A 922,746-nucleotide genomic window follows, 5' to 3' on the forward strand; every position below is an offset into this window, starting at 1 on the left:
TCTCCATCAATGATGATCCTTTTATCTACCCCATTCGCGGTGGACAATTCTTTACAGAGCTTACGCGCATCAGGATTGATATCAAAAGCATATACGATTGTTCCAGGTTGCCGTAACGCGAGTCCAATGGCATAATAACCTTCTCCGCAGCCTATATTGATGATTCTGTCATAGTCTGTCTTAAAAACATGACGATTCAAAATATCGTGCAACTCTTCCTCATAACATCCGATAATTTTGGGCATAAATGCGCTGCCGCTTGATTGTTCTACGTACCGCATTCCTGCAAATGGTCCATTTCGCACAACGAGACCATTGTGATCAAGAATGATTTTCGTCACGCGCTCGATGTTACGCGCCAATTCTTCTGACATAATCGAATCTCCTTTTTACTTCACATATTCTCGATGTTCCATATACCAGGCGATTGTTTTTTCCAGTCCTTCAGGCAAACGGGTTTTCGCCTCGAATCCAAAGAGCTCTTTTGCTTTCGTGACATCCAAACATCTTCTGGGTTGACCATCCGGTTTGCTGACATCCCAGAAAATCTTCCCTGTATAACCGGTCTTCTCCGCAATCAATTTCACCAAGGACTGAATGGAAATCTCTTCTCCCGTTCCGATGTTGACCGGATCCTCCCCGTTATATCTAACCGCTGCCAGAAGGATGGCATCTGCTGCATCCTCAACGTATAAAAATTCCCTCGTCGCTTTCCCGCTTCCCCAGACGGTGATATGATCTTTTCCATGTTCTCTCGCTTCCAGACATTTGCGGATCAAAGCGGGTATCACATGGGAGGTTTCCAGGTCAAAATTGTCTCTGGGTCCATACAGATTGACGGGAAGCAAAAAAATCGAGTTAAAGCCGTATTGCTTTCGATACGCTTGCGACTGAACGAGCAACATTTTTTTGGCCAAACCGTAAGGGGCATTTGTTTCTTCAGGATATCCCTCCCATAAATCTTCTTCCTTAAAAGGAATAGGAGCAAATTTGGGATAGGAACAGATGGTGCCGAGAGCTACGAATTTTTCCACATTCGCTAAGCGGGCAGACTCGATTAAATGGAGCCCCATAGACAAGTTGTCATAAAAGAAACTCCCCGGATTTTTTCGGTTTGCTTCGATTCCCCCTACAGAAGCGGCAAGATGTAGAATCAAATCCGGCTTTGTACTCCTTACTAAAGAAAAGCAAGTCGACTGGTTACGTAGATCATACTGACTGCTACGTGGGATGATGATATCCTTGCAACCGCAATTCTTTAATTTATCGACAACGTGGGAACCAAGAAAACCGGATCCCCCTGTGACCATGATTCTTTTCCCTTTCAACTGATCCATGTCGTTCCTCCAAACGAGTTGAGATGAATCCTTTGAACTCGATATAGACTATGGGAGGCAAACAAAAAATGAAACCAGTAAAGAGTGTGAATAAACCGAAGTAGCAAAAAGATTTGCGGACTCATACGAATGAAGGGGGAGAACTCAACCGGAAGGTGTGGAGCGATCATGGATGCTGAAAAGGGCAAGTTAAACAAAGTCGTCGGCGTAATCTTCAGCAAGGATAGAGCCATGCAATTGGATGCCACCATCAGATCCCTTATGCTTCACTGCCGGGATCACCAACAGCTCGTTCTGAAGGTTCTTTATACCACTTCTAATCCTTACATGGAAAATCAATATCATGAACTCATCCGTACTTATGACACAGTGGAATTCATAAAGGAACATGAATTTAAGAGCGAACTCCTTTCAAGCGTGGCAGATTACCCCTATGTTCTTTTTCTCGTTGATGACAATCTATTTGTCCGAGATTTTTCCGTGATGGATCTGATCCACAGTTTAGAAACCCATCATGATGTCTTGGGTTTTTCCTTGCGACTTGGAAATAACACCGATTATTGCTATCCGCTTGCTCGCAAGCAAAAGCTGCCTGCATTTCTTGCGGTTGATCACGGGTTTTTAAAATATAATTGGACACAAGCGGAATATGATTTCGCATATCCACTGGAAGTATCCAGTTCTCTCTACAGGGTGGATGACATATTACCTTTACTCATTCAAACGGAGTTTTCCAATCCAAATACGTTGGAAAGCGGACTTGCCGCTTATGCGAACCGATTTGTGAGTCAAAAAAATTTCATCATGTGTAATCAACAATCTATTACATTCTGTAACCCGTTAAACGTGGTGCAGAATGTTTTTCACAACCGGGCGGGAAACAGAAGTCATTATTCCGTCCATGAATTACGCAAGATGTTTGATCAAGGGTTTCGTATCGATGTGGAGCGCTATTCGGGGTTTGTTCCCAATGCATGCCACCAGGAAATTGACTTGTACTTCAAGCGCATGTTGTAAGGATTTCGAAAAAGGGCGCCTGTCGATGGGAGAAAGTCGTGCCGTCACTCTTTCCCTGTTTCATACCCTGTTAAGGATATGACTTTACAAAAGTTGCAAGTTCAGGCGGGAGAGGATTTGCGTGAAAGGTCTGATTTTATGTGGCGGAAAGGGGACGCGTTTGCGGCCTTACAGTTACTCGCAACCTAAGCATCTGCTTCCGATTGCCAATCAACCGGTGATACAATATGCGATCGATAAGATGAAGAAGGCGGGGATCCGGGAAATCGGAATCGTGGTTCCTCCTCACTTCCGACCCCACTTTGAATCGGTTTTGGGCGATGGACATGTGGAATTATCCTTGAATTACATTGAACAGAAAGAAGCGAAAGGATTAGCGGACGCGGTTCGTGCAGCCCGCTCTTTTATTCAAGATGACCCTTTTTTGTTGTTTTTGGGGGATAATTTCTATGATGGAGAGTTGGAAGGACTGGTTCAACGATTTTATGTAGAGAAACCAGAGTCTTTACTCGTAGTGAGTCGCGTATCCAATCCTCAACAATTTGGCGTCGTCCAGTTTGAAGGAAATCAAATCATTCGTTTGGTAGAGAAACCTCAAAATCCTCCGAGTTCATTTGCGATTGTAGGTGTATATCTTTTCACGTCTACCATTTTTTCGATGATCGATCGATTGACGCCTTCTTCCAGAGGGGAATATGAATTAACCGATGCGATTCAACATTTGATCGATAGAGAATATAAAGTGACCTTCATGATAACGAACGATTGGTGGAAAGACACGGGGCAGCCCAAAGATTTGCTCTCATGCAACCGACGTGTACTTCAACAACTTCACGAACAGATCTACGAAAATCAAGTGAACATTGAATCTTCTTCCATTGAAGGCCCCGTTGTCATCGGAAAGGATACACAAGTGATCGATTCGGTCATTCGGGGACCTGTAAAGATCGGTAATGGTGTGAAGATTATCCGTTCATATATAGGGCCATACACATCAATAAGTAACGATGTCCTTATAGAGGAAAGTGAGATTGAAAATAGCATCGTGCTTGATCGGGCGCATATCATGAACATTCCGCAGCGTATCGATGAGAGTATTATCGGAACAGAGGTGATTATGCAGGGGGTGCATATCCTCGCTCTTTGCAAGTGAACCTGGGTGATCATTCAAAAATTTATATAGGTGACGCGTTATAGAACAAAAAATTTCGCGTAACCAAGGGGTGAATTTGCAGCCCTTTGCTATCATCATAACAAACGAGAGTATCGTTGGAAGGGAGGGGGGCGAAACATGAAGATCGCGGTGATCGGTTCCGGGTATGTGGGAACAACAACGGCAGCTGTGTTGACCTCCTTGCATCATCATGTGACAGCTGCAGATATCGATATCACAAAAGTGAAGAAGTTAAAACAAGGAATTCTTCCGTTTGTCGAACCGGGACTCGACAAGTTTCTGATTTCTATGTTAGAAACCGGGCGGTTGAATTTCACAGCCGATATCTACCAAGCCGTTAAAGACAACCAGGTACTTTTAATCGCGGTTGGTACGCCATCGCGCGCAGATGGAACGGCTGATCTGCGCTTTCTGCAATCGGTAGCTGATACCATTGCATGTTCGATTCATGAATATAAAGTCATCGTTATAAAAAGTACTGTACCTGTGGGCACGAACCGGTGGTTTTCCGATTATTTGGGAAACAAGATTGGCAATCCTCACATGTTTGATGTGATTTCCAATCCGGAATTTTTGCGTGAAGGAAATGCTCTCCAAGATATGTTGCACCCGGATCGTACAGTTATCGGAGGGAAGAGTCAAAAGGCCATCCAAATCGTGAAGGAAATCTATGAATCTATGCAGAGTAACCTACTCGTTACAGATTGGGAAACGGCTGAGTTGATAAAGTATGCATCCAATTCATTTTTGGCAACAAAAATTTCGTTTATCAACGAAATTGCACGCATTGCAGAACATGCGGGGGCTGATGTGGTTGAAATCGCGCGGGGAATGGGGATGGATTCGCGGATCGGAAGCGAGTTTTTACGAGCGGGAATCGGTTTTGGCGGTTCATGTTTTCCGAAAGACCTCAAAGCGCTGATCGCCACGGCGAAAGAGTTAGGTGCTGATTCGAAGATATTGGAAGCGGTCGAATATATAAACCGAACACAACCGAACTTCTATACGGAAAAATTGAATCGTCTTCTTCAGAAAATTGCAAAAAGACCGTGGAAGATTGCAATTCTGGGATTGACGTTTAAACCCGATACGGATGACCAAAGGGAATCACCGGCCATACAGGTCGTGAATCACTTATTAGAAGAATGCGAGGAGATTCGCATTATTGACCCGACGATTCAAACACGGAACCAAACTCCTTGGCCGCATGAACAAAAAGTTACGATTTGTCGGACGACTACAGAATCCCTTTCAGGAGCAGACGCGGTGATCTTATGTACCGATTGGGAACAATTTTCAAACATTGACTGGAAAGAAGCGGCCAGCCACATGCGTCATCCCGTCTTATTGGATGGACGCAATATGTTTGATCCGGATGATATCAGGTCAGCGGGCATGCGATACCTCGCTTTGGGAAGAGGGGAATTTGAATAAAATTGAACATTTGCCCGCACAACCGGGCGATCCTTACATACATGGATCGATATCACGAAGGCCCGAACGAAATTGGGCTATGATACAAGCTACATCCATCGATTGAACCGATTTCTTCGAATCGTTATAATGAGGGCAAGATGAGTCGGACGGGGGATTTTACTATATGCTGACAAAACATGAGCAAATCTTAAAATATATTGAAGAATTAGAAGTCGGATCAAAAATTTCGGTTCGCCAGATTGCCAAAGAACTGGACGTTTCTGAAGGAACGGCTTATCGTGCCATCAAGGAGGCGGAAACTAGAGGGATTGTTTCGACAATCGAACGTGTGGGAACTGTTCGTATCGAAAAACAACAAAAGAAAGACATCGATCGTCTGACGTTTGCGGAAGTGGTAAATATCGTAGACGGAACCGTCCTTGGTGGATCTGCAGGGTTGCATAAGACCCTGCATAAATTTGTGATCGGCGCCATGGAAGTGGATGCGATGATCCGCTACATCGACCGCGACTCCTTATTAATTGTAGGCAATCGCAATGAAGTCCATAAAGTTTCCTTAGAACACGGCGCCGCCGTGCTCATTTCGGGCGGATTCGACGCCACTCCGGAAGTCAAAGAGTTGGCGGACAAGTTGGAATTGCCTTTGATCTCTTCCGCATACGATACATTTACGATCGCCTCCATGATCAACCGGGCGATCTATGACCGTTTGATCAAGAAAGATATTTTGTTGGTGGAAGATATTTTGCGCAAAGACAATCAGCCTGTGATCATGCGGGTTGGCCAGCAAGTTGCCGATTGGCAGGAACTCGTGGAGCAAACGGGACATTCCCGTTTTCCGGTATTGGATGCGAACGACCGAATCGTCGGTATCGTTACCACGAAAGACGTATCCGGCGAAACGAATGACGTAGCCATCGAGAAGGTGATGACGAAGAATCCGATTACCGTTTCCCCAAAATCATCCGTTGCTTCTACCGCTCACATGATGATTTGGGAAGGGATCGAACTATTGCCCGTCGTTGACGGAAGGAAACTGGTCGGCGTGATCTCCCGCCAAGATGTGATTAAAGCACTCCAATATATTCAGAAACAGCCGCAAGTGGGACAAACGATCCAGGATATCGTCTTGACCCATTTTTCACTCGATCGTTCGGAAGACAAGGCAGTTTCACTCGTCGGGGAAGTGACCCCTCAGATGACGAATCAACTGGGGGGCGTTTCTACAGGAGTTTTGATGATATTGATCAGTGAAGCGGGCAGTCAAGCGATTCGCCGGATAAAAAATGTTGACCTCGTGGTCGAGAACGTATCGGTCTATTTCCTGAAGCCGATTCAGATCGAGAGCACCATCCAAGTGCGTGCAGAGGTCATCGATATCGGGCGCAAATCGGGAAAAGCGGATGTGCAAATTTATCATCGCGGTGAACTCATGGGCAAGGCGCTTTTTACCGCGCAGGTGTTAGATCGTTAAGGATGGAAATGTGAGCTATGTCTTGCTTTTATAGAATCGGATATAATAGAGAGCGAACATACGCTCTCTTTTTCGTTGGTTGAAACCAACTAGAAAAATGTGTAGTTTGGCGGGCGTATGCTTTGCGTTCGCGCTCCGTGGAGGTCGTCTCAGTGGGTATATGCTTTGCGCTCATGCTCCGTGAAGGTCGTCTCGCATGGAATCTTAATCAAATGTTGCGAGACGACCTTCACGGAGCATGAGCGCAAAGCATATACCCCCTCACGACCATAAAGGAAGCGATACGACCTCCAAAGTCGCTGTCTCACGCAAAGCATTACACCCACCCAAAAGCCACTCCGTTTCTTGTGGCAGCTTTAAACTTCTGTTTCAAAACAAGAACTTTTCATCCTCTGATGGCGCCGCTCAAGCGACATGGGGGATTAGAAAGGAACTGTTCTCATGCAAACATCATTTGTCCATTTGCATGTACATACAGAATACAGCCTTCTTGAAAGCGCCTGCCGGATTGAAGCGCTCATGCGGTTGGCTCAGGACTACGGGATGAACGCTATCGCCATCACCGATCACATGGCGATGTATGGCGTGATTCCTTTTTATAAAGAAGCGATCAAACGAGGGATCAAGCCGATCATCGGTTGTGTCGTTCACGTAACGAATGAGGCAACGACCGATCATCGTGCCAACGTGACCCCTTATCATGTAGTTCTCTTGGCAGAAACGGTCACCGGCTATCGGAATCTTGTGCAGCTCGTATCGAAAGCCCATCTCCAGTCCCGTTTCATGCGTCCGCTTGTCGATAAGGCGATGCTCGCTGCACATGCGGAAGGATTGATCGCGTTAACAGGAGGAACGGAAGGAGAAGTGGCTGCCCGCGTCGCTGCGGGTGATCTAGAAGGTGCACGCGCCGCGCTTCATGAGCTCGTTGCCATATTCGGAAAGAACCATCTGTTTATCGAACTGCAAGATCACGGACTGCTTATGCAACGCCAGATCAATCAACACCTCATCCATCTTGCCCGCGAAACGGGTCTAGGTCTTGTGGCTACAAACGATGTGCATTATTTGAAGCGAGAAGATGCGCCCGTTTATGATATTCTGCTTGCCATCGGCCAAGGCAAAACGCTGGATGATCCGTCGCGGAGACGTGCAGAAACGGACGGACAGTATCTTACAAGCGAACGGGAAATGATTGAACGTTTCCGTTATATACCTGAAGCGATCGAAAATACGGTCAAAATTGCAGAACGTTGTCAGGTTGATCTGGAACTGGGCAGAACCCACCTACCTGTTTTCGATCTGCCGGCAGGGTTTGACGAGAACGAATACCTTGCCCATCTGTGCAAACAGGGGATCCGCGAAAGATACGGCGCGCCCACACCGGAGATCGTCAGTCGTCTCGAACATGAGCTGCGTGTCATTCAACACCTCGGGTTCGCGGGCTATTTTCTCATCGTATGGGATTTTATGCGGTTTGCTCATGAGAACGGAATCACGACAGGGCCGGGCAGAGGTTCCGCTGCCGGAAGCCTTGTGGCCTATCTGCTGCGGATTACGGATGTCGATCCGTTGCGTTATGGACTTCTGTTTGAACGCTTTTTGAATCCGGAGCGGGTCTCGTGGCCGGATATCGATATCGATTTCTTGGATGAACGCCGCAGTGAAATGATCGCGTATGTCACCCACAAATACGGTCATGACCGTGTCGCACAGATTATCACGTACGGAACGATGGCTGCGCGGGCGGCCGTCAGAGATGTCGGTCGGGTCATGGGCCTTACCCCACAGGAAATCGACCGGATCGCCAAGTTGATTCCCCATAAGGTCGGCACGACGATTGACAAAGCGCTTGCGTCCGTACAGGAATTGAGCGATTTGTATGAGACGAACGAGAAGGTTCGTCTAGTTATAGACAGGGCGAAAGCGATTGAAGGTCTCCCGCGTCACACGTCGATCCATGCGGCAGGTGTCGTGATCGCCAAAGAGCCGTTGACGAACTATGTGCCTTTACAAAAGGGGGCGGATGGCGGGGTTGTCACCCAATACGCTATGGAGGATCTCGAAGCGGTCGGCCTTTTAAAGATGGACTTTCTGGGATTGCGGACGCTCTCTATCATCAATCACGCATGCGAGGAGATCGAACGGAGTGAAGGGATCAAGCTCGATTTTTCCAAGATGGAGATGGATGATCCAAAGACATTCGCCTTATTGTCACGAGGGGATACGGATGGCTGTTTCCAATTGGAATCGGCCGGCGTGAAACTCGTCTTGAGGGAACTGCGTCCGACTCACTTTGAAGATATCTTTGCCGTGATCTCCTTGTACCGCCCTGGTCCAATGGAAAATATCCCAGCCTTTATCAAAGCGAAACATGGGGAAACGCAAGTCAAGTATCCTCATCCAAGTCTGGCTTCCATCTTGAAAGATACATACGGCGTAATCGTTTACCAAGAGCAAATCATGCAGATCGCTTCCGAAATGGCGGGCTTTACTCTGGGTCAAGCCGATCTGTTGCGCCGTGCGGTAGGCAAGAAGAAACGCGAGATTCTCGATGAACAACGGGAGATTTTTGTTAAGGGCTGTATAAAAAAGGGGCATGATGAAAAGGTTGCCCATATGGTTTATGATTGGATCGTAAAATTTGCCGATTACGGATTTAACAAATCTCACGGTGTTGCCTACGGGATCCTTGCGTATCGCACCGCCTACCTGAAAGCGAACTACCCGGCTGCATTCATGGCCGCATTGCTTACTTCCTGGCTTTTCTCTTCCGCGAAGGTAGCGCAATATGTGGAAGAATGCAAGAGAATGGGGATTTCCGTGTTACCGCCGGACGTAAACAAGAGCAGTCATCGTTTTACCGTTGAAGAGGGTCAAATCCGCTTCTCTCTTGCGGCGATTAAAAATGTGGGGACGGCTGCCATTCAGTCCATTCTCGATGCTAGGCGCAAGGGGGAATTCAGGGATCTGTTGGACTTCTGCCGTCGTGTGGACTTGAGAGTCTGTAACAAACGGGTGGTGGAAAACCTCGTTCGCGCGGGTACGTTCGATTGGACAGGGCAATCGCGGAAGGGCATGTTGCTCGCGCTTGACGATGCGTTCGATAAGGGAACTCGTTTAAGAAGGGAGTTGGATAATTCGCAAATCAGTCTGTTTGGTCTCATGGAGGATATGCATGAGACACCTGATTTACGAGTTCCGCCCGTCCAAGATTTTTCGGATCAGGAACGACTGGAGATGGAAAAAGAGTTACTCGGTGTTTATGTGAGCGCCCATCCTTTGGAAAAATTCAGGAATATTCTTGATCGCTTCGCCGTTCGTCTATCCGAACTTTCCGAGTATGAGGACGGCCAATCGATTCGGGTGGGAGGTATCATCCGCAATCTCAAGGTGATTCAAACCAAAAAAGGGCAGACGATGGCGTTTATCCTCTTGGAAGATCTGACGGCCGCGTGTGAGGTGGTTGTCTTCCCTTCCGTCTATGCCAAGCATTCGCCAATTCTGCAAGAAGAAGCGATGATCGACATGAGATGCCGCTTGCAAATACAAGACGAAGGATGTAAGTTGGTTGCCTTCGACATCCGCCCGCTCAGCCTGGAGACGGAGGATGACAAACCGGAAGCTGGCGGTCGAACGCCGTCTCGGAATCAAAACCCTCATTCGGAAGAGCACCCGATGATTTTTATTCGCGTGACCCCGGATGATGAAAGGGACGGGAAGTTGCAGGCGCTGAAAGGTTGGTTCGCGAAGAATCCCGGTACGCTGCCCGTCACTCTTTTTTATACGCGGAACCGTACGGCACGAGAGATATCCGACCGTGTCTCCGGGACACAGGAGTTTCTCTCGGGAGTCGAACGAATTCTTGGCCCGGACAGTGTTGTCAAGAAAAAAACAGTCAAACATCGGGACATTCATTCATAGCATGGAAGTATCCTCAAGGGCAAGGAGGGCTACCCATGCACATGAATGTTGTGCAATTGTTAGAGAGCCGCGGAGTCAAAGTGGACGATATTGTCGATATCGTCTACACGCTGCAGAAACCGTATCATCCCGATCTGAAACAAGAAGAGTGCCAAATCAGTGTCATGCGCGTCTTGGCGAAGCGGGAAGTACAACATGCGCTCTACACGGGAATTGCATTGGATGAATTGGCGGAAAAGAATCTCCTCCCCGAGCCTTTGCAATCGATAATGAATTCGGATGAACCGCTATACGGAGTGGACGAGATTCTTGCTCTTGGCATCACCAATGTATATGGTTCGATTGGTCTTACTTCATTCGGTTATCTCGATAAAGAAAAACTTGGAATTCTTAAACGATTGAACGTTAAAGGATCGGGCATCCACGTGTTTCTCGATGATTTGGTGGCGGGAATCGCCGCGGCCGCATCGGCGAGAATTGCACATCGGAACGGACAAAGTTAATATCTTCGATATGTATGCTAGTACTGGTTTTATACGGCGTGCTATAATGGTTGATAGAGCGGCTGCGCTTTCTTGCACCCCTTGTCTTACCTGTGATATGATGAATGAAAATTTGGGGGATGGTTTTTTGGAAGGAGTTCTTGTATGTGGACGGTAATCTATATTGCTCCCAACGCCAAAACGGCTGAACGCATTCAAGAAAAGCTGACACAAGAAGGTTTCCTTGTGAAACTCCGGCAAACCAACATCGCGAAACAACAATATGAAATTCTTGTACCCGAATCGGAGCTCGATGAAGTACAAGAAGTGTTGAAGGATATATTGCATTCCTCACACAGGTAAGGTATGAGAGGTGGAAGTGTGCTTAAAGACCTATTTCAAAAGAAAGTAAAATATGCGACATTGTCCACTCAGGATGTGGCGCCTCGCAAAGAGTCAATCCCTGAAGGGATTATGACCAAATGCAAGAAGTGTGGAGAATTGTTGCTCACAAAAGAGTTGGATAAGCATTTGAAGACTTGTCCTCGTTGTGGGTATCATTTTCCATTATCCGCTCCTGAGCGTATACAATGGACGTTGGATGAAGGACATTTTTTCGAATATGATGCGGGAATGACATCGGTCGACCCGTTGCGCTTTCCCGATTATCCTGCAAAGCTCGAAGCGGTGAAAGAGAGTACGGGACTCCAAGAAGCGGTAGTAACAGGGGAAGGTACATTGGAAGGCTTCCCGGTGGTCATCGGTGTAATGGATTCGCGCTTTATCATGGGATCCATGGGTTCGGTAGTGGGCGAGAAGATCACGCGTGCGGTCGAGCGGGCAGTTGAGAAGAAGTATCCTTTGATTCTGTTCACGGCTTCCGGCGGGGCCAGAATGCAGGAAGGTACGTTTTCGTTGATGCAGATGGCGAAGATTTCCGCCGCCCTGCGCAAATTGGGGGATGCGCGGTTGCCTTATATTGCGGTACTTACTCATCCGACGACAGGCGGTGTCACCGCTTCGTTCGCGATGCTCGGAGATTTGAATATCGCTGAACCGGGAGCTTTGATCGGATTTGCAGGTCGGCGTGTGATCGAACAGACGATTCGTCAAAAACTGCCCGACGATTTTCAAACGGCGGAGTTCCTCTTGAAACACGGAATGCTGGACAAAGTGGTTCACCGCAAGGAGATGAAACATACGTTGGCGAAAATATTGGAAATGCATCGTATAGGGGGGGCACCTAATGCCCGCTGAATTGCAATTTGAAAAGCCCCTGCTGGAACTTCGTGACAAGATTGAGGAGTTGAAGCGTTTCACGGAAGAGAAAGGGATTGATTTCTCCGAAGAAGTGGCAAAGCTTGAACAAAAAGCGGCCGAATTGGAGCGGACGATCTACGGAGGGTTGACCCCATGGCAAAGAATTCAGATCGCCAGACATCCGGAGCGCCCCACAACGCTCGATTACATAAAGAGTTTATGCACCGATTTTATCGAATTGCATGGTGACCGTACATTTGGCGATGACCCTGCAATTGTGGGCGGCATTGCCAAATTTGAGGACATGCCGATCACCGTCATCGGTCACCAAAAAGGTGGCGGCAATACGAAAGAGAATATTTATCGCAACTTCGGTATGGCTCATCCAGAAGGCTATCGCAAAGCGTTGCGATTGATGAAACAGGCGGAAAAGTTTCGTCGGCCGGTGTTATGCTTCATTGATACAGCCGGCGCGTATGCCGGGATGACTGCCGAGGAGCGCGGAATCGGTGAAGCGATTGCGCGAAACTTGCTGGAGATGGCGGGATTGAAAACGCCAATCGTCTCAATCGTCACTGGGGAAGGAGGTTCCGGAGGGGCTCTCGGTCTTGGTGTAGCCGACCGAGTATATATGCTGCAAAACGCGTATTATTCGGTGATTTCTCCCGAATCGGCGGCTGCACTCTTATGGAAAGATGCCACGCAAGCGGAACGGGCGGCGAATACAATGAGAATCCTCGCACCTGATTTGTATGAATTCGGTCTCATCGATGGCATCATCGAGGAACCCCTCGGCGGTGTTCAGAAAGCGCCCGAACAGGTGATACGGAACATGCGTGAAACGTTGCATTCCGCTTTCCGTGAACTTCTTCAATTGTCGGATGAAGAACTTTTAGAACAGAGGTATCAGAAATTCAAAGCGATGGGGCAGTTTACGGAAGTGTAAGAGCATATGCGAAAAAAGACGAAAAGGACTTTTTGAAAAACCTTCATACACATAGAGTTTTGTAAGGCGGAATACCCTATACCTGATTTCAGGAATAGGGACCGCCACCTTTTAGATCTTACATGGACAATATTTGTCCCGGCGGGACAAATATTGTCTCATAGCTTGAGACGATCTCCACAAGGTATGATCGCTAAGCATTACGCATGCACATAGATTTTTGAGTAGGGAGATGGAGAGGATATGAAAAAAATCGCTGTACTGACAAGCGGAGGAGACGCACCTGGAATGAATGCGGCGATTCGTGCCGTGGTTCGAAGTGCGATTTATCGAGGACTCGAAGTGATAGGGATCAAACGCGGGTACACGGGTTTGATTTCTGGAGACCTTGTTCCAATGGATCTCGGGTCAGTTGCCGATATCATCCATCGGGGAGGCACGATTCTGTATACTGCAAGATGTGAAGAGTTTAAAACTAAAGAAGGACAACAAAAAGGGCTGAAAGTGCTTCGGGAACAGGGAATCGAAGGATTGGTCGTGATCGGGGGCGACGGATCTTTTCGAGGAGCCAAAGCATTGGCTGAGCTTGGGGTGCAGACGATCGGGATTCCGGGGACGATCGATAATGACATACCGTGCACAGATTTTACAATAGGGTTTGACACTGCAGTCAACACGGTGATCCAAGCAGTCGACAAAATCCGTGATACCGCTACATCGCACGAAAGGACGTATGTTGTAGAAGTAATGGGGCGTCACGCCGGGGATATTGCCTTGTGGGCTGGATTGGCTGCAGGTGCCGAATCGATCTTGATACCGGAAGAACCGTTCGATCTGCAAGCAATCATTGACAAGCTGAAAAGAGGTGTTTCACGTGGAAAGCGCCATTCGATCATTATCGTGGCGGAAGGGGCAGGAAAAGGGTTTGAAATTGGCGAAGAAATTCATAGAGCGACTGGCTGGGAAACACGCGTAACCGTTCTTGGTCATATCCAGCGTGGAGGTTCACCGACCGCATTCGACCGTACACTGGCTTCACGCATGGGTGACATGGCGGTTGAGTTACTCCTGAAAGGGGAAGGAAAAAAGATGATCGGGATTCAGGGGGGAGTCTTGAAAGCTGTTGATATTGAAGAAGCTCTTTCTACTCCTCATAAGCCCGAATTGTCATTATATAACCTGGCAAGTATTCTTTCGATCTAGCTTGGAGGTTTAGACAATGAGAAAAACGAAAATCGTTTGTACAATTGGCCCAGCAAGTGAATCCTTGGAAGTTCTCAAAGAATTGATTCGCGCCGGTATGGATGTCGCACGCTTGAATTTCTCCCATGGAACTTATGAGGAACATAAAGCGCGCATCGATAATATTCGTGAAGCTGCACGCGAAGTCGGAAAGACGGTAGCGATTCTTTTGGACATAAAAGGACCGAAAATTCGCACTGGATTGATCGAAAATGGCGAAGCAGAACTGAAAGAAGGAGATAAGATCACTCTGACCACGGAAGAAATCCTGGGCACGTCGGAAAAAGTATCGATCTCTTATAAGGGATTGCCGGAGGACGTCAGACCAGGTTCACGCTTGTTGATTGATGACGGTTTGATCGGTCTCACTGTCGAATCTGTGGAAGGAAACGAGATTCATTGCCGCGTCATCAACGGTGGCATGCTCAAGAATCGAAAGGGGATCAATGCCCCGGGAGTACGTCTGCGCATCGAATCGGTAACGGAAAAAGATATCGCAGATATTCGGTTTGGTATCGAGCAAGGTGTCGATATCATAGCCGCTTCGTTTGTTCGCAGTGCGGAGGATGTTCTCACAGTTAGGCGTATCCTAGAAGAAAGCGGCGCGGAAATGGATATCATTGCGAAGATCGAGGCCGAGGAAGCGTTGGAAAAACTGGATGAGATCATTCAAGTGGCCGATGGCCTCATGGTGGCTCGGGGAGATCTGGGTGTTGAGATTCCTACGGAAGAGGTACCCTTGTGGCAAAAAATAATGATTGAAAAGTGCAACAAAGCGGGTAAACCTGTTATCACGGCAACCCAAATGTTGGATTCGATGCAGCGAAACCCGAGGCCAACGCGTGCGGAAGCGAGCGACGTAGCAAACGCTATTTTTGATGGAACGGATGCAATCATGTTATCTGGCGAAACGGCAGCGGGTAAATATCCTGTCGAAGCCGTCAAAACGATGGCGCGGATTGCGGAGCGGACCGAAGAAGCGATACGCGACAACCTGATTGGTTCACGCGCAACCCGCATGACAGACAGGCATACGGTTACGGATGCGTTATCCCATGCGGTTGCAACGATCGCACATGAACTGGAAGCGAAAGCGATCATAACTTCGACGACGAGCGGTTATACTGCACGCATGGTATCCAAACAGCGCGCCGATTCTCCGATTATCGCGGTCACGCCGCGTGAGGATGTGGCACGCCGACTCTGCTTGCTCTATGGCGTATACCCAGTCGTTACGAAGGAAACGTCGTCAACGGATGAAATGCTGGAGGTGGCAGTGGAAGGCGCTCTCACTACCGATCTCGTGCGAATGGGTGATCTTGTTGTCATTACCGCCGGAGTGCCCGTGGGGCAACCCGGTACGACCAACCTTTTAAAAGTACACACGATTGGTAAAATAGTAGCGCGGGGACAGGGAATCGGCGAGCGCGCTGCAACCGGTCGCATCGTTGTGGGTACAACATACGAAGATCTAAAAGGTAAAATGCGCGACGGTGACGTGATCGTAGCTTTGGCCACCGATCGCGATATCGTCCCCCTTATGGAAAAAGCCTCTGCGATCATTACGGAAGAAGGAGGCATTACTTCTCACGCGGCAATCGTGGGACTCCATCTGGGGATTCCAGTGATAGTTGGCGTGACAGATGCGACACGCATTTTCCGTGATGGAGAGGTTGTCACCGTCGATCCGAAACAAGGGATCATTTATAAAGGACGCGCTCAAGTCCTATAGTGACCAGACGGTAGAGACCCTGGTTTGGGATGCGGGATTCTTACGGACATCCTGATCCAGGGTTAAGGTGCATTTTCCTGTCCCGTCCGTACTGAGTTCTAAGTCGTCCCTCAAGGCGTCGTAGGCGCCAACAAATGATGAAAATTGCTTTGGCCGGGTGTCGTGCTTTGCGTGAAAGAGCGATTTTGCAAAGCGTATGCCCGCGAAAACGACCTCCAGGGAGCACAAACGCAAATTCCAGCGTCCGCTACACTATAGATATTCAAGGTTGAAAAGGGGAATACCCAATGAAACGTCTTCTCATGCTCATATGTATTTTTGTACCCCTGCTTGAAGTCATTGTAATCATAAAAATGGGAGATCTTATTGGGGGATGGATGACGTTCTTGCTTTTGGTCGGGATCGGTTTGCTTGGCGCATATTTAGTAAAAGTACAGGGGGCCCGCATTTGGCGGAGGCTTAGAATAGAGCTTGAGATGGGGCGGATGCCTGCTGAAACGTTATGGGATGGCCTTTGTACTCTTGTAGCGGGATGTCTGTTTCTTATTCCCGGATTCCTCACGGATATAATAGGAATACTGTTTTTGCTTCCCCCGATCCGAGAGATCATCAAGCGATTGTTAAAGACGTGGGTTGCTGAACGATTGATGCAAGGTACCTGGCATTTCTTTTGGCGAAGATAAGATAGATGTTTTACTGTGTGAAATGAAGGTTCAAGTGCTGGAAGATTTTCTTGTTGTATCTTTTTCATCTGTGTTAGAATATTTGCTAGATATGCAAAGGAGGAACCAGACACATGGCACAGTTTGAGAAGTTTCCTCAACCAACTGAGGGAGAAAAGGTCACGCTTGTTAATGGAAAATTGCAAGTGCCGGACAACCCGATCATCCCGTTTATCGAAGGTGACGGAACAGGTCCGGACATTTGGCGTGCATCCCGGCGCGTATTCGACGCGGCAGTGGAAAAGGCATATGGCGGTCGCCGCAAGATTGCCTGGTATGAAGTTTTTGCTGGTGAGAAAGCGTTTAATACATATGGCGAGTGGCTCCCTGCGGATACCTTAACCGCGATCAAAGAATATATTATCGCGATTAAAGGACCGCTTACAACTCCTGTGGGAGGCGGGATTCGCTCTTTGAACGTTGCCTTGCGGCAAGAACTGGATCTCTATGTATGTCAACGCCCTGTGCGCTATTTTAATGGCGTGCCGAGTCCCGTGAAACATCCGGAGCTTGTAGATATGGTCATTTTCCGTGAGAATTCGGAGGATATCTATGCGGGCATCGAATGGGCGGAAGGGTCGCCTGAAGTGAAGAAAGTGATCCAATTTCTTCGCGAAGAAATGGGTGTCAAGAAAATCCGATTCCCTGAAACATCCGGAATCGGAATCAAACCGGTTTCGAAAGAAGGAACGGAACGCCTTGTTCGCGCTGCGATCGAGTACGCTTTGAAACAGAAGCGCAAAAGTGTAACGCTCGTCCACAAAGGAAATATCATGAAGTTCACAGAAGGCGCATTCAAAAACTGGGGATATGAGCTGGCTGAGCGGGAATATTCCGATAAGGTATTTACCTGGCAGCAATATGACCGCATTAAAGAACAACACGGCCAGCGCGCTGCTGACGATGCGCAGAAAGAAGCGGAAGCCAATGGCAAGATCATCATCAAAGATGTCATCGCTGATGCTTTCCTGCAACAGATCCTCACCCGTCCGAAAGAGTATGACGTCATTGCGACGCTCAACTTGAATGGTGATTACATCTCTGACGCATTGGCTGCACAAGTGGGTGGCATTGGTATCGCTCCGGGTGCCAATATTAACTATGAGACCGGCCATGCCGTGTTCGAAGCCACACACGGTACCGCACCGAAGTATGCAAACTTGGACAAAGTAAATCCGGGATCTGTGATTCTGTCCGGCGTTATGATGCTCGAATACATGGGCTGGCAGGAAGCGGCTGACGCGATCGTGAATGCGATGGAGAAAACGATCGAGCAGAAAACGGTTACTTACGATTTCGCGCGTTTGATGGAAGGTGCGACCGAAGTGAAGTGTTCCGAATTTGCATCAAAAATCATTGAAAACCTCTAATTTTTCCACAAGGAGGAGCAAATCGTGACAACGATTAAGCGCAAAAAAATCACTGTGGTTGGCGCGGGCTTCACAGGTGCTACGACTGCACTCTTCCTCGCTCAAAAGGAACTGGGAGATGTCGTTTTGCTCGACATTCCGCAACTGGAAAATCCGACAAAAGGTAAGGCGCTCGATATGCTTGAAGCAACGCCTGTTCTCGGCGTTGACGCGAATATTATCGGTACCGCCAACTATGAGGATACGAAAGATTCGGATCTCGTCATCATCACCGCAGGAATCGCTCGCAAACCGGGCATGAGCCGTGATGATCTGGTAAGCACCAACGCGGGAATCGTAAAATCGGTCACTGAGCATATCGTGAAATATTCCCCGAACTGCTATATCATCGTGTTGTCCAATCCTGTAGATGCGATGACTTACGTGGCTTACAAAACATCAGGTTTTCCGAAGAATCGCGTGATCGGTCAATCGGGTGTGCTTGACACAGCACGCTTCCGTACTTTCTTGGCGCAAGAGCTGAATGTGTCTGTCGAAGACGTTCAAGGTTTCGTACTTGGCGGTCACGGGGACGACATGGTACCTCTTGTTCGCTACACCACTGCCGGCGGTATCCCTGTAGAAAACCTCATTTCTAAAGAGCGCATCGAAGCGATCGTGAAACGCACCCGTACAGGCGGCGGCGAAATTGTGAATCTGCTCGGTACCGGAAGCGCTTATTACGCACCGGCAGCATCCCTCGCACAGATGGCAGAAGCGATTTTGAAAGACAAGAAGCGCATCCTTCCGGCGATCGCTTATTTGGAAGGCGAATATGGATATAACGATCTCTTCCTCGGTGTTCCTACCCTTCTTGGCGGAAACGGGCTCGAGAAGATATTCGAGCTTGAACTGACCGCGGAAGAAAAAGCGGCTCTCGATAAATCGGCCGATTCTGTTCGCAATGTGATTAAAATCGTATCTCAATAATTACAAGCATAGTATGCTCTCTGACTGAAAGAGTCAGAGGGCTTTTTTTAAGGTTTGAACTCTGAACCACAGATTTTCAAGTGGTGATGCATATAGAGATAAGAAAAGTTAATATTAATTCGCGATTTAACTATTGAAAAATTATAGATTCAAAGCTGAAAATGCTGAAAATACTCTCGCAAGTTATGAGCGAATATGCTATAGTATTAAAGGGTATAGGGGAATTAAATCTATATTTATATTTAACTGATGGTTGCTTGAATTAAATATTACCACACTTGTGGGAAGAATTAATGAACATTCTCATTTCGATTGAATTATCTGTATTTTTTGAGAAGGTCATATGTTTGACTTTTCCATCTATCAACCGTCAGGTAGAAAGTGGGTATAGTTCGCCGGCACTATACTCTAACTTTTGCCAATATATTAAAAAGCCTGTGAGATATGGGCTAACTTTGTGGGAGGTGTTGTTGTTGCTGCGTTTTATTTTACGTCGTTTTATCTACATGGTTGTGACTTTATGGTTGATCGTAACAGTCACTTTCGTCCTGATGCATAACTTGCCCGGCGACCCGTTAACCAATTCAGAAAAACTCACTCCTGAACAGAAAGCGATCATTATGAAGCAATACGGGTTGGATAAGCCGCTGGTGGTACAATACGGGGAATATTTGCTGAAAGTGGCTCAAGGAGATTTGGGCGTATCTTTTGCATACCCAACACGGAAGGTTACAGAGATCATCAGCCAGTCTTTTCCCGCTTCTGCAGAGCTGGGAGTAGAGTCGATCATCCTGTCCGTGATCGTAGGGCTCGGCCTTGGGATCACAGCCGCGCTGAAACACAACAAATCGTGGGACTATGTCGCCATGTTTATCGCGATCGTAGGCGTTTCTGTTCCTTCGTTCGTACTAGGGCCGATTTTGCAATATTACATAGGTGTGAAAGCAGGGTGGTTACCGGCCGCTCTGTGGGATGGACCGGAAAACCGTATCCTCCCGACAATCGCGCTTTCGTTTATGACAATCGCGATCGTGGCGCGGATGATGCGTACATCCATGCTTGATGTGCTGAATACGGATTATATTAAAACCGCGCGTGCGAAAGGTCTCTCAAAACCATCGATCATAGTAAAACATACGCTGCGCAATGCAATTATGCCGGTTATCACCATTCTAGGTCCGATATTCGTCAATGTGATTACAGGAACGCTTGTGGTCGAACAGGTATTTGCCGTGCCTGGTCTCGGTAAATATTTCGTGCAATCCGTCTATTCCAACGATTACACACTGATTATGGGTCTGACGATCTTTTATAGTGTCATACTCGTCGTTATCATGTTCTTGACGGATGTCGCCTATGGTTTGATCGACCCTCGAATCCGCTTGGCGAAAGGGAGGAACTAGCAGATGGAATTAATGACAAACGATAGCTTTACCCCTGTACCTAGAGCCTCTTTCGAAAAAGAGAGAATCGTTCGCCCTTCATTAACATATTGGCAAGATGCGTGGAGGCGTCTTAAGAAGAATAAGTTGGCGATGCTGGGGCTCGTTATGTTGATCTTTTTAACAGTCATGGCTATCATAGGCCCCTTCCTGCAAAAATACGGTTACGACGTTCAAGATTTGAGCGTTCGGAATCAGGCTCCGAGCGCACAACACTGGTTTGGTACCGATGATTTCGGACGGGATCTCTGGGTGCGCGTTTGGTGGGGGACACGGATTTCCCTGTTTATCGGGATCATGGCCGCTCTGATGGACTTCTTCATCGGAGTGCTGTATGGCGGCATTTCTGCGTATTACGGGGGAAAAGTGGATGATGTCATGCAGCGTTTTATCGAAATCGTGTACGCAATCCCCTATTTATTGATCACCGTGTTGTTGATCATGGTGATGGGATCTGGTATTTGGACGATTGTGCTTGCATACGGGGTGACCGGCTGGATCGCGATGGCACGTCTTGTGCGCGGACAAGTTCTCTCGCTTAAAGAGCAGGAGTACGTATTGGCTGCGAGAACGTTGGGTGCCAGTCCTTGGCGGATTATCACCCGCCATTTAATACCGAATGCGCTCGGATTTATCGTCGTTCAAGTGACTTTCACCATTCCGCAAGCGATCTTTACAGAAGCGTTTCTCTCATTCTTGGGACTGGGTGTAAAAGTTCCGCTTGCTTCACTAGGGATGTTGCTTTCCGACGGTGTGGGTTCGATGCGCTCATTCCCATGGCGCTTGATTTTCCCGTCGATCGTATTCTCATTGATGATGTTAAGCTTCAACCTGCTCGGGGATGGTCTTCGTGACGCACTTGATCCGAAACTGAGAAAGTAAGGAGGGGAGCGCTTTGGAAAACATTTTGGAAGTCAAAGATCTTAAAGTATCCTTTCAAACGTATGCCGGAGAAGTACAAGCGGTTCGGGGCGTCTCCTTTCACTTGAGAAAAGGGGAAGCTTTGGCGATTGTGGGAGAGTCGGGCTGCGGGAAGTCCGTAACGGCCCAGACGATCATGCGTTTGATCCCATCTCCGCCGTCGATTATCAAAGGTGGTTCCATCATTTTTGACGGTAAGGTGGATGTCGTTACGTTAAGCGGTAAACAAATGGAGTCGATTCGCGGTTCAGAGATGGGAATGATTTTCCAGGATCCGATGACCTCTTTGAACCCTACGATGACGATCGGTAAACAAATCACAGAAGGTTTAGTGAAGCATCAGGGCTTAAGTAAAGATGAAGCGCGTAAACGGGCAATTGAAATGCTTCGGCTTGTGGGAATTCCGAACCCGGAAGCGCGTATCCAACAATATCCTCATCAGTTTTCAGGGGGAATGCGACAACGCGTGATGATCGCGATCGCTCTCGCATGCAATCCTAAACTGTTGATTGCCGATGAACCGACAACGGCACTGGATGTGACCGTACAGGCACAGATCATCGATCTTATGCGGGAATTACAGGAGAAAACGGGTGCTTCGATTATCATCATTACACACGATCTGGGAGTCGTCGCCGATTTGGCACAGCGTGTGGTCGTTATGTATGCGGGCAAAGTGGTTGAACAAGGATCGGTTGATGATATTTTCTATAACCCGCAGCATCCGTATACGTGGGGACTCTTGCGCTCGGTACCCCGTCTGGACGATATGAAGAAGGCTGACCTGATACCCATCGACGGGACTCCACCCGATTTGTTCGCCCCCCCCAAAGGCTGTGCATTTGCTGCGCGTTGTCCCTACGCGATGAACATCTGTTTGGAAGAAGATCCGGAACACCAGAAAGTAGATGAAGGGCATAGCGCTGCTTGTTGGCTGTTACACGAGAAAGCACCGCGTGTGGAACGTCCTGTACGAGTGGGGGATTAAATCGTGGCTGATCATATTCTTGAAGTGCGAAATTTAAAGAAATATTTTAATGTGGGTCATGGAAACGTCTTAAAAGCGGTCGATAACGTGAGTTTCTCAATTAAACGCGGAGAAACGTTTGGATTGGTTGGCGAATCCGGATGCGGCAAGTCGACGACGGGACGGACGATCATTCGTTTATATGAAGCGACCGATGGACAAGTTCTCTTTAACGGGGAAGACGTACATGCATTAAGAGGAAGTAAATTGAGAGATTTCAATCGGAATATGCAGATGGTGTTCCAAGATCCTTATGCGTCCTTGAACCCGCGGATGACCGTAGGCGATATCATAGCTGAAGGTATCGATATTCACGGATTGTTCACTGGTCGGAAACGGCGGGAACGTGTCGTCGAATTGTTGCGTACCGTCGGACTTAATGAAGAGCATGCTTCCCGCTTTCCTCATGAATTTTCGGGAGGACAACGCCAACGGATCGGTATCGCCCGCGCGCTGGCGATTGAACCGCAATTTATCATTGCCGATGAGCCGATCTCCGCGCTCGATGTATCCATCCAGGCACAGGTCGTGAACTTGTTCAAGCGGTTGCAGAAAGAGAGAGGACTTACCTATTTATTTATCGCGCACGACCTTGCCATGGTGAAACATATTTCCGACAGGATCGGAGTCATGTATCTGGGAGCGCTTGTTGAAACGGCAGAAGCGAACGAACTCTACCGTAAACCATTACATCCGTATACGCAAGCGTTGTTATCTGCCATTCCGATTCCGGACCCAGAAGTGGAACGGAAACGAGAACGTATCATTTTACAAGGAGATGTCCCTTCTCCCATCAATCCGCCGAGCGGTTGTCGTTTCCGTACCCGTTGTCCAAAGGCAATGCCCGAGTGTGCAACACATGTGCCCGAGTGGAAAGAAGTAGAGAACGATCATTTTGTGGCGTGTCACCTATATAGCTAATATGGGGTTACCGATTACGGCGTCTCTTAGGAGGCGCCTTTTTGCTCTCTTGGAAAATGTGTAGTTTGGTATGCGTATGCTTTGCGTTCGTGCTCCGTGGAGGTCGTATCAGCGGGCATATGGTTTCTTGGATATCAAATGATTGTGCGTTTTCTCGTAACTGTTTGTCCGTTACTTTTGTAGATCAATGAACATTTAATATTAATGAAAAGGAGTTGATTAAAGTGAATAAAAAATGTGCAAATCGATATTGTCCTCCTACAGATCCTATTATTACGGATCCGCAGAGAATTGTTCGAGACTTCTATCACCCTCGAGTAGTTAGAGTCATTCATCCTATCGAAATCGTCAATCGACATCATTGCGTCCCCATTTACAAGCATGAGTTTATCATCAAAGAAAGAGATGAAAACTGTAAATAGAAACGCATATCACAAATGTTTACGCGATTTCTGCTGATATGTTCAGCAAATAATATCCCGTTTCCAATTTCGCCGGTTTAACATTGACACACACCGGCGATATTATTTTGTCAATGTGTGTGGTATACCAAATGAACGAGCGCTCCTCTCAAGTACTCCATCCCTTTTTTCAGTTATATAATGAAAAATATACTCGAAAAACTAATTATATTAGTTATAATACTAATACAATTATCTTTTTGTGGAGGAATCTTCATGCGTATCCGTCAACACGGATTCATTTATCAATTAACGTTTTTACCGTCTCTTTTCCCGGTGAATTGTTATCTCGTTGAGGAAGAAACTGAACTAACGCTCATTGATACAGCACTTCCTTACAGTCACAAGGGAATCTTACAAGCAGCGAAAAAAATAGGAAAGCCCATCACCCGCATCGTATTAACACATGCTCATGAGGATCATGTCGGTTCATTGGACCATTTGAAGAATGCTCTGCCTAAAGCAATGGTAATGATATCAAAACGGGATGCCAAAATTTTGGAAGGAGACCGAGCACTTGAACCTGGTGAACCCCAAACACCGATTCGCGGAGGTGTACCTAAGTGGGTTCAAACAAGACCTGACTATTTACTTAATGATGGTGACAGGGTTGGATCCCTTAAAGCTGTTTTTTCCCCGGGACATACTCCTGGTTCAATGGCGTTCATCGATATGAGAAACCAAGCATTAATTGCTGGGGATGCATTTCAGACACGCGGAGGTATCGCAGTTGCCGGAACAGTAAAACCATTATTTCCGTTTCCTGCGTTCGGAACTTGGAATAAGGAACTGGCATGGGAAAGCGCGCGAAGATTGAGAGATTTACACCCTTCTTTGTTGGCTGTGGGTCATGGATCTATGATTATGGATCCTGTCGAGGCAATGAGCAGGGCTTTAAAAGACGCAGAGAAAACATTGAAAAGAAGGGGTAATTATGCGGAAAGGTCTTGATAAAATGACGGTTCTAGAGGCAACTGCGGAACTTGCTGATCAGGAAGGTTATGAACAGATTACACTTGCCTCCGTGGCCAACAGATTACAAATACGGACTCCTTCGTTGTACAATCATGTGCAAGGGTTGCCTGGTTTGAAAAAAGAACTCGCTTGTTATGCCCTTCGCAAATTAAAGGAAGAACTGGTAGAAGCGGCTATTGGTAAAACCGGTGAAGAAGCTTTGTATTCAATCGGAGTCGCTTATGTATCATTCGTTCGGCAGCATCCCGGACTTTATGAAGCAACCATGGGGGCTCCCGATCCTTTGGACTCGGATATTCAAGAGGCTGGAAACGAAATTATCGCTCTTTTATTACGTGTTTTAGAAACATACAGACTTGATCATGAAGATGCACTTCATACTGTACGGGGTCTTCGAAGTCTTGTCCATGGATTCGCTTCTCTGGAATTAAGAAAAGGGTTCAATATGGATGTAAATACAGATGAAACTTTGAGGCACATTTTAAACACGTATGTAACTGGACTACGTACAAAATCTAGTTAATTCCGGATTTCTATACTTTGATTCGAAGCGGCCATAATGTCACGTTACCTTCTTTCATTCTTTGTTATTACCGATTACTGTCCAAGAATCCTGTAATTGAATGATCTTTTCATCGATACTTTCAATTATTTTTTTATATTGAGAACGCTCTTGTAGTACGGGTACCATTGTTTCAAGATCATTCTGATGAAAAATTTCATCTGTCCATAATGTTGCCACTAAGTACCGATTTGGTATTCCTAGTACCTTATTTAAAACACCGGCTAACATTCCGTTGGCATTAGACATTCCAGGGTTCCAGAAGTCCTTTTGGGCTTCAATAAAGTGTTTTATGCGATCTTTATAAAGGGTACAGTCAGCAATTCTTAGTACTGTACCTTTTCCAAGAGACGTGAGAATGTGACCATAAGTCCCCGGAATATCTAAAATGCTTTCACATAAAGCGATAGTAATGGAATTATATGTTTGTTTTTGATTGCTTTTATAAAATATTTGATCATGAATACGACTCATGAAGTTTTGATAAGAGGCATGATCTTTCCAGAAAGAAATAATACATGCTTCTAATGGTTGCCTAAGATTACATCCTCCTATTTGCCCCAGGAAACCTTGTACTTCATACAATGCAGCCCATTGTTCTTGAGCTTGTGAAAATTCTTCTTTCGAATCTCTATTCACCTTACATACAATCCATTTCATAATCATATGGTTCATTCACCTTCTTTGATATCCTACATTTACCATATTACCAGGTAACACTTATTGATGAAATAACAATATAATGCCCTCGGAGGCCCTCATTTCTTCTTTCTTTCATCTTAGAATTATAATCTTATGATATAATTTCCACGATAATTCAAGTTGGAGTTTTTTAGGGATTATTATAATTTTTATGTAATATCTTATTGTCTTGGTATATGTTGGTATTATTTAATTGGAAGTTTTTGGTGGATATCAATTGATGTGAGAACATTTCTTAATTAAGAGAGGGACTGATTCATATGAGCGAGATAACGGAGAAGAGGCGGAAAATTTGAAGGGGAACCCGTCAATAAATAAGATGACGGGGTGTTATTTAGGACTATTCAACTTCTAAAAATCTTACTGGTTTGATGACAAATTCCTGCTTCATTGGGACTGCACTTAATAACGAACATAAAGCAGAATAATCATCGGTTTCAACAAGCAAGTAGAAAACGTGATCAGAAGCACCAGTGACAGCGAAATGGATTTTTACACCCAGTTCCTTATACATACTTGGGATAGATGGAAGAAATTCCTGTACGCCTGTTTGACCTCTGTGTTATAAATATTGCAGTCATTCACACTATGTTTTGCAGTCACATGAAATAGCACTACATACAACTCCTTTGACCGATTTTAGTCCATCCGGTAAATGAAAGCGGATAATACCATTGTAACGTGAAGATGGCCCTCCTCTAAACCCCTGTAATGACTCCATCAATGATCTCTAAGCCCTGATCCTCAGATTTCAAATCAGGTAGTCCACCATGCCGCAAGTGGCGCATCAGTGGATGAAAAGTGTCTTTAGGTGGGCGTAATGCTTTGCGTGAAACAGTGACTTTGGAGGTCGTCTCGCAACAACTAAGCATATTCCAAGCGAGACGACCTCCACGGAGTGTGAACGCAAAGCATACGCCCACCGAACTACACATTTTCAAGGTATTAATACCTTTTAGTCTCTATAGTTAAACACCTGTCCCCGAAAGTTTCCGCGAGTGCGTGTTCGGGCCGGTCATATTTAAGGAGAAATGGTTATCGAGGAAGTTTAAAAAGCACAAAAGAAAAACGGCAGCCATAGCCGCCGTTTTTCTTTTGAATGTTAGTACGCGTAAGGAGCTGCTGTTACAGGAGCCGCACCTTAGTAACCTGGAACGAGCAAGAAGAATAAGACGAAGATGATCAGAAACACAACAGCCCAACGGGTGAAGGGTCCGAAACAACCGTCCATGTAGTCTACCTTCTTTCAAATTTAAATTTCTGAATAGAACAAAATAATAATTGAATTTTCCTAGAGATCTACCACCAGAAAGCAAGTGGCCATAACAACGAAATCGCTAAGAATGGTAAGAAGAAAAATGGCCAAAACGCCTTTTCACAATCGATCCCTGACTGAGGAAGATTTTGCAGGACATCTACTTTGATCGTATCGTCACCGTCGATGGTGCGAGCGCCCTGTAGTGGGCGAAAGTGAATTCCAGTATCAGTGACGGAATGTAAGATACCACGATGAACACTGCCATCCCTCAATCGTACACCCACTGGACGTCCGATAAATTGTTTGCAATAAACAGGCGATATCACAGAGTTCCCCCCCTTCCTCTCACTGATTTACGTTATGTAATGGAATTGATCGATGAAACGGCATCTATCCTATGGGGAAGGTCGTAATGATCTTGCCTAAATGTTTCTTTGTTTCCTATGTTTTTTAAGAAAAGTGTGGGGTGTAGATCCGTCGTCCTAAACCTAACCATTGAAGCAGATGCGACTTGTTATGTTACAATAGACATATTGATTTTTTCTGGATAATGAGGTGTAAATCGGATGGCCGATGGAAACAAACTGATACTGATTGACGGGAATAGCATCGCCTATCGGGCTTTTTTCGCTTTGCCGCTTTTAAGCACGGCGGATGGCAAATACACGAATGCCGTTTACGGATTTACAATGATGCTTCTTCGCTTGCTCGAAGATGAAAAGCCCACACATATTCTGGTTGCTTTCGATGCGGGCAAAGAGAACTTTCGTCATGAGCAATATGCAGAATATAAAGGTACGCGCGATAAAACGCCGGGCGAACTATCCGAACAGTTTCCACTCATACGTGATGTATTGAATGCCTTCGGGATTCGTTATGTCGAACAACCCGGGTATGAAGCGGATGATATCATCGGTACCTTAACAAAGAAGGCGGAAGAAGAAGGATATGACTGCCTTGTTGTATCGGGTGACAAAGATCTCTTGCAGCTCGTATCGGATCATGTACAAGCGATGTTGACACGTAAGGGAATCACCGAAGTTGAACGCTTCGGAATCCGGGAGATTCATGAGAAATACGGACTTACTCCCGCACAGATTATCGATCTTAAAGGATTGATGGGGGATACATCTGATAACATTCCGGGAATTCCTGGAGTCGGTGAGAAAACAGCATTGAAACTATTGCATCAATTCGGATCGGTAGAAAACGTTTTGGATCGGGTGGACGAAGTTTCGGGTAAGAAACTGCAGGAGAGAATTCGAGAACACCGGGAGCAAGCTCTCCTTTCCAAACAATTGGCGACGATCCATCGCGATGTTCCGCTCGACCTGGCCATTGATTCATTCGCATATCAAGGATTCGATACGGCGAGTGTGAAAGACATTTTTCAAAAACTGGCATTTAAATCATTGTTAGACCGCCTCCCTGAAGAGGAACACGAGAAAGAGGAGCCGATCCATCAAGATTTTGATATTCGCTTTGTGGACGAATCTGAGCTTGAATCGGTTATCGCTTCCTTTCCGCCGACAGTAGGTGTTTATCTGGATCTTGAAGGAAACTATCATCAGGGAATCTTACATGGCGTGATGGTTGGAAGCGATTCTTGTGCATGGTATATTGAAACACCTGACGGCAAGATTCCCTCTCCGCTTCAATCTGTCTTCTTGGAGAACAAGTATAAAAAGGTTATGTATGATATAAAAGCTGCGGCTTATGTTTTGCGCAAACAAGGGCTGGAAATGGACCGGAATGTGTTTGACGTGCTGCTTGTCACGTATCTGTTAAACCCGTCAGAGGGCACACCGGATCTGATTGATCTCTTGAATCGTGAGTTAAAATGGGGACTCTTGCCGCTTGCAAAAGAGGAAAAACGGTCGCAAATGCCGTCGAGGGAAGAACGCGTGCAATGGATGGGGAAGGTTGCGATCGCTTTATCCAAAGTGGAAAGTTCCTTGAGTAAGGAGCTCGCGGACAAGGAACTGGATACTTTATATCATGAACTGGAGTTACCGTTATCCTATGTTCTGGCCGAAATGGAGTTCGTCGGGATTCGTGTGGATGTCGATCGTTTACGGGAGATGGGGGAAGAATTCAAACAAAGTGTAGAGCGATTGACAAAGGAAATTTATGAAATGGCAGGAACGGAATTTAATATTAATTCTCCGAAGCAATTGGGAGAGATTCTGTTCGATAAAATGGGTCTTCCTGTCCAGAAGAAAACGAAAACCGGTTATTCCACAAGCGCCGATGTGCTGGAGAAGCTTGCACCTTTTGCACCGATCGTGCAGAAGATCCTCGATTATCGCCAATTGGTCAAGCTGGAATCGACATATGTCGAAGGTTTATTAAAAGTGGTTCGTCCAGAGACGTGTCGGGTGCATACATCTTTCAATCAGGCGTTAACAGCTACAGGCAGACTGTCTTCCACCGATCCAAATCTGCAAAACATCCCCATACGTATGGAGGAAGGCAGACGATTGCGCCAGGTGTTTATCCCGACGAAACCGGATTGGAAGATCGTCTCTGCCGATTATTCGCAAATTGAATTGAGGATCTTGGCGCATATTTCTCAAGACGAAAACATGAGGGATGCTTTTATTCACGATTTGGACATTCATACGCGCACCGCTGCTGACGTGTTTGAAGTAACTCTGGACAAAGTAACGGCGGAAATGAGACGCGCGGCAAAAGCGGTGAACTTTGGGATCGTTTACGGGATTTCCGACTATGGACTCTCGCAGAACTTAAACATCACCAGGAAACAGGCAGCCGAATTTATCGAAAATTATTTTTCAAAGTTTCCGGGTGTCAAGCGATTCATGACGGAAATCGTTGAGCAAGCACGGAAGAACGGTTATGTAACGACACTGCTCAACCGTCGTCGCTATTTGCCGGATATCAACAGCCGCAATTTTAATCTGCGTTCATTCGCTGAGCGGACAGCCATGAATACGCCCATCCAAGGTACAGCTGCCGATATCATCAAGAAAGCGATGGTCGATATTCATCGGGAGATTATAGAACGAGGTTTGACAACCCGCATGCTGTTACAAGTCCATGACGAACTGATCTTTGAAGTTCCGCCAGAGGAACTTGCTGAAGTCATAGAACTGGTTCGCAAGCGGATGGAGGAGGCGGTCGAACTTTCCGTTCCATTAAAAGTAGATATCCATGCGGGAAACAACTGGTATGAGGCGAAGTAGATCCTTGGAGCACCGTACACTGCCAGCGGCACCAACTGTGAACTGAAGGAACCGATAGAAATCAAAGTCCCCCTGAAGAACTATGAGGGGGACCTTTTTGTTCTCTTTACGCTTAACTGATCTCTTTCCGTACATGCTGGCTGGCAGATGGGACAAAAGTGAGTTCCCCGTCCTCCGATAACGATTCTTTCGATCGGATGATGGCATCGCGGACAAGGTTCACCTTTTTTTCCGTATACCTGAATCTGGAGCTGAAAAGAACCCCTCGATTCGGGAGATGAATAGGTACGTACCGACGCACCACCGGCGGCGATTCCTTCGAGCAACACTTCTTTACACGCGCTAGCGAGCCGATCATACTCTTCCTGCTGTAGTGTGTGCACAGGTCTTTCCGGATGAATCCCGGAACGGAAGAGCGATTCATCCACGTAAATATTTCCTAGACCTGCAACCCGGTCTTGCCGCAATAATGCTGATTTGATTGTAGTATTTCGCGAGCGTTCCAATCTTTCTTGTAATAATGCGCCGTTAAACTGTTCATCAATCGGCTCAGGGCCAAGCGTAGCCAGCCCTTTGATGGTGCTGTAATCCCCTTGCGGTACCAAATCCATCGTTCCAAATTGACGTACATCGTTATAACGAAGAGCGGTACCATCAGTAAAGCGAAATTCCACATGATCATGCTTTTTCCAAGGTTCTCCCGTTTTGACCATACGATATTTGCCTTCCATGCGAAGGTGGGAGACAAGTGTATATGGGGGTATGTGAATCAACAGGTACTTGCCTCGCCGTCCGATGGACTCGATCGATAATCCCTGTAAGCGATGCGTAAACACTTCGGGAGGGATCTTCTGAATGATGCGGGCCAAACGTACGGTTACCTGTTGAATCTTCTTCCCTGTGATCAAATGGACGAGTGATCGGCGAATGGTCTCGATTTCCGGCAACTCTGGCATGCTGGTGCTCCTTTCGTTACATCGACAGACTTCGTGTTTATCTCTATAACGCTCGAGCGGTGCTACCCGATTAGACCCTTTTAATCGTTACTATGGTAGCAATCATCTGTAAGGGGTGCAAGTGTTCGATCTTGGGAAAGAGACTCGTTTGTTGTACAATGTTAACAAGCAGTAGGTTCGAGGTGGACTTCATGGTGATTGGATTAACAGGAGGCATTGCTTCCGGAAAAAGCACCGTAAGCAACATGTTACGCGATCTGGGCGGGTTCATCGTCGATGCGGATCTCATCGCGAGGAAGGTTGTTGAGCCTGATCAATTGGCGTGGCGTGAAATTGTAGAGCATTTTGGCGAACAGATCCTTCTTGAGGATCGAAGCATCAACCGTACGCTTCTCGGTTCGATCGTTTTTCAGAATGCGAGGGAGAGGGAAGTGTTGAATCGGATCGTCCACCCGCGGGTTCGCGAGGAAATGATCAGACAAACGGAGGAAATTCGTGAACGTAAACCGCGAGGGATTGTCATTTGGGATGTTCCGTTACTGATCGAAGGTGGTCTGTATCAATGGGTTGAAAAGATTATCGTCGTTTACGTCGATCCTGCCACTCAGCTCAGACGTTTAATGAAGCGTGATTCATTAAGCGAAACAGAGGCGAAACGTCGGATCGCAGCACAAATGCCGCTGGCCGAAAAAGTGAAATTTGCCGATTTTCTCATTCATAATGAGGGAACGTTAGAAGATACGCGAAAGCAGGTGAACAGGATCTGGAACGAAATCAAAGCTTCTTTAGATTAAAATTAACCCCTTATCGCAAGAAGTTTATACGAAGAGCTTCTTTAATCTTTCTCCTTCTCGGATTGATCGTAGGCATCTTGAATTCCAATGCGTTTTGGAAATGGTTGTACCCTATCCCTTATTTTGATGATATTCGGGAAATCGCTTTTGAGAATCGCGTCGATCCATTCCTCATTGCCGCAGTCATCAGAACGGAAAGTAAATTTAACGAAACGAATGTTTCTCATGCCGGGGCGATAGGATTGATGCAACTGATGCCGCAAACGGCCCAATGGATTGCGGACAAGAGCGGTGTTCCATACAAAGAGCCAACGGAACTGGCTGAGCCTGTTACCAATATTCGTTTGGGTTCCTGGTATCTTGCCTATTTACAACAACGGTACAACGGAAACCTTGCAGCTGCAGTTGCCGCTTACAATGCAGGACCAAACCGGGTGGATGCGTGGTTGAAGGCCGGAGTTTGGAGCGGAAAGTTGGAAGAAAGCGATCGGATTCCGGTCGGGGAAACGCGCCATTTTGTCGGAAGAGTGTTCTATAATTATCAGAAGTACAGCGAAATCTATCGAAAATCATAAGGCTTCCATCGAGGCGATTGATGGGTGTCCATCTGTATTCTGAGGAAGCCTTTTTAAACGAATAGGAAAGTAATGTGGTAAGTCGAACATAATAAGAATTTGGACTTTTCTAGATGTTAACCAAACGAGCCGTACAAATAGTTTCGGCTCGTTTGGTTCCTCTGTTAAGCTTTTACTCCTCGAACGGTTCGGTCCTATTTGTCTTTCCATTTACATTTCCTCTGTGATGTCGTCCCCGGTGTATGCGGTAAGCGAAACGGTTGATTCCTAAAAAAAAGATGAAAGCCCAACCATACGCTGAAAGAAAAAGAACCCATAATGGAATGACGAGTCCACGTTTTTTATAACTGATCGCGGCAACGATGCCTAGGATCGCGCTCAGACAGGAGAGTATGGTGATCCATCGCCGGTAGCCCTGATTGGATTGGTTGATCTTATTTGCCGTTGCTTCCTCTTTTTCTTGCGTCTTTTTCAATGGTAAGTCCGCTCCGAGAGATTTCCTTTCTAGGGGGACTGCAGCTGTGGCATCATTTTTTATGAGTACGAATGGAGTATCTCTTTCATTAGATTCTTGTTGTAGAGAGAACGCTTCCTCTACCGCAAAGTCGAAGTCGGAAACGTCAAAGACCTGAATGGGAATTTCAAACTCGATAATTCGATTTTGCAGGGATACATCTTCAATTAAAAGAGGTATATTTTGCCATTCCGCCAACAGAATCAGTTCCGTTTCAATCGGATCGAACACTTCACCATAATCCTCCTGTTCGATCGCATAGACCACGGTGAAAGTGACCGACTCATTCCAGATCATTGGGGAACTGGTACGCCATGGGGTATGTGTGATCCGTTTGATTTTTTTAGCCATAAAAGGAGATTCAAAAAAAGAAATGAGCCGCTCGATCCCCTGTGAAATCTGATCATGATCGGTATCGTTGACGAGGAACTTTTCTCTTCGGAACAAATAAAGCTCTTCAATAGTCGAGTACGGGATGACATATTCAACAGGCGCGGGCGGCCTGAGTAATTCCGGAAACATGGCCAGGACGACCGGTTCTACCACAAAACGGCGCATTTTTTCCACTCCTTCAGGCTCATCGTAGCGAAGAAATGGTGCTTTACGAAAGTATGAGAATTCGGAAGGCCGTCCCGCTCGAATTCCATATACAAGCACATAAACGATCAGTTATCGGAACAGGTCGGAAGTGATTGCTCTTTCATGAGAGAAGACAACTTCTTCCGTTGCTGATCCGAGAGCGGTACGGGGCGTTCGGTAGAGAAGTCATAGTGCACCAAAACGGCAGTACCCGTAGCGATGATCGATTCATCTTTTGCATCACGAATCTCGTGATACAGGGTAAAGCTCGTGTTACCGATTTTTGTCACCTCCGTGGTTACATATAACTCTTGACCAAAACGGGCTTGTTTTTTGTAGTCACAGGAGGTGGAGGCAAGAATGAGATTCCATTTACTTGTATCCAAATCGTCAACAAAATAGCGAAAGAGATCCGTTCGCGCCTCTTCAAAATAAATGAAGTAGCTTGTGTTATTCACATGCCCTAAGGCGTCAGTCTCAGAGAAGCGAACGCGAATATTTGTTCTGGGTAACATGATGGCCTCCTTACAAATCATCTACTGTATGATTACTATTACTATAACATACCTATGAAGGATTTTCTTGTTGATCACTTCCCATTCTTGTCCAGAACACTTGTACTTGAATAATTATTCAAAAATTATTATAATGATACTGAGGTGCAACAATCAGTACACACCTACCCATATCGGTTGTGACGGCAAACAGGTGCGTTTGTCGGTCGGTTCAACCATCCGGATCAGGAAGCTCCCTCTGCATTCCCCCTCAATGGGGAGCGGGATTTGATCCGGAGTTTTTTATGATTATTTTTGAATCTCTTCTTCCTTAAGTTCTAGTCCCTGTCCCAACATTCCAATTTGACGTATATTGACTTTTATATGCAAAGTAACTTCCGTTTTAGGAAATTCTTCTCCCCATCTGTATCTCAGAGTTTCCCATTCATTAGGGAGCTTCTTGTAGACAATTTGCCCGAATTTGAAAATATCCGCTTGAAGTTGTTTTTGCGCGAAACCGATGGTTTGACCAATGCATGCACGGATTTGGTCTGCCGTCTGCTGTTCAATCTTCTCAATATTTTTTGGATTGAAGAGATTGAGATTGGAATTATTCTCCGAAATGTTACCTTCTGTTAAGATGTACACATCCATGTGTACATGTCCATTTTGAATCGACGGTTTTAGTTTGGTTTTTGAGCGTAAGATATTCACACTGATCTTTTTGTTCGTCCCCGGTGAATCAATCGTAACGACTCCTTTTTTCATTTCATCGCGCAACCACATAAGGGCTCTCGTTTGTTCATCGTTTAGATAACCGATCAATTTATAGTCACGGAATACGGCAGTGCCCGATAATTCGAATCCTTTGCGCGTTGCTCGAATCGTTGCGGCAACAGGTGCAGTCCCTTCCGTTGCGCACATCAAAAGAAAATCTTTCATATCAATGGCTAGCCCCGTGTTCGAATGTTCGATCTCACGCACGGCTTCCGAAGGCATTTTTTCCAAATAATCAGGAGTGCTCAACAGTCGGCTTGCCTCCATGTGGTCAGCAACAAGGATAAATGTATCTAACCGTGTACCCGGATCGCGGCTAAGATGATCCAAAACGTTTTGAATACCTGAACGAGCCAGTTTATCTCCGATGATCACCACACGACGATGTGCAACAATAAACTGACGAGAAAGTTTTTCTTGTAATTTGGAGGAGCATTCCGACGGGTTGCTCCCTTCCTGTGTGAGGACGAAATATGCCTGTCCCGTTTCACGATCCCTTGGGTCTCCCGGAGAACTGTCCGTCAACAACGGTGGATTCACAATTTGAGCGATGATACGGATTTGCCTTCTGTCGGCGAGATCAACCCCTAGCATGCTTTCGATGGCAAGATCATTGATTTCGACTCGATTCCAACATCCTGTTAGATAAACCAAAATCAAGATGAAAAGTGGAAGAGAAAGGGATCTCATACGTGAATTCCTTTCTAACGACATGGTTGAGAGTGTTCCCCATGATTTATGAAGTATTATTTCCTCATGCATAAAATCATTTGCACTATCCCCCAAGAATCACCTTCATGCGTATGCTCTCCCCATTCTCTACAAATAATGGTATCAACGATTCCGGAGCAAAGAGGGGAGATCATTGAAATCATTCTGGAGAGAATCGAAAACAGGTACCTCTCGAAAAGAACAATGTCACAAGATACCTTATCCAACGCTGCAAGGTACAGATTATATATTCACAAATCTCCTGCAGACAAAACAAAAGTTAGTAGACTACTTTCGAAATTGCTCAGATATCGTATTTCGTGATTTCGAAATATTCAATGGGAAAAAAGCGCTCGCTGTTTTCATCGATGGATTAGTGGATACGAAACATTTTGAAGAAGCGGTCATTAAACCGCTCATGCTGGGTAATACCAGCGAGATTCGTGCCGACTCCGTATCCTCGACGGGATGGATCGAACAATTCGTCATCGCTACACAGACGAAGAGAGTGCGAATCATACAGGAATTCATTAATCATGTCCTCAAAGGGGATGTGGGAATTCTTATTGATGGAGAAACGGAAGCGATCATCACAAGCATCAAAGGGTGGCAACACCGTTCCATCGAAGAACCAGCTTCAGAGACGGTGGTACGTGGCCCGCGAGAAGGTTTTGTTGAAAACTTGCGGACAAATACCGCTCTCTTGCGTAGGAAAATACGTTCGCCCAATTTTAAGCTGGAATCGTTAACGCTTGGGAAAGTGACACAGACCAAAGTGGTTATCGCGTACATTGAAGGTATTGTCACTCCGTATGTGGTCGATGAGGTAAGGAAACGTCTCCAAAGAATCGTAATCGACGGAATACTCGAAAGCGGTTATATCGAGGAGTTAATCGAAGATCATCCGTATTCTCCTTTTCCCCAAGTGTTGCATACGGAACGTCCGGACGTCGTCGTTGCACATCTTCTAGAAGGTCGAGTTGGAATTCTGGTCAATGGTACACCATTTGTTTTGATTGTCCCTATGACGTTTTGGGCGGCGATGCAGGTGAGTGAGGATCATTACGATCGCTTCATGATTGCAACCGCTCTACGCTGGTTGCGTATTCTATTCATGGTCATGGCACTTCTTTTTCCCTCTTTATATGTAGCCATTACAACGTTCCATCAGGAAATGTTGCCGACAAACTTATTGTTGAGTGTTGCTGCAGCGCGGGAAGCCAGTCCTTTCCCAGCGTTTGTCGAAGCCCTCATCATGGAGGTGACATTTGAAGCATTGAGGGAAGCAGGTGTGCGTCTTCCGCGACAGGTGGGACAAGCGGTGAGTATTGTGGGTGCGTTAGTGATCGGGCAAGCTGCCGTACAAGCGGGCATAGTTTCCGCACCGATGGTCATCGTCGTTTCGATCACAGGGATTGCTTCTTTCACCATCGCCCATTTTAATCTGGCCATTGCGATACGCATGTTGCGCTTCCCCATGATTTTCTTGGCAGGTACGCTCGGATTGTACGGGGTCGTGATCGGTACGCTTGCAATCATGATTCATCTTGTCCAATTACGTTCACTGGGCATTCCTTATTTCGACCCATTGGCTCCTTTGTCCATCGGTGGTTTGAAAGATACTCTCGTACGTGTGCCTCGATGGATGATGCAACTGCGTCCCCGATTGACCGGCTATATTATCCGAGACGCATGGTCAGCGGTTTAAAACCGGATCCAAAACGGAGAGGCAAGCCCTGAGTCATTCTCTCATGACGGGATGAAGGATCAAGATGTAACATGTTCCGAAAAAACGGGGGATGTAGATGACTCGGTGGAGACTGATTGGTTTGATACTGATTTCCTTATCACTTACCGGTTGCTGGGATCGTATTGAAACGAGTGACCTTGCGCTTGTAATGGCAACAGCAATTGACGAAGGGGCGGATGGAAGGGTTGAGGTTAGCACGCAGCTCGCCTTGCCTGCTAAGATGGGAGGTCTGACGGGACAGGGGGGAGCCGCGTCAGGAGTGGGAAAGGATGCTTTCACAGTAGTTAGTGCACAAGGGAGAGACATTGTAGATGCGAATCAAAAGATGCAAAAAAAACTTTCACGCCGTCTTTTTCAATCGCATCGTCGCGTGATTATTTTTGGTGAGCGTCTAGCGCGAAAAGGAGTAAAAGAGGTATTAGATGGATTAACGCGTGATCCCGAAAACAGGCTGCGTACATTTGTCTTGGTCGCGAAGGGAATTGAGGGGAAAGAATTATTAAAAGTCAGTTATCCTTTTGAATTCGTTCCGTCTGAAGCGATCCGGGAAATGGAAAGATCCAATGTGGGATTGAACGTAACGTTAAGAGATTTCCTTATTATGAATGAAACAGGTTCTGACTCTTATATGGGAGTGATTGAAGATCAAGAAAAAGAAAAAACAAATCATTCTACCGGTGATAAAAAATATTTTCGTGTCAATGGTTCAGCCCTCTTTCATGATCAGAAACTGGTGGATTTTCTGAGTGATGAAGAAACTCGTGGATTAAAAGCCATTACCGGAAGGTATAAGCACGGTTTTATCACGCTCTCTTTTCCAGGGGGAACAGAAAACGTCACGATATCCGTACTCAGTATGAAAACGAAGCTAGAACCCGTGATAAGAGGGGATCGCTTGGTCATGCGAGTTCGGGTAAAGTCGGAGGGAGATATTCATGAAAATGATACGCGGTATGATATGGCAGATCCTAAAGTAATCAAGATTGTGGAACAAATGGTGGAAAAAGAGATCGAACAACGATTCATGAGAACGGTCAGACATGTACAAAATAAACATCTGGATGTACTTGGATTCGGTGAAGCGATCCACCGAAAAGACCCTGAACGATGGAAGTCTTTAAAAAAGGATTGGAATCAACGGTTCTCCCAAATGGAAGTCAAAATCGATGTAAGCAGCAAGATTTGGAGAACCGGACAGTCCGGACCGCCCGTACATTATAAAAAACAAGAGGTGAATAAGAAATAATGGTTTTATCGTTGATTTTTTATCTTCTGTTTATTATCGGCGTTACGATCTTGCAAATAACAAAAATAAGGAAAGAGAACCAAATGAGAGATATTATCGTCTATAGCGTGTTGATGGGGATGGCGGCCTTTCTCGGTTCATTGATGATTCTGGGAATCCCGATTCCGAGTCCGACAAAACCATTAAAATACGTTTTTGAACCCATAGGTAAGCTTATATTGGGAAGTTAGGAGGGATTTTGATGAAAAACACCCCTTTTATGCAGGTTCTTACCGGTCCTCTAAACCTGGCCGTTCATGCGGTTATTCATACAACGATCTTTCAGGCGCTGAACAATGCTGGGACAATGAAAAGCAACGCTCAGAAGATCATTCAATCGATTCCCACTTTCTCCATCTCTCCTATGGAATACAATGAGGTGAAAAATTCGCAGGGAATGTTGGAACTGGAAGCCGGTTACGGCACGGGGACATTTTATGTCGTCGATGCACAAAAAAACCAGGAAGTGTACGTTTTTCATCAGGAAGATGTGGCCCAATATGCGAGTAATCTGTTAGGCGGTAATCGCAAACAGCAACAGAACAATCAGCAGCAAAACAACCAAGGGGATCAGAATGAGCAAGGGAACACGGCCAATCAGAATCAAAAACGAAATGACGCGAATGACCAAGTGCTCGTCAAGTTACAGCAAATCCTTGAAGCATTGACCAAGAATAATAATTAACAGAAATGCTTGACAGACATAAAAAAGGGATACCCCCATGAGGACTGACAGTCAAAGCAACGGAACTCCTCGCGGGGATATCCTTTTTTCGTTGGCGATGAATCATGTGACGAATCTTCGTTGCTTTCGTCATTTTAGGTATTACAATGAAAGTGAGTGAATCGACTAAGGATAGAAAAGGAAGTGCATGCTTCTTTATGGATGAACAGCGTACATTCTTGATCACTTTCAAAACCGAATGGGGAGAAATACAAATGGTCGTAGAAGCCTCCAATTTACGCGAGGCTCAGGAGAGGTCAGAAAAACTTCTAAATAAACATGAGGAACTATTGGAAATCAAGAAGATTCGTGATTTTGCGCATACGTGATCGTGGAGGGAGGAGGTCGAAAGACCTCCTCCTTTTTGGGGAAAACGTACTATTGTCTTGCGGAAGATTGAATTTGTTGCATCGTTTGTTGAGCCTGTTGCAATTGCTGTTGTGCTTGTTGCAATTGCTGTTGTTCAGCAGCAGACATTTGTTGTGCGCCAGATTGCTGCTGTTGCTGTAATTGCTGTAATTGTTGCTGCGCCTGTTGCAATTGCTGTTGTGCTTGCTGCAACTGTTGCGGATTTGCATTGTTTTGCGCCTGTTGAACCGCTTGTTGAGCAGCTTGTGCAGCTTGCATGGCTTGTTGGATTTGTTGTTGAAGTTGTTGTTGTGCCATCGAAAATCCTCCTATGATCTAACGAATTCATGGCAGTAACACCACGATGATTATTTTGTTCAATGTTTCCCGATCTATTCATGGAGTGTGCTTGATTTCGCTTTTCGATGGCACTGTAATGTTATGACCACTTGATCCACGAGGCTTGAGGTTTTACATCCAGTGTAAGAATACCGATTGAATACTGTGTTTCCCTTCTTCTGTCAGTCGGTGATCCAGCATTAAACAACAGGATACCGTTCCTTTCTTCCAAATAAGGTTTATGGCTGTGCCCAAATACGATGACATCCACCTGATCGTTCGCAAACATTTCGAACGCACAGTCGGGAGTCGAGGAAGCTTTGCCGATATGTCCGTGGGTCATCCCGATTTTCCAAGGGCCTATTTCAAGAATACGTTTCCAACCGAATCGTTGTATGACCGTTAAAGGATCATTGTTACCGGCAACAGCCTCCACGGGTGCAAGAGCGGAGAGATCGTCGAGAACCACTTCGTCCACCAAGTCACCCGTGTGTATGATCAAATCGACTCCTTGAAATTGTTCGAAAATTATGGAGGGAAGTGAACGAGAGCGTCTAGGAATGTGTGTGTCCGAGATGACACCGATTCGATAACTGTGGAATTTCTCCTTCTTCATGTAGCGAGCTCCTTTAAATCAAAATATTTCCTGAATGAATGTAAGTATTGAAAATATAGCGGCTGCCTATACAGTTGTCAAGCAAGTTCATAATCATATCTTTCAGTGAATGTTTACAAAAGTTTGATAACCGCTTTTAAGCAGTATGTTACTATTAAGAGGTGGTGGTTGATAGGGAGACTAAGGGAGCCACTCTCCCCGATCGCTTAACTCAATTTCGATGGCATACATCATCTCGGAGATGGTCAGTACATCTTTCCATGGGTAGGAGGAAAGTTCCAACTGATTCAGGTGATTCCAAACGGCACGCAATGTCCGGGAGTCAGCATTCTCTACGAAGCGGCAGAAGGATTCGGATAACTCATCATAATGCATTTGCTATCCCTTCTTTCTCATATCAGACCCAATACCCTTAAAATTTAACACTCGCATCGAATTTTGTAACAGTGTATGCTTAAAGAATGTGAAACACTACGGAGATGGGGGACCAGGAATGATTGAGAAAATTCTAGGTCAACGATATAAATTAACCGAACGTATACATGTGTCCGATGTTGCCGAATCGTATCACGCGTTGGATACTGCATTGCCGCGTATGGTAACTGTAAAAATCTATAAATTAAAAGGTATTGGAAATTCTATTGAATCCTGGAAGAAAGCAGCGCAAATCACTGCGAGTTTATCACATCCAAATGTCGTTTCGCTTTTTGATATGGGCTTTGATGGAGACCATTGTTATTTGGTGATGGAACACTTGGAAGGACGAACTTTACAACAAATCATTCGTGAACGAAGACGATTTACTCTTGAAGAAGTGATTTCCTATTGTCATAGTTTGGCGGACGCACTTGTTTATGCACATAAAATGGGAGTTTTACACGGATCCCTATCGACCGCGAATGTTTGGTGGAACGGGGCGACGGTCAAGATCGCCGATTTCTGTGTGGACGGTATCATCAAGAACGACGTGAATCAAACTCGGGAGTCTGATCTCGTTCAATTAGGAAAACTCATCGACGAATGGTTAGTGGGGACGGTTCCTTTGACGAATGAGCCGCTACGGCAAATGTTTGAACGGATCATCGATCGAGCGATCGGCCGAAAGCCACCTGTATACCAAGATGTACAACAAATGGCCAATGATCTATTGACATTGAAACAATCATTCACCCAAGTGTCTTCTGCTAAAGACACACGGGAGGATAAGAATGTGTTTGTCAAAAAATCTTCACACCAATCCCATGAAAAAAAATCATTGGCATCCCAAGTGAATGTTTTCACGAGAGCCGGTCGATCGGAAAAGAAAGCATATTCTCCAGCCGAACCCAAAAAACGGAACCGTCTTTTGAACGGATTACATTTGTTCAAGCGCAACACGAAGAGGAAGAGAACGTTCCAAGCGCCAACAACCGTCTCGGATAAAGCGAAATCGGTCATCGTGAGCCTGTTAGGGGCAGGAGCTGGGGTAGCGGCGGTAGTTGTCGTCACTTTAGTGGCTTTATCCTACGGATTTTTTTCGGGCCATACAACGAAGACCACAGCGGGTAAAAATGATCAACAACCGCCGGCGACCCAGGTACAAGCTGCGGGAAATACGAACAATGGCAATACAACGAATCAAAGTAGCGATCAGCAAAAAGATACACAAGACAATACCGAAAACAATACGCCTGACGGAACGGCCCCCAATGTTGTCGGCTTAACACAACAGGAAGCGCAGAACCGTCTGATCGCTGCAGGATATCGTTACTATTATGAGATTCAACCATCCAATCAGCCTTCGGGAACCGTATTCAAACAAGAGCCGGCGGCAGGTACCACTTTGCCCAAAGGTTCGCGTGTACAATTTTGGGTAAGTCAGTAAATGTTGCTTAAAACAAGCGCCCGGACGAATGAACCTATGTCCGGGCGCGAGATACATGTTCAAAAAGTTAATGGATACGCAGTCCTTTTGGGTAATGATTCTTCAACAGAGATCCTGTCTGTTTACCAAAGCCTAGAGGGAAACCGTCTACTGTGACGAGCGTCCATCCATCTTCCCCTTGTCTTGGGATCGTTTCCCCCCGCAAGTAGGCAAACACTTCTGCTGAATCCGGGGAGAAATCGATCGTCCGGAGTGCGTGTTTTGCCTCCAGTGCGAGTGCAAGGCTATGACTTGGCTCAAACCGGTTTTTCTTGCGTGTTCCAAGATGCAGTCCTGGACGTATCACTTTGATTCCTGAGAGATCGGGTAATTGATCCATCGTGAGATAAAGATGATCGCCGAATAGCATGTAGGTTCCCGTTATGGGTTCCTTTAGATTCTCTTGCGTGAATGATAGATAAGCTTGTATCACATCTGAGGGGACACGGGGTGTGACGGATTTGATTTTCCGATCTTCTCCGTCGATTTTCTCCAAAAGAGCGATAAAATGTCCTTCTCCACGTATCTTGTGCGGCCATAGCCGAATCGTTTGTGAAAGTTTGAACTTGTTATTTTGAGCCCACTCTTCGTGGCCCGGGGAAAACCCATTCAAATCTGGAATCGTAAGCAAACGAAAATCAGGGTGTCGCTCCAAAAAATCTGCGATCGTCTGTTCGTTCTCTTCAGGAGCGAATGTACATGTCGAGTAGACGAGTTTTCCTCCTACACGCAGCATCTTTGCCGCTGCATCAAGGATTTCCGCTTGGCGGATTGCGCATTGCTCGATTGTTTCCATACTCCACATGGCACAAGCTTCCGGATCCTTGCGAAACATACCTTCTCCTGAACAGGGAGCGTCAACGAGCACCCGATCAAAGAATGAAGGGAAACGTTTCGCCAACTGATTGGGCATTTCGTTCGTGATGAGTGCGTTTTTTACACCGAAACGCTCCAGGTTTTCCGCGAGGGCCTTGACGCGGACGGGATGGGGTTCGTTGGCGACAAGCAAGCCTCTTCCTTGCAAATAGGTAGCGATCTGTGTGGCTTTGCCTCCCGGAGCGGCGCAGAGATCGAGGACTCGTTCACCGGGGATAGGGGACAAAACGGAAGCCACCGCCATAGCGCTCGGTTCTTGAATATAATACAGCCCTGCCGCGTGATAGACATGCTTACCGGGTTGATCCGTTTCCTCGTAATAAAAACCTTCATTTGTCCATGGAACGGGAGTAAGATGAAAAGGGTTGAAGTGCAAAAAGTCTTCTACCGTAACTTTGAGCGTATTCACGCGCAAACCATGAACGCGAGGTTTGCTATAAATTTGCAAAAACGGATCAAATTCAACTTCCAATAACTGTTTCATCCGTTTGAGAAAGAGTTCTGGCAATTCGATCATCAGGAAACCTCCATTTACGATCGCAGGGATTTCTTCCCCCTTTGTAGAATTTTCTTTCAGAAGGCTATTATACGCGGAAAGGAAACTGTTGCAAATATGTATGTATCGACTTCATATCTCGACCAGCAACCGTCTACTCCACCGAAACGAAGCAAGTGGAAAGCCGTTGTATTAGTCATGCTATTTTTTCTGATCGTATTGACTGTCTTGTTCATACAGTCTCCTTTCTCCAAAGTGCGTTCGATTGAGGTCGTCGGAACGGATGATCTGAAACCGGAGCGCATACTGGCCGATTCCGGTTTATCGAAAGGGATGAGCATTTGGAAAATTCGTCCTTCTGCAGTTTCTGAATCCATCCTTGAGAAAAATCCAATTGTCAATAAAGCGGATATCAGTTTGAATATTTGGTCTGGCAAGGTCATCATTGCTCTTTCGGAAAAAAAAGTAGTAGGTCTTTTTTTGTATAAAGGGAAGTTCTATCGTTTATTGAGTGATGGGATCGTGTTTGACGAGTCGGCTACCGATTTCCCCGATATTCCGATCCTGACGACATCGAAAAATCTTGTGATCACCCCTGGCCAGAAGATCGGTTCGCCGGAATTTCTGATGATTGCTGATCAGTTAGCGAAAGTAGATGATACAATTCTCAAGCAAATTTCTGAAGTCCATCAAACAAATGGTGACTTTTGGTATAGTTGGGTGATCTATACGAAGGATAAATATGAAATTCGTTTGGATGGGAAGAATCTGCAAGGGGCATTGGAAACTTATGTGAAATTCCGGCAGCAGTTGAATGAATCAGGAAAACCACCGGGAATTATTAATTTTTGGGGAGATAAATCATGGTATGATCCCTATTCTGGTGACAGCAGCGATAACTCCAATAACCATCAATAGTTTAAAGAAAAGTTAGGAGAGAAGGGAATGCGGATTGGTACAGACCTTGTGGAAATCAAAAGAATCGACCGACTCATGCACGAAGAGAGTTTTCTTATGCGCGTCTACACGAAGGCAGAAAGGGAATTGGCTGATCGAATGGGGCCGAAACGAAGGGCGGAGTTTTTTGCTGGTCGGTTTGCCGTAAAAGAATCAGTCGCCAAAGCCATTGGAACGGGAATTGGTCAAGGTATTAACTGGAGAGATATTGAAACCCTGCAACAAGAAAACGGGGAACCTTTTACACGGATTACGGGACAGGCGTTCGCCCGTATGCACGAGCGTGGCTTGTCCCGCGTACATGTGAGTATCAGTCATGCAGGGGGACTCGCACTTGCGTTTGTCGTTCTCACATAAAATCTTTGATGTACTTGGAAGCGGGGCTAAGAAGGACAATGTTCAGGACGCTTTTAACGCATCGATATTGATGCCGCGACTTTGAATTTCTTCCAGAAGGAGGTTAATGAAGTGAGCATCTAACTTCTGCTCGATCGCTTGCAGATAGGCTTCAATTAAGATTTCATCACTCAACTGATGCATGCCGCACTCACCTCTTTGCATAAGCTTTGCTCTAACTATAACATGAGTAAAAAATGAGAACAATCGTTCTTATTATCCACACCATACTGTGGATGACATGTGTGAAACTTGTGGATCAATTGTGGAAATATGTTACGATCATGATACCCATGCCATCTAATAACGTGAATAACGATATCCACAAAATGTTCCAAGTTGTCGCAAATTGTCAAAAAATTTTTGGGTAAAGTAACAATGCATAGGATGTAGCTTTTCTCGTATCCTATATGTATCGCTTGAATTCTTGCTGTTATCATCAATATTTTTTATTACTTAAGTCGACAAATCTCGCGCTATCTATCAATATTATGTATAATAGAGCAAGAAATATGAACCATTGCCTTTGTACTGACAAGGGTTTTGGAAATGAAATTTCGAAGTTTGGAGGGAATGTGAATGTCAAACCAAACATATAAAGCCGGCTTGGAAGATGTAATCGCCGGTGTTTCCGAGATTTGTTTTATCGATGGGGACGAAGGGCGTCTCGTTTATCGTGGATATGATATTCACGATTTAGTCAATCATCAGGCGACATTCGAAGAGGTTGTTTACCTTCTTTGGCATGGTGAACTCCCGAACAAAGAACAGTTGGATGCAATCACAAAAGATTTGAAGGAAAACAGAGAACTTCATCCGGAACTGGTGAATCTCTTGAAATCGCTTCCGAAAGATTCTACGCCGATGGAAGTGTTACGTACGGTCGTTTCTACCGCTTCCATGTATGATCCCGATAATAAAGACAATTCACGCGAAGCGAATATTCGCAAAGCCACCCGCCTGGTAGCACAAATTCCGACGATCGTTGCGTATAATGAACGTTTACGCAAAGGTCTCGACGTGATTCCCCCGAAGAAGGACAATTCCCTTGCCGAGAACTTTCTTTACATGCTGACCGGTAAACAACCGAATCCGCTCGAAGCGCGCGCATTTAATATTGCGTTGATTCTGCATGCCGATCATGAATGGAACGCATCGACGTTTGCGGCACGCGTAACGGCAGCGACACTTTCTGATATGTATTCTGCGATCACCTCGGCAATCGGTACGCTGAAAGGACCATTGCACGGAGGTGCAAACGAACAAGTGATGCGCATGTTGCTTGAAATCGGCGAACCTGAGAAGGCGGAAGAATGGGTAAAAAATGCGCTTGCCAATAAACAGAAGATAATGGGATTCGGACATCGCGTATACCATACGGAAGACCCCCGCGCTACCCATCTCAGACAAATGTCAAAAGAACTCGGTGAGCGTGAAGGCCAAACTAAATGGTTTGAGATGTCTCAAATCATCGAAAAAGTTGTTCACGAGCAGAAAGGGCTCTATCCAAATGTAGATTTCTACTCGGCATCCACATACTATGTAATGGGCATTGATGTTGAGATTTATACACCGATCTTTGCTTGTTCACGCATTTCCGGATGGACGGCACATGTTTTAGAACAATACAGCAATAACCGTTTGATTCGTCCACGTGCTGATTATGTGGGGGTCAAGCGTCGTACTTACGTTCCGATTGAACAGCGATAAAATAACGTGTTCAACTGGGAAGAAAAACGGAGCATTGCCTCTCGTATGGACGTTGAGAGCAGCCCGCATATCATATGAAACCGTACCTGATCCACTTAGGTGCGGTTTTTTTGCCCTTTTGGAAAGAATCATTTGTGGTCAGTCGTCCAAAGCCAATTCCAAAATAACCATAATGTTACAGAGTATCAATCGTGTTTACGGAAATAATAAAGTCAACAAGGAGGTGATACACATGGCACTTGGACAAAAACGAAACGAACTCGTAGTCAAAGGTGCAGCAAAAGCTCTTGATCAACTCAAATACGAAGTAGCACAAGAGCTGGGTATCCAAACTCCGCAAGATGGCTACTGGGGAACGATGTTGACCCGTGATACCGGAGCGATCGGGGGGAACATCACCCGTAAGTTGGTCGCTTTGGCAGAAGCCCAACTTGCTGGTCGTCAATAATCGCATAGTATGTTATAACCCTGAGCCTTCAGAGAGATCTGAAGGCTCTTACTGTTACGTCCTTGCATGATTAACGAACGATATATGCACACTTCTCGGCATATGTATATATGCTAAGTAAAAAAGTATCCATCTACATATAATCTTGTCCCCTAAAATGGATCTGTTTATGCATCTTATCTGCATCATCAGTTAAAGGGGAGTTTATAATTTTCTGAAAGGAGATAAGTGAATCCCGTGAACAGTTTTTGGATTGAGATCTTGAATCAAGGTTTGAACATTCTCTTGCAGGCATCCGTTCTTGTACTCTTGTATTTGTTTCGACAACTCGTTCAAAAAATCTCTGCATATTATGAAAGTCATACCTCATTGAGACAACGGGAACTGCTTACGATGTTAGGCCATGAAGCTTTCACGTTTGCAGAGACGGTATACAGGAACATGGATAGGGACGCGAAGTTAAATGAAGCGTTACGCTATCTCTTATCAAAAGCGGAACAACACGGACTTTCTATTTCGATGAAAGACGCACGTGCGGTTATCGAAAAGGATTGGCTTGAAGACAGGCGTAGATCAGGAATACCCTTACCAAGTTAGGGAAACGTGATTCATTTTGAAGAAAGATAAGAGGACAAGGGGGTGCCTTGTCCCGTTTCTCTACACCGATCAGTGCGCTTGAGGCTGACTCGGTTCGGAGATTTCAGAGAGCGCGTAGCCAGCCTCGTCTTCGTGGATGGAGACGGTGGCCAAGTCCCCGATTGAAACGATGCCGACCAAACGGCCTCCTTCTACGACCGGGAGACGGCGGATCTGATGGTCGGCCATCAAGTCAGCCGCTTCGTGAGCATCCATGTCAGGAGTACCCGTTACCACGGAACTAGTCATGCAATCGCGTACGCGCGTTGTGTTCACGTCTTTCCCTAAAGCGACAACGTTGAGTACGATATCGCGGTCGGTGATAACACCAGTGAGCTTGTCTCCTTCGCACACAGGGATAATACCAACGTTGACTGATTGCATGGCTTTAGCGGCATCCATAACACTATCATCAGGTCGACAAACTTTGACGTCGTCAGTCATCAATTCTCTCAGTTTCATTTCGATCGCCTCCTTCAGATGTGAAAAACAAAAAGATTGCAGGGTTCTCCTGCAACTGTATGATTTGCAATCTGGGCTTTACATATGCGCATAGAAGCTATTCCTGTATGGGCTTCACTTCCCCTAATGCTATATACACCCCCCATGTACCGAGAATGAGGTGAATGAGATTTTCAACGATTTCCAAGTGAATGTTCATGATCTGTGTAAACAAAAAGCCGCTGATCCCCAATATCACGAGTAGAATTCCCATGATATACGCGTATGGCTTTGTGTATTTGCTATGTCCGACAGCAATTCCAATAAAGCCGAAAATAAAGTGAAGAACCGTGTGGACACGATCGAATTGAATGAGTCCCCACAGATCATGTGTGAACAGTCCGGTTACACCCAACAACAAAAAAACCCATCCTGTCGAGCGCGCGAATATGACACTCACCCGCATCCCCCTCTTTGCCCCTCAAGCTCTTCTATAACGATATGAAGAGAACGGTTTACATATGAGAAAAAAGAGATGAAGCAGTTATTCGCTCCATCTCTTTAACGGGATGAAAGATCGATGAGACGCCATGCGGTTTTATCAACTTGTTGATTTCGCACAAAAGAATCGGCATTGAGATACAAGCTTTTTGCTCCATTCACGAGGGAGCGGGGGAGTTTCACCCAGAGCCGGTTGCCATCGACGGAGAATGAAGCATCTTTCGGCAAGGATAGGCTGTTTTTTGCATAGGTGCGGGCTTCAATGATCCCGTCAGTGATGAGCAGATCCATTCGATCGATGGAAGAATCACGGAACACTCGAAAACGAAAAGAATATTCTACATTCTTGTGTATGTTGCGCCTCGTTTCTAATGCCAGAAACAGATTGTCTTTAGTAAGAACGGCAGCGACACCGCGAATATCCGCTTCTCCTTCCAACTCTCTCGTAACCGTATCGGAAACCGCATCATCGATCACTCGATAGGGCAAACCCCCCGCTTGGCGGAAGTCAGGTTCCTGATCCGATTGAGGCAAGGAAATTTTTGGCCACCTTTCAATGAGATCATTTTTGCGGACAAACGCAGCTAAAAATTCCCCCATCACTGCAACCTGTGTTGAATATTGTTTCAGCGCATGATATTTGCGTGTGGCTTCGTCTCGGCTTAAAGGCAGTACAAACCATTGTGCACCGACATTCTCCAATGATTTTGGGGGTTCCAGCGATTTGTTGGGATCATAAGCCCAAGGCTGGGGCCAATCTCCCCGGTGTACGAGGTATTCCCATTCATTACAGACATAACTTAATTTTGTCAGTGTGTATTTCACAAATGCGTTTGTGGCCCAGTGGTCGTGATGTTGATCTTCCGGATCCGGATATACGATATCTGTAGGTTTATATTGAAGGATAATCTCTTCTAAGTTTTTGCAAACATTGGCACCACAATAGGGGGCGTTTTTTTCATACACGAAGGGGTAAGGCGCATGCTCCGCACCGTTAAGTCCTCTATGTAAGTGATCGTAATCCCAGTCCCGAACCCACAGGCTGTTCATTCCGCCATCCGGGTAACCGAGAAAATAGATATGGTTCTCCGTAACACCGAAACTGCGCATGGCGCGAACGGTTTCCTCATGTCTTAACTCACCTAGTTTCCGGAAGAGTTCGGAGGTGGGGTGTTCTACGGAAAATGCTTTTTGTGCCGCTCTGCGGTAACCATCTCCTGTGGTAACGACAACAACGCGAACATCTTTCTTCTCTTGCAACGCTTTCATGATGACCCCTCCTCCACCCAGTGTTTCATCATCGGGGTGAGGAGCGATAATCAATGTCCTTTCACCCGGGGAGAACGGGGCCTGAGGGAGCGGTTTACTTGACGTCAAAAACTCGCGAAGATAAGGTTTATAAAACAGGGTCACGATACCTCCTATGAAGATGAAAAGAAAAAGAAAAATCCACCATTTGCGTTGTCGTTTCCGTGTAACCACGGTAGTTCCACCTCCCGTGAGTTCCATGTTAGTATACCTGTTGCCATAAAGCCGTATTCCTGTGGATCTTTTCTATCTTCACATCGATTTCTCTCATAGGCGATCGCACAAAGTGAATGCATCAAAGAGAAACCGGGCGTTTGGCTTGGCACAGCCGTCCCTGACGCTTCGTATTCTGGAGTAGGTGTTTGAAGCAAAATAAAGGGGGAAACTATATGTGCCGTCACTACCATGCGTATGAAATCTGCCCTCGTTGCAAAAAACATCATCATGAATGTAAACACAAGCATCATAAAAAGTGTAAACATCGGAAACGTCATAAAAGGGAAAGAGCTTTTATCACACCACCCATGATGTACTACTTCTATTAAAAGAGTTTTGCCGCCTTTCTTTTTTCAGATGAAGAATCAATGATTGAAAAGCCGGGAGTTGCTTGATACTCGCGGCTTTTTTGTTCGCATGGGATAGATCCTCATGGGAAAAATAATGGAAGGAGGTGAGTGACATGGCGGAGAAGACCCCACCGTTACGCGAGCAGAATGCTCCCTGGAGAAATACCCCCTTGGATCATTGGAGTACAGATATCGATCCGTTTGTCATGTCGGGGGATCAATGGGTCGATAATGAATACGACCCAGGGACGGAACGATATGAAAATCAGAAGTTAATGCGGGGGGATGTATCCCCGATCATGGCACCTTTCATGCATCCGACGCATGATGTGACATACGGGAATGATGACAGAATCTCCGAATGGTAAACTTGCCTTCTGAAAGAAAGCCCCATTCCTTGAGGAATGGGGCTTCTTGAAAATATTCACATAGACAGGTTTTCTGAAACACATCGTGGAATGAGAGGAATAATTTATTAACCTCCGATCCGCGGTTGCGCTTGTTGTTCCCAACGACGTAAGTAGGGGTAAGGGTCAAACGCCCACTCATTTCGTCCCGTGTCCCGGTACATACCATAATGAAGATGAGGGGGAAATTTTCCGGAAGTGCCTGGCTTACCATATCCGCTCGAACCAACATAGCCGATGATTTGTCCTGGTTTGACCAGAGTGCCTCTTTGAATTCCCTTTTGAAATGAAGATAAATGAGCATAATAATGGTAAATATTATCTAGATCGCGGATACCGATGCGCCATCCGCCGTACTTGTTCCATCCCATCATTTCCACATATCCGTAGGAGGTAGCGAGAACGGGCGTTCCATAGCCGGCGAAGATATCGGTTCCTTCGTGAGTACGCCTTCCTCCCCACGCTCTCTTTGCTCCCCATGAATCTTTGTAACTGTAATCCGCCCGTTTTGGAAGAGGAAACGAATGTTTAGACATATCGACGATCCCGCATTCATTAAATAATCTCGCAAATGCACATATGCGCTCGACGATCATTTGATCCTGGTAATAATCCCAAATGGCAATGCGGATGTCATCTTCACTGGTGCCGTTACGGGACAGGTATATCCCCAAAGTATAGATGGAATCGAGTGCATTTTTGGGATCGGCGATACCGTCTCCTGATCCGTCTCTTCCTATCCCGCCATAAAGACGAATGGTTCCATTGTTATGATCCGCTTGATTGGGATTTAAGAGACCACACCAGACTTCCGGTTTCCACTCGATTTCTGCTTCCGCCGGATGATGTTTCTTTTTCTTCCAATGGAGAGCGGTTTCGTATTGATTGACTGCGGCGAGATAAAACCAAGGGATATTTGTAATTTTGGACACCCGTCGATATATCATCAGCAAAGCGTCATGCTTTTGTTTCGTCTCTTCGGCATGTACTTGTGCGGGCCATACAGTAGAGACAAGTCCCAGCAGAATCGTAATAAGTAGCACAATCGCTTTCATTCGGATTTCACCTCAAGGTGATGGCAAAATTAATATTCATCGATCTTTGTAATTTGTGCGAGAGAACCGAGGGGGTTTATTTTTCTGGTTTGTTCCAGTAATTTTTGATGACTTGTATCTGATACATTAAAATAGAAATAACCGATATCTTTTTTGGGATGACGAACGACTCGATATCGTCCCATGCGAACTCAACTCCTTCTCGTTCTTCTTTCATGTAGTTTGTACTGAAACATGCGATTTTGGTCAGGAAATTTTGGGTAGTGACCGATTTTCAAGATTGAAAAAGAAAGGAGTTCACTCATGGAATACATAAAAGAGGCGAAGGACTTGTTGGAAGAACTCATTTCACCGATTCCAGTTTTTGTACGCCCTACGGCGAAAAAAGCGATCGAAAAGAAAATCATGGAAGTGGCGAAGGAAAACGGCCATGCACAGATTGAAGTATCGGATGTTTTGCGTGGATATATTCTCGCGGGATCCGGCAAAGACAAGGAGCGGATGAAAGAGTTCCTGTCCAAAAAAGGTATTGATCTTACGCCATATGCCGATATTCTTGGGTAAGCATTCGATGTCCGACACATGGACAGAGGAAATGAAAAAAGGCCTCGGGCATCATATTCCCAAGGCCTTTTTTGTACTTCTCTATATTAAAACTGGAGTTGACGCAAGCGGCGAACACGCTCTTCGATCGGGGGGTGAGTCGAGAAAAGGCGTGCGATGGATAGTCCTTTGAACGGATTCACGATAAACAGATGTGAGGCAGCGGGTGAAACTCCATAAGCTGGAATATGATGTGACGCCTGCTCCAATCGTAACAGAGCGTTCGCTAAGCCATGCGGAGAACCGGCAATCCTTGCGCCAGTTGCGTCCGCTTTAAATTCACGCGAACGAGAGATGGCAAGCTGGATGATCATTGCTGCGATCGGTCCCAAAATGGCCATAAAGATTCCGGCAACAGCACCGCCGATTCCCTCGTTATCCTCATCACGGTTCCCGAACCCCGCAAACATGAAAGACCATTGGATCATATCGGCGATCCAGGTGATTGCGCCCGCCAACATCGCTGCAATAGTGGAAATGAGCACATCACGATTTTTGATATGAGCCAGTTCGTGTGCGATCACCCCTTCCAGCTCATCGCGGTCGAGAATCTGCAAAATGCCCTCGGTAACAGCTACCGCGGAATGATGAGGATCGCGTCCTGTGGCAAAAGCGTTAGGTTGCGGCGAAGGGGTCAAATATACGCGTGGCATAGGGATTCCTGCGCGGGCAGATAGACGGCGAATCATCTCATGCAATTCCGGTGCTTCATGTTCGGGCAATTCGCGGGAGTGGGTCATTGCGATCGCCATCTTATCGCTGTAGAAATAACCGATAAGGTTCATCGCAACAGAAATGAGCAGAAAGATGAATGCTCCCGTTCTGCCGCCAAAAAGAGATCCCATCAACACGAGAAGAATCGTAAGGGCTCCCATGAGTATCCACGTTTTCAGTGTGTTCATCGTGTATCCTCCTTCAAGAGGTTGTTCGAAAAGGATTCGTGCACTTCATGATCAAGTGAAAAAATTTGCGTCAAAAAGCAACAGCAGTGTTTGCGCTAGTGACAAACCTTGCGCCATCGCTTTCTGCCAGATCGCTTTCATTTCGGGAGAGCGGGAATTTTTTAGCCGCTCCTGCAAAGCGGGACGCAATGCTACAATTTCTTTCTCGATGGATGATAATGTGTCGCGAAGGAACTCAACTTTTTCCAACAATTGATCTTCTTGTTTGCCTCGTTCAAGAAGATCCAACTGCTCACGGATTTCTTCCAGAGTATATTTCTTTTTCTTCATTTCAGTTATATAGCGTAGCCGTTCCAGACTATCTGCCTTGTACAGTCGATAGTTCCCGTTCGAGCGCTCCTCAGGTTGCAGTAGCCCTATACGCGTGTAAAAATCGATAGTTCGGCGGCTTACGTTGGCGAGGCGCGCAAGTTCGCCGATTCGATATAAGGTTACATCCCCATTTGAGATCACTCCTTTTCATTGCTATCATTTTTCATTCTACGTACACTAAACCGTTCAGTCAAACGTTATATTTGTTACAGTTCGGTAAATGGTTATATCCTGAGTCATATGAAGTGTTCAATGAATGAAACAGATGGTGGAATGAAAGGAGGTGATCCTTCAGTATATAAGCAGTATCTTTAAAAAAAAAAAGACAGTGGGTGATTTGGGATAAGTGGGTTTACTGTAAAGTTGATCTATTCTTATATTGAAAATAAGTGCTTGGGTGGATGTATCGCTTTGCGCTTGGGTTCGATGAAGGTCTAGCGGGCATATGCTTCGCGCTCATGCTCCGTGGAGGTCGTCTCCGTGGGTAAATGCTTTGCGCTCATGCTCCGTGAAGGTCGTCTCGCATGGAATCTTAATCATATGTTGCGAGACGACCTTCAAAGTCGCTATTACGCGCAAAGCATTTACCCCTTACCAGACAAAAAGGAAACGAGACGACCTCCAAAGTCGCTGTTTCACGCCAAGCATATGTCCTATTAATGGTTTAAAGGAAGCGGAACGACCTTCAACTCACCTCTGCGCTGCAAAGCAATACAATCCACCCAAAAGCCACTCCGTTATTTAAGGAAGACTTAAACTTCTCTTTCTGCACAAGAAACTGTTCATTCTCTGATGGTGCCACTTGCGAGATAAGTGGCTCGTGCTTTTTTGGGCAACATCATCCGAATAGATTGCTTTCTTTTAAACGCTGTGCCACTTCCTTGAGTTTCTCTTCGTTCTGTACGAGTGCCATGCGCACATATCCTTCTCCTTCCGCGCCGAACCCTACGCCGGGTACGACGACAACACCTGTGCGCAGGAGAAGTTCTTTTGCAAATGTACGGGAAGGAATACCATTTGGAATCGGCGCCCAGACGAACATGGTGGCTTGAGGTTTAGGAATCGTCCATCCTGCTTCTTGCAAACCGTCTAACAGTATGTCACGCCGCTTTTGGTAGATGGATGCCATTCGTTGCGTATGGCCGCGATCATCTTTCAACGCTGTGATCGCCGCCTCTTGAATCGGCAGGAATACGCCATAATCAATGTTGGATTTTACCACATGAAGCGCTTCAATGATATCAGCTCTTCCAACAACGAAGCCAATCCGGCAACCGGCCAGATTAAAACTTTTGGAAGTAGAATGGAATTCGACACCGATCTCTTTCGCTCCCGGTACTTCAAGAAAGCTGATGGGGCTGTATCCGTCAAATGAGAGCTCCGAGTAGGCGGCGTCATGGGCGATTAGGATCTCGTGACGTTTGGCAAATGCGACTGCGAGTTCATAGAAAGCGGCATCCGCCGTGGCGGTCACCGGGTTATTCGGATAGTTCAAGATCATCAGCTTCGCCTTGGCGGCCACGTCACGAGGAATGGCATCGAAATCGGGGAGAAATCCGTTCTCGGCCCGCAACGGCATCGGATACAGTTTTCCGCCTGCCAGATGAATGCTTACCGCATAGATCGGATATCCAGGATCGGGAACAAGGACATAGTCACCTGGATCGATCAAAGCCAGAGCAAGATGAGCCAGTCCATCCTGTGAACCCATCAAGGCGTGCACTTCTGTCTGCGGATCCAGCGAGACACCAAAGCGGCGATCGTACCAATCCGCGACCGCCTGACGAAAAGCAAACGTTCCCTCGGATGTGGGATACCCGTATGCGGCCGGGTTGCCCGCCGCTTGGATCAGCGCTTCCCGCACATGATCGGGAGGCGGCAGATCGGGTGAGCCGATGCCAAGGTCAATGATTTCAATCCCTTGTGCTTGCAATTTCTGGCGAACAGAGTTCAACTCGAAGAAAACAGCTGAGGAGAAATGGCTTAGTCTTTGCGAAACCTTCATATGACCTACCTACTTCCACATGGATTTTAATTGTCCGTATTCTTGCATCAATCGGGCGAAAAGTTCCGGATTATCTTTTTTCAGGCGAAGCCTTACTTTTTTCCAGGCGATCGCTTCCGGACCGTAGAGTTCTTTGGCCAGATCCCATAATTCCGGGTCATATTCGCGTACTTGTTCCCACATCATATTGACAACTTCAAATGTATCGGGTTGTGCACCTGGTTCCCAAATACGTTGCGGAAAGACCGCTTCCATTAAAGTAAGAAAGTTGAATTGCAAAATGTAATGTAACTCGACGCTCATGGGTGCAACGGCACGGGCAGCTTGCAGTCGTTTCCTTTCGATCGGGTCGTTCGTCTCCGGATCGATCCCGTGCACGAGTTTCTGATACGTTTCAAGGTGTTGCTGTCCAATTTCATAAAGTTCGGGTGCTTCGATGGGCGGAATGAAATGTTTCGCTTCATTAGCGCGCAGTCCGCCACATGCCCTCATCTCGAGTGTTGTATATGTAACGAGGTGATCATAGACCACTTTCGAAGTCCAGAATTCAAATTTTACATGTTCTCCGCGAAAGATAGAAGTATGCCCCATACGCAGCATGTTCAAGGGGCGTTTTATGTTGTCCTCATCCGCTTTTCCCAAAAAAATCGCCCCGTTCTTCGCAAGCGATAAGCGGTCCGGATCTGTATAGCGAAGGATTCTGACTCGAGGTTTGATACGTTCCATTTTTCTTAGCCCCACTTTTCATTTGGTTTTATCTTTGACAGTGCTTCTACAATTGTAACACTATTTATCGAACGTTTTGATACTTTCCGGCCATCAAAATGCTTCCACGAAAATTCGCTCGTTACGTTTGTTGAACTCGTTCTGTTTGAAGTGATACAAGGCATTGCTAAGACGGTTTCGACATCTTTCGCATATTCCCTTCTGTTACTTTGCTTCTATTTACTGCTAGTAATAGACTATAGGAACTCCTATCATGCTGTGTTACCATAATAGAAAAAAGGTGAATGGACACATTATGACGGTCGATCTCTCGTTGCAACAGTATTTGCGATCATGGAATGAGTCTTTACGAAAAGAAAAGTACTCTTGGCCTAGCAGGAGGGAGTTGCGCGCAGAGCTTGAGAATACGGTCGGACACTTGATCCCGCTTCGCAAACTGGATGAACAAGAAATAAACACTCTCTCGGGAGGAAGGCCTCTCGTGGGTGTCGATGGGTCGGTCTATACACTCGGGGGAAATTACCCATTTACCGTTACCGCCTTTCAAGCGGTTGCCAAATCGACAGTTGCTTTCGACCGGACGGACAAAGTTGTGCGATCGTCGTTGTATAGTCCACTGGATCGTGAAGACCGCGATGCACTTCGATCTTTTATGGAGGAAAACGAAGAGGGGCTGACGGAAGAAGCGGCTTTTTCCCGTTATAAAGACAGACAGATGGCTCTGCTCGAGATCGAAGCGGCAACGATAGCGTTGGAAAGGTTTCGACCGTTTCTGATCCTTCTTGATGGCCAATTCAGCCGTTATCAGAAAGATGAAGAGTTATTCGACAAGTGGCATGTATTCTGTAAAAGGGCACAAGACTGTGAGGCACTCGTGGTGGGGGTCGTTGAAGAGGTTGGTACGATGAAACTCAAGAAGTTTCTTTCCCAACCCGTGCAAGATCGGCTCATAACCGGTCATGACCGAGAGATTTTGTTCGGTTTATTCGAAACGGGTGAGGCGCTTTTGCCGCATGAGGAGATTGAGATCAAACATGACGCTTATGTTGCATTCGCACGCTTATCTGACCAACCGCAAGCGATCGCTTGCAATTTCCTCTATGACCAGGTAGATCATGTACAAGATCTCTTGTGTTTGCTTTATACCCTCACCCCGAAACAGGGAAGGGGCATTCCTTTATGGCTCGATCTCGTGGATGTCGAGGCAAGGATTACGAAGAAAGAATGGGAAATGTTGGTGCAATCGACTCTCGACAAAGACATATATGAACGTTTTTTGCGTCCTCAGAGGGAGCGAAGGGACTACTGACGGGGAAGATACTTGGTCGTCAAAATCAATAGAAATACAAAGATGGTGATACATGCATGCAAATCGTTGGAACGACTACACAGATGGAAGCCTGGGCAGCATCGCGCAACCGCAAGTTTCATATCAACGAAATCTTAATTATCGAAGATACGGATCACGGTGATTTGCAAGCGGAAGTCGTTCAGACCAGCAGCTTTAACCGATACATTCCCCTTGCCAATGAACAATCGGGCCTTGTTGATCCGGATGTGCTCAACAGCATGCGCTCTCTAGGCTTTGATCTCAAGAATGAAACGATCTATGTGGCCAAATTGCGTTTGTTAGAAGAAATTAACAAACCGATAACGGTGGGTTCGCATGTGCGCGTACCCATTTTTTCTGAAGTAGAGAAGCTGTTGGTGAAAAAACGGCCTGCCGAGGGATTAACGCTCGGTGTGATCATGGGTACGGGAGATGTGGCAAAAGGGATGCCGGAAGATCTGCTAGACGTCGCTCTCCTCTATAACAAGGAGGAGGGAATCATCCCGCAAAACGGAGTTCCATTCGTTTTTGACTATCGATCCATGGATAACTACCCGCATATCGGTATTTTCGGCGGTTCGGGTTCAGGAAAATCATTTGGGCTGCGGGTACTGCTTGAAGAACTGATGGGGAAGAAAGTGCCTGCCGTTGTTTTCGATCCGCATTATGAATTGCAGTTTAATGATCCTTTTCCTGGATTGCCCGATTTCTACAAAGAGGATTACAAGCGGCGCTTTGTCATTCTGGCTGCGGGAACTGATGTGGGAATCGAATTCTCCGAATTGACGAGTGACGATATCGTTTCCCTTTTGCGTTCTTCTTCAGGATCACTTACGGATGCGATGGAAAATGCGATTAAAACCTTACATAAAAAAGGGGACAGTTATCATTCATTTGCCAGCCGGATTGCCAATATGGCCGAAGCCCTCGATGACGAGGAATCCGTGAAAAAGCAAGCGAGAGAAGAGGAACTTCTCGATGGCGCGGAACGTGAGAGAGTCAAAGAGATGGCGAAGCTCCTGAGGACGTATAAAGATAAAATCGGGGGATCGGCCCATACGTTACGGGCGATCACCCGCCGGTTACATCGTTTGGATATGGAAGGCGTCTTTGTCCCCCTCGGAACTCATGCGATCGAAGAAGCGCTCATGCGCAGGCAGTTGGTCGTGATCCGGGGATCCATCTGGTTCTTGCAAGTGTTCGCATCTTATCTGGTACGGAAGCTTTACCAGAAGAGAAGAGCGTATCGTGATTCGATTCAAAAAGGGAAGCCGATTGAAGAAAAATTTCCGCCATTTGTCATCATTACGGATGAAGCCCATAATTTCGCGCCGACGGGTGCACTTGAATCACCCACCAAAGCGATCCTCAAAGAAATTGCCCAGGAAGGCAGGAAATACGGGGTTTTTCTGGTACTGGCCACCCAGAGACCGGCTTTGCTCGATGACACGATCACAGCACAATTAAGTACCAAAATTGTGTTTCGTACCGTGCGTGCTACCGACATACAGGTGATTCGCGAGGAGACCGACCTCACGTCGGAGGAAGCGAGCCGCTTGCCTTACCTCCCTTCGGGAACCGCTTTTCTCTCGTCAGCAATTACGGGAAGGACGGTAGCTATACGCATCCGTGTATCGAAAACGACCTCTCCACATGCTAGCAATCCGTTTGAAGAACTGGACGAATCATTTGCAGAACTGGATGCGAAACTTTGGGAGGCACTCACAGATTTGTTGCCGATTGACGCTTTCAATCTCACTGCCTATTTACCGGAGATTTCACGGAAAATGCGCCGCACGATTTCCCACGACGAACTGGCACATGCACTGCAATCCTTTGCCGAAGACGGTCGTCTTCTCGCAGAAAGGACGCCGTTCGGTTTGAGGTACAGGCGGCGGTAAGCACTGGCTTTATACGTTACTCCATACCGTGAGTATCGATATCATTAGATGTTAAGTTTCTTGTGCGGGAAGAGAAGTTTAGATCGACTACAAGCAGGGGAGTGGCTTGTGGTGGGTGTATCGCTTTGCGGCGCAGAGGTGAGTTGAAGGTCGTTCCGCAACCTCTAATAAGAATCCAGGCGGGACGACCTACATCGAACCCAAGCGCAAAGCGATACACCCACTCAAGCACTAAGTTTTAAGATCGATTGGGGGTGAGCGAGCGATGAAATTACTCTATATCACAGATACCCATATCCGCGCAACATCACCGGCAAATCGAACCGATGATTTCATCGAAACATTGAAAGCGAAATTCAGGGAAGTGGGCCATCTGGCACAGATGCACGAAGTGGATGCCATATTGCATGGAGGGGATTTTTTTGATATTCCCAATCCCTCATTAGCAATTTGCGGAGATTTCGTTGCCCTAATGAAAGAATGGGGAAAACCCATCTATGGAATCGCGGGAAATCACGACCTATTTGGTCATAACCCGGATACCTTGTCACGCACGATGCTCGGCTTTATCAACCGCCTCGGTATCGTGCGGCTGATCCATCCTGGTGAGCGCGTCTTTTTGGAAAAAGGAGGCGTGCGCGTACAACTGAGCGGACAACATTATCATTATGAGCTGGATCGCCGCGATCCCCGATTGGACTATTGCATTCAAGAGAAAGAGGCGGATGTGGCGATCCACTTGGTTCATGGCATGCTTCTCGATCGCAAATTCATGGACGGGGTGGCCCATACGGTCGTCGACCAGATCGTAGAAACGGCCGCCGACATGACATTATGCGGCCACAATCACCTCGGGTTTCCCCCGGTTGAAACGAACGGCAAGGTGTTTTATAACCCAGGAGGCTTTGTGCGTCTGTCCAATCACCCCGTAGACGTTCAACGCATACCTCAAGCGCTGCTTATCGACGTGACTGACGGTTCCCTGACGTACCGTGCGATTCCGCTTGAGAGTGCACCGAATGGCGAAGAGGTCATCGATTGTTCGAAGAAAGAAGAGGCGGCATTCATGGAGCAGCGACTTGCACAGTTTGTGCAAGGAATCAAAGCGGCGGGGGATTATAAGGCGGTCGATATCGGAGCGATTCTCAATGAAATTGCTGATCGAGACGGGTTGCCCGCCGATGTGCGCGAGGAAGCGATGAGGCGGATCGCCGCCGCGGAAGAGAGACTGGCGGCAGGGAGTGCGAATCGATGAAGACAATCAAGAAGATCATCATTGAAAATTTCCAGTCACATGAATATAGTGAACTGGAGTTTGATAACGGATTGAATGTGATTATCGGTGCATCCGACCAAGGAAAGTCATCTGTCATCCGTGCGCTTCGATGGGTATTGTACAACGAACCCCGCGGCGCCGATTTTATACGCGTCGGCGCCAATCATGTGCGAGTGACGATTTACATGAATGACGGCTTTATCGTAACGCGTGAGAGAACCCCGTCCAAGAACCGATATATTGTCACAAGTCCGGATGGGGATGAACAGATCTATGAGGGATTTGGGAACAGTGTTCCGCAAGAGGTGATCACTGCTCACGGCGTGGAGAAAATCATGCTGGATGAAGGGGAAGAGAAGATGTTGCATCTCGGCATGCAACTCGATGGCCCTTTTCTCCTTTCAGAATCAGGAGCGGTCAAGGCCAAGGCGATCGGTCGATTGAACGGCGTGCATATTATTGACGCGGCACATCGTGATACTTCCCGTGATCTTGCGCGTTTGCAACAGGATGAGAAAACATACCGCGAACAATTGCATGCTTTGCAAGAAGAACTCGAACAGTTTCAAGACCTCGCCTACCTGGAAAATATACTGTTTCTCGTTGAAGAAAAACAGAATCGTGTGCAGCAGCTTTCCACGAGGCTAGCCAAGCTAAAGCAGTTGCGTGATGCCATGCAGGAAAATCATAGGCAGTTGGAAATCGCCGAACGGGTGTTGCAACAAACGGAAAAGTTAACGGATATTGTTGGACTATGGGAATGCGCGGTGCAAGTGAACGAGAGGGTAAAACGGCTGCGGTTCTTACGTGAGAAACTGCAAAGTATTCGACGTGAACTCGCATATTGTGCAAAAATCGAACAGGAGACAAGAGAACTCGAACGCGCTTCTCAGAAAGTAACGAGTTTACAACAAGTATTAAATAAACATCGACTGCTTCAACAAATGTCAGGGAAGTGGAAGGAAGTGAATCGATCCCTGGCTCTTGTTGAACGTGTCTTGGAACGAACAAAAGATGTGGAAAAGGGGATCCATCTCTATGAACGTTTGATCCGCCTTGGCATGAAACAAAAGACGCTTCGGACTTCTTATGAAAAACTGCGTCTGATTGAGCGAGACACGCAAGTGGTTGAACGCTATTTGACACGCTTGGCGGAAATCGATCGCGCCGAGGAGAAACTTGCTCATTTAACTAAGTTCATCGATCGTCTCCAAAGGCTCGCTTCCTTGCGAAACCAGAAAGCAGAGATTGAAGAACGTCTATTCAGGGCCGATCAATTTCTTAAGGAACATGCACGTGAAATGGAGAAACAATTAAACGCTTACCAGATTTTATTGAAGCGCTCCGGTACATGCCCGGTTTGCTTCTCACCGATCGATGAACATACAACCGAACGGATTTTAGAGGAGTTTACAGGGGGAGTGGAAGATGGAAGAGAAACTCGCGGAACTTAAAGAAGGGCTCACAAAAGCACGTGACTTGCGTTTGCGAGCCGAGACGAAAAAAGAAAATCTGCTCAAGCAGAAGGAAGATATTCTCACGCAGATACAAGCGGAAGATGTTGACCCGGAACAGCTCGATGCGGAAATCAGCAAGTTGGAGAATGAAATCGCAACACTTACGGAGGAGATCCATGCGTTGATTCCCTGGGATTTGATCAAGAGAGGGGAATGATGATGGACATTACAGTCGCAGTCCGCGAACTGCGTGCCGCTTATCATCGCCGACTTGGAGAGCGGGACGCGATCTTGCGGAAAATTGAGCAAACGGAAGCGAAATTGACCCAGTTGCAGAAGGAAATGGAGATCTTGGTGCAGGTGAAAATTTTACTGCAACAATCGTCCCATTTTGCCCGTGAACAGGCGCGCAAGCAGATTGAAGGGATGGTCACGCAAGCGCTTCAATATATATTTGGCGATGAAAACATGGAATTCCGAGTCGAGATTGAAGAAGTGCGCGGTCGCGCGGAAGGCGAATTTTATGTTGTCTCGTTATACGGCGGAGAGATTCCTGTGCAGACGCGTCCTCAAGATGCCAGAGGAGGAGGAGTCGTCGATGTGATCTCACTCGCTTTACGCGCTGCGCTGCTTCAGGCCACACGGATGGAAGGGCCGATCATTCTCGATGAACCGGGCAAGCATGTATCTGCGGAGTACAGTCGGAATGTAGCCCAGTTTCTTAAAGAACTGTCGGCGGCATTCGGACGGCAAATCATCTTAGTCACACATAACGCGGAACTCGCTTCGATGGGGGACGTATCCTATCTGGTAGAACTGCGCGAAGGGCGAAGTCATGTCACGCCTTTTCATGCGACGATGTTGGCGTGATGACGTGGGATTGCGAATGCGAACCCGCACGAATCAAAAAAAGGGGCTTGGTGAACCAGGCCCCACTTTTACATGCGTATCGTACAGAATCACAACTGACGATGCATGGATTTCGGAAAAATGTTTAATTGCACCATATTACCTCTTGAAACATTCTATATATGAATGTATAATGGATGTTGTCAGTCGGGGTCGTAGCTCAATTGGTAGAGCACTGCGCTGGCAGCGCAGGGGTTGAGGGTTCGAGTCCCTTCGATTCCACCATCGACTGGCTCGGTAGCTCAGTCGGTAGAGCAGAGGACTGAAAATCCTCGTGTCGGCGGTTCGATTCCGTCCCGAGCCACCATTTTGATTGATTGGCGCCATAGCCAAGTGGTAAGGCAGAGGTCTGCAAAACCTTTATTCCCCGGTTCGAATCCGGGTGGCGCCTCCAAGTAAACTGCGGGTATGGCGGAATCGGCAGACGCAACAGACTTAAAATCTGTCGGGAATTATTCCCGTGCCAGTTCAAGTCTGGCTACCCGCACCAATCGTATGCGGCTATAGCTCAGAGGGAGAGCACCACCTTGACACGGTGGGGGCCATAGGTTCGATTCCTATTAGCCGCACCAGATCTTATCAATGAGCGCCTTTCACTCAGTGGATTCTGAGTGGAAGGCGTTTTTCTTTTGAACATAAAGGGGTTTTTGACATATTTATTCCTTGATAGTAGCCATTCATGCCGTATGCGGCGGTGCCATATGATCTCCACGAGGCACGAACGGAAAGCATACTCCCTCCAAACTACACTTTTTAGATAGTCCCCAATGCCGCAAGCGGCGCTATCAGAGGATGAAAAGTTTCTTGTGCGGGAATAGAGATTTAAGCTGCCTAATGCAACGGAGTATCTTTTGGGTGGGTTGTATCGCTTTGCAGCGCAGAGGTGAGTTGAAGGTCGTTCCGCTTCCTATTGCTCTCGTAAAGGGGGTATATGCTTTGCGCGTAATAGCGACTTTGAAGGTCGTCTCGCAACATTTGAATAATATTCCATGCGAGACGACCTTCACGGAGCATGAGCGCAAAACATATACCCCAAAGACGACCTTCATCGAACCCAAGCGCAAAGCGATACACCCACCCAAGCACTCATTTTCAAGGTAGGTCTTATTTGAAGAATTCGGACATACATATAGGAAACAAAAGGACAAGCCAAGAAAGTGGAGGTTTTCGATATGGATGTTCTTGTTGTCATGCTTCTGTTGATAATCGCTATGTTATCCGGAGGGGCTTTTGCTACAGGAAATTATTATATTGGATTTTGCGCACTTTCCTTTTCCATGATCTTAATGATTCCCATGTTGACAATGAAGTCAGAACATAAAAAGAGATTGCGGCGAGGAATGATCCGATAAAAAACCATATACGAAATTAAAGAATAAAGATATCAAATGGCCTTTAGCGTTAGATGCTAATGGCCATTCTTGTTGCAGGAGAAGTTCGTTTTGAGTAAGGAAACTTAGATTGGTATATCCTGTTCGTAAAAGAGACGGTTTCTTAGTGTTGTCAATCCGCGATTTGTTCGAGATACTCATAAGCATACGGATTTGAATGATGGGAGGTCTATCATGGAGGATCATATATCGATCACTTCATTAATGTTGGTCGTTGGCATCGCATTTTTAGTCCCTATTCTTCTTCATCGTTTTCGTTTAGGGATGATACCTGTTGTGGTTGCAGAAATCGTTATGGGAATCATCATCGGAAAAAGCGGATTGAATCTGATTACCGAAGATCCCTGGTTAAAGCTTTTATCATTGCTTGGTTTTATTTTTCTCATGTTTCTCAGTGGAGTAGAAATCGATTTTGACCTTTTGAAAAATAAGACCGGCAGAAAGAATCAAAATGTTGCAAATCCATTTGTGATTGCAACATTGGTTTTCATAGGAATTCTCGTCACTTCACTGTTGCTCTCTTATGGGATGGTTTGGGGAAATTTTATTAAAGAACCTTTTCTCATGACGTTGATCATAGCAACGATCTCGTTGAGAGTCGTTGTACCGGTCCTCAAAGAACGGAGGGCTACGGAAACTCCCTTAGGACAGACCATTCTCATCATCGCCGTGTTATCTGATTTTGTAACCATGATTTTATTGTCTGTTTATATTTCGCTTCTTGCACATGATGTCAACAAAGTCATCATGCTTTTAGCCTTTTTTGCTGTTGTCGTCGCTTCGTATTATGTATTTCGCTATTATTCAAGGAGGCAATTGTTCTCCCGTCTGAGAAAAGGGACGATTCAATTAGGCACACGAGCTGTTTTTGCTCTTATCCTCTTGTTTGTGGTATTATCCGAATCCTTCGGCGCGCAAAATATTCTTGGTGCTTTTCTTGCCGGTGTGATTGTCTCTTTGCTATCTCCAAGAAAAGAGTTTCTCCATCAACTGGATTCTTTCGGGTATGGATTTCTGATCCCTATTTTTTTCGTTATGGTTGGCGTAAAGCTAGATATCAGGCAAATTTTCGCGCAACCATCCATGATTATGTTAATCCCTGTCTTGTTAATCGTATTATTGATCTCCAAAATGCTTCCGATTCTCATCTTACGTCGGTGGTATCCCTGGCGAGAAACGATCGGCGCCGGGGTCTTGCTAACATCAACGCTCAGTCTGGTCATTGCAGCCGCCACCGTTGCACACGACCTTGGCTTAATAAAAGACGAGTTAAAAAATGCACTCATTCTGGTCGCGGTGATCACCAGTTTTATTTCTCCTATCCTTTTTAATCGAATCTACCCAAAGAAAGAAGGAAGGAAGAAGAAGATATCCATTATTGGAGCCAACACGATTACATTACCTGTCGCTCTTCGTTTACAAACGGAGGGATTTCAGGTCACTGTCTTTTCCGAATGTGATCAAGGAATAATAAAGGAACGCAGGGAAATATTTAAAAAAATCCCTTTCGTTGAACTTCCGTCCTTAGATCCATCAATTTTACACGATCATGATGTTTTTCAAGCGGATGTAATTGTTGTTGCATCAGAGGATGATCGCCGTAATGTAGAGATCGGTCATCATGCCTTACAAGAAGGAACGGAGCAGGTTGTTGTGCGCGTTGAGAATCCGGAATTGCAAGAGTCCGTGACTGGAGAAAAGATAACGATATTTTCAACCATGTATTCCGTTTGGACATTGTTAAAAGCGATGGTGGAGCATCCAAGTGCAGTCAGGTTGTTTTCCCAGCCAGACGGTTCCATTCAAGAAGTGGTTGTCAAAAATTATAAATATCATCATGTTCCGCTTCATCAGCTGTCGTTCCTGGGGGATGCTCTCATCCTGCGGATTTACCGAATGGATTCCTTCATGATCCCTCATGGTGATACCCGGTTGCACTTAGGCGATCGTCTTTTAATCAGTGGAAGTTTGGAAAATATCGTTGAGATAAAACAGGAATTGGAATGAAACTTTTCAGTCTAAACAAAGGGACAGCCATCAGCTCGCGGCTGTCTCTTGTTACAGGTATAGAGATTCTAACATCGACATATACTGGGTAACAATACGAGAGGTACGGGATGTGCAAAGTGAACGTGTCTGCGAAAAAGGAGTGAGAACGTGTACGCTGTTTCGATTGGTACCATGAAATATATCGATGTATTGGCGGATTATCTTGAAGAATCATTGGATAAACTCCGGGAACGCGGCGGATCTGTTATTAAAGGGTTTCATGTTCGCGGCAAATTTCCGTACCTTACATATCGCATCGAAAAAGTGGAACGAGAAGACGAAACGGTTCCCCTTTTCTTGGCACAATCCCTCACCCGTTTTCTGACGGAAGTTTGGGAACGTGATCTGTTACAACATATCATCGAAAAGGAATATGATTATTACACGGCGGATGAAGTCGCCTTCCTGGCGGATCGTGGCATTCAATTCTTACGCAATCACCCTCGTGATGGAAAAGAAATATTACGTAATCAAGAGCTTGAAGCGTGTATAGCCGACTATTTGATACATAATCGGACATTTCTTGTCGAAGGATTTGTTCGTTTCCGTCTGCGAGAGTTTGAAAAAGACAGATATCGCGCGATCGAACAAGCGATTGATGAATACTTGATGGATCAGGAATATCGGGAATTTATCCAGTTAATCCGTTATTTTCTTGATATGCAGACATCGTGCCTTCCCTTGATCCACCTTCTCTATGGACAAAAAGGTGTCCAGTTCATCGACTCGGATGGAAATCCTATACGAGAATTTGAATGGCAATCCTATTCCCTAGGTAACTGGGAACATGAGCTTCATTTTGATGATCTGGTGATTTCCTCATTGATTCAGTTGGCTCCCTTAAAGGTAAGAGTACATTCGAAACAGGGTGTTCGCCTTCCATTGATCGTTGATACGGTGTTTGACATATTTGAGAACCGAGCGCAACTTTGTCCGGGCTGTACACTTTGCCATGCAGACGAAGAGGTGGATTTTGAGTCTTTCCCCTTGACTTTTCCGGAATGAATTTTTTATAATCTCGTTGAAAAGTAAGAGTAAAAGCTATGAAGAGGACAGCGTCTATTCGAAACATATCTCAGAGAGAGAGCACCTTGGCTGGAAGTGCTCTTGATATCAGGCGAATAGAAGACCACCTCTGAGCTGCTTGAAGGAAATGTCAAGCCGGAGCCTCTCCGTTATGGGAACGAGGGTCTGTTCATCGAACAGACTGAATCGGGGTGGAACCACGGAGTCAAGCACTTTCGTCCCTGCAAGATCGGGGATGAGAGTGTTTTTTATTTTGTTAGTCATCGAACCCAAGCGCAAAGCGATACACCCACCCAAGCACTAGTTTTCAAGGCAGTCTATTTCAAGAAGGAGGAACGATCATGTCTGTGGATGTACAAAAAGAAGTGCAGATTGAACTGAAAGATGGTTCAAAACGAACCATTCCAGCAGGAACAACCTTGCTTGATGTTGCAGGGATGATTTCCAATCGTTTAAAGAAAGAGGCGGTCGTCGGATCGCTGAACGGCAAATTAGTCGATCTGAACACTCCGATCGAGCAAGACGCAAAGATCGAACTTTTTACACTCAATGACCCGGAAGGTTTGGAGACGATGCGGCACTCGACCGCTCATGTCATGGCACAAGCGGTCAGCCGTCTCTGGCCGGAAGTGAAATTTGCCATCGGACCCGTGATTGAAGACGGATTTTATTACGATTTTTCCGGAAGAACGTTCACCCCGGACGATCTCCCGCTGATTGAAAAAGAAATGGAAAAGATCGTGAAGGAAGATCTTGCGATCCGGAGAGAAGAGGTCACCCGGCAACAAGCGCTAGAGATGTTTAAAGAGCGCGAAGATCGCTTTAAAGTCGAGATCATCCATGAACTCCCGGATGATGCTGTAATCACTGTTTATCATCAAGGAGAATTTACCGATCTCTGCAGGGGCCCGCACCTCCCTTCAACAGGCCGAATCAAAGCATTCAAACTTCTGTCGATCGCGGGGGCTTATTGGCGCGGCGACGCGGAAAATGAGATGTTGACCCGGATCTACGCGACCGCTTTTCCTAAAAAATCGGAGCTTGACGAATACTTAGAGCGTATCGAAGAAGCGAAAAAACGTGACCATCGCCGACTGGGACGCGAGTTGGACTTGTTCTTCATTCCGGATGAGGCACCTGGGATGCCTATTTATCTCCCGAAGGGGATGGCGTTACGAAACGAACTGGAGAAATTTTTACGTGAGTTCCTGAATGAATACGAATATGATGAAGTGCGCACACCGATCATTATGGATCGCGTCTTATGGGAACGTTCCGGTCACTGGGATCACTACAAAGAAAATATGTATTTCACTCATGTGGACGAACGAGATTTCGCTCTGAAACCGATGAACTGCCCGGGACATTGCATTACATTCAAACATCAACTCCGCTCATATCGCGATCTCCCCATCCGAATGGGTGAATTCGGGCTTGTACATCGCCATGAATTATCGGGAGCGCTGCACGGATTGTTGCGCGTGCGTGCATTTACACAAGATGATGCACATATCTTCGTGCGTCCCGATCAAATCGAGCAAGAAGTATTCCAGTGCATGGATTTTATCGATCGGGTGTACAAGACATTCGGATTTGAGTATAGCGTGGAATTGTCGACACGTCCCGAAAAGTCGACGGGCTCGGATGAGCTGTGGGAATTAGCTACAAACGCATTGCGCGACACATTGGAGAAGCGGGGCATGGAATATCAAGTGAATGAAGGGGATGGCGCCTTCTATGGTCCGAAGATCGACTTTCATGTGCGCGATTCGCTCAAGCGTTCCCATCAATGCGGCACGATCCAGCTGGATTTCCAAATGCCTGAGAAATTTGATCTCTCCTATATCGGTGAGGATAATCAGAAACACCGTCCCGTGATGATTCACCGTGCGATCTTCGGTTCGTTTGAACGGTTTATGGCCCTGTTGATTGAACATTACGGCGGTGCGTTTCCGTTCTGGCTCGCTCCCGTACAGGCACGGATTATCGCCGTGAACCCCTTGTATCTCGATTATGCGAACGAAGTCTTAAAACTGTTGAAAAAAGCTGGTATCCGTGCGGAAATCGATACGCGCAATGAAAAGATGGGGTACAAGATCAGGGAAGCACAAATTCAGAAAATCCCATATACCCTCGTAGTCGGGGAACAGGAAACAAATACACGCTCAGTGGCGGTGCGCAAGTACGGAGAAAAAGAGCAGGTCTCCAAACCGTTGGATGAACTGATTCGCGAATGGGTACAAATCGTCAAGGAACGCAGCGCATAATCGCTGCGTTCTGCTATTTTTTTGGTGTTCGTCCAGTTGTTACAATGATGAAAAATGGGTAATCTACTAAAAAAGGATTGACCGTCGCCTAAAAAGAGGGAAGTAGTATGGGTAATTATGGGTTTCTCAAGGAAATGGGTGTTCCCTATATCGTCGTGAAGGCGGAGAACGAATTGAACGGGAAAGTCTTGTCGAGGATCGGCGCCGACTAAGTGGTTTATCCGGAGAGGGATATGGGAATCCGTGTAGCGCACAATCTGATTTCAGCCAATGTACTCGATTTCATTGAATTGTCACCGGAATACAGTATTTTGGAGATTGTGGCTACAAGAAAAATGATCGGCAGGAGTCTCGCCGAACTCGATATTCGCAAAAAATTTGGTTGCAATGTATTGGCGATTCGAAACGGGCAAAAATTTAATATTTTCCAAAAGAGAAAGATGTGATCCGGGAAGGGGATGTCCTTGTGGTTATAGGTGCGAACGCAGATTTGGTAGAGCTTGAGGAACAAGCGTGAGGAGAGACATATGACATGGAGCGAATCACATCAACGAAAAATCCACGTGTTAAGGAATGGGCATCACTGAAACACAAAAAATACCGGGAGCAAAAAGGACTCTTTTTCATTGAAGGAACGCGCCTTGTGGAAGACGCCTTACGTTCCAATGCGCCTGTCGAGACATTATTGTTGAGCGAAGGCAAACGTGAAACTGGGAAGATCGAGGAAATCATCCACACGGCGAATGCTCTCGGGATAGAATTGATTGAAGTCAATGACGCGGTGATCTCCCATGTGACGGACACCCAATCCCCTCAGGGAGTCGTCGCGATCGTCAGACATTATGAGCATAAGTTGGAAGAATCCATTCAGGGGCAGAGAGATGCTCTGTATCTGGCTCTTGAACAGATTCAGGATCCGGGAAATTTGGGGACGATGATTCGAACAGCCGACGCCGTCGGTGCAACAGGAGTTTTGATCGGATCGGGGAGCGTCGATCTTTATAATCCCAAAGTGGTACGCGCCACAATGGGGTCGTTATTCCATCTCCCGGTGTTTGAAGTCGAGCTAATGAATGTTTTGCCTGCCCTGAAAGAGAGAGGAATCCAGTTAATCGGCACGAGCGTGCAGGCGGATCAAACCGTTTATGATATCGATCTTACAGGCAATGTTGTGTTCGTGATCGGTTCAGAGGCACATGGATTATCCGAAGAGGTGCGTAAGTTATTGGATACTGAAGTGAATATTCCCATGCCGGGTTCTGCCGAATCGCTCAATGCGGCGATTGCGTCTGCCGTCATTCTTTATGAGGCAGTTCGACAGAGAATGAGATCGCTTGCCTAAAGCCGTACAAGCGGCAGGACTTGATGGGGATTGAAATGGAAAGAAGCGTTTGGTCTTAAAATAACAAGGCCGGAGCCCAGTAGGGCTCTGGTTTTCGTTTATAACAGGATCACATGCATGAGCCATCTTCCGGAGCGGGAAACTACTTTCAGGAGGTGGAGCGTATGCAAAAGTACTCGTTTCTGATTAAACTTATCGTAACGATTGCAGCTATCTGGGTCGTGGCATTCGCATATCGCCCCTGGGGGTATATGAGGTTCTCTCATGCTGTGGTTCTGGGGGTTATTGTGGCGATTATCGGTTATTTCACGGACCGGGCGATCGTTTACAGAAGCAACAATTATGTGGCTACCGCCGTCGATTTTCTTGTGGCATTTACCGTCGTCTGCGTTGGCGATTGGTTATTTTGGGGCATGCGCGTAAGTCTTTTGTTTGCCGTTTTCGTAGGAATCCTCGTGGCTGCAGTTGAATTTTTTTATCACTATCAATTTGTGCGCGAGACGAAGAAAGCCTGAATGGAAACCGACTTGCCTTTTTCTTTCATCACAGGTATACTCAAATTTAAAATGAAGAAAGTGATCGGTGATGATAGAGAGAGTAAGCACATTGCGACCTTACAGGGAGGAGATGCCGTGGATTGAGAGCATCTCTATGTGTCCGTGTTGCTGAAGTTCACTCTGGAGCTACCTGTCTGAACGATCCAGTAGGACAGGTCGGGAGACTGCTTCCGTTAACGCAATGAAGTGAGACGGATGGGTGTGTTTTCGAGTCCGTCTAATAAGGGTGGTACCACGAGACCTTTCGTCCCTTAGGGAGAAGGGTCTTTTTATTTTTCATATGGCATATAAGAACCCATTTTAATTTTATAGAAAGGCAGTTGAAGCAGATGAAAGAAAAATTGGAGGAACTTCGACAAAGGGCTCTATCTGAATTGGCCACCAGAGAAGGTAAAGAGGCACTGAATGAATGGAGAGTGCAATTTTTAGGAAAGAAAGGAGAATTGACCGCCATCCTGCGCGGGATGGGACAATTATCTCCTGAAGAAAGACCGGTGATCGGTCAATTCGTCAACGAAGTCCGTTCGCAATTAGAAGAAGCGTTCGCAGAAAAAGAAAATCTCGTTAAGAAAGAAGAGCGTGAACGCAAATTGCGTGAACAAGCGGTCGATGTCACTCTGCCGGGACGGAAGTTGCCTTTTGGCCACGAACATCCGCTGATGCGCACGATTCGTGAAATGGAAGATATTTTTATCGGACTCGGGTTTGAAATTGCAGAGGGACCGGTTGTCGAGCTCGATTATTATAATTTTGAAGCGTTGAATCTCCCCAAAAATCACCCGGCACGTGATATGCAAGATACGTTTTATGTCACGGATGAAATTTTATTGCGTACACATACCTCTCCTGTGCAAGTGCGTACGATGGAGAAGAAAAAAGGGGATGTACCTCTGCGGATCGTTTGCCCAGGAAGGGTATTTCGCCGCGACGATGATGATGCCACACATTCGCATGAGTTTACTCAATTGGAAGGGCTCGTGGTTGACCGGAATATTCGTATGAGCGATCTGAAAGGCATTTTGCTTGCGTTTGCTAAACAGATGTTCGGCCAAGACCGCGAGATTCGCTTGCGTCCAAGCTATTTCCCTTTTACAGAGCCGTCGGCAGAGGTGGATCTTTCATGCGGATCCTGTGGGGGCAGTGGATGCCGTGTATGTAAACACACAGGCTGGATTGAGATCCTAGGAGCTGGCATGGTTCACCCGCGGGTTCTTGAAATGGCGGGTTATGACCCTGAAATATATAGAGGATTTGCTTTTGGAATGGGGATCGAAAGAATTGCCATGATGAAATATGGTGTGGACGATATTCGTCAATTTTATGTAAACGATGTGCGTTTCATTCATCAATTCAAGACTTGGTCGTAAAAGGGGGAAATGCTCATGCGTATATCTTATCAATGGTTGCAAGAGTATATCGATCTCGGTTCAGACATGACACCGGAACGTTTAGCTGAATTGTTGACCGCACACGGTATTCCCGTAGAAGTCATAGAACCGATGAACAAAGGGATTTCCGGAGTTGTCGTGGGCCATGTGTTAGAAGTGCACCCACATCCGAATGCCGACCGATTGCGCGTATGCATCGTGGACATTGGTGAAGCGGAGAAACTGCAGATCGTTTGCGGCGCCGCGAATGTTGCTTCGGGGCAAAAAGTTCCCTGTGCCACAATCGGTGCACATGTGTTCGATCGCCATACCGGTGAGTCGATGAAGATTAAACGTTCCAAACTGCGCGGTGTCGAGTCTCAAGGGATGTTATGTTCGGCTGATGAAATCGGTCTCGATACGAAACTCCTGCCGAAGGCGCAGACGGAAGGGCTTTATCTGTTGCCTGAAGATTCTCCTGTCGGTGAAGACATAACAACGCTTTTAGGGTTATCCGATGTATCGCTGGAACTGGAGTTAACCCCCAACCGTGCGGATTGCCTGTCATTCCGCGGTGTAGCCTATGAAGTGGCAGCGATTTTAGGAAAGAAATTAAAATTTAACGAAGAGGATGATACGATTTCTTTCACAGACGAGAAGAGTCCTGTGACGGTGCGTATCGAATCGGATCAATGCACGCATTATGCGGCTCAGGTGGTACGGGGAGTGAAAATTGGACCTTCCCCGCTCTGGTTGCAGATGAGATTGTTGGCAGTCGGTGTACGGCCGATCAACAACGTTGTGGATGTGACCAACTACGTGATGTTCGAATACGGGCAACCGCTTCACGCATTCGATCTCTCGCAAGTGTCTGAGCAAACGATTATCGTACGTCAAGCGCGAGAAGGAGAAACATTGATCACGCTCGACGGACAGGAAAGACATCTTGATCCATCCATGTTGGTGATCGCCGATACAAAGAGGGCGATCGGGCTGGCGGGCGTCATGGGCGGCGAAAACTCAGAGGTCCGCGAGAACACCGTAGATATCGTTCTCGAATCTGCGTATTTTGATCCCGCTTCAACACGAAATACGGGAAAACGCCTGGGGCTTCGCTCAGAAGCACAAATGCGATTCGAAAAGGGAGTGGATCGTGCCGTTATTCGTCCCGCACTCATTCGTGCCGCACAAATGATCGCCGAACTGTGTGGAGGCGAACGGGTCGGTTCACCCGTTGAGGTGATTCAAGAAGAAGTGCATCCGCTGACAGTAACTTTGCGGCTTTCCCGTATCAACGACATGCTTGGAACCTCTTTAGATGAGCAAAAAGTAGAAAGTGTGTTAGAGCGTCTCCATTTTACTTACAATCAATTGGATAACGCTCGTTGGGAAGTGAACGTACCGACTCGCAGAGGGGATATCTCCCGGGAAATCGATCTAATCGAAGAAGTGGCTCGCCTTTACGGATATGACAAGATTCCGACAACGATGCCTGAAGGGGTCATCACACAAGGACTTTTGACAGAAGAACAAAAATTGCGTAGAATGATTCGCAGTCTGCTGATCGGCGCAGGACTTACAGAAGTGTATACGTATACCTTAACAAATCCTTCATGGCTGGAAGCTTTGCGATTGGATTCGGACTCATCTCTGCTCCGCCAGGTACCACTGATGATGCCGATGTCGGAGGAACGGAAAGTTTTACGAACGACAATGTTGCCTGCATTAGCTGAGGTTGCTTTGTACAACGTGAAAAGGAAAAATACGAACGTAGCCTTGTTTGAAATCGGGAAAATCTACGTACCGAAGAGTTTGCCGATTCGAGAACTTCCTGAAGAACGATACGTTGTTGCCGGATTTCTTTCAGGCGCTTACGGAATCGAAAGTGTGGGTGAAAAAACACGCTCGGTTGATTTCTTTACGGTCAAAGGGATCGTTGAACACCTGCTTCAAGGCATCGGTGTCGAAAATCCACGCTATGAACAAGTTCATCGTCCAGGGATGCATCCCGGTAGAACCGCTGTGATCAAAGTGAATGATTATGAAGTAGGTATGATCGGTGGACTTCATCCCGATGTGGAAGAGGCTTGGGATCTGCCTGAATCATACTACTTCGAATTGGATTTTCTTTCCCTTGTTCAGTCTCGTGACCCACAAGTAACGGTTAAACCGTTGCCCAAGTTCCCGGCGGTCGAACGGGACGTAGCGATTCTCGTCAAAGATGAGGTTCCGGCAGGTGCGTTAGTTGACACGATCTGGCGGGAAGGTTCAGGACTGATCGAAGAAGTCAAATTATTTGATGTGTATCGTGGCGAGCAGGTGCCGGCAGGAATGAAGTCGATTGCTTATTCAATCGTTTATCGTTCCGACGAGCGGACGCTTACCGATGAAGAAGTCAATGAACGCCATGAGGCTGTCATTGCGGCATTAGAGAAGGAGCACGGGGCAGAGTTGAGGTAATCCCGTGTCTATTCTGCCGTTCTTATAGAGATCATAGCAGGAGATCATTCCCTTATCCGCGAATAATGTGGGTATGAGGAAGGGGGCATGACCCTTGCGGAAAGAAGAAACGAATCGTATACGTGTTATCATTTATGGCCAGGAATATCAGATACGCGGAGAAGCTTCAGTTGATCACATTCGACAAGTAGCTGCACTTGTGGACAACAAGATGCGAGACATCGCAAGCATCAATCCGCGGCTGGATCTGCATAGGCTTGCCGTATTGGCAGCAGTCAATATCGCCGATGAATTTTTTCGCCTTCGTCAAGAATACGAAGATTTGCTGCGTGCACTCGAAGCGGAAGCCAAACTGCAAGGAGATAAATAAGGAAAACAATCGAATTACCCCGGTAAAGATGGAATAAAAGCTCAGGCTTATACCTGAGCTTTTCCAAATCTATCTGGTGGAACCAAGGGTAAATCATGTTATATATTAGTCGCGGGTCCGATTGTCACCGGTACCCCGAATTTCTGTGGGTACAAAGAGATCGATAATACCGATGATCAGGGATGCCAGCAAGGCTCCAAATATCGTTACTCTCATGCCGGGGACGAAGAGTTGTGTAAGATAAATGACGACAGCCCCAGAGATGAATCCGATAATGCCGCGGCCGTAAGGGGAAATTCTGCGGCCAAAAATCATTTCGACAACCCATCCGATCACAGCGATGATAATTGCGGCGAGGAGGGCGGACGCAAAGCTCAAGCGGCTAAATCCGGGTACGATGAGACCGACGAACATCAAGACAAGTGCAGAAACAATGAAGCGGACAATCGCGCCGAGAATATTCACGTTGACAAACCTCCTTAGAAAAAGGTGTAATGTTTTTCGTTCATAGTATACCCAGAAGAACAGTGAGTATGGTGTGCAGTATCAGGGTTTAAAGGGATAATCTGTATATATTGCTGTGATTTTCGTTGTAAATATTGAAAGCAGGAGGATATCTGCATGAACGAACGAGTCCTGCGGATACTCGAATTTGATAAAATCAAGCATCGGTTAATGCAACATGCAAGTACAACAATGGGTAGAGAGAAGGCGGAAGCTTTGAAACCGTCTTCTCATTTTGAAGAAGTACAGACCTGGCAACAAGCGACCGAAGAAGGGAGAACGGTATACCGTTTAAAAGGATTGATCCCACTCGGAGGTATCCGTGATATTCGCGAAGCGGTCAAGCGAGCATCGATCGGGGCATCATTGAATGCCAAGGAGCTTCTCGATATTGCAGACACTGTGATGGCAGGTCGTCGTTTGAAAAAGTTCCTTTTCACAATCGATGAAGAGTATGATCAGGGTGTTCCCATCCTGACCGGATATGCGGCGATGATTTCCGACCTAAAAGAGCTTGAAGACGAGATACGTGAATGTATCGATCAGAATGGCGAAATTGTCGATCACGCCAGCCCCGATCTGCGGCGCATTCGTTCGGAACTGCGAGATGCACATGCGCGAGTGAAAGAAAAGTTGGAAAGTATGATTCGTTCTTCCTTCTATCAAAAGATGCTGCAGGAACCGATTATCACGATACGCAATGACCGTTATTGCATTCCTGTGAAAGCCGAATACCGCGGCACTTTTGGCGGTATCGTGCACGATCAGTCAGCATCGGGTGCGACTCTTTTTATAGAACCGGAAGAGGTTGTGGCGATCAATAATCGCGTCCAGGAATTGGAAATCAAGGAACAGCGTGAAATTGAGCGGATCCTCGCAAAGCTTTCGGCAAGTGTTGGGAAATACACGGAAGAACTGCAAGCAGGGTTAGAAGCGCTTGCGGAGATCGATTTTATCCATGCGAAAGCAGTACTCGCGAATGAAATGCGAGCAGCGAAACCGATTTTAAATGCTCAAGGAAAAATCCGCTTGAAACATGCAAGACACCCTTTGCTTGATCCCGAAACGGCAGTGCCGATTGATGTGCGCCTTGGAGACGATTTTAGTTTGCTCGTAATCACAGGTCCAAATACAGGGGGTAAAACGGTTACATTAAAAACGGTGGGTTTGCTCACGTTGATGGCTATGTCTGGATTACAAATTCCTGCTCTCGACGGTAGTGAACTCTCTGTGTTTGACAAAGTGTTCGCTGACATTGGGGACGAACAAAGTATCGAGCAAAATTTGTCAACCTTCTCTTCGCACATGACCAATATTATTGATATTCTTGAACAGGTGGATTTTCGATCACTCGTTTTGTTTGACGAATTGGGGGCGGGAACCGATCCGACGGAAGGAGCCGCTCTTGCCATGGCCATCTTGGATTTTCTTGTATCGCGCGGTGCGAAAACGATCGCTACCACACACTACAGCGAGTTGAAAGCGTATGCATATAATAATGAAGAAGCGATCAATGCTTCCATGGAATTTGACGTGGAAAGCCTTCGTCCCACATACCGTCTGTTGATCGGTGTCCCCGGCCGTTCGAACGCGTTTGCTATTTCCGAACGCTTGGGCTTGCGTCAAGACGTGATTGAACGGGCGAAAACAAAACTGAATGCGGAAGATGTGCAAGTCGATGATCTGATTCGTCAATTGGAAAAAAATCAACTCATCGCAGAAAAAGAACGGCGAGAAGCGGAACGGTTGCGCAGAGAGCTCGAGGAAGAGCGAGCGAAATTCGAAGCAGAACGCGAAAAGTTTCTACAACAACGTGAACGCATCATCGAGCTTGCTGAAGAAAAAGCGCGTACAGTCATAAGCAAAGCGGAGAGGGAAGCGGCGGAAATCCTTGAGGAATTGCGTCGGATGCGGCGTGAAGCGGAGCTGAGTTATAAAGAGCATGAACTCATTGAACTCAAAAAGAAATTGGAAAATGCCGCACCGACGAGACGTGAACGAAGACGATTACGCAAAGCGTCTGCCGCGAAAGAAATTCATCCGGGAGATACGGTCGTCGTTCTCACTTTCAATCAAAAAGGTACAGTTCTCGAAGTGAATGAGCGGGATGTTCTCGTGCAGATCGGTGCGATGAAAACAAAAGTAAAAAAGGATGACTTGCAACCGACCGATCAGCCGAAACAAGAAACACGGCCTGTCGTAACGAGAAGCCACCAGACTGCACCAACGCGTGTGCAAATGGATTTGGACCTCCGTGGTGAAACTGTAGAAGAAGCGATTCTGGAAATTGACAAATTTCTCGATAACGCCGTTTTGCACGGCTTCTCTGAGGTTTCCATCATCCATGGTAAAGGTACTGGCGCATTGCGTGCTGGTGTGCAACAGTTTTTACGGAAACATCCGCAAGTGAAATCGTTCCGACCGGGCGTACATGGAGAAGGCGGCACAGGGGTTACTATCGTAACGCTTAAATAAGGAAATCACCATGGAAAGTTGGAGTGGATTTATGGCTTTCACACATCTGCATGAATTAATCAAGTTGGCTGAAGACAGAAAGACTTCCATTGGAAGGTTAATGCTGGAAGTGGAAAAGGAACAGACAGGCCGTTCTGAAAGTGAGATTCTCGCACAGATGGAACAGCAGTTTGAAGTGATGGAAGAGGCCGTGCGAAAGGGAATTAAGGAGCCGATCAAGTCTCGCAGCGGTATCACCGGCGGAGATGCGTATCGAGTTTACGAGTATGTCAATCAAGGGAGCACATTTATCGATCCACAGACGCTTCGCGCAATGGCTTATGCACTTTCCGTTTCGGAAGTGAATGCCGGGATGGGACGTATCGTCGCAACTCCGACAGCCGGTTCCGCTGGGATCTTGCCGGGGGTATTGGTGTATGCGTTGGATACCGGACGTTTCTCTCGCGATGCGATCATTTTGTCGATGATGACAGCTGCCGCTCTCGGATTGGTCATCGCAAATTCTGCTTCGATTTCAGGAGCCTCAGGAGGGTGTCAGGCAGAAGTGGGTTCCGCAACAGCGATGGCGGCAGGAGCTTTGGTGGAAATCGGTGGAGGTACACCCGAACAGGTAGGACACGCTGTTGGTTTAGCATTAAAAAATTCGTTAGGACTCGTTTGTGATCCCGTAGGTGGTCTAGTAGAAGTGCCTTGTATCATTCGCAACGGTTTGCACGCGATCACCGCTCTAGCAGCCGCAGATATGGCTCTGGCAGGAGTGAAGAGCATAATCCCGCCGGATGAAGTCATCCAGGCCATGTACGAAATCGGGAAAGAAATGCCGGAGTCCCTGCGCGAAACGGGAATTGGCGGATTGGCGGGAACGCCGACAGGAAAAGCACTTAGAGAGCAAATCTTCGGGAAACAACAGTAGATGTTTGTCCCGTTCTTTGTGAGGCGGAAGATAAGGCAAGAAGAGTTTTGGAAAAGTTCTCGAGGGAGACACGAGGTGAAAATTGCTTGAAATACACGAGCGCATTTGAGATTATCGGACCGGTCATGGTAGGGCCATCCAGCTCACATACCGCAGGAGCTGTTCGCATTGGAAACATCGCCCGGCAGATTCTAGCCGAACAGCCTACACAAGTCGTGTTTCAACTCATGGGTTCCTTCGCGGAAACATATAAGGGCCACGGAACTGATTTGGCTTTATTGGCCGGGATTTTAGGAATGACGACTGCCAGTGATGACGTGCCGCGAGCGGATCAATTGGCTTCCGAGCAGGGAGTTGATTATGTTTTTACAAAAGGAAGTCTGGGCGTGTTTCATCCCAACACGGTTTTAATCCAGGCGAAAGGGCCGACTCGCAGCGTGAAGTTGATCGCAAGCTCCTTGGGGGGGGGTAAAGTCGAAGTGCAGGAACTCGATAATCTGCCCGTGAAATTTACGGGAGACAAGCCGACGTTGATTCTTTACCATACCGATCAAAAAGGATTTTTGGCAAAAGTCTCACATATTCTCGATTCTAATGGTTATAACATCGCACGCTTGGCATTGGAAAGATGGAAAAAAGGCGGTCCGGCGATTACTGTCTGCGAAGTGGATGAAACATTACGCGATGAAATCTTAGAAACGATGAAGAAATCGATCCCTTTGTTAAGAGATATTCGCGTGGTTCACACAAATTAGGGAAAAAGAGAAGGGCGGTGTATCGATTGACGGGACACCGCCTCATGTCATTTCTAGATGGCGAATTGTTTGAGAGGTGGGGCAGAGTTTTCCGTTTGTGGAAGGTGTTTTTCCTCTTCAAAAGGATGCATGTAATCAAACGTTTGTGTTTCAATTTCTTTCATGACGATGTTTTGTCTGCGGTTTATTACCATCCATTTCATCTTCATTTACGGCTTCAAAGCATAAAATAAAGATTTCATCAAAATGAGCGAAAGACACGATCAACACCTTCCTTCTCAACAAGATAATTGCCTTTACATTCTGAAAGCTGTCAAGGAATTATCTAAGTTGCTTGCTTTTGCGGGTACACAAATCATTCATACGCCAGAAACATTAAAATCATTCGATTATTATCCTATATCTAAATATTATAAATAGAACCCTCGATCTCCTTCTTGCTTTTTGATTAAATTTTCATTCTTTTTATCCTTGCATGATACAATGAAAAGAACAAAGAGTACCTGTTTGTCGGTACTCTTTGTTCGGTGATTCAATAATTTCCGGCGGTGATCGATACGGCTTGTGATGGAGGAGACTCACCGCTTGTGGTGATCGTTGTAAGTTTATAAAAATAAGTAACGCCCGGTAATGCAGATATATCACTGTAAGCTGAAGATTTGACGGTCGCAAGCGGTACGTACGTGACACCGTCTGTGCTGCGATAGACGGTATATCCCTTCGCATGAGGAAGCTCTACCCAATGTAACGACACACCGATCACACTTTGATTGACATGTATTCCTGAAGGGGAAACGGAAACGTTCTTTTTCCGTTTCACGTTATCTTTATCCGATGAGAAGGGAGAAAGTTCATTGGGAAGATGGTTTTCATCGAACTGCAGTCGTTCCTTCGGAATTTCCATGTTCGCATCGAGCGGTTTGTAACGGGTTTCATTGTTTGGCAGGACGTAAGGTGCTCGTTTAATAAAGATTCCCTCTTTGCTAATTCCAAGTGGAATCTTACGATCCACTACATATTTTTTCCCCCCGATTTCCACATAATTGAGTTTCGTGAGTACATCGTCGAATTCTGTCGGTTCGGTGCCTCGTACAAACAGATCGCTCGTCACGGCTCCCAACTCTCGAACCCATGCGGTAGGTAGCTTACCGGAAAAACGGGAGATTTCCACACGCACGATCCCTTCCGGCGGGCCTGCAAAGTGCAAGTGATCTTCGGATATCCGCTTGACGACCCGATCCATGATCGCATTCCATAAGATTTGCGGTCGCTTGCTTTCATTTTTCTTTAGTGGATAAGGGATATCATATCCGACCCAAATTCCCAACGTGATATCCGGCGTATAGCCAATAAACCACGCATCTTTATCATCGTTGGTCGTCCCGGTTTTGCCGGCAATCGAACGTCCGGGAAAATGGCTGCCGACGAAACTGGCTGTCCCCTTATTGACAACATCTTTCATCATATCCGTGAGTATATATGCGGTTTGCGGGGAGAAAACCCGTTGTTCCCGTCGTTTATGTTCATAGACCACATGGTTGTTGCGGTCGACGATCTTGTCGATCAGAAAGGAGTCTCGCCATACCCCTTGATTGGGAAAAGTCGTATATGCGCTTGTTGCTTCCTCAACAGTGAGGCCCAAGGACATCCCTCCGATTCCGGAAGCGAGATGATAATCCTCTGGTTGGATTGTCGTAATGCCCATTCTTTTCACGTAGGTGAGCCCAACAGCTGGTGTTATTTTATCGAATACTTTCAGTGCAGGGATGTTATAGGATTGCCTGAATGCTTCACGTACAGTAACGAGTCCATGAAATTTTCTGTCCCAATTAAACGGAAAGTATTTGCCGCTTGAGACGGAAGGATCATTCCACACAGTAGGAACGTCGTCAATCACCGTTCCGGGAAAAAAAAGTCGCTTTTCGACAGCGGGGCCATAAACGGCGAGCGGTTTCATCAAAGATCCCGGCTGACGAGGGAGAAGCGTATGATTGTTTTGGTTGCTTTTGTAATCTCGTCCTGCGCCTACCGCTAGAATCCCGCCCGTCCGATTATCGATCAATACAGCCCCCACTTGTTCCTTGGCACGTTCGGCGAAGATCTCTTTCCCTTCGTTCGTATGTACACGGTAAGAGATGTCTGCAGGAAACAACGCGGGATTTTCAATGATGTTTTGTATTGTTCGCTGCAATTCGCAGTCGATCGTCGTGTATACCCTATATCCTCCCCGAGAAAGCTCTTTAGCCACTTCATCAAATGATTGGTAGTGACCTGCATTTTGCAAAGCTTCGATTGCCCTTTGTTTGATTTCCGCTAAAAGATAGGGTTGATCCGTTGAATGGTGCACATGTTCTTTTATAATTGAGGCGCGGATATCAAAACGATTCGCTTCTTTCAGTTCGGCGTCAGAAATGAAACCGTCTGCTTTCATTTGATTTAATATATAACGTTGACGTGTCATTGTATTTTCGAGATGTGTTGTTACATTGTATAAACTGGGGTTATTCGGAAGCGCGGCAAGAAAAGCGGCTTGTGCCAGATTGAGGTCTTTCGGCTGTTTCCCAAAAACAGCTTGAGAAGCGGCACGAATGCCATATAGATTTGTACTTCCTGATTTACCGAAGTAAATCCAATTTAGGTAGTTTTTCAAGATTTCATCTTTGGTCATCTTCTTCTCAAGACGAAGCGCTAAAATAATTTCCTGGATTTTTCGATCGATCGTCCGGTTTTGATTTGGAAAATAAACGTTTTTAATCACTTGTTGTGTGATGGTGCTGGCTCCGGAGATGATTTTTAAACCAAAGATATTTTGGATGCCCGCACGAATCATGGAAAACGGGTTGATTCCCGAGTGTGTGAAAAAGTTTTTGTCTTCCGCTGCAATAAACGCTTTCGGAATATACGGAGACAGTTCCGAAAGACTCTTGATCGGTTCGCGAAAACCATCCTCCTGAATTTGTCCGATCCTTTTGTTGTTACGGTCATAAATGTTGGTGGTCGCGGCTACATTGATGATGGATTGTATATCCAAAGGAGGCGTCTCGTTTACCTGTTTGACCGTATACCCAAAAGCGGTGGCACATCCGATCACGATCAAAAATAACACAGGGATCCCTATCCATTTGATGAATCTTGTACAGGATTTTGCAGAAGCTCTTTTTTTTGATACACTTCTTGATAAAAGGGACGATGACTCATGGTGGGAAGCCTTTTTTGTACGTTTTGTCATAAGATGCCCTCCCCTTAAAAGGTTTCCCGTTGTTGTTTCTCGGCGATTTGGCTTTGACTTTTGCTGCTAAATGTGATAATGTACTTACGACTTAGGTTAAGTAAGGGAAGGAACTTTCATACGGGAAACTGCGATGAAGGAACGAGTAAGACAGTCTCTTTGCCCAGAGAGCCGGTGGTTGCTGCAAACCGGACAAAGAGTCGTCTGAAGTACATTCCGGAGCTGCACAGATGAACAGGTTCATCTCAGTAGTCTGTTGCCGGGTCAACCGTTACCAAAAATTAAGGGGAAGACGTGTGGGCGTGTTACGGCCGCTGTCTTCAACTAGGGTGGTACCGCGAGCGAACCTCGTCCCTAGCTTTTGCTAGTGGCGGGGTTTTTTTGATATGTCTCACATGGACGGTTTGTAAGGAGGAAATTTCATCATGATAAACGAACGAGAAGAACAAACACTCGATCCCGCTCTTGAAGCGGAAGTAGAACGTCAACTCGCGATCATTCGAAGGGGTGTGGCGGAAATCGTTCCCGAGGACGAGCTTGCAAAAAAACTGCGTCGCAGTTTGAAAGAAGGAAAACCCCTCATTGTCAAGCTCGGTATTGATCCTACCGGGGCGGATTTAACATTGGGGCATACGGTGGTCTTACAGAAACTGCGCCATTTTCAACAACTGGGACATCGTGCCCAACTGTTGATCGGAGATTTTACAGGGCAAGTCGGTGATCCCACCGGAAAGAGCGAGACGAGAAAGCAACTCACACATGAACAAGTCCGCGAAAACGCGAAGACGTATGCGGAACAAGCGTTTAAAATTCTCGATCCCGAAAAAACGGAAATTCTCTATAATTCCACATGGCTGGCTCCGCTTACCTTCAGCGATGTGATTCGTTTGGCTTCCAAAATTACGGTGGCACGTATGTTAGAGAGGGAAGATTTTCATAAGCGCTATACGAATAATCAGCCGATCTCTATGCATGAATTTTTCTACCCATTAATGCAGGGATATGACTCAGTTGCGATGCGTGCCGATATCGAGCTTGGCGGAACAGACCAGAAATTCAACCTTTTAATGGGGCGCATGTTACAGGAGGAAGACGGGCAGGAGCCGCAAGTTTGCATTATGATGCCTATCTTAGAAGGTACGGATGGCGTGCAGAAGATGTCAAAATCATTAGGAAACTATATCGGCATCAATGAAGATCCGGCCAATATGTACGGCAAAACGATGTCCATTCCCGATGAATTGATGGTGAGATACTTTGAATTGGTCACCGACGTTTCGATCGATGACCTGAACAGGATCCGTGCGGGGTTGGCGGATGGCTCTTTGCATCCGCGGGATACCAAAATGCGGCTTGCGCGTGAAATCGTGAAAAAATACCATGGAGAACAAGCGGCACTTCAAGCGGAAGAACATTTCAAGACCGTTTTTCAACAGAGAGCGTTGCCTGAAGAGATGTCCGAAGCAGCTTTCCCGCCTGGACAAGTCTGGATTGTGAAATTGCTCGCAGATACGGGGCTCGTGCCTTCAAACGGTGAAGCGCGTCGTATGATACAAGGCGGTGCGGTGAAAATTAACGGTGAAAAAGTTAGCGATACCAATGCACAGATCCAATTGACAGACGGTATGGTTTTGCAAGCGGGTAAACGAAAATTTGTCCGTATACGTGTGTCGGAGTAGTCCTGTAATACACAAGCGGATCGATAAGAGAAGAGGATGTGCCTTTTAGTGGGCATATGTCCACGTACACTGATTTTCAAAAGATTGATGCTGATGTACTGCCCCCTTGACGAACCACATACAATGTTCGGTGAGGAAAGGGGGTCGGTATATGCGAATGCGATTCCGGTTTCGCAGAAGACGTATGCGGATACGTCCGGCACGAAAACCTGTAAACCGATGGCGCATGATTCTTTCAGTTACCCTGATCACTGTTTTTTTTCTCGCTTGGCAAACTTTTTATTTTGTTGAAAACAATCTTCGCCCTACGTTCTTGAACCTGGCGGAAAGTACGTCTCAACGCATTGCGACGGAAGCGATCAATGATGCGATCATCGGAAAGATTTCAAAAGTGGCCGATTACGATAAGCTCATTGATCTCACACAGGATCGTGACGGACATGTGGTAGCCGCACGGCTCAATTTCGCCGAAACGGCCAAAATTCAAGGAGAAGCGACAAGTATTGTTCAGGGCGTATTGCGTGATTTGCAGGAAAACAAGATTGAGATCCCGCTCGGACAGGCGTTTCATTCAACCGTTTTTTCCACTGTCGGACCGAAGATCACACTTACGATGATTCCGTACGGGTCAGCACGTTCCTGGGTGGAGACTGAGTTTAAACAGGCAGGAATCAATCAGACATTAAGTATAATTTATCTGAATATCGAAACACAAGTGGGTGCGATCGTTCCGTTAGCCTCGAAGCAGGTTCAGGTTCAGACGAAGATCCCGATCGCATATACAGTTCTGGTTGGTGATGTGCCGCAATATTTTTATGATGCGACCGGAAGCCCCTATATTCCCAAAGGTTTTCCTTCTTATCAAGGAACACCGCCGGAATTGTCACATATTCCCGGAATTTCCTCGCCGTCAATTGAGAGATGATCTTGACGAATCTGTATCCTGGAAACACATCGCAGGAAACCTTTGTTATGACAAGACGTCAGACCTGTAGTATAATCACAGAAGACTGTCGATTTTGTGCGATTTGTGGAGGAACGAAGAGATGTTAGATATCCATTTTATACGCAACCATCCGGACAAAGTACAGAAAGCTGCGGAAGACAAGGGGATCGATATTTCGATCGAAGAACTTCTCGATCTCGATCGCAAACGCAGGCAATATATCGTCGAAATCGAGGAATTGCGTGCAGAACGTAATAAGAAGTCGAAGTTGACGCCGACGTTGCAGGGAGAAGAGCGTGAGGCGAATATTCAATCCGTCAAACAGTTAAACGAGCGTCTCAAATCATTGGAGAGCGAACTTGAACGGGTAAAACAACAATTTGATGAAATGATGCTTGTCGTTCCGGCCGTACCTTTTGATGATGTACCGGTAGGAAAGGACGACTCGGAAAATGTGGAATTATATACTTGGGGGACACTTCCCGTTTTTGATTTTACACCACGCGATCATGTGACTTTAGGCGAAATGCATGATATGTTCGACATTCCACGCGGCGTGAAAATCGCGGGGAGCCGCATGTTTTTCCTCAAAAACGACGCAGTTTTGCTTCAGCGCGCGATTCAACAGATGGCGCTCGATTTTATCATGGACAAGGGTTACGAAGTGTTCAGCGTGCCTGTCTTGGTACGGGAAGACGCCATGAGGGGAACCGGTTATTTGCCTCTCGGACGGGAACAAGCGTACGTATTAGAAAGAGATGAACTGTTCCTCGTCGGAACGTCTGAAGTGGCATTGGTTTCTTACCATGCGGATGAAATTCTCGATGGAAGCGAATTACCGAAGCGTATGGCTGGCATTTCCGATTGTTTCCGTCGTGAAGTCGGTGCCGCAGGGAAAGATACGCGCGGATTGTATCGTGTTCACCAATTCCAAAAGATTGAGCAAGTGGCTCTTGTGAAAAACGATATTGAAGAGTCAAACCGCTTCCATAAGGAATTGTTGGAAAATGCAGAGACGATATTACGAATGTTGGAACTTCCCTATCGTGTTGTAGAAGTCTGCACAGGAGATATGGGACAGGGACAGGTGAAAAAGCATGACATTGAAACTTGGATGCCAAGTCGCGAGTCATACAGTGAAACTCATTCCTGTTCCAGTTTTTTGGATTTTCAGGCGAGACGTTCCAATATCCGTTATCGCGATGAGAACGGCAATATTCAATATGTGTATACATTGAACAACACACTCGTGGCAACGCCCCGTTTGCTCATTCCGTTGCTTGAAGTCCATCAACAGGAGGACGGCAGTATCCGCATTCCGGAAGCGTTGCGTAAATATATGGGGGGGCGTGAGAAACTCATCCCCAAATATCCGGAACAAAAATAAGTCTCTAAAAAAGGGATGGACCCGTTATCAGCGGGTCCTTATTTCATGCGTAGCTTCGTTCCGCATGGGTGGACTCCCGCAGATGAACAGTCTCTCGGGCGAACCGCTTTTGAAGGAATTCTCGCCCAACCACGGATAGATTTACACGCTTCCCCCAAAACCGAAGCGAGTCGTAAGGGAGCAACGATCGGGTCATACTAATGCAAGTGAACAACAAGCGACAAAGGAGAGATGTCGGATGCTTGTGACGCTTAAACCGGAATTACGGACAGCTGGCGGGGAGACAGTCAGCATTTTCCTGGACGGTCAATGGGCCGGCGATATATATCTGATTTATCGGGAGAACGACATGTTAAGCGGTACCGTACAAATCGACACGGGTAAAGTGCCGGAACATCAGCTTGATCGCGTATTGGACGAAGTACGCACATACATCCAGCATCTCACATCAGCTTTACGGATCGAAAACGGCTCGGTCGTCCTCATGTACGGTGATATTGAGCGGGTACTTGAAATGGAGCCGCAAGATATCTTTGATGGTACGGCGGAAGATGCGCCCGATTTGACATATGATCCGGATTATCGGTATGAAACGGAGGACACCGATTATTACCTCACCGTCCTTTCTGATGAAGGGGAACATGTCAAATACCATTTGCATAATGAACATGATAACGTGATCGGTGTAGTGGCTGTCGACGAAATCGAGGACACCGTTTCCGGACGTGTCGATTTTTGGGTCAAACCGGACAAGGAAGAGACGAACGAAGTCGTTCAACTCCTAGCGCGTGAATTTGCAAATGACACAGTCGAAAATGTGTCATTTACGATGAACTATGAGGACAAGCATGTAGGCGACATGCATTTGGAGCGGCATGATATGATTTAAATTCTGCCATTCATTGACGAATTTTCTTGTCTTGTCTATAATGAGTCCAAGCTATACTTACTACATGTGCGCAAACATATAAAGAATCGCTCAAATATTTCGGTGACCGGGCGACCCTTTGTATGATGATGCGCATAGACAAAAGCCTTCTCTACTATACAGGGATGATGATCCTTCTAACCGTTCCCTGGAGGATCGCCATCTCTGTCGGAGAAGGTTTTTTGTTTTTTGTTTGAAAAATCTATTGCCAAATAAGAAGATGCGTTTTATAATGTCTCCTAATAAAAGACATAAGTCTCATGAATGGAGACAAAGGAGTGGAGAGATATGAAACAAGTTTTTAATATCGGTTTATTGGGACTTGGAACGGTAGGTTCCGGAGTATATAAGATTTTAACCACGAACGCGGAAGATTTGGCACAACGGGCGGGAGCGGCGTTGCGTGTGGCGGCAGTCGCCGTGCGTGATAAAGAAAAAAAACGTTTGGTTGATGTGCCTGAAGAATTGCTGACCACCGACGCGTTTAAGGTGGCAACAGATCCTGGTATCGATATCCTCGTTGAAGTCATGGGAGGAATCGAAGGAACAAAAGACCTCCTTTTGACTGCATTGAAAAGTGGGAAAAGTGTGGTAACAGCTAACAAAGATTTGATTGCGGAACATGGGGAAGAACTGTTCGCGGTTGCCAAAGAGAATGGTTGTGATCTATTATTTGAAGCAAGTGTAGGTGGAGGGATTCCGATTATCCGGCCACTCAAACAGTGTCTGGCGGGGAACCGGATCACACAAGTCATGGGGATCATCAACGGCACGACGAACTTCATGCTCACGCGAATGACCCAAACGGGTGCAACTTTCGAAGAAGCATTGAAAGAAGCGCAGGAGCTTGGCTATGCTGAGGCCGATCCCACATCCGATGTGAAAGGGTATGATGCCGCGCGTAAGATGGCGATTCTTGCAAGTCTTGCATTCAACTCTCGCGTCACATTTTCCGATGTGGATGTTGAGGGAATCGATCACATAAGCGACCGCGATATCGCATATGCTCGAGATCTGGGATATACGATCAAGCTATTAGGTGTGGCGGAAGAAGAAACAGACGGGGAAATCGGCGTATGTGTTTATCCTGCACTCGTCCCCAACGAACACCCTCTCGCATCTGTGAATGGCGCGTACAATGCGATTTTCGTGCGGGGAGATGCGATCGGAGAAGCCATGTTCCTCGGCCTCGGAGCCGGTCAGATGCCGACAGCATCAGCTGTAACCGGAGATATTGTGGAAGCAGTACGGAACTTATTGTCCGGGGCAAATGGATCATTGATTTCCACATGTTATCATAACAAGAAGATCAAGGACACCTTGGAGGCCAAACGACAATTCTATTTGCGTCTGGAGGTCAGCGATTTGCCCGGGGTACTGAGCGTAATCACCGGCATATTGGGGCGTCACGGCGTGAGTATTCAGTCCCTGCTGCAAAAGCGTGCAGACAGTTCTGAGGCGGAAATCGTCATCATTACACACGAGGGAAGAGAGCATTCCGTATATGACTCGCTTGCCGAATTGCGGGAACTAAAAGAAGTGAAGGCGGTACAACAGGTCTTGCGTGTCATCGAATGAAAAATTCCGCCCTGTTTTCCGGAGTTTATGAACAGCCTCCGGAAACGCAGGAAAAGGGAGTGGTGTCTTAGACATGGGAAGAATGAAAGTCGGGTTCCTGGGGCCTGAGGGTACTTTCACGGAAGAGGCGCTGTATCATCATTTTTCGCGGGAAGAAGTAGAGGCACAGCCATTTTCGACGATTGCCGATGTGTTGGAGGCAGTCGATTGCGGGCTCGTGGATCACGGTATTGTACCGATTGAGAATTCGTTGGAAGGATCTGTTAATTTAACATTGGATTGGTTAGCGCATCAAGGGGATCTTTGGATCGGAGCGGAAGTAGTTCTACCGATCTTACAGAACCTGTTGGCATTACCGGGGACGCAAATTTCCGATGTGCGGGAAATAGGATCTCATCCCCATGCGATCGCGCAATGTCGTAATTTTTTGCGCACCTTGCCGAACGTCACAGTACAAACATGGGAGAGTACGGCACGAGCCGCACAAGAAGTCGCCAAGAGAGAGAGCAGAGACTTCGCTGCGATCGGAACCGCATGGGCGGCAAAAAAATATGGATTATCCATACTCAAGGCCAATATTGGCGATTCGGATGATAACCATACCCGTTTTATCGTTGTTGAAAGACGTCCTGAACATCCTCCGGCGATTGCCAATAAAACGATGCTTCTGGTTTATTTGGCGGAAGATCGCGCGGGGGCATTAGTTCATATCCTTAACGTGTTTGTCGCATTGGGGATCAATTTGACCAAAATTGAATCAAGGCCTACCAGAAAAGGGCTCGGGTCTTACCATTTCCTGATCGACTTGGACGGAGGCCTACAGGATGAAGCGGTACAAAAAGCGATTACGATTATTGGTACATACGGACATAGGATCCGTGTTCTCGGCAGTTTTCTTCGAGCCGAAAAAATTTAAAAAATAGGTGTTGACAAGAACCTGCTAACATTTCTATAATGAGCATCAAGATTATTTACTGAAATCTTTAAGAAATCGAATCTATGTTTTTAAGTTAAAAATTTATGATAATCGTAAATACTCAGGTAGGCAAAGACGAGGACAAGTAGAAATAAGAGCTCTATTGACAGAGATCCGGGCTAGTATTGCTGAGAAGCCGGACAATATCTCTTATTTTGAACTCACCTCTGAGCCACTGCCCGAACGAATGGTAATGAAGCTTGTTCGAACCATTCCAAGTAGGCGCAGTCGTTTTGCCCGCGTTATCGGGCATAGTCAGTCCCTTGACTAGCTGAGGCTGTTTTCCGTGAGGAAACAGCGAATCTGGGTGGTACCGCGAACATCTTTCGCCCCAGCGACACCACGTGACAAGAGCGTGAAAAGTGTGTCGCAGGAGCAGAAGATGTTTTCTTTTTTTTAAATGATTCGGGAGGGAAAAACGATGACGGAACAATGGATTTATATGAATGGGGATTTTGTTACTCGCGAGCAAGCGACCGTTTCCGTCTTTGACCACGGATATCTGTACGGAGACGGAATTTTTGAAGGGATTCGAGCGTATGACGGTTGCGTATTCAAATTGAAAGAACATTTGGTGCGTTTGTATGAATCAGCCAAATCAATCATGCTCCATATTCCGTTAAGTATAGAGGAAATGGAAAACGCCGTCGTGGAAACCTTGAAGCGCAATCATTTGCAGAGCGCATATATCCGATTGGTAGTTTCCCGGGGAGCCGGAGACTTGGGGTTGGATCCGAATCTTTGCCATGAGGCAAATGTGATTATCATCGCGGAAAGATTGAAACTGTTCCCGGCGGAACTGTACGAGAAAGGACTTAAGGTCGTAACGGTAGCAACCCGCCGTAATCCTGCAGATACACTGAATCCCAAAATTAAATCGTTGAACTATTTGAACAGCATTCTCGCAAGATTGGAAGCCGAACAGGCAGGAGCTTCCGAAGCATTGATTCTCAATCACGAAGGATATGTATGTGAGGGTTCCGGTGACAATGTATTTATTGTCAAAAACGGTACGGTTATCACACCCCCGACGTATCTCGGTGCATTAGAAGGAATCACGCGGAATACAATTATTGAGATTTGTCATCATCTAGGAATCCCGTGTGAAGAAAAGCCGTTTACACGTCATGATGTATATGTTGCGGATGAAGTTTTCCTCACGGGGACAGCCGCCGAGGTGATCCCGGTGATCGAAGTAGACCGCCGGGTCATCGGTCAAGGCGTACCGGGCGGCATGACGAAACGTCTCACGGAAGAATTTAGAAAGCTGACAACTGTTACAGGGACATTTATAGATGAAAGTGTTTCATCTTTGGCTGGCAACTAAACATAATAAGTGTAATATTCACAATAGAGGAAAAACAGGAGGGAGAGAACATGCCGCGTACGAATGTCGCCACACCCGTTGCGACAGAATCAATGAGTGAACCCGCGATGATGACCGGCGCTCAGATGCTGGTTGAATGCTTAAAGCAAGAGGGGGTTGATCTCATTTTCGGATATCCGGGCGGGGCGGTGCTCCCCATCTATGATGTACTGTATGACGCAGGTATCGAACATGTCCTGACTCGCCACGAGCAAGGAGCCATTCATGCCGCGCAGGGATATGCTCGAGCCACCGGACGGGTGGGTGTCGTACTTGCTACATCCGGTCCCGGTGCAACAAACCTGGTAACGGGAATTACAGATGCATACATGGATTCAACACCGCTCGTGGTTCTGACGGGCCAGGTTCCGACGACGATGATTGGAAGGGATGCCTTTCAGGAAGCGGATGTGATCGGTATTACCATGCCGATCACGAAACACAATTATCAAGTTCGGAATGCTGCTGACATTCCTCGGATTGTGCGGGAAGCGTTTCATATCGCTTCAACGGGTCGCCCTGGTCCGGTTCTGATTGACATTCCGAAAGATGTCTCTACTCAAACCGCACCTTATGTGCGTCAAGATTCTGTTTCGATCCGCGGTTATAACCCGACAACGGAGCCGCATCCGATGGGGATCGAACGGCTCGCCGAAGCGATCTCCAGAGCGAAAAAACCGGTGCTCTATGTGGGTGGGGGAATCATTCTTGCGGAAGCGTCCGAGTATCTGGTCACTTTTGCCCGTCAGGCAAGAATTCCGGTCGTTTCTACACTGATGGGATTAGGTTCATTCCCTCAGGATGATGAACTGTTTTTGGGAATGCTCGGGATGCACGGTACGTATGCGGCGAATAAAGCGGTTTTCGAATGTGATTTGCTGATCGCATGCGGAGTTCGCTTCGATGATCGGGTGACTGGAAAATTGGAACGCTTTTCACCCAAATCCAAGAAAGCGCATATCGATATCGATCCGGCGGAGATCGGCAAGAACGTGGCGGTGGATATCCCGATTGTTGGTGATGTCGGGCGTGCCTTGCAAGCATTGATCGAGAAGGCACCTGTCCCGGACAGCGCGAATTGGCTGCAAACGGTTCGCCAATGGGTGAAAGATTACCCGCTCGAATACAAAAGCGAAGAGGGCGTGCTGAAGCCGCAACAGGTGATTGATCTGATCCAAGAAGCAACACAAGGTAAAGCGATTGTGACAACAGAAGTTGGTCAGCATCAGATGTGGGCCGCTCATTTTTATAAACCGGCAGCTCCCCGCTCTTTCATTACATCCGGAGGGCTGGGTACGATGGGGTTCGGTTTCCCGGCCGCGATGGGAGCACAACTTGCAAGGCCGAATGAAACGGTCATTTGTATCGCCGGTGATGCGTCTTTCCAAATGAACATTCAAGAATTACAGACGGTCGCAGAACGTAACATTCCCGTCAAGGTCATGATCATCAATAATTATTACCTGGGAATGGTCCGCCAGTGGCAAGAGTTGTTTTATGAGAAACGCTATTCGGAATCGGCGATCGGTCAACCGGACTTTGTGAAAGTGGCGGAAGCGTTTGGCGTAAAGGGGATGCGTGCCACTACGCCAGAAGAGGCAAAAGAGGCCATCCAAATAGCGCTCGCTCATCCAGGACCTGTTCTGGTTGATTTTTCGGTGGCTGAAGAAGAGAACGTATTTCCAATGGTGCCGCCTGGAGCAGGTAATGATGAGATGGTCGGCGGGAGGTGGGAAGATTGAGACATACGTTATCCGTCCTCGTGAATGACCAACCGGGTGTATTGGCGCGAATCGCCGGGCTCTTTTCACGCCGTGGATTCAACATTGAGAGTCTAACCGTGGGAAGTTCGGAGGAACCGGGCTTGTCACGTATGACCATAACGACGACCGGCGATGAAGCGACGCTCGAACAAGTCATGAAACAATTGCACAAACTGGTGGATGTTATTAAGGTGCAAGATATCACAAGCGATCCAATGGTCGCCCGCGAACTCTTGCTTGTCAAAGTTGCTTCCAACGCGCAAACGCGCACAGAAATCAATGGGATCATCGAACCGTTTCGCGCATCCGTCGTCGATGTGGGTCGCACATCGTTGATTATTCAGGTTACTGGTGACCGGGATAAGAACGATGCGTTAATCGAGTTACTCAAACCATACGGTGTAAAGGAAATTGCCCGCACTGGTATTACCGCTCTCGTTCGGGGGCAAGTGGTGCGGATGAAATAAACCATTCTACACAGAATTAATCGTTGGAACATTCATGCTTCATTTTAAGGAAATGTAATATGCAACATTTTGATTCATACAATTCATGGAAAGGTGATGGAAGATGGCTAAAATGTACTATGATCACGATGCTGAATTGGGAGTATTGCAAGGGAAAACAGTTGCTGTAATCGGTTATGGTTCACAAGGGCACGCGCAAGCACAAAATTTGCGGGATTCCGGTATTAAAGTCGTAATCGGAATTCGCCCAGGGCGTTCCGCAGAGCAGGCGGAACAAGACGGATTTACCGTTCTAGGCGTCGCTGAAGCTGTGCAAGCGTCAGATTTAATCATGATCTTGATTCCGGATGAAAGGCAGGCACAAACGTACCGTGAGGAGATCGCACCTCATCTGCGTGCAGGACAAATGCTGATGTTCTCACACGGGTTCAACATCCATTACGGTCAGATCACACCTCCAGCCGATGTTGACGTTGCCATGGTTGCTCCGAAAAGCCCCGGTCACTTGGTTCGCCGCGTGTTTACACAAGGATTCGGCACACCTGGACTGTTAGCGGTACACCAGGATGCAACCGGCAACGCCAAGGAGATCGCACTCGCATATGCGAAAGGGATAGGTTGTACGCGTGCGGGAGTGATTGAAACAACATTTAAAGAAGAGACGGAAACAGATCTGTTTGGCGAACAGACCGTTCTTTGCGGAGGTGTTTCAGCGCTTGTCAAAGCCGGTTTTGAAACACTGGTGGAAGCAGGGTATCAACCGGAAGCCGCGTATTTTGAATGTTTGCATGAGTTGAAATTAATCGTCGATCTGATGTATGAAGGCGGATTGGCACGTATGCGATACTCAATCAGCGACACTGCCGAGTTTGGAGATTATGTAACAGGACCCCGTATCATCGGACCTGAAGTCAAAGAACGCATGAAAGAAGTGCTTGCTGAGATTCAAAACGGTGAATTTGCTAAAAAATGGATTCTTGAGAATCAGGCCAATCGTCCGTTTTTCAATGCGACGCGCAGAAAGGAAGCGGAACACCCGATCGAGGAAGTTGGAGCTCGTCTGCGTGAGATGATGAACTGGATTCAAAAATAAGTAAACGGTAAAAGGGGAGACGAGGATGCGCAAAATTGAAATCTTCGACACGACTCTGCGCGATGGTGAACAATCACCTGGAGTAAATCTGAGTCAAGAAGAAAAATTGGAGATTGCTCGTCAATTGCGCCGACTTGGGGTGGACGTGATCGAAGCAGGCTTTGCTGCCGCATCGCCAGGTGACTTTCAAGCGGTGAAACGGATAGCCGACGAAGTGAGAGGGGTGACGATCTGTTCGCTCGCTCGCAGTCTACCGAACGATATTGAAAGTGCTTATGAAGCGATTAAAGGTGCGGAACATGCACGCATTCACGTCTTCCTCGCCACCTCCGATATTCATATGCGTTACAAATTGCGCATGACACCCGACCAGGTGATAGAACAGATCGATCAAGCGGTTCGTTATGCGAAAAAATTTGTCGATAACGTTCAATTTTCTGCGGAAGACGCAGGTCGAACCGATCTCGAATTTCTCGCCAAGGTGGCAGAGACGGCCATCCGTGCCGGTGCAGTTGTATTCAATGTCCCTGATACGGTAGGTTATATGACACCTGCTGAATATGCTGCCCGCTTCCAGTACCTCCGCGAACATGTGCCGAACATCGATAAAGTCAAACTGTCCTGCCACTGCCATGATGACCTGGGTATGGCTGTAGCCAACACATTGGCGGCTATTCAGGGAGGTTGCGATCAGGTGGAGGTTGCGGTAAACGGAATTGGCGAACGGGCGGGGAACGCAGCTTTGGAAGAAGTTGTGATGGCTTTGGCAACCCGTGCAGATGCGTATCAAGCGGAAACTTCCATCGAATTCGCGCAGATCGCACGAACCAGTCGTCTCGTATCCAAACTCACTGGTATGGTGGTACCACCGAACAAAGCGATCGTCGGTGCGAACGCGTTTGCGCACGAATCGGGTATTCACCAAGATGGAGTATTGAAAGAAAAAACGACTTATGAAATCATCCGTCCCGAGACGGTCGGTTTCCAGGAGTCCCGTTTGGTGCTTGGGAAACATTCAGGGCGTCACGCATTCCAGGAGAAACTGGCGGAGTTGGGTTACGAGCTTGATACGGAAGCATTGTCGGCAGTCTTTCAGAAGTTTAAAGAACTTTGTGATAAGAAGAAAACAGTCACTGACGAGGATATTCTCTCCTTGCTTGATGACCAATCGGTGGCGCATCATGAGGACTACTATTCTTTGGAATACCTTCATATTTCCTGTGGAACCGCTGGTGTTCCCACAGCAACTTTGCGGGTGCGCAGCAAGGATCATGAGGTGATCGAAGAAGCTGCGGTTGGCAACGGAGCGGTTGACGCCATCTATCGGGCGATTGACCGTATCACGGGAGAGACTGCGGAATTGGTGCAATATCAGATTTCTTCGGTCACCGGCGGGGGTGACGCACTTGGTGAAGTTCGCGTGCAACTGAAGCAAAATGAAGTGGTGTCCAACGGGAGAGCGGTATCAACTGACGTTCTGGTGGCGAGCGCCAAAGCATACCTTGATGCGGTCAATCGCATTATTAAGAAACGTGTTGATGTGCAGGGTGCAGGATATCGCCACAAAACGATGAGTGTCTCGCAAGGCTAGTCATATTCGGGAACATCGACGGGATATCTCTTGGCAGGGATAATATTTCGGAAGGTTGTATGACTTTCTGAAAGCCCCGCAAAGAGTATCCTTGTCTCAAACGAGTATTTTCTAAATATTCATAAAATAATAAAGGAAAGGTGGAAGAACAGCATGCCAAAGATTGCACTGCTGCCAGGTGACGGTATTGGTCCGGAAATCATGAAAGAAGCGGTTAAAGTCCTGGAAGCGGTGTCCGAACGGTTTCAACGTACATGCACCTATGAGGTTCTGCCGATTGGTGGTGAAGCGATTGACCGCTATGGAGACCCGCTTCCTGAGGAAACTCTTCTTGGAGTCAAATGTGTGGATGCGGTGTTACTAGGAGCTGTAGGAGGGCCAAAGTGGGATAAAGAGCCAGCCCATAGGCGACCGGAGTCTGGCTTACTCAGACTTCGCAAGGGACTCGGTGTATACGCGAATTTACGTCCAATCGTGGCATGCGACTCTTTGTTAAATGTTTCCACATTGAAGCCTGAAATTTTGCGTGGTGTCGATATTTTAATCGTACGAGAACTTACTGGCGGGATCTATTTCGGCGCAAAAGAACGACACGCAGTTGAAGACGGGGAACAGGCAACCGATATGCTTGTCTATGAAACAAAAGAGATCGAGCGTGTCGTGCGCACGGCTTTCCATCTGGCGAGTCAAAGGCGTGGCCGTCTGGCTTCTGTGGATAAAGCGAATGTACTTGAATCTTCACGTCTTTGGAGGGAGACGGTCAATCGGATCGCCCCCGAGTATCCCGATGTTAAAGTGGAACATGTGCTCGTTGATAACTGTGCGATGCAACTGATTCGTAATCCGCGGCAATTTGATGTGATCGTTACGGAAAATATGTTTGGTGACATTCTATCCGATGAGGCTGCTATGTTAACCGGTTCGATCGGTATGTTACCATCCGCTTCGTTAGGGGCTGAAGTTGATTTGTATGAGCCGATCCACGGTTCGGCTCCAGACATCGCAGGAAAGGGGATTGCGAACCCGGTAGGCATCATTCTTTCGGTCGCCATGATGCTTCGCCATTCTTTCGGCTGGGAAGATGAAGCACAGGCGATCGAGCACGCTGTGAATCATGTGTTTCAAGAAGGATATAGAACGAAAGATCTTGCATCTGATAGCAGCTATTTCTTGCATACAGAAGAGTTTGGTAATAAGGTTGTAGAGGAAATTGTAAACTTCGAGATGGATTTCCTCTTCAGGCGGTATGCGACGATTTGAATAAGGTGAAAGTCCCTTCATAACGATGTTCGTCTTCATATTTATAAGTGTAAAGATCAAATCAAGGGCAGCATGGGAGAATTCCTGTGCTGCCCTTGTCTTTCGGAAACTATCCTCTTGGTTTCTTTTGTTTACCAAAAAAGACAAGCCCAATGATCAAAAGCATAAATGCAGCAAGATTTACCGCAAAAAAGAGAAAGAACACATCGATAATCATATCTTTCCCTCACTTACAGGAAGAGTTGACTTTATGATAACCGTAATCGTATGATCTCACTCGTAAAGTGAAAAAATTTTATTGACCCATACTTGAACTCGTGATATACTCCTACCGATAATAAAACACGTCGATGTGTGGTCACAACTTGATATGGATGGAGTTTCTCTTATCCAGAGAGGCGGAGGGACTGGCCCAATGAAGCCCGGCAACCCGTTTTGTGTGGATAACACAAAACATGGTGCCAATTCCTGCGGATGTGAATCCGGCAGATGAGAGCGAACGTAGGATAGTTACGCCCTTTTCCATGCCGGAAAAGGGTTTTTTCTTGTTCAATATGAAGGGTAAGGGGAGGTACAGGATTGTATTGATAGAGCTCATCAATCTTACGAAGGAATATCGATCGGGAAAACAATCGATTACCGCTTTGAAACATATCAATCTGCAAATTCACGAGGGGGAAATCTTCGGAATCATTGGTCACTCGGGTGCGGGTAAGAGTACGTTGATCCGTTGTATCAACCTGCTTGAACGGCCAACATCCGGAGAAGTGGTTGTCGATGGCGTTAATTTGACGGCACTCTCTCCATCTGAGTTACAAGCGAAACGCCGTTCGATCGGAATGATTTTTCAACATTTTAACTTGCTTTCATCGGCAACTGTGTTCGACAATGTTGCTTTTCCATTAAGACTCGCAAAAAGGCCGAAATCTGAGATTAAAGAAAAAGTGGATCGTTTGCTGCAACTCGTAGGTCTAGAAGCGCATAGCCACAAGTATCCGGCACAGCTTTCCGGAGGGCAAAAGCAAAGGGTCGGTATCGCGCGGGCGCTCGCTAACGACCCGAAGGTTTTGCTGTGTGATGAGGCGACTTCTGCGCTCGATCCGCAGACGACACAATCTATTCTCGATCTTCTGGTTGATATTAACCGAAAACTTGGTATTACAATCGTTTTGATCACACATGAAATGCATGTCATCCGCGCGATCTGCGACCGCGTTGCGGTGATCGATGGCGGAAATATCGTTGAATTGGGTAAAGTGGCCGAAGTATTCTTGAACCCGCGTCAGGATGTGACACGCGAATTTATTGCTCAGATCATTGAAAGCGAATTTGACCGTACGATCCTGCAAGAAACCCAAAAGGCTCATCATGAAACAAATGGAAATCGTCGGGTGGTTCAAGTCTCGTTTCTTGGCGCTTCCACATATGAGCCCATTTTATCGCGTGTGACCCAAACGCACGGTGTACACTTTAATATTTTACACGGAACGATTTCCCGGATGAAAGATGTACCTTATGGCCGACTGGTTCTTGAGTTGATCGGTTCACCGGAGTTGCTCGATGTTACGATTCGAGATTTGATCGCTAATCACTTGGAGGTGGAGGTGATCGGATGATGGAAAACGTGGTTTGGAGCGAAATTCTGCAAGCTTCCTATGAGACGTTGTACATGGTCGCATTATCGACAATATTTACAGTCATCATAGGGCTACCACTAGGTATTATCTTAGTTTTGACATCGAAAGGACATCTGCTTGAGAACAGGACAGTTTACCAATTATTAGCTCTCATCGTAAACATCTTTCGTTCCATACCGTTTATCATCTTGCTGATTCTGCTGATCCCATTTACCAAATTGATCGTCGGTACATCGATTGGTGTGGATGCAGCCATTCCGCCGCTTGTTATCGGAGCGGCTCCGTTCTTCGCCCGGCTGGTGGAAACAGCGTTGAGAGAGGTGGATCGCGGGGTGATTGAAGCGGCCCAATCGATGGGGGCAACTACTTGGCAGATCATTTGGAAAGTTCTGCTCCCGGAAGCGCGTCCAGGTCTTATTGCCGGTATCACGATAACAACCGTTTCTCTCGTCGGTTACTCGGCCATGTCGGGCGTGATTGGAGGTGGCGGTCTTGGAGATCTCGCTGTGCGTTATGGTTATCAAATGTTCCAGACAGATGTCATGTTGATAACGACCGCCATCATGATTGTCATGGTACAAGTCTTTCAAACGATGGGCGATAAGCTCGTCTTAAAATATACGCGCAAATAACTTAAAAAAAGAAAGGGAGTTGTTATGTATGTTGAAGAAAAAATGGTTATTACCCGCAGCATCTCTCGTACTCGCGATGTCATTGACGGCTTGTGGCCAAGCGAAGAAAGATGAAGCCGCTCCCACAAAAGACAGCGGCAAAGAAGTGACCTTGAAGGTCGGAGCAAGCGCTGTGCCACACGCGGAAATTCTCAATTACATCAAGCCTAAATTGAAGCAAGAAGGCGTCGAATTGGATGTAAAAGTATTTAATGACTACGTACAGCCGAATATTCAGTTGAATGAAAAACAATTGGATGCAAACTTCTTCCAACACATTCCTTATCTTGAGCAATTCAATAAAGATCACAATATGAATCTTGTTGATGTTGCGAAGGTTCACATTGAACCGATGGGTGTCTACACGAAAAAGGGTGAAGATATCAAAAAGGTGAAAGATGGCGCGACGATCAGCGTGCCCAACGATGCGACAAACGAAGGACGTGCGCTGAAGTTATTGGAAAAAGCAGGAGTATTTCAGTTGGATGATACCAAAGGATACAAAGTGACGCCGAGCGATATTAAAGAGAATCCGCATCACGTTCAGATCAAGCCTTTGGAAGCTGCCATGCTGCCGCGCACAATCGACGATGTAGATTTTGCGGTGATCAACACCAATTACGCGCTTCAAGCGAATTTGAACCCAACGAAAGATGCTGTATTCATTGAAGGGAAAGATTCGCCATTCGCGAACGTTTTAGTCACGCGTCAAGACAATAAAGATTCGGAAGCTATCAAGAAGCTGGTTCAAGAATTGAACAGCCCTGACGTGAAGAAATACATTGAAGACCATTACAAAGGTGCGATTGTACCTGCATTCTAAGATCCTGATCTTTTAAGCGCTTATTTTTTGACCAAAATAAAAAAGGAGTATACAACAATAAAAAGACTCTTACGTTGGATTATGAATACAAACGTAAGAGTCTTTTTTGTAACGGTCAGTCTCAGATACGAATGCGAGATCTCTTACTTCCAAGAAATCTTGTATTTTTTCAGCTTGTAATTCAAATTTTGTCGTGAGATTCCTAAAAGCTCACTGGCTTTCGTAATATTACCTTTTGCTTCTTTTAGAGATTGTTCAATCATTAAGCGTTCCAGCTTTTCTATTTGTTCCGGCAAGTTCCATCCAGATCGAAGGTGACCCTCAGGAGTCGACAAAGGATGAGACTGTTGCATCCTCTTGCATTTGAATGTTGGAGGCAGTTGTTCAAAGGAGATGGTTCTTTCATCATAAATCAAATTAAGAGCACCCTCAATGGTATGTTCCAGTTGCCTTACGTTTCCTGGCCAATGATAGTCGAGAAAAAAATGGTAAACATCATCGTCGAGTCCGTCCACCCGTACTCCCAAAGCATCCGAATGCTTTTTTATAAAATGATCGATCAAAATGGGAATGTCTTCTTTTCTCGAACGTAAAGGCGGGATGACAAGATTGACAACCCCTAAACGATAATAGAGATCTTCCCGAAGCTTTCCATTCGCTATAGCCTCAAGTGGATCTTCGTTCACAGTTGCGATCACGCGCACGTCGATCTCTATGATTTTCGAGGATCCTAGTCTTTGGATTTTCTTCTCTTGTAAGGCGCGAAGCAGTTTCGCCTGCAAATTCGTGCCAATGGAGTTGATTTCATCGAGCAGTAAAGTTCCTCCGTTTGCCTGCTCAAACAATCCAGCACGATCCTGAGCTCCCGTGAAACTTCCGACGCTTGTCCCAAACAACAATCCTTCCAACAAAGATTCAGGTAGAGCCGCGCAATTTTGCGCGATAAAAGGTTTATGTTTACGAGGACTCTCATTATGAATACTTTGAGCAAACAGTTCCTTTCCCGTACCTGTTTCACCATAAATGAGAATATTGGAATTGGAGCGTGCCGCTCTTCTGGCCTGTTCCACTGTTTTTGCCATGGAACGGCTTGCAAAAATAATACTCTCAAATGTAAACCGCGTATTGTTAGATTTAGCGGATGTTGCAATGGGAGCGTTCGATCCGTTTTTTCCGTCTCTTTGTTGCAATTGCAGGATGGTTTCTTTTAACTGTTTTTGTTCAGTGATGTCCTTCGCGACTTCCAATGCTCCTACTTTTTTATTACCTAAGTAGAGAGGAACCGTCTTGTAAAGTGTAGTTACCGCTTTTCCGTTTGTGGAGAAGTGGGTCTCACGGTGACTGAGAGTTCGCCCCGTTTTGAATGCGGTGAGCAGTGTGCTCGAGTTTTCGTCAATGTTCCAGACGTCCACAACCCTTTTGTTGCGTACCGATTCAGGCTCCAACGTGTCGATTTCTCCCATTTTTTTATTGTAAAACAGAACGGTTCCTTGTTGGTCGATGGCGCAGATCCCCTCTTCCAGATAGTCTAAGATCGTGTCGTACAATTGACGGATCATGTTCATTTGCTGTAGTTGTTGCTGCAATTGTTGAGTATCTGTGATGTTTTTAATAGTTATCAGATATCCCGGATAATCGGAACTCGACCGTATCACCGTAAGGTTTGCAATGAGCTGTTGAGTTCCTAGAGAGATGGAGATCCCCGTCTTGTCTTGACGCGTTTGGAATACTTTTTTAAATTCTTGTGACGGGATGAGTTCAAAAATGGAAACGCCAATCAGACGGCTTGGACTTGAGGAAAACAAACGTGCAGCTGTCCGATTGAGAGAAAGAATCTCCCCCTCCGAGTCGGTGAGAACCATACAATCAAAATTTGAGTTCCACACTTGTTGCAAAGAAAGAGCGGGGAAATTGTCCATTCCTGATCACCTCCGATCGAAAAATATTTTGCGAAAATAATTTTGTAAATTTTTCTACGATCATCAACCCAAACCCTTTCGATTTTGAATATTTTTATTCTTACAAGTCATTGATGATCCAACGAAAAAAAATATTTCGAAAAATATTTTTCAATCGCAAAATATTTTTCTGTTTCTCTAACAAAGACATCTTTGTTTTCAAGGAAAAAGATAAACATAAGAAATTTTGAATAGTGGCATGATTATTGCTTTTTATTTTCAGTGAAAATTCCGTCGGAGGTGTTCTTATGAGCGGTGTCTCATTACGAGATGTTCAAGCGATTGATGTTCACTGTCACCCTTACGTTGCAAATCCGAATCCCTATACGCCGGAGGAATTTGTAAAAAAACTATCGTTATCCGTTATCCCATCCAGCGGTTTAAAAACGAATGAGCGAAACAAGAAACATCCTTACCCTGGTACCAACATGTGGGTTCAGATTCTGATCAACCGATTGGCCAAATATTACTCGTGTGCGCCTGAACTTGAAGAAGTCGTCAAGCAAAGGAATGTACGAACCGCTGATTTTCGCGAATATACCAGAGAACTGTTTCGTGATGCGAACATCATCGGTTTAGTGATGGATTTTGGGTATCCCTCTCCACCGTTGGACAAGAAAGAATATACCGATCTTTGCGGAGTACGTATATGGGAAATCTATAGGATCGAACCTGTTATGGCCCGGTTACGAGGGGAATGTAATAGCTTTGGAGAGTTCGTCGAAAAATACAGAGCGGATCTGCGGGGGGCATTAAAAAAAGAGGAAATTGTCGGGTTAAAGTCGATTATTGCTTACCGGAGTGGCTTGCAAATATCTGAAAAGAACGAAGCTGCGGCAAACGAGCAATGGGAGGAATTTTTGGCAAACGAACGGGCAGAAGTAAAAGCTATAAGGGATTATTGTCTGCATGTTGCAATGGAGGAATGTACCGAGGCTGAAAAAGTTATGCATATTCATACGGGTATAGGGGATGGAGATGTGATCCTTGATAAAGCGAGCCCCAGCTTTCTGTTTCCGCTATTAAGGAAATACTCGGATACCCAAGTACACCTTGTGCACGGAGGATACCCATGGATGGAGGAAGCTGCTTTTATCGTGAGCGTTTTGCCGAATGTTTACATGGATATATCTTTGCAAAACCCGTTTGCAGGACATGGAGTAGAAAGAATTCTCTCGCAAGTATTCGAATTCGCTCCGTTTGACAAAGTCATGTACGGATCGGACGCTTTTACGGTGCCGGAAATGAATTGGATGGGTGTACACCTTTTTAAGGAGTGCTTTGAAAAAGTGTTAAATTCCTGGATCGCTTCGGATTATATGGATGTCGAAACAGCACAGGCCATTGGTGAGATGGTACTGTATCGCAACTTCGAAAATGTATATCGGCCATTCTTTTAAGAAAGAAGGGATAAAGGATGTCCATTGAACAATTTGGTTATAAGCAAGAGTTGAAGCGAGCTTTGACATTTGGAGATCTATTGATTTACGGCCTGATTTATCTTGTTCCTATCGCTCCGTTTGGCGTTTTCGGGTATGTTTCTGACGCTTCCAAAGGGATGGTCGCTTTAGCTTATACCATAGGTATGATAGGAATGATTTTTACAGCGCTCAGTTACGCGTGTATGTCCGAGGCATTCCCGATTGCAGGATCCGTCTATTCCTATGCCCAGAGAGGGATTCATGAGTACGTTGGATTTATCGCAGGTTGGGCCATTCTTCTCGATTACATTTTGATACCCGCTCTGATTTATCTGGTCAGTGCGGTTTCCTTAACCGCATTCATCCCCGGATTGCCCTTATGGTTCTGGTTGGTTTTCTTTATATTGCTCAATACGGCGATTAATACCCGCGGCGTGGAATTTACGGCAAAAGCCAATAAGATTACGCTTGTGCTTGAATTGATTGTTTTGGCCATATTCATTGTCTTTGGAGTCATTGCTTTACAAAAAGGTGTCAATAACACAAGCTTTTCCATGAAACCATTGTATGATGCCAACCAGTTTAACTTCTCGACGCTGATGGGAGCGGTATCGATTGCAGTTTTATCCTTTTTAGGGTTCGATGCAATCTCTACCCTGTCGGAAGAAGTGCAAGGGGGTAAAAAAGCTGTTGGCCGGGCAACCATTCTTTCCCTTCTCATTGTAGGAATCCTCTTCATCATTCAAACCTGGATTGCCAGTGACCTAGCGAAGGGCATCAAAATCGAAAGCCTTGATACGGCTTTCTATCAAGTGGCGGAATTAGCCGGTGGAAGTTGGCTCAAGACATTGACCAGTTTGGCAACGGCTTTTTCTTGGGGAATTGCCAGTGCATTGGCCTCACAAGCGGCGATTTCTCGTTTGTTGTTTTCCATGGGGCGAGACCGCAAGCTGCCAGCCGTACTTGGAAGGATTCATCCAAAATACCGAACTCCTTATATCAGTACGTATTGTGTGGCGGTTATCTCTTTCATTATTGGGATTATTTTTCAAAATCATATTGATATTCTGACCAATATAGTAAACTTTGGAGCGTTGACTGGATTTTTCTTGCTGCACATTTCTGTGATTTGTCACTACGTAATTCGCAAAAGGTCGAAGCATTATTTTAAACATCTGATTTCCCCGCTTCTCGGACTGACAGTCATCGGATACGTGCTATATGGAATGGATGCTTTGGCAATAAAAGTCGGGATATGCTGGCTCCTCATCGGAGGTATCTATCTATTCTTTAGGAGCAAGGTGAAGCATGATAAGCCGATTTCGTTTGATTTTTAGGAGGAAAGTAAGATGGAATCAGTAGAATTGCAGGAATCGCTTGTTCAGCAACTTTATCAGATCAGAAGACATCTCCACCAATATCCTGAGCTTTCCTTTCAGGAATTTGCGACATGCGACTTTCTTTGTTCCCGTTTAAATGAATGGGGGATACCTTATAAAAGAGTAGGGGATACAGGGGTGGTGGTCGATATCGTCGGAGAAAATGGGAAAGGTCTACATATTGGACTGCGGGCCGATATGGATGCACTCCCTATCCAGGAAAAAACCGGTCTCCCTTTTTCCTCACTGAACAATGGAGTCATGCATGCCTGCGGGCATGACGGGCACATGACGATTTTGCTTGGAACGGTATATCAACTCTATCAGCGCAAAAACATGTTTCGTGGTAGGGTACGTTGTATATTTCAGCCAGGAGAAGAAGCGGATGGAGCGGCTGAAAAGATGATTGAACAAGGTGTACTCAGTCATCCTCCAATCGATGAAATGCTGGCTCTGCATCTATGGCCGCACCTTCCATTTGGGACAGTAGGTGTGAGATACGGAGCTATGACTGCCTCTTGTGATACATTCGCGATTGAAATTGAGGGAAAAGGAGGGCATAGTGCCAGACCGCATCAAGCGATTGATGCGATCGCAGTCAGCGGGAATGTTTTGCAAGGAATTTCTTACCTCGTCATGAAAGAAACGAACCCTGTTGATCCGGTTGTTGTACATGTTGGAAAAATACTGGGAGGTACAGCTACAAATATCGTAGCCGATCGAGTCATAATGGAGGGAACCACAAGAGCGGTTTCCAAGGAGACGAGAGAGAAGGTGAAAGAACGTCTCGTTGAACTCGTAGAACAGATGGTTACTTCTTTTGGTGCGAAAGCCAAGGTGACTTATTCAGAGGGCCACCCTCCGGTCATCAACGATCGAGAAGTTACAAGGGCATTCGTGGAATCTGTAGAAGAGTTGTTGGGGGCCGAAGCCGTACACATATTGACGGAGCCGTCGATGGGAGCGGATGATTTTGGCGCTTTCGCCGAAAGGGTTCCTAGTACTTATTTTCGTTTGGGGATCTGTCGAGAAGGTGTGCCATGCCATGATTTGCATCACCCAGCTTTTCAATTTGATGAAAAGATCATTCCGCTCGGTGTAAAGATTTTGACCCATAGCGTATTCAAACGTCTAACAGAAGGAGTGTAGATGGCGGTATGACGTCAATGGAAAAGGTATTAGAAATCGTAGAAAAAGAGAAAATCGAATTCATACGCATCGAATTTTTAGATTATGCCGGGATAACCAGAGGCAGAACGATCCGTCCAGCTGAACTAAGAAGTGCAATGGAGAAGGGGATCAACTTCAGTACGGCTATCATGAGTTTTGATTCCATGGATGAATATATTCCAAATCCAACTTACGGCCCGAATGACGGTGACTTTTTTGCAGTTCCTGACCCCGAAACCTTTGCCATTGTACCCTATCGAAAAAATACGGCGCGAATGATTTGCGACCTGGTGGATGAAAACGGAGAACCTTGGGAAGGATGCCCGAGACAGGCTTTGAAGCGTCTTCTCAACGAAGTGGAATCACTTCTTGGCGGGAAAATGTATCTAGCATTTGAACAAGAAGCGTATTTGCTGAAAGAAGTGAACGGGAATCTGCAGCCTGCCGATCAGAGTCATTGTTTCTCAATTGACGGGGTGGATGTACAGGAAGATTTTCTTCAGGAGGTCGTATATTCACTCGAAGCGATGGGAGTAAAAACCGAGCAGATCTCAAGTGAATACGGCCCGGGACAGTTGGAAATCAATTTGAAATATGCTCCGGCTTTAAAAGCCACTGACGACCAGGTGACGTTTGCGCAGGTATTTAAGCAGGTTGCGAGAAACAAAGGGATGATAGGTACTCTGATGCCGAAGCCATTTCAGCATTTGGCAGGCAGTGGATTGCATGTCCATATCAGTCTGTTTGACCCATCAGGGGAAAATCTGTTTGAAGATATTACGGATCAACGGGGATTGGACATGTCTGACAAAGCTTATCATTTTATCGGCGGAATTCTCAAGCACGGCCCTTCATTAATTGCGATCGGGGCACCTAGCGTGAATTCGTACAAAAGGATGCAGCCCGGTTCATGGGCTCCCGCCCACATCTGTTATGGTGCAGGAAACCGGTCGGTTCTGGTGAGAATTCCGGAGAAGCGTAGGACAAGACGTTTTGAATATCGAGGTGCGGATGGGACTTGCAATCCTTATCTGCTTGCCGCATGTTTGGTAGCGGCTGGACTCCATGGAATCCAAAATCGGATGGATCCGGGTGATCCGATCGATATTGATGTAAGCAAGATGAGCGAGATGGAATTAAAAGAAAAGGGAATTACGTGGGTTCCGCGAAATCTTAGTCAGGCCATCGATCATCTAGCGGAAGACACGATATTGGCGGAAACGATTGGCCGTTCCATTTGGGAAGAGTTCATCAAGATAAAAAGGACGGAATGGGACAAATTTAACAGACATGTTAGTGATTGGGAACTCCGGCTGTTATCTTCGAGATTTTAGAGAGGTTCCTAAGCTCCCGTTGTTTCGACGGGGGCTTTATCTTTTCCATGTTGCCGGCGCATGCGAGAGTTTCGAACCCCCCATGATTCGCGTAAACGATTACTGTGTTAAAGGCATTTATTACATATCTCACGCATACATCAGGGCTGTCGTTGCTATAGCAGATTAATCCACATTTTTATTACTATAAAAATTTTTAGTCATCGGCTATAATAAAAGTGTTGGAACGACCGTTTGTTTTGGATGGGGAGGTTACCTATGAATCATTTGTATTTGCGAGATGAACATCGGATATTCCGCGATACGTTGCGTAAATTTCTCGAAAAAGAAGCCGTTCCTTATTTTGACCGTTGGGAGGAAGAACGGATCGTACCGCGTTCTTTCTGGAAGAAGATGGCCGAGCAAGGATATCTGTGTCCTGATATAGATGAAAAATATGGAGGGGCAGGGGCTGATTGGGTGTACAACGTGGTCATCAATGAGGAATTGGAACGGGTCGGTTCCGGTATGTTGGGGATAACGTTGCACAACGACATTGTTGTCCCATACATTAAAGAATACGCTACGGAAGAACAGAAGGAGCGCTGGCTTCCTGGATGTGTGAGCGGCGATCTGATCACCGCGATCGCGATGACGGAGCCCGGGGCAGGATCCGACCTGGCAAGCATCCGTACGACAGCGGTGAGAGACGGGGATCATTACATTCTCAATGGACAAAAGACGTTCATAACCAACGGGATTCAGTCCGATTTGATTATCGTCGCATGCAAGACGGATCCGAAAGCGGTTCCGGCACATAAAGGAATCAGTCTTATCGTTGTCGAACGTGACACGCCGGGATTCTCACGTGGTCGCAAACTGGACAAAATTGGACTTCACAGCCAGGACACGGCAGAGTTGATCTTTGAAGACTGCCGCGTGCCAGCCGAAAACCTGCTTGGCGAAGAAGGAAAAGGTTTCATCTACATGATGGAGAAATTACAGCAGGAACGGCTCGTCGTGACGATTTCTGCTCAAGTTTCGGCGGAAGAGATGCTGAAAATGACGATCGATTATGTGAAAAGTAGGGAAGCTTTCGGCCAACCGATCAGCAAATTCCAAAATACACAGTTCAAAATCGCGGAAATGGCAACCGAAATCGAAGTCAGCCGGGCGTTCCTCGATCAGTTAATTGCCGACCATATCAACGGGAAAGAAATCGTTACAAAAGTATCCATGGCGAAATGGTGGGTCACCGAAATGGCTAAACGTGTGGCTTCCCAATGTTTGCAACTACATGGCGGTTACGGTTATATGGAAGAATATAAAATCGCCCGGCGATATCGCGATATCCCGGTAACAGCCATCTACGCGGGCAGCAACGAAATCATGAAGCGGATCATCGCCAAAAAACTTGGGCTCTAAAAAGCCCAAGTTTTTATTTTTCCATGGCAAATGACGATAGGGCGCATATACTGCAAGTGATATACGGCCAGAGGAGGGGAATGGGTTGATTGTACACACCGTACAAAAAGGGGATACCCTCTGGAAATTAGCAAAAAAGTACGGGGTTCCACTTGAATCGATCATCGCTGCCAATCCGCAGTTAACCGATCCAGATAAGATCGATGTTGGACAGAAAATCAACATACCGCGTCCAGGAGAGTCGATATCCGGACAACCGACCGTGGAACCACATGCCGGGCATCAACCGCCTTTCGATGCACATCAACAGGGGCATGTGGAGGCGAAGGAAGAATTTCCGGGGGAGACGGTTCCCGAAATGCCTTCCGTATTACCGGGCGCTCCGGCAGAAGAACCGAAGATGCCCATACCAGCAACACCGATGCATACGGCGCCACCATTTACCGGAACAGTTCCGAAGTGGGGACACTTATGGAAATATGTCGTCAAACATGGCGATACCATGTGGAAAATCGCAAAACAGGTTGGGGTAACACTTGACCAATTAAAGTCTGCGAACCCACAAGTGATGAATCCGGATCACATTATGCCGGGACAGGTGATCAATATTCCCTCGCACGGCATGATGGATGGGGCGTCTCATCATCTCTCCATAAAGGAGGAGATGATGCCGAAGGAGAAACTGACGGCGCCAAAACCGTATGTTTCTTCTGTTCCTAAGGAGAAACTTACCGCGCCGAAAGAAATTGTTCCTCCTTCGATACCTAAGGAGGTGCCATCAATCATGGAGACAAAACCTTTTAAAATGGAAATTCCAAAAATGGAGGTACCGAAAATGGAAATGCCAAAAATGGAAGTTCCGAAAATGCCGCCTGTTGTGCACCATGCTGCTCCACATACGGATATTGTTCAACAACAACTGTTATATGCGCCTCATTACCATCCCGTATATCACCCCATGATGGTCATGCCTATTCACATGGTTCCGCATCATGTGTACGAACCTCACAAGAAATGCGGCTGCAAAAAACGGCATCGTAAACACAGATATTCACATTATGTAACTTATTATCATCCCCATCTCATGCCCTACTATCCTCATCACGTCCATATGCCCCATCCTCCGATGACGGTACCTCATCCGGTATACCCGAGTTCGATGACATTTCCGGGACGGGAATTCGAAGGGAAAAATTAGAAAAAAAGGAGTCGGGTAACCGGCTCCTCTGTCCTGTTATAGGGGTGATCATGTGGAGTTGAACGAATTTCTCAATAAGATATTGGAACATGAATATCACATCACCGTCTCAGGAACAGTACGCATGCGCAGTGTCGTCGGGATTCTTAGCGAGCAAGGCGCGTTTGTCCTAAAGAAAATAGAAGGATATCCTTCCATGAACAGAATCACTCAGTTAGCGGAAGTACTGGAGAAACTGCAGGAGAAAGATGTTCCTGTTGCTCCTCTTTTACGTACGCGCAAAGGGAAAGCGTTTGTCCGAATCGGAGATCTGTTTTGGATCGTGCAACCGTGGATCAAAGGACATCACTGTGATTTTAGTAACAAGGAAGAACGTTTAGCTTCCGTTCGATCCATTGCAAGAATGCATCAAACCCCTGTCGCTTTACCTGCTCCATCGCAAAATTATCTATGGACCCCACCACTCGATGAAAAATATGGTGCACGATTAGAACGATGCAAGCGGATCTTGCATGCAGAACGTTTGCCGATCAAGATTTCCTCACTGTGGATCAAAGAAGCGGAAAGCGCGATCGTTCGTTTGCAGGGAAATGATTATAAGCAGGCGCTCAAAAAAGATCGCGAGAGAGGAACGGTTTGTCACCGCGATCTGGCCCCTCATAATCTCATCTATAAGGATCGAACTGCTTATTTGATTGACTTTGATATCGCCGGAATTGATGTGCGTGCGCACGACCTTTACCAGGTGATCAACCATGCTCTTTTCCTGAATGGATGGTGTGAACGTACCGTAGCTGACATCTTGCGTACATACCAGAAAGTCGCACCATTATGTGAAGCCAACCACAAGTTGTTACGGACTCTCTTCACGTATCCTGCCTTATTGCTAAGGGAGGTGTATGAATACAGAAAAGAGAAGGAACGGGATTCGGATAAGTGGCGTACTCGTCTCGAGTGGACATTAGCGATTGAGGAGCAACGCCGTGAATGGATCCACAAAGGAGGATTTTAAGGCGTTTCTTTCCACTTCTCAGGGTGAAACGCCAAGGTTCACATGGTATAATCTTCGTAGGTTAGAAACACCAAAGGATGTGTATTTATAGATGAAGAGTATCAAAGCGGTGATCGGGCAGATTTATCCGACCCTTGGAAATGTAGAGAGAAACGTATCCATGCATCTGGAGAAAATAGGAGAAGCGGTTCGGGAACAGGCTGATTTAATTGTGTTTCCCGAACTTGGGCTAACAGGTTACCAATTGCGTGATATGGCGTTCGAAATCGCCATGACATTATCAGACGAGCCGGTCCGGCGCTTGGTTGAAGCGAGCAAAGAGATTGATATCGTCTTTTCATTCGTTGAAGAGAGCCGTGAACATATTTTCTATATTACGGCCGTCTATGCTTCTCAAGGCAAGATTCTTCATGTTCACCGGAAGGTATATCTCCCCACATACGGAATGTTTGAAGAGATGAGGCACTTTGGCCGAGGAGACCGTTTTCGCGCTTTCGAAACACGCTTCGGTCGAACGGGCCTCTTGATTTGCGAAGATGCATGGCATCCTTCCGCGCCTTTTCTTTTGTCACAAGACGGAGCCGAGATGCTCATCGTTATCGCTTCCGGACCAGCCCGTGGGGCATCCGCTGAACCGATGATCGGCTCAGAACGTTCATGGTACAGTATGCTTGGCACATATGCCCAGTTCTTCACCTCGTTCATTCTGTTTGCGAACCGCGTGGGGTTCGAGGATGGGGTGACGTTCTTTGGACGTTCTGCATTATTTGATCCTTTTGGCCGCGTTCAAGCACAGGCGAAGGCACTTGAGCCTGATATGTTAACTGTGCATATCGAGAACAAAAGGATTCGTCGCGCCCGTTATATGATGCCGCTTCTGCGAGACGAAAATCTCGATGTAACCATCCGCGAATTGTCGCGTATACGTGAGAGCAGGTTGAGTGCCGATTGGCTGGATATGACGAATAGGTGGGATTCAAGTGAAGAATAGACTCGAAATTCATCCCGAGTTAGTCACGGAGATGTTAACGCGTTTCATCAAAGAAGAAACGGAGAAAGTCGGGATTCAAAAAGTCGTCTTTGGCCTCTCCGGTGGGATCGATTCCGCATTGGTGGCTTTTTTGGCAGTTCGTTCCTTAGGGCCGGAGCGAGTACATGCCGTTATGATGCCTTATAAGACGTCGTCCCCGTCGAGTCTTGCGGATGCACAAGCTTGCGTGGATGCTTTAGGTATCGAATCTTCCGTGATTGACATCACTCCACAGATCGATGCATATTTCGAGAGATTTTCCGATGCTTCACCTTTGCGCAGAGGAAATAAGATGGCAAGGGAACGCATGAGCATACTCTATGATTTCTCCGCCCAGTTGAATGCGTTGGTTCTCGGGACTTCCAATAAGACTGAACTTCTGCTCGGTTATGGAACACAACACGGAGATCTGGCTAGTGGAATCAACCCGATCGGTGATCTGTATAAAACACAAGTGCGGCAGTTAGCCCGTTATCTAGGAGTACCTAAACAGATTATTGAGAAGCCTCCTTCCGCCGATCTTTGGGAAAATCAGACGGATGAGAAGGAATTAGGTTTTACATACGAAGACGTGGACAGGCTTCTGATTCTCTTGGTGGACAGGCGATATACGAAGGAAGAACTGCGAAACGAAGGTTTCAGCGAAGAATTCATCGACACTGTCATCCGTCGAATCACCCGAAACCAATACAAAAGACGCATTCCTCTGATCGCCAAGGTTTCCAACCGCACGATCGGGATCGATTTTCGCTATCCGCGTGATTGGGGTGTGTGAGATAACGGGTTGCCACTAGGGGGGATAGGGGTGTCTCTGGGCGCTTATGTGAAAGCCCTGCGAAGGCAAAAACACTGGACACAGTCTGAACTTGCCAAAGATATTACGACAAAAAGCATGGTCTCTCAGTTGGAGCTCGGTAAGGCAAGGCCTTCCATGCGTGTGATCATTCAGCTTCTCGCTCGCTTGGAAGCTGATATGGTTACCGCCGTAGAACAGGATGCGACGACCATTGATGAATGGAAACAATGGGCTACCGCGTTGCTAGAAGAGCATCAACATGACGAGGCCATGCGTGTGATTGAACGGTTGTTGCAAAAAGATATCACGCACGAGGAACGTATCGAATGGCTGCTCAAATTCTCTCTAGCCGCTTTGAGACAACGCAAGGGGGATCTCGTGATCAGAGTTCTTTCACCGCTTGAAGGGGAATTGGAAGAAAAAAGGTTCTCTGATCCCATCCTGACACTCTATCATTATCTTGGTTACGCATATATATACCAAGGGGACACGATGATGTCCTATCATTATTTTGATCGTTGTGAGCAAGGACTGCAAACGGTGGGCAATCATTCCGATCCTTTGATTCAACTTCGCACATGCATCAATCTCGGATATGTTTTGATGCAATTGCAAAGGTACGAAGAAGCAAAACAACGGTTTCTAAGGGCGGATTTGGCATGGAATCAGCAGATCCCTATTAAATGGAAGGGATTTCTCTATCATCATCTGGCGATTTGTGCCAGGCGTCTCGGTGAGCAGGAAGAGGCGAAGAAGTACTTGGATGAAGCATCAAGATGGTATCTGCTGGATCCGGAAGAAAATCGTGATGCAATCATCATTTTGAATGGGGAAAGAGCGAAGCTAATGGCTGATAATGGGAAGTACGAGGAAGCGATCGCTTTCTTTACTCATTCGTTTTCGCAAAGGGATTTATTGGCGGATACGAACATGAAGATTGACGTAAGTGCGAAGATGGCGGAGTTTTATTATAAAGCGGGGCGTTTGGAAGAAGCCTTGGGGTTGCTAAACGGAATTCTTGGGGAGAAACACCGGCCATCTCCTTCACTTGCTTATGCCTTTCACGTACGCGGTCAAATTTACCGAGCATTGGACAGGAATAAAGAGTCGGTCGAAGATATCAGCTGCGCTGCCGATATCTATCAAAAAGTTAAATATCATAAAGATATGGCACAAGCGCTAGAAGATTTGGATGAGGTTCTGCATGATTTGTTCGATGAGGAGTTGGTTTCATGCATGCGTTAGATAAACGCATACCTGTAACGATCGTAACGGGGTTTCTGGGAAGCGGCAAGACGACCTTGTTAAATCGCATTTTGCAAGAGAATCAGGGGCTTCGCATCGCGGTGATCGTAAATGAGTTCGGAGAGATCTCTATCGATCATGAACTCGTCATCGGCGCGAAGGAGGAAATTGTCGAACTTGCCAACGGTTGCGTCTGTTGTTCCGTACGCGGGGATTTGGAAGATGCGGTGAAGAATGTGCTTGAACGTACTCCTGTTCCCGAATATATCATCGTGGAGACAACCGGTTTGGCAGATCCCCGTCCAGTCGCACAGACTTTTCTTTTAGATGATATCAGTGAACAGGTCAAATTGGACGCGATCGTGACGGTTGTAGATGCGGAACAATTTGGGAGACATCTACAGACGAGCGGGACGACGATCGATCAGATCATAGCCGCAGATATTTTGCTATTGAATAAGACCGATCTAGTAAATGATACGCAGCTTGATAAAATAGAACGAGAGATTCTTGATCTCAATCCCGCTTCCCGAATTTTGCGCACATCACATGCGAAAGCGGATTTGCGTTTGCTGCTCGACGTCGGTGTGTTTCAATTGGAACGCATGCAAACCCAACATCATCATGACGGGAAATGTCATGATCCGCATTGTACACATGAAAACCATCATTCCCGCCTGCAGGATGAGGAGATTTCCTCCGTGTCTTTTCGTGCGGCTCGTCCGTTTGATTATGAAAAGTTGAGCGGATTTATGGAAAATCTGCCCACCACGATCTTTCGCGGCAAAGGAATCCTCTGGATCGACGGGTACGATGAAAAATTAATTTTTCATCTCGTAGGGGATAGAAGCCAGGCGGTTGCAGCCGATCCTTGGAAAGAAGATGAAGTTCGTGAAAATCGTCTGGTTTTTATAGGTAAGCGATTGGATTCCGAACGGATTCGGGAGCAGTTGGAATCCTGTCTGGTTTAACGGACAGGAGGATTTGTGATGCGTATTTTAGGAATTGATCCGGGTTACGGGCGAACGGGATATGGTGTAATTGATGTCTATGGGAATCGTTTGCAAGCGGCTGAATATGGATTGATTGAGACAGACGCCGCGCTACCGATGGAAAGACGCTTACAACAAATCTATGATGCTTTGCGGGATATCATTGCGAGAACAAGTCCGGAACGATTGGCTCTAGAGCAACTTTTTTTTAATCGCAATGTGACGACTGCCATCGCCGTAGGACAGGCGAGAGGCGTGATTTTGCTGGCAGGGGTACAGGCCGGACTTTCATGTGCCGAGTATACCCCGATGCAAGTGAAACAGTCGATTGTCGGTTATGGAAAAGCAGAGAAGCAACAGATACAGGAAATGGTAAAGATTTTTCTTAACCTTGCCCAGGTACCGAAACCTGATGACGTGGCGGATGCATTGGCGATCGCGATCACCGATGCGCATATGTTTTCGTTTCAGACGAGTTTGGAAATGCGTGCTAAAAAAAGAGGGACAACCTCTTAAAGGGAAGGTGCGACGATGATCGCTTTTCTGGAAGGAACGGTTGCGTATACCGAACTTGATCAAATCATCGTAAACGTGGGCGGAGTAGGATATCGTGTCTATGTCACAACCCCATTCGCATGCCGCCTACAGGAAGGTGAGCATGTTCGCGTTCATACGCACCAACATGTACGGGAAGACGCGATTGTACTTTACGGATTTGCAACCCATGAAGAACGTGAGTTGTTTGTGCGTTTACAAAGTGTCTCCGGAGTGGGTCCTAAAGCAGCCCTGTCGATTATTGGAGCCGGATCGCTCCCGATGGTGTGTGCGGCCATACAAGGGGAAGATGTTCAGTTTCTTATGAAAGTGCCAGGCATTGGAAAGAAGACGGCGCAACGTCTGATTATCGATTTAAAAGATAAGCTTGATGATATACATAGACATGAACCTGTTTATCATCCGCATTCGCGAGATAATAACTCTCCTTCTCTATCAGGTGAAGGAGAGTTGTTTGCCGCACTAGTAGCATTAGGCTATACTGAGAAAGAAGCGCAAGGGGCCGTTCGCTCTCTTGCCCATGAGATCGAGCAAGGGGTGCCTGTTGAATCGTTGATAAAACTTGCTCTTCGAGTCTTAGCTCGAACATAAGGGAGAGGACGATGTGCACGATCGAATCATTTCAGCGCAATTTTTAGGGGAGGACGGAGGTTTGGAGACCTTACGCCCCCGTTATTTGGATGAATATATAGGACAGCAGCAGGTAAAAGAGAACCTGCGGGTGTTTATAGAAGCAGCGAAGATGCGAAATGAGGCGCTCGACCACGTTCTTTTATACGGTCCTCCGGGACTTGGTAAAACGACATTGTCAAACATCATCGCCAATGAGCTCGGAGTCAACATTCGCACAACTTCCGGCCCGGCGATCGAAAGAGCGGGCGATCTTGCCGCGATTTTGACGAATTTGCAAGAAGGAGATGTCCTTTTTATCGATGAGATCCACCGCTTGAACCGAACGGTTGAAGAAGTCTTGTATCCTGCGATGGAAGATTTTGCGTTGGATATTGTAATCGGCAAGGGCCCCGGTGCCCGCTCTGTACGTTTAGACTTGCCTCCATTCACACTGATTGGTGCAACTACACGTGCCGGGCTCTTATCGGCGCCGTTGCGCGATCGTTTCGGTGTGATGAGCCATCTCGACTATTACTCGGTTGAAGATCTGGTGAAAATCGTGTTGCGTGCGGCGGATATCCTTTCTGTCCGCATCTTGCCGGAGGGAGCGGAAGAGATCGCTAGAAGGTCAAGGGGGACTCCGCGTATTGCAAACCGTCTTTTGAAGCGAGTGCGTGACTTTGCTCAGGTCAAGGGGGATGGGGTGATTTCGCGCGAAGTTGCCGATCAGGCTTTACAATTGATTCAGGTGGATCCGTTGGGGCTTGATCAAGTCGATCATCGCTTACTGCTTACGATCATCGAAAAATTTCAGGGAGGACCCGTAGGTCTGGATACGATTGCGGCGACGATCGGTGAAGAACCGGATACGATTGAGGATGTGTACGAACCTTACCTTTTGCAAATCGGTTTTTTGCAAAGAACGCCGCGAGGTCGTATCGTTACACCCAGAGGGTACATACATCTTGGAATGACGCCGCCTGAGAAATAAGAGTTGGTAGGTTCTTTCTCTGTTACCCTCAAAATAACAGAGTGCAACGAAATATGTAATAAGCGAGGTGGAATGGGTGGGATTCATACCGTTCCGTCGCAAACAGGATGACGAGATATGCGACCTGCAAAAAAAGTTGGAACGCATTCGGGCAGGAGACACCAAAGTGCGTAACCAACTTTTGCAAGAATATATTCCTTTTATCGCAAAAAGCGCATCTCAGGCGACAGGACGTTATATTCGCCGTGGTGAAGATGATGAATTTAGTGTAGCATTGTCGGCTTTCAATGAAGCGATCGATCACTTTGATCTCAAGCGCGGCACCAGTTTTCTCAGTTTCGCGGACACCGTGATCAAAAGACGATTGATCGATTTTTACCGTTCAAAATCGGCGAAAGATCGAGATGTTCCTTTCACGGAGTTTGAAGTGGAAGATGATGAAGACAACATTATTAATTATGTAGAAGTGCAAAAATCGATGGAAGCGCATGCCGTAAAGCTTGAAGAAGAGCAAAGGCGCGAAGAAATCGAGAGATATATGGAGTTGCTTTCCGCATTCAATATCACTTTGGAGGAACTGGTGGAACTTTCGCCGAAACACGTCGATGCGCGGCAGAACGCCATGGAAGTCGCACGAATCATTGCGGAACGTGAAGAGTTACGAACCTATCTTTATGAAAAGAAATCTCTTCCCCTTAAACAACTGATGCAATATGTATCGGTTTCGCGAAAGACAATCGAGCGCCAACGAAAATATATCATCGCGATTACTTTGATATTGACAAACGATTTGAATATGTTACAAGAATACATTCTGTGAAGGAAGGTCTAGGCATGGAGCGCAAGGGGATCATCATGAAAATAGCCGGTCAACAGGTGATCGTTCTGACATCCGATCGACAATTTATAACACTACCTTACGAAGCTCATATGAGAGTCGGAAAAGAAGTGATCATCCCCATTGTCACACAAACGGAGAAACGCAGTTTTTTTCGATCCCCTATAAAAATAATTGGGGTGTTCGTTGCCTCTGTTCTTATGGTGCTGGAATTTTGGCAAGGAATACCCAAGCATCAAGGAAATCACGCGTATGCGTATATTACGATCGACGTGAATCCTAGTGTAGAATTGGCGATTGACCGGCAGGAGCTTGTTCTCTTCGCCAATCCGCTGAACGATGATGCGAAAAAGTTGCTGGAAAATACGCAGTTGACCGGTAAACAAGTCGATCAAGCGGTTGCTGTGCTCGCCGACGAGTCAGTCCGACAAGGATATTTAAAAGCTCAAAGCGAGGTACTTATTTCAGCGTCTCGCGTACAGGGAGAAGATGAGCGCACAATTGATTTGACGCAACTGGAAGATAAGCTCATGAACGCCTTTCACCATGCAGTTTCGCAGAATATCCCCGTCGATGTGGAAGGCGTGATCGTATCGGATGAGTTGCGACATGAAGCGATGAGCCAAGGGTTGTCGGCGGGTAAATACTATTTATATGAAACCGCACGTTCGCTTGGTGTTCCTGTGACGATTGATGAGTTAAGACATGAATCCATCACGGAAGTGGCGAATCGGTACGGATTGGATTTGTCACGGATTTTGCACCAACTGCGGGATGTTAACCATACATCCCGCGTAACGAATCATGAAGAACATGTCCTCGATGATACAGTTAGCGAATCCGGTAATCTTAAAGGTAATAAGTCGAAACAAATTCTCGACGACGGGCAGCCAGCTTCGTCCGCTCAGCCTTCATCCCAACTGCCCTTTATTGGAAAAATAGAACGGGAAGAACGGCAAGTTCAAGGCCGGGAGGAGAGCAAAAAATCTCTCGATATGGATCCTCCCCATTCATTTCAGGTGCATCCCCCTTTCCATCGGAATCGTGAAAACGACGAGGATAAGGTAAAGAAACACGATGAAGAGAAGAAGAATGATAAAGGAGATGAAGGGGATCGGGAGAAGAGGCATGACAAGAAACATTAAAGTATAAACTTCAAATTTTATTGTGACACTAGAGTACGACGGAATTTGTTGCTAGAGAGGATCGAGATAGTCAGATGCATATAAACGATTTTGATTTTGACCTGCCTAAAGAATTGATCGCACAACATCCGCTCCCGGAGCGAACCGCTTCTCGCCTGATGACATTGAATAAAAAAACGGGTGAGATCGGTCATCACGTATTTCGCGATTTCATCTCTTTTGTCAACGAGGGTGATTGTTTGATTCTTAATGACACGCGTGTCATTCCCGCACGGTTATATGGGATCAAACGAGGAACGGGAGCGAAAGTTGAGTTTTTATTATTGAAAGAGACGGATCGAGATACTTGGGAATGTCTCGTGAGGCCGGGCAAGCGATTGCAACCGGGCGCTGTCGTCGATTTCGGCGACGGGATGTTAACCGCTGAAGTATTGGATAAAACGGATGATGGCGGACGGAAGGTCCGCTTTTCCTATGAGGGAGTTTTTTACGAGATACTCGATCGGTTAGGAACCATGCCCTTGCCTCCTTATATTAGCGAGCAGTTGAACGATCAGGAACGTTATCAGACGGTTTTTGCACGAGAGCGCGGGTCTGCTGCTGCTCCCACCGCTGGGCTTCATTTTACAGAAGAGTACTTGCAAGAAATCGAGCGAAAGGGTATCCGCATTGGGTATTTGACATTGCATGTCGGGCTCGGTACATTCCGACCCGTTTCCAGCGAGACGATTGAGGAACATCAGATGCATGCCGAATATTATCGTCTGCCGGGCGAGACCGCTTCACTCATTCAGAAAACGAAAGAAGAAGGCGGGCGAGTGATAGCGGTGGGCACCACGGTATGTCGTACATTGGAGACGGTGGGAATGAATGGGGAGATGAGGGAATCGAGCGGTTGGACCGATATTTTTATTTATCCTGGCTACAAGTTCCGTGTAGTAGATGCACTATTGACGAATTTCCATCTGCCCAAGTCTACGCTGATCATGCTCGTATCGGCACTTGCCGGGCGTGAGGCGGTTCTTCACGCATACAGGGAAGCAGTAAAAGATAGATATCGCTTTTTTAGTTTCGGAGATGCGATGTTTATATATTGATGTGTTGCATTCATTTGGTATAATAAGATGTGATTTTCCATTAAAAGTGTGTTCAAAAAGGAGAACCTTGATTGAGGGAGGAACTTCAAGAATGGCCGTGCGTTTCGAACTGTTGAAGCGGGACAAGCATACGGGCGCGAGGAGAGGACGGGTGTATACACCGCACGGTACGATCGAGACACCCGTGTTTATGCCCGTCGGTACACAAGCGACGGTCAAAACGATGAGCCCTGAAGAGTTGAAAGAGATCGGGGCGGAGATTATCCTCTCGAATACATATCATTTATTCCTGCGTCCCGGACATGATATTGTAAAAGAAGCGGGCGGTTTGCATTCGTTTATGAATTGGGATCGTTCCATTCTTACTGATTCCGGTGGTTTTCAGGTGTTTTCCCTGTCCAGTTTAAGGAAGATCACGGAAGAAGGGGTGGAGTTTCGTTCCCATCTGTCCGGAGAGAAGTTGTTCTTATCTCCGGAAAAAGCGATCGAAGTCGAAAACGCACTCGGTGCCGATATCATCATGGCTTTTGACGAATGCCCTCCGTATCCGGCGACTCGCGATTATCTGAAAGAGTCACTGGAACGTACCACGCGATGGGCCAAACGATGTAAGCAAGCGCATCGCAGACCTCACGATCAAGCGCTTTTCGGCATCGTGCAAGGCGGGATGGAAAGGGATTTACGGAAACAGAGCGCGGAGGAATTGATAGAACTCGATTTTCCGGGATATGCGGTTGGCGGCCTGTCTGTCGGTGAACCAAAGCCGATGATGTATGAGGTTCTTGAGTTTACGACACCTCTTCTCCCACAAGATAAACCGCGTTACTTAATGGGAGTAGGATCGCCTGACGATTTGTTTGAAGGGGTAGAGCGTGGCATCGATATGTTCGATTGCGTGCTGCCCACACGTATCGCTCGAAACGGAACCTGCATGACATCTGTTGGAAAAGTGGTGATCCGCAATGCCACTTACGTTAGAGATTGGGAAAAACTTGATCCCAACTGTGATTGTTATACATGCCGGAACTATTCGCGCGCCTATATCCGACATTTGATTAAAGCGGATGAAATCTTCGGATTGCGTCTGACAACGTATCACAATCTTTATTTTCTTGTACAAACAATGAAGAAAATTCGAGAATCTATCGAACAAGACCGTTTTCTAGCATTTAAGAAGGATTTTTACGAGGCATACGGGTATAATGTAGGTACATAAGCTTCCTATAGGAAGCAACTGAAAGGAGATACATAGATAATGATGGCAGTCCTTCAAAATTTGCTCCCTTTTCTTCTGATTTTTGTTATCTTTTATTTTCTTTTGATTCGTCCGCAACAGAAAAGACAGCGTGAACGGAACAACATGCTTTCGGCCCTGCAGAAAGGTGATCAAGTGATCACGATCGGTGGTATTCACGGTACGATTACGGATCTGACCGAGAGCACGGTGACATTGCGCGTTTCCGCCACGACTCAGATTACGTTTGAACGTTCTGCGATTTCGAGCGTGAAGAGCACAAAAGAAGAGACGCCGGCAAAATCTTAACCGGCGCATATTGCATGAGGGCGTATGCTTTGTTAAGAGAGCGACTCCAGAAGTCTTGTCGCCTGAGATATAACTCAAGCGAGATGACATCCATGGAGCATGAATACAAAGCGTATGCCCGTTTTCGTTAATATTTACTTTTTCCACCCGTGTTTACCCCGATCATGCCTCCGAACATTCCGATCAACGACATGAGAGCAATCTGTACGACATTATATAGAGTGAACGAAACGCTTGCCACTAACAATCCTATCACTGTGATGATTACAGAATAAGCGAGCGCTGTGATTCCCCCATAATACCATCCTTTTTCTCCCGCTATCCGCGCTGAGACGAATGCGCCGATGAGAGAAGCCAACATATTGATGATGTAGGTGATCGTTGGAAGACGGGCTTCAGCCATAGAAGTCCATGTGACGATCATGCTCGTTAAAAGAATACAGATAAAAGCGAATACGAGTGCTGTGAGAAGTCCCCGCAAGATCGGGGCACCGCCGAGCCGGGGTGTGATATCAGAAAGGGGTTTACCATTCATCGAACATTCTCCTTCCCGTCAGGTTCGCTACATGTATATTCGCGGTAAACAAGCGTTATGTGTGGGGAAAAACGATTAGAAGTAACAGAATGGAAAAACGTGTAGCACATGACCCAGACACAATTGACGTATCCTAGGTTTGGACATTGGGTACAGGAGGAGCGCTAATGGTTATCGGATTACTCTTGCGAACCATTCTCGTCTACTTATATGTTCTGATCGCCATGCGTTTGATGGGAAAACGCGAGATCGGAAAATTATCTATTTTTGATTTGGTTGTCTCCATCATGATTGCGGAAGTTTCTGCTGTAGCCCTCGAAGATCCTTCCGCTCCGTTATCACGCGGGATGTTGATTATTGCCGCTTTGGTCTCCTTACAGATCCTCGTTTCTTATATCACGTTGAAGAGCCAACGATTGCGAAATCTTGTTGAAGGGCAACCGACTGTTTTAATTGCGAACGGGAAAATCAACGATGCGGAAATGAGGCGCACTCGGTATTCCATGAGTGACTTAATGACTCAACTGCGCGAGAAAAATATCGCCAACGTGGCAGATGTGGAATTCGCGATTCTCGAAACATCGGGTAAATTGTCGGTGTTTCCGAAAGCACAGAAGCGGCCGCTTACGGCTGGAGACTTGAACTTGACAGTTCCCCGTACCGGTTTGCCGCTTCCGTTAATTATTGATGGACAACCGATCGATAAGAATATCGAAAAGATCGGGAAGACACGGTACTGGCTGAAGTACGAATTAAAAAAATTTGGGTATGAAGATTTTAAAGAAATTTTCTATTGTTGTGTGGATAACCAGGGACAATTGTATGTCGATCAAAAAGAGGATGGTTAATAACGAATGAACGGTATCCAGCGTAGACATAGGGACAAGACGGGCCCAATCTTGGGAATCCGTTCAATCGAACGCAACGACACGATGCGGAACAAAAGCAAAAGTATGCAATAAACGCTGGAGGACAGAAGGATCGCGATGCTGATCATAGCAGGCTGCGACCAATGTGTGAGCGCCATTTTCGTCTGAATCACGATGAGAGCCATGATGCTTGCTGAGAAAGCGATTTTTAGCGTATCATGTAAATGAATTGTAATACCGACATATTTGGCGACTGTCGCTCCGTAAAAGAATGTGATGACCATGTACGTTAGACACAGTGAGATGGCGACACCACGAATTCCCAGATCGGGACGGGATGCGAGAAAGTAGATCAATGTCAGCTTGATGGCGGAGCCGATCAGGCTGATAGTTGTTTGTAATCCTGCACGATTTAACCCTTTCAGAACACCGGATAAAGGTCCATGCAAGTAAAGAAAGATACCGAATGGCGCCAAAATGGCCAAAAGAGGGCCGGCCATCGGTTCGTTGTAAATCGTGATGGCCAAATCTTTAGCCAACAGGGAAAATATGACGCTTGCGGGAAGCCCGATCAAGATTGTGACGCGGATCGCTTGATACAGTCTCCTTTGCACGAGATGGTACGCTTTGACGGCGATCGCTTCCGAAACGGCCGGAATGATCGTCGTTTCCAGTGACCATGTGATAACCGTAGGCCATACAAACAGAGTGATCGCCATCCCAAGTGCACCATACTGAGCGGTTGCCGTTTGTTTCAAAATTCCGGCCGCTTGCAACGCATTCATCACGATCATCGGCTCCAAAGCAAATGCGATCGATGATAAGATCCGTTGAAACGTGATAGGCAGTGCGATTTCTCCAAGAGAATAAAGCGTACGGACAAACCGTTCTGTTTTTAACGGTACTTGGGTGATTTTTGTGATTCGATATTTATTGAGATATAAATATCCGAGATAGAGAAATCCAACCAATTCTCCGGCAACGACTCCGATCATTGATCCTGCTGCAGCATAACCAAGACCATACGGCAACAAAATGTAGATCATCGGAATGCCTACAGCAACCCGAGCGATCGTTTCCAAGATGGAGGAGACAGCCCGAGGCGTTTGATTTTGTATCCCCTGGAAATATCCGTGTATGACCCAAGCGATTGTAATGATCGGGATGGCGGGCGCCATGGCGATCATTGGATAGTATGTTCGAGGGTCGTTATTCTCGTGAGCTGATAACCAAGGAGCCATGTAGATAAAGATTGCCGTAATCATGCAGGAAAGCAGGGTCACTGTTATAAAGGAAAATTTCATGATACGTTTGACACGGCGCTGGTCATGAACGGCCAATGCTTCCGCGACGACTTTGGAGATGGCGATAGGAAAACCGACGGAAGACAGCGTAATGAGCAGTGACAAGATGGGCCAAACCAAGCGGAATAGACCGACACCTTCAGCCTGCATCAAACGTGAAGTATACACTTGCATGATGACTCCAAGGAAGCGCGTGATCAGGCTCGCGACGATGAGGACGAGCGCTCCTTTGAGAAACGATTGTTTACTCAAGATGAATTCCCCCAGATACAGACTCACTAGAGAATATGCGGACAGGGGGAGAGTTAGTCCCTCTCCGTAAGAGAAGAAGGATTTTATGAGCTCGGGGCGAATTTTTGATGAAAGGATCAATGGCATTGGGGAGGAACATAAGGATGAACGGTTCAGATGACAAAGTGACCATCGGTTCATCAGATGATACGAATGAATTCGTTGAGAGTCAAAAAACAGAAGAATCATCTGCAAAATCCTTACTTTCCGCCGATGAACTCTCATTGATGATCGAGGAACTTTGTCATTCCAAGGCAGAAGAGTTCTCCTTTTTCGGGTATAAAAACATCACAGGACAAGAAATATGGGAATGTGTATCGTCCCGTTACAAGAAAGGAATGCCGCCTCTCTATAAGATCGTCGATGATATTTTATCATTACGTGTGAACGCTTTTATGGATTGGGCCTTGATGTCGGTGTATAAACGGTAAATTTTTGAGACAAAATTCATGAGCGATGGAGCCTGTATCATGTAGGGCTCTTTTTCCTGTTTTATCCGCTCCATTGACGATGATTACATGTTAATCGTATACTTGACGCATTGGAGTATGCAAGGAGGAGAAATATGGTTAAGTGGAGCAAGATCATCTCGTTACTGCTCGTTTTGGTCCTCTTCTTTGCATTAGCGGGTACAACTGCGAAGAAGTTGTGGACAGGCATTCCCCTTGGTCTTGATTTGCAAGGGGGTTTTGACGTGCTTTATCAGGTTCAACCTACCAAAGACCAACCCGTAACTAGAGAAGGTGTATTGGCTACACGCAATGCGATTGAAAACCGTGTCAACGCTCTCGGCGTGAAAGAGCCGGATATCAGTATAGAGGGGAATGATCGCATTCGTGTTCAGTTGGCCGGTGTGAAAGATCAACAGGAAGCCAAAGAAATCATCGGTAAGCCGGCGAAATTGGAGTTTCGTGCACCGGATGGAAAAACAGTCTTACTTACAGGTAAAGATCTGAAATCGAATGCAAAAGCGGTGTTGGATCAACAAACAGGTGCTCCAGTCGTAACGGTGGAATTTAAAGATCCCCAAGCTTTTGCGAATGTCACACAAAAGTACTTAGGACAGCCGGTAGGAATCTGGCTGGATAATCAATTGATTTCCAATCCTGTTATCCAGCAGGTCATCGGGGGAGGTCAGGCGCAAATCACCGGCGAGAAAACGTTAAAAGATGCGCAGACATTAGCCAATCTGCTGAATGCGGGTGCATTGCCTTACCCGATTAAAGAACTTTCCTCGATGGCTGTAGGGGCGACGCTCGGTCAAGCAGCCTTGAAAGATACATTAAAGGCCGGTTATATCGCCTTCGCGCTCATTTTTATTTTCATGCTGGTTTTCTACCGCATTCCTGGGCTCGTGGCGAACATCGCGTTGCTCATGTATGTTTATTTAATCATAGCGGTCTTCAAGGGATTGGGTATCGTTTTGACATTGCCCGGTCTAGCCGCATTGATTCTTGGTGTGGGTATTGCAGTCGATGTGAACATCATTGCGTATGAGCGAATCAAAGACGAATTCGCGAATGGAAAGACTTTGTTATCGTCTGTGATCATGGGTCAAAAACGCTCGTTACCTACCATTATCGATGCGAACATCACATCGTTGATTGCAGCGGCTCTTTTGTTCTGGTTCGGTTCCGGACAAGTACGTGGTTTCGCAGTCGCAGAAGTGATTTCAATTCTCGCCAGCTTCCTGACCGCCGTGTTGCTTTCCCGCTGGATGTTGATGCTGGTCGTCCGTTCGAATCTGATTAAAAATCCTTGGTGGTTTGGAGCGGATCGCCTGAAAGGAGGAGATGCCAAGTGAAGCGCTTCGATATTGTGCGCAGACGCAGAATTTGGTTCTCTCTCTCCCTCTTGATTTCCTTGGCGGGCATCATTGCCATGTTCGTGATGGGCTTGAATTTGGGAACCGATTTTAAAGCGGGTACAAGGGTGCAAGTCGAACTCGGAAGCGGGTTTGACACACAAGCGGTTCGTAACGCATTTGCATCGATTCACTTGCAACCGGATCGCGTCACGGTTGCCGGTGCTACAGGAGATACGGCTGTGGTGCGGTTAGCCGAGAAGATTACGCCGCAACAAGAGGCGGAGATCAATAAAGTGATAAAAGAAAAGTTCCCGCAGGCAAAGGGTCTGCAAGTTACTTCTGTTGACCCGATTGTCGCGAAGGAGCTTTCCCAGAAAGCGGTTTATGCGGTGCTTGCCGCTGCCGTTGGGATTATCCTCTATATGTCGATTCGCTTTGAATATCGTTTTGCCATTTCGGGCGTGATCTCGCTTTTGCAGGTGGTCTTGTTTGTCGTCTCGGTGTTCGCACTCTTGCAGGTGGAAATCGACTTGACGTTTATCGCGGCATTATTAACCATCGTGGGGTACTCGATCCATGATACGATCGTGATATTCGACCGCATCCGCGAGAATCTGAAACATCGCAAGATCAAAACGGTTAAGGATCTGGAAGACCTTGTGAACGATTCATTATGGCAAACGATGAGGCGTTCAATCAACACGGTGGTAACCGTCGTAATTTCAGCTGGACTTCTGTATATCCTTGGGGGCCCCTCGATTCGTAATTTCTCGTTTGCCCTCTTGATTGGACTGGTTTTTGGTGCGTGGTCTTCCATCTTCATTGCTTCACAGATTTGGGTAAGCTGGAGAAAACGAGGATTAAAAGCATAGTGTGTGAAGAGCAAGCCGTTGAATGCAAATTCAACGGCATTTTTTAACCCCATTGTGCTCTATTTTTCGGACGGAAAACGACATATTGCGACACGATAACGAAATCTATATAATAAAAATTATTCAATGATGGAAGGACCTTTTCACAAATGCAAGAGAAGAGAAACATGCGCTGGGTCATGAAAGATGCCGACGAGACTCGTTCACAAGCCTTGGCGGAAGAGCTCGGCGTCCCCGTCGCAGTGGGGCGTCTGCTTGTGCAACGGAACAAGGTAACGGTTGAAGAGGCTCAGCGTTTTCTTTATCCGGACAAACATGCATTCTATGATCCTTTCATAATGAAGGATATGGGTAAAGCGGTCGAGCGCATCCGTCGTGCGATTAAAGAACGTGAGCACATTATGGTGTACGGTGATTATGACGCGGACGGTGCAACAGCGACCAGTATGCTTTACCTTGCACTCAAGGAACTTGGAGCTCATGTGGAATATTATATTCCCGACCGTTTTGCTGAAGGATACGGACTGAATGAAGCGGCGATCCGTATGGCAAAGGATCAGGGGTTTTCCCTTGTGATTACCGTAGATAACGGGATATCCGCTAACGATGAGGTTCGTATCGCAAGTGAAATCGGGCTGGATCTGATTATCACGGACCATCATACACCACCTGAACAATTGCCGGAAGCTTACGCGATTTTAAATCCCAAACAGCCCGGATGTCCGTATCCTGACAAAATGTTGGCAGGGGTTGGGGTGGTGTTTAAATTAGTTCATGCTCTTTTTGACAGAGTGCCTGAAGAGTACTTCGAGTTAGCAGCGATCGGAACGGTTGCAGACCTCGCGCCGCTCGACGATGAGAACCGTCTGCTTACCGTATTCGGTTTGGAGCAGTTGAACCAACATCCACGGGCGGGAATTCAAGCGTTGATCGACGTATCAGGGCTGGCGGGTAGAAAGCTCACCGCCGGACACATCGGATTTTCCCTCGGTCCGCGAATCAATGCGGCAGGACGTCTAGACTCCGCTACGAATGCGGTTGAACTGTTGATTACGGAAGATCCCCTGCGTGCCAAGGAATTAGCATTGTTTCTTGAGGAACAAAACCGTGAACGCAGGGAGATCGGCGACGTGATTTTTGAGGAAGCGGTTCAAGAAGTGGAAGCGCATCCCGAATGGTTGGAAGCTCGTATTCTTGTCCTCGCGAGCGGTCATTGGAACGCGGGAGTGATCGGGATCGTCGCCTCCCGTTTGGTGGAGAGATACTATCGTCCCGTTTTGATGATCTCTGTGACGGACGGAATGGGGAAAGGTTCCGCGAGAAGCATTCAAGGCTTTCACTTGTATGAAGCGTTGCATGCCTGCGAAGATCTTTTGGAACATTACGGCGGTCACAAGATGGCGGCCGGATTTTCGGTTCGAGAAGAAAAAATTCCCTTGTTACGTAATCGTCTCCAAGCGCTCGCGCAAGAATGGCTTACTGAAGAAGATCTGATTCCACAACTGTCGATTGACGCGCAGATAAACCTCCCGGACATCGATATATCGCTCGTCGAACAGATTGCCGCTTTAGGCCCTTTCGGCTTCGGAAATCCGAGCCCTCGTTTTCTCATGCAAGCGCTCGATTTACGAGGTTACAGGGCTGTGGGCAAAGAGCAAGAGCATCTTCAAATGACGTTGGGTCAGGGAGTTGCACAGATCGGTTGCGTTGCTTTTCAGCGCGGAACAGAAGTGGAACAAGTGAAAGAATGTTCCCAGCTCGATGTCGTTGGAGAACTTGCGATTAACGAATGGAATGGGCAGAAGCGCTTACAGCTGATCGTCCATGATTGGCGACCAAGCAGCGTACAAGTGTTTGACTTGCGTGATCGGAAAGATCGGGTGCAATGGGTCGAGCAAATGCAGAGAAAGCGACCCTTGTTGCTGGCATGTTTTTCGGAAGCGGCTTACCATGAGGCGAAACGAACATTCTGCTTGTATCCTTGGGAAGAGCAGGTTCCATCCCTCATTGTGAGAGTGAATGAAAATGGAACGATAGAAGGGGCGCCCGAGGGTCATCCGGCGGATGTGGTTGTGTATGATTTGCCTTATAGTTTGGAGCAATTCCAGGCGTTTGTAAGCCATCTGCATAACGGTGTGCGTCTTTATATGCTGCAAGGGGAGAAGGAATATCAACAAGCGTTGCGTGAAGCGAATGACTGGATACCTGACCGCGATGCGTTTGCCCATGTGTTTCGTACTCTTAAACGGTTGGAGAAAGCGACGAAGGAAGAACTGTTAAGCGCGATTCACCGCACGTATGCGGAACATCTTGAATGGATGATGCAAGTCTTCATCGAACTGGGATTTGCTTATAACCACAAGAACACGTATTATGTGGTAAAGGATGCTGAAAAACGGTCGTTGACGGAAGCAAAGAGCTATCGTGAACGCTTGATCCGTACGGAAAGAAGAAAACGTGTGATTGAAGTCATTGGTCATGCTTCTCGGGAAGAAATGTTGGCATGGCTGCAGGAGTTTTGTCTTAGATATAGGGAGGATTTCGTATCATGAACCTTAAGGAAAAAATTCGTGTCATTCCTGATTTTCCGGAAAAGGGAATCCGTTTTAAAGATATCACGACATTATTGCAAGATGCCGGTTCTTTTCACCATGCGATCGACGAGTTGGCCGATTATGTCCGTGGGCGGCAAGCCGACGTGATCGTCGGTCCGGAAGCGCGCGGTTTTGTCATTGCCGCACCACTCGCATACGCGTTGGGAAAAGGATTCGTGCCCGTGCGCAAAAAGGGCAAATTGCCCGCAGAAACGGTTTCGATGGGATATGAACTGGAATATGGAAAAGATATCTTAGAGATGCACAAAGACGCCATCCGTCCCGGTCAGCGAGTGGTCATTGCCGATGATCTTCTGGCAACCGGAGGAACTACTCTCACTGCTATCAAACTCGTTGAAAAATTAGGGGGAATTGTTGTGGGAGTCGCATTTTTAATCGAGCTCACTTATTTAAACGGACGGGAGAAGTTGAGCGGCTATGATGTCCTCTCGCTTGTCCAGTACTAAGCCTGAGTCGGATGAAAAGAAGGTGGCCGTGGTGGGAGTCGAGCGCCTGAGTCAAAAGGTAGCGGAATACGGTTCACCGGATGATGTCGTACTTGTAAAACGTGCTTACGAGTATGCTTATAAAGCCCATCAAGGACAAGTGCGCAAATCGGGAGAACCTTATATCAATCATCCGGTTGCGGTCGCTGAGATCTTGGCGGGGATGGAGTTGGATGGAGTGACGCTCGCAGCCGCTCTCTTGCATGACGTCGTTGAGGACACGGAGGTATCAGATGAAGACCTGGTCAAAGAATTCGGTCCTGAAGTCGGGGCGTTGGTCGACGGCGTAACCAAACTCGGGCGCATCAAATACATGTCGAAAGAACAGCAGCAAGCGGAGAATCTGCGGAAAATGTTTTTGGCAATGGCCAAAGATATCCGCGTCATTCTCATTAAATTGGCTGACCGTTTGCACAATATGCGGACTCTCAAGCATCTTCCACCGGAAAAACAGGCGCGTATCGCGCGTGAGACTCTGGAAATCTTTGCGCCTCTCGCGCATCGCTTAGGGATTTCTACGATCAAATGGGAGTTGGAAGATACCGCGCTCCGTTATCTGAACCCTCAGCAATATTATCGTATCGTCAATTTGATGGCGAAAAAGCGGCGAGAGCGGGAAAGCTATGTGACTGAGGTCATCGAAACGTTAAAGAGCAAATTTAAAGATCTTAATATCAAAGCGGATTTGTCGGGACGCCCCAAGCATATTTACAGCATTTACCGCAAAATGGTCAATCAAAATAAACAATTTAATGAAATCTATGACCTTTTGGCTGTACGTGTGATCGTGGATAATATAAAGGACTGTTATGCAATCCTGGGGATCGTGCATACCCTTTGGAAGCCCATGCCCGGACGTTTCAAGGATTATATCGCCATGCCCAAGGCGAATATGTATCAGAGTTTGCACACGACGGTTGTGGGCCCGCACGGTCAACCTTTGGAGATTCAGATCCGTACTTGGGAAATGCATCGTACGGCGGAATACGGGATCGCCGCCCATTGGCTTTACAAAGAAGGAAAAAGTGCCAGTTCGAACGATACGGCGTTCTTGCAGAAATTGGCGTGGTTCCGTGAAATTCTTGAGTGGCAACAGGATTTTAAAGACGCACAAGAATTCATGGAAACATTAAAAATCGATCTGTTTTCCGACGAAGTCTTCGTGTTTACGCCGAAAGGGGACGTGATCTCCCTGCCTGCGGGTTCCGTTCCGATCGATTTTGCTTATCGTATCCATACAGATATCGGAAACCGCTGTATTGGTGCAAAGATTAACGGCAAAATCGTTCCGCTTGATTATAAATTGCACACAGGTGACATCGTCGAGATCCTCACGTCGAAGCATACGTTCGGCCCGAGCCGCGATTGGTTAAAAATCGTCAAATCCTCGCAGGCGAAAAGCAAGATCCGCCAATGGTTTAAAAAGGAAAAGCGTGAAGAAAACATTGTTAAAGGCAAAGAGATACTAACGAACGAGTTCCGCAAAAATAACCTTGATCCGGCCCTGTACATGTCGGACAAGTATCTCATGGATATTGCCGCGAAATTCAATTTTACGAAGGAAGAAGATCTGATCGCGGCCATCGGTTACGGGGCTGTTTCCGCGCAGCAGGTCGTTACCCGTCTGCTGGATAAATTGCGTAAAGAGGCTCCGCCGACGGAAGTCCCGCCGTTACCCGAGATCAAAGAACCGATCCGTAAACCTCGCAGACAACATGATGTAGGTGTTCGGGTTAAAGGTGTGGATAATCTTCTCATACGTTTTTCGCGATGCTGCAATCCTGTTCCTGGAGATGAAATCATCGGGTATGTGACACGCGGCCGCGGCGTTTCCATCCATCGCACGGACTGCCCGAACATCATAAACGCCAAGAAAGATGGGGAAAATCGCTTCCTTGAAGTCCTATGGGAATCCAGCCCCGAGAACTGCTATAACGTGGATATCGAGGTCACCGGGCTTGACCGGCGTGGCTTGATGAACGAAGTGATGAATGTGATCGCCGAAACGAAAACCGATATCACAGCAATGACCGGACGAACAGATAAACGAAGAATGGCGGTTATGCATTTCTCTATCAATATACGAAACGTAGACCATCTTCATTCGGTTGTGGAGAAGATCAAACGGATCAAGGATATTTACACGGTTCGACGGATCATGCAATAGAACGGAGGAATCGCGCATGCGCATCGTTGTACAGCGTGCAAAATCTGGGCGCGTGCTTGTCGAAGGAAATGTGGTCGGTGAAATCGGTCATGGTGTCGTCTTGCTCGTCGGAGTCACTCACGACGACACCATGGATGATGTGAACTGGCTAGCTGAGAAAGTCGTAGGTTTACGTATATTTGAAGATGAAAACGGGAAAATGAACCATTCTCTTTTGGATGTGGGCGGGTCTATTCTCTCCGTATCCCAATTCACCTTATACGGGGATTGTCGAAAAGGGAAGAGGCCTAATTTTATGGCAGCCGCCAAACCGGAACAGGCAAAGGAGTTATACACACAATTGAATGAGAAGATGCGCTCGTACGGTTGTCGTGTGGAAACGGGCATTTTTGGAGCGATGATGGAAGTGGAAATCGTCAATGACGGGCCGGTAACGCTTATATTGGATAGCCACTAATGCTTCGAATTCTCATTGCAGAGAGCTTCGCCAGTTCCCTTGAAAAATTGGGCTCGTCTATGGGTGACCGCTTACACTCTTTCCGCGTAATCTGTGCAGTGTAATGACAATGTGGAAAGGGGAACACAAACGTGTCACACAAAACTAGGATCAAAAAGTTCCGTATAGAATTATGCCTCGACGATGAATTGCGTTGTAAGCTGGCGGAATTGGTCAACGGACATACGGACACCGTTCATATCGACGATGTCTTTTTCAGACACTTGAGAATCGAAGAAGTGAAGGCGGATTGCCTTAAAGTAGAAGATATCAAGATGAAAAAAGGCTGCATTGAATGCCTGAAGATTTCTGCTTTCCCACCAGGATCCTGAGCACGCTTTTCATCAATCGAAAACTTTATACATCATGATCGTCAGATCCCTCTCTCATACAGGAGAGGGGTTATTTTTGTTTAAAAGACCCGAAAAAGAGGAAAGGCTAATCTTTTGCCGAATGGTATATATTAGTAGAGAGTATAAAAACAAAGGAGTGAATCTCAATTGGCTGAACAGACAACTCGTACGCTACCGAAACGAAGTGAAATCGCAGATGAATATAAATGGGCATTAGAAGACATGTATCCAAACGATCAGGTTTGGGAAGAAGACGCCCGTCAAGCGAAAGAATGGATTGAGAAGATTCGCACGTATAAAGGCACACTGGGATCTTCCGGCAAGCGTTTGCTGGAAGTTTTGCAACTTCAGGATGACATTCACCGCATCGTTCAAAAGCTGTATGTCTATGCACATATGAGAAGAGATGAGGACACGGCCAATCCGCATTACCAAGCACTAAGTGATCGTTCGAGCAGTTTGAGTGTCACGGCATCGGAAGCTTCTTCTTATATCGTTCCGGAGATCCTCTCTCTTGATGCGGAAACTTTGAATCGTTTCATCAATGAAGAAGAAGGTCTTGAGCTCTATCGTTTTCAATTGGAAGAGATCACGCGACAACGAGAACATTTCCTGTCCCCGGCGGAAGAACAGATTCTCGCCCAAGCGGGTGAGATCGCGCATGGTCCGCAAACCGTGTTCGGAATGTTAAACAATGCGGACATCACGTTCCCCACCATCCGTGATGAAAATGGACAAGAGGTAGAATTGACAAAGGGGAATTTTATCCATTTTCTTGAAAGCCGTGATCGCCGTGTAAGAAAAGATGCGTACAACGCACTTTACAGTTCTTACCGGAAACATAAGAATACGCTTGCCGCATTGTTCCATGCGAGCGTCAAGAAAGATGTCTTCTACGCTCGTGTCCGCAAATATAATTCGGCGTTAGAGGCATCGCTTGATGTCGATAACATCCCGACCGAAGTTTATGACAACCTGATTGCAACCATACACGAACATTTACCCTTAATGTATCGATATGTATCCTTGCGCAAGAAAGTGTTGGGGATTGACGACTTGCATTTTTATGATCTGTATGTACCGATCGTGCAAGAAGTAGATATTAAAGTCCCTTATGAGAAAGCAAAAGAGCTTGTTGCGGAAGGACTCAAACCTTTGGGAGAAGAGTACATCAAGATTCTGAAGGAAGGATTTTCATCGAAGTGGATCGACGTCTATGAAAACCAAGGGAAGAGAAGCGGTGCGTACTCATGGGGAGCGTATGATGTCCACCCTTATGTGTTGTTGAACTACCAGGAAACGTTGGACAATGCGTTCACGCTGGCACATGAAATGGGGCATGCCATCCATTCCTATTATACCAACAAGAATCAGCCGTTTACGTATGCGGATTATACGATTTTCGTCGCAGAAGTGGCATCGACGGTGAATGAATCCCTCTTGATTGATTACATGTTGAAAAAGACGACGGATCCAAGAGAGAAGCTGTATCTTCTGAATCATTATTTGGAACAATTCCGCGGTACGGTTTTCAGACAAACGATGTTCGCCGAATTTGAGAAAATCACTCACGAGAAGGTAGAGGCGGGCGAAGCGTTAACGCCGGAACAACTCTGTGCAATATATCGAGAATTAAACGAGAAATATTACGGTCCCGAACTCGTGTTGGATGAAAATATCGAGATAGAATGGGCGAGAATCCCACATTTTTATAACGCGTTTTATGTCTACAAATACGCTACCGGGTTCTCGGCGGCTACTTCATTGGCCACACAGATTCTCGAAGAAGGGCAACCCGCTGTTGAACGCTATCTCGGTTTTCTTAAAGCGGGAAGCTCAGATTATTCGATCAACCTGCTCAAAAAAGCGGGTGTGGATATGACAACGCCGCAGCCCATTCGTGACGCTCTGGGGAAATTTAAACAACTTCTGGATGAGTTGGAGCAACTGATTGGATAGAAACGAAAACGTCTCCTTATTGGGGACGTTTTTTTACACATCGAGCCTCTGCCTTGCATAGAGTCTTCCTATTTGTGGTGGACGATGATTTTCAGGTCGATTATACTAGTAACAAGAAGTGAGTGAGTTTCATTTCACTTGATGGGGGAAGGACAATAGGAGGAATTTGTTTGCTACGGACTTGGAAATGGATGAGTATTGCCGCGTTCGTTCCGGTGATACTCGGATTGACGGGTTGTAATGTGATCTCTACTGCCACGGAGAAGGTATCGTCGGGTTTCGCGGAAACAGTTGCGAAATCGAATGAACACAGTGAGACATCTACCACCAAAAATTCTACGGATACATCGAACGGAACGAAGACAGCTCATGATAAAGGGGTACCGACATCGGGCCCTGAACATGCAAGTATGCTGACAAACGAGCAATTGCTTGAGCAAATCAGAAAAACGCATTATATGGGCCCGACAGATGGGCCTTATCCCGTGTTGCATAAAGGGATGAATCTGTGGATTGATGTAAACCTCACGCAACAGAGGGTTTACATTAAAGATGGCGATAAAACCATATACACCATGCTCACGTCATCGGGGCTCGATGATATTCCGGACAATACGACACCAAGGGGAACTTTTTATACGCAAAAGGAAAAAGGTATTTCTTTTTATGCGCCTAACTATAAGGAAGGGGCTGAATACTGGACTTCATGGAAAGATCATGGCGTCTTCCTCTTTCACTCCGTTGTCACGGATGAAAAAGGGAATATAAAGGTCGACGAAGCGGAGAAACTGGGGAAAAAGGCATCACATGGTTGTTTCCGTCTCCCTGTTCTTGACGCGAAATGGATCTATGATAATATTCCCGAGAACACGAAAGTGGTTGTTCACGATTGATCTACGATTTGAACATATTCTCTTGAACAAAAATGGATCCCCCTTGTGCAAGGGGGTTTTTGGTGTTTCAACCGGAAGGAAGAAGTTTTTGCGAGAGTAAATCGGTGTGCTAGAATTAAAGTATCATTTTCACAAGAGGCAGGTTTTACCATGAAAATCGGTTATGATGAACTGGAATCAGAGATCGGTTTGATTCGCGTGATCGCAGATGAACAAGGAGTGCGGAAAGTGGCGATGTCAGACGAGGAATGGCAGGAATATCACGCAGAACTCGGGGATGTACCGAGGGATCCCGCGTTATGCAGGGAAGCGATACGCCAACTGGACGAATACTTCAAAGGAAAACGCCGCCAATTTAACCTCTCCTTATCCATTGAAGGGACGGAATTCCGCAAGCGAGTATGGAAGGCATTGTGCACGATTCCTTACGGTGAGACCCGCAGCTACGCGGAGATCGCGGCAGCAATCGGAAAACCAAAGGCGCCGCGTGCCATCGGACAAGCAAACCGCGCGAACCCGTTGCCTATTATCATTCCTTGCCATCGCGTAATTGGAAAGAATGGAGATCTTGTAGGTTACGCGGGAACAAGAACGGATATCAAAAAGGCTTTGCTGCAATTAGAAGAGCGTGTTCAGAAAGAAGGATATTGGGTCGAACCTTAAGGAGACACTTATATGGGACAGAGGTGTTATGTTTGATTCGCTTGATCGCCATCGATTTAGATGATACGTTGCTCGGCAACAACCTGACGATCTCCGTGGCCAACCACACGGCTGTTAAGAAAGCGATGGAACGTGGAATCCATGTAGTGCTTGCGACCGCACGCGGCTGGTATTCTACCAGCCAGTTTTATCGTAAGCTTCATCTAAATAGTTTCGCTGTATGCGGTTCGGGAACGAAAATCTATAATCACATGGGGCAATGTGTGAAAACTTGGACCATTCCGCTGGAAACCGCGAAAACGATCCTGAAGATAGCCGAGCAAGAAGACATTATGGTGATGTGCAGTGTCCCTGAGAAAAATTATTTTAACTTCGTACGGGAAGATTGGCGTTCACGCATTCGTCCGAAAGTGGATATTGAGGTTCCCGGACTTGCGGATCAGTTGAACGAAGCACCGACACAGCTTTTTGTTAAAGGAGAGAGGGAGATCAATCGGTTGCTGGAACTACTCCCGAAAGAAACGCCTGAGTATCGTATTCATACGTTGTTATATCGCGACGGGATTCCTGAAATGATGATCATTCATCCGGATGCCAATAAAGCGACAGGACTTTCCTGGGTATGTGAGAATCTGGGCGTGAAGCGAGAGGAAGTCATGGCGCTTGGCGATAGTTCAAACGACATACCCATGCTTCGTTTTGCGGGGATCGGTGTGGCCATGGGCTGGGCGACAGAACCCGTAAAAGAAGCGGCAGATTTTGTTACAGAAAGAAATGACCTTGATGGGGTAGCCACAGCCATTCATCGCTTTGTTTTCGATTCATGATTCATGAGCGTGCGCCGTACACCTTTAAACAATCTCTTACAAAGGGACGGCGCTTTTTCATATACATCTTCCCTGTCAATGAGACGAATGGTGCATCATTTGAGAATGATCGCCAACACTTGTCATGTTTCCGCCACAGCCGGTGAAAGTCGTTGAGACGACAATCAGTAATGCGGCTAAAAAGATTTTTCTCATGCATGTAACCTCCCTGGCGGTTGATGGACAAACATCCTCTTTTATCATCCCCAAAAATTCTCGGCAAATCAAGTGGGTTGTCTCTCTTGTCATTTTGTAAAAAATTCAGTATTCTAAGTCAGGAAACATATGGATTTTCACTTTTGGGAGGTGCTTCATTCATGAAACATTCAACTCTTTTATTGGTTTTCGGAGCGACTGTATTTATGGTTCAGAACGCTTATGCTAACGGTCAAGCGGACCCTGTGATCTCTCAACAGAAGGAAGTTGTACGGGATGACGTATGGGTGCATCATTATAGCTACATGTCGGCACAAGAACTTTGTCAATCAGGCATCTGGGATGCAATCACGGGACACGGACCGGATGAAACTATAAAACGAGGGGAATTTGTCGATCTACTTCTCAAAGTCACAGGTCAGGAACCTCCCGAGGCCCTTTTTAACAAAGAAGAAGAGTTAACACGCGCGGAGGCGGCAAAATGGGTCGCCGAACTCACACAATTGAATACAGGCATTGCCGGTCAATTGAAACCTTCGTTTCAAGATCTGGAAAACGGGGATGCTTACAACGATGCAATCGCATATGTGTATCATACCGGGATCATGGGAGGAGACGGAACCCGTTTTTATCCCAATCATCGTTTGACCCGCGGGCAGGCGGCAGTCATCCTCGATCATGTGCTCATGCGCATGCCGCAAATGGCGAGAGAGATTTCCTTTGAGAAGGTAGAACAAGATCTCCCGGCATCTGTGCAGTCACTCATAGAAGCACATAAGAAAGAAGCAGGCATTTACAGCGTTTCGGAAAGAGGATTCCGTTACGTGGTGGTTACAGCCGGCGAAAAACCGACAGGAGGATATTCGGTTACCATCGATCGTATGTACGAAACAAAACATGCCATCTATGTTGAGGCAAGTACAAAATCTCCTGAACCGGGCACTTTCGTCCCGATGATCATTACCTACCCTTTCGCTGTTGCAAAAATTAAAGAAACAAACAAACCCGTATATTTACTCCGCAATCATGTGATACACCCCATTACGAAGTGATGACATATGTAGGCCTCCTCCCAGATAAAGAGGCCTTTTTCTTTTGGCCTTCTGCAAACTTGTCATTGCAGATTTCAAAGCGTACACACACGAGCCAACCGATTTTCAATGAACAATGAATTGTTTTACCGGTCTACTCTTGCTATATTGAATGCAAACTGACATGTGGAGGAGAATGGTAAAGTGTCTGCGGATAACCGTTTCGTACTGACTATTTTGGAGACGAGCGATGTGCACGGCAATATACTTCCACTCAATTACGCGAATAACAAGCCGATGGATGTCGGATTGGCGAAAATAGCGACGCTTCTTCAAAAGGAACGACACAAGAATCCATACATGATCGTGATCGACAACGGCGATTTGATACAAGGAACACCGCTCACTTATTACCATGCTCGTATCGATCAACAACCGCATAACCCGATGGTGCTGGTTCTGAACGAACTCGCGTACGACGCTGCCGTTTTGGGGAATCATGATTTTAATTATGGACTCGACGTGCTCGGAAAAGCGATTCGAGAATCGAACTTCCCTTGGCTATCCGCCAATGTCGTCAAAAAAGGAACGGGCGAACCTTTTTTCGGTAAACCGTATCTTGTTAAACATTTCCCCGGTGACCTCAAAGTAGGCGTTCTCGGATTGACGACACAATATATCCCTATTTGGGAACATCCTCGTCATATCGAGGGAATGGATTTTCTTGATGCCGTTGAAGCGGCCAAACGATGGGTCAAGCTCTTGCGTGAGAAAGAAAGAGTAGATGTAGTGATCGTTTCATACCATGGCGGATTTGAAAGGGATCTTGAAACGGGAGAGCCTATCGAAGAATTGACGGGAGAAAATCAAGCGTATCAATTATGCCAAGAAGTAGAAGGCATCGATGTGTTGTTAACCGGCCATCAGCATCGTTCGATAGCAGGGAAATCGATCCATGGAGTTACCGTTGTCCAACCAAGCAGTCAAGGGAGAATGATTGGAAAGGTAACCGTGGAGTTGCGTAAGCAACCGGACGGCTGGCAAATCGTTAGAAAGGATTCCGAACTTCTTTCCGTCAAACATGTTGTTCCTGACCCCCATATCGTACACATGGTTCAACCTTATGAAGAAAAGACACAGTTATGGCTTGACAAACCGATCGGTAAAGTACGCGGGGATATGCGAATCCATGATCCGATGCTCGTACGTTTGAGAGATCATGCAGTCATCGAATTCTTTAATAAAGTGCAAATGGAATATGCGCATGTGGATATTTCCGCTACTGCATTATTTGATAATGCGTCCCCGGGATTTTCGGAGAACATTTCGATGCGGGATATCGTCACGAACTACATGTACCCGAACACGTTGAGGGTCATTCGTATCAAAGGGAAGGATATCAAGGCCGCTCTGGAAAAATGCGCCTCTTATTTCGCTGCTTATTCGGGTGGTAAAATTGAGATGAATCCCGAGTTCACGACACCGAAACCGCAACATTACAACTACGACATGTGGGAAGGAATCGAATATAAAATTAACATTTCCCGTCCGTTAGGGGAACGGGTGGTTCTACTGAACTACAAGGGAAAGCCGATCGAAATGGAACAGGAATATGACGTCGTCATGAACAGCTACCGTGCGGGGGGAGGCGGGAATTATCGAATGTTTAAAGGAAAACCGATCGTTCGCGATATTCCCGTCGATGTTGTGGAACTCATCGCGGAGTATATCATGGAACGCGGGACGATCGAAGCTACTGTCGATCACAATTGGGAAGTGATCCATGATTGAGTCAGCATTCCTCCCACCCAAAGACACCATTCACTCGTCTGATGGCTCCGTTTGAGGCCCGGGTGACTACAATTTAAAAAGGAGAGGAGGAAGGTGAATGATACGATTCTTGCTGGTGGCAATGATTCTTGTAATTTTCGTGTTTCGGCAACCTCTGGAACCCCTCGCGAAACAGTCGATCGCTTCCCTGGAAAATCAATGGATCATGATGCAACAAAACCTGAATGGGAATCAGGGATTTCTCGCATTGGAAGAGAAGATTGTCTCTCTCATGAAAATGTTAGGGTTGGATCATCTGGATGGAAATTCGTTGAATCAACAATTGGATCAAGTGATGGAAGCAATCGGCCAGCAGGTCGGTGATCAAAGGCTTCTTCACGGCTTGCATATCCGCCGCTTGCCGTTCAAAGAAGGGCAGGGGAATCATGTTACGGCCGGGTCGGAATCGATTCAAGTTTCATCCGGGGATCCCGGTGTTTCCCAAAAAGAGGTACAAACGGCTGCTCACATGATCCAAACCATCTCCCTTCCTATTTTGAGGGAAAATGTATCAGCGCCTGTTCAACCGTCCCACGTTGTGCTTTTTTCTTCGAAAGCGGCTTATGCAAAAGCATTGGAAGACGCGGGCATTCAAAACGATTTGGTGAAACACATCGTCGAAAAGACAGGGGGAATCACCGTTGGTTCCGATGTCTGGATTCCGCTTTACGCGTTGCAATCCAACGGCGATCTCGCCAATGTCTTAACACATGAGCTCACACACGTGGTTCTCAATCAAAAAGGGATCGGCGATCATATTCCCGATTGGTTGAATGAAGGGATCGCTTGGCATGATGGAATGCTCGCTCTGCAGAACATTCAACCTCGTACCGCAAAACAGGAAACTGCACTTATGAACAGACAGATTCGACTCGTTGCACAACAAGGTGAACTGTTGCCGTTAACCGTTGACGAGCAAGGAATCCTGCAAGCCCATTATAACGTGGAATGGGAGGACTTCCTCGCAGTTGAGAATCTGATTCAACAAGGGGGAATTGAAAAATTTCGCGCGTTTCTCGAAGATACCGTCAAGGATGGTGTTGACCAGAGTTTTTTAAATCAGTATCAGATGTCGATCAAAACATACGAGAATCAGTTTTATCAGACATTGAACAAAGGATAAATGATCATTTCGAGTACGATGACCAACAGGGAACTGACAGCGATGAGAGAGACATTGCGTAAGATTTTGTTTTCTTCTGTACGAATCTCGCAAACGGTGGCCCCCAATAACACGCGTGAAGGAGAAGCCATTGTCATGTGAGAAGCGCTGGTGCATTGTGCTGCCGCCAATAATTGCGGAGACATGCCCAATTGGTGCGCCGCTTCGATCTGCAATTGAATAAACATTGCGTTTGCTCCCGTGTTGCTACCGGTAAGCAATCCGCCCAATCCGCCGATCAACGGCGAGAACAATATGAATGCGGGGCCTAAGGTTGACGCAGCCGCATGGGCAAGTATCGCATTCATTCCGGATGAAGACATGATATCTGACATGGCAACGAAGCTGATCGTTGACAAGGTCACAGGAATCCACTGTTTGCATGTGGACTGCCATGACTTTTTTATGACATCAATGCGCATGCGAAAGAGGCAGATTGTAAACAAAGAGGTAAGCAACAAAGCAAAGCCGGGCGAATACAACAAGGGCAAAGAAAATGAGTACCGTGGCAGATCGATCTTCAGGGATGATTGAAACATCTGTTCAACACCGGGGAGCAAACGCGTGATAAATAGAAACCCTGTCAAGAACAAGTAAGGACTCATCGCCTTGATGATGCTCATTTCACTTTCAGCTTCTGAACACGATACTTGGGAAAAAACATGTCCGTTCCCCGCTTTTCGTTTTGCTGAAATGCGGATCCATAAAAATTCTGTTCCGATCGCTGCCATAGATGCCAAGACTCCCGCGAGTTCGACACTCACATATTTGCTGAATAACCATATGGAAGCCGCCAATATCCCTGTAATGACACTCAATTCTCCCCACCTTTGTGCAAGACCTTTCCAGCCAGCCGCTATGAGGACAGAGGCGAAAGCGAATAAGTAGAATGTGGGAACACTCATGAGCGCAATCTCCGATCCCAATGTCTGAAGTGGAATCTTCCCCAGATTGGCACCGATGACTGTTCCGGTTGCCAGTGCCCCCCAAGGAACGGCACTTAAACTGACCAGTGATAAGAATGCGGCTTTATAACGAGGAAACCCGAGTGCGATCAAGATCGGTGCGATCACAATGATTGCGATACCGAACCCACTGGATGATTCTACCAAAGGGGAGAAAGCAACCACCAGGAGAATCACTTGGCGGACAGGATCATCTGTCGCATGAGATATGAAAGAAGCGATCGTACGAATCAATCCGGCTTCGTTCATCAGATGAAAGAGTAGGATGCCAAAAAACAACACGTACGCGACTACGGAAGAAATGAGGATTCCATGAATACTGGAATCGAAAATCTCCACCGTTCTCAAATGAAATGTCGGCACGAAAATCGCAAGTAAAACGGCAGTTCCGTACGCAGCGAATCCCGAGCGCACAGAAGACTGTTTAAAGACAAAAAGCATCAGGAAGATCATAAGAAATGGAAGGAAAGCGATACCGATTTCCCGCATGAAGGATCAACTCCTCAGAGTTAGGATTTTGTCTAGGAATATACTATAATGGATTTATGTTCATCATAGTACCATACTGATGAATCGTCAATCATTTTTCCACTATAGTGGACAAACGGTAAAGGGGTTTTATGAGTGAGTTTCGGTCTTAATGTAAAAAAAGCCAGAAAAGCGATGGGACTCTCGTTGCAAGAACTTTCGAAGCGTTCGGGAGTCAGCCGTTCGATGTTATCACAGATTGAACGGGAAGAAAAAAACCCGACCATTCAAGTTGCGTGTCAGATAGCAGAAGGTTTGGACATGACACTGTCACAGCTACTGGGAGAAGAAGAAAAACAAGAAGTGATCGTCATTCGCAAGGAGCAGAGGCTCGTCTTTCGTGATGAACGATCCGGTTTTGAACGTTATCTTTTATCTCCGTCATTTCCTTCGAGGGGGATTGAGTTCATTTTAAATATGATTCCTCCAGGGAAAGAATCGGGAATTTTTCCTCCACATAAAAAAGGTGTGAAAGAATATGTAACGGTCTTAAGAGGACAGTTGCAGGTTGTGTTAGGGGAGACGAGCTATGAGTTGCACGAAGGGGACTCTATGTATTTTGAAGTGCATGTGGAGCATCGCTTTATCAACTGTGGAGACGGAGAATGTCGTTATTACCTTGTGATTGATTCGCGTGGTTAATTCGGAATCCACTTTGAGAGAGAACCACTTTTCACCTATGTGAACGAGTCTGTGAACTATCGTTGATCGACTTTGAAATTGGTGTTCGGATGGGGGTATCTCTTGTGCTTATGTGAGAAGAAGGTCGTCCCGCATCGGAATTCTAAACCGAGGTTCGGAACGACCTTCCGCTCATCTCTTATTGTAAAGCGAGACATCACACTTAAAAGCTGGTTTTTCTTCTTGTGTGACGTTTACAACCGCTTCATCGATGGTATATCCCAAGAAACCATTCATCTTCCGATGACGAAAGCTATGGTATGGGAAACAATGCAACCTACGCTTTTCTCCGGAATAAGCTGATCAGGGAAAGCAGGATGGCAACGCCGGAGAGTACATACGACCATGTGTTGCTACCAGAGGTCGAGACGTTTTTCTCGGGTGCCGGTTCTGTCTTTGCATCCGTTGGACTCTTCTCATCGTGTCCGTCCCCTTCAGCGGTGCCTTGTTTAATGGTTGTCACAGAAGCAGGGGTTTTTGAGCTCGGATCTCCCGTCCATTCCACAACAGAGCCATCCGCATATGTCTGATAGGCTTTCCATGCGATCTGGCCAGGTTGTTTCGGATTCGCTGCGACAAACGGGAATTCCATGAATTCGTGTGGTTTGATCCCGCCAGCCGTAGCCGTCCATGTGATCGCTTTGATGCGTCCGTCCGCATCTTTCTCGAACGTATAGTTCCATCCGGGGACGGGCTCTACAGAACTGACTTTAATGTCTGCCGGGAACTCGACACGCACTTTCGTGGTGTTCACATCTTTTTCAACAGGGACTCTGACGGTGTATTTTTCGTATGCAGAGGTGGTCGATTCTTTCGGCCAGACGGTCACGTGCGCGCTTGCAGTGCCCGCACATGCGATCAATGTCCCTGCCACGATGAGTGTTTTCAAACCGTTCATCTTCATGGTTATTCTCCTCCAGGTATAAATACTTTGTCGCTCCATCTCACATGGGTTCCTTCCCGAAACTCGGCATCAATGGAAAATTCCCATGTGCCGGCCATGGTAAACGGCAAGTCCGCTTGATATTCAGCCGACCCGATTTTTTGCGCGGGCGACGGATCGAACTCGATGTTGTGTGCTGGTACATTCATTTCCACTGTCACTTTTTGCGGTTCTTTGCCATCGGCTGTTTGTAAATGAATGGTCATTTTCTGCTTGCCGACATAAAGATTGGAAATCTCAACATAAGCTTGCCCATTTTCCGCTTGCAACATTTTCGCATAATGTTTGAGCGGCAGGGGATAGTCGATTTGGCTCATCAAGACACCTGCCAAAATAACCATGACACCGATCGCCCATTCCCAGAGCAGCAGACGGCCGGAGATGGTTTGGCCTGTTTTTCGCCAACGAAGCGTCTGGCGCAAGGCGAGAATCAACATGAGAACAAAAAGGGCGATTTTCAAGAACAGCAGGCTCCCCCATGTGCTTCCATTTTGCACAAGGGATCGCCAGCCAGTCTGAAGGAAAACCATAACGATCCCAGTGAGTGCGACCATGGTGGACGCAACCAAGGCGATCCGCACAAAGAATGGGCGAAAAGCAGCAAGGTCGATCGTTTCGGTAATGAGACGCCCTCCTTGTAGACTGAGGAGCAGGTACGTCAGACCACCGAGCCACAGGGAGATCGACAACAGGTGAATGGTACGAACCGCCAATGCCAACCAAACAGGTTCAATTCCCCAAACATGCCCGCCGATCGCAAGGGTACATGCGAGTAAAGTCCAGCAGAGCAAATACCAGCCTTCCACCATGTTTGGAAGGGCAAGAAGTAGGGCCAGAAGTAATTGTATGATGATCATACGGGAGAATGGGGGTTGCCAGATCAGTTTCCATTCTCCAGCGCGCATTGCATTGATGAAAGCATGATCAGGCAGAGTGGCAAAATAGGCGATCCATTCCGTGATCAAGCCTGCGAACAGTGCGATCCCGATGGTGTGCCATCGCCCCGTTATTTGCGACAGGGAGGGAAAACCGCGTCGTTTTGCCAACCAGGATATCCAAAAGAGACCTGTGCCAAGCATCAGTATCCCTTCTATAAAGTAGCGCAGAATGAAGAGAACCGTTTGGAACAAGCTCTCGTATGGAGAAAAGGAAATTCCGCTGTTGCCAGTCGTCACTTTTCCCACAGAAAATGTAATCGAGCCGCTAACCGGATGTCCGTCCTCCGATACCACGTTCCATACCGCAGTGTATCTTCCGTCGTTAAGAGAGGGTATGTTCACATACATCTGGGACGCATCTCCCGGTGTCAATTGCGGTCGGGGAAGCGGAATCGTGTGCGCTTGCCAGTCATACAAGTGGAGATCTACCAGTTCAAGATCTAGCGGTTCACTGAATTTCAGTGTGATCTCTTTCGGCGATGTCTGCAACACTTCGTTATTCTTTGGGGTCGAGTCCAAAAGGTTTGCATGCGCATAGGCGGTTGAAGCGCCCATATAGACAAAGAGGCAAATGCTGATCCACCACATGACGAATCGTTGCATGTGTTTCACCTGGCTTCTCGTAGAAGTCACACGTTTAAAAAGTTGTTACACGCACTTTTAATCTATAAAAAAAAGGGACCATGGGAAATGGCCCATCTGAGCTATTTTCCGCTTAAGCCGTGTCGTGCTGCATAAGCGGCCAGTTGCACGCGGTTTTCCAGCAACAGTTTTTCCAAAATATTTTTAATATGATTCTTGACGGTATTCTCGGAAATAAACAATCGTTCGGCGATTTGCCGGTTTGTTTCACCGGTTGCGACGTACATAAGGATTTCCTGTTCCCGTGGTGTCAATACATCAAGGCTCGGTTCGTCCATGCGGATTTCTTGATGGAAATGGTGAAACAGTTGACCGGCAAGTTGGCGCGAGACATTTTCGTCTTCACCGAGCAAAGCATGAAGATATGTCAACCACACTTCCGGTTCCAGGTTTTTTAATAGATATCCTTGTGCTCCAAATTGAATGGCAGCAATGAGATCGCCTACATCATCGGACACGCTTAACATGACGATGCGGATATGAGGATACGTTTTTTTGATCTGGCGTGTCGCTTCGAGACCGTTCATATGGGGCATCTTGATGTCCATCAATACAACATCGGGTTGCAATTGATGACAGAGTTGAACCGCTTCTTGTCCATCCTTGGCTTCACCCACCAATTGGAACGAGGAATCATTTTCCAGGAGACTGCTGATGGCAGCCCTCGCCAACGGATGATCATCAGCCACGAGAACGCGATATGACTTCATGTACAGAGTCTCCTTTCCCGGCTGTGAGTACGAGTTCCGTCCCGCCTGTTGCAATGGTGTGAATATCGAAGGTTGCCCCCAATTGGGCGGCACGTTCACGCATGATCGACAAGCCGTATTTTTTTGTCTCCATGGTTTGGATATCCAATCCATGTCCGTCATCGGCAATCAATAATTGCCAGCCACCGTTTTTCATACCATGCAATCGGATCTCCACATGTTGCGCGTTCGCGTGTTTCCGTATGTTGGCCAACGCTTCTTGAATAATCGCGAAAACGTGCACTTCCTCTGCAGGACTGAAATGATCTTCAGGCAATAGGATCTCCTGCGAGACTTCGAGACCGGTGATATCGCTCCACTGCGTCAGTAAGCGCTGTAGACGAAGGGAAAAAGATTCCCCTTTTTCCGGCTGGGAACGTAAATTGAAAATCGCGTGACGTACATGATTGTCGATTTCGGATACTGCCTTGCGCGCTTCTTCAATTTTTCCCTGTTGGAGTTTGACATTCAAATAAAAGAGTGTCTGTGCGATTCCGTCATGCAGTTCTCGGGCAAGACGCTCCCTTTCTTCGTAAACAGCTCGTCTCGCCTGCTCTTCTGCCAAACGCTCGTTGATCCGACGGATGGTTCGGAACATCCATGATGCATAAATAAAGGAAAGAAGGAAGGAGAGCAGCGTGATATAAAAATTTCCGGTTTCCATCGACATATAAGGGAGAAGGAAGGTATGGCGGATATATTCGAATCCCCCGATTAATAAAGGAGGGAGTAGAACCGTGAACCATTGAAGAGATTTGTAAGACATTACAATTTTCTTCCTTTCCTATAATGCAGGATATTTTTACATTCATTCTAAGTATATAAAATCGTGAGAGCAAATACAGCCAACCATTGTTCTTTCGGATAAGGAGTAAAAAAGGGAGAGATCATTGTTTGGATGCTGCTAGTAGGCATGTGAATTAATGGAATTGGGGAATCGGCAAGAGATGAAAGCGAAAGCCAAAGGAAAGATTGAATGATAGGGGACACCTGACGAGGATGGACCTCATCAGGTGTTCATTTTAATGTACAGGTACTTCGACAGCATTTTGTAATACATCTTGTGGGATGGAAATCGGGGGAACTTGATCAAAGTTCGAAAGCGTACCGTCAACGGTGATGTTCATTGAGCCCGCATCGGGGATTGCCATCTCCATGTTGATTGAAAATCCTTTTTGCAGAGAAGAAGCTTTATCGATCGTCTGTATGATATGGAAGGTTTTGAAGAATTGCAATTCTTCATCCGTTGGTATTGAAGGCACCGCTCCGTTTGAACCGGGTACTGGTGAATTCATAATGAGCTTTTTGAGCGCGCTCTTTGTGAGCGAGAAGTGAATTTCATAGGTGTTACCGTTATCTTTCAATGTTGCCATAGGCAGCAACATATTTATTTGTTCTTCCTGTTGCGGCGTCATGGTTGTTGAGGTGCTCATCTGAATGAGCTGGTTCCATTCTGCTTGAGACATAATCGTTATTTTTTCCCATTTGTGAGTTTCAGGATTCAGATAATAGATTTTGCCATCAATCAAGTACATTTCGATGTCAAAGTGTTGCGCCTGCGGTTGGATCGGGACATCTATACTGCCTTTTCCATGTAACGCAAACGGGTTTTTGTTGTAGTCAAACTGCATGTTACCTGTGAGATTCGCTTTTACAATCCCTGTAGGCAACGATGCTTTCAGTCCGAAATTCATCTGATAACTATTCTTTGCATTGGTCGCTTCTTGGGATTTGCGCAACAGATCTTTAATCACTTCGCGTTTCTTGAGTACATCTTGCGAAGGAACAATGTTGACGGTATTTGTGCTTGCGTTGTAAAAGACCTGATAGCCAAACGATTCGGCGAAGTAACGAAGAGGCACCATCGTGCGTCCATTCATGATGCGCGGTGGGGGATCCATCGCGATCTGTTCACCGTTTTCCTTGACTACCCCTTGAAGAACGTCGATGGTAAATGTGATCTCGTCTTTTGTACATGTAACGGTATGCGTGCTTGCATCATACTCCACTCCAGCACCGACCCAATCGGCAAGAGTGTATAAAGGGATGAATGTTCTGTCTTTAACAAGGATTGGTTGGACGTCTGTTTGTTTCTGGTTTTCAAGAGAGATCGTCAAACCATTCTCAGCTGCGTATGCCTGTGTGGTACAGAAACTGAGAGAACCGACGATCAATCCCGCTGCGAGGAAATTGACCTTTCTTCTTTTGGACACTATGTATCCCTCCTAGAAACATGATTGGAGATAATTCTATTATATACCAATCTATCCAAAAATGATATATTTTTTTGCAAGAATCGATTGATTTACATAGAATTTTTTCTTAAAAGAATTCGAATGAACGTAAAAAATACGACAGATGAAGTACCTGCCGTATTTAACAGAGAGCGCGTGCGGGGAAATCCACTACGGAAAACGGGTCATTTAGAAAACCCGATCATTTGGACTGTTTGTAATTCATCGTAGAAACAGGTTCATGAGCAATATAACAGACACTATACCGTTCAAAAAAAAACTAAGGTTAGGATGCTCTCCTAACCTTAAGCCCATATCCCTTCATTGATAGTGCCCCTGTTCGCCTTTCTGTTTTTCCGCCCAATCCAAGAAGTCTTTCCCGTTTACGTAGAGTTCCCCGTCCGTATAATGGGAATCCAGTTGGCCTCTTTCTACTAAACGGCGTATTTCTTCAACAGACATTCTTGCATGTTGGGCGAGCGACCAAAGAGTATAGGATTGGTCACGTTGTACATGTTTGATCTGCATAACCATTCTCCCCAGTTTATAAAATTGTCACAACTGTAGTGTAACCGAGGCGAATTTACGTTATGAAACATCCTTTACAATTTCTCAGTTTGGTATATGATGGATGTAACAAGATGTGAGAAAGAAGGGGAATCAATATGGCGAGAACGTTTCTTTTTTTGGGAAGTACATTGGCATTTTTATCGGTCGCCCTGGGAGCTTTTGGAGCGCATGCTTTAAAATCGCGCATATCATCGGACATGCTTTCCGTTTATGAAACGGGCGTCCATTATCACATGGTGCATGCGCTAGCTCTGATCCTGATCGCCATTTTGTCGGACAAAATGAGGTACTCTTCATTGGTTCCTTGGTCAGGTTGGTTATTGCTGATTGGTATCGTTCTATTTTCAGGAAGTTTATACGCCCTGAGTATCACGGGCATTCGCACACTCGGAATCATCACGCCTTTTGGCGGTATGGCTTTCCTGATCGGTTGGGCGTTACTGGCGCTAGCAGCTCTTCGTTCATTGTGAAAAAGTTGTTTGTTGTATCTCTAGCGATCGTTCGGCTGCGCTTTTACCGGCTGTATATCCAGAGCTGAAGGCAACTGTTATGTTATAACCCCCTGTAAACCCATGCACATCAAGGATCTCTCCGCAGAAAAACAGACCCGGCATAAGTTTCGATTGCATGGTTCTCGGGTCGATTTCTTTGAGATGTACCCCTCCGCCTGTGACAAACGCTTCTTCGATCGATAACGTGCCATGCACGTAAAGAGGGAATTGTTTGAGCAGGCGGGCCATCTCCGCCCAGGGTGCTTTCGGTATATGCGAGAATGTAGTCTCACCGCTTAGCCCTGCTTTCCGTAAAACCAGGTGTACCATCCGTTCGGGAATATACCCTTTCAGTACGTTTTTGATCGCTTTCTTCGGTTCATTCTCCGCAAGCGTAAATGTCTCGTTGCGAATGTCTTCAACCGATTTTTCGGGAAACAGGTCGATGGTCATGAGAACCTCTTGTGTTTGCGATTGTTTCAATGCTTTGACGACAAATTGGCTGCAACGGAGTGCTGCGGGCCCTGAAATGCCAAAATGGGTGAAAATCATATCTCCTTCTTGTTCGGTCACCTTCTTCCCCTTCGCGTTCCATACGCTCAATTGGACATTGCGCAATGATAATCCTTGCAATTCGCGATTTTGGATCCATTCTTCGTTTGAAACGATCGGCACTTCCGTGGGATACAACTCCGTAATCGTATGACCGGCCTCTTGCGCCCATTTATAACCGTCCCCGGTTGAACCTGTATGCGGAACCGATTTTCCACCCGTCGCTACAATGACGCATGGAGCGTCAATTTTTTCGCCAGATGATAGCGTGATACCGATCACTTGCCCATTGTCATAGCGTACGTGTTTCACCGGTGAATACAAACGAATGTGCGTCCCGACTTCCTTGACTTTCCGGATCAATGCGTTCACAACGTCCTTGGCTTTATCGGAGACAGGGAACATTCTGCCTCTGTCCTCTTCTTTGAGTTTGATACCCATACCCTCAAAAAAGTTGATAATATCCCGGTTATTAAAGACGGAAAAGGAACTGTACATAAAACGTCCATTGCCTGGGATATTTTTTATCAGCTCATCGATATCTTTATTGTTGGTTACATTGCAGCGGCCTCCGCCTGAAATAGCAAGTTTGCGTCCGAGTTTGTTTCCTTTCTCTACAAGCAAGACGCGCGCACCGTGCATTCCCGCTGATACGCACGCCATCAAGCCGGAAGGTCCGCCGCCGATCACAATGACATCATAATTCATGAGAAGCAATCATCCTTTACAATCTTGAAGAAATAATTTTTTTCTAGTTAGTCCCCCATGCCGCAAGCGGCACCATCAGAGGATGAAAAGTGTCTTCATCGAGTGGGCGTAATGCTTTGCGTGAGACAGCGACTTTGGAGGTTGTCTCGCTTCCTTTCGGATGTAAAAGGGTATATGCATTGCGCGTAACAGCGACTTTGAAGGTCGTCTCGCAACATATGATTATGATTCCATGCGAGACGACCTTCACGGAGCATAAGCGCAATGCATATACCCGCTGAAACGACCTCCACGGAGCGCGAACGCAAAGCATACGCCCGCCAAACTACACATTTTCAAAGTAGTGTCTCCATCCGGTTCGGTTACTACACGGTGTTGAAAATTGTCTATAACGTGATTTTTACTGCTCGGTTTCGGTCATCCCATGTCACCTGAGCACCCAGTGCTTCGCTGACAAAGCGTGCCGGCACCATCATTCTCCCGTTCTTCACTTGCGGATTTGCTTCGAGATGAATGGTAAGTCCGTTGATCGACGCAACATTGGAGTCAAGCTGCAAGCGGATGCTGATATTACCTTTTGTTGCAATCGCCGTCCTTGTTTTTTCGTCCCATTCCACTTTAGCTCCCAAAGTTTCGAAGATCGCTCTCATGGGGACGAGTGTTCGCCCGTTTACAACGATCGGTGCAGGATCATAGGACTGTTTTTTCCCATTGACAAAAACAGTGATTGAGGAAGATTGTTCCTCGGAGGGGGAAGCACCGTTCGACGGAATATCGTTGCCATGATCGGAATGATCCATTGTTTGTACGAAGTCCCCATATACCCAACCGGTGCGGTCATTCACTTTCACCTGATACCAGTTATCCGCTCCTTTTGACAGAAGCAACAGTTGTGTTCCTGGCTGAAGTACCCCAAATGTATTCGCATTTGTGGATGGTTGTGCGCGGAAATTGACAACATCAGTCGTGATCCCTTTCGTGTTCGGCGGAAACGGTGTCCGCTGCTGACCGTTGTCCGATCTGGGACGTTCTTGCCCGTCTGTTAATTCGTTGCCGTTATGCGAGGATGATGATCCTTCGTTCCCGTCATCCGATTTGATTTTGAGATAATCGCCGTAGATCCATCCGGTACGATTATTGACAGTTACTTTGTACCAGTTATTCGAACCTAGTCCTACGACCGTAACCTTTGTTCCCCCCGGTAGCGTTCCATATAGATTAGCTGAAGTGGTGGGGAGTGTCCGGAAATTCACGTCATCAGTTGTCACTCCCCAAGTGCCAGGCGGGAATGTGGTTTTGAGAGTCGTATCGACAGTTGAAGATACAGGACCCTGCGGACGAGGACTCGACACTTGCAAGGGTGATTTGTTTATGTATTCATTCTCGTTATACGGATGTATTCGCTCCATAATCCCGCTGATCTTTTCCGCCCAATATGGGTCTGATGCGTAATGTACATTCATACCGTCCAGAGTGGGAGATCCGCCGTACCAAACACCATTAGCATTCAGATATTGCGTTGCGACAAAATAAGCCTGAAAGAAAATGGCGTCTTTATAAGACGGAAAAGAAGCAGCGTGGCCGTACGGATCGTCGTCAAATGCCATATAGCCGAACAGATTATGTTTGTCCTTTGCGATCGAAGAAAATCCCCACCCGCTCTCAAGAATCGCATGGGATGCCAGGTAATGTGCGTTGACCCCGTATTTCGTTTGCGCATCTACAAATGTTTGTCCGAGTCCTATCAACGGGCTAGATGGGTAGTTCTGTTGGATAAAACGGTCGATATCCTCCGCTCGGATGGAGGAAGGCAAACGTAGGTCGAGTGCTTCATAAGGCGGTGTATAAGATCCCAGAGGATGGTCTCCGTCAGGGTCGCGCTCATAAAATAGGTGGTTAGCGTCACGAACGTATACCGCTCCCGGTTTAAGAAAAGAGGGGGCTTCACTCACGTAAAAGGAAGCTTCGCGATGATCGGGGGTTCCGATTACATGATAGAGATTGCCGTTCACAACTTCATAAAAATTCGGCTCGCTTGGGTAGGTAGTAATTCGAGATACGTACGAGACTCCCGAGTTGAAAGCGTATGCACTGCTTGAAGAGGATATTTGTGAAATGGTAATCGCAGCGAACAGTGTACCCATCATCAAAAGATAAGGCACTTTTCGTTTCTTTCGGACGGGAAATCGATGCGATGTGATGTACATAGGCAGCCTATCACTCCTCTGCGAATCTAACAACCTATTACAAGATTCGCTAAAGGATGATAACTTCCTGTCTAATCGTGCCATAAAATCTTATATTTTTGGAAAATGGAGCTTACGTTGCTATTGCTCATTTATAGATGGAATAATAAACTAATGATGATAAATAGAGGTTTTTCTACTATCTATGAAATGTCCTTGACTTTCTGGATCATAAACAGCTTCAACCATCTTCTTAGATTTAAATTTATTGGAAAAACCAAGAAAAGAGGTTGTTTCGATGAAAAGAACAAAAGCAGGAACCATTTTATTTTCGATGTTAGCCTCTCTCGTTTTTCTCCTTCCTTCCCAAGCGATGGCGGCTTATCCGGCGTCGACGATTGAAGGAAGCGACAATATTTTTTTGGCGTATACGGGTTATCAAGCGGATTCGGACGGCTTGGTTCACCAACAGGATTGGGAAGAGAACGATTTTCAACCGATTGTCACGCACATCAATCGTTCCGAGAGAAAAGCGGATGGAGAAATGTTTACAAACTTTCTGTTTGTGGGAACGGCTGTCAAACAATCATCGGGCACATTGAAGTACATAGGAGTCAATGACGATGCCCCTGCGGATTTCACTGATTGGCAGACCTATAAGGATGAACTGTTCGCACCGGGCAAAAATATCAACGCACTGGCTCATGTTGCGACGAATAACGGACTAGGTAAAGAGATTAAAATTCACGTATGGATTGGACTTCCTTATCCCAATGCAAAAGTTTTTAAGACTGATACGGCCCGCATTACCGCCGTGAAGAAATGGATCGACTCTTTCTTAACGACCTGGAATGAAAATGGTTACGGAAACCATTTGAGTCTCGCAGGATTCTACTGGGCGGGTGAAAGTGAGTACGTAAGCGGCGGTCTTATCAATGACGGGTATGTGATGTCAACGGTCAATGCGTTTATTCATCAGAAAATGGTGGACGGTCATCCATTGCATTCGCTTTGGATCCCTTATCAAGGGGCTGCAAGTTGGGACCGTTGGAAAACATTCGGATTTGATTTGTCCATTCTGCAAAATAATTACTATTTCCGAAAAGCGAGTTTCGAAACGGCCGCCGCAAATGCTTTCGAGAACGGACAAGGAATGGAAATGGAGCTGGATTTGGGAGTCACCTGGGATCCGGTCTCGCGTGCGAAGTTCAAAAAGTATCTGGATTCTGGTGTTACAGGCGGCTATGACAGTTCCAAACGTTACTATGGCCCGTATATGTCAAACGTGCCGCTGGCCTGGTATGTCGGTGGTTGGTACTGGCACGATGGTGTGCGCGACCATGTGATCCTGAGGTTATATAACACAGGCAACCCGTTGTATGATCACATTTGGGAGTTTCTCAAGGGCACATATCATGACGATTCAAAAAAAACGGAATAAGTGGGCTACCGAACCGCTGGAAAATCAAGCCGGCGGTTTTGTTATGTATATCGACCTTGCTATAGAACAGCGTTTTCTTTTTGGTTTTGTTTGAAACAATAATGTAACAGTGATTATAACAACTGAAAAATTGACTATAATATTAGGATGAACAGCATGAAACAGATAACTTATAACCAATATAACAGGCATTCAATTTCGAAGAAAATCCGCTTTTAGGTACAAGATTCGGGCTCCTTTATGCAATATCTCACGTTTTCAAGTTTGCAAGTTGAAAGAATCAAAACCTATAATTGAAGCAATAAATCACAGAAACAGGATCTGTGGGAATCACGAGAGGTGAGAACATGGCAAACGAGGCTTTTTCAACGATACAGATTTTATCGCCGGAAGGAAAAGTCGTAAATCCGGATCTGATGCCTCAACTGACTGATGAGCAATTGCGTGAATTGATGCGGAAAATGGTCTTCACGCGTATATGGGACCAAAGAGCCATCGCTTTGAACCGTCAAGGCCGTTTGGGCTTCTACGCTCCAGTTGCCGGTCAGGAAGCGTCGATGATCGGCAGTCAGAGCGCTTTGAGCAAAGAAGATTTTATATTACCGAGTTATCGTGACATTCCTCAGGCTGTATGGCACGGTCTGCCGTTGTATCAGGCGTTCCACTATTCACGCGGTCATTACCATGGGGGACAGATTCCAGAGGGCGTCAATGTCCTTATGCCGCAAATCATCATCGGTGCTCAGATCACACAATGTGCGGGCGTCGGTTTCGGGTTCCGTTTGAAGAACGAATCACGCGTAGCGATCACTTACATAGGTGATGGCGGTACATCGCAAGGTGATTTCTATGAAGGGATCAACTTCGCGGGTGCTTATAACGCGCAATCGATTTTCGTCGTTCAAAACAACCGTTATGCGATTTCCGTGCCGATTGAGAAACAAACCAAAGCACAAACGTTGGCACAAAAAGCGGTCGCTGCGGGAATTCATGGTGTACAAGTGGACGGTATGGACGTACTCGCCGTTTATTACGCCGTAGCGGAAGCACGTAAACGCGCTCTGGCGGGAGAAGGACCGACATTGATCGAAGCATTGACCTACCGATACGGTCCGCATACGATGGCCGGTGACGATCCGACCCGCTATCGTACAAACGAGGAAAAATCCGAATGGGAGAAAAAGGATCCCCTCATTCGTTTCCGGACATACCTCGAAGAAAAAGGCTTGTGGAGCCAAGCGGACGAAGAACGTGTGATTGAAGAAGCAAAAGCGGCTGTAGCCGATGCGATCAAGATGGCGGATGCAACGCCTAAACAAAAAGTATCGGATCTGATCGGTTTCATGTTCGAAACTCTGCCGCCTTCGCTTGAACAGCAACGTGCAGAATTCCTGGCACGGGAGGGAAAGTAAAATGGCACAAATGACGATGATACAAGCGATTACAGACGCCATGCGCGTTGAATTGAAGCGCGATCCGAGTGTCCTTGTATTTGGTGAGGACGTAGGTAAAAACGGCGGGGTATTCCGGGCAACGGACGGTTTACAGAAAGAGTTTGGCGAGAATCGTGTATTCGATACTCCGCTCGCTGAGTCGGGGATCGGCGGATTGGCCGTTGGTCTCTGCCTGACAGGATTTCGCCCGGTTGCCGAGATCCAATTTTTCGGCTTCGTTTTTGAAACGTTCGATGCGATCGCCTCTCAAGCAGCAAGAATGCGTTATCGTTCAGGGGGACGTTATCATTGCCCGATCGTTTTCCGTTCACCGTTCGGCGGCGGCGTGAAAACACCGGAATTGCATGCAGATTCGCTTGAAGGTCTGATGGCGCAAACCCCGGGTGTGAAGGTGGTGATCCCATCGAATCCGTACGATGCGAAAGGTCTCTTAATCTCTGCGATTCGTGACAACGATCCCGTGATTTTCCTTGAGCATATGAAACTGTACCGTTCTTTCCGCGGTGAAGTTCCGGAAGGAGAATACACGGTTCCGCTCGGTAAGGCGAACGTGGTGAAAGAAGGTAGTGATGTGACTGTCATCACTTACGGTGCGATGGTACACACGTCTCTCAAGGCAGCAGAACAAATCGAGAAAGAGCGCGGCGTTAAAGTCGAAGTGATCGACTTGCGCACCATCAGTCCGTTGGACACGGAAACGATCATCAAGTCTGTCGAGAAGACCAACCGGGCGGTTGTGGTACAAGAAGCTCAACGCCAAGCGGGTATTGCCGCAGAAGTGATCGCGCAAATTAACGAACATGCGATCCTTTCTCTCGAAGCGCCTGTTGTGCGCGTGACCGCACCGGATACTGTGTACCCGTTTGCGCAAGTGGAAGATGAATGGTTGCCAGACCCGGCTCGTGTCATCGAAGGCATCAACAAAGTTCTGGACTTCTAGGAGGTGGCAAAGGACGTGGCTTCAACATTTGCATTTAAATTGCCGGATATCGGCGAAGGTATTCATGAAGGTGAAATCGTCAAATGGTTGGTCAAGCCGGGAGATGTCGTTGAAGAAGACCAAGTGATTCTCGAAGTACAAAACGATAAAGCGGTCGTAGAGATCCCGTCTCCCGTATCGGGTAAGGTTTTGGAATTAAAAGTGAGCGAGGGTACGGTCGCTGTTGTCGGAGATGAATTGATCGTTTTCGAAACGGAAGGCGAAGTTCCGGAGCAAAATGCGCACGGCCAAACATCCTCCTCAGAGGAAGCGTCTCAAGAAGGATGTGCGGTAGGAAGTTCTGTGGCGGCAAATGTGGCTGCGGCGACAGTGGATACACCGATGGCTGCACCATCCGCGGGTACGCAAGCATCGGCTGCGGTAGATCCGAACCGTCGCATTCTTGCATTCCCCTCCGTTCGTAAATTTGCGCGCGAACAGGGTGTAGATATTCGTCTCGTACCTGGAACGGGTAAACACGGCCGTATCACGAAGGAAGATATCATCAACTTCAAGAATGGCGGACAGGTTGTTGCACAAGCTCCGACACAAACACAAGATACGGTCGACAAGAGTGCCGCTGTGGCTTCAGCGAGTGTCACTGCCGCTCCTGCAGGCGAACGTCTTGAAGAACGGGTACCGCTCAAAGGGATCCGTAAAGTCATTGCTCAAGCGATGGCGAAGTCGGTATATACCGCACCTCATGTGACTGTCATGGACGAAGTGGACGTCACCAAACTTGTCGCATTGCGCGAAAAAGCGAAACCTCTCGCTGAGAAGAAGGGTGTCAAGCTGACGTACTTGCCGTTTATCGTTAAAGCGGTCGTGGCCGGTTTGCGTCAATTTCCCGCACTCAACGCATCCATTGACGATGAACGAGGCGAGATCGTTTACAAAAAGTATTACAATATAGGTATTGCTACGGATACGGACAACGGTCTCTTAGTACCGGTTGTTTCTGACGCGGATCGCAAGAACATCTGGACGATAGCAGGGGAAATTGCCGATCTGGCCAAGCGTGGACGAGAAGGAAAATTGGCTCCCAATGAGTTAAAAGGCAGCACCTTCACGATCACCAATATCGGTTCGGCGGGCGGCATGCTCTTTACACCTGTGATTAACTGGCCGGAAGTTGCGATCCTGGGAACCGGGCGCATCACCAAGAAACCGGTCGTTCGCAATGACGAGATCGTGATCGCTCCCGTACTGTCCCTCTCACTATCATTCGACCATCGGATCATCGATGGGGCTACGGCACAACATTTTGTCAACTATGTGAAAGCACTGCTGGAAGATCCACAGTTGCTCGTTATGGAGGTGTAAGGCATGGTCGTAGGCGAATTTACAACGGAGGTAGATGTCCTCGTTATCGGCAGCGGTCCCGGCGGTTATGTGGCTGCGATCCGTGCCGCACAGCTCGGTAAAAATGTAACGCTCGTTGAACGTGAAGATCTTGGCGGTGTTTGTTTGAACCGCGGGTGCATTCCTTCCAAAGCTTTGATTTCTGTCGCTCATCAATATGAGACGGCGAAGCATGGCATGGAGAAAATGGGCGTCTTCGCAGAAGGAGTAAAACTTGATTTTACAAGAGCCCAAGCGTATAAAAACGAAGTTGTCAAAAAGTTGACCGGCGGCGTTGCGGGCCTGTTAAAAGGGAACAACGTGACGGTGCTCAAGGGTGAAGCGCTTTTTGTAAACGAAAACGAAGTCCGCGTGTTCGATAACTATGAAGTGAATCGCTATCGTTTCAATCATTGTATCATTGCAACCGGTTCTCGACCGATCGAACTCAAATCCCTTCCTTTCAGCAAACGTGTGCTTTCATCTACTGAAGCGCTGGAGTTGCCGGAAGTTCCGAAGAAGCTGATCGTGATCGGCGGCGGGTATATCGGTGTGGAATTAGGAACTGCGTATGCGAAGCTGGGCGCGGAAGTGACCATTCTTGAAGGTACCGATTCGATTCTCCCCGGATTCGAGGCTTCACTCGTACAACCTGTCAAGAAAGGGCTCAAAGCGAACCATGTGACCGTACACACAAACGCTTTGGCGAAGTCTGTTGAAGAAACGGATTCCGACGTGACGGTTATCGCCGATATCAAAGGCGTCGAACAGAGATTGACGGCTGATTATGTACTCGTAACAGTCGGGCGTCGTCCGAATACGGACAACCTTGGTTTGGATGCGATCGGGGTGAAACTCAATGAGCGCGGATATGTTGTTGTTGACAAACAAGGCCGCACGAACATCCCGAACATTTATGCGATCGGGGATATCGTAGCAGGACCCGCTCTGGCGCATAAAGCATCCTACGAAGGAAAAGTGGCTGCGGAAGCGATCGCGGGACTTCCGAGCGAAGTCGATTATCGTGCGATTCCCGCTGTGGTCTTCTGTGATCCTGAAATCGCGAGCGTAGGTCTGACCGAAGAAGAGGCGAAAAAGCAAGGATTGAAAGTGAAGACGGGTAAATTCCCGTTTGCTGCAAACGGCCGTGCACTTTCGATCAATCAGGCGGACGGATTCGTGAAAGTGGTCGCGGAAGAAGGCACCGATGTAGTTCTCGGTGTTCAGATCGTTGGTCCGGCAGCTTCCAACCTTATCGCAGAAGCGGGACTTGCGATCGAGATGGGGGCAACATTGGAAGATATCGCACTGACCATTCACGCTCATCCAACACTTGGAGAAGTCACCATGGAAGCGGCAGAAGTGGCATTGGGTCATGGGATCCATATTCTTTCCAAATAAAACTGGAAATTGAAACGTGATTCAAAACGGTCTCGTTTTTGGCGAGACCGTTTTTGCGTAAGGTCATGACTTTTCGGGAGGATGCATAAAGGAAAATATTCCTACGCATAATTAAACATCAAAGGGGGAATTTGATGTTTAGGCGAATATTTAATACATCATCACCGCTGGGGATTGCGCTGACAGTCGCCGGAGTCGTTCTTGCTTTGTCCCCGGAAGCTCGTCAAGCGGCCCGGCGTATGTTGGTCAAGGGAACGGCCGCTATCTTGGGGGTCGTGGATCAGGTGAAGGAGGTCTCCGCAAATATGAGTCCGGAAGTTCAGAGATCTGCCGATTTTCTCGACGATGCAAAATCATCCGTTACTCATAGTGGTGAAGCCAGTGAACATTTGCACGGGAATGAGAACCATACGCAGCTTCACTAGGTGTTTGACGAAGGAGCCTGGTAAATCGGGACTCCTTCTTTCATTTGCCGATACATGACAGGCAATCCCTCTGAGAGCGTAGAGAAAGACCTCTTCGAGTTTGTTAGGAGGATTTCCGTTCAGTGACCGATGATGATGAGAAAAACCCCCTGAACGAGCCCGATCCCAAGGCCCATATAAAACCCCAACCATTCGATGAAAGTCAGCTCTTGTCGAGCCACTTTGCGCACCAATTGTTCCAACTCGACAAAGTCCAGTTGAATCAGTCGGTCATGGACGATTTGGCGAATGGGAATCATGTTTTGCAGGCGTTCAATATCATCGTATAAGTTATGGATCAGATGATTGAGCTCTTTAGAAACTATGTCGGATATGTATTCGAGCGCGGGTATGCGAATCGCCGTTGGCATCCACCGAGGAAATTGTACTTCTACTCGTTCCATGATTCGTTCGTGAATCATTTTCGTGGCCTGTTGCAACAATTCCGCGTCCTTAATGAATTTTTTTATGTCTTCCTGGGAGAGAAGATCTGTTTCTACAACTTCCGCTAGACTATTGGCTATATTTTCTTTTCGTTTGGGTAGAACACCTTGAATTTGCCATCGTGTACCCCATACGCGGTAAGGGTTTTTTGGATTAAACAACAACCAGATGGCCAATTTGTTTGTTATCCAGCCGTGCAGAGCGCCGATCAATGGAAGGATAAGGAAATCGACAACATAACGGTTCATGTTTGGGCTCCTTTTTCATACATGTCACATCAATGTTATGAAAGTGTATCATACATGTATTATACCCGCTTTTTTTCTCATCTTCACAAGCCTATTTTGTTTGACTAGAGATGCGAAAAATCTGTGCTTGGGTGGATGATATCGCTTTGCGCTTGGGTTCTTTGGGGCATATGCTTTGCGCTCATGCTCCGTGGAGGTCGTTTCAGCGGGTATATGCATTGCGCTTATGCTCCGTGAAGGTCGTCTCGCATGGAATTATAATCATATGTTGCGAGACGACCTTCAAAGTCGCTATTACGCGCAATGCATATACCCTTTTACATCCGAAAGGAAGCGAGACGACCTCCAAGGTCGCTATTACGCCCAAAGCATATGCCCTCTTCTCGTTTAAAGGAAGCGGAACGACCTTCCACTCACCTCTGCGCTGCAAAGCGCTATCATCCACCCAAAAGCCACTCTGTTACTAGTGGCAGACTTAAGCTTCTCTTTCGCATAAGAAACTCTTCATTCTCTAATGGTTCCATTTGTTACCGATGAGAAAGAGTAGCATTGGAGTCACAAGATAAAAACGACCGCCTCTTCATCTTTCAGGGCGGTCGTTGTCTTTTTTAGGGATGTAGGGGACACTTGAGAAGAGATCGGCAAATGTCTGCTGATCCTCGTGCAGATGGTTGCTTTTATCAGGAAGTCCCATGAGATGGAGCAATTCCTCGTTCATTTCTTCCATTTGTTTTTGCGCGAGTTGTTCCAGAGTATCTTTTTTTATTTGAAAATATTTTTCGTTTCGCATGCTGTGTCTCCTTCGCGTGCGATTTTATATCCATCGTTTCTTGGGACGAGGAAACGAACCGCGTCCCAAGAAACTCCTTACATTCATCTTTCAATCGGATTTCCATTATCGTCTTCTCGTTTGTAACCATCATAAGCGACAAGGATCACGCCTAACTGTGATTCCAAATCATTGATCATTTTCTTTTGCTCTTCCGTGAGGCTTGCCAGATGATACGTCAAGGTAGCCACCCCCTTGTCACGTGTTCGCGGATAGTTTTACCGAAAGGGGGGAGCTTCAAACAGCCTTTACGTTCCATCGTCACCAATTGGCGCATGAATAAGAAGAGGGGCGTGAAATGTAGAGCTCCTCTTTTTGCGTCCATAAGAAGAGCATAACGGGACTGTGAAAGTATGCTAGAATAATAGAGAACTGGCATCAAAATAGGATTGTAGGAAGTGTATTGAAGGTATGGCGATTTTGAAAAACGATTGGGCACCTTTGTTAGAACAAGAATTTGAAAAACCGTATTATTTACGGTTGAGACGTTTTTTAATTGAAGAGTATAGTACCCGCGTGATTTATCCTGACAAATATGAAATTTATACGGCTTTACATTTAACATCATTTGAAAACACGAAGGTCGTGATCATCGGACAGGATCCTTACCACGGTCCAGGGCAAGCTCATGGGCTAAGTTTCTCCGTCAAACCGGGAGTAAGTATTCCTCCTTCCTTACAAAACATTTTTAAAGAGTTGCATGATGACCTGGGATGCTACATCCCCAATAATGGATATCTTGTGAAATGGGCGGAACAAGGGGTACTGATGTTAAATTCGGTTTTAACCGTACGCGCAGGTATTCCCAATTCTCATAAAGGGATGGGGTGGGAGACGTTCACAGACAAGGTGATCACGACGCTTAATCAAAGAGAGAAACCGGTGGTTTTCATCCTTTGGGGGAAACATGCGCAGGAAAAGAAAAAACTGATCACATCCGCTAAACATTTTATCATTCAATCTCCGCATCCGAGTCCCTTTTCGGCAAATCGAGGCTTTTTGGGCAGCCGTCCGTTCTCAAGAACCAATGAATTTTTGAAAAAAATTGGGGAAGAAGAGATCGATTGGCAGATACCGAATCTAACCTAAATATGTTCCTTGAGCGGGCGCACCCGCTCAAAGGTGATTTCTTATCTGTGACTATTCCGTCATGATACGAATTGACATAAATACTAAAGTGATGGCTAAAGACCGAAGGAGGGTTTTTGCAGGTAATTTTGCTGCGATCCTTGCACCTGCTTGTCCACCCAAAAATGCACCAATCGCCAAAAAGAACACCAAATGCCAAACGACGTTGCCGAGAATGATGTGAGTGATTGTACCTATACAGGAAGAAATCAAGATAATAAACATGGAAGTCGCCGTGGCAATATGAGCGGGAAAGCTCATCAGTAAAACCATTGCCGGCACTAAAATCGATCCGCCGCCAATGCCTAAAAGAGAAGATAGAAATCCTGTCATGAAACTGACGATGAGTCCAAACCCGCGATGATACGAGAACACGACTGTCTCACCGTCATTTGTCATCTTCCGTGTGACGGTCGCAGGGAGAATATTCTTTGCCGGAATTCTGGGTTTCATAAGCAGGAAAACGGAAACCGACAAAACGATCAAACCGAAGATCGTATAAAAAAGATGGCGGGATAATGCTTTGGAAAAAATGGCTCCCATGATCGAACCAGGGATCATAGCGGCACCAAACCAGAAACCGCTTGCAAAGTCGATTTTCTTCTGCCTTGCATAAGCGATCGTACTCGAAATCGAATTGATACATAAAACAGCCATCGAAGTTCCAGCAAGTAATCTTGGTTCAACGTGATACAAGAAAATAAGAAAGGGAATAATGATAAATCCGCCGCCTAACCCGACGATTGAACCTGCCAACCCGGCCAGTGTTCCAATCAAAAAAAGCGAAACAGCTTCCATTTCGAATCACTCCACAATTTTGCGATGTTTACAACATGAATCTTCGGGCGTGTTTCATCTCCGCGTTCATTACATGTCTCGACATTTATGTCTATTATAAAACAACTTCCTGCACATAAGAAGAAGATTAACGCTCCAACGCAACATTTGGAAGTAGCCACCCATGCACTAATTTTCATGCCATGTATTATCATTCCTTACGAAGCATTTCAAAATGAAGATTTTTTATATTTGACGAATAGGAATTATAAGGGTAAAATGGTAATGTAATCGTTTGGGCATTCTTTTGCCCACACACCTGCCTTTTTCACTTTGGATCTCTTCCGGAATATGGGGGAGATCATTTTTTCTAAAAGGGAAAGAGACCATGCCAGGTCTCTTTTGATTTATGTTCATTCCATGTTTTTATTCTCGATTTCTGTGTAGAAAAATCCACTCCCGATTAATAAGACCAGGCTGCTTAACAAGAGAAAGAGAAGGACTGCAAAAAACTTGATGGTCGTGAGTTCATCCACCATGCACCACATCCTTTGAATTTTCTGCTCTATAGAAATATTACGTCATTATTCCGGCTCAATCATCTCTCTCTTCATCGTATTGAAAAGGTAGAGACAATGGATCAACTGGTGACAGCCTATTATAAAAGTAATGGGTGTTTAGCCCTTTCAAATTCGTTCTTTATCGCATCAAATGTATCATGTGAATATCGCCTATTCTAGACAAAGGGAGTGTAAACATGCCTGGGCCAGTCGAGGAACGACTCATTGAAGAAATTTATGGATTGTTCAAACATCGAATCATAAAAGAAAATGACCGATTACTTAATGAAATGATGTCAGAAACGAAAAGATTAGAAAAGAAATTAGATGATTTGCTCTGGGAATTGAAACATTTAGGAAGAGCGAAGTCTTATAAAGCAAAGAAGCGTCCGCGGGAGAAACATGGGAAACCGAAACTTTGGATATAGATTCAACCATCATTTAGACCCATTTTCATCCGAAAGGGGCATGTAAGGTCATTTACCCATCCTATATGAGAATGTAAGGAGTCTATAACACGAATCCCCTGGTGGAATGCCAGGGGATTCCGAGCTTTATAATAATTCTTTTACAAATTGAGGGACTTTGAAACATTGTTCCAGAATGTCTCGGTTGACATATCGGGTTTGCTTGTCAAAAGAGCGGATGTTGGCCGGTTGTTCGTGTATTTTGGAGCCGAGTGTGTAACTCCACAGTCCCCCCGGATAGGTAGGTACGACGGCCGTATAAAGGAGAGTGGTTGGAAATAACCGTTGGATGCTCTTATAGGTCTCAACCATCACTTCGGCATGGAAAATCGGAGATTGGCTTTGGCAAACCATTATGCCGTCAGCTTTTAAAGCGCGATGCAGGTTGCGGTAAAAATCAAATTCGAACAACTGTTTGGCAGGGCCAACCGGATCGGAAGAATCTACGATGATGACGTCATATGTATCAACTGCTTCGCGGACGAAAGCTACTCCGTCACTATAAACGAAACGTACACGCGGATCTGAAAGGTTTCCCGATACTTCCTGTAAATGATCCTTGCATACTTGGACAACCAATTGATCAATTTCTACAAGATCAATTTGTTCCACATTTTCATATTTAGCGATTTCACGGGCAGCCCCACAATCACCTCCGCCGATCACCAGGACGCGCTTTGGATTCGGATGGAACGTCAGCGGAACGTGAGAAATCATTTCATTATAAATAAAACCGTCAATCGAAGTGGTTTGCACAACCCCGTCTAATACCAGCATTCGGCCGAAATCGTAGGAATCCAAAATCATCACATGCTGGTACGGAGATTGTTCTGCATATATAATGTCACGGATACGGTAACTGATCTTCAAGTTATCCCGTTCGTTTTCCGTTAGCCATAATTCGCCGTTTTGGTACTGAATAAAATTCGGCAATCCCTTCATTTTCAACCTCCAGTTGGAATCGATGACATTGAAGTATGTAGGCGTTCTTATTATACACTTCATCCTTTCTTATAAGCAAACTTATTGGTCAACACTAGACGGAGCGGTAACGACTATAGGATTGATCACGGGTAAGTGAGTGATCGAAGCGAGCAGTTCCGTCATTCCATCCCGATAAAGAACCGTGTTCCGCTCAAACATACCGGAACCACACGCGGGGCAGGCCCTGTGATACTGGGGCAAATCTTTACGGAACAATTTTACGAATAGATGGGTCAATGGTGCCAATAGTGAAACACCGCCAATGAAAGCGAGAGGCATCGTGGCACAACCGAGACAGCCACAACCATCAAGCACTTCTGCACAGGCAAACCCTTCTAAGAAAAGGCAGCCCGGGCTCGCACAGCCACATCCCGATGAGCGTGGATAATCGGAGTGATGACGTCCCCCCCATCTTCCATGATCCCTGTATCCTCCATAACGAAGGATTTCCGCACGGATCAGGCGTACTTCTTCAAAAGGAAGATAAAACCATTTATATTGACATTTTGCGCATTGACATTCAATCTGGATGACGTTCATAGTTCACCTCGTTATGGATAATCGATCTTTGAACCGTGATAATATCGATTGCAGCGAGCAAGACGTTTGGCAGTCTTCGCTATTCCTTTCCATATGCCATACTTGAGTAGAGCCAAGCGGGCATATTCTGAACATGTGGGTTCGAAGCGGCACCGTCGTCCAAATTTGGGTGAGATTTTACGTTGATACCATGCGATCAAACGAAGACAGAGACGGATGAACATAACATACCTCCATCTTCATTATAAGTTTGTCGATCATCACATACAATTGAATGATCTTCATTTTTCAGTCTTCAATCAATCAAAGGACGGCAGTCTTGTTCGTTTTTTAGGGGTTATCACGTAAAACATACTCTCTTCACACCTCATACAATATAGGAAGCAGGTGATGAAGATGTGGCTATGGGTTCTAATAGGAATGGGGATCATAATGGTTCTTCGGCTGATCGATTTTTATGATACAAAATAAAGGGGAAGAAATTCCGTCCATCCGACTCTCAACGGGTATCCCATTCTTAATAATCATGTAAACGCTTAAGTGAACGGGATCAGTTCTCCTAAGCGTTTTTTGTTAAGTGGGGAGGGAAGATTGGAGGAGCCCAAATGAAAGGGGATTCGTCAGTTTGGTCGTAAGCGTAAAATAATCCCCACCTTTTGAAGAGATGGGGATTTTCGTATGATTTACGTATTCTTTTTTATAGCCCGGCAGGTAAGCGGTAGGCTTTCTGACCAAGGGAGAAGCTGATCTAAGGAATCTTTGTCTTTCATATCTAGGTTAGGTAGTTTCTCAAAGAGATAGGTAAGATAGAAATAGGGATGTAATCCATTTTCTTTCGCTGTCTCTATGATACTGTAAATGATCGCACTCGCCTTTGCACCACGCGGGGTATTGGAGAACAACCAGTTTTGCGACCGATCACAAACGGTTTGATCGAGCGTTCACTTCGGTTGTTATCGATCTCCAATCGCCCATCCTGTAAAACGCCTCTAATTTTTCCCACTGGTTCAGACAATACAAGATTGCCTGACCGAACGCACTTTGGGCAACACTTTCGGTTTCTGGGTACGTAGCCATGCCAAAAAGCATCCAACACAGGGCGGCTGCGTTCTTGACGGATTTGGTAACGTTCCTCAGGCGTGCACTCCTTTAAGTCCCGTTCAATCGCAAAGAGTTGATTGCAGAAATTGAGTCCCTCTTTGGCTGCTACCGGTGACGAGCGCTTCGATTCAGGCAGCGCCTTGAGTGCCTCATCGAATTTGCGCCGGGCGTGAGCCCAACAACCGACCAGGGTCACATCCGGTATCCCATGGTAACCCGCATAGCCATCGACGTGCAGGTACCCTTTGAAACCGGAAAGAAACTGACGCGGGTGTTTGCTCGCCCGTGTCGTCTGGTAGTCATAGAGGATGATGGCCGGACCTTCTCTCCCGGTGCGGTACAGCCATAGATAAGAAGTCGTCTGTGCGGCCCGACCCGGTTCGCGGAGCACTTGTAAGGTCGTCTCGTCTGCGTGCAGAATGTCCTGCTTGAGTAAGTGCTCGCGCATGCGATCATAGAGCAGACTCAACCAGGTATTCGCCGTAGAGGATCCAGTTGGCCAGGGTCTGACGAGACAACTCAATCCCCAGGCTTGCAAACTGTTGCTCTTGTCGGTAGAGAGGCATGCTCTCCACATATTTTTGACTCATGATATAGGCCATACTGGAAGCAGAAGCCAAACTCCCCGGAAAGACGGGGGCAGGCATAGAGGCTGTGACTATCGGCGTACTTGTCTCCTCACGCTCACAACGGCGGCAGGAGTAGACGTAACGGACATGCTTGACCACTTTGACTTCGGCCGGAATAATCTTCAGCTCTTGCCGTATCTCCGTGCTCATTTCATGCAAAGAATCACCGCAACACGAACAAACCTGCTCCTCAGATGGCAGGCGATACTCGATCGTCTCCACTGGCAGGTTTTCAAGCAGGGTTTCCCGGTGGCCGCGTTTTTTGGAGCGGCGGTACGTAATGGTTTCGAGGGTAGGCTCCTCTACAGTGGGATCTGCCTCCACCTCGGCTTCGTTAAAAAGCTCAAGCTGATCGGCATTCGTTCGTTCGCTCGAAGAGCCAAACCGGCGCTGTTGGCTGAGGCGAAACTGCTCCTCATACCACTTCAGTTTGGCGGTCAGTTCCGCATTTTGCTTTTTCAGCCAATCGCATTCTTTTGGAGATCTTCTATTGTAGTAGGGGTCGGGTTCAATGTATGATTTTTCATAATACTATTGATTTCGACAATGTACAGCCAATTCCTTTTCCATTCAAAAAAAATAGGTGGATGTGTGGAATCATACGATTGTGCGCGCGGTCACCGCAGGGTGAGCTTGTCGCTGTTCGAGAGATAAACCATCGAGTAGCCAACGCAACTCCCGACGACTGATTTTCAACGGTACGGAGCTCGCTTCCGCTGGCCACTGAAATTTTCCTTTCTCTAACCGGCGGTAATAGAGCCAGAAACCGTTGTGTTCCCAGCGAAGAATCTTCAGTTTATCTCGCTTTCGATTGCAGAAAACGAAGAGACAGGGCGAGAAAGGGTCGAGTTCAAACTCTTCCTTGACGAGTACGGCTAACCCGTCAATCGATTTCCGTAGATCGGTGCTTCCGCTGGCCAGATATACCCGCTCTACGCTAGCTTCGCTTAGCATAACGTTTGGAGTGTTCGCACGACGTCGGCCAACAGTGCAGGATCAAAGCCAGACTGGATTTCTACGGTTGCTTGCCCTACTCTAACGAGCAAGGTGTTTCTAGACTCGCCAGTCTGCCCGTCCACTTCTACCGATATCCATTTGGATGATGGGGTCACAGCGGCTTCTTTGTGTTCCATCTTCCGGAGCCAATACCGGAACTGATGAAGCTTCAACTGATGAGCTCTACACCATGCTGATGCACTCTGTCCGCTAGCCCGAAAAGCAGCGATCCGTACCTCCCACTCTTTTCTCAATTCTACATGGGACATTGAAAATTCTCCTCTCCGAATATCTTGAGGAGATTATCTCAAATACAAAACGAGGTTAGTAGGTGGGGAGTATTTGACGCTTACGTTTGGTCAGTCCATTTGCAAGCCTTGCGGTAAAAAAGGATGTACATTTGCTAAAATTTAAGTAATGATTCCTTTGGAATTGTATCACAAACGACAGGGGGTGACAGCCATGGAATTAGAAAAAGAAACGGGATTCGTGGATTGGGATGATTGGTTGATACTCGAGGTGGAAGACGAGAAATATCCGATACTCGCCCATCAGGAAGGGAAATCGCGATAAATATACGAATAGAATGAGAGGTTCTTTGCAGAAAGCAGAGGGAACCGTTCAATAATCTGAAAAGCAACAAGCAACTGAAGCCGTTAATGAAGCGGCTTTTTGTAATTGTTAGGACTCGTAATTGGGGCTAATCTTTCAAGATTCATGGAGGTTGCATAGAAACATTATCCAATTTAAAATTGAGTTTAGGTTTATATTAGGAGGATTAAAGAGTGAAGAAGTTACAGTTCGTCGCTCCTCTTTTGGTTATCTCGCTTTTGACAGGCTGTAGTGTAGAGAAAAGTGCCGGGGTCAGCGAAAACGCAACGAAACCATCTGAAAAACCAAACGTGGAGTGGGCATTCACGCAAGCGGAACAACATCCTGAGAAAAAACTCATCGAGGTGATCGATGGAACAAAATCGAGTCTCGATATTGCAATCTACAGCCTGACTAAACCTGATATCGTTCAAGCTATTGAGAAGGCTCACGAACGCGGAGTACAAGTGAGGATCATAACAGATCATCAAGAGGCACAGAACAAAACGCAGCAGCAAGCGTTGAAGCGTTTGCGTGAAAAGGGGATTCCGATCAAAGAGAACACCCATAAGGGTCTCATGCATCTGAAGGTCACTATTGCGGATAAATCCGTGGTGACGACGGGCTCTTTTAACTATACGACAGCAGCGAGCACTACGAATGACGAAGTATTTGTTGTCATACATGACCCGATCATGGCAAAAGATTGGGAAGCACAGTTTGAACATATGTGGAACGATCGTAGTAAGTTCACGGATTTACAAATATGATATCCAATATCATTTTCTCTCGTCCCGGTTGCATACCGGGTTTTTTTCTTCCATAAACAGGTTCCATAGCTCTTCAGCCGCTTGTTCCTTTGTTTCCACGTGTACTTCCATTCTCACACCGTTGTCCAATTCACATTTCCATGGAGCATTAGGACTTTCTTTAATTATTAATCCTAAATTTCCTTCGTATGCGAATATCCGATATACTTGTGTACCAGGAGAAGAATGTCTTTTAATAAAGAAAAATGGCTCATGAAGGCTCATACTGCACCTCGAAAAGATTGATATTACCAGTATTCCCGTTTTTGATCGTGAATCGAACCATAATGTTTCCACAACACTTGATGAGATTCATGGTGTTCCACAGTTAACACAGTAAAGAGGCCCTTTCTTGGGCCTCTTGCATTTTGTACAGTACAGGCCTGGCCTTACCATCAAAGTATCTTGACCAGTGGTTGTCGATTTGTCACAATAAGAACTGAGAGGAAAGAGAAGAAGTTGTCTGAAGACTCCGAGTTGTTTTATGCAACATTAATGATGTTTTATAGGTAAAATTATATTTACAGTAGTGCCTTCATTTATTTTACTTTCGATCGTTATTTTTCCGTTATGCGCTTCAATAATTTTATAGCATACCATTAATCCTAAGCCTGTTCCTTTTTCTTTTGTAGTATAGAAGGGTTCAAACAATTTTATTTGTCTCTCTTCTGGAATACCGCATCCCTGATCAATACAACGGATGAGGATTCTATCATTCTGATATTTCATTGCTTGGACTCTGATTTCTCCACCGTTCGCCATCGCCTCAATTGCATTTTTCAGAATATTTATAAATAATTGTTTTATAAGGTTTTCTTCACACTCTATCAAGGGAATAGAAGGATCAAAATCAACATGGATTTGTACATTGTTTATGATCGCTTGGGTATTCAGCAAGATCGTGATGTTTTGCAATATCTTTAAAAGATCTTTCTTTTGAAAATTTATGATTTGTGGTTTAGCAAGTACTAAAAACTCATTAACAATAAAATTTATTCGATCTAATTCAGATAACATGATATCGAAATATATCTTATTATCGTTTGTTTTTGATTGCAACAATTGGAGAAAACCTTTTAAAGAAGTAAGGGGATTCCTAATCTCATGAGCGACACCTGCAGCTAACTCGCCTACAACAGAAAGTTTATCGGATTTTCGTATGATTTCTTCAGTTTTTACACGTTCAGTAATGTCAAGATACATGCCTATAATCGCTGGTTTTCCTTCGTAGGTTGTAGTTGAACCGTGTATTTCCAGGTATATTAAGCTTTGATCTTTTTTTATTCCTCGTGCTTGATAACTAATCGAACTCAGTTGGTTATTCAATTGTTTTGAAATATTTTTTTCAATCAACGGTCGATCTTCTGTCACGAATAAATTCTTTATTTCCATATTGAGAAGTTCTTCTACTGTATAACCAAATATTTCGGACATTCGGGGATTGACATACACGAATCGAGCCTCTTGGATAATGTATACACCTACTGGTGCTTTCTCAACTAAACTGCGGTATTTCGACTCAGCTTCTTTTAGAGCTTCTTCTGCGACTTTACGCGTGGTGATATCAGTCGCAACGCAAAGCATTTGTTTACCGGTTGAAGTATGAAAAGGGATCTTAATACTTTGTAACCAACGAGTACGTCCCTGCGAATCAATAAATGACTCCTCAGACTTTGATATAGTTTTATTAAATAAAATGACTAATTTTTCATCAAACAGTCTTTCTGTCATTTCTTTATTTAAACAAAAATCTTCCTCTTTTTTTCCCACAAGATCCTTAACTGTAGTACCATATGCTGACGCAAATGTAACATTTGCAAGAGTAATATCACCATCTAAATTTTTGGCATATATAAAGGTAGGACTCATATCGATAATTTGTCGAAGAAAATCCTTTTGTTCTTTCAGGGATACGTTTATTTTTCTTATTGTTAGTGCTTGCATTCTTATAAACGCTACAAATATAGCAAGAGAATGAATCATGACGGAAATTCCGCTGGAAATCACTATAATGTTTTTCGACAAATTAAGTATTCCAACTCCATAAGTAATAGCCATGGCCGTTATAAAAAGTATCAGGAAGGTTCGTATGATAGAGTTATAAATTTTTATACTTATTATAAAGCTTATTCCGATAATTACAGCAAATGCCATAAGATGTAATTTAAACGCCCAATTCCATTCACCATATAACGGATATAGTATAGTAGTATTCATTGTATGAATAGAGTAGAGATTCACTATGCCTTTATGGCTCCAATTAACGGCATATACAAATAGGCTCCACAAGTATAAAAATACAATCAAATGTTTATTTATTAAGCGACTCCAAATACTTTTTCTGATATGCGGTAATGTCAAATCATTTAGCGCGACGTATGCGATATAGAGTAATGCAGGTGCTTGCATGATTGTTCCAAAGCGAAACAAACGAAATAAAAAATCTATTGTTTTCACTTGAAAGAATCTTTCGGAAAATAAGACAGACATGTCAATTTGCCATGAACATATTAATAACATATAAATAAACAAGGCAAACGTTAATCTGTTTTTTTCAAACAAACAGATCATAGTGATCCCAAGTGTTAATGGAACTGCACTGATCGCCAGCATTAATATAAAGGACATATATTGGCACCCCAATTTTAATATTTTGATAATAATACGCAAGCATTATTCCCACCGTACCCGTGTGAAGTTATAGCTACGTGGGAAACTTCACAATAGCGCGTTTGGAATACGATTGGCAAATGTGAGTATCCCTCTCCGGATGATTTAATTGTTGGTGGTATAAATCCATGTTCGATACTTAAAAGCGATGAGATGATCTGCAAAGCACCAGAAGCACCAAAAGCATGTCCAATCATCCCTTTTATTGAAGTAATAGGGATGGATGTTCCAAATAACGTTTGATGTGCGATACTGTCGATTCTATCGTTATCTTTTAGACCCAACGCCTGACTGTTTAAATAAGTTGGTGTAATGTCTCCAATTGCATTTTTCAGTGCGGAAATCATGGTTTTTCCCGTTCTGTCCATTCCATTAATGGAAACTCCATCATTGTTCGTACTTACAGGATGGATAACCCCTAGTATCGGTGCCTTTCTAGAGACAGCATCAACTTCACGTTCTAATATTAATACTCCTGCTCCCTCAGATATGACAAATCCATTATGTTTACTGGAAAAGGGGACACCAGACTGATTGACATCCTTATCGATTGGCAGTAAGTTTAGCCTTGCTAAAGAGTAAATGACAATACGAGATAATGGAGTTTCCGCTCCACCAACAATACAAACGTCCGCCTTGTTACTTTCCAGTAATAATTGCCCCATAAGTACAGCGTCCGTACTAGCTGTACAGCCTGTGCTAAGAGTAAATGCTTGAGGTTTAATACCTAGATGTGCGGCAACAGCGGAAGAGACGCTGTGCATGTTCACTAATCCGGCAGTCCAATAGGGAAAGTTATCATATGTATCGTTCGTTGTATATGTAATAGACGATTCGAATTCTCGGTACCCACCGGTAGATGTACCGATAATGACTGCGATACGGCAATCATTTAAATTGTGTAAACCAGCCATCTCTACGGCATCTACAGTTGCCGCGATCGCCAATTGGCTCACTCTCGGATATCTATTATATTTTTTTCCAGAAATAATTTCAAAGTTTTCATGTATGACACCACAAACAATGCTCGAATTTTTCGGTCCTATCCCCTGAAGCACTTCTTGTGTACATATTCCTTTCTCCAATACCTTTCTGAATTCATCCCTGTTGCTTACTCCGGGTGCTTTCACACCATAACCTGTTATGACTATCCGAGTCAATACATATCCCTCCGAACAGGAATTAAACTGTAAGGTAATATATACATAGAATTAATACAGAGCCAGTAAATTAAATTTATGAGGCAATTTTGAATAACAAAAATCCGCCACTCATAGGTAAGATGTAAGTACGAACAAACATCACCACGAAAGACGGATATGGATTGATTTTACCACTAAGTTCCACCAAAGAGAATCCTTTTATTGTATGATTTTCTCGTATTGGATATTTCATCTTATTGAAAAACTCCCATACACTTTCATGAACCGAAGTGGGTTTTCTTCCAATCAGTATTTGTGATGATAGGGAGATTCGTGCCGAAACTTTCTTATCCTTAGTAAATGAAGTCTTGACTTTCGCGAAATTTTTCCATCGCTTTTTCGCCAATTTTTCATGAGCGTCTGTTCAGAAGGCGAACTTTTCTTTTGCTCAGGTTATTAGCCGTTTCAAGAAATGACATCCCCCGATAACATATAATATCTTGATTTTGAGGGGTGAAGACAATGTTTGGATCTTTTACTCGTTGGGCTATTGTATTTCTTATCATCTTCGTCTTGTTCATCTTACTCGTTCCTGGTTATGGCGGTGCAGGCTATGGAGCTGCAGGTGCAGGAGGTTATTGATAAGAGCAGTCAACACAGCCCGTCGTTTAAGACCGTCTGATTTATCAGGCGGTTTTTTTTATGGATCACGAATACAAAGTGAGGTCAGGTTCGTCAAATCACGGTCGGTATTCACAGCCGGTAAAGAGCCGTGCATGCGTGTAGGGGAGAAGGGATGGGGGAAAGCAAAACTGTAGTAGGATGATTTTACAAAAATACATAGGACTGAATTTGACGATTGGATCCCCTTGCGAAATCACTGCTAGATTTGGGGATCCAATATATGCTCCAACATTCCGATCGCCTCCGCTTCAAGCATCGGCAACATGTAAGGTACCTCTTTGATCAAACCTTTCTCTTTAAACTTCACGACTACATCCCAGTTGCGCCATTCCTTTTCAATGATGAAGATCGCGTTGCTATGTAATTGCCGCCTGACTGTAACCATCTCTTCTGAGATCCTCTTATGCAACGTCTCGAACATACTGCTCGCCCAGGATTGAGACGCTTTGATCTCTCGCTCAATCAATTTCAACATAAGCTCACGAAGCAACAGCTCGCGTATCAATGCAGTCGCACGTGCTTTGTTCATCATATCACCTACAACGAGAACGTATGTTCCTATTGTACTCATCATACGAGCAGGATTACATAGAAATTTTTACCAATTTAATAATGGTACGAAAACAAGAAACCGCCTCGTCACTCAGGGCGGTTTCTTATTCCTCAACCAATTGTTCATCATACATATTATTTAACCGATCTGATGCACTCACTGAATCATTCTTCGTCCACACATTGGAATCACCAAATTCATTATAGCGGGTTTTATTTGCGAGTTCGAATGGATATAATAAATACGAACATGAGTTCGCATTTGAGGTGGTATCATGCTGAAGGACTTGGAGCGCTATCTTGATACCGGGGCTCTCGTTGACATCATCTACATGGATCGTAACGAGCAATTTACCAAACGGACTGTTAAACTGAAGGAGATCAGTGGGGAACACGTGAAGGCATACTGTTATCAGAGACATGCGAACCGGATGTTTAAGATCGACAAAATCCTTGCGGCCATTCCGGCAAGAAAAAATAAGCCCCGGTTCTGAGCCACTGGGAGCAGATTCTGCGGAATCTGAGCGAGATCATCAAAGCGGCCGTTCCGCACGGTCATCTGTATGCCGGCAGTAAAAAGGCGAACCGGGGCATGGCGGGAAGAGATCGTACTTTTTTAGTTGCTTATAATGACATTTTATAAATCTCCAAGATGTCTTCCTTGTTCAATCGCTTAAACCTTCCGACTTCTCCTCTCGCCAACGCTTTCTCAGCCAGTACTTCGAGTTGTGAATCATCAATGTTATAATCAGCTAAGCGGGATGGAGCCCCGAGGCTGTTCCAGAATGCACGAAGCTTTTCGATCCCTTCTAATGCAATCTCATGATCCGATTTTCTTTCGGGGTTCACATCAAAGACGCGAATCGCTAACTGCTTAAACCGATCAACATTTTCCTCCAAACAATATTTCATCCAGTTCGGAAATAAGATAGCCAGTCCTCCCCCATGTGGGATGTCATAAACAGCGGAAACCGCATGTTCAATCTGATGAGTCCCCCAGTCGCCATCGAATCCCATGTCGAGTATTCCGTTCAATGCCATGGTACCGCAGTACAATATGGTTTCCCGATGTTCATAATGATCAAAATCCTCTATAAGCTTCGGAGCGGTTTCGATCACCGTTTTCAAAATCGATTCACACATCCGGTCTTGCAGCGGTGTATTGGGGACATGATGAAAATACTGCTCAAACACGTGTGACATGATATCAACGATTCCATAAACCGTATGATCTTTAGGTACGGTAAACGTATGAACCGGATCGAGAATCGAAAACTTGGGGTAAACCAGAGGACTTCCCCAACCATATTTCTCCTTTGTTTCCCAATTGGTAATCACGGATCCTGAATTCATCTCGGAACCGGTTGCAGCTAAGGTCAGAACCGTTCCAAAAGGCAATGCATCTGTTGGCGTTACTTTTCGAGTGATAATATCCCATACATCGCCCTCATACTTTGCACCAATAGTAATCGCCTTGGTGCAGTCAATAACGCTACCACCACCTACAGCGAGCAAAAACTCAATTCCTTCCGCTTTACATATGTCAACTCCTTTATGTACGGTGGATAAGCGGGGATTCGGCTCCACACCAGGCAATTCATAAACAGTTGCATCGATATCCTGTAATATTCTCATGACATTGTCATAAATTCCATTGCGTTTGATGCTTCCGCCACCATAAACAAGTAAAATTTTCTTCCCAAAAGGAGGAATTTCTGTGCGAAGCTGCTCAAGTTGCCCTTCTCCAAAAATAAGTTTTGTTGGATTGTGAAAAGTAAAAGGATTCATCAGGATCTCTCCTTCTTAGTATTTCTTACGCTGATTACCGCTCATTTAGGATGCGGTTACAGTCATTGCTCTAATAAACATATAATAATGTTATGACACATAAAAGAGGCACTATTTCTTCGCAAATTACCTGAAGGAAATATTAGAATGGTAAAATGCTGGCAAATCGCTCGCAGGCAACTCTCATAGGACAACTGGAAACAGGCGGATTTTCACTTTTAATATTGGATAAAAGCCGTTTCACAAATCCACATCTTTCGATAACATATAACATCTTGATTTTAAGGGGTGAAGACAATGGACGGCACATTCGGATACTTTACACGTTGGGCGATTGTTTTTCTTATCATCTTCGTCTTGTTCTTCTTACTTGTTCCTGGTTATGGCGGTGCAGGCTATGGAGCTGGCGCAGGAGCCTGCGGTTGTTAAGGATCATTGACTCGAGGTAACAAATGACCGTCTGATTACCAGGCGGTCTTTTCATTTACTTTCCACTTAATTCATATTGATTACTCTGGATCTTCGCAGGATTGACAGAATTTTTTATTATTCAGCAAGCCCTAACTTAAACAGAGAGTATTGAACATGAAACATTGCAAGCATAAAATTTTGTTAAAACTCGTGGAGGTGGTATGTAAGAGTATGGAAGAATCCATTTTTGAAATTTTGGGAATTGGATTACGGGAAGATTCCTTTACGAATCTACTTAGTTATACTTTTGAAACCCTACCTGAATTTAGAATAAACTTAATTCATTTTCTCCTTAATGCGAAAGGGCAACATTCAATTCATTGGAAATCGATGACTCGTAAGACTGTCTCGCAAAAGAATCGAAGAGATATTCCTGATCTCATTCTTTATAGTCATGATGAAAAGATAATCATTGTTATTGAGAATAAGATTCTTGCACACGAAGGAAAAGACCAAACAAAAAATTATTCATCGAAGGAATTCAAAAATAAAATAGAGGAACTGTTAGAAATTGAGGAAGCAACATTCCATTACTACTATTTAACCATTGACGGAGAGAAGCCTAAGTCAAAGAATTTTAAAAAATTGACTTACTCACAAATCGTATCTTTGATACCTACGGATTTACCCGACAGAAAATTGTCTTTACTCCTAGAGGAATTAAGAGAAAAAGTAATGGAGTATAATAATTGGCCGGCTCCTAAAGATAATGACATTGTCTTGGAGTATCTGAATCGAACAAAAGGCTTTATCACTCCCGAACGAACATTTTCATGTCTCATTGAACAATTGGATATGAATGATTTAATTCTGAAGGATATTGGAATAACAGGGAACCGAGGAAGTGCATTCATCCCTTTCGCAAAGTGGCATTTGCCTCATTGGGAAGGTATTAGAAACGATACAAAGGGTGGAGATGGGCTCACCTGTTACGATATTCATTTGGAGATGCAATGGGATACCAAGAAGGATCAAGAACATCTTTCACTCCAACTCCACTATCAATCATTACCATACTACACACAGAAAGAATTAAAGAAGTGTTCAGAATGGTTCCGTGAAACGTATCTGTTAGGAAAGGGTGCTTTTTTTAGAGAATTAGAGAAACAAGAGTTTTGGATGAGGGAAGAGGGGTGGAAATTAACTAATGGTTTTCTACGACTGGCATCTTACCGCTTTGACAAAGATGTCACGATGGGGGAATTCAAACGTAAAATTACTGATTTAGTAAGATCTATGATCCCGATCATTGACCAAGCTTTGTGTGAAGCAACGATAACATATGAGATCGCAAATACCTATAAGGAGCAAGTTTTTGAGGGGATTTGGCTTGTGTTTTTGGAATGTCAGAGACAAAGAAATCATTTACTTTTGGAGCAGCAGGATGATCAACTAATCGTTGTCGTTGGAGCCAATGACCCATCCGATCTAGAGAACGAAATAATCGTGCATTTTGCAGCCAAGGAAGCAGAAAAAATCCTTAAAGAAAAAAGAGTAAATATGAGGTTTACATACGAGAAAGCAGGACCGATCCTAATCAATGGACAAAACCAACTAGCTACAAGAGAGTACTATTTTAGAATTGAAAACAACAAACTTTAAAGAAAACAGTTTTAAAAATGTTGCGCGACTTATTCCATTACGTTCAACCAAACTCTTTGGCGATACTTTGAAGAGTCGCGTTATCGTCAAAGTATCGCGAACGGGCAATATCGCTCAGAAAAGTATTCAGGGTTTTCTTCTGTATTCTAAACGATATTCATTTGTGTTATATTGAAGGATAATTCATGTCGGGAGTGAAATTGAATGGAAAATGTTTATCTCTTTGTCCTCATGTCAATTTTGCTTATTATTTTGCCTGGGCCTGATACTGGATTAACCACGCAAAACACCATTACTTACGGAAGAGAAGGTGGGTTTAAAACGGTTTTAGGTATTTCTTCAGGGCTTATTATCCATACCTTAGCAGCGGTTTTCGGGCTTTCGACTATTATTGTTAAATCCGCTTTGTTGTTTTCCGTTTTTAAATATGTTGGTGCAGTTTATCTTATTTATCTTGGTGTGACATCGTTGCGGTCTTTAAAGAAGGGAAATGAAGTTTCCTCAGATGGTGATGTGCAAACTAAATATCAAAACAAATCTACCTTTCGTCAAGGGTTTCTTACGAACCTTCTTAATCCTAAAGTAGCTGTCTTTTTCCTTACATTTCTTCCACAATTTTTGAGTCCAGGGAGCAAGCCCTTCTTGCAATTTCTTTTCATGGGAATGACTTATACAGTTCTAACAGCCATCTGGCTTTTACTGTATGTGTACTTAATTGATAATATTTGTACGTGGATGAAAAAACCATCTACGCAGCGTGCCATTCAAGGAATATCGGGATTGGTTCTTGTGACATTTGGAATTAAGCTTGCTCTTGAAAAAAGACCGTAGTTATATTCACATGCTATCTCGATAACCTAGTCCTAACCACTTTATTGGGTTGGGATTTTTTATTTAATAACCTCTTAAAAACCACTGGTTAACATCCAAGCCTTTTTCACTAACGGGATCGAATGTTGAATAACAGAGCACTTATGCTGAGGAGATAAAACGATGAATTTGCGCCGAGTTGATGTTGTATACGCACTTTTATTTGATGAAGAAACCAATAGCATATTATAAAAGTAGAAGAATCCCCGGAAAATCCCCGGGGATTTTTACATACCATCAATTTGAATTTGACCCACTCATCAACTGTGATATTGTTTGGGCATCAGGATCTAACGTAAATCCCGTTACCTGCCATGTAGAATCTTTTCGTAAAGAAATTAGTAAGGAATGTCCATTAGCACGATATAGATAATCCGCATGATCGTTATTTTCGGCTATTGTTTGCATGGAGATGATATCGGCTTGATCATCTTTAACAAACGATAGAGACGGTCGTAGTCTTTCATAATTTGAAGTAGCAGACTGTGACCAAAAAGCCGGATAGTCATTTTGAGTACCACTTAAGAGAAATTTAATATACCTAACTGAGAAAGATGCATCTACTCGAGAGTTCGATTGCATGTTCCACAAATAAAATACACCGGTTCGATATTTATCGATCTGATCAAAAGTTAGAGAACTGTCATCGAATTGATAAAGGTCATTTATGGAGCTATCATCTTTTCGACCATCTGAAGTCACCAAATCCCATTTATATGTACGATTACTAACATGAACATGAAGTACTCCATCCTGTAGCCATGTAAATACTCCGTTATTACCCATAAATTCTTTTAAGAGAGAAGGCTGATCATTTTCTAAATAAAAGATGGAATCAAAACTTGTGTGCGCTCCAGCGTTTCCGTATACACTAATCAAATTTCCGTTCTTTTGCGGAATCGTCTCAATCGCCACGGGATATTCAATTTTTGAAGGAAACTCACTTATTTTAAGATCTGAAGATACGAAAAATATTGATGCCATCATATGATTTGTCCAGTTTGGCTTTGTTGCAACAACAAGATAAGGCTTATTATCATCAAACCAGACTGTTTTAGCTAGACCAATAGTTTCGTTTGGATGAATGCTTGCAAAATATTTTAATAGAGAGTCACCGGGCGGTTTCGCCCAATTTATACATATGTTTTGTGTATAACCATTATCATACCAGCTAACAACGGAACCTAAATTCTCAGCCACGAATCTTAAAGGAACATAAATTCGATCATTATAGTTTATAGCTACGTAGTCGTTTCCTAATTTTTTTTCCACTCCATTGAATATGAATTTAATATTCTGGGTGACCGCTGTAATTTGGGTTGATTTATTTTCACCTTCATTGTTTTTATAAGGAGAAGAGTGATTTGATTGATATGACCCGCTCGTAAAAATAATGGTTTGTTTACTAGCATCCCATACTACATTAGCCCCCATGTTTTCAGCCACAAATCTCGCGGGTACATAGATTCGACCATTATAATTTATTGCCGTATAATCACTACCAAGACTTACCCATTGACCATTAAATTGGAAAACAATCGGTTGAGTGGTGGCTGTTATCACTCTTGTGTCAGCTGCATAAGTATGTTCACTTACTGATGAAACTCCAGTGGTTAAGAGTGAAGAAATACTTAATACAGCTAATAATTTTCGAACCCGTTGATTTCGTCTTGCCCCCATTGCATTCTTTTCTCCTTCCATAAAATACATGCTCTATCAACAATATTACTAGAAGATAACAATTTTTTGAATAGCTGCTAATGAATGATCAATAATCAATCACGATGAGAAAGACTTTTTATTTACTAATGACTATTTTGAACGAGCTCAAAATACGTTCAGATCAGACACAGGATTTGAAAGACTCATTTCTTGCTCGATCGTCTTCAACATCAACTCATAACGCAATAGCTCACGGATCAATGCTGATTTACGTAAATTGTCCATATTATCACCTGCGATAAGAACATATGTTCTTATCATAATACGATTCTCGTTGTATCGTACAACTGGGCAGTATGTCCAAGTTTAATCCCTGGTACAGATGTCCGTTTCCTTATTTTAATAACATGCATTCATTAAAACGAGAGCCAAAAAGGGGATACGCGCAGTCCAAAACGATAAAGGGGTTTGAACGAGTGTGAAAAAAATAAATACAAGTTCGATGTCTTTACCTCGTAGAAGGATTAAGAAAAACGTTTCTAAAAAAGTTCCTCAGGGTCCCTTCAATTTGTTTGTACGTTTTATCAGCCCAAATCCAAGGACATCGTTTAATCCCACCAATCATTTTCCAAAAATAAACAGAACAGCCTTTCTTAGTCCATTTTCTAGTGTTATAGGGGATGTGACAATTAAGAAAAACGTTTTTATTGCGCCTAGCGCTACCATTCGAGCGGATGAAGGAACGCCATTTTTTATTGGTTCGAATACGAATATTCAAGATGGAGTCATTTTACATGGTTTGCTTCATCAACAAATTCCTGTAGGTAACAAAAAATATTCAATATATATTGGAAACGGTGTAACGATCGCCCATGGTGCTCTTGTTCATGGCCCTTGTTTTATTGGAAATAGAGTGTTTGTTGGATTTAAATCCATTGTCTTTAATGCCTTTGTTGGGGAAGGAACGTTTATTTCAACAAACGCTGTCGTTACAAACGGTGTACGTATTCCTCCGAATCGGTTCGTTCCTCCGGGAGCGAATATTGATACTCAAGCAAAAGCCAATTCTTTGCGTCGTGTACCAAAAAATAGGAGGGAATTTGCGCGTGAAGTGCAACGTGTAAACAGAGAATTCCCACCTTCTTATCATTTACTATTTGGTAAACATCGTTGTTCATGTGGTATCGCTTGTAATCGTTTGCTGAAAATAACGAAGTGACGTTTATCTTTAAATGAGCCCGGTGTAGTTTAGGTCTTTTACGGTCTAATACCGGGTTTAAACTTTAATTATATGGGTATCAGGGATATTGCGGACATTTCACAAGTTCTGGCCCGATGCGGAAGGTCACTGGAAGATGGAGCGACCGCATGACACCTTGGTTATTGTCGAAGGCACGGGGCATTGCCTGCACGCAGACCTACCGCGATCTGGTAGAGGAGATCGCACCGTTTGAGATAGAGATAGCACTGCGTACACCACGTTTTTACGCCAGAGCCTCAACGACCTACAGAGCGAAATGAACAACGGTTTGACAAGAAAGAGGAAAAGCTGGATAAGTGTAGAAGGAATAATTGATAACATACGAGGATCCCTGCGAGTGAGGGACTACCGTCTCTCGGTTCTCTATCCGTCTTTTCTGCGTTCTCTAGGTCGAAGGTTCTGTTAAAGTTTCATTATATTTAAATTATTGAGGGAGGGTCTAAAAATGAAAAATCAATCTTCCATAAATGAGCATTTATGTCAATTAGAGAAACGGTTGTTAGAACCTGAAATTCGTACAGCTCCAGCAGAACTAGAAAAGTTACTCGCGGATGATTTCTTTGAGTTTGGAAGTTCAGGGAATATTCGGTATAAAAAGGATTGTATTGGTGAGGGTGGACTTAGTGTGCGGGAAATGACCCTTTATGATTTTGACATACATCCTTTGTCAGAAGATGTGGTGTTAACAACATATCGTGTAATGGATGAAACAAGAATGCAATATACTTTGCGTAGTTCAATTTGGAAATTTAGGGATGGTAGGTGGCAAATGTTTTTTCATCAAGGAACGCCAACTAAATCATAGAATTTGCCTCATTCCACTATCGGGAATCTATAAACCGCTCTTATCATGGGCCTATCAGTTGATTTTTTCAAGTATCGGTCGATAATCAGGATTTACCGATACATAATACGGATACTTAAGAATAAGACTTAAGACCGATTACCTTGGTTATTACATAACCTCGGTTACGCATCGGGTATATAGAAGATTATTAACGCAGAAGGAAAACGATAGTTAGAAATGAACTACGCCGCCATGCAGCCAAGCCCCGAGCCAAGAGTGTAACCTGAGCGAGGCGATTATTCGCCGCCTCGTGCTTATCCTTCTGCGGAGATTAGCTCCAAGAAATTCGATAAACGGAGGCGACCGATGAATGGCGTGGATGAATAACGGAAGGATGTTTAAAGACCGTAAAGAAGCACTTTGCAAATTTTACGGAGGCAGACGGATGCCTCGTTGTAGGAACGTACTTTTATTATCGAAAACTAGTGTGTGGGCAGGAGACGTATCGATGCAAATGGGGAGGATGAGGTACTCGCTAACAAGCCGCAAGTCGAGGCGGTGTAATCGAAAAGCTCCATCGTTACCTTTGAATCGAAGACGACGAGAAAACTACGAAACGTTCGTGTAAGGAAGTTCCAGCGTATAGAAAAAGTACTGATGGTACAAGGTTTACACTTAGTCGAATAGACGAATAGACACCGCAGCTAAGAGGTGGGATATGCTTAGCACGCAAACAGATCGTTCAATTACACAACCGCAGCCAGCACAAAAAATGATGAAGTGCTTGTCGTGATCCAACCAATAAACCGCCTCGACAATCGGGATGGCTTGTTTTTCCTAATCAATAGTTCAAAATACCTGTTATTTAACCTCTTATACACTCCAGCGAATCATTCTTCACATTCCTCACCATCGGCGATACAGGATAAGTACCCTTCTCTTCAGCTGGGAAAGTCACAAGACTCGACTGAAGCAACTCCATGTCCTACTTCTCCCTATCCAACTTGATCACCTTATCTTCCGGCCGAAGATCACCGGCATACGGTCGTGGATCTCGCTAACAAGCTCGTTCGGCAGTGTGGCTATGATCGTGTACGTGTGTACCTTTGAATCATCTGAAGTAGCCCGATATCGTATAGGGCATCCAGAAAAGAGTTGGGACACTCTGAAAGGTATTTCACGAGATGTTTACGAGTGATTAAATTTTATAAAATGTAAACTAAGTATTATAAAAATCTAACAAAAGGCCCATTTTGTTAGATTTACGTAGAATAAAAATATATTGATCTTATACCCTGAAATCATAAGGATTATTTATTGTTATTGAATAATATAGTAGGATTGTTAATATAACATATTGAATTTTATTATTGATTTAATCTAACATTTTGAGGTGGAGTCAGTGTCTAACAAACATGGAGTAAACGCGGTTGAACCAATTCGAGATATGGAAAAAATTATGGAAATAAAAAATTATTTACTCCGACGATCCTATCGTGATTACTTTTTGTTTGTTTTTGGAATTAATTCTGGGCTTAGAATAAGCGATATTTTGCCCTTACGAGTCATGGATGTTAAATACACCAAGTATTTAATAATCAAAGAAAAAAAGACCGGAAACATTAGAAAAACTATCATAACTCCGGCTTTAAAAAGTGAAATTGAGAAATACACGTACAGAATGGCTGATTCTGAGTATTTATTTCCATCACAAAAAGGAAATAAGCCAATTAGCAGGGTTCAAGCGTGGCAAATCATTCACAATGCGGCAAAAGCTTGTGGAGTTGAAGGAGCAATCGGTACACATACTCTTCGCAAAACTTTTGGGTATCATTTTTACCAACAAACGAAGGATGTTGCTATGTTGCAATATATTTTTGGTCATTCTAGTCCTTCAATAACTTTGAGATATATAGGAATCAATGATGACATGGTAGATAAAGCACTAGAGAAATTTTCGTTGTAAAAAAGTGACGAAATATGTCGATTTTTGGAGTCAGAAGCTTTATAATTAGTATAGGTATTTTTGTAAAATTACATAACACAATGGGCCTTCTGTTTAATTTTTTTCCTAAATTATAGAATCTGTTTTCGGTCAATAGGAGGGATTATAATTGTTTTCTATATTTAGGAAGAAGAGGGATATAAATAAAAAAAGCGAAATTACTTCTATATCGGAGAACTTGGAGAATAGAAGGGAATACTTCCGAGTAGCCATTAATGAAAAGGTTTTATTTAGATTAGATATAGCGGGAAATTTAACAAGCTGGGGCGAATGTATTCTTGTCAATATTTCAGCCGGTGGAGCTAAAGTTTTAACAAATTTAGATTTTCCGGAGAATGTAAGAGTTATTGTTTCTTTTTCATTAGAAAATCAATATACGCTAGTTGCAGAGGTTGTATGGAAAAATAAAATTCACACCATTTACCAATATGGGTTAAAATGGTGCAATATTAGTGAGCCAGTACGTGAAAAACTACTTCGAGAATTGATTCGTTATTACAGTCAAGTTGAATTGGGCAAAAAGAAAATTAAGTGACAATAATTTTATCGTAAACTGCACTTGATCCTAACACAGTGCATTTCGAGACGTCATGAGTATCAATAGATTACTTGGATTCGGTAGTTCGAATCCTTAAATGAGCATTCATGCAATGCTGTATGTCGCACCAGGATACGTGAGAAAATCTGCTTGTTTGCACATCTGAACGAATCGTGCCATATCCGCGCTAGTAGCCGCGTGATAAACCTGTCCGGTTGGTGTAATTCGGCTTGCCAATCTTCTTGTACGAGGAAACCGAAGCATTGAAATCTACAGCAACGTCCCACCCATCGTGCTCTTACATAAGGAATTACATATTAACTTCATCCAAGCTTAATGAAATGTGTTTTACATTGGGAGTGGAGGGGTTATATGCATAATACAAATCTGATTATTCCTCTTTTGGCTATCTCGCTTTTAACAGCTCATAGTACAGCATAAAGTGTCGGTGCAGGCGAAAATAACGCGAAAGCATCCGAAAAATCAGAAGTGGAATGGGCCTTCACGCAAGCTCAACATCCGGAGAAAAAACTCATTGAAGTGATCAATGGAGCCAAATCGTGCCTTGATATTGCGATCTACAGTTTGACCCAGCCTGACATTGTGAAAGCGATCGAGAAGGCGCATGAGATTGGAGTACATGTACGTATCATCACGGATCAACAAGAGGTACAGAATAAATTCAAAGAGCAGGAATTGAAGATGCTCCGCGAGAAGGGGATCCCGATCAATGAAAACACACTCAAAGGTTTAATGCATCTGAAAGTCACCATTGCAGAGAAGCCAAGTCAGTCGTGACCACCAGATCGTTCAACTACACAACCGCTGCCAGCACAACAAATGACGAAGTGCTTATTGTAAACCATGATACTGATATGGCTAAGCAGTGAGAAGATCAATTTGAATGCATGTGGAATGATCACTCGAATTTTGTGGACTTGAAATAGAAACAATGAACCGCCTCAACATCAAGGGCGGTTTATTCGATTTTTTGGTGGATATTGCTTGATACGAAACAGACAGAGAAGAAAGTCGAGATTCTTCCTTGAGACATGAAAGGAGAAGGAATATGATCCTGCGACATGTGCGTGAATTCGATTATGTACCCGTAATATCGATGATTGACGACTGGCGGGGCGGTCGGCATATGGCTGACATGTTACCAAAACTGTTTTTTCAGCACTTCCAAGATACAAGTTTTGTTGCTGAAAGGGACGATCAAATTATCGGCTTTTTAATTGGATTTGTGTCGCAAACCTATCCCAACCAAGCGTATATTCATTTTATTGGTGTACATTCAGAATACAGAAAAGTGGGAATCGAAAAGCGATTATATGAATAAATTGAACGATAGGAGGATTGATGAATGCCCGACAAATGACCAGTCTTTTGTTAATACTCTAATGAGGAAAAGAATTATGGAGATTCAATAGGGAACTCTCATCTTTCAAATTATTGCTTTTATTATCATACTTTTATTATTATTCTCAGTAGTATATGGAGTTTATTTGATGATACGGAAATTTCCCAAAAATAAAGTTAATTAAGAAAATGGCTCACTCATATTCGCTAGGCTACATATGATCGAAAGATTTTACACACAAATATGGACTTGATCGTGTGAAGGAAGGAGCAAGTAAAGAGGAAATCATAGAAGCAATTAAAGTGGGAGTTATTGCAGGTGGATCGATTACATACCCAAATGCTCGGTTTGCCTTTGAGATGCTTAAAGAAATAGGTGTTATTTTACCTCTATCTTGTTAAATCCAATATCCCTTATTTAATTATCGGGAATCGTGAGTGGAGAAGAGGGTATTTTGCTCTTCTGTTTGCGAGACTACACTAACGGACAGTTTAACGCAATAATCGATAATTTTACTGAAAATATCTTCACGTGATAAAATTTCTTTAAAAAGGAAAAGGAAGGGAGAAAATGGGCAATATCCCGACTTTATGGAAAAGAGATGAATTTTCGATCTCTACTGAAAAGAATTACTTGGATATAGATGTAATATTTAATTTCTTGAATAAGGAATCATATTGGGCGAATGGAATCCCCAGAGAAGTTGTTATTGAATCAATTAAAAATACTCCTCTATGTTTTGGAATTTATAAAGGAGACCCAACAATTGGACAAGCACATCTCATCGGTTTTGGAAGAGTGATTTCAGATTTATCTAGATTTGCATATTTAGCTGATGTATTCGTTCTAAAGCCTTTTCGTGGGTTAGGTTTATCAAAATGGTTAATGAGTATAATTATAGAACATCCCCAACTTCAGACTGTCCGTAGATTTATGTTGGCAACAAACGATGCACATTCTTTGTATGCACAATATGGTTTTGAACCACTGGATAATCCATCTATTTTTATGCAGCTTGTTCGTAATAATATTTATCAGAATCGGGAGTAATCACTGTGGAGGGGCAAAACAGCTCCCCCACTAAGGATCACTCATGGGGCGGTTCTTAGTTTACCCTTACATTGAGGTGGGATTTATATGGAGAATGTATTTTTTTCTGATGTTAAGTTTTTTTATGATAAAGTTGAAATTCTTTTCAAACAACAAAAAGAACGAATTAAAGAGTTATTACCTGATGCAGATGTTCAACATGTCGGAAGCACAGCAATTCCGGGTACTATAACAAAAGGAGATTTGGATATTCAGGTTCGCGTAACTGCTGATGTGTTTCCTGATGCTGTAAAAACATTGACTAAGTTATATGAACTTAATGACGGTAGCATACAAACGGATTGTTTCAGAGCCTTTAAGGATGACACTTTTGACCCACCATTAGGAGTTCAATTGACTGTAATCGGTTCTGAACACGATATATTTTATAAAATTAGGGATGTTTTATTAAACAACCCAATGTATAGAAAACAGTACAATGAGCTGAAAAGGCAATATGAAGGTAAAGATATGGATGATTATAGATCGGCGAAAAGACTGTTTTTTGAAAGGTTAATGGAAACCCCTGAATATATAGAACTGAATAAAAAAGAAATATAATAAAACATTGATTTTGCTCGATTACTTGTTCAACTAACGGAAATCGAGAGCTAAATATACACAAATTAAATAGATATTGTCAGCCTGTTGTGCTAACGGGCAGTAATGCTGAACAAAACAGTTACGATTATAGTCGACGCAAAATTTTAAAAATTTTGTTATGATATTTGATAATAGAAATTAATCTGGAGGTGTTCTTGTGAAAGCAAAAAATGTTTATCATTACGACGCTTTCAGTAGTATTCCTAATATGAGGAATCCAGCGGGAGCAGTTTTTGATGGAGAAGACCTTACCGAAAAATAAATAGGGAGTCTGATTCTTCATTAAACCTTTTGATTGAACAAGGTCAGGAAATTGGAGGGGATGGCAGAATCGGAGTAACAGTAAAAAGAAGTAATGGACAGTACGAGATCGAGATTACAGGTAATGCTGTTTATGTTAAAGAATTTGATGTTTCAATATAAATCATCCTTATTACTCTCGAGAGCAAAATATATACAAAATTAAACAGGCTGTTGGGCAGTAGGAGGGTCTAGAAATGGAGGATCAATCTTCATTTAAAGAGCATTTATGTCAATTAGAGAAGCAGTTGTTAGAACCTGAAATTCGTACATCTCCAGCAGAACTAGAAAAGTTACTCGCAGACGATTTCTTCGAATTTGGAATTTCTGGTAATATTTGGTATAAAAAGGATTGTATTGGTGAGGGTAGACTAAGTGTGCGGGAAATGACCCTTTATGATTTTGACATACATCCTTTATCAGCAGATGTGGTGTTAACAACATATCGTGTAACGGCTCCCGAAATTACCAACAAAATTACCGCCAGTGGCATTCACACACCAATTTGGAAAGTTTAGTGATTTGGAAGGTGAGATAAACGATCGTTTTGAAATTGAATACTTAAATGAGTATCAGCCCGAAAATCATTTTATGGTTAAGATTAATCCTTCAAAGTATGGACTAACAATAAGAAAAGAAGCTATTGACTATACATACCAATTAAAAGATGGAAACAAAGCCATATATAGTAAGGAAATAGTCAAAGGATTTAAACCGAATAATCCTTGGTGAGAACGAGAAAGTGTGAGCATTCATGCGGATGGGTTGCCTTCTCCTTCAACATTCGGTGAATACGATAGGTATGAAGGCTTTATTCAAGTTCCAGGTGAAATAAGTTGGAGGTTCAAACTGTCTCCTGTTTACGACCCGCAAAGATTCATTAAGGGAACGACCTGGTGTGACAAACCATTCCGTAACTGTAGACACTATATGATATTGAGTAGATTTAAACGACTGCTTTGACTGGAATATTCTACCTAATGTCCAATCCACTTGGTCCGTCCTATACTAGTATTTAAGTGAAAGGAGCATTCCTGTAACGAAAAAAGATTTACTTTGGAAAAGAAAAGTACCTCCTGTTAACATACTGGGTGTCAAGCTGCAGCGATGACCCCTAAATAACAGAGGAGGTACTCCATATGAAGTATAAAACGAATCAACGAATTCTGCAAATCACAGAATCAACGTTAGTTGTTGGGGCAGATATCGCTAAGAAAACGCATATTGCCCGTGCCATGGATTTACGTGGGGTTGAGCTTGGTAAGCCTTGCACTTTTGAAAACACACGGCATGGACTTATGAGTCTCCTGCATTGGCTGAATACGCTCAAGGATCTCCACGACAAATAAAACGTCCTCTTTGGCTTAGAGCCGACAGGCCATTACTGGATGCCCTTAGCCCAGTTTCTGCGTAAGCACGGGATCAAAGTCGTTCTGGTCAATCCTCATCACGTGAAGAAGAGCAAAGAGCTCGACGATAATTCTCCGACCAAGAACGATAAAAAAGATGCTGCCGTCATCGCCAGACTCATCAAGGACGGGCGATACACGGAGCCCCATCTTCCGACGGATATCTACGCAGAACTCCGTGTGGCCATGGTTCAACGGAATCGATTGATTGGAGATCTCAATCGTGTGAAGGGGAGGATTCATAACTGGTTGGATCGCTTCTTCCCAGAGTATATCCAGGTCTTTAAAGATTGGGAAGGGAAAGCGTCTCTGTTAACTCTGAAAAAATTCCCCTTTCCACAAGATGTGGTGAATATGAGCCCAGATGAGATTGTTGCTGTTTGGAAGACGGCAGTGAAACGGGCCGTAGGCCGGAAAAGAGCAGACTGTCTCATTCATCATGCCAAGCAATCGATTGGTCTCACGGAAGGGATTGAATCCGGCCGATTCGAGTTAAAGATTCTCCTGGAGCAATACGAAATGCTCTGTAGGCAAATGGAAGATCTGATGCAGAGAATTCAGCAACTTCTTGAACAGATCCCCGGTACCAAGGAAATGATGACCGTACCTGGGGTGGGATGGGTAACTGTAGCAGGCTTTTTAGCGGAAGTAGGGGATCTTTCTTCCTATGAGGATGGGCGACAAATCATTCGGTTCGCAGGGCTGAATCTCAAAGAAAACAGTTCGGGCAAACATAAAGGGAAAACGAGGATCACCAAAAGAGGCCGGCCTCGCCTGCGATCCTTGCTTTTTAAGTGCGCTATGGTACTCGTCGCCAAAAACGAACAATTGAAAACCCTGCATCAATATTTAACCACTCGCCCACAAAATCCGTTAAAAAAGAAACAGTCCATCATCGCCATATGCGGAAAAATCGTCCGAATCCTCTTTTGTTTAGGACGTAAAAGGTTGTCTTACGATGCACAGGAAGTATTAAGTTCTATACGGAAAAACATGTTACAGAATGCAGCTTAACTTCTTGCAGATCGTCTGCGTCTGACTCTTTAAGCGAACGATTTCAAATGAAAAACAAGGAAGCACGGAGAAGCTGGGATTGAATTATACCATCAGGGCAAAGACCCAGTAAAGGAGCATACCTGGCCTCCACCCCTTGATAGGTAGAACGAAGGAATGTAAGGGCCGAGAGAATGGACCCAGTGAGACATGGGAGGGTAAACCACAAGGGTACATGTGGAGATCCAATGTGCGATCATACATTTTTTAACAAAAAGGGATCACCCCTCTGTTCCGCTACATTCTCAATGACCATTTTCCTACATTTATTCAAAAACATAGATAAACACAAACTACCTTCGAATTTGAAATCGTAAGAAATCAAGAGGAAACGCGCGAAATATTTAAATTATTGAGGGAAGTATTATTTATAAAAACAATGAATCTTATTGGTGAACGAAATGAATCTAATTAAATAAAAAAAGAGGAGTTAAAAAATTACTCCCCGTGAAAATGATTCAATTAACTAAAAAAATCGTCGTCTAAGAGCGAAGAGTAGGAAGAAGGGTATAAAGAAGAATGGGTTGAAAAAGGGGCTAAAAAATTGGACAGTCTCGTAATCCGGTTTTAACGAATGATCCGTGTATTTTACTTTCAGGTCTTCTGATTCACCAACGACTCCTGTCATTCTTCCACGAGGCATTGCAAGAACAATTCCGTCCGGACGAACTTCATGCAAGATACCATAATGTACTCCGTATGCCGAATGACATTCTACCCACTGTCCGAGAAGGCTTCTGCAATATGCTGGACTCACACTCATAGACTCACCTCCCAGAAACTAAATAGCCCACAATCATGCTCCTGGTTTGAGCAAACACCAAAAAAAGGGGACGAATTATATACAGTCACACCGCCTCTGTAGACGAATCTACAGAGGCGTTCAGAAGGAATTTTTTATTTCTGTATTTATGGAGATTAGTAGGTTCCAGGAATGAGCAGGATAAACAGCACGAAAATGATTAGGAATACTACTGCCCAACGAGTAAAACCACCGAATGTTCCGTACATGATACTGTCTCCTTTCTTTAAAAAAACTTCTTTAATACGGTACTCCAGTGAGAGAAACACCAAGGACATTACAATTTAGCACGAGTAAGGGGCTGCTGCTGCAGGAGCAGCACCAGAGTAACCTGGAACGAGCAAGAAGAATAAAACAAAGATGATCAGAAACACAACAGCCCAACGTGTGAATGGTCCGAAACATCCATCCATTGTTTTTCCCCCTTTCCACCGAAATACTGATCTAGACCTTTTTAGTTACTAGTAAACTGGAACTGTCCTACAAACGGTGGTGTAAGTGGGAATTAAAAGAATGAACAATACAAAGATGATCAAGAAAACGACTGCCCAACGAGTGAAACCACCAAATACTCCATCCATTTTGAATCCCTCCTTTACCTTTTCAGCTATAACAGTTAATGCATGCAAAATGGCTCCCGAAACAGACAAGTATCATTGGCATCAAGTCTATTTTTGATAAATTACTTGAAAAATCAGCAGTAGCGGAAAGCTTGACCGCACGTTTTTGAAGTAGATTCATATAATTTAGTAATCCGGAAGGAATACCACTGCCCAACGGGTATAACCTCCACCTCCAATAAAAAGGCGCCTCCTAAGCTACCAAGAGGCGTCTTTTTATGCATATGATCTCACTCTATTTGTTGATTTGTTTTATACAAAATACACAAATACCCCAAATGTACTTTTTTATCCCTGGAGAATAAATACATTTTTTCCTGTCTTTATCATGAGCTAGTGACTACCCATTAGGCTACCTATTTATAAATCTGTTTGACTATCCGTTTGTATATCCATTCAGCTACCCTAATACCTTTAATAATCCCTTATCCTACATAGCTCTGCTAAATTGACTTAGTTGCTCTATAGCAACCCTACCTTTTTCAAAGATGCTCCGCTGACTCCTCATTTGTTTCCAGTTGCGATGGCTGGGTGCAATGGAGATCAGTGCTGTTTGCATGGCCCGTACAACAACGTTGCAACAGGTATCCCGGACTCCCTTTCCCTCAGACCACTCTCTCCGTAGGTTCCCCCGCCCTCATAACAATGCCAAAATGATCTTTTATTCGTTGCGTTGTTCAACGTTCCAAGTACAGCTATAAACTTTAACATGAACTATGGATATGACTGCAGTCATTACAGGCATTGCAGGAGCTGTGGTTGGTTTTAGCGGAGCGATCGAGCGTATCGAGGCAAAAGTTATACCATTGTTACATAGTGCGAAGGAGCTTTTTGAACTCATCCCCCCGCGTAATGCCGGGGTTTTACAATGTGTTGTAGTCGTATTTGGGAATTACTCATAACGGATACCTTTATAAATGACAAATCCAACGGGATGGTGTGTAAAATGGATTACAGGATCACCAGGATTACCAATTGACTCATATACGTGATTTTTGTCGATATATTCACCTTGTAGTTCAATTTCTTGGCCCTCTTCTAGGCCTTCGATGGGTCCACTTAAACCCATATTGTCTCCGTAACGTATTGCAACGAATGCTTCGTCAGAAACATTGGACTCATCTTCACCATGAATGGTAATGACCTCGATATTATTGATGAGCAAGTGGTGGTGGGCAACTCCGTGAATAATAACATCATCTTCAACTGCTTGGATTAACGCTTTGACATGAACAACTGGTGCGTTCAGTAATAATGGATGAGGAAACATTTTATCGTTCGCTAACGTGTGACCAAAAATCGGATGAAATTTCATGTTTTCACCTCACTCTTCACATATGTATCGATTCTATGATCGATACTCGTAGACAGTATACTTGAGAATGTTAATGATAATACACTTGTTTTTGTTAAAAGGATGTGAATATTGATAATAATTTTGCTGTAACATTGCAATCAAATGTTTTTTTGGGAAGATGGCAACCTCACGTGATAATTGAAGAATCGGTCGACCAAGACGTAAATAGCCGCATTGTATTCAACTTAAAGCGCATAGACTGTTCAAGAAAGAGACAGCGGCCAGCGTGAAGCAGGTGGCCGTGTGTAGGATGTACTCGCCAACCTAGGGCCACTCAAAGAGAAGGCAGTCGGTTCGATCGGACAGTTTGAGCAGATCGTGGAGCAAGCGATTGAGAAGCATGTTGTGATGGAGAAAACGAAGACCCCGGCCTAGAGCCAGGGTTTCGTTTGGTTAATAAGATCCTGAATCCCAATCTCCTTTCTGAATGTCGAACTTCTCATCTAAAGTTTCAGAGAGATGATGACCTTTGTCTTCGGCTTCATCAGGTCTCATACTTTTGAACATTTGATCTTTGTATTTGAGAAGTTCTTTACGTTGTTGCTCTAATACCTCTTGTTTATCCTCTCTCAACAAAATCCCTCCTCAGAATTTTATTGTGGACATAGCTATCAATTCCATTCACATAAAGACATTGACTCAGGTTCAACCGACAATCTCTAGATATCAAGTGGTGCAGGATGTACTGGCCAACCTGAGCCAACTCAGGGAGAAGGCGATTGAGAAGTAGATGGTGTTGGCGAAAACAAAATTCCAGGCGTGAACCAGTTTGTGTATGACAAGCACAGAGAGTTGCTGAACTTGAAACGCAATGAACAAGTACTGGGAATAAAGTAAGAGGATGTGGATGTAAGTGCCTGCATCCTCTTACTTTATAAGAAGTCTAGTTTTTTACTGTTATTGTATCTCTTCCAGGAGGCGGAGCTTCTTCGCGACGGCTGGTGTGGTGCTCGCCTGCAGTAGCAAGGTCGACAGGTTCGCTACAAGGACGATCGCGGACATTAAACCGCCTTCCGATAAGCCGGAACTTGCTACGATGCCAACCAGAGCCGCAGCATCTCTCCCGTCTCACGAGTCCAGAACATAAATAAAACTTAATTCTTCTGCCATTCGCATTTCGATCCGGTAAGAGGCAAGACAGTACGGTGAGCGGGCGGGCGAGAAAAATGTTTATAAGTGCGATCAAGAGGCTTTACAAGAACTTTAAAATCAACTTGACTCCCCAGGAGGATAAAAATTAGCTTCCGTAGTTTCAAGGCGCGTGTCAATGAAGTCATATGCCGTATGCTCCTGCTTCGGCAGAATGGTCAAATTGAACCATGAGTCGTTATCGATCATTAGCCCGGTCACGAAAACACTCATGAAGCCACTGGCATGAATCCGTTTCAGCGATGAGATAGGCGGCCTGGGCTAATGGAAGGGCTATCTTTACTTTTACAGATACTATCCGTTCAATTGTTTTTTACGACTGACGGTATTCATTTAAAATCATAAAAAACAATAATTAACTCGACAGTTTGGGGTGCCTGCAGGTTTATAATGCTGCACTACTGCTGTGACTCTTCTGCTCCCAAAGTGTAACGACCAGTTTTCCACCCTGAAGTGAACTTTTAATGATAACAGGTTCTGTCGTTGTATTCTTAAACTGAAAATCGTAACCCTCTTCTATATACACCATTGCGTCCTTTCCCCTTGGCACGTAGCTAACTGGAAGACTGTGGGGATACCGTTCAACTACTTCAAGGTTGGCGTTCAATACACTGTCGTATAACGTGGTGGAAACTTGGCAGATACCTCCTCCCAGCATTTGTACCACCTGACCGTTAGAGATGCCTGGGCCAGGTTGGTAACCCTTATCAGCCGTAGGAAACCCGGTCACTTTGTTAAATGAAAATGTTTCACCAGGTTGCACTACTTGATTGTTAATGGCATTGCTCGCAATTTGAATGTTTGTCACGTAGCTCTTTGAAGCCGGAAGTTGCGTAGATGCTTGTCCTATCATCACCTCTTCATGGGGAAAAGAACGAAGCACTTCTTCACTGGTAGGGTTGCTTTTCACCACTGTCGTGCGTTGGGCAGGATGAGTTTGGGCATTCGCTTGGGCTTTTGTTTTATCTATCGCCATATATCCACCTGAGAGCATGATCACTAAACCCATTCCTGCAATCAGGATCCTCATGTATTTTCGCATTATGTTAACCTCCTTTACGATGCCAGTATATCGAACAAGAATTGCTAGGTTCAAATCCATATTTTGTACAATGTCGGATAAAAACGAAGAACGGGTTAACAATACTGTCAAGGAGGGATCATTGTGTCAAGAATCAATTGGTCTGTCCTTTTCCTGACAGGAATTTGTTTGATCGGTTGTTCGTCGTCTCACTCTTATCTGTCGCCAGGTTCTGTCGGCCAGAATACGCAGAGAGAAACTACAAACCCAAACACTGCTCGTGTCGCACACGTCCAAGTCGGTGTAACCCTGAACGGAAAGGATCTGTCGGGCCTAACGGCTGAAGAAGTTAGCAGCATCATCAACCAGATGGCTCGGGCATCCGAGATCCCTGCAGTAGATGCTCATAAAATCCCTGAACAAAAAGAACTGGTCCACGACCGTGAGGGATTTAAAATTAATGTTGTCGAAACGGTGCGGCGCGTGCTTGAGGCCAAGCCGAACGAGAAAGTGGAAGCCGTGGTGATGCCGATGAAACCGCTTATTCGCTATGATGATGTGGTTGCAAACCCACCTAACCATTCACGTTTGCTTGCGACCTCGTCGACACCAATTCTCGATATAAAACCCGGTCGTGTGCGAAATATCGAGATCACGGCAGAATATGTCAATAATACTGTCGTAAAGCCAGGTCAAGATTGGTCTTTTAACAAATTTATAGGTCAACCCACGAAGGACAAAGGATTTAAGGAGGGGATCGTTTATGGAGACGGAGGTATCCTTACCCAGGAGCTAGGAGGAGGGATGTGTCAAGTGTCATCCACACTGTACAGCAGCCTTCTTGACGCCGGGTTGCAGGTCACAGAGAGACATGCCCACAGCAAACCGGTGGCTTACATCGCACCGGGGCGTGATGCCACGATCTATACGGACAAAGATTTGCGATTCGTGAATAACCGCAGCAAGCCTGTTGTTATAAAAGCTTGGGTTGCTCAGAGAAAAATGCATGTGACCCTTTACGAAATGGAATAGTTCACTTCAAAATTCACCATCTTTTTAGTAACCGATCGGGTATTTCGCCCATAAATTTTAGATGAGAATAGGAGGGAGAGTGGGCAGGTACCATGTCAGCTTTAACGTTGAGCTTGCAGGAACTGTTGGAAGGCATACAAAATAAAAGCTTTACTTTTTCGGGAATCACTCATAATTCAAGAAAGGTGCAGGATAATTTTATCTTCGTTGCCCTGCGCGGCAAAAAAACGGATGGGCACAGGTATATCGAAGATGCTATCAAACGCGGGGCGTCGCTTGTGGTTACCGAAGAACCTGTACAGAGTTTCGTACCTTGCGTAATCGTCCCGAACACACGTAGAATTTTACCAAAACTATCTGATGTGGTATATGATAAAGCCGCAGAAAAACTATTTGTTATAGGTATTACAGGAAGCAATGGAAAGACGACGATCGCCCACATGCTTGATTCCATTTATCAACACAGCGCGATTTCATCCGGTCTTATAGGTACCGTCTACAACAGGATAGGCAATGAGATCGTCCCGTCTTCACTGACGACGCCGGAATCATGCGATTTGCACCGAATGTTCAAACAGATGATTGACTGTGGTTCCACAGTGGCTGTGATAGAAGTGTCAGCGCAAGGTTTCGCCATGAACAGGGTGGATTGTGTCCCGTTTCGGGTTGCCATTTTCACAAACATCACTGCCGATCATCTTGACTTTCATCGTTCCATGAAAAACTACATTGCAACCAAATATCGTTTTTTCGAAACACTTCCGCCGTTTTGTTGGAGAATCATTAACATAGATGATGTGCATGGGAGGCACCTGTGCTCTTTAAATCCTGCCATGAGCCTGACGACGTCTTCTAAAAATCCTCAGGCTGATGTTTTTGCCAGTAATCCCTTTTGGACGGGGGAAAGGTTACGGTTCAACGTTTTATACAGTTCGCGAATGAGGCAGTTGATCTCCGCATCATTGCCAGATGTGATTGAGCTGCCCATTCCCGGAGAACATAATGTGAACAATGCCGTGAGTGTACTTGCGGCAGCATTACTGACCAACATACCTGGGGAAATTATCGTTCAAGGATTGAGAAACTACAGCACTCCTGCGAGACGAATGGAGTTTTTCGAACGCCAAGGTGTTCAAATTGTGGATGACACAGCCATGAATCCGGGGAGCATCCATTCCGTTTTAAAAACTTTTGACATGAATCATTGCGGCAAAGTTATCATTGTCTTTGCGATACGTGGGAATCGAAGTGTCGAGGTCAATCGTCAGAATGGGCAGGTACTCGCCGAGTGGTGTGAAGAAAATCAATTGAGACGGTCTATCCATGTAGTCGTTACTACGAGTGAGGAGGTTGTCGGTGAGAATGACAAAGTCAGTTTTGCTGAAAAGGTAGCTTTTTTACATGAGCTGCAGTTGCGGAACATTCCTTTTGTTTTTAGACCGTTTCTCCAGGAAAGCATAGAGTATGCATGGTCGCAAGCCAATGACGGTGATCTAATGTTTTTGCTCGGTGCACAGGGGATGGATCTTGGTCGAAACATTATCGAAGATATCGTGTGTTGGCAAAGTAAGGGGCTGCATAGATTGTCTCCATTATGATGATCCGATTGATGTGGAAACACCGTTTGACAGGATATACCCAAATTCCTAGATGGGTATCAAAATCACTTGAAAAAATTTTTCCCTCGGAAAGGTTCGAAAAATTCGGTAGGACCGCATTGGGTGGCAGGGAGCATACACGCGTTGCCTGTTACCTTCGCCAGATGCCCCCGTGTCCTCTTCGTCTAATTCCTCCAACATTTTTTGATAGGGAAGCCAGGCTATCCTCATTTTAGTTTTAATGTTACTTTACCGGCGTTGCTGTTTTTATGTAGCCCACACATAGTTACTCAATTTAACGATGGTGTTCACGCATCTCGGATGAACATAAATCTTAAACTTCTGTAGAAATTGAATCCCGTTATTGAAGATCCTTGTGATTTGCAGTTTGCTATAAGATCATACACTTTTCAGAAAAGCTGTTTCGTCATGAGTGTATCTGTGAGAGAACTTGATATCGGAAAGTCGATCAAAGAAATCGAATCCCTCATGATTATAGCATACGATAGCGGAGCGGGCATAGGTCCATTACTGATTGGACATGAGTGCTTTGAATCTCCCTAGGATGTGCTAGCTAGGAACGATCGTATTCCCACGCTTTAACACTGGTGAATAAAGAAGGTATGATAAACGCAAGATGACGGTAAGAGGGCATACGCCCTCGACTCTGCTTTGGGATTCTTGACCTCTTCCGTGTGGTATTGGGAGGATTTTTTCCGGTGGTTAATGATCGCGGCTATAGCATCGCCAGCTATTACATATACGATTGCATAGTAACTTCATCCAATTCTAAAATGAAATGTGTTTATATTGGAAGTGGAGGGTTTAACATGCATAAGACAAAGCTACTTATTCCTTTTTTGGCTATCTCGCTTTTGACAGGTTGTAGTGCAACAAAAAGTGTCGGCGTGAGTGAAAACACCGCGATAACGTCCGAGAAATCACAAGTGGAATGGGCATTTACGCAAGCTCAACAACATCCGGAGAAAAAACTCATTGAAGTGATCAATGGAGCAAAGTCTAACCTTGATATTGCAATCTACAGTCTGACCCAGCCAGACATCGTGAAAGCGATCGAGAAGGCGCATGAGCGCGGCGTACAAGTACGTATCATCACGGATCAACAAGAGGCACAGAATAAATTCCAAGCACAGGAATTGAAGATGCTCCGCGAGAAGGGGATCCCAATCAAAGAAAATACGCACAAAGGATTAATGCACCTGAAAGTAACCATTGCAGATAAGTCAGTCGTGACCACAGGATCGTTCAACTACACAACCGCTGCCAGCACAACAAATGATGAAGTGCTAGTCGTTATCCACGATCCTGAGATGGCTAAACAGTGGGAGGATCAATTTGAACGCATGTGGAACGATCATTCGAATTTTACGGACTTGAAATAAAAACAATGAACCGCCTCGTCACTCGGGGCGGTTTATTGTTTTTTCTCCCAATCGAGCCACAGTGACTCGCGATTTCTCACTGTTCGAAACGCGCTGTGTTGGTGAAAACGAAAACCCAAGCGTGATAACAGGGGTGATCAAGATTTTTCTCTGATTTTTACATCTTTTATTAATGTTATAAAAATTGCGAATAATTTTCCTTATCCAAGATAATGATTGTGCATATGCAGGTAATGCTTCAAGATCATAAATATTGTATACAAACTTTATTTCAGGGAATATCACATAATCCTTTGCGGCTAATAAGCGATGGTACAGCTAACTTTTTTACAGCTTAGAAGAACATACGGCCGCCACCAAAGCCTGGTCCCACCATACCTGGTCCCACCATACCTGGCCCCACCATACCTGGTCCCATCATACCTGGTCCCATCATACCTGGTCCCACCATACCTGGTCCCATCATACCTGGTCCCATCATACCTGGTCCCATCATACCTGGTCCCACCATACCTGGTCCCACCATACCTAGCCCCATCATACCTGGTCCCACCATACCTAGCCCCATCATACCTGGCCTCATCAAGCCTGGTCTAAACATACCTGGTCCCATAGGTGCAAAAACAAGTTCTGCGTTTTCGTCTTTCGCTATTGCATTTGATTTCCTATTCACGCCTTGTTTTTGCATTTTATGCTTCACCATTATCGTCACCTCACAGATCGTTTCAAACATACTTTTTATCTTATGAACCGAAACGATTTGTGGTATAGACAAAATACTCTAGACATCAATAGATTTGTGTGATCTGCTGGTCAGAACTTACGTGATACGCGCCGGCGGCCAGACAGTGACGCCGTTTATGGCGAAGTTGGCGCCGCCGCCGAGTATGATGAAAAACTCTTGAAACGTACTTGGTCACACGAGTGGTCACAACTACTTATAACTCGATATCAAATGTGTCGCAAAAGATGCCCGAAAAATCTTATTTTATCAGATTTTTCTGAACCAAAAACCGTTCGATGGTATTATGAATCAAATAATTTTTTGGGTTTCCTTAACCGTGAGCAAGGTAATACAGCAGAACATAGCGTAAACCCCTAGCACAGTCTGCGTTTTACATTAGTTCCCTTGAAGCTTTACTTACTTGCTAGGGTACGACTGAAAAACCAGATTTTATAAGGCATTTGAGACTTTACGATACATTCTTTGCAGGAAGGTTTTTTCCTTCCTTAAAACGATCAAGAAAAAATTGTTTTATGAACTATATAATTTGTACCATTCCATTTGATTGTCTCTTGAATTTTCTATTATCAAGGAGTGAGTTTAGATGGCGCGAAGAACTACCGAACGTCGCACAACGGGCCGTCGCACGACGAGTCGTCGACGACAAGACATCGCACAACAGTTCATTAGGACCATAGTCGACGGACTACTAGACATCGCAGAACAATTCTTTAGAACCACAGGGCGTCGCACAACGGGTCGTCGCCGTACAACAGGTCGCCGACGCACAACAGGTCGCCGACGCACAACAGGTCGCCGACGCACAACGGGTCGTCGCCGTACAACAGGTCGCCGACGCACAACAGGTCGCCGACGCACAACAGGTCGCCGACGCACAACGGGTCGTCGCCGTACAACGGGTCGCCGTCGTACAACGGGTCGCCGACGCACAACGGGTCGTCGCCGTACAACGGGTCGTCGCCGTACAACGGGTCGCCGTCGTACAACGGGTCGTCGTCGTACAACGGGTCGTCGTCGTACAACGGGTCGTAGTTCAAAGAGTCACGTATGAAAAAGCCCCGTATACCCTTTTTAGGGCCGGGGCCCGACGTACCGTGATCTTGCTGAGGATATCGCACCGTTTGAAGTGGAGGAGGCAATGCGCACACCACGTTTTCACGTCACGCCATTAACGTGTTACGCGCTGCGGCCAGACGGTGACGCCGTTTATGGCGAAGATGGCACCGCCGCCGAGTATGATGAAAAACACTTTAGCATAGTAAAGGTTAGAAATTTGTTAGAAGTTTTATGGATTCACTCTCAATTCGAGCGGTTTCAAACACGATATCGGAATCAACAAAAAAGCCCTGAGCCCTTACGGCTCAAAGCTTTTCAGATTTGGCGGGAACGTGTGGGAATCGAACCCACCTGCGACACCCCGTGCCGCACACTCGGTTTTGAAGACCGGGAGGGAAGACCACACACGTTTCACCACGTCACACAAGACATTCCACAGTCGCTATAACACCTATATTAGCTCGTTTTTGGACGAGTCTGAGTGCGTTCCTAAAGCCTTATTTTATACTAATCTAGGTGTTTTTTGAAGTTGAATTTTTTGCGTATACTAGGAAATAGCCAGAAATTATCCATCTTTCCAGTATTTACGAATGAAAACTCATTGTTCCTATTATTACAAATGCTCTTTATATTTATCTAACAAATATGTTAAAATTGATTACGACTTTTAGTATTAGGAGGTTAACATGAAAATAAATTCGCGAGAAATGGAGTTGCTTTTGGAAGAGATTGAGAAAATTAGAAGAAGAAAGATTATGGATATGGATGAGAGCGACATTCATTATATAGACCCTAGAAATCATCTTGCAAAAATAAAAATACATAATAATAATATCATTAGTGGTAGAAGAGGCTGTGGAAAGACTACTCTTTTACTAGCTGCTAAAAAGGAACTTAACTCAAGTGACCTTTGTATTGCTATAGATTGTCAATCAATTAGAAAACAAGACCAGAATAATATTATTATTTATATATTAAATAAAATCTTAGAAGCAGCTCACCAGTATATTGAATCAGAATGTTATGAACCTCTTTTAATAAGAAAACGTTTTACATTTGGCAAAAAGAAAAACGATGAAGAACAAAGGAAGATTAACAGATGTGAGCTTTTTTTACATACTGTACGCGAAATGCTGTCAATTTTAGATGAGATTAAAAATCATCCTAATGAAATAACATATAAGGTTAACTATAAGCAAAGTAACAGCAATAAATCGGAATCAAAAAAAGAGACTGGTTCTAAATTAGAAAGTAAAAACCAATTAGAAGGACATTTAGACTTCAAGTACCAAAAAATCGGAATAAAACTTAATAGTATTAATAGTATTTTGCTAAATGTTTCAAATTCATCTTCGAAACTACTTACTGATGAGGAAAAAACTGAAGTTACATCAGAAGATATACGAACGATAAAAAAGGATTTGATACTTAATGATATAGTTGATAATCTTTCTCAATTGTTTACTGAATATAGAGAAATATCTAATAAAAATATAACATTATTTCTAGATGATTTTTATCAAATTCCCATTGAAAAACATCCAAGAATAATTCATTTCCTCCATGATGTTTATAAGAACTGTAAGGGCTCTGCATTCTCATTTAAGATTTGTACTCTACCAAATAGATTAAAGCTAAATTATGAAGGAGATGAGATATTATCTCCCAAAGATGACTTTTCTACTATAAATCTAGATAGAAACTTATCTGAACTAGATAGTCTTAAGCAATATTTATTGGAGATTATATGTTCTATAAAACAAGAACTACACTTGCAAACTAGAGAAATTGAACAATTATTTAGTTCTGATGAGACTTTATTGTACCTGATAGTGGCATCTGGCGGAGTACCTAGAGATTTTTTACTGATGTTTAGAGATGTTATTGAAATCGCAAAAATTAACTCAAAAGAAACTGTTGGTAAAGTAGAAATTTACTCTGTAGTAAACGAATTTAGAAAGGATAAAGACGAAAATATCGAAGTAGATACCGATATTACTCCCGAATTGATAGAAGAGGCAAAAAGTAAAATTAAATCCGAGATAGTTGATAAATTGAATACCAATGTTTTCTTATATCCACATTCGCTATTAGAACATGATGAAGCACTTCTAAGAAACCTAGTTAATTCAAGATACCTACATATAATCAAGGACTCTGTATCATCAGAAAATAGAAAAAAAGAAATGTTTACTGCTTATCTAGTGGATATGAGCTTTTATATAAATGGAAAGCAATTAAAGAGGAATTTTAAGTTTAGAGAGTTTTGGAAAAAGGATAATGAATCAAGATTTAAAGATATTGATTCTGCTCCTATTTGGGCATTTTCAAAAAGTTCGTCATCAAATACCTAAATTCGTGTAAAAAATAGTTCGTTTAAACATCGTGATTAATATGCGAAATAGGAACAAATCGGATTGATTTTTTATGCCGAAACTTTGCGTTGAGCCAATTGGTATTGGGAAGAGCATTGTAGGCGTGCGTACCACCGAATGAAGCGTTCGAAAACGTCACTATCGGAAAACCCCGACCGCTGACAGTATTTCCTTTAGTACAGTATTATGATTTATTAGAGCTTCTCCTTTTAGGGGGGGGATTTTGACAGTTTTTTTGCTTACGGGTGCGACATGTGATCGGCGAGGCGTCCCCACTCCTCAAATGAAAATCCCCCCATCCTTTCTTTCTGATGATGTTTTTGCTTGACCATTGTATTTAGTGAAATAAAGTATTAAATACGTTCGGATATTTGTATTTTTGAAAACACAAAATGTTTGGTTGATCATGTTTCAATTAATCTTACACAATGTACTTTTGTCAGATTCGTAAAAAGCCCGAGAAGCCTTATGTATCAAGGGATTACAGGGATATACCCACATGGATCCTTTTTTCGTAAGCGTCAAATACTTCCCACCTACTAACCTCGTATTGTATTTGAGATAATCTCCTCAAGATATTCGGAGAGGAGAACTTTCAATGTCCCATGCAGAATTAAGAAAAGAGTGGGAGGTACGGATCGCTGCTTTTCGGGCTAGCGGACAGAGCGCATCAGCATGGTGTAGAGCTCATCAGTTGAAGCTTCATCAGTTCCGGTACTGGCTCCGGAAGATTGAACACAAAGAAGCCGTTGTGACCCCATCATCCAAATGGATATCGGTAGAAGTGGACGGGCAGCCTGACGAGTCTAGAAACACCTTGCTCGTTAGAGTAGGGCAAGCAACCGTAGAGATCCAGCCTGGCTTTGATCCCGCGCTGCTGGCAGACGTCGTGCGAACACTCCAAACGTTATGCTAAGCGAAGCTAGCGTAGAGCGAGTGTATCTGGCCTGCGGAAGCACCGATCTACGGAAATCGATTGACGGGTTAGCTGTGCTCGTCAAGGAAGAGTTTGAACTCGACCCTTTCTCGCCCTGTCTCTTCGTTTTCTGCAATCGAAAGCGAGATAAACTGAAGATTCTTCATTGGGAACACAACGGTTTCTGGCTCTATTACCGCCGATTAGAGAAAGGAAAATTTCAGTGGCCGGAAGAAGCGAGCGCCGTACCGTTGAAAATTAGTCGTCGGGAGTTGCGTTGGCTACTCGATGGTCTATCTCTCGAACAGCGACAAGCTCACCCTGCCGTCACTGCGCGTACGATTCTATGATATGTACACCCAATTAGACTTTGGGATTAAAAAAAGGAATTCGCGGTATGTTGTCGAAATCAATAGTATTATGAAAAATCATACGCCGAACCCGACCCCTACTACAATTGAAGATCTCCAAAAAGAACGCGATCTGCTGAAAAATCAAATTGCTGAACTCACTGCCAAACTGAAGTGGTATGAGGAGCAGTTTCGTCTTAGCCAACAGCGCCGGTTTGGCTCTTCGAGCGAACGAACGAATGCCGATCAGCTTGAGCTTTTTAATGAAGCCGAGGTGGAGGCCGATCCCACTGTAGAGGAGCCTACCCTCGAAACCATTACGTATCGCCGTTCGAAAAAACGCGGCCACCGGGAAACCCAGCTTGAAAACCTGCCTGTGGAGACGATCGAGTATCGCCTGCCATCTGAGGAGCAGGTTTGTTCGTGTTGCGGTGGTTCTTTGCATGAAATGAGCACGGAGATACGGCAAGAGCTGAAGATTATTCCGGCCGAAGTCAAAGTGGTCAAGCATGTCCGTTACGTCTACTCCTGCCGCCGTTGTGAGCGTGAGGAGACAAGTACGCCGATAGTCACAGCCTCTATGCCTGCCCCCGTCTTTCCGGGGAGTTTGGCTTCTTCTTCCAGTATGGCCTATATCATGAGTCAAAAATATGTGGAGAGCATGCCTCTCTACCGACAAGAGCAACAGTTTGCAAGCCTGGGGATTGAGTTGTCTCGTCAGACCCTGGCCAACTGGATCCTCTACGGAGCGAATACCTGGTTGAGTCTGCTCTATGATCGCATGCGCGAGCACTTACTCAAGCAGGACATTCTGCACGCAGACGAGACGACCTTACAAGTGCTCCGCGAACCGGGTCGGGCCGCACAGACGACTTCTTATCTATGGCTGTACCGCACCGGGAGAGAAGGTCCGGCCATCATCCTCTATGACTACCAGACGACACGGGCGAGCAAACACCCGCGTCAGTTTCTTTCCGGTTTCAAAGGGTACCTGCACGTCGATGGCTATGCGGGTTACCATGGGATACCGGATGTGACCCTGGTCGGTTGTTGGGCTCACGCCCGGCGCAAATTCGATGAGGCACTCAAGGCGCTGCCTGAATCGAAGCGCTCGTCACCGGTAGCAGCCAAAGAGGGACTCAATTTCTGCAATCAACTCTTTGCGATTGAACGGGACTTAAAGGAGTGCACGCCTGAGGAACGTTACCAAATCCGTCAAGAACGCAGCCGCCCTGTGTTGGATGCTTTTTTGGCATGGCTACGTACCCAGAAACCGAAAGTGTTGCCCAAAAGTGCGTTCGGTCAGGCAATCTTGTATTGTCTGAACCAGTGGGAAAAATTAGAGGCGTTTTTACAAGATGGGCGATTGGAGATCGATAACAACCGAAGTGAACGCGCGATCAAACCGTTTGTGATCGGTCGCAAAAACTGGTTGTTCTCCAATACCCCGCGTGGTGCAAAGGCGAGTGCGATCATTTACAGTATCATAGAGACAGCGAAAGAAAATGGATTACATCCCTATTTCTATCTTACCTATCTCTTTGAGAAACTACCTAACCTAGATATGAAAGACAAAGATTCCTTAGATCAGCTTCTCCCTTGGTCAGAAAGCCTACCGCTTACCTGCCGGGCTATAAAAAAGAATACGTAAATCATACGAAAATCCCCATCTCTTCAAATGGTGGGGATTATTTTACGCTTACTTACGCTTACTTATAGAATAAATTGAACGATAGGAGGATTGATGAATGCCCGAAAAATGACCGGTCTTTTATTAATACTCTAATGAGAAAAAAATTATGGAGATTCAATGGGGAACTCTCATCTTTCAAATTATTGCTTTTATTATCATACTATTATTTTAATTCTCAGTAGTATATGGAGTTCATTTGATGATACAGAAATTTTTTTAAAAAAGAAATAAATTTAAATAAATAAATGGATCACTCATATTCGCTAGGCTACATATGATCGAAAGATTTTACACACAAATATGGACTTGATCTTGAAATTCTTTTCAAACAACAAAAAGAACGAATCAAAGAGTTATTACCTGATGCAGATGTTCAACATGTCGGAAGTACAGCAATTCCGGGTACTATAACAAAAGGAGATTTGGATATTCAGGTTCGCGTAACTGCTGATTGTTTTCCTGATGCTGTAAAAACATTGACTAAGTTATATGAACTTAATGACGGTAGCATACAAACTGATTGTTTCAGAGCCTTTAAGGATGACACTCTTGACCCACCATTAGGAGTTCAATTGACTGTAATCGGTTCTGAACACGATATATTTTATAAAATTAGGGATGTTTTATTAAACAACCCAATGTATAGGAAACCACTAGTGTTGCATTAATTAATTCAGAATATTCTTCTATTATTTTTTTCATCTCTTAAATAAAAAAATCCTTTACAATGGAGAGGTCAGGTAGTCCTGTCCAAATCCATTGAAAGGAAATACACTTATGGACAAGGATAAGGATACCCTACTTTCGGCATTTGGTAAATGGGTTGAACCACTTTTTCAGTGTAATTTTCAAGAAAAAGTAGATCAAAACCAACAAGATAAATACGCTAAGAAGCTTACTACGAAATCTTACGTCCTGTTATTTCTGCACGCCATCTTGCAAAAACGTGAAAGTTTACGTGCCGTTGCGGCAGATATCTTGAATCCTCATATGCAAGAATTCTTGCAATTAGATTCCATCAGCTATTCGCAACTTTCACGGAAACACCGTCAGGTGGATACCGATCTACTCGCTCATCTGTTTTTTTCTTTAGTTGGAAAAATCCAATGCATGGCTGCTAACCCTGCCGGGCGGAAGCCATACAAAATCATAGACTCAACTACGATCAGTTTATGTTTATCAAAATACCGCTGGGCGAGCTTTCGGAAAACCAAAGCGGGAATAAAAATCCACGTGAGCTTGGCATTTGTCGATCATGATGAAGTCTATCCTGAACAGATTCGTCTAACGACGGCGAAGCCTAATGACATCACACAAATGGATTCCTTGATTGATGATTCGGAAGCCATCTATGTGTTTGATCGTGGTTATGTCGATTACAAGAAATTTGATGATTATTGCCGTAGGGGAATAGGCTTTGTTACCCGTTTGAAGGACAATGCAACGTTCTACCTTCTGGAATCTCAAGTGCTTCATGAGAGTCCTGTCCTTGCGGACACAAAAGTGTTGCTAGGATCCCCTCAAAAGCCCATGGATCACGTACTTCGACTGGTCGAGGCAAAGGATTCACAGGGCAATGACATAAGAATTATTACCAACTGTTTTGATTTGTCAGCAGAAGAGATCAGTGACATATATCGTACACGATGGGCAATCGAATTGTTTTTTAAATGGATGAAACAACATTTGAGAATCAAAACGTTTTATGGTCTCTCCGAAACGGCGGTTTGGAACCAAGTGTATCTTGCTTTGATCACCTATTGTCTGATGATTCTAATGAAGATGCAAATTCAAACTACCAAAAGCTTATTGGAGTTGCTTCGAAGTCTAAAGGCCTTCTTATGGTGCGATTACATAGAATGGTTCAAGTACAATAGATCATCGAAAAAAAGGCGAAGGTAAGAGATCTCAGCAATGAATCGGCATGCCAGAATACAGGACAGTAACGGAACCCTTTCTTTTTAGAATATACATATTATACCAAATGGGCGGGGCTACCTTTAACGTGCTCTGTCCTTATTTTGTTAAAATAGCATTAGATTAAAACGCAGAAAATTCAGTTATAATTTATGCAACACTAGTGATAGGAAACAGTAAAATGAGCTGAAAAGGCAATATGAAGGTAAAGATATGGACGATTATAGATCGGCGAAAAGACTGTTTTTTGAAAGGTTAATGGAAACCCCTGAATATATAGAACTGAATAAAAAAGAAATATAATAAAACATTGATTTTGCTCGGTTACTTGTTCAACAAACAGAGATCGAGAGCTAAAAATACACAAATTAAACAGATGTTGGGCAGCCTGTTGTGCTAACGGGCAGTAATGCTGAAGAAAACAGTTACGAATTTAGTGGATGGAAAATTTTTAAAATTTTGTTGTGGTATATGATAATTAGAAATTAAGCTGGAGGTGTACTTGTGAAAGCAGAAACGGTTTATCATTACGACGCTTTCAGTAGTATTCCTAATATGGGGAACCCAGCGGAAGTAGTTTTAGATGGAGCAGACCTTACCGAAAAACAGATGCAAGAGGTAGCAGAAAAAGTAGGTTTTAATGAAACGGCTTTTGTACTCAAATCCGAAAATGCTGATTTAAGAATTCGTTTTGGATGCAGAAATCACAGAACGACAGAGGCGAAATCTGGAGGTCCGAACGAAACTGGCTCATCTTCCTTACAGGAAAACAATTGAAGAGTTTGACTTTGCTTTCCAACCCAGTATCAATGAGCGTCTCATCCGTGAACGGGCCACCATGGCATTTGTCACTCGAAATGAGAACGTTTTGTTCTTGGGGCCTCCCGAGGTTGGAAAGAGTCATTTGGCGGTGGCGTTAGCAATAGAAGCCATAAGACTTGGGATTTCTGTCTATTTTGTGAGCTTGACTTATATGATTGAAGATCTAAGGAAGGACTATGCGGAAAACTGACTGGACAAGCGATTACGTGTGTATATAAGGCCAAAAATTCTTATCATTGATTAAGTTGGGTATCTTCCTCTTGACAGTTTGGCTACGAATCTCTTCTTTCAAGTAGTGAGTGTTCGTTACGAGCGAGGGAGTATCTTGATGAACAGTAACAAAAGTTTTGGTGAATGGGGAGAGCTTATGGGAGATCCGGTATTGGCGACAACCGTCCTTGATCGTCTCCTTCACCATAGCTGGGTAGTCCTTGAAAACAATTGACCATCTTTGTTATACTATACCCTGTCATTGAATTTGGGAACGGATGGGGTACTGGTGTCCCTCCCGGTCTTCAAAACCGAGTGTGAGGCATGGGATGTCTCAGGTGGGTTCGATTCCCACACGTTCCCGCCAAAAATGTTGATATGATACGGATTTTAAACATTAGGATTCCTCGGGGATTCACATGGATTTTTGCAGGGAATCGTCGATAATTCAGGTGAAAAACGTATGTTATTGTAACCTCCTAACTACTCGTTAGGAGGTTTTTATTATGATTAAAACGAAGAAAATGCGTAAGTACGGCTAAGGTGAGCGTAACCCTGTTATCTACACGAAATTTACTTTAATTGAAGCGTTTCAACGATTCATTGACGCTAAAGTTGCGGAAGGATTAGCTTCAACAATCGTATCCCCAGTTGCCCATACGAGAAACCTCAAAGTTGCCAATAACACCTAATGCTTCAAGCAGAATATCCATGCTTTTTTGCAAGATGACTTACTGATCGGTATATCCGTTAACGATCAGATCGAGCTTGCCCGTCTCGGGATCGATGACCAGCCCGTGCACGGGAATGCCCGAGATCAACAGCGGGTGGTTTTTGATTACATCGACGCTGTGACGTACACTGTCCTCAACGCAGTCGAAGCCGCGAAGCCATGCGTGTAGGTCAATCCCTGAGCGCTGAATCGTTTGTATAGTCGTTGCGGAAACCCCTCGACTTACCATGTTATCCAAAGTTCTGCTCGGATCGATATTGCCCATGCCGCACCCGTGATGACCGATGACGCAAACCTCTTCCGCTCCCAACTCGTAAATCGCGACCAAAATGCTTCGCATCACGCTTCCGAAGGGATGCACGACGGTAGCACCCGCGTCCTTTATGATTTTCGCATCCCCGTTTCTCAGCCCCATCGCCCGCGGGAGAAGCTCCGTCAGTCTCGTGTCCATGCATGAAAGGACGACCAGCTTCTTGTCGGGATATTTTGTCGTCTCATATTTCTCGAACTCCCTGTCCTCGACGAACCGGTGATTGTGCTCCAAAATCCTTTCCAAAAGCTTCATCCAAAACCCTCCTGTCTTCGTTCGTGTTTCAATCCCTCATATGTAATCTACAAACCTAAATTTCGCCTTTCCGATATCGATTTCTACGCAGGTAATTAAGTATCATCTGCTGGATTCTAAGCGATACTTGTTTCACCTCGAACTAAACATTCTCAATTATAAATTCGACATCGTTCTCTGTCGATCCTCTAACCGATTTGAAACAATGACGGTTAGATTCCCACACGTTCCCTCCAAAAATGTTGATATTTTGCTGTTAAAGAAACAATAAACGCTGGCTGATTTGATAACCGCCAGCGATATGAAACGCTTTCTCTCCTAACGATTTCGTATGGATACAAACGTTAGTAAAGCTTTCTCAAGTTGGTCGTATGCCGCCGCGATCTCTTCCCGTCGTGCGCCTTGAAAAAACTGTAGAGCCAAACCGTCTAAAGCGGCCAGAACTAATCTTGCCATCCCGGTATCTTGGATTCCTATTTGCATATCCTCTGCGAGAATCACTTGCACAAGTTCTTCTTGCCGTTGTTTCATAGCTTTAGCCATATTTGGATTCCAAATCGATATGACCAAAAGATCAAAGTACACTTTTTGCCAGTCGGATCCGAGTACATGATTCGATCGCAAATAATGACTAGCCTTTTTGATTCTTTCATCTACAGAGGTAGCGTTGCTCAATTCCTCGCGCAACCCTTCTACCCCTTTACGAATCGCATATGATGCCGCTTCGATCAGAAGGCTTTCCTTATTCTCGAAGTAATAGTGAATTTGGCTCAAAGCCACGTTCGCAAGCTTCGCGATGTCACGCAGACTGACAGCATTCGATCCCGTTTCGGCTAAACAACGAATAGTAGCCTCCAATATCTTTTCATATACACCCGATGTTTTTCGTTCCTTCAAAACCGTCACCTCCTCCATTGTTGGACGGACGATGATTCTCCTTCAGTTAGCAGGAAGTACCGAATTACAAAAGGGGATGCCTTGAGAATAGCATCCCTTTTACTATTCAAGTTAACAATCGTTTGAGTACACGCATTCGTAACCCTTTTGGAACCAGTGTGATTAACGGTTCCGGTTCTACGACTGCTCCTTCTGCCAATTCCAGTTTAAATTGTTGACCAATCGTTGCCAATAAAAGTGTTGCTTCCATTAAGGCAAAGTTGTTTCCGATACACACGCGCGGTCCCCCACCAAATGGGAAGTATGCATAAGTCGGTATTGTCTTCAAAAAATCGCCTGTAAATCGCTCCGGTATGAACTCATCAGGATTCTTATACCATTTGGGGTCTCGATGTACCGCATATTGACTCATCATAAACCATTCGCCTTTTTTGAATTCATACTCCCCGATGACGACGTCTTCCTTTGCGATACGACCGATGGACCATGCTGCCGGGTACAACCGCATAGACTCTTGAATAATCATTCGAGTATAAGTGAGATCCGTTAGGCTTTCATAGGTAGGAGCTTGACAGTTAAGGACGCGTCGGAGTTCTTCATGGAATTTCTTTTCGACTTCCGGATGTTGGGATAACAAGTACCACGTCCATGCTAAAGTATTCGCGGTTGTCTCATGGCCTGCCAAGAAAATCGTAATCACTTGATCGCGCAGTTGTTTGTCGGTCATACCTGTACGCAATAAACTGGATAACAAATCGTGGCGCTTGTTTTCCGGTTGATTCCGGCGTTCTTCAATAATGGCGTAAATAATCTGATTGAGCCTTTCAAGCCCTTGTTGTAAAGCGAGGTTGCGCTTTTGTGTTTCCTCCGGTGGTTCGTGACCTTCCATGCGAATTTTCTCTGTGATCAGTCTGTGCCCTTCATCGATCAGTTCACGAAGGCCGTTCTCATTTTTGTCGATAACCGATGTTCCGAACATGGTATCTGTAATAATTTCTAATGTTACATCCATCATCTCTTTCGTGATATCTCGAATCTCGCCGTCTTGCCAACGAGTCAACATCTTTTCGGTAAACTTCACCATTGTCGGTGCATAAGCGCTAATATGTTTCATGTTGAAAAAAGGTTGCATGACCTGACGATCTTTTCGGTGTCTTTCCCCTTCGCTGGTGAGAATTCCTTCTCCTACCCACAATTTTAACACTTGTAGATTTTTGGATTTTATAAAGCTATCATGCTTTGTAATCAGGACTTCATGAATCATATCAGGATTTGAAACAAGATAGGGATATTCGATCTCAGCGGAAACAAGTTTAACTACATCACCGACATCTCTGGCTTTTACCAGGAGAGTGAGAGGATCTCTCACAAACTCTTCGAAGCTGCCAACGACTGGAGCGTTTTTGGCAAGTTGAACCATATATAAACCCCCTTATTCATAAAAACCGAACAATTATCAAGAAGATGAGAGGTTGGAACGAAATTACAGAACATTTACTTGGGATTTGTGATCAGTTTATTTTCACAAAAATCTCTCCAGATTAGACTGTTCTGCTGAACCTGACAATATGCTTATTTCGCATCACACCGAATCGGCTATAGTTCGGACGTCCGTCCGAAAATATAATATCATAGATAATATGAAATGTTAACTATACGATATCCTAAAAAGTTTTCAAAGGAGATTCGAAATCCAATTCGAAGGCTCAACGTAATATGATCGAAATTTGAGGGATAACCGTTTTTTCCGTTGCGGAAGATAGAAAGGAGGAGGTGTTTTGATGAGCCGAATGACAACGTACTTGTATTCCCCGGAAGGCGTCGTCGATCGTACAGATAACTGGGAAATATGTGTTTGTAATGAAGGGGATCGGTATCTTGTCAGAGCTGAAAATAGCGGAACCAATTTAACTTATGATTGGCAAGAATTCGATGCTCATTCGGAAGGGGAGGCATTTGCAGAGATGGTGAGTCTCATCAATGCCAATCAAAATCATCAAGTCGCGAAGCAGCCGCCATATGTCGGGCAAACGCCAACGTAAATTGCCCGATTTGAGTCGAACCTTCTTCGGTTCCAGGATGGCATATTCCACATCTTGAACGGAAAAGATATTTTTCTTTCGGAGAAGCATGCTTAAATCGTCCATATTCAATCGAACAGAAGAGAGTGCCTTTTCGGAAATTTGTCCTTTTTTGATGATAATCGTTGGCTCTCCATCCAGGATGACCCTTGCTCTTGAGGATTTTAGACTTAAATATTCAACAAAGAAAGTTAATAGTGTCCAAACAATTAAGCTAGTGATACCGTGGATCAATTGAATATCTCTATGTACAACCATATCTCCAGCAATATTGCCGAGTGCTATTCCTGTTATGTATGTAAAATTTGTAATTTGATTTAATTGTTTTTTACCAAGTATGCGTGTTAAAAGCAACAAAATAGAAAACCTATCAAAGCTCGCAGTGAAGTAGAAAGAATCGTATCCATGTTTCTCCTCCAGAAAAGCATCTTACTGCATTTTAATATCACCAGATTGTTAGAGGATAAACTGGATGAATTTAGAAAGGGTTCCTTACAAAAAAAGACCGGCAATGCCGAATGAACAGGCCTGCCGGTCTTTACATTTCTGTGGATCTTCCCTGAGTATTACTATATTGTTTTCCGCGTGCCGGGATACCAAATGGGTGTCCGTCCAGGCAAGCATGAATATCATGCACACAATCCGAACAGACAACCATCTCGCATTTCGAACACCATGTAAACCAATAAGCCGTTGCATTCATACAGGATGGGCAATCTTTCATCGCGTGCAAAGAATGATGTCTCATAGAACATTCCTCCCTAAATTTTTTCTTATTATACCCTAAACCGATTTGTCGAATGTTAGGAACCTTTGTCATATAACATCCATTAGTAAATTTTTTAATTTTTACACCGAAGAACGGCAAGGGTTGAAAACGGGTGAGGAAAATTGAGTGAGAACAGAAACAGATGAGGCGGTGTCATCATATGATGATCAATAGGGAGCGATCGGAACCAAGGGGGATCAACTTTATGAAAAAGCTGTACAAACTGATGAATGACTGTTATCTGAAACATGTGACAGTGAATCGTTATTTATCGGATCTCGGGGAAAAAAAGAATGAACTCATGAAGAAAATATCGGATCTGAATGCCCGTTACGAGTCTGATATCGAAAAAGTGTCGACTGCTAATGTGTTGACAGAGGACCAACTGGAAATCAAACATGCGCTTGATAGTAAGCGTCAAATACTTCCCACCTACTAACCTCGTATTGTATTTGAGATAATCTCCTCAAGATATTCGGAGAGGAGAACTTTCAATGTCCCATGCAGAATTAAGAAAAGAGTGGGAGGTACGGATCGCTGCTTTTCGGGCTAGCGGACAGAGTGCATCAGCTTGGTGTAGAGCTCATCAGTTGAAGCTTCATCAGTTCCGGTATTGGCTCCGGAAGTTTGAACACAAAGAAGCCGCTGTGACCCCATCATCCAAGTGGATATCGGTAGAAGTGGACGGGCAGACTGACGAGTCTAGAAACACCTTGCTCGTTAGAGTAGGGCAAGTAACCGTAGAGATCCAGCCTGGCTTTGATCCTGCCCTGCTGGCCGACGTCGTGCGAACACTCCAAACGTTATGCTAAGCGAAGCTAGTGTAGAGCGAGTATATCTGGCCTACGGAAGCACCGATCTACGGAAATCGATTGACGGGTTAGCTGTGCTCGTCAAGGAAGAGTTTGAACTCGACCCTTTCTCGCCCTGTCTCTTCGTTTTCTGCAATCGAAAGCGAGATAAACTGAAGATTCTTCATTGGGAACACAACGGTTTCTGGCTCTATTACCGCCGATTAGAGAAAGGAAAATTTCAGTGGCCGGAAGAAGCGAGCGCCGTACCGTTGAAAATTAGTCGTCGGGAGTTGCGTTGGCTACTCGATGGTCTATCTCTCGAACAGCGACAAGCTCACCCTGCCGTCACTGCGCGTACGATTCTATGATATGTACACCCAATTAGACTTTGGGATTAAAAAAAGGAATTCGCGGTATGTTGTCGAAATCAATAGTATTATGAAAAATCATACGCCGAACCCGACCCCTACTACAATTGAAGATCTCCAAAAAGAACGCGATTTGCTGAAAAATCAAATTGCTGAACTCACTGCCAAACTGAAGTGGTATGAGGAGCAGTTTCGTCTTAGCCAACAGCGCCGGTTTAGCTCTTCGAGCGAACGAACGAATGCCGATCAGCTTGAGCTTTTTAACGAAGCCGAGGTGGAGGCAGATCCCACTGTAGAGGAGCCTACCCTCGAAACCATTACGTACCGCCGCTCCAAAAACGCGGCCACCGGGAAACCAGCTTGAAAACCTGCCTGTGGAGACGATCGAGTATCGCCTGCCATCTGAGGAGCAGGTTTGTTCGTGTTGCGGTGGTTCTTTGCATGAAATGAGCACGGAGATACGGCAAGAGCTGAAGATCATTCCGGCCGAAGTCAAAGTGGTCAAGCATGTCCGTTACGTCTACTCCTGCCGCCGTTGTGAGCGTGAGGAGACAAGTACGCCGACAGTCACAGCTTCTATGCCTGCCCCCGTCTTTCCGGGGAGTTTGGCTTCTGCTTCCAGTATGGCCTATATCATGAGTCAAAAATATGTGGAGAGCATGCCTCTCTACCGACAAGAGCAACAGTTTGCAAGCCTGGGGATTGAGTTGTCTCGTCAGACCCTGGCCAACTGGATCCTCTACGGAGCGAATACCTGGTTGAGTCTGCTCTATGATCGCATGCGCGAGCACTTACTCAAGCAGGACATCTTGCACGCAGACGAGACGACCTTACAAGTGCTCCGTGAACCGGGCCGGGCCGCACAGACAACTTCTTATCTATGGCTGTACCGTACCGGGAGAGAAGATCCGCCCATCATCCTCTATGACTACCAGACGACACGGGCGAGCAAACACCCGCGTCAGTTTCTTTCCGGTTTCAAAGGATACCTGCACGTCGATGGCTATGCGGGTTACCATGGGATACCGGATGTGACCCTGGTCGGTTGTTGGGCTCACGCCCGGCGCAAATTCGATGAGGCACTCAAGGCGCTGCCTGAATCGAAGCGCTCGTCACCGGTAGCAGCCAAAGAGGGACTTACTTTCTGCAATCAACTCTTTGCGATTGAACGTGACTTAAAGGAGTGCACGCCTGAGGAACGTTACCATATCCGTCAAGAACGCAGCCGCCCTGTGTTGGATGCTTTTTTGGCATGGCTTCGTACTCAGAAACCGAAAGTGCTGCCCAAAAGTGCGTTCGGTCAGGCCATCTTGTATTGTCTGAACCAGTGGGAAAAATTAGAGGCGTTTTACAAGATGGGCGATTGGAGATCGATAACAACCGAAGTGAACGCGCGATCAAACCGTTTGTGATCGGTCGCAAAACTGGTTGTTCTCCAATACCCCGCGTGGTGCAAAGGCGAGTGCGATCATTTACAGTATCATAGAGACAGCGAAAGAAAATGGATTACATCCCTATTTCTATCTTACCTATCTCTTTGAGAAACTACCTAACCTAGATATGAAAGACAAAGATTCCTTAGATCAGCTTCTCCCTTGGTCAGAAAGCCTACCGCTTACCTGCCGGGCTATAAAAAAGAATACGTAAATCATACGAAAATCCCCATCTCTTCGAAAGGTGGGGATTATTTTACGCTTACGTCGACTGCTAATGTGTTGACAGAGGACCAACTGGAAATCAAACATGCGCTTGATAAAGCGAAGAAAGAATTTCAAGATATAGAAAAGTTACATGAAGCGATCGAGAAGGCAAGAGACCTGGAACTTCAACAACTTGAAGAAGAAATTGGGGAGGAGTTTGAGAATTATATATCTCATGTTTATGAAGCGTTTGAAGAAAGTTGCACGGACTTACTGGAAATCAAATTCACATATTTGGCGAGGCTTTATGAATTCCGCAAGCAATTTGACGAACTTGCAGAGCTGGTACAAGAAGTCGAAAAAATTCGCAAAAGATCGGGTATTACCTTTGGATCTGAGCGTTTGAATCACTTATCCACGCTTGCGCTAATCTCAGCGAGCTCGCGAGATGAACAACCCATGTACCGTATTCATGACAACGAAATCAATGATATCTTTATCGATGGGAGAATTCATAAGTATCCGCAAGTTTACGCGTTCTATAAATATGGAAAAGTATATCGATCCGAGGAAGAAGCGATGACATACATCAAGGAAAAAGAGACAGAATGCTAGGGGAACATCCACTTCCGTTTGTAAACATACTCCAATAAGACTCAGCCGATTTCGCTGAGATTTTTTTGTAACATAATTATAACATTTTAACTAGAGGATTATTTGTACTTCTGTAGAATATTTTTCTACATCATTCTACAAAAAAGTTTGTCGATGAGACAGAAATCTGCCGAATCTGACATGATGTCAGTACGGGGGATATTTTTCGGGGTGAATCGCTTCAAGGCGTAGGGTACCTCTACCCGAATCCGTCAACTAACCTCGGAGGCATAGGAGGAGAGAAATGAAAAAGGTAAGTATGGGCTTTATCTTCACAGGCATGGTGTGCCTTGCAGCGAGTCTGGCACCGCAAGCGCATGCCGCTGCGGATTCACTGGAAATTATGGTCGATAATCAGATCGTGCAATTTCCAGATGCCAAACCATTCATCGATGAGAATGGCCGAACGCAAGTTCCTGTTCGTTTTGTAGCCGATCAGTTGGGCTTCAAAGTCAATTGGAAGCTGGAAAACGGCTCAGTGAAAGTCATGCTGGCAAAAGACGCAAAGTCGATCGTATTGAAGGAAGGTGAAACAGTAGCGACCATTAATGGACAACCTGTCTCTCTGGATTCGAGTGTAATGATTAAAAACGACCGGACTTTTGTACCGCTTCGCTTTATCGCCGAATCTGTCGGCAAATACGTCAACTGGGACGAGAACCGAAACGCTGTTTCCATCTCATCGGACAAGCCGGTGATGATGATGGCCGATGTATCACCTACTCCCTTGAAACCGGCCACACGTTCTTTGAATGACGAGAATAAACCTTCTATTACATCCCAATCTTCAAGCATGATTGCGTATGCTGAGAAATATATCGGGGTTCCGTATGTTTGGGGCGGGACAAGCCCTGACGGATTTGATTGCTCCGGATTTGTGCAATATGTGTTCAATCACTTTGGGGTGCAGTTACCGAGGACAGCTTCCGACATGTATTCTGCCGGCACTCCTGTGAGCTCTTTGCAACCCGGAGATCTGGTATTTTTCTCAACATATGCATCTGGTGCATCCCACGTGGGTATTTACATAGGGAATAATGAGTTTATTTCGGCCACTTCCTCCCATGGCGTGAAAATCTGTAATCTCAATGACCCTTATTACTGGGGACCACGTTATATTGGAGCGAGACGATTCTAAAGGCACGGAAAAGAGCACCGTATGAGAACGTTTGGTCGTTCTTTTGGGTGCTCTTTTCTTTTCGAGGATTGTGAATTTCGGTCATACTATAAAGGAAGAGAGATTCGACCATGTTTGAGAAATGTTGAACGATCGTAGGAAGGCGAATTGTTCATGTGAGGTGAGTAGTCATGAAAGTCGTTAGTGCTTGTTTAATGGGGTGTGAATGCCGCTATGATAAAAAATCAAATTGGCATCAAGAAATTGAACAACTTGTTAAAGAAGGGAAAGCGATACCGGTCTGTCCGGAACAGTTAGGAGGACTTCCAACCCCACGCAATCCTGCCGAAATCGTCGGAGGAGACGGTTTTGATGTCTTGGATGGTAACGCGAGAGTCATAGATAATCAAGGAAATGATGTGACGCAAATGTTCATTGATGGTGCTTATCAAGCACTAAGAATCGCTAAGATAGTGGGTGCCACAGAGGCGATTTTAAAGGAAAGGAGTCCATCGTGCGGCAGTCGTCAGATATATAATGGAACTTTCTCCAAAATGAAGAAGGAGGGGGTCGGTGTGACAGCGGCATTGCTAATCAGAAATGGAATTCGTGTACAGTCGGAAGAAAGCTTGGAGTAGTATTTCCATCCCTTGTGAAAATGTAGATATCGAAGTATATGAGGATATTCATCCTGAATGAACGGGTGGGGGTATTAGAGAGGGTGAGTGCAGGGGGGCATCTTTTTTGTCCCTGCACGATCAGAATCGATAGCCATACTTGTTACGGCTTGTACTTCCTGGGCGTCAGAATCAGATTGACTACCGCATTTGCAAAATTGACCAAAGCGGTCAAGATTGCGAGTATGGCCACCCATACACCCCCTTGGCGGGAGCTTGAAACACTCCCTTTATGATAATAAGATGCAGGAATGAAAAGAAAAGGTGAACGTCTGGTGGAATTTCTCAAGGAGGTTTTGTGCCGGTATCTTACAAAAAGCTGCGGATGTCATGTATGATAGAGAAAAAGGAGGGAGCGAACTCATGTCTTTTGACATTTTATCCTACGTAATCGAAGCAAAAGAGGAATTTGATCGAACAGTCGCTTGCAAGCATACGAAGTTTGACGACTTATATCCGTATATGTTGGAACATCAATCGTTTTTCTGGTTTAAACGTCATGCGGCATGGGCGAGTCTTCTCACAACCATTCACATTGCGGAAGGTGCTGGAGCTGATTGGCGGCGACTGTTTACGGAGCGTCAGTTATCCATGATTGAAGGAAAAGTTTTAGACAAAGAAGTTCTCGATTGCTGGCTGGAAACCAGTCAGGAGCCCGACATGGAAAAGATCTGATCGCTGCATTCGATTCGCTTCTTAAATCTGAATGTTTTAAAAGTAGTTGCGCGAAGACGATGTAATTATTAACGGCAAAGAGGATACCGAATGGGCCTCATTGCATGCGAAAGACGGATGGAGATTTTCCATCCGTCTTTTTGCGGAAAGCAAGGTATACAAGACTCAATGAACCATTGTGAACGCGTTTTTAGAAGAATGGTATTTCATCAGTGATGAGAAGAATGGGAAGAAGTACGAGTGTTCCGATAACTAAGAACGACATCAACAGCCCCCAGGCAAACTGGCGCAGACAAGTCACTTCTTTCTCCTCACCTTCTTGTGATATTTATAATAATTTTCTTATAATTTTTATGTTATGTCAATTGGAGAAATCTTGGTTTCGATATAAGACTTCTTATAAGTTGAATATAGTTAAATTTTAGAAAAATAACACTAAACATATTGTAAAATATGTAAAAAGTATGTAGAATATGGTCAAGTAGTTAAATTATAAAAATTGCAATTCTTCGGTTGGGGGAGGTCGTGATTATGGGGATCACACTTGGAGAATTAGTTCGCGAGAAGCGTTTGGAAAAAGGCTTCTCACAAACGGAATTAGGCCGGGGAATCGTGACGCCCAGTATGATCAGCCAAATTGAATTAGGCCGTGTTCAACCTTCTTACGGAGTCTTGCAAGCTCTCGCGGAGCGTTTAGAGTCACCGATTGAGATGTTTCTGGAACTATTGAAAGAAAGCACAGAATGGAAATCGCGGCTCACGTTTGCACTGTGGTTGAAAGATTCTCATAATTACAGTCAGGCGATTCCTATTCTTGAAGAGCTCATCGGAGATCCCGAATGTTCACGCGATGATGTAATTTGGCACTTGATACAATGTTATATGGAAGAAAAACAGTACGAGAAGGCGGAATTGATTCTTGAATCGCAATTGATCGAATATCGAGAGAAAAAGAACAAGAAAAGGTACATACAAACGCTCGAATCAATTGCTCAAATCAAGATGTCCAATCATGAATATGAAGTGGCCCGAACATATTTAAAACAGGCGTTGAAATCTCTCGGTCCCTCCGACTCATTGAGAGAAGGGAAGATTCTCTTCAAAATGGCTCAATGTTGCGCACATTTGGGTATGCACGAAGAAGCGATTCAACACTACCAAACGGCGTATCAATTGATGGCAGACAGATGTAAATCCACAGAACTCGCGGATCTCTGTTATGAAATGGCCGTATCCTATCGCAACATGTTCGTTTTTGAAAAAGCAGAAGCCTATACTGTGAAGGCGATTGAGTTGTATCAGGAAATGCAACGGGAAGAAGAGAGGATTCGATCAGTCTTGCATTATGGCCTGTTACTTGCCGAGTGGGGACGTTTGGAAGAAGCGAGAGAGAAGGTTGAATCGTGTGTCGAAGAGGCCAGAACGATACAGTTACAGACTCTCGAAATCAAGGCTACAAGGATTCTTGCGGAAATCGCTTTGCAAAAAGGAAATGATCATGAAGCGCAAAGTTTCGCGCAAAGCGTTCTGCGGAATGCGGAGGAAGCAGTCATTGAACAGGGACACGCACATTATATACTGGGTAAGCTTGCACAAAAGAGTGAGCGTTGGATGGAGGCGATGGAGCATTTACAAAAGGCCGCACATCTCTTCTCAACATGTAAATCCGTTCATCGTTTTATACAAGCTGCTTCAAGTTGGGCGGAATGTTCTAAACGAACGGGAGATATGGTGAGTGCTGTCGAAATTTTGACGAACATGCATGAGACCGCCTCACAAATCCTCAAAGACAGAGGAATCATTTTATAAGAACGTTTGGAATTTCTTTATAATAACGGAGAGCCCAGACGTATCTCAAGGGCTCTCCTTATACGAGTTACTCATGAAACCCTCTTATGTTTCCGGGAACCATTTCCTCAATTCCTGCGGAACTTCCCGGCTTTTTCTCGTTTCGATATCCATGGTTACGGAAGTTACCAGGGCATCTGCGACGACCTGTCCCTGCGCGTTACGGATTTCCTGGGAAAGAATATAGCTTGTGCGTCCAACTTGTTTCGGACGAGTGATAATGGTGAGATGTTCTCCTTGACGGCATTCCTTTCGATAGTTGATATTAATATTCACAGTTACGGTTTGAATCCCCATCTGGGTAAACACATCATAGGCCAAGCCAGCACGTTCATACCATTCCTCGCGCCCCCACTCAAGGTATTCCAAGTACTTAGCATTGTTTACATGTCCGTTAACGTCAATCTCAGTTGAGCGAACGACAATATCAAGCGAAACTTCCATAGTAGCCTCCCGATAATTAGAAATAGCATAAGTATATTGTACAATGGGATGGATGGGGAATCTATCATCTTCATAACAAAGGAGGAAACCATGAACAAATATGAAATCGCGCTTATTCCGGGAGATGGGATCGGAAAAGAAGTGGTACCTGCCGCTGTAAAGGTGCTGGAAGCCGCAGCGGAGATCGACGGGGGTTTTTCGTGGTCTTTTACAGAATTTCCGTGGAGCTGTGAATATTACTTGAAACACGGGGTCATGATGCCTGAGGACGGGCTTGAAACGTTGAAAAACTTTCAACATATTTTCCTTGGAGCGGTAGGTATGCCAAGCCTCGTACCCGACCATGTTTCCTTATGGGGATTGCTCATTAAGATCCGCCGCTCTTTCGAGCAAGCGGTTAACATCCGACCGGCGAAACTTCTGCGGGGGCTTGAATCTCCGCTCAGAGATCCCAAGCCTTTCGATCTGATTGTCGTCCGTGAAAACTCCGAGGGGGAGTACTCGGAAATCGGCGGAAGCATCCATAAGGGAATGGATGAAGTTGTCATTCAAAACAACGTTTTCACGAGAAAAGGGACAGAGCGGGCGATACGATACGGTTTTGAACTGGCGAAGTCGAGACGGAAACACGTGACCAGCGCGACGAAATCGAATGGTATCGTATATTCCATGCCTTTCTGGGATCGAGTCTTTAACGAAGTGAAGACCGATTATCCAGACATTGAAACGACTTCCACTCATATTGATGCTCTGGCCGCTTATTTTGTGATGAAACCGCATCTATTCGATGTCATTGTATCTTCAAATCTCTTCGGCGACATTTTGACGGATCTTGGCGGAGCGATCATGGGAAGCATTGGGATCGCTCCGGCGGCCAATATTAATGTAGAAGGAAAGTATCCTTCGATGTTTGAACCTGTGCATGGATCCGCCCCGGATATCGCTGGGAAAGGAATCGCCAACCCGATCGGTCAGATTTGGACAGGGAAGATGCTGTTAGACCATCTGGGGCATCAAGAAGTGGGGAATTTGATCCTCGAAGCGATTGAAGATACTTTAGAAGCGGGAATCAAAACACCCGATCTCAAAGGCAATGCAACAACGGAAGAAGTGACGTCAGCGATCATTGCGAACATGAAAAAACGAGTGTAGCATGTATACGAATCAAGCCCTTGGTCTTACCAGCCGACAAGACCAAGGGCTTTCTTGTGATCGCCCCTTTCACTAAGGATTGCAATGTAACGCTTGCATGTTGTAGGTTCGTTTTCACCTCCATTGTTGCTTATACCAAAGTGTATTCTGCTGGAGATGGTGGACAACACTATTTTTTTGAGAATTCACTCACTTTTTCTTTGATGTGGGAAATAAAAGCATCGAGAAAAGGTTGATTGCGTCTCGTACGTTCGTAAATCAGATAGAAAGAGCGTTCGATCGGCAATTCGAGGAGTATCGCAATCTGATTGTTTTCTGCCGCTTGTCTGGCGGCCATTTCGGAAATAAAAGCGATTCCAAGACCGGCCTGCACCATAGAAAGGATCGCTTCCGTACTGTCGACCAAAGCAACACAAGTGAGGTCTTCCACGGAAAGCCCCATACGTGACAACCCTTCGATCGCTGTTTGCCAAGTTCCCGATCCGGGTTTACGAAAAATAAAAGGGCGGTCGGTGATTTCGGAAATACTCCGAATCGGCGGATGTCCGGGTGGTCCGATTATGGCAAGGCGGTCTTTTGCCAATTTGAGTGTATCCAACAAGTTCGATTTTGGCGGCAGGCCGATGATTCCCACATCGAGATATCTTTCCTTGACAAGATTTTCTACTTCTGTAGAATCATTTGTCGTCAACTGTACTTCAATCCCGGGATATTGTTCCCTAAACGAGCGCAAAAGAGAAGGAAGAATGTAGGAAGTAGGGATGGTGCTCGCTCCGATGCGCAAGATTCCTGTCAAAATATTTTGATACGCATGGCAAACGCGAGTTAATTCCCCCCACATCTCAAGTAATTTTTTTCCTTTTTTGTAGACGAGTCTCCCCACTTCCGTCAACGTCGGCGGCATTGTATCACGGTGAAAAAGTTCTACGCCCAATTCTTCTTCTAATGTTTTGATTTGCTTGCTGATTGCGGGCTGACTCAACCCCAACATTTCCGCTACGGTGGAAAAATTTTTGTGGTCAGCCGCCAAGAGAAATGTTTGTAAACGCTTTAAATTCATGGTATCACTTCCCTGGACGCACGTATTGTCATAGGTCATTATACCTTCTATGATGAGTCACATGGAAACCCATTCTTCATATTGACGCTCCTTTTCTGTGTGATTGTTGATCAAAAAACTAGCGGAAGATAGAGGTGATCTTATGTTTTCAAGAGAAGAGATCCAGCGATATATTACTCCTCATGCCCTGCGGACGCTCAATCGGGTGTCACAGTCGAAGGGAAACCGATTTACGGAGGATATGTTGAAACAGGCCGGCTTGTCGGATGAAGCTATACGGGCTATGATTCAAACACGGCGGATCGTTCCGATCGAGGGGGATTTTTATAAACAGAATTGGGTGTAGCTAACCATATGGAGGATCGTTATGACAATGGATGTAAGTGAAATCGTCAAAGGATTGAATCCTCAGCAAAAGGAAGCGGTCGAAACAACGGAAGGTCCCTTGCTTATCATTGCTGGGGCGGGCTCGGGAAAAACGAGCGTATTGACAAGGAGAATTGCTTACCTCATTGGCGTGCGTCAAGTACAGCCATGGAATATTTTAGCCATCACGTTCACCAACAAAGCGGCTAAGGAAATGAATGAACGGGTAGAAAAAATAGTGGGGATTCGCGCACGCGATTTATGGATGAGTACATTTCATTCGATGTGTGTCAAGATTCTTCGTCGGGAAGCAGAACACATCGGTTATGAGAGTAATTTCACCATCCTTGACAGTGATGAACAGCTTTCTTGTATCAAACAAGCGATGCTGGATATGAACTATGATATAAAGAAGTTTGACCCTCAAGTGATTCACTGGAAGATTTCTGTCGCGAAAAATGAGTTGATCGGACCGGATGAATTTCGCAAACGCAATGTAAAGAAAGTGATGGATGCGGTCGCGGCCGATGTGTACCGGTTGTACCAAAGGAAGTTGGTTGAGAATAACGCGTTTGATTTTGATGATTTGATCATGAAGACCGTTCACTTGTTTGCGGAGCACCCGAAGATCCTCGAGACGTACCAGGACAAGTTTCACTATATTCACGTGGATGAATACCAGGATACGAATCGGGCGCAGTACAAACTTGTGCGCATGTTGGCTGCCAAACGGCGCAATATTTGTGTCGTCGGGGATTCTGATCAGGCGATCTATCGTTGGCGAGGCGCCGATATCTCGAATATATTAAATTTCGAAAAAGATTACCCGGAAGCGACCGTGATCAAACTCGAACAAAATTACCGTTCCACGAGTACGATCCTGGAAGCGGCAAACCACGTGATCGCCCATAATACATCACGCAAAGAAAAAAGTCTTTGGTCGACGAAGGGGCCGGGGGAAAAGATCACGATCTACTCAGCGTTGGACCAGGAAGACGAAGCCCTTTATGTTGTGCAGAAAGTCAAAGAACATATTGAAAACGGCGGGGAATACCGAGATTGTACCGTACTGTATCGTGCGAATGCACAATCACGGACGATCGAAGAAGCGTTTTTGCAGGCATCCATTCCATATAAGATCATCGGAGGCATGACGTTTTATGATCGCCGCGAGATTAAAGATATCATGGCGTATTTGAAAGTCTTGTCGAATCCGCAGGATGAGATTTCTTTACTCAGAATTATCAACACGCCAAAGCGATCCATCGGCGATACCACCGTCAAGAAGTTGCTCGACTATGCGCACGATCACGACATGACATTATTGGAAGCGACAGGATACGCTGAAGAAGCCGGCTTGACGGGTAAAACCGCACAAGCCGTACAGGCATTTCATGACATGATGAAAGACCTGTACACCGCACAAGAAGGGTATACGGTAACGGAATTCGTCAATGAGGTACTAAACAAAACGGGATACCGGCAAATGTATGCTCATAGCGGAAGGGAGGAAGATCAAAATCGTTTGGAAAATATTAACGAATTTCTCTCTGTCACGCGCGCATATGACCGCAGACATCACAACACCGGGAATCTGGCCGGTTTTTTGGCAGAAACCTCACTGTTAAGTGATATCGACAAAGAACAAGGAAAGGCGCAGAATGCGGTACATATGATGACGTTGCACGCTTCCAAGGGGCTAGAGTTTCCTATTGTTTTTATCATCGGTATGGAAGAAACGATTTTTCCCCATGTTCGCTCGATGGATGATATCGCGGGAATTGAAGAGGAGCGGAATCTCGCTTATGTCGGGATCACACGCGCACAGAACAAACTTCACCTGATTCATGCGGTTGAACGTACCCTCTTCGGACAAAACCAGTTGAACCAGCCCTCCCGCTTTTTGGAAGAGATTCCGGAGCACCTCGTCGAACGTCATGTGGCAGACAATCATACGGAACAAGACTGGCAGATTGGAGAAAAGATCTCTCATCCGCAATGGGGGCAAGGAATCATCATGGATAAAAAAGGAGAAGGCGAATCTCTGGAATTGGAAATCATGTTTCATCCGAGCATCGGACTCAAACATGTCGCCGTTCGATTGACAAGATTGAAGAAAATAGGATAGATTCTCATCCCCCCGTTCATATATATGGACGAGGGGGAGATATTATGGAGCAAACATGGGTATTGTTGCAGATCCTTCTGATTAATGTAGTTCTTTCCGCCGATAATGCCTTGGTTATTTCATTGGCGACACGTAACTTGCGGCCTTCTCTACAGAAGCGGGCGACAATGTGGGGAGCTCTGGGGGCCGTCTTGATCCGTTTCGCATTGACGGGAACGGCCGTGTATTTTCTCCGAGTCCCTTACTTACAGGTGATCGGAGGTATCTTTCTCCTCATATTGGCTTATAAACTGTTGCGCGAAAATAAAGAAGAACAGCACGTGATTGAGGCAAGGGGAGTTCGGCAAGCGATCCGAGCGATCATTCTGGCCGATTTGATCATGAGTTTTGACAACGTGATCGCCATCGCCGGTATCGCCCGGGGAGACCTTCTGCTCTTATTGACAGGCATTTCGATCAGCGTGCCGATTATCGTTTACGGTAGCAAACTTGTATCTTATTTATTAAACAAATATCCTGTTTTACTCTATGCGGGAGTCGCCGTTTTGGGGTGGACAGGAGGTCTGATGATTTTGGAAGATCAAGCGATGATCCGATGGACAGAGCAAATGCAAGTATTAAAATCGGCCATGCCTTGGATTTCCGTGATCGCTACATCGTTGGCCGTCTTTCGCGGGAGGTTTATATAGATTCTCGTTGAATCTTTTTCTAAAAAACTCTTGCCAAAGCGATCATATTTGCGTATATTAATAATCATGTTCCTTACTCCATTTTTAAATGGGGTCAAAGTCCAAAAGGAGGATTTAGGATGCGTCAATACGAAACGATGTACATTCTTCAGCCAGAGCTGGATGAAGAAGAACGCAAAGCTCTCATGGAAAGATTCCAGTCGGTAATTACAGAACAGGGCGGTACAGTAGACAAGCAGACTGAAATGGGTAAACGACGTCTCGCTTATGAAATCGCCGGAAATCGAGAAGGGTTCTATGTAGTTGTGAACTACTCGGCACCTGCCACGGCTCCGCAAGAGTTGGAACGCGTGCTCCGCATTTCCGATCATGTTCTGCGTTACTTGACTGTTTTGAATCCTGTACATGGAGGTAAATAAGATGACATTCAAAAAGCGTGGTAAAAGAAAAAAAGTCTGCATGCTTTGCATTGAAAAAGTAGAACATGTAGATTACAAAGATGTCAATCGTTTGAAGCGGTATATCACTGAACGTGGAAAAATCCTGCCGCGCCGTATCTCCGGTAACTGTGCCGGTCATCAACGCCAGGTAACTACGGCGATCAAGAATGCTCGAATGGTTGCATTGCTGCCCTACACGGTTGAAGGGTAAGCAAGAAAAGAGACGCCTTTCGAGAGCTTTGCATGATCAGAGCTCGCGAACAGGCGTCTCTTTTTGTAGTGCCGACCACCGCATGAGTGTTGTCATCTGGAGCCAGCTGTTTGCTTGTTGATCCAACGCATGACGATAGCCTGTAATTGTTTTGTGAAAGAAGGAGACTCAAACGAATGGTCTGCACCGGAAATGTTGACGATCTCCTTATCAGATGAACCGATGCGGTCGTAGAGCGCTTGCGATTGCTCCGGAGGAACAACGGTATCCGCATCGCTGTAAATGACAAGGCAGGGGCAGACAATTTCCCTCACGCGTTCATACGGAATGGCAATCGCGTCTTCGTAAAAGGAGAAACGGAGCGGATAATAACGGTCATGTGCCTCTTTATATATGGGAACCGTCCCTTGTTCCCTCCATTTTGCAACTGCAGTATCCACATCTTCCTCTGCGAAGCTAATAATCACTTCCGCAATGTTGTACGCGGGTGCTGCAAGGATGATCCCATCGATGGGCGTTTCAATGGCGAACTGAGTGACAACTGTACATCCCATGCTATGACCGAGGAGATAGATATGATCGTATGTGTCACGATAATGTGTGTATACATCCCGCAAATCTTCGATTTCGAGGGAGATAGTATGATTTTCAAATTCTCCCTCCGATTCATTCAAATTGTTTGTGAAGTCGACCGATACATTATCCATCCGGTTTTGGGTCAATACGTCACGAAGGGAGGCGATCACATGACTGTCACTGCTTCCCGTAAATCCGTGGCATAATATAAAAAGTGAATCCTTACCAAATGTGTTCTCGATGAGATGAATGCGTTGACCGCGCGAATTTATGAGGAATTTTTTCAATTGGCAACAGCTCCTTATCGAGTCTTCTGTCATTAGCATAACGTACCGGGGATTCCTAAACAAATAAAATCTGGTGTTATGTTACACTATACGATGAATGCTGAGACAAGGAGATGAAGGTTCAACGTGATCCAAGCGCCGCAAACCCCTTTTTCTTTTATGTATCGTTGTTTTCGCAATGTTTTTCCGCTGACGAAACGGGAGCTTCATAAATGGAGAGATCACGCCTTGAAAATACCTGACCCTGAACTTCGAAAACAGGCGCTTGCAAGCCTCTCTTCCAAACGTTTTCACGCAGATGGCGGATGTGTATATGCTGCGGCCGTTTTACCAAGAGCGAAGGAATTGGTCACTTTGATCGTTGCACTGCAAACGATTAGCGATTATTTGGACAATCTCTGTGATCGCAGTACTTCATTGGATCCAGACGATTTTCGCCTTCTTCATCAGTCTATGATTGATGCGGTGTCTCCTGGGAACCTTTTACAAGATTACTATCGTTTCCGGGAGGAACGGGAAGACGGGGGCTATCTGCATGCTTTGGTTACCGTTTGCCAAGAAATGACGGCGGCATTACCGAGTTACCGTTTGATCCAACCCTATGTTTTACACTGGGTAAGACTCTATGGGGACCTGCAGACATATAAGCATGTAAAGCTCGAAGACAGAGAACCATTATTGCTCGCTTGGTGGAACGAATATCGCGCACAATACCCAGAACTCGCTTGGTGGGAATTTGCTGCGGCTACAGGATCAACACTTGGTATGTTTGTGCTCTTTCTCGCAGCACTTGAGGACAATCTGACAGTGTCGGAAACCGCCCAGTTGGCGGAAGCATACTTTCCTTGGGTGTGCGGATTACATATCTTACTGGATTATTTTATTGATCAAGAGGAAGATCGACAAGGGGGGGATTTGAATTTTGTGGCGTATTACCCTTCAGTGGACGAAGCATACAGACGGATCGATTACTTTGTGAATCGTGCGGTCGAAGCCGTACGACCATTGCCTCATCGTGCGTTTCATGAAATGGTCATCCACGGCCTGCTCGGTTTGTATCTTTCCGATCCTAAGGTTGGTCATCCGTCACATGCGGCATTTGTTCATGAGATAATAGGAAGGCACGGGGCAGAGACGAGGTTTTTCCACAGAGCGAGTCAATTGTATCGCCTTTTAAAAAAGACGGAAGGAAACAAGAGTTGAAGCGAAAAACAGTCTTGTGAACGGGGGAAGGAAGGATGTCCCCCGTTCAATGTTCAACCTATCTTTTCAAGTGACCGTATGGAACATATTCTTAAATCGAATAAGCTCGATCATACGGTTTGGGTGTTTGCGGACCTTTTTTCAACAGAATGCTCGCTTCGTTTGCCCAATAAGGGTTGCGAAGCATCCCACGGGCGACTGCAACCAGATCGGTCTGACCGTTTTGCAGAATCGACTCGGCGAGCAGCGGATCTTCCAACCGTCCCACGGCGATCACAGGTACGTTGAGTTCTTTTTTGATTCGTTCGGCAAATGGCACTTGGTAACCGGGATGAGAACCAGGTCTTCCTCCAGAGCCGATGGGACCTTCTCCGCCGGATGAGACGTGGAAGATATCGACTCCAGCCTCTTTGTATTTTGCACATAGGTTGAGGATATGGTCGATTCCATATCCGCCTTCCACATATTCGATGGCGGAGACGCGCATGATCAATGGCATGTCTTCCGGCATGACCCTTTTCGCTGCTTGAATGATTTCTACGCCAAAACGGGAAAGATCTTTTCCGTATTCGTCATCCCGCTTATTGGTTAACGGGGAATGAAACTGATGAATGAGATACCCGTGTGCACCATGGATTTCGATCGTGTCCACACCTGCCTCTATCGCACGGCGAAATGCACCTTCGAACTTGTAAACCATTTCTTTGACCTCTTGCGTGGTCAATGCGCGGGGTGTCTTATATTTCTCGGAAAAGGGGATCGCCGATGCGGATACGGGGACATCAGCATCTTCCGCTTTGCGTCCGGCGTGACCGATTTGAATCCCCACTTTCGCTCCATACGACTGACAAGCTGTGATGATTCTTTTAAATGCAGGGATATGATCATCTGACCAAATGCCGAGGTCATAATCGGTGATACGTCCATCCGGTTCAACGTCAGTCATTTCGATAATGATCAGTCCGGCTCCCCCGATCGCGCGGCTGGTATAGTGGACAAAATGCCAGTCGTTTGGTTTCCCGTCTTTGGCGGTTACCGAGTATTGGCACATCGGCGGCATAACGACACGATTTTTTAGTTTCAACGACTTGAGTGTAAATGGATCAAAGAGTCCAGGCATGAAAAAACCACCTCCCTAAAACTTATGGACAGTGATATTATGCCATATCGGTTTTCGTTCGCATGTAATACATCTCACATTCGGAAAAAGAAGGATATGTTTTTTAAATGTCGAAGTTAATAATTATGAAAAGTATAAATCAATCCGAGTACCGACCCGAATAAAAATTGTGCCGGGTTGGGAAAATGGGGAGGGATATAGGATTGTGTTACGTTTTACAAGGCGAGAACAGATCCTTTTGATCGCATTGTTAGTCGCGGTTCTCTTTTCAATCGGAATTTATGTTACACTGAAACCTTCACGTGAAGCGGCTGAACTTCCTTTTCAAAAGACAGAACCTTCAGAACAGACGAAACAAGTAGAAGGAAAAAGAGGGAACACACAGACACAATCTGTTAAAGTAGACGTGAAAGGAAGCGTTCACCATCCTGGGGTCGTTTCTTTGCCCGCCGATTCCCGCGTGGCCGACGCGATCGCGGCTGCCGGAGGAGCTTTGGAAAACGCAGATTTGAGCAAGGTGAATCTCGCCGCGAAATTGGTGGACGGCGGTCAAGTGACGATTCCCTCTGTTCAACAAAATGACGCTCATGCGGCGGTCACTCAACAAACGGGTGGTATGACCGCAGACGGTAAAGTGGATTTGAACCATGCAACGGAAGCGGATTTCGACAAATTGCCCGGGTTGGGAAGCAGCCGTATCAAGGCGATCATCGAGTACAGAAATACACACGGGCCCTTTCAATCGGTGGACGATCTGAAAAAAGTAAAAGGTTTTGGGGATAAACTGATTGAAAGTTTACGCGATAAAGTCGTTGTGCAGTAAAATTTTTGGGGTAATTATTTCTTGTCATGAGCTCGGCCTCTTCTGTCCATAGTAGTGAAGGGGACAGCCCCAAAACATCTATGGAGGAGGAGATCGAATGACAGTAGGAACGAAACTGCACCAAACTCTCGCATCTTGCGAATCTGCAGCGGCAAGCTTTAAATCGTTCGCATTAGATACCGAAAACCAACAAGCGAAACAAATGTTCTCTCAGTTGGCGCAAACGATGGAACAACAAATCGTAACTCCTCTTCGTAACCGCATCAACCAAATGGAACAACAAGAGCCGCAATACAAAATGAATCAACAAGCACAAGGGACGCAACAACAGTTTCAACAAAAGAAATAATCGCTCCCTGGAGGCCCCGAAGCTAAGGGGTCTCCCTTATCATCCGCGTTTAAACAGCCTTCACGATCAAACGATGTCGATCCACGACTGGATGGAAAGATCACATCACAGTCTCTTTAGTGAAAATGTTTTTGTGAAAGGATAGATGCCTTTGCGCAGACTTCTCTTTCAAACTTCGATTCTTTTTGCGGTAGGTGCCGTATGGCCTCCTCTCATCCCCAGACATTTTTCCCCACTGATCTTTCTTCTCCTTAGCCTGTTCTTTTTATCTCTCAGTTGGTTCTGCCGGGAGCAAAAAAATGTCCTTTCTTCCTTGTTTCTTTCGCTTGCATTACTTTGCAGCGGGTCAACGACTGTCATCGCGTATCTTGAACATCATCCTCCTGCCGTTGGCCCATGGTTGGAAAAAGAGGTGAGGATCCGGGGGATTGTTCAAGAGATTCCAATCAGGCAAGGGGAGATGTGGGTGTTTCCCCTCGAGTTCGAACAACCTTTTATCGATCGCGTGTGGGTCAGAACGGGCAAGATGATTAAGATACAAGCAGGGGATTGCATGCAAGTGGAAGGCACTTTACGGGCGCCCTCTCTTCCGCGTAACCCAGGGGCTTTTAATGAAAAAGAATATTTATTTCGCAGAGGGATTCATGCCGTCTTGGTGCCTGCAGAAGGGGAAAAGAGCATTCAACGACTGAAAACAGTCGATTCCTGGTGGAGATCCTTATTGGCGACTGTGCGCGAGCGCGTGGAGGTGACTTTGCGAACATTATTTTCGCCAGGAGAAGCCGGGTTTCTCGGTGGATTGCTATGCGGTTGGACCGATCAACTGGATCATCAGATGGAAGAATCGTTTTCAGTACTGGGTATTACCCATATCCTCGCTGCATCAGGCATGAATGTGGCGTTGCTCGTCATGCCTGTGTGGTGGCTTCTTGCGAGGCTGAGTGTACAACCTTGGATACGACTCATGATTATACTGCCATTCATTGCGTTTTATGTAGGACTGGCCGGAGCGACGCCATCTGTGTTGAGGGCAGGAATCATGGCTTCTTTGTTACTTATTGGGAAAGTGATGGATCGACCTGTCGATTTATTGACGCTTGTCGGTGTAAGTGCATGGGTATCGATTTTCATCGACCCACTCATTCTCTGGGATCTTGGATTTCAATTATCGTACGGTGTTACGATCGGGTTAATTGTACTGACTCCCCGTTTAACAACCTTCTTCTCTTTTCTTCCCTCTATCCTCAAGAATGCTTTGGCAGCAACGCTTGCAGCGGAACTTGTTTCGGTTCCCTTACTCATTCATACATTTCATATCTATACACCGGTATCCATCTTGGCGAATCTCTATGTCGCACCATTTGTTGCCGTTCTTGTCCCCTTGGGTTTTTTGCTGCTTTTCATGGGTCTGCTATCTCCCTTAGTTACCGCGTGGCTTGTTCCACTGGGGAACGCCCTACTTTATCTGATGTTGAAGCCTGTTCTCTTCATCGGAAAAAAAGAGTGGTTGTTGATGTCGTTCGCTTCACCGTCACCAGTCTTTCTCGCTTCTTACTATGGAGGGCTGTTGCTTCTCGTCGTCGAGCGATTGAAGCGTATTCAAGTCGTCCGCAAGTTGTCGCTCTTGATGATCGGCGTTTACCTGGTCGCTTTATGGTGTCCAGTATCACCCGGTAAACAACTCCTCGTGACGTTTCTCGATGTCGGACAAGGGGACTCGATTTTTATTCGTACACCGTCAAACCGGGTGATACTCGTCGACGGGGGAGGAGCCTACAAAAGTGCACATGGTGAATATAATGTGGGCGAAAAAATCGTCGTGCCTTATTTGCGGAACGAAGGTGTCCGGCAAATCGACATGCTGATTTTGTCACATCCCGATCAGGATCACATGATGGGGCTGTTTTCTGTGCTGCACGAAGTACCCGTGAAGAGCGTTCTTATCCCCGGCTTTCCTGATGAAAGTGAATCCTATAAAGAGTTTCTAGCTCTGGTTCAAGAGAAAGAAATACCATTATATCTCGCGCACAAAGGAGATCGGTGGGATGTCGATCAAGGGCTCTCTCTGCAAATCATCAATCCCCCCTCTCCTTATATCCGAGGAACGAGAAGGGATGTAAATGCGAACTGTATCGTCTTTGAACTGGATTACGGAAATCGCTCATTTCTCTTTACCGGTGATGTGGAGGGGGAAGTCGAACCTTTGATGCAGTCATCTCTCCATCCTGTTGATGCGTTGAAAGTCGCTCATCACGGGAGCAAATATTCGACATCTTCCGCTTTTTTGCAAACGGTTCACCCACGTTACGCGATCATTTCGGTAGGAAAAAACAACCGCTACGGTCATCCGGATCAGGAAGTATTGGAACGTTTAGAGCAGGAAGGCGCACGCATGATCCGTACGGACGAAGCGGGTGCTGTGCTTTGCCGTACGGACGGTGAGAACTTGACGATTGAAGTCACAAAGGGGATGCATAAGTGAACCTGTTCGGTAAATCCTAGAAACAGAGAAGGAGGATACACAATGTATGAAACGTTCATCAAACAGTTTATCGATATAATGGACGAACAGGCTCCCGTTACAATCGTACGAAATCGTATGGAGATGCCCCTTGGTTCAGTCTGTGCAGAACAAAGCACGTGGATTCATGCGAGGCTCGACTTACTTGATGATGCGAGTCCATATGTCGATGTGGTCATGACACCGCAAAACGAACAGGTTCAAGTGGGATATATCGTTCATCTTCCGTCAAACGATGAAATGACAGATGAACAACTGGTAAGAAATACACAACAGATGGATCATATCGATTCCATTTCTGTTGTGCAACCGATAAAAGGATCCAAAACAGACTGGTATGTAATCAAAGGGCATATGGATGTTCAACTGGCGGATGAGCAAAACAACATGAATTCGTTGACCCATGAACTTTCAAACCAAATCGTCTCGGTCATGCGCTCAACGGGTTACGATCATCTGAATGCCGACCCGGATCCTGAAGAAGATGAGATCGTCACTTGGAACACCGAAAAAACGGTATAACAGGGAGGAAGCGAGATGGCTACCGCACAGTGCTCAAGGTGTGATACACGCATGGAATTGGACGGCACCTGTTTGTATGGAGACATCGTTCAGGGTGTGATGTATTTTGTTTGCCCACTTTGCAGCCATTCGGAGCCCCTTCTCGCCAGTAATATTGATATCTTGGGCGATCACTGGATGGATGAGCGGGAATAGGGGGTCTTACGTTTGAAAAAATGGGTTATGATCGGTAGCATATACGTATGCTTGACGATCCTTGCACTTTCTGTCAGTGCGGAAGAGAAAGGAAAATCACACCCTGCCGGACAAAATCAGTGGAATAATTGGGTGCAATTGAAACGACTCTTCAGTTGAAAAGTATACTGAAAATAAACGAGGATGGAGCCGTTTGCTACAAAGCAGCGGCTTTTCTTTGTGAAAATAGTCTCTAGCGAATCGAACATTTTTCTGCCTTTAGAAATATAATATAGTAAGTGCATAATTTCACAATCTAGCCAATAAATATTACACGATGCAATCGAATGTTGTATGTAACGGAATGAGACACTAAAACAAAAAACCGTCGCTGGAAACGCCTATACCATCAAAAGGAAGGGTGTTTTATACATGACCAAGATTGTCGTGTTGGGAGCAGGATATGCAGGTATAGCCTGTGGGGTTCGCTTGCAAAAACTCGACATTCCATTTACTCTCATAAACAAACATCGGTATCATTATTTTACAACATTATTGCATGAATTGGCCGGTGGACGAAATGATGCGGAAGAGTATTATGTCGACTTAGAGGATGTCTTGAATGAAGATCAGGCGACGATTATTCAAGATGTTGTGACTGCTCTTCGTCCCCAAGAGAATAAGATCATCACCGAAAAAAGTGAATATGAATACGATTATTTGGTCTTTGCGCTCGGGAATGCTCCGGAATTCTTCGGGATTCCCGGATTAAAGGAACACGCCTTGTTACTGCGCAGTTTGGATACCGCCAAGGAAATCAGAGAACATGTCGAAGAGCAATTTCTTCTTTATAATCAAGATCAAGATTCAACACGTTTGCGTATCATCGTTGGCGGGGCAGGACTCACAGGAATCGAATTGGTCGGGGAATTGGCCGAATGGCTACCACAATTAACAGCCGCTTATCGTGTACCTTCTCATCAAGTGGAAGTGATTAATATTGAAGCCGCACCTGTCATACTTCCGATGCTTGATAAGAGTTTGCAAGAAACGGCGATGAACGTTTTGACGAAGAAAGGGATAAAAATCCGTACAGGAGAAAAGATTACGCGCGTTGGTGAACATGTCGTGGAACTTGCGAGCGGGGAAACCATCGAAGCGAAAACGATTATCTGGACGGGAGGAGTACGGGCGAATCCTTTGCTTGCGGAAGCCGGTTTTGAGACAGATCCGAGAGGACGGGCAAAGGTTAACGAATATCTACAATCAGTTGATTATGAGAACGTATTTGTTTTAGGGGATTCCTCCTGTTTCATCGGCCCAGATGGAAAACCCTTGCCTCCCACCGGTCAATTGGCTTCACAAATGGGGGAGCATTGTGCCAAAAATCTCAATGCTCTTTTGCGTCATCAAGAGCTGAGACCTTTCGAATTTCATTATATGGGTACATTGGCTTCTCTCGGTTCAGAAGTGGGGGTAGGGAACATCAAAGGATTTAAGACGAGCGGGGTGCCTGCCGGTTTTCTCAAGGAAATGACCAAAGTGAAATATCTCTATAATCTTGGCGGACTGCGAATGGTAGCTAAGAAGAGAGGTCAGTTTATGCACAGATAGTCTAAACATAGGGAGTCCGCTGCCGTGAGAAAAGCCTTGTCCGTCAAGGCTTTTCATTTTTGGCGCGGCTGGCAGCTTACAAATTGTGTGATAGACTGTAAGTAATACTTGCTTGGGGGGAAATACCCTTTTTGTTATTGAGCGATACGAAATGATCCAAAATAAGGATATGCTTGATCATGGATGAACGAATATCTGCTTCCATTGAAGTATTTTTTGAAGAGAAGATCTTTACAAGGAGAGAGTCGGGTGCTGAAACATTATCGGGAATTGATGAGCAGCATTCAAAATGGGGATATTCTTCCCTTGTATTTGTTTTACGGGAGCGAACAGGTTTTGATGCAAGAGGTTGTCGAAGAATTGATCAAGCGGTTGGTGCCAGCCGATTCTTTCAATTGCTTACGCTTCCACTGTGATGAAACGCCTATTCAGGCAGTTGTACAGGAAGCGGATTCGATGCCCTTTATGGCTGAAAGGCGCCTGATCATCGTAGAGAATGCGTTTCTTTTTACAGGGACGAAAGGAACACGTGTTGAGCATGATTTAACCTCATTGGAAAAGTATTTGGAACAACCTGCCCCCTTTTCGACCGTCGTTTTTCTTGTCTATGCGGATAAACTGGATGAGCGTAAAAAAATTACAAAGTTAGCGATGAAACGGGCGAAAGTAGTAAGCTTCCACACGCTGAAAGAACATGAATGCCGCGATTGGATCGAAAAACAGGTGAAAAAACGGAGAGGTCGTATCACACCAGACGCGATCAATCGCTTGATTCTCTATGTAGGAACAAATTTGCAACTCCTGCAGACAGAAATCGATAAACTCTGTCTTTACACGGATGAATCGGAAGTGATCGATGAAGATGTGGTCGATCTACTCGCTGCGCGCACCATCGAACAAGATATTTTCGTTTTTATCGACGAAGTCGTACGTGGACGTATGGAACGGGCTATACGCCTTTTCTATGATTTGCTCAAGCAGAAGGAAGCACCTGTGAAACTGCTTTTCATGATTACGCGCCAAGTTCGCATGATGCTTCAGGTGAAGCTGTATTCGCAGCGGGGCTTTGCCGTCCAACATATTGCCGGAATGATCGGTGCTCATCCGTTTGTCTGCAAAAGAGCCTACGAACAGGCGAGAAGCTATTCGCTTCAACAGCTTGAATCAATGCTTTGCGAGTTGGCGGAAATGGATTACAAAATCAAGTCCGGTCAAATCGGAGATACGGAAGGGGTCGAAACGTTTTTGCTGCGCCTTCCTCAATTTCTTGGTAGTCCCCCATGCCACATGGGCGGCGCCATCAGAGGGTGAAAAATTTCTTGTACAGGATGAGAGATTTAAAGCTGCCAAATACAACGGAGTGGCTTTTGGGTGGGTGTTATCACTTTGCGGCGCAGAGGTGAGTTGAAGGTCGTTCCGCAACCTCTGTTAAGAATCCGGGCGGAACGACCTTCATCGAACCCAAGCGCAAAGCGATACACCCACCCAAGCACTTGTTTCCAAGAAAGCGATTATGTCATTTGGGTACAATAAGTGTGGGAGGTGTTTCAATGGCGAGAAGACGCAATCGCATTCTCGTTCCCGAGGCTCGACAAGTGCTGGATCGTCTCAAATGCGAGTTGGTGCGTGAAGAACAGGGGTTAACGAATACAGTCACCTGTTCGACCAATCCCAATGACATCAAATATGAAGTAGCGGAGCAATTAGGCGTTCCCCTTCTGCAAGGGGATAACGGTGATTTGACGACGCGTCAAGCAGGAAAAGTAGGCGGACAACTTGGCGGCTCCATGGTACGTAAATTGGTTGAGATCGCCCAGCAGAAGTTAGCTGAAGAAAACGGAAAAGAACCTATATAGAGTAGACAAGACGAGAATGCGACGAGACAAATAAATGAAGAGTCATTTAGGGTGATTCTCCCGTAAAAAGTATCATGAGGTGGGAACTAGAGATACAATAGAAAAACGACCTTTGACAGGTCGTTTTCTTTGTCATTATGCACTCGCGTTTAACTGATTGAATTTACGCATCAAACGCGACTTTTTGCGAGCAGCTTTGTTTTTATGAATAATCCCTTTGGTTACCGCTTTATCGAGTGAGCGTGTAGCCTGGCGAAGAAGAACTTGTGCGTTCTCCTTGTCGTTATTTGCAAGCGCTGCCTCAAACTTTTTAATCGCTGTACGGAGGGCGGATTTCGCCGCAGCGTTACGAAGAGTACGAGCGCGGGAAATTTTCACACGCTTAATGGCAGATTTAATATTCGGCATCCTTTTCACCTCCTTAAAAAAACCTTTTACGATCCATCAAGAGGACATTGGCTATTTTATCACGTGAAAACTGGAAAAGCAACTCATCGATTTGTATAGTGACGATTGTTTTTAAATATCCTAAAGGCTAAGAGTGTAGCTACCAGAAAGGGGATCCTTCCGTATGGATTGGAACAGTTACTCGATTCGCACAGACCTTGCACTGGAAGCCCATCAGTTAGCCGGAGTCGAACAAGGGGGTACCGAAATCCCGGGAGTTGATGTGGAGCAGACAGACGAGAGTGGGATCCATATCTCGCGAATGCATATCAAAGATATGAACGGATCGCGGATCATGAACAAAATGATGGGCCACTATTTGACATTTGATGTACCGGAGCTTCGTTATAAAGATCCCGAGTTGCAACACAAGGTAGCGGAAGTATTCGCTCGGGAATTAAAAGGATTTTTGCGACTGAGAGAAAAAGATTCGGTACTTGTCGTGGGCCTCGGAAACTGGAATGTAACTCCCGACGCACTGGGGCCGCTCGTTGTTGAAAAGCTATTTGTGACAAGACACTTGTTTTTACATATGCCTGATGTGGTGAAAGAAGGATTTCGTCCGGTTGCAGCCGTTGCTCCAGGTGTTCTGGGAATCACAGGTGTAGAGACCAGCGAGATCGTTAAAGGGATCGTCGAACATATTCAACCGGATCTGGTTATCGCAATTGATGCACTCGCATCCCGATCGCTTGAGAGAGTCAATACAACGATTCAGATAACAGATACAGGAATCACGCCGGGTGCAGGAGTTGGCAATCGCCGCAAAGGACTGAATATCCAGACGCTTGGGGTTCCGGTTGTTGCCATAGGAGTTCCTACAGTTGTGGACGCGGTGACGATCGCACACGATACGATCGATTTGTTAATTCAACGAATTGAAAGGGATGTCCCGGGAAACACTTGCGCCCAGCTTTTTGAGAATTTTACCGAACAAGAAAAGAAACAGTTAATTCATGAACTCTTGCAACCATTAGGACAAAACCTCATGGTCACACCAAAGGAAATCGATACGTTTATAGAAGATATCGCCTCGGTGGTAGCCAATGGCTTAAACGTAGCTTTACACGATGCGATTACCATGGAGGATGCGGCGATGTATTTGCAGTGAAGGCGGCTCATAACGAGCCGCTTTTTTCAATACACTTGATCATTAGATGATTCGCGTTTCTTCAAATCTAGCATACGTTCTCTTCTTCTATCATATCTTTTGATAAGAGATTCTGAGAGAGGATGAGAATCGCCATGAACGGGAAAAACGTGAGAAGAAGAGGATTTCGTTCGTTCACTTTCCACATCGGAACGAAAAAGGCGCGAACGGCAATCGTGACGATGGGGCTGGCACTCTCCGTGATGTTTATTCTTCTTGGAACGGTCGCGGTACAGTTATTGATACCGAATCATCAAAACAGTTTAGCCGGGCGCGTTCTACATTCGGTAAGCAGCCGATCATTGCTTTCCGTTTTTCATCACGAAATCCCTCTTTACGCATCAGCCGATCCGAATATACTTGATCCATCGAAAAATCAGCATGCAAGCTTCAAGTCACTGTTCGTCTATTTATTTACAAATATCGACATCGAGAATCCGATTACGATGTTGGGAGAACAAATTCCTGCATTAGCAGTGACAAAATTTGAGCCGTTAAGCAAAGACTTTCAGGAGCCGCCGGGTGAAGATCATCTGCCTCCGCGACCGTCTGATCAAACGGAACCATCGGCGCCGCAACAAGAACAGCCTGTAGAATCGGATGGTAAGCCGATCGTCTATATTTATCATACGCATAACCGTGAATCTTTTTTGCCGGAGCTTCATGGGGTTACGGATCCTAATCAGGCGTATGACAAGGATAAGAATATCACATTGGTCGGCGAACGTCTGCTCCAATCGTTAAAAGCAAAACATATCTATGCTGTCCAGACGAAAAACGACTATTGGTTCAAAGGCGATGTGGAAAATGAATATGATTTGTCGAGAAAAACCGTACAAGAAGTATTAAAAAAATATGACAGCATCAAAATGGTATTTGACATCCATCGGGATTCTATGCCGCGCGATAAAACAACGGTCAAGATCAATGGGCAGGATGTAGCAAGAGTGTATTTTATCATCGGAGGATCAAACAAAAATAAGGAGAAAAACGAAGAATTCGCCTTGAAGCTTCACAATAAACTGAATCAAATGTATCCGGGGGTCTCCAAAGGTGCACATGTGGCGATTCCCAATCCAGCATTTGACACCAGATACAACCAGGATCTTTTTTCAAATGCGGTACTTATCGAGATCGGCGGCCCGGAAAATACGTTAGAAGAAGAATATCGGGCGGCTGACATCCTCGCTGATGTCATAGCAAATGTGGGCAAAGACGAGCAAAAGGGTGGAAAATAAGGGACAATGTTACCAGGGGAATAGCATTTGAATCCCGGAAACTTGAGCAGGTGAGCTTACGATGTGTCAAATCCTTGTGCGGGCGTTACGGTTGAGTGTTTACTCGATCCTATTGATCACGTTGACGATCATCGGTTTCACTCTTGCGGAGAGGGGAATGGAAACCCTTATAGGAACGAACCATGTCCAACTTAACACTGCAGCGGGCATATCGGAGGACCAAGAGAAGAAACCGGTTATTCTTGGCAAAATTGGACAGCAACCAGGCCGACCCATGGGACAACGGATGAGCCGTAAACTGGATGCTTTACATAGTCGGGTTACCGATTCGATCGATACAGCAAGTATACGAATCGGGAGGGGCATACAGGAATGTACCAGAGGGTTGATGCGATCGTTTGCGCAAGAGGGCCTCACCTCAGCGCGATGATTGAGCGCAAAGCATATAACCAATGAACGACCTTCATCGAATCCAAGCGCAAAGCGAAACACCCACCCAAACAATAGTTTTCAAAGTAGCCCACCATGCCGCAAGCGGCGCCATCAGAGGATGAAAAGTGTCTTCGAGTGGGCGTAATGCTTTGCGTGAGACAGCGACTTTGGAGGTCGTCTCGCGACATTTGATCATTGTTCCATGCGAGACGACCTCCACGGAGCGCGAACGCAAAGCATACGCCTACCAAACTACACTTTTTTCAAGGTAGCCACCCATTCCGCCACCGCAATGGATATGTCCATCCTCCAATATATGAAGAAGGCGTCAATTAAATCGTGACGCCTTCTTAGTTGTCGTTTTGTTGCCGCAAATGTATAATGTACAATAGCATTCTTTTGGCATTTTAAAGGAGGATGGCGCCCATGGACGCCAGAGAACGGCAGCAGTTCATTCGCAACTTTTCAATCATTGCACACATCGACCATGGCAAATCCACACTGGCAGACCGAATTTTGGAATTTACAGGTGCACTCTCTTCCAGAGAGATGCAAGACCAAGTTTTGGATCAAATGGATCTCGAACGTGAACGCGGCATCACGATTAAGCTACAAGCGGTTCGCTTGAAATACAAAGCGAAAGATGGACAGACGTATATTCTCAATCTGATCGACACGCCGGGGCATGTGGACTTCACCTATGAAGTGTCGCGCAGTCTTGCCGCGTGTGAAGGAGCATTGCTCGTAGTAGATGCGGCACAGGGGATCGAGGCGCAGACACTGGCAAACGTGTACTTGGCACTCGAAAATAACTTGGAGATTCTTCCGGTGGTCAATAAGATCGATCTTCCTTCCGCCGAGCCGGAACGGGTCAAACAGGAAATTGAAGATATTATTGGATTGGATGCTTCCGAAGCAGTCTTGGCTTCTGCAAAAGCGGGTATCGGGATCGAAGAGATACTGGAACAGATCGTCACGAAAGTGCCTGCACCGCAAGGGGATCCCGATGAACCCCTGCAAGCGTTGATTTTTGATTCCCATTACGACACGTATAAGGGCGTAATCGTTTACGTGCGTGTTGTCAACGGTTCGATCAAACCCGGAATGAAAATACGGATGATGGCGACAGGTGCCGAGCATGAAGTGATTGAAGTGGGAGCATTTACTCCGCGCATGACAATCGTTGACGAATTGTCGGTAGGCGATGTCGGTTTTGTAGTTGCTGGTATCAAAAATGTCCGCGACACGCGCGTAGGGGATACGATTACAGATGCGAAACGTCCTGCGGCTGAGCCTTTGCCTGGCTATCGCAAGATCAACCCCATGGTGTTCTGCGGTCTCTATCCCGTAGATACAGCCGATTATAACGATCTACGGGAAGCGCTTGAGAAATTGGAGTTAAACGACGCTTCTCTAAAATATGAGCCTGAGACTTCCAATGCGCTTGGTTTCGGCTTTCGTTGTGGGTTCCTCGGATTGCTGCACATGGAGATCATTCAGGAGCGACTGGAGCGGGAATACGGTTTAACATTGATTACCACGGCGCCTTCGGTCGTCTATCATGTGTATACGACCTCAGGCGAAAAGCTCGAAATCGATAACCCAAGCAAGATGCCGGAAGCAGGCAAGATCGATCACGTGGAAGAACCGTTTGTCAAAGCGTCAATCATCGTACCCAAAGACTTCGTGGGTCCTGTGATGGAACTCTGTCAGGAAAAACGCGGTGTATTTGGGGACATGCAGTATCTTGATGCGAACCGTGTCACATTGATCTATGAGCTTCCGTTAACGGAGATCGTGTACGATTTCTTCGATCGGCTGAAATCAAGCACAAGAGGCTATGCTTCATTCGATTACGAGCTGGCAGGTTATCGCGAGTCGAATTTGGTCAAGATGGATATTCTCCTCAACGGGGAGCCTGTGGACGCACTCTCTTTCATCGTGCATCGTGACAAGGCATACGAACGCGGTAAGGCTCTTTGCGAAAAATTAAAAGAACTGATCCCGAGACAGATGTTTGAAGTGCCCATTCAAGCGGCGATTGGTCATAAAGTTGTGGCTCGTGAAACGATCAAAGCGATGCGTAAGAACGTCTTGGCCAAGTGTTACGGGGGAGACATTTCTAGGAAACGCAAGTTGCTTGAAAAACAAAAAGAAGGCAAGAAGCGCATGAAACAAGTGGGGTCAGTCGAAATTCCGCAAGAAGCGTTTATGGCTGTATTAAAAATGGATTGATCATCGGGATGCCCAGTCGGGTGTCCCTTTTCAACATTCGAGCGATTTCAATTTCGTTTTACGTTGAAGTTGCGGTACACTCTTTGTTTCATTGAATATGCTTCGATTACAGCTTTTTTTATCAATGAAAGGAACTAGAACAATGACTGATTCTGTTGAAGCAATACTTAAAGAAGTGGAACAGAAATTCGCTTCCGAACGATATAATGAGGGAATCCGCTTGTTAAATCGTGCGTTGCGTTTTCCCGAATACCGTCGTGAAGTGTATGAACGATACGCGTTCGCCCTTAGAATGTTAGGCAGACACCAAAGTGCAGATCTGTTTGAACAAGTGTTGCTCCAGCCGCGACGAGCAGACGCTTTTTTTCAATTGGGGAACCGATTTATTGATGAGGGGATGTTCGGGCTGGCGTTGGCACCTTTATACCGGTGTTATCAACTTGCCCCCAAAGAAGCGGTGGTAAACTATACCCTCGCTTACGCCCTCATGAAAGAATTTCAAATAGAAGCCGCTTTATCGTTCATGCGCAGAGCTTATGAAATAGAGCCCCTTATCCATGTGATTTATTCTATGGCTTATCTCCATCTTCTCTTGGGAAATCCTGAACAAGCAGATCCTTATTTGCTTGAATTGGATCATAAAGTTCGTCAGGAAGAAGAGGGAATGGAACGACTGAAATATTTGCGGGAATTTCGAAAACGTTTGCTCGCGCATCCTCCCAAGGATATTCGCGATTTCCATTTCGCCCAGTACGGAACGGTTCTGTTGCGTGTGTTTAAGGATGATTTTCCACACGTGCAGGAAGACCCTGCTCATGGCCGTTATGCGGTCGCATCGTTTAATTACTATCAAGTAGCATCCGTTTTGAGGGCATTTCAATTATTGATTGAAACAGTTGTTACAAAACCCGCTTACTCCTATGTTGTATCTGTTTCGCAACAAGGAACACCTTTGGCCCTCGCGCTTTCACGGATGTTGGCGATACCTATGATTGCTTTTTCCGATTCCCCCGAAAGAAGCCCGGGAATCATCGTGGCTGTTAATTCTGATGAAATCAATGAGATCGCACGCTTTTATATCGATCGGCCAGAACATCTCATCTTCGCTTTTTCTGTTGATTGGACTCGGGAAACCGCAATGTTGCCCGATGTGATCGGATATCTGGCGCAACTGGCATTTTTACCTTGGCAAGAGCGTCTCGAAATCGGAGAGAACGGGGAAGCAGTACGTCTGCCCGCAGATGAGCGAAGCCCTGTACAACTCGCCGATGAGATTATGAAACAGTTGGACCAAGTCGAGCAGTCGTATGTCTCAGCGTTGGCTCGATATTTCAAAGAACGCCAAGAGCTATGGAAGCTCGGGTTGAACACCGACCGTCCGCGCAAACGGTTCCTCGTGGAATCTCCGCTCGGTGGTGCCAGGTTTATGTAAAAACGCTGAGCCAATCCAGGCCTGAACATGAGGAATGATTGCCGTCTGAGCAGGTGTCATTCATACGACCGCACAGAACCAATATTCACCATAGAAAGAAGGTGGTTCACATGGATCTTATTCCTACGTCCCTTTATATACACATTCCTTTTTGTGCAAGCAAATGTTATTACTGCGATTTTAACTCGTATGTTTCCACGAGCGATGTGATGGACCGCTACTTGGATGCTCTCGATAAAGAATTGTCGCTTTTAGCGAATGAATATAACTGGAAACCGCTGCGCACCGTCTTTTTCGGTGGAGGAACTCCGACGATTTTCAATGCGAAACAAACGGAGCGCATGTTAACCATCCTGCACCGCTCATTCAAACTGCATGAAGATGCGGAAGTCACCGTTGAGGCAAATCCGGGGACGGTAGATCTTGAAAAATTGCGTATTTTGCGCGAAGGAGGAGTGAACCGTCTTTCTTTCGGTGTACAGAGTTTCGACGATCAGCTTTTGAAGCGTTTGGGCCGCTTGCATGATCGCGAACAAGTCTATCAGTCTTATGAGTGGGCACGGAAGGCTGGTTTTTCTTCTATTAATTTAGATTTGATGTTCGGACTTCCCGGTCAGACGGTTGAGTTATTTCATGAAAGCCTGCAGCGTTTCCTGACGCTTGATCCTGAACACCTTTCCGCTTATTCGTTGAAAATTGAAGAAGGAACCCCTTTTGCCAATTGGTACGATCGTGGACAGTTGACCCTGCCGCCGGAAGAGGATGAAATAGAGATGTATACGTTACTGAGGGAAAAGACAATGCAACATGGATACGAAATGTATGAGATTTCTAATTTCGCTAAAGAAGGGTTTGCCTGTGAGCATAACCAAGTGTATTGGCGCAATGAACCGTATCTGGCTGCCGGCTCCGGCGCGCATGGATATGTAGAGGGAACTCGCTACGTGATCGAAAAATCGGTACCCGATTATATTGATAAGACATTGCAGGGACGGCGGCCCGTAGTGGAAAGCGAGCGAATCAATGAGCGCATACAACAAGAAGATACGATGATTCTCGGTCTCCGTATGCGAGAAGGGGTTACGTATGATCGTTTTCGTGAGCGTCATCAAATCGACATGCTCACCGTGTTTGGCGAGGAAATCAAGAAACTTCAGGATGCAGGATTGCTTGAAGCGGATCATCGGGGGGTACGCCTAACGGAACAAGCTCTTCTACTTGCAAATGAAGTTTTCGCCGCCTTTTTGGACACTTAGGATATATTGACAAGGACAAGAAAGCTCTGGTATCCTTCAACTGAAGATTAGCACTCAAGTGTATGGAGTGCTAACAACGGAGGCGACGATTCGATGTTGACAGAGCGCCAACAATTGATCTTGCGTATCATTGTTGATGATTATGTACAATCGGCCGAGCCAGTAGGTTCCCGTTTGATTTCAAAACATATAGAAGTCTCTCTGTCTCCGGCGTCTATTCGGAATGTGATGGCTGATCTTGAAGAAATGGGTTATTTGGAACAGCCTCATATCTCATCCGGTCGTGTTCCTTCCGAAAAAGGATATCGATTCTATGTCGATCATCTTTTGCCACCCGTTTCTGTCAGTGAGGAAGAGGTCAGGGCCATCCGCAGACTGTTAATGGAGAGAATCGATGAGATGGAGCAGGTCGTCCAGCAGACAGCCCAGATTCTCTCATCATTGACGAACTATACGTCGATCGTTTTAGGACCTCAAATCTACGAACAAACCTTAAAACATTTGCAATTGATCCCTCTTCATGAGCGGTCGGCCGTGGCGATCATGGTCACGAATACAGGAAGAGTTGAAAACAAAAAGGTTACTGTTCCCGAAGGAATCTCGTTGGATGAAATTCGTAAACTCGTTGCGATTCTAAACGAGAAGTTGACAGGGACACCGATTTATCAGATCAAGAAGCGCTTATATGATGAGATCGCTCACGAGTTGCGTCGATATATGGAACAGTTCGAAGGCGCGATGGATCTGTTCAATCAAATCGTGAAGACAGATGCGAATGAGCGCATATACCTGGGAGGTACAGCGAAGATTCTGGATCAGCCAGAATTTCGCGATGTGGAAAAACTTCGTCCTCTGCTCGACATTCTAGAACAAAGCAAAACGGTCGTTCAGCTGTTGGGAGCCAATGAGGAACCAGGGATTCGCGTGCGCATCGGACAAGAAAACGATGTTGATGAGTTTAAAAATTGTTCCGTGATTTCTGCATCCTATGCGATTGACGGCAAACATGTCGGAGCTATCGGTGTGATTGGTCCTACGCGCATGGATTACGCCCGTGTGATCAAGATCATCAACCATCTCGCGGCAGGACTGTCTGCCGCATTAACCCGTTTGCATAAATAAGATCAGGTTGTTCATAATGCTTTGTGTACATGGTAATGGAAACTTGTTACAAGGATTCGATGTACATGTCGAACAATAAACAAAAGTGGAGTGAACAAGAGGATCGCCACTCGACACTGCTGTCGAATGCTCAAGCGGTCCGTGCAGTGACTGCCGCCGTCGAAGGGACGTTGGGTCCCAAAGGGCTTGATACCATGCTGGTCAGTCGTAACGGCGATGTGATCGTCACAAACGATGGGGTCACCATATTAGATTTAATGGAGATCACCCATCCCGCAGCGAAGATGCTGATCAACATTGCACGCGCGCAGCAGGATGAAATCGGTGACGGCACGACGACCGCCACCTTGCTGGCGGGGGCTCTCGTGCAAGAAGCCTGTGCCCATGTGCAGACGGGTGTCCCCGTCACAAGGGTCATCGAAGGTATCCAGCAAGGAATTTCGCGCGCTTTGGAAGAAATACAAGCGCGCAGCCGCCCGCTAGAGCAAGTGGATGACCCTCGGCTTTTACAGGTGGCAAGAATCGCCGGAAGGGAACATGGGGATATCGCTTCACTTGTCGTCAAAGCTGCACAACTGATGGGCTTGGAAAAATTGAGAGACCCATCTTTTCGTCTCTCCGAGATGATCGTGTCGTCCGTCGGTGCGACGAGCGAAGTGTTTCACGGTCTTCTGCTGAATAAGCAACGAATGAGCCCGCATATGCCGGAGAAAGTCGAAAAGACATGGGTCTTCTTGCTTGACGATGCGTTGGAAGCGGAAGGAATCGATGAAGAAGCATTGCGTACGGAAACTGGCTTTCAAACCTATTTGCAGTACAAAGAGGAATTTCGCCAATCGGTACGGCGTTTGATTGATCTTGGTGTTCGCTTCATTTGTACGGGTCGTGGAGTATCTCCGGTTGCAGAGGAAATGCTCACGGAAGCCGGTGTATTTGTGGTACAGCGTGTTTCTTCACGCGATATGAGGCGACTTGCCGATTATACGGGTGCCCGACCTGTGAAACGCACAGGTTTGCACAAGTCTCCCGATGAACTGAAAAAAATGTTGGGCTGGTGTGCACACGTTTATCAAGATAAACGCATGGATATGATTCGGTTGGAAGGCGGTCATGGTAAACCCATGGCCACCATTTTGGTAGGAGCGACTACGGCCGAAGTTGTTGGCGAGAGGGCTCGCATTGCAAAAGATGCAGCGTCTTCAGTACAGGCGGCCGTACGCGGAGGTATTGTACCCGGCGGTGGCGCTCTGGAATTGTATATCAGCCGCGTCATTGAGAAATATCGCGAGAAGGTTCGCGGTATGGCGGCTTACGGTGTTGACGCCGTTGCTAAGGCTTTGCGTCGCCCGATTACACAAATCGTGTTGAATGCGGGCTTCAATCCGCTGGAAAAAATCGAAGATGCAAACGCCGGACAGATTCATACGAACTGCGATTCGCTCGCGATCGATTGTGAAAGTGGCGAAGTTGTTGATATGATGAAGCGAGGGGTCTTAGATCCGACACTTGTGAAATATCACGCCCTCAAGGCTGCAGGCGAGGTTGCCGTTGCCGTTTTGCGAATTCAAACGATCGTTCGCATGCGGAGCGACGGGATGGAAGACCAAGGCGGATTCTAAGATCAAGGAGGGATCTTATATGAAACAAGAACAGGAACACGAGAAAAGTGAAAAGGAAACACCGGTAACCGAGGAAACGGCAGAAGCCACTGTCGAACAAAAGCCAGAGGAGACAGAAGATCAGGAACTGACGCAGGAAAACAATCCTGCAGAAGCGGAAATCGAACGATTACACGCGGAATTGCAGGATCTTCAGAACCGTTACCTGCGTGTGCAGGCCGATTTTGATAACTTCCGCAAACGTTCGCGGCAAGAGAAGGAAGAATTGAGCCAATACGCCACCATGCGTCTGGTACAGGAGTTGCTCCCTGTAATTGATAATTTCCAATTGGCAATGAATGCACAAACAGATGATGTGGATACACTCAAAAAAGGCATTGACATGGTTTGGCGACAACTGCAACAGATATTGGAGAAAGAAGGCTTGTTTCGGATGGAAACCGTCGGTCAGCGATTTGATCCGAATGTGCACGAAGCGGTCATGCAAGTGGAAGCGACGGAAGAATTTCCATCAGGGACTATTGTCGAAGAGCTTCGTTCCGGTTACAAATTGAAGGAGAAAGTTATTCGTGCAGCCATGGTAAAAGTTGCACAGTAACACGATACGTACTTACAAACATATTTGTAATCTAATGGGAGGTTAACATATATGGGCAAAGTGATTGGAATCGACTTGGGAACAACCAACTCTTGTGTTGCTGTCATGGAAGGCGGAGAACCGGTGGTGATTCCGAACGCGGAAGGGGGACGTACGACGCCTTCTGTCGTTGCGATTAAAAATGGTGAGCGTTTGGTGGGGGATGTCGCGAAGCGCCAAGCGGTTACAAACCCTGATAATACGGTGATTTCGATCAAGCGGCACATGGGAACCGATTATAAAGTGACCATTGAAGACAAGCAATATACACCTCAAGAGATATCCGCGATGATCCTGCAAAAATTGAAAGCCGATGCGGAAGCGTACTTGGGCGAACCGGTCACGCAAGCGGTGATTACCGTTCCTGCTTACTTTAACGATTCCCAACGTCAAGCGACAAAAGATGCCGGAAAAATTGCGGGTCTTGAAGTGCTGCGTATCGTTAACGAGCCGACGGCGGCAGCACTTGCGTACGGTTTGGATAAAGAAGACGATCAAACGATCCTCATTTACGACCTCGGCGGGGGTACGTTTGACGTCTCGATCCTAGAGCTCGGTGACGGTGTATTTGAAGTAAAGGCAACCTCAGGTAATAACCGTTTGGGTGGGGACGATTTCGATGAGCGTATCATTCAATATCTGATTGAAACGTTCAAAAAGGATACCGGTATCGATCTTTCGAAAGACCGTATGGCGATGCAGCGTCTCAAAGATGCGGCGGAGAAAGCGAAGAAAGAGTTGTCTGGCGTCTTGACGACAACGATCTCCTTACCCTTTATCTCAGCCGACGCTACCGGCCCTAAACACTTGGAAGTGAATTTGACACGCGCGAAGTTCGAAGAGTTGACGCGAGATCTTGTTGAAGCGACACTCGGCCCGACACGCCAAGCGTTAAGCGACGCGGGATTGACCCCTGAACAGATCGACAGAGTGATTCTCGTGGGCGGTTCTACACGCATTCCTGCCGTGCAAGAAGCGATTAAGAAGCTCATTGGAAAAGAGCCTTCTAAAGGTGTAAACCCAGATGAAGTGGTCGCAGTAGGTGCTGCCATCCAAGGCGGTGTTTTAACCGGTGAAGTAAAGGATGTCGTACTCCTTGATGTTACGCCTCTCTCCCTCGGTATCGAAACACTGGGAGGCGTCTTTACGAAACTGATCGAGCGTAACACGACCATTCCGACATCGAAATCCCAGATCTTCTCCACGGCAGCCGATAACCAGACATCGGTGGAAATCCATGTGTTACAAGGGGAACGTGAGCTTGCTCGCGACAACAAAACATTGGGACGCTTCATTCTTTCCGATATTCCGCCGGCACCGCGTGGCGTACCTCAGATCGAAGTGACATTCGATATTGACGCAAACGGAATTGTGAATGTCAAAGCGAAAGATCTTGGAACGGGACGCGAACAGAAGATCACGATCACATCTTCTTCCGGGCTGTCGAAAGAAGAGATCGAACGCATGGTGAAAGAAGCGGAGATGAATGCCGAAGCTGACCGTAAGAAACGGGAAGAAATCGACATTCGAAACACCGCCGACTCTCTCGTATATCAGACAGAGAAAACGATGAAAGATCTGGAAGGCAAGATCGATCAATCGGAATTGGATAAAGCGAAAGCGGCGAAAGACAAAGTGAAAGAGGCGTTGGCAGGTACAGATATCGAAGCGATTAAGCGCGCTTCCGACGAACTCGCTCAGGTCGTCCAACAACTCGGTGCGAAACTGTATGAGCAAGCGGCTCAACAACAAGCGGGAAACACGGCAGCGGGTGCAACAGAAAATAAGGATAACGTTGTAGATGCCGATTACACGGTCGTCGACGAAGACAAAAAGTAAGTCGGTGATCCCTTGTGAGTAAACGAGACTATTACGAAGTGCTGGGCGTCAGTCGAACGGCCAGCACAGACGAGATTAAAAAGGCGTACCGGAAGCTTGCGAGAAAATATCACCCGGATGTCAACAAAGATGACCCGCAAGCGGAAGAAAAGTTCAAAGAGATAACGGAAGCATATGAAGTGCTCTCCGACAACGAGAAGAGAGCTCGTTATGATCAGTTTGGTCACGAAGATCCCGGTGCCGCCGGATTCGGTGGGCAAGGGTTCAGTGGATTCGGAGACTTCGGCGGGTTCGGTGACATTTTTGATATGTTCTTTGGCGGGGGCGGGAGACCGCGCGGGCCTCGTCAGGGAGCGGATTTGCAGTATAATTTACAATTGGATTTCAAAGAAGCGGCTTTCGGTGTGGAGAAAGAATTGGAAGTTCCGCGGATGGAGGAATGTCAAACCTGTCACGGAACGGGTTCTAAACCGGGCTTCTCTCCAGAGACTTGTAAGATCTGCCGAGGAACCGGGGTTCAAGAACAGATCATCAACACGCCGCTCGGGCGGATGGTGAATCGCCGAACCTGCCAAGCATGCGGCGGGGACGGGAAACGAATCACGCATCCATGCAGCGAATGTCACGGCGCTGGGCAAGTGCGCGTTCGTCGCAAAATCCATGTGAAAATCCCGGCTGGGGTGGACACAGGGAATCGCATACGCATCCCGGGTGCAGGCGAAGCGGGTGAGAAAGGAGCTAAGCCCGGCGATCTGTATGTGATCGTTCATGTGCGTGAGCATGAATTCTTCCGGCGCGAGGGACAGGATGTATATTGTGAAGTCCCGATTTCTTTTGTGCAAGCGGCTCTCGGCGATGAGATCGAGGTGGAGACGCTTGATGGCCGGGCGAGACTTCGGATTCCTGAGGGGACGCAAAGCGGTACGTTATTTCGCCTGCGCGGACGCGGCATTCCTTTTGTCCACAGCGACCGACGAGGCGATCAACACGTTCGCGTGAATGTCATTACCCCTCGTCAGTTGACAGAGAAACAAAAAGAATTGTTGCGTCAATTAGGGAAAGAATTAGGAGTGAATCCTCAGGAACAAACGCGTTCCTTCTTTGAAAGAGTGCGCGATGGTGTAAAAGACGCTTTTAACTGGGATTGATCGTTTTGCAGGTGAGCCCACGGATTCATACCGTGGGCCTCTTATTTCATTCGTGAAGGGAATGGATCCTATGAAATGGATGGAAGTCTCCATCTTGACGACACATGAAGCACAAGAAGCAGTTTCTGAGATTTTACACCGGGCGGGAGCCGTGGGAGTTGTTATTGAAGATTCAAATGAGACAGAGATCGTGCATGAAGATCGTTATGGCGAAATCTATGCGTTAGATGAGGCAGACTTCCCTGAAGAAGGAATCCGTGTGAAAGGGTATTTTCCGCTAGAATCGAGCGATCCGGACATGATCCTTTCGATCCGTGATGAAGTATTGGGGCTCATTGAATTCGGACTGGATCCGGGTGCAGGGGAAATCCTTATGGAGGAACGGGACGAAGAAGAATGGGCGAATGCCTGGAAACAATATTATCATCCCGTTCGAATTTCCGAACGGATTACCGTCTGTCCGACTTGGGAAGCTTATGAACCGGGTCCCGGTGAAGAAATCATCCGCTTGGATCCGGGGATGGCGTTCGGCACAGGAACACATGCTACTACCGCACTTTGTCTTCGGTTATTGGAAAAACATTTGACAAAAGGTTGTGACGTAATTGATGTCGGTTGTGGGAGCGGGATTCTTTCGATCGCGGCAGCGAAGCTAGGTGCCAGAAGCGTGTTGGCTCTCGATCTCGACCCTGTAGCTATCGAAGTTTCACGAGAAAACGTGTTGACAAATCAAGTGGCAGAGCAAGTAGAAGTTCGCCAAAACGATTTATTGCAAGGGGTTATGGGCTCTTATGATTTGATCGTTTCCAATATATTGGCTGAAGTCATCCTCATGTTTGTGGGTGACGCTTATCGATTGTTAAAAACGAACGGCAAATTCATCGTCTCCGGAATCATTCAAGAGAAAGCGTCACAGGTACGTGAGGAACTGGTTGCGCAAGGGTTTTCCATCCTCGACGAATGGGATGAACAGGACTGGAAAGCATTTGCTGCCATCAAGAAATGAGGGAGTTGTATGCAACGATATTTTGTCCCCGTTGATCAAATACAGGAGAGAACAATAATGGTGATCGGTGAGGATGCCAAACATATCGCGCGCGTGATGCGCATGCGGGAAGGAGATGAAGTGATCTGTTGTGATGGGCAGGGACGTTCCTGGCTCGTTCGTCTGGTGGAGTTAGAGACGGATCGGGTGGTCGGTACGATCCTGAGGGAGTTGGACGAAAACGTCGAACCAACGGTAAAACTTACACTTGCACAGTCCCTTCCTAAAGGTGATAAAATGGATTTGATTGTCCAGAAGGGAACGGAAGTGGGCATTACCGTTTTTCAGCCATTAGAAACAGCGAGGACAATCGTGGAATATGATGCAAAAAAACAAGCCAAAAGGCGCGAAAGATGGCAGAGAATCGCGAAGGAAGCGGCGGAACAGGCGCATCGTACGTTCATCCCGGAGATTCGTACAAGCCAATCGTTAGGCTTTTGGCTCTCTTCCATACAAGAATATGATCTTGTCTTGATGCCTTATGAAGGAGAAGAGCAGCGAGGAATTCGTGAAGTATTAACGCGGTTCCCGCAAGTGACTACGATAGCGATCGTTATTGGACCCGAAGGCGGTTTTGATAAGGAAGAAGTGGAACGCGCGAAAGCAGCGGGGGTTCAGACGGTAAGTCTGGGTCCGCGCATCTTACGCACGGAAACGGCAGGGCTTGTAACGGCTTCTGCGATTTTATATCATTATGGAGAATTGGGAGGTGGAAAATGATGAGCACTGTGGCATTTCATACGTTGGGATGTAAAGTGAATGCGTATGATACCGAAGCGATTTGGAATTTGTTTAAACAACGCGGATATACGCAAGTCGATTTTAACGACATTGCGGATATCTATGTGATCAATACATGCACGGTAACAGATACGGGTGATAAGAAATCCAGACAGATGATCCGCAGGGCGATCCGTCGTCACCCGGAGGCAACGGTAGTGGTAACCGGTTGTTATGCGCAGATGGCTCCTGATGAGATCCTGGAGATACCGGGTGTGGATCTGGTGATCGGAACGCAAAAACGCGATCAGATCGTCGACCTGACGGAGAAGGTCATGGAAGAGCAAAAACCGATGAAATTCGTCTCCAGCGTGCGCAGACAGCGTGAATTTGAGGAACTGGATGTGCCGGAATTTCAAGACCGGACACGCGCATCGTTAAAAATCCAGGAAGGCTGCAACAATTTTTGCACGTTCTGTATCATCCCATATTCCCGCGGCTTCATTCGCAGCCGCAAGCCCGAAAACGTGATCCGTCAAGCGGAGAAACTCGTTAAAGCAGGTTATTATGAAATCGTGTTGACAGGGATTCATACGGGCGGATATGGCGATGATCTCGATGGTTACGGTCTTGCCGATCTGCTTGTTGATCTCGAAAAAGTGGAAGGACTCGAGCGCATCCGCATTTCATCGATTGAAGCATCCGAGATCGATGAGAAGATGATCGACGTGTTAACACGCTCGGAAAAAGTTTGCCATCACCTGCATATCCCGTTGCAGTCAGGTTCCAACGCGATTCTGGATCGCATGAACCGTAAGTACACCGTTGAAGACTTTGCGAAAAAACTGGAAGAATTACGAGTCGCTCTGCCTGAGCTTGCGATCACCTCAGATGTGATCGTCGGTTTTCCGGGAGAAACGGAAGAACTCTTCATGGAAACGTATAACTTTGTAAAAGAGCAACATTTTGCCGACTTGCATGTCTTCCCGTATTCGAAACGCAAAGGAACTCCAGCGGCGAAATACCGTGATCAAGTACCCGAAGATGTGAAACACGAACGTGTCAATCGCTTGATCCAATTATCGAACGTGTTACAAAAAGAGTATGCGAAACAATTTGAAGGGCGCTCCCTGGAAGTAATTCCGGAAGAGATTAATGAAGAAGGCTTGCTTGTTGGCTATTCGGATAACTATATTAAAATTGCATTCCGGGGCCATCCGGATCTGATCGGTGAAATTTGTCAAGTTCGCTTGACAGAACCGGGCATAACAGTATCCAAAGGATCATTTGAAAAGCAATTGACATTCGGGAAAAAGAACGCTACTCCATTTCCCGAAGAGATACCTTTACAATTGGTGTAGTTCGGCGAGAAACAGATCTCGCGTATGTTTTCGGCTTAAGCCGGTTTTCTCCCGCAGAAAGCCGGCTTTGTTTATTTCTCGCGTTTTGGCAGCGATCATTCATTGTTGTTGCTCGTGTCGCTATCGTCACGTTCAAGCAGGAATGGGATGGGATTGTCTCTGCATTCCATTCAAATTTCGATTGGTGTAGAATATGTTGAGAGGTGATGAATATGGAGCAAACGGCGGGAGGCGTCGTTTACAGGATACAGAATGGACGACTTGAAGTCTTGTTGATTCATGACCGTTTCGGGTATATTTCTATACCAAAAGGACATTTAGAAGACGATGAAACGGTTGAAGAAGCCGCATTACGAGAAATAGAAGAAGAAACAGGTATACGCGGAAGGATCGTTGGGGAACCGTTGGGTGTCATTGAGTATGATTACCGCTTGGGAGGGCGGTCCGGTAGAAAACATGTAACATACTTTCTCGTAGAGGCCGTCTCTGGAGAAACGGCCGCACAGCTTGAAGAGATTCGTGACGTGATGTGGTATCCTTTGGATACCGTAAGTGAGTTACATAAAAAACGAGGGTATGAAAATAACCAAGCGATTATTGAAGAAGCAGTGAATCGATTGAAAGGAATGATATCATGAAACAGTTGATTGAGAAAGTCAGAAAAGAAGTAGAAGCGGAGATTGGAACGATTCCCACGGAACAAGGCGTGTTTCTTTCATACTCCATGGACGCCCTCGCGGGATTAATCGATCATACTTTGTTAAAACCGGAAGCTACCCCGGAAGCGATCCGCAAACTCTGTGCGGAGGCAAGAGAATACCAATTTTTCTCTGTCTGTGTAAATCCTTTATTTGTGCCGCTCGCCGCGGAAGAACTGAAGGATTCGAACGTGAAAGTCTGTACGGTTATAGGTTTTCCGCTCGGGGCGACGAGTACAGAAGTCAAAGTGTTCGAAACCCGAAAAGCAATTGAACATGGTGCGGATGAAGTCGATATGGTCATTTCAATCGGTCTTTTAAAGGCTGGAAAGTTGCAAGCCGTACATGATGATATCAAGGCTGTTGTCGAAGCGGCCAAAGGCCAAGCTTTGGTTAAGGTGATCATCGAGAATTCTTTGTTGACAGATGAGGAGAAGATCAAGGCTTGTCTGCTGGCAAAAGCGGCTGGAGCCGATTTTGTAAAAACGTCTACAGGTTTTTCAAGCAGCGGAGCGAAAAAAGAAGATGTTGCGCTCATGCGGGAAACGGTTGGACCCAATATGGGGGTCAAGGCATCCGGTGGCGTTCGCTCGCGTGAAGATGCTGCGGCGATGCTGCAAGCGGGGGCTACACGAATTGGCGCGAGCGCTTCGATCGCGATCGTGGAAGGCGGTGCGACAAGGGAAACGTACTAGGAATCATCCCTTCATGAATACGACCATGTAAATCGTTTACCTCTTTTCGGGAATCAGACGTTCGATACATGTTGCGAACGGTTTGGATATCGGCCAGACGGCCAGAGAGGAGATCACATTAAATAACGTATGCGCAGTGGCTACTTGCATCGGAAGCGAATCTGAAAACCATCGCACGAACGTGGCGAAAGGAATGATCAAAGGCAAAAAAACGATCACTCCAGCTACGTTCAGAAACACGTGAGCGGCGGCTACCTGTTTCGCCGGTAACGAATTTCCGATACTTGCGATGACCGAGGTGATACAGGAACCGATATTGTTTCCCAGCACGATGGCGATCGCCCCTGGGAGATCGATCAAACCATCAGCCGCCAGAGCGATCGTCAACGTTGTTGTTGCTGTCGAACTCTGGATAAGCGATGTCAGTAATGTACCTGCCAGTACTCCAAAAAAAGGACTTTGGGAGGAGAGGGTCAAAATGTGTCGGAACCATTGTGACTCTCCCAACGGCGTGAGAGCATAGGTCATCACTTCCAACGCGAACAGCATGACCCCGAAGCCAAAGACAGCTAATCCTATATACCGTTTGGAATCGCGTAAGACGATGCTCAACAATACCCCAAGCAAGATGGCGGGAATAATCAATTGATCTAATTGTAATGCGAGCAGTTGTACAGTCACGCTCGTTCCTACGTTGCTTCCCAGAATCACGCCGATACTGTCGGCGAACGACAGTTGTTTTGCTGCCACGAGACCGATCGTAATGAGCATGACCGCTGCGCTTGACTGTAACAGCATCGTTACGATGATACCGGTGATCATCCCCCGCGTAGGTGTCTTGACAAATCGTTTCAAGATGAGCGGCAGACGGCCGATCGCGAGATTTTCCAAACCGGTTCGCATCGTCCACATCCCAACGAGAAAACAGGTCATACCGATCGTCAAGAGAAGGAATGAATACATAGATACTCACCTCATTCGGGGAACTACTATACATATATGCGGACAAGATAGGAGTCGATGCCATGGTACGTATTTTCCTGCAACGTAAGCGAAAGAAACGATTGGAGCAAGGCCATCCTTGGGTCTTTCAAAGTGAAATCGATCATATAGAAGGTGAAGTCATACCGGGCGAAATCGCCGAAATTTGCAACCATAACGGTCATTTTCTTGCCAAAGGTTATATCAACCCAAACTCGCAAATATTCGCTCGGATACTCACATATAACCCGAAGGAAGAAATTGATACCGATTTCTTTATACGCCGTGTACAAGAAGCATGGGATTATCGCCGGAGATTTCTGGAGGATACGAACGCTTGCCGGGTGATCTATGGAGAGGCCGACTTCCTTCCGGGACTGATCGTTGATAAATTCGCCGATTTTCTTGTGATTCAGGTGCTCTCTTTGGGAATGGAAGTTCGAAAGCAAGAGATCATCGCTGCATTGCAAACCTGTCTGCAACCAAAGGGCATTTACGAACGCAGTGACGTACCTGTGCGCGAATTGGAAGGATTGGAACAGACGAAGGGCCTGTTGTGGGGAGAGGTTCCTCGGGAAGTCGAGATTCGTGAAAACGGTTTGAAGATGATCGTCGATCTGGAGGAAGGGCAGAAAACCGGTTATTTCTTTGACCAACGCGAAAACAGAGCAGCGATCGCACCTTTGATGAAAGGCTGGGGAGAGAAACACGGGATAACCCTTCAGCCAGTCGGTGAGGACGGTGAGCCTTTGCAGGACAGAGACGGACGGGAACGTACGGGTGTACGCCCGCTTCTGGATGAACAAGGGGAACCTGTACTCCGTCCGGTCGATAAACGGCATAAAATTGTGAAGAACCCTTTCTGGGACGGTGCCGAAGTTCTCGAATGCTTCAGCCACACCGGTTCCTTTACATTACACGCATGCAAATACGGAGCGAAGAAAGTCACCTGTCTGGATATCAGTGAACATGCGATTGAGACAGCCAAAAAAAACGTTACCCTGAATGGCTTCCTTCACCGCGTGGAGTTCGTGGTTGCCAATGCGTTCGATTACCTGCGTGAGCAAGTGCAAGCGGGACGATTATGGGATGTCGTGATTCTGGATCCCCCGGCTTTCGCCAAAACGAAAAGCGCTCTTCTAGGAGCCTACAGAGGATATAAAGATATCAATTTGAACGGGATGAAACTGATACGAGAAGGAGGATTCTTGGTTACTGCTTCCTGTTCGTATCATATGAGGCCGGAAATGTTCATGGAAGTGATCGCCGACGCAGCACTGGATGCAAAAAAGATTCTGCGGTTGGTGGAATACCGAACAGCGGGGAAAGACCATCCGGTGATTCACGGGGCGGTTGAGAGCGAATACTTGAAGTTTGCCATCTTTGAGGTACGGAGTCGAAAGTAATCGACACACGATGAACCTTGGGTCAAATAACTATTTTGGCCCAAGGTTCATGTGTTCGTGACTGACTAAGAACCTGTGGCAAAGTCGTAACGTGCTGCCATTCAATCTCTCTGAACACGATTTCCTTCGATCGATTTACCTCTTTGCATTTGTTCCCATTCCTCGCGAGCACGTTTCTTGATCGTGCGATAATACTCTTCATCATTGATACCGCGATCGTACCATTCAGGATCGTCGCGGTACCGCTGTTCCATCCACGGGTCTGCGTACAAGTGGTACCCGCGTTCTTCCCAGAACCCCGGCTTGTCCTCAGCAAGAAACTCGATTCCTCTCACCCATTTCGCGCTTTTCCAGAAATATAAATGAGGTACGACTAAACGCAGCGGCCATCCGTGATTTTTCGTCAAGGGTTTTCCGTCATGGCTGTGTGCAAAAATCACGTTGTCACGCATGAGATCTTCCAAGGGTACATTCGTGGTCCAACCTTCTTCCGCATGAACGAGGACGAATTTTGCTTCCGGTTGAATCTTGACAAGTTTGGCAACATCCTTGAACAGAACGCCATCCCACGTATTGTCAAGGCGGGACCATGTGGTCACGCAATGAATATCACATACCACGCGGCTTTGCGGAAGGGCGTTGAATTCATCCCACGTCAGTGTTTTTTCTTCTTCCACCAAACCAAAAATGCGAAAATTCCAACGGGACAGATCGATATTGGGCACAGTTCCTGCGTGAAGTACCGGAAAACGGTCTGTGACAAATTGCCCAGGTGGAATACGATCCTTATGTACCATGGTTATTCCGTTCCCCCTTCATCTTTCTTCAATTCCAGGATACATGAACCATTTCGCGAATGCAAAGTGTTCGACGTAATGCTTATGGGGGTCATGTCCCCTGTTCTAGGAGCGGTATTTGACCGCTATGGTATACGTCCACTTGCCATCGTCGGTTTTACGACCACAACCATCGCCACATGGATGTTTACAAAATTGAATTTGAACACATCTTAAGGATAGATCTATACTTACGAATGATCATATGGATCAATATGGAAAGAAGCGATCGTATACGAACCCCAATCTTTATCACATCATACAAAGTATGGGGCCGGTTTAGAGATACACCTTGGGCAACCTTTTCAGGCAGGTTCCAAAATCATGAATCAGAGGTGCAACAACGATGCAAATCTATGTCGTGTATGACAGTGAAAACGGCCACACAGAAGCGTTGGCGAAAGCAGTGGCCGAAGGGGCGCGAGATGTGGATCAAGCGAATGTGCTCCTTCGTCATGTGAAAGAAGCGAAAGTGCATGAGCTGGAAGATGTGGATGCGATCATTTGGGGGTGTCCCGGACACTTTGGCACGATCAGCTCAGGTTTGAAAGAGTGGATCGATAAATTAGGATATTTATGGGCGGCAGGTAAATTGATCGGTAAGGTCGGAGCTGCTTTTTGTACGACGGCAACGATTCATGGCGGTGCGGAAATGACCCTATGGAACTTGATTACTCCTATGCTGCACAACGGTATGATCATTGTCGGCTTGCCGAGCAACATCCCCGAAAATGTTCTCTACGGTTCGTATTACGGGGCGGCCGTAACCTGTCCGGTGGAACTTGATGAAGATGCACCGATAAACTTACCGTCCGAAGATGATCTCGCTTTGGGAAGAGCTCTCGGTCGCAGAGTCTCCGAAGTCACTTATAGACTCATTAAGGGCAGTCAATGAAAAGGAAGGACTTTGACTGCTATGTGTATACTTTTCGGATATCAAAAAAACTTCCTCTAAACATGCAATGAGGTGCTTCTAACGGTGTTTTTTCATACGGGGTGAGCATTCATGACTTTTATCATTATTTTTATTGTCGTCGGATTACTTGCAGGCGCCATTCTGATTCCATTGAATGTCTACCTGTTGAGAAATTCAAAGGAAAATCCTGAGGAAACACAACCGAAGAAAATGACTCAGGAGACGGATTTTCTTTTGAAGGATCAGTCTCCTTCTTCAAACCGTTTCACGCCTCCTTCTGTTTCAGAATCCAGGGATATCGGGTATGAAGATGTTCCCAGACAAACAGATGAAGAGTATAGAGAAGCTCTGCGCCGAGGACTTTACCCCCGAGCCCATTCTATTAAAGCAACAGTAGGTAAATACAAGGATGAACAGTATCGTTCCGCCCTCCGTTCGATGTACAAACAAGAGAAAAAAACGAATGATTCCGATCAAGGATAATCATCCTCACTTGCAATGCAAATAACCGGTTCCTTCACCTTGGAAGAACCGGTTATTTTTGTTTTTCGTATCCCTCTACTCATCTATATATCCTGTAAATCCTCCGGAGAGTCTTCATTGATCGTCACAAATGTCTATGGAATATCCCGATGAACGGGCATACCATACAATGAAGATATAGGGAGGGGTCATCATGAATTATCATGATGCACTGGCACAATTGGGAATTGGAAGTGCGCACCCGGGAGGATTTGCCGCTACCGTGGAACTGGTCGAAAAGATACCGCTCAATCGTAAAATGAAAGTTTTAGAAATCGGTTGCGGTTCGGGCCGAACCGCCTGTTATCTCGCTAAAGAACGGCAATGTGAAGTGATTGGCATCGACATTCGTCCCTTGATGATTGAAAAAGCGGAAAGACGTGCGGCAAAAGAAGGAGTGCAAGTGAAGTTTCTCTGTGCAGATGCGTGTCGTCTCCCTTTTTCCGATCAAACTTTCGACGTTGTTTTCGCGGAGTCGGTCACTGTCTTTCTTCCGATACGAGAGGCGCTGTCAGAATATTACCGCGTTTTGGCTCCTGGCGGTGTGCTCTATGATCGGGAAATGGTGGAGCTGAAACCGCATTCCCAGGACTTGCGAAAAAAAATCGCGCGGTTATACGGTGCGAAACTCGTGCCATCGTTTCATGGTTGGATCCGTGAATTGCAAAAGGCGGGATTCAAACAATGTGGGGTGCGCGATCCTTGCACCGTCGCGGCGGGACTGCATTCAATGGAAGACATGAATTATCCGGATTTTCATCAGGAAATATCGCCTGAAGTTTTTGCGAGCATGGACATTCAAAAGATCGTACAGGAAAACACGGAGATGATGACAATGTACGCCGAATACCTCGGTTATGGTGTCTTCCATGGAACGAAACAGTAGGAATCCGGTAATATTACGGGGATATGGCACATACGGTAGGGAAGGAGAGGTGAGGTGACGGTCATATGATTTATCAACTCATCATAGCCGCATTGCTGTTTTTGATCGTTTCATTCGGTATCGGCTTTATTTTGAATCTGCTGGCGAAGACCTGGTGGGTCAGTCTTGGCGCTTACATGGTACTGGCAGGAATCGTGTTTTTCAAAACGACGAACGTCTCTTATCCGGTAGCGGAGATCTTATTGTACTATGTCACGCCAGGAATCGGTGCGATGGCTGCAGGATGGTCGTCATATGTCTTGAAACGAGTGGGTTACACGATGTTTCGATAAGAAGAGATTCCCTCCGGTCACTTTTGGGTTGAGGGAATCTCTGACTCGGGTTATTTCGCAGCGCGTGCTCTCGCTTCCTCAAGAAGGCGAGAAGCGGTGTCAAGACCTTCCCAACCATCGATCGTAACTTTCTTTTTCTCCAGGTCTTTGTAAACGCTGAAGAAATGAGCGATTTCATCCAGAATATGCGGAGCAACATCTTCCAAGGTATGGACGTGACGGAAACGCGGATCTTCGGTAGGAACACCGAGCAGTTTTTCATCTTTACCTTTATCGTCGGTCATGATCAATACTCCGATCACCCGCGTTTCAATGACACATCCCGGGAAGGTAGGAAAAGAGGTAAGAACGAGAATATCGAGAGGATCTCCATCTTCCGCTAATGTATTCTCAATATACCCGTATTCTGTCGGATAATGAAAAGGAGAGAATAACACCCGATCCAGTTTAAATTTGCCTGTTTCTTTATCAAACTCGTATTTGTTTTGGCTCCCTGTAGGAATTTCGATAAAAGCGTCGACTACCAACTTCTCTGCAGCCATGCGTCTCATTGCCTCCTTAAGCGATTAGATCGTACAAGCGTTATTATAGCAAGAAAGGAATCATGTGACAAACAAACCATTCATCGCAACTGTCCCTCAGACATATATATAAAGACACGTAGAAGGTTTCTAGTAAATATGCTATACTATTCATATGTATAAATAGGTTTACGGGAGGTGTATTCCTGTCTCACCCGTGTGTGAGGGTACAGGAGCCCAGAGTTGACAGACGACCCATTCAGTTTAGGGACAGGATTGTTTATCATCTTTCTTTTGATTTTCTTAAACGGTTTCTTTGTAGCAGCCGAATTTGCTATCGTTCGCGTACGACCGACTCGTATTGAACAATTGGTTCAAGAAGGGAACGCAAGAGCGCGATTGACGCAGCGAGTTATTGACGACTTGTATTCCTTTTTACCGGTTACCCAACTCGGTGTTACATTGGCTTCACTGGCATTAGGATGGGTTGGGGAACGAACGATGGCTTTACTTATGCATCGCATATTCGATCCTTTCCTAAATCTTCATGCTGCTACGATCAATGTTGTAGCATCAGCCGCAGCATTCATCGCGATCACGTTTCTTCATATCGTACTTGGTGAGTTAGCTCCGAAGGCGTTCGCGATTCAAAAAGCGGAGCGGACGGCTCTCTTTTCTTCTTGGCCTTTGATCGTCTTCTCCAAGGTCATGTATCCGGCCATTTGGGTGCTTAATCTGGGAGCCAATCTGTTCCTTAAAGTGTTAGGGGTGAAAAATTCAACTCCTGAAGCGTTGGCACACAATGAAGACGAGTTGCGTATGGTCGTATCGCAGAGCCACCAGAACGGTATTATTGACGAAACCGAACGTACGCTTTTCGATAATATCTTTGATTTCACTACGCGAGTGGCAAGGGAAATCATGGTTCCGCGTACAGATATGGCATGTTTGTATGCGAATCGCTCCTTTCAGGAAAATCTCGAGAAAGCGGAACGAGAGAAACATACCCGTTACCCTCTGTGTATGGAAGACAAAGATCATATTATCGGGATCTTGCATATCAAGGATTTGTATTCGGTTGCATTATCGGGTCGGACCGATATCGACCTTGTGAAATTGGCTCGCAAACCGGTGACCGTCCCGGAGGCAATGCCGATTAAGGATGTGCTGCATATTCTTCAGAAGAGTCGCTCCGAAATCGCAATCGTGATCGACGAATACGGAGGTACAGCAGGGATCGTAACCACGGAAGATATACTTGAAGAACTTGTTGGTGAAATCCAGGACGAGTTCGACGAAGAACGGCCGTTCATCGAGAAAATTAATGAAGAAACTTTTTCTATAGATGCCCGTATGCTGATTGATGAGGTGAACGATTATTTCAATCTCGATATCCGTACGGAGGAATTGGATACGATTGGAGGATGGGTGTTCACTCAATTTCAGAATCCGCCCAAAGTTGGCGCGTATGTTCAGGTGGGAACCTATAGCTTCCAAGTTGCTGAAATGGACAGTTTACGGATTACCCGCTTACACGTTACTAAAATTTCCGATGTAGAAGCGGAAACCGTGACCGCCTAGCACTCTGAGTACTGAATGACGAAGGCTCGCTTCTCCTCGAGAGGCGAGCCTCTATCTATTCCGAGACAAGAATTTTCGCTCCGAATGCAGATTGACTGGGACACATGGTGAGGCATATAATCCTGATAGACCCCGTATGCCGGGGGACGGCTAAATTGAATGAGCAATCAATGATTGGATCGGTAGTGAGGGACGATCAATGATAAAAACGTATATGTACAATGATGCCGATCAGAAGATGTATCATGACGTCGATTTGACCCGAAAATCCGAACTCCTGGAGAACGAGAAGAATTTGCTGTGGATCGACCTCTACAACTGTACATTGGACGAGTTGAAATATATCGGTGCAGTCTTTAATTTCCACCCTTTGGCTATTGAGGATTGTTTGCAGGATTCCCCCCGCTCTAAAGTGGATAAGTATGATGGCTATTATTTTTTTGTGTTTCACGCGCTGCGTTATGACGAAGAGAGTGAAAGAGAAATCGCGACGGAAGAACTCAATGTATTTCTCGGGAAAAATTACATCGTAACCGTACACAAACATGCGTTGCAGTCGATCGGTCGTGTTGCCGCTTGTTCGTTACGGGACAGTTACTATATGAACAAGGGTCCGGATTTTCTTCTTTATTCACTCGTCGATGGGATTACTGATGAGTATTTTCCGATTATGGATCGATTGGGCACTCGGATTGATGAACTAGAAGAAGAAATGTACGAGCACCCCGCCCAGGAGATCACAGAAGAATTTCTCGCTTTAAAACGGACGATCGTCTTTATTCGGCGGGTCATCCAGCCGCAAAAACGGATTTTCGCCAATGTGAACGGTAGATATTCTTTTGAGATCAATGAGAAAAATATTCCTTACTACAGTGACTTGGTGGATCACTTGGAACGTATTTCGGATACACTCGAAGTCTACCGCGACTTGGTTTCCAGCGCTCTTGAAACGTACTATTCGTTGGTGAGTGCACGGACAAACGATACGATGCGCGTTTTGACGATCATTTCTACAATCATGATGCCTTTGACGTTCGTTACTGGATTTTTCGGTATGAATGTTCCGTTGCCATTTCAAAACAATTATGCAACCACCGTGGCTGTGACGATCGGCTTATTTATCATGACGTGGTGGATGCTGAAATTATTTAAAAATAAAAAATGGATATGATGAGACTTGATAAGGCTTCCTTGTTTACGCTCTTGTTTTGCGGGTGTGCTTCGATGGAGGCCTTTTTTGTATTCGGGAAAAGTTCGTTTTCATTGGAAAAGGGGAGTATGAAGTGGAGATTCGAATAGGATATAAAGGTACGATAAAAGAAAGGAAGATATCGATTGAAGTCGAACATTCACTTTGAACCACATGGGAAAACGATCGAAGTCAAAAATGGCACCTCATTTTTGGCGGCTGCCTTACTCGCTGAAATTTCCATTCCTCATAAATGCGGGGGCAAAGGGACATGTGGTACTTGTAAAGTAAGGATTCAAAGTGAATCCCCGCTTGCTCCTGCGGGAAGGGCGGAAAAATGGAGACTTTCAACAAATATGCTAAAAGAAGGGTATCGCTTATCGTGTCAATGTAAAGTAACAGGAAACGCGATCGTAGAGGTGCCTGAAGACCCCCTCATGCGAGTCATCCGTTTACAGTTAGAAGCGAAAAGAAAAGAGAAAAGATCGTAGATCTCGTTATGGTTATGTGGGTTCACCTACATACTTCTCAGGGTTATGAGATACAGTAGTTACTACAGGCAAGAAAGGAGGATCTTTACATGCATCGGTTCATGTTGATTTTGTTAGCATTGGCTTTGCCCTTAACGATAGCCGGAAGTGTGTTTCACTGGAATGAGATCCTGCTTTTTGCACTGGCATGTCTGACGATTATCCCACTTGCGGGGATTATGGGGAGAGCCACGGAAAGCATCGCGATCCACAGCGGACCCCGGGTTGGAGGATTGTTGAATGCGACATTCGGAAACGCCGTCGAATTGATTATCGGGATTCTCGCTTTAAAGAAAGGGTTGCATGAAGTGGTTCAAGCTTCCATAACCGGTTCCATTATCGGCAACCTTCTGCTTGTTCTGGGTTTAAGCTTTCTCGTGGGAGGGATCCGCCACCCTGTGCAACAGTTTAGCAGAATGATCGCGAGCACGAACGCTTCGATGATGATGCTTGGCGTGGTGATCGCTCTTGTAATCCCGGCGATTTTTACGTTAAATAAACCAGGTATTGCCGGACCATTATCGGTAGGTGTGGCGTCAATCACACTGCTTTTGTATATCCTTGGCCTTTATTTCTCTCTTTTTACTCATCGGAAAATTTTTTCCTATACAGAAAGTATGGAAGAGGAAGAGGCTGAATGGACATTGGGTAAGGCGATCGGGATACTGGCAGTCTCTTCGCTCATTGTCGGTTACGTTTCTGAAATTCTGGTACGGACAATCGAAACTGTATCGGTGACACTCGGTTGGTCAGAAATCTTTATCGGGGTCATCATCGTTGCGATTATCGGGAATGCGGCGGAACACAGTTCTGCGATCTTGATGGCGTGGAACAACAGGATGGATCTGTCATTGGAAATTGCTTTAGGGAGTTCTTTGCAGATTGCCATGTTTGTAGCGCCGGTCTTGGTGTTTGCGGGACTGGCGATGGGGCATCCGTTACAATTGATCTTCTCATGGCCGGAATTAGCCGCGATGACGTTAGCAGTGATTTTGGTCACTCTTTTGGCCGGCGATGGCGAATCCAACTGGTTAGAGGGAGCGATGGCCCTAGGAGCGTATTTGATCTTGGGGATCGGATTTTATTTTTTGTGAATGGTTGTCAAAGACAATATGCAGTTTCTTTGTAAAAGTCAAGACTAGACAAAGTTTCCTTTAACCCTGTATGCTGAAATTACAATTGCATAGTGAACAACAGCAAGGTGCCCTAGCTTGCTAGGGGTAACAGGGAATCGGGTGAAAATCCCGAGCGGTCCCGCCACTGTAACCGGGGAATTTTCTTTCGAGGATGCCACTCGTCACACGGGGAAGGTGAAAGAGAGTGATGATCCGGAAGCCAGGAGACCTACCTTGTTGTGTACACATGAAACCCTCGAGGATAGGGAATTGTGTAGAATTGATCTTGACAATGGGAAGGAGATCCTGACTCCTTACTGTCATGTATCATGTACACAAAACCTCCTGTATCGTTGAAGCATGGAGGTTTTCTTCGTTTCGCATGAAACGTCGTACTGACCTCTGCCACTCTGTCCGTCGCGGGCAGGGTTTTTTTATTCCGCAGGTGCGGACCATCAGAGGATGTAAAGTTTCTTGGGGCAGGTGAGAATCATGAAACGAGGGAAATTACTGATCGTGGGTTTCGGCCCCGGTGATTTTGCCCATATCACGGAGCGTGCGCGTGAAGCGATTCAAGAAAGTGATGTAATTATAGGCTACAATACCTATGTCGATCTGATTCGCGGTCTTTTGACCGATCAGGAAATCGTACGTACGGGAATGACAGAAGAAGTCAGCCGTGCTCAGGAAGCGGTTCGCCAAGCGGAAATGGGGAAAACGGTAGCCGTGATTTCGAGCGGGGATGCCGGAGTATACGGCATGGCGGGCCTGATCTATGAAGTGTTAATCGAAAAGGGATGGAAGGAAGAAGAGGGCGTATCCGTTGAAGTGATTCCGGGCATTTCCGCCATCAACTCTTGTGCGAGCTTACTGGGTGCACCAGTCATGCATGACGCATGTACGATCTCATTGAGCGATCACCTTACGCCTTGGGAGTTAATCGCACACAGGATTGAAGCGGCAGCAAGCGCCGATTTTGTGATCGCTCTCTATAATCCCAGAAGTGGGCGTAGAACGAGACAAATCGTGGAAGCTCAAAGAATTTTGCTCAAATATCGTTCCAAAGATACGCCGGTTGGGATCGTAAAGAGTGCATACCGTGAACGGCAAAAGGTAGTCATCACGACGCTGGATCGCATGCTGGAACATGAGATCGGCATGTTAACCACCGTGATCATCGGTAATTCTTCGACGTTTATCTATGACGGGAAGATGATTACACCAAGAGGATATCAAAGGAAATATACGTTGGGGGAAAGCCACCAGCGGCTGAAACCGGGTGACCGTTTACGTCCGGAGAATGAACCGTGGGCCTTACATGACGAGACAAACGACAAAACAAATGATATCCCGGCTACGAATCAAGTATCTGCTCCGCCCAGTCCGTTGGAACTGGCAGAAGAGGCACTGCTCTTACTCGGGAAGGCGTCCCAATCACCTGAAGCGGTTTCACAATCATTTCCAAAAGCTGTTTTCGAAGTGGCGCTCTCACCGGGTGTCGCCAATAAAAAATTCACTTCTGCACAAATGCGTTACCTTGCAGACATTGTGGAAGATGACGGGGAATTGGAATACACGCCCAATCATTACATCATTCTGCGCAAACCGACCACAGACCCTTCACAGATGATTGAAAGGTTGCGTGCCAACGGGTTCTTGCTGAATCCTGTCGGTGCCGTTGTCAATGTCAAGGCTTGTGATTTTTGTGATGGTGAGAAAACGGAAGCGCTTCCCTATGCGGAAACGCTTGCGAAAAAGTTGTCCGGTCTTGCCGTTCCCAAAGAATTGCACATTGCAATCAATGGATGTGGTATGGCTTGTTATGGTGCAGCGCTTGAAGATATTGGGATTATCTATCGCCGCGGAAAATTTGACCTCATGCTTGGAGGAAAACGAACCGGGCGGAATGCGCATGCGGCCGAGATGGCAGCAGAAGGGATCGAACCGGAACGGATCATCGAGACAATCGAAGCGATCGTGGCTGCATACAAAGAAAAGGCGTTTCCGAATGAAGCGTTTCACAAATTTTTTAAAAGGATCGGGAATATCGAAGGATTTGTATATAAAGAAGAGCAAAAAGCGTTTGCTATCGACTCGGTCTGTGGGGATTAGCGTGAAGGGGGGATGCAGATGGAAGCGATTCTGTTTATAGGTCACGGGAGCCGGGATCCCGAAGGAAATCAGCAATTGCTCCAATTTACGAATCAGGTGGCCAAACGTTTGACGGAACCGGTCATCGAAACATGTTTTCTGGAGTTGGCTTTGCCTGATATTCGTGACGGGATTCGTTCGTGTGTGAAGAGAGGTGCGACCCATATCACCGTTGTTCCATTGATGCTTTTTCCTGCAGGCCATTTCAAGACACATATTCCGCATGAACTTTTTCATGCGATGGAAGCGTACCCACATGTAACGTTTAGGTATGCGCAAGCACTGGGGGTCAATGCGTACACGCGATCCATTCTCGAAGATCGACTGTTCCAGGCGGGGTTTAAGCATGATGGAGAGGGCCGCAGCGAATCTGCCGTCCTCGTTGTAGGGCGGGGCAGTTCCGATGCGGATGCGAACAGCGAGTTGTATAAAATGAGCCGATTGCTCTATGAGCGTGCACCGGTTGCCATGGTGGAAACCGCTTTTATGGGAGTGACAGATCCGTTATTTGCGCAAGGAATCGAAAGATGTGTGCGTTTAGGGGCTCGAGAGATTTATGTTCTGCCCTATTTTCTCTTTACCGGTATCTTGATCAAGCGAATGGAACAGGCAATCCCTTCTCTTGAAGAAATTTACGGCATCCGTATCGTTCTGGGGGAGTACTTCGGGTATCATTCACTGTTGGCCGACCTCGTCTTGGAACGAATCTCGGAAGCGAAGCAAGGGATTGGTGCGCCTCTTGATGAATTGATCATCCTGGCCAAGCATCACCATCATGAACATCATCATGAACATCATCATGAACATCATCATGAACATCATCATGAACATCATCATGAACATGCGTTTGCGGTTAAGGAGGAAAGGCCATGAAGCTCGTGTTAGCGGGAACGAGCGATGCGCGGGAATTATGTGTGAAACTGAAGGAAGCGGGACACCTGCTAACGGCGACAGTGGTGACAGAAAGCGCGAAAGAAAGTCTGGAACAGAGTGGTATCCCTGTGCGTGTTGGGCGCTTGCCGGTTGAAGGTTTTGTTTCCTTAATCAAGGAGATCGACGCGAAGTGCATCATCGATGCGAGTCATCCGTTCGCGGAGGAAGCACACCGCACAGCAATGGAAGCGGCAAAACGAGTGAATATTCCTTATATTCGTTTTGAACGTCCCGGCCTCGTTTATGATAACCATCCTCTCATTACGATCGTTAACAGCTATGAAGAAGCGGCACGCATTGCGAAAGAAAGAAAAGGAAACATCATGTTGACGACCGGTTCGAAGACACTAGAGGTGTTTGCCAAGTATCTTCTCGATGATCCGGAGATCAATGTATGTTGCCGCATGTTACCGAGAAAAGACAATATGGAAAAATGTGAAGCGTTAGGTTTTCCGCAAAAAAACATCATCGCAATGCAAGGACCCTTCATCAAAGAACTGAATGTGGCTTTGTATCGGCAATACCGTACGACCCTGATGATCACAAAGGAATCGGGAAAAGTCGGAGCGGTCGATGAAAAAGTGACAGCTGCGATTGAACTGGGAATCGAAGTAATCATCATCAGCCGTCCGCAAATCGAATTTGGCGAGGTGTATACCGATTTTGAAGGGATCCTTGCAAGGATAGAAAGTGAGTGATTCAATCGTGACTGCGAAAATCGGTACATTGTACGGTCTCGGGGTAGGTCCTGGAGACCCGGAACTCATCACTGTGAAAGCGTACCGCATCATCCGTGACACACCTGTCATCGCTTACCCGCGTAAACGAATGGGGGATAAGAGTTACGCTTTGGCGATCGTCGAAACATTTATCGACACATCGCGGAAAGAGATGGTCGGTCTCACCTTTCCGATGACTCGTGATGCGGAAACGCTCGCCCGCGAATGGAATAAGACGATAGCAACCGTCTACGAGTATCTGAAAACGGGAAGGGATGTCGCTTTTGTAACGGAAGGCGACCCTATGCTTTACAGCACATTTATTCACATGAAACGTCTGATGGAGTCATTGCATCCGGAAGTGCGAGTGGAAAGCGTGCCCGGAATTTCCAGCATCAATGCGAGTGCATCTCGTTTGGGGATTCCTTTGGCGGACGGTGACGAAATCGTTGCGATCGTCCCCGCTACGGATGATCGGGAGCAAATGCGCAAAGCACTGATCGAGCATGATGCCGTTATTTTTATCAAAGTTGCAAAAGTGATCGATTTGATGATCGATGTATTGTTTGAACTCGATTTGATAAGCAAAGCGGCCGTCGTGCACAAAGTCACCGGACAGGAAGAAAGGATCTATACCGATGTTGCAAGCCTGCGCGGAAGTGATCTCGGATATTTGACATTGATGGTGGTGAGAAAATGACGAAACCGAAGGTGTATATCGTAGGGGCAGGTCCCGGAGACCCAGATTTGATAACTGTCAAAGGGTTAAAGATTTTGCAAGAAGCCGATGTGATTCTCTATACAGATTCTCTCGTTTCCGACCAATTGATCGCGCGTGCCGGGAAACATGCGGAAATTCTTAAAAGCTCGGGCATGGTGCTCGAAGAGATGGTCGAAATCATGTCACAACATGTTCGTCAAGGAAAGGTTGTCGCTCGCGTACATACGGGTGATCCTGCCGTTTATGGGGCCATACTTGAGCAAATGGTGCTCTTGAAGCGGGAAGGGATTCCCTTTGAAATCGTCCCTGGAGTCTCGAGCGTGTTTGCCGCGGCCGCCGCGTTGGAAGCGGAATTGACCGTACCAGAATTGACGCAAACCGTAATCCTAACGCGTGCAGAAGGAAGAACGCCTGTTCCTCCAAGAGAACAGCTTAGGGATCTCGCGCAACACCACTCGACGATCGCGTTATATCTATCAGCTACCTTGATAAAAAAAGTGGTTCATGAACTCAAGGAAGCCGGATGGGAAGATGATGTACCGATTGCCGTCGTCCAACGGGTCACATGGCCTGAGCAGCGCATCGTTCGCTCTACGCTTGGCAAAGTCCTTGACGATCTTAAAGACGATCCCATAACCAGTCATGCCATCATTCTTTGCGGATGGGCGCTAGATCCTACTCTAGTCGATAAGTCAGAACACCGCTCAAAACTGTATGACAAATCGTTTACTCATCGCTACCGTAAGGGGGTTAGCGTATGAAGCCCTACGCGCTCGTAGCGATCACCAAGCACGGGGTAGAAGTGGCACGCACTCTTCATGAGAAACTGCCGTGCGATCTTTACTATATGGAAAAATTTTCTTATGGAGATGAAAGCGAAAGGGAGATTCGTCTTTTTTCCGGATCACCGCGGGAACATATGCCACATTTGTTTCACACGTATAAAGGGCTGGTCCTGTTTTTCTCATTGGGCGCCGTCGTGCGATTAATCGCGCCCTTGTTGAAAAGCAAACACACCGATCCCGCAGTCGTGGTCGTGGATGACCATGGGAAATACGCCATCTCCGTTCTTTCGGGACATTTGGGCGGGGCGAACATGTTGACGCGTGAGGTGGCAAGAATCCTGAATGCGGAACCTGTCATTACCACCGCTTCGGAAGTCAATCAAACGATCCCCGTCGATTTACTGGGCAGAGAATTCGGTTGGGTGATCGAAGATTTTGCACACGTCACACCTGTTTCTGCTGCGGTAGTCAATGAGGAACCTGTAGCCATCATCCAAGAGGCGGGCGAAAAAAATTGGTGGACGTAAGACAAACCATTACCGGAAAACCTGTTCGTTTATTCGTCCGCACAAGATGCTACCGTTAGAGAGCATCACGCTGTTTTGTATATCACGGACCGGCTGTTATCGGAAGAGGAAAAGAAACAATGGCTTTCCAACGGTGTCTTGTACCGGCCCAAAACGATCATTCTCGGTATCGGTTGCAATCGCGGAACCAGTGAAGAAGAAGTGGAACAGGTCATTCGCGAAACATTGGATGAATTGTCATTATCCTTTTTAAGCGTTCGGGGGATCGCGACGATCGATCTCAAGAAAGATGAAGAAGCGCTCGTTTCGCTCACCCAAAAATACGGCTGGACATTTCAGTATTACTCTCCTGAACAATTAAATCGCGTACCGATCGCTCATCCCTCGGAAACGGTCTTTAAGTACACGGGCGCATACGGTGTCAGTGAACCGGCAGCAAAACTTGCGGCAGGGACCGATTCGCTTTTGCTCACAAAGAAGAAAGACGGCAATGTGACGATCTCGGTTGCACGTGTAGGTGATGCGTCATGACAGCAAGAATTGTAATTAGCGGCACCAGTTCTGGAGTCGGCAAAACGACGGTAACGATCGGCCTCATGCGTGCACTCGCAAGGCGAGGACTTCGGGTTCAGGGCTTCAAAGCGGGTCCCGATTACATTGATCCCAGTTATCACTTCGCGGCAACAGGACGTAAATCGCGCAATCTTGACAGTTGGATGCTACAGGAATCTGTCATGCGTGAAGTGCTGATACGAGGCTGCCATGATGCGGATATAGCTGTCATCGAAGGGGTCATGGGGCTCTATGACGGGAAGGATGCGACAACGGACAAGGGGAGTACAGCGGAGATCGCACGTGTTCTGAAAACACCCGTAATCCTCTTAGTCAATGCAAAAGCGATGGCGCGTTCCGCTGCCGCTGTTGTTCTCGGTTTTCAAAAATTACACCCTGAAACGCCGATCGCCGGAGTCATTGTGAACCAAGTGGGAAGCGTACGCCACTATGAAATGGTGAAACAGGCGATCGAAAGCGCGTGTGGAATTCCCGTACTCGGTTATCTTCTTGTCAACAAGGAACTTCAAATTCCCGAGCGGCATCTGGGGCTTGTTCCCGCGATTGAAAGAGGAGAATTGAACCCCATGATCGAACGTGCGGCCGATGTGATTGAAGAAGGGGTGGATCTCGATCGCCTCTTGTCGATTGCACAAACGGCGGGCGAACTGCCTCCCGTTGAAGTTCCGCTTTTCAATTTCTCAGATACCTGTACACGAAGTGGCATTTCATTGCAGTCAACCATGTTCCATGCGACGATTGCAGTGGCGATGGATCGCTCGTTTAATTTTTATTATCCGGAGAATTTGGAGCTATTGGAAACTTACGGTGCAAAGATCGTCACATTCTCTCCTACAAACGGGGAATGTGTCCCTGATGAAGCAGACGCCCTTTATATAGGAGGGGGTTTTCCGGAAGAGTATGCGCAACTTCTCGCAGAACATGAACGAGTGCGTACAAACATCAGGCGCCTCATTGAGAAAGGCATGCCAACGTACGCGGAGTGCGGAGGTTATATGTTTTTGACGGAATCGATTACCGATCGTTCCGGTCGAACATTGCCGATGGTCGGAGTGATACCGGGACGCGTGGAAATGCAGGATCGTTTGGCCGCTCTCGGCTATCGTGAAGTGACAGCAAAAGAGGATACTCTTCTTCTGAAAAAAGGGGAGTCTGCACGCGGACATGAATTTCACTATTCGAGGATCACGACCACGGAGAACTTTCCGTATGCGTATGATGCAAAAGGGTTAAGAGGGACACACCCGGAAGGGTATGCCAAAGGAAACCTGCTCGCCGGTTATTGTCATCTTCATTTTGCCTCGAATCCTGCGATGGCCAAACGATTTGTGGAGGCGGCCGTTCGTTTTAAGGAGGATCGTCATGCAGACAAAAGCGCCAAGTAGGGAACGGGGGCTTCTGCTCGTTTATACGGGGAAGGAAAAGGAAAAACGACGGCAGCTCTCGGGCTTGTGATGCGCGCACTGGGCCGTGGGCTGCGACCGCTCGTCTTGCAATTTATCAAATCCCCAGAGCGTTCATATGGGGAAAGAGTCACGCTCGACCGCTTGGGAGTGGAGAATCATCAATTGGGAATCGGTTTCACCTGGACAAAGACGCCTGAAGAGCATCGTCGTTCGCTCGAAGCGGCTCTTCACTTTACAAAAGAAAAAGTGGCTTCAGAGGAGTACGACCTCATCGTCTTGGATGAGTTGAACAATGCCCTTGCGATCACGAGCTTTCCTATCGAGGATGTCTTTCCGCTGGAAGAGGTTCTTTCCATCATCGACAAGAGACCTTTCGGTCAACACATGGTGATCACAGGACGTCATGCTCATCCTTTGATCATCGAACGAGCCGATTTGGTGACGCAGATGGAAGCGGTAAAACATTATTATGACAAGGGCATTCCTGCGGTTAAGGGGTTGGAAGTATAATGCGTGCGATCATGATACAAGGCACGGCTTCCGATGTCGGAAAAAGTGTATTATGTACGGCGCTCTGTCGCATTTTCTACGAAGATGGGATTCGCGTAGCCCCGTTTAAAAGCCAAAACATGGCGCTCAATTCCTACGTGACACAAGATGGCAGGGAGATTGGGCGTGCGCAGGGGGTGCAAGCGGAGGCGGCCGGGGTCATCGCTACCGTGGATATGAATCCGATCCTCTTAAAACCCAAAGGGAGCGGTCTCTCCGAGGTGATTGTTCACGGAAAGCGATTGAAAGATGTCAATTACCATTCCTATCGCGGTTCGTTTCATGAAGTCGCTCTTCGCTCGATTCAAGAGTCGATCGACCGATTGAAGCAACAGTTTGATCTGTTGGTGGTCGAAGGCGCCGGGAGTCCGGCGGAAGTGAATTTAAATGATCGCGAGGTCGTCAATATGCGCATCGCCCGCATGCTTGATGCTCCCGTACTGCTTGTGACTGATATCGATCGCGGGGGAGCGTTCGCTTCTCTCGTCGGCACGCTGGAGCTGCTGGAACCGGAAGACCGCAGGCGTGTCAAAGGCATGATCATTAACAAATTCCGTGGGGCGTATGATCTGCTTGAACCTGGGATTCGCTGGTTGGAAGAAAAAACGGGGATTCCCGTTGTGGGGGTAATCCCTTTTGTCGAACATTCCATTGAGGCGGAAGATTCATTGGCTCTCGGTTCACTCGAGTTAAAAAAAGGGGATGTTTCCCCGTGGGACCTTGATATCGCCGTCATTGAGATCCCTTTTATCTCGAATTTCACAGATTTGGATCCATTGCGGCAGGAACCGGGTGTTCATTTGCGTTTCGTTCGTTCGAGAAAAGAGTTTGGGCGGCCTCATCTTGTCATCCTTCCAGGTTCGAAAAATTCGATCGAAGATTTAAAATGGCTCTACCAGACGGGAATCGGAGAACAGATTCTTCATGCCTATCAAAATGGTGCATGGGTTGTGGGAATTTGTGGCGGTTATCAAATGCTCGGCAGGGAATTGATCGATCCATTGCATGTAGAATCGAACGAGGATCGACTTCAAGGATTAGGATTACTTGATACTACGACGACATATATACCGACCAAAACCACTGTCCGCCGTACAGCGATGGTCGTACACGGACCTTGTGCCGGGGAGGACGTCGAAGGTTTCGAGATCCATTTGGGGCAGACGGAACGCGGAAAAGATGTTGCGCCATTCCTTCAATATGATAATGTGTACGATGGGGCGGTTTCACCATGCGGAAGAGTGACGGGAACGTACCTGCACCATATTTTTCATAACCGCAGATTTACAAGGAGATTTTTGAATCATATCCGCCAGACATTCGGCTTGTCTCCGGTCGATGAACAACTGATCAGCGATCAGGAATTGCGCGAACGGGAGTATACACGGATTGCGGCGCATGTACGAAAACATCTCGATATGGACGCTATCTATCAATTGATCGTTACAGACAAATTTTCATCTCAGGAGTGAACGAACATGTTGGAAGTGAAAAATTGGACAGCGAAAATCCCCCCAGTCAGTGACGAAGCCCGCAGTCAAGCGGCGAAGAGGATGAACCAATTAACAAAACCGCCCGGAAGTTTGGGAAGGCTCGAATCATTGGCGATCGAACTTGCGGCTGTGACGGGAGAACCGCTTCCTCAATGTGACCCGGCAGCAGTTCTCATCATGGCTGCAGATCATGGAGTGACAGAAGAGGGTATTTCCGCTTACCCGCCTGATGTCACGGCACAGATGGTCTATAATTTCCTGCGAGGCGGGGCGGCGATTAACGCGCTAGCCAGACAGGCCAATGCGGCCGTCCGCGTGGTGGACATCGGGGTAGCTTCCGAATTAGAGGCGGAATCTTTGCGAAAACGGAAAGTACGTCCAGGTACCGGAAATTTTGCGCAAACGGAAGCCATGACGCGAGATGAAGTGTTAACCGCGCTACAAGTAGGCTGGGAAGAAGCGGCAGATCTCGCACGATCGGGAACCCGTTTGTTGGCGATCGGTGAGATGGGAATTGGCAACACAACGACGAGCGCTGCATTGGTTGCCGCCTTCACCGGTCGCTCACCGATGGAAGTGGTTGGACGCGGAACAGGCCTTGATGATGAACGCCTCCTACATAAGGCTCGCGTGATTGAAAAAGCGTTGTCGTTTCACAGCATCGATCCGTCAGATCCGATCGATGTGCTTTCGAAAGTAGGAGGCCTTGAAGTGGCCGGGTTGGCAGGCGCCGTACTGGGAGCGGCAAGTCATCGCGTGCCGGTAATTATGGACGGGTATATCTCCACAGTAGCCGCTTGGATTGCAGCTAAGATTGAGCCTGCGGTACATCCTTATCTTTTTGCTTCTCACCTTTCTGTGGAACCCGGTCATCGTGTGGTATTAAACGATTTGGGCAAAACACCGCTATTTTCGCTGGACATGCGTCTCGGTGAAGGTTCCGGTGCCGCACTTGCCATCCCGATTTTCCAGGCGGCGTGCCGTATTTTGCGAGAAATGGCCACGTTCGCAGAGGCGGGTGTATCTGGTGCAACCCACGAGTGAAACGTGGATACCGAGTCTTACTTGGGAGTGGTTTGACAATCGCTTTATCATTCATTCCTCACGCCCTTTGCATACGATATCATCCGCCGTTTATGGCGGGGGGATCCGCCGCGATGCTCGATTTATCATGAACATGACGGTGGATAAGCATTATTGTTCCGATGATCCGTGCTCCGATCTGCGTGAAGCGATCAAACGTTCGGGATTGTCCGATACCATGGAAGGGATTGGCTTGTTGACAGCCGTTGATGTAAAAAAGGTTCAAAATGCGTATGAAACGGTGGGGAATGCGTGTGTCATGGCGGCCGTAACAGCGGGGACGAGCAATGCCCTTCGAGCAGGTATGAACATCAACGCTTCAAACATGGGTACAGTAAACATCATCGTTTTCGTTTCCGGTTCCATGCCGGACAGTGCGATGGTGAACGCGATGATCACGGTCACCGAAGCGAAAGCGACGATTTTTCAGGAGTACAACATTTTGTGTACATCCAGTGGCCTTGTCGCTACTGGAACCACAACGGACGCAGTTGTGATCGCCGCTTGTGGAGAAGGGCCCTATTTCCCCTATGCGGGACCGGGAACCGACGTTGGGATGGCGATCGCCCGGGCGGTTCGTCGTGCTCTCGCTGCCGCCATACGTGAGGAAATGAAAGGGGAACGTTTGTGATGACATCGTTTTACCATGCGCATTTGACGCTTGTGATCGGCGGTACAAGGAGCGGAAAGAGCCGTTTCGCCGAGACCCTATGTTCTCGATTGCAGGAGCAAACGGGATTGGCAGTGACCTATCTTGCGACAGCGCCAGAACTTGATGAGGAGATGAAAGCGCGCATCCACATTCACAGAGAGAGGCGTCCCGGCCATTGGATCACTGTGGAGGAAACTTCCCGTGTCGCCGAAACGATTCGTTCCCATCCGAATGTTCAAGGGATTCTCCTGATCGATTGTTTGACACTGTTGGTAGGCAACTGGTTATATGAGGAACAAACTGTCGGTCAGGAATCTTCACTCGAAGAACGGATTCAGAAAAGGGCGGATGATTTGCTGGCAGCCTGTCAGGAATATCCGCATCCTGTCGTGATCGTATCGAGTGAAGTGGGTCTCGGGATCGTACCTGCGAGCAAAGAGGTAAGGGACTATCGGGACGCCCTCGGCCTTATGAATCAGCGTGTCGCTCGATGTGCGGACGCGGTGTATGCGGTCATCAGCGGTATCCCGATTGATCTTAAACAATGGGAGGTGCGTCTGTGATTCTCGTCGCCTCTTGTGCCTTCCTTGTCGACCTGCTCGTCGGCGATCCGCGATGGCTGCCTCATCCGGTGATCGCTATCGGTCGGATGATACAAGCATTGGAAAAACGGTTGCGTTCTTCCCCGCTTACCCCTTCACAGGAACGCTTGCGCGGAGCCGTATTGGCATTGGCAGTGATTGCTGTCAGCGCAGGACTTACGGCGATGATTCTCAAGCTGCTGTACATGGTTCACCCGTGGGTCGGCAAGGCTGCCGAAGTATGGCTGATTTCTACGACGATCGCGACCCGGGGGCTCGCCGCCGCAGGTTATCAAGTAGCGAAACAATTACGGGAAGAAAAAATCGAACAAGCCCGTTATGAAGTAGGCATGATCGTGAGCCGCGATACGAGCAAACTTTCACAAAAAGAGATCATTCGTGCCGCTGTAGAAAGTGTGGCGGAAAACATCGTCGATGCGGTCATAGCGCCTCTCTTTTATGCATGTATCGGCGGGGCACCACTGGCGATGGCGTATCGCGCGGCCAACACGCTCGATTCTATGGTTGGCTATAAGGACGAGCGTTATCTGCATTTCGGTTATGTTTCTGCCAAGTTGGATGATTGGTTAAACTGGGTTCCTGCGAGGATAACGGCGATTCTTATCGTACTCGCTTCCTGGCTCACAGGCGCATCGGGTGCGGGAGCATGGAAGATCATCCTTCGCGACGCGAAAAAACATCCGAGTCCGAACAGCGGTATTCCGGAAGCTGGTGTTGCCGGTGCGTTGGGGATTCGTTTAGGCGGCTATAATGTGTATCATAACCGAGTATCTTTTCGCGAGTATATGGGGGATGCAAAACAAGAGTTGAACATCGAACATATTGACCGGACGATACGGATTCTCTTTTTTTCTCCCTTTCTATTCTTGGTGGGTATATGGTTGATTTTTCTCACTTGGAAAGGGTGTTTTCAATGAAACCGTTTCTACTGGCTGTACAATTCTTGACACGGATTCCCGTCCGGATAACGATAGTCAATGAGAGGGATCTTGTCAGAAGCGTTGCCTTTTATCCCTATGTAGGCCTTATGCTGGGGATTATTTATGCTTGCCTTTCATTTTTGATGTTTACATGGTTTCAGGGACACATCGCTGCTCTTTTCATGGTGATCGTATCGATCATCCTCACGGGCGGGCTTCATTTGGATGGCCTGATGGACACGGCGGACGGGTTGCTTTCGGGGCGTTCGCGCGAACGGATGTTAGAGATTATGAAGGACAGCCGTATCGGGGCGATGGGTGCCATTGCGCTCTTGATCGTGTTTTCCCTCAAATGGGCGTTTTTCGAACAATTGGGGGCGAATACTCATTGGATCTGGATTCTGATGCCAGCGTTTGGCCGATATGCGATGGTTCTCTTAATCGCCTGGTTTCCCTATGCGAGGGAAGAAGGGATGGGAAAAGTATTCGCCGGAAAGGTCGGAACCTTTCACATCATCGGTGGCGGCTTGTTTCTGATCTTGCCGATATACGTATGGAAAGGGCTTGGGGCGGCTATGATCCCGCTTTTTTTTGTGACCGTATATGGAATCGGACGTTTATGGGTGAAGAAATTAGGCGGGCTGACGGGAGACACGTACGGAGCGATGTGTGAAATCCAAGAATTGGTTGTACTCATAGCGATGGAGGTGATTCGAAGGTGGATGTGATGAAACACGGCGGAGATGTGTTTCGCTATTGCAAGGAATCCGGCTTGAAGCGAGAGGAAATAGTTGATTTCAGCGCGAATATTAATCCTCTTGGCCCGCCGCCTCTTGTGATGCGTGTGTTGCAAGAAAGACTGTTTAGCATTTATGATTATCCTGATCCACATTGCCGAGAATTGCGCCATATCATATCCCGCCGCTGGGAGATTTCGGACGAATGTATCTGTATAGGTAACGGTGCGGCTGAACTGATCTTTCTCGTGATGCGTGTGTTGCAACCAAAACGGCTCTTAACGGTGGCTCCAACGTTTCGTGAATACGAGCAGGCGGCGCGACTGGAAGGTGCGGTGATTGAGAAGGTTCATTTGCTCATGGAAGAAGGAGCAGACTTCCCTCTCGATGAATTTGTGCAAAAGATCGCCGATGTACATATGGTCGTTCTCGCGAATCCCAATAACCCTACAGGACAATGTATCAAGAAAGAGGCCCTGGATGCGATTTTGGAAACAGCGGCGGTGCACGGCGTCTATGTGCTGCTTGATGAAGCTTTTCTCGATTTCGTAGCGGATGAGTCGGAACGCACACAGATTCGCCATGTGGAATCGTATCCCAATCTCATTGTGATCCGTTCAATGACCAAGTTCTATGCGATTCCCGGGCTCCGTGTCGGTTATGCCTGTGCGACTCGAGAAATGATTCGCAAGATGAGGGAACACCAAGTCCCCTGGTCGGTCAATTCGTTGGCGCAGATTGCTGCAATCTCGGCGTTTTCCGATGAAAGCTTTCATGAGAAGACTCTGAGATGGCTGCAAGAGGAAAGAGAATTAATGCAATCTGAATTGAGTGTGCGCGGATATGATGTATTTCCCAGCGATACAAACTTTTTGCTCGTTCGTCATTCATGCTTCGACATTGAAAAAGAATGGAAACGACTGGCAGAAAAAGGGATATTCATTCGCGATTGTCGATCCTTTACTGGACTCGATTCTCGATATTTTCGCATCGCCATCCGTACACGTGAGGAAAATCTGCAACTATTGCGTTACTTGCCTGTTTTTCGTTCCTCATGCTGTATGGGCGGCACGATCAGAGGATGAATGTGTATATCCATAAAATTGTACAAGGGGGTTCAGCTTCCATGAAGAATAAAAAACGGTTGACTGCCTGGATGGCATCAACTGCCATTGTCATGAGTGTTCTCTTAACCGCATGCGGACAAGTGAATCAGAACACCGATTCCGCTCCGAAGAAAGATGCCGATACACAGAAACCGGCTGCTACTGTTTATCCATTGACAATCACGGATGCCACGGGCAAGAAAATCACGATTCAAGAAGAACCAAAACGCATCGTTTCATTGATTCCCAGCAATACAGAGATTCTTTATGCTCTCGGCCTCGGTGACAAGGTGGTCGGCGTGACCAAGTGGGATGATTATCCGCCGGAGGTTAAGAAAAAACCGGTGATCGGCGATCTGAAACCGAATGCGGAGGCGATTGTCGCCCAGAAACCTGATCTCGTCTTGGCTGGCGCTTCTGCAAATGGGAAGGATCTCGATGCATTGCGCTCGCTCGGATTGAACGTGGTAGCATTTGAGCCGAAGACGATCAAAGATGTGGAAGAGACGATCCGCGAAGTAGGCAAAATCACAAACACGGAAGCCAAAGCGGAGGAAGTCGTGAATGGGATGGAAGCGAAAATCAAGACAGTCACCGACAAAACCCAAGGGCTGAGTGATGACAAAAAGCCGCGCGTCTATGTGGAGGTTTCCCCGGCGCCCGATATATTCACAGCCGGAGAAGGTACTTTTATGGACGAAATGGTGACACTCGCCGGCGGCAAAAATATTGCGGGTGATCTGAAAGGCTGGGCGAAGATTTCAGGAGAACAGGTGATCGCCAAAAACCCGCAAGTGATCATTGCCACATATGGTCTTACGCCCGATGCGGAAAAAAGTGTAGTTGAGCGTTCCGGCTGGTCGGGACTTGATGCTGTAAAAAATCATCGGATTGTCTCGGTCGATACGAATCTGGTTTCTCGTCCGGGACCACGGATTGTGGATGGGCTCGCTGAATTTGCCAAAGCGATCCATCCGGAATTGTTCAAATGAAAACGAAAGGGTTTCTCGTGCTGCTTACAGCAGCACTCTTCTTTTTCGTCTTATTGCTCGCAATTGCTGTCGGCAGTATATCCATTCCGTTCTCGCATGTCGTCTCTTATCTCCTCTATCATGTACCTTTTGGTGATCGTTTCGTGACACCGAACTGGAGCCAGACGGAAGAGGTTATTTTGTCTCATATTCGTATTCCGCGCACCTTCTTGGGATTAATCGTCGGTGCTTCTCTTTCGGTAGCCGGTGTGGGATATCAAGGAGTCTTGCGCAATCCGCTTGCGGATCCTTATATATTGGGGGTTTCTGCAGGAGCTTCGGTTGGAGCCGCGAGCGTGATCGGTTTGGGGATCGAAGGGAATGCTCTTGGGTTGTTTGCCGTTCCTGTCGCGGCTTTTCTCGGTGCATGTGCCGCGTTGTGGCTCGTGTTGACGCTAGGCCGTATCGGACCTACTCTCCGCATGGAAACATTGATTCTCGCCGGTGTTGTGGTCAACGCCCTTTTTGGAGCTGTCCTTACGTTGATCCTTTGGTTGACACCCGGGAATGCCGCACAACAGATCATCTGGTGGATGATTGGGAGTTTGTCTCTGCGTGATTGGCATTATACGTGGATCTCCTTGCCTCTTCTCCTTGTCGCGTGGATGTGGATCGCATCCTATTCACGTGACCTGAATGCATTGGCTTTGGGGGATTTACAGGCGGAATCGCTGGGAATTCGTGTGGAACGGACAAAGTGGACGTTGTTGATCATCAGTTCGTTACTTGCTGCCAGCGCCGTCGCAGTCTCTGGGATCATCGGTTTCGTCGGACTGGTGGTTCCCCATATGATCCGCCTGATTTTCGGGGCAGATCACCGCATGCTCGTCATTTTAGCGGGGATCGGAGGGGGAATCTTTCTCGTGTTATGTGATCTAGTTGCGCGGGTGATTTTTTCTCCCGTTGAACTATCCATCGGTGTCGTTACTGCTCTGCTCGGCGCCCCTTTCTTTGCGTATCTGCTCCGTGCACGAAAACAAGGGGGTATTCTGTGATATCGGCCGAACATATCTCTTCATATGTAGACGAACGACAGATTTTGCGTGATATTTCTTTTACCGTGCAGAAAGGGGAAGCTGTTGCCATTCTGGGTCCGAACGGAGCGGGAAAATCGACGCTGCTCCGTCATCTTGCAGGGCTTAAAAAACCGGACGCAGGAGTCGTCTACTATAACGGAGAGCCTGTACATCTGCTTGCAAATAAAGAGCGCGCGCGAAAGATGGCTTTGCTTGTACAGAATCCGGAGGTCGCTTTTCAATTTACGGCGCTCGAAATCGTGCGTATGGCGCGATATCCTTATCTGCGCCGTTTTCAAACCGAAAATCAAAAGGATCATGCAATTGTTCGGGAAATGATGGAAAAGACATGTACATGGCATCTGCGTGACCGCACTTTGGATGAAATGAGCGGAGGAGAGAGGCAACGCGTGTTTTTGGCACGTGCCTTGGCACAAGAACCGGAGATCCTCTTGCTTGATGAACCGACTACATATTTGGATGTTTTCCATCAGCATGAATTACTGGACTTGTTGCAAAGGGCCAAACAGCAAATGGGTTTGACTTGGGTGGCCGTTTTGCATGATCTGAACCTTGCCGTGCAATATTGCGACCGTATTCTCCTTCTTGCGAAAGGGCAACTTGTCTCTTATGGGAAGCCCAGTGAAGTACTGCGACCGGACATGTTGGCGGACGTATATGGGGTGGATGTGATGGTCATGAAAGTGAAGGAAATCCCATTTCCGCAATTTGTATTTCTTCCGCGAAATAATATGCAGGGTGAACAAAATTAACCACTCGCCTTCAGGGGGAGTGGTTACATATTTTTTGTTTGGTATTGCTTTGCATAAGCTTCCACTTTACGCACATAATCCTGTGTTTCTTTGAAAGGGGGGATCCCGTTAAACTTTTCAACGTTTCCGGGACCTGCGTTGTATGCAGAAAGCGCAAGAGATGTGACACCATGGAAACGATCGAGTAAACTCCTGAGATAACGAGTACCCGCGTCAATATTTTCGGCAGGGTCGTACGCGTTTTGTACACCGAGTGATCGGGCTGTGGACGGCAGAAGCTGCATCAGTCCCATCGCTCCTGCGGGCGAAGTGGCGTAAGGATTAAAGTTCGATTCTTGACGGATGACCGCTCGAATCAAGGCAGCATCGATCCCGTACCGACGCGATGCCTGTTCGATGATAGGATCAATCGACTGACTCTGATCATGATCCAGCATTGGTTCATTCGGGGGTATACTTGCCGAAAGCGGCATCGTCTGTGATTGGACGGAGGAAGGATTCCTTTCGGTCTGTTTTTCCTCAAGCAAACTGAGGAGGAGAGTTGCGAAATCGAAATCGGTAGTTGGAGAGCTTGAATCTGAATTCCCGTCCATATCAGGAAATAAACGACTTACCTGCATTTGTGTGTAAGCTGATAAAAGCCGCACATCCAATTGAAACACCTCTAATCATGGTTAAACATTCCCTTCTAAAGTTTACTAAAAATATAGGGCCGGGTAAACTGAAAAACAAGGGAGTAGTTTTTGAGGAAAGGTGAGATCCGGGATTGAAGCGATTGGTTAAATATTTTGTGAACGGAATTATCACGATTGTGCCGATTGGACTTGTCATTTACGTGATCGTACAAGTCTTTCAATTTCTCGACAATCTGCTAGGGCGCTTCTTGCGGCAAGAAATGAAAAGTTACATACCGGGGCTCGGCCTGCTTCTATCGATCATTCTGATTACATGTATTGGAATTTTGGCCACAAACTACGTATCGCGCAGGATTTTTGATTTGGCTGACCAAATTCTCAAGAAAATTCCCTTTGTCAAGAGCCTCTACGCGATCGTGAAAGAAACGATTGAATCACTGATCGGTAAGAAACGTTCCTTCTCTCAAGTTGCTTTAATTACCATTCCAGGAACTTCTATGAAAATGGTCGGTTTCTTGACTTCGGATGACGCTGGCGCACTTACAGATTCTTTATCCGGATATGTCACTGTCTATGTTCCCCAGTCGTTTCAGATGGCGGGTCTGACCTTGCTTGTTCCGCGAGAAGATGTGGAATTGCTTCCGATCACAGCGGAAGAGGCAATGCGCTTTATCTTGTCGGCGGGTGTGGCAGGATACCGGAAAGAGAGTGTGAGCACGGACTAATCGGTGTTCGCTAACATCCCTGTGATTGACGATCAGACTTATAGCATTTAAAATAATGATAATATCATGTCATCCATTAATGGAGGTTTCGCTTTCACTTTGTGAAAAGCAAGCATAGGGAAGTACCGGGTGGTGTTAACCATGCAAAGCGCGAGTTATGAGGAAGCGCTGGAGACACTGAGGGCGAAGGGGATTCGTTTGACCTCACAGCGCCAATTGATCCTCAAATATTTGAAGAATACGCACAAACATCCGACAGCGGAAGACATTCACCGGGAGATCTCGCAAACGTTGAGCGGGATTTCGTTAGCCACCGTTTATAATACATTAAATACTCTTAAGGAATATGGTGTCATCCGTGAACTTTCTTACGGAGATATGGCCAGCCGCTATGACGGGAACGAAACACTGCACGCTCATCTTGTATGCGAGAAGTGCGGCGACGTCTACGATATCCCCAGTCCGCCGGTTAATGAAATCTATCCGTCGGCTGCGCGGGAGAGTGGTTTCATCGTCTCATCCTATCGATTGGAATATTATGGACTTTGTAAGAAATGTCAGTCACCCGCCTGAACAGGCGGGTTTTTTGGTGAAAACGGGAGTGAATCATAAAGACTCTCTAAATCTTTAGGTTTTCGTGTATTGTCAGGAAAAGGGGTCTGTAGTACAATACGAGCAATATAGTTATAAAGCTCGTGAAGCGTAAAAGAGATCACGGGATATCAGTTCGACAACAATCCATGCAGAAAATTTGATGATCAGGAGTGTCGGGAATGTCACAGGAGATTCTGAAGAACGTCCGAGGAACGCTTGAACGAATCAAACCATACTCTCCAGGCAAGCCGATCGCGGAAGTTCAACGCGAGTATGCATTAACCGATGTGATCAAGCTTGCTTCCAATGAGAACCCTATCGGCGCTTCGCATAAAGCACAGGAGGCGATCCGAGAAGCACTCTCGGAATTGCATTTGTATCCTGATGGGGGACAGACGCTGTTAAAACAAGCGTTGGCGAAACGATTTTCTGTTTCTGAAGATATGATCGTTATCGGGAATGGTTCTGATGAAGTGATCACATTTATCTGCCAGACGTTTTTGGAACCAGGCGACGAAGTAGTTGTCCCTACACCGTCCTTTTCGGAGTATGACTTTGGTACCATTCTTATGGGAGCGAATGTTGTTCCAGTACCCTTGAATTCTGATTTTTCGTATGATCTAAACTCATTTTTGGATGCGATTACGGAAAAGACGAAAATCGTCTTTCTCTGTTCACCCAATAACCCAACGGGAACCTATATACGAAAGCAGGAATTCCGGCAGTTTATCGAAAATCTTCCGCCTCACGTACTGGTTATCGTTGATGAGGCCTATAACGAGTATGTAGAGGCTTCTGACTATGCGCAAGGGCTCGATTTTCTGAAAGAAGGATTCAATATCGTTGTCATGCGCACATTTTCGAAGCTGTTCGGTTTGGCCGCTCTCCGTGTGGGATATGCAATCGGCCCGGCTGATATCATCGGCTACATTAGCCGTACGCGTGAACCATTTAATGTCAACCATCTGGCGCAAGTGGCAGCTTTAGCCGCTCTGGAAGATGTGGAACATATGAAAGAGAGCCTTCGTGTGAACCGGGAAGGAAAGCAGCAAATTTACGAAGGGCTCGCCGCACTCAATCTTTCCTATATTCCTACTGAAACAAACTTCATCTTATTTGATACAAAGGTAGATGCGAAGCAGGTTTTCCAATCGTTGCTGAAAAAAGGTGTCATCGTTCGCGATGGAGGGATCTTCGGACTCCCCACGTATATTCGCGTTTCCATCGGAACCGCAGAGCAAAACGAACGCTTTTTGCGTGAGCTGGCAGAAGTTTTGGCTGAACTCAAGACAAATGCGACCGTGTGATGGAACGTTATTGTTTTGATGGAAGGAGAGAGTGTGTTGAGTGCGGATAAGATGCAGGAATTGCGCAATCAATTGGATGAAATCAACCTGGAGATCCTGGAGCTATTAAATAAACGCGCTGATCTCGTTCAACAGATCGGTGAATTGAAAAATCAAAGGGACTGATCGTTTCGATCCGATTCGTGAAAAAGAGATGCTCGATAAGCTGGTGGCAGCGAATCCCGGCCCGTTTGATGACAATACGATCCGTCACTTGTTTAAACAGATTTTCCAAGCATCTCTGGGATTGATGGAAGAGAAGAAAAAAGAATTGCTGGTCTCGCGGAAACGACGGGCGGAAGATACGGTCATCGAACTTGGAAATGTGCGCATCGGTGGCGGTCAACCTGTTGTCGTAGCCGGCCCTTGTTCGGTGGAAACACGCGCGCAGATGGATACGGTCGCCAAAGGTTTGCAGCAGCAAGGAATCGTTCTGCTGCGCGGAGGTGCTTATAAACCGCGGACTTCCCCTTATGATTTTCAGGGATTAGGAGTTCGAGGGCTTGAGATCTTACGTGAAACGGCTGATAAATACGGAATGGTGGCTATTTCCGAGATCGTGACTCCAGCCGATATCGAATTGGCGCTCGATTATGTGGATGTGATCCAAATCGGTGCCCGTAACATGCAGAATTTTGAATTGTTGAAAGCAGCCGGCTCCGTCAACAAACCCATTCTTCTGAAACGCGGTTTGTCTGCAACGATTGAAGAATTGTTATTTGCTGCCGAATATATTATGTCTCGAGGTAATGAGCAAATCATTCTCTGTGAACGCGGCATTCGTACGTATGAGAAAGCGACAAGAAATACACTGGATATCTCTGCCGTTCCGATTTTGAAACAAGAAAGCCATCTTCCCGTTATGGTGGATATTTCTCATTCAACAGGGCGTAAGGACATTCTGCTTCCAGTTGCGAAAGCAGCTCTCGCGGTCGGAGCGGATGGTATCATGGTCGAGGTTCATCCGGAGCCGAGTGTTGCTTTGTCGGATGCGAAACAACAAATCGATCTGCAACAGTTTGCCGATTTGATGAAAGGCTTGCTGGAATCAGGATTTCTTCCCAAGAACCATACGGTTTCTGTGAAATAGAGATGGAAACGTATGCGCATGCAGGAGGTTCAACTCCTGCTTTTCTTGTGTAGGAGGTATCTGTATGCCGGTAATCACGTGGCTATTGGTTCTCGAAGTGGCCTATTTTTTTCTCCTGCTGAGTGTTGGCTATATTGTGGGTCGCATGATGAAAAAAAGGATGAACAAACGGACGGATGATGCGCCGAGTGCCCGTGATGAGAAAATCTACGGGCTCCTTTCGGTTCTGTTTATCCTCGTATCGCTTTTTTATATGATTTTTGGATATATTCCGGGATGGATCGGAAGAAACATCATTTTTTTCGGGGGTTACTATTGGGGAATGACGAGAAGGTTGCATCGCTGAAACCGTTGCACCGGTCAATCGACAACAAAAACCCCGCAGTGATTTCACACTGTGGGGTTTTTGAATTAAGCAAGCTTCGCTTTTGCTTGTTCACATAAGTGAGCGAAAGCTTGTTTATCGTTGACGGCAAGATCAGCAAGCATCTTGCGATTGATTTCCACACCTGCAAGTTTCAAACCATGCATGAGCTTATTGTAGGACAACCCGTTCGCACGAGCTTGTGCATTGATACGAGTGATCCAGAGTTTACGGAAGTCGCGTTTGCGTTGGCGACGATCCCGGAATGCATAAAGCAGGGATTTCATCACTTGGGCATTCGCAGTCTTAAACAGACGATGTTTGGAACCGCGATAGCCACGAGCGAGTTTCAAAATTTTCTTATGACGACGACGTGTAACGATACCACCTTTAACACGCGGCATGTTGTTTCACTCCTTAGAGGTAAGTAACAAGTTGTTTGATTCGTTTCTGATCGCCTTTGGAAACCAAAGCAGGTTTGTTTAAATGACGTTTTACTTTTTCAGATTTGTTCGCAAAAAGGTGACTGGTGTAGGCGTGTGAACGTTTCAGCTTACCGGAACCGGTGCGAGAAAAGCGTTTTGCAGCACCGCGGTGAGTTTTCATCTTTGGCATGCTGTTCAACCCTTTCTTGGTGAGAGAATCATGATCATTTGACGCCCCTCGAGGAGCGGGGCACGTTCGATGGTAGCGAGTTCACCACAATGTTCAGCTAAGCGATCAAGTACTTGCTTGCCGATTTCGGTATGAGTGATCTGGCGACCCCTGAAGCGAACACTCACTTTCACCTTATCACCGCTTTGGAGGAACTTGACCACATTGCGGAGCTTTGTTTGGAAATCGTGCTCATCAATGGTGGGGGACAAGCGTATCTCCTTGATGCTGACCACCTTTTGATTCTTGCGAGCCTCTTTTTCCTTCTTTTGTTGCTCGTACTTGTATTTCCCGTAATTCATGATCTTGCATACGGGGGGCTTAGCGTTAGGTGCGACGTTGACAAGATCGAGTTTGCGCTCCTCGGCAATTTCAAGCGCCTTTTGAAGCGGAACAATTCCAAGCTGATCGCCGTTGGAGTCAATCAATCGCACTTCACGCGCTCGAATCTTCTCGTTGATCTGCGTTTCGTGTTCGCGGCTAATCGTGAGTCACCTCCAGGTAAAATAAAAAGCGGACGTAGAATGACGTCCGCAATGATCACGCAGTTTGACATGAACCATCATGAACCCGTTCGCTACCTCGCTAGGGGTGAGAGACGGACGCCTCTGCTTACTCTGTAAATATATCAGACGGTCAAAAGTTTGTCAAACACCATTTGAAAATTACTTAGAAAATCTGTGGGGGCGGGCGTATGCTTTGTGCTTATACTTCGTGAAGGTCGTCTCGCATGGAATCATAATCAAATGTTGCGAGACGACCTTCAAAGTCGCTATTACGCGCAAAAGCATTACGCCCACCTAAAGGCACTTTTCACCCTTTGATTACACTATAGCTAGCGGCAAGAGTGGCTATCTTGAAAATGAGTGCTTGGGTGGGTGTATCGCTTTGCGCTTGGGTTCGATGAAGGTCGTCCCGCCCGGATTCTTAATAGAGGTTGCGGAACGACCTTCAACTCACCTCTGCGCCGCAAAGCGATACACCCCACCCAAAAGCCACTCCTTTGCTTGTAGTAGACTTATCCTTTCTCCCGGACAAGAAACTTTTCATTCTCTATCGGAAGCAATCTGTTTATGTTAATGGAGAAAAGGTGTTTCCTTTAAAGCTTTGTGCAAGGTCATTCTGTTTTTCTCCTCAATTTCTTTGCGCCTCGGAATCGGTTGAAAAAGTTCGTCGGGATCGATAAAGCGCTCGGGAAGAGAAAATGGAGAATCGCTTTTCCACTTTTCCCGCCATTTAGAAGGGAGCATGTCCGGTAAAGGCTGCTCTGACAACTCTGCCCATAAAAGCGTCCATGCACGGGGAACTACTCTCCATATATCGTAACCGCCTCCACCGACAGCAACCAGGCGCTTCCATAAAATTTCAGGATGAAGCGGTTTCTGCTTGTCTCCGTTTCATGCCTGACTGCTCAAATAGTCTTGCATCATGGAATCAAGCTTCGGTTTGAGACGTTCGAATCCTTTATCTCCCGCTGCGCGAAAATACAAGTTTCCGTTGTGGTCGAAAAGGAAGAACGCCGGTACATATTCGTTTTGGAACGCACTCGCTACGGTGTGACGGTTGTCTACACCTACGAGATGCGTAATCCCGTATGTGTTAATATCCTGTTTTACTTTCTCTATGTCCGTATCCGATTCCTGACGCGGCATATGAACGCCTACGATCTTCAGTCCTTGACCGATCCATTCATCGCGATAGCGAATGAGATCCGGCATGGTCTCGTGACAGATATGGCAGGAAACCGCCCAGAAATGAACGAGTGTGGGAGCTCCCTTGAACTCCTCAGGCTGCAAGGAACCGTTAAGCCATTCCGTAGCGCCTGATAGGTCAGGCATGGGAGTTCCTAAGCGCATAGGCATGGGAGAAACCTCCCTTCAATTAAGGTTGGAGCAAAGCTTCACCGGGCTTCCAGTTTGCCGGGCACATGCCACCCGCTTGAAGTGCTTCCAGGATACGCAGGGTTTCATCAACACTGCGACCAACGTTCAGTTCATGTACAGTTTGGTAACGAATGATACCTTCCGGATCGATGATAAAGAGTCCGCGAAGAGCGATACCTTTTTCTTCAATGAGAACATCGTATGCGCGAGCAACTTCTTTCGTAATGTCAGAAGCGAGCGGATATTCGAGATGACCGAGACCGTTTTGCTCGCGAGGAGTTTTGATCCATGCGCGATGGCTATGAACGCTGTCAACACTCACACCGAGTACTTCTGCATCAAGGTCACGGAACTCGGAAATACGCTCGTTCATCGCCAGGATTTCTGTCGGACATACAAACGTGAAGTCGAGCGGATAGAAGAAGAGTACGAGCCATTTGCCTTTGTAATCGGACAGCTTCACATTTTCGGCGAGCGTCTCAAGATTCTTGGTACTTGGCATGTTAAAATCTGGAGCTGGTTTACCAACCAACGGCATGATTGATCTCTCCTTTTTTTAGATAGATTTGTGGCATTTCCAACTTCACATGGGAATGCTCACCAAGTTCTATTATATCGCTCCTTCCCAATAAATAAAAGCATCTCTAATTTAAAAATGCTTCTAAAAGTATCCTTATACAAACTCAGGAACAGCATTATTATCACCCGTTTACCCTCTCTTATGAAAGGAAAGAATAACAACGATCAGATACAGATACGAGGAGGACTCATGATGTTTACATTGATTCAGGGGGCGGATATCTATTCCCCTAAACATTTGGGAGTGAAAGACGTAATCTTGTGCTTTGACCGCATCCTGGCGGTTGGTGATGATTTATCCCATTTTTTACATCTTCCGGATGTCACACACATCGATGCACGCGGCATGTATCTGTTCCCGGGTTTGATCGATCAGCATGTCCATATCACAGGGGGAGGCGGGGAAGGGGGATTTCATTATCGCACGCCGGAGATTTCGTTGTCCCACATTACGGCCGCCGGAGTCACCACGGTTGTCGGTGTTTTGGGGACGGACGGAGTGACGCGCAGCACATCCGAATTGCTCGCCAAAGCGAAAGCGTTGGATAATGAAGGAATCACCGCATATATTTATTGTGGGGCATATCAAGTGCCTACGCGAACGATCACAGGGTCTCCTCGTTCCGACCTTGTGTTTATCGACAAAGTGATCGGTGTGGGGGAAATTGCGATTGCGGACACGCGATCGAGCCACCCAAGCGAACAGCAGCTCGTCCAATTGGCGAGTGAGGCGCGTGTAGGCGGTTTGTTGGCAGGAAAAGCGGGAGTTCTTCATATCCATGTGGGAGACGACGACTCGAAATTAAGCAAGTTGTTTGACGTCATCAATAAAACGGAATTACCCAAATCTGTATTTGTTCCAACACATTTGAACCGAAACCCCGATCTTCTGCAAGATGCGATCCGTTATGCACAGGAAGGGGGATTTGTCGATATCACTTCCGGCATTCGACCGGATGAACATGATCATATCTCCGTGAAACCTTCGAAGGCGATCCGTCAACTACTCGATGGGGGCGTCGATCCCTGGCAGATCACGATGAGCTCAGACAGCAACGGGAGCTCCCCTATATTTGACGATCAAGGGAAATTGGTGGCAATGGGGATCGGATCGATTGCCACGTTATGGGAAGAAACGCGGGATGCCATTGTTGAAGAAGGGGTTCCGATTGAAACGGCGGTTGGAATCGTGACCCGCCATGTCGCGCGTGTGTTGAAACTGAATGACAAAGGAATCATACAAGCCGGAGCTGCGGGGGACGTCATATTGACCGACAAAGAGTTTCGCATCGTGCACGTTTTCGCGAAAGGAAGGCATATGGTAGAGAACGGGGTACCGATCGTATTCGGTATGTATGAAGATCGCATCATTCCGGGTTCACCGGAAGCGAGTGCACATACGGGCCGTAAAGACCTTAAGCGCGGACGCGCAATGATTGAACATGATCCTCGCGATCCAGATGATTTTCCCAAGCCTCCGAACAATGGAAGAAGATATTGCTGTTAAAACGGACGATTTATGAATATGGGAGGATGTCTCCCTCTTTTTTTCTTTTTAAAAACGAAATATTATTAATGGTGAATAATTGTCAGATAAAGGGGTTCGTTTATGAAAATTTTACAAGCTTTATTTTTTCCTCCGGAACAACCAGGGGGGGTATCGAGCATGATACCCAATGTTTGGAACCGTATGGTTCAGGAACGATGGGACATGGATTTATTCTATCTGCCAAAACGCGTCCGCAATAAAGGAAAAGAACCTGTACCCTTTGAGACGATGGATGTCGATCGTTTTGGCGAAAGTAAGGTCATTTCGAAATATATCCAGACATTGCAAGATTACGTTTGGTGGATTTCCTTGCAGATCAAACAAACGTACGACTTGATACACTGCCATCATCCATTGGTCGCTCTAGCGTTTAAACATTGTTATCCTCAAATACCAGTGATTTTGACGATCCATTCGTCTTATGAAACGGAACTGATGTTGAATGATCAGATTACACGATCAGGTCCTGAAAAGGAGTTTTTGACATCCATTTATCGCGAGGTTGAGAAAAAAGTCGAGGTGATCACGACTGTTTCCCATTCATTCAAACGATATTTGAGCCAATTCGTGATGAATCCTGAGCGGATTCGCGTGATTTATAACGGGTTTGACCAAACGATATTTCGCCCGAGTGAGCATAAAAACGGAGTTCCTCAGTTAGTCTCTTTATCCCGGCTGGTACCCGCGAAGGGGATCGATGTATTGATTCGGGCCTGTGCCGAACTCAAACGACGAGGAAAAAATTTTGTTCTTCACGTCATTGGCGACGGGATGGCACGGGAAGAATTACACCAGTTGTGCAAGCAATTGAATGTGCAAGAAGAAACGATCTTTTACGGTTATGTTCTTCATCCCCATGAATTCATGTCCTTTTTTGATATTTTCGTACTACCGTCACGGGCAGAGGCGTTCGGATCCGTTTTTGCCGAAGCAGCATTGTCAGGTTTGGCCTGTGTGGGTACGCAAGTTGGCGGGATTGCGGAACAGATCGTTCACGGGGAGACGGGACTGCTCGTTCCTGTAGATGATGCGATCGCATTGAGTGACGCGTTGCAAAAGTTGATCGATGATGAAGAATATCGGCAAAAACTTGCCAACGCGGGACGTGAATATGCGTTGAAACATTTCTCTTTGGACCGTGTGGTCAAGGAGTACGGTGAATTGTATAGATCGGTTCTTGAGGGAAATAAAACACGGCAGTCGAATTGACTGTCTTTTTTTTTATGATTCAATATGATTCCTTCAGTCTATCATTGATAGATTACAGCTTGGTTGCTATAATGTTACCATTGTGTAACGAAAGAGGTGTACTATGCTGCGGCGTTTCTATCTCGGATTATTGGCCATTGTCGTCGTTGCAATTGTCATTGCCATATCGAGAGTAGAAGCTTGGGTTTGGTACAATTGGCTGTTTCTTGCCATTCTCATGCTTGATTATAAAAAAGATCAACGAGAAATCGACTGGAGTCAGTTTCTTCCCAAGGGGATTTTGCTTTTGGGGATTCCTTATCTTGTATATAAATATGCCCCAGCTTTCTGGTACATGGTAGCGAAATGGGAGTTTCATAACGTTCATCATCTATGGAACTGGAACGGAGTATTCCGAAAAATTCCATTCAATAATGGCGCGATCTTTCGCGTGTACCACCCTGAATGGCTAACAGCATTTCTTCGCTGGGTTTACCGTTATGGATTTGCTCTCGCTTTATGGGTTGCGGTCATCCGCAGTTTTTTGGCGAAGGACGGGAGGAAGATGTTGCGCTATGTGCTTTCCGGACATACGCTCCAGCTTCCCCTAATTATTCCTTTCTATATGACGATCATGCTGCAGGAAGTCTGGTACGTTTCAGGCGATCCTGATGGAATGGCGAGGAACTTTACACCTGAACAAGCAGACTATTACACACAAAATTGTTTCCCAAGCATGCATACTTCGATTTCTGTAGCCGTCTTGCTCCTCGCTCTGAGGGAGAAGGGAAAACTGTTCAAATGGACGATGGTGACCTACTGCAGCTTGATCGTCTATTCGACCCTCTATCTCGAGATCCATTGGGTGCTCGACGTCATCGGAGGAATCATTCTGGGTTACGTCACTGTTAAGCTTAGCGATCTCTTGTTGGGCAAGATCTGGCCGGAGGCGGAGCAAGTGTCCGGAAAAAGTGCTCCCGTGGTTCTTCAATCAAAACCGCAAACGCAACAAATGCCCTCTTAGCTCGAGGCATAGTCATGCCAACCATAGAAAATGGTTGGCTTTTTCAATGTATAGGGAAAATGCCTTTTTTATAGGTTGTAGTTACCCGTCTATACGAATTGGGAGACTTTTGCATTCAATAAGAGTGTGGATGATTCCACCGCAGAAAGGAGTGCCTGCCATGTACGATATCTTTGGAGGATATACTCGTTGGGCGGTTGTTTTTCTGATTATCTTTGTACTTTTCATCTTGCTGGTACCCGGAAACTATTAATCGTATGAAGGGTCCGCCTTCACAGGCGGATTTTTTATTTTCCGCATTTTCCCGATAATCAAGCGCTTAAACGGGGGAAGATCATGTATAATATACAAATCCATATGCAAACAAGTATACATCTGGAGGAAAACGTATGGGACAATGGATACGGATCATCAATCTCCCTCAAAATCTGATCCTGCTGATGATCATAAACGCTCTGGGCACCCTATACGGGTATTATTGGTATGCGGACCAGCTCAAGGCAACGCCCCTGATTTTCTGGCCTGTCGTTCCGGACAGTCCCACATCAAGTCTCTTCTTTACTTGGGCATTGATCGTATTCTTACGAAAGAAACATTCGCCTTACATCGAATCGTTCGGTGCATTGCTATCCGTTAAATACGGCGTCTGGGCGGTTGCCATTATTCTTTTTTTCGACAGTCAATCAGGTATGATCAATTCCGCTGATTGGATGCTCATGGTCTCTCATTTTAGTATGGCGGTCGAATCGTTTTTGTTTCTTCCTCGTTACTCTTTCCGCGGGAGACATATCGCGGCAGCTGGTTGCTGGCTCTTGTTTAACGATCTCATTGATTACACGTTTGATGTTCATCCGTGGTTACCCAGTGATACATATGATACGACGATCGGATGGTTGACCGCATGCTTGTCCGGGGCCGTCATTCTTGTGTTCCTTTGGTTGAAAGGTTCGAAACAAAAAAGAGCAACGTCCATCCTCGAGTGAGGATAGGCGTTGCTCTTACATCTTGTGAAACCAGAACAAGCTGACACTGAGAATCAGGGAAACAATGAGAGAAATCACATCCATTCGCCGCAAAGATCGTCGATAATATTGGGTTCGTCCGATGTCACCGCGGTACGCGCGTGCATCCATGGCAATTGACAATTCTTCCGCACGCTCAAACGTATGAATCAACAAGGGGATGACGAGTGAAGCCAAATGGCGCGTGCGACGGATGAATGATCCGTGTTCCAAGTTCGCCCCCCGTGCCATTTGTGCAAGTTTGATTCGCTGCCATTCCCGCATAAGGATCGGAAAAAATCGATAGGCGAGCGCGATGGTCATGGCGATCGCATGGACAGGAATTCCGAATCGTTTTAAGGGGGCGAACATTCGTTCAAGGCCATTTGCCAGTTCCGTGGGAACGGTTGTCCAACCGAGCAAAGCTGCGGCCAAAAAGAGAAGAGCAAATTGCAAGGAAGTAAGCCCTGCCGTATAGAGCCCTTCCCGTGTCACTTGTATAGGTCCCGCAATATAAATCGCATGCCCCTGATCAAAACATATATGAATGACTGCCAGAAGTATCATCAGGGGAAAAATGGGACGCAATGCATTCCACACCTCATGCATTCGGGTTTGCGCAAGTATGATTCCGAGAATAATCATAAACGCGACGGGAACCAGTGAAGGGAACGATTTCACACGATAAAGGTCGACTGCGAGCAAAAGTGTTATGATCCATTTTGTGCGCGGGTCAAGGCGATGCAAGAAAGAATTACGCTGGATATAAGTACCGATGGACAAGCGGTATTGGGTCATCACCGTGCTTCCTCCATTGTGCGTTTCTTCCACTCATTCAGTATCTCATCTTTAATCGAGGACAACTGGAACTGTTTCGCATCAAGCTTCCATCCCCTTTTCTTTAGATCGTAGACCACTCGGGCAAGTGAAGGCAGGTCGAGGCCCGCTTCGAAGAGAGGGGCAGGTGACGCGAGCAATGAGGATAGGTCTCCATCGTACGTAAGACATCCCTCATTCAACACCAGCGCCCTCTTTGCAAAAGGTGCGAATTCTCCAATGTCATGCGTTACGCTGATGATCGTGACACCGCGTTCTCGCTGCCAAGCGGCAAGCAGATGCAATAATTCCTTTCGTTGTCCAGGATCCAGTCCGGCTGTCGGTTCATCAAGAATAAGGATAGCGGGTTCGTACACGAGCGTGCATGCGATAGCGACACGTCTTTTCTCTCCGCCCGATAATTGGAAGGGATTGCGTTCCCGGTATTGGGAGGGGGAAAGACCAACTGCCGAGAGAGAACGATTGACCCGCTCGTCATATTCACAAGGGGGAACAATTCCTTGTGCTTCGAGTGCGAACGATACATCTCTTGCTACTTGATCGGCAAAGAGTTGGTGTTCCGGATACTGAAAGACAAGTCCGATATGCCTTCGCCATTTCGTCCACCCATGCTTGCTTTGCGAAGGATCGATGCCGTCGATCCGAATATGCCCCTTTGTCGGATACAACAGACCATTCAAAAGTTGAACTAGTGTGGACTTGCCCGAGCCTGTGCGACCGAGCAAACAAACCCATTCCCCTTCCTCGATCGTGAAAGAGATGTCTTTAAGGATGGGGGATGGGTTTCCCGGATAGGAGTATGTCACATGTTCCATTACAAGCTGCATAGAGCATTCACCAGATCCTCTTCTGTCATGATCGGAAAAGACAAGGGGACGCCATTTTTTCTCAGTTCATGTGCCAAATGAACCACGGGAGGAAGAGATAAGCCATATTTATACAATTCGTTCTCTGGTGAAAAGATATCTGCGGGTGTTCCGTCCAGAACGACTTCTCCATGGTGAAATACGAGAACGCGATCGCAGTGTACCGTTTCTTCCAGATGGTGTGTAATCGTTAGCAAAGTTATATGATGTTCCTGATGTAGGGTCTGGATGAGTCTCAGAAGATCACGCCTTGCCCGCAGGTCCAGCATGGCAGTCGCTTCGTCGAGAATGAGAATTTGAGGCTTCATCGCCAATGCCGCTGCGATGGCGAGACGTTGTTTTTGCCCGCCGGAAAGATGTTCCGTCATTTCGTGTTGATACGCGCTCAATCCCGTTTGCACGAGCGCCCATTCGATCCTTTGATCGATTTCCTCCCGCGATAATCCCAGATTTTCTAGCCCGAAAATCAAATCTTCTCGTACGGTTGCACCGACGATCTGATTTTCCGGGTTTTGAAAGACCATTTGCACTTTTTGCCGGACTTGCCAAACCTCGCAGTCATCTGCCGGATTCAGACCAAAGACGCGAATCGTCCCTTTCTTCGGTTTTAACAAACCATTGACCAGACGCGCAAACGTCGATTTTCCTGACCCGTTGCTTCCTACAATTGCCACCCATTCACCTTTACGAATAGTCAAGTCTAAACCTTCAAAAACCGGCGTCACGTTTCTCTTATAATCCGGATATCGAAACAAGAGATCCTTGCATTCGATCATTCGTTTCCCCTCACACTTCTGCTTTTCAACATCCTTTTTTATATGTTAACATTAACTAGAATTCATGTTAACATTTTTTGTTGTTGACAGGGGGATAGCAAATGAGACAGTGGAAGACGAGGCAATTGGCTTTTGCCGCACTATTTGCCGCACTTACTGGCGTTTTTTCTTATGTGTTCATTCCGATTGGCACGGTTCCGATCACTTTGCAGACATTGGCCGTCATGTTAGCGGGGTGTGTTTTGGGGGCGCGCCTTGGATTTTTAGTCAATTGATCTTCGTGCTTCTGATCGGTATCGGTATCATGATCCTACCTGGGGGACGCACGGGATTGGGCGCACTACTCGGACCGACAGGCGGTTACATCGTTTCTTGGCCGTTTGCCGCATGGCTCATTGGCTGGTTTGCGGAGAAAGCCCAGCAGCGCGATAAACCGGTCATCCTTTTGCTCCTTGGAAATCTGATCGGAGGAATCCTGCTCGTATATGTTGTGGGCGTTGCATGGCTTTCTCATGCGGCACACCTAACACTGAAACAAGCATTGGCAACGGGAGCTTTCCCGTTTCTTCCGGGTGATCTTTTGAAGGCGGTGGCTGCCGCTGTGATCGCCGCGGGAGTTGCGAAAGTATACCCCATCGATCGCGTTCTTGGACGCGAATATGATACGAACGAAACGCTGTAATTGACGCTTGCGCTTTACTCCTGACTTGAACAACGGGGGTTTGCGGGTGCGCGTGGTTCGTTCGTGAGCCATGAGGTCGTCTTGCACGGTATCATGTCAATCGTTGCGAGACGACCTTTACAATTGTCTCATGAAAAGTATTACGCCCGCGCACAGCTCTTTTCCATTCATCTGTTGCCTTCATGCGGCGGACGACCACCGCCTTCTGTCATTTCTGATCTTTTAATGAGGCGATAAAGGAAGCCACTTCTTTTTCTTTACCTTTAACGAGCCCCGCAGGCATCTGCCCCTTATCCCCACGCTTACCGTCTATCAATATCTTTTCGATTTCTTCTGGCTTATACTTCTTTGCCGCTTCATAGAGGGATGGACCTACCTGTCCTTTCAAATCGGATCCATGACATCCCGCACAAGTGGTCATCACGATGTTTTTTGCGTCATCATTTGCACCGCCCGAGTTTGTGCTTTTTGTATCAGAGACGGCATCTTTTTTCCCATCGTTCGTCTGCACCGCTTTCTGGTTCTTGATACCTGTCGTGATAACTCCCGCTGCAAATGCCAGCCCTATCAAGAAGGGGATACCGGCGACGAGAAGTGCTTTGACATTTCGATTCATACCCTCGCTCATCCTCCCTTAATTGCATCTAACGTATCATATAATTCTTTTGATTCTTACATGCGTATAAATGACATCGTCGGGGTAACAGGGAAACAAGTTCGTCTTTTTGCTAGATGAGTTGAATACAGTAAAAGCAGACAGATTGTAAAGGATGAAGGGGACTGCCTATGACCCAACACACGCTCACGTTTACACTCAAGAAAATGGGGGAAAAACCTGCCGAACCTTTAACCGCAAAAGCCGTCCGACAAACGCTGCCGGAACGGAGTTATGAAGGGGTCTTGCGTGAAATCGATGCGCTGATTGGCTTGGAACCCGTTAAAGGTGCCATTCGGGAGCTTGCCCATTATACGGCGGTACAACAATATCGTCGCAAGGCAGGGTGGAAAACGCCCTCGATGTCGTTGCATATGGCGTTTCTCGGCAATCCTGGTACCGGTAAGACAACGATTGCGCGCCTATTAGCGAAACTTTTTCACCGCCTCGGGGTGATCAAGGAAGAGAAGTTTCGCGAAGTCAGTCGCGTGAATTTGGTCGGTAATTATGTGGGGCATACGGCAAAAGACACCTATGCGGTTCTTGAGGAATCGAAAGGAGGGGTGTTGTTTATCGATGAAGCGTATGCACTTGTGAAAGAAAACCCGAATGATTTTGGGATTGAAGCGGTAGAAACCATTCTCAAATATATGGAAGACCATCGCAATGAGATCATCATCATTTTTGCCGGTTATCAAGATCAAATGAAGAAGTTTCTCAAAAGCAACCCGGGGCTCGCTTCTCGTATCCCGTATCAGTTGCTTTTTCCCGATTATGAGACGAACGAATTGATAAGGATCGCGAGACAAATGGCACAAGAGTACGATTACAGACTCCATGAATTATATGAAAAGGAATTGGAGCGGATCTGTTTTCGTGAACGACAAAAGGAAAATTTTTCAAACGCCCGATTTGTCCGCAATAAACTGGAAGCCAGCATCCGTAAACAAAATGCTCGAATCACACGACAAGGATTTACGGAGGCGGAATTAAATCTATTGTTGAAAGAAGATCTGTAGAGTACGGTTCCACATAAAAGATCCTCCTCCTAACCATGCTAAGCGAAAAGGAGGAGGATTCTGTCATATGTGGCGGTTCGTCATTTCAATCATTGCGTTTCTTCAGATACTCGCGTCAAGTCCGGCGCTTCCCGTTTCCGCCGAAAAAGTGCAATCATACGCAGGAAAAAGCGATATGAAAGAAGAAAACAGTCTATTGCGTTACGAAGATGTGGATATTCAATTGCCAGTTAAGCATGTTGCGAAGAATGGCGACTATTTGTCCGATATCGTTTCTTTTGTGCCATTATTCGATTTACATGTTGAAAGACAACAAGATAAAATATTGATTTACAAAGGGTCTCATCTCTTGGTTGCCAGGGTTGGCCAGAGGGGGGCTCTTCTCGACGGGCGATTCGTTCTACTGCATGCTTCACCGGAATTACGAGGGGAACATATACTGCTTCCAATCAAGCAAACGATGGCCCTTTTGCAGATCCCTTGCCGTGAAGAACGTGGACAAATCGTTATTACATGTTCCTTGCACCTGATCAACGATTTGCACAAAGCGATCAGTTCCATTGATGATACGAAACAGCGCATCGGTTTTGTGGGAATACTCGGGCCTGAGCGTTTCGTTGTGGCGGTTCGCCCAATAATTCACGGAACGTATCATGGCTTTAGCGGCATGTATGAATTGCGCAAAGAACATACATGGAAAGCAAGTAAATTACGCATGATATCGGATACGTCTGCAAGCGTTTACTTGGAATGGATGCCAAACGGAACCGTCTTGGAAAATGTGGCGGTTGATCAGAGACCTGAATTCGTATTCGTTGAGTCTTGTTCGTGTGCGGGAAGGTATCATTATGCGACGATGTTTACAGTTACGGAAATGGGGATCCAGTCCATCTGGTATTCTTCCGCCATCTTTTCTCATGTAGTGAAGAACGGCTCCCGTTATGAACTCGTAACGATCAAGAAAGAAAATATTCCTGAAAAAAATTCAGGTTTGCTTCCGTATTGGATCATTCATGAAACCTGGAACGGTCAATCGTTTGTTGTCACCAAAGAGGAGTACCATGATCCCTCGAAAGACAAAAGATAAAAGCAGCCGAAAAAAAGCTTTCCTAGAATTAAGAATATGTTACAATAGTTAGGTGAAATTTTCCGGGGGTGTACATAATGAGCGATAACAAATTTTATGTGACTGAAGAAGGATTGCGAAAACTCGAAGAAGAATTAGAATATTTAAAGACTACAAAACGTGCAGAAGTAAAAGAACGTTTGAAAATCGCTCGCTCCTATGGCGATTTGAGCGAGAACAGCGAATATGAGGCTGCCAAAGATGAGCAAGGGATGGTTGAGTCTCGTATCATGATGTTGGAGAACCAACTTCGCAACGCAGTCATCATTCGCGAAGAGGATAAAGTACAGGGTGTCGTCTCGGTGGGTTCGACCGTTTCCATTCGTGAATTGCCGGATGGAGAACTCGAGACGTATACGATCGTCGGTACGGCTGAGACGGATCCGCTCGCGGGACGTATTTCCAATGAATCGCCATTAGGCAAAAGCTTGCTCGGACGCCAGGTTGGTGACCATGTCCTTGTACCCGCTCCAGGCGGCGAAATCGAATTTGAAATCGTAGAAGTGAAATAACGAATCCATTTACGATACAGACCGTTCTTCTTCCGGGAAGAGCGGTTTTTTTGTTAAAAGTTGCTCATTTGTTCATTCGCATGCTAACGATTCAATCGGAATCATACATCATATGAATGAAATGAAGCAAAAAGTAGTGTCATACTTTGGTTAATATGTTATACTATTTACTGAGAGGAGGGATTCGCAGTGACACAATATTTGGAGTCTCGCTTGATGGAGATGAAGACGTTTGTGGAACAATGCGAACGACGTTACGGAATGAAGAGCCATGAATTTGTAAAATACTATCGTGAGTTAGAGAGCCACGGTACGGAAGAGCAATATCAGTGGTGGGTCTACCTTTCATTCTTGGGTATGAGATGAAAGCGATTTCGATTCGTGTATAAGGGTAACGTATGGAAAAGTTCCATACGTTTTTTTGTTTTTTGGGAAAAGATAGAAGGGAGGAGGGAGACCTGACGTGCATGCGTTGCGAAGAGCGTTTTTCATTTTCGTGGTTCATAAAATCTGGGTGACTGCAGCCAGTTTTTATTTTGTTTCTCACTTACATCGAACGCACACATGGAAAGCGTTCGTCAAAGCATCGCTGATCAGCAATTTTGCAAAATGGGATTCTGTCTGGTACATCGGTATTGCCGCACACGGTTATACTAAAGTATCAGCCGCGTTCTTCCCGCTTTACCCGTTGACGATACGGGTCGGATCCGAGTGGTTAGGGATCAGTTATCGATCCTCCGGTTTACTGATCACGAACATCAGTCTTTTGCTCGCACTTTTTTTCTTGGTACGTTTGATCGATCTCGATTATGAAGAACCTGTTTCTTGGCGGGCGGGACTTCTCTTGGTCCTCTTTCCGACCGGGTTCTATCTGAGCTCTGTCTACACGGAAGCGATGTTTCTTATGTGGACGATCGGTTGCATGTATTATGCGCGAATGAATCAATGGTGGATGGCCGGCCTCTTCGGAATGTTCGCATCACTGACACGCAACACGGGGATCCTGATGCTGCTCCCCGTCGCGTATGAATATATGCGGCAAGCAGGCTGGAAACTCCGCAATATTCGTTTTCAAGCATGCGCTATGGCGCTTATACCACTCGGACTTGGCCTGTATATGTTGCATCTTCTAAAACGCCTAGGTGATCCGCTTGCATTCGTCCATGCGCAACAGTACTGGCACCGGGAGTTCCGATTTCCGTTGTCCACATGGTTTGAAGGGACTTATCACTTAACAGTTACGAAACGAAAAGGGTGGAGACTCATTTATCGATGGATGAGTTGGCTGGCGGCCACTCTTGAACTCGCGGGAACGATCTTTTCCGTTGTACTGAAGATGCGTGGAAGCTATCTCGTTTATCTGATTCCTGCCGTCTTGATTCCTTTGATGTCTCCCAATGTGGCGGGGGAGGATTATTTCTATAGCATACCTAGATTTTTCTTGACCGTTTTCCCTTTATTCTTGACAGCGGCGATCCTGCTTGCTCGCAAGCTTTGCTTCATCGTCATACTCGTGTTGAGTGCATTGGGACAAGTGTATCTCATGTATCACATCACAGCAGGGCACTTCGTGTCCTGAATGAAAGCGAGGGAGCGATTTGCTGAGTATCATCATCCCGACGTTTAATGAATCACAAAATGTGCCTGTCATTATCCAACGTATCGATCAAACCCTCTCGGAGATCGTTCCCTATGAAGTCATCTTTGTGGATGACAGTACGGATGAAACTCCTCGTATCCTCGCGGACATGGCAAAAAAGAACCCGCATGTGCGCTTTTTTCATAGAAGCGGCGAACGGGGACTGGCGACTGCCGTAATGAAAGGGCTGGCAGAAGCGAGAGGAGACGTTCTCGCGGTGCTCGATGCCGATTTGCAACATCCTCCTGAATTATTACCTGTTATGTTGAAAAAGATTGACTGCGGTTATGATCTTGTCATTCCCAGTCGGTTTGTTCCCGGTGGGAATGATGGGGGGCTATCCCCGTTTCGCAAACTCGTTTCCTGGGGGGCGCGTATGATCGGACGGGCGATGCTTTCGCGAGTACGCTCTTGCACAGACCCCACTGGCGGATACTTCATGTTGCGACGGTCTGTGATAGAAAATGTAGACTTGCATCCTCTTGGCTGGAAAATCCTCATGGAGATTCTCGTAAGGGGAAACTATAAGAAATTGGTGGAAATTCCCTATCAATTTCATCGAAGGCTAGGCGACCGTTCAAAAATGAACATACGTGAACAGGTGAATTACATAAGGCACGTCGCACGCTTGGTCAAAGCGAGCCCCGATGATTGGCGACTTCTTAAGTTTCTCATTGTAGGTTTGTCAGGTGTAGGCGTAAATCTGACGGTGTTTACATTTCTGTTGCATGTGCTGGATCAAAGTGAAGTGACTTCGGCGACTGTAGCTGCTACTATCAGCATGCTGTCGAATTTTCTATTGCATGATCATTTCACGTGGAAAGGTATGGGGAAAGGGATCAAGTTTGTTCGTTTGATCAAATTTGGGCTTGTGTCCAGTATCGGCATCATGATCCAAGTTGGAATCGTTTTTTTATGTATGGAATGGTGGGATTGGTATTCCTTCATGGCGAATTTGGCGGGAATCGCAGGGGGGACCGTTTGGAATTATGTCGGAAACAATCGTTGGACATGGACCAACCATGAAAGATGGGCGGTTCTTGCAAAAATAAGAAAATAGATTGACAAACGTTTTGTTGTATCCTATACTTTTTTCAACAATAAATGAAATGTCAGTAGATCGCATGACTGGCGGAAGTGGATTCAACCACAAGGGAGTGCGATTGAATAGATTGGCCGACCGCCTGGGCCCCATGAGAGATTCATTATGGGCTCAGGCGGTTTTTCGTATTGTGAATGCTTGTTCCCTCTATCATTCTTTACTTGCAATTGAAGGTTAATCGTGCAAATATTTAATCTATACAGGAGGTATAAAACTATGTTCAGAATTCTCGTAAGCGATCCAATTTCCGAACAAGGTCTTGCAGCATTATACGCTGCAGAGAACATGCAAATCGACATCAAGATGGGCTTGAAGGAAGAAGAGTTGTGCGCAGTGATTGGAGAGTATGACGCACTGCTCGTTCGCTCTCAAACGAAAGTGACTGCAAAAGTGCTTGAAAGCGCGAAAAGACTTCGCGTCATAGGCCGCGCGGGTGTAGGGGTCGATAATATCGACGTGGAAACGGCAACCCGCTGCGGTATCGTAGTGATCAACGCTCCAGACGGGAATACGATCTCAACGGCTGAGCATACGTTCGCGATGATGATGGCGATGGCGCGAAAGATCCCTCAGGCAGATGCTTCCTTGCGCAGAGGAGAGTGGGATCGCAAATCTTTCGTCGGTGTCGAACTCAATAATAAAATTTTGGGAATCTTGGGTCTTGGGCGAATCGGTACAGAAGTGGCGAAACGGGCGATGGCTTTTGGAATGCGGGTTCTCGCATATGACCCGTTTTTGACGGAATCACGGGCGGAGAGCCTTGGTGTACGCAAAGCAACAGTTGACGAAATCGTCACACAAGCGGATTTTATAACCGTGCATACGCCATTGACGAAAGAAACGAAACATTTACTCTCAGAACGGGAATTTGAGATGATGAAACAAGGCGTTCGTATCTTGAACTGCGCGAGAGGCGGTATCATTAAAGAGTCGGCGCTGATAGAAGCGTTGAAATCAGGTAAGGTTGCAGGTGCGGCTCTTGACGTTTACGAAGAAGAACCATTGGCGGCAGAACATCCTTTACGTGATTTTCAAAATGTTGTCTTGACCCCTCATCTTGGAGCGTCAACGAAAGAAGCACAAATCAATGTGGCGATCGACGTTGCCGATGAAGTCGCGAAGTTTCTACGCAACGAACCGTTCAAAAATGCGGTCAATCTGCCTTCACTCCCTGCAGAACGAATGCAGCAGGTTCAACCTTTCTTGACATTGGGAGAAAAGCTAGGAAAACTTGCTGCACAACTATTGAAAGGAAACGTTTCAAAGTTACAAATTACGTACGGCGGTGAAGTGGCCACCTACGAAGTCGGTCCGATTACGCGTACGATCTTGAAAGGCTTCCTCGCATACCATCACGGGGATGAGGTCAATTACGTGAACGCACCGTTTATTGCGGAACAAAACGGGATTATCGTGAATGAAACAAAGACGAGCAAAGCGAAAGTGTTCACAAACATGATCACGCTTGAGGTGGAATCGAATGGCGAGACCAAAACGGTGACGGGAACGCTCTACAACGGTTTTGGGCCGCGGATTGTGCAAATTAACGGATACACGGTAGATGCGGCTCCGGAAGGACAAATGTTGATCACACTGCACGAAGATATTCCGGGTATCATCGGACGGATCGGAACGATCCTCGGCAATGACGGCGTGAACATTGCGACGATGCAAGTTGGACGGAGAGAAGCGGGAGGAACCGCACTCATGGTCATGGGGGTAGACGCTCGCGTTTCCGGCCAGGCGTTGAATGAAATCGCGCGCATGGAACCCATTCATTCGGTATACCTTGTTGAACTTTAAAATATGGACGGATGGCACACAGGAAGTACTCCTGTGTGTTTTTCTTTTTGGGGATTTGAATAGCGATTCTATTTTCAGCGCAAGTTATCCAAATGTAGTTTCAGTTAATTGGATATAAAATCCATTCATAAACAAGAAGGAGAATATGAAAGTTTAGCGAATATTATATGAAAAATACGTGAAGAGAGGGAGGGCCCTCATGTCGAATCGCCAAGATGATTTGAGAAAGAAAATGGTCCCGAAAAACGAAGAGGAGTTACTTGCCTGGCTTCGATCTCATTTCACGAATGGAAAAGACCCGTTAATGGAACTGTCGGAAAGGTTCTCGTCACCGAAAAGGAAAACGCAACACCGTAGAAATTGGTATGATGAGGAAGCCTGAAAGGCTTTTTCATCGGGTCGAGCGAGAAAGCGATTACATACGAAAGACGGAAGGCGCTAAGCGAGCGGCTTTTTTTATTTGCAAAAAAATAGCACACAAAGACACAGCTTTGCATGCGTTAGTTTCCAATGTATCTTGTGTATCAAGAGCGGGCAAGAACAGGGGCGTTCGTTCCTTGGACGAGAACCCTCCCGTCGGGGAAGATCACCAGACGGTACGAATCGACATAAAAACGCAACAGGAATCGATTTCGTTCAATCCTTCCTAGAGGTGAAAGCCGTTTGGCAAATGATTCAAGATCCAGTGTCACTTGACGTTGGAGCGAGATTTGAATCGTGTCAAAAATAATAACATAGGTAGGAGATGCATTCCATTCCCTGTGATATAATGAAACAAAACTCTCAGACGGATAACACGGCTTGAGGATCCGGAGAAAGGAGAACAAAAGTTCTGTGGAGAAAGTTCTTACACATTTTAATGAACAGGGTAGGGCTCGCATGGTCGACATATCTGCGAAAGAAAGTACGAAGAGATCGGCAACCGCGTATGCACGTATCCTGATGCGGCCTGAGACGTTACAATTGATTCGTGAAGGTAAAATGAAAAAAGGGGACGTACTTGCTGTGTCACAAGTGGCTGGCGTGATGGGCGCGAAGAAAACGTGGGATTTAATCCCCATGTGCCATCCTCTTCCATTGACAGGCGTTGATATTCGTTTTAAGGATGTACCTGAGGAGAATGCTCTTGAAATTTTTTGCACCGTTAATACCGTAGGCCCAACCGGCGTGGAGATGGAGGCATTGACAGCCGTAACGATCACGGCATTAACCGTTTACGACATGTGTAAAGCGGTTGATAAAGGAATGGAGATCGTCAGCATTTGTCTGCTAGAAAAGTCTGGTGGCAAAAGTGGCGATTACAAACGGGGAGAGGAAGTTGTTCATGTGGAAAGTCGGCATTCTGACAGCCAGTGATAAAGGGGCAAGAGGAGAGCGGGAAGATCTGTCCGCTCAAGTGATCCGGGAAATGGTTCAAGATATCGGCGGACAAGTCGTCGAATATGTCGTGGTTCCCGATGAATATTCTCTCATTAGTGAACATCTCACACGCCTGGTGGATGAACTTGGCCTCGACCTCATTCTTACGACCGGAGGAACCGGGCTTGGCCCAAGGGACGTGACTCCGGAAGCCACTCGTTCAGTGATCGACCGTGAAGTCCCAGGTTTGGCGGAAGCGATGCGGGCCATAACCATGAAGAAGACCCCCCGGGCAATGCTATCCCGTTCATTGGCGGGAACGCGCGGACAATCCCTCATCATCAATCTGCCGGGCAGTCCGAAGGGCGTGCGTGAGTGCTTGGAAGCAGTTATCGATGTATTGCCGCATGCACTCGAAATTCTTCGAGGGGGTGGAGACCATCAGTAGTGAACAAACGTTCAGGAAATATGAGTTTATAAAAGATGAACGGTTGGGTATTTCATTGCCCAAATTGTACAGTGAATGGAGTGAGCTCACAGAAGAGGAGCGACATGATATGATTCTGACGTGGGAAGCAATCCGCGGGCATATCCCCGACCGTATCAAAGAATTAGAGTCTCTTATTGACGAAAAGCAGGAGGAAGTCTTCCGGGAAGAAGACTGGGAGAGGATCTGTTCGTTATTTGCCGAGATCAACGACTATGCGGGCCGCATCAATGATTTAAATATATGGTCGCGCGTTCAACAGGATTTCGATACGGCCGATTTGGCAGATGAGCATCTCAATCGGGAGAAATAATACAGACTGATACCGTGATGAACATGTGAACAAGAGTAATGCTTTGATCCTTTCGATGGATTTGGACAGGATTCCCTGCCCCACCATTGGAAAGGATTTATTTATACATAGGGAAAAGGTATGAGCAGGTGATGTGGGTTTGATCGTAACGATCGAACCCTCATTTTTTCGTTTTCGTTACATGTTTCTTGGGATGGAAAACAATACTATGTATACCTCATCGTTTGCAAATGTACGAGAGGGAAAGGAGCAAAGATCTTGTCGTACTTACCGCGTGAGATCAGGAAAACGGGAGTGCGTGTGAGCGGGAAAGCCCGTTGTGATAAGAAAACCAAACGGCTGATTTCTCGCCTTCTCCCCGGTGAAATCGCGATCATTGACCATCCCGATATCGATGAAATGGCGGCCGTTGGTCTGATCGAAGCAAAAGCATCAGCTGTTATCAATATTTCTCCATCCATGACCGGTCGATACCAGAACCAAGGACCGATTCGATTGTTACAGGCGGGCATACCCGTGATCGATGTACAGGATGGGGAGCTCATGGTGAAGATCCGCGAAGAGCAATCGCTCACGATCATCGATGGATGCATCTATATGGAGGGGATGTTGCTTACAGTAGGGGAATTGTTGACATATGAGAAAATCATGCAGTGCATGGCTGACGCGAAAAAAAATGCTCCTGACGAGTTGCAACGTTTTTTTGAAAACACGTTGTTTTACGCAAATAAGGAGAAAAACTTTTTTCTGGGTGATGTTCCCCGACTATCTTTACGTACGAAGATCCAAGGGCGCCATGTCCTTGTCGTGGTACGAGGCTTGAACTATCGCGAAGATTTACGCGCCATCATGACTTATATTCATGAAGTTCAGCCTGTGCTGATCGGAGTTGACGGAGGGGCCGATGCCTTGATGCAAGCCGGGTTGCGCCCGCATCTGATCATCGGTGACATGGATTCTGTCAGCGATTCCGCCCTGCGCTCGGGGGCAGAAATCGTCGTCCATGCTTATCCGGACGGACATGCACCGGGCTTAGAAAGGATACAAAGGTTGGGACTGAAGGCGCACAGATACCCGGCTCCGGGAACGAGTGAGGATATCGCCTTGTTACTCGCGTATGAAAACGGAGCTGACTTAATCGTAGCCGTCGGAACACATACACATATGGTCGATTTTTTGGAAAAAGGGCGAAAAGGAATGGCGAGCACGCTGTTAACGCGTCTGCGTGTGGGAGCGAAACTGGTGGATGCAAAAGGGGTCAGTCAATTGTACCAGAAGCGTCGGATCTCGTGGACCGCTTTAGTCATCGTTTGTACCGCTTCGATGATCCCGGTGGCCATGATCGCGGCGGTCAATCCGATTGTGCGGAACCTTTTGCGCATGTTTTATTGGCATGTACGTTTGTGGTTCGGTTAGGAGGGGGCGAAATGTACGGATTTCGCTATCATCTGGTTACGGTTGTGTCATTCTTTATGGCACTGGGAATCGGATTACTGCTCGGAGGATCGATCGGACAGGACGTTTTTAGCAAACAGCAGGCACAGTTATTCAGCAAACTCGAAGAAAAATACGCAACGGTGAAAGTTGAAAATAGCCGTTTGTCCAAAAAGGCGGAAGAATTGGCGAAACGAGAGAAAGAAGTCGAGAGCGCGTTGGCACAGATTGGATCCCATTCCGTGGAAGAACGCTTGCAAGGAAAAAAAATTGTACTGATAAATCTGAACCACTCGAATATCGACTTTCTCGTGCAGATTTTACATACGGCAGGCGCGGAGATTCAAGGAACGATCAGCGTAAAAGATCCTTCGGTGTTTACGCCTGGTAGCAGTAGCAAAGAATTCGTACAGGCTTTCGCGATCGATGACAACCCAAGAAATGTACAGGTGTTCGCACAGGCTGCGGAAACTTTGGCGAATGAACTTTGCGGGGAAACGGACGGGCATTGGATCGAAAACATGGTATCACATGGCTGGTTGGAACGATTCGGTACTTTCGGAACATCCCCGGATGCTGTCATCGTTGTCGGAGGGGCTACGCAAGAAACCCAGGGGCGTGTACGTGCGTTCGATATCCCATTGATTCAAACGCTCTGCAGAAAAGGAGTGAAAATCATCGGCGTGGAGAGGGGAGACGCTCCCGTATCGACGTTAGACAGTTATGCGGAACAAGGAATCTCTACTGTCGATTCGGTGAACGAGACAATTGGCGGTGTGGCGCTCGTCGATGTGATTAATGGAGCGAAGGGACATTTCGGAGCAAGACGAACGGCGGAAACCCTTCTGCCTGATGTTTCACAAAAAAGGGAGGCATTACGATGAGAGTGAGTGTATTGATTCCTGCCTTTAATGAAGGGGATCGCATTGGCCCAACCATTCGGGCGGCGCGAGCAGTGGATGAAGTAAGCGAAATTATCGTTGTGGATGATGGTTCTGCGGATGACACGGAAAAACAAGCACGCAAGGCGGGCGCACGGGTGATCCGTCATTCCCGCAATTACGGAAAGGGAGCCGCCTTGTATTCGGCGATCGGCGCTTCTACGGGAGACGTTCTTGTTTTCTTAGATGCCGATGTGGGGGAACATGCCACAGAGATCGTAAAATTAATCACTCCCATTGCACAAGGGCGCGCGGATATGACGATCGCGAAGTTCCCGGCTTCAGATGTTAAGAGCGGATGGGGATGGGTGAAAGGGCTTGCAAAAAAAGGAATCTTTCATCTGGCATCGCTGGAAGTGGAAGCGCCCCTCTCAGGACAAAGGGCACTGCGGCGTGAAGTGCTTTCTGTTCTCGGTTCACTTTCGTCCGGGTACGGGGTAGAGGTCGGGATGACAATCGATGCAGCAAAAGGTGGATACCGCATCCTTGAAGTCCCTGTCGAAATGAAACATCGCGACTATGGGAGGAATTGGAGGGGTGTTCTTCATCGTGGACGGCAATTTTTGCATGTAGCAATCGCACTTGCGGAAAGGTGGGCTTTAAGATGACGGTTGTGCCCAACAAGGAGTTTACGCTGCTTGCCTTACTCGTATTCGGAATCGGTTATGGCATGACGCGCATGATGATCCCTTTCGCTCGTAAACGGTTTGTGCAAGCTGGATGGGTTCGTGAAAATTGGCAAAAGAAATCGATTCCCTCGGGAGTCGGTTTCGTTTGCGCCGTTCCATTTCTGCTTTTTGGAGTGCTGCTGATCCGTTTTAGTACCTACTTCCCCGTGATTCCTGTGAATGAATATTCGGCGCTTTTGATCTGGTCTTCAGGAATGACGCTGTTCGGCTGGTTGGATGATCGCTTCGGCACCCGAGATGTAGGGGGCTTCCTTGGCCATCTCCGCAAACTCATGATTGAAGGGGAAATGACGACAGGTTTGTTAAAAGCGATCGGAGGTGCAGCTCTATCGCTTGGAGTGGCCATCCTTTTAAACCGTGAAGGGTACGTCGTTCTGATCGACGGAATGACGATGGCATTGATGGCTAACGCAATTAACTTGTTGGATGTAAAACCTGGACGGGCGATCAAAGGCGTTATCTTAGTTGGAATTTCCATATTGATCGTCAGCCGGTCTGTTGATATCCTGCTTCCGCTTTTGCTTCTATTTGGTGTGATTTTGGCTTTCTTCCCGGCCGATATGGCTGGCCAAGTGATGTTGGGTGATACAGGAGCCAATTTTCTCGGTGCTGTGCTAGGGTTTCTGCTGGTGCGCATGCTTGATGTTCCCGAAACCTGTATGTTACTTGCGGGATTGATGCTTTTCCACATCTATACGGAGTTTCATTCTCTTTCAGAACTTATAGAAAACAATCGGTTTCTGCGATGGCTCGATGAATGGGGGAGGGGACAGAGTGATCAAGAGAATGATGATCAGCAGGTAGCGTAATCCTTATTGTGTTTTCAGCGATTCACCTAAGGCTGAGAACATTCTTGAGAGTGATGTCCTCCTTTAGTAAGAATGCTTCAAGTATGCACGTACGATTGATTCATTTGTGATATAATTATTATAAATCGGACTACTTTGAAAATGTGTAGTTTGGTGGGCGTATGCTTTGCGTTCTCGCTCCGTGGAGGTCGTCTCGCATGGAATCATAATCAAATGTTGCGAGACGACCTCCAAAGTCGCTGTCTCACGCAAAGCATTACGCCCACATAAAGACATTTTTCATTATCTGATGGTACCGCCCTTGAGGAAAGGTAGATGACTGTGGAAAGGGGAGCTGCTCGAATGGCCGAAAATGTGCGCCCAGAACTTCATGAAGAATTATTTAATCATCTGCAAGGAGAGAAGATAGTCCTGCTTGCAACGATTGATCACGAAACGGGGGCGCCGAATGTGACGGCGATCTCCTGGTTGGTGGCGACCGATCCGAGAACGCTTCGTTTCGCGATTGACCCGCGATCACGCGTAGTACAAAACATCAATAAGGAGAATCGTGTAACTGTAGCCGTTCTAGGTGCGGGATCCGCATTCGCCATTTCGGGGAGGGCTTTCGTGGAAGAAGAGAAAATGGAAGGCGTTTCACTTAAGATGGTTCGTGCGGAAATCTCCATCGAAGAGGTGCGTGAAGTCATGTTCTATGGAGGGAAGTTAACAGTTGAGCCCGCGTATGAGAAAACATACGACCCGAAACTTGCGGAAAAATTTGATTCGGAAGTTTATACAGCGCTACGGAAGGCATAATGGAAGATAGAGAGAAGTTAAGGCCTTTCTCGATTGAAGGATAGGCGTGTAAGGAGGGTTTTTCATGGAGAAACCATTTCACTTCCCGCTTACGATGAAAAACGGGCGGGTCTACGACTCCGCTGGAAAAGATATTACGGAAGCCTATCAACGGTATAAACAAGAGGAGACGGCGGAAAAGCTTGCGGCGGCATTTGAGGAACTGGCCCGAGTCAAAGCGGAAGGCCATGAAACCCGTCGCCTGTTATTTATCGATACCGCATATAAATATGCGGCCGTAGTGGAAACATTCGTTGGTGATGACTTGTCTGAACGGCTGGGACTTTCTTATGCGGGACAAGTGAAGGAGAATGAGGACGGAACTTGGGGGCTCGGCAAGCTGAACCGCATGCTTCTCCCACTCGAAAGCCTTCCTCAGTTGTACAGTTATGTTGCGAAAGGATATCTGACAATCTCCATGGCTGAGCAGGCGTGGGACCAACGAAACGCATCGATCTTCGTGATCAAACCCGCACAGTAAACGTGTGGGCTTTTTTTATGTGAGAAATCCCCCGTTGGGCGAGATCACCTGGCCCGTTAAAAAAGAGGATGATGGCTCTGCCAGAAAACGAACGACAGATGCGATGTCTGCAGGAGTACCGAGACGTCCGACCGCCGTTTCCTCTACCAGTGCTTCCCGCTCTTCTTCACGCAAGTGTGAAATCATATCTGTATCGATCGCCCCTGGAGCCACAGCATTCACGGTGATTCCCGAAGGACCTACTTCTTTCGCCAGCGCTTTGGTGAAAGCGATCAGTCCGCCTTTCGACGCGGAATATGCGACTTCGCAAGAACCCCCCGCAATCCCCCAGATCGAAGAGATATTGATGATCCTTCCGTAATGATTATGCAGCATGTGCGGGATCACTTCTTTCGCACATAAATATGCAGCCTTCAGGTTGGTGTCAATGATGGCGTCCCATTCCTCTTCGCTCGTGTCAATGAGCAGACGGGTGGAAGAAATGCCGGCATTGTTTACGAGTATCGACGGTTTTCCTAAATATAGACATGTTGTTTGAATCAATTGTTTTACGTCCTGTGACTTTGTGACGTCAGCCTGGGCGGCGAGCGCTTGCACTCCATACTGCTTGCAATGTTTGGCGACCTGTTCGGCAGCTTCTTGCGAACGCAGGTAGTTCACGGCAACGTGTGCACCGCTTTGGGCGAGCGCCAAGCATATCGCTTTGCCGATTCCGCGGGAACCGCCCGTAACGATGGCCACTTGTCCGTCAAGCGGGCGTAGGTTATGAACGAGATTACGTGACACTGGAATAACCTCCTTATGTACGATCATAACATGAACCGTTCAGTCGATCCACGAAGAAGGAATTTTTTTTATTGTCGTAGAACTAAAGTTAATGGTATCTTTAAGAATAGAACAACATAGTGGAGAGAGGAGTGCACGGGAGACATGTTCAAGAAGATCCTGATTGCAAACCGCGGAGAAATCGCAGTACGCATCATGCGGACTTGTATGTCATTAGGCGTCCAAACGGTTGGTATATACTCGGAAGCCGATAAAGATTCTCCTCATGTCGCCATGGCTAATGAGGCCTATCTTATCGGAGGTCCACGCGTGAACGAGAGTTATCTCAACATCGAGAAAATAGTGGAAGTGGCCAAAACTGCCGGAGTGGATGCGATTCATCCGGGATACGGGCTCTTGTCGGAAAATGCTTCGTTTGCGAAGCGTTGCCAGGAAGAAGGTATTACGTTTATCGGACCGAGTCCGGAAGTGATAGCGAAGATGGGATCGAAGATCGAATCGCGTAAAGTGATGGAAGAGATCGGTGTCCCCGTCGTCCCGGGTATCACACACCCTCTCTCCGATGTGGAAGAAGCGGTACAGGTTGCAGAGTCGTTCGGTTATCCCGTCATGTTGAAAGCTTCAGCTGGCGGCGGAGGGATCGGCATGCAATTGGTTCATGACGAAGAGGAATTGCGAAAAGTTTTTGCCGGCAATCAGAAAAGGGCGACCGATTTCTTTGGTGACGGTGCGATGTATATTGAGAAGGCGATCGTTAACCCGCGACACATCGAAATTCAGGTGCTCGCCGATCAACACGGAAACGCCGTGTACTTGTGGGAGCGCGAGTGTTCCATTCAGCGGCGAAACCAGAAAGTCGTCGAAGAAGCACCGTCTCCATTTGTTGATGACGAGTTGCGACGCCGCATGGGTGAAGCGGCCATGAAAGCGGTTCATGCGTTGCATTATACGAGCGCCGGTACGATTGAATTCCTCGTAGACGAAAATAAAAATTTTTATTTTCTAGAGATGAATACCCGTTTGCAAGTGGAGCATCCGGTCACAGAAGAGATCACCGGAATGGATTTGGTGGAACAAATGGTACGTATTGCCTGCGGGGAATCCCTGGGATTTACGCAGGAAGATGTCAAAAGGGAAGGGCATGCGATCGAAGTGCGTATTTACGCAGAAGACCCGAAAACGTTTTTTCCATCCCCCGGAACGATTACCAAGTTGGTCTTACCACAAGGGGAAGGGATTCGTCATGAACTCGCGGTGAGCGAACGCTCGGTCGTCTCTCCGTTTTACGATCCGATGATTGCTAAATGTATCGTCAAAGGCCGCGACCGCAAAGAAGCAATCGAAAAATTGCAAGAAGCGCTCGCCGCATACGAAGTGGAAGGAATCAAAACGAACATCCCGATGTTACGTGAAGTGGCGGCACATCCTGCTTTTCTGAACGGGGATACAACGACCCAATTTGTGACACAACATGTAACAGGAAAGAAATGATGAAAGAAGGAGATGAATGCGATGAGTCAAATCACAGCTTCAATGGCAGGAAATGTATGGAAGGTGCTTGTTCAAGTAGGGGAATCTGTAGAAGAGGGACAAGATGTCGTCATTCTTGAATCGATGAAAATGGAAATTCCCATTGCAGCTGAAACCAGTGGAATCGTTAAAGAAGTGAAGACAGCCGAAGGTGATTTCGTCAATGAAGGGGATGTATTGATCGAGTTGGAATAAGTAAGCGTTCAAGAAAGGGATCAGACAAGAGAAGAAAATACCGGTGAGGAGATGGGGTTACAGTGAAATGGCCGGAGAAAGTCGTTGTGAGAGAAGTAGGTCCAAGGGACGGTCTGCAAAATGAAAAAAAATTTATCGCTACTGCTGACAAAATTGACTGGATCAATCTCTTGTCGGAAACGGGGCTTACGCATATTGAAATCACTTCCTTTGTGAATCCGAAGTGGATTCCTCCCCTCTCCGACGCCTTTGAAGTGGCGCAAGGGATCAAGCGAGTGCCGGGTGTCATATACAGTGCGCTCGTCCCCAATCGCAAAGGATTGGAAAGAGCATTGGAAGCAGATCTTGATGAAATCGCCGTGTTTATGTCTGCCAGTGAAACACACAATCGAAAAAATATCAATAAAGATATCGCTTCCACATTTCCGGTATTGAGAGAAGTGGTTGAAGAGGCATTGCGGGCAGGAAAACGAGTGCTCGGATACGTATCTACCGTTTTCGGTTGTCCCTACGAGGGCACCGTCCCGGTTGAACAGGTGATGCGCGTCGTTGATGAACTTTTGTCCATGGGCATCCACGAACTGTCTCTTGGAGATACCATCGGCGTGGCTAACCCCCGCCAGGTACAAGAGGTGTTATCCGTCATCCTTCACCGGTTTCCGGCTGAACACTTGACGATGCATTTCCATGATACACGCGGAACCGCATTGGCCAATGTGCTAGCGTCTCTGGATATGGGCATCACCCGTTTTGACGGTGCGTTGGGCGGTCTCGGCGGTTGTCCTTATGCGCCCGGGGCCTCAGGGAACCTAGCTACCGATGATTTGTTATATATGCTCGATGGCATGGGCATTCAAACGGGAATCGATGCCGCCAAACTGCTTGAAGCTGCAGCTTTCATCCAGGAGAAATTAGGAAAGCCTTTGCCCAGTCATAATTTACAGGCACGAGGGAATCTCTGTTCTGCGTGAAAGGAGTGTATGGAGAGTGACTGAGCCGGTAATTCGGACGGAAAAAACTGAAGATGGATTGGTTGTGGTTACACTGAACAGACCAGAGGCGGCGAATGCGTTATCTTTACAATTACTGCAAGAATTGAATGAAACGCTGCGGGAGATTCAATTTGATCGTTCGGTCCGCGTTGTGGTGATCACCGGCGCGGGAACCCGCTCCTTCTGTTCGGGAGCCGATCTGAAGGAACGAGCGGGGATGGATCCGGTGCAAGTGAGAAAAACCGTTTCTCTTATCCGTGAGACGATCAATGCGGTTGAGCGTTTGCCGCAACCGGTGATCGCTGCAATCAATGGTGTTGCCTTCGGGGGCGGAACGGAGTTGGCGCTTGCCTGCGATATCCGCATTGTCGCCGATACAGCCAAACTCGGTCTGACGGAAACGTCGCTCGCCATCATTCCGGGAGCGGGAGGAACACAACGTCTGCCACGTTTGATCGGTTTAGGAAAAGCGAAAGAATTAATCTTCACCGCCCGGCGTATCGATGCGGAAGAAGCTCTCAACATCGGGTTGGTGGAACATGTGGTGCCGGCCGACCAACTGATGGATCGGGTGAAAGAAATCGCGCGTGAAATCGCGAAAAACGGACCTATCGCTGTGACACAAGCCAAGTTTGCGATTAATAAAGGGTTCGATGTCGATCTTCAAACCGGGTTGGAGATCGAACGTGCAGCGTACGAAGTAACGATCCCGACCAAAGACCGTCTGGAAGGGCTGCAGGCTTTCAAAGAGAAACGGCCACCTGTGTATACAGGTGAGTAAGACAGCCACTCAATCACTAATTTTCATAATAGCCACTCATGCCGCATACGGCGGCGCCATCAGAAGATGAAAAGTGTCTTTGGGTGGGCGTAATGCTTTGCGTGAGACAGCGACTTTGGAGATCGTCTCGCTTCCTTTCGGATGTAAAAGGGTATATGCATTGCGCGTAATAGCGACTTTGAAGGTCGTCTCGCAACATATGATTATGATTCCATGCGAGACGACCTTCACGGAGCATAAGCGCAATGCATATACCCGCTGAAACGATCTCCACGGAGCACGAACGCAAAGCATACGCCCGCCAAACTACACATTTTTCAAGATAGATATAGAAGGAGGTAAGTCCTTTGTCACTGGGGAAAATTCTGGAGGAACGAGTAGATCGAATTAAACGCGGGGGTGCCGCTAAATATCATGAGAAGAACAAAGAACAAGGAAAACTGTTTGTACGCGATCGGCTGAAGCTTTTGCTCGATCCAGGTTTTGAACTGGAGGATGGCTTATTCGCAAACAACCTGGCCGAAGATTTGCCTGCGGACGGTGTTGTTACGGTGATCGGCAAAATTGGGGGACGCACCGTTTGTGTCATGGCGAACGACTCGACCGTCAAAGCTGGATCCTGGGGCTCTCGAACGGTAGAAAAAATCATCCGTATTCAAGAAACAGCAGAAAAGTTACGCGTGCCTTTGTTATACCTGGTGGATTCGGCGGGGGCACGGATCACCGACCAAGTGGAAATGTTCCCAGGGCGTCGCGGTGCTGGGCGCATCTTCTATAACCAGGTGAAACTATCTGGCAAAATTCCGCAAGTCTGCATTTTATTCGGTCCGTCCGCGGCCGGAGGTGCTTATATTCCCGCTTTCTGCGATATCGTGATTATGGTGAATAAAAACGCATCCATGTATTTAGGTTCTCCCCGCATGGCTGAGATGGTCATTGGCGAGAAGGTCACGCTTGAAGAAATGGGCGGTGCTCGAATGCATTGCTCCGTTTCCGGATGCGGGGATGTTCTGGCGGCAAACGAAGAAGAAGCGATCGCCCTCGCGCGCCAATATCTCTCCTATTTTCCGTCGAATTACGCGGAGAAACCGCCCATGCATGAGTCTGTAGACGCGAAATCGTTTGAAAAAACGATCGAACAGATCATTCCGGTAAACCAAAACACACCGTTCAATATGTACGATCTGATTCAGCGTATTATTGATGAAGGTTCCTTTTTTGAGATCAAGAAGTTATTCGCCTCAGAACTGATCACTGGTCTAGCCCGATTGAACGGTCGACCTGTCGGGATCATCGCGAATCAGCCACGCGTGAAAGGCGGGGTCTTGTTCCATGACAGTGCCGACAAAGCTGCCCGGTTTATTACATTATGTGATGCATTCCACATCCCGTTATTATTCCTTGCGGATGTTCCGGGATTTATGATCGGTACCAAAGTCGAGCGTGCGGGAATCATTCGACATGGCGCCAAAATGATTTCTGCGATGTCTGAGGCGTCAGTGCCGAAGATTTCAGTCATTGTACGCAAAGCGTATGGTGCAGGATTGTACGCGATGGCTGGTCCTGCTTTCGAGCCCGATTGTTGTCTCGCGTTGCCGACCGCACAGATTGCCGTAATGGGACCGGAAGCTGCCGTCAATGCGGTCTACGCGAACAAAATCGCGGAACTGCCGGAAGAAGAACGCGCGGCGTTCGTTGAACAGAAGAGAGAAGAATACAAGAAAGATATCGATATATACAGACTTGCATCAGAAATGGTGATCGACGGGATCATTCAACCGAATGCACTGCGCGATGAACTGATCAAGCGCTTCGATGCCTATTCTTCCAAATATATGGTATTCTCGGAACGGAAACATCCGGTTTATCCAGTATAGTATCTGGGTTACTTCGTGTCTTGTAAGAGCTGTATCGATAGCAGAATAGGAATATGAATCGAGAGGGGTAGGTGATTCCTGCCCCTGTTTTATTATTCACGGGGTGTTTTTTAAAATTGACTACATGATATTTCGAGCGCCAGTATAACAGGTATAATCGGTTATAAACGTATTATGAATGATACGAAAGGAATTTCTGCTACACGTGACTTCACTTTAGATCGCACGTAATTCCGTATGATTGATGATTCCATCGTCATAGTTTTTTCGATCATACTGGCTTGATAAGGAGGGAACATATGGCGGGCCCTTCAGGTTGCGGGCAATTGTTGGGAGTAGCAGGTACGATGGGCTTGTTGGGAGCCGGGATGTATTCGTTTGCCATTGAACGATTCTGGCTGGATATTCGTCAAGTGCGCATTACACTTTCGCGTCTGCCCCGTTCTTTCGCAGGCTTGCGGATCGTTCTATTGAGTGATATCCATTTGGGTTTTTATTACTTCGCAAAAAACTTCTCACGTGTTGTCGACGAAATCAACGGGCTCAGTCCGGATGTGATCTGTTTCACTGGTGATTTGATCGATTCGGACACTTGTTTGGGATCTCTCGAACCGGCCATTCCGGTCTTCTCACGCTTGCAAGCAACACTTGGAAAATTCGCCGTATTGGGTAATCACGATTATCGGTCCGGAGTCGAACATGTGATCCGGGGTTTGAAGAGTGGAGGCTTTCAGGTTCTCCAAAATCAACATGCCGTAGTGAAAAAAGCAAACGAACGCATATACCTGATCGGGCTTGATGATGTGCTGGAAGGAAATCCGAATCTCCTAACGGCGATGAAAGGGATCCCGGAAAACGCTTGTAACATCCTGCTCGTCCATGAACCGGACTATGCGTGCTACACCAGACAATTCCCGATCGATTTGCAACTTTCTGGTCACAGTCATGGCGGTCAAGCCCGAGTTCCTTTCATTTGGCCATTCTTTACTTCAAGAATGGGCAAAAAATACGTTTCCGGTTTGTACAAAACCGGGAAATTACGGGTCTATACCAATAGGGGATTAGGTACAACCACGCTTCCGTTTCGGTTTCTGTGTCGGCCGGAGATTACAGTGATCACGCTTGAAAGGTAAAATCAGAGATATATAAGGATGTGGTGACGATGAATGTACTACTGATCGGGGCAGGGGCTTTGGGAAAATTGATAGCGGCGCAGTTAGCCAGGTCGGGCACGAAGATACAAGTTCTCGTTCGCCGCGAAGAGCAGATGAAGGCGATCCGTGAACGAGGAGTTTGCGTGAACCATAATAACACTACATATACACAAAAGCTTGAAGTGTTTACTGAAATAAGCGATTTAACACCTGATGTAGTCATACTAACGGTGAAGAGCTATCAGACAGAGGAAGCGGCTAAACAAATCACCCGTCTGTGTAATTCCCCGACTGTACTGTCTTTGCAAAACGGTTTGGGCAATGAGATTCCGCTCGCAAAGTATTGTTCGAAGGATCGAATCATGCTCGGTGTGTGTACACATGGAGTCACCGCATTGTCTGACACGACAGTGGCGTGGAACGGAGTGGGGGAGATTCTCATCGGCTCTAAACGACACACATTGGCTCCAAGTGTTGAACGTCTTGTACGACTTTTAAGCGCAGCGGGTCTCCATGCACGATGTTCTCAACATATAGAAGAAGATGTTTGGCGGAAAGTGTTGGTGAACTGCGCGATCAACCCATTAACGGCGGTCACTCGTTTGAAAAACGGAGATCTGCTTGAGAGGGAAGATCTTCTACGGATAATGCGTGATGTCGTCGACGAGGCAGTCCGAATCGCAGAAGCCAAAGGTATCAAAGTTGGGGAAATCTGGCCCCGTGTACTCGATGTTTGTCGTAAAACGGCCGAGAATCGCTCTTCCATGCTTCAGGATCTGGAAGCTAATCGCCCGACGGAGATCGATGCCCTCAATGGAGCCATTGTAAAATTGGCGGAAGAGATGAGTTATCCCGTTCCCGTCAATCGCACGCTCGTGTCGCTTGTTCGTACTCTTTCGTCGAAAGAAGTAATCTGAGACTGTAAACGGTCGAAATAAGTAAATAAAAAACTCTTACATCCTGTCAGTCAATCGGCAGGATTTTTTTATTGGGAACAGAAATGGTATAACTGTGGTGGAAAGTGGTGTGAAGTGGGGGGATTTCCCTCAAGGTGGGTGACAAGTGGTGTTCATGGGGGAATATCAACACAATATCGATGATAAAGGGCGTTTAACCATCCCGGCAAAATTCCGGGAAGAGCTTGGCGCTTCCTTTGTCATCACACGAGGCCTTGATAACTGCTTGTTCGTATACCCACGATCTGAATGGGAGATCCTAGAAGCCAAATTGAAAAGCCTTCCATTTACGCGTTCAGATGCGCGTGCATTCGTCCGCTTCTTTTTCTCCGGTGCCACCGAATCGGACCTCGATAAACAAGGTCGTGTGCTCATCCCGCCCACCTTGCGCGAATACGCAAAACTTGTGCGTGATTGCGTGGTGATCGGAGTTTCGAACCGTGTGGAGATCTGGAGTAAAGAAACATGGGAAGCTTATAGTGCCAAAGCGGCCGAATCGTTTGCAGAAATTGCGGAGAACATCGTTGATTTTGATTTGTAGGGGATGAAGTTATGTCAGACTTTCACCACATCTCTGTTTTTGGCGTAGAAGCGGTCGATGCGTTACAGCCAATATCAGGCGGTATTTACGTGGATTGCACATTGGGAGGCGCCGGCCATAGTGAGCGGATCTTGGCACAAAGCGCTCCGGAAGGACTGTTAATTGGAATCGATCAGGATCCCAAAGCGATCGCTCACGCGAGAGAGGTTTTACAACCGTTCGAAGGACGCTACACGCTGATTCATTCGAATTTCCGCCATTTGCGCCGTATCGTTCAAATTGATTTAGGGATGTCTCATGTTGATGGGGTACTCTTCGATTTGGGCGTTTCTTCTCCCCAATTAGATGAAGGGGAAAGAGGCTTTAGTTATAAGCAAGACGCTCCTTTGGATATGCGTATGGATCCCGCGCAATCATTTTCTGCGTATGATCTTCTCAATACATGGAGTGAAGAAGAGATCGCGAGAATCATTTGGGAATACGGGGAGGAGCGTTTTGCAAGACGGATCGCTTCTTTCATCGTAAAGGAGCGCAACCTTGGTCCGGTCGAGACGACGGGACAGCTTGTCGATATTATCAAAGCGGCCATTCCAGCGGCGGCACGAAGGGAAGGGCCACATCCGGCCAAACGTACCTTCCAGGCGATCCGTATCGCCGTGAACGATGAGTTGAACGCTTTTGCTGAAGCCGTTCGCGATGCTGTGGAGATTCTGAAACCCGGGGGAAGAGTCGCAGTGATCACCTTCCATTCTTTAGAGGATCGCATAGCGAAGCAATCGTTCCAGGAATTGGCGAAAGATTGTATCTGTCCGCCGGAACTTCCGATCTGTCAATGTAACCATCGCGCGAAGGTTCGCTTGATCACCCGGAAACCTATTTCACCGTCCGGGGAAGAGTTGGCGAGAAACCCGCGGGCAAGATCGGCGAAATTGCGCATTGCAGAGAAGATCTGAAATACGACCCAACACTACAGGGAGAGGAGAGTCGCCATATGCTCGCAACCAAACCGAATACGAGGGAAAACACGGCTCGTCATCTATCTACTTATCCAGCAACGCTGGAAACGAACGTGCGTGCTCGTAACGCATCTTTGAACAAGAAAAGTAAGGAAAAATTAAAATGGATCGGTACCGTTCTCTTTTGCACAGCCATTGCTTCCGGCCTAATTTATCGTTACGCGTTAATTGCGCAAGCCAATCTGCAGGTGGAAAACTTGAAACAACAAGTGATGGACAAACAGGACGAAGTGGCCAAGATGACGAAAAACATACAAGATTTGGAACGTCCAGCGCGAATCATCGAGATTGCGAAAGATAAGTTGGGAATGGTATTTGTAAACAGTCCCACTGCGCAAGGGGGGCAGAGTGGGGATAGTCAATGAATTCAATTACGAACAGACGCACCGGTAAATTGCGGTTTGTCTTGTTCCTGATGATGGCACTCTTGATCCTGCGCCTTGCCTATCTTCAGGTATTTCAGGGGAAGGCGTTGGCTGATAAGGCGGAAGCGGTTTGGCAAGAAATCGAGACGATCCCTGCCGTCCGGGGTACGATCTATGACCGCAATGGGAACAAACTTGCGTACACAACGGTGGCTTATACGGTCTCTGCCGATCTCAATCAAATGAGAGAGGCACACAAAAAAGATCCAAGCAAGGGCAACCCCGAAGATTATGCACGACAATTGGCACCCTTGCTCGATATGCCGGAAAGCCAGATCTATAAAACCTTAACCTCAACGGATGGCGTAGGATTCGATTTAAAACAGCAGGTGGACGAAGCGACCAAAGAGAAGATTGAAAATCTGAAACTCCCGGGTATCTTCTTCACTCGAACAAGCAAAAGGGTGTATCCTAACAATGAATTAGCGGCACATGTACTCGGATACGTGTTCGATGACGGAAAACAAGGAGCGGGAATTGAAGGGGAATACAACAAATATTTAAGGGGAACAGACGGTAAAACGACTTATTTGAAAGACAGCAAAGGAAATCCTTTGCCATATGACCACCGTCAGACGATTCCCGCAAAGAACGGAAATGATGTATATCTGACGATCGATGAGACGTTGCAGTACTTTGCTGAGTCTGCTCTCGATCATATGTATCAGAAATACCATCCGAAAACGGCTTCGATCGTCGTCGCTGATCCGAACACGGGTGAGATTCTCGCATTGGCCAACAGACCTACGTACAACCCGAACAAGTTCAACGAGTATCCGCAAGAAGTGCTCGACAATGACTGGGCGGTGAACGCTTCGTTCGAACCGGGATCCACGTTTAAGATCGTCACATTGACAGCCGCATTGACAGAAAAGAAAGCGAGTCTGGATGAAACGTTCCCATCGGGTTCCATTACGGTCATGGGTACTCCGATCCACGATTGGAACTACCAAGGGTGGGGGACGATTTCATTCCGGGAAGGTGTCGTTCATTCCAGTAACGTGGGGTTTGTCATCCTGGGACAGCGGCTTGGGAAAAAGTTGCTCTATGATTACATCTATAAGTTCGGCTTTAATACAAAAACAGGAATCGACCTGCCAGGAGAAGGCGATTCCCAGTTGTTTAACGTGGATAAAATGACGGATCTCGATTTGGCTGTCACTTCATTCGGACAAGGTGTATCGGTCACACCCATGCAACAGGTATCAGCTGTAACGGCAGTTGCCAACGGTGGCAAAGTGATGCGTCCGTACCTGTTAAAGGAAGTGCGTGAACCGAACGGAGGGCCTACCGTTTTCGAGAATAAACCGTTGGTTCGAAGTGAAGTGTCAAATCCTGATGTCATGGCTCAGGTTCGCAGTTCTATGGAAGATGTTGTAAAAGACGATGAATCGAAAGCCGCCTACGTACCTGGATATCATATCGCGGGGAAGACAGGAACGGCACAAATCCCCAAACCTGGGGGCGGATATTATCCTGATCGGTACATTACATCGTTCATCGGTTTCGCGCCCGCTGATAAACCGAAGTTGCTCGTCTACGTCACTGCCGATTATCCAAGGGATGCCGTGCAGTTCGGAAACGTGGTAGCGTCGCCGGTGGCGAAGGAATTTTTCCAAAATGCTCTTCCTTACTTGGGAATCGCTCCTGATTCCGACGGGAAGAAGCAAGAGAAAAATAAAGACGATCAAGCTGTTTCTTATGTCGAGGTTCCTGATTTCACAAATCTGACGAAAGACCAGGCGGAAGATTTAGCGAAGAAAACGAAATTAAATCTTCAAGTACTCGGAAATGATGCGAAAGTTACCAATCAATGGCCTGCGCCGGGCAGCAAAGTTGTTTCTGGATCATCGGAAATGGTTTTGCTTGGACGAGCCACCGGAAAAGACGGTACGGTTCCTGTACCCGATTTGAGCGGAAAATCGGTGAGAGATGTGGCGGAAATTCTTACATTCTTAGGACTTTCATTCGAACCATCAGGAAGCGGTTATGCAGTATCGCAAGACAAACCTCCGGGTACAGGTGTTCCTCCCGGAACCAAGATAAAAGTCACATTCGCCCCGCAGTCACAATAGACCGCGGGGTCTTCTTCTGATAACATGTCTAGTCCCCTCTTGTCAGGCATAGGTTTGTATAGAAGGACAAAGCATGCGGCAAAGGGGGGAGCGTTTTGCGAGCGTCAAATGCGCTTTTGCGAAAGCGTCTCATGATTATTTTGTTCATTTTGGCAGCGGTGTTGATCCTATTGATCGTCCGGCTTGCGTATTTACAAATTATAAAAGCGCCGTGGTTGACACAGAAAGCGGAAGAATTATGGTCGAGAGCCATTCGTGTTGAGCCAAAACGTGGCGTTATTTATGATAGGAATGGAGAAGTGTTAGCGTATAATGGAAGTGCTCCGACTGTGGTGGCCGTTCCTGCACAGATCAAGGATAAAGAGGCTACAGCCGCGAAATTGGCGCCAGTTCTCGGAATGAAAAAGGAAGATGTAGTAAAAACGATCTCCAAACGATCATTGCTTGTCTATCTAGCTCCCGGCGGACGTAAGATCGATGATGCCAAAGCGCGCGAGGTGCGCTCACTCAAACTGCCGGGCATTTACATCACGGAAGAAGGGAAGCGTTATTACCCCAATGAGTCATTGGCGGCACATATTCTCGGGTTTGCGGGGATCGAGAATCAGGGATTAACAGGCCTTGAACTTTGGTATGATGAACGATTGCGCGGGAAACCGGGCTATATTTCGTTCTACGCGAATGCACGCGGGGAAGAAATGCCGCAGGAAGATGATAAATACGTTCCTCCACAAAACGGGGATGATCTGGTCTTGACGATCGACAAGGAAATCGATACGTTCGTGAAACGTGAGGTCGACAACGTGGTTGCTACGTACCACCCAGACGGCGTGATGGCGATCGTCGCCGATCCTAACACGGGCGAGATACTCGCGTTGGAGAACTATCCGACTTTCAACCCGGCCGATTATCGAAACTACTCGCAAGAGGTGTACAATCGGAATTTATCGATCTGGAAAACGTTCGAACCCGGTTCGACATTTAAGATCGTGACATTGGCGGCCGCATTAGAAGAGAAGAAGGTGAACCTGAACGAAGGTTTTTTCGATCCGGGATATTTTGAAGTAGCGGGTCGGCGCGTGAAGTGTTGGAAAGCGGGAGGTCATGGATCCGAAACGTTTCTTCAAGTGGTGGAAAACTCGTGCAATCCGGGGTTTATGCTTCTCGGACAACGGTTGGGTAAAGAGAAACTGTTTGAGTACATCCACAAATTCGGATTTGGTGAAAAAACGGGTATCGATATGCCGGGAGAGGGAAAAGGGATTCTTTTTAAACTGAATCGAGTAGGCCCGCTGGAATTGGCAACGACTTCGTTCGGACAGGGGGTTTCGGTGACTCCGATCCAACAGGTGATGGCTGTTTCGGCAATCGCCAACGGCGGCAAGTTGATGAAACCTTATATCGCTAAGGAATGGCGTGATCCTGATACGGGTGAAGTCTTAGAACGCAATGAGCCTACCGTTGTTCGCCGCGTCGTTTCGGAACAGACGGCGAAACTGGTGCGGGAAGCCATGGAAAGCGTTGTTGCGAGGGGAAGCGGGAAAAATGCTTATCTGGACGGATACCGTGTAGGAGGGAAAACCGGAACCGCGCAAGTGGCTTCTCCCGGAGGGGGATACGAGAATGGACACTATATCGTTTCCTTCATCGGGATGGCTCCTGTCGATAATCCCCGCTTAGTCGCGTATATTGCGATTGATAATCCGAAGGCACCGCTCGTTTTCGGGGGCGTCATTGCTGCACCTGTGGTCGGCAACATCCTGGCGGATTCTCTGCGTTACTTAAATGTTCCTCCTTCTACAAATGGCATCGAACGCAAATACGGATATCTGGATGTGCGCCCTGTCGCTGTCCCTCAATTGGCTGGCTTATCGAAAGAAGAAGCACAAAAAGTGATGATCACCTCGGACGCCAATTTAAAAACCGAAACGGTCGGTCAAGGAAATTATGTTGTTGCGCAGTCACCCGAAGCGGGTATGAAAGTAAAACCTGGTTCAACGATCCGGCTCTATTTGAGTGATCAACCGACTTCTTGACAGGGGGTTCTAAAAGACCTACAGTTGTCAATAATGAGGAAGAAGAATGGCGAGGAGGAAATTCAGTTGCTGCTGCAAGAACTCATTGCTCCTATTTTATTGAAGAAAGTCATTGGGTCCGTCGAAGGTATCGAGATCACAGGGATCACCGCCGATTCTCGATCGGTCGGTCCCGGTATGATGTTTATCGCATTACGCGGAGCAACCGTTGACGGCCACGATTTTGTGGAGCAGGCGGTTTCAAAAGGTGCGGCGGCCGTTGTCGTAGAACAAGAGATGGAAGGAATCATAGCACCGCAGATTGTTGTCCGCAGCACGCGGGCAGCAATTTCGGTGCTTGCGTCCGTTTTTTACGGACATCCGTCGAAACAAATGAAAGTGATCGGTGTTACCGGAACCAATGGGAAAACCACCGTCACCCATTTGATCGACCGAATTCTTACCGACAATGGGCATGTGACCGGCTTGATTGGAACCATCAAAAAACGGATCGGCAATAAGGAATTTGATGTCGTGAATACGACACCGGAAGCGCTTGAACTACAGGAAACGTTTCGAGCCATGAAAGATATCGGAACGGAATACCCGATTATGGAAGTTTCTTCACATGCGGTCGAATTGAAACGCGTGGCAGGAACCGATTTTCATATCGCGGTATTTACCAATCTGACACAGGATCATTTGGATTTTCACGGTACGATGGAAAACTATCGGATCGCGAAAGGTAAGTTTTTTGCGCAACTCGGCAACACGTTCACGAGCGACGTTTCGACGAACAAGTACGCCGTAATCAACATAGATGATCCTTCCGCGGAATACTTCCTGGGACAGTGTGCCGTACAAACGGTTACATACGGGATCAAGAACGACGCAGACGTACGTGCTACAGACGTGAAGATTGAAGCGGAGGGTGCCGCTTTTCGTATCGAATCGTGGGCGGGTTCCATCGACCTTCAGTTACAGATGACGGGTACGTTTGCCGTATATAATGCACTTGCGGCTGCTGCCGTTTGCCTGTGTGAAGGGATACCGCTTGAAAAAATCAAGCCTTCACTCGAGGCGGTCTCTGGAGTTCCCGGAAGGTTTGAACGTGTGCTTGCAGGTCAGCCTTATACAGTCGTCGTCGATTATGCACATACGCCCGATTCTTTGGAAAATGTTTTAAGGACGATTCGCGAATTTGCGAAAGGCAAGGTATATACAGTGGTGGGGTGCGGGGGTGACCGCGACCGAACCAAACGTCCCAAGATGGCCAAAATTGCAGTCGATTATTCCGACTTGACAGTGCTCACTTCCGATAATCCGCGCACGGAAGATCCGGAACAGATTCTCGACGATATGGAAGCGGGATTGCACGATGTGGCAAGAGAACGCTACGTGCGCTTGACAGACAGGACGGAAGCGATTCGCTTCGCGATCGGTAAGGCGATCGAAGGAGATGTGGTCTTAATCGCCGGGAAAGGGCATGAAACCTATCAGATTATCGGCAAGACGAAGTATCATTATGATGACAGAGAAATCGCCGCAAAAGCGATACGAGGTGAAATATGATACAGATATCGATTCCTGAATGTATTCGAATGGTTAATGGTATGAAACTGATCGGTCCCGATGGGGGGATGATCCGGGGGGTTTCCATCGATTCCCGTAAAGAACAGAAAGGAAGGTTGTTCGTCCCGTTAAAAGGAGAACGGTTTGATGCACACGAATTCGTGCCGCAAGCGATCGAGAACGGAGCGACCGCCGTGTTATGGCAACTGGATCGTCCATTGCCAGACGGAGTCCGAAAGGATGTCACGTATATCGGAGTGGACGATACGTTGATCGCATTACAGCAACTGGCTAAAGCATATCGGCAAATGTTGTCTGTGACGATTATCGGCGTGACGGGCAGTAATGGAAAAACCTCTACGAAAGATATGATTGCGGCAGTTTTAAAAGAAAACCACACGGTGCAAAAGACGGAAGGTAATCTGAACAACCATATTGGAGTGCCTCTTACCCTTTTGCAACTGGAGAAAACCACACAGTATGCGGTCGTGGAGATGGGGATGAGCGACATCGGTGAAATCCGACTTCTTGCGGAAATCGCAGCTCCTCAAATGGGTGTCATCACAAACATCGGGGAAGCCCACCTCGAACAACTGGGTTCACGAGAGAGGATCGCGCAGGCGAAGTTTGAGCTGATCGAGTGTTTGACGGCGAAAGACACGGCCATTCTTCAGGGAGATGAACCTCTGCTTCGTTCGCTTGCGACTCATTCGGAAGCTTCAGTCATTTGGTTCGGCTTCACTGATGGCAATGATGTAAGAGCCACCGATGTACAGGCGAATGGTTTGAAAGGTTCTATGTTCCGCGTGAAAGGCACGGATATGAGGTTTCGATTGCCCGTACCGGGAAGACATCAAGTTTCAAACGCTTTATCCGCCATCGCGATCGGGAGGTTGATCGGCCTCTCGGATGAGCAAATTGCAACCGGTCTGGCGAACGTCACTCTCACCGGCATGCGTTTTGAAGTCCAACCTGGACGCTTTGGCGGTCAGGTGATCAATGATGCATATAACGCTAGCCCCACGTCCATGCGAGCGGCTCTCCATACGCTTGCTGGCATCACGGAAGCGGATTTGAAAGTGGCCGTTTTGGGTGACATGCTGGAACTCGGTCCGGATGCCGCACGTTTGCATTGGGAAGTAGGGCGGCTCGCAGGTGAGCTTGGAATCGACCGCCTATTGATCATCGGAAATCATGCGGCGGATATGAGGGATGGGGCGCTCGCGGGAGGAATGACCTCTGAGAGTATTCTAGCCCGTGATTCGGCTGCGGATGTGATCCCAATCCTCGAAGAATGGCTGAAAGAGGCGGATCATCCGGTTGTTTTGGTGAAAGCTTCCAGAGGGATGAAGCTTGAAACGGTTGCAAGAGCATTGATTTGATGGCAGTTAGCGTGTTCAAAAAAGCTTCTGCTGTGACAGGGATATGAACAGCACATCGAACGAAGCCTTTTTGAACAACGTCTTGAGGAGGACCTTTGATGGATATGCAGACATTGTTCATCACAACTGGAGTAGCTTTTGTGGTCGGTGTGATCCTTGGCCCGCTTTTTATTCCGATTTTACGAAAGTTAAAGTTTGGCCAGGCGATTCGCGCGGAAGGTCCGCAAGCACATCAGAAAAAAGCGGGAACGCCGACGATGGGTGGTATCATCATTCTGGTGGCACTCACGTTTACGACACTGATCTTATCCGATCGTTCATGGGATGTTCTCCTGCTTCTCATCGTCACACTGGGCTACGGCTTGGTTGGATTCCTCGATGATTACATCAAAGTGGTGATGAAACGTAATCTAGGCTTGCGAGCGAAACAGAAGCTTCTTGGACAGATCCTGATCGGGTTGATCTTTTTCTTGATTTTGTATCTTCGCGGATTTGATATGTCATTGGACATCCCAGGAATCGACGTGCATTGGAACTTGGGACTTTTGTATCTTCCTTTCCTGATTTTCGTGGTGATTGGCACCTCTAACGCGGTCAATCTGACAGACGGACTTGATGGATTGGCGGCGGGAACAACTGCGATCGCATTTGGAGCCTATTCGATCATCGCGCTCTTGGGCAGCAAGTATGATGTTTCTGTGTTTTGTGCCGCCATGGTGGGCGGTGTACTCGCTTTTCTCGTGTTTAACGCTCATCCCGCCAAAGTGTTCATGGGCGATACAGGATCGTTGGCGATCGGGGGAGCGTTGGCGGCTGTCGCTGTGTTGACCAAAACCGAATTTTTACTCGTGCTGATCGGCGGTGTGTTTGTCGTCGAAGCACTATCCGTCATCATTCAGGTGATTTCTTTTCAAACCACCGGTAAACGAGTCTTTAAAATGAGCCCCCTTCACCATCATTTCGAATTGTCAGGCTGGTCCGAATGGCGCGTGGTAGGTACATTCTGGGCGGTTGGCTTGTTCCTGTCAATCGGGGCTTTGGCTCTATATATGAAATGAAAGGACGTACGATATGATGGACTTCCGAGGGAAAAACATTCTCGTGCTCGGCCTCGCCCGTAGCGGCGCGGCTGTGGCACGTCTTTTACATACGCAGGGAGCCAGGGTCACTGTGAATGACATGAAAGAGAGAGAGAGTCTTGGACCTGAGGTGGAAGAACTGGAGGAGAGGGGGATCCCGGTGATTTTGGGGGGACATCCCGAAGGGATTGTTTCCCCTGCAGTTGATCTGATTGTAAAAAATCCGGGGATTCCTTATACGGCTACACCTGTAAAAAAAGCGTTACAACTGGGAATCCCAGTCGTAACAGAAGTTGAAATCGCCTATTTGTACTGTAAAGCGCCCATTCTGGGAATCACTGGATCCAACGGGAAAACTACGACAACCACATTGACTGGTAAAATTCTGGAAGAGGCGGGTCTCAAGCCTGTCGTAGCAGGAAATATTGGACGAGCTCTTTCGGAAATTGTAAGCACAGTCCGTTCTGATCAATGGGTTGTTGCCGAATTGTCAAGCTTTCAGTTAATGGGAACGTTAGAGTTTCGCCCAAGAATCGCTGTACTTTTGAATCTATATGAAGCGCATCTCGATTACCATGGGACGTTAGAAGCGTACCGTCAGGCGAAGAGCCGTTTATTTATCAATCAGAAAGAGGATGATATCGCTGTTTTGAACGCGGATCAACCTCTTGTGATGGAACTTGCTTCGTCAATCCGCGCGCGGATTTTTCCATTCAGTCGTACAAAGCGGCTCCATGAAGGGGTTTTTGTACAAGACGGCGTGATTATCGCACGGAAAGACGGGCAGGAACGAGAGATCTGCAATGTCTCCGAAGTCGCCTTGCCGGGTGAACACAATCTTGAGAACGCGTTGGCTGCCACGGCCGCTTCTTTTGCGGCTGGTGCATGCGAACAGGCGATTCGCACCGTATTGATGCGTTTCCGCGGTGTCGAACACCGCTTGGAATATGTAGGAGCGAAAGATGGGGTCAAGTATTATAACGATTCGAAAGCGACCAATTCGCAAGCAGCATTGAGAGCAATTACCTCATTTCCTGAACGTGTGATCTTGATCGCGGGAGGACTGGATCGCGGAGATGATTTTCACCTCTTGATTCCCGTTTTTCAAAAACATGTGAAAGCGATCGTCACACTGGGCCAATCGGCCGACAAATTGCTTCTGGCTGCCGAGAAAGCAGGCGTATCCAAGCGTATTAAAGTATCACGGATCGAAGAAGCGGTTCAAGTCGCGAAGAGCCTGGCCGAACCTGGTGATACGGTCTTGCTTTCTCCCGCATGTGCGAGTTGGGATATGTATAAATCGTTCGAAGAGAGAGGGCGCATATTTAAACAAGCCGTGCATACAATGTAGCGATTGGGACGAGACCGTGTCATCGAGGGGGTTCTCACTTGGATACAAGAGTGCGAAAGAATCCGGACCTGCTGATTATCGTTTCAACGCTACTGTTGCTTGGCATCGGCATCGTTATGATTTACAGCGCGAGCGCCGTGCTCTCAGGGCAGAAATACGGGGATTCTTTTTATTTTGCCAAACGTCAACTCTTGTGGGCGATCGCCGGGCTGATTATGATGTATGTGATGATGAATTACGATTACCGGAAGTTGAAGCAGTATGCGAAACCGGGGTTGCTGCTCTGTATCCTGTTATTGATCGCCGTGATCATTCCTGGGATCGGGCAGGTGCGCAACGGTTCCCGTGCATGGCTTGGAATCGGCTCATTGGGGATCCAGCCTTCCGAATTTGCGAAATTAGGCATGATCGTGTTTTTCGCTCACTGGTTAGAAAAACATCAAGCGCGAATTCAGGAGTTTCGCCGTGGGCTTTTACCACCGCTTCTGATCGTTATAGGGATCGTCGGATTGATTATGCTGGAACCGGATCTGGGACAGAGTGTTGTCATCATGGGGACGGCGATCTTGATCATCTTTGCGGCCGGTGCGCGTTTTAAGCATTTGGCGGGATTGGCTTCGTTAGGTATCCCTGTGTTCGCCTTGTTGGTGATTGTGGCCCCTTACCGTTTGAAGCGAATTTTCGCTTTTCTCGATCCATGGGCTTATGAACGAACAGAAGGCTATCAAATCATACAGTCTTTGTTTGCCATAGGCCCAGGCGGTTTGTTAGGGCTCGGTCTTGGAAGATCGAGACAAAAATTCTTGTACTTACCTGAGCCGCAGACAGACTTTATTTTCGCCATCTTGTCGGAAGAACTTGGTTTCCTCGGCGCCACCACCGTCATCCTGCTCTTCTTGCTTCTGCTCTGGCGCGGGGTGCGCACGGCGATCACGGCTCCCGATACGTTTGGTTCTCTGCTCGCAGTTGGCATTACCGGTATGATCGCCGTACAGGTCATCATCAATATCGGTGTGGTTACAGGTTCGATGCCGGCGACGGGAATCACCCTGCCGTTTATCAGTTTCGGCGGCTCTTCACTAATGCTCATGCTCACATGTGTGGGAATCTTATTGAATATCTCTCGATACGCGAAGTGAGAGGATGATTACTGAGTGAGAGTGCTTCTTACCGGTGGCGGTACGGGTGGGCATATCTATCCCGCGCTCGCCATCGCGAAATACTTGCAACGAAAAGAAAAACAGGTTGAGATTTTATATGTGGGGACCGAACGAGGGCTGGAAAGTGATATTGTTCCACGTTCGGGCTTTACTTTCCGTACGATTGAAGTTTCCGGCTTGAAACGGAGTTTATCGTTTGATACGATAAAAACTTTCTGGAAACTAACCAAGGGAATTCGTCAGGCACACTCGATCATCCGTGAGTTCAAACCGGATATCGTCATCGGAACCGGTGGGTATGTTTGTGCTCCTGTATTGTTTGTGGCGCGGCTCATGGGTCACCTGACGGTCATTCACGAACAGAACGTCTATCCGGGATTGACGAACCGTTTTCTCAGCCGTTTTGTACATCGCGTGTGTATTTCTTTTGCCGATGCGGAAAAGTACTTAAGTAAATATAAACAAAAAGTTATACTTACGGGTAATCCGCGAGCAAGTGAAGTGATTCAAGTCGACAAGGACAGCGCTCACCGGGCAGGCACGGAACTGGGATTGGATCGAAAGCTTAAGACTGTCGTTGTCGTTTCGGGATCACGTGGGGCTAAACCGATCAACGAGGCGGTCATGAATATGTTGGAAGAAGTTGCTCGGCAGGATGTCTTTCAACTGCTGTACATTACGGGAAAAGTTCACTATGATGAAATCATGAAGCGCGTGCGTGATAAAAAGCTTGACAAGGCGCGCACGATTCTCGTCCGTCCGTTCGTGTATGAGATGCCTGAATTGTTGTCACAGACCGATTTGTTGATCGGACGCGCGGGAGCGTCTACCATCGCGGAATTGACGGCGATGGGCGTCCCAGCTGTGTTTATTCCGTCTCCTTACGTGACTGCAAACCATCAGGAGCTCAACGCGCGCTGGGTCGTGGAACATGGAGGCGGAGTGATGATTCGGGAGTCCGAATTGACGGGAAAACGTTTGTTTGATACCGTTTTTTCCCTTGTATCAAATCCGCAGCAACTCGCTGCGATGAGTGAAAGCAGCCGGACATTAGGAATGCCCGATGCATTAGAGAATATCTACCGAGTTATGAAGGAACTGCTCACCGTCACGAAAACCTGAGCGATTGACCTGGCTCAGGTTTTTATTTGCAAAGTGATGAACTTGGACGTTTGTCACACTCTTTTATAGATGGCATACTATGAGGGTACGAGGATCAATGCTGGAGGTAAGTCATGGAGAAACATATCTTGCAATCGTTATTGAGCAAACATGAGGTAGGTGCGGTGTTTTTCGATGAACCCATGTCAAAACATACGACTTGGAAGGTCGGTGGACCTGCCGACGTGTTTGTCGTTCCCACAAAGATTGAGCACATCCAGCGACTTATGAACATATGCACAGACCATGCTTTGCCCTGGCATGTGATAGGAAGGGGGTCAAACCTTCTCGTCCGCGACGGAGGGATCCGCGGTGTGGTGATTAAGCTTGCGGATAATTTTTCGCAGATTTCCCTGGAAAATGATTTCTGTGTCCGGGCAGAATCGGGGCGCTCGTATGTATCTTGCGCAAACTTTTCGATGCGAAACGGATTGAGCGGGTTGGAGTTCGCTACAGGAATTCCGGGGACGGTTGGTGGCGCGGTGATGATGAATGCAGGGGCTCATGGCAGCGAAACGAAGGATGTCCTTTTGCATGCAGAAATTGTTGAGGCTGATGGTACAATAAGCAGACTCTCCAACGCAGATCTGCATTTCGAATATCGTTACAGTATATTGAAAGATCATCCTCGCATTGTAGTCTCCGCAACGTTTCAATTGAAACAAGGGGATACGGAGAAGATGCTGGAGACAGTCAGAGGTTGGACGAAGCGCAGGCAAACGACCCAACCTCTTCAACTGCCCAGTTGCGGAAGTGTCTTTCGAAATCCGGAGCATACTCATGCCGGATTTCTCATTGAACAATCAGGGCTAAAGGGAAAGAAGATCGGGGGAGCGCAAATCTCCGAACTGCATGGAAACTTTATCGTCAACCTGGGCAATGCGAGAGCATCTGACATCTTGCAACTCATCGAACTCGCGCAAACCACTATTCTGGAAAAATACGGGATATCTCTCATTCCGGAAGTGAGAATTGTAGGTGAGGATGTCTAGCTGCATGTAACAACAGGAGGTGACACGGTGGAACGTTTGGCTATCGTAGGAGGACGACCGCTCACCGGCTCGGTTCGCGTTCACGGTGCGAAGAATGCCGCTCTTCCCATTCTTGCGGCGAGCGTTCTAGCGGCGGGCAAAAGCACCATTACCGATGTGCCTGATCTCAAAGACATACGTGTCATGTCGCAAATTCTTGAATCATTGGGCGCCAAGGTCTCGATTGAAGGAAGAACGGCACAAGTTGATTCTTCAACGATTCATACCTTTGAAGTTCCTGAAGAAATGATGCGGCAGATGCGTTCGTCGATTTTTCTCATGGGCCCGATTCTCGCTCGATTCGGCACGGTACGGGTATCCAAGCCGGGTGGATGTACCATCGGTTCGCGCCCGATAGACCTTCACCTTAAAGGTTTGAAAGCGTTGGGTGCGAACATTGAAGAGAAGGGCGGATACATTCAATGCACTACGGAACGATTACGCGGGGATCATATTTATTTAGACATTCCGAGTGTAGGTACCACCGAGAATCTGATGATGGCGGCGACTTTAGCGGAAGGTACGACGACGATCGGAAACGCTGCGAGAGAACCAGAAATTGTGGATTTGGCCCGCTTTCTCAATAAGATGGGTGCAAAGATAAGCGGTGCTGGTGAAGATACGATAACCATTCAAGGTGTGGAAGAGTTGCGTCCTACAAGACATACGATTATCCCCGATCGCATTGTCGCCGGGACATTTCTGTTAGCCGGTGCGATCACCAGAGGGGATATCCGTTTGATCAATGTGATCCCCGGACATCTGGGCGTGGTGCTCACGAAACTCCGTGAGGCCGGTGTTGAAATCAAGGTGGATCGTGATATAATTAACGTGCGATCGCGCGGAGAATTGCGTGCGGTTGATCGCATACAAACAGCTCCATATCCGGGTTTTCCTACCGATTTACAAGCACCGTTTATGTCTCTCCTTACAATCGCGAAAGGTTCCTCCATTGTTTCAGAAACGATATTCGAAGAGAGGTTTAAACATGTCAGCGAACTGAGGCGAATGGGTGCGAATATCAAAGTGGATCTTCGAACAGCATTCGTCCAAGGGGTGTCTGAACTGACTGCCGCTTCTGTTGAAGCGTCCGATCTAAGGGCAGGTGCGGCATTGGTGATCGCAGCCTTGGCAGCTAAAGGTGTCACTCATATTACTGGGTTGCAGCATATCGATCGCGGTTACGAACGAATCGAGGACGTACTGAACTCGTTGGGAGCGCGTGCATGGCGCATAAAATCAGGTTAAATTCATGAGGTGGTGGCATATATAAGTGTGCCGCCCTTTTTTGGGAGGAGCGATGGACATGCCGTCTGCCAGAGCGCGTTCGACCGTCATACTTACGATTATCTCAATGGTTTTTGGATTTATGTTGGCTATACAATATCGCGTAACACAGCAGACAAGCAGCAGCGTGGAAATTCTCTCGTCAAACCAGAATACCAAACAAACGCTGGAGGAATTGAAGGTTATTCAAGATACGAACAAACAATTGGAAACCAAGTTGAGTGAACTGGAACAGCAAATCGTGCAATATGAGAAACAATCGGGGGCGATGAACGAGAATTTGCGCAAAGAGCTTGAAAATGCGCGGATCCTTGCAGCTACCGTCCCCGTTCAAGGGCCGGGTATCCAATTGACGATTTCAGATAGCGACATGAATCGTGTTCCCAATTCCGGGGATCCGGAAAAAGAGATTCCACGTATCATTCATGATGTAGATATAAACCGGGTCGTCAATGAGTTGTTTCTGGCGGGCGCGGAAGCGGTCGCCGTCAACGGTATACGGGTGGCAACAACGAGATCGATCGTTTGTATCGGGCCGGTGGTCAAAGTAAACGATCAAACGACGACCGTTCCCGTCAAGATTGAAGCCATTGGGAACCCTCAGCAACTGATTACCGCTCTCACAATGCGCGCGGGAGTGCTTGATTATCTTCGCGGGCCTGATCGTCAGTTAACGGTCGTCCCTCCCAAAGAAGTTCCACTTCTGAAGTTGCCAGCATATACAGGCGATTTCAACCGTTTGAGCAAGAACGAAGACGGGGGTTAATCGGGAAAACTTTTTCCGCTCGCGAAGGAGGAATACGATGGAGAATCAGAAAGCCGGCTGGGGATTTCGCATCAGCTTGTTTACAGTCAGCCTGCTCCTCGGAACGATGCTGACCGTGCAGTTTACTGCGAATAACAGACCCCGCACACCCTTCGCCGGTGACATCATACAACTGAGAAGCCAGTTGGCATATGAGATGGACAATCAGAAATCGTTGCGCAAACAAATCGACTTGGCAAACGAAAAGATCGAGGAGTACAAACGATCGTCTGGCGACCAGAAGAAGATGGTTCAAACGATGGAAGATGAATTGGCAAAAGTGAAACGTGAAGCGGGTCTGACTGATGTTGAAGGTCACGGTATCAAAATCGAAATTCGTGACAACCCTTTGTTTTTTACACAATTACCCCCTTCTACAAGGCCTGAGGATATCGCTGTCAGGGACGAGGAACTGATCAGTATGGTCAACACGCTTTTTGCAAACGGTGCGCAGGCCGTATCGATCAATGACAATCGAATCGTGACAACATCGTGTATCCGTTCAATTTCACCGAATGTTTTGCAAGTAAATACTCGAAATGTGGTTTTACCTTTCGAGATCAAAGCGGTTGGTGAAGATGTCGAGAGAATGAAGAGTGTGATACAGTCCATGTACGCGGAAAACCTCCGCCTGTTTAACGCAAAAGAAATGGTGATCACAGAGTATCGTGACACCCCTCTCCGTGTTCCGGCTTATTCCGAACCGGTAGACATCCGTTATGCTCAGGTGGATACGGAAGGTGGTAAGAAATGATTTGGATACCCATCGTCGGTTTGGCGTTAGGTGTTTTCATTGGACTTGTCATTAATTTCTCGATTCCAATACAGTACAGCAGCTATTTGTCCATTGCGATTTTGGCCGCTTTGGATACTGTGTTCGGAGGGATTCGCGCGAGTTTGGAACGTCATTTTGACAGCAAAGTGTTCATTAGCGGTTTTTTCTTTAATACGTTATTGGCGGCGTTGCTTGCGTTCATTGGTGTCAAACTAGGGGTAGATCTTTATCTTGCGGCTGTATTTGCCTTCGGTGTACGCCTTTTCCAAAATATCGCAACCATTCGCAGGCTTTTGATGAACCGACGTCAGAATTCTGTAAAATAATGGTCGAATCCCATTATTTTTTTTATAAAGTTTGCGAGAAAAAGAGGGATACGCCAGATGGCGTTGAATTTTATTTTTGATAGGGATTTTTTTGGGGTCTTAACAGTGGGAGGTGCCAACGCTTGACTAAAGGCGATATCATCGTCAGCCTGGATATTGGAACATCGAAAGTGCGGGCGATCATTGGAGAATTGGATGGCACGACCCTGAATGTCATTGGAGTTGGGTCTGCTGACGGTGACGGTATTCGGAAGGGTGCAATCGTTGATATAGATAGGACTGTTCAGTCGATTCGTGAAGCGATTGATCACGCAGAACGCATGGTGGGTATTCAAATTCAATCAGCATATGTGGGGATTTCCGGCAATCATATTGCTCTGCAAAACAGCCATGGTGTCGTGGCCGTATCCTCCCCTGATCGTGAGATCGGAGAGGAAGATATCGCGCGTGTGATGCAGGCTGCAAGAGTGATTGCTCTCCCCCCTGAAAGGGAGGTTATCGACGTCGTCCCTAAGGAGTTCATCGTCGACGGGCTTGACGGTATCCACGATCCGCGCGGTATGATCGGCGTGCGCCTTGAAGTGAATGCGTACATAGTCACAGGTTCCAGGACGGTCATTCATAACCTGGTGCGATGCGTGGAGCGCGCGGGCATCCAATATGCGGGCCTCGTCTTGATGCCGCTGGCAGCCAGTGCGGTCGCTTTATCCAGCGATGAACGTAATCTGGGAGTAGTGCTTTGTGATATCGGTGCTGGTCAAACGACGGTTTCCTATTTTGAACATGGAGTACTCACCGCGACATCCGTGATTCCTATTGGCGGGGATTATATCACCAATGATATAGCCATAGGTCTTCGCACCACGACAGAAGTTGCCGAAGCGATAAAAAGTCGACATGGTTGTGCTCTCGTCTCTCTTGCATCTGAAGACGAGACCTTCAAAGTTCCGCGCATAGGAAGTAACATTGAGAAGGAGTTTAACCAGGTTGATCTGGCAAACATCATAGAACCTCGCATGCAAGAGATCTTTCTTCTCATTCAACGGGAAGTTGAAAAAATGGGGATACCGCCAAAGGAAGTTCCTGGCGGGTACGTATTGGCGGGTGGCGTGGTTTCCATGCCAGGTACCGATAAACTGGCCGAATACGAATTTGACGCCGTCGTTCGTGTAGCCGTTCCCGAGTATTTGGGAGTTCGCGACCCTTCGTTCGTCAATGGGGTAGGGATTATCAAATATGTGGCGAAAACGTATGTGCGCAAGTCGAATGCCGGAACAGTTCCTACCCGCCGCAAAGTCAATGGCTTCATGGACAGAATCAAGGGCTGGTTTAGCGAATTCGTATAACAACTAAGACATACTTTACGGTTTTCGATATGAGGAGGATATGGGAATGCTAGAATTCGATATGGAAATGGAGGCCCTCGCCCATATTAAAGTCATTGGTGTTGGTGGCGGTGGATGTAATGCGGTCAATCGAATGATTGAAGCAGGAGTAAAAGGAGTCGAATTTATCACCGTTAACACAGACGCACAAGCTCTTCAAATGTCTAAAGCAGAACAACGTCTGCAAATCGGAGAGAAATTGACACGTGGATTAGGCGCGGGTGCAAATCCTGAAATCGGAAAAAAAGCGGCGGAAGAGAGTCGCGAAATCATTTTGAACGCACTGAAGGGTGCGGACATGGTGTTCGTAACTGCCGGAATGGGGGGCGGGACAGGAACTGGGGCCGCGCCTGTCATCGCTGAGATTTCCAAGGAATTGGGGGCGCTGACGGTCGGGGTTGTCACCAAGCCGTTTACATTCGAAGGTCGCCGCCGTTTTACACAAGCGGAGCAAGGGATTGCCAACTTGAAGGAAAAAGTCGACACATTGATCGTCATTCCCAATGACCGATTGTTGGAAATTGTCGATCGCAATACTCCGATGCTCGAAGCTTTCCATGAAGCCGATAACGTATTGCGCCAAGGTGTGCAGGGGATCTCCGAGCTGATCGCCGTTCCGGGCCTCATCAACGTGGACTTTGCCGACGTGAAAACGATCATGACCGAACGCGGATCTGCACTTATGGGTATCGGCGTGGCAACCGGGGAGAACCGTGCGGCAGAAGCTGCGAAGAAGGCGATCTGCTCACCCTTGTTGGAAACTTCCATCGATGGGGCGAGAGGGGTGCTCATGCATATTGCTGGCGGATCCAACTTGTCCTTGTTCGAAGTAAATGAGGCGGCTGATATCGTTTCCTCTGCAGCCGATCCTGAAGTGAACATGATTTTCGGTGCGGTCATTAATCAGGATCTGAAAGACCAGATTGTCGTAACCGTAATTGCGACAGGATTCGAGCACAGAGAACGGCAACCGCAACCCAAACCGTTGAACAAAATCGATCTTCGTCCGGTGAATCAGCCTGTGAGCTCGCCGGAAGACCTTGACATTCCTGCATTTCTACGCAGAAAACACAAATAATCTCCACGAAGTCTGCACGCGTATGTGCAGACTTTTTTTGTCGAAATCTTTTTCGTAATACTCGTCAAGTTCTGACAAACTTTGTAATAGACATAGACTATACTAGGGTCACGATTGGCGATATCGGGAGGTCAGCATCCCATGCCGGTTCTGTATGTCGATGTCTTTTGGCTGATCAATGCCGTCATGGACAGTTTCATATTGTTTCTCACCGCATGGATGGCAAGAAGAGAGGTAAGGTGGTGGCGTTTCCTTGTTGGTGCGGTGATCGGTGCCAGTTATGCGCTGCTTCTCTTTATGAACGACTGGGCTAAGGTTGGACTAGTTTTCACGGTTAAGGTACTCGTTTCTCTCGTCATCATCTATGCGACCTTCACGCCTCGCGGGCTGATTGAATGGATACGATTGTTTGCGCTTTTTTACTTAGCATCGTTTATCACAGGAGGCGCTGCGTTTGGCCTGAGTGCCTTGTTCCAAAGCGGGACAAGTGTGGAGGATCGTCTCGTGTACCTAGGCGGCGGTCCTGTTTGGATCATGCCCATAAAGCTCATCTTTGTTTTTGCAGCAATTCCACTGGTTTATTTTTTGGGGAAGACGGCGTGGAAACGTTTGCTGCAATTACGCAGACGCGAAGAACATCTTTGGCATGTGGAGGTGGTTTTTTGCGGACAATCTTTTGTTTTAAAGGGGCTCCTTGACACGGGAAACTCGCTGACTGACCCGTTGAGCCGCTTGCCTGTCGCTGTCGCCGATTGGTCTGTATTCCGCTCTGTTCTTCCTGAAACCATCGTGCGGGCGTTTGAGCATGGGAAAGATCCGATGTCTCAATTGGGAGGGAGTGAGATCGATGCAGAATGGCAGTCCCGTTTGCGGCTTGTTCCCTACAGGGGGATTGGGAACGCGATGGGGATGCTGTTGGCTTTCCGTCCTGACCAGTGTATATGCAGGAGGGAGAATGAAGAATATCCATACGAGAGACTGCTTATTGGCCTCAATCCGAAGGGATTGTCTTCAGACGGAACCTACCAAATGATCTTACATCCATCGTTCCTTACAACTTCCACCCGAACAGGGGAGACGGTGAAACAGGGAGTGAAAGGGGAGTCGATCGCATGAAACTATCGCACAGATTGCGCTTGCAATTCCGCATTTTTTGTTTGCGCATCTTATTGAGATTGGGTGTACGCGCTGAAGAAATTTATTACGTAGGGGGAAGCGAAGCGCTACCGCCACCTCTCACGCGGGAAGAAGAAGAGTATTTATTGGAAAAACTGCCTTCCGGTGATGAAGCGATCCGTGCGGTCTTGATCGAACGAAATTTGCGTCTGGTTGTGTATATCGCCCGCAAATTCGAAAATACTGGAATCAATATCGAAGACTTGGTGTCAATCGGCACGATCGGTCTCATTAAAGCGGTGAATACGTTTGATCCGGAGAAAAAAATCAAGCTGGCGACATACGCTTCCCGCTGTATTGAGAATGAAATTCTCATGTTTTTGCGCAGAAACAATAAGATCCGTACCGAAGTTTCTTTTGATGAGCCTCTCAATGTGGATTGGGATGGAAATGAGCTGTTATTATCCGATGTGTTGGGAACAGAAAATGATACGATTTACAGGAATATAGAAGAACAGGTGGACAGAAATCTGTTGTACAAAGCTTTAGAGAAACTATCGGAAAGAGAAAGAAAAATTATGGAGCTGCGTTTCGGCCTGCAAGACGGGAAGGAAATGACGCAAAAGGATGTGGCCGATCTGTTGGGTATTTCTCAATCGTATATCTCTCGCTTGGAAAAAAGAATAATCAAGAGATTGCGCAAAGAATTTAACAAAATGATTTAAGTGCATATTTCTTCCCCCCAGGGAAATACTGTTTACGAATCCCAAAGGCAGATGTTGACATGGGGGGAACATCATGAAAAGAAACAAAGTCGAGATCTGCGGTGTCAACACGTCTCAGTTGCCTGTACTCACAAACGCTGAAATGCGCAAATTGTTTGTGCAATTGCAACAAGGGGAACTGGCAGCGCGAGAAAAACTGGTCAACGGGAATTTACGGCTCGTTCTTTCGGTGATTCAACGGTTCAACAACCGCGGAGAATATGTAGATGATCTATTTCAAGTAGGTTGTATCGGACTTATGAAAGCGATCGATAATTTTGATTTGGAACAAAATGTAAAATTTTCTACATATGCAGTTCCCATGATTATCGGTGAAATTCGACGCTATCTTAGAGACAACAATCCGATCCGTGTCAGTCGTAGTCTGCGGGATATCGCCTATAAAGCTCTGCAAGTGCGGGATCAGTTAACGAACCAGATTTTGCGCGAACCATCGATCATCGAAATCTCGGAAGCGATGGATGTCGCAAAAGAAGAGGTCGTCTTCGCGCTGGATGCGATTCAGGATCCCGTTTCTTTGTTTGAACCGATTTATCATGACGGCGGCGATCCGATTTATGTCATGGATCAGATCAGTGATGAGAAAAACCAGGATTCACTCTGGGTGGAGGAGATCGCCATTCGAGAGGCGTTGCAAAAACTCAGCGAGCGGGAAAAACGGATCTTGTCCATGCGTTTTTTTGAAGGGAAAACGCAAATGGAAGTAGCCGAAGAGATTGGAATCTCACAAGCACAGGTATCACGCGTAGAGAAAGCCGCCATTGCTCATATGCAAAAGTATATTCGTTGAAAAAAGCCGCAGTTCTTGCGGTTTTTTTATTTTTTAACATCGAGGATCATGAAATCACGCGAGGAAGATACCGCGATCATCGGCTCTTCTCTTCAATAGCAAATGCTTTGATTGAAGTCTTTTTAATCATTTTAGGTTCAATGAACATATATATTGTTATGAGAATGTTCAGCCGCATGATTCGCATCCTTGGCAGCAAGGAGATGATTATTATTGTGATGAAAGTCTCGGAATTGCAGACGAAAGATGTGGTGAGTGTTACAGACGGTCGAAAATTGGGGATGATCGGTGACCTGGACATCGACTTGGAAAACGGAATGATTCGCGCCATTATCGTCCCCAGTTCCGGCCGGTTTTTCGGAATGTTTGGCGGCGGTCAAGATTTCGTGATTCCATGGAATCAGATCATAAAAATCGGATCGGATGTTGTGCTGGTGGAACTCGGCCAATCGAACAACCATTCTTCATATCTTCCTTCGAAAATCGACGGAAGTTCCGGCGGGTATTAACATTTCCACCGATATACGGGCCTTGCTTCTATACGAAGGCGTATGCTTTGTGTAAACGAGCGACCCTGGAATTCGTCATGTATCTTAGGCAGAATTCAAGGAGACGATCTCCAGGGAACACGAACGCGAAGTATACGCCGTTTGTATACTCTTTTCTTGTATGATACGATGCAAGTAAGGAGACATGTGTGAGGAGGAGAAAACGGAGTGCGTTTTACAAATACGATTGACGTAGAACGGATGTCAAGAACACAACGGGTGCGCGCATTGTTCACGACAAGGTTGGGTGGTGTATCGCAAGGAGAGTTTTCCAGCTTAAATCTTGGGCTTCATGTAGGTGACAGAAAGGAAGACGTGTTGCAAAACCGAAAAAGGGTTGCTGAACAGATCGGAGTTCCTCTTGAACATTGGGTAGCGGGTGAACAGGTGCACGGGGATCATGTAGCGGTGATACGTGAAAGTGAGCGCGGCAGAGGGGCTTTTGACTACGAAGATGCAATCCCGGCAAGCGACGCATTGATCACACGGGAGAAAGGAATCGTTCTTTCTACATACGCGGCTGATTGTGTTCCTCTGTTGTTATTTGATCCTGTGATGAACGCCATCGGTGTAGTCCATGCGGGCTGGAAAGGAACTTCTTCAAAAGTGGCGAAAAAAGCAATACAAATGATGCAACAAGAGTTTGGCTCAAGACCGGAAGATATCGTCACGGCGATCGGGCCGTCCATCGGTCCCTGTTGTTATGAAGTTGACCAGCGTGTTCGTCAAGCAATCCTATCCTCATTTATCCATGGCGACAGGTTTTTTACGGAGAACGAGCGTGGGAAGTGGCAATTCTCTTTGTGGGATGCAAATATCTCCGCATTGCTGGAGGCGGGGGTCAAGCGTGACAATATTGAACATCTCGCGATGTGTACAAGCTGTTCGGTGCATCAATTCTATTCCTATCGGAAAGAATCCGGCAATACGGGAAGACACGCGGGATTGATCGTTCTCGTATAGCAGGAAAATCATGCACTTAAAGAGAATATATATCTGTTGCTTAAGAGGTTCAAAAAGGCTCTCGCATAACTAGAATGAGCATCGAAGAGACTCTTCGGATGATGCAGCCTTTTGCACAACCTCTTTACAGAGGAGAGATTGTCATGGATTATACAGCCAAAATCAATGTGGTTCGCCAGCGAATCGTTCACGCGTGCGAGCGTGCCGGTCGTCACGCGGATGAGGTGAAACTGGTCGCTGTAACCAAATATATAGGTGTGGAGGAGACACGTGCACTCATACGTTCGGGCATCACAGATTTGGCCGAAAACCGGGTGCAAGTGGCTTTGCCCAAAGTGAAAGAGATCCATGAGAATGTTTGCTGGCATTTTATCGGCCATCTGCAAACGAACAAGGTGAAAGATGTTTTGCCCTATTTTCAAATGATTCATTCACTTGATCGTTTTTCGCTGGCCAAGGAGATCGATCAGCGAGCGAAGAAAATGGGAATCGAAACAGTTTCGTGTCTGGTGCAGGTGAACGTTTCCGGAGAGGCAACAAAGGGAGGCCTCAAGCCGGATGAGGTTCGGCCTTTTCTTGAGTCGCTGGCGGAATTTTCATCCATCCGCGTCCATGGTCTTATGACGATGGCACCCAGGGTGGAGAATCCGGAAGAGACCCGTCCTGTCTTCCGCCGGTTGAAAGAATTAAGAGATTCACTGCAGCATATTGACTTCCCGTATGTCGAAATGAGGGAGCTTTCCATGGGGATGTCTGAGGATTTTGAAGTAGCGATCGAAGAAGGCGCGACTATGGTTCGGTTAGGCAGCGTTTTAGTCAAACCGTAATCACGTTTGGAGGGACGATTTATGAGTTTTGTCAATAAATTTATGCAGTTCATTGGGCTCGCCGAAGAGGAAGAAAAGATACCTGCATCCCAAATGGTGAAAGAAGCGGAGGAACCGCAAAACGACGTGATGTCGGTACAGCGCAAAGGAACGGTGGTTAATTTACACACCAATAAACAAGTGAAAGTCATTCTCTCCGAGCCAGAATGTTACAGTGATGCTCAGATGATCGCGGATTACCTGCGCGCGAGACGTCCGGTTGTGATCAATCTTCACAAAGCGCCTTTCGACCAGGCGATTCGCGTCATCGACTTCATCTCCGGCACGATATACGCGCTCGGAGGAAGGATGGATAAAATCGGGCATCAGATTTTTCTCTGCGCGCCGGAAAATGTTGATGTGCAAGGTTCCATATCGGAATTCCTCAATACGAAGGAAGAGCAACACCGGGTTTCACAAACACAATTGCGTTGAGGTGAAGAATGGAATTCTATCTTTTTAACCTAATCCGTTGGATCTTAAATATTTACTACTATATTCTCATTGCCCGTATCTTGATGTCCTGGGTGCCTGGTATGGAGAGAACGCCTATTGGAGGTATCCTTTACCGGCTGACAGAACCTTACTTGTCACCGTTTCGTCGTATCATTCCGCCCATCTCATTTGGTGGTATGGGGCTTGATTTGTCGCCAATCGTGGCGTTTCTTGCTTACAGTTTTCTTGAGGGCGGCATCTTTACCGTGTTGCGCAGTCTTTTCCATTGGGTGGGGTAGTGCGTGAAAAAGGATGTTTTTATGCATTACAGGCCGGAAGAGCGCCCATTCATCCAACGTGTGATTGAATTCGCGGAACGCACGGATGAACGCCAAACTCCGATGCTTACCGATTTTTTGGATCCGCGGCAAGTCATGATCGCGAATAATATCGCCCGCACGATGGGAACCGTCCAGATCTATACGTATGGCGGATATGAAGAAGCGGAGCGCCAACGTGCGCTCTTCTTGCCCCTTTATTGGCAGCCGGATGAAGGAGATTTCGCACTTGCATATTTTCGTGCGGAAATTATAGGGGATGGAAAAACAGTACAACATGGAGATTATTTGGGAGCGTTGACGGGTCTCGGCCTCAAGCGCTCCAAAATGGGCGATATCTCCGTGTACGACGGCGGTGCCGATTTTGTTGTTGCGCAGGAGATAGCAGACTATGTTCGTCTCCATCTTCATCAAGTGGGGAGAATGTCTGTCCGTTTACGGGAAATCGGAAAAGAGGATTTTCGTAACCCCAACGTACAGTATGCGGAGAAGGAATTCACGGTGATGTCCCTTCGTTTGGACGCGGTGGCAGCAGAAGGTTTCGGTTTGTCTCGCAGCAAGATTATTGAACCCGTGCGTTCGGGAAAAGTACAACTCAATTGGCAAGTGGCAGACGATCCGTCGACGCCCGTCGAGGAAGGCGATGTCATTTCCGTACGTGGAAAAGGTCGTTTACGCATATTGGAGATCGGTAAAACGACGAAAAAAGGTCGGACAGTCGTCCGTGTTGGGAAATATATATGATGGTAGGTTGATGAAACGGCAGGAATTGGCGGAACGGTGTCGAAATAAGTCTGTAAAGTTTTTGTATCGTATGTATGGAGGTGAAAGCTGTGCCATTGTCTCCTCTTGATATTCATAATAAAGAGTTTAGTCGCTCTTTTCGCGGATATAACGAAGATGAAGTTAACGAATTTTTAGACCAAATCATCAAAGATTATGAAACGTTGATCCGTGAGAACAAGGCTTATGAGGAAAAGATCGCCCAATTGGAAGAACGCCTCAAACATTTTATGAATCTGGAAGAAAGTTTGTCCAAATCGATCATCGTTGCACAGGAAACCGCGGAAGAAGTCAGAACGAATGCCCGCAAAGAAGCGCAATTAATCATCAAAGAAGCTGAGAAGAATGCAGACCGGATCATCAATGAGGCGTTTGTTAAATCCCGTAAAATCACAATGGAGCTTGACGAGATTCGTAAGCAGGCGGCCGTCTTACGCGCGCGTTTTCGCTCATTGATCCAAGCGCAAATGGAAATGCTGGATAACAAAGTTTGGGATGAACTTGTCGCATCGAAAGATGAAGAAGTGGAAATCAATGAATCAGTCGAGAACCAGGTTTGAAATTTTCGTTCTTTCATCATATAATATTTCACATACATATCCAAGCATGGGTTGATAAGGGTTTTCTAAAATCTGCTTTCTAACCTCGATGTACATCCCAGAAGCTCTTCGACTGAAGATTTTTTGGAACAACCTGAAGGATAAAGACGATGAATGGACCAGTACTGATGATCTGCTTTTACAGCGAACCGGAGAGGGTGCGAGCCGGGAAAGCGGACATTCAGGAAGATCAGCCATGAGTCGCTAGCTGAACCTCACTTTCGCCCGGATGTGAACAGTAAGCCAAGCCGGTTCGGCCCGTTATCGCCGTAAGAGTGGCCGTGTGCGCATATTTTGTTCATGCGGCAATTAGGGTGGTACCACGGGAATAGAACCTCTCGTCCCTTCATTAGGGATGAGAGGTTTTTTAACGTGCAGGAGAGTATACCATGTGGTATACATGTATCCGCATAGTATACTTTCACTTCGGGGGAAATAAGCTTCCGTGAGGATGCTTTTCGCTTCGTTGAACGAGCTTTCAAACTTTTTTACTCGTATTCGGATATGGGATGAAAGATTTGGACGAAATCTGTGGATTCAAGGAGGATCAATATGACTCTCGATTATGGCAAAACGCTCAATCTGCCGGAAACGAAATTTCCGATGAGGGGAAATTTGCCGCAACGTGAACCCATGATTCAAAAACGTTGGGAAGAAATCCGTCTGTATGAAAAAGTACAGGAAAAACAGGCGAATCGGCCGAAGTTTATTTTGCATGACGGACCGCCGTATGCGAACGGGAATATTCACCTTGGCCATGCGTTAAATAAGATTTTGAAGGATTTCATCGTCAAATCAAAGACGATGGACGGTTATAACGCTCCTTACGTTCCCGGTTGGGATACGCACGGGTTGCCAATTGAGCATGCAATTATTAAGAATAAAGGCATCAATCGGCATGAAATTTCAATTCCCGAATTCCGTGAGATGTGTAAAGAGTATGCATTGCAATTTATCGATAAACAAAGGGATCAGTTTAAACGCTTAGGTGTGCGGGGGGATTGGGAGCATCCCTATATTTCCCTTTTGCCGAAATATGAAGCGGAGCAGATTCGCGTTTTTGGTGCAATGGCGAAAAAAGGGTATATTTACAAAGGATTAAAGCCTGTGTATTGGTGTACTTCCTGTGAAACCGCACTGGCAGAAGCGGAGATTGAATATGCAGATAAAACGTCTCCTTCCATTTATGTGAAATTCCCAGTGATTGATGGAAAAGGAAAACTGCCTCATGACTCTTCGATCGTCATCTGGACGACAACACCTTGGACGCTGCCCGCGAATGTGGCGATTGCGGTCGGTTCTGAATATGAGTACGCGCTTGTGGAAGTGGACGGCGAGAAGCTCGTATTGGCGAAAGAGCTTGTGGAGAAAGTGCTCAAAGAAGCAGGTTTGGCAGATGGATATTCGATTCTGCAAACATGTAAAGGTTCCGAACTGGAGCATGTGATTGCGAAACATCCTTTATTTGACAGAGAGTCTCGTGTGGTCCTTGGAAATCACGTAACGCTTGATGCAGGAACCGGATGTGTGCATACGGCTCCCGGCCACGGGATGGAAGACTACGAAGTGGGACTTGCTTATGGTCTGCCGATTTTGGCTCCGATCGACAATCAAGGAAAGTTTACGAAGGAAGTCGAAGCGTACGAAGGGCAATTTTATCTCAAAGCGAATAAACAGATCACCGCAGATCTCCATGAGGCTGGGCGAATGTTGCATGAAGCAAAGACGGATCATTCCTATCCTCATTGCTGGCGATGCAAAAATCCCGTGATCTTCCGTGCTACAGAGCAATGGTTTGCTTCTGTTGACGCGTTCCGTGAGCAACTTCTGAAACAAGTGAAAGAAGTGAAATGGACCCCCTCTTGGGGTGAAATCCGCATGCATAACATGGTGGCAGACCGCCAAGATTGGTGTATCTCCCGCCAGCGTGTTTGGGGCGTACCGATCCCGATATTCTATTGTAAGGATTGTAACAAAGAACTGATCAATGAAGCGACCATTGAGCATGTGGCCAAACTGTTTGAAGAACATGGTTCGCAAGTTTGGTTTGAACGGGAAGCGGATGAACTGTTGCCTGAAGGAACCGTTTGTTCGTGTGGAGGTACGCATTTCCGCAAGGAAACGGACATCATGGATGTATGGTTTGATTCCGGATCTTCCCATATGGCCGTTTGTCAGCAACGCGATGAATTGGGATGGCCTGCCGACTTGTATCTGGAAGGTTCCGACCAGTATCGCGGTTGGTTCCAATCTTCATTGATCACCGGTGTTGCCGTCAAAGGCAGAGCACCGTACAAAGAAGTGCTCTCCCACGGATTCCTGCTGGACGGTGAAGGACGAAAAATGTCCAAGAGCCTGGGCAATGTCGTTGATCCGCTTAAAGTCATGGAACAAATGGGTGCGGATATCCTTCGGCTTTGGGTGGCATCTGTCGATTACCGTTCCGATGTTCGTGTTTCGGATGCAATCTTAAAACAGGTGGCGGAAGTCTACCGTAAAATCCGCAACACGTTGCGTTATCTGCTCGGAAACTTGAAGGATTACGATCCGGTTACGAATGAAGTCGCTTATGTGGATCTGCCCGAACTGGATCGCTATGCGTTGAATAAACTTGCCCGCATGCAGGAAAGGGTCATGCAAGCCTACCGCAATTACGAATTTCATGTGGTCTTCCATGAGGTGAACAATTTCTGTGCGGTAGACATGAGTGCTTTTTATCTGGATGTGCTGAAAGATCGGCTTTATACGTCTGCACCCGATTCACTCGCACGTCGATCCGCTCAAACAGTTCTTTATAAAATCTTGACGGTTTTGGTAAAATTGATCGCTCCCATTCTCACGCACACTGCGGATGAGGTTTGGGAATTTGTTCCGGGTGCTACGGAAGAGAGTGTACAGCTTGTGTCTTGGGAGCCTGTGCATACAGAGTGGATGGATGACAAGCTTGAGAAAAAGTGGGAGAAAATTTTAGAAGTCCGCGGCGAAATCGCGAAAGCGTTAGAGGAGGCGCGGAAAGAGAAAATCATCGGCCAATCGCTCATGGCGAAAGTGGATCTTTATCCGTCCGAACGAGTGCATGAGATTCTCGCACAAACGCCGGAACTGGACAAAGTGTTGATCGTTTCACAAGTCAACTTGCACCAGCCGGGTACGGAAGCCCCAGCAGATGCAGGCCAATACGAAGGACTCAAAGTGCTCGTTAGCCTCGCGGAAGGAGAAAAATGTGAGCGATGCTGGACAGTTACCACAGACGTCGGTTCAGACCCAGATCATCCGACGATCTGTGCAAGATGTGCGGAAAATGTCGTCTATTTTCTGGATCAGCAAGAATAAGAGAGGATAGAAATGTTATGAACCCCCGAAAACACAGTGTTTCGGGGGTTTTGGATGTTTCGTCCTACTGTAGCGCAACAGTTGTAGCGATTCGCTACACTGGATCAAATTCGATGATCAGCAAGTTTGCGAAGAAAAGAAAGCAGCAGCCAAAAACACAGAAAAATCATAACAATTTATGTATTCTAATACGTTGGCATTGTTCTTGCTTATCTATATTGGCAACAAGGGGACACCCTCTTGTAACGATATTAGAGGTTGAAGGGAGATGATTTTGGACATGGCGAGAGCAAATGCACAAATTCTAGCGATTGATGCCGGAGGGACCATGACGGACACCTTCATCATTAACGACAAGGGGGAATTTGTGGTCGGCAAAGCGCAATCCACTCCAGAAGACGAGTCGATCGGCCTCTTGAATTCGGCTCGCGACGCGTTGTCTTATTGGGGAACGACCGTCGAAGAAGCTTTTCCCCAACTGGTGGCTGGCGTTTATTCCGGGACGGCGATGCTCAACCGCTTGGTGTCAAGGAAGGGCAGGCGAGTCGGGCTGATCGTCAACAAGGGGATGGAAGACTTCCATCGCATGGGAAGAGCCATTCAGGCGTATCTTGGGTACTCCTATTCAGACAGGTTGCACCTGAATACCCATCGCTATGATCCTCCACTGGTTCCTAGGGAATTGACCCGGGGTGTCACCGAACGTGTAGATTTATTTGGCAACGTAGTCATTCCGCTTTATGAACACGAAGTGGAACAAGCTGTGGTGGAACTACTGGAACAGAACGTGGAAGCGATTGTGATCAGTTTCCTTCACTCCTATAAATACCCAGCACATGAACGCCGGGTTCGGGACATGGCAAAGGAAATCATGAAAAAACGGGGACAAGAGGTGCCGATTTTTGCTTCGGTCGATTACTATCCGGTACGCAAAGAATCGCACCGTACCAATACGACGATTATCGAGGCCTATGCTGCCGATCCGTCCCGAAAAACGTTATCGACCATCGATAAACGGGTCAAGGAAAAAGGAGCTAAGTTTGATCTGCGGGTGATGGCAAGCCATGGCGGAACGATCAGCTATCAGGCAAACGAGTTGGCTCGTACGCTGGTGTCCGGTCCGATCGGCGGCGTTGTAGGCGCCAAGTATCTCGGTGAGTATCTGGGCATTCGCAATATCGCATGTTCGGACATCGGCGGCACCAGTTTTGACATGGCGCTCATTACGCAAGGAGATTTGAGCATCAACACCAGCCCAGACATGGCCCGTCTTGTTCTGTCCCTTCCGTTGGTCGCGATGGATACCGTGGGGGCAGGCGCCGGCAGTTTTGTGCGGATTGATCCTAACTTCAAGTCGATCACCCTGGGGCCGGACAGCGCGGGTTACCGGGTGGGAGTCTGCAACCCTGCTGGAGGTATTGAAACGGTTACCGTTTCTGACTGTCACGTTGTTTTGGGATTGATCAATCCCGACAACTTCTTGGGTGGAGAAGTCAAACTCTATCCGGAACTTGCTTATAAGGCGATCAAGGAACAAATCGCCGATCCGCTTGGACTCACCGTGGAGGACGCGGCATACGGTGTGATCGACCTGCTGGAATCGCAGCTTCGTAACTATCTCGAGTCGATGATTCTCGGAAAAGGATATTCACCGTCCCAGTATGTCTGCTTCTCTTATGGTGGTGGAGGACCGCTGCATACTGCCGGTTACACGAAAGGACTCGGTTTTGAAGATATTCTTGTTCCTGCGTGGGCAGCCGGATTCTCAGCTTTTGGTTGCGGAGCCGCGGATTTCGAATATCGTTACGACAAAACGCTGGACCTGAACGTGAGTCCGAACGCTGGAGATGAGGAAAAGGTAGAGGCCGGACAGAATTTGCAATTGGCGTGGGAAGAACTGTCGGATAAAGTGGCGGAAGAATTTGAAAAGAATAATTTCCCGCGTGACAAAGTAGAATTTCGACTCTATTTCCGTATGCAGTACCAAGGCCAGCTGAACGATTTGGAAATCGAATCGCCGATCACTCAGGTACGAACCGCTGCAGACTGGGATAAACTCGTTGAAGCGTTTGAAGAAACGTATTCCCGCGTGTACGCGAAAGCTGCCCGTTCGCCTGAACTTGGTTACTCAGTCACCGGGGCAATTGTTAGGGGAATCACAGAAGTGCCGAAACCGAAAATTCCGGAAGAACCGCTTGCTGGCGATATACCTCCGGAAAAAGCTTACCTTGGTACACGTAACGTGTATTGGAAAGGACAATGGGTGAAAGCCGACATTTGGGCAATGGAATCGTTGAAAGCAGGTAACCGTATTAAAGGGTTCGCGATCCTTGAATCTCCGGCGACAACATTTGTCGTTCCGCCAGGGTATGAGACGTATCTCGATCAGCACCGTATCTTCCACCTAAAAGAACCTCGTGAGTAATTTTGGCTTAACAGTATCGCAATTTTTTCGAATCTTGAGAAGGAGGGATTTCCATTGGCTATTCAGGAAAAAGATTTGAAAGTTCAACAGACTTCGCGAGGGATTGGTTGGAACGGAAAAACACTCAAGCAAATGCGGGAGGAAATCGATCGATTAAGTCGTGAAACCGGTCACTATGCTGGTTTGAAGGAACTACCGTTTAAAGAATCCGATCCAATCCGTTATGAAAAGATGTTCGCCAAGCTGCGCGGAGGCGTTGTTCATGCCCGAGAAACCGCAAAACGGGTGGCCGCTTCTCCGATTGTCGAGCAAGAAGGGGAGTTGTGCTTTACCCTGTACACTCCGGAAGCAGATTCAATCGTCACTTCCACAGGTATTATCATTCATGTGGGTACGATGGGAGCCGCGATCAAATACATGATCAAGAACGATTACGAAGAGAATCCCGGCATCGAACCTGGCGATATATTCTGTAACAACGACGTTCATATCGGAAACGTTCACCCTTGTGACGTGCACACCATCGTACCGATTTTCTGGGAAAATGAGGTGGTGGGCTGGGTCGGCGGCGTCACTCACGTGATCGACGTCGGTGCGACCGCTCCCGGAAGCATGACGGTCGGACCGGTATCCCGTTACGATGATGGTTATCAGGTGGCATGCAGAAAAATTGGGAAAAATGATACGCTCCTTAAAGACTGGTTGATCGAGAGCCAGAGATCAGTCCGAACCACGAAATACTGGCTGTTGGATGAACGGACACGCGTGGCCGGCTGTCATATGATTCGAGATTTGGTTTTGCAAATGATTGAAGAAGAAGGAATCGATACTTATAAACAGTTTATCCGAGAAGTGATTGAAGATGGACGCCGTGGCTTCATCAATCAGGTCAAATCGATGACCATTCCTGGAAAATACCGCGGTGTATCGTTCGTCGATGTTCCTTACAAAAACCTGGATGTGCCTCCTTATGCGCGAATCAATACGATTATGCATGCTCCTCATGAAATGACGATTCACAAAGATGGAAAATTCGAAATCGATTTTGAGGGAGTCAACCGCTGGGGCTGGCACAGCTACAATGCGACTCCAGTTTCCATCACAAGTGGAATCTGGGTCATGATGTCACAAACGCTGATTCCGAATGACCGCGTGAACGACGGTGCTTTATATGCTAGTAAGTTCGGCTTGCCTTACGGATCCTGGCTGAACCCTGACGATATCCGGACGGCCCATAGTTACGCATGGCATTTCTTGGTTACCGCATGGAGTCCCTTGTGGCGCTCTTTGAGCCGGACCTATTTCTCCCGCGGTTATCTGGAAGAAGTGAATGCTGGGAATGCCAATACAAGTAACTGGTTACAAGGCGGCGGCTATAACCAGTTTAATGAAAACCATGCGGTCAACAGCTTCGAATCGGCGGCTGAAGGAGTCGGGGCAAGCGCTGTCAAGGACGGAATCGATCATGCGGCAGCCGTTTGGAATCCGGAAGGCGACATGGGTGACATGGAGATCTGGGAGCTGGCCGAACCGCTCTTGTACCTTGGACGCGCAATCAAGCCTAATACGGGAGGATACGGTAAGTACCGCGGCGGAAACGGCTACGAAACGCTGCGGATGGTATGGGGAGCCAAAGATTGGACCATGTTTTTCATGGGGAATGGGTACATCACCAGCGATTGCGGTTTGATGGGTGGATATCCGTCCGCATCAGGTTACCGTTTCGAAGCTCACGGCACAAACATCAAGGAACTGATCGAGAAGAGACTTCCTCTCCCGTTGGGCGGCGATCCTGATCCCGGAAATCCGACCTATGAAAAATTGATCGAAGCGAAGGAGATCAAGCGAGACAAACAGGCGATCACCACAGAAACGATCTTTGAAAATTACGATCTCTATCTCAACTATCTGCGTGGGGGTCCTGGATTCGGCGATCCGCTGGAGAGAAAGCCGAAAGCGATCGAAACAGACCTGAATGATGGTCACTTGCTTCCCAAGTATGCGGAAAAAGTGTATGGCGCTGTCATTCATCAGGACGAAAAAGGACGCTGGGTGGTCGATGAAGCAAAGACGGAACAGCGGCGTGCTGAAATCAGAAAAGAACGGATCCAACGCGGGAAGCCGACGCGTGAATGGATGAAGGAAGAAAGACAGAAGATTTTGAATAAGGAAGCGGCGATTCAGGTTCGACACATGTATGCAAGCAGCTTCGCACTGAGCGAAAAGTTTACCAACGAGTTCCGCAGTTTCTGGAGTTTGCCGGAAAGCTGGATCATCAAGGAAAGCGAATTAGAAATTCCTGTATTTGGCGCTCATAACCGCCTGCAATAGAGTCTCAACGAAGAGGAGGTTGAATCATGGCAAAATATGACAAAAAAACGATTGAAGAATTGATTGACGGCACTATAGATTTCTTTAAACTGAAGGAAATGCTCTCGAGCTTCAAAGATCCTGAGCGGTTTGACACATATCTGAGCATCTTGCAGGAAAGGGTGCCTTGGGATGATCAAATTCTGCTCCCCGCCGGCCTTCATCTCTACATCGTGCAAAAGAAAAACGGCGACCGGATTGTCAAATGCGATTGCGGACACGAATTTTGCGACTACCGTGACAATTGGAAACTGCACGCGTTAATTTACGTCAGAGATACGGAAGAGAAGATGGAAGAATTGTATCCAAAACTACTGGCACCAGACCCGGAATGGCAGGTAATTCGTGAGTACTACTGTCCATCATGCGCTACGCAGTTAGAAGTGGAAAACGTCACCCCGTGGTATCCGGTGATCAAGGATTTCGAACCCGACATCGACGCTTTTTATGAGGAGTGGTTGGGTCGTCCCGTTCCGCAGCCGTAACTCGCGGTCGAGCAACTGATTTGTGATGCAAAAAGGTAGGGCTACATCGAGAGCCCTACCTCAATTTGTATTTTTGCATTTTTCGGTACAATGTGGTACGGGCGATATTGCAGCGTCTCGCCACTTCAGACAAATTGCCGTTCGTTTCCTGAATCAGTTGCTCCAGTATACGTTTCTCTTCCAATTCCAAAGGGGATTCTTTCTCTTTCGGGACAGCGGGCGACACGGAGTGGGGCAAATCAGACATTTGAATCCGTTCCCCGTTCGTAAACAAGACAGCATGTTCGATCACGTTTTCCATCTCTCTCAAGTTACCCGGCCAATGATAGTCCAGGAAAAACGACAACACCTCTTCGTCGGCTGCTGTCACCGGTTTTTCGTATTTTGTTGCGAACCTTCGAATAAAGTGGTCGCATAACAAAGGGATATCCTCTTTCCGCTCCCGTAATGGAGGCAAATGCAATTCGACGACATTGAGCCGGTAATAAAGATCGGAGCGAAACTTCCCCTCTTCGATCAGCTTTATCAAATTTTGATTGGTGGCCGCAATGATGCGGACGTCAACAGGAATGGGCTTGGAGGATCCGAGGCGAACCACCTCTTTTTCCTGTAGAACGCGCAAGAGGAATACCTGCAAGTCAAGCGGCATCTCCCCGATTTCATCGAGAAACAGTGTTCCGCCGTTCGCGTCTTCAAATTTCCCCGCCTTACCTTTGGAATTCGCTCCTGTAAACGTGCCCGGAACATAACCAAACAGTTCGCTCGCCATCAGTTCCTTCGGTATGGCGCCGCAGTTGATCGCTAGAAAAGGGCCGCGGTGCCGCAGACTGGCGCGGTGGATCGCTTTCGCGAACATTTCTTTGCCGGTTCCACTTTCCCCTGTGAGCAATACCGGCACATTCGTGGGGGCTACCATTTGGCTCTTGTATATCATGTCTTTTACCGCTTTTGTTGCACCGATGATGTCTGACCAACTATTGCTGGAGCGTGACACGGGAGAGCGATGCTGAGCCGATCGTTGGAGGTGAAGGAGAAAACCGATTCGTTCTGAGTCGATCACTATGTTTTGCACCGTAATTTTTGTTTGGTACAAAGGCAAATAGATTTCTTCTTCTTCACCGTTATTGTTGAGAAGGGCATCTTTCAGAACTTCAAGTCCGGAAAGTGACCAGAATTGACTAAAATTGTTGGTTTGAAACAGAGATAATGCACTGGAAGTGGCATTCACGATTTGAAGGGCGGAATCCAATACGATAACGGGATCGGTTTTCCACTGATTGATCGCTTGGATAAAGTGGGTTCGTAAATGATGGAGCGTTTTCAGTGAAATTTCCCGATAGTGCTGCTGGATGACCGACGCGGTGACCGTTGCGATACCCAATGTGTGCGGCTGAGCTAGATCAGAAGGACCTGTCAGATCGACCACTCCCAAAAGTTGTCCGGTGAACGGATCCTGAATCGGAGCGGATGAACAGATCCAGGGATGGCATCCTTCACAGAAATGTTCATAAGAAAAAATCTGGATCGGCTGCTGTATGGCAATACAAGTTCCGATCGCGTTTGTACCGGCCGATTCCTCGCTCCAGTCGGCACCGGGCACGAAGTTCATAAGCTCGGCTTTCTGCAGGATTTTAGGATCCCCCTGCAAATAAATAATTTTACCTTTGCTGTCACAGAGGGTAATTATGTGTCCAGTATCGTAGATCTGATCGGCTAATTGTTGCAGGATCGGCAAGGAAATCTGATACAACTTCGATTTCTTCGCCCATTCGACCAACTGATCATTCGAAAGAACAATGTTGGCTTGTTTTTGTCTGGGGTTAACTCCGTAAGTCAAACAGCGTTTCCACGATTCGTAAACATTCATTCTCATTTGATCCGGATCGCGTTTTTCTATTACAAAGCTCTTCCACTTGGTTTCCAACTCTTTCATTTTCTTTTGGATGTCACTGGTTGAACGAATAGCTATCATACCATCCCTCCAGTGAATAGAAAATTAATACTATTTTGTATTATATCAAAGAAAGGATGACGGCGAAAGGAGGGGTGTATGTACTACTGAATATTCTGTTTTAAACATGCATCGAACCATTTTTTATTGTAATCTTTTACGAAATCGGATTGAGAGGTACCAGCAGTCCGACTGAAAGATAAGAAAATGGCCCACCGTGTGAAACAGTATGGGCCAAATTGCATGAGACCGAATGGGGTGCCGTCGATACAATACAATTCTTAGTTTCAATTGGCATTATAGGGCTTGTCTCAACCAAATGAACTCAGACTACATTTCATCGTCTTATTATAAAAACGACGTAACAAGTTTCCTCCATGTGTTCTTTCATTTCTTTGGTTTACGGAATCTCATGGCAGACCAGGTTTCGTCTATAGATATGAGTGAAACACCTTCATACCCAGCTTCTTTAAGAACCTCCCATCCCTGGTCACGGCTAAGATCTGACTTTATCTTTGAACTTTTCTTTGGGTACGCTACCCAAAAAGTTGCGTCTTCCTTAAGATGGGGAAGTATCTTTGGTACAAAAGATATTAATTCTTCTTGGGAGTGTGCAAAAGCCAACACAAAATCAAAAATTCCGTCCAATTCGTCTGAAACTTCCACTTGATCTGTAAGTTCGTTGAGTGGCAACGTAAAATGGGCAGGAGCATTCACCACGGTCAATCGATACCCACTCTTTATAAAAAGCTTCTTAGCTAAACTCATCGTTTCACCTCTTGATTCTTGACCTCTTCCAATGCAAAAATGAGTTTTAAATGGGCAATAACGCTACCGTATCTTTCGCTTCCAGATTTTCAATCATTTCATACCAAGACTTTGGTTTGTTCGATAAAACCGAATAATAACGTCTCAAAAACTTCACGATAAGATCTGTTTGTACTTCATTGACGTTTTCGTCCATTGGAAGAAAACAAAGATCGAGTCCCGTTACGGCCTCTCCATCATTGTTCCAGGACGGGTGAACATAAGGGAAATCAAGACGCTTATAACCAAGGTGAGACAATACCTCACGACGAACATAGGGATCCATGGGTTTGATCCCGCCAAAATGATAATGCTCTACTCGATAAGGATCATAGATTTCAGCAAACATACCAAATAATTGCTTTCCATTTGCCGCGGCCAAGGAATTTAAATCATCCAACCTCTTTTGCGCTAAAAATCGACCAATACCAAGTCCAGCTTGGCCAATGATCGTAAAATCTGTCATTGCCACATTAAAATCTTCATAATAGCGGTACTCCGTCGCACCGACTACATTCCCTTCGTGAACAGCAACAAACACACGAATTCCCGGATCTTCCAGAGGCTCTTTCCAAAGATCGAACTCTAATACTTCTTCCGGAGGGAATACGTCTTGCATCAATTGGTGCATTTTTTTAAACAAAGGATCTTGAATACTCGTAATTCTGCGATATTCCATCTTCATCATTCTCCATTTCAAGATTTTGATGAGTAAAAAGGATTTTTCCATTCCATAAGTGTCCCATAATTACACGATTCTTCATCCTCTAAATAATTAGGCACCACTTTAACGGGGATACGTCCACAGCGAAGCAGGAAGGTGATAACAGGGTCCTTCAATTCACCTTTTACTACAGCTTCAAGGTATTGCTCTGCCGTCATCTCTTTCGCTTTTTTGTGATAGCCAGGCATTCTTCCTCCGCCTAACAATCGTTCCAATCCCTTGTGAACAACGACGTCATACATGGAAAACATCAGCCATTTTCCCAACCCTAATTTTCGATAGGAGGGACGAACGCTAATATCGACGACATAAAGCGTATTCCCGTTTGGATTGTGGTTACGAATATACCCGTGATCCGTGATCTCTTCCCAAGTGTGTTCCGGATGATTGGGATCAAAGTCAACAAGAAGGCCGGTCATTGATCCCGCGAGTTCACCATTCACCTCAACACATAAGGCCCCCTCCGGGAATAAAGTAACATGGTTGTTCAATTGTTCCGTGTTCCACCATAACTCAGACGGGAATGGGGGAGGAAAACATTCCTGTTGTATACGAATTAAACCAGGAAAGTCACTTTCTTTATAATTTCGAATCACCGCCGGGACAGGCTGATCCTGATCAAAAACGTAAAACTCCTTTCTATACATTCTTCCGCCTCCTATTCGAGACTCTAAGCTCTCCTTATTTCCAATCCGGATAGAGATCGGTACGCCGATCACGCCACGTGGTGACGGAACCACTTTTACGAACCTGATATAACAGTTCTAAATCCAGATCAGCGGTAACAATCATATCGTCATTAATTTCCCCTTCTGCCAAGATGCCGCGGGGAGGGAACGGAATATCGTTTGGTGTAATGACAGCCGCTTGACCGAAATTTGCCCGCATAAAATCAACGGTTGGAAGAGAACCCACGGTACCTGTAGTCACCACATATACTTGATTTTCTACCGCTCTTGCGTGACTCGTATAACGTACTCGGTGAAACCCATGGCGATCATCGGTACAAGAAGGACAGAATATTACATCAGCCCCTTTAGCCTTCGCCATACGAACGATTTCTGGAAATTCTATGTCATAGCAGGTTAATATGGCGATTGTTCCCTTGTCAGTCTCGAACACCTGCAGGCTTTCACCAGGAGTCATTTTCCATTCCTTAACTTCCGTTGGTGTAATATGAAGCTTCGGCTGTTCAGCGATTCTTCCATCCGGATAGAACAAATGAGCGACGTTGTATAATCGGTCACCTTTACGGATGACATGGGTTCCCCCAATAATATGCATCTTTGTTTGCTTAGCAAAATTCGTAAATAAAGACCGATATTGTTCTGTAAAATCAGGTAGGTCTTGGATGGTCAATGGTTGTCCTTGATCATTCCCAATCGACATCAATTGGGTGGTAAAGAATTCAGGGAACAGGATAAAATCAGCACCAAATTCTTCTGCAGTTTTAATATAATGTTCCACTTGTTTGGCAAATTCGTCAAAGGATTGTATTGTATGAAGATGATATTGGACCGCTGAGACTCTCAGTTTCATAAGCTCCTCCTTTTATTACGAGTCTTGAAATATTTTTCTATTCTCTCTATATGTTATGATAAAAATTATGAAAACGAGTGAAATGAACGATAACGTTATTATTAGACATATCATCCCTTAGAGCAAGTGCATACTTGATTATTCATGGAGTATCCACAAGCTGTAAACACTTCTGTTGCTGTTTTAGGCAAGCGGTAACTTTGCAAAACAAAGAATTTTCAAGGATGCGGAGCCTTTAAACAGATGGACCGCATCTTTTTGAATGAAGTACTTGCGTAAGGGCTTGAAAATTATCTAAATTCAATGTATAGTATAAACAAAATAACAAAAGAAAATTTTATACGCATGCAATGAAGTAATCATTAGATCAAAAAATGAATAGTAATAGGCAAAGGTGCCTTGAATGTAGGAGCAATCCTGCATTGAGGCACCTTTTTTGTTGTAAGCGAGGTGATAACGATCATGTTGAAACCGATCCGCGCAATCCCATTGGCCACGCGTCTGATCCCTAATGTCGATCCGGGATTGGCGGAAAAATTAAATTTGCCGTCCCACATTCGCAGCTTGGGTTTACTCACATCCACGATCGATGATGTCGGATACACGGCGGTCGATGAAGCGACGAAAAAAGCATCGGTTGAAGTGGTATACGCGAAATCCTTCTACGCAGGTTCTGCACACGCTTCAGGTCCTCTGTCCGGGGAATTCATAGGGATTCTTGGCGGAGAAAATCCGGCAGAAGTGAAAAGCGGGATGGATGCCGCGATCGCCCTCATGGAAAATGGAGCCTGTTTTTATGCACTGAATGAAGATGGAACCCATGCGTATTACTCCCATGTGATCTCGAGAACGGGCACCTACCTCTCCAAAGTCGCAGGGATTCGCGAAGGGGAACCTCTGGCATATCTCATAGCGCCTCCCTTGGAAGCGGTCTATGGCTTGGATGCGGCACTTAAAGCGGCTGATGTGAAGATCCAACAGTTTTACGGGCCGCCAACAGAGACGAACTTTGGCGGAGGACTTTTGACTGGTAGTCAATCCGCTTGCACGGCGGCTGCTGCAGCATTTGCGGAAGCAGTCAGAAGCGTGGCGCAAGATCCGAGGAGATGATAAAGGAAGGATGATTTCTGGTGAATGTAACAGGTTTCGCTCTGGGAATGATTGAGACCCTTGGTGTACCTGCACTGATAGCCGCTGCCGATGCCGCCGCCAAAGCTGCAGATGTCACGATCATGACATATGAGAAGGCTGATGCGGGAATCGTCACCGTTTACATCATAGGGGATGTAGCATCCGTTCAGGCTGCTGTGTCGGTGGGGGAGGCAGAAGCCCAAAGAGTCGGTCGGCTTTTACGTTCCCATGTGATTGCAAGACCTGACCAAAACGTTCAAAAAATGATGGCTCGTCTGCTCCGTTCAAAGACAGGATGTAGCGGCGAGCAACGTCAGCATACTCAACAATCGACTGAAGCCAAAGAACCGATGGCAGTGACAAGCCCGTCTGAAGGGGCGGAGTGGACGATGGGATCGGCGGAAACAGATGGAAGTGTATCGGTGGATGCGGAGGCACCCAGCGAATGGAAGCGGAAGTCGATTTCCGAACTGCGAAAGATGGCGCTTTCATGCAAGGGGTTCCCTCTCTCGGCGGAAGAAATAAACTCGGCGAAAAAAGAAGAGTTGATCCGATTGTTGATAGAAACAGAAAAAGAGAGAGGTGAAGAAAATACATGATCGTAGACAAAGACCTTCAATCGATACAGGAAGTTCGGAATTACTTGCAAGAAGCGAAAGAAGCGCAAAAATTACTCGAAAGAATGAGTCAAAGCCAAATCGACAAAATTGTCGAGAGCATGATGGTGGCAGCATGTGAAGAAGCGCCTCGATTGGCATCGATGGCGGTCGAAGAAACCGGTTTCGGGAATGTTGCCGACAAAACAGAGAAAAATCTATTCGCTGCCAAAAATGTGTACGAAGCGATCAAAGACATGAAAACGGTCGGAATCATCCGCAAAGATGAAGAGAAGAAAGTGTGGGAAGTGGCACAACCGGTCGGCGTTGTTGCCGGGATCGTACCTTCCACCAATCCGACTTCGACAGTGATTTTCAAATCCCTCATTGCTATTAAAGCGAGAAATGCAATTGTTTTCAGTCCACATCCGTCGGCAGCTCATTGCACGTTGGAAGCTGCAAGATTGTTGCAAATTGCCGCCGAAAGGGGAGGTGCACCGAAAGGTCTGATTCATTGCATTACACAGCCGACTTTAGCGGCAACGAATGAATTGATGAAACACAAGCTCACGGACGTGATCTTGGCTACAGGCGGCACGGCGATGGTGAAGGCGGCTTACAGCTCGGGCAAACCCGCCTTCGGTGTAGGACCTGGAAACGTTCCTGTTTATATACACCCGAGCGCAAATCTCTCTGAGGCGGTGCGCCATATACTATCAAGTAAAACATTTGACTACGGTACCATCTGTGCTTCAGAACAAGCGATCATCGCTGATCAAGCGATCAAAGATCAAGTGATTGCCGAGTTGAAGAGACAAGGTGCCTATTTCTTAAATAGGAGCGAAAAAGAAAAAGTGGGCGCCATTCTCATGGTGAACGGATCCCTAAATGCAAAAATCGTAGGAAAATCACCGCAAGCGATTGCAGAAATGGCGGGAATTTCAGTTCCTCAAGAGGTGAAAGTCCTCGTCGCAGAAGAAACGGGTGTCGGAAAAGAATATCCGTTTTCTGTGGAAAAACTGTCAACGATTCTCGCTTTCTATACCGTTCAAGATTGGAAAGAAGGCTGCGAATTGAGTATCCGTTTACTTGAATTGGGTGGTCTGGGGCATACATTGGGTATACACAGTAACGATGAACAAGTGATAGAAGCATTCGCCGTGGAAAAACCGGCTTCACGCATTGTGGTCAATTCAGGTACAACATTCGGCGGAATCGGTGCGACGACAGGAATCCAGCCTTCACTTACTCTCGGATGCGGTTCCTTCGGTAACAATGTCACCTCGGACAATATCGGTCCGCAGCACCTGCTTAATATCAAACGAGTTGCGTTTGGTATTCGCGAGATGCAACGGATCGACGAAAAAACAAACATGAAGCATCCGCCGGTTGCAACACAAGAACAACCTCTCATCAGCAGAGATGAGGTAATGGAAATCATCAAAAACGTACTTGCTGAATTAAAAACTTAGTATTTTAAATAAATTACAATAAATAGGAGGTTTATACAATGGCAGGAGAAATGTCCGCATTGGGAATGATTGAAACAAAAGGTTTGGTTGGCGCAATTGAGGCAGCAGATGCGATGGCGAAGGCTGCAAACGTAAAGTTGATCGGTAAGGTGCATGTCGGCGGGGGATTGGTAACCGTTATGGTACGTGGGGATGTCGGAGCTGTCAAAGCATCTGTTGACGCGGGAGCAGCAGCTGCTGAAAAAGTGGGCGAACTCGTTTCCATCCACGTCATTCCGCGTCCGCATAGCGACATTGAACTGATATTGCCGAAACTGGAAGGATAATGTGTAGCATATGGCCTTGATCACGGAAGCAAGTTTAAGGGCCATGATCAAAGATGGCATTCCCAATCCTTTCCCTCTCCAAGAGGAAGATAAAATTACCCCATCTGCAGTCGATTTTTTAAAGGGGAGAGGCATTCCATTGAAACGAGTGAACAACAAGGAAGTAATGGAGCAAACAAATGCACTTGTCGCCCCTGATTTGACAATTCCTGTGGGTGTATCCAATCGCCATATTCACTTATCGCCAGAAGATGTGGAAAGACTTTTTGGACAAGGATATGAGTTGACACCCCTTAAGAATCTTTCCCAGCCTGGACAGTTTGCCGCGAAAGAGCAATTGACCCTTGTAGGTCCTAAAGGGATCATTCATGGGGTAAGAGTCCTTGGTCCGGCAAGGGGAGCCAGTCAAGTGGAAATCTCAAAAACGGATGGCTTTCAATTAGGTATCCATCCACCAGTGCGATTATCTGGTTCAATCGAAGGAACTCCAGGAATTACATTGATCGGTCCGAAAGGGTTTGCCACCCTAGCAAAGGGTGTGATCATCGCCAAATCACATGTTCATATGTCTCCTGAGGAAGCCGAAACATTCCAAGTTCAAGATGGAGACAGTTTGATTTTACAGGCGATGGGAGATCGGCCGGTGATCTTTCCGGATGTAATCGTGCGGGTACATCCAAATTTTGTTCTCGATTTCCATATCGATCTTGATGAAGCGAATGCGGCTGCCTTGAAAACAGGAGACACGGTAAAAGTACTTGGAAAAAACGGGGTACTCCTCTCTTGGTCAAGGAGGTGACGAATATGGAAATGAGAGAGTTGATTGAGTCCATCACGCGTGAACTATTAAAAAACATGCCAATTGACAAACTGGCCCTTCCCAAAGTGCTCTATATATTCTGTGATAGCACAGCGCATGAGCCTTTTTATGAACAATTTATAAAACTGAGCAATCATGGAATTTGTCATGATATCCTTTTTCTGGACGGAGAAACATCTTCCTGGTTGGGGATGCATCGTATTGAATGCGGTGGAGCAGGGAAGGTCATCGCGACAGACGAATATGCCCCAGCTCCACTCGAATTGCCGAAAGAATATGATGGGATCGTTATACCGGAAATTGATCTAGATAACGCGGCTCGCGTCGTCACAGGGATGAAAGGCACGATAAAAGCGGAAATCATCTTTTCCGCTCTTCTTTTAGAAAAGTTTGTCATCATCGGGGAAGATATCCCTGGTCTCAAGCGATCGGACCGACGGTGTTTAAGAACGTTATCACTCACTGCCCCTTATCACAAACTCTTTCTGAAACAAATCGAGGAAATGAAGGAATTGGGGATTGAGTTTAGGCCGCAAAAGGATTTGGCCGATGCGGTTATACAACGACTCAAAGGAAAGAAACAGGCGCAACCGATGGGAGGGGAGGCGGAGCCGGTTCAGGAGGAGCCCATTTTCTTTTCAGGAAAATTGCTCACATCCGATTGGATCATGTCACAGTCCCGTTTCCCTCATCAACAAATCTCGATCCAAAAAGGTACGATCATATCTCCTTTGGCTCAGGATCTGTTAAGAGAGATGGGGATAACCGTTCAGTATATCGCAAAAGGGTGAGCGAGATGTTCATAGGCAAGGTAATAGGGAGCGTATGGGCTACCCAAAAAGAAACAGGGATGGAACATATCAAACTCCTGATTGTGCAACCCATCGACTGGAAGGGAGTCGAGAACGGTAACACGATCATTGCCGCCGATCGAATCGGCGCGGGAGTGGGAGAGCGAGTCATTATATCCAGGGGCTCTCCTGCCCGCTATGTATTCGGTCAAACGTCCCCTGTTGATGCGGTGATCGTGGGGATTGTCGATTCGTTTGAGATAGCAGAAGACGTATAAAGGAGGGGGATACATGGAACAAGAGCTCCAGAGGGTCATTCAAGAGTATGTCCCCGGTAAACAAGTGACTTTGGCACACGTGATTGCAAACCCTGATCCCATCCTTTATACGAAACTAGGAATTCAGGAAGCAGGCGCGATTGGGATATTGACATTGACACCGACAGAAACATCTATTATTGCCGCAGATATCGCCACGAAAGCTGCAGAAGTGCAGTTGGGTTTCTTAGACCGTTTTACCGGTTCATTGATCATTGTAGGTGACGTATCCGCCGTCGATATTGCTATTCACGCGGTGAATCAATTTTTAAGCGAAAAATTAAAATTCGCCCCAGCGATATTGACGAGGTCTTAACAAATGAAGAAGAGAGCTATGATAATCGGTGCTGTAGGTGCAGGAAAATCGTCTTTGGTCAAGGCTCTGTTCAACAATGATCAACCGGCACGAAAAACACAAGCATTGGAATTTCATGATTGGTTGATTGATACTCCAGGTGAGTACACGGAAAATCCATTATATTATCGAAGTTTGATGGCAACCGCCTTGGAAGCGAAAGTATTGCTCATGGTGCATGATGCGACACGAGAACGCAATTATTTTCCCCCTGGATTTGCCCAAGGATTTCCTATCCCTGTCATTGGAGTCATCACGAAAGCTGACCATCCACATGCGAATGTTTCAAGGGCAATCGGATTCCTTCGAGAATCGATCGGGGATGCGAAGATCTTTATCACCTCATCTTTCACAAAAGAGGGAATTCATGCATTATATACAAATCTGATGCAAATAGTATCTTCCTCATAATCAATTTGCTTGCACAGTTGAAATCTGAACGAAAAGTGCATATGAAATCAAAGCAAAGGCGCTTTTGAAGTAGATGGGAATCGTGATGAACCCGCGACGAATCAGGTGTCTTTGCTTTTGCGTGGTGAACAAGGTGGATGAACAATGGATTACAAGCGTAGGGATCGATTTGGGGACGAGTACGACCAAGTTTATCGTCAGCCGATTGCGCTTGGGACGGGTGTCGAGTACGATCTCATTACCGCGTTATCAGATCGTTGAACGGCATTTACTTTATGCGAGTCCCATTTATTCGACCCCTCTCATCAATCGAGAAGAAATCGATACGGAACAAGTGTCTCGTATTTTGCAGAAGGAGTACGAGAAAGCGGGCTTACAGATGTCGGACATCAAGTCGGGAGCGGTCATTATTACAGGTGAAACAGCAACCAAAAGAAATGCTCAACAGATTGTTCATCTCTTAGCAGAACGTTCCGGGGATTTCGTTGTTGCTACAGCGGGTGCGGATCTTGAAGGGGTGCTTGCTGGAAAAGGTTCGGGTGCCGAGTCCCGTTCCAAGAAAATCAGGGGTGTGATCGCTAATATAGATATCGGCGGGGGGACAGCCAATATCGCTCTTTTCCAACGAGGAAAAGTGATCGGGACAGTCACTTTTCATATCGGTGGACGGCTGATCAGTCTTGATCCGCGAGGGGAGATTCATTATGTATCTCCACATCTGAATCGTTGGTTAACGGAAAAAGGTTGGAAGATTGAAAAGGGACAGTTGATCACATACGAAGAATTGAAAGAAATTACCGTGGAATTGGCTCATACTCTCCTCTCGTACCTGAAAGGGGGAGGGAAAGAAGAGGCTTTGGCTCATCTGTTTGTGGGTCAGCCGCTCGAAAAAATCCCGACGATTGATGAGATTATAATTTCGGGCGGAGTTGGTCAACTCATGTTGGAACAGGCACCCTCTTCACTTCAAGAAGTGGCAGTACATGGAGATTTCGGGCCCCTTCTGGCGCATTCGTTGAAAGAGGTTTCACTCCATTATCCCTTTCAAGTGATTCCGCCGGAACAAACGGTACGCGCTACGGTCATCGGTGCAGGGATGCAGAGTACGGAAATCAGCGGTTCAACCGTTTATATCAATCATTCTCTTTTGCCGATTCGCAATTTGCCCGTTCTCAAACTTGAGCTTGACGGGAGTGAAATGTCCGCGATAGATCGTATCAAACAAAAGATTGAAGGGATTATGGATACAGGTGCTCGCCTCTTTGACCCATTTTCATCACCCCCTTTTGCGCTCGCATTGCACGGGTTGACATACTGTTCCTACCGTTCGCTGCAAACTTTGGCAGATGAACTGACATTCCATTATAAGAAAAGGTTTTCGGAAAGCCGATTAATGGTCGTAATTACCGAAAATGATATGGCAAAAGCATTAGGACAATCTTTATCGATTCGTTGTCAGGGAAACCCTCACGTGATTTGTATCGATCAGATCCGCGTTGAACACGGAGATTACATTGATCTCGGAGAACCCATATCCGATACGATGATCCCCGTTGTCATCAAAACACTCGCCTTTTAGTCCTTCGAATGAAGCCTTTTTGATGAACACTCAGGAGGTGATACACATGTTTAAACGCGCAACGGTATTAGGAAAAACATATCAGTTTCGCGATCTCAAAGAAGTGATGGCCAAGGCGAATGAGGAAAAATCGGGGGATCAGTTGGCCGGAATCGCAGCTGAAGACTCGCGGGAAAGGATCGCAGCCAAACAGGTATTAGCCGATTTGACATTAGCGGAGATACGAAACAATCCGCTGTTACCACCGGAAGAGGATGAAGTTTCGCTAGTGATTGAAGAAGGCGTCAATGAAAAAGTCTACTCCCGAATAAAAAACTGGAGTGTGGCAGAACTTCGGGAGTATATCCTCAGTCATCAAGTGGGGTTACGTGAGATCAAATGGTTAAGCCGAGGACTTACCAGTGAAATGATCGCTGCTGTCACCAAATTGATGTCCAATTTGGACTTGATCACCGCTGCAGCCAAGATTCAAAACCAAACGCATTGCAATATTACGATCGGTCAAAAGGGAGTACTTGCCGCAAGAGCGCAACCGAACCATCCTACAGACAGTATACCGGGGATTAAGGCCGCATTATATGAAGCGTTGAGTTACGGTATCGGTGATGCGGTGATCGGTATCAATCCTGTCATCGATACAACGGATAGTGTGAAAGATATTCTCGTTGCTACCAAGGAAGTCATGGATAAGTGGCAAATCCCTACTCAAAACTGTGTGCTCGCACATGTTACCACACAGATGCGGGCGATCCGTCAAGGGGCTCCAGCAGACATGATATTCCAAAGTATCGCGGGGACAGAATTAGGGAATAAGGCGTTTGGGATTGATGTTTCATTGTTGGATGAAGCTACAGAACTTATACGTAAGGAAGGTACTTCAGCAGGGCCAAACTTTTGGTATTTTGAAACCGGTCAGGGATCTGAATTGTCCTCCGAAGCACATTTTGGAATTGATCAAGTGACACTTGAATCACGTTGTTATGGTTTAGCGAGAAAATATCAACCATTTATCGTCAATACGGTCGTAGGATTTATTGGTCCAGAATACCTGTACGACAGTAAAGAGGTGATCCGCGCCGGATTGGAAGATCACTTTATGGGAAAGTTGCATGGTTTACCGATGGGTGTCGATGTTTGTTACACAAACCATATGAAAGCCGATCAAAACGATATGGAAAACCTCGGGGTACTTCTCGCTGCTGCGGGAGTCAATTACGTGATCGGTGTCGCTATGGCTGATGACTGTATGTTGAACTATCAATCGCTGAGTTTCCACGACATCGCAACACTGCGTGAAGTATTTGGGTTACGTCCCGCGCCCGAGTTCGAGAAATGGCTGGAGAGAATGGGAATCATGGAAAACGGCAAACTGACCGAAATTGCCGGCGACCCATCGATTTTTATGTAATCGGAATCAAGAGTCAGAGGAGGTGACAGTATGAACATCACCCTGTTAGAAACGCTTGTGGATAAAGTGATGGCGGAATTACAAAAAAAATTAGTTTCACAATCACCGCAAAATCAGTCTGTGCAAGTGACCCCATGCGAGTCTCAGCAAACATTCGTCGATGAATCGCTTCATGATCATCTTGAGAATGTTGAATTAATAGGTCATGTGGAAGATATAAAAAAGAGTGAGCCATCGATTCCACGTCCAAAGTGGAAAGAAGGTTTAGCAGAATTAGTAGCGAGTACTCCGGCGAGGATCGGGGTTTGGCGGACAGGAACTCGTCCTCTGACCAAAACCATGTTGCAATTTAGATGTGATCATGCGGCAGCGGTGGACGCTGTTTATGGTGAAGTCAGTCAGCGAGTTTTGGATGAGTTTGACTTGTTCACAGTCGAAACCACTTATGGGAATACCGAAAATTATCTGAAGCGTCCGGATATGGGGAGGATTCTAACGGACGAAGCAGTCGCCCTGATTAAAGAAAAATGTAAAATGAATCCGCAGGTTCAAATTGTCGTCTCTGACGGACTCAGCGCCAATGCAGTCGATGCCAATTTGCCCGATGTATTCCCGGCTCTACTCGATTCCTTGCGCATGCATGGGTTAGATATCGGTACGCCCTTTTTTGTCAAAGGAGGTAGAGTCGCGTGTATGGATCATATCGGTGAAATTCTGCAACCGGACGTTCTCGTTCTTCTGATCGGGGAGCGTCCTGGATTGGTGACCGCGAATTCGATGAGCGCTTATATGTGTTATCGTCCTCGTAAAGGGGTCGTGGAATCGCAAAGAACCGTGATTTCAAATATTCACAAAGGAGGCACACCCCCGATTGAAGCGGGTGCGCATATCGGAACGATACTGAAAAAGATGCTGGAACAAAAAGCGAGCGGTGTCAATCTCGTCATGTAGTTTCTAGAATTATACTTGAGAATATTACGAATTCATTGTATAGTATTAATATAAAGTGATAGATTATTTCTCTTTTTCCGATTATTTAATTTCTTTACGTTCGTTTCTTACACGATGATAAGTTAATAGCGCTAGGCAAAGATGCCTATGATTCAGGAATACGTCCTGTTTCAAGGCATCTTTTTGTTTAAAGGGGTGATATTGAAAATTATGTCAGCGGATCTCTAAAGGGTAATCCCAAAAGATGTTGGAACAACAAGTAAGTAATGTATTTCTTGTGAATTCGAGTAAGGGGGCTTATCGAAATGGGGATTGGAATACTTCTGTTGGTTATTGCGGTCGCCGTGATGTTTTCAATTGGATATAAGGCAAACAAGAGCATTATACACTCCCGCAGATCAAGAAAGATTGCGGATGATCTATCATCTTTTGGGTATAAACAGGAATTACTCAGAGATATGGGGGGATTCTCGAATTTCGCCATTTCATTCTCGATCATTTCCATTCTTACGGGTGCAGTGACGCTCTACGGATTCGGATTTAATCAGGGCGGACCGGCAGTTATGGGGTTAGGATGGCCCCTTGTCACGATTTTTGTCTTGCTTGTGGCCGCTTCGATGGCAGAATTGGCATCGGCTATTCCTACGTCAGGCGCTATTTATCACTGGGCGTCGATTCTTGGCGGTCCTTCTTGGGGCTGGTATGCTGCTTGGTTTAATATGATCGGTCAGATCACAATCGTAGCGGGAATCGATTTCGGCTGTACAACATTTGCGGCGAATTTGCTCTTCGGTGAACCGACAAAGGTGCAACTCTTGACCGTGTATGCGATCATCTTGCTTAGTCATGCCATTCTTAACCACGTGGGAATAAAAGTCGTAGCAAAGCTCAATGACGTTTCTGCCATCTATCATATCGTCGGCGTCGCCATTCTCATCGGTGCACTCCTTTATTTTGGGCCTGATCAAGATGTGTCCTATTTGTTTAAAACGGGTTTTTCGACAGCGGCACAGAACGGAACCCCTTATTGGTTTGCCTTTTTAGTGGGGTTGCTGCAAGCGCAATGGACATACACCGGATACGATGCGTCCGCTCACACGAGCGAAGAGACGATCGATCCGCGCGTACGTTCCCCTTGGGGTGTTTATCTATCGGTAGCGGTGTCCAGTATTTTTGGCTATCTTATGATTGCTTTAGTCACCCTTTCTATCAAAGATCCGGCTGCTGTTGCCGCAGCAGGGAATGACGGTTTTATCACAGCGATTCAACAAGCGATGGGTGGCACGTTTGGCAAGGCGGTTCTCTGGATGGTTACCATCGCGATGTGGTTTTGCGGCTTATCTTCAGTCACGTCTATTTCACGAATGATCTATGCATTCTCGCGTGATATGGGCATGCCTTTATCCGGTTTATGGTCGAAGGTGAGTGAGAAATTCAGGACGCCTGCGAGCGCAATCTGGTTAAGTGTCATCCTTGCATTTGTTTGCGCATTGGCGGATAATGTGTACGCGGTCGTTACTTCGATTAGCGTGATTGGCTTGTACGGATCGTACGGGATTCCATTGTTCCTAAAATTGCTCGCTCAGTTCAAAGGGGCTTGGACAGAGGATGACGATGGCCCGTGGAATCTTGGAAAATGGAGCCCATTAGTGAACGTCCTTGCTGTCATTTGGATCGGATTCGTTTCCGTGTTATTCGTAATTGCACCGAGTGATGTTCAATTGACGGAGAATTATACTCTTCATTATGCGACGGGAAAAACTTTTCTTACCGTATTGCTCATTCTTAGCATTTGGTTTCTCTTAAGAGTCAGAAAGGAATTTTCCGGCCCCCATCTTGGAACATATAAAGAAGTGTATGAAAGAATCAAAAATGGAAAACGCGTTTCCGGAGAGAATTTGCAACGAGACTACAAGAATTAAAAGATGAAAGAATACCGTTGACGAATGAAGATGTTTATGATGAAAGCGACGGTATGCGTGTGAAGAAAACCCTTTACAAAGAAGCGGTGATTCCGTATAATGAATTTACAAAAAATTCGTATCATAGGCAATGGCGCCTATCAACATTCTTGTTGACGGGCCTTTTTTCTTTTCTTCAGGTTTAAAGGGGTTATGTATATGGAAAATATGTCGCAAATTTACGATCTTTGTCATACCTATACTTCTCTTTCGAAAGAGGATATTCGACTGATTGTTGATAAGAGCCATATGCTCCAAACGATCGCCGATCTGGCGCAAGCGAACGTTTTTATCGATTGCCCGCAACGGGACGGGGAAACGATGATCGTTGTTGCGGAAGCGGTTCCTGCTACCATCCATTCATTATATAAGACTGCAGTTGTAGGAAAGAAAATATATGAACCTTATGAACCTGCTGTTTTTCGTGCATATAGAACGGGAAAACCTACGATGGCACATCGAGCGATCACTCACGAAGGCCAGCATGTGAAACAAAATGTAATACCGATCAAAAACCAGTCCGGCAAGACCATAGGATTATTAATCCTAGAACAGGATGTCACATTACAAGTGAAAAGGGAAAATGAGTTGGCAATCCTTTCCGAAACAACAGAGGAATTCTATCGCACTTTCTGGGATTTTATAACCAAAGAACGGATCATTCCCGATATTCTTGAGGAAGCCCTGGTCTTTTTAGATCAGGATGGAAGTATATTGTATGCCAATAATTATGCGATTGGGCTCATCGAAGGCTACGGTCAATTAAAAACAGATAATTACATTAATTATCGAATTCAAGAAGCTTTACCGTTTGTAAAGGACAGCGATTATTCCCATGATGGATTTGTTCAAAGGGAGGTTAATTATTTAGAGAAAATTTTCATTCTTCGATCCATTTGTTTGAAAAGAAAGAATGATGATACGAGCCGCATTTTGATCAATCTTCGGGATATTACGGATCTTCGTTATAAAGAACGGCAGTTGATGGTCAAATCGGCTGTGATCAAAGAAATTCACCATCGAGTAAAAAACAATTTGCAAACGGTGGCGAGTTTACTTCGATTGCAAATGAGACGTGGTGCAAGCGAGGAAGCTAAACTTTCCTATCAAGAAAGTCTTAATCGCATCATGAGCATAGCTACCGTTCATGAAGTACTTTCCTATAGCGGAATTGAAAAGGTTCATATGGATGAAATAATCAATAAAATTTCGAAACTGATTAGCTACAATTTTCCCGGACAAGAGTCCGATGTGCAAATCAAGTTGGAAACCGAGCCGATTCCATTAGACTCCCATCAGGCTGTTTCATTAGCTCTTATTTTGACTGAATTGATCCAAAATTGTTTAAAACATGCTTTCACCGGTCGCGAAGCCGGACGGATTACGGTTCGTTATTACCACATGGAAGGGATGATCCATCTCCTAGTTGAAGACGATGGAGTCGGCATAAAAGAAGTGCCCAAAACCGATCAATTGGGATTAGGGATCGTGAAGAATTTAACGCATTATGATCTTGCAGGTACATTCACAATTGAACAGAACGTGATGCAAGGTACGACAGCCCATGTCATATTTCCCTTGAAAGAGGAGGAATGAAGATGAGCAAAGCACGGATCATGGTGGTTGATGATGAATCGATTCTTCGTATGGATATAAAAGAAATGCTGATAGAGGCCGGATACGATGTAGTGGCTGAAGCCAACACGGGTGAATTGGCCATTGAATTGGCGGCGTTGCATCGTCCCGACCTTATTGTCATGGATGTCAAGATGCCCAAGATGAACGGGATTAAAGCGAGCAAGATCATTCAGCAATCGTTTAAAATCCCGGTTTTACTGCTGACGGCATACAGTGAAACGGATTTAATCAAAGAAGCAAGGAACGCGAATGTTGTAGGATATCTTGTGAAACCAATTTCAGAACAAGACTTAATCCCTGCAGTTGAAGTTGCTCTCGGTCAATCCGAAAGGATAAAGGCCTTATTAGGCAATATTCAAGAGCTGGAATACAAAATGGAAACGCGAAAATTGGTTGAGAAGGCGAAGGGAATTCTTATGGAAATTTACAAAATTCCCGAAGAGGATGCTTATAAAAAAATTCGTTCTTATTGTATGACAAACAGAACGTCAATGAAGGAAGTGGCCGAGTATGTAATCAAGCATCGTCAACTCGATTCTCGACGCGTTTCATCACTGAATTTACGTTAAAAAAACAAAAATGAAGTCATAGGCGTCTCATTGACTAATTCACTTTAGTCTTTCAGGCGCTTTTTTCTCTGTCGCTACTTTTGGGGATCCAAGCTGATTCATTGTATAATGTTCCAAATGAAACGAAAAAACCTAAGAAACCGATGTATACTGAATGAATACATTTAGAACGTACTGGAGTGAGAAGCAAATGGATTCCCTGCATTTTTCTTACAATGGATATATGATCACACACACTGAAATCTACATAAGGCTTTTGGTCAGCGGTTTATTGGGACTATTTATCGGCTTGGATCGGTCTTTCAAAAACAAACCCGCCGGGTTGAAGACTTACACCTATGTGTCTGTCGCATGCGCATTGATTACGATCGTTTCGATTTATAGCGCGGAATGGTACAGTAAGCCGAATAGCGGAACTCAGATGGATCCGATGCGACTTGCCGCACAAATTGTATCCGGGTTGGGTTTTTTGGGAGCAGGAGTTATCTTGAAAGACGGTTTAAAAGTCAAAGGTTTAACTTCCGCAGCGATGATCTTTTTTGCAGGCGGAGTGGGTATCGGAATTGGAGCGGGATTTTACGGGGTTGTAATCTTTGCGGTTGTCATCACATTCGCTTTAGCAAGAGTCGGTTTATATCTAGAGAAGAGGACTCTTGTAAGAACGAGACGTAACCAGAGAAAAAACATCAATGAAGAAAATGAAAAGTTGCCTATGTGATAAAGTCATGCAGATGGTGCATCATTCGATAGGATCTGTGTTGAATGTGAAGAGAACAGGCTCGTATATCCATGCGAGCCTGTTTATATGCGTACCAGCACGAGGAGAACGATTCCAACGAGAATGGCCGCAAAAAAAATCGGATTATATGCTTGAAACGCCGTAAAATGAAACAACATCTTCGCCAAGAAACAAGCTGCGATCTCGACTGCCCCGATCCAAATGAGTATTGATGCCAAAGAGCGTAATGAATGTCGCCGCACGAATAAGAACCCCTTTCATCTTCCCACTGTTACTCATGATACACGACTCAGACAACCTTGTGGGGACTGATTGTCTGAACTTTTTATGAATGACCTTCCGCATATTCAGGTGGGCAGCGGACACACTATTGGCAAAGGAGGGGAGCGCATGGCTGAACAGGATGAACAAGTATATAAAAGAATGGAACGCATCGCCGTTTACTTGGAAAAACTCAATTTCGGAGATTATGTTCAGCTTCTGCAGCGACCTCATAGGATTATTTATTTAAATTTTCTCGGCGGGTTAGCACGAGGTGTAGGTATTGGAATCGGATTTACAGTTTTGGCGACGGTCCTTCTGTACCTATTACAAAAACTTGCTGTCTACAATCTTCCTTATATCGGACGGTTCATCGCTGACCTTGTACGTATCGTACAGGCACATCTGTATACGCCGACTTTTTAAATCGGTATCGAAACTTGGGGGAGGGAAGTGCTTTGAGTTTGACAGAAGCACAAATCGACGATTTGCGGCAACAACTTCTGAGCGAGAAAGAAGAGATCGAGCGGCGCATCGACCATTACTTATTGGACGAGTCAATGAGAGACAGCATCACCGAGCATTCGATGTATGATAATCATCCGGCCGATATCGGAAGCGAACTGTTTGAAAGAGGGAAAGATCTGGCGTTAAAAGATACGGATAGCCTGCGTCTCGCGAAGATCAACAGGGCGTTTGAACGCATGAACAATCACACGTACGGGATCTGCGCGCATTGCGGTAAGGAAATCCCTTTCTCCCGTCTGCAAGCGGAGCCGGCCGCAGAATATTGTATTCCTTGCCAGGTGGACTTAGAAGCACATGAAATCTCAACAAACAGGCCTGTGGAAGAAAATTTTCTGTATCCGGGTTTTGGACGGACTTTTCTAGATCAAGCGAGTCATGAACAGATGGCTTATGACGGAGAAGATGCCTGGCAGGATGTCGCTCGTTACGGCACTTCCAACTCGGCGGTTGACTTCGAAGACGGGACAAATCCCGACCTTCTCTATATTGATGCGGAAGAGAGGCGCGGATATGTGGAGGATATGGAAGCGTACTTGACGGCCGATATTTATGGCAATCCGACCGGTTTCACGCGTAATGAAGCGTATCGCCGAAATGCGAGGCATTCGACGGAGGAAGGAAATTGGATGGGACTTGATTCCGAAGAAGATAACCTGGAGTAAGTTGTTCGAATCCCCTGTATGTGCTACAATGGGCACGCATATGAGCAGTCAAACGGGGGGGCGTTATGGTATACATACTCGCAGTATTAATTATCCTTCTGGATCAGTTCAGCAAATATCTTGTGAAAACGTATATGCAAATCGGTGAATCGATCCCGCTTCTGGGAGATGTGCTGCGCCTGACGTCGCATCGTAACCCGGGAGCGGCTTTTGGCATGTTACAAGGGAAACGCTGGTTATTTGTTGTCATCACAGTGATCGTGATTTCGGCGATCGCGTATGCGACCGGTCGCATCGGAAAAGAGAGGAAACTGCTCCGTATCTCACTCGGCTTATTGCTCGGCGGAGCTGTGGGGAATTTGATTGACCGTGTCTTACACGGTGAAGTCGTCGATTTCATCGATGTTCACATCATTCATTATCCAATTTTTAATATTGCCGATTCGGCGATCGTGATTGCCGTCGTACTGATGATGATCGATATGTTTATCATGTGGCGCAAAGAAGAGGCGACCCAGAGGTGAGCGTAATGAGTGAAGAGACGATGATATGGGAAGAGGAAGACCGGGAACTCGATGGGCAAACCTATGACTGGACCGCTTCGGAGGAGGACGAAGGGGAACGGGTCGATAAATGGGTTGCAGAGAAGGTCGATCGATCTCGTACGATGGTACAAGGATATATCGAAGGCGGGCTCCTTCTTGTCAACGGAAGACCGATCAAGGCGAACTATAAATTGAGGCCAGGAGATGCCGTTTCTCTTGAGATACCGGAACCGGAGGACACAAGGATCGAACCGGAAAACATCCCGTTAGATCTTGTCTACGAGGACGCCGATGTGATTGTCGTGAATAAGCCGAGGGGGATGGTCGTCCATCCAGCGGCCGGTCATACGAAAGGTACTCTCGTGAATGCGTTGATGTATCATTGTACCGATTTGTCGGGTATCGGAGGGGAACTTCGGCCCGGAATCGTGCATCGTATCGACAAGGATACTTCCGGTTTGATCATGGCAGCCAAAAATGACATGGCCCACCAAAGTTTGAGCCGACAATTGAAAGATCATACGGTTACACGGCAATATATCGCCTTGGTGCACGGAGTTGTCAACCATGATCTTGGAACGGTCGACGCACCGATCGGCCGCCATCCGGTACATCGCAAGGAAATGTCTGTGCGCAAGGATGGCAGGCATGCGGTGACTCATTTTCATGTTCTGGAACGATTCAACGGTTATACATTGCTCGAATGTAAATTAGAAACGGGAAGAACGCATCAGATTCGTGTACATATGCAGTTTATCGGTCATCCTCTCGTCGGCGATCCGGTATATGGCCCGAAGAGAACCTTATCGGGAATCGAAGGTCAGGCGTTGCATGCGCAGGTTTTGGGATTCACTCATCCACGCACAGGAGAATACTTGGAGTTTTCAGCGCCGATGCCTGAAGACATGCTTGCGCTTGTTGAACGGTTGCGGAAAGATATGGCTTGACACTTTGTGATGTATAATGTAGACTCTATAACAGTTGTATAAGTACTTTTAAACTGATCCTGTGAGGTCGGTAAGGTAGCGGACATGGTTATATTTGCTGCACAACGGTTGTGTGGTCACATGCATTCGCCTCTTATCCCTCCCGGGATAAGAGGCTTTTTTGATTCGCGAGTGTAGGAGGGCGGCATCATGAGCTTGAAAATGAAGACTCAATTATTTGATGCGGAAGCGATTCGTCGCGCGTTGACGCGGATCGCCCATGAAATCGTCGAAAAGAATAAAGGTGTTGAAGACTTGGTCATCGTTGGGATTCGTACACGCGGCATCTATCTGGCTGAACGATTAGCGGAACGGATCTTTCAGTTTGAGGGCCAGAAAATTCCTGTCGGTTCGATCGATATCACCCTCTACAGAGATGATTTACAGGCGCGTGCTGAACAGCCGGAAATTTACGGTTCTTCGATTCCGGTAGATATCAAGGACAAATGTGTCGTGTTGGTAGACGATGTATTGTATACGGGAAGAACGGTGCGTGCGGCGCTTGATGCGCTCATAGATATCGGACGGCCCAAACGGATTCAACTGGCTGTCCTCGTAGACAGGGGCCATCGTGAACTGCCGATACGGCCTGATTACATCGGCAAGAATGTGCCGACTTCACATAGCGAAGTGGTGGCCGTTCACCTCTCCGAAGTAGATGGGGATGATAAAATCTTACTGTTAGAGAAAAACTAACGATTAGAACCCTTTTAAGAAGGCACAGAGAGGCCGCAAGGGGTGCAGACTCACAGCGAATATAAGAGTTGACGCTGTGAAAACCAGCCCTCCTCACGTCTGTGCGGAGGGTGTTTTTGTGCCTAAAGGTGTCATTTAAGGAGGTTTATGAACATTGGAAAACCAGAAAGTCATCGATGTGTCTGAAAGATTATCCTTTGGAAAATCACTCCCTTTATCTTTACAACATTTGTTTGCGATGTTCGGTTCGACAGTCCTCGTTCCCTTTCTGACCGGATTGAACCCGTCGGTCGCACTGCTTACGGGCGGCATTGGAACGTTGATCTATATCTTTCTTACCAAAGGGAAAATACCCGCATATTTAGGTTCTTCTTTTGCCTTCATCGCACCGATTATCGCCGTTTCGAAGGCGGAAGGTTCGGGGGCGGCCATGTTTGGTGCAATGCTTTCGGGGATCGTTTATGTTCTCATCGCGGCGATTATCGCCCAATATGGTGTCGGGTGGTTGAACAGACTCTTGCCCCCCGTTGTCGTGGGATCTATCGTGATCGTAATCGGCTTGGGACTTGCCGCGACGGCTATCGATATGGCGAAGAAAAATATGCTGATCGCATTCGTTTCTCTGGGGATCGCCGTAATAGCATCAACACTATTTCGCGGTTTTCTTGGAGTCATTCCGATCCTTCTCGGTATTGTAGGCGGTTATCTGTTTGCATGGATGACGGGCGCGGTCGATCTTACGAAAGTATCGGAGGCAGCATGGTTTACGGTTCCGGCTTTCACGTTCCCCAAGTTCTCGTCACTGGGAGCTTGGACGATCGCTCCTGTCGCCTTGGTCACGATCGCGGAACATATCGGGCATTTGCTCGTTACGGAATCGATCGTGGGGCGTCCTTTGACCAAAGATCCGGGATTGCACCGCTCTATTCTCGGAGACGGTGTGGCAACAACCGTCGCTGGACTCATCGGTGGGCCTCCTGCTACCACTTACGGTGAGAATATCGGCGTCATGGCGATCACGCGCGTGTATTCCGTGTGGGTGATCGGTGGGGCGGCGTGTATCGCGATACTGTTTGCCTTCATCGGCAAATTGAATGCGCTCGTCTCGTCGATACCGGTTCCCGTGATGGGCGGAATTTCCATCCTTCTCTTTGGGATCATCGCTTCCCAAGGGCTCCGTATGTTAGTGGACGCCGGTATCGATTTCAGCCAAAAGCGTAATCTGACCATCTCCAGTGTCATCATGGTACTCGGGGTTGGCGGTGCTGTGATACACATTGGCGGGCTCGAAATCGGCGGAATGGCGCTCGCGACTTTCGCGGGAATCCTGTTAAACCTCATTTTGCCTAAAAAATTTTCATAAAGAATGATTCTCCATCCGTGACCTTTAAGCTGGTCCCGTGAGACAAGTAAGGTTATGTGGATGAGCGTTGAAGACGAGAGAGCTTCGGTGCGAACTCCCTGCCTTACTAGCAGGGAGTTTTTTCATACTCTCCCTGCAGCAAGCGATGCCTGCAGAAGTGTGAATAGTTTCTCAGGAGGAGCGTTATGCTTTGCGTGTGACAGCGACTTTGAAGATCGTCTCGCTTCCTTTCGGATGTAAAAGGGTATATGCATTGCGCGTAATAGCGACTTTAAAGGTCGTCTCGCAACATATGATTATGATTCCATGCGAGACGACCTTCACGGAGCATAAGCGCAATGCATATACCCGCTGAAACGACCTCCACGGAGCATGAACGCCAAGCATATGCCCGCAATGACGACCTTCACGCAGCATGAGCGCAAAGCGATACATCCATCCAAGCGCAAATGATCAAGCAGAAACAAGCAACGAAAGGATGTTAACGATGATCCGTCATATTGTTGGAGCGAAACAATTTGCCCGCTCGGAGTTAGAAACGTTGTTTTATCTCGCGGATGAAATGGAAGCGATTGAAAGGAACGGGGGCAGCCAACTGCTTTCGGGGAAAATTATGGCGTCCTTGTTCTTCGAGCCTTCGACACGCACGCGTTTTTCCTTTGAGTCGGCGATGTGCCGCCTAGGGGGGCAGGTGATCTCTACGGAGAATGCTTCCCAGTTTTCCTCAGCGATCAAAGGGGAAACGCTGGAAGATACCATCCGCGTAATCTCCGGATATGCGGATGTGATCGTCATGCGCCACTATGAAGTAGGTGCGGCAGAAAGGGCGGCTGCCGTTGCGGAAGTACCTGTGATCAATGCGGGGGATGGAGCGGGCGAACACCCGACGCAAGCACTGCTTGACATCTATACCATCCGCAAAGAACGGGGAATTGTGGATGGTACGTCTATTGCCATGGTCGGCGATCTAACGTACGGAAGAACGGTTCATTCGTTGTGTTTCTTGCTCGCGAATTACAATGATGTGACAATCTACTTCGTTTCACCACCGAATGTGCCGATTCCAGGTAAGGTAAAAGAATTTTTGCAGCAAAAAGGGGTTCGTTTTTACGAGAATGACCGCTTGCATGAAGTGGCAGGGAAAGTGGATGTGTTGTATCAAACGCGCATTCAGAAAGAGAGATTTCCAAATCGTGCAGAATATGAGAAGGCGGCCGGCCATTATACGGTAGATTACGAATTGCTGGATAAAATGAATGAGCGGGCAATCATTATGCATCCCCTTCCCAGGGCGGGTGAGATTTTGCCGGAAGTCGATGCTGATCCGAGAGCCGCTTACTTCCGCCAAGCGAAAAACGGCGTGTATATCCGCATGGCGCTTTTGGCGCACGCTTTGGGGAAACGTGACATAACAGCGATTCAGACGGCAGCACGCTACTAGAAGCCGCTGATGCGGTACCACGAAAGAGTCAATCGCCTCGCTCGTGTGGCGGGGCGCAAAGATAAAATTTGACTTTGGGCGGGCATCTTATCCTTGTCTGTGCTCAAAGTAACATGGGAGGAACAACTATGGGATTGTTGTTGACGGGAGGATATCTGTTGGATCAAAGGACAGGAGAAAAAGTGAGGCGCGATGTGCTTCTGGAAGACGATAGGATCCAGCGAATCGCCGAAACCATCGATCCGGTCGGGCATGAGTGTATCGCTGTAAACGGCCATTTGATCGTTCCCGGTTTCATCGATGTGCACGTTCACCTGCGCACCCCCGGATTTGAATATAAAGAGACGATCGCAACGGGTACGAAAGCGGCGGCGCGAGGGGGCTATAGTACGGTCGTCTGCATGCCGAATACTCGGCCTGTGCTCGATTCAAAAGAAATGATCCAATTTGTGTACGATTCGGCCGTTAAAGAAGGAAACTGCCGCGTCTTTGCATATGGTGCGATTACAAAAGGGGAGCTTGGTGAAGAACTGACAGACATGCACGCATTGAAAGAGGCAGGTGTCGTCGGTTTTACGGATGACGGTGTGGGTGTTCAAGAAGCGGCCGTGATGCGTCGAGCGATGGAACAGGCGGCAGAACTCGGTTTGCCAATCGTCATACATGCAGAAGATGAGAGTCTCGCAGGAAACGGATGCATGAACGAAGGGGAAGTCTCGCGGAGACTCGGTCTACCCGGAATCCCAGGCACGGCCGAATCGGTGCACGTGGCTCGCGACATCTTGCTGGCTAAGCAAACGGGCGCTCATTTGCATGTATGTCACATCTCCGATGCGGATGCCGTGGAAATGGTTCGTTTCGCGAAAAGCCAAGGAATCCGAGTGACTGCGGAAGTAACGCCCCATCATTTGCTCTTGACGGATGAACAGATCGACGGGACAGACGCAAATTGGAAAGTGAATCCTCCGTTACGCACCGAACGCGATCGAATCGCTTGTTTGGAAGCTTTGCTTGACGGGACGATCGACATGATCGCAACAGACCATGCGCCGCATACGAAAGAAGAAAAGGCGAAACCGTTTCAAACGGCTCCCTTCGGATTCGTCGGACTGGAGTTCGCTTTCCCCCTTCTCTATACCCATCTCGTAGAGACAGGGAAGATGAGTTTGGCACAACTGGTTGAAAAATTTACGACGAGTCCTGCGAAGGTATTCGGTTTGCCGGGAGGTACGCTCGCGGAAGGCAACCCTGCTGATATCACGATACTCGATCTTTCGCAAGAAAATGTGATTGATCCGAATACGTTTGCTTCGAAAGGCCGCAATACACCGTTTAAGGGAATGAAAGTCAAAGGTTGGCCGATTCTAACGATCACAGCGGGTACAATCACTTACCGCGCGTAAGACAGGAGGGATAGATGTCGATGAATGCGAGACTCATATTGGAAGACGGCTCTATTTTTGCAGGAAAAGCGTTCGGTGCCTCCGGCGAATCCTTTGGTGAAGTGGTTTTTAACACGGGAATGACCGGTTATCAAGAAGTATTGACAGACCCATCCTATTGTGGGCAAATCGTCACAATGACATATCCGTTAATCGGCAATTACGGGGTGAACGTGGACGATATCGAATCCACCCGTCCGCAGGTACGCGGTTTTATCGTCAGAGAAGCGGCAAAATACCCTTCCAATTGGCGCAACATGGGGACGATTCATGAATATCTCGAACGTTACGGGATTATGGGAATCGAGGGAATCGATACGCGCGCGTTGACGAAACGGATTCGTGAACATGGAACAATGCGCGGATTGATCACGACGAGCGAAGCTTCCGACGAGGAACTGCACGCGAGAGTACGAGCATGGGAGCCTCGTCGCGATCAGGTGAAGCAAGTCACGACACCGGCCATCTATCGCTGTCCCGGTGAAGGAAAACGCGTCGTGTTAATGGACTTCGGTACGAAATCGGGAACGGTTCGTTCGCTTCTGAAACGCGGCTGTGATGTGACGATTGTTCCCGCTTATACGTCTGCCGAAGAGGTTTTGTCGTGGCAGCCGCACGGGGTGATGCTGTCAAACGGACCGGGCGATCCTGCCGACGTTCCGGAGATCATCGAAACGGTTCGCAAGTTGATCGGAAAGGTTCCCATTTTTGGCATCTGCCTTGGTCACCAATTGATTTCGCTCGCATGCGGCGCAAAGACGGAGAAACTGCCGTTCGGCCATCGCGGTGCCAACCATCCGGTGAAGGATGTAACGAGTGGACGGGTATATTTAACGTCGCAAAACCATGGGTATTACGTGACAAAAGAATCGTTGGAAGGCACGGATCTTCTCTTGACACATATCAACCAAAATGACGGAACGGTCGAAGGGGTTCGCCACAAAATGTATCCTGTTTTTTCCGTACAATATCACCCGGAGGCACGTCCAGGACCCGATGATTCGGATTATCTTTTTGACCAGTTTGTGGACTTTATGAACAACCAATAGGAGGGGACGAACGGATGCCACGTCGTGAAGAATTGAAAAAAATAGTCGTTATCGGATCGGGTCCAATCATCATCGGTCAAGCGGCGGAATTCGACTATGCCGGCACGCAAGCCTGCCAGGCATTGCGCGAAGAAGGAATCGAAGTGGTATTGATCAATTCCAACCCGGCTACGATCATGACAGACCCTGATATCGCGGATCGAATTTACATCGAACCGCTGACTCCCGAATTCGTTGCGCAGGTCATCCGCCAGGAACGGCCCGATGGGCTTCTGGGAACGTTAGGGGGACAAACGGGTCTCAATCTGGCTGTACAACTATCGGATATGGGTGTTCTTGAAGAAGAAGGTGTGGAACTGTTAGGTACCCCTCTCCAATCGATCCAGAGGGCAGAGGATCGTGAACTGTTCCGTGCGTTGTGTAAGGAAATTGGCGAACCGGTACCGGAGAGCGAGATCGTCAATAATTGGCCGGAGGCAGAGGAATTTGCCAAGAAAATCGGATTTCCGATTATCATTCGTCCCGCTTATACGTTAGGAGGAACGGGCGGAGGCATCGCCACGAATTGGGAAGAATACAAAGAAATTGTCGAACTGGGGTTACAATTGTCCCCGATCCATCAAGTACTCGTGGAACGGTCGATTGCCGGATACAAAGAGATCGAATATGAAGTGATGCGCGATAAGAACGATAACTGTATCGTGATTTGTAACATGGAAAATATCGACCCCGTAGGCATTCACACGGGAGATTCGATTGTTGTCGCGCCGTCACAAACGTTATCGGATCATGAATACCAGATGTTACGCAGCGCGTCATTAAAGATCATCCGTGCGCTAGGCATACAGGGTGGATGTAACGTACAGTTCGCTTTGGATCCGCATTCCTTCAACTATTACGTCATCGAAGTAAATCCGAGGGTCAGCCGTTCATCCGCACTCGCTTCCAAAGCGACCGGTTATCCGATCGCGAAAGTGGCGACAAAAGTGGCGATCGGTTACACTCTCGACGAGATTATCAATCCTGTGACCGGAAAAACATACGCATGTTTCGAACCGGCTCTCGATTACGTGGTCACGAAGATTCCGCGCTGGCCGTTTGACAAATTCGTCAACGCCAAACGAGAATTGGGCACACAAATGAAAGCGACCGGTGAAGTGATGGCCATCGAGCGATCTTTCGAAGCGTCATTGCTGAAAGCGGTACGTTCGCTCGAGATCGGCATGGAATTTCTTGACCTCAAAGGGGCGAATGAAATTCCGGATGATGTGCTGAAACAACGAATCATGCGCGCGGATGACGAGCGGCTTTTCTTGCTGGCAGAAGCCTTCAAAAGAGGATGGACGATGGAAACGCTCCACGATCTATCAAAAATCGACCGCTTTTTCCTCGAAAAGATCGAAGGAATCGTCCGTTTCGCGCAAAGCCTCGCTCAAGGATTGGACGAGGACAAGATCCGGGAAGCGAAACGCCTTGGTTTAACAGACCGAACGATCGCACATTATGCGGGCGTGTCGGAAGAAGAGGTTTATGCACGTCGTCAAGGACTCGATTTACGCCCAGTATATAAAATGGTCGATACTTGTGCGGCTGAATTCTCGGCGGCAACCCCGTATTATTACTCAACGTATGAGATGGAAGATGAAGTGAAAACTTCAGACAAACCGGGAATCTTGGTGCTCGGATCCGGCCCCATCCGCATTGGTCAAGGGATCGAGTTCGACTACTGTTCCGTACATGCGGTCTGGGCATTAAAAGAAGAGGGATACGAATCGATCATCATTAACAATAACCCGGAAACCGTCTCGACCGATTTCAATACGTCCGATCGACTCTATTTTGAGCCGTTGCATGTGGAAGATGTCATGAACGTGATCGAAAAAGAGCGTCCGGAAGGGGTTATCGTTCAGTTTGGCGGTCAGACGGCGATCAACCTAGCGGAACCGCTCGCCAAACGCGGGGTACGCATTCTCGGTACATCACTTGAAGATATCGATCGCGCGGAAGATCGCGAGAAGTTTGACCAACTTTTGTCGGAGTTGGATATTCCGCGTCCGAAAGGACACACGGTTTTCACGGTAAAAGACGCGCTCGAAGTGGCCAAAAACCTCGGCTTCCCCGTGCTCGTTCGTCCGTCGTACGTGCTTGGCGGACGAGCGATGGAGATCGTTTATAACGAACAGGATCTGTTGCACTACATGCAACATGCGGTTCAAATCAACCAAGAACATCCGGTTCTCATCGACCGTTATCTGGTGGGTAAGGAAGTGGAAGTAGACGCGATCGCTGACGGGGAAACCGTACTGATACCGGGTATCATGGAACACATTGAGCGCGCTGGGGTTCATTCCGGTGATTCCATCGCCGTTTATCCGCCTCAATCGATCTCCTCAGCTATTAAAGAGAAGATCGTCGAATACACGGTCAGAATCGCCCGCGCGCTTAAGATTAAAGGAATGGTAAACATCCAGTTTGTCGTTCATCAAGACGAAGCGTACGTGTTGGAAGTGAACCCTCGTTCATCCCGTACCATACCGTTTTTGTCCAAGGTGACGGGAGTTCCAATGGTCGATGTAGCTACGAGAGTGATCCTAGGCAAGAAATTAAAAGAAATGGGTTACGAAAATGGACTCTGGCCGGAAACGGACATGGTTGCAGTAAAAGTACCCGTATTCTCCTTTGCGAAATTGCGCCGAGTGGATGTAACGCTCGGTCCGGAAATGAAATCGACAGGTGAAGTGATGGGTTCGGATCGCACGTTTGCAAAAGCATTGTATAAAGGTTTGCTTTCAGCCGGAATCCGCATTCAGGAACATGGTACGATCATTGCGACGATTGCGGACAAAGATAAAGAAGAAGCACTACCGATCCTCCGTCGTTTCGCCGAGCTGGGATTTAAGCTCGCTGCTACGGAGGGAACGGCTGCGTTCTTGAGCACATACGGGACTCCTGTTGAAAAAGTGAAGAAACTCTCGGAAGGCTCGCCGAATCTGATTGACCGAGTGCGCTCCGGTAAGATTCATATGGTCATCAATACGCTGACAAAAGGGAAAGAACCGCAGCGGGACGGTTTCCGGATCCGCCGCGAAGCCGTCGAACACGGCATTCCTTGTCTCACGTCATTGGATACGGCAAAATCGATTCTCGATGTGCTGGAAACCATCAAATTTAAGACCGTTCCACTTGGCGCTATGAAGAAATAATCCTCCCCGGCGTTTGGGCCGGGGCAATTTTTGCATGATACTTGTTCGAGCAGAGCGATAGGCCTGAGGGGGATCGAGCGTGATGAAGAACATACAAGAACGAATTTATATAGCTCTCGACATGGACAACATGGATGACGCGTTGAGACTTGTGGATCGCTTGGGTGATACGTTTCGTTCGTACAAAGTCGGGATGCAATTATATAATCTGGTGGGTCCTGAACTGGTTTCGCGCTTGCATGCGGAAGGGTGCCGCATATTTGCAGACTTGAAGTTTCATGACATCCCCAATACGGTCGCCTGTGCGGCCGATACGATGACCCGTCAAGGTGTCGCCATGTTTAATGTCCATGTGGCGGGCGGAGTTGAGATGATGCGCCGCGCCAAACAAGCGGCAGAAAAGAGGGCGAAGGAATGCGGAAAACAAATTCCTCTCGTTATCGGAGTTACACAATTGACTTCCACTTCTCAACAAGTGTTGAATGAGGAAATCGGCATCACCGGAACGGTCGAGGAGGCGGTCATCCGTTACGCGAAACTTGCGAAAGAGGCAGGGCTTGACGGAGTGGTTGCATCCGGACATGAGGTCACGGCGATACGAGAGGCATGCGGCGATGATTTCGTCACAGTAATCCCGGGAATTCGCCCGATATGGGCAGAGAAAAACGATCAGGTGCGCGTGATGACGCCCCGTCGCGCTCTCGAAGCGGGTGCCCATTATCTGGTCATCGGCAGGGCGATTACCGCAGCAAGTGATCCCAAATCGGCTGCTCTCCGTATCTTGGAAGAGATCCAAGACTGAAAGTACAGGAACAGGCGAATCCACTGAGCAAACGTTCATCCAGAAAACTTTACCATAGAAAGGAGACGACCTCATTGATACAATACACGATAGCCAAGATGTTGTTACAGATCGGCGCTGTCACCTTGCGGCCTAAGGAACCTTTCACTTGGACATCGGGAATCAAATCTCCCATTTACTGTGATAACAGACTTACAATCTCTTATCCGTATATCCGCGATACGATCGCTAACGGTTTCCAGAAAATCATTACGGAACAATTCGGGGCTGTGGACGTCTTGGCCGGAACGGCGACCGCCGGCATTCCCCATGCCGCGTTTGTGGCACAGAAAATGATGCTTCCGATGGCATATGTACGTGAAAAAGCCAAAGGACATGGGAAAGAAAATCGGATCGAAGGGATCATTTCCGAAGGGGCGCGAGTGGTCGTATTTGAAGACACGATCTCCACGGGAGGCTCTTCCTTAAAAGCTGTGGAAGCGGTACGCGAGGCAGGTGCAGATGTAGCGGGGGTCGTTGCCATTTATCATTACGAATTCGATCGAGCGATACGATCATTTGCAGAAATGCGTGTTCCGTGTTTTACATTGACAAATTATAGCACGTTGATTGATGTTGCGCGCGAAGAAGGTTTTATTAACGAAGAGGAACTCGCGGTACTCCGTGAATGGAAGGAAAATCCGGAAGGATATGCCTGGAAGTGATTTCGTCTTTCAAGATCGTCATTCTCACCGCTTGCCGGTTCGGCTTCCGCATGATATCGTATACTTTGTATACGTTTGATGCGGTTAGCAGGGGAGGGTGAAAGGTGGAGGATTGTACAATCTGCGCGTTGCATGAATACGAGCTCTTTAAAGATCTCAATCAAGCGGAACTTGAGTTGCTTGGAAAACGAAGCCAAGCGACGATCGTTCCGAAGAGAGAGTACATCTTTACCCCTGATTCCCCAAGCGATGCGGTCTATATGTTGAAAAAAGGCCGGGTGAGAATCTCGCGCCTCTCAGAAACGGGGAAGCATTTTACCCTGGTCATTTTAGAACCGGGAGACATATTTGGTGAGAATGCCATCTTTGGCGACGAACCGCGGCGTAATTTTGCCGAAGCGCTCGATGACGCACATATCTGTATGATTGATAAACGCGATTTTGAGACGATTGCGGCGCAAAACCCGCGCATGTCCCTGAAACTGGCTCAGATCGTCGAACAGCGTTTGGCAGAAGCGCAAGAACAGATGGAGAATCTCGTCTTCTATGATGTACAGACGCGTCTGGCCCGGCTCCTTCTCAAATTGGCGGATATTCACGGCAAGCGTACAGAAAGCGGAGCTGTTCAGATCGGTATCAAGCTTACCCATGAAGATATAGCGAGCCTGATTGGTTCAACGCGTGAAACGACGAGTAAAATATTAAATGAGTTTAAATCGGCAGGTTATATCGACGTGATCAAACGTCACATTCTTTTACTTGATCAACAATCGCTTGCGAGTATGTGATTGAGCCTTCTCCTTCAGTGGGAAGGCTTTTTGGTTACTTTGAGTTAATCACGATCCGGCCGGGCGTGTGCTTTGGCACGTTCCGCGGAGATCCGCGAGACGATCTCAAAGTCTCTGTGCAAAGCATTACGCCTACCTTTAGCTCCCTCATGCGCCAAATGGGATTCTAAAAAACATGAAAGAGGTGGGCGAACATGAAAAGAGGGGTCATCGTACTGCACCGGCCAGGGAGTGCTGCTTTCGGCGTCGTACTGGAGGATGTCATTCGCTTTGCTAATGAGGGACATGTCGCCTACGTTCTCCCTTCCCAAAAACTTGTACCGCGAGCGCTCCGTCGCTTGGCACAAGAATCTACTGATTTGCAAAAAAGGGTCGATGTACGTACATTTGACAGGTTTGTCCGCAGTCTGGCCCGGAGCAGTAAAACGTTACTTACATCGGAACAACAGAAATTGACAGTCCTCATGGCGGTTGAGCGTGCCGCAAAGAAGCAGCCTTTTTCTTATTTTCGCGATTCGCTGACACATACCGGTTGGTTGCGCGCGATCGAAGAGTGGATCGGCGAAATGAAACGCGCCGCCGTGACGGTCGAACAGTTACGGGAACTATGGTCGAACGGGACACAAAAACAGAAAGAGCTTTTCATGATTTTTTCGACCTACCAAGAGCTTTTGGCTGCCATGGGGCTGGTTGATCATGAAGAAGAGTATCTTGAGATGATCGACTGGTTAAAAAATACCGAAAATCACGTTCAGGATGTACCCAAGCGGGTGGTTCTCGAACATTTTTACGATTTGAATCAATTGCAAGCCCATGCTTTACAGGTATTGGCTGAACGGGGAGTCGAGATCTATTTTCACGTTGAATATGACGGGACGAGAAAACATGTGTTTACGGAAGCGCACCGAACGATTGATATTTTGCAATCGATCGGTTTCGATGTTGAAAACGAGAGGAATGTACAAGTGCAGAGTTTACGAACGGCCGACCTGCAATTTCTCATTGATCGATTTTATGTACCCGATTTCTCCGTTCAACAAAGGAACGGAAAATCTGTTGAAATCGTTGAATCATCGAGCCGTCTGCGTGAAGTGGAAGCGGTTGCGGCCCGTATCAAAACATTCGTGCGGGAACAAGGATATTCACTGCAGGAAATCGGGATCGTTGTTGCCAATATGGAAGAGTATGAGGATGTACTTTTATCCGTCATGGAAAGGGCAGGAATCCCCCTGTTTTTCGCGAAAAAACAGAGGTTGAACGAAAACACGCTAATTCAGAGTGTACTACAATTTCTTCGTGTACGTATCGAACATCCCAAAGATTTCACTCATATGTGGCTGAGCCCATACTTTCCATGGGGCGAAAAATCGGGCGAGCTGCTTGAAATCTATCGTGCACTCGGAAAGCCTTCGTCTGCGGAAGAGTGGCAAATACGCGTTGAGCAGTTAATCAAATCCCATCTGGATTCAGGAAATTTGGAAGAAGAGAAGCGGATTCGACAGCTCTTCTCACAGGGATTATGGCTCTACCAATTGCTCGAACAGATCCCCGAAGCAGCGACAGTCGATCAGTTTGCCGTTATGATACGAAACCTCGAGGAGCTTGGGGGTTTTCATCAAGGGTTCCGCCGACTGTTGGAAGATGAGGACGAACGCGCATTTTTACTGGTTACGCGTGATATGAAAGCATTGGTCGCTCTTCATGAAGTCATGGATGAGATCGGGAATCTTGCGGCGATGGCGGGTGAAGCGGACAAAGAGATTCCCTTGTCGGAATATGTTCGACGCTTGCAGCTCTCTTGCGAGAACAAAGAGTTTGCCTATCAATCGGGGGTCAAAGGCGGTGTGCATATCGTTCATCCGAACCATATCCGCGGACAAATGTGGCGTGCCGTGTTTGCCATCGGGATGTTGGAAGGGGAGTTCCCCCGCGCAGTAAAAAACGATTGGCTTTTGCCGGATGAAGAACGGTACGATCTAGAACAAGCCCATATCCGGCTATGGTCGTCACGCGATCTTTATAATGGACAGAGTTACCGCTTTTATATGACAGCGGCTTCCGCACGAGAAAAGTTGATTCTCTCCTACCCGTCAACAGGAAGCAACGGAAAAGAACGGTTACGTTCCACGTTTGTCGAGGAGGTTCTGCGGCTCTTTGACAAAGAGAGCGTGAAGTTTCACTCGATCGCGATATCTGACGTTGTACCGCAGAGTTATGGGGAATGCGTAACGATGGAAAGATTCACGGAAAAGGTGATCGCTGATATTTCTTCCTGTCCGGATCAACCTACCTTGGCACTCTTCAGGTATCGTCCGTTGAGAGAACGACTCCGAAATCTCTACCCGCGCATCCAAGTCGAGTGGGAGAGGAGAGGCAGGGAGTTTGGAGCGTTCGACGGCGTCTTGCAGTCAGCTCATGTGAAGCAAAGGGTTCAGGAGATGTTCGCGCATCATGTATGGAGCGCATCTCAGCTGGAAACATTGATGCAATGCCGCTTTGCCTTTTTTGCGGAACGTCTCCTTCATCTCTCTTCCTGGGAAGAAGAGGATGACGCGATGTCTCCGATGGAACAGGGGAATCTGCTGCATATGATTTTATTTCGCTTCATGCGGGAGAAAAAGGGAATCGTTTGGCAAACGCATGAGAAAGAATCCCTGTTGCAAGAATTGCTTGCTCGCGCGAAAATGGAGATCAACAAATACCGGGAAACACATGCGCTGCAGAGACGGAACCCCGTGTTGTGGCAGATCGATGAAGAGCGTTTGCTTTTACAGTTAAGGCGTTTTTTTGATGTGGAATGGAAGAGGCGTGAAAGCGAACGGATGGGACTGTCCCCGGACTTGCTGGAGATTTCATTCGGCATGCCTGTGGACGTGGAGAATGCGGACGAACGTTCCCGAAAAGAGTCCATTTCTTTGACCTTTGGCGATCAGACGATCCGTATGCGAGGGAAGATCGACCGTGTGGATACATCGCCGGACGGACATTTTGTAGTATACGACTACAAAAAAGGGACGGCCCCTGTTTCGCAGCAAGTGAGAGAAGGGATCTATATCCAATTGCCTCTCTATCTCTGGGTTTTGGAGAAGGGATTCGGTTTTGACTTGGCCAAGGCACAGGGGGCCGCGTATTTCACGCAAAATGATCGCAACCAAGGATTTTGGCGGAAGGAGTCATTGAAAGAGTTAGGGATTCATCATAGTGTCTCTAGCAAGATCGAGCAGAGCGAGTGGGAAGATGTCATGAAAACCATAGAGCAACGGATTGCTAATACGCTGCAACTCGCCATGCAGGGGAATTTTGCTGTTGTTCCCGCGATCGAATGTCCTTCCTATTGCAGGTTCCGTCATGTGTGCCGCTTTTCTGAAGAACGATTGCAGACACGGAATGATTGATACACATGATTTTCAAAGTGATGCGTGAGGAGGAACCGGTATGATCACCCTCGATACTCAAGTGTCCTCGTTGACTCCTGAGCAGAAGTTGACGGTCGATTCGCTGCATGTCAACACGATCGTCCCGGCGGGTGCGGGCGCGGGAAAAACGCGTGTCTTGGTCGAACGTTTTTTGCAAATTGTGGAGGAAAATCCTAGAGGACGCGAGAATGTTCTGGAGACGATCATCGCGATTACGTTTACGGAGAAAGCGGCTTTGGAAATGAGAGAGCGTGTGCGGCGGGGAATCGAAGAAAAAATCAAGCATTTCCACGAAAAAGGGGATTTTCAAACACTCGTCAAATGGCAAAAGGCATTGAATGACCTGTACCGTGCATCCATTTCAACATTTCATTCCTTTTGTGCCCGCCTCTTGCGGGAGTACCCGGTGGAAGCTGGGATTGACCCCCGTTTCTCCGTCCTCGATGACACGGAAAGTGCCTGGCTGCTGAAAGAGGCGGTTGAAGAGGCCATTCAGAATCGAATCATGCGCGATCATGCGATGAAGAAAATGGTTGTCGCATTTGGATATCCGCGCATCGTGAACGAAGTGACATCGCTTTATCAAGTGATTGCGGGAAGCGGTCTGTCGCTTGATGAGGTGAGAGACAGAACTTGGATGGATTGGGAATCGGCGAAACAGGAGATGCAAACGTTTCTTGCCGCGAGGGTGGAGGAACTGTTGGTAGCCGGTGATGGATTGGCTGACTATCCCGTATCAACGAAAACCAGTCAAGAGTTCCGTTCGCTGTGGGAGACATGGCGCAAACACATCCGTTCATCCGCGAAGGATGTCGAGCGGTTGATGGAAGTACTCGATGCATTGTGTGTCTTCGTCAAGAAATCATGGGGGAGAAATCCTGAACTGACGAAAGCAAAAAATGATTTCAAAGATCACGTACTCCTCCCACTTCAGGAACGGCTGCAAGCGTTTTGCTATCATGCCTTTGAACGTGAATCACTTCACAGTCTTTTGGATCTGTTAACAGAAACGGAAAAACGATACAGTCGGGCCAAGCGGGAAGCGGGAGGGATCGATTTTGACGAATTGCAAATCCGTGCGCTTCAATTGTTGGAACGACATGAAGAAGTCCGACGAAAAGTACAGGCACAGATCGATTTTTTGATGGTAGACGAGTTTCAGGACACGAACGATTTGCAGAAACGATTGATTCGTCTGTTAGTAGAAAGGGAAAACGAAATTCCCAAGGGATCGCTCTTTATCGTCGGCGATCCGAAACAGTCGATCTATCGCTTTCGCGGTGCCGATGTGACCATTTTTTCCGAAATGCAAAAAGAGATCGAAGAAATGGATGGACGCATCGCCCCGCTTGTAAACAATTTTCGCTCGGATCCCCGATTGATTGAATTTGTCAATGGTTTTTTCACGAAAATCCTGGCGGGAGATCCATCATCTCCTAATTATTACCGTCCTGCCGTGGCAAAAGGGAAGATGGCAAGAGGGGATACACCTGTTGAATGTTTACTCATTCCTCAAAAAGACGAGCGAGAAGAAGGGGAGGAATACAGAACCATTGAGGCGCGTTGGATCGCTCGGCGCATACATGACTTGCTGCAGGAAGGATACCGCTTCGGTGATATCACGATTCTGTTTCGCTCGATGTCAAATGTCAAATTGTATGAAAGAGCACTGGCTGAAGCGGCCATTCCGTTTTATGTCGTTGGGGGACGGGGTTTTTATCAGAAGCAGGAGATTCGCGATCTCGTGCATGTTTTGACTTGGTTGACCGATCGATCCAACCGGATCGCTTGGGCGGGGATGTTGCGTTCACCGTATGTGGGTCTGTCGGATGATGCTTTGTTTTTGCTTGCACAAGCAGGCGTGAATCTGTACGAAGTAGAAACGTGGAAGGATATTTCCGGACTCTCGGAAACAGATCGCGAGAAAATGAACGTTTTCTGCTCCTGGTTTTTGCCTTTGCAAAAACAGGCCGGGCGTGTTCCAGTCGATCATCTCATCCGGGAGTTGATCGAAGGGAGCGGGATCCGGGCGATCCTTTTAACGACACCTGATGGCAGGCAGTCTTGCGCCAATTTGGACAAGTTTCTCGATTTTGCCCGTAGTTTTCGCGTACAGAGTTCATCTTCCTTACTGGAGTTTCTCGAACGGGTGGAACTTTTGACAGAGGAGGAAGTACGCGAAACGGAAGCGGCGATCGAGACTCCTGACAGCGATTCGGTTCAATTGATGACGATTCACCAGTCAAAAGGTTTGGAGTTTCCGGTCGTCATTCTGCCCGATCTTTCACGTGTACCGAAACATGACACCTCCCTTTTTTATTTTGATCGTTTTCGGGGGATTACGTCTTGTATTGTGGATGAGGACGAGAAAAAAATGCCTTTGCGCCATTTGGATCTCAAACAGATCAATCACCGCCTCGAACAGGAAGAATCGGTGCGGGTGCTTTATGTGGCGGTAACGAGGGCGAAAGAACGCTTCATATTCACGCTGATGCCCGAGGAAGCGAAAGAGAAAGAACGGCGTGATATTCTTGAGTACCGAAAGTGGAGCGAATGGTTTGATGCAGTTATGGACATTTCCGGAATCGACCGGGATAGAGGCGTATGGAACGTTGAACTCTCGGGACAGCCGTTTGTGATTCGTGTGCTGGAGTATGACGGGAAAGGCCGACCGTCGGACGAAACGATTGGTTATTCAATAATGAGGGACCTTTTTGAAAAGGAGTTGTATGAACCAAAGGATTCGGTGGTTCCGGAGGAATGTGCAGGGATCGAACCTTTTGTTTCGGAAGGAGAAGCGCCCGTTCCACTCTCCGTCTCAGCGATCATGACGTATTCTACCTGTCCGCGACAATATTATCTCGCGTATGTGTTACAGATGCCACGGTGGGAATACGGAGGCACAGATGAAGATGACCGCGAAGCGATGACAGAATGGGAGGATGCCGTTTCGGCGAACGGTGAAGATCGCGATGTTGTCGGTCCGCTCGCAGTCTCTTTGTCACCTGCTCTGCGCGGAATGGTCGCTCATAAAGTGATCGAAATCTTGCGTGCGCCCAGCGAGCATCATCCATTGGCGGCAAGCGAGAAGGAAATCGAAACAGCGATCCATGAGGCTGTACGTCAATTGGACGTTGATGCACTTTATATTCCGTATCTCTTCCCCGATGTGAAGCGCTGGATAAACCAATATGTACAAAGCGATCATTATCGAAAAGCGGCAGTAGCGAAGTGGTTGAATGAGGTGCGTTTCACTCTCCCATTGAACGGATATCTGGTGGAAGGTATCATCGACCGATTGTCAGTACATGAAGACGGCACGTTAACGGTGATTGATTTCAAGACCAACCGTTTACGGGAAAAGAGAGATTTTTTTATCAAAGTGAAACTATATATGCCACAGCTCCGTATCTACGCTCTCGCTGCTGAGGTTATCATGGGACGGCAACCGGATAAAGTAGCTCTGCATTTTCTCGATTGGGGCGATCAATACGAAAAACGCGTCGATTCGCAGTGGATGGAAGAGGCGCTTTTGGAGACGGAACGTTTGCTGCAAGCGATGAAAAACAGCAAGAACTTGCAGGATCATCCGACAAAACCGGGCCCTCATTGCAAAAGCTGCACATATCGCGCGGTTTGCAAAGCGGCAGAAGAGGATTCAACTCCATATAGGCCCCATGTGGAATACGTAAACCTTTAAGCTCTTCACTGGAGAAGAGCTTTTTCTCTCACATCATGGTTCACGCATGTTTACCTTCAGAAACCTGCCATCACTTAGCGGTGTTTGTTTATAATACTTGCGGCAGCTGGGGTGCTGCCGCGTTGGCTTTTTTATTATGGTTTAAAATTCTTCGCTGTGTCGATCGCCGATTGGACATTGACGAGCCCGGAGCCAAAGTAAGGATCTTTGCCAGGTGCTCCAATATCTGTGGCTGTTCGTTTCAAAATGTCGACAACTTGATCGGCCGATAAATTGGGGTTTATGGCTCGTATCAGACCTGCAACACCGGCGATATGCGGAGATGCCATCGATGTTCCCGAAAGAGCCGCGTAGCGGTGATCGGGATATGTGCTGGCGATCGAAACACCGGGTGCGGAAATTCCAGCATTCGGTCCATAATTGGAGAAATCGGCACGATTTCCATTCTCATCGGTTGCACATACGGCTAATACTTCCGGATAAGCGGCCGGATAACTCGGTTTATTGGTATTATCATTGCCCATAGCGGAGACGACGACTACATTTTTGTCTTTGGCATAGCGGATCGCATCATGCAAATATGCGGAATCTTCGTATTCCCCAAGGGAAAGGTTGATGACCTGAGCACCGTGATCGACAGCCCAAATGATGCCGTCGGCGATATCGAAGACAGAGCCCGAACCGTCCGCCCCCATCGTTTTCACCGGCATGATTTTCGAATGCCAATCGATTCCGGCGATCCCTTCAACGTTATTCGTACGCGCTGCGATGATCCCGGCTACGTGTGTACCGTGTCCGTTATCGTCCTGTGGATTATCGTTCTGATCGACAATATTGTATCCTGGCACTAATTGTCCTTGGAATTCCGGGTGGTTCAAGTCAACACCCGTATCGACCACAGCGATGACCACATGCGGGTTTCCCGTCGTTTCCCTCCAAGCGGAATCCGTATGAATCATCGGCAGATTCCATTGGTACCTTTGGTACAAAATATCGTTGGGTAATTCATTTGGGTGATAAAGGATGTTCGGCTCAACATGTTGAACGGATGGATGTGATTTAAAATAGGCGACAAGTTCATCCACCGTTTTCGTATCGGAACGAAACACACAGGAATTGCGAGTATTCTTCCTCACGCAAATCCCTTGAATATCCGTACGGATTTTTTGTTCTTCGGCGGAAGTGAGAGGTCTTGCAAAACGAACAACCACTTCATGATGCTTCAAACGTGGTTTCATCTCTTTCGCGTCTTTGGGAGCACTGGACACTTTCCAACGGGATCCGTCTACCGCCGCTTGCACACGTGACGGATGATCTTCGATCGCTGAAGCATGCGCTTTTTCATGCATTCGTACAGTCGAACCGTCATGGTTGTGCAGGATGGTACGCGTACCCATCTCGTGATCGACTTTTCGCGTCACGTCGCGGATGTATTCCACGCTGGTATCGGCTGTTAACACCCCCGCAATTTTTGAATGGATGAAGATCGGCACTCCCATCGTCATGATGAGTTGAGGTGTTCCCTTGACGTTTTGCGTTTCGTAAAGATCGGAAAGATAGAATGCTTGCGTTTGTTTGACCTGTTCTACCGCTTCTCTTGCCGCTTTCTCATTTTTCGTGTCTCCTTCAGCCAAGACGGATGGTGGAGAGAAATGAGTCAGGCGCACGGAAAGAAATTGCGGATGTTCTTTCATCGCCTGACGAAACAGTTGAATGCGCATAGCCGGATCGGTTGTGTGTTGCAATCGATTGGCCAGTGTCTGCAATGAATGGCGACAGTCCCTGACGCATAAAGCGGTCGTTCGCGCAAGATCTTGCGCGGCAATCTGTTGGTTGGTCAGCGCCCTTTGTTTTTGCTCATGTGCTCCAGGTCCGCCAGGCGTTCGGTTTGTCGTGATAAAGGGCCTTTTGGAGTCAGGTGTGATCGGGCGCGGCGTCAGGAGAGTGGTTAATGCGAGAACGGAGACGAGAGCTCCGGCAACCCATATGCGGTTACGCATACATGCCCCCTCCAGTCGAAATGAAATGATCGATTTATGGACAGTCTTCCACGGTGAACTCCCCTTGACTCAGGGAAAATGCGGTGGGTATTCATAAGGTATTTCAGACATACTAAATTTGTACATGCCAGCGATGTGGGGGTTACCGGATATGAGTTTCAAGGCAAACTTCAAACATGCGCCCGTATCCGCCGGTATCATCTTCCATTTATTGTTCTCCTGGATTTTGATTGTAGCGATTCTTGTATGGGCACCCCCGGTTTTCTCGGGAGACACAGAGACGGCACGAAACTATCTGAATACGATCGCCGGAACGCTCTCCACGATTCTCGCACTGTGTATCTCGCTCGTCATGGTCGCCATCCAGCTGACGGCAAGTAAATATAGTCATCGTGTGCTCGATTTTTTTATCCGCCTTCCGTACAACGCATCCTTGCTTTCGTTTTATCTGCTAACGATTTTTCACTCGATTTATGTCCTCTCGAAAGTTCGTGATTTTGCTTATGATCCCCTGCCTTTTTGGCTCGATCAGGCGATGAGCGCCGACCTTTTTTTATTGATCTTTTGTTTTCTCGCGTTGCTCGTGTATATGTTTGCGATCATGAAACTGCTCAATCCGGAAACGATCGTAAGGGCGATCGCGCGTGAATATATGGTTGCCTATCGTCACAGCCGTTACGATGAGGCTGTCGATAAGATGGAACAGATTGCGGATATCGGAAAACGTTGCCTCTCCGACATGGATGCATCGACAGCCATCGTGAGTGTCGAATATTTGGCGCAGATGATGCATCAAACGCGCATGCCGACTGCAGAATCCGACGCGGTTCTCTGGTATCACCGCAAGATCGTTCATTTGCTGCTCGGAATTGCCAGTATCGCCTTTAAAGAACGGGAGACCTCGATTTCAAGCGCAATCCTTGATGAGTTTTTCGATATCGGAGAACGTTATGCGGAAACAGGTTCGCTCAAAGCGGCGGGTATGATCCTTGAAGCGTACGAATGGATCATCATGAACAATCTGATTGGAGAGAAACAGCATAGTTTGATTGAGCGAGTCATTGAGCAGACATTCCAAATGACGTGTGAAATTGTGAAGCGGGAACAAGGGGAAGAACAGCTGCACAAGTTCGTCTTGCGATCTTTCCGTACTCTTCGCAGAATCGGGCAACAGATTCTCAAAACGGAGGTGTTCGGCAATGAACTGGTAGCCAAACAGATCGTCTCCAAAATGTTTGGCGAGTTATTGGCAACCATCATTGAAAAAAATGGGCCCGCCTATCCGAAAACGCTTATCCGTGAATTGTTACACGAATATATGAAGTTATCCCGTTTGTTACTCATGAAATCGGAAGCGAAAGAGATTGTGCGCATCACGACATGGTTGCGTGAAGAAATGTTGCCGCACCGTGAGAACCGCATGCGCGTCTATCCTTTTTTATATCTGTACACATTACTTGGAGCCTCGGCTTTGTACTTGAATCGAAAGGAAATGGTGACGATTTTAATAAGGGCGATCGGCAAATATTTTCCGCCTGATCAAACGGTCTTGCGCGAACTGCAAGAGGAGCGCATGCAAGTGCGCGCTTTTTTTGATTTTCACGAACCGGAACGTTATCTGTCCGAGTTATACGTCCTCTGGGACGCTTACCATCGTTATGCCGCGGCACATCAAGAGGATGATCGAAAAGCGCTTGATTTATCCTCATCAGCGATCCGTAACAGGAAGGCATGGTATGACCTGTTTGACGGAAAACCGCTCGAACAATTTTTACAAACGGAACATCAGGGAGAAAAAAAAGGATGGGAGTGATTCCACTCCCATCAAGAAGAATGTTTGCAAAAGTAATCGAGTGCGTGAGGGAGATCTTGCTGCCACGTTCCCCACGTGTGATCGCCATCATATTCGCTGTATTCGACTTGCGCTCCTTTGCTTTGCAACAAATCTTTCATTTTGCGGTTTGCATCCACGAAATTGAGAATCGTCCCATTGCTCATCTGAAAAGCGGTTTCCTTGAGACCGACCATCTGGTGACAATGAAGCCCATGATGGGATTCCCGATTCCTTACCGCTTGCAGTGAAGATTCGAGGAAGGCTCCCGATTGTAACAACAGAATTTGAAACATGCGCGGATACTGTAAATACGTATGTAGCGCTGCCGTTGCACCCAACGAAGAACCGATGATGCCTCTGGCAGATGCCAAAGGAATCGTCGAATACTTTTCGTCGATCATGGGGACGAGTTCTTCAGCGAAAAAACGGATATACGCCTCATTTCGTTCGCCGGTTGGACTGTATTCTTCCGTTCGGATGTTTTTATCAACCGGGACGAAGACGACGAGGAACGGGGTAGCCTTTTGCGGTGTGAAACGTTTATTAAGCAATGTCAGCATGCGTCCCAAAGACATATAGTCGCTTCCGTCGTTCGCATACAGTACGGGATACGAGTATAAGGGAGAATAAGTGTGCGGGAGATAAATCTTGACTTGCCGTGTTTCACCGAGGAAGCGGCTAGTAATCGCCAGTTTTTCGGTTTTACCCGTGAGTATTTGTGTATCATTGGTCATGGATTTCTACTCCTTTTCGAGTTTTTCCGGTGCAAGTTCATGCAAGCATTTGACGAGATGTTCAATAGCTTTTTGCTGTTGCTCTCTATGTTTTCCTTTCAAGTCGTTCGGTACGCCGCTGATGGCGCCGCTTGCGACTGGGCGGTTTGGTAAGATTTCTTTTTGCACCAGTGCTTCGTGAAACTCACTTCTCTTTATTACCCTAAGGGTACGTTACGAACCGGTGCTTGTATATCGTTTGATGCTTAACCGCCAGACAAAACCTGCAAGGATGACCAAGAGAACTGCTACAAACGGGGACGCGAACGGGAGAAACGGATGAACCCCGACTTCACCGGTCTTCCCGAGCAAAAACAGGCTCGGATAATAGTTCATAAAAGCAAATGGCAAAATAAACGTGACGATCGCGCGGATGGAGCGGCCAAACATATCCAACGGGTACTGTTGTACAAGGTTAAAACTAAACTGTGTGGCCGCATTCACGAATGCCCGCGAACGGGTCGTGAAGAAAGCCATGCAGGAAAGCGTGAGTACAAGCGTGACTTCCACTGTGGCCGATGAAAGCACGACGACAACAAACCAGGGAAACATCCAGGGGCTCCAGTGAAGCCCCAAATGGTTGTATGCCAGTGTGAGCATCGTCGATGACAACAACATATCTCCCACACCCAAATAATGAACTTCCCGTCCCAGAAATTGAATCAGCGGGGACGCGGGTTTGGTAAGAAACTGGTCAAACGTTCCCTGCACGATATATTCTTCCAGGAGGCTGACCTGTCGAAAAAAGATCGCACGGATGCTGTGACCCAAAAGCCAGAGATTATAGAGGAAAACGATTTGCCAGAATGTCCATCCGTGAATGGTTTGAAAACGTTGCAACAGGATCCATGTGGTTCCAAGCGTCGCTCCGTTCAGGATAAATACCCCGAGAATTCCCATGAGAAAATCAGCACGGTATTCGAGACGACATAGGATGGCTGCTCGGAGCATTGCCAAGTAGGTATTCATCGCATCACGCATGCGTTCACCCTCCTTGCACAGTCAGGTAGCGATGCACTCGGCTCCATACCCACAGGGAGAGAAGATACAACGCTACGACCCAGAGCGCTTGTATGCTGATCGCCTGTACGATTGCGGCACCGTTTACCTTTCCGATATAGATCGCGAGCGGGGTATAGAAGATCGCTTGAAAAGGCAATGCGTACACAAGCGACTTCAGCCAATCGGGATATAGCCAGATCGGTACCAATTGACCGGAAAGAAAACGCAAGAGCGCCCAGTAGGTAAACATGAAACCGATGAGATCTTGTGTCTTAAACACGATCAGTCCGAACAAAAAATTGCAGAAGAAGAGAACCAAGTACGATAAAATAAGACTCAGCAAAAACAGAGCCGCCTGTTGAATACTTGCCGGAATCTGCAGATCGAGAATCAGATAGGCTACCACCAGAGGCGGCAGAACGTAGAAAATGGTGCGAGCGATCGTATCCCCTGTAGAACGCAACAGCATATGTGCAGGAAAACTGATCGGCTTCAACAGATCGTTTGCAATCATCCCTGTTTTCACCTGTGTGGTGATATATTGATGCGGTCCCTCATCGGTCGATAATACGATCCCCATAACGATACTGATCACTCCATATGTGATCATCTGTGACAATGAGATGTTACCGAAGATGGAGGGCGCTTGTTTGTACAATACGCTCCATAATGTTTTTACGACAAAAATCTGCACGAATAGAGTGAACATCTCCGTCCAAAAATTCGCCCGATAGGCGGAAATCTTAAAAAACGCTTGACGGCTAAATGTCCAAAACAGCGACACGTTCGCGTTCCTCCTTCTCATTCAACCCCTGTTCGTAGATTTGCCGAACGATCGCTTCGATTTCCGGTTCTTCGACTGTGACATCGCGAATCGTATGGTGTTGCGCGATTTGCAACATCAACTCGGATGCCGTGACGAGGTCTTTGTCGAAAGCCAGCCACATCCGTCTGCCTTCTTGCCGGGTGATCCGTGCGTGCGGAAGGTCGAGCGGCTGCGCAAGTTGTCCTTCATCCAGCTCGACGATCAGGGTGCGCTCGCCTCCAAACCTTTTCTTCAAATCGTCAATCGAGCCGTCGTACAAAATGCGTCCTCCATCGATAATCATCATGCGGTTACACAGTTTCTCGATATCGGTCATGTCGTGAGTGGTAAGTAAGACGGTAACGCCCCGTTCCCGATTGATTTCCCGGATAAATGCACGCAAACGTTCCTTGGCCAGTACGTCGACGCCGATCGTCGGTTCGTCGAGAAATAAGATTTGTGGATCATGTAAAAGCGCAGCCGCCAGATCGGCCCGCATGCGTTGCCCGAGAGACAATTGACGAACCGGTTGATGTTCGAACTCGTGAAGATCAAGCAGTTCGCGAAACAGATCGAGATTTTTCTTATACACGGTGGGCGGGATCTTGTAGATCGTCTTTAACACGCGAAAACTTTCAATGACAGGAATGTCCCACCAAAGTTGCGTTTTTTGTCCAAAGACCACTCCGATATTTTTCGCATGTTCTTTTCGTTCCAGATAGGGCACCCTGCCTGCCACTTTCACTTCACCGGATGTCGGTACCAGAATCCCGGTGAGCATCTTGATCGATGTCGATTTGCCGGCACCGTTCGGTCCGATATAGCCAACGAGCTCACCCTTCTTTACTTGAAAGCTGATATTATCGACCGCCGTATGTACGGTATAGTTTGTATTCCACAGATTGCGAATCGAAGACAGGAATCCTTCCTTCGGGATCAATCGTTTAAATTCTTTGCGTAATTCACGGACTTCGATCACATGTTCCATAAGAAATTCCTTTCCTTCATAAAGTCTACTATCTACTATACATGATTGTCTCCATAATGGAATGGATCTTTTTTCAGAGAGGATAGGAAATGAACCATATGGGTAAGCTGTTGATTGTCCCGTGTCGCGTCAGACGTTCCCCATTTTTAGTTGGTATGCTTACAATCGGCAAAAACGGTTTGTTTTAGGAAAACCACAGAAATTAGGGGAGGCCGATTGCATGAGCGAAATCTTCTTTCACACAGGCGACCGGATCGATGCGCATGATTATCAGCGCCTGGAGGAGTTATTGCCGCGAGTGCAAGGCAAAGATGTGTTGAGGGTCATGATGGAAGGCTCAGACTCGATCCAAGCGGACGCATTGTTCGATTTGCTCGAACAGAACGGTTTCGAGCGGCATGTCAAGGGCGGCCATCAAGATCACTTCATGATCATCGCACGGCGCAAAAACGGCTGACCGCCACGGAGATGCTGACCCAGGTAGGGTCAAAATAAAGTCCCGGTACGGTGAGGTGCCGGGACTGAACTGCTAATCTTCCATGTATCTGGTTGATTCCAGGCTTCAATTCCCTACCTTCATTCGTTTGACCAGTTCAGCGTCTGGCGTTACATAGATCGTTTTTTGTTTCTCATAAAGTACAAAACCCGGTTTTGCACCATTCGGCTTCCACACATGTTTGATCAGCGTATAGTCTACCGGAACCTGTGAAGATTCCCTGCCTTTTGAAAAATAAGCAGCCAAGTTCGCAGCTTCGAAGAGTGTGGTTTCAGAAGGCTCTTTTGCTCGGATGACGACGTGAGAACCTGGAAGATCCTTTGTATGCAGCCAAGTATCTGTGCTGGATGCCATTTTCATTGTCAAATAATCGTTTTGCCGGTTGTTTTTGCCCACATAGATATCGATACCATCGGAAGAACGATAATATTCAGGACGGACAGGAGGTTGTTTTTTGCTTCCTTTGTTTTTTCGTTTTGCTTTCAGATATCCTTCTTGCTCCAATTCCTCACGAATCTCATCTAAATCATTCCAGTTAGAAAAACGAAGTTGTTCGAGTACGCTTTCCAGATAGGAGATTTCCTCGCGTGTCAAACGAATCTGCTCTTCAAGAATAGGAATCGATTTCTTCACTTTGTTATATTTCTTAAAATAAGCTTGGGCATTTTCCATAGGTGTAAGACCTGGATTCATAGGGATGGAGACTTTTTTCATGTTCTCGTCATAAAAATTCGGGAGACTGACTTCAGTAAGCCCTTTATCGATTTGATACAAATGGGCGGTAATCAGTTCCCCGTACAATCGGTAGGTCTCCGCTTCTCTCGAATCCTCAATCGCTTCCTCAAATTTACGTAATTTGGCTCGATTTTTCGAAAGCTCCGTTTGAAGCAGACGTTCGATATCTCCCGCTTTCTGTTTGAGCGCATCCTGCCAGCTTTTTTCATGGAAAAACGTCTCGATACATTGAGAAATACTTTTCATTCGCTCACGTGTACCCTCTTTATGGGTGAGAGTTACCGCGGAGAAAGCGAGCGCCTTTCCGTCCCCGTCCCAAACAATCGTTGGTTCGTAGTCATGAACGCGAAGTTTTTTCAAAACCTCGTTAAACGACTCCCATTCCGCGATCGGATCGTCCGATGCCGCACGATAAGAGAACTCCTTTCCGAGTAACGGAGAGATCCCGCTATACATGCGCACGAGAAATTGATCGAAAGCGAGTTCAGGGTGTTCTTTGCGCAATCGCAAAAATTCTTCGCGCGTAGCGGTAAGAGGATTCGCTTTCCCCTGCTCGGGCGGTGCGATATATGGACGTCCGGGCAAGACTTCACGGTGCCGGCTCGTAGAGAAGTTTACATGTACGATTCCGTCAAGGATGCGTTGCTCGGAAGGGTCAAGCAAGATGATATTCGAATGCCGGCCCATGATTTCAACCACGAGATGGCGTTCTGTCAGATCCCCTAATTCATCCCGATTTTCCACAGCGATGATCAGGATGCGTTCATTATCGACTTGTTCAATGCGCGTGATTCGCCCCCCTTCAAGATGTTTGCGCAGAAGCATGCAGAACATAGGGGGTTCCAGCGGATTTTGGGCGTGATACCGTTCGACCAAGTGAACGCGAGGGTAGACCGGATGGGCAGACAGAAGAAGCCTGTAGTTTTTTCCTTGATTGCGGATTTGCAAAAGGAGATCCCTCTGAAGCGGTTGATGAATTTTGTCCACACGGCCACCCAAAATGGTTGATTCCAGTTCGTGTGTGACCGCACGCAAGACAACCCCGTCGAATGCCATGAGAATCACCTCTTTCAGTCAATCCCAGTATAAAGAGCGCGCATAGGATCGTCAAACAGTTGGACGAGGGAGGGCATGTTCTTATGCGGTCAAGCATAGACATGGGGTTAGATAATGAATGTTGACGGAAAAGGGGTGGCACTCGGTGCAGAAGACGTACTGGCATTCCATGAGTGTACAAGAATGCCTGCAAAAGCAAGAAGTAAAATTGTCCGGTTTAACGGAAGACGACGTGTATGCACGACGGGAACAATACGGAGAGAATCGCTTGGCAGAAGGGGAGCAGAAAAGCCTTTTAACACTGTTTTTGGATCAATTTCGCGATTTCATGATTCTCGTGCTCTTGGGAGCGACCCTGATTTCGGGACTGCTCGAAGAATATACAGATGCGATCACCATCATCGCGATCGTCATTGTCAACGGGTTTCTCGGTTTCTTTCAGGAAGTGCGTGCCGAACGATCGTTGGCATCATTAAAGGAATTATCTGCACCAACAGCACGTGTGATTCGAGAAGGGAAAAAACGTGTCATTCCGGCAGCCGAGTTGGTTCCTGGCGACATCATCGAGTTGGAAGCGGGAGACCGTGTACCTGCCGATCTCAGGCTAATCGCAGTACACGGATTGGAGACGGAAGAATCTGCATTAACGGGAGAATCTTTACCCGTAGCCAAACTTGTAGAGAGGATCAATGACCCTGAAGCCGGACTGGGGGACCGTCGCAATATGGCCTATATGGGAACGATGGTGACTCGCGGAAAAGGTCAGGCGGTTGTCGTGGCTACGGGTATGCAGACCGAAATGGGAAAAATAGCCGATTTGATTCAATCTGCGGAAGATGCCATGACTCCTTTGCAAATGCGTCTCGAACATTTGGGAAAGATCCTCGTTTATGTAGCCCTTGGGATTACAGCCGTAGTCGTCATCACGGGAATCCTTCATGGACAGAAAATGTACGAGATGTTCCTCGCAGGTGTATCATTGGCTGTGGCCGCTATCCCTGAGGGATTGCCCGCGATCGTAACGATCGCGCTCGCGCTTGGCGTACAAAGAATGATCAAACGGCGCGCCATCGTGCGCAAATTGCCTTCTGTGGAAACACTGGGCTGTGCCACGGTTATCTGTTCCGATAAGACAGGGACTTTGACACAAAATAAGATGACTGTTCAGAAAGTGTGGCTCGGCGGTATTTTTTACGGAGTAACCGGTTCGGGATATGAACCGCAGGGAGAGTTTCTTCTGTCCGGTAGAACCATCGATCCGAATCGCCGTCCCGATTTGAAAAGACTGTTGCAAATCGGTGTCTTGTGTAACAACGCTGAACTGGTCAAAGTGAACAAAGGGAAAGGAGAGGAGACTCTCTGGCAAGTGAACGGCGATCCGACGGAAGGAGCATTGCTCGTGTTAGGCGGCAAAGCGGGAATCCGCACGGACGCCATAGAGCAGGTCGAACAAAGAGTGGAAGAGATCCCGTTCGATTCGGTGCGGAAAATGATGTCTGTGCTTACGCGCAACAAGGAGGGTGAAATGCATCTCCTGGTGAAAGGGGCACCGGATGTCCTTTTATCCCGTTGTTCCCATATGTTGGTGGAAGGGAAAGTTGTTCCCCTCTCCGCTTCTTTGCGCAAATCGATCATTCAGGCGAATGAAGAGATGGCCCGCGAAGCGTTGCGCGTTCTCGGTTTTGCTTACCGTCCTCTCTATGACATCAAGCAATTGAAACAGAGGGATCCTGAACAAAATCTCGTTTTTGTAGGATTGGCAGGGATGATGGATCCCCCTCGTGAAGAAGTGTTTGAAGCGATACAAAAATGTAAACGTGCGGGTATTAAAACGATCATGATCACAGGTGACCATCAAGCGACTGCGGAAGCGATCGCGCGTCAACTGGGGATCCTGCCCGCAAAAGGGATCGTGCTGAACGGGAACGATTTGCAACAGATGACCGATCAACAACTGATCGACAAAGTAGATCATACCTACGTATTTGCGCGCGTATCGCCTGAACACAAACTGCGTATCGTCAAAGCATTGCAAGCAAGGGGACATGTGGTAGCGATGACAGGCGACGGCGTAAATGACGCGCCGGCGATCAAAGCGGCCGATATCGGTATTTCGATGGGACAATCGGGCACAGATGTGGCCAAAGAAGCGTCTGCGCTGATCTTATCGGATGACAATTTTGCTACCATCGTCGCGGCGATCGAAGAGGGGCGCGGCATTTACGATAACATTCGCAAATTCGTGCGTTATTTACTCGCATCAAACGTGGGCGAGATCGTAACGATGTTCATCGCCATGCTCATGGGGCTTCCGTTGCCTCTGTTACCGATACAGATCTTATGGGTCAACCTTGTGACCGATGGATTGCCGGCGATCGCCCTCGGTGTCGATCAGGCGGAAGCGGATATTATGAAGCGCCCCCCTCGAAACGTGAAAGAGAGTATATTCGCAAGGGGGCTTGGATTTAAAATTCTCTCGCGTGGGATCTTGATAGGCTTGGCTACACTGGCTGTCTTTTGGTACGGTTTGCAAACAGACCCATCCAATCTCGAGAAAGCGCAGACCATGGCCTTCGCAACATTGGTGATGGCTCAACTCATCCATGTGTTTGATTGCCGCTCTGTGGAAAAAGGTATCTTCTCACGCAATCTTTTCGAAAATATGTGGCTCGTCGCTTCCGTGCTCTCGTCCACTCTGTTGCTACTCACTGTCATGTATGTGACCTCCTTGCAGCCGATTTTCCGAACGGTTCCCCTCGGTGTTGTCGACTGGTTACTCGTACTCGTGGCATCTGCGATCCCAACTTTCGCGTTGGCTGCACGCCGGGCGACTCGACAAGCGAAGCCGCGTTTGGGTCTCAGCCGTCGTTAGTCTTGAATAGACGTTCATTAGGGCCTGACACAGATGTAGGCCCATTTTTATTTGTCTTTTCGATCACTGAACGGCAAGTAAGAAAACGAGGGGACAGGGCCCGTCGCAGAGCGCCGAAAATCCCCCAGAATCAAAGAATACGTAAGAAAACTTGAGAATCCTTGTTTTTTGTGGGGAAAATGAAGTAGAATAGGATAAGGTTTCAAATCCGAAAGAAAGGGATATCCATATGATTAAGAGCATGACCGGGTATGGTCGCGCGGAACTGTCCATGGATGGATATCGTGCAACGGTAGAAATCAAAGCTGTCAATCATCGGTACTGCGATATCGTTTTTCGCATGCCGAGAGAGTATCTTTCATTGGAAGATTCATTAAAAAAAATCGTGGCTTCACGTGTAAAGAGAGGCCGTCTCGATGTCTACATAACAGTGGAGAAGACCGCGACGGATGCACGTACCTTGTCGGTCGACACGGTTCTTGCCGAGCGGTTGAAAAACGTTGCAGACGAACTGAGTGAAAGACTCGGTATCGACAATGATATGTCGGTGTCAGACCTTCTGCAATTTCCCGAACTTCTGCGCATCGAGGAAGAAGAAGCAGATCAAGAGATCACGGGATCGCTTTTGCAACAATGTGTAAGCGAAGCGTTGGAAGCTCTCGTTCAAATGCGGTTGCTGGAGGGGCAACGGTTGCAACGCGATTTTGAGAACCGGTTGGAGGTATTGAAAGAAATCGTGGCACGCATGGAAGTGAGAAGTCCTCAGACCGTTCTCGAATATAAACAAAAATTAGAAACTCAAATGCGTGATTTGTTGTCAGGGCTTACGGAAGTCGACCATTCACGACTCCTCATGGAAGTGGCATTGATGGCGGATCGTGTGAACATAGAAGAAGAACTGGTACGCCTGAAAAGCCATATCAGCCAGTTTGCCGATGCCTTGAAGCTAGAAGAACCCATTGGGCGCAAGTTGGACTTTATCGTACAGGAGATGAATCGGGAGTTTAATACCATCGGTTCCAAGGCGAACGATTTCTCGTTGTCTGCATCTGTCGTGGAAGCGAAGAGTGTTTTAGAGCAAATTCGCGAACAGGTGCAGAATGTTGAGTAAATGCGTGGGAGGTATGAACTGTGAGCATTAAATTGATAAATATAGGGTTTGGTAATATAGTCTCGGCGAATCGTATTGTGTCCATTGTTTCACCTGAGTCCGCGCCCATCAAGCGAATCATTCAAGAAGCGAGGGATCGCGGGATGCTGATCGATGCCACGTACGGTCGGCGTACCCGTGCGGTCATCATCACCGACAGTGACCACGTGATCCTTTCGGCTGTTCAGCCGGAGACAGTAGCACACCGTCTGATTGCAAAAGACAGCAATCAAGATGAGGAAGAATAGCATTAAAGGGGCACAATCATGGTTCAAAAAGGTTTGCTAATCGTTCTTTCAGGACCATCGGGGGCCGGAAAAGGTACCGTATCGAAGGCGCTTATGCCTGTTCTCCCTACCTTATGGTTTTCCGTTTCCTGTACGACGCGTCCGCCTCGTCCCGGTGAAGTGGAAGGCGTCAATTATTATTTTAAAACGAAAGAACAGTTCCTCGATATGATCGAAAACAACGAACTGCTTGAGTGGGCGGAAGTGTACACGAACTATTACGGCACACCGAGAAAACCGATTGAAGAACGTCTGGCCAAAGGACAGAATGTCCTTTTGGAGATCGATATCCAAGGGGCCAAACAGGTGAAGCGCCAGTTTCCTGACGGGGTATTTATCTTCCTGATTCCGCCTTCCCTCGAGGAATTGAAGAAACGGATTCTCGGACGTGGAACCGAGACAGAAGAGTCGTTTTCTTTACGTTTCGGCGCCGCTGCAGATGAAATGAAGCACATCAGCGAATATGATTATGTTGTCGTTAACGATAAAGTGGAGTATGCTGTAGATCGCATACGGTCGATTATTCAGGCGGAGTTGTGTTCAGTGGCGCGCAATCGCGAATACTATGATCAGATTATAAAGGAGGGAACGTAGGATGTTATATCCTTCCATTGACCGCCTGATGAAACTGGCGGACAGCAAATATACTTTGGTTGTCGCAGCAGCCAAACGTGCAAGGCAATTGCAAGACGGAGCAGAAAAGCTCGTCAAAGTGCAAACGAACAAAAATGTTACTGTTGCATTGAATGAGATCGCGGAAGAGAAAATCAAATTCGTCCGAACAAAAGAAGGAATCAAGTAAGAAACAACCTGATGGTTGTTTCTTTTTTGGATGGGTTCCTCCGTTGACGGGCACCATTTTCAGGTTGGGAGGGGTAAACCATGGTCGGCAAGGTGATTGTAGTCGGAGTCTCAGGAGGCATTGCCGCTTTTAAGACAGTTTCTCTTTGTTCAGCATTGGTCAAAGCGGGGGCGGAAGTACACGTGATCATGACCGAATCGGCCGTCAAGTTTGTCACTCCGCTAACCTTTCAAAGCATCGTGAAAAATCCTGTCATTATCGATATTTTTAGTGAACCAAATCCCGCCGAAATCAGCCATATCGCACTTGCGGACAAAGCGGATCTCATGGTGATCGCCCCCGCTACCGCTAATATTATCGGAAAGGTGGCGAACGGCATTGCGGATGATATGTTGACCACAACCGTACTTGCCACAAAAGCGCCTGTTTTGTTTGCTCCCGCGATGAATGTGAACATGTACGCGAATCCGGCTGTTCAACGCAACTTGCGGACGTTGCGCGAGTTCGGTTATCGGATTATGGAACCGAACGAAGGATTACTCGCGTGCGGATGGCAAGGGAAAGGACGCCTGCCGGAACCGGAAGAATTGTTTGAGGTCATCTCACAAATGGTACAAGTCAAGCGTGATTTGGAAGGTGTTTCTTTGTTGGTCACAGCGGGTGCCACGCGAGAGCCGATCGACCCTGTACGCTACATGACCAATCGCTCTACCGGAAAAATGGGTTATGCAATCGCGGAAGCGGCTGCAACGCGAGGGGCTTCGGTCACGCTGATTTCAGGAACGAACAGATTGCCGGTACCGCCGGGGGTTACTTTTGTTCCCGTCCAGTCGGCACTCGAAATGTATGAAGCGGTGATGGAGCGTTTGCCGGAACAGGATGTGATCGTTAAAGCCGCAGCGGTGGCAGACTACCGTCCGAAAGAAGTGTATGACCAGAAGCTGAAAAAGCGGGATGGCATATTGACAGTGGAATTTGTACGCAATCCGGATATCGCATTCGAAGTCGGCAAGCGTAAACGACCCGGTCAAATACTCGTGGGATTTGCTGCAGAGACGGAACATATTGAGGAATATGCACGAAATAAATTGTTGAAGAAAAATGCGGATATGATTGTCGCCAACGATGTTTCGCAAGCGGATGCCGGATTTGCCGTCGATACAAACCGGGTCATTTTTGTCTTTCGCGATTCCCCGACCAAGCGTTTACCTCTCCTTTCCAAACTGGAAGTGGCGCATGCGATCATTGATGAGATTGTAAGGTTGCGAGCGGAGCGGAAGTGAGTACAAAACTAACGAAAATGTTATTGGCAGAAGTTATCGTCGATGTGAAATCACACGAAACGGATCGGACGTTTCAATATTTCATTCCCGAAGAATTACAGAAGCGTGTCGTCATCGGCATGAGAGTTCTCGTTCCGTTTGGTCCGCGTCGCGTGGAAGGATATGTCGTCTCTCTTACAAACAATCCGGAAACCCCTTTGGAGAAAGTCAAACCGATTCTCCGCGTGTTGGATGAATTACCTCCATTGACGCCCGAGCTGATCGAACTATCCGATTGGTTGTGTGAACGATACATTTGTACTCGGGCGCAAGCGGTACAAGCTCTCTTGCCGGGCGGTATGCGTTTCAAATCGACGCTGGTCATAGAAGCATCGGACGTGACTCCAGCGATACTTGATGCACGAGAAAAGGAAGTCCTATCATTTCTCAAGAACAAAGGGCCTCAGGTGAAATCGCAATTGTTGAAAGACCACCCTTCTTGGCGGGGGGCGATCGCCAAGTTACTGCAAAAGGGTGCAATCACCGAACGCTTCATGGAACGGACAGGAGTCAAAGAGAAACAAGTCGCGTATGTCGTCTTACAAATGGACAGAGAAAGTTTGCTGCAAAAACTGGATCACTTACAAGCAAACGCATTCAAACAAAAAGAGGTGGCCCTTTGGCTTTTGCATCAAGGGGGAACCGTGCGGCTTCGGGATCTGCTCGCCGCTACAAAAGCGGCACGTTCAACCATTGAGGCACTGAGACAAAAAGGAATTTTGGATATTGAACAACGTGAAGAGAGACGCGATCCATATCATGGGAGATATATAGGGGAAAAAGAGGGGAAGTTGCCTTTAACCGCTGCGCAGGAGCGAGCCTATTCCGCGATTCTGAGCATGTTACAGACTCGACAGGCTCATACCGTCCTTCTGCAAGGGGTCACAGGGTCGGGAAAGACCGAAATCTATTTGCAGACGATTGAAGCGTGTGTACAAATGGGAAGACAAGCGATCGTTCTCGTTCCGGAGATCGCGCTCACCCCGCAGATGGTCGAGCGTTTCAAAAAAAGATTCGGTGAGGATGTAGCTGTGTTACATTCCCGTTTGTCTCCGGGCGAACGCTATGATGAGTGGAGGCGTATCCGTCAAGGAGAAGTTTCCATCGCGGTTGGTGCGCGATCCGCGGTTTTTGCGCCATTTGAAAAATTGGGGCTACTTATCATCGACGAAGAGCATGAACTTTCTTACAAGCAGGAAGAAAACCCGAAGTATCATGCGCGTGAGGTGGCGTATTTCCGAGCGTTGTATCACGGAGCGACCGTCGTGCTCGGGTCAGCCACACCTTCGATGGAAGTCCGTTATGCAGCAGCGAAAGGCAGAGTCACCCGTATCCTTTTGCCCGAACGCGTCAATCGAAAGCCTCTGCCTCCCGTGGAAATCGTCGATATGCGATTGGAACTGAAACAGGGTAACCGTTCCATATTCTCGCGAAGATTGCATGAGGCGATCGCGGAGAAGCTGGCCCATCGCGAACAGATGATCCTCTTTCTGAACCGGAGGGGCTATTCAACATTCATCCTTTGCCGAGCGTGCGGATATGTTGCCCGTTGCCCGTCATGTGATGTTTCCTTGACCTATCACTATTTGAATAGTATACCGATCCTCCGCTGCCACTATTGCGGACATTCGGAAGAGGTGGCTGGGAGATGTCCGGAATGCGGAAGTCAACATATCCGCAATTTTGGAACAGGTACACAGAAAGTAGAAGAAGAACTGTTGCGTTTGTTTCCCGAAGCAAGGGTCATCCGCATGGACGTGGACACAACGGCGACAAAGGGCAGTCATGAAAGGCTGTTACGTACGTTTGGCGCGCGCGAAGCGGATATCCTCTTGGGTACGCAAATGATCGCAAAAGGCCTCGACTTTCCAGGGGTTACACTTGTCGGTATCATCACAGCGGATACGTCCTTGAATGTACCTGATTTTCGGGCGGCGGAACGTACCTTTCAATTATTGACGCAGGTGGCGGGCAGGGTTGGAAGGCATGATGCTGCGGGCGAGGTCATCTTGCAAACCTATCATCCCGAGCATTACGCGATTCAGTGTGCGGTAACACAAGATTATGAGCGGTTTTTCCAAAAAGAGATCGAAATACGTCACTCCCTCGATCATCCGCCATTTTGGGAAATGACCGTTTTCACCGCAGCACATGAATCCCAAAAAGAAGCTTATCGCCTTGCGAGAGAAACGGAACGTTGGATGCGCCGGCGATTTTCGGAAGATCCCGAAGTGATCGTTCATGAAACGACTGCTGCACCTCTCGCCCGTTTGCATGGCAAGTATCGTTTTCATCAAGTGATCAAATATAAATCATACAAGAAAGTGAAAGCGGAATTATTGGCTGCCTATTTCCACGCACGGGCAAAAGCGAAAAAGATTGACGGTGTCCTCTCGGTGGATGTCAATGCGCAAATGGTGCTATAAAGAATAAAATATGAAATAAATGCATGCGCTCTTCTTTTCAGCGCCTGTTCAAAAAGAGGACAAACAGGATCAGGCCGTTCAAGGAGAGACAGCCGACGATCGCGGAGTAAAGGCAAGACTGCTTTATTAACATCCTCTTTCATAAGAACGATGATTTGTAATATGATACATGCAGAAATGGGGGAAAGTAACCATGGCAATTCGAATGATTCGATTGGAAGGAGATCCGGTATTACGACAAGTGGCAAAGCCGGTTCCGGAAATTACTAAGAATATCCACAAATTGTTGGACGATATGGCTGATACCATGTATGACGCGGAAGGGGTGGGTCTGGCCGCGCCGCAAATCGGTGTTTTGAAACGAGTCGTCGTTATCGACATCGGCGAAGGTTTAATCGAATTGGTAAACCCGGAAATCGTTTTGACGGAAGGCGAACAGTACGGTCCGGAAGGATGTCTATCCATCCCCGGATTTCACGCGGATGTGTTGCGTCCGAACCGCGTTGTGGTTAAAGCGCTCAACCGTCATGGGGAAGAGATCACGGTTGACGGGGAAGGTCTTTTGGCAAGGGCGCTCGCGCACGAAATCGATCATCTGAACGGCGTCCTCTTCATCGATCATTTGCCTGAATATACCAAGCTAGACAGACTGCGCAAGTAATTGGCTGAGGTGACGAGGATGCGAATCATATTTATGGGAACTCCCGATTTTGCGGTGCCCAGTCTCAAGACGCTCGCGGAATCTCCGCATGAGATCGTTACGGTTGTTACACAACCGGACAGGCCGAAAGGTCGCGGGCGCACACTCACACCTCCCCCCGTAAAGATCGCGGCACAAGATTTGAAGATTCCCGTTTTCCAGCCGGAGAAGGTGCGCGCGGAAGATGCTTTGGACAAACTAGCAGCGCTCAAACCGGATCTGCTGATCACAGCAGCGTACGGACAAATCCTTCCGAAACGGCTCCTTGATCTCCCCTCACTTGGGTGCATCAATGTTCATGCTTCGTTGTTGCCGCGTTGGCGGGGGGGAGCGCCTATCCATCGGGCGATCATCGAAGGCGACAAGGAAACGGGTGTCACGATCATGCGGATGGTCGAAGCGCTCGATGCGGGCGATATTTTGTCACAAGTGACGGTTCCGATCACCGAAGAAGATACGGCAGGAACATTGCATGACAAGCTGGCAGAAGCGGGTGCAAAGCTATTAAGCGAAACGTTACCGCACATCCTGTCAGGTGACGTCCAAGGGACTCCACAGGATGAACGTTTGGCTACTTATGCACCGAATCTCACACGGGAAGATGAACAGATCGACTGGACGAAACCGGCAAGGCAGATCGTCAATCAAATTCGCGGCCTCAATCCGTGGCCGGTGGCGTTTACAACCAGTGAGGACAAAATTTTCAAAATATGGAAAGCGCGAATCGATGATGAGTATTCGGTTCAAGATGAACCGGGTACTGTGCTCTCTGTCACGAATGATGCCATTCGCGTTCAAGCAGGGAAAGGTATCGTGGCGATTCAAGAGATTCAACCGGCCGGAAAAAAACGGATGAGCGTTGAAGCGTTTTTACGGGGAAAACAGATGGCTCCAGGAAGCCGTTTTCTTGTATCTATCAGCGAAGGAATGTGAACGGATGAAGACTGTACGAGAAGTCGCGTTAGATGTATTGCTTTCCATTGAAACACAGGATGCTTATAGCAATCTGGCGCTGCAGAACGCACTGCGAAAAAACCGTTTCACTCCGCAAGACACCGCATTATGTACGGAAATCGTGTACGGAACCGTGCAGCGTTTAAACACGATTGACGCGTATATACGCCCCCGTTCAAAACAGCCGCTTGAGCGTCTCGAACCGTGGGTGCGCAACCTTTTGCGTTTGACTGTATACCAGTTGAAATGGCTGGATCGCGTGCCCGCCTTCGCCGCGATTCATGAAGCGGTCGAAATCGCCAAGAGGAGAAACCCGCGTGCGGCCGGTTTTTTGAATGCCGTGTTACGCGCTGTACAAAGGCAGCCTGATTTGAAAGTACCGTCACCTGAAGACGATCCCGTTCGGTATCTCTCAATCGTACACTCGCATCCTGACTGGCTTGTGCGTAGCTGGATTCGATCCTACGGATTTGCGGAAACGAAAGCCATGTGCGAGGCGAACAATGGGCGGCCTTCCCTCAGTTTGCGTGCGAACAGATGCCGCATAACAACCGACGAGCTTCTGGATATACTTTTAAAAGAAGGGTTTAACGCCAAAGCTTCATTGGTCAGCCCGGATGGTGTCGTGTTGCAAAACGGTGGGGATGTGACAAAATTGCGGGCATTTCGTGAAGGGTATTGCACCGTTCAAGATGAAAGTTCGATGCTCGTCGCTCCTTTCCTCGCTCCAAAGCCAGGCATGCGGATTCTGGATGCGTGCGCGGCACCGGGGGGAAAGACTACCCATTTGGCGGAACAAATGGGGGATGAAGGAGAGGTCGTCGCTACCGATATCCATCAACACAAAGTGGAGCTGATTCGCACGGCCGCCAAACGCCTTGGTTTGACATCGATCCGTGCGCTGGCGGGAGATATTCGCGAGCAGATCAGTCAGCTGGGGAAATTTGATGCGATTTTGCTCGATGCGCCTTGTTCTGGTTTTGGCGTCATTCGTCGTAAGCCCGATCTTAAATGGAAGAAGAAACCGAGTGATGTGCGTGCTATTCGCAAGATTCAACAAGAACTGTTACGAACCGTAGCCGATTCATTACATACGGGGGGTATCCTCGTTTATTCCACTTGTACGGTGGGACCGGAAGAAAATATCGATGTGATACGGGAATTTTTGCAAGAACGGGATGATTTTCAAATCGATGCGCCGGAACCGTATTTGCCTGCGCATGTATGCCAACGTGCGCGGATTGCGGAAAGGACTGTGCAAATTTTACCGCACGATTTCGGAAGTGACGGATTTTTCATGGTACGGCTGAGAAAAATGTAAAAGACTGATGACTTCAAACAGAGAAGGTGATCCAGATCGAACTGCAAGTCTTATCTCCCCAAGAAACGGATATACAGACTCAATTATATAATATGCGATTGTCGGAAATGGAACAATGGATGGAAAGTCTTGGGCAGCCCAAATTTCGGGCCAAACAGGTATTTACATGGCTGTACAAAAAGAGGGCGATATCCGTTTCCGAAATGACCGATTTACCCCAAGCGTTACGCGAGCATTTACAACGGTCAACCGTGATACGAACCATGAAGGAAATCACGCGTCAGGTATCGAAAAAAGACGGGACCACGAAATTTCTCTTTCAGTTGCGTGATGGCGCAACGGTTGAGACCGTCCTGATGCGTCATAATTACGGGAATTCGGTGTGTGTGTCTACGCAGGTCGGTTGTCGTATGGGATGTACATTCTGTGCATCGACGCTTGGAGGATTGATCAGGAATCTGACGGCTGGAGAAATCGTGGAGCAGATTATGGCTGTGCAACGGATGCTCGATGAGGAAGGAGCGCGCGTTTCTTCGGTCGTCCTGATGGGATCGGGAGAACCGCTCGAAAACTATGAGCCGTCGATGCGATTTGTCGATATTATCACAAACCCATACGGGCTTAATATCGGTGCGCGTCACATCACGGTGTCAACGAGCGGCCTGGTTCCCGCAATCCGCCGTTTGGCCGATGAAAAAAGACAAATCACCCTTGCGATATCCTTGCACGCGCCGAATGATGAACTTCGCACATCCTTGATGCCTATCAATCGAGCATGGAACGTAGAACAATTGATGGATGCAGCCCGTTATTATTTTGCCCAAACGGGGAGACGGATCTCTTTTGAGTATGCGTTAATTGGCGGGGTCAATGATCAATTGCCTCAAGCTCGCGAATTGGCGGAGCTTGTTAAAGGCCTGCCCTGCCATATCAACCTGATTCCGGTCAATTATGTGCCGGAGAGAAACTGGAAGCGCTCATCGAAGGAAGATATCCGGGCTTTTGTCGATGAATTGAACCGTTTGGGGGTTAACGCGACCGTGCGCCGCGAAATGGGAAGCGACATCGCGGCAGCATGCGGTCAATTGCGTGCACAGAAAGAGGGGAGAGTCTGAGGGGGGAGTTTCATGGAACAAGCTGCCATGACTCATATCGGATTGGTTCGCCAGGTGAACGAAGACGGTTATGCACTTCTTCTCGATACACATCCATACCGTGTCGTGATGGTTGCGGATGGAATGGGAGGACATCGGGCTGGGGAAGTGGCCAGTTCCGTGGCGATCGAGGAAGTGGAGAGCGAATTGCGTCAACGGATGAAGGAAGGAATACCGGAAGACGTATCACCTTTAGAATTGGTAACGGAAGCGATTCAGATCGCCAATCAAGCGGTTTATCGCCGGGCGTCCAGTACGCCCGGCTGCTCTGGTATGGGGACAACCATCGTTGTTGCATTGTATGACAGGAAAGAGGTGTGGCTCGGTTTCATCGGGGACAGTCGCGCGTATTTGATTAACAAAGAAAGTATTCGCCAACTGACCGATGATCATTCGCTGGTGAACGAGCTAGTAAAAAGCGGCCAGATCACCGCAGAAGAGGCTAACAATCACCCGCAGCGCAATATCTTGACACGCTCGTTGGGTACAGACTTGTATGTCCAAGTGGATACCCTGCATACCCCGTGGGTAAAAGATGACATTCTGCTTCTCTGCTCGGACGGCTTGACCAACCTGATCAGCGAGGAGATCATCGCGGATGTGTTGCGCGGAGAAGGAACTATGGAGAGCAAACTGCAACAATTGGTAAACCTCGCACTGCAAAAAGGCGGGAACGATAACATCACGGTCGTTGCCGTACGCAATACAGATGAAGACGAGGAGCGGGGTGATGGCAGGTGATCGGCCGTATATTGGGCAATCGCTATGAGATCATGGAACGTATCGGCGGAGGAGGGATGGCGATCGTATATCGCGCTCTCGACATGTTGTTAAATCGCTCTGTGTCGATTAAAGTTCTACGCTCCCAGTTTGTTTCGGACGAAGATTTCGTGCGCAGGTTTCGCCGGGAAGCACAAGCGGCTGCCAGCCTTTCACACCCGAATATCGTGAATATATACGATGTAGGTACAGAAGGAGAAATTTACTACATCGTCATGGAGTATGTGGACGGCAAAACGTTAAAAGAAATCATTCAGGAAAGAGGGCCTCTCCCCATTGAAGAAGCGATTGACATCGCCAAGCAGATCTGTAACGCTCTGCATCATGCACACGAGAACAACATCGTACATAGGGATATCAAACCGCATAACGTTCTGATCAGTAAAGAAGGGCGCGTAAAAGTTACCGACTTCGGCATCGCGCGGGCGATCACCTCAAATACGATGACACACACCGGATCGGTACTCGGTTCTGTTCATTATTTTTCTCCGGAACAAGCCCGCGGCGGGATTACTGACGTAAAATCGGATATATATTCATTAGGGGTCGTTCTCTACGAAATGGTAACAGGGGAGTTGCCCTTTTCGGGTGAGAGTCCCATAACGGTTGCACTCAAGCATCTACAAGATTATTTTGTCGAGCCGAGACAATTGAATCCCGAAATCCCGCAGAGCGTCGAAAATATCATTTTAAAAGCGTTGGCGAAAGATCCGCATGTGCGTTATCCGTCTACTCGCGAGATGTATCATGATCTCGAAAATGCGCTCATCCGTCCGGATGTACCCAAGTTCGTACCTCCTGTTCAGACGGTTGAACAAAAGACGATTCAGATCCCGGCCATCGGATTGCAACAAGCTTCCCGTGATGACCAGCGAGAAGAGAAAGCGAGCATGGAACGTACGCAAGGATCGGTTCAGCAGAAGGAAAATCGTCGGAAAAAATGGTGGAAGCCTTTCGTATGGATATTTTCTGTGCTGCTCATCCTCATTCTCGGTCTTTCTGCCGGTTATTATTTGATGTTTGCTTATAACCGTCCGCCGGATGTACAAGTACCGCGGGTGATCGGAATGACCTATGATGAAGCCGTTCAGCAACTTGTTGACACAGGTTTTAAACAGGAAAACATCAAACGGGTCGATGAGTATCCGGTTGACAGTGCGGATCAACAACCGGAAGGGCACGTATTCAAACAGGATCCGGAACCGAGTACAAAGGTGAAATCGGATCGCATCATCACCTTGTATGTGAGCAAGGGGCAACAATCGATTACGATGCCGAACCTGGCGCAACTCTCGCTCGATTATGCGAAACGGTCGTTGAAAGACGCAAAACTGAAAGATTCGGATTATCAAATTATAGAAACGTATAATAACTCAGTTGACAAAGGAAAAGTGTTTGCCCAGGAGCCTGATCCGGGTACTACGATCGTTCCCGGAAAAACACCTGTGAAAATTTATGTTTCGAAAGGTCCTGAAATGGTTACCGTTCCAAATGTGATCGGTAAGAATGTGAATGATGCAACCAATCGATTAGTTCAAGCAGGGTTGAGTGTTTCGGGGATCGACAAAGAACAGTCAAACGAACCGGCTGACACGGTGATTCGCATGTCGCCGCAGGCTGGAACACAGGTAGCTAAGGGCGAACAAATCCGGCTTGTGATTTCACAAGGGCCGCCTGCTACTCCTGCACAGGGACAGAAAACTGCTTCGTACGATGTGAAAGTGACGGTGGATGAAAACAAACCTCCCGTTGAGATTCGCGTCACGAAGAGCGATGCAACCGGTGATGATGTGGAAGTATTTAAAGACACATTGAAAACTTCTCGCACCATTCCGGTGACGTTAACCCTGCAACCCGGTAAAGACGGTGTCATTCGCGTGTATCAGGATGGAGTGTTAAAAGATGAGAAGAAAATTCCTTATAATACACAACAATAGATCCAGAGGTGTGAAATGCAAGAAGGAGTAATTGTTAAAGCGTTGTCTGGATTCTATTATGTGGAAGATGGTCAAACGATCCGTATGTGTCGTGCCCGCGGAGTTTTTAAGAAAAAAGGGATCATACCGCTCGTCGGTGATAAAGTCACTTATACACCGATCGGAACGCGCGAAGGCGTAATCGAGGAGATCCTCGCACGGAGAGTCGAACTGGTTCGTCCGCCAATCGCCAATGTGGATCAGGTTTTACTTGTTTTCTCTGTGAAAGAACCGGAATTAAATTTGTGGCTGCTGGATCGCATTCTCGTACATACGGAACGCGCACGTTTACCAGGTGTCATTTTGTTCACGAAATCCGATCTGTTAGAGAATGGGGACGAGTGTCAACTATGGGTGTCCGCGTACGAGAAATTGGGGTATCCAGTACTCATGGTTTCCAGTCGAACGGGCGAAGGAATCGAGGATGTTCGGTCACTTGTGAACGGAAAAATCTCCGTAGTGGCCGGGCAGTCGGGAGTCGGTAAATCGTCCTTGCTCAATCAACTGTCTCCCGAATTGCGTCTCAAGTCGGCGGAAGTGAGTCACAAGCACGGACGCGGACGGCATACGACAAGACATGTCGAGCTTCTCCGTCTTGCCAGCCGGACATATGTGGCGGATTCCCCAGGGTTCAGCCAATTGGAATTTGGAGACATGGAACCGGAAGAACTCGCCGCTTGTTTCCGCGAAATCTTCGAACTGGGTCAACAGTGCCTCTACCGCGGTTGTCTGCACGAAACAGAAGAGGGATGTGCGGTGCGTCCGGCCGCTCAGGAAGGACGGATGGCGCCGTGGCGGTACCAAAATTATCTGGAGTTTCTCTCAGAACTAAAAGATATGAAAGAGAGAAGGTTTTAACAGTGATGATCAAAGTCGCACCTTCTTTATTGGCGGCCGATTTTGCAGAACTTGCCAAGGAAATACGAACCGTAGAGGATGGCGGGGCTGATTGGTTGCACGTGGATGTGATGGATGGACATTTCGTACCCAATATCACGATGGGCCCGTTTGTTGTCGATGCGATTAAAAGTCATACCCGTCTGCCTCTCGATGTTCATCTGATGATTGAAGAACCGGATCGCTATATCCCTGAGTTTGTAGCGGCAGGGGCTGATGTGGTCAGTGTTCATGTAGAAGCGTGTCCCCATTTGCATCGCACGCTTCAATTGATCAAGTCTTTGGGCGTAAAAGCTTCAGTTGCATTGAACCCGCATACGCCCATATCGATGATCCAGCATGTCATCAACGATTTGGACATGGTTTTGCTGATGACTGTGAACCCAGGTTTTGGCGGTCAGAAATTTATCCATCATGTTGTCCCCAAGATCCGCGAACTTCGCACCCTGCTGGACGAGAATCATTTGACACACGTGGATATCGAAGTGGACGGAGGGATCAATGTGGAGACGGCAGACCTGGTCAAGGAAGCCGGAGCCTCCGTATTAGTGGCGGGAAGCGCGATTTTCAAGGCGGAAGACCGTGCACAGATGATTCGTCAAATTCGTGGATCAGACGGTTAAGCTGCTCGAAAAAAGGGCAGCTTTTTTGTTTTCATGAGTCTCTTTGTGGTTCTTGGCACATTTTATCCGGGAGGGAATATATATATACCGACGGTAATCGCCCAACGTATTACATTTGAGGTGTGAACATTTGTCGCGGCATCATCTGTCATTCCGGTGAGGGTAGGGATCAAATGAAGGAGGGGTCACGTTGAGGTTTTATACAATTAAATTACCGAAGTTTCTTGGTGGTATAGTCAAAGCATTATTGAATGCTTTTCAAAAAAGTTAAAAAGCACCTTCAACAGGTGCTTTTTCTTTTAAATGGCACGCTTGACTTTGCCTGCTTTCAGACAGCGGGTGCAAACGCGCACGCGCTTTACGGTACCGTTTACGATGGTTCGAACTTGTTTAATGTTCGGCAACCAACGACGTTTGGTCAAAATATGTGAGTGGGAGATTTGGTTTCCCGCTTTTGGTTCTTTGCCACATACTTCACAACGCTTAGCCATTTCCTTGCACCTCCTTAAAGGGAACAATATCCGATGGGTTCCCCTTCCACATCTTGTATCTGATTCTCACAAATCGACTCAATGATAATATCATATTCGCGAATGACGTGCAACAACAGAGCAGCGAATGGTTACCTCGCTTAAGAAAGAGAATGACTTTCCGCGGGTATTGGGATATAGTAAAATTAGAATAATATAATCGGCCAAAGTGATCTGGAGGTGCAACCCATGCCGAAAGAATTGCAAACATCGTTTGGAAAAATCTCGATATCGGAACATGTCATCGCTACGGTCGCCGGTATGGCTGCGATGGATTGTTATGGCTTGGTTGGAATGGCTTCACGCAAACAGGTGAAAGATAGTATCACAGAACTTTTGGGTAAAGAAAATCCCGGCAGAGGGGTCGAAGTGAAGCTTCTTGACGATGAGTTGATCGTAGAACTTTACATCATAGTAAGTTACGGCACTCGCATCTCCGAAGTGGCTCTCAATGTTATGGAAAAGGTCAAATACACCTTGGAGACCATGTTAGGTCTCGTCGTCGATAAAGTGAATATTGTTGTTCAAGGTGTTCGGGTGACCGGTGACCGATGAGGAGGGACTTCATGGATCAGAAAGTGTTGGACGGAACACGATTTGTCAGAATCGTGTTGGCCGCTCATCACAGTCTGGAAGCGAACAAAGAACATGTAAACGCATTAAACGTTTTTCCGATCCCAGACGGTGATACGGGAACGAATATGAGCATGTCTTTTGCTTCCGGTGTACAAGAAATGATGGAATATAAAGGCACGGAACTGTACAAACTGGCCAATTCCTTATCGACGGGACTGCTTATGGGTGCACGCGGAAACTCGGGTGTCATTCTCTCACAGTTATTTCGAGGTTTTGCTCATGCAATTGCTTCGCAGAACGAGATCGATGTCAGGCAATTTGCGAGCGCTCTGCAAAACGGTGTACAGACCGCATATCGTGCGGTTGTAAAGCCGGTGGAAGGAACGATTCTAACCGTTGCCAAGGAAGCAGCCAGGGCGGCACAAGCGGCTGCAAAGAAAGCGGATGCTACAATCCGATCCGTTTTGGAAGTCTTAGTTGCGGAAGCGGAACGCGCGCTTGCCCGTACCCCGGATCAACTGCCGATCCTACGTCAAGCAGGAGTTGTCGATTCAGGCGGTCAGGGTCTGGTATACATATACAAAGGTTTTCTGGCGGCGATGACAGGGGAAGAAATGGAAGGAGAAATCCAGGAACTCATCGATCGCTTTTCTTCGGATGCAAACGTCCGATCGCCGAGTTTGGCTCCGCACCATGGTACGGACGAATTCGGTTATTGCACCGAATTTTTTATTCGTTTGGAGAATCGTCCTCTAACGGATGAGAGTGCGGAACAACAAATACGGCAAGCTCTTAGTGGATTCGGAAATTCACTTCTCGTCGTCGCGGACAAACAACTCGTCAAAATACATATTCATGCTATGCGTCCGGGGAAAGTATTAGAACGTGCCATGGATTTTGGCCCTTTGTCCAAGATTAAGATCGACAACATGACGGAACAATATCATCGTCTTCATCATAACGTTCAGGAAACGGTTGAAGTGCATGAAGAGGAGCCTTCGGAACAAAGGGCTGCAAGACGATATGCGATCGTAACGGTTGCTGTAGGTGAAGGGATCGTCGAGGTATTTCAAAGTCTTGGGGTCACTCAGGTGATTGAGGGCGGACCGACGATGAACCCTTCGACAGAAGATATCATGAAAGCCGTCGAAGAAACCGGAGCGGAACATGTCTTCGTTCTCCCAAACAACGCGAACATCATTATGGCGGCAGAGCAGGCACAAAGCGTTCTGCGAGAGCGCATGACTGTCATTCCAAGCAGGTCGATTCCGCAAGGGATCGCCGCAGTGCTCGCCTTTCATGAGGAGCATTCTCAGGAAGAGAATCGAGCGATGATGACGGAAGCTCTCAGTCGAGTCAAATCGGCTTCGATCACGCAGGCGGTCAGAAATTCCCATTTTCAAGAACATGAGATTCGCGAAGGAGACTACTTGGGGCTCTACGAAGGAAAAGTGGTTTCGATCGGCCATGAACAGGAATTGACTGCTCAAGAATTGCTTGCGAAAATATTGGATGAAGATGATGAACTTGTGACTGTTTTCTATGGTGAGAGCGTAAAACAAAGGGATGCCGAATCGCTGGTAGATAAGTTGTCTTCTTCGTATAAACATTGTGAGTTTGAGCTTCAATACGGGGGACAACCTTTATATGACTTTATCTTTTCTATCGAATAGCCAACCATTATTCATTCCTGTCCCTAGGGACAGGAATGTTTGTTATGTTCATCTCAGATAGCCTTGTGCAAGAGAAAAACTGTCCCACTAATATTTAGAACGGATGTTGATGAAACGTGAGTCTAAAGACGATACCTGTGTATCATGTGGCTGGAGTAGGGCCGGCTCGCGGACGCGATCTGGCGCGATTGGGTATTTACACGGTTGATGATCTGCTGACATATTTCCCATTTCGTTATGAAGATCGCAGTGCTCAGCCTCTATCGCTCAACGTGAATGAAAAACATGTGACGGTTCGCGTAACGGTTACGGGAAAACCGGGAGTACGTTATCGCGGAAGACGATCGACCCTCAGTGTACCTGTGATTACGGAAGAGAAATACCCGCTAACCGCCATTTGGTTCAATCAAGCTTATCTTCGGGAACAGTTGCAACCCGGTCGGCTCGTCACACTGACGGGAAAACTGGATCGTATGCGCAGGACGCTGGTGGTGGCTCATCATGATTTTTCCACATCAGAGGATTCGGTACATAGTGGAAGATTTGTACCGATTTATCAGGTTTGCGGAGATCTGACTCCAAAGGTTATGCGTTCACTGATGATGACCGCCTTGCGTCAGTATGGAGCGCAGGTCGAGGAAATTTTGCCTCATGAATTGATCCGCAAGTTCAAGTTGATCAATCGGCGCGAGGCACTTGAACGAATCCATGCGCCAAAAGACGAACAGAGTCTCAAACAAGCGAAGCGTCGATTGATTTTCGAAGAATTTTTCCTGTTCCAATTAAAACTGCAAGCGTTTCGTTATCTGCATGTCCATCAGCAACCCGGAATTTCACATACGTTCACTGATGAAGAGATTGAACGTTTTCTGCGCGCACTCCCTTTTCGACTGACAGACGCGCAGATGTCAGCGGCACGTGATATCCTCCGTGATATGCGGTCTGCGAAACCGATGAACCGCCTTGTGCAAGGGGATGTAGGTTCCGGGAAAACGGTCGTGGCACTGATGGCGATGTATGCGGCTTTTGTTTCCGGGTATCAATCGGCATTGCTTGTTCCCACGGAGATACTCGCGGAACAGCATGCTCGTGCAGCAGAAAAGCTGCTCGCGCCTTTGGGGGTTCAAATCGAACTGCTTGTCGGATCGCAGAGGGAAAAGGAGCGTGCGGAACGATTGGCTCGTATTCGCTCGGGCGAGGCGCATGTGGTTGTGGGTACGCATGCGATTCTGGAAGAGGCCGTTCAGTTTAACAAGCTATCGTTGGTAATCACAGATGAGCAGCATCGTTTTGGCGTCCGTCAAAGGGCGATTTTTCGCCAAAAAGGGCATCACCCCGACGTACTGTTTATGTCGGCGACACCGATCCCCCGTACATTGGCCATGACATTGTTTGGCGATCTCGATGTATCGGTGATTGACCAATTGCCGGAAGGCAGGAAACCGATCGAAACATACTGGGTTTCCCCTGCCAAGGAGGATCAGGTCATTCGTTTTATTCGTAACGAGTTGCTGAAAGGACGACAGGCTTATATCGTGGCTCCGTTGGTGGAAGAATCGGAAAAAATTGAAGGGGTCGAGAATGCGGTTGATATTTACGAACGATTAAAAGATCGTTTTGTCGGTTTTGAAGTGGGTCTCATGCATGGTCGTTTGAAGGGAACGGAAAAAGACGAAATCATGCGGCGTTTCGTCGCGAATCAAATACAAGTATTAGTATCGACGACAGTGATCGAAGTGGGAGTAGACGTTCCCAATGCTACGATCATGTTGATTTATAATGCGGATCGTTTTGGTCTGGCACAACTTCATCAATTACGGGGACGAGTCGGCCGCGGCGAGCATGCGTCCACCTGTATACTAATCGCGGACCCGTCCACGGAGACGGGGGTGGAGCGTTTGAAAGCGATGGTATCCACGCAAAACGGATTTGTCTTAGCGGAAAAAGATCTTGAACTGCGAGGTCCCGGCGAATTCTTTGGCCTCCGACAAAGCGGTGTTCCTGAATTCAAATTGGGAAACCTGGTGGAACATGCGCACATCATGCGCGTGGCAAGAGAAGAAGCGTACCGTTATATCAGTAACCCAGATTTTTGGACGATGCCCGCCTGTGCGCAATTGGTACAATATTTGAAAGAGGAACGCGTTCTCCTCGCACCTTTAGCGGATTAGGTGAGAGTCTGCGAAGAACCGATTCGCGTGATACGGTACATGAAAGGTGGGCAATGCGTGAAACAGCGGTATTGGAGGTCACCTCACCCCTTTGATCCTTTTCAAGCGTTGTGACCTCCACGGAGTCTAGCGAAAGGTGCTCCCGTTGTGACACGCGAGTTGCCTTCGTTATATTTGGCTTGCCCCCTGTATCGCTTCCTGCACTTTTGAACCGATGTCTTTTTCGGCTTGAGATACGTAAGGACGCCCATTGTTCACAATTTCATGGATCGTCTGCCGTTCATAATCGAGTTTTTGCATGACTTGCATCAATCGCTTCCCCTGATTCTTGTTTTCCGTGTGGGGAGAAGCGAGCAATTGGTTTGCGATCCCTTCCATTTCTTCAAGAATGTATTGCATCCTTTTGGTGCTTTCTGTGATTTGTAATTGTTGTACTTGCTGTTGAGCCACGATGGGTTCTCCTCCTTATACATGCTACTCGCTTTTAGTCTATCTTGTCCTGTTCCCGCATATGCTTGTACGGAACAAATGCGGGAGGGAATCCGGGATGATCAGTTCGAAACAAGGAAACCGCCGTCATTCGCTCCGCAAAACGGTGTGGTTGTTGAGCGTATGTTTTATCCTTGTGATGGCGTTTTTCGGGTTTCTTGAATCGAGATGGGGCGAGTGGTTTCTCGATGCAACGAAACAGGCGAATTCACAGCAAGAAGATGTTGTCAAGCAAGAACCACAAGATTCGGATGGCAAGCCTGATGCGGAACAACAATCAGTTTTGCAAGAAGTAGGTACCGTTCCTTATCTGGAAGAAGTCTATTTGGATCATACGGAAGACGGGAAGCTCATCGTCTCTGCTACGGCTGATATCGGCACAGCGAAAACGAACGATAAGAAGAGTTTGGCACGTGAAATCGTACTGCAATTCAACCAAGCGGTGTATTCGTTGCACATGCCTATCGCTGGCAGTATGATCAACATCACTGACAACAACCGTCTTGTGGCAGGGGCGGCATTAGGGGAGAACCAACAGAAAGGGTGGGTACAGACAACAGCGACGGGCGCAGCGGCAGCCACTCAATTTGTTCAGTTCCTTCAAAAAAACCAGCATGAGAGTGAGGATATTCTGAATAACACCTGGTTTTATGAAGAGGATTGAAACACGGAAAAGCAAAAACCCGCGTCCGGGTATACGCGGGTTTTTGTCTCTGCTATAAACAGAGACTGGGAGAGGAGAAACCGGAGGAAGAGCTTATAATCGATGTAAGTCTTCTCCGCGGTTGCCGGCAACAGCTCTCGCCGTTGCTACTATTAGTAATTACCGGGAAGAGACTGTTTATACATCAAGCGATAAAATTTTTTCTCACCATGTGATTCGGACAGTTGTAACAAACTATGGTAAAGTAGTACAAGAGTGTGTTCAAAAATGGTCACATCTATAACGAGAATTGTGGATCCGTGACACTTGGAATGATTTTTTTTGAACGACCTCTACAAAGGGGTGTGCCTGTTATGAGAATTATCGCGGGACTAGCCAAAGGCCGCCGCTTGCAAGCGGTTCCCGGTCGAACAACACGACCTACGAGTGATCGTGTAAAGGAATCTATATTTAGTATCATTGGGCCGTTTTGGCAGGACGGAGTGGTATTGGACTTATTCGCGGGAACGGGAGCTTTGGGAATCGAAGCCCTTTCGCGCGGGATGGAGAAAGCGGTTTTCATTGATCAAGACGCCAAAGCGCTTCATGTGATCAAGGAAAATTTGCGTCTTTGCGGTTTTGTCGACCGAGCGGAAGTGTATCGACAGGACGCGAGAAAGGCATTACAGATCTTGGCGAGACACGGCAGGGTGTTCGATTTGATATTTCTTGATCCTCCATATCGCTTACATATCATTCCCGACTTGATCGATCGTATTGAACAGCATGCATTATTGCGTTCCGGCGGTGTGCTCGTTGCGGAACACGCAGCTGACATCGAGTTGCCGTTAAGATTTCAGAGGGTGGAACAGTTTCGCCATGCTGTTTACGGGGATACCGCCATAAGTTTTTACAGAAAGGATTGAATGATGAAATGACGATTGCTGTTTATCCCGGCAGCTTTGACCCAGTAACATTTGGACACTTGGATATTGTGGAACGGGGAGCGCGCATCTTTGACAAGGTGATCATCGCCGTCATGGTCAACCCGCATAAAAATCCCCTCTTCAGTGTCGAAGAACGCAAGGAATTGATCAGGCGTGCCGTCGAACATATTCCGAATGTTGAAGTGGATAGCTTTCCTGGACTTTTAGTCAATTATGTTCAAAAGAAGAATGCGTCAGTGATCATCAAAGGTTTGCGAGCCGTTTCTGATTTTGAGTCCGAATTGCAGATGGCTTCTATGAACAAACATATGTATAACGATGCGGAGACATTCTTTCTACCGACAAGCACCAAATATTCTCACCTGAGTTCCAGCATCATAAAAGAGATCGCTCGTCACGGCGGGCCGATCAGCGACTTCGTTCCTCCGCACGTGGAACAAGCCATCCGCGAGAAATACTCTCTTTGATACCTTAATTTACAAATCAGGAGGCATATGGTGTATGCGAAAGCCGAAGATAGGCTTGGCCCTTGGTGCCGGGGGAGCTAGAGGTTTCGCGCACATAGGAGTCCTTCAAGTTCTCGAAAAAATCGGTCTGCCGATCGATTGTATCGCCGGAAGTTCCATGGGGAGTCTGGTCGGTGCATTTTATTGTACAGGCATGGAAACTCATTACATGGAGAAATTAGCCACACATTTGAAAAGGCGCCATTGGATTGATTTTACCGTCCCGAGAATGGGCTTTGTTTCCGGGGTTAAGATTATGGAAATGGTTCGCTTTCTCACAAAAGAAATGAACTTTGAAGACGTGAGCATTCCATTGGCGATCGTAGCCACTGACGTGGAAAAAGGGGAACGGGTGGTTTTTCGTGAAGGGCCGATTTATCGTGCCGTTCGCGCGAGCATCGCCATCCCCGGTATATTTGTTCCCGCACGTATCGATAATAGGGTCCTTGTAGATGGTGGCGTGATCGACCGGGTTCCCATCACGGTTTGCCGTGAGATGGGAGCTGACATCGTGATCGCCGTCGATGTCGGGTTGACGGAAAAAGAGGTGTCCGTAAAAAACATTATTGATGTATTTTTTCAAACGATCGAAATCATGGAACGGGAGATTTTGAAAACACACATACTGAATGCGGATATTTTGATTCGTCCCGATGTCGGACATATCAGTTCCACCGCTTTCACACAAGTGGAAGAAACGATCGCGCTAGGGCGCAAAGCGGCGGAAGAGATGGCTGATATCATTAAGCGGACGGTGGAAAATTGGAAAGGGGATGCATGATGTCCGGACAGAATACATGGAAGAAACGGATCGCCAAGATGGTCATCCCCGTCGTTTTCGGTATTTCTTTGTTCTACCCGCAGCCGCCCTATTACATTATGCAACCGGGGTCGGCTGATGAACTTGCGCCTCTTGTTACCGTGGAAGGCGGTAAAAAAGACGAGAAAGGTTCCGTAATGCTCACAACTGTGTATACGATCCCTACACGAAACATCTATTATCTGGCATACGGGTATTTGGCTCCTCATAGCGAGCTTTTGCCAAAAAAAATGGTCGATCAAGGATTACCCCAAGATGAATATTCGAAGATATTGCAGCAGATGATGCAGTCTTCCCAGCAGAATGCGATGGTAGCTGGGTTTCGCGCAGCCGGTAAAAAGGTGGATATCACTTATCTCGGGGTGGAAGTCGTTAGTATCCTTGATCAATCAAAAGCGAAAGGTATCCTGCAAAAAGGGGATATCATCAAACAGATCGATACATATCCGGTACATAAGGCGGAAGATGTCGTCCGTTATCTGAGCGAAAAGAAACCGGGCGACCGTGTACGGGTGACATTCGTGCGCCAGGGGAAAGAAGAACAAGCGAGTATCGAATGTATCTCATTACCGACCGACTCAGGAACGGTCAATAAACAGCGCACAGGACTGGGGATTCAGCAAATCACGAAACAGGAGATCCATTTTCCCTCGAAAGTTACCTTTCATACAGAAAATATAGGTGGACCTTCGGCCGGATTGATGTTTGCGTTAGAGATCGTCTCCCAGTTGTCGCCCGGCGATCTAACAAAAGGATACAAGATCGCCGGAACGGGTACGATTGATATCGACGGCAATGTAGGACAAATTGGCGGTGTCGAGCATAAAGTGGTCGCCGCCGACAAAAAAGGAGCGGAGATATTCTTTGTTCCTGCAGATATCGCCAAAGGGGATGATAATGCTGTCAAAGCGGAACAGACGGCGAAAGAAATCCATTCGCGCATGAAGATTGTCCCGGTACGCAACTTGTCCGACGTCCTCGATTATCTCAAGAGTCTCCCTGCACATCCATAACCGGATGTTGCAATTCGCGACGGAAGTATTCTTGATGCAGTGACTTGTACGCTAGCATGTAGAGACGGGAAGCTGTGAGATCCCATTCCATCATTCTCGGGATCTCACGTTTTATTTTTGTAAAGATGGGCACCCGTGAGCGGACATTTGCCGATTTAAGCAGTTCACGGCCTCTCTCATTAAAACCAAGGACGCGGATATAAGAAGGCCCTTTCGTTAATTCAAGGTTTTCTGCCTGCTCTTTCGTCAACCCGAGTAAGAGTGCCGTCAAAGCCCGTTGAATCCTCGTCCATGTATATCTCTTTGTTTTCACGTCACGGATGAGTGCATGCATCTCAGTATTTCTCGCTGCGGCGAAGCGGAGTCTTTCGGCCAATCCTTCGTCGATGTGAAGGTAGCGAGTCAGTTCTTTCACATGTGCGCGCACCAAAAGAGAAACGATTGGACGGGCAAACGATTCCCAACTTACAGGTGCTCGCCCCTCGTTTATCTCTTTTGCAAGAATCGCCGCGTTGTTTTCAGGCATGAATGAAAAGGCAGCAGAAATCCTGTCTTCCATGATTGATTTTCGTATGGCGGTTGCACTGGCGATCGCCGTGTGATTAAACGTTTCTTCATGGTATGGCGCGGCGATGCGTCGGATCGTGAATGGTTTGATCTTGCTGTTTAATGTAATGAGTGCATGAAGATATTCGATGCCGAGCATATTATTCGGTTGATCAAATACAGCGGCGTCAAGATCTTCTTTCATTGCCACGTAACGTCGTAGCGCGTCTGCCATCGCTCGAGGATAGGAAGTGCCGCGCGATAGTTCTTCCTTTTGCAAGGTTTGCAGCAGGAAAGGTTGTTCGGAGATGAGTGCGCTTGCTTTTTGCAATGTGTGCAGGTTTCCTGCTTCGCTGCCGAAACAAAGGGAATCAACGACACCGAGAGCGTCTAATGTCGCCACGGAGCCCAAAGCAAAAAAACGCGCGCTCTGTGTCGAATATACGACAGGCAGCTCCAATACGAGATCCACACCGTTTTGCAATGCCATTTGGGTACGTGCCCATTTATTTAAGACCGCCGGTTCCCCTCGTTGCAAAAAATATCCGCTCATAACGGCAACAATGGCATCGGCACCCGTTGTTTCCCGCGCTTTGCGGATATGATAACAATGGCCGTTGTGCATGGGGTTGTATTCGACAATGATGCCGGTAACGTGCATGCGAAACAAACCTCCGTCTTTTTGGAGGACATTATAGCAATTGAACCCTTTATTGACAATTAAGTGGACGGCCGATATAATGTACACTGTTGTTTAATGAGGTGATTTCGTTGAACATTCAATGGCGAGACGTGCGTGATCCATCCGCCGAACTTCATCTTCATGAGACGATGACATTCCCGAATATCGTGAAGGAGATCGGACATGTTGTCGCGATGAGTCCTGTCGAAGTGGATTTGTGCGCGAGTATGCATGATGATAGCTGTTACGTTCGAGGAACGTTATCGGCAGATGTCACGTATCGATGCTCCCGTTGTCTTCAGGAGTTTGTGGAGAGGCTTGACGTCCCGTTTTGCGAACGGTTTGTCAAAGCCGCACAAGAAGTGGTAGACGACGAGGACGAGCGGATCGCCGTAGTGGGCGAAGAAATCGATTTGGAACCATGGATGGAGCAAGCCATCATTCTTGCTCTGCCATACCGTCCACTGTGTGAACAGGAGTGTGCCGGTCTTTGCCCTGTTTGCGGGATGAACCGCAACGAATCATCTTGCAACTGCAACGATGAGCGGATCGACCCGCGATTGGCGGATCTGGCCAAATTCTTTGAACAAAATTGAATCCCTTTTGATAGCTTTGTAAGGGGGTGTAGACAATGGCAGTACCATTTCGGCGTACGTCCAAAACGCGCAAACGTATGCGCCGTACTCATTTCAAGCTGACCGTTCCAGGGATGGTTGAATGCCCGCAATGCCACGAAATGAAGTTGGCTCACCGTGTTTGCAAGAACTGCGGGTATTACAAAGGACGCGCTGTTATCGTTGAAGCGTAAATGTGAAAAAGGCGAGGACCTGTACAGGTTCTTGTCTTTTTTTTAATCAATACTTGTACTTTCGGTATGTATTTTATATACTCGCATTAGTACTTGGTACTAAATCGTGGGAGGGTTCGTTCGGGATGGCGAGAAGGAAGAAACGCGAGCGCCAAGCTGCTTTATTGGATTTGCTTGAACGCGAACCCTTTTTGACTGATGAAGAGCTGGCGGCACGCTTTGACGTAAGCATACAGACGATTCGTTTGGACCGTTTAACCCTCGGCATTCCCGAACTGCGTGAACGGATTCGTGCGTTGGCTACAAGAAAGAATGATGATTTGCGCTCACTCTCGGAGACGGAAGTCATCGGCCAGTTAATCGAAGTGAATCTGGGGGAGATGGCCATCTCCATTCTGGATATTGGTCCAGAGCACGTCTTTAGCAAGACGAAGATCGCGAGAGGTCATCACATGTTTGCACAAGCGAACTCCTTGGCCGTTGCCGTGATCGATGCGGAAGTCGTTTTGACTGCAGTGGCCGAGATTCGCTTCATTCGTCCGGTACAATTGGGGGAACGTTTGGTTTGTAAAGCGGTTGTGACTTCCAATAAACGGGAACGGGCCCATGTCAAGGTGACGACGAAGGCCGGGGCGGATATCGTTTTTGAAGGTGCGTTTACAGTAGTCAAAGTTCAGCAAGAAAACGCACGTGGATGGGAGGAAACAAACTTTGAAACTGGCGATTGACGCTATGGGTGGCGATTATGCGCCGGAAGCGGTCGTGACTGGTGCAATATTGGCTGCCAGCGAGTATCCCGATCTGACGTTGCTGTTGACAGGTAACGAAAGCCAGATTCGCCAATATCTCGGACACTCAGTGCCTGACAATATAGAGATTATACATACTTCGGAAGTGATTGAAGCGGTGGATGAACCAGTCCGCGCCGTTCGCCGAAAAAAGGATTCTTCCATGGTCGTGGCGGCGAATCTGGTGAAGGAAGGGCGCGCGGATGGTATTCTATCTGCCGGCAACACGGGTGCATTAATGACGGCTAGCCTGTTAATCATCGGTAGACTGGAAGGGATTGAGCGGCCTGCTCTCGCTACGTTGTGGCCGACGTTTGACGGCCGAGGAGTGCTGGTGCTCGATGCGGGTGCGAATATGGACGCTACCCCGGAGCATCTTTTGCAATATGCTTATATGGGTCACGTCTACTCGCAAGATGTTTTGTTAGTAGAGAAACCGCGTATCGGCTTGCTGAATGTCGGTACAGAACCCGGAAAAGGAAACCAGTTGACGAAAACGGCGTTTCCCATGCTTGCGGAAGGGGATTTTCGCTTTATCGGCAATGTGGAAGCGCGTGACGTGATGAATGGAGTTTGCGATGTGCTCGTATGTGACGGCTTTGTGGGCAATGCGATGTTGAAGCTGGCGGAAGGGATCGGTCTCGGTCTTTTTGGTGCACTAAAGGATGTTCTGTTGCAAAATTGGATGTCAAAAGCAGCATCGCTTGTTCTCAAGCCGGGATTACTCAAATTCAAGAAAACGTTCGATTACAAGGAATATGGCGGTGCGCCGTTGTTGGGGGTCAAGGGTGTTGTCATGAAGGCGCACGGGTCATCGAACGCCCGCGCCATACAGATGGCGATTCATCAAGCACGTCAATTCATGTTGCGTGATGTCCTGAGTCAATTTGTTAAGGTGGCAGGGTATAAAGAACACAAAATGTGTAATGAATAGGGGGGAAAAGAATGAAAAAAATGGCATTCGTGTTCCCGGGACAGGGTGCACAAACGGTAGGCATGGGGAAAGAGATGGCCGACCAATTCGGGGAAGCGCGCAGCGTATTCGCCGAGGCGGATGAAGCTCTTGGATTCAAGCTTTCCGACCTCATATTCTCTGGGCCTGAAGACAAATTGCGCTTGACTTACTATACACAACCCGCTTTGCTCACTACAAGCATCGCGATCTATCGCGTATTTGCCAAAGAAGGCTTTGTTCCCGCGTTTCTTGCCGGGCATTCTCTAGGCGAATATTCCGCTTTGGTCGTTGCCGGCGCGATGGATTTCAGTGATGCGGTGCGCATTGTCCATGCCCGGGGCAAATTCATGGATGAGGCGGTTCCTGCGGGTGTAGGTTCCATGTCGGCTGTCATGGGGGCTGAGCGGAATTTGATTGAAGAGATTTGCCGACAGGTTACGGCTGAGGTAGGGCCTGTGGAATTAGCCAACATTAACTGCCCTGGGCAGATTGTGATCTCCGGCAAAGCGGAAGCGGTAGAAGAAGCAGGAAACCGTTTATCTGCCAATGGAGCCAAGATTGTTCGTCTGAGTGTATCGGGTCCCTTCCATTCTTCTCTCATGCAACCTGCGGCCGAAAAACTGCAACAGGTGCTTGAAGAAGTAGAGATTCGGGATGCTGCGGTTCCTGTCGTGGCGAATGTGTCTGCCCGCCCCGTCGTGAAAGCGGCGGAGATCCGGGAAGTGCTTTATCAGCAAGTATCCGCATCCGTGTTATGGGAAGATTCAGTGCGGTTCATGCTGGACGAAGGGGTCGAGGCTTTTGTCGAGATCGGTTCGGGAAAGGTGCTCTCAGGTTTGATTAAAAAGGTCAATAGACGCATTCCTACGTTCAATATTCAGGATCCGGCATCACTAGAATCTGTAGTCAGCCAGTTGAAAGAGGAGGGATAACATGTATAATGGCAAAGTGGCAGTGATCACTGGTGGCTCCCGCGGTATCGGCAAGGCGATCGCCTTGAAATTCGCGGAAAAAGGAGCCAAAGTGGTCGTTAACTACTCGGGCAGCCAAGCGGCAGCGGAAGAGGTGGTTTCCGCCATTCGTTCGCAAGGAGGGGAAGCGATCGCTGTCCAGGGAGATGTCAGCCGCTATGAAGATGCCGAACGATTGGTAACAACCGCCTTGGAAACGTACGGACGAGTGGACATTCTCGTCAATAACGCTGGCATCACGCGTGACAACCTCTTAATCCGCATGAAAGAGGAAGAATGGGATGCGGTGATCGATACGAACCTCAAAGGGGTATTCCATTGCACGAAAGCGGTCGCCCGGCCTATGATGAAACAACGTTCCGGGCGGATCATCAATATCGCATCAGTCGTCGGTTTGATGGGAAACCCGGGGCAAGCGAACTACGTTGCAGCTAAGGCAGGGGTCATCGGTTTGACGAAAACGGCGGCTAAAGAGCTCGCTACCAGGGGAATCACGGTGAATGCCGTAGCTCCGGGATACATCGAAACCGATATGACTGCAGCTTTAGAGGATACATACAAGCAAAAGCTTTTTGAACAGATTCCTCTTGGCCGTCTTGGCAAACCGGAGGATGTCGCCGGAGTCGTTCTGTTCCTGGCATCTGATGATGCCGCCTACATGACAGGACAAGTACTAAGTGTCGACGGCGGAATGGTAATGTAGTATACTCTTGGAAGGAGGTGAGAGCATGTCCGAAGATATTTTCAATCGTGTGAAAAGCATCGTTGTAGATCGCCTAGGGGTCGATGAAGCGGATGTCAAGATGGAATCATCTTTTAAAGATGACCTTGGGGCTGATTCACTCGATGTAGTGGAATTGGTTATGGAATTGGAAGATGAGTTCGATCTGGAAATCTCCGATGAAGATGCCGAGAAAATCACTACTGTGGGTGAAGTAGTTAAATATATCGAAGCCCATCAATAATCAAACGCATTTTATGGTTTAAAAAGTCCCGTACTGCGTTGCGGGACTTTATTTTAACATCCAGATGTGAGAGAGGCTGTTCAAAAAGGAGGACAAACAGAGCCCCATTTCGATGGCAAAATTTTTGGCGAAAGGTCGAGATACGAACGAGACCAGCAGAATGATTTTGCCAAAAACGAATGCAGCGGCCTTGTTTCCCGGACTTTTTGAACAACTTCTATGAGACTCTTGGAGGATGGGTGATTCAAGTGAAAAGAAGAGTCGTCGTCACGGGTCTGGGGGTCGTCTCTCCTGTAGGAAATGACGTCCCTACATTTTGGAATTCCTTGATTGAAGGAAAATCTGGTATTAGGCGTATCGATCGCTTCGACCCGAGTGACTACCCCTGTCAAATCGCGGGGATTGTAAGAGACTTTAACCCTGAGGATTATATAGATAAAAAAGAAGTCCGGCGTATGGATCGCTTCGCTCATTATGCTGTTGCTGCTTCCCTCCAAGCGGTTCGCGACGCAGGGCTTAAGATCACGGAGGAAAACGCGGAAAACGTAGGCGTTTATATCGGTTCCGGTATCGGCGGGATCGAGACGCTGGTCGAGCAAACGTTGATCTTGCATGAGCGCGGCCCACGCAGGGTGAGTCCTTTCATGATTCCGATGATGATCGGTGATATGGCATCCGGTCAAGTATCTATCCTGCTGGGAGCGAAAGGCCCCAATTCTTCGCCCATCTCCGCTTGTGCGACGGGTACCAACTCGATAGGAGATGCCTTCAAGATCATTGAGCGCGGTCATGCAAACGTGATGATCTGTGGTGGTGCGGAAGCGCCTATTTTACCGATTGCTCTTGCGGGCTTCAGTGCGGCGAAAGCATTATCGACATCCTACAACGATACGCCGGAAAAGGCGAGCAGGCCGTTTGACGCGAACAGGGACGGCTTCGTTATGGGAGAGGGCGCAGGGATTCTGGTTCTTGAAGAGTTGGAGCACGCGAAGAAGAGAAACGCAAAAATATACGCGGAAATTGTCGGCTACGGCATGTCTGGTGACGCATACCATATCACCGCTCCGGATCCTGAAGGAGAAGGCCAGGCAAGAGCCATGAGGATGGCTTTGCGAGACGCTGGACTGAATCCGGAAGATGTGGATTACATCAATGCGCACGGCACTTCCACGCCCATGAACGAGAAGTTTGAAACGATGTCCGTCAAGAAAGCGTTCGGTGAACACGCCTACAAGCTGGCCATCTCATCAACCAAATCGATGACCGGTCACCTGCTCGGAGCCGCCGGTGGTATCGAAGCCATTGCAACGGTGAAGACGATCGAATGCGGAGTGATACCGCCGACGATCAACTATGAAACTCCGGATCCGGATTGTGACTTGGATTACGTTCCGAATGTGGCCCGTAAAGCGGAGGATCGTGTCGCGATGTCCAATTCTTTCGGCTTCGGCGGGCATAATGCTTCGATTATTTTTAGAAAATATACGGAGTAATGATGGTACCCGGTGCTTGCACCGGGGAACTTGATTTAGGGGATTGGTGGACGAATGGCTGGCAAATTCGAAATGTTGATGCGTGGTATCGGGATCACATTTAACAATGTAAATCTGCTCAAGCAAGCATTCACACACGCATCTTATCGCAATGAGCATCGCGGGGAGGCGATGCAAGACAATGAACGGTTGGAATTTTTGGGGGATGCTGTCTTAGAATTGCTGATTAGCGAATACCTTTATAAACGTTATCCGCAACTTCCTGAAGGGGAATTGACGAGGATGCGTGCGGCGATCGTTTGCGAGCCATCACTCGTTCGTTTTGCCACAAAGCTGTCCTTCGATAAATATGTTCGCCTCGGCAGGGGTGAGGAATTGTCAGGGGGAAGAAAACGGCCGGCCTTACTTGCAGATGTATTTGAAGCATTCATGGGCGCTCTCTACCTTGATCAAGGATTGGAGTCGGTCAAGGAGTTTCTCGATACGCATATCCTTCCCGATATCGATAACGTCCATGTTTTATTGGCGGACTATAAGACGATGCTTCAAGAACTTGTGCAGCGTGATGGTATTGGTCCTCTCAGCTATCGTATTCTGGAAGAGCGCGGCCCTGCCCATCACAGGGAATTTGTGGCTCAGGTGATGATCGATGGCAAGCCGTATGGAGAGGGGATCGGCCGTTCGAAGAAAGAAGCGGAACAGCGGGCAGCGCAGGCGACGATTACGATGTTGACGCAAAAAGAGAACCCGACCTCTTGAGCGCGGAAAACAGAATCGAGTGAACGGGGCTTCTGTAAGAGAGCGTGTTTTTTAAACAACCTCTACTCGTTACAGGAGCCTTTTCATTTGGCCATGAATTGCTTCTTACCCCTAGATTCCTTGCTTTATGTTACAATGTTTCCGTCGAATGGAGGTGATACCTTCGTGTACTTGAAACGTATCGAGATCGTGGGATTTAAATCTTTTGCGGACCGCACGGAATTGGAGTTTTTTCCGGGGGTGACAGCAATCGTCGGTCCGAACGGTTCGGGCAAATCCAACATTTCCGATTGTATCCGCTGGGTCTTAGGCGAGCAAAGTGCCAAAAGCCTGCGTGGAAGCAAGATGGAAGACGTGATTTTTGCCGGAAGTGAGACGAGAAAACCGGTGAATTATTGTGAGGTTTCTTTGACTCTTGACAATACGGATCAGGAACTTCCCCTCGACTATAATGAAGTGACGGTCACACGACGCGTTTATCGTTCAGGAGAGGGCGAATATTTTATTAACAAACAGGCTTGTCGTTTGAAAGATATCACAGAATTGTTTATGGATACCGGCCTCGGGAAAGAAGCGTATTCGATTATCGGGCAAGGACGGATCGAGGAAATCCTATCGACCAAAGCGGAAGATCGGCGTGGTATTTTTGAAGAAGCGGCAGGGATCGTTAAATACAAAACTCGCAAACGGGAAGCGGAGAAAAAGTTGGAAGAAACGGAAGCAAACCTCGTTCGCATCGGTGACGTGATCAGCGAACTGGAGTCACAAATCGATCCTTTGGCGGAACAAGCGGCAACCGCCGAATCATACCGCCGGCTTAAAGAAGAATTCGATACCATTGAAATTTCGTTGCATGTTCATCATATTGAAGACTTACATAAGCGTTGGTCGGAGGGAAACGACGAAGGAAAGCGGCTGAGAGATCAGCATATGGATCAAGCGACTGTCGTTTCGCAAGAAGAAGCGAAATTCGCGGAAATGAAATGGCTGGCCGACCAGTTGGAAGAAGAGTGGGATACGAAGAACAGTAAGCTTGTACACGCCATTCAAGAATGCGAAAAAGCGGAAGGACGCTATGAGGTGCTTCGGGAAAGAATGCGCAATCTCTTGCAAGGGCGTGAAGATATCTCCAGTACGCGTGTCAAGCTCGCCAAGGAAATGGGAATGATCGATTCGGAATTAAAGCAGCTGCAAGAACGAGTGGAAAGTTTGCGCAAGAAACGCAGTGATTTCTTGAGAGAACTTGAAGAGAAACAAGGACTCGTCAAAGAATTTCTCGACCGATCGGAACGGGAAAATGAATTGGAACGGTTGAAGGCCGACCTGATTGAGAAATTGAATGAAGCGGCAGGGAAGCGAAATGAAATCAAAAACATACATGGACAGAGAGAGATGTTGGCGCGACGGGAAGAGAGGCTTTCAGAAGACGAAAAGGAACTGATCGCACGCATCCAAACGGTTGAACAAGTGCTTGAAGAAGCGGAAGAACAGGTACTTGCCCTTCAGAAGGATGAGGACGTTTTGGTCAAGCGGCTCCATGAGCAACAAGAATGGCTGCACCGCCAAGCAGAACAGAAGAAGCAACTGGAAACGAGATTGCGGGAAACACAAAATGAATTTGTTTCCAGCCATTCTCGTTATGAGCTCTTGCGAGATATGCAAGAGGAATACGGAGGATATAACATCGGTGTACGCAATATCTTACAAGCGGCCAAAGCGGGGAAAGTTTCAGGCGTTTGCGGTGCAGTGGCTGAGCGGATTCAAGTGCCTGCGCCATATGAGATCGCTCTGGAAACGGCACTCGGCTCTGCATTGCAGCATGTGATCGTGGAAAGCGAAAAAGCCGGACGGGAAGCGATACAGTTCTTGAAACGGAACAATGGGGGACGCGCGACCTTTTTACCTCTAGATGTGATGAAGGGCCGCACCTTGGGAAGAGCAGAGCGATCGGCCATTGAAGATCACCCGGGGTTCGTCGGCATTGCCGCTGAAATGGTCGGCTGTGAAGAAAAGTACCGTGAAGTAATCAATTATTTACTCGGCGCCGTTGTTGTCGCCAAGACGATCGCGGATGCGAACGTTTTGGCGCGATTGCTGCAGTATCGCGTTCGTGTCGTCACCCTTGACGGCGATATTGTCAATCCGGGAGGTTCGATGACAGGGGGTTCCGTACAAAAGAAGGGAACCAGCTTACTTGGACGGCAACGAGAAATCGAAGAGCTGGAAAAGAAGTTGGCCGATTTGCAACAATCTATTCGCGATGCGGAGAAGAGAATCGGAGAGATTGAGACCCAATCGGCACGCATGCAAGAAGAACAGTTGCAGTTGCAAGAACAATTGTCCAAGATGAAAGAATCGTCCCGTCAGGCAGAGGCGCGCATTCGCGAAAATTCTGCAGAAAAACGGGGACTCGAGGAACGACTGCAAGTCGTACGCGTGGAAATCGATCAGTGCCGCAAGGAGATGTATGAATGGACGGAGCGGCAGGAGCAAGTGACTCGAGAGCTGGCCACGCTGGAAAAACAGACGCAGGAGATCTCCCGGCGTGTGGATGAACTGCAAGCGAATCTTCGTGAACAGATGTCCGTGCAAGAGGATCTTTCCGAGGAAGTCACTGAGGTCAAAGTAAAGCTCGCGGGAATCGATCAGGAAATCACCTCAACGGAAGAGAACATTTTGCGACTGAAAAAGCGCTTTACGGACATTTCCGAGGAGATGGAAGCGAAGGTACGGGAGCTGACTCTCATCGAAGAACGATTACAGCAAACGAAGCGGGAGATGGCGGAATGTGAATCGCAGGTGAAATCGACTGCCGCTCTGAGGGCGAGCGCACAAGCGGAACTGGATGAAGTAAAAGTACGCAAAGCGGAACTGAACAAGGCGATTGCTGATGCGGAACATCGCGTGCGCGAGTCACGGCTTGTGTTGCGCAATCTCGAAAACCAGGTGCATCAAAACGAAGTCAAAGTAAACCGTCTTGATGTTGAACTTGCGAACGCACTCGGCAAATTAGCGGACGAGTATCAAATCTCTTTTGAATGGGCGAAAGAACGCTACCCTATACCGGAAGATATCGCTGCGGCGAAAAACAGGGCCTCCGCCTTACGGAGAGAAATTGAGGCATTGGGAGACGTGAATCTGGGGGCTGTCGACGAATACAATCGCATCAATGAACGTTACACGTTCCTTAGCGAACAGCGGGACGATCTGATCGAAGCAAAAACGAAATTGTACGAAGTGATACGCGATATCGAGGAAGAGATGTCGAAACGATTCCTGGAGACGTTCACCGCGATCCGCGCCCAATTTACCGATGTGTTCGCCCAATTGTTTGGCGGCGGAAGAGCAGACCTGCTCTTGGTCGATCCGGAAAATTTATTGACGACCGGTATTGAGATCGTAGCCCAGCCACCCGGTAAGAAATTGCAGAACCTAAGCCTTCTATCCGGTGGGGAGCGGGCGCTTACGGCGATTTCTCTTCTTTTCGCAATCCTGCGTGTCAAACCCGTTCCCTTTTGCGTATTGGATGAAGTGGAAGCTGCACTTGATGAAGCCAATGTTTCTCGTTTCGCCGAATATCTGCGAGAGTTTTCAGCTCAAACCCAATTTATTGTGATCACTCATCGCAAAGGAACGATGGAAGGTGCCGACGTCCTCTACGGTGTCACGATGGAAGAATCAGGTGTAAGTAAACTCGTTTCCGTAAAATTGATTGAAAACGATGTACAATCCGCATAAGTTTGGGGGTCTAAGGATGGGATTTTTCAATAAAATCAAAGAAGGATTATCGAAGACACGCCACGCTTTTATGGAGAAAGTGGAAAAACTCGTTTCCAGAAGGAAGATCGACGAAGAATTCTATGAGGAACTGGAAGAAATCCTGATCATGGCCGATGTGGGCGTCAACACCGTGATGCAGTTAATGGATGAATTGCGGGATGAGGTGAAAAAGCGCAAGATCGAAGATGCAGAAGAACTGCGCCCGGTTTTAAAGGAAAAATTGCGTGAATTGATGAAGGCAGAACAATTCCCGATGAACATTCAAGAAAAAGGACTGACCGTCATCATGGTTGTCGGAGTCAACGGTGTCGGCAAGACGACGACCATCGGGAAATTGGCTTATAAATACAAGAATGAAGGAAAAAAAGTCTTGTTGGCGGCTGGAGACACGTTCCGTGCCGGCGCGATCGAACAGCTTGAAGTGTGGGGAAAACGCGCAGGGGTTGAGGTGATCAAGCATCAAGCGGGTTCTGACCCGGCCGCTGTGGTTTACGACGCGATCCAAGCCGCCAAAGCGCGCAACGTGAACCTTTTACTTTGCGATACGGCCGGACGCTTGCACAACAAGACCAATCTCATGGAAGAACTGAATAAAGTCTACCGTGTGATCAAGCGTGAAATCCCCGGAGCGCCACACGAAGTCCTCCTGGTTCTCGATGCGACGACAGGCCAAAATGCTCTTTCCCAAGCTAAGCTGTTCGGACAAGCGGCCGGTGTCACCGGGCTCGTGTTAACAAAGCTTGACGGCACGGCGAAGGGAGGTATCGTGATCGCTATTCAGAATGAACTGTCCCTGCCCGTTAAGTTTGTCGGTGTAGGGGAAAAAATGGACGACCTGCAAGTGTTTGACCCGCAGGAGTTCGTCGAGGCGTTGTTCGCATAAGTGTGTTCCGCCTCGGCTGTGCCGTCATACATCCGCGTAGCGCGAACGCCTAGCGTGAACCGCTACCACAACCTTGAGAATTTATGCGAAAAACAGTTGACAAACCTTATAGATTTGAGTACTATTGAATCTGTTCTGTAAAGGAAATTTTCTTGACAGGGTGAGGTGGTGCACCATGTTAGAGAAGACCACCCAAATGAACCTGTTGTATGATTTTTATGGTGTTCTTTTAACCGACAAACAACGCACCATGATCGAGATGTACTATCTCGAAGACTGGTCGTTGGCGGAAATTTCGGAACACTTTGCGATCACACGCCAGGCCGTGCATGATAATATTCGTCGCGCGGGCATGCAGCTTATTGAATATGAAGAGAAGCTGCATCTGTTGGAGCGTTACGAGAAACGGCGTCAGATCGGACAACATATACGGGAACTTCTCTCCAGCGCTTCACTGGACGAGAAGTTGCGCGAGGAATTGACCGTTGCGATCGAATCGCTTCTCAACGAAAGCTAGGAAGGAGGATGGCTATGGTCTTCGAAGGATTGGCGAATCGCTTGCAAGATACTTTCAACCGGCTACGGGGGAAAGGAAAGCTTTCCGAATCGGATGTAAAAGAAGCGATGCGTGAAGTTCGTTTGGCACTTTTGGAAGCGGATGTGAATTTTAAAGTCGTAAAGGAATTTGTGGAAAAGGTGCGCGAACGAGCCGTCGGACAAGAAGTCCTGCAAAGCCTGACTCCTGCTCAGCAAGTGATCAAGATCGTAAACGATGAACTGACGCAGTTAATGGGAGGCTCGCAAGCGAAGATTGCTCAGGCAGCGAAACCGCCGACAGTGGTCATGATGGTCGGGCTGCAAGGTGCAGGGAAGACGACGACCACTGGAAAACTGGCTCAATTCCTTAAGAAACAAGGGAAATATCCTCTTCTTGTTGCCGGAGACGTATACAGGCCCGCCGCGATTAAGCAATTGCAAATCTTGGGCGAGCAGCTCAAGACGCCTGTCTTTTCGATGGGTGATCAGGTCAGCCCTGTCGATATTGCGAAAGCCGCGCTTGAACATGCGCGCGTACACGGATTCGATTATGTGCTCATCGATACCGCAGGCCGCTTGCACATCGATGAAGCGTTGATGAATGAGTTGAAGATGGTCAAAGATGCGGTGAATCCGCACGAGATCCTGCTCGTTGTGGATGCGATGACCGGTCAAGATGCCGTTCAAGTGGCCGATACGTTCCATAAAGAGTTGGAAGTGACCGGGGCCATTTTGACAAAGTTGGATGGGGATACCCGCGGCGGTGCGGCATTATCGATCCGTGCAGTGACGGGAACACCCATTAAGTTTGCCGGGATGGGCGAAAAGCTGGATGCCCTTGAACCGTTCCACCCCGACCGGATGGCGTCTCGTATTCTCGGCATGGGAGATGTGCTCACGCTCATCGAGAAGGCGCAGGCTTCTGTCGATAAGGAGAAAGCGGTTGAACTGGAGAAAAAAATCAGAAAGGCCGAGTTTACTCTTGACGATTTTCTCGATCAGTTGGCGCAAGTGCGCAAACTGGGACCGCTTGACCAAATCATGTCGATGATTCCCGGTATGAATAAGATCAAGGGGATCCAAGGCATGACGCCGGATGAGAAGCAAATCGGCCGGGTGGAAGCGATCATCCGTTCGATGACGCCAGCGGAGCGGCAGAATTACAAGATCATCGATCATAGCCGCAAACAGAGAATTGCCAGAGGAAGCGGTACCTCTGTACAAGAAATCAACCGTTTGCTCAAACAATTCGAAGAGATGCAGAAGATGGTCAAGCAATTCTCCGGTTTGGCGAAGAAAATGGGCAAAAAGAAAGGGAAAGGCGGATTTAAACTTCCCTTTATGTAAGAACCATTTATTTTTTTGAATTCGGTTTAAGTTTTCGTTCCATTTTTGGAACGATTATGATATAATCTGTCTTCTGAATGGAGGTGTTAGTTGTGGCAGTAAAGATTCGTCTCAAGCGGATGGGTGCAAAGAAGGTACCTTTCTATCGCGTAGTCGTTTCCGATTCCCGTTCTCCGCGTGATGGTCGTTTCATCGAGGAGATCGGTACTTATAATCCGGTTACGCAACCGGCACAAATCCATATCGATGAAGAGAAAGCGATCAAATGGCTTCAGAACGGTGCACAACCGTCTGACACGGTACGCAATCTCTTTAGCAAGACCGGTATTCTGAAAAAGGTTCACGAGATGAAAGCAGGTAAGTAATCCCACTTGTCGGGGGTTATCTTATGAAAGAGCTCGTTGAAATCATTGCCCGTGAGCTTGTGGATCATCCTGAAAATGTTCGGGTGCGTGAGGTCATTCAAGATATGAACGTGGTATACGAATTGTCTGTTCATCCATCCGACATGGGGAAGGTAATCGGCAAGCAGGGCCGGATTGCGAAAGCGATGCGTACGGTCGTTTCGGCGGCCGCCATGCAGCAAAATAAGCGTGCCACGATTGAGATCGTATGAAAGAAAGGTCAGGGAACAGTTTTCCTGGCCTTTTTCACGTAAAGAAAAGAAGTCAGATGTGGTATACTTTTTACCGCATCCGATTTTTCTTTATTTCCAAACAGCCAATTTTGAATCGCTTATACCGATACCAAAATGTTTCTGCCGGAGGTTTTCATATGGATAAAATCACGATCCGCCAACCCGTCATGGTCAAGTTTATCGTAACGGAACAGACCAAACAGTTGATCGTTCGCGAACTGCAACAGGCGATCACGAACGTTGGGGTAGAACTTGATCAACTCGAATTTCATGCGAAGCGAGCGCTGGAGGAAGCCAAGAAACAGGGGCTCCATGCAGTAGAGGCTGTTCAGCAACAGATCGAAAGTGAACGAAAGGCACGTTTGGAGCGGCGTGAACAACTGATGGCACATTTGACACAGATCCAACAAGCCGAGTTGGGGAGCGAATTACCGCATGGACAGGTGGAAACGACGATTGAAGTAAAAGTCGGTGATTCTTGGGAGGATATTATGAGAGGTGGAGAGATTGTACTAAAAGACGGGATCGTACACGAGATTCGTCGGGTAGGTGGTGCACATTGAACGAACAACTGTTTACGGTAGGATCACTTGTGAATACGCAGGGGATCCGCGGGGAGGTACGTGTCATCAGCCGGACGGATTTTCCCGAAAAAAGGTTTGCACCGGGTGCAAAGTTGTTGCTGATTCATAAAGATTTTCCCGGGCCTGTGCCTTTGACGGTAGAAACGGTACGGAAACATAAAAATTTTTATCTTCTCCGCTTTAAAGATCATCCAACGATTAACCATGTGGAAAAATACAAAGGTGGAGAGTTAAAAGTTCCTCAATCGGAACTGCAGGAGTTGCCGGAGAATACATATTATATTTTCCAATTGGTCGGTTGTGAGGTTGTTACCGAGGATGGGGAGACGCTCGGGGTTCTGAAAGAGGTTTTGAAACCGGGGGCAAACGATGTATGGGTCGTAAAACCGCCGCGCGGAAAAGATATTTTACTGCCTGCAATTCCAGAGTGTATACTCGATGTGGATGTTGAGAAGAAAAAAATCACAGTTCATATCATGGAAGGTCTGTTGGAATGAAGATCGATATCGTAACCATATTTCCGGAAATGTTTACAGGCGTGTTTTCGAGCAGCATGATCAAGCGAGCACAAGATACTGGCGCGGTAACGATCGACATTACCGATTTTCGGAAATATTCGCCTAATAAGCATCATACAGTCGACGATACGCCGTATGGCGGAGGAGGCGGAATGGTTTTAAAGCCGGAGCCGATTTTCTTCGCAGTTGAATCTTTATTGGAGAAGTGTAACTCGAAACGACCGGCTCGTGTGATTTTGACGTCACCCCAAGGTGAAGTCTTTTCACAAGAGAAAGCCATCGAATTGGCGAGAGAAGAACATTTGGTTTTGATATGCGGTCATTATGAGGGATATGATGAACGGATTCGACAACATCTTGTGACGGATGAAATTTCGATCGGCGATTATGTGTTGACAGGGGGCGAACTGCCCGCGATGGTGATCGTCGATTCGATCGTTCGCTTATTGCCGGGCGTACTTGGGAACGAACAGTCAGCAGAGAATGATTCGTTTCGCAACGGTTTATTGGAATATCCTCAATACACCCGCCCCGCAGAGTTTCGCGGCTGGAAAGTCCCGGATGTTCTTCTCTCAGGGAATCATGCAAAAATCGAAGAATGGAGACGAAAAGAATCATTGAGGCGCACTCTTTTGCGGCGTCCCGATTTGTTGCAAAAGGCTGAACTAAATGAGAGGGATCAACGGTTGTTGCAGAAGGTCAAAGAGGAAATGGGAAATGCGTAAGATCTACCGGTGGAACTGTTGTTGTAGATCCCTCAGCCGCTTTATGTTAAGATAAAATTGTGACATTGTTGGTAGTTTTCACCTCACTGTTTGCCATGGTGAGGTTTTTTCGTGACTTTTTGCTTCATCTGCACACATAAAGTTATTCTACAACGGATTCCTATCTTTGGAGGGTGAGCGGATGCTGGATGTGCTCATTATTGGAGGGGGGCCTGCCGGAATGGCTGCGTCCATCTGGTGTAAACGGCTGGGGCTTCGCAGTCTTTTATTGGAACGTCGGGCGGAACTGGGCGGACAATTGTTTTCGATCAACAATCCGGTTATCGATTACCCGGGGATTTCAGTACAAACGGGCCGTGAATTGGTTCCTTATTTTCTTTCACATGTGCACGAACTTGGATGCAGTTACAGATGCAATGTAACGGTTATGGAGATCGCCGTTGCCAGGAAAACGGTCGTGACAGCCGAAGAGACTTTCACCGCGCATTCATTGATTCTGGCGATGGGAAGCCGGGAACGCCGCTTAAATGTTCCTGGAGAAAAAGAAATGATCGCACGTGGAGAAGTCTATTCTGCCAGTCGGGATTTTCATAAATTTCAAGGAAAACAAGTGGCTGTCATCGGCGGGGGAGACCGTGCGTTGGAAGGTGCATGGCTACTGGCGGAAGCGGGCGCCCGCGTCGAACTGATCCATCGTTCCTCTCTGTTTCGTGCAAGGCCCGAATTTCGCGAACGAGTATTTGCGCATCCGAGGATCCGGATCCATAGAGATACGATTGTGAAGCGAATTATTGGAGAATCGCGTGTACAGGCGGTCGAAATCCGGCAAACGTCTCATCCCTCCCGGTTGGAAATCGTACCGGCAGATGCCGTTTTTGTTCGCATCGGCGTCGAACCGAATCGGGAATTGGTACAAGGCCAAGTGCAGTGCGATACCGATGGTTACATCATCACAAACGAAGACGGGGAAACGAGTGTCAAAGATGTTTTCGCCATCGGTGACCTTTGTGTACGCCCGCTTTTTTCAAGTATTTCTTTATCAGTAGGACAGGCGGCCAGAGCGGTGAAGAGAATATCGGCCAACATCTTCCGCCTGCCTTCCTAACAGCGTTAGAGAATATTTTATTTCGGATTTACTTTCTCCAAATGAAAATAAGTGAAGCGACCTGTTTTATTGCGGTCGAGCGTCCGTACCGTGTAAAGGGTGAGATCGTTCTTTTGACGGCTCACTTGTTCGACGAGCCCTCTGCTGTTCCAAGGGTACACATATACTTCTTCTCCCGGTGAAAATTGAACGGGATCGAGCACATCGTTTTTCGTGATTTCGTCCGTCAAAATCACGGTATCGATCCCGCCGTTCAGTTGAATGACATTCCCGGTCACGTAATCCGCATGTTCATCGATGAGAAATTGGACGGTGCGCGTAATATCGTCTGCCATACTGATGCGTCCGATGCGATCATGCGTTTGCAGATATTCATCCAAAAACGTTTCTTTCCACTTCCCCCTTATATCCCCCGGACACACCATATTGACTGTAATTCCATTATGTCTTTCTTCGAGTGCGAGCGTTCTCGTGAATGAGACGAGTCCGACTTTTGCAGCTGCGTATGCGCTGCGATAACGCCAGCCACGCGCTTGTTCAGCGCCGTCAAATCCGAATGTGATGATACGGCCAAATCCTTGCTTGCGCATGTAAGGGATCACAAGCTTACTTAGGTAAAATGCGCTCGATAAATTACTGTCGATCATATACTTCCAATCGCTGATATCCATATCGGTTGCCCGTTGACGTTGATACAAAAACGGGCCTGCGCAGTGAATCAAGATATCGATTGTTCCAAATCGTTCGATAGACTCACGGATCAAACGTTCTGCCTCTTCAAAGTACGAAACATCCGCCTGAACGATATGACATTCCGTATGGGTCGCTTGAATTTTGTTTTGCAGCTGCAGACATGCTTCCGCAGACGTGCGGTAATTCAGGATGATACGGTGACCTTGTTCCGCGAGGCGGTAAGCGATGGCGGAGCCGAGCCCCGTGGCGCTTCCTGTTATGAGAACACTCCTTCTCATGCAAAGCCCTGAAACCAGGATTCCTCCTTTCCTCTCGTTTTCTTATAGCGCTCTTTAGTAGCATATCATAGAGTCTCCGTCGATTTTCAACGAAAAAAAAAGGCTGGAAACTATATTCCGCCTTCCATGTCAGAATCGTTATTTTTTAGGTTTAAACGTATGGCAACAAGTCATCGAACTGTTAACCGCATGATCGTGATGTTCCGGGACGCCCATCTCACCGATTTCAAGTTTATAATTTTGTGTATGTTGGTCGATCTCGACGAGAATGGCATCGGCAGCACATCTATTTTCAGCAGCCCAATAAGTACAGTTACTTACAGTACAGCGAACTTCTGTCGCCATGAATACTCCTCCTTCAATATGAGTTAACATTATCATTTCTCATTCCGGAGAGCTTCATACTTTCATTTGTCGTATGCTAAAATCTTCGTTTCATGAACGTACGGGCTATCATTTTTTCTGTTGTGTTTGTGGCGAAGCTTATGTTATAATTCCATTTGTTGATCAGGGCGGTCCGCTGTCTTTCGGCATGTTTCAAAGATATGAACGCCTGTAGGGAAGGAGGCTACGTACTTATGGATATTGTTCGTCAAATCACGGAAGAACAACTCCGTAAAGACATTCCTGATTTTCGTGCGGGCGATACTCTTCGCGTGCATGTGAAAGTCAAAGAGGGAAACCGTGAACGTATTCAGGTATTCGAAGGTGTCGTGATCAAACGTCGCGGCAGTGGTATCTCCGAGACATTTACCGTTCGTAAGGTTTCCTACGGTGTTGGCGTCGAGCGTACATTCCCGCTTCATACACCGAAGATCGATAAGATCGAAGTGGTACGTCGCGGTCGCGTTCGTCGTGCGAAGCTGTACTATCTGCGCAACCTCACAGGGAAGGCAGCTCGAATCAAAGAAGTTCGCTAAGGAAAAAGGGACTTGTGAGTCAGCAAGTCCCTTTTCCATATTTGTGGCACGGCTCTTTGTTTGCAGTTGTTTATTCATTGCTACCAAATGTCGCCTTGTACCCCTTTCGATAGTACAATTTTGTCATCGGCTCTTAGAGTTTAATTAACTCATGAAAGGTGATGACCATGGCACGCGTTTTGCTGATCAACGGAGGTTCCGAAGGACATATCAATCCAACCCTCGGTGTGGTTCAAGAACTTATCCGTCGTGGCGAAGAGGTGGTTTACTTTGTGGCGGAACAATTTCGTGATCGCGTCGAGCCAACGGGCGCAGAGGTGATCACGTTCGATAGCGGCAAATTTTTGGAGGCGTTCCTTGCTGGAGGAAGAAATTTTTGGGCTCGAGTGGGTGGACTTTTGCGCACCGCCGACATCGTCATTCCCAGTGTCCTGGAGCAAACAAAAGGAAAACGTTTTGATTACATCATTCATGACTCGATGTTCGGCTGTGGGCGTTTGCTTGCACAAATACTTGACCTGCCGGCAATCAACTCGTGCACGAGTTTTGCATTTCAACAAAACAGCTTTGACAGTCTGCGAGATCACCTCTCGCGCCATTTTCCAGCAGACGTGAATGAACGTGCACAACAGGAGTTTCAACAGCTGGTCAGTAACGTGCAAGCGAAATACAATGTGCAAGTTGGCTCCGCCTATGAGGTTTTCTGCAATCCTGCGCCATTGACCATCGTCTACACGTCGAAACGCTTCCAACCCGATGGAGAAAGTTTCGACGAATCGTACAAGTTTGTTGGACCGTCTATCGCTCCGCGCTCACACGGTCAATTTGATTTTTCTCATGTAGACACGGACAACCTGATTTACATATCACTCGGTACCGTGTTCAATCAAGCAGTGGATTTTTACAAGCTCTGCTTTGAGGCGTTTGCAAACACGAAGTACACAGTAATTCTATCCGTTGGTAGACAAACCCATATAGCGAAATTGGGAGACATTCCTGCGAATTTCATTGTCCGCAATTACGTACCGCAACTCGAAGTGCTGCAACACGCCAAATTGTTTATCACACACGGCGGTATGAACAGTACAAGTGAAGGTCTTTATTACGGTGTGCCGCTGATTGTGCTTCCCCAAAGCGCCGACCAACCTATTGTTGCGCGACGTGTGGCTGAAATCGGTGCGGGCATCCACCTCAATCAAGAAGGCTTAACCGCGGGAGATCTTAGAGAGGCAGCGGAACGAGTGCTCAAGGATGCGTCAATCAGAAAGGTATGCGTTGAAATTGGAGATTCGTTCCGAGCTGCGGGTGGGTATCATCGAGCCGTCGAGGAAATCTTCGAGTATAAACGAAGCGTAGGCATCACGAAATGATGGAGTCGCCCCGAAGAACCAGTCAAACATCGTGAGGCTCCCAAGTTAAGACAAGAGGGGGATTTCCTCCTCCACATTAAACGGCTACATTCAGGTTAGATGAAGGAGGGATACTATGTCAGACAGCCTGCAGGAGAAGAGCGAACCTGAAAGAAAAGAGAAAGCGAAAAATGAAATGTGGGACTGGATCCGTTCTATCGCAATCGCGCTTCTCCTCGCGTTACTGATCCGTGAATACATGTTCGCGATCTTCATGGTTGACGGGGAATCCATGATCCCAACGTTACAAGATCATGAGCGTCTGGTTGTGAATAAATTGATTTATCACATACATAAACCTCAAGACGGGGAGATTATCATTTTCAAGTACCCGGCAGACCCTAGCAAGGACTTTGTCAAGAGGGTCATGGCAACGCCAGGTGAAACGATCGAAGTAAAGAATAATAAAGTGTATCGGAATGGACAACCTCTTGATGAACGCTATTTGGTTGAGCCGACATTGGGGCACTTCGGCCCGGTAACTGTTCCTCCGGGACATGTTTTTGCGATGGGAGACAATCGTAATTATTCAAAAGACAGTCGCGACCCGTCCGTCGGGTTCGTTCCTTATGACAACATTGTCGGCAGGGCCGATCTCGTAATCTGGCCGTTTAACAAATTCAATTTGTTTCCATATCAGGTTAAAGGTGAGACGAAATGACGATCCAATGGTTTCCTGGCCATATGGCCAAAGCGCGCAGGGAAGTCAGTGAAAAACTCAAATTGATTGATTTGGTGCTCGAGCTTGTAGACGCTCGCTTGCCTTTATCCAGCCGCAACCCTATGATGGGTGAGATCACGCAACAAAAACCCCGGCTCGTGCTTTTGAATAAAGCCGACCTTGCTGATCCATTGATCACACGGCAATGGGAAGAATGGTTCCAAGCGGAGGGGACTCCCGCGATTCCTGTGGTAGCGACACAGGGGGATGGGTTGCGCAGAATCGAAAGCGAAGCGAAAAAACTCGTGAAGCCGAAAATGGAAGCGATGATGAAAAAAGGGATTCGTCCCCGTGCGGTGCGCGCCATGATACTGGGAATCCCAAATGTAGGAAAATCTTCCTTGATCAATCGCATGGCGAAAAAAAATATAGCAAAAACGGGGGATAAGCCTGGTGTCACGAGAACGCAACAGTGGATCAAAGTAGGCAAGGAATTCGAATTGCTTGACACACCGGGGATCTTGTGGCCGAAGTTTGATGATCCGCAGGTAGGGCTTCGTTTGGCCGCTACAGGTGCGATCAAAGATGAGATTCTCGACTCGGATCGCGAGGAAATCACATATTTTCTCGTTCGCTATTTGCAATCCCATTATCCCGGTGCTCTTGAGGAACGATACAAGCTCGAAGAACTTCCTGAAGATCCATGGGATGCGGTGCTTCTGATCGGCAAGAAAAGGGGCATGATCCGTGCGGGAGGCCACATCGACACGATGGCTGCTTGTGAACTCATTCTGCGAGAATTTCGCTCAGGAATGCTCGGCAGGATTACGCTCGAACAACCGGGTAAAGAACAGACGGATCAGGATCCGAATCGGGAGGTGCCTCCGCTTGATTGATTTGAAGAAAATGTCAATCCAAGCGATCCGGAGTCAATTGGATCAGGATCCTCCCTCAGATGAAATGATCCGGTTGATGCTGCAAGACGCGCGCAGCGGTGTGCGGAAATTGGCGGAAACCCTTTTGCGGAAGAGAGAGAAAGAGTACACTTTGCAACAGAGACTGGAAAGCATGCGTATGTATGAGCGGGAAGCGTATGCGAGAGGCTATCGTCTTGTAGCGGGAATCGACGAAGCGGGGCGGGGCCCTCTGGCAGGACCCGTCGTGGCCGCAGCGGTGATCCTGCCCGAAGATGCTTACATCCGAGGAATTAATGATTCCAAAAAACTGCGCCCGCAGGAACGAGAGTCTTTGTATTCGACGATTTGTGAAACAGCTGTCTCGTATGGAATCGGCATCGTTGACGCGTCATATATCGATACATACAATATTCTGCAAGCAACGTATGAAGCGATGCGCCTCGCCGTGGAAAACCTGAGTGTCAAACCGGATCTGCTGTTAAATGATGCTGTCACCATTCCGTCCGTCAGTATGGAGCAGATCGCGATCATTAAAGGAGATGCTTGCTCTCAATCGATCGCAGCTGCATCCATTTTGGCTAAGGTGACGCGAGATCGCCTGATGATCGAGTATGCGAAGCAATATCCCGAATACGGATTTGATCATCATATGGGTTACGGAACGGCCGAACACCTTGAGGCGTTGCAAAAATACGGCCCCACCCCGTTGCATCGCCGTTCCTTTGCGCCGGTGAAGAGTATTTTAGGCTAGAGAGGGAGGAAAAGATATGGAAATCCTTTCTTCCTTCACCCAACTGACCGCTCGTCTGCTCTCGAATACCCTTCTCAATCTCGATGGTGTACCACAACCGGTTGGTACACCGATACATCGTTCCGCGAAAAAAGAGGGCGACCTGACTCCACTCGAAAAACAAGTATCGTTGCGAGAGAATCCATCTCTTCCAGTCAGCGGGACTTTGACAAAGATCCTCACCGATTTACAGATCGATGATACAAGGGAAGCCCGACAAGTTATAAAAGAAATGGTCACAGTTGGATTGCCTGTAACAAAAGAGGAAGTCATGAAAGTCTTGCAAGTGATTAAGGAAATAAAGGGAGACGAACGCGCGGTTACCACTGCAGTGCGTATGCTTGCCTTACAAATTCCTTTATCGAAACACACCCTTCTCGCGGTAGACGCTCTCTGGAACGGTCATCCGCTTCACGAGTTATTAGAACAAGTACGCCCCTTTCAACAGTTACTCGATGAGCATCATACGATGAATGCACGTGGCAACACATTGCCGCCGACAATTTTTGAGCGGGAAGCTGAACGGGCGCATTCTTTTTTTGAAGAAAGCGAAACTTTTCTTTCGTTCGAAAAATGGATGAATCTCTCACAAAAAGAAAAGGCCGATATCTTGAGTCGAATGAGGGAGCGGCTCGGGTTATCACACGAGCGGGAATTGGTACGCCATTGGGTAGAGAAATCCGGTCGATCGGAAAGACACATGCGATACCGTACATGGAAGGAATTCGCCATCCATCTGTTGTATATAACAGGAAAAGAAGGTGAAGCTTCCTGCACTACGGATGAAAAGTTACAACAAGCGATTGATCACTTACTTGCCAATCTGACGGGACAACAATTGATGCATACCCATAAGGACGAGACTTCTCCTTTTTTCTATCACTTCTTTTCTCTTCCATTTTCATATGAGAACAAGAAATCGACGATCGGGATACACATTCTCGCACACAAGGATGAGAAAAGGAAGCTAGACCCTGCAAATTTTCTGTTGTGTCTACATCTTGAACTTCCTCGTACTGGAACTGTCGACGTATTTTTGCATTCGATTCAAAAAGTTATTAATTTACGTCTTCTTGTTCCTGAGAGTTCGCTTCTTCCGGTTTTCGATGATGAAATCTCAACATTGAGAGAAGGTATACGGGCGGTTGGTTATCATCTCGGCGCAGTTCGTGTGGAAAAACGTACAGCTCCTTTAACTGACGCAGATATCACCTTAATGATGAGATACCTTTCGGCGAAACAAGTGGATCTACGCATATGAGGTGGGATGATGAGAGAGAAACCGAAATACGCGGCTGCCCTTTCTTATAACCCTGAGACGGATCTCGCTCCGCGTATTGTAGCCAAGGGGCGGGGAGAAGTAGCGGCAAAGATTCTCGCATACGCCAAGGAAAATGGCCTGCCGATTCAAGAAAATAGGGAGCTTGTGGAGACGCTGCTGACGTTGGATCTCGGACAAGAAATCCCTTCGGAACTTTATCGGGTGGTTGCGGAAATTCTCTCATTTGTGTATCGTCTCGAAGGAAAGGGAAGATGATGAAAGTCAGGAGGAAGGAATTGGGACGTAAAGCGGAGAAGGCGGCTAAGAATTATCTGGAACAGTGCGGTTTTCATGTAGAATTTGTCAATTGGCGTTGCCAGCAGGGGGAACTTGATCTGATCGCATGGGAAGGAAACACGCTCGTTTTTGTCGAAGTCCGATCTCGTTCAACCGCGGGACAACGTTTTGGCACGGCACTCGAAGCTGTTGATCAGCGAAAACAACGACAAGTACGTCATGTGGCCGCTATGTTTCTACAAACTTTGAAACGTCCGTTCACGTCTCTTCGTTTTGATGTAATTGCTGTCGAATTTCATGAAGGTGAGCATGCAGAAATCACTCATATTCGTAATGCTTTCTAAGAACGCGTTCAAAAAGGTTGCGCGATCACTCGCATGTACATTCGCGATGAGCTCGGATGAAACTTTTTAATAAATCAAACTTAATAAATAGAGGAAAGGGGTAAATCCTTCATGTATTCCAATCCTTCCAATGAAGCAATCAAAGAATTACTGCGAAACGCAAAGACGATCGCCGTTGTCGGCCTTTCCGACAAACCTGACCGCACGAGCTATCAAGTCTCGGCGTACATGCAAAAACAAGGGTACAAAATTATCCCCGTGAATCCGCAGATCACAAGTTCTTTGGGTGAAAAAGCATACCCGGATTTGCAGAGTGTCCCTGTTCCCATTGATATTGTGAATATTTTTCGCCGTTCAGAAGAGGTGGCTGGTGTGGTGGAAGCGGCCATTCAAGTGGGAGCAAAAGCCGTCTGGGCACAACAAGGCGTTCGTGACGATGAAGCAGCGAAAGAAGCCGTTAAACATGGGTTGTTTACCGTCATGGATCAATGCATTGCCGTCGCCCACAGCGTCCTTGTTAAATGATGCAATTTTTAAATATTCATCCCCCTCGCATCGGTCTCAGAGTATTAAAAACGGCGGTAGCGACCAGTCTAGCATTATATGTGGCATCTAGGCTTCATCTACCGGGATACACATTTGCCGGCGTGATTTCCATTCTCGCCATGCAACAATCTTTAATACGTTCTTTGGAAGTAGCCAAGTTGCAAATCGCATCTTCGTTGTTGGGAGCGACATTTGGGAGTTTGGTCGCTTATTTCGTGGGGGGGCATCCCGTTATCGCCGGGGTTTTGGTCTATGTATTGTTTGCCCTTCATTTGTGGCTCGGCTGGAAGACAACGATGAATCTCGCTGTGGTGACGGGAATCAATGCTTTACTCACCTTTCATGGCAATCTTTGGGTGCAAGCGTTCGATCAATTTATGCTCGTAATCGTCGGTGTCCTTTCTTCACTCTTGGTGAATTTGATAGGACCGACTCCCTATATCGAGAAGACGCGCATGTTGATTGACCGCGTGAGTGGCATGCAACGCGGTCTCTTGTATATGTTATATGATGATCTTACTTCTGCCGAAAAGATGCCAATCCGACAATATGAACAGCAGATTACGGATGTTCTTTCTTATATTGAAGAGGCACAACATTACGCGGAACTCGTGATCGAGGATAAATGGGTTCCTCTGAGAAAGTCTCACGGAATGAGAACGATTCGCTCTTTGCACATTATGGAGCGGCAGATGGAATCGATTCGAAGTATGGCTCGCTCGGTACAACAGATAGAAGTCGACAACGATATGATCCCTCGTATACGGAAATTGCTTCGCGTTCTGATCCAGGTGCAAAGGCGCATGTTTTCTCAAAGGCGCATTCCTTTTCGTTTGATGGACGCTTGCTTTGAAAATCTTGACCGGCGTTTTGCAGAAATGGAATTGCCGGAAACGAGGGAAGAATTTTTGACATGGTCCGGACTCTACCACTTTTATGATGCGTTAAAAACTTTTTATGAGAAAATTAAACGTTTACAAGGGTGACCAGCTTTCATTGTGAGAGCTGGTCTTGAACCGAATGAAGTGTCAAAAAGCTAGCTTGCCATGTGTTGACGCCATTCTTCCCAATTACGGAAGATGCCTGCAGGTCTTCCATCGGGGAGGAATCCCAGGACGGACTGGTCTTCAATGATACCGTTTACACGTTTGCAAATGCGCTGAATGAGTGCACGTATCAATTCGTAGCTGCGCACACTCTGACCGTAACGGAACTGGATGTGAATGGTATTGGCAATTAAATCCGCATAGACAAAATATTTTTGCAGATTGATGTAATAATAGTTCTCTGTTCCTGTGAAACCCTCTTGAAAGAGCGCATCTCTGATCTCCGCTTCTGCCGCCTGCGTGCGAACGCGTAGATTGTACACATGGATCTCTCCTCATCTTGTATCTTTACCATCATGGTATGGAGTTGGAGGCTGTACTATGAATGAAAAGGAAAACGGCACTCGAGGTGCCGTTGGATATGTGTCCGTCATATGCGCGATTATTCTCTTATGGTCCCCGTTTTTGCATACTGTTCAGCCATTTTATCAATTTCCTTTTTTAATTCGGCAACCATATCTTTTTCCGGGATTTTGCGGATGATCTTTCCGTGACGGAAGAGCAATCCTTCCCCGCGTGAACCGGCGATACCGATATCCGCTTCTTTCGCTTCACCTGGGCCGTTGACCGCACAACCGAGAACCGATACTTTAATCGGTGCTTTGATCTTGGCGAGATAATCCTCAATCTCATTGGCGATGCTGATCAAATCGATTTCGATCCGTCCGCATGTGGGGCAGGATACAAGTGTTGCGGCGTTAGAAACGAGACCGAATGTCTTCAATAGTTCACGCGCCACTTTCACTTCTTCTACCGGATCGGCACTGAGGGATACGCGAATCGTGTTTCCGATCCCCATATAGAGAAGGGTTCCCAGTCCTGCGGCGCTTTTGATTGTTCCCGAAAAAAGGGTTCCCGCTTCGGTGATACCCAAATGCAATGGGTAATCAAACGTTTCGGCCGCCTTGCGGTACGCTTCGATGGCAAGCTTCACATCGGACGCTTTCATCGATACGATGATGTCGCGGAAATCGAGATCCTCCAGGATACGGATATGATCCAACGCGCTCTCCAGCATCCCGTCGGCGGTTGGATACCCGTATTTTTCAAGTATGTGTTTCTCCAAAGAACCTGCGTTGACTCCGATTCGGATCGGAATTCCGCGTTCTTTGCATGCTTTAACGACAGCTTCTACTTTTTCCCTTCGGCCTATATTCCCCGGGTTGATACGAACCTTGTCAATTCCGTTTTCAATCGCTTTGAGCGCTAACTTATAGTCAAAGTGAATATCCGCCACAAGGGGGATTGAAATCTCCTTTTTGATGTCCTTGATTGCGGCGGCAGCCTCCTCGGTATTCACAGTCACGCGTACCACCTGGCAGCCCGCTTCCTCCAGACGGTGAATCTGTTCCACCGTCGCTTTGACGTCGTGCGTTTTGGTCATCGTCATGCTTTGAATGATGACTTGATCATTGCCGCCGATTGTGACATTGCCCACTTTCACGGGGCGCGTCTGTTTGCGATTATACATGTGACCAAACTCCCATCTTAAAGATGTCCGTTTCCATTATAACCTTCCATGGAAAAACGGGCTAGCTTGAAAATCAGTGCTTGGCTGGGGGGAATCGATTTGTGTTTGGTTCGATGAGGTCGTTTTAGCGGGTATATGCTTTGCGTTCGCGTTCCGTAAAGGTCGTCGCAGTAGGTATATGCTTTGCGCTCATGCTCCGTGAAGGTCGTCTCGCATGGAATCATAATCCAATGTTGCGAGACGACCTTCAAAGTCGCTATTTCGCGTAAAGCACATGCCCCCTATCGGTGTATAAGGAAGCGGAACGACCTTACACTCACCTCCGCGCTGCTAAGCGAGACCATCCACCCAAAAGGACACTCCGTTGATTGTGGCAGACTAAAGCCTCGATTCCCGCACAAGTTCCATCATCTGATGGCGCCGCTTGCGGCATGAGTGGCTACTTGGAAAACTGTCGATCCATTGTACGGTAAGTGATGGCCTCAGCCACGTGATCTGCAAGGATTTCTTCAACTCCTTCAAGATCCGCGATTGTCCGTGCCACTTTAAGAATGCGGTGATGGGCGCGTACCGATAGACCGAGGTTTTCGAATGCTTGCTTCAAGAGCATTTGTCCTTCAGGGGATAGTTTGCAGTGGGTGCGTATTTCCCTTGTGGTCATCCAGGCGTTTACTGGTATCGTTTTGTGTGGAAATCTGACCATTTGACGTTGTCTCGCTTGTTCTACACGTTTACGAATGGAAGACGATGTCTCTCCTGCTTGTACCGAAGTAACATCAGAATACGATATGTTAGGCACCTCCACATGAAGATCGATACGGTCGATCAACGGCCCTGATAATTTGCTCCGATATCTGTGAACTTGCTGAGGGGTGCACGTACATGGGGTGAGCGAATCCGTACTATAAAAGCCACACGGGCATCCGTGTGGTTAACACCTTTGAAAAAGGTATAACGAACTTCCACGGTTGCCCTCGGTTTTTTACGGCCGTTATTAGGCAGGTGTGAGTGGATAATGATTTCTTTGACAAGTGTTTTTACAATCTCTCGACGAACTTCAAAACTGTCGTTGTTTCGCAACTTTTCTCTGAGATTGGCTAGCAACTGTTGGAGATTATCGAACTTCTTCAAGAGATCTTGTTCTTCTTCAATTTGTTCAGAGAGCACCTTAACACGTTCTTGTAAAGAAGCTTTTTCCTGTTCTATCTTTTTGAACTGTATCTCCACATCGGCACTACCGATAATCTTTTTTCTGAACAGGTCAAGAATGCTTTGCTTTTCGATCTCCTTTTCCTCAATGGCCTTCATAATGAGATTTCTTTCTGCTTCATAGTCCTCATTACAAGAAGACCTTGTTTCCATCGTAGCTGCCAATTCCTTCATGGCCTCACCCGGATTCTCTATAAACGCTAAACAAGCGTCCCAGACCTTTTTTTCGATCCATTCGGCAGGAATATTCCTCGATGGACACTTTCCAAGATAGGGACCTCGATAAGTTGTTTTACCGTTGCAGATATAATAAGGTTTATGTGTTCCCTTTGAACTCGGAAAACGAGTCGCGCCATAATTGAGGCCACAACATCCACAACGGATAAGTCCGCGCAAGAGGTTTTGTCTCTTCGCGTTTCGCATGGATTCTATCTGGTTTTCACGTAAGACTAGTTGGGCTTTATCCCACACTTCTTCAGAAACGATTGCCGGAACTTGTCGGAGTATAAGGTCTCTTTCTTTTGATGCTCTTTTTCCGTAGTGGTGGATACCTTTATAAGTCTCATTGATGATCATATTGCGTATCCGCGATGGTCTCCATATTCCCGCTGTGTTTTCTTGACGTTTTCCTCGTTTCACCTTGCGGCCGTCTTTCGTGTAGGAGGGAGGGACCCCGAGTGCGTTCAAATAGTCTGCGATTTTTACAGTTGACATCTTTTGTTCGACCGTTAGACGGTAGATGAGCCGAACGACATCTGCTTCACTCATATCCATGCCTGGGAGCGGTTCCTCATTCACTTCTAAGTAGCTTTCGTCGTTCACTCGGTATCCATACGGTACAATACCGCCAAGCCACCTGCCTTCTCGTGCTGCACGATTAGCACCGTGCCACATACGTTCCAGGATGGTCTCGCGTTCCAAGTCTGCGACCCCTGCGAGAATGGTCAAAAGGAATCTCCCGTTCGGATCACCGGTGTCAAAAGGCTCTGTCATGCTACGAATTTTCACGCCGTACTGTTCGAGTTCATGGACAGCGTTCAAAATGATGCGTGCCGATCGTCCGAGACGGTCAAGTCGGTAGATCAATAGGAGGTTGAACACGCCTTTTTTTGCATCCTCCAACAGTTTTGCGCCTTCTTCTCTCGACTCAAGGGGAATCGTACCAGACACGCCATCATCCTTGTACCAGCGAACTATCTCAATTTGATGGAGATCGCCATATTTCCGGCCGAATTCAAGCTGGTTTTCGATTGTACCACGTTCTGCCTGTTCTTCTGTTGAAACGCGTCCGTAGACAGCAGCGCGGATTTGATACTGTGGTGTAATTGCCATAATGATTCCTCCGTTACCAAACTTATGTTCGCGTTTGTAGATGAAAATAAAAGCCCAACTATGCTTAACAATTTCGATGGGCGAGTAAAAACCTCGGTTTGGTTACGCTTTTAAAACTTTCCCACCATCTCTTGCGGTACACCGTTCCTAGCATAGAAGCACTCAAGCGTCTCATGTTCTTCAATCTCGCTGAAAGCTGTCATCAGATGCACTGCAAAAAGGTTGGCTTGCCGTTCATACTTCCCAGGGTTGAAGAGGGTGTGTTGTTCGATGAAGTAGTAGCCGAGTAAACCTCTGTGGAGACGATCATGGCCTAGCTCGTGGGCGCAGACGAAACGTTGCCATTCTTCTGATATTTTATCATTTATAACGATAAAACGGCGTGTGCGAGCTCTAAAATAAAATCCACGGTAGCTGTCAGGGAGACTCTTGAAACGTACGTTAATGTTCAAATAGCCTGCAAGTTCAAATGGACAGTTTGTTTTATATTTTCTAACAAGATTTCTTACGCGACGTTTGATATCCACGTATCATCCTCTCCCCAAAGCACTCGATAAAATTCGATATGCTCCAAAAGAAAGCGAAAACGACACAACCTAATCAAGCGTTGGTGTCGTTTCCTTGTTGCTCTTTCTTCTCTTTGTTTTTACGCCTCGCTTGTCTGTTCAACTCTCTCGCCTCGAAAAAGAGTTCGATCATGACATCTTCAATGCGTTTTCGATCCTCTTCGCTCATGTTGGGAAGAGCATAGAACATCACCTCAGCGTCCTTCAGGAACTTGTCCACTTCTCTTTTCTCGCGGGAAGAGAGTTTTCTCATCATGTCGTCTGTTTGTGAAGTATATGACGGATCGTCGGTGCGGCCGAGTAGGTAGTCAACTGAGACGCCGAAAATATCAGCAATTTTGAGCAAGGTTTCATCACGGGGAATTCGACCTTTTATCTCAGATTCGTATCCCGCTATCGTAGATCGCGAGACTCCCAGTACTTCCGCTGCTTTATCTTGAGTCCAACCTTTTTGTTCCCTTAAAAGCCTGAATCTCGTCGCAAATGATTCCATTGTATCACCACCGGAACATTGTAACCTAATTTTAGCTAAAAACGTTCCTAAAAGAAACGTTGACTTTAGGAACAAAAAAGCGTTGACAATGTTCCTTACCGGAACTATTATAAAAGTAGATGTTGTTCCTAAACGGAACGAGAAAGTGAGGTGAAGACTATGCAGCAACGAGAAAGATTAATTCAACGTCGCTTGGAGTTAAATATGAACCACGAGCAAGTAGCGGAACTCGCAAAAATAACAAGAGCATACTATTCAAACATTGAAGCCGGAAGAAAAACACCTTCTATGAGGGTAGCGAAAAGAATCGCTGACGCTCTTCAGACAACTGTAGATCAAATTTTTTTTGAAGGTGATGTTCCGAAAAGGAACACAGCTTAACCTGCATAGTTTGCGCAATTTGAAATTTGTACAAGAGGTGATCGATTGAACGTTCACCACTGAAATGCAAGACATCCTTCAAGCGCAGACCGATGAAGTAACGCCGTAGTGCCAATCGAGCAAGATCTTTAGCTGGAGGTGGATTGGATGTAGGCTTACGGCAAGAGTCATTAAGCCGTATTGAAAAAGGAAAATTCAATCCATGATTAGATACTCTGGAACGAATCGCCAAAGCTCTTTGTGTTTCAGTGGCGTAGTTGTTAGAGGAGGAGACTAACAGGAAGTCACCAGTGCATAAAGGGGGGATTCACGTTGAAGCCGCAAGAGCTTCAGGAACCCAAGGAACAGATCAAAAAGGTTTCTGACATCAAAGACCCTCCTGGAATCACAATCCGTGAAGTATTCGAGCCGGACATGGAACGGATGGTCAAGGCTCTTAATATCGTACTGGATTCTTCACGGTTCGCCAAAAAGACGGAACAGAAGAAGAGGGAGCAGGAGGAGTCGGCTTGAGCAACAAGGGTAGTGAGTGTGAGGGGGGTGAATGGATTGGTTATAAAAAGGTTTGAAGTATCCGACGATCAACTTGACCGCTTAACAAAAATCGCAGTTGAACACTCGCGTCTATCCGCTGAGTACGGTCGCAAGGAAACGTCCGATGAACGTCGGGAGGAAATTATCTTGCGGATCAAGGAACTTCGGGCGGAACGTGCCAGGATATTGCAATCATAAACCGAGTTTAGTGGATGGACGATCATTGGGGGCATGTCCCGCTCGCCGGGGGATGTCCGAACGAGCGGCAGAGTGAGGGAGTGAGATGCGAGAAGGAGAACCACCAAGCCGGGGAGGACTTGGCCCAGCGAGGATACCGGTTGGTTCGATGTGAGAGGCTTTTCATCTGGTAATAGCATACAACGGCTTGGTTAAGCATAGTAGCCTCCTTTTCTCACAAAATTCGTGCAGAAATGGGGTGTGTAGATGACATCAACTGAGGTTGGTGCACTGCTTCGAATGTGTCGGGAGATGGCCGGATTGTCACAGGATGCACTCGCTCAACAGTTACATTCAAACAGAAATACGATCTCGCGAATCGAAAACGGAAAAGACATGCCAGAGATTGATCTCTTTGTGAATTGGGCATTTGCGACAAGGGCGAACGGGATCGTTGAAGCCTACTTGTCTCAACAACTCAGAGGTCAGGAACAAGCGCAAGCTTTCTTTCAGATCATGCATGCGATTCGAGATGTTGCTGCGGTACTCAGTAAGTTTCAGATTGCATGAAAGGAGCTTGGAAATTTATGAGGTTTGAAACAGTGGAGGAAATCCAACGCCACATCATGCAGCTAGAAGAGTTCTTACGGACACCGAACTTGCCTTACGATGTGACGCAAGATGTACGTGCGGAGTTGTCGGATTACAAGGTTCAGCTCTATCGCATGATACGGGGATTGGCTTCATGAACGCGGCTGAAGCGGTTGGCTATTACGAGAAGCAAATATGCGAATGGTGTTCGTTCAGGCAGGCAGGACTACTTCACGAATGTGTCAGGTGCCCTATCGAGATTTGGAAGCAGGCAATTATTACGGAAGAAGCGAGGTTGTATTTGCAAAAACGAAGGCCCGATGCGGCAACATCGAGCCAGGAATTGGGGTAAGGGTAATTATGGATGTCCCCATTGTATCCTAAAGCTGCAAATTTAAGCAACGGAGGGGTGTTTATGAGTCTACAAGAACAGGCATTCCAGTCGCAAGAAATGCGTGAATCATTCGTTATCGACACCAAGGAGAAAGCCGTCTGGGCTTTGCGTAAACTGGCCAAGATCCGCAGAGAGATGGAGGAAAACCAATCCATCGCAGACAAAGAGATCGAGCGGATCAAGTTGTGGCTAGAGGACGTGAACGGCGCTCTTCAAAAAGATGCAGAGTATTTTGAGAGCTTGCTTCAAGCGTACCATCGCATGGTACTTGAAGAGAATCCGAAAGCAAAAACCATCAAATTGCCGCACGGTACGCTAAAGGCCCGCAAACAAGAACCGGATTACATCAGAGATGAAGAAAAGCTTCTTGCGTGGACAAAAGAGAATCAGCCAGAAGCGGTCAAGGTTAAGGAGAACGTCGATTGGTCGACGTTAAAGAAAATGATCGTCAGCACGGAAAACGGCGTCGCCATTGACGAAAATGGTCAGGTGATCGAGGGCATTACGGTGGTGGATCGTGGCATCAAATTCTCGGTGGAGGTGGCTGAGTAATGGCGGAGGCAAAAGCCAATCTGCAAGTTGTTACCGGCGGTTCATCCATGCCGACTTTAAACGTATCAAACGAGCAAAAGCTGCAAGCTATCCGCGATACCGTTGCGAAAGGAGCAACCGACGCTGAGTTCGTCATGCTCATGCATTTGGCCAACCGGTATCAGTTGGACCCCTTTCTTAAAGAGATCTGGTTTATCAAGTACGGCAATACACCGACCATCATGGTCAGCCGGGATGGTCTACGCAATTACGCACAACGACAAGAAGATTTCGAGGGTCTGATCAGTCAAGAAGTGCGGAAAGGGGACACATTCAAATACAACCCGATCACTGGTGAGATTCATCATGAAACCGGTGATGGTAGTGGACCTATTACGAAAGCGTACGCCCTCGTCTATCGGAAAAACCGAAAGCCGCATATCGAATTGGTAGATTTCAAGGAGTATTACGATGCACTAAGCGCGAAAAACCCCGTTTGGAAGTCTCATCCGAGTGCGATGATCAAAAAAGTTGCGGAGGTTCTGGCTCTCAAAAAATGCTACACGATCACGGGTCTCTATGCGCCGGAGGAAATGGGAATGCAGGAGCCGGATATGATCGATGTGACCCCGCCGGAAGAGTCCGAGAAAATCAGACCTAATCAAAAGCAATCCGTTGTCTATACGATCAATCATGATCAACCAAGGATGGCATCGGAAAAACAGCGCAAAGCCATCTTCGCGATCGCGCATGAAAAGAACCTCTCCGATGACGAGATTCGTGAATGTATGATCGCGATCACAGGAAAATCGAGCACCAAAGAACTGACAAGCGAAGAAGCGAGCAAGCTGATCGAGTATTTCAAAAGCTATCAACCGATATCCCCAGATCAGCCAGCAACACCACAGATAGAACATGATCAGGCTATAGAGCAATCAACACTCGATGACTTGCTTGGTGATTTACCCGACGAACTGGATCCAGATCAGAAGTTTCCGTGGGAAGAATAATGGGCGGCGGTGGCCGCCCGTATGGGGAACCGTGACGAGGTTTTGATGACGTTTAATGACAAAAAGAAGGAGGGAACAAGCAATGCCCGCAGTTTTGATTTATGTACCATTGGGCAAAATCGTCCCAACCAAGTGTAAGGGGTAGCAACATTCCCCAGTATTACGGTGGAGCGCTTCATCAGGTAGAAATTCTGAAACAGGCTTTAGGCCCCCAAGTAGAAGCCGTTGGCATGATCGAGAATATTGAGAGACAGCTTTCATTTGACGATCCGAAAGCGGCGGAAAGCCGAAAGATTGCGGAGCGATTCATGAAAATGGCCGTGGAAGGAAAACCGGTAATTGCCATGATCGAAGCGAGAAATGAACTCGAAGCGTATTGGCGACTGGCGAAAGCCGTGTCACCTGATATTCCGGTCATTAATCCTAATCGACTGGCCATCATCAAAGCTGTACCACTTCCCATGACACTTGAGGGGTATCAATGGTCACTTGATCAATCGATACGGTTGGCTTTGAAAAATTCGAGCCTAAACCGGCTGTACAGGAGAGGAATGATGTAGAGTGAATCCCCGTCTTCGTTGACACAGACGAGCCGATCATCTTCGTCAATATATGGTTCGATGGTCGTCGGGAAATGGATTTTTCCGCCATTTCTCAATTCAACCATGAACGTGTGGCTATCATAGCTGATTCTTGTCGCAAATTCAACGACATTCATGAGTGAAATCTTGGTCGTTATCAAATCAAGAATGATATAGCGCCCCTCATAAGGGCCAAAAGTTCTTCCCATGTTTCAGACATGTAAGATCCCTCCAGTATCTAATAATAGATTTTCAATTATTTTATATCAGATTGATGAAGATAGGTGATGTGTGAAATGCAGATTTTTGGATACGTGAAAACCGCAAGGCAAAGGTGAAGGTGGTGTTTGCGAATGGGGAAGTTGTTGAAGGGCCGCTTCTGGGGTGCTGACGCGGATGGATGTGCTCAAACATGTCGAATCCGCTGTGGTAGCGCACACAAGGCCATGAACAAGGCGACTGATACAACGGGGTGGTGTCCCATGGCCTGGCTGAAAAGCCATCAGGAAATTGCGCGGCACCCGAAAACCAAAAGGCTGGCAAAAGCCTTGGATATTTCGTTGCCCACAGCTATAGGCCACCTTCATCTTTTGTGGTGGTGGGCGATGGACTTTGCAAAGAATGGAGACCTTTCAAAAGAGTGATGATAGCCGCCGATGTCCGGATCTGCGGTAAGTGGAAGAAGGTTGTGTTCATTAAGAAGTAATTGTGAATCAATCATCCAGCAGAGAAAGTAGGTGATTGGACGTGAATTACATCCTCGAGTTGAATGCGTTTCGCGATTGGGTAATGATAAACCGCGCTTCCACCGGACAGATTGCTTTATGGTACGCGTTGATGTCCATAAACAATCAGACTGGCTGGAAGGAATGGTTTTCGGCACCGAATCAAACGCTGCAACTGATGACTGGATTGTCCAGACAGGGATTAGACAAGGCGAGAAACGGTCTAATACAACTTGGGCTAATTCAGTATAAGAAGGGAAGTCCAATCAAGCAGGCCAATACAAAATGATCTCTCTACTTTCTGACCGTCAAAAGTAGGCACAGAAGGAGTCACACCAGTAGACACAGTGGTTGGCACAGAAGTAGGCACAGAAGTAGGCACAGAAGTAGGCACAGAAGTAGGCACAGAAGGAGCGTTCCAGTTGACACACGAGGAGCGCGGAAGTAGCACATACCTAAACATAAATATAAACAAAAAAGATGATGATGATCGCGTGCGTGATTCGATGAGAGAAATAGCAGAATGCTATGCAACTCTACGTGGAATCAAGATCCATTCGCTAACAAGCGCGGATATCGGATATATCAGCAAGTTGGCGGAATCTGAAATCCCACTCGATTTCATCCTACAAACCATGAAATCCATTGCGGAACAGTATGACGTGAATTCCATGTTCTACTTCTTCAAAGCGATAAACAGCGAGTGGAAAAAATCGGGGATATCAAGAAGGTGCATGCTGAAGTTGCAGGTGCATCCGCTTTGGCCAATGCGGAAGCATACTCAAAGCAGATGCCGGAAAGCGTGCAGCGTACGCTTAGGAGGTTGCTCCATGCAAGCGGCTAATGGCCTTCCTCACTCGAAAGAGACCGAGGAAATCCTCGTTGGCGGACTGCTTGCGCGCGAGCAATGGCTTGAAGACATCGTTGATCTCCTGCATTCGAGTGACTTCTACGATCCGCTGTGTGAACGCATCTGGAAAGCTATGATCCGTCTGTATAACGCAAACAAACGGGTCGATATGGTCTCTGTTGCCCAGCTTTTATCGCCGAAAAGACGGACGAACTGATCCGCTCGAAGCTTATTCCGTTAACGACCAAGGGCATTGAATATTTGACGAGCTGGAACGTTCGCGAATATGCACAACGCATTCGTGAACTATCCGAGCGACGGCGGTTGATTCGTGCCGGTGAAGAGATCGTGAGACTGGCATTGGAAGGGGCATATGGCTCAAGTCGCGAGTTGTTCGACGAAGCCGAAAAGCGGCTTTCAGAAGCTGAGCCTGTCCGTACCAAAATCGGTGGTCTCGTATCAATCACTGAGTTAATTCACCCATATATGGACGCGCTTGAGACCTTGTATAAAAACCGGGGACGCTTTCGGGGACACCAACCGGCTTTCAAGCCTCGATGCTTACATGTGCGGTTTACAAGAGCAAGACTTTATCGTGATAGGCGCCAGACCGTCTATCGGCAAAACGACCTTTGTCCTGAACATCGGGTATAACGTCGCGCAGCACGAGAATACATATTTTGCGTTGTTCTCGCTTGAGATGGACAAAGATCGAGGCCTTATGAACCGGATCGTTGCTTCAAAGGCACAGATTGATCTTCAGATTTTGCGATCTGGCGACCTGGATGATGACCAGTGGAAACTGATAGCCAAAACACTGAGCGAGCTACCGGATCGTTTTCTTATAGACGATACAGCATCGATGACCGTCACGTATATCAAACGTGAAGTGAGACGGTTACGGAGAAGAATCGGGCCTGATGCAAGGCTTGTTGTGGCGATTGACTATCTACAGCGTATCCGGAGGCCACGGAATATGAGCAGGTTCGATTTCGTGACGGAGGCAGCTATCGAGATGAAAGAGCTGGCGCGTGAATGTAACTGTACGGTCGTTGCACTTTCCCAGTTAAGCCGAGGAGTGGAACAACGTCAGGAGAAAAACCGGTCCTGTCCGACCTGAGGGAATCCGGTCAAATCGAGCAGGAAGCGGATATCGTGGCTTTTGCACCGGGACGATTACTACGATGCGAATACGGAGAAGAAGGGAATCATGGAAATCATCTTCGCGAAAAACAGGAATGCACCGACCGGCACGGTGGAACTCGGGTTTATCAAGCCATATCAGAAGTTCTTCGATCCCATGACACTCACAAAGGGGTGAAAGTCATGATCATGAGGCAAATCGTGAAACTTTTACAGACGATCGAGCGGGAAACGGAACGGGAACTCCTGAAAGACAGAAAGCATTCGAAGAACTGAACAAGCTCGCTTTAAAACTTGCTCAAATCAAAGAATGTGGTGACCGGGAAGGATTCGCAAGCACAGATTCAACAATCGACCATCGCCACGATTGAACGGCACAACCGGCAAAAGTAGGAGCGATGACATCGCCGCATGCATGAGAGGAGGAGAAAAGTTTTATGAGCGGTAGGCCAAAGAAAGTGCGTGCAGATCAGATTTTACGTGCCTTATCAAAACGTCATGAAAAAGATGTCTGGCTCACAGAAGTCAAAACCGGTCCGACATGGACTGCTCATCCTGGTGAGTTGAAACGGATTGACGGACTGGCGATAAAACCGAGCTGGTCAAGCCCTTGTGTCACGGCATACGAGGTTAAAGTAGATCGCCAGGGTTTTCTGCGGGATGAGAAGTGGCCGGCATACCGACAGTTTTGTCACCGACTGTACTTTGCGTGTCCTAAAGAGCTGATCCACCCAGATGAATTGCCCGAGGACGTGGGATTGGTGACATTCAACCCAGAGAACGGAAACTTACACACGGCAAAGGCAGCGCGGTTTCGCGACATCGAAATTCCTGTCACGTTGTTATATCACATAGTGATCTCGCGAACGGACCGTGATAGACACCCATTCTTTAGTAATCGCAGGAAACTGTTCGAAGCCTACGTTGAAGACAAGAAAGATAAAAAGAATTGGGTTACCTTGTGGGAACAAAATTGGTGCAGCAACTGAGAGAGGAAACTGATCGAGCTGCCAAGGCCGAAAGGGAATTGGAAAGCCTTCGGATGCAACTGAAGCAGCTTGACGAGCTGAAGTCCATCCTGAGAGAGTTTGCCATCGAGATAAGACCTTGGGGAAATTGGCAGGACGAACTCCGTCAAAAGCTGACATCTGGGATTGGCATGGACGTTGTGTACGAAGTGAACAGGTTGCTTGAAAAGGCAACGAGGATCCGGGATATGATCGGAGGACGGAGTGGGAAATGAACCGCGAGATGATATTCCAACTGATCGACGCCGAACGACTCCGACAAGACGCCATGCACCCGAAGTGGTACGAGAAAAGGCGTTTACGAGGAGACGGGTGAAGTAGCGAAGGTGCTGAATGTAGAAGTTGGGGATGGCTTACAACGTTTTCCGAAAAGAGAGACAGCCAAGAAGGTGGCCGATGGGCTAAAGGATAGGTATCAAGAGGCCCGGATTGAGCAAGAGAAGACAGGTTTTGTTGTATAGTATCGAGGGCTGAGAGGGAGGGGAAAGAATGCAAGGTATTGAAATGCATCTGTACTGTTGCAAAGATTGCAACGTTTTGTTCGGGATAGAGACAGCTTTTGAAGATCAGTCTGTCATTGTTTGTCCAGTTTGTCAGTCTGATGAAAACTTTCTGGATGGTGGAACTGGATCGGTAGAGATCACACGTCAGCCTGGGGTGTGGGATGAATGAGCCATGTAAGAATCAGATCTCCTCTCTTGTGGTACGGCGGCAAATGCAAACTAGCTCAGATAATTATAAACCTTATTCCACGACATCGGTGTTATGTTGAACCATTTGCTGGAGGAGCGCATGTTCTGACCCAAAAGCCACCGGCAGAATTCGAGGTATACAATGACATCGATGGAGAAGTTGTAAATTTTCTGCTTGAACTGAGGAAAGATCCGGACCGAATGGCAGCCGCATTAGAAACATTGCCATACAGCCGAGCGCTTTATGAACAATGGAAATGGGAAGAGTGGCCGGCAGATCCCTTTGAAAGAGCGGTTCGATGGTTTTATATCAATCGCTCAGCTGTTACAGCGGGAAATAATCATCGTTCTGGATGGCGACATGGTAACACAAGAAACCCAGCGAAAGATTTCCATACGAGCATTACACTTCTCAGATCATTTGCTGAGCGTTTCAAATATGTACAAATCGAATGCCGCGATTTTCGTGAAGTGATCCAAGTCTACGATTCACCGTCTACAGTATTCTACGTGGATCCGCCGTACGTGGGAAACGAGAACCGCTATAAGGGAGGATTCAAGAAAACGGATCACATTGAATTGACGGATCTTCTTGAAACGATCAAAGGTAAGGCGATTGTGTCGTATTACGAACATGATATGATCAATCAATTATATAAAGGATGGCGTCGTATAGAGATCGATTCATTTACAAGTTCACAAGTTGTTAAAAAAGGAACAAGTCGTCCAAAGAGAACGGAATTACTCTTCATGAATTATGAAGATAACCAATTGACCATATTCGACGCGGAGGTGAATGCTAGGTGACATACGCCAACAGGGGAATGGGCTTTGAGGCACTCATTAACATGTCGAATGACATTTACAACCGTCGCGGATTGGCGATCATTACAAAGCGTCCAACGCCGATGAAAGTGCTCGGTCCCGCTAAGATCAAAAACCAGCATGTTGCCGTATTCGAAAAGCCCAGCACCGTCGATTACACCGGAGTGTACCGAGGGCGGGCGATCGAGTTTGAGGCGAAGTCCACGCATTCATTGACATCTTGGCCACTAAAAGACATCCATGAGCATCAGGTAGATCACTTACGGAAAGTGGATCAGCATGGCGGAATCGCATTTGTGCTCGTCGAGTTCGTGAAACAACATGCCGTGTATCTATTGACAGTGAAGCATTTATTGTACGCTTGGACGGCTGCGCAAACGGGGGGACGAAAGAGTATACCGATCGATGAATTTGACAGACTTTGTCTCCAGGTGAGATCTGGGCGCGGGGTGCCGGTAGATTATCTTGCAGCAGTGGATCAGCTGATAATGGAGGTGGAAAGTGCGTGACTTATTGTTGTTTGAATTGCGGTCAAAAATATGAGGGCGATGAGGAGCGCAGACTGATAAATCGGTGTGAGAACTGCGAGAAAAGCAGGTTCGAAAGCAAGAGGGCTTAATTCCTCTTTTCGGCGTTTCTATGTAACAGGCAACCTAAAATAGCATTGACGTGAGGGGAGATCCATATGGAACAGTTGGCTTTCGTGGAGGTGCTTCCGAAGATGACCTATGAGCAAGTAGAGAAACAAGTGGTTGCGTTACTCAAGCGGTATCCTAAGCTACCTGCGCTCATCAGATCGGCTGAACGGAAGGCACAGGGGATTGGGCTAGTCTCTTCGATCCGTGTTCCACAAGCAAAGATCAAACGACTCGTCACGGTTGGCCGTGCTTATACAACCGATGTCCGCGAATATATGCACGTACAGAAAGCCGAGACGCTGTTCCATCAGATTCGTGGTGAAGATGACGAGGATGAGAAGGCTCTGGATGAAATCCGCGGACTTATGATCGGTACGCGGCCGTTTGGTGGAGAGGCGTGTGTGGACGTTGAGGGGTATGTTACTTCTTATGAGATCGCAATGAGGAAATGGAGAGAGAAAGCAGAGCGACTCAAGTCCGAGAAAGAAGCTATTGAGCAGGCACTGGATGAACTGAAGTCGTATGCGCCTCATTTGGAACAATTATTGCGAATGAGATACATCGAGAAGAGAAGTGTGCTTGAAGTAGCGCAGAAACTTAGTATTTCGGAGAGGACACATGACTACTGGAAGAGGGAGGCCATCTGCGAGTTTGCTATGTTGGTGGGAATTATAGATTGATGATGTATTTCCGTAAAAAAGTGTACCGAAATTCAAACCGGTACACTTTTTCTATTTATGCTTGGAAGTTTATCGACTGACTAGAAGAGAAGTCAGTACTAATGGTTGTACCTGAACTATCGTAGGTGCTAGAAACAGTTTGTTGAGATTGATTTTGCTGATTAGATACCTGCTGTACTTTCCCATGATGTCCATGTCCATGCCTGTGAGATCCGTGCACTTGTTGTTTATTTGTTTGCTCATGTACTCGATTCTGACGATGGATACCATAAGGTACAGAGTTTGGAGAAGAAATATTGGAAATATTCATTTATTTTACCTCCTTTCCCTTTTGAATCTTACATGAAAATTGTGGAATAAATATGAAAAACTAGTCAAAGAGTTCTTTGAAGATAAATCATGAACGTCCGTTGCGGTTTCAGTTAGCGATGTAGGTGGAGATTACGGAAGGGTGATAAAATATTGAAATATATATCTGAAAAGCGAAGGGAGGAATAAAGTCTCATGAAAATTCTACAAACCTACGTACGTGTTTATGTAAATGAAATAGATTCAGCTGTAGATTTTTATGAAAATTTACTAGGTGTTAAGTCAGATTTACGATTTCAATACCCCGAGGTGGGACTGGAACTTGCTTCAGTCGGTCATATACTTATTCTTGCGGGTACAGACGAATCCTTAGCACCGTTTAAGGCAACAAAAGCAACTTTTAAGGTCGATTCGATCGAGGAATTTCAAACATACTTAATAAATTCTGGAGCATTGATTCTTAGAGGTCCACAGAGAGTACCGACGGGAACAAACATGACCGTTAAACATCCGGATGGATCCATATTTGAATATGTGGAACATCATAAGTAAGATTGTAGTTCAGTAGCGCTTCTTTTGCGGTTTCATTGCGGAATCTTTGCGGTTTTTGAGGATCTTGACATGCTAATATGGTATTGTGGTGATGGTACGGGCGTCTGTTCAACATCATCGCAATTTCTTCATCACTTTTTCGCCGATTACCATTTTATTTAGGCCGTCTGGAAACAGGCGGTCTTAACTTTTTGCTCTGGTTGTTAGCCGTTCCACGAATCCACACCCCTCGATAACATTTAACATCTTGATTTTGAGGGGTGAAGATCATGTACGGTACTTTTGGAGGATACACTCACTGGGCAATAGTCTTCCTTATCATCTTCGTTTTGTTCTTCTTGCTTGTTCCTGGTATCTCTGGTGGATATGGAGCGGCAGGTGCAGGTGCATACGGCTACTAATATGCGGACGTACAGTCGCAAAAAGACAGCATAACTTTTCAATACTTTTTCGCTGATCGACTAGTGGCCGTCTGATTACCAGGCGGTCTTTTAATCTACTTTCCACGTAATTCATATAGATCACTCCAGACCTCTCCTAGTATGAGTCAGCATTCAACCTGTATCAGGGGCAAATGGTACAGGAAGCTCATTGCCCTTTTCCCGCGATCCCAGCGGGTAAGGTCTGGATCGGGACGGTGATGCCTCTACCGCAATAATTGAGGCTCTTGGCATTGGCTTTACTCTAAAAAAAGAGCCACCTAATCGGTGGCCAATAAAAGATGTAGGAGGCAACCAAAGCACAGGTAAAATGAAAAACGGCAATATATAGTATCGTTTGAACGCATGTAAGTTATTCGAAAAGATTCATAAAAAATGCCATCTAATCGGTGGCAAATGGATAGAAAGGGAGAGTTCTTTGCACGCATTAAAAAGTATCTCTAATCCACAGAAAAATATACAAGAGTAAAACCCCGTTCTTCTCGGCGTTGGGGACTGATTGGTTGAGGGTCAAGGGAAGCGACCTGTTCGATCCAGGTGCCCAAGAACATGGTTTCTGCACTGCCATGTCCTTACCGATCGAACCCAGAACGCTGAGATGAAATGGTGGCATAAAAAGAGCCACCTAATTGGTGGCTTGTGGAATGGAGGAGCCAAGTGCATGGCACAATTAGTAAAAGTATCGCCGTATCGACGGGGAAATAAACCTAAACGAGAAAGGTTGATTTGAGGTGAATAAGCAAAAGGTTGAGAGCAAGTCCGCACAGCCGGATATGTGTCGCGCGTGCGTGTGGGGACGGTGGGACGGGTTGAAGCAGTATTGTAGCAGGATACCGTGTGTCATTGAACGAGGGGAAGAAAATCGGTTAGATTTTAGGGAGCTGAGACGGATGATGAGTGAGTATCCGAGGGGAGAAAACAAACTCCTAGCAAGAACACTTCGCTAGGAGTTGTGGCACAATGTTGCCCGAGTGCGGAGAGCTGTCCTGCTTTATGAGCAGAGACGATATACTCTATGCAAAAGGATGTGTTCATATTCTTCTGAGTGAGTATCCAAAAAGAAAGAAAAGAAACTCCTAGGGAGGGCACAACACTAGGAGTTAGAGTAAAGAAATGCAAGTAGATGGAGAGCAGACTCTCAGTTTGAGGGGGACAATAAATTTTATGCAGAAGAATTCGTTCCTGTTTGAAACAAGTGACTATTGGTGTGTCGGAATTTGACGGAAAGTATTTGTAGGAAATATCTCTTGCCGAATATTGAGGCTGGAGGGGATTATATTGAGAGAAGCAGAGGCAAAAATAATCGAGTTTGTGAAAGGTCTATCAGAAAAAGAAGCAAAAGAACGTTTAGCAAAAATCTTTATTCTTGTATCGAGTATAGGATATGGCGGATATACCAAAGAGAAATGCTTCGATGATATCAGGAAAATGTACTTACAAGACGTAGCATTAAATGGAATATTCGAGAACGAAAAACTATAGCACCTCCGGGTGCTTTTTCTTTTGCACAAAAAGAACCACCGGCGAGGGTGGCGTATCACATGAAGAAATTTAAAACCGATTCTTTTATTGCCAAGAAGGGTGCTATACCTACAGCTAAAAACGCGAGAGTGATTCCGGTTAGAAAGTTGATAATAGGTTTCATGTGGGCCATCCCCTTTGGAAAATGTATTGTAATTAATATTACGTATACGAAATATATATGTCAAATAATTATTTGTTGGATAATAATTGTGAATTACTGTAAATCAACGGAATGAGCGCTTTAGAGGTTCGAAAAGAAGTGGCGGGACTCCTTGGCCACGGCCGCGATGATGTAACCAGAATCTATTTAAGTAGGTGATCATCTTGGTTTTCTTTTTGTTTCAGGATTTCTTGTAGCAGTTCGCGGATGGTTTCTGCACGACATGGGGATTTGCTATCATAAATGATGATTAAAGTCAAATCAGAATTTTTTAGAAACAAGAAGATAAAGATTGAATTTAAATGAATAATATATACAACCATTGATATCAGTATAAAATACATTTTTGAAAATACTAAAAATATACTAAAATATTAATAAAAATGGTTATTTTTGAATTTCAGGGCGTATGAAAGAGTTGATCAACAAGGGGGAGAACCGTCAGCCGAAAATACTGAACGCCCAGGTCTTTGTGATCTCTGATAGGAAGCTGGGGAAGAAGTGGCAGCATGGATCATACCGGAGGACGAAATCACCGTCGTTTCCTCTTTCAAGATCCGTCTGACCGCACCGATCCCGCCAGGGGAGATCATCACCTTACGGCTGGAGGCGCGGCGCTTTTCCCCCGAGGTCGGCGTCTTCCGTGGACATTGCAGTATGAACGGCAAGACCGTCGCCCACGCCAGCCTGACCATCGCCAAGGCCAAGCTGGACAAATACGTTGATGTCCCCTGGTAGGGGACGCCGGGAGGTACATCCTTATGAGCAATGTTCTCTATGAAAAACGCGATGGCGTGGCCTATGTCACCCTCAACCGCCCCGAGGCGATGAATGCCATTGACGAGGCCACCAACGCGGAACTGGAGGAAGTGTGGCGGGATTTCGCCGCCGACGATGCCGTGGATGTGGCCATTTTAACCGGCAGCGGGCGGGCTTTTTGCGCCGGCGCCGATCTGAAGACCTTTATCCCCAAGTGGGAGGGGGCCAACATGCTGGATGTCCGCAAGAATATCCCCCATGGCCTCGGCGGTGGGCTGACTCGTGGGCAGCACCGTATCTACAAGCCCATCATTGCCGCGATCAACGGCTATGCCGTCGGCGCCGGCCTGGAAATCGCCCTGGCCTGTGATATCCGCATCGCTTCCGAAAAGGCCAAATTCGGTGTCTTCGAGGTGCGCTATGGCCTGCACCAAGGCGATGGCGGCCTGGTCCGCCTGGTGGCGGTGGCCGGGGTCGGCGTGGCCCTTGATCTCACCCTGACAGGGCGGGAGGTCTCGGCCCAGGAGGCGCTCGCGCTAAGACTGGTCACCCGCGTCGTGCCGCCGGAAGAACTGATGCAGGCCGCCGAGGAGACGGCGCGCATGATACGGTGCAACAGCCGCAATGCCGTTCGGTCCGCCAAGGAGACCATCCTTGAACTGATCGGACGCCCACTGGACGACGCACTGAGGCTGGAGACGCTATACGGCTATTCGAGTCTAGGGGACTTCGCCGATGCCCGTGCAAGGCTCGCCCAGTTTGTAAAGAAATAGGCCCTGTACCAGCGAAGCTGACACCAGGGGCAAAGGTAGTGTCAATATTTTTGTCGTGGGGACGTTTATAAAAACTTATGATGATTTGTATTGATGTACAAAAACCTGGTGACTCCTTAGAGTAGGAAACATCAGGTTTTTTCTCGTATGTATTCGCTTAGCGTATATTTTCGTTAAAATGTTGGCGGTACCCCTATTACTACCCCAAAAGTTTCATGGATCGAAATAACGATGATTATATCGCAGGACAAAAGGAAATTAAGATTCTGAAAAACAAGGTAAAACAAATAACAAAATGAATGTGAAAAGCAAAAGGATTATATAGTTTTTAAAGCTGTAAACATCCAATTAGATCACCCCTAAATAATTCTATTTCAGCAAGGATTGTCTGAATTCGAGGGGATACCCAGATGGAGGTGGGGGAAATGTGGCAACGAGCAAGAAGTCCTGATCCGTTGAACTTTGGCTAGCGAGCGGCGGGAGGATGAAACTTAAAGAGATTGCCGATGCGCTTGGTGTTTCAGAGGATACAGTTCGAGGGTGAAAAGCCAAGGATGAGTTCGGAGAAGTATCAAGTCCCTTTTCAGATCATCAAGGAGTATGCAGCAAAGAACAAGTGGACGGAGAAGAGGAACAAACATCGTACTACCGACGAACAAAAAACAACTGAAAAAAAAGCGGAAATTTATAAGTGACGACATCGCCAAAGCGACTGCTCGTCATTTTTTTTGTCCGCTAAACTATTTGGATGTGATCAAGCGGGTCCTTTCGGCCTCTGACGAGTTATACCACTTTTATTCTCCCGTCTCTCTTATTAGAGGGAGGTGAAATTCATGTTGGAAGGGATCGGGCAGCTTGGGGGTAGAGGCGGAATAGGAGTTGTCATTCTGGGACTTATTGTTTGCTACTTTCTCCTTCAGTCGTGGAATGCAGGAGATCGGATTGGCGAAGAGAGCAATGACGTACGTTTCCGGCGCAAACACAATGACGATTAAGGGGAAGGGCACAGGATGGCTACGGTAAGAGGGGAAAAACGGAGAAAGAAACGCTTGCGTCAACGTAAGAGGAGACGGGGCAATGTCGAAATCCAGATTTTTCAACCCAGTTTCCGGGAACGAGACGATCCACGCCCCGGTTGGTTGGTGGCAGTCGGGGAATGGATTCCAAATAAAAGGAAAAGCAAGGAAAGGAGCGGAAAGTAAAGTGATTTTGGGTTTGGACTTAGGGTATGGATACGTAAAAGTCACCAGCGACGGGAGGACGGTCCATACGTTCCCTTCGATTGTGGGATCAGGGAAAGAACGCCAATTCTCGGGCCTCTTTGGCTCAGGTCGCGGACTTGACGAGATGGCGGTAGAAATCGACGGGAAGACCTACTATGTGGGGGAGCTGGCAGTGGCCGAGTCATATGATGCCAGCCGCGCTATTGATCGGAACAAAACCCATCACGAGGCCACCCGTGTTCTTGTGGCCGCTGCAATATTGTTGGCGCAGCCACCGGTCGGTGAACCGATCAAACTGTTCACTGGGTTGCCTCTGGAATATGTAAGAGAGCAGAAAGACGTTTTTGCTGCCACCCTTCAAGAAATGCGGTTCACAGCGAAAGGGACATCGGGACCTTTTCAGGGGGTGGAACGGGAGATCCGATTCGACACCGTGAAGGTTTTACCCCAAGCGATCGGTGCTGCCTATGCGGCTCTGATGGACGAGCAGGGGCGGCCTCGGTATCCCGAACTGGCTGTGGTAGAGGATCCGATGGCCCTGATCGACATTGGCTACCGGACGACGGACTTTACGGTGTTTCAGGTGCGGCCTCGCTTGCGTGTGTTGGAAGAACTGTCGGGAACCGTCGCGGTGGGAGCCCATACTGTCTATAACATGGTTCGCGCCGCGTTTCCGGAAATTCCGGAACGGGATGTGGAGTCGGCCGTGTCGAGAGAGAATATCTGGATCAACGGACGGACATTGGACTTACGAAGAGAAGTGGCAGAGGTTAGAAAGTCGGTTGCCAAGACAATCGCTGACGAGGTGAAACATCGGTGGAGTGATCGAATGGGCCGGATTCGGGTGGTGTTCTTGGCCGGTGGAGGAGCGAAACTTCTGCAGTCAGAACTTCAGACGCTGCATCCGGATGTGCGGTTGGTACCCGTGCCACAAGGAGCCAATGCTCTCGGGTTTTGGTTGATGGGTCGCATGGCTGAAATTCCAAAAGAAACGGCGGGGCCTCCCAGGCTGATGGTGCCGCAACAGGCATAAGAACTCATCCAACAAGGAGGGGAGAGTTCGATGGAACATAGGCAGGATCAATGGGCGTATCGACTTCTATGCGAGTACATTGAAACGCGGAAGAGACTACGGGCATACCATCAGGAGTTGACGCAGCGGATCAACCAGGGGGAAGAGTTGCTAAGAGGCGAACGTGAGTGGGTCGGGAGCATGCTGCATGAGTCAACGGAGGTGATACCGAAAATTGCCACGTACTGTTCGGTAGATCAGCTGGAGCCACGTGAACGACGCATGGTGCTGCGACTCCAACGACTTGCGCATGGAAAAAAATCGAAGGTACAGCTCTGGGATAACGAATGGATGCAACGGCTTCCCGACCAAAGAGATTGGGAGGAAGAGCTGATCGCTAGACTGGATGGCGAAGAGTCGGAAGGAAAGATCAGCGTTTCTCTTTCGAATCTAGCTGAGAGACAGCGGGAAGCGATCGAAATGCTCGCTTCTGGAATGTCCTATTCCGATGTGGCTGAGATGATGTGTATCGCGAAAGGAAGTGTATCCAAACACCTACAGCTGGCTCGAAAAAAACTTGCCAGTGGTGCGCAGTTAGAGTGGTGCATAGATTAGCGTTTTCAATCTATTACGAAAATCGTCTGAGAAATCCTTGATGCTTTTTCAGAGAGGAGAATTGCAGCAGATGAAAGTTGACGATATTGGGGTAATCCACATACACGCACAAAAAGAGAATCATGATGATGCATATATCGTGGCGAATCGCACGGCATTGAAAAAACTAAAGGACTTGATTGATGGGGCCTTGCAAAAAGGAAAATCATGTGGAGAATTTATGCCGCAAGACGGAGAATGCTTTGATCTCTATATCATTGTGGATGATTCGGATTGGCAATCAGAATCTTGGAAACGCAGAGCGTTGCCGTATACCGATGAGATTGCCTCACATCCTCATAGAAAAGATGTTGTCTATCCTTGGATGGACACAAAACCTTCAGCACGATAAACCGAACACCTATTTTTTCTTTCTCCCTCTCCTCTTAATGGGTGAATACCCAGGAAAGGAGAGGATTTTTATTGCCATCAGCTGCAACATGTCGGGTCTGTCATAGGCCCTTGCGGAGTATGCTCAGTGTTCTTCAAGGTGTAGGACCTGTCTGCTCGAAAAAGGTCCGGCAGGCCCTGGAACAGATTCTCGAGCGGGTCATCCGCGGCGAGGCCGAGCCTGAAGACCAGATTGCCTATGCCATGTCTCCGGAGGAGCGCCAGCGGGCGGTCGAGGCCCAGGTAAGGCGGGCTTACCTGGAACAATTGCGTCAAAATCGGCGTCCTACCCGGGAGCCGGTGACGGTGGAGGTGGAGGTGGAAAGCAGGACCCGAGGGATCAGCCGGGAGCCCACTACGGTAGAGTGGATTGACCGCGATCATGCCTGGGTGCATTCCCAGCGCGGGGGACGATATCAGGTCACCGAACACGCATGTACCTGTCCTGACTTCACAATCCGTCGCTCTCGGGACCCGGAGCTGGCGCGGGAAGGTTGCCGGCATATGCAGGCCCTGCGTTTGGCTCGGGAAGAAGTACGTGAGCGCCGGAGACAAGCGATGCGAATAGCCCGGATGCGAACACAGCAAGCAACGGCATCGATTGTGGTGAATCAGACCCATGAAGAAAACCATCCTACCTTTGCACAGATTGACTGGACCGTCGAAGCGGAACGGGATCGTGTTCTGGACATTTGGTGCCGGAACCGGGAATGGGACGGCGTATTCATCAGCCGGGATGATGTGGCGTGGGAAGCGCTACAGGAGCAAGCTCGGCAGGAGTGGGAGTACAGGTACGAAAATGTTCTGGGAGGCACCGGGAACACCTTTGGCATCGAGATTGAGGTACAGTTTGACAATAGCTCCTCTAGGGAACGGGCGTTGAGGGAACTGTACAATGAGGGTCTGACGATTGGCCCGCAAATGCGCGGGTATCACTCTGGCGACGGGAACGGGTTCTGGAAACCGGAACGCGACGGATCGTTGGGTACATATGGGGGCGAGTTCGTGTCTCCCGTGCTGAATGACGATCCGGAATCCTGGAAACAGATCGAGCGGGTGACGGAAATCCTGCGTCATCACGGGGCTTATGTCGATGACCATTGTGGTGGTCACATCCATCTGGGGATTGCGCCGTTAGACCACCGGACGTACTCCTGGCAACGCTTGGCCCGAATCGGGGTTGGATATGAGAAACAGCTTTACCGCATGGGAGGGGCCAATTCGGATCAATATCGGAGCACGGGTAGACCCGGTCAGCATCGCGGTTCCCACTATGCAAAGCCTCTGCCGAGAGGTTTGAGCTTCAACGGAAATATAACGGCTGCGGAAGCGCGGCGTCGCATCAGCAACGGAAGCCGTTACACGATTTTCAACACGACGAACATTGACCGCACGAGCGGCCGACCCGCGATTGAGTTCAGGTATCCGAACGGCACGCTGGACCATCGGCAAATTCAGGCGCAGATCCAGGTGGCCAATGCCATCCTGCACCAGGCAGCGGTGATCCGAAACGGTTCTCCGCAGTCGGATTTCACTCCTCGATTTAGTGAAGAAAACAAACATGCCAGATTGACCGATTATCTTACACCAGAAGCGGAGGAAAAGAATTTTCGTCAGTTTCTGGATGTCCTGGCGAATCCGCAAGATCGTCTGGCTGCAACATGGCTATGGTTGCGCGGACGATATTGACAATAGAAAAGTATATTTTTATACTATAGAAAAACAAAGCGGTATTCGAAAGAATAAAAGGAGGGGTGTCTTATGGTCAACATCGAGGAACGGAGACACTGGTTGGAGGACGGGCAGGAGCCAACCCTGCCGTACTATATTGAATTTGCTGACGGTCGGAGGGGGGAAGCGGCCAACCCTTCCCGTCTGATGGACCTGATCATCCACGAGTATTTCAGCGACGTGGATGATCCGCACACTTTTTATCTCCTGGGCGTGAAATGCCTGCGGGACATCGCGTCGGGACCGTTGGCCATGATGGGAGTACGGGCTACTGTGTACGACGGCGTGGGGCCTTTCTATGACTCGGCGATCAGCCGGTATAAGGATGAGGTCGATGAGGAAAGTGAACTTGAGTTTCAGAACCCCGACGATCCTGTGATGCTGGACGGATGGGATCCGTGGACAGTCGTCGCGAGTCTGATCAAGGCCGGGTATATCAAGGTGTGCGAGAAGTATCCGACCTGGAGCGGCGAAGGACCGGTGCGAAAGAGAAAATGCGACGGTTGTGTGTTTCGTGAAGAGGTCTTCGAAGACGAGAAAGGAAAATGGATCTATTGCTCGTCGTGGGAAATGGAGCTGGGGTTTGAGAACGCGGGCCACAATTGCCCGTACATCACGCATGGTACACCCTATGAAGATTACCACGAGGTAAAGCCTGAAGAATTGCCGGACCCAGCCACCTGGAAACCAGATTGGGTTCCAATTTCTAATAGGAAGAAGGAGTATATCGGGTTTCGGAGGCAAAAATAAGCGGAAATGAAGGAAGGGAGAACGCCATGCCACTATACTTTGCCTATGGCTCCTGTATGAACCAGGCCGATCTTGCTCGGAGTGAGCCGAGGGCTGTTTATCTCGGCCCTGCCGTGCTCCGTAACTATCGCTTGGCGTTCTCCCGGTACTCTACATATAGGGGAGGTGGTGTAGCAGACATCGTTCGCGAACCGGGTGAGTTTGTCGAAGGTGTACTGTACGAGGTAGATGATTTTCACGCACTCGACCGACGAGAAGGGGCACCATTTGTCTACCGGCGAAGAAAAGTCCGGGTGTACCCTGAAAGTCTTGGCGGCCGATGGCGGTGGGCGTGGACCTATGAGGTCGTCGAAAAATCCCCGGTGGAGATCGCGCCGTCTTGGGAGTATGCGTTGCTCATATGGGAAGGTGCTAGGTCGCTCAGTTTGGAGTATCGAAGGAAGCTTAAAGAAAATCTTTTAAGAAAGGATAGGGTGAAATTCAATGACGAAACAAGATTTGATTGCGAAAGTGGCACTAAAGTCTGGCTTGAGTAAAAAAGATGCAGCGGCAGCCGTCGATGCGGCATTAGATTCCATTTCGGAAGCGCTGGCTGCGGGCGACAAGGTGACGCTCGTAGGATTTGGTGCCTTCGAGATTCGGGAACGGGCGGCGCGTACGGGCAGGAACCCGCAAACAGGAGAGACGATTGAGATACCGGCCGGTAAGGTTCCTGCCTTTAAACCTGGGAAGGTACTCAAAGAGGTTTGCAAGACGGCTTAACTTCATCGGTGAAAAGCAATGAGCGATATTCGTGTATATGCTCACGAGATCCCACAGTGTATGACAATTGAACTGAGTGAAGTAGAAAGGTGTATGTTCGCCAATCTACTCACCAGCTTTAGAATCAGTGTAGATGTAGCAGGTGATACGTTTCAGCATTTGTATCGTCTTGGTCTTGAACGAATTTATAAGGAATACGTGAAAGACAAGCGCTGTGTGGGTCAAGAATACTAAAATTTTTCTCTCGCCCCCTTTTGTTAGTGAAAGGGGTTTTTCTTTGATCCGAAAACTGACCAGTACAATTCTTTGGATTCTGCTGGCATTAGGGGCCTTGGGGAGTCGGGACGATTGCTCGGATCTCCACACCGAATCCATCCGAAACAGCCGTTGTTCATGATGATCATGCGGAAACAGCTATCGCGATCCACGCTGCGAAAGTCTGGCTCACCTTGACTAAGGGGAGACGGCGGAACAACGGAAAAAAACCGTAGAGGAGTATTGGCCTGATCTTGATCTCCAAGGATGGGTGCCTCCATCGCAGAATCAGACACCTCGGGAGATGTATGCTCAGCAAGTGTCTCACCCCGCATCCAATTTCTCGGTCGTATCAGTGGAAGCATGGTGTGAGGTATCAGAAGGGCAGGCGCTGCAGATTCGTCATCTTGTGCTAAATGTTCCGGTGCTCCGAACGGACTCGGGAGCCTTGATGATCACGGCACCGCCAACAATCGTTCCGCCTCCGGCCCTGGGGCAAAAACCGCCTTCGACGGCGAAGAATGCGCCGCAGGATGTCTATGACGTGGCCAAGCCGTTCATCAGTGACTTCATGCGGATCTATTTGACTTCGTCGAATGCAGCGGATCTAGCGAATATGGTCGTTCCGAATACAACGATCCAACCGATGGGCGGTTTCGTCCAGTTCCGGCAGGTAGCCAGCCTGAACATCCATGACCTAGGCAAGGGACACTATGAGGCGGTGGTGATAGTCAACGTCCAGGATCCAGCCACGCAGACGATGTTGCCGGAGCAGTTTCTGGTGGATTTTTTGAAAGACGACAAAGGACATTTGGAGGTCGAGAAAGTTTGGCAGCACTAAGATCGGTGATGCTTTTGGGACCCATGGGCGTTTGAAAGACCACCACGGCCCGCGTAATAGAACAGCGTTATGGATATCGTTGTTACTCGTTAGCCGAACCCGTGCGTCGGGTGGTGGAAGCCGCTTTTCCCTGGCTGAATGGGGAACCGAAATCCGTCCGCCGGACATATCTGCAACAGGCGGGAAAGTTCCTACGAAAATTTCATCCGAATCCCATTCTGTATCATGCGGAAACAACGATTCGAACCTGCTATCGCCCTTTGATCATCGACGATGGCCGAACGCTGGAAGAGGCGAAATGGGCATTGGAACGGGACATGGCTGTGATTGTCCTGACCTGTCGGGAGGAGCGCATGTCCCGGCTTTTGGAACGGGATGGTACGTTACCGGATTTGCGGACTTTTCGGGAAAGACGGAGCAGGAGTGGATGAAAGTCGAAGCAACGCAGGTGGATACCACCTTTCTTTCTCCCGAAGAGGTCGCTGCATACGTGCTTGAACTGGTGAAAGAGAGGAAACAAGAATGCTTGCGAAACTAAACGCCCAGAAACGGTTGCACTGGATCAATCGACGAGGATTCCGCAAGGAATAGGTGGGGTGCCAGGGTAAGGGGGGAATGGAGGTGATGGAATGATTTATAAAACTCATCACGTGGCCGCACTCATTGGTGCCGAGTTGTGGTTAATACACACGCACCAGCCGGTTCTCACATGGCAGACAGCGGTGGCTCTATTAGGCGCCTACTTCGCCGGACCGGCGGCCGACGTAGATCAACCCCAGTCCTATGTGGGACAGAGGATATGGCCACTTGCAATAGCGTTAAGTGGGCTGGGAATCCGACATCGGACCCTGACCCACTCACTTTTGTTTCTGGCTGGTTTGTGGGGAGTGTTGCAACTCCTGCCTTTGTCGGATATGATCCGTTGGGCTATATGGATTGGCTATGCAAGTCACCCGCTGATAGATCTGTTCAACGAGGAAGGGGTCGAACTCCTGTGGCCATTACGCATTCGGGTGCGCTTGTTGCCGAGGTTTCTATCCATCCCTGTAGAGTCATTTGCCGAAACCTTGCTGAGAGGAGTGATGACCCTGTGTAGTTTCTGGTTACTGACACTGTATCTGCACCCCGTTGTCACGAAGTTGCCATTGCTAAGACCTATAACAGACGGAATCATCCAATTGATGCCGTCTGCTATTCAAACTTTTATTAATAAATGAGAGATAAATGAGAGGTGAATATACATGCCAACAACCGGAATTGGCCCTATTGACAACTTAGGTAAGCTGATCCTGAGTATTTTCGTTATACTTCTGTTTGTTATGATGGGTGGCCGATTAATCAAAATGCTTCACCGTCACGAATACGCCCAATTGGTTTCCACTCTCATGCTATTTGGCATTGCTTTGTGGTTTATTATTGACCCCGCCAGCCTGATCAACATCTTCAAGTCGATCTTCAGCGGCGCAGCAGGTAAGCTGGGTGGCGGCGGTGGCGGAGCCGGAACAGGACAGTGATAAAATATGGCCTATCGTACGTATCGGAACCTGTATCGTATCCGTCCGTCCCTGTCCTCGATCGGGCAGGGGCGGTACCGAATCCGATTGCCTCGGGGTATGCAAATTACGGGAGATACCGCGATCCTCACGGCTGTCTTATGGTTGCCGTGTTCGATCACTGTTGGACCTTTCCTCAGTTACTATATTCCTCTCGGTCCTTTCCTCCTGGGCCTTGGTGTAGCCGGAATTATTGGCTACCAGCTGAGTAAGCTGGATCCGGCGGGAAAAACCGTGGTGCTTTACTTGTATGACTTTGTGAGATACCTGTTTCGCTCAAAGGTTCATGACGGCTGGGAATCTCGCCCGAATCCGAAAGGACGACCGGAATCGGTCTCGTGGAGTGCGCGGGTGTCTCTCGTAGAAGATGGTCGGGTCGCCAGTCTGCCAGCGAAGGGCCGGGTGACACAGCTGGAGTTGAGGGTGCCAGCGCACGTGAAGGTGAAAAAAGGAGAGGTGATCATACAGCACAGGGGAAAACGCTTGTCTCCGGGGTGGTATGAGATCACGGAAGGGAAGGTCATGCCGAAACGTCTACCGCCAAAATTAAAGAGAAGCTAATATTCTCCCTCTTTGCTAATAAGTGGAGGGGGAGTAGGGGTCAAGGGTACGCCTCGCCTCCACCACTGAACCCCCTGCATTATACTCAATGTCGTAAGTCCCGTCGTTTTCGGGATTTGGCAGAACGAAAATGCGTTCGATAAATTCAGCGAGTACCTGCTTCTTATCTTTATCGTCTGAGGATTGAAGCAGGGCTTTTTTATTTTCATGACCTGGAGAATACGGCTTTCTCCCGCGCTTCATTTATACATTTTTTCTCTCCACCATTCATACCTCTTTTTACCCGTTCAGCCAGATTAAATATTCCTTATCGTTATTAGAAATTCTCAACCGACTTGGTTGTTCTATAGCAATCCTATCTTTTCTGATGTACCGCTCCGCGTGTTCAGCGATTGTGAACCCGTTTTTACGTATAATAGCGCACTCATCTGAATTAATTGACGAGTCAGATTTTTGTGTGATAGAATTTTAACTACACGTAAATTTATCCATACTTATTAAGGTTTTATTAAGAAAATATGTGAATGAAGGGTGAGAGAGGAAAGCGGTAACGTACCTAAAAAGACACGCTTCTTATCTCTTCGTTTTTCACGAAAGGAGGGGGTCTCATGGTGGAAATGGGGAAAGGGGCGGTCGTGGAGGCGCCGATCGATCAATTGTTGGTAGAAAAACTTGCGGATCCGCAAACGATTGAGAAACTGGTTCGCCTACTCGACAAGCTCGAGCATGTAACGTTTCTCCTCGATATGTTAGAAAATTTCCTTCGTCGCGGGCCTGAAATCGCTGATTCAATCAACGATCTCGTCGTTACTTTACGAGAAAGCTTGTCCAAGCCCGAATACGTTTCGCGCTTTGAGCTCGCCTTTACCGCCGTGCGTCGAATGCAGGAGTTTCTCGATTCACCTCAAGTTCAAGAGTTATTCAAATCCGATGTCCTTGACGTGCGTTCGGTACAAATGCTTGGAAAAGTGTCTCGTTCTATGATCCAAGCCTCTACAGAAACGGCACAGACAGGCATAAAACGGGTGGGGCTTCTCGGACTCATGCGGACATTGGGTGATCCGGAGGTGCAACCGGCGCTCAATTTTGTTCTCAATTTCGCGAGACATATATCGAAGGAGCTTGCCGATGCATGAACTGTCCATCGCCCATAGCTTGGTTGAGATAGCCGTCGAAACAGCAGAAAATGCGCGGATGAAACGGGTAAAAGCCCTTTACTTGAAACTCGGTGCCTTGTCAGGTGTGGTCAAAGAAGCCTTGGAATTTTCCTTCGATGTGGTCATCCAGGGGACGCCTCTTGAAGGGGCGAGGCTTGTGATTGAGGATGTTCCTGTAAAAGTATTCTGTCCTGATTGCCAAGAAGCGCATAAGTTGCCTGAACCGTTTCCTATGCGATGCCCTGTGTGTGGAACGAGAACAGGTCAAGTGCTCGAGGGGCGCGAGTTGGAATTATATTCCTTGGAGGGAGGCGAAGGAGATGCAGCAGATGACGCTAAACCCCCGAATTGTTGAAATTCGCCAGAACGTCCTTAAGAAAAACGATCTCCTTGCTCGGGAGTTACGAAAGCGGTTTCGTGAGACCGGTGTCTACGTCGTCAATTTGGTCTCAAGCCCGGGAGCGGGAAAAACGACGCTGCTTACAGAAATGTTGACTCGCCTTGGTGAACGGTATGGTGTGGCAGCGTTGGTCGGTGATTTAGCCACAGAAAACGATGCGGAACGTTTGCGTCAAAGCGGAGCGAAAGTACGTCAAATCACCACGGGTACAGTTTGTCACCTTGAGGCGGACATGATTGAAAGATCCTTAGAAGGATGGAACTTAGAAGATATCGATTTTCTCTTTATCGAAAACGTTGGCAATCTCGTATGTCCTGCGAGTTACGATTTAGGGGAAAATCAGCGCGTTGTTCTCTTTTCTGTGACGGAAGGCGAAGACAAGCCGGTGAAATATCCTACCATCGTGAACAGCGCCGATGTGGCGGTTATTACCAAGATTGACTTGGCCGAAGCGGTGGGATTTCAACGGGATCGTTTCAATGAAGCGTTGAACGAGGTAAGACCAGGTATCCCCATTCTTGAAGTTTCTGTCCGCACGGGAGAAGGGATCGACGAGTGGATATCCCGTTTGGAGGCTGCCAAAGAAGCGTTCGAAAAAACGGTCGGTTCCTCGTAATCGATCATCCAATCGATACAACAATTCGCATCACATTTGACTCATAGAACTCGTGTTTTTGGAGGTGGAGGAAGTGGCGAATGTCCTTTGGATGCACGGCGGTGCGTGCAATGGAAACACCCAATCGTTTTTAAATGCTGAAGAGCCGACAGTGATTGATTTAGTCACTGATTTCGGTATCAATATCCTCTATCATCATTCTTTGTCTATGGAATTCGGCGACCAAGTGCGCCGTTTGTTCGATCAAATCCTAAATGACGAAATCCCGTTAGATATCTTTGTTGTTGAAGGGACGATCATTCAAGGGCCGAATGGAACGGGGCACTACGACATGCTCATGGATCGCCCGAAAAAAGATTGGATATGGGAATTCGCCCAAAAAGCCCAGTTTGTTGTTGCTATCGGCGATTGCGCATGCTGGGGCGGGATACCGGCGACGAAACCGAATCCGTCAGAATCGATAGGCCTCCAATATTTGAAGGAGGAACGTGGCGGATTTCTCGGATCCCATTTCCGTTCGAAAGCGGGATTGCCGGTGATCAATATTCCCGGTTGCCCGGCACACCCCGACTGGGTTTCGCAGATTCTCGTCGCTGTTGCCACTGGTCGCGTGGAAGACGTCCAGTTAGACGATTTGCAACGGCCGCAAACGTTCTTTAAGTCATTTACCCATACCGGGTGCACGCGTAATCAATACTTTGAATGGAAGGAGCCAGTGGAAGAGTTCGGGCAGGGTACGCGGAAAGGTTGCTTGTTCTATGAACAAGGTTGCCGGGGTCCGATGACCCATTCGCCGTGCAACCGGATTCTCTGGAACCGTCAATCTTCGAAGACCCGGGCTGGAATGCCCTGCATCGGCTGTACGGAACCTGAGTTCCCCTTCTTCGATTTGGCGCCGGGTACGGTTTTCAAGACACAAAAGGTTCTTGGATCCATTCCTAAGGAAGTGCCGACAGGATACGACCCGTTAAGCTACTCCGTCAATGCGGCAATGGCCCGGGCGGTGGCACCAAAATTGGCGAAGGAAGATATGTTCGTTCCATAAACAGATAAGAATCCAGGATGATAAACCCCTACATGTCTCTTTTACAGGGAAAATCATTTTAAAAGGTGGGGTGCGTGAGTATGAAGAAGCAAGAAGTTATATCGAAAAGCAAAAAAAAGGAAATTAAAGTCCACTCGCTAGGGCGGGTGGAAGGTGACTTGGACGTCAAAGTGACGATCGAAGATGGAGTCGTTGTTGATGCTTGGACGGAAGCCACCATGTTCCGCGGTTTTGAGATGATTTTAAAAGGGAAAGATCCACAAGCAGGTCTGATTGTTACCCCTCGGATTTGCGGCATTTGCGGCGGTAGCCATCTTACCAAGGCGGTCTATGCCTTAGACACAGCCTGGAACACGGAAGTACCGCCTAACGCTACTCTTATTCGCAACATCGGCCAGGCAGTGGAAACGCTTCAGTCCATTCCTCGTTGGTTTTATGCCTTATTCGCCATCGGTCTGACTCATCAAAACTACGCTTCCTCTAGATTGTACGATGAAGTGGTTCGCCGTTGGGCGCCATTTGAAGGCGAACATTATGAGATCGGCGTCACTGTTTCGGCCAAGCCAGTGGAAATTTACGCGATCTTCGGGGGGCAGTGGCCTCATTCCAGCTTCATGGTTCCCGGGGGTGTGGTAAGTGCGCCGACGTTGTCCGACGTTACTCGGTCCATTTCGATTTTGGAATATTTCCGTGAAAATTGGTTGGAGAAAATCCTCCTCGGTTCGTCTATTGAACGATGGCTGGAAAACAAGACTTGGGAAGACGTCCTCGCGTGGCTCGATGAAAAACCTGAGCATCGTAATTCCGCCCTTGGTTTATTCATTCGTTACAGCATGGAAATCGGCTTAGCCAAATACGGGGCAGGTCCGGGACGTTATTTGGCGGTAGGGAACTTTTTCCATTCACAAAAATATCGCTATCCGACCATTGAAGGACGTAACGCTGCGTTATTTGCTCGTTCCGGGGTATTTGACGGGGAGGAATATCACGATTTTGATCAATCCCGCATACGGGAAGACCACACGCATTCTTTCTACCGTGGCAGTGGCTCCCTCCACCCCTTTGAAGGGGTAACCGATCCTATTGATCCGGTAGAGGGCCAAAAAGAAGGTAAGTATACGTTTGCCAAGGCGCCTCGGTATGATCTTCCGGGTGTCGGAGAGATTTCGTTAGAGGTTGGGCCGTTGGCTCGACAAGTGATAGCCGGTCGGCCGGGTGCGGAAGAGTGGCAAGATTACGATCCCCTCTTTTTAAATATCATCAAGGAAGTCGGTCCGAATGCTTTGGTGCGTGTACTGGCACGTTTGCACGAAGCTGCGAAGTACTATTTGCGCGTACGGGAATGGCTTAAGCAAATCGATCTAAATGAGAAATTTTATATTAAGCCAACAGAACTTCCTGAAGGGCGCGGTTTTGGAGCTACCGAAGCAGCACGTGGTGCGTTGGCCGACTGGATTGAAATCAAAGACGGGAAGATCGAAAACTATCAAGTAGTAACTCCGACGGCGTGGAACATCAGCCCGCGGGATCGTTTCGGCAAGCGAGGTCCTATTGAGACGGCGATGATTGGCGTACCCATCAGAGATCCCGAAAATCCGGTCGAATTGGCTCACATTGCGCAAAGTTACGATTCGTGCCTCGTCTGCACCGTTCATGCTTACGACGCCAAGTCGCATAAAGAATTAGCCAAATACGAGGTTGTGAAGTTTTAAGGGGCAGTGACGTGACTGCTCGCAAACGCGGGTCGTTATCATACCGGTTACGTTTGTAGAAGGAGGAATCGATGTGACCGTCATTATTGGATGCGGCAATTTACTCCGCAGCGACGACGGCGCGGGCCCCATGCTGATCCGCAAATTATGGGAACTTGGAGTTCCCCCAGGAGTGCGCTTGGCCGATGGTGGAACCGCTGGCATGGATGTGGCCTTTCAAATCGGGGATGCAGAGGAACTCATCCTCGTTGACGTCTGTGAGACAGGAGCCGAACCGGGCACCATTTATGAACTCCCTGGAGAAGAAGTGGAGACACCTCCACTAAAAGACGTAAACCTCCACGATTTTCGATGGGATAACGCCATCGCCTTGGGACGTTGGCTACTTAAAAGTCGTTTTCCGAAGAAAGTGACGGTCTTCCTCATCGAAGCAGAAAACTTGTCGCACGGTTTTGGCTTGTCTTCCACGGTGGAAGCGGCAATTGAACGTTTGGCGAATGAGCTGCTCCAGCGATTGGGAGGAATAGTGAGTGAAACTTGAACTTACTTCAACAGGTTATCTCCATATATCTGCCGAAGAAGCGGCACGGTTCCCTACGGGAACCGTCATCGTTTTAGTACGCGGTGAAGAATTGTGGCTCATGCCGATGAGTCATTCAGGGGCAGGGGGATTATTGTTAAAAATTCGTAATTCCCACGGTGACCGAAGTGTGTTTGTACAAGATCTTTTGCCGGAAGGTGTGCCACCAGGGTTTCGCGACGCAGTATGGGATGATAGGTTCGGAGCGATTCGCATTCCCCTATTGCGTTCAAGAACCACAGCGTAGTTTTAATTATGGTTTTGTTTTCAGAGAAAAAGGGGAAACGTGCTGCGGCCGCAACCGATCGGTGTTTTTCCTGGAACGGCAGGTTTTTTCTATTACCGTCAGTTCCGGAAGGAGACAATATATTGCCGCTCCTCCTCCGCGGCTATCTTCCCGACATTTGGCCGGAGCGCTGGCGTTTTTTTGCTGCGGCAGTTGAGGGTAGAAGCGAGGATGACATTGTAGCGTTGTTACCGCAAGACCCAGAAGGCATTTATAACCGTTTTATTCTGGATCCGCAAGTCCACACGTATGCTTTGGCCAAAGAAGCGCTTGCAGGGGATGTCTCCCTTCTCTTAGACGCGGTGGCGTGGCGTCTCGGTTTATGCGAGACGCCCCCGCCGTTTGATAACACCGACGGGGAAGTACGGGCGTTTCTGTTAGCCACTCAGGCGTATGACGCATTAAACCAAAACGATTGGTCAACTGGGCTTGAGATCCTTTTGGAGGCGGCGGAAACAGTCAGGGATGTCTCTCCCGTTTTTTCGTCCCGACTCTATGCCGAATGGGCGGCGACAAAACAGATGCTTGGCGATCACGGACAGGAAACGGTAGAGGGATATCGCAGCGCCCTTGCGCTATTAGAGGCATCTTCCTTTCAGGAAGCCCGGGCAGAGCTGTGGTTTCAATTGGGCACCGCGTACCAAGCCGATGCAGAGGGACGGAAGGGTCCCCTCTTGGAAGCGGTCAAGTGTTACCAAGAGGTGCTGAAAGTGTATCGAAGAGACACTCATCCAGAAGGATATGCCATGGTTCATATGAATTTGGCTTTGGCCTATCTAGCCATGCCGTCTTTCGATCGTGGCGCCCGTTTGCGTACTGCAGTGTCCATTCAATCACTGCGAGAGGCCTTGCGCATTTTCCAAAAGGACACACATCCGGAGCTTTGGGCGAGCGCAACAGTCAATCTCGCCAACGCGTTACAGCATGTGCAAACGTCCCACCCGGAGGATAACCTTTGGGAAGCCGTGGCACTTTATGAAGACGTGCTTGCTGTACGGCGTCCTGAGGACGATCCCATGGGGTATGCCCGTGTCTTAGCCAATCAAGGAAATGCCTTGGCTCATTTGGGTGCGTTTTCCCGAGCGGTACCTCGGTTAGAAGAGGCTAGTCACCTTTTTCGCGCACAAGGGGAATACGATGCAGCAGAGGCTGTAGAGGACATATTAGCCGAAATTGCCCGCAAACGGAAGGAAACAACATCGAACGAGTAAATTTGAGGCGGGCAAGTACAAAAGGTGCAATCAATGGAGGGGAGGGGTGTATCTTGGATCTACATGAACAGCAATACGTCAACCTTTTGTTGGTCATGGCCGTCGAACGCTTTAGTGAACGCATTATCCATCGCAACGAAGGGGCACAAAACGCGTTACATCGGCTCCGCGCGAATCCTCAAGGAGATGGTGTGTGGCTGAGTGAATTCGTGGACGCGTTTTTCCGCGATGCACTCCTTGATAATCCTGCTGGGTCGTGCTTGATTCTACAAGCGTTGGCCAACCAGCGCGTAAACGATCCTTCTCACATTCTTGAACGCGCCACCGTCGGGGAGGTGCTGCAAGAGATGGCCAAACAAACCTTCGCCACCTTGTTGCAGCAAAAAACCGAAGAAACACTCGAGCAAACCTTGGCTTTTGGAGGTGAATGACGATGAAAGTCCAGCAGGAGGACTTCCAAGCTTTGGCAGAACGTGTGGATCGGGTGTTGGACTCGATTAAAGAGCTACCGGAGGATGGACGCATGAAGGCGATGGAGTTAAAAGAGGCCATCGAAGCGTTTCATGAATATGCCCTCAGAAAACTCGTCCGTACGTTTCGTGAAACGGACGCAGGCAATGAGTTGTTGTACAAAGCTGTGGAAGACCCTGCCATATACGCCATGCTTTTCATGCACGGTATCATAAAACAAGACCTGTTTACCCGTGTTGCTGCGGTGCTCGAAGAAGTGCGCCCCTATATGCGTTCTCACGGTGGCGATGTGGAGTTGGTTAAAGTTGAAGGGGAGACTGTCTATGTCCGCCTTCAAGGTGCCTGCTCCGGTTGTTCCATGTCAGCTTTGACGTTGAAAGACGGGGTCGAGGAAGCGATCAAAGCGCGTATTCCGGAAATTCAATCTGTCGTCATGGCGGAAGAGGAGGTGGCATCCGGCTACTTGCCGTTACATGTTATCGATGATGCAGGTAACCTGGAACAAAGTGGCTGGTTGAAAGGTCCGTCTATCTCGGAAATGGAAGAAGGAAGACCGTTCCGCTTTGCCCGCGAGAAGTGCGACATCTTTTTGGTGCGCATCGATGGCAAGGTGATGGCATTTCGCAATCAGTGTCCCCATTTGGGCATGTCTCTCGACGGGGGACTTGTCGACGGATCTTCCATTATCTGTCCAGGGCACGGCTTCCGTTTCGATTTATCAACCGGGGAATGCATGACAGCACCCTATGTGCAGTTGGAACAGTTTCCGGTACGTGTGGAGGACCAGCGGGTATGGGTACGGTTAAGTTGACCGCTCACCCCGAGCGTTGGTTGGGTGGACCAGCTCCCGGCGGCCTCGTACTCCCCTCGGCTCGGCCAGACCGGATCCATCTTTACGCCCCGAGGGGAGTGTATGTGGACGATGACGTCGTCGTGGTGGCTGATAGCGGCAACCATCGAGTGCTCATTTGGTACGGTTGGCCCGAGAACGATCACGCCCCGGCGGACGTCGTTTTAGGACAGGCCGATTTTGAAGCAGAGGGGCCCAAATTGTTTCACCTCCCAACCGGTGTGGCGGTGATCGAAGGACGGTTGTTTGTCGCGGACGCATGGCACCATCGTATTCTGATCTGGGAAGCGCTTCCGAAAAAAAACAACCAACCGCCCGATCATGTCTTGGGTCAGTCTGATCTGGAGAGCACTGCCCCTAATCGAAATGGGGAAGTCAGCCCGACGGGATTTTATTGGCCATACGGTTTTGCCTACGTCAATGGCTGGTTTTACGTTGCCGATACGGGCAACCGCAGGGTTCTGGGATGGAAGGGCATCCCTGAAGACGGTCGCGTTCCCGATCTTATTCTCGGTCAACCTCATGGTTACATTAACGGTGAAAACCGAGGAAAGGGTGTGGGGATGGACACGTTTCGCTGGCCTCACGCTCTCGCCGGCGATGGAAGGACGTTATATGTCGCCGATGCAGGAAATCATCGCGTCCTCGGCTATACGCCTCCTCCAGACGTGGACCGGCCAGCCGATTTGGTTCTCGGGCAAAAAGACTTCACGAAGTCGTTTGAACTTCCCCACGTCCCCCAGGGCCCCAGGCGATTCCGTTTTCCTTACGGCATCGCGTTATGCGGCGATCTTCTTGCGGTGGCCGATACGGCTAACAGTCGCATTCTTCTTTATACTGAGTTGCCGCGAAAAGGGGCGTATCACCCCGCCTCATACGTCATCGGCCAAACCGATTTCGATGGATCGGGAGAAAATCGTTGGGAGGCGGTTGCATGGGACACTTTATGTTGGCCTTATGGAATTTGGTGTCATAAGGATCGTTTGGCTATCGCCGATTCGGGGAACAACCGCGTCATCGTGTGGCACCTCGGATTGGAGAAGGTCTCGAATTGAACAAATATTGAATACAAAATGAGGAGGAACACGCCCATGTGCTTAGCTATTCCAGGGCAAATTGTGGAACTTCTCGACGGTGATCATCATTACGCCATGGTCGATGTTTCCGGTGTGCGGCGGAAAATTAACATTGGCCTCCTGAAAAATGAAGGAACCAATCTTGGCGATTGGGTGCTCATCCACGTCGGATTTGCCATGAGCAAGATCAGCGAAGAACAAGCGGTCGAGCAACTGAGATTGCTCCGCATGTTAGGTGAATCGGACGAAGCCATGCAGGAGGTAATGGGTTATCAATTTGATGAAGAAAATCACGTGAAACTTTCAACGTGCAAGTCCTCAACTGAAAAAGGGAAAGAAGGATGAAGGGATGACCAACGACGGCGGACTGGAACAGTTCGGGAGAAGGACATTGGCTGATGATGGTTGTTCGACATGTGGCGATGTGGCGGTTCCGGTAAAAGTCATCGCAGTCCACGGTGGAGAAGCAGTAGTGGAAGACCGTCTGGGCAAACGTGCGACCGTCGCCATCGACTTTGTTCCCGGCATCAAAGTAGGAGATATACTGCTTGTTCATATGGGCGTGGCTTTGGGGCGAGCATTGGAGGTGCGCTTATGACGATGAAATACGTTGACGAGTTTCGTGATCCGGAATTGATCCGTAAGACATCGGAAGAGATCCGTCGTCTCGTCGATCCCAATTACAATTACCGTTTCATGGAAGTTTGTGGCGGGCATACGTTTTCTATCTTTCGATTCGGGTTACAGAACTTGCTACCAGAAAACATCGAGCTCGTCCATGGACCGGGATGTCCGGTTTGCGTCCTTCCCATGGGGCGCATGGACGACGGCTTATCCATTGCCCAACAGCCGGATGTGATTTTTACCGCTTTCGGTGACGTGATGCGGGTCCCCGGAGGGCAAGGAACCCCTTTGGAACTCCGGGCCAAGGGGGTCGATATCCGATTGATCTACTCTCCCTTGGACGCTTTAAAGATTGCGATTGATCATCCCGATCGGCGAGTGGTGCTATTTGCCATCGGCTTTGAAACGACGGCTCCGTCGACCGCGCTGACGATCTTACGCGCCCGCGAACTGAACGTTCAAAATTTTTTCGTTTTTTCTAATCATGTCCTTATTTTGCCGGCGATTCGCGCAATCTTGGATTCCCCAGATATGCGCATCGACGGGTTTCTTGGACCTGGACATGTCTCTGCGGTGATCGGCGCCCGTCCTTATGAAAGTATCGTAAAAAATTACGGAAAACCATTGGTGATCTCCGGTTTTGAGCCGCTTGATTTATTGCAATCCATCCTCATGCTGGTCAAACAAATGCGGGAAGGGCGTTCTGAAGTAGAAAATCAATACAGCCGCGTTGTCCCTTGGGAAGGGAACATCCCCGCGCTCAAAGCGATGAACGAAGTCTTTGAAGTACGGCCCTTCTTCGAATGGCGCGGCCTCGGGCTCATTTCCCAATCCGCGTTGAAACTACGACCCGAATTCGCCCAGTGGGATGCGGAAGTTCGCTTCCAAGTAGAAGGCGTTCGCATCACCGATCCTAAAGCATCTCAATGCGGTGAAGTGCTAAAAGGAGTGCTTAAACCGCATCAATGCAAATTGTTTGGTAAAGAATGCACGCCTGAACATCCTGTAGGAGCCCTCATGGTGTCGTCAGAGGGGGCGTGCGCAGCATATTACCATCACGTTCACTTGCGTCAGGCGGTCGGTGAATGATGTGGAGGTAATACGTTGAAGGAGGCACAACGTATGCAAAACAACACTGATATCCGTTATCCATGGTGGCCTTATATCCTGGGCGTTGGAACGCTTCACCTGTTGGCGATTCTGCTGCTTTTGAAAGGCGCCAGCAACTATCCGGCAGTACTGGGTATGGGTCTACTTGCCTACACCTTTGGGCTTCGTCACGCTTTTGATGCCGATCACATCACCGCTATCGACAACACTGTGCGGAAATTGATGCAGCAAAGGGAAAATCCCTCCGGCGTCGGATTTTATTTTTCGCTAGGCCACTCCACGGTGGTTTTTGCGGCGGCGTTGGCTACTGCATTCGCGGCTCACTGGTTGCAAGAGAAGATACCCACCTTTAAAGAGGTAGGCGGACTTATCGGTACCCTGGTGTCGGGAATTTTCCTAGTGGTCATTGCTCTGCTGAACCTTGTGATCTGGGTGGATCTTTGGCGACTTTTCAGGGCCCTGCGCCGGGGAGAGTATCAGCCGGAATCCTTGGAGGCTTTGCTGGCGAATCGTGGACTCATGGCACGGCTCGTCAAACCTCTCTGGCGGTTTATCAGAAAGTCTTGGCACATCTACCTTTTAGGTCTGCTCTTTGGGCTGGGCTTCGATACGGCGAGCCAGATCAGCTTGCTATCCCTTTCCGCCGGAAGCGCTGCAGCGCTTTCTTGGGCAGATCTTCTGGCGCTTCCTCTGTTGTTTGCAGCCGGCATGAGCCTTATGGATACAGTAGATGGGGTGTTCATGACCCGAGCGTATGGATGGGCCTTTTCTACCCCGCTGCGCAAGCTCTACTACAACTTGACGGTGACAGGGCTCTCGGTGGTGGCCGCGTTGGTCATCGGCCTTATCGAATTGCTTCAGGTTTTAGCAGAGAAACTTGAATTGCAAGGGGGCTTCTGGAACTGGTTAGGCAACTTGGAGTTGGGCTGGCTTGGCTACCTTTTGGTAGGTCTATTTGTCCTGACTTGGGCGGTCTCCTATGGTCTGTGGAAGGTAGGGCGATTAGAAGAACGATGGTGAAATAACAGGTAACACCATCCGTTGGCACTTTGAGGCAACAGGGTGAACGAGTGGCACAACGGGAGAAGGAGGAGATTCGATGATGGTCACAAGGGCAGCGAAGGTGCTTTTCGGTGATGCCCACATTGAGTCGGCGCATGGTGCCGGCGGGAAGGCCAGCCGTCGACTGATCGAGGGGTTATTGGTTCCTTGTCTAATAAATGACACGATGTCGGAGTTGAACGATGCGGCGTACGTTGAAGCTGAAGGACGTCGTTTGGCCTTCACGGCGGATAGCTTTGTTGTCAAGCCGCTCGCCTTCCCAGGAGGTTCCATCGGAGAGCTCGCCATTAACGGGACGGTAAACGATTTGGCCATGGGCGGCGCCAAACCGTTAGCGTTGGTAACCACGTTGATTTTAGAAGCGGGCTTGGCCGCATCCGAGTTGGAACGAGAAGTGGCGGCCATGGCTAAGGCGGCGCAACGTGCGGGGGTGCCCGTGGTTGGGGGCGACACGAAGGTGGTGGAACACGGGAAGGCAGACGGGCTGTACATCACCACTGCCGGGATTGGTCTTACCGATCCACGCCTCCATCTTTCGGCTAAAAACGTTCGACCCGGTGATCAGGTGCTTCTTTCTGGACCCATTGGAGATCATGGAATCACAGTCCTCTTGGCGAGGGGGGAATTGGATTTGGAAGCCGATCTCACCTCGGATACGCGCCCACTATGGCCTTTCGTCTCAACCCTCATCGACGTAGCGGCACCGGGACTCCGGTGGATGCGCGACCCAACGCGGGGCGGTGTAGCTACGGCATTAAACGAATTAGCAAGAGACGCCAAGGTCGCTGTGGTGCTCGAAGAGGAGGCGATTCCGGTACGTCCAGCTGTGCGCGGTGCCTGTGAAATTTTTGGATTGGATCCCCTTCATATTGCCAACGAAGGACAGTTTCTTGCCATTGTCTCACCAGAATACGCCGACACGGCGTTAGAAGCCCTTAGGAACGTACCAGGTGGGGAAGACGCACGGCGCATCGGAGAAATCCAGGAAGATCCGAAAAGAGTCGTCTTGGCACGTTCCCGATACGGAGGCACGCGGGTCATCGATATGCTTATAGGCGATCCGTTGCCGCGTATCTGTTAACGAATAACCGACGCACAGTGGAGGAGAGCTCGTCCGAAACGACTTGGCCGATATTCCTATCGTCATTCGCTCCGACTACATTCCGCGCATCCAGGAATCACAGGCAAGCGTCTATTACATCATCCGTGAAGGTCTGGAGGAGATGAAAAAGGATGCTTAAACTTTATGGCACGAAAGGTTGCCCCTACACGAAGGATCTACGGGAAACGCTGTTATGGGACGGGGAGGAGTTTGTAGAATATGACGTGGAAGAAGACCGGGAGGCGTTAGAACGGCTGATCGCTTTGACAGGTGGAACCACAGTTCCTGTACTGGTGGAAGAAGAACGTGTCATTCAAATCGGGTATTTGGGACGCGGATGCATTGTGACACGCCCTTCTTCCACGGGAGACGCGTCTTTGTAAAAAGGTGGGTGGCTGATGATGAAGACAGCACGTCGGATTCGCGTTCATGGCGTTGTCCAAGGGATCGGTTTCCGCCCCTTTATCTTTCGCCTGGCAAAACGGTGGGAGATTAGCGGATGGGTGCTCAACGGGGAAAGTGGCGTGGAGATACATGTGGAAGGGGACGCAGACGCCATCCAAGCGTTTTTACAAGATATGACGACACGTCCCCCTGCGTTAGCACAAGTGACCGATGTGAAAATCGAAGATGTGGCTGTAGAAGGGCTGCATGGTTTTCATATCCGTGAAAGCATACGCAATGATCGACCGACGGTACACATCCCTGCCGATTTGGCTGTGTGTCAAGCGTGTTTAACCGAGCTGTTCCACTCTAAAAACCGCCGCTATCTCTATCCTTACATCAATTGCACGGAGTGCGGCCCCCGCTATACCGTTATTCAACGCCTGCCATATGACCGTCCCTATACGACGATGAAAGCGTGGCCCATGTGCCAAGCATGTTCTGCAGAATACCATGAGCCGAACGACCGTCGATTTCACGCACAACCGACCGCTTGTCCCGAGTGCGGGCCTCATTATTACATGCGGTGGCAAGGCGAAGAGATTCGTAGAGATGACCATGTCATCGAAAAGACGGCGCAACTCCTCCGAGAAGGGCGCATTATGGCGATCAAAGGGCTTGGCGGGTATCATTTGGCGTGCGATGCCGAAAACGCTCAGGCGGTGTGGACGCTCAGAGAGCGGAAACGCCGCGGAGCGAAACCGTTTGCCTTGATGGTAAAAGACATGGAGACGGCGCGGGCGCTTATTGACCTGTCGCCCGAAGAAGAGGCGATCCTTACGTCATCGGCCCGCCCCATCGTGTTGGCCCGGGCACGCCGGTTGCTCCCAAGTGTGGCCCCCGACAACAACGACTTGGGCGTGATGCTCCCGTATACGCCGCTTCATCACTTGTTGTTTCACTTCGGCGCGCCGCCTGTGCTCGTGATGACGAGCGCCAATCGTTCCAGTGAGCCCATCGTCTATCAAGACGAAGACGCTTTGGAAACCCTTCAAGGAATCGCAGATGCTTGGCTCATCGGTGAGCGGCCCATCGCTCGACGTGTCGACGATTCCGTCATCCGTGTGAGCGCCTTTGGGCCAACCGTACTCCGCCGGGCGAGGGGATACGCCCCGCTTCCCGTCGCTCAATTGCCCAGTGATCGCCCCATTCTCGCCGTTGGGGCTGACTTGAAAAACACCGTCACGTTAGTGGTCAAGGGAAAAGCGATCATGAGCCAGCATTTGGGCGATCTGGATCGGTATGAGGCGTATACGGCGTTCGAGCAGACCGTAAACGATCTATTGTCGATGTATGACGTTCCGTTAGCTGAAACGATCGTGACATATGATCTCCATCCCGATCATCGCTCCGCCCAGTTTGCCCGTGGGTTGGAGACCTACGATCACGTCGGTATCCAGCATCACCGCGCCCACGTAGCATCAGTACTGGCGGAGCGAAATGCCTTAGACAAACGGGTGATCGGGGTGACATTCGATGGGACAGGCTTTGGAGACGATGGAGCGATCTGGGGCGGCGAGCTTTTTGTCGGAAGTGCTGCGGAGGGGTTGGAACGCCACGGACATCTTCGCTACGCCGTCCTTCCCGGCGGTGATGCGGCGGCACGCATGCCGCTTCATGCGCTGGCAGGTTTCTTCGTAGACTTGCCGGAATTAGCGACGGACGTCGGCAAACGACTTGAGCTGCCCGAACGATTTTTCATGGCGTTAAAACTCGTGGAAAAAAGACTCCGCACCTTCCCCACAACGTCCGTTGGACGATTGTTCGATGCTGCGGCCGCCCTTCTAGGGTTCACCGAGGCCATTTCGTTTGAAGGCCAGGCTGCTATTTGGCTCGAACATCTCGCTCGCTCTGTCTCTTTGGAGAAGGTGTATCCTTTTCCGTGGAATGAAAAGGAACTCGATTATCGTCCCCTCTTACAGGCAATGGTGGAAGATCGTTTGAGCGGGCGGGACGTGGCGACTATTGCCCGCTCGTTTCACAGGAGTATCGCCGAAGGCATATATAGAAGCGCCCTCGCTTTAGGAGAAGCCCACGGGATCGACACCGTTGTATTGTCCGGCGGCGTCTTTCAAAATTCCCTTTTGTTAACCGATCTGAAGGCGTTGTTCGCTGAAAGTGCCATGGATATATGGGTAGGCGAGGGTATTCCCCCTAACGATGGCGGCATCAGCCTCGGGCAGGCGGCGCTGGTGGCGGCGACGCGTCGATATCGGTAAGTCGAGGCGTCAATCAATAATAGGTACCAACGGATTCCATCATGGCCGCCACCCGAGAATCCTGGGAATTCCCCAAAAATACTGATGCAAAAGCTTGGAACCTACGGGAATCGATCGTGAGCCAGCATCGAAATCCTCTCCTGGAATGTTTGTTTTGTCTGAACTCCAATCTAACCGAAGGTCTTAGTTGTGGCTCGCTTTAGTATAAAATTTATATAATTCAGGTATTAGAGGGAGGATGGAACAATCGCTATGCCAAAAGGTATGATCTTAGCTCTTTTTATCTCTAATTTTTACGTATTTCCAGACATCGTTATTTAATTTTATATAAAATGGATTTTAAGAGGAAGGCAGCCCTTCTAATTTCGCTTCTAAGCGTTTTTTTAAAGGGGGAGGGGTAACACCACATAGGGGAGAGTGCTACGCGATGATTCCCCTTAGCCTTTATAAATCGACTCCACCGCCTGAATCTTATCCTCCTTCGGACGGCTGTACCGCAAAATCATATCCGCCGAACTATGCCCGCTTAATAAATGACACATATCACGCCGTAGTAACACTCGGTGAATTTCCACTACTTGACGGGACACTACCTACAGGTATAATGGTGGATAAAACTTGCAATCAATTGCAGGAAAAACGCATCGGGAGGCGAACCAAATGCAAGAGCGTCAGCTTGGTCGGCAGGGACTCCGCGTCAGCGCATTGGGCCTTGGTTGCATGGGTATGTCCGACTTTTACAGCGGGCGAGACGACGAGGAATCGATCGCCACGATTCACCGCGCCCTCGAGATGGGAATAAACTTCTTCGACACCGCCGACATGTACGGCGTCGGCCGCAACGAGGAGCTCGTGGGACGAGCGCTGCGCGGCGTTCGGCAGCAAGTCGTGATCGCCACCAAGTTTGGCAACGTACGCGCGGCCGACGGAACCTTTCTCGGCGTTAATGGCCGGCCTGAGTACGTGAAACAGGCTTGCGAAGCCAGCTTGCGGCGTCTCGGAACGGATTACATCGACCTCTATTACCAGCACCGGGTCGACCCGAACACGCCGATCGAAGAGACCGTGGGCGCTATGGCTGAGCTTGTCAAGGAAGGTAAGGTCCGCTACATCGGCCTCTCGGAAGCCGCGCCCGAAACGATCCGCCGCGCCCACCGCGTACACCCCATCACCGCGCTGCAAACCGAGTATTCTCTGTGGAGCCGCGACGTGGAAGACGAAATCCTGCCGACGGTCCGCGAACTTGGCATCGGGTTTGTCGCGTACAGCCCGCTCGGTCGGGGTTTCCTAACGGGACGCTTTCGGTCGGTCGATGACCTACCGGCTGACGACTACCGCCGCAACTCACCCCGATTTCAGGGTGAAAACTTCAACAAGAACCTAGAACTCGTCCGTCTCATCGAGGAGCTGGCAGCCGAAAAGGGATGCACGCCCGCGCAGTTGGCAGTGGCCTGGGTGTTGGCGCGCGGCGAAGACATCGTGCCGATTCCGGGAACAAAACGCCGCACGTACTTGGAAGAGAACGTGCGGGCCCTGGACGTCCAGTTGACGGCGGACGATCTCGCCCGGATCGAACAGATTGCACCGAAAGGCGTAGCCGCCGGCGAGCGCTACCCCGCCTCAGCCATGCAAGCCGTGAACCGCTGAGGCCACAAAGAGATCTGGCCATCACGTCGCCTTGTTCTTGAACGTACGCATAACAGCAAGCACTTCACAAATTTGAAAAAACATGGACAAGGCTGTTCAACAGAACTAGGCTGTAACAAAACAATTGAGCCCTTGCGCCGCAGAAAGTCCGCGTGGCACAAGGGCTTTTGTGATGGTCGGTAATGGGCTCGAACCTGCCCCCCTGCTTGTAAAGCCGATTTGCAATGTTCATTTGAATTCTGTAGACAAGTAGCCTTGATGTAAGCCGATCCTGAATCCGTGACAAGGTAGCTGTAGAGCGCTGATATAGCGTCATTTTGAAGCTAACGGTCTGCGGTTTCATTGGTGTTCGGGGCGACTCCCTCTGAATTCAAGCATCGGGTAACGCCAGTACGCCGCAGAAGCGAACGACCTCCCAGGCCCGTTGATTTCCGGGCTTTGTTCCCGCGTCGATTTATGTCCAAAGTCGCTGGTGCTGAAGACGGTACGTGTTATGCAAAGGCTAAGTATAATCGTCGAAACACCGGGAGTCATCGGTTTCCGTGCTCCATTTTCAGCTTGGTCTGTCGGGCATGTCGAACCATCTTGGCAGCCAAGGTCATCAGGTTTTGAATGACCGTTCGGATGCGGCGGCGTTCTGCCTTCTTACGCAGAGGTGCATCGCTGCGCTTTTAGCCTGCTTAGTCACGATTAGTATGTCCCATAAGAAGTGTGTAACTTCTTATGGGGTTTTTTGCTAACTCAGTTTGAAAAAAGCCCTTTTATTTTCGCTTCTGAGCGTTTTTTTCCAAGGGGGAGGGGAACACATAGGGGAGAATATATGCGTTATGATGCTGTTCAGTCTTTATAAATCGACTCCACCGCCTGAATCTTATCCTCCTCATTCGGTCGGCTGTACCGCAAAATCATATCCGCAGAACTGTGTCCGCTTAACGACTGAATCACCGCGATGTCCTGATTATCCCTTACCAACCCCGTGATAAAGGTATGCCGTAACTGATGGGCATGAAAACCGTATTGCTCGATGATCCTCTGCACAGATCGTACGCTAATTCGCTCCATGCGATTGCTGAGAAACAGGGCAGGGTGATCGTCGGAACGTTCTTCTAAATACTTGGTGAGCGCCCGGCGCACTTCAGCGTTCAAGGGAATGATCCGCTCCTTATTGCCTTTCCCGACAACCCTCATTTCACCCTTCCGTTCGCTGATCTCCACATCCTCTCGGTTGAGCGCTACCAATTCGGACACGCGAAGCCCGGTCATGAGCAGGGTGGTGACAATCGCAATGTCTCGCTTGTTGCCGGTACGATCCACCTCGCGCAGCAGGCGGTTACGTTCCAGGCGGTCGAGGGCCTTGGGTGCCAACTGCTTGTAATCGATCGGCTTTACCACGGAGATGTCCTCAATCGCTTCCTTTTTCCCGGACCACTTGCAATACTTCTTGATCGCGTTCCAGATCTTGTTGATCGTCGCCGCGCTTTTTCGTTTGCTTGTGAGATAATCCAAATATTGCTGGACATCACTCCTAGCGAATGATGTAAGATCGGCCCCCGTTCCTTGCAGCCACTCTTCGAATTGCTTCAGAGCGTGAGTGTAGGTGCGAATCGTCGTCTCCGATTTTCCGCGTAAGGCTTCCTCGATAAACTGCTGAATCAAAGTTCCCCATGTCTCCTTTCATATGTACATACCCGGGTCATTCTCTCCGATAAAAACCCCTTAAATAATTCTACGCCATAATTTTTGGCCGTTATTTTGCTGTTTACCAAATCCTGTGAACGTAGTGGCAGGGGATTTCGGTTTTGCTCTTTTTTTATCATATCATAGAATTTGTATTCTATGATATAATTCTACGCAAATGAACCATCAAAAATTATTTTGAATTACTATAATTTTTCGTGTAATACCTTTATTGTTTTGTATATGAATGGTATTATTTATATAGGAACTTTTTGGTTAAAATTGCTTAGTATAAGGCGATACGGAAAGAAAAAGTCGAGTTTCATCCTTATTAATATATGAGAAAATTGAACGCCTGGAGGATTGATGAAATGTCTGGACAAATGATTAGTGTTTTGTTATCTCTTGGAGTTGTCATCGTGCTAGGAAAAAGTATCGATTGGATGATGAGAAGAATCTTGTCTTCCATTTCATAAATGCACTGTTGAGGGTGAAAACATGTGAGAAGCGAATCGAACGTATTGAAGATCAGATGAGCCAGTTAATCCGGATGATGGCGAGTATCCATCGGGAACTGGTTGAGATCAAATTGAACATGAATCAGAAACTCGATCAAATACTAGAAAAGTTGGATAATAACAAAGAATTATGATGCCACTTTTTCATAATATCAATGATGTCCTCTAACTTGATCCCTCGTCGTTGGAGTAGATATGAGCAGATACAGTTTTACTTACTTCCTCCATTTATTTCTAATAAGGGAAATAAACAGTAACAATGAAGGAATGACTGTGAAAAATAACGGCAAATTGAAAGGGATGATTGTTTCGAGCAAATGAGCCACGACTTGCAAATTGGGGAGTGACCAGAATGAAAACAGGGTTATTAAAATACCATATGGAAGAACAAGAGGCCGGTAATCGGAAAGATTCAACCATTGGGCGGTTCCCAAGACTAAGGCATAATAGAACGCATTGATCTTGACGAACGCTCCCGCTACCCACACAGCCATCACAACCGCCTCCAGGTGTTCGAGAAAATCGGCGATATTTACATAACTGGCGGCATTCATAACTGGATAAACGAGCATGGGAGTCATCTTCCCAAATACGAAAAGAGCCGTTACATTTGTGATGACCAACGTCAGCAAAATCACAAACACGGTGACATATCCATATTTTCTCACTTTCACACGGTCCGTTACAAAAGGAAGGAAAAAAGTCATCAAAAATACTTCACTGAACCAGGCTTGTGGTGTAGCTGCCCCCATGATGGAGGGCATAATCCCGTGTTCCAAAACCGGAAACATGTTATTGATCTTCCAATCAGGAAGAAGCATCAGGATCATCAAGAGAAGTGGAAAAATGAACAGACCGCTGAACGTTTGCGCAGATCTGCCGATGACTTCCACACCGCCACGGACAGCAACGGCACATACAAATATAAGGCTTCCAATCACGACAACCATCGGGGTATTTGTGAGAAAGTTACCAACAATAAATTCCGCATATTCCCTAAGTATAATTCCACAAAAATAAACGAAGGAAATAAGATACAAAAAACCAATGACTTTTCCCGGAAATGAACCGAGCAGATGTTGGCAATATTGAATGATCGTTTCTCCTGGGTAAAGCTTATGCAATTGTATCGCGACATACACCGTGAAGAAGCCGATGAGGGAAGCCCATATCGGTGATAACCAGAGGTCTCTTCCCGCAATCCTGCTCGTCAGCGAAGGAACAATAAGAATGGCGGTCGCCAGTACGGTCGCATAAAGGATGATCGCCATCTGAAATGCGGACATTTTCCCTTTTTCAATCATCCTTATCCCCCTCCTGCGTTTCATCACCTCAGTCCCCACATGCTGTTCCGTTTATTCCCTTCAATCTCCTCCTTTTTCAGGACCCGGTTTTAGCCCGGGAGACTGCTTGTATTTGTTAGACTCACCTGTCAAGTGTGTTCGTACGTACCTCGCCCATACAGGTGACCGGACGATCGTATCCAGTAAGCTTCTTACTTTCAGTGGTGCAAGCGGTTTTAAGTAGGGTACGCCGAAAGACCGGAGTGTACTTAAATGAACTACAATGCCAATGACACCAAGCATGATACCCAACAGTCCCAGGGTCCCTGCAAGGATGATAATCGGGAAGCGCAACCACCGCAAGGCGATTCCTGCAGTAAAACGAGGGATCATAAAAGAGGAGATCCCGGTGAGAGCCGCTACCATGACCATCGGCGACGAAGCCAGCCCCGCGGAAATCGCCGCTTGTCCGATCACCAAAGCACCGACAATACTGGCGGTGACCCCGACCTGTTTGGGGAGAACCACCCCTGCTTCCCGCAGCGCTTCGAACGTAACCTCCATAAGAAGTGCCTCGACGAGTGCCGGAAAGGGAACTTCCTCATGATAGGATGTGCAAAAATAACCCTTTCCATTCCTACCCAGGAATCGAGAGGGTTTATGATGGGGAGCATTTAACGATCAAATAAAGGGAGAAAACTAAAACAAAGTCATGTAGGATGCTGAAGTGAAAGTGAGGTTACAAATCTGATTCATGAGGTGGAAATATTGAATCGAACGTATCGACGATCACTACTTACTTTATCTTATATTTTCTTTTTAATGCACCATAGTTAGTAAGATCTACAGGAGCAGGGTTTACTTTGTCAGTCCATTTTCTATCTACATGTTTTGCAATTTCATTTATATATGTAGCACATATAAACTTATCGTTTTTTTTGTACCAATCTATGTCTATTCCAGTTTCAAAATGTAAAAATTCGAGAAAAATTAATATATAGTCATATCCGTTCCCATATAATTTTTTAGCATATGCACACATTTTTTTGCGTTCATCATCTGTTAATGTTGGATCTGTCCAAACTTCCAATTTACTCGCTTGACGTATGTAATAATCAAGTGATTGTTCTCCAATAGTACGAAAAGCCATTGCATCACAAACTGTATTTTCATTTATAAACATAGCACAATGACCAGCACCATGAGTCACATGCTCAATTGCTCTTTCTATAAAAGAATCGCCCCATACAAATAAAATATCTCCAGGGTGAACATTCATTTTAAACACCACGTTTGTATGGTATATATTTATTCCTACTACCTTCATTAACGAAGTGTACCCAAACTTCATCCCCAACATTAGGGGTTAACCCGTTAACATGATTACCCCTAATATGTCCAAATACATCATCCATTATTATCCTGGATAGAACTGGTTGAGATCAAAAATTACATACAAAAAAACGGCAGCCATAGCCACCGTTCTTTTGTATTTCTAATACGCGTAAGGAGCTGCTGCTGTAGGAGCCGCACCAGAGTAACTTGGATCGAGCAAGAAGAATAAACAACGATGAGAAACATATCAGACCAACCGTGAAAGCTCAAACAACCATTCGTGTAGTCCAACTTCTTTCAAATTTATGAATGTAACAAAATGGTGATATTTAAATATTCATAGTAAGCTACCACTAAAATCCAAGTCGACTGCCAGAAGTGCCATGCGCCCCGCAGATCTGACTGCTTGCAGTAACGTCAGGTTCATCCTGACGTTGAGGAGGGGGAACGGCGATGTACGGAACTTTCGGAACATATACACGTTGGGCAGTAATATTTCTGATTATTCTCGTATCTGGTTAGTATGGAGCCCCTGCCGCCACAATAGCGGCTCCATACTGCAACTAATGGCTATCCAACGGTCAAGGGATACAGTCAAACTGTACGGTTGATCTTTTTTGAAAATAAAAAGATCACAGAAATCAAAGAGGTAAGCAAGACACTCCTCCCTTTTCGTTTTCACTCGTGATGTGTCACGGTTATATCATACGACTAATTGGAATGAATCGTGATATTATCCTAACTTTGGGCTTAACTTGTAAACCCGTGAATTTTTTGGGGTTAACCTGCACCTTACTTTTAGAGAAAGTGAGTCTAGGCTTTGCGTACCATCTCTTGTAATTATTCCTTCGAAGTAATGAAAATACCTACCCTTAGGTACGATCGAAAAAAGAATGCGCGACAATTATTTTCACCATAATAACACTTGAGCGTGCCTATAAGACAATGAGCGGTTATCTTACCTGAAACTCACGACTTGTTAGATGTTTCATTTAGATTGGAGGTTATTTCTATAATGGAATGGATTTTTATTCTTTTTCTTCTCTATACACTTATACCCGTATGGCGACAACAAAGAATTCATATTGCTCGTTATAAAACAATCCGGAAATTGGAGTCCAATAGAGGATCGCGGGTGATTACCTTAATCCATCGACAGGAGTCATTGAGTTTTTTAGGCATTCCTTTCCGAAGTTTTATCAATATTGAAGATTCAGAACAAATTCTTCGTGCAATTCGTCTGACACCGGATAACATGCCGATTGACCTAATTCTTCACACGCCGGGTGGTTTGGTATTGGCATCGGAACAAATTGCGGTAGCATTACAAAAACATCCGGCCAAAGTAACTGTTTTTGTTCCTCATTATGCTATGTCAGGAGGAACGATGATCTGTTTGGCTGCCGATGAAATTATCCTTGATGAGAATGCTGTTTTGGGTCCGGTTGATCCTCAGTTGGGACGATTTCCCGCTGCTTCGATCCTTGAAGTGATAAAAATCAAAGAACTTGAACATATTAGTGACGATACACTAATCATGGCGGATATAGCACGAAAAGCCATCCAACAGGTAAAAACGTTTATCAAACAGTTGCTGTTACCCAAAATGGATGAACAACGGGCCGAGCAGTTATCCGAAATTTTAGCTGATGGAAGGTGGACTCACGATTACCCTATTACCGGTGAATGGTTGAAAGAGTTTGGATTGTCGGTCCGTTTTGGACTTCCTAAAGAAGTCTACCTTTTGATGGAACTTTACCCACAGTCTCCTTCACGTAGACCAACCGTCCAATATATTCCCATACCTTATCGAGTAGAAAATAATGATAAGTAAATCCACTTTAAAGGATCTCCCACTTCAACAGTTCTCTTCCTCAGTAACAATAAAGAACGGCTTTTCGATACTAAATAAGATATCTCTCTAAAGCATAGTTTGAAAGTCCATTTCTGATAATTAAAGTTTAGGAAAAATATATAAAATAACAACAGCTCCGCGGTGGACTCCCTTTATTGTGTTTCAACCTTTTCTCCTTAAGAATTTACAAAATACCCCAAGATAGATGTCCGTTTCCTATCCTTGTTCATTTTCATTAACTAATAACGAGATCAACAGAAGGAGGGTAATCAAATGTACGGAGTATTCGGTGGCTACACTCGTTGGGCTGTTGTATTCCTGATCATTTTTGTTCTCTTCTTCTTGCTCGTACCTGGTTATTATGGAGGTCCTGCAGCCGCTGCCCCCGCCTATGGAGACCCCTGATGTTTGCTCATGGAAAAGTGAGTATGATCGACGGATATACGCGTTAGACGATCATGTTCCTGATTATTTTTGTCCTTTACCGATATCCACTTGGATGATGGGGTCACAGCGGCTTCTTTGTGTTCAATCTTCCGGAGCCAATACCGGAACTGATGAAGCTTCAACTGATGAGCTCTACACCAAGCTGATGCGCTCTGTCCGCTAGCCCGAAAAGCAGCGATCCGTACCTCCCACTCTTTTCTTAATTCTGCATGGGACATTGAAAGTTCTCCTCTCCGAATATCTTGAGGAGATTATCTCAAATACAATACGAGGTTAGTAGGTGGGAAGTATTTGACGCTTACGGTTGTCTCCAATTTCATAAATGAACTATTGAAAGTAGAAACATGGATGAGAAACCGTAGATCAAGTCCGAAATGTTGTGTAAAAACTCCACTTTGGTAGAACAGGTTACCTAGCGAATGGGTTGTATCTTCGGAGACTGTTTCAAGAGCCTTTTTTAGTTCTTCTCGCCAAATAGCGGTGCCCTGTCTGCCATTTCTCATCGATTTCCATGAGTAACGCCCCAAGGAGACGTAAGGCGGATTCCCGGTTGGGAAAAATGCGGATCACCCGTTCTCGCCGCCGGATTTCCTCGTTCAGGCGCTCCTGGCCATTGGTTGTGCGTAATCGCTTCCTGTAACGCTCCGGGAGCATCATCACTAAAAGGATTTTGTCACTTTATGTCGTATAAATATGTCATAAAATAGGTATTTTACGACACTTTGATTATCCTCCCAGATTGGCAATCCTTTGAAACATCGTTGTCGATGAACTAAAAAATGGAAGCGTATCGAGTGAAAAAAGTGTCGTTAAAATCTACAGGGAGTTTTTTGCGGAGAAAGGGGTGGGGGATGGACATTGCCAGAGTTATCGAGGAGCACATGGCAGGAAAAAGTGACCAGACGAAACGGATGTATGGATACTGGCTCGGACGGTTTCAGAATTGGCTCCTTGATTCCGATGGTAATCTTGAATCCCTCACGCGGGCGGATGTGCAACAGTATATCGATTGGATGCTGGCGCACAAAAAATCCCCGAGCACGGTCTCAATAGCATTATCCGCGATCCGTTCATGGGCACGGTGGACAGGTCAGGATCATGCTGTCATGAACCTGCGTACGGTTCGGCCACCTAAGGTGACGGAGCTGGCCCCTCAGTCGCTGGAGAGGAACGAAAGGAATCGTTTGCTTCGGGAAGTGGAGAGGGACGGAAATCTGCGGGACATTGCCATCGTGTATGTATTGCTGTATACGGGTCTGCGGGTATCAGAACTGTGCGGGCTTGACAGGGAGGATGTCACGATAGGGGAGCGAAGTGGCCAAGTGATCGTCCGAAAAGGTAAGCGAGCCAAGGCCCGCGTGGTACCACTCCCAGCGGAGGCCCGGCATCACGTGTCCCGTTATATGGCCGTTCGGAAGGACCAGGAACCTGCTCTTTTCTTGTCGAACTATGGACAGAGGATTTCTGTCCGGCAGGTCCAGCGTATTTTAGCGAAATACGGGACCCATCCCCATGCTTTGAGACATACCTATTGCCGGACTCTGGTATCCAAGGGGATGGATCTGGCAGCAGTAGCGGAGCTGGCTGGGCATTCCGATGTGAACATGATGAGGAGGTATGCAAAACCGACGCAGGAGGAGTTGGAGAGGGCGGTAGAAGAAGCGTTTGTTAAGCCGACGGGTTTAGATTAGAAAGGGAAGGTGTCCTGATGGCAACTCAGTACGATCATCTTTCGAGAGAGGAATTGATTGCGCTGCTATTGAAGCGTGATGCCACGCGCAAGCTGGGGTTGGTATGGGAGCGTGATGAACTCGAAGCGGATCGAACGGTCAACGACGATTTCGTTACGTTTGAGCTGGTCCCGGATTTGAGTATTGGATCTGCACCATATGAGAATTTCATTATTGAAGGTGATAACTTTGATGCGCTCAGGCATTTAAATGCGGCTTTTCGTGGGAAGGTCAAGTGCATTTACATAGATCCTCCGTACAACACAGGAAACAAGGATTTTATCTACAATGATCAATTCGTAGACAAAAAGGACGCGTATCGGCACTCAAAATGGTTGGAATTTGTGTATCGACGCCTTCTGTTGGCGCGTGAGCTGCTGGCGGAGGACGGTGTAATTTTGGTATCGATTGACGATGACAACCGGGCACGTCTTGATCTTTTGATGGAAGAGGTCTTCCCCGGCATGCGAGTAGGCTCACTTGTATGGCGTAAGCGTAACCAGACCAATGCGCGGGTGGATTATAACTTCTCCTGCGACCACGAACACGTACTTGTATATGCGCAGCCGCTCTTTCGGTTTAATGGGTCTGATAAACGATGGAACGGTTATACGAATTGGGATGAACAGCATCAGGACTACTGGACATCCGGAGATCTCACTCTTGGTTACAACCGCGAACAGCGCCCGAATCTCTATTATCCTTTGTACAATCCGGTCACGGACGTTTGGTACCCATGCGATCCAAACAACGTCTGGCGATTCGCCTCGAAAAATCGACTGGCGGAAGGCAAGAAGGTGCGTACGCAGCCGATGGAGGATCTCATCGAACAGGGGTATGTGTACTTCCCGGACGAACCGGCCCCCGTGGTGTACCGCTCTGTAGAAGAGATCAAAAAGGCCATCGCGGACGGTTCAGCGCCGAAATTCCTTGAAGACGATCCGGACCTGGAGTTTTGGGTGGGAAAACGCATCGGCTACAACAAACCGCGGTTCAAGCGTTTTGCCAAAAATTTGCGCAGTTCCCTGCAGCCCCTATCCAGTTGGATCGAAAAGCTAGGAAGTCTCAAGCAGGACGATACCGATTCCACGGATGGCAGTTTTGCTATCGAGTCAGGTTATACGAGTGAAGGCACCAAAGCACTGCGCGAATTTGGATTGGATACGGCGTTCAATTATCCCAAACCGGTGTCACTCATACGCAATCTCATCGACCAGTGCACCGGTGAAAACGATATCGTGGTAGACTTTTTCGCAGGCTCCGGTACCACCGCACAGGCGGTGCTTGAACTCAACTACGAACAAGGTACGCGCCGGCGCTTCATTCTTGTCTCCAGCACCGAGGCGACAAAACGTGATCCGGATCGTAATGTCTGCAGGGATGTGTGCCAGAAACGGATTCAAGGCGTAGTGGAGCGACTGGGTCTTGATACGAGCGTGGCGTATTTTCGAATGTGCCGGATTCCGGTTGGGAATCTACATTTAGACCTTCGTCATGATCAGGTCTGGTTGATGTTGCAGGAGATGCACAAGGCGAGTGTCGTGCCGTTCGTGAATGAACTCTTAATTCAGGTATGTGAGGGGACAGATATGCGGCTGATGTACATTCCCTCACTAACATCCGAAGCGTTGGATGAAGCACAGTTCCTTCTTACATCCGATCACACACCAACCGTAATTTACAGTTGGCAGCCCGGATTATTATCTCAGCGCATTAAGTTTGAGCACGTGCGCATTGAGAAAATTCCCGAGTATCTCTTGGAACGCTTCGGAGGTGCAAGAGCATGAATACGGTTCTCAAATCCTTTCAGCAAGAAGCGGTCAACAATGCGGTGGCGGTGCTGACGGAGTGCCTTTCAGATCTTGCGCGTCTTCGCCTCCACCCGCAGTACGAACAGGAGCGGCATGAGATCATTATTTATAAAGGTACGCTGCTGTTCGAGGCACCTACTGGCATCGGAAAAACACTGATGGCTGGGGCCGTGGTGGAACAACTAAGTGTGCGTCATCGTATCCTTTGGTTCTGGTTCGCCCCTTTCTCTGGGTTGGTAGAGCAGGCCGCACGCACGCTTCGCGGCGAGTTTTCAAGTCTACGTGTGAAAGATTTATCAACTGATCGCAATGTGCAGGATTTGCTGTCAGGTGATGTGTTCGTGACCACGTGGGCCAGCGTGGCGGTATCCGACAGGAACACCCGTAATGCTAGACGGAAAACCGAACGCGCTCCGTCTGTCGATGCCCTAGTCGCTTATGCGAAAGCGCAGGGCTTTCATATCGGCGTGATAATTGATGAAGCCCATCACGGATTTTTGAAACAGTCTCAAGCGTTCTCTTTTTATAAAGACGTGCTCGCACCAGATGTTACGATTCTCGTCACGGCAACACCTAAAGACAGTGACGTTGAGGCGTTCCGTCGGCGAAATCAGTTGGAGCATATCTATCACATTTCGATCTCCCGCCAACAGGGTGTTGCCGCACGTCTATTGAAAGATGGTGTCAAAGTGGCGGTATTCAAAGCCGAAGATGAGATGCGAGGACTCATCGACTTTCAAAAAACCGCCCTGTACAGCGGTGTAGAGACTCATCGTGAACTGAAGCGGCAGCTAGCAGCCGCGGGTGTTCCCATGGTACCGCTTTTGCTCGTGCAGGCTGACTCTGAAGAGGGTAGCATCGAGACGATCACCCAGTGGCTCAAAGATTGCGGATTTCGGGACGAGCAAATACGCTCCCATACAGCGCAGGAACCGGATCCTCATCTTCTTTCGATTGCCCACGACGAGACTGTGGAAGTGCTCATATTCAAACTCGCGGTGGCTACCGGGTTTGACGCCCCGCGCGCTTTCACACTTGTTTCGATGCGTACGGCGCGCGACGCGGACTTTGGGCTTCAGATTGTCGGGCGCATTCTGCGCGTGGACCGGCGGCTGCAAAGACTGCCTTCGATTCCCGAGCCGTTGCGATATGGTTATGTGTTCCTTGCTGATCAGAGGGGGCAAACTGGCCTGCTCAGCGCTGCAGAGCGGATCAACAGCATCCGTGACGAGCTTTCGCCGGCGGCTCCTGTCATCAGCGTCGTAGCGGTCGATCCGTTATCCAACCCTGGATTGCCGCAACCGTACATATATACGGAGCGCGAACAAATGATTTTGCCGTTGCCCGAGTTTGTTCCTGGCCGGCGTTCTGAATCCGCGAAGACTACCTCTGAGGAAGGAGCAAGTGGCTCATCATCCGGTCTTTCCTCCGAAAATGAAACATCATTGGAAAATCTGCTGCTTGGCGCGTTGGGCCTTTTTGATACGGATGAGTCAACGAATACATCTTCTTTGTACAGTGGACAATCTACTCTGTCACCCTCGCAATCCCTGCCTCGGCATCATCTGTACACGTACAGATTGCGTGGTGATCTGAACTTTCCGAAGCAATTCAAGAAGGCGGTGGTCTCTCTTAACCACGGCTCGATCATGCGAGACATTGTGGCGCGTTTCCCTTTTGATGAAAAAGTGCTGGCTATCACACAACGAAGCGCGACCAACATATTGATGGAAGAACTTGAAATCTTCGAACGCCGCAAAGAAGCTCCTAAAGTAATACAAGCCATACTGGCGCAGGCTGAGCTCGACAAACTAGCGCAGGTCACGCTGTTTGAGGCAGACCCTAATGGCATGGTGGATGTGCGTGACCTACACAAAGCTTTGGAGGAGCGGCTTCGAGAGGAGTTTTCGCGCGCGGGTTGGCTGCATATGCTAGATCCACAATCTGTTCGTGATAGCTTACACAAAATCTTGGCTCTTCGGCCAAATGCACTGCGCAAGGCAATTGATGAAGCGCTGTACAATCACATCGAAGTCATCGACGCACAGCCGATTCCGGACGAGATTCATAGCGCAATGCCGCTTGACCCTTCCCGTCTGAACGTTTACGGAGTGTATCCTGATGATTTAAATACCTGGGAGCGCGAGTTTGCGGAAAAACTCGACAGCGACGTCACGAATACCGTGAAATGGTGGCACCGTAACCCACCACGTAAGCAATGGTCGGTATCTTTGCCTTTACCCGGTCAGCCGAATTTTTATCCCGATTTTGTAGTAGGCGTTCGCAATCGAATCAAAGGTGATGGGATTTTGCTCATCGAGACAAAGCGGGAGTATAATGACGATCGTGGAAACGCACAGACCAAAGCGCAGGCGGAACACCCCGTGTACAAGCGGGTGATGATGGTTTATTGGCAAAAGGAAGAGAAGTGGTACGTGGTAGAGTACGACCCGATCACAGACAAGAACTTTCTTAGCCGGGAGTTTCGATACGAACTGATGACAGTGTACTAATAGCTCGTGCTAGCGTAGTAGGTGATGCCAGAACCTGTTTGCTGTTCGCTCTTATTTCGCACTCTCACGAAGCGACGCAGCGGCAGTGGCGAACTTGGCCTGCAATTGCACCTGACGTTGGACACATCAGTGACTCAGTTTGGTAATTGGTAGAGATGACAACAAGAGTCATCAATACACTCTCCCCCTCCCCTGATACAAGGAGAGGGGGTTTTTGTGTGCTTCCAATTCTGTACATTGAAGACAACCGAATATTTGACACCTCCGGCCAAGCCTATGCCGTGTTCAAAGTACAATCAGAACCGTATGCCTTCCAGCCGTTACACATCAAACATCAGGTCATCGATCGGGTGACGCGGGGGCTGATGAGCCTTTCCGGGGAGTTTTGGATTTTTCTCTTGTCCAAGCAATGGTCCGCGGACGAGATCCTGCGAGAGATGGGCCGACGATCCAGAAACCCAGTCTGGCAAGAGCACCAGAAGGAAGTTCACGACTATCTTCGGTACTATTTACCCTTCCACAGGGTCAACCTGATCGTTGTTCCACTCAACCGCCAGCGGATCACCATCGACCTCACTATGGACAACTGGAAAGACTGGTTCAAGCAGGCTGCGGCCGGGCTGATGGATGTGAAGAACCGTTTTTTAATGGGCCAAGAGATCATTCCGAAAGAACGTCTCGAAGCCGCTAGAAAGGCGACAGAGGAATGGTTTGCGAAACTGGCCCCCATGGTACGAATGGAGAAGGCGACGCTCAAAGACATCGAATGGTGGCTGCGGAAGCCCTATTTCCGTGGGCTATCGGAACCAAAGGGTGTTTTGCCCGATCCGCTTCCGGTTCAAGTCGTGGCTCGCGGGGGTAAGACCTGGTTGAGACCGACACGGACTGTGCATCTGGCCTTGTCCGATGTACGGATGATAGAGCGCCCGACGCACCTGGTTATTGAGCATCCGGAGGGTGAGAAATCATACCAAACCTTTTTCGCCACAGTATCCGTGCCTCAGCCGATCCCGGAAACCCATCCGACCGGCTTCGAATGGCTCTACGGGGTGCTGGAAAATACCCCATTTCCTGTAGACACAGCTATTCATGTGCGGGTGGAGGCGGCCCACGAGGCCCTGGAACACCTGCGAAAAAAGAAAAAGACGGCCGAGGCGCAGTACAGGGAGTGGGTGGACAACGACGAAGATGTGCCATTGGAACTGGAGGAAGACATGGCGACGGTGGCTTCTCTTGAAAAGAAGCTCCGATCGAGACAGCCGCTTGTACACGCGGTGACGGTATTCTCGGTCGGCGCGTCCAATCCCAAGGAACTACGAGCCAGAACCGAGCAGTTTCAAAGGATGGCGGGATCCTATCATACATTGGTACGAGCCCCTGGAGACATGAAGAGGATGTTCCAAGCCTTCTATCCGTTTGGAGAGGAGCTGCCCACGAGTTGGGAGATCCCGATGGATCCGGGGGTGTTAGGGGCGGCTGTACCACTAGGAACTCGGTCGCTCGGAGACCCAAGCGGATTCTGGTTGGGCAGGCTCTTGAACGGTCGACCCGTGTGGATGGATCCCCGGCGGCCCGCGCAGGACTTGAACACGACCAGTGCCATCATGTTGGCGGGGACGCTTGGGAGCGGGAAGTCGTACACCTTGAAGTACTTAGCCACGATGCTCCTCTCTTGGGAAGCGAAGGTTTTCCTTGTCGATCCGAAAGGAGAGACGGAACCGCTGGCACAACTGCCATTTGATGTCCATATCCTGCGTTTTACCTACAATTCCGACACGCGGTTTTCGCCCTTTCGTGTGGGCAACGTGCAGGATGCGCGAGCGATTATGGAACTGCTCTTTAATCCGTTGGGAGACGACCGGCGGCAAATTGTAATCAATCAGGCGGTCGAACAGGTATTGCAGGGACAACAGTGGGACATGTGGGCCTTCTACGAAGCGGTTCGAGGGATCTATGAGACCTCGCCGGAGGCACGGGAAAGGGAGGAAGCACGGCTTGTGGCCGAACGGGTGAGGCTGATGGAAGCCCATGAGATTGGACGGCTATTCTTTGGCCCCGATACGGGGGAGACGATTTTTGACCACGACCTTGTGACTGCAATCGTTCGCGGGTTGTCTCTCCCAGACAAAACGGTACCCAAGGAAAAGTGGACAGAGACAGAAAGGTATTCGGCGGCCATCCTGTACGCGGTAGCCACACTTGGGCTTCGTCGGTTGATGGCCTTGCCCAAATCGGTGGTCAAGGTTCTTTGCATCGACGAGGCATGGGTCTTGCGACGCTTTGAACAAGGACAGCGCCTGATTAACGAGGCCATGCGGTTTAGCCGTTCTGAAAACCTGATTCCGATTCTGGCTACCCAAAACGCAACCGATTTCCTGCCGAGAGCGGACGAGGAAGATATGACCGGTCTGTTTGCCTGGAAAATCATGTTGCACCTGGAGAGCCAAGATCAGGTGGAAGCGGCCCTGCGGATACTCGGGATGACCGATGAAGATCTTCGCCACTGGACGAAACGGTTTGCTGAGTACCGGAATGGACGAGGGCTGGTTCGCGACCCCGAAGGCCGGATCGGGGAGCTGCAGATCGAAGTGTTGCCACGGGTACTGGACCAATTCTTTTCGAGTACGCCGAAAAGCGAATAGTTTTTCTCTCGAACCCCTTTCTAGGTTGAAAGGGGGTTTTTTATTGTGCGGCGTCGGATCACGTGGATCATGTTTTTGATTTTCGGGCTTGGAGTCGGAGGGGACTCGACGGTCTATGCGGCGGACCCGCTGCTGACCTCTCCCGATTTTCAGGAACCGTCCTATCCGATATCCAACTATACATGGGACGCGGATGGCCTCTTCGGAAGGTTTGATCCCATATACGGGATGGCCAATTTGATTTTTCTAATCGGGGTCTTTTTGACCCGGCTCTCGATGTGGGCTTTGAATCTGGGGTATGCCCCGTCGGAATGGCTGGCCCCGTTTCAAGCGATCTCAGATGCAATCCAGAAGAGTCACTTTTTGGACCACTTATGGCCCTTATTCGCCGTCGTGGCCGGGGGTGTTTTGCTGAAGGATCTGGCTCAGCACAACATCCAGAGAATGATGCGGCGGGGTGTGATGTTTCTGATCGTTATGGTGTCCCTTCTCTTGTTCAAAAGTTTAGGGACCGTTCAGTACATCAAGATGGTCACGAGCGCCATCGACGCCTTGAGTTATGCGACGAGCGGCTGGGTGCTGACCTTTGATCAGCCGGTGGACCCGAACAAGCCCCAGTTGACACAGGCATCGAACAACATCGACAAGGAAATCTGGAACCGTCTCGTGGATTATCCGTGGCAATTAGGGGAAATCGGAACACCTGGAAAAGTGCTAGGGAAAAAGGACGCAGAATCGGTTCAGGGGATTGTCGGAGGGGACATGAGTGTCAGCGTAAGCACCCCGTGGCGGGATGTTCTCCTGCACTATGGAGTGGGCTCCGACAAGCGAAAAGATTTGGCAGCGATTTTGAACAGTGATGACCATTCAGATTCAAAAGTGGCCTTTGCTTCGCCCTATCGATTGACCCTGGCCTTGTTTGCGTTGATCGCTCAACTGTGTGCGGTTGTTTACATGTTTACGTTGGGTGTCATGATGAACATGGCCTATCTCTTGTACCTGGCCGCGATGTTGGCGGGTATTGTCATTTTGCCTTTATCGATTTTTCCGTGGGACTACAGCCATAGCCTGTTACGCTGGTGGGTAAAGGGACTGACCGGTTCCATCGTGGTTCGTCTGGGGTTAAGTCTTTTCGTCGGATTGACATTTTTAGTGGTCAAAATTTTCACGCCGAATATGAATGCCAAAGATGGCAGTGCGATCGGCAGTATGATCTTGTACGCAGTCCTTTTCGTTTTCGCTTTATGGGTTTTGTCCCGCCTGTGGAAACGAATGCAACCGATACAGAGGCTGACAAGGGGTGCATCGGCTCCGTTCCCAGCTTTTGCGGGAAGCGGTGGCGGTACCGGTGACCATTCCAACAGCCACACGCCTCCCTCGTCTCCTTCTGATGACGGAGATTCTTCTTCGCGCAGAATTGACCCGGATCGGCAGGGAGATGATCATCCGTCGCTTCGAGAGATTTGGGGGAAAAGGAAGCCAGGTATGGGTCAGGCCCTACGCAAAGCCGGATGGAAAGCCTTGCGCGGGGATATCCCAGGTGCGGCCGCTTCCTTGACAACTGATGTGGCAAAAGAGATTGCGAAAGGAAGTGGAGAAACGCTCAAAGTGGCCGGAAAGGGATACTACGACATTTGGAAGAACACTCGGGGAGTCAGTGGGGAGTCCCTGAAAATCGCCAAAGATATGCTTTTGAAAGGCCGTCATTGGAAGAACAAAGAGGCGGGCACTTTCCATCAGGCGGATGCAGCAACCGGCCAAGAAGGCCAAGAAAAAGAGGAACGGAGGAATCTCCGCCGTCCGATCGATCCGGATCGTTTGAACTGGGAAGGGCGAACGCCAGAAAGTCAGGATCCGGCCTACTGGGAATCACTGATTAGGGAGGATCCCCGGCGTTCATTGTCGCAGGATGTCCCGCGCCCGCATAATGCAGACGATGGGTTGAATTTGAACCATACAGAGCCTCTGATGGCTTCACAAGACCCGAATCAAGGGACTGATCAAGGCCAAAATGTGAGAGAGGCAGAGCAAACGGATCAGGAACCCACTCTGTCAGCAGAAATGGATCAAGCGGAATCCGGCCGAGAAACTCCATCTGTTGGACAAGAAAGGCATCTATTCCGTTTGGGAGACACGCAGAAGGGAACCGAGGATCAAGCCCGTGCGGTGAACCCCGATGCCGACCAATCAGGGGCTGTGGAACTGAGCCGACCGATGGGGGCAGAGGAAAATATTCTCAAGCAATACGAGCCATCTCAACAATTAGGGCAGAATGAACCTTCTGAAACGGATGACCGTCAACTTGGTGCTGCCGAACCGGTCCGTCAAAAGCGGTGGGAGGTCCCTAAGCCCGAAGCGGAACCGGTGGAATCTAATGCCCAACGGATCAATGCAGATCGTCAAATGGTGCAGGCCGAAGCCCATAAAGGGAACCGTTCAATCGCTGCTGAACAATTGAAAAGAGCAGACGAGTCACAAGATGACATTCTGCGTAAGGAATCAGCGGGAGCAGAAACAACGGACTTGACGGAAAAACCTACTGAGGAAAGACAACAAGCAAGTTCAGGAGAATACAAAGAACGAGTTTTGATTGATCATGAAGTTCCTTTACTGGGGGACTCTACACCACCGGGTACAACTCCGGAACAGAGAATGGCCGCTGAAGATTCGGGTGCGAGGATGACACGTCTTCAAAGGGAAGAACCGAGAACGGTCCCAACATTATGGCGCGATAAAACAGATTCTTCGGAGTCGGATCGGTCTGTATCCTTCCCATCCAGAAAGGCACCGGCGTTGCGAAGCACGGGGAAACAACGAAACGAAACTGCGGAAGTACCGAATCATTTACGGTTAAATCCAGATGATACGGGCATTTAGGCAACCTCTTCTCCAGAGGGTTGCCTTTTTTATTTGCACTGATATATACTACAGGCAAATGAGGTGATTGCCGATGGATAAATTGAAAAATGAGAAAGCAGAATTACAGGTGAGTGGGGAGTACCTGCGGAATCTGCGACTGAAAAAGGGATTAACTCTGGAACAGGTTGCCGAGGTCGCAGGGTGTTCCGTTGGATATTTGAGTCATATCGAACGAGGATCCAGGCGCAACCCAAGTTATAGGGTCATCTTGGGCTTGGCCAAGATGTATGGAGTTTCCGTCGAGGAATTGATAGGAAAAGCGGAACCACCTATAAATACTGTGGATCTGATTGAGCAGCTGTACAAGGCGGATTTCGTTCTGTACGAAGGCCGCGAGATCGACGTCCGTGACGAGTTTGTGGCAGAACGAATTGAGACGGGTATCCGGATGGGGATCTTGTGGGCGCTGGATTTGATTGAGCAACGGAAAAAGGAAGAGGGGTAAAGGAGAAGGTGAGCGGCACTGGAGGAGGGGACACTTAATCCCATACTCTTTTTCTCCTCCACCCCACACATAGCAGAAAGGAGGCGGTGATAACAATATATTGACGAAGGAATATTCATAAATTATACTATAGTAAATTAAATCTTGAATCAGTATGTCTATCTTGGCTATGTCGAAATCAGGCGTTGGTTGGGTACATCACGGGCACTTTGGGAATCGGATACACCGGAAATACGCTTTCCAAGTCCGAAAAAAAGCTGAAATCTGCATATTTGGAAAAATTGAATAGAGAAGGATAAAATAGTTTCCTTCTATTTTGGCTTCTGATCGATTTTTTTAGAGGGGGAAGGGTATTATACCTGCCCCTGATCGGTAGTTTTCGGATAGGGGGTATTTTTGAATGTACATTTGGTGCCTTCATTGTGAGTGTGTATATCCATCTAAGGATTGGCGAAAAAAAGGGCAGCAATATGGCTTTTGTCCGAACTGTGGCGCGTCTGAATTTACGGATGGATGGAATTGGTCTAAGCTGGTGAAGTACAACGGGTATCCGAAGATTCCTGAAGTAGGGAAACATTATCCGTTATACCCGGAGAGCGGGGAAAAATTTTGATTTCACATCGAGGTACAACTTTGGGAGATGTCTTTCTACAAGCGTATCTCTTTAAGAGGAGCGGGAGAATTCGCTTTTTTCTCTCGCTTCTGTGAAATAGGGGAGAAGCCTCCCAATAAAAGTCATGTGAGGTGAAATTCTATGTTGAAGAGAAAACTTATTGCCGTTATGTCTTCGGCGGCCCTCTTGTCTACTCTGGTCGGAAATGCTATGGCTGCCACGTCTTTTACCGATGTGTCGGCGGACAGCCCGTATGCTTCTTACATCCAAGATCTGAGTAGCAAGGGAATCGTCAGCGGTGTGGGCAATGGTCAATTTGCGCCAACGAAGACTTTGACCCGTGCCGAGATGGCCACGTTTCTTGTTCGGGCCTTCGGGATTCCGCAGAATACTAGCTCTAGTGTGGCCTTTACCGACATCCGCGGTCACTGGGCGGAGTCTTACATCAAGTCTGCCTACGCCGCTGGAATGATTGCTGGCAAGTCCGCGACCACCTTTGCGCCGGACGCGCCGGTCACGCGGGAAGAGGCCGCGCAGATGGTTTGGAACTATCTGTCCAAGAATGGGGTACAGCCGAGCAGCGGAGTATACAATCTGCCCAACATTGGGAAATTGGACTCTTGGGCACAATCGGCGGTCGGGAATTTGATGACGCATCAGCTGGTCGGCCCTAGCAATTTTAGTGACTGGACTGCATCCATGAACCGTCAGGAAGCGGCAGCAGTGATAGATTTGGCGATGCAGGCTTTGGAGCAAGCGAATACGCAACAGCCACAACCACAGCCGCAACCTTTGCCTCCTGTGCAAACGGGTGGTTCGATCCAGTATCCCTTTGATGCGACTCAAATTGTCATCAACCCGACAACGAACAGCAATAACTTAATTGACAACGGTGATGGGACATTTTCGCTTGGGAACATTAAGATGACTAACTCGTTTATCAACGGGTATTCCAAAGAGGAATTTACAAGCCATTTGCAGCTGTTCTCTCAGGTGAAATTCAAATTTGATGGAAACAAGGTAACAGTCACTGTCCCGGACAGCGGTTCATCTAGTGTGTACTGGGTAATTGGGGGACCGGACGGCGGTTGGAATGGAGAAGGGCCAAAGACCATGACCGAATCCGATCGAGTGGGAGTAAGACTTTTTAATCATGATAATGCGCATACCTATGCCGGGGCTGCCTTACTCTATCAAAACGGCCAATGGGTTGTTAAATATCCGAACCTGTAATTTTGGAGGTGACAATGTAGTGAAACGAGAAACATTAGCTACACTTTTATCGAGTGTCTTAATAGTACCTGCCACTTTGTTTTCGGCAGGTTCTTCTTTTTCCGCCACATATGGGCAAGGGGTGACGAATCCTCAACCTCTCGGTCAAACGGATTCCCAACCTGGCTATGTAGCCTACAGATTACAAAACGGTCAACCGATCCCAGTGGGAAAACCGGTAGATATAAGTCTATCAGATGGGATAAAGGGAAATGATATTCCACTTTACTGGTCGCATAATGGAATTGACGATCAAGTCCATTGGATCGTAACGAATGCCCTCATCAACGGAAATCCCGTAGGCAAAATTCTGCAATATGACTTGTCTACAACGAATGTCAACAACGGATACCTGTTGATCTCGAAACAGGATTATCCCGATTGGGTTCAAGCGGTAGGCGGCGTACAAAAATACGTCGATACAGAACTGGCGAAAAAACCAAATGGCGATCAAAGCATACTCGCTGATGATTTCAATCAATGGACAGTCGTACCGTTGTCCGACGTTTTAAACCTTTCCGGCGCAACGATCGATCAAGGATATCTCACGTCTACAGGCGGGGTCAACATGACGGATCAGGAGGGCGTGGCAGAGGGGAATTTTAACATCCATCCCTCTTCGCCGCCCACGTCATCGGTCACAACCGACCAAACCGCTTACGCTCCGGGTGACACGGTGAACATCAACCTGACGAACACGACTTTTGCGCCGTGGACATCGCACCATCTCGAAGCGCTTGAAGTCACGGGTCCGAACGGGTTCGACAAGTTCTTGCCGATCAACGACAACGGCAATACCGTACAGGCCGCAACAGGAACGAACTTTCCATTCACGCCTAGTGATACAGCGGTCACTTCGCTTGCTTCAAATGCTCAGGTACAACCCGGATCGTCCGTCACAACTAATGAATCCGCAACATTGGACACGACAGGGCTTCCAGCGGGGACATATACGGTCAAATATACGATGTACGACGAAATTGCACGTCCATCGTCAAGCGGAATCAACGGAACGGTGATTTCGACGTTTACCATCGATCCCACCGTTAAACCCAAAACTCCGGGAGGCACCTCAACTGGCGGAGGCGGAGGTGGAAGCACCGGTGGCGGTGGCACTGGTGGTTCAGGAGGTTCCGGAGGCGGAACAGGTGGCTCTGGTGGAGGTACTGGTTCTGGTGGTGGAGGAACAATCATTCAAAATCCGGGGACTAGTGACGGAGACATATCTGTAAAGTTTGCTAACTACCTTTGGAATCACTGGCCGAAAAACGGTGAGACAGGACATGTAGATATGGTCCTAACAAACACAAATGATTACGACGGTGCAGGTATCGAATATGATCTCAAGGCATGGAGCGACGACAATTCGTTGTTTCAGCCGATTGACATTGAGAAAGCGGTAGTCAATGTACCAGCTGGCCAATCCGTTACGATTCCGCTGACATACAAAGTTCAACGTGAATTCAAGGATTATAAATGGCAAGGCTACCATATCCATTACACGGTGACCATACGGCCACATGTGATACCGGGTTCTCCGGATGATCCGCCTCCGCCTCCGTTAAATGATAGTGATCTGACGAATGATACAGCTAAACTGGATCAGTACATTATTGGCCCGCCTCGATTGGTGAAATAAACCAACGGTCCCGCCTTATGCGGGACCATTCCTGAATCTTTTGAAATCGAGGGGATAAAACCATGGGGATACTCTTTTTCTATATAGAATTATTGGTTTGGGCCATGCTCATAGCTTTCCAGGTGGATGTGACCCATGCGATCAAGGTCAAGAGTATGATTCAGGGGGCGGCTGACGCAGCCACTCTGGCCGGTTCTCTACAGAATCATCAGGAAGTGAACCAGTATGATGAGGCAGGAGCACCTATTGGGTTCGGATTCAAGCTCAATGACGATTTTTCGCCAGAAAATGCAGCAGAGGCAGCATGGCAAAAAAATATTTCCAACTTTAAAGAAGGGGCTGGGTTCAACACGGTTCCGCAATTTCAACGGACTTTGGATGACAAGGGGATTACGTGTACAGTCAACCAGACCGTGCAGATGACGGTTTCTCAAACGGTCATGAACCGATTTTTCGGTGAAGGGGCAGCTCCACAGGTTCAGGTACGGGTACCGGTAACGGCTGTGTCAAAAGTATATCCGTGATTATCTAGCATTGGCTCCGGGATACTCCCGGCCTTTTTCTTTTTGAGGGGGTGTCGTCAACGGGTTTTCTTCTGTCAGCCGCTCTAGTTGTCTTGATTCACGAACTCGGCCATGCGGCGGCCCAACGAATGTGCGGAGTTCCCGTTCATCGGATCGTGTGGGGCCGGGGGCCGCAGTTGTTTCGCCTTTGTGCACTGGAAGTCCGGCTGCTCCCGCTTTCCGGGTACGTGTTGCCGGTCGGGGTGCTCCATGCCCGACGTCGATGGCAGGGCGTTCTGATCGCCTTGTCCGGAGTTCTCGCCCCCTGGCTCGTGGTGGGAGTCATGATTCTTATTCATGCGACCAGTTACGGATGGCTGAGGGAATTTTTCTGGGGATGGATGATTTGGTCGGTCGTGGGATTAGGTCAGTTGCTTCCCATGAGACAGAGAGATGGATGGTGGGCGCTGGTCGCTCTGGGCGTTCTTCCGGCCCCACATATGGATAGAGAGGGGGATTCATAGTTTTGGCTCAAGTCATTCCATTTCATCGCAAAACGATGAGTTTAACGGTTAGCTTCACTGACGTGGATCATTTTGCGGAGATTTGTTGCATCATCGCACGATGGATTGCAGAGAAGGGGTATGTGGATCGGGTAGAGCGGTTGAATCATGACACGGTTCGAGTGCATTTAAAGTTGGCTTGAGGGTTCTCTTGAGGATTCTCCCTGGCCTCGAGTTAAGTAAGGGAGAGATTTTTCTCTCAGCCCCTATATGAGTTGGGAGCGGTACACAGGGATGCACAAGTTGGTCACCCCTTTATAGGGTAGTTGGTCGCTGCAGAAGTGATCGGTAAGTGGCCGACTCGATTCTGCCACTTTTTTCTCCCGGCCCTTGAAAGGGGTGAGAGCAAGGGAATCCGCTGCGACCCGCGCCCCTAGGTGAATGGGTTCTTGAATTAAAAAAAGGAGGCAAATCGTCATGGAAACCATCAAGATTCTTGAAAAGCAGATTCAGATGTTGGAAGAGAGCATCAAAGCATCCGCGGATTTGAACGCTTCGGCTCAATTGCACGAGCAACTATTCCGTTGCATTCAACTGCACGCCCGGTTGAGTGAGGAAAGGCGGCCCGTTGCCAAAGAGGTGAGGTAAACCTGAAAGATCCCTCTTAGCCGGGCCTGGGATTTCGGTGCAAATTTTACTCGCCATTAAAGAAGTCGAATTGTCCTGTTTTTAGATCTTCGGCTAAGGCAATCGGTAAAAGCCTTACGCGTTGGTTGGATTGCGCTTTTTTTCAAGAATCGTAGGTCCGGCTAACCACGTGGACTCGCGGGACAGAAGCAGTTTCATCAACACGACGAGATCCCAACATCTAAGGATTATAGTGTCATCAACGAAAGGACTTTTTTCGCAGTGTTCCGGAGCGCTGACGGAAAAATAATGCCGGCAACATAAAGGGCGGACAGGATAGATTTCGCACGTGTTATCAGATCCTAGAAATGGGCAAGGGATATGCGCATGGAAATATCCTTCTTTAAATTCGTCTGTTTGGATATCGACGAGAAACAGTTCAGTCCTGTTGAAAGAGGCATTCCATTTTTCCAATCGGATTGGAAGGAGCGGGTCGAACCGTATGTTGTTCAATCGCAACCAATTCAGGATTATCCGCGTTTCGGTTTCGGAAACGTAAATGGCTTGGTAGCAACAATGCGCACATCCTTTTGTGCATGTGCGGAGCATATTGTAGGTCTTCTCCAGTCCCAAAATACGGTTTACGGCATAATTGGTGAGCTTTGAACTTCTTCCTTGTCAGCTTCACCTTGGTCAGACAGGTCGTGAATGGATATGTTCGGAGGTCGGTTTAGCCATTGCCTGGCAGATTCGCACGTACGAGCAATAAATTGCTGCGGAGTTTTGCTCATGGAAGCACTTCTTTCCGAGGGGGTATTGATGATGACCATAGAAGCTGCGAGAAGGTACTTGGACGAAAACGAAGACAAGTTGCCGCTCATGGACGCCATTTATTACAGAATAGCGCTATTGGTGTCGGTCAACTATTATGAACTGGCCGCAAAACAGTATTGGAAATATCTAAGAGAAACCCAGGGAACTGAGTTCTTTGACATTCTGTACTCCCTAGAGGACAACGCGGATAGGCCTTAGATAAGTGATAACAACATCACAATTTGATCTTACCAAATTTTGTGCAGCGGAATCAATAGATAGTTTAGAAGGTGAAAAAAGTTGCTAGGGCTGACAATTCGTCAATGTAGGCAAGCGAAAAACCTTTCCCAACGCGACTTGGCGCAGAGGTGCGGGGTGAAGAGGGAAACGATTAACCGCATTGAGACTTCCCGGCACATTCCCAATGTAAAGCTGTTGAACACCATTGCCGCCGCGCTGGGAATGAGGGGATCGGAGTTGCTGCGGATGGCCGAAGACATGGAACCGGAATCATCAGGTTGCCTCTCGGAGGCGGGGAGGCGGAAGAGTTCTCCCGGACCCCGTACAGAGTAGGATTCGCGTAGGGATGCTCTTCCTTGGAACATCACTGTTTTTTCTCCCGCTCCCACAAAAGATCAAAGGAGGAATGGAAGTTTGAAAGTTGCATTGTGTCCGGGCGGCAGGACAGATGTTGCCCAATGGCTTGCTGACGAGGCAAAGGACGCTGGCTATGAAATCGTGATCTGGCCTCAAGACCACGGGGACCTGACCACAGTACAGGCACTCTTTTGTTTTGCAGAACAAAACGAAGGGCGAGCGGCTTCCCTTCGTACTCTGGCTCAGGAGGCTCTAGTGAGGGGCCTTCCTGTCATCTGGGCAGTGGAAGGAGAACCCTTGCCGGGAGCTTTCCGCTCTTATTCGGATTTCTCGAAACTTCCGGACGCCACACCATTCTTGGATGCGGTCCTTGATCTCCCGAAGCCGGTGACGGAGGAGGAGCAAACTCCGAAACGGAGACTGTCCATCCCGAGCCCTGCAAAGCTGATTCAGAGGGTGGTTCCACAGGAGAATGTATCGGAGACTCCTCCTAGGGAAGAAGAAACCTTGCCTTCTGTATTCAATCATGTAATCGCGGTCGGAGGCCCACGGGGAGCCGGATCCAGTTTTTTGGCCTGGAATCTTGCGGTCGCCTTGGATGCCGTACTCATGGAAGGTCGAGTAACGGACAGCCTGGCGAAGTGGCTTGAGGTGGAGAAAGAGGGTACGAGGGAGGCGTATCTGAGGGGGGAATTACAGACCAAGGCCGCGGTCACCGCGAGCCAACCCTTGAGCCTCCATGAACTCCAACTCCTGGCTCGCGTTCAAGAACGGGTGGTCGTCGATGTCGGGGATGCTCTGGATTCTGAAGTCTGGCTCCGGGCCGGTAAGCAGGTCTTCGTGATGACTCCCGATCCCAAGTGCAAAGGGGGTGACATCCCGGAACGGGCGATTCGGGTGATGAACCGGTACCCGGAAGCGTTTCCTATTCGACCGGAAAAACTCGTGCAGGCGAGAATTGACCTGATCGTGTCGGATTTGGGACGGGAAGCCTTTCTTTCTCTCTGCAGCCAGATGCCATGGGTTGAGAAACCTCCCGATGTCAAGGAACAGTGGGTGAGACTGTTTGTACAGGAAAAACCGCAAGAGAAACCGGAACAAAGAGAGGAGGCGGTGTCCGTATGGTCATCGTGGTCATAGATGAGCTCATCCAACGATCTTCTCAAACAGCATTTTCTCTCCAAAGCCTCGGGAAAATCTACGAAGCTCGCACGCCCCAGGAAGTCCAGGCGATTCTCAGCCGTGAAAAGGCGATCGACGCTTTCGTGGTCGCAGGGGAACTGGGACCAGGAGTGGTGAGAAAACTTCGCCTGGAGTTCTCGGCTCCAGTGTATGTGTATGGGGATCTTTCGCCGGGAGCCGTGGCGGAAATGTACAATGCAGGGGCCGAGGATCTGTTTCCGTATCCCCTGGAACCGAGGTGGATCAGGGACCAACTGAGTAGATTTGAGACTTCTTTAAAAGGCTTCCGTAGGGAAACAAAGGGAGATCTCCAAAACATTCGGCCATTCGGCATCTCGGAGTCGGAATCCGATCGTGATTATGCGGATGTGACCTTGAAAGATGAAGGTCCTAAACGCACGTTCAATCGATTTATCATCACCAGCTCAGTCAAGGGAGGAGAAGGGAAAACCACGTTTCTTGTACAGCTCGGTATGATCTTAGCCCGGAAAGGGCAGAGACTGGCGATTCTTGATGCCGACATCAACGGCAATGTGGCCCAATGGATCGGGGCTGACACGGTGGATGATATCAGCGAGTTTGGTACGCGAAAGTCGTTTTCTGAACGGGATCTGGAGGCCATGCTGGTTACTCATCGGCCTACTGGGTTGAAGGTGCTGCCAAGTCCCTTGGGGACGTTGGAGCCTTTGCGCTGGGAGGTTGTGCGGGCGGCGGTGGAAGCGTATCGTCCCCTGTTTCCGTGCTTAATGGTAGATCTGGCGGAAGGCTTTTCTCCGACACTTGAACATTTAGCCAAAGAATATGCCACCGATGTGGTGCTCATGGTCAGCCCGGATGCCTCCCGGCTGCAACGGAGCCAGCGGATGTTGGAAACCATGATTCGCCGAGGATTCCCTGAAAACAAGATCCAGATCATTGTGAACCGGGTAAAGAAAGAGGCCGATTTCAGGGTTGTGGAAGCGGCTCTTTCGGAGGTATCGGAAGACGTTTCGATTTTTCCTCTCCCTTACCACCCGGATTTGGACGCGCCAAACAGCACGGGCAGGCCCCCCATCATCCTATCGGATCCAAAGAGTGCCTATGCCAAAGCGTTCCGCAGGATTTTGGAAGAAGGATTTCATGTGAAGGCAGGGCTCCATTCGGAGAGCGGTGCTAAGAAACGGGAGGTGAGGAATCTCTCTTCTCCGTCGGGACTTTCGTGGAAAAAGTTACTTCGAGTTGTGGGAATAGGAGGATGAGTGATGAGAACCGATCGTTCATTAGCTAAAGGTGCGATGTGGTTGGGGCTTTTGGTCGGGATTGGCCTTGTTATCGGATGGATCGCGCAAACGACCATCCAGAAAGCCACACATATGGTTCCGGTATGGGTAGCCGCCAACAAAATACGTGTAGACCAGAAAATCCAGCCGAGCGATCTACGTAAGGAACTGCGTCCCGAAGGAGGGGTTCCAGGAGATGCCATCAAGGATCCGCAGGAGGTTGTCGGCAAATACACGGCTACAACCATCCTGCCGGGGCAGGTCATTGAAAAACAGGCTGTGGCCGATGCCACGACCATGCGTGAAATGGTTCGTCAATACGGACTCAATTATGTGGGAATGGCCTTGCAACTGGATTCGCAGGACATGCCTATCGACCAGATCCATCCGGGCGACATGGTGGCATTTTTGGGGACCTTTAATGAAGGAGCGAAGGTTGTAACGACCAATCTCGTGGCCTCTCACGTGCCGGTCATCTCTGTTTCCGAGGCAGAAAAGAAAATCATCGTGGCTGTGCCGTTAGAGAAATCGAAGGAACTAGCCAGGGACAAGGCGGCCGGAAAGATCAGCGTAGTACTGGATCCCCAGGCGTTCCAACAGGAGTCATATGAGGGGCAATCCTCAGGACAGATGCCTACTCCGAAAACCACTGACCAGGTTTCGAGTCAAGCTCCAGGGCAAACGTCTAGTCAGGCTCCTACGGGACAAACCAACTAATGATCTAAAATCCAAAAAATCTACGAATACACAATGACAGCTTCCTTCATGGTCCGGGAAGAGTTTCGTTCTTCCGGACCTGCTTATTTATGAGGAGGGATTTGTATATGTTCAAAAACAGCGATCCATTATCGCTGGAACAAAAGTGGGAAGAGCATTATAAGGATTGGGAAATGCTCAAGCAAAAGGACGACAAAGGGCAATGGGCCGAGTGGGAAGGGCTGTTGCTCGAAAAATTCCTGGCGTGGCAGGAAAAACAAAAGGCTCGCCTGGGTGTGGAAGCGGAGAATGTGCCCGAGGAAACCCAGCGTATTCATTTGAGGCGGTTGGTACAGGAGATCAAGCAAATCCCGGCATGGGCACATACGGAACTCGTGGAGCGGTTTTTGGACGACCAGTACCGGATGGGGCCGCTTCAGCCGCTGTGGGAAGATCCGAGAGTCTCAGACATTCAGGTCTTCGTACCGATGGACCCGCAATACAAGCAGAAGATTTACTACAAACGCGGCGGAAAACGGCGGATTTACAATGGGCCTGGTTTTCGGGACTACAATCACGCCAGAATTTGGGTCAATAAGCATGTGTCACGGTTTGGGTTACGCTTTGACCCTGGAAAAGTTCAATTGGATGCCTCGGCGTCAGACGGTGAGAGGCTTCACATTATTGCCGGACCGTCGGGCTATTCGACTTTTTATGACGCCAAATACCAACTGATCCCATGCCTGATCATTTCGGTCAGGAAGTTTGTATCTGCGTTCACCATCGAGGATCTGACAGACCGGGGGACTGTCACATGGGAAGCACCGGATGCAAGACATGACGTGGCCCGAAAAGCCAAGAGATACAAACGCCGTCCGGTTTACACGCAAAGGACCGGCGGCATGGTCGATCAGGCCACGATGGATTATTTTCGGCTGATGGTTCTGCTGAGGAAAAACTACGCGATCGCCGCTCCCACGGGGTGGGGCAAAACCACGTTTGCCAACGCCCTTATGGCGCTCATTCCACGAACACATATGAATCTGATCTTGGAAGAATCGCCGGAGATGCAGCCGCAAGTCGAGCATGCCATTCGACTGTACGAGCGCAAAGACACCATGGGCAATGTGACGTTCAGCCTGGCCGACGGCCTGAAGGCGGCTCTGCGAATGAACCCTGACCGGATTTTCCTATCAGAGATCCGCGATTTAATTGCATGGGTGTTCTTGCATGTGATCCAGTCCGGACACGACGGCTCAGGAACGACACTCCATGCCAGCTCGTGCAAGGCGGCCATCGAAAGGATCATCAGTCTGGCGGCGTCAGGCCCAAGTGCCCCAGACCAAAAAGTGATCCGGGAAATCCTGTTTGACCGTCTGCACACGGTCATCCACGGCTCTCTGGCCGGCAAAGACAATGAGCACCGCTTTATTGATGAGGTCGTTCAGTTGAAGCCCGGTGGAGATATCCATCCCGTGACAGAGTTCATCCAACAGGGCGTGGGGCCATCTGGGGAACCGATCGGGTACTGGGTATTTCACGGACCTACCGACGAGTTCGTGGAAGAGATGTTGCGCAATGGCTACGAAATCCCGGCGTCCTGGGGATGGGAAGTGGTGGATGATGAGGAGGAGGACCGGGAATGATGATACTGCTCTTTGCAGCGTTCTTCGTGGCTCTCTATTTCGCCCTGCATTGGTGGAACGGGCGGTACGAACGGGCTGCCCAATCCATTCTGCGCGGTCACCAGGATCGGGAAGAGCGACGGACCCTTCAGTCACTGACCGCGCAGCTCTCCCTTCCGACTCAATTGACCCTTTCAAGCCTGCATATCTGGGCGTCTTTGGCGTGCGCGATTGCTAGCGGTATCGCGAGTAAGATGTGGTGGCACAAGACACCCGTGTTTGGGATCGTCATCGGTGCAGCGATTCCGTTCCAGACCGTTGCCCTAAGGCGTCAATACTACTCACGAAGTTACCGGAAGGACGTGAAAACCGCGCTCCTGTTCGCGGGCGCGGTGTTCCGGGAAGGAGGAACTGTCGAAAACTGGGTGCGAGAGGTGAAGGACCGGCTGGAAGGCCCTCTGCGCAAGGAGTTTGCGGCCGGGGCTGCCCAGATCAACCAACTGGGTGTGAGCTACTTTCTCCGACAGATGGCCGAAACCAGTCCGGATCCGATATTCCGGGTTGCGATGGCAGGTATCTACGACAACTATCAAAGCACCGGCGATCTGCGAGAGTTTATCAATAGTGTGTTGCAGAATCTGAGACAGCAGGAGCATGTGGAGCGATCTATCAAACAGAAGCAAAAAGAGTTTTTGAAAATGTTCGCGTTCCCGGCCATTTTCCCACTGATGATGTATCTGATGTTCCAGCCGTCCGTCGATGCCCTTCTTGCTCATAGTTTTCAGGCCAATGTCGTGCTGTTTGTCGGTGTCGTTGGGTATGCCGCGTTGTTGAGCGTTGCGTACCGTTTAACAAGGCCCAAAATACTTGGATAACCAAGGGGAGGGAGAACATGATTGTTTCTTTGTGTGTTTTCTGGACCGTGGTGCTCGGATGGCCTCTCCTGAAACGCCATGTATGGCCCATCATTGCCTGGGGATATCGGATCAGACAAGAGTATCAGCGAATGCGTGGCAAACGTCGACTCTGGCGTTTGCTGGTGCGGAAACTTGAACCTTATATGGGTCACGGTTTGGTGCATCGGGTGGAAAGGCAGATACGTCTGGCCGGGCGACCGTGGGCGATCACGGCGACTGAGTTGATCACGATTCAGCTTTTAGGGGCAATCGGCTTGTCAGTCCTTGGGCTAACTGTCGTCCCGTCAGATGTTATGGGAATTTACGTTGTGACGGCTGTTTTGCTGCTCCCGTATCCAAACGTGCGACTCAGTGCTCTTGCAAAAAAACGACAAATGGAGGCCCGTAGTGCGGTCCGTTTTGTCAAACGGAGGTTTGTCGAAAAATTGCGCCTTGGGCTTCCGTTGGATGATGCCCTTCGAAGTGTCGCCGAAATTGCCCCTGGAGAATTTGGAGAAACCTTTCGGCGGGTGCTGAGTCAGATGAGAAACCGGCCTTTAAAAGACATCATGCAGGATTTGAGAAAAGAGTATGAGGCACCGGAGGTGGATACGTTTTGTACAGCACTCGAGTATAGCGACGAAAAGTCGCCCAGCTCTCTCATCGATAGTCTGCAACTACAAATTGGTGAGGAAGATGATCAGCAAGACGAATACATTCAAGCACAAATCGAATCGGCTCAACCCCGGCTATATGGTGTACTGGCCGTGACGTCCATTTATACACTGGCGTTTGTGATCTATTTTGCTTGGACCATTGGACGAATCCAGTTTGGAAATGGTCCGATGACGTTTCGACTCTTTTGAGGGGGGAGAAATTGTTCTCTCGTCCCTCATACAGAATGAAACACAGTTCAGAAAGGAGAGTATGGTCAAGACTGCAGTTGGAATCTCCATCTACATGAAACACATTTCAGAGAGGAGAGTAGAGGGAAATGGTCAAGAACGTGCTTAAAAAACTTTCAGAAGGGGTTTTGGCCGTTTTAGGACTCGTTGCAGTTGGAATCTTCATCTACGCCATTAAGGAGGGGGGATTTGGGATCGGACCTCTGATCGGTATTGCGGTCGGGGCTGGTACATTCATTTGGCAAGGCAAAAAACTCTTGAATATTCAAGGAAAACAAGATCAAGGGGAGGATATGGAATGGTATTAAAAACCAAACAACGATTGGAACAGTGGTGGATTGTCATTCTTACGACGCTGGCTGGCTTACGCCATTGGCTTTGCTCCGGTTGGAAGGAGCCCAAAGTGGCCCTTCGCTGGCAAGAGATGTACGGTTGGGTGGTATTTGGCTGCGGGATCTTTTTGGCTGTGAAACTCACTCCGGTGCTCCAGACGGTCATGCAGGATGCTATCCAAAACGTGGGCAACAGTTTGAATACCTTGTTCCAAATCAGTCTGTGAGGATTGTACGATGTACGCCGGAATTCCGTTTATCCCGTGGCGAGTGCTGTTCCGTGTATTGATCATCTATCTGATGATGGCCGTCGGCACCATGGTCGTCAAAGACTGCTATGTTCTCTCGCAGACGATGCAGATGGCCCGAGCTGCGGCGATCTACCAAAACGGAATCGACCCGAACAGCGGGCAAGATGTAGCCCGTCTCCTGGCTCAAGAGATTTCGAGGGTAGTACCCGTGGACCAGGTAACCATCACGTCAGGTCCCTGGGCACCGGTACCCGGAAATGTCGGCATGCGCCAATTGGTGATCAATGTCAACTACTTTGATGGGAGCTATGTAACCACAACGATGATGTATGGGGCCGAAATGCCCGTTTCCAGCCAGTTGTTCAGGATATTGGGATACCATCAGCAACAACCGATACTTTTGCCAGCGCAGTTTTCGTATTACCGAGAGTGGTAAGGGTTCCCCTTGTGGAACCCTCAATTCCCTTTTTCAAGGCAGGTGAAGGTATGCAGAGTATCGTTCCGAGGTTTCAACCGATTGTGGATGTGTTGGCCAATTGCAACATTGGGTTCGAGGCTACCATTCGGGGTGTTCACGGCGAACCTGCCCAAGACTTGTTTCAGCGGGCACTCAAGCAGGGACAGGTCACGGAATTAGACCGTGAGGCCCGTGTGGTGGCGATAGAAGAAGGGATGCCAATACTCGAACCCAATCAAAAACTCTTTCTCAACATAGCGCCTCAAAGCCTGGCGGAAGCTGTACACTGGCTGCCCGAGGATGCGCCAGTCGAACGAATCGTGCTGGAAATTACCGAGCAATTGCCTCTTGAGAAGTTCAAGACTGTTCAAAAGCGTATACAGGCGCTCAGACAACAGGGTCTGGAATGGGCTCTTGACGATTTCGGAATGGGCTTCTCAAATTTGGATTCCCTGACGAAGTTGCCGCTGTCCTATGTGAAGCTGGACAAGCAGTTTACCACGGATGTCGTAAATAAAAAGACGGCGAATGCGATCAAACACTACTGCTGGATGTTTCAGGACATGGGGATCCGGTTGATCGTCGAAGGAGTGGAAACGGAGGAGCAGAAACAGCGTCTGTTGGAGTTGGGAGTACGGTTTATGCAGGGCTATCGCTTCGGGTTCCCGAAGCTGGCGAATGAATTTGTCCGTCGGATTTCTCTCGGCCCCCTTCCTTAGTGAAAGGGGGTTGAATCGTTTTGGAGAGGATTCTTCGGATGTGGGCGCCACTTGGAATTACCGAGGTCGCCCATACAATCTTTCCTTGGTGGTGTATCGGTGCGGTGGCCTCATTCATCTGGCACGCCCGCTGGCTGGATCTCGTCACGGTGGCAGGCGCCCTGTACGTGCTCTCTTCAGGAATTTCCGGACGAGTGACCCGGTGGTGGTCCCGAAACTTCCTGGGCCTCAGACGCTACATCGTCGTACCGATTCCGCGGTGGGTTGCGGGCGTTCTGATCAGGGGAAGGATGAACTTGCCGAGAGGCAAACACTACTTCCTTCTGCACGTCCGCGATGATCGCGGCCTGGAACCGCGCCGTATGGCGAGGGAGATGCAGAGAGATATACGGTGTGGGGTGCAAGCTGAGTGGACAAATCACGCGGTTTTCCTCGGCAACACCTTTGGCTCTCTGGGGCGGTTACAGGAGAAGTTTCTACAGGAATGGGGAGATGTGGAGATTATCGAAGGTACGTTTTTCCCGTTGCAAACGTTGTTTTTGAAGCCAGAGAGGTATCAGAGGAAGATGTTTGGAAGGGTGCTGAGTAAGGAAACGAAGTGGAAGATTGTGAAGTTTGAAGTTAGGGAAAAGGAGGTTAATTAAAAATGAGGAGAAGTATTAGAAATATCTTTTCGCTAGTATTAGTATTTTTGATGCTTATAACTGGGTATAACTTTACTCCTCTTGGAGTTCATGAGAAAAAAGTGTTTGCTTCTTCATCAAATGGGGTTGTATATCCTAATGCCACCGTTACTGGAGTGGGCTATAGTGGATACTATGATGTATATGATGCAGGGTCTTCGATAGCTGAAAACATCGTAATAACGGGAATAAAGTATAAGGCTACGATGACAAGTTACGGCTCAGTTGGGTCCCTGATATTATGTAGCTATCACTATGAAAATGCAGGATTTTACGACGATGGCCTACAAATGCCATTACCAACATCCATGTGGTCTACCCAAAATTATTCCATCACTTTTGATCCTTCTCAATCAGCCGGATTAAAACGCATTGCAGTACGTGCTCCTTTTTGGAGTGGTGGAGGAGCACAATTCAATATCACGATCACAGAAATAGACTACATTGTTTATAATTGGGATAACATTTCTACACAAATTTCGCAAGATCGTCATGTCCAAATCGTACTGAATAGTTCAGTACCCATGCCGAATGTTTATCTCAAAGCATATAATGAAACAACTGGAAATACTCTTTATATAAGTGGTCAAACAGGCACACAATTCGTGTTTGATGACAAAAATGTAAATCCGGAACATTATTATACGTATGACTTATATTGGGAGATTGGATGGGCAACAGATATTAATTATTCATTGAGAACCCCTTATCCCTGGGTTTATATTGGAACCTATACCATTAAGGTACCTAGTGATGCCACATTAGCTTATCAAGCAGCAACCGCCGCACAGCAAGCTGCACAACAGGCACAAGCATCCGCGGATCAAGTCAACTCTATTGTGAATTCAACTTTAACGGTTTCTGCTGGGGTTGTACAAGATTCATCAGGAACGGTCTTAACCGCCGCCCGCGCTGCACAACAAGCGGCACAGCAGGCGAATACAGGGATACAAAACCTGAGTAATCAAATGGGCAACTTGCAAAATACCTTAAATACAGTAAACAACAGCATCAACAACATTCAAACCCTTCTCCCGCCAACGCTCAAAAAAATCTCTGGGTATAACGGAGCAACCGCAACGTCGAGCACGTTGTTCAAAGTGACTCTGGACTACACGAATGCGACGGACTATCGTGTAGCGGTAGATGGTAACTGGAGTGGGTGGAACTCCTTGTCGTCTTATCAGACAACGGGCTATATCCCTGTGACGCTGCCATCCTCTCCGGGAATGCACCAGATCACTGTTCAGATCCGAAATGGTTCCGGTTCTACAGCCCCCACCGATCAGGCCAGCATGAGCGTCTTCAAACTTTAAATTGTTCTCTCACCCGCCTTTCTACATAGAGGGCGGGTTTTCTATTTTGTAGAGGTACTTCTGTCAGACGCCAGTATATTCTGTTTATCCTTACCAAAATCTTTGAGTGCTAGGAGGTCTACTTATGAGAAGAAAATTTATTGGAACTTTGCTTGGCCTGTCGTGTCTCTCTTTATCCACTACAGCATTGGCCGATACTGCCTCACTGGCGACAAGCACACAGAAACCGCCTGTCCAGGTGGCCGCTTTCAAAATCGGCAATGGACAGTATTCTGTCAATGGCTACACATTCCGGGATGCGGCTCCGTACATCAAAAACGATCGTACCTATTTGCCACTCCGCTTTGCCGCATACGCGGTGGGGATTGGAGACAACAACATCTATTGGGACGGAGCCAACCAAAAGGTCTATCTACAAAAGAACAACAAAATCATCGTCGTAACGATCGGCTCTAACACCATGCAAGTGGGAGATCAGACCATTCAGATGGATGTCCCCGCCGAAATCATGGACGGACGCACGATGCTTCCTATTGCCTATATTGCTAAAGCGTTCGACTGCGATGTGCACTGGGACGGGGACAAAAAGATTGTGACGATCATCGCTCATTAGGGAGGAACTATGTCAAAGAAGGCGGGCTTTCTCATCCTGATTTTGGGTGTGATTGGTGGCGTAGCGGGACAATGGGGAGTGTCAAAGGCGTATCAAACCTTTGGCGCTTCTGAACCCAAAAAGGTCGTCGAAACGTACATTCAAGAGCAATCTCAAGGGCATTTCAGCCAAGCGATCAAACAATTATCGGGGGAAGCGCATTCGAAAGTCGGACAAATAACCAATCTTACCCCCGATCCGGTCGTTCAATCGAAACTTGAAGTCATCAGTAGTGGGAAGGACTTCTGCCAGATTGAAGCAACGATAAACACGCAAAAAGACACGCTCATCGAAGACTTTTACCTGACAAAAGGAGCGGATGGTTGGAAGATTTTCTCCATCCAGTTGCCGGACGCTCAATGGTCTTCGATCAAGTCAGTGCCCATTACCGATGAACAGAAACAAGTGATTACGCAATACACTTCATCCTTGGCAGACGGGGATGGGAAAAAAGCCGTTGAATTTCTCGCAGGACCGGCACGAATTCGGGCGAGTGTCTCCAATACAATCCCGAACATCCCCAAACAAAAAATAATCGTTGAGAGTATGGAAGGGGTAGGCAAGACGGCTAACTGTGGTATCCTCGTAAAAGTGACGGAGATGATTCAAGGGACAGCTTCTCCGAAGAAAGAAACGTTACTCTACACGTTGGTACCCGTCAGTTCCTCTTGGAAAATCTATGATCTACGCCTCATACAATAGAAAATTCGCCTGAATTAGCCTCTACAGTCTCTTTTGCGTGCAGATAGATAATAATACTATCCGCACACAAAAAACGCTCGTAGGGGCCATTTTCTTTGACTGAGGGGGTGTTTCCCTTTGGAGGTGGAAAGTGGATTTCAAAGAAAGGAGGGGAGGCGATTCTTGCCAATGGTGTTGAAGAAGATTCGGAGGACACTCGGTGTATGGGCGCTCATTCTATTTTTATCGGTCCTTCCGGTTTGGGCCTCAACAGGGAGCACCATCTTCCAGGATTCGTTCAATGACGTTTCCCAAGTGGATCTGAACAACACAACGGCCTATGTGAACGTGGGCAGCGGCTGGGTAGAGCTGTGGCATCCGTCCCAAGCGACGGCCATCTCCGTCGATCAAAACGCGAATTCCAACGTCCCGTCTAATATCGTTGTTGCGGATCAAGCGGGAGTCAAGTGGTATTCCTATGACCAATCCACGGGGAAAATGATCAGTAACTCGACGCTCAGTTATAACAATACGAATCCGATCGGGGTATCGTTGGTTCCGCAACAAATGACGTATTACGTGTTCACGAGGTCGGGCAGTTCTTACACCATCGAACAAGCCGTCTTTGACGGCACAAGCATGGTGGATAACCCTCTTTCCACCGTAACCGGCCTATCCGATCTCGTAACCATCAGTGCGGTGGATACGAGTCATGTGGCGGTAGCCAACAAGCAAGGGCAAATTAACGTGTACAGCCAAGGGATATTGGATACCACGCATTCCTTTAACACGGGATTGACCAACATCCAATCGGTCGCTAATATCCCTGGAACATGGAACTTTGTGGTTGTGACCTCGGATTCCGCCTATCAATACGTCTTTGATCAGTCGACCGGAACGTACGTAAAAAATACGGCGTATACGGTGAATTCGGGGAGCCAGACCATAGTTTCCGGCGCTACAACCGATGGCAACCTGGTAGATCTTTTGACGCCCACACAAAACGATGCGTACATCTTTGACCAAGAAACCAATACGATGGCGCAGGCAGGGATCTATACCATCGGCGGGCTGTCAAAAGCGGTGGCTGTCGGTTTGCCTTCCGATCAAGATGTGGTCATAGCTGACCAGGACGGAAACGTACACACCTACCAGCTGAACGGCAGCTCTTTTGCGGAAAATCCGAACCTACTGATTCAGGGGCTGACATTTAGCAAGGATTATCATTCGCCGGGGATTTATCAAAGCAAGATCATTACTCCGTCGAGTCAAAACAACATGTTTCAGATCGTTCCTACGGAACAAAACGATCCTGGAACAAGCATAACTTACAGCCTTTCCATCGATGGAGGAAGTTCGTTTACAACTATTCAACCAAACCAGTGGATTCATCTTCCGGCCGGGACCACGAATCCGCCTTATATGTCCAATGTTCCGCCAGGTCCCTATATTGTGCAGGCAACGTTGACTAGCCCAAGTCCAGATGCAACCCCGCGATTGACGGATATTCAGTTAAACGCGTACTTGGATGTCACGCCGCCGACAGCGCCGGGACAGCCCACAGCAAACCCGAATCCAAGCGGACAGGCCACAACACACATTGACTGGGCATCTTCAGATGATCCGGTATTTGCACCGTCCACAGGAGCGTCCGGAATTGCGACATATCAGATTCGGTTCAGTACGGACGGTGGGACGACGTGGGGGCCGTGGATCGACACGGGTTCCAATCAACCCGGATATGACTTGCAGGTGCCAACGAATACGGCTGTTACTTATGCCATACAGGTGAGAGCCATTGACGTGGCAGGGAACATTGGCCCCGAGAGCCCAATAGGCAACCTGTTCGTTGATACAATCCCCTTGGGGATGACCGGCAATTTGATGGTGACCAACATCGTCTACCCCACTCCCGGACAGACGTTCCCGACGAATATCTTGCCGGTGCATGTGCAGGCGGGCGGGGAAGTGATCTATGAAGTGACTACGACCGGCGGAGCCCAACAGGTACATGTCGAATACTCGGACGGTACAACGCAAGACTTGGTACCCAAGGATTCTACTCTCCAGGATGTGTGCCGGTGGGAAGGATGGTATTATCCGAGCTCCACATCCACCATTCCGCTCGATACGCCGCAAGGAACACATATCTGGATAACGAAGATCACCGTCTCTGGTCTAAACAAACAGCCTTATGAGACGAGTTCAGACTTGCTTGTGATCGACGGGTCGATCTCGCGAGGAATGTTGCCACAGATGGCCCCGAGATTGGTGAAGTAAGAACAAGTTTCTGAACGTCCCTCATGAATATTTCTGGATAAGGAACGGTTAAGTGCTATCCCCCTCTTTTCCCGAAACGTTCTTTTGCTGCTGATCCTCCCGACCTCCTTCTACATGGAAGGGGGTTTTTCTGTTGAAAGAGGCTAATGGAGAAACGAATTCATTGCTGGAAAAAGTGGTGGACATCACTCGAATGCATCTTCTCCCCTTGATTACGTTACGCAAATGGTTTACGAAGACTTGATGTTTCTATGTTTTAACTAATAAAAAACTTCGGTAAAATACAATTATAATGTTAAATGTAAGGGAGAAAAGTATATGAGAGAGAAATATTTTGAAAGTAGTCCCCTGGAACTGAATCATATTGTTTTTCTCGGGAGAACATGGGATGAATATTTGTTGATGTTTAATTTATCAAAAGATGAACTTATTGGTAGACGGATACTTGATTGTCCAGGGGGAGCATGTTCATTTACTGCAACTGCAAACAAATATGGAATTAAAGCCTTCTCTGTTGATTCAGCGTATTATAATACTCCAGAGGAACTTGAGAAAAAAGGCTTGCAGGATATAGAGTATATAATCTCGATGTTAGATAAAATAAAAGAAAAATGTAAGTGGAACTACTTCAAATCTATGGATGAACTTAGACGTGAGAGAATAACGGCTTTAAATCAATGTATTCAGGATATGAAAGAATCGAAAGGATACAGATATTTACCCGCAATTTTACCGGTCTTACCCTGTAAAGATAAGTCTTTTGATATGACTCTTTCCGCCCACTTATTGTTTATGTATGCGGATCAACTCGATTACAATTTTCACCTTCAAACGATTCAAGAAATGATTAGAGTAACCAGAGATGAAATTCGAATTTTTCAGACAACTGATATGAATGGTAATAAATATTTGTATTTGGATGAAATTATCGATTGGCTTCGAACAAAGGGTATGAAAGTAGATGAAGTAAAAGTACCCTATGAATTTCACAGGAATGCTAACACAATGTTGAGAATTATTTGCAGATAACGGAAAAAGAAGGTGAATTTGTGGATGTAATTAACGGGATCAATCAAATATTGCTACAGGTACTTATTATTCTTTTTCCAATTATAATTTTTTACTTTTTTTGGGGAGACAAAGTTTTAATAGAGAATAAAAAAAGTGTTGGATTTGCTTATGGGATAATCGTGGGGACATCACTTATACTTTGTATGATTTGTTCGTTTCCGATTTATCATGGATACTTGCTGGATTTAAGAACAATTCCTTTATTGATAGGAATTCTATATGGGGGATATGGTGCAGGGATTTTTATTACAGTCGTATTTCTAGGTTTTCGATACTATTTGGGTGGTGGAGGAACCCTTGTCCCAGTAATTGTTTGTTCTATTGTGCTTCCCATAACATTTTTGTTGATTCCAAAATATAAGAGTTATAGTTCCAGACATAAAGTAATTATTGCAACTATACTGACACTATTTACAAGTCTTTTGATTGCTAGTGTGACATATTTAAAGCTCATGTGGTCGAACATACCAGTTAATAGAGACTTTTTAATATTTTTTGCGGGTTTTAGTATTATTCAAACAGGTACTATGTTGATAACGGTTTCCCTAATTGAGAGTATGCGGGAAAGATTAATGTTGCATTACCGATTACGACAGGCAGAGAAGTTAAATGTATTGAGTGAAATGGCTGCGTCGATAGCACATGAAATCAGGAATCCAATGACGGTTATTAGAGGCTTTATGCAACTTATGAATAATAATGCACAAATACCTATGGATATTAGACCTTATTTGAAGTTAATAATTGAAGAGTTGGATAGGGCAGAATCAATAATAACTGGATTTCTGTCGTTAGCAAAACCACAACTAGAAAGACTGGAACCAGTATCCGTTTTGGAGCTTATACATAATGTGGTGAATGTAATGTCTCCCTATGCATTATTACATGGTGTACAAATTCAAGTCTTTACTGATTACTCTCCCTGTATCGAAACTAATCCAAGAAAATTAAGTCAAGTGTTAATAAATATAATTAAGAATGGCATTGAGGCTATGACAGACGGAGGTTTATTGAAGATTGAAGTAAAAGAAGAGGAAGATATTGTGTTAATAAAAATAATTGATTCTGGAATAGGAATGACGAAAGAAGAATTAAAACGACTGGGAACACTTTTTTATTCCACAAAAACAAAAGGAACAGGAGTCGGATTGATGATAAGTTATAAAATTATTGAATCAATGAATGGACGAATTGAGGTTAGTAGTGAGAAGGGAACAGGTACACAGTTTACTATTATCATTCCGAAAGCAAGTTGAGTCCGATATCTTAGATTTGATAGGTTATCTCGTATATAAAAGTAAAGAAAGGCAAAGTGCTTCTCAATTATTTTGACAACAGTCGATGAAAATCGGCTGTTTTTATTTGGATTCAGCGAAACCGGATGCGACATTTTGGAGTATATGGTTCAATAGTTGATCCTACGAGGCCCTTTACTATTTTGGCCCAACACTATGAGCGTTTGGAAGATGAAGTGAAAAGTCTTTTGAAGCAGCGACGGCAGATCATGAATTATAAACCACATTGAATCGTCTTTCGGTAACTGGAGCAACAATATCGCGGGAAAAAAATGAGTCCAGTATGTCCGCATTGTGAACGGGGATTTTTCTTTGAAGAGATCAAAGCATGGATCAACTCGGAATTTGAGTAAAAGTTAAGAAGCCGTGAATTTCATAATCCGATAAGCTGAAGACATTCTCACACGCCCCCTTCTGTTGAAGGGGGTTTTTCAATTGGAGAACCTGCATGTTTTAGGACCGGAAACAGCTAAAAGGACATGGAAAGTCATTCTCATTGGAGTAGGAATCTTTTTTTTCATGTTCATGTCCCTGTTTGCCGGGGGAGGGAGTGTGCTGCAGCAGAATCAAGGACTCCAGTGGAACGAGTCTATTGGTGACCCATCGGAGTATGCCAGAAAAATGATTCCCGCCGACTTGCTTCCACTCTACATGCAAGCGGGAGCGAAGTACAACATCCCTTGGCAAGTGCTGGCCGCCATTCACATGACCGAAACGACCTTTTGCAAAAAAGGATGTCCGGTCAGTTCAGCCGGTGCCGAGGGGCCGATGCAATTCATGCCTTCCACTTTTGCCGCCTATGCGGTCGATGGTGACGGGGATGGCAAAGCGGACATTCAGGATGTAGCCGATGCCATATTCACTGCAGCCCACATGTTGGCGGAAGACGGTTTCAACAAGAATCCTCGTCAAGCCATCTATGCATACAACCATTCGGATGCATACGTAAACCATGTGCTGGGTTTGGCCCAACAGTTTTCCAATGGAGATATTGGAGGAGAAGTGGGATCCCCGCTTGGAGAGGCAAAGTATCAGGCACTGATGAGTGAAGCCACCAAATACGAAGGGAGGCCCTATGTGTGGGGAGGTTCCAATCCTTCGACGGGCTTTGATTGTTCAGGACTGACCCAATGGGTGTACGGGTCCATTGGAATTCAACTCCCACGCACGGCCCAGCAACAATATGATGCCGTGCAACACATCTCCCAGGCGGAAGCCAAGCCCGGCGATCTGATCTTTTTTTCAGGCACTTACGATACTACAGATTCTGTCACCCATGTGGGCATTTATGTCGGGAACGGGAAAATGTACGATGCCGATGATTACGGCGTGGGGTATCACGATCTTTCAGGATACTGGATGCAACATCTGTACGGCTTTGGCCGTGTGAAATAAAAAGGAGGGGACACCCATGGATATTTGGAAGGGCTTAACGGCGGGACTGGCAGCGGTTTCTGTTCTTCTGACTGTTGGCTACGTGCAAGAGAAGCAGGCGGTGGATCAGGCGCAGAAGGAAGTCACACAGTTGCAGGCGCAGGTGCAAAAGGGAAATGGTCGGGGAGATTCGTCCCAGGGCCAACCGAACAGCCAAAATCCACTGGACAATCAGGCGGTGCAAGCCGCTGAACAAGAAGCGGTCATAAAAGCGATGTTGAAGGAAACTTTCCAGAATTTATTTACTTATGACAACAAGAATTATGAACACCGGTTTGACTTGCTTCAAAAAAATGCCTTCCAGAACGTGGTTAAGATGTTGAAAGGTTCAGGCGATGGGAGTGACAGCTTACCACCTCTTCCTATGAAAAGTACGGTGCAATCGGTAGAAGTTTATACCACCGTGGATGGCGCGGATACCGGCCACGCTCTGGTCAATGTAAAGAGTATCTTCACGAATGATGAGGTGAGATCGACCAATCTAAACCAGTTATTTGATGTAGATCTGAAAAAGATGGGTGAAAAATGGTGGATTGAGAAAATTGCCATGTTGCAAACAGCCCAGCCTTTCACTCATCCCTGATCGGCCCCAACCGTTCTCTCATCCCCCAGAAAGGGTGAAAGGGGGATTGGAAATGAGAATCATATGGACAAATCATGCAAAAAAAAAGTTAGGGGATCGACATCGAGAGAATGCCTTGGAAAAGGCACGAGAAATTGGTACGGCTTTTGCCGAGGGTGACGTGGAATGGATCGTGCCAGGTGAAGAAGTGTTAGCTGCCGGTGAACGCATGATTGTCCGGCCCGACAGGGAGGGGTGGTACATTGTGACCTACCTGGGCAGTCATCCCTATCCGGAGGGAACCGATTTCGCTGCCGTCCGCAGATGGGAAAGACACCAGAGGCGAAGGGAAATGCACAAGACGCCGCTCAACAGCCGGAGAAGGGTGTCCGGTTAATGGGTGTACGGTCGTTTCACTTCAAGATTAACGACACTGACCAGCTGGATAAGAGGATCATCGACTGGCTATTGCACAATCCCAATCGTTCGGAGAGCATCCGCGAAGCCCTGCGAGTGTATTTCTTTCTGCGGGAGCACGGAATACCGGTGGTTTCTGAGATGCCCTTGGAGCCTAAAAAGGAACGCTCCGCCCAGGGAAGTGGGGAGACTTCTACAGAGCCGGACGATTCAACGGTGAATGAGTTCTTCCAGGCGATGCGGGCTGGACTGGACGACTGGGTTTAAGGGCACGGTTGCTGGACTTTTTGGCTCTTTTACCGGTTTTTCTACATTTTCTACTCTTCAACGGTAGAACATGCGCTTGGTTGCGCGATTCCCAATCAAAATCCCGTGTCTGGAGCGGGTTTCTTTCAAAAATCCGTGTCTTTGCCGGAATTTCGGGAAAGAAACCGGCAAGACAAAGAAGTGTGACGGGTTCGAGGTAGAATTCTCCTCTGTTGCTGGTTTTTTCGGCAAAGACCCGTGTCTCGGGAACTTTTTCTACCGATCAAGAGTCGCAAACGCCATTGTGCTCAGGAATTTGGCAAAAAATACGTCAACGGATAGGAGTGATACACTCATGAATCCTCTTTGGACTTTCTCCACTCTTGGCCTTGGTGCCTTGGTGGCCGGAGGATTGGCGTGGGAACGGCGTCACCCTTTGTCAAGACCCGAGCAGGATTATCGCTATCTGCGCATCCTTCCTCATGCGGATGTGAGGGTGGAGACGGATCGCATCATGCGGCTCGTGGAGCAGTTCGCAGGGTACAATCGTACCAAGCAGGAACGGATCCGCCGGGGCCGGGAATGGTTTCGGTTTCTCATCCATATGTCCGAACGTGGGATCGAGTTTTACACAGGCTATCCACAAGACCGATCCACAGGTGTGAATAAAGCGTTTGAGGCGGCCTACCCCGAGTGCGAACGCCACCCGATCAAGCATGAAGAAATCCCTCTGCCCCATGCCAAAGGCGGGTACGGGGGCTATTTTGTGTTACGCGAGCGGGGAGAACGGGAAGGGTTGCCCCTGCGGCCATTCGATGCCCGACGGGATGAGTGGGGAGATGTGCTTCTGTTCCTAGAGCCGGGAACCTGGATTGACCTCGTGTTCTCCCCGGCCTCGCCAGCGGATTTGAAGCGTTTGGTCAAGCAGGCAAGCCGGGCCATACGTCCGGATCCCCGGAAACCTGCGAGTGGGTGGTCTGCTGTGGCGGAGATTGGAAAGGAGGCCTTGAAGGAGTTTGATCCTCGTAATGAAGGAAGGGGGAGGAAGAGGAAGCAACCTCAGCAACGGCCACCCAGTTTGAGTGATCTCGATCCCGATGAGGCGGCTCGGTATCGTAGTTTGATGAACCGCTTTACCGGGAAGGAGCGGGCCTTTGATGTGATGCTCACTGTCTGGTCCCAACACGAATTTGCCTCCAGCGTGATACAAAGTCTAGCCACCCGGCTGGAGTCAATGATGAGCGATCAAAACGGCATCCGGCTTCATAGGACGAGAAAAAGCCCCATAGCCAAAGTAGCTCCGATGCCCTATCCGCTCCAAACGATGATCTGGACGGCACCGGAGCTCGCGAACATCTTCCATTTGCCGAGTGGTGATCATCGGGTGATGGAACGCATCCCGCATCTGGAACGAGGACAACGAACTTTCGGGAAAGATGAATTCTCCAAAGGGATCAGCATGGGAACCCTGAATCACCCCATTCATGGCGAACGGGAGGCGAGAATTCCCCCAGAAACGTTTTCGAAGCATTTCGTCATCACAGGGGTAACCGGAGGAGGAAAATCTTCGCTCATCGTGACGATCTTTCAGTCCATGATCGACAACTGGCTGGACGACCCCGATTATGCTGCGGGCTTTACATTGTTTGATCCGGCGCAGGAAACAGCCTTGACCGTGCTCAACCGGTTGCTTGAAGCGGAACGACAAGGTCGGCGCGTCCCTTGGGAGCGAGTCCATTATGCGTCACTTAGGGGATCGAAGTATCCGATTGGTTTAAATCTTTTGCATAACAACGACGCCGAGACGGTCCTTCGTCTTCTCCAAAAAGTGGCTCCTGGAGCGAATACACCAAGAATGGATCGCTTGGCTTACAATGCGATTGCCAGTCTAATTGAGGCAGGGGGCCATCATACCTTGTTGGGCGTCCTGCCGATGATCGCGGATGAGGACTTTCGGAACCGGGTGATCCCGAAAATCCGAGACTATTACCTGCGGCAATTCTGGCGCACGGAGTTTGAGAGCTTTGCGGGTGGCCGGGATACTTCAGTCGATGCCCTGATCAACCGATTGAGTCCCTTTCAACGCAACCTGGATCTGCGTCGGATGGTGGGACAGGCCAAGTGGTCGATTCCCATTCAGAAATGGATGGACGAAGGGCACATCTTTCTCATTGACTTTCTGAATGTCGATGATACGGTAAAATCCCTGGCTGGTGCCCATCTGATCAACCAGTATCACTTCGTGGCGAAAAGCCGCCCTCGTGGAAAGCGGCGTCTTCACTTCCTGGTGGCGGACGAGGCCCACCTGGTTCAGGTGCCGATCATGGGCAAGATTTTGGCGGAGGATCGGAAGTTTGGCTTGTGTCTGGGACTTATTACCCAGTACCCGGAACAGTTTGAACCGTGGTTACAAAAGGATCTGGCCAACATCGTGGTCACTATCGCAGCTTGTGTACAGGGGTCCGATTCGTCCGGTACCATGTCCAAACTTCTAAAGGGTTACTTCACTCCCGACCAACTTCAAAAATTGCCCGAGAGAACGGCGGCCATTACTACTCGAAATGAGCGTAACGAAGTGGACTTTTTCACGACCAAGAGTGATCCGCCGTATGTGTACTTGCCTGATGGTCGTATAGCCAGATACCAGAACGCAGAGGATGAGGAGTTGTTTCTTCGGTACACATTGGCCAAGGCGCAGGAACTTCAACGCAGGGACTGGAAGCCGGTGGAGGAAGTGGATCGGGAAATTGAGGAGTATCTTCAAGGTCCAACAGTGCTCGGCAGCCAGAAAAATAACGTCAACGATGAAGAAGAATTCAGTGGCCCATTCGATTACTGATCTGTTAAGCTTATCTTTGGAGGTTGATGACATATTTGAATTTTTTTCCATCCCATCTGTTGATAAGACGGACATAGCAGTTTATCTGGATAAATCAGATCGAAGAGTGCATGTGCTTGATCTCGCCCTTGGTCGAACTAGTCTGACGAACAGTATAGACTTGATTCAAGAGGAGATCCTTCGGAGAATGGGTGTAGCTGACATACGTATCCAAGATTGGGAGTGGTATTTGTACCATCCCGATGGTGTAATAACTCGATATGACCCGTTTGAGGAGGAACACCAGTTTAGGCAAGTTGAACCTAACGATGCTGCGCTGTATCCGCAATTTGTGAAAAAAATATTGTGTAGAATTAATTAAGCTATTGTCAGAAAGGATTTAGTAAGGGGAATTATTTCAAAATAAGCTCTTCTGCTCCCTATGAGGAGTAAGAGGGCTTTTTTTGTTGAAGGGGGGGACATATATGCTTTTACGTTGGCTGAATCATCCTTCATTACGAGGAGATGAGCAGCTGATTGCCATGTTGTACGATCTTGGCATATCCACCAAACAACAGCTCCTGACGATAACAGGTTGGTCTTCACGCACGCTACGATGGCGTCTGCAACAAATTCGCGAACGGGGACAAACCCCAGAAGAACGGGATATGTGGGTGAAAGCTTACCCGGTACCGAGAACTAGGCATGTCATGGCCTATGCTCTTGGAAGACTTGGAATTCAGTACGCACTAGAAATGCGGTTCGAGCAAAGTCGTGGGAAAGAACCTCCGCAGTCTCAGATCGCGCATTACGTTGGAACAAATGAGGTCCTGGTCCGGTTATTGCAAGCCGGTGTTTCTCGGGAGCAGGTGCAGTGGCTGTCTTCTAAAGAGGCGACAGACTATTTGGTGAGTTTGTGGGAATGGGCAGGGAAAGAGTTGAACAGGCGGCGTACCATCCGCCCGGATGCCAGGCTGATTCTCAATGAACAACGATTCTGGATCGAGTATGATAACGATACGGAGAATCCACGGCAACTAGAACGGAAGTTTCATGACTACGTTAACACACTGGTTCCTGTGGGAGAAAATAGCCCGGTACTGTGGATTGCTTCGAATGATCAGCGAAAAAGATACTTGGAAATGAATTGGAAATCGTTTCAAAGGAATTTTTACAAGGAATCCAAAGTACCGAATATGATGTTTTTTACAGAAGGAGAGGAAACCAATTTTCTCCTTTCTGCCACTGGCAAGATAACTGGTAACATCTCAGGTACGTAAAGAGTCTGATTTACTGGTTGTAACGATGGCAATACATGTTAATAATTCCTTATCCTTATTAGGATTTCCCAACCGACTTGGTTGCTCTATAGCAACCCTATCTTTCTCAATGATGCTCCAGTTCAATCAGAACGAATGATGAAATTTGTAATAGATTAACTATGAAGATGAGTTGTATGATCCAAACATGATGATTCTAGGCTGAACTTGACCAAGAGGAAAGGTGATATTTTTAAGCATGATGGAATCAGCCCCCATTTTAACTGTCCGATCCGGTTTTTCCCTTCATGAGCGATCACAGCAGTAATGAGTTGTCCGGGTGCGATATTATACCGCGGTCGATAATCAAAAGGGATTTGTTCCACCTGGAATCTTTGCAGCAACGAATCCATTGGAACGGTGAGCGTGAATCGTCCACACATGATCTTCACTCCCAAAAACGGTCAGTCTCGCCAATGCAGGTCAACGCGGAACTGGCCGACCTCATTTATCGCCTGACAGCACATGGACTGTCGCCGACGACGGCGAAGTCGGTTTCATTCTACATGGTCTTGGTCAACGCCAAAATCGCCTCACTGGCACACGCCTTCCAGGACCTGTTCACCGTGCTGTCAGTGACTGACTTCATCATGTTGCTATCTTCCATCGGGATGACGCTCTCAGGCAAAGACCGTCGCCTCGTTCAGAAAGAAGCGCCTTCAGCCAGTCACATCATCCGGGAACTCCCACACAAGGTATCGTAAGCGACACGTGGCATACCCGTACTGTGGTATGCCACGTTTTTTTTGTCTTTAAGACCCACACATCGAGGCAAAATGTCTCAACACTCGTGGAGTCCTTGCACTGAAATCCGCGGTTGTCCGAGCCCAACAGCGAAAATGGGTATTTGGTGCAAGGTAAAGGCCTTTACGGTGGCTGAACTTGTTTCATAATCCTATAGGGAGTTCGGAAGAGAGGGGGTACGCGTGCGTGGATGATTTTAAGAAGGAACTGAAAAATCTGAATATTGACAAGTTCAAGGCGGGCGAGTTGACACCGTCAGAAGACCGTGGGCCGCATGATACGGTTCTAGCACAGTTCGGTAATTGCTTCCGGTGCAGTCGTTGTTTTCAATGCTTTCGCTGTTTTAACTGTTTCTTCTGCTTTGGGTGTTTTCGTTGTGGCGGCTGCGGTGGTTGCGGTGGTTGCGGTGGTTGCGGTGGTTGCGGCGGCGTCTAAGGAAGGTCTGACGAACTTCGAGGCGGCTTAAGTGACAGAATTCCCTGCGCGAACCATTGTGTCGCGCAGGGGATAAATCTTGGGATACAGTGGACAAGCCTTCCTACATATGATGTGTGTGAGCCGGATGATTCAGGGCGTGATCACGAACCGTGGTATGGGAGGGAAGTCCCAATGACGAGTTTAGACCCATCTATGCGCTTAAAGGTCAAGGGAGACGTGTTTTATGTTCCGGATGCAAACGGCGGAGTATATTTCCGGAACAACGAAGGCTCGTTTCGTATGGAAGGCGGTAGCATTCATCTCTGGATTGAAAAACTGCTGCCTGTGTTCACTGGCGAGCACACACTGGCGGATTTGACAGACGGTCTGCCGGATGCGTACCGCGACAGGGTGTACGAAATCGCAGAAGTGTTGTATCGCAATGGCATGGTTCGGGACGTCGGGAAGGATCTCCCGCACTGCTTGACCGCTCCAATTCTCAAACGATATGAGAGCCAAATTGAATTTATCGATTACTTTGTAGGTTCGGGCGCCTTTCGCTTTCAATCGTATCGTGAGTCAAAGGTGTTAGCTGTCGGTTCGGGATGGTCTGTCGTTTCGTTGGTATCCGCCCTCTTGGAATCGGGACTGCCGAAAATTCACGTCCTTCTCACGGAGGCGAACCCGGTACATCTTCGGCGACTCACAGAGTTGGCGGAATCGGCCCTCCTCGCAGACCCAGATGTGGTACTCGAGGAAATCACGCTGAGGTCGGATGGGGAGGGTGCGTGGCGTGAGGCGCTGCGGCCGTTTGAATGGGTCTTGTATGTGTCAGAGAGCGGCGACATCGAGGAACTGCGGGCTCTCCAAAGCGTATGCAGAGCGGAAAAGAAAGTGTTTCTCCCGGCTGTGTTCGTTCAGAGCGTCGGATTCGTGGGTCCATTGGTACGTCCAGACTCCGACCTGTGTTGGGAATCCGCGTGGCGCCGATTGCACCAAGCCGCCCTGTGTAAAGACCCACAGTGGAATACTTTCTCTGACACAGCAGCAGCCATGCTCTCGAATGTCATGGTTTTTGCTTTGTTCAAATCGGTTACCGGCATCGTCACATCGGAACTCCAGAACCAACTTTTTCTACTCAATCTCGAGACGTTTGAGGGAAGTTGGCACTCGTTCGCACACCACCCCGTGGTGGTCGGTAACGCCTCCGTCACATGGATTGAAGATATTGAACAGACACTTCAACACCGGTTAGGGCAAAGTGGAGAGGATAAGAGTGTGCTGCTTTCATTTTTCGCTCAACTGACATCGCCTGAAACGGGCATTTTCCATCATTGGGACGAAGGGGACTTAAAGCAGCTTCCGCTTTCTTTATGTCGCGTCTCGGTAGCGGATCCCTTGTCGGATGGACCGGCACAGTTGTTACCAGAAATGATTTGTGCGGGACTGACACACGAGAAGGCAAGGCTTGAGGCGGGATTTGCCGGGATAGAAGCGTACGTGTCCAGGTTGCTGAGCTGGAATTATCCGTCGCTGTTCTCGACTCAAGATGAAGCAGGACGGCAAGTGTCAGATGGGGAAGAGGACGACCGTCGCCTTAAACCTGGACAATTCGTAGGTGTTGGCGTAGGGGAAACGTTCGCGGAAGCTGTGTGCCGCGGCCTGCAAAAGTGTCTTGAGAAGGAGTTTTCCAAGCAACACCTCAACCAGCATCCACCGACTGTGGCGCCGGTCCAGGTCAGTGGGGTTCAAGACGAGGATTGCCAGTACTGTGTAAAAGCCCTGACGACACTCAACGGTCCCCCAGAGATTGCTATGGGGGAGGAAATATGCGGTTTTCCCGTGATTTGGGTGCGCTCCAATGGTCACTGGTACGGCAGTGTAGGTTTGAATGTGACCTTGGCGTTGCGCATGGCGCTGCAACACGCCATCCTCGCCTCGCAGATTCAAGCGGGTGACTTGGCGACACGGGTGGTTGAGGCTCCGTTCGCACTTGTTCAAGGCGACGTGCGTCAGTGCCTCGTCGTACAGGAATGCCCGCGGGAAGCACAGGCTCAGGTCTTACACTCTGCGTTACAGGTGCTGAAACGGAACCGTAAACGGATGTCGGTCATGCAACTGCATATGGACGAAGCATTGTCGAGCGAAGAACTCGCCGGGGTGTTCGGCGTTGTGTTGCGAGAGGAGGAACTCTCGTGAACGGTTGTGTGCTTGTGGTTGGAAACGGGCTGATGGCGGAGTTTGTCATGGGTGAACTCGCGAAGACGTGTCAGGTCGTCCGTCATATGGACTTGTCAGCAGAGGTTCCCAACGGGGTGGACTTGGCGCTCGTCCTGCACGATGCCTGGCAGCCCGCAATGTATCAACAGGCAGAAGCGGTGTTCCAGCCACTCGGAGTGAAGTGGCTGCGCGGTTTCGTGTCGTTCGGTGACGGCGTCATCGGACCACTCGTGAGCCCTGGAACACCGGGATGCTCCCAGTGTGCAGACCTGCGGCGTCTGATGGCAAGTTCTGACCGTCAGGACATGTATGAAATTGAACGAGGATTGGCCGTGCACGGGGGAAACTCGCGTGACGCATGGGTATCGAGACTGGGCCTCATGCAGATGGCAGAACTCATCGTAGCAGAGGTGCAGCGTGTGTTACACGGCAGCCGCGCGCAAACAGAAGAACATGTTTACTTCGTCAACCTCAAGACGCTGAAGACGACTCGACACCACATCCTACCGAACCCGCTTTGTTCTGTCTGTGGTCAAGTGCCAGATGACACGCCTGACGCGGCCAAAATCTCACTTGAGTCGAACCCGAAGGTAAGCCGCAACAGCTACCGCTCGCGCAAGGTGGACGACCTGAAGGCCGTTCTGGTCCGGGACTATTTGGATTACCGGACCGGGCTCTTGAACGGGAGGCTTGATGACCTGGCGTCGCCGTTTGCGGCGGTAACCGTCAATCTGCCGTTAATGAGGGCTGACGAAGGGACCGCGGGGCGAACGCTTTCGTATGAAGAGAGTGAGCTAACCGCCATCTTGGAAGGGCTGGAGCGCTACTGCGGCTTGTCACCCCGTTCCAAGCGGACCGTTGTTAATGACAGTTTCCGAAACCTCGGCCATCAAGCACTCAATCCGCTCTCGGTCGGGGTGCACGCACCAGAGCATTACGCCCTGCCAGATTTTCCGTTTCAATCGTTCGATCCCGAACGACCCATGCACTGGGTATGGGGGTATTCGTTTTTGCATCAACGCCCCATCCTCGTCCCAGAGTTGCTCGCCTATTACAGTTTAGGCTGCGGGGATGGATTCGTCTACGAGACTTCGAACGGCTGCGCATTAGGCGGTAGTTTGGTCGAAGCCATTTTCCACGGAATCTTAGAAGTTGTCGAGCGAGACGCATTCCTTATGACGTGGTACGCACAATTGCCGCTCCCGCGCCTGAATCTTCATTCAGCGGACGATCCCGAACTACATCTGATGGTCGACCGGTTGCGTGCTCTGAAGGGATACGAGATCCTCGCGTTTGACGCCACGATGGAGCACGGAATCCCTAGCGTTTGGGTGCTGGCGAAAAACACAAGGCGAAAAGGCGCCAACCTCGCCTGTGCCGCGGGAGCCCATGTGGACCCGGTACGGGCGGTCAAGAGCGCGATTCACGAGATTTCCGGCACGCTGCTCATGCTCGAAGCGCGATATGAGGAGAACCGCGAGGCATGTCTGCGGATGTATCGCGATCCGTACGAGGTGCGGCACATGGAAGACCATTCTATGCTGTACAGTCTGCCGCAAGCAGAAGAGCGCCTGCGATTTTTACTCGACCACAACCGCAAAGAAACAACGTTTGACGAGGCATTCAAGCCACGCGCAGCGCACACGGATTTGACGGATGACCTGAAAGACCTGCTGCATGTGTTCCATCGCTTACAGCTTGATGTGATTGTCATCGACCAGACGGCGCCGGAGCTGAAACGAAACGGACTGTATTGCGTGAAGGTGCTGATACCAGGGATGTTGCCGATGACATTCGGATATCACCTGACGCGGTTGGAAGGATTGGAGCGCGTACTTACAGTCCCCGTTCACCTCGGTTACGCGACACAACCGCTGACGATGAGCGACATCAATCCCCATCCCCATCCGTTTCCATGAGCTTTGACTGTGACGGGGAAGCTGGGCGTGCGCACGCTGAACGAACTTACCATCGCTTGCCATGATGATTCCCATCTTATTCGCACCTCGAATCCCTGACCAGGAGGGAGAAGCATGACGTTGGAGGAATTCCTGCACGACCTGCATTATGACATTGACAAGGTCCGCCCTCCGGACGTGGAGCCGGACTGGGATGATGCACCGCTGGCCTACAAGTTGTACCGTGGCCAGCCTTCATTCCCGTTGTCGTTAGACGTGCCGCTGTCTCTTGAAGGCGAGAGGCCGCCTGCAGAGCCCAAGCTTCGCGAATTCGGCCATTTTCTCTGGTACGTGTACGGGATCACGCAAGTGTCCCAGTCTCTCGTGTCCCTAGGGGAGGTGGCACGATACGCGCACTGGATGCATACGTATCGGAGGTTTGTCCCTTCCGGCGGGGGATTGTATCCAAGCGAGCTGTACGTGTACCTCAAACTTGAGGATCTGCCAAACGGCGTCTACCACTATGACGTCATTCATCATCGCTTGGTGTTGCTGCGTGAAGGCAATTACGATGCCTATCTAGGCCGCGCCCTGGGAAACCGCTGTGACGTGTCATCGTGTTTTGCGACTGTCTTCGTGTCGACGATGTTTTGGAAGAACTTTTTCAAGTACGACAACTTTTCGTATCGTTTGCAAGGGCTGGATGCTGGCGCGCTCATTGGGCAACTGTTGGAGGTCGGAAAGCGATTTGGGTACACATCCGGGGTGTATTTTCAATTTCTCGACAGAGCGGTCAACCATCTGTTGGGGCTTGTGGCACAGGAGGAAAGCGTGTACGCGGTTATTCCATTGTCTACAGAACCCACTTCTCGTTGGTTTGGGATGGACAACGAATCCAGTCCTGTCACCGCATCCAAACTCTGTTTGGAGTTGCCAGATATTCATCCCGAGCACTACGTGCGATCCCGCAGGATACGCAACTATCCGGCGATCATTCGCGTGAACGAATCTGCGTTCATGGAATCTACAGAGTCATTTCGAACCATGGAGGAGACGGTCGAGGAGGGCGCCCCGTGTATTGGTCAGGTGGTAGCAATTCCGCCCGTGAATCGATTGTCGTTTGGTTTGGCATCCGCCTGTCGGACACGGTATTCGCCGGGGATGGACTTTCAATTGAAGAAGGTCAGCGACATGCAACTGGCTTCCCTCCTCTCTGAAGCGATAGCATCATTCCAGTATCACAACGATTTGGACAAAGGAAAGAGCGTTCAGCCTCGCGTCTCACTTTACGGCTGTTTCGTTGGTGTGGAAGGGATTCCGGACGGGGCTTACCACTACGAAAGCGACGCGCATGCGCTCCGACTCTTACGCGCTGGAGACCACCGGGGCCGACTGCAACAAGGGATGACCATGCACAACGTCAACCTCCACCAGGTGCCACTCTGCTTGCATGTGGCCGGTCATCGGCATCACCTCATCCATACGCTTGGTTCCAGAGGGTACCGGATACAACAGATGGAGGTTGGGATGCTCGTACAGCGTCTTCTGCTCACGGCGTCCGCGCTGGGAATGGGTGGGCATCCCCTCCTTGGGTACGAAACCGACATTTGCGATGAGCTATATCAATTCGCATCAAATGGACTGACCTGCTTGATACAAATTCCGGTTGGTCCGTACCGAACGGGATCGCGTTTGGAAGGCCGTTTGCACAGCTAGGCCAGTTCGCGTGATTCCGCCGCTTGTCACAAAGGCATGGAAGTTGACGCCGTCATTGTATACGATGAAGCTAGAAACATCTGTCCAGTCTATGTTGGAGGTCAGTGGCGGACGAACATGCCAATAGTTACACATTCGAGCACCCATTCAAATCTGCTTTGATTTGGCACGCAGTGAAAATGCAAATCAAAGCTTTTGGGCGCGGTGGTAGGAACGCGTTCAAAACAAAAAGTGAACGCAGGTTGAGTTAGCTATCGCTCAATAATGCTTGATTTAGACAGTCGGATGCAGGCGGCGTTACAGCCGATCGCCGCAGGGGACGGTTGATAAATACCAAGGGTCTTCGTTTGAAGGCGATACCGCGAGGGTAGGAGTTTATAGGCAAAAAAAGAAACGTGTGTTTGCCAAACACGTGGGAAAGAGTATTGCAATCAAAAGGGAGTTGTGTGTCCTTTTGTTCGGTGAAAATCGCACGGTGGAAGGCCGATGGGCACTTCGATTGAGAAGTACGTATGGTTCTTCCTAGGGGAACAATTCCACCAACGTCGCTGTAAGTAAAGTAAAATATGCGATTTCGGATGCTACCTCCACCCCTAAAATGCGAACAGACCACACAAATAAACCGACAGGGACATATGGATCCCCATCGTGACACTGGTATGAAGTAAACTTCCCGAAGCAATCGGTTGGAGGAAGTGAATGGGAAATGTTATGTAAGCCAATAATCACATTGACCGTCTGGAAACAGGCGGTCTTAACTTTTTGCTCAGGTTGTTAGCCGTTTCACGAATTCACACCCCTCGATAACATATAACATCCTTATTTTGAGGGGTGAAGATAATGTTTGGAGCTTTTACTCGTTGGGCGATTGTGTTTCTTATCATCTTCGTCTTGTTCTTCTTGCTTGTTCCTGGTTATGACGGTGCAGGCTATGGAGCAGGAGCTGGCGCAGGTGCTTACGGTTACTAAGGATCAATTTTCTCCAAGTGACAAATGACCGTCTGATTACCAGGCGGTCTTTTAATCTACTTTCCACGTAATTCATATAGATCACTTCAGACCTCCCCCAGGTGTGAGCGAACCTAGGCATACCTGTATCAGGGGCAAATGGTACAGGTGGCTCTCCTGCCTTTCGCCCGTGATCCCGGCTGGTAAGGTCTGGATCGGGATGGTGTAGCCTCTACCGCAGTAAGTGAGGCTCTTGGCGTTGAAACTCTGCACGTCTGACATCCGAAAGAGAGGCCTAGATGGGCATCTCGACGGTCAGCTTAGCCACGTGCGGAGTTTGAACGCTGAGATGAACGAAAGGATGATGCGAGGTGAAAGAGCAACCGTTACGATGCAGAGGTTGCCGGTTTTAACAGATTATCCAATGGTGGAAGCAAGGGTGTTCACTGTTGTTCCCAAACAAATCACTTTGATGGAGTTTCACATTTAATGGATTTCAGCAAGCATGCCAGCTTAATAATTATTCTGGTTTTACAATAAGCGGCCGCATCATTTCGTTATCTTCATGCTCTAAAATATGACAGTGCCAAACATAATTTCCCGTATACGGACCAAACCTTGTTGTGATAATGCGCGTTACTTTACCAGATTCGACTCTTACGGTATCCTTCCCGCCACGTTCGTAAGGAGCAGGCGGAACAGGCGGCCCGGTAAAGCGAATTTTGCCTGAACGCTTAAAGTGTTGCACATCGAAAGGCTGACGGTTTAGGATGAAGAAATCAATTAAATGGATATGGATCGGATGGGTATCGTTGGTCAAATTAATAAGATTCCATAATTCGATATTTCCCAAGCGCGGCGTTTCCGTGGCGGGAGCATCCCATCGTTTGTTATTGAGCAACAATAACTGTCGACCATATCGGTCTTTCTTTTGGTCCAAAGTAAGATGGCGGATTTTTTGCACCTGGTTCAAGGGTAAACGATGGATGGTTTTCAAACGAGAGGGGATCGTACTTTCATCTTTTCCGCTTAAAGGAAGAGAGACCCGAAATTGCATTACCAATCCCGTTGTTTTCGGATTCGCATTTGCCCCGGTATTTCTTAAAATTATCTGTTGCCCTTTATGTGCGGAGAAATCGATGATCACATCGACACGCTCTGCCGGAAAAAGAGTGATTTGTTTTACTAGAATGGGTGCCTGAAGGAATCCTCCGTCCGTTCCAATTTGAAAAAAGGGCTGCCCGCTGCTCAAAGAGAAGATGTAAGATCTCGTGTTAGACGCGTTTAGCAGACGAAACCGGTATTTTCGGGGTTCCACTTTTAAAAAAGGCCAAATCTTCCCATTTACCAAAATAAAATCACCTAAAAACTCAGGAACGATGGATGGGGTAGGAAGTTTTGGGGAAGCGCGCTGCGGTTTGCTCGGATAATACAGGGAACCATCTTCATGAAAAGAGCGATCCTGGATAATGAGGGGGATTTCATATTTCCCTTTTGGGAGGGAAAGAGATCGTTCATGTCGGTCTCTGACAAGATAAAACCCCGCCAATCCCGCGTAGATGTTTAAACGGGTAATTCCCAATGCATGATCATGATACCAAAGGGTGGTTGCATCTTGATGATTGGGGTAGTGGTACATTTTTCGCTTGAATTGGGGGCCTGTTTGTTTAAACCCTCGTGTAAACCAAGCGTCGGGATGTCCATCGCTGCTAGGAGGAGTGGTGCCCCCATGAACATGGACAACCGTTCTTACTTCGGGAGCGCCTTTGTTGGCACCATGAATAGTTTTGTCCACCGGAAGGAAATGTCGTTCGGGCAGATGGTTGGCCCAAAGGACATTCACTTTTTCATTCTTTTCCACGATCGTGGGTCCGGGATATTGTCCTTCATATCCCCATAATCGTGTAGCGGGAAGGTCACGATGGAGTTTCTGATAAAATTCTTTCATTCTCACTATATAAAACGTGGAATCCTTATCCTTTTTGATTGGCTTGAGTGTTTTCAATATAGGCAATTGATCGACAAAAGGTTGGAGACGCCTTTTTAACATCAAAATGTTCTCCTTTCATAAGAATTAAAATCATGTTATTTAATGCGGAGAAAAATTTAATTTCTTGGATTCACACCCTTTATTTTAAAAATAGTGTCTTATCCCGTATTTAAGGGGTCACTGTACCATTTCGGGTAAACTGTACGTTTAGACACAAAATCACCTACCTGTACGGTAAGGAGCAGTTTGCTTTTCAAGGGTCTTCTCGTCTGAAATCGCTGTTGCGTAATGCTCACTTTCGTAAGAATACTTACCCGTTCTCGGAGGATACCCCCTAGGCTGTGGTATTCCATCCTGCTAAGATTATATGAATTTACAATCGGTCAAGCTCTCCGCTAGAATTGATTTTTCTATGAGTCTATTAAAATTAGACAAATTACTACTCTACTTTCACTGATTTTTTAATGAGTCTATGAAAATAGACAAATTGCTAATGCATTATTCTCCCCTCCTGAATTAACTGTAATAGATAAAACAGGAAGGGGGGGGGCTATAGTAGTTGGACCTTTCACCCGATGGGCGATTGTATTTCTTATCATCTTCGTCTTGTTCTTCTTGCTTGTTCCTGGTTATGGCGGTGCAGGCTATGGAGCAGGAGCTGGTGCAGGTGCATACGTATACTAAGGATCAATTTCTCCAAGTGACAAATGACCCTGATTACCAAGCGGTCTTTTAATCTACTTCCCACGTAACTCAGATTGATTACTCTGGACCTCCCCCGGAATTGAGCAACGTACAACCTTGTAGTGGGGTAACGTTACAAAGGGCTCATTCCTCCCTTTCGTCCTGACCGCAGGGATTAAGGTCTGGATCGCGGCGGTAAAGCCTCCACCGAAGAAAGTGGGGCTTCTTGCGTTTTCATGAAAAAAAGAGCCACCTAATTGGTGGCTCGTAAAATGGAGGGGCTAAGTGCATGGCATTATAAGTATCGCCTTTTCGAGGAAGAATATTCCTGACTGAGAAATTATGTTCATCTTGGCGCCGGGAGTGCAAGATATCAGACACTCTTCTCACGGATCGTAGAGGAGTGGCATGCCGGATTCGGAGATGATTGCAACCTGGGCGGCGTGATGAACGAGAAAGGATGATGCAAGCTGAAAGAGCAACCGTTACGGTGCAAAGGTTGATTATGGGGCCGGTGGGACGGGTTGAAGCAATTCTGCAGTAGTATCCCGTGTGTGATTGAGCAAGAGTTACATTTATTGGGTAGATGGCGGCAAAATCGATGCTCGCTACCTCCACCCCTAAAAAACCGACTTCCACCCTTAGCGTGGTTGAAAATCGGGTTTTTTACTTCTCTGAGTTCTTAGCGTGGTAAATCCGCGTTTTTCTGTCGGGACCCCTATTTTTTCGTGCATAAAAAATAATCCTTTGGGACAATCTACCATTTGCCTACAAACAAATGGAGAGCAGACCATCTCTTTGATCATTTGAGTGGGGATAATAAATTTTATGTAGAAGGATTCGTTCCTGTTCTGATACAAGTGACAATTGGTGTGTCTGTATTTGACGAAAAGTATTTGTAGGAAATTATATCCTCTTGCCGAATTTTGAAGGTGGGAGGGATTCTGATGAGTGATTATAAGGTTGAAACATTGAAACGTGGTGTTTTTAATGGTGTAGAGTACGTTGGGATTGGTCAAGCCCCCAATTTGTAGACAGCAAGAAAAAACCCTAGCTAAGCTGCGAGCTGACGCCTGTATTCAACAGGTGTCAGCTTGTTTTTGTTCAACTGGATTCGCTCTTCATTGTAGAAGCGAATATACTCATCAATTCTCCTTTGTGCTTCCTTCTTGTCTGGTATATCATAGAGGTAGAGTTCTTCTGTCTTCAGATGAGAGAAGAAACTCTCAATACAGGCGTTGTCAAAGCAATTGCCTTTGCGTGACATGCTGATTCGGGCGCCAACCTTCTGCAGCATGTCATGGTATTCGTGGGACGTGTACTGGAATCCTCTGTCACTGTGCAAAATGACTCCCGTAGCGTCCTTTCTCTTTTCAAAGGCTCGTTTGACTGTGTTTACTACCAATAGATTGTCATTACGATCACTGATGCAGTAGCTAATGATCTCATAGTTGAACAAATCCATGATGGAGGAAAGATATAACCATCCCTCTGTGGTTCGGATATATGTCACATCCGTTACCCACTTTTGATTGGGTGCCTCTGCATGGAAATCACGGTTTAATAGGTTCTCGGCAATGCGGGATCCTAGGTTAGCTACCTGCTTACTATGAACGTGTCGTTTTCTACGAATCTTAGCTTTTAAGCCCATATTCTGCATCATTCTTAAGACTTTCTTGTGGTTTACCTTCAGATGAAACTGACGTTCCAATTCAGCTTGAATACGGCGATATCCGTATCTTCCTTTTCGTTGTTCATAAACAGCGCGAATTTTCTCCTTAAGCTCTTCGTCTTTATGGGGTTGTTGTTGGCGCTTTACATATTTGTAGTACCCACTACGAGAGATCTGTAGAAACTTACATAACTCATCAATGGAATATTTACCATGAAGGGCTTTCACAATCTGATGTTTTACCGATACACCTCCCGTTTCAAGATCTCTAACCACTTTTTTAAGACATCATTCTCCATTTCCAAACGACGTACATACCGCTCCTGATCTACATATTCCTTCCGTCTCCCCCTATGTTCCAGAAGACCGTATTCTCCTTCTTCCCGATACTTCTTCATCCATACCTTTAAACGACCAACATCCTCAATTCCTAATAACTCCGCCACTTGTTTCTTGGTCTTACCTTGTAATCTCATCTCCACCGCTTGCTTTTTTAACTCAAAACTATATGTCTTAAATTTCTGTCCCTTTTTTGCCATAACAAAGATGCACCCCCTAAAGTATTATGGATGTTCCCTAGGGGTTTTTCCACTGTCTACTTTAAGGGGTGCACACTAACCTTCGGGTGCTTTTTCTTTTGCATTGAGGTGATCATCATGCCGCAACGACAACAGAAACCATGCGCTCATATCGGATGCCCGAACCTCACAAGAGAGCGATACTGTGAGCATCACAAGCAACAGGCATGAATTTGTATATATCAAGACGAGAGGCTGAATCTGAGGTTGAGAGACGTGAGCGAGAGGCTGAGCCAGAGAGACGTCGCCGTACCACAGGTCGTCGGTGATCGAGAGTCAGAGAAGAGATTTTCCGGCCTAGCCGGGACTCCTACATATTCTCCAATCTCCCCACCGCCTCCGCCTCAAGCATCGGCGGCATGTACGGTGCCCTCTTAATTTGCCCCTTCTCCTTATACTCCACCATCACACCCACAGTCGCCATTCCTTTTTATGTAACTGCCTCCTTAAGGCGACCATCTCTTCCGAGATTCTTCCCTTCACAGATTTAAATATTCCATGTGTCCAGGGTTGCGAAGTCTTCATCTCTCGCTCGATCATCTTCAACATCAGCTCTCGAAGCAAGAACTCGCGGATCAATTCAGTTGCGCGTACTTCCATTATGATCACCTATAACGAGAACGTATGTTCTTATTATAGTGTTCTGATCTGCGAATGAAAATACAAAACCCTAGCGTGTAGCTGAGGAACATATACTGCCTTGTGAGGTGATCGTGAGGATAATTTACAAATAATAGGCAAAAGTTTAGTCATTCACCCATGTACACACGTAATATGTTAGTGGTATTACACTGGGCGTATGTGCTTGAGTAAACTGAACTTCACCGGAAATGAGGGGAGAGTCGTAATTGTGGATATGAAAGCCCTCTACGACCCACAATTCGTTATTAATGCAGGATGCGCACCTTATGGCCCTCCCGGCCCACCAGGACCAAAGAGGATGGGGATACAAGAGCCAATTGGTACTCAGGGTCCTCCAGGACGACAAGTACCTGCCATACCTGGTGTACCTGCCATACCTGGTGTACCTGCCATACCTGGTGTACCTGCCATACCCTTCTGGACATACTGGATCTACTGGACCTATTGAAGACTTTTATTTCCCAACCTCATATAATAAGAACATACGTTCTTGTTTTGGGGAGGGAAAACAACATGCGAATAATCGACGGAAACATCTTCGAATCCATGCGCATCATTCTTCCGGAACATCGTGCGACCATGCGGCGTTTGGAAAAGGAAGCAAAAGGGCAGCCGCGACCTGTCTTAGATGAACAAAAGATTGAGGAGATGTCGCGTGTACTTACCGATGCAATCCAGGATTCAAGACCCGTTAAGGTAACAATGTATAATCCGTTCGGGCATGAACTGGTGGTAATGGTCCCAGAGAAGATTGATTCGTATGCCAAGACATTGACGGGTAAGGATCTAGATGGAAATGTACGGTACATTCCACTGACAGACCTTATAGATGTAGAATGACCAACCTTACTCGGGTTGGTTTTCTTTTTCCTCACCCCTGTTAATAATACATTTATTTAACCTCTCTAAAATACACTCCACCGAATCGTTCTTCACATTCCCGACGAGTGGCGATACCGGATACGCTCTCATCTCCTCAGCAGGGTAGGGCACAAGCAATGACTGTAGTAACTTAACATCCTGCTTCTTCCGATCCATCCAGATCGCTTCATCTTCAGGCCGAAGAATCACCGGCATACGGTCGTGGATCTCGCCATCCTCCACATAGTCACTCCCCTGTGTGTCCAAGTGAAAGTGCACGTATGTACATTCGAACCAGCCGACCATCCCAAACAAGTTGCCACTACGAGGGCTTAGTCCTGCAACATAAAATAATAAGACTTGTATTTTGTCATATTTTGTAGAAAAATAGATGAAGAAAATTAATACTACTAAAATCAAACCTCCGATAATGGCAAACTTGGCGAAAGCCAGGGACGCAAAGCTATAGGGGCTACGGTCAATGACTATGCCAGCCAGTTACCGAAGAGGTGGAAAGAAGAATTCCGCCTTGTTCAAGTGATTTAAGCAGGGTGGAATTCTTTTTCTTTTTGAAAACCATTAGCATAGATCAAAATTAGAGAGAGGGAATTTAAAGCAATGGGGGAAAAGAGATACAAGAATCGTTCGATGGTACATCATTGTTGGACGCATTCGGAAGTTGCCTACATAAAGGAAAATCTTCCTCACATGTCGATCCGGCAACTTTCAATATCTCTAGGGCTTCCATTTTCTAGTGTTCGGCGCAAAGTTGATCAAATAAAAAAAGGGATTATAAAAACAGGTGAACATCTCAGCCGTAGTCCAAAAACTGAGACGACATTCTCGGAAGTGATGTTTCTTTACTATCTTCGTCTCATGGCTCGAGAATGTAAACAAAAAGGTATAAAACCAGATGTTTCTTCATTTCTTGAAGAATATCGAAATTTAAAAGATGAATTAGAAGCAACCCCCTTAGCAGAGAAGATCAAAGAAAAAATACAATCCAATGGATAATTCGTTTTAAACCGCTTTTTAGCGGTTTTTTCGTTCGTTTTATAAATAGAAAAAAATGCGGTAAAGATAACCGCGAAAAATATAGAGATGGGATATGTTCAAAGCAATAGGGGATGGGTGTCCCACTCTTGTATTTTATTACTTTTCGACAAAAAGCGCAATAAATCGACAATAATTTTTCTCCACGTTTGATCCACTAAGAAAATGAGATTGCTCATCAACTGTCTACGTACTTTAACAAACTCGTTGGCGACCATCTCCTTAAGAGTCTGGAACACACCACTTGGAAAGATGGAACACATCAAACATGCAAAGAAACCAGAAACTAGTTTAAGGGGCTTAAGAGGTACGATTGTCTTTTTTCGGGTCCAATACCTCCGGTAACACTAGACGGCTTCTTTATTCAAAATAAAAGGTTCCACCTGTATTGGAAGAACACTTTTTGTATACCAACATTACTATTAACTAACTATCTATAAGCCTGTTCAATAATCGCGTAAAACCCTTTGTCCGGTTTAAAAAACAACTCAATCGGTGCGCGATAATAATCCCTTAAATTAATTTCGGCCTGAAGAAAAACATTTCGGGAAACTTTGCTCGAATTTGCCCGCGATGATTATTCACCATCGTAGATGGAGTAGCGTTCGTTGGGCGTATCGTTGCGCTAGATCAAGCAGGTCTTCAAATGGCACTGATCCCCCCTGTTCTCATATTTCCTACATGTTCCATCGTCAACATCAGCTTTGCTGAACTTGATGATCTCTAACCTAGTTGGTCCCAGCTAGATACCACAAATTCCCTAAGGGAGAGATTTGAGTCCTTGGTAGATATATCCCTTCACCTATAAAGAGGTATTATTTATAAAAACAATGAATCTAATTAAATAAAAAAAGAGGAGTTAAAAAATTACTCCCCGTGAAAATGATTCAATTAACTAAAAAAATCGTCGTCTAAGAGCGAAGAGTAGGAAGAAGGGGATAAAGAAGAATGGGTTGAAAAAGGGTCTAAAAAATTGGACAGTCTCGTAATCCGGTTTCAACGAATGATCCGTGTATTTTACTTTCAGGTCTTCTGATTCACCAACGACTCCTGTCATTCTTCCACGAGGCATTGCAAGAACAATTCCGTCCGGACGAACTTCATGCAAGATACCATAATGTACTCCGTATGCCGAATGACATTCTACCCACTGTCCGAGAAGGCTTCTGCAATATGCTGGACTCACACTCATAGACTCACCTCCCAGAAATTAAATAGCCCAAATCAAGCTTCCTGGTTTGAGCAAACACCAAAAAAAGGGGATGAACTATATACAGTCATACCGCCCCTGTAGACGAATCTACAGAGGCGTTCAGGAGGAATTTTTTATTTCTGTATTTATGGAGATTAGTAGGTTCCAGGAATGAGCAGGATAAACAGCACGAAAATGATTAGGAATACTACTGCCCAACGAGTAAAACCACCGAATGTTCCGTACATGATACTGTCTCCTTTCTTTAAAAGAACTCCTTTAATACGGTACTCCAGTGAGAGAAACACCAAGGACATTACAATTTAGCACGAGTAAGGAGCTGCTGCTGCAGGAGCAGCACCAGAGTAACCTGGAACGAGCAAGAAGAATAAAACAAAGATGATCAGAAACACAACAGCCCAACGTGTGAATGGTCCGAAACATCCATCCATTGATTTTCCTCCTTTCCATCGAAATACTGATCTAGACCTTTTTAGTTACTAGTAAATTGGAACTGTCCTACAAACGGTGGTGTAAGTGGGAATTAAAAGAATGAACAATACAAAGATGATCAAGAAAACGACTGCCCAACGAGTGAAACCACCAAATACCCCATCCATTTTGATTCCCTCCTTTACCTTTTCAGCTATAACAGTTAATGCATGCAAAATGGCTCCCGAAACAGACAAGTATCATTGGCATCAAGTCTATTTTTGATAAATTACTTGAAAAATCAGCAGTAGCGGAAAGCTTGACCGCACGTTTTTGAAGTAGATTCATATAATTTAGTAATCCGGAAGGAATACCACTGCCCAACGGGTATAACCTCCACCTCCAATAAAAAGGCGCCTCCTAAACTCCCAAGAGGCGTCTTTTTATGCATATGATCTCACTCTAATTGTAGGGTATACTCCATGTTGGCAGCGTAAACAATCATAAGGGTTCCGTTATTTTAGACAGAGCAAATAAAGAAGTACCGACCGATTATGAGTAACGGGTCATAAGACATGTTAGACCGCTATATCCAGGATTTTAACGCCGACCTATAATTGACCCAGGCAAAAGAAATGACCCACTCCCGTCGAATATATCCCAAGATTTGGGGTGTCTCAATTGGGTTCGATTCCACACGCTCCCGCCAAATGTGAGAAGACTTGAGCCACAAGGGCTCAGGGCTTTTTGATTTCTCCTACGACCTCCTTGAAAAACGTTAGGGTAAGTCCGAGTTTCGGATATCAGGCGTTGGTTTTCAAGATCGACGTTACCATTTTTAACGCGTTTTAAACTTTCTCTCTGAATCACGTATTTCTTTATAATATCAACATTTTCTTTATGAGCTCTCACGCTCTTTTACTCCCTTACTACTCTTTGATTTGCAAACTGATTTGCACAGTTAAAATAGAAATAAGTCAATACTAACCTCACTATTTTTTAGATATTCATTTGTTTATTAGTCTTATTAGTCTTCATGACCTGTTTTCAGGTGAGTTCACCGCTGCCTTTCAAAAGACCTTCTGTGCAGGAAGGTTTTTTATTTTCTTAAAACGATCCAGAAAAAATTGTTTTATGAACTAAATAATTTGTACCTTTCCATTTGGTTGTCTCTTGAATTTTCTATTATCAAGGAGTAACGGGTCGTCGCCGCTCAACGGGTCATCGTCGCTCAACGGGTCATCGTCGCTCAACGGGTCATCGTCGCTCAACGGGTCATCGTCGCTCAACGGGTCATCGTCGCTCAACGGGTCATCGTCGCTCAACGGGTCACGCATGAAAAAGCCCCGTATACCCTTTTTAGGGCCGGGGCCTAGATGCAAATGTTTGTTGACACTAGGAAATGGCGGGTTGGGGTGGTTTGGCCATTTCACAGTAGGGAGCAGATCACACAGGATCTGGCCGAGATCATTCGAAGGGGCTGCGCCATCAACGTGATACGAGCCGGCAGACAGACGAGGACGCCGTTTATGGAGAAGATGGCACAGGCTTTGAGTAATAAAAAGCAAAAAATAGAAAGCCCGTAATGAGCCTTATTTATTGCCGAATTATGCACATAAGCCCGCGACATTCTTTTAATACATTATGATATAACCTTTTGAACTCCATGGTGCAGAACCTATTCGATTACCCAATGCAAAAAGGGTCTGAATCAAACTCAGCCTCTTTGGTGACGGTTGGGGACGAATTTGGGAATAAATTCGTTAAAAAGTCCTAATTGAGAGATTTATATATGTACTACACTTCACACGAATGTGCGGGGTTTGCTTTTCGAGCACCATTGTGTAGATGGTTTCATCGCATATTCCGAGATATTCAGCAATTTCCGCCACTGAGAGTTGTACGTTTCACGAGAATCATCTCCTTAGTTTGAAGGTGTTATTGGTTAATATTAAAAAGAAACGAACAAGCAGACAAGTCGCATCGACAATATACATCAACATAAAACCACCTCATTCGGGCTGAGGTGGTTTTATTTGGGACCGAATCGCTCCAGTGTTCATTTCCACTAGTGACCGAGAGGATTAACAGTACTGATCGGTGAAGAAATCTGATGTGTAAGAGACATGCTATATTGGCGGCTATATTCGCGCTGATAAAGCATGTCTGTTTATCTTTTTGGTGTGGTTGTTGTGTTTTTGTGCATTAGGAGTGAAGGATATTCTTTAAGTCAGGAACGTATCTACAGAGTGCTTCCTGATGCTCTTCTGACGGCCGGAACAGGTCTCTTTCCCAATTGTAGATGCTCCTAACGCTCACATCCAAAAGACTTGCTAATTCTTTCTGTGATATCCCTCTATCCTCTCTTGCCGTCCGCATTTTCTGGCCAAATGAGTAGGGATGGACCGGGCTCTCGTTTGCCAGTGGTGGGAATTCTTCCTTTCTGCTGATTTCAAAGGTGTTATCTTCATGGGCATGGATTCATTGCGGTGATCAGTTGAAAGCGCGTAGGAAAAGTAACGGTGGCGCGCGATCGCGAAATGGTCACCTCACCATCTTCAAGCGGTTGTCGTAACATCTCTATCGCTGATTTGCTGAACTCGGGCAGTTCATCAAGAAAGAGGACGCCTCCGTGTGCAAGTGAAACTTCTCCAGGTTTGGGGATCGAACCGCCGCCGATCAATCCAGTACCGGAGATTGTATGATGGGGTGCACGAAAAGGCCTGTTTGCAATGAGAGCTGATTTTTCTTTTAACAATCCTGCTGCCGAGTAGATTTTGGTTACTTCTAACGCTTCTTGAAAAGGAAGTGGGGGAAGGATTGTGGGGAGTCGGCGGGCCAGCATCGTTTTCCCGGATCCAGGCGGACCGATCAAGAGGATATTGTGTCCGCCGGCGGCAGCAATCTCGAGCGCACGCTTCACATGATACTGCCCGTGAACATCTGACATGTCTTCATGGGTAGGTGGCGAAGGGGCCACTGTCATAGAAGAAGGACGATAAACATTCGGCGATTCATTCTCCATTGCGCGACATGTGTCGCAGAGGTTCACCACAGGAATCACTTCGATTCCTTCAACCAAAGCGGCCTCTTCCGCGTTCATGATCGGTACAATGACTCGTTTCAGTCCATTTTCTCTTGCGGCCGCGACCATTGACAAAACCCCGTGCACAGGCCTCACCGTTCCGTCGAGAGAAAGCTCGCCAATGATTGCCGTTTTTTCAAGTTTGCGGGGATGGATTTGTCCGCTTGCAGTCAAGATCCCCACTGCCAAACAAAGATCGAATCCAGGGCCGTCTTTTCGCAGGTCTGCAGGTGCGAGATTGGACGTGATCCGCTGGATGGGGAATTCATATCCTGAATTCTTGATCAAGGAACGAACCCTTTCCTTTGCTTCCCGTACGGAAGACGAAGGCAAACCGACGAGTTCAAAGCAAGGGAGGCCGTTCGTAATATCAACTTCCACGCGAACAAGAAATCCTTGAATCCCTATGAGGGCGAGTCCATTCACATATGCATACATGAAGGAACCCCTCCTTACATGATGGTATGGAAAAGATTCTCTCTCAAATGGCAGAAATCCTGTTAAACACGTGTTTCAGTAAAAGAATTTTTCGGTTGGTCACCAATATCGGTCTGCAAACTAAGACAAAGTCTCTGCTATCGAAGGCGATCGAGAGTAGATGAAGCAGGTAGATGGAGGGAAATACAACGCCCTTAGCCGGGGAGATCTGCCGGAGTGCCGATTCAATTGGTAACTCCGTACCGCGGAGGAACGGCTGAACCGTCAGAAGTCAACAGAGGTCAAGTGCGTGCGTGGCAGCACGATCATCAGGTGGGTTAAAGTCCGCTGAGCCTCGGACTAGTGGGGTTATATCCAATACTTGGGAGTAATGCCTCAAGGGCTGGTGTAGTCGTACCAGAAGGCAGGGTGTCTGCCGCGCGGCAGAATCCAAAGGACTTAATATAATTTAGATGTAAAGGGTATTCAAAGACTCATCTAGAATCTCACCTGACTGAAATAAATGGCTATCATGGTGAACGAAGCTTTACTACAAAACGGTCAAGAGTTGAAAACAAAATATCCAAGTACTTAAGGGTAATCATTTTATCTTTATTATGACGAGAGCACTCGAAATAATGCATATGTAGGGTTATCATACCCTAACGAGTGAATGGTTAAATTTTGTATGGACAAACCACCCGAATTTTCATGAGAAAGCTAGGCAACAAAAAAAGACGCCTGCAATTGGAAAAAAATAAGGTCAGAAACCAATCCTATGTATGAAGTAGGCTATCTTCCTCTTGACAGTTTAGCTGCCAATCTCTTCTTTCAAGTGATGAGTTCTGCGAAAACACAATTCGGAAGAAAATGAGCGAATCGGTGTATTAGCTTTACAATTAATTTTGTACATTGACATACCATATAAAGAGAGAAATAGAAGAATATTCTCTATATCTGTACTTGATTGTTTTGCTCATGTTGGCATCATTTTACCCAGATAGAGAACGGTATCCTGAAGACTGAGCAAAATCTCCTTATATTAACATACTAGTATAGGTGCTGGGGGTGCCTTTATGATTGAGGATGTTGAACGCTTAGCTAGGATGGAAGAAAAGCTCACTAATTTAATAGAAGACATAAAAGAAATTAAATCATACTCGAATTCACTAATCAAAACAATGAGTACTATGCATATAGACTATGTGCCGAGAAAAGAGCTTGAAGAAAAAATAAATAATCTTGAAGAACAAGTTGACGAAAAAACGCAAGATATAAAGGAGTTACGGCGAAAAATTAACTCTCGCCCCTCTTGGGTAATTAGCATACTAATTACAAGTCTTTCAACAATAACTGTCGGATTAATCGTGTATATTATTACAGGAGGATCACTAGTGTTGCATTAATTAATTCAGAATATTTTATCTGTAAGTTTCTTTTACTTCCGTAGGGGGGTAGGCTTTGTTACCCGGTTGAAGGACGAAGATGCAAATTCATCCACCAAAAGCTTATTAGAATTGCTTCGAAGTCTAATGGCATTCTTATGGTGTGATTACACAGAATGAATGCGGTAAAGGAAGTGTTCTGTATTTCCTTCTTTGATCGCATCAAGAACAGTCATATCTTCAATCTTGTTGGATGCTCGATTACTTCTTCATTCTGTAAGGTTTCCTTGGCAATCCATATCGATTGCCAAAACTTGCTTTCCTTCTTTTATCAATTGATGAGCAAAGATTCCGGTGGTTGAAGGGGATATTTCTGACCCCACGTCCGTTCGAATTGATCCAGCTCTTCCAAGGCGGCCTCTTCTGTAGCCGCCTTATAAATCGGCAGAAGAGCAGACATGATTATCTTGATGTCTTTATAGGGGATTAAAACGAATTTACCTGCCACCAACAACAACTGAATTCCTATTGTAGGTTATAATTTCTATGCATCTTAATGAAAAAGAACCTTTTTATACTTAAAAAATTAAATTATTGTTTTTAAATTGTCATTCCATATAGGGGTTCTTTTTTCAAAGAATGCGCGAATTCCTTCTACAGCATCAGGATGTTTGCTGTTCAAAGCAATTACTTCTGTTGCATAATTTAAGGCCTGGAAATCTTCCATATTAAGTTGTTGATAGAACATTCTTTTACCTAACTCAATAATATTTAAACTTTGTTTAGCAACATCTTTTGCTAATTTCTCAGTTTCTTTGTCTAACATACTTGAAGAAACTACCTTATTTACCAAACCAATTTCCAATGCTTCTCTGGCAGTAATTAAATTCCCAGTAAACAACATTTCGACAGCTTTTTTTCTACCTATATTCCGGCTTAAAAATACTGCTGGTGTGCTACAAAATAAACCACTGTTAATACCGGGCGTACCAAATTTAGCATCGTCACTTGCGACAGCCATATCACTAATAGCTACCAATTGACATCCGGCTGCAACAGCTACCCCTTCAACCTTTGAAATAACAATTTGTGGTATTTCTCTAATTCTTCTCATTAGGAGTTGGCAATTCTGGAAGAGTTTTAGTACCTCGTGTACATTCATATTTTCTATTTCACGTAAACTATGACCAGCACAAAATGCCTTGGTAGATCCTTCAATAACAACGACCTTCACTTCTCTTTTCTCAGCAACCTCTTGAAGAAGAGAATCTAATTCTTGGAGCAATTTTAATGATAAAGCGTTAAACTCTCTTGGATTTTGTAATGTTACATAGGCAATATCCTCGTCTTTCCGAACAGACAAAAATTCCATGTTTTTCCCTCCTTTTAATTTGTTGTTATGCTTATAAATATCATAATTATTTTTCATTTGTCAATAAATAATCAGAATATAAATAATATAATTTATTTTATGTTGGTTTTCTGAAAAAAGCAGACTCTTATTTTACTACAACCGTATTTTTTCCCTTTATTCCATCCTTTTTAGAATTCGAGTTATTTTGGAAATTGCAAAATCGAGATCTATTCTATCTTCCTCGTTAAGGCGACTCATTTGGTCGCAGAGAACTTGATGAAATTCTTCCAAACGATGGCTAACTGTTGTTTTTCCTTTTTCGGTTAATAGTAATCGAACGAATCTTCTATCGTTGACATCCCGCTTTTTTACAACGTAACCTTTTTTCTCCAGTTTCGAGATTAACGGCGTTAATTGTTGTTTGGAAATATGAATACTCTTGGCCAACTGGGTCATTGAAGAACCTTCCTTTTGATGAAACAACTCTTCTAATATGTGATACTGCAAGTGCGTTATTTCTGACGGTACTTTCCTTGTAGCAGTATTCTGGGTTGGTTTATCAAGTTTTCTATAAAGCATCGGAATTAGCTGGATGTAGTTTCTAGCGATTTGATCGATTTTTGTATCCATTTCACTTTCTCCTGTGACGATATGTTTGACTTACTGTAAATAATTATTTATCATAATAACATTATTTCAAGGATATATCACCATTTTTGTAATTAAATATTTACTAATAGGTCTTACTTTAAAGGTAGCTATGAAACGTTACACCGAAAAACTTTCCAACAAGTAAGAGTATCGATCAGAAGGGGATATTGACTATGATTGACAATCAAATAAATTTTCGAAAAGGGATCAATTACGACGTAGGGACATTTACTCGGGGCAAAGAATCGTCGTCTCGTGATCGATTCGATCCTCATATTGTGCAACGAGAAATGGAAATCATCAAAAATGATTTGCATTGCAATGCCGTAAGGATTTCAGGATAGGATATTTCAAGACTCACTTTGGCAGCCGAATTTGCCATTCAACAAGGGTTAGAAGTATGGTTTTCTCCAGCCTTAATTGATGCAGATGAACAAGAAACGCTTATTTACTTTGCCGAATGTGCTAAGGCGGCAGAAAAACTGCGGATGCAATCACCCCATATTATATTTGTCGCTGGATGCGAGCTTACGTTCTTTATGAAGGGGCTTGTTGAAGGAGATACAGCATTTGACCGAATGCAAAACTTTTATGAAACCCTGGCGTTTGCTGAAAAGCACAATTCTAAAAGGCTCTTTCCATAAACGGTTAAACGCCTTTTTGTCAAAAGCCGTTATTACGATAAAAGAACATTTTCATGGCCAGCTTACCTACGCATCCGGACCTTGGGAAAATGTCGATTGGGATGTATTTGATATCGTCGGGATTGATTATTATCGCGATGCGCTTAATTATAAATCTTACCGGGAAAAGTTAAGAGCTTACTTTAAACACGGAAAACCAGTGGTCGTATTAGAGTTCGGATGCTGCACATATAAAGGTGCTGAAAGCAAGGGCGGGTATGGTTGGGCAATCGTTGACCACAGCAAAACGCCGAAACAGCTTAAAGGTGATTTTATACGGGATGAAAATATACAGGCCAATTACCTTATTGAGCTACTGGATATTTTTCATGCAGAAAAAGTGAATGGGGCATTTGTTTTCACGTTTGTAATGCCTAGCTATCCATTTAACGAAAATGCTTTATATGATTTAGACATGGCCAGTTATAGTGTGGTTAAAACCTATACTGATCAAAATGGAATGACCTATAAAGATATGCCGTGGGAGCCCAAAAAATCCTTTTTTGCGTTAGCGGAATATTATGCAAAGCATTAACTTAAATTCCAGTCAGTGGTCCTAGACACGAATACGTATTGTAGCGTATTACTTCTCGTTTGCAGAAAAGCTTTCCCATTCTAACACTTTATTATTCCGTTTAGAAGTTTAATATCTAGGCTACAATTTTATTTCCTATTGTCATCAAAAGTAGTCTCTATGGAAGCAAAATCATACTTCACATTCCCTACGAATGGCGATACCGGATACACCCTCATCTCATCAGTAGGGTAGGGCTGTATGAAAGCATGCAACAGCTACACATCCTGCTTTTCACGATCCAGCTAGGAAGCATAAAATAATCAAGACTTGCATTTTGTCATATTTTGTAGAAAAATAAGGGGGAAGATATTTCTAAAATTAAACCTCCGATAATGGCAAACTTGGCGAAAGCCAGGGACGCAAAGCTATAGGGGCTACGGTCAAATGACTATGCCAGCCAGTTACCGAAGAGGTGGAATAAAGAAATCCACCTTATTTAAGGTGGATTTCTTTATATTTAACGAAAGTAAGAAGGGTAGGGTGGTAAAATGAATTTTCAAGAGGTACAATCCTTGTTTCCCAGTGAAGACGGGAACGAAGAGCGACGGAAACAATTGTTAGGTTTTGTAGAAAAAATGATTCAGACGATCGACAGCCTGAAAGATCCCCAAAGGGCAACCCTGGGGCCGATGAGAGAGAGAAGCGATGATTTCTATAAGCAACTGATCCGTACCTCTAAGGTCCCCGAACAAGGAATTGGCATGCAGCAAATGCTGGAGGAACTGCTTCAATTAGTTCCCGGGCATCCATATCATACGAGGAATTTTGTCACCAACGTGTTGCCTATGGCAAGTATCCCCGGAATTCTTGGTGCTTTACTGACAACGCTGTTGAACGGCAATAATCTCTGGGATGTGTATGGTCCTGCAGGTGCAGAAGCAGAAGTAAGGGTCATTGCTATGATGTCTAAACTCGTGGGTTATGACGAAAAACAAAGTTGGGGATATACCACATGGGGCGGTCAGGGGGCCGTTTTTTCAGGCCTGCGTTTGGCCATTGCCAAACAGTTTCCTCATGCTAAGGAAAAGGGGATTCCCAACAATCTCTATTGTTTCGCTTCAGAAAACGCGCATTACAGCTTATTAAAATCGGTGGAAGCTACAGGAATTGGTTCAGATCATCTCGTTTTGGTTCGAACACAAAAAGACCACTCCATGGATGTAGCCGATTTGCAAGCAAAAATGGAGGCTGTCATTCAAAAAGGCGGCATTCCTGTGTATGTGGTAGCCACCACTGGAACCACTGACTCCTTTGGTATTGATGACATACAAGCAATCAAAGACGTATGTGATGAGCTCACGATGAAGTATGGATTAAAGCCTGTACATATTCATGCAGATTCCGCATTGGGCGGATTTTATAGCTTTTTTAACCATTACGACTTTACTGCCAATCCTCTGAAACTGGAAGAAGAAGTAAATGATGGATTACTGCACATCCGTGAGCGAATGCAACATTTACATTTGGCGGATAGTCTTTGTTTCGATTTTCAAAAGTTTGGACAAACGCCTTACCTGTCCAGCCTGTTTCTTGTCAAAAACGGGAAGGATCTGGGACTTCTCGATTTGAATGAGTTTGAAACGCCGTATGTAGGCAATCGTGGCTACGGAAGTTACCATACCGGTTACACCCTGGAATGTTCCCGCATGTCCAGTTCCCTAGCGATCTACGCAGCCTTGTTGGCTTTCGGTATCGAAGGTTATCAACAGATACTGGCCAATTACGTACGTGTAAATCTTGCCTTTCGAAAAAAATTGTTAGCAGCGATTCCGAATGTAGCCATTACCAATGAAGCCAATATTGGACCGATCACCACGTTTCGCTTCTATCCGGGAACTGTGGAATGGGCAGAAGAGATATCGGGCAAGGCAAGCCGTGCGCAAATTGAAAGAAACAATGCCTGGAATAAACGCCTATTTGAGCGCTTAGGAGAACATCGTGACCAGGTCTTTTTCGGCGATACCACAAAACAGTGTCTCGTGGATATCATTGACTCGAGCGAGCGGTATCCCATTGCTGTCGTAAAATTTTTCTCGATTTCCCCATATACAACTGTGGAGAGTGTGGATCCAATCCTTGCATTTCTAAAAGAACAGGTAGAGCAATATATCAACGAGCGCATGAAGGTGGAAAGCCATGTCTAATTGGAAAGAATTCCTTCACAATCAACTTTCTATCAGAAATTCGATTTCAAAAAAATTGATCCTATCTTTCACCCTATTGGTGATCGTTATTTCTCTTTGCTTTAGTACGATCGCCTATAAATCGGCAAATTATATTGTCGATAATCATGTGCTACCAGAGTTTGACCGAACGTTAAAAACGAATATTAGTTGGGTTCAGGAGAAATTGGATAAGAATCTTGTCATTCAATCGGATCAAGGATCCAATGAAGCATACAACAAGTTGCTGTCCTTTTTAAATGAAGAGAAAAAGCAGTTGGGTGTGGAAAACGTCTATGTACTGGGAAAGAAAGAGAAAACGTATATCGTTGCTTTGAGTGAAGCGGCTGACCAGCGCAATGCGGAGTATCCCTTTACCGATGAAATGAACAAAGCTTTACAAGGCTCTATGCAGATTAGCAGTATTTACAAAGACGACTTTGGAGTTCATAAGTCTGTGTTTGTACCTATCGCTGGAACCCATATGATACTAGGGATTGATATGGATGCCAGATTCGTGGATCAATTGAGAAGCGAAATCATCCAGATCAGTATTATAGTTACAGGAATCATGATTCTGCTAGGAAGCATCGCTGGTTATTTCTTATCCAAACAATTTACCAAACCTTTGCGACTTCTCGTTTCCCATACCCAAACACTAGCGAAAGGCGATCTTCGCGGCGAAGTGAGCATCACCAGTCATGATGAAATGGGGCAATTGGCCGAAAGCTTTAATCAAATGAAACTTCACTTGAAGCGTTTGCTAGAACAAGTTGCAGCCACGTCGGAACATGTGGCTGCATCCTCCAAGGATTTGTCTGATAATACCCGTATGTTTACAGACATGATCAACCAAATGACCGCATCGCTTCAGGAGGTCTCTTCCGGCAGTGAAACGATAGCACAAGGGGCCAAAGAAAACTCAAAAGCCATGGAGGATATGGCAAAGGGTATCCAACATATTAACGAATCCACTGTCGAAGTGTCGGAAAAATCTATTGAAGCCGCTGAGGAAGCAGGTCGCGGAAATCAATCGATTCAAAAAGCGGTCTCCCAAATGGAGCTAATAACATCTTCAGTGGAAAACTCTACCGAACTGGTGCGCCAAATGCATGGACGAGCCAATGAAATTGGCCATGTGGTCGAGTTTATCACTAGCATTGCTGATCAGATCAACCTGTTGGCATTGAATGCGGCCATTGAAGCGGCCCGGGCGGGTGAATATGGACGGGGATTTGCAGTGGTTGCCGACGAAGTCCGCAAACTCGCCGAAAAATCCTCCCAATCGGCCAGTGAGATTACCAATCTGCTCCACGAGATTCAGGCGCACTCTCTGAAATCGGTAGAAGCCATGAGTCAGGTTACTCAGGTGGTGGTTTCCGGGAGCAACCAGGTACGTACGGCCGGGGATTCATTTGAACGGATCTCCCACTTGATTGACAATGTCTCACAACAAATCCAGAATGTCTCGGCCGTCATTCAGGAGATTTCCGCCACATCGGAACAATTGTCCGCATCGGCAGAAGAGACGGCACAGATTACAGAAACATCGTTAGAAAATACCCGCTCCATAGCTGGTACCGCACAAGAACAATTGGCGGCTATAGAGGAAATCGCTCAGGCGACAGACACGTTAAGTGATCAGGCCAACCGGTTAAAAGAATTGGTTGGCGAATTTAAGATTTGACGGTATAACAATGTAAGGATTCAATAAGCGTTTGTATAGTGTTAGACATATGCTTGATAAAAACATATAGGTGTCCTCCTATTGCTAGGGCAGTGGGAGGAATGTTTCCTAGATCTTTCATTGAGACAATAAGCATAAAAAACAAGTGGCAGAACAGGTCACGATCCGCAATTCAAGAACTAACTTAATATCCTGATCAAAGTTAATCCTCCGATAATGGCAAACTTGGCGAAAGCCAAGGACGCAAAGCTAGAGGGGCTACGGTCAATGACTATGCCAGCCAGTTACCGAAGAGGTGGAATAAAGAATTCCACCTAGTTCAAGTTGCTCAAAGCAAGGTGGAATTCTTTTTTTGAAATCAATTCGTATAGATCAAAATTAGAGAGAGGAAAATTTAAGACAATGGGGGAAAAGAGATACAAGAATCGTTCGATGGTACACCATTGTTGGACGCATTCGGAAGTTGCCTTCATAAAGGAAAATCTTCATCGCATGTCGGTCCGGCAACTTTCAATATCTCTAGGGCTTCCATTTTCCAGTGTTCGTCGAAAGGTTGATCAAATTAAAAAAGGGATCATAAAAACAGGTGAACATCTCTGCCGTTCTCCGAAAACTGAGACGACATTCTCGGAAGTGATGTTTCTTTACTATCTTCGTATTATGGCCCGTGAATGTAAACAAAGAGGTGTAAAGCCCGATGTCTCTTCATTTCTTGAAGAATATCGAAAAATAAAAGGGGAATTAGAAGCAACCCCCTTAGCAGAGAAGATCAAAGAACAGATACAATCCATTGGATAGTTCGTTTTAAACCGCTTTTTAGCGGTTTTTTTGTTCGTATTATAAAATCGAATAAAAAAAGCGGTAAGATGACCGCGAAAAAGATAGGGATATGCTCAAAGCAATAGGGGGGGATGGGTGTCCTACGCTTGTATTTTATTACTTTTCGACAAAAAGCGCAATAAATCGACATAGATTCGTTGCGGTGATCAGTTGAAAGCGTAACATCTCTATCGCTGATTTGCTGAACTCGGGCAGTTCATCATGAAAGAGGACGCCTCCGTGTGCAAGTGAAACTTCTCCTGTTTTTGGGATCGACCCGCCGCCGATCAATCCAGAACCGGAGATCGTATGATGGGGTGCGCGAAAAGGCCTGTTTGTAATGAGCGCTGATTTTTCTTTCAACAATCCTGCTGCCGAGTAGATTTTGGTTACTTCTAACGCTTCTTGAAAAGGAAGTGGGGGAAGGATTGTGGGGAGTCGGCGGGCCAGCATCGTTTTCCCGGATACAGGCGGACCGATCAAGAGGATATTAGGATACATTGTCAGTTGCCAACGTGACGAGTGCAGCCCAGTATTTTCATTTACTGCGGCTTCAAGCCGCACGTTTGCGCACAAACACCCAAGCCTTTAATCTTAATGACTCCAAAAAGCTTGCTTAGGAATCCGCGAGCCGCTTCACATCCGGCTGAACTTGAACAGAGGCGTTTTTTGCGGGTTCTGGACGACCCTTATACCGCCAATAACGGAAAAGAAGTCGAGCGGTTGATCCTGTGTACAGGTAAAGTTGCGATTGACCTAAGTGCGGCACTAGAAACAGGAGCATTTGCAACAAATCGGTTGGCGATTGTCCGAGTCGAACAGTTGTATCCGTTCCCGCAGGATGATTTGTTACAGGTGTTAAAACGATACCCGCGATTACGTGAAGTTGTATGGGTGCAAGAAGAACCTAAAAATATGGGAGCATGGATGTACATGCAGCCGCGATTACAAGCATTGATACATACACCGCTAAGGTATATCGGTTGGCCTGAACGTTCGAGTCCGGCAGAAGGCATGGCGGATGTTCATGAGGGCAACCAGAAACAGATTATCGACAAAACTCTGAATTTTGATTAGACCAGGTTGAGTGTGAAAGTAAGGAGGACCCGATCATGAGTGAGATCAAGGTACCTGAACTGGGAGAATCAATTCTTGAAGCAACCATACAGAAATGGCTGAAAAATGAGGGGGAATCGATCACCGAGGGAGAACCGATTGCAGCACTTGAGACCGATAAGGTTAACGTTGATGTGATCGCACCTGAAAGCGGTGTATTACAGGAGATTTTAAAACGGGCGGGAGAGACAGTGGCGGTGGGGGAGGTGATTGGGATTATCGGCGAAGTGACCTCAACAGCCGATAAACCGCCTGCGACTTCGGAGGAATATACAGTCCATAAGCCAGACAAAGTGGGCGGCAGGGAACAAACCATTGAAAAAGAGCCGATAAAACCTTTACTTCTCAAGGATGATAATTTTCCTCCTCTTGCAACCCCAGCTGTTCGTCGATTGGCTATGAAACTGGGCGTTGATTTACATCAAGTACAAAGAAGTTTGGGACGAATTACGGAAGCGGATGTTCTGGAGTTTGCCAAAGGAACCAAGAATGCCTTACAAAACGAAAGGAATGTGATGCCCTCTGACCGTATGCCTTCCATTCGGCCCGGGGCGGTCGTTCCGTCTGGTAATCCGACACAGGAAACGGTTGCTGCTTTAAAAGAAGAAAGGATCCGCATGACGCGGCGTCGTTTGACGATCGCGCGCCGGCTTGTCGAAGCTCAACATACGGCGGCGATGTTAACAACGTTCAATGAAGTGGATATGACGGCAGTACTGGATATACGGACACGCCGGAAAGAAAAGTTTAAAGAGTGCCACGGTGTAGGCCTCGGATTTATGTCCTTTTTTACAAAAGCTGTCGTAGGCGCCTTGAAAGAATTTCCCTACCTAAACGCGGAAATTCAGGGGGAGGACATAATAATCAAATACCACTACGATATCGGAATTGCAGTTGCTACTGATGCAGGTCTCGTAGTCCCAGTTGTACGGGACGCGGATCGTTTGAGCTTTGCCGAAATCGAAAACAAATTGCCGAATTAGCACAAAAAGCACGGAACAATACACTGAGTATCCAGGATTTGCAGGGTGGAACATTTACAATTACAAATGGCGGAGTGTTCGGGTCCCTTTTTTCCACCCCTATACTCAATGCGCCGCAAGTCGGGATTTTGGGTATGCATACGATACAGCAACGTCCTGTCTCGATTAATGGTCACGTGGAGATCCGGCCGATGATGTATATTGCTTTGACATATGATCATCGGATCGTGGACGGAAGTGAAGCGGTTAGCTTCCTAGTAAGAGTCAAACACCTGGTTGAAGATCCGGAGTCTTTGCTAATAGAGGGTTAATAAGTAAGTAACTCCTTAAGGGTTTTTTCACAATTCATTAGAAAAAAGACCTTCTATTTTCGCTTCTAAGCGTTCACTTCCTATTCCATTCCTTCCATACACAAAAAAGCCATGAATCCTAGTCAGATCAGGAATCAAGGCTTTTTTGTTTTTTGATTCGGTGGGATAGGAACCGATCAGCCGCGTAGGCCAACGAATGATTACAAGGGGCTCGAACCACCGCAAATCATAGGCCATAATCCTTTCCTATTGTGATAAACGCCTGTTTTTTGAACGTTTACTTACTTCGGGAATATCTTGTGGTCAGATGCTCATAAGAGGAGGAGCCATTGTGTATCAACACCAGGTGGATTCTTCATACTTTGATTTCCAGCAGGCACAACAACTCAGAGAGTGGTACTACAAGGAAGTTCTCGACCGGTTAGACACCGTTATAGATCGAATTCCCAGTGTCAATCGAACTCGAGAAGAGGTACGTAGCTTTTTAAAATACGCGAACATGATGTACACTCGCTCACAAGATCTACTTAATAAATTAGATGCACTGATTCCTCAACTATCAAATGAAGAAATGAGAAAACATAAGTTTGAATATTCAAATATACTCAACTCTGATGTTCCTTCGCAGATTGAAAATGGTCATCTACCTCTCGTCCAACTTGTCAGTAGACATGAAGATGATCATCCGTTTTCTATTGAAAGAACCTATTATCAATCCATCCCGATTGGTGGACATATCCTTCCACCACTTCCCTATCCTTATGATGCATTGGAACCCTATATTGATGAAAAAACCATGCGTATACATCATGATAGTCATCATAAATCCTATGTAGAAGGATTAAATAAAGCAGAGAATGAAATGCTGAAAGCTAGGGAAAGCGGCGATTTTTCTTTAATTAAGCATTGGGAAAGAGAAGCGGCATTCAATGGAGCTGGACATTATTTGCATACTATATTTTGGAATACTATGAATCCTAGAGGAGGCGGAGAAGCAACAGGAGAAATCGCTCACGAAATCAATCGCACATTTGGCGGTTTTCAAAAATTTAAGCTACATTTTTCAGCGGCAGCAGAGAAGGTAGAAGGTTCCGGATGGGCCATGCTTATTTGGTCTCCTCGTTCACATCGAGTTGAAATTTTACAAGTGGAAAAACATCAAAACCTCTCCCAACATGATATTGTTCCGTTGATGGTTCTTGATGTTTGGGAACATGCCTATTATTTAAAATATCAAAATAACCGACGTTCCTACATTGATGCTTGGTGGAATATCGTGAATTGGGATGAAATAAATAGGCGTTTTAAGCAAGCACGAAACCTACGTTGGCAACCGTTCTAAAGACGAAGTGAAAGCGTGGTTACTTGCGGCGGCAAAAGAAGATGAGTGGCTGCAAGAGGTGGAACCGGAAATTACTTTCTTCGGGTTCCATGCGGAAGGTGTTTTGCTTGACGAAGACATGGAAATATTTTATACTTTGAAGAATGCCCATAAGAAGACTACAGGCGAAGAGCTGCAGTATTTTGTATCGACATGCACAACGGACATTCGCTTCTACAATTTGTATTACGGTATTCCTGCGACCTGTTATGGCCCTGTTGGTGGCAATATGCACGGTGCGGACGAATGGGTGGATCTTCCGAGTGTCAAATCGGTATCCAAAACCTATGCAGCGTTTATTTTGGATTGGTGTGGGGTAAGGAACTGAGAACGAGCGGAGTATTAAACCGTACTTGCACACCAGTGTGAGTCCGGTTTTTTAACAATCATTTCCGGAATTATTGATTGAATCAGATCCTGCATGATCGGTGGAGAGAAAACTCGTACAAAAAAAAGGAGATTTTATGTTTAAGGAGAAACTTACTCGTAATTATATCTACGGCGGGATATGGATTACATCCTATTTTTGCAGTATTTGCATATCATGGGGGCACTGAGGAGTGCTTTATGCGCCATTCAATCGGGTTTTTATTATTTTACGGGTCTGTAAAATTAGGGAGCTAGACTCTAAATATAAGCGCTTGACTTGGCTTCCGATCCGGCAAAAATGGTGATCGGAGAAATCCTTAATGTAGATGGCAGACGTAATAAGTAATATAAGGAAAGAATAAATAAATGCATCCCTCGGTAAACCAAAAGCAAATCCAAAAGCATTCCTTTTCTTGCTAAAGAGGGAATGCTTTTGGGTTATCCGAATCATATAAGGGGAAATGACAATGTATATACCTAAGGCTTTTGAGGTCAATGAAAAAAGGAAATTAGTAAATTTTATTAAAGATAATAGTTTTGGGATTTTATTTACTCAAAATGAGAATGGTCCTTTTGCAACACATTTGCCTTTTTTAATTGATGAGAGTAAATACGATAACGGTGTTCTAATGAGTCATATGGCGAAAGCAAACCCTCATTGGAAGGATTTAGGGGATAAAGAAGTCCTTGTTGTTTTTTCTGGTCCTCATGCCTATATTTCTCCGTCATGGTATGGGGAATTCAATACCGTACCTACTTGGAATTATGTAGCTGTTCATGTGTACGGAGAATTTAAGGTAATTGATGATAAAGAAGAAGCAAAAAAAATTATAGAAGATACTGTTAACTTTTATGAATCATCGTTGCCTAACCCTTGGTTAGTAAATTTTGAAGATAAGTTTATAAATGAATTGATGAATGGTTTGGTTACTTTTGAGATAAAAATTAATAAGGTTGAGGGGAAATGGAAGTTAAGTCAAAATCATTCAATACAGAGACAACAAAACTTGGTTAATGGTTTACTATCCAGTAATAAATACAATTCCTTAGAAATAGCAAAATTAATAGAAGAAAATATTAGATTGGATGCACATTCGAAAGAATGATAGAAAAAACCCCCTATTCACAACAAAAACTGTATGAGTAGAAGCGGCATATGCTGTATCATTTAATTTGTATTTAGTCAAGAAGTCGGGGGGTTCTCACTGTTTACTCCGATTCTGAAAATCGGATTGGGCCTTCAAGTCTCGTCGGATAGTCAAGGATATGTTTTCCCCCCATATGTTCGTAGAAACCTACTGCATGACGTTCGGCTGCCCACTCCATGTACTTCGCGTCCAAATGAGAGGCACGCTGGAGTGCATGGGTGAAGAGGGCACGACCAACACCCCTAGCCTGTAAGATCTGAATTTGTATTCGTTTACCTCCACTGCGAGGATGTTTTCTCCGGAGAGAAGATGTTAATAATAGAGTACGCACAAGATAAACTTTTCAGCATCTCAGCTTTTTACGATTCAATATGAAATTTGCAGATGTGAAACAAAAATGTCAAACGACTGTCAAAATCATTCCGAGCAATATAGATAGGAATTTTTCTCCTTTATTAGTATGATAGATACTGAGATCATGCAAACGGAGAGGGGATCTTTCTTGAAAGCAGCTTACCAAGCTAAACGTAAGCACATATCACAAATCTTGGATGCAATTCCTGACGGGGCGGATCTGATTATCCCCTTGGCCAATGGGGAACCGGATTCATTGCTTCAAGCGATCGATGAACAAGGGACCCGATGGAAAAACGTGCGAATCCATCAAATGCATGATTTGAAAGACCGTGCCTATATACAAGGCGAATACAAAGGCCATATCCAATACATCAGTTACTTTCTGAGTCACGCTTCACGGAAGTCATTTTTAAACGGAACATGCGACTTGATACCCAACCATTTTCATCAGATGCCTCAAATTCTGCGACAAACGGCCCGAAATCCCATTGTTCTTGCCCAGAGCTCACCAATGGATGAAGAAGGTTACTTTTCTCTTGGTACCAATGCGGACTATGTAGCGACTTTCATCGGAGAAGCGCCCATCTATCTGGAAGTTAATCAGCAGATGCCTAGATCATTCGGACAAAATCAAGTGCACATCAGTCAAATCGAAGGATTTATTGAAGTAGATCGTCCGTTGCATGAGGTTCATTCCACGACTATCACCGATGTGGAGCGTAGAATCGGAGAGTTCGTGGCCGAACGAATTTGTGACGGAGATACGATACAGGCGGGGATCGGCGGCATTCCGGATGCAGTCATTGAGTCATTAACGCAGCATCGGGATTTAGGGGTGCATACCGAACTTTTGACGGATGGCATGGTTCATTTATTTGAAAAAGGCGTCTTTACGGGGAGTCAAAAACGAACCCATCCTGGAAAGATGGTCGCGACGTTCGCGTTGGGTTCAAAGCATTTGTATGAATTTATGCATGAAAACGATGTGATTTGCTTGTTACCGGTCGATCAGACCAATGATCCACGCTACATTGCCTTCGAAGATAATATGGTATCGATTAACGCCACAACGGAAGTGGATCTGTTCGGTCAATGTGCTTCAGAAACCATTGCAGGCCGATACTACAGTTCTTCCGGTGGGCAAGTAGACTTCGTCACGGGGACTCGATTTGCGAAAAACGGAAGGAGCTTTTTGTGCTTACGTTCTACGGTTAAGCAGGAGTCGATTACCTGCATCAAAGTATTGTTGACGACAGGCTCCATCGTGACGACATCCAAAAACGATGTGGACCACATCGTTACAGAGTATGGAGTCGCCGAACTCCGTGGTAAAAGTCTTTCGGAACGGGCCAAAGCGTTAATCCGGATTGCGCATCCAAAGTTTCGGGATGAATTAACTTATGAAGCGAAGAAAAGTGGAATCCTGATCTGATTCGTATACATAAGAGAAAATACAGATTATTATAGAGTTATTGGTTTAAACAATTAAACGAATAAACAGGTCCTCCTTGTTGGTTATAGACAGGGAGGAGTTCCTTTGCTCAACGGGAGATCCGAGGCATTCATGTTTACGAGTCGGATCAAATTGCCGCTCTAAGTTTGACGGGAAACGATGAATGGAGTGTGGATATGAAACGATTAACTCCCTCAACTGAGGAAGCCTTAGAACTTTTTCGTCAATGTACTCCGCTTTTTCAAGCATTAGGTGACCGCATTCGTCAAAGCATTATCCTTCTCCTTGCGGAACATGAGTCTTTAAATGTTAATCAGATCGCTGAGCAGATTCCCTTGTCAAGACCGGCGATTTCCCATCATCTCAAGATTTTGCGGGAAACAGGGTTGGTCTTAGTGAACCGAAAGGGAACGGAAAATTTCTACTCCCTTGAAGTCGAGGAATCAATAAAGTTGTTAAAAAAACTTATCCAAGCGGTTGAAGAAACTTGCTTTTAAGATTGGTATTTTAGTCTATATATGTTTAATAGTTTAAACGAATAGACGTTTCTTTCACGCAAAAATGAAAGGACGATTGAGAGAAATTGGAGGAATCATCGAATGAAAGAAACAGTGCTGATTACAGGGGCTTCATACGGAATCGGAAAGGAATTGGCCGAACTTTATGCAAAAGATGGATATCATCTGGTCCTGATTGCACGCAGTAAAGATAAACTGCAAAAACTCGCGGAGGATTTTTCCGCTAAATACAAGATTGAAGTGAAGGTCATCTTGAAAGATTTGGAGGATCCATCCAAAGCGTACGAAATCTATGAAGAAGTAAGAAAAGAAGGGATCCAAGTCGATTATTTGGTGAATAATGCTGGCTTTGGATTATATGGCGAGTTTATAAAAACGGAACTCCATGACGAGCTAAATATGATCGACCTGAATATAAAAACGCTGACAGCGTTGACCAAACTATTTTTGCCTGAGATGATTCGCAATCGGCGTGGAGGCATTCTTAACGTGGCTTCGACAGCGGCATTTCAACCGGGACCTCTCATGGCCGTCTATTACGCGACAAAAGCCTATGTCTTGTCATTCACAGAAGCTTTGGCCAATGAACTGAAAGGTACCGGGGTCAAGGTAACGGCTTTATGTCCAGGACCGACTGAAACCGGGTTCAGCGAAAGGGCCCATTTGGAACAATCGAAGTTGTTTCAAACTGGCGTAATGTGTGCAAGAGACGTGGCACGAATTGGCTACAAAGGATTTCTTCAAGGAAAAACACTCGTCATTCCCGGATTCAAAAACCGTCTCCTGTCATTTTGCGTAAGATTCCTGCCACGCAAAGCAGTGACACAGATCGTCCGTCACATACAAGAATGGAAACCTGCAAATTCCATTCATTCGTCGAATACAGTGTCAAAATAAACTCTCGAACTTTCATAAAAGAGAGTTTGGAATAATGGTGGCTTTAGGAAGAGACTTTCAGATTATACTAGTGAACCCTTCCTTTCTACCCGTGGGGGACGCCTGCCACGGGTAGAAAGGAAGGGTTTTTTCTGATCATAAATTTTTACGCCCGTGAGTATTAGTTGGTAAGCAAATCAGATCTCATCTGCGGGGGAGGGCAGATCATGTGGACGCAAAATTTTGATCCGCTGCATCACATCGGCATCTCCGCGCTCGTGGCCGCGATTCCCATTTATTTTCTTTTCTATGCGTTGGCCGTGCGACGTATGAAGGGGCATGTGGCTGGTGTCCTGACAGCCATTCTGGCGATCCTCGTGGCTGTTGTCGAATATCGGATGCCGGTGTCCCTGGCGCTTGGCAGCACTGTTTATGGGGCATTATACGGTTTATTTCCTATCGGATGGATCGTGGTAACCGCCGTTTTCCTGTACAACGTGACGGTGAAAACCGGTCAATTTGCTGTGATCAAAGAGTCGATCGCCCGGATCACAGACGACCGGAGATTACAGGCCGTTCTCATTGGTTTTTCGTTCGGAGCGTTTCTGGAAGGGGCGGCCGGGTTTGGAGCGCCCGTCGCCATCGCGGCGGGAATGCTGACGGGGGTGGGTTTCCATCCGCTTTACGCGGCGAGCCTTTGCCTGATCGCCAACACGGCGCCTGTCGCATTCGGGGCGATTGGTATCCCAATCATCACCGCGGGGGCGGTAACGGGACTGGACGCTAACGGGATCAGTGCCATGGTTGGTCGCCAGCTTCCCTTGCTCAGTCTGCTTGTCCCGTTCTGGCTGGTCAAGATCATGTGCGGCTGGAAAGGGGTCAAAGAAGTGTGGCCCGCACTTCTGGTCAGTGGCGGATCCTTCGCGCTGACCCAATGGTTCACCTCCAATTTCATGGGTCCGATGCTTCCTGATATCCTCTCTTCCGTCATTTCCATGATCGCCACAGGGCTGGTATTGAAAGTCTGGAAACCGAAACATGTGTGGCGTTTTCCCAATGATGAGGTGGAACCAACAACCGTCCGCAGGCAGATCACGGCGGGCGACGTGCTGAAAGCTTGGTCTCCGTTTTTGATTCTGACCCTCTTCGTGGGAGACTGGGGCATTCAAGCGGTCAAGAATCTGCTCGAGAGAGTGACCGTCAAATTTCATTTTCCGCTCGTGGATGGGGCGATCCTCGCGCCGAACGGGAAAGCGATCAGTGTGATCTATACGTTCAACTGGCTGTCCGCCGCCGGTACGGCCATTCTTCTCTCCGCGCTGCTGTCGATGATGATCCTGAGAGTATCCCTTATGGATGGGGCGCGCATCTTCGCAGACACGATTCGCCAACTGGCAAAACCCTTGATGACGATCATGGCAGTGCTTGGATTTGCTTTTCTCGCCAATTATTCGGGGATGAGCACGACCATGGGGAAAGCCCTGACTGTCACAGGTTCCGCGTTCACCTTTCTTTCCCCGTTTCTCGGTTGGCTGGGGGGCTTTATCACGGGGAGCGACACGTCGGCCAACGCCCTGTTTGCGCAGCTGCAGGCCGTGACAGCTGCCAACCTCCACCTTCCGCAAGTGCTGATGGTGGCGGCCAACTCTTCGGGCGGGGTGACCGGGAAGATGATCTCGCCGCAGTCGATCGCCGTGGCCGCCGCCGCTGTCGGTCTGATCGGCAAGGAAGGCGAGTTGTTTCGCTTCACCGTCAAACACAGCCTGTTTTTCGCCGCCATCATCGGGGGCATCACCACGCTCGAGGCGTACGTCTTCCCGTCACTGATTCCGGAGACGAAGAAAGCGGTTTCAACAGTTGGCGGCGCGGCATCGACTGGAACGGGGATCTGGATCCTGCTTCTGTCACTGCTATTGGTCGTACTCTCGGCTGTATGGGCGAATCGAAGGAAAAAGGCGCAGGGATAATCGGTTGAATGTCATTCTTTCATAAAAGTACCTCTTCCTTCCGCTACAGGATCAATGATCCTCCAGGATATCCTGTAAGGAACGGAGGAGGTTTTTCTCATTCATTCTCGTGGAGAACTTTGACAACAGGCGGGGATGAATTTTTTTAAAAATCATACTACTATACAAGTATATTCGTATGAAAATCATTGGTTGGATTGCCGGATCGGACTCACAGGTCGCGCCGGCAAGGAACGAGTGGCGATCACGTTTGTCACCCCACGCGAAATCGACCACTTGCGCAGAGTCTTTCAGGCGTATTTAGCCAAGAAGAAAAAAATGAGCGTGTAAATCATTTCATCTTTACGCCTGTTTTTGCGCAAACCAGGCTTTTTTCGATTTGACAAAAGAGGGTGAAATTGTTTCAATTTAATTATTTATTAGAATAATAGGTGAATCGACAGCAGAAGTTTAGAGATCTTGGCAGGGGGCTCAGGTATGTTACGGAGCGATTGGAAGGAAATCCTGTCCGAACAGCAGATGCAGGAGGAGGTGACTCACCCCTTCGGGAACGAGGGGCGCTGTACCGTATATCCGGAATCGGAAGAGGAAATCGCCGAGATATTGAGGTATGCCAACGAAAAAGGGCTCTGCGTGATCCCGGTCGGTGGGGGACGAAAAAGGCATGGGGGTGTACGAGATAAGGTGGATCTGCAGCTCTCTCTTTCCGCCATGAAAGGAATCGTGGAGCATTCTGCGGGGGATATGGTGGTCACGCTGCGGGCAGGGACGAAAGTCAGGGAGGCATCCGAATTCCTCTCCCACTTTGGACAAATGATTCCCCTCGATCCACCCCATCCGCATCGGTCGACGGTCGGCGGTGTGATTGCTGCCAATGAAAGCGGTCCCAAACGCTTGCGTTACGGCTCTGCAAGGGACCATGTTCTCGGGATGCGCGTCGTCCTTCCGAACGGACAGATCATCCGTACCGGCGGAAAAGTGGTCAAGAATGTGGCGGGGTACGACATGAACAAGTTGTTGATCGGTTCCATGGGCACGCTGGGTATCATCACGGAAATGACGCTGAAGTTACGCCCGCTCCCCAAATATGAGAGCCTGATTCTTCTTTCCTTTTCCAGAAATGACATACAGGTCTTGCAGGACTACGTACGTACGTTGCTCGACTCGCCGCTCGAACCGGTTTCCTTGGAATTGCTCAGCCCGGCCCTGAGTCAAAAACTGACGGGAATGGACGGGTATACGCTCGTCGTCGCTTTTGAAGATGTGGAACCTGCAGTGCGCGACCAGGAGGCGTGGGTCCTGTCCCATCGTCCTGCGGGGACCGAACGGCAGATTTTGCGGCAGGAAGAGGCGGCCGTTTGGTGGGGGGAATTTGTCTCCATTCCCCCGCAAACGGCGATAAACGACCCGCAAGGGGCGGATGTGGCCCTGAAAATCGGTAGTCTGAATAGGGATGTGCCCGCAATCCTATCATTTTGCGATCAGCATCACGGTCGCGCGCTCGCCGTCGAAGCGCACGGCGGGGGTGGGCACGGGATCACTCGCGTTTTCCTCAAGGGGGATGAAGGAGATATCGCCATGTTCGTTCAGGAGATGCGTGCGTTTCTGAAGCAGCGGGGAGGTTATGCTGTCGTTCAGCATGCACCTCTTTCGTTCCGACGGCGTGTTGACGTCTGGGGAGAGAAGCCAGCCTCTTTTCCCTTAATGGAAGGGATCAAGCGAGCCTTCGACCCCCATCAGATTCTGAATCCGAACCGTTTTGTAGGAGGTTTGTGAGATGAACTTGAGGGAAGAAGCGGCGTCAGACGCAAGAGTCCATTTCCGCTGGGATGATCCGCCGAGGGAAGACCTGTATTCGGCCTGTGTCCACTGTGGCATGTGTCTCGAAGCATGCCCCACGTACGTCGAAACGGGACTTGAGCACCAGTCCCCGCGCGGACGGGTCTATTTGATCAAAGCGGTGGCGGAAGGCCGTATGGAAATTAACGAACATTTCAGCGACCCGATTTTTACCTGCTTGGATTGCCGGGCTTGTGAAACGGCCTGTCCATCCAATGTGCAGGTCGGACAATTAATTGAGGAAGCGCGGGGGCAGATCCGACAGGCGATTCCGCTGACCGGATGGAAGGCAGCCGTCCAGGCCTTCTTCCTCCGGGGGATCTTCCCCCATCCCCGGCGTTTGCTCCTGTTGGGCCGCATGACTCGTTGGTATCAGAAAAGCGGCCTGGGCAAGGCGCTCCGCCAAACGGGCGTGCTCAAAGTCCTGCCGTCGCATCTGCAGGAGATGGAAACCGTTTTGCCGCCGATTCATCCGCCGGTAACGCAAAGATTTCCCGAGGTCATACCCGCACGGGGGACTGTTCGAAAGCGGGTGGCCTTGCTCACCGGTTGCGTGATGGATGTCGTTTTTGCGGAGGTTCATGAAGCGACCGTGCATGTCCTGACTCGGAACGGCTACGAAGTCCTGCTGCCGCGCGGGCAGCGATGTTGCGGTGCCCTTCACATCCACGCAGGGGACCGGGAAACGGGGAAAACATTGGCGCGGCAAAATATCGACGCCTTTTTGGCGGCTGAGGTGGACGCCATTCTGGTCAATGCGGCCGGTTGCGGAGCTGCCCTCAAAGAGTACGGGGAATTGCTGCACAACGATCCGATGTACCGGGAAAAAGCGAAACGTTTTTCCGCAAAGGTCGAGGATGTGTCCCGGTTTTTATATGTGAACGGATATGAAAAACCGAAAGGCCGGCTGGACACCCGTGTCGCTTACCATGACGCGTGCCATCTGGCACATGCGCAGGGGATTCGCCTGGAACCGCGCCGGCTTTTGGGGGAGATCCCCGGGGTGGAGTTGGTGGAGATGCCGGAGGCGGACCGTTGTTGTGGAAGCGCGGGGATCTATAATCTGACCCATCCGGACATGGCGGGAAAATTATTGGAGGAGAAGATGAGGAACGTGCCGGAGGAAGCGGACTATATCGCCATGGGCAATCCGGGATGCATGTTGCAGATGGCGGTGGGGGTCCGGCGGCTGGGAAGGAAACAGAAAGTGGTGCATACCCTGCAGCTTCTTCATTGGTCGTACATGAAGGAACAGGATACGAGATACTGACATCAGATTGATAAGGAAGAAAATAGAGAAGAAAAACGGGAAGGAGGTCCGGAAACATGCCGCCGGAGGATTCTGTCATTCAGGGGTTGATTCAGTTGGTCGGCCCGGGGGCTGTCTTGCATCGGCAAGAAGATCTGATGGCGTATGAATGCGACGGGTATACGGTTCACAAAGCGGTTCCACGGGCGGTCGTTTTTCCTTCGACGACCGAGGAGGTTTCCGCTGTTGTGAAATTCCTGCATCAACGGAAAATCTCGTTCGTTCCGCGGGGAGCGGGAACCGGGTTGAGCGGCGGGGCCATTCCTCTGAACGGGGAAGTGATCATCAGCCTCGTCAGAATGAAGAAGTTGTTGCACGTGGATTATGAGAACCGGAGGGCTGTCGTTCAACCCGGTTTTGTCAACCTGAAATTGACCCACTCGATCGCCGGCAAGGGATATTATTATGCGCCGGATCCCTCCAGCCAGTATGCCTGCACCATCGGCGGCAATGTGGCGGAAAATGCCGGCGGCGCCCACTGCTTAAAGTACGGCGTGACGACCAACCATATCCTAGGCTTGGAAGTGGTGCTCGCGGACGGGGAAGTGGTGGAATTCGGCGGGATGCCAGACCAGCCGGGTTATGATCTGGTGGGCCTCCTTACAGGTTCGGAGGGGACGCTGGGGATCGTGACGAAGATCACGGTGCGGATCCTGAAAAATCCGGAGGGGAAAAAGACGGTTCTGGCCTATTTTGACCGGGTGCAGGACGCCAGCCAGGCGGTTTCCGATATCATTGCGGCCGGCATTGTTCCCGCCGCTCTGGAAATGATGGACCGGATCGCCATCGAGGGGGTGGAAGCGGGCAATTATCCCGTCGGGCATCCGAAAGATCTGGAGGCGCTCCTGTTGATCGAAGTCGATGGGATCATTGCCGGTCTTGATGAGCAGATCGACGAAATCCGGAAGATCTGTCACAAGCGGAATGTGCGGGAGATCAAAGTGGCGGCCGATGAGCAGGAACGGGGGAGATGGTGGGCCAACCGGAAGACGGCATTCGCGGCGATGGGAGCCATTTCCCCCGATTATCTGGTCCAGGACGGCGTGATTCCGCGGAGCCGGCTGCCGGAAGTATTGGCCAAAATCGATGAGATCAGCAGGCAATCGGGCCTGCGCATCGCCAACGTATTTCATGCGGGTGATGGAAATCTGCATCCCCTGATTCTGTATGATGCGAGGATTCCCGGGCAGACCCAACTGGCGGTCGATGTGGGCAGCCGCGTGTTGCAGGCGTGTGCGGAAGTAGGCGGTTCGATCACCGGGGAGCACGGGGTCGGGATTGAAAAGCTGGAAGAGATGCGGCTGATTTTCACGGATGAGGAATTGGCCGCCCAGATCCGTATCCGCGACGTCTTCAACCCGCATCAACTGTTGAATCCCGGGAAACTGTTTCCGACCCCGGGACGTTGTGCGGAAATGAAAAAAGGGACTCAAACGGAAAGAGGGCGCTCGTCATGAGCGCCCTTGTGCGTTGGCTAGAAGTTTTTCGCGACTTCTTTCGCGCATTCGATCGCTTTTTGCTTGATGTTTTCAGCTTCCTGCGGCATTTGAGCCATTCCTTCCACGATCACCGGCTGTAGAGACCGGGGCTTGACGAACCTAATTCACAACCTACCACTCAACTGTTTTGTCTGCAATAATTCCGTCTGTTTTTGTATATGCAGTGAGTGACCCTTCTTTTGGCTGGATACATATGTAGTAAAAGGTCCTCAGAAGATTTATTCCGTATTGCGTGTACTCCATCTGGACAACACGGATCGAAGTTCCTTCTTGAACCTGCATAAAAAAGAGCCAAATGGCTCTTTGAACGTGTTACCCCTTAACCAATCCTGCTCTCAATTTGTTAACGCCAAATTCCAAATAACCCTTTAAACAGGTTAACATATAAACCCAGCCTTCTTTGTTACCTAACAAATTACTTATTAGTTCATCATCATTTTCATTAAAACCTTCTTCGTTAACTTCAACAATTGTACTCGCATTATCCAACTCTTTCAGCGTAATCGTTACAACATTTCCTTCCCCATCTGCACCCCACTGGAAAACGATTTTCTTATTTTCCTCGATTTCCATTATTTTTATATCAGCTTGTGCATCGTATTCATCATATCTCAATGTAATCGTCTTGCCTTGTTCCCATCTTTCAGAACTCGATGAGAACCAAAAATTCCCTATTTTTGAAGGGTCAACGAAGGCTTCAAACACTTCATTAACGGGCTTGAATATTTTAATTTTCGTAAGGTTGTTCATAAAGAATCCCTCTTTCGTCTAGTTTTCATGCACCCTTTAATGACGGAAACCCACTGCTTGGAATTCGGGGTTTACTGCTTCCTTGTTTCCGATGTACAACTTCCGGCAACTCACTGGCGTCGCGTCAACTCTTAAGCATTAACGACCATTTCTCGTTGTTACTATGTTACTATTGCGTCTGACCGATGCTCTTGAGGAAATTTTGGACCTCCGCTACGTACCTATCAGGATTGTCGTAATATATCGCATGACCGGCGTTGATATGAACGAGGGTTGTGTTCGGTCTCCTATGAGCCATTTCTTCCGCATGTTCATATGAAAGGACTTTGCTTCGCGTGCCGTGTAGGAGAAAAGTAGGAACCCTGGAGGCTAGCCAGTCGTGCCAGTAGTCACCATTGAGTTCACGCTGCGAAATGATCATGTCTTCGGCTACGAAAGGTAACCCCCAACCATCTTCGTACTGACGCATTGAATACGCGTGAGCCGGCCCCAAGTGACCCAAAGCCGCAATTAGTGCCTCCCGCGTCGGCGCTCTGTGTGGCCAGCTAGCCACAAACGTCAGGTCATTGTCAACAACCGCGCCGATATCTACAACGATAAGAGCGAGAACTCGTTCGGGTCGACGAGCCGCTAATCGGTAAGCGACCACGCCGCCGAGTGAGTGACCGAGAATTACGGCTTTCTGCACACCCAGATAATCCAGCAGTGCTAACGTGTCGTCGACATACCGGTCATTTGCGAAGCTAGACGGCCGACTGGATTCACCGTGCCCCCGCTGATCCAGCGCGATCACGCGGTAGTCATCGCGGATCGCATCGGCCAGACCTTGCACGAAACGCCCTTCATTCATGTGGCCGTGCAATGCCAGAAGAGGCAGCCCGTCACCTCCGTAGTCAATGAACGACAACGTAGTATTGTCAGGGCCCTCAAAAAAACCTCTCGTGTAATCTCCTTCAGGTTTAGTAATATTTTTTTGCATTTATTCCCCACATCCTTTCATTTAGTGCTGATACCCGTTTAAAGGCCGGTTAGCCTCAGCCAGCCACTCTTTTCCGAGTGGCCCCATATTTACTTTTGGTTGCTGTACCCCCGTACTGTTGAGCGCGGTTTCCTCAAAATATCGGCTATTTGTGAGAGAGTAAACGTTTTTAACGGTTCCATCGATTCACTCACCACTTCCCGTTATCGTATAATCGTTGCCGTTTAATATACGACCGTTTTCGAATGTCGTATAACCGTCGCCATTCGTTTTTATCGCCGTTATTTGTCGCTGGGTAAATTATAGCACGATTGCTCACCCATCCCACTTAGTAGAGAAAGATCGTGTAAAAGTAGTCCAGCCAAGTGCCAATTGAAAGCCCCCAAGATAATCCTTTGATTCCAAACTTGACAAGTGCTCCGTAATGACAAAGACATGCGTAGCCTTATATTGCACATAACTTTTCCGTTCAAAGATGGTACTTTTTATAATGGAAAATTGATAAACAAGGTATCATGATGATTGAGTACCTTCGTGTAATAGGATAGGGGCTCGTGGGTCTAAAAAATGGTTTTTCTCGTACTGTTTATTCAGAAGAAGAAAGTCAGTGTAAAAAGTTTGATGATTTTGTTCTTTACATACACTAGGGGGGTATTGTATATTCTTTGTGGGAGGGATCATGTATGGAACCCACGGTAGTTAATCAAAGTGAAAGGAATTGCGAAAATTGTCATGCGGAAGGTGTAAGAAAGAGCCATCATTCTGAGAAAATGAAGGGAAATCTAATTGCCCGCTTAAACCGTATTGAAGGACAGATTCGCGGCGTAAAAGGGCTCATTGAAAAAGACACTTATTGTGATGATGTTTTAAACCAGATTGCGGCGATACAATCGGCATTGAATGGTGTCGGTAAGCTTTTGCTGGAAGGACACATGAAGAGCTGTGTGGTGGAACGGATCCAAGCCGGCGAGCATGAGGTCATCGACGAATTACTGATTACGGTGAATAAATTATTGAAATAGTAGCATACATCGGAGGAATTTACATGCAACAAGTAATACTTTAAGTAAACGGGATGTCTTGCCAACACTCTGTCAATTCTATCGAGAAAGCCTAGGAAATCGGGGCTTCCGAACAAGTCGACCTGTGAGCAAACTCAGTGGCCGTGGAATATGACGAAACGAAATTATCTTTGGATACGAGTAAGGGAGCCATCGAAGACCAAGGTTACGATGTCGCTTAATGGATAAGCGAGGCCGCTCGCGGGCGGCCTTCCTTTTCACAAAAACACATACCCTATAGGGGTATGAGGGGGTGAATTCAGTGCAAAACGCGGAAACGCAAAAACATCAGCAAATAACTTTACAAATCACCTGAATGACGTGCGCTGCTTGCGCCAACCGAATTGAAAAGGGCCTCAACAAGTTGGAAGGCGTGTCTGAAGAAACTGTAAACTTTGCGATTGAGCAGGCATCCGTTACATACACCCCCGCAAAAGTAGGCCTTCCTCAAATCCAGCAAAAGATCAAGTCTCCAAGGTAAACGTCACGTGTAAGTTGCAAGGTTAACCGGTACCTAAATGGTGTTGATGATAGGCTTTTTTAAATGAAAGTATACGGTACCCAGGTATACTATCCGTACAGGTCAGCATTTGTTGGAAAAAAGATATAAAGGAGGAATTAGATCATGAAAAAAGCAGCCATTTTTATTTTACTTTCAACAGCGCTAGTAACGGCGTGCGGAAAATCAGGCAGTTCGATGGAGGGCCATTCCTCGCATAACGAAACGGCAGGAGTTGCTCATGATCATCACACATATGCAGAGAAAGAAGGAGAGATTGAGGCTAAGTTTACTCTGTCATCTGAAAATCCTCGGCCCAATCAGGACACAACCCTAACAATTCAAATTCAGGACAAGAACGGCAAGCCGATCGAAAAATTTGATACGGTACATGAAAAACAATTGCATCTTATTGTTGTTAGTAAAGATCTTTCTTTCTTTAACCACATCCATCCCGAGTATAAAGGTAACGGACAGTTCACAATCACCACGACGTTTCCTACAGCTGGGGAGTTCAAAGCAATTGCCGACTTTACCCCAACTGGCATGGGAACCATGAATAAAAGTCATTGGTTTACAGTTCAAGGAAACGCAACGGCATCAAAAGCCATTGATCCAGATGAAACGTTCACCAAAGTAGTTGATGGAAAAGAAGTTACGCTTACATTTGATCAGTTAACGGCAAATAAGGAACTAAACATGAACTTCAATATCAAAGATGCCCAAACGAAGCAGGATGTTACTGATCTTCAGCCTTTCCTAGGCGCAGTTGGGCACGTTGTTATCTTAAGTCAGGACGCTGAGAATTATCTGCACGTGCATCCGATAGATGAAAAAGCAAAAGGACCAGATGCTAAATTTATGACGACGTTCCCCCATAGCGGAGTGTATAAGATTTGGGGACAATTCCAACAAAATGGCAAGGTATTTACAGTACCGTTTGTTGTAAAAGTGCGATAAAGCAGTTTATCTGATTGTAAATGATGAAATGGAGAGTCTTTTGGGAGCGGTTAGCGGTTTCGATACAACGATCATAAAGAGGAGGAGATTCAGTTGTTGAAGTTATTGTTTCGTTTCTTTGTTTATGTATGTATTTTCGTTGTTTTTGTGGGAGGGATCGGATGGTTTGGATATGATCGATCCTATAAGGATTTTTACGGGACCGTTTTCGATAAACAAGTTCCTTCATTACAAGGAGTCAAACCACCAACGTATGACCCCAATAAACCGACAGTGGCGGTTTTATTAGCGAATGTAGACACGGAAGTGTTTGACTTTATGATTCCGTATGATCTGTTCTCTAGGACAGAAGGTTTTAATGTATTTGCCGTGGCCCCGGACAAAAGCGTGAAGTCGTTATCGGGCGGATTGGATGTGGTACCGCACTATTCTTATCAAGAACTCGACCAATTATTAGGTAAGAGTCCCGACATTATCGTGGTCCCTTACATGCCAATCGTTGACGAAAAGAAGTATCAACCTACCCGTGAATGGATTCAACAACATTCCAGCAATAAAACTACTTTATTAAGCATTTGTGGCGGATCATGGAATCTTGCAGATGCTGGTTTATTGAAAGGGAAGTCAGCAACGACACACTGGCAAGTGATGCCTGGGCTCATGAGGAGATATCCGGAAACGAAATGGAGAGAGGATCTGCGGTATGTTCACGATGGGAATATCGTGTCCTCGGCTGGTCAAACTGCAGGAATCGATGCTGTCCTCTATGTCATTTCACAAAAATTAGGCGAACCCATGGCGGCAAAAATAGCGAAAGAAATCCATTACCCTTCTTACCAATTTGTTCAAAATCCAAAGGTAGATCCGTTTCATATTGATCTGCGCTTTACAACCTATGTTTTAAACTACGCATTTCATTGGAACAAGGAAAAGACAGGTGTGCTGCTATATAACGGTATGGAGGAAATCGCATTGTCTTCTATATTTGACACGTATGCAGATACAGGAACGACACAGGTCTTAACAGTTTCAAGCTTGCATGCGCCTATTGTTACAAAACATCACCTTAACCTGGTCGCAAGATATCAAATTTCGAATGCCCCGAAATTAGATAAGATGATCGTTTCAGGAGCTGACGCAAGATCGTTAGCTGCGGAGGATATAAAACACTGGAACGAACAGGGCCATGCGAAGGAGCTTCTGTTCATGCATAGCGATTCGCCGGACAGATATGTTTTTGAAGCTCCAATGGAGGATTTAGCGAAGCAGGAGGACTTGTTAACCGCTCAACATGCGGTGAAACGACTAGAATACCGTGCAAACAATCTCAAGCTTGAAGGCAATGCACTACCCCTTGAAACTTATGGCAATCTGCTTTTGACCACTGTAATATCAGTGTTGGTAGCTTTATATATCGACAGACGATTCATCATAAAGAAGAGAACTTCCAATTGAAGTAAAGCAGTTTGTTAGCCTAAAAAATTGCCGTTACAATTAGCGCTGTGAACCATATCACAAGTAACACGTTGATAATTCGCTAATCGGGATCAGGGTGGGGCAGTGGGCCGGCTGCTCCATCCGGCAGTATTTCAGTAGCACACGCTAATTACAGGAAAAATAGAAATGTGGAAACCATATTTTGTCGTAATCATGTATCGATTTATTGATATAGCTAAATTGAAAAATATTGGAACAAAGGAACAAGCGGATTCAGAAAATGTCCGATTCAGAGCATAATGATTTCATCGGGACGGTTCCGGGTTATTCTATAAAGTGCATAAGTCTGGATCAGCAATAAATCGTCTTTAGTTTGTATCATTCATATTTTTGTAATTTCCGGACACTAGAAGGAGATGGAGATAATGAAGATTGCCACTTCACTTAATACGCTGCAGCAGGTTGCTCTGCATTTGTCCGGAAACCCAGTATCTATTAAGGTACATTATTGGGGAGGGCAACTTCGCCACCAAGATAATCCGCTACACAAGCATTCGTTTTTTGAAATATGCTATGTCTTAGGGGGGAGAGGTGTCTATTGGGAGGCTGGCCGGGAGTATCTGCTACAAAAAGGTACGATATTTTGTTCGCGACCTGGTAACATGCATCAAATCCATAAAGGTGATAACTTGTTTCTCTTATGGGTGGGGTTTGAAATTGATGAGGCTGGGTCGCAGACGGCGGGTATATCCATGTTTGAACGGTTGGCCCAAACTCCACACTTTTATGTCTCCGGCGCCGACGATTCCCCGGCCGCCTCAATTTGGAGAGCGCTGATGCAGCATGCGGAAGCTCCCCATCCGTCCATGACAGGACTGATAATATCCCTCGCCCACTCCCTTATTCTATCGCTCCAGACGCTGTTCTGTAAAACTAACCCGGTGTGGGGGGAGTTGCTTCATACTCGTTCCAGCGTACTGCTTCATCAGGCAAAGTTGTTCATCAAGGACAACCTGGCACAGCCGCTGTCGCTGGTTGACGTTGCCAAATACCTGCACATTTCGCCACGTCACTTGTCCCGCCTGTTTAGCGAGCAGTATGGCGTATCTTTTACGTCCTTTGTTCGCAGGGAACGGGTACGTACGGCTGCAGAGTTGCTACGTTCCACAGACCTCGCAATCAAAACGATTTCCGAGGAGAGTGGCTTTTCCTCGGTGCATTATTTCACGCGAGTATTTGCCGCGGAAATGGGCATGACTCCCGGAGAATACCGAAAATTATCACTTTCTAACACCAAAGACGCTACCTGAACTGGCACAAGAGGAAGTGTATTTCGCAAACTGCAGCGAGGCACGAGCCGCTGAAGCGACTACCATCTACGAAGGTGAGCCAGGGTATCGTCCGAAACTAGACTGTGACAATAGTGGGATTGCGTGCGAGTAGACAAGAGAAGCCCTTCTCGTGGGAGAGGGGCTTCTCTTGTCTGAATTTGTATTTTGTATATGTTAGGTAAACCGGAACTATATCAATGAGATCATTGCAGGCATTAGCATTCCGTAGAGTCCTTTTAAGATGCCGGGCTTTTGAAGTATATTGAATCGGTTTACTTCGCCGTGTATGAGCTTTTCCTTTGGAGCTATTGTTTTATTGTGTGCCTAGGAGATTCATACAAGCTGTGCAACATCTGGGATGCCAAATAGGCCACTATATGTGTTCGTTCGTGCAGAGATAGGATTCATACGCAAGATCATGCTTGACTTCCCCAATAAATGTCTCAATTTGTCAAATAGGCGCTTAGCTTACAGATCGCCGGTTTCCACCAGGAAGGGACGGTTCTCGGTTGCAATTTTCTCCCTGTGAGTGTGATGCACTGAATCGGCGATGACACGTTTACTTTAGCAAGATGTCTTCAAAATACAAAAACATGTCTTTTTTTTGAAAAGACCAATATTCTGTATTCCTAATACAATACATAGTGAGAAGGATAATTGCATGAATTTGTAAGGAACGTGTCAATTTTTACAAAGAAAACGGCAACTTTGCTGATTAAAGGTGTCTTTAAGTGGAAGATAAAGGAGGTTTGAATGAATGCAAAACAAGAAAATTAATTGGGGGATTTTAGGTACAGCCGAAATTGCGGAAGTTCAAGTGATACCAGCAATCCAAAAATCTAAAAATGCCAACCTTTTAGCTATCGCAAGTCGTAGTGGTAAAGAGCGGGAATTTTCAACAAAGTACAATATTCCTAAATCTTATAGATCATACGAAGATCTGTTAGAGGATCCAGAAATAGATATAATCTATATTCCATTACCTAATGATTTACACTCGAAATGGGTTAAAGCTGCTGCATATCATGGGAAACATGTGTTGTGTGAAAAACCAGCTGCCCTAAACGTACAAGAAACAAGAGAAATGATCGAAATATGTGAAAAGCACAATGTACTTTTTATGGAAGCTTTAATGTACCAATTTCATCCTCAGCACCAGAGGGTTAAAGAAATGATTCAAGCAGGTGTTATAGGTGAAATCGTGCTTATGCGTGCATCCTTTACATTTATGTTGAAAAAATTGGAGGGAAATTTTAGGTTGAATCCTCAGCATCGCGGGGGAGGAAGTATATACGATATTGGCTGCTACTGTATTCACGCGATTAGGGAAATTATGGGGGAGCCTACGAAAGTATCATGTATAGCAAATATGTCCTTAACCCACCAAGTTGATTGGTCTGCAATTGGAATTCTTGAATTTGAAAACGGTGTAAAATCTTATTTTGACTGCGGTATGAATATGTCGACACGTCATGAGTATGAGATTGTCGGGACGAAAGGATCGATTCGGGTTCCTAAAGCGTTTATACCACAAGAAGATGGAGAAGGCATTATTCAACTTATTGATCACACTGGAAAAATTGGAGAGGAAAAATATTATGGAAACTATTATTTACTCGGTATTGAATACCTTTCAAATTGTCTTCTGGAAAATACAAAACCACAATATACCAAAGAAGGTAGTATAAATAACATGAAAGTGATCGATGCTTGTCTTGCATCCATCGCAAGTGAAAGTGCATTCATAGAATTAAATTAAAATAAATTTAGAGGTGAAAAATATGTCAAAAAAAATCAACGTTGGCATTATTGGCGCAGGAAAAATAGGTAAATTACATGCAAATAATTTATCCACTTTTGCAGAGGTGAAGATTAGGGCAATTTCTGATGTATATATTGACCAAATGACAGATTGGGTGAGCACATTTGGGGTTGATTATGTCACTACTGATTACAAAGATATTTTGCATGATCCTGAAATTGACGCTGTACTCGTTTGTACCCCAACCAAAATGCACGTGGAAATCGTACTCGAGGCAGCTACATTCAAAAAACATGTATTTTGTGAAAAACCAATAAGCTTTATCCTCGAGGATACATTGAAAGTGCTGCGAGCGGTAAAGGATGCGGGCATTCTGTTTCAGGTCGGTTTCGTAAGAAGGTTTGATCATAACTTTAAAAAGGTGTATGAATTGGTTCGGCAGGGTAGGATAGGGACTCCTCATATTATACACATTTTTTCAAGGGACCCAGAACCAGCCCCAAAGGAATATGTGAAGCACTCAGGTGGTATGCCTTTTGATATGACGATCCATGATTTTGATATGATCAGATATTTAACGCAATTTGAAGTGGAAGAGGTTTATGCTCAAGGATCTGTTTTGATTGATGAATTTTTTAGAGAATGTAATGATATCGATACAGCTGTTTATTTATTGAGGTTTACTAATGGGTCACTAGGTGTTATTGACAACAGTAGAAAAGCCGAGTATGGGTACGATCAACGAGTGGAGGTTTTTGGTTCGAGAGGTTCAATTACAATTAAAAATGATGTGGATAATTCTGCAGAAGTAATGACGAAAGAGGGTGTGCTTTCAGAAAAACCAAAGTGGTTTTATCTCGAAAGATATAACGAGGCGTTTAAAGAAGAGCTAAAGTCATTCCTGAAATGCATAGTAACGGGACAAGAACCCATTGTAAATGGTAATGATGGGTTACAAGCTGAACTGATGGCTCATGCTGCTGCAAGATCCTTGAAAGAAGGAAGGCCTGTTAAAATTCAAGAAATACTACTTGAAAGTACGGGAAGAATTCCGAGACTATAATTTCGCATCACTATGATCAAGTGGGTTTAGCAAGCATATTTATTATAACTTTAATAAAATTAAATATTTTTTGGTTGTTAGAACCCATTTCGTGATTGTTTACTATATTTCAGATGATAAACGACAAAATTAATTTTTTAAAATTATGAAAGATAATACTCATCGCGTACAATTCGGCGTATTCGAGGCTAAACTGACATCGTCTTCACTGATCAGCTTGCGAAGGCGGATCAACAAGGTCTTAAATCCTAAGGAAGACAGCGTCATTTCCTATTCGCATTGTGAAAATTGCAAGGATCGTGTGATAAGAGACGGGAGCAGTTATTCAGCTTTTGAGGACGAAGATTGGTATTACATCTAGTGAAAATTGAAGATGAAGCGGCGGAAATCTTTTGAATCCGAATGAGAGCGAAGTATCCGTACAAAAATGGCTGAGATTGCTCGTACCAGACAGAACAAGGGATTCACGTCGATTCTTCGTTTTAAGCAGAGCACAAAATTAACTCTTGAACCAGGCGCTCGCAAACTAATATTATAATACTTGTGAATACTTGATTTTCACGAGGTACCGTCATAAAAGAAGGGATTCCCCAAGGGGAATTGGAACGTCGTAAAGCCGGGACAGTATTTCGCGGCGATGTCACGTCATAAAAGAAGGGATTCCCCATGGGGAATTGAGACAAGGATGATTAACGAACAAACAAAAAACTGAGAATTTATCTACTGTACATCTCGCGGGGAATGACATAGGACTTTTCCATCTAAACGGATTTTATCCGGATTTCATTTTGTGGTTGCATAACAATCAGATGTTTTCATGCATTTTTCTTTTCTCCCCCTTCCACTGAATTAAGGATCGAAGCCGCAAGAAAGGCGACGGAGGAATGGCTTGCGAAACTGGCCCCCATGGTACGTCTGGAGAAGGCGACGCTCAAAGACATCGAATGGTGGCTGCGGAGGATTCAGTTCAGCGTGGAAATGTACAAGTAATGCTTCAAGTAAACGGATGTCTTGCCAACGCTCTGTCAATTCTATCGAGAAAGCCTAGGAAATCGGGGCTTCCGGACAAGTCGACCTGTGAGCTAACTCAGTGGCCGTGGAATATGATGAAACGAAATTATCTTTGGATACGAGTAAGGAAGCCATCGAAGACCAAGGTTACGATGTCGCTTAATGGATAAGAGAGGCCGCTCGTGGGCGGCCTTCCTTTTCACAAAAACACATACCCTATAGGGGTATGAGAGGGTGAATTCATTGCAAAACGCGGAAACGCAAAAACATCAGCAAACAACTTTACAAATCACCTGAATGACGTGCGCTGCGTGTACCAACCGAATTGAAAAGGGCCTCAACAAGTTGGAAGGCGTGTCTGAAGCAACTATAAATTTTGCGATTGAGCAGGCATCCTTTACATACAACCCCGCAAAAGTAGGCATTCCTCAAATCCAGCAAAAGTTCAAATCTCTAGGATACGATACTGTTAAAGAAACAGCAGATTTGATAATACTGGTATGACTTGCACAACAAGTGCCGCCCGAATTGAAAAAGGACTAAGCAAATTGTCAGGCATCACCAAGGCAAACGTCAGCGTGTAAATTGCATGGCTAAGATGATAGGCATTTTAAATGAATGTATACGGTACACGGGTAGACTACCTGTACAGACTAAACCGAAAAATCAGGGAATCTCCTGATTGCAGCGTGTAGACAAAGTACCAAAGGTACAAGGTCTACACGCTGAAGCGCTATCACATTGATAGTACTTTTTATATGAGATAAAATCCAAGCGATCTCGGAATTCAAAGATTTCCTACATTTTTCTTGACAAGGCTTTTAAGCTATGTAAAAACTCTTTATGGGTGATATATATTGAACAAGGTATTGTTAACTATTGTTGTCATCATTGGTATTTATTTTGGACTACACTCTAATTTAGGGGAATTATCATCTGGTATTTCAGATCGAGTAGGTTCTGTATTTAATACGGTAAAACAAATTGAGTCAGCAAATTTAAATACTAATCTTGATGATGATTTTTCTATACAAGGAGTACATATTGGCGATTCCAAAGCAGAAGTTTTTAAAAAGATGAACCAGTCTTATAATCCAGACTGGCTGGAAGATGACAGTCCTATTGGTTTTTATGAAGGTGTTTTTGTATTCCAGAATCGTAAATTGACTGAAATTCATTACAGCGAAGGCTCTCAAAACTTTCACGCTAAAAGCGGCGTAGGTATAGGTTCATATCCTAAAGACATAATTAAAGCTTATGGAGGAAAGGGACTTTGGTTAACGAATAACGGGGTTATGCTATTGAAAAATAATCACATTCATGTTGTTTTTAATTTTTATCCAACTCACTGTAACCAGATCGCTGTATATGATAATACATACGGAGAAGATAAACTTCCGCCCAATACTGATGGTTGGGGACAGATTGATGCAGATGGAACAATTCATTGGACTAACGGTAAAACAAGCAACTATTTCTCTCGAAAATAACATCAATCCAACCACGAAGTGAGGGGATGTTATCTTTGTTTCTTGGGGCTGTCCCAAAAGTCTAACAACTGAGGGCCAGCCCCCTTTATTTTATGAAAAAATATAAGAAGAGATCGCGTCCTCTTGGTAAAATGGAAGTACCATCAACCATTGCCAAAGGAGCGATCTCTTTATGACGAATCATATCACGGAACAACTCACAATGCCACTGGAAGTCGAGCAAGCTTAGACTTCTGCTTGCACCCGCATGGTCAAAGGTTCTGCTGCGTTTATACCGTATGAGATGAACCAAATTTGCCTTCCTCTTAGCCTAGAAGAATCCCTCATCATGTGGTTCGCATCGTCAACGATGCTGTCGACTGTATCGACGACGATATTTTTTTTAAACCGTATCCTGGTGGCGGTCGAAGCAGTTACCACCCGAAACTTATGACAAAGATCATCGTTTACGGATACACACAAAAACTGTACTCCTCCCGTTAAATTGCAAAAGCAATACGTGAGAACATTCCGTTCATGTGGCTAAGCGCACAGCAAACACCGGGCTTTCGTGCCATCAGTCGGTTTCGTTCCGAACGGATGAAGTTCAACACGAAGGATTATTATTAGATCGCAACCGGAGATAATTTTTTTTTAAAACGATGAAAAGTAAAGGTGTTGCATTCGCACCGTTACCTGTATTTGTGAAAAAGAGGAGAAACCTATCAAAGAATTGAGACGGGCTGCTCCATGAGGAGGGTGCATTTCACCGTCACAGTTTCCGCCATCCCTTACCGTAGACTTGTAGCCGCACCTGGGTACAATTTTCAATCGGCATGGCCAGTTTCTCCATCGTACGAAGCGCATCATCTGCATCCTTATGGTTCCAAGCTTCCATAAACTTTCGTTGCACCCATCCCCGTTCGTCTTAAGGCAGATGATCCGTTACGTTGCGCATTTTATGTACATAACAGCGTTGTATCACTGCAAATTTCTCAAATTACACTCTTCACTGCGTATGGATCGCTTTACTTCCCATTAACGATCAACAAAATCACTTCTTCTGTTTTCAGCTCAGTAGCGATTGCAAGTGGTACCATTCTCCTTGTTTTTCCTTCCAAATCCCCAATTATTTTTCTTACCTTCTTTATCAATTCCTCGGGCGGCATCAACCGTATGATTGGCCGCGGCAATCAAATCGATCATGATAACGAGATAACGGCGAATGTCGAGCAGACCTTTCATCATTTTTCGTCAGCGATTTTGGGTGCGGCCAACAGTATCACCGGTTGGTTATAGAATCCAAGTGTTTCCCACAGTCACATGATGTGGCGAACCGATCGAAGTCGGTCATTCTTAACCGATATTCCTAGTTTGACCATCGCAGTCGAAAGCGCCGAGTGACTACAAGAACTGCCCGGAGTGTATCCATGGAATCCATTTTAACTATTGCGTGTACATACCGTGTCAACTCTGAAACGGAAGCCAGCTTGTTCGCAACAGCCGCTTGGTGTTAAGCCTTGTGACAGTGATGAAGATTTGTTCACTCATATTGAGGACAAAATTATCAAGTGCAAACAACTAAAAATTGAAACAATTGTAAATGAATGCTCACGAGACTAAACCGAAAAATCAGGGAATCCCCTGATTGCTTTTAATTATTACTCGGGTTATTTTCGACTATATATTATTATCTAATTTCATAGAAAATATATTGAATTTGGGGGGAAGGAGAGTTTTGGATACATTAGATAATCATTTATATATTTCTTAATCTTAAGTATTTAGAGCAGATGTGCATAAGTTGCAATTTGTCTCATCCCTTCGTTACTGTGTCTACTGATCAATCGAACGTCAACGACAGCAGTTATAGCTTCATTTTCAAAAACAGATGGTATGACAAAAAATAGTGTAGAATCATCAAATGCGAGGGACTTTTAATGGCCAAGCAAAGCTTCATACTGACAGACGTTCTAAATAAAAGGGTTATCTCGATCTTTCTATTCAGTTTACTCGTTCTATCACTTTCCATTGTCTTTTATCCTTACCTGCCCAAACATCTCTCTAATTATCCAGCTCTCCATGCACTTTGGGAGCTTTTATCGATTCTAGCGAGTGTGTTGATTTTCACCATTGGCTGGCACTCATATCCATTTAACAAATCTCCAGTTGTTTTGCTTATTTCGGTTCCATTTCTAGAGGTCGGATTGTTGGATTTGGCTCATATATTGTCCTATCTTGAAATGCCTGATTGGGGCATTCTCAATTCTCCCCAAAAATCGATTTACTTTTGGTTGTGGGCTCGTTCGGTTGAAAGCATATCGATTCTGGTCGTGCTCTTTTGGCCTTGGCAACGATCACAACCCCCTTGGTTTAAAAGATCCCTACTCTTGATTTGTTTTTCATCCTTATTTTTGATTTTGGGGATTATGTATTTTGGGGAAAACTATCTTTCCAATGTTTTTCATGAAGATGATGGATTTATCCGGTTTAAGCAAGGAATGGAGTTGGGTGTTATCTTGTTACATCTCTGGGCGGCCGGGTTGGTGTTACGGCGAGATGAACTTCCCAGAATTTTGCGATGTCCATCCATTTTTCTCTTTATCTGGATTGCAGGAATCGGAGAAGTGTTTTTCATGCTCTATCAAACGGTTAACGATGCTCTGAATCTCCTAGGTGATGTATATAAAGCCGTTGCAAACGGATTTCTGCTGCAAGCCATTTTGACACATGGCATACGCTATCCTTATGAACGACTGAAACGATCGGAACAAAAAAGAATGAATCATGAACAACAGTTAAAGACCATTCTTGACCACACGGAGGAAGCCATACTAGCAACGGATCCGCTTGGCAAAATTCAAATTGTAAATCCTATGGCTGCAAAATTGGTTGGTTTACCATCGGAACAGTTGATTGGAAAACCTATAGACGATATTTGTCAAATCTATCACACATTATCGGGGGAAGATTGCACCTATAAATTGATCCAAGCCATACGAAATCAAGAAAAGTGGGAGATTCCCCCCACTCTTTATTTGAAAGACCGGAGTGGAAACCAAATTCCCGTTTTACTGCAAATCACCATTCTTTCGCAATCCGATTCCGTTCCAATCGGAGCCATTTTCACTCTACGTGACTTGACAGACAAAAAACGTTATGAAATGCAAGAGATGCTGTCAACAAGAATTCTGGAAAACATGTCAGAAGGGGTGATCATCACAGACCGAAACCGATCAATTGTTTCAGTCAACCAAGCGTTTACAAATATTACTGGATACAAACAAGAAGAAATACAGGGAAAGACACCGAAAATTCTGGCTTCCGGCATTCATAACCGGGAATTTTACCAAGAAATGTGGCAATCTTTGAACCAATACGGTATGTGGCAAGGAGAAATTTGGGATCGAAAGAAGAGTGGTGAGTTTTTTCTGGCAGAAGTAACCATAACAGCTATTAAAGACGAAACCGGATTCGTCACACATTTTGTAAGTTTTTTAAAAGATATCACTCTAAAAAAACAGATGGAGGAACAAATCCGTTTTCAAGCTTTTCACGACCCTTTAACTGGACTGTCCAATCGTTCCACGTTTCTTGCGAAACTTGAGGAAGCCATCATCGAAGCTGAACGAACGGGAAAAAAGCTGGCTGTCATCTTCTTGGATTTAGATCGGTTTAAACAAATTAATGATAGCTTGGGGCACGAGGCGGGTGACCGTTTATTACAGAAGATTGCAGAACGCTTGCTTCAGGGAGTTCGAGGGTCTGATTGTGTTGCTCGATTCGGTGGTGATGAATTTGTCGTCCTTGTCTCTGGATTTTCGGAACCTCATGAAGCGAAATTGGTTGCACACCGCATATTAGCAGAGATTGAGCAACCATTTAATTTGTACGGCCGGCCATATTTTATTGGGGCTAGCATTGGGATTAGCCTGTACCCAAAGGATGGAACCGATCAGGATGCGTTAATTCAAAATGCTGATCTCGCCATGTATCGGGCAAAAGAAAGTGGAAGCGGAGTTGTATTCTACGATGTCGAAATGCAGGTATCAAACACCAAACGAATGAGGCTTGAAACACTGTTGCGGAAATCGATTCAGAGTCCTGATTTTGAACTGCACTATCAACCTCAATTTCATGCGCAAACGGGTGAGATCATTGGAGTTGAAGCATTGATTCGCTGGAGACCGGAAGGAAGTGATCCGATTCCTCCTGGCACGTTTATTCCAATCGCCGAAGAAACCGGATTAATCAAGCCGATTGAACGCTGGGTGTTACAAACTGCTTGTCGGCAATTTTCAGAATGGCAGAGTAAACTGAAACGACCGATTCGTCTAGCGGTAAACATTTCTACATCACAATTTCAACAGAGCCATTTTGTTGATCATGTGAAAGAAGTTCTACGAATAACCCACATGAAACCGGAATTATTAGAATTAGAAATAACAGAGAGTGTGTTTATGAATCACCCTGAAGAAGCAATACACACGATACGTTCATTGAAAAAATTAGGTGTTCGAATTGCTCTTGACGATTTTGGTACAGGATATTCATCCCTGCGCTACCTACAAGATTTTCCGGTGGACACTCTCAAGATTGACCGTAGCTTCATTCAAACCATCGAAAAAAGCCAAGCAACGTTCTCAATCGTCAAAGCGATTCTTCAAATGGCACACGATTTAAGGATTGAGGTGATCGCTGAAGGAATCGAAACACCCCAACAAAGGAACGTTTTACAACGTCTGAATTGTGAAGGCCTTCAGGGTTTCCTGCTCAGCCCAGTATTAACGGTTACTGAAATATTGGAATTATTGTTGAGCGAAAAAAGCGCATTGTAGTCTGGTTCAGATAACGGAAGGACACCGCCTTACCCAAATAATGATTCCGTTATCTCTCACTAATCATTCAATTACCGAGGGAAGTGATTGAATCTCGGATCCGAAAACAAGGAGCTCCATCCAACCTGACAAGGCTCATCCAGATCGGGTGAGCTTTTTTGTCGTTGGGGAGTGGAGATACAAAGTGAGATTTTCCGCTCAAACGATTGACAGTTGCTTCAATAAAACTAAGTGACTTTTGGGTGGGGTGTATCGCTTTGCAGCGCAGAGGTGAGTGTGTGAGACACCGACTTTGGAGATCGTCTCACTTCCTTTCGGATGTAAAAGGGTATATGCATTGCGTGTAATAGCGACTTTGAAGGTCGTCTCGCAACATATGATTATAATTCCATGCGAGACGACCTTCACGGAGCATAAGCGCAATGCATATACCCGCTGAAACGACCTCCACGGAGCGCGAACGCAAAGCATGCGCCCACCAAGCTACACATTTTCAAGGGAGCCACCCATGCCGCAAGCGGCACCATCAGAGGATGAAAAGTTTCTTGTGTGGGTAGTCAGATTTAAGCCCGCCACATGAGATATAGTGACTTTTGGTTGGATGTAATCACTTTGCAGCGCAGAGGTGAGTTGAAGGTCGTTCCGCAACATCTGTTTATAATGCGGGCGGAACGACCTTCATCGAACCCAAGCGCAAAGTGATACATCCAACCAAGCACTAGTTTTCAAGATTGCCACCCATGCCGGATGGGTGGCACCATAAAGTTGAGAGTTTCCAGAAAAAAATATATATTGACTTAAAAATGATTCTAATATTACACTAATTATAACGTAAACGTAATAATAACGTTATATTATTTTTTGTAATATAACCTCAGTCATTATGAAAATGTTACAGCTACTTTTTTGAGGAGGAATTGAAATGGTCAAACTTATCGCGATTTATAAAAAGCCGGAAAATACTGAGGAATTTGATCGCCATTACTATGAAGTACATGCTCCATTAGCGGAAAAGATGCCTGGCCTCATCAAATTGGAAGTGAATAAAATCTTCGGTACGCCTGCTGGAGAGAGCGATCTTCATTTAATCGCCGAGATGTATTTCGAGACGAAGGAAGCGATGATGAACGCGTTATCTTCACCGGAGGGCCGCGCAGCAGGAAAGGACTTAATGGGATTCGCAGGAAAACTGGTTACCATGCATTTTGCTGAAGTCGTGTAGGTGAGTATGATGAGACAACATGTGGATGAAACGGGAATACACGAACGATATCGGGAAGAAATCCGTGAGAAATTAGAGCAAGATTCTTTCGCCCAATTTCTTGGTATTTCCTTACTTGAATTCGGGCCGGGAACGGCTGTTGCCGAATTGGAAGTGAAGGAACATATGCTGAATGCCCATGGTACCACACATGGGGCTGTTATTTTTGCATTGGCCGATTTTGTATTTGCGGTTGCCAGCAATTCTTATGGAAAAACATCCGTCGCTCTCTCTATGAATATCGGTTACCTCGCACCAAGTATGAAAGGAAATCGATTGCGCGCAACGGCACTGGAAGAAAAGAAAAACAACCGCACCTCCTGGTATCGTATTCGCGTGGAGAACGAAGAGGGGCCTGTTGCTCTACTTGATGCCCTGGCCTATCGCAAGAATGATCATTTTGTTTCTATTGAGCCGCAGACTTGAAAACGTTTACTACATCGGCGCAAAAGGGAGGGTACGCGATGTACAAGGCAGGAGAGAAAGTCATGGGTTTTGAAACGAAGAATCGATTCAATCATTATTTAGGTATTGAGATCAAGCGCGTCGATGATGAAGGATGTACAGCGGTTTTAAAAATCCGTCCTGAACTCTATAACAGTATCGAGGGAGTGGTTCATGGAGGAGTGACCAGCACGCTGGCCGACGTGGCCATGGGGCATGGCGCCGCTCCCCATGTGGACGGCGTTCAGCAATGTGTGACGGTGGAAAGTAAGATTAGTTACTTGGCTCCTGCAAAAGGAGATCTGTTGATTGCTGAATCGAAGGTTTTGAAACGGGGAGCGAAATTAATTACTATGGAAGCCCGAGTGACGACGGGAGATGGGGAATTAGTGGCCGTCGCATTAGGCACGTACGCACGTATCAAACCGAAACATCTTACAGATTGAATGTGAAAACCAAGGGGTTAAAAGTATGGAAGAGACTGTATTATTGGAGAAACAAGGACATATAGGAATCATCCGATTAAATAGACCTAACGAGTTGAACGCATTGAATTATCCCACTCTCGTGCGCTTAGGTGAAATCATCGATCAGTTACATCAAGAAATTAAGGAAACCCGGGTTGTAATTGTAACCGCTTCCGGTAAGGCTTTTTGCGCTGGGGCGGACTTGAAAGAACGAAGGACGCTTAATGAACAGCAAGTTCGTCGCAATGTGCGTACGATCAGGGATGTATTTTCCGCATTGGAAAGGTTGCCACAACCGACGATTGCTGCAATTAATGGATACGCATTCGGCGGGGGATTCGAATTAGCCTTGGCATGCGATTTCCGATACGCCGTGAGGGAAGCGAAGCTAGGACTTACGGAAGTAAGCCTGGGGATTATACCGGGGGCCGGGGGAACGCAACGTCTGCCTAGGTTAATCGGTCCCGCAAAAGCGAAAGAACTGATCTTAACCGCCAGAAAAATCACAGCAGAAGAAGCAAAAGCATATGGAATTCTCAACGGCATAGCAGAAAACGAACACCACCTCTGGGATCTCTGTACTATGTTGGCATCTGAAATACTTGCGAATGCTCCACTTGCGGTGTATCAGGCCAAGTATGCGATTGACAGAGGACTTGGTACCGATTTTCAAAGCGGGTTGGATTTGGAGTCGAAAGCGTATGAAGTGATTATTCCTACGAAGGATCGCTTGGAAGCGCTGGAAGCGTTCCGGGAGAAAAGGAAACCGGTGTTTCGCGGTGAATGAAGCCAATCGTAAGAAAGGGGTAAGAAGTGATGATTTTTAACCGGGAAATTGAAACCATGTCTCGTGAAGAACTCAAAAAGATTCAGTTTGAACGATTGAGAGAGGTAGTCAGTAGAGTATATGAAAGAGTCCCCTTTCATAGAGAGAATTTTATCAAGGCAGGAGTCAAGCCTGAAGATATCAAGAGTCTTGAGGATATTCAACGGCTGCCTTTTATGAAGAAAACGGATTTGCGCGAAAACTATCCTTTTAACCTATTCGCTGTGGATATGAAAGAAGTCGTTCGTATTCATGGTTCTTCCGGCACCAAGGGGAAGCCCACAGTTGTGGGTTATACGAGAAGGGACATCGAAAACTGGTCTGAGATCGTTGCCAGGGCGATTTGTTGTGCAGGTGGCCGTCCGGGGGACATTTTCCATAACGCTTACGGATATGGATTGTTCACGGGAGGACTTGGATTGCACTATGGAATCGAATATCTGGGGGCGGTGGCCGTACCGGTTTCGGGCGGGAATACACCGCGGCAGATCACATTGATCGAAGATTTCAAGCCGCGCGGAATTTCAGGCACCCCATCTTATATTCTTAACATAGTGGAAGAGATGGAACGTTTGGGGAAAGATCCAAGAAATACGAGTCTGGAGTATGGAATTTTCGGAGCGGAACCATGGACGGAAGAGATGCGTGCTCAATTGGAAGAGAAATTGAATATTAAAGCGGTCGATATTTACGGATTAAGTGAAGTGATGGGACCCGGGGTTTCCATAGAATGTTATGAAGCGCAAGACGGATTGCATATTGCGGAAGATCACTTCTTGGTGGAGGTTGTCGATCCCGAAACGGGAGAGGTGCTTCCGTACGGAGAAGAGGGAGAGCTTGTTTTCACTTCGTTGACAAAAGAGGCGTTCCCTGTCATTCGTTATCGTACGGGTGATATCGCTTCTTTGAACCCTGAAAAATGCAAATGTGGACGTACGACTGTTCGTATGTCGAGAATCAAAGGCCGTGTTGACGATATGTTGATTATTCGCGGGGTAAACGTATTTCCGACGGAAATCGAATCGGTTCTCTTGAGCTTTAAGCAGTTAGCTCCGCACTATCAAGTGGTCATTGAGCGGGAGGGAGCGTTGGACCGGTTTGAAGTGCAGTGTGAATTGACCACGGAATATATGAGACAAATCGGAGACCTCGCGAATAGCCATGATGTCGTTCGTTTGACCAAAGAGATTAGTCATACGATGAAAAATACTTTGGGTGTCAGCGTTCAGTTAAAGTTGCACGAACCGCATACGATTCCTCGCAGCGAAGGCAAGGCGATACGGATTGTGGACAAAAGGAATCAGCCAGTGAACAGTAAGTAGACGCCAAAAGTAATGGAAGGAAAGCGAGGGGAGCAGATGGACTACGAATTCATACGAGTTGCAAGAGATCAAGCCGTGGGGATTATCACATTGCATCGTCCTGAGGTTCTCAATGCACTAAACCTCAAACTGGTCGACGAATTGGTAGAAGCGTTGGAAAACATGGATCGAGACGATTCGGTTCGTACCATCGTTCTCACAGGTAATGAGAAAGCGTTTGCGGCCGGGGCCGATATCGATGAAATGGCCGATGAAACAGCCATTTCCATGTTGCTGAAAGACCAGTTTACGGTGTGGGATCGGATCGCCACAATCAATAAGCCTATCATCGCTGCTGTCAGTGGATATGTTCTCGGTGGCGGTTGTGAACTGATGATGAATTGCGATATCGTCATCGCTTCCGAAACAACAAAAATTGGACAACCGGAAATCAATCTGGGGGTCATGCCGGGCGCAGGAGGAACTCAACGATTGACCAAAATGGTCGGAAAAGTCAAGGCGATGGAGATGCTGTTGACAGGTTCACCGATTTCCGCCGAAGAAGCGCTTCGTTACGGCTTGGTCAACAAAGTTGTTCCTGTCGAGATGTATTTGCAAGAAGCAGTCACATTGGCCAAGAAGATCGCTGCTAAACCACCTCTAGCGGTGCGTTTGATCAAAAAATCCGTCTTAAAAGCGATCGATAATCCGCTCTCAGAAGGGTTGGCATACGAACGAAACTGTTTTTATCTGCTGTTTGCCAGCGAAGACCAAACGGAAGGTATGAGAGCATTTGTAGAGAAACGTAAACCAAAATTTACGGGACGGTAGGGATCGAGAAATGTATGAGACCATTATGTACGAGATAACAGAAGGAATCGCGAAAATCACACTGAATCGTCCGGACAAATTTAATGCATTCACAGAGCAAATGCATAAAGAATTGATCGATGCGCTCAAACAAGCGGGAAAAAGTCAGGATGTCCGTTGCCTTGTGTTGACGGGAGCCGGCAAGGCGTTCAATGCTGGACAAGATCTTGCTGAAGTACAAGAAGGCGACGTTGATTTTGCCGGTTTCTTGCGCGAGCGTTATAACCCTTTGATCATGCAAATCCGTCAAACGGAGAAACCGGTCATTGCTGCGGTCAACGGGGTGGCCGCGGGTGCAGGGATGAGTTTGGCTTTGGCTAGCGATATTCGGCTTGCTTCGGAAAAAGCATCTTTTATCAACGCTTTTGTCAATATCGGCTTAGTTCCAGATTCGGGCGGCTGTTATTTCCTTCCGAGGATTGTGGGAATCGGCAAAGCTCTGGAATTGGCAATGACGGGCAGCAAGGTAACAGCTGAAGAAGCGTACCGGATCGGGCTGGTCAACCATGTTTTTCCTGCAGACAGTTTCGAAGCTGATGTGATGGAATATGCGATCAAATTGGCAAAATTGCCGACCAAAGCGATCGGATTGATCAAACGTGCGATGTACAAAGGTCTTCATATGACGTTAGAAGAGACCTTGGAATATGAAGCGTATACCCAACAGATCGCGGGCAACACGGAAGATCATAAGGAAGGTGTTTCTGCATTTTTTGAGAAACGGAACCCAGTCTTCAAAGGAAAATAATCACGGACGCGAAGCATACGCTCAGTAAGCACACATATTTAAAATAGGGAGGCATTCATGTGGCCACTTATCGTCTTGGCGTGGTTGGTGCAGGCACCATGGGTGCGGGTATAGCTCTCGTTTGTGCGCGCAAAGGACATCATGTTTCTTTGCTCGATGCCAATCAGACCGCTTTGGAGAAAGCGATGTCTTATATTCAATCCGTTCTTTTAAGGGATGAGGAAAAAGGAAAGATCTCGGGTCAGCAAAAAGAAGCGATCTTCCAATCGATACATCCTGTGCAAGAAATCGGACAACTTGCCGAGTGCGATATTGTCATCGAAGCGGTGTCAGAGCGTTTGGATCTGAAGAAATCGATATTTCGCTCATTGACGGAGATTTGCCGAACTGATGCACTGCTCTTGACGAATACATCATCCCTGTCCATCACGGAAATCGCAGGCGGATTGCCGCATCCGGAACGGATTTTGGGGTTGCATTTCTTTAACCCGGCACCCGTTATGCCGCTAGTGGAAGTCATCCGCGGAAAAAAATCGGGCGAAAAAGAAATTGAATGTGTTTACCAGTTTGCCAAAGATCTCGGAAAAGTACCTGTTCTCGCGAATGACACGCCTGGATTTATCGTCAATCGCGTAGCCCGCCCTTTTTATAATGAAGCTTTACGCATTCTCGGCGACCGTGTAGCTTCTGTGGAACAGATTGATCAAATCATGAAATTGGCGGGCGGCTTCAAGATGGGGCCGTTTGAGCTGCAAGACCTGATTGGTATCGATGTGAATTTTGCAGTCACGGAATCTGTTTACTCCAGCTTTTTCCATGAAGGGCGTTTCAGACCGAGCCGCCTTCAACAACGGATGGTTCAGGCGGGGACGATCGGAAGAAAGTCGGGTGAAGGGTATTATGATTACAACAACTAAAGCGGTTCTACTCGCGGGAGAGAGCCCCCTGTTCGCCGAATTGAAACAAACGCTCGAAGAGCACAATTATGAAGTCGTATCGTTGGAGAGAATCGAAGAGTGTGGGGATCGTTTGCTATGCGCGGTAGAGGTGACGAATGTTGACCTCGATCTCAAGCGCTCACTGATCGAAACGATTGATCAACGGGTGCCGGTAGAGGTTCCTGTCATCACCTCCACCTTATCGATAACGGCTACCGAAGTGGCCTCATGGACGAAGCATCCGGAGCGCATTTGCGGTTTTGGCACTTTTGTTCCTCTATCAGAAAGGCAATTGATTGAGATCGCCCCCGCTTTACAATCGGAAAAGCAAGCGGTTGAAAAGACAGAGCGTTTTTTCCGCGAGCTTGGTAAACAAGTGGCGGTGGTCGACGACGAGGTTGGCTTAGTCTTTCCGCGTGTGTTGTCTCTCATCATTAATGAAGCGGTATTTACCGTGATGGAAGGCACGGCGACCCCTGAAGATATCGACATCGCAATGAAAAAAGGCACCAACTACCCTTATGGTCCGTTGGAATGGGCGGATCGCATCGGGCTAGATGAAGTGTACGCTGTCATTCGTGGATTGCACCGGGATCTGTGCGAAGAGAGGTACCGGCCGGCTCCATTGCTCCGCAAGATGGTTTTGGCAGGAAGAATGGGAGTCAGAAGCGGGCGCGGATTTTATTCCTATTAATATAGATAAACCAATTTTAAGGAGAAGGAGAGCGAACCATGAGAACACCTGTGATTGTTGACGCCGTAAGAACGCCGATCGGACGATACGGAGGCACCTTGAAAGATGTCCGCCCTGATGATTTGGGAGCGATCGTTATTCGCCAATTACTGGAGCGGAATCCGTTCGATCCGGAATTGATCGACGATGTGATCTTTGGTTGTGCCAATCAAGCGGGTGAGGACAACAGGAATGTCGCACGCATGTCGTTATTGTTGGCAGGGTTGCCCGTTTCAGTTCCCGGCGTGACCGTCAATCGTCTATGCGGCTCCGGGCTCGAGGCGGTCAATCAGTGTGCCAATGCGGTAGCTGCCGGAAGAGGGGATGTCTATATCGCCGGAGGCACGGAAAGCATGACACGCGCTCCCTTCGTCATGATGAAAGCAGAGACCGGTTTTCCTCGCGGCAATATAGAAATGTTTGACACAACGATCGGCTGGAGGTTTATCAATAAAAGGTTGGCAGACATGTACTATCCGTACAGTATGGGAGAAACGGCCGAAAATGTGGCGGAACGATATGGTATCACCAGGGAGGACCAAGACCGATTTGCTCTCTCCAGCCAGCAAAAATATGCAAAAGCATCGGCTGAAGGAAAATTCAAGGATGAAATTGTCCCTGTAGAAATTCACGGTCGTAAAGGAGAAGTTACTCTCTTTGTTGAAGATGAACACCCTCGTCCTGATACCACGTTGGAAAAATTGGCGAAATTGAAACCAGCCTTCCGCCAGGGCGGAACTGTGACGGCAGGTAACTCATCGGGCGTAAATGATGGTGCAGCCGCACTCCTCGTGATGGAAGAGGAAACGGCTGTACGATTGGGAATGAGACCGAGAGCGCGAATCGTAGCATCCGCTGTTGCCGGAGTGGATCCCGCAGTTATGGGAATCGGGCCTGTATTTGCTACACGCAAAGTTCTGAAGCAAGCAGGATTAAACGTCAACGATATCGACCTGATCGAATTGAATGAAGCTTTTGCCGCACAAGCATTAGCGTGCATACGTGAGTTGGATCTCGATATCGAGCGCGTGAATGTAAACGGCGGAGCGATCGCCCTAGGTCATCCTCTCGGATGCAGTGGCGCGCGGATCATGACCACGTTGCTTTATGAAATGGAGAGAAGAGGGGCCCGTTACGGATTGGCAACGATGTGCATCGGTGTGGGTCAAGGAATCGCTACGATCATCGAGCGCGTCTAAGTTCTGAGGTTCTCGTCATGAAGACTTATTGTCGACCTATATTGAGATGAAAAATATTCGGATGTGCGGGGGCTCTGTTCGATGAGCCCCTTCCATCTGTCTAAGCAAACGCCTTTAGGAATACTATGTAACAAAAAAATGAGAAAATTTTTGTTGAACATTATATTACGATATGATAATATTACGTTAGATAAACGTTATATAAAATAATGAGTCGCATAATGAGAGAATAAAGCATGTCATCTTGCTGGGAGGGAGTTTTATGGGAAACCAAATCACGATCGATCACCGAACGGATAACGAACGGATGCAAGAATTTCTCGATCGGTTGGATCGTGGAGAAAAGATTGAAGCAGACGACTGGATGCCTGATGATTACCGGCAACAACTGGTGAAATTGATCGCTATGCACGCGATCAGTGAAATCATGGGAGCGCTGCCGGAAAAAGAATGGGTCCCCAAAGCGCCTACGCTGCATCGGAAATTGGCGATCATGGCCAAAGTACAAGATGAAATGGGACATGGACAATTGCTCCTGCGTGTCGCCGAGGATTTGATCGCACCTTGGGGGAAAACGCGGGAAGATCTGATTCAAGACTTATTTTACGGAACATTGAAATTTCACAACGTATTCCATATGTCGGCACCTACCTGGGCAGACGCCGGCTTGATCGGATGGTTGGTTGACGGAGCCGCTATCATCACGCAAACGATGTCATTGGATACTTCGTACGCTCCATATGCCCGAGCGTTACAGCGGATTTGCGCCGAAGAGAAGTTTCACATGCAGCACGGCGAAAGCGTGATCCTCGCCCTTGCGGAAGGGACTAAAGAACAAAGGCAAATGCTGCAAGATGCATTGAATCGTTGGTGGCCTGCACTGCTTATGTTTTTCGGACCGCCGGAAAACGGCAAAATCTCCAGTAACCAAGAGAAAAATATTCGTTACAAAATTCGCACCCAGACCAACGAGCAATTACGTCAAGCATTTTTCAGCAAGTATGTACCTCAAATTTGGCATATTGGTTTAACCATTCCTGACGAAACGATTCATTTCGATGAGGAAACGGGTGTGTGGCATTACCAGCAACCCGACTGGGATGAGTTCAAGCGCATCGTGAGCGGCCACGGTCCGAGATCAAAGGAACGCCTGCTCCTGAGAAGAATGTCTTACGAAGATAGCCAATGGGTCAGGGATGCATTGCTATACCATCAACGTTCCGTCAGTTAGGAGGTGTTACCATGGCAGAGAAAATCGATAACAATAAAGACTTCGCGGTTTTTGAAGTTTTCAGCCAGAAAAATCCGAAGAGCCCGTTCGTTCATCAATTCAGTCTGCTTGCGCCCAATCATGAAATGGCGATGGCATTGGCAAGAGAAAATTTTTTGCGACGAGAATCTTGTACGAACCTATGGGTGATCAAAAGGGACGACATCTATGTTCTACCGCCTGAAGAGCGTAAAGCATTGGAACGGATGGATAACAAGGATTATCGAGAGACGAAAGGGTATGGAGAACTGCAAGCGCGCTGGCGGTATCACAGAGAACAATATGAGAAAAATGCTTCAGCGAAGAAATAGATGGGAGGATGGATATGACGGAATTGCAGCGAGTGCTTGACGCAAACCAGGCGAAGGAACTTGAGGGATTCCGGGACGCACTGGTGGAATTGTTGTACCAACTAGCGGATGATGACTTTATCCTGAGTTATCGGGGATCGGAGTGGCTCGGTTTGGCGCCGCATATCGAAGAGGATGTATCTTTCTCCTCCATCTCCCAGGATACGATGGGACACGCAGTCGCTTTTTATGAAATGCTGGAGTCGCTGGGTGAAGGAAAAGCGGATGACCTGGCACAACTTCGCCAGCCGGAAGCGTTTCGCAACGCGATCTTGGTAGAACGCCCGAACGGATCCGGCCACTATATGGAGAAACCGCAATACGATTGGGCTTATACAGTTGTCCGCTTCTACCTTTACGAACTGTTTAAACAGGTTCGTTTGGAATCGCTTGTCCATTCCACATATGTTCCTTTAGCACAATTGGCTCGTAAAATGATGCCTGAATTGCATTATCATCTGATTCACTGGTCCGTATGGCTTAAGCAGTTGGCGAATAGCACAGATGAGGCGAAATCAAAGATGGTCAACGCTTTGCAAAAAGCGTGGGTGGACTTGGGAGATTTGTTCGATCTTGGGCCCCAAGCGGATGCCATCGTGCAGCACGGGTTGATCGAAGGGGAAGAGTTGTTGAGAGAGCGTTGGATCCATCGGGTGAAACAAACCCTGGAAGTCAACCGTTTGCCTTGGTTTGGCAAGCCGGTAAAAGGTGAGTATAACGGGCGTGCCGGGAAGCATACGGATGACCTGGTAACTGCCTTGCAAACGCTTTCCGAGGTATATCGTCTGGATCCCGCGGCGAACTGGTAAAGGGGGATTTTTGATGACATCCTTTACGCATGCGCTTGAGAGTGAGGTATGGAAAGGGTTACAAGAAGTAAGCGATCCGGAAATACCGAGTATCAGTATCGTGGAAATGGGAATGGTCAACGGCGTGCGCGTCGAGGACAATCATGTTTCTATCGAATTTACCCCGACGTTCGTCGGTTGCCCGGCATTAAAGATCATTGAGAAAAATATCATTGATCGGATTTCGGCCATACCTGGCGTTGAAAGCGTTGATGTTCAGTTTGTGTTCGAACCTCGCTGGACTACCGATCGAATCAGCGAATCAGGAAGGGAAAAGTTACGCAAGTTTGGGATACTGCCACCCCCCAAGCGAGCGGAAGATGCTTGGGAAATCGAGTGTCCCTATTGCAACTCCAAGAATACGACGCTGGATAATCTGTTCGGTCCGACCGCATGTCGAAGCATCGCGTATTGCCGGGATTGCAGGAATCCATTTGAAGCCATAAAACCTATCTAATTCACATGTGTCAGGGGTGTTGTGCGAATGGCGGAGCAAAAATTGATGTATATCAACGGAGAATGGGTTAAGGCAGAAAACGGGGAAACAATTGAAATCTTGAACCCTGCGACAGGTGAGTCTGTTGGGGTAGTGAGCTACGGGGATGGCCGAGATGCCGCCAAGGCGGTTGCAGCGGCAGCTGAAGCGTTTGCGGGTTGGTCAAAACTGACCGCGAGAGAGCGCTCCAAGTATTTATATAATATGTATGAACTTGTTCGTAATCATAGGGATGAGTTGGCTGGCATCATTTCGGCAGAAATGGGCAAGCCTGTGCGGGAAGCGAAAGGAGAAGTGCTTGGAGCAGCCGATAACTTTATGTGGTATGCGGAGGAAGCGAAACGTATTTATGGAGATACCATCCCCTCCTCCGTACCCAACAAGCGTATCATGGTGATTCGTCAACCTGTCGGTGTGGTTGCCGCTATCACTCCATGGAATTTCCCTGTGAACATGATTGCACGAAAGCTTGCACCTGCTTTGGCAGCGGGTTGTACCGTCGTCTTGAAACCGGCGGAAAGCACTCCATTAAGTGCGATTCGATTGTTTGAGTTGTTTGAGCAAGCCGGATTTCCTAAGGGAGTAGTCAATCTCGTGATCGGGAAACCAGAATCCGTAGGGCAGGAGTTCATAGATAATCCGAAAGTGCGTAAAATTGCCTTCACCGGATCGACGCGGGTTGGCAAACTGCTTATGGAAGGTGCGGCGAAACATGTGAAGCGGGTAAGTCTGGAATTAGGCGGCCACGCTCCATTTATTGTATTCGATGACGCCAATCTGGATGCCGCTGTTGAAGGATTGTTTGAAAGTAAATACCGTAATTCCGGGCAAATGTGTATCTGCACCAACCGACTGTACGTTCATGAGGCAGTACTCGATGCTTTTACCAATAAACTGGTAGAAAGACTAAAGAAGGCGAAAGTTGGAGACGGCCGAAACAAAGATACAGAAATTGGCCCGTTAGTGAACGAACGTGCACTTAACAAAGTATTAGATCATATCGATGATGCGAAAGCAAAAGGAGGACGCATCGTTTGCGGGGGTCATCGATTGACTGAGGGAGATTACAGCAAAGGGTTTTTTATCGAACCCACAGTTATTGTCGATGTAACGCAAGAGATGAAAATCTGTCATGAAGAAACCTTCGGGCCCGTCGTGCCTATCATTCCATTTAAAGATGAAGCTTCTGTCGTGGCAATGGCGAACGACTCTAACTATGGTTTGGCCGCTTATGTTTATACCGAGAATAATAGTCGCTGTTTCCGAATGGCAGAATCCTTAGAATATGGTATTGTCGGTATCAATGACGGTGCCCCGACCCAAACGCAAGCACCTTTTGGTGGTTTTAAGGAAAGCGGGATTGGACGGGAAGGCGGTTACTACGCAATGGAAGGCTTTTTGGAAATCAAATTTGTCTCCTTTGGGATTTGAACGTACACATTTTGAAGAAAGACCGATCCATCCGTTCGCAGTGTGAGCGCGGGGCTTAAAGGGGGAGTTTACCCATGAAACCGGGTTTACATCCAGGGGTGAAAGTCGAGTTTGAAGTCACCGTAACTGATGATATGCGTCCCGCTTTTGATGGTAAGGTTGTACATGATGTCATGTCCACCGTCTCGATGATTTACTTCATGGAAAAAGCGGGACGGATGTTGATTCTTCCTTATTTGGAAGAAGAAGAAGAAGGGGCGGGCTATGCCATCGATATCAAACACGTCGGTCCAGCGGTCATCGGACAGAGCGTTCGGTTTTCCGCCATCTGTACAGGAGTCACCCCTAAACGGGTGGTTTGCGATGTCATCGCAGAGACAGATGAAAACCTAGTAGGCAAAGGCTCTTTCACGCAAGCGATCTTTCAACGTCGAGACATGTTAAGGCGGATCGACGAACTGCAAGAGAAAACATCCATCCAAGCGAATTGAATTCTTTTAAGGAAGAAAGGACCATGAGACGATTCATGGTCCTTATCCTGTTATTACAAATTCAGTATTTTAACGTTTGTGCATAACGCCACAAGTGTTCTCCAACTAATGGTCTTGTCTTGCTCATGGCTTCTCTCAGATTCGAGATTTGCTGTTCAAGCCATTCGTGGACGGTTTGAACCCATTTCTCAGCTGTTCCTCTCGCAAACTGTTTCATCTTCATTACGGCTTTCTCGGACGCTGCGTCATGTTCTTCCGATTCGATCATACAGCGGATCATGATGCCAAATACATGGGGATGCCGTTCTCCGTTCAATATCCTATAAAGACATCCCAATGCTGTTGTACGGTGATAACTGGTTTCGTAATTATGTTTGTGCAGATCACGCAATCCGGGAAGATTTTTTGTCTCTTCAAGAAGTTTCATCTGGGTTGCAAAAGAACATTGGATCTCGAGCGCATACAAACTCTTCTGCATGAGATCCAAGACTTCCCTGAATCCTTCAATATGCTCGGGTTCTTGTCTTACAAGCGGATCCTCTCGTTCATTCGTAATCACCCATTCGTCATATTGGGGAGGTTGGAGACCTGAAAGAAAAGTGTTGAATTGAAATTCCCATTCGTCAACCTGGTTGAGGACTTCGTCCCAGTTTTTTCGCAGATCTTTGATTCTGTGTTTAATGAATTCTGCATCCCGGAAAAACGCTTCGTAAGTGTCAGGCACTTGGCTTCTATAAAGCGGGACAACTCCATAGGACCATGGGTCGAAATAAAGCATGAGGTGCTCCCCCCGTATGATTGAGTTCATTCAATACTGTATTTGGTATCGGTGCCTATGGTTCGTTGTCCCTGAAAAATTGGGCAGATCGATCTGCCGCATCAAAGTTGTTTCAATGCGCGAAGATGTGCCTCAATTGTGCGTTCAATATCTTCGTCACTATGCTCTGTCGATAGAAACATACCCTCAAACTGGGAAGGAGGAAGCAAAATCCCCTGCTCTAGCATCAAACGAAAATATTTGCGAAAACGATCAACATTTGATGTTTTTGCCGTTTCATAGTCGATCACTTCTTGGTCTGTAAAAAAGACGCCGACCATCGAGCCCACACGGTTGATGGCGAGAGGGATTCCCGTTTCTTTTGCGTTCGCAGCGAGGCCTTCAGAGAGACGCGAAGCTTTGCGTTCCAATTCTTCGTACATGCCCGGCTTACCCATTTCAGTTAATGTGGCAAACCCGGCAGCCATAGCGAGCGGATTGCCGGAAAGCGTGCCCGCTTGATAGACAGGTCCATCAGGTGCGATCTGCCGCATGATTTCTTCTCTACCACCGTACGCGCCGACCGGCATTCCTCCTCCGATCACTTTTCCCATGGTTGTCAAGTCCGGTGTCACCCCGAATCGGCCTTGTGCACAATGAAGGTCGACACGAAAGCCTGTCATCACTTCATCAAAAATCAACAAGGCACCGTACGTGCGGGTCAATTCGCGCAGCCCTTCCAAAAAGCCTGGAACCGGCGGGACAACACCCATATTTCCGGCTACCGGTTCAACAATAACAGCAGCGATCTCTTCTCCAAACTGTGCAAAAACTTTTTTTACACTCTCCAAATCGTTATAAGGAACTGCGATGGTTTTGGATGCGACAGATTCGGGTACCCCGGGGCTATCCGGCAGTCCTAATGCGGCAACTCCAGATCCCGCTTTGATTAATAAGCTATCGGCACTGCCGTGATAACTGCCAATGAACTTGACGATCAATTCCCTCTTCGTAAATCCTCGTGCCAACCGCAGGGCACTCATCGTCGCTTCCGTTCCCGAATTGACCATGCGGACAACTTCTACGGAGGGTACCCGTTCGCATACGAGTTTGGCCATATCGGTTTCAATTGTCGTTGGAACGCCAAAGCTTATTCCCTTCTCAATCGCTGACCGCAAAGCCGTCTGTACTGCAGGGTGGCAATGCCCTAGAATCAACGGTCCCCAAGATAATATGTAATCGATATATTCATTGCCGTCGACATCATAAACTTTCGAGCCTTTTCCATGGTCGATAAAGATAGGAGTCATACTCACCGATTTGAAGGCGCGCACCGGACTGTTGACACCGCCCGGTAAATATTTTTTTGCTTCCGCGAAGCGGGCCGTTGATCGATCGTATCCTCTATGCATATTGTTCCTCCTTTGAAATTTTGTCCATTACTCATTCCCAACTCCATTATAGCGCATACTGACAGAGTGGGTTTCAATTCAGCATCGAGGGGGAGCCTGAGATCATGTTGCGGCAACGTTTTATAGGGGGAATGGGAAGATTCCTTTCACTCAATCAGCAGACGGTTCTCTTTTACCGTTCCTGGGTTCCGTTAAAACCTCGACTCATTCTGATCATGATCCATGGTGCTTGTCAACATTCCGGGCTGTTTTTGGAATTGGGGAGGTACTGTTTGCAACACCGCATCGCTTTCTATGCGCTGGATCTTCGCGGCTTTGGTCAGTCAACGGGAAAACGGGGCCATGTTCACTCGTTTTGTGAATACTTGGATGATCTCGATCAATTTATCGGACATATAAAAAACATCCATCCTGATGACCCTGTTTTTTTGTTGGGGCACAGTTTAGGTGGAACAATCGTCATTCGTTACGAGCAGGAACGTCCGAACTGTGTTCAGGGAGCGATCTTATCGGCGCCGGCTTTGCGGTTGCGCTTGCATATCCCTTACTATCTCTATTATGTGTGTCGGTTCTTATCGTGGATGACTCCGGGGCTCTGTCTTGAGTTGTATAAATGGGCCCGCTTGACTGCGAGAATTCCCCGTTTTCGTTTTCTTTTTCATGGTAGACTGATGAAAAAAGAAGCCGATCCTTTTTCAACCGGTCAACTTTCCATTCGCTGGATCACAGAACTGCTTGCCAACGGACAGCAGGCATTGAATAAAACGGACAATTTTCACGTTTCTGTTTTATGTCTTTGCGGTACCGATGATCCATTGATCGATCCGTCTTCCATTCGACAGTTCTATGATTCGATACGTGTCAAAGATAAGAAAATGCTTCTCTTACCTAACGTGAAACATCAGATCTTACAGTTCGACGGGAAAGAACAGGTTTTTGAACAGATTGTCAACTGGTTAAACGAGCACGTAACAAGAGATATACCGGAAGGTGTTTTTTCATGAATAACCATGCCTTTGGGCGTATCTCGCAAGCACCAAAGCTAAAGGGAACCCTGTGAGGTTCCCTTTAGCTTTGATGTGCAGAAGTATCATCCGTTATGGCCAGTCCTGTCAATTGAAACAACTCTTCCTCTGTCACAACGCGATAATGTTCCGTATGCGTCCACTTTCTCGCTTTATGTCGGAAGATGCCAATGAGTGCAAGAGGAATCCATGTCAGACTGAAAACGGGAAGATAGAGTATACTCAAGATTCTCTTTGGGCTTACTCGTTCGCAGATAAGTCCAAAAAAGGGGATGCTCGTTTCCGTCATTAGAAGAATGTTACGTACTTTCGACGGTACGCTTCCCCAAATGGACCAGTAAAATGGATGAATGTATTGAAGAATCGCAGCGAAAATGAGAATTCCAGATGCTACGATGACGAAAGGTTGTATCAGGTACATGCATAGATCCACCATCGACGGATTCCTGGTTTTTATTCCTTGTTTCAATAGTGCAGCGATATAACGGAAGCAACAATCGGCATGTCCTTGCATCCAACGGATGCGTTGGCGGATCGATTGAGCGAGGGAAACCGGTTTTTCATCGTAGATTTTCGCTTCATGTACCCAGGTTGCGCGGATATTTTTTGCAAGCATACATTGCAAGGTAAACTCCAGGTCTTCCGTCAAGCTCGTGGCATTCCATCCGATTTCTTCGAGAAGTTTTGTCTCGACGCATATTCCCGTTCCGCCAAGTACACAACTCCAACCCAAATTATAACGTGCCAATTGAAAAATTCGATTGGTTGCCCAATAGGAGAGCGCATAACACTTGGAGATCCAGGAATCATCCGGATTTTTTACGTCAAGACACGCTTGAAGCAAGGAGTAACCGTTTTGCAAATACGTGTTCAAGATCTCAAGAAAATTGGGCGAAACCAGGTTGTCGGCATCGAGGATGACGAATGCATCCCAACGATTGGGCTCCTTTGTTAACAAGCGATGGAACATCCACGAGAGAGCGTATCCTTTGCCGCGGTGTTTAGAATCAAAGCGTTCCACCGCGTAGGCGCCTCCTTTGATCGCGATTTCCATCGTGCGATCCGTACAGTTGTCACATATTACAAAAATATCATACAGATGCCTTGGATAATTGATCTTTAGGAGATTTTGCACCAATTGACCGATCACGCGCTCTTCATTGTGTGCGGGAATGACGATAGCGAACCGCTTCGTGGGCTTTGACGGTGATGGTACGTTATGCCGGCGAAACCCAAAAATGGCGACAGACAGTTGGTAAAATACGACGATGAACAGCATCACCTGGATCGAGTTGATCAAAAAATTGACAATGATCATAAAAACACCTTCCCGATAGAATGGCACAAATATTACTGTTTCCAGTTTTCGTCGAGACATGCATACCGGTTCCATGTATGTATCATTCAATTTTGGAGACATATAGAACGGTGAACGAATTACGGCAGGAGGATATAAGGTTATGTTTCTTGCGAGACGACGGGCGTTTCTTGTCATCCTGTTCATCATTTCTGCGCTCCTCTACGTTTGGTTGCAACATAAACAGAGTGACGAAGGTCAGGAACGGCCGATCACATACCGGGAATTTGAGGAAATGGTTTCCGTTATGATTGGTTCTCGTGTCGACAGGGATAAGTCTATATCGGCTCAATGGTTAACACGAACGGATGTGAAGAAGCTTTTGTTACAATCTCTCTCACAAAAAAATTGGAAATATACTTCCGGTACCTTGCAGGAATTTCCCGTTTATGCGCCAGTAACGTCATCAGAATTAGAACGCATGCTGGATCGTCAGATTGGATTGCGTCCTGATCGGAGGTTTGTTACGAAAAAGGAAGCGGTACATCTGCTCGATCGGCTATTCCACGGCAAGGTAGTTTATACGGCATTAGGGGATTCGTTGGCTCGAGGGGTGGGAGATCACTCGAGGATGAAAGAACAAATTGGTTATGTAGGAAGATTCCGTACGTTTCTGGAAAAAACGGAAAAACGGACGGTTATTACGAACAATCTGGGGATCAAAGGCTTGACCAGCAGCGAACTTCTTATGATGATCCGTCAAAATCCGAGCGTACGGGAGGCCATCCGCGAAGCTACGCTTCTATCTGTACACATCGGAGGAAATGATTTGCTGGAAGCGGCACGCGCCAAGGAACCAAATCGCGAGTTGGAAAATAATCTTGTTCGCTTTCGGGAGAATTGGAATATGATTTTGATTGAAATCCGAAAGTTAAATCCTCAAGCGGAGTTGCTTGTTTTAAACAATTATATCCCGTTCCCGAGAAACCACCCGTACCATCATTTTGCTGCGTGGTGGATTTCAAAGTATAATCGAGTGATCGAAACCAGTGTACGGCGGTTGGAGAAATCGGATCCTTTCTTTTTGGGACTCGCTTCTTTGCCGCCAGTATTCGATAAGCACGAGGATGAATACATTTCTAAATTAGATGGTGTACACCCAAATGGCACGGGATATCAGATGATTGCGAATGAGATCATTCATGTATATCAAGCTTCTTAAGGCAAGAAGTTCGTTTGAGATCAAAGATTCGCGGCAATAATGGATGGTAACTCCATTTCGACTCCCATGCCATTGAAACGACGTGATCAGAAAATGAAAATCGTCTCAAGGGAATGGAGAAAAGGTATCTATGAAACCATTATTTATCGTGAACGAATATGCGGGAAAAGGAAAAACAAAACAACGATGGTCAAACATTCAACGCCATCTAGACATGTTGGCGATACCCTATCAGGTTCATTTCACTACACGACCCAGAGAGGCCGTTGAGGTAGCTAAACGGGCAGCGCTCTACGAATGTTCACACGTGATAGCGGTGGGAGGAGATGGAACGGTCAATGAAGTGGTGAATGGATTATGCGGACAGCAAGCGGTTTTCGGGGTGATACCGACGGGTACGGGCAATGATTTTGCGCGCATGCTCGACATTCCGGATGATCCCTTTTTTGCCGTAAAAAAATTGGTGAACGGCAGTGAGAAAAAAATTGACTTGTTAGAACTTAACGGGAAGTTTATTGCCGGAGCCATTGGCATCGGATTCGACGGAGCGATCGCAGAGGATATGAATCGCTCGTCATGGAAGAAAAGATTTGGGGCATTCGGATATGTTTTAAGTATGTTAAAAATACTCAGAACATTTTATCCCTTCACCTTGTATTTAGATCTGGACGAAAAAAGCTTTATGATCGACAAATGTTGGATGGTTGCTGTTGGAAATTCTTGTTTTTATGGTGGAGGAATGAAAATTTGTCCAGATGCAAAACATGATGATGGTTTACTTGATGTCTGTATCGTTCATGACCTCTCTCGTACAGGAATATTAAAAGCCTTCCCCAGCGTCTTTTCCGGAAGGCATGTTCAACATCCGAATGTGATCTATATGCGGGGACAAGAGGTTCATGTACGTACAGAGCCATCCGTTTACATTCACGGGGATGGCGAAATCTTCGGTCAAACCCCAGGGGAGATTGTGATTCATCCGCACGCATTGAATGTCATCTGCTAGGGAGCGTCCGATCATGCATCTATTTGTTATTGTCTTCGTCTTATTATGGTCCATCTTCTGTATCATGCTTGGAGACTGGCTTTTGAGAAAAGGAGTGGCCTTTCAGAATCAAGGAATTGCCAAAAGGGGGATATGGCTGCAGATCCTGGGAGCCATCGTCACGCTCGGTTTCCCGATCCTGGTGGCTTGTATGATGAGCTAAAGGAAAGAACCCCGTTGAGTAGGGGGTTCTTTCGTATTGAAAAGGTTCCTTTTTTTAAGCAAATGAATCTTCTTCGCGCCCGGGATATGCCGGAGGAATATACGTAATCGGTTCATCGAACGTTATATAATCGAGATTGACCATGAGCAGGATATACCTTTTTCCTGTCTCCGGATCGCTGATAATGATATGGTCACGTCCAGCAGTTTCTACACGACCGCGAAATACCTTTGCGTTCCACAATGAATTGTTTTCAAACGTCATGTAAATGGTTGCGATTTTTCCGCGATTCATGCGAAGGATGTTTTCGACGTAGGATTCTTCGGCTGTAGGAACGGGGGCAGGAGATGGGGGTTGCAGGTAAAGCGGCACCGCTCGGATATTGAACGGTATATGGAGTCATGTCGTACGGTTGCTGCATTTCTCTGTGTAACCCGTAATCTATGTTACCGTAATAAGGGGAATAAGGATACATGTGATCACTCCTCGTTAATTACCTATACACACCTGGACAGTTTTCGGGAATCGGGGTATAAAAACAATGGCTTTTATAGCGTCCCGCGAGCGGTTGGTTAAACCATTGCGGGTAGCAAGCACCTGCGGGCTTAAAAAACCATAATGCGTTACTCGCCGGATGAAACTTTTGACCTTGGATCACCTTTCGGGCCAACCGTTTATCAACCCCCCTGGCTCGTATCGAATAGAAATAAGATTTTATCGTCGCTTCAAATCCACCAGGACGCTGAAAGACCATCTGTCTGATCGTACGAATCCCCTTGAAGTCCAAACAATTTCCTCTCACCCGATTGACGCCAACATTACCAACCATAAGCATTCCTAACTTTCCTTCTCCTTCTGCTTCCGCGCGCATCAATCGGCAAAGGAGTTCAACGTCTGACGCCCTTGCTCTAACAACGGCCATGTGTTCACCTCCCGTTTCCCGAGTACATTACAAAGTATGTGGAAACAGGAATTTAGTGACTTGCCCATCTTTTTTTCGCGCAGATCTTTACATATTATTTGCAGATATAGGACATCTCGATTTTATTTTTTAGTTCATGTGAGTGTTAGCCATCCGTTCTTTCGAGTAGCGGTCGGTTCGTACGTGTCAATCTGATTCAATATCACTCCCGAATTTGGCATAAGATACATAGTATAAAAATGTCGTCACCTTTTTTAATAAAAGGTGTTTACAATCGCTTCGTTCGAAGCGCTTGAAGACGCTCGTCGTGATTTTGTCGATTGGAAGGGAGGTGTTTGATGTGGAGTTTCTTTGTCTCGGTTGCGATAAGTTTTTCGTGGGCGACGAAATGCGGATGATTATAAATTTATGTGAAGAATGTGAGAGGAGAGAAAAGGATCTGGAAGAAGGCCCGTCGTAAAAACAGCCAACATCCATCCTTCATGTTGGAAGGAAGGGTGCCGGCTGAACACGTTCTATGTTAAAAGAGAATGCATTTTCTGGAGCTTTTCTTTAAGTTCCTCTTGCCATACTGCATCTTTCGTTTGTATGGCGAGATTTAAAAGATCGAGCAGAATGTCGATCTGTTCCGAAACGACGCGGACTCCCTTACGACAGCGCAGATCTTCCGGATAACGTTCCAGTATCGAGAGAATTTTTTCTTCGCCGATCGCATGCGAAAGACTCGCCGCTTTCACTCCGTCTGTTGCGCAATAATGGGCGAACATCAGGTAATCCAACTCGATTTCGGGAGCGATGAAACTTGAGTGGCAAGTAGGGCACACCAGTAAGGGAACATCGTGGATTAAAACGGCATCTTCCTCCGCATAGACGCTTTGTAAGCGTGCAACCATTGTCAGACCGCAGCAAATGTCCATCTCCGTTCCCCCTCGTTGAAGAGGTTGTTCAAAAAGGCTTCATTGAAGAGTTTTCATGACCTCTTTTAGTACTTGCGACCATTATACCATAATTCCTCGTTTTTCGTTTGCCCTTACCCACCATTTGGCTTCCCTCTATGTACACTCAAATTAAGGTCTGTCATGAAGCTTATTTTCAATCGGCTGACGTTCTTTTACCTGAGGCAATTCTGCCGGAATGCCCATCGGTATGACGCCTACGACTTCATACCCCTCGGGAATGCCGATGATTTGACGTGCTCTTTCGCCCGCCGCGATCGAAGACCAACCGGTACCGATTCCTTTTTCCCATGCGGCAAGCATCAAATTCTGGATGAAACAGGCGACGGCGGCGTAATGTTCATCGCGGTCGATTTGTGTTTTGGCGGGTGTACAGGCGATCGCCAATACGATGGGGGCCCCGCCGAAATTTGTTTTGTGTGCGAGTTTTTCTCTTGTTTCCGGACCGAGAAAATAGATTTCCCAAGGTTCAGTCATGCGATGATTGGGAGCGAAACTTGCAAGTCGCAATAGTTCGACAACCGTTTCGCGTGCGATGGGGTCGGATTTGAACGACTTAATATTTCTTCTTGTGGATATACATTCCATCATGTTCATACGGAAACACCTCCGGTTGTATTATATTCTTTATTATAGGAAATCCATGTTTGTAATTCGAGAAAAAATGTCTTATTCTTTAAAAGGACAGATCGTATAGTGAAGCGTGTGGATGAGAGACTATGTCATATGCGAATGACAAGATAAAGGAGCTGATGACATGGTCGATGAGCCCAATCTCAACTGTGTGATTTGTGGGAAGCGCATCTCCCCGGAACCGACTGCCCTCGATCAATTACAAGCGTCGAAGAATCAATCGATATACATCTGTCCCCCGTGTGCCAACAAAGTTCGCAATGAAAGCGATGTGAACTTGTAAAGCAGGATTATGACGAATCATGTAGAATTGTGTCATGTAGGAATTTGGAGAAGGAGGAAGAGGCATGAATATTCATGAATACCAGGGCAAACAGATATTGAAACAATACGGCGTCGCGGTTCCTGAAGGAGATGTAGCTTTCAGCGTAGACGAGGCGGTTGCGATTGCCGAGCGCTTAGGCGGGAAAGCCGTTGTCAAAGCGCAAATTCATGCAGGCGGACGCGGTAAAGCTGGCGGGGTTAAGCTTGCAAAAAATCTCGACGAAGTACGTACATACGCGAGCGAATTGTTAGGCAAAACACTTGTGACACACCAAACCGGCCCTGAAGGTAAAGTCGTTAAACGCTTGTTGATCGAAGCGTTGTCCGACATTAAAAAAGAATACTATGTCGGTCTTGTTGTCGACCGCGCAACCGGCCGTGTCGTTATGATGGCTTCCGAAGAAGGCGGTACGGAGATTGAAGAAGTCGCAGCAAAAACCCCGGAAAAAATCATTAAAGAAGTGATCGATCCAGCAGTCGGATTATTGCCATTCCAAGCCCGTCGATTGGCTTATGCGATCAACATTCCGAGTGAATTGGTAAATAAAGCGGTTAAGTTCATGATGGGCTTATATCAAGCGTTCGTTGACAAAGACTGCTCGATCGCTGAGATCAACCCGCTTGTCGTGACAGGCGACGGCAATGTACTTGCTCTTGATGCTAAGTTGAATTTCGATTCCAACGCGCTCTTCCGTCATAAGGAAGTTCTTGAACTGCGTGACCTCGATGAGGAAGATCCGAAAGAGATCGAAGCGTCCAAATACGATCTCTCTTACATCGCGCTTGACGGAAACATCGGTTGTATGGTCAACGGTGCAGGCCTCGCCATGGCAACGATGGATACGATCAAATATTACGGCGGCGAACCGGCAAACTTCCTCGATGTAGGTGGTGGCGCAACGACGGAAAAAGTAACTGCTGCTTTCAAGATCATTCTCTCTGACCCGAACGTTAAAGGAATTCTGGTAAATATTTTTGGCGGCATCATGAAATGTAACGTTATCGCTGAAGGTGTTGTTGCCGCAGCGAAAGAAGTGGGCTTGGAGAAGCCGCTGGTCGTGCGTCTCGAAGGAACGAACGTGGATCTCGGCAAGAAGATTCTAAACGAGTCGGGGCTGAACATTGTAGCAGCTGATTCTCTGGCTGACGCTGCACAGAAGATCGTTAATCTTGTGAAATAATCGATAAGGAGCAGGAGGGAGAGCATGAGTATCTTAATCAACAAAGACACGAAAGTCATAACACAGGGGATTACCGGCGCAACAGGCCTATTCCATACGAAACAAGCGATCGAATATGGAACGAAGATGGTCGCTGGTGTAACGCCAGGTAAAGGCGGTACGGAAGTAGAAGGGATCCCCGTATTCAACACGGTTGCAGAAGCGAAAGAAAAAACGGGTGCAAACGTCTCGGTCATCTACGTTCCGCCGGCATTTGCCGCTGACTCGATCATGGAAGCGGTTGACGCGGAATTGGATTTGGTCATCTGTATCACAGAGGGCATCCCGGTTCTCGATATGGTGAAAGTGAAACGTTATATGGAAGGGAAAAAGACGCGCCTGATCGGTCCGAACTGCCCGGGTGTCATCACACCGGGGGAATGCAAGATCGGAATCATGCCGGGATATATCCATATGCCTGGTCGCGTTGGCGTGGTTTCCCGCTCGGGAACGCTTACATACGAAGCGGTTTACCAGTTGACCACACGTGGTATCGGACAATCGACGGCTGTAGGGATCGGTGGCGACCCTGTCAAAGGAACCGAGTTTATTGATGTACTTGAAATGTTTAACAATGACCCCGATACTGACGCAGTCATCATGATCGGTGAAATCGGGGGTACGGCCGAAGAGGAAGCGGCTGAATGGATCAAGGCGAATATGAAAAAACCTGTTGTCGGTTTTATCGCGGGTGCCACAGCGCCAAAAGGAAAGCGCATGGGACATGCGGGTGCCATCATCTCGGGCGGTAAAGGTACAGCAGCTGAAAAGATCGCGAAGATGAAAGAATGCGGTATTCGCGTAGCACCGACCCCATCTGAAATGGGTTCCACATTGGTCGAGCTTCTAAAAGAGCGTGGAATGCTCGAACAAGTGATTACCAAGAAGTAAGTGAGCATCAAAAAAGGAGACCTGAAAAGGCCTCCTTTTTTCAACTCATTGCTCAATCCCCCTTCCTACAATGGAAAGATCCTCATGTCGCTCATGTTAATGCAATCCGCCATGGCATTCAGTCTGCACTTTCAAAATCTTGAGTTTCTTCGATAAGGATACCTCTTTACTGCGAGGAAACAAGCTTGCAAGTCGTCATTGCATCTGTAATTTTTTCATAAGCGCGACGATTTTTCTTGACCTCGATCGCAATTAGGAATCCCCAGCAAACCAAAAGTTTTCAAGGTAGTCCCCCATGCCGCAAGCGGCACCATCAAATGAAATTTGCTTGTGAGGAAAAAGAAGCTCAGTCTGCCACAAGCAATGGGGTTGACATCTGGGTGGGTCGTGTCGCTTTGCAGCGCAGAGGTGAGTTGAAGGTCGTTCCGCTTCCATTGGCTGTATTAGGGGCATATGCTTTGCGCGTATAGCGACTTTGAAGGTCGTCTCGCAACATTCCTTTATTATTATAAGCGAGACGACCTTCACGGAGCATGAGCGCAAAGCAACGACCTTCATCGAACCCAAGCGCAAAGCGATACACCCACCCAAGCACTAACTCTCAAGCACTAATTTTCAAATAAGGAGGAACTGAGATGCACGAGGAAAAAGGATATATCTTATGGCTTTCCCGTGTTCCGGGGATTGGCGCCATACGACTCAAAAGGTTACGGGAATTCTATGGATCTGCAAAAGCAGTGTGGAAATATGCTGAAACAAATGAATTGCTAAACATCCAAGGAATCACTTCTGCGATCGCCCAGGCAATCATTGAGAGCCGCAGAGAATTTTCGCTTGAAGAAGAAATACAGCGCCTGACAAAGATGGGTGTTAACTTCTGTGTCATCGGTGATCCTGATTATCCGACTCCTCTTCTCTCCTTGTATGATCCCCCTCCCATCCTCTACATGAAAGGCAAATGGCTTCCACAAGATGAAAAGGCACTCGCTGTAGTCGGCTCCCGAAAAACGACGAATTATGGACAGTTGGTCACAAGAAAGCTCATAACCGAACTTGTTCACTATGGAGTGACGATTATATCCGGTCTAGCGCGCGGGATTGACAGTCATGCACATGAAGCGGCTTTACAGGCGAACGGTCGGACAATCGCTGTGTTGGCCGGTGGATGTGCACGAATCTACCCAAGAGAAAATCACCGCCTTGCACAAAGAATCAGCGAAAATGGGGCGTTGATATCCGAGTACCCGCCGGAAACAGATGTTCGCGCGGGTCAATTCCCGGCGAGGAACCGGATCATCTCCGGTTTGTCAAAAGGAGTCATCATCGTGGAAGCCGGCCGCAAAAGTGGCGCCTTGATTACAGCCGATCAAGCGCTGGATCAAGGAAGAGACGTATTTGCCGTTCCGGGGCCCATCACCTCTCCCAATAGCCAGGGAACGAATGAACTGATCAAACAAGGGGCAAAAATGGTCACAAGCATCGATGACATACTCGAAGAATATAAAAGTTGGATCGATCATAAGAAAAAAGCAAACGGACAAACAGCGACCATGTTCAGCCATCCTGTGATCGATCTGATCGGATATGGGGCCGTGCATGTGGATCATCTCTATCGCAATCTGAATTTGTCTCTCCCCGAACTGCATAAACTGCTCTTGCACTTAGAACTATCCGGTGTCATTCGGGCTCTGCCGGGTGGCTACTATACGCGAGGGGATGTATGATCAACTTTTGAATGGGAGTATAGTTTGACAAGGGTTGTGTGACCCTTTACTATAAGTAACATGACAAACGGGCGGATCGGTCGTATATCATATGTAAGAACAGAGAGAAAGGAGGAGAGGGTCGATGGCTGATTACCTTGTAATCGTTGAGTCTCCTGCGAAAGCCAAGACAATTGCTAAATATCTAGGGAAAAAATACATGGTTAAAGCGTCGATGGGGCATGTTCGCGATCTTCCAAAGAGCCAACTGGGAGTAGAGATCAAAGACGGCTTCTCTCCAAAGTACATAACGATCCGGGGTAAAGGGAATGTTGTGAAAGAACTTCGTGATTCGAGCAAGAAAGTGAAAGCGGTTTATCTTGCTGCCGACCCGGATCGGGAAGGTGAAGCAATCGCATGGCATCTTGCCAATACATTGGCATTGGATCCGACGAAACCGTGCCGCGTCGTTTTCAACGAGATCACGAAAGATGCGGTGAAAGACGCTTTCAAACATCCGCGCCAAATCAATATGGATTTGGTAAATGCACAACAGGCCAGACGAATTCTGGATCGGTTGGTCGGGTATCAAATTTCCCCGCTTTTGTGGAAATCGGTAAAAAAGGGATTGTCTGCTGGTCGGGTTCAATCGGTGGCCGTTCGTCTTATCGTCGACCGAGAAGAGGAAATCAGGAAGTTTGTTCCCGAAGAATTTTGGAGCGTCACCGCCTTTTTTCAAAAAGATAAGACAAAGTTTGAAGCGAAATTCCATGGTTACGGAGATGAGAAAACGGATCTCTCGAACCAGGAAGATGTGAATCAGCTTCTGGAAAAGATCGCGGGTGCTCAGTATCAAGTCATTCGCGTGAAACAGAGTGAACGGAGGAGGAACCCGGCAGCTCCTTTCACCACTTCGACTTTGCAGCAGGAAGCCGCAAGGAAACTGAATTTCCGTGCGGCGAAGACCATGTCAATCGCCCAACAATTATATGAAGGGATCGATCTCGGCACCGAAGGTTCGGTAGGTCTCATCACATACATGAGAACAGATTCGACACGTATCTCCGAAGTGGCGCAACGGGAAGCACGGGAGTACATCGAAAAGGAATTCGGTGCATCCTATTTGCCGGAGAAAACGCGGGAATTTTCCACGAAAAGCGGTGCGCAGGATGCCCATGAAGCGGTACGCCCGACATCCGTGTACAGACATCCTGATACGATCAAACAATTTTTGAGCCGTGACCAGTACCGTTTATATAAACTGATCTGGGAACGGTTTGTCGCATCACAGATGGCGTCTGCCGTTCTTGATACGATGACAGTCGACATTCAAGCGAATGAAGCGATCTTCCGGGCGACAGGTTCAAAGATTAAATTTCCCGGTTTCATGACCCTCTATATTGAAGGGAACGATGAAGGAAAAGACGAGGGGGAAAAATTTCTTCCGGATCTAAAAGAAGGGGAAGTCCTCTCCATGCCGGAACTCGTGCCGAAGCAACATTTTACCCAACCGCCGCCGCGCTACACGGAAGCACGTCTTGTTCGGACGATGGAGGAACTGGGCATCGGCAGACCGAGTACGTATGCTCCGACGCTTGAAACGATTCAAAAACGCGGATATGTCGTCATTGAAGACAAGCGGTTTATCCCGACAGAATTAGGAGAAATCGTTGTCAAAATGCTCAAAGAGTTTTTTCCCCAAATCATCGATGTCGAATTTACCGCTCATATGGAAAAAGAGCTTGACGGGGTGGAAGAGGGTATCGTCGATTGGATTAAAATGCTCGATCAATTCTACAGCGAGTTTCAACGAGATCTGCGTGTAGCGGAAGATCAGATGGAACAAGTGGAAATCAAGGAAGAAGTCTCAGATGTCCCTTGTGAGAAATGCGGACGATTAATGATTTATAAACATGGTCGTTTTGGCAAGTTTCTCGCGTGCCCGGGGTTTCCTGAATGCCGCAGCACGAAACCGATCCTCAAAGAGATCGGTGTTGCTTGCCCTCGTTGCGGAGGCAGTCTTGTGGAGAGAAGAGGGAAAAAGCGGAAAGTCTTTTATGGCTGCGTCAATTATCCGGAGTGTGATTATGTCTTGTGGGATCGCCCGGCAGGAAAACCCTGTCCTCAATGTGCGCATCCATTGGTCGTCAAAAAAGGCAAGGGCGAAGGAAAGGAAACCCTTGTTTGCGTAAACCCCGCGTGCGGTACGATAGACAAAGAGGAGAAGGGCAAACAGTAGTTTGCCCATCCTTTTTTCGGAAAAGTATTTTTTCAAAGGAGAATTGGTATGACACAGCAAGTAACGGTGATCGGTGCAGGCCTCGCCGGATCTGAGGCGGCTTGGCAGTTGGCGCGAAGGGGGATTTCAGTCGTTCTCTACGAAATGCGCCCCGTTGTTTCTACGCCGGCTCATCATACGGAAAATTTTGCGGAACTCGTCTGCTCGAACTCGCTGCGAGGTGCCAGCCTGACGAATGCGGTAGGCTTATTAAAAGAAGAGATGAGGAAGCTAGACTCGTTGATTATTCAAGCGGCCGATAAAACGGCCGTTCCCGCCGGCGGTGCGCTGGCAGTCGATCGCGAACGTTTTTCCGCAGAAGTGACGAGACGGCTGCAAGAACATCCCAATGTCCGCATTATACGTGAAGAAGTGAAAGAGATTCCGACCGAGGGAATCGTTGTTATCGCGACCGGACCGCTCACATCTCCATCCCTTTCACAAGCGATCGCTCACGTTACCGGACAAGAATATTTATATTTCTATGATGCGGCCGCTCCGATCGTAATGAAAGAGACGATCGATTTTGAGAAGGTCTATATCGCATCCCGTTATGGAAAAGGTGAAGCCGCTTATATCAATTGCCCGATGACGGAAGAGGAATTCTCTCGCTTTTATGAAGCGCTGATAACCGCTGAAACGGCAGAGCTTAAAGAATTTGAGAAGGAGATCTATTTTGAAGGCTGTATGCCGATTGAAGTGATGGCCAAACGGGGACGACAGACGATGTTGTTCGGCCCGATGAAGCCGGTTGGGCTCCCGGATCCGCGAACAGGCAAGATTCCCTATGCGGTCGTACAATTGCGACAAGACAATGCGGCAGCCACATTATATAACATGGTTGGCTTTCAAACCCATTTGAAGTGGGGAGAACAGAAACGGGTCTTTCGCATGATTCCAGGACTGGAGAATGCCGAATTTGCCCGTTATGGGGTTATGCACCGAAACACGTATATCAATTCCCCGCGTGTTTTGAAGCCCACCTACCAGTTGAAAACGCGGGAGACACTCTTTTTTGCAGGGCAGATCACCGGGGTTGAAGGTTACGTGGAGTCTGCAGCGGCAGGCATCATCGCGGGAATCAACGCCGCACGGCTGGTGACAGAGAGAAAACCGATCGTTTTTCCGGTTGATACGGCGATCGGCTCGTTGGCACACTACATCACACATACGTCACCCGACAATTTTCAACCGATGAACGCGACATTTGGCCTGTTACCGCCTCTCGGAGAAAAGATTCGCGACAAAAAGATAAAAAATGAAAAGATTTCAGAGCGTGCTTTAACCTCTTTACAGCGCTTCCTCACAGAAATGGATTAAACGATTGTTGCATGAAGTGGCATATGATACCATGGTATTGTGCTATGAAGTGAGGTGAATCGTGTGAATCTGGAGCAAGGGTATCGATTGTTTTTGGAATACCTGCAATTTGAAAAACATGCTTCCGTTCATACGATTGATAGTTACAAAGGGGATTTGGAGCAGTTTATCGCCTTTTTGAAAAAAGAAGGTGTTGACAACTGGGGAAAAGTGTCACACCTTCTCATAAGGACATTTCTCTCATCATTGGTGGCAGCAAGCGCCTCGCGTTCGACTTTGGCTAGAAAGGTCTCCTGTTTGCGATCCTTATATGTCTTTCTGATGCGTGAAGGATATGTGGATACCAATCCCGCGCGCAATTTATCGTTACCAAAAAAAGAACGCCGTACGCCTAAATTCCTTTACATTGAAGAGGCAAAGCGTTTGGTAGAAGCTCCTGCTCTTGATACACCGCTCGGCGTAAGGGATCGCGCTTTATTGGAAACATTATACGCTTCCGGTATCAGGGTAAGCGAATGCGTTGGCTTGAATCTCGGGGATGTCGACCTCCGCTTGGGTACCGCGCTGGTATACGGGAAAGGCAGCAAGGAAAGGTATGTTCTACTCGGGAAAAAAGCTTGTGAGTCACTACGCTTGTATCTGGAGAGGGCACGTCCTGCACTCGTAGAGAAGCGGCCCGATCAAACACACCCGTCCGCTGCTCTCTTCGTGAATTACCGAGGGGGGAGGCTTTCTGCGCGATCGGTTCGCAGGATTGTTGATAAATACATTGGGCAGGTGGCCGCACATCTGTCGATTTCCCCCCACGTCCTGCGCCATACGTTTGCTACACACATGTTGGATGAAGGTGCCGATTTGCGCGTCGTACAGGAATTGCTGGGGCACGTGAATTTGTCAAGCACGCAAATGTATACACACACGACGAAAGAACGCCTGGCTCGTGTCTATGCAGATACACATCCACGAGCGTAATACTGGAGGTGTTTCCATGAAACAAGAGTTTCACGCGACGACGATTTTTGCGATTCGCCATAAAGGTCAGTCGGCTATGGCGGGAGATGGTCAGGTCACGTTTGGCAACAGTATGATCATGAAGAGCAGTGCGAAAAAAGTCCGCCGCCTGTATCGAGGAGAAGTGATTGCAGGTTTTGCAGGCTCTGTCGCCGATGCTTTTACACTTTTTGGGAAATTTGAATCCAAGCTGGAAGAATTTCACGGAAATCTGCCGCGCGCGGCGGTTGAATTGGCAAAAGAATGGCGTACGGACAGGATCATGAGGCAACTGGAAGCCATGTTAATCGTGATGAACAAAGACCACCTTCTGTTGATTTCCGGGAACGGAGAAGTCATCGAACCGGATGACCATATTCTGGCGATCGGTTCGGGAGGAAGTTATGCATTGGCAGCCGGAAGGGCGTTGGCACGTCACTCTTCATTAACAGCCAAAGAGATTGCGGAACAAGCGTTAAAGATCGCGGCTGAAATTTGTGTGTACACGAATGACCATATCATCGTCGAGGAAATCCGGTAAGGGGTGTTTTCATGAAAAAGGAACAAGCGCTTACGCCAAAACAGATCGTCGCGGAATTGGATAAATACATAGTCGGTCAAAAAATGGCGAAAAGAGCGGTGGCGATTGCGTTACGCAACCGCTATAGACGGAGTTTGCTGCCGGAAGAGATGCGCGAGGAAATCACTCCGAAAAATATTTTGATGATTGGCCCCACAGGTGTCGGCAAGACGGAGATCGCGAGAAGGTTGGCCAAATTGGTGGGAGCCCCATTCGTAAAAGTGGAAGCGACCAAATTTACGGAAGTCGGATATGTCGGACGAGATGTGGAAGCGATGATACGCGATCTGGTAGAAACGTCGATTCGCATGGTGAAAACGGAAAAAATGGCTTTGGTTGAATCACAGGCAAGAAAATTGGCGGAAGAGCGCATCGTCCAAATCCTCGTTCCTGATCCGGATCGCGCGAAAAGTTTCAAGAATCCGCTGGAAATGCTTTTTTCCTCAGGTTCCACACAACGTCCGGAAGAGAATGTTACGGAATCGGATACGATTCGTATGAAGAGACGGGAAATGCGAGCCAAACTGGAACGCGGTGAATTGGAAGATACTATCATCGAAATCGAAGTGGAAGATACTGCGCAGCCGATCTTCGAACTCTTTCAGGCACCCGGTGAAATGGGCATGAATGTTCAAGAGATGCTGGGGAACCTGATGCCCAAGCGGCATAAGAAGCGGAAAGTTCCTGTACGGGAAGCGCGTAAACTGTTGACGCAAGAAGAAGCGCAGAAATTGATCGACATGGATGAAGTGACTGCGGAAGCGGTGGTGCGCGCTGAACAGTCGGGAATCATTTTTATTGATGAAATTGATAAGATCGCAGGGAAAGAAAGAGGAGGGCCGGACGTTTCGCGCGAAGGCGTACAGCGAGACATCTTGCCGATCGTTGAAGGCTCGACAGTGATGACCAAATACGGCGCGGTAAAAACCGACCATATTTTGTTTATTGCCGCCGGCGCTTTCCATATATCCAAACCGTCCGACTTGATTCCCGAATTGCAAGGGCGTTTTCCGATTCGTGTAGAGTTGACGAGTTTAACTGCAGACGATTTTGAGCGGATTCTGACAGAACCGAAAAATGCGTTGATCAAACAATACACCGCTTTGCTCTCCACGGAAGGGATTGATGTGGAATTTACGACGGAAGCGATCCGCAAGCTTGCAGAGTTAGCGACTCAGGTCAACCAGCAAACGGAGAATATAGGTGCACGCCGTCTACACACACTTCTTGAGAAACTCCTCGAGGATCTGTCATTTGAGGCGCCTGATGTGCATCTTTCGAAAATCACCATTACCCCTTCATACGTCATGGAAAAACTGGAGGGTATCGTACAAAACCGGGATTTAAGTCAATATATTTTGTAAGCTTGAGTTTTCATGAAAAGAAAGGATGTAGCACATGGTGTTACATCCTTTTTTTCATGAATTTCACGCTCAAGCTCCTGTACAATCCTTTGTCGAAAATCGTATGATTATGTCTGTTGTGATATTTCGAATAATTGATTCTTGTCGATTTGTGAAGGATTTACCTGAAATATGACGAATAAACATAGTGCAATTCGGCACGAGGCAAGGGTGGGAATCTATGGATTTATTTAACACACTGGATTTGGTTGTACTTGAGCGCTCTCTCGATGCGGCACAGTTGAGGCAAAAAGTGCTCGCCAATAATATTGCAAATATTGATACACCGGGCTTCAAAAGAAGTGATGTATCGTTCGACTCGATGTTGCAAGCATATTTGGGGGATCCTGAACGACCGTTGGCAGGCAGAAGAACGAATGAACGACACCTTCCCATTGGATCAGGAGATATCGAACAACTTCGTCCTTCGGTGATCCAGGAAACCAGTACGACCGTCTCTTCTAACGGCAACAATGTTGATATCGATTCAGAAATGACGCAACTCGCACAAAATCAAATCAAGTATAATGCTTTGATTACTCAATTAAACCATCAGTTTTCCTTGTTGCGAACAGCGATTAATGAAGGGAGACGTTGAGCGTGGGCTTGTTTGACAGCATGAATATCAGTGCATCGGGTCTGACCGCCGAGCGGCTGAGGATGGATGTGATCGCGAACAATATCGCGAACGCGAATACCACGAGAGCAAGAATTGTAAATGGAATCTCTGTACCTTATCAGCGTCAACTCGTGTCTTTTTCCGCCGCAAACGATACGAGTTTTTCGACGTACCTTGATACGGAAATCAACCAATTCAGCGGGAAAGGAGTACGTGTTTCCTCCATCGAGAGCGATCAGGTGAATCCGTATAAATTGGTATATGATCCTTCTCATCCCGATGCCATCAAAGACCCGAACAGTCCGATGTACGGGTATGTGCGCTATCCCAATGTGGATGTTGCCACGGAAATGGTCGATTTGATTTCCGCTTCAAGAAGCTATGAAGCAAACGTGACGGCCATCAATGCGGAGAAAAGTATGGCGATGAAAGCATTGGAAATCGGTCGAGGTTAATCGTCTGTTTACATAGGTGGATCGGACAACGTCGCGCGATTCGAGGAGCGGAATGATCGGTGTGGCAACGCGACAATGAAATCGGACGGCCAAGTTTATTAGATTGATAGTAAGACGCGAGAAGAACGAGAAGAAGGAGTTTGGTTAAAAATGATTGTTCCAGTCACAGCAGCGTTGAATCCCGTTTCTTCACTTGCGTCCGGAGACCCTACTTCTCTTTCTGGCACAGAATCTTCTCAAGGGCAACCTTCTTTTTCCGAAGTTTTGGGACGGGCACTCGATGAAGTCAACCGTATGGAAATGGACGCGAATCATAAGGCTGAACGTATGGCGGCCGGTCTGGAGCCTGACTTTCACACCGTGATGATAGCGGCCGAGAAAGCCGATCTGGCGTTTCAATTGACGGTTCAAGTGCGAAATAAAGTTTTGGATGCATACCAGGAAATCATGCGCATGCAAGTGTAATGGGCGGAGCAAGGATGACGGGGTGAAAATGTGAATCAGCAAATCAAAGCGTTGTTAGAAAAACTGTCAGGTCGCTGGCAGCAACTAGAATCGAGACAAAAGCGCAATCTTGCGCTTGCCTCTCTTTTCTTTCTCCTCTCTGTCGGGGTATTGAGCTGGTATGCGCTGCGGCCCAATTATGTGGTGGTATTTAAAGATTTGGACGACAGTACGAGCGGTGAAGTGAGCACAAAGCTGGATGAACTGAAAATCCCTTATCAATTAAGCGGAAACACCATTAAAGTGCCGGAAGAGTATGCGGACAAGGCGCGTGTACAACTCGCCATGAACGGACTCCCCAAATCGGGGAATATCAGCTATAACGATCTCTTTAACAATGGCAATCTGGGCGGCTTAACGGAAAATGAGTTCAATGTGAAATATTTGGCCGCGTTGCAAGGAAGCATTGCCAACACGATCAAGAGCATCGACGGAGTCAAAAATGCTCAAGTCTTGATCGTGATGCCCGAGAAAAAATTGTTCGTTGAACAGTCCACCCAAGATGCCAAGGCGTCTGTCATGCTGGAACTACAGCCAGGCACGTCCTTTACGTCAAAACAGGTAGCGGGGATTCAACAACTTGTTTCGCACTCGGTTCCAGGGCTGAAAGCGGAGAACGTAACGGTTGTTGACCAGAAAGGCATTCGCATGGATGGCGTCGAAGATTCGGCGGATGGAGACGGCTTGGGGGCAGAAGCCAACAGGCAGCTGCAGATCCGCCATCAAGTGGAAGATGACATGGCGAAACGGTTGCGCAACGCACTCGAGAGGATGGTCGGGGTTGGAAACGTTGATGTGGTCGTGAATGCAGATATCTCCTTCGACCAGACGAAGACGGACGAAACCACGTACAGCAGCCCGATTCAAGGCTCCGATAGGGGGATCGTCGTTTCCGAACAGAAGACGCAGGAGAGCACGCAAGGGGTTTCCGGTGTAGGTGGCTCACCGACAACAATCGATCCCAATATTAATGTCAAAGGACAATCACAAAACACGTCCACGTCAGACAAACGTTCGCAAACCACCAATTACGAAGTGAACAAGAAACAGACGGAGACGATCGGCCAACCGTTCAAAGTGAATCGCTACGCTGTTTCCGTTCTGGTCAACGGACAACCGAACACGCAAACGGAAGCGGCGATCAAGGACTACGTCGCTACTGTGACAGCAGGACCGTCCGATAACGGCAAGAATCCAAATGTATCGGTAGCATGGAGCACGTATCAACCGCCGAATCCATTTCAGCAACAAGCGTTTTATCAGAACCCGTGGTTCATCGGCGGGGCGGCTGTCGGCGTACTGTTGCTCGGAGGCGGAGCGATTGCTCTTGCACGCAGGAAGAAAGAGCAGCCATCGGTGGAGCCCGTTCTGGATCTATCAGTACAGGAAACACCGGGGATTCCGAAAATGGAAATCGAAACGGAACATCAGAAGATGAAAAAGCAGATCGAAAAGGTTGCACAACAACGGCCGGATGAATTCGTTCAATTGTTACGCACTTGGTTGGTGGACGAATAGGGGTGATACGGTTTGGCGCGAACAAAGAAATTGTCTGGCAGACAGAAGGCGGCGATTCTTCTCATATCATTGGGCCCTGAAATGTCAGCGAAAATCTTTAAACATTTACGTGAAGACGAAATCGAACAACTGACTCTGGAAATTGCAAATGTGCGCAAGATCGAAGCTGAACAGAAGGAAGAGGTAATCGAAGAGTTTCACCAGATTTGTGTTGCGCAGGAGTATATTTCTAAAGGCGGTATCGATTATGCGAAAGAAATTTTGGAAAAAGCGCTGGGTCCCCAAAAAGCGATCGATATCATAAACCGCTTAACAGCCTCTCTCCAAGTGCGTCCTTTCGATTTTGCGCGCAAAGCGGATCCGAAACAGATTTTGAACTTTATTCAGAATGAACATCCGCAGACGATTGCGCTCGTTTTATCGTATCTGGAACCTCAACAGGCGGCCATGATACTGTCGGCATTGCCGCATGAGATGCAAGCGGATATCGCAAGGCGTATCGCCATTATGGATCAGACGTCTCCAGAGATTATCAGTCAGGTGGAGCGTGTTTTGGAGAATAAACTGTCACAAATGGCTGTGCATGAATTCTCGAACGTTGGCGGTATTGATTCGCTGGTTCAAGTCTTGAACGGTGTGGATCGCACAACGGAAAAAACCATTCTGGAAACACTGGGATTACAGGATCCCGAATTGGCGGAAGAGATCAAGAAGCGGATGTTCGTCTTCGAAGATATCGTTATGCTTGACAATCGGGCGATTCAGCGTGTGATTCGCGAAGTTGATACGAGCGATCTGGCTCTCGCATTGAAAGTGTCCAGTGAAGAGGTGCGTGAAGTCGTGTTTCACAACATGTCAAAACGCATGGTGGAAACGTTTAAACAGGATATGGAACTGATGGGTCCTGTACGCCTGCGTGATGTTGAAGAAGCGCAACAACGGATCGTATCGATCATCCGTCGATTGGAGGATAGCGGAGAAATCGTGATATCCCGTGGTGGAGGAGACGATATCATTGTCTAGAGTGCTCAAAGTACATCGCACAGCCGTTTGCGACGAACGGGTCATTATGCCTGAACCGCTCAGGATACAAGCGGGGATGTCCGTTCAAGATACGGCAGAAGCGGAAGCGCAAATGCTGCAACAAAAGATCGAGCAAACGCTATGGGATGCGGAGAAGACGCGTCTGCAAGCGAAGGAAGAAGCGGCGCGTATCGTCGCCGAAGCGAAAGAGCAAAGTGATCTTCTTGTACAGGAATCGAGGGAACGCGCAAGCCAATTAATAGAAGATGAGAAAATGCGCGGATACCAAGAAGGATATCAATCGGGAAGGGAAGATGCACGTAAGGAATACGCTTCGATTTTGGCTCAGGCTCGCGATATCGTCCGACAGGCCTATGATGAGAGGAAGAACATCATACAGCAATCCGAATCATTGATTGTCGAACTGGCGATTTCCATCGCAGAAAAAATTATGCGGAAAAAATGGGAAGAAGATCGCTCGTACGTGCTTTCGATCGTGAAGGAGGCTTGCAATTACATACAGGGCGCTAAGCGAGTAGAAATACGGGTTCATCCGGAGGATTACCCACTTGTCAAACAGGAACAAGATCAAATAAACCAATCATGCTTGCATACGTCTGAATGGATCGTTATCCCCGATTTACACGTGCAAGCGGGAGGGTGCGTGATTCACACGGAAAAAGGAACGGTCGATGCGAGACTGGACACGCAACTCAATGAGCTCAAGAATGCCTTACGGGAAGCAGCAGGTGTTTGTATACATGATGAGCAAACTGGATCTGTACAAGAATGTCATCAAGCGGACGAAAACGATGCGTCTTAATGGAGTTGTGACGCGTGTGGTGGGATTGATGATCGAATCATGCGGCCCAGTTGCGAAAGTGGGGGATATCTGTTTGATTCAAGGACGGAATCAAGCAGAGAAAAAAATGGCTGAAGTCGTAGGCTTTGATGAAGAACGCTTGCTTTTGATGCCGCTCGGCGAATTGGGCTCGATCGCGCCCGGTAGCGAAGTGATTGCCACTGGCGATCCGTTGCGTGTACCTGTCGGTAACAAACTTCTCGGACGGGTTCTCGACGGTCTCGGCCGTCCCATTGATGGACGAGGACCGCTGATGCATGTTGAAGAGTTTCCCACGGTGAACGAGCCTCCGAATCCCTTGACCCGACCGAGAATTTCTCAACCTCTCAGTGTGGGTGTCAAATGTATTGACGGACTGCTTACGATTGGCCGTGGACAGAGAGTTGGGATTTTTGCGGGATCGGGTGTGGGAAAAAGTACATTGCTCGGAATGATCGCCCGAAATACGTCGGCTGACGTGAATGTCATCGCTCTGATTGGGGAACGCGGTCGCGAGGTTCGAGATTTTCTTGAACGGGACTTGGGGGAAGAAGGACTCGCTCGTTCTGTCGTGGTTGTAGCAACATCTGATCAACCTCCGCTGGTTCGTATAAAAGGAGCGCTCGTAGCGACATCGATCGCCGAGTGGTTTCGTTTACAGGGGAAAAATGTTAATCTGATGATGGATTCCGTGACCCGCTTTGCCATGGCGCAACGCGAAGTGGGACTTGCTGTCGGAGAACCCCCGGCTACACGCGGATATACGCCTTCCGTTTTCGCTTTATTGCCTCGCTTGTTGGAACGTGCCGGAACCGATTCGAGAGGTACGATCACCGGATTCTATACGGTACTTGTAGACGGAGATGATATGAACGAGCCGATAGCCGATACGGTTCGCGGGATTCTTGACGGACATATCGTCCTCTCCCGTTCATTGGCAAACAAGGGGCGTTATCCGGCGATCGATGTGATGGCGAGTGTCAGCCGTGTGATGGATGAATTGGCCGATACCGATCATCGTCACGCTGCCCATATGGTCAAACGGTTATCAGCGATCTATAAAGAAGCGGAAGATTTGATTCATATCGGAGCATACCAACGTGGAAGCAACGCGTTAATCGATAAAGCGATTGAATATTATCCCGCGATCGAATCGTATATACAGCAAGGAATCAATGAACGTTGGGATTTTGATTCTGCTGTTCAAACCCTCATCTCGCAGTTTGGAGGCTTGACCTTATGAGCATGACACTCAAGTCCGTCAAGAAGATTACGGAACTGAAACAGCGTTTATTGACGCAGGTGGAAGCAGAGTATGCCGAGTTGAAACAGCAAGAGGCGGAAGCGCTTGCGATGCTTGAACAAATGTGCCAAGAGCGAGAGCGATGCCGCAAGTTGATCGATGAGTGCTGGAAAGAAACAGCGCCAGTTTCCCGCATCCTTGAATGGGAGTCCTACCTCAACAGACTGGCAGAGCAAATTCAGACACAGGAAGCTAAAGTATATGCACTTTCCTTAGAGAAACAAAAGAAATTTGAGACGCTTAAGTCGTACCACATGGAGGAACGCAAGTGGGAATGTTATCTGGAAAAACGCCAGGAGGAACAAACGGTTGCCATGCGTCTTCTTGAACAGAAGGTTATGGATGATCTTGCGCTTACAAACTATCGCTCTCATCTCAAGCGGGGGTGAGTGAGTGGCTAAAGAGAATTCTTACAGCAAAACAGAGTGGATCCTTTATATCATAATTCTCCCTTTCATTTTTACGATTATCCTTGCATTCTTGATTTTACAATTCATCGGTTACAACATCGCCGACAAAGTGACAGGCTATTTTAAACAGATACCCGTGGTGAAAAATGCCGTGTCATCAACAAAAGACGCGAATTCCGGTACACAGAGCAGTGAAGTTCGCCAGTTGGAAAAACAAATGAACGAATTGAATCTACAGGTCAGCGAGTTACAGAAACTTCGCGACAGTCTATTGAAAAGTCAAGAGCAGAAGGACGCGTTGATCAGTCAATTGAGAAATCAGATTTTTACATTGCAAAAACAGCTTGATGACAAGAAAGCTGAAGAAGATAAACAAAAAGCCGATGCGGCGCTCTATGAGGACATGTCCCCGGGCAAAGCGGCGGCGATCCTTGAAGCGATGCCCAATGAACAGGCCAGGAACATTTTGAATCATCTTTCTACAGACGCGAAAGCGGCGATCTTGGAAAAGATGGATCCCAAGAAAGTTCTGCAACTCGTATCGCAATAATCTTTTTGGGACTGCAAACAGCAACATGAAAGGAGGTGAACAGGATGGTTGGAAATGTACAGATGATTTTTGCACAGAATCATACCTTATTTCAAGGCGTTTCCGATGGCGAAGCGAATGATTATTCGTCATTCGCATCGATTTTGCAAACGATTCCCTTTCCAAAGACGCGAAAAACAAGTGGAAGCGAGCAACCATCAGATCCCATGCTGTCGGAGTTGTTAAACTTGCTTGCATCATTCGCAAACATAGTTCAGAAGCAGGACTTGCCGCTCCCTCATGCAACGGGTGAGGCGGAAACTTCTCTCCCTCCTTCAAAAGTGAATGATCATCCTGTCTTTGCTTCCATGTTGAATCTTGTAAACAACCTGACGGAGACGCAGAAGCGAGATTTATTTCGTCTACTAAACAATTACGATAGGAATGGTCAAAATCTGACCGTTGACGCGAAAACTGTTTTGCAATCTTTCCAGATGCGCGAAGGTATCCCACAGGAAATGGACGACAAGAAGTTGCAGGAGCTTTTGCGAATCTGGATACAAGAGGGAGTAAAGGATGAGAAAGATCAACTAAACACGCATATTGCTAACCCGTCTCTGCCGACAGCCCAACTCAGCAAGAGAGTGCCAGTGTTTGTCTCCCAGCCACTCGTTCAAGAGACTGTATTTCAGCCTGGGGAAGTTACGAGTACGAATCAAAGCGTTTCAATAAAATTTGAGAAGATACAAGCGGTGAATGATTCGCGGTCTGTTTCTTTAGTAGGAAATGACTTGCCGGATCAGAACATGCGCAAGAGCGAATCACCGATTCAAGCGCGTAACATCCCGGAGGGGATCCTTTTCGGTCATGTGGAGAATGGGCCGTTCAGCAAAATGGACAACTCCAAGATGGAAATCTATCCAGTGAACGCTTCCCGTTTCGACACAGACTTTTCGATCCATCTGATCAAACGGGCGGAACTCATACAAAAGGACGGCATCAGTACTTATAAGGTTACGCTCATTCCGCAAGGCTTGGGAGAGATTCATGTTCAGGTCACAAAGAATGCAGATTCCCAACTTACATTGCTCCTGTCCGCCGATTCACCGGCTGCGAAACACTTGTTGGATACACACTTGCTTGCAATGCGTGCTCAACTGGAGCAGCAAGGTTTGCCCGTGAATGAAGTGAAAGTCGTTCCTTCTTCACAATTTCACCTAGGGACTGACAGCGGCATGTTTCAGCAAAGGGGACAACGGGAACGGGGAGATTCTTTGTCTGGAAGAGTGCAACGCCGTTCCTACGCAATAGAAGGAGCCGAGTATGAAACGATGGTGGCGTCAAACATCACAAATGTTTCCAATTCTAGGGATTCGGGAATCGATTATATCGCATAAGGAGTTGTTTGCTGCATGAGTAATATCACATGGTCTCCTGTGTCGCAATCGCAATCAACAAGTTCATCTTCGACATCAACTGCGCCGAAGAAAGATCTAGACAAAGATGCGTTTCTCAAACTGCTAGTAACGCAATTACAGACACAGGATCCTCTTCAACCTACTGATAATACGCAATTTATTTCGCAACTGGCCCAGTTCAGTGCACTTGAACAGATGAATAACGTGGCTAACGAAATGGGGCAAGTGCAAAAGACGAACAGTTTGTCTACAGCTTTTCAACTGATCGGCACTCAGGTGAAAGTGTCCGATGCGAATGGTCAGACGATTGAGGGCACTGTGACGGGGCTCCAAGTGGTTGATGGTATTGCAAAAGTCTCAATCAACAATCAATTGTTTGATTTGTCACAGATCGAGTCGGTGGATCGGGCATAGTCGTAAGAAAAAAGCGGTCTATGAAGTATCACTAAAATAAAATTCAATATTAAAAATGAAAGAGAGGGGCTAAATTATGTTACGTGCAATGTATTCCGCTATTTCAGGAATGCGGGGTTTTCAAACAAAATTAGATGTCATCGGTAACAATATTGCGAATGTAAATACACCTGGTTTTAAAGCTGGAAGGGTAATGTTTTCAGATTTATTAAGTCAAACAATTTCAGGTGCATCCGCACCTTCAGCAAATTTAGGAGGAATAAACCCCAAACAAGTCGGATTGGGTAGCAAGATTTCTAGCATCGATACAATCTTTACCGACGGAAGTATTCAATCTACATCAAATCCAACTGATCTTGCCATTCAAGGCAATGGATTTTTTATATTGAAAGATTCGGCTAATAATACTTATTATACAAGATCTGGTAATTTTCAAATTGATAAGAATGGTTACTTAGTCGCTTCAAACGGTATGTACGTACAAGGTGCGGGTGGAAAAATTCAGATACCTGCAAATGCAACTTCGTTTTCTATTGGAAACGACGGTACAGTCAGTTACATCAGTAACGGTAATTCAACACCAACAACAATCGATACCATTCAACTAGCCACTTTTTCTAATCCCGCGGGTTTAGAGAAGGTAGGTGATAGTATGTATCAACAAAGTAATAACTCCGGAACTGCGCAGGTTGGTAACCCTGGAGGAGCAGCGGGACAAGGTACGATTGTTTCAGGTGCACTCGAAATGTCCAACGTCGATTTGGCGAATGAATTTACGGAAATGATCGTGGCCCAACGCGGCTTCCAGGCAAACTCGCGGATTATCACGACGTCGGATGATATCCTACAAGAGCTTGTCAATCTGAAGAGAAGCTAATGAGATTTTCGCGTAATAACACGGATACATCCGCTTAAGCTAAGACTTTGATGGCAGGTTCGAGCCTGGTTCGCTTGAGCCTGCCAGCCTTACAGGGAGGTCTGCAATTTCGCATGATCCCGGTCACTCGTTTTAACGGGAGTGAATTTTTCATCAACGCTGTTCTCGTCGAAAGTGTGGAAGCCACTCCGGATACTTTGATCACGTTGGTCAACGGAAAGAAACTGGTCGTGAAGGAACCGGTCGAAGTGATACTCGAACGGATCGAAACGTATCACAGAAAGGTGGGGCTTGTGGCGATTCAAGCGAAACAACTAATGGAGGGGTAGGGGTGTTGAAGAATAAACCATTTCGTCTAACCTTGATTGTCACGATTGCATTCATTTTATTGGTTGGGATCGCATTGCTTTCATTTACGTATTTAAACAAATCGGCCAATGCAAACCAAGCCACTGCCATGTCGGCGAAAGATATGGCCGCCACCCAATATACAATGGATAAAATCACCACTAATTTACAGGGGGCCAGTTTTGTGCAGATCGGGCTTACGCTACAAGCCGATAGCAAAGATGCCCGGGATGAATTGGAACAACGAAAAGTTCAGGTGAAGGATACGGTCAATGAAATCTTACATACGACGACAAAGGTGGATCTCGATAAGCCGGATGGTCATGATAAGTTGAAAAAAGAGATTATGAACAGTGTGAACAAATTCATGACAAAAGGGAGAGTCATAGACGTATACATCACGGAAATTGTCGTTCAATAACGGTCGCACAAATGGAAGAGAGGAGGTGAACGCCATGTCGGATATCTTGTCGCAGAGCGAAATCGATGCATTATTATCCGCGTTAAAATCGGGAGAAGTTAGCCCTGAGGAGATTCGCAGGGACGATGAAGAGAAAAGGGTCAAAACGTATGATTTTAAACGAGCGATGCGTTTTTCCAAAGATCAGATCCGTAGTCTCTCGCGAATCTTTGAGAATTTTTCCCGTTCGTTGACAACTTACTTCTCGGGGCAACTGCGGACATTCGTGCAGATTCAAGTGATCTCTGTCGAACAACTGCCTTATGAAGAGTTTATCCGCTCGATACCGAAAATGACGATTTTGAATGTCCTTCATGTTCATCCGCTCGATGGAAAGTTTATTATGGAATTTAACCCCAATATCGCATATGCCATGTTGGAACGGTTGTTGGGGGGAACGGGTACTGGAACGAGTGAAGCGAGGGCCTTGACGGAAATTGAAAGCACCATTTTGGAGAGGGTTTTTTCAGGGTGCCTCCCCAGTTTCCAAGAAGCGTGGAAAGGCATAGCGGAGATCGTACTGGAAATGGAACAGTTGGAGGTAAATCCCCAGTTCTTGCAGATCGTTACACCCAATGAAACCGTGGCCGTCGTTTCTTTATCGATGAAAATCGGTGATACGAGTGGGATGATCAATATCTGTATGCCGCATGTCGTTCTCGAACCGATCATGCCGAAACTCTCTGCCCATTACTGGCTGGATACAAAACGTTCAGAAATCGACATGAATCAGGTACGCTCATTGCGGTCAAATGTTGCCCGTGCCCCCGTTCCCATCATCGCCGAATTAGGAACATCCACCATTACCGTGGGAGAATTGCTCGGCCTTGCCGTCGGTGATGTAATTACATTGGATCAGAGCGTGGGAACAAAGATTCAAGTGAAAGTAGGAGGACGAGTGAAATTTTTAGGTCAGCCTGGTACATATAAAGGAAGAATCGCTGTGCAGATTGCCAAGATTGTAGAGGAAGGGGATAACGTGAGTGAATGAGAACGACATCTTGTCACAACAGGAAATCGATGCTCTCCTCAAACAGACGCAAATGAAAGCCGACCTCTTGCACACCGAGGATTATTTAAATGAATTGGAGCAGGATGCTCTCGGCGAGATTGGAAATATATCATTCGGGACGGCTGCTACCGCTCTCTCTACTCTTTTGCGGCAGAAAGTGGAGATTACCACGCCAACGGTCAGTGTCGTGAGCAAACAATCACTACACGCAGATTTTCCTTTGCCGCATGTTGCCATTAAGGTCGAGTATACGGACGGATTCGTCGGAGCGAATGTGTTGGTGATACGGACACGGGATGCGAAAATCATTGCCGATCTGATGATGGGAGGCGATGGTACTGTCGACGACGACGCGGAACTGAACGAACTGCATTTAAGCGCTGTGGCGGAAGCGATGAACCAAATGATGGGCTCCGCTTCTACTTCGATGTCAACAGTTTTTGATATGTTTGTAAATATTACGCCGCCTCGCGTAGATATCGTAGACTTTGCAAATCCGCAAGCTTCCGACTTGTTTTCCGATGAGGATATTCTTGTGAAAGTATCGTTCCGCTTGATTGTCGGCAGTCTCATCGATTCGAGTATCATGCAGCTGATTCCGATCTCTTTCGCGCGTACCATGCTCGCGAAATTGAACATGGGAAGCATGGTGGAAACGAGTGACGCGGCTAGCCAGATTGCAAAGGTGGAAGAACAGGTGGCGGTCGCTTCCGAAGCGACGTTGTCAAACGCCGCTCAGGCTGTCCACGTCGAAACGGTGTCAAGTCCGTCAACTTCGTTTGTGGCTCAATCCGCGAACCAGAATGTAAAAGGAACTCCAGCGACACAAGCGTATTCAGGATCTATCCATGAGCCAAAAGTATCTTCGCAAAGCGTAAATGCTGTTCGCGTACAGCCAGTACAGTTTGCGGCATTCGATCATCAAGAACAGCCGGATACGGGAGCGGGCAATTTGGATTTATTGCTCGATATTCCATTGAGCGTAACGGTTGAATTGGGAAGGACAAAAAAACAGATCCGCGATATTTTGCAGCTGGCACCAGGTTCCATTCTTGAGCTCGAAAAAGTCGCCGGCGAACCGGTCGATATTCTTGTCAATCAAAAGTTGATCGCCAAAGGTGAAGTCGTCGTCATTGACGAGAATTTTGGCGTCCGCGTAACGGATATCATCAGTCCCTTTGAGCGCGTGCAGAAACTGAACAACTGAGAGGAGATGGTCATATGGCAAAAAGAATTTTGATTGTTGATGATGCTGCTTTCATGAGAATGATGATCAAAGAAATCCTCACGAAAAACGGGTACGAGGTCGTCGGCGAAGCCCAGGACGGCGCTCAAGCGGTAGAAAAGTACAAAGAATTGCGTCCAGATCTTGTAACGATGGATATTACCATGCCGGAGATGGATGGGGTCAATGCTTTAAAGCAAATTCGTGCATTTGATCCGAATGCGAATGTGATCATGTGTTCCGCGATGGGACAGCAGGCGATGGTGATCGACGCGATTCAGGCCGGAGCGAAAGACTTCATCGTCAAGCCGTTTCAAGCTGAACGGGTCATCGAAGCGATCAAAAAAATCCTTGGGTAATGAGCGGTAAGGCTATGTTGAAATTGAGGAAACGAATAGGCATCATTCTCATGGCCATCTTGTTTTTATTGGTTGTGCAGCCTCCTTTCCGGGTACATGCGGTTGAGGGAAGCGTAGAAGATGCAATAAAAACACATGAAACCCAGGGGATACAAAAGCAACAGAATGAGAATGCAACGGGCCGAAATGGACAAGGCCCTTCTTTCCTGTGGTCCTTCATTCAATTGATCGTCGTCATGATCGTTCTCATCGGAGTCATCTATTTGTTGATCCGTTTTCTTTCCTCGCGCAGAGGACACATGCAAGCGCTTGGAATGAGAACGATCGGCATTCATCCGTTGACTTCCAATCGCAGCATCCACGTGGTTGCCATGGAAGATCGCATCCTCATTTTGGGGGTCGGAGATGATGTGACTCTCCTTCAGGTGGTCGACCAGCCAGAGAAAGTAGAACAGTGGAAACAACTGATTCCGGAGAAGACTGCTCAAAGGATGTTTCGGAAGGACGGCCAGCCATTTGATGTCATGTTGCGCAAGAAACTGGAAGAATTGAAGCGACAACGGCAGAACATAGAACGTTGGGATGAGGAAAACCGATGAAATCTGTAAAATTGTTCATACCCGTCGTTTGTTTTTGGATAGCGTTACTCATCCCCTTCCATTCGTTTGCAGAAGGGAATACGGTCATCGGCGTTCCCGGTGTCAATGTGGGGATCCAAACATCGAGCAATCCGCAAGATGTGGCAGCCAGCCTGCAAATTTTGCTCTTGTTGACCGTTTTGACACTCGCTCCTGCCATTCTCATCATGATGACCTGTTTTACGCGTATCATCGTTGTACTTTCCTTTGTTCGGAATGCGTTATCGACACAACAGATTCCGCCGAATCAAGTGTTGATCGGCCTGGCCTTGTTTATGACTTTGTTTGTCATGTCACCCACTTTATCACAAGTGAATCAGCAGGCGCTTCAGCCGTACTTGGCCGGTCAGATCAGCCAGACGGAAGCGATGCAGAAAGCGGCCATTCCCTTTAAACACTTTATGGCCAAGCAGACGCGAGAACAAGATTTGCGCCTGTTTCTTGATTACCGAAAGCAACCGATGCCAAAGTCGGTTGAAGAGATTCCTTTATCCACTCTCGTACCTGCTTATGCGATCAGTGAATTGAAGACGGCGTTTCAAATCGGTTTTATGCTCTTCATTCCCTTTCTTATCATCGATCTGGTTGTGACCACAACACTGATGTCGATGGGAATGATGTTTTTACCGCCCGTTACGATCTCATTGCCTTTTAAAATCCTTTTGTTCGTGATGGTGGACGGATGGTATCTCGTCGTCAAATCGTTGTTGCAGGGATATCAGTAAGCGTGCGGTGAGGAAAGGCAGGTGTAAAGGCAATGAGTGAAGAGTTTGTCATTCAATTGGGCGAGCAGGCGATATGGGTCGCATTGAAAGTATGCGGGCCGATCCTTGCATTGGGACTGGTGGTTGGACTGCTTGTCAGCATTTTTCAAGCGGCGACGCAAATTCAGGAACAGTCTCTCGCCTTCATCCCGAAGATTCTGGCTGTCATCGTGGCACTCATCTTCTTCGGGCCTTGGATGCTCACCGTAGTCCTCGAATTTGCACGCAGAATCCTCGGTGATCTGTCTTCGTTTGTAAAGTGAGTGTAGAGTGATGGAGATTCCTTTCACGTATTCACAGCTTTTGTCGTTCTTTCTCGTCTTCGTTCGGATCGGCAGCATGTTGTTGGTCGCACCTGTGTTTAGCGTGCGTTTTGTGCCTGTTCGCTTTCGTGTGGGGCTCGCTTTCTTTTTGAGTGTTGTCTCATATCCCATGATTATTACAAACGCGAACGATCCCGCACTCGCGCAGGGGAGTACAGGAATGTGGTTCATTTTGGTTGTCAAAGAAGCTTTGACCGGTACCGCTCTGGGGATGGTCGGTGCGTTTATGTTTGCCGTGTTTCAAATCGCCGGTCAGCTCATGGATACACAAATCGGCTTTTCCTTGTCCAGCGTCCTCGATCCGATAACGGGTGTGCAGAGTTCGCTATTCAGCAACTTCAAACAATTGCTCGCCATCCTCTTGTTTTTGGGGATGGACGGACATCATGCGTTGATTATGGGGATATTGCAGAGTTTTCACTACGTGCCGTTGGGGACGTTTACAATCACGGGGAATTTTCTCGCTCTTTTCGTCCAGATATTTACAGCGGCGATTCTTTTGGGCATCAAGATGGCGGCACCGGTCGTTGTCGCTCTGTTTCTTACCGATGTGGCGATTGCCGTTCTCTCCAAAAGTGTGCCGCAGCTGAATATTTTTGTCGTGGGTCTTCCATTTAAAATCGCCGCCGGCTTGTTGATATTGATTCTTTGTATGACTGCTCTTGTTGTCATGTTTTCCGAAATGTTTCATTTCATGTTTGATCGTATGGAAGAATTGTTGCGGGTGATGGTGAACCAATCATGATTCGATGGAATCTGCAACAATTTGCCGGTGAAAAGACGGAAAAAGCCACACCCAAAAAACGTCAGGAAGCCAGAAAGAAAGGACAGGTGGTCAAGAGTCAAGAAATCAACACGGCGGTCACACTGTTTATGGCATTGCTTGCATTCAAACTATTTTCGGGGATGATCGTACAAAGTTTTCTTTCGTTTTTGCGAACGGATCTGACGGAGTATGTATCCCTATCCATGACTCCTGGAAATCTGCATGTGCTTTTTATGGAAGGAATTCTTTTATTTGCGAGAATGGGTCTTCCTGTTTCTGGAATCGTTCTTCTTTCCGGATTGGCGATCTCCTATTTGCAGGTCGGAAGCATATTGACACTTGAGCCGTTAAAACCGGACTTGCAGAAGCTCAACCCGATTGTCGGCATCAAGCGGATGTGGTCCATGCGCTCTCTCGTCGATTTGCTGAAAGCGATACTCAAAATTAGCTTGATCGGCTATGTTGCTTACGATGCGCTCGTATCGAACGTTCGCAGTTTCGACCATCTGGTTGACATGGATGTATTTTCTATTTTGAGCTTCATCGGAGATAACGCTTTATCTTTGATGTGGAAGATGGTTTTGATGTTCATGGGACTTGCTGTATTGGATTACGCGTATCGATGGTATGAGTACGAAAAGGAACTGCGCATGAGTAAACAGGAAGTGAAAGAGGAGTTTAAAAGTATCGAAGGCAATCCGATGATCAAAAGAAAGATCAAGGAACGGCAGCGAGCGATCGCGATGCGCCGCATGATGCAAGATTTGAAGAAAGCGGATGTCGTTATCACCAATCCGACCCATTACGCGGTGGCCCTGCAGTACGACGCCAAGTCGATGAATGCGCCGGTCGTATTGGCAAAGGGGATGAATGAGCTCGCTTTGCGTATAAAAAAATTGGCAAGAGAACATGATATCGTGCTTGTGGAAAATCGTCCGCTTGCACAAACCCTCTATAAAACGACGGATATCGGTGAAACGATTCCTCCCGAATTGTTTCAAGCGGTTGCGGAAGTATTGGCATATGTCTATCGATTGAAGAGGAAAGTGTAAAGGAGGGGGCAGAAATATGAAAGCATCCGACTTTTCGGTCATCGTCGGTGTGATCTGTATCGTAGTCATGATGGTCATTCCCCTTCCGACCTGGTTGCTGGATTTCTTGCTCATTATCAATCTTTCTTTGTCGTTGACGATCCTTTTGGTTTCCATGAATACTCGTGAACCTTTGCAGTTTGCCGTGTTTCCGTCACTACTCCTGATTACGACTTTATTCCGTCTTGCGTTAAACGTTTCTTCCACTCGATTGATCTTGTCTCAAGGGGATGCGGGAAGGGTTATTGAAACATTTGGAAACTTTGTAATCGGAGGAAATGCAGTTGTCGGATTTATCGTCTTTCTCATTCTTGTCGTCATTCAATTTATCGTGATCACAAAAGGGGCGGAACGTGTGGCGGAAGTGGCGGCACGTTTCACTTTGGATGCGATGCCGGGAAAACAAATGAGCATCGATGCGGATCTCAATTCCGGAATGATAACGGAGAAAGAAGCGAGGGAACGGCGGAAAGCGATTGAGAAGGAAGCCGATTTCTATGGAGCCATGGACGGGGCTTCCAAGTTCGTGAAAGGGGATGCGATCGCTGCGATCATCATCGTCATTATCAATGTCATCGGCGGTTTTATTATCGGTGTGGCGATGAACGGAGAAAGCCTATCGCAAGCGTTGCAACGTTACACCTTGTTATCTGTAGGTGACGGACTGGTCAGCCAGATTCCTGCGCTGCTTATATCGACGGCTACCGGTCTGGTTGTCACCCGTTCCGCGTCGGAGAATCACTTGAGTCGAGATGTGATTCAGCAGATTCTCGCATATCCGCGTATGCTCTATGTGGTTGCCGCTGCATTATCCGCTTTGGGATTATTCACACCGATCGGTTTGCTAAAAACATTGCCGATCGCCGCGATCGTCGCTTTCGGCGGATCGCGCATGCAGCAGATGTTGCAAGAAGATTCCCTGCGTAAAAAGGAAGAAGTCGTTCAACAGGAAGAAGCGCAGGTGAGAAGTCCCGAAAATGTTATCAACCTGATTCATGTCGATCCCATCGAGTTTGAATTCGGATATGCATTGATCCCGTTGGCCGATGTGAACCAGGGGGGAGACCTTCTCGACCGCGTGATCATGATCCGTCGCCAATGCGCACTGGAACTCGGGATCGTCATTCCCGTGATTCGCATTCGCGACAATATTCAATTGCGCCCCAATGAGTATGTCATCAAAATCAAAGGGAACGAAGTGGCGCGCGGAGAGCTGCTTTTGGATCACTATCTCGCTATGAGTCCGGGTGTCGATGATAGCCGGGTAGTCGGAATCGAGACGAGGGAACCCGCTTTTGGACTTCCGGCGTTATGGATTACTGAAGAGATGCGCGAAACGGCCGAGTTTTCCGGATATACGGTCGTCGATCCGCCGTCGGTTGTCGCGACGCACTTAACAGAAGTATTAAAACGTCATGCGCACGAACTTCTCGGCCGTCAAGAAACGAAAACATTGATCGACTCCTTGAAGGAACAATATCCAGCTTTGGTGGAAGAAGTCGTACCCAACCTGTTTTCAATTGGGGAAGTGCAAAAAGTACTTGTAAACTTGCTGCGCGAAAAAGTTTCGATCCGTGATCTTGTGACGATTTTAGAGACGATGGCTGATTACGCGTCGTATACGAAAGACCCCGATCTGTTGACAGAATATGTGCGCGCGGCTTTATCCCGACAAATTACACAGTCCCTCAAGCAGGAAGGGGATCAGCCTCTTCGCGTGATCACTCTTTCACCGAGTGTCGAGAAGGAGATTCTCGACCACATTCAACATACGGAGCACGGCGCGTATCTTGCGCTGGATCCGCGCGTGTCGCAACGAATCTATCGGTCGATTCAAGAACAAATGCAAGTCCTCTCGGCGAGCGGGACTCAACCGGTCATGGTGGTCTCTCCGAGCGTGCGCATGCATCTGCGCAAATTGATCGAACGCGTGTTACCCGATCTGCCGGTGCTTTCTTACAATGAAATTGATCCGACGATTGAAATTCAAAGCGGTGGGGTGGTGAGCCTCTGATGATCGTAAAGCGTTACGTGGTGCAAGAGATGCCTGAAGCGATAGCAAAAATCAGAAAAGATTTGGGGAAAAATGCGATCATCATCAGTACGAAAAAAATCAAGACGAGAGGATTTCTCGGTTTTTTTGGCAGAACCGCTTTCGAAGTGATCGCGGCTGCTGAAGAGGAAGAGAAAAAAGCGAATGATCACTTCAAAGGGGGTCAAGCGTTCACGGAAAGTGTGCAGGAAGAAGCGATTCGTATGAAGAAACCTGAAGCTTTCTCCGCACGCGGTGGCACTGAGAGACACGAAGAGGGACAGGTTGAACCGGAGAAAGAACGATTGCTCCAAGAGGTACAACAATTGCGCTCCATGTTTCAATCCTTCCTTTTGGCAGAGCCGTCGGGTGTGCCAGCCGTCGCTCGCCGTATGCAGAAAACCCTCCTGGCAAATGGAGTGGATGAGTCGTTCGCGTTGCGATTGATACATAAAGGAATGCAGCATATCGATGATATCGAAAACATGTCCGAACAAGCGTTTCGCGAAGTCGTACAAGCCATCATTCAAAATGAAATGGGCGGTCGACTGGCCCCGTCTCCGATCACAGGAGACAGCCGTGTGGTATCCATAATCGGGCCGACGGGCGTTGGAAAAACAACGACGATTGCAAAACTGGCAGCTCACCAAGTGTTACATGAGAGGAAGAAGGTCGGTTTGATCACATCCGATACGTACCGTATCGCGGCAGTCGAACAATTGAAAACGTATGCGGATATCCTGAACATTCCCTTGGAGATTGTATACACGCCGGATGATTGTGTACAAGCATTACAAAAATTCTCAGAAAAAGACCTGATTCTGATGGATACAGCCGGCCGCAACTATACACAGAAAATGCCCGTTGCGGAATTACATCCGCTTTTACATGCGATCGATCCCGATGAAATCTATTTGGTCTTGTCATTGACGAGTAAAACGTCAGATCTTGAAACGATCATCGCCAATTTTTGCGAGATCAAGATCGACAAATTGTTATTCACAAAGTTGGATGAAACATCGACATACGGTGCGATGTACAACCTTGTACAAAAGTTTCAGTTACCGGCTTCCTACGCCACGACCGGACAAAACGTTCCGGATGATATCGAAGTCCTTACGCCTGAATCTATTGCTAAGTTGATTGTAGGGGAGAACCAGTATGTTTGACCAAGCGCATCGATTACGTCAAATCGTTTCCTCGATTCGGACGGATGAGGAGAAAACCCGTGTCCTTGCGATCACGAGTGGTAAAGGCGGGGTTGGAAAGTCAAATTGCACGCTAAACCTTGCAATCGCATTGTGCCGAGCGGGAAAAAAGGTGATCGTTATCGATGCGGACGTTGGATTTGCCAACATCGACGTTTTGCTTGGAATGACATCACAGAAATCGTTAGTCAACTTGTTTGATTGTCGCACAAAAATTTGGGATATTTTGCAAAACGGGCCGGATGGATTGAAATTTATTGCTGGAGGATCCGGTTTACAGGATCTTCTGACTCTTGATGATACACAAATTCGATATGTTGTCTCTCAGTTACAAGAATTGCAAGGATACGCTGACTATATTTTGATCGATACGGGTGCAGGGTTGAACGCGCAAACCCTTCGATTTATTTTGAGCGCAGATGAAGCGGTCGTCGTGACGACACCTGAACCGACGTCGATAACGGATGCGTATGCTTTAATTAAGCTCGTGTCGAACCGGAACAAGGAGCTGCCCATTCGACTGATTGTAAACCGCGTGGCGACTCGTGACGAAGGGGAACAGACGGCGGAGAAAATCAGGCTGGTAGCCGAACGATTTCTGCAAGTAAAAGTTGAAACATTAGGTTCAATTATCGATGATCCTTCGGTTGTCAAGGCAGTCAAACTGCAGGTTCCATTTGTTACCTGTTATCCTGATGCAAAAGCGAGCCGATGCATTCAACAGGTGGCCGCACACTTGTTGAACGTGCCCTATATCCGCGGAGAGAAAAAAGGGGTACGTTCCTTTTTGCAACGGATGGTCTCTCTATTACGAAGTTAAAACAGAATCGAGGGAATTTCATGGTTTCAACTTCGATGAGCGCAATCATCGCTGTCGGTGCGTCAACGGGAGGGCCACGTGCTTTGCAAACGTTGCTCTCCCACTTCTCCCCCGATGTTCCGGCGAGCATTGTTGTTGTCCAACATATGCCTCCCCGTTTTACCAAGTCACTCGCGAAACGTCTGGATGGACTGTGTTCGTTGCATGTAACGGAAGCGGAAGACGGACAACCGCTGCAAAACGGATCGGTATATATCGCGCCCGGGGATTTTCACATGCGTGTCGTTTCTTCACCGAAAGGAGGTTTTCAGATTTCTTTACGGAAGGATCCTCCTTATGGCGGACATCGCCCTTCCGTCGATGTACTGTTCCATTCTCTTGTCGTTTTGCCCAGTCCCCCACGTTTGTTTGGCGTGCTTTTAACGGGCATGGGAAGGGATGGGGCGGAAGGATTAGCGGCGATCAAAGCGTCAGGAGGGACAACCATTGCGGAAGCGGAAGAATCTTGTATCGTTTTCGGCATGCCGAAAGCGGCGATCGAAAAGGGATGTGTCGATTGGGTACTCCCGGTTGATCAAATTGCAGAACGCTTAAAGGAGTTGATCGAATGGTAGAGAGAAAGGATGCGGAAAAAGAAACGAAAGTGATTGTTTTTCGCCTGAACGAAGAAGAGTATGGGGCGGAAGTCCGTGTGATCCGCTCGATTGAAAGGATGCAGCCGGTCACTCGCATGCCACAAATGCCAGCGTTTGTCAAAGGGGTAATCAACCTGCGTGGCGTAATCACGCCTGTGATCGATCTGAAAACCCGTTTATCTTTAGGGGATACTGTCCAAGATCAGCAAACCCGCATCATCATCGTTTCTGTCCATGATATGCAAGTGGGGCTCATTGTCGACGCAGCGACAGATGTGATTGACATACCTGTTCATGCGATTGAGCCTCCGCCAATGCTTTTGGAAGGGATTCATTCTTCTTTTATCCGCGGCGTGGCTAAACTGCCGGAGCGTCTCCTGATCCTTTTGAATCTGGATCAAGTGCTCAGTCAGGAAGAATTTCAACAGTTACAACAAATGGAGAGGTCTTTATGACGGAATTACTGAATTTAAACGAATTTCATTTGGATGTCCTGAGGGAAATCGGCAATATCGGAGCAGGTCATGCCGCCACGGCTCTTTCGACGTTGCTTCAACAGGAAATTCAAATGAAGGTTCCCTGTGTACGTATCGCTTCCTTCGATGAAATCGCTGATATCCTCGGAGGGGCCGAACAGATCGTCATCGGTGTTTTTCTTCGTACGGTCGGTGAGATTCCCGGGAATATTTTTTTTTCTACTGACATTGGATAGTGCAAAGCGTTTGCTCGTTTCGATTTTGGGCGATAACGAACACTCCGATTCATTCTCGGACATGGAGATTTCCGCAATTTCCGAAGTAGGGAACATACTCGCAAGTTCATATGTTTCCTCCATGTCAGATTTCATAAAAAAAGAGATTCAAGTAACTGTCCCTGCCGTTTCCATCGACATGGCGGGGGCGATTCTCAGCGTGGGACTGATACCGATGGGAGAGATCGGCGATCTGGCACTCGTAGTAGAGACGGAACTCCTCTATGAAAACCGTGAAATCGAGGGGTATCTTTTCATGTTGCCTGATCCTGGGACGATAGAAACGATATTTCAAGCATTAGGAGTGGAGTATTCATGAACGTAGTGAAGGTAGGCATTGCCGATCTGAATGTGGTAGACACTCCTGATGTGATTCGCACGACCGGTCTTGGATCATGTGTCGGCGTCGTCCTGTATGATCCAACTTGCAAAATGGCCGGGATGGCACACGTGATGTTGCCCGAGTCGCCCTCAACGGAAAATAACGTGAACCGGGGAAAATACGCGAATACTGCGGTCCCTTATCTGGTTGAATGGATGGAAAAAAGAGGAGCACGAAAAAGAAACATGTGGGCGAAATTGGCGGGAGGGGCACAAATGTTCACGTTCGCAGGACAAAGTGATTTGATGCGCATTGGCCCACGCAATGTAGAAGCGGTGAAAATGGCGCTTTCCCGATTGGGGATTCCTGTTATGGGGGAAGACACGGGGGGGAATTATGGCAGGACGATCGAATTTTCCACGGTCGATGGAATTTTGACCGTCCGAACAGCAAGGAGAGGGATCATTTCGGTGTGAAGAGGAAAACGTCGGTGTTGCGCTTGGTTTTGATTTGTGGGTTCGTGGGATTTTCCTTGACCTTTATCTTGAGTCTGGTCTTCACTGGAAATTCATGGGGTACAAGCGTTTTTCGCGGTATAGTTGGTTTTCTCGTATTATTTGTGTCAGGAATGGTTGTGAACTTTCTTTTGAATACTGCCGTAAAGCGTGATGGAAGTGAACGGGGAACTCAGATCGATTTGACGCTTCCGCCGGAAAAACCGCAGCCGAATCAAGGCTTTCATCGGAGCGATGATACATTCATTCCTATGACGTTTACGAAACTTCCCACCAATCATTCCGATAGCGATGATGAGCAAGCCCGCAAAATCGCCGAGGCTTTGCGTCAGTTGAAAGATTGACAGGTGGTGACGCATGATGCAGAGCAGACCGATTCAACAAGACAGGCCCGCGGATCGTCAGACAAAGATCGTGCTTGAGGATTATCTTCCGTTAGTGCATCGTGTGGTCAAGCATCTCGCTTCATCTCTCCCTTCATTCATTCAGACGGATGAGCTTGTAAGTTTGGGAATTCTCGGTCTTATGGAAGCGGTGAAACGATATCGAGATGATGAAGGGGTAAAATTTGAAACGTTTGCCGTTTGGCGCATTCGAGGCGCCATACTCGATGGGTTGCGTGAGAATGATTGGATTCCCCGGCAATTACGGAAACAGGCGCGGGAGATCGATCGAGCGTATGCGGTTGTTGAGGGAAGGGAAGGGCGGGCAGCGAGAGACGAAGAAATCTGTGAGTATTTGGGGATTTCCCTCGATGAACTCCATCGCCGGCTTGCAGAAATCGAGGCAGGGACGGTAATTTCTCTCGATCATACAATCTCTTCTGATGGCGATGAAACGTCGCTCTTACATATGATAACGGATCCTCATGCGGCGGATCCTTATAATGAGGCCAGACGAAAAGAGGTTGCCCGAATTTTGACATCTGCGATCGAGCGATTGCCCGAGAAAGAAAAACTGGTCATCTCTCTGTATTATTATGAAGAACTCACTTTGAGAGAAATCGCGGATGTGCTTGAACTCACCCCTTCACGTATTTCCCAATTGCACACAAAAGCGATTTGCCGTTTGCGCGGCGCATTAAGCCGAAAGAAAGACTCATTACGCTGAAGCGGGAGGCTGCGCGCGTGTACCTTGTGATCGTATTCATCGCATTGGTTGGACTTGTCATCGTTTTGTATATGTTTGCACAACGCAGGTTGAACAATGAGAACGGTTCATCGACCCTCCAAGTGGAATCAGCGCTTGAAACGTTCATGAATGAACTCACGCAAGAAAATGAACGTTTGATGGAAGCGATTCGGAACATGCAATCGGTTTGGAAAGACAAATCTGCTCAATATGAGAATCGCATCATGATATTGGAACAACGACTGACAGAACTGGAAACTCGATTGCAAGGGTTCCATCATGAACAAGAACAATTGGGAGCGCCTGTTTTCATTGTTTCTAAACGGTATCAAAAAATTCTCAGTCTTCACGAGGAAGGCTTATCAATGGAACAAATCGCCAAACAACTGGGGATCGGTATCGGGGTTGTTCAACTTGTTCTTTCTTTGACAGAAAAAAAATAATTCTGCCCCCCTGCTTGTTCGCTTGCATCGGGAAAATGGGTATGATATAGTATCATCTGGTGTGAATACACACGTCGTTCGATCACGAGCGAAGGTGCCGCCTAGCGGATTCGCGTGAGATGAAGACGACGGAGGAAAAAACCATTCTGAGAGGAGGTGTGAAGATATGGCGATCATTTCCATGAAACAACTTCTGGAGGCTGGTGTACATTTCGGTCACCAGACCCGTCGTTGGAATCCCAAAATGGCTCGCTACATCTTCACCGAACGTAACGGCATTTATATTATTGACCTTCAGAAAACGGTAAAGAAGGTCGAAGAAGCGTATAATTTTATGCGCGATTTGGCACAAGAGGGCAAAACTGTACTTTTCGTAGGTACAAAGAAACAAGCGCAAGAGTCCGTAAAAGAAGAAGCAGAACGTTGCGGGATGTTCTATGTGAACCAACGTTGGTTGGGTGGTACCCTGACCAACTTCAACACGATACAGAAACGGATCGCACGTTTGCGTGAACTGGAGCAAATGGAAGCGGACGGGACGTTCGATGTTTTGCCGAAGAAAGAAGTCATCGTATTGCGCAAAGAAATGGAGCGCCTTGAGAAATTCCTTGGCGGTATCAAAGGGATGAAGGAGCTCCCGGGTGCGTTGTTCATCATCGATCCCCGCAAAGAGCGCATCGCAGTAGCGGAAGCGCGTAAGCTCGGCATCCCGATCGTAGCGATCGTCGATACGAACTGTGATCCGGATGAAATCGATTATGTGATTCCCGGTAACGATGATGCGATCCGCGCGGTCAAGCTGCTCACAGCGAAAATGGCTGATGCGATTCTCGAAGGGAATCAAGGCGAACAAACAGCGTAATGACACGAAAGGGTGGCGGTAGGGTTTGCGAACCCTTTCCCGCCCTTTTTGTTTGCGATTCGAATCTCTGAGAAGAATCTAATAATATTTTTAAGGGGGCAACAATTCATGGCAATCTCAGCCCAACAGGTGAAGGAATTGCGTGAAAAAACCGGCGCTGGCATGATGGATTGCAAAAAAGCGCTCACGGAAGCAAATGGCGATATGGAAAAAGCGATCGAAATTCTGCGTGAAAGAGGCCTCGCTGCCGCTGCGAAAAAATCGGGGCGCATCGCTGCGGAAGGGATCGTGGAATCGTACATTCATATGGGCGGAAAGATCGGCGTTCTGGTGGAAGTCAACTGTGAGACAGATTTCGTGGCGAAAACGGATGAGTTCAGATCTTTCGTAAAAGATGTAGCCATGCATATTGCGGCATCGCGTCCTCAATACATACGACGTGAAGAAGTACCGGCAGAAGTTGTAGAAAAGGAAAAAGAGATTCTTCGCGCACAAACATTAAACGAAGGAAAACCGGCTAACATCGTCGATAAAATCGTTGAAGGCCGAATCGATAAATTCTTTAAAGAAGTGTGCCTGCTTGAGCAACCATTTGTGAAAAATCCTGACATCACAATTGATGAGCTCGTCAAGGAAAAAATAGCGAAGATTGGCGAAAACATCAATATTCGCCGCTTTGCTCGTTTCGAGATGGGCGAAGGCCTGGAAAAGAAAGAGGACAACTTCGTCGCTGAGGTCATGGCTCAGGTGAAGGCGTAATCGGTTTGTTAGACTGGGAACACTCATCGTGTTCCCTTTTTTCCAATGTCCGCGGAAGAATATCAACCGGGCGGAACATTTTTTGAAGCGGAGGATGAAGAATGCTCCAACCGAAGTATAAGAGAGTTGTTCTCAAATTGAGTGGTGAAGCGTTGGCGGGTGGAAGCGGATACGGGATCGATGCGGCTGTGATCAACTCCATTGCTTTTCAGATTAAAGAGATCGTTGAATTTAATACGCAGGTTGCTGTTGTGGTTGGCGGCGGGAATATCTGGCGTGGGGTATCTGGCAGCTCTCAGGGAATGGATCGGGCTACCGCCGATTATATGGGTATGCTTGCGACCGTTCTCAACGCACTCGCTTTGCAAGATGCACTTGAGAAAGCGGGTGTAAATACGCGTGTTCAGACATCGATCGAAATGAGACAGGTGGCTGAACCCTACATCAGAAGGCGTGCGATCCGTCATCTGGAAAAAGGACGTGTCGTGATCTTCGCTGCCGGTACGGGCAACCCGTATTTTTCGACAGACACAACAGCTGCATTGCGTGCGGCAGAAATCGAAGCCGAAGTGATTCTGATGGCCAAAAACCAAGTGGATGGCGTTTATGATGCCGATCCGAAGGTCGATCCGAACGCGAGCAAGTTTGAGACGCTGTCTTTCCTCGATGTATTGAATAGAGGGTTGGGCGTTATGGACTCAACGGCTATCTCTTTATGCATGGATAACAATATTCCGATCATTGTCTTTAACATCAATGAAGAAGGCAATATCAAACGCGTGATTATCGGAGAAGAGATTGGGACGACTGTGAAAGGGGGATCTGTATGATCAATGATACATTGAAAAACATGGAAGAGCGTATGGAGAAAGCGATCGCTGCTCTGAAACGTGATTTTGCAACCGTTCGTGCCGGACGGGCAAACCCGGCATTGCTTGACAAGATTCAAGTCGAATATTATGGAACCCTTATGCCCATTAATCAAATGGCGAACGTAACCGTTCCGGAACCTCGGTTGTTGGTTATTACACCTTGGGATAAAGGAGCGCTGAAAGAGATCGAAAAAGCGATCCAGAACTCCGATCTTGGGCTGACCCCGAATAATGACGGAAGCGTGATTCGTATCGTCATTCCCCAATTGACAGAACAACGCCGTCAAGAATTGGTGAAATTAACAAAGAAGATGGCGGAGGAAGGACGGGTTGCTATCCGTAATATCCGTCGCGATATTAACGAGGAAATTAAGAAAATGGAAAAGTCCGGAGATCTTTCTGAAGACGACAGCCGTCGAGCGCAAGAAAAAGTACAAGCGACGACCGATAAATATATCGGGGAAATCGATAAGCTGCTTGCAGCCAAAGAGCAAGAGATCATGGAAGTGTAAACTGTCGACCCCCTTTCATGGGGGTTATTTTCTTCGTAGGGGAGAAGCGCGATGTTGGAACGATTTAAGGGATTGTTCTCTCCAACAAAGGAACATGTCGATGAGTACGGAATTCAGCCCGATACAGTTCCCTATCATGTTGCGATCATCATGGACGGAAACGGCCGATGGGCGAAGAAAAGAGGACTTCCGCGCATCGCCGGACACCGCGCGGGGATGAAGACCGTAAAGGAAGTAACGATCGCGGCCGATGATATCGGCGTAAAAGTGTTGACATTATACGCTTTCTCCACCGAGAACTGGAAACGACCTTTACAGGAAGTCGATTTTCTGATGAGACTCCCTGAAGAGTTTCTTGCTCTCGAATTAGATGAGTTGATGGAGAAAAACGTACAGATTCGGGTGATCGGGGATTCGTCAGGGTTGCCTGCTCATACACGAAAGACTGTTTTCGACGCGGTGGAAAAAACCAAACAGAATACAGGGTTGATACTCAATATTGCCCTCAATTATGGAGGAAGGGCAGAAATCATCGATGCGGTGCGCACGATCGTGCAAGAAGTGATCGATGGAAAACTGAGTGTCGAAGATGTCAGCGCTCATACGATTGAACAACATCTGCTGACCTCAGGATTGCCTGACCCAGACTTGTTGATTCGAACGAGCGGAGAAATCCGTTTAAGCAATTTTCTGTTATGGCAATCAGCCTATACGGAACTATGGTTTACCGATGTGTTGTGGCCCGATTTTAGAAGACATCATTTTTTCACAGCGATAAGGGACTACCAGAAAAGAGGTCGTCGCTTTGGCGGTCTTAACTAGGAGTGGACATGGAATATGCTGTATCAACGGGTCCTGACGGGTATCATTGGTGGAGCGTTTTTTCTTTTGCTCGTTTATGTTGGTGGCTATGGTTTCCTGATTTTATTTTCAGTGCTCGCGTTGGTTGCGTACAGTGAATTGATCGGAATGAGAAGCGATCCTTATTTTTCTGTGCAGAGTATCATCGGTTATGCATTCGTGCTGATGTTGTTGCTTTTCGGAACAGAGACCAGTACATACTTGTTGCTGGGGCTATTTCTTCTTCTCAGCGTTCCCGTTGTCACGAAGAATCGTTTGTCGTATTCGGATATTTCCTATTATGGGATGGGGGCGCTCTATATCGGTCTTTCCTTACATGCGGCCGTTCTCATTCGTCTTCATTTGGAGCATGGTTTGTACCTCTTTCTTTTCGTCTTGTTGTGTATTTGGGCGAGTGATACGATGGCTTATTTTGTCGGCGGTTTATTTAAAGGTCCGAAACTGTGGCCGGCGATTTCGCCAAACAAGACCTTTTCAGGCGCGCTCGGTGGCCTCTTTGGATCTTCGGCAGTCGGGTACGCTTTTTTCCTTTGGCAAGGGCTCGGGCATCCGCTGAGCCATTGGATGGTGTTGGCCATTGGCATTTCACTCGTGGGACAAATCGGAGACTTTGTGGAATCTGCGATCAAACGTTCGCTTCATGTTAAGGATTCAGGAGTTCTTTTGCCTGGACACGGCGGGGTGCTTGACCGTTTTGACAGCTTGCTATTTGCATCCCCGTTCGCGTATCATGTATTTGTATGTTTAGGATTTTAGCCATGTACGGTTTTGATGAGGTGACAACATGTCGAAAGCGGTGGCCATACTCGGATCAACCGGTTCGATCGGGCGTCAAACGGTGGAGGTTATCAGAAGACACAGAGAACAGTTTTCTGTATGTGCTTTGGCTGCCGGTCATAATGTCGATGAATTGGCGAATCAGATTCGAATGCTAAAACCTTCATTAGTTTCAGTGGCGACAGAAAGGGCAGCGGAAGAGCTGCGTGAACAGGTGGGCAATAGTGTCGAGATCGTCGTCGGCGATCAAGGGCTCATCGATGTCGCAACGCATCCTGATGCTGACATGGTTTTAACGGCCGTTGTAGGCACGCGAGGACTTGCTCCTACGATTGCTGCCATTCAAGCAGGAAAAACGATCGCACTCGCGAACAAAGAAACGCTGGTTGCGGCTGGCCATGTAGTTACGAAGTTGGCCGCGGAAAAGAATGTTCCGATTCTGCCTGTCGATAGCGAACATTCTGCGATCTTTCAGTGTTTGCAAGGAGAACGTATACCTACCGTTCGTCGGATCATACTGACCGCATCCGGTGGCCCGTTTCGAGAGCATACACTTGAAGAAATGGAACATGTGAGTGTGGCTGATGCGTTGCGCCACCCCAATTGGTCGATGGGAGCGAAGATTACGCTGGATTCTGCCACTTTGATGAATAAAGGTTTGGAAGTGATCGAGGCACATTGGCTTTTTGGTTTACCTTATGAACAGGTCGATGTTATGATCCATCCACAAAGCATCATCCATTCCCTGGTTGAATTTGTTGACAGCGCACAGATCGCTCAACTCGGGATGCCGGATATGAAAGTGCCCATTCAATTTGCGTTAACGTATCCGGAAAGGGTCGCGGCTGAGTGGCCGCGATTAGATTTGACGAAAATCGCGCAACTGACATTCTCCCAGCCCGACCTGCATCGTTTTCCTTGTTTACGCCTTGCTTACGAGGCGGGCAAGACGGGCGGAAGCATGCCGGCCGTGCTCAACGCGGCGAACGAGGCGGCTGGATCCCTGTTTTTGAACGGTACAATCGGTTTCTTGGATATCGCAAGCTTGATCGCCCGAGTGATGGAGAACCACTCGGTGGTTGCAGATCCTGATTTGGAAACGATCGTTGCGCTCGATTCATGGGCGCGTGCAGAAGTTCTGCGGATTGCGAAGCAGTATTCCGCATAGAGAGGTGTTTGTCTCACCTCTCTTTTTGCTACAATGGACAATAGAGAGAAAAAGTAGATGGAGGATTCATATGCGTCAAAAAAAATATTTTATACCTACGCTAAGAGAGGTGCCTTCTGAGGCGGAAATCGTCAGCCACCAACTGCTTTTGCGCGCTGGTTTTATCCGTCAGTTGGCGGCCGGGATTTATACATATCTTCCGCTCGGGTATCGTTCCTTACGGAAGATCGAAGCGATTGTGCGGGAAGAAATGGATAAAAGCGGCGCACAAGAAATTCACTGTTCGTTTTTGCAGCCCATCGAATTATGGGAACAAACGGGACGTGCGGGAGCGTACGGTCCTGAGCTTGTTCGTTTGCATGATCGTCATGAGCGAGAATTTGTTCTAGGACCCACACATGAGGAAGTTTTCACGACGGTCGTTCGCAATGATATCAAGTCGTATCGCAAATTGCCCCTCATTTTGTATCAAATCCAAACCAAGTTTCGCGACGAACGGCGCCCCCGCTTCGGGTTGATGCGCGGACGTGAGTTTGTTATGAAAGATGCGTATTCTTTCGATTTGGATTGGGAAGGTTTGGATCGCTCCTACCGGGCCATGTATGATGCGTACAGCCGCATTTTTACTCGTTTGGGATTGAATTTCCGAGCGGTCGAAGCGGATGCGGGTGCGATTGGTGGAGAAGGCGGTACACATGAGTTCATGGTTTTGGCTGATGTGGGAGAAGATACGATTGCGTCATGTACCCAATGCGATTATGCAGCTAATATCGAAATGGCTTCCGCCGGTCGCAAGAGAAAGGAATATAAGGAAGTTTCCGTCGCAGAGAGGGAAAAATTTCATACCCCGGATATCAAGACGATCGATCAATTGAGCAGTACACTAGGGGTTGAACCTTCCTCGTTTATCAAAACGCTCATTTATCTGGCTGATGGTAAACCTGTTGCCGTACTCGTGCGCGGTGACCACGAAGTCAATGAAGTGAAGGTGAAAAATGTTCTTGGTGCAACAGAGGTTTCATTGGCTGATGAAGCGACGATCCGTCAGGTGACAGGTGCTCCTGTAGGTTTTGCGGGCCCTGTAGGCTTGAGTATTCCGTTGCTCGTCGATCTGGAAGTCGCAGAGATGGAAACCGCGATCTGCGGGGCGAACGAAGTGGACATGCATGTGCGCAATGTAAAGCCGGGACGAGACTTCCCGTTGGAGCAAGTGGCAGATGTTCGCAACGTGATCGTGGGGGATCAATGTCCTCATTGCGATGGTCATCTGGAATTTCACCGCGGAATTGAAGTGGGACATATCTTCAAATTAGGTACGAAATACAGTGAAGCGTTAGGTGCCACCTATCTTGATCAAAACGGAAAAGAGCAAGTGATGATCATGGGATGTTACGGTATCGGCGTTTCCCGCCTGCTTGCCGCGATCGTTGAACAAAGCCATGATGACAAAGGGATCATCTGGCCGCTTGCAGTGGCTCCGTTCCAAGTTCATATCGTACCTGTGAACATGAATGATCAGAATCAAGTGCAGTTAGCCGAACAGTTGTATGACCGTCTTGTTGAGGCAGGCGTGGAAGTCTTGCTCGATGACCGCGATGAACGTCCGGGTGTGAAGTTTAAAGACGCCGATCTGATCGGTTTGCCAATACGCATCACGATCGGCAAGCAGGCGGCTGAAGGTTTGGTCGAATTCAAAGAACGTAAGACGGAACAGGTGGAAGTTTTATCGCTTGAAGCGGTATACGAAAGAGTTCTCTCGCTGATCAAATCGTAACGGTTTGAATGAACAGGATTGAAATGGGAGAGGATTCCTGCCGGGGGTAATTACACGGGAGGAATCGACATGCTTTCACTGATCATTCCGGCGTACAATGAATCGCAGAACATCGCGCGTGTACTTGATGTTGTTACACAGATGAACGATTTTCATGAAATCATCGTTGTGGATGATGGATCCATGGATCATACGTATCAGGTGGCCTCAAGTTATCCCGTACGCGTCATCCGCTTGGAACAAAATCGCGGAAAAGGAGCGGCGATCGCTGAAGGACTCAAGGCCGCACAATGCCCTTTTCTCGTTTTATTAGATGCCGATTTGATCGGATTAACTCCGGAACACATACGTCGCCTGATCCGTCCGGTTTTGGAAGGTGAAGCTGTTATGACCATGGGCTTATTTGCAAATGGGAGGTTCGCAACGGATCTGGCGCAAAAAATGACACCTTCGATTACCGGGCAACGGGCTTTCCGACGGGATGTGCTGGAGGGACTTCCGCAATTGGAAGAGACTCGTTTCGGGGTTGATTTTGTACTTACGCGTCATGTCAAACGTTTGAACTTACCTGTAAAAACCGTCTTTTTGGATGATGTCACACAACAGATAAAAGAAGAAAAGCTGGGTTTTTCCCGTGGCTTTGTCGCACGTTTAAAGATGTACTGGGAGATCTTGCGGGTCTTGGTTCGATAACCGAAAGTGGCATACGTCCGTACACCACAGACTTTCAATGGACTTTCGATGTGAAACTTTATTGAACCAACCTCTAAAGGAGAAAGAGGAAGGGGTTTACCCATGAGCTTGCTATCAACTGATGGGCAAAGTCTCTCTTTTTTTCGTGAGAAGATGGGATTCGAAGACGAAATCATGCTGAAGTACCTGCAATTTGCGAAAGTGGAAAAAGTGGAGGTATCCCGCGCGAATCGATGCGTATGCGTTTGGCTTTTCCTCCCGGAACGAATGCCCGCGTCCCTCTTTCAACGATTGCAGGAAGCGTTTTTCCGCGTCATGCCGCAACAGGTGGACGTGAACTTGCGTTTCCGCTACCTTCAACCGCTTTCACAGATTCGAGAGGTCGTCGATGAATATTGGGAAACATGTTTGCTTGAAATCGCAGGAGATGACCGCTACATCGTCAGTTTGTTAAAGACGTATGAATGGAACAGCGACACAGAGGTGTCTGTCCTTTTTTTGGATGATATCAGTTTGGAACGGATGCAGAAAAAACAGTTCCATTCTGCCATTGAGCGATGGTACCGGGACAAGTTGCAGATACAACTGCAAGTCACTTTTCTCGTGGATCGAAAACGAGAGGAGAAAGTGCTTGAAATCCGCAAGAAAAACCAAGAGCAGGAAGCTTCTTATTTGGAACAAATGATGCAAATGATTGCGGAAGAAGAAAAAAAGGCGAAGGAAAAAGAAGCGGAGCCGGAGGAAACGGGCCCAAGTCAACTCGTGTTTGGTCGTCCCATCGAAGAAGAGGCACAACCCATCAACATGATCCAGGATGAAATGAGAAGAATTGTCGTTGAAGGACGGGTCTTCTCGCTGGATGTCCGCGAATTGCAAAGCGGGCGCACACTCTACACCTTCAATCTTACAGACAATACCAACTCGATCATGTGCAAAGTCTTCGCGCGGGGAGACAAACAACTGGAAACTTTGCAACTCTTAAAAGAGAATATGTGGGTGCGTGTGCAAGGATCGGTACAGTATGATACCTTTGCGAAAGAACTTGTTCTGATGATTATGGATATGCATGAAATCGATGCCCCCAAACGCTTGGATACAGCTCCTGATAAGCGAGTGGAACTGCACCTGCATACGCCGATGAGTGCACTTGACGGCGTCACGTCTGTTAAGGATCTGATCAAACAGGCGGCAGATTGGGGACATCAAGCGATCGCCATCACCGACCACGGCGTAGTACAAGCGTTCCCAGAGGCATACGCTGCAGCAAAAAAAGCGGGCATCAAATGCTTGCTTGGCGTCGAAGCGTATGTAGTCGATGACGGGGTGCCGATCGTTTATAAACTGAATGATGTGAATGACCGGGCGCTTAATGATGAGACCACTTATGTCGTATTCGATACGGAGACCACCGGTTTAAACGCGGTCGAAAACACGTTGATCGAGATCGCTGCCGTCAAGATGAAGGGAATGGAGATCATCGATCAATGGACGACATTGATCGATCCCGAGACGACGATTTCGCCAAAGATCACCGAACTAACCGGTATTACGAACGAGATGGTTCAGGGGCAGCCGAAACTTGCCGAAGCTCTCTCGAACTTCCGTGAATTTGTCGGAGATGCCGTTCTGGTCGCTCATAATGCGGAATTCGATTTGGGGTTTATAACCGTATGCGCCGCAAGAGTCGGCATGCCGGAATGGACCAATCCTGTTCTTGATACATTGCCTTTGGCGCGCCGCTTGTATCCAAACGAGCGAAATCACCGTTTAAAAACATTGACACAGAAGTTTAACGTGGAGTTGGTCAACCATCACCGGGCTCTCGATGATACGGTGGCAACGGCCAAAGTCTTCCAACATATGCTGAAAGATCTGAAAGACCGCGGGATTACGCGTTTATCTATGTTAAATGAAAACGACGGCGAAGTGGATTACAGCCGCATGCGTCCTTTTCATGCGACAATTCTCGTGAAAAACCGGGAAGGATTACGCAATCTGTATCAACTGGTGTCCAAGGCCCATGTGAAATATTTCTACCGGGTTCCGCGCATCCCACGCAGTGAACTTGTAAAACACCGGAACGGGTTGTTGATCGGTACCGCTTGTCAGCAAGGCGAACTGTTCAACGGCATTTTGCGAGGAAAAACACATCAGGAGTTACTGGAAATCGCCAAGTTTTACGATTATCTCGAGATTCAGCCGCTCGCTCATTATACACCTCTCCTCCGGGATGAATCGATTTCATCTCTGGAGGCCGTCAAGAATTATCATCAAATGATCATCGAGATCGGTAATGAACTGGAAAAGCCGGTTGTAGCGACCGGTGATGTGCATTTCCTCAATCCGGAAGACAAGATTTATCGCGAAATCTTTTTGCACGCACAGAATCCTGAGGAAGCTAGCAATCAACCGCCTTTGTATTTTATGACGACCGATGAGATGTTGGATGCTTTTTCCTATTTGGGAGAGGAGAAGGCGTACGAAGTTGTAGTTACAAATCCTAGAAAGATCGCGGATCAAATTGAAGATGTTTCTCCAATCCCGGACAAGTTGTATACACCTGTCATTGAGGGCGCAGAAGAAGAAATGAAAAGAATGTGTTATGAAAAAGCAAAGCGCCTGTACGGTGATCCCTTGCCGGAGATCGTCGAAAAGCGGCTTGAGAAAGAATTGAACTCGATCATCACGCACGGCTTCTCCGTGATTTATCTGATCGCTCACAAACTGGTGAAAAAATCGTTGGATGACGGTTACTTGGTCGGTTCGCGCGGATCGGTCGGTTCTTCTTTTGTCGCCACCATGTCGGATATCACGGAAGTGAACCCGCTGCCGCCCCATTACCTTTGCCCGAACTGTAAACACAGTGAGTTTATTGCAGACGGCTCTGTCGGCTCGGGTTTTGACCTTCCGGACAAAAACTGTCCGAAGTGCAACACGCCATACAAGAAAGATGGCCAGGATATCCCGTTCGAAACGTTCTTGGGGTTTAAAGGAGACAAAGTGCCGGATATCGATTTGAACTTCTCCGGAGAGTATCAACCACATGCGCACAACTATACAAAAGTGCTGTTCGGTGAGGAACACGTGTACCGGGCCGGAACGATCGCAACTGTGGCGGAAAAAACGGCGTACGGTTATGTGCGGAAATACGCGGAAGAAAAGGGATTGCAATTGCGCAATGCGGAAGTGACCCGTTTGGTAAACGGGTGCACGGGGATCAAACGAACAACGGGACAGCATCCTGGCGGTATCATCGTTGTGCCTAAATACACAGATATCTATGACTTTTGCCCCATTCAATATCCGGCCGATGATAAAACGGCGGAATGGCGCACGACTCATTTCGATTTTCACTCGATCCACGATAACCTGCTCAAGCTGGATATCCTCGGTCACGACGATCCGACGGTCATCCGTATGCTGCAAGATCTTACAGGCGTGGATCCGAAAACGATTCCGACCGACGACCCGAAAGTGATGTCGATTTTTTCCGGAACGGAAGCTCTTGGCGTCACCCCGGAACAGATTCGATCGAAAACAGGCACGTACGGTATTCCGGAGTTCGGTACAAAATTCGTAAGACAGATGCTAGAAGATACGAAACCGAGTACGTTTGCCGAACTGGTACAGATTTCGGGATTGTCACACGGAACTGACGTTTGGTTAAACAACGCGCAAGAATTGATCCGCCAAGGAACCTGCACGTTGAAAGACGTGATCGGTTGTCGCGATGATATCATGGTGTATCTGATCTATCAGGGACTTGAACCCGGTCGCGCTTTTAAGATTATGGAGTCGGTGCGCAAAGGGAAAGGGGTCAGTCCCGAAGATGAAGAATACATGAAATCGTTTAATGTTCCCGATTGGTATATCTGGTCGTGTAAGCAGATCAAATATATGTTCCCTAAGGCGCATGCAGCCGCATATGTGCTTATGGCCGTACGGATCGCGTGGTTTAAGGTATATTATCCACTAGAGTTTTACGCGACATATTTTACGGTTCGGGCTGACGATTTTGATATCGAGTTGATGTGCAAAGGTTACGATGCGATCGCGGCAAAAATCGATGAAATTGAAGCAAAAGGGGTCAATGCATCGCCAAAAGAAAAATCGCTGCACACCGTGCTTGAATTGGCGATCGAAATGGTTTCGCGCGGATACCGCTTCCTCCCTCTGGACTTGTATCGTTCAGATGCGACCAAGTTCCAAGTCATCAAAGAGGAAAATGCGTTGTTGCCTCCCTTTGGAGCATTGTCCGGGGTCGGTGAATCTGCTGCGAAAGCGATCGTTGAAGCCCGCAAAGATGGAGAGTTCTTGTCGATCCAAGATTTACAAATGCGTAGCCGCGCTTCCAGAACGGTCATCGAGCTGTTGCAGAACATGGGCTGTTTAAAAGGATTACCCGAAACGAACCAGTTGACATTGTTCTAAGCAAACGCCCACAAAGTACAAAATATCAGGGCAGAATACCCGGGTTGCGGTTTTATTCAAGCACATGTTATAATTTACATGATTTATGACTTTTATAACTCTGTCTTTAAAGAGTGGGGGTAACCCACTCTTTCCTTTAGCTTTCGATTCTTCAGGGCATTTTTATGCTTGATTCACAGAATATAGAGGAGTGGGCATTCTATGAGCAGGAGTATTTGTTCATTAGGAGGGGTTCGATGTCGAAAAGAAAAGTTACGGAGATCGTAGAGGAACTTGCATTGCCGATCGTTGAAGAGGAAGGGCTTGAACTGGTGGATGTCGAGTATAAGAAAGAAGGAGCCAATTGGTTCCTGCGGATTTTCATCGACAAGCCGGGCGGAGTCGATATTGAAGATTGCGGGCGTGTGAGCGAAAAACTGTCGGATAAACTGGATGAAGTAGATCCGATCCCTGATAGTTACTTTTTGGAAGTTTCTTCTCCTGGTGCAGAAAGACCATTGAAGAAGCCTGCCGACTATCAACGGGCGATCGGTAAAAATGTGTACATAACGACTTACGAACCTTTGGACGGGAAGAAGGTTTTCGAAGGCGTTTTGAAGTCTTATGACGAAGAGGCTATCGTTGTCGAAGAGATGAATAAAGAGGTCTCGATCCCGTTGGAAAAAATCGCATCTGCACGATTGTCGATCGTCTTTTGATTCACGTGTGCAGAGAAAGGAGGAGAAAACCAACTTATGAATACAGATTTTATGGAAGCGTTGGAGCAGTTGGAAAGAGAAAAAGGAATCAGCAAAGATGTTTTGATCGAGGCGATCGAAGCTGCGCTCATTTCCGGGTATAAACGCAATTTTAATTCCGCACAAAACGTACGTGTAGACATCAATCGACATACTGGTTTAGTGAAAGTATTTGCGCGCAAACAAGTGGTGGAAGAAGTGAATGATCCGAGACTCGAAATCTCTTTGGATGCGGCGGAACAGATCAACCCGTCGTACCAAATCGGTGATATTGTCGAAATCGAAGTGACTCCGCGTGATTTCGGCCGTATCGCTGCACAAACGGCAAAGCAGGTCGTCACCCAGAGAATTCGTGAGGCTGAACGCGGATTGATTTACAACGTGTTCGTGGATCGTGAAGAAGACATCGTGACTGGTGTCGTACAAAGACAGGATGCGCGCAATTATTATGTGGATCTCGGTCGGGTGGAAGCGGTGTTGCCATTTACTGAGACGATGCCTACCGAAAAATTTAAACATGGCGATCGGGTGAGGACATATATTACGAAAGTGGAAAAAACGACGAAAGGACCGCAAATTCATCTGTCACGCACACATCCGGGCTTGCTGAAACGTTTGTTTGAACTGGAGGTACCGGAAATCTTTGAGGGCGTTGTCGAGATCAAATCGGTCGCTCGTGAAGCGGGGTACCGATCAAAAATCGCCGTTTATTCACGCAATGAAGATGTCGATCCGGTGGGGGCATGCGTAGGCCCGAAAGGTCAAAGGGTACAAGCGATCGTCAATGAATTGAAAGGCGAAAAAATCGATATCGTCCGTTGGTCAAGCGATATAGAAGAGTTCGTCGCGAATGCATTATCCCCTTCAAAAGTTGTGCAAGTAGACATTAGGGAAGATGAGAAGGTCGCGCGCGTGATTGTTCCCGATTATCAACTGTCGCTTGCGATCGGCAAGGAAGGCCAGAACGCGCGCTTGGCCGCAAAGCTGACAGGATGGAAAATCGATATCAAAAGCGAATCCCAAGCGAATCAAGGGATAGCGGGAACTGACTCAACCGATGATGAGCCATTGCCGCATGTGGAACACGAGGTAGAGGAATAGCAAGGGGTGAGCGAGGTTGGCAGCAAAAAGGATACCGCTTCGCAAATGTACCGGTTGCCAGGAAATGAAGCCGAAAAAGGAGTTAATACGTGTCGTCTTGACACCTGAAGGGGAAATGGCCCTCGATTTGACCGGAAAGCGGGCAGGACGAGGGGCATACATCTGCAAGAACATGGATTGCTTCGTTCTGGCGCGAAAGAAGAAGGCTCTTGACCGTTCCTTGAAAAGTACAGTTTCCGAAGAAATTTATGATCACTTAATGGAAGAACTGTCCAAGGTTGATGCGCATGAATAAGCAAAAAGTGGCCAATTGGCTGGGTTTGGCGTTTCGCGCAGGATCAGCCGTGACGGGAGATCAAGCGTGTTTGGCCGAAATTCGCAAGGGCAGGGCTTGTTTAGCTTTGCTCGCTCAAGATGCCGGATCGAACACGAAAAAAAAGTATCAGGATAAATGCGCATACTATCGCGTTCCGCTTATTGAAGTATTGAACAAAGAGGAATTGGGACGCGCGTTGGGCAAACATGATCGCGCTGCCGTGGTCATCACCAATCACGGATTTGCCAAGAATATCTTGCTGGAATTAGGGGAACAAATCGGGGGTGAAGCTATTGAGTAAGTTGCGGGTATATGAATACGCCAAGCAGAAAGAAATGACGAGTAAGGAAGTTATAGCCATCCTGAATCGAATGAATATCTCTGTAAACAATCATATGAGCGTGATGAATCGAGAGATGATTGAAGCCGTGGAAAATTATTTAACAGACAAGGATCATACATCTATGGAAAATTCGCAAGTTCGGAAGAAACAAGTGGATGAACAAAACCAACAAAAAAGGAAGGTAGCGGCAGCTAAAGCGGAAGATAAACCTGCCGTGAAACGGACGGCCGAAAGCAACCAGGAGCGGAAGGGCGGCAATGAAAAAGAACGCAATCATGCAGGGAATCGCGACAATCGTCTTACGTTCGAACGAAAAATCTCAAGTATCGAGTTGTATGAAAATCTGGATGAGAAAGCTCCAATCATTCGTCATGAGCGGATTCAGAAACGGCCGAAGCAAGGGCCGAACGGAACGAAAGAATTGCGCAAACTGAATACTCCGCCGGCGGGTGCTCGCAATGGCAGTCAGGGTGGACGCGGTGCGAAAGGAAAAGGCGGCAGTCAAGGAAATCAGCAGCGAGGCAAAGGACAAGGCAGACCCAATTATCAGCAGCCGGCCCAAGCGGCACAGACACCCAAACAACCCGATTATCCGAAAAAGATAAAAGTCGAAGGGCCGATGACGGTCGCCGAGTTTGCCAAACAAATCAAACGTGAACCTTCCGAAGTCATCAAGAAGCTGTTGTATCTCGGCATCATGGCGACGATCAACCAGGAAATTGATCTCGACGCCATCCAACTGGTAGCGGCCGATTTTGACGTGGAAGTTGAAGTGGTTGAACCTGTCGATGAAGAAGCGATCGATATGTTGATCGAAGAAGAAAATCCTGAAGATTTGCAGGAACGTCCGCCGATCGTTACGATCATGGGACATGTCGACCATGGAAAAACCACATTGCTCGATGCGATCCGCCATACAAAAGTGACTGAAACGGAAGCGGGCGGCATTACTCAGCATATCGGCGCATATCAAGTAGAAATCAACGGCAAGAAAATTACTTTCCTGGACACCCCGGGTCACGCGGCTTTCACATCCATGCGTGCGCGTGGTGCACAGGTGACAGACGTTACGATCCTTGTAGTAGCAGCCGACGATGGGGTGATGCCGCAAACGGTCGAAGCGATCAACCATGCGAAGGCCGCAAATGTTCCGATCATCGTCGCCATTAACAAAATCGATAAACCGGATGCAAACCCCGACCGGGTAAAACAGGAACTGACCGAATACGGCCTGATTCCCGAAGAATGGGGAGGAGATACGATTTTCCAACCGGTTTCCGCTTTGAAAAAGACAGGTATTGACGACCTCTTGGAAATGATCCTACTCGTGGCGGAAGTTGCAGAATTAAAGGCCAACCCTGACGGCCGCCCGCGGGGAACGGTTATTGAAGCGGAGCTGGATAAAGGGCGCGGACCTGTGGCGACCGTTCTCGTACAAAACGGTACATTGCGTGTAGGGGATATCGTTGTTGCCGGTACCTCTTATGGACGCGTTCGTGCCATGATCAACGACAGAGGCAGACGTGTCAAAGAAGCGCCTCCTTCCTGTCCGGTTGAGATCTTGGGTTTAAATGAAGTTCCCAGTGCAGGGGATCTGTTTGTGGTTTATGATGACGAACGCAAAGCGCGTCAATTGGTAGAGAAAAGGCAGGCAAAACAAAAGCAGGAACTTCTTGGTGCACAAAACCGCGTAACGTTGGAAGATTTGTACAAACAGATCCAAGAAGGCGAAGTGAAAGAGCTGAATATTATCATCAAGGCTGATGTACAAGGTTCGGTCGAAGCGCTTGCCGGAGCGCTGGAAAAGATCGACATCTCAGGGGTTCGCGTCAACATTATTCACAAGGCTGTGGGTGCGATTACCGAATCGGATATCCTGCTTGCTACTGCATCGAATGCGATCGTCATCGGCTTCAACGTGCGTCCTGAAACGAATGCTTCAAAGATGGCTGAATCGGAAAATGTTGACATCCGTTTGTACCGTGTCATTTATGATGCGATCGATGAGATTGAAAGCGCACTGAAAGGTATGTTAGATCCTGAATATAAAGAGGTCATCGTCGGACGTGCGGAAGTTCGGCAGATCTTTAAAGTATCGAAGATCGGCACCATCGCAGGTTGCTATGTAACCGATGGAAAGATCGCGCGGAACAACGATGCGCGCGTGATTCGCGACGGAATCGTCGTCTATGAGGGTAAGTTCGACTCTCTGAAACGATATAAAGATGACGTCCGTGAAGTCGCTGCCGGTTTTGAGTGCGGTTTGACCCTTGAACGGTTTAATGACATCAAAGAAGGGGATATCATCGAAGCGTTTGTGATGGAGCCGGTGAAGATCTAAGTCGCATGAAAGTGTTCATTCTCTGCTAGGACACGACGAATGATGTGGAGGTGTCTCACGGTATGGCCAAGATTCGCGTGAATCGGGTCGGTGAGCAGATCAAGAAAGAGATCAGCGATATCATCCAGAATGAATTGAAAGATCCACGGATTGGATTTGTTACCGTTACGAGTGTGGAAGCTTCCGGCGATCTTCAGCATGCGCGCATTTTCATTTCGGTCATGGGTTCGGAAGAACAAAGAAGAGAAACATTACAAGCATTAGAAAGGGCGAAAGGTTTTATTCGCTCAGAGATCGGTAAGAGGATTCGCTTGCGTCTCACACCCGAACTAAGTTTCCATCTGGATACGTCGATTGATTACAGTGAAAAAATTATGGAAAAACTGCGCGAAATTCAAAGCGGAAGCGAGGAATCATCATGAGCATCGAGGAGATGCTGGAGGATGCGGCGGAGTATATCCGCTCCCATGACGATTTTTTGATCCTTACCCATGTAAGTCCCGACGGGGATGCACTCGGTTCCAGTCTTGCAGCGGCACACATCGTTGAAAAATTGGGGAAATCGTTCACGCTCGTGAATGATGATCCGATTCCTGAGAAATTCCGTTTCTTGCCTTATGCCGACCGTTTTCGTCTTCCGGGTGAAGTGGAGCGATCGTTTGTTCATGTTCTGTCATTCGATTGCGCAGACCGTAACCGGTTAGGGGAAAGCGGCGCCCTGATCGCTGCGGAGGCAACTCTTCTAAATGTTGATCATCATGCCACGAACGATCGGTTTGGGACATGTAATGTGGTGGACATAGAGGCAGCCGCAACGGCACAGGTGGTCTATTATTTGGCTCATGCTTTGCAAGTGGAGATCGACGAGGCGATGGCCACCTGTCTCTATACCGGATTACTTACCGATACGGGAGGGTTTCGTTACAATAACACCACGTCGGAGGTTCACCGCTTGGCGACCGATTTGCTTTCGCGAGGTGTTGAACCCTATCGCGTCGCAGACCGTGTCCTCGAGACGATAACTTGGCCGCGATTGCAATTGACGCGTGAAGTGCTCTCAACGATCGAGCGTGATCCAACGGGCAGAATCGCGTGGCTCACGGTTCCGTATGAGATGCTCAAAAGGACAGGTGCAATCGAGGAAGATGTTGAAGGGTTGGTCAATTACGCACGCAATGTAGAAGGTGTGGAAGTGGGGATCCTCTTTCGTGAAATCCCCGGCGGTAAAGTGAAAGTGAGTTTTCGTTCAAAATATTACGTGGATGTGGGCCGCATCGCGTTGGAGTTCGGCGGCGGCGGTCACCCCAGGGCATCTGGCTGCACCGTTGAATCTTCGTTGGATGAAATCAAGCGGAAAGTGATTTCCAGGGTAAAGGAAGTTCTCTCCACATGAACGGAATTCTTGTTGTAAACAAACCGAGCGGTTTCACATCCCACCAGGTGGTGGCAGCCGTCCGCCGGTTGACCGGCATCAAAAAAGTCGGGCACACCGGCACACTGGATCCGGAGGTGCGCGGTGTGCTTCCCTTGTGTATCGGTTCAGCCACGAGAGTTGCCGAGTATATGCTTGATCAGTCGAAAGCGTATCATGCGGAGATGACATTCGGGTTTGCGACAAATACGCAGGATTCTTCAGGCACCGTTACGGAACGGGTGGATCGAGTGGTATTGAATGAAGAGGATATCCGCCGTGTGTTTGCTCGCTTTACAGGAACGATTGTACAAACACCACCCGCTTTTTCCGCGGTCAAAATCCAAGGGAAACGTGCCTACGATTTGGCGAGACAAGGAGTCGACGTGGAGATTCCCCAAAGGCAAGTGACGATCCACTCTCTTCAAATTGAAAAGATGGATCTTGAACGGGAAGATCCCAAAATCGTATTCACAGTCGAATGTAGCAAAGGCACATATGTTCGTACACTTTGTCACGATATCGGCAGAGCCCTCGGGGTACCCGCACATATGTCCCAATTAATACGCACTCGTTCAGGACCTTATCGCCTTGAAGACTCATATACTTTGGAGGAGATTGACGTCGCATGTGCGGAAGGGCGTTTTGCCGAATTGCTTTTATCCGCATCGACTGCCGTTTCTTATATGCCGCTTTATCGTATAAAAAAATCGCAAGAACACCGCGTGGCGAATGGCATGCCCTTAAGAGTACCGTATCTTAAAGGATTTGAAGGTTTACAGATCGGTGAACGAATACGCGTGGAAGACGATTCGGCTCGTTTGCTTGCTGTGTACCGAATCGTCGCACACACAAATCATGGGATCGACACGAAACCGGAGAAGGTGTTTAGAGAGTAGTATCCGGTGCATTACTTTTCAGGGGGCGTTTGATCATGGAAGTCATTCGTATAAGCGGAAAGCCGCCTATGCGTTCTTTTGAGCCATCCGTGATGGCGCTCGGCAATTTTGATGGAGTACATATCGGCCATCAGCAAATTATAAAAAAAGCGTTCGATTTGGCGAAAACGAAGGAACTCCCTCTTGCCGTCATGACGTTTGATCCCCATCCGCGGCAGGTATTGGGAAGAGGGCATACATACGACAGTCTTCTGACCCCACTTACCGAGAAGGTTCAACTCCTGAAAGCGTTGGGCGTAGATTTTGTCTATGTCATTGAGTTCAATCGAATGTTTGCGGCGATTTCTCCGGAAGAATTTATACGCGAATACGTAAAAGGTCTGAATGCCGTAGATGTCGTCGTCGGTTTCGATTACACGTTCGGAGCCGGCGGGCTTGCGGATACGCGCGTTCTCAAAGAACTCGCGGCATCGTTTCAAATGGATTCCTACATCGTACCACCTGTCAACCGGGATGGAGAAAAAGTATCTTCTTCTCTGATCAGAGAAAAGTTGCAACTGGGCGATGTCAAGTGGGCAGCCGAATTGTTGGGGCGTCCCTATTTTCTCGCCGGTCACGTGGTTCACGGAAATAAGCGCGGTCGCCTCCTTGGTTTTCCCACAGCAAACCTGGAGCCGATCGGTTCTTTTGTGATTCCCAAAAATGGGGTTTACTTGATCCGTGCGGTGATCGATGGGGAAGAGGATTGTCTTTCGGGTGTGATGAACATTGGCTATAAACCTACCTTCGAGGGGGAACGTGTGCGTACCCTTGAAGCCCATCTCTTTGACTTTGCCCGTGAGATTTATGGGAAACAGTTGCATATTGAATTTCTTGATTTTTTACGCGAGGAAAGAAAATTTCTCTCCGCAGAAGAACTGATCGCGCAGATTCGTTGCGATATCGCTGAGGCGAAAGAGCGTTACATGAAGTATCAGTTATAGGACAGTGAACGGGCTGCATATATGTGAATTATCAGTGCTACCCATTTACTCACATAGAATCATATGTTATACTATATCATGGCAATTGCGGCTGTAGCGGTCGTTCCCAGCACATGTACTGACAGTGAGGGGATGAGCCGTGAGATACCCGTATGTCGACAGGCGTGATGAGCGTCTTATCGAATTATGCCGTGAAGTTGCTCGTATCTGTATCAGTGACGAGTTTAAACGACTCCATCGGGAAATGGTTAAACTCTATCGCAAGAGTGGAGTTCCTGATCCGCATCTCGTCGCCTTTCAGGACTCTCTGTTTTCCATATTTGTTGAGTCTGCCCATCCGGAAGGTTCATTTGAACCGTTTACGTAATCATGGGACGGATCTTAGTCACTGTTCATGCTAGGCAACGGTTGTACGAGGAACGGCAGAGGGGTATCTTGATCGAGGATATCGTGAAAGCCGCGAGAGAGATACCGGGCTATGTGCCAGTGGCTACCCGTTTCCGGGGCTTCCTCTCAACGTCTGGACGCGTGTTTGACATCGTAGCGAAGGACATCGCACATGGCCGACTGGTAATCACAGTGATTGGCAAGTAGAACCCCGGCACAGAAATTCGAGCGCCTCGACGGTTTCTTTGCTGGTGGGGATAAAAAATGAGGAGGTGGCTTGAGATGTCTTTGTCTCAAGAGCAAAAACAAGTATTGATCACCGAATTTAAAGTTCATGAAAATGACACGGGTTCTCCCGAAGTACAAATCGCGATCTTGACGAACAAGATCAACTATTTAAACGAACACTTGCGTGTTCACAAGAAAGACCATCATTCCCGTCGCGGTCTTTTGAAAATGGTCGGACATCGCCGGAATCTGCTGAACTATTTGCGTAAGAAAGATATTAACCGTTATCGTAAAGTCGTTGAGAAATTGGGTCTGCGTAAATAACGACAAAAACAAGAAGCGGGTCATTCCTGCTTCTTGTTTTTTGTTATTTGTTTAATAAAGCAGGAAATACTAACCTTGTAACGAATTTATTATGGATGGATACCTTTTGGAAAACGCTAAGGGTAAAAGGAGGCATTTTTTAGTTGTATGTATAAAGTATTCGAGACAACATTAGCGGGCCGTCCTCTGAAAATCGAGACGGGGAAGTTAGCCAAACAGGCGAATGGAGCCGTTTTGGTTCACTACGGAGAAACAGTTGTATTAGCGACGGTGACCGCATCCAAAGAACCGAGAGAACTTGATTTCTTTCCTTTAACTGTGAATTACGAAGAACGATTGTACGCGGTAGGTAAGATTCCGGGAGGATTTATCAAGCGGGAGGGCCGTCCGAGCGAAAAAGCGATCCTTGCAAGCCGCTTGATTGACCGTCCGATTCGTCCTTTGTTTCACGAAGGATTTCGCAATGAAGTGCAAGTGGTCGATATCGTGATGTCGGTCGATCAGGACTGCGCACCTGAAATTGCCGCCATGATCGGTACGTCCGCCGCACTGACACTGTCAGATATTCCTTTTGACGGGCCGATCGCCGGAGTCATCGTAGGGCGTGTCGACGGGGAATTCGTGATCAACCCGACGGTGGAGCAAGCGGAGAAAAGCGATATGCACCTGGTAGTAGCCGGAACGAAAGATGCGATCGTCATGGTGGAAGCGGGTGCAAAAGAAGTTCCGGAGAGCGTCATGCTGGAAGCGATCATGTTTGGCCATGAAGAGATTAAGCGTCTGGTCGCATGGCAGGAAGAGATGCGTGCGGAAGCTGGCAAACCCAAGATGGAAGTTCAGTACCATGAGGTAGATCCGGAGATTGACCGCATCGTCCGTGAATATGCAACCGAAAAATTAAAAGCGGCGATTCGCACGGAAGAAAAACTTGCGCGCGAGGAAGCGATCGAATCGGTCAAACAGGAGACCAGAGACTACTTCCTTGCTCAGAATCCCGAACTTACGGAAGCGCAAATCAGCGATATCAATGAAGTATTGTATAACATCGTGAAAGAGGAAGTGCGTCGCGCGATCATCTTCGAAGGCATTCGCCCAGATGGACGAGCGCTTGATGAAATCCGCCCGATCTCCTGTGAAGTCGGCATTTTACCTCGTACACACGGTTCGGGACTGTTTACGCGCGGACAGACACAAGCATTGTCCATCTGTACTTTGGGGGCCTTGGGGGATGTGCAGATCCTGGATGGTCTGGAAATCGAAGAAACGAAGCGATTCATGCACCATTATAATTTTCCGCCTTTCTCCGTCGGTGAAGCCCGTCCGTTACGCGCGCCAAGCAGGCGTGATATCGGACATGGTGCGCTTGGGGAACGTGCGCTCGAACCTGTGATTCCTTCAGAGGAAGAGTTTCCGTATACCATTCGTCTCGTTTCTGAAGTGCTCGAATCCAACGGTTCAACTTCGCAAGCGTCCATTTGCGGTTCGACGATGGCTCTGATGGATGCGGGTGTACCGATCAAGGCACCGGTTGCCGGTGTGGCGATGGGACTCGTGGCGGAAGGTGACCGAACGGCGATCTTGACGGATATCCAAGGAATGGAAGATCATCTCGGGGATATGGACTTCAAGGTGGCTGGTACAGCCAACGGCGTGACCGCTTTGCAGATGGATATCAAGATCAAGGGATTGAGCCGGGAAATCCTTGAGAAAGCATTGGAACAAGCGCATCGTGGACGTATGTACATTCTTAGCAAAATGCTGGAAGCGATCGATAAACCGCGGCAAGAACTCTCGAAATATGCGCCCCGTATCCTCACGATGAAGATTCATCCGGACAAGATCCGTGAAGTCATCGGACCAGGAGGGCGCGTCATCAACAAGATTATCGAAGAAACAGGAGTGAAGATCGATATCGAGCAAGATGGGCGCATTTTTATCGCCACCACCGATCAGGCTGCAGGCGAACGGGCGCGGGAGATCATTGAAGGGATCGTACGTGAAGTGGAAGTGGGTGCGATCTATAACGGCAAAGTCGTGCGCATCGAGAAGTACGGAGCATTTGTTGAAGTGCTCCCAGGCAAGGAAGGTCTTGTGCATATCTCCCAATTGGCGGAAGAACGTGTGGAGAAGACCGAGGACGTCGTCAAAGTGGGTGACGAACTGCTTGTCAAAGTGACGGAAATCGATCCGCAAGGCCGCATCAACCTCTCGCGTAAAGAAGCTCTCCGTCAATTGAGAGGGGAGTCTACCGGTGAACCGGAAGCAAAAGCAGGACGCGAACGTTCCAACCGGGAACGCCGTGAGAAAGGGGAGCGCGGAAACCGTCCACGTCCCAACCGTGCAGAACAACCGCAAAACCATTCCTAGCAACTAATCCAGCAAAAGAGACTTGTTTCGAGGTCTCTTTTTGTTTTTGCGATGGTCTAGAGGCTCGCATGGTCGCATACCCATCAGTAGAAGATGGGGGGACGAGTATGAACAAGCGAGACGTCATCATAAGGAAGATCGTGCTTGCGTGTATGATCGTCATGTTGACGTGGAGAGGGATCGATCAATTTCCTACCCTACATAAGTATGTTGAGCAACACAAAGTAACGGTGGGGACAGTCGCATATATTCGTACATCTTCGAAGGATGTGGCGCTCGTAATCGATGTCGATGATATCGATGCGCCTGTGAAAGATGTTGTGGATCTACTGGATCGCGAAGATGTGAAAGCGACGTTCCTTCTCAATCGAGACTGGGCCAGTCAGTATCCTTTAACCCTACAGGAGATAGAAAAGCGCGGATATGAAGCCAGAGTGTATGAGAAACTACATGGGTGGAGTTTCAATCTTGAACAATTACTTCAAGAAAACGGTACGGTCGATCCGACTCCGCTGCGTGAACGCATGAAAAGCGGTTGGGTATTACGTTTACCGGTCAAACAAAGCTCCATTCCCATTTTGCCGATTGCCATTCAAGTCGCTCGTGAAAAAGGAATGGCCATCTGCACTCTACACCAACTGGAGAGTGAGCAGAAATGAAACGTAGGAAATGGATATTCGTGCAATATTTTCCTGTCAAACAAACGCTGGTCGCAGTCGCTATCCTCGTAACGACCGGATTTTTGATGTTACATGCGAAACAACCTCTGGAATTGACTGTTGCTCATGGGGATATAAAAACGCTGCGCGAACAGGTAGAACAATTGGCAAAGACGGAAAGGAAACCGCCGATCGATGCGAAAATGGATCACGTGTGGAAAGCCATACCGGAACTGAACGGGTTGGAAGTCGATGTGGAAGCGACGATCGAACGAGCGAAAACGGCACACGGGGAGATACCGATCGTTTACCGCCAAGTGCCTCCAAAAATTAAACTGGATGATCTCGGGCCACAACCGATCTATCGGGGAAATCCCGAGAAGAGGCAGATGGCCTTGATGATCAATGTGGCATGGGGCACGGAATACATTCCTCAGATCTTGGACATTTTGAAGACTTATCATGTGAAGTCGACGTTCTTTTTTGATGGCTCATGGCTGCAAAAAAATCCAGATGTTGCGAAGGCGATTTTTGAAGCGGGACATGAGATTGGCAACCACGCGTACAGCCACCCGGACATGGCGAGAGTGTCGAGAGAGCGCGCACTTAGGGAAATCACCCGGACGAACGATTTGATTAAACAAACATTGGGCATTACTCCTGCCCTCTTTGCACCGCCATCCGGTTCATATACCGAAGAAACCGTCAAATTGGCAGCGAGTCAAAACATGCGAACCATTCTCTGGACGCTCGATACGGTGGATTGGAAGAAGCCGCCCTCCGAGGTCATTTTGCGGAAAATTGTCAGCCAGGCGACGAACGGCGCTTTGGTTTTGATGCACCCGACTGCACCTACCGTAGGCGCTTTGCGTAGTATGATACCAGAATTGCAAAAGAAGGGGTATGAATTAGTGACTGTCTCTGAACTTCTCTCTCCAGTCAGACAGGTCGGTTCATAAATAGCGTCGCTGAGGATATCAAAGAAAGGTGTTCCAAAACGTAAATTTTTGTTATAGTAGAAAGTATAATTGTTTTGGTTTGAGGAGGATGTCCTTGATATATCGTGAGAAATTAAGCAATGGTTTGCGGATCGTAGTGGAAGAGATTCCTTTTGTCCGATCCGTATCGCTCGGGATTTGGGTAGGAACAGGTTCACGTGATGAAGAACCTGCCAACAATGGAATGTCCCATTTCCTTGAACACATGTTATTTAAGGGAACCGATACTCGTACGGCGAAACAGATCGCCGAACTTTTTGATGGCATTGGCGGGCAGGTGAATGCATTTACTTCGAAGGAATACACCTGTTTTTACGCGAAAGTGCTCGATGAACACTTTGAACTGGCTTTATCCACTTTGGCAGATATGCTCTTTCATTCCTTATTTTTGGAAGAGGAAGTCAATAAAGAACGCAAAGTGATCATTGAAGAGATCAAAATGTACGAAGATGCACCCGATGAACTCGTCCATGATCTTATCGGTGAAACCGTATTCCCTTCACATCCGTTGGGTTTTTCGATACTCGGTACGGAGCAAAGCCTGAATTCGTTTACCCGGAAAGACATTTTACAATACATTCAAAATCACTATACCCCGGACAACATCGTTCTCGCGGTTGCTGGTAATGTACGCATGAGTCAAGTGCTTCCGATCGCAACCAAACTGTTCGAGGGTGCTTCGGGTACATGCAAACGTTCGAAATCGCAACCGCCAAAATTCATGCGGAACACTCAGGTTCGCAACAAAGCTACAGAACAGGCTCATCTTGTGTTGGCGACAGAATGTTACGCGTTTCATGATCCGCGCGTTTACCCTTTGATCTTACTTAATAATGTTTTGGGAGGTTCCTCCAGTTCACGCTTGTTCCAGGAGATTCGTGAAGAACGCGGTATGGCCTACTCTGTATACAGTTATTATACGGCTTACAGAGATACGGGCTTGTTCGGGATTTATGCGGGAACTTCACCGGAACAGGCGCAGCAGGTCATCGACCTGTGTGTAAAGATCCTAGATGACATCGTCGAGAACGGGATCACCGGTGATGAGCTGATGAAAGCGAAAGAGCAAGTCAAAGGATCGCTCATGCTTTCATTGGAGAGCACAAGTGCGCGCATGAGCCGCCTTGGAAAAAATGAACTGCTTTTGGGCCGTCAGGTTTCTCTCGATGAAACGTTGGAAAAAATCAACAACGTCACACTTGATCATGTGAAAGATGTAGCCATCGATATGTTTGATCAATCGTTGGCATTAGCTGCGGTTGGGCCGTTTGATCATCTCTCGGTACCGGATGATGTGTCATGAATGCTTCTGTACGAGTTCTTGTCAAAAGAATAGAAGGAAATGAAGATTTGCTGCTGCCCACGCAAATGACAGCCGAGAGCGCAGGATTTGATTTGCAAGCGGCGCTCAAAGAAGATTATATCCTTTTACCGGGAAAACGTGCACTCATCCCTACAGGAATCATGCTCGCTTTGCCGGAAGGATACGAAGCGCAGGTACGTCCACGTTCGGGTCTTGCGTTAAAACACGGGATCACCCTTGTGAACACCCCAGGGACAATCGACGCGGATTACCGCGGAGAGATCGGGGTAATCATGATCAATCTTGGCGATGATCCCTATACGATCAGACGAGGGGATCGAATTGCTCAATTGGTCATCCAAAAGCTCCCTTTCGTCGTTTGGGAAGAGGTCGCTGAATTACCTTCAACTTCCCGGGGCAGTGGAGGATTTGGTTCAACTGGGAGATGACGATCTTCTTGTGACGCATGCAGAATCCCTGTGTGCAGTACATTACGCCAAAACAGGTAATATAAAGCGACTCCTGACAGAGACGAGCGTTGGCCCCTCGTCTCTTTTTCATTTTTCACATAAGTAACTTCTACTTGGGCGCAAGCATATGATGGTGTACGTAACATCCCCAGGGGAGAAATCTTGGCGTAGCGCGCGATTTTCACTACAACGCCTTGAAATTTCTTAATAATGTCGTACAATGTGGTGAAAGGGGATACCCGTTCTATGCTAACTGGAATTAAAATGGCGTTTGTGGGCGGTGACGCTCGTCAACTCGAAATCATCCAACATGCCATTGAATTGGATGCGACAGCCGTTCTTATCGGTTTCGATGAATGGAACTTTGAGAGTGCCTACTCGATCCGTAGTGACTTGACGGTCGATGTTTTGAAAGATATCGATGCGTTGGTGCTTCCCGTAGCGGGCTGCGACGATCAGGGAATGATCAGCGCACACTACAGCACAGACGAAATTCGTCTGACGGAAGAACATTTCGCCGCATTGCCAAGGCAATGTCAAGTCTTCACGGGAATTGCGAGAAACTGGCTGACTGATATGTGCAAAAAATACGGCTTGCGCTTGATCAAGTTAATGGAACTTGATGAAGTGGCTATTTCCAACTCTATCCCCACGGCTGAAGGTGCCATCAAGATGGCGATGGAGCATACGGATATCACCATTCACGGATCAAAGACGGTTGTTCTCGGATTCGGGCGTTGCGGTGTAACACTCGCCCGCGTGGCAGCGGCTTTGGGTGCCAAAGTAAAAGTCGGAGCACGTAAAGACGCTGATTTGGCGCGAATTTACGAAATGGGGCTTGAACCATTCCACCTCTCCGAGATTATGAAGAATCTTCAAGAGGCGGAAGTTATTTTTAATACGATACCAGCCCCCATTTTGACGGCTGAAGTGCTCGCGCGCGTACCGAAAACGAGCGTCATAATCGATATCGCATCAGCGCCAGGTGGAACAGACTTTCGCTATGCTGAGAAAAGAGGAATAAAAGCATTTCTCGCTCCCAGTTTGCCGGGGATCGTTGCGCCCAAGACAGCCGGTCAGATTATTGCTCGCTCGCTCTGCCGGATGCTTTGGGAACACGCATAAACCTGGGGGTATGAGTTATGCAACTGGCGGGTAAAACGATCGGATTCGCGATAACTGGCTCTCACTGTACCTATGATGAAGTGCGTCCCGTTATGCAGAAGCTTGTGGAAATAGGAACAGATGTGATTCCTATTCTTTCATATACGGTAACATCGACAACTACCCGTTTTGCGGAAGCGGATGCTTGGATGCAAGAAATCGAGCAAATCTGTGGCCATAAACCGATTTCTTCCATCGTGGAAGCGGAGCCTCTGGGACCATCGAAAAAGCTTGACGCTGTCGTGATCGCCCCGTGTACGGGAAACACGATCAGCCGATTGGCAAATGCGATGACTGACAGTCCAGTATTGATGGCTGCAAAAGCCACGTTTCGTAATGATCGTCCTGTGGTGCTCGCCATCTCCACGAATGACGGTCTCGGTTTGAACATGGTCAATATCGCTCGTTTAATGGCGACGAAAAACGTATTCATGGTGCCGTTTGGCCAGGATGATCCGGAGAAGAAAATGAACAGTCTGGTCGCTCGCATGGAGATGATTATTCCGACTCTGGAACTCGCCTTGGAGAAGAAACAGATTCAACCCGTTATCATCGAAAAATTTAAAGATAAACAGAGATAGTTGATCAAAGGGAGATGCTGGAGATGGAGAAAAAAGAGCGTTACAACGTAGCTGTGGTTGGGGCAACGGGAGCCGTGGGTCAGAAAATCATAGAAACTTTGGAAAAACGCGATTTTCCGGTTGGAGAATTACGTTTGCTGGCCTCAGCCCGCTCGGCAGGTCAGCAAGTAACGTTTAAAGGTCAGACCTATACGGTGCAAGAAGCTGTACCTGAAGCGTTTGAAGGAATCGACTTCGCGTTGTTCTCTGCCGGCGGATCCGTTTCTGAAAAATTAGCACCTGCTGCTGTAGAGCGCGGGGCCGTCGTTATCGACAACACGAACGCTTTTCGTATGTTGCCGGAAGTCCCCCTCGTCGTTCCGGAAGTCAATCCTCACAAGATCTCGGAACATCGCGGTATTATCGCGAATCCGAACTGCTCGACCATTCAAATGGTGGTCGCCCTTAAGCCTCTCTATGACGCATATGGGATCGAACGCATCATCGTTTCGACATACCAAGCGGTTTCCGGTTCCGGGCAAGCGGCCATCGACGAATTGAAGGAACAAACATGGAAAATTTTGAACAATGAACCGATTGAACCGAAAGTGTTGCCCGTCAAGTCGTTGCCTCGCCACCATCAGATCGCTTTTAACGCGATCCCGCAGATCGATGTGTTTGAGGAGAACGGTTTTTCGCGTGAAGAAATGAAAATGATCAATGAAACACGCAAAATCTTGGGTGACGACAAGATTCAGATTACGACTACGTGTGTCCGAATCCCCGTATTCTACGGACACTCGGAATCGGTTTACATCGAAACGGAAAAATCGTTTGACATGGAAGAAGCCCGTTCTTTGCTCGCGTCCGCTCCGGGCGTCGTCGTAGTGGACGATCTTAAAGAACAGGAGTATCCTATGGCCATTTCTGCAGAAGGAAGATTTGAAACGTTCGTCGGGCGTATTCGACGGGATCTTTTCCATCCGAGAGGTTTAAATATGTGGGTGGTTTCCGACAACGTCCTCAAGGGAGCGGCTTGGAATGCTGTCCAAATTGCAGAATACATGGTGAAAACCAGATAAAGAGGGGTACTATGCGGATACTGGTACAAAAGTTCGGGGGAACTTCCGTTGCGACACCCGAGGTGAGGGAGCAAGCGATCGAGCATATAATGGACGCGCTTCGCAACGGGTATGCTGTCGTTGTCGTCGTTTCCGCGATGGGACGAAAAGGTTCCCCCTATGCTACAGATACATTGTTACAGTTGGTTGATCATGGAGAGTGCGAAGCGCGCGAACTGGATCTCCTCATGTCTTGTGGAGAGATTATTTCCGCTGTCGTTTTGTCTTCCGCGTTGCGCGAACGAGGTTTGGATACATGTGTGTTGACAGGCGGGCAAGCGGGTATCGTTACGAATGACGAATTCACGAACGCGTCGATTCTCACCATCCATCCGAAGCGCATTCGGAGCGAATTGGAGCGAGGCAAAATCGTGATCGTTACCGGCTTCCAAGGGATTACTGCTGAAGGTGAAATCACAACACTCGGACGCGGCGGGAGCGATACGACGGCTACCGCGCTCGGTGTGGCATTGGATGCGGAAATCGTCGATATCTTTACTGACGTGGAAGGTATCATGACTGCCGATCCGAGAATTGTCGGTGATGCGAAACGCCTCCATCAAGTTACTTATACGGAGATCTGCAATCTCGCTTATCAAGGGGCAAAAGTGATTCATCCACGCGCCGTTGAGATTGCGATGCAAAAGAATATTCCGATTCGTGTGCGTTCCACGCTTTCAAAAGATGAGGGGACTTTGGTTACATGCCAGGCTGAGTTGGATCGTTTGGAAGCGCGAGGGCTCGCCGACCGTCTGATCACGGGTGTCACGCAAACGGTGAATATCACACAAATTAAGGTGGCGGTTTCTCCAAGCAAAGGGAATCAACTGCAAATTTTTAAGGCGATGGCCGATCACGGGATTTCAGTCGATTTTATTTCCGTGACACCGACGGGGGTTGCCTTCACCGTAACGAATCAAGAGATCAGCAAAGCGATACAAGTGTTACGGGAACTGGGATATGAACCGGAAACACTTGCTAATTGTGCCAAAGTTTCTGTCGTGGGCGCGGGGATCGCCGGGGTTCCTGGCGTGATGGCAAAGATTGTAGAAGCACTCACTGATGAAGGTATCGAAATCCTCCAATCAGCCGACTCGCATACGACGATTTGGTGCCTTGTGCACGAGGAAGATATGACGCGCGCCGTACGTGCTTTGCATGCGAAATTTAACTTAAACAAATAATTATGAAGCGAGTTCAACTCTTATTTACTTTTTTATCTTAGGTGGTGTAAAAAGTGGATTTTGGTAGAGTTTTAACGGCCATGGTCACTCCGTTTGACGATTCTGGCGAGCATATTGATTGGAATCGTTTGGAGGTATTGGTCGAACATCTGGTTGCAACAGGAACGGAAACGCTTGTAGTCGCAGGCACTACGGGCGAGTCGCCGACATTGGCGCATGAGGAGAAAATTGAATTGTTCCGTCGTGTAGTGGAACTGGCAAAAGGGAGAACCAAAGTGATCGCCGGAACCGGTTCGAATAACACGAAAGCGACCATCGCGCTGTCCAAAGAGGCAGAGGAATGCGGAGTCGACGGACTGCTTCTCGTCGCTCCGTATTATAACAAACCTTCACAAGAAGGACTGTACCAACATTTTAAAACAGTGGCCGAGTCGGTCGGGCTGCCTTGCATCCTTTATAATATTCCTGGACGCACCTCGATCAACATCGAGATCGAAACGCAATTGAAGCTCGCGGAGATTCCCAATATCATCGGTAGCAAGGAATCGAGTACGATCGAACAGGTGAGTCGTTTGCTGGCTCAAGCACCGCGGGATTTTGTCGTCTACAGTGGAGACGATAAGACCCTGCTTCCTTTGCTCGCCGTCGGCGGCCACGGAGTGATTTCCGTCGCTTCACACGTTGTAGGTCAACCCATCAAAGAGATGATCGATCATTTCTTTGCCGGTCGCATACATGAGGCGATCGGGCTGCATCAGCGTTTATTGCCGATCTTTGAAGGCCTGTTTTTGACGACGAATCCCTCGCTTGTGAAGGAAGCGCTGAATCATATTGGTGTGCCTGTAGGTCCTGTACGCTTACCGCTTGTGGCTGCGGAAGAGCCTCTCAAGCAGAAGATTCACGAACTCCTGCGCGAATGGTATCCACAAAAATGAACAAAGTAGCCACTCATGCCGCATGCGGCACCATCAGAGGATGAAGAGTGTCTTTGGGTGGGCGTAATGCTTTGCGTGAGACAGCGACTTTGGAGATCGTCTCGCGACATCTGTGCATTGTTCCGTGCGAGACGACCTCCACGGAGCTCGAACGCAAAGCATACGCCCGCCAAACTACACATTTTCAAGATAGCTCCTGACTGGCTTACGCGTCAGGAGCTCTTTTTTTGTCGAGTATAAGGCAATCAGCTCGTACATACTAATTGTGAAGTTGTCTTGTGTCGGATACAACCTTGATGTATAATTATGGCTAAGGTGACTGGTACGGGTTAAGGTGACACGAACTAGGACAATATGAAAATAAAGACCGTTTGGAGGTGTAGGTTTGAGCAAGACGATCAATAAGTTGTCGATCATTCCGTTGGGCGGCGTTGGAGAGATCGGCAAAAATATGACGGCGTATTGTCACGGAAACGACATCATCGTGATTGACGCCGGTCTGAAATTCCCGGAAGAGGAGATGTTAGGAATAGACATCGTCATTCCTGATATCACGTATTTGATTGAGAATAAGCAGAAAGTTCGGGGTATCTTTCTCACTCACGGGCATGAAGACCATATTGGCGGACTCCCTTATTTCTTGAAACACATCAATGTCCCTGTTTACGGTACCAAGCTCACTCTTGGACTCGTGGAAGCGAAGTTGCGCGAACACGGTCTTCTCGATACAGCAAACCTCAATGTCATCACCAACCGTAGTGTAATTCAATTGGGTTGTTTCGAAGTAACTCCCTTCTATAACAATCACAGCATTCCGGACACGGTCGGTTTTGCAATCGACACACCTGAAGGGGTTGTCGTCCACACAGGCGATTTCAAATTTGATTTTACTCCTGTAGACGGGCGCACTGCAGATTATCATAAGCTTGCAGAATTAGGCGAACGCGGTGTATTAGCTTTGCTTTCAGACAGCACGAATGCGGAACGACCCGGGTATACGATGTCTGAACGTGTCGTTGGCCAAACAATTGATGAAGTGATCGCCAATGCGGAACGGCGCGTGATTTTGGCAACGTTTGCCTCTAATCTTCATCGGATTCAACAAGTATTTGAAGCGGCAGAAAGACACGGGCGTAAAGTGACGGTCGTGGGGCGCAGTATGGTTAACAACATTAACATCGCATTAGAGCTGGGCTATCTGAAGATCAGCAAAGGAACACTGGTTGAGCCGGATGAAATCAATAAACTTCCGGCTGACAAGATCGTGATCCTTTCCACCGGAAGTCAAGGTGAACCGATGTCCGCTCTTACACGAATGGCTCGTGCAACACACAGGAAAATTGAAATTTTGCCTGATGATACCGTTATTATCGCTTCATCGCCCATTCCCGGAAATGAGAAGTTCGTCGCTCGTACCATCGATCAACTCTTCCGTATTGGCGCGAAGGTCATTTATCAGTCGGTATCCGGAGTACATGTTTCTGGACATGCCAGCCAGGAAGAACTCAAGCTGATGTTGAATCTCGTTCGGCCGAAGTATTTTATTCCTGTCCACGGAGAATTTCGCATGTTAAAGAGACACGCCGAATTAGCGGAAATGGTCGGCGTGAATCCTGATAACATTTTTATCGTCGATATCGGGGATACAGTTGAATTCCAAAATGGACGGGGTCGACTCGGCCCGAAAGTAACTGCCGGCAATGTCTTAATCGACGGACTGGGAGTCGGCGATGTGGGAAATATTGTGTTGCGTGATCGCAAACTTCTCTCTCAAGACGGAATTCTCGTCGTGGTAGTCACCCTCTCGAAACAAGATGGTTCCATTCTCTCGGGTCCTGATATTATCTCTCGCGGATTTGTCTATGTGCGTGAATCGGAAGAGCTTCTTGAAGAAGCGAATCGTATCGTCACACAGACGCTTTCGAAACTTGTTTCCGAAAACGTAAATGAATGGTCGTCTTTAAAAACGGGAGTGCGTGACGCACTCGGGCGTTTTCTCTATGAGCAAACACGCCGTCGCCCAATGATTCTTCCGATCATCATGGAAACCTGAATGAAACGATAAGCTCAGCCACAAAGGCTGAGCTTTTTTGTATGGAATTTCCTCTCTAAAACCATACTAAGGGTGTCTAAAACAAAACATGCGCATGTAAGCTCCATCATATGAAGGAGAGTGAAAATGACATCATGACATATTGGAATGAATCATGGACTCGCATACAGAACCCTACCCGGGTAAATATGGAACATGGAAATGCGCCTCCTGTCGAGAATCCGCCCCATCCTCCCGGAGGCCCCCCGGCACCCCCCTCAATTCCGCCGAGTGTACCCGAATTGACGAAAGAAGGGGTGAATCCGGCAGAGAATATCGAGTCACTAGGTACAGCGAATATAGCGACTACCGGGGAATCAAATATATACTGCATCACGGTGATCGGCCAGATTGAAGGACATTTGGTCTTGCCGCCACAAAATAAAACGACGAAATATGAGCATATCATCCCGCAATTAGTCGCAGCGGAACAGAATGAAAAGATAGAAGGTATCCTCATTATTTTAAATACGGTCGGCGGTGATGTGGAAGCAGGTCTGGCGATCGCCGAGATGATCGCATCATTGTCAAAGCCTACCGTCACCTTAGTGTTAGGGGGCGGTCATTCGATCGGCGTCCCGATTGCCGTCAGTTCAAACTATAGTTTCATCGCCGAAACGGCGACGATGACCATACATCCGATACGTTTGACAGGACTCGTAATCGGCGTTCCTCAATCGTTTGAGTATCTGGAGAAAATGCAGGAGCGTGTCATCCGCTTTGTCATCTCCCATTCGCGTATCAGTGAACAGAAGTTCCGTGAGTTGATGCTGACTACAGGAGAGTTAGCGCGCGATATCGGTACGACGGTGGTCGGCAAAGATGCGGTCGAATTCGGTTTGATCGACGCCATCGGTGGGATCGGCGATGCGATCAAAAAGTTAAACGAACTGACCGCAGAGTATCGGCAAAAGAAAACGACAGGTGTTGTCCAATGATGTATTGGGCAGCGATACCTATGGAAGCCGTGTTTGATGGGTTTGAAACAATGACTTGCAATTGGAAGGAGATTGAATATCAAGGAGTCAAGTTGCTGGTCGAACCCTACGAAAACGGGTTAGGGAAAGTTGTCCGTCTGCTTTCTCCCGATCCTTACGATTATTTAAAAGCTGATTTTGCCCCTGGTGCGGTTATACCTCTACATGACAGTAGAATTTCCCGTTACTAATAGTGTGATCACGTAGTGTGATCGCGCAACGAGCCCCTCACCGCTTCGGAGAGGGGTTTTATTATGCACATCATGGCCATTTATCGAACGACCGGCTTTGTCTGTCCAGTCTTTGATCTTACTCGGTATTGTGGTAAAACACATGGTAATGCAGGAATATCCTGAACGATTGACGAATGTTTTCTACGCTTGCTGTTTGCAATCCAATCGTTTCCTGTGGATGAGGCCCATAAAATTGCAGGCACTGACTTCAGATTGGGGATTTTGCATACGATGAGGGAGGTTTTATGGGAAAAAAAATCGAGCAAACGAAATCATTCATCAAATATGAAATTATCGGCTTGATTCTTCTGGCGATTGCAGGAGTATCATTAGCCAGGGTAGGTTGGTTAGGGGAATATGTGAATTATCTGTTCCTGTTCGCAGCCGGTAACTGGTACTGGCTGTTAGGCGTTTATCTGTGCTACCTTGCTTTTTTTGTGATGGTGAAACGTACGCGGCCGCAGATCACTCGGCGTATGGCGGGAATCCTGCTTTTTCTCTTGGTTTTGCTTACATGGGATCATTTAAATCTCTACACGGTTCTGCTTCATTCCCATGGGAATGTGGAACCGGACATGTTGGATGAAACGGTCACACGGATCTATGCGCTGCATGATTACCTGGAAGGCAAGCATCAGCCGATAAGTGCGGGAGGCGGATTAATCGGCCTCTTATTCTTTCTTATTGCCCACAAACTGTTTGATACATTGGGCTTGTTGATCGTATTAATCATCAGTGGGATCATCTCGTTGATACTCATAACCGGTAAGTCGCTTGTCGCTTTCGTCGGGAAAATAAAGAGCAAGATCGATAAACGATCAGAAAAATTAGGGCAGCGCGTAAAGTCGATAGTGGAAGAGTCTAAGAATCAACGACATTTGAAGAAAGAAGCGGTAGAGCGGGCAAGAACGGAGCAAGCGATAGAGATGGGGGAAGAGGAGCAGGCGGAAAGCCCTAGAAAAACGAATCGTTTCCGGTTCTTTACCAAGAAGAAAGGTAAGACACAAGAGGATCATGAACGAAACCCTGAATCAGGAGAAAAGAGGGAAGAAATTCCTCTCGTCTTTCGTGATTTTACGGAAAACATCCTCTTGGAGGATAAATCCGCTAACGGCGGCTCCGCTCTCGATGGTCAGCAGGAACTTGGACCAACTTTTGAGACCCTGAGTCAACACGCGAAGATTCGTGTGCGTTTTCCGCATGCAGAACAGTTGTCTGAAGAAAATCCTGCTTCCTCAAATGATCCGGTTCAATGGGTGATGAATGTACCTGATGAACATTATCAGATTCCACACGTGTCATTGTTGGATCTGCCAAAGAAAATGCGCGGGGGAAAAGACCGGCAGGATGTAATGGAAAACGCGAAAAAACTGGAAGAAACGCTCGACAGTTTCGGAGTGCAAGTGAAAGTGACAGAAGTGCATCGAGGGCCGACGGTTACTCGCTATGAAGTGACGCCCGCAGTCGGGGTGAAAGTGTCCCGTATCGTCAGTCTGACGGACGATTTGGCGCTTGCCTTGGCTGCAAGGGATATTCGTATTGAAGCGCCGATTCCGGGCAAATCGGCGGTAGGAATCGAAGTACCGAATAAAGAGGTCGCGGTCGTAAGCTTGCGCGAAGTCCTCGAGAGCGATGAGTTTCAAAAATCCGAATCCAGGCTTACAATCGCTCTTGGCAGAGATATTTCCGGTGCCCCGATCGTTGGCAACCTCGCCAAAATGCCTCATGTTCTTGTGGCGGGAGCGACCGGATCGGGAAAATCGGTCTGTATCAACGGAATGATTACCAGTATTTTGTATAAAGCGAAGCCGCATGAAGTGAAATTCATCATGGTCGATCCGAAAATGGTCGAGTTGAACGTGTATAACGGTATCCCACACCTCATGGCCCCCGTCGTTACGGATCCGCGGCGAGCGGCTTATGCATTGAAGAAAGTGGTTGCGGAGATGGAACACAGGTATGAGCTGTTTGCCAAAGAAGGCGCCCGAAACATGGAAGGTTACAATGCCATGATGGCTGAACGCGGTCAGCCGCAATTGCCTTTTATCGTTGTCATCGTTGACGAGTTGGCCGATCTGATGATGGTGGCCCCTGGTGATGTCGAAGATGCGATTTGTCGCTTGGCACAGATGGCGCGTGCCGCCGGGATTCACTTGATCATCGCGACACAGCGTCCTTCCGTGGATGTGATCACGGGGGTGATCAAAGCGAACATCCCTTCACGCATTGCTTTCGCCGTTTCTTCTCAGGTGGATTCGCGAACGATCCTCGATTCGGGCGGCGCGGAGAAATTATTGGGAAGAGGGGACATGCTGTATTTGCCGATCGGCGAATCGAAGCCGATTCGCGTTCAAGGCGCATTCCTATCAGATGCGGAGGTGGAACGAGTCGTCTCGTTTGTGAAGAATCAACAGCAAGAACCATCATATACGCTCGATTTGAGCGTTCCTCAAGAAGAAAATGCAGCAAAAGACGAAGATATCGATCCCCTCTTTTATGAAGCGCTGAAATTGGTGGTCGAATCAGAACAGGCCTCTGTTTCCATGATTCAAAGGCGATTGAAAGTCGGTTATGCGCGTGCGGCGAGATTGATTGATCAAATGGAAGAACGGGGATATGTCGGGCCTTTTGAGGGTTCAAGACCGCGTGAAGTCTTATTGACAAAAGAACAATGGAATGCCATGAACATGAATGTGATGTAATCATTAACAGATAATGGGGTAGAATAAAAAACGAAATGTTGTAAGAATCAGCATTTCGTTTTTTATTTTCTTGAAAAGGTTCTTGGCATGTACAGTCGAATTTTGTAGAATAATACTCGAGTCAGACGTCAGACAAGGAGGGTATTGTGAATCAAATTCGATCGGATCATCGTCCTTTGTACCAACTCGTTATCGATCATATGAAGCAGTTAAAGGCTTCCGGTGAATGGACGGCAGGAACACGATTGCCATCCGAGAATGAGTTGGCCAAGCGCTTTGGCGTGAGTCGAGCTACTCTGCGGGAAGCGCTCCGCATCCTCGAAGAAGAAGGATTTATCATCCGCAAACACGGAATCGGTACATTTATCGCGGAGAAGCAAGTTTTTAAAGGCGGAATCGAGCAATTGTTTTCTGTGACCGAATGGATTCGGCGCACCGGATATACCCCGGGAACGAGCGGTTTTTCCATGCGTATCATCCAGGCAACCGACGAGTGGAGAGAGCGGTTCGATATGGAAGATTTGCGTTTTCTGTACGAAATCACGCGAATCCGCACAGCGAATGAACAACCTGTGGTATTTTGCCGCGATATCGTGCCTGTTCCATATCTGACAGAAGAATGGAAAGAAAAATATGAGTCATTGTTGGAAGCGCTCACAAACATCTCGGGAATCGAGATCCGGTATGCGATCGCAGATATTCTGCCGGTTGCTTACGATCCGGAAGTGTCTCCCTTACTGCAGTTGACCCAGGGAGAGACCATGCTGTTATTGGAGCAGTTGCACTATGATGCGGCAGACCGACCGATCATCTTCTCAACAAACTATTTTCGAGCAGACAAGTTTCATTTTCATGTGATGCGAAAAAGGCAATAATGTATTGAAGTAATGTACATTCCAACAGATATCGAAAGGGTGTTACATATGGCCAAAAACAAAAAAATCCTGTCGATCGTAGCGACAGGGGTATTGTCAACAAGTCTCATGCTTGCTGGATGCGGAGCCGCAAAACAAGGAGAACCCGGTGCCGGCGGGGCGGCAGATGGCAAGAAACTGCGCATTGCGATGGTGACCGATGTCGGTGGTGTTAACGACAACTCGTTCAACCAGTCCGCTTGGGAAGGATTACAAAGGGCGCAAAAAGATCTGGGAATCGATGCTAAATACCAAGAGTCTCACAGCGCGGAGGACTACCAGCCGAATTTGAACAGTTTCGTCAAAGCCAACTATGATTTGACTTGGGGCATTGGTTACGCGATGGCCAAAGATTTAACGACCGTCGCCCAGCAAAATCCGAATGCCAAATTGGCGATTGTCGACTCCAATCTGGATGGCAAGATTCCGTCTAACGTAGAAGCGGTGACCTTCAAAGAACAAGAAGGATCCTTTCTGATGGGTGTCATCGCCGGTTTGATGACCAAATCCAACAAGGTCGGATTCATCGGAGGTGTGCAAGTTCCTCTGATTGAGAAGTTCGAATACGGTTTTCGCGCGGGCGTTCATGCGGTGAACCCGAAAGCGACCGTCAGTGTCGCGTATGCAGGGGCGTTTAACGCATCCGATAAGGGGAAAGTGTTGGCGGCTACCATGTACGACCAGGGTGTTGACGTGATCTTCCCTGCGGCTGGTGCGACGGGTGACGGTGTTTTTAAAGAGGCAAAGGAACGCGGTGCTGGCAAATGGGTGATCGGAGTTGACCGTGATCAATCCTACCTGGCTCCGGATAACACGTTATCATCGATGGTGAAACACGTGGATGTCGCCGTCTATACTGTGGCGAAAGATTTGAAAGCGGGCAAGTGGAACGGCGGACATGAGCTGACCTTGGGATTGAAAGATGACGGGGTTGGTTATGCTCCTACGACAAATAAACACGTTCCTGCTGATGTCCTCAAAAAAGTGGATGACTTCAAGCAAAAAATCATCAATGGCGAGATCAAAGTGCCAAGTACAAAAGCGGAATTTGACGCATTCGTAGCCGGCAAATAATTTCGGGAGACAAGGCGAGTGGGACACGCTCGCCTTGTTTTTAAGTAGCCCACCATGCCACATACGGCGTAACGTAAAATTACCAGGAGGTATCCACGTGACTCCAGTTGTCGAAATGCTCGGTATCACAAAGCGTTTTCCCGGGATTGTCGCCAATGACCAAATTAACCTGGTCGTTAATCAGGGGGAGATTCACGCGCTGCTTGGAGAAAACGGTGCAGGAAAATCGACGCTTATGAATATCTTGTTTGGTCTCTATCAGCCTGATGAGGGAGAGATTCACATCCGCGGAAAGCGCGTGAAGATTACCGATCCTAACGTTGCAAATCGCCTTGGAATCGGTATGGTGCATCAACATTTCATGTTGGTTGAACCGTTTACAGTGACCGAAAATATCGTTCTCGGTTCGGAACCGCGCAAAGGTTTATTTATCGATCTGGATAAAGCTGCACGTGAAGTACAAGAATTGTCCGACCGGTATGGATTGCAGGTTGATCCTTTTGCGAAAATTGAAAACATTTCGGTGGGGATGCAGCAACGGGTAGAAATTCTAAAGACTCTATACCGCGGGGCGGATATTATTATCTTCGACGAACCGACAGCCGTTTTGACACCGCAGGAAATCAAAGAGTTGCTGGAGATTATGCGTAATCTGGTACGTGAGGGCAAGTCGATCATTTTTATTACGCATAAGTTGAAAGAAATCATGGCGATCTGTGATCGTGTGACGATCATTCGCAGAGGGCGCTACATTGATTCACTGGCAGTGAAAGATACGAACCCTCGTGAATTGGCTGCCAAGATGGTTGGGAGAGAAGTCACCTTCTCTGTCGAGAAAAAGCCCGCTCAGCAGAAGAATACGGTTCTTGAAATACAGAATGTAATGGCGGAAGGGAATCGCGGAGTCGATGCATTGCGCGGGATTTCGCTTGAAGTGCGTGAAGGGGAAATTTTGGGGATCGCCGGTGTGGAAGGGAACGGACAATCTGAATTGATTGAAGTGATCGTCGGCCTGCGCAAAGTCAAATCCGGACGTATTCTGTTAAAAGGAAAAGAGATCACAAACAAACATCCGCGGGAGATTTATGAAGCGGGAGTTTCTCATATACCGGAAGACCGGCACAAACACGGCCTCGTACTGGACTACAGTATCGGTGAAAATATGGTACTCAATACGTATTACAAGGAACCTTTTTCACGCAAAGGCTTTTTAAATTACGCACAAATTTTTAAGCATGCGAGAAAGCTGATTCAAGCGTTTGACGTGCGTACACCGGATGAATACACGCCGGCACGCGCATTGTCCGGCGGAAATCAACAGAAAGGCATTATCGCGCGAGAGGTAGATCGCGATCCGGATCTACTGATCGCCGCTCAACCGACGCGCGGCCTCGATGTGGGAGCGATCGAATTCATTCATAAGAAACTCATCGAACAGAGAGATAAAGGAAAAGCTGTTCTTCTGCTCTCTCTTGAACTCGATGAAATCATGAACGTGGCAGACCGTATCGCCGTCATTTATGAAGGACGCATTGTCGGTATTGTCGATCCTAAAGAAGTGAATGAAGACCAGTTGGGTCTCATGATGGCGGGCGCGACGAGCGGTCATCCGGGTGAAGAAAGGGGTGAAGAGTAGATGGATAAAACCATGCGTCCGTTTCAGGCGTTCACCGTACCCGTGGTGGCCGTGGTGCTTGGTCTCGTCGTTGGGGCGGTCTTGATGCTTATTCTTGGATACAATCCGTTCAACGGATATGTCGCTATGTTTCAAGGGATTTTTGGTAGCCTTTATAACATCGGTGAGACACTGCGCATGGTGACCCCGTTGATCTTCACGGGGCTTGCGGTCGCATTCGCTTTTCGCACAGGTCTATTCAATATCGGTGTGGAAGGACAATTTATGATCGGTCAGCTGGCTGCCCTGTACGTGGGAATCATGTGGAAGTTGCCGACAGGAATTCATGCGGCTGTAGCATTGCTCGCGGCAATGATCGCTGGCGGCCTCTGGGCAGCGATTGCAGGATTCTTGAAAGCGCGTATGCGCATCCACGAAGTGATCACCACCATCATGCTGAATTATATCGCTTTGTATACATCAAACTACGTCATCAGTCACTTTTTGAAATCGGAAACGGAACGTTCGAAAGATATTCTCCCTACCGCTTCGTTGAAAGCACCTTTGCTTTCCGTGATGTTCGATAACGCGCGCATTCATTGGGGTATACTCATCTCCTTGCTATTTGCTGTCATCGCATACTGGCTGCTGTTTAAAACGGTGCTCGGTTATGAGTTGCGTGCTGTTGGTTTCAATCCGCATGCGGCAGAATACGCCGGTATGAACGTATCGCGTAATATCGTTCTCTCAATGGCCATTTCGGGGATGATTGCCGCCGCTGGTGGTGCATGCGAAACACTTGGCGTTTACGGATACATGTCGATCGCCGCCGGATTTTCAGGGATCGGATTCGATGGGATTGCTGTAGCGCTCATTGGTGCAAACAACCCGTTTGGAGTCATCCTCTCCGCACTTCTTTTTGGCGGGCTGACTTACGGTTCGAACAACATGCAAATGGTCGAGAATATCCCCACAGAGATCATTCGCGTGGTCATGGCGCTGATCATTTTCTTCGTTGCGGCAGGCGGATTCGTCAAATGGTTACTTGGGGTGTTCCGTCGTCGTCAGGAGGTGCAAAAGTAGATGGCAGTATCGGCTCTTGTAGAAACGGTTTTGAACAACACCATCATGTATTCAACTCCTCTGATCCTAGGGGCTTTGGGAGGAGTGGTGTCGGAACGGGCAGGTGTCGTCAATATCGCTTTAGAAGGACTGATGACGATCGGCGCATTTGCCGCTGCCGTTACCACCATTTTCGTAGGTGAACAATTGGGGTTGTCCGGCTTGGCACCATGGGCGGGTTTGCTCGCAGCCATGTTGTGTGGGGTGCTTTTCTCCCTTCCTCATGCTGTTGCATCGATTCATTTCAAAGCCGATCAGGTCGTCTCGGGGGTGGCGCTCAATTTTCTCGCTGCCGGATTTTCCATTTTTATGGTAAAACGTTTGTTTAATGGTTCTGCGCAAACGACTACGGTGCAGTTTCCATTTAACAAGATTACCATTCCGGGATTGACGGACGTTCCAGTTATCGGAAAAGGGATATTCTCCTCCTACCCGACGTCTTACATCGCATTTCTGCTTGTCTTCGTCTTCTGGCTCATTCTTTATAAAACACCGTTCGGACTGCGTTTGCGGGCGATCGGAGAGCATCCGCGGGCGGCTGATACGTTAGGCGTTAATGTATATAATTATCGATATATCGCTGTGATGATTTCCGGTGCGCTTGCAGGTTTGGGGGGAGCCGGGATGTCGATCGCGATCACAGGGGTATTTCAACAGAACACGATTTCGGGACATGGTTTTATGGCACTTGCCGCGATGATTTTTGGAAAATGGCATCCCGTCGGTGCAATGGGAGCCGCCTTATTCTTCGGGTTTGCAACCGCATTGGCCGCATCGGGACAAGTCTTGGGATTGACCAAATATGTGCCGAGCGAACTATTGAACATGCTTCCATACCTCTTAACAATCCTCGCGTTAGCGGGTGTAGTCGGAAAAGCGGAAGCGCCTGCAGCCGACGGAAAACCCTATGAAAAAGGGCAAAGATAATCATGTTTCCTTGTGGATGAATCCATTATAATTTTGGGTGGGTCATCCACTTTTTTCATGTTCTTGCGAGTCACTGCCTGTCTTTTATAATCCTTCGAAAAACAAAACTTTAATTATTCGTTTAAACCTCGTATAATGAGGACAATAACGCGAGAGTGATTCTAAGGAGTCAGTGCTATGAATGAAGTGATGAAACGCTATCATGAAGTGGCTTCTTTGCCTATATATCGCAACCGCAATTTAACGATGATGACCGATTTGTATCAGCTGACCATGATGTACGGGTATTATAAGAGCGGTCGCATGAATCAGGAGGTGGTCTTCGATACATATTTTCGCAAACATCCTTGCGGCGGCGGTTATGTTGTGGCTGCGGGGCTTGAGCAAGCGATCATTTACCTGATGAGTTTGCGTTTCACGGAGGAGGATTTAGCTTATTTGCGATCGCTCGAACTGTTCGATGAAGGGTTCCTCGATGAACTTCGGCGTTTCCGTTTTACCGGGAGCCTCTATGCGATGCCCGAAGGCACGATCGCTTTTGCCAACGAACCACTCTTGCGGTTTCGCGGAAGGATTTTGGAGTTGCAGTTGATCGAATCGGCCATCCTTTCGTTCGTGAATCATCAAACGCTGATCGCTACCAAAGCGTCGCGGATCGTGCACTCCGCACGCACGGAATTGGTCGATCTGAGTGCTGATACAATCATGGAATTCGGACTGCGTCGCGCACAGAACGCGGATGCAGCCAACTTCGGGGCACGGGCAGCTTATATCGGCGGCTGTATAGGCACATCGAACGTGTATGCGGGCCAGAATTTTGGAATCCCTGTGATGGGAACGATGGCCCACAGTTGGGTGCAAAGTTTTCCCAGTGAACTCGACGCTTTTCGCGCCTTTGCGAACGCGTTTCCTGATAAGACTGTTCTGCTCGTCGATACGTATAACACGTTGCAGAGCGGGATGGTTCACGCGATTCAAGTCGCTCGGGAAATGAGAGAGCGTGGTCAAGAACTGCTGGGGGTTCGCCTTGATTCCGGAGATCTCGCGTACTTATCCAAGGAGGCGCGGCGCATGTTGGATGAAGCGGGATTCCCTGATGTGAAGATCGTCGCCTCCTCTGATCTGGATGAAGGAACCATCCGCGATCTCATCATTCAGGGCGCCCGGATCGATCAATGGGGTGTCGGCACTTCTTTAATCACATCCAAGGACTGTCCGTCGCTCGGAGGCGTTTATAAGCTGGTGGCAGAGGTCGATGGAGATGAATTCATTCCTCGCATCAAAGTTTCCGAGAATCCACAAAAGATCACAAATCCCGGTTATAAACGGGTGGTTCGTTTGTATGACACGGAGGGCATGGCAACGGCCGATTTGATTTGTCTTGATGAGGAAGTAATCGATACAGCAAGTCCCCTGGAACTTTTTGATCCTGTGCATACGTACAAGCGGAAAGTGGTTCAGAATTTTACCACGGAAGAATTGTTGATTCCCATCATCGAAAATGGAGAATTGGTGTATAAGATTCCTACGATTCATGAAATCCGACAGCGTGTTACGGATCAGTTAAAAAGATTCCCGGAAGAAGTCAAACGTTTGAAAAACCCGCATGTGTATCATGTGGATCTCTCTTTAAAATTATGGACATTAAAGCAAGAGCTCCTGTTGAAGAGTCAGACCGGAGCTCAAGCGATCGAACAAGATCCCGCTTAGACGTGGGATCTTTTGTATATACTACAAAAAAATGCAGGAGGGATACGGTGCATTCAGAGAGCAAAAGGGTGATTTCGATATATGATATTCCCGAAGCGGATGTGAAACGTCTACTAGCTGTGCTTAAAAATGATTTGAACGAGTATGAGGCGATCGACGAAGATTTCGAACCGGGGACGGAAGAGACGTTACAGAAGTTTGTGAAAGAATTGCAGAAACATATGAAAGAATAATTGTTGAATCATGATCGAAAAAGTCCACCGTCATGCATTGGCGTGGACTTTATTGGTCATGATAGGGATTTATGCCCATAATGTACGCTTGCGTAAAACCGATTTTGCGTCGGCGCATCTCGCGCAGCAAAGCGCGAATGATCGGTTCATGTCCGGTATGCATGAGCGTTTCTACGATCGTTTGGGTCGTGAACGGCTCATGGATGCTCTTCACCACGTCTGGGTCGGAAGATAGTTCATCGATCCATTCATCGGTATAATAATCACCGAGACGTTTTTGATACACGCGCCGATACAAGTCTTTTACGCGAAACGGTAGATGAAGAATTTTCAAGTAGAAATCGAGTTGATAGAAAGCTTTTGCTACATCTTTATCTGGATCTGACGTATGTCCCATCAAACCAACACCTCTTTCATTCCCATTATGAGCACAGGAACGATTCTTGGCAAGGGGGGCGGATCATCGCCCATAGGTAGATTTTCGAACTAGTTTGCGAACCAACGATTTGATAATATGTTATACTGTAGTGAATGGCTCGAAAACCGCTCAAAAGGAGTGGACGATAAGATGGAAGATTGGTATCTCGAGTATTACATCTCAAAAGACCGGCCTGGGTTATTGGGGGATATCGCATCCCTTTTAGGTATGCTTTCGATTAATATCGTCACGGTAAGTGGCGTCGACGAGAAAAACCGCGGATTTCTTATCCAAACGGACGATCGCCAAAAGATATCGGCGTTGCGCGGGATGTTGCGTCACGTTGAGAATATCACCGTGACCGCTTTACGCCAGCCCACTTTACTGGATCGCTTGGCATTGCGGCACGGCAAACTCATTCGCCGTGAGACGGACAACATAAAAACATATAAATTCACAAGGGATGAAGTAGGGATTTTGGTTGATTTTTTAGGGGAATTACTAAAAAAAGAAGGAAATCAAGTCATCGGTATCCGGGGAATGCCGCGTGTCGGGAAAACGGAATCGATCGTCGCGGCGAGCGTATATGCGAATAAGCGGTGGACATTTATATCTTCCACTCTTCTCCGGCAAACCGTACGCACGCAATTGGCGGAAGACGAGTTCGCTTGCGAAAACATGGTGTATATCTTTGATGGCATCGTTTCCACTTTGCGTGCAAATGAACAGCATCGCCGTCTGGTACGTGAAATCATGCGTATGGAAGCGCCGAAAGTCATCGAACATCCGGATATCTTTGTGCGCGAGACGGAATTCACGTGGGATGATTTTGACAGGATCATTGAATTGAGAAATACGATGGACGAAGAAATCACTTATCAGATGGTAGATCAGGGCTTTGATATGAGTTGATGAAAACCTGACTCCAGGGAGGTATGGACGTGCAGGAGATAGGAGAGATTTTGAAAGCAAAACGGGAAGAAAAAGGATTGTCACTCGCGGATATAGAACAGGCAACGAAGATCCGCACCCGCTATCTGGAAGCGATTGAAGAGGGGGATCTTTCCGCGATTCCGGGGATGGTATACGCCAGAGGGTTTATCAAGAGCTATGCCGAATTCCTCGGACTGGACGGACAAGCCCTCTTGGAACAATACCGAACAGATTCTCATGAGGAAGTTTCCAGGGAAAAACAGGAGATTGAGCCTGCGAAGACTGTGACGAATACTCCCCCTGGTCTAAAGAAGAGCAATCTTTGGACCCAGTTAGCTATGGGAATTGGTGTTGTGGGCATCATGATGATCGTCTACATGGCTGTGGTTCATCATTCGAGCGCAAAACCATCTCCTTCACAGCCTCAAGAAGCAACAACACAGCAAAAAGAAGAGAAGGGAGAGTCTGCATCACCGTCAGAATCAGCCCCCAAGACGGATGCGGAGAAAACGAAAACGGAAGAAAAACAAACACCTTTAGAACCGGTTTCAAAATCGAGTGGCAATTCGTTTTATAAAGTGAAAGGCGAGAATATTACCGTTCAGGTTACGGCACCGAGAGGGGCTAACTGGATGCAGGTGGTTGCGGATGGGAAAATCATCGCGAGCGAGACTTTGCAGAAAGGGGACTCGCGTACGTACAGCGCCGGTTCGCAACTTGATTTGATTACAGGAAACTCGCCGGCAATCGACGTGACAGTCAACGGACAACCGGTGGCTTTGGAACAAGTGTTAGGTCGTTACGAGTTTCATTTTCGCGCAGAATGATCATTGTTTAAGCGAATCTCCCCTGTGCTATAATGTGGTAGAGGATGAAACATGTAGAGGGGTTGAGCTTATGGCAGCTAAAGAGTCTTCTTTCGATATTGTCTCAAAAGTGGATATGCAGGAAGTCGATAACGCGGTTCATCAGGCACAGAAAGAAATCGAGAACCGTTTCGATTTCAAAGGAAGCAAGAGTTCGATCGAGCGTTCAAACGAAGAAATCATCCTGGTCGGTGATGATGAGTATAAATTGAATGCGGTGACAGATATCCTGCAAACGAAGCTTGTGAAGCGAGGGGTTTCACTGAAGGCTCTCGAATACGGGAAGATTGAACCGGCAGCAGGGGGAACAGTTCGCCAAACGATTAAAATCAAGCAAGGGATCTCTCAGGAGCATGCGAAAACGATCGTGAAGCTTGTCAAAGATTCGAAGCTCAAGGTACAAGCATCCGTCCAGGGTGATCAGGTGCGCGTTTCCGGAAAAAGTAAAGACGAATTGCAAGCAGTGATTCGCATGCTCCGAGAAGCCGATTTACCGATCGAATTGCAGTTTGTCAATTATCGTTAAGTGAAAACCCCGTTGATGAGCGTGTTTAAAAGGCTGTTTTCACAGTTCGAATGTGCATGATTGAAGCACTTCGAATAAAGCCTCTTTAAACAACCTCGAGAACGGGGTTGAAATATTTTTGACTCCTTATATACTTTCGTATATACTGTGGAAAGAATGTGCCTGTATTCCGTTTTTTCATCGAAGAAAGCATCAGTTAGGGTAACCTTGAACCACAATTGACGCTTTCCTGATGACAAAAAAGGCTTCCACTCTGATCCCCTTTTTCGTTGAAGCTTAGATTCAAGCCTTTTTTATGTCTGGAGGATCGCCATGAGTCAAAAACTAGCCATAGTGACACTCGGTTGTGAAAAAAATCTCGTAGATTCTGAAGTGATGATGGGACTCGCCTCGGATAAGGGGTATGAAGTCATTGATAATCCGGAAGAGGCGGACGTCATTGTTGTCAATACATGTGGATTCATTGATGCTGCAAAAGCCGAATCGGTCGAAACGATTCTGAGTATGGCTCAATTGAAAGAGAAGGGAAAAGCGAAGGCCGTCCTCGTTGCCGGCTGCATGGCGCAGCGTTTTCAAGATGAGTTGATCACGGAGATTCCTGAAATTGACGGGCTTGTAGGCACAGGGGAGTATCACCGGATTGATGAAGTGGTTCAATCGGCACTCGCTGGCCAAAAACCTCGCTTTGTAAACAATCCCGTCTATATTTATGATGAATGGACTCCTCGCAAGCATGCGGGAGGCGCATCCGCCTATATCAAGATCGCGGAGGGTTGTGACCATTCCTGTACATTCTGTATTATTCCTAAAATGAGAGGAAAATTCCGTTCGCGCCCGATCGAATCGATCGTGGCTGAAGCGGAAATGCTTGCGGCGCAAGGCGTCAAAGAGATCATGTTGATCGCGCAAGATTCCACACAGTATGGTCTTGATATATATGGTAAGCGGCGACTCCCTCAATTATTGGAGGCGCTTAATGAGGTGGAAGGCATCGAATGGATTCGTTTGCACTATGCATACCCTGGATTTTTCACCGACGAATTGATCGATGCTTTCGCGCGTCTTCCCAAAGTGGCGAAATATATCGATATGCCTTTGCAGCATTCGGAAGACCATATTTTAAAAGCGATGCAACGTCCCGGGCACCAAGCACAGATTCGGAAACTCGTCGATAAGATCCGTGCGCGTATTCCCCAGATTTCTCTGCGTACTTCCATCATCGTCGGTTTTCCAGGTGAAACCGAGCAGGATTTCGAAAACTTGTGTGCGTTTGTTCGAGAGATAAAATTTGATCATCTAGGCGTGTTCACCTATTCCCCGGAAGAAGGAACTCCCTCTGCTTCGATGGATGGTCAGGTTCCGGAAGATGTCAAAGAGCGTCGTGCGAATATACTAATGGAGATCGGTCGCGAAATCGCGATGGAGAGAAATGCCCGTCTTGTCGGCCAAACACTGCGCGTTTTGATTGAACGACGAGATGAGGAAGATCCGGATATCTGGATTGGCAGAACAGAGTATGATGCCAAAGAGATCGACGGCGTGGTTTATGTCAGCAATCTGAAAGATACGAAACCGGGTGACATGGTTCCGGTTCGCATCACTCACGCTTATGATTTCGACCTCGCGGGGGAGGGTGTCTAAGTTGAATCTGGCTAACCGCATCACGCTGGCCAGAATCTTTTTGGTTCCGGTGGTAATGCTCTTCTTGCTTGTGCGCTACAATTTGGGTACGCTATCGATCGGGGGGCAGACGACGACGGTTAGCGAGTTGATTGCCGCCTTAATTTTCACGATTGCGGCTGTTACAGACGGTTTAGACGGATATATTGCGCGAAAACGCAAGATGGTGACGAACTTCGGTAAATTTCTCGATCCGCTTGCGGATAAACTCCTCGTTTCCGCAGTTTTGATCTCACTGGTTGAATTGCAACGCTTGTCAGCATGGGTTGCGATCGTCATCATCTCGCGTGAATTTGCTGTGACGGGTCTCCGACTTGTTGCGGTCGCCGAAGGGTTAGTGATCGCTGCCAGTAAACTCGGAAAAATGAAGACCGTTTTTCAAGTGATCGGTGTCATCGCATTGATGCTTAATAATTTTCCCTTTTCCTATATCGGATTTCCGTTTGATCAGATCATGATCTATATTGCGGTAGCTGTCACGATTATTTCAGGGATTGATTATTTTATCAAGAATAAACATGTGATCGCTGAAGGTGAAATGTAGCCATCCAGGGAAGGTAGAGCCTTGGCCTATCTTCCTTTCTTCGTTCGTATCCGATGCGTTTGAGGGGAGAGTGATGGAGAATGAAAGCCGAGATTATTGCAGTGGGAACGGAATTGCTAATGGGACAAATCGCCAATACGAACGCACAATACATATCTGCCCGTTTGCCGCTAGAGGGCATCGGTGTTTATTATCACCAAGTGATTGGTGACAATCGAGCTCGGTTACGAGAAGCGTTGCAGCTCGCAAGTTCGAGATCAAGCTTGGTGATCTTGACGGGCGGGCTTGGACCGACGGAAGATGATCTCACGCGCGAAGCAGTCGCCGATTTTTTAGGCAAACCTCTCATCCTGGATCCGGAAGTTTTAGCGGAGTTAGAAGCTTTTTTTACGCAGCGCGGACGAACGATGAGCGAGAACAACCGGAAGCAGGCCATGGTGATTGAAGGAGCGATGATCCTGAAAAATCCCAGAGGTACAGCGCCTGGTATGTATATCGAACAAAATGGGACACACTTTTTCTTGCTTCCTGGTCCTCCTACGGAGATGAGACCGATGTACGAGGAACAAGTCGTACCGTTGATTCGTTCGCTTCACGGGCAGAAGAAGACGATACGCTCCCGCATCTTGCGAATGGCCGGGATCGGCGAATCGATGATGGAAATGAAGATCGCCGATTTGATACGTAAGCAGAGCAATCCTACGATCGCTCCATACGCGTCGGAGGGTGAGGTTTCCTTGCGCATAACGGCTCAGGCAGAGACGGAAGATCAGGCATATCGTCTCATCGCTCCTGTCGAGCAAGAATTGCGCAATCGATTAGGTACATACATATACGGTATAGACGATGAAACGCTTCCCGTCGCGGTTGGCAAGCTTTTGCGCGAACGCAAGGAAACAGTTAGCGTCGCCGAAAGTTGTACGGGCGGCCTTTTAGGAGCGGCGATCACCGATATCCCGGGCAGTTCCGATTATTTCACGGCCGGCTATCTCACATACAGCAATCGCGCAAAAAGAGAAATTTTGTATGTTTCTGAGGACATACTGAACAATTACGGTGCAGTTTCAAGCGAATGTGCGAAAGCGATGGCAGAAGGATGCCGGAAAAGAAGCCAAAGTGATTGGGCGATCGCGATTACGGGAATTGCCGGACCAGGTGGTGGGACTCCGGAGAAGCCTGTGGGGCTCGTCTACATTGCCGTGAGTCATAAAAATGAGACGGTCGTGCATGAGCATCATTTTCGGGGAGATCGTGCACAAATTCGCATGCGTTCCGTCAAGGCTGCTCTTCATGCCATTCTTCAATGTATGAAAACAGAAAGGTGATATGATGACAACGTTTTTAGATCTGAATTTGAATAAAAAAGTACAACAAGCGATCAGTGACATGGGGTTTGAGGAACCGTCCCCTATACAGGCACAATGCATTCCCTTGATTTTAGAGGGTCTCGATGTGATCGGGCAGGCGCAAACGGGGACGGGTAAAACAGCCGCATTCGGTGTTCCTTTGATCGAGATGGCGACCAATGCGAGACATGTCCAATCGCTGGTGTTAACACCCACGCGTGAACTCGCCATCCAAGTGGCGGGGGAATTGCGGAAGATCGCGCGCTATAAGCGAGTGCGCACACTCCCGATCTACGGCGGGCAGTCGATTGGGCATCAGATCAAAGCGCTGCAACAAGGAATACAAATCGTGATCGGTACTCCGGGGCGTGTGCTCGACCATCTTCGCCGCGGTACGTTAAAGTTGGATAAGCTGCGCACGGTTGTTCTCGATGAAGCGGACGAAATGTTGGATATGGGATTTATCGATGATATCGAAACGATCTTAAAAGAAACCCCCGCTGATCGTCAAACCCTGTTGTTCTCTGCGACGATGCCGCCGGAAGTCAAACGGCTGTCTAACAAATATATGAGTAACCCGAAAAATGTGACGATTAATCGCGGAGAAGTGACCGTACCGTTAATCGATCAAGTGTACTATAAGGTACTGGAACGAAACAAATTAGAGAGTTTGTGCCGTATCATCGATTCGGAGGATGTGCCTTTGGGGATCATTTTTTGCCGGACGAAGCGAGGCGTTGATGAGTTGACGGAAGCTTTGATCTCCCGCGGGTATATGGCGGACGGCTTGCACGGGGATATGTCACAAGCGCAGCGGGATCGCGTCATGAAGAAGTTTCGCAATGGCGAGATCGAGATGCTTGTAGCTACCGATGTGGCGGCGCGCGGCATCGATGTGGAGAATGTCACGCACGTGATCAACTATGACATACCGCAAGATCCCGAATCGTACGTCCACCGCATCGGACGCACGGGGAGAGCGGGTAAACACGGTTTGGCGCTCACGCTTGTGACACCGCGTGAATTTAAACTGTTGAAAATGATTGAAAAAGAAACAAAAGCAAAGATCGTTCCGCGGGAAGTTCCTTCACTTGCGGATGTTGCGGAACGCCAAGCGGAAATGTGGCGCGAGCGTTTGCGTACCGCTGTGCAAGAGGGTGGAGTATCCCATTATCGTGCTGTTCTTGGCAACCTTGTGGATGAATTCGATCCGATCGACCTCGCGGCGGCAGCGCTCAAATTGGCCAGTTCCGATGAGCTTTCCCGTGAGGCTGAAGACAATTATGATTTCGGTGAAACGGGAGGAGCTCCGGGAATGGTGCGTTTCTTCCTGAATATCGGCCGAAGCGCGAAGATCGGTCCTTCCGATTTAATCCGCGCGATCTCGGAAGAAGCTGGAGTTCCAGGACAAGCTATCGGCAAGATCGACATTTTTGACAAGTTTACGTTCCTGGAAGTGGAACAGGAATCGGCTCCGTTCGTGTATGAAGCATTGCGTCAATCGCGGATCAACGGAACACGCGTCAACCTAGAGCCGGCTCGGCCGCGTGAACGCACGGTGAGCGGACGCCGTTAGTCTCTTCCGTACAGCCCAAGTCGCGTGCGCGTTTCAACGGCGGGGCGGAAATTGCCTTCGATGATTCGAGGGCAATTTTTATTTATGCCTCCATGCTGTATGGGCGGCGTCATTAGATCATGAAAAGTGTCTTCGAGCGGGCGTAATGCTTTGCGTGGGTCAGCGACTTTGGAGGTCGTCTCGCTACCTTTTGGACGATATGGGGGTATATGCATTGCGCGTAATTGCGACTTTGAAGGTCGTCTCGCAACATTTGATTATGATTCCATGCGAGACGACCTTCACGGAGCATGAGCGCAATGCATATACCCTCTGAGACGACCTCCTCGGAGCCTGAACGCCAAGCATATGCCCGCTACGACGACCTTCATTGAACCCAAGCGCAAAGCGATACATCCACCCAAGCCTTATTACCCCTACCAATTACGAACAAACGTTTGCATTCTGGCGTAGAATCGATTAAAATAATAGCAGCAGGAATGATTGTCGCTGATCGCGAATTATAAGAATGGAAATGAGTTCATAAGAAGGGGTTGTATAGTTTGAGCGACCGTAAAGCAGCTTTAGATCAGGCGTTGCGCCTTATCGAGAAACAATTTGGCAAAGGCTCGATCATGAAACTTGGAGAAGCAACAAACATGATGTCGGTGGAAACCGTTTCCTCCGGGTCTCTCGCGCTCGATATTGCACTTGGAGTCGGAGGTTTTCCGCGCGGCAGGATTATTGAAATATACGGTCCCGAATCGTCCGGTAAGACAACCGTCGCATTGCACACGATCGCAGAAGTGCAGAAAATCGGCGGTCAAGCGGCATTTATTGACGCGGAGCACGCCTTGGATCCTGTGTATGCACAGAAGCTTGGAGTCAATATCGACGAATTGCTGATCTCACAACCGGATACCGGGGAACAGGCGCTCGAAATCGCGGAGGCGCTTGTGCGCAGCGGTGCTGTAGATGTCATCGTAATCGACTCGGTTGCCGCTCTCGTTCCCAAAGCTGAGATCGACGGGGAGATGGGAGATGCTCACGTTGGCTTGCAGGCGAGACTCATGTCCCAAGCGCTGAGAAAGTTGTCGGGAGCGATTTCCAAATCGAAGACACTCGCGATTTTTATTAACCAAATCCGGGAAAAAGTAGGCGTGATGTTCGGTAATCCGGAAACCACGACGGGGGGAAGAGCGTTAAAGTTTTATTCCACGATCCGCTTGGAAGTGCGCAGGGCCGAAGCCCTGAAGCAGGGGAATGAACTCGTTGGAAATCGCGTGAAAATTAAAGTGGTGAAGAATAAAGTCGCGCCGCCTTTTAAATCGGCTGATGTTGATATCATGTTCGGCGAAGGGATTTCCCGCGAGGGCAGTATTATCGATATGGGAACCGAACTAGATATCATCACGAAGAGCGGTGCTTGGTATTCTTTCCAAGACGAACGTTTGGGCCAGGGGCGTGAAAATGCGAAACAATTCCTCAAGGAGCATCCGGAGATTGCTAATCAGATTGAGGAGAAGATTCGCGAATATTATAATGTCTCTGGTCCGGGAGCGAAGGTCAGCGTTCCAGCCGCAACCGATGAGAGCTTTGACGAATTTGAAGGGATTTTTAGTGATTCCTTGATCGACGAGTAATGGATAAGCATACGATCACTGCGATTAAGGCGGAGCGCTCCAGCCATGATCGGGTATGCGTGTTTATAAACGGTGATCCGGTTTTGCGTGTAAGACGCGAAGTGGTTGTGAAAGCGAAGTTGCGGGTGGGGCAGGTGTTATCCTCGGAGGAGTTGGATGCCCTCCGTGCGGAAGAACAACTCGGCTTTGCCAAGGATCTTGCAATCAAGTATCTCGCCGCCCGGCCCCGTTCCGCCTATCAGCTTCGTGTGTATCTTGTGCGAAAGGGATTTTCGGAAGCCGTTATCCAGCAGGTGTTTCAATTTTTGTCCGAATACGGATATGTAGACGACAAACGTTACGCGGAAGGCTTTGTGCGAAGTCGATTGCAAGATCGGCCGCGAAGTGAGCGCATGTTGCGTTTTGAATTACAACAAAAAGGTATCGCGGATGAAGTGATCGATGAAGTGTTAGCTTCCGCATGTGTGGATGATCAAAAGACTGCGCTTGCTCTGGCTCGTGCGCGCCTCGCGAAAATGAGGGACGTTGATGAACGGGTACTTACGCGCCGGCTTGGCTCTTTTCTTGCTCGTAGAGGATATCGTATGGGTACGATTCAGGAAATCTTGCGAACCATCAAAAACACCTCCAATCTTGACAATGATTGACACAAAAGTTACAATTAAATTGCGTATGAGCAGCTTGATCGGTCACTGTCAAGTTGACAGTCTGATGTACCGATTTATACAACCTATTAGAGGGTCTGCGTCGTCTAGCTCAGACTGATACGTTTCTGAGCAAGGAGGCGTTACCCATATGTCATACCTCTTGATTGTTGCTTTTTCCTTAATCTTCCTGTTGGTGGGTATGGCGATCGGCTACGTCTTACGGCGTTCTTTCGCGGAGAGAAAGATCCAATCCGCCGAAGAACGTGCAGCCCAGATCGTCGACCAAGCTACGAGGGAAGCGGAAGCCAAGATGAAGGAAGCGATCATCGAAGCGAAGGAAGAAGTACACAAGCTGCGTTCCGAAGCCGAAAAAGATATCCGCGAGCGGCGTAACGAGATTCAACGACTTGAGCGACGCTTACTTCAGAAAGAGGAAACGCTTGATCGTAAGACCGAAGCGATTGAGAAGCGCGGAGAAATTTTGGCGATAAAAGAACGTAATGTGGAAGAGATGAGGGAGCAAGTTGAAGAGCTCTATCGGGCTCAAGCGGCCGAATTAGAAAGAATTAGCGGTTTGACACGAGAAGAAGCGCGCAATTTGATTCTCTCGAATGTAGAAGCGGAATGCCGTCATGAAGCTGCTATGCTCATGAAAGAGATTGAGCAACAGGCGCGGCTGGAGGCGGATAAGAAAGCAAAGGAGATCATCTGTACGGCGATTCAACGCTGTGCTGCCGATCATGTTGCGGAAACTACCGTTTCAGTTGTAGCTTTACCGAATGATGAAATGAAAGGCCGTATTATCGGTCGTGAAGGGCGAAATATTCGAGCCCTAGAAACTTTAACAGGGATCGACCTTATTATCGACGATACACCGGAGGCAGTCATTCTGTCTGGATTTGATCCCGTACGCAGGGAAATCGCCCGTGTGGCTTTGGAGAAATTGGTTGCGGATGGGCGTATCCATCCCGCTCGAATCGAGGAAATGGTTGAAAAAGCACGTCGTGAAATCGACGAGCGTATTCGTGAAGAAGGAGAGCAAGCGACTTTCGAAACGGGCGTAACCGGCTTACACCCCGATTTGATCAAAATCCTCGGTCGCTTGAAATATCGGACCAGTTACGGTCAAAACGTTTTAAAACATTCAATTGAAGTTGCGCATCTTGCTGGATTGATGGCGGCGGAACTGGGATTGGATATAAATTTGGCGAAGCGCGCCGGATTGTTACATGATATAGGGAAGGCGATTACCCACGAAGTGGAAGGTTCCCATGTTGAGATCGGTCTTGATCTGGCTAAGAAGTATAAAGAACATCCCGTCGTGATCAATGCGATCGGTGCTCATCATGGTGATATGGAATATACGTCGCCTATATCTTTGTTAGTTGGTGCGGCTGATGCTCTATCTGCTGCCCGACCGGGTGCTCGCCGTGAAACACTCGATATATATATTAAACGTCTTGAGAAATTGGAAGAAATCGCCGAATCGTTTGAAGGCGTGGACAAGTCATATGCTATACAAGCGGGTCGCGAAATACGAATTATCGTTAAGCCTGAGCTAATTGATGACGCAGAATCGGTACGCGTCTCTCGGGAAATCTCAAAACGAATTGAGAATGAACTTGATTACCCTGGGCAGATTAAAGTCACGGTGATCCGTGAGACCAGAGCCGTCGAATACGCAAAATAAAGTAGCCTCTTCGGCTGCTTTATTTTTTTCCATGCTTCTCATGAGCTAACGTGTTTTACCTGAAGGAGATTGAAGAGAGACGGCGAATTTATTTTGCAGTATTGCCAAAAAGCCGTAGAAAGTAGTGACATGAATGCGATCTCGTTTCAAAGAATCCAAAGGAATTCATTTGTTGATTTCTATGCTGATTCGCTATCCCCAAGTATCAACCATTCGTTTTGTACATAAGGGGAAGTTTGTGATATTAACGTTTTTATTGAATGGATTCATCGAAGAAGAAACGTTCCAAAAATTCCTTTCAAAAGTGAAAGATTATTTTGTGGCGATGCAGGAATTTGATCATACTGTTAATAAATGGGGAACCTTTAGCCGATCGGTTCTGAACGAAGTTACGTTTATTACATATACACAATCTTTGAATCATTTATCTCTTTCCGAGATACGATTGGTTACCGCGCTGATTCAGGAGCACTTCGAATCATACATATTACTGGATCCGATAGAACTTCGAATGGAAGATATGGAAGCGCAAGATGAAGTGATTGAACATCTTTTGCATCATCAAGAAGGAATCACCGAGGAACAGGATTTGGTTGCCTATCGAGATGGCGGGAAGGTATTCGTTTACAATATGTAAACGCACCAATTTTCCAAGTAGGTGTCAGGAGGATCGTTGTGCGCATTTTATTCTTAGGAGATATTGTTGGTCAACCGGGACGATTGATCGTCGAAACGTGGATGCCGAGATTAGTCGAACGCTTTCAGCCCGATTTAACGATCGCTAATGCGGAGAATATCGCGAACGGACGTGGCATTACGTTGCGTTTGGCGGAGGCGCTCTTCGATGCAAAAATCGATATTCTAACGATGGGAAATCACGTGTGGGACAATAAGGATGTTTTCAACTTTATTGCCGATGAACGGAGGATAGTTAGACCAGCTAACTATCCGATCCACGCGCCGGGCATGGGGTATACGATCGTGAAGACAGGAAATGTCGATGTAGCAGTCATTAATCTCCTCGGGCGTACTTTCATGGGTGACTTTGATTCCCCGTTCACGGTGCTCGATAAGATCTTAGAAGAACTATCGGATGCGACCGATCATATTTTTATCGATTTTCACGCAGAGACGACCTCGGAAAAACTGGCTCTCGCTTGGCACGTTGCCGGCAGGGTTTCGGCAGTTATCGGCACACATACACATGTACAAACGGCAGATGCTCGTATCTTGCCCGGAGGAACGGCTTACATTACAGATGTTGGCATGTGTGGTCCGTATGACGGGATAATTGGAATTAAACGCGATCTGGTGATCCAAAAATTCTTGACACAGATGCCAGTGAAATTCGAGATCGAAGCAGGTCCTGCACAATTACATGCTGTAGTGGTCGATCTGGAGACGAATGGACGGGCGAAAACGATAACGCGCGTTTCGGTCACACCGGAACGGGTGGAATTTTGTGAATATTAGCGACGGAACTGAAGGAATTTTTACAAGAACCCCGAATATAGTAGAAGTGTCTTATTTATCCGATACTTCGAGGAGGTTCTTATCCCATGGAGGTATTAAAAGTTTCAGCAAAATCCAATCCTAATTCTGTTGCGGGCGCTCTGGCAGGAGTTCTTCGCGAACGCGGTGGTGCTGAGATACAAGCCATCGGTGCCGGAGCTTTAAACCAAGCAGTAAAAGCAGTAGCGATTGCAAGAGGTTTTGTAGCACCTAGCGGAATGGACCTGATTTGTATTCCTGCATTTACAGATATCATGATTGATGGCGAGGAAAGAACCGCAATCAAGTTGATTGTTGAGCCTCGTTGACTGCTTGTATGATTGACATAAACTTGAGACTCCATGGAACCTGTTTATCCGAAAAGGAAAACAGGTTTTTTATCGTTCATAATCCGCTTCGCTTCAAAGGATGTGTGATGGAGAATATACTTGGATGGAGGCCTCTTTTGTTAGGGGAGTTATAAGGAGGACGTATTCTATGAATCAAGCAAACGGCTTTTTGGTGGATGGTCATGCCGACATTCTACTTCGTATCGAGGAAGAAGGGCTTGATTTTTATAAAGATCGTACCAGTCTCCAACAGAGTTATCATCACATGGTAGAAGGCGGTGTTGACTTACAAATTTTCGCTTTATTTGTGGAACCCGAACACGAGCCTCCCGCCATGCTGACACGCGTATTACAGTATATCGAGACGTTTAAACGGGAAATCGCTGACGGAAAACGGCTCGGTGCTGTATACACGTATCAGGATGTGCTCGAAAATCATGCGAAAGGAATCAAATCGGGTATGCTATCTCTTGAAGGTGGAGATTGCATACAGGGTGACCTGAGAATCCTCCGCAGCTTATATGATCTTGGAGTACGCGCCATGGGATTGACCTGGAATAACGGTAATTGTATTGCGGATGGAGTTGGGGAGAAAAAGGATCGTGGACTCACACCGTTTGGCCGTTCAGTGATTCGTGAAATGAATCGCTTGGGCATGCTGGTGGACGTATCCCATTTGGGTGAACGGAGTTTTTGGGATGTTTTGGAAGAAACGCGAGCACCTGTCATTGCTTCACATTCGAATGCAAAAGCGGTTTATTTTCACCGTAGAAATTTGACCGATGAACAGATTCGTGCAATCGCAAGTACGGGCGGCTTGGTAGGGGTTACGTTCGTACCTTACTTCATCCGTGACGGGGAAGCGACGATCAACGACCTGTTGCTCCATGTTGATCACATGCTTCACACGGCGGGAGAAGATGCTGTCGGTTTCGGTTCTGATTTCGACGGGATTGAACGAACGATGTTGGATTTGCGTAACGGATCCGATTATTCGCGTTTCCTTGAGGTCCTGATTAAAGAGTACGGGGAAACCGTTACGAAGAAATTAATGGGTGAGAATTGGCTGCGCGTACTAAAACAAACATTGAAGTAGTCCCGCATGTGCAGCGCCATAAAAAGCCACTGGCAGCGTGGGGGCTGCTTTGAGGATTAGTGCTTGGGTGGATGTATCGCTTTGCGCTTGGGTTCGATGAAGGTCGTTCCGCTCGGATTCTAAATAGAGTTGCGGAACGACCTTCAACTCACCTCTTCGCTGCAAAGCGATACATCCACCCAAAAGCCACTCCTTTTTTATTTGCAGCTTCCAATTTCTTTTTGCCACATAAGACTAGCTTTCGAACCTTGTAACCCTTATTCAGCAAGCGGCTACATCAGAGGATGAAAAGTGTCTTTGGGTGGGCGAAATGATTTGCGTGAGACAGCGACTTTGGAGGACGTCTCGCTTCCTTTCGGATGTAAAAGGGTATATGCATTGCGCGTAATAGCGACTTTGAAGGGCGTTTCGTTTCCTTTCCAGCCTGTAAGCGGCAAATGCTTGGCGTGAAACAGCGACTTTGGAGGTCGTCTCGCAACAAGCAAATATATTCCAAGCGAGACGACCTCCACGGAGCATGAACGCCAAGCATTTGCCCGCAATGACTACCTTCACGGAGCATAAGCGCAATGCATATACCCGCTGAAACGACCTCCACGGAGCGCGAACGCAAAGCATTCGCCCGCCTAACCACAAGGTTTCCATATTAGACTTACAACATGAAATGAGGGATACCGATGTCAACTCGTTACGATTTGCATGCCCATACAACCGCTTCGGATGGAACGTTTTCTCCGCGCGAATTGGTCGAGTTAGCCAAGAAAAATGGTCTTTCCGGTGTTGCGGTTTGCGATCATGATACGACGGATGGGATCGAAGAGGCTCTCGAAGCCGGGACTCAATATGGTATAGAAATCGTGCCGGGAGTCGAGATTAACACGGAATATGAAGGGAAAGAAGTACACGTTCTGGGTTATTATTTTGACCGCTCATCCACAGTTTTACAAGATTTGTTTCTTCAACTGCGGGAAGAACGACTGACGCGTATGGATCGTATCCTTCAAAAACTTCGGACAGCAGGCATACAGATCAGCGAGAAAGACGTATTGGCCGAGGCAAAAGGCGCATCAGTCGGTCGTCCCCATATCGCTCGGGTCCTGGTGCGTATGGGGTATGCCAGTGATATCCGTGATGCATTTGATCGCTGGATCGGGAAAGGGCGGCCGGGCTATGTAGAGAGGTTCAAATTGCATCCCGGACAAGCGGTACGCTTGATTCGCGAAGCTGGAGGCGTACCGGTGATCGCTCATCCCGGTTTGGTCGGAAAAGATGCGATCGTGGAAGAATTGATCCCCGAAGGTCTTCTCGGCCTGGAAGCATTGCATCCCGATCACTCCCCCGAAGAACGTAAACGGTTTTCGCAAATGGCCGAAAACCTAGGTTTGATCGCCACTGGAGGTTCCGATTTCCATGGTGCGGGCGCAGAGCATCGGGGGGATTTGGGCAGCGTATATGTGGATGAACATGTTGTAGAACAACTGAAAAAGCGGAGTCTCATGTTTTAAGACAATTTTCATGGCATATACTTGATGTATCAGGATAAGAAAGAGGTGAAATCTCCTTTGACGATGCATGGCGAACAGATGTGGGAGGAGAGGGTACGTGAACTGGAAAAAAGGATCTCCCAACTGCGTACAGGCCGACGCATCTTAATGAACCTCTTGGAGATTAACGCCCAAAACCAAATGAGGCAAATTGCGCGTCTACAACGTGAGAATCATGAATTGAAAAAACGAAACCGGCGATATGTGTCAAGAATTCTCCTACTGCAAGGAATGCACACATTAGAGGGATCATCAACAGATGAGTGATAAAGCCCTTTGCTACATGGCAAAGGGTTTTTGAACTCGGGGTAGTATATATAAGATGGAATTGTTTACATACATGTAAACTTTCCGGGAATCAGAAAAGTTTCCTCTATGATTCGACGGTTATGACTCAAAGAAGCGTTTCGAATCAAGCCATTTTACACGTCATACTATTCCCATGGAAATGAGATCTTTCGTCTTTATTCGTGTTTTGACAGAGATTTCTGACGTTTTTTGTCGGATGAAAGGAGACAGAGTTTTGCTGAAAATCGGTATCCTTGGCGAATATGGCCCCTATCCTGCTCCTGGGGGAACCACAACGGGTCTTCTGGTACAGACAGAGACAGGTCATTTTCTGATCGATATCGGAAGTGGAGTTCTTGCGGAAATGACGCGGCATATTTCCCTCAATGATTTGGATGCGCTTATTATTACCCATCATCACCATGATCACGTTTCTGATCTTGGTGTTCTTAAGTATGCGATCATGGTTGAACGCGCGCAGGGAAAAAGGGATCGTCCACTTGCCGTATATGCGAACGGAGAACCCAAAAACGATTTCGCGAAAGTGACAATGAAAGATCACGTGATTGCCACCCCCATTTTTGCTGATACAGTTTTAACATTGTGCGGGGCTACCGTGCGTTTTGCTGCTGTCAACCACGCCATCCCAACGTTGGCAGTCGCCGTTGAAAAGGATGGAAAGAAGTTTGTCTTTTCGGCCGATACAGGGCCTTGTCCGGAGATTGAACGGCTTGCCGAAGAGGCGGATTTGTTTATTTGTGAAGCCTCCTGGCTGATTGCAGATGAAGGTCCGGCAGAGATCGGGCATTTGACTACAAAACAGGCGGCAGAAATCGCTAAGAAGGCGGATGTGAAAGACTTATGTCTTACGCATCTGTATCCCGACTATCATCCCGAAACGATTCGACAGGAGGGGACACAATATTTCGGTCGCCCTGTTCACGTGGCACAAAAAGGGATGTGGTTCGAATTGTAGGATGACCTGCAGGCGTTACTCTGCAGGTCAATTTTTCATTAGGTGTCGCGGCCGTCTTTTTCGTGCATTTGCCGCTTCAAAGACTTATGGGTAAAGTCCCACTTGGTGTATTGCACGACTTGCGATTTTTTCTCCCGCGGGCGTGGAATTCCTGCGGGTTTGTACAGCTCGGTGGCAAACTCGGCCCTCGCAAAGTCCCGTTTGTTTCGGAAAATGTCTTTGTGATTTGGCATCAATCTCCCACCTTTCTCTGTACTGTTCATATCTTGTCCGCCGTTTCAATCCACTACTATGACAAGAATAGGAAAGGGTATGTGCGGAACGTGAATCATATCGCCTTCAAGGTTTTGTTGCCGGTCTCACCTTGGGATTGAACCTAGTTACCTGGTGGGGGCGTTGAAACAACAGCGAACCTGTGTAAATGGTCAGCAGGCTGCCGCAACCCATTCAGAACACTCACAAGTTCCTCGCCGGCTTTCTCACCTGCCTCAATGGCTTGGCGAGCGAGATCGAACCGGTGACCATCAATGTGACCGACGTGCGGCCGCACAATATAATCTGCCTTCTGCAAGGAGCGACTATGGGCTCCCAACTCGGTTTCCAATATCTCCAGACTCACCAAGAGCATCCGAAAGAGGCCGTAGCCTGAACCACGCCTCCGGGTGGAAGCCATCCTGTTTAGAATTTGAAGGACCTCCCCCATTGTCAAGGCACGGGGATACGGTATTTCCGACACAAAATTGCGCAAGCGGTTCATCCGGACTCGGGCGTAGGTACCTGCACGAGTCCAGACATCCCGATCGGAACCAATTTCCACAGCCACCGTATAGCGACCCGAAAACGTGCGGACTACGTTGGCCGGTACTGGATTGGTAAGCCCACCATCGACCAGTAGCCGACCATCTGCTCTTACGGGGGCAAAGAGCCCTGGAACCGATATGCTGGCCCTAATCGCATCAATTACACTGCCGTGGGTTAAGACAACGGTTTCTGACAATTGAACGTCAGTAGTGACAATCGCAAGGGGAATCTCCAGATCTTCGAACTTAGGATTGCCGATTAATCCCTCGAGTTTCGTTCGGACCCGTTCTCCTTGAAGCAGGCCACCGGCGGAAAATGAAAGGTCAGCAAGCCGCAACAGATCCACCCGGCGAACACTAAGGGCAGCCATCGTAAACGGCTCGAAGGCACCGCTTGCAAATGCGGCACCTACTACCGCGCCCATACTGCTGCCAGCGATGCCGGCGATGGGTATGCCGTGGCGCTGCAGGGATTTCAGCACTCCGATGTGTGCTAAGCCCCGCGCAGCTCCGGCCCCTAGGGCAATATTGATACTCGAGAATTCTGGCATGACGCGAGCCCCCTGAAATCGGTTTTTGTGCTAGTATTGCCCACCGCTATGCGCCCTTATCAGATTGATTGCCTCTAAAATCGTATATCAAACTTATAGACTCTCTTTTCCGCCAGCTCTCACGAACAAAGCCTCGAATTTAGAACCACTTGCCTTCTTTCCAATTCATCTTTGTCGATAGAATGGGAAATTCCAATTTTTTATAATCATTCATTTTGAGCGGCGAGATCGTGATCGCGTTCAGTAACCTCGTCAAATACCTTATGAATGGGTCTATTTGATCCTCGTTCGACCATTCGAGTCTGATTTTTTACTTGAAAAATAGGCACCTCCCCAAGTACCCAATCAACACACCGGGCATAGGATATACGGACAGATGACCATAGGCATCTGTGTATGAAGGGGAAGTGCAGGAATACATGCTGGTGACGAACCAGAGGCAAATGCACCATAGACGGATATCCCGCATACACTTCTAATAAACATTGGGTTTCGTCTGGCTATGGCAACCGGAGAATCAACCGATGGCCTGCACGTTACTTACCTGCAATGAGGAGGTAGCAGAATGGCACGCTCTGAAAGAGGCGCTCGCTACAGAGAGATCTTAACACACGCCGTTTGCGGGAAAGGGAGCAAGTACTCAGAGAACACCTATACGATCAATCCTGCCAATCGTCCAACGACGATCGGTGGATGCTGGGTGATGAATCACTCCTACGATGCGGAATTGGTAGGGGATTTTGTAGAAGTCCACGGACGTTTTGACATTAACGTTTGGTACTCCTACAACGGCAATAGCGAAACGGCGGTGGCGAAAGATACCGTATCCTATGTCGAGCAGATCCCGCTGCGTGAACTTGACCCGTTATGCACCCGCGAAGGTATGGAAGTGACGATTAAAGTCTTGCAACAACCGAATTGCCTTGATGCATCAGTCGTAGACAATGGACGCGAAATCATGGTACGTGTAGAGAAAGAGATGGCGGCTGAAGTAGTAGGCCGCACGAAAGTATTCGTTTTATGCGCAGAACCTCCGGCGTTTAAGGATGAAGAGGATCCAATCGAAGAAGACATATTTGTCGAAGATGAGGAAGATGATTTTGAAGATTGATGGCAACACCATCCGTCATCTTTTTTCTTGAGGGGCAGTGTACTGCCCCTTTTCTATTCCGGGAGGGATCATGTGTGGTCGGTATTGGAAACGTTCGTTTGAGCAAACGCACGTCCGATACACTTTATTTACCGTCACATCTATTGGAAGAAACGAATGTGAAGTGCGGTCAATCCATCTGTTTGCAAGTGGGGCCATTACAACGGATCGTGCGCATTCAAACACACAAAGGTGAGAACGATTTGATCGGAATGTCTGCCGATACCGCTTCTGCGCTCGCCATTCCTAAAGGAAAAACCAAATGGACCCTGCGAGGAGACACTTGGAGAATCGGGCCATTTATCGCCCTCTATACACTTCCCGGCAGATCTCGATCAACACCGTTTGGCGAATTGACAGAACTCTTGCGCGACTGGGTGCTCCTTGGCAAAGAACAAGGAAACCATCTCTACATTGTGACCCCCGGGTCTGTTGATATCGGCGGCCATCGTATACAAGCGTGGACGTATGATGAAACATACGCGTGGAAAAAGGTCTGGAGGCCGTGTCCCGATTTTGTCATTCAGAAGATCGTTCGGCGGCCCTCATCCTTCCGCCCTCTGATCGAAAGAGAAGAACATTACTTCTGTCAATCCGGCTGCTCCTTTCTCACGCGATCGATCGGCTCGAAGTGGGATGTCCATCAAATGCTTGGACGTTCGGATGATCTGCTTCCTTTTCTGCCACACACGAGACTGATCCGCTCCGTTTCCGACTTGGTAGAAATGTTGAAGCAGAACCAAACAGTCTTTGTTAAACCGATCCACGGTACGCAAGGAGAACAGGTGTTTCAATTACACCTCCGCCAAAACGGGTTAATGGTGTCTTGGGAAGAGAATCGTGTGTCGCACAAATTACTCGTCAAAAAAAACCAACGTATGTCTTGGCTCCAGAAGAAATTTGTCGGAAAGCGCCGCTATCTGGTACAGCAGGAGGTTGAGCGCCTGCAAACGCCGGAGGGGGAACCGGTCGATTTCCGCTGGCTCCTGCAAAAAGATCGCATCGGAACATGGGCAGTTACGGCTCGCGTAGCACGGATCGGACAAAAGCACGCCGTTACGACCAATATACATTCAGGAGGACGCGTACAACGGGCCGAAACCTTTCTGGAAAACGAAAAATGGGAACATACAAATACGGATGAGTTGATCGACCGAATGGATCGTTTGGCGGAACAGATCGCTCATTGTATCGAAGACGAAGTCGGGGAGATCGGGGAAGTGGGGATTGATCTTGCTGTCGATCAGAACGGTGGTTTGTGGTTTATTGAAGCCAACCCGCGTCCGGGAAGAAAAATGTTGCGTTTATTGGATGAAAAGGTGCGTCTGTTGTCATTGTTGCGTCCACTTGAATATGCTGAATACACAACCGGATTTTAGGAATGGAAGATTTGTTTTATAAGGGGGGATTGGAGGTGATCAAATGGGGGCCAGTTCCTGTATATGTGCACTCTGCATCTCCATCCCATTTCGGGGTGATTTATGTTCACCGGGCACTCTGTCAGAAGTTTCATCTTTATGCGGGAGGTTCCGTCCATCTTCATTTTGGCGGCAAGACGACGAAAGCTCGCGTGCTCTATCAAACGCCCAATTTCCATGATATGATCAGCCTTTCGTCCGATATACAGAAGGAATTGGGGATTCCCGAACGGATCCGCATACAAATGTATACAGAAGAAGAAGGCCATATTCGTTTCGGTCCTCTTGTCGGTATACTTGCACGGGTACATGTGCACGAAGGAAAGCCGTATGGTATGCAAGTAGCCGTCTTCGAACGATTACTGGAGGCAGCGGAGAAAGAACGATTATTCGGATTCATCTTTTCTCCCGAGCAGATCCACTGGGAGAAAGGGGTTGTGAAAGGGTGGTTTCGCAGAATTCTTGGGGAACGCAAGATGTGGGTACAAGAAAGACTTCCGTTGCCTGATGTGATATATGATCAGATTATTTCGCGAAAGTATGAAAAGAATCCGCGGGTTATCGAAAACAAAACGAAATTGTTGCGCTTGTATCAAACGAACTATTTTAACCCTGGATTTTTTGATAAATGGCAGGTACATACATGGTTAAACAAAGATTCTCGTATGAGAGGATACCTGCCGCACACGATTCTGCTTGATTCACGGGAGAAAATGATCCGTTTTATGCAAGAGCACCGTCTTGTCTACATGAAACCCATTCACGGTTCCCTGGGGCTTGGAATTATCAAAATCATGCGTCTGCAAGACGGGAGATACAGTTACCAAATCAAGGGGAAAAAAGGGATTGCAAAAGAAGGAATCGTGACTACGCCGGCACAAATTTTGTCACTCACCGGCACTCATAAGACGGGAAAAAAATATGTGATCCAACAGGGTTTGAATCTTCTCACGTTTGACAATCGTCCTTTTGATATACGCATTCTCATGCAGAAAGACCAAACGGGCAAATGGCGCAGGACAAAAGCATTCTGTCGAATTGCGCAGCGTGGGGATATCACTTCAAACCTGAGTACAGGCGGAAACGCGTTGCCCGTACGCGAAGTACTCCGTAAAATCTGTGCGGACAAGAATGAACTCGTGCGCATACAGCGAAAAATCAATCATTTATCGCGCATGTTGCCGTTGGTCATCGAAGAACAGTGTGGTCTGTCGTTAGGGGAACTGGGTCTTGACATCGGAATCGATGAAGACCGCTATCTCTGGGTGATTGAAGTCAATGCGAAACCGTGGAAAAAACCGATGACCGAGAACGGTTCACAACATCTCGTTGTTCAATCGTTTCGACGTCCAATGCTTTATGCCAAGTACTTGTCAGGATTTCGATCTTGAAGCGATCTGTGAAAGGAGACGTGGCTATGGGATTCCTGCTTCTGCATTCCGGTCAAGCGTCAGCCAAGAAATTGTTGAGACGGCTGATCGATTGTACCGGAGTCGAGAATTTGGAACCGGTGGCCAGTCAAGACGTAGTGATTCGGTGGGGGAATACGTTGGGGAACGATGATGATGGGTATGTATTAAATCCGCGAATTGCGATCGAGAATACGCGTGACAGGCGCTTTATGCTCCGCATGTTACAACTGAATGGAGTGAGAACTCCGTTGCGCGATACGGATACGGAACGCGGGGAATTTGAACGGAGGCTGCGTGTCTCTCGTTATTACCGTGTTCCTGTTTTTAATATGCGAGTGCTTACTTGCTACCGCTCGGACAAGAAATCCGTATGGATCAATCGGGATATATCAAAAATAAACCATCATTTTCGCGAAGTACCCATCGATGAAGATAAATATACCACCCGAATTGCCAGATTGGCTGTCAGGGCCATTCACTCTTTAGGACTCGATTTCGGGCTTGTCAGTCTCGCTGTATCGTCGCGCGGCTTCTGTTATGTTTTGGATGTCAATCCGGAACCCGTATTGAAGGGAAAGCTTCTTCAATTATACGTCGATGCGTTCAACGAATGGATCGCCTTGGAACGATCAACACCTGCAGAGAGTAGAGATTTCAAAATGGGGGCAGACCTCGAATTCATGTTGAAATCCAATCAGGGAAAACTGGTGCTTGCTTCACGTTTCTTACCGCGTAAGGGTGAAGTCGGATATGATGATGTGTCGATAAACCGGGATGGGAGGCGCCATCCGGTGGCGGAATTGCGCCCTGACCCCGCAAGTGAACCGTTGCAGCTTTTTGAGAATCTCCGCATGACCCTCCTGCAGGCCAAGAGTATGATTCCTCGCCCTTCCCTTGAGTGGATGGCGGGATCCATGCCCTTCCCCAATTTTCCCATCGGTGGTCACATTCATTTCTCTTCTTTACCTTTATCGAGCCGGTTGATCAAAGTGTTGGATACCTATCTCGGTTTTCCTGTCATGATGATCGAATCGAGCAGCACTGCATTGAAACGAAGACCAAAATATGGTTTTCTCGGGGATATTCGCTTGAAATCACACGGGGGATTTGAGTATCGCACTCCGGGAAGCTGGATCGTTTCGCCGGAGATCGCACAAGCGGTGCTTTGCCTCGCCTATCTGGTTGTCGTTCACCATCGCGAATTGAAGATGACACCATTTATCCGTCTGGAAAATCAGAAGGATTTTTACATGTGCGACAAATGGGCGCTCCAGTCTCTCTTCGTTGATATCTGGAGGAATATCGAAAATACGAGCACTTATAAACTGTATGAGGAGAAATTGAAAATTATCCCCGAGATGGTACGCGCGAACATGTCATGGAATGAGAACAGTGATATTAAAAAGCGTTGGGGAATCGAATATAAAAAGAAGAATACTTCGAAGAAGAAATCGGCAGCCAGGTTAAATTCGTAACCTGGCTGTTTATTTTTTCATAGAATATCTCGATAAGATGTCTCAGAGCTTGGGAGGAACAGCAATGAGACCCCATTTATTACACAAAGATTCGAATCATTTGATTCACTGCCGAATCGTACTTCCGCGCAAATTAAGGGAGACATTGAAACTGAAGGTCGGACAATACATTCCTTTCTCGTGGGGTAAGTATAGAGCGGATGCGTTCATCGAAGGAAGGACAACGGGTGGCGTCGAGCTGATCTTTGGGAACGAGGTACACACGTGGGATGAACGAATGGGTATGAAATGGGAAGAGGGGGTTTTAAAAATCGGTCCACTCATCGGAATTTTAACGACCGGTCCGAAAAATGATCAGATTCACTTTATCCGCGGGCGTAACATTTTGCGCGAATATGTGCGGGCGGCGCGTGATCTGCGTACAACCGCATTCGTCTTTACACCCAAAGATATCAACTGGACCACTGAAAGAATCAACGGATTAACCCTTACAGGTAAAGGAAAGGGGGAGAAATGGGTCTATAAGGAGTTTCCATTTCCCGATGTGATCTACAATCGCGTCCCCCATCGCAGTGCGGAGATGTGGGCGCCCGTTCAATTTGCAAAACAGGAGTTGAAAGACAGATACGAGATCCCGATTTTCAATCCTGATTTCTTTGGAAAAGATGAAGTGTACCGGCTCTTGCTTCAATCTCCGGTAACGAGTGTGTACATTCCCGAAACGAAACCATTGACATCGCTAAATACCCTGCAGGCCATGAGTAAACGGCATCCTCTCCTATATGCGAAGCCGATTCACGGGAGTTTGGGTATAGGCATCATGCAAATCCAGCAACGGGAACGTTTGTATGAACTTCGCTATCAACGGAAGGGGAAGAGCGTTTCTTATCGGTTTTATCAAATGGAACCTCTCTATTCGTTCATCCGTCGGATAGCAGGTCAGCGGCACTACGTGATTCAACAAGGGATTGATCTTCGTCAGACCGACGGGCGGGTCACCGATTTTCGTATGCATCTTCACAAAAACGGATCAGGGATGTGGGAAGTGATCGGCATTGGCGCGAAAGTTGCAGGGGACGCAGCGGTCACGACACATGTGCACAATGGCGGAGTGGTGATGGATGCGGATGAAGTATTTCACATGTGGTACGGGGAGTATGCGGAAATGATGAAAGCAGAGCTATGCTCAAAAGCTTGTCTAATCGCACAAACGATTGAACAGTTTGTGGAAGGAACGATCGGTGAATTGGGACTCGATATGGGATTTGATCAGCAAGACCGAATCTGGATGTTTGAGGCGAACGCGAAACCCGGGCGGGCCATTTTCCGCCACCCCAGACTGCGCAAAGCGGGGGTTCGTTCCGCTCGGAAAATCATTGAATATTGTACGCTTCTCTCCGGATTTTCATCTGTAAAGGAAGTGCATGTCTAATGGGGGTTTTGCTCGGGATTTTAACGGTGAAAAGAGGAGATGAGTTTCGCGGAAACCGGAGGAATTTTTATGACATCACGAAGATCGGGCGACTCTTGGGGCATGAGGTAATCGTTTTGGCGCCTGAAAGTTTATCTATCCACAGTCAGACGATCCAGGCCTGGAAATGGAATCATGGTTGGAAACTCGTCACTTCTCGCTTGCCGGATGTGGTGTATAACCGGATTCCTGACCGCAAGGCGGAACAAACCACAGCTGTAAAGGAAGCGAAAAAAAGGTTAAAGCGAATGGGAATTCCTTATTATAATCCGGGATTTTTTAATAAGAGAAGTTTATATGAGTTGCTTTCCAGACGAGCGGACACGTCCATATTTGTCCCGCGTACGCTGCCTGTTTCCGATTTACGAGATCTTCTCCCTTTCCTCGCGGAAGTGAAATCCGTTTATCTCAAACCTATACACGGTAAAGCGGGGGACGGTATTTTCAGAATTGATCATCAGGGAGAAATGTATCATATTGTTTTCCAGAAGAAGGGATATCGCCTGACTCACAGGTTGAAACAGGAAGCCTCACTGTTAAAATTTCTGCATAAAAAAATGGGCCGGAACGATTACGTGGCACAAGAAGGCATTGATTTATCGCGTGTCCAGGGACGTATGTTCGATCTACGCCTTTTATTGCAAAAAGGACGTGAAGGTCATTTTGAAATCACTGGATTTGGCTGCCGCGTGGCTGCGCCGGATGGCATCACCACTCATGTACCTAACGGGGGCATGATCCTACCGGCAGTCGAATCACTGGCTCAGGTGTTTCCTGGGCAAGAGGAGCAAGTCATGAACCGTGTAACGGAAATGGCCATGCGCTGTGCAGAGACGATTGACGAAGGGGAGGAGGAACTCGTCGGTGAGATGTCAATGGATATCGGAGTCGATCGCGAATCGCGTCTCTGGTTTTTCGAAGCCAACGCAAAGCCGATGAAGTTTGATGAACCGCACATTCGTGAACGATCGTTGAAACAGATTTTTTATTTTTGCGAGCACCTGTTATCCAAAGCCTCTCGCATTTGATGAGAGGCTTTCTTTATGTCCGATTGTATACCACTGTTCAAAAGGGTTGATTTGATGATTGCCTATTATATACTAAAGGTAAAGAAGGAAGGTGCACAGATGACAGAACAAGATACATATATCTTAACATACGAACTGGAAGACGGGCGGCAGGTGGCAGCCCGATTTCTCGATATCAACGATCGCGATGGGTGTGACATTTCACTCGGAATGTACCGCATGAACCTCGGCCCGATCACAGAAGAAGTTTGGATACGCATCGTACACAAATTTAACGGAGAACTCCTCTGAACCCCGCGTAAACTACCCCTATGGTGAAAGGAACCAAGAGCATCCCCCACACGCTATGTTCCCTGGGTATCAGAATTTTCATTTGTCTCCCTTCAATCCAGACAATTGTCATTTTCATCATCACGAATAGGGATCAACTTTGTGATCATTTTATATCTAAATAAGGGAATTCCCCGATGATACTCAGGGAATTCCCTGATAACCTGTAACCATTTGTCATGATATATTTAATACATAGGTAACATCAAAGTATGGGTTGGGGGCGCGAAGAATGGGAAGCCTGCAAGGAGACATCGAGACAAGTCTGAGTGTACTACGGCGTCTAACAGACACCGACTTTGCTGCTCTTGCCTGGACAAGCAGTAATGAACAAACGATTCGCTGGCGATTTGTTTCTGGAAACCGTAACGAACGCTATAAAAAAATCGTTATGTTTCCGGGAAAAGGAATCGGAGGTAAAGTGTTTCGCTCAGGACGACCGATGGTGATACAATCATTTTCTCCTAAGAGTGGAGATGACCCACGCGAATATCCGATTCTTCTAGCGGAAGGTTTGCATTCGGCTATTGCCGTACCAGTGACCATAGATGATCAGATCATGGGCGTCCTGTTAGTCGGTTGCCGCATGAATCGTGTGTTTCCACATGAGACGTTGGAACTCGTTTTAGACGTTGCGGAACAATTGGGGGCAGTCATGCAGAAACGCATGGAAAACGATAAGGCGGATCCGGCCTCGACTATACTCACGCGGGCGAATGAGATATACTAGGGAGAAATTTACGAGAAGGAGAAGTTGGGATGGCTTCGTTCACAAACATGGGTTCAGCACGTGAGACATCCTCGTTTCTCGAGTCGATTTTTAAACATATGACGGATGCAATTATCGTGATTGATAAACAGGGATTCGTCGTAGGTGTGAATCCTGCCGCCGAAACATTGATTGGGTGGAGCGCAGAAGAGTTGAGCGGAAAGGTACATGTTTGCGCCATTTGTAAAGGGATCGCGACTTGTTCGGAAGAGGCGACTTGTGCCGAATGCTTTCGGGAAAAGCTGAACGTACCATCTTTTGAAATGCGGGTCATAACCAAAAGTGGACATGAGTTTCCAGCGGCTGCAAGTTCTGCCCGGCTGCCCGAGGAATCCGGGGCCGATTTTGTCGTGATTCTTCGTGATATGTCTGAGCAACATCGAATTGAACGGGAACGGTTTCACAGGGTGATGACCAATTATGTGATCCAAGCGCAGGAAGAAGAGCGTAAACGTGTTTCACGAGATTTGCATGATGGGGTGGGGCAGGCGCTTTATAGTATCATTGTCGGTATGAAAGTTCTCGATCAACTGCCGATGGATGAAGTGATGAGACACCATTTAGCGGAACTGCAGCAAATGACAGTCAGGGCATTGGAAGAAGTTAGAAGCCTGGCGGTCGATCTGCGTCCCTCTGCTCTGGATGATCTTGGATTGGTACCAGCCATTCGTTCTTTTATCAAAAGGTTTGAACAAACTTTCGGTATCGAATCATACCTCGAAGTTGAAGGAAAGCAGCGCAGGTATTCTTCTGCTGTCGAAACCGCCCTCTATCGCATCTGTCAAGAAGCGATGACGAATGCGGCCAAGTATGCGGATACCGATCAAGTGTTTGTGCGGATTTCCGATTACAATAACCGGATTGAAATGAAGATAGAAGATCATGGGTGCGGCTTTGACACGGAGCAGATTCTCATACAGGGAACCGGGCTTGGATTATATGGTATGAAAGAACGAGCGAACCTGCTGGGAGGAGATGTCAAGATCCATTCAACAATCGGTCGAGGCACGACGATTCATGTCGTGATTCCATTAGATGAGGAGGGGGCACCGCTGTATGTCGATCCGGGTACTTATTGCAGATGACCACGCCATTGTCAGATCCGGGTTATCGATGCTGATCAATGCACAAAGCGACATGGAAGTGGTCGGTGCGGCAACTGACGGGAGAGAAGCTGTTGAACGGGCTTTACAGTTGAAACCTGACGTTGTTTTGATGGATCTCAGCATGCCTCCGGGTGAAAATGGCCTTTCCGCAACCGCCCGTTTAAAAGAGGCGGCTCCCGAGATTGAAGTCCTGATCTTGACAATGCATGAGGATGAAGAATATCTCTTTCGGGTTTTACAGGCGGGGGCGTCCGGATATATTCTGAAAAGCGCGCTGGATATGGATCTGATTGCCGCGATCCGTACGGTTTATCAAGGAGCCGCCTATCTTTACCCGTCAGCAACGAAAGCGCTCATACAAGAATTTCTCCAGCGTGTGCAGAAAGGAGAGGACATGGAACATTACCATGTTCTTTCCGATCGTGAACAAGAAATCCTCTCTTTGGTCGCACAAGGATATTCCAACAAAGAAATCGCCGAAAAGCTGATTGTTTCGGTGAAGACCGTCGAAACACATAAGGCGAAGATCATGGAAAAATTGCATCTGAAAACGCGACCGGAACTCGTCCGCTATGCGCTGAGGAAAGGATTATTACACTTGGAATAAATAAGAATCAGCTGAGCATGAATGTGAAGGATCTCACAATAAGGGAAACTCATCTCACCTACAATATAATCAAAAACGGAATCACCTCTAGATTCATGGATATCCGATGAGATCAGACAGAAAGTCGGATACGTATTACAAGCCCATTCGATAGTATCCGATCACTATTTAAAGGAAGAACTCGTTTTGTTCCCTATGGCGGAACGCATGTAGAATCAGGAAGATAAAGAAGAATGACTGCGCAGAATCGAGGAGAAATAAAATTCCTTTGCTTGGATTTCAATGGGGGTTGGGGGAACCGTATAGAGGATACGATGCCTTTCGGTCATAAAAGATCGAAGGGCATCGTACATTTTTCCTACAATACTTATCTATATTCTATATAATGGTATTATCACTTTGTTCTAATCCGAACAAACAAAAAGGATGTGCGAATCATGGATGTTTTGTCTGCCATCGAAAAACGACGGGAAATCACACAATTCAAGCCTGACCCCATCCCTGAACATCTCTTGGAACAAATCATTCGCTCTGCATACCTGGCCCCAAGCGGAAACAATTTGCCTTCCCGAGAATTCATCCTCGTGACCGATCCGCAAAAATTGCAAGCATTGAAACATACGACCCCCTACATGCAGTGGCTCGAAAATGTGAAAGCGGCCGTAGTGATCGTTAGTGATCAAGCCCTCAGCAAATATTGGCTACAAGATGCTTCCATCGCCGGGGGATTTCTCTGGTTAACCGCCGTTTCCCTGGGGCTTGGAGCTGCCTGGGGGGTTGTATACCATTCGGAGAATCCGCAGGAGTCTGAGAAACGCGAACGTTATGCGAGAGAGCAACTAGCGATCCCTGAACATCTCCGTGTCGTTGCGATAATCGGTTTGGGGTGGCCAGATAAAAAGCCGGGCTCCAAAGAGATGTATCCGCTCGAACTTGTTTTCCATCGAGAGTTATACTCCTCGTGATCAAAATAATATTCCGATTGATTTGAGATGATACAGGATGAAGGCACGGAAATAGATGGTTTGACATATCATGAAAAATGAAGTATTATATTAACCAATCGAACATTTGCTGCAAACTTACTTATGAATTAATGAGCCGGTGTTGTCTGGACCTCATGTTCAGAGCAAGACCGGCTTTTTTTCGTCATTAAGTAGTGGGCAAATGGACATTCATCGCCCCAAGAGGCATGTAGGAGGATTTCAAATGCAAAAAGGTATCGTTAAGTGGTTTAACGCACAAAAGGGTTATGGATTCATCTCAACAGATAGTGGCGTCGACGTGTTCGTGCATTTCAGCGCGATTCAAACGAACGGCTTCAAGTCACTCGAGGAAGGTCAGCGTGTTACTTTCGAAATCGTGCAAGGTCCTAAGGGTGCACAAGCGGCCAACGTAACGGTTGCCTAATTAGAAAACGACTGCTTATCCGGATCGCTTTTTCCTCCCAGAGAGGACAAAGGCGATCTTTTTATTGTTTAGGAATGTATTAAATGTAGTACTTTTTTCACACATTTTATACTATCCAGACGTCAAAAAAGCTTCCATAGGTAAGCCTTGAATTTGTGCGAGATAGACTGCTGCGAAATCTGCATTTTGTATAATCGAACTTTTGTTCTTATTATAAAGACTTCTAACTCTAGTTGTCAGTATAGTCTAAATTATGATAAAATAGACGTGCGGAGTTGGAGGTGTGACGATACAATGTTCACCCATAATTCCCAATTCAAAGATGTCATGCATCTACTTGCATCTTCTGACTAACAGACAAAGCACAGTCTTGGTCTGGAGTTGAGTTATTCGATGTAAGCAGTTTATACAGAAACAATTTCCGACCCATCCATCAAGAACTTTTAAATCCCATCAAGAACTTCATTTCCCACAAATAAAACGATTTTCACTCACTTCCAAAAGAACCTTGTATCCGGATCCCGAATGGGCTGTTTGCTTTTCTGAGTGTATCCGCTTTCAATGAAACTCTTGATAGGAGAAGAGTGGGGCAATGCGACATCAAGAATGCCGTATGCCACAAACTCCACAACGGGTGAATTCTAGACAGTGGTAACGGATGTACACAAGGAAGAAAACTATCGCACGGTATGTGCAAGGTAGCCCCCCATGCCGCAAGCGGCGCCATCAGAGGATGAAAAGCTTCTTGTGCGGGAAGAAGTATAAGGCTATCTCAAGAAACGGAGTGGTTTTTGGGTGGTTTGTATCGCTTTGCGGCGCAGAGGTGAGTTGAAGGTCGTTCCGCTTCCTTTAAACCGTTAAAAGGGCATATGCTTTGCGTGAAATAGCGACTTTGAAGGTCGTCTCGCAACCTTTGATTATTATTCCATGCGAGACGACCTTCACGGAGCACGAGCGCAAAGCATATGCCCCGAAGACGACCTTCATCGAACCCAAGCGCAAAGCGATACACCCACCCAAGCACTAGTTTTCAAGATAGGCGTTTGAAGAAGTCCCATGGCCGAAGACGAAAACATCCGAATGGTCGTTTCGTTTGCGAGTAACTACTTTTGTTTCTTTTATATTTATAATCAAAATATTTTAAATAAAAGGAGATGTATTACATGAAAGCAGCGCAAATTCTTGAACACAGAAAACCGCTTCGAATTGGTGAAGTACCAGATCCGACCCCAGGACCGAAGGATGTCATTCTCCGGGTGGAAGCGTGCGGGGTCTGCCGCAGTGACTGGCATGCGTGGATGGGCGATTGGGAATGGATTGGCCTGAGTCCGCAGCTTCCAATTATTCCGGGGCATGAATTTGGCGGTGTGGTAGAAGCTGTCGGTAAGGAAGTGAAAAACTTTCGCCCGGGAGATCGTGTGACGGCGCCTTTCCATGAGGGTTGCTCACACTGTCCGAACTGCTTGAGCGGGCATTCAAACCGCTGTGATCACTTGCAGATTTTCGGTTTTAGCTACGATGGTGGATACGCCCAATATGTCCGGGTTCCAAACGGAGATTTTAACCTGATCCGGCTACCTGATGAGGTGGATACACTGACGGCAGCGGCCATCGGTTGCCGCTATATGACCGGCTATCACGGTGTTATGCGCGCAAACGTAGAGCCTGGAAACTGGCTTGCGGTACACGGTGCGGGCGGTGTTGGCCTCTCAGCTGTACAGGTGGGAAACGCCATCGGAGCACAGGTCATCGCCGTCGATGTCGATGACGCCAAGCTGGCAAAAGCGAAGGAAGAAGGGGCAGTAGCAGTCGTCAACGCTCGTAAAGAAAACGTCACCGAGGCCATTAAGGAGATCACCCAAGGTGGGGCACACGCATCGATTGATGCGCTTGGGATTCGCGAGACGATCCTTAATTCCGTGCTGTGTCTGCGCAAGGGAGGACGGCATGTTCAAATCGGTCTGACAACAAAAGAAGAAGGGGGTATGGTTGGTCTGCCGGTAGATGCGATTACCGCAATGGAACTGGAAGTTGTCGGAAGCCTCGGCAATCCTCATTCGGCGTACGATGGTCTGTTGGCGCTTATTGCGAGGGGGAAACTAAATCCAAAATCGCTGGTTACGCGGGAGATAGCACTTGACGATGTATCCAGCGTTCTCGACGACATGACCAACTTCAAGACGTTCGGGTTTAACGTTATTACAGAATTCAAATAAAAAATCGGTGCTAGAAAGCATTTAGAAATCGATGCAACCAAAAAAGAAGGTCGTAAATTATAGGTAAACCACCCCAGCGTGAGCCGAGGTGGTTTTGTTTTCCCACTATTCTTCTTTAAGAGAATCTGGATTGGATGTCTGCTCATGTACGGACCAAGCTTTGTGATCACCGAAATATCCGTTTGTGATCTCTTCGGAGAATTCAACGTCCGTCTTTTTCCTATTAAACATTCTCCACATGCCGCGAACCAAATCGAAAGGCCGATTTTTCATGAGCATTTTCACATCCTTTCTCTGAAGTTTATTTTGTAGTATGCCCAGAATGAGAAATCCAAAAACACTCCTTTGGATGTACAATAATTACCATATTTCATCCCCTTGCACTTTTGCTTCCCCGTGTGCTATAGTAACCATACAACACCTGCGATGCACGTCACGTGCTTCATGTTTCGAACCGTACTGACGATTGAGGGAGATCTATAAGAGCTATGGCGCATATGCCTCTTCACTTTGAGGACATGTAAAGTAGCTATGCGATCACCCACCTGCGAGAGCGGGTTCGAGAAACATCGGTGCGAACGGCAAAGCGGGTTATCCTTTGAAGAATGAGGACAAACGGTCGATTTCATATTGGGAAAATCAACAGCCTGAAACAAGGCTGTTTTTATTTTATATAGGGAATAATATGTTATAATATAGATTACGTCTTATGGGCTTTTCATGAAAGGAGTAGACATATGAGCGAAGTGCGTGATGGTATCATTCGTGATAATAAAGGAATAGATTTTAACAAGCTTCATGAAAATACATTGAATGTCTTGAGCGCAGATGCTCAGAGCGAGGATTTCGAACTGATTCCCGTGAAAGATCCTCGTCAAACGATGGAGGAAATGAAGAGCAAATATGCCATCCGATTTCCGAAGATCGGTGTTGGCAAAACATATCTGATCAAAACATATGGTTGCCAAATGAATGAACACGATACGGAGATCATGGCAGGCATGTTGCGTGAAATGGGCTACACTCCCGCTTCCGGCGTGGATGACGCGGATTTTATCCTTTTTAATACATGTGCAGTCCGCGAAAATGCGGAAGATAAAGTGTTTGGCGAAATCGGTCGTTTAAAACCGCTCAAGCGTAAGAACCCAGAATTGATTCTCGGGTTATCGGGATGCATGGCACAAGAGAGCGCGGTGCGCGAAATGGTGGCGAAAACCTACCCGTATATCGATATCGTCTTCGGCACGCACAACATTCATCAGCTTCCTGAACTGCTTGAACAAGCGAAACATTCGCAGGAAACGATCTTTGAAGTTTGGGAACAAGCGGGCGAAGTGGTGGAAAACCTGCCGAAGGTACGTGAACACGGTGTGCGTGCATGGGTAAATATTCAATACGGTTGCAACAAATACTGTACCTATTGTATTGTTCCCTACACGCGCGGACGTGAGCGTTCACGCTTGCCGGAAGATGTCGTGGCAGAGGTTCGCGAATTAGCGAAACAGGGATACAAAGAAATCACGCTCTTGGGCCAAAACGTTAACGATTACGGCATTGACCTCAAAACGGTCGATTTCGCGGATCTGTTGCGCATGGTCAATGAAGTTGAAGGGATCGAGCGTATTCGTTTCACGACATCGAATCCCTGGAACTTCACCGATAAGTTGATTGAAACCATCGCGAAGTGCGACAAAATCGCCGAACACATCCATCTTCCTGTACAGTCAGGGAACAACTATGTGTTGCGGAGGATGAACCGGGGCTATACGCGCGAATATTATCTTGAACTGGTAGGGAAGATCCGCCAAGCGATACCGGATGTGTCCCTCACGACCGATATCATCGTGGGCTTCCCTGGCGAGACGGAAGAGATGTTCCAAGACACCCTTTCGCTCGTACGCGAAGTTCGCTTCGATAATGCCTATACGTTTATCTATTCTCCGCGTAAAGGGACTCCGGCCACACGTTTCCGCGATCAGGTGCCGGAGGAAGAAGCGAAAGATCGGCTGCAACGCCTCATGGATACGCAATATGCGATTTCGAAAGAAATCAACATGAAGATGAAAGATCAGGTAGTGGAAGTCCTGATCGAAGGGGAATCAAAGACCAACCCGGATGTGTTGCAAGGGCGCATGCGTAATAATAAACTTGTACTCTTTCAAGCCCCTCGCGATACGGTTGGCAAATTGGCAAACATTCGCATCATGGAACCGCAGACATGGTTATTGAAAGGTGAACTCGTGGAGGTGCTTGAGGAGGTAGGCGTATGAGTTCATCGCCCATCCTTGACGAACGCGTCTTGCAAAAAGCGAAATTGATCGCCGATATGATTGCCTCTTCAGAAGAGGTCGCCCGTTTTAAACAGGCGGAAGAAAAAATGAAACGCCACCCGGATGCGCAAGCTTTGCTTTTTAACGTGAAAGCATTGAGGAATCGTTATTCGCAAACGTCATTGCGCCTCGGCGATGATCACCCGGAAGCGATCAAAGCCAAGGAAGCGTTTGAAGCGGTCGTCGATCAACTGGAACAAATTCCGGTTGTCGAACAGTTCCAAGCGGCCCAGATGGAATTAAACGATTTGTTGCAAGGTATCACGAAAATCGTGGCTCTCACCATGGAAGGATTCCATGTGGAATGGGGGAAAAGTGACGAAGTGACAGCCTCCTGCGGTTCCGGAGGATGCGGCGGCGGGTGTTCGGCAAAAGGATGTGCGGTTTAAGCTCGGATTCTATTCCGGGCTTTTTTAACCGCATTTTCTACTTTCCGGACTAATCATTTGAGTATGATTTTCTCAGTGCTTCATGGGAAGGATTTCGATGGCAGCTTCTAATATCGGTGGACCGGGTTTAATCATTCAAAAAGGTAACCCCCTTCCACTGAGGAGGGGGCTACGAGGACGTATATTGCACCAGCCATTCATTTTTCGCTTGGGGTAGGATCTCTCGGATCCGGTCGATCTGAATCACCCGAATCACGCCGTTGGAGAATTGGATAAAACCTTGTTGGCGCCATTTTTGGATGATCTTGTTCACCGTAATTCGGGACGTGCCGATGTACCGGGCGAACGACGTCTGGTCGATGGGAATGTTTTCATTCTCGTGAATTTGAATCAACTTCAACAAAAAGTGAGCCATTTGTTGTTCAACCGGGCTGTCCAGATACGAGATGATTTCGGCGAGGAGTCGTACTTTATAAAGATGGGAGTTGGTGAAGATCATCGACGCGTGGGGGTGATCCCTACACACTTTTGCCAAGGCATCATCAGTAAAATGATAGAGAATCGAAGGAGTAGTGGTAACCGCGGTTGTCAAATAGGTTCCTTTGTGAGCCCCGTGTTCCCCCAGTAGGGTCCCGAGCGGGATGTAGTCAATGACACGCTCGTGGCCTTTATCGGATAACAGGCTGATTTTCACCCCGCCCTGCTCCAGGTAAAAAAAGCCTCTACCGTTTTCTCCTTGGCGATACACGAACGTATTCTTTTTCAGTTCCAGTTTTTGTCCATACGGTAAGAACGGCGTCCACTTGTAGCGAAGGTTTAACATATGATCACCTTTTCCTTCCCAACATCATTCCCTGCGCAACATAGGACAGGAATGAGCTTCGCTGTGTGGTGCATATTGATTCAACTTCCGTAACAGATCCGGCCGCTTGATCACAAATTTGCGTTTCTCGATGTCGATCAGTCCGTTTTTTTTCCACTCTTTCAGGATTTTGTATACAGTGATTCGGGTTAAACCGGTACAGTTCGCCAGGTCCTGTTGAGTGAGGGGGACTTCATAGTTTTTAAACTCATCGCAGATGTTGAGTAGCAGTGCGGCGATCTGCTCTTCTGAAGAAAGCGTTTTCATATTAATCGCATAAAGAAGAATCCGCATTTTTTGATTGACGGTTTGTGAAAACAGGGGCAGTAATTCCGGCTGTTCATTCATCAGTTTCGCAAACTGCTCGCAGGAAAAATGATAGACCACAGAGTCTTTGACAGCAAATGCGGTGGTAAAGTGCGTTTGTCCGTCCATCATTTGAATGCCCAGTAGTTGGCCGGGAACCACGATGTTTATCAATCGGTTGTTTCCTTTCGCCGTTGAGATGACGATTTTCACCAAGCCCTTGTGAAGGTAATAAAACCCGTCTCCTAGGCTGCCCTGGTTGTAGATGACGGATTTTCTTTTTACGAATTGCCTCTTCCCGTACTTCAGAAACATCTCCCACTTCAGGTCGGTTTCAAACGGGGATACCACATCGAACACCCCTTTCATTCTCTAAACGGATCCCGAGCGTAAAATCATCTCGAAGCACAAAACCATCCTGTGCATGATGGAAGATACTTGTACGACACGTACCAGCAGATAAATACCTTTCGACCTTTAAAGTTGTATAAATCAAAATTTTTAGAAACCATCAATTCCAATTATAAATGGTCGAAGAGGCTATGTATATTGCAAACATATTCTCCCCGAAAAAAATCCGAAAAAATGTTAACTGGCTTACACCAATGGGATGGAAGGGATCCAAAAGCGGAACTAAAATTCGGCCGAAAACGTTAACCGCACTACAATTTTGCAAACTATTCAATATTAAAATGCAATTATAAGAAAGGGTTTCATTTTAACCTAGAAAATCAGGGGGGAGTTGCGATGGGAATCCGCACAGGTGCCCAGTACATCAACGGTTTGAAATCCCGGCAGCCGGAGATTTGGCTGTCCGGACGGAAAGTGACCAATGTATGCGACGAGATTGTTTTCCGGCAGCCGATACGTGAAATTGCAAAGCTGTACGACATGCAGCACGATCCGGAGTACCAGGACAAGATTACGCACATCTGTGATGAAACCGGTGAACGGGTGAACAATGCGTTTCTGATCCCGAAAACCCACGAGGATCTGCAGGCGCGCCGGGCGTTGTTTGAAGCGTATGCCAAAGCCACGTTCGGTTTGATGGGCAGAACCCCGGATTTTCTCAATGTTGTGCTTACGTCGCTGTTCAGCAACGCTTCCTTCTTGGAAAAATACAATCCGCAGTGGGCGGAAAATGTCCGCGCGTACTATCGGTACATTCGCGACAACGACTTGTTTTTGACACACGCTATCATCAATCCGCAGAATGACCGCAGCAAATCATCGCATGAACAGCAGGATCTCTTTACCCATCTGGGCGCAGTCAAGGAGACGCCGCAAGGACTGATTGTCAGAGGCGCGAAAATGATCGCCACCCTGGCACCGATCACGGATGAAGTGATCATCTACTCGTTCCCGGGGTTCAAACCCGGCGATGAGCGCTATGCGCTTGCGTTTGCCATTCCCATTGATACGCCGGGATTGCGGATTCTCTGTCGCGAACCGATGCAGGACGGAACCCGTTCGCTGTTTGATCATCCGTTGGCGTCCCGTTTTGAAGAAATGGATGCGGTGCTGGTCTTTCACGATGTATTGGTGCCGTGGGATCGTGTATTTCTGTACAACAACGTGGAAGCGGCCAACCTGCTGTATCCGAAAACCGGAATCGCGCAGCAGCCGGCTCATCAGACCGGTGTACGCGGGTTGATCAAACTGCAATTTGCCACGGAAGTAGCGGTCCGCTTGGCCGACTCCATCGGGGTGGATGTCTACTTAAATGTCCAGAACGACTTGGGAGAGTTGATCCAGTCAGTGGAATCGATCAGGGCGCTGTTGCGGATTGCCGAACTCGAGTGTGATGTTTTGCCGTCCGGAGAAATCATGCCGGGATGGGTGCCGCTGGAAACCATTCGCGGACTGTTGCCAAAGATGTATCCGCGCGCCGTGGAAGTGCTTCAAATCATCGGGGCTGGGGGACTGCTGATGTCACCGACAGGAGCCGATTTTGCCAATCCAGAATTGGCGGAAGATATGGAGAAGTATTTTGCCGGTCGATTGGGTGTCTCCGGAAAGGAACGCGTCCGTATGTTCAAGTTGGCTTGGGATTTGTGCGGAGAAGCATTCGGCCAGCGGCTTCTTCAATACGAACGGTACTATACCGGCGATCCGATCCGCAAGCGGGCGATCTTTTTCAACAATTACAAACGGGTGCGCTCGTTTGACATGGTCGATGACGCGCTGAGCGTGCCTGATCTCGGCGATGACAAGATGGGCGCGTTTGATATCAAGGAGCCGGTCGTGAAATCGTGATGAACGGTAAAAGAAATCTAAACGGAAGAGGAGCGATTGACATGAGCGCCACGAGCACTTTCGTACCGATCAATTTGTGGAAATTTATCGAAGAAAACAAGGATCAGCTGAAACCTCCGGTGAACAACAAGGTTATTTGGAAAGACGCGGAGCTGCTGGTGATGCTTCTGGGCGGACCGAACAAACGGCGCGACTTTCACGTCGATCCCTCGGAAGAAATTTTCTATCAACTGAAGGGTGATTGTTTCGTCGAGATCATCAATCAGGAAGGCAAGCGCGAAGTGATCACTGTGAGGGAAGGAGAAATATTCCTGCTCCCGCCCAATGTTCCGCACTCGCCGCACAGGGTAGCCGATTCCATCGGTATTGTCATTGAGCGCAACAGGGATCAGGGAGAGCTGGAGGACTTTGTCTGGTTTTGCGATCAATGTGACCATGAAATGCACCGCGTTACCGTTCAGTTAACCAATATCGAAATGCAGGTAAAGCAAGCGATCGAAGGATTTAACGACAGTCTGGATCTGCGGACATGCAAACATTGCGGGTACGTCATGCCCCCGGAAGCGAGCGAATGGAAATGCGAGTAGATTTTCATACCCATATCATCCCGGAAGATATACCGAATTTCGCCGAAAAATTCAAGGGGGAGCGTTGGCCTGTTCTTCACCGCACATGTGTATGCGGCGCCAATATCATGGTGGGGGGGAAGGTGTTCCGCGAAGTAACCGACCAGGTGTGGGATCCTGCGAAGCGGCTCCAGGATATGGAGCGGGAAAAGGTGGACATCCAGGTGCTGTCTCCGATTCCTGTCACGTTTTCCTATTGGGCGCCCGCTGAAGAAGCGGAAGTGATGGCCCGCATCCAAAACGATTTCATCGCGGAAACCGTGAAACAACATCCCGAGCGGTTTATCGGCCTTGGAACGGTTCCCCTTCAGAACTCGGAAATCGCCATCCGCGAAATGGATCGCTGCGTGCACGAACTGGGTCTGAAAGGGATTGAAATCGGTACCCATGTAAACGGAAACAATTTGGATGCCCCTGATTTCTTGGAATTTTTCGGGATGTGCGAGAAGTGGGATGTGCCGCTGTTTGTCCACCCATGGGAGACGCTGGGCAGAGAGAGGATGCCTCGCCACAATCTCATGTATACCGTGGGGATGCCGAGCGAAACGGCTCTCGCTGCGGCAAGCTTGATCCTTGGCGGTGTGATCGAGAAATTCCCCCGTCTGCGGATTTGTTTTGCGCACGGCGGGGGGGCATTCCCTTTCATTCTTCCCCGGTTGGATCAGGGCTGGAGGGTATGGCCTCATCTCCGTATGATTGAACAACCGCCCAGCTATTACGCGAAGAATTTTTATTTTGATTCATTGGTCTATGACCCGGCGAACATCCAGTACATGATTGACCGCTTTGGTCATGAGCGGATCCTGATGGGGTCTGATTACCCGTTCCTGCTGAGGGAAATTCCCCCGGGCGAGGTCATTGACAAGACGTTGACGATTACGGAAGAACAAAAGCGGGCGATGCTTGGGGAAAACGCTCTTCGCTTCCTGAATATAACTAGGTGAGGGTGAGATTACGATGACGACACATGCGGCGACACCCGAACAACGATTGCAGGAACTGGGCCTGACGCTGCCTGCACCGCGGCAGGCGGCGGGAAATTACGTGGGCGGCGTTCGCACCGGTAATCTCTTGTTTTTGTCTGGTCAAGGGACGGATGAGTACCGCGGCAAACTGGGAGAAGACGTTACGGTGGAAGTAGGCTATCAAGCGGCAAGACAGTGCATGCTGAATCTCTTGACGGTCGTCAAACAGGAGATTGGAGATCTGTGTAAAGTGAAACGGATTGTGAAACTCCTGGGCTTTGTCAACAGCGCACCTGATTTTACGGATCAACCCAAGGTGATGAACGGCGCGTCCGATTTGTTGGTGCAGATTTTCGGAGAGAAAGGAAAGCACGCGCGTTCTGCGGTAGGCATGGCGCAGCTTCCGCACAACAACGCGGTCGAAGTTGAAATGATCGTGGAAATTGAGGAGTAGGGGGGGGATTCAGGTGATTGAGACAGCACAAGAAAAAAGAAAGATAAAAAACGCCAAGCTGTTTATCAACGGAGAATACACCGACGCTATCTCCGGCGAAACGTTCGATACGATCAATCCTGCGAACAATTGCAGGCTGGCCTCGGTGGCCAATGCTGGCGAGGAAGATGTGAATAAGGCAATCGAAGTGGCGCAGAACACTTTCGAAAGCGGAGTCTGGAGCCGCATGCCTGTCGAAGAACGGGCGAAGATTCTCTGCAAGATGTCCGATCTCGTCATGGAACGGGTGGATGAATTGGCCTTGATAGAAACGCTCGATGTAGGCAAGCCGATCACGGAGAGCCGCGGCTTTGATATTCCGAGAGCCGCCTTGAACTTGCGCTTTTTTGCCGAGATGGCCAAATACCTGATTCATGAAAACTACGAGATGCGCGAGTTCATGTCATACACGAAATACGCGCCCGCAGGGGTGACCAGCCTGATTATTCCGTGGAATCTGCCGTTTATGCAGATGACCTGGAAAGCTTCTGCGGCCTTGGCAGCCGGCAATACCGTGGTGGTGAAGCCTGCCTCCTATACCCCTTTAAGCGCCGTGATGCTGGGGGAAATCGCCAATGAGGCGGGCTTGCCTCCGGGAGTTTTGAACATCGTGACCGGCCCGGGAGGAACCGTCGGCACGGCGATGACCACGCATCCTTACGTGCGTAGGATTTCTTTTGTCGGTGAGACGACGACAGGCAAGACGGTCATGAAAAATGCCGCTTCCAAGCTGATCCCGGTCTCTCTCGAATTGGGAGGAAAGTCGGCAAACATCGTGTTTGAAGACGCCGATCTCGATGAAGCGGTGAAAGGGTCTATCGAAGCGATTTACCGCAACCAGGGAGAAATCTGCTTGGCCGGTTCACGGCTGCTGGTACAGGAAAGCATTTACGATCGATTCCTCGACAAATTTGTGAAGGCGGTGCAGCAGATCAAAGTGGGCGATCCGTTGGATCCGGAAACAGAGATGGGGGCGCTCGTTTCGCGAAGCCACCTGCAAACGGTCGATGACTACGTGCAAATCGGCCTGGAAGAAGGCGCCAAGCTTGCTTACGGCGGAAAACAAATCACCAGTCTGGGTGACGGAAATTTCTATGAGCCAACTGTCTTTTATGACGTAGACAACAAAATGAGGGTGGCCCAGGAGGAAATTTTCGGCCCGGTCGTCGTCGTCATCCCATTCAAATCGGAAGAAGAAGCGATTCGCATTGCCAATGACTCGATCTACGGATTGGCCGGTGTCGTCTGGACGAATGACTTGAGACGTGCCCACCGCGTGGCCGATCAGGTGCAGTCGGGCCTGTTGTGGATCAACTGCTGGTATGTACGCGACCTGCGCACGCCGTTCGGCGGGGTAAAAGCGAGCGGCATCGGTCGTGAAGGCGGGCGTCACAGCTTCGAATTCTATACGGAAACAAAGACCGTTACCATGAAATTATGAAATCATAACGCAGGGAGGTTGCGTCGTTGGATTTGGCAAAAATCACGAGATTTACCGACCTTTTGGAGGAGGCGGAACGAAGCGGCCGCGGGGTAGAGCCGTTAACGGCCCTGGATCCGCATCTTTCGACAGAAGAAGCGTACCGCGTGCAATTGAACACGATTGAGCGAAAAGTGAAGGCGGGCGACGTCGTTGTCGGAAAGAAAATCGGGTTAACCTCGTTAGCCATGCAAACATTGCTCGGGGTCGACCAGCCTGATTACGGTCATTTACTCGCGGGCATGGCCATTGAAAACGGAGGGGAAATTCCGTTTCGGCGCGTGATCCAGCCCAAGGTGGAAGGGGAAATTGCATTCGTGTTAAAAAGCGATCTGCAGGGGCCGCGCGTTACCGCGTTTGACGTACTGCAGGCGACCGATTATCTCCTCCCTGCTCTGGAGATTGTGGACAGCCGGATCGCGGATTGGAAGATCAGGTTGCAGGATACAATCGCAGACAATGCATCCTCCGGTTTGTATGTGCTGGGTGGACGCCCAATTAAACCGGATCAAATCGATCTCTCATTGGCTGGTATGGCCCTTTATAAAAACGGCGAGTTGGTCAATACCGGTGTGGGTGCAGCAGCGTCGGGCAACCCCGCAAACTGCGTGGCATGGCTGGCCAACAAACTGTTTGAGTTTGGGATTACGCTAAAAGCAGGTGAAGTGATACTGTCCGGCGCCCTCTCCGCGGCCGTCAATGCGGCCCCCGGTGACTATTTCAGCGTGCGAATCGCCCATCTCGGGGAAGTAGGAGTGAGATTTCATGTCTAAAGTAAAGGTTGCCATTCTTGGCTCCGGGAATATCGGCACCGATTTGATGATGAAGCTGGGCAGGTCAAGCCTGTTGGAGCTTACTGCGATGATCGGAATTGATCCAGACTCGGAGGGACTGCGCCTGGCGAAGCAGCACGGTTATGAAGTGTTCGACGGCGGACTGAAGCAGTTTTTGGAACACGGCACGGAACTTGCCGATATCGTTTTTGACGCCACGTCTGCGAAAGCGCATATTCGTCACGCCAAGGTCCTCCGGGAAGCGGGCATGATTGCCATCGACCTTACACCGGCAGCAGTCGGCCCATATGTCGTTCCGGCAGTCAATCTCGGTTCTCACCTGAATGAAAGAAACATCAATTTGATAACGTGCGGAGGACAGGCGACGATTCCGATCGTTCATGCGATCAACCGCGTGAGTCCAGTCAGCTACGCTGAGATTGTCGCCACTATTTCCAGCAAAAGCGCCGGTCCGGGCACCCGCGCCAACATCGACGAATTTACGGAAACCACCGCTCACGGCATCGAAGCAATTGGCGGAGCGAAGAAAGGAAAGGCCATCATCATCCTCAACCCTGCAGAGCCGCCGATTTTGATGAGGAATACGGTGTATGCTCTGGTTGGCGAAGAAGCATTGGATGAACAAGCCATCGCTGCATCCGTTGAGCAGACCGTAGGCTATATTCAATCGTACGTACCCGGGTATCGCCTCCGTACAGAGCCTATTTTCGACGGCAACAAAGTCACCGTCTTTTTGGAAGTGGAAGGGGCCGGCGATTACCTGCCTAAATACTCCGGCAATTTGGACATCATGACAGCGACAGCGGTCAAAGTGGCGGAGGAATTTGCCGCCCACCACGTGAGCGCAGCATCCGTCTGAAACAGGAAAGGAGACGAAACAGATGAGTGCGAAACGGGATATTTTCATCACGGAAGTGGCGCTTCGCGACGGCAGCCATGCGATCAATCATCAATTTTCCGTGGAACAGGTGGTTCATGTGGCTCGCGCTTTGGACCAGGCGAATGTTCCTTTCATCGAAGTTTCCCATGGAGACGGCCTTTCCGGTTCTTCTTTGCAGTATGGACTGTCTCACGCGAATGAGATGGAACTGATCGAGGTGGCAGTCGCAGTCTGCGAACAGGCGACGGTAGGTGTGCTCCTCTTGCCGGGAATCGGCACGATCAAGGATCTGAATGCCGCTGCGAAACTGGGTGTCGGTTTTGCGCGGATTGCGACGCACGTGACCGAAGCCGATATTTCCGCTCAGCACATGGCCCGCTCAAAAGAACTTGGCCTCTTCACTGTCGGATTTTTGATGATGTCTCATATGGCACCTCTGGAGAAGCTGGTCGAGCAAGCGAAACTCATGGAGAGCTACGGAGCCGATGCGGTGTATGTCGTCGATTCGGCCGGCGCATTGCTTCCCCATGAAGTGGCCGAACGAATCAGGGCATTAAAACAAAGTATCGGCGTTGAGATCGGGTTCCACGCGCACAATAATTTGTCGCTCGCGATGGCCAACACGCTGGCGGCGATTCAGGAAGGGGCAACGCGAATCGACGGCAGTGTCCGCTGTTTGGGCGCCGGCGCGGGCAACACGCAAACGGAAGTGTTGGTCGCCGTGTTGGAACGGATGGGCATCGAAACCGGAATTGATCTCTATAAAATGATGGATCTGGCGGAAGAGGTCGTTGCGCCCATTATTCAGGTGCCTCAAGAGATCACCCGTGACAGCCTAGTTCTCGGATATGCAGGCGTCTATTCCAGCTTCCGGCTGCATGCCGAGCGTGCCGCGAAAAAGTTCGGGATCGATTCCCGCGATATCCTGATTGAGCTTGGGAAGCGAAAGGCGGTAGGCGGTCAAGAAGATATGATTATCGATGTCGCCGCGGAAATCGCCAAGAGAAACATGACTGCGGGAATGCGATAAGGGGGAAAACAGCTTGCTTGCGGAACATTCTTACAGATCATTGGCGCAGTTGTTGGTTGATGCGGAACGCAACCGACAGGAAGTGGTGAAACTTACGGATGAATACCCTAATTTATCGGTAGAGGATGCTTACCGGATCCAGGATGAGCTGGTTGCCATCAAGCGCGAGCAAGGCCATCAGGTGATCGCGCTGAAAATGGGCTTTACCAGTCGGGCCAAAATGAAGCAAATGAACGTAAACGAACCGATCAACGGCCATGTCTTTGATTACATGGCCGTTGACAGCGGCGCCCTTTCTTTCCGTGAATTGATTCATCCGAAAGTGGAAGCGGAAATCGCGTTCATCCTCGGCAAGGATATCGAAGGCCCGGGAATAACCGGCGCTCAAGTGTTGGCCGCCACGAAATACGTCGTTCCCGCTTTGGAGATTATCGACAGCCGTTATCGGAACTTTCAGTTTACCCTTTCCGACGTGATCGCAGACAACACATCCGCTTCTCGGGTGTTTATCGGATCGAGGCTGCGAAGACCGGATGAGCTGGAACTTGATCTTCTCGGAGTCACCCTGTCCATCAACGGAGAATTGAGAGATTTTGGCGCAGGAGCAGCTGTTCTGGGACATCCTGCCCATTCCGTCGCAATGTTGGCCAACATGCTCTCCCGCCGAGGGCGCAAACTTCATGCCGGCCAACTCATATTAACCGGCGGTATCACGGGAGCCCAGCCGCTGGCCATCGGCGATGTCGTTCTTGCCAAATGGGACGGACTCGGTTCCATCGAATTTACCGTCAAGGAATAGCCTCACAGTGTAGGTTGCTTGAATTGAAACGTTCGCTTTTTCAGTTTTCACATATCATAGGGCATATCGCGTATAAGCGGTGTGCCTTTTTGTGTGGAAAATATGTGAATGCATGATCATCATCGAAATCAGCTCGGAGTTGTTGATGCGAGTCTTCCGAAAGCGCCCATGATCACCTCCCGGAACTCAGATCTCTTATTTCGATTACGGGTTCAGCCGAGCGAGACCGCGTTTTTTTCTGTTATAATTGTGGGTGTTTAAAGAAACTGATGTTCAATACTATCGAATGACCACGAAAACGGGGGTTTTTATGGCTCGTTATACACCGATGATCGAACAATATCTTTCGATCAAGAAACAAGCGGCGGATGCATTACTGTTTTTTCGTTTGGGAGACTTTTATGAACTGTTTTTTGATGACGCGATCATCGCATCGCGCGAATTGGAAATCACGTTAACCGGACGGGATGGTGGACAGAATGAACGAATTCCCATGTGCGGCGTTCCCCACCACTCATCAGATTCCTATATACAGCGATTGGTTGAAAAAGGATACAAAGTAGCGATCTGTGAACAAGTGGAAGATCCTGCTGCCGCGAAAGGCATCGTACGCAGGGAAATCATTCGCGTGGTAACCCCGGGTACCATTATGGAAGGAAAAAACCTTTCGGAGAAAACCAACCTCTTTCTCGCGGCTGTCGTATCTTCTGGAGATCTGTGGGGGAGCGCCTTTTGCGATCTTTCCACAGGTGAATTTTATGTCGCGGAAACAGATGAAGCGAGTTTCTATGATGACATGCTTCGATTGTCTCCTTCAGAGGTTATCGTCTACAAGCAAGACATTCAGGCGGAACCGTTCAAACGACTGGCGGCGATGATCTCGTGTGTTTTCACGGAAGTATCCATCGATATGTTGGCGGGTCTACGCCCACTGGAGAAACTACATAAACATTATGGGGTGATCACCCTTGAATCATTCGGTTTAAAAGAATATCCATTGGCGGCGGAGGCAGCCGGTGTACTGCTCGCATATCTTGAGTCGACACAAAAGAGGGAGCTGCCTCATATTAAACCGCCACAATATTTGGTAACGGCAGAGACGATGACAATCGATTCGTTCTCTCGTCGAAACTTGGAATTGGTCGAATCACTCAGAGAGAAGAGCAAAACAGGTTCTCTTCTCTGGTTGCTCGATGAGACGGTCACGGCGATGGGCGGACGTTTATTGAAACGCTGGATCGAACGTCCGCTGGCTGTCAAACAGGGAATCGAAGAACGCCTCGACGCCGTGGAAGAATGGGTGCAGGAGTTACTGGTACGCGAAGATATCCGCGCGCTTTTGGATCAGGTCTATGATTTGGAAAGACTGATCGGCAGGGTGGCCTATGGATCGGCGAATGCACGCGATCTCTTGGCGATTCGTTCCTCACTGGCCGTGCTGCCTGACGTGAAGAACTGCCTTGAGAGAAGCCGATCCACCTTGTTACTCCGTTTGTCCGCCCGGATTCCCGACCTGTCTTCTCTGGTGGAATTGATTGAACGCGCCATCGTGGAGGAACCGCCCGTGTCGATTCGCGAAGGCGGACTGATCAAAGAGGGATTCGATGCGCGCTTGGATGAATACAAGATAGCCAGTCGAGATGGAAAACGTTGGATTGCCGAATTGGAACAGAGAGAACGGGAAAAAACCGGCATCAAATCGTTGAAAGTCGGGTATAATAAAGTTTTTGGCTATTACTTGGAAGTTTCCAAAGCGAATCTCTCACTCGTTCCCCCATATTTCGAACGAAAACAAACGTTAGCCAACGGGGAACGGTACATCACGCCCGAATTGAAAGAAAAAGAAGCGTTGATCTTGGAAGCGGAAGAGAAGATGGTGGATCTAGAGTACCAGATTTTTCTTTCTTTACGGGAACGCGTCGAACAATCGCTTCAATCCATCCAAGAAGCAGCGGAGGCGATCGCGGAGATCGATGTGATTCAATCCCTGGCCACGGTAGCCGTCAAGCGGCGATATGTACGACCCGTGATCACGGAAGGAGATCGCCTACTCATCGAGGAAGGACGCCATCCTGTCGTCGAAGCGATGCAAAACGACGAACCGTTTGTCCCCAATGACACGCTTCTGGATTGTGACGAGAACCAGATCGCTTTGATCACAGGCCCTAACATGGCAGGGAAATCGACGTACATGCGGCAGGTCGCTCTGCTTGTGATCATGGCTCAGATCGGTTCGTTTGTACCGGCAAGGAGGGCGGAAGTTGGCATCGTCGATCGGGTGTTCACGCGCATCGGTGCGTCCGACAATCTGGCAGGAGGCCAATCGACATTCATGGTGGAGATGGTCGAGTTGGCGAATATCTTGCATCACGCGACACGTCGATCTCTCATCATCTTGGATGAAATCGGACGGGGGACGAGTACGTTCGACGGAATGTCGATCGCGCAGGCGGTGATCGAGTATTTGCACCATTCCCCGAAAGTGGGGGCGAAAACCATGTTTGCCACCCACTATCACGAATTGACAAAACTTGCCGAGACGTATCGGGGCGTGCGCAATTATTCCACTCATGTGCAGGAAAAGGATGATACGATCGTCTTCTTGCGCAAGATCTTGCCCGAACCTGCCGACCGCAGTTACGGAATCCAAGTGGCCAAGTTAGCGGGCCTTCCCCGGGAGGTTCTCGACCGTGCGCAAGAGATTCTCCAAGTTCTTCAGGAGGAGGGCGCGCAATCGGCCAGGGAAACGGCTGCGGCCAAGGCAGGTGAGGCGGTTTTTGAAGATGCGTCGCTTCCGTCCGGTGAAACACTGATCAAAGAAACGCAAAACGATGCGAGTCTTCCAATTTCTGTGAAGAGGACGGTATCGGACGGTGATGCGATCAGAGAAGCGGGTTCCGCTGATCGAGAGCAGGAAGCTGTTCAGTTGTCATTGTTCTCCGATTCCGGACGTGCTTCCGAAATCGTGGATGAGTTAAAACGGTTAAATTTGATGCAAATGACGCCACTCGATGCGATGAATACGTTGTTCCGCTTGCAGAAAATGGCATTTGAGGAGTGATCGGAATGGGGAAAATTCAAGTCATGAGCGAACTCCTGGCCAATAAGATTGCTGCGGGCGAAGTGGTGGAACGCCCTGCTTCCGTGGTCAAAGAATTACTGGAAAACGCAATTGACGCGGGGGCGAATGAGATTGCGATCGAGGTGGAACAAGGCGGTCTTGACCTCATTCGCGTCACTGATAACGGATGCGGGATGGATCGGGATGATGTTGTTCTTGCATTTGAACGTCATGCAACTTCGAAAATCCGCGAGGACAAAGACCTCTTCCGCATACGCACGCTTGGCTTTCGCGGAGAAGCTCTTCCTTCGATCGCCGCAGTATCCCGTGTGGATGTGCGTACGCGGACACCTGATCAAGTGGACGGTACGAAACTGAGGATCGAAGGCGGGAAGATCGTCGAACAAGAAGTCGCAGCCGCAAAAACAGGTACAGAAATCACCGTCCGAGATATTTTTTTCAACACGCCTGCACGACTCAAATATTTGAAATCGATACAAACCGAATTGGGACACATCATTGACACGGTACAGAGGCTTGCGCTTGCACACCCGGAAATCTCGTTTCAGTTCAGGCATAACGGTCATTCATTGCTCTATACACCGGGAGATGGTAAGCTTTTACATGTAGTGGCGGCGATCTACGGACGGGAGATCGCAAAACAGATGATGGTTATTCAGTGGGAAGACGCCGATTACAAAATCGAAGGGCTCGCTTCTTATCCTGAAGTCACGCGGGCGAACCGCCATCATTGCACGTTCTTTGTTAACGGGCGTTATATCCGTAGTTATTCGCTGGTGAGAGCCGTACAGGAAGCCTATCATACACGACTGCCGATCAATCGCTTTCCAATCTGTGTGGTTCATCTTGAAATGGATCCGACTCTGGTCGATGTCAATGTCCATCCGACAAAACTGGAAGTTCGTTTCTCCGAAGAAAAAGATGTGGCGGAGCGTGTGCAGGCGGCGATCCGACAGGCGCTTGACAAGGGGACGTTTATCCCCAAAGCGTCAGTAAAGCAACGGGAAAAAGAGCGAGGCGTACAGGTTGAAATGTCTTTGAGCGAAAAAAGAGAGACTGAACCCATTCATAAAGTTGTGCGCCCCCTTTTTTCGAGGTCTGAGGCACCGAGAACTGAGAATCCATATCAAGCTGAGAAACTTCGTGAAGCGGCAGTTGAATTGTACCGGCCTATCGATGCAGGCGATGGAGGAAAAGAGAGGGCATTCGAACAGAGGGATCGGGTGAAAGGATCAAACATGAATGAAGGTCAACCGGAATATCCGCCCGCTGGGAATCATGTCGATCAGGACAGACCTTCTGAACGGAACGAAACTTTGTCATCCCAGATTCGCAGTCATCCGTTGGAACGTGAGGATGCGCGTGTTCCGCGTTTTCGAGCAGTAGCTCAGGTTTTGGGAATGTATGTGATCGCACAGAATGAACATGGGATGTATATCATCGACCAGCATGCTGCCCATGAAAAGATCTTGTTCGAAAAATTTTCCCGCAAAGTAGCGGAACGGAAAGTGAATCCTTTACCTTTATTGGTACCATTGACCGTGGAAGTGACGCCCGCTGAAGCGGAGACGTTGGCGACCCATCTTTCTTATTTGAGGGATTGTCAAATCGAGGTGGAGCGGTTTGGCGGAACAACGTTCCTGGTGAGGACCGTTCCTGATTTGTGGGAAGGGCTCGACGCTGCGCGGCTCACACTGGAATTGATTGATGAACTGTTGCAAGGGAAATTTACAAACCCGCGCGAATCGATCGAGAATCTGGTCATCACCAAGTCATGCAAGTCGGCGATCAAGGCGAATCAATGGCTGTCCATGCCAGAAATGCAGGCCCTCTGCGATCAGTTGCAGGAACTGGAAAATCCGTTTCATTGCCCGCACGGTCGGCCGATCATCATCGAAATGACGCGTTATGACCTCGAGAAAATGTTTAAAAGGGTGATGTGATGGGTGAGACACTATATACGACGACCGCACAAAGCCAAAAGCCGGAGCAAGTGAACCTCGCCAGACATTTTGCCGAGCTCCTTCACGGATGTTATGTGGAACGCGGGAACCGTTCGATCGAAACATTGTTACATGAACTAGGAACGGACATGCTCCTGGTTTGCGGAGAGAGGGTCACGTTGTATAGAGACAAGCAAGAGTTCTTTTTTCACCCGTCGATGGCGGTCGTTCGTATCAAGCGTCTACTTTCCGGTGATCATGACGTGTTGATCGAGCAATCAGGTGTACAGCCTGGTGATACGGTTGTGGATTGCACACTCGGTCTGGGGGCCGATGCGATCGTATTCTCTCATGCGGTAGGGAAAACGGGACGGGTGATCGGAGTGGAAGCGAATCCGATCCTGGCCGCACTCGTTCGCTACGGGATGCAGACGGAGGTGACAACGATACCTGAAGTGGATGCGGCCATGCGAAGAATTCATGTGCATCAAGGGGATCATTGGGCGTTTCTGCAATCATTGCCGGATCGTTCGGTCGATATCGTTTATTTTGACCCTATGTTTCGCAAAACCGTACAAGACTCAGCCTCGATCGCCCCTTTGCGTGTGATCGCCGAGAGAGCCCCTCTACGCATGGAGGCGATAGAAGAGGCGAAACGAGTGGCTAGGAAGGCGGTCGTTTTGAAAGAAAGACGCAAGAGCGGCGAGTTTCAGCGCCTCGGATTCCCGCCTCCCGAGCGCCGCTCGGGCTCTGTTACATACGCGAAAATCGAATTGACATAGGGGGTGTACGATGGAAAAGAAACCTCGTCTGCTCATCGTTGTCGGACCGACAGCTGTCGGGAAGACACGACTGGGAGTCGAACTCGCGAATCGTTGGAACGGTGAAGTGATTTCAGCCGATTCCATGCAGATCTACCGGGGCATGGATATCGGCACAGCTAAAATCACCAAAGAGGAAGCGCAGGGAATTCCTCACTGGGGAATCGATCTTGTAGATCCCGACCAGCCGTTTACGGTCGCTGATTATCAGGAATATGCGGAAGCGAAGATCAGGGAAATCGATGCTCGCGGAAAGCTCCCGATCCTTGTCGGCGGAACGGGTCTGTATGTCCGTTCGATCACGGATTATCTCGACTTTACGGAAGCCGCCGTGGATCTTTCTTATCGCCAAGCATTGCAGAAAGAAGCGGAAGAAAAGGGAGTCACCCATCTTCACGACAAACTCGCTCATGTCGACCCGGTGACAGCCAAAAGGCTTCATCCGAATGATGTAAAACGCGTGATCCGGGCTTTGGAAGTCTATCATCTAACGGGAAAACCGATGTCAGAAGCGTATGAAGAAGCGCCGGAAGAACCAAAATACAGGATGGTGATGATTGGATTGACCATCCAGGATCGCGAACTTTTGTATGAACGAATCAATCAGCGAGTCGATCTCATGATCGATCAGGGATTGGTGAATGAGGTGAAGAGGTTGTTACAGAAAGGGTATCATAAGGGTCTGACTTCCATGCAAGCGATCGGTTACAAAGAGATCATTTCATACATAGAAGGAATGATGACGCTGGAAGAGGCCATCGAGGAGGTTAAACGCGGAACAAGGCGGTTCGCCAAGCGGCAACTTTCATGGTTTCGCCGGGAGAAACGCATTCACTGGTTCGATGTTCTACAAAAGAAACAGGATGAGATTCACAAAGAAATTACACAAATGATGGCAGGAATTTTATAAAACTTTGACGAATAGGATTATCAATAAATATAGACATGGGGGAAAAGCTCGTGACAAAACAAGCGATCAATATTCAAGACAATTTCTTAAATTCGATTCGACGGGAAAATATTCCGGTTATCATCTACCTGGTCAACGGTTTTCAGATTCGTGGAGTGGTGAAAGCATTCGATAATTTTACGATCATTGTCGAATCGGAAGGGAAGCAACAGATGGTATATAAGCATGCGATCTCTACTTTTACCCCGATGCGCAATGTGAATCTCTCTGCCGAATCCTGATCTCGGCTTCTATAAGGAAGATAAGTAACGGAAGTTCAACGAACTTCCGTTTTTTCATGATCTTGAAAACTAGTGCTCGGGTGGATGTTTCGCTTTGCGCTTGGGTTCTTTGAGGCATATGCTTTGCGCTCATGCTCCGTGGAGGTCGTCTCAGTGGGTATATGCTTTGCGCTCATGCTCTGTGAAGGTCGTCTCGCATGGAATTATAATCAAATGTTGCGAGACGACCTTCAAAGTCGCTATTACGCGCAAAGCATAAGCCTTCTTAACGGTATATAGGAAGCGGAACGACCTTCAACTCACCTCTGGGCTACAAAGCGATACAATCCACCCAAAAGTCACTCGTTTTTTGTGAGAGTCCTCAAACATTTCGTCCTACCCAAAGATACTTCTCATCCTCTGATGGCGTCGCTTTCGGTACTTTTTTCAATCATGAAAGCGGGGAGAGAAGAGCAACCTACTTGTGTTCCCTTTATCATGAGACCGAGGAGGAATGCACATGGTTCGCAATAAAGACTCCCATTTTGGCGGTCCGCGCGAAATCACCGATCCGAAAGCGAAAACGGAACATGCTCCCTTGCGTTCCGATGGAACGATCGCACCTAGACCTCGTCAACGGATGCGTGAAAGTGGTTTCGTGAAAAAATAAGAGATTATTGATTGTACTAGTTACATGGTTTATACTTGGCTTATAAAGGAATTAAGGAGTGAACATAGAAATGGCTAAAACATGGGTTGACAAAGACACATGCATTGCTTGTGGAGCTTGCTATTCCACATGCCCAGATGTTTACGAAGGGGATGACGAAGGGTACGCTTTTGTTAAGCTTCCGGGCGGCTTGGAAGGTTTCGTAGAAGTACCTGAAGAATTCCTTCAAGATGCGATGGATGCTAGAGACGGTTGCCCTACGGAATCCGTTAAATGGGAAGACTAATTCGCTGAAAGCAAATATATATGTAAAAACAGGGTTCTGTATGATCTACAGGACCCTGTTTTCTTTTGAGTTAAAGGAACGTTTATATGAATGAATATGAAAAAGCGCGTGTATACATGATTATACAGACTTGTTTGAAGGGGGAAATCTGTCCGTGAAACATGAGAACGTGTTGCAGAAGATTCGCGAGCTCATACAAACCTATCGAGAGATGGATATGGACGATTGCAAGCTTTGCCCTCAGCGAGCCATCGAAAACTTGCGGGAAATTGCTGTAATACTTGAGAAATCATCTGATGGATAAGCATTTTATAGCACAACAATCGTCGGGTTTTCATACCAAGATTCGATCGCATCCACGATTTTATTTACCGATGAAAACTTCTCCTCGCGACCGAACGCGTTGCTGAAAGAATAATCACTTCCTTGTGCACGGGCTGTCCAGATCTGTCCGTCGATACTGATTTGCGCTTGGTTATTGTGAACGAGTTTCTTCGTAAATTCCTCTTGCCATTCCATCATTTGTCCTCCTTCGTTTCACTCTTTTCTATAGTATCGCCCGTAACCGTCCATTCTTATGAACGGCTGAAGATGGGTATGATTCTTCCTCTCTGGTGCACGCTAACATTGAACATGGATGCAAGGAGGAAGAGACGATGTCAACCGAAGAAAAACTGCGGCAAACGCTTGACAGCGGGGAGACAGTTACGATTACGTTCTCCAGTCAGAATCCGTTGACTTCACATGGAGAATCCGTCCAACAAAAGAGGGGACGGCTGGTTTCCACTAACAGCCCGGATGTAGTGGAGTTTCAGCCATTGGATGGTGCGCCCGTACCGATTCCCGTTTCCCGCATACTCATAATCGAATAAAAAGGTTTCGATTAAACCGGTTCCAACGAACAAAAAAGCGGCCCCGTTGATCTGACGGGAACCGCTTTTTATTTGATTTGCAACTTCTAGGTTTTATATGTCTTCTTTTTGAGACGCTTTTTAAAAATAGCGATTAACTGACTTTTTCGTTTACAGCATGGGCTTGAAGATCCTGTTGTGCAAGTTCACTGTTTTTGTGTCCGTAAGTGAAGTAGACGATCAGTCCGAGTACAAACCAAACACAGAAACCGATCCAAGTTGTGCTTGGCAAGTTCAGGAGCAAATAAGCACAGAACAGAATGGATAAGATAGGAATCACGGGCACAAACGGCACCTTAAAAGCTCTCTGCAGATCCGGCTGTGTTTTGCGCAATACGATGATACCTACGGATACAGTCATGAAAGCGAAAAGTGTACCGAAGTTGGTCAAGTCAGCAAGCTTGTCCAAAGGAACAAATCCGGCAAAGAGGGAAACGATAATCCCTGTTATCCAAGTACCGACCGCAGGTGTCTTCGTCTTCGCGTTGACGGATGAGAGCACTTTTGGCAGCAAACCATCACGGCTAATCGCATACACAAGACGTGATTGTCCGTAGATCATGACCAACAAGACCGTCGTGATTCCGAGAATCGCTCCGAGCGAGATGAAACCGGCCACCCAATCCTGATGAACGTATTGCAACGCGAATGCGACTGGGTTTTTCACATCAAGCATGTGATAAGGGACGATACCCGTCAAAATCGCCGATACTGCAATATACAGGACAGTACAGATCGCAAGCGAACCGATGATACCGATCGGCATACTGCGTTGAGGGTTTTTGACTTCCTCGGCAGCGGTCGAAACGGCGTCGAAACCGATATAGGCGAAGAATACAGTCGCAGCCCCTGTCGCGATTCCGTGAAAACCGAACGGCATGAATGGAGACCAGTTCACAGGTTTAACAAACTTGACCCCTACAACGATAAACAACAGTACGACAGCGATTTTAATGATGACCATGATGGAGTTCAAGCGGGCAGATTCACGCACGCCTCTTGTTAACAAAAATGTGATTAGTAAGACAATTAAGATAGCAGGTACATCGACAAAAGTTCCCTTTACTGGATTGTACGCACTGGTAAGCGCTGTCGGCAGATGTATGCCGAAACCGGAAAGTAAGCCTTGAAAATAACCTGACCAACCGCTGGCAACTGCTGAAGACGCCAGTCCGTATTCCAAAATCAAATCCCATCCCAGAATCCAGGCAATCAGTTCTCCGAATGTCGCGTAACTGTACGTGTAAGCGCTTCCGGAAACTGGGACGGTAGAAGCGAATTCGGAATAGCAAAGAGCGGCGAACACACAGGCGAGACCGGAAAGAATAAAGGAAAGGATCAGCGCCGGTCCGGCGTGTTTAGCAGCTGCGACTCCTGTCAGAACGAAGATTCCCGTTCCGATGATCGCACCGACACCAAGCATGGTGAGATCGAAAGGCCCTAACGCCTTATTCAGTGAATTTTTACTTTTTGATTGCGTTAGGAGAGTAGAAATTGATTTTTTTCTAAATAAATTCATGGTACCCCCACTTTCTTAATTCATTTTAATTTTTTGTTTTTTTCAACAAAGGAGAACTGTGTCGATTTTTGACTTTTTAATATTACAACAATTAAGTTTATAATACAAGAACAAAAATAACCAGCTAAATAAATTTAATAGATTTATGCTTTTAAGCGTTATAGTAGTAAAGTAGAACTTTATTCAATCGGTAAGAGCTTCCCTTGCTTGGTAAGATTTGAGGGAGGAAGTGAAGGACGGGCTGTGTTATCCTAGTACATGCCGAATCCGCAATGATTGCTCATGTGAATCGTTGCGGTACGGGGGATATTATTCGGATCTCGTATGGCAGATCCTTTGGGGTGAACCATTGTGTGGGCTGTATCCTCAGTCCAAACCCGACAACTAACCTCGGAGGCGAAGAAAAGGAAAGGTGATGTTACAATGAAAGGAAAAAAGCTTTTCCTCTCTCTTACTTTGGGAGCTGTTTTGCTCGCGGGTAACGCTGTCGTCTCCACATCTGTGTATGCTTCTGCAGGTGATTCGTCTCATACGTCTTCCTACCAAAACCAGGATACAACTTTGCATTCGTTGCCGCACGGTGTGAAGTTGGATCGTTCCATCACTCCTATTGCTTCTCTGGATGATGACCATCAGACGAAGTTAGATGCGGTGTTACAAGTAGCCGAAAGCAAATTAGGAACTCCTTACCGGTGGGGTCATAATGAAGACCGTGGACAGTATGGCTTCGACTGCTCCAATTTCACCGCATATGTATATCATCATGCATTGGGGTACAAGTTCTCCGGATCGAGCCGTGTACAAGCCCGTTCCGTTGGGAATCCAGTACCCAAGAGCCAGATGCGTCCGGGTGATTTGCTCATTTTTGACGGAGGAAGGCATGTGGGGATTTATGCAGGAAACGGTCGTATGATACAAGAGGGTGGTGGCCTTGGTCGAGTAGGATATCTGAGTGTCGCACCCGGATCCTATTGGAGCAAACACATCACCGCTGTGAAACGCATGTTCTAAACCTTGTGCACGCTGACATCCCGGTTTTCGCCGGGATTTTTTTATTCGTTTTCTTGTGGAAGCCTTAAAACCTCTCTTTAGGGAATGAAGAGAAAGGAATCAGTTAAAACTACGAATGTAATCATGAAAGAGTCTGTGTTACTACATAAAATTATTATGGTTAAGAAGGGTGATGGTATGGCGACAAATGATCAGATCCGCTACTGCCTGCAACGCTGTGAAGGAATTTATTCGGATTTGCAAACGGCCGTAAAGGAAACGCGCGATCAAATGGCGTTACAACGTTTGCAAAGCGCCTTGACCAATATGGAAGCCTGTATAAACGACTGCCGAAGTGCTTTGGATCATGTTTGATACACGCGGTATCATCAGCGTCCCGAACCAGGGTAGGAACAAAACTCCTGATCGCAAAGGAGGCATACAGAATGAAAGAGAATATAAGACGATTTCCTAAGACGGAAGACGCAAGACAATTGACGGCCCGTTCCCGAACAAACCGGGAAAATGAATCGAGGACAAGAATCGATCCCGAAAAAGGTCCGGAAAACAAATAATCGATCTACCATCGGCCCATAGAAAAACAGGAGGCCCAATGACGGCCTCCTGTCACCATTTTCTCTTCAATTCTTCATCAATCCGCCGCTCAATTTCTTCATCCGTCAAATCGTACTCCTGCATCATTTGACGGGCTCGTTCTCTTTGTTCACGATAGTAACGGCGGAGTGCCTCTCTTCGTGCTTCTTCATCAAGATCATCATTCTGCTTGCGGGATTGTATCCATTTAAAAATCGAGTAACTGATGAGAGATGTAGCGAGTAACATCAATAAACTGGTGAGAGGACTGCCAAAACCGAAACCGATGATCATCGTGCTTTCTCATCACCACCTTGTACATATTGTATCATGGAATGACGAGAAAGGACTATCTGAAAAACTAGTGCTTGGGAGGGTGTATCGCTTTGCGCTTGGGTTCGGTGCATATGCCTCTTCAACTTTCAAAAGGAACGGGACGACCTATAAAGTCGCTATTACGCGCTAAGCATATGCCTTCTTATCGGCTTAAAGGAAGCGGAACGACCTTCCATTCATCTCTGCACTGCAAAGCGATACACCCACCCAAAAGCCACTTCGTTTCTGGGGGCAGCCTCAAACTTTTCTTTCCGCAAAAGAAACTTTCATCCTCTGATGGCACCGTTTGCAGCATGTGTAGTGATCATGAAGTTTACTGAACACCCTCTGCTATGGTCGCCCATCTAGAATGAGCGTTTTCTGCTCAGCTCACTTGTATGCCGATATTAAACTTGGGTCTTTCAGCAGGTGGTTGTGTTTTGACAGGAACGTCAAAGATCATATGTTTAAGTACTTGATATACGTAACGTTGTCCCGGAATGCCTGATGCGTAACGCAGCGGACCTGTCCTCGACCAGTCGAACGTATGCAGTTTCCACACCATCCGTTTGACTTCCCCCTCGTCAATCCATTGATTACGGGGATCCCAAGCGGCTTCCAAAATGTTATGCCCCACGGCGGCACAACTCATCAGACCCATCACACTGCGAAGTTTAAAAGCGGTTTTGGAAGTCCACGCCTCTTCAAATACACGGCTGATCTCCCGAAAGTATACGATGATCGCCGTTCTTTTTTGTTCCAGGCTAAGCTCTTCTAGGGGCCCTCCTTTAATGAGGAGTTCACAAGCTCTCTTTAGATGATCCAACGTGAATGGACGCTCTGTGCTCTTTTTGGTAACAACAACGACTAGGTTATAAAAAGGTGAATCTTTGCTTTCCGCAAGATCGATGGCCAGGCGGGCAAAATCTTCTTTGTCCCTTTTTAAATACACGAGAAGCGATTTCGTGAGCCCGACTTGGTTGGTGTTGATCGTGTCAAAGATCGATACTTCCTCATCCGGATACAAAACATGAAAAGCCAGAAAAGGAACGGGTAGCACTTCTTCATTTTTAAGAATCCGATGATATTTGTCGATCCCTCCCAAGCGATGCTGGCCGTCAATCACGCGTGCGGGTCCCATGCAGATCAACCGACCGTAATCAGGATGGTTCTCGTCGTATGGTTGGAAGCTCCATTTACCATCAGCGTTTAAAATGACTGGGGTTAAACATGCGTCCTTTTGTTCTAAGTAATTGGCGTACGAAAGCGCCCTTGTGCTATCAAATGGGCGTTGATAACCGGTTCCATCGGGATGATTGTACAGGGGGATTGTGGAAAGTGCGTCCGCATGATGAGAAAGCAGATTGCCTTGGTAAGTGATGCGTCCTTTTTGTTCTGATCGAATCACGTGTTCAATCGTTACCATGTTCGAAACTCCTTTCATTACAAAGTGGTTATGATAATATATGAGCCTTAAGCATATTTATCATTTTGTCCCACAAGTTCAAACTTCACACAACGGAAAGAATATTTCTTTTGGTACAATCATCTATTATCTATCGAGTATCGATTTTTCGAAGAAAGATCACTAATAACAAAATATGATCAAAAACCAAATTCAATACTCGATAACCCTCTCACCCTCTTTATGACGTCAAACGAGTTAGATTCCTTTTATGAACTAGTTTTATACATTTCTTCTCAAAATAGTCCCCCATGCCGCAAGCGGCGCCAACAGAGGATGAAAAGTTTCGCGTGAGGGAAGAAGTATAAGGCTATCTCAAGAAACGGAGTGGCTTTTGGGTGGGTTGTATCGCTTTGCGGCGCAGAGGTGAGTTGAAGGTTGTTCCGCAACCTATGTACAGAATCTGGGCGGAACGACCTTCATCGAACCCAAGCGCAAAGCGATACACCCACCCAAGCACTAGTTTTCAAGGTAGTCGCATAATATTTGTTTGAACCATCTTTTAAAAACAGGCGGTATTCCCATGGGAAATATCGATTGGAGCACGCGAAACAAGTCACCTAAATAGAATGTTTTACCATTTTTATTCCGGCTAAAAAAAACCGGTTCTCAAAACTTTAAGGAGACCGGTTTGTTATATCACATATTTGGAGCGGGTTATTTATGAATAGATTTATTTTCCTTCCTTTCCTTGCCCTTCAGTTTCCAGATACCGTTCTTTTCGAATAAGGAACATATAGTAAATGACGTAGTAAGTAATCATCGTGAACAGAATGATGGTTGTGATTGGATCATGAGAGTAGGTGGCTAACTGCGCTTGTTCTGCGAATTGCCTGTTGGCTGAGGCAGATGTACCAAGCAGGGCGTAGTCTTGATACACTCTGTCGGCGATACGTCCGACGAACAGCACGAGTAGGAGCACACCAATCCATGGATTTGGGCGATAGAACCAGGCGTCTTTGCACCATTCAAAGGATGTGGTGCGAATCGCGTAGAAGGCCATGACCCCGCCCAATACAATTCCGATGGCATCATAGAAGTACGCCATGGGATTCAAGTAGCCCATGACCAGAAAAATGACGCCGACGATGGACAACAGTGTCATTCTTGTGAACATACGCCCTTTGACGAATTTTTGAAATCCGATCGTCCTCCGGGTTCGTCGAACCATCGAAAACAGGACGAGCAGTACAATGAAAATGGGCGTTATATGATGCATATGATTGTTACCTCCGTTTCTTTCTTAGCAAGATTGCTGGGCATCCTCGGCTCTCTATGGTTTGAGCATCCGCATGATAATTCGAGGTTCAGGAAAATGGTTTTTGAACTTCTCGGGAAGGCGTAAAGCCAAACTGGATAAACCGTTAAGACACGCAATAACGGCTAATACGAGTTGGTCTGGATCGCCATCGGCGACCTCTCCGGTTGCCTGGCCTTCGACGATCAGTTGCCTCATCACGTCTTGAAAGGTCTGGCTCTGCATGCGTAGAAGATCACGGAGGTCCTCCGGCGTCGCCTCATCCTGAAATGCCTGAACGATCAACTGAAAGAATTCAAGCCGTTCACGCCTATTTTCGAATACCCTTGAAACCAAAAGTTCAAGCCGTTCCCCTGGTGTACCCGGCATCTCTAGAATGCGTTGCAGTCTCGAATAACCGGATTGCACGGCCTGTTTGACCACCTCGTTAAAAATTGCCTCCTTGTTGGCAAAATAACGATAGGCCAGCCCCTGGCTGATCTCGGCGGCAGCGGCAATGTCAGCCATAGTAGCTGCCCAGCCTTTGCGAGCAAAGACCTTCCTTGCGGCATCCAGAATCTTCGCACGTTGCGCTTCACGAAGACGTTGATTCGCTTCTTCTGTTCGTGGCATTTTCATCACCTTATTATTGAATGAATAATTTATTCATTATAATACCTGTTCGGTTCATGGGTGTCAAATGAGATTTATCGCCAACATTTCGAATAACCCTATGTTAAGCATATATGTAAAAGAAACGGTTACACAGAATATCGGATTCAACTTCGAAGAAACCTGTTTCGACATCAAAACATCTAATTGTTATGATAGAAAATGCATGGAAAGTGCGTTCCATTAGTCGGCGAGGGGAAGGGATCGAGAATACTCCCGGATTTCGTTCCGGTTTTTGAAATCGTCTGCTACGCCACGATTCGTACACTCGTTGCAAAAACGGCATGAGGGACTCCAGTGAAAATTTGCAATGTGGCGGGCATAGAGGCTTAAGTTTGCCACAAAAAATGGAGTGACTTTTGGGTGGATGGTATCGCTTTGCAGCGCAGAGGTGAGTGGAAGGTCGTTCCGCTTCCTATAAACCGTTTAGATGGCATATGCTTTGCGCGTAATAGCGACTTTGGAGGTCGTCTCGCAACATTGATCATATTCCGTGCGAGACGACCTCCACGGAGCATGAGCGCGAAGCATATGCCTCAAAGAACCCAAGTGCAAAGCGATACATCCACCCAAGCACTCATTTTCAATGTAGGGGAGGAGGAAGGCGCAGATTCGCGCGTTAGAGATGAAAACAGTCGTATCCGGAATCCTGAACGACCAGAGACAACAGATCCTCATTGAAGACGGAATCATCACGAAAATCGGCCAACTGTCTGCTACCGATCTGGAAGGGGCGACACGCATCGAAACCGACGGATTCTTGTATCCGGGGTTTATCGACATTCATATCCACGGTGGTGGCGGCGCCGACACGATGGATGCGACGGAAGAAGCGTTTCGAGTCATCGCAAAGACCCATGCCGCACATGGTACGACGGGATTGTATTTAACCACGATCACGGAAAGCGTGGACCGAACCAATCGGGTGATGCGCGCTCTGAAACCGGGATTTCAGTCGGAAGGGGCGCAGTTGCTCGGTTTTCATTTGGAGGGACCGTTTATCAGCCCGCGCAAACTGGGTGCCCATCCCATCCAGCACATTTTGGAGCCTTCCGTTGTGCTCCTGGATGAGTGGATCCGCCTCTCCCAAGGGCAAGTGAAAGTGATGACCATCGCACCAGAACTCCCCGGTACGGAAGCGTTGATTCGCTATGCGAGGGAAAAAGGAATCATGGTTTCCATGGGGCACAGCGCGGCCACTTATGCAGAAGCGCAAAAAGGGAAAGAGTGGGGGGCACAAAGCATCACCCATCTCTTCAATGCGATGAACAGCCTGCATCACCGCGAACCTGGACTACTCGGCATGGGATTATCGGATGACCAAATCTATGTAGAATTGATTGCCGATTTTATGCATGTACACCCGGCTGTCATCAGGTCGATGATTCGGGCGACAGGGGTGGACCGCCTTCTGCTGATCACGGATGCGATCCGCGCGACATGCATGCCGGATGGAGAGTACGAACTTGGCGGGCAGATGGTACAGGTTCGCGAAGGGAAAGCGTCTCTTCATGACGGCACCCTCGCCGGCAGTACTTTGACATTGGATCAGGCGGTGAGAAACTTGATCGAGAGGAACTATCTGAAAAAAGATCAGATCTCACAGGTGACCGCGCGAAACCAAGCGCGCCTGTTAGGATTGAACAAAGGAGTCTTGCAACCGGGCTTTGATGGGGACGTCATCGCGGTGGATGACCATTTGGCTGTTACTCATACGATCGTCGGAGGACGTTTGGTGTATAGGAAGTAAGCAACGAAAGCTATGAACCAGTAATGAAAATTCATATTTTTTATGAATTTTGCAAGCGCAGAGGATATGCGAACGATCTCGAGGAAGAATGCCAACGTTTCAACAGATCATTCAAGCCAATTGCGGATTATACACAAGGCTAGATTTATTGACTCAAGAAAGTGGGGGCGGGGCTGACTGTAAGGAACAAGGGATCGAACACCCTGTTGCCCCGCTTCCATACATGAAATCAATAAAAATCGGAAGGTACACGGAAAAAGTAGATGAGCAAGTGCATTTTCAGCTATCAAATACATGTAAATATTAGATAATTTCATGTTGGATATAAGTTAAAACTAAGTTATAATGATCCTAGAGGAAAAATAAAGGAATCGATGAGATCAAATTGCCATGATCGCTCAAAAGGAGTGTTTGTGAAAGCGTTTTACGTTATGAAAGAACTGAATATGAAAAGGACGTGGGAAAAAGCTCATCTAGGAGGAGGATCGAGTGAAAATTGTTATTGCAATTGATTCCTTTAAAAGAAGCTTGAGCGCCCTGGAGGCTTGTACAGCGATTGAAGAAGGAATCGCCCGTTTGAGCCGAATCATCAGATAAAAGAGGCGGAGGTGTAAGATATGAGAAAACTCATGATCAACCGCAAGGATATCCCGCAGGAAAAGATCGATTGCATGCGGGATCAATTAAATTTTGTCTATGGAGAAGAGAAAGGCAAGCGTATTTTAGAAGAGATCATAGACCTTTTGGAAAGATTCGAAGGAAAAGGCTTACATAAGCCATGGGTCGATGAGAAGGATGTGGTCTTGATCACCTATGGTGATCAAATCAAGGAAGAAGGAAAACCCCATCTGCAAAGCCTGCACGAATTTTTGAACCAACACCTGAAGGATGTCATATCCGCTGTTCACATTCTGCCATTTTACCCCTATTCCTCGGATGACGGCTTTTCAGTGATCGACTATTTTAAAGTAAATCCCGAATTAGGTACCTGGAATGAAATAGAAGCTTTATCTGGAGATTTTGAGCTGATGTTTGATGCCGTCATCAACCATATCTCCGCTCGAAGCGACTGGTTCCGTGAGTATGTACAGGGAAATCCAGAGTATAAAAATTTCTTCATAGAATCGGATCCGAATGCTGATTATTCGACTGTGACGAGGCCGAGAGCTTTACCGCTGCTCACCTCGTTTGAAACCAAGGAAGGAACTAAGCACATTTGGACCACCTTCAGCGAAGACCAGATTGATCTCAACTATAAAAATGAAAAGGTCTTGCTGAAAATAATTGAAGTTCTGTTATTCTACGTGGGTAAGGGAGCCAGATTCATCCGTTTAGATGCCATAGGCTATTTGTGGAAGCGGCTTGGCACCAGCTGTATCCACTTGGAGGAAACACACAAGATTGTCCAATTGTTCCGGAATGTACTGGAGATCGTGGCACCAGGAACGATCATCATCACGGAAACGAATGTGCCACACAAAGAGAATATCAGCTACTTTGGTAATGGATATAATGAAGCACACATGGTATATCAATTCCCGTTGCCGCCTTTAACCTTGAATGCCCTTCATACGGGGAATGCAAGTCATCTATTAAAATGGGCAGACTCCTTAGAACCCATTTCAGATCGGACAACCTTCTTTAACTTTCTGGCTTCCCACGATGGGATTGGGGTCATGCCGGCCAAGGGGATTTTATCGGAAGAAGAGATTCAGGCGATGGTGAAAAAGGTAAAAGATCATGGGGGTTATGTCTCCTATAAGAACAACGGGGATGGCACGCAAAGCCCTTATGAATTAAATATTAATTACTTCGATGCTTTGTCTCACCCAGAAGATCCAGAAGATCTGAAAGTGAAGAGATTTATCGTTTCCCAATCGATTCTCTTATCCTTAGCGGGAGTGCCGGGCATCTATATTCATAGTTTATTAGGTTCAAGAAATGACCAGAAGGGAGTAGAGGAAACAGGACGCTACAGAAGCATTAATCGCGAAAAATTAAGTCGGGATAAAGTGGAAGAAGAACTTGATCAACCTTCTTCTTTGCGTCATCAAGTATTTAACCAATACAAGGTTCTCCTGAGAAAACGTAGAAGCGAGAAGGTCTTTCACCCCAATGCGGAGCAAAGGGTTTTATTCCTCAATGACCATGTATTTTCACTGCTGCGTACCAGTTTGGATGGCGAAGAGCAAATCATCTGTCTGCATAATGTATCCCATGAATTCCAAACTGTAAACATCCCTCTTCAGGATTATGGAATTAAGAAAGGGTCGTCTTTTATGGAAATCATTTCTGAACAACAGATCCATACAGTGAAGAATCGGATCGAAGTCACGCTGGAACCTTATCAGGTGATGTGGATCAAAGCTTATTTGAAGAGACCACAAAACTAAGCAGGTTGAGCATATTCGTTTTTTCATCGATATCAAATCTATAAGAATTTTAGATAATTTCATATTGGATATAAGTTGAACCTAAGTTATAATAATGATTGAGAGAAAAAGTAGAGAAATCGAAGAGATTCATTTATTGAAAGCGGTTAAAAGGAGTGTTTATGAAAGCGTTTGATGTCGTAAAAGAATTGAACATGAAAAGGGTCGTGGAGTTTGTCAGAAAAAATGACTCTGTATCCAGAGTGGAAATTTCCGAAGGGCTAAACATACCTCAGCCTACAGTGACAAGGATTGTAGAGGAGTTGTTAAAAGGGAATATATTGAAGGAGGTGGGACTGGGGCAGTCTACAGGTGGCAGACGACGGGTATTGTTAACCTTCAATGAGAAGTGCTATTACGCCGTGGGGGTGGAATTGGGAAGATCATCGGTCAAAATGGCATTAACAGATTTAAACGGCAAGTTCCTTTCATTTAGAATGAAAGGAACTAGCGGAAGAGAAACGATTTTTCAGATCGTTCGATATGTTAAAAACAGTTTAGAGGAGATGCTGAAAGAAACCGGGATAGACCGATCCCTTGTTTTGGGGATTGGGGTCGGCTTGCCCGGACCACTGAATGAAATTGAAGGCGGATATTTCATTTCTCCACCTAACTTTTACAGTGAAAAGATGATCACATTGCGATCGATTTTAGACGAAACTTTGGATTTTCCAGTCATGATTGATAACGATGCCAATGTCGCTGCCCTCACCGAAAAGTGGTTTGGAAAGGGAAAACATTTGAAAAATTTTATATATGTGCTCGCCGATGTGGGGATTGGGAGCGGAATTATTGTGAATGGGAATCTATATCGCGGTCTAAACGGAGAAGCAGGGGAAATCGGTCATTCTACCGTCGACTTGTTTGGCGAAAAATGCAGTTGTGGGAATTATGGTTGTCTGGAAACGTTAGTTTCCATTCCCAAAATCGAAGAGGCGGTTCAGAAGAAGCTGAAAATTGCTCCCGAAAAGGAGCGTAATATATATGGTGAATCTATAGATTCGATTACCTTTCATGAAATTGTAAGCGCTTTAAAAAATCATTCCGCGATTGCTCAACAAACGTTTGAAGAGGCGGCTCAATACCTAGGGGTAGCCATTTCCAACCTAATTAACTTTTTTGCGCCGGAAATGGTTATTTTGGGGGGAGGAATAGGTTTTGTTCCCTATGTTTTGGAAGTTGTTAAGTCTACGGTGGCTACACGCGTGTTGAGTATAGGCGGAAAAAGGATTCCAATCGTTTCCTCCGAGTTTAGAGATGGAGTAGTTCTGGGAGCAGCGGCTCTCGTGATTAACGATACCTTTGCCCTTTCTTCTCTTTCCTAGTCCGATCGACAATCGATAGATAAATGAAAGGGCTTAAAAAAAGTTGAAAGGAGAATAATCATGAGTACGAATGGCAAAAAGACGAGTAGTCCCTCATTCATGGTTGGCGAGAATTACAAATGGGCAATTGTCGCCATGCTTTGGGTCGTCTCTTTCTTTAACTATGCCGACCGCAGTGCAATCACGGCCGTTATGCCGAAATTGAAAGTGGAATACGGCTTTACGGCGGCGGAATTGGGATTATTGGGCACCGCTTTTCTTTGGGTCTATGCTTGTTCGGCTCCACTGGCGGGATTTTTGGGAGACCGGTTCAAACGAAAAACGATTATTTTGGGCGGCTTGATTTTCTGGAGTATCATCACCTTTGTTACGCCTTTGGCCGGTTCTTTAGGGATGTTTATCTTCTTTCGAGCGATGACCGGATTGGGGGAAGCCTCTTATTATCCGGCTGGAACAGCGATGATCAGTGATTATCATGATCGTAGGACACGGACGCGGGCTTTATCCTTGCATCAGACGGCTGTGTTCGCCGGGGGGATCATTGGAACGACATTTGCCGGTTATTTGGCGGATCAGTATCATTGGAAATATGCATTTTTCTTGTATGGGGCTTTAGGGATCGTAATCGCCTTTGTTCTTTGGAAGATGATGAAGGAACCGGAAAAAGGGATGGCGGATCAAGCGGAAAAGGTGGAAAAAGTGCCTTTGTCGACGGTTTATAAAACGCCTTCCGCGATTCTACTATCCATCGTTTTCTTCGGAGCGAACTTTGTCACTTGGGCTTTGAACACATGGATGCCAACTTATTTGCATGATAAGTATCACATGTCGCTTACGATGGCGGCCTTTGCGGGAACATCGGCACTGCAGTTGTCCAGTTTGTCAGGGGTATTGATTGGCGGCGTAATTGCGGATCTTTTGGTGAAACGGACGATTTTGGCCCGCTTCTACATATTAGCCGCCGGCTTGATCCTGGCTGCACCATTTGTCTTCATCAGTGGTCAAACGATGTCTGTAAACGTTTTAATCTTCAGTATGATTGGAGCTGGATTTTTCAAGGGGATCTTCGATTCCAGCATTTATGCGGCCATGCATGACGTGATGACGCCGGCAGCCCGTTCGACGGCTGTGGGTACGATGACCGCGATTGGTTTTGCGGGCGGCGGGTTAGCGCCTTTTATCATTGGTGTGTATGCTCCGCAATTAGGATTGGGGATGGCCATGGCTTTAACATCGATCTTGTATGTAGCAGTCGGGGGACTCCTTCTTATATTCCGGAATGTGATCAAGAAGGACATTTTAAAGCAATCCGTAAAACTGCCACAAGGTAAGGCCCAAGTGTTTAATGGCGCAGAGGCGCAAAGAAATTCTATGGGTCATTCTTAATAGAGATCATATTTCAAATAAAAATTGAGATTGTGGAGAGATAACCATGCAAACGATGAACCTATCCTATTCCCTTTTTCCGCTGTTATCGGTCATGAATCAGAAGCCTGTTGACGTAGGATGTGGGCGGTTATCCGCCAGTATCGGATCTGATGGTTTGATTCGATCAATCAACTACTATCATCCGAGCCAGGGATTTGTGACCCTGGCTCCGATCGGACAGTTTCCTAATGATAAGTGGTATGATAGCGCATTTGTGCGTCAATATCGAAGACGGTTGATTTCAGATCAAGTGGACGGTTTTGGATTCAGATGGAAAGGGAATCTTCAAAAACAGAAAGTTTATCAGGCGGAGAAGAAATTCCCTTTTTTCTATGACCGGTTCGGAGAGATAGATGTCAGTTCCTTGTTTCTTGCCGTGGAGGAGAAAGAGAAAGCGTTTTTGATTCAGCGAATCGAAGTCAAAAATGGAGGTGATCAAACGGTTCGTGTACCGTTTGAGGTTGGCGGAACCTTTAGCTTAAACCGCTGTAGCTATGGTCAATTGACCGAAGCTGGGCCTATCCCGATCCCTCCGTTAAGTAATGTGATGAAAGTCCAGCAAAATCACCTTTTGATTATGAATGCCCATTTACCGGCAACGGTTGATGTGTATCTCTTTGAAGAAGGGGAACCGTTGATTCTTTCTCCCATGGAAAAAAGAGCGGATGAGCCGATTACATATCGGCATGAAGCTGAACTTCATCTTAAAAAAGGGGAAAGCCGTACGATTCATATCGTTTATATCGCTCATACTCAGGTAGAAGGCCAACCGGAGTTGCATTATTCTTACGTAGAAGAATTGGAAGCAAAAGCCTTCCAACACGGCCCGAGGTGGAAAAAACACAACGGCCAGGAAAACATAACGAAGTTTTTGATCGAACGAAATGTGAATTATATCGTTTCCTGCTGCTCCATACCTGTATCCGATGAACATGTCTGTGTGATCACGGATCATCAGTTACTTCCTTTATCGTGGAACCGGGATGCCTATTATATGATGCAGCTTTTGCTGGAATCGGAGAAAAACGTAAATGAGCTGTTTGAAGTTTCTTATGAATGGGAATGGAGAAATAAAATCCGGCAGATTCTTCGCGGGCATTTGCTCTGGATGTTTGAAAAAGCAGAACGGCCTGATCGATATTGGGGACGTGCCTATTTAACCAATGGGTTGTGTAAAGATAAAGTGTTTCAATTGGATCAACAGTGTTATCCCCTTCTTGAACTTTGTGATTATCATGAAAGATTCTGCGACAAAGAAACCGTTCAACGCCTACTTCCACAGGTGAAAGACATTTTGAATATGATGATGGAATATAAGGATGATCAGAAGTGGATCTTCCGGACCGGAGAAACCCCAGCTGATGATAAAGTGGATTATCCATATCACTTCTCCAGTCAGGTTCTTGTCTGGCATACTCTTCAGCAGCTTGCAACGTTAAATGAGACGTTTGCTTTTTATGAAGCGGATCTTTTCGAATGGGCGGATCGAGTGAAACAAGATTGCCTGGATGCCTTTGTGACATCCCATAAGGATCGGGAATTGTTTGCTTACCTTACAGATTTGAAGGGTAATTATCAACTCTATCATGACGCCAATGATTTGCCGACTGTTTATGCTCCAATCTGGGGATTTTGCGATCGGAAGGATGAAAGATGGATTCATACCATGGAGTTTGCCTTCAGCCCGGAAAATAAGGGTGGATTCTATACGGGAGAATTTGGAGGGCTTGGATCGGTTCATACGCCACATGCCTGGCCGTTAGGAGACGGGCAAGAGCTGCTTTTCAGCGGTTTGGTTGAGGACTCGACGCGGCAGGATCAGGTCCTGTGCAAGCTTAAACAAGTGGTTCAGTGGGATGGATTGTTTTCCGAAGCTATTCATGAAGAGAGAGGGACTGTCGAGTCTAGACATTGGTTTTCGTGGCCGGGAGCCTTCATCTCTTGTGTACTTTTATACTTGAAGGAGGAATAATCATGTACGCCATAGGTATTGACATCGGAGGTACAAAAGTGGCTGTGGGAATTGTGGATGCGGCTGGTCAATTGCATTCCCAAACGATTATTCCTACCGATTTGGAACGTTCTCCCCGAGAAGTGATCGAGGAGATCATTGAAACGGTTGAACAACTTATCCAACAATCTCATATTCCCTTGGAACAATTGGCGGGGATTGGCATTGGCGCACCTGGCCCTTTAGATGCTAAAAAAGGCTGTATTACGTGTCCTCCCAATCTACCCCGTTGGATCCATGTCCCGATTGTAGAATGGTTCAAGGAACGATTTTCCTTTCCTGTGTTCCTCGAAAATGATGCGAATGCTGCGGCTTTGGCTGAAAAATGGGTGGGTTCGGCAAAGGAAAGCGAGCATTTTATCTATTTAACGATAAGCACAGGGATCGGAGCAGGACTCTATTTGGATGGGAAACTGTTCACCGGTGCACGGGGGAATGCCGGTGATATTGGACACATGGTCATTGATCCCTCTTATGGAAAATGTACTTGCGGGCAAAAAGGATGTCTGGAATGGATTGCGTCCGGAACAGCCATTGCCCGTCGCGGATCGGAAATCATGGGTACACCGTTATCGACTAAGGAGGTCTTCCAGCTTTATCAGCAGGGAGAACCGAAGATTGTGCCTTTTATTCAAGAGGTGTTTAACGCGATAGGAGTCGGATGTGTGACGCTCATCAACTTATTTGATCCGGAAAAAATTGTAATTGGAGGAGGGGTATCGGAAGTGGGGGCTCCACTGTTTGAAGCGGTGCAATCCTATATTCACAGCTATGCCCTGAATCCGGATGGTTGCAAAACCCAGGTGGTTCCCGCTTCCTTACGGCAACATGCGGGAGTGATTGGAGCAGCGGCTGTCTTCTTCAAGAAGAAAGGGGAAAAATAGCATGTTCTATCCTGTTAAATTCGCCCCGATTGCTCACCAACGGATTTGGGGCGGGCACAAACTCAAGTCGCTCTTCGGCGAAACAAGAAAAGAACCGATTGGCGAGTATTGGGTGTTATCGGGTCATCCTCATGCCACAAGCATGGTTACGAATGGCCACTTTGCTGGTAAATCTCTGGTTGAACTAACTAAAGAATATCCGCAAGCTTATTTAGGAAATTCACCTCAAAACCGTTTTCCTCTCCTGATAAAATTTCTGGAAGCGGAAGATGATCTGTCAGTCCAGGTTCACCCACATGACCAATATGCCCAAGAAGTCGAAGGTGATTTTGGAAAAACAGAAGCATGGTATATATTGGATTGTCGGGGAGGGGGCCTAATCAATTATGGACACTCTTTTCAAAATCGGGAAGAGTTTCTCTCTGCGGTGAAACAAAAACGGATCAAAGACTATTTGCGTTATATAGAAATTAAAAAAGACCAATTCGTATTTATCCCTTCTCAAACCCTGCATGCCTTGCTTGCTGGAACAACTTTGATTGAGATTCAGCAAACATCCGATGTGACTTATCGCGTGTATGATTGGGATCGGGTCGATGCACAAGGAAAGGGACGGGAACTGCATATTGAAAAAGCGGCTGATGTTATGCGATATGGACAAGATCAAATTTTCCAAGATTGTTCTACCATGCAACGAATTTTACAAAAAACAAGAAAAATTTTCCATGAACAGTTGGCGACTTGTCCTTATTTTGTTATTGAAAAAATTTCGATCGAAGATTCTTGTTATTCGATGAAAATCGGTAAAAAAGGGAATCCTGATATTCTTATTGTTGCTGAGGGAGAAGGGGTTCTGAAGACAGACGGGGAGTACGAATCCCTTTCCTTGAAGCAGGGAGACACTGTATTAATTCCCAGCACGATGGACACGTATGAAATTCATGCGATATCTAAGATACGATTGTTGCGTACATATTATTAGAAGCGCAACTAGGCAGAGAAGGCGTAAGCGGAACGGTTGGCCTTCCCTTTCTTTATGATCAGAAAACCCTTGTCTCGAAAACAACTTGAGACAAGGGTTTCTCTGATCATTTATCCGTTTTTTTTCTGGAATTCTTCCATGAATTCTTTTAAAGCGATGCAACTTTCCACTGGTACGGGATTATAGGTAGAAGCGCGGCAACCGCCGACGGAGCGGTGACCGTTCAAGCCGACAAATCCTTGTTGCTTCGACTCTTCCAGGAATTTCTTTTCTAGTTCCTCCGTTTTCAAGCGGAAGGTGATATTCATTAAAGAACGGCTGTTCTTTTCCGCATGCCCCAGGTAGAACCCGTTGCTCGCATCAATGACGTCATAGATCAATTGAGCTTTTGCCAAATTTCGTTTATAAATCGCTTCAACACCGCCTTGTTGTTTCACCCACTTTGCGACGAGCCCCAACATATAGATCCCGAATGTCGGCGGTGTATTGTAAAGGGAATTATTTTTCGCATGAGTGCTGTATTTTAACATCGTCGGAATGTCTTGCGTGCCTCTTTCCACGAGGTCATCGCGGATGATCACCAGAGTAACCCCTGAAGGCCCCAAATTTTTTTGCGCGCCGGCATAAATCAACGCAAATTTGCTTACGTCAATCGGTCTCGAAAGGATATCACTGGACATGTCGGCGATCAACGGAACATTTCCGGTGTCTGGATACTCTGACCATTCCGTCCCGAAGATCGTGTTGTTTGTCGTGATATGCAGATAAGCGGCATTCTGGTCATATTGCAGCTCATCCAAAGAGGGGATGCGACGGTAGTTGCCTTCTTTGGTCGAAGCGGCGATGAATGTTTCCCCGAGAAGTTGCGCTTCTTTCAGCGCTTTTTCAGACCAGCTGCCCGTCAATACATAACCGGCAGCCTGTCCTCGCTGTAAAAAGTTCATGGGGATCATACTAAACTGCAAGCTGGCGCCGCCTTGCAGGAAAAGGATGTGATAATTTTCGGGTATTCCCATCAGTTCTCTCAATAGCTCCTGGGCTTCATTGTGCACGTCTTCGTATGTTTTGCTGCGATGGCTCATTTCCATGATCGACATGCCCGTACCTTTGAAGTCTACGATCTCTTGTTGCGCTTGTTGCAAGACTTCGAGAGGCAATGCGGAAGGCCCAGCGTTAAAATTTTTCGCTCTTTTTAACTCCTCTAACATTTCCCTCACTCCTTCCCTTCATTCTAACATAGACCTTCCTGATTCGCCCATATTTTATGACAAAAAAGAATGATCAAAGTTTGAACACAGAAACTGGGCACGAATCATGATTGTGCCCGCTTCCAGACGATTTTCGCGTACTTTTTCTCGTTGCTGAGTCGGACATGAAACTGATGCTTTTCATAAAACGACTTGAGGCGGTCAAGATGATCCCCGTCTACCGGTGTAATCTCGCCTTCAATTTTTCGAATCCAAAGTGATTCGGCGATTTTAAAAAGCCCTTTCATCGCAAGAGAACCGTAACTTTGATTGCTTTCACTCGTTTCCATCCGGTTAATATGGATGATTCGCAGCTCTCGATCATACGTAAGTTCCATAAAAGCGAAGGGTTCCAAGAAATCAAGATCGTAGACAAGAATTTGCAGGTCGGACGGACTGATATCATGCCGCAAAACCATTGCTAATTCCCCGTTATTAACCTGTTCGATCGCAAGCAGCTGAAACTTTTGCAGAGCTTTGTAAATTCCCTTCAAACTGTTCTGTAAAACTTCATATTGGGATTCCATCTCGGCATGTTCTACTGACAATTCTTTGTTTTTCTGTCTTAACCGATCCAACTCCAATACCAACTTCGGAAATAACATTTTCGCGAATCGATGTGACAAATTCATTCCTTTTTGATCACAACCGGAAACTTACTTTGAATAAGGAATCCGATTGTAATGAAAACCTCCCTCCAGATCTGTTGGTTCAGTTTGTAGACCATTTTTAGTACTTCTATAGTACTTCGTAAGAGATCGAGGAATTACATACTTGGATTCACAATTCCCTTTCATTTGGCGATGAATGGATCGAATGTGGAAAGAGGAGAGTTGGGGAGGAAGAGCATCTTTTCTAAAGCTCTGAAATTTTATTTGCATATATTAAATAAATATGAAATAATATTTTCATAAACTCGTTGGAGGTGTAAAAGGTGAACATTTCTGCTTTGCAAGCCCATTACCGTGAGAAGCGTCCAAAGTCTGCTTCTTTTTTTGAACAGGCAAAAAATCATATAACAGGAGGGGTCAACGGAAATCTAAGATTTTTTGAACCCTTCCCGATCACTTTTCAAGAAGCAAAAGGTGCCTGGTTATTTGATCTTGATGGCATGCGATATGTCGATTACCTTCTTTCATACGGAGCACTCTTATTAGGACACGGACATCCGAGCGTACGGGAAGCCGTCCAACGGGTGTGGCAAGAACAGGGGACGAGCAGTTTCGGAGCTACGTATCCCTTGGAACTGGATATGGCAAAAGAATTAAAAACGCTTTACCCCAGCTTTGAACAAGTACGGTTTACGAATTCCGGCTTAGAAGCCACATTGTTTGCTCTACGTCTCGCGCTGGCTTTTACGGGGAAAAGCCATATTGCCAAATTTGAAGGGCATTACCACGGAAGTCATGATCAGGTATTGGTGAGCGTGAACCCTGATTGGGAACGGGCAGGAGATCCGCAATCTCCCCAGGCCATACCGGAATCTTATGGGATGTCGGATTATTATCTCAAGCATACAGTGGTTCTGCCGTTCAACGATTGGGCCGCATGTGAAACCATCTTAACGAAGAGGAAAGACGAGATCGGTGCCGTGATTCTGGAACCGATGTTGTCGGGATATATAGCGGCCAACCGTGATTTCGTCATGCGATTGCGCGAGCTCACCAAGCAACTGGGTATTGTCTTAATCTTTGATGAAGTGAAAACGGGTTTTCGCATTTCTTTGGGAGGTGCTCAGGCGTTCTATGGGGTTCAACCCGATCTTACCGCATTAGGGAAAATCGTCGGGGGAGGTTTCCCGATCGGTGTGGTCGGGGGAAAACGTGAGATTCTTGAACTCGCTTCGCCCAGTCATTCACGCAATCGAGGGGAGACGGTGTTTCATAGCGGAACATTCAACGGAAATCCGATGTCTCTTGCGGCGGGTTTGGCGACGATTCGTCATGTAGCTCAACCGGGAACGTTCGAGAGAATTGTCGCGAGAACGACACGTTTGCGGAATGAGATCGAATCCCTCGGCCAACATTACGGTATTCCTGTGAAAACCATCGGGGAAGGGACTATATTTAACGTGGTTCTCGTCGAAGGCGAAATAACCAATTATCGCGATTTGCGTTTCGCTCGAAAAGATGTTAGGCTTGCCCTCGATTTTCTATTAATGGATCATGGCGTCTATTCGAAGCCATTGAATCGCTTCTCCATGTCTGAAGCTCATGGCGATGAAGAAATCAGAGCGACCGTTGATGCATTTGAAAGAAGTTTTGCTGTTTTGAAGAAGTTGTGACTTGCGGGTGATACCTCTTTGCGCTCGGGCTCCGTGAAAGTCGTCTCGCCTCTGAAATATCAGAGGTTGCGAGACGACTTTCAAAGTCGCTACCTCGCTGCAAAGAGGTATCACCACCCGAGGAACCTTTTCTATCCTCTGCTGAAGCCAAAAGAGGCATGGGTGATCGCATAAACGAAAACAGTCGATTAAAGACAGGGGGAAATTCCCTCTGGCGGGTGGTCATGGTATAGTTAGATTGAGGTGATCTCGATGGAACATGGGCCATCAGCTTTACAGCGGATTACGCAGCTCTATGCGCAAATGAGTCCGTCTCAACGAATGATCGCTGATGTGATCCTGCAAGATCCTGAGACGGCGGCTTTTTATACGGTAAGTGAGCTCGCTGCCAGGGCAGGTGTCAGTGATTCGACAGTAACCCGTTTTGCTACTTTTGTCGGCTGTTCAGGATTTCCGGCGCTGTCACGGGAATTGCAAGAACTGGTGCGGTCACGCCTGACAACGAGTGAACGATTTCAGTTATCACGAGCGGTAAAAACTGATGAACATCGGACGATCATACAATTTTTTGAGGATGATGTGCAAAATATCACGATGATGATGGAGCGGATGGATCTCGAATCGTTTGAAAGAACGGTTGATCGTTTGACCAAGGCAAACACCGTCGGAATTGTCTGTTCGCGCAGTTCGGTGGCCTTAGGTCTGTTTTTTGAGTTTTATCTCCACTTGCTCAAAAAGGATGTGGTTCTTTTTACCGGAGAACCCAGAACGATTGACTTGCTCCATCGCGTAGCTCGGGATGATGTCATGGTGGGAATTGGCTTTGCCCGCTATTCCCGCTTTACGGTTGAATGTCTGAAATACGGGAAAAGGAAAGGTGCTCATATTATCGCACTCACCGATTACCCCTCCTCACCCCTTGTTCCGTATGCGGATGAGGTGTTATTTACGCCAACGGGAATCGCGTCCCATTTGGATTCCTTCGTAGCACCGCTTTCGCTTATTACGGCGTTATTGCGCGCTCTGGCGAACCGGACTTCGGAACAACTGGCGGAAGGACTGCAAGCATTGGAAGATATTTGGCAAGACTTTCACGTATATATCGATCCGAAGAAAACGATGGCGAATGAATAATGGGTACTTTCATGGCTTCGCAACATTTGCAGCGGTGAAATCAAGGGTTACTAGTTGGCGCCTGCCGCAATCATTTTGCGGAGATTTTTCTTTTTTGGGGTACAGCGTGCAGAGCATGTACCGAAGAGACAAGAGTCACAAGATGAAAAAATTAATTTTATCTTAACGAAAATTTGCTATTATAATCACGGAACAAAAATTTGTAGCTATGGGACTTCAGAAAGGTAGGTAGATCGATGAATCTATTGCAAACGTTAATTTTTGCCATAATCCAGGGAATTACGGAATTATTTCCGATCAGCAGCGTTGCCCATGGGGTGCTCACACCTTATGTTTTTCATTGGAATCTTGACCCTGAATTTCTGAAGGAGCACTTTCTACCTTATGTTGTCATGCTGCATGTAGGAACTGCGGTAGCCTTGCTCATTTTCTTTCGAAACGACTGGATCGAGCTCATTCGCTCCGTCTTCGACAGCCGTAACCGGGATGCGCGCCGACTGCTCCTTTTAATCATTGTCGCCACCATTCCGGCCGCTGTGATCGGAGCTGTGTTTGAAAAGCCACTTCGCCATCTGTTCAGCAGTGTGACAAGCGCCGCTATCTTCTTAATAATCAACGGCTTCTTCCTTTATTTTGGAGAGAAAATGAGAAATCGTGGAACCAAAGAGGTTACGGATTTATCCGTTAGACAAGCCTTTATTATTGGTTTGTTTCAGTCTTTAGCTTTAATTCCCGGTTTTTCCCGTTCCGGTTCCAGCATGACTGCCGGATTCTGGATGGGTCTAAAGCACGAAGCATCTGCCCGCTTCTCCATGCTGTTGGCAACTCCGATTATTTTGGGAGCTGGCGTTCTGGAAATTCCTAAACTAGCGAAATCAGGTGTGCATGGCTTGTTCCAAATCTCAATCATCGGCGGAATTTTTTCCGGTTTATTCGCTTTCTTGGCCGTTTGGATTCTCATGCGCTGGTTTAAGAAGAATGAAATTGATGCGATGCGCCCGTTTGCTTATTACTGCTGGGCTGTAGGAGCCATAGTCCTTATCACCTCTATTTTTTAGTCGGTGCGAACCTTTACGAATGAATAGACTTGTGCCGAAAAGAGGCCTGAATGGATCAGATAGAAATGCCTAAATAAACAAGGCGGCTCACGATAAATAGGGCCGCCTTTCCAATTCCTCTATCTGTTTGATCAGATGCTCGATGTCCCGTGGGTTATATATAAAAAAGGAAGTCATTTTTTTCGTCAAGTAGTGAGTGATCAGGGTAACTCCGGATGCACCCGCCACAAAAAACACAACGAGAACCATCATTTGAACACCTCAGTACAAATTATATGCTTGTGTTCCATGATTCATGTCGTAAAGTTCGCGATTCCCTAGGGACTTTCCATATTCCGGTGAGAAGAATAAAAAAGAATGAGAAAGCTCAATTCTAAAAAGGCGGCTCGCAAAAACAAAGATACTTTCGTTTCCAAGTACGAGTGAACCCTTAAAAGATGAACTTTCTACTTCTAAAAGAATAGTTACTATGTTAAAATAGGAAAGTACCATTTGGTAAACGATGCACCTTCATTAAGATCTTTCTAGAAAGGGGATCCCACATGCAAACAACTGATACACAAATGACCGTTGAAGAAAGTATGCGTGCCCGCCATTCCGTTCGCAAATATCAAAAAGACGTAACGATTCCGGAATCTGAACTGAACGAAATTCTGGAACTGGCGGCAACGGCTCCGTCTTCCTGGAATTTGCAACATTGGCGCTTCCTCGTCGTAACCGACCAAAAGAGCAAGGAACGCTTGCTGCCGATTGCCTATAATCAACAACAAGTTGTCGAATGCTCGGCCGTCATCGTCATCCTCGGTGATGTCGAGGCAGATCGGTCGGCAGAAGCCGTCTTCCGTCCGGCATTGGAAGCTGGGAAGATGTCAAAAGAAGCGTACGATACTCTTCTAGGCAATATTAAAAACGCATATCAGAATAACCAATTCCGGCGTGACGAAGCGATTCTGAACGCAGGATTTGCGGCGATGCAGCTGATGTTGGCGGCGAAGGCGAAGGGTTATGATACCTGCCCGATGGGCGGTTTTGATCGCCAGAAAATCGTACAAGAACTGAACATTCCGGAACGTTTCATTCCCGTGATGATGCTCACACTCGGGAAAGCGGCTGCACCCGCGCATCCTACCAAGCGTTTCCCGCTCGAACAACTGGTGATCAAAGAAAAATTTTAAACGTTTGATCCAATAGAGAAAGCGAATCAAGTGAGTCGAAGTCCGATTCCCCTTGATTCGCTTTTTTCATTTCATAAATTATTGCTTGTATTTTGCGAGCTTCGCTACCACCGATACATCATTGGGAATATGGTCTTTCTTGAGAGTAGAATGGGTGAGAGACGATACCCAATCGACTTTCGCTTCGTATTTTTGCGTCCGTGCTTTTTGGACCAGAGACTGTAATCGCTCCCTGTTCTGTTCGAGGCTCTCTTTCATCAGGTTCAAACGTTTTTCCGGGAAGGGAAGTCCAGTCAGAATGGAAGTGATGACAGCGTCCGATTCATTCGGATAGTTGCCTTCAAAGAGAAGCAGGGGTTCACCTATTCTTTCGAAGAGTGCCGGTACACTGATTAATTTTGATAATCCTTCGGGACCTTCGTAAATCAGACCAGCTTTAACAACACCTACCGTTTCAATCGGTGCGAATACCGAACGTATTAGGGATAAATTGAATTGGTTAGATACTTCAGCTTGTGTCTTACAATCGTTCACAACCGTCGTTGAAATGATGGCTGCACCGCGAGTATTGAGAACATTAAGAAGGTCAGCTTCGTCAAAGTTGCCCAACGGAGAGGACTTCGTTGTGATCCGGAGGATCGCATCAAATGATCGAATCACTTGCGTGTTCACGATTTGATACAATTGGGACTTTGTCGCTTGTGGATTCGTCTTGCGAACTTGTTCGTTATCCACGATGAATACGGGCCCAATTCCTTCAATCGCGGAAAGTTCGGCCATCGCTTTCGAAGCGTTCATCTTATTGCCGGCAAGGACGTTTTTCTCGGGGAGGATGGCGATAGCTCCAATAATCGTATCAGGAAGGTAGCTGGTCAATACGTCGATGAGTATAGGGCCCATTCCGGACCCGGTTCCGCCATCCGTCGAGAACGCGACGAGCAAGACTTTCACATTCTTAAAGGATTGGCCTACGAATTTACATATCTCATCCCAGTGAAATTGAACAGCCTCAATGCCTACCGTTCGATTTTGACCCGCACCATTGCGACCAGGGACATAATACTTGTTGGGAACCTTCGAATTTGAAATCGTGTCGTTGGCATTGGTATTGATGATGGCGGTTGTGAACCCATAAGTGGCTGCTATTTCCGCGATATTCCCACCAGCTTGACCAACCCCAAGTATACCTATAGGTTTCATGATATTCCTCCTTAGGTAGGGTATCCCGCGATAGGGGGGGAGCAGATAATCATGCCATTATACATGATATTTTGGTTCGGTCTTTCATTATTCGTAATTTTCTTAAATCCAATCCTATAGATTATCATAAGATCTTTGGGTTTTTCCATTTATTAGCTTGGATGTGCAGGCTCTTCAGTTTCTTTGGGAAAGGAATGACCCGTCGACATAACCCCCATAGGGGGATATAATCGCGTAAAGGAATCATTTTTGAGTGAACATACACAAAACAGAAAGTGTTAGAGAATTTGATTCGTCGGGGAAGTGATTTTGATGGTTTCAGTAGATATAGCCCATAAACAAACGTCCAAACAAAAGATTTCGAAAATACTCTCATTGGCTGTTCCTGCGATGATAGAGAATATTCTTCAGACAGTCGTCGGTTTTGTCGATACGCTTCTCGTGTCTCGGTTGGGATTAACAGAAGTTACAGCGGTTGGTGTAGCGAATGCAGTTTTAGCTGTCTATATCGCCATTTTTATGGCCATCGGAGTCGGATCCTCTTCCCTCGTCGCACGCAGTGTGGGTGCTGGGGATTGGGAACAGGCGAAAGCGATTGCGAAACAATCCACACGGATTTCTGCGATGGCGGGTTTATTCTTTGGTCTGATCACTCTCTTTTTTGCAGAACCATTCCTTAAAATCATGGGAGCGGAACCAAAGGTTCTAGCTGTAGGGGCTGCCTATTTTCGTATCGTTGCCGTTCCCTCTATCTTCATTTCGTTAATGTTTATTTTTGGTAGTCTTTTAAGAGCATCCGGAGATACGAAAACACCCATGAAGGTCAGCGGGTGGATGAACCTGATTCATATAGGTTTGGATTACATTTTGATTTTTGGGGTGTTTGGATTCAATGGTTTAGGGGTTGCAGGTGCAGCATGGGCGACTGTTATTGTGAGGGCTCTTGGAACAATCGTTCTTTTTTCTTTCATATATAATTCGAAGATTTCATTCAAAGATACCTCAGTGAACGCAAAGCCATATACATCTCCTATCTTGAAACTCTCCACGCCGGCAGCCATAGAACGCTTAATCATGCGTTTAGGGCAGGTACTTTATCTTGGCTTGATCGTCCGTATAGGAACCGAAACCTATGCAGCTCATACGATTGCAGGGAACATCGAAACATTCTCTTATATGCCCGGATACGGATTAGCGGTCGCCGCTACCACATTAGTGGGTCAACATATCGGGGCAAAGCGAACAAAAGATGCTTATTCGTATGGAATGTTAACGACTGGTGTTGCCATCATATTTATGTCCTTTATAGGTATCCTGTTATTTTTCTTCTCCCCTTGGTTTGCAACCTGGTTTACCTCAGATAAATCTGCCATTGATATGGTTGTTACGGCGTTACGAATCGATGCTATTGCTCAACCAGCATTAGCCGTCGGTTTGGTTTTGGCAGGAGCCTTACAAGGAGCAGGCGATACGATAAGTCCCATGTATAGTACCGCAATTGGCATGTGGATGATTCGTGTTGTAGGGGTTTATATACTGGGAATCCAGTTCCATATGGGAATTGCCGGGGTTTGGTTATCCATTGCCATTGACTTGTTTGTTCGTGCTCTATTTTTGTTTATTCGGTTCAGAGCTCGGTTCAAAACTTCACCCGATTGTTGCTGCGGACATAACAAACCTTTTTCTTTCGAATCCTCCACGCAGTGAATACCCTTGCTTGAAGCGATGGCGACTTGTGCCATTCGGGATTTTCTCCTATAGATAATGCCTATGACGGACTTATAAAAAAAGAGCCTACCCAACCGGGAGGCTCTAATTGATTCCCCTATATTTCAGTCGATTTACAAACATCCTCCATATGTTTTACACATTTATTCCACATTTCTCTAAGGAAATTCTAATAAACAGGTCCTATAATTTAAACATGAGACTACCACTACAAATAATCGATGAAAGGGGAGTGTCTACGTCCGGTGTTTTCACAGGGAGAAGAAGCAAGGGTTATTTATACAATATATACATAAAATGATTCTGATTCGTTCATCTTCCCCAAATACAACAATCGAGACCCCCTGTATTTTACAATATTAACCCAAGAAATCCGCCTCTTTGCAGGCGATTTTTTGTTCCTTCCTGTAACCATTTTAATGCTCCCTCGCTTCATAGCCGTCTACTCCAGCGTTGTACATGAGTTCAAACCTGCTGAAATACAGACGTCCCTTCTCAAGTGAAGGGGCGTTTTTATTCCTATAAAGTGCAGATTTTGTATCTCGTTTTGCTTCTCTGGATAAAGTAAAGCTGTAAAAATCTCTGACAGAGGTGAGAAGATGAAAGCTGTAACCTACCAAGGGATACGCAACGTAGTGGTCAAAGAAGTGGACGATCCGAAACTGGAGAAAAGTGACGATATTGTAGTCCGTATTACCAGTACGGCGATTTGTGGTTCTGACATTCATTTAATCCACGGAATGATCCCGAATATGCCTACCGATTTTATTATTGGGCATGAACCGATGGGGATTGTAGAAGAAGTAGGACCGGAAGTTACCAAAGTAAAAAAGGGTGACCGTGTGATCATCCCCTTTAACATCGCATGCGGAGAATGTTTCTATTGTAAAAACCAATTGGAAAGCCAATGCGATCATGCCAATCCCCATGGAGATGCAGGCGCTTACTTTGGCTATTCTGAAACATTTGGCGGCTATGCCGGCGGGCAAGCGGAGTTTTTGCGGGTGCCTTACGGAAATTTTACACCTTTTCGTGTACCGGACGATTGTGAACTGGAAGATGAAAAAATTCTTTTTCTCGCCGATATCATACCTACCGCGTATTGGGGGGTAGATACAGCGGGAGTGAAACCCGGGGATACCGTCATCGTTTTAGGATGTGGACCAGTTGGACTTTTAACCCAGAAATTTGCCTGGTTAAAAGGAGCCAAGCGCGTGATTGCGGTGGATTACATACAGTATCGTTTGGAGCTTGCCAAAAAAGTTAATCAAGTGGAAGTCGTTGATTTTACCACGGAAGATAATATTGGAAATCATTTGAAAGAGATGACTCACGGTGGCGCTGATGTGGTCATTGATTGCGTAGGGATGGATGGAAAAAGGACATTCCTCGAAACGGTGGAAACCGCGCTGAAGTTGCAGGGAGGAGCGATGGGTGCCATTGTGATAGCGAGTCAGGCGGTTCGAAAAGGAGGCACCATTCAACTAGTGGGCGTCTATGGCATGCGTTATAACGCTTTCCCCTTGGGAGACCTATTCGCGCGCAACATCACACTCAAGATGGGACAAGCACCCGTGATTCATTACATGCCTCATTTATATTCCATGATCCAAAGAGGGGAATTTGATCCCACCGACATTATCACGCATCGACTTCCTTTGGAACAAGCGAAACATGCGTATGAGATCTTTGATGCGAAGAAAGATGGTTGTATCAAAGTTGTGCTAAAACTTTAATGTTTGTTGTCAAGTGTAGGGTGTTCGAATCGATTCTTTTCAAAATGGTTTGGCCCCGAAGGCAGCCAACGCTGCCTTGGGTCAAGGTATCACGACAAGGTTTATCACATGACTACTACCAATCGAGATGCTTCTCCTCTGGCTAATCGATCAAATCCTTCATTAATTTGGTCAAGAGGTAACCGATCGGTTAAAATCTTATCTACAGGAAGTCGACCTTGTTTGTACAATTCAATGAAACGAGGAATATCCCTTGATGGAACACAACTTCCTACATAGGAGCCTTTAATCGTTCTTTCTTCAACAGTTAATGTCACTTGTGGAATGGAAAATTGATGATCTGGGTGTGGTAAGCCTGTTGTTACCGTCATTCCTCCACGTTTTGTAATCCGATATGCGATATCCATAGCCTGTATGACACCTGCTGTTTCAAATGCATAGTCGACACCCCCGTTTGTTGATGCACGAACATGGTGAACCACCTCTGGATCGCGAGAATTATATACGTGAGTCGCTCCTAATTTTTGGGCTAGCTCTAGTTTGTAAGGATTGACATCTACCGCAACAATTTTTCCTGCTCCAGCGACAATCGACCCAAGTAAAGCGCTTAATCCTACACCGCCAAGTCCAACAATGGCTACTGTACTTCCTGGTTCAACCCTTGCCGTATTAACAACAGCTCCCACACCAGTCATCACAGCACAACCAAAGATAGCCACTTTATCTAGGGGGATTTCTGGATCAACCTTAACTAATGAATTTCGAGCAATGACTGCATATTCCGCAAAACCAGAAACTCCGAGATGATGATGAATGTCTGTTCCGTGTAAATGAATACGGCGTTCTCCGCTAAGTAACGTACCTTCAGCATTTGCTTTCGCTCCCGGTTCGCACAAAGCCGGGCGACCTTCTTGGCAAGGTAAGCAGTGACCGCAGCTAGGTACAAAAGAACAAACAACGTGATCTCCCTTTTGTAGATCCGTTACACCTTCACCGACCTCAATAACAATACCAGCCGCTTCATGACCTAACGCCATCGGCAACGGCCTCGGGCGGTCTCCGTTAATCACAGAAAGGTCAGAGTGGCATAAACCGGCTGCTTTAATCTGTACCAGTACCTCCCCGCGTTTTGGCGGATCCAACTCTAATTCTTCGATCTTCAGTGGACGGCTTACTGCATACGGTGCCGGTAAGTTCATTTCATGTAAAACGGCAGCACGAATCTTCATCATTACTTCTCCTCTCAGACTGGAATCACAGTCGTTTTGCCCAATGAGGTTACTATGAAGATATTGTACATGCTGGAAACTATGAAGGTATGAATACGTTTCGAAGAGATTTTGTATTAGGAATTTTTATACGATAAGGTCAATGTATATTCCGATGGCACAAAGTTTGAAGTTGTTACAACACAATGGTATCACAAATCTATCCCCAAGTTATTTTTTATTTCGATATAGACACAAAGCAGTTTGCTGGGTATGCTGTGACTCTTCGCAGGAGATCGCACGGAGACTAGAATCGGAGATTAATCTGTTCGAGGCAAAACAACGAGCCAAACGGATTGTGGAAGGGTCTAAAAGGCGTAGAAAAAAGAGATCCAGGCGATCTCTTTTTCATTTACTTCAATTCGATTGTGCCACCTTATCTGATTCGCGCGCCCTCATGGCTTTTTTAGAGCTTCCGGTGGTCGCGACGACTCCCAAAATGATCAAAACCCCTCCAGCGATTTGGGAAAGGAGAAGTTTCTCCCCCGTCAGCGAACCGATGATGACGGTAAAGAGAGTAAGAAGGTTTAGGTAAATCCCCGCTTGATTGGCGCCGATCTTCTTCACACCGATGTTCCAAAAAACGAACGAGCAGACCGAGGGGAACAGCCATATGTAAATGATCCCACTCCACGCCAGCGCGCTGACGCCTGCAAAACGGATCGGATGGGCAACCACGAAAGGCAGCAACATGACGACACTGAACGCGACCGATAGCGTTGTTGCGGTAATCGGTGGAACGTCTATCCGCTTACCCACAACCGAATAGAGCGTCCACACGAAGTCAGCCGCGAACATCAGCAAGTCCCCACGGTTATAGTGTGTCTGGAAGACATAGGCGACGTTTCCCTTTGTCAGAACGAAAACCACTCCGATCAGCGATAGAAAGAACCCGCCAATCTGAAGCCAAGTCACCCTCTCTTTGAGCAAAACCAAAGAAAAAAGGACAATCATCGCCGGACACAACGCGTTAACCAAAGACGCGTTGACCGCCGAGGTGTATCGAAGGGAAGCGTACAGCAGCAGGTTGTAGCCGATGATGCCGAGAAGCCCTAGAACTGCCAAAGATAGCCAATACGTCTTCAGTACAGCTTTGTAGTCCGGCTTTTCCGTTCTATAAGAAATGGGGATGAGAAACAGGAGAGCCAAGCACCACCTCAAAAAAGTGAGCCAAACGGGGCTCATGTCCGCCACCACATATTTCCCGAATATGTAATTTCCCGCCCAAAACAGGTTCGCTAAAACCAGAAACAATCTCGCTTTCATCCGATATACCTCTTTTCAAAAGATTCGCAATCTATTATAGCAAACGCATACAAAAAGAGATAGGCGATCCTTCACAGAGTTTACAAGTTCACAATGGCTATCTGAACCAACGATATTTCTCCTCATACATCCCTGCTTTTGAGCGAGGAGAATACGGCTTGAGTCTTCTCAAATAATTCGTGCAAAACTTTATCATTTAGGTTAATCTGAGATTAAGCCATTTTTCATTCCCCATCGTAGCTTGGGTCTGGACAACCTCATTCAACCCTAGAGGGTGAGATGGCTCATATCTTTTTAGAAGATGAGTCTATATTACATAGTATATCGGACTCGACTGGTTTCTTATCAGAAATTAGTTGCACCACAACCTAACTGACGATTTTGGGGTATTCAAGTGGAGTTAGAATCATCTCAACAGGAGGTTATGTGTGATGACAGAATTTCGTGCGCTCGTAGTCGACAAGAAAGAGGATCGTTTTACCGTTGAAATCAAGTCATTGACCTTCAGCGATCTGCCGAAAGGTGATGTAACGATTCAAGTTGCCTATTCTAGTGTCAATTACAAAGACGGCCTGGCTGCCATCCCAAACGGCAATATTGTGAGATCTTACCCGTTTGTTCCTGGAATTGACCTGGCTGGTACCGTGATCTCCTCTGATGATCCGAGATTTCGGGAAGGCGACAAAGTATTGGCCACATCTTACGAAATCGGCGTCTCCCATTACGGCGGTTTCAGCCAATATGCCCGAATTCCTGCAGAGTGGGTTGTTCCGCTTCCAGAAGGACTTTCTCTGAAAGAAGCAATGGTCTTTGGAACCGCGGGGTTTACAGCCGCTTTGTCGATTCAACGATTGGAAGAGTTCGGTTTGCATCCTGATTTAGGATCAGTTTTGGTCACAGGAGCGACGGGAGGAGTCGGTAGTTTTGCTGTTGCAATGCTGTCCAAGTTAGGATACGAAGTTGTCGCTAGTACGGGTAAAGCCTCGGAGCACGAGTACTTATTACGCCTTGGTGCCAAGCAAGTCATTCCAAGGGAAGAGCTGATACCTGAAAAAATCCGCCCGCTAGACAAACAGCGGTGGGCAGGAGCTGTCGATCCAGTGGGCGGCAGAACCCTTGCCTACATCCTCAGTACATTAAAATATGGAGGATCTGTCGCTGTCAGCGGATTGACGGGCGGAAGCGATCTGCAGACGACAGTCTTTCCTTTCATTTTACGTGGCGTGAACTTGATTGGAATAGACTCGGTTTATTGTCCAATGGAAATCCGGGTGAATTTGTGGAAACGCATGGCAACTGATTTGAAACCAGAAACTCTTCTCACCGATATCGCTCAGGATGTCACGCTTGATGAATTGCCGGAAGTGCTCTCGCGAATTCTAAAAGGGGAAATTCGCGGCCGAACAATTGTAAAATTATAGAGTTTCAGAGATCTAATGAGGATCCACCAACCCAATGATCTCGGAGGCCTGACGGCTGCCGAAACGGGTGTGTCTTTCTGCCGGTCATCGATACAGCCGAGCAGTTGGAGGGCTATCTAGCAAAAGCTGTTCCCTCTTAAACAATTCAAGTAATTAAGCTAACGGGATTCTAGTGTAGAGGAGCATGTATTTTGCTCCTTTTTTATTTCTTTACATAATGGACAGTTTTTATGAACTAAATAATCGATAGATTGTCTACCAAAGGTTGTAGTAGAGAGGATTCATTTATGATCATTTCGTGATGGTAATTTATAAGTCACGGAATTTTGCGGCCATCACAATCATGTTGAGTCTTATACCTAAAAGAATAACGGATACGTAAACTAGCATGGTTAGACGTGGTGCTACTCATAACAAACTTTTTTCTTCGTTTTTAGGAAGCTCATGCTCGACGATCTCGACAAATTCCGGTTCACAGGGTAATTTCTTATGGAAGCATACGGGAGATGATGGGATGGACGGCTATCCTCTAAAACTATCAAAAATTATTTACGAGCATAACATAATGGAAGGGGATCTGATGGCAAACTCATTTCATTCAACCGCCTTATAGCGAACAAATCCGTATAAATGTACATCAATTCGTCCATTTTGCTAAAACATTCATTTTAAAAAGGAAGAAATGAGGTTCACGAAATGACTTGATGCGGTCTGATAGTATAAAATTTTTGCTTGTAGCATTCAAATTTGCCATCGAAACAGTCTTATGTTTCATATATCATGAGGATCATTCAGTCCTTGAAGGGGTGATAGATATGGGAGATGGCCCACAGTACTTCAGCGATCAAGAAGGCGACATTCGTGGAGCGTTTGGAACTATCCGCCAAGAGGATACAGCTCCACGTAAAACTTGGGGTGCCCGCCTTCGTACTCTGTTGACTATAATGGGTCCCGGTCTCATCGTCATGGTGGGCGACAACGACGCAGGAGGTATCGCTACTTATGCACAGGCCGGGCAGAACTATGGAACGAGTTTGCTGTGGGTGCTTCTGCTTCTCATTCCCGTATTAATCGTTAATCAAGAGATGGTCGTACGTCTGGGTCTCGTGACTGGAGTAGGCCACGCCCGTCTCGTCTTTGAACGTTTTGGACGATTCTGGGGGGCTTTCTCTGTCGGAGATCTTTTTATTGTCAATTGTCTGACTCTTATCACAGAGTTTATCGGAATCGACTTGGCGATGTCGTATTTCGGAGTCAGTCCATATATTTCCGTCCCAATGGCCGCATTGCTACTCATTGCAATGACTGTGACTGGCAGTTTCCGACGCTGGGAGACGTTCATGTACCTTTTCATCTTAGCTAATTTTTTAGTGATTCCACTCGCGATCAGGAGCCATCCTCATGCCGGTTCAGTTCTACACGATTTTTGTGTCCCCCATGTTCAAGGTGGCCTGAACTCGGATGCACTGTTGCTCATTATTAGTTTGGTCGGTACCACAGTTGCACCTTGGCAACTGTTCTTCCAGCAGTCTAACGTGATCGATAAATGTCTGACTCCACGTTGGATGTCCTACGAACGGGCGGATACGATCATCGGTGCATTCGTCGTGATTCTCGGTGCGGCAGCTTTAATTATCGCTACTGCTTTCGCCTTTCAGGGTTCAAATCTTTTGGGTGCGTTCACCGATGCTGGTGCGGTCGCAAAAGGTTTGGCCGAAAAAGTCGGGCCGTTATCGGGCGACTTTTTTGCGATTATATTGATAAACGCTTCACTGATTGGTGCGGCTTCTGTTACGCTCTCCACATCATATGCTTTTGGCGATGTGTTTGGCATTAAACATTCCTTGCATCGGAACTGGAGGGACGCTCTGGGCTTTTATGTCAGCTACACCATTCTCATATTGATATCCGGAGGGATTGTACTGATCCCCCATGCACCCCTAGGCCTCATCACAACGGCGGTGCAGGCGCTCGCGGGTGTATTGCTTCCTAGTGCAACAGTCTTCTTGCTCTTGCTGTGCAATGATAAGGATGTTCTTGGTCCTTGGGTCAACAAAATGTGGCTGAATGTAGTAAGCAGTATCATTGTCGGTGTATTGGTCATGCTCTCATTTATCCTTGCCGCGACAACCCTTTTCCCTGACGTGAATGTACGACTCTTGACCGAGATTTTGGCGGGCATTTTGGTGATCGGACTTCTAGTCGCTGGATTGCTATATTTTCGTCATCGAGGGAAAAATCCCACCCTTCTCGAACCTGAACAGGATCGCTTGACTTGGCGGATGCCCCCATTAAGTACGCTTCCGAAACCCGTATGGACGAAGACACGGAAGTTGGGCATGATCCTATTGCGCGGCTACCTGCTCGTAGCGGTCATTATGTTGATTGTAAAAGCTGTGCAACTCGCATTTGGACATTAATTTTCAATCATCAAGGGGACGATTTCGACGTTAGAATATGTCATCTGTCCGTTTCTTTTTGAATTTTAATTTAATATAGTAAATCAGAAAATTACAAGGAGATGAGATTATGGACGATTGGAAATTGTTTATGTCAAGCAGAGAGTCAGAGTCCGAGTCAGAGTCAGAGAGACGTAGGCGAGAATCTGAGTCAGAGAGTCGTGAAAGAGAGTCTGAGTCGGAGAGTCGCGAAAGAGAGTCCGAGTCAGAGTCAGAAAGACGTAGGCGAGAGTCTGAGTCAGAGTTTGAGAGACATGAGCGAGAGTCTGAGTCAGAAAGACACGAGTCAGAGTCTGAGTCTGAGTTTGAGTTTGTGAAAGAGAAGAGAGAGTTTAAGAGAGTGTTTGTGAGAAGAAGGTCAGAGTCTGAGTCAGAGTTTGAGAGACATGAGTCTGAGTCAGAGAGTCGTGAAAGAGAATCAGAGTCAGAGTTTGAGAGACATGAGTCCGAGTCGGAGCGACGTGAAAGAGAGTCCGAGTCAGAGAGTCGTGAAAGAGAATCAGAGTCTGAATCAGAGAGTCGTGAAAGAGAGTCCGAGTCAGAGTCAGAAAGCCGTCGCCGCACGACAGGCCGTCGCCGTACCACAGGCCGTCGCCGCACGACAGGCCGTCGCCGTACCACGGGTCGCCGCCGCACCACGGGTCGTCGCAGTACCACGGGTCGTCGCCGTACCACGGGTCGTCGATGAGCGAGGGTCAGAGTCTGGGAGTTCATTCGACTAAAAATCAAAAGCATGAATCTGAAAAGCAACAAATTATACGAAAAGAGCTTTTTATAATAAAGTTCTAACGTGGGTAGGTATTTACCACAGCAAATATATTCTAAAAGTACCGCGCGACTAATGAACACTCCGCTTGAGGAGCTTGGTATGTAACAACAAAGGGAGTCTGCTTTTGAGGACTCTCTTTGTTGTTTTTGTTATGCCTACTTTTGATTTCTGAAATATGACCCACACTCCTATCAAACACTGAGCTTCGTCACGATAATAGGTTAGGGGTAAATTGTCTGCTCATTCGACAGCTTATATAACTTTTAGGAATTTATGGTTAATAGTAAAGAGCACCTGCAACCTGCAGGTGCTTACTTAACTAACATCCACCGCGACGACGCATACGACGCTTACGCTTTCGACGCATAGGACTGCAACGAACCACTATACGATGACCCGGTCTGAGAGTGATGACTATTCTACGACGAGGCCTTCTCACACCATTAATCGCTGATACTCGAACACGGAGACGATCAGTTCTACGACGACCATCGGTTCTGCGACGACCATCGGTTCTGCGACGACCATCGGTTCTACGACGACCATCGGTTCTGCGACGACTATCGGTTCTGCGACGACTATCGGTTCTACGACGACCATCGGTTCTGCGACGACCATCGGTTCTACGACGACCATCGGTTCTGCGACGACCATCGGTTCTACGACGACCATCGGTTCTGCGACGACCATCAGTTCTGCTACGACCTGTACTCCTGAAACCTGTTGTTCTACGCCCGGTTGTACGACGTCCTGTAGTCCTAAAGAACTGTTGTGCGACGTCCTCTAGTCTACGCCCAGTTGTACGACGTCCGGTAGTTCTTCGCGCCATATAAACTCACCCCTTTATATAGAAAATTCAAGAGACAAACAAATGGAAAGGTACAGATTATATAGTTTATAAAACAAATTTCTTCGTTAACGTTTTAAGAAAATAAAAAACCTTCCTGCACAGAAGGTAAAGTAAAATCTCAAATGCCTTCATGGATCGGTTTGATTTTCGGAAGTTTATGAGCGGGTATCCGGGAAGTTCAGAAAGTGCTAGAATTTTTGACGATGAGATACTCTCACTAGGAGTACGAATGAAGAGAGAAGTTCCGGATTCGTTTGGCCGGCGGTGAGAACCGGAAGACAGATGTGAAGGAGCTTACTGTCCTAAACTTCCCGTGACTTATGGTGATGTTTGTAGGCTTGTATTTTCGAGGTGAAGCAGAAGAGTCAGCTAACAAATCAGCTGACCCTTCTTGAATCTAAATGAATTAGAGTTGAAGTGATGACTTTCAAAACGTCTTTCTTCGAACGGTACCACTCACTTCTAACGACGCAATTTCAAACCAACGGTAATTTTCTTGTTTTCGGCATCGACGCGAACTTCGCTTTCGGGAGATGATGAAATCAATATGGTATCACCAATCGTAATTTCACTTAGGTATTGGTTATTCGCGCGAACCAGTACCGTGCGTTGGTCTTGGGATATAAATAATGATGTTGCGTTATCCAAAGCTTGAACGTTCCACCCGTTGATAGCAACCAATTATTTTCACCCCTCTTTCGTATAGAAATCGCTAAACATTATTTATTCTATGCGATGATGTTTTTGATTTTCCTTCGGAGTACCTTTCTTTGATGTGTCTATTCAGTAGGTTGGTAAGAGACAGGTATTCAAAATCGATGATGATAAAAGCCTTGTCTTAGAAAATCATGGTGATAGATAGCTTCTTGGATCGCTACTGCGAATTCTGCTTCAAACTGGAAAAGATAATCAAGATATTCGTAAACAAGGAAGTTTTTTGTAAAATATAGAATAGTATGAGATGATAACGAATTTGGATTTCTTAAGAGGAGAGTGAAGTACTGAAAACCATGAAGGTTATTCTAACCCAATGAAATAGCAAAAAGTATCGCCAATAATTTTTTTATTATTCATTGGGGAAAATCCCCAACCTGAAATTCCTCTCGTAGCTGATAGGATGAACTTTCAATATATAGAGTGCAGATTTTCAAGCAATAAAAACAAAAATGCGAGGAGAAAAGCTAGTCTACTTTTGAAGGGATAATAGACATGTATCAAGAATGGATTTTGCTATTTTTAATTGGATTATTTGCTTCCTTTTTAGGAACTTTAGCTGGCGGAGGAGCACTCATAACCATACCAGCTATGATGCTTTTTGGACTTCCTGTTCAGATAGGAGTAGCTACAAATAAATTTTCTTCAGGGATTGCTTCTTTTTCTAGTGTTGTTACACTCATAAAACAAAAGGCCATTACATTGAAACAAACATTAAGATATGTATTTGTTGCCATAGTAGGTGGATTCGTCGGTGCCTTCTTTACCTCCCATGTAAACGAAAAGACGATGAATCAAGTAGCGATCGGTCTACTCATTTTTGTTCTGTTAATTTCTATAAGAAAATGGAATTGGGAAGATCAAAAACAAGCGCTTTCCACTAAGAAGATGGATCTATTCTGGACATTCCTCATTGCTATATATGACGGCGGATTTGGCCCAGGATCTTCAACCTTTGGTATTCTTCATTATATCAAGTTGACTGGAGCGTACATTCAGGCAGTTCATCTAACACGAATACTCATTTTAGGAAGTTGTGTTGGAGCTTTTATTATTTTCTATCATACTGGATATTTCGTAAGCGTAAAATAATCCCCACCTTTTGAAGAGATGGGGATTTTCGTATGATTTACGTATTCTTTTTTATAGCCCGGCAGGTAAGCGGTAGGCTTTCTGACCAAGGGAGAAGCTGATCTAAGGAATCTTTGTCTTTCATATCTAGGTTAGGTAGTTTCTCAAAGAGATAGGTAAGATAGGAATAGGGATGTAATCCATTTTCTTTCGCTGTCTCTATGATACTGTAAATGATCGCACTCGCCTTTGCACCACGCGGGGTATTGGAGAACAACCAGTTTTGCGACCGATCACAAACGGTTTGATCGCGCGTTCACTTCGGTTGTTATCGATCTCCAATCGCCCATCTTGTAAAACGCCTCTAATTTTTCCCACTGGTTCAGACAATACAAGATTGCCTGACCGAACGCACTTTGGGCAACACTTTCGGTTTCTGGGTACGTAGCCATGCCAAAAAGCATCCAACACAGGGCGGCTGCGTTCTTGACGGATTTGGTAACGTTCCTCAGGCGTGCACTCCTTTAAGTCCCGTTCAATCGCAAAGAGTTGATTGCAGAAATTGAGTCCCTCTTTGGCTGCTACCGGTGACGAGCGCTTCGATTCAGGCAGCGCCTTGAGTGCCTCATCGAATTTGCGCCGGGCGTGAGCCCAACAACCGACCAGGGTCACATCCGGTATCCCATGGTAACCCGCATAGCCATCGACGTGCAGGTACCCTTTGAAACCGGAAAGAAACTGACGCGGGTGTTTGCTCGCCCGTGTCGTCTGGTAGTCATAGAGGATGATGGCCGGACCTTCTCTCCCGGTGCGGTACAGCCATAGATAAGAAGTCGTCTGTGCGGCCCGACCCGGTTCGCGGAGCACTTGTAAGGTCGTCTCGTCTGCGTGCAGAATGTCCTGCTTGAGTAAGTGCTCGCGCATGCGATCATAGAGCAGACTCAACCAGGTATTCGCTCCGTAGAGGATCCAGTTGGCCAGGGTCTGACGAGACAACTCAATCCCCAGGCTTGCAAACTGTTGCTCTTGTCGGTAGAGAGGCATGCTCTCCACATATTTTTGACTCATGATATAGGCCATACTGGAAGAAGAAGCCAAACTCCCGGAAAGACGGGGCAGGCATAGAGGCTGTGACTATCGGCGTACTTGTCTCCTCACGCTCACAACGGCGGCAGGAGTAGACGTAACGGACATGCTTGACCACTTTGACTTCGGCCGGAATAATCTTCAGCTCTTGCCGTATCTCCGTGCTCATTTCATGCAAAGAACCACCGCAACACGAACAAACCTGCTCCTCAGATGGCAGGCGATACTCGATCGTCTCCACTGGCAGGTTTTCAAGCAGGGTTTCCCGGTGGCCGCGTTTTTTGGAGCGGCGGTACGTAATGGTTTCGAGGGTAGGCTCCTCTACAGTGGGATCTGCCTCCACCTCGGCTTCGTTAAAAAGCTCAAGCTGATCGGCATTCGTTCGTTCGCTCGAAGAGCCAAACCGGCGCTGTTGGCTGAGGCGAAACTGCTCCTCATACCACTTCAGTTTGGCGGTCAGTTCCGCATTTTGCTTTTTCAGCCAATCGCATTCTTTTTGGAGATCTTCTATTGTAGTAGGGGTCGGGTTCAATGTATGATTTTTCATAATACTATTGATTTCGACAATGTACAGCCAATTCCTTTTCCATTCAAAAAAAATAGGTGGATGTGTGGAATCATACGATTGTGCGCGCGGTCACCGCAGGGTGAGCTTGTCGCTGTTCGAGAGATAAACCATCGAGTAGCCAACGCAACTCCCGACGACTGATTTTCAACGGTACGGAGCTCGCTTCCGCTGGCCACTGAAATTTTCCTTTCTCTAACCGGCGGTAATAGAGCCAGAAACCGTTGTGTTCCCAGCGAAGAATCTTCAGTTTATCTCGCTTTCGATTGCAGAAAACGAAGAGACAGGGCGAGAAAGGGTCGAGTTCAAACTCTTCCTTGACGAGTACGGCTAACCCGTCAATCGATTTCCGTAGATCGGTGCTTCCGCTGGCCAGATATACCCGCTCTACGCTAGCTTCGCTTAGCATAACGTTTGGAGTGTTCGCACGACGTCGGCCAACAGTGCAGGATCAAAGCCAGACTGGATTTCTACGGTTGCTTGCCCTACTCTAACGAGCAAGGTGTTTCTAGACTCGCCAGTCTGCCCGTCCACTTCTACCGATATCCATTTGGATGATGGGTTCACAGCGGCTTCTTTGTGTTCAATCTTCCGGAGCCAATACCGGAACTGATGAAGCTTCAACTGATGAGCTCTACACCATGCTGATGCACTCTGTCCGCTAGCCCGAAAAGCAGCGATCCGTACCTCCCACTCTTTTCTCAATTCTACATGGGACATTGAAAATTCTCCTCTCCGAATATCTTGAGGAGATTATCTCAAATACAAAACGAGGTTAGTAGGTGGGGAGTATTTGACGCTTACGATATTTCCAATGGAAATATGCTATTCCTTTAGCATTGGGTTCTATTCTTGGAACAGAGTTAGCCTTAAGATTTCTTCCGCACATTCCGAAAGAATGGGCAAGGAGACTCATTCATGCCATCATTTTATTACTTATTATACAAGTATCTGTCAAACTTATATAAGATTGTTACTTTGCATACAGTGATAGAAAAAGAGATCATCATAAGATTAAATGAGAGGACTGTGGTGATTCGGGAGCGGCTGAAAATTCTCTAGGTAAGGGGAGAGGTGGAGTTAGGTCAAGTTCTTTAAACATTTATCCATGATTGTGCTTGATCAAAGTACTTGCACATGATCTAACAAAAAAGAGCTTGTTGTGAAGTACCACAATAAGCTCTTTTTTGGTTAGTTTTGGATAAGGATACAAGGATTATTCTTGTGCAAGTGATTGATAGAAACTTGTTTCATAACTCGTTCGACTCATATTGTAGGTCTGTTGGAAACTTTCATCTACGCCAGTTTGAGGTATGCCATTCAAAAAGGTTAAAAATGCTTGATTTCCATACGTGTCTAATAAGTTTTGAATGGCTAGATAGTCTTCCCATTCTACATTGTAGTTCGCATTTAAAATATCATTTTCACTCGCGGAAAGCTGTAACAACTGTTGTTGCTGGGCCACTTGATGAATTTGTTGATTCAACTTCGATGTCAGTTGCTGAGTCTCTTGTGGTGAAACCTGTGCTTGTGCCAACAATCCATCATGCCAAGCAATTCCTTCATTGATCCAAGTCGGTAATGAATCTCCAATTCCTTTTTGATTTAACACCACATGCGTCAATTCATGGGTTAACACGTTAGCAAGATCCGATTGATCTTGCAGATTATAAAGAGGAATCCAGACATCTGAACCTACCGTTAATCCTCCGGTTTCAGATGCAATATTCTTCAACTGATCTGGTGACACACCGGCTTCTTCCAAGGAATTTGCATACGTCTGTGGATTCGAAAACAACACGACACGTGTATTTTTCGCTGGAACATCTCCCACATTTTGTTGAAGGATCGGTAATGAGATCGTTTGAATGATTTGCTCAGCCAGTTTCAACTGATTGCTTGTTACCCTTGTATCCCCCGCAAATACTTTAATTCCATTCACATTTGTTTGCTGATTTGCTTTTTGGGTAGGCAAATGTTTCCTATGCAATCGATGAACAAATCTTTGATCCGAAAACTGATAGGGTTGACTTTCATCATGGAAGACTTGATTCACCTGTTGCTTGATCGAATCTGCATCATCGGAGTTCTTAAGCATTTGAATGAGTGATAACAGATCGGTCCAAAACTTATTTTCCATATTCAGCAAGTATTCGCTTGTTTGAGTCAAATCGTTATTTGTATATACATATGAATTTGTTGTATTTGAAGATACGTATTGTCCATGTCCAAAGTATGATGAAAAAGCTAGTAATCCGAATAATAGAATTCCCTTCATAATCCTCACCCTTTCTCAGTTTTAAAGTAGTCCCCCATGCCGCAAGCGGCACCATCAGAGGATGAAAAGTTTCTTGTGCGGGAAGAGAGATTTAAGCTGCCTAATGCAACGGAGAATCTTTTGGGTGGATCGAATCACTTTGCAGCGCAGAGGTGAGTTGAAGGTCGTTCCGCAACTTCTGTTAAGAATCCGGGCGGGACGACCTTCATCGAACCCAAGCGCAAAGCGGTACATCCACCCAAGCACTCATTTTCAAAGTAGTCCCCCATGCCGCAAGCGGCGCCATCAGATGATGAAAAGTGTCTTCGAGTGGGCGTAATGCTTTGCGTGAGACAGCGACTTTGGAGGTTGTCTCGCCACATTTGATCATTGTTCCATGCGAGACGACCTCCACGGAGCGCGAACGCAAAGCATACGCCCGCCAAACTACACATTTTCAAGGTAGTCTCATTAACAACTATAGGACTTGATTTTTTGAATTTGCTTAGAAAAATGCGTAGCAAGTGTAGATGTGAACAGCAAGTGAAAAATCGCCAAGATAAATAATTGGAAATTTCACCCTGAGGCTTTCGTTCTTAAGGTCAGCGAAAATTGGCAAGATTGAAGTCTTAGGAAAGAACCGGTGAGACAGAATGTATGTATAGGTTATATAGCGCCTTTAATTGAATCGTTTCAAGTAATCATTCACGAAACCTTTAGTTTGTTAGTTATAATTCTTTAATCATAAACTTTGAATTCATGCGATTTTTTAAAGTAATCCTATCACTATCAGTGTATAGAATACTATTCTGAAGTTCGCGTAATTGGTTAAATATTTTCAATTTACATCATTGACATTTCAATTCGATAAATGTATGATATTTTCAGAATAAAACGTTTCAAAAAATTTTTTGTAAAAAATTGAATTGTTTCAAATTGAGGGAGTGAATTATGTCGACGATCAAAGATGTAGCTAAACTAGCAAAGGTATCCGTTGGAACAGTTTCACGCTATATCAATGGATACAAAATAAAAGATGAAAATAGGATAAAGATTGAAGAGGCGATTAATCAACTAGATTTCAAGTTAAATCCTATCGCAAGAGGATTAAGAACAAATAAAACTTTTACTATTGGCGTGTTAATTCCTCGGATTAGCGATATCTTTTGTACACAGGTAATCGAAGGGATTGAGGAAGTACTTAATCCACTGAACTACAGCATTATCGTCTGTAGTGCCAATGACAATTTTGAACAGCAAGCAGAGAAAATGAAGTATCTTCAGAACAAGTGTGTTGATGGCATAATTGTTATGCCAGTTACCTCGACAGAACTATACGGTAAAGAAGTCGTTGAGAGTGGAATTCCTGTTGTCTTGATCGACCGACTCGTGAAAGATTGCGAGTTAGATGCCGTTATTAGTGATAATGTGAATGGAGCGTATTCAGCCGTTGAAATGATCATCAAAAAAGGTCATCGGAAAATAGGGATTATAGCGGGACCGCAGGATATTTATACGGCAAAAGAACGTTTGACAGGGTACTTGCGTGCACTCAACGACTATCACATCGAAGTAAATGAGAACTATATCGAATACTCGCAATATACAAAGAATGGAGGTATTGACGCTTTCAATCGTTTGATGAGTTTAGAAGACAGACCAACTGCAATTTTTACAACAAATTACCCCATCACAGTAAATTCCATGAAAGTAATGATGGAGAAGGGCCTAAGAATGGGGGAGGACATTTCTTTATGCGGTTACGATCAAACAGAACTTTTCCAAATGTTTAATCCCCCTGTATCAGTTGTTGTACAACCGACCCGAGAGATTGGAATTCATGCGGCTGAAATTTTATTAAAAAGAATAAATGGAGACTATTCTAGGTTTCCTTATATTCAAAGGCTGAAGACTCATTTAATTTCTACAGATTCGGTCAAAACTCTGTTTTAGACCGTATACCAACAAGAGTTATGTATCCGTTATCTGTAAGCGTTGTCAATTAAACTACTATTGAAAGGGGAAACAAAATGAAAAAGTTTGGTAAGTTGGCATTAAAGATGTTGTTAGTTTCGGGTATGGTTTTTCTAAGTGCTTGTGGGACTCAGGGCGCTGCAAACCAAGGCAGTGAAAAGAAGTCAGACAAAAAAGATTATGTGATAGGTGCCTCATTATTAACTCAGCAGCACCCGTTTTATGTGTCGCTTAAAAATGCAATGGAGGAAGAAGCAAGAGCTCAAGGCGTACAACTCAATGTATCGATCGCTAACCAGGATTTGAATAAGCAGCTTTCAGACATAGAGGATTTCATTACAAAAGGTGTTGATGCGATTATCATTAGTCCTGTCGATTCAAAGGGTGTAACAGCGGCGATTAATAAGGCGAAAGCAGCGCATATTCCCGTCATTACAGTAGATATTCCCGCAGTAGGAGCTGAAGCTGACGCACACGTTGCAACTGATAACCTGACTGGAGGGAAAATGGCAGGTGAAGAAATGGCAAAAGCTCTTGGCGGGAAAGGAAAAGTAGCCATTATTGATTACCCCACGGTTCAGTCTGTTATTGACCGGGTAACTGGATTTAAAGAAGCTCTCGCAAAATATCCGGATATAAAAATTGTTGCCGACCAACCGGGAATTACAAGAGCGGAAGCTTTAAGTGCAGCTCAAAATATAATCCAAGCAAATCCTGATTTGAATGGTATTTTTGGCTTTGGAGATGATGCTGCACTGGCTGCGGTGGCTGCCGTTAAATCGGCAGGAAAAGAAGATCAAATTAAGATCATCGGATTCGACGGTATGCAAGAGGCAAGAAATGCTGTTAAAAACGAAAAATCATTCTTCTCCGTTATAACACAGCATCCGGACCAAATTGGAAAGGATGGTCTTGATACAACTTTGAAAATTCTTAAAGGGGAAAAGGTAGACAAAGTCATTTCAATAAAACCTGGCGTATTTGGAAAAGACGGAGAGAAAAATTAACATATTTCGAGTTTTACATTTGCCCTTTCGGTGACCTGCCGTAAGGGCCTCTCTCTAGGAGGTGCAGTATATGTCGGGAGAAGTCGTATTAGAGATGAATAACATTAAGAAGGTTTTTGGAAAAGTGGTGGCCCTCTCGGGAGTAAATCTAAAAGTAAAAAAAGGTCAAGTTCATACGCTATTAGGAGAAAATGGTGCCGGCAAGTCTACATTAATGAAAATATTATCAGGAGTTCATCAACCGGACGGTGGAGAGATTATTTTGAAAGGGGAAAGAGTTAGGTTCCAAAGCCCGATGGATGCGCAAAGTCGCGGGATAAGTATCATTTACCAGGAATTAAGCCTTTGTCAAAACTTGAGTATTGCCGAGAACATCTTTGCGAATCGTGAGCCAGTGAAAGGTCTTTTTATCAATGATCGAGAGATGAATCGGGCCGCTAGGGATATATTGGATCAAATTGAAATGGATATCTCTCCAACAACACTTGTTAAAGAACTTAGCATTTCACAAAAGCAAATGGTTGAAATAGCGAAGGCCCTCTCCATGAATTCGGAAATCATCATCATGGACGAACCGACATCGGCACTCAGCAGCAGGGAAACAGAAGTATTGTTCCGCATTATCGAGAAACTGAAGGAGACAGGTGTGGCGATCATTTATATTTCCCACCGTATGGATGAGTTGTTGAGGATTTCTGATGAAATCACGGTAATGCGCGATGGTAACTATATCGGCACAGTCAAAAAGAGCGAGGCAGATATTAACAGCCTGATTCGCATGATGGTTGGTCGGGAACTGAAAGACATCTATCCGAAACGAGATTACGAAATCGGTTCAGAGACTTTGTTGGAAGTGGAAGGCTATACGAAAAAGGGGTTATTTGATGATATTCATTTAAAATTGAGGAGAGGAGAAATACTTGGAATATTTGGGTTAGTAGGGGCGGGGCGTACCGATGTGGCGAAAGCCATTTTTGGAATAACAACTCCTGATGCCGGGACGATCAAAGTTAAAGGCAATCAAGTTAAAATTACAAAACCTCAGGATGCCATTAAACACAAAATTGCGTTTATCACGGAGAACCGGCGGGAGCAAGGCCTTGTCATAACGGACACTGTGAAAAGAAACATCAGCATGGTGAGTATCGACACACTTCTGTCTAAAATTGGCCTACTGAATGAAAAGACGGAAAATGCGATGGCGGAAAAAGCTGTTTCGAAACTAAATATCAAAACATCTAGCATTCATCAAACCGTGAACAATCTAAGCGGAGGAAATCAACAAAAGATTGTTCTGGCTAAATGGTTAGAGACAAAACCTGACATTTTGATTCTTGATGAGCCAACCAGAGGAATTGATGTAGGCGCAAAGCGCGAGATATACAACATAATGAGAAAGTTGGCAAGCGAAGGTGTAGGTATCATTATGATTTCTTCCGAACTTCCAGAGGTTCTGTTTATGAGTGACCGAATATTAATTATGCGCGATAAAAAGATAGTAAAAGAGCTTCAACCCTCAAAAACTTCTCAGGATGAAGTCATGCTGTATGCTACGGGAGGTAGATGACGATGGGTAATTTGTCAGGTACTGTTGAATACAAAAAAAACCCTTTTAAAAATTCAAGCATGAGTTTTTTTAAAACATATGGTGGAATTTTGGCAGGTTTAATCGTACTTGTCATTCTTTTCTCCCTAAGCTCCCCTTATTTTCTGAAGATAAATAATTTTGTTAACATCATTCTGCAAATATCTATTATTGCAATATGCGCATTTGGGATGACCTTTGCTTTGATTATCGGAGGAATCGACTTATCTGTTGGTTCGACGATCGCCCTTGCAGGAACAGTTGCTGCTCTTTTATTGCAGAAGAACATTCCGTTTCTTGCTGTTATATTGATAGTTGTTCTGTTTGGAGTGATTTTGGGAACATTCAACGGTGTACTAATTTCCAAAGCGAATATTCCAGCTTTTATCGTGACCGTTGCAACGATGGGGATTTTCCGGGGGATTGCTTATATTACGACAAACGGGGTGCCCGTGGCGATTCAAAATGAGTCCTTCTTAGCATTAGGTAACGGTACATTTCTGGGAATTCAAATTCCTATATTAATTTTGCTCATCCTTTTTATAGTTAGCCATATTCTTTTATCAAAAACAAAGTTTGGAAGACGTGCTTATATAAGCGGAGGTAACGAGGAAGCGGCTATTTATGCCGGGATTCAAGTAGCTCGCTTAAAAATTTGGGTATATATAATCACAAGTACAATGGCGGCAATTAGTGGTTTAATTCTTGCCTCCCGCTTATATTCGGCTCAACCGAATGCGGCCAGCGGATATGAACTGGACGCGATCGCGGCGGCTGTACTGGGAGGCACAAGTCTCAGCGGTGGAAGCGGCAAAATTGTAGGAACATTAATCGGTGCAATCATTATTGGCATTATCAATAACGGAATGAACTTAATGAATGTGCCATATTTCTATCAGCTTATAGTCAAAGGATTGGTAATTTTAGTAGCAGTATATGTTGATGTGAAAAACAGAAATAGATCGAAATAAAGTTAGGTGACACGTATGGCTGAAATTATTACTATCGGTGAAATTCTAGTAGAAGTAATGGCTAAACATGTGGGTCAAAAGTTTGATACAACAGGTGAATTTATCGGACCATTTCCCAGCGGTGCTCCAGCGATATTTATTGACCAAGCTAGGAAGACAGGAAGTTCGAGTGCGATTGTTTCTACGGTTGGGAACGACGGATTTGGTCAGATCAATATTGAGAGGCTTAAACAAGATGGGGTAGATGTACGGTTTATTAGGACTGTAGCTGAAAAAACCACAGGGATTGCATTTGTTACGTATAAGGAAAACGGGGATCGCGATTTTATCTTCACTATTAAAGATTCAGCAGCAGCTTGTATTACCCGAGACGATGTTAAAGAACAGATATTTGAAAACTGTAAGTATTACCATATTATGGGTTGTTCTGCCTTTAATGAAGAAATGATTGCCGCTATCAAAAAAGCGGTTGGAATCGCAAGAGCGAACAATGCACAGATTTCGTTTGACCCCAACATTCGAAAAGAACTGATGGAAAACGAAAAAATAAAGGAGTTTATCGATTTCGCCTTACATACCTGCGATATATTTCTTCCAGGTGAAGATGAGTTGAAATGGATCACGGGAATTTGGGACGAAAAAGAAGCGATCCGTTCAGTCATGGAGAAAGGTATTCGCTATGTTGTCGTGAAACGCGGTAAAAAGGGCTGCACAGTGTATGAAAATGAATCGTCCTTTGATATTGATCCTTACGAAGTAACGGAAGTGGATCCAACCGGAGCAGGTGACTGTTTTGCAGGTACATTAGTGTCTCTGCTGAATCAGGGAAAATCCATTTATGAAGCGGCTCAATTTGCAAATGCGGCCGGTGCGTATGCGGTAACGAAAAAAGGGCCGATGGAAGGTACGGCTACACTGGATGAATTGCAAGAGTTCATGAATTATATAGGAGGTACCACGAAATGCCTTTAGTATCCGGAATCGACATGTTAACGCATGCTCATGAAAACAACTATGCTGTAGGTGCATTCAACTATGCAAACATGGAGAATCTACAAGCGATTATCGAGGCGGCGGAAGAATTAAATTCACCGGTTATCATTCAGGTTACCGAAAAAAGTATAAAATACGCCGGTTTGCATTATTTATACGCTCTCGGAAAATGTGCGGGAGAAAATGCGAAAGTTCCAGTAGTTCTCCATCTTGATCACGGGAAAAAATGGGAGACGATCGTAAAATGTATACGACATGGATGGACATCCGTAATGATCGATGCATCGCAAAAACCATTTGAGGAGAATGTAGTGCTAACACGGAAAGTAGTTGAATTTGCTCACGCCGTTAATATTTCGGTAGAATCGGAACTTGGATTTATTGGTGGAAAAGAAGGAGATATCACCCCGGAGGATAACATTTACACAGATGTGGAACAGGCGGCGGAATTTGTTTCGCGAACCAACACCGATTCACTCGCAATTGCAGTCGGAACAGCCCATGGCATTTATAAAGGAGAAGTTAGAATCGATTTTAAACGCATCCAAGAAATTAAAGAACGCACCCAAATTCCGCTTGTTCTACATGGGTCTTCCGGTGTTCCAGACGACTTGATTCAGCGGGCTGTGCAAGCTGGTATCAACAAAGTCAATTTTGACACGGAAATAAAATTGGCAAACCTTGAGGCGTTGAAATGCTTCATCAATGAATATCCGAACGAATATGATATTCGGAAAATCTATGAACCGGCCCGAAAAGCGATGAAAGAAAAAATCAAAGAAAAAATTCGCTTGCTGTCAAGTGAGAACAAAAATTGGCTGTAGGAGGCTGTCTCTTGATTACCACCGTTGTTTTAAATCCTGCGATTGATGTTCGGTATTCGATTGACCGTTTTGAACTGAACAAATCCCATCGTTGCACCCACTATCAAAAAACGGCGGGCGGGAAAGGCTTGAACGTGTCAAGGGTTCTTAGAATACTAGGTGATGACGTACGGGCAACGGGGTTTTTGGGAGGAAACAGCGGGGAATTTATTGCAGGTGAATTGCACCGGTTGGCCATTGAGAATCGGTTTGTTAGGATTGACGAAGAAACAAGAACCTGTATCGCTATTTTGTCAAAGGATCTAACACAAACGGAAATCCTGGAATCCGGTCCTTTCATCAAGAAAGAATTCGTTGATCAGTTCTTGACTCTCTACAGGAAATTATTAGATGATACGACTGTTATCTCTGCGTCCGGAAGTTTGCCGAGAGGACTGGAGGACGACTTTTACAGTTTGTTGATTGAAGAAGCGCACAAGAAGCGGGTTAAGTTTGTCCTCGATACAAGCGGTTTGCCGCTGAAAAAGGCGATTCAGGCCAGGCCTTTTTTGATCAAGCCGAATCAAACCGAGCTGGAACAATTATGCGGCAAAAAATTATCCAGTGAAGAGGATGTAATTCAACAAGCTTGTGAACTTTACTTCGCGGGTGTGGAGAATGTGCTAGTCTCCCTGGGGGCCGCCGGTGCGATTCTAGTGAATCGTGAAGGGGTATTTAAGGCTCGCATCCCCAAAATCCAGGCTATAAACCCTGTTGGCTCCGGAGATTCCATGGTTGCCGGATTCGTCCATGCGATATCAGCACATTCAGATTGGGAACATGCATTACGGTATGCCTGTGCGTGCGGCGTTGCCAATGCGATGGAAGAGGAGACAGGGAAAGTGAATGCTGAAACCGTTCGCGAAGTGTTGAAGAAGATTGATGTGTTTGGGGCTGTCTCGAAGTAGCTGAATATTCGGGGCACAGCCCTTTTTCGTGCGAGTGTAAAATCTTTATTGGGGTCTGACATGCACTAGAATTGGAGGTTTGGCAATGATCAGATTCGCAAGGGAAGAAGATCTTGAGGGAATTCTTGAGATTTATAATGATGCCATCTTGAATACAACTGCAGTTTATGCTTATAAACCACATACACTTGAGAACAGAAAGCAATGGTTTTTGAAAAAGAAACAAGAGGGATATCCAATAATCGTTTACGATGATTCCAGCATTGCAGGCTTTGCAACCTATGGCCCCTTTCGGGCATGGCCCGCCTATAAGTACACGATTGAGCACTCGGTATATGTTCATAAGGATTATCGTAATAAAGGTGTTGGAAAATTACTGGTTCAAGAAATAATAAGGTTAGCCAATAAACAAAATTATGCCACATTAGTTGCGGGAATCGATTCAACAAATGTGGCAAGTATTAAGTTACACGAAGGGTTGGGTTTCACGTTCGCGGGGACAATAAGAAAAGCCGGATTCAAGTTCGGGAAATGGCTAGACCTTTCATTCTATCAAAAGGAATTAGTAGGGCCTAAAATGCCGACGGAAGAATAAAAATAAAAATTATTACAGAGCAGTTGGAGATCTCTTATACTCGAAAAGCAATTCGGTAAAACGCAATAAATTATACATTTTGGTGTTTTTAACCATATCATCTCCAAATCCTTGATACAGAATCTTTCCTTCGGGAGTTAGTCCTTGTACAACTACTTTTTCGTGAATATCTTTTTCAGTGGGGCCGATGGGTTTCCCCTTCAATTTTTCAGTGTCAAATCCATAAATGAAGCATAAAAAGGAAGAGGAAGCCTAAAACTAGAATATGACACCGACACGAATGGGGGATCGTCATGACACCTCGCGTGGGTCAAATTGCCCCAGATTTCGAGCTTTCTTCTACACAACACAAAGAAAAAGTCAAACTTTCCGATTATCGTGGCAAGAAGAATATTTTGCTCGCGTTTTATCCGCTTGCTTTTACACCCGGATGAATACGCGAGTTGACCTCCTGGAAGGGGGACTATGAAAGGATTCAATCGGCAGGTGCGGAAGTGCTCGCCGTCAGTGTCGATCATATTTACGCCTTGAATGTGTTCAACGCCTCTTTAGGCATGTTGCCGTACCCGCTGCTCTCCGACTGGCATAAGAGGTCAGCAGAGTCCTATGGGATTCTCGATGTGAATATGGGCGTGGCAAAGCGTACGGTGTTTGTGATCGACAGGGAAGGGAGGATCCGCTATCAAAACTTGGAGTTCAAGGCACAGGTACCGGGTCACTATGAGGAAACACTTCGGCAACTGGAGATACTTCAATAAACAAGGCGGCTCATGATAAATCGGGCCGCCTTTCCAATTCTTCGATTTGCGAGAAATAAAATGTGGTCCGATGTATTCATCGATTTTTTGCAATGTGAAGGGATTCAATCAAAAACAGGATTGCGGTATACCATTTTCGTTAAGCGACCTGTTCTGCCAAAGAGGGGGATTTTAGACACAATTTCGGACTTGATCCGGTAAATCTTAGGTATTACTATATAATAAACAAATTTCCAATGAAAATACTATGTTTTTTAGGAGGACTGGAGATGGCTTTGTATTTGATAGAGTCCGTGCTGCCCGAAGAGTTGCGCGAATGTGATATATTTAAAAAGTCTGTTGAAAGTATCGACCATTTTTTAAAAGAGGAAGAGGGATCACTTTTAGAAGTGCAAGTTTCCAAGGATCTTACCCGAGCATTTTTTGTATTTGAGATTTCTGACCCGAATAAAATCAGAGAGATCTTAGGTAAAGAGAATATCCCAGTCACACTGGTAAAACAAGTTCGACTGGTTGGTCAGGAACTTGAAAAAGTTCGTGTAAACACAGACAAAGTTCGTTATGTTGTTGAATGGAATCTTCCCGAAGGTTTAACCATGGACGCCTATCTAAAAAGAAAAAAGGAAAAATCGGTTCACTATGCCGAGGTACCAGAAGCGACATTCATTCGAACATATGTCTGCGAAGACATGACAAAATGTCTGTGTTTTTATGATGCCCCGGACAAAGAAATAGTTAAAAAAGCTCGTAATGCTGTTCAAGCTCCTGTAGATTCTATTACTGAAGTCCTCCCAATCGATCAAGTTAAAAAATAAAGAAACGGGATCGATACCAATGAATGATACTCCAAAAAGTGTTTGTACGATACAAGTGAGACACAAAGAACTGACCAGAGCAAGACATGAAGTTGCCCAAATCCAAAAGGAGTATGAATGCAATGACAGTCACGAAACCGGGTTTACTTGATGATTTAATCGAAAAAAATCTTCGGCCCATAGTTACTTCCATTGATGAAAACGCGTTGTATCCAGGTGATTTCTTAAAAATCCTTGGTCGAGAGGGTTTTTTCTCACAGAACGGGAACGATGAAAAAGAGCATAGAGAAAAAACCATGTTCCTGATTGAAAGAGTGGCGGAGGAATGTAATTCGACTGCATTTCTTATTTGGTGTCACACGACAGCTATTCGGTTTGTTCGAAACTCCGACAACGATTATTTAAAGCAAGAAATCCTTCCGTTATTAGAAAATGGTCAACGACTCGGTGGAACAGGTTTATCGAATTCCATGAAGTATTATGCTGGCATGGAATCCTTAAAATTGAAAGCCCAAAAAACAAACGATGGTTTCCTCGTGTCAGGTACCTTACCTTATGTATCGAATGTGGGTCGCGATCACTGGTTTGGGATTATTGCGGAAGTATCCGACTCAAATCGAATGATGGCTTTTGTTCCTTGTCACGTAGAAGGACTCCACAAGATTCAACTCGATGATTTCTTAGGGTTAAATGGAACAGCAACATACAGTTGTCGTTTTGAACATGTGCTGGTTCCCTATGATTGGGTCTTAGCGCACGACGCTGATAGTTATGTCAAAAGAATCAGGCCAGAATTTGTTTTGAATCAAACGGGTATGGCACTGGGACTGGTAAAAGCATCAGTCAAGAACATAGAACGCTTACAGAAAAAGCAAAATAATGCCAACTCATATTTAGACTTGCAACCAAACGAGCTGAACGAAGAATTGAAAACCCTCCGTGACAATGTTTATAAGTTAGTTAGACATCCAAAAAACTTTAAGGAAATTCTACAATCCAGGTTAGATGGAGCAAATTTAGCGATTAAAGCTGCACACGCGGAGATGCTGCACAGTGGGGGCGCAGGCTATGTTAGGCATAGTCCCACCTCTCGCCGACTTCGAGAAGCTTATTTTTTAAATATTGTCACCCCGGCAGTTAAGCAATTAAAAAAGTTATTAAATATGTAAGTGAATGCAATTCCTCAGCCGGAAAACACTAAGATCTTCATGAACACTTTAAATCGCATATCGTACACCTATGGGAGAAACCGGTCTTATATAAGAACCGGTTTTTTATTTGGATTTCTAGCGTTTTCCGCAATTTGTGGTCACTACCCTCGAATATTTGTCCGTTTCGATCCCCTCATACTTTTATTCTTTCTTTCAATGCCAGAGGAAGAGTTCGGGATACGAACGGAGACTTTGCGAATTGGTGGGAATGACCGAGAGCATTCATCGCACCCGTCGAATAGAATGCAAATGAGACAGGCTTGGGGATCGAAGGCAACATCGGATTCTTTTAGAAAGGGGATCTCCAAGATGTATTACATTTGTCTTATTTGCGGAAAGTTTCGGGAAGGCGGCGATGACCGGATTTTAAAAAACGTTTGCGAGAAGTGTGAAGACAAAGGCTATCCCATTTCCGAGGAGGAGAAGCGATGCTTCCTGCGTTGTTAATAAAGATTGCCCTGATTATCATCATGGTGAGATGCATCTATGTCGCGTTCAAATGTAAACATTCGATCCTCGACATGTTATTTTACGTATCGGTTGTTATTGTAGCCTTTGCGTATTATCTTGAACATTTCCATAGTTTCTTAGGGATCTACCCGTAAATGTCGAAAATGACCATGACGTTCTTTTTACCAGCAGACTCAGATCAAGGGTTGTTAGGGCGCGGATGACATTTTACGTCGAGAAAAACTGGATCCGAATCAAAAGAATCAAGGTGGAGATGGGGAAGGGAACCCATACGACCTTGATTCTTTTGATTTATCGTATGGGTAAAATTACCTGTCAATAGTTAATTGTAATTTTGCTATACTTATGTTAAGTTTTTTCTCTTCGTTTAGGGGTGTCTGCAGTGAAACGCGGACGCAGAATACTAAGACCCCAAACCTTAACGTTGTTGATCTGTGTTTTGCTGTGGCCCCCTTGAATGAGGTAAAACCTACTCGGGGTGTAATAGAAACATCAAGCAGATATTGTGCAAAATAATATCGATATTTCAAATGACGAAAATGCTTAGAGAAAATTGGCGGACTTCAACTTCGTGTAAGAAAAATCAAATCTTAGGAGGTTAGAATGAAGAGAAAGGTAATAAGGATAGTATCTCTCATGGCATTAGGATTGTTAACAGTACCGACAACAACGTTAGCTGATGATGCGAAAATGGTGGCGGGGCCGAAGAAAGCAACATACTCAAGGAACATTCGCCAGAATAAAAAAGAATCCCAGCCCATGCCTAAGACTGAAGTGAATACATCTCGACGAAAACCAGAGGAACCTAAGACGAATCCTGCTGTGACTTATAAGATAACGGCTTATACCGCTAGTTCTCCCGATTGTGGAAAAACGGATGGAATCACAGCTTCAGGGGTGAAGGCTAAGGCTGGTATTACCGTCGCGGCGAGTAAGGATCTACCATTTGGAACGGTTCTGTATATAGATGGGATCGGTTATCGAACCGTTCAAGATCGAGGAGGAGCGATAGGTCCAGGTCATTTAGACCTGTATGTCGACTCAGAGAGTTCCGCGATTAAGTTTGGGGTCCAGTATTTAAAGGTGACCGTAGTAAAACTTGGTAGCGGAACTCCCTAAGGGGACTGATTAAAATAAGACTAACGAGCCATTAGAATGGCATCTGTTGGTCTCTTCTATTTTAAGGATGTAAATTTACATAACATATTTTACGTTAACTTATATCTTCACTTGATTGATATATTTTCCTGCCCCGTCATCCAAAGCGTGCAGGTCATGCAAGTATCGTTCTGTTGTCCGCAAACTCTCATGCCCCAGTTGTTTTTGTACTTGTAAAAGCGGTGCGTTCGCATCCAAAGCGAATGTTGCGCATGTATGCCGCAAAATGTGCGGCGAGATCTTGCGATGAAGCCCTGCCCGCATACTCAGTCGATAAAGAATGTCGCGTACGCCATTTTGTCGGTAGTGGGTTCCTTTGCTTGTGAAAACGAGCGGGGACGTGTCACGCGGGTTGAGCTTTGTCGAAAGGCCTGCTTCCGCCCGGTTGCGGCATAGCAATTCAAATACATCCTCGCGAATGACGACACTCCGTTCTTTCGCCCCTTTTCCTTTGATCATCCAACCGATGTTCCCATGCATATCTTGATAGAGATCACACCATTTGGCCTGGCAGAGTTCTTCTACCCGTGCGCCAGTCGTGAGCAGGACAGCCACGAGCAAATAGACTCGTGAATTTTCCTCTTTCGCCGCCTGATCCAATAAGCGTTGCGCTTCTTCTGGTTGCAACGAGCGGCGGTGGGTCGCACGGTTCGGTGTTCTGGGAGCGGCTATCAAAATCGCTGGATTTCTCTGTATGTAACCTAATCTATGGGCAAACAGGAAGAGGGAACGCATCACATTGATCATGCGCTGTTGGGTCGCCGCCGAATAATGGGACAATGACTGGCAATAGGCGACTAACTGAACATAGGTGACTTCACGCAGCGGAGTTCCTTCAATAAATTTAAGAAACGCTTGCAGATCGCGTGTATACGCACGTTTCGTCTTTTCCGACCAGGGCTTCGGTCGCGGACGTTGCAAAAACAATGTGATCAAGTGTTCGTCCGAGAAAATACCCAGCTCTTGCGCCGTTGAAGGGATGATCGAATGGTTTCCGGAAACAAGCTCATTCATCCTAAAAACCCTCTCTCTATCTTATTATTTTTAGTATAACATACATAGCGATAAGTGGTTATTATCGCCATACTTATTTTTATAAAGCAAAAATAAAACTAAAATATATCTAGAGGACGTTAGAAAATAAAATTTTACCTGACTAGGTGTGTCCTGGCAATTCTTTTGTGAAAGTTTCTCTATCGAGATGACCATTTTCATCCAGTTCTCTTACGCAAAAGAAATGACGTCTAGGAACGTTTTACGCGTCAGTTAGGTATAATAACCATTCGACGCTCAAGAAAAAGCCTTTAGAAGCCAAAATAGAAGGGGGGTTATACATGAATTTTTTTACATTTTATATGAAAATTCCACACAAGCCACATGAACAGCCAGTAACCAAAAAATGAATATTCATGTCTCCATCCGCTATTGTGAACAAACCATCCCACCCTTTCCGACATCAGTTCTACAAGAGGCGCCAGAAAGGCGATCAAAAGCGCGAGCAAGGCGCGAAATGATCTTTTTAACTGCTCTGCGACATAAAGAAAAAAAGCGGTTGCGAGGGGTAATACAAACAATGTAAAGGCTATATTGAATGAAAAGAGGTTTGGAAACGGACGATGAGGGAAGGAATACATCTTGTTCTCTACAAAGACGAGATCCGCATACGTACCCAGCCAAGAGGAAAAGATCATCGCAGGCACGTATGACCAAAACGAATGTTGCCCATTACGATTTGAGAGGAAATATTTTTTCCTGTGCCATGATGGCCCGTTCGATTTTCTCCAATGTTTTGCAATAGGCATGAGTAATCTCTCCATCCACGTTTTCATTTTGATTGACTAAGTAATAGAGGACTCTCCAATCCTTAAACCAGTCGCCTTTCTCCGCTTCCTCATGCTCCATATCGTTCCAGACATGAACCAAAGCGGGACTGTACAATCGTCTTGCGCCCGGCCTCAACTTGCAATGTTCGATCCTTTGCTGATAGGCGGATCCGGGTACGGATTCGTTTACGTTATTAAAAAGATGCGGCCAGTAATCTTTTCGGGATCCGGTATGTACATGTTTGGCCGCCCACTGCGAAACACTTTGTAAAACCTCGGAACGATGAAACAACAATGCATACAATCGTTTTCCCAATAAGATTCGTTCGTGCAGGGAAGCGAAGTGATGAAGGGTTTGACCGATAAGAAGCGGCGCCTTTTCAAAGCTCTTTTCATCTTTCTGCTCACAAGGGAATATAATTTGATTCAGGCTCAGCAAATCCTGTAACTTAAATTCAATCGTTTGTAGCACGGTTTCTTGGTAGAAGGGATTCTGAATCACTCTCTGTTCCAAATAACTTTGCTCATTGATAACTAGAGCGATGGCTAATAGATAGCAGTCACGAGAATCCCAAAAATGATTCCAGATCGTTTCCATGAAAACTGATACATGAAAAAATGGCAAGAGATAAAACAACTTGGTTTGTCTTTTTACACTTTCTTCATACAGCAAAAATTGCGGAAATACATCCTGGAAAATCAGCCAGTTTCCTCGCTCCAAGAAATTGAAATAGTTTTGTTGTTCCTTCTCTGTTAAGAGCCTGGAAAGCAAATCTCCCTTTAAATCGGTCATGTTCCAGCCACCGTTCCTCGATACCATATGTCCGAGAAAAGCCCAGTGAACTTCGGGATGTCGACAGTAATAATGATAATAGGCCATCGTACGTGTAATATTGTTCCTGTTTTTTTCTCGGGTCTGTTCTTGAATGTGATGAATCAACGTTCGATCTTTCGGAGACAAATCCGTGATATCAAGGCGGCGTTTCGCTCTATCTTTGCTTCTCTTTATCAATTCTTTCTTTATGGAATAAAGAGGCTGAATCTTGCTTTGTTTGAAATTCTCCCATTTCTTTTTGAAAATTTCGAGGCCCATGATCCTTTCCTCCGTATAATGGATCAACAACAATTTAGGAGAAGGAGTGGTTAGGTGAAGCCAGTGGAGACAGAGATCGATCGTCTGGTTTCATTATTAAAAAAGAGCCAGTCTCAAGACGGATCTTGGCGCTATTGCTTTGAACTCGGCTCGATGACGGAAGCGTATATGATCATCCTATTACGGACACTCATGATTCATGATGAAGACCTGATCAGGAAATTTGCCGAACGAATCATCCAAAAGCAGGAGAAAAATGGTGCTTGGAAGTTGTTTTATGACGAGAAGGAGGGGAATCTGTCTGCCACCATAGAAGCGTCCTATGCTCTATTATTTTCCGGCTACCGTGAAAAATCTGACGAGAACATGAGGGCGGCACGCGAGTTTATTTTGTCGAAAGGGGGGATCACGGAAGCGAAATTATTGACAAAGGTGATGTTGGCCTTAACCGGCCAGTTTCCGTGGCCTCATCGTTTTCTGGTTCCTGTTGAAATCATGCTGCTTCCTCATCATTTTCCGCTTCATTTCTTTGATTTCGTCGGATATGCCCGGGTACATGTCGCTCCCATCTTGATCGTCATGGATCGAAAATTTTCCATAAAAACAAAGAAAACGCCCGATCTGTCCGATTTGTACAGCAAACCGTTTAGATTCGGCAACGAGCCATTCTTTACAAATCAACAACAGACCAGAAGCCAGTCGATTTATACAATCATCAAAGATTGGCTTCGAAAGCTTCCTTATCTGCCTCAGCATATGCACACGTTGGCTCTACGTGCGGCTGAACGCTTTATGCTGAACCGATTGGAAGTTGATGGGACTTTATACAGTTATTTTAGCGCGACCTTTCTTATGATCTTCGCTCTACTTGCCCTCGGGTATTCCCATCGACATCCGGTGATTATTCGCGCAATTGAAGGATTGAAAACATTAGCGTTTGAAACAAACGGACAGACCCTTATGCAAAATTCAACGTCCACCGTTTGGGACACCGCACTGTTGAGTTATGCCCTACAAGAAGCCGGTATTCCGCACGCAAATCTAATGCTTCAAAAAACAGGCCGATATTTGCTTTCCAGGCAACACACCAAATACGGGGACTGGAGAATCCACAATCCCAATATCGAACCCGGAGGATGGGGATTCTCTGATGTGAATACGATCAATCCGGATGTCGACGATACGTGTGCCGCTTTACGAGCAATCAGCTCGCTGGCAAAAAACGATCCGTTGTATCGGAATGCTTGGAATCGCGGCGTCAAGTGGATTCTTTCCATGCAAAATGATGATGGGGGTTGGCCAGCATTCGAGAAAAATACAGACAAGAAAATCCTCAGGTGGCTGCCGATCGATGGATCAGATTCAACCAGCACCGATCCTTCCAGTGCCGATTTAACAGGGCGGACCTTGCATTTTCTTGGAAAACATGTGGGGTTAACCATCCACGATTCGAATATCAATCGAGCCGTTCGGTGGCTGATTCAACACCAGGAAGAAGATGGATCATGGTATGGCCGTTGGGGAATCTGTTACATTTACGGTACATGGGCAGCTATTACAGGCATGATTGCCGTCGGTGTTTCTCCCCATCATCCTGTCATTCAAAAAGCAGTCCGGTGGTTACTTTCGATTCAGAATTCTGATGGAGGATGGGGTGAATCCTGTTACAGCGATACGGAAAAAAAGTACGTTCCTTTGGGAGCAAGCACGCTTTCCCAAACCGCCTGGGGTGTCGATGCCTTGCTTGCCGTTTCAAACGAATCCATTCAAGCCATCGAACGAGGAATCCGTTTTTTGATCGATTCCGGAAGCAAAAACGATTGGACAACGATCTATCCAACGGGAGCCGGGATGCCAGGCGGGTTTTATATCCATTATCACAGTTACCGTTATATTTGGCCGTTACTCGCTCTCAGCCATTACAAGAACAAATATAACCAAGAAAACCACGTAGACACCCATCCCTCTTAAGTGGCATCATCAGCTGCTTGTCTTCTCAAAATGAAAACCCCTTTTCATCGCATGGGAAAAAGGGTACGGAACTTCGTCAAGAATGTCTAATGCCTGCCAATGAAAAATCCGCCAATCATCACAAAAACGGTGATCAGCTTAAGAACGGTTCCGGTAAGAAAACCGAGCAAAGAAGCGAAACCAACCTTTGCAAGATGTCCAGCGTTCCGCACATGCAAGAGTTCTCCAATGATGGCACCTATGACCGGCCCTAAAATGACACCGAGAATCGGCCCGACAAGGAAGGGGAGAACCATCGTCCCGACCGCCGCCCCGATCATCGCCTGTTTCGAACCTCCCGCTTTTTTTACCCCTAAAGTCGAAGCGAGGGAATCGATCGCGAAGTTGGCCAGAACCATGAGTGCCGATAAGATATACACCCACTTGGGAAGGGTATGAAATCCCGTGATCCATGCGTATACGATGACACCAGCAAATGCGAACACCGCACCTGGAAGAATTGGATAGATCGTAAAAACGATTCCCAATAGGAATAGAACAACAGCGATCGCAAGCGCAAACCAAACCATAAGATTCCCCCCTTTAACAAACTGGCTTTATTTTACCAGGGGTTGATGGACTTGTCGAATGGTGAAGACGATTCGTAGTTTTGCGCTATAATAGACCAGGAACGATTGGAACGACTTCTCAAAGGGGAAGGAGCGAGTTTTCTGTGGACAAAGACAGGGAAGAACGATTGTTGGCTTTGATGATGACGATGGATGAAGCCAGTGTGCGACGCATCGTTCGCCATACGATCAAGTCCGCTTCACCCAGACAGCAATCTATCCTGGAGAAGACGCTGATGAAATGGGAGAATATGAAAATCAACCATAAGGAAAAAGCGCGTGAGTCCGTACGAGAAGAACTGTTGAAAGGAAGGGCACCAGCGCACATCGCCCGTGACATGAATCTCTCCCAGACATTCGTGCAACAAGAGTATCAGATGCTACAAGCCTACGTCTATTCCGCTTTGGATCGATCTGTACCCGTAAACAACCTCACGATCTGTTGGTATTCCGAGCGAAACCCGCGCATTCTTAAAAGAAATGCGGGAATGACTCTTCAATGGAACAAAGGATTGTCCCTCTGTGATGAAGATGGACTGTTCCAACTGTTTTATCCGGATCATTCGGTACAGAACTTTTGCGTATCCTTTTCGGATGGAATCGTATACATAGAAAGTCTAATCAAAGAGAAAAAAGAGCAGATAACCCTTTCATGCGACTTTCATTTGAAATATGTACCCATTTTACATAAGACGAATGGATTATTCTTCAAGTCCGAGTAGGCGATATTCTTCCATTCCGATTTGTTTGCTCACAGGCAAGCGATTCGCCTTTTGAAATTGGATGATTGCTTCTTCGGTGGCCGAGCCGAATAGACCGTTCACCGGACCGTGGTAAAACCCGGCGGCCCGCAAACGATTCTGAATGATATACACATCACTGCCACGATGACCTCTCACGAGACGGTTAGGTAACTCATAAGGAGAACTCACTAAAGGATGTCCAAGAATATGTACTTGCATTCCGAGTTGTACAAATGGATAGAACTCTTCCACATCTCGGTTTCGCATCCGAATACATCCATGACTCACTCGTTGGCCGATCAGATGAGGGCGATTGGTCCCATGAATACCATAGGTTCCCCATGGGACGTTCAAACCTATCCAGCGCGTTCCGAACCCGCCGCCCCAATTTCTTGATTTTTCTACTACTTCCCAATCGCCGACAGGTGTCGGTGTCTCTGGTGTTCCCGGAGCGATGGGATACGTCTTGATCACACGTCCTTCCTCGATCAGTGATAATTTTCGTGTGTATACATTTACAAAAATTTCTCTCTTTGGTTCGCTTGCCTGTACGGAATCGGGTATGGCTATCAAAAACTGAAACAGAATGAAACAACTTACTGTAAGAATTAAACGCTTCAAACCACTCATCCACTCCCTTAAGAATGAGTTTCTTTAAAAGGGTAGGAGAGAAGTGTCAAAGTATCCCGGTACATCCGCATCTTGTTCGGAGTCCCCATCACAACCGAGATTCGGTGGGTATGATCGGGGGTTTCCATCACTTCCACCAAACAGTATCCGGCAGAGAACGTAAAACCTGTTTTCCCTCCTAAGATCACTCCTTCGGGTGTCTTATAACCTAAAAGCCGATTGGTGTTATATAAAGTCCGATTCTTATAAAGGAAACTTTTTGTCGCAATCGCTTCCCGAATCTCGGGATAGTGAAATGCATAGCGCATGATACACGCCATATTATGAGCGGATATTTTATGATCGATATCATGCAATCCGTTCGGGGTTACAAAATATACCTGACGTAACCCAAGTTCCATACAACGTTTATTCATAAGTGCTGAAAAAGCGGCTTCAGAACCGGCGATATGTTCGGCGATCGCGGTTGCAACATCGTTTGAACTGCGGATCAACAATGCTTGTAATGCTTGCTTGGCCGTGATTGTTTCCCCTTTGCGCAGCCCCAATTTTGATTTCGGTTGTCGAGCAGCGTTCTGACTGACCGTTATTAAATCATCAGGACGCGTATGTTCAATCAGTAAAATAGCTGTCAATAGCTTGGTCATACTTGCGGGATAAAGGGGATCGAACGCTTCTTTTGCGTAGAGGATCTTACCGCTTTCCATTTCCATCACGATCGCCGATTTTGCCGTGATAACAGGCGTCTTTTTCTCTATTGGAACAGAAGAAGATGCGTCAACCCAAATGTCCGAAAACTGTATGAGCACAAAGAGGACGAGAAAAAGTACAATGATTCGCTTCGTGATAGCCAATGAAACCACCTCCCTCCAAACTATAGTCTACCTATAGAGGATCTTTTCGATTCGCAATTGTTTGGAGAAGCCCATTTTAAAAAATGTTTGAAACAGATGTTTACTTTTTGTATCTGTTATAATACAATGATTTCAACAAGATCATTCGAGGAGGAATGAATGATGAAATCGATCGCTGAGTACTACGGATGGGTAAGTGAACCGTGCGGAACGTTTATCGTATCTGAATGTGTAGAATGCGGGGCGGAAATTAATGATCATCGCGGTGCTGTCATCTATGAATGTGAACGGTGTATGAACTCGCATGAAGAGTAGAAGGAAGATCAATTGAACTCGTTCTGAATTTTTATTATTTATTATAATAATATTTTTATTATTGCAACAAATTATAACACGACACAGTCACGCGGTTGTGATAGATTCTCGTAAACAATTAATTAAATTTAAAAATTTTTCTTTTAATATATTTTTTCGATATTGAATGTTAATTCGATTTGTTATATGATGGGGTCAAAAGGAACACTCCTGTGATTTGAGAATCAATGAAAGGGAGAAGCTTTATCGTTTCAATGAGGGGTATGGGGTTCTTTCATATAGAGAATCGCATGGAGAGAGGGTCATTACGCCGTCCTCTCACTAGAAAAAATCGGTCGGATTTTTTACGGCGGAGGGAGACCTCCGCCCGATTTGTTTTAGGCACCCTTTAAGCTAAAACCTCTTTAAAAAATCGCAAGGTTTTCGCCCATGCATCACGTGCAGCGTCGACATGGTAAGAAGTTCGGGTATCATTAAAGAACGCATGATGTGCACCTTCATAGATTTCATATGTGAAAGATTTACCCGCTTCCTTCATCGCTTCAGCAAACCCGGGTACTTGAGAAGTGATACGTTCGTCCAACCCGCCAAAAAATCCAAGTACCGGACATTGAATCCCCTGAAGTTGTTCCTTCTGTGGCAGATTTCCATAATAAACGACAGCTCCAGCAAGGCGCGGTTCCACACCTGCCAGCATCGCAGATAAAGCACCGCCCATACAATAACCGGTCGAAGCCACTTTCTGCCCCCGACTGTACTCATAATTCTGTAAAAACTGAAACGTCGCTTTCAAGATTTCCAGATATTGATCCATGCGCGCCAATCCGCCGAAGAGTGTTTCAAACGTGGATTGAATGTCTTCACGCTTCCTTTCTGGCAGTTTCTTTAACTCTGCGTAACGTGCATTCGGATCGTGCCATACGGTTGGAGGTAAGGTGTTAAGAAAATCCTTCACCTGCTCAATGCGATCTTCTTTTAACTCCGCAGGACGCTGACCATCCTCGGCGTAGAGGTCGGGAGCCACCGCCAAATAACCTGCCTTGGCGAAACGATCCGTTAATTCGAGAATGTGCGCATCTGTTCCCCAGATTTCCTGGATCACAATCACAACCGGTAGAGGCGTTTTGGCGTTCTCCAAACGGGAGGTGTATAACTGATACTTTTTGTCTCCGTCCCTAAATTGCACCCATTCAGCACGTAATGACATGTGAAAGCCTCCTCACACGATAGATTTCCATTTAATTCTACAACTAATCTTTCAAGCGAAACAATATGATTTTCGGGATTGATGAAGAAGAACTTCGTTGTGTAAATTAAGTAGAGGTTGCTCAAGGGAAAAGGAAGTGAAAGAATGCGATTACCTTCAGCTTTTCTGACAAAAAGGGAACAGCAATTGGGCGAGGATTTTCCGCTTTTTTTACAAAGCTACGAACAACCCCGGGCGTCAGGGCTTCGCGCCAATCGATTAAAAATTACTCCTGAAGCCTTACATACACTTGTACCATTCTTACGTGAACCGGTTCCATGGTGCAAGGATGGTTTTTATTTCAACGAAGGAGATACGAGACCGGCTAAACATCCATATTATTACGCCGGGCTGTATTACATACAGGAGCCGAGCGCCATGCTGCCCGCAGATTTGTTGCAAGCAGAGCGAAGACAACATGTCTTGGATTTATGTGCGGCGCCCGGTGGAAAATCGGTTCAGTTGGCCGCCCAACTGGGGAGGGAAGGACTGTTAGTGGTGAATGACCCGCACCCGCAACGGGCCAAAGTATTATTGAAAAACATGGAGCGCTACGGTGTCGTCAACGCAGTTGTGTTGAATGAAACACCTGAACGCTTGCTTCAGGCTTTTTCGGGTTATTTTGATAAAATTTTAGTCGATGCTCCCTGCTCGGGGGAAGGGATGTTTCGCAAAGAGCCAGAAATGGCTAAAGAGTGGAGTGAAGAATCCGTCGCAAAATATGCCTCTTGGCAGGCAGAGATTTTATCGACCGTTCCGAAACTTTTGCGTGCAGACGGAGAAGTCGTATACTCGACTTGCACCTTCTCCGAAGAAGAGAATGAACGGCAAGTGGAGGGGTTCTTGTCGGCGAATCCCGATTTCGAATTGCTAGACATGCGGCGGTTGTGGCCTCATGAGGTACGGGGTGAGGGACACTTCGCGGCCAAAATGAAACGTATCTCCGGGACTCATTCATTTGCAAGCGAGAAACGTCGAAGACAACCCGCGAGACATTCATTGTCGCTTTCGAATTCGGCCCATGAAGCGATCGCCCAATTTTCGGAGCAGGTTTGGCAGGATGCAAAACGGTGGCAGGAATGGCTACCCTCTGGCGGTTACATCGTGGAACGTGCAGGGCATATCCTCTGGGAATGGGAAGATCTGCCCGTTTTGCGAGGATTGAAAGTCTTGCGATCCGGCTGGTTGCTCGGGATGGTGGAAAAGGGGCGGTTTCGTCCCAGTCCCGCTTTTGCGCTGGGTCTTCCTTTGGAAGCGGTTCAAGCAGCCAAGCAGCGATTTGAACTCTCCACAAAAACTGAGGAAGAAAGGTATCTGGCGATTCGTTACCTTCGCGGGGAAACCATCCAGCAGGAAGGGAAAGTGTGGCCCAAAGGCTGGCATCTGGTTTCATTGGAAGGCTACCCGCTTGGGTGGGCCAAAGGGGCGGGCCATTGGTTAAAAAATGAGTTTCCCCCCGGTTGGCGTTGGGAAGATCGGGATGAGAGATGAGGTGAGCACGTGGCTGAAAAAGAACGGCAACGTTTGGACAAAGTATTAGCGCATATGGGTTACGGCACGAGGAAAGAAATCAAAAAACTCGTCAAAGAACGACGGATAAAAGTGAACGGGCAAATAGCGAAAGACCCCGGATTGCATGTATGGCCCAGTCATGACCGAATCGAAGTGGATGAAGAAATCGTCACATACCGCGAATATATCTATCTGATGTTGAATAAACCGCAAGGCGTACTGTCCGCCACCGAAGATTTTCATGCGAAAACGGTCGTGGAACTTCTCGATCCGGCGTATACCGCATTTCAACCGTTTCCCGTCGGACGCCTCGACAAAGATACGGAAGGACTGCTTTTGCTCACCAATGACGGGAAATTGGCTCATCAACTGTTGTCCCCCAGGAAACATGTCCCCAAGACCTACTACGCTGTGATCCGAGGGACGGTGACTGAAGCGGACACTGCAGCGTTTCGAGAAGGGGTTGTGCTTGATGACGGATACCGGACGATGCCTGGCGAATTAAAGATTCTTCGTTCCGGCCCGGAATCTGAGATTGAATTAACCATCTATGAAGGTAAATTTCATCAGGTGAAGCGTATGTTTGAAGCAGTAGGGAAAAAAGTGATCTACTTAAAACGGCTGTCCATGGGCCCCTTGACATTGGACGAAACGTTGGAACCCGGAGAATATCGCGAGTTGACGGATGAAGAAGTGGCTTCGCTGCGGGAACAAACGGGAACCTAAGATCTTGAAATTATTGATGAAAGAGTGTCCGAAATTCAGGACACTCTTTCCTGTGCAAACTTTCATTGACGGTAGATGAGACACGAAACCATCACGAACCAGGAGGGATTCGTGTGGAATTTTTTTAAAAGGATTGGTTGAAAGAACACAGGAGAAGTATTATCATAATAGTCAGAAAACCAATCGGTCGGTTGAAATGGGGCGAAAAGAAAAACCACTCAGAAGGAGTGAGAAATATGACTTCCGTGTATCTTTTCGGTGGATCAAGAACGCCATTTGGCAACTTCGGAGGGGCTTTAAAAGATGTTTCAGCGATGGAATTGGGGGTCATTGCAAGTAAGGGCGCAATGGAAAGAAGCAACATCCTCCCGCAAGATATCGACGCGGTTTTTGTAGGTAATGTGATCCATACATCCAAAAACGCTTCGTATCTTGCCAGACATATCGCTTTACATGCGAACGTACCTGTTCAAAGTCCTGCGTTATCTGTCAATCGTCTATGCGGTTCGGGTTTGCAAGCCATCGTTTCCGCCGCCCAATCGATAATCTTGGGGGAGGCGCAAGTCGCATTGGCTGTTGGAGCGGAGAATATGAGCCAATCGCCTCATGTACTCAGAAATACCCGTTTCGGAACAGGGCTTCGGGCACCCGAAATCGATGATATGCTTTGGTGTACGCTAACCGATGAGTATGCGGGGTGCGGAATGGGAATCACAGCCGAAAATCTTTCCGAAAAGTATGAAATTACCCGTCAAGCCCAAGATGAATTCGCTCTTCAATCGCAAAAAAAAGCAGCGAAAGCACAACGTGAAAGAAGATTTGAACAGGAGATACACCCCGTCACCATCACTGATAAAAAAGGAAACCCACAAGTGATTTCCGAAGATGAATTTATAAAAGGGGATACAACACTCGAAAGTTTAAGCCGGCTAAAACCCGCCTTCAAACCGAATGGGACGGTTACAGCGGGGAATGCCAGCGGAATTAATGATGGCGCCGCCGCTGTCGTACTCGCTGATGAATCCTATGTCAAGCGAAATCCCCAAGTGACTCCTTTGGCACGCATCGTCTCATGGGGAATAGCAGGAGTGGAACCCAGTTTGATGGGAATCGGTCCTGTACCCGCAAGCCAATTGGCCCTAAAAAGAGCGAACCTCAACCTGGAGGATATCGACTTGTTTGAAATCAATGAAGCGTTTGCAGCCCAATACCTTGCGGTCGAAAAAATCCTCGGCTTAAACCGGGAGAAAGTGAATGTCAATGGAGGCGCCATCGCTTTGGGGCACCCGGTCGGGGCCAGCGGTGCAAGAATCGCTTATTCTTTGGCATTGGAGTTGAAAAATCGAGGCAAGAAGTATGGACTGGCAGCCTTATGCATCGGCGGAGGTCAAGGTATTTCTATGATCCTCGAAGCAGTATAAAAACGTGAAAATCGGGAACTTACCGACACCGTTCGTAAGTTCCCGATTTTTTTCTTGCTATAACCAATAGCAGAAAACGAAGTCTATCGACCATCTTCTCTCACCTGATCCATGCATTCTTTTGACAAAATGTAAGAAGATTGCTCCAAAAAAAATGACAATAAGTCTAAGAATCTTTTTAAAATTGCATAGATAAAATAAACCGAACGAAGATTGAGGACAAAGGAGGTCGTGGGATTCAAAGACTACCTGTTTTACTTTCATTTTTCAGAAGGTTACAAATTATATTTCCCCAACTTGCACGAATTCCTCACATCGATAGACATCACTTAATCACTTCAAGACCACAACTTTTTCAAATTTGGATCCTGTCACTTTTTCATAAGGGGGTACCGAAATGGCAAGGGAACAAGCGTTCATCCCCGAGAAGGATCTCTACGCCAATTTTCAAGAAGTAGTTCCACCGTTGAAACCGAAAGAAGCGATCGACGAGGCGAACCGCTGCTTGTTTTGTTATGATGCTCCCTGTATCAAGGCTTGTCCAACGGGGATAGACATTCCATCCTTTATCAAAAAAATCGCCACTGGCAATCTGTATGGTTCCGCAAAGACGATCATGGAGTCAAATCCTGTAGGCGCCAGTTGTGCGCGGGTGTGTCCGACTTCCGAACTATGTGAAGGGGCCTGTGTGCTCAACGATGCATCAAGACCGATCCGAATCGGTCAGCTGCAACGACATGCCACAGATTGGGCGATCCGGAACCAAGCGGTTCTTTTTCAGTCGGGTGAACCAAACGGACGCAAGGTGGCGATTGTCGGAGCCGGACCCGCCGGTTTGTCTGCTGCGCGCGAATTGGCGCGGCTCGGTTATGAGGTCACTGTATATGAAGCCAAAGAAAAAGCGGGCGGTCTCAATACGTATGGCATCGTTTCATTCCGGCTTCCGCAAGAGATCCCGCTGTGGGAAGCCGAGCAGGTCGAATCGCTTGGCGTTTGTTTCCGCTATGGCGTGAAGGTGGGAGTCGATATTCCTGCACAAGAGTTGGTCGATCGATATGACTCCGTTTTGCTTGCCGTCGGTATGGGTCCTGTTCCCCGCCTGGGGATCGAAGGGGAAGATTTGGAAGGCGTATGGGAAGCGATTTCATTCATTGAGGATACCAAAACGAAAACTCTGACCACCGACCTAACCGGAAAAAAAGTGGCTGTGATCGGAGCCGGCAATACAGCGATCGACGCGGCGACCTGCTCTGTGCGGCTGGGGGCGGAGAAGGTTCAAATTTTCTATCGCCGTACGCAAAAAGAGATGACTGCTTATGATTTCGAGTACGAATTTGCCAAACAAGACGGCGTAGAATTCCGTTGGAAGGTTGCGCCGAAGCGGATTCTAGGCACGGGTGGCAAGGTGACCGGGCTTGAGTTGATCCGGATGGAACTTGGGGAACCGGATGAGAAAGGACGGAGACGCCCGATTCCGATACCGGACAGCGAGTTTATCGTTGAAGTGGATTATGTCATTAAAGCGATCGGGCAAGAACGTCAGTTGTCGCTAATCGATGCGTTTGGTCTGGTTCATCGAAACGGAGTTCCCGTTGTAGAAGAAGGAACCTACCGAACATCGCGCGCGAATGTATTTGCTGCGGGCGATTGTATTTTTGAAGTCGGAAAAACCGATGCGATGGTCGTAGAGGCGGCGGAACAAGGCAAAAGAGCGGCCTATGCCATCCATAACGCATTGGAAGAGAAACATCGTAGCCATTAACTGAAGACACGAGCACGGTTCACCCATGCGATCGAGTGATGAAAGGAGGGCAAAACAGGTGGCGGATCTCCGGATAGAACTGGCAGGTATCAAGTCACCGAATCCGTTTTGGTTAGCATCAGCTCCCCCGACCAATTCGGGGTACCAGGTGATGCGCGCGTTTGAAGCCGGTTGGGGAGGAGCGGTTTGGAAGACATTGACCGACGAACCGATCATTAATGTCACATCCCGCTTTGCGGCTCTGCATTATGGAAGCCAGCGAGTCGTGGGATTCAACAATATTGAACTGATCACCGATCGGCCATTAGACGTGAATTTGAAAGAAATGGCGGAGGTGAAAAAACGATTTCCCAGGCACGCGTTGATCGCCTCACTGATGGTAGAGCCAAAACGGGAGAAGTGGCATGAAATCGTGAAAGCGGTGGAATCGGTTGGTGTCGACGGACTGGAACTCAACTTCGGCTGCCCGCATGGAATGGCGGAACGAGGAATGGGGTCGGCGGTCGGCCAACATCCCGACCTCGTGCGGCAACAAACAGAGTGGGTGAAAGAGGTCGCCGAGACCCCAGTGATCGTGAAGCTAACCCCCAACATTACCGACATCCGTTTCACGGCAAGAGCGGCAAGAGAAGGCGGTGCGGATGCGATCAGCCTGATCAATACGATCAATAGTTTGATGGGCGTCGATCTGGATACATGGTTGCCGATTCCGCATGTGGACGGGAGAGGAGCGCACGGAGGATATTGCGGTCCGGCCGTAAAACCGATCGCGCTCAACATGGTGGCCGAATGCGCCCGGGATCCTTTGGTCGGAATCCCCATCTCCGGAATCGGCGGCATATCCACATGGCGCGATGCGGTTGAATTCTTACTGATGGGTGCATCGGGTGTGCAGGTGTGCACGGCCGCGATGCACCACGGATTCCGCATCGTCGAGGACATGATCGACGGATTGAATAACTACCTCGACCAAAAAGGAATCACTTCCGTCATGGACATCGTCGGTAAATCCGTGAACACATATTCTGATTGGGGAAATCTCAACCTCAACTACAAGATCGTCGCACGCATCAACGAGGAAAAGTGTATCAACTGCAACAAATGCCACATCGCCTGCGAGGACGCTTCCCATCAATGTATCGATATCATACGTGACGCTCAGACCGACAAGTTGCGTGTCGTGGTGCGGGAAGAAGACTGTGTTGGTTGCAATCTATGCCAAATCGTTTGCCCTGTGGATGGAACGATCCAGATGGTGGAAGTCCCGATAGGCAAACCTCCGCTGACTTGGAATCAGCGGCAAGCAGCGTTATCGGCGAATGGATCTTGCAGCAATGAGGGCTGAAGAACAGCAGAACGATCGATGACGAGGGGGATCGGACATGCGAAAACTGATACGCGGGGGAACGGTAGTTACCGCAAGCGATACGTATCAAGCGGATTTATTGATAGAGGGGGAAAAAATAGTTGCCATCGGCAAAGATATCGATGCCAACGGAGCGGAAATCATCGATGTCGGCGGCTGCTATGTATTTCCTGGCGGGATTGATCCGCACACACACCTCGATATGCCATTTGGCGGAACGGTAACGGCAGATGATTTTGAAACGGGAACGCGTGCGGCTGCGTTTGGCGGCACCACTTCGATCATTGACTTCTGTCTCTCGAATAAAGGGCAATCGTTGCGCGAAGCCATCGCCATATGGCACGAGAAGGCAAGGGGAAAGGCGGCCATCGATTACGGGTTCCATCTCATGATCGCAGAAGCGAACGATCAGGTACTTGAAGAATTAGAATACGTGGTGGCCGAAGAAGGCATCGTTTCGCTCAAAGTATTTATGGCTTATAAAAACGTCTTGCAAGCGGATGACGAAACACTTTTTAAGACTCTCATCCGCGCCAAAGAATTGGGGGCGCTTGTGCAGGTTCATGCGGAAAACGGCGACGTGATCGATTATTTGACAAAAAGAGCGTTGGCCAAAGGCCAGACAGAACCGATTTACCATGCGCTCACCCGTCCTCCGGAAGCGGAAGGAGAAGCTACCGGCCGGGCAGCGGCCCTTACCGCTCTTGCCGATTCACAACTGTATGTGGTCCACGTCTCCTGTGCGCAAGCGGTACAACAGATTGCCGAAGCAAGAGAGAAAGGGTGGCAAGTGTACGGCGAGACGTGCCCGCAATATCTCACCTTGGACGTCAGCTATCTGGATAAACCGGACTTTGAAGGAGCGAAATACGTATGGTCACCTCCTCTACGCGAAAAATGGCACCAAGAGGTGTTATGGAACGCCTTGCGAAGCGGTATCCTGCAAACGGTTGGTTCCGACCAGTGCTCCTTTAATTTCAAGGGACAAAAAGAATTGGGAAAAGGCGATTTCACCAAAATTCCAAACGGTGGGCCCATAATCGAAGACCGGTTCAGTGTGATCTACTCGGAGGGCGTTCACAAAGGGCGGATCAGCCTCAACCAGTTCGTCGATGTGATCGCCACGAAAGCAGCCAAATTGTTCGGTATGTTCCCGCGCAAAGGGACGATCGCTATCGGTTCGGACGCCGATCTTGTGATCTTTGATCCAGAAGCTACGCGAATGTTGTCGGCTGCCTCCCATCACATGAACGTCGACTACAATCCGTTTGAAGGAATGAAGGTGCATGGAGAGGTGATTTCCGTTTTCTTGCGAGGCGAGTATGTGATTCGCGACAAACAATTTGTGGGACGTCCAGGAGCCGGGCAATTTATCAAGCGCATGAGATTTTCCCGGCCCTGACGGAAAAGAGCCGTACAAATGAATCTAGAGGAGGAATTGCGATGCCGAATCAAGTGAAAGTCGGCCTGATCCAGGCCTCCCATGACGTGCATGGCGATGAGCCTGTTTCCGTACACAAAGAGAAAGCAATTGAAAAGCACCTGCGTCTCGTTCGTGAAGCGGCTGATCGGGGAGCGCAGATCATCTGTCTTCAGGAAATATTCTATGGTCCCTATTTCTGTGCCGAGCAGAACACCAAATGGTATGAATCGGCGGAAGAAGTTCCTGATGGACCTACCATACGGCTTTTTCAGGAGACGGCGAAGCAATTGGGTACCGTGATCATCGTACCGGTATATGAAAAAGCGGGAATCGGCATTTACTACAACACGGCGGCGGTGATTGATGCCGACGGCTCTTATCTCGGAAAATATAGGAAACAACATATTCCACATGTTGGAGTTGGAAACGAAGGGCGCGGTTTTTGGGAGAAATATTACTTTAAACCGGGAAATCTTGGGTATCCGGTATTTGACACAGCGTTTGCAAAAGTCGGGGTGTACATCTGTTATGACCGTCATTTTCCGGAAGGAGCCCGGCTTTTAGGGCTCAACGGGGCAGAGATCGTGTTCAATCCGTCTGCCACAGTGGCTGGACTCAGCGAATATTTGTGGAAATTGGAGCAGCCGGCACACGCAGTGGCAAACGGATATTATGTGGCGGCGATCAATCGGGTGGGAGTCGAGGCACCCTGGAATATGGGGGAATTTTACGGCCAATCGTACCTGGTAGATCCACGCGGACGTTTCGTGTCGATGGGAAGCCGAGACCGCGATGAGGTCGTGATCGGCGTGATGGATAAAAACCTGATCCACGAAGTGCGTGATTTGTGGCAATTTTATAGGGATCGTCGGCCTGAAACATACGAAGATATGGTACGCCTTCTTCCGTAGTCAACGATCCGTGAAAGAAAGAGCAGGGGAGTGGGAGAGCGGGGAACAGGGGAAAGGTTATAGGCCCACTCCCCTCTCCAAAAGCTTACTCGTCAAAAAAGGTGGGGATTCTGATGAAAACCCAAATCGAGGAGCAAGAAATCGTCACTTTAACTGATCAAGGAATCCGGGAAGTCGAAGGGTCGCCGTTATGGAACGATGATTTGCGCCCGACCACCAAACAGGAACACAATTGGTCAGGCTACAATTTCTCCGCCCTTTGGATTGGGATGTGTATATGTATACCAACGTATACGCTTGCATCGGGCATGATCGGTCTTGGTATGAACTGGTGGCAGGCGATCGGAACGATTTTTCTCGGAAATCTGATCATCATGATTCCGATTCTGTTGAACGCCCACGCCGGAACGAAGTTTGGCATTCCATACCCGGTTTTTGCGAGACTTTGGTTCGGTTCGAAAGGCGCCCATATACCGGCATTGGCCCGCGCGATCGTCGCGGCCGGGTGGTTCGGCATCAACGCATGGTTTGGAGGCGGGGCATTGGATGCGTTAATCACCGCGTTCTACCGGGGATGGGATCATGTGCCGATGCATACAGGAATCGTTTTCCTGCTTTTCTGGGGACTCAATATGTATATTGCTTATCGCGGACCGCAGGCGATTCGCAAACTCGGCGCATTCTCCGCACCGATTCTGGCCGTGCTAGCCGTCGCCCTCTTGATTTGGGCATTCACCACGGCCGGCGGATGGGGACCGATGTTGTCATCCCCTTCAAAATTCCAGACGACCGGTGAATTCATGAAAGTATTCTGGCCCTCATTAACCGGCGTGATTTCCTTCTGGGCGACACTGGCTCTCAATATTCCGGACTTCTGCAGGTATGCGGCTTCTCAAAAATCGCAGGCGCGGGCCCAACTGCTGTCGATGCCGACCACCATGGCTCTTTTTTCGTTCATCGGTGTGGCCGTTACTTCCGCCACCGTGGTGATTTTCGGTAAAGCAATTTGGGATCCGGTACAGCTCTTGACAAAATTTCCTCCCGTTGTGGTCTTGATCGGCGCGATCGGAATCGTTCTAGCTTCTGTAACAATCAATGTCGGAGCCAATCTGGTCGCACCCGCAAGGGCTATTGAAAACTTGTGGCCGCGACGCATAACCTTCGGGATTGGAGCGATCATTACGGGGATGATCGCGATTGCGATGCAACCGTGGTATATATTGGAGAATTTCGGCAACTATATTTTCGGCTGGCTGGGCACATACGGCGCGCTGCTGGGTCCGATCGACGGTATCGCCATTGCAGACTATTGGTTGGTACGCAGACGCCGGATGCATTTGGTCGAATTATATAAACCGAATGGGCGATACTCCTATAGCAGTGGTTTTAACAAAAGCGGCGTTTTCGCACTGGTGATCGGTATGGTAGCTTCCTTGCTCGGACTGGTCGTTCCGGGATTGTCGTTCCTCTGGGATAACGCGTGGACGGTGGGGCTGTTCGTCGCCATCCTCGCGTACTGGTGGATGATGAAAAACGATTCCAGTGGATTAACGGAAATGGAGTACACCGCGATTACGGAAATCAGACATCCTCTTGAGCTCGAAGAAGCCGAGGTTCCGGTGTGATAATACGACCGCATGTGAAAGGCGGGGGCTGTTGCCAGACCCCGCCTACCCGATTTTTGACGCTTTGCCCGATGTCGTTCTACAAAACGGTTCAAGAGACCAGCACGCATCCTTTCACATCAGGTCAGAAGGTTCGAAGATGTTCAAAGAAAAGAAAATATGTGTTAAAATTATGAAATGATTAATTGATTTGAAAAAATTTATAAAACCTGTGGTATGCGGACCTATGCTTTACAATCATTTCGGTGAAGAGCGTCTTGCGGGAATATGCTTCGCTCTTATGCTCTGTGAAGGTCGTCTCGCAAAGATTATGATCAGTTGGTGCGAGACGACCTTCAAAGTCGCTTACTCTCACAAAGCACTATGCCAGGAAAAGTGCGTTTTCATTCAGAGTGGCATAGAACGAGTGAACATCCGTTAGCGGCTTTGGTTCGTCGCTATTTACCGAGAGAGCGGTTTGATCCTTTCATTTCCGCACTCATGCCATTGGATGCCGTTCATTACATCAAGAATGCCGCTCCGGCATCCTTGTTCTTTCAATTTGTTGACGATGACGAATTTGTATCAAAAAATCAAGCGGATACATTTTATGCGGCTGCAAGTTCGCCAAAGAAAATTGCTTGGTACCGTACTGATCATCTTTTTACCAAATGCGATGCCGCTTATCAAGATCGAATGCAATGGATCATTCAACATTTGAGACTTGATCAATCGTGTTAACAGAATGAACCTTTTCAGACAAGAAAGATCCTGAGTGGATGTAACAGCATAATCAATGGAGGCGTTTCACTCATGCTAAAAGGAGTGCGTATCGTTGACTTTACACGTTATCTTCCCGGTCCTTATGCCACTTTACGTCTAGCCGATATGGGAGCAGAAGTCATCAAAGTGGAACCTCCAATGACAGGTGAACCGGCCCGTCTCTTTGGTGACCGATTCAATGGAACGGGCTTGCTCTATCTTGCAAACAATCGTAACAAGAAAAGTGTTACGATAAACTTGAAAGAAAAGGAAGGCCAGGAGATCTCTTTTCAACTAGCCAGTCGGGCGGATGTGGTGATCGAAGGATTTCGACCGGGAGTTGCCGATGCGCTGGGAATCGGGTATGAGCGTTTAAAACAAGTAAGTCCGAATCTGATCTACTGTTCTTTGACTGGCTACGGTCAGACTGGACCTATGCGCGATCAGGCCGGACACGATTTGAATTATATGGCGCTTAGCGGGGTACTCTCCCAACTGAGAGACCGGGAAGGGAATCCTATTCAACCCGGTATCCAGTTTGCCGACTTGATCGGAGGAATTGCTGCTTCCGAGGCGATTTTGGCCGCCCTTGTGAAAAAGGGATTAACAGGCGAAGGGGCATATCTTGACATTTCATTGACCGACACCCTGATTGGGATGATGACCAATCATGCGATGCTGCAAAAGGTGAACGGCAAAGAACACGGTTTCAGTGAACTGGGCGGAAACTTGATCTGCTATTTTATCTATGAAACAAAAGACGGCAAATTTATAAGTTTGGCAGCACTGGAGAAAAAATTTTGGGAAAACTTCTGCCGTGCCGTCCACAGGGAGGATTGGATTCCCGAACATCTCAGTGCCGCTTCGAAAAGCAATCGAACCTTTGCGGAAGTCAAGGCACTCTTCAAAAGCCGAACGTTTGAAGAGTGGTCCGAATTTTCGCGATCGGTCGATTGTTGCATGACACCCGTTCTCGAAACAAGCGAATTGGTCCATGATTCATATGTCATTGAAAAAGGACTTATAGCAGAAGTACATAGTGATATGTGGGGCTCATTACCTCAGGTAGCCACTTCCGCAGGGGGCTTTTCTGTACAAGATCTACGGTCAACCGACATGACACCGCCTCCCATTCTTGGTAAAGATAACAGGGAAGTTTTGCAATCAGTGCTGGATGTCTCCCTGGAACAGATCGAAGAATGGGAACGCCGAGGGATCATATGAATTGTGAAAAGAGACTCCAAAGAGAGTCTCTATTTCGTATGAGAACAAAGACAATTGTTCGACGAACAAAAAGATTCGTCCAATAATAAGATAGATACATTTCCGCTGCAAGTAACAAAAATGTCAAAGTTCTCAAAGGCAATTCTAAAAAAAGAAAGTTAGAGTAAAAAGAAGTAGCTTTATAGCGCCTTGAACTGTATGGTTTGCACTTAATAACTGTTCTCGCCATGATTCATCGAATATCCGGCATGATACGAATGTTTTATGAAATCGGAGGTAAGTGGAAATGTCCGAAATTGTTACGAATGATCTGGTTCTTTCTTTGAAGAAGAAAAACCGGAAAAAGATCATGATGATCTCTTTAGCTGGGTTATTGATTTGTGGAACAGGCATATTTACTTATGAAAAAGTCATTTCGAGTAAAGCTGCATCTCCTGCCATGCAACTCGCAACTGTTAAACGTGGAGATGTGATGGAAACGGTTTCCGCATCCGGAACCGTTCAAGCACCCAAACAAGTTTCGTTAAATTTTTCGGGCTCAGGAAGCGAAATCTCATCGCTCAATGTAAAAGTAGGGGATCATGTAAAGGCTGGACAAGTGTTAGCTACGTTGGATGACGCTACAGCCAAATCTCAAGTCATGAACGCTCAAGCAAATCTTTCCTCAGCGCAAGCCCATTTGGCCGAAGTAGAGCAAGGTTCGACTCCTGAAGACATCGCGATTCAACAAGCGAATGTAAATAAAGCGAAAGCAGCATTGGATTCAGCAAAAAACACTTACGATATTCAAAAGGCGTCCGATCAGGTACAAAAAGCGAAAATCACTCTTGATGCTGCGCAAAGTAACTACAATAGCCAAAAATCGCTCTATGATGCGGGAGCAGTTTCCAAAAATCAACTGGATCAAGCGAAACAAACCTTAGATCAAGCACAAGCCGATTATAATTCTGCAGTGGTGCAGTATAACCAGGCGCAAGCGGATTACAACAATAATGTGAAACAGGCCCAGGCTGCATACGATGCGGCTGTGGCTCAGTTGAATCAAGTGAAAGCCCCTCCAAAACCTAGCGCCGTCGAGGAAGCCCAGGCAGCCGTCGCTCAAGCACAAGCTCAGTTGGAACAACAAAAAATCGCTCTATCGAAATTGACATTAAAAGCACCAATGGATGGAACCGTTGTTCAAGTCAACGGCAATGTCGGTGAAATACCTTCAAATAATCCGGTCATCGTACTCGATAATTCTGATTCTCAAAATCTTCAAGTGTTAGCACAAGTCAGTCAGAGCGATATCGGGAAAATTCAAGCGGGTATGGATGCAACGTATACTGTCAATGCCTATGACGGTAAACAGTTTAAAGGAAAAGTGATCATGATTTACCCGGAAGCGACCACAGAATCAGGTGTCACGACGTATAAAGTTCTTCTCTCGGTTGATAACAAAGAAGGTTTATTAAAACCTGGAATGACTTTGAACGTTACGATTGTCGTCGGAACTCACAAAAATGTTCTTTATATTCCCGCCGCAGCTTTGAGAGATCAAAACGGAAAAGACGGAGTGTATGTTCCAGCCAATGCTTCATCAATGAATTCGATGAAAAATGAATCCCCTGAAAACAAGCAAGGAAATGAAGCGAATGGAAACGGAAGAAAGACACAAAGTTCTGCTCCGTATTATTTCAAACCCGTAACCGTAGGTTTCTACAGCTCGGATCGCGTAGAAATCACGTCGGGTTTGCAGGAAGGGGAGCAAGTCGTTTTAGCGATGAATAATAGCAATAATAATACGAATTCGTCTTCAACAAATAGAAGATCGATGAATGGATTTGGAGGAATTCCAGGAATGGGCGCGGGAGGAGGTTCCTTTGGCGGAAGAGGGGTCGTTAATATGAAACCGGTTATTCAAATTGAGAACATTAAGAAGATGTATCGTATTGGAGATCAAGAAATCCAAGCGCTTCGCGGAGTCAGTTTGTCTATTGAAGAAGGGGATTTTGTTGCGATCATGGGACCATCTGGTTCAGGCAAGTCGACCATGATGAATGTCATCGGGTGCTTAGATAAACCGACTTCAGGAGAATTTTATCTGGATGGATATCCGATATCCCAAGCCTCTGACGATGATCTCGCCTTGATCCGTAATCGAAAAATCGGTTTTGTCTTTCAAAATTTTAATCTCCTTCCGCGAACCAGTGCCGTACAGAACGTGGAACTTCCATTATTGTACGCGGGCATACCGGCGAGAGAACGGCGCCAACTGGCGGTTCGTGCATTGGAAAGTGTAGGATTGGAAGACCGATTGAACAATAAACCGAATGAACTTTCAGGCGGACAGCAGCAACGGGTCTCGATCGCCCGTGCCCTCGTGAACAATCCCGTGATCCTTTTGGCCGATGAACCGACGGGTGCATTAGATACAAAAACCAGCGTAGAAATCATGAGTATTTTTCAACGATTAAATGACGAAGGGAAAACGGTGATTTTAGTAACGCACGAGCCGGATATCGCAGAGTACGCTAAACGCATCGTTCGTTTCCGAGATGGCCAAATCATTTCGGAAGAACGGGTTTCGCAAAGAAGAATAGCGAAACTGGAGGATGTAAGGGTATGAGCTTTTTGGAGTGTGTACGTGTCTCGCTGCGAAGTATAAGAACGAATAAATTACGTTCCTTCTTAACGATGCTCGGCATCATTATTGGTGTCTCGGCCGTGATTGCGATGGTCGCAATCGGAGAGGGCGCCTCTGCCAACGTTGCTTCACAAATAAACGGATTGGGCAGCAATTTATTGATTGTGTCACCAGGTCAAGCAAAACAAGGCGGAATTAATCTTGGGGCAGGGTCGTTAAATACATTGACTCTCGAAGATGCGGAAGCGATCTCTAAGCAGGACTCCATTGCAGGCGTGGCTCCCGATCTTAGCAAACAAGCCCAAGTAGTCTATCGAAACCAAAACTACTCTACCACGATCGTAGGAACATCGGAAGCATTCCCTGATGTCCGCAACACCAAGATAACGTTTGGCCGATTTTTTAATCGATTTGAGGTACAAGGTCAAGCAAACGTTGCGGTGATCGGCACACAAGTAGTCAGCAATTTATTCGGTGGCGACAACGCAAATCCCATCGGCAAAACCATTCAAATCAACCAAGTGCCTTTTACGGTGATCGGAATTTTGCCAAGTCAAGGGAGTTCAGGAATGACCAATAATGACGACCGCATTATCATCCCCATTACCACCGCCATGAATCGACTGTTTGACCAAACGAAAGTAAGAACGATTTATGTCTCGGCGAAATCCGCTGATGTCATGGACCAAGCGCAGTTTGACATCGAGCAGACCCTGCGGGGACAACACCATCTGTCTCCGAGAGACCCAGATGATTTCCAAATTAGCTCCCAATCGCAGATCCTCAGTACAGCGCAGGGAGTTACGAGCGTGATGACGACACTCTTGTCGGGAATTGCTGCCATTTCACTTGTTGTGGGTGGAATCGGTATCATGAATATCATGCTCGTTTCCGTGACAGAAAGAACCCGTGAAATCGGTATTCGCAAAGCGATCGGGGCTACACGCGGTGACATTCTTAAGCAGTTCCTGATCGAGTCGATTACCCTCAGCTTATTGGGAGGCGCTATAGGGATTCTGCTTGGTGTTGGGGTGGCGCTGTTACTCAACAAGTTCACAAGTTTTACAACAACGATTAGCTTGACGCCGATTCTTTACGCTTTTCTCTCTTCCATGTTTGTCGGAGTCGTTTTCGGCGTATATCCAGCGCGAAAAGCCGCGCAATTAAAACCGATTGACGCATTGCGTTATGAGTGAGTATAAAAATGCCTGAAACCGGTCACCAAAGTTGCAGGCAGAATCTGTCCACATTTGAATCGCCCTACGCGATCAAATTTCACAAATCGCTAACGAAAACGACCGTCGGCAAGATCTTGCACCGAGTACTTACAGAAGAGGCTAAATGACAGAGGCCCAGCGTAAAACGGACAAATGCCGGCATTGAGTTCAAACTTCGCTACTCATGATTTACGGAGCCGCGACTGTATGTCGTGGCTCTGCATTGCCAGGTATTCTTCATTCATCTCTTTGATTTGCCATCCTGAACCCTTGCATGTCGGAATCGGCCTAAGAGGAATGATGGATATTCTGCCTCTTATACACCTCTTCAAAACGCGACTCCATTTTGCATGGAACATATCATATGCTTCGTGCTTGATATCTCCCCTTTCAACGTACTTCTCTCTATACCATTTTGGGGTTCTTCCAAAAATAAAAAGGAACCAATTAGGCGATCCACTTGAAGGAAAAATGTTAATAAATGTCGAAGTTTGTAAGTAAATAAGGATAAATAATCCAATTTAATGTTAGTCCCCAACTTCTGAAATCTTGTTCATAGCGAAAGGAGAGGACATCTGATCAATTGTTGAAGGAAGCGGAAGCTTTTGAACAAGATGGATCATATGAGAATGCAATTGACGCATACGAAAATCTACTAAAAAAAGGGACATGCATGTTAATCCGCCTCTGTAAAGAAACGGATACATAGATGCCGAATGAAGACGTTCTAGGAGATGAAAGAAGAGATGAGCGTCCAGGATGGTGTGCGGCTAGCGAAACAACTACTTTATGAAGAAGCCTTGAAGATTTTGGAGCCGCTGTATCAGCATGATAGTCAACAGTTTAACAAATGGGATTTGTATTATTATAGCAAATGCTTGCGCAAGACTGGCAGACTTTCAGAATCAGCCAAAATAAATAAATTCTTATATAGACGGTTTCCGCAATTCGAGCCGAATACGAATCAATACGCTTGGAATCTATTTGACTTGTACGTGAAGCCTTCTCAAGAAATTAAGATTGATGAAGAGCTCATGATGAAGGTCGCTTCCTTTATTACGGAAAATACCAGGCAGGATATGTACTCCCCCTATGAACGTACGGTATTCACTGTACTGAAATATATCAAAAGCAAAGCAAACCCCTCTTATCACCAAATGATGTATTGGTTGGACAAGGCGGCATCGGAGAGTTGGAACAAATCGTGAAAGAAAATGGTCATTGGACGGCCTATCATGAGCTTTTCAAACTTTATCGTACTTTAGGGAATAAGGAGAAAGCACTTGAGAACGGCGCTTGTGCCCTTCTGTCTAGAAGCGGGGAGTATAAGCACAAGATCAAATTAATTCTGGATATCGGCGCATTGATGGAGGAGAACGGTCAGCTGTTCGAAGCGTTACTACACTATTCTCTTGTTCGGGATATCCGTGCCGAGAATGGCTGGCCGGAGAAAGAACGGTTAAACAACAAGATCCGACAGTTGGAGCAGGTGGTTGGGGGATCGATGCTGGATACAAGAGAACGCTTGAGAAGTTTTGGTCGGATTATAAGTTAGGCGCTTTGCCGAGGGGTTCAGGCGTGATCGTAAAGCTGATTGGTAAAGGTAAATCCGGGTTTATTTTATCCGACGAGAAGGAAAGCATCTTTTTTCGCGCTCATGATTTCAAGGGACCACGGAGCCGACTGAAGGTACAGCAGCGTGTAAGCTTTTACATTACAGAATCTTTCGATCACAAGAAACAGCAAATGTCCAAACAAGCGATCGAGATATCGATGATATAAAAGGAAGAAAGTTGGAAACATGGTTGGTACTACATTAGCCGATTTTTTTCTGAAAACGTCCCTTACCGACAGCCAAACATCAGTAGTTAAGAAGTTGGAGCAGTTTTTATCAAACAGCAATCATGTATTTATTTTAAAAGGTTACGCGGGCACAGGTAAAACCTTCATGCTCGGCGGATTGAGACAATATTTGGATTCGATCGACCGCCCCTATTGTTTTGTTGCGCCCACCGGACGAGCTGCAAAGGTTTTGCGCAAGAAAACCAAATGTGCAGCTTTCACGATTCATAGCCTGATCTATCAGTTGGACACGAAGGAATCGAGGATGGATATCGATAGCGACGGCAATTACAAATTGTATTTCAAGAAAAGAGTGAATGAATATCCCCTCAACACGGTATTCATTGTGGATGAGTCGTCCATGGTGTCCGATACCTATAGTGAATCCGAATCGATGAAATTCGGATCCGGAAAGCTGTTATCTGATTTTATCGGATTTGTCGATTGTAAAGGCACCAACCGAAAAGTGTTGTTTCTCGGTGACCACGTCCAACTTCCCCCTGTCAACAGCAAACTGTCCCCGGCGCTTTCGCAGGAGTATTTGACGCAATCCTTTGGACTTCGCTGTGAGGAACACGAACTGACCGATGTATACCGCCAAGCCCAAAACAGCGGGATTCTTCAGACGTCCATGCACATCCGGAACGCGATTCACGAGCAATGCAGGTTAAATTTGGATATGCGATTACCGGTCATAAAAGTCAAGGAGGGGAATGGAAGGATGTAATCGTCGATTTTCGATATTCGAAATCAATCCATTGCGAGGAATATTTCCGGTGGGTATACACCGTCATTACACGGGCCAAGTCGAATTTGTATATGATTTATCCCCCTCAAAACCACACCAACGAAAGCGGCTCTCACGATTCTGTCGATGTACAGGAGTTATATATGGGCATTGCGAATAAACTTCAACAGTATAATCTAGTCATTGAGTATGTGGCTTTTCATCAATACCAATTCATATTATATGTGCAAACGCATTATGGAGAGCAACGAGTGGCGGTGCATTACAATAGCAAAAAGGAAATCACGTCAGTCCAATTGCTGGATGGTATTCGGAACATTGATGATCAGCTTATTTTGACGATCTTGGCTTCATTTAAGAATGACGGCAATTCAATTGTGAACTACGGGAATGCGTTTGCGGCAGTATCCCATCCTGCAATGATTGGGATTCCGCAGCAGGATCAGGTTTCTTTCAAGCAAGCAGTCGTGGAAGCAGTTTTACCAATGTTGAACGAATCTGTTGCATTGTATCGTATGATGAGTGTAACCTAACATCAGCATGTGATTAAAATCAGCGGACTTGTTCAAGGCAGCGAATTGGTGTTAAATGTTTATTTTAATAGGCAAAAGACCATTACCAAGCTGCACGTCGAGAAGGGGAAATCCTTGATTCCTGATCAAACGCTTGAACAGCTGCTGCATGTGCTGAAAAAGATGAAACCGCGCTAAAATCCTTATCTCCCGAGCTCCGATCATTCGTCTTTACGGGAACATCCTCTTTAGTGAAGGGTGTTCTTGTTTTAATTGTCAACAGCTATTAACCTAGTAATAAAGGAAAAAGCTATATTCAAAATAACGAATTATTTAAAAATAAAAGAATATCTCTTTATTCTTTCATACAAGTATGTGGAGGGAGTTATTGCCAACTGATAAAGGAGGAGTGACGTTTGAGGATTGAGTTCATTGTACATGACATTCCGCCAAAGAAACATGGTGAAAAGTCGATGTGGGATCATCCAACAGAAGTTCCTCGCCTCATTTTACTTCGTAAGCAGGCTTTTCAAGCAATGAAAGAAATGGGACTCAGAGACTGTTTACGCTCATTGATTACCTTGGAATTAACATTATATGTCCCAAGATCAAATCTTGAAAGTATTGGTGATCTGGATAATTTTATAACCGGTGTGTGTGACGGTTTACAGGCAGCGCATTCCAATATTAAAAAGTTTCACGAAGCTTTTTCAAGATATGCTGATATTCATCCTACTCGTACACTACTTATCGAAAACGATAGTAGAATCGTTTCGATCCAGGCAAAGAAAGAGATCAACCCTGAAGATGATGGGGTTTTCTATAAGATTGCTGTTCAAAGTCGCGATTGATAACTTGATCATCTATCTTTATTGGACGAATATATCCCCTTCGTATAGTGCCAATCAAATGGGAAAGGAGTTTTAAAGATGAAAGATTATGAGGTAATTGTAGGCGTTGCAGGCGAAGGTGGGGGAATCTCGTTGTTAGGGATTCAAACTCCGGACGGTTGGAAGTATTGCAGGGAATCCAATGAATCAACACGATTTGATGATTTATTCGATGAGGGGTATGCGTCTACCAACCCATTACGGAATCGCTCTGAGATTGTAAATACCTGGGAAGAAGCACTGAAACTGTTAGACCGATACCCTTGGGCACAGCTTCACCCTCTCAAGGTGCATCCCGAGTTTCAATGGAAAGTTTGGTCAGAGGTTCTTCGGCGTACTCGTGATTTCGCTCGTAACAATCGTTTGCAGGAATGGTTTGATGTATGCTTCCCGGAAGATTCTGATTTGGCTCGATTCTCTCTTTGGTTAAGGCAATCAAAATTTACAGTGGTTCTCACGGGAGCCGGAATGTCCACCGAAAGTGGGATTCCAGACTTTCGATCAAAGGACGGGTGGTGGAGGCAAATAGATCCTCAAAAAGTAGCCACTGTCAATGCATTGGAGAATCACTACGACCTGTTTCATCAATTTTATCAGTTTCGGATCAGGGGACTCGAAAAATGTCAGCCACACAGAGGACATTACATACTGGCGGAATGGGAAGAGAATGGGCTTATTCATTCAATTGCGACGCAAAATGTGGACGGCTTTCATCAACAGGCTGGGAGCAAACAAGTGTATGAATTGCACGGATCGATTCGGAAGATCCGGTGTCAAAATTGCGAGTTGCCGGCCGATGCAGATGCATTTTTAGAAGGAAAAGGTTGTAACACATGCGGTGGAAAGTTAAGGCCTGACGTTGTATTGTTCGGGGAAATGTTACCCCAATATACTTGGAACAATGCTTTGCATGCAATTCAAAAGGCGGATCTAGTTGTGGTCATCGGAACAAGTCTTCAAGTTTACCCGGTTAATCAACTTCCGGCTATATCGAAAGGAAAAACAGTCCTTATCAATGCCGAATCAACCGATCAGGATCAGATGTTTGATCTTGTCGTTCGAGGGAAAGCAGGGGAAATCCTGCAACAAGTAAATGAGATCTTGTTCTAACCTGGGACAATTCAGAGAAAAAATTTCAGGAACAATATTTAGAATTTTTATGATCTATGGTAATCTGTAATTAACAGAGGAACTTTATTTTTTACCCATAAACGAGACGATGTACCGCTTAGAGGAACAAAAGTAAAGGAGGAGGATCAAATGCAAAATCAAGAAGTACCAATTGTGGTACATAAAGAACTGGTATCAAAAGGGCAACAGGCCAAAACTCTGTTGGGATCAGTTTTGGGCTATGCGGCAGACGGTCTTGACATGTTGTTGTTATCATTCGTTCTTGTATTTGTTATCAAAGAGTTCGGTTTGACTCCTGCGCAAGCCGGCAATCTTACATTGATGACTACGATCGGAACGTTGATCGGTTCCTACCTGTTTGGATTCCTTGCGGACATTTACGGTCGTATCCGTATCTTCTCTTTGACAATTCTTCTCTATTCTGTAGCTACCGCATCCATGTACTTTGCGGCAAGTTATACAGAATTAGAAATTTTACGCTTCTTGGTTGGTATGGGAGTAGGCGGTGAGTTTGGTATCGGTATGGCGGTTGTTACTGAATCATGGCCGCCAAAGTTGCGCGCAAGAGCTACTTCGTTGGTGGCAGTAGGTTGGCAGTTGGGAGTTCTTTCGGCTTCTCTGCTCGCTGCTGCGGTCGTTCCTACATTCGGTTGGCGGGCCGTGTTCCTGTTTGGTCTGATTCCGGCCCTGTTGGCTGCGTACGTACGTTTTGGTCTGAAAGAACCGGAAATCTGGAAGAGCCGCAACGAACGCAAAAAGATGCTGCGCGCCAAGGCTCAGGCAGGTACGATTTCGGCTGAAGAACTGGCTGAGTATGACAAATTGGCTGGCTTTCCACTTTCCAAATTGTTTTCCAATAAGAAACTTACGATTACTACCATCGGACTGACCATCATGTGCTTTATCCAGAATTTCGGATACTACGGGATTTTCACCTGGATGCCCACCGTCTTATCGCAAAAATATGGATACACTCTGGCTAAGGCAAGTGGATGGCTTTTCATCTCAACAGTCGGCATGCTGGTCGGAATCCTTTTGTTCGGAATACTGGCGGATAAAATCGGACGCAAGAAGACGTTTGCTCTCTATTACATCGGAGGAACGATCTACTGTGTGATTTACTTCTTCGTATTCAAAGACCAGACGGTGCTTCTCTGGGGCAGTGCATTGTTAGGATTTTTCGTAAACGGTATGATGGGCGGATTCGGAGCGATCTTGGCTGAGAACTACGTATCTGAAGCTCGTTCCACTGCAGAGAATTTCATTTTTGGGACCGGTCGGGGACTTGCCGGATTTGGCCCTGCGCTGATCGGTGCGCTCGCAGTCGGCGGCAACATTCTGGGTGCGATGTCACTAATCTTCCTGATTTATCCAATCGGGCTGTTGGTGATGTTGACGTTGGTGCCTGAGACAAAGGGAGTCAAACTGGAATAGGACTGTCGAAGGAGGATTTGACGATGTACGATTTGCGGATTACTAACGGATTGATTGTCACCGGAAAGGAAATCAAAAAAGCCGATGTCTATGTCAAAGAAGGAAAGATAGCGAAAATTACAAATGAGGCATTTGAGGCGGACAAGACATACGATGCCACCGGGCTTTACGTGTTACCTGGTTGTCTGGACGTACACGTTCACTTCCGTGATCCTGGACACACTCATAAGGAGGATTTTCCACACGCAACGCGGGCGGCGGCTGTCGGTGGGGTTACAACTGTATTCGATATGCCGAATACCAATCCGCCAACCTTGAACGCGGAAAAGTTTAGCGAAAAAGCGGAAATACTCAAGTCCCGCGCTTATGTTGATTATGCACTTTGGGGGCTTTGCCTGGGACGGGTAAATCGAGAGAATCTGCAAGGACTGGTGGATGCCGGTGCCATCGCATTGAAATTCTTCTGGGGATACGCTTTCGACAAGAAAAGCTTCCAGCTTGTCTACAACTACAAGCCGGGCATGCCTGACATAATCCCTCCACTGAACGACGGAGAAGTATATGAACTATTTGAGGATGTTGCCCGTACCGGATCACTACTAGCGATTCATGCGGAAAACCACTCGCTGATTCAGGCGATGACCGAGCGTGTGGCGAAGAGTGGTCGGCGCGATTATGAAGCATTGTTGGAGGCACGCTCCAACCTAGCGGAAGAACTGACGATTCAAACCGCAATCTCATTCAGTAAAGCAACCGGCGCCAAACTGCATATTTTGCATATGTCCACTGCTGAAGGTGTCGAATTGGTGCGGGATGCCCAGAAGAAGGGAATCCCGGTAACCGCCGAAACTTGTCCGCATTTCCTGTTCTTGGATGCGGATGATTATGAGCGGGTTGGTCCGGCAATGAAAGTGTATCCGCCGGTGAAACGCAAACGTGACAGGGAAGCATTATGGTCCGGTCTTCTCGATGGAACGATCTCGCTTGTCTGTTCCGACCATGCGCCTCATACCTTGGAAGAGAAGAACGGAGACCTGTTCTCGATTCCGGCAGGCATGTGCGGTGTGGAAACGATGCTCCCGCTGATGTTGAATGAAGTGAACCGCGGCACAATCACGCTTCCGTTTGTTGTGCAAAAATTGTCCGAGAATCCGGCGAAACTGTTTAACATTTATCCGAAAAAAGGGGCACTCGAACCAGGCGCCGACGCGGATATTGTGCTGGTGAACATGTCAATGAAGAAAGAGATCCGAAATGAGAATCTGCACAGCAAACAGCCGCTGACCGCATTTCACGGCACGCTCATAAAGGGCTGGCCGGTTGCCACCTTCCTGCGCGGGCAACAAATTGTACAGAACGGGCAGGTCATCGGTGAACCGGTTGGAGAATTGATAAAGCCACAGAAATAATCTTCTGAAAATTTCACATTCGTGTACCATGAGGTCGAAATTACTACTTTACAAAAGGTGACTGATCGAAATGGAATGGATGGACAGGTTCACGGCCGTAATGGATTCGGTCAGCGAGGGAGGCATGGATGGCTTGGGAGTAACTGAGATAGCCAGGAAAACCGGCCTCACCAAAGGAACTCTGCACCGGATGTTGAAAAGTATGGTCGAACACAGACTGATTGTTCAGGATCCAAGAACGAGGAAATACCGATTGGGTCCGAAGTCCATGCAATGGGGAAGCAGGTTTCTGGTCGGCCAGGATCCGTCCGGTTTGCTCTCGGACTATTGTGACCTACTTGCCGAAAGAACTGACCTTTACACCTACTTATGCCGGTTTGATTCGGGTGAAGTTTATTGTATTTACACCCGGCAGCCTTCCACAAGTCGGAACAAGTACTTCGTCCATGTCGGACAAAGAATGCCCCTGCACTGTTCGGCGGCCGCCAAGGCGATTCTCGCTTTTCAACCGCCCAGTGTCGTGAATGCGCTTCTTTTAAAAGAGAAGCCGGTAAAGTATACCGAATTTACAAAAACGGATATTCAGGGACGCATCACCGAATTAAACGAGGTTTTCAAATCCCGTATCGCTTTCTGTGAAGAAGAATTGGAGGTCGGTGTCACAGCGATGTCGACCCCTATCTTTCATGGAAAAAGAGAAGCGCTCCTCAGTATCAGTCTAATCGGAAGCACTTCTTACATCAACTCGCACCGGGAGCTTCTAATCAATGAACTGCTACAAATCGGGGAAAAGGCCAGTGAACATATTGCAAGTGCCCATTTGCTGACTTCGACGAGAGGAGGGAGAGTATGGGATGGCAGTATGTAAACGGAATTGTAACAGCTAATCATCATATAGACGAAGATGTTTGGCGGATCGAAATTCATTGTCCCGAGATAGCGGGAATGTGTCGCCCCGGACATTTCGTGATGCTCCGTTCTTGGCAAGGAGAGCCTTTTCTGCCGCGGCCGATGGCGATTTTTCACTATACAAATGAATCATTCGACGTAGTGTACAAAGTGAAAGGATTCGGAACCAAAATGTTGGCTGCTGCTGCTCCCGGTCGGGAAATAACAGTCACCGGTCCTCTCGGTTCCGCCGTGGAGCACAGCTATCTTGGAAAAACAATAGCATTGGTAGGCAGAGGGGTGGGAATTACGCCTTTGTTGCCGGTGGCGAAAGCTGCATCGGAGGAAGGTGGCTCGGTAATCAGCCTGCTGTCTGCCCGAACTGAAAAATTACTCGTTGGCAAGGAAGACTTTGAACTCCTGGGAGAGGTGCATACACAAACAGATGAACAGCAGCATTCCCGGGTAACGGACAAATTGGAAAGGTTGCTTAATATGGGACGGCACCTGGATGCTGTATATGTTTCGGGATCTAAACGGCTTCTCAGTCATTGTGAAGAACTTGGAGCTCGGTTCGGGTTTCAAGTCTATGTTTTTTTGGAAGAACGGATGGCTTGCGGTATCGGCTACTGTAAAGGATGTGCGATCGAAATGCGGCAGGGATCGCGCAAGTATTCGCTTTGTTGCATCCAGGGGCCGTTGTATCGCGCGGAAAGTGTGGTGGTCATATGAGTGCAGATTTGCGTTGCCAATTAGGACGATTGTCGCTTAAAAATCCCGTTATGCCTGCTTCCGGCTGCTTCGACTGGTACCCGGAACACGATGGTCCGTTTCATCCGGATGAATTGGGAGCGGTGGTCTTAAAAAGCACGACTCTGCAGCCGCGGGACGGAAACATTCCGATCAGACTCGCCGAAACGCCAAGCGGGATGTTAAACGCGATCGGGATTCCTTCCTATGGATTAGAAGGTTTTCGAACGATACTAAGGGAAAAATGGTCCCGCTTAAAGACACCGGTTATCGCAAGCATTTCCGCTTTTACACCCGAGGAATACGCAATCTTGGCCCGTGAACTCGGGAAGGAACCCACAGTCGCCGCACTCGAAATCAATCTGTCGTGTCCGAATCTGGAACATGGAGTGATTCCGGCGCAGGATCCGGTCTTGTTGCGGGAGTGTGTGGAAGCAGTCAGGGAAGCCACTGAGGCAATGATCATTGCTAAACTGTCACCGAATGTGACCGATATCGTCGAAATGGCAAGCATCAGCGAATCGGCCGGAGCGGATGCAATCTGTCTGATCAATAGCATACGCGGAATGGAGATTGACATTTGGAAGAAAAAGCCGATTCTTGGCAGGGGAACAGGGGGTCTGTCAGGACCTGCGATCAAGCCGATCGCGCTGGCGATGGTGTATGAAGTTTGCGGGGCCGTGAAAGTACCCGTAATCGGAGTAGGGGGGATATCCCGTGCGGAGGATGCGATCGCGTTTTTACTTGCCGGAGCCTCGGCCGTACAGGTCGGAACCATTTCGTTTCGTGACCCATTGGCCATGCGAAAGATTATTACAGGTATCCGGGAGTATTTGGACAGTGAAGGATACACAAGTGTGACAGATATCATTGGCCTGGCAAGAACAGACACGTAAATGGGAACCCATTGTCTCTTTTCATGAAAATAAAGCAATCGTTCGGGGGGAAATATGAGCAGCAACATATCAGTCATTGCAACCGGAGATTCGTTTATCACACAAAGACTTCCCCGCGCGGAAACAGATTTGGTGGGGATCCGGTTGCTATTTCAAAAAGCGGATGTCCGGTTCACCAATTTGGAAGTTACGATTCATGATTTTGACGCTTATCCTGCGGCGTCAAGCGGTGGTACATGGGCGGCGGCGCGACCGGCGGTACTGTCCGATCTCGAATGGTTAGGATTTAACATGTAGGCTTGGGCGAACAATCATACGTTGGACTGGTCCCATAACGGACTTATGGTAACCCTCGAACATCTTGATAAAGGTGGATGGGTGCATGCAGGCGTCGGGAGGAATCTGGCTGAAGCGAATCAACCGATTTCTCTCGGATTTCATTTGCCGCGATCCCGGCGTGGACGTCCGGCACTTGCCTCACGGACACATGCAAAAAGGATTTTAAACGATCTCCAAGAACTGTCGGAACCTTTTGGCACCTCAATTCGAGTGGAGAACGGAATGGGCGTCATTGACAGGAGGTGAACATCATGATTCGATCTGAGCGTTTATACCGGGATTTACAGGCGGTAAACGAATTCGGTAAGACGGAAGGCGGTTGGAACCGTTTGGCCTATACGGTATCGGAACGTAATGCCGTCCGGTATTTTTTAAAACTTTGCAAGGAGCTAGGGTTGGAAACGCGCTTCGACTCGATAGGAAACGCCTACGCCCGTTGGAATGGGGAAAACCAGAACGGTCCGGTAGTTCTTTGCGGTTCCCATCTGGATACTGTACGAAACGGCGGACAGTTCGACGGAGCGCTCGGTGTTTTTGCGGCTTTGGAAGCCGTTCGAACGATGAAGGAAAAAGGGATCGTTCCGTACTATCCGCTTGAAATCGTGGCATTTGCCTGCGAAGAATCATCACGTTTTGGTATGTCGACAATCGGGAGCAAAGCGGTTGCCGGACTGCTTGAAGAGCAAAAGGTACGACAACTGACGGATCGCGACGGGTTTAGTTTTGAACAGGCTATCCAGCCCTTCGGGTATTCACTTGATAATTTTCGGAGTCTGATTCGTACCGATTTATTGGCGTTTGTGGAATTGCATATTGAACAAGGACCGATCCTCGAGGCGACCGGAGACAAAATCGGTATCGTAACGGCGATCGCTGCCCCTACACGACTGAAAGTGACCATTCGCGGCACTGCCTCCCATTCTGGAGCCACAGCGATGTCCTACCGGCGTGATGCGCTTCCGGCGGCGGCTGAGTTTATTCTCGCTGCGGAACAATGCGGACGATCAGAGGAATCTCATGGAACGGTTGTGACCGTTGGCGTGTGTGAGGTATTTCCAGGCGCCATGAATGTGGTACCGGGGGAAGTGCGGATGCAGGTGGATATCCGAAGCGTAAACTCTGGCAGCAAACAGCGAGTGGTTCAGGCGTTGAAAGACAGATTGAAGACGATTTGCCAATCGCGAACACTCGAATGGGAATGGACGTTGATTTCCGATGAGTCACCTGTCTTTATGAGCGATGAACTGAAACTGATGATTGAAGAGATTTGTGCTGCCCGTCAAATTCCCTACCGGCTCATGCCAAGCGGTGCTGGACATGATGCGATGAATCTTGTGCATTGCTGTCCTTCCGCGCTCATGTTCGTCCCTTCTGTATCCGGAATCAGCCATAACCCAGCGGAATATACCAGTCCGGAAGACATCGCCATCGGAGCAGGCGTGCTATATGATGTGCTTGCAATGTTGGTGAGCCAACAGTCTGTTAAATTGGAAAATAAGAACAGGAGAGCTTAAGAATAATATACTGACGGACTTGGGGTCAAGAAATATCTATAACAAGTTGTCGTTCTTCATAGGATGGTTTACAGTGACTAACGCTGTGAATCCGTCTTTTTTGGTGTTTACATCCAAATAATATTATTAATTAATCAAATATTTAAAATATAAGGGTGAAATGGTGGATCTAGAAAATCTTAAGTTCCGAATAGAGCAGTTACGTCTTTATATGGTTAAGGTGGCTATGGAAAAAGGAAACTTTAGTGATCCTGCTGTAGTGGAAATCAGTCAACAACTTGATGAGTTAATTATTCAATATCAGAGGGCATCCGGAATGATCCGCACGGAGTTGCCGAGCTTTTGCAATTGCCGCGTTTGACAATACAGGTTATGGGAATCTGTCTCGTCTATCCTGAGAAAGATCCCTGGCAAAAGCCCCGGTTGCAGAAGTCGAATGTATGCTAATTCATTGAGGAATTGAAACTCAGGATTCCGCATGAGATACCAAGCAGGCAAAGCACCGCATATGATATGGAAGTCAAAGATGGAGGGGAGTGTGCATGCCATACGCTTGGGGAGTTGATTCTGCTTCACCAGCTGATGAACAATTGTACCAATGTGTTATCAGACAATTCGGAAAACCGCGCTTCTGGGGGAGGTATCTCTCCACGGTTCCACGCGCGTCATCCGGTCTCACCACGCAGGAAATTTCCTTCCTTCACAGCCACGGAATCAAAATCCTGCCGATTTATAACCGCTTCCGCCATGCGGTAGGCTACAAAAACGGCGCCACTGAAGCCAGACATGCGGCCAGCTACGCTAATAGGCTGGGGATTCAGCGAGGGACCTTTCTCTTCGCCAACATCGAGCATTTTTTTCGCGTGAATGAAGCATGGATTCGCGGCTGGGTTCAAGCGATACGCAATTCCGGTTACAGGTCCGGTTTTTATCACGACCCGGTACGTGGGCCGTTCCGTTTCGCATTTTGCCAGGCGGCGAGAGACAGCCGCATCCGCAGCGAAACGGTGCTTTGGAGCGCCCAACCGGAAAAACATGTGACAAGCGCCCAATCCGCCCCAGGATTTGCCCCTCACACCCTACACTGCGGAGGAAATGTATGGGTGTGGCAATACGGGAGGGATTCTAAAACCTGTCCGATCGATACGAACATCATGGATGAAAGATTGATCGCCCATCTCTTTTAGTTCCCGTGTCCAAACAAAATCCCGATTTCCCAAGCTGACAGCGTGGGTTCGATTCCCTTCACCCGCTCCAAAGAGGAAGACCATCTAGTATAGCTAGGTGGTCTTTTTTGTTGTTTAGGTAGCCATACCGTAAACATATGATAGAAAATTATTTAGAGCTTGCTGAATAATAAAAAAAATCCAGTATTCACAAGAATTTTCGAACGTTTATCACGAATTCATGTGCATGGATTTTGTAGGATTCCCTCGAAAATCCTTGCACTTGGAGTGTGTGAATGTGTATAAAATGATCGAAAATCAGCTCATCTTACCCGATGATTTCTTTCTGCCCTTTGGCGGCAAATTGAATAAAAACAACCGATGGGTGAAATTAGTGAATCTCATTCCATGGTGGAAAGAATGGTGGCTGATCTTCAGAAACAAAGCAGCCTAGCACTCTTAAGCAAGCAACAGTACAAGCAGCTCTTGGTTATCCACGAACTATACCGGCAACAAAGAGAGATGTACACGAAACGCTCCCACCGCATTGAGGATCGGATCGTCAGCATCTCACAGCCCCATGTGCGTCCCATTATGCGAGGTAAACTCAAAGCCAACGTCGAATTTGGTGCCAAAGTCGCCATTAGCTTGGTAGATGGCTACGCCCTGATGGAAAAGCTGCAATGGGACAACTTCAACGAAGGCATCACGTTGCAAGAATCAGTGGAAGCTTATCACACGGTTCGGCTACTATCCGGAAGCGGTATTGGCGGACAAGATTTACCGTAACCGTGACAATCTTCACCATTACAAAGAACGGGGCATCCGTCTGAGTGGCCCACAGCTTGGCCGTCCATCGAGAAACGAACAGACGCAGCAGAAGCGATTGGAGCGAAGGGATGCATCGGAACGCAATGCAATTGAAGGAAAATTTGGTGAAGGCAAGCGCGGGTATGGGCTCGGGCTTATTAAGGCGCGCCTTCAACAGACCAGCGAAACCGTTATTGCCTTACAACTTCTCGTCATGAACCTGGAGCGGCAATTACGGGTTCTCTTTTTCACGTTTTTCAAATACTACTTTCCAACCTTTAGTATGGGTTCTGTTATTGGATAACGAATCGTTCAGCAAACCCTATTTTAGCTGAAAAAGAGTGTCAGCATTTTTATCGAGTATCACTTGTATTTTACTTGAAAGTTATATAACCAAATAGTAAAATAATATACATGAAAAACCATAGTATTTTCGAGGTATTGATGGAACCGAACCGGCGACGTATCTTGGATCTCCTAAGAGTTCGAGATCGTACTGTTGGAGAAATTGCCGAACATTTCTCTTTGAGTCAGCCCGCGATTTCCAAGCATCTTCGGATTCTCCGCGAAGCCGGACTCGTTGAGGTTCACAAACACGCGCAGCAACACCGCTACCATTTACGGGCTGAGCCTTTGGCTGAAGTAGATAACTGGCTGAAGCCATATCGGCAATTTTGGTCGGAGAAACTGGATGCCCTTGAGAAGCATCTGGACGAGGAGGAGTAGTCATTGCTAGCTGTAGTACAAAAAGTGGAGAATGGTTATATCGCTCGCTGTACCCACATCATCATAGCCGCAAAACTGTGTTCACCTAACGACTGAATCAAAGCGATGTCCTGATGTCCCGCTGTAAATGAAACAGGATGTTGCTCAGCCTGTTGTGCTAGCGGGCAGGTTAGATGAAAGAAGGGAGTTCAGCATGAGAGTATGTTATTACAGGTGAAAATAGTGGCAGTTAAGGTGAAAGTAATGAAAAGGGTGAAGGATGAAGGAAATGAGTGATATGTCTTATTGAAACGATCATCTTCTCGTAAAGTTAAAACCACCATTGTATTGTGTGTGGTAATGTTAATGCTTGGTTCTGTTTTATTTCTTTCAATTTGGGGAATGATAGACTTAATTTATAGAAGAATTGGAAATTAAAAATCAAATTTCAACGTTTTGATTCCACCTCAATTGAAAGAGTCAGGTATGAAGATACGGAGCATTATCAAATGACAAAAGGATTTCTAAATCATACAGAGCGGTATTTAGAGGAATTGTTTCGTGATGACGAGAGGTGACAATCCTATTCTACCATCGGGAATCGGGTATTGAGGAGCGATTGGAGGTTTGGAGGGTGAAGCCCGATTTGATAACATCGTTGTTGCACAATTTGGGCATAAACGATACAAAGGGTTGCCAAGGGCGACCCTTATTGCGCATAAGGGCAGGATAGTTGAATAGTGATAAGGTGAACCGTATTAAACTTTTTGTGAGTGTCCATTATTACACAAATATCGGACTATAATATTGCAACTACCACTACAAAATGAATATATCACATGTAGGCAGGATGATATGATTTTGAATTAAAACATAATTGTTTTATATATTACTATTGACAATTTTCTATAAAATTTGAATAATAGATGTAAGTCCACAGGTATCGGATTTCCCCCATATCACTTAACAATCTGATAAGTTTTGAAATTTATAACGACTGCCTGCATTCGTCTGATCTTCTTGCCCGGAAGACATTTCGCGAATGATAGCCAGTTAAGCCAACAAGAAGTAAATGTTGGCTTGACTGGCTTTTTATTTCGTCATTCAAGGAGGAAATCTGTGTGGCCGGTGCGTTAGAAGGTGTCAAAATTTTAGATCTTACTAGAGTATTAGCTGGGCCGTTCTGCACAATGATTTTGGGAGATTTGGGGGCTGAGGTGCTCAAAGTGGAAGGAGTATCCTCGAAGGATGATACCCGTGCATGGGGACCGCCATATATAGGGGGAGAAAGTGCCTACTACCTGTGCGCCAATCGGAATAAAAGAGCCATGACCTTAAATTTGAAATCGGATCAAGGAAAAGATATTTTCAAGAAATTGCTTACCAAGTCTGATGTGGTGGTGCAAAACTTTAAGACCGGTACATTAGAAAAGCTGGGGCTTGGGTATGAAGAAATGAGGAAAATCAATCCCCGGATCATTTTAGCTTCGATAACGGGGTTTGGGACCAATGGTCCTTATAAAGATCAACCCGGTTATGATTACATCATTCAGGCCATGGGTGGATTGATGAGCATTACTGGAGACCAAGCGTCCGGGCCGGTAAAAGTAGGGGTTGCCATAGCCGATGTACTGACGGGATTATATACGGTCATTGGGATCTTGGCTTCCCTTCATGAAAGGAATGACTCTGGGGAAGGGCAGCATATTGATATCTCCTTGTTTGACTCCCAAATTTCTGCTTTAGTCAACGTGGCCAGCAACTATCTGATTTCAGGGGATATCCCCAAGCGACTAGGGAATCAGCATCCGAATATTGTTCCGTATCAAGTGTTCTCTACCCTCGATCGAGAAATGGTGGTTGCCGTTGGAAACGACTATCAGTTTGAGAAATTTGTGCAGGTCTTGGGGATGCCGGAACTGGCTTTCAACGAAAAATTCAAAACCAACCCTAATCGTGTGGAAAATCGTGAAGAATTAATTCAAATCCTTAGCGAGAGAATGAAAACCAAATCCGCTCAGGAATGGCAGGAATCGTTGCAAGCCGCCGGAATTCCGAATGGTCCGATTCATGACATGAAAGCGCTTTTTGATGATCCGCAGGTACGGTCGAGGAATATGAGGGTTGAAATCGCCCATCCCACTGCAAAAAGAATCCAATTGGTTGGAAGCCCCTTAAAGTTGTCGAGAACCCCGGTAGAAATGAGGCGGCATCCTCCTCTTTACAGTGAGCATACCGTGGAGATCTTGCTGGAGTTGGGATATTCAAGAGAACAAATCTATGAAATGATCGAAAACCAAGTGATATCGGAGGAGATGTATGATGATGAATTTTGCCCTAACGAATGAGCAAGAAGCAGTTCGCAAGATGGTACGGTCTTTCGTCGACAAGGAGATTATGCCTTATATCCAGGAGTGGGATGAGAAAGGACACTTCGAACGCGGGATTCTTAAACGATTGTCCGAGCTGGAACTCATGGGAGTTTGCATCCCCGAAAAATACGGTGGGAGCGGGATGGATTATAACACGCTAGCGATCGTATGTGATGAATTGGAGCGGGGAGATACCGCGTTCCGTACAGCCGTTTCGGTGCATACGGGATTGAATAGCATGACCCTTTTGCAGTGGGGCAACGAGTTCCAAAAGGAAAAGTATCTGGTACCGCAAGCTCGGGGAGAAAAGATTGGCGCATTCGGATTGACCGAACCGGGAGCGGGTTCGGATGTGGCTTCGATAACCACAACCGCGAGACGGGTGGGGAATGAATATATTTTGAATGGATCCAAAACGTGGATCTCTTTATGTGATGTGGCCGATCATTTTCTGATTTTTGCTTATACGGATAAAGACAAGAAACATCGAGGAATCAGTTGCTTCATTGTGGAACGGACATTCCCCGGTGTCACGACTCGGGCGATTAAGGGCAAATTGGGGATACGAGCAGGCAATACCGGGGAGGTATTCCTTGAAGACGTACGCGTCCCTGCAGAAAATCTCCTTGGAGAAGAAGGAGAAGGATTTAAAATTGCAATGTCTGCTTTGGACAATGGGAGGTTTACTGTGGCAGCTGGGGCCTGCGGCTTGATCCAGGCTTGTCTGGAAGCCAGCCTAAAGTACTGTCACGAAAGGGAAACTTTCGGAAAGAAAATTGGACAACATCAACTGGTTCAGCAGATGATCGCTAAAATGGTCGCAGGTCTGGAATCTTCCCGCCTATTGACCTATCGTGTCGGTTGGTTGAAAAACAACGGACAACGTTGTACGCGCGAAACCTCTTTGGCTAAATGGTTTGCTTGTGATGCGGCCTTCAATGCGGCAGTCGATGCCGTACAGATCCATGGCGCATACGGATATTCCAACGAATACCCGGTGGAGAGGTATATGCGGAATGCGAAAGCTCCGGTTATCTACGAAGGGACAAGGGAAATTCATACCCTCATGCAAGCGGAGTATGCGCTCGGATATCGGATGGATAAACCTTTGCGTCGTACATTGCCCGCGTGGCCGTTTGAAGAATGAGGGGAATGAGGATAAAGCCTAGGAATCAATTCTGAGGGATTCATAGACAAGATGAAGCCAGTTGTATCAGCCATACTTTTGGATGGTATTTCTGGCTTTTTAAAATACAAAACGATTTTACATTATATTTAGAGGAGAGATGCCTATGAAAATGCAAGCGGAAGTACAAACGGAAGTTCAAACGTCAGCAATACGAGAATCCGCATTGAACAAGAGTCAAAAAAATATTTTATGCATTGTGACCCTAGCTTGGATTTTTGATGCCTTTGATTATTTATTGCTCACCTATATTGCTGTAGACATAATGAAAGAATTTAATGTGACAGCAGCTGTGTTCGGAACCGTTACATCCATCACGGTACTTGCGAGACTTATCGGCGGGTCTTTTGTGGGGGTAATTGCTGACAAATGGGGGCGCAGGATTCCGCTCATTACATCCATGATATGGTATGGAATCTTCCAATTTATATCCGGATTTTCGCCAACCTTTACTATTTTGTACGGGTTACGATTTTTGTTTGGTCTTGGCATGGGATCCATGTATTCGGTTGGCGTTCCACTTCTTATGGAAACGGTTCCAAGTAATAAAAGAGGACTTGCTTCAGGATTGGTGGAAATTGGCTTTCCCGCAGGGGGAATCTTAGCAAGTCTTCTTTATGGCAGTATGTATTCAACTGGCGGTTGGCGGGAAATGTTTTATTTTGCAGCGATTCCCCCCATTTTATTAGGGATTTACGCAATGTTTACATTAAAAGAATCCAAGCGGTGGGGTCAAGAGAAATCTCCAACACAATCAATGGAGAAGGTTCCGCTTCTGAATCTATTTATGGGAAAACAGCTTTGGAATACCATTCATTCTATTTTAGTCAATGCAGGGTTTTTGGTTTTATATTACTCTATTTCCGCATGGTACCCTACCTTTCTTAAAGTCGAGCATCACTTCACCGTAGCAATGGTTAGTGTGGTTACGATCCTGCTTAATTTGGCAGCTGTATTGGGGAGTATCCTTTTTGGGTATTGGTCAGATAAGATCGGAAGAAGATGGACTATTACCATATCGGCATTAGGCACCATGATTGGGGCCCCGCTCTTTGTGATGTTAGACAATAATACACTGCTTTATATTGGTGCGATTATCGTTGGATTCTTCGGTCCCGGTGGTGTTTGGAGTATCAATGCGAGCTATACGGCGGAACATTTCCCCTTGCGCATGAGATCCGCCGGGCATGGTTTAACCTATAATGCTGGAAACTTCTTTGGAGGCATGATCACACCTGTCATCATCGGGTTGCTCTCTGCACATTATGGCTTTGGTGCGGTGATGACAACAGGGGTGCTTTGTTCGTCTGCCTTTCTTATTATCATGGCCTGGATTTGGAAAGAAACAAAGGATATGGACATGTCAATTTAATCACTTTTTTCGGGGGAGCAAAGGATGAATTTGCTTCCTTTCTATTTGACAAAACACAGATGGACATGCATGATTTGACCTGCCAACTTCCATCGTTATAGTATATTTTTAGAAGACAAATCGGAGTGATGAAATCATGCCTATAACCAAAACCTACTTTCTTGCTGGACATGCAAGACTGCCTCAAGGAATGGCTGCAAAAAGCGTATTCGATACCCTCACCATCACAGCAGAAATCGATCGAAAATACGGTGTGATCCTTCAAGCTTCCTGTACATTAGCTACAGAACATGGAAGGGATTACATAGGCCATCTATTGAGAGGGATAAGTCTAAGAGACGGGATAGAGGAAGCAATCCAAATGATTCACAGTCATTACCATGGAAGAGCTGCAAATGCCTTAATTGCGGCACTAAAGGATCTATATACACAGTTTGAACTGCTTATTGAAAAAAAGGGTTCAAAATTGGGTTAAAAAAGAAGAATGAAGATCGGAAATTCACTTTTATCATTCTTTTTCGGGCCAAATTCTTCGCAATGTAAACCAGGTTTTTTTCCAGGACGCAAAATTGATAATGCCGTAGGAGGCACTCACCACCTCTAACGGCATCTATTTTAAAACAGACTTGTACAATTAAAAAAATAGTAAGTAGAATCCTAACCGAATCTAGCCAACTTTTTGGTGAGTAGATATTACATATGAGGTCGACCACGTCAAATCAAGTTTGACTAGAATATACCGCTGGATGTTGGAAAAAGAGCTCTTCTGAAGGGGAAGTTAGAGTTTTCAACATTTGATGATTGAGGCGTACCATACTCAAGATCTCATAGGAAACAGCCAAGTGAGTTTCAAACAATTGAATGACCTGATTCATGTCGATCTGATTTCTCTGATTCAACTCGAAATGAGAAGCATCTTCTCGATGCTGTGGGAATTGCGGATATAATGGATAATAGTAATTCCAGTAAAACACTTTGTTTCCTCCCTCACTTTTACAGATATGCTCTTTATCAAATACCTGTTGTGGCACACCTGATTTGAATTTTATTTACCTATAATTTTTTAATTTGAAACATACTCGTCAATAATGTCCAATTTTGCGGGAATTCAGATCCCAATTCCCAGTAGCTTCCTCCCCTTAACTGAAATTCCTTAATCAAGTTGAATTTTGCTTGCATACTGCGTGCATCTTCAAACCATACAACATGGTATTTTCCTGCCTCTCGATAATGAAAATAAGGAGATTGAGAAGTTTGATCGTATTGAATTCTGCCTCCCTTTTCAGCAGCCAATATATAGGCCTGCTGTGTACCGATTCGCTTTGCCCAAGCGCCTCCAGGTACATAAGGAAGTGTCCAATCATATCCATAAAGAGGCATTCCCATCATGATTTTATTTCTCGGCATGACTGAAACGGCATACTCAAGAACTCTCCTAACTTGATTAGGTGGAGCGACTGCCATCGGCGGTCCTCCAGACCACCCATATTCATACGTCATTAAAATAGAAAAATCTACAATTTGACCATGGGCAGCATAATCGTGGGCTTCGTATAACAAACCCTTTTGTGTTGCGCTTCGTTTTGGTGCGAGTGCTGTAACAACGATCAAACCGTTTGGTTTCGCTTTATCTACCAAATTTCGTAAAAACTGATTGTAACTTTCACGGTCTTCCGGATAAATATACTCGAAGTCAATGTTAATTCCACGATATCCTTTCTGGGTAGCAATCGATAACACTTGATTAATGATACGATTTTGTATTTCAAGATTTCGCAGAACCATTCTTCCAACATCCGACTGGAATCTGCCAGCTGAGAAATTTGTTAAGGCAAGAATAGGCATAATTCGATTTCTCTTTGCAACATTCAATGCAATTTCATCTTTTGGAGTGGTAATGCTACCATCTGCTTGAACTTGATAACTAAAAATAGTTAGATATGTTAACCCTTCTGCTACCTGATCCACAATATTGGCATCTTCCTGTGTTCCTTTCGGTTCAATATACGCATTTATTTCGATTACTGGCCGATTTTCCACCGCTTGTTGTGGTATCAATAATGTTTGACCGGGAACCAATCGGTTAGGATTTGGCGGCTGACTTGCAGCAACAATTGCAGAAGGAGTAACTCCGTATGATCGGGCAATTGAAAATAAACTTTCCCCAGGCCGAACGACGTGAATAATCATTCCTTTCTCCTCCTAGCGATACAAGACCTCGATTTCACCATATTCCGGAGAAAGAAAATGGGTGCTTGTCATATATATGGAATAATTTATGGGATTATAAGAAAATTTATAAACTCATGGGAACATCTATTCAGGAAACTAAAGCAGCTTAAAAGTATGTCACTAGCGTTGTTAAAGTAGGGGAGACTTCATAACGTAGGGAACACTTGATGGAGTGTTTTTGCATAAACCAGGGAAAATAGAACGCGGAAACAAAGTACAGTCCTTGATGTTGAAAGTCTTAGATAAAAAAGGACATTATTGTGGCCGACAGTCGAATCATTCACGAAACGCGATGAGTTCCCGCTTTTAAGAGTCCATTCTACAGGCAGTGTATGTCCAAACTCATCATCATATAGAACTTCCATGTATATCCAATAGAGGAATTCTGATAGATCAATTGAGTGATGCATGTTATTAAATCCCGGATCGACCTTTCTCAAAGAAACTGAGCTCAAGCAACAACTTGAAATAGAGGGAAAAGCGACACGTGAGGTATCCATCGATGATTACAAGACGAATTTTCATTTAGTTAACATAATATATATTATCGGACTCAAAAAAGAATGGTAAAAAAGATACTAAAACAAGTCAAGAAACGGGCAGCCCCTCATGAATCTAATACCGGGCTGCCCCCCTTGAATGTGGATGAAACAATTTCCTACGTTATTTCACTCATTTCTTGTGTCGACGACTGTTTCAGTAATGGCAGTATGAAGATGATTCCGCCGATAAATAGTACAGTAGCTACTCCGAACATTGCTACGATCGAGAATGCTTCTTTCAACCATCCTGTGATACTCATTGTTAAAACCATCGCTCCTGTGAAGAGCGGGTTTAAAATACCATTTACTCGACCGACGAACGCGGCCTCGGTATTTTGCAATATCATGGTGTTGATCCCGATATGGATGCACGGCATGACGAGTCCACAGAAAAATTCCGCGGTGAGTGTCAACCAAAAATGCGTGGACAGCCCCATCACGAGAAAGCCACAGGTACAGATGGTCATCCCAAACACAAGAAGCTTTTGCGGAGCAGCCTTTTTCGCCAACCCCATCGTCAGTCCTCCACCCAAGATCATCGCGATTCCATTCGCCGCCATTAACCACTTAAGTTGCTCCTTCGGCAACCCCAGACGTTCCGTAATGAGAAAAACGGCAAGCGGTTGCGTGAGTCCGAGAGCCAATCCCGCCGCGGTGAAACAACCGCCAAGCAATGTCAAGGTTCGGTTGTCGAGAACATAACGGAATCCTGCCTTCATTTCTTGCCAAATTGTCGTTCTCTCTGCCCGTTTTTCAACGTCTTGGTCCGACGGCAGTAACAGAAGCACGGTGGCGGACATCAAAAAGGCAATCCCCACGATACCAATTGCAACGTTAATGTCATAATGTTGATAAATAAATGTCCCGATGATAGGACCCAAAATCATAAACACGGCGAATATCGTTTGGTACATGGACATCCCAAGCTGAATGAGTCGTTCCGATACATGCAGCTTAAACAATTTCATGCCGGACGGCTGGGAAAACTGTGATAACACGGACGAAACGAGCGTCGCAAAGAAGATCGCTTTCCAACTGCCGAACACCAGTGTCAACAGTACAACGAAAATCGAAACAGAGCTGAGTAAGTCACACCAGACCATCGTTCGCTTAGGACGCCAACGGTCAGCAAACGTGCCTCCTATAAACGAAAACAAAAAGATCGGCGCAAATTCTGCTACGGAGATGAGAGAAACGGCCACCGGATTCTCATTCGTCCTCTCCATCACATACAACAGGATGGCATAATTGCGCACCCAGATTCCGATCTGTAAAAACACTGCCGACAATAGTATTGTACGGATTACCTGGTTACGGAACAACGTACCCATTGAAACTTTTGAAGTCGAATCACCCGTCTTCTCAAACATAAAAAACTCCTTATCCGCTTTTCTGGACAGGAGGAAGCACAAGAACAAAAAGACATAATACATCTCGAACTGAGCCCATCATCTTTTTGTCTATATAAAAGTGCATACTAATCCTATCCAGAAAAAATTTCGTCTTCACCGAATGTTTCTTGGAGATAGGATTAGTTGCTCATCGCCTTAAAAGTCATCCTTCCATGTAATATCTTTTTCAAAATATCATAACATGAAAATTGAGTCAAGGCTTCGTTTTTGTGTATCCGTGTATTTTGACTCATGGGACTTTACGCTCGTTTCTTTCGTTCCATCTCATCAATGACTGTCATTCTTTCAGCGAGATTCGATGTGTGGAATTCCCATTGTAAGCCATCCGGATCGAGAAAGTTCACTGTTTTTCCCTTCCCACGTATTACGGGGTCTCTAACAATAGGGACATGATTCTCTCGCAAATGTGCAACGGCTTTATCAAAGTCTTCAGATGCCACTGTTAAAGATATATGGTTCACTCCTATTTGTTCATATTTTCCTTTTTCAAAAGGTTTTTGAGAGATACAAAACCAAGTCGTTCCTGACTCTAAATACGCATAATCATCTCCCTCGTGTATAATCTTCATCCGGAGTATTTCCGTATAAAACTCCAATGATCGTTTAAGATCTCGAACGAAAATCGTTACATGGTTGAGTCCGCCCGTTTCAAACATCTTAGGTAGCTCCTTCCATTCAAAAGTTGAAACATTTGTTCTTACTACCAAGATAATGGTACAATATAGTAAAAGTTGCAAATAAAATATACCGGGGATTCATGGCATTTTCGCAGACATAATGGGAGAGGATAACTTTTGAGTGAAGATATTCATGTATTTATCGGTTCCTCCAAAGAACAGATTCCGTTGGTAAACGCTGTTCATAACAACTTGTCCCGGGTTTGTTTTCCGATGTCCTGGACCACCGGAGTCTTTGGAGCCATGGAATACAATCTCGAAAGCCTACAGAAAGCGGTAGAGACTTGTGATTTCGCTGTGTTTGTATTCCATCCTGATGATCTCACTTCTCTTCGCGGGACTGAAGTAAGAACGGTTCGTGATAATGTGATCTTTGAAATGGGTATGTTCCTTCAGAAGTTAGGGAGGGAACGAACATTTTTTCTGGCGCCTGAAGGGATTCAGTTCCATTTTCCCACGGACCTCACTGGTCTCTCCCCCCTCACATATAAGTATAATGTGCAACAGCCAGATTTTTCTTTAGCGTACTTGCAGAGAGCAACCAATGCGGCTTGCAATGTAATTATCGACGCCATTTTACGACGGGGGAAATTCATCCATGAGACGGAAGAACTTAAACAGCAGATGAACCGCTTAGAAAGCGTGAAGTCATTGGCCAAATTTATGGATGAGGTCATTCGCCAAGCCCATTTCCAAACGATTGATTATGATGCAATTCTCGGTTCGTTGATCAAGAATTTTAATGCAAGTTGTGATATAATTGAAGAAAAAATGGAAGTTCAAGCAGTTCGATTATTCGAGCTGTCGGAAGATAAAAGTAAACTGGTTCAAATCGGCAGGTCGGGCAGCGGTACTCATCGATATGAAGAATTTGATTTAAGTGAAACGGATAATACACTGGTAACCTATTTCACAAAACAAGTGGAAACATCCTACATGTTTCTGAATGAAGATAACGATTTAAGACATTTCCGTGAGCTTGAATATGAACTCTATTGGCCTGTCAATATTCAAAAAGGGATTCTTGCAATCATAAAATTGACCGTCCACTCGGATCAAGAGATACCGGATGAAAAGCTTGAAGAGATCGTCAATTGCTTAATACGTAACAATTACGGGCTTTTCAAGGTATTACGTGAAGTTTGCGAAAGGAGGGTTCAACATGCAAAAGAACCCCGTACCAAGTTCTGAAGCCACCTATAACAAAATCCGAGCAAAAGAGGTTTTTGAGATTGGCCGTTCGTATAAAGGCCCCACGGCAGATGGGAAGATCAGCAGGAAACTAAAAGTTGTAGGCAAAGCAAAAGTCGATTACAGCAAGAATGTAATTTGAATCCCTTCAAACAGCTGTCCAACGGATCTTAGGACGGCTGTTTCTTTTATCTCTTTCGTATCGATCTTTTTTCATAAGGGGTCTGAATTAATCATATGCTGTAAAAATCCCTATAATTGTTTCTGTAAACCCTCTGTAATGGCGAATTCCTCTTCAATCATACTTTCATTCAGGATGAGGGAGTGGATTTCATGGCATTATTACATGATGGGATTACAATTTTAAACTTCGATAGAACCTATATACCCCAAGAAAAGCTTCGCGATTACCCTCACGAATGGATTGACTTCGCGGATCTATCGCAAACCAAACGGTACTGTGAACTGGATTCTTTCAAGACGATTCAAAGACGATTACACCTTCGATCAAGGCATGGAATCACTTTTATTGGCAGCGGGAATTACCATTATGTATCGTATTTGTTATTATCGGAAATCAAGGAACCTTTCACTTGTATTCTCTTTGATCATCACACAGATATGATGTCCGAACCGTCAAGCTCCCTTATGTCGTGCGGTTCATGGGTGAGGAGAGCCATACGTTGTCTTCCCTTGTTAAATAAAGTCATCATTATCGGTGCACAACCTGGTTTACTGAAACACATCCCTTCTGATATACGCCCGAAAGTCGTTGTTTTTCCAACCGGCTCACTCGACTCTGACGGCTTGTGGATTAAAATCTCACAAGCAATCGAGACGGACACCGTTTATATCAGTATCGACAAAGATGTACTCGATCCTACGCAAGCGGTTACGGACTGGGATCAAGGAACGATGAAACTACAGGATCTCTTGAATATCCTGACTCATCTCATGACAGCCAAAAAAGTTTATGGGGCTGACATTTGCGGTGAACTCCCTATCTCCCCTCTTGAGCTTTTCCACCCATCTTCCCTTACCGCAATCAAAAAAAATGAATATGCGAATCAAAAAATTTTGCATGTATTGAAAACACAACACAAAAAAATTTCCTAACTAGATCATTTTGGTGCCAGGTAGTCTCCCTCGCCATTGATCGTTTAGGGTTATCGGCGAGGGACACTGACCGGTAATAGGACATCGACGATCGTACCTTTGCCGATTTCACTGTCGATATGAATTTGTCCCCGATGCGCTTCAATGATTTTGTAACAGATCATTAAGCCTAGACCTGTCCCTTTTTCCTTCGTTGTATAAAATGGTTCCCCCAGCTTACGGATCCGTTCCTTAGAAATGCCGCATCCATGATCGATGAACCGAACTTGTACATGATCTTTATCTCGCATCTTCACCTGAATGTCAATTTCGCCCCCGTTAGGCATCGCCTCAATCGCGTTTTTTAAAAGATTTACAAATACTTGCTTTAATTGATTTTCGTCACAATGGATTGACGGGAGGTCGGTAAACTTCGTTACGATTTGAATGTTTTCCATGATGGCTTGCGTTTCAAGAAGCTTAATGACACTTTGTAATATTGCGACCAAGTCTTTTCGCTCGAAATTGACGACCTGCGGCTTGGCGAGGAATAAAAACTCACTCACAATGAAGTTTATTCGATCCAACTCGGACAACATCACTTCAAAATATTCTTTTGGTTCTTTAACTGTCGATTTCAGCAATTGGACAAACCCTCTGAGTGCTGTCAACGGATTGCGGATTTCATGAGCAACTCCTGCAGCCAATTGACCTACCACCGCCAATTTATCCGATTTTCGAAGCAATTCTTCTGTCCGCTTACGTTCCGTAATGTCTATCAATGTACCGATGATCGCGGGCTTACCATTGAATGTGGTAACAGTGCCATGAACTTCATAGTGGATGATACTTCGATCTTTCTTAATTCCCCTGGCTTGGTAACGAAGACTTCTGACTTCGCCAGTCAAACGTTTACGAATATTCTCAGACACCATTGATCGATCTTCTGGTAAAACCAAACCTAACACATCCATGCATAGCATTTCTTCTTTCGTATAACCGAAAATGTCGCAATAACGAGGGTTGACATAACAAAATCGTCCCTCCTGAAAGATATAAACACCAACAAGCGCTTCTTCGACAAGGCTACGGTATTTGGCTTCCGTTTCGATTAATGTTTTTGTAATCTGTTCTTGTCTCCTGTTGTAATAATTCAGAAGCGCATAGAGAATACAACCGGTTACGAGAATAAAGAACCATCCTTTTAACGTCTGGAATCTAGTAATGCTTTCGGCATCATCGATGAGTGCAAGCAATACATAATCAGAGAAAAGCATCCAAAAGCCCGCTAACAGTATGTAGGCTACCGTAATCTTGAAAGTTCTTTTGATCGCGGGCTTCCAAAGTTTTCGAGAACCCATCAAGCTTCCTTCTTTCCCACGGTATATACAAGCAGATAAGAAAAACCGTTCCCGAATCCATTTTACGAGAACTGATCGATCGGGTGAATCACGTATAAAATGGAAGAAAAAAAGGAGATGATCACATGCAAAGCAAATGAAAAGCGGCGGCTTTGGATCTCAGACTAATTCTAGTCTGTGATCGAGATCCAATACAACCGCCGCTCACTAAGGCATAATATGATCATTTAAGAAACGATAGGCGCAGGCTCTTTCTTGTCGTTTTCCTTCTTACCGTTTTTCTCTTTATTCATTTGAAAAGCAGCCATGATCGCTTCTTTGCGTTCCATTCCCGCCGACTCCATTTGTTCAATGGACGCCAACATCCGTTTGTAATCTTTTGGAATAACTTTTACAAATTTCTTGACCATGACATCCCATTGATCCAAAATATTTTGCGCGTGTTCACTCCACGTATAGTCGACGTGATTCTCGATGAGTTGTTTGACCACCGAGATTTCTTTCTCATCTTCTAACGATTCAAGAAGCACCATTTCCTGATTGCACAGCTCTGCAAACTTCCCAGCGTCTTCCGTGAGTACGTACGCAACCCCACCTGACATACCTGCGGCAAAATTCTTTCCGACCGGTCCCAAGATGACGACGCGTCCTCCTGTCATGTACTCACAACCATGGTCGCCGACTCCTTCAACGACGGCACGAAGACCGCTGTTGCGCACACAGAAACGTTCACCGGCGATACCGCGAATGTAAGCTTCACCCGCTGTCGCTCCGTAAAAGGCCACGTTGCCGATAATAATATTTTGTTCCGGTGCAAATGTTGCTTCTTCTTTGGGGAACACGGCAATCTTACCACCTGATAATCCTTTTCCAATATAATCGTTCGCGTCCCCTTCTAATACCAAAGTGATTCCTTTCGGTACGAACGCGCCAAAACTTTGTCCGGCAGAGCCAATAAAATGCAGGTGGATCGTATCGTCCGGCAAGCCGGATTCACCGAAGCGTTTGGTAACTTCGCTGCCTAGGATTGTACCCACTACTCGGTTCGTATTTCGTATCGGTAGAGTCGCTTTCACGGATTGCTTTTTCTCGAGCGCCGGCTGACAAAGTTTCAACAGCTCACGACAATCCAGCGTTTGCTCCAGTTTGTGATCTTGAGGAGATTGATAATATCTGCCCACTTCTGCAGGAACATCCGGCTGATAAAGAATGGGTGAAAGATCCAGATATTTTGCTTTCCAGTGGGATTTCGCCTTTTCGCTCACTGTCAATACATCCGTGCGCCCAACCATTTCTTCGATCGTGCGGAATCCTAATTGTGCCATAATCTCGCGAACTTCTTGTGCAACAAAACGCATGAATGTTACGACATGTTCCGGATCACCCATGAACTTTTTGCGCAGTTCCGGATTCTGTGTAGCGACACCTACGGGACAGGTGTCGAGATGGCAAACGCGCGCCATGACACAGCCGAGAACAACGAGCGGTGCGGTTGAAAAGCCGAATTCTTCCGCACCTAACAGTGCGGCGATCACGACATCCCGTCCGGTCATCATTTTACCGTCCGTCTCCAAGACGACACGGTCGCGCAAACGATTGAGCAATAATGTCTGATGGGTTTCGGCCAATCCAAGTTCCCACGGAAGCCCTGCGTGTTTGATACTGGTCCGAGGCGACGCGCCGGTCCCCCCGTCATGTCCGCTGATCACAATCACATCAGCCAGCCCTTTTGCGACCCCGGCCGCAATCGTTCCAACGCCGGCCTTGGAGACCAACTTCACACTGATTCTCGCTTTCGGATTTGCATTTTTCAGATCGAAAATCAGTTGTGCGAGATCTTCGATGGAGTAAATATCATGATGAGGAGGCGGTGAGATCAAACCTACACCCGGTGTCGATCCGCGTACTTCTGCGATCCAGGGATAGACTTTGTTACCGGGCAGTTGCCCGCCTTCCCCCGGCTTCGCCCCCTGCGCCATTTTGATTTGAATCTCATCGGCATTCACTAAATAATAACTGGTTACCCCGAATCTCCCTGATGCAACCTGTTTGATCGCACTGCGGCGCGAATCTCCGTTCGCATCTGGAAGATAGCGTTTCGGGTCTTCTCCCCCTTCTCCGCTGTTACTCTTTCCGCCAAGTCGATTCATCGCTATCGCCAATGCTTCGTGGGCTTCCTGACTCAGAGCGCCATAGGACATCGCGCCGGTTTTGAAACGACGACAAATCGATTCGACAGATTCAACCTCATCGATCGGTATGGGTCTCCGATCCGTCTTGAATTCCAGAATGTTACGCAGGAATGCCAATTGCTGTGCATGGGCCATTTCCGAGTATTTTTTAAAGAGCTCATAGTCCCCTTGACGGCAAGCCCTCTGTAAAGTATGGACCGTTTTGGGGTTGAACGCGTGATATTCGCCGTCCCGGCGCCATTGAAAATCACTTCCCGGTTCTAACGACTCATCGCTTTCCGATTGATATGCCTTTTCGTGACGCATCAATGTCTCTTTTGCGATGATTTCGAGTGTAATTCCACCGATTTGGGAAGAAGTCCTTGTGAAATAACGTTCGATAACGGATGAACCGATGCCGACCGCTTCAAAAATTTGTGCGCCGCGATAACTTTGGACGGTAGAGATGCCCATTTTAGACATGACCTTGACGACACCTTCCATCACTGTACGGATATATTTCCGAACAGCCTCTTCATGTGTCAAATTTGTCAGGGTCTGTCCTTCGATCAGTTCTCTCAGGGTCGCGATCGCCAGGTACGGATTCACGGCATCCGCACCGTAACCGATCAACATCGCAAATTGATGAACATCGCGGGGCTCGCCCGATTCTACGATCAGACTGACTTTCGTGCGTGTTCCTTGGCGAACCAGGTGATGATGAAGCCCGCTGACGGCTAGGAGCGCCGGGATTGCTGCCCACTCTTGATTCATCCCGCGGTCAGAAAGGATCAACAGGGTATATCCTTCTTGAATGGCTTGATCAGCCGCTGAAAATACCGCATCAAGGGCTTTTTCCAGTTGTCCTTCACCATCTTCAGCATTAAATAAGATCGGAAGGGTTTTCGCCTTAAACTCCGGATATGCATTGCCGCGAAGTTTAGCAAGTTCAGTATCCGAAAGAATGGGTGTTTCTAGGCGAATTCTACGACAGCTGTTCGCATCCGGCTTCAACAAATTTCCTTCCGCTCCAAGCCATGTAAGCGTGGATGTCACACACGATTCGCGAATCGCATCAATCGGCGGATTCGTAACCTGAGCGAATGATTGCTTAAAGTAGTTATATAAAAGCTGGGGTCTGTCAGACAGTACGGCTAAAGGCGTATCAATCCCCATGGATCCTATCGGGTCTTTCCCTTCCGTGACCATGGAGGCCAATCCCTTTTTCAATTCTTCCTGCGTATAACCGAAAGCTTTTTGCATTTGCAAAATCGTTTTTTTATCCAAATCTTCGCTCATTGACGCTTCCGGTAAATCGGCAAGCCGAATCGTTCCTTGATTCAACCATTCACGGTAAGGGTGTTCGCTCGCGATTTGTTTTTTGATTTCTTCGTCAGCGATGATGCGCCCTTCTTGCAGATCCACTAAGAGCATTTTTCCAGGACTGAGACGTCCTTTATAAACCACTTTTTCTTCAGGTATATCTAACACGCCGACTTCGGAAGAAAGTATAATGGTATCATCAGTCGTCACATAATAACGTGCCGGACGCAAACCGTTACGATCCAAAATCGCTCCGATTTGTTTCCCGTCGGTAAAACAGATCGCAGTCGGTCCGTCCCAAGGTTCCATCAAGCAGCTGTGGTACTCGTAGAACGCTTTTTTCGGATCTCCCATTCGCTCATCTTGCTCCCACGGCTCGGGAATCATCATCATCGCCGCATGAGGAAGCGAGCGTCCGGCTAATGCCAAAAATTCAATGCAATTGTCCAGAATCGCCGAGTCGCTTCCTTCCATGTCGATGATCGGCAATACCTTTTGCAGATCTTCTCCGAAAGCATCCGACGCGAACATTTTCTCACGAGCAAACATCCAGTTGATATTGCCCTGAAGGGTATTGATTTCCCCGTTGTGAATCAAATAACGGTTTGGATGTGCCCGCTCCCAACTCGGAAATGTGTTTGTGCTGAAGCGAGAGTGTACCATCGAAAAAGCAGAAGCAAACGACGGATCTTGCAAGTCCAAATAGAAAGCGTCCAATTGCGCGGGAGTCAACAACCCTTTGTACACGATCGTCCGGCTTGAAAAACTCGCGACGTATGCGTCACGTCCGACCTCTTTTTCCCATTGTTTGCGAATGACATATAACTTCCGTTCGAAAGTCAACGAGTCTTGACAATCAAAGCTCGCACCAATAAACACTTGACGAATAAACGGTCGGCTCGCTTTGGCAGTTTTTCCAATCTTCGTATCATCTGTAGGAACGGTACGCCAGCCGAGCAGCTTTTGTCCTTCCGCCTGAATGATCTTCTCCAGGCGTTTTTCGAAAGCGGATCTCATTTCCGGGTCCATCGGCAAAAACAGCATGCCCACCCCGTACGTTCCGGGGGCAGGTACATCGATCTGCATCTCGTTAAAGGATTTTGCAAAGAACTCGTGCGGGATTTGGAGCATAATTCCGGCACCGTCGCCCGTTTCCGGATCGCTTCCTTGCCCGCCGCGATGTTCTAGCTGACAGAGCATTGCAAGACCTTTTTTCACGATTTCATGAGACATTTTCCCGTTCATATGGGCGATAAACCCGATTCCGCATGCATCATGTTCGTATACAGGATCATACAATCCTTGTTTTCTCGGAAATTTCATTTCTGTCATCTTCCCCACTCCCCGTCCGAGTATTTCTATAATGAAAAAGCCATTACATAACGACTTATCATTCAATTACGAATCATTCCTGATTGATTATATTTTAGAGTTGTTAATTCATATTAACAATATATAATTTAGATAAATACGATCTCATTTTGAGATGGATTATAATTGAGGGATTGATGATGGAATTACGACAGCTCCAATACTTCATTGAGGTGGCAAAACGGGAGCATGTGACCGAGGCTGCACTGGCTTTGCACGTGGCTCAATCGGCAGTCAGTCGGCAGATCGCCAATTTGGAAGAGGAATTGGGAATTCAGTTATTCATCCGTGAAGGGCGCAATGTCAGACTGACACCGGTTGGAAAGATCTTTCTGGAACATGTGGAAACGGCGATGAAGGAGATCGAAAAAGCCAAACAGGAAATCGAGGAATTCTTGGATCCGGAAAGAGGAACGATCCGTGTTGGATTCACCAGCAGCTTGGCCGCTCACACGCTCCCAACCGTTATTTCCGCGTTTCGCGAAAAGCATCCCCATGTAGGCTTTAAGCTTCGGCAGGGTGCGTACAATTACCTGATCAATGCGGTGATCAAGGGGGAAATTGACCTAGCCTTTCTAGGTCCAGTACCTACGAACCAGAAAGAAATCCGAGGACACATTTTCTTTGCGGATAAGATATGGGCTTTGTTACCGTCTCATCATGTTCTCGCTGATCGGGCTTCGATACGTTTAAACGAATTACAAAATGATTCCTTTGTGCTCTTCCCGGACGGATTCATCCTGCGTAAAATCGTAATGGATGCCTGTCAGCAGATGGGGTTTGAACCACAGGTGTCGTTTGAGGGGGAAGACATTGACGCCATCAAAGGTTTGGTGGCCGCAGGGTTAGGCGTGACACTTCTTCCCGAAGTTACGCTGATCGATAACATTCCGAGGGAAACGGTCAAAATCCCGATCAGTGAGCCGGATGTAAAACGGACAGTGGGGGTCATCATTCCGAATAACCGAGAACTCCCCCCTTCCGAGAAACTGTTTTATGAATTTCTCAAAGACTTTTTCGCTGTCCTCAATAAGTTCAGTATGTGAGAAAGCCCTGGTTCGCATGAAATGAGCCCTGTCAAGTACAATGGGTAAAAAGTTCTTATTTTACCCATATAAAAATTACCCCTCCTGTGTAATTCAGTATGGGTCTTTCTTCCGACTGTTTACACAAGAGGGGTAATATCACACATCTCGGGACTTTCTTACATCCATTTTATAGTTCGCGCCTGCCTCTTCCCATTGAAGGATGGGTACTGACCGCAGCGTTTCTCTTGCCTTCCGTTTTAACAATCGTGATTCCCGCGAGAATGACAAGGGCCCCGATGATTTGCCATGAGTTGATCGCTTCATGCAAGACACCCGCCGCAACCAAAATGGCAACAAGCGGTATGGCGTACATGTAGACCATCACTTTCGTCGGACCGATCTGACTGACACCGTAATACCAAGCGACGAGACCGTAAACCGTTACGAGGATGGCTGAATAGAAAAGGGATGCCCACGTCATGACATGCCAATGCCAAGATGTTCTAGAGAATTGATGGATATTCATCAATAAAAGAGCAAGAACCCCCACAACGGATGACCACGCGGTCACGCGCAGCGAGGAGTATTTCCGGACAAGCGGCGCCGCCAAGACGGGATACCAGCCCCAGAAAAAAGCAGCCAGAAGTCCCATCATGTCTCCGAAAAATGATCTCGAATAAAAAGAAACGCCTTCATCGCCAAGTCCAATGACTGCGGCCGCTCCGAGAAAGGAGATCAGCGATCCCGCCTGAACCCTCCACGTGAATTTCTCCTGCCCACCGATTATCGCCAATATTCCTGTAAAAATCGGAGAGAGTGCGATCATGAGGGATGAATGGGTGGCCGACGTATATTTGACAGACGTCATGAAGAGAGTTTGATAGATTGCGATCCCTACCAATCCCGTGAACACCAACCGTAGAATATCCCGCCTTTCAATCGCAAGACTCCGCTCTTTCCACAAGACAGCCAAAAGGAGCAGCGGAAAGACGATAGCGAAGCGCAAGAACGTGAACATCTCAGGAGTAAGTTCGAGTATACCGTATTTGCTGACGGTATAGTTGGCCCCCCACACGAGAACGACACCCATTAACAGGAATTCGGTCTTCAGAGATCTCGTAGCAGATCTCCCCTTTCTATCACAACAAATGTATCTTCATTATAACGAATATATGGCAGAAGTTAACAGATATGAATTCTGACAGTCGGAATGTTCGCGACAATTTATACTGGATCGCTATTGTTTTGTGGTACTAAAGGTCTGACCTTTCTAGCGAGAAATTCTTATGGTTCAAAACACGTTTACATGTTGTTATGTCCAATCATCGAAGCCGTCAAAAATGCCTTCCTTGAACAGGAAGGCGTAACAGCGCGTATAATATTTTTGCTTCTTAAATTTCACTTGTAAACATTTGAATCTCAGGTTTTGTAATGACTTTGCTTCCGGGAGGAACGCTTTTTGTTAACCAGACGTTCCCTCCTATGACCGAACCTCGTCCGATGACCGTATCCCCGCCCAGAATGGTAGCCCCAGAATAAATAGTCACATCATCCTCGATCGTAGGATGGCGCTTTTTGGAATCTCGGATGATATTCCCATCCATATCACGCTGGAAAGAGAGTGCACCCAGTGTAACCCCTTGATACACCTTGACGTTATCTCCGATCACACAGGTCTCCCCAATGACAACACCCGTACCATGATCAATGAAAAAGTATCGTCCGATGGTCGCGCCCGGATGTATATCGATACCTGTCAGGCTGTGTGCATGTTCAGACATGATGCGGGCGATCATGTGATAGCCCAATTTGAATATCTCATGTGCGATGCGATGGGTCATAATCGCAAGAATTCCAGGGTAGGAAAGGATAATTTCATCGTAATTCTTCGCCGCTGGATCTCCACGAAACGCCGCCTGTACGTCGGTGTTCAAGATTTCACGGATCGCAGGTAATTTCTCGATCAATTGAATCGCGTCCGAAAACGCATGTTGAAACACTTCACAAAAAAAGGTTTCACATTTTCCTTGCGGACAATCGTGCGGGACAGAGTCGTGCAACTGCCTGGATAATGACCACTGCAGAGAGCCTAGACGTTCAATAAGTGAAACGGCGTGATGGATCTCATCGGAATAGTATCCGGGGAGAAGGATTCCTTGCATATCCTCCAGGGACTGGATCACATGTTTACGATTCGGAAAGATGCGTGATTGTCCCTGTAAGGCTGAGTGATTCTGATATCCTTCACATAATTGATTGGCCACATCAGCGAAACTTTTAAAAACACGTTCCACCATGTTTTCCTCCTGTCAAAGAAAAACGATCAAACGATAATTCCTAATGAAAAAGTATTTATGAAGAAGCATATCACAAACCTTTTCACTCGAAAATCCCTAACTTTTTCGTCAAGTATCATCGCTTACATTTCTTCTTTAAAAAACAAGAATTCACGAAAATTTATTGACAACTCTGTTGAGTAGGCGTAATATTTCAATAACCTCCTCCCTCGTTTCCTCAGTGTAATCCGCGTTCGATCCCGATCCAGCTCAAGTGATATTCCGTTCTGATTGATAACAAAAAACGCTTCAGTGAAGAAGCCGAACATTCGACTTCACACTCAAGCGTCGCAGAAAGGCGCGTAACCCTCACGAATCCAAATTTTTTAAATACTTTCTCGAACGGTAATCTTCTCCATGCATTTCATAATCATCCGTAAGCCAGTATAAGCGCGAGATGAGGGCTTCCGCTCGCCGACTCGTTTCACCGGCGGCTCGTTCTAGGTAACGTTCTGCCAGATCCATCGGAGAAAAATTTGAAGTGATGATCACTGGCTTACGCTGAGGTTCACGTCCGTTCAAGATCGTATATAACGCCCAAATCGAGGCGTCGTTCACGTTTTCATGGCCGAGTTCATCAATCACTAAAACGTCGGCTGAGATATATTTATCGAGGATTTCCGAACGAGTGGGCAAACCGTCCCGATGTTCGCGAAAATAAAGATCGGATAACGCGGCAAATGTTCGTTCCGCTTGTACATACAAGACTTTAAGCCTGCGTGCGATCAATTGATTCAGCATCGCACATGCGAGGTGCGTTTTTGCTGTTCCGTATGCACCGTATATATAAAGACCTTTCATATCTGCGCCGGGCACATAATTTTGCGCAAAATACCAAGCGCGACGACATAGCTCTTTATTGAGCTTTTTCTGCTCCCTAGGGAAATTTTCAAACGTCATCCTTCGATGACCGTCATTCAATCCGGAGAATACCCAAAGGCGATTTTCCAGTTCTTTTTCCATATGTTGACGATAAAAATGACAAGAGTTCACTTGTTCTATGATCATACCATCAACAATTCCTATGGAAAATACATGCCCTTTTACATCGTCATTCTTCGGACACGATTGATATCCAGTACATCCTTCACATTTTTTGCGATCATACCAGACATTCATCAAACGAAGGGAGGTAGAGGGTGTATAAGCACTTGCAGGCAAGTTCGCCTCCCGCAATTCAGGAAAACGGGCTTCCCAATACGCTTTCGGATTATCCAACATTCCCGGATCAAGATACTTCGCGCGTTCGCTGAAGAAAGAATTCTTTCCAACCAACTCACCGATCCGAACCATTCCGCTCAAAGTGATTTCCCTCCTCTCTCCCTGTTATATCTTATCTTGCTCCCGCCTTCCGCAATTTCTCGATATACGAACTTCTTACCTTTACAGGTTTCTCGCGTTTCTGTTGAATGAGAGGCCGTTCTTTTGTATCTGCCGAGGTGTTAGGCAACTGCAAAGCATGTGACGCATTCCATTCGGCAATCGCCTCCAATGCCGTTTGTCTCGTGCGTACACCTCTTTCCAACCACTCCTGTGCGATCACTTCCACATACCGTTTTGGAAAATCAGGTTTTCCTTTTGAAAGAATTTGTTGAGAGATCACATGTTCGATTAACACTTCGACACAGCCAGGTTCAAACTCGTAAGGTTTTTCCAAAAGCTGATGGATGATGCCGATCTGTGTTCCAGTGGGCTGTCTCTTTAAGCGGTCGCGCAAATACTGAGTAAGATAAGACTTGGCATCCAGCTCTTGTACCGCCGACGTGAATTTGGATGTCTCTTCGATCCATTGCACCGCCTGTTCTTTCGTCTGTATGCATGCAAATGACCAGGAAGTGGCAATCGTCATTAGATATTGACGGTCGAAAAATCCTTTGTATTCGAAAACATGCTCAATCAACACTTCGATCACTTGCGGGGGAAGTTCCAACGGATAATCTTGCAATTTCTTAAGAATTTCTCTATCCGCATCTGACAATTCCTGAACTCCCATCATATTTTGCAGAAACCCGTATAAATAATCGGGATTCTGCGGGGTAAACGCCACTGACTCCGCTGCCCCCACGTTCCCGTCATGGATCGTGATCGGTGAAATGGGTAAAAACTCGACCGAAATTTTATCTGAATCGGTTTTCCCTTGAGGTCTGGTTACATGAATGATCGGCTTGTCCCGAAAACGAAAATTTAACAAATCTTCGATACGTTTGTTTACTTGGTGGAAAGAAATTGAAAGTGCTTTCGCCATATCTGCTACAGAAATTTCGATCTTTCCCGACTCATCCATGAATAGCGCAAGCGTCACCAGCGTATGTAGTTGCATCGGTGAGATTTCGGCGAGAAAAAAGGAATATAAAGCACTATCATGGATTTGAAAAAACACATTATTATCCCATTGATTCCGGACGAAGTCATATTCTCTCTCCACTCGCGCGCTGATCATCTTCTGTTCGCTCATTATGCATCCGTCCTTCTTAAAAACTAGCACAGTAAGTATAGCAGATTTTGTCGAAAGCTTATAGAGATTGAACCATGGAATTAGCCAATAAAGACCGAGCAGAACATACTTGCTCGGTCTTTAACCTTCTTAAAGCTTATGAGGTCGTTCAAAAAGATTTCATTCGAAGCGCTTCTTCTGTAACCATCCCTGGTAGGAAGAAAGCCTTTTTGAACACTCCGATTATGGGTAGAGTCGATTGAGAAGGCGTGGAAAAGGTATCGTTTCGCGTACGTGATCGAGACCGCAAATCCATGCGATCGTTCTTTCCAGTCCGATACCAAATCCGGAATGTGGTACAGTGCCATATCTTCGCAGATCCATGTACCAATCATACGCTTCTCCCAGATGATGCTCTTCGAACCGCTTCTTCAGCAATTCCGGATCATGAATACGTTGGGATCCGCCGATGATTTCTCCGTATCCCTCCGGTGCCAACAAATCGGCCCCCAGAATCACTTCCGGTCTCTCCGGATCGGGCTGCATATAAAATGCCTTGATCGCAGTCGGAAACTTCTCGATGAAGAGCGGACGATCAAATCGTTTCGTCAGATCAGTCTCATGAGGTGCTCCAAAATCATCACCCCATTGAATCTCATGACCCATCTCTTGAAGCAAGCGGATCGCCTCATCATACGTGATCCGCGGGAACGGTCCTTCGACGACTCTTTCGAGAGGCTTTGTATCCCGATCAATCGTCTTCAATTCCATTTGACAGGTTTCTAGGACATGCCGGACGATATGTTGAACGAAAGCTTCCTGTAAAGCCATGTTTTCTTCGTGTGTACAGTAAGCCATCTCCGGTTCGATCATCCAAAACTCGATCAAATGGCGTCTCGTCTTCGACTTTTCAGCACGGAACGTTGGCCCAAAGGAGTACACGCGCCCCAATGCCATCGCAGCGGCTTCCATATACAACTGTCCGGATTGTGTCAAATAAGCGTCGTCATCAAAATACTTCGTATGGAATAAAGTCGTCGTCCCCTCACAAGAGGATGGCGTAAGGATCGGCGGGTCTACCTGAACAAAGCCGTTTCCGTCCAAAAATTGGCGCATGGCTTTAATGATTTCGGCACGTATTTTGAGAATCGCCCTCTGACGGGGAGAACGAATCCAGAGGTGGCGATGATCCATCAAGAAATCGACGCCATGTTCTTTCGGCGAAATCGGATATTCCTCTGCCAGCGCGACTAATTCCACGTCAGATACAGTCAGTTCAAAACCGCTGGGAGCCCGTTCGTCAGCACGGACGACCCCTTTTACGCGAATGGAAGATTCCTGGCTTAAACGGTCGCAAAGAGCAAACACTTCCGGAGAAACTTCCGACTTGACCACAACCCCCTGAATAAAACCGGTTCCGTCCCTCAATTGTAAAAATTGTATTTTTCCGCTGGAACGCTTATTCCAAAGCCATCCCTCGATGAGTACCTCTTGGCCCACAAACTGGCCAATTGCAGCAATGGTGGCTTTCACGATATTCCCTCCATTATGTACAAGCATGAATGCATCTTTTATAAAAATGAATGATCTCCTTGTACAAAATAACACAGAATGAGAGAAAATGAAAGAGACCCGTTCCGGGTCCCTTATGCCGTCGTAGCCGCTACTTCTCTCTGTGCTATATCCGACTTTCCTTTTAACCATGCGCGGAAATCTTCTCCCGGCATGGATTCACGATCCACCAGATAGTTGGATAACGATTCCAAGCGATCCTTATACGAAGCGAGCAGTTTGCGAGTTTCTTCTTCTTGTTCCGCCAAGATGCGGCGAATCTCTTCATCCAAAATGTTTTTTTGCAGGTTCTCCGCATCAACGATGCCCAAGCGAGACAATCCACAATGGATCAATGTACGCGCCAAATGGGACGCTTGCATGAAATCGTTTTGTGCCCCGGTGGAACGGTTTCCATAGATCAGTTCTTCCGCTACGGCACCTCCCAGAGCCACTTTGATTTGATTTTCCAACTGCTCTTTCGTATAGAGATATGCATCGTTTTCAGGAACTTGACGAACGAATCCAAGCGCATTCCCGCGCGGTGCGATCGTAATATGTGCGACAGAGTTTGGACGCACGTTTTCCGCAGTAACCGCATGACCAAGCTCATGTACAGCCACACGGTGCAATTCGTCCTCGGTCGGTTTTTTCCCGGTTTTCTCTCCCATCAAAACTTTGTCAACCGCGTCGCGAAGATGTTGCAGATGAATCTTATCTTTACCTTCACGCAGCGCGAGGATTGCGGCTTCGTTTGTTAAACTTTCCAGTTGAGCGCCCGAAAAACCAAATGTTTCCTTAGCAATGACATCCAGATCCACATCATCTGCAAGCGGTTTGTTTTTTGTTTGGATTTCTAAAATGTGCAATCGACCTTCCCGATCAGGCAGATCGACTTTGATTTGTCTGTCAAAGCGTCCCGGGCGCAAAAGCGCAGGATCAAGCATATCCACGCGGTTCGTTGCGGCGATCACCAAGACGAACGGATTTTGTGTTGTCTGCATGCCATCCATTTCTGTCAGGAGTTGATTCAATGTTTGGTCATATTCCTGATGCCCCTGCCCGCTTCCGCGTTTTCCGCCGACAACGTCAATCTCATCGATAAAAACAATCGCGCTATCTTTTCCTTCTCTCTTCGCCAGCGAACGCGCTTTCTTGAATAGCTCACGCACGCGGGAAGCACCAACACCGACATACATTTCCACGAATTCAGAACCGGAAGCGGATACGAACACAGAATCTGTATACGTTGCAGCCGCTTTTGCCATCAACGTCTTACCGGTTCCCGGCGGGCCCGTGAGAAGGATCCCTTTCAACGGACGGATGCCCATCGACTTGATTTTATCCCGATACTTTAGAAAATCGAGCGCCTCTCTCAGTTCACGTTTGGCGTTTTCCTGGCCACCGATTTGTTGAAAATCGATCCTATGTGCAACTGCCGATTCTTTCGATCCGGTCGTGGCAATTCCTTTGCGATCCACCATCATGGAGAGCGCGACAAGAACCGCTGTCAAGAGCAAAAATGGAAACACGTTAACGCCAAAAAATGCAAGGAAGATGGTAAGAGCAACCCCAACTCCGATAATGACTTCACGAATCATTGCTGATCCCCCCCTTGCCCATCGTTGATTTGGATTTGTTTTGGTTCATGATAAGGAACGATCTCATATAAATAATCCGATCCTTTTTCCAGTTGAATGTAAATGTTGTTCTTATCCATCGTTATCCGCGCGTTCGTGATCCCATCATTGGCTGCACGACGCTTGAGCGTATCGATCATCGACGTGTAGTTCCCTTTTGCTATGCCTTCAAAGATCAACGGTTGATAATTTTGATATAAATCGATCAATTCTTTCGATCGATGATCACGAATGACGATTTTTACGTTATTACCTAACGTACTTGTTACTCTCTCTTTTACCGATTGATATGCTGTCATCAAGTCAGGAACTTTCTTCAATGTTACTTGAATTTCTTTCGTTTGATTATTAACCACTACATTCACATGTTGTACGGGTGCCATACTGCTGAGTTCCCGCTCTAAAGGCCGTACTAAACCGTAGTTTCTATACATAATCCAGCCGCCGAAGAGAACGATCAAGGCGGTGAACGTAATCACCAACGTCGGGACAATACGAATACGAGACAAAACGACACCCCTCCAATCTATATTGATTCATGATATTCAATTCTTGTTTACATAATAAATGTGCCTCACAAGTATATCATATTTGTTCGTTTCTTTCTGCGGTAATCCCTTCCTGAAAAAAGAAAAACATGTCTTGACGACATGTTGGGACATGACTACCACTTGATGTGCCACTGTTTCATTGTGTCTATAAATTCTTGATGCGTTAAGACAAACCGAACCGGTGAAATCGAGATGCGGTTTTCCGAGATGGCATGAACGTCCGTATCTTCAGAATTCGGAATGTCCAAAATCTTTCCGGCGATCCAGTAGTACGAACGTCCCCGTGGATCCAGACGCGTCTCATATGTACTGTCATAACGACGTTTCCCTACTGATGTTATGGAAACGCCTTTAATCTCTTCTCTTTTGTGTGAGGGTATGTTTACATTCAATAAGGTGTCATCATCAAGTCCATTTCTCAACACTTGTTGCGCGAGCGACGCGGTGAAGTCTGCTGGATAGCGAAAATCTGTAAACACATTTCCGCAAAGCGACACGGCTATTGATGGTATTCCTTGAATAATTCCTTCAACTGCGGCAGAAACCGTTCCCGAATAGATAATGTCAGTTCCTAAATTCGATCCTTCGTTGATACCCGAGATGATCAAATCCGGAAGTTTATCTGCCAAAATCAACTGCACGCCAATCTTAACACAATCGGCAGGAGTTCCATTGACGGCAAATACGTTGATATCGGGACCCCAATCGTGTCGTTCAATATATAACGGCTTATGTAACGTGATCCCGTGACCGACAGCGCTCTTGGGACGGTCAGGTGCCACGACGGTCACTTCGAATTCGGAAGCGAGTCGTTCCGCGAGTGTACGAATTCCTTTTGAATAGATTCCGTCATCATTGCAGATCAATATACGCATCCAGTCTCCCCCTATTCTGCTACAAATTATACCATGGAGAATTTTATATAGCAAAGTGATTCGTAGCATGAGTGCTTGGTGCGTATGGTAAAAACCACGTAACATACGCCCGAACACACTTGAGGATACTATAGGTACTTCAGAAGGGGGTGATCCGGTTGGCAGTGGTACCCGTATCTACGCAACTCACAGCCGCCGAACTCGACCAATTGAAGGAAGAAATGGCGCGATCGCTCGGCATGCAAGATCTCATTCTTAGCGAAAGATGGCCGAATCCAAGTTCGTGTCTATGTGATAGATTGCAAGAAAACAAACTTCCGCTGCGCAGTATTCTTAGTCATGTATAACTTACCCCTTCGTGGATGTAATATACATCTACTTTGAAACTAGTGTTTGGGTGATTGAAAATGAGTGCTTGGGTGGATGGTTCGCTTTGCGCTTGGGTTCGATGAAGGTCGTCCCGCCCGAATTCTTAACAGAAGTTGCGGAACGACCTTCAACTCACCTCTGCGCTGCAAAGCGAAACCATCCACCCAAAAAGCACTTCACTGCTCGTGGTAAACTTAAATTTTTCTTCCCGAAACAAGAAACTTTTTTCATTTTCTGGATGTATGTGGCATAAGTTGCTACTGCGTGACGACCTTCAATGTAGCTATTACGCGAAAAGCATATATCCCTTGACGTCCAGCAGGAGGCGAGGAGACCACCAAAGTCACTGTTTCACTCAAAGTCTCTTTCACGTTTCAAGGGAAGCGAGTCGATTCAACAGCATTTGCATCCTCTAATAATATTATGCAAACAATCGCTCACATACGCGTTTGACTTCTTGATAGATCCGCTCTTCATCCAGTGTTTTTACCGTGCGGTTTTCCATTACGATCTGACCGTCTATGATGACATCCGTGACATCCCCAGATTGACCGGCATATACGAGATGTGCCAGCGGGTTATGACGCGGATAATAGTAAGGCTTCTGGTAATCGAGCAAGATCAAATCAGCAAGCGCACCCGGTTGCAGGGTGCCCAACGTGTCTTCAAGAAAGAGTGCGCGCGCCCCGTCTTTCGTCGCCATTTCAAGTGCTTTAAATGCTGGGACGGCCAACGGATCCATGTCGACACCTTTGTGGATCATGGCAGCATAACGCATCTCTTCAAACATATCCAGATTGTTATTGGAAGCCGCTCCGTCCGTTCCTAATCCGACCGTAACACCTTTCTTCAACATGGATGGAACGGGAGCTATGCCTGATCCTAATTTTAAGTTGGAGTTTGGGTTATGTGCCACACGGACATCGTATTTCGCAAGAATATCGATATCCTCTTCACTCACATGAACGCAATGAGCGGCCAATGTGGGACGGGAAAATACACCTAACGATTCCATAAGAGCAATCGGAGACATTCCCGTTTGTTCTTTGCATTGTTGCACTTCATACGCGGTTTCCGACAAATGAATTTGTATCGGTATGTCAAGTTCTTCGGATAATCGGACGACCGATTGAATATAATCCGGTGGGCAGGTATAAGGAGCATGCGGCCCTAACATGGTCGTAATTCTTCCGTCCGCTTTCCCGTGCCAGTCCCGGATGAACTGCCGGCTTTCTTGCATGGCGATCGGCCCCTTCGGTTCAAACCCGATCATTCCGCGCGAGAGAACGGCCCTAATTCCCGATTGTTCCGCCACACGGGCCACACCGTCCATTTGAAAGTACATATCGGTAAAACAGGTAGTTCCTGTCTTTAACATCTCTAATACGGCCAATTGTGTACCCCAATAGATATCATCGGCAGTCATTCGGTCTTCGATCGGCCAACAACGAGTCTGCAGCCATTCCATTAAAGGAAGATCATCGGCATAACTGCGCAGAAGTGTCATCGCGGCATGGCCGTGAGTATTGATGAGGCCTGGCATCACCAATTTCCCCGATGCATCGATCACTAGAGAAAATCGTTTAAAATCTCCTGTGTAATCCCCTTCTTTTACTTCGGCAATACGTTTCCCTTCAATCACGATGTATCCTTTATTGATCCAAGATTCTTCCGTCATCGGTACGATCATGGCGTTCTGTATGAGAATACGGTTCATCGTTCCGCCTCCAGTATACATAAGTTTTTTTATGTAGACTTCTTCTGCCCGTAAGAAGTTTTATACACATGACGCAGGAAATCTACATCTTCCTGTGAAAGTAACACGGGACTGCCGATCATTTTTGAAAGCGCAAAGATTTGAGCTGCCTTTTCTACGATGACGCAAACACGGAGCGCTTCCGAGATCGTCTCTCCCACGCCTACAACCCCATGGTTCGCCAACAAAGCTGCACCTTTATTTCCCAGCGCCTGGACGACATGTTGCCCCAATTCTACCGTCCCCGGTAAAGCGTAGCGAGCGACAGAAACTGCGCCCCCTACCACTTGTGCCATGTCTTCAATCAACGGCGGAATCGAACAGCGGGCAACGGCACAAGCAGATGCATAGACGCTATGAGTGTGCATCACACCGCCGACATCCGGACGAGCGCGCAAGATCGCCAGATGCATATTCAACTCGGATGTTGGCTTGAGACTTCCTTCCACCACATCGCCCGTATCGAGCCTGACAACCACGAGATCATTGACAGTCAATGTCTCATATTCAACACCACTTGGTGTGACGACGACGAGATCACTATCCGCTACTCGAGCAGACAAGTTCCCCCAGACTGAAGCCACCAGCCCTGCTTTCACCATCTTTTTCGCAGCATCCAAAACTTCCTGTCGCACTCTCTGAATCTGTTCGTTCACCTGTGTTCCCCTCTTCATTGTTGCTTCAATTGTAACATGCGTTCGGTATTCGGCTTCTCGACGACACCTTTTTCTGTAATGATTGCGGTGATTAATTCATGGGGTGTGACATCAAATGCTGGATGCAATGCGGTTACCCCTTGTGGTATGATTCTTTTTCCCGCGATCATCGCTACTTCCTCGGCAGATCGTTCCTCAATCACAATCTGATCCCCAGATGCCAGTCCAAAATCGATCGTTGATAACGGAGCGGCCACGTAAAAGGGTATGTCATGATAATTTGCCAGAACGGCGAGAGAATAAGTTCCAATCTTGTTCGCCGTGTCCCCGTTTGCTGTAATGCGGTCGGCTCCAACGATGACAAGATCTATATTTCCAGTCTTCATGAGATGTCCCGCCATGGAGTCGGTGATCACAGTCACAGGGATACCGTCATGTGACAACTCAAACGCTGTGAGACGCGCACCTTGGAGGTAGGGACGGGTTTCATCCGCATATACATGTACGCTTTTTCCGGCTGCATGTGCCGTACGTACGACTCCTAGGGCTGTACCGAATTCGACAGTTGCCAGCGAACCTGTATTACAATGTGTCAGAATGCGCGCATGATCCGGAACATAGGGAAGCCCGTTACGCCCTATGGATTGATTGATGCGCACATCTTCTTCAGCGATCGCTTCCGCTTCTTTTACCAATTGTTCAACAATCTTTGGAACGTCGTCATTCTCGTGTCTCGAGAGGACAGATCGCATCCGGTTGATCGCCCAAAATAAATTGACGGCGGTGGGACGCGTTTTCGCTAGCCGATCGCATACTTTTTCGATCGCGGATTGAAATTCCTGTTTGTTTTTTTCAACGTTTGCGAGCGCACCGATGGCTACTCCGTAAGCAGCAGTGGCACCTATGGCGGGTGCACCGCGTACTTTCATCTTTTCGATCGCTTCAGCCACATCTTCTACCGTTTTGCAGGTGATCCAAGTGAGGTCTTCAGGCAACCGAAGCTGGTCAATGAGTAAAA

908 protein-coding genes, 7 tRNA genes, 1 other RNA gene, 28 pseudogenes, 8 riboswitches and 5 other annotated features (2 of these 957 cut by a window edge) are annotated in these 922,746 nt (G+C 46.9%); of the genes and pseudogenes, 748 read left to right on the forward strand and 196 right to left on the reverse strand.

Translation table 11 applies throughout. The features are described from left to right. Positions 1-374 carry the beginning of a methyltransferase gene (locus DNHGIG_RS13725; protein ID WP_282200123.1) on the reverse strand. It extends 418 nt beyond the left edge of the window, so 374 of the gene's 792 nt are visible here — the first part of the coding sequence; the start codon lies at positions 372-374; its stop codon lies beyond the left edge, outside the window. Positions 375-389: 15 nt separating this feature from the next. Continuing rightward, on the reverse strand, positions 390-1,337 hold the full coding sequence (locus DNHGIG_RS13730; RefSeq protein ID WP_282200124.1) for a GDP-L-fucose synthase family protein: 948 nt from the start codon (positions 1,335-1,337) through the stop codon (positions 390-392). A 168-nt stretch (positions 1,338-1,505) separates the two neighbouring features. On the opposite strand from DNHGIG_RS13730, the gene DNHGIG_RS13735 reads away from it, so the two are divergent. The 20 genes from DNHGIG_RS13735 to DNHGIG_RS13830 all read left to right on the forward strand — a co-directional run bounded on the left by DNHGIG_RS13735 (position 1,506) and on the right by DNHGIG_RS13830 (position 25,353). Then, the gene (locus DNHGIG_RS13735; protein ID WP_282200125.1) at positions 1,506-2,354 is read left to right on the forward strand and encodes a hypothetical protein; all 849 of its coding nucleotides are present in this window, start codon (positions 1,506-1,508) and stop codon (positions 2,352-2,354) included. 121 nt (positions 2,355-2,475) lie between these two features. After that, positions 2,476-3,507, forward strand: a complete 1,032-nt coding sequence (locus DNHGIG_RS13740; protein WP_282200126.1) for a glucose-1-phosphate thymidylyltransferase — start codon at positions 2,476-2,478, stop codon at positions 3,505-3,507. A 138-nt stretch (positions 3,508-3,645) separates the two neighbouring features. Beyond that, complete coding sequence (locus DNHGIG_RS13745; RefSeq protein WP_282200127.1) at positions 3,646-4,962, forward strand: UDP-glucose dehydrogenase family protein; 1,317 nt, start codon at positions 3,646-3,648, stop codon at positions 4,960-4,962. A gap of 166 nt (positions 4,963-5,128) precedes the next feature. After that, positions 5,129-6,439, forward strand: a complete 1,311-nt coding sequence (locus DNHGIG_RS13750) for a DRTGG domain-containing protein (protein WP_282200128.1) — start codon at positions 5,129-5,131, stop codon at positions 6,437-6,439. 441 nt (positions 6,440-6,880) lie between these two features. After that, positions 6,881-10,360: a DNA polymerase III subunit alpha gene (locus tag DNHGIG_RS13755; protein WP_282200129.1), complete on the forward strand. Its 3,480-nt coding sequence runs from the start codon at positions 6,881-6,883 to the stop codon at positions 10,358-10,360. 35 nt (positions 10,361-10,395) lie between these two features. Then, positions 10,396-10,863 (forward strand): phosphatidylglycerophosphatase A family protein, encoded by a 468-nt coding sequence (locus DNHGIG_RS13760; RefSeq protein WP_282200130.1) that lies wholly within the window; start codon positions 10,396-10,398, stop codon positions 10,861-10,863. A 144-nt stretch (positions 10,864-11,007) separates the two neighbouring features. Continuing rightward, positions 11,008-11,205 carry a glutamate decarboxylase gene (locus DNHGIG_RS13765; RefSeq protein ID WP_282200131.1) on the forward strand — a complete coding sequence of 66 codons (198 nt, stop codon included), beginning with the start codon at positions 11,008-11,010 and terminating at the stop codon, positions 11,203-11,205. 18 nt (positions 11,206-11,223) lie between these two features. After that, positions 11,224-12,099 (forward strand): acetyl-CoA carboxylase, carboxyltransferase subunit beta, encoded by an 876-nt coding sequence (gene accD, locus DNHGIG_RS13770; protein ID WP_282200132.1) that lies wholly within the window; start codon positions 11,224-11,226, stop codon positions 12,097-12,099. Then, a complete protein-coding gene (locus tag DNHGIG_RS13775; RefSeq protein ID WP_282200133.1) occupies positions 12,089-13,048 on the forward strand; it encodes an acetyl-CoA carboxylase carboxyltransferase subunit alpha in 960 nt (319 codons plus the stop codon). The genes accD and DNHGIG_RS13775 overlap by 11 nt, the downstream gene beginning before the upstream one ends. Positions 13,049-13,291: 243 nt before the next feature. After that, positions 13,292-14,251 carry a 6-phosphofructokinase gene (gene pfkA / locus DNHGIG_RS13780; RefSeq protein WP_282200134.1) on the forward strand — a complete coding sequence of 320 codons (960 nt, stop codon included), beginning with the start codon at positions 13,292-13,294 and terminating at the stop codon, positions 14,249-14,251. Positions 14,252-14,267: 16 nt separating this feature from the next. Beyond that, positions 14,268-16,022, forward strand: coding sequence for a pyruvate kinase (gene pyk, locus DNHGIG_RS13785; protein ID WP_282200135.1), 1,755 nt, complete (start codon positions 14,268-14,270; stop codon positions 16,020-16,022). A 287-nt stretch (positions 16,023-16,309) separates the two neighbouring features. Next, the gene (locus DNHGIG_RS13790; RefSeq protein WP_282200136.1) at positions 16,310-16,705 is read left to right on the forward strand and encodes an FxsA family protein; all 396 of its coding nucleotides are present in this window, start codon (positions 16,310-16,312) and stop codon (positions 16,703-16,705) included. Between the two features lie 113 nt (positions 16,706-16,818). Further along, on the forward strand, positions 16,819-18,114 hold the full coding sequence (icd, locus tag DNHGIG_RS13795; RefSeq protein ID WP_282200137.1) for an NADP-dependent isocitrate dehydrogenase: 1,296 nt from the start codon (positions 16,819-16,821) through the stop codon (positions 18,112-18,114). 24 nt (positions 18,115-18,138) lie between these two features. After that, a complete protein-coding gene (gene mdh, locus DNHGIG_RS13800; protein WP_282200138.1) occupies positions 18,139-19,083 on the forward strand; it encodes a malate dehydrogenase in 945 nt (314 codons plus the stop codon). A 473-nt stretch (positions 19,084-19,556) separates the two neighbouring features. After that, positions 19,557-20,486 carry an ABC transporter permease gene (locus DNHGIG_RS13805; protein WP_282200139.1) on the forward strand — a complete coding sequence of 310 codons (930 nt, stop codon included), beginning with the start codon at positions 19,557-19,559 and terminating at the stop codon, positions 20,484-20,486. Positions 20,487-20,489: 3 nt separating this feature from the next. Next, entirely contained in the window at positions 20,490-21,407 is a 918-nt protein-coding gene (locus DNHGIG_RS13810) for an ABC transporter permease (RefSeq protein ID WP_282200140.1), read from the forward strand. 13 nt (positions 21,408-21,420) lie between these two features. Beyond that, positions 21,421-22,434 carry an ABC transporter ATP-binding protein gene (locus tag DNHGIG_RS13815; RefSeq protein ID WP_282200141.1) on the forward strand — a complete coding sequence of 338 codons (1,014 nt, stop codon included), beginning with the start codon at positions 21,421-21,423 and terminating at the stop codon, positions 22,432-22,434. A 3-nt stretch (positions 22,435-22,437) separates the two neighbouring features. Then, positions 22,438-23,394 carry an ABC transporter ATP-binding protein gene (locus DNHGIG_RS13820; RefSeq protein WP_282200142.1) on the forward strand — a complete coding sequence of 319 codons (957 nt, stop codon included), beginning with the start codon at positions 22,438-22,440 and terminating at the stop codon, positions 23,392-23,394. Between the two features lie 677 nt (positions 23,395-24,071). Then, a complete protein-coding gene (locus tag DNHGIG_RS13825; protein WP_282201428.1) occupies positions 24,072-24,806 on the forward strand; it encodes an MBL fold metallo-hydrolase in 735 nt (244 codons plus the stop codon). Beyond that, positions 24,790-25,353: a TetR/AcrR family transcriptional regulator gene (locus DNHGIG_RS13830; protein WP_282200143.1), complete on the forward strand. Its 564-nt coding sequence runs from the start codon at positions 24,790-24,792 to the stop codon at positions 25,351-25,353. The genes DNHGIG_RS13825 and DNHGIG_RS13830 overlap by 17 nt, the downstream gene beginning before the upstream one ends. Positions 25,354-25,407: 54 nt before the next feature. Here DNHGIG_RS13830 and DNHGIG_RS13835 read toward each other — a convergent pair whose 3' ends face one another. Both DNHGIG_RS13835 and DNHGIG_RS13840 read right to left on the reverse strand, forming a co-directional pair. Then, on the reverse strand, positions 25,408-26,058 hold the full coding sequence (locus tag DNHGIG_RS13835) for a DUF4937 domain-containing protein (RefSeq protein WP_282200144.1): 651 nt from the start codon (positions 26,056-26,058) through the stop codon (positions 25,408-25,410). 1,335 nt (positions 26,059-27,393) lie between these two features. Continuing rightward, positions 27,394-27,678, reverse strand: coding sequence for an LSm family protein (locus tag DNHGIG_RS13840; protein WP_282200145.1), 285 nt, complete (start codon positions 27,676-27,678; stop codon positions 27,394-27,396). Between the two features lie 240 nt (positions 27,679-27,918). Between DNHGIG_RS13840 and polA the strand changes: the two genes are divergently transcribed. Continuing rightward, positions 27,919-30,558 (forward strand): DNA polymerase I, encoded by a 2,640-nt coding sequence (polA, locus tag DNHGIG_RS13845; protein WP_282200146.1) that lies wholly within the window; start codon positions 27,919-27,921, stop codon positions 30,556-30,558. 80 nt (positions 30,559-30,638) lie between these two features. On the opposite strand, the gene mutM is transcribed toward polA, so the two are convergent. Next, entirely contained in the window at positions 30,639-31,514 is an 876-nt protein-coding gene (gene mutM / locus DNHGIG_RS13850; protein WP_282200147.1) for a DNA-formamidopyrimidine glycosylase, read from the reverse strand. Between the two features lie 191 nt (positions 31,515-31,705). Here mutM and coaE point away from each other — a divergent pair, with 191 nt between their 5' ends. Then, the gene (coaE, locus tag DNHGIG_RS13855) at positions 31,706-32,308 is read left to right on the forward strand and encodes a dephospho-CoA kinase (protein WP_282200148.1); all 603 of its coding nucleotides are present in this window, start codon (positions 31,706-31,708) and stop codon (positions 32,306-32,308) included. A 77-nt stretch (positions 32,309-32,385) separates the two neighbouring features. After that, entirely contained in the window at positions 32,386-32,883 is a 498-nt protein-coding gene (locus DNHGIG_RS13860; protein ID WP_282200149.1) for a lytic transglycosylase domain-containing protein, read from the forward strand. Between the two features lie 172 nt (positions 32,884-33,055). Here DNHGIG_RS13860 and DNHGIG_RS13865 read toward each other — a convergent pair whose 3' ends face one another. The 3 genes from DNHGIG_RS13865 to DNHGIG_RS13875 form a co-directional block, all read right to left on the reverse strand. Further along, positions 33,056-33,955: a hypothetical protein gene (locus DNHGIG_RS13865; protein ID WP_282200150.1), complete on the reverse strand. Its 900-nt coding sequence runs from the start codon at positions 33,953-33,955 to the stop codon at positions 33,056-33,058. Between the two features lie 107 nt (positions 33,956-34,062). Further along, positions 34,063-34,491 carry an acyl-CoA thioesterase gene (locus tag DNHGIG_RS13870; protein WP_282200151.1) on the reverse strand — a complete coding sequence of 143 codons (429 nt, stop codon included), beginning with the start codon at positions 34,489-34,491 and terminating at the stop codon, positions 34,063-34,065. 288 nt (positions 34,492-34,779) lie between these two features. After that, positions 34,780-35,937, reverse strand: a complete 1,158-nt coding sequence (locus DNHGIG_RS13875) for a Ger(x)C family spore germination protein (protein WP_282200152.1) — start codon at positions 35,935-35,937, stop codon at positions 34,780-34,782. A 175-nt stretch (positions 35,938-36,112) separates the two neighbouring features. Here DNHGIG_RS13875 and DNHGIG_RS13880 point away from each other — a divergent pair, with 175 nt between their 5' ends. From DNHGIG_RS13880 to DNHGIG_RS13900, 5 genes are all read left to right on the forward strand, one after another. Further along, positions 36,113-37,666: a spore germination protein gene (locus DNHGIG_RS13880; protein ID WP_282200153.1), complete on the forward strand. Its 1,554-nt coding sequence runs from the start codon at positions 36,113-36,115 to the stop codon at positions 37,664-37,666. Positions 37,667-37,763: 97 nt separating this feature from the next. Next, positions 37,764-38,954: a Ger(x)C family spore germination protein gene (locus DNHGIG_RS13885; protein ID WP_282200154.1), complete on the forward strand. Its 1,191-nt coding sequence runs from the start codon at positions 37,764-37,766 to the stop codon at positions 38,952-38,954. Next, a complete protein-coding gene (locus DNHGIG_RS13890) occupies positions 38,954-39,184 on the forward strand; it encodes a hypothetical protein (RefSeq protein WP_282200155.1) in 231 nt (76 codons plus the stop codon). The genes DNHGIG_RS13885 and DNHGIG_RS13890 overlap by 1 nt, the downstream gene beginning before the upstream one ends. An 11-nt stretch (positions 39,185-39,195) precedes the next feature. After that, positions 39,196-39,678 carry a hypothetical protein gene (locus DNHGIG_RS13895; RefSeq protein ID WP_282200156.1) on the forward strand — a complete coding sequence of 161 codons (483 nt, stop codon included), beginning with the start codon at positions 39,196-39,198 and terminating at the stop codon, positions 39,676-39,678. 197 nt (positions 39,679-39,875) lie between these two features. Further along, positions 39,876-40,046, forward strand: a complete 171-nt coding sequence (locus DNHGIG_RS13900; protein WP_282200157.1) for a hypothetical protein — start codon at positions 39,876-39,878, stop codon at positions 40,044-40,046. A gap of 49 nt (positions 40,047-40,095) precedes the next feature. On the opposite strand, the gene DNHGIG_RS13905 is transcribed toward DNHGIG_RS13900, so the two are convergent. The 3 genes from DNHGIG_RS13905 to DNHGIG_RS13915 form a co-directional block, all read right to left on the reverse strand. Beyond that, a complete protein-coding gene (locus DNHGIG_RS13905; RefSeq protein WP_282200158.1) occupies positions 40,096-40,383 on the reverse strand; it encodes a hypothetical protein in 288 nt (95 codons plus the stop codon). Between the two features lie 121 nt (positions 40,384-40,504). Beyond that, on the reverse strand, positions 40,505-41,020 hold the full coding sequence (locus DNHGIG_RS13910) for a metallophosphoesterase family protein (protein WP_282200159.1): 516 nt from the start codon (positions 41,018-41,020) through the stop codon (positions 40,505-40,507). A gap of 180 nt (positions 41,021-41,200) precedes the next feature. After that, positions 41,201-41,395 (reverse strand): hypothetical protein, encoded by a 195-nt coding sequence (locus DNHGIG_RS13915; RefSeq protein WP_282200160.1) that lies wholly within the window; start codon positions 41,393-41,395, stop codon positions 41,201-41,203. Positions 41,396-41,513: 118 nt separating this feature from the next. Between DNHGIG_RS13915 and DNHGIG_RS13920 the strand changes: the two genes are divergently transcribed. After that, positions 41,514-42,884: a protein kinase domain-containing protein gene (locus DNHGIG_RS13920; protein WP_282200161.1), complete on the forward strand. Its 1,371-nt coding sequence runs from the start codon at positions 41,514-41,516 to the stop codon at positions 42,882-42,884. 67 nt (positions 42,885-42,951) lie between these two features. Here the strand turns inward: DNHGIG_RS13920 and DNHGIG_RS13925 are convergent, their stop codons facing one another. Further along, on the reverse strand, positions 42,952-44,313 hold the full coding sequence (locus DNHGIG_RS13925) for an RsmF rRNA methyltransferase first C-terminal domain-containing protein (protein ID WP_282201429.1): 1,362 nt from the start codon (positions 44,311-44,313) through the stop codon (positions 42,952-42,954). A gap of 99 nt (positions 44,314-44,412) precedes the next feature. On the opposite strand from DNHGIG_RS13925, the gene DNHGIG_RS13930 reads away from it, so the two are divergent. Both DNHGIG_RS13930 and acpS read left to right on the forward strand, forming a co-directional pair. Further along, positions 44,413-45,213: a cell division protein FtsQ/DivIB gene (locus tag DNHGIG_RS13930; RefSeq protein WP_282200162.1), complete on the forward strand. Its 801-nt coding sequence runs from the start codon at positions 44,413-44,415 to the stop codon at positions 45,211-45,213. A gap of 27 nt (positions 45,214-45,240) precedes the next feature. Next, a complete protein-coding gene (acpS, locus tag DNHGIG_RS13935; RefSeq protein ID WP_282200163.1) occupies positions 45,241-45,609 on the forward strand; it encodes a holo-ACP synthase in 369 nt (122 codons plus the stop codon). Between the two features lie 42 nt (positions 45,610-45,651). Here the strand turns inward: acpS and DNHGIG_RS13940 are convergent, their stop codons facing one another. Next, positions 45,652-45,792 carry a sporulation histidine kinase inhibitor Sda gene (locus DNHGIG_RS13940; RefSeq protein WP_282200164.1) on the reverse strand — a complete coding sequence of 47 codons (141 nt, stop codon included), beginning with the start codon at positions 45,790-45,792 and terminating at the stop codon, positions 45,652-45,654. Between the two features lie 435 nt (positions 45,793-46,227). On the opposite strand from DNHGIG_RS13940, the gene DNHGIG_RS13945 reads away from it, so the two are divergent. The 3 genes from DNHGIG_RS13945 (at position 46,228) to DNHGIG_RS13955 (ending at position 48,403) form a co-directional block, all read left to right on the forward strand. Next, on the forward strand, positions 46,228-47,358 hold the full coding sequence (locus DNHGIG_RS13945; protein WP_282200165.1) for a citrate synthase: 1,131 nt from the start codon (positions 46,228-46,230) through the stop codon (positions 47,356-47,358). Positions 47,359-47,590: 232 nt separating this feature from the next. Beyond that, complete coding sequence (locus DNHGIG_RS13950) at positions 47,591-47,806, forward strand: alpha/beta-type small acid-soluble spore protein (RefSeq protein ID WP_282200166.1); 216 nt, start codon at positions 47,591-47,593, stop codon at positions 47,804-47,806. 237 nt (positions 47,807-48,043) lie between these two features. Then, positions 48,044-48,403, forward strand: coding sequence for a phage holin, LLH family (locus tag DNHGIG_RS13955; RefSeq protein ID WP_282200167.1), 360 nt, complete (start codon positions 48,044-48,046; stop codon positions 48,401-48,403). A gap of 69 nt (positions 48,404-48,472) precedes the next feature. On the opposite strand, the gene DNHGIG_RS13960 is transcribed toward DNHGIG_RS13955, so the two are convergent. The 3 genes from DNHGIG_RS13960 to DNHGIG_RS13970 all read right to left on the reverse strand — a co-directional run bounded on the left by DNHGIG_RS13960 (position 48,473) and on the right by DNHGIG_RS13970 (position 50,893). Continuing rightward, a complete protein-coding gene (locus DNHGIG_RS13960) occupies positions 48,473-48,904 on the reverse strand; it encodes a CBS domain-containing protein (protein ID WP_282200168.1) in 432 nt (143 codons plus the stop codon). Positions 48,905-49,001: 97 nt separating this feature from the next. Next, positions 49,002-49,343, reverse strand: a complete 342-nt coding sequence (locus tag DNHGIG_RS13965; protein ID WP_282200169.1) for a hypothetical protein — start codon at positions 49,341-49,343, stop codon at positions 49,002-49,004. A gap of 101 nt (positions 49,344-49,444) precedes the next feature. Beyond that, entirely contained in the window at positions 49,445-50,893 is a 1,449-nt protein-coding gene (locus tag DNHGIG_RS13970) for a PIG-L deacetylase family protein (protein WP_439647739.1), read from the reverse strand. Positions 50,894-51,371: 478 nt separating this feature from the next. Between DNHGIG_RS13970 and DNHGIG_RS13975 the strand changes: the two genes are divergently transcribed. After that, positions 51,372-51,626, forward strand: coding sequence for a DUF3905 domain-containing protein (locus DNHGIG_RS13975; protein ID WP_282200171.1), 255 nt, complete (start codon positions 51,372-51,374; stop codon positions 51,624-51,626). 107 nt (positions 51,627-51,733) lie between these two features. Here the strand turns inward: DNHGIG_RS13975 and DNHGIG_RS13980 are convergent, their stop codons facing one another. Then, positions 51,734-52,720: a M23 family metallopeptidase gene (locus tag DNHGIG_RS13980; RefSeq protein WP_282200172.1), complete on the reverse strand. Its 987-nt coding sequence runs from the start codon at positions 52,718-52,720 to the stop codon at positions 51,734-51,736. A gap of 29 nt (positions 52,721-52,749) precedes the next feature. Beyond that, positions 52,750-52,905 (reverse strand): hypothetical protein, encoded by a 156-nt coding sequence (locus DNHGIG_RS13985; protein WP_282200173.1) that lies wholly within the window; start codon positions 52,903-52,905, stop codon positions 52,750-52,752. Positions 52,906-53,023: 118 nt separating this feature from the next. On the opposite strand from DNHGIG_RS13985, the gene DNHGIG_RS13990 reads away from it, so the two are divergent. Further along, positions 53,024-53,284: a DUF2621 family protein gene (locus DNHGIG_RS13990; RefSeq protein WP_282200174.1), complete on the forward strand. Its 261-nt coding sequence runs from the start codon at positions 53,024-53,026 to the stop codon at positions 53,282-53,284. Positions 53,285-53,370: 86 nt separating this feature from the next. Here DNHGIG_RS13990 and DNHGIG_RS13995 read toward each other — a convergent pair whose 3' ends face one another. The 4 genes from DNHGIG_RS13995 to DNHGIG_RS14010 form a co-directional block, all read right to left on the reverse strand. Next, on the reverse strand, positions 53,371-54,225 hold the full coding sequence (locus tag DNHGIG_RS13995; protein WP_282200175.1) for a zinc metalloprotease HtpX: 855 nt from the start codon (positions 54,223-54,225) through the stop codon (positions 53,371-53,373). Positions 54,226-54,276: 51 nt separating this feature from the next. Next, positions 54,277-54,738 carry a MerR family transcriptional regulator gene (locus tag DNHGIG_RS14000; RefSeq protein WP_282200176.1) on the reverse strand — a complete coding sequence of 154 codons (462 nt, stop codon included), beginning with the start codon at positions 54,736-54,738 and terminating at the stop codon, positions 54,277-54,279. A 697-nt stretch (positions 54,739-55,435) separates the two neighbouring features. Beyond that, positions 55,436-56,602, reverse strand: coding sequence for an LL-diaminopimelate aminotransferase (locus DNHGIG_RS14005; RefSeq protein WP_282200177.1), 1,167 nt, complete (start codon positions 56,600-56,602; stop codon positions 55,436-55,438). A gap of 9 nt (positions 56,603-56,611) precedes the next feature. Beyond that, positions 56,612-57,328 (reverse strand): FAD-dependent thymidylate synthase, encoded by a 717-nt coding sequence (locus tag DNHGIG_RS14010; RefSeq protein WP_282200178.1) that lies wholly within the window; start codon positions 57,326-57,328, stop codon positions 56,612-56,614. A 295-nt stretch (positions 57,329-57,623) separates the two neighbouring features. Between DNHGIG_RS14010 and DNHGIG_RS14015 the strand changes: the two genes are divergently transcribed. From DNHGIG_RS14015 to zapA, 21 genes and pseudogenes are all read left to right on the forward strand, one after another. Continuing rightward, entirely contained in the window at positions 57,624-58,637 is a 1,014-nt protein-coding gene (locus DNHGIG_RS14015; RefSeq protein ID WP_282200179.1) for a DNA double-strand break repair nuclease NurA, read from the forward strand. Between the two features lie 56 nt (positions 58,638-58,693). Next, positions 58,694-60,559: an ATP-binding protein gene (locus DNHGIG_RS14020; RefSeq protein ID WP_282200180.1), complete on the forward strand. Its 1,866-nt coding sequence runs from the start codon at positions 58,694-58,696 to the stop codon at positions 60,557-60,559. Positions 60,560-60,824: 265 nt separating this feature from the next. Then, the gene (locus DNHGIG_RS14025; protein WP_282200181.1) at positions 60,825-61,814 is read left to right on the forward strand and encodes a metallophosphoesterase family protein; all 990 of its coding nucleotides are present in this window, start codon (positions 60,825-60,827) and stop codon (positions 61,812-61,814) included. Next, positions 61,811-63,289, forward strand: a complete 1,479-nt coding sequence (locus DNHGIG_RS14030) for an AAA family ATPase (RefSeq protein WP_282200182.1) — start codon at positions 61,811-61,813, stop codon at positions 63,287-63,289. The genes DNHGIG_RS14025 and DNHGIG_RS14030 overlap by 4 nt, the downstream gene beginning before the upstream one ends. Next, complete coding sequence (locus tag DNHGIG_RS14035; RefSeq protein ID WP_282200183.1) at positions 63,264-63,509, forward strand: hypothetical protein; 246 nt, start codon at positions 63,264-63,266, stop codon at positions 63,507-63,509. Before DNHGIG_RS14030 ends, DNHGIG_RS14035 begins: the two co-directional genes overlap by 26 nt. Positions 63,510-63,511: 2 nt before the next feature. Beyond that, positions 63,512-64,162, forward strand: coding sequence for a DNA repair protein RecN (locus tag DNHGIG_RS14040; RefSeq protein WP_282200184.1), 651 nt, complete (start codon positions 63,512-63,514; stop codon positions 64,160-64,162). 188 nt (positions 64,163-64,350) lie between these two features. Then, positions 64,351-64,426, forward strand: a tRNA-Ala gene (locus DNHGIG_RS14045). Between the two features lie 6 nt (positions 64,427-64,432). Beyond that, a tRNA-Phe gene (locus DNHGIG_RS14050) sits at positions 64,433-64,508 on the forward strand. 12 nt (positions 64,509-64,520) lie between these two features. Then, positions 64,521-64,595: transfer RNA gene (locus DNHGIG_RS14055), tRNA-Cys, on the forward strand. 8 nt (positions 64,596-64,603) lie between these two features. Continuing rightward, positions 64,604-64,691: transfer RNA gene (locus tag DNHGIG_RS14060), tRNA-Leu, on the forward strand. 7 nt (positions 64,692-64,698) lie between these two features. After that, positions 64,699-64,773, forward strand: a tRNA-Val gene (locus DNHGIG_RS14065). A gap of 600 nt (positions 64,774-65,373) precedes the next feature. Next, positions 65,374-65,553 (forward strand): hypothetical protein, encoded by a 180-nt coding sequence (locus DNHGIG_RS14070; RefSeq protein ID WP_282200185.1) that lies wholly within the window; start codon positions 65,374-65,376, stop codon positions 65,551-65,553. Positions 65,554-65,766: 213 nt separating this feature from the next. Continuing rightward, positions 65,767-67,599, forward strand: a complete 1,833-nt coding sequence (locus DNHGIG_RS14075) for a monovalent cation:proton antiporter family protein (protein ID WP_282200186.1) — start codon at positions 65,767-65,769, stop codon at positions 67,597-67,599. Positions 67,600-67,749: 150 nt separating this feature from the next. Continuing rightward, positions 67,750-68,646 (forward strand): putative sporulation protein YtxC, encoded by an 897-nt coding sequence (gene ytxC / locus DNHGIG_RS14080; protein WP_282200187.1) that lies wholly within the window; start codon positions 67,750-67,752, stop codon positions 68,644-68,646. Between the two features lie 29 nt (positions 68,647-68,675). Then, positions 68,676-68,893 (forward strand) — a binding site (T-box leader). A 115-nt stretch (positions 68,894-69,008) separates the two neighbouring features. Beyond that, positions 69,009-70,934 carry a threonine--tRNA ligase gene (gene thrS / locus DNHGIG_RS14085; RefSeq protein WP_282200188.1) on the forward strand — a complete coding sequence of 642 codons (1,926 nt, stop codon included), beginning with the start codon at positions 69,009-69,011 and terminating at the stop codon, positions 70,932-70,934. Between the two features lie 125 nt (positions 70,935-71,059). Continuing rightward, positions 71,060-71,451 (forward strand): annotated as a pseudogene (locus DNHGIG_RS14090) (potassium channel family protein); the annotation flags it as partial. Between the two features lie 15 nt (positions 71,452-71,466). Beyond that, positions 71,467-72,276: a TrmH family RNA methyltransferase gene (locus DNHGIG_RS14095; RefSeq protein ID WP_282200189.1), complete on the forward strand. Its 810-nt coding sequence runs from the start codon at positions 71,467-71,469 to the stop codon at positions 72,274-72,276. 164 nt (positions 72,277-72,440) lie between these two features. Further along, positions 72,441-72,791, forward strand: a complete 351-nt coding sequence (locus DNHGIG_RS14100) for a DUF2512 family protein (protein WP_282200190.1) — start codon at positions 72,441-72,443, stop codon at positions 72,789-72,791. A gap of 61 nt (positions 72,792-72,852) precedes the next feature. After that, positions 72,853-73,088, forward strand: a binding site (T-box leader). Between the two features lie 74 nt (positions 73,089-73,162). Further along, positions 73,163-74,200: a phenylalanine--tRNA ligase subunit alpha gene (gene pheS, locus DNHGIG_RS14105; RefSeq protein WP_282200191.1), complete on the forward strand. Its 1,038-nt coding sequence runs from the start codon at positions 73,163-73,165 to the stop codon at positions 74,198-74,200. Positions 74,201-74,215: 15 nt separating this feature from the next. Beyond that, entirely contained in the window at positions 74,216-76,660 is a 2,445-nt protein-coding gene (gene pheT, locus DNHGIG_RS14110; RefSeq protein WP_282200192.1) for a phenylalanine--tRNA ligase subunit beta, read from the forward strand. Positions 76,661-76,754: 94 nt separating this feature from the next. Continuing rightward, on the forward strand, positions 76,755-77,030 hold the full coding sequence (zapA, locus tag DNHGIG_RS14115) for a cell division protein ZapA (protein WP_282200193.1): 276 nt from the start codon (positions 76,755-76,757) through the stop codon (positions 77,028-77,030). A gap of 105 nt (positions 77,031-77,135) precedes the next feature. Here the strand turns inward: zapA and DNHGIG_RS14120 are convergent, their stop codons facing one another. Beyond that, on the reverse strand, positions 77,136-77,495 hold the full coding sequence (locus tag DNHGIG_RS14120) for a phage holin family protein (RefSeq protein WP_282200194.1): 360 nt from the start codon (positions 77,493-77,495) through the stop codon (positions 77,136-77,138). A 156-nt stretch (positions 77,496-77,651) separates the two neighbouring features. On the opposite strand from DNHGIG_RS14120, the gene DNHGIG_RS14125 reads away from it, so the two are divergent. From DNHGIG_RS14125 to sdaAB, 3 genes are all read left to right on the forward strand, one after another. Beyond that, positions 77,652-80,009 (forward strand): endonuclease MutS2, encoded by a 2,358-nt coding sequence (locus tag DNHGIG_RS14125; RefSeq protein ID WP_282200195.1) that lies wholly within the window; start codon positions 77,652-77,654, stop codon positions 80,007-80,009. Positions 80,010-80,040: 31 nt separating this feature from the next. Next, on the forward strand, positions 80,041-80,922 hold the full coding sequence (gene sdaAA / locus DNHGIG_RS14130; RefSeq protein ID WP_282200196.1) for an L-serine ammonia-lyase, iron-sulfur-dependent, subunit alpha: 882 nt from the start codon (positions 80,041-80,043) through the stop codon (positions 80,920-80,922). An 86-nt stretch (positions 80,923-81,008) separates the two neighbouring features. After that, positions 81,009-81,677, forward strand: a complete 669-nt coding sequence (sdaAB, locus tag DNHGIG_RS14135; RefSeq protein WP_282200197.1) for an L-serine ammonia-lyase, iron-sulfur-dependent subunit beta — start codon at positions 81,009-81,011, stop codon at positions 81,675-81,677. A gap of 532 nt (positions 81,678-82,209) precedes the next feature. On the opposite strand, the gene DNHGIG_RS14140 is transcribed toward sdaAB, so the two are convergent. Then, entirely contained in the window at positions 82,210-84,906 is a 2,697-nt protein-coding gene (locus DNHGIG_RS14140) for a transglycosylase domain-containing protein (protein WP_282200198.1), read from the reverse strand. A gap of 124 nt (positions 84,907-85,030) precedes the next feature. Further along, positions 85,031-85,265: a binding site (T-box leader), on the forward strand. 66 nt (positions 85,266-85,331) lie between these two features. Between DNHGIG_RS14140 and tyrS the strand changes: the two genes are divergently transcribed. The 15 genes from tyrS to DNHGIG_RS14215 all read left to right on the forward strand — a co-directional run bounded on the left by tyrS (position 85,332) and on the right by DNHGIG_RS14215 (position 103,071). Then, complete coding sequence (tyrS, locus tag DNHGIG_RS14145) at positions 85,332-86,585, forward strand: tyrosine--tRNA ligase (protein WP_282200199.1); 1,254 nt, start codon at positions 85,332-85,334, stop codon at positions 86,583-86,585. A 151-nt stretch (positions 86,586-86,736) separates the two neighbouring features. After that, complete coding sequence (gene yunB, locus DNHGIG_RS14150) at positions 86,737-87,510, forward strand: sporulation protein YunB (RefSeq protein ID WP_282200200.1); 774 nt, start codon at positions 86,737-86,739, stop codon at positions 87,508-87,510. 121 nt (positions 87,511-87,631) lie between these two features. Next, entirely contained in the window at positions 87,632-88,918 is a 1,287-nt protein-coding gene (gene serS / locus DNHGIG_RS14155) for a serine--tRNA ligase (protein ID WP_282200201.1), read from the forward strand. A 238-nt stretch (positions 88,919-89,156) separates the two neighbouring features. Continuing rightward, the gene (locus DNHGIG_RS14160; RefSeq protein ID WP_282200202.1) at positions 89,157-89,807 is read left to right on the forward strand and encodes a hypothetical protein; all 651 of its coding nucleotides are present in this window, start codon (positions 89,157-89,159) and stop codon (positions 89,805-89,807) included. 327 nt (positions 89,808-90,134) lie between these two features. Next, entirely contained in the window at positions 90,135-91,424 is a 1,290-nt protein-coding gene (locus DNHGIG_RS14165; RefSeq protein ID WP_282200203.1) for a homoserine dehydrogenase, read from the forward strand. A gap of 73 nt (positions 91,425-91,497) precedes the next feature. Continuing rightward, a complete protein-coding gene (gene pheA, locus DNHGIG_RS14170) occupies positions 91,498-92,340 on the forward strand; it encodes a prephenate dehydratase (protein WP_282200204.1) in 843 nt (280 codons plus the stop codon). 123 nt (positions 92,341-92,463) lie between these two features. Beyond that, positions 92,464-92,737, forward strand: a binding site (T-box leader). 84 nt (positions 92,738-92,821) lie between these two features. Further along, positions 92,822-93,727 carry a branched-chain-amino-acid transaminase gene (gene ilvE, locus DNHGIG_RS14175; RefSeq protein ID WP_282200205.1) on the forward strand — a complete coding sequence of 302 codons (906 nt, stop codon included), beginning with the start codon at positions 92,822-92,824 and terminating at the stop codon, positions 93,725-93,727. A gap of 92 nt (positions 93,728-93,819) precedes the next feature. After that, on the forward strand, positions 93,820-95,508 hold the full coding sequence (gene ilvB, locus DNHGIG_RS14180; protein ID WP_282201430.1) for an acetolactate synthase large subunit: 1,689 nt from the start codon (positions 93,820-93,822) through the stop codon (positions 95,506-95,508). Then, positions 95,505-95,996: an acetolactate synthase small subunit gene (gene ilvN, locus DNHGIG_RS14185; protein ID WP_282200206.1), complete on the forward strand. Its 492-nt coding sequence runs from the start codon at positions 95,505-95,507 to the stop codon at positions 95,994-95,996. The genes ilvB and ilvN overlap by 4 nt, the downstream gene beginning before the upstream one ends. A 103-nt stretch (positions 95,997-96,099) precedes the next feature. Then, the gene (locus DNHGIG_RS14190; protein WP_282200207.1) at positions 96,100-97,089 is read left to right on the forward strand and encodes a ketol-acid reductoisomerase; all 990 of its coding nucleotides are present in this window, start codon (positions 96,100-96,102) and stop codon (positions 97,087-97,089) included. A 25-nt stretch (positions 97,090-97,114) separates the two neighbouring features. Next, on the forward strand, positions 97,115-98,680 hold the full coding sequence (locus tag DNHGIG_RS14195; protein WP_282200208.1) for a 2-isopropylmalate synthase: 1,566 nt from the start codon (positions 97,115-97,117) through the stop codon (positions 98,678-98,680). Between the two features lie 153 nt (positions 98,681-98,833). Continuing rightward, the gene (leuB, locus tag DNHGIG_RS14200; protein WP_282200209.1) at positions 98,834-99,940 is read left to right on the forward strand and encodes a 3-isopropylmalate dehydrogenase; all 1,107 of its coding nucleotides are present in this window, start codon (positions 98,834-98,836) and stop codon (positions 99,938-99,940) included. Positions 99,941-100,323: 383 nt separating this feature from the next. After that, positions 100,324-100,436: riboswitch (SAM riboswitch) on the forward strand. A gap of 88 nt (positions 100,437-100,524) precedes the next feature. Further along, positions 100,525-101,556 (forward strand): methionine ABC transporter ATP-binding protein, encoded by a 1,032-nt coding sequence (locus DNHGIG_RS14205; protein ID WP_282200210.1) that lies wholly within the window; start codon positions 100,525-100,527, stop codon positions 101,554-101,556. Then, on the forward strand, positions 101,553-102,209 hold the full coding sequence (locus tag DNHGIG_RS14210) for a methionine ABC transporter permease (protein WP_439647740.1): 657 nt from the start codon (positions 101,553-101,555) through the stop codon (positions 102,207-102,209). The genes DNHGIG_RS14205 and DNHGIG_RS14210 overlap by 4 nt, the downstream gene beginning before the upstream one ends. A gap of 28 nt (positions 102,210-102,237) precedes the next feature. After that, positions 102,238-103,071 (forward strand): MetQ/NlpA family ABC transporter substrate-binding protein, encoded by an 834-nt coding sequence (locus tag DNHGIG_RS14215; RefSeq protein ID WP_439647741.1) that lies wholly within the window; start codon positions 102,238-102,240, stop codon positions 103,069-103,071. A 143-nt stretch (positions 103,072-103,214) separates the two neighbouring features. Here the strand turns inward: DNHGIG_RS14215 and DNHGIG_RS14220 are convergent, their stop codons facing one another. Next, the gene (locus DNHGIG_RS14220) at positions 103,215-104,990 is read right to left on the reverse strand and encodes a sigma 54-interacting transcriptional regulator (RefSeq protein WP_282200211.1); all 1,776 of its coding nucleotides are present in this window, start codon (positions 104,988-104,990) and stop codon (positions 103,215-103,217) included. A gap of 287 nt (positions 104,991-105,277) precedes the next feature. Here DNHGIG_RS14220 and DNHGIG_RS14225 point away from each other — a divergent pair, with 287 nt between their 5' ends. The 19 genes from DNHGIG_RS14225 to yajC all read left to right on the forward strand — a co-directional run bounded on the left by DNHGIG_RS14225 (position 105,278) and on the right by yajC (position 124,791). Then, positions 105,278-106,429, forward strand: a complete 1,152-nt coding sequence (locus DNHGIG_RS14225) for an amidohydrolase family protein (protein ID WP_282200212.1) — start codon at positions 105,278-105,280, stop codon at positions 106,427-106,429. A 17-nt stretch (positions 106,430-106,446) separates the two neighbouring features. Continuing rightward, entirely contained in the window at positions 106,447-107,787 is a 1,341-nt protein-coding gene (locus DNHGIG_RS14230) for an APC family permease (protein WP_282200213.1), read from the forward strand. A gap of 12 nt (positions 107,788-107,799) precedes the next feature. Continuing rightward, positions 107,800-108,978, forward strand: coding sequence for a M20 metallopeptidase family protein (locus tag DNHGIG_RS14235; protein ID WP_282200214.1), 1,179 nt, complete (start codon positions 107,800-107,802; stop codon positions 108,976-108,978). A gap of 8 nt (positions 108,979-108,986) precedes the next feature. After that, complete coding sequence (locus DNHGIG_RS14240; protein ID WP_282200215.1) at positions 108,987-110,333, forward strand: glutamine synthetase family protein; 1,347 nt, start codon at positions 108,987-108,989, stop codon at positions 110,331-110,333. Between the two features lie 258 nt (positions 110,334-110,591). Continuing rightward, positions 110,592-111,737 (forward strand): acyl-CoA dehydrogenase family protein, encoded by a 1,146-nt coding sequence (locus DNHGIG_RS14245; protein ID WP_282200216.1) that lies wholly within the window; start codon positions 110,592-110,594, stop codon positions 111,735-111,737. An 85-nt stretch (positions 111,738-111,822) separates the two neighbouring features. Further along, positions 111,823-112,935 carry a SafA/ExsA family spore coat assembly protein gene (gene safA, locus DNHGIG_RS14250; RefSeq protein ID WP_282200217.1) on the forward strand — a complete coding sequence of 371 codons (1,113 nt, stop codon included), beginning with the start codon at positions 111,823-111,825 and terminating at the stop codon, positions 112,933-112,935. A gap of 52 nt (positions 112,936-112,987) precedes the next feature. Continuing rightward, positions 112,988-113,947, forward strand: coding sequence for a YutH/CotS family kinase-like spore coat protein (locus DNHGIG_RS14255; protein ID WP_282200218.1), 960 nt, complete (start codon positions 112,988-112,990; stop codon positions 113,945-113,947). Positions 113,948-114,038: 91 nt separating this feature from the next. Then, positions 114,039-114,938, forward strand: a complete 900-nt coding sequence (locus DNHGIG_RS14260) for a nitrilase-related carbon-nitrogen hydrolase (RefSeq protein ID WP_282200219.1) — start codon at positions 114,039-114,041, stop codon at positions 114,936-114,938. Next, positions 114,928-115,752, forward strand: a complete 825-nt coding sequence (locus DNHGIG_RS14265) for an NAD+ synthase (protein WP_282200220.1) — start codon at positions 114,928-114,930, stop codon at positions 115,750-115,752. Before DNHGIG_RS14260 ends, DNHGIG_RS14265 begins: the two co-directional genes overlap by 11 nt. A 30-nt stretch (positions 115,753-115,782) precedes the next feature. Continuing rightward, positions 115,783-117,018: a helix-turn-helix domain-containing protein gene (locus DNHGIG_RS14270; protein WP_282200221.1), complete on the forward strand. Its 1,236-nt coding sequence runs from the start codon at positions 115,783-115,785 to the stop codon at positions 117,016-117,018. Beyond that, positions 117,006-117,989: a CobW family GTP-binding protein gene (locus tag DNHGIG_RS14275; RefSeq protein ID WP_282200222.1), complete on the forward strand. Its 984-nt coding sequence runs from the start codon at positions 117,006-117,008 to the stop codon at positions 117,987-117,989. Before DNHGIG_RS14270 ends, DNHGIG_RS14275 begins: the two co-directional genes overlap by 13 nt. 18 nt (positions 117,990-118,007) lie before the next feature. Then, positions 118,008-118,526 (forward strand): crossover junction endodeoxyribonuclease RuvC, encoded by a 519-nt coding sequence (gene ruvC / locus DNHGIG_RS14280; protein WP_282200223.1) that lies wholly within the window; start codon positions 118,008-118,010, stop codon positions 118,524-118,526. 15 nt (positions 118,527-118,541) lie between these two features. Continuing rightward, positions 118,542-119,156: a Holliday junction branch migration protein RuvA gene (ruvA, locus tag DNHGIG_RS14285; protein ID WP_282200224.1), complete on the forward strand. Its 615-nt coding sequence runs from the start codon at positions 118,542-118,544 to the stop codon at positions 119,154-119,156. Between the two features lie 13 nt (positions 119,157-119,169). Continuing rightward, complete coding sequence (gene ruvB, locus DNHGIG_RS14290; protein ID WP_282200225.1) at positions 119,170-120,168, forward strand: Holliday junction branch migration DNA helicase RuvB; 999 nt, start codon at positions 119,170-119,172, stop codon at positions 120,166-120,168. 76 nt (positions 120,169-120,244) lie between these two features. Beyond that, positions 120,245-120,988, forward strand: coding sequence for an RNA polymerase sigma factor SigI (sigI, locus tag DNHGIG_RS14295; protein ID WP_282200226.1), 744 nt, complete (start codon positions 120,245-120,247; stop codon positions 120,986-120,988). Positions 120,989-121,002: 14 nt separating this feature from the next. Beyond that, complete coding sequence (locus DNHGIG_RS14300; RefSeq protein WP_282200227.1) at positions 121,003-122,151, forward strand: anti-sigma-I factor RsgI family protein; 1,149 nt, start codon at positions 121,003-121,005, stop codon at positions 122,149-122,151. 74 nt (positions 122,152-122,225) lie between these two features. Next, positions 122,226-123,248, forward strand: coding sequence for a tRNA preQ1(34) S-adenosylmethionine ribosyltransferase-isomerase QueA (gene queA / locus DNHGIG_RS14305; RefSeq protein ID WP_282200228.1), 1,023 nt, complete (start codon positions 122,226-122,228; stop codon positions 123,246-123,248). A 91-nt stretch (positions 123,249-123,339) separates the two neighbouring features. Beyond that, positions 123,340-124,464, forward strand: a complete 1,125-nt coding sequence (gene tgt, locus DNHGIG_RS14310; protein WP_282200229.1) for a tRNA guanosine(34) transglycosylase Tgt — start codon at positions 123,340-123,342, stop codon at positions 124,462-124,464. 42 nt (positions 124,465-124,506) lie between these two features. Beyond that, a complete protein-coding gene (gene yajC, locus DNHGIG_RS14315; RefSeq protein WP_439647775.1) occupies positions 124,507-124,791 on the forward strand; it encodes a preprotein translocase subunit YajC in 285 nt (94 codons plus the stop codon). A gap of 127 nt (positions 124,792-124,918) precedes the next feature. Here yajC and DNHGIG_RS14320 read toward each other — a convergent pair whose 3' ends face one another. Then, positions 124,919-125,326, reverse strand: a complete 408-nt coding sequence (locus DNHGIG_RS14320) for a TIGR04086 family membrane protein (RefSeq protein WP_282200231.1) — start codon at positions 125,324-125,326, stop codon at positions 124,919-124,921. Positions 125,327-125,493: 167 nt separating this feature from the next. Between DNHGIG_RS14320 and DNHGIG_RS14325 the strand changes: the two genes are divergently transcribed. Further along, positions 125,494-126,174: a DUF421 domain-containing protein gene (locus DNHGIG_RS14325; protein WP_282200232.1), complete on the forward strand. Its 681-nt coding sequence runs from the start codon at positions 125,494-125,496 to the stop codon at positions 126,172-126,174. On the opposite strand, the gene spoVB is transcribed toward DNHGIG_RS14325, so the two are convergent. Further along, positions 126,171-127,751, reverse strand: coding sequence for a stage V sporulation protein B (gene spoVB / locus DNHGIG_RS14330; protein WP_282200233.1), 1,581 nt, complete (start codon positions 127,749-127,751; stop codon positions 126,171-126,173). The genes DNHGIG_RS14325 and spoVB overlap by 4 nt on opposite strands. Positions 127,752-127,894: 143 nt before the next feature. On the opposite strand from spoVB, the gene DNHGIG_RS14335 reads away from it, so the two are divergent. From DNHGIG_RS14335 to DNHGIG_RS14405, 15 genes are all read left to right on the forward strand, one after another. Next, complete coding sequence (locus tag DNHGIG_RS14335) at positions 127,895-128,221, forward strand: post-transcriptional regulator (RefSeq protein ID WP_282200234.1); 327 nt, start codon at positions 127,895-127,897, stop codon at positions 128,219-128,221. Between the two features lie 134 nt (positions 128,222-128,355). Next, positions 128,356-129,594 (forward strand): protein translocase subunit SecD, encoded by a 1,239-nt coding sequence (secD, locus tag DNHGIG_RS14340; protein WP_282200235.1) that lies wholly within the window; start codon positions 128,356-128,358, stop codon positions 129,592-129,594. After that, positions 129,591-130,469, forward strand: coding sequence for a protein translocase subunit SecF (gene secF, locus DNHGIG_RS14345; RefSeq protein ID WP_282200236.1), 879 nt, complete (start codon positions 129,591-129,593; stop codon positions 130,467-130,469). Before secD ends, secF begins: the two co-directional genes overlap by 4 nt. A gap of 167 nt (positions 130,470-130,636) precedes the next feature. Continuing rightward, positions 130,637-133,021: a single-stranded-DNA-specific exonuclease RecJ gene (recJ, locus tag DNHGIG_RS14350; RefSeq protein WP_282200237.1), complete on the forward strand. Its 2,385-nt coding sequence runs from the start codon at positions 130,637-130,639 to the stop codon at positions 133,019-133,021. Then, complete coding sequence (locus DNHGIG_RS14355) at positions 133,018-133,530, forward strand: adenine phosphoribosyltransferase (RefSeq protein ID WP_282200238.1); 513 nt, start codon at positions 133,018-133,020, stop codon at positions 133,528-133,530. The genes recJ and DNHGIG_RS14355 overlap by 4 nt, the downstream gene beginning before the upstream one ends. Further along, positions 133,502-135,736 (forward strand): RelA/SpoT family protein, encoded by a 2,235-nt coding sequence (locus tag DNHGIG_RS14360; RefSeq protein ID WP_282200239.1) that lies wholly within the window; start codon positions 133,502-133,504, stop codon positions 135,734-135,736. The genes DNHGIG_RS14355 and DNHGIG_RS14360 overlap by 29 nt, the downstream gene beginning before the upstream one ends. A gap of 16 nt (positions 135,737-135,752) precedes the next feature. Next, positions 135,753-136,193: a D-aminoacyl-tRNA deacylase gene (gene dtd, locus DNHGIG_RS14365; protein ID WP_282200240.1), complete on the forward strand. Its 441-nt coding sequence runs from the start codon at positions 135,753-135,755 to the stop codon at positions 136,191-136,193. Between the two features lie 131 nt (positions 136,194-136,324). Further along, entirely contained in the window at positions 136,325-136,564 is a 240-nt protein-coding gene (locus DNHGIG_RS14370; RefSeq protein WP_282200241.1) for a hypothetical protein, read from the forward strand. A gap of 168 nt (positions 136,565-136,732) precedes the next feature. Beyond that, positions 136,733-138,544, forward strand: a complete 1,812-nt coding sequence (gene pepF / locus DNHGIG_RS14375) for an oligoendopeptidase F (RefSeq protein WP_282200242.1) — start codon at positions 136,733-136,735, stop codon at positions 138,542-138,544. 170 nt (positions 138,545-138,714) lie between these two features. Further along, entirely contained in the window at positions 138,715-139,437 is a 723-nt protein-coding gene (locus DNHGIG_RS14380; RefSeq protein WP_282200243.1) for a L,D-transpeptidase, read from the forward strand. A 150-nt stretch (positions 139,438-139,587) separates the two neighbouring features. Beyond that, positions 139,588-140,100 (forward strand): methylated-DNA--[protein]-cysteine S-methyltransferase, encoded by a 513-nt coding sequence (locus DNHGIG_RS14385; protein WP_282200244.1) that lies wholly within the window; start codon positions 139,588-139,590, stop codon positions 140,098-140,100. Positions 140,101-140,132: 32 nt separating this feature from the next. Further along, positions 140,133-140,927: an HAD family hydrolase gene (locus DNHGIG_RS14390; protein ID WP_282200245.1), complete on the forward strand. Its 795-nt coding sequence runs from the start codon at positions 140,133-140,135 to the stop codon at positions 140,925-140,927. Positions 140,928-141,283: 356 nt separating this feature from the next. Beyond that, a complete protein-coding gene (locus DNHGIG_RS14395) occupies positions 141,284-142,174 on the forward strand; it encodes a protease complex subunit PrcB family protein (RefSeq protein WP_282200246.1) in 891 nt (296 codons plus the stop codon). 183 nt (positions 142,175-142,357) lie between these two features. After that, a complete protein-coding gene (locus tag DNHGIG_RS14400) occupies positions 142,358-143,944 on the forward strand; it encodes a bifunctional metallophosphatase/5'-nucleotidase (RefSeq protein ID WP_282200247.1) in 1,587 nt (528 codons plus the stop codon). Between the two features lie 97 nt (positions 143,945-144,041). Next, positions 144,042-145,106, forward strand: coding sequence for a hypothetical protein (locus DNHGIG_RS14405; protein ID WP_282200248.1), 1,065 nt, complete (start codon positions 144,042-144,044; stop codon positions 145,104-145,106). On the opposite strand, the gene DNHGIG_RS14410 is transcribed toward DNHGIG_RS14405, so the two are convergent. Beyond that, positions 145,085-146,599 (reverse strand): L-lactate permease, encoded by a 1,515-nt coding sequence (locus tag DNHGIG_RS14410; RefSeq protein WP_282200249.1) that lies wholly within the window; start codon positions 146,597-146,599, stop codon positions 145,085-145,087. The genes DNHGIG_RS14405 and DNHGIG_RS14410 overlap by 22 nt on opposite strands. A 135-nt stretch (positions 146,600-146,734) precedes the next feature. On the opposite strand from DNHGIG_RS14410, the gene DNHGIG_RS14415 reads away from it, so the two are divergent. Next, the gene (locus tag DNHGIG_RS14415) at positions 146,735-147,280 is read left to right on the forward strand and encodes a helix-turn-helix domain-containing protein (protein ID WP_282200250.1); all 546 of its coding nucleotides are present in this window, start codon (positions 146,735-146,737) and stop codon (positions 147,278-147,280) included. Between the two features lie 316 nt (positions 147,281-147,596). Here DNHGIG_RS14415 and DNHGIG_RS14420 read toward each other — a convergent pair whose 3' ends face one another. The 6 genes from DNHGIG_RS14420 to DNHGIG_RS14445 all read right to left on the reverse strand — a co-directional run bounded on the left by DNHGIG_RS14420 (position 147,597) and on the right by DNHGIG_RS14445 (position 153,353). Next, positions 147,597-148,223: a YcnI family copper-binding membrane protein gene (locus tag DNHGIG_RS14420; protein WP_282200251.1), complete on the reverse strand. Its 627-nt coding sequence runs from the start codon at positions 148,221-148,223 to the stop codon at positions 147,597-147,599. A gap of 2 nt (positions 148,224-148,225) precedes the next feature. Continuing rightward, on the reverse strand, positions 148,226-149,803 hold the full coding sequence (locus tag DNHGIG_RS14425; protein ID WP_282200252.1) for a copper resistance CopC/CopD family protein: 1,578 nt from the start codon (positions 149,801-149,803) through the stop codon (positions 148,226-148,228). A gap of 101 nt (positions 149,804-149,904) precedes the next feature. Further along, positions 149,905-150,552, reverse strand: coding sequence for a response regulator (locus DNHGIG_RS14430; RefSeq protein WP_282200253.1), 648 nt, complete (start codon positions 150,550-150,552; stop codon positions 149,905-149,907). Further along, positions 150,524-151,357, reverse strand: a complete 834-nt coding sequence (locus tag DNHGIG_RS14435) for a sensor histidine kinase (RefSeq protein ID WP_282200254.1) — start codon at positions 151,355-151,357, stop codon at positions 150,524-150,526. Before DNHGIG_RS14435 ends, DNHGIG_RS14430 begins: the two co-directional genes overlap by 29 nt. A gap of 256 nt (positions 151,358-151,613) precedes the next feature. After that, a complete protein-coding gene (locus DNHGIG_RS14440; protein WP_282200255.1) occupies positions 151,614-152,804 on the reverse strand; it encodes a copper amine oxidase N-terminal domain-containing protein in 1,191 nt (396 codons plus the stop codon). A gap of 342 nt (positions 152,805-153,146) precedes the next feature. Continuing rightward, positions 153,147-153,353, reverse strand: coding sequence for a helix-turn-helix domain-containing protein (locus DNHGIG_RS14445; protein WP_282200256.1), 207 nt, complete (start codon positions 153,351-153,353; stop codon positions 153,147-153,149). A 137-nt stretch (positions 153,354-153,490) separates the two neighbouring features. Between DNHGIG_RS14445 and DNHGIG_RS14450 the strand changes: the two genes are divergently transcribed. Further along, the gene (locus DNHGIG_RS14450) at positions 153,491-153,865 is read left to right on the forward strand and encodes a DUF423 domain-containing protein (RefSeq protein WP_282200257.1); all 375 of its coding nucleotides are present in this window, start codon (positions 153,491-153,493) and stop codon (positions 153,863-153,865) included. Here DNHGIG_RS14450 and DNHGIG_RS14455 read toward each other — a convergent pair. Both DNHGIG_RS14455 and DNHGIG_RS14460 read right to left on the reverse strand, forming a co-directional pair. After that, complete coding sequence (locus DNHGIG_RS14455) at positions 153,857-155,146, reverse strand: BaiN/RdsA family NAD(P)/FAD-dependent oxidoreductase (protein WP_282200258.1); 1,290 nt, start codon at positions 155,144-155,146, stop codon at positions 153,857-153,859. The genes DNHGIG_RS14450 and DNHGIG_RS14455 overlap by 9 nt on opposite strands. A gap of 386 nt (positions 155,147-155,532) precedes the next feature. Continuing rightward, complete coding sequence (locus tag DNHGIG_RS14460) at positions 155,533-157,353, reverse strand: stalk domain-containing protein (protein WP_282200259.1); 1,821 nt, start codon at positions 157,351-157,353, stop codon at positions 155,533-155,535. A 277-nt stretch (positions 157,354-157,630) separates the two neighbouring features. Here DNHGIG_RS14460 and DNHGIG_RS14465 point away from each other — a divergent pair, with 277 nt between their 5' ends. The 6 genes from DNHGIG_RS14465 (at position 157,631) to DNHGIG_RS14490 (ending at position 164,373) form a co-directional block, all read left to right on the forward strand. Beyond that, positions 157,631-158,773 (forward strand): DUF4855 domain-containing protein, encoded by a 1,143-nt coding sequence (locus DNHGIG_RS14465; RefSeq protein WP_282200260.1) that lies wholly within the window; start codon positions 157,631-157,633, stop codon positions 158,771-158,773. A gap of 347 nt (positions 158,774-159,120) precedes the next feature. Then, positions 159,121-160,185, forward strand: coding sequence for a pyruvate dehydrogenase (acetyl-transferring) E1 component subunit alpha (gene pdhA / locus DNHGIG_RS14470; RefSeq protein ID WP_282200261.1), 1,065 nt, complete (start codon positions 159,121-159,123; stop codon positions 160,183-160,185). A gap of 1 nt (position 160,186) precedes the next feature. Continuing rightward, a complete protein-coding gene (locus DNHGIG_RS14475) occupies positions 160,187-161,167 on the forward strand; it encodes an alpha-ketoacid dehydrogenase subunit beta (protein ID WP_282200262.1) in 981 nt (326 codons plus the stop codon). A 15-nt stretch (positions 161,168-161,182) separates the two neighbouring features. Further along, positions 161,183-162,529, forward strand: coding sequence for a 2-oxo acid dehydrogenase subunit E2 (locus DNHGIG_RS14480; RefSeq protein WP_282200263.1), 1,347 nt, complete (start codon positions 161,183-161,185; stop codon positions 162,527-162,529). 3 nt (positions 162,530-162,532) lie between these two features. Next, entirely contained in the window at positions 162,533-163,948 is a 1,416-nt protein-coding gene (gene lpdA / locus DNHGIG_RS14485; protein ID WP_282200264.1) for a dihydrolipoyl dehydrogenase, read from the forward strand. A 134-nt stretch (positions 163,949-164,082) separates the two neighbouring features. Then, positions 164,083-164,373, forward strand: coding sequence for a hypothetical protein (locus DNHGIG_RS14490; RefSeq protein WP_282200265.1), 291 nt, complete (start codon positions 164,083-164,085; stop codon positions 164,371-164,373). Positions 164,374-164,492: 119 nt separating this feature from the next. Here the strand turns inward: DNHGIG_RS14490 and DNHGIG_RS14495 are convergent, their stop codons facing one another. The 3 genes from DNHGIG_RS14495 to DNHGIG_RS14505 all read right to left on the reverse strand — a co-directional run bounded on the left by DNHGIG_RS14495 (position 164,493) and on the right by DNHGIG_RS14505 (position 166,115). Then, positions 164,493-165,104 (reverse strand): DUF445 domain-containing protein, encoded by a 612-nt coding sequence (locus tag DNHGIG_RS14495; RefSeq protein WP_282200266.1) that lies wholly within the window; start codon positions 165,102-165,104, stop codon positions 164,493-164,495. A gap of 580 nt (positions 165,105-165,684) precedes the next feature. Next, complete coding sequence (locus tag DNHGIG_RS14500; RefSeq protein WP_282200267.1) at positions 165,685-165,894, reverse strand: hypothetical protein; 210 nt, start codon at positions 165,892-165,894, stop codon at positions 165,685-165,687. A gap of 83 nt (positions 165,895-165,977) precedes the next feature. Beyond that, a complete protein-coding gene (locus tag DNHGIG_RS14505; RefSeq protein WP_282200268.1) occupies positions 165,978-166,115 on the reverse strand; it encodes a hypothetical protein in 138 nt (45 codons plus the stop codon). 229 nt (positions 166,116-166,344) lie between these two features. Between DNHGIG_RS14505 and DNHGIG_RS14510 the strand changes: the two genes are divergently transcribed. After that, positions 166,345-167,022, forward strand: a complete 678-nt coding sequence (locus DNHGIG_RS14510; protein WP_282200269.1) for a uracil-DNA glycosylase — start codon at positions 166,345-166,347, stop codon at positions 167,020-167,022. Between the two features lie 51 nt (positions 167,023-167,073). Here the strand turns inward: DNHGIG_RS14510 and DNHGIG_RS14515 are convergent, their stop codons facing one another. Continuing rightward, a complete protein-coding gene (locus DNHGIG_RS14515; RefSeq protein ID WP_282200270.1) occupies positions 167,074-167,859 on the reverse strand; it encodes a sulfite exporter TauE/SafE family protein in 786 nt (261 codons plus the stop codon). Between the two features lie 392 nt (positions 167,860-168,251). Continuing rightward, complete coding sequence (locus DNHGIG_RS14520) at positions 168,252-168,377, reverse strand: hypothetical protein (RefSeq protein WP_282200271.1); 126 nt, start codon at positions 168,375-168,377, stop codon at positions 168,252-168,254. 218 nt (positions 168,378-168,595) lie between these two features. On the opposite strand from DNHGIG_RS14520, the gene DNHGIG_RS14525 reads away from it, so the two are divergent. Beyond that, a complete protein-coding gene (locus DNHGIG_RS14525) occupies positions 168,596-168,826 on the forward strand; it encodes a hypothetical protein (protein WP_282200272.1) in 231 nt (76 codons plus the stop codon). Positions 168,827-168,952: 126 nt separating this feature from the next. On the opposite strand, the gene speE is transcribed toward DNHGIG_RS14525, so the two are convergent. The 8 genes from speE to tnpA (DNHGIG_RS14560) form a co-directional block, all read right to left on the reverse strand. Then, positions 168,953-169,807: a polyamine aminopropyltransferase gene (speE, locus tag DNHGIG_RS14530; RefSeq protein WP_282200273.1), complete on the reverse strand. Its 855-nt coding sequence runs from the start codon at positions 169,805-169,807 to the stop codon at positions 168,953-168,955. Between the two features lie 81 nt (positions 169,808-169,888). Then, the gene (locus DNHGIG_RS14535) at positions 169,889-170,389 is read right to left on the reverse strand and encodes a hypothetical protein (RefSeq protein WP_282200274.1); all 501 of its coding nucleotides are present in this window, start codon (positions 170,387-170,389) and stop codon (positions 169,889-169,891) included. Positions 170,390-170,400: 11 nt separating this feature from the next. Next, positions 170,401-170,613 carry a membrane protein insertion efficiency factor YidD gene (gene yidD, locus DNHGIG_RS21070; protein ID WP_369414715.1) on the reverse strand — a complete coding sequence of 71 codons (213 nt, stop codon included), beginning with the start codon at positions 170,611-170,613 and terminating at the stop codon, positions 170,401-170,403. A gap of 459 nt (positions 170,614-171,072) precedes the next feature. Further along, positions 171,073-171,291 carry a transposase domain-containing protein gene (locus DNHGIG_RS14540; protein WP_282200275.1) on the reverse strand — a complete coding sequence of 73 codons (219 nt, stop codon included), beginning with the start codon at positions 171,289-171,291 and terminating at the stop codon, positions 171,073-171,075. Beyond that, positions 171,234-171,959, reverse strand: a complete 726-nt coding sequence (gene tnpC / locus DNHGIG_RS14545) for an IS66 family transposase (RefSeq protein ID WP_282200276.1) — start codon at positions 171,957-171,959, stop codon at positions 171,234-171,236. Before tnpC (DNHGIG_RS14545) ends, DNHGIG_RS14540 begins: the two co-directional genes overlap by 58 nt. Then, the gene (locus DNHGIG_RS14550; protein ID WP_369414759.1) at positions 171,943-172,632 is read right to left on the reverse strand and encodes an IS66 family transposase zinc-finger binding domain-containing protein; all 690 of its coding nucleotides are present in this window, start codon (positions 172,630-172,632) and stop codon (positions 171,943-171,945) included. The genes tnpC (DNHGIG_RS14545) and DNHGIG_RS14550 overlap by 17 nt, the downstream gene beginning before the upstream one ends. 84 nt (positions 172,633-172,716) lie before the next feature. Then, the gene (gene tnpB / locus DNHGIG_RS14555) at positions 172,717-173,073 is read right to left on the reverse strand and encodes an IS66 family insertion sequence element accessory protein TnpB (RefSeq protein WP_282200277.1); all 357 of its coding nucleotides are present in this window, start codon (positions 173,071-173,073) and stop codon (positions 172,717-172,719) included. After that, positions 173,067-173,384 carry an IS66 family insertion sequence element accessory protein TnpA gene (gene tnpA, locus DNHGIG_RS14560; protein WP_282200278.1) on the reverse strand — a complete coding sequence of 106 codons (318 nt, stop codon included), beginning with the start codon at positions 173,382-173,384 and terminating at the stop codon, positions 173,067-173,069. Before tnpA (DNHGIG_RS14560) ends, tnpB (DNHGIG_RS14555) begins: the two co-directional genes overlap by 7 nt. Before the next feature lie 516 nt (positions 173,385-173,900). Here tnpA (DNHGIG_RS14560) and DNHGIG_RS14565 point away from each other — a divergent pair. Next, positions 173,901-174,476: a phospholipase D family nuclease gene (locus tag DNHGIG_RS14565; RefSeq protein ID WP_282200279.1), complete on the forward strand. Its 576-nt coding sequence runs from the start codon at positions 173,901-173,903 to the stop codon at positions 174,474-174,476. A gap of 531 nt (positions 174,477-175,007) precedes the next feature. On the opposite strand, the gene DNHGIG_RS14570 is transcribed toward DNHGIG_RS14565, so the two are convergent. The 3 genes from DNHGIG_RS14570 to DNHGIG_RS14580 form a co-directional block, all read right to left on the reverse strand. Then, complete coding sequence (locus DNHGIG_RS14570; protein ID WP_282200280.1) at positions 175,008-177,143, reverse strand: PAS domain-containing sensor histidine kinase; 2,136 nt, start codon at positions 177,141-177,143, stop codon at positions 175,008-175,010. Positions 177,144-177,160: 17 nt separating this feature from the next. Further along, a complete protein-coding gene (locus tag DNHGIG_RS14575; protein ID WP_282200281.1) occupies positions 177,161-178,345 on the reverse strand; it encodes a beta-ketoacyl-[acyl-carrier-protein] synthase family protein in 1,185 nt (394 codons plus the stop codon). A gap of 865 nt (positions 178,346-179,210) precedes the next feature. After that, positions 179,211-179,543, reverse strand: a complete 333-nt coding sequence (locus DNHGIG_RS14580; RefSeq protein ID WP_282200282.1) for a YhjD family protein — start codon at positions 179,541-179,543, stop codon at positions 179,211-179,213. A 295-nt stretch (positions 179,544-179,838) separates the two neighbouring features. On the opposite strand from DNHGIG_RS14580, the gene DNHGIG_RS14585 reads away from it, so the two are divergent. Beyond that, complete coding sequence (locus DNHGIG_RS14585; protein WP_282200283.1) at positions 179,839-180,057, forward strand: WYL domain-containing protein; 219 nt, start codon at positions 179,839-179,841, stop codon at positions 180,055-180,057. A gap of 130 nt (positions 180,058-180,187) precedes the next feature. Here DNHGIG_RS14585 and DNHGIG_RS14590 read toward each other — a convergent pair whose 3' ends face one another. Next, on the reverse strand, positions 180,188-181,351 hold the full coding sequence (locus DNHGIG_RS14590) for an iron-containing alcohol dehydrogenase (protein WP_282200284.1): 1,164 nt from the start codon (positions 181,349-181,351) through the stop codon (positions 180,188-180,190). A gap of 297 nt (positions 181,352-181,648) precedes the next feature. Here DNHGIG_RS14590 and DNHGIG_RS14595 point away from each other — a divergent pair, with 297 nt between their 5' ends. The 3 genes from DNHGIG_RS14595 (at position 181,649) to DNHGIG_RS14605 (ending at position 184,255) form a co-directional block, all read left to right on the forward strand. Continuing rightward, entirely contained in the window at positions 181,649-181,780 is a 132-nt protein-coding gene (locus DNHGIG_RS14595; RefSeq protein WP_282200285.1) for a hypothetical protein, read from the forward strand. Positions 181,781-181,993: 213 nt separating this feature from the next. After that, positions 181,994-183,424 (forward strand): PD-(D/E)XK nuclease family protein, encoded by a 1,431-nt coding sequence (locus tag DNHGIG_RS14600; RefSeq protein WP_282200286.1) that lies wholly within the window; start codon positions 181,994-181,996, stop codon positions 183,422-183,424. A gap of 204 nt (positions 183,425-183,628) precedes the next feature. Beyond that, entirely contained in the window at positions 183,629-184,255 is a 627-nt protein-coding gene (locus DNHGIG_RS14605) for a LysE family translocator (RefSeq protein WP_282200287.1), read from the forward strand. A gap of 276 nt (positions 184,256-184,531) precedes the next feature. Here DNHGIG_RS14605 and DNHGIG_RS14610 read toward each other — a convergent pair whose 3' ends face one another. Next, complete coding sequence (locus DNHGIG_RS14610; protein ID WP_282200288.1) at positions 184,532-185,995, reverse strand: copper amine oxidase N-terminal domain-containing protein; 1,464 nt, start codon at positions 185,993-185,995, stop codon at positions 184,532-184,534. A gap of 439 nt (positions 185,996-186,434) precedes the next feature. On the opposite strand from DNHGIG_RS14610, the gene DNHGIG_RS14615 reads away from it, so the two are divergent. Both DNHGIG_RS14615 and DNHGIG_RS14620 read left to right on the forward strand, forming a co-directional pair. Next, positions 186,435-187,175: an LbetaH domain-containing protein gene (locus DNHGIG_RS14615; protein ID WP_439647742.1), complete on the forward strand. Its 741-nt coding sequence runs from the start codon at positions 186,435-186,437 to the stop codon at positions 187,173-187,175. Positions 187,176-187,662: 487 nt separating this feature from the next. Beyond that, positions 187,663-188,022 carry a nuclear transport factor 2 family protein gene (locus tag DNHGIG_RS14620; RefSeq protein ID WP_282200289.1) on the forward strand — a complete coding sequence of 120 codons (360 nt, stop codon included), beginning with the start codon at positions 187,663-187,665 and terminating at the stop codon, positions 188,020-188,022. 990 nt (positions 188,023-189,012) lie between these two features. On the opposite strand, the gene DNHGIG_RS14625 is transcribed toward DNHGIG_RS14620, so the two are convergent. Beyond that, positions 189,013-189,168, reverse strand: coding sequence for an SOS response-associated peptidase family protein (locus DNHGIG_RS14625; RefSeq protein ID WP_282200290.1), 156 nt, complete (start codon positions 189,166-189,168; stop codon positions 189,013-189,015). A gap of 283 nt (positions 189,169-189,451) precedes the next feature. Between DNHGIG_RS14625 and DNHGIG_RS14630 the strand changes: the two genes are divergently transcribed. The 10 genes and pseudogenes from DNHGIG_RS14630 to DNHGIG_RS14675 all read left to right on the forward strand — a co-directional run bounded on the left by DNHGIG_RS14630 (position 189,452) and on the right by DNHGIG_RS14675 (position 196,325). After that, positions 189,452-189,970, forward strand: a complete 519-nt coding sequence (locus DNHGIG_RS14630; RefSeq protein WP_282201435.1) for a site-specific integrase — start codon at positions 189,452-189,454, stop codon at positions 189,968-189,970. Between the two features lie 148 nt (positions 189,971-190,118). Beyond that, positions 190,119-190,544: a PilZ domain-containing protein gene (locus DNHGIG_RS14635; RefSeq protein WP_282200291.1), complete on the forward strand. Its 426-nt coding sequence runs from the start codon at positions 190,119-190,121 to the stop codon at positions 190,542-190,544. Between the two features lie 492 nt (positions 190,545-191,036). Continuing rightward, on the forward strand, positions 191,037-191,345 hold the full coding sequence (locus DNHGIG_RS14640) for a phospholipase D-like domain-containing protein (protein ID WP_282200292.1): 309 nt from the start codon (positions 191,037-191,039) through the stop codon (positions 191,343-191,345). A 271-nt stretch (positions 191,346-191,616) separates the two neighbouring features. Beyond that, positions 191,617-191,883, forward strand: a pseudogene (locus DNHGIG_RS14645) (GNAT family N-acetyltransferase); the annotation flags it as partial. Positions 191,884-192,480: 597 nt separating this feature from the next. Continuing rightward, positions 192,481-192,960: a GNAT family N-acetyltransferase gene (locus DNHGIG_RS14650; protein WP_282200293.1), complete on the forward strand. Its 480-nt coding sequence runs from the start codon at positions 192,481-192,483 to the stop codon at positions 192,958-192,960. 87 nt (positions 192,961-193,047) lie between these two features. After that, a complete protein-coding gene (locus DNHGIG_RS14655; RefSeq protein WP_282200294.1) occupies positions 193,048-193,560 on the forward strand; it encodes a GrpB family protein in 513 nt (170 codons plus the stop codon). A gap of 539 nt (positions 193,561-194,099) precedes the next feature. Next, positions 194,100-194,420, forward strand: coding sequence for a nuclear transport factor 2 family protein (locus DNHGIG_RS14660; protein WP_282200295.1), 321 nt, complete (start codon positions 194,100-194,102; stop codon positions 194,418-194,420). Positions 194,421-194,424: 4 nt separating this feature from the next. Further along, positions 194,425-194,634 (forward strand): hypothetical protein, encoded by a 210-nt coding sequence (locus tag DNHGIG_RS14665; protein ID WP_282200296.1) that lies wholly within the window; start codon positions 194,425-194,427, stop codon positions 194,632-194,634. 12 nt (positions 194,635-194,646) lie between these two features. Continuing rightward, on the forward strand, positions 194,647-194,865 hold the full coding sequence (locus tag DNHGIG_RS21220) for a YoqH family protein (RefSeq protein WP_500790170.1): 219 nt from the start codon (positions 194,647-194,649) through the stop codon (positions 194,863-194,865). 176 nt (positions 194,866-195,041) lie between these two features. Then, positions 195,042-196,325 (forward strand): annotated as a pseudogene (locus DNHGIG_RS14675) (IS110 family RNA-guided transposase). A gap of 505 nt (positions 196,326-196,830) precedes the next feature. Here the strand turns inward: DNHGIG_RS14675 and DNHGIG_RS14680 are convergent. The 5 genes from DNHGIG_RS14680 to DNHGIG_RS14700 form a co-directional block, all read right to left on the reverse strand. After that, positions 196,831-197,127, reverse strand: a complete 297-nt coding sequence (locus DNHGIG_RS14680; RefSeq protein ID WP_282200297.1) for a hypothetical protein — start codon at positions 197,125-197,127, stop codon at positions 196,831-196,833. Between the two features lie 323 nt (positions 197,128-197,450). Beyond that, positions 197,451-197,579: a hypothetical protein gene (locus tag DNHGIG_RS14685; RefSeq protein ID WP_282200298.1), complete on the reverse strand. Its 129-nt coding sequence runs from the start codon at positions 197,577-197,579 to the stop codon at positions 197,451-197,453. Positions 197,580-198,678: 1,099 nt separating this feature from the next. Next, positions 198,679-199,101: a hypothetical protein gene (locus DNHGIG_RS14690; RefSeq protein WP_282200299.1), complete on the reverse strand. Its 423-nt coding sequence runs from the start codon at positions 199,099-199,101 to the stop codon at positions 198,679-198,681. A gap of 435 nt (positions 199,102-199,536) precedes the next feature. Next, positions 199,537-199,716, reverse strand: coding sequence for a hypothetical protein (locus DNHGIG_RS14695; RefSeq protein WP_282200300.1), 180 nt, complete (start codon positions 199,714-199,716; stop codon positions 199,537-199,539). Positions 199,717-200,677: 961 nt separating this feature from the next. Continuing rightward, positions 200,678-201,334 (reverse strand): VanW family protein, encoded by a 657-nt coding sequence (locus DNHGIG_RS14700; RefSeq protein WP_282200301.1) that lies wholly within the window; start codon positions 201,332-201,334, stop codon positions 200,678-200,680. 123 nt (positions 201,335-201,457) lie between these two features. Between DNHGIG_RS14700 and DNHGIG_RS14705 the strand changes: the two genes are divergently transcribed. From DNHGIG_RS14705 to DNHGIG_RS14715, 3 genes are all read left to right on the forward strand, one after another. Further along, the gene (locus DNHGIG_RS14705) at positions 201,458-202,345 is read left to right on the forward strand and encodes a VanW family protein (RefSeq protein WP_282200302.1); all 888 of its coding nucleotides are present in this window, start codon (positions 201,458-201,460) and stop codon (positions 202,343-202,345) included. Between the two features lie 92 nt (positions 202,346-202,437). Continuing rightward, entirely contained in the window at positions 202,438-203,943 is a 1,506-nt protein-coding gene (locus DNHGIG_RS14710) for a Mur ligase family protein (RefSeq protein ID WP_282200303.1), read from the forward strand. 830 nt (positions 203,944-204,773) lie between these two features. Then, positions 204,774-205,346: a phospholipase D family nuclease gene (locus DNHGIG_RS14715; protein ID WP_282200304.1), complete on the forward strand. Its 573-nt coding sequence runs from the start codon at positions 204,774-204,776 to the stop codon at positions 205,344-205,346. Between the two features lie 334 nt (positions 205,347-205,680). On the opposite strand, the gene DNHGIG_RS14720 is transcribed toward DNHGIG_RS14715, so the two are convergent. From DNHGIG_RS14720 to DNHGIG_RS14730, 3 genes are all read right to left on the reverse strand, one after another. Further along, positions 205,681-206,049, reverse strand: coding sequence for a hypothetical protein (locus DNHGIG_RS14720; RefSeq protein ID WP_282200305.1), 369 nt, complete (start codon positions 206,047-206,049; stop codon positions 205,681-205,683). Between the two features lie 752 nt (positions 206,050-206,801). Continuing rightward, the gene (locus tag DNHGIG_RS14725; RefSeq protein ID WP_282200306.1) at positions 206,802-207,128 is read right to left on the reverse strand and encodes a hypothetical protein; all 327 of its coding nucleotides are present in this window, start codon (positions 207,126-207,128) and stop codon (positions 206,802-206,804) included. Positions 207,129-207,469: 341 nt separating this feature from the next. After that, positions 207,470-207,561: transfer RNA gene (locus DNHGIG_RS14730), tRNA-Sec, on the reverse strand. Positions 207,562-207,833: 272 nt separating this feature from the next. Here DNHGIG_RS14730 and DNHGIG_RS14735 point away from each other — a divergent pair. From DNHGIG_RS14735 to DNHGIG_RS14775, 9 genes and pseudogenes are all read left to right on the forward strand, one after another. Further along, on the forward strand, positions 207,834-209,501 hold the full coding sequence (locus DNHGIG_RS14735; protein ID WP_282200307.1) for a P-loop NTPase family protein: 1,668 nt from the start codon (positions 207,834-207,836) through the stop codon (positions 209,499-209,501). A gap of 619 nt (positions 209,502-210,120) precedes the next feature. Then, a complete protein-coding gene (gene tnpA / locus DNHGIG_RS14740) occupies positions 210,121-210,438 on the forward strand; it encodes an IS66 family insertion sequence element accessory protein TnpA (protein WP_282199616.1) in 318 nt (105 codons plus the stop codon). Beyond that, on the forward strand, positions 210,432-210,788 hold the full coding sequence (gene tnpB, locus DNHGIG_RS14745; protein WP_282199615.1) for an IS66 family insertion sequence element accessory protein TnpB: 357 nt from the start codon (positions 210,432-210,434) through the stop codon (positions 210,786-210,788). Before tnpA (DNHGIG_RS14740) ends, tnpB (DNHGIG_RS14745) begins: the two co-directional genes overlap by 7 nt. 70 nt (positions 210,789-210,858) lie before the next feature. After that, positions 210,859-212,439, forward strand: a complete 1,581-nt coding sequence (gene tnpC, locus DNHGIG_RS14750) for an IS66 family transposase (protein WP_282201436.1) — start codon at positions 210,859-210,861, stop codon at positions 212,437-212,439. A 359-nt stretch (positions 212,440-212,798) separates the two neighbouring features. Further along, the gene (locus DNHGIG_RS14755; RefSeq protein ID WP_282201437.1) at positions 212,799-213,149 is read left to right on the forward strand and encodes a GrpB family protein; all 351 of its coding nucleotides are present in this window, start codon (positions 212,799-212,801) and stop codon (positions 213,147-213,149) included. Between the two features lie 109 nt (positions 213,150-213,258). Further along, positions 213,259-214,383 (forward strand): IS4 family transposase, encoded by a 1,125-nt coding sequence (locus DNHGIG_RS14760; protein ID WP_282197990.1) that lies wholly within the window; start codon positions 213,259-213,261, stop codon positions 214,381-214,383. 519 nt (positions 214,384-214,902) lie between these two features. Then, a pseudogene (locus tag DNHGIG_RS14765) lies at positions 214,903-215,106 on the forward strand (PhzF family phenazine biosynthesis protein); the annotation flags it as partial. Continuing rightward, positions 215,087-215,665: pseudogene (istB, locus tag DNHGIG_RS14770) on the forward strand (IS21-like element helper ATPase IstB); the annotation flags it as partial. The pseudogenes DNHGIG_RS14765 and istB, both read left to right, overlap by 20 nt. A gap of 35 nt (positions 215,666-215,700) precedes the next feature. Further along, a tRNA-Sec gene (locus DNHGIG_RS14775) sits at positions 215,701-215,797 on the forward strand. Between the two features lie 364 nt (positions 215,798-216,161). On the opposite strand, the gene DNHGIG_RS14780 is transcribed toward DNHGIG_RS14775, so the two are convergent. The 3 genes from DNHGIG_RS14780 to DNHGIG_RS14790 form a co-directional block, all read right to left on the reverse strand. Beyond that, positions 216,162-216,728 carry a beta-class carbonic anhydrase gene (locus DNHGIG_RS14780; protein WP_282200308.1) on the reverse strand — a complete coding sequence of 189 codons (567 nt, stop codon included), beginning with the start codon at positions 216,726-216,728 and terminating at the stop codon, positions 216,162-216,164. Between the two features lie 318 nt (positions 216,729-217,046). Next, entirely contained in the window at positions 217,047-217,625 is a 579-nt protein-coding gene (locus DNHGIG_RS14785) for a TetR/AcrR family transcriptional regulator (RefSeq protein WP_282200309.1), read from the reverse strand. Between the two features lie 106 nt (positions 217,626-217,731). After that, the gene (locus DNHGIG_RS14790; RefSeq protein ID WP_282200310.1) at positions 217,732-219,045 is read right to left on the reverse strand and encodes a cytochrome P450; all 1,314 of its coding nucleotides are present in this window, start codon (positions 219,043-219,045) and stop codon (positions 217,732-217,734) included. A gap of 361 nt (positions 219,046-219,406) precedes the next feature. Here DNHGIG_RS14790 and DNHGIG_RS14795 point away from each other — a divergent pair, with 361 nt between their 5' ends. Further along, positions 219,407-219,667 carry a hypothetical protein gene (locus tag DNHGIG_RS14795; protein WP_282201493.1) on the forward strand — a complete coding sequence of 87 codons (261 nt, stop codon included), beginning with the start codon at positions 219,407-219,409 and terminating at the stop codon, positions 219,665-219,667. An 87-nt stretch (positions 219,668-219,754) separates the two neighbouring features. Here DNHGIG_RS14795 and DNHGIG_RS14800 read toward each other — a convergent pair. Continuing rightward, positions 219,755-220,063, reverse strand: a pseudogene (locus tag DNHGIG_RS14800) (DUF421 domain-containing protein); the annotation flags it as partial. Between the two features lie 617 nt (positions 220,064-220,680). Between DNHGIG_RS14800 and DNHGIG_RS14805 the strand changes: the two are divergent. From DNHGIG_RS14805 to DNHGIG_RS14845, 11 genes and pseudogenes are all read left to right on the forward strand, one after another. Then, positions 220,681-220,914 carry a hypothetical protein gene (locus DNHGIG_RS14805; protein WP_282200311.1) on the forward strand — a complete coding sequence of 78 codons (234 nt, stop codon included), beginning with the start codon at positions 220,681-220,683 and terminating at the stop codon, positions 220,912-220,914. 55 nt (positions 220,915-220,969) lie between these two features. Then, the gene (gene tnpA / locus DNHGIG_RS14810) at positions 220,970-221,287 is read left to right on the forward strand and encodes an IS66 family insertion sequence element accessory protein TnpA (RefSeq protein WP_282200312.1); all 318 of its coding nucleotides are present in this window, start codon (positions 220,970-220,972) and stop codon (positions 221,285-221,287) included. Then, complete coding sequence (tnpB, locus tag DNHGIG_RS14815; RefSeq protein ID WP_282200313.1) at positions 221,281-221,637, forward strand: IS66 family insertion sequence element accessory protein TnpB; 357 nt, start codon at positions 221,281-221,283, stop codon at positions 221,635-221,637. Before tnpA (DNHGIG_RS14810) ends, tnpB (DNHGIG_RS14815) begins: the two co-directional genes overlap by 7 nt. A gap of 1 nt (position 221,638) precedes the next feature. Beyond that, on the forward strand, positions 221,639-222,001 hold the full coding sequence (locus DNHGIG_RS21200; RefSeq protein WP_439647743.1) for an IS66 family transposase: 363 nt from the start codon (positions 221,639-221,641) through the stop codon (positions 221,999-222,001). A 10-nt stretch (positions 222,002-222,011) separates the two neighbouring features. After that, a pseudogene (tnpC, locus tag DNHGIG_RS14820) lies at positions 222,012-223,123 on the forward strand (IS66 family transposase). Then, positions 223,066-223,284, forward strand: coding sequence for a transposase domain-containing protein (locus tag DNHGIG_RS21205; protein WP_282200275.1), 219 nt, complete (start codon positions 223,066-223,068; stop codon positions 223,282-223,284). The pseudogene tnpC (DNHGIG_RS14820) and the gene DNHGIG_RS21205 overlap by 58 nt, the downstream one beginning before the upstream one ends. Continuing rightward, positions 223,233-223,892 carry a hypothetical protein gene (locus DNHGIG_RS14825; protein ID WP_282200314.1) on the forward strand — a complete coding sequence of 220 codons (660 nt, stop codon included), beginning with the start codon at positions 223,233-223,235 and terminating at the stop codon, positions 223,890-223,892. The genes DNHGIG_RS21205 and DNHGIG_RS14825 overlap by 52 nt, the downstream gene beginning before the upstream one ends. Before the next feature lie 157 nt (positions 223,893-224,049). Further along, positions 224,050-224,177: riboswitch (cyclic di-AMP (ydaO/yuaA leader) on the forward strand. Continuing rightward, positions 224,176-225,069 (forward strand): C40 family peptidase, encoded by an 894-nt coding sequence (locus DNHGIG_RS14830; RefSeq protein ID WP_282200315.1) that lies wholly within the window; start codon positions 224,176-224,178, stop codon positions 225,067-225,069. It overlaps the preceding riboswitch by 2 nt. 170 nt (positions 225,070-225,239) lie before the next feature. Next, complete coding sequence (locus DNHGIG_RS14835) at positions 225,240-225,686, forward strand: 2-thiouracil desulfurase family protein (protein WP_282200316.1); 447 nt, start codon at positions 225,240-225,242, stop codon at positions 225,684-225,686. Between the two features lie 402 nt (positions 225,687-226,088). Continuing rightward, positions 226,089-226,400, forward strand: a complete 312-nt coding sequence (locus tag DNHGIG_RS14840; protein ID WP_282200317.1) for a hypothetical protein — start codon at positions 226,089-226,091, stop codon at positions 226,398-226,400. 531 nt (positions 226,401-226,931) lie between these two features. Then, positions 226,932-228,209, forward strand: coding sequence for a helix-turn-helix domain-containing protein (locus DNHGIG_RS14845; protein WP_282200318.1), 1,278 nt, complete (start codon positions 226,932-226,934; stop codon positions 228,207-228,209). 84 nt (positions 228,210-228,293) lie between these two features. Here the strand turns inward: DNHGIG_RS14845 and DNHGIG_RS14850 are convergent, their stop codons facing one another. After that, positions 228,294-228,692 (reverse strand): acyl-CoA thioesterase, encoded by a 399-nt coding sequence (locus DNHGIG_RS14850; RefSeq protein ID WP_282200319.1) that lies wholly within the window; start codon positions 228,690-228,692, stop codon positions 228,294-228,296. A 90-nt stretch (positions 228,693-228,782) separates the two neighbouring features. Here DNHGIG_RS14850 and DNHGIG_RS14855 point away from each other — a divergent pair, with 90 nt between their 5' ends. Next, on the forward strand, positions 228,783-229,844 hold the full coding sequence (locus DNHGIG_RS14855) for a tartrate dehydrogenase (protein WP_282200320.1): 1,062 nt from the start codon (positions 228,783-228,785) through the stop codon (positions 229,842-229,844). A gap of 169 nt (positions 229,845-230,013) precedes the next feature. Here the strand turns inward: DNHGIG_RS14855 and DNHGIG_RS14860 are convergent, their stop codons facing one another. Then, positions 230,014-230,904 carry a selenium metabolism-associated LysR family transcriptional regulator gene (locus DNHGIG_RS14860; RefSeq protein WP_282200321.1) on the reverse strand — a complete coding sequence of 297 codons (891 nt, stop codon included), beginning with the start codon at positions 230,902-230,904 and terminating at the stop codon, positions 230,014-230,016. Between the two features lie 142 nt (positions 230,905-231,046). Here DNHGIG_RS14860 and DNHGIG_RS14865 point away from each other — a divergent pair, with 142 nt between their 5' ends. From DNHGIG_RS14865 to rpsR, 5 genes are all read left to right on the forward strand, one after another. Then, complete coding sequence (locus tag DNHGIG_RS14865) at positions 231,047-231,250, forward strand: hypothetical protein (RefSeq protein ID WP_282200322.1); 204 nt, start codon at positions 231,047-231,049, stop codon at positions 231,248-231,250. A gap of 21 nt (positions 231,251-231,271) precedes the next feature. Beyond that, complete coding sequence (pcrA, locus tag DNHGIG_RS14870) at positions 231,272-233,398, forward strand: DNA helicase PcrA (RefSeq protein WP_282200323.1); 2,127 nt, start codon at positions 231,272-231,274, stop codon at positions 233,396-233,398. Positions 233,399-233,442: 44 nt separating this feature from the next. After that, positions 233,443-234,087, forward strand: coding sequence for a TerC family protein (locus DNHGIG_RS14875; protein ID WP_282200324.1), 645 nt, complete (start codon positions 233,443-233,445; stop codon positions 234,085-234,087). Positions 234,088-234,206: 119 nt separating this feature from the next. Beyond that, positions 234,207-234,506, forward strand: coding sequence for a 30S ribosomal protein S6 (gene rpsF / locus DNHGIG_RS14880; protein WP_282200325.1), 300 nt, complete (start codon positions 234,207-234,209; stop codon positions 234,504-234,506). Position 234,507: 1 nt separating this feature from the next. After that, positions 234,508-234,738 carry a 30S ribosomal protein S18 gene (gene rpsR / locus DNHGIG_RS14885; RefSeq protein ID WP_282200326.1) on the forward strand — a complete coding sequence of 77 codons (231 nt, stop codon included), beginning with the start codon at positions 234,508-234,510 and terminating at the stop codon, positions 234,736-234,738. 92 nt (positions 234,739-234,830) lie between these two features. Here rpsR and DNHGIG_RS14890 read toward each other — a convergent pair whose 3' ends face one another. After that, the gene (locus DNHGIG_RS14890; RefSeq protein ID WP_282200327.1) at positions 234,831-235,601 is read right to left on the reverse strand and encodes an alpha/beta hydrolase; all 771 of its coding nucleotides are present in this window, start codon (positions 235,599-235,601) and stop codon (positions 234,831-234,833) included. A gap of 159 nt (positions 235,602-235,760) precedes the next feature. Here DNHGIG_RS14890 and DNHGIG_RS14895 point away from each other — a divergent pair, with 159 nt between their 5' ends. Beyond that, positions 235,761-236,804: a tetraprenyl-beta-curcumene synthase family protein gene (locus tag DNHGIG_RS14895; RefSeq protein ID WP_439647776.1), complete on the forward strand. Its 1,044-nt coding sequence runs from the start codon at positions 235,761-235,763 to the stop codon at positions 236,802-236,804. Between the two features lie 91 nt (positions 236,805-236,895). Here DNHGIG_RS14895 and DNHGIG_RS14900 read toward each other — a convergent pair whose 3' ends face one another. Beyond that, positions 236,896-237,924, reverse strand: coding sequence for an NADH:flavin oxidoreductase/NADH oxidase (locus tag DNHGIG_RS14900; RefSeq protein ID WP_282200329.1), 1,029 nt, complete (start codon positions 237,922-237,924; stop codon positions 236,896-236,898). Between the two features lie 205 nt (positions 237,925-238,129). Here DNHGIG_RS14900 and DNHGIG_RS14905 point away from each other — a divergent pair, with 205 nt between their 5' ends. The 8 genes from DNHGIG_RS14905 (at position 238,130) to DNHGIG_RS14940 (ending at position 245,783) form a co-directional block, all read left to right on the forward strand. Continuing rightward, complete coding sequence (locus DNHGIG_RS14905; protein ID WP_282200330.1) at positions 238,130-238,747, forward strand: ComEA family DNA-binding protein; 618 nt, start codon at positions 238,130-238,132, stop codon at positions 238,745-238,747. 97 nt (positions 238,748-238,844) lie between these two features. Beyond that, on the forward strand, positions 238,845-239,096 hold the full coding sequence (locus DNHGIG_RS14910) for a DUF1657 domain-containing protein (protein ID WP_282200331.1): 252 nt from the start codon (positions 238,845-238,847) through the stop codon (positions 239,094-239,096). Positions 239,097-239,247: 151 nt separating this feature from the next. Further along, the gene (locus DNHGIG_RS14915; RefSeq protein WP_282200332.1) at positions 239,248-241,578 is read left to right on the forward strand and encodes a DNA internalization-related competence protein ComEC/Rec2; all 2,331 of its coding nucleotides are present in this window, start codon (positions 239,248-239,250) and stop codon (positions 241,576-241,578) included. Between the two features lie 42 nt (positions 241,579-241,620). Continuing rightward, positions 241,621-242,139: a hypothetical protein gene (locus DNHGIG_RS14920; RefSeq protein WP_282200333.1), complete on the forward strand. Its 519-nt coding sequence runs from the start codon at positions 241,621-241,623 to the stop codon at positions 242,137-242,139. A gap of 207 nt (positions 242,140-242,346) precedes the next feature. Beyond that, the gene (locus DNHGIG_RS14925; protein ID WP_282200334.1) at positions 242,347-242,493 is read left to right on the forward strand and encodes a hypothetical protein; all 147 of its coding nucleotides are present in this window, start codon (positions 242,347-242,349) and stop codon (positions 242,491-242,493) included. A 252-nt stretch (positions 242,494-242,745) separates the two neighbouring features. Continuing rightward, entirely contained in the window at positions 242,746-243,927 is a 1,182-nt protein-coding gene (locus DNHGIG_RS14930) for an NAD(P)/FAD-dependent oxidoreductase (RefSeq protein ID WP_282200335.1), read from the forward strand. Between the two features lie 249 nt (positions 243,928-244,176). Further along, a complete protein-coding gene (holA, locus tag DNHGIG_RS14935; protein WP_282200336.1) occupies positions 244,177-245,238 on the forward strand; it encodes a DNA polymerase III subunit delta in 1,062 nt (353 codons plus the stop codon). 239 nt (positions 245,239-245,477) lie between these two features. Further along, entirely contained in the window at positions 245,478-245,783 is a 306-nt protein-coding gene (locus tag DNHGIG_RS14940; protein WP_282200337.1) for an alpha/beta-type small acid-soluble spore protein, read from the forward strand. A gap of 135 nt (positions 245,784-245,918) precedes the next feature. Here the strand turns inward: DNHGIG_RS14940 and rpsT are convergent, their stop codons facing one another. Next, positions 245,919-246,191 carry a 30S ribosomal protein S20 gene (rpsT, locus tag DNHGIG_RS14945; RefSeq protein ID WP_282200338.1) on the reverse strand — a complete coding sequence of 91 codons (273 nt, stop codon included), beginning with the start codon at positions 246,189-246,191 and terminating at the stop codon, positions 245,919-245,921. 163 nt (positions 246,192-246,354) lie between these two features. Between rpsT and gpr the strand changes: the two genes are divergently transcribed. The 16 genes from gpr (at position 246,355) to deoC (ending at position 264,857) form a co-directional block, all read left to right on the forward strand. Then, on the forward strand, positions 246,355-247,341 hold the full coding sequence (gpr, locus tag DNHGIG_RS14950; protein ID WP_282200339.1) for a GPR endopeptidase: 987 nt from the start codon (positions 246,355-246,357) through the stop codon (positions 247,339-247,341). Between the two features lie 134 nt (positions 247,342-247,475). Next, positions 247,476-248,618 carry a stage II sporulation protein P gene (gene spoIIP / locus DNHGIG_RS14955; protein WP_282200340.1) on the forward strand — a complete coding sequence of 381 codons (1,143 nt, stop codon included), beginning with the start codon at positions 247,476-247,478 and terminating at the stop codon, positions 248,616-248,618. A 61-nt stretch (positions 248,619-248,679) separates the two neighbouring features. Beyond that, complete coding sequence (locus tag DNHGIG_RS14960) at positions 248,680-249,048, forward strand: hypothetical protein (RefSeq protein WP_282200341.1); 369 nt, start codon at positions 248,680-248,682, stop codon at positions 249,046-249,048. 428 nt (positions 249,049-249,476) lie between these two features. Further along, complete coding sequence (lepA, locus tag DNHGIG_RS14965; protein ID WP_282200342.1) at positions 249,477-251,285, forward strand: translation elongation factor 4; 1,809 nt, start codon at positions 249,477-249,479, stop codon at positions 251,283-251,285. Between the two features lie 142 nt (positions 251,286-251,427). Beyond that, positions 251,428-252,717, forward strand: coding sequence for a tetratricopeptide repeat protein (locus DNHGIG_RS14970; RefSeq protein WP_282200343.1), 1,290 nt, complete (start codon positions 251,428-251,430; stop codon positions 252,715-252,717). A gap of 110 nt (positions 252,718-252,827) precedes the next feature. Further along, positions 252,828-253,973: a radical SAM family heme chaperone HemW gene (gene hemW, locus DNHGIG_RS14975; protein WP_282200344.1), complete on the forward strand. Its 1,146-nt coding sequence runs from the start codon at positions 252,828-252,830 to the stop codon at positions 253,971-253,973. Between the two features lie 93 nt (positions 253,974-254,066). Then, positions 254,067-255,095, forward strand: coding sequence for a heat-inducible transcriptional repressor HrcA (gene hrcA / locus DNHGIG_RS14980; RefSeq protein WP_282200345.1), 1,029 nt, complete (start codon positions 254,067-254,069; stop codon positions 255,093-255,095). 65 nt (positions 255,096-255,160) lie between these two features. Beyond that, a complete protein-coding gene (locus tag DNHGIG_RS14985; protein WP_282200346.1) occupies positions 255,161-256,714 on the forward strand; it encodes a TCP-1/cpn60 chaperonin family protein in 1,554 nt (517 codons plus the stop codon). A gap of 19 nt (positions 256,715-256,733) precedes the next feature. Beyond that, complete coding sequence (gene grpE / locus DNHGIG_RS14990) at positions 256,734-257,312, forward strand: nucleotide exchange factor GrpE (RefSeq protein WP_282200347.1); 579 nt, start codon at positions 256,734-256,736, stop codon at positions 257,310-257,312. A 51-nt stretch (positions 257,313-257,363) separates the two neighbouring features. Next, positions 257,364-259,190 carry a molecular chaperone DnaK gene (gene dnaK, locus DNHGIG_RS14995; RefSeq protein ID WP_282200348.1) on the forward strand — a complete coding sequence of 609 codons (1,827 nt, stop codon included), beginning with the start codon at positions 257,364-257,366 and terminating at the stop codon, positions 259,188-259,190. Between the two features lie 14 nt (positions 259,191-259,204). Next, positions 259,205-260,338: a molecular chaperone DnaJ gene (gene dnaJ, locus DNHGIG_RS15000; RefSeq protein WP_282200349.1), complete on the forward strand. Its 1,134-nt coding sequence runs from the start codon at positions 259,205-259,207 to the stop codon at positions 260,336-260,338. 70 nt (positions 260,339-260,408) lie between these two features. Next, positions 260,409-261,344, forward strand: a complete 936-nt coding sequence (gene prmA / locus DNHGIG_RS15005; protein WP_282200350.1) for a 50S ribosomal protein L11 methyltransferase — start codon at positions 260,409-260,411, stop codon at positions 261,342-261,344. Positions 261,345-261,353: 9 nt separating this feature from the next. Further along, on the forward strand, positions 261,354-262,103 hold the full coding sequence (locus DNHGIG_RS15010) for a 16S rRNA (uracil(1498)-N(3))-methyltransferase (RefSeq protein WP_282200351.1): 750 nt from the start codon (positions 261,354-261,356) through the stop codon (positions 262,101-262,103). Next, complete coding sequence (gene mtaB, locus DNHGIG_RS15015; RefSeq protein ID WP_282201438.1) at positions 262,103-263,464, forward strand: tRNA (N(6)-L-threonylcarbamoyladenosine(37)-C(2))-methylthiotransferase MtaB; 1,362 nt, start codon at positions 262,103-262,105, stop codon at positions 263,462-263,464. The genes DNHGIG_RS15010 and mtaB overlap by 1 nt, the downstream gene beginning before the upstream one ends. 212 nt (positions 263,465-263,676) lie before the next feature. Next, a complete protein-coding gene (locus DNHGIG_RS15020) occupies positions 263,677-264,102 on the forward strand; it encodes an NUDIX hydrolase (protein WP_282200352.1) in 426 nt (141 codons plus the stop codon). 86 nt (positions 264,103-264,188) lie between these two features. Further along, on the forward strand, positions 264,189-264,857 hold the full coding sequence (deoC, locus tag DNHGIG_RS15025) for a deoxyribose-phosphate aldolase (RefSeq protein WP_282201439.1): 669 nt from the start codon (positions 264,189-264,191) through the stop codon (positions 264,855-264,857). A 36-nt stretch (positions 264,858-264,893) separates the two neighbouring features. Here deoC and DNHGIG_RS15030 read toward each other — a convergent pair whose 3' ends face one another. Continuing rightward, positions 264,894-265,820, reverse strand: coding sequence for a Na/Pi cotransporter family protein (locus DNHGIG_RS15030; protein ID WP_282200353.1), 927 nt, complete (start codon positions 265,818-265,820; stop codon positions 264,894-264,896). Between the two features lie 62 nt (positions 265,821-265,882). Between DNHGIG_RS15030 and DNHGIG_RS15035 the strand changes: the two genes are divergently transcribed. After that, positions 265,883-267,244 (forward strand): class I SAM-dependent rRNA methyltransferase, encoded by a 1,362-nt coding sequence (locus tag DNHGIG_RS15035; protein WP_282200354.1) that lies wholly within the window; start codon positions 265,883-265,885, stop codon positions 267,242-267,244. Positions 267,245-267,345: 101 nt separating this feature from the next. Here the strand turns inward: DNHGIG_RS15035 and DNHGIG_RS15040 are convergent, their stop codons facing one another. After that, the gene (locus DNHGIG_RS15040; RefSeq protein ID WP_439647744.1) at positions 267,346-268,041 is read right to left on the reverse strand and encodes a sulfite oxidase-like oxidoreductase; all 696 of its coding nucleotides are present in this window, start codon (positions 268,039-268,041) and stop codon (positions 267,346-267,348) included. A gap of 385 nt (positions 268,042-268,426) precedes the next feature. On the opposite strand from DNHGIG_RS15040, the gene DNHGIG_RS15045 reads away from it, so the two are divergent. From DNHGIG_RS15045 to DNHGIG_RS15060, 4 genes are all read left to right on the forward strand, one after another. Then, entirely contained in the window at positions 268,427-268,975 is a 549-nt protein-coding gene (locus DNHGIG_RS15045) for an NAD(P)H-dependent oxidoreductase (protein WP_282200355.1), read from the forward strand. Between the two features lie 111 nt (positions 268,976-269,086). Then, positions 269,087-269,479, forward strand: a complete 393-nt coding sequence (locus DNHGIG_RS15050; protein ID WP_282200356.1) for a hypothetical protein — start codon at positions 269,087-269,089, stop codon at positions 269,477-269,479. A 193-nt stretch (positions 269,480-269,672) separates the two neighbouring features. Beyond that, a complete protein-coding gene (locus tag DNHGIG_RS15055) occupies positions 269,673-270,404 on the forward strand; it encodes a class I SAM-dependent methyltransferase (protein WP_282200357.1) in 732 nt (243 codons plus the stop codon). 65 nt (positions 270,405-270,469) lie between these two features. Further along, positions 270,470-270,736, forward strand: a complete 267-nt coding sequence (locus tag DNHGIG_RS15060) for a YuiB family protein (RefSeq protein ID WP_282200358.1) — start codon at positions 270,470-270,472, stop codon at positions 270,734-270,736. A gap of 50 nt (positions 270,737-270,786) precedes the next feature. Here the strand turns inward: DNHGIG_RS15060 and DNHGIG_RS15065 are convergent, their stop codons facing one another. After that, positions 270,787-271,278 (reverse strand): inorganic diphosphatase, encoded by a 492-nt coding sequence (locus DNHGIG_RS15065; RefSeq protein ID WP_282200359.1) that lies wholly within the window; start codon positions 271,276-271,278, stop codon positions 270,787-270,789. A 222-nt stretch (positions 271,279-271,500) separates the two neighbouring features. On the opposite strand from DNHGIG_RS15065, the gene DNHGIG_RS15070 reads away from it, so the two are divergent. From DNHGIG_RS15070 to DNHGIG_RS15175, 22 genes and pseudogenes are all read left to right on the forward strand, one after another. Then, a complete protein-coding gene (locus tag DNHGIG_RS15070) occupies positions 271,501-272,838 on the forward strand; it encodes a hemolysin family protein (protein ID WP_282200360.1) in 1,338 nt (445 codons plus the stop codon). A 199-nt stretch (positions 272,839-273,037) separates the two neighbouring features. Then, the gene (gene corA / locus DNHGIG_RS15075; protein ID WP_282200361.1) at positions 273,038-274,009 is read left to right on the forward strand and encodes a magnesium/cobalt transporter CorA; all 972 of its coding nucleotides are present in this window, start codon (positions 273,038-273,040) and stop codon (positions 274,007-274,009) included. Positions 274,010-274,173: 164 nt separating this feature from the next. Continuing rightward, positions 274,174-274,518 carry a 2Fe-2S iron-sulfur cluster-binding protein gene (locus DNHGIG_RS15080; RefSeq protein ID WP_282200362.1) on the forward strand — a complete coding sequence of 115 codons (345 nt, stop codon included), beginning with the start codon at positions 274,174-274,176 and terminating at the stop codon, positions 274,516-274,518. An 83-nt stretch (positions 274,519-274,601) separates the two neighbouring features. Next, positions 274,602-275,651 (forward strand): annotated as a pseudogene (cax, locus tag DNHGIG_RS15085) (calcium/proton exchanger); the annotation flags it as partial. Between the two features lie 88 nt (positions 275,652-275,739). Next, a riboswitch (cobalamin riboswitch) is annotated at positions 275,740-275,923 on the forward strand. A 241-nt stretch (positions 275,924-276,164) separates the two neighbouring features. Further along, positions 276,165-277,784, forward strand: a complete 1,620-nt coding sequence (gene cobJ, locus DNHGIG_RS15090; protein ID WP_282200363.1) for a precorrin-3B C(17)-methyltransferase — start codon at positions 276,165-276,167, stop codon at positions 277,782-277,784. Positions 277,785-277,802: 18 nt separating this feature from the next. After that, complete coding sequence (locus tag DNHGIG_RS15095; RefSeq protein WP_282200364.1) at positions 277,803-278,696, forward strand: sirohydrochlorin chelatase; 894 nt, start codon at positions 277,803-277,805, stop codon at positions 278,694-278,696. Beyond that, on the forward strand, positions 278,693-279,454 hold the full coding sequence (cobK, locus tag DNHGIG_RS15100; protein WP_282200365.1) for a precorrin-6A reductase: 762 nt from the start codon (positions 278,693-278,695) through the stop codon (positions 279,452-279,454). The genes DNHGIG_RS15095 and cobK overlap by 4 nt, the downstream gene beginning before the upstream one ends. A gap of 7 nt (positions 279,455-279,461) precedes the next feature. Beyond that, on the forward strand, positions 279,462-280,175 hold the full coding sequence (gene cobI, locus DNHGIG_RS15105; RefSeq protein ID WP_282200366.1) for a precorrin-2 C(20)-methyltransferase: 714 nt from the start codon (positions 279,462-279,464) through the stop codon (positions 280,173-280,175). After that, a complete protein-coding gene (gene cobM / locus DNHGIG_RS15110; protein WP_282200367.1) occupies positions 280,172-280,957 on the forward strand; it encodes a precorrin-4 C(11)-methyltransferase in 786 nt (261 codons plus the stop codon). The genes cobI and cobM overlap by 4 nt, the downstream gene beginning before the upstream one ends. Then, positions 280,954-282,039: pseudogene (locus DNHGIG_RS15115) on the forward strand (cobalt-precorrin 5A hydrolase). The gene cobM and the pseudogene DNHGIG_RS15115 overlap by 4 nt, the downstream one beginning before the upstream one ends. Then, positions 282,036-283,466 carry a cobyrinic acid a,c-diamide synthase CobB gene (locus DNHGIG_RS15120; RefSeq protein ID WP_282200368.1) on the forward strand — a complete coding sequence of 477 codons (1,431 nt, stop codon included), beginning with the start codon at positions 282,036-282,038 and terminating at the stop codon, positions 283,464-283,466. Before DNHGIG_RS15115 ends, DNHGIG_RS15120 begins: the two are co-directional and overlap by 4 nt. Further along, positions 283,444-283,997: pseudogene (locus DNHGIG_RS15125) on the forward strand (cob(I)yrinic acid a,c-diamide adenosyltransferase). The gene DNHGIG_RS15120 and the pseudogene DNHGIG_RS15125 overlap by 23 nt, the downstream one beginning before the upstream one ends. Further along, positions 283,997-285,508, forward strand: coding sequence for a cobyric acid synthase (locus DNHGIG_RS15130; RefSeq protein WP_282200369.1), 1,512 nt, complete (start codon positions 283,997-283,999; stop codon positions 285,506-285,508). The pseudogene DNHGIG_RS15125 and the gene DNHGIG_RS15130 overlap by 1 nt, the downstream one beginning before the upstream one ends. Positions 285,509-285,514: 6 nt before the next feature. Further along, the gene (gene cobT, locus DNHGIG_RS15135; RefSeq protein WP_282200370.1) at positions 285,515-286,573 is read left to right on the forward strand and encodes a nicotinate-nucleotide--dimethylbenzimidazole phosphoribosyltransferase; all 1,059 of its coding nucleotides are present in this window, start codon (positions 285,515-285,517) and stop codon (positions 286,571-286,573) included. Beyond that, positions 286,557-287,243, forward strand: a complete 687-nt coding sequence (locus DNHGIG_RS15140; protein ID WP_282200371.1) for an adenosylcobinamide amidohydrolase — start codon at positions 286,557-286,559, stop codon at positions 287,241-287,243. The genes cobT and DNHGIG_RS15140 overlap by 17 nt, the downstream gene beginning before the upstream one ends. After that, complete coding sequence (gene cobU / locus DNHGIG_RS15145) at positions 287,243-287,827, forward strand: bifunctional adenosylcobinamide kinase/adenosylcobinamide-phosphate guanylyltransferase (RefSeq protein WP_282201440.1); 585 nt, start codon at positions 287,243-287,245, stop codon at positions 287,825-287,827. Before DNHGIG_RS15140 ends, cobU begins: the two co-directional genes overlap by 1 nt. Then, positions 287,824-288,783 carry an adenosylcobinamide-phosphate synthase CbiB gene (gene cbiB, locus DNHGIG_RS15150; protein ID WP_282200372.1) on the forward strand — a complete coding sequence of 320 codons (960 nt, stop codon included), beginning with the start codon at positions 287,824-287,826 and terminating at the stop codon, positions 288,781-288,783. Before cobU ends, cbiB begins: the two co-directional genes overlap by 4 nt. Then, positions 288,780-289,514 carry an adenosylcobinamide-GDP ribazoletransferase gene (gene cobS / locus DNHGIG_RS15155; RefSeq protein ID WP_282200373.1) on the forward strand — a complete coding sequence of 245 codons (735 nt, stop codon included), beginning with the start codon at positions 288,780-288,782 and terminating at the stop codon, positions 289,512-289,514. The genes cbiB and cobS overlap by 4 nt, the downstream gene beginning before the upstream one ends. Further along, positions 289,514-290,608 carry a threonine-phosphate decarboxylase CobD gene (gene cobD / locus DNHGIG_RS15160; protein WP_282201441.1) on the forward strand — a complete coding sequence of 365 codons (1,095 nt, stop codon included), beginning with the start codon at positions 289,514-289,516 and terminating at the stop codon, positions 290,606-290,608. The genes cobS and cobD overlap by 1 nt, the downstream gene beginning before the upstream one ends. Before the next feature lie 41 nt (positions 290,609-290,649). Continuing rightward, positions 290,650-291,621 (forward strand): ABC transporter substrate-binding protein, encoded by a 972-nt coding sequence (locus DNHGIG_RS15165; RefSeq protein ID WP_282200374.1) that lies wholly within the window; start codon positions 290,650-290,652, stop codon positions 291,619-291,621. Next, positions 291,618-292,655 (forward strand): FecCD family ABC transporter permease, encoded by a 1,038-nt coding sequence (locus tag DNHGIG_RS15170; protein ID WP_282200375.1) that lies wholly within the window; start codon positions 291,618-291,620, stop codon positions 292,653-292,655. Before DNHGIG_RS15165 ends, DNHGIG_RS15170 begins: the two co-directional genes overlap by 4 nt. Then, the gene (locus DNHGIG_RS15175; RefSeq protein WP_282200376.1) at positions 292,652-293,449 is read left to right on the forward strand and encodes a heme ABC transporter ATP-binding protein; all 798 of its coding nucleotides are present in this window, start codon (positions 292,652-292,654) and stop codon (positions 293,447-293,449) included. Before DNHGIG_RS15170 ends, DNHGIG_RS15175 begins: the two co-directional genes overlap by 4 nt. Positions 293,450-293,472: 23 nt before the next feature. On the opposite strand, the gene DNHGIG_RS15180 is transcribed toward DNHGIG_RS15175, so the two are convergent. After that, the gene (locus tag DNHGIG_RS15180; protein WP_282200377.1) at positions 293,473-294,102 is read right to left on the reverse strand and encodes a lytic transglycosylase domain-containing protein; all 630 of its coding nucleotides are present in this window, start codon (positions 294,100-294,102) and stop codon (positions 293,473-293,475) included. Positions 294,103-294,215: 113 nt separating this feature from the next. Here DNHGIG_RS15180 and DNHGIG_RS15185 point away from each other — a divergent pair, with 113 nt between their 5' ends. The 5 genes and pseudogenes from DNHGIG_RS15185 to DNHGIG_RS15205 all read left to right on the forward strand — a co-directional run bounded on the left by DNHGIG_RS15185 (position 294,216) and on the right by DNHGIG_RS15205 (position 298,185). Beyond that, positions 294,216-294,809, forward strand: a complete 594-nt coding sequence (locus DNHGIG_RS15185; RefSeq protein ID WP_282200378.1) for a DUF502 domain-containing protein — start codon at positions 294,216-294,218, stop codon at positions 294,807-294,809. A gap of 141 nt (positions 294,810-294,950) precedes the next feature. Beyond that, positions 294,951-295,382 carry a Fur family transcriptional regulator gene (locus DNHGIG_RS15190; protein ID WP_282200379.1) on the forward strand — a complete coding sequence of 144 codons (432 nt, stop codon included), beginning with the start codon at positions 294,951-294,953 and terminating at the stop codon, positions 295,380-295,382. A gap of 200 nt (positions 295,383-295,582) precedes the next feature. Then, entirely contained in the window at positions 295,583-296,710 is a 1,128-nt protein-coding gene (gene hisC, locus DNHGIG_RS15195) for a histidinol-phosphate transaminase (RefSeq protein WP_282200380.1), read from the forward strand. A gap of 36 nt (positions 296,711-296,746) precedes the next feature. After that, positions 296,747-297,839, forward strand: a pseudogene (locus tag DNHGIG_RS15200) (bifunctional 3-deoxy-7-phosphoheptulonate synthase/chorismate mutase). A gap of 64 nt (positions 297,840-297,903) precedes the next feature. Beyond that, the gene (locus DNHGIG_RS15205; RefSeq protein WP_282200381.1) at positions 297,904-298,185 is read left to right on the forward strand and encodes a hypothetical protein; all 282 of its coding nucleotides are present in this window, start codon (positions 297,904-297,906) and stop codon (positions 298,183-298,185) included. 65 nt (positions 298,186-298,250) lie between these two features. On the opposite strand, the gene rplT is transcribed toward DNHGIG_RS15205, so the two are convergent. The 5 genes from rplT to DNHGIG_RS15230 all read right to left on the reverse strand — a co-directional run bounded on the left by rplT (position 298,251) and on the right by DNHGIG_RS15230 (position 301,278). Then, positions 298,251-298,607 (reverse strand): 50S ribosomal protein L20, encoded by a 357-nt coding sequence (rplT, locus tag DNHGIG_RS15210; protein ID WP_282200382.1) that lies wholly within the window; start codon positions 298,605-298,607, stop codon positions 298,251-298,253. Between the two features lie 13 nt (positions 298,608-298,620). Beyond that, positions 298,621-298,818: a 50S ribosomal protein L35 gene (rpmI, locus tag DNHGIG_RS15215; protein ID WP_282200383.1), complete on the reverse strand. Its 198-nt coding sequence runs from the start codon at positions 298,816-298,818 to the stop codon at positions 298,621-298,623. Positions 298,819-298,823: 5 nt separating this feature from the next. Next, positions 298,824-299,342, reverse strand: coding sequence for a translation initiation factor IF-3 (gene infC, locus DNHGIG_RS15220; RefSeq protein ID WP_282201442.1), 519 nt, complete (start codon positions 299,340-299,342; stop codon positions 298,824-298,826). 912 nt (positions 299,343-300,254) lie between these two features. Next, a complete protein-coding gene (locus DNHGIG_RS15225) occupies positions 300,255-300,719 on the reverse strand; it encodes a TlpA family protein disulfide reductase (protein WP_282200384.1) in 465 nt (154 codons plus the stop codon). Positions 300,720-300,738: 19 nt separating this feature from the next. Next, positions 300,739-301,278, reverse strand: coding sequence for a peroxiredoxin (locus tag DNHGIG_RS15230; protein WP_282200385.1), 540 nt, complete (start codon positions 301,276-301,278; stop codon positions 300,739-300,741). 234 nt (positions 301,279-301,512) lie between these two features. Here DNHGIG_RS15230 and iadA point away from each other — a divergent pair, with 234 nt between their 5' ends. From iadA to DNHGIG_RS15250, 4 genes are all read left to right on the forward strand, one after another. Further along, a complete protein-coding gene (gene iadA, locus DNHGIG_RS15235) occupies positions 301,513-302,826 on the forward strand; it encodes a beta-aspartyl-peptidase (RefSeq protein WP_282200386.1) in 1,314 nt (437 codons plus the stop codon). 102 nt (positions 302,827-302,928) lie between these two features. Then, positions 302,929-304,077, forward strand: a complete 1,149-nt coding sequence (locus tag DNHGIG_RS15240; RefSeq protein WP_282200387.1) for a glycosyltransferase family 4 protein — start codon at positions 302,929-302,931, stop codon at positions 304,075-304,077. Between the two features lie 103 nt (positions 304,078-304,180). After that, positions 304,181-305,080 (forward strand): phosphatase PAP2 family protein, encoded by a 900-nt coding sequence (locus DNHGIG_RS15245; RefSeq protein ID WP_282200388.1) that lies wholly within the window; start codon positions 304,181-304,183, stop codon positions 305,078-305,080. Between the two features lie 389 nt (positions 305,081-305,469). Next, positions 305,470-306,063, forward strand: coding sequence for a DUF1405 domain-containing protein (locus DNHGIG_RS15250; RefSeq protein WP_282200389.1), 594 nt, complete (start codon positions 305,470-305,472; stop codon positions 306,061-306,063). A 15-nt stretch (positions 306,064-306,078) separates the two neighbouring features. On the opposite strand, the gene DNHGIG_RS15255 is transcribed toward DNHGIG_RS15250, so the two are convergent. From DNHGIG_RS15255 to DNHGIG_RS15265, 3 genes are read right to left on the reverse strand one after another with little or no spacing between them, the layout of a single operon-like run. Beyond that, positions 306,079-306,879 carry an energy-coupling factor transporter transmembrane component T family protein gene (locus DNHGIG_RS15255; RefSeq protein ID WP_282201443.1) on the reverse strand — a complete coding sequence of 267 codons (801 nt, stop codon included), beginning with the start codon at positions 306,877-306,879 and terminating at the stop codon, positions 306,079-306,081. Continuing rightward, a complete protein-coding gene (locus tag DNHGIG_RS15260) occupies positions 306,879-307,745 on the reverse strand; it encodes an ATP-binding cassette domain-containing protein (protein ID WP_282200390.1) in 867 nt (288 codons plus the stop codon). Before DNHGIG_RS15260 ends, DNHGIG_RS15255 begins: the two co-directional genes overlap by 1 nt. Further along, a complete protein-coding gene (locus DNHGIG_RS15265; protein WP_282200391.1) occupies positions 307,733-308,560 on the reverse strand; it encodes an energy-coupling factor transporter ATPase in 828 nt (275 codons plus the stop codon). Before DNHGIG_RS15265 ends, DNHGIG_RS15260 begins: the two co-directional genes overlap by 13 nt. Positions 308,561-308,661: 101 nt before the next feature. Between DNHGIG_RS15265 and DNHGIG_RS15275 the strand changes: the two are divergent. Next, a pseudogene (locus DNHGIG_RS15275) lies at positions 308,662-309,242 on the forward strand (biotin transporter BioY). A 208-nt stretch (positions 309,243-309,450) separates the two neighbouring features. On the opposite strand, the gene DNHGIG_RS15280 reads toward DNHGIG_RS15275, so the two are convergent. Further along, positions 309,451-309,858: a c-type cytochrome gene (locus tag DNHGIG_RS15280; protein ID WP_282200394.1), complete on the reverse strand. Its 408-nt coding sequence runs from the start codon at positions 309,856-309,858 to the stop codon at positions 309,451-309,453. Positions 309,859-310,028: 170 nt separating this feature from the next. Here DNHGIG_RS15280 and DNHGIG_RS15285 point away from each other — a divergent pair, with 170 nt between their 5' ends. The 17 genes from DNHGIG_RS15285 to DNHGIG_RS15365 all read left to right on the forward strand — a co-directional run bounded on the left by DNHGIG_RS15285 (position 310,029) and on the right by DNHGIG_RS15365 (position 324,448). Beyond that, positions 310,029-310,916, forward strand: coding sequence for an AAA family ATPase (locus tag DNHGIG_RS15285; RefSeq protein ID WP_282200395.1), 888 nt, complete (start codon positions 310,029-310,031; stop codon positions 310,914-310,916). A gap of 67 nt (positions 310,917-310,983) precedes the next feature. Then, positions 310,984-312,003, forward strand: a complete 1,020-nt coding sequence (locus DNHGIG_RS15290; protein ID WP_282200396.1) for a hypothetical protein — start codon at positions 310,984-310,986, stop codon at positions 312,001-312,003. Positions 312,004-312,080: 77 nt separating this feature from the next. Continuing rightward, the gene (gene greA / locus DNHGIG_RS15295) at positions 312,081-312,554 is read left to right on the forward strand and encodes a transcription elongation factor GreA (protein ID WP_282200397.1); all 474 of its coding nucleotides are present in this window, start codon (positions 312,081-312,083) and stop codon (positions 312,552-312,554) included. A gap of 189 nt (positions 312,555-312,743) precedes the next feature. Next, positions 312,744-312,920 carry a hypothetical protein gene (locus DNHGIG_RS15300; protein WP_282200398.1) on the forward strand — a complete coding sequence of 59 codons (177 nt, stop codon included), beginning with the start codon at positions 312,744-312,746 and terminating at the stop codon, positions 312,918-312,920. A gap of 97 nt (positions 312,921-313,017) precedes the next feature. Continuing rightward, entirely contained in the window at positions 313,018-314,133 is a 1,116-nt protein-coding gene (locus DNHGIG_RS15305) for a mannosyltransferase family protein (protein WP_282200399.1), read from the forward strand. A 19-nt stretch (positions 314,134-314,152) separates the two neighbouring features. Continuing rightward, positions 314,153-315,253 (forward strand): glycosyltransferase, encoded by a 1,101-nt coding sequence (locus DNHGIG_RS15310; RefSeq protein ID WP_282200400.1) that lies wholly within the window; start codon positions 314,153-314,155, stop codon positions 315,251-315,253. A gap of 54 nt (positions 315,254-315,307) precedes the next feature. Further along, a riboswitch (ZMP/ZTP riboswitch) is annotated at positions 315,308-315,390 on the forward strand. Positions 315,391-315,511: 121 nt separating this feature from the next. Beyond that, on the forward strand, positions 315,512-317,098 hold the full coding sequence (gene serA / locus DNHGIG_RS15315) for a phosphoglycerate dehydrogenase (RefSeq protein ID WP_282200401.1): 1,587 nt from the start codon (positions 315,512-315,514) through the stop codon (positions 317,096-317,098). Between the two features lie 199 nt (positions 317,099-317,297). Next, complete coding sequence (locus tag DNHGIG_RS15320; protein ID WP_282200402.1) at positions 317,298-317,480, forward strand: hypothetical protein; 183 nt, start codon at positions 317,298-317,300, stop codon at positions 317,478-317,480. A gap of 452 nt (positions 317,481-317,932) precedes the next feature. Continuing rightward, a complete protein-coding gene (moaC, locus tag DNHGIG_RS15325) occupies positions 317,933-318,454 on the forward strand; it encodes a cyclic pyranopterin monophosphate synthase MoaC (protein WP_282200403.1) in 522 nt (173 codons plus the stop codon). After that, positions 318,423-318,905: a MogA/MoaB family molybdenum cofactor biosynthesis protein gene (locus tag DNHGIG_RS15330; RefSeq protein ID WP_282200404.1), complete on the forward strand. Its 483-nt coding sequence runs from the start codon at positions 318,423-318,425 to the stop codon at positions 318,903-318,905. The genes moaC and DNHGIG_RS15330 overlap by 32 nt, the downstream gene beginning before the upstream one ends. A 109-nt stretch (positions 318,906-319,014) precedes the next feature. Beyond that, positions 319,015-319,257 carry a hypothetical protein gene (locus DNHGIG_RS21075; RefSeq protein ID WP_369414720.1) on the forward strand — a complete coding sequence of 81 codons (243 nt, stop codon included), beginning with the start codon at positions 319,015-319,017 and terminating at the stop codon, positions 319,255-319,257. Between the two features lie 258 nt (positions 319,258-319,515). Continuing rightward, positions 319,516-320,673, forward strand: coding sequence for a putative cytokinetic ring protein SteA (gene steA / locus DNHGIG_RS15340; RefSeq protein WP_282200406.1), 1,158 nt, complete (start codon positions 319,516-319,518; stop codon positions 320,671-320,673). Between the two features lie 11 nt (positions 320,674-320,684). After that, entirely contained in the window at positions 320,685-321,575 is an 891-nt protein-coding gene (locus tag DNHGIG_RS15345; RefSeq protein WP_282200407.1) for a copper transporter, read from the forward strand. Continuing rightward, positions 321,572-322,240, forward strand: a complete 669-nt coding sequence (locus DNHGIG_RS15350) for a glycosyltransferase family 2 protein (protein WP_282200408.1) — start codon at positions 321,572-321,574, stop codon at positions 322,238-322,240. The genes DNHGIG_RS15345 and DNHGIG_RS15350 overlap by 4 nt, the downstream gene beginning before the upstream one ends. Continuing rightward, on the forward strand, positions 322,237-323,130 hold the full coding sequence (locus DNHGIG_RS15355; RefSeq protein WP_282200409.1) for a hypothetical protein: 894 nt from the start codon (positions 322,237-322,239) through the stop codon (positions 323,128-323,130). Before DNHGIG_RS15350 ends, DNHGIG_RS15355 begins: the two co-directional genes overlap by 4 nt. 315 nt (positions 323,131-323,445) lie before the next feature. Beyond that, positions 323,446-323,928, forward strand: a complete 483-nt coding sequence (locus tag DNHGIG_RS15360) for a pyridoxamine 5'-phosphate oxidase family protein (protein WP_369414721.1) — start codon at positions 323,446-323,448, stop codon at positions 323,926-323,928. A 64-nt stretch (positions 323,929-323,992) separates the two neighbouring features. Next, positions 323,993-324,448 carry a hypothetical protein gene (locus tag DNHGIG_RS15365; RefSeq protein WP_282200410.1) on the forward strand — a complete coding sequence of 152 codons (456 nt, stop codon included), beginning with the start codon at positions 323,993-323,995 and terminating at the stop codon, positions 324,446-324,448. Between the two features lie 15 nt (positions 324,449-324,463). Here the strand turns inward: DNHGIG_RS15365 and ymfI are convergent, their stop codons facing one another. Next, positions 324,464-325,234 (reverse strand): elongation factor P 5-aminopentanone reductase, encoded by a 771-nt coding sequence (gene ymfI, locus DNHGIG_RS15370; RefSeq protein WP_282200411.1) that lies wholly within the window; start codon positions 325,232-325,234, stop codon positions 324,464-324,466. A gap of 144 nt (positions 325,235-325,378) precedes the next feature. Here ymfI and DNHGIG_RS15375 point away from each other — a divergent pair, with 144 nt between their 5' ends. From DNHGIG_RS15375 to DNHGIG_RS15565, 39 genes are all read left to right on the forward strand, one after another. Further along, positions 325,379-326,725, forward strand: a complete 1,347-nt coding sequence (locus DNHGIG_RS15375; protein WP_282200412.1) for an acetyl-CoA carboxylase biotin carboxylase subunit — start codon at positions 325,379-325,381, stop codon at positions 326,723-326,725. Between the two features lie 21 nt (positions 326,726-326,746). Continuing rightward, positions 326,747-326,959: an acetyl-CoA carboxylase biotin carboxyl carrier protein subunit gene (locus tag DNHGIG_RS15380; protein ID WP_282200413.1), complete on the forward strand. Its 213-nt coding sequence runs from the start codon at positions 326,747-326,749 to the stop codon at positions 326,957-326,959. 62 nt (positions 326,960-327,021) lie between these two features. Next, the gene (locus DNHGIG_RS15385; RefSeq protein ID WP_282200414.1) at positions 327,022-327,930 is read left to right on the forward strand and encodes a hydroxymethylglutaryl-CoA lyase; all 909 of its coding nucleotides are present in this window, start codon (positions 327,022-327,024) and stop codon (positions 327,928-327,930) included. Between the two features lie 16 nt (positions 327,931-327,946). After that, complete coding sequence (locus tag DNHGIG_RS15390; RefSeq protein ID WP_282200415.1) at positions 327,947-328,732, forward strand: enoyl-CoA hydratase; 786 nt, start codon at positions 327,947-327,949, stop codon at positions 328,730-328,732. 347 nt (positions 328,733-329,079) lie between these two features. Beyond that, positions 329,080-330,609, forward strand: a complete 1,530-nt coding sequence (locus tag DNHGIG_RS15395; RefSeq protein ID WP_282200416.1) for an acyl-CoA carboxylase subunit beta — start codon at positions 329,080-329,082, stop codon at positions 330,607-330,609. 299 nt (positions 330,610-330,908) lie between these two features. Beyond that, positions 330,909-331,742, forward strand: coding sequence for a metallophosphoesterase (locus DNHGIG_RS15400; protein WP_282200417.1), 834 nt, complete (start codon positions 330,909-330,911; stop codon positions 331,740-331,742). Between the two features lie 8 nt (positions 331,743-331,750). Further along, complete coding sequence (locus DNHGIG_RS15405; RefSeq protein ID WP_304516278.1) at positions 331,751-332,680, forward strand: ketopantoate reductase family protein; 930 nt, start codon at positions 331,751-331,753, stop codon at positions 332,678-332,680. Between the two features lie 148 nt (positions 332,681-332,828). Continuing rightward, positions 332,829-333,260 (forward strand): division/cell wall cluster transcriptional repressor MraZ, encoded by a 432-nt coding sequence (gene mraZ / locus DNHGIG_RS15410; RefSeq protein ID WP_282201445.1) that lies wholly within the window; start codon positions 332,829-332,831, stop codon positions 333,258-333,260. 11 nt (positions 333,261-333,271) lie between these two features. Further along, on the forward strand, positions 333,272-334,213 hold the full coding sequence (gene rsmH, locus DNHGIG_RS15415; RefSeq protein ID WP_282200419.1) for a 16S rRNA (cytosine(1402)-N(4))-methyltransferase RsmH: 942 nt from the start codon (positions 333,272-333,274) through the stop codon (positions 334,211-334,213). A gap of 38 nt (positions 334,214-334,251) precedes the next feature. After that, positions 334,252-334,641: a septum formation initiator family protein gene (locus DNHGIG_RS15420; RefSeq protein ID WP_282200420.1), complete on the forward strand. Its 390-nt coding sequence runs from the start codon at positions 334,252-334,254 to the stop codon at positions 334,639-334,641. After that, on the forward strand, positions 334,638-336,776 hold the full coding sequence (locus tag DNHGIG_RS15425) for a PASTA domain-containing penicillin-binding protein (protein WP_282200421.1): 2,139 nt from the start codon (positions 334,638-334,640) through the stop codon (positions 336,774-336,776). The genes DNHGIG_RS15420 and DNHGIG_RS15425 overlap by 4 nt, the downstream gene beginning before the upstream one ends. 95 nt (positions 336,777-336,871) lie before the next feature. Further along, positions 336,872-338,812: a stage V sporulation protein D gene (locus DNHGIG_RS15430; RefSeq protein WP_439647745.1), complete on the forward strand. Its 1,941-nt coding sequence runs from the start codon at positions 336,872-336,874 to the stop codon at positions 338,810-338,812. A gap of 66 nt (positions 338,813-338,878) precedes the next feature. Then, positions 338,879-340,363 carry a UDP-N-acetylmuramoyl-L-alanyl-D-glutamate--2,6-diaminopimelate ligase gene (locus tag DNHGIG_RS15435; RefSeq protein WP_282200422.1) on the forward strand — a complete coding sequence of 495 codons (1,485 nt, stop codon included), beginning with the start codon at positions 338,879-338,881 and terminating at the stop codon, positions 340,361-340,363. After that, entirely contained in the window at positions 340,360-341,745 is a 1,386-nt protein-coding gene (locus DNHGIG_RS15440) for a UDP-N-acetylmuramoyl-tripeptide--D-alanyl-D-alanine ligase (protein WP_282200423.1), read from the forward strand. The genes DNHGIG_RS15435 and DNHGIG_RS15440 overlap by 4 nt, the downstream gene beginning before the upstream one ends. A 98-nt stretch (positions 341,746-341,843) precedes the next feature. Beyond that, a complete protein-coding gene (gene mraY, locus DNHGIG_RS15445; protein WP_282200424.1) occupies positions 341,844-342,803 on the forward strand; it encodes a phospho-N-acetylmuramoyl-pentapeptide-transferase in 960 nt (319 codons plus the stop codon). 13 nt (positions 342,804-342,816) lie between these two features. Continuing rightward, a complete protein-coding gene (murD, locus tag DNHGIG_RS15450; protein ID WP_369414722.1) occupies positions 342,817-344,175 on the forward strand; it encodes a UDP-N-acetylmuramoyl-L-alanine--D-glutamate ligase in 1,359 nt (452 codons plus the stop codon). Positions 344,176-344,213: 38 nt separating this feature from the next. Next, positions 344,214-345,314 carry a stage V sporulation protein E gene (gene spoVE / locus DNHGIG_RS15455; RefSeq protein WP_282200425.1) on the forward strand — a complete coding sequence of 367 codons (1,101 nt, stop codon included), beginning with the start codon at positions 344,214-344,216 and terminating at the stop codon, positions 345,312-345,314. 15 nt (positions 345,315-345,329) lie between these two features. Continuing rightward, positions 345,330-346,457: an undecaprenyldiphospho-muramoylpentapeptide beta-N-acetylglucosaminyltransferase gene (gene murG, locus DNHGIG_RS15460; protein ID WP_282200426.1), complete on the forward strand. Its 1,128-nt coding sequence runs from the start codon at positions 345,330-345,332 to the stop codon at positions 346,455-346,457. A gap of 113 nt (positions 346,458-346,570) precedes the next feature. Continuing rightward, positions 346,571-347,488: a UDP-N-acetylmuramate dehydrogenase gene (murB, locus tag DNHGIG_RS15465; RefSeq protein WP_282200427.1), complete on the forward strand. Its 918-nt coding sequence runs from the start codon at positions 346,571-346,573 to the stop codon at positions 347,486-347,488. Between the two features lie 27 nt (positions 347,489-347,515). Then, on the forward strand, positions 347,516-348,775 hold the full coding sequence (murA, locus tag DNHGIG_RS15470; protein ID WP_282200428.1) for a UDP-N-acetylglucosamine 1-carboxyvinyltransferase: 1,260 nt from the start codon (positions 347,516-347,518) through the stop codon (positions 348,773-348,775). Positions 348,776-348,833: 58 nt separating this feature from the next. After that, positions 348,834-349,580, forward strand: a complete 747-nt coding sequence (locus tag DNHGIG_RS15475; protein WP_282200429.1) for a DUF881 domain-containing protein — start codon at positions 348,834-348,836, stop codon at positions 349,578-349,580. Positions 349,581-349,617: 37 nt separating this feature from the next. After that, complete coding sequence (locus DNHGIG_RS15480) at positions 349,618-350,373, forward strand: DUF881 domain-containing protein (RefSeq protein WP_282200430.1); 756 nt, start codon at positions 349,618-349,620, stop codon at positions 350,371-350,373. Then, positions 350,370-350,720 carry a small basic family protein gene (locus tag DNHGIG_RS15485; RefSeq protein ID WP_439647746.1) on the forward strand — a complete coding sequence of 117 codons (351 nt, stop codon included), beginning with the start codon at positions 350,370-350,372 and terminating at the stop codon, positions 350,718-350,720. The genes DNHGIG_RS15480 and DNHGIG_RS15485 overlap by 4 nt, the downstream gene beginning before the upstream one ends. A gap of 122 nt (positions 350,721-350,842) precedes the next feature. Further along, on the forward strand, positions 350,843-352,066 hold the full coding sequence (ftsA, locus tag DNHGIG_RS15490) for a cell division protein FtsA (protein ID WP_282200431.1): 1,224 nt from the start codon (positions 350,843-350,845) through the stop codon (positions 352,064-352,066). A 46-nt stretch (positions 352,067-352,112) separates the two neighbouring features. After that, positions 352,113-353,183: a cell division protein FtsZ gene (gene ftsZ, locus DNHGIG_RS15495; protein ID WP_282200432.1), complete on the forward strand. Its 1,071-nt coding sequence runs from the start codon at positions 352,113-352,115 to the stop codon at positions 353,181-353,183. A gap of 141 nt (positions 353,184-353,324) precedes the next feature. Continuing rightward, positions 353,325-354,299: a sigma-E processing peptidase SpoIIGA gene (gene spoIIGA / locus DNHGIG_RS15500; protein WP_282200433.1), complete on the forward strand. Its 975-nt coding sequence runs from the start codon at positions 353,325-353,327 to the stop codon at positions 354,297-354,299. Further along, entirely contained in the window at positions 354,296-355,024 is a 729-nt protein-coding gene (gene sigE, locus DNHGIG_RS15505) for an RNA polymerase sporulation sigma factor SigE (protein WP_282200434.1), read from the forward strand. The genes spoIIGA and sigE overlap by 4 nt, the downstream gene beginning before the upstream one ends. Positions 355,025-355,097: 73 nt before the next feature. Further along, complete coding sequence (gene sigG / locus DNHGIG_RS15510; RefSeq protein ID WP_282200435.1) at positions 355,098-355,874, forward strand: RNA polymerase sporulation sigma factor SigG; 777 nt, start codon at positions 355,098-355,100, stop codon at positions 355,872-355,874. Between the two features lie 218 nt (positions 355,875-356,092). After that, a complete protein-coding gene (locus tag DNHGIG_RS15515; protein WP_282201449.1) occupies positions 356,093-356,383 on the forward strand; it encodes a YlmC/YmxH family sporulation protein in 291 nt (96 codons plus the stop codon). Between the two features lie 207 nt (positions 356,384-356,590). Then, positions 356,591-357,385, forward strand: a complete 795-nt coding sequence (pgeF, locus tag DNHGIG_RS15520; RefSeq protein WP_282200436.1) for a peptidoglycan editing factor PgeF — start codon at positions 356,591-356,593, stop codon at positions 357,383-357,385. A gap of 143 nt (positions 357,386-357,528) precedes the next feature. Further along, complete coding sequence (locus DNHGIG_RS15525) at positions 357,529-358,212, forward strand: YggS family pyridoxal phosphate-dependent enzyme (protein WP_282200437.1); 684 nt, start codon at positions 357,529-357,531, stop codon at positions 358,210-358,212. Positions 358,213-358,233: 21 nt separating this feature from the next. Beyond that, on the forward strand, positions 358,234-358,686 hold the full coding sequence (locus tag DNHGIG_RS15530) for a cell division protein SepF (RefSeq protein WP_282200438.1): 453 nt from the start codon (positions 358,234-358,236) through the stop codon (positions 358,684-358,686). 8 nt (positions 358,687-358,694) lie between these two features. Continuing rightward, a complete protein-coding gene (locus DNHGIG_RS15535) occupies positions 358,695-358,985 on the forward strand; it encodes a YggT family protein (protein WP_282200439.1) in 291 nt (96 codons plus the stop codon). A 3-nt stretch (positions 358,986-358,988) separates the two neighbouring features. After that, a complete protein-coding gene (locus DNHGIG_RS15540; RefSeq protein WP_282200440.1) occupies positions 358,989-359,768 on the forward strand; it encodes a YlmH family RNA-binding protein in 780 nt (259 codons plus the stop codon). Positions 359,769-359,857: 89 nt separating this feature from the next. After that, entirely contained in the window at positions 359,858-360,367 is a 510-nt protein-coding gene (locus DNHGIG_RS15545) for a DivIVA domain-containing protein (RefSeq protein WP_282200441.1), read from the forward strand. Between the two features lie 140 nt (positions 360,368-360,507). Beyond that, positions 360,508-360,755, forward strand: a binding site (T-box leader). Positions 360,756-360,958: 203 nt separating this feature from the next. Beyond that, entirely contained in the window at positions 360,959-363,739 is a 2,781-nt protein-coding gene (gene ileS / locus DNHGIG_RS15550; RefSeq protein ID WP_282200442.1) for an isoleucine--tRNA ligase, read from the forward strand. Between the two features lie 280 nt (positions 363,740-364,019). After that, positions 364,020-366,164: a hydantoinase/oxoprolinase family protein gene (locus tag DNHGIG_RS15555; protein ID WP_282200443.1), complete on the forward strand. Its 2,145-nt coding sequence runs from the start codon at positions 364,020-364,022 to the stop codon at positions 366,162-366,164. A 54-nt stretch (positions 366,165-366,218) separates the two neighbouring features. After that, positions 366,219-368,495, forward strand: a complete 2,277-nt coding sequence (locus tag DNHGIG_RS15560; RefSeq protein ID WP_282200444.1) for a hydantoinase B/oxoprolinase family protein — start codon at positions 366,219-366,221, stop codon at positions 368,493-368,495. A 26-nt stretch (positions 368,496-368,521) separates the two neighbouring features. Then, a complete protein-coding gene (locus DNHGIG_RS15565) occupies positions 368,522-369,019 on the forward strand; it encodes an acetone carboxylase subunit gamma (RefSeq protein WP_282200445.1) in 498 nt (165 codons plus the stop codon). Positions 369,020-369,074: 55 nt separating this feature from the next. Here DNHGIG_RS15565 and DNHGIG_RS15570 read toward each other — a convergent pair whose 3' ends face one another. The 5 genes from DNHGIG_RS15570 to DNHGIG_RS15590 form a co-directional block, all read right to left on the reverse strand. Then, positions 369,075-370,991: a sigma-54-dependent Fis family transcriptional regulator gene (locus DNHGIG_RS15570; RefSeq protein ID WP_282200446.1), complete on the reverse strand. Its 1,917-nt coding sequence runs from the start codon at positions 370,989-370,991 to the stop codon at positions 369,075-369,077. 366 nt (positions 370,992-371,357) lie between these two features. Continuing rightward, positions 371,358-371,738, reverse strand: coding sequence for a hypothetical protein (locus DNHGIG_RS15575; protein WP_282200447.1), 381 nt, complete (start codon positions 371,736-371,738; stop codon positions 371,358-371,360). Positions 371,739-371,784: 46 nt separating this feature from the next. After that, complete coding sequence (locus tag DNHGIG_RS15580; protein WP_282200448.1) at positions 371,785-372,456, reverse strand: GNAT family N-acetyltransferase; 672 nt, start codon at positions 372,454-372,456, stop codon at positions 371,785-371,787. 17 nt (positions 372,457-372,473) lie between these two features. After that, entirely contained in the window at positions 372,474-373,148 is a 675-nt protein-coding gene (locus tag DNHGIG_RS15585) for a GNAT family N-acetyltransferase (protein WP_282200449.1), read from the reverse strand. A gap of 34 nt (positions 373,149-373,182) precedes the next feature. After that, positions 373,183-374,040, reverse strand: coding sequence for a carbon-nitrogen hydrolase family protein (locus tag DNHGIG_RS15590; RefSeq protein ID WP_282200450.1), 858 nt, complete (start codon positions 374,038-374,040; stop codon positions 373,183-373,185). 462 nt (positions 374,041-374,502) lie between these two features. On the opposite strand from DNHGIG_RS15590, the gene eutL reads away from it, so the two are divergent. From eutL to DNHGIG_RS15670, 16 genes are all read left to right on the forward strand, one after another. Next, entirely contained in the window at positions 374,503-375,150 is a 648-nt protein-coding gene (gene eutL, locus DNHGIG_RS15595) for an ethanolamine utilization microcompartment protein EutL (RefSeq protein WP_282200451.1), read from the forward strand. A 20-nt stretch (positions 375,151-375,170) separates the two neighbouring features. Continuing rightward, entirely contained in the window at positions 375,171-375,770 is a 600-nt protein-coding gene (locus DNHGIG_RS15600) for a BMC domain-containing protein (protein WP_282200452.1), read from the forward strand. After that, positions 375,767-377,239: an acetaldehyde dehydrogenase (acetylating) gene (locus DNHGIG_RS15605; protein ID WP_282200453.1), complete on the forward strand. Its 1,473-nt coding sequence runs from the start codon at positions 375,767-375,769 to the stop codon at positions 377,237-377,239. Before DNHGIG_RS15600 ends, DNHGIG_RS15605 begins: the two co-directional genes overlap by 4 nt. 38 nt (positions 377,240-377,277) lie before the next feature. Next, positions 377,278-377,565 carry a BMC domain-containing protein gene (locus DNHGIG_RS15610; protein WP_282200454.1) on the forward strand — a complete coding sequence of 96 codons (288 nt, stop codon included), beginning with the start codon at positions 377,278-377,280 and terminating at the stop codon, positions 377,563-377,565. Between the two features lie 10 nt (positions 377,566-377,575). Beyond that, on the forward strand, positions 377,576-378,364 hold the full coding sequence (gene pduL, locus DNHGIG_RS15615) for a phosphate propanoyltransferase (RefSeq protein ID WP_282200455.1): 789 nt from the start codon (positions 377,576-377,578) through the stop codon (positions 378,362-378,364). Between the two features lie 5 nt (positions 378,365-378,369). Beyond that, on the forward strand, positions 378,370-379,176 hold the full coding sequence (locus tag DNHGIG_RS15620; protein WP_282200456.1) for a hypothetical protein: 807 nt from the start codon (positions 378,370-378,372) through the stop codon (positions 379,174-379,176). A gap of 5 nt (positions 379,177-379,181) precedes the next feature. Next, positions 379,182-379,454 carry a EutN/CcmL family microcompartment protein gene (locus tag DNHGIG_RS15625; protein ID WP_282200457.1) on the forward strand — a complete coding sequence of 91 codons (273 nt, stop codon included), beginning with the start codon at positions 379,182-379,184 and terminating at the stop codon, positions 379,452-379,454. Positions 379,455-379,467: 13 nt separating this feature from the next. Continuing rightward, complete coding sequence (locus tag DNHGIG_RS15630; RefSeq protein ID WP_282200458.1) at positions 379,468-379,809, forward strand: BMC domain-containing protein; 342 nt, start codon at positions 379,468-379,470, stop codon at positions 379,807-379,809. Positions 379,810-379,812: 3 nt separating this feature from the next. After that, positions 379,813-380,259, forward strand: coding sequence for a EutP/PduV family microcompartment system protein (locus tag DNHGIG_RS15635; protein ID WP_282200459.1), 447 nt, complete (start codon positions 379,813-379,815; stop codon positions 380,257-380,259). 121 nt (positions 380,260-380,380) lie between these two features. Beyond that, positions 380,381-381,838 carry an ethanolamine ammonia-lyase reactivating factor EutA gene (locus tag DNHGIG_RS15640; RefSeq protein WP_439647747.1) on the forward strand — a complete coding sequence of 486 codons (1,458 nt, stop codon included), beginning with the start codon at positions 380,381-380,383 and terminating at the stop codon, positions 381,836-381,838. 46 nt (positions 381,839-381,884) lie between these two features. Next, positions 381,885-383,246, forward strand: a complete 1,362-nt coding sequence (locus DNHGIG_RS15645; protein ID WP_282200460.1) for an ethanolamine ammonia-lyase subunit EutB — start codon at positions 381,885-381,887, stop codon at positions 383,244-383,246. 30 nt (positions 383,247-383,276) lie between these two features. Continuing rightward, positions 383,277-384,197, forward strand: coding sequence for an ethanolamine ammonia-lyase subunit EutC (eutC, locus tag DNHGIG_RS15650; protein ID WP_282200461.1), 921 nt, complete (start codon positions 383,277-383,279; stop codon positions 384,195-384,197). 305 nt (positions 384,198-384,502) lie between these two features. Continuing rightward, on the forward strand, positions 384,503-386,119 hold the full coding sequence (locus DNHGIG_RS15655) for an amino acid permease (protein WP_282200462.1): 1,617 nt from the start codon (positions 384,503-384,505) through the stop codon (positions 386,117-386,119). A gap of 198 nt (positions 386,120-386,317) precedes the next feature. Then, positions 386,318-387,754, forward strand: coding sequence for a GAF domain-containing sensor histidine kinase (locus DNHGIG_RS15660; protein WP_282200463.1), 1,437 nt, complete (start codon positions 386,318-386,320; stop codon positions 387,752-387,754). A gap of 2 nt (positions 387,755-387,756) precedes the next feature. Beyond that, positions 387,757-388,365, forward strand: a complete 609-nt coding sequence (locus tag DNHGIG_RS15665; protein ID WP_282200464.1) for an ANTAR domain-containing response regulator — start codon at positions 387,757-387,759, stop codon at positions 388,363-388,365. A 190-nt stretch (positions 388,366-388,555) separates the two neighbouring features. Further along, positions 388,556-389,083 (forward strand): MgtC/SapB family protein, encoded by a 528-nt coding sequence (locus tag DNHGIG_RS15670; protein WP_282200465.1) that lies wholly within the window; start codon positions 388,556-388,558, stop codon positions 389,081-389,083. A gap of 83 nt (positions 389,084-389,166) precedes the next feature. On the opposite strand, the gene DNHGIG_RS15675 is transcribed toward DNHGIG_RS15670, so the two are convergent. After that, positions 389,167-389,346: a hypothetical protein gene (locus DNHGIG_RS15675; protein WP_282200466.1), complete on the reverse strand. Its 180-nt coding sequence runs from the start codon at positions 389,344-389,346 to the stop codon at positions 389,167-389,169. A gap of 148 nt (positions 389,347-389,494) precedes the next feature. On the opposite strand from DNHGIG_RS15675, the gene DNHGIG_RS15680 reads away from it, so the two are divergent. From DNHGIG_RS15680 to DNHGIG_RS15750, 15 genes are all read left to right on the forward strand, one after another. Beyond that, positions 389,495-389,791 carry a DUF5665 domain-containing protein gene (locus DNHGIG_RS15680; protein ID WP_282200467.1) on the forward strand — a complete coding sequence of 99 codons (297 nt, stop codon included), beginning with the start codon at positions 389,495-389,497 and terminating at the stop codon, positions 389,789-389,791. Positions 389,792-389,823: 32 nt separating this feature from the next. Continuing rightward, positions 389,824-390,555: a TraR/DksA C4-type zinc finger protein gene (locus DNHGIG_RS15685; RefSeq protein WP_282200468.1), complete on the forward strand. Its 732-nt coding sequence runs from the start codon at positions 389,824-389,826 to the stop codon at positions 390,553-390,555. 65 nt (positions 390,556-390,620) lie between these two features. Continuing rightward, positions 390,621-391,079, forward strand: coding sequence for a signal peptidase II (lspA, locus tag DNHGIG_RS15690; RefSeq protein WP_282200469.1), 459 nt, complete (start codon positions 390,621-390,623; stop codon positions 391,077-391,079). 5 nt (positions 391,080-391,084) lie between these two features. Then, positions 391,085-392,047 (forward strand): RluA family pseudouridine synthase, encoded by a 963-nt coding sequence (locus DNHGIG_RS15695; protein ID WP_282201451.1) that lies wholly within the window; start codon positions 391,085-391,087, stop codon positions 392,045-392,047. Positions 392,048-392,242: 195 nt separating this feature from the next. After that, a complete protein-coding gene (gene pyrR, locus DNHGIG_RS15700; RefSeq protein WP_439647777.1) occupies positions 392,243-392,782 on the forward strand; it encodes a bifunctional pyr operon transcriptional regulator/uracil phosphoribosyltransferase PyrR in 540 nt (179 codons plus the stop codon). A 154-nt stretch (positions 392,783-392,936) separates the two neighbouring features. Beyond that, positions 392,937-394,145 carry a uracil permease gene (uraA, locus tag DNHGIG_RS15705; RefSeq protein ID WP_282200471.1) on the forward strand — a complete coding sequence of 403 codons (1,209 nt, stop codon included), beginning with the start codon at positions 392,937-392,939 and terminating at the stop codon, positions 394,143-394,145. 487 nt (positions 394,146-394,632) lie between these two features. Then, complete coding sequence (pyrB, locus tag DNHGIG_RS15710) at positions 394,633-395,586, forward strand: aspartate carbamoyltransferase (protein WP_282200472.1); 954 nt, start codon at positions 394,633-394,635, stop codon at positions 395,584-395,586. Positions 395,587-395,714: 128 nt separating this feature from the next. After that, positions 395,715-396,989, forward strand: a complete 1,275-nt coding sequence (pyrC, locus tag DNHGIG_RS15715) for a dihydroorotase (RefSeq protein ID WP_282200473.1) — start codon at positions 395,715-395,717, stop codon at positions 396,987-396,989. A 20-nt stretch (positions 396,990-397,009) separates the two neighbouring features. Beyond that, positions 397,010-398,077, forward strand: coding sequence for a carbamoyl phosphate synthase small subunit (locus DNHGIG_RS15720; protein ID WP_282200474.1), 1,068 nt, complete (start codon positions 397,010-397,012; stop codon positions 398,075-398,077). A gap of 14 nt (positions 398,078-398,091) precedes the next feature. Next, on the forward strand, positions 398,092-401,280 hold the full coding sequence (gene carB, locus DNHGIG_RS15725) for a carbamoyl-phosphate synthase large subunit (RefSeq protein ID WP_282200475.1): 3,189 nt from the start codon (positions 398,092-398,094) through the stop codon (positions 401,278-401,280). 82 nt (positions 401,281-401,362) lie between these two features. After that, entirely contained in the window at positions 401,363-402,082 is a 720-nt protein-coding gene (gene pyrF, locus DNHGIG_RS15730; protein ID WP_282200476.1) for an orotidine-5'-phosphate decarboxylase, read from the forward strand. A 98-nt stretch (positions 402,083-402,180) separates the two neighbouring features. Beyond that, a complete protein-coding gene (gene pyrE / locus DNHGIG_RS15735; RefSeq protein ID WP_282201452.1) occupies positions 402,181-402,786 on the forward strand; it encodes an orotate phosphoribosyltransferase in 606 nt (201 codons plus the stop codon). Positions 402,787-402,890: 104 nt separating this feature from the next. Then, positions 402,891-403,574 (forward strand): Crp/Fnr family transcriptional regulator, encoded by a 684-nt coding sequence (locus DNHGIG_RS15740; RefSeq protein WP_282200477.1) that lies wholly within the window; start codon positions 402,891-402,893, stop codon positions 403,572-403,574. Between the two features lie 194 nt (positions 403,575-403,768). Then, positions 403,769-406,969 carry a PD-(D/E)XK nuclease family protein gene (locus DNHGIG_RS15745; protein ID WP_282200478.1) on the forward strand — a complete coding sequence of 1,067 codons (3,201 nt, stop codon included), beginning with the start codon at positions 403,769-403,771 and terminating at the stop codon, positions 406,967-406,969. A 40-nt stretch (positions 406,970-407,009) separates the two neighbouring features. Then, positions 407,010-410,690, forward strand: coding sequence for a UvrD-helicase domain-containing protein (locus DNHGIG_RS15750; protein ID WP_282200479.1), 3,681 nt, complete (start codon positions 407,010-407,012; stop codon positions 410,688-410,690). 134 nt (positions 410,691-410,824) lie between these two features. On the opposite strand, the gene DNHGIG_RS15755 is transcribed toward DNHGIG_RS15750, so the two are convergent. Then, positions 410,825-412,690 carry a S8 family serine peptidase gene (locus DNHGIG_RS15755; protein WP_282200480.1) on the reverse strand — a complete coding sequence of 622 codons (1,866 nt, stop codon included), beginning with the start codon at positions 412,688-412,690 and terminating at the stop codon, positions 410,825-410,827. Positions 412,691-412,841: 151 nt separating this feature from the next. Here DNHGIG_RS15755 and DNHGIG_RS15760 point away from each other — a divergent pair, with 151 nt between their 5' ends. Continuing rightward, positions 412,842-414,503, forward strand: a complete 1,662-nt coding sequence (locus DNHGIG_RS15760) for a DUF2254 family protein (RefSeq protein ID WP_282200481.1) — start codon at positions 412,842-412,844, stop codon at positions 414,501-414,503. Positions 414,504-414,514: 11 nt separating this feature from the next. Here the strand turns inward: DNHGIG_RS15760 and DNHGIG_RS15765 are convergent, their stop codons facing one another. Genes DNHGIG_RS15765 through DNHGIG_RS15785 form a run of 5 tightly spaced genes read right to left on the reverse strand, consistent with a single transcriptional unit; the run spans position 414,515 to position 418,092 of the window. After that, positions 414,515-415,258: an alpha/beta hydrolase gene (locus tag DNHGIG_RS15765; RefSeq protein ID WP_282200482.1), complete on the reverse strand. Its 744-nt coding sequence runs from the start codon at positions 415,256-415,258 to the stop codon at positions 414,515-414,517. 6 nt (positions 415,259-415,264) lie between these two features. Continuing rightward, positions 415,265-415,426, reverse strand: a complete 162-nt coding sequence (locus DNHGIG_RS15770; RefSeq protein ID WP_282200483.1) for a hypothetical protein — start codon at positions 415,424-415,426, stop codon at positions 415,265-415,267. A gap of 45 nt (positions 415,427-415,471) precedes the next feature. Next, positions 415,472-416,278 carry an ABC transporter permease gene (locus DNHGIG_RS15775; protein WP_282200484.1) on the reverse strand — a complete coding sequence of 269 codons (807 nt, stop codon included), beginning with the start codon at positions 416,276-416,278 and terminating at the stop codon, positions 415,472-415,474. A 4-nt stretch (positions 416,279-416,282) separates the two neighbouring features. Beyond that, a complete protein-coding gene (locus tag DNHGIG_RS15780) occupies positions 416,283-417,083 on the reverse strand; it encodes an ABC transporter permease (protein ID WP_282200485.1) in 801 nt (266 codons plus the stop codon). Then, positions 417,061-418,092: an ABC transporter ATP-binding protein gene (locus DNHGIG_RS15785; protein WP_282200486.1), complete on the reverse strand. Its 1,032-nt coding sequence runs from the start codon at positions 418,090-418,092 to the stop codon at positions 417,061-417,063. Before DNHGIG_RS15785 ends, DNHGIG_RS15780 begins: the two co-directional genes overlap by 23 nt. Positions 418,093-418,312: 220 nt before the next feature. Between DNHGIG_RS15785 and DNHGIG_RS15790 the strand changes: the two genes are divergently transcribed. Continuing rightward, positions 418,313-418,549: a hypothetical protein gene (locus DNHGIG_RS15790; RefSeq protein WP_282200487.1), complete on the forward strand. Its 237-nt coding sequence runs from the start codon at positions 418,313-418,315 to the stop codon at positions 418,547-418,549. 105 nt (positions 418,550-418,654) lie between these two features. On the opposite strand, the gene DNHGIG_RS15795 is transcribed toward DNHGIG_RS15790, so the two are convergent. Continuing rightward, complete coding sequence (locus DNHGIG_RS15795; RefSeq protein ID WP_282200488.1) at positions 418,655-420,379, reverse strand: Rqc2 family fibronectin-binding protein; 1,725 nt, start codon at positions 420,377-420,379, stop codon at positions 418,655-418,657. Positions 420,380-420,524: 145 nt separating this feature from the next. Here DNHGIG_RS15795 and DNHGIG_RS15800 point away from each other — a divergent pair, with 145 nt between their 5' ends. From DNHGIG_RS15800 to spoVM, 16 genes are all read left to right on the forward strand, one after another. Then, positions 420,525-423,251 carry a calcium-transporting P-type ATPase, PMR1-type gene (locus tag DNHGIG_RS15800; protein ID WP_439647748.1) on the forward strand — a complete coding sequence of 909 codons (2,727 nt, stop codon included), beginning with the start codon at positions 420,525-420,527 and terminating at the stop codon, positions 423,249-423,251. A 229-nt stretch (positions 423,252-423,480) separates the two neighbouring features. Further along, the gene (locus DNHGIG_RS15805) at positions 423,481-424,362 is read left to right on the forward strand and encodes a YicC/YloC family endoribonuclease (protein WP_282200489.1); all 882 of its coding nucleotides are present in this window, start codon (positions 423,481-423,483) and stop codon (positions 424,360-424,362) included. A 20-nt stretch (positions 424,363-424,382) separates the two neighbouring features. Next, the gene (gene remA / locus DNHGIG_RS15810; RefSeq protein WP_282200490.1) at positions 424,383-424,649 is read left to right on the forward strand and encodes an extracellular matrix/biofilm regulator RemA; all 267 of its coding nucleotides are present in this window, start codon (positions 424,383-424,385) and stop codon (positions 424,647-424,649) included. Between the two features lie 18 nt (positions 424,650-424,667). Continuing rightward, a complete protein-coding gene (gene gmk / locus DNHGIG_RS15815; RefSeq protein WP_282200491.1) occupies positions 424,668-425,282 on the forward strand; it encodes a guanylate kinase in 615 nt (204 codons plus the stop codon). A 1-nt stretch (position 425,283) separates the two neighbouring features. Then, positions 425,284-425,490 carry a DNA-directed RNA polymerase subunit omega gene (gene rpoZ, locus DNHGIG_RS15820; RefSeq protein ID WP_282200492.1) on the forward strand — a complete coding sequence of 69 codons (207 nt, stop codon included), beginning with the start codon at positions 425,284-425,286 and terminating at the stop codon, positions 425,488-425,490. 80 nt (positions 425,491-425,570) lie between these two features. Further along, the gene (gene coaBC, locus DNHGIG_RS15825) at positions 425,571-426,773 is read left to right on the forward strand and encodes a bifunctional phosphopantothenoylcysteine decarboxylase/phosphopantothenate--cysteine ligase CoaBC (RefSeq protein WP_282200493.1); all 1,203 of its coding nucleotides are present in this window, start codon (positions 425,571-425,573) and stop codon (positions 426,771-426,773) included. After that, a complete protein-coding gene (priA, locus tag DNHGIG_RS15830; RefSeq protein ID WP_282200494.1) occupies positions 426,770-429,238 on the forward strand; it encodes a primosomal protein N' in 2,469 nt (822 codons plus the stop codon). The genes coaBC and priA overlap by 4 nt, the downstream gene beginning before the upstream one ends. Before the next feature lie 193 nt (positions 429,239-429,431). Continuing rightward, positions 429,432-429,899 carry a peptide deformylase gene (gene def / locus DNHGIG_RS15835; protein ID WP_282200495.1) on the forward strand — a complete coding sequence of 156 codons (468 nt, stop codon included), beginning with the start codon at positions 429,432-429,434 and terminating at the stop codon, positions 429,897-429,899. An 18-nt stretch (positions 429,900-429,917) separates the two neighbouring features. Continuing rightward, positions 429,918-430,871, forward strand: a complete 954-nt coding sequence (gene fmt, locus DNHGIG_RS15840; protein WP_282200496.1) for a methionyl-tRNA formyltransferase — start codon at positions 429,918-429,920, stop codon at positions 430,869-430,871. A gap of 4 nt (positions 430,872-430,875) precedes the next feature. Then, positions 430,876-432,213 (forward strand): 16S rRNA (cytosine(967)-C(5))-methyltransferase RsmB, encoded by a 1,338-nt coding sequence (gene rsmB / locus DNHGIG_RS15845; RefSeq protein ID WP_282200497.1) that lies wholly within the window; start codon positions 430,876-430,878, stop codon positions 432,211-432,213. Positions 432,214-432,239: 26 nt separating this feature from the next. Further along, positions 432,240-433,328 carry a dual-specificity RNA methyltransferase RlmN gene (rlmN, locus tag DNHGIG_RS15850; RefSeq protein WP_282200498.1) on the forward strand — a complete coding sequence of 363 codons (1,089 nt, stop codon included), beginning with the start codon at positions 432,240-432,242 and terminating at the stop codon, positions 433,326-433,328. A 12-nt stretch (positions 433,329-433,340) separates the two neighbouring features. Continuing rightward, the gene (locus tag DNHGIG_RS15855) at positions 433,341-434,108 is read left to right on the forward strand and encodes a Stp1/IreP family PP2C-type Ser/Thr phosphatase (protein WP_282200499.1); all 768 of its coding nucleotides are present in this window, start codon (positions 433,341-433,343) and stop codon (positions 434,106-434,108) included. Continuing rightward, entirely contained in the window at positions 434,105-436,084 is a 1,980-nt protein-coding gene (gene pknB, locus DNHGIG_RS15860) for a Stk1 family PASTA domain-containing Ser/Thr kinase (protein ID WP_282200500.1), read from the forward strand. The genes DNHGIG_RS15855 and pknB overlap by 4 nt, the downstream gene beginning before the upstream one ends. 15 nt (positions 436,085-436,099) lie before the next feature. Further along, positions 436,100-436,981 carry a ribosome small subunit-dependent GTPase A gene (gene rsgA, locus DNHGIG_RS15865; protein WP_282200501.1) on the forward strand — a complete coding sequence of 294 codons (882 nt, stop codon included), beginning with the start codon at positions 436,100-436,102 and terminating at the stop codon, positions 436,979-436,981. 5 nt (positions 436,982-436,986) lie between these two features. Then, positions 436,987-437,643: a ribulose-phosphate 3-epimerase gene (gene rpe, locus DNHGIG_RS15870; protein ID WP_282201454.1), complete on the forward strand. Its 657-nt coding sequence runs from the start codon at positions 436,987-436,989 to the stop codon at positions 437,641-437,643. A gap of 190 nt (positions 437,644-437,833) precedes the next feature. Continuing rightward, positions 437,834-437,914 carry a stage V sporulation protein SpoVM gene (spoVM, locus tag DNHGIG_RS15875; RefSeq protein ID WP_282201455.1) on the forward strand — a complete coding sequence of 27 codons (81 nt, stop codon included), beginning with the start codon at positions 437,834-437,836 and terminating at the stop codon, positions 437,912-437,914. 28 nt (positions 437,915-437,942) lie between these two features. On the opposite strand, the gene rpmB is transcribed toward spoVM, so the two are convergent. Further along, a complete protein-coding gene (gene rpmB / locus DNHGIG_RS15880; RefSeq protein ID WP_282200502.1) occupies positions 437,943-438,134 on the reverse strand; it encodes a 50S ribosomal protein L28 in 192 nt (63 codons plus the stop codon). A gap of 228 nt (positions 438,135-438,362) precedes the next feature. On the opposite strand from rpmB, the gene DNHGIG_RS15885 reads away from it, so the two are divergent. The 3 genes from DNHGIG_RS15885 (at position 438,363) to recG (ending at position 442,593) form a co-directional block, all read left to right on the forward strand. Then, complete coding sequence (locus DNHGIG_RS15885; protein ID WP_282200503.1) at positions 438,363-438,728, forward strand: Asp23/Gls24 family envelope stress response protein; 366 nt, start codon at positions 438,363-438,365, stop codon at positions 438,726-438,728. An 11-nt stretch (positions 438,729-438,739) separates the two neighbouring features. Then, complete coding sequence (locus tag DNHGIG_RS15890) at positions 438,740-440,422, forward strand: DAK2 domain-containing protein (protein WP_282200504.1); 1,683 nt, start codon at positions 438,740-438,742, stop codon at positions 440,420-440,422. Between the two features lie 116 nt (positions 440,423-440,538). After that, the gene (gene recG / locus DNHGIG_RS15895) at positions 440,539-442,593 is read left to right on the forward strand and encodes an ATP-dependent DNA helicase RecG (RefSeq protein ID WP_282200505.1); all 2,055 of its coding nucleotides are present in this window, start codon (positions 440,539-440,541) and stop codon (positions 442,591-442,593) included. Positions 442,594-442,761: 168 nt separating this feature from the next. Here recG and DNHGIG_RS15900 read toward each other — a convergent pair whose 3' ends face one another. Continuing rightward, positions 442,762-443,043: a hypothetical protein gene (locus tag DNHGIG_RS15900; RefSeq protein ID WP_282200506.1), complete on the reverse strand. Its 282-nt coding sequence runs from the start codon at positions 443,041-443,043 to the stop codon at positions 442,762-442,764. A gap of 97 nt (positions 443,044-443,140) precedes the next feature. Here DNHGIG_RS15900 and DNHGIG_RS15905 point away from each other — a divergent pair, with 97 nt between their 5' ends. The 5 genes from DNHGIG_RS15905 (at position 443,141) to DNHGIG_RS15925 (ending at position 447,011) form a co-directional block, all read left to right on the forward strand. Continuing rightward, on the forward strand, positions 443,141-443,746 hold the full coding sequence (locus DNHGIG_RS15905; protein ID WP_282200507.1) for a hypothetical protein: 606 nt from the start codon (positions 443,141-443,143) through the stop codon (positions 443,744-443,746). Positions 443,747-444,057: 311 nt separating this feature from the next. After that, positions 444,058-444,651 carry a 16S rRNA (guanine(966)-N(2))-methyltransferase RsmD gene (gene rsmD / locus DNHGIG_RS15910; protein ID WP_439647778.1) on the forward strand — a complete coding sequence of 198 codons (594 nt, stop codon included), beginning with the start codon at positions 444,058-444,060 and terminating at the stop codon, positions 444,649-444,651. An 8-nt stretch (positions 444,652-444,659) separates the two neighbouring features. Further along, positions 444,660-445,139 carry a pantetheine-phosphate adenylyltransferase gene (gene coaD, locus DNHGIG_RS15915; RefSeq protein WP_282200509.1) on the forward strand — a complete coding sequence of 160 codons (480 nt, stop codon included), beginning with the start codon at positions 444,660-444,662 and terminating at the stop codon, positions 445,137-445,139. A gap of 34 nt (positions 445,140-445,173) precedes the next feature. Beyond that, the gene (locus tag DNHGIG_RS15920) at positions 445,174-445,959 is read left to right on the forward strand and encodes a patatin-like phospholipase family protein (RefSeq protein WP_439647749.1); all 786 of its coding nucleotides are present in this window, start codon (positions 445,174-445,176) and stop codon (positions 445,957-445,959) included. Further along, a complete protein-coding gene (locus DNHGIG_RS15925; RefSeq protein ID WP_282200510.1) occupies positions 445,959-447,011 on the forward strand; it encodes a SepM family pheromone-processing serine protease in 1,053 nt (350 codons plus the stop codon). Before DNHGIG_RS15920 ends, DNHGIG_RS15925 begins: the two co-directional genes overlap by 1 nt. On the opposite strand, the gene DNHGIG_RS15930 is transcribed toward DNHGIG_RS15925, so the two are convergent. After that, on the reverse strand, positions 446,986-448,218 hold the full coding sequence (locus DNHGIG_RS15930) for a nucleotidyltransferase (protein WP_282200511.1): 1,233 nt from the start codon (positions 448,216-448,218) through the stop codon (positions 446,986-446,988). The two genes, DNHGIG_RS15925 and DNHGIG_RS15930, sit on opposite strands and share 26 nt — an antisense overlap. A gap of 110 nt (positions 448,219-448,328) precedes the next feature. Between DNHGIG_RS15930 and DNHGIG_RS15935 the strand changes: the two genes are divergently transcribed. The 19 genes from DNHGIG_RS15935 (at position 448,329) to DNHGIG_RS16025 (ending at position 465,094) form a co-directional block, all read left to right on the forward strand. After that, positions 448,329-448,835 (forward strand): YceD family protein, encoded by a 507-nt coding sequence (locus DNHGIG_RS15935; protein WP_282200512.1) that lies wholly within the window; start codon positions 448,329-448,331, stop codon positions 448,833-448,835. A gap of 35 nt (positions 448,836-448,870) precedes the next feature. Continuing rightward, positions 448,871-449,047 carry a 50S ribosomal protein L32 gene (gene rpmF / locus DNHGIG_RS15940; RefSeq protein ID WP_282200513.1) on the forward strand — a complete coding sequence of 59 codons (177 nt, stop codon included), beginning with the start codon at positions 448,871-448,873 and terminating at the stop codon, positions 449,045-449,047. Between the two features lie 125 nt (positions 449,048-449,172). After that, the gene (gene fapR / locus DNHGIG_RS15945; RefSeq protein ID WP_282200514.1) at positions 449,173-449,775 is read left to right on the forward strand and encodes a transcription factor FapR; all 603 of its coding nucleotides are present in this window, start codon (positions 449,173-449,175) and stop codon (positions 449,773-449,775) included. After that, positions 449,759-450,769, forward strand: a complete 1,011-nt coding sequence (gene plsX, locus DNHGIG_RS15950; protein WP_282200515.1) for a phosphate acyltransferase PlsX — start codon at positions 449,759-449,761, stop codon at positions 450,767-450,769. The genes fapR and plsX overlap by 17 nt, the downstream gene beginning before the upstream one ends. A gap of 11 nt (positions 450,770-450,780) precedes the next feature. After that, entirely contained in the window at positions 450,781-451,722 is a 942-nt protein-coding gene (gene fabD / locus DNHGIG_RS15955; RefSeq protein WP_282200516.1) for an ACP S-malonyltransferase, read from the forward strand. Position 451,723: 1 nt separating this feature from the next. Then, positions 451,724-452,464: a 3-oxoacyl-[acyl-carrier-protein] reductase gene (fabG, locus tag DNHGIG_RS15960; protein WP_282200517.1), complete on the forward strand. Its 741-nt coding sequence runs from the start codon at positions 451,724-451,726 to the stop codon at positions 452,462-452,464. Between the two features lie 25 nt (positions 452,465-452,489). Further along, on the forward strand, positions 452,490-452,726 hold the full coding sequence (gene acpP, locus DNHGIG_RS15965; RefSeq protein WP_282200518.1) for an acyl carrier protein: 237 nt from the start codon (positions 452,490-452,492) through the stop codon (positions 452,724-452,726). A gap of 248 nt (positions 452,727-452,974) precedes the next feature. Further along, complete coding sequence (gene fabF / locus DNHGIG_RS15970) at positions 452,975-454,219, forward strand: beta-ketoacyl-ACP synthase II (protein ID WP_439647779.1); 1,245 nt, start codon at positions 452,975-452,977, stop codon at positions 454,217-454,219. Between the two features lie 54 nt (positions 454,220-454,273). Beyond that, a complete protein-coding gene (gene rnc / locus DNHGIG_RS15975) occupies positions 454,274-454,978 on the forward strand; it encodes a ribonuclease III (protein ID WP_282200519.1) in 705 nt (234 codons plus the stop codon). Between the two features lie 165 nt (positions 454,979-455,143). Further along, a complete protein-coding gene (gene smc / locus DNHGIG_RS15980; RefSeq protein WP_282200520.1) occupies positions 455,144-458,716 on the forward strand; it encodes a chromosome segregation protein SMC in 3,573 nt (1,190 codons plus the stop codon). 16 nt (positions 458,717-458,732) lie between these two features. Beyond that, positions 458,733-459,641, forward strand: a complete 909-nt coding sequence (gene ftsY / locus DNHGIG_RS15985) for a signal recognition particle-docking protein FtsY (RefSeq protein ID WP_282200521.1) — start codon at positions 458,733-458,735, stop codon at positions 459,639-459,641. A gap of 175 nt (positions 459,642-459,816) precedes the next feature. Continuing rightward, positions 459,817-460,158, forward strand: coding sequence for a putative DNA-binding protein (locus DNHGIG_RS15990; protein WP_282200522.1), 342 nt, complete (start codon positions 459,817-459,819; stop codon positions 460,156-460,158). Positions 460,159-460,172: 14 nt separating this feature from the next. Beyond that, on the forward strand, positions 460,173-461,525 hold the full coding sequence (gene ffh / locus DNHGIG_RS15995; RefSeq protein ID WP_282200523.1) for a signal recognition particle protein: 1,353 nt from the start codon (positions 460,173-460,175) through the stop codon (positions 461,523-461,525). 92 nt (positions 461,526-461,617) lie between these two features. Continuing rightward, a complete protein-coding gene (rpsP, locus tag DNHGIG_RS16000) occupies positions 461,618-461,890 on the forward strand; it encodes a 30S ribosomal protein S16 (protein WP_282200524.1) in 273 nt (90 codons plus the stop codon). Between the two features lie 23 nt (positions 461,891-461,913). Further along, positions 461,914-462,141: a KH domain-containing protein gene (locus tag DNHGIG_RS16005; protein ID WP_282200525.1), complete on the forward strand. Its 228-nt coding sequence runs from the start codon at positions 461,914-461,916 to the stop codon at positions 462,139-462,141. Between the two features lie 158 nt (positions 462,142-462,299). Continuing rightward, entirely contained in the window at positions 462,300-462,725 is a 426-nt protein-coding gene (locus DNHGIG_RS16010; protein WP_282200526.1) for a YlqD family protein, read from the forward strand. Then, positions 462,722-463,243 carry a ribosome maturation factor RimM gene (gene rimM, locus DNHGIG_RS16015; RefSeq protein ID WP_282200527.1) on the forward strand — a complete coding sequence of 174 codons (522 nt, stop codon included), beginning with the start codon at positions 462,722-462,724 and terminating at the stop codon, positions 463,241-463,243. The genes DNHGIG_RS16010 and rimM overlap by 4 nt, the downstream gene beginning before the upstream one ends. Then, positions 463,240-463,989 carry a tRNA (guanosine(37)-N1)-methyltransferase TrmD gene (gene trmD / locus DNHGIG_RS16020; RefSeq protein ID WP_282200528.1) on the forward strand — a complete coding sequence of 250 codons (750 nt, stop codon included), beginning with the start codon at positions 463,240-463,242 and terminating at the stop codon, positions 463,987-463,989. Before rimM ends, trmD begins: the two co-directional genes overlap by 4 nt. Positions 463,990-464,170: 181 nt before the next feature. Next, entirely contained in the window at positions 464,171-465,094 is a 924-nt protein-coding gene (locus DNHGIG_RS16025) for an NAD(P)/FAD-dependent oxidoreductase (protein ID WP_282200529.1), read from the forward strand. 17 nt (positions 465,095-465,111) lie between these two features. Here the strand turns inward: DNHGIG_RS16025 and DNHGIG_RS16030 are convergent, their stop codons facing one another. Then, positions 465,112-466,065, reverse strand: a complete 954-nt coding sequence (locus DNHGIG_RS16030; RefSeq protein ID WP_282200530.1) for an SDR family oxidoreductase — start codon at positions 466,063-466,065, stop codon at positions 465,112-465,114. A gap of 138 nt (positions 466,066-466,203) precedes the next feature. Then, positions 466,204-466,410: a DUF1540 domain-containing protein gene (locus DNHGIG_RS16035; protein WP_282200531.1), complete on the reverse strand. Its 207-nt coding sequence runs from the start codon at positions 466,408-466,410 to the stop codon at positions 466,204-466,206. A gap of 233 nt (positions 466,411-466,643) precedes the next feature. On the opposite strand from DNHGIG_RS16035, the gene rplS reads away from it, so the two are divergent. From rplS to DNHGIG_RS16085, 10 genes are all read left to right on the forward strand, one after another. After that, positions 466,644-466,985 carry a 50S ribosomal protein L19 gene (gene rplS / locus DNHGIG_RS16040; protein WP_439647750.1) on the forward strand — a complete coding sequence of 114 codons (342 nt, stop codon included), beginning with the start codon at positions 466,644-466,646 and terminating at the stop codon, positions 466,983-466,985. Positions 466,986-467,152: 167 nt separating this feature from the next. Continuing rightward, positions 467,153-468,355: a macrolide family glycosyltransferase gene (locus DNHGIG_RS16045; RefSeq protein WP_282200533.1), complete on the forward strand. Its 1,203-nt coding sequence runs from the start codon at positions 467,153-467,155 to the stop codon at positions 468,353-468,355. A gap of 115 nt (positions 468,356-468,470) precedes the next feature. After that, a complete protein-coding gene (lepB, locus tag DNHGIG_RS16050) occupies positions 468,471-469,055 on the forward strand; it encodes a signal peptidase I (RefSeq protein WP_282200534.1) in 585 nt (194 codons plus the stop codon). Next, positions 469,052-469,951 carry a ribosome biogenesis GTPase YlqF gene (ylqF, locus tag DNHGIG_RS16055; RefSeq protein ID WP_282200535.1) on the forward strand — a complete coding sequence of 300 codons (900 nt, stop codon included), beginning with the start codon at positions 469,052-469,054 and terminating at the stop codon, positions 469,949-469,951. Before lepB ends, ylqF begins: the two co-directional genes overlap by 4 nt. A 1-nt stretch (position 469,952) precedes the next feature. Beyond that, positions 469,953-470,723: a ribonuclease HII gene (gene rnhB, locus DNHGIG_RS16060; protein ID WP_282201458.1), complete on the forward strand. Its 771-nt coding sequence runs from the start codon at positions 469,953-469,955 to the stop codon at positions 470,721-470,723. Positions 470,724-470,739: 16 nt separating this feature from the next. Beyond that, positions 470,740-472,023, forward strand: a complete 1,284-nt coding sequence (locus DNHGIG_RS16065; protein ID WP_282200536.1) for a hypothetical protein — start codon at positions 470,740-470,742, stop codon at positions 472,021-472,023. 9 nt (positions 472,024-472,032) lie between these two features. Then, positions 472,033-472,299 (forward strand): EscU/YscU/HrcU family type III secretion system export apparatus switch protein, encoded by a 267-nt coding sequence (locus DNHGIG_RS16070; protein ID WP_282200537.1) that lies wholly within the window; start codon positions 472,033-472,035, stop codon positions 472,297-472,299. Continuing rightward, positions 472,299-472,664, forward strand: coding sequence for a YraN family protein (locus DNHGIG_RS16075; protein ID WP_282201459.1), 366 nt, complete (start codon positions 472,299-472,301; stop codon positions 472,662-472,664). The genes DNHGIG_RS16070 and DNHGIG_RS16075 overlap by 1 nt, the downstream gene beginning before the upstream one ends. A 111-nt stretch (positions 472,665-472,775) precedes the next feature. After that, entirely contained in the window at positions 472,776-473,189 is a 414-nt protein-coding gene (locus DNHGIG_RS16080; protein ID WP_282200538.1) for a CoA-binding protein, read from the forward strand. After that, the gene (locus DNHGIG_RS16085; RefSeq protein WP_282200539.1) at positions 473,186-474,196 is read left to right on the forward strand and encodes an aromatic acid exporter family protein; all 1,011 of its coding nucleotides are present in this window, start codon (positions 473,186-473,188) and stop codon (positions 474,194-474,196) included. The genes DNHGIG_RS16080 and DNHGIG_RS16085 overlap by 4 nt, the downstream gene beginning before the upstream one ends. A gap of 50 nt (positions 474,197-474,246) precedes the next feature. On the opposite strand, the gene DNHGIG_RS16090 is transcribed toward DNHGIG_RS16085, so the two are convergent. The 6 genes and pseudogenes from DNHGIG_RS16090 to DNHGIG_RS16115 all read right to left on the reverse strand — a co-directional run bounded on the left by DNHGIG_RS16090 (position 474,247) and on the right by DNHGIG_RS16115 (position 479,387). Beyond that, positions 474,247-474,579, reverse strand: a complete 333-nt coding sequence (locus DNHGIG_RS16090; RefSeq protein ID WP_282200540.1) for a hypothetical protein — start codon at positions 474,577-474,579, stop codon at positions 474,247-474,249. A gap of 119 nt (positions 474,580-474,698) precedes the next feature. Next, positions 474,699-475,787, reverse strand: a complete 1,089-nt coding sequence (gene ispG / locus DNHGIG_RS16095) for a flavodoxin-dependent (E)-4-hydroxy-3-methylbut-2-enyl-diphosphate synthase (protein WP_282200541.1) — start codon at positions 475,785-475,787, stop codon at positions 474,699-474,701. Between the two features lie 439 nt (positions 475,788-476,226). After that, positions 476,227-476,649, reverse strand: a pseudogene (locus DNHGIG_RS16100) (magnesium chelatase subunit ChlI family protein); the annotation flags it as partial. Then, positions 476,613-478,328, reverse strand: a complete 1,716-nt coding sequence (locus DNHGIG_RS16105; protein ID WP_282200543.1) for a recombinase family protein — start codon at positions 478,326-478,328, stop codon at positions 476,613-476,615. The pseudogene DNHGIG_RS16100 and the gene DNHGIG_RS16105, both read right to left, overlap by 37 nt. A gap of 110 nt (positions 478,329-478,438) precedes the next feature. Continuing rightward, entirely contained in the window at positions 478,439-478,855 is a 417-nt protein-coding gene (locus tag DNHGIG_RS16110) for an ImmA/IrrE family metallo-endopeptidase (RefSeq protein WP_282200544.1), read from the reverse strand. 73 nt (positions 478,856-478,928) lie between these two features. Further along, the gene (locus DNHGIG_RS16115; protein ID WP_282200545.1) at positions 478,929-479,387 is read right to left on the reverse strand and encodes a helix-turn-helix domain-containing protein; all 459 of its coding nucleotides are present in this window, start codon (positions 479,385-479,387) and stop codon (positions 478,929-478,931) included. Between the two features lie 159 nt (positions 479,388-479,546). Here DNHGIG_RS16115 and DNHGIG_RS16120 point away from each other — a divergent pair, with 159 nt between their 5' ends. From DNHGIG_RS16120 to DNHGIG_RS16215, 20 genes and pseudogenes are all read left to right on the forward strand, one after another. Continuing rightward, positions 479,547-479,768 carry a helix-turn-helix transcriptional regulator gene (locus DNHGIG_RS16120; RefSeq protein ID WP_282200546.1) on the forward strand — a complete coding sequence of 74 codons (222 nt, stop codon included), beginning with the start codon at positions 479,547-479,549 and terminating at the stop codon, positions 479,766-479,768. A gap of 312 nt (positions 479,769-480,080) precedes the next feature. Continuing rightward, a complete protein-coding gene (locus DNHGIG_RS16125) occupies positions 480,081-480,281 on the forward strand; it encodes a hypothetical protein (RefSeq protein WP_282200547.1) in 201 nt (66 codons plus the stop codon). A gap of 36 nt (positions 480,282-480,317) precedes the next feature. Beyond that, on the forward strand, positions 480,318-480,500 hold the full coding sequence (locus DNHGIG_RS16130; RefSeq protein WP_282200548.1) for a hypothetical protein: 183 nt from the start codon (positions 480,318-480,320) through the stop codon (positions 480,498-480,500). 246 nt (positions 480,501-480,746) lie between these two features. Next, a complete protein-coding gene (locus tag DNHGIG_RS16135) occupies positions 480,747-481,049 on the forward strand; it encodes a helix-turn-helix domain-containing protein (RefSeq protein ID WP_282200549.1) in 303 nt (100 codons plus the stop codon). Positions 481,050-481,066: 17 nt separating this feature from the next. After that, complete coding sequence (locus DNHGIG_RS16140; RefSeq protein WP_282200550.1) at positions 481,067-481,228, forward strand: hypothetical protein; 162 nt, start codon at positions 481,067-481,069, stop codon at positions 481,226-481,228. Further along, a complete protein-coding gene (locus DNHGIG_RS16145; protein WP_282200551.1) occupies positions 481,225-481,422 on the forward strand; it encodes a hypothetical protein in 198 nt (65 codons plus the stop codon). Before DNHGIG_RS16140 ends, DNHGIG_RS16145 begins: the two co-directional genes overlap by 4 nt. 63 nt (positions 481,423-481,485) lie before the next feature. Further along, positions 481,486-482,016 carry a host-nuclease inhibitor Gam family protein gene (locus tag DNHGIG_RS16150; RefSeq protein ID WP_282200552.1) on the forward strand — a complete coding sequence of 177 codons (531 nt, stop codon included), beginning with the start codon at positions 481,486-481,488 and terminating at the stop codon, positions 482,014-482,016. Beyond that, the gene (bet, locus tag DNHGIG_RS16155) at positions 482,016-483,005 is read left to right on the forward strand and encodes a phage recombination protein Bet (protein ID WP_282200553.1); all 990 of its coding nucleotides are present in this window, start codon (positions 482,016-482,018) and stop codon (positions 483,003-483,005) included. Before DNHGIG_RS16150 ends, bet begins: the two co-directional genes overlap by 1 nt. A 101-nt stretch (positions 483,006-483,106) precedes the next feature. Further along, complete coding sequence (locus DNHGIG_RS16160; protein ID WP_282200554.1) at positions 483,107-483,565, forward strand: hypothetical protein; 459 nt, start codon at positions 483,107-483,109, stop codon at positions 483,563-483,565. A 503-nt stretch (positions 483,566-484,068) separates the two neighbouring features. Continuing rightward, the gene (locus DNHGIG_RS16165) at positions 484,069-484,230 is read left to right on the forward strand and encodes a hypothetical protein (RefSeq protein WP_282200555.1); all 162 of its coding nucleotides are present in this window, start codon (positions 484,069-484,071) and stop codon (positions 484,228-484,230) included. Between the two features lie 103 nt (positions 484,231-484,333). Beyond that, a complete protein-coding gene (locus DNHGIG_RS16170; RefSeq protein WP_282200556.1) occupies positions 484,334-484,600 on the forward strand; it encodes a cyclic nucleotide-binding domain-containing protein in 267 nt (88 codons plus the stop codon). Between the two features lie 58 nt (positions 484,601-484,658). Further along, on the forward strand, positions 484,659-485,378 hold the full coding sequence (locus tag DNHGIG_RS16175; protein WP_282200557.1) for a DnaB-like helicase N-terminal domain-containing protein: 720 nt from the start codon (positions 484,659-484,661) through the stop codon (positions 485,376-485,378). A 44-nt stretch (positions 485,379-485,422) separates the two neighbouring features. After that, positions 485,423-485,815 (forward strand): hypothetical protein, encoded by a 393-nt coding sequence (locus DNHGIG_RS16180; protein WP_282200558.1) that lies wholly within the window; start codon positions 485,423-485,425, stop codon positions 485,813-485,815. Continuing rightward, a pseudogene (locus DNHGIG_RS16185) lies at positions 485,727-486,482 on the forward strand (DnaB-like helicase C-terminal domain-containing protein). The gene DNHGIG_RS16180 and the pseudogene DNHGIG_RS16185 overlap by 89 nt, the downstream one beginning before the upstream one ends. Positions 486,483-486,741: 259 nt before the next feature. Beyond that, positions 486,742-487,293, forward strand: a complete 552-nt coding sequence (locus tag DNHGIG_RS16190) for an MmcB family DNA repair protein (protein WP_282200559.1) — start codon at positions 486,742-486,744, stop codon at positions 487,291-487,293. Further along, on the forward strand, positions 487,281-487,547 hold the full coding sequence (locus DNHGIG_RS16195) for a hypothetical protein (RefSeq protein ID WP_282200560.1): 267 nt from the start codon (positions 487,281-487,283) through the stop codon (positions 487,545-487,547). Before DNHGIG_RS16190 ends, DNHGIG_RS16195 begins: the two co-directional genes overlap by 13 nt. Positions 487,548-487,821: 274 nt before the next feature. Next, positions 487,822-488,004, forward strand: a complete 183-nt coding sequence (locus DNHGIG_RS16200; RefSeq protein ID WP_282200561.1) for an FmdB family zinc ribbon protein — start codon at positions 487,822-487,824, stop codon at positions 488,002-488,004. Beyond that, the gene (locus tag DNHGIG_RS16205) at positions 488,001-488,831 is read left to right on the forward strand and encodes a DNA adenine methylase (protein ID WP_282200562.1); all 831 of its coding nucleotides are present in this window, start codon (positions 488,001-488,003) and stop codon (positions 488,829-488,831) included. Before DNHGIG_RS16200 ends, DNHGIG_RS16205 begins: the two co-directional genes overlap by 4 nt. Then, positions 488,828-489,358, forward strand: coding sequence for a Holliday junction resolvase RecU (locus DNHGIG_RS16210; RefSeq protein WP_282200563.1), 531 nt, complete (start codon positions 488,828-488,830; stop codon positions 489,356-489,358). The genes DNHGIG_RS16205 and DNHGIG_RS16210 overlap by 4 nt, the downstream gene beginning before the upstream one ends. Positions 489,359-489,534: 176 nt before the next feature. Then, on the forward strand, positions 489,535-490,167 hold the full coding sequence (locus tag DNHGIG_RS16215; RefSeq protein ID WP_282200564.1) for a DUF1492 domain-containing protein: 633 nt from the start codon (positions 489,535-489,537) through the stop codon (positions 490,165-490,167). Positions 490,168-490,222: 55 nt separating this feature from the next. Here DNHGIG_RS16215 and DNHGIG_RS16220 read toward each other — a convergent pair whose 3' ends face one another. After that, positions 490,223-490,477, reverse strand: a complete 255-nt coding sequence (locus DNHGIG_RS16220) for a hypothetical protein (RefSeq protein ID WP_282200565.1) — start codon at positions 490,475-490,477, stop codon at positions 490,223-490,225. Positions 490,478-490,671: 194 nt separating this feature from the next. On the opposite strand from DNHGIG_RS16220, the gene DNHGIG_RS16225 reads away from it, so the two are divergent. From DNHGIG_RS16225 to DNHGIG_RS16410, 39 genes and pseudogenes are all read left to right on the forward strand, one after another. Then, positions 490,672-491,028 carry a VOC family protein gene (locus tag DNHGIG_RS16225; protein ID WP_282200566.1) on the forward strand — a complete coding sequence of 119 codons (357 nt, stop codon included), beginning with the start codon at positions 490,672-490,674 and terminating at the stop codon, positions 491,026-491,028. Positions 491,029-491,297: 269 nt separating this feature from the next. After that, positions 491,298-491,429, forward strand: coding sequence for a hypothetical protein (locus tag DNHGIG_RS16230; RefSeq protein WP_282200567.1), 132 nt, complete (start codon positions 491,298-491,300; stop codon positions 491,427-491,429). Positions 491,430-492,746: 1,317 nt separating this feature from the next. Continuing rightward, entirely contained in the window at positions 492,747-492,950 is a 204-nt protein-coding gene (locus DNHGIG_RS16235; protein WP_282200568.1) for a hypothetical protein, read from the forward strand. A gap of 703 nt (positions 492,951-493,653) precedes the next feature. Continuing rightward, entirely contained in the window at positions 493,654-493,890 is a 237-nt protein-coding gene (locus DNHGIG_RS16240) for a hotdog fold domain-containing protein (protein WP_282200569.1), read from the forward strand. Positions 493,891-493,913: 23 nt separating this feature from the next. Further along, positions 493,914-494,684 (forward strand): enoyl-CoA hydratase/isomerase family protein, encoded by a 771-nt coding sequence (locus DNHGIG_RS16245; protein WP_282200570.1) that lies wholly within the window; start codon positions 493,914-493,916, stop codon positions 494,682-494,684. A 469-nt stretch (positions 494,685-495,153) separates the two neighbouring features. After that, a pseudogene (locus DNHGIG_RS21080) lies at positions 495,154-495,228 on the forward strand (phage terminase small subunit-related protein); the annotation flags it as partial. Positions 495,229-495,517: 289 nt separating this feature from the next. Beyond that, complete coding sequence (locus tag DNHGIG_RS16250; RefSeq protein ID WP_282200571.1) at positions 495,518-495,679, forward strand: hypothetical protein; 162 nt, start codon at positions 495,518-495,520, stop codon at positions 495,677-495,679. An 82-nt stretch (positions 495,680-495,761) separates the two neighbouring features. Then, positions 495,762-496,940 (forward strand): ParM/StbA family protein, encoded by a 1,179-nt coding sequence (locus DNHGIG_RS16255; RefSeq protein WP_282200572.1) that lies wholly within the window; start codon positions 495,762-495,764, stop codon positions 496,938-496,940. Positions 496,941-496,970: 30 nt separating this feature from the next. Beyond that, entirely contained in the window at positions 496,971-497,534 is a 564-nt protein-coding gene (locus tag DNHGIG_RS16260) for an RNA polymerase sigma factor (RefSeq protein WP_282200573.1), read from the forward strand. A gap of 70 nt (positions 497,535-497,604) precedes the next feature. After that, positions 497,605-497,925 (forward strand): hypothetical protein, encoded by a 321-nt coding sequence (locus DNHGIG_RS16265; protein ID WP_282200574.1) that lies wholly within the window; start codon positions 497,605-497,607, stop codon positions 497,923-497,925. Between the two features lie 41 nt (positions 497,926-497,966). Next, positions 497,967-499,652: an amidoligase family protein gene (locus tag DNHGIG_RS16270; RefSeq protein ID WP_282200575.1), complete on the forward strand. Its 1,686-nt coding sequence runs from the start codon at positions 497,967-497,969 to the stop codon at positions 499,650-499,652. A 72-nt stretch (positions 499,653-499,724) separates the two neighbouring features. Continuing rightward, positions 499,725-500,444, forward strand: a complete 720-nt coding sequence (locus tag DNHGIG_RS16275; RefSeq protein WP_282200576.1) for a hypothetical protein — start codon at positions 499,725-499,727, stop codon at positions 500,442-500,444. Between the two features lie 26 nt (positions 500,445-500,470). After that, positions 500,471-500,980: a gamma-glutamylcyclotransferase family protein gene (locus DNHGIG_RS16280; RefSeq protein ID WP_282200577.1), complete on the forward strand. Its 510-nt coding sequence runs from the start codon at positions 500,471-500,473 to the stop codon at positions 500,978-500,980. Continuing rightward, positions 500,928-501,206 carry a non-specific DNA-binding protein Hbs gene (gene hbs / locus DNHGIG_RS16285; RefSeq protein WP_282200578.1) on the forward strand — a complete coding sequence of 93 codons (279 nt, stop codon included), beginning with the start codon at positions 500,928-500,930 and terminating at the stop codon, positions 501,204-501,206. Before DNHGIG_RS16280 ends, hbs begins: the two co-directional genes overlap by 53 nt. A 60-nt stretch (positions 501,207-501,266) precedes the next feature. Further along, positions 501,267-501,440, forward strand: a complete 174-nt coding sequence (locus tag DNHGIG_RS16290) for a hypothetical protein (protein ID WP_282200579.1) — start codon at positions 501,267-501,269, stop codon at positions 501,438-501,440. Between the two features lie 238 nt (positions 501,441-501,678). Continuing rightward, positions 501,679-502,302 (forward strand): annotated as a pseudogene (locus tag DNHGIG_RS16295) (conjugal transfer protein); the annotation flags it as partial. A gap of 298 nt (positions 502,303-502,600) precedes the next feature. Beyond that, positions 502,601-502,840, forward strand: a complete 240-nt coding sequence (locus DNHGIG_RS16300) for a hypothetical protein (protein ID WP_282200580.1) — start codon at positions 502,601-502,603, stop codon at positions 502,838-502,840. Positions 502,841-502,931: 91 nt separating this feature from the next. Next, positions 502,932-503,519 carry a metal-dependent hydrolase gene (locus DNHGIG_RS16305; protein WP_282200581.1) on the forward strand — a complete coding sequence of 196 codons (588 nt, stop codon included), beginning with the start codon at positions 502,932-502,934 and terminating at the stop codon, positions 503,517-503,519. A gap of 24 nt (positions 503,520-503,543) precedes the next feature. Continuing rightward, positions 503,544-503,816 carry a hypothetical protein gene (locus DNHGIG_RS16310; RefSeq protein WP_282200582.1) on the forward strand — a complete coding sequence of 91 codons (273 nt, stop codon included), beginning with the start codon at positions 503,544-503,546 and terminating at the stop codon, positions 503,814-503,816. 6 nt (positions 503,817-503,822) lie between these two features. Further along, positions 503,823-504,416, forward strand: coding sequence for a TcpE family conjugal transfer membrane protein (locus DNHGIG_RS16315; protein WP_282200583.1), 594 nt, complete (start codon positions 503,823-503,825; stop codon positions 504,414-504,416). Positions 504,417-505,024: 608 nt separating this feature from the next. Then, positions 505,025-505,552, forward strand: a complete 528-nt coding sequence (locus DNHGIG_RS16320) for a helical membrane plugin domain-containing protein (protein ID WP_282200584.1) — start codon at positions 505,025-505,027, stop codon at positions 505,550-505,552. Continuing rightward, the gene (gene hypA, locus DNHGIG_RS16325) at positions 505,545-505,928 is read left to right on the forward strand and encodes a hydrogenase maturation nickel metallochaperone HypA (RefSeq protein ID WP_282200585.1); all 384 of its coding nucleotides are present in this window, start codon (positions 505,545-505,547) and stop codon (positions 505,926-505,928) included. Before DNHGIG_RS16320 ends, hypA begins: the two co-directional genes overlap by 8 nt. After that, positions 505,894-506,589, forward strand: coding sequence for a hydrogenase nickel incorporation protein HypB (gene hypB, locus DNHGIG_RS16330; protein ID WP_282200586.1), 696 nt, complete (start codon positions 505,894-505,896; stop codon positions 506,587-506,589). The genes hypA and hypB overlap by 35 nt, the downstream gene beginning before the upstream one ends. Before the next feature lie 73 nt (positions 506,590-506,662). Then, positions 506,663-507,634 (forward strand): hydrogenase small subunit, encoded by a 972-nt coding sequence (locus DNHGIG_RS16335; RefSeq protein WP_282200587.1) that lies wholly within the window; start codon positions 506,663-506,665, stop codon positions 507,632-507,634. Positions 507,635-507,714: 80 nt separating this feature from the next. Further along, positions 507,715-509,346: a nickel-dependent hydrogenase large subunit gene (locus tag DNHGIG_RS16340; protein WP_282200588.1), complete on the forward strand. Its 1,632-nt coding sequence runs from the start codon at positions 507,715-507,717 to the stop codon at positions 509,344-509,346. 73 nt (positions 509,347-509,419) lie between these two features. Further along, positions 509,420-509,887 (forward strand): hydrogenase maturation protease, encoded by a 468-nt coding sequence (locus DNHGIG_RS16345; RefSeq protein ID WP_282200589.1) that lies wholly within the window; start codon positions 509,420-509,422, stop codon positions 509,885-509,887. Further along, positions 509,877-510,173 (forward strand): hydrogenase maturation protease, encoded by a 297-nt coding sequence (locus DNHGIG_RS16350; protein ID WP_282200590.1) that lies wholly within the window; start codon positions 509,877-509,879, stop codon positions 510,171-510,173. Before DNHGIG_RS16345 ends, DNHGIG_RS16350 begins: the two co-directional genes overlap by 11 nt. A gap of 122 nt (positions 510,174-510,295) precedes the next feature. Next, entirely contained in the window at positions 510,296-511,423 is a 1,128-nt protein-coding gene (locus DNHGIG_RS16355; protein ID WP_282200591.1) for a tetratricopeptide repeat protein, read from the forward strand. A gap of 53 nt (positions 511,424-511,476) precedes the next feature. Further along, complete coding sequence (locus DNHGIG_RS16360; RefSeq protein ID WP_282200592.1) at positions 511,477-511,854, forward strand: hypothetical protein; 378 nt, start codon at positions 511,477-511,479, stop codon at positions 511,852-511,854. Positions 511,855-511,856: 2 nt separating this feature from the next. Beyond that, complete coding sequence (locus tag DNHGIG_RS16365) at positions 511,857-512,705, forward strand: NifU family protein (RefSeq protein ID WP_282200593.1); 849 nt, start codon at positions 511,857-511,859, stop codon at positions 512,703-512,705. Further along, positions 512,687-513,799: an NHL repeat-containing protein gene (locus tag DNHGIG_RS16370; protein ID WP_282200594.1), complete on the forward strand. Its 1,113-nt coding sequence runs from the start codon at positions 512,687-512,689 to the stop codon at positions 513,797-513,799. Before DNHGIG_RS16365 ends, DNHGIG_RS16370 begins: the two co-directional genes overlap by 19 nt. A 36-nt stretch (positions 513,800-513,835) precedes the next feature. Then, positions 513,836-514,165, forward strand: a complete 330-nt coding sequence (locus DNHGIG_RS16375) for a HypC/HybG/HupF family hydrogenase formation chaperone (RefSeq protein WP_282200595.1) — start codon at positions 513,836-513,838, stop codon at positions 514,163-514,165. A gap of 4 nt (positions 514,166-514,169) precedes the next feature. Continuing rightward, positions 514,170-514,418: a HypC/HybG/HupF family hydrogenase formation chaperone gene (locus DNHGIG_RS16380; RefSeq protein ID WP_282200596.1), complete on the forward strand. Its 249-nt coding sequence runs from the start codon at positions 514,170-514,172 to the stop codon at positions 514,416-514,418. Continuing rightward, positions 514,415-515,533, forward strand: coding sequence for a hydrogenase formation protein HypD (gene hypD, locus DNHGIG_RS16385; protein WP_282200597.1), 1,119 nt, complete (start codon positions 514,415-514,417; stop codon positions 515,531-515,533). Before DNHGIG_RS16380 ends, hypD begins: the two co-directional genes overlap by 4 nt. Before the next feature lie 33 nt (positions 515,534-515,566). Further along, on the forward strand, positions 515,567-516,574 hold the full coding sequence (locus DNHGIG_RS16390) for a HoxN/HupN/NixA family nickel/cobalt transporter (RefSeq protein WP_282200598.1): 1,008 nt from the start codon (positions 515,567-515,569) through the stop codon (positions 516,572-516,574). A gap of 79 nt (positions 516,575-516,653) precedes the next feature. Beyond that, complete coding sequence (gene hypE, locus DNHGIG_RS16395) at positions 516,654-517,697, forward strand: hydrogenase expression/formation protein HypE (RefSeq protein WP_282200599.1); 1,044 nt, start codon at positions 516,654-516,656, stop codon at positions 517,695-517,697. 152 nt (positions 517,698-517,849) lie between these two features. Further along, on the forward strand, positions 517,850-518,101 hold the full coding sequence (locus DNHGIG_RS16400; protein ID WP_282200600.1) for a glutaredoxin family protein: 252 nt from the start codon (positions 517,850-517,852) through the stop codon (positions 518,099-518,101). A 15-nt stretch (positions 518,102-518,116) separates the two neighbouring features. Beyond that, positions 518,117-520,381 (forward strand): carbamoyltransferase HypF, encoded by a 2,265-nt coding sequence (hypF, locus tag DNHGIG_RS16405; protein ID WP_282200601.1) that lies wholly within the window; start codon positions 518,117-518,119, stop codon positions 520,379-520,381. A gap of 660 nt (positions 520,382-521,041) precedes the next feature. Continuing rightward, positions 521,042-522,028, forward strand: coding sequence for an aldo/keto reductase (locus DNHGIG_RS16410; protein WP_282200602.1), 987 nt, complete (start codon positions 521,042-521,044; stop codon positions 522,026-522,028). Between the two features lie 837 nt (positions 522,029-522,865). Here DNHGIG_RS16410 and DNHGIG_RS16415 read toward each other — a convergent pair. Beyond that, a complete protein-coding gene (locus DNHGIG_RS16415; RefSeq protein ID WP_282200603.1) occupies positions 522,866-523,684 on the reverse strand; it encodes a tyrosine-type recombinase/integrase in 819 nt (272 codons plus the stop codon). A 511-nt stretch (positions 523,685-524,195) separates the two neighbouring features. Between DNHGIG_RS16415 and DNHGIG_RS16420 the strand changes: the two genes are divergently transcribed. Further along, positions 524,196-524,357, forward strand: a complete 162-nt coding sequence (locus tag DNHGIG_RS16420) for a hypothetical protein (protein WP_282200604.1) — start codon at positions 524,196-524,198, stop codon at positions 524,355-524,357. Between the two features lie 81 nt (positions 524,358-524,438). Here the strand turns inward: DNHGIG_RS16420 and DNHGIG_RS16425 are convergent, their stop codons facing one another. The 3 genes and pseudogenes from DNHGIG_RS16425 to DNHGIG_RS16435 all read right to left on the reverse strand — a co-directional run bounded on the left by DNHGIG_RS16425 (position 524,439) and on the right by DNHGIG_RS16435 (position 526,785). Further along, on the reverse strand, positions 524,439-525,527 hold the full coding sequence (locus DNHGIG_RS16425) for a GerAB/ArcD/ProY family transporter (RefSeq protein ID WP_282200605.1): 1,089 nt from the start codon (positions 525,525-525,527) through the stop codon (positions 524,439-524,441). A 60-nt stretch (positions 525,528-525,587) separates the two neighbouring features. Further along, positions 525,588-526,109 (reverse strand): annotated as a pseudogene (locus DNHGIG_RS16430) (spore germination protein); the annotation flags it as partial. 193 nt (positions 526,110-526,302) lie between these two features. Further along, a complete protein-coding gene (locus DNHGIG_RS16435) occupies positions 526,303-526,785 on the reverse strand; it encodes a C40 family peptidase (protein WP_282200606.1) in 483 nt (160 codons plus the stop codon). Positions 526,786-527,856: 1,071 nt separating this feature from the next. On the opposite strand from DNHGIG_RS16435, the gene DNHGIG_RS16440 reads away from it, so the two are divergent. Both DNHGIG_RS16440 and DNHGIG_RS16445 read left to right on the forward strand, forming a co-directional pair. Continuing rightward, positions 527,857-528,675, forward strand: coding sequence for an SDH family Clp fold serine proteinase (locus DNHGIG_RS16440; protein ID WP_282200607.1), 819 nt, complete (start codon positions 527,857-527,859; stop codon positions 528,673-528,675). A gap of 294 nt (positions 528,676-528,969) precedes the next feature. Further along, on the forward strand, positions 528,970-529,101 hold the full coding sequence (locus tag DNHGIG_RS16445; RefSeq protein WP_282200608.1) for a hypothetical protein: 132 nt from the start codon (positions 528,970-528,972) through the stop codon (positions 529,099-529,101). On the opposite strand, the gene tnpA (DNHGIG_RS16450) is transcribed toward DNHGIG_RS16445, so the two are convergent. Together tnpA (DNHGIG_RS16450) and DNHGIG_RS16455 are read right to left on the reverse strand one after the other, a co-directional pair. After that, positions 529,086-529,361: an IS66 family insertion sequence element accessory protein TnpA gene (gene tnpA, locus DNHGIG_RS16450; protein WP_282200609.1), complete on the reverse strand. Its 276-nt coding sequence runs from the start codon at positions 529,359-529,361 to the stop codon at positions 529,086-529,088. The two genes, DNHGIG_RS16445 and tnpA (DNHGIG_RS16450), sit on opposite strands and share 16 nt — an antisense overlap. Positions 529,362-529,587: 226 nt before the next feature. Then, a pseudogene (locus DNHGIG_RS16455) lies at positions 529,588-529,803 on the reverse strand (transposase); the annotation flags it as partial. Between the two features lie 191 nt (positions 529,804-529,994). Between DNHGIG_RS16455 and DNHGIG_RS16460 the strand changes: the two are divergent. The 12 genes from DNHGIG_RS16460 to DNHGIG_RS16515 all read left to right on the forward strand — a co-directional run bounded on the left by DNHGIG_RS16460 (position 529,995) and on the right by DNHGIG_RS16515 (position 546,381). Then, positions 529,995-530,834, forward strand: coding sequence for a tyrosine-type recombinase/integrase (locus DNHGIG_RS16460; RefSeq protein ID WP_282200610.1), 840 nt, complete (start codon positions 529,995-529,997; stop codon positions 530,832-530,834). A gap of 17 nt (positions 530,835-530,851) precedes the next feature. Next, complete coding sequence (locus DNHGIG_RS16465) at positions 530,852-532,660, forward strand: site-specific DNA-methyltransferase (protein ID WP_282200611.1); 1,809 nt, start codon at positions 530,852-530,854, stop codon at positions 532,658-532,660. Next, positions 532,657-535,197 (forward strand): DEAD/DEAH box helicase, encoded by a 2,541-nt coding sequence (locus DNHGIG_RS16470; RefSeq protein ID WP_282200612.1) that lies wholly within the window; start codon positions 532,657-532,659, stop codon positions 535,195-535,197. The genes DNHGIG_RS16465 and DNHGIG_RS16470 overlap by 4 nt, the downstream gene beginning before the upstream one ends. 578 nt (positions 535,198-535,775) lie before the next feature. Beyond that, positions 535,776-537,839, forward strand: coding sequence for a VirB4 family type IV secretion system protein (locus DNHGIG_RS16475; RefSeq protein ID WP_282200613.1), 2,064 nt, complete (start codon positions 535,776-535,778; stop codon positions 537,837-537,839). A gap of 45 nt (positions 537,840-537,884) precedes the next feature. Then, entirely contained in the window at positions 537,885-540,716 is a 2,832-nt protein-coding gene (locus DNHGIG_RS16480; RefSeq protein ID WP_282200614.1) for a DUF4229 domain-containing protein, read from the forward strand. 73 nt (positions 540,717-540,789) lie between these two features. Continuing rightward, on the forward strand, positions 540,790-541,203 hold the full coding sequence (locus tag DNHGIG_RS16485) for a helix-turn-helix domain-containing protein (protein WP_282200615.1): 414 nt from the start codon (positions 540,790-540,792) through the stop codon (positions 541,201-541,203). A 754-nt stretch (positions 541,204-541,957) separates the two neighbouring features. Next, positions 541,958-543,049, forward strand: a complete 1,092-nt coding sequence (locus tag DNHGIG_RS16490) for an S-layer homology domain-containing protein (RefSeq protein ID WP_282200616.1) — start codon at positions 541,958-541,960, stop codon at positions 543,047-543,049. A 19-nt stretch (positions 543,050-543,068) separates the two neighbouring features. Further along, positions 543,069-544,727, forward strand: coding sequence for a hypothetical protein (locus DNHGIG_RS16495; protein ID WP_282200617.1), 1,659 nt, complete (start codon positions 543,069-543,071; stop codon positions 544,725-544,727). Positions 544,728-544,789: 62 nt separating this feature from the next. Then, the gene (locus DNHGIG_RS16500) at positions 544,790-545,251 is read left to right on the forward strand and encodes a hypothetical protein (RefSeq protein ID WP_282200618.1); all 462 of its coding nucleotides are present in this window, start codon (positions 544,790-544,792) and stop codon (positions 545,249-545,251) included. 50 nt (positions 545,252-545,301) lie between these two features. After that, on the forward strand, positions 545,302-545,754 hold the full coding sequence (locus tag DNHGIG_RS16505) for a site-2 protease family protein (protein ID WP_282200619.1): 453 nt from the start codon (positions 545,302-545,304) through the stop codon (positions 545,752-545,754). A gap of 2 nt (positions 545,755-545,756) precedes the next feature. Next, positions 545,757-545,936: a hypothetical protein gene (locus tag DNHGIG_RS16510; RefSeq protein WP_282200620.1), complete on the forward strand. Its 180-nt coding sequence runs from the start codon at positions 545,757-545,759 to the stop codon at positions 545,934-545,936. Positions 545,937-546,210: 274 nt separating this feature from the next. Then, positions 546,211-546,381: a hypothetical protein gene (locus DNHGIG_RS16515; RefSeq protein WP_282200621.1), complete on the forward strand. Its 171-nt coding sequence runs from the start codon at positions 546,211-546,213 to the stop codon at positions 546,379-546,381. Between the two features lie 114 nt (positions 546,382-546,495). Here DNHGIG_RS16515 and DNHGIG_RS21085 read toward each other — a convergent pair whose 3' ends face one another. Next, positions 546,496-546,969, reverse strand: a complete 474-nt coding sequence (locus DNHGIG_RS21085; RefSeq protein ID WP_369414724.1) for a YkgJ family cysteine cluster protein — start codon at positions 546,967-546,969, stop codon at positions 546,496-546,498. 180 nt (positions 546,970-547,149) lie between these two features. On the opposite strand from DNHGIG_RS21085, the gene DNHGIG_RS16525 reads away from it, so the two are divergent. The 25 genes from DNHGIG_RS16525 (at position 547,150) to DNHGIG_RS16645 (ending at position 570,827) form a co-directional block, all read left to right on the forward strand. Beyond that, a complete protein-coding gene (locus DNHGIG_RS16525; protein ID WP_282200623.1) occupies positions 547,150-547,392 on the forward strand; it encodes a hypothetical protein in 243 nt (80 codons plus the stop codon). Positions 547,393-547,473: 81 nt separating this feature from the next. After that, positions 547,474-547,746 carry a helix-turn-helix domain-containing protein gene (locus DNHGIG_RS16530; RefSeq protein ID WP_282200624.1) on the forward strand — a complete coding sequence of 91 codons (273 nt, stop codon included), beginning with the start codon at positions 547,474-547,476 and terminating at the stop codon, positions 547,744-547,746. 81 nt (positions 547,747-547,827) lie between these two features. Then, positions 547,828-548,910 (forward strand): hypothetical protein, encoded by a 1,083-nt coding sequence (locus DNHGIG_RS16535; RefSeq protein WP_282200625.1) that lies wholly within the window; start codon positions 547,828-547,830, stop codon positions 548,908-548,910. After that, a complete protein-coding gene (locus DNHGIG_RS16540) occupies positions 548,892-550,190 on the forward strand; it encodes a CpaE/TadZ family protein (RefSeq protein ID WP_282200626.1) in 1,299 nt (432 codons plus the stop codon). The genes DNHGIG_RS16535 and DNHGIG_RS16540 overlap by 19 nt, the downstream gene beginning before the upstream one ends. A 3-nt stretch (positions 550,191-550,193) precedes the next feature. Continuing rightward, entirely contained in the window at positions 550,194-550,928 is a 735-nt protein-coding gene (locus tag DNHGIG_RS16545) for an SAF domain-containing protein (protein ID WP_282200627.1), read from the forward strand. Between the two features lie 107 nt (positions 550,929-551,035). Beyond that, positions 551,036-552,553 (forward strand): ATPase, T2SS/T4P/T4SS family, encoded by a 1,518-nt coding sequence (locus DNHGIG_RS16550; RefSeq protein ID WP_282200628.1) that lies wholly within the window; start codon positions 551,036-551,038, stop codon positions 552,551-552,553. Further along, positions 552,550-553,407, forward strand: coding sequence for a type II secretion system F family protein (locus DNHGIG_RS16555; RefSeq protein ID WP_282200629.1), 858 nt, complete (start codon positions 552,550-552,552; stop codon positions 553,405-553,407). Before DNHGIG_RS16550 ends, DNHGIG_RS16555 begins: the two co-directional genes overlap by 4 nt. Positions 553,408-553,424: 17 nt before the next feature. Beyond that, positions 553,425-554,294, forward strand: coding sequence for a type II secretion system F family protein (locus DNHGIG_RS16560; protein ID WP_282200630.1), 870 nt, complete (start codon positions 553,425-553,427; stop codon positions 554,292-554,294). A 128-nt stretch (positions 554,295-554,422) separates the two neighbouring features. After that, complete coding sequence (locus DNHGIG_RS16565; protein WP_282200631.1) at positions 554,423-554,641, forward strand: hypothetical protein; 219 nt, start codon at positions 554,423-554,425, stop codon at positions 554,639-554,641. Beyond that, positions 554,632-554,892, forward strand: coding sequence for a hypothetical protein (locus DNHGIG_RS16570; RefSeq protein ID WP_282200632.1), 261 nt, complete (start codon positions 554,632-554,634; stop codon positions 554,890-554,892). The genes DNHGIG_RS16565 and DNHGIG_RS16570 overlap by 10 nt, the downstream gene beginning before the upstream one ends. Positions 554,893-554,902: 10 nt before the next feature. Further along, positions 554,903-555,352 carry a hypothetical protein gene (locus tag DNHGIG_RS16575; protein ID WP_282200633.1) on the forward strand — a complete coding sequence of 150 codons (450 nt, stop codon included), beginning with the start codon at positions 554,903-554,905 and terminating at the stop codon, positions 555,350-555,352. Positions 555,353-555,402: 50 nt separating this feature from the next. Continuing rightward, positions 555,403-556,092: an EAL domain-containing protein gene (locus DNHGIG_RS16580; protein ID WP_282200634.1), complete on the forward strand. Its 690-nt coding sequence runs from the start codon at positions 555,403-555,405 to the stop codon at positions 556,090-556,092. A gap of 20 nt (positions 556,093-556,112) precedes the next feature. Further along, a complete protein-coding gene (locus tag DNHGIG_RS16585) occupies positions 556,113-556,736 on the forward strand; it encodes a hypothetical protein (protein ID WP_282200635.1) in 624 nt (207 codons plus the stop codon). Between the two features lie 2 nt (positions 556,737-556,738). After that, positions 556,739-558,091, forward strand: coding sequence for a hypothetical protein (locus tag DNHGIG_RS16590; RefSeq protein WP_282200636.1), 1,353 nt, complete (start codon positions 556,739-556,741; stop codon positions 558,089-558,091). A 124-nt stretch (positions 558,092-558,215) separates the two neighbouring features. Further along, positions 558,216-558,704: a copper amine oxidase N-terminal domain-containing protein gene (locus DNHGIG_RS16595; RefSeq protein ID WP_282200637.1), complete on the forward strand. Its 489-nt coding sequence runs from the start codon at positions 558,216-558,218 to the stop codon at positions 558,702-558,704. A gap of 9 nt (positions 558,705-558,713) precedes the next feature. Beyond that, entirely contained in the window at positions 558,714-559,445 is a 732-nt protein-coding gene (locus tag DNHGIG_RS16600) for a hypothetical protein (RefSeq protein ID WP_282200638.1), read from the forward strand. Between the two features lie 162 nt (positions 559,446-559,607). Further along, the gene (locus tag DNHGIG_RS16605) at positions 559,608-561,704 is read left to right on the forward strand and encodes a fibronectin type III domain-containing protein (RefSeq protein ID WP_282200639.1); all 2,097 of its coding nucleotides are present in this window, start codon (positions 559,608-559,610) and stop codon (positions 561,702-561,704) included. A gap of 318 nt (positions 561,705-562,022) precedes the next feature. Beyond that, complete coding sequence (locus tag DNHGIG_RS16610; RefSeq protein ID WP_282200640.1) at positions 562,023-562,733, forward strand: SAM-dependent methyltransferase; 711 nt, start codon at positions 562,023-562,025, stop codon at positions 562,731-562,733. Positions 562,734-562,753: 20 nt separating this feature from the next. Beyond that, positions 562,754-564,031, forward strand: a complete 1,278-nt coding sequence (locus DNHGIG_RS16615; protein WP_282200641.1) for an ATP-binding protein — start codon at positions 562,754-562,756, stop codon at positions 564,029-564,031. 474 nt (positions 564,032-564,505) lie between these two features. Further along, complete coding sequence (locus DNHGIG_RS16620; RefSeq protein ID WP_282200642.1) at positions 564,506-565,465, forward strand: C40 family peptidase; 960 nt, start codon at positions 564,506-564,508, stop codon at positions 565,463-565,465. Between the two features lie 16 nt (positions 565,466-565,481). Continuing rightward, positions 565,482-566,087 (forward strand): hypothetical protein, encoded by a 606-nt coding sequence (locus DNHGIG_RS16625; RefSeq protein ID WP_282200643.1) that lies wholly within the window; start codon positions 565,482-565,484, stop codon positions 566,085-566,087. A gap of 52 nt (positions 566,088-566,139) precedes the next feature. Next, positions 566,140-566,463 carry a hypothetical protein gene (locus DNHGIG_RS16630; protein WP_282200644.1) on the forward strand — a complete coding sequence of 108 codons (324 nt, stop codon included), beginning with the start codon at positions 566,140-566,142 and terminating at the stop codon, positions 566,461-566,463. Further along, positions 566,463-566,750 (forward strand): hypothetical protein, encoded by a 288-nt coding sequence (locus DNHGIG_RS16635; RefSeq protein ID WP_282200645.1) that lies wholly within the window; start codon positions 566,463-566,465, stop codon positions 566,748-566,750. The genes DNHGIG_RS16630 and DNHGIG_RS16635 overlap by 1 nt, the downstream gene beginning before the upstream one ends. Positions 566,751-567,084: 334 nt before the next feature. Next, positions 567,085-569,568, forward strand: coding sequence for a helicase HerA domain-containing protein (locus DNHGIG_RS16640; protein ID WP_282200646.1), 2,484 nt, complete (start codon positions 567,085-567,087; stop codon positions 569,566-569,568). 464 nt (positions 569,569-570,032) lie between these two features. Then, positions 570,033-570,827: a replication-relaxation family protein gene (locus DNHGIG_RS16645; RefSeq protein WP_282200647.1), complete on the forward strand. Its 795-nt coding sequence runs from the start codon at positions 570,033-570,035 to the stop codon at positions 570,825-570,827. A 155-nt stretch (positions 570,828-570,982) separates the two neighbouring features. Here DNHGIG_RS16645 and DNHGIG_RS16650 read toward each other — a convergent pair whose 3' ends face one another. Then, a complete protein-coding gene (locus DNHGIG_RS16650) occupies positions 570,983-571,249 on the reverse strand; it encodes an SOS response-associated peptidase family protein (RefSeq protein ID WP_282200648.1) in 267 nt (88 codons plus the stop codon). A 33-nt stretch (positions 571,250-571,282) separates the two neighbouring features. On the opposite strand from DNHGIG_RS16650, the gene DNHGIG_RS16655 reads away from it, so the two are divergent. From DNHGIG_RS16655 to DNHGIG_RS16675, 6 genes are all read left to right on the forward strand, one after another. Next, positions 571,283-571,570: a hypothetical protein gene (locus DNHGIG_RS16655; RefSeq protein WP_282200649.1), complete on the forward strand. Its 288-nt coding sequence runs from the start codon at positions 571,283-571,285 to the stop codon at positions 571,568-571,570. A 226-nt stretch (positions 571,571-571,796) separates the two neighbouring features. Beyond that, the gene (locus DNHGIG_RS21090; protein WP_369414725.1) at positions 571,797-572,045 is read left to right on the forward strand and encodes a heterocycloanthracin/sonorensin family bacteriocin; all 249 of its coding nucleotides are present in this window, start codon (positions 571,797-571,799) and stop codon (positions 572,043-572,045) included. Between the two features lie 174 nt (positions 572,046-572,219). Further along, positions 572,220-574,226, forward strand: a complete 2,007-nt coding sequence (locus DNHGIG_RS16660) for a putative thiazole-containing bacteriocin maturation protein (protein WP_282200650.1) — start codon at positions 572,220-572,222, stop codon at positions 574,224-574,226. Beyond that, positions 574,223-576,166, forward strand: a complete 1,944-nt coding sequence (locus DNHGIG_RS16665; protein WP_282200651.1) for a TOMM precursor leader peptide-binding protein — start codon at positions 574,223-574,225, stop codon at positions 576,164-576,166. The genes DNHGIG_RS16660 and DNHGIG_RS16665 overlap by 4 nt, the downstream gene beginning before the upstream one ends. Before the next feature lie 114 nt (positions 576,167-576,280). After that, a complete protein-coding gene (locus tag DNHGIG_RS16670; RefSeq protein ID WP_282200652.1) occupies positions 576,281-577,861 on the forward strand; it encodes a SagB family peptide dehydrogenase in 1,581 nt (526 codons plus the stop codon). 840 nt (positions 577,862-578,701) lie between these two features. After that, positions 578,702-578,830 (forward strand): hypothetical protein, encoded by a 129-nt coding sequence (locus tag DNHGIG_RS16675; RefSeq protein WP_282200653.1) that lies wholly within the window; start codon positions 578,702-578,704, stop codon positions 578,828-578,830. Between the two features lie 499 nt (positions 578,831-579,329). Here DNHGIG_RS16675 and DNHGIG_RS16680 read toward each other — a convergent pair whose 3' ends face one another. From DNHGIG_RS16680 to DNHGIG_RS16690, 3 genes are all read right to left on the reverse strand, one after another. Continuing rightward, the gene (locus tag DNHGIG_RS16680; protein WP_282200654.1) at positions 579,330-580,859 is read right to left on the reverse strand and encodes a multicopper oxidase family protein; all 1,530 of its coding nucleotides are present in this window, start codon (positions 580,857-580,859) and stop codon (positions 579,330-579,332) included. Between the two features lie 1,678 nt (positions 580,860-582,537). Continuing rightward, positions 582,538-583,431: an IS3 family transposase gene (locus DNHGIG_RS16685; protein WP_282200655.1), complete on the reverse strand. Its 894-nt coding sequence runs from the start codon at positions 583,429-583,431 to the stop codon at positions 582,538-582,540. Further along, on the reverse strand, positions 583,395-583,694 hold the full coding sequence (locus DNHGIG_RS16690; protein ID WP_282200656.1) for a helix-turn-helix domain-containing protein: 300 nt from the start codon (positions 583,692-583,694) through the stop codon (positions 583,395-583,397). The genes DNHGIG_RS16685 and DNHGIG_RS16690 overlap by 37 nt, the downstream gene beginning before the upstream one ends. A 117-nt stretch (positions 583,695-583,811) precedes the next feature. On the opposite strand from DNHGIG_RS16690, the gene DNHGIG_RS21225 reads away from it, so the two are divergent. Beyond that, a complete protein-coding gene (locus tag DNHGIG_RS21225) occupies positions 583,812-583,904 on the forward strand; it encodes a DUF8602 domain-containing protein (RefSeq protein ID WP_500790171.1) in 93 nt (30 codons plus the stop codon). Positions 583,905-584,138: 234 nt separating this feature from the next. Here DNHGIG_RS21225 and DNHGIG_RS16695 read toward each other — a convergent pair whose 3' ends face one another. After that, the gene (locus DNHGIG_RS16695; RefSeq protein ID WP_282200657.1) at positions 584,139-584,333 is read right to left on the reverse strand and encodes a hypothetical protein; all 195 of its coding nucleotides are present in this window, start codon (positions 584,331-584,333) and stop codon (positions 584,139-584,141) included. Positions 584,334-584,583: 250 nt separating this feature from the next. On the opposite strand from DNHGIG_RS16695, the gene DNHGIG_RS16700 reads away from it, so the two are divergent. Next, positions 584,584-584,823 (forward strand): hypothetical protein, encoded by a 240-nt coding sequence (locus tag DNHGIG_RS16700; RefSeq protein WP_282200658.1) that lies wholly within the window; start codon positions 584,584-584,586, stop codon positions 584,821-584,823. 65 nt (positions 584,824-584,888) lie between these two features. Further along, positions 584,889-585,215 carry a YolD-like family protein gene (locus DNHGIG_RS16705; RefSeq protein WP_282200659.1) on the forward strand — a complete coding sequence of 109 codons (327 nt, stop codon included), beginning with the start codon at positions 584,889-584,891 and terminating at the stop codon, positions 585,213-585,215. 6 nt (positions 585,216-585,221) lie between these two features. On the opposite strand, the gene DNHGIG_RS21095 is transcribed toward DNHGIG_RS16705, so the two are convergent. Beyond that, complete coding sequence (locus DNHGIG_RS21095) at positions 585,222-585,656, reverse strand: SOS response-associated peptidase family protein (RefSeq protein WP_369414726.1); 435 nt, start codon at positions 585,654-585,656, stop codon at positions 585,222-585,224. Positions 585,657-585,658: 2 nt separating this feature from the next. Further along, a riboswitch (cyclic di-GMP riboswitch) is annotated at positions 585,659-585,742 on the forward strand. 202 nt (positions 585,743-585,944) lie between these two features. On the opposite strand from DNHGIG_RS21095, the gene DNHGIG_RS16715 reads away from it, so the two are divergent. Continuing rightward, entirely contained in the window at positions 585,945-586,250 is a 306-nt protein-coding gene (locus DNHGIG_RS16715) for a hypothetical protein (protein WP_282200660.1), read from the forward strand. Positions 586,251-587,184: 934 nt separating this feature from the next. Here DNHGIG_RS16715 and DNHGIG_RS16720 read toward each other — a convergent pair. The 6 genes from DNHGIG_RS16720 to DNHGIG_RS16740 all read right to left on the reverse strand — a co-directional run bounded on the left by DNHGIG_RS16720 (position 587,185) and on the right by DNHGIG_RS16740 (position 591,436). Further along, the gene (locus tag DNHGIG_RS16720; RefSeq protein WP_282200661.1) at positions 587,185-587,481 is read right to left on the reverse strand and encodes a hypothetical protein; all 297 of its coding nucleotides are present in this window, start codon (positions 587,479-587,481) and stop codon (positions 587,185-587,187) included. 323 nt (positions 587,482-587,804) lie between these two features. Next, positions 587,805-587,933 carry a hypothetical protein gene (locus tag DNHGIG_RS16725; RefSeq protein ID WP_282200298.1) on the reverse strand — a complete coding sequence of 43 codons (129 nt, stop codon included), beginning with the start codon at positions 587,931-587,933 and terminating at the stop codon, positions 587,805-587,807. A gap of 1,119 nt (positions 587,934-589,052) precedes the next feature. Next, positions 589,053-589,250: a hypothetical protein gene (locus DNHGIG_RS16730; RefSeq protein WP_282200662.1), complete on the reverse strand. Its 198-nt coding sequence runs from the start codon at positions 589,248-589,250 to the stop codon at positions 589,053-589,055. 426 nt (positions 589,251-589,676) lie between these two features. Further along, entirely contained in the window at positions 589,677-589,805 is a 129-nt protein-coding gene (locus tag DNHGIG_RS16735) for a helix-turn-helix domain-containing protein (RefSeq protein WP_282200663.1), read from the reverse strand. A 313-nt stretch (positions 589,806-590,118) separates the two neighbouring features. Continuing rightward, positions 590,119-590,292 carry a helix-turn-helix domain-containing protein gene (locus DNHGIG_RS21100; RefSeq protein ID WP_369414727.1) on the reverse strand — a complete coding sequence of 58 codons (174 nt, stop codon included), beginning with the start codon at positions 590,290-590,292 and terminating at the stop codon, positions 590,119-590,121. A gap of 88 nt (positions 590,293-590,380) precedes the next feature. Continuing rightward, the gene (locus DNHGIG_RS16740) at positions 590,381-591,436 is read right to left on the reverse strand and encodes a YifB family Mg chelatase-like AAA ATPase (protein WP_282200664.1); all 1,056 of its coding nucleotides are present in this window, start codon (positions 591,434-591,436) and stop codon (positions 590,381-590,383) included. A 1,055-nt stretch (positions 591,437-592,491) separates the two neighbouring features. Here DNHGIG_RS16740 and DNHGIG_RS16745 point away from each other — a divergent pair. Then, positions 592,492-592,821 carry a hypothetical protein gene (locus tag DNHGIG_RS16745; protein ID WP_282200665.1) on the forward strand — a complete coding sequence of 110 codons (330 nt, stop codon included), beginning with the start codon at positions 592,492-592,494 and terminating at the stop codon, positions 592,819-592,821. Between the two features lie 340 nt (positions 592,822-593,161). Here DNHGIG_RS16745 and DNHGIG_RS16750 read toward each other — a convergent pair. The 3 genes and pseudogenes from DNHGIG_RS16750 to DNHGIG_RS16760 form a co-directional block, all read right to left on the reverse strand. Next, a pseudogene (locus DNHGIG_RS16750) lies at positions 593,162-593,287 on the reverse strand (IS256 family transposase); the annotation flags it as partial. A gap of 99 nt (positions 593,288-593,386) precedes the next feature. After that, entirely contained in the window at positions 593,387-594,172 is a 786-nt protein-coding gene (locus DNHGIG_RS16755; RefSeq protein ID WP_282200666.1) for an enoyl-CoA hydratase-related protein, read from the reverse strand. 156 nt (positions 594,173-594,328) lie between these two features. Then, complete coding sequence (locus DNHGIG_RS16760) at positions 594,329-594,784, reverse strand: MarR family winged helix-turn-helix transcriptional regulator (RefSeq protein ID WP_282200667.1); 456 nt, start codon at positions 594,782-594,784, stop codon at positions 594,329-594,331. Between the two features lie 383 nt (positions 594,785-595,167). On the opposite strand from DNHGIG_RS16760, the gene DNHGIG_RS16765 reads away from it, so the two are divergent. The 5 genes from DNHGIG_RS16765 (at position 595,168) to DNHGIG_RS16785 (ending at position 600,712) form a co-directional block, all read left to right on the forward strand. Continuing rightward, positions 595,168-595,449 carry a hypothetical protein gene (locus tag DNHGIG_RS16765; RefSeq protein ID WP_282200668.1) on the forward strand — a complete coding sequence of 94 codons (282 nt, stop codon included), beginning with the start codon at positions 595,168-595,170 and terminating at the stop codon, positions 595,447-595,449. Continuing rightward, entirely contained in the window at positions 595,376-596,023 is a 648-nt protein-coding gene (locus DNHGIG_RS16770; protein WP_282200669.1) for a glycoside hydrolase family 113 protein, read from the forward strand. The genes DNHGIG_RS16765 and DNHGIG_RS16770 overlap by 74 nt, the downstream gene beginning before the upstream one ends. A gap of 366 nt (positions 596,024-596,389) precedes the next feature. Continuing rightward, positions 596,390-596,474: riboswitch (cyclic di-GMP riboswitch) on the forward strand. Between the two features lie 79 nt (positions 596,475-596,553). Continuing rightward, entirely contained in the window at positions 596,554-598,209 is a 1,656-nt protein-coding gene (locus tag DNHGIG_RS16775) for a pyridoxal phosphate-dependent decarboxylase family protein (protein ID WP_282200670.1), read from the forward strand. Further along, on the forward strand, positions 598,202-599,914 hold the full coding sequence (locus DNHGIG_RS16780; protein WP_282200671.1) for a methyl-accepting chemotaxis protein: 1,713 nt from the start codon (positions 598,202-598,204) through the stop codon (positions 599,912-599,914). Before DNHGIG_RS16775 ends, DNHGIG_RS16780 begins: the two co-directional genes overlap by 8 nt. Positions 599,915-600,122: 208 nt before the next feature. Further along, positions 600,123-600,206: riboswitch (cyclic di-GMP riboswitch) on the forward strand. Between the two features lie 110 nt (positions 600,207-600,316). Next, complete coding sequence (locus tag DNHGIG_RS16785) at positions 600,317-600,712, forward strand: hypothetical protein (RefSeq protein ID WP_282200672.1); 396 nt, start codon at positions 600,317-600,319, stop codon at positions 600,710-600,712. Between the two features lie 198 nt (positions 600,713-600,910). On the opposite strand, the pseudogene DNHGIG_RS16790 reads toward DNHGIG_RS16785, so the two are convergent. Continuing rightward, positions 600,911-601,225: pseudogene (locus DNHGIG_RS16790) on the reverse strand (ATP-binding protein); the annotation flags it as partial. 105 nt (positions 601,226-601,330) lie between these two features. Here DNHGIG_RS16790 and DNHGIG_RS16795 point away from each other — a divergent pair. From DNHGIG_RS16795 to DNHGIG_RS16815, 5 genes and pseudogenes are all read left to right on the forward strand, one after another. Continuing rightward, on the forward strand, positions 601,331-601,810 hold the full coding sequence (locus DNHGIG_RS16795) for a hypothetical protein (RefSeq protein WP_282200673.1): 480 nt from the start codon (positions 601,331-601,333) through the stop codon (positions 601,808-601,810). Between the two features lie 35 nt (positions 601,811-601,845). Beyond that, positions 601,846-603,143, forward strand: a pseudogene (gene odhB, locus DNHGIG_RS16800) (2-oxoglutarate dehydrogenase complex dihydrolipoyllysine-residue succinyltransferase). A 331-nt stretch (positions 603,144-603,474) separates the two neighbouring features. After that, positions 603,475-604,485 carry a superoxide dismutase gene (locus DNHGIG_RS16805; protein WP_282200674.1) on the forward strand — a complete coding sequence of 337 codons (1,011 nt, stop codon included), beginning with the start codon at positions 603,475-603,477 and terminating at the stop codon, positions 604,483-604,485. Positions 604,486-604,492: 7 nt separating this feature from the next. After that, positions 604,493-604,852: a M20/M25/M40 family metallo-hydrolase gene (locus DNHGIG_RS16810; RefSeq protein ID WP_282200675.1), complete on the forward strand. Its 360-nt coding sequence runs from the start codon at positions 604,493-604,495 to the stop codon at positions 604,850-604,852. A 508-nt stretch (positions 604,853-605,360) separates the two neighbouring features. Continuing rightward, on the forward strand, positions 605,361-605,999 hold the full coding sequence (locus DNHGIG_RS16815; RefSeq protein ID WP_282200676.1) for an FMN-binding negative transcriptional regulator: 639 nt from the start codon (positions 605,361-605,363) through the stop codon (positions 605,997-605,999). A gap of 103 nt (positions 606,000-606,102) precedes the next feature. On the opposite strand, the gene DNHGIG_RS21105 is transcribed toward DNHGIG_RS16815, so the two are convergent. Then, on the reverse strand, positions 606,103-606,372 hold the full coding sequence (locus tag DNHGIG_RS21105; RefSeq protein WP_369414728.1) for a GNAT family N-acetyltransferase: 270 nt from the start codon (positions 606,370-606,372) through the stop codon (positions 606,103-606,105). A 171-nt stretch (positions 606,373-606,543) separates the two neighbouring features. Here DNHGIG_RS21105 and DNHGIG_RS16820 point away from each other — a divergent pair, with 171 nt between their 5' ends. From DNHGIG_RS16820 to DNHGIG_RS16855, 8 genes are all read left to right on the forward strand, one after another. Next, on the forward strand, positions 606,544-607,830 hold the full coding sequence (locus tag DNHGIG_RS16820) for an acetyl-CoA hydrolase/transferase family protein (RefSeq protein WP_282200677.1): 1,287 nt from the start codon (positions 606,544-606,546) through the stop codon (positions 607,828-607,830). Positions 607,831-608,027: 197 nt separating this feature from the next. Next, positions 608,028-608,348: an ArsR/SmtB family transcription factor gene (locus DNHGIG_RS16825; RefSeq protein ID WP_282200678.1), complete on the forward strand. Its 321-nt coding sequence runs from the start codon at positions 608,028-608,030 to the stop codon at positions 608,346-608,348. A 102-nt stretch (positions 608,349-608,450) separates the two neighbouring features. After that, positions 608,451-609,266, forward strand: a complete 816-nt coding sequence (locus tag DNHGIG_RS16830; RefSeq protein WP_282200679.1) for an SDR family NAD(P)-dependent oxidoreductase — start codon at positions 608,451-608,453, stop codon at positions 609,264-609,266. Positions 609,267-609,472: 206 nt separating this feature from the next. Continuing rightward, the gene (locus DNHGIG_RS16835) at positions 609,473-611,212 is read left to right on the forward strand and encodes an L-lactate permease (RefSeq protein ID WP_282200680.1); all 1,740 of its coding nucleotides are present in this window, start codon (positions 609,473-609,475) and stop codon (positions 611,210-611,212) included. A gap of 135 nt (positions 611,213-611,347) precedes the next feature. After that, the gene (locus DNHGIG_RS16840) at positions 611,348-611,542 is read left to right on the forward strand and encodes a hypothetical protein (RefSeq protein ID WP_282201494.1); all 195 of its coding nucleotides are present in this window, start codon (positions 611,348-611,350) and stop codon (positions 611,540-611,542) included. Positions 611,543-611,689: 147 nt separating this feature from the next. Further along, positions 611,690-612,988: an FAD-binding oxidoreductase gene (locus DNHGIG_RS16845; RefSeq protein WP_282200681.1), complete on the forward strand. Its 1,299-nt coding sequence runs from the start codon at positions 611,690-611,692 to the stop codon at positions 612,986-612,988. 1 nt (position 612,989) lies between these two features. Then, positions 612,990-614,321 carry a (Fe-S)-binding protein gene (locus DNHGIG_RS16850; RefSeq protein ID WP_282200682.1) on the forward strand — a complete coding sequence of 444 codons (1,332 nt, stop codon included), beginning with the start codon at positions 612,990-612,992 and terminating at the stop codon, positions 614,319-614,321. Positions 614,322-614,377: 56 nt separating this feature from the next. After that, entirely contained in the window at positions 614,378-615,817 is a 1,440-nt protein-coding gene (locus DNHGIG_RS16855) for an FAD-linked oxidase C-terminal domain-containing protein (protein ID WP_282200683.1), read from the forward strand. A gap of 354 nt (positions 615,818-616,171) precedes the next feature. Here DNHGIG_RS16855 and DNHGIG_RS16860 read toward each other — a convergent pair whose 3' ends face one another. Continuing rightward, positions 616,172-616,609 (reverse strand): SRPBCC family protein, encoded by a 438-nt coding sequence (locus DNHGIG_RS16860; RefSeq protein WP_282200684.1) that lies wholly within the window; start codon positions 616,607-616,609, stop codon positions 616,172-616,174. 169 nt (positions 616,610-616,778) lie between these two features. After that, positions 616,779-617,588: an alpha/beta fold hydrolase gene (locus DNHGIG_RS16865; protein ID WP_282200685.1), complete on the reverse strand. Its 810-nt coding sequence runs from the start codon at positions 617,586-617,588 to the stop codon at positions 616,779-616,781. Between the two features lie 683 nt (positions 617,589-618,271). On the opposite strand from DNHGIG_RS16865, the gene DNHGIG_RS16870 reads away from it, so the two are divergent. From DNHGIG_RS16870 to DNHGIG_RS21115, 15 genes and pseudogenes are all read left to right on the forward strand, one after another. Continuing rightward, entirely contained in the window at positions 618,272-618,610 is a 339-nt protein-coding gene (locus DNHGIG_RS16870; protein WP_282200686.1) for a metal-sensitive transcriptional regulator, read from the forward strand. 53 nt (positions 618,611-618,663) lie between these two features. Then, positions 618,664-618,831, forward strand: a pseudogene (locus DNHGIG_RS16875) (copper chaperone). 134 nt (positions 618,832-618,965) lie between these two features. Then, positions 618,966-619,130, forward strand: coding sequence for a cation transporter (locus DNHGIG_RS16880; RefSeq protein ID WP_282200687.1), 165 nt, complete (start codon positions 618,966-618,968; stop codon positions 619,128-619,130). Between the two features lie 144 nt (positions 619,131-619,274). Beyond that, complete coding sequence (locus tag DNHGIG_RS16885; RefSeq protein WP_282200688.1) at positions 619,275-620,108, forward strand: DUF8832 domain-containing protein; 834 nt, start codon at positions 619,275-619,277, stop codon at positions 620,106-620,108. A gap of 93 nt (positions 620,109-620,201) precedes the next feature. Then, positions 620,202-621,563 (forward strand): DJ-1/PfpI family protein, encoded by a 1,362-nt coding sequence (locus DNHGIG_RS16890; protein WP_439647751.1) that lies wholly within the window; start codon positions 620,202-620,204, stop codon positions 621,561-621,563. 407 nt (positions 621,564-621,970) lie between these two features. Further along, positions 621,971-622,855: a helix-turn-helix transcriptional regulator gene (locus tag DNHGIG_RS16895; RefSeq protein WP_282200689.1), complete on the forward strand. Its 885-nt coding sequence runs from the start codon at positions 621,971-621,973 to the stop codon at positions 622,853-622,855. Positions 622,856-622,871: 16 nt separating this feature from the next. After that, positions 622,872-622,988: an excalibur calcium-binding domain-containing protein gene (locus DNHGIG_RS16900; protein ID WP_282200690.1), complete on the forward strand. Its 117-nt coding sequence runs from the start codon at positions 622,872-622,874 to the stop codon at positions 622,986-622,988. A 645-nt stretch (positions 622,989-623,633) separates the two neighbouring features. Next, positions 623,634-624,635: a Gfo/Idh/MocA family protein gene (locus DNHGIG_RS16905; protein ID WP_282200691.1), complete on the forward strand. Its 1,002-nt coding sequence runs from the start codon at positions 623,634-623,636 to the stop codon at positions 624,633-624,635. A gap of 22 nt (positions 624,636-624,657) precedes the next feature. Beyond that, a complete protein-coding gene (iolG, locus tag DNHGIG_RS16910) occupies positions 624,658-625,701 on the forward strand; it encodes an inositol 2-dehydrogenase (RefSeq protein WP_282200692.1) in 1,044 nt (347 codons plus the stop codon). Between the two features lie 145 nt (positions 625,702-625,846). Next, entirely contained in the window at positions 625,847-626,062 is a 216-nt protein-coding gene (gene cas2 / locus DNHGIG_RS21110; protein WP_369414729.1) for a CRISPR-associated endonuclease Cas2, read from the forward strand. A gap of 645 nt (positions 626,063-626,707) precedes the next feature. Then, a pseudogene (locus tag DNHGIG_RS16915) lies at positions 626,708-626,875 on the forward strand (copper chaperone). A gap of 134 nt (positions 626,876-627,009) precedes the next feature. Continuing rightward, the gene (locus DNHGIG_RS16920; RefSeq protein ID WP_282200693.1) at positions 627,010-627,216 is read left to right on the forward strand and encodes a cation transporter; all 207 of its coding nucleotides are present in this window, start codon (positions 627,010-627,012) and stop codon (positions 627,214-627,216) included. Further along, the gene (locus DNHGIG_RS16925) at positions 627,213-627,296 is read left to right on the forward strand and encodes a cation transporter (protein ID WP_282201461.1); all 84 of its coding nucleotides are present in this window, start codon (positions 627,213-627,215) and stop codon (positions 627,294-627,296) included. The genes DNHGIG_RS16920 and DNHGIG_RS16925 overlap by 4 nt, the downstream gene beginning before the upstream one ends. A gap of 273 nt (positions 627,297-627,569) precedes the next feature. Beyond that, positions 627,570-628,202, forward strand: a complete 633-nt coding sequence (locus tag DNHGIG_RS16930) for a hypothetical protein (RefSeq protein ID WP_282200694.1) — start codon at positions 627,570-627,572, stop codon at positions 628,200-628,202. Positions 628,203-628,449: 247 nt separating this feature from the next. Beyond that, positions 628,450-628,787: pseudogene (locus DNHGIG_RS21115) on the forward strand (transposase); the annotation flags it as partial. 166 nt (positions 628,788-628,953) lie between these two features. On the opposite strand, the gene DNHGIG_RS16945 reads toward DNHGIG_RS21115, so the two are convergent. Next, entirely contained in the window at positions 628,954-629,094 is a 141-nt protein-coding gene (locus DNHGIG_RS16945; protein ID WP_282200697.1) for a hypothetical protein, read from the reverse strand. A 161-nt stretch (positions 629,095-629,255) separates the two neighbouring features. Further along, positions 629,256-629,429: a hypothetical protein gene (locus DNHGIG_RS16950; protein ID WP_282200698.1), complete on the reverse strand. Its 174-nt coding sequence runs from the start codon at positions 629,427-629,429 to the stop codon at positions 629,256-629,258. Positions 629,430-630,121: 692 nt separating this feature from the next. Here DNHGIG_RS16950 and DNHGIG_RS16955 point away from each other — a divergent pair. The 17 genes from DNHGIG_RS16955 to DNHGIG_RS17035 all read left to right on the forward strand — a co-directional run bounded on the left by DNHGIG_RS16955 (position 630,122) and on the right by DNHGIG_RS17035 (position 646,692). Then, the gene (locus tag DNHGIG_RS16955) at positions 630,122-633,019 is read left to right on the forward strand and encodes a bifunctional diguanylate cyclase/phosphodiesterase (protein WP_282200699.1); all 2,898 of its coding nucleotides are present in this window, start codon (positions 630,122-630,124) and stop codon (positions 633,017-633,019) included. Between the two features lie 922 nt (positions 633,020-633,941). Then, positions 633,942-634,241, forward strand: a complete 300-nt coding sequence (locus DNHGIG_RS16960; protein WP_282200700.1) for an EthD family reductase — start codon at positions 633,942-633,944, stop codon at positions 634,239-634,241. Positions 634,242-634,250: 9 nt separating this feature from the next. Then, positions 634,251-634,706 (forward strand): hotdog fold thioesterase, encoded by a 456-nt coding sequence (locus tag DNHGIG_RS16965; RefSeq protein ID WP_282200701.1) that lies wholly within the window; start codon positions 634,251-634,253, stop codon positions 634,704-634,706. Positions 634,707-634,768: 62 nt separating this feature from the next. Continuing rightward, positions 634,769-635,170, forward strand: coding sequence for a PaaI family thioesterase (locus DNHGIG_RS16970; protein WP_282201462.1), 402 nt, complete (start codon positions 634,769-634,771; stop codon positions 635,168-635,170). Positions 635,171-635,195: 25 nt separating this feature from the next. Next, entirely contained in the window at positions 635,196-635,978 is a 783-nt protein-coding gene (locus DNHGIG_RS16975) for an enoyl-CoA hydratase-related protein (protein WP_282200702.1), read from the forward strand. Between the two features lie 29 nt (positions 635,979-636,007). Continuing rightward, on the forward strand, positions 636,008-637,339 hold the full coding sequence (paaK, locus tag DNHGIG_RS16980) for a phenylacetate--CoA ligase PaaK (RefSeq protein WP_282200703.1): 1,332 nt from the start codon (positions 636,008-636,010) through the stop codon (positions 637,337-637,339). Between the two features lie 36 nt (positions 637,340-637,375). Then, positions 637,376-638,149, forward strand: a complete 774-nt coding sequence (locus tag DNHGIG_RS16985) for an enoyl-CoA hydratase-related protein (protein ID WP_282200704.1) — start codon at positions 637,376-637,378, stop codon at positions 638,147-638,149. 10 nt (positions 638,150-638,159) lie between these two features. Beyond that, entirely contained in the window at positions 638,160-638,936 is a 777-nt protein-coding gene (locus DNHGIG_RS16990; protein ID WP_282200705.1) for an enoyl-CoA hydratase-related protein, read from the forward strand. Positions 638,937-638,995: 59 nt separating this feature from the next. Continuing rightward, positions 638,996-639,853 carry a 3-hydroxyacyl-CoA dehydrogenase NAD-binding domain-containing protein gene (locus tag DNHGIG_RS16995; RefSeq protein ID WP_282200706.1) on the forward strand — a complete coding sequence of 286 codons (858 nt, stop codon included), beginning with the start codon at positions 638,996-638,998 and terminating at the stop codon, positions 639,851-639,853. Beyond that, on the forward strand, positions 639,837-640,568 hold the full coding sequence (locus DNHGIG_RS17000; RefSeq protein ID WP_282200707.1) for a 3-hydroxyacyl-CoA dehydrogenase family protein: 732 nt from the start codon (positions 639,837-639,839) through the stop codon (positions 640,566-640,568). The genes DNHGIG_RS16995 and DNHGIG_RS17000 overlap by 17 nt, the downstream gene beginning before the upstream one ends. Positions 640,569-640,606: 38 nt before the next feature. After that, positions 640,607-641,806, forward strand: a complete 1,200-nt coding sequence (gene pcaF / locus DNHGIG_RS17005; protein ID WP_282200708.1) for a 3-oxoadipyl-CoA thiolase — start codon at positions 640,607-640,609, stop codon at positions 641,804-641,806. Positions 641,807-642,113: 307 nt separating this feature from the next. Continuing rightward, positions 642,114-643,037, forward strand: coding sequence for a 1,2-phenylacetyl-CoA epoxidase subunit PaaA (gene paaA, locus DNHGIG_RS17010; protein ID WP_439647780.1), 924 nt, complete (start codon positions 642,114-642,116; stop codon positions 643,035-643,037). 11 nt (positions 643,038-643,048) lie between these two features. Further along, positions 643,049-643,387, forward strand: a complete 339-nt coding sequence (locus DNHGIG_RS17015) for a 1,2-phenylacetyl-CoA epoxidase subunit B (RefSeq protein WP_282200710.1) — start codon at positions 643,049-643,051, stop codon at positions 643,385-643,387. A 14-nt stretch (positions 643,388-643,401) separates the two neighbouring features. Continuing rightward, complete coding sequence (paaC, locus tag DNHGIG_RS17020) at positions 643,402-644,235, forward strand: 1,2-phenylacetyl-CoA epoxidase subunit PaaC (RefSeq protein ID WP_282200711.1); 834 nt, start codon at positions 643,402-643,404, stop codon at positions 644,233-644,235. Positions 644,236-644,248: 13 nt separating this feature from the next. Then, positions 644,249-644,731: a 1,2-phenylacetyl-CoA epoxidase subunit PaaD gene (gene paaD, locus DNHGIG_RS17025; protein WP_282200712.1), complete on the forward strand. Its 483-nt coding sequence runs from the start codon at positions 644,249-644,251 to the stop codon at positions 644,729-644,731. A gap of 27 nt (positions 644,732-644,758) precedes the next feature. Next, positions 644,759-646,201: an NAD-dependent succinate-semialdehyde dehydrogenase gene (locus DNHGIG_RS17030; RefSeq protein WP_282200713.1), complete on the forward strand. Its 1,443-nt coding sequence runs from the start codon at positions 644,759-644,761 to the stop codon at positions 646,199-646,201. Between the two features lie 74 nt (positions 646,202-646,275). Further along, positions 646,276-646,692, forward strand: a complete 417-nt coding sequence (locus DNHGIG_RS17035) for a thioesterase family protein (RefSeq protein ID WP_282200714.1) — start codon at positions 646,276-646,278, stop codon at positions 646,690-646,692. A gap of 61 nt (positions 646,693-646,753) precedes the next feature. Here the strand turns inward: DNHGIG_RS17035 and DNHGIG_RS17040 are convergent, their stop codons facing one another. Both DNHGIG_RS17040 and hemL read right to left on the reverse strand, forming a co-directional pair. Further along, entirely contained in the window at positions 646,754-647,470 is a 717-nt protein-coding gene (locus DNHGIG_RS17040; RefSeq protein ID WP_282200715.1) for a hypothetical protein, read from the reverse strand. A gap of 101 nt (positions 647,471-647,571) precedes the next feature. Further along, positions 647,572-648,861, reverse strand: coding sequence for a glutamate-1-semialdehyde 2,1-aminomutase (hemL, locus tag DNHGIG_RS17045; RefSeq protein WP_282200716.1), 1,290 nt, complete (start codon positions 648,859-648,861; stop codon positions 647,572-647,574). Between the two features lie 104 nt (positions 648,862-648,965). On the opposite strand from hemL, the gene DNHGIG_RS17050 reads away from it, so the two are divergent. After that, a complete protein-coding gene (locus DNHGIG_RS17050) occupies positions 648,966-649,865 on the forward strand; it encodes an alpha/beta hydrolase (protein ID WP_282200717.1) in 900 nt (299 codons plus the stop codon). Between the two features lie 64 nt (positions 649,866-649,929). Here DNHGIG_RS17050 and DNHGIG_RS17055 read toward each other — a convergent pair whose 3' ends face one another. Beyond that, positions 649,930-651,204 (reverse strand): glycosyltransferase family 2 protein, encoded by a 1,275-nt coding sequence (locus DNHGIG_RS17055; protein WP_282200718.1) that lies wholly within the window; start codon positions 651,202-651,204, stop codon positions 649,930-649,932. Between the two features lie 142 nt (positions 651,205-651,346). On the opposite strand from DNHGIG_RS17055, the gene DNHGIG_RS17060 reads away from it, so the two are divergent. The 3 genes from DNHGIG_RS17060 to DNHGIG_RS17070 all read left to right on the forward strand — a co-directional run bounded on the left by DNHGIG_RS17060 (position 651,347) and on the right by DNHGIG_RS17070 (position 653,613). Beyond that, a complete protein-coding gene (locus DNHGIG_RS17060; protein ID WP_282200719.1) occupies positions 651,347-652,405 on the forward strand; it encodes a GDSL-type esterase/lipase family protein in 1,059 nt (352 codons plus the stop codon). A gap of 130 nt (positions 652,406-652,535) precedes the next feature. Continuing rightward, entirely contained in the window at positions 652,536-653,411 is an 876-nt protein-coding gene (locus DNHGIG_RS17065) for a diacylglycerol/lipid kinase family protein (RefSeq protein ID WP_282200720.1), read from the forward strand. 13 nt (positions 653,412-653,424) lie between these two features. Continuing rightward, positions 653,425-653,613, forward strand: coding sequence for a hypothetical protein (locus tag DNHGIG_RS17070; protein WP_282200721.1), 189 nt, complete (start codon positions 653,425-653,427; stop codon positions 653,611-653,613). A gap of 54 nt (positions 653,614-653,667) precedes the next feature. Here the strand turns inward: DNHGIG_RS17070 and gerQ are convergent, their stop codons facing one another. From gerQ to DNHGIG_RS17090, 4 genes are all read right to left on the reverse strand, one after another. Then, on the reverse strand, positions 653,668-653,985 hold the full coding sequence (gene gerQ / locus DNHGIG_RS17075; RefSeq protein WP_439647752.1) for a spore coat protein GerQ: 318 nt from the start codon (positions 653,983-653,985) through the stop codon (positions 653,668-653,670). A gap of 121 nt (positions 653,986-654,106) precedes the next feature. Beyond that, positions 654,107-654,535 carry a cell wall hydrolase gene (locus DNHGIG_RS17080; RefSeq protein ID WP_282200722.1) on the reverse strand — a complete coding sequence of 143 codons (429 nt, stop codon included), beginning with the start codon at positions 654,533-654,535 and terminating at the stop codon, positions 654,107-654,109. Between the two features lie 515 nt (positions 654,536-655,050). Further along, positions 655,051-655,452, reverse strand: a complete 402-nt coding sequence (locus DNHGIG_RS17085; RefSeq protein WP_282200723.1) for a YgiT-type zinc finger protein — start codon at positions 655,450-655,452, stop codon at positions 655,051-655,053. Positions 655,453-655,602: 150 nt separating this feature from the next. Next, the gene (locus DNHGIG_RS17090) at positions 655,603-656,088 is read right to left on the reverse strand and encodes a nitroreductase family protein (protein ID WP_282200724.1); all 486 of its coding nucleotides are present in this window, start codon (positions 656,086-656,088) and stop codon (positions 655,603-655,605) included. A 383-nt stretch (positions 656,089-656,471) separates the two neighbouring features. On the opposite strand from DNHGIG_RS17090, the gene sucC reads away from it, so the two are divergent. The 84 genes and pseudogenes from sucC (at position 656,472) to DNHGIG_RS17510 (ending at position 737,726) form a co-directional block, all read left to right on the forward strand. Then, on the forward strand, positions 656,472-657,629 hold the full coding sequence (sucC, locus tag DNHGIG_RS17095) for an ADP-forming succinate--CoA ligase subunit beta (RefSeq protein WP_282200725.1): 1,158 nt from the start codon (positions 656,472-656,474) through the stop codon (positions 657,627-657,629). A 24-nt stretch (positions 657,630-657,653) separates the two neighbouring features. After that, on the forward strand, positions 657,654-658,559 hold the full coding sequence (gene sucD, locus DNHGIG_RS17100) for a succinate--CoA ligase subunit alpha (protein ID WP_282200726.1): 906 nt from the start codon (positions 657,654-657,656) through the stop codon (positions 658,557-658,559). A 317-nt stretch (positions 658,560-658,876) separates the two neighbouring features. After that, positions 658,877-659,029 (forward strand): hypothetical protein, encoded by a 153-nt coding sequence (locus tag DNHGIG_RS17105; RefSeq protein WP_282200727.1) that lies wholly within the window; start codon positions 658,877-658,879, stop codon positions 659,027-659,029. A gap of 165 nt (positions 659,030-659,194) precedes the next feature. Next, positions 659,195-660,283, forward strand: coding sequence for a DNA-processing protein DprA (gene dprA / locus DNHGIG_RS17110; RefSeq protein WP_282200728.1), 1,089 nt, complete (start codon positions 659,195-659,197; stop codon positions 660,281-660,283). Positions 660,284-660,407: 124 nt separating this feature from the next. Next, on the forward strand, positions 660,408-662,501 hold the full coding sequence (gene topA, locus DNHGIG_RS17115; RefSeq protein ID WP_282200729.1) for a type I DNA topoisomerase: 2,094 nt from the start codon (positions 660,408-660,410) through the stop codon (positions 662,499-662,501). Positions 662,502-662,549: 48 nt separating this feature from the next. Continuing rightward, positions 662,550-663,860, forward strand: coding sequence for an FADH(2)-oxidizing methylenetetrahydrofolate--tRNA-(uracil(54)-C(5))-methyltransferase TrmFO (gene trmFO / locus DNHGIG_RS17120; protein ID WP_439647753.1), 1,311 nt, complete (start codon positions 662,550-662,552; stop codon positions 663,858-663,860). 54 nt (positions 663,861-663,914) lie between these two features. Further along, positions 663,915-664,832, forward strand: coding sequence for a tyrosine recombinase XerC (gene xerC, locus DNHGIG_RS17125; RefSeq protein WP_282200730.1), 918 nt, complete (start codon positions 663,915-663,917; stop codon positions 664,830-664,832). 16 nt (positions 664,833-664,848) lie between these two features. Next, positions 664,849-665,391, forward strand: coding sequence for an ATP-dependent protease subunit HslV (gene hslV / locus DNHGIG_RS17130; protein ID WP_282200731.1), 543 nt, complete (start codon positions 664,849-664,851; stop codon positions 665,389-665,391). 11 nt (positions 665,392-665,402) lie between these two features. After that, positions 665,403-666,794: an ATP-dependent protease ATPase subunit HslU gene (gene hslU / locus DNHGIG_RS17135; RefSeq protein ID WP_282200732.1), complete on the forward strand. Its 1,392-nt coding sequence runs from the start codon at positions 665,403-665,405 to the stop codon at positions 666,792-666,794. A gap of 220 nt (positions 666,795-667,014) precedes the next feature. After that, positions 667,015-667,431 (forward strand): flagellar basal body rod protein FlgB, encoded by a 417-nt coding sequence (flgB, locus tag DNHGIG_RS17140; protein ID WP_282200733.1) that lies wholly within the window; start codon positions 667,015-667,017, stop codon positions 667,429-667,431. Between the two features lie 2 nt (positions 667,432-667,433). Then, on the forward strand, positions 667,434-667,907 hold the full coding sequence (gene flgC / locus DNHGIG_RS17145) for a flagellar basal body rod protein FlgC (RefSeq protein WP_282200734.1): 474 nt from the start codon (positions 667,434-667,436) through the stop codon (positions 667,905-667,907). Between the two features lie 150 nt (positions 667,908-668,057). Next, positions 668,058-668,372 (forward strand): flagellar hook-basal body complex protein FliE, encoded by a 315-nt coding sequence (fliE, locus tag DNHGIG_RS17150; RefSeq protein WP_282200735.1) that lies wholly within the window; start codon positions 668,058-668,060, stop codon positions 668,370-668,372. A 30-nt stretch (positions 668,373-668,402) separates the two neighbouring features. Then, positions 668,403-669,929, forward strand: a complete 1,527-nt coding sequence (fliF, locus tag DNHGIG_RS17155) for a flagellar basal-body MS-ring/collar protein FliF (protein WP_282200736.1) — start codon at positions 668,403-668,405, stop codon at positions 669,927-669,929. A gap of 12 nt (positions 669,930-669,941) precedes the next feature. Beyond that, complete coding sequence (gene fliG / locus DNHGIG_RS17160) at positions 669,942-670,952, forward strand: flagellar motor switch protein FliG (protein ID WP_282200737.1); 1,011 nt, start codon at positions 669,942-669,944, stop codon at positions 670,950-670,952. 1 nt (position 670,953) lies between these two features. Further along, on the forward strand, positions 670,954-671,775 hold the full coding sequence (gene fliH / locus DNHGIG_RS17165) for a flagellar assembly protein FliH (protein ID WP_282201464.1): 822 nt from the start codon (positions 670,954-670,956) through the stop codon (positions 671,773-671,775). Then, positions 671,717-673,036, forward strand: coding sequence for a flagellar protein export ATPase FliI (fliI, locus tag DNHGIG_RS17170; RefSeq protein WP_282201465.1), 1,320 nt, complete (start codon positions 671,717-671,719; stop codon positions 673,034-673,036). Before fliH ends, fliI begins: the two co-directional genes overlap by 59 nt. After that, positions 673,033-673,485, forward strand: a complete 453-nt coding sequence (locus DNHGIG_RS17175) for a flagellar export protein FliJ (protein ID WP_282200738.1) — start codon at positions 673,033-673,035, stop codon at positions 673,483-673,485. Before fliI ends, DNHGIG_RS17175 begins: the two co-directional genes overlap by 4 nt. Positions 673,486-673,489: 4 nt before the next feature. Continuing rightward, a complete protein-coding gene (locus DNHGIG_RS17180; RefSeq protein WP_282200739.1) occupies positions 673,490-674,056 on the forward strand; it encodes a MotE family protein in 567 nt (188 codons plus the stop codon). A 44-nt stretch (positions 674,057-674,100) separates the two neighbouring features. Continuing rightward, a complete protein-coding gene (locus DNHGIG_RS17185; RefSeq protein ID WP_282200740.1) occupies positions 674,101-675,432 on the forward strand; it encodes a flagellar hook-length control protein FliK in 1,332 nt (443 codons plus the stop codon). Positions 675,433-675,447: 15 nt separating this feature from the next. Next, positions 675,448-675,867: a flagellar hook capping FlgD N-terminal domain-containing protein gene (locus DNHGIG_RS17190; protein WP_282200741.1), complete on the forward strand. Its 420-nt coding sequence runs from the start codon at positions 675,448-675,450 to the stop codon at positions 675,865-675,867. A gap of 76 nt (positions 675,868-675,943) precedes the next feature. Next, complete coding sequence (gene flgG / locus DNHGIG_RS17195) at positions 675,944-676,744, forward strand: flagellar basal body rod protein FlgG (RefSeq protein WP_282200742.1); 801 nt, start codon at positions 675,944-675,946, stop codon at positions 676,742-676,744. 113 nt (positions 676,745-676,857) lie between these two features. Next, the gene (locus DNHGIG_RS17200) at positions 676,858-677,073 is read left to right on the forward strand and encodes a flagellar FlbD family protein (protein WP_282200743.1); all 216 of its coding nucleotides are present in this window, start codon (positions 676,858-676,860) and stop codon (positions 677,071-677,073) included. Between the two features lie 2 nt (positions 677,074-677,075). Further along, complete coding sequence (locus tag DNHGIG_RS17205) at positions 677,076-677,513, forward strand: flagellar basal body-associated FliL family protein (RefSeq protein ID WP_282200744.1); 438 nt, start codon at positions 677,076-677,078, stop codon at positions 677,511-677,513. 34 nt (positions 677,514-677,547) lie between these two features. After that, positions 677,548-678,543 (forward strand): flagellar motor switch protein FliM, encoded by a 996-nt coding sequence (fliM, locus tag DNHGIG_RS17210; RefSeq protein WP_282200745.1) that lies wholly within the window; start codon positions 677,548-677,550, stop codon positions 678,541-678,543. Then, positions 678,536-679,771, forward strand: a complete 1,236-nt coding sequence (gene fliY / locus DNHGIG_RS17215) for a flagellar motor switch phosphatase FliY (protein ID WP_282200746.1) — start codon at positions 678,536-678,538, stop codon at positions 679,769-679,771. The genes fliM and fliY overlap by 8 nt, the downstream gene beginning before the upstream one ends. 14 nt (positions 679,772-679,785) lie before the next feature. Continuing rightward, on the forward strand, positions 679,786-680,148 hold the full coding sequence (locus tag DNHGIG_RS17220; protein WP_282200747.1) for a response regulator: 363 nt from the start codon (positions 679,786-679,788) through the stop codon (positions 680,146-680,148). A gap of 14 nt (positions 680,149-680,162) precedes the next feature. Continuing rightward, positions 680,163-680,747: a flagellar biosynthetic protein FliO gene (locus DNHGIG_RS17225; RefSeq protein WP_282200748.1), complete on the forward strand. Its 585-nt coding sequence runs from the start codon at positions 680,163-680,165 to the stop codon at positions 680,745-680,747. Next, positions 680,744-681,511: a flagellar type III secretion system pore protein FliP gene (fliP, locus tag DNHGIG_RS17230; protein WP_282200749.1), complete on the forward strand. Its 768-nt coding sequence runs from the start codon at positions 680,744-680,746 to the stop codon at positions 681,509-681,511. Before DNHGIG_RS17225 ends, fliP begins: the two co-directional genes overlap by 4 nt. A 32-nt stretch (positions 681,512-681,543) precedes the next feature. After that, positions 681,544-681,813: a flagellar biosynthesis protein FliQ gene (gene fliQ, locus DNHGIG_RS17235; RefSeq protein ID WP_282200750.1), complete on the forward strand. Its 270-nt coding sequence runs from the start codon at positions 681,544-681,546 to the stop codon at positions 681,811-681,813. Positions 681,814-681,823: 10 nt separating this feature from the next. Then, positions 681,824-682,618: a flagellar biosynthetic protein FliR gene (fliR, locus tag DNHGIG_RS17240; protein ID WP_282200751.1), complete on the forward strand. Its 795-nt coding sequence runs from the start codon at positions 681,824-681,826 to the stop codon at positions 682,616-682,618. Next, the gene (gene flhB, locus DNHGIG_RS17245) at positions 682,615-683,691 is read left to right on the forward strand and encodes a flagellar biosynthesis protein FlhB (RefSeq protein WP_282200752.1); all 1,077 of its coding nucleotides are present in this window, start codon (positions 682,615-682,617) and stop codon (positions 683,689-683,691) included. The genes fliR and flhB overlap by 4 nt, the downstream gene beginning before the upstream one ends. Positions 683,692-683,707: 16 nt before the next feature. Beyond that, positions 683,708-685,744: a flagellar biosynthesis protein FlhA gene (gene flhA, locus DNHGIG_RS17250; RefSeq protein ID WP_282200753.1), complete on the forward strand. Its 2,037-nt coding sequence runs from the start codon at positions 683,708-683,710 to the stop codon at positions 685,742-685,744. Continuing rightward, complete coding sequence (gene flhF / locus DNHGIG_RS17255) at positions 685,744-686,931, forward strand: flagellar biosynthesis GTPase FlhF (RefSeq protein ID WP_282200754.1); 1,188 nt, start codon at positions 685,744-685,746, stop codon at positions 686,929-686,931. Before flhA ends, flhF begins: the two co-directional genes overlap by 1 nt. Next, on the forward strand, positions 686,924-687,790 hold the full coding sequence (locus DNHGIG_RS17260; RefSeq protein ID WP_282200755.1) for a MinD/ParA family protein: 867 nt from the start codon (positions 686,924-686,926) through the stop codon (positions 687,788-687,790). The genes flhF and DNHGIG_RS17260 overlap by 8 nt, the downstream gene beginning before the upstream one ends. A 20-nt stretch (positions 687,791-687,810) precedes the next feature. After that, the gene (locus DNHGIG_RS17265; RefSeq protein ID WP_282200756.1) at positions 687,811-688,404 is read left to right on the forward strand and encodes a CheB methylesterase domain-containing protein; all 594 of its coding nucleotides are present in this window, start codon (positions 687,811-687,813) and stop codon (positions 688,402-688,404) included. Next, positions 688,398-688,880: a chemotaxis protein CheW gene (locus DNHGIG_RS17270; RefSeq protein ID WP_282200757.1), complete on the forward strand. Its 483-nt coding sequence runs from the start codon at positions 688,398-688,400 to the stop codon at positions 688,878-688,880. The genes DNHGIG_RS17265 and DNHGIG_RS17270 overlap by 7 nt, the downstream gene beginning before the upstream one ends. Then, positions 688,877-689,495: pseudogene (locus tag DNHGIG_RS17275) on the forward strand (chemotaxis protein CheC). The gene DNHGIG_RS17270 and the pseudogene DNHGIG_RS17275 overlap by 4 nt, the downstream one beginning before the upstream one ends. Then, positions 689,492-689,974 carry a chemotaxis protein CheD gene (locus DNHGIG_RS17280; RefSeq protein WP_282200758.1) on the forward strand — a complete coding sequence of 161 codons (483 nt, stop codon included), beginning with the start codon at positions 689,492-689,494 and terminating at the stop codon, positions 689,972-689,974. Before DNHGIG_RS17275 ends, DNHGIG_RS17280 begins: the two are co-directional and overlap by 4 nt. Positions 689,975-689,988: 14 nt before the next feature. Then, a complete protein-coding gene (locus DNHGIG_RS17285; RefSeq protein ID WP_282200759.1) occupies positions 689,989-690,357 on the forward strand; it encodes a hypothetical protein in 369 nt (122 codons plus the stop codon). 13 nt (positions 690,358-690,370) lie between these two features. Beyond that, positions 690,371-691,123 (forward strand): FliA/WhiG family RNA polymerase sigma factor, encoded by a 753-nt coding sequence (locus tag DNHGIG_RS17290; RefSeq protein ID WP_282200760.1) that lies wholly within the window; start codon positions 690,371-690,373, stop codon positions 691,121-691,123. A gap of 17 nt (positions 691,124-691,140) precedes the next feature. After that, a complete protein-coding gene (locus DNHGIG_RS17295) occupies positions 691,141-691,587 on the forward strand; it encodes a DUF6115 domain-containing protein (RefSeq protein WP_282200761.1) in 447 nt (148 codons plus the stop codon). A 166-nt stretch (positions 691,588-691,753) separates the two neighbouring features. Then, on the forward strand, positions 691,754-692,449 hold the full coding sequence (gene rpsB / locus DNHGIG_RS17300) for a 30S ribosomal protein S2 (protein WP_282200762.1): 696 nt from the start codon (positions 691,754-691,756) through the stop codon (positions 692,447-692,449). Between the two features lie 108 nt (positions 692,450-692,557). After that, positions 692,558-693,208 (forward strand): translation elongation factor Ts, encoded by a 651-nt coding sequence (gene tsf, locus DNHGIG_RS17305; protein WP_282200763.1) that lies wholly within the window; start codon positions 692,558-692,560, stop codon positions 693,206-693,208. Between the two features lie 101 nt (positions 693,209-693,309). Beyond that, positions 693,310-694,038: a UMP kinase gene (gene pyrH, locus DNHGIG_RS17310; RefSeq protein ID WP_282200764.1), complete on the forward strand. Its 729-nt coding sequence runs from the start codon at positions 693,310-693,312 to the stop codon at positions 694,036-694,038. Beyond that, positions 694,035-694,592, forward strand: a complete 558-nt coding sequence (gene frr, locus DNHGIG_RS17315) for a ribosome recycling factor (RefSeq protein WP_282200765.1) — start codon at positions 694,035-694,037, stop codon at positions 694,590-694,592. Before pyrH ends, frr begins: the two co-directional genes overlap by 4 nt. A 51-nt stretch (positions 694,593-694,643) precedes the next feature. Then, on the forward strand, positions 694,644-695,414 hold the full coding sequence (gene uppS / locus DNHGIG_RS17320; protein WP_282200766.1) for an undecaprenyl pyrophosphate synthase: 771 nt from the start codon (positions 694,644-694,646) through the stop codon (positions 695,412-695,414). Between the two features lie 15 nt (positions 695,415-695,429). After that, a complete protein-coding gene (locus tag DNHGIG_RS17325) occupies positions 695,430-696,209 on the forward strand; it encodes a phosphatidate cytidylyltransferase (protein ID WP_282200767.1) in 780 nt (259 codons plus the stop codon). A 28-nt stretch (positions 696,210-696,237) separates the two neighbouring features. Further along, on the forward strand, positions 696,238-697,398 hold the full coding sequence (locus tag DNHGIG_RS17330) for a 1-deoxy-D-xylulose-5-phosphate reductoisomerase (RefSeq protein ID WP_282200768.1): 1,161 nt from the start codon (positions 696,238-696,240) through the stop codon (positions 697,396-697,398). 70 nt (positions 697,399-697,468) lie between these two features. After that, positions 697,469-699,172 carry a proline--tRNA ligase gene (locus DNHGIG_RS17335; protein ID WP_282200769.1) on the forward strand — a complete coding sequence of 568 codons (1,704 nt, stop codon included), beginning with the start codon at positions 697,469-697,471 and terminating at the stop codon, positions 699,170-699,172. Between the two features lie 69 nt (positions 699,173-699,241). Continuing rightward, positions 699,242-699,865: a glycosyltransferase family 2 protein gene (locus tag DNHGIG_RS17340; protein WP_282200770.1), complete on the forward strand. Its 624-nt coding sequence runs from the start codon at positions 699,242-699,244 to the stop codon at positions 699,863-699,865. A 102-nt stretch (positions 699,866-699,967) separates the two neighbouring features. After that, entirely contained in the window at positions 699,968-704,296 is a 4,329-nt protein-coding gene (locus tag DNHGIG_RS17345; protein WP_282200771.1) for a PolC-type DNA polymerase III, read from the forward strand. A gap of 236 nt (positions 704,297-704,532) precedes the next feature. Next, positions 704,533-704,994, forward strand: coding sequence for a ribosome maturation factor RimP (gene rimP, locus DNHGIG_RS17350; RefSeq protein ID WP_282200772.1), 462 nt, complete (start codon positions 704,533-704,535; stop codon positions 704,992-704,994). 36 nt (positions 704,995-705,030) lie between these two features. Further along, the gene (gene nusA / locus DNHGIG_RS17355; RefSeq protein WP_282200773.1) at positions 705,031-706,134 is read left to right on the forward strand and encodes a transcription termination factor NusA; all 1,104 of its coding nucleotides are present in this window, start codon (positions 705,031-705,033) and stop codon (positions 706,132-706,134) included. Between the two features lie 16 nt (positions 706,135-706,150). Further along, entirely contained in the window at positions 706,151-706,429 is a 279-nt protein-coding gene (rnpM, locus tag DNHGIG_RS17360) for an RNase P modulator RnpM (RefSeq protein WP_282200774.1), read from the forward strand. After that, entirely contained in the window at positions 706,422-706,751 is a 330-nt protein-coding gene (locus DNHGIG_RS17365) for a L7Ae/L30e/S12e/Gadd45 family ribosomal protein (RefSeq protein ID WP_282200775.1), read from the forward strand. The genes rnpM and DNHGIG_RS17365 overlap by 8 nt, the downstream gene beginning before the upstream one ends. Further along, positions 706,744-709,134: a translation initiation factor IF-2 gene (gene infB / locus DNHGIG_RS17370; RefSeq protein ID WP_282200776.1), complete on the forward strand. Its 2,391-nt coding sequence runs from the start codon at positions 706,744-706,746 to the stop codon at positions 709,132-709,134. The genes DNHGIG_RS17365 and infB overlap by 8 nt, the downstream gene beginning before the upstream one ends. Positions 709,135-709,196: 62 nt before the next feature. Beyond that, positions 709,197-709,556 (forward strand): 30S ribosome-binding factor RbfA, encoded by a 360-nt coding sequence (rbfA, locus tag DNHGIG_RS17375; protein ID WP_282200777.1) that lies wholly within the window; start codon positions 709,197-709,199, stop codon positions 709,554-709,556. Next, positions 709,553-710,527 carry a DHH family phosphoesterase gene (locus DNHGIG_RS17380; protein WP_282200778.1) on the forward strand — a complete coding sequence of 325 codons (975 nt, stop codon included), beginning with the start codon at positions 709,553-709,555 and terminating at the stop codon, positions 710,525-710,527. The genes rbfA and DNHGIG_RS17380 overlap by 4 nt, the downstream gene beginning before the upstream one ends. Then, positions 710,524-711,444 carry a tRNA pseudouridine(55) synthase TruB gene (gene truB, locus DNHGIG_RS17385; RefSeq protein ID WP_282200779.1) on the forward strand — a complete coding sequence of 307 codons (921 nt, stop codon included), beginning with the start codon at positions 710,524-710,526 and terminating at the stop codon, positions 711,442-711,444. The genes DNHGIG_RS17380 and truB overlap by 4 nt, the downstream gene beginning before the upstream one ends. Positions 711,445-711,479: 35 nt before the next feature. Next, positions 711,480-712,427 (forward strand): bifunctional riboflavin kinase/FAD synthetase, encoded by a 948-nt coding sequence (locus DNHGIG_RS17390; RefSeq protein ID WP_282200780.1) that lies wholly within the window; start codon positions 711,480-711,482, stop codon positions 712,425-712,427. 139 nt (positions 712,428-712,566) lie between these two features. Then, the gene (locus DNHGIG_RS17395; RefSeq protein WP_282200781.1) at positions 712,567-712,794 is read left to right on the forward strand and encodes a hypothetical protein; all 228 of its coding nucleotides are present in this window, start codon (positions 712,567-712,569) and stop codon (positions 712,792-712,794) included. Positions 712,795-712,862: 68 nt separating this feature from the next. Next, positions 712,863-713,021, forward strand: coding sequence for a hypothetical protein (locus tag DNHGIG_RS17400; RefSeq protein ID WP_282200782.1), 159 nt, complete (start codon positions 712,863-712,865; stop codon positions 713,019-713,021). 75 nt (positions 713,022-713,096) lie between these two features. Further along, the gene (gene rpsO / locus DNHGIG_RS17405; protein WP_282200783.1) at positions 713,097-713,366 is read left to right on the forward strand and encodes a 30S ribosomal protein S15; all 270 of its coding nucleotides are present in this window, start codon (positions 713,097-713,099) and stop codon (positions 713,364-713,366) included. A gap of 147 nt (positions 713,367-713,513) precedes the next feature. Then, the gene (pnp, locus tag DNHGIG_RS17410; RefSeq protein ID WP_282200784.1) at positions 713,514-715,733 is read left to right on the forward strand and encodes a polyribonucleotide nucleotidyltransferase; all 2,220 of its coding nucleotides are present in this window, start codon (positions 713,514-713,516) and stop codon (positions 715,731-715,733) included. Positions 715,734-715,840: 107 nt separating this feature from the next. Beyond that, on the forward strand, positions 715,841-716,392 hold the full coding sequence (locus DNHGIG_RS17415; RefSeq protein WP_282200785.1) for a polysaccharide deacetylase family protein: 552 nt from the start codon (positions 715,841-715,843) through the stop codon (positions 716,390-716,392). Continuing rightward, entirely contained in the window at positions 716,389-717,351 is a 963-nt protein-coding gene (locus DNHGIG_RS17420; protein WP_282200786.1) for a polysaccharide deacetylase family protein, read from the forward strand. The genes DNHGIG_RS17415 and DNHGIG_RS17420 overlap by 4 nt, the downstream gene beginning before the upstream one ends. A gap of 94 nt (positions 717,352-717,445) precedes the next feature. Next, positions 717,446-718,693, forward strand: coding sequence for a M16 family metallopeptidase (locus DNHGIG_RS17425; RefSeq protein WP_439647781.1), 1,248 nt, complete (start codon positions 717,446-717,448; stop codon positions 718,691-718,693). After that, entirely contained in the window at positions 718,690-719,142 is a 453-nt protein-coding gene (gene dut, locus DNHGIG_RS17430; RefSeq protein WP_282200788.1) for a dUTP diphosphatase, read from the forward strand. Before DNHGIG_RS17425 ends, dut begins: the two co-directional genes overlap by 4 nt. A 267-nt stretch (positions 719,143-719,409) precedes the next feature. Beyond that, on the forward strand, positions 719,410-720,288 hold the full coding sequence (dpsA, locus tag DNHGIG_RS17435) for a dipicolinate synthase subunit DpsA (RefSeq protein ID WP_282200789.1): 879 nt from the start codon (positions 719,410-719,412) through the stop codon (positions 720,286-720,288). Positions 720,289-720,305: 17 nt separating this feature from the next. Continuing rightward, complete coding sequence (locus tag DNHGIG_RS17440) at positions 720,306-720,908, forward strand: dipicolinate synthase subunit B (protein WP_282200790.1); 603 nt, start codon at positions 720,306-720,308, stop codon at positions 720,906-720,908. 23 nt (positions 720,909-720,931) lie between these two features. After that, positions 720,932-721,969, forward strand: coding sequence for an aspartate-semialdehyde dehydrogenase (locus DNHGIG_RS17445; protein ID WP_282200791.1), 1,038 nt, complete (start codon positions 720,932-720,934; stop codon positions 721,967-721,969). Positions 721,970-721,980: 11 nt separating this feature from the next. Continuing rightward, a complete protein-coding gene (gene dapG, locus DNHGIG_RS17450; protein WP_282200792.1) occupies positions 721,981-723,192 on the forward strand; it encodes an aspartate kinase in 1,212 nt (403 codons plus the stop codon). Between the two features lie 53 nt (positions 723,193-723,245). Further along, a complete protein-coding gene (dapA, locus tag DNHGIG_RS17455; RefSeq protein WP_282200793.1) occupies positions 723,246-724,127 on the forward strand; it encodes a 4-hydroxy-tetrahydrodipicolinate synthase in 882 nt (293 codons plus the stop codon). A gap of 385 nt (positions 724,128-724,512) precedes the next feature. Further along, positions 724,513-726,180: a ribonuclease J gene (locus tag DNHGIG_RS17460; protein WP_282200794.1), complete on the forward strand. Its 1,668-nt coding sequence runs from the start codon at positions 724,513-724,515 to the stop codon at positions 726,178-726,180. Positions 726,181-726,368: 188 nt separating this feature from the next. Next, positions 726,369-727,157: a ClpP family protease gene (locus DNHGIG_RS17465; RefSeq protein WP_282201466.1), complete on the forward strand. Its 789-nt coding sequence runs from the start codon at positions 726,369-726,371 to the stop codon at positions 727,155-727,157. Further along, positions 727,154-727,387, forward strand: a complete 234-nt coding sequence (locus DNHGIG_RS17470) for a YlzJ-like family protein (protein ID WP_282200795.1) — start codon at positions 727,154-727,156, stop codon at positions 727,385-727,387. Before DNHGIG_RS17465 ends, DNHGIG_RS17470 begins: the two co-directional genes overlap by 4 nt. A gap of 287 nt (positions 727,388-727,674) precedes the next feature. Continuing rightward, positions 727,675-730,131 (forward strand): DNA translocase FtsK, encoded by a 2,457-nt coding sequence (locus DNHGIG_RS17475; protein WP_282200796.1) that lies wholly within the window; start codon positions 727,675-727,677, stop codon positions 730,129-730,131. Positions 730,132-730,277: 146 nt separating this feature from the next. Beyond that, a complete protein-coding gene (locus tag DNHGIG_RS17480) occupies positions 730,278-731,006 on the forward strand; it encodes a GntR family transcriptional regulator (protein ID WP_282200797.1) in 729 nt (242 codons plus the stop codon). 48 nt (positions 731,007-731,054) lie between these two features. Next, on the forward strand, positions 731,055-732,119 hold the full coding sequence (locus tag DNHGIG_RS17485) for a BMP family lipoprotein (protein ID WP_282200798.1): 1,065 nt from the start codon (positions 731,055-731,057) through the stop codon (positions 732,117-732,119). 115 nt (positions 732,120-732,234) lie between these two features. Then, entirely contained in the window at positions 732,235-733,755 is a 1,521-nt protein-coding gene (locus DNHGIG_RS17490) for an ABC transporter ATP-binding protein (RefSeq protein ID WP_439647782.1), read from the forward strand. Continuing rightward, entirely contained in the window at positions 733,756-734,817 is a 1,062-nt protein-coding gene (locus DNHGIG_RS17495; RefSeq protein ID WP_282200800.1) for an ABC transporter permease, read from the forward strand. Beyond that, positions 734,818-735,783 carry an ABC transporter permease gene (locus DNHGIG_RS17500; protein ID WP_282200801.1) on the forward strand — a complete coding sequence of 322 codons (966 nt, stop codon included), beginning with the start codon at positions 734,818-734,820 and terminating at the stop codon, positions 735,781-735,783. 177 nt (positions 735,784-735,960) lie between these two features. Next, positions 735,961-737,493 carry a nicotinate phosphoribosyltransferase gene (locus tag DNHGIG_RS17505; protein ID WP_282200802.1) on the forward strand — a complete coding sequence of 511 codons (1,533 nt, stop codon included), beginning with the start codon at positions 735,961-735,963 and terminating at the stop codon, positions 737,491-737,493. Between the two features lie 47 nt (positions 737,494-737,540). After that, entirely contained in the window at positions 737,541-737,726 is a 186-nt protein-coding gene (locus tag DNHGIG_RS17510) for a hypothetical protein (protein WP_282200803.1), read from the forward strand. Positions 737,727-737,775: 49 nt separating this feature from the next. Here the strand turns inward: DNHGIG_RS17510 and DNHGIG_RS17515 are convergent, their stop codons facing one another. Further along, the gene (locus DNHGIG_RS17515; protein ID WP_282200804.1) at positions 737,776-738,123 is read right to left on the reverse strand and encodes a hypothetical protein; all 348 of its coding nucleotides are present in this window, start codon (positions 738,121-738,123) and stop codon (positions 737,776-737,778) included. Positions 738,124-738,294: 171 nt separating this feature from the next. Here DNHGIG_RS17515 and DNHGIG_RS17520 point away from each other — a divergent pair, with 171 nt between their 5' ends. From DNHGIG_RS17520 to DNHGIG_RS17600, 17 genes are all read left to right on the forward strand, one after another. Continuing rightward, positions 738,295-739,056 (forward strand): DUF3388 domain-containing protein, encoded by a 762-nt coding sequence (locus DNHGIG_RS17520; RefSeq protein WP_282200805.1) that lies wholly within the window; start codon positions 738,295-738,297, stop codon positions 739,054-739,056. 29 nt (positions 739,057-739,085) lie between these two features. After that, positions 739,086-739,904 (forward strand): helix-turn-helix domain-containing protein, encoded by an 819-nt coding sequence (locus DNHGIG_RS17525; RefSeq protein ID WP_282200806.1) that lies wholly within the window; start codon positions 739,086-739,088, stop codon positions 739,902-739,904. A 70-nt stretch (positions 739,905-739,974) separates the two neighbouring features. Continuing rightward, a complete protein-coding gene (locus tag DNHGIG_RS17530; RefSeq protein WP_282200807.1) occupies positions 739,975-740,469 on the forward strand; it encodes a YajQ family cyclic di-GMP-binding protein in 495 nt (164 codons plus the stop codon). A 312-nt stretch (positions 740,470-740,781) separates the two neighbouring features. Further along, positions 740,782-742,110 (forward strand): 30S ribosomal protein S12 methylthiotransferase RimO, encoded by a 1,329-nt coding sequence (gene rimO, locus DNHGIG_RS17535; RefSeq protein WP_282200808.1) that lies wholly within the window; start codon positions 740,782-740,784, stop codon positions 742,108-742,110. 1 nt (position 742,111) lies between these two features. Then, positions 742,112-742,693, forward strand: coding sequence for a CDP-diacylglycerol--glycerol-3-phosphate 3-phosphatidyltransferase (pgsA, locus tag DNHGIG_RS17540; RefSeq protein WP_282200809.1), 582 nt, complete (start codon positions 742,112-742,114; stop codon positions 742,691-742,693). Positions 742,694-742,773: 80 nt separating this feature from the next. Next, on the forward strand, positions 742,774-744,018 hold the full coding sequence (locus DNHGIG_RS17545) for a competence/damage-inducible protein A (protein WP_282200810.1): 1,245 nt from the start codon (positions 742,774-742,776) through the stop codon (positions 744,016-744,018). 4 nt (positions 744,019-744,022) lie between these two features. Beyond that, positions 744,023-745,615 carry a DEAD/DEAH box helicase gene (locus tag DNHGIG_RS17550; protein WP_282201467.1) on the forward strand — a complete coding sequence of 531 codons (1,593 nt, stop codon included), beginning with the start codon at positions 744,023-744,025 and terminating at the stop codon, positions 745,613-745,615. 542 nt (positions 745,616-746,157) lie between these two features. Then, positions 746,158-747,237 carry a recombinase RecA gene (recA, locus tag DNHGIG_RS17555; protein ID WP_282200811.1) on the forward strand — a complete coding sequence of 360 codons (1,080 nt, stop codon included), beginning with the start codon at positions 746,158-746,160 and terminating at the stop codon, positions 747,235-747,237. After that, positions 747,237-747,884: a regulatory protein RecX gene (locus DNHGIG_RS17560; protein WP_282200812.1), complete on the forward strand. Its 648-nt coding sequence runs from the start codon at positions 747,237-747,239 to the stop codon at positions 747,882-747,884. The genes recA and DNHGIG_RS17560 overlap by 1 nt, the downstream gene beginning before the upstream one ends. Before the next feature lie 148 nt (positions 747,885-748,032). After that, on the forward strand, positions 748,033-749,574 hold the full coding sequence (gene rny, locus DNHGIG_RS17565; protein WP_282200813.1) for a ribonuclease Y: 1,542 nt from the start codon (positions 748,033-748,035) through the stop codon (positions 749,572-749,574). Between the two features lie 133 nt (positions 749,575-749,707). Next, positions 749,708-750,211 (forward strand): hypothetical protein, encoded by a 504-nt coding sequence (locus DNHGIG_RS17570; protein WP_282200814.1) that lies wholly within the window; start codon positions 749,708-749,710, stop codon positions 750,209-750,211. A 38-nt stretch (positions 750,212-750,249) separates the two neighbouring features. Further along, entirely contained in the window at positions 750,250-751,047 is a 798-nt protein-coding gene (locus tag DNHGIG_RS17575) for a TIGR00282 family metallophosphoesterase (protein ID WP_282200815.1), read from the forward strand. 86 nt (positions 751,048-751,133) lie between these two features. Beyond that, positions 751,134-751,394, forward strand: a complete 261-nt coding sequence (gene spoVS, locus DNHGIG_RS17580; protein WP_282200816.1) for a stage V sporulation protein SpoVS — start codon at positions 751,134-751,136, stop codon at positions 751,392-751,394. 169 nt (positions 751,395-751,563) lie between these two features. After that, positions 751,564-752,511, forward strand: coding sequence for a dipeptidase (locus DNHGIG_RS17585; RefSeq protein WP_282200817.1), 948 nt, complete (start codon positions 751,564-751,566; stop codon positions 752,509-752,511). Between the two features lie 677 nt (positions 752,512-753,188). After that, the gene (locus DNHGIG_RS17590; protein ID WP_282200818.1) at positions 753,189-754,016 is read left to right on the forward strand and encodes a PHP domain-containing protein; all 828 of its coding nucleotides are present in this window, start codon (positions 753,189-753,191) and stop codon (positions 754,014-754,016) included. A 45-nt stretch (positions 754,017-754,061) separates the two neighbouring features. Continuing rightward, positions 754,062-754,322 (forward strand): hypothetical protein, encoded by a 261-nt coding sequence (locus tag DNHGIG_RS17595; RefSeq protein ID WP_282200819.1) that lies wholly within the window; start codon positions 754,062-754,064, stop codon positions 754,320-754,322. Positions 754,323-754,578: 256 nt separating this feature from the next. Next, complete coding sequence (locus DNHGIG_RS17600; protein WP_282200820.1) at positions 754,579-755,319, forward strand: MBL fold metallo-hydrolase; 741 nt, start codon at positions 754,579-754,581, stop codon at positions 755,317-755,319. Between the two features lie 38 nt (positions 755,320-755,357). Here the strand turns inward: DNHGIG_RS17600 and DNHGIG_RS17605 are convergent, their stop codons facing one another. Both DNHGIG_RS17605 and DNHGIG_RS17610 read right to left on the reverse strand, forming a co-directional pair. Beyond that, a complete protein-coding gene (locus DNHGIG_RS17605) occupies positions 755,358-755,552 on the reverse strand; it encodes a hypothetical protein (protein WP_282200821.1) in 195 nt (64 codons plus the stop codon). A gap of 143 nt (positions 755,553-755,695) precedes the next feature. Further along, positions 755,696-756,670: a patatin-like phospholipase family protein gene (locus tag DNHGIG_RS17610; protein ID WP_282200822.1), complete on the reverse strand. Its 975-nt coding sequence runs from the start codon at positions 756,668-756,670 to the stop codon at positions 755,696-755,698. Between the two features lie 565 nt (positions 756,671-757,235). On the opposite strand from DNHGIG_RS17610, the gene cotE reads away from it, so the two are divergent. From cotE to DNHGIG_RS17675, 13 genes are all read left to right on the forward strand, one after another. Beyond that, positions 757,236-757,781 (forward strand): outer spore coat protein CotE, encoded by a 546-nt coding sequence (cotE, locus tag DNHGIG_RS17615; RefSeq protein ID WP_282200823.1) that lies wholly within the window; start codon positions 757,236-757,238, stop codon positions 757,779-757,781. A 74-nt stretch (positions 757,782-757,855) separates the two neighbouring features. Beyond that, entirely contained in the window at positions 757,856-759,199 is a 1,344-nt protein-coding gene (locus DNHGIG_RS17620; protein ID WP_282200824.1) for a YheC/YheD family endospore coat-associated protein, read from the forward strand. A gap of 35 nt (positions 759,200-759,234) precedes the next feature. Beyond that, complete coding sequence (locus tag DNHGIG_RS17625) at positions 759,235-760,629, forward strand: YheC/YheD family endospore coat-associated protein (protein WP_282200825.1); 1,395 nt, start codon at positions 759,235-759,237, stop codon at positions 760,627-760,629. Positions 760,630-760,655: 26 nt separating this feature from the next. Further along, a complete protein-coding gene (locus tag DNHGIG_RS17630) occupies positions 760,656-762,125 on the forward strand; it encodes a putative amidoligase domain-containing protein (protein WP_282200826.1) in 1,470 nt (489 codons plus the stop codon). 64 nt (positions 762,126-762,189) lie between these two features. After that, a complete protein-coding gene (locus tag DNHGIG_RS17635; protein WP_282200827.1) occupies positions 762,190-763,557 on the forward strand; it encodes a YheC/YheD family endospore coat-associated protein in 1,368 nt (455 codons plus the stop codon). Then, positions 763,557-764,624, forward strand: a complete 1,068-nt coding sequence (locus DNHGIG_RS17640; protein WP_282200828.1) for a YheC/YheD family endospore coat-associated protein — start codon at positions 763,557-763,559, stop codon at positions 764,622-764,624. The genes DNHGIG_RS17635 and DNHGIG_RS17640 overlap by 1 nt, the downstream gene beginning before the upstream one ends. 15 nt (positions 764,625-764,639) lie before the next feature. Next, complete coding sequence (locus DNHGIG_RS17645; RefSeq protein WP_282200829.1) at positions 764,640-764,915, forward strand: hypothetical protein; 276 nt, start codon at positions 764,640-764,642, stop codon at positions 764,913-764,915. Between the two features lie 271 nt (positions 764,916-765,186). After that, a complete protein-coding gene (locus DNHGIG_RS17650) occupies positions 765,187-765,684 on the forward strand; it encodes a GAF domain-containing protein (protein WP_282200830.1) in 498 nt (165 codons plus the stop codon). Between the two features lie 29 nt (positions 765,685-765,713). After that, on the forward strand, positions 765,714-766,808 hold the full coding sequence (locus DNHGIG_RS17655; protein ID WP_282200831.1) for a PAS domain-containing sensor histidine kinase: 1,095 nt from the start codon (positions 765,714-765,716) through the stop codon (positions 766,806-766,808). Continuing rightward, on the forward strand, positions 766,780-767,436 hold the full coding sequence (locus DNHGIG_RS17660) for a response regulator (RefSeq protein ID WP_282200832.1): 657 nt from the start codon (positions 766,780-766,782) through the stop codon (positions 767,434-767,436). The genes DNHGIG_RS17655 and DNHGIG_RS17660 overlap by 29 nt, the downstream gene beginning before the upstream one ends. 437 nt (positions 767,437-767,873) lie before the next feature. Next, the gene (locus tag DNHGIG_RS17665; protein ID WP_282200833.1) at positions 767,874-768,401 is read left to right on the forward strand and encodes a nitroreductase family protein; all 528 of its coding nucleotides are present in this window, start codon (positions 767,874-767,876) and stop codon (positions 768,399-768,401) included. 244 nt (positions 768,402-768,645) lie between these two features. Next, positions 768,646-768,846 carry a cold-shock protein gene (locus DNHGIG_RS17670; protein WP_282200834.1) on the forward strand — a complete coding sequence of 67 codons (201 nt, stop codon included), beginning with the start codon at positions 768,646-768,648 and terminating at the stop codon, positions 768,844-768,846. A gap of 1,163 nt (positions 768,847-770,009) precedes the next feature. After that, positions 770,010-771,062, forward strand: a complete 1,053-nt coding sequence (locus DNHGIG_RS17675) for a zinc-dependent alcohol dehydrogenase family protein (protein ID WP_282200835.1) — start codon at positions 770,010-770,012, stop codon at positions 771,060-771,062. A 105-nt stretch (positions 771,063-771,167) separates the two neighbouring features. On the opposite strand, the gene DNHGIG_RS17680 is transcribed toward DNHGIG_RS17675, so the two are convergent. Further along, entirely contained in the window at positions 771,168-771,335 is a 168-nt protein-coding gene (locus DNHGIG_RS17680; RefSeq protein ID WP_282200836.1) for a hypothetical protein, read from the reverse strand. 142 nt (positions 771,336-771,477) lie between these two features. On the opposite strand from DNHGIG_RS17680, the gene ssrS reads away from it, so the two are divergent. The 3 genes from ssrS (at position 771,478) to DNHGIG_RS17695 (ending at position 773,781) form a co-directional block, all read left to right on the forward strand. Further along, positions 771,478-771,659: non-coding RNA, 6S RNA (gene ssrS, locus DNHGIG_RS17685), on the forward strand. Between the two features lie 140 nt (positions 771,660-771,799). Then, the gene (gene miaB, locus DNHGIG_RS17690) at positions 771,800-773,332 is read left to right on the forward strand and encodes a tRNA (N6-isopentenyl adenosine(37)-C2)-methylthiotransferase MiaB (protein ID WP_282200837.1); all 1,533 of its coding nucleotides are present in this window, start codon (positions 771,800-771,802) and stop codon (positions 773,330-773,332) included. After that, positions 773,329-773,781, forward strand: coding sequence for a YlbF/YmcA family competence regulator (locus DNHGIG_RS17695; protein WP_282200838.1), 453 nt, complete (start codon positions 773,329-773,331; stop codon positions 773,779-773,781). Before miaB ends, DNHGIG_RS17695 begins: the two co-directional genes overlap by 4 nt. 169 nt (positions 773,782-773,950) lie before the next feature. On the opposite strand, the gene DNHGIG_RS17700 is transcribed toward DNHGIG_RS17695, so the two are convergent. Together DNHGIG_RS17700 and DNHGIG_RS17705 are read right to left on the reverse strand one after the other, a co-directional pair. Next, complete coding sequence (locus tag DNHGIG_RS17700) at positions 773,951-774,604, reverse strand: Crp/Fnr family transcriptional regulator (RefSeq protein WP_282200839.1); 654 nt, start codon at positions 774,602-774,604, stop codon at positions 773,951-773,953. 24 nt (positions 774,605-774,628) lie between these two features. Next, positions 774,629-775,300: a Crp/Fnr family transcriptional regulator gene (locus DNHGIG_RS17705; protein WP_282200840.1), complete on the reverse strand. Its 672-nt coding sequence runs from the start codon at positions 775,298-775,300 to the stop codon at positions 774,629-774,631. A 396-nt stretch (positions 775,301-775,696) separates the two neighbouring features. Between DNHGIG_RS17705 and DNHGIG_RS17710 the strand changes: the two genes are divergently transcribed. The 17 genes from DNHGIG_RS17710 (at position 775,697) to DNHGIG_RS17790 (ending at position 792,548) form a co-directional block, all read left to right on the forward strand. Further along, positions 775,697-777,205: a 4-hydroxyphenylacetate 3-hydroxylase family protein gene (locus tag DNHGIG_RS17710; RefSeq protein WP_282200841.1), complete on the forward strand. Its 1,509-nt coding sequence runs from the start codon at positions 775,697-775,699 to the stop codon at positions 777,203-777,205. A 41-nt stretch (positions 777,206-777,246) separates the two neighbouring features. Continuing rightward, the gene (locus tag DNHGIG_RS17715; protein ID WP_282200842.1) at positions 777,247-777,792 is read left to right on the forward strand and encodes a 3-hydroxyanthranilate 3,4-dioxygenase; all 546 of its coding nucleotides are present in this window, start codon (positions 777,247-777,249) and stop codon (positions 777,790-777,792) included. Continuing rightward, positions 777,777-778,775: an amidohydrolase family protein gene (locus DNHGIG_RS17720; protein WP_282200843.1), complete on the forward strand. Its 999-nt coding sequence runs from the start codon at positions 777,777-777,779 to the stop codon at positions 778,773-778,775. The genes DNHGIG_RS17715 and DNHGIG_RS17720 overlap by 16 nt, the downstream gene beginning before the upstream one ends. 13 nt (positions 778,776-778,788) lie before the next feature. Further along, the gene (locus DNHGIG_RS17725) at positions 778,789-779,250 is read left to right on the forward strand and encodes a RidA family protein (protein WP_282200844.1); all 462 of its coding nucleotides are present in this window, start codon (positions 778,789-778,791) and stop codon (positions 779,248-779,250) included. A gap of 13 nt (positions 779,251-779,263) precedes the next feature. After that, complete coding sequence (locus DNHGIG_RS17730; protein WP_282200845.1) at positions 779,264-780,730, forward strand: aldehyde dehydrogenase; 1,467 nt, start codon at positions 779,264-779,266, stop codon at positions 780,728-780,730. A gap of 26 nt (positions 780,731-780,756) precedes the next feature. After that, on the forward strand, positions 780,757-781,542 hold the full coding sequence (locus DNHGIG_RS17735) for a 2-keto-4-pentenoate hydratase (RefSeq protein ID WP_282200846.1): 786 nt from the start codon (positions 780,757-780,759) through the stop codon (positions 781,540-781,542). Then, entirely contained in the window at positions 781,535-782,422 is an 888-nt protein-coding gene (locus DNHGIG_RS17740) for an acetaldehyde dehydrogenase (acetylating) (RefSeq protein ID WP_282200847.1), read from the forward strand. Before DNHGIG_RS17735 ends, DNHGIG_RS17740 begins: the two co-directional genes overlap by 8 nt. Before the next feature lie 22 nt (positions 782,423-782,444). After that, complete coding sequence (gene dmpG / locus DNHGIG_RS17745) at positions 782,445-783,473, forward strand: 4-hydroxy-2-oxovalerate aldolase (protein WP_282200848.1); 1,029 nt, start codon at positions 782,445-782,447, stop codon at positions 783,471-783,473. A 13-nt stretch (positions 783,474-783,486) separates the two neighbouring features. After that, positions 783,487-784,272, forward strand: coding sequence for a 2-keto-4-pentenoate hydratase (locus DNHGIG_RS17750; protein ID WP_282200849.1), 786 nt, complete (start codon positions 783,487-783,489; stop codon positions 784,270-784,272). A 310-nt stretch (positions 784,273-784,582) separates the two neighbouring features. Then, positions 784,583-787,333, forward strand: coding sequence for a DNA mismatch repair protein MutS (mutS, locus tag DNHGIG_RS17755; RefSeq protein WP_282200850.1), 2,751 nt, complete (start codon positions 784,583-784,585; stop codon positions 787,331-787,333). 5 nt (positions 787,334-787,338) lie between these two features. Further along, on the forward strand, positions 787,339-789,297 hold the full coding sequence (gene mutL, locus DNHGIG_RS17760) for a DNA mismatch repair endonuclease MutL (RefSeq protein ID WP_282200851.1): 1,959 nt from the start codon (positions 787,339-787,341) through the stop codon (positions 789,295-789,297). Beyond that, the gene (locus DNHGIG_RS17765; protein ID WP_282200852.1) at positions 789,297-790,079 is read left to right on the forward strand and encodes a class I SAM-dependent methyltransferase; all 783 of its coding nucleotides are present in this window, start codon (positions 789,297-789,299) and stop codon (positions 790,077-790,079) included. The genes mutL and DNHGIG_RS17765 overlap by 1 nt, the downstream gene beginning before the upstream one ends. 10 nt (positions 790,080-790,089) lie before the next feature. Next, positions 790,090-791,028 (forward strand): tRNA (adenosine(37)-N6)-dimethylallyltransferase MiaA, encoded by a 939-nt coding sequence (gene miaA, locus DNHGIG_RS17770; protein ID WP_282200853.1) that lies wholly within the window; start codon positions 790,090-790,092, stop codon positions 791,026-791,028. A gap of 35 nt (positions 791,029-791,063) precedes the next feature. Continuing rightward, on the forward strand, positions 791,064-791,309 hold the full coding sequence (hfq, locus tag DNHGIG_RS17775) for an RNA chaperone Hfq (RefSeq protein ID WP_282200854.1): 246 nt from the start codon (positions 791,064-791,066) through the stop codon (positions 791,307-791,309). A gap of 499 nt (positions 791,310-791,808) precedes the next feature. Continuing rightward, on the forward strand, positions 791,809-791,958 hold the full coding sequence (gene sspK, locus DNHGIG_RS17780; RefSeq protein WP_282200855.1) for a small acid-soluble spore protein K: 150 nt from the start codon (positions 791,809-791,811) through the stop codon (positions 791,956-791,958). Between the two features lie 70 nt (positions 791,959-792,028). Beyond that, the gene (locus DNHGIG_RS17785) at positions 792,029-792,244 is read left to right on the forward strand and encodes a ferredoxin (protein ID WP_282200856.1); all 216 of its coding nucleotides are present in this window, start codon (positions 792,029-792,031) and stop codon (positions 792,242-792,244) included. A gap of 154 nt (positions 792,245-792,398) precedes the next feature. Next, positions 792,399-792,548, forward strand: a complete 150-nt coding sequence (locus DNHGIG_RS17790) for a hypothetical protein (protein ID WP_282200857.1) — start codon at positions 792,399-792,401, stop codon at positions 792,546-792,548. A gap of 5 nt (positions 792,549-792,553) precedes the next feature. Here the strand turns inward: DNHGIG_RS17790 and DNHGIG_RS17795 are convergent, their stop codons facing one another. Beyond that, positions 792,554-792,763 (reverse strand): hypothetical protein, encoded by a 210-nt coding sequence (locus DNHGIG_RS17795; RefSeq protein WP_282200858.1) that lies wholly within the window; start codon positions 792,761-792,763, stop codon positions 792,554-792,556. Positions 792,764-792,900: 137 nt separating this feature from the next. Here DNHGIG_RS17795 and DNHGIG_RS17800 point away from each other — a divergent pair, with 137 nt between their 5' ends. Next, positions 792,901-793,116 (forward strand): hypothetical protein, encoded by a 216-nt coding sequence (locus DNHGIG_RS17800; RefSeq protein ID WP_282200859.1) that lies wholly within the window; start codon positions 792,901-792,903, stop codon positions 793,114-793,116. A gap of 133 nt (positions 793,117-793,249) precedes the next feature. Here the strand turns inward: DNHGIG_RS17800 and bcaP are convergent, their stop codons facing one another. Beyond that, positions 793,250-794,674 carry a branched-chain amino acid transporter BcaP gene (gene bcaP, locus DNHGIG_RS17805; protein WP_282200860.1) on the reverse strand — a complete coding sequence of 475 codons (1,425 nt, stop codon included), beginning with the start codon at positions 794,672-794,674 and terminating at the stop codon, positions 793,250-793,252. A gap of 249 nt (positions 794,675-794,923) precedes the next feature. After that, a riboswitch (cyclic di-AMP (ydaO/yuaA leader) is annotated at positions 794,924-795,088 on the forward strand. 9 nt (positions 795,089-795,097) lie between these two features. On the opposite strand from bcaP, the gene DNHGIG_RS17810 reads away from it, so the two are divergent. The 3 genes from DNHGIG_RS17810 to DNHGIG_RS17820 all read left to right on the forward strand — a co-directional run bounded on the left by DNHGIG_RS17810 (position 795,098) and on the right by DNHGIG_RS17820 (position 796,239). Beyond that, the gene (locus DNHGIG_RS17810) at positions 795,098-795,685 is read left to right on the forward strand and encodes a C40 family peptidase (RefSeq protein ID WP_282200861.1); all 588 of its coding nucleotides are present in this window, start codon (positions 795,098-795,100) and stop codon (positions 795,683-795,685) included. Between the two features lie 177 nt (positions 795,686-795,862). Next, positions 795,863-796,039: a hypothetical protein gene (locus DNHGIG_RS17815; protein ID WP_282200862.1), complete on the forward strand. Its 177-nt coding sequence runs from the start codon at positions 795,863-795,865 to the stop codon at positions 796,037-796,039. Between the two features lie 71 nt (positions 796,040-796,110). Beyond that, positions 796,111-796,239 carry a hypothetical protein gene (locus DNHGIG_RS17820; RefSeq protein ID WP_282200863.1) on the forward strand — a complete coding sequence of 43 codons (129 nt, stop codon included), beginning with the start codon at positions 796,111-796,113 and terminating at the stop codon, positions 796,237-796,239. Positions 796,240-796,291: 52 nt separating this feature from the next. Here the strand turns inward: DNHGIG_RS17820 and DNHGIG_RS17825 are convergent, their stop codons facing one another. The 4 genes from DNHGIG_RS17825 to DNHGIG_RS17840 form a co-directional block, all read right to left on the reverse strand. Beyond that, the gene (locus tag DNHGIG_RS17825) at positions 796,292-796,552 is read right to left on the reverse strand and encodes a hypothetical protein (RefSeq protein ID WP_282200864.1); all 261 of its coding nucleotides are present in this window, start codon (positions 796,550-796,552) and stop codon (positions 796,292-796,294) included. 406 nt (positions 796,553-796,958) lie between these two features. Beyond that, positions 796,959-797,999 (reverse strand): DGQHR domain-containing protein, encoded by a 1,041-nt coding sequence (locus tag DNHGIG_RS17830; RefSeq protein ID WP_282200865.1) that lies wholly within the window; start codon positions 797,997-797,999, stop codon positions 796,959-796,961. A 712-nt stretch (positions 798,000-798,711) separates the two neighbouring features. After that, positions 798,712-799,257, reverse strand: coding sequence for a CcdC protein domain-containing protein (locus DNHGIG_RS17835; protein ID WP_282200866.1), 546 nt, complete (start codon positions 799,255-799,257; stop codon positions 798,712-798,714). Between the two features lie 54 nt (positions 799,258-799,311). Continuing rightward, positions 799,312-799,908 (reverse strand): TetR/AcrR family transcriptional regulator, encoded by a 597-nt coding sequence (locus DNHGIG_RS17840; RefSeq protein ID WP_282200867.1) that lies wholly within the window; start codon positions 799,906-799,908, stop codon positions 799,312-799,314. Positions 799,909-800,572: 664 nt separating this feature from the next. On the opposite strand from DNHGIG_RS17840, the gene nagA reads away from it, so the two are divergent. From nagA to DNHGIG_RS17880, 8 genes are all read left to right on the forward strand, one after another. Beyond that, positions 800,573-801,697, forward strand: a complete 1,125-nt coding sequence (nagA, locus tag DNHGIG_RS17845) for an N-acetylglucosamine-6-phosphate deacetylase (protein ID WP_282200868.1) — start codon at positions 800,573-800,575, stop codon at positions 801,695-801,697. A 489-nt stretch (positions 801,698-802,186) separates the two neighbouring features. Next, the gene (locus tag DNHGIG_RS17850; protein WP_282200869.1) at positions 802,187-802,294 is read left to right on the forward strand and encodes a glycerate kinase; all 108 of its coding nucleotides are present in this window, start codon (positions 802,187-802,189) and stop codon (positions 802,292-802,294) included. A gap of 65 nt (positions 802,295-802,359) precedes the next feature. Then, positions 802,360-804,090, forward strand: a complete 1,731-nt coding sequence (locus tag DNHGIG_RS17855; protein ID WP_439647783.1) for an alpha-amylase family glycosyl hydrolase — start codon at positions 802,360-802,362, stop codon at positions 804,088-804,090. Between the two features lie 161 nt (positions 804,091-804,251). Continuing rightward, positions 804,252-805,454 carry an ROK family transcriptional regulator gene (locus tag DNHGIG_RS17860; RefSeq protein WP_282200871.1) on the forward strand — a complete coding sequence of 401 codons (1,203 nt, stop codon included), beginning with the start codon at positions 804,252-804,254 and terminating at the stop codon, positions 805,452-805,454. A 60-nt stretch (positions 805,455-805,514) separates the two neighbouring features. After that, entirely contained in the window at positions 805,515-806,840 is a 1,326-nt protein-coding gene (locus DNHGIG_RS17865; RefSeq protein WP_282200872.1) for an MFS transporter, read from the forward strand. A 46-nt stretch (positions 806,841-806,886) separates the two neighbouring features. After that, positions 806,887-808,854, forward strand: a complete 1,968-nt coding sequence (locus DNHGIG_RS17870; protein ID WP_282200873.1) for a glycoside hydrolase family 125 protein — start codon at positions 806,887-806,889, stop codon at positions 808,852-808,854. Between the two features lie 2 nt (positions 808,855-808,856). Then, positions 808,857-809,777, forward strand: a complete 921-nt coding sequence (locus tag DNHGIG_RS17875; RefSeq protein WP_282200874.1) for an ROK family protein — start codon at positions 808,857-808,859, stop codon at positions 809,775-809,777. Between the two features lies 1 nt (position 809,778). Further along, complete coding sequence (locus tag DNHGIG_RS17880) at positions 809,779-810,759, forward strand: type I phosphomannose isomerase catalytic subunit (RefSeq protein ID WP_282200875.1); 981 nt, start codon at positions 809,779-809,781, stop codon at positions 810,757-810,759. Positions 810,760-810,869: 110 nt separating this feature from the next. Here DNHGIG_RS17880 and serC read toward each other — a convergent pair whose 3' ends face one another. Together serC and DNHGIG_RS17890 are read right to left on the reverse strand one after the other, a co-directional pair. Then, entirely contained in the window at positions 810,870-811,967 is a 1,098-nt protein-coding gene (gene serC, locus DNHGIG_RS17885; protein WP_282200876.1) for a 3-phosphoserine/phosphohydroxythreonine transaminase, read from the reverse strand. 104 nt (positions 811,968-812,071) lie between these two features. Further along, a complete protein-coding gene (locus tag DNHGIG_RS17890; protein ID WP_282200877.1) occupies positions 812,072-812,632 on the reverse strand; it encodes a hypothetical protein in 561 nt (186 codons plus the stop codon). Between the two features lie 308 nt (positions 812,633-812,940). On the opposite strand from DNHGIG_RS17890, the gene DNHGIG_RS17895 reads away from it, so the two are divergent. The 3 genes from DNHGIG_RS17895 (at position 812,941) to DNHGIG_RS17905 (ending at position 816,482) form a co-directional block, all read left to right on the forward strand. Then, positions 812,941-814,290 (forward strand): aspartate aminotransferase family protein, encoded by a 1,350-nt coding sequence (locus DNHGIG_RS17895; protein WP_282200878.1) that lies wholly within the window; start codon positions 812,941-812,943, stop codon positions 814,288-814,290. A 252-nt stretch (positions 814,291-814,542) separates the two neighbouring features. Then, positions 814,543-815,424 (forward strand): MurR/RpiR family transcriptional regulator, encoded by an 882-nt coding sequence (locus DNHGIG_RS17900; RefSeq protein WP_282200879.1) that lies wholly within the window; start codon positions 814,543-814,545, stop codon positions 815,422-815,424. A gap of 236 nt (positions 815,425-815,660) precedes the next feature. Then, positions 815,661-816,482 (forward strand): undecaprenyl-diphosphate phosphatase, encoded by an 822-nt coding sequence (locus DNHGIG_RS17905; RefSeq protein ID WP_282200880.1) that lies wholly within the window; start codon positions 815,661-815,663, stop codon positions 816,480-816,482. A gap of 87 nt (positions 816,483-816,569) precedes the next feature. On the opposite strand, the gene DNHGIG_RS17910 is transcribed toward DNHGIG_RS17905, so the two are convergent. Continuing rightward, on the reverse strand, positions 816,570-816,731 hold the full coding sequence (locus DNHGIG_RS17910; protein ID WP_282200881.1) for a hypothetical protein: 162 nt from the start codon (positions 816,729-816,731) through the stop codon (positions 816,570-816,572). A gap of 293 nt (positions 816,732-817,024) precedes the next feature. On the opposite strand from DNHGIG_RS17910, the gene DNHGIG_RS17915 reads away from it, so the two are divergent. After that, positions 817,025-817,657 carry a nitroreductase family protein gene (locus DNHGIG_RS17915; RefSeq protein WP_282200882.1) on the forward strand — a complete coding sequence of 211 codons (633 nt, stop codon included), beginning with the start codon at positions 817,025-817,027 and terminating at the stop codon, positions 817,655-817,657. Positions 817,658-817,735: 78 nt separating this feature from the next. On the opposite strand, the gene DNHGIG_RS17920 is transcribed toward DNHGIG_RS17915, so the two are convergent. After that, positions 817,736-818,857 (reverse strand): FtsZ/tubulin family protein, encoded by a 1,122-nt coding sequence (locus DNHGIG_RS17920; RefSeq protein WP_282200883.1) that lies wholly within the window; start codon positions 818,855-818,857, stop codon positions 817,736-817,738. A 312-nt stretch (positions 818,858-819,169) separates the two neighbouring features. Between DNHGIG_RS17920 and DNHGIG_RS17925 the strand changes: the two genes are divergently transcribed. Both DNHGIG_RS17925 and DNHGIG_RS17930 read left to right on the forward strand, forming a co-directional pair. Then, positions 819,170-820,564, forward strand: coding sequence for an MATE family efflux transporter (locus DNHGIG_RS17925; protein ID WP_282200884.1), 1,395 nt, complete (start codon positions 819,170-819,172; stop codon positions 820,562-820,564). Between the two features lie 620 nt (positions 820,565-821,184). Beyond that, positions 821,185-822,321 (forward strand): zinc-dependent alcohol dehydrogenase, encoded by a 1,137-nt coding sequence (locus DNHGIG_RS17930; protein ID WP_282200885.1) that lies wholly within the window; start codon positions 821,185-821,187, stop codon positions 822,319-822,321. A 104-nt stretch (positions 822,322-822,425) separates the two neighbouring features. On the opposite strand, the gene DNHGIG_RS17935 is transcribed toward DNHGIG_RS17930, so the two are convergent. Both DNHGIG_RS17935 and DNHGIG_RS17940 read right to left on the reverse strand, forming a co-directional pair. Further along, positions 822,426-823,550, reverse strand: coding sequence for a zinc-dependent alcohol dehydrogenase family protein (locus tag DNHGIG_RS17935; protein WP_282200886.1), 1,125 nt, complete (start codon positions 823,548-823,550; stop codon positions 822,426-822,428). A gap of 396 nt (positions 823,551-823,946) precedes the next feature. Further along, a complete protein-coding gene (locus tag DNHGIG_RS17940) occupies positions 823,947-824,855 on the reverse strand; it encodes a DMT family transporter (RefSeq protein WP_282200887.1) in 909 nt (302 codons plus the stop codon). 431 nt (positions 824,856-825,286) lie between these two features. Here DNHGIG_RS17940 and DNHGIG_RS17945 point away from each other — a divergent pair, with 431 nt between their 5' ends. Continuing rightward, positions 825,287-826,276, forward strand: a complete 990-nt coding sequence (locus tag DNHGIG_RS17945) for an NADPH:quinone oxidoreductase family protein (RefSeq protein ID WP_282200888.1) — start codon at positions 825,287-825,289, stop codon at positions 826,274-826,276. A gap of 815 nt (positions 826,277-827,091) precedes the next feature. Further along, on the forward strand, positions 827,092-828,696 hold the full coding sequence (locus DNHGIG_RS17950; RefSeq protein ID WP_282200889.1) for an NRAMP family divalent metal transporter: 1,605 nt from the start codon (positions 827,092-827,094) through the stop codon (positions 828,694-828,696). 1,243 nt (positions 828,697-829,939) lie between these two features. On the opposite strand, the gene DNHGIG_RS17955 is transcribed toward DNHGIG_RS17950, so the two are convergent. Further along, a complete protein-coding gene (locus tag DNHGIG_RS17955; protein WP_282200890.1) occupies positions 829,940-830,194 on the reverse strand; it encodes a hypothetical protein in 255 nt (84 codons plus the stop codon). A gap of 622 nt (positions 830,195-830,816) precedes the next feature. After that, positions 830,817-831,035, reverse strand: a complete 219-nt coding sequence (locus DNHGIG_RS17960) for a hypothetical protein (RefSeq protein WP_282200891.1) — start codon at positions 831,033-831,035, stop codon at positions 830,817-830,819. A gap of 528 nt (positions 831,036-831,563) precedes the next feature. Between DNHGIG_RS17960 and DNHGIG_RS17965 the strand changes: the two genes are divergently transcribed. Next, positions 831,564-832,160 (forward strand): sulfite exporter TauE/SafE family protein, encoded by a 597-nt coding sequence (locus DNHGIG_RS17965; RefSeq protein WP_282200892.1) that lies wholly within the window; start codon positions 831,564-831,566, stop codon positions 832,158-832,160. Positions 832,161-832,197: 37 nt separating this feature from the next. On the opposite strand, the gene DNHGIG_RS17970 is transcribed toward DNHGIG_RS17965, so the two are convergent. The 6 genes from DNHGIG_RS17970 to DNHGIG_RS17995 all read right to left on the reverse strand — a co-directional run bounded on the left by DNHGIG_RS17970 (position 832,198) and on the right by DNHGIG_RS17995 (position 836,068). Beyond that, positions 832,198-832,416: a transposase domain-containing protein gene (locus tag DNHGIG_RS17970; protein ID WP_282200893.1), complete on the reverse strand. Its 219-nt coding sequence runs from the start codon at positions 832,414-832,416 to the stop codon at positions 832,198-832,200. After that, positions 832,359-833,183 (reverse strand): IS66 family transposase, encoded by an 825-nt coding sequence (tnpC, locus tag DNHGIG_RS17975; protein WP_282201468.1) that lies wholly within the window; start codon positions 833,181-833,183, stop codon positions 832,359-832,361. The genes DNHGIG_RS17970 and tnpC (DNHGIG_RS17975) overlap by 58 nt, the downstream gene beginning before the upstream one ends. After that, the gene (locus DNHGIG_RS17980) at positions 833,137-833,772 is read right to left on the reverse strand and encodes an IS66 family transposase zinc-finger binding domain-containing protein (RefSeq protein WP_282200894.1); all 636 of its coding nucleotides are present in this window, start codon (positions 833,770-833,772) and stop codon (positions 833,137-833,139) included. The genes tnpC (DNHGIG_RS17975) and DNHGIG_RS17980 overlap by 47 nt, the downstream gene beginning before the upstream one ends. A gap of 70 nt (positions 833,773-833,842) precedes the next feature. Then, the gene (tnpB, locus tag DNHGIG_RS17985; RefSeq protein ID WP_282200277.1) at positions 833,843-834,199 is read right to left on the reverse strand and encodes an IS66 family insertion sequence element accessory protein TnpB; all 357 of its coding nucleotides are present in this window, start codon (positions 834,197-834,199) and stop codon (positions 833,843-833,845) included. Continuing rightward, the gene (gene tnpA / locus DNHGIG_RS17990) at positions 834,193-834,510 is read right to left on the reverse strand and encodes an IS66 family insertion sequence element accessory protein TnpA (RefSeq protein WP_282200895.1); all 318 of its coding nucleotides are present in this window, start codon (positions 834,508-834,510) and stop codon (positions 834,193-834,195) included. Before tnpA (DNHGIG_RS17990) ends, tnpB (DNHGIG_RS17985) begins: the two co-directional genes overlap by 7 nt. A 496-nt stretch (positions 834,511-835,006) precedes the next feature. Next, positions 835,007-836,068, reverse strand: a complete 1,062-nt coding sequence (locus tag DNHGIG_RS17995) for a hypothetical protein (protein ID WP_282200896.1) — start codon at positions 836,066-836,068, stop codon at positions 835,007-835,009. Positions 836,069-836,998: 930 nt separating this feature from the next. On the opposite strand from DNHGIG_RS17995, the gene DNHGIG_RS18000 reads away from it, so the two are divergent. The 13 genes from DNHGIG_RS18000 to DNHGIG_RS18060 all read left to right on the forward strand — a co-directional run bounded on the left by DNHGIG_RS18000 (position 836,999) and on the right by DNHGIG_RS18060 (position 849,317). Continuing rightward, on the forward strand, positions 836,999-838,000 hold the full coding sequence (locus DNHGIG_RS18000) for a LacI family DNA-binding transcriptional regulator (protein WP_282200897.1): 1,002 nt from the start codon (positions 836,999-837,001) through the stop codon (positions 837,998-838,000). Positions 838,001-838,077: 77 nt separating this feature from the next. Continuing rightward, entirely contained in the window at positions 838,078-839,028 is a 951-nt protein-coding gene (locus tag DNHGIG_RS18005; RefSeq protein WP_282200898.1) for a substrate-binding domain-containing protein, read from the forward strand. 70 nt (positions 839,029-839,098) lie between these two features. After that, positions 839,099-840,595, forward strand: coding sequence for a sugar ABC transporter ATP-binding protein (locus tag DNHGIG_RS18010; RefSeq protein WP_282200899.1), 1,497 nt, complete (start codon positions 839,099-839,101; stop codon positions 840,593-840,595). Positions 840,596-840,654: 59 nt separating this feature from the next. Beyond that, the gene (locus DNHGIG_RS18015) at positions 840,655-841,584 is read left to right on the forward strand and encodes an ABC transporter permease (RefSeq protein ID WP_282201469.1); all 930 of its coding nucleotides are present in this window, start codon (positions 840,655-840,657) and stop codon (positions 841,582-841,584) included. A 15-nt stretch (positions 841,585-841,599) separates the two neighbouring features. Beyond that, the gene (locus DNHGIG_RS18020; RefSeq protein WP_282200900.1) at positions 841,600-842,556 is read left to right on the forward strand and encodes a sugar kinase; all 957 of its coding nucleotides are present in this window, start codon (positions 841,600-841,602) and stop codon (positions 842,554-842,556) included. Further along, positions 842,547-843,401 carry a class II fructose-1,6-bisphosphate aldolase gene (fba, locus tag DNHGIG_RS18025; RefSeq protein ID WP_282200901.1) on the forward strand — a complete coding sequence of 285 codons (855 nt, stop codon included), beginning with the start codon at positions 842,547-842,549 and terminating at the stop codon, positions 843,399-843,401. Before DNHGIG_RS18020 ends, fba begins: the two co-directional genes overlap by 10 nt. An 11-nt stretch (positions 843,402-843,412) precedes the next feature. Then, the gene (pfkB, locus tag DNHGIG_RS18030) at positions 843,413-844,348 is read left to right on the forward strand and encodes a 1-phosphofructokinase (RefSeq protein WP_282200902.1); all 936 of its coding nucleotides are present in this window, start codon (positions 843,413-843,415) and stop codon (positions 844,346-844,348) included. Positions 844,349-844,433: 85 nt separating this feature from the next. Further along, positions 844,434-844,943: a GNAT family N-acetyltransferase gene (locus DNHGIG_RS18035; RefSeq protein WP_282200903.1), complete on the forward strand. Its 510-nt coding sequence runs from the start codon at positions 844,434-844,436 to the stop codon at positions 844,941-844,943. Positions 844,944-845,236: 293 nt separating this feature from the next. Next, positions 845,237-845,701 (forward strand): redoxin domain-containing protein, encoded by a 465-nt coding sequence (locus DNHGIG_RS18040; RefSeq protein WP_282200904.1) that lies wholly within the window; start codon positions 845,237-845,239, stop codon positions 845,699-845,701. 269 nt (positions 845,702-845,970) lie between these two features. Further along, positions 845,971-846,516, forward strand: a complete 546-nt coding sequence (locus tag DNHGIG_RS18045) for a DUF4242 domain-containing protein (protein WP_282200905.1) — start codon at positions 845,971-845,973, stop codon at positions 846,514-846,516. 122 nt (positions 846,517-846,638) lie between these two features. Continuing rightward, positions 846,639-847,685, forward strand: coding sequence for an acyl-CoA dehydrogenase family protein (locus DNHGIG_RS18050; RefSeq protein ID WP_282200906.1), 1,047 nt, complete (start codon positions 846,639-846,641; stop codon positions 847,683-847,685). Between the two features lie 470 nt (positions 847,686-848,155). Continuing rightward, positions 848,156-848,332, forward strand: coding sequence for a hypothetical protein (locus DNHGIG_RS18055; RefSeq protein ID WP_282200907.1), 177 nt, complete (start codon positions 848,156-848,158; stop codon positions 848,330-848,332). A 469-nt stretch (positions 848,333-848,801) separates the two neighbouring features. Then, a complete protein-coding gene (locus tag DNHGIG_RS18060) occupies positions 848,802-849,317 on the forward strand; it encodes a 3D domain-containing protein (RefSeq protein WP_282200908.1) in 516 nt (171 codons plus the stop codon). A 99-nt stretch (positions 849,318-849,416) separates the two neighbouring features. Here DNHGIG_RS18060 and DNHGIG_RS18065 read toward each other — a convergent pair whose 3' ends face one another. From DNHGIG_RS18065 to DNHGIG_RS18070, 3 genes are all read right to left on the reverse strand, one after another. After that, positions 849,417-850,370, reverse strand: coding sequence for a tyrosine-type recombinase/integrase (locus DNHGIG_RS18065; protein ID WP_282200909.1), 954 nt, complete (start codon positions 850,368-850,370; stop codon positions 849,417-849,419). 314 nt (positions 850,371-850,684) lie between these two features. Next, entirely contained in the window at positions 850,685-851,185 is a 501-nt protein-coding gene (locus DNHGIG_RS21120) for a CBO0543 family protein (protein WP_369414733.1), read from the reverse strand. Beyond that, positions 851,082-852,272 (reverse strand): DUF2515 domain-containing protein, encoded by a 1,191-nt coding sequence (locus DNHGIG_RS18070; protein ID WP_282200910.1) that lies wholly within the window; start codon positions 852,270-852,272, stop codon positions 851,082-851,084. Before DNHGIG_RS18070 ends, DNHGIG_RS21120 begins: the two co-directional genes overlap by 104 nt. 54 nt (positions 852,273-852,326) lie before the next feature. Between DNHGIG_RS18070 and shc the strand changes: the two genes are divergently transcribed. Further along, positions 852,327-854,243: a squalene--hopene cyclase gene (shc, locus tag DNHGIG_RS18075; protein WP_282200911.1), complete on the forward strand. Its 1,917-nt coding sequence runs from the start codon at positions 852,327-852,329 to the stop codon at positions 854,241-854,243. Between the two features lie 86 nt (positions 854,244-854,329). Here shc and DNHGIG_RS18080 read toward each other — a convergent pair whose 3' ends face one another. Further along, complete coding sequence (locus DNHGIG_RS18080) at positions 854,330-854,812, reverse strand: DUF456 domain-containing protein (protein ID WP_282200912.1); 483 nt, start codon at positions 854,810-854,812, stop codon at positions 854,330-854,332. Positions 854,813-854,955: 143 nt separating this feature from the next. Here DNHGIG_RS18080 and DNHGIG_RS18085 point away from each other — a divergent pair, with 143 nt between their 5' ends. Further along, on the forward strand, positions 854,956-855,573 hold the full coding sequence (locus tag DNHGIG_RS18085; protein WP_282200913.1) for a hypothetical protein: 618 nt from the start codon (positions 854,956-854,958) through the stop codon (positions 855,571-855,573). On the opposite strand, the gene DNHGIG_RS18090 is transcribed toward DNHGIG_RS18085, so the two are convergent. Both DNHGIG_RS18090 and DNHGIG_RS18095 read right to left on the reverse strand, forming a co-directional pair. After that, positions 855,553-856,215, reverse strand: a complete 663-nt coding sequence (locus DNHGIG_RS18090; RefSeq protein ID WP_282200914.1) for a L,D-transpeptidase family protein — start codon at positions 856,213-856,215, stop codon at positions 855,553-855,555. The genes DNHGIG_RS18085 and DNHGIG_RS18090 overlap by 21 nt on opposite strands. A gap of 17 nt (positions 856,216-856,232) precedes the next feature. Further along, positions 856,233-857,078 carry a D-alanyl-D-alanine carboxypeptidase family protein gene (locus tag DNHGIG_RS18095; RefSeq protein WP_282200915.1) on the reverse strand — a complete coding sequence of 282 codons (846 nt, stop codon included), beginning with the start codon at positions 857,076-857,078 and terminating at the stop codon, positions 856,233-856,235. Positions 857,079-857,240: 162 nt separating this feature from the next. Here DNHGIG_RS18095 and DNHGIG_RS18100 point away from each other — a divergent pair, with 162 nt between their 5' ends. After that, entirely contained in the window at positions 857,241-857,393 is a 153-nt protein-coding gene (locus DNHGIG_RS18100; RefSeq protein ID WP_282200916.1) for a hypothetical protein, read from the forward strand. A gap of 388 nt (positions 857,394-857,781) precedes the next feature. Here the strand turns inward: DNHGIG_RS18100 and DNHGIG_RS18105 are convergent, their stop codons facing one another. Continuing rightward, positions 857,782-858,600, reverse strand: coding sequence for a dienelactone hydrolase family protein (locus tag DNHGIG_RS18105; RefSeq protein WP_282200917.1), 819 nt, complete (start codon positions 858,598-858,600; stop codon positions 857,782-857,784). 144 nt (positions 858,601-858,744) lie between these two features. Here DNHGIG_RS18105 and DNHGIG_RS18110 point away from each other — a divergent pair, with 144 nt between their 5' ends. From DNHGIG_RS18110 to DNHGIG_RS18285, 37 genes and pseudogenes are all read left to right on the forward strand, one after another. Next, entirely contained in the window at positions 858,745-860,130 is a 1,386-nt protein-coding gene (locus tag DNHGIG_RS18110) for an RsmB/NOP family class I SAM-dependent RNA methyltransferase (RefSeq protein ID WP_282200918.1), read from the forward strand. A gap of 9 nt (positions 860,131-860,139) precedes the next feature. Beyond that, on the forward strand, positions 860,140-860,877 hold the full coding sequence (locus tag DNHGIG_RS18115) for a pseudouridine synthase (RefSeq protein WP_282200919.1): 738 nt from the start codon (positions 860,140-860,142) through the stop codon (positions 860,875-860,877). A 236-nt stretch (positions 860,878-861,113) separates the two neighbouring features. Beyond that, the gene (locus tag DNHGIG_RS18120; protein ID WP_282200920.1) at positions 861,114-862,298 is read left to right on the forward strand and encodes an acetyl-CoA C-acetyltransferase; all 1,185 of its coding nucleotides are present in this window, start codon (positions 861,114-861,116) and stop codon (positions 862,296-862,298) included. A gap of 397 nt (positions 862,299-862,695) precedes the next feature. Next, positions 862,696-864,060 carry an NAD(P)-dependent oxidoreductase gene (locus DNHGIG_RS18125; protein ID WP_282200921.1) on the forward strand — a complete coding sequence of 455 codons (1,365 nt, stop codon included), beginning with the start codon at positions 862,696-862,698 and terminating at the stop codon, positions 864,058-864,060. A 58-nt stretch (positions 864,061-864,118) separates the two neighbouring features. Further along, positions 864,119-865,405, forward strand: a complete 1,287-nt coding sequence (preA, locus tag DNHGIG_RS18130) for an NAD-dependent dihydropyrimidine dehydrogenase subunit PreA (protein WP_282200922.1) — start codon at positions 864,119-864,121, stop codon at positions 865,403-865,405. A gap of 37 nt (positions 865,406-865,442) precedes the next feature. Then, positions 865,443-866,828 (forward strand): dihydropyrimidinase, encoded by a 1,386-nt coding sequence (gene hydA, locus DNHGIG_RS18135; RefSeq protein ID WP_282200923.1) that lies wholly within the window; start codon positions 865,443-865,445, stop codon positions 866,826-866,828. Positions 866,829-866,869: 41 nt separating this feature from the next. After that, positions 866,870-867,760 carry a nitrilase-related carbon-nitrogen hydrolase gene (locus tag DNHGIG_RS18140; protein WP_282200924.1) on the forward strand — a complete coding sequence of 297 codons (891 nt, stop codon included), beginning with the start codon at positions 866,870-866,872 and terminating at the stop codon, positions 867,758-867,760. Positions 867,761-867,873: 113 nt separating this feature from the next. Further along, positions 867,874-869,385, forward strand: coding sequence for an NCS1 family nucleobase:cation symporter-1 (locus DNHGIG_RS18145; protein WP_282200925.1), 1,512 nt, complete (start codon positions 867,874-867,876; stop codon positions 869,383-869,385). A 375-nt stretch (positions 869,386-869,760) separates the two neighbouring features. Further along, positions 869,761-870,105, forward strand: coding sequence for an alpha/beta hydrolase family protein (locus DNHGIG_RS18150; RefSeq protein WP_282200926.1), 345 nt, complete (start codon positions 869,761-869,763; stop codon positions 870,103-870,105). Positions 870,106-870,177: 72 nt separating this feature from the next. Next, complete coding sequence (locus DNHGIG_RS18155; protein WP_282200927.1) at positions 870,178-871,350, forward strand: CaiB/BaiF CoA transferase family protein; 1,173 nt, start codon at positions 870,178-870,180, stop codon at positions 871,348-871,350. 472 nt (positions 871,351-871,822) lie between these two features. Then, positions 871,823-872,914, forward strand: a pseudogene (locus tag DNHGIG_RS18160) (efflux RND transporter periplasmic adaptor subunit); the annotation flags it as partial. Positions 872,915-873,235: 321 nt separating this feature from the next. Beyond that, a complete protein-coding gene (locus tag DNHGIG_RS18165; protein WP_282201470.1) occupies positions 873,236-873,958 on the forward strand; it encodes an ABC transporter ATP-binding protein in 723 nt (240 codons plus the stop codon). After that, positions 873,955-875,172, forward strand: a complete 1,218-nt coding sequence (locus DNHGIG_RS18170; RefSeq protein WP_282200928.1) for an ABC transporter permease — start codon at positions 873,955-873,957, stop codon at positions 875,170-875,172. The genes DNHGIG_RS18165 and DNHGIG_RS18170 overlap by 4 nt, the downstream gene beginning before the upstream one ends. 767 nt (positions 875,173-875,939) lie before the next feature. After that, positions 875,940-876,401 (forward strand): hypothetical protein, encoded by a 462-nt coding sequence (locus DNHGIG_RS18175; RefSeq protein ID WP_282200929.1) that lies wholly within the window; start codon positions 875,940-875,942, stop codon positions 876,399-876,401. Further along, the gene (locus tag DNHGIG_RS18180; RefSeq protein WP_282200930.1) at positions 876,386-876,748 is read left to right on the forward strand and encodes a hypothetical protein; all 363 of its coding nucleotides are present in this window, start codon (positions 876,386-876,388) and stop codon (positions 876,746-876,748) included. The genes DNHGIG_RS18175 and DNHGIG_RS18180 overlap by 16 nt, the downstream gene beginning before the upstream one ends. Before the next feature lie 23 nt (positions 876,749-876,771). Next, positions 876,772-876,975: a hypothetical protein gene (locus DNHGIG_RS18185; RefSeq protein ID WP_282200931.1), complete on the forward strand. Its 204-nt coding sequence runs from the start codon at positions 876,772-876,774 to the stop codon at positions 876,973-876,975. A gap of 19 nt (positions 876,976-876,994) precedes the next feature. Next, positions 876,995-877,762 carry an ATP-dependent DNA helicase gene (locus DNHGIG_RS18190; RefSeq protein ID WP_282200932.1) on the forward strand — a complete coding sequence of 256 codons (768 nt, stop codon included), beginning with the start codon at positions 876,995-876,997 and terminating at the stop codon, positions 877,760-877,762. A 164-nt stretch (positions 877,763-877,926) separates the two neighbouring features. Continuing rightward, positions 877,927-878,316: a hypothetical protein gene (locus DNHGIG_RS18195; RefSeq protein WP_282200933.1), complete on the forward strand. Its 390-nt coding sequence runs from the start codon at positions 877,927-877,929 to the stop codon at positions 878,314-878,316. Positions 878,317-878,711: 395 nt separating this feature from the next. After that, a complete protein-coding gene (locus DNHGIG_RS18200) occupies positions 878,712-879,146 on the forward strand; it encodes a RusA family crossover junction endodeoxyribonuclease (RefSeq protein ID WP_282200934.1) in 435 nt (144 codons plus the stop codon). A 78-nt stretch (positions 879,147-879,224) separates the two neighbouring features. Further along, positions 879,225-880,295, forward strand: coding sequence for an NAD-dependent deacylase (locus DNHGIG_RS18205; RefSeq protein ID WP_439647754.1), 1,071 nt, complete (start codon positions 879,225-879,227; stop codon positions 880,293-880,295). Positions 880,296-880,445: 150 nt separating this feature from the next. Then, positions 880,446-881,750: an MFS transporter gene (locus tag DNHGIG_RS18210; RefSeq protein WP_282200935.1), complete on the forward strand. Its 1,305-nt coding sequence runs from the start codon at positions 880,446-880,448 to the stop codon at positions 881,748-881,750. Between the two features lie 23 nt (positions 881,751-881,773). Then, a complete protein-coding gene (gene allB / locus DNHGIG_RS18215; RefSeq protein WP_282200936.1) occupies positions 881,774-883,159 on the forward strand; it encodes an allantoinase AllB in 1,386 nt (461 codons plus the stop codon). A gap of 70 nt (positions 883,160-883,229) precedes the next feature. Beyond that, positions 883,230-884,027 carry an IclR family transcriptional regulator gene (locus tag DNHGIG_RS18220; RefSeq protein ID WP_282200937.1) on the forward strand — a complete coding sequence of 266 codons (798 nt, stop codon included), beginning with the start codon at positions 883,230-883,232 and terminating at the stop codon, positions 884,025-884,027. After that, a complete protein-coding gene (locus DNHGIG_RS18225; RefSeq protein WP_282200938.1) occupies positions 884,009-884,779 on the forward strand; it encodes an iron-sulfur cluster-binding protein in 771 nt (256 codons plus the stop codon). Before DNHGIG_RS18220 ends, DNHGIG_RS18225 begins: the two co-directional genes overlap by 19 nt. Then, on the forward strand, positions 884,776-885,693 hold the full coding sequence (locus DNHGIG_RS18230; protein WP_282200939.1) for a dihydroorotate dehydrogenase: 918 nt from the start codon (positions 884,776-884,778) through the stop codon (positions 885,691-885,693). The genes DNHGIG_RS18225 and DNHGIG_RS18230 overlap by 4 nt, the downstream gene beginning before the upstream one ends. A 54-nt stretch (positions 885,694-885,747) precedes the next feature. Next, positions 885,748-885,990 (forward strand): metallophosphoesterase family protein, encoded by a 243-nt coding sequence (locus DNHGIG_RS21125; protein ID WP_369414734.1) that lies wholly within the window; start codon positions 885,748-885,750, stop codon positions 885,988-885,990. Positions 885,991-886,005: 15 nt separating this feature from the next. Further along, positions 886,006-886,278, forward strand: a pseudogene (locus DNHGIG_RS21130) (CapA family protein); the annotation flags it as partial. Between the two features lie 5 nt (positions 886,279-886,283). After that, entirely contained in the window at positions 886,284-887,546 is a 1,263-nt protein-coding gene (locus DNHGIG_RS18240) for a M20 family metallo-hydrolase (protein ID WP_282200940.1), read from the forward strand. Between the two features lie 160 nt (positions 887,547-887,706). After that, positions 887,707-887,907, forward strand: a complete 201-nt coding sequence (locus DNHGIG_RS18245; RefSeq protein ID WP_439647755.1) for an aspartyl-phosphate phosphatase Spo0E family protein — start codon at positions 887,707-887,709, stop codon at positions 887,905-887,907. Positions 887,908-888,088: 181 nt separating this feature from the next. Continuing rightward, positions 888,089-888,733, forward strand: a complete 645-nt coding sequence (locus DNHGIG_RS18250; protein WP_282200941.1) for a glycoside hydrolase domain-containing protein — start codon at positions 888,089-888,091, stop codon at positions 888,731-888,733. Positions 888,734-889,010: 277 nt separating this feature from the next. Continuing rightward, positions 889,011-889,166 (forward strand): hypothetical protein, encoded by a 156-nt coding sequence (locus DNHGIG_RS18255; protein WP_282200942.1) that lies wholly within the window; start codon positions 889,011-889,013, stop codon positions 889,164-889,166. Beyond that, positions 889,145-889,826 (forward strand): annotated as a pseudogene (locus DNHGIG_RS18260) (transposase); the annotation flags it as partial. The gene DNHGIG_RS18255 and the pseudogene DNHGIG_RS18260, both read left to right, overlap by 22 nt. A 110-nt stretch (positions 889,827-889,936) precedes the next feature. Further along, complete coding sequence (locus DNHGIG_RS18265) at positions 889,937-890,248, forward strand: ArsR/SmtB family transcription factor (protein ID WP_282200943.1); 312 nt, start codon at positions 889,937-889,939, stop codon at positions 890,246-890,248. 1,100 nt (positions 890,249-891,348) lie between these two features. Continuing rightward, positions 891,349-892,575 (forward strand): CaiB/BaiF CoA transferase family protein, encoded by a 1,227-nt coding sequence (locus DNHGIG_RS18270; RefSeq protein WP_282200944.1) that lies wholly within the window; start codon positions 891,349-891,351, stop codon positions 892,573-892,575. Then, on the forward strand, positions 892,553-893,746 hold the full coding sequence (locus DNHGIG_RS18275; protein WP_282201473.1) for an acyl-CoA dehydrogenase family protein: 1,194 nt from the start codon (positions 892,553-892,555) through the stop codon (positions 893,744-893,746). Before DNHGIG_RS18270 ends, DNHGIG_RS18275 begins: the two co-directional genes overlap by 23 nt. Before the next feature lie 145 nt (positions 893,747-893,891). Next, positions 893,892-895,157 (forward strand): MFS transporter, encoded by a 1,266-nt coding sequence (locus tag DNHGIG_RS18280; protein WP_282200945.1) that lies wholly within the window; start codon positions 893,892-893,894, stop codon positions 895,155-895,157. A 136-nt stretch (positions 895,158-895,293) separates the two neighbouring features. Beyond that, the gene (locus DNHGIG_RS18285; protein ID WP_282200946.1) at positions 895,294-895,632 is read left to right on the forward strand and encodes a DUF3870 domain-containing protein; all 339 of its coding nucleotides are present in this window, start codon (positions 895,294-895,296) and stop codon (positions 895,630-895,632) included. Positions 895,633-895,876: 244 nt separating this feature from the next. On the opposite strand, the gene DNHGIG_RS18290 is transcribed toward DNHGIG_RS18285, so the two are convergent. From DNHGIG_RS18290 to DNHGIG_RS18305, 4 genes are all read right to left on the reverse strand, one after another. Then, complete coding sequence (locus DNHGIG_RS18290; RefSeq protein ID WP_282200947.1) at positions 895,877-896,131, reverse strand: hypothetical protein; 255 nt, start codon at positions 896,129-896,131, stop codon at positions 895,877-895,879. 79 nt (positions 896,132-896,210) lie between these two features. Next, entirely contained in the window at positions 896,211-897,347 is a 1,137-nt protein-coding gene (locus DNHGIG_RS18295) for a glycosyl hydrolase family 18 protein (protein WP_282200948.1), read from the reverse strand. A 700-nt stretch (positions 897,348-898,047) separates the two neighbouring features. Next, positions 898,048-899,301: an MFS transporter gene (locus DNHGIG_RS18300; RefSeq protein WP_282200949.1), complete on the reverse strand. Its 1,254-nt coding sequence runs from the start codon at positions 899,299-899,301 to the stop codon at positions 898,048-898,050. 281 nt (positions 899,302-899,582) lie between these two features. After that, on the reverse strand, positions 899,583-899,999 hold the full coding sequence (locus DNHGIG_RS18305; RefSeq protein WP_282200950.1) for a VOC family protein: 417 nt from the start codon (positions 899,997-899,999) through the stop codon (positions 899,583-899,585). Between the two features lie 138 nt (positions 900,000-900,137). Between DNHGIG_RS18305 and DNHGIG_RS18310 the strand changes: the two genes are divergently transcribed. The 3 genes from DNHGIG_RS18310 (at position 900,138) to DNHGIG_RS18320 (ending at position 902,327) form a co-directional block, all read left to right on the forward strand. Then, a complete protein-coding gene (locus DNHGIG_RS18310) occupies positions 900,138-901,211 on the forward strand; it encodes a TIR domain-containing protein (RefSeq protein WP_282200951.1) in 1,074 nt (357 codons plus the stop codon). Continuing rightward, complete coding sequence (locus DNHGIG_RS18315) at positions 901,183-901,353, forward strand: hypothetical protein (protein WP_282200952.1); 171 nt, start codon at positions 901,183-901,185, stop codon at positions 901,351-901,353. The genes DNHGIG_RS18310 and DNHGIG_RS18315 overlap by 29 nt, the downstream gene beginning before the upstream one ends. Before the next feature lie 191 nt (positions 901,354-901,544). Beyond that, positions 901,545-902,327 carry an arginase family protein gene (locus DNHGIG_RS18320; protein WP_282200953.1) on the forward strand — a complete coding sequence of 261 codons (783 nt, stop codon included), beginning with the start codon at positions 901,545-901,547 and terminating at the stop codon, positions 902,325-902,327. 50 nt (positions 902,328-902,377) lie between these two features. Here the strand turns inward: DNHGIG_RS18320 and DNHGIG_RS18325 are convergent, their stop codons facing one another. Together DNHGIG_RS18325 and gltB are read right to left on the reverse strand one after the other, a co-directional pair. After that, entirely contained in the window at positions 902,378-903,667 is a 1,290-nt protein-coding gene (locus tag DNHGIG_RS18325) for a PAS domain-containing sensor histidine kinase (RefSeq protein ID WP_282200954.1), read from the reverse strand. A gap of 227 nt (positions 903,668-903,894) precedes the next feature. After that, positions 903,895-908,493 (reverse strand): glutamate synthase large subunit, encoded by a 4,599-nt coding sequence (gene gltB / locus DNHGIG_RS18330; RefSeq protein WP_282200955.1) that lies wholly within the window; start codon positions 908,491-908,493, stop codon positions 903,895-903,897. 179 nt (positions 908,494-908,672) lie between these two features. Here gltB and gltC point away from each other — a divergent pair, with 179 nt between their 5' ends. Continuing rightward, positions 908,673-909,578, forward strand: coding sequence for a glutamate biosynthesis transcriptional regulator GltC (gltC, locus tag DNHGIG_RS18335; protein WP_282200956.1), 906 nt, complete (start codon positions 908,673-908,675; stop codon positions 909,576-909,578). A gap of 169 nt (positions 909,579-909,747) precedes the next feature. Here the strand turns inward: gltC and DNHGIG_RS18340 are convergent, their stop codons facing one another. The 8 genes from DNHGIG_RS18340 to surE all read right to left on the reverse strand — a co-directional run bounded on the left by DNHGIG_RS18340 (position 909,748) and on the right by surE (position 918,947). Then, positions 909,748-910,710, reverse strand: a complete 963-nt coding sequence (locus tag DNHGIG_RS18340; RefSeq protein ID WP_369414760.1) for a DMT family transporter — start codon at positions 910,708-910,710, stop codon at positions 909,748-909,750. 241 nt (positions 910,711-910,951) lie between these two features. Beyond that, positions 910,952-911,857: a serine O-acetyltransferase EpsC gene (gene epsC, locus DNHGIG_RS18345; protein ID WP_282200957.1), complete on the reverse strand. Its 906-nt coding sequence runs from the start codon at positions 911,855-911,857 to the stop codon at positions 910,952-910,954. Positions 911,858-912,205: 348 nt separating this feature from the next. Further along, entirely contained in the window at positions 912,206-913,189 is a 984-nt protein-coding gene (locus DNHGIG_RS18350; RefSeq protein WP_282201475.1) for an ATP-binding protein, read from the reverse strand. 40 nt (positions 913,190-913,229) lie between these two features. Beyond that, on the reverse strand, positions 913,230-914,351 hold the full coding sequence (locus DNHGIG_RS18355) for a DnaD domain-containing protein (protein ID WP_282200958.1): 1,122 nt from the start codon (positions 914,349-914,351) through the stop codon (positions 913,230-913,232). 222 nt (positions 914,352-914,573) lie between these two features. Then, positions 914,574-915,863, reverse strand: coding sequence for an asparagine--tRNA ligase (gene asnS / locus DNHGIG_RS18360; protein WP_282200959.1), 1,290 nt, complete (start codon positions 915,861-915,863; stop codon positions 914,574-914,576). Between the two features lie 113 nt (positions 915,864-915,976). Then, the gene (locus DNHGIG_RS18365) at positions 915,977-917,482 is read right to left on the reverse strand and encodes an ATP-dependent metallopeptidase FtsH/Yme1/Tma family protein (RefSeq protein ID WP_282200960.1); all 1,506 of its coding nucleotides are present in this window, start codon (positions 917,480-917,482) and stop codon (positions 915,977-915,979) included. After that, positions 917,479-918,030 (reverse strand): hypothetical protein, encoded by a 552-nt coding sequence (locus DNHGIG_RS18370; protein WP_282200961.1) that lies wholly within the window; start codon positions 918,028-918,030, stop codon positions 917,479-917,481. The genes DNHGIG_RS18365 and DNHGIG_RS18370 overlap by 4 nt, the downstream gene beginning before the upstream one ends. Before the next feature lie 155 nt (positions 918,031-918,185). Beyond that, positions 918,186-918,947 carry a 5'/3'-nucleotidase SurE gene (gene surE / locus DNHGIG_RS18375; protein ID WP_282200962.1) on the reverse strand — a complete coding sequence of 254 codons (762 nt, stop codon included), beginning with the start codon at positions 918,945-918,947 and terminating at the stop codon, positions 918,186-918,188. A gap of 158 nt (positions 918,948-919,105) precedes the next feature. Here surE and DNHGIG_RS18380 point away from each other — a divergent pair, with 158 nt between their 5' ends. After that, positions 919,106-919,294 carry a hypothetical protein gene (locus DNHGIG_RS18380; protein ID WP_282200963.1) on the forward strand — a complete coding sequence of 63 codons (189 nt, stop codon included), beginning with the start codon at positions 919,106-919,108 and terminating at the stop codon, positions 919,292-919,294. Positions 919,295-919,737: 443 nt separating this feature from the next. Here DNHGIG_RS18380 and DNHGIG_RS18385 read toward each other — a convergent pair whose 3' ends face one another. The 3 genes in view from DNHGIG_RS18385 to mtnA are tightly spaced (at most 29 nt apart) and all read right to left on the reverse strand, a layout consistent with a single transcriptional unit that may run on beyond the window. After that, positions 919,738-921,033 carry an amidohydrolase gene (locus tag DNHGIG_RS18385; protein ID WP_282200964.1) on the reverse strand — a complete coding sequence of 432 codons (1,296 nt, stop codon included), beginning with the start codon at positions 921,031-921,033 and terminating at the stop codon, positions 919,738-919,740. Between the two features lie 29 nt (positions 921,034-921,062). Continuing rightward, positions 921,063-921,728, reverse strand: a complete 666-nt coding sequence (locus tag DNHGIG_RS18390; RefSeq protein WP_282200965.1) for a class II aldolase/adducin family protein — start codon at positions 921,726-921,728, stop codon at positions 921,063-921,065. Between the two features lie 14 nt (positions 921,729-921,742). Then, positions 921,743-922,746, reverse strand: the 3' portion of a protein-coding gene (gene mtnA, locus DNHGIG_RS18395) for an S-methyl-5-thioribose-1-phosphate isomerase (RefSeq protein ID WP_282200966.1). The gene runs 31 nt beyond the window's last position; 1,004 of the gene's 1,035 nt are visible here — the last part of the coding sequence; the start codon falls outside the window, past its right edge; the stop codon is at positions 921,743-921,745.

It is taken from the genome of Collibacillus ludicampi (genome assembly GCF_023705585.1).
GTDB classification, from domain to species: Bacteria; Bacillota; Bacilli; order Tumebacillales; family BOQE01; genus Collibacillus; species Collibacillus ludicampi.

Bases quoted from the DNA above. Each gene is read 5' to 3' on its own strand.
- DNHGIG_RS13730 (WP_282200124.1), bottom strand. From the start codon at position 1,337: ATGGATCAGTTGAAAGGGAAAAGAATCATGGTCACAGGGGGATCCGGT.
- DNHGIG_RS13735 (WP_282200125.1), top strand. From the start codon at position 1,506: ATGGATGCTGAAAAGGGCAAGTTAAACAAAGTCGTCGGCGTAATCTTC.
- DNHGIG_RS13745 (WP_282200127.1), top strand. From the start codon at position 3,646: ATGAAGATCGCGGTGATCGGTTCCGGGTATGTGGGAACAACAACGGCA.
- DNHGIG_RS13750 (WP_282200128.1), top strand. From the start codon at position 5,129: ATGCTGACAAAACATGAGCAAATCTTAAAATATATTGAAGAATTAGAA.
- DNHGIG_RS13755 (WP_282200129.1), top strand. From the start codon at position 6,881: ATGCAAACATCATTTGTCCATTTGCATGTACATACAGAATACAGCCTT.
- DNHGIG_RS13760 (WP_282200130.1), top strand. From the start codon at position 10,396: ATGCACATGAATGTTGTGCAATTGTTAGAGAGCCGCGGAGTCAAAGTG.
- DNHGIG_RS13765 (WP_282200131.1), top strand. From the start codon at position 11,008: ATGTGGACGGTAATCTATATTGCTCCCAACGCCAAAACGGCTGAACGC.
- DNHGIG_RS13775 (WP_282200133.1), top strand. From the start codon at position 12,089: ATGCCCGCTGAATTGCAATTTGAAAAGCCCCTGCTGGAACTTCGTGAC.
- pfkA (WP_282200134.1), top strand. From the start codon at position 13,292: ATGAAAAAAATCGCTGTACTGACAAGCGGAGGAGACGCACCTGGAATG.
- pyk (WP_282200135.1), top strand. From the start codon at position 14,268: ATGAGAAAAACGAAAATCGTTTGTACAATTGGCCCAGCAAGTGAATCC.
- DNHGIG_RS13790 (WP_282200136.1), top strand. From the start codon at position 16,310: ATGAAACGTCTTCTCATGCTCATATGTATTTTTGTACCCCTGCTTGAA.
- icd (WP_282200137.1), top strand. From the start codon at position 16,819: ATGGCACAGTTTGAGAAGTTTCCTCAACCAACTGAGGGAGAAAAGGTC.
- DNHGIG_RS13810 (WP_282200140.1), top strand. From the start codon at position 20,490: ATGGAATTAATGACAAACGATAGCTTTACCCCTGTACCTAGAGCCTCT.
- DNHGIG_RS13825 (WP_282201428.1), top strand. From the start codon at position 24,072: ATGCGTATCCGTCAACACGGATTCATTTATCAATTAACGTTTTTACCG.
- DNHGIG_RS13830 (WP_282200143.1), top strand. From the start codon at position 24,790: ATGCGGAAAGGTCTTGATAAAATGACGGTTCTAGAGGCAACTGCGGAA.
- DNHGIG_RS13835 (WP_282200144.1), bottom strand. From the start codon at position 26,058: ATGATTATGAAATGGATTGTATGTAAGGTGAATAGAGATTCGAAAGAA.
- polA (WP_282200146.1), top strand. From the start codon at position 27,919: ATGGCCGATGGAAACAAACTGATACTGATTGACGGGAATAGCATCGCC.
- mutM (WP_282200147.1), bottom strand. From the start codon at position 31,514: ATGCCAGAGTTGCCGGAAATCGAGACCATTCGCCGATCACTCGTCCAT.
- coaE (WP_282200148.1), top strand. From the start codon at position 31,706: ATGGTGATTGGATTAACAGGAGGCATTGCTTCCGGAAAAAGCACCGTA.
- DNHGIG_RS13865 (WP_282200150.1), bottom strand. From the start codon at position 33,955: ATGCGCCGTTTTGTGGTAGAACCGGTCGTCCTGGCCATGTTTCCGGAA.
- DNHGIG_RS13870 (WP_282200151.1), bottom strand. From the start codon at position 34,491: ATGTTACCCAGAACAAATATTCGCGTTCGCTTCTCTGAGACTGACGCC.
- DNHGIG_RS13875 (WP_282200152.1), bottom strand. From the start codon at position 35,937: ATGAGATCCCTTTCTCTTCCACTTTTCATCTTGATTTTGGTTTATCTA.
- DNHGIG_RS13885 (WP_282200154.1), top strand. From the start codon at position 37,764: ATGACTCGGTGGAGACTGATTGGTTTGATACTGATTTCCTTATCACTT.
- DNHGIG_RS13890 (WP_282200155.1), top strand. From the start codon at position 38,954: ATGGTTTTATCGTTGATTTTTTATCTTCTGTTTATTATCGGCGTTACG.
- DNHGIG_RS13895 (WP_282200156.1), top strand. From the start codon at position 39,196: ATGAAAAACACCCCTTTTATGCAGGTTCTTACCGGTCCTCTAAACCTG.
- DNHGIG_RS13900 (WP_282200157.1), top strand. From the start codon at position 39,876: ATGGATGAACAGCGTACATTCTTGATCACTTTCAAAACCGAATGGGGA.
- DNHGIG_RS13905 (WP_282200158.1), bottom strand. From the start codon at position 40,383: ATGGCACAACAACAACTTCAACAACAAATCCAACAAGCCATGCAAGCT.
- DNHGIG_RS13910 (WP_282200159.1), bottom strand. From the start codon at position 41,020: ATGAAGAAGGAGAAATTCCACAGTTATCGAATCGGTGTCATCTCGGAC.
- DNHGIG_RS13915 (WP_282200160.1), bottom strand. From the start codon at position 41,395: ATGCATTATGATGAGTTATCCGAATCCTTCTGCCGCTTCGTAGAGAAT.
- DNHGIG_RS13920 (WP_282200161.1), top strand. From the start codon at position 41,514: ATGATTGAGAAAATTCTAGGTCAACGATATAAATTAACCGAACGTATA.
- DNHGIG_RS13930 (WP_282200162.1), top strand. From the start codon at position 44,413: ATGTATGTATCGACTTCATATCTCGACCAGCAACCGTCTACTCCACCG.
- acpS (WP_282200163.1), top strand. From the start codon at position 45,241: ATGCGGATTGGTACAGACCTTGTGGAAATCAAAAGAATCGACCGACTC.
- DNHGIG_RS13940 (WP_282200164.1), bottom strand. From the start codon at position 45,792: ATGCATCAGTTGAGTGATGAAATCTTAATTGAAGCCTATCTGCAAGCG.
- DNHGIG_RS13945 (WP_282200165.1), top strand. From the start codon at position 46,228: ATGTCAAACCAAACATATAAAGCCGGCTTGGAAGATGTAATCGCCGGT.
- DNHGIG_RS13950 (WP_282200166.1), top strand. From the start codon at position 47,591: ATGGCACTTGGACAAAAACGAAACGAACTCGTAGTCAAAGGTGCAGCA.
- DNHGIG_RS13960 (WP_282200168.1), bottom strand. From the start codon at position 48,904: ATGAAACTGAGAGAATTGATGACTGACGACGTCAAAGTTTGTCGACCT.
- DNHGIG_RS13970 (WP_439647739.1), bottom strand. From the start codon at position 50,893: ATGGAACTCACGGGAGGTGGAACTACCGTGGTTACACGGAAACGACAA.
- DNHGIG_RS13975 (WP_282200171.1), top strand. From the start codon at position 51,372: ATGGCGGAGAAGACCCCACCGTTACGCGAGCAGAATGCTCCCTGGAGA.
- DNHGIG_RS13980 (WP_282200172.1), bottom strand. From the start codon at position 52,720: ATGAAAGCGATTGTGCTACTTATTACGATTCTGCTGGGACTTGTCTCT.
- DNHGIG_RS13985 (WP_282200173.1), bottom strand. From the start codon at position 52,905: ATGGGACGATATCGAGTCGTTCGTCATCCCAAAAAAGATATCGGTTAT.
- DNHGIG_RS13990 (WP_282200174.1), top strand. From the start codon at position 53,024: ATGGAATACATAAAAGAGGCGAAGGACTTGTTGGAAGAACTCATTTCA.
- DNHGIG_RS13995 (WP_282200175.1), bottom strand. From the start codon at position 54,225: ATGAACACACTGAAAACGTGGATACTCATGGGAGCCCTTACGATTCTT.
- DNHGIG_RS14005 (WP_282200177.1), bottom strand. From the start codon at position 56,602: ATGAAGGTTTCGCAAAGACTAAGCCATTTCTCCTCAGCTGTTTTCTTC.
- DNHGIG_RS14010 (WP_282200178.1), bottom strand. From the start codon at position 57,328: ATGGAACGTATCAAACCTCGAGTCAGAATCCTTCGCTATACAGATCCG.
- DNHGIG_RS14015 (WP_282200179.1), top strand. From the start codon at position 57,624: ATGACGGTCGATCTCTCGTTGCAACAGTATTTGCGATCATGGAATGAG.
- DNHGIG_RS14020 (WP_282200180.1), top strand. From the start codon at position 58,694: ATGCAAATCGTTGGAACGACTACACAGATGGAAGCCTGGGCAGCATCG.
- DNHGIG_RS14025 (WP_282200181.1), top strand. From the start codon at position 60,825: ATGAAATTACTCTATATCACAGATACCCATATCCGCGCAACATCACCG.
- DNHGIG_RS14030 (WP_282200182.1), top strand. From the start codon at position 61,811: ATGAAGACAATCAAGAAGATCATCATTGAAAATTTCCAGTCACATGAA.
- DNHGIG_RS14035 (WP_282200183.1), top strand. From the start codon at position 63,264: ATGGAAGAGAAACTCGCGGAACTTAAAGAAGGGCTCACAAAAGCACGT.
- DNHGIG_RS14040 (WP_282200184.1), top strand. From the start codon at position 63,512: ATGGACATTACAGTCGCAGTCCGCGAACTGCGTGCCGCTTATCATCGC.
- DNHGIG_RS14070 (WP_282200185.1), top strand. From the start codon at position 65,374: ATGGATGTTCTTGTTGTCATGCTTCTGTTGATAATCGCTATGTTATCC.
- DNHGIG_RS14075 (WP_282200186.1), top strand. From the start codon at position 65,767: ATGGAGGATCATATATCGATCACTTCATTAATGTTGGTCGTTGGCATC.
- thrS (WP_282200188.1), top strand. From the start codon at position 69,009: ATGTCTGTGGATGTACAAAAAGAAGTGCAGATTGAACTGAAAGATGGT.
- DNHGIG_RS14095 (WP_282200189.1), top strand. From the start codon at position 71,467: ATGGAGCGAATCACATCAACGAAAAATCCACGTGTTAAGGAATGGGCA.
- DNHGIG_RS14100 (WP_282200190.1), top strand. From the start codon at position 72,441: ATGCAAAAGTACTCGTTTCTGATTAAACTTATCGTAACGATTGCAGCT.
- pheS (WP_282200191.1), top strand. From the start codon at position 73,163: ATGAAAGAAAAATTGGAGGAACTTCGACAAAGGGCTCTATCTGAATTG.
- pheT (WP_282200192.1), top strand. From the start codon at position 74,216: ATGCGTATATCTTATCAATGGTTGCAAGAGTATATCGATCTCGGTTCA.
- DNHGIG_RS14125 (WP_282200195.1), top strand. From the start codon at position 77,652: ATGAACGAACGAGTCCTGCGGATACTCGAATTTGATAAAATCAAGCAT.
- sdaAA (WP_282200196.1), top strand. From the start codon at position 80,041: ATGGCTTTCACACATCTGCATGAATTAATCAAGTTGGCTGAAGACAGA.
- DNHGIG_RS14140 (WP_282200198.1), bottom strand. From the start codon at position 84,906: ATGACAAAACGTACAAAAAAGGCTTCCCACCATGAGTCATCGTCCCTT.
- tyrS (WP_282200199.1), top strand. From the start codon at position 85,332: ATGATAAACGAACGAGAAGAACAAACACTCGATCCCGCTCTTGAAGCG.
- yunB (WP_282200200.1), top strand. From the start codon at position 86,737: ATGCGAATGCGATTCCGGTTTCGCAGAAGACGTATGCGGATACGTCCG.
- serS (WP_282200201.1), top strand. From the start codon at position 87,632: ATGTTAGATATCCATTTTATACGCAACCATCCGGACAAAGTACAGAAA.
- DNHGIG_RS14160 (WP_282200202.1), top strand. From the start codon at position 89,157: ATGCTTGTGACGCTTAAACCGGAATTACGGACAGCTGGCGGGGAGACA.
- DNHGIG_RS14165 (WP_282200203.1), top strand. From the start codon at position 90,135: ATGAAACAAGTTTTTAATATCGGTTTATTGGGACTTGGAACGGTAGGT.
- pheA (WP_282200204.1), top strand. From the start codon at position 91,498: ATGGGAAGAATGAAAGTCGGGTTCCTGGGGCCTGAGGGTACTTTCACG.
- ilvE (WP_282200205.1), top strand. From the start codon at position 92,822: ATGACGGAACAATGGATTTATATGAATGGGGATTTTGTTACTCGCGAG.
- ilvB (WP_282201430.1), top strand. From the start codon at position 93,820: ATGAGTGAACCCGCGATGATGACCGGCGCTCAGATGCTGGTTGAATGC.
- DNHGIG_RS14190 (WP_282200207.1), top strand. From the start codon at position 96,100: ATGGCTAAAATGTACTATGATCACGATGCTGAATTGGGAGTATTGCAA.
- DNHGIG_RS14195 (WP_282200208.1), top strand. From the start codon at position 97,115: ATGCGCAAAATTGAAATCTTCGACACGACTCTGCGCGATGGTGAACAA.
- leuB (WP_282200209.1), top strand. From the start codon at position 98,834: ATGCCAAAGATTGCACTGCTGCCAGGTGACGGTATTGGTCCGGAAATC.
- DNHGIG_RS14210 (WP_439647740.1), top strand. From the start codon at position 101,553: ATGATGGAAAACGTGGTTTGGAGCGAAATTCTGCAAGCTTCCTATGAG.
- DNHGIG_RS14215 (WP_439647741.1), top strand. From the start codon at position 102,238: ATGTTGAAGAAAAAATGGTTATTACCCGCAGCATCTCTCGTACTCGCG.
- DNHGIG_RS14220 (WP_282200211.1), bottom strand. From the start codon at position 104,990: ATGGACAATTTCCCCGCTCTTTCTTTGCAACAAGTGTGGAACTCAAAT.
- DNHGIG_RS14225 (WP_282200212.1), top strand. From the start codon at position 105,278: ATGAGCGGTGTCTCATTACGAGATGTTCAAGCGATTGATGTTCACTGT.
- DNHGIG_RS14230 (WP_282200213.1), top strand. From the start codon at position 106,447: ATGTCCATTGAACAATTTGGTTATAAGCAAGAGTTGAAGCGAGCTTTG.
- DNHGIG_RS14235 (WP_282200214.1), top strand. From the start codon at position 107,800: ATGGAATCAGTAGAATTGCAGGAATCGCTTGTTCAGCAACTTTATCAG.
- DNHGIG_RS14240 (WP_282200215.1), top strand. From the start codon at position 108,987: ATGACGTCAATGGAAAAGGTATTAGAAATCGTAGAAAAAGAGAAAATC.
- DNHGIG_RS14245 (WP_282200216.1), top strand. From the start codon at position 110,592: ATGAATCATTTGTATTTGCGAGATGAACATCGGATATTCCGCGATACG.
- DNHGIG_RS14260 (WP_282200219.1), top strand. From the start codon at position 114,039: ATGAAGAGTATCAAAGCGGTGATCGGGCAGATTTATCCGACCCTTGGA.
- DNHGIG_RS14275 (WP_282200222.1), top strand. From the start codon at position 117,006: ATGCATGCGTTAGATAAACGCATACCTGTAACGATCGTAACGGGGTTT.
- ruvC (WP_282200223.1), top strand. From the start codon at position 118,008: ATGCGTATTTTAGGAATTGATCCGGGTTACGGGCGAACGGGATATGGT.
- ruvA (WP_282200224.1), top strand. From the start codon at position 118,542: ATGATCGCTTTTCTGGAAGGAACGGTTGCGTATACCGAACTTGATCAA.
- DNHGIG_RS14300 (WP_282200227.1), top strand. From the start codon at position 121,003: ATGGAGCGCAAGGGGATCATCATGAAAATAGCCGGTCAACAGGTGATC.
- queA (WP_282200228.1), top strand. From the start codon at position 122,226: ATGCATATAAACGATTTTGATTTTGACCTGCCTAAAGAATTGATCGCA.
- tgt (WP_282200229.1), top strand. From the start codon at position 123,340: ATGGCCGTGCGTTTCGAACTGTTGAAGCGGGACAAGCATACGGGCGCG.
- yajC (WP_439647775.1), top strand. From the start codon at position 124,507: ATGGCAGTCCTTCAAAATTTGCTCCCTTTTCTTCTGATTTTTGTTATC.
- DNHGIG_RS14320 (WP_282200231.1), bottom strand. From the start codon at position 125,326: ATGAATGGTAAACCCCTTTCTGATATCACACCCCGGCTCGGCGGTGCC.
- DNHGIG_RS14325 (WP_282200232.1), top strand. From the start codon at position 125,494: ATGGTTATCGGATTACTCTTGCGAACCATTCTCGTCTACTTATATGTT.
- DNHGIG_RS14335 (WP_282200234.1), top strand. From the start codon at position 127,895: ATGAACGGTTCAGATGACAAAGTGACCATCGGTTCATCAGATGATACG.
- secD (WP_282200235.1), top strand. From the start codon at position 128,356: ATGGTTAAGTGGAGCAAGATCATCTCGTTACTGCTCGTTTTGGTCCTC.
- recJ (WP_282200237.1), top strand. From the start codon at position 130,637: ATGCGCTGGGTCATGAAAGATGCCGACGAGACTCGTTCACAAGCCTTG.
- DNHGIG_RS14355 (WP_282200238.1), top strand. From the start codon at position 133,018: ATGAACCTTAAGGAAAAAATTCGTGTCATTCCTGATTTTCCGGAAAAG.
- DNHGIG_RS14360 (WP_282200239.1), top strand. From the start codon at position 133,502: ATGATGTCCTCTCGCTTGTCCAGTACTAAGCCTGAGTCGGATGAAAAG.
- dtd (WP_282200240.1), top strand. From the start codon at position 135,753: ATGCGCATCGTTGTACAGCGTGCAAAATCTGGGCGCGTGCTTGTCGAA.
- DNHGIG_RS14385 (WP_282200244.1), top strand. From the start codon at position 139,588: ATGAAAATCGGTTATGATGAACTGGAATCAGAGATCGGTTTGATTCGC.
- DNHGIG_RS14395 (WP_282200246.1), top strand. From the start codon at position 141,284: ATGAAACATTCAACTCTTTTATTGGTTTTCGGAGCGACTGTATTTATG.
- DNHGIG_RS14405 (WP_282200248.1), top strand. From the start codon at position 144,042: ATGATACGATTCTTGCTGGTGGCAATGATTCTTGTAATTTTCGTGTTT.
- DNHGIG_RS14410 (WP_282200249.1), bottom strand. From the start codon at position 146,599: ATGCGGGAAATCGGTATCGCTTTCCTTCCATTTCTTATGATCTTCCTG.
- DNHGIG_RS14420 (WP_282200251.1), bottom strand. From the start codon at position 148,223: ATGAAGATGAACGGTTTGAAAACACTCATCGTGGCAGGGACATTGATC.
- DNHGIG_RS14425 (WP_282200252.1), bottom strand. From the start codon at position 149,803: ATGCAACGATTCGTCATGTGGTGGATCAGCATTTGCCTCTTTGTCTAT.
- DNHGIG_RS14430 (WP_282200253.1), bottom strand. From the start codon at position 150,552: ATGAAGTCATATCGCGTTCTCGTGGCTGATGATCATCCGTTGGCGAGG.
- DNHGIG_RS14435 (WP_282200254.1), bottom strand. From the start codon at position 151,357: ATGTCTTACAAATCTCTTCAATGGTTCACGGTTCTACTCCCTCCTTTA.
- DNHGIG_RS14445 (WP_282200256.1), bottom strand. From the start codon at position 153,353: ATGCAGATCAAACATGTACAACGTGACCAATCCTATACTCTTTGGTCG.
- DNHGIG_RS14450 (WP_282200257.1), top strand. From the start codon at position 153,491: ATGGCGAGAACGTTTCTTTTTTTGGGAAGTACATTGGCATTTTTATCG.
- DNHGIG_RS14455 (WP_282200258.1), bottom strand. From the start codon at position 155,146: ATGAATTATGATGTCATTGTGATCGGCGGCGGACCTTCCGGCTTGATG.
- DNHGIG_RS14460 (WP_282200259.1), bottom strand. From the start codon at position 157,353: ATGTACATCACATCGCATCGATTTCCCGTCCGAAAGAAACGAAAAGTG.
- DNHGIG_RS14465 (WP_282200260.1), top strand. From the start codon at position 157,631: ATGAAAAGAACAAAAGCAGGAACCATTTTATTTTCGATGTTAGCCTCT.
- pdhA (WP_282200261.1), top strand. From the start codon at position 159,121: ATGGCAAACGAGGCTTTTTCAACGATACAGATTTTATCGCCGGAAGGA.
- DNHGIG_RS14475 (WP_282200262.1), top strand. From the start codon at position 160,187: ATGGCACAAATGACGATGATACAAGCGATTACAGACGCCATGCGCGTT.
- lpdA (WP_282200264.1), top strand. From the start codon at position 162,533: ATGGTCGTAGGCGAATTTACAACGGAGGTAGATGTCCTCGTTATCGGC.
- DNHGIG_RS14490 (WP_282200265.1), top strand. From the start codon at position 164,083: ATGTTTAGGCGAATATTTAATACATCATCACCGCTGGGGATTGCGCTG.
- DNHGIG_RS14495 (WP_282200266.1), bottom strand. From the start codon at position 165,104: ATGAACCGTTATGTTGTCGATTTCCTTATCCTTCCATTGATCGGCGCT.
- DNHGIG_RS14500 (WP_282200267.1), bottom strand. From the start codon at position 165,894: ATGCGAAACGAAAAATATTTTCAAATAAAAAAAGATACTCTGGAACAA.
- DNHGIG_RS14510 (WP_282200269.1), top strand. From the start codon at position 166,345: ATGGCGATTTTGAAAAACGATTGGGCACCTTTGTTAGAACAAGAATTT.
- DNHGIG_RS14515 (WP_282200270.1), bottom strand. From the start codon at position 167,859: ATGGAAGCTGTTTCGCTTTTTTTGATTGGAACACTGGCCGGGTTGGCA.
- DNHGIG_RS14520 (WP_282200271.1), bottom strand. From the start codon at position 168,377: ATGGTGGATGAACTCACGACCATCAAGTTTTTTGCAGTCCTTCTCTTT.
- DNHGIG_RS14525 (WP_282200272.1), top strand. From the start codon at position 168,596: ATGCCTGGGCCAGTCGAGGAACGACTCATTGAAGAAATTTATGGATTG.
- speE (WP_282200273.1), bottom strand. From the start codon at position 169,807: ATGAAGGGATTGCCGAATTTTATTCAGTACCAAAACGGCGAATTATGG.
- DNHGIG_RS14535 (WP_282200274.1), bottom strand. From the start codon at position 170,389: ATGAACGTCATCCAGATTGAATGTCAATGCGCAAAATGTCAATATAAA.
- yidD (WP_369414715.1), bottom strand. From the start codon at position 170,613: ATGTTCATCCGTCTCTGTCTTCGTTTGATCGCATGGTATCAACGTAAA.
- tnpB (WP_282200277.1), bottom strand. From the start codon at position 173,073: ATGCTAAGCGAAGCTAGCGTAGAGCGGGTATATCTGGCCAGCGGAAGC.
- tnpA (WP_282200278.1), bottom strand. From the start codon at position 173,384: ATGTCCCATGTAGAATTGAGAAAAGAGTGGGAGGTACGGATCGCTGCT.
- DNHGIG_RS14570 (WP_282200280.1), bottom strand. From the start codon at position 177,143: ATGTCCTTTATATTAATGCTGGCGATCAGTGCAGTTCCATTAACACTT.
- DNHGIG_RS14580 (WP_282200282.1), bottom strand. From the start codon at position 179,543: ATGATGAACAAAGCACGTGCGACTGCATTGATACGCGAGCTGTTGCTT.
- DNHGIG_RS14585 (WP_282200283.1), top strand. From the start codon at position 179,839: ATGCTGAAGGACTTGGAGCGCTATCTTGATACCGGGGCTCTCGTTGAC.
- DNHGIG_RS14590 (WP_282200284.1), bottom strand. From the start codon at position 181,351: ATGAATCCTTTTACTTTTCACAATCCAACAAAACTTATTTTTGGAGAA.
- DNHGIG_RS14595 (WP_282200285.1), top strand. From the start codon at position 181,649: ATGGACGGCACATTCGGATACTTTACACGTTGGGCGATTGTTTTTCTT.
- DNHGIG_RS14600 (WP_282200286.1), top strand. From the start codon at position 181,994: ATGGAAGAATCCATTTTTGAAATTTTGGGAATTGGATTACGGGAAGAT.
- DNHGIG_RS14605 (WP_282200287.1), top strand. From the start codon at position 183,629: ATGGAAAATGTTTATCTCTTTGTCCTCATGTCAATTTTGCTTATTATT.
- DNHGIG_RS14610 (WP_282200288.1), bottom strand. From the start codon at position 185,995: ATGGAAGGAGAAAAGAATGCAATGGGGGCAAGACGAAATCAACGGGTT.
- DNHGIG_RS14620 (WP_282200289.1), top strand. From the start codon at position 187,663: ATGAAAAATCAATCTTCCATAAATGAGCATTTATGTCAATTAGAGAAA.
- DNHGIG_RS14630 (WP_282201435.1), top strand. From the start codon at position 189,452: ATGGAAAAAATTATGGAAATAAAAAATTATTTACTCCGACGATCCTAT.
- DNHGIG_RS14650 (WP_282200293.1), top strand. From the start codon at position 192,481: ATGGGCAATATCCCGACTTTATGGAAAAGAGATGAATTTTCGATCTCT.
- DNHGIG_RS14655 (WP_282200294.1), top strand. From the start codon at position 193,048: ATGGAGAATGTATTTTTTTCTGATGTTAAGTTTTTTTATGATAAAGTT.
- DNHGIG_RS14660 (WP_282200295.1), top strand. From the start codon at position 194,100: ATGGAGGATCAATCTTCATTTAAAGAGCATTTATGTCAATTAGAGAAG.
- DNHGIG_RS14680 (WP_282200297.1), bottom strand. From the start codon at position 197,127: ATGAGTGTGAGTCCAGCATATTGCAGAAGCCTTCTCGGACAGTGGGTA.
- DNHGIG_RS14685 (WP_282200298.1), bottom strand. From the start codon at position 197,579: ATGGATGGATGTTTCGGACCATTCACACGTTGGGCTGTTGTGTTTCTG.
- DNHGIG_RS14690 (WP_282200299.1), bottom strand. From the start codon at position 199,101: ATGAAATTTCATCCGATTTTTGGTCACACGTTAGCGAACGATAAAATG.
- DNHGIG_RS14700 (WP_282200301.1), bottom strand. From the start codon at position 201,334: ATGCGAAAATACATGAGGATCCTGATTGCAGGAATGGGTTTAGTGATC.
- DNHGIG_RS14710 (WP_282200303.1), top strand. From the start codon at position 202,438: ATGTCAGCTTTAACGTTGAGCTTGCAGGAACTGTTGGAAGGCATACAA.
- DNHGIG_RS14715 (WP_282200304.1), top strand. From the start codon at position 204,774: ATGCATAAGACAAAGCTACTTATTCCTTTTTTGGCTATCTCGCTTTTG.
- DNHGIG_RS14720 (WP_282200305.1), bottom strand. From the start codon at position 206,049: ATGGTGAAGCATAAAATGCAAAAACAAGGCGTGAATAGGAAATCAAAT.
- DNHGIG_RS14735 (WP_282200307.1), top strand. From the start codon at position 207,834: ATGAAAATAAATTCGCGAGAAATGGAGTTGCTTTTGGAAGAGATTGAG.
- tnpA (WP_282199616.1), top strand. From the start codon at position 210,121: ATGTCCCATGCAGAATTAAGAAAAGAGTGGGAGGTACGGATCGCTGCT.
- tnpB (WP_282199615.1), top strand. From the start codon at position 210,432: ATGCTAAGCGAAGCTAGCGTAGAGCGAGTGTATCTGGCCTGCGGAAGC.
- tnpC (WP_282201436.1), top strand. From the start codon at position 210,859: ATGAAAAATCATACGCCGAACCCGACCCCTACTACAATTGAAGATCTC.
- DNHGIG_RS14760 (WP_282197990.1), top strand. From the start codon at position 213,259: ATGGACAAGGATAAGGATACCCTACTTTCGGCATTTGGTAAATGGGTT.
- DNHGIG_RS14780 (WP_282200308.1), bottom strand. From the start codon at position 216,728: ATGAAGCTTTTGGAAAGGATTTTGGAGCACAATCACCGGTTCGTCGAG.
- DNHGIG_RS14790 (WP_282200310.1), bottom strand. From the start codon at position 219,045: ATGGTTCAACTTGCCAAAAACGCTCCAGTCGTTGGCAGCTTCGAAGAG.
- DNHGIG_RS14795 (WP_282201493.1), top strand. From the start codon at position 219,407: ATGAGCCGAATGACAACGTACTTGTATTCCCCGGAAGGCGTCGTCGAT.
- DNHGIG_RS14805 (WP_282200311.1), top strand. From the start codon at position 220,681: ATGAAAAAGCTGTACAAACTGATGAATGACTGTTATCTGAAACATGTG.
- tnpA (WP_282200312.1), top strand. From the start codon at position 220,970: ATGTCCCATGCAGAATTAAGAAAAGAGTGGGAGGTACGGATCGCTGCT.
- tnpB (WP_282200313.1), top strand. From the start codon at position 221,281: ATGCTAAGCGAAGCTAGTGTAGAGCGAGTATATCTGGCCTACGGAAGC.
- DNHGIG_RS21200 (WP_439647743.1), top strand. From the start codon at position 221,639: ATGTACACCCAATTAGACTTTGGGATTAAAAAAAGGAATTCGCGGTAT.
- DNHGIG_RS14830 (WP_282200315.1), top strand. From the start codon at position 224,176: ATGAAAAAGGTAAGTATGGGCTTTATCTTCACAGGCATGGTGTGCCTT.
- DNHGIG_RS14835 (WP_282200316.1), top strand. From the start codon at position 225,240: ATGAAAGTCGTTAGTGCTTGTTTAATGGGGTGTGAATGCCGCTATGAT.
- DNHGIG_RS14840 (WP_282200317.1), top strand. From the start codon at position 226,089: ATGTCTTTTGACATTTTATCCTACGTAATCGAAGCAAAAGAGGAATTT.
- DNHGIG_RS14845 (WP_282200318.1), top strand. From the start codon at position 226,932: ATGGGGATCACACTTGGAGAATTAGTTCGCGAGAAGCGTTTGGAAAAA.
- DNHGIG_RS14850 (WP_282200319.1), bottom strand. From the start codon at position 228,692: ATGGAAGTTTCGCTTGATATTGTCGTTCGCTCAACTGAGATTGACGTT.
- DNHGIG_RS14855 (WP_282200320.1), top strand. From the start codon at position 228,783: ATGAACAAATATGAAATCGCGCTTATTCCGGGAGATGGGATCGGAAAA.
- DNHGIG_RS14860 (WP_282200321.1), bottom strand. From the start codon at position 230,904: ATGAATTTAAAGCGTTTACAAACATTTCTCTTGGCGGCTGACCACAAA.
- DNHGIG_RS14865 (WP_282200322.1), top strand. From the start codon at position 231,047: ATGTTTTCAAGAGAAGAGATCCAGCGATATATTACTCCTCATGCCCTG.
- pcrA (WP_282200323.1), top strand. From the start codon at position 231,272: ATGACAATGGATGTAAGTGAAATCGTCAAAGGATTGAATCCTCAGCAA.
- DNHGIG_RS14875 (WP_282200324.1), top strand. From the start codon at position 233,443: ATGGAGCAAACATGGGTATTGTTGCAGATCCTTCTGATTAATGTAGTT.
- rpsF (WP_282200325.1), top strand. From the start codon at position 234,207: ATGCGTCAATACGAAACGATGTACATTCTTCAGCCAGAGCTGGATGAA.
- rpsR (WP_282200326.1), top strand. From the start codon at position 234,508: ATGACATTCAAAAAGCGTGGTAAAAGAAAAAAAGTCTGCATGCTTTGC.
- DNHGIG_RS14895 (WP_439647776.1), top strand. From the start codon at position 235,761: ATGTATCGTTGTTTTCGCAATGTTTTTCCGCTGACGAAACGGGAGCTT.
- DNHGIG_RS14900 (WP_282200329.1), bottom strand. From the start codon at position 237,924: ATGCCTGGACTCTTTGATCCATTTACACTCAAGTCGTTGAAACTAAAA.
- DNHGIG_RS14910 (WP_282200331.1), top strand. From the start codon at position 238,845: ATGACAGTAGGAACGAAACTGCACCAAACTCTCGCATCTTGCGAATCT.
- DNHGIG_RS14920 (WP_282200333.1), top strand. From the start codon at position 241,621: ATGTATGAAACGTTCATCAAACAGTTTATCGATATAATGGACGAACAG.
- DNHGIG_RS14930 (WP_282200335.1), top strand. From the start codon at position 242,746: ATGACCAAGATTGTCGTGTTGGGAGCAGGATATGCAGGTATAGCCTGT.
- DNHGIG_RS14940 (WP_282200337.1), top strand. From the start codon at position 245,478: ATGGCGAGAAGACGCAATCGCATTCTCGTTCCCGAGGCTCGACAAGTG.
- rpsT (WP_282200338.1), bottom strand. From the start codon at position 246,191: ATGCCGAATATTAAATCTGCCATTAAGCGTGTGAAAATTTCCCGCGCT.
- gpr (WP_282200339.1), top strand. From the start codon at position 246,355: ATGGATTGGAACAGTTACTCGATTCGCACAGACCTTGCACTGGAAGCC.
- spoIIP (WP_282200340.1), top strand. From the start codon at position 247,476: ATGAACGGGAAAAACGTGAGAAGAAGAGGATTTCGTTCGTTCACTTTC.
- DNHGIG_RS14960 (WP_282200341.1), top strand. From the start codon at position 248,680: ATGTGTCAAATCCTTGTGCGGGCGTTACGGTTGAGTGTTTACTCGATC.
- lepA (WP_282200342.1), top strand. From the start codon at position 249,477: ATGGACGCCAGAGAACGGCAGCAGTTCATTCGCAACTTTTCAATCATT.
- DNHGIG_RS14970 (WP_282200343.1), top strand. From the start codon at position 251,428: ATGACTGATTCTGTTGAAGCAATACTTAAAGAAGTGGAACAGAAATTC.
- hemW (WP_282200344.1), top strand. From the start codon at position 252,828: ATGGATCTTATTCCTACGTCCCTTTATATACACATTCCTTTTTGTGCA.
- hrcA (WP_282200345.1), top strand. From the start codon at position 254,067: ATGTTGACAGAGCGCCAACAATTGATCTTGCGTATCATTGTTGATGAT.
- DNHGIG_RS14985 (WP_282200346.1), top strand. From the start codon at position 255,161: ATGTCGAACAATAAACAAAAGTGGAGTGAACAAGAGGATCGCCACTCG.
- grpE (WP_282200347.1), top strand. From the start codon at position 256,734: ATGAAACAAGAACAGGAACACGAGAAAAGTGAAAAGGAAACACCGGTA.
- dnaK (WP_282200348.1), top strand. From the start codon at position 257,364: ATGGGCAAAGTGATTGGAATCGACTTGGGAACAACCAACTCTTGTGTT.
- prmA (WP_282200350.1), top strand. From the start codon at position 260,409: ATGAAATGGATGGAAGTCTCCATCTTGACGACACATGAAGCACAAGAA.
- DNHGIG_RS15010 (WP_282200351.1), top strand. From the start codon at position 261,354: ATGCAACGATATTTTGTCCCCGTTGATCAAATACAGGAGAGAACAATA.
- mtaB (WP_282201438.1), top strand. From the start codon at position 262,103: ATGAGCACTGTGGCATTTCATACGTTGGGATGTAAAGTGAATGCGTAT.
- DNHGIG_RS15020 (WP_282200352.1), top strand. From the start codon at position 263,677: ATGGAGCAAACGGCGGGAGGCGTCGTTTACAGGATACAGAATGGACGA.
- deoC (WP_282201439.1), top strand. From the start codon at position 264,189: ATGGACGCCCTCGCGGGATTAATCGATCATACTTTGTTAAAACCGGAA.
- DNHGIG_RS15030 (WP_282200353.1), bottom strand. From the start codon at position 265,820: ATGTATTCATTCCTTCTCTTGACGATCGGTATGACCTGTTTTCTCGTT.
- DNHGIG_RS15035 (WP_282200354.1), top strand. From the start codon at position 265,883: ATGGTACGTATTTTCCTGCAACGTAAGCGAAAGAAACGATTGGAGCAA.
- DNHGIG_RS15040 (WP_439647744.1), bottom strand. From the start codon at position 268,041: ATGGTACATAAGGATCGTATTCCACCTGGGCAATTTGTCACAGACCGT.
- DNHGIG_RS15045 (WP_282200355.1), top strand. From the start codon at position 268,427: ATGCAAATCTATGTCGTGTATGACAGTGAAAACGGCCACACAGAAGCG.
- DNHGIG_RS15050 (WP_282200356.1), top strand. From the start codon at position 269,087: ATGACTTTTATCATTATTTTTATTGTCGTCGGATTACTTGCAGGCGCC.
- DNHGIG_RS15055 (WP_282200357.1), top strand. From the start codon at position 269,673: ATGAATTATCATGATGCACTGGCACAATTGGGAATTGGAAGTGCGCAC.
- DNHGIG_RS15060 (WP_282200358.1), top strand. From the start codon at position 270,470: ATGATTTATCAACTCATCATAGCCGCATTGCTGTTTTTGATCGTTTCA.
- DNHGIG_RS15065 (WP_282200359.1), bottom strand. From the start codon at position 271,278: ATGGCTGCAGAGAAGTTGGTAGTCGACGCTTTTATCGAAATTCCTACA.
- corA (WP_282200361.1), top strand. From the start codon at position 273,038: ATGATAAAAACGTATATGTACAATGATGCCGATCAGAAGATGTATCAT.
- cobJ (WP_282200363.1), top strand. From the start codon at position 276,165: ATGAAACGAGGGAAATTACTGATCGTGGGTTTCGGCCCCGGTGATTTT.
- DNHGIG_RS15095 (WP_282200364.1), top strand. From the start codon at position 277,803: ATGGAAGCGATTCTGTTTATAGGTCACGGGAGCCGGGATCCCGAAGGA.
- cobK (WP_282200365.1), top strand. From the start codon at position 278,693: ATGAAGCTCGTGTTAGCGGGAACGAGCGATGCGCGGGAATTATGTGTG.
- cobM (WP_282200367.1), top strand. From the start codon at position 280,172: ATGACGAAACCGAAGGTGTATATCGTAGGGGCAGGTCCCGGAGACCCA.
- DNHGIG_RS15120 (WP_282200368.1), top strand. From the start codon at position 282,036: ATGACAGCAAGAATTGTAATTAGCGGCACCAGTTCTGGAGTCGGCAAA.
- DNHGIG_RS15130 (WP_282200369.1), top strand. From the start codon at position 283,997: ATGCGTGCGATCATGATACAAGGCACGGCTTCCGATGTCGGAAAAAGT.
- cobT (WP_282200370.1), top strand. From the start codon at position 285,515: ATGTTGGAAGTGAAAAATTGGACAGCGAAAATCCCCCCAGTCAGTGAC.
- cobU (WP_282201440.1), top strand. From the start codon at position 287,243: ATGACATCGTTTTACCATGCGCATTTGACGCTTGTGATCGGCGGTACA.
- cobS (WP_282200373.1), top strand. From the start codon at position 288,780: ATGAAACCGTTTCTACTGGCTGTACAATTCTTGACACGGATTCCCGTC.
- cobD (WP_282201441.1), top strand. From the start codon at position 289,514: ATGAAACACGGCGGAGATGTGTTTCGCTATTGCAAGGAATCCGGCTTG.
- DNHGIG_RS15165 (WP_282200374.1), top strand. From the start codon at position 290,650: ATGAAGAATAAAAAACGGTTGACTGCCTGGATGGCATCAACTGCCATT.
- DNHGIG_RS15170 (WP_282200375.1), top strand. From the start codon at position 291,618: ATGAAAACGAAAGGGTTTCTCGTGCTGCTTACAGCAGCACTCTTCTTT.
- DNHGIG_RS15190 (WP_282200379.1), top strand. From the start codon at position 294,951: ATGCAAAGCGCGAGTTATGAGGAAGCGCTGGAGACACTGAGGGCGAAG.
- hisC (WP_282200380.1), top strand. From the start codon at position 295,583: ATGTCACAGGAGATTCTGAAGAACGTCCGAGGAACGCTTGAACGAATC.
- DNHGIG_RS15205 (WP_282200381.1), top strand. From the start codon at position 297,904: ATGCCGGTAATCACGTGGCTATTGGTTCTCGAAGTGGCCTATTTTTTT.
- rplT (WP_282200382.1), bottom strand. From the start codon at position 298,607: ATGCCGCGTGTTAAAGGTGGTATCGTTACACGTCGTCGTCATAAGAAA.
- rpmI (WP_282200383.1), bottom strand. From the start codon at position 298,818: ATGCCAAAGATGAAAACTCACCGCGGTGCTGCAAAACGCTTTTCTCGC.
- DNHGIG_RS15225 (WP_282200384.1), bottom strand. From the start codon at position 300,719: ATGCCTATGCGCTTAGGAACTCCCATGCCTGACCTATCAGGCGCTACG.
- DNHGIG_RS15230 (WP_282200385.1), bottom strand. From the start codon at position 301,278: ATGCCGTTGGTTGGTAAACCAGCTCCAGATTTTAACATGCCAAGTACC.
- iadA (WP_282200386.1), top strand. From the start codon at position 301,513: ATGTTTACATTGATTCAGGGGGCGGATATCTATTCCCCTAAACATTTG.
- DNHGIG_RS15240 (WP_282200387.1), top strand. From the start codon at position 302,929: ATGAAAATTTTACAAGCTTTATTTTTTCCTCCGGAACAACCAGGGGGG.
- DNHGIG_RS15245 (WP_282200388.1), top strand. From the start codon at position 304,181: ATGCTGCGGCGTTTCTATCTCGGATTATTGGCCATTGTCGTCGTTGCA.
- DNHGIG_RS15250 (WP_282200389.1), top strand. From the start codon at position 305,470: ATGGGACAATGGATACGGATCATCAATCTCCCTCAAAATCTGATCCTG.
- DNHGIG_RS15255 (WP_282201443.1), bottom strand. From the start codon at position 306,879: ATGACCCAATACCGCTTGTCCATCGGTACTTATATCCAGCGTAATTCT.
- DNHGIG_RS15260 (WP_282200390.1), bottom strand. From the start codon at position 307,745: ATGCAGCTTGTAATGGAACATGTGACATACTCCTATCCGGGAAACCCA.
- DNHGIG_RS15265 (WP_282200391.1), bottom strand. From the start codon at position 308,560: ATGATCGAATGCAAGGATCTCTTGTTTCGATATCCGGATTATAAGAGA.
- DNHGIG_RS15280 (WP_282200394.1), bottom strand. From the start codon at position 309,858: ATGAATCGAAATGTCAAAGCACTTCTCGTCGCCGGTATCCCCTTCTTG.
- DNHGIG_RS15285 (WP_282200395.1), top strand. From the start codon at position 310,029: ATGACCCAACACACGCTCACGTTTACACTCAAGAAAATGGGGGAAAAA.
- DNHGIG_RS15290 (WP_282200396.1), top strand. From the start codon at position 310,984: ATGTGGCGGTTCGTCATTTCAATCATTGCGTTTCTTCAGATACTCGCG.
- greA (WP_282200397.1), top strand. From the start codon at position 312,081: ATGAGCGATAACAAATTTTATGTGACTGAAGAAGGATTGCGAAAACTC.
- serA (WP_282200401.1), top strand. From the start codon at position 315,512: ATGTTCAGAATTCTCGTAAGCGATCCAATTTCCGAACAAGGTCTTGCA.
- DNHGIG_RS15320 (WP_282200402.1), top strand. From the start codon at position 317,298: ATGTCGAATCGCCAAGATGATTTGAGAAAGAAAATGGTCCCGAAAAAC.
- DNHGIG_RS15330 (WP_282200404.1), top strand. From the start codon at position 318,423: ATGTGGAAAGTCGGCATTCTGACAGCCAGTGATAAAGGGGCAAGAGGA.
- DNHGIG_RS21075 (WP_369414720.1), top strand. From the start codon at position 319,015: ATGATTCTGACGTGGGAAGCAATCCGCGGGCATATCCCCGACCGTATC.
- DNHGIG_RS15345 (WP_282200407.1), top strand. From the start codon at position 320,685: ATGTACGGATTTCGCTATCATCTGGTTACGGTTGTGTCATTCTTTATG.
- DNHGIG_RS15350 (WP_282200408.1), top strand. From the start codon at position 321,572: ATGAGAGTGAGTGTATTGATTCCTGCCTTTAATGAAGGGGATCGCATT.
- DNHGIG_RS15355 (WP_282200409.1), top strand. From the start codon at position 322,237: ATGACGGTTGTGCCCAACAAGGAGTTTACGCTGCTTGCCTTACTCGTA.
- DNHGIG_RS15360 (WP_369414721.1), top strand. From the start codon at position 323,446: ATGACTGTGGAAAGGGGAGCTGCTCGAATGGCCGAAAATGTGCGCCCA.
- DNHGIG_RS15365 (WP_282200410.1), top strand. From the start codon at position 323,993: ATGGAGAAACCATTTCACTTCCCGCTTACGATGAAAAACGGGCGGGTC.
- DNHGIG_RS15375 (WP_282200412.1), top strand. From the start codon at position 325,379: ATGTTCAAGAAGATCCTGATTGCAAACCGCGGAGAAATCGCAGTACGC.
- DNHGIG_RS15380 (WP_282200413.1), top strand. From the start codon at position 326,747: ATGAGTCAAATCACAGCTTCAATGGCAGGAAATGTATGGAAGGTGCTT.
- DNHGIG_RS15400 (WP_282200417.1), top strand. From the start codon at position 330,909: ATGGCGGGCCCTTCAGGTTGCGGGCAATTGTTGGGAGTAGCAGGTACG.
- rsmH (WP_282200419.1), top strand. From the start codon at position 333,272: ATGTCAGACTTTCACCACATCTCTGTTTTTGGCGTAGAAGCGGTCGAT.
- DNHGIG_RS15420 (WP_282200420.1), top strand. From the start codon at position 334,252: ATGCTCGCAACCAAACCGAATACGAGGGAAAACACGGCTCGTCATCTA.
- DNHGIG_RS15425 (WP_282200421.1), top strand. From the start codon at position 334,638: ATGAATTCAATTACGAACAGACGCACCGGTAAATTGCGGTTTGTCTTG.
- DNHGIG_RS15440 (WP_282200423.1), top strand. From the start codon at position 340,360: ATGATACAGATATCGATTCCTGAATGTATTCGAATGGTTAATGGTATG.
- mraY (WP_282200424.1), top strand. From the start codon at position 341,844: ATGGATATGCAGACATTGTTCATCACAACTGGAGTAGCTTTTGTGGTC.
- murD (WP_369414722.1), top strand. From the start codon at position 342,817: ATGATGGACTTCCGAGGGAAAAACATTCTCGTGCTCGGCCTCGCCCGT.
- murB (WP_282200427.1), top strand. From the start codon at position 346,571: ATGGAGAAACATATCTTGCAATCGTTATTGAGCAAACATGAGGTAGGT.
- DNHGIG_RS15475 (WP_282200429.1), top strand. From the start codon at position 348,834: ATGCCGTCTGCCAGAGCGCGTTCGACCGTCATACTTACGATTATCTCA.
- DNHGIG_RS15480 (WP_282200430.1), top strand. From the start codon at position 349,618: ATGGAGAATCAGAAAGCCGGCTGGGGATTTCGCATCAGCTTGTTTACA.
- DNHGIG_RS15485 (WP_439647746.1), top strand. From the start codon at position 350,370: ATGATTTGGATACCCATCGTCGGTTTGGCGTTAGGTGTTTTCATTGGA.
- ftsZ (WP_282200432.1), top strand. From the start codon at position 352,113: ATGCTAGAATTCGATATGGAAATGGAGGCCCTCGCCCATATTAAAGTC.
- spoIIGA (WP_282200433.1), top strand. From the start codon at position 353,325: ATGCCGGTTCTGTATGTCGATGTCTTTTGGCTGATCAATGCCGTCATG.
- sigE (WP_282200434.1), top strand. From the start codon at position 354,296: ATGAAACTATCGCACAGATTGCGCTTGCAATTCCGCATTTTTTGTTTG.
- sigG (WP_282200435.1), top strand. From the start codon at position 355,098: ATGAAAAGAAACAAAGTCGAGATCTGCGGTGTCAACACGTCTCAGTTG.
- DNHGIG_RS15515 (WP_282201449.1), top strand. From the start codon at position 356,093: ATGAAAGTCTCGGAATTGCAGACGAAAGATGTGGTGAGTGTTACAGAC.
- DNHGIG_RS15525 (WP_282200437.1), top strand. From the start codon at position 357,529: ATGGATTATACAGCCAAAATCAATGTGGTTCGCCAGCGAATCGTTCAC.
- DNHGIG_RS15530 (WP_282200438.1), top strand. From the start codon at position 358,234: ATGAGTTTTGTCAATAAATTTATGCAGTTCATTGGGCTCGCCGAAGAG.
- DNHGIG_RS15535 (WP_282200439.1), top strand. From the start codon at position 358,695: ATGGAATTCTATCTTTTTAACCTAATCCGTTGGATCTTAAATATTTAC.
- ileS (WP_282200442.1), top strand. From the start codon at position 360,959: ATGACTCTCGATTATGGCAAAACGCTCAATCTGCCGGAAACGAAATTT.
- DNHGIG_RS15555 (WP_282200443.1), top strand. From the start codon at position 364,020: ATGGCGAGAGCAAATGCACAAATTCTAGCGATTGATGCCGGAGGGACC.
- DNHGIG_RS15565 (WP_282200445.1), top strand. From the start codon at position 368,522: ATGGCAAAATATGACAAAAAAACGATTGAAGAATTGATTGACGGCACT.
- DNHGIG_RS15570 (WP_282200446.1), bottom strand. From the start codon at position 370,991: ATGATAGCTATTCGTTCAACCAGTGACATCCAAAAGAAAATGAAAGAG.
- DNHGIG_RS15575 (WP_282200447.1), bottom strand. From the start codon at position 371,738: ATGAGTTTAGCTAAGAAGCTTTTTATAAAGAGTGGGTATCGATTGACC.
- DNHGIG_RS15580 (WP_282200448.1), bottom strand. From the start codon at position 372,456: ATGGAATATCGCAGAATTACGAGTATTCAAGATCCTTTGTTTAAAAAA.
- DNHGIG_RS15585 (WP_282200449.1), bottom strand. From the start codon at position 373,148: ATGTATAGAAAGGAGTTTTACGTTTTTGATCAGGATCAGCCTGTCCCG.
- DNHGIG_RS15590 (WP_282200450.1), bottom strand. From the start codon at position 374,040: ATGAAACTGAGAGTCTCAGCGGTCCAATATCATCTTCATACAATACAA.
- eutL (WP_282200451.1), top strand. From the start codon at position 374,503: ATGTTGAAACCGATCCGCGCAATCCCATTGGCCACGCGTCTGATCCCT.
- DNHGIG_RS15605 (WP_282200453.1), top strand. From the start codon at position 375,767: ATGATCGTAGACAAAGACCTTCAATCGATACAGGAAGTTCGGAATTAC.
- DNHGIG_RS15610 (WP_282200454.1), top strand. From the start codon at position 377,278: ATGGCAGGAGAAATGTCCGCATTGGGAATGATTGAAACAAAAGGTTTG.
- pduL (WP_282200455.1), top strand. From the start codon at position 377,576: ATGGCCTTGATCACGGAAGCAAGTTTAAGGGCCATGATCAAAGATGGC.
- DNHGIG_RS15620 (WP_282200456.1), top strand. From the start codon at position 378,370: ATGGAAATGAGAGAGTTGATTGAGTCCATCACGCGTGAACTATTAAAA.
- DNHGIG_RS15625 (WP_282200457.1), top strand. From the start codon at position 379,182: ATGTTCATAGGCAAGGTAATAGGGAGCGTATGGGCTACCCAAAAAGAA.
- DNHGIG_RS15630 (WP_282200458.1), top strand. From the start codon at position 379,468: ATGGAACAAGAGCTCCAGAGGGTCATTCAAGAGTATGTCCCCGGTAAA.
- DNHGIG_RS15635 (WP_282200459.1), top strand. From the start codon at position 379,813: ATGAAGAAGAGAGCTATGATAATCGGTGCTGTAGGTGCAGGAAAATCG.
- DNHGIG_RS15645 (WP_282200460.1), top strand. From the start codon at position 381,885: ATGTTTAAACGCGCAACGGTATTAGGAAAAACATATCAGTTTCGCGAT.
- eutC (WP_282200461.1), top strand. From the start codon at position 383,277: ATGAACATCACCCTGTTAGAAACGCTTGTGGATAAAGTGATGGCGGAA.
- DNHGIG_RS15655 (WP_282200462.1), top strand. From the start codon at position 384,503: ATGGGGATTGGAATACTTCTGTTGGTTATTGCGGTCGCCGTGATGTTT.
- DNHGIG_RS15660 (WP_282200463.1), top strand. From the start codon at position 386,318: ATGGAAAATATGTCGCAAATTTACGATCTTTGTCATACCTATACTTCT.
- DNHGIG_RS15665 (WP_282200464.1), top strand. From the start codon at position 387,757: ATGAGCAAAGCACGGATCATGGTGGTTGATGATGAATCGATTCTTCGT.
- DNHGIG_RS15670 (WP_282200465.1), top strand. From the start codon at position 388,556: ATGGATTCCCTGCATTTTTCTTACAATGGATATATGATCACACACACT.
- DNHGIG_RS15680 (WP_282200467.1), top strand. From the start codon at position 389,495: ATGGCTGAACAGGATGAACAAGTATATAAAAGAATGGAACGCATCGCC.
- lspA (WP_282200469.1), top strand. From the start codon at position 390,621: ATGGTATACATACTCGCAGTATTAATTATCCTTCTGGATCAGTTCAGC.
- DNHGIG_RS15695 (WP_282201451.1), top strand. From the start codon at position 391,085: ATGAGTGAAGAGACGATGATATGGGAAGAGGAAGACCGGGAACTCGAT.
- pyrB (WP_282200472.1), top strand. From the start codon at position 394,633: ATGATCCGTCATATTGTTGGAGCGAAACAATTTGCCCGCTCGGAGTTA.
- pyrC (WP_282200473.1), top strand. From the start codon at position 395,715: ATGGGATTGTTGTTGACGGGAGGATATCTGTTGGATCAAAGGACAGGA.
- DNHGIG_RS15720 (WP_282200474.1), top strand. From the start codon at position 397,010: ATGAATGCGAGACTCATATTGGAAGACGGCTCTATTTTTGCAGGAAAA.
- carB (WP_282200475.1), top strand. From the start codon at position 398,092: ATGCCACGTCGTGAAGAATTGAAAAAAATAGTCGTTATCGGATCGGGT.
- pyrF (WP_282200476.1), top strand. From the start codon at position 401,363: ATGAAGAACATACAAGAACGAATTTATATAGCTCTCGACATGGACAAC.
- pyrE (WP_282201452.1), top strand. From the start codon at position 402,181: ATGTTGTTACAGATCGGCGCTGTCACCTTGCGGCCTAAGGAACCTTTC.
- DNHGIG_RS15745 (WP_282200478.1), top strand. From the start codon at position 403,769: ATGAAAAGAGGGGTCATCGTACTGCACCGGCCAGGGAGTGCTGCTTTC.
- DNHGIG_RS15750 (WP_282200479.1), top strand. From the start codon at position 407,010: ATGATCACCCTCGATACTCAAGTGTCCTCGTTGACTCCTGAGCAGAAG.
- DNHGIG_RS15755 (WP_282200480.1), bottom strand. From the start codon at position 412,690: ATGCGTAACCGCATATGGGTTGCCGGAGCTCTCGTCTCCGTTCTCGCA.
- DNHGIG_RS15760 (WP_282200481.1), top strand. From the start codon at position 412,842: ATGAGTTTCAAGGCAAACTTCAAACATGCGCCCGTATCCGCCGGTATC.
- DNHGIG_RS15765 (WP_282200482.1), bottom strand. From the start codon at position 415,258: ATGACCAATGATACACAAATACTCACGGGTAAAACCGAAAAACTGGCG.
- DNHGIG_RS15775 (WP_282200484.1), bottom strand. From the start codon at position 416,278: ATGCGTGATGCGATGAATACCTACTTGGCAATGCTCCGAGCAGCCATC.
- DNHGIG_RS15785 (WP_282200486.1), bottom strand. From the start codon at position 418,092: ATGGAACATGTGATCGAAGTCCGTGAATTACGCAAAGAATTTAAACGA.
- DNHGIG_RS15790 (WP_282200487.1), top strand. From the start codon at position 418,313: ATGAGCGAAATCTTCTTTCACACAGGCGACCGGATCGATGCGCATGAT.
- DNHGIG_RS15795 (WP_282200488.1), bottom strand. From the start codon at position 420,379: ATGGCATTCGACGGGGTTGTCTTGCGTGCGGTCACACACGAACTGGAA.
- DNHGIG_RS15805 (WP_282200489.1), top strand. From the start codon at position 423,481: ATGATTAAGAGCATGACCGGGTATGGTCGCGCGGAACTGTCCATGGAT.
- gmk (WP_282200491.1), top strand. From the start codon at position 424,668: ATGGTTCAAAAAGGTTTGCTAATCGTTCTTTCAGGACCATCGGGGGCC.
- rpoZ (WP_282200492.1), top strand. From the start codon at position 425,284: ATGTTATATCCTTCCATTGACCGCCTGATGAAACTGGCGGACAGCAAA.
- coaBC (WP_282200493.1), top strand. From the start codon at position 425,571: ATGGTCGGCAAGGTGATTGTAGTCGGAGTCTCAGGAGGCATTGCCGCT.
- def (WP_282200495.1), top strand. From the start codon at position 429,432: ATGGCAATTCGAATGATTCGATTGGAAGGAGATCCGGTATTACGACAA.
- fmt (WP_282200496.1), top strand. From the start codon at position 429,918: ATGCGAATCATATTTATGGGAACTCCCGATTTTGCGGTGCCCAGTCTC.
- rsmB (WP_282200497.1), top strand. From the start codon at position 430,876: ATGAAGACTGTACGAGAAGTCGCGTTAGATGTATTGCTTTCCATTGAA.
- DNHGIG_RS15855 (WP_282200499.1), top strand. From the start codon at position 433,341: ATGGAACAAGCTGCCATGACTCATATCGGATTGGTTCGCCAGGTGAAC.
- rsgA (WP_282200501.1), top strand. From the start codon at position 436,100: ATGCAAGAAGGAGTAATTGTTAAAGCGTTGTCTGGATTCTATTATGTG.
- rpe (WP_282201454.1), top strand. From the start codon at position 436,987: ATGATCAAAGTCGCACCTTCTTTATTGGCGGCCGATTTTGCAGAACTT.
- rpmB (WP_282200502.1), bottom strand. From the start codon at position 438,134: ATGGCTAAGCGTTGTGAAGTATGTGGCAAAGAACCAAAAGCGGGAAAC.
- DNHGIG_RS15885 (WP_282200503.1), top strand. From the start codon at position 438,363: ATGCCGAAAGAATTGCAAACATCGTTTGGAAAAATCTCGATATCGGAA.
- DNHGIG_RS15890 (WP_282200504.1), top strand. From the start codon at position 438,740: ATGGATCAGAAAGTGTTGGACGGAACACGATTTGTCAGAATCGTGTTG.
- DNHGIG_RS15905 (WP_282200507.1), top strand. From the start codon at position 443,141: ATGATCAGTTCGAAACAAGGAAACCGCCGTCATTCGCTCCGCAAAACG.
- rsmD (WP_439647778.1), top strand. From the start codon at position 444,058: ATGATTTTTTTTGAACGACCTCTACAAAGGGGTGTGCCTGTTATGAGA.
- coaD (WP_282200509.1), top strand. From the start codon at position 444,660: ATGACGATTGCTGTTTATCCCGGCAGCTTTGACCCAGTAACATTTGGA.
- DNHGIG_RS15920 (WP_439647749.1), top strand. From the start codon at position 445,174: ATGCGAAAGCCGAAGATAGGCTTGGCCCTTGGTGCCGGGGGAGCTAGA.
- DNHGIG_RS15925 (WP_282200510.1), top strand. From the start codon at position 445,959: ATGTCCGGACAGAATACATGGAAGAAACGGATCGCCAAGATGGTCATC.
- DNHGIG_RS15930 (WP_282200511.1), bottom strand. From the start codon at position 448,218: ATGCACGTTACCGGCATCATTGTCGAATACAACCCCATGCACAACGGC.
- rpmF (WP_282200513.1), top strand. From the start codon at position 448,871: ATGGCAGTACCATTTCGGCGTACGTCCAAAACGCGCAAACGTATGCGC.
- fapR (WP_282200514.1), top strand. From the start codon at position 449,173: ATGGCGAGAAGGAAGAAACGCGAGCGCCAAGCTGCTTTATTGGATTTG.
- fabD (WP_282200516.1), top strand. From the start codon at position 450,781: ATGAAAAAAATGGCATTCGTGTTCCCGGGACAGGGTGCACAAACGGTA.
- fabG (WP_282200517.1), top strand. From the start codon at position 451,724: ATGTATAATGGCAAAGTGGCAGTGATCACTGGTGGCTCCCGCGGTATC.
- acpP (WP_282200518.1), top strand. From the start codon at position 452,490: ATGTCCGAAGATATTTTCAATCGTGTGAAAAGCATCGTTGTAGATCGC.
- rnc (WP_282200519.1), top strand. From the start codon at position 454,274: ATGGCTGGCAAATTCGAAATGTTGATGCGTGGTATCGGGATCACATTT.
- ftsY (WP_282200521.1), top strand. From the start codon at position 458,733: ATGGGATTTTTCAATAAAATCAAAGAAGGATTATCGAAGACACGCCAC.
- DNHGIG_RS15990 (WP_282200522.1), top strand. From the start codon at position 459,817: ATGTTAGAGAAGACCACCCAAATGAACCTGTTGTATGATTTTTATGGT.
- ffh (WP_282200523.1), top strand. From the start codon at position 460,173: ATGGTCTTCGAAGGATTGGCGAATCGCTTGCAAGATACTTTCAACCGG.
- DNHGIG_RS16005 (WP_282200525.1), top strand. From the start codon at position 461,914: ATGAAAGAGCTCGTTGAAATCATTGCCCGTGAGCTTGTGGATCATCCT.
- DNHGIG_RS16010 (WP_282200526.1), top strand. From the start codon at position 462,300: ATGGATAAAATCACGATCCGCCAACCCGTCATGGTCAAGTTTATCGTA.
- trmD (WP_282200528.1), top strand. From the start codon at position 463,240: ATGAAGATCGATATCGTAACCATATTTCCGGAAATGTTTACAGGCGTG.
- DNHGIG_RS16025 (WP_282200529.1), top strand. From the start codon at position 464,171: ATGCTGGATGTGCTCATTATTGGAGGGGGGCCTGCCGGAATGGCTGCG.
- DNHGIG_RS16030 (WP_282200530.1), bottom strand. From the start codon at position 466,065: ATGAGAAGGAGTGTTCTCATAACAGGAAGCGCCACGGGGCTCGGCTCC.
- DNHGIG_RS16035 (WP_282200531.1), bottom strand. From the start codon at position 466,410: ATGGCGACAGAAGTTCGCTGTACTGTAAGTAACTGTACTTATTGGGCT.
- rplS (WP_439647750.1), top strand. From the start codon at position 466,644: ATGGATATTGTTCGTCAAATCACGGAAGAACAACTCCGTAAAGACATT.
- DNHGIG_RS16045 (WP_282200533.1), top strand. From the start codon at position 467,153: ATGGCACGCGTTTTGCTGATCAACGGAGGTTCCGAAGGACATATCAAT.
- lepB (WP_282200534.1), top strand. From the start codon at position 468,471: ATGTCAGACAGCCTGCAGGAGAAGAGCGAACCTGAAAGAAAAGAGAAA.
- ylqF (WP_282200535.1), top strand. From the start codon at position 469,052: ATGACGATCCAATGGTTTCCTGGCCATATGGCCAAAGCGCGCAGGGAA.
- DNHGIG_RS16065 (WP_282200536.1), top strand. From the start codon at position 470,740: ATGGAAATCCTTTCTTCCTTCACCCAACTGACCGCTCGTCTGCTCTCG.
- DNHGIG_RS16070 (WP_282200537.1), top strand. From the start codon at position 472,033: ATGAGAGAGAAACCGAAATACGCGGCTGCCCTTTCTTATAACCCTGAG.
- DNHGIG_RS16075 (WP_282201459.1), top strand. From the start codon at position 472,299: ATGAAAGTCAGGAGGAAGGAATTGGGACGTAAAGCGGAGAAGGCGGCT.
- DNHGIG_RS16080 (WP_282200538.1), top strand. From the start codon at position 472,776: ATGTATTCCAATCCTTCCAATGAAGCAATCAAAGAATTACTGCGAAAC.
- DNHGIG_RS16085 (WP_282200539.1), top strand. From the start codon at position 473,186: ATGATGCAATTTTTAAATATTCATCCCCCTCGCATCGGTCTCAGAGTA.
- ispG (WP_282200541.1), bottom strand. From the start codon at position 475,787: ATGTATAATCGCAAACAGACGCGCCCCGTGAAAGTGGGCAATGTCACA.
- DNHGIG_RS16105 (WP_282200543.1), bottom strand. From the start codon at position 478,328: ATGGCAATTACACCACAGTATCAAATCCGCGCTGCTGTCTACGGACGC.
- DNHGIG_RS16115 (WP_282200545.1), bottom strand. From the start codon at position 479,387: ATGGAATCATTTGCGACGAGATTCAGGCTTTTAAGGGAACAAAAAGGT.
- DNHGIG_RS16120 (WP_282200546.1), top strand. From the start codon at position 479,547: ATGCAGCAACGAGAAAGATTAATTCAACGTCGCTTGGAGTTAAATATG.
- DNHGIG_RS16135 (WP_282200549.1), top strand. From the start codon at position 480,747: ATGACATCAACTGAGGTTGGTGCACTGCTTCGAATGTGTCGGGAGATG.
- DNHGIG_RS16140 (WP_282200550.1), top strand. From the start codon at position 481,067: ATGAGGTTTGAAACAGTGGAGGAAATCCAACGCCACATCATGCAGCTA.
- DNHGIG_RS16145 (WP_282200551.1), top strand. From the start codon at position 481,225: ATGAACGCGGCTGAAGCGGTTGGCTATTACGAGAAGCAAATATGCGAA.
- DNHGIG_RS16150 (WP_282200552.1), top strand. From the start codon at position 481,486: ATGAGTCTACAAGAACAGGCATTCCAGTCGCAAGAAATGCGTGAATCA.
- bet (WP_282200553.1), top strand. From the start codon at position 482,016: ATGGCGGAGGCAAAAGCCAATCTGCAAGTTGTTACCGGCGGTTCATCC.
- DNHGIG_RS16160 (WP_282200554.1), top strand. From the start codon at position 483,107: ATGTACCATTGGGCAAAATCGTCCCAACCAAGTGTAAGGGGTAGCAAC.
- DNHGIG_RS16165 (WP_282200555.1), top strand. From the start codon at position 484,069: ATGGCCTGGCTGAAAAGCCATCAGGAAATTGCGCGGCACCCGAAAACC.
- DNHGIG_RS16190 (WP_282200559.1), top strand. From the start codon at position 486,742: ATGAGCGGTAGGCCAAAGAAAGTGCGTGCAGATCAGATTTTACGTGCC.
- DNHGIG_RS16200 (WP_282200561.1), top strand. From the start codon at position 487,822: ATGCAAGGTATTGAAATGCATCTGTACTGTTGCAAAGATTGCAACGTT.
- DNHGIG_RS16205 (WP_282200562.1), top strand. From the start codon at position 488,001: ATGAGCCATGTAAGAATCAGATCTCCTCTCTTGTGGTACGGCGGCAAA.
- DNHGIG_RS16215 (WP_282200564.1), top strand. From the start codon at position 489,535: ATGGAACAGTTGGCTTTCGTGGAGGTGCTTCCGAAGATGACCTATGAG.
- DNHGIG_RS16220 (WP_282200565.1), bottom strand. From the start codon at position 490,477: ATGAATATTTCCAATATTTCTTCTCCAAACTCTGTACCTTATGGTATC.
- DNHGIG_RS16225 (WP_282200566.1), top strand. From the start codon at position 490,672: ATGAAAATTCTACAAACCTACGTACGTGTTTATGTAAATGAAATAGAT.
- DNHGIG_RS16230 (WP_282200567.1), top strand. From the start codon at position 491,298: ATGTACGGTACTTTTGGAGGATACACTCACTGGGCAATAGTCTTCCTT.
- DNHGIG_RS16245 (WP_282200570.1), top strand. From the start codon at position 493,914: ATGAGCAATGTTCTCTATGAAAAACGCGATGGCGTGGCCTATGTCACC.
- DNHGIG_RS16250 (WP_282200571.1), top strand. From the start codon at position 495,518: ATGTTGGAAGGGATCGGGCAGCTTGGGGGTAGAGGCGGAATAGGAGTT.
- DNHGIG_RS16255 (WP_282200572.1), top strand. From the start codon at position 495,762: ATGTCGAAATCCAGATTTTTCAACCCAGTTTCCGGGAACGAGACGATC.
- DNHGIG_RS16260 (WP_282200573.1), top strand. From the start codon at position 496,971: ATGGAACATAGGCAGGATCAATGGGCGTATCGACTTCTATGCGAGTAC.
- DNHGIG_RS16265 (WP_282200574.1), top strand. From the start codon at position 497,605: ATGAAAGTTGACGATATTGGGGTAATCCACATACACGCACAAAAAGAG.
- DNHGIG_RS16275 (WP_282200576.1), top strand. From the start codon at position 499,725: ATGGTCAACATCGAGGAACGGAGACACTGGTTGGAGGACGGGCAGGAG.
- DNHGIG_RS16280 (WP_282200577.1), top strand. From the start codon at position 500,471: ATGCCACTATACTTTGCCTATGGCTCCTGTATGAACCAGGCCGATCTT.
- hbs (WP_282200578.1), top strand. From the start codon at position 500,928: ATGACGAAACAAGATTTGATTGCGAAAGTGGCACTAAAGTCTGGCTTG.
- DNHGIG_RS16290 (WP_282200579.1), top strand. From the start codon at position 501,267: ATGACAATTGAACTGAGTGAAGTAGAAAGGTGTATGTTCGCCAATCTA.
- DNHGIG_RS16300 (WP_282200580.1), top strand. From the start codon at position 502,601: ATGGGCATTGGAACGGGACATGGCTGTGATTGTCCTGACCTGTCGGGA.
- DNHGIG_RS16305 (WP_282200581.1), top strand. From the start codon at position 502,932: ATGATTTATAAAACTCATCACGTGGCCGCACTCATTGGTGCCGAGTTG.
- DNHGIG_RS16310 (WP_282200582.1), top strand. From the start codon at position 503,544: ATGCCAACAACCGGAATTGGCCCTATTGACAACTTAGGTAAGCTGATC.
- DNHGIG_RS16315 (WP_282200583.1), top strand. From the start codon at position 503,823: ATGGCCTATCGTACGTATCGGAACCTGTATCGTATCCGTCCGTCCCTG.
- DNHGIG_RS16320 (WP_282200584.1), top strand. From the start codon at position 505,025: ATGGTGGAAATGGGGAAAGGGGCGGTCGTGGAGGCGCCGATCGATCAA.
- hypA (WP_282200585.1), top strand. From the start codon at position 505,545: ATGCATGAACTGTCCATCGCCCATAGCTTGGTTGAGATAGCCGTCGAA.
- hypB (WP_282200586.1), top strand. From the start codon at position 505,894: ATGCAGCAGATGACGCTAAACCCCCGAATTGTTGAAATTCGCCAGAAC.
- DNHGIG_RS16340 (WP_282200588.1), top strand. From the start codon at position 507,715: ATGAAGAAGCAAGAAGTTATATCGAAAAGCAAAAAAAAGGAAATTAAA.
- DNHGIG_RS16365 (WP_282200593.1), top strand. From the start codon at position 511,857: ATGAAAGTCCAGCAGGAGGACTTCCAAGCTTTGGCAGAACGTGTGGAT.
- DNHGIG_RS16370 (WP_282200594.1), top strand. From the start codon at position 512,687: ATGGGTACGGTTAAGTTGACCGCTCACCCCGAGCGTTGGTTGGGTGGA.
- DNHGIG_RS16375 (WP_282200595.1), top strand. From the start codon at position 513,836: ATGTGCTTAGCTATTCCAGGGCAAATTGTGGAACTTCTCGACGGTGAT.
- DNHGIG_RS16380 (WP_282200596.1), top strand. From the start codon at position 514,170: ATGACCAACGACGGCGGACTGGAACAGTTCGGGAGAAGGACATTGGCT.
- hypD (WP_282200597.1), top strand. From the start codon at position 514,415: ATGACGATGAAATACGTTGACGAGTTTCGTGATCCGGAATTGATCCGT.
- DNHGIG_RS16390 (WP_282200598.1), top strand. From the start codon at position 515,567: ATGCAAAACAACACTGATATCCGTTATCCATGGTGGCCTTATATCCTG.
- hypE (WP_282200599.1), top strand. From the start codon at position 516,654: ATGATGGTCACAAGGGCAGCGAAGGTGCTTTTCGGTGATGCCCACATT.
- DNHGIG_RS16400 (WP_282200600.1), top strand. From the start codon at position 517,850: ATGCTTAAACTTTATGGCACGAAAGGTTGCCCCTACACGAAGGATCTA.
- hypF (WP_282200601.1), top strand. From the start codon at position 518,117: ATGATGAAGACAGCACGTCGGATTCGCGTTCATGGCGTTGTCCAAGGG.
- DNHGIG_RS16410 (WP_282200602.1), top strand. From the start codon at position 521,042: ATGCAAGAGCGTCAGCTTGGTCGGCAGGGACTCCGCGTCAGCGCATTG.
- DNHGIG_RS16425 (WP_282200605.1), bottom strand. From the start codon at position 525,527: ATGATTGAAAAAGGGAAAATGTCCGCATTTCAGATGGCGATCATCCTT.
- DNHGIG_RS16435 (WP_282200606.1), bottom strand. From the start codon at position 526,785: ATGAATGTTCACCCTGGAGATATTTTATTTGTATGGGGCGATTCTTTT.
- DNHGIG_RS16440 (WP_282200607.1), top strand. From the start codon at position 527,857: ATGGAATGGATTTTTATTCTTTTTCTTCTCTATACACTTATACCCGTA.
- DNHGIG_RS16445 (WP_282200608.1), top strand. From the start codon at position 528,970: ATGTACGGAGTATTCGGTGGCTACACTCGTTGGGCTGTTGTATTCCTG.
- tnpA (WP_282200609.1), bottom strand. From the start codon at position 529,361: ATGTCCCATGCAGAATTAAGAAAAGAGTGGGAGGTACGGATCGCTGCT.
- DNHGIG_RS16460 (WP_282200610.1), top strand. From the start codon at position 529,995: ATGGACATTGCCAGAGTTATCGAGGAGCACATGGCAGGAAAAAGTGAC.
- DNHGIG_RS16465 (WP_282200611.1), top strand. From the start codon at position 530,852: ATGGCAACTCAGTACGATCATCTTTCGAGAGAGGAATTGATTGCGCTG.
- DNHGIG_RS16470 (WP_282200612.1), top strand. From the start codon at position 532,657: ATGAATACGGTTCTCAAATCCTTTCAGCAAGAAGCGGTCAACAATGCG.
- DNHGIG_RS16475 (WP_282200613.1), top strand. From the start codon at position 535,776: ATGGACAACTGGAAAGACTGGTTCAAGCAGGCTGCGGCCGGGCTGATG.
- DNHGIG_RS16485 (WP_282200615.1), top strand. From the start codon at position 540,790: ATGGATAAATTGAAAAATGAGAAAGCAGAATTACAGGTGAGTGGGGAG.
- DNHGIG_RS16490 (WP_282200616.1), top strand. From the start codon at position 541,958: ATGTTGAAGAGAAAACTTATTGCCGTTATGTCTTCGGCGGCCCTCTTG.
- DNHGIG_RS16500 (WP_282200618.1), top strand. From the start codon at position 544,790: ATGGGGATACTCTTTTTCTATATAGAATTATTGGTTTGGGCCATGCTC.
- DNHGIG_RS16515 (WP_282200621.1), top strand. From the start codon at position 546,211: ATGGAAACCATCAAGATTCTTGAAAAGCAGATTCAGATGTTGGAAGAG.
- DNHGIG_RS21085 (WP_369414724.1), bottom strand. From the start codon at position 546,969: ATGCTCCGCACATGCACAAAAGGATGTGCGCATTGTTGCTACCAAGCC.
- DNHGIG_RS16525 (WP_282200623.1), top strand. From the start codon at position 547,150: ATGGAAGCACTTCTTTCCGAGGGGGTATTGATGATGACCATAGAAGCT.
- DNHGIG_RS16540 (WP_282200626.1), top strand. From the start codon at position 548,892: ATGGTCATCGTGGTCATAGATGAGCTCATCCAACGATCTTCTCAAACA.
- DNHGIG_RS16545 (WP_282200627.1), top strand. From the start codon at position 550,194: ATGAGAACCGATCGTTCATTAGCTAAAGGTGCGATGTGGTTGGGGCTT.
- DNHGIG_RS16550 (WP_282200628.1), top strand. From the start codon at position 551,036: ATGTTCAAAAACAGCGATCCATTATCGCTGGAACAAAAGTGGGAAGAG.
- DNHGIG_RS16555 (WP_282200629.1), top strand. From the start codon at position 552,550: ATGATGATACTGCTCTTTGCAGCGTTCTTCGTGGCTCTCTATTTCGCC.
- DNHGIG_RS16560 (WP_282200630.1), top strand. From the start codon at position 553,425: ATGATTGTTTCTTTGTGTGTTTTCTGGACCGTGGTGCTCGGATGGCCT.
- DNHGIG_RS16565 (WP_282200631.1), top strand. From the start codon at position 554,423: ATGGTCAAGAACGTGCTTAAAAAACTTTCAGAAGGGGTTTTGGCCGTT.
- DNHGIG_RS16570 (WP_282200632.1), top strand. From the start codon at position 554,632: ATGGTATTAAAAACCAAACAACGATTGGAACAGTGGTGGATTGTCATT.
- DNHGIG_RS16575 (WP_282200633.1), top strand. From the start codon at position 554,903: ATGTACGCCGGAATTCCGTTTATCCCGTGGCGAGTGCTGTTCCGTGTA.
- DNHGIG_RS16580 (WP_282200634.1), top strand. From the start codon at position 555,403: ATGCAGAGTATCGTTCCGAGGTTTCAACCGATTGTGGATGTGTTGGCC.
- DNHGIG_RS16590 (WP_282200636.1), top strand. From the start codon at position 556,739: ATGAGGAGAAGTATTAGAAATATCTTTTCGCTAGTATTAGTATTTTTG.
- DNHGIG_RS16595 (WP_282200637.1), top strand. From the start codon at position 558,216: ATGAGAAGAAAATTTATTGGAACTTTGCTTGGCCTGTCGTGTCTCTCT.
- DNHGIG_RS16600 (WP_282200638.1), top strand. From the start codon at position 558,714: ATGTCAAAGAAGGCGGGCTTTCTCATCCTGATTTTGGGTGTGATTGGT.
- DNHGIG_RS16610 (WP_282200640.1), top strand. From the start codon at position 562,023: ATGAGAGAGAAATATTTTGAAAGTAGTCCCCTGGAACTGAATCATATT.
- DNHGIG_RS16625 (WP_282200643.1), top strand. From the start codon at position 565,482: ATGGATATTTGGAAGGGCTTAACGGCGGGACTGGCAGCGGTTTCTGTT.
- DNHGIG_RS16630 (WP_282200644.1), top strand. From the start codon at position 566,140: ATGAGAATCATATGGACAAATCATGCAAAAAAAAAGTTAGGGGATCGA.
- DNHGIG_RS16635 (WP_282200645.1), top strand. From the start codon at position 566,463: ATGGGTGTACGGTCGTTTCACTTCAAGATTAACGACACTGACCAGCTG.
- DNHGIG_RS16640 (WP_282200646.1), top strand. From the start codon at position 567,085: ATGAATCCTCTTTGGACTTTCTCCACTCTTGGCCTTGGTGCCTTGGTG.
- DNHGIG_RS16645 (WP_282200647.1), top strand. From the start codon at position 570,033: ATGCTTTTACGTTGGCTGAATCATCCTTCATTACGAGGAGATGAGCAG.
- DNHGIG_RS16650 (WP_282200648.1), bottom strand. From the start codon at position 571,249: ATGTGTGGACGATTCACGCTCACCGTTCCAATGGATTCGTTGCTGCAA.
- DNHGIG_RS16655 (WP_282200649.1), top strand. From the start codon at position 571,283: ATGCAGGTCAACGCGGAACTGGCCGACCTCATTTATCGCCTGACAGCA.
- DNHGIG_RS16660 (WP_282200650.1), top strand. From the start codon at position 572,220: ATGACGAGTTTAGACCCATCTATGCGCTTAAAGGTCAAGGGAGACGTG.
- DNHGIG_RS16670 (WP_282200652.1), top strand. From the start codon at position 576,281: ATGACGTTGGAGGAATTCCTGCACGACCTGCATTATGACATTGACAAG.
- DNHGIG_RS16675 (WP_282200653.1), top strand. From the start codon at position 578,702: ATGTTTGGAGCTTTTACTCGTTGGGCGATTGTGTTTCTTATCATCTTC.
- DNHGIG_RS16680 (WP_282200654.1), bottom strand. From the start codon at position 580,859: ATGTTAAAAAGGCGTCTCCAACCTTTTGTCGATCAATTGCCTATATTG.
- DNHGIG_RS16690 (WP_282200656.1), bottom strand. From the start codon at position 583,694: ATGGCAAAAAAGGGACAGAAATTTAAGACATATAGTTTTGAGTTAAAA.
- DNHGIG_RS21225 (WP_500790171.1), top strand. From the start codon at position 583,812: ATGCCGCAACGACAACAGAAACCATGCGCTCATATCGGATGCCCGAAC.
- DNHGIG_RS16695 (WP_282200657.1), bottom strand. From the start codon at position 584,333: ATGGAAGTACGCGCAACTGAATTGATCCGCGAGTTCTTGCTTCGAGAG.
- DNHGIG_RS16705 (WP_282200659.1), top strand. From the start codon at position 584,889: ATGCGAATAATCGACGGAAACATCTTCGAATCCATGCGCATCATTCTT.
- DNHGIG_RS16715 (WP_282200660.1), top strand. From the start codon at position 585,945: ATGTCGATCCGGCAACTTTCAATATCTCTAGGGCTTCCATTTTCTAGT.
- DNHGIG_RS16720 (WP_282200661.1), bottom strand. From the start codon at position 587,481: ATGAGTGTGAGTCCAGCATATTGCAGAAGCCTTCTCGGACAGTGGGTA.
- DNHGIG_RS16725 (WP_282200298.1), bottom strand. From the start codon at position 587,933: ATGGATGGATGTTTCGGACCATTCACACGTTGGGCTGTTGTGTTTCTG.
- DNHGIG_RS16730 (WP_282200662.1), bottom strand. From the start codon at position 589,250: ATGCGTGACCCGTTGAGCGACGATGACCCGTTGAGCGACGATGACCCG.
- DNHGIG_RS21100 (WP_369414727.1), bottom strand. From the start codon at position 590,292: ATGCGGACGGCAAGAGAGGATAGAGGGATATCACAGAAAGAATTAGCA.
- DNHGIG_RS16740 (WP_282200664.1), bottom strand. From the start codon at position 591,436: ATGTATGCATATGTGAATGGACTCGCCCTCATAGGGATTCAAGGATTT.
- DNHGIG_RS16745 (WP_282200665.1), top strand. From the start codon at position 592,492: ATGATTGAGGATGTTGAACGCTTAGCTAGGATGGAAGAAAAGCTCACT.
- DNHGIG_RS16755 (WP_282200666.1), bottom strand. From the start codon at position 594,172: ATGGAATTTTTGTCTGTTCGGAAAGACGAGGATATTGCCTATGTAACA.
- DNHGIG_RS16760 (WP_282200667.1), bottom strand. From the start codon at position 594,784: ATGGATACAAAAATCGATCAAATCGCTAGAAACTACATCCAGCTAATT.
- DNHGIG_RS16775 (WP_282200670.1), top strand. From the start codon at position 596,554: ATGAATTTTCAAGAGGTACAATCCTTGTTTCCCAGTGAAGACGGGAAC.
- DNHGIG_RS16780 (WP_282200671.1), top strand. From the start codon at position 598,202: ATGTCTAATTGGAAAGAATTCCTTCACAATCAACTTTCTATCAGAAAT.
- DNHGIG_RS16785 (WP_282200672.1), top strand. From the start codon at position 600,317: ATGGGGGAAAAGAGATACAAGAATCGTTCGATGGTACACCATTGTTGG.
- DNHGIG_RS16795 (WP_282200673.1), top strand. From the start codon at position 601,331: ATGACTCCAAAAAGCTTGCTTAGGAATCCGCGAGCCGCTTCACATCCG.
- DNHGIG_RS16815 (WP_282200676.1), top strand. From the start codon at position 605,361: ATGTATATACCTAAGGCTTTTGAGGTCAATGAAAAAAGGAAATTAGTA.
- DNHGIG_RS16825 (WP_282200678.1), top strand. From the start codon at position 608,028: ATGAAACGATTAACTCCCTCAACTGAGGAAGCCTTAGAACTTTTTCGT.
- DNHGIG_RS16830 (WP_282200679.1), top strand. From the start codon at position 608,451: ATGAAAGAAACAGTGCTGATTACAGGGGCTTCATACGGAATCGGAAAG.
- DNHGIG_RS16835 (WP_282200680.1), top strand. From the start codon at position 609,473: ATGTGGACGCAAAATTTTGATCCGCTGCATCACATCGGCATCTCCGCG.
- DNHGIG_RS16840 (WP_282201494.1), top strand. From the start codon at position 611,348: ATGAATTTTTTTAAAAATCATACTACTATACAAGTATATTCGTATGAA.
- DNHGIG_RS16845 (WP_282200681.1), top strand. From the start codon at position 611,690: ATGTTACGGAGCGATTGGAAGGAAATCCTGTCCGAACAGCAGATGCAG.
- DNHGIG_RS16850 (WP_282200682.1), top strand. From the start codon at position 612,990: ATGAACTTGAGGGAAGAAGCGGCGTCAGACGCAAGAGTCCATTTCCGC.
- DNHGIG_RS16855 (WP_282200683.1), top strand. From the start codon at position 614,378: ATGCCGCCGGAGGATTCTGTCATTCAGGGGTTGATTCAGTTGGTCGGC.
- DNHGIG_RS16860 (WP_282200684.1), bottom strand. From the start codon at position 616,609: ATGAACAACCTTACGAAAATTAAAATATTCAAGCCCGTTAATGAAGTG.
- DNHGIG_RS16865 (WP_282200685.1), bottom strand. From the start codon at position 617,588: ATGCAAAAAAATATTACTAAACCTGAAGGAGATTACACGAGAGGTTTT.
- DNHGIG_RS16870 (WP_282200686.1), top strand. From the start codon at position 618,272: ATGGAACCCACGGTAGTTAATCAAAGTGAAAGGAATTGCGAAAATTGT.
- DNHGIG_RS16880 (WP_282200687.1), top strand. From the start codon at position 618,966: ATGACGTGCGCTGCTTGCGCCAACCGAATTGAAAAGGGCCTCAACAAG.
- DNHGIG_RS16885 (WP_282200688.1), top strand. From the start codon at position 619,275: ATGAAAAAAGCAGCCATTTTTATTTTACTTTCAACAGCGCTAGTAACG.
- DNHGIG_RS16895 (WP_282200689.1), top strand. From the start codon at position 621,971: ATGAAGATTGCCACTTCACTTAATACGCTGCAGCAGGTTGCTCTGCAT.
- DNHGIG_RS16905 (WP_282200691.1), top strand. From the start codon at position 623,634: ATGCAAAACAAGAAAATTAATTGGGGGATTTTAGGTACAGCCGAAATT.
- iolG (WP_282200692.1), top strand. From the start codon at position 624,658: ATGTCAAAAAAAATCAACGTTGGCATTATTGGCGCAGGAAAAATAGGT.
- cas2 (WP_369414729.1), top strand. From the start codon at position 625,847: ATGAAAGATAATACTCATCGCGTACAATTCGGCGTATTCGAGGCTAAA.
- DNHGIG_RS16920 (WP_282200693.1), top strand. From the start codon at position 627,010: ATGACGTGCGCTGCGTGTACCAACCGAATTGAAAAGGGCCTCAACAAG.
- DNHGIG_RS16925 (WP_282201461.1), top strand. From the start codon at position 627,213: ATGACTTGCACAACAAGTGCCGCCCGAATTGAAAAAGGACTAAGCAAA.
- DNHGIG_RS16950 (WP_282200698.1), bottom strand. From the start codon at position 629,429: ATGATGAAAGGTCTGCTCGACATTCGCCGTTATCTCGTTATCATGATC.
- DNHGIG_RS16955 (WP_282200699.1), top strand. From the start codon at position 630,122: ATGGCCAAGCAAAGCTTCATACTGACAGACGTTCTAAATAAAAGGGTT.
- DNHGIG_RS16960 (WP_282200700.1), top strand. From the start codon at position 633,942: ATGGTCAAACTTATCGCGATTTATAAAAAGCCGGAAAATACTGAGGAA.
- DNHGIG_RS16965 (WP_282200701.1), top strand. From the start codon at position 634,251: ATGAGACAACATGTGGATGAAACGGGAATACACGAACGATATCGGGAA.
- DNHGIG_RS16970 (WP_282201462.1), top strand. From the start codon at position 634,769: ATGGGTTTTGAAACGAAGAATCGATTCAATCATTATTTAGGTATTGAG.
- DNHGIG_RS16975 (WP_282200702.1), top strand. From the start codon at position 635,196: ATGGAAGAGACTGTATTATTGGAGAAACAAGGACATATAGGAATCATC.
- paaK (WP_282200703.1), top strand. From the start codon at position 636,008: ATGATTTTTAACCGGGAAATTGAAACCATGTCTCGTGAAGAACTCAAA.
- DNHGIG_RS16985 (WP_282200704.1), top strand. From the start codon at position 637,376: ATGGACTACGAATTCATACGAGTTGCAAGAGATCAAGCCGTGGGGATT.
- DNHGIG_RS16990 (WP_282200705.1), top strand. From the start codon at position 638,160: ATGTATGAGACCATTATGTACGAGATAACAGAAGGAATCGCGAAAATC.
- DNHGIG_RS17000 (WP_282200707.1), top strand. From the start codon at position 639,837: ATGATTACAACAACTAAAGCGGTTCTACTCGCGGGAGAGAGCCCCCTG.
- pcaF (WP_282200708.1), top strand. From the start codon at position 640,607: ATGAGAACACCTGTGATTGTTGACGCCGTAAGAACGCCGATCGGACGA.
- paaA (WP_439647780.1), top strand. From the start codon at position 642,114: ATGCAAGAATTTCTCGATCGGTTGGATCGTGGAGAAAAGATTGAAGCA.
- DNHGIG_RS17015 (WP_282200710.1), top strand. From the start codon at position 643,049: ATGGCAGAGAAAATCGATAACAATAAAGACTTCGCGGTTTTTGAAGTT.
- paaC (WP_282200711.1), top strand. From the start codon at position 643,402: ATGACGGAATTGCAGCGAGTGCTTGACGCAAACCAGGCGAAGGAACTT.
- paaD (WP_282200712.1), top strand. From the start codon at position 644,249: ATGACATCCTTTACGCATGCGCTTGAGAGTGAGGTATGGAAAGGGTTA.
- DNHGIG_RS17030 (WP_282200713.1), top strand. From the start codon at position 644,759: ATGGCGGAGCAAAAATTGATGTATATCAACGGAGAATGGGTTAAGGCA.
- DNHGIG_RS17035 (WP_282200714.1), top strand. From the start codon at position 646,276: ATGAAACCGGGTTTACATCCAGGGGTGAAAGTCGAGTTTGAAGTCACC.
- DNHGIG_RS17040 (WP_282200715.1), bottom strand. From the start codon at position 647,470: ATGCTTTATTTCGACCCATGGTCCTATGGAGTTGTCCCGCTTTATAGA.
- hemL (WP_282200716.1), bottom strand. From the start codon at position 648,861: ATGCATAGAGGATACGATCGATCAACGGCCCGCTTCGCGGAAGCAAAA.
- DNHGIG_RS17050 (WP_282200717.1), top strand. From the start codon at position 648,966: ATGTTGCGGCAACGTTTTATAGGGGGAATGGGAAGATTCCTTTCACTC.
- DNHGIG_RS17055 (WP_282200718.1), bottom strand. From the start codon at position 651,204: ATGATCATTGTCAATTTTTTGATCAACTCGATCCAGGTGATGCTGTTC.
- DNHGIG_RS17060 (WP_282200719.1), top strand. From the start codon at position 651,347: ATGTTTCTTGCGAGACGACGGGCGTTTCTTGTCATCCTGTTCATCATT.
- DNHGIG_RS17065 (WP_282200720.1), top strand. From the start codon at position 652,536: ATGAAACCATTATTTATCGTGAACGAATATGCGGGAAAAGGAAAAACA.
- DNHGIG_RS17070 (WP_282200721.1), top strand. From the start codon at position 653,425: ATGCATCTATTTGTTATTGTCTTCGTCTTATTATGGTCCATCTTCTGT.
- DNHGIG_RS17080 (WP_282200722.1), bottom strand. From the start codon at position 654,535: ATGGCCGTTGTTAGAGCAAGGGCGTCAGACGTTGAACTCCTTTGCCGA.
- DNHGIG_RS17085 (WP_282200723.1), bottom strand. From the start codon at position 655,452: ATGGACATTTGCTGCGGTCTGACAATGGTTGCACGCTTACAAAGCGTC.
- DNHGIG_RS17090 (WP_282200724.1), bottom strand. From the start codon at position 656,088: ATGAACATGATGGAATGTATATCCACAAGAAGAAATATTAAGTCGTTC.
- sucC (WP_282200725.1), top strand. From the start codon at position 656,472: ATGAATATTCATGAATACCAGGGCAAACAGATATTGAAACAATACGGC.
- sucD (WP_282200726.1), top strand. From the start codon at position 657,654: ATGAGTATCTTAATCAACAAAGACACGAAAGTCATAACACAGGGGATT.
- DNHGIG_RS17105 (WP_282200727.1), top strand. From the start codon at position 658,877: ATGAAATTTGCTTGTGAGGAAAAAGAAGCTCAGTCTGCCACAAGCAAT.
- dprA (WP_282200728.1), top strand. From the start codon at position 659,195: ATGCACGAGGAAAAAGGATATATCTTATGGCTTTCCCGTGTTCCGGGG.
- topA (WP_282200729.1), top strand. From the start codon at position 660,408: ATGGCTGATTACCTTGTAATCGTTGAGTCTCCTGCGAAAGCCAAGACA.
- trmFO (WP_439647753.1), top strand. From the start codon at position 662,550: ATGACACAGCAAGTAACGGTGATCGGTGCAGGCCTCGCCGGATCTGAG.
- hslV (WP_282200731.1), top strand. From the start codon at position 664,849: ATGAAACAAGAGTTTCACGCGACGACGATTTTTGCGATTCGCCATAAA.
- hslU (WP_282200732.1), top strand. From the start codon at position 665,403: ATGAAAAAGGAACAAGCGCTTACGCCAAAACAGATCGTCGCGGAATTG.
- flgB (WP_282200733.1), top strand. From the start codon at position 667,015: ATGGATTTATTTAACACACTGGATTTGGTTGTACTTGAGCGCTCTCTC.
- fliE (WP_282200735.1), top strand. From the start codon at position 668,058: ATGATTGTTCCAGTCACAGCAGCGTTGAATCCCGTTTCTTCACTTGCG.
- fliI (WP_282201465.1), top strand. From the start codon at position 671,717: ATGAGCAAACTGGATCTGTACAAGAATGTCATCAAGCGGACGAAAACG.
- DNHGIG_RS17175 (WP_282200738.1), top strand. From the start codon at position 673,033: ATGAGCATGACACTCAAGTCCGTCAAGAAGATTACGGAACTGAAACAG.
- DNHGIG_RS17185 (WP_282200740.1), top strand. From the start codon at position 674,101: ATGGTTGGAAATGTACAGATGATTTTTGCACAGAATCATACCTTATTT.
- DNHGIG_RS17190 (WP_282200741.1), top strand. From the start codon at position 675,448: ATGAGTAATATCACATGGTCTCCTGTGTCGCAATCGCAATCAACAAGT.
- flgG (WP_282200742.1), top strand. From the start codon at position 675,944: ATGTTACGTGCAATGTATTCCGCTATTTCAGGAATGCGGGGTTTTCAA.
- DNHGIG_RS17200 (WP_282200743.1), top strand. From the start codon at position 676,858: ATGATCCCGGTCACTCGTTTTAACGGGAGTGAATTTTTCATCAACGCT.
- fliM (WP_282200745.1), top strand. From the start codon at position 677,548: ATGTCGGATATCTTGTCGCAGAGCGAAATCGATGCATTATTATCCGCG.
- DNHGIG_RS17220 (WP_282200747.1), top strand. From the start codon at position 679,786: ATGGCAAAAAGAATTTTGATTGTTGATGATGCTGCTTTCATGAGAATG.
- DNHGIG_RS17225 (WP_282200748.1), top strand. From the start codon at position 680,163: ATGTTGAAATTGAGGAAACGAATAGGCATCATTCTCATGGCCATCTTG.
- fliP (WP_282200749.1), top strand. From the start codon at position 680,744: ATGAAATCTGTAAAATTGTTCATACCCGTCGTTTGTTTTTGGATAGCG.
- fliQ (WP_282200750.1), top strand. From the start codon at position 681,544: ATGAGTGAAGAGTTTGTCATTCAATTGGGCGAGCAGGCGATATGGGTC.
- fliR (WP_282200751.1), top strand. From the start codon at position 681,824: ATGGAGATTCCTTTCACGTATTCACAGCTTTTGTCGTTCTTTCTCGTC.
- flhB (WP_282200752.1), top strand. From the start codon at position 682,615: ATGATTCGATGGAATCTGCAACAATTTGCCGGTGAAAAGACGGAAAAA.
- flhA (WP_282200753.1), top strand. From the start codon at position 683,708: ATGAAAGCATCCGACTTTTCGGTCATCGTCGGTGTGATCTGTATCGTA.
- flhF (WP_282200754.1), top strand. From the start codon at position 685,744: ATGATCGTAAAGCGTTACGTGGTGCAAGAGATGCCTGAAGCGATAGCA.
- DNHGIG_RS17260 (WP_282200755.1), top strand. From the start codon at position 686,924: ATGTTTGACCAAGCGCATCGATTACGTCAAATCGTTTCCTCGATTCGG.
- DNHGIG_RS17265 (WP_282200756.1), top strand. From the start codon at position 687,811: ATGGTTTCAACTTCGATGAGCGCAATCATCGCTGTCGGTGCGTCAACG.
- DNHGIG_RS17270 (WP_282200757.1), top strand. From the start codon at position 688,398: ATGGTAGAGAGAAAGGATGCGGAAAAAGAAACGAAAGTGATTGTTTTT.
- DNHGIG_RS17280 (WP_282200758.1), top strand. From the start codon at position 689,492: ATGAACGTAGTGAAGGTAGGCATTGCCGATCTGAATGTGGTAGACACT.
- DNHGIG_RS17290 (WP_282200760.1), top strand. From the start codon at position 690,371: ATGATGCAGAGCAGACCGATTCAACAAGACAGGCCCGCGGATCGTCAG.
- rpsB (WP_282200762.1), top strand. From the start codon at position 691,754: ATGGCGATCATTTCCATGAAACAACTTCTGGAGGCTGGTGTACATTTC.
- tsf (WP_282200763.1), top strand. From the start codon at position 692,558: ATGGCAATCTCAGCCCAACAGGTGAAGGAATTGCGTGAAAAAACCGGC.
- pyrH (WP_282200764.1), top strand. From the start codon at position 693,310: ATGCTCCAACCGAAGTATAAGAGAGTTGTTCTCAAATTGAGTGGTGAA.
- frr (WP_282200765.1), top strand. From the start codon at position 694,035: ATGATCAATGATACATTGAAAAACATGGAAGAGCGTATGGAGAAAGCG.
- uppS (WP_282200766.1), top strand. From the start codon at position 694,644: ATGTTGGAACGATTTAAGGGATTGTTCTCTCCAACAAAGGAACATGTC.
- DNHGIG_RS17325 (WP_282200767.1), top strand. From the start codon at position 695,430: ATGCTGTATCAACGGGTCCTGACGGGTATCATTGGTGGAGCGTTTTTT.
- DNHGIG_RS17330 (WP_282200768.1), top strand. From the start codon at position 696,238: ATGTCGAAAGCGGTGGCCATACTCGGATCAACCGGTTCGATCGGGCGT.
- DNHGIG_RS17335 (WP_282200769.1), top strand. From the start codon at position 697,469: ATGCGTCAAAAAAAATATTTTATACCTACGCTAAGAGAGGTGCCTTCT.
- DNHGIG_RS17340 (WP_282200770.1), top strand. From the start codon at position 699,242: ATGCTTTCACTGATCATTCCGGCGTACAATGAATCGCAGAACATCGCG.
- DNHGIG_RS17345 (WP_282200771.1), top strand. From the start codon at position 699,968: ATGAGCTTGCTATCAACTGATGGGCAAAGTCTCTCTTTTTTTCGTGAG.
- rimP (WP_282200772.1), top strand. From the start codon at position 704,533: ATGTCGAAAAGAAAAGTTACGGAGATCGTAGAGGAACTTGCATTGCCG.
- nusA (WP_282200773.1), top strand. From the start codon at position 705,031: ATGAATACAGATTTTATGGAAGCGTTGGAGCAGTTGGAAAGAGAAAAA.
- DNHGIG_RS17365 (WP_282200775.1), top strand. From the start codon at position 706,422: ATGAATAAGCAAAAAGTGGCCAATTGGCTGGGTTTGGCGTTTCGCGCA.
- rbfA (WP_282200777.1), top strand. From the start codon at position 709,197: ATGGCCAAGATTCGCGTGAATCGGGTCGGTGAGCAGATCAAGAAAGAG.
- DNHGIG_RS17380 (WP_282200778.1), top strand. From the start codon at position 709,553: ATGAGCATCGAGGAGATGCTGGAGGATGCGGCGGAGTATATCCGCTCC.
- truB (WP_282200779.1), top strand. From the start codon at position 710,524: ATGAACGGAATTCTTGTTGTAAACAAACCGAGCGGTTTCACATCCCAC.
- DNHGIG_RS17390 (WP_282200780.1), top strand. From the start codon at position 711,480: ATGGAAGTCATTCGTATAAGCGGAAAGCCGCCTATGCGTTCTTTTGAG.
- rpsO (WP_282200783.1), top strand. From the start codon at position 713,097: ATGTCTTTGTCTCAAGAGCAAAAACAAGTATTGATCACCGAATTTAAA.
- pnp (WP_282200784.1), top strand. From the start codon at position 713,514: ATGTATAAAGTATTCGAGACAACATTAGCGGGCCGTCCTCTGAAAATC.
- DNHGIG_RS17415 (WP_282200785.1), top strand. From the start codon at position 715,841: ATGAACAAGCGAGACGTCATCATAAGGAAGATCGTGCTTGCGTGTATG.
- DNHGIG_RS17420 (WP_282200786.1), top strand. From the start codon at position 716,389: ATGAAACGTAGGAAATGGATATTCGTGCAATATTTTCCTGTCAAACAA.
- dut (WP_282200788.1), top strand. From the start codon at position 718,690: ATGAATGCTTCTGTACGAGTTCTTGTCAAAAGAATAGAAGGAAATGAA.
- dpsA (WP_282200789.1), top strand. From the start codon at position 719,410: ATGCTAACTGGAATTAAAATGGCGTTTGTGGGCGGTGACGCTCGTCAA.
- DNHGIG_RS17440 (WP_282200790.1), top strand. From the start codon at position 720,306: ATGCAACTGGCGGGTAAAACGATCGGATTCGCGATAACTGGCTCTCAC.
- DNHGIG_RS17445 (WP_282200791.1), top strand. From the start codon at position 720,932: ATGGAGAAAAAAGAGCGTTACAACGTAGCTGTGGTTGGGGCAACGGGA.
- dapG (WP_282200792.1), top strand. From the start codon at position 721,981: ATGCGGATACTGGTACAAAAGTTCGGGGGAACTTCCGTTGCGACACCC.
- DNHGIG_RS17465 (WP_282201466.1), top strand. From the start codon at position 726,369: ATGGAACATGGAAATGCGCCTCCTGTCGAGAATCCGCCCCATCCTCCC.
- DNHGIG_RS17470 (WP_282200795.1), top strand. From the start codon at position 727,154: ATGATGTATTGGGCAGCGATACCTATGGAAGCCGTGTTTGATGGGTTT.
- DNHGIG_RS17475 (WP_282200796.1), top strand. From the start codon at position 727,675: ATGGGAAAAAAAATCGAGCAAACGAAATCATTCATCAAATATGAAATT.
- DNHGIG_RS17485 (WP_282200798.1), top strand. From the start codon at position 731,055: ATGGCCAAAAACAAAAAAATCCTGTCGATCGTAGCGACAGGGGTATTG.
- DNHGIG_RS17490 (WP_439647782.1), top strand. From the start codon at position 732,235: ATGCTCGGTATCACAAAGCGTTTTCCCGGGATTGTCGCCAATGACCAA.
- DNHGIG_RS17495 (WP_282200800.1), top strand. From the start codon at position 733,756: ATGGATAAAACCATGCGTCCGTTTCAGGCGTTCACCGTACCCGTGGTG.
- DNHGIG_RS17500 (WP_282200801.1), top strand. From the start codon at position 734,818: ATGGCAGTATCGGCTCTTGTAGAAACGGTTTTGAACAACACCATCATG.
- DNHGIG_RS17505 (WP_282200802.1), top strand. From the start codon at position 735,961: ATGAATGAAGTGATGAAACGCTATCATGAAGTGGCTTCTTTGCCTATA.
- DNHGIG_RS17515 (WP_282200804.1), bottom strand. From the start codon at position 738,123: ATGGGACATACGTCAGATCCAGATAAAGATGTAGCAAAAGCTTTCTAT.
- DNHGIG_RS17520 (WP_282200805.1), top strand. From the start codon at position 738,295: ATGGAAGATTGGTATCTCGAGTATTACATCTCAAAAGACCGGCCTGGG.
- DNHGIG_RS17530 (WP_282200807.1), top strand. From the start codon at position 739,975: ATGGCAGCTAAAGAGTCTTCTTTCGATATTGTCTCAAAAGTGGATATG.
- rimO (WP_282200808.1), top strand. From the start codon at position 740,782: ATGAGTCAAAAACTAGCCATAGTGACACTCGGTTGTGAAAAAAATCTC.
- DNHGIG_RS17545 (WP_282200810.1), top strand. From the start codon at position 742,774: ATGAAAGCCGAGATTATTGCAGTGGGAACGGAATTGCTAATGGGACAA.
- DNHGIG_RS17550 (WP_282201467.1), top strand. From the start codon at position 744,023: ATGACAACGTTTTTAGATCTGAATTTGAATAAAAAAGTACAACAAGCG.
- DNHGIG_RS17560 (WP_282200812.1), top strand. From the start codon at position 747,237: ATGGATAAGCATACGATCACTGCGATTAAGGCGGAGCGCTCCAGCCAT.
- rny (WP_282200813.1), top strand. From the start codon at position 748,033: ATGTCATACCTCTTGATTGTTGCTTTTTCCTTAATCTTCCTGTTGGTG.
- DNHGIG_RS17570 (WP_282200814.1), top strand. From the start codon at position 749,708: ATGCGATCTCGTTTCAAAGAATCCAAAGGAATTCATTTGTTGATTTCT.
- spoVS (WP_282200816.1), top strand. From the start codon at position 751,134: ATGGAGGTATTAAAAGTTTCAGCAAAATCCAATCCTAATTCTGTTGCG.
- DNHGIG_RS17585 (WP_282200817.1), top strand. From the start codon at position 751,564: ATGAATCAAGCAAACGGCTTTTTGGTGGATGGTCATGCCGACATTCTA.
- DNHGIG_RS17590 (WP_282200818.1), top strand. From the start codon at position 753,189: ATGTCAACTCGTTACGATTTGCATGCCCATACAACCGCTTCGGATGGA.
- DNHGIG_RS17605 (WP_282200821.1), bottom strand. From the start codon at position 755,552: ATGCCAAATCACAAAGACATTTTCCGAAACAAACGGGACTTTGCGAGG.
- DNHGIG_RS17610 (WP_282200822.1), bottom strand. From the start codon at position 756,670: ATGCCAGAATTCTCGAGTATCAATATTGCCCTAGGGGCCGGAGCTGCG.
- cotE (WP_282200823.1), top strand. From the start codon at position 757,236: ATGGCACGCTCTGAAAGAGGCGCTCGCTACAGAGAGATCTTAACACAC.
- DNHGIG_RS17630 (WP_282200826.1), top strand. From the start codon at position 760,656: ATGGGATTCCTGCTTCTGCATTCCGGTCAAGCGTCAGCCAAGAAATTG.
- DNHGIG_RS17635 (WP_282200827.1), top strand. From the start codon at position 762,190: ATGAGACCCCATTTATTACACAAAGATTCGAATCATTTGATTCACTGC.
- DNHGIG_RS17640 (WP_282200828.1), top strand. From the start codon at position 763,557: ATGGGGGTTTTGCTCGGGATTTTAACGGTGAAAAGAGGAGATGAGTTT.
- DNHGIG_RS17645 (WP_282200829.1), top strand. From the start codon at position 764,640: ATGTCCGATTGTATACCACTGTTCAAAAGGGTTGATTTGATGATTGCC.
- DNHGIG_RS17650 (WP_282200830.1), top strand. From the start codon at position 765,187: ATGGGAAGCCTGCAAGGAGACATCGAGACAAGTCTGAGTGTACTACGG.
- DNHGIG_RS17655 (WP_282200831.1), top strand. From the start codon at position 765,714: ATGGCTTCGTTCACAAACATGGGTTCAGCACGTGAGACATCCTCGTTT.
- DNHGIG_RS17660 (WP_282200832.1), top strand. From the start codon at position 766,780: ATGTCGATCCGGGTACTTATTGCAGATGACCACGCCATTGTCAGATCC.
- DNHGIG_RS17665 (WP_282200833.1), top strand. From the start codon at position 767,874: ATGGATGTTTTGTCTGCCATCGAAAAACGACGGGAAATCACACAATTC.
- DNHGIG_RS17670 (WP_282200834.1), top strand. From the start codon at position 768,646: ATGCAAAAAGGTATCGTTAAGTGGTTTAACGCACAAAAGGGTTATGGA.
- DNHGIG_RS17675 (WP_282200835.1), top strand. From the start codon at position 770,010: ATGAAAGCAGCGCAAATTCTTGAACACAGAAAACCGCTTCGAATTGGT.
- DNHGIG_RS17680 (WP_282200836.1), bottom strand. From the start codon at position 771,335: ATGAAAAATCGGCCTTTCGATTTGGTTCGCGGCATGTGGAGAATGTTT.
- miaB (WP_282200837.1), top strand. From the start codon at position 771,800: ATGAGCGAAGTGCGTGATGGTATCATTCGTGATAATAAAGGAATAGAT.
- DNHGIG_RS17695 (WP_282200838.1), top strand. From the start codon at position 773,329: ATGAGTTCATCGCCCATCCTTGACGAACGCGTCTTGCAAAAAGCGAAA.
- DNHGIG_RS17700 (WP_282200839.1), bottom strand. From the start codon at position 774,604: ATGTTAAACCTTCGCTACAAGTGGACGCCGTTCTTACCGTATGGACAA.
- DNHGIG_RS17710 (WP_282200841.1), top strand. From the start codon at position 775,697: ATGGGAATCCGCACAGGTGCCCAGTACATCAACGGTTTGAAATCCCGG.
- DNHGIG_RS17715 (WP_282200842.1), top strand. From the start codon at position 777,247: ATGAGCGCCACGAGCACTTTCGTACCGATCAATTTGTGGAAATTTATC.
- DNHGIG_RS17720 (WP_282200843.1), top strand. From the start codon at position 777,777: ATGGAAATGCGAGTAGATTTTCATACCCATATCATCCCGGAAGATATA.
- DNHGIG_RS17725 (WP_282200844.1), top strand. From the start codon at position 778,789: ATGACGACACATGCGGCGACACCCGAACAACGATTGCAGGAACTGGGC.
- DNHGIG_RS17740 (WP_282200847.1), top strand. From the start codon at position 781,535: ATGTCTAAAGTAAAGGTTGCCATTCTTGGCTCCGGGAATATCGGCACC.
- dmpG (WP_282200848.1), top strand. From the start codon at position 782,445: ATGAGTGCGAAACGGGATATTTTCATCACGGAAGTGGCGCTTCGCGAC.
- mutS (WP_282200850.1), top strand. From the start codon at position 784,583: ATGGCTCGTTATACACCGATGATCGAACAATATCTTTCGATCAAGAAA.
- mutL (WP_282200851.1), top strand. From the start codon at position 787,339: ATGGGGAAAATTCAAGTCATGAGCGAACTCCTGGCCAATAAGATTGCT.
- DNHGIG_RS17765 (WP_282200852.1), top strand. From the start codon at position 789,297: ATGGGTGAGACACTATATACGACGACCGCACAAAGCCAAAAGCCGGAG.
- miaA (WP_282200853.1), top strand. From the start codon at position 790,090: ATGGAAAAGAAACCTCGTCTGCTCATCGTTGTCGGACCGACAGCTGTC.
- hfq (WP_282200854.1), top strand. From the start codon at position 791,064: ATGGGGGAAAAGCTCGTGACAAAACAAGCGATCAATATTCAAGACAAT.
- sspK (WP_282200855.1), top strand. From the start codon at position 791,809: ATGGTTCGCAATAAAGACTCCCATTTTGGCGGTCCGCGCGAAATCACC.
- DNHGIG_RS17785 (WP_282200856.1), top strand. From the start codon at position 792,029: ATGGCTAAAACATGGGTTGACAAAGACACATGCATTGCTTGTGGAGCT.
- DNHGIG_RS17795 (WP_282200858.1), bottom strand. From the start codon at position 792,763: ATGGAATGGCAAGAGGAATTTACGAAGAAACTCGTTCACAATAACCAA.
- DNHGIG_RS17800 (WP_282200859.1), top strand. From the start codon at position 792,901: ATGTCAACCGAAGAAAAACTGCGGCAAACGCTTGACAGCGGGGAGACA.
- bcaP (WP_282200860.1), bottom strand. From the start codon at position 794,674: ATGAATTTATTTAGAAAAAAATCAATTTCTACTCTCCTAACGCAATCA.
- DNHGIG_RS17810 (WP_282200861.1), top strand. From the start codon at position 795,098: ATGAAAGGAAAAAAGCTTTTCCTCTCTCTTACTTTGGGAGCTGTTTTG.
- DNHGIG_RS17815 (WP_282200862.1), top strand. From the start codon at position 795,863: ATGGCGACAAATGATCAGATCCGCTACTGCCTGCAACGCTGTGAAGGA.
- DNHGIG_RS17820 (WP_282200863.1), top strand. From the start codon at position 796,111: ATGAAAGAGAATATAAGACGATTTCCTAAGACGGAAGACGCAAGACAA.
- DNHGIG_RS17825 (WP_282200864.1), bottom strand. From the start codon at position 796,552: ATGATCATCGGTTTCGGTTTTGGCAGTCCTCTCACCAGTTTATTGATG.
- DNHGIG_RS17830 (WP_282200865.1), bottom strand. From the start codon at position 797,999: ATGGTAACGATTGAACACGTGATTCGATCAGAACAAAAAGGACGCATC.
- DNHGIG_RS17835 (WP_282200866.1), bottom strand. From the start codon at position 799,257: ATGCATCATATAACGCCCATTTTCATTGTACTGCTCGTCCTGTTTTCG.
- DNHGIG_RS17840 (WP_282200867.1), bottom strand. From the start codon at position 799,908: ATGCCACGAACAGAAGAAGCGAATCAACGTCTTCGTGAAGCGCAACGT.
- nagA (WP_282200868.1), top strand. From the start codon at position 800,573: ATGAAAACAGTCGTATCCGGAATCCTGAACGACCAGAGACAACAGATC.
- DNHGIG_RS17860 (WP_282200871.1), top strand. From the start codon at position 804,252: ATGAAAGCGTTTGATGTCGTAAAAGAATTGAACATGAAAAGGGTCGTG.
- DNHGIG_RS17865 (WP_282200872.1), top strand. From the start codon at position 805,515: ATGAGTACGAATGGCAAAAAGACGAGTAGTCCCTCATTCATGGTTGGC.
- DNHGIG_RS17870 (WP_282200873.1), top strand. From the start codon at position 806,887: ATGCAAACGATGAACCTATCCTATTCCCTTTTTCCGCTGTTATCGGTC.
- DNHGIG_RS17875 (WP_282200874.1), top strand. From the start codon at position 808,857: ATGTACGCCATAGGTATTGACATCGGAGGTACAAAAGTGGCTGTGGGA.
- DNHGIG_RS17880 (WP_282200875.1), top strand. From the start codon at position 809,779: ATGTTCTATCCTGTTAAATTCGCCCCGATTGCTCACCAACGGATTTGG.
- serC (WP_282200876.1), bottom strand. From the start codon at position 811,967: ATGTTAGAGGAGTTAAAAAGAGCGAAAAATTTTAACGCTGGGCCTTCC.
- DNHGIG_RS17900 (WP_282200879.1), top strand. From the start codon at position 814,543: ATGGAACATGGGCCATCAGCTTTACAGCGGATTACGCAGCTCTATGCG.
- DNHGIG_RS17905 (WP_282200880.1), top strand. From the start codon at position 815,661: ATGAATCTATTGCAAACGTTAATTTTTGCCATAATCCAGGGAATTACG.
- DNHGIG_RS17910 (WP_282200881.1), bottom strand. From the start codon at position 816,731: ATGGTTCTCGTTGTGTTTTTTGTGGCGGGTGCATCCGGAGTTACCCTG.
- DNHGIG_RS17915 (WP_282200882.1), top strand. From the start codon at position 817,025: ATGCAAACAACTGATACACAAATGACCGTTGAAGAAAGTATGCGTGCC.
- DNHGIG_RS17920 (WP_282200883.1), bottom strand. From the start codon at position 818,857: ATGAAACCTATAGGTATACTTGGGGTTGGTCAAGCTGGTGGGAATATC.
- DNHGIG_RS17925 (WP_282200884.1), top strand. From the start codon at position 819,170: ATGGTTTCAGTAGATATAGCCCATAAACAAACGTCCAAACAAAAGATT.
- DNHGIG_RS17930 (WP_282200885.1), top strand. From the start codon at position 821,185: ATGAAAGCTGTAACCTACCAAGGGATACGCAACGTAGTGGTCAAAGAA.
- DNHGIG_RS17935 (WP_282200886.1), bottom strand. From the start codon at position 823,550: ATGAAGATTCGTGCTGCCGTTTTACATGAAATGAACTTACCGGCACCG.
- DNHGIG_RS17940 (WP_282200887.1), bottom strand. From the start codon at position 824,855: ATGAAAGCGAGATTGTTTCTGGTTTTAGCGAACCTGTTTTGGGCGGGA.
- DNHGIG_RS17945 (WP_282200888.1), top strand. From the start codon at position 825,287: ATGACAGAATTTCGTGCGCTCGTAGTCGACAAGAAAGAGGATCGTTTT.
- DNHGIG_RS17950 (WP_282200889.1), top strand. From the start codon at position 827,092: ATGGGAGATGGCCCACAGTACTTCAGCGATCAAGAAGGCGACATTCGT.
- DNHGIG_RS17955 (WP_282200890.1), bottom strand. From the start codon at position 830,194: ATGGTCGTCGCAGAACCGATGGTCGTCGTAGAACCGATGGTCGTCGCA.
- DNHGIG_RS17965 (WP_282200892.1), top strand. From the start codon at position 831,564: ATGTATCAAGAATGGATTTTGCTATTTTTAATTGGATTATTTGCTTCC.
- tnpC (WP_282201468.1), bottom strand. From the start codon at position 833,183: ATGCCTCTCTACCGACAAGAGCAACAGTTTGCAAGCCTGGGGATTGAG.
- DNHGIG_RS17980 (WP_282200894.1), bottom strand. From the start codon at position 833,772: ATGAAAAATCATACATTGAACCCGACCCCTACTACAATAGAAGATCTC.
- tnpB (WP_282200277.1), bottom strand. From the start codon at position 834,199: ATGCTAAGCGAAGCTAGCGTAGAGCGGGTATATCTGGCCAGCGGAAGC.
- tnpA (WP_282200895.1), bottom strand. From the start codon at position 834,510: ATGTCCCATGTAGAATTGAGAAAAGAGTGGGAGGTACGGATCGCTGCT.
- DNHGIG_RS17995 (WP_282200896.1), bottom strand. From the start codon at position 836,068: ATGAAGGGAATTCTATTATTCGGATTACTAGCTTTTTCATCATACTTT.
- DNHGIG_RS18000 (WP_282200897.1), top strand. From the start codon at position 836,999: ATGTCGACGATCAAAGATGTAGCTAAACTAGCAAAGGTATCCGTTGGA.
- DNHGIG_RS18005 (WP_282200898.1), top strand. From the start codon at position 838,078: ATGAAAAAGTTTGGTAAGTTGGCATTAAAGATGTTGTTAGTTTCGGGT.
- DNHGIG_RS18010 (WP_282200899.1), top strand. From the start codon at position 839,099: ATGTCGGGAGAAGTCGTATTAGAGATGAATAACATTAAGAAGGTTTTT.
- DNHGIG_RS18015 (WP_282201469.1), top strand. From the start codon at position 840,655: ATGAGTTTTTTTAAAACATATGGTGGAATTTTGGCAGGTTTAATCGTA.
- DNHGIG_RS18020 (WP_282200900.1), top strand. From the start codon at position 841,600: ATGGCTGAAATTATTACTATCGGTGAAATTCTAGTAGAAGTAATGGCT.
- fba (WP_282200901.1), top strand. From the start codon at position 842,547: ATGCCTTTAGTATCCGGAATCGACATGTTAACGCATGCTCATGAAAAC.
- DNHGIG_RS18035 (WP_282200903.1), top strand. From the start codon at position 844,434: ATGATCAGATTCGCAAGGGAAGAAGATCTTGAGGGAATTCTTGAGATT.
- DNHGIG_RS18045 (WP_282200905.1), top strand. From the start codon at position 845,971: ATGGCTTTGTATTTGATAGAGTCCGTGCTGCCCGAAGAGTTGCGCGAA.
- DNHGIG_RS18050 (WP_282200906.1), top strand. From the start codon at position 846,639: ATGACAGTCACGAAACCGGGTTTACTTGATGATTTAATCGAAAAAAAT.
- DNHGIG_RS18055 (WP_282200907.1), top strand. From the start codon at position 848,156: ATGCTTCCTGCGTTGTTAATAAAGATTGCCCTGATTATCATCATGGTG.
- DNHGIG_RS18060 (WP_282200908.1), top strand. From the start codon at position 848,802: ATGAAGAGAAAGGTAATAAGGATAGTATCTCTCATGGCATTAGGATTG.
- DNHGIG_RS18065 (WP_282200909.1), bottom strand. From the start codon at position 850,370: ATGAATGAGCTTGTTTCCGGAAACCATTCGATCATCCCTTCAACGGCG.
- DNHGIG_RS21120 (WP_369414733.1), bottom strand. From the start codon at position 851,185: ATGAAAACGTGGATGGAGAGATTACTCATGCCTATTGCAAAACATTGG.
- DNHGIG_RS18070 (WP_282200910.1), bottom strand. From the start codon at position 852,272: ATGGGCCTCGAAATTTTCAAAAAGAAATGGGAGAATTTCAAACAAAGC.
- DNHGIG_RS18080 (WP_282200912.1), bottom strand. From the start codon at position 854,812: ATGGTTTGGTTTGCGCTTGCGATCGCTGTTGTTCTATTCCTATTGGGA.
- DNHGIG_RS18100 (WP_282200916.1), top strand. From the start codon at position 857,241: ATGAAATCGATCGCTGAGTACTACGGATGGGTAAGTGAACCGTGCGGA.
- DNHGIG_RS18105 (WP_282200917.1), bottom strand. From the start codon at position 858,600: ATGTCATTACGTGCTGAATGGGTGCAATTTAGGGACGGAGACAAAAAG.
- DNHGIG_RS18110 (WP_282200918.1), top strand. From the start codon at position 858,745: ATGCGATTACCTTCAGCTTTTCTGACAAAAAGGGAACAGCAATTGGGC.
- DNHGIG_RS18120 (WP_282200920.1), top strand. From the start codon at position 861,114: ATGACTTCCGTGTATCTTTTCGGTGGATCAAGAACGCCATTTGGCAAC.
- DNHGIG_RS18125 (WP_282200921.1), top strand. From the start codon at position 862,696: ATGGCAAGGGAACAAGCGTTCATCCCCGAGAAGGATCTCTACGCCAAT.
- hydA (WP_282200923.1), top strand. From the start codon at position 865,443: ATGCGAAAACTGATACGCGGGGGAACGGTAGTTACCGCAAGCGATACG.
- DNHGIG_RS18140 (WP_282200924.1), top strand. From the start codon at position 866,870: ATGCCGAATCAAGTGAAAGTCGGCCTGATCCAGGCCTCCCATGACGTG.
- DNHGIG_RS18145 (WP_282200925.1), top strand. From the start codon at position 867,874: ATGAAAACCCAAATCGAGGAGCAAGAAATCGTCACTTTAACTGATCAA.
- DNHGIG_RS18155 (WP_282200927.1), top strand. From the start codon at position 870,178: ATGCTAAAAGGAGTGCGTATCGTTGACTTTACACGTTATCTTCCCGGT.
- DNHGIG_RS18165 (WP_282201470.1), top strand. From the start codon at position 873,236: ATGAAACCGGTTATTCAAATTGAGAACATTAAGAAGATGTATCGTATT.
- DNHGIG_RS18170 (WP_282200928.1), top strand. From the start codon at position 873,955: ATGAGCTTTTTGGAGTGTGTACGTGTCTCGCTGCGAAGTATAAGAACG.
- DNHGIG_RS18175 (WP_282200929.1), top strand. From the start codon at position 875,940: ATGAGCGTCCAGGATGGTGTGCGGCTAGCGAAACAACTACTTTATGAA.
- DNHGIG_RS18190 (WP_282200932.1), top strand. From the start codon at position 876,995: ATGGTTGGTACTACATTAGCCGATTTTTTTCTGAAAACGTCCCTTACC.
- DNHGIG_RS18195 (WP_282200933.1), top strand. From the start codon at position 877,927: ATGGGCATTGCGAATAAACTTCAACAGTATAATCTAGTCATTGAGTAT.
- DNHGIG_RS18205 (WP_439647754.1), top strand. From the start codon at position 879,225: ATGAAAGATTATGAGGTAATTGTAGGCGTTGCAGGCGAAGGTGGGGGA.
- DNHGIG_RS18210 (WP_282200935.1), top strand. From the start codon at position 880,446: ATGCAAAATCAAGAAGTACCAATTGTGGTACATAAAGAACTGGTATCA.
- allB (WP_282200936.1), top strand. From the start codon at position 881,774: ATGTACGATTTGCGGATTACTAACGGATTGATTGTCACCGGAAAGGAA.
- DNHGIG_RS18220 (WP_282200937.1), top strand. From the start codon at position 883,230: ATGGAATGGATGGACAGGTTCACGGCCGTAATGGATTCGGTCAGCGAG.
- DNHGIG_RS18225 (WP_282200938.1), top strand. From the start codon at position 884,009: ATGGGATGGCAGTATGTAAACGGAATTGTAACAGCTAATCATCATATA.
- DNHGIG_RS18230 (WP_282200939.1), top strand. From the start codon at position 884,776: ATGAGTGCAGATTTGCGTTGCCAATTAGGACGATTGTCGCTTAAAAAT.
- DNHGIG_RS21125 (WP_369414734.1), top strand. From the start codon at position 885,748: ATGAGCAGCAACATATCAGTCATTGCAACCGGAGATTCGTTTATCACA.
- DNHGIG_RS18240 (WP_282200940.1), top strand. From the start codon at position 886,284: ATGATTCGATCTGAGCGTTTATACCGGGATTTACAGGCGGTAAACGAA.
- DNHGIG_RS18245 (WP_439647755.1), top strand. From the start codon at position 887,707: ATGGTGGATCTAGAAAATCTTAAGTTCCGAATAGAGCAGTTACGTCTT.
- DNHGIG_RS18250 (WP_282200941.1), top strand. From the start codon at position 888,089: ATGCCATACGCTTGGGGAGTTGATTCTGCTTCACCAGCTGATGAACAA.
- DNHGIG_RS18265 (WP_282200943.1), top strand. From the start codon at position 889,937: ATGAAAAACCATAGTATTTTCGAGGTATTGATGGAACCGAACCGGCGA.
- DNHGIG_RS18275 (WP_282201473.1), top strand. From the start codon at position 892,553: ATGAATTTTGCCCTAACGAATGAGCAAGAAGCAGTTCGCAAGATGGTA.
- DNHGIG_RS18280 (WP_282200945.1), top strand. From the start codon at position 893,892: ATGAAAATGCAAGCGGAAGTACAAACGGAAGTTCAAACGTCAGCAATA.
- DNHGIG_RS18285 (WP_282200946.1), top strand. From the start codon at position 895,294: ATGCCTATAACCAAAACCTACTTTCTTGCTGGACATGCAAGACTGCCT.
- DNHGIG_RS18295 (WP_282200948.1), bottom strand. From the start codon at position 897,347: ATGATTATTCACGTCGTTCGGCCTGGGGAAAGTTTATTTTCAATTGCC.
- DNHGIG_RS18300 (WP_282200949.1), bottom strand. From the start codon at position 899,301: ATGTTTGAGAAGACGGGTGATTCGACTTCAAAAGTTTCAATGGGTACG.
- DNHGIG_RS18305 (WP_282200950.1), bottom strand. From the start codon at position 899,999: ATGTTTGAAACGGGCGGACTCAACCATGTAACGATTTTCGTTCGAGAT.
- DNHGIG_RS18315 (WP_282200952.1), top strand. From the start codon at position 901,183: ATGCAAAAGAACCCCGTACCAAGTTCTGAAGCCACCTATAACAAAATC.
- DNHGIG_RS18320 (WP_282200953.1), top strand. From the start codon at position 901,545: ATGGCATTATTACATGATGGGATTACAATTTTAAACTTCGATAGAACC.
- DNHGIG_RS18325 (WP_282200954.1), bottom strand. From the start codon at position 903,667: ATGGGTTCTCGAAAACTTTGGAAGCCCGCGATCAAAAGAACTTTCAAG.
- gltB (WP_282200955.1), bottom strand. From the start codon at position 908,493: ATGACAGAAATGAAATTTCCGAGAAAACAAGGATTGTATGATCCTGTA.
- gltC (WP_282200956.1), top strand. From the start codon at position 908,673: ATGGAATTACGACAGCTCCAATACTTCATTGAGGTGGCAAAACGGGAG.
- epsC (WP_282200957.1), bottom strand. From the start codon at position 911,857: ATGGTGGAACGTGTTTTTAAAAGTTTCGCTGATGTGGCCAATCAATTA.
- DNHGIG_RS18350 (WP_282201475.1), bottom strand. From the start codon at position 913,189: ATGGTTCGGATCGGTGAGTTGGTTGGAAAGAATTCTTTCTTCAGCGAA.
- DNHGIG_RS18355 (WP_282200958.1), bottom strand. From the start codon at position 914,351: ATGAGCGAACAGAAGATGATCAGCGCGCGAGTGGAGAGAGAATATGAC.
- DNHGIG_RS18365 (WP_282200960.1), bottom strand. From the start codon at position 917,482: ATGATTCGTGAAGTCATTATCGGAGTTGGGGTTGCTCTTACCATCTTC.
- surE (WP_282200962.1), bottom strand. From the start codon at position 918,947: ATGCGTATATTGATCTGCAATGATGACGGAATCTATTCAAAAGGAATT.
- DNHGIG_RS18385 (WP_282200964.1), bottom strand. From the start codon at position 921,033: ATGAACCGTATTCTCATACAGAACGCCATGATCGTACCGATGACGGAA.